At 51.9% G+C, this 922746-nt stretch carries 838 protein-coding genes, 18 tRNA genes, 10 rRNA genes, 2 other RNA genes, 10 pseudogenes, 1 riboswitch and 1 other annotated feature; of the genes and pseudogenes, 461 read left to right on the top strand and 417 right to left on the bottom strand.

Translation table 11 applies throughout. The features are described from left to right. The first annotated feature begins 320 nt into the window (after positions 1–320). The 4 genes from glnA to E4Z61_RS16380 all read left to right on the top strand — a co-directional run bounded on the left by glnA (position 321) and on the right by E4Z61_RS16380 (position 4695). A complete protein-coding gene (gene glnA / locus E4Z61_RS16365) occupies positions 321–1730 on the top strand; it encodes a glutamate--ammonia ligase (protein WP_135323686.1) in 1410 nt (469 codons plus the stop codon). 272 nt (positions 1731–2002) lie between these two features. Continuing rightward, on the top strand, positions 2003–3052 hold the full coding sequence (glnL, locus tag E4Z61_RS16370; protein ID WP_135323687.1) for a nitrogen regulation protein NR(II): 1050 nt from the start codon (positions 2003–2005) through the stop codon (positions 3050–3052). 11 nt (positions 3053–3063) lie between these two features. Further along, positions 3064–4473, top strand: a complete 1410-nt coding sequence (gene glnG / locus E4Z61_RS16375) for a nitrogen regulation protein NR(I) (protein WP_135323688.1) — start codon at positions 3064–3066, stop codon at positions 4471–4473. Positions 4474–4584: 111 nt separating this feature from the next. Beyond that, positions 4585–4695 carry a YshB family small membrane protein gene (locus E4Z61_RS16380; RefSeq protein ID WP_096758886.1) on the top strand — a complete coding sequence of 37 codons (111 nt, stop codon included), beginning with the start codon at positions 4585–4587 and terminating at the stop codon, positions 4693–4695. 88 nt (positions 4696–4783) lie between these two features. On the opposite strand, the gene hemN is transcribed toward E4Z61_RS16380, so the two are convergent. From hemN to E4Z61_RS16395, 3 genes and pseudogenes are all read right to left on the bottom strand, one after another. Next, the gene (hemN, locus tag E4Z61_RS16385; RefSeq protein ID WP_135323689.1) at positions 4784–6157 is read right to left on the bottom strand and encodes an oxygen-independent coproporphyrinogen III oxidase; all 1374 of its coding nucleotides are present in this window, start codon (positions 6155–6157) and stop codon (positions 4784–4786) included. A 188-nt stretch (positions 6158–6345) separates the two neighbouring features. Continuing rightward, a complete protein-coding gene (gene yihI / locus E4Z61_RS16390) occupies positions 6346–6861 on the bottom strand; it encodes a Der GTPase-activating protein YihI (protein ID WP_135323690.1) in 516 nt (171 codons plus the stop codon). Positions 6862–6970: 109 nt separating this feature from the next. Further along, positions 6971–7195: pseudogene (locus E4Z61_RS16395) on the bottom strand (hypothetical protein). 227 nt (positions 7196–7422) lie between these two features. On the opposite strand from E4Z61_RS16395, the gene yihA reads away from it, so the two are divergent. Further along, on the top strand, positions 7423–8055 hold the full coding sequence (yihA, locus tag E4Z61_RS16400; RefSeq protein ID WP_135323691.1) for a ribosome biogenesis GTP-binding protein YihA/YsxC: 633 nt from the start codon (positions 7423–7425) through the stop codon (positions 8053–8055). 119 nt (positions 8056–8174) lie between these two features. Here yihA and spfP read toward each other — a convergent pair whose 3' ends face one another. From spfP to E4Z61_RS24415, 3 genes are all read right to left on the bottom strand, one after another. Continuing rightward, positions 8175–8222 carry a small protein SpfP gene (gene spfP / locus E4Z61_RS24460; RefSeq protein WP_071892919.1) on the bottom strand — a complete coding sequence of 16 codons (48 nt, stop codon included), beginning with the start codon at positions 8220–8222 and terminating at the stop codon, positions 8175–8177. A 166-nt stretch (positions 8223–8388) separates the two neighbouring features. After that, positions 8389–11175, bottom strand: coding sequence for a DNA polymerase I (gene polA / locus E4Z61_RS16405; RefSeq protein WP_135323692.1), 2787 nt, complete (start codon positions 11173–11175; stop codon positions 8389–8391). Positions 11176–11390: 215 nt separating this feature from the next. Further along, complete coding sequence (locus tag E4Z61_RS24415; protein WP_240703891.1) at positions 11391–11726, bottom strand: hypothetical protein; 336 nt, start codon at positions 11724–11726, stop codon at positions 11391–11393. On the opposite strand from E4Z61_RS24415, the gene E4Z61_RS16410 reads away from it, so the two are divergent. Next, on the top strand, positions 11620–12474 hold the full coding sequence (locus E4Z61_RS16410) for an acyltransferase (protein WP_240703883.1): 855 nt from the start codon (positions 11620–11622) through the stop codon (positions 12472–12474). The genes E4Z61_RS24415 and E4Z61_RS16410 overlap by 107 nt on opposite strands. A gap of 13 nt (positions 12475–12487) precedes the next feature. Here the strand turns inward: E4Z61_RS16410 and dsbA are convergent, their stop codons facing one another. The 3 genes from dsbA to E4Z61_RS16425 all read right to left on the bottom strand — a co-directional run bounded on the left by dsbA (position 12488) and on the right by E4Z61_RS16425 (position 14460). Beyond that, the gene (gene dsbA / locus E4Z61_RS16415; RefSeq protein WP_135323694.1) at positions 12488–13111 is read right to left on the bottom strand and encodes a thiol:disulfide interchange protein DsbA; all 624 of its coding nucleotides are present in this window, start codon (positions 13109–13111) and stop codon (positions 12488–12490) included. Positions 13112–13127: 16 nt separating this feature from the next. Further along, entirely contained in the window at positions 13128–14114 is a 987-nt protein-coding gene (locus tag E4Z61_RS16420) for a serine/threonine protein kinase (protein WP_135323695.1), read from the bottom strand. Between the two features lie 76 nt (positions 14115–14190). After that, the gene (locus E4Z61_RS16425; protein ID WP_042325406.1) at positions 14191–14460 is read right to left on the bottom strand and encodes a YihD family protein; all 270 of its coding nucleotides are present in this window, start codon (positions 14458–14460) and stop codon (positions 14191–14193) included. Positions 14461–14529: 69 nt separating this feature from the next. Here E4Z61_RS16425 and mobA point away from each other — a divergent pair, with 69 nt between their 5' ends. Together mobA and mobB are read left to right on the top strand one after the other, a co-directional pair. Then, on the top strand, positions 14530–15114 hold the full coding sequence (gene mobA / locus E4Z61_RS16430; protein WP_135323696.1) for a molybdenum cofactor guanylyltransferase MobA: 585 nt from the start codon (positions 14530–14532) through the stop codon (positions 15112–15114). After that, positions 15111–15614 carry a molybdopterin-guanine dinucleotide biosynthesis protein MobB gene (gene mobB / locus E4Z61_RS16435; RefSeq protein WP_135323697.1) on the top strand — a complete coding sequence of 168 codons (504 nt, stop codon included), beginning with the start codon at positions 15111–15113 and terminating at the stop codon, positions 15612–15614. The genes mobA and mobB overlap by 4 nt, the downstream gene beginning before the upstream one ends. A gap of 105 nt (positions 15615–15719) precedes the next feature. Here the strand turns inward: mobB and rrf (E4Z61_RS16440) are convergent. The 9 genes from rrf (E4Z61_RS16440) to pepQ all read right to left on the bottom strand — a co-directional run bounded on the left by rrf (E4Z61_RS16440) (position 15720) and on the right by pepQ (position 25222). Next, positions 15720–15835, bottom strand: a 5S ribosomal RNA gene (rrf, locus tag E4Z61_RS16440). Between the two features lie 91 nt (positions 15836–15926). Further along, positions 15927–18836: ribosomal RNA gene (locus E4Z61_RS16445) — 23S ribosomal RNA — on the bottom strand. Positions 18837–19042: 206 nt separating this feature from the next. Continuing rightward, positions 19043–19118 (bottom strand) — tRNA-Ala (locus E4Z61_RS16450). Positions 19119–19164: 46 nt separating this feature from the next. Further along, positions 19165–19241, bottom strand: a tRNA-Ile gene (locus tag E4Z61_RS16455). A gap of 70 nt (positions 19242–19311) precedes the next feature. After that, a 16S ribosomal RNA gene (locus tag E4Z61_RS16460) occupies positions 19312–20853 on the bottom strand. Between the two features lie 376 nt (positions 20854–21229). Continuing rightward, a complete protein-coding gene (gene hemG, locus E4Z61_RS16470; protein ID WP_135323698.1) occupies positions 21230–21775 on the bottom strand; it encodes a menaquinone-dependent protoporphyrinogen IX dehydrogenase in 546 nt (181 codons plus the stop codon). A gap of 11 nt (positions 21776–21786) precedes the next feature. Next, the gene (gene trkH / locus E4Z61_RS16475; RefSeq protein WP_047407543.1) at positions 21787–23238 is read right to left on the bottom strand and encodes a Trk system potassium transporter TrkH; all 1452 of its coding nucleotides are present in this window, start codon (positions 23236–23238) and stop codon (positions 21787–21789) included. Positions 23239–23276: 38 nt separating this feature from the next. Further along, a complete protein-coding gene (locus E4Z61_RS16480) occupies positions 23277–23891 on the bottom strand; it encodes an IMPACT family protein (RefSeq protein ID WP_135323699.1) in 615 nt (204 codons plus the stop codon). Beyond that, entirely contained in the window at positions 23891–25222 is a 1332-nt protein-coding gene (gene pepQ, locus E4Z61_RS16485; protein ID WP_135323700.1) for a Xaa-Pro dipeptidase, read from the bottom strand. Before pepQ ends, E4Z61_RS16480 begins: the two co-directional genes overlap by 1 nt. A 189-nt stretch (positions 25223–25411) precedes the next feature. On the opposite strand from pepQ, the gene fadB reads away from it, so the two are divergent. Both fadB and fadA read left to right on the top strand, forming a co-directional pair. Next, positions 25412–27601: a fatty acid oxidation complex subunit alpha FadB gene (gene fadB, locus E4Z61_RS16490; protein WP_135323701.1), complete on the top strand. Its 2190-nt coding sequence runs from the start codon at positions 25412–25414 to the stop codon at positions 27599–27601. A gap of 9 nt (positions 27602–27610) precedes the next feature. Continuing rightward, positions 27611–28774, top strand: coding sequence for an acetyl-CoA C-acyltransferase FadA (fadA, locus tag E4Z61_RS16495; protein WP_135323702.1), 1164 nt, complete (start codon positions 27611–27613; stop codon positions 28772–28774). 185 nt (positions 28775–28959) lie between these two features. Here fadA and fre read toward each other — a convergent pair whose 3' ends face one another. Together fre and ubiD are read right to left on the bottom strand one after the other, a co-directional pair. Then, on the bottom strand, positions 28960–29661 hold the full coding sequence (fre, locus tag E4Z61_RS16500; RefSeq protein ID WP_135323703.1) for an NAD(P)H-flavin reductase: 702 nt from the start codon (positions 29659–29661) through the stop codon (positions 28960–28962). Between the two features lie 40 nt (positions 29662–29701). Further along, the gene (gene ubiD, locus E4Z61_RS16505; protein WP_135323704.1) at positions 29702–31195 is read right to left on the bottom strand and encodes a 4-hydroxy-3-polyprenylbenzoate decarboxylase; all 1494 of its coding nucleotides are present in this window, start codon (positions 31193–31195) and stop codon (positions 29702–29704) included. 178 nt (positions 31196–31373) lie between these two features. Between ubiD and rfaH the strand changes: the two genes are divergently transcribed. Next, the gene (gene rfaH / locus E4Z61_RS16510) at positions 31374–31862 is read left to right on the top strand and encodes a transcription/translation regulatory transformer protein RfaH (RefSeq protein WP_135323705.1); all 489 of its coding nucleotides are present in this window, start codon (positions 31374–31376) and stop codon (positions 31860–31862) included. A 7-nt stretch (positions 31863–31869) separates the two neighbouring features. Here the strand turns inward: rfaH and tatD are convergent, their stop codons facing one another. From tatD to udp, 9 genes are all read right to left on the bottom strand, one after another. Then, the gene (tatD, locus tag E4Z61_RS16515; RefSeq protein WP_135323706.1) at positions 31870–32652 is read right to left on the bottom strand and encodes a 3'-5' ssDNA/RNA exonuclease TatD; all 783 of its coding nucleotides are present in this window, start codon (positions 32650–32652) and stop codon (positions 31870–31872) included. A 41-nt stretch (positions 32653–32693) separates the two neighbouring features. After that, a complete protein-coding gene (gene tatC / locus E4Z61_RS16520) occupies positions 32694–33482 on the bottom strand; it encodes a Sec-independent protein translocase subunit TatC (protein WP_135323707.1) in 789 nt (262 codons plus the stop codon). Between the two features lie 2 nt (positions 33483–33484). Then, the gene (gene tatB / locus E4Z61_RS16525) at positions 33485–34033 is read right to left on the bottom strand and encodes a Sec-independent protein translocase protein TatB (RefSeq protein WP_135323708.1); all 549 of its coding nucleotides are present in this window, start codon (positions 34031–34033) and stop codon (positions 33485–33487) included. A 3-nt stretch (positions 34034–34036) separates the two neighbouring features. Beyond that, positions 34037–34291 carry a Sec-independent protein translocase subunit TatA gene (gene tatA / locus E4Z61_RS16530; RefSeq protein ID WP_096758907.1) on the bottom strand — a complete coding sequence of 85 codons (255 nt, stop codon included), beginning with the start codon at positions 34289–34291 and terminating at the stop codon, positions 34037–34039. Positions 34292–34369: 78 nt separating this feature from the next. Beyond that, positions 34370–36010 (bottom strand): ubiquinone biosynthesis regulatory protein kinase UbiB, encoded by a 1641-nt coding sequence (gene ubiB / locus E4Z61_RS16535; protein WP_135323709.1) that lies wholly within the window; start codon positions 36008–36010, stop codon positions 34370–34372. Further along, positions 36007–36612, bottom strand: coding sequence for a ubiquinone biosynthesis protein UbiJ (gene ubiJ, locus E4Z61_RS16540; protein ID WP_135323710.1), 606 nt, complete (start codon positions 36610–36612; stop codon positions 36007–36009). Before ubiJ ends, ubiB begins: the two co-directional genes overlap by 4 nt. Positions 36613–36625: 13 nt before the next feature. Continuing rightward, positions 36626–37381, bottom strand: coding sequence for a bifunctional demethylmenaquinone methyltransferase/2-methoxy-6-polyprenyl-1,4-benzoquinol methylase UbiE (gene ubiE, locus E4Z61_RS16545; protein WP_135323711.1), 756 nt, complete (start codon positions 37379–37381; stop codon positions 36626–36628). A 94-nt stretch (positions 37382–37475) separates the two neighbouring features. Beyond that, the gene (gene rmuC, locus E4Z61_RS16550) at positions 37476–38906 is read right to left on the bottom strand and encodes a DNA recombination protein RmuC (protein ID WP_135323712.1); all 1431 of its coding nucleotides are present in this window, start codon (positions 38904–38906) and stop codon (positions 37476–37478) included. Positions 38907–39046: 140 nt separating this feature from the next. Then, the gene (udp, locus tag E4Z61_RS16555) at positions 39047–39808 is read right to left on the bottom strand and encodes a uridine phosphorylase (protein ID WP_135323713.1); all 762 of its coding nucleotides are present in this window, start codon (positions 39806–39808) and stop codon (positions 39047–39049) included. Positions 39809–40073: 265 nt separating this feature from the next. Here udp and E4Z61_RS16560 point away from each other — a divergent pair, with 265 nt between their 5' ends. After that, positions 40074–40883, top strand: coding sequence for a dienelactone hydrolase family protein (locus tag E4Z61_RS16560; protein WP_135323714.1), 810 nt, complete (start codon positions 40074–40076; stop codon positions 40881–40883). Between the two features lie 55 nt (positions 40884–40938). Here the strand turns inward: E4Z61_RS16560 and metE are convergent, their stop codons facing one another. Then, on the bottom strand, positions 40939–43200 hold the full coding sequence (gene metE, locus E4Z61_RS16565) for a 5-methyltetrahydropteroyltriglutamate--homocysteine S-methyltransferase (RefSeq protein WP_135323715.1): 2262 nt from the start codon (positions 43198–43200) through the stop codon (positions 40939–40941). Positions 43201–43318: 118 nt separating this feature from the next. Between metE and metR the strand changes: the two genes are divergently transcribed. Beyond that, positions 43319–44272, top strand: a complete 954-nt coding sequence (gene metR / locus E4Z61_RS16570) for an HTH-type transcriptional regulator MetR (protein ID WP_135323716.1) — start codon at positions 43319–43321, stop codon at positions 44270–44272. Here the strand turns inward: metR and E4Z61_RS16575 are convergent. The 3 genes from E4Z61_RS16575 to pldB form a co-directional block, all read right to left on the bottom strand. Continuing rightward, entirely contained in the window at positions 44160–45059 is a 900-nt protein-coding gene (locus tag E4Z61_RS16575) for a carboxylate/amino acid/amine transporter (RefSeq protein ID WP_135323717.1), read from the bottom strand. The two genes, metR and E4Z61_RS16575, sit on opposite strands and share 113 nt — an antisense overlap. Positions 45060–45134: 75 nt before the next feature. After that, on the bottom strand, positions 45135–45935 hold the full coding sequence (gene yigL, locus E4Z61_RS16580; RefSeq protein ID WP_135323718.1) for a sugar/pyridoxal phosphate phosphatase YigL: 801 nt from the start codon (positions 45933–45935) through the stop codon (positions 45135–45137). A gap of 14 nt (positions 45936–45949) precedes the next feature. Beyond that, complete coding sequence (gene pldB, locus E4Z61_RS16585; RefSeq protein ID WP_135323719.1) at positions 45950–46966, bottom strand: lysophospholipase L2; 1017 nt, start codon at positions 46964–46966, stop codon at positions 45950–45952. Positions 46967–47076: 110 nt separating this feature from the next. On the opposite strand from pldB, the gene rhtB reads away from it, so the two are divergent. Further along, a complete protein-coding gene (rhtB, locus tag E4Z61_RS16590; RefSeq protein ID WP_135323720.1) occupies positions 47077–47697 on the top strand; it encodes a homoserine/homoserine lactone efflux protein in 621 nt (206 codons plus the stop codon). Between the two features lie 45 nt (positions 47698–47742). On the opposite strand, the gene rhtC is transcribed toward rhtB, so the two are convergent. From rhtC to pldA, 3 genes are all read right to left on the bottom strand, one after another. Next, entirely contained in the window at positions 47743–48363 is a 621-nt protein-coding gene (gene rhtC / locus E4Z61_RS16595; protein WP_096758919.1) for a threonine export protein RhtC, read from the bottom strand. Between the two features lie 63 nt (positions 48364–48426). Continuing rightward, positions 48427–50256, bottom strand: coding sequence for an ATP-dependent DNA helicase RecQ (recQ, locus tag E4Z61_RS16600; protein WP_135323721.1), 1830 nt, complete (start codon positions 50254–50256; stop codon positions 48427–48429). A gap of 88 nt (positions 50257–50344) precedes the next feature. After that, a complete protein-coding gene (pldA, locus tag E4Z61_RS16605; protein ID WP_135323722.1) occupies positions 50345–51214 on the bottom strand; it encodes a phospholipase A in 870 nt (289 codons plus the stop codon). Positions 51215–51379: 165 nt separating this feature from the next. Here pldA and yigI point away from each other — a divergent pair, with 165 nt between their 5' ends. Next, a complete protein-coding gene (gene yigI, locus E4Z61_RS16610; RefSeq protein ID WP_005133301.1) occupies positions 51380–51847 on the top strand; it encodes an acyl-CoA thioesterase YigI in 468 nt (155 codons plus the stop codon). Positions 51848–51898: 51 nt separating this feature from the next. Further along, positions 51899–52795, top strand: coding sequence for an EamA family transporter RarD (gene rarD / locus E4Z61_RS16615; RefSeq protein WP_135323723.1), 897 nt, complete (start codon positions 51899–51901; stop codon positions 52793–52795). 42 nt (positions 52796–52837) lie between these two features. Here rarD and corA read toward each other — a convergent pair whose 3' ends face one another. The 8 genes from corA to lptM all read right to left on the bottom strand — a co-directional run bounded on the left by corA (position 52838) and on the right by lptM (position 59757). Next, the gene (gene corA / locus E4Z61_RS16620; protein ID WP_135323724.1) at positions 52838–53788 is read right to left on the bottom strand and encodes a magnesium/cobalt transporter CorA; all 951 of its coding nucleotides are present in this window, start codon (positions 53786–53788) and stop codon (positions 52838–52840) included. Positions 53789–53942: 154 nt separating this feature from the next. Then, complete coding sequence (gene ysgD / locus E4Z61_RS24175; RefSeq protein ID WP_212723238.1) at positions 53943–53999, bottom strand: YsgD/CorL family protein; 57 nt, start codon at positions 53997–53999, stop codon at positions 53943–53945. A gap of 148 nt (positions 54000–54147) precedes the next feature. Beyond that, a complete protein-coding gene (uvrD, locus tag E4Z61_RS16625) occupies positions 54148–56310 on the bottom strand; it encodes a DNA helicase II (protein ID WP_135323725.1) in 2163 nt (720 codons plus the stop codon). 63 nt (positions 56311–56373) lie between these two features. Further along, on the bottom strand, positions 56374–57090 hold the full coding sequence (yigB, locus tag E4Z61_RS16630; RefSeq protein WP_135323726.1) for a 5-amino-6-(5-phospho-D-ribitylamino)uracil phosphatase YigB: 717 nt from the start codon (positions 57088–57090) through the stop codon (positions 56374–56376). Then, complete coding sequence (xerC, locus tag E4Z61_RS16635; protein WP_135323727.1) at positions 57090–57992, bottom strand: tyrosine recombinase XerC; 903 nt, start codon at positions 57990–57992, stop codon at positions 57090–57092. The genes yigB and xerC overlap by 1 nt, the downstream gene beginning before the upstream one ends. Then, complete coding sequence (locus E4Z61_RS16640) at positions 57989–58696, bottom strand: DUF484 domain-containing protein (protein WP_135323728.1); 708 nt, start codon at positions 58694–58696, stop codon at positions 57989–57991. The genes xerC and E4Z61_RS16640 overlap by 4 nt, the downstream gene beginning before the upstream one ends. Beyond that, positions 58693–59517 (bottom strand): diaminopimelate epimerase, encoded by an 825-nt coding sequence (gene dapF, locus E4Z61_RS16645; RefSeq protein ID WP_135323729.1) that lies wholly within the window; start codon positions 59515–59517, stop codon positions 58693–58695. Before dapF ends, E4Z61_RS16640 begins: the two co-directional genes overlap by 4 nt. Before the next feature lie 36 nt (positions 59518–59553). Beyond that, positions 59554–59757, bottom strand: coding sequence for an LPS translocon maturation chaperone LptM (lptM, locus tag E4Z61_RS16650; RefSeq protein WP_135323730.1), 204 nt, complete (start codon positions 59755–59757; stop codon positions 59554–59556). A 138-nt stretch (positions 59758–59895) separates the two neighbouring features. Here lptM and cyaY point away from each other — a divergent pair, with 138 nt between their 5' ends. Continuing rightward, positions 59896–60216 carry an iron donor protein CyaY gene (gene cyaY / locus E4Z61_RS16655; RefSeq protein WP_135323731.1) on the top strand — a complete coding sequence of 107 codons (321 nt, stop codon included), beginning with the start codon at positions 59896–59898 and terminating at the stop codon, positions 60214–60216. A 39-nt stretch (positions 60217–60255) separates the two neighbouring features. Here the strand turns inward: cyaY and cyaA are convergent, their stop codons facing one another. Next, positions 60256–62802 (bottom strand): class I adenylate cyclase, encoded by a 2547-nt coding sequence (gene cyaA / locus E4Z61_RS16660; RefSeq protein ID WP_135323732.1) that lies wholly within the window; start codon positions 62800–62802, stop codon positions 60256–60258. A 395-nt stretch (positions 62803–63197) separates the two neighbouring features. Between cyaA and hemC the strand changes: the two genes are divergently transcribed. Genes hemC through hemY form a run of 4 tightly spaced genes read left to right on the top strand, consistent with a single transcriptional unit; the run spans position 63198 to position 67287 of the window. Continuing rightward, positions 63198–64139 (top strand): hydroxymethylbilane synthase, encoded by a 942-nt coding sequence (gene hemC / locus E4Z61_RS16665; RefSeq protein ID WP_135323733.1) that lies wholly within the window; start codon positions 63198–63200, stop codon positions 64137–64139. Continuing rightward, a complete protein-coding gene (gene hemD / locus E4Z61_RS16670) occupies positions 64136–64876 on the top strand; it encodes a uroporphyrinogen-III synthase (protein WP_135323734.1) in 741 nt (246 codons plus the stop codon). The genes hemC and hemD overlap by 4 nt, the downstream gene beginning before the upstream one ends. A gap of 21 nt (positions 64877–64897) precedes the next feature. After that, positions 64898–66085 (top strand): uroporphyrinogen-III C-methyltransferase, encoded by a 1188-nt coding sequence (gene hemX / locus E4Z61_RS16675; protein WP_135323735.1) that lies wholly within the window; start codon positions 64898–64900, stop codon positions 66083–66085. Positions 66086–66087: 2 nt separating this feature from the next. Beyond that, positions 66088–67287, top strand: a complete 1200-nt coding sequence (hemY, locus tag E4Z61_RS16680; RefSeq protein WP_167817584.1) for a protoheme IX biogenesis protein HemY — start codon at positions 66088–66090, stop codon at positions 67285–67287. 427 nt (positions 67288–67714) lie between these two features. On the opposite strand, the gene E4Z61_RS16685 is transcribed toward hemY, so the two are convergent. The 18 genes from E4Z61_RS16685 to trxA form a co-directional block, all read right to left on the bottom strand. Further along, positions 67715–67791: transfer RNA gene (locus E4Z61_RS16685), tRNA-Pro, on the bottom strand. A 42-nt stretch (positions 67792–67833) separates the two neighbouring features. Further along, positions 67834–67920: transfer RNA gene (locus tag E4Z61_RS16690), tRNA-Leu, on the bottom strand. Between the two features lie 20 nt (positions 67921–67940). After that, positions 67941–68016: transfer RNA gene (locus E4Z61_RS16695), tRNA-His, on the bottom strand. Positions 68017–68072: 56 nt separating this feature from the next. Continuing rightward, positions 68073–68149: transfer RNA gene (locus E4Z61_RS16700), tRNA-Arg, on the bottom strand. A 102-nt stretch (positions 68150–68251) separates the two neighbouring features. Continuing rightward, a complete protein-coding gene (gene thrP / locus E4Z61_RS16705; RefSeq protein WP_135323737.1) occupies positions 68252–69637 on the bottom strand; it encodes a bifunctional threonine/serine APC transporter ThrP in 1386 nt (461 codons plus the stop codon). 279 nt (positions 69638–69916) lie between these two features. Continuing rightward, a complete protein-coding gene (gene wecG, locus E4Z61_RS16710; RefSeq protein ID WP_135323738.1) occupies positions 69917–70657 on the bottom strand; it encodes a lipopolysaccharide N-acetylmannosaminouronosyltransferase in 741 nt (246 codons plus the stop codon). 2 nt (positions 70658–70659) lie between these two features. Beyond that, positions 70660–72012 carry an ECA oligosaccharide polymerase gene (wzyE, locus tag E4Z61_RS16715; RefSeq protein ID WP_135323739.1) on the bottom strand — a complete coding sequence of 451 codons (1353 nt, stop codon included), beginning with the start codon at positions 72010–72012 and terminating at the stop codon, positions 70660–70662. Continuing rightward, positions 72009–73088 carry a TDP-N-acetylfucosamine:lipid II N-acetylfucosaminyltransferase gene (locus E4Z61_RS16720; RefSeq protein WP_135323740.1) on the bottom strand — a complete coding sequence of 360 codons (1080 nt, stop codon included), beginning with the start codon at positions 73086–73088 and terminating at the stop codon, positions 72009–72011. The genes wzyE and E4Z61_RS16720 overlap by 4 nt, the downstream gene beginning before the upstream one ends. Next, positions 73085–74335, bottom strand: a complete 1251-nt coding sequence (wzxE, locus tag E4Z61_RS16725; protein ID WP_135323741.1) for a lipid III flippase WzxE — start codon at positions 74333–74335, stop codon at positions 73085–73087. Before wzxE ends, E4Z61_RS16720 begins: the two co-directional genes overlap by 4 nt. A gap of 1 nt (position 74336) precedes the next feature. After that, the gene (gene rffA, locus E4Z61_RS16730) at positions 74337–75467 is read right to left on the bottom strand and encodes a dTDP-4-amino-4,6-dideoxygalactose transaminase (RefSeq protein ID WP_135323742.1); all 1131 of its coding nucleotides are present in this window, start codon (positions 75465–75467) and stop codon (positions 74337–74339) included. Between the two features lie 4 nt (positions 75468–75471). Beyond that, entirely contained in the window at positions 75472–76149 is a 678-nt protein-coding gene (gene rffC, locus E4Z61_RS16735) for a dTDP-4-amino-4,6-dideoxy-D-galactose acyltransferase (RefSeq protein WP_135323743.1), read from the bottom strand. After that, positions 76146–77408 (bottom strand): UDP-N-acetyl-D-mannosamine dehydrogenase, encoded by a 1263-nt coding sequence (gene wecC / locus E4Z61_RS16740; RefSeq protein WP_135323744.1) that lies wholly within the window; start codon positions 77406–77408, stop codon positions 76146–76148. The genes rffC and wecC overlap by 4 nt, the downstream gene beginning before the upstream one ends. Next, positions 77405–78535, bottom strand: coding sequence for a non-hydrolyzing UDP-N-acetylglucosamine 2-epimerase (wecB, locus tag E4Z61_RS16745; protein ID WP_135323745.1), 1131 nt, complete (start codon positions 78533–78535; stop codon positions 77405–77407). The genes wecC and wecB overlap by 4 nt, the downstream gene beginning before the upstream one ends. 55 nt (positions 78536–78590) lie before the next feature. After that, complete coding sequence (wzzE, locus tag E4Z61_RS16750) at positions 78591–79637, bottom strand: ECA polysaccharide chain length modulation protein (RefSeq protein WP_135323746.1); 1047 nt, start codon at positions 79635–79637, stop codon at positions 78591–78593. A 12-nt stretch (positions 79638–79649) separates the two neighbouring features. Further along, a complete protein-coding gene (wecA, locus tag E4Z61_RS16755; protein ID WP_135323747.1) occupies positions 79650–80753 on the bottom strand; it encodes a UDP-N-acetylglucosamine--undecaprenyl-phosphate N-acetylglucosaminephosphotransferase in 1104 nt (367 codons plus the stop codon). 234 nt (positions 80754–80987) lie between these two features. Then, positions 80988–82247 (bottom strand): transcription termination factor Rho, encoded by a 1260-nt coding sequence (rho, locus tag E4Z61_RS16760; protein WP_096758948.1) that lies wholly within the window; start codon positions 82245–82247, stop codon positions 80988–80990. 78 nt (positions 82248–82325) lie between these two features. After that, entirely contained in the window at positions 82326–82433 is a 108-nt protein-coding gene (locus tag E4Z61_RS16765; protein ID WP_135323748.1) for a rho operon leader peptide, read from the bottom strand. Between the two features lie 153 nt (positions 82434–82586). Continuing rightward, positions 82587–82916, bottom strand: a complete 330-nt coding sequence (gene trxA / locus E4Z61_RS16770) for a thioredoxin TrxA (protein WP_001280776.1) — start codon at positions 82914–82916, stop codon at positions 82587–82589. 142 nt (positions 82917–83058) lie between these two features. Between trxA and rhlB the strand changes: the two genes are divergently transcribed. Together rhlB and gppA are read left to right on the top strand one after the other, a co-directional pair. After that, on the top strand, positions 83059–84327 hold the full coding sequence (rhlB, locus tag E4Z61_RS16775) for an ATP-dependent RNA helicase RhlB (protein ID WP_135323749.1): 1269 nt from the start codon (positions 83059–83061) through the stop codon (positions 84325–84327). Between the two features lie 5 nt (positions 84328–84332). Then, positions 84333–85817, top strand: coding sequence for a guanosine-5'-triphosphate,3'-diphosphate diphosphatase (gene gppA / locus E4Z61_RS16780; protein ID WP_135323750.1), 1485 nt, complete (start codon positions 84333–84335; stop codon positions 85815–85817). Between the two features lie 40 nt (positions 85818–85857). Here the strand turns inward: gppA and rep are convergent, their stop codons facing one another. Beyond that, the gene (gene rep / locus E4Z61_RS16785; protein ID WP_135323751.1) at positions 85858–87882 is read right to left on the bottom strand and encodes a DNA helicase Rep; all 2025 of its coding nucleotides are present in this window, start codon (positions 87880–87882) and stop codon (positions 85858–85860) included. Between the two features lie 84 nt (positions 87883–87966). Between rep and ppiC the strand changes: the two genes are divergently transcribed. Next, positions 87967–88248 (top strand): peptidylprolyl isomerase PpiC, encoded by a 282-nt coding sequence (ppiC, locus tag E4Z61_RS16790; protein ID WP_015960967.1) that lies wholly within the window; start codon positions 87967–87969, stop codon positions 88246–88248. 55 nt (positions 88249–88303) lie between these two features. Here the strand turns inward: ppiC and ilvC are convergent, their stop codons facing one another. Then, positions 88304–89779 carry a ketol-acid reductoisomerase gene (ilvC, locus tag E4Z61_RS16795; RefSeq protein WP_135323752.1) on the bottom strand — a complete coding sequence of 492 codons (1476 nt, stop codon included), beginning with the start codon at positions 89777–89779 and terminating at the stop codon, positions 88304–88306. Between the two features lie 151 nt (positions 89780–89930). Here ilvC and ilvY point away from each other — a divergent pair, with 151 nt between their 5' ends. Next, positions 89931–90821, top strand: coding sequence for an HTH-type transcriptional activator IlvY (ilvY, locus tag E4Z61_RS16800; RefSeq protein ID WP_135323753.1), 891 nt, complete (start codon positions 89931–89933; stop codon positions 90819–90821). Here ilvY and ilvA read toward each other — a convergent pair. The 7 genes from ilvA to ilvL form a co-directional block, all read right to left on the bottom strand. Then, positions 90818–92362, bottom strand: coding sequence for a threonine ammonia-lyase, biosynthetic (gene ilvA / locus E4Z61_RS16805; RefSeq protein ID WP_135323754.1), 1545 nt, complete (start codon positions 92360–92362; stop codon positions 90818–90820). The two genes, ilvY and ilvA, sit on opposite strands and share 4 nt — an antisense overlap. Positions 92363–92366: 4 nt before the next feature. Further along, positions 92367–94217: a dihydroxy-acid dehydratase gene (ilvD, locus tag E4Z61_RS16810; RefSeq protein WP_135323755.1), complete on the bottom strand. Its 1851-nt coding sequence runs from the start codon at positions 94215–94217 to the stop codon at positions 92367–92369. 60 nt (positions 94218–94277) lie between these two features. Next, positions 94278–95207, bottom strand: a complete 930-nt coding sequence (locus E4Z61_RS16815; RefSeq protein WP_135323756.1) for a branched-chain amino acid transaminase — start codon at positions 95205–95207, stop codon at positions 94278–94280. Positions 95208–95224: 17 nt separating this feature from the next. Beyond that, entirely contained in the window at positions 95225–95488 is a 264-nt protein-coding gene (ilvM, locus tag E4Z61_RS16820; RefSeq protein ID WP_003018017.1) for an acetolactate synthase 2 small subunit, read from the bottom strand. Then, a complete protein-coding gene (gene ilvG, locus E4Z61_RS16825; protein ID WP_135323757.1) occupies positions 95485–97131 on the bottom strand; it encodes an acetolactate synthase 2 catalytic subunit in 1647 nt (548 codons plus the stop codon). Before ilvG ends, ilvM begins: the two co-directional genes overlap by 4 nt. A gap of 2 nt (positions 97132–97133) precedes the next feature. Further along, positions 97134–97184 carry a peptide IlvX gene (gene ilvX, locus E4Z61_RS24420; protein ID WP_205746900.1) on the bottom strand — a complete coding sequence of 17 codons (51 nt, stop codon included), beginning with the start codon at positions 97182–97184 and terminating at the stop codon, positions 97134–97136. Positions 97185–97270: 86 nt separating this feature from the next. Further along, complete coding sequence (gene ilvL / locus E4Z61_RS16830) at positions 97271–97369, bottom strand: ilv operon leader peptide (protein WP_001311244.1); 99 nt, start codon at positions 97367–97369, stop codon at positions 97271–97273. 353 nt (positions 97370–97722) lie between these two features. Between ilvL and E4Z61_RS16835 the strand changes: the two genes are divergently transcribed. Beyond that, a complete protein-coding gene (locus tag E4Z61_RS16835; RefSeq protein WP_135323758.1) occupies positions 97723–99243 on the top strand; it encodes a YifB family Mg chelatase-like AAA ATPase in 1521 nt (506 codons plus the stop codon). A 25-nt stretch (positions 99244–99268) separates the two neighbouring features. Here E4Z61_RS16835 and maoP read toward each other — a convergent pair whose 3' ends face one another. After that, positions 99269–99607 (bottom strand): macrodomain Ori organization protein MaoP, encoded by a 339-nt coding sequence (maoP, locus tag E4Z61_RS16840; RefSeq protein ID WP_003018025.1) that lies wholly within the window; start codon positions 99605–99607, stop codon positions 99269–99271. A gap of 106 nt (positions 99608–99713) precedes the next feature. Here maoP and hdfR point away from each other — a divergent pair, with 106 nt between their 5' ends. Beyond that, the gene (gene hdfR, locus E4Z61_RS16845) at positions 99714–100559 is read left to right on the top strand and encodes an HTH-type transcriptional regulator HdfR (protein WP_135323759.1); all 846 of its coding nucleotides are present in this window, start codon (positions 99714–99716) and stop codon (positions 100557–100559) included. A 102-nt stretch (positions 100560–100661) separates the two neighbouring features. On the opposite strand, the gene E4Z61_RS16850 is transcribed toward hdfR, so the two are convergent. The 6 genes from E4Z61_RS16850 to E4Z61_RS16875 form a co-directional block, all read right to left on the bottom strand. After that, positions 100662–100737 (bottom strand) — tRNA-Trp (locus E4Z61_RS16850). 52 nt (positions 100738–100789) lie between these two features. After that, positions 100790–100866, bottom strand: a tRNA-Asp gene (locus tag E4Z61_RS16855). A 56-nt stretch (positions 100867–100922) separates the two neighbouring features. Then, positions 100923–101038 (bottom strand): 5S ribosomal RNA (gene rrf / locus E4Z61_RS16860). A 92-nt stretch (positions 101039–101130) separates the two neighbouring features. Next, positions 101131–104035: ribosomal RNA gene (locus E4Z61_RS16865) — 23S ribosomal RNA — on the bottom strand. A 217-nt stretch (positions 104036–104252) separates the two neighbouring features. After that, positions 104253–104328 (bottom strand) — tRNA-Glu (locus E4Z61_RS16870). A gap of 85 nt (positions 104329–104413) precedes the next feature. Beyond that, a 16S ribosomal RNA gene (locus E4Z61_RS16875) occupies positions 104414–105955 on the bottom strand. Between the two features lie 479 nt (positions 105956–106434). Between E4Z61_RS16875 and E4Z61_RS16885 the strand changes: the two genes are divergently transcribed. Both E4Z61_RS16885 and mdtD read left to right on the top strand, forming a co-directional pair. Further along, positions 106435–107139, top strand: coding sequence for a FadR/GntR family transcriptional regulator (locus tag E4Z61_RS16885; protein WP_135323761.1), 705 nt, complete (start codon positions 106435–106437; stop codon positions 107137–107139). A gap of 1 nt (position 107140) precedes the next feature. Then, a complete protein-coding gene (gene mdtD / locus E4Z61_RS16890; protein WP_135323762.1) occupies positions 107141–108568 on the top strand; it encodes a multidrug transporter subunit MdtD in 1428 nt (475 codons plus the stop codon). Here mdtD and rbsR read toward each other — a convergent pair. From rbsR to kup, 7 genes are all read right to left on the bottom strand, one after another. Further along, positions 108534–109526, bottom strand: a complete 993-nt coding sequence (gene rbsR, locus E4Z61_RS16895) for a ribose operon transcriptional repressor RbsR (RefSeq protein ID WP_135323763.1) — start codon at positions 109524–109526, stop codon at positions 108534–108536. The two genes, mdtD and rbsR, sit on opposite strands and share 35 nt — an antisense overlap. Positions 109527–109529: 3 nt before the next feature. Beyond that, on the bottom strand, positions 109530–110459 hold the full coding sequence (gene rbsK / locus E4Z61_RS16900) for a ribokinase (RefSeq protein WP_135323764.1): 930 nt from the start codon (positions 110457–110459) through the stop codon (positions 109530–109532). Positions 110460–110596: 137 nt separating this feature from the next. Next, a complete protein-coding gene (gene rbsB / locus E4Z61_RS16905) occupies positions 110597–111487 on the bottom strand; it encodes a ribose ABC transporter substrate-binding protein RbsB (RefSeq protein ID WP_135323765.1) in 891 nt (296 codons plus the stop codon). A gap of 24 nt (positions 111488–111511) precedes the next feature. Beyond that, positions 111512–112477, bottom strand: coding sequence for a ribose ABC transporter permease (gene rbsC / locus E4Z61_RS16910; RefSeq protein ID WP_135323766.1), 966 nt, complete (start codon positions 112475–112477; stop codon positions 111512–111514). Between the two features lie 4 nt (positions 112478–112481). Beyond that, the gene (gene rbsA, locus E4Z61_RS16915; RefSeq protein WP_135323767.1) at positions 112482–113987 is read right to left on the bottom strand and encodes a ribose ABC transporter ATP-binding protein RbsA; all 1506 of its coding nucleotides are present in this window, start codon (positions 113985–113987) and stop codon (positions 112482–112484) included. Between the two features lie 7 nt (positions 113988–113994). Beyond that, a complete protein-coding gene (gene rbsD, locus E4Z61_RS16920; protein ID WP_135323768.1) occupies positions 113995–114414 on the bottom strand; it encodes a D-ribose pyranase in 420 nt (139 codons plus the stop codon). 192 nt (positions 114415–114606) lie between these two features. Then, positions 114607–116475 carry a low affinity potassium transporter Kup gene (gene kup / locus E4Z61_RS16925; protein ID WP_096758970.1) on the bottom strand — a complete coding sequence of 623 codons (1869 nt, stop codon included), beginning with the start codon at positions 116473–116475 and terminating at the stop codon, positions 114607–114609. 329 nt (positions 116476–116804) lie between these two features. Between kup and ravA the strand changes: the two genes are divergently transcribed. Together ravA and viaA are read left to right on the top strand one after the other, a co-directional pair. Beyond that, positions 116805–118301: an ATPase RavA gene (gene ravA, locus E4Z61_RS16930; RefSeq protein WP_135323769.1), complete on the top strand. Its 1497-nt coding sequence runs from the start codon at positions 116805–116807 to the stop codon at positions 118299–118301. After that, positions 118295–119746 carry an ATPase RavA stimulator ViaA gene (viaA, locus tag E4Z61_RS16935; protein WP_135323770.1) on the top strand — a complete coding sequence of 484 codons (1452 nt, stop codon included), beginning with the start codon at positions 118295–118297 and terminating at the stop codon, positions 119744–119746. Before ravA ends, viaA begins: the two co-directional genes overlap by 7 nt. Positions 119747–119749: 3 nt before the next feature. Here the strand turns inward: viaA and asnA are convergent, their stop codons facing one another. After that, positions 119750–120742 (bottom strand): aspartate--ammonia ligase, encoded by a 993-nt coding sequence (asnA, locus tag E4Z61_RS16940; protein ID WP_135323771.1) that lies wholly within the window; start codon positions 120740–120742, stop codon positions 119750–119752. A gap of 151 nt (positions 120743–120893) precedes the next feature. On the opposite strand from asnA, the gene asnC reads away from it, so the two are divergent. The 20 genes from asnC to phoU all read left to right on the top strand — a co-directional run bounded on the left by asnC (position 120894) and on the right by phoU (position 141130). Then, positions 120894–121352, top strand: coding sequence for a transcriptional regulator AsnC (gene asnC / locus E4Z61_RS16945; RefSeq protein ID WP_045449013.1), 459 nt, complete (start codon positions 120894–120896; stop codon positions 121350–121352). A gap of 87 nt (positions 121353–121439) precedes the next feature. Then, positions 121440–121889, top strand: a complete 450-nt coding sequence (gene mioC / locus E4Z61_RS16950) for an FMN-binding protein MioC (RefSeq protein WP_135323772.1) — start codon at positions 121440–121442, stop codon at positions 121887–121889. 372 nt (positions 121890–122261) lie between these two features. Further along, positions 122262–124151: a tRNA uridine-5-carboxymethylaminomethyl(34) synthesis enzyme MnmG gene (gene mnmG, locus E4Z61_RS16960; protein WP_135323773.1), complete on the top strand. Its 1890-nt coding sequence runs from the start codon at positions 122262–122264 to the stop codon at positions 124149–124151. Between the two features lie 108 nt (positions 124152–124259). Continuing rightward, positions 124260–124883: a 16S rRNA (guanine(527)-N(7))-methyltransferase RsmG gene (gene rsmG, locus E4Z61_RS16965; RefSeq protein WP_135323774.1), complete on the top strand. Its 624-nt coding sequence runs from the start codon at positions 124260–124262 to the stop codon at positions 124881–124883. A 615-nt stretch (positions 124884–125498) separates the two neighbouring features. Further along, complete coding sequence (atpI, locus tag E4Z61_RS16970) at positions 125499–125879, top strand: F0F1 ATP synthase subunit I (protein WP_135323775.1); 381 nt, start codon at positions 125499–125501, stop codon at positions 125877–125879. Positions 125880–125886: 7 nt separating this feature from the next. After that, a complete protein-coding gene (atpB, locus tag E4Z61_RS16975) occupies positions 125887–126702 on the top strand; it encodes a F0F1 ATP synthase subunit A (RefSeq protein ID WP_135323776.1) in 816 nt (271 codons plus the stop codon). Between the two features lie 46 nt (positions 126703–126748). After that, positions 126749–126988: a F0F1 ATP synthase subunit C gene (gene atpE / locus E4Z61_RS16980; protein WP_000429386.1), complete on the top strand. Its 240-nt coding sequence runs from the start codon at positions 126749–126751 to the stop codon at positions 126986–126988. Between the two features lie 59 nt (positions 126989–127047). Next, positions 127048–127518 (top strand): F0F1 ATP synthase subunit B, encoded by a 471-nt coding sequence (gene atpF, locus E4Z61_RS16985; protein ID WP_003827022.1) that lies wholly within the window; start codon positions 127048–127050, stop codon positions 127516–127518. A gap of 14 nt (positions 127519–127532) precedes the next feature. Further along, complete coding sequence (atpH, locus tag E4Z61_RS16990) at positions 127533–128066, top strand: F0F1 ATP synthase subunit delta (RefSeq protein WP_135323777.1); 534 nt, start codon at positions 127533–127535, stop codon at positions 128064–128066. A 12-nt stretch (positions 128067–128078) separates the two neighbouring features. Next, entirely contained in the window at positions 128079–129620 is a 1542-nt protein-coding gene (gene atpA, locus E4Z61_RS16995) for a F0F1 ATP synthase subunit alpha (protein WP_003827026.1), read from the top strand. 50 nt (positions 129621–129670) lie between these two features. After that, positions 129671–130534, top strand: coding sequence for a F0F1 ATP synthase subunit gamma (atpG, locus tag E4Z61_RS17000; protein ID WP_096758980.1), 864 nt, complete (start codon positions 129671–129673; stop codon positions 130532–130534). A 26-nt stretch (positions 130535–130560) separates the two neighbouring features. Continuing rightward, positions 130561–131943 (top strand): F0F1 ATP synthase subunit beta, encoded by a 1383-nt coding sequence (atpD, locus tag E4Z61_RS17005; RefSeq protein WP_096758981.1) that lies wholly within the window; start codon positions 130561–130563, stop codon positions 131941–131943. A 20-nt stretch (positions 131944–131963) separates the two neighbouring features. Further along, complete coding sequence (locus E4Z61_RS17010) at positions 131964–132383, top strand: F0F1 ATP synthase subunit epsilon (protein ID WP_005121460.1); 420 nt, start codon at positions 131964–131966, stop codon at positions 132381–132383. A gap of 377 nt (positions 132384–132760) precedes the next feature. Next, positions 132761–134131 (top strand): bifunctional UDP-N-acetylglucosamine diphosphorylase/glucosamine-1-phosphate N-acetyltransferase GlmU, encoded by a 1371-nt coding sequence (gene glmU / locus E4Z61_RS17015; protein ID WP_135323778.1) that lies wholly within the window; start codon positions 132761–132763, stop codon positions 134129–134131. Positions 134132–134388: 257 nt separating this feature from the next. Then, positions 134389–136218, top strand: coding sequence for a glutamine--fructose-6-phosphate transaminase (isomerizing) (glmS, locus tag E4Z61_RS17020; protein ID WP_135323779.1), 1830 nt, complete (start codon positions 134389–134391; stop codon positions 136216–136218). Between the two features lie 330 nt (positions 136219–136548). Beyond that, complete coding sequence (gene pstS, locus E4Z61_RS17025; protein WP_135323780.1) at positions 136549–137589, top strand: phosphate ABC transporter substrate-binding protein PstS; 1041 nt, start codon at positions 136549–136551, stop codon at positions 137587–137589. Positions 137590–137715: 126 nt separating this feature from the next. Further along, positions 137716–138675: a phosphate ABC transporter permease PstC gene (gene pstC, locus E4Z61_RS17030; protein ID WP_135323781.1), complete on the top strand. Its 960-nt coding sequence runs from the start codon at positions 137716–137718 to the stop codon at positions 138673–138675. Then, positions 138675–139565 carry a phosphate ABC transporter permease PstA gene (gene pstA, locus E4Z61_RS17035; RefSeq protein ID WP_135323782.1) on the top strand — a complete coding sequence of 297 codons (891 nt, stop codon included), beginning with the start codon at positions 138675–138677 and terminating at the stop codon, positions 139563–139565. Before pstC ends, pstA begins: the two co-directional genes overlap by 1 nt. A 51-nt stretch (positions 139566–139616) precedes the next feature. After that, the gene (pstB, locus tag E4Z61_RS17040; RefSeq protein ID WP_003023821.1) at positions 139617–140390 is read left to right on the top strand and encodes a phosphate ABC transporter ATP-binding protein PstB; all 774 of its coding nucleotides are present in this window, start codon (positions 139617–139619) and stop codon (positions 140388–140390) included. Between the two features lie 14 nt (positions 140391–140404). Continuing rightward, complete coding sequence (gene phoU, locus E4Z61_RS17045) at positions 140405–141130, top strand: phosphate signaling complex protein PhoU (protein WP_135323783.1); 726 nt, start codon at positions 140405–140407, stop codon at positions 141128–141130. Between the two features lie 47 nt (positions 141131–141177). Here phoU and yieH read toward each other — a convergent pair whose 3' ends face one another. Beyond that, positions 141178–141843 (bottom strand): 6-phosphogluconate phosphatase, encoded by a 666-nt coding sequence (gene yieH, locus E4Z61_RS17050; RefSeq protein WP_135323784.1) that lies wholly within the window; start codon positions 141841–141843, stop codon positions 141178–141180. 167 nt (positions 141844–142010) lie between these two features. On the opposite strand from yieH, the gene adeP reads away from it, so the two are divergent. Next, positions 142011–143348, top strand: a complete 1338-nt coding sequence (gene adeP / locus E4Z61_RS17055) for an adenine permease AdeP (protein ID WP_167817562.1) — start codon at positions 142011–142013, stop codon at positions 143346–143348. A 54-nt stretch (positions 143349–143402) separates the two neighbouring features. On the opposite strand, the gene E4Z61_RS17060 is transcribed toward adeP, so the two are convergent. The 13 genes from E4Z61_RS17060 to E4Z61_RS24430 all read right to left on the bottom strand — a co-directional run bounded on the left by E4Z61_RS17060 (position 143403) and on the right by E4Z61_RS24430 (position 154731). Further along, entirely contained in the window at positions 143403–143969 is a 567-nt protein-coding gene (locus E4Z61_RS17060; RefSeq protein ID WP_135323785.1) for an NADPH-dependent FMN reductase, read from the bottom strand. A 30-nt stretch (positions 143970–143999) separates the two neighbouring features. After that, positions 144000–144749, bottom strand: coding sequence for a 4'-phosphopantetheinyl transferase family protein (locus E4Z61_RS17065; RefSeq protein WP_135323786.1), 750 nt, complete (start codon positions 144747–144749; stop codon positions 144000–144002). Positions 144750–144915: 166 nt separating this feature from the next. Next, positions 144916–145875: an HTH-type transcriptional regulator YidZ gene (gene yidZ / locus E4Z61_RS17070; RefSeq protein ID WP_135323787.1), complete on the bottom strand. Its 960-nt coding sequence runs from the start codon at positions 145873–145875 to the stop codon at positions 144916–144918. Further along, on the bottom strand, positions 145844–147025 hold the full coding sequence (locus E4Z61_RS17075) for an MFS transporter (RefSeq protein WP_135323788.1): 1182 nt from the start codon (positions 147023–147025) through the stop codon (positions 145844–145846). Before E4Z61_RS17075 ends, yidZ begins: the two co-directional genes overlap by 32 nt. A gap of 147 nt (positions 147026–147172) precedes the next feature. Then, a complete protein-coding gene (gene tnaB / locus E4Z61_RS17080) occupies positions 147173–148423 on the bottom strand; it encodes a low affinity tryptophan permease TnaB (protein ID WP_135323789.1) in 1251 nt (416 codons plus the stop codon). A 72-nt stretch (positions 148424–148495) separates the two neighbouring features. Beyond that, complete coding sequence (gene tnaA, locus E4Z61_RS17085) at positions 148496–149911, bottom strand: tryptophanase (RefSeq protein ID WP_135323790.1); 1416 nt, start codon at positions 149909–149911, stop codon at positions 148496–148498. A 261-nt stretch (positions 149912–150172) separates the two neighbouring features. Further along, positions 150173–150247, bottom strand: a complete 75-nt coding sequence (tnaC, locus tag E4Z61_RS24425; protein ID WP_135324956.1) for a tryptophanase leader peptide — start codon at positions 150245–150247, stop codon at positions 150173–150175. Positions 150248–150446: 199 nt separating this feature from the next. Beyond that, positions 150447–151811, bottom strand: coding sequence for a tRNA uridine-5-carboxymethylaminomethyl(34) synthesis GTPase MnmE (gene mnmE, locus E4Z61_RS17095; RefSeq protein WP_135323791.1), 1365 nt, complete (start codon positions 151809–151811; stop codon positions 150447–150449). Positions 151812–151959: 148 nt separating this feature from the next. Then, positions 151960–153606 (bottom strand): membrane protein insertase YidC, encoded by a 1647-nt coding sequence (yidC, locus tag E4Z61_RS17100; RefSeq protein WP_135323792.1) that lies wholly within the window; start codon positions 153604–153606, stop codon positions 151960–151962. 2 nt (positions 153607–153608) lie between these two features. Further along, positions 153609–153866, bottom strand: coding sequence for a membrane protein insertion efficiency factor YidD (gene yidD, locus E4Z61_RS17105; RefSeq protein ID WP_003023846.1), 258 nt, complete (start codon positions 153864–153866; stop codon positions 153609–153611). Next, positions 153830–154189, bottom strand: coding sequence for a ribonuclease P protein component (gene rnpA, locus E4Z61_RS17110; RefSeq protein ID WP_003844432.1), 360 nt, complete (start codon positions 154187–154189; stop codon positions 153830–153832). The genes yidD and rnpA overlap by 37 nt, the downstream gene beginning before the upstream one ends. 17 nt (positions 154190–154206) lie before the next feature. Further along, positions 154207–154347, bottom strand: a complete 141-nt coding sequence (rpmH, locus tag E4Z61_RS17115) for a 50S ribosomal protein L34 (protein ID WP_003023858.1) — start codon at positions 154345–154347, stop codon at positions 154207–154209. Between the two features lie 228 nt (positions 154348–154575). After that, positions 154576–154731: a hypothetical protein gene (locus E4Z61_RS24430; RefSeq protein WP_420808689.1), complete on the bottom strand. Its 156-nt coding sequence runs from the start codon at positions 154729–154731 to the stop codon at positions 154576–154578. A gap of 222 nt (positions 154732–154953) precedes the next feature. Between E4Z61_RS24430 and dnaA the strand changes: the two genes are divergently transcribed. The 10 genes from dnaA to E4Z61_RS17165 all read left to right on the top strand — a co-directional run bounded on the left by dnaA (position 154954) and on the right by E4Z61_RS17165 (position 167063). Next, positions 154954–156357, top strand: a complete 1404-nt coding sequence (gene dnaA / locus E4Z61_RS17120; RefSeq protein ID WP_135323793.1) for a chromosomal replication initiator protein DnaA — start codon at positions 154954–154956, stop codon at positions 156355–156357. A gap of 4 nt (positions 156358–156361) precedes the next feature. Beyond that, entirely contained in the window at positions 156362–157462 is a 1101-nt protein-coding gene (dnaN, locus tag E4Z61_RS17125; RefSeq protein WP_045448958.1) for a DNA polymerase III subunit beta, read from the top strand. Then, positions 157462–158535 carry a DNA replication/repair protein RecF gene (gene recF / locus E4Z61_RS17130; RefSeq protein ID WP_135323794.1) on the top strand — a complete coding sequence of 358 codons (1074 nt, stop codon included), beginning with the start codon at positions 157462–157464 and terminating at the stop codon, positions 158533–158535. Before dnaN ends, recF begins: the two co-directional genes overlap by 1 nt. Positions 158536–158563: 28 nt before the next feature. After that, complete coding sequence (gene gyrB / locus E4Z61_RS17135; RefSeq protein ID WP_135323795.1) at positions 158564–160978, top strand: DNA topoisomerase (ATP-hydrolyzing) subunit B; 2415 nt, start codon at positions 158564–158566, stop codon at positions 160976–160978. A 161-nt stretch (positions 160979–161139) separates the two neighbouring features. After that, positions 161140–161952 (top strand): sugar-phosphatase, encoded by an 813-nt coding sequence (yidA, locus tag E4Z61_RS17140; RefSeq protein ID WP_135323796.1) that lies wholly within the window; start codon positions 161140–161142, stop codon positions 161950–161952. 283 nt (positions 161953–162235) lie between these two features. After that, positions 162236–162925 carry a D-galactonate utilization transcriptional regulator DgoR gene (gene dgoR, locus E4Z61_RS17145; protein ID WP_135323797.1) on the top strand — a complete coding sequence of 230 codons (690 nt, stop codon included), beginning with the start codon at positions 162236–162238 and terminating at the stop codon, positions 162923–162925. Beyond that, on the top strand, positions 162922–163800 hold the full coding sequence (locus tag E4Z61_RS17150; protein WP_135323798.1) for a 2-dehydro-3-deoxygalactonokinase: 879 nt from the start codon (positions 162922–162924) through the stop codon (positions 163798–163800). Before dgoR ends, E4Z61_RS17150 begins: the two co-directional genes overlap by 4 nt. Then, on the top strand, positions 163784–164401 hold the full coding sequence (locus E4Z61_RS17155; RefSeq protein WP_135323799.1) for a 2-dehydro-3-deoxy-6-phosphogalactonate aldolase: 618 nt from the start codon (positions 163784–163786) through the stop codon (positions 164399–164401). The genes E4Z61_RS17150 and E4Z61_RS17155 overlap by 17 nt, the downstream gene beginning before the upstream one ends. After that, positions 164398–165546, top strand: a complete 1149-nt coding sequence (dgoD, locus tag E4Z61_RS17160; protein WP_135323800.1) for a galactonate dehydratase — start codon at positions 164398–164400, stop codon at positions 165544–165546. Before E4Z61_RS17155 ends, dgoD begins: the two co-directional genes overlap by 4 nt. A gap of 179 nt (positions 165547–165725) precedes the next feature. Then, the gene (locus E4Z61_RS17165) at positions 165726–167063 is read left to right on the top strand and encodes an MFS transporter (RefSeq protein WP_167817563.1); all 1338 of its coding nucleotides are present in this window, start codon (positions 165726–165728) and stop codon (positions 167061–167063) included. Here the strand turns inward: E4Z61_RS17165 and cbrA are convergent. Continuing rightward, on the bottom strand, positions 167060–168166 hold the full coding sequence (gene cbrA, locus E4Z61_RS17170) for a colicin M resistance lipid reductase CbrA (RefSeq protein ID WP_135323802.1): 1107 nt from the start codon (positions 168164–168166) through the stop codon (positions 167060–167062). The two genes, E4Z61_RS17165 and cbrA, sit on opposite strands and share 4 nt — an antisense overlap. A 99-nt stretch (positions 168167–168265) precedes the next feature. Here cbrA and E4Z61_RS17175 point away from each other — a divergent pair, with 99 nt between their 5' ends. Beyond that, on the top strand, positions 168266–169492 hold the full coding sequence (locus E4Z61_RS17175) for a YidR family protein (protein ID WP_135323803.1): 1227 nt from the start codon (positions 168266–168268) through the stop codon (positions 169490–169492). A gap of 1 nt (position 169493) precedes the next feature. Here E4Z61_RS17175 and E4Z61_RS17180 read toward each other — a convergent pair whose 3' ends face one another. Continuing rightward, positions 169494–169826 (bottom strand): YceK/YidQ family lipoprotein, encoded by a 333-nt coding sequence (locus E4Z61_RS17180; RefSeq protein WP_135324957.1) that lies wholly within the window; start codon positions 169824–169826, stop codon positions 169494–169496. 239 nt (positions 169827–170065) lie between these two features. After that, positions 170066–170138 (top strand) — a sequence feature (ROSE (Repression Of Heat Shock gene Expression) occurs in the 5'-region of heat shock genes and acts as an RNA thermometer to modulate expression.). On the opposite strand from E4Z61_RS17180, the gene ibpA reads away from it, so the two are divergent. The 3 genes from ibpA (at position 170132) to E4Z61_RS17195 (ending at position 172853) form a co-directional block, all read left to right on the top strand. Next, complete coding sequence (gene ibpA, locus E4Z61_RS17185) at positions 170132–170545, top strand: small heat shock chaperone IbpA (RefSeq protein ID WP_045448945.1); 414 nt, start codon at positions 170132–170134, stop codon at positions 170543–170545. It overlaps the preceding feature by 7 nt. A gap of 93 nt (positions 170546–170638) precedes the next feature. Continuing rightward, positions 170639–171067 (top strand): small heat shock chaperone IbpB, encoded by a 429-nt coding sequence (gene ibpB / locus E4Z61_RS17190; RefSeq protein WP_135323804.1) that lies wholly within the window; start codon positions 170639–170641, stop codon positions 171065–171067. 124 nt (positions 171068–171191) lie between these two features. After that, entirely contained in the window at positions 171192–172853 is a 1662-nt protein-coding gene (locus tag E4Z61_RS17195; RefSeq protein ID WP_135323805.1) for a putative transporter, read from the top strand. A 63-nt stretch (positions 172854–172916) separates the two neighbouring features. Here the strand turns inward: E4Z61_RS17195 and E4Z61_RS17200 are convergent, their stop codons facing one another. Further along, on the bottom strand, positions 172917–173366 hold the full coding sequence (locus E4Z61_RS17200) for a hypothetical protein (protein WP_135323806.1): 450 nt from the start codon (positions 173364–173366) through the stop codon (positions 172917–172919). Positions 173367–173474: 108 nt separating this feature from the next. Between E4Z61_RS17200 and E4Z61_RS17205 the strand changes: the two genes are divergently transcribed. The 3 genes and pseudogenes from E4Z61_RS17205 to E4Z61_RS17215 all read left to right on the top strand — a co-directional run bounded on the left by E4Z61_RS17205 (position 173475) and on the right by E4Z61_RS17215 (position 174473). After that, positions 173475–173708, top strand: a complete 234-nt coding sequence (locus tag E4Z61_RS17205) for a YidH family protein (RefSeq protein ID WP_332600534.1) — start codon at positions 173475–173477, stop codon at positions 173706–173708. After that, positions 173683–173946 (top strand): annotated as a pseudogene (locus E4Z61_RS17210) (DUF202 domain-containing protein); the annotation flags it as partial. The gene E4Z61_RS17205 and the pseudogene E4Z61_RS17210, both read left to right, overlap by 26 nt. Continuing rightward, positions 173943–174473, top strand: coding sequence for a radical SAM protein (locus tag E4Z61_RS17215; RefSeq protein WP_135323807.1), 531 nt, complete (start codon positions 173943–173945; stop codon positions 174471–174473). The pseudogene E4Z61_RS17210 and the gene E4Z61_RS17215, both read left to right, overlap by 4 nt. A gap of 12 nt (positions 174474–174485) precedes the next feature. Here the strand turns inward: E4Z61_RS17215 and dsdA are convergent, their stop codons facing one another. Both dsdA and dsdX read right to left on the bottom strand, forming a co-directional pair. Further along, the gene (gene dsdA, locus E4Z61_RS17220; protein ID WP_135323808.1) at positions 174486–175808 is read right to left on the bottom strand and encodes a D-serine ammonia-lyase; all 1323 of its coding nucleotides are present in this window, start codon (positions 175806–175808) and stop codon (positions 174486–174488) included. Between the two features lie 17 nt (positions 175809–175825). Further along, positions 175826–177163 carry a D-serine transporter DsdX gene (gene dsdX, locus E4Z61_RS17225; RefSeq protein ID WP_135323809.1) on the bottom strand — a complete coding sequence of 446 codons (1338 nt, stop codon included), beginning with the start codon at positions 177161–177163 and terminating at the stop codon, positions 175826–175828. Between the two features lie 240 nt (positions 177164–177403). Here dsdX and dsdC point away from each other — a divergent pair, with 240 nt between their 5' ends. Both dsdC and E4Z61_RS17235 read left to right on the top strand, forming a co-directional pair. Continuing rightward, positions 177404–178330 (top strand): DNA-binding transcriptional regulator DsdC, encoded by a 927-nt coding sequence (dsdC, locus tag E4Z61_RS17230; RefSeq protein ID WP_135324958.1) that lies wholly within the window; start codon positions 177404–177406, stop codon positions 178328–178330. A gap of 81 nt (positions 178331–178411) precedes the next feature. Continuing rightward, on the top strand, positions 178412–179494 hold the full coding sequence (locus tag E4Z61_RS17235; RefSeq protein ID WP_135323810.1) for a cellulase family glycosylhydrolase: 1083 nt from the start codon (positions 178412–178414) through the stop codon (positions 179492–179494). Here E4Z61_RS17235 and emrD read toward each other — a convergent pair. From emrD to tisB, 3 genes are all read right to left on the bottom strand, one after another. After that, positions 179421–180605 (bottom strand): multidrug efflux MFS transporter EmrD, encoded by a 1185-nt coding sequence (gene emrD / locus E4Z61_RS17240; RefSeq protein WP_135323811.1) that lies wholly within the window; start codon positions 180603–180605, stop codon positions 179421–179423. The two genes, E4Z61_RS17235 and emrD, sit on opposite strands and share 74 nt — an antisense overlap. Positions 180606–180798: 193 nt before the next feature. After that, on the bottom strand, positions 180799–181632 hold the full coding sequence (locus tag E4Z61_RS17245) for an EamA family transporter (protein WP_420808690.1): 834 nt from the start codon (positions 181630–181632) through the stop codon (positions 180799–180801). Positions 181633–181751: 119 nt separating this feature from the next. Next, positions 181752–181841, bottom strand: coding sequence for a type I toxin-antitoxin system toxin TisB (gene tisB, locus E4Z61_RS17250; protein WP_115257124.1), 90 nt, complete (start codon positions 181839–181841; stop codon positions 181752–181754). 523 nt (positions 181842–182364) lie between these two features. Here tisB and ivbL point away from each other — a divergent pair. The 3 genes from ivbL (at position 182365) to ilvN (ending at position 184548) form a co-directional block, all read left to right on the top strand. Continuing rightward, a complete protein-coding gene (gene ivbL, locus E4Z61_RS17260) occupies positions 182365–182463 on the top strand; it encodes an ilvB operon leader peptide IvbL (protein WP_096759014.1) in 99 nt (32 codons plus the stop codon). Between the two features lie 102 nt (positions 182464–182565). Further along, positions 182566–184254: an acetolactate synthase large subunit gene (ilvB, locus tag E4Z61_RS17265; protein WP_135323814.1), complete on the top strand. Its 1689-nt coding sequence runs from the start codon at positions 182566–182568 to the stop codon at positions 184252–184254. 3 nt (positions 184255–184257) lie between these two features. Next, a complete protein-coding gene (gene ilvN / locus E4Z61_RS17270; RefSeq protein ID WP_045448917.1) occupies positions 184258–184548 on the top strand; it encodes an acetolactate synthase small subunit in 291 nt (96 codons plus the stop codon). Position 184549: 1 nt separating this feature from the next. Here ilvN and E4Z61_RS17275 read toward each other — a convergent pair whose 3' ends face one another. Beyond that, on the bottom strand, positions 184550–185335 hold the full coding sequence (locus E4Z61_RS17275; protein ID WP_135323815.1) for a DeoR family transcriptional regulator: 786 nt from the start codon (positions 185333–185335) through the stop codon (positions 184550–184552). Between the two features lie 326 nt (positions 185336–185661). On the opposite strand from E4Z61_RS17275, the gene rbsK (E4Z61_RS17280) reads away from it, so the two are divergent. The 9 genes from rbsK (E4Z61_RS17280) to nepI all read left to right on the top strand — a co-directional run bounded on the left by rbsK (E4Z61_RS17280) (position 185662) and on the right by nepI (position 195946). After that, positions 185662–186582 (top strand): ribokinase, encoded by a 921-nt coding sequence (gene rbsK, locus E4Z61_RS17280; protein ID WP_135323816.1) that lies wholly within the window; start codon positions 185662–185664, stop codon positions 186580–186582. 27 nt (positions 186583–186609) lie between these two features. Next, a complete protein-coding gene (fucP, locus tag E4Z61_RS17285) occupies positions 186610–187926 on the top strand; it encodes an L-fucose:H+ symporter permease (RefSeq protein ID WP_135323817.1) in 1317 nt (438 codons plus the stop codon). 11 nt (positions 187927–187937) lie between these two features. Next, positions 187938–188951, top strand: a complete 1014-nt coding sequence (locus tag E4Z61_RS17290; RefSeq protein WP_135323818.1) for an aldose 1-epimerase family protein — start codon at positions 187938–187940, stop codon at positions 188949–188951. A 74-nt stretch (positions 188952–189025) separates the two neighbouring features. Further along, the gene (gene uhpA, locus E4Z61_RS17295) at positions 189026–189619 is read left to right on the top strand and encodes a response regulator transcription factor UhpA (RefSeq protein WP_135323819.1); all 594 of its coding nucleotides are present in this window, start codon (positions 189026–189028) and stop codon (positions 189617–189619) included. Then, positions 189616–191118 carry a signal transduction histidine-protein kinase/phosphatase UhpB gene (gene uhpB, locus E4Z61_RS17300; protein WP_135323820.1) on the top strand — a complete coding sequence of 501 codons (1503 nt, stop codon included), beginning with the start codon at positions 189616–189618 and terminating at the stop codon, positions 191116–191118. Before uhpA ends, uhpB begins: the two co-directional genes overlap by 4 nt. Before the next feature lie 9 nt (positions 191119–191127). Continuing rightward, entirely contained in the window at positions 191128–192456 is a 1329-nt protein-coding gene (gene uhpC, locus E4Z61_RS17305; protein ID WP_135323821.1) for an MFS transporter, read from the top strand. A gap of 142 nt (positions 192457–192598) precedes the next feature. After that, positions 192599–193990, top strand: a complete 1392-nt coding sequence (gene uhpT / locus E4Z61_RS17310; protein ID WP_135323822.1) for a hexose-6-phosphate:phosphate antiporter — start codon at positions 192599–192601, stop codon at positions 193988–193990. A 144-nt stretch (positions 193991–194134) separates the two neighbouring features. Continuing rightward, positions 194135–194587: a DUF1198 family protein gene (locus tag E4Z61_RS17315; protein WP_135323823.1), complete on the top strand. Its 453-nt coding sequence runs from the start codon at positions 194135–194137 to the stop codon at positions 194585–194587. A 165-nt stretch (positions 194588–194752) separates the two neighbouring features. Beyond that, positions 194753–195946 (top strand): purine ribonucleoside efflux pump NepI, encoded by a 1194-nt coding sequence (nepI, locus tag E4Z61_RS17320; RefSeq protein ID WP_135323824.1) that lies wholly within the window; start codon positions 194753–194755, stop codon positions 195944–195946. A 60-nt stretch (positions 195947–196006) separates the two neighbouring features. On the opposite strand, the gene E4Z61_RS17325 is transcribed toward nepI, so the two are convergent. Together E4Z61_RS17325 and E4Z61_RS17330 are read right to left on the bottom strand one after the other, a co-directional pair. Further along, entirely contained in the window at positions 196007–197389 is a 1383-nt protein-coding gene (locus tag E4Z61_RS17325; protein WP_135323825.1) for a glycoside hydrolase family 1 protein, read from the bottom strand. 92 nt (positions 197390–197481) lie between these two features. Next, a complete protein-coding gene (locus E4Z61_RS17330) occupies positions 197482–197775 on the bottom strand; it encodes a YicS family protein (protein ID WP_135323826.1) in 294 nt (97 codons plus the stop codon). A gap of 129 nt (positions 197776–197904) precedes the next feature. Between E4Z61_RS17330 and E4Z61_RS17335 the strand changes: the two genes are divergently transcribed. Together E4Z61_RS17335 and nlpA are read left to right on the top strand one after the other, a co-directional pair. After that, positions 197905–198321, top strand: a complete 417-nt coding sequence (locus E4Z61_RS17335) for a GNAT family N-acetyltransferase (RefSeq protein ID WP_135323827.1) — start codon at positions 197905–197907, stop codon at positions 198319–198321. 207 nt (positions 198322–198528) lie between these two features. Further along, positions 198529–199341, top strand: coding sequence for a lipoprotein NlpA (nlpA, locus tag E4Z61_RS17340; protein WP_135323828.1), 813 nt, complete (start codon positions 198529–198531; stop codon positions 199339–199341). A gap of 28 nt (positions 199342–199369) precedes the next feature. Here the strand turns inward: nlpA and E4Z61_RS17345 are convergent, their stop codons facing one another. The 3 genes from E4Z61_RS17345 to E4Z61_RS17355 form a co-directional block, all read right to left on the bottom strand. Further along, the gene (locus E4Z61_RS17345; RefSeq protein WP_135323829.1) at positions 199370–200272 is read right to left on the bottom strand and encodes a carboxylate/amino acid/amine transporter; all 903 of its coding nucleotides are present in this window, start codon (positions 200270–200272) and stop codon (positions 199370–199372) included. 121 nt (positions 200273–200393) lie between these two features. Beyond that, the gene (locus E4Z61_RS17350) at positions 200394–200699 is read right to left on the bottom strand and encodes a putative quinol monooxygenase (protein ID WP_135323830.1); all 306 of its coding nucleotides are present in this window, start codon (positions 200697–200699) and stop codon (positions 200394–200396) included. A gap of 1 nt (position 200700) precedes the next feature. Then, entirely contained in the window at positions 200701–201708 is a 1008-nt protein-coding gene (locus tag E4Z61_RS17355; RefSeq protein ID WP_135323831.1) for a zinc-binding alcohol dehydrogenase family protein, read from the bottom strand. 200 nt (positions 201709–201908) lie between these two features. On the opposite strand from E4Z61_RS17355, the gene E4Z61_RS17360 reads away from it, so the two are divergent. After that, positions 201909–202826, top strand: a complete 918-nt coding sequence (locus tag E4Z61_RS17360; RefSeq protein WP_135323832.1) for a LysR family transcriptional regulator — start codon at positions 201909–201911, stop codon at positions 202824–202826. 310 nt (positions 202827–203136) lie between these two features. Next, positions 203137–204006 (top strand): helix-turn-helix domain-containing protein, encoded by an 870-nt coding sequence (locus tag E4Z61_RS17365; RefSeq protein WP_240703828.1) that lies wholly within the window; start codon positions 203137–203139, stop codon positions 204004–204006. A gap of 76 nt (positions 204007–204082) precedes the next feature. On the opposite strand, the gene E4Z61_RS17370 is transcribed toward E4Z61_RS17365, so the two are convergent. The 4 genes from E4Z61_RS17370 to E4Z61_RS17385 all read right to left on the bottom strand — a co-directional run bounded on the left by E4Z61_RS17370 (position 204083) and on the right by E4Z61_RS17385 (position 208832). Next, entirely contained in the window at positions 204083–205030 is a 948-nt protein-coding gene (locus tag E4Z61_RS17370) for a fimbrial protein (protein ID WP_135323833.1), read from the bottom strand. Continuing rightward, a complete protein-coding gene (locus tag E4Z61_RS17375) occupies positions 205021–207363 on the bottom strand; it encodes a fimbria/pilus outer membrane usher protein (RefSeq protein ID WP_240703829.1) in 2343 nt (780 codons plus the stop codon). The genes E4Z61_RS17370 and E4Z61_RS17375 overlap by 10 nt, the downstream gene beginning before the upstream one ends. Before the next feature lie 143 nt (positions 207364–207506). Further along, a complete protein-coding gene (locus E4Z61_RS17380) occupies positions 207507–208214 on the bottom strand; it encodes a fimbrial biogenesis chaperone (RefSeq protein ID WP_135323835.1) in 708 nt (235 codons plus the stop codon). Positions 208215–208265: 51 nt separating this feature from the next. Beyond that, a complete protein-coding gene (locus E4Z61_RS17385; protein WP_135323836.1) occupies positions 208266–208832 on the bottom strand; it encodes a fimbrial protein in 567 nt (188 codons plus the stop codon). Between the two features lie 390 nt (positions 208833–209222). Here E4Z61_RS17385 and E4Z61_RS17390 point away from each other — a divergent pair, with 390 nt between their 5' ends. Then, positions 209223–209882, top strand: coding sequence for a LuxR C-terminal-related transcriptional regulator (locus E4Z61_RS17390; RefSeq protein ID WP_135323837.1), 660 nt, complete (start codon positions 209223–209225; stop codon positions 209880–209882). Between the two features lie 61 nt (positions 209883–209943). Here the strand turns inward: E4Z61_RS17390 and E4Z61_RS17395 are convergent, their stop codons facing one another. The 3 genes from E4Z61_RS17395 to E4Z61_RS17405 all read right to left on the bottom strand — a co-directional run bounded on the left by E4Z61_RS17395 (position 209944) and on the right by E4Z61_RS17405 (position 213002). Next, the gene (locus E4Z61_RS17395) at positions 209944–211440 is read right to left on the bottom strand and encodes a C69 family dipeptidase (RefSeq protein WP_135323838.1); all 1497 of its coding nucleotides are present in this window, start codon (positions 211438–211440) and stop codon (positions 209944–209946) included. Positions 211441–211767: 327 nt separating this feature from the next. Next, positions 211768–212232 (bottom strand): hypothetical protein, encoded by a 465-nt coding sequence (locus E4Z61_RS17400; protein WP_135323839.1) that lies wholly within the window; start codon positions 212230–212232, stop codon positions 211768–211770. Next, positions 212229–213002 (bottom strand): winged helix-turn-helix domain-containing protein, encoded by a 774-nt coding sequence (locus tag E4Z61_RS17405; RefSeq protein WP_135323840.1) that lies wholly within the window; start codon positions 213000–213002, stop codon positions 212229–212231. The genes E4Z61_RS17400 and E4Z61_RS17405 overlap by 4 nt, the downstream gene beginning before the upstream one ends. Positions 213003–213579: 577 nt before the next feature. Here E4Z61_RS17405 and E4Z61_RS17410 point away from each other — a divergent pair. Continuing rightward, positions 213580–214197, top strand: a complete 618-nt coding sequence (locus tag E4Z61_RS17410) for a helix-turn-helix transcriptional regulator (protein ID WP_135323841.1) — start codon at positions 213580–213582, stop codon at positions 214195–214197. A gap of 74 nt (positions 214198–214271) precedes the next feature. Beyond that, positions 214272–217082 (top strand): intestinal colonization autotransporter adhesin MisL, encoded by a 2811-nt coding sequence (gene misL / locus E4Z61_RS17415; RefSeq protein WP_135323842.1) that lies wholly within the window; start codon positions 214272–214274, stop codon positions 217080–217082. A gap of 145 nt (positions 217083–217227) precedes the next feature. Here the strand turns inward: misL and E4Z61_RS24465 are convergent. From E4Z61_RS24465 to E4Z61_RS17435, 5 genes and pseudogenes are all read right to left on the bottom strand, one after another. Further along, positions 217228–217341, bottom strand: a pseudogene (locus E4Z61_RS24465) (SymE family type I addiction module toxin); the annotation flags it as partial. Between the two features lie 3 nt (positions 217342–217344). Beyond that, entirely contained in the window at positions 217345–218451 is a 1107-nt protein-coding gene (locus E4Z61_RS17420; protein ID WP_135323843.1) for a T6SS immunity protein Tli4 family protein, read from the bottom strand. Beyond that, the gene (locus E4Z61_RS17425; RefSeq protein WP_135323844.1) at positions 218448–219983 is read right to left on the bottom strand and encodes an esterase/lipase family protein; all 1536 of its coding nucleotides are present in this window, start codon (positions 219981–219983) and stop codon (positions 218448–218450) included. Before E4Z61_RS17425 ends, E4Z61_RS17420 begins: the two co-directional genes overlap by 4 nt. A gap of 197 nt (positions 219984–220180) precedes the next feature. Next, positions 220181–220317 (bottom strand): annotated as a pseudogene (locus tag E4Z61_RS24180) (Arm DNA-binding domain-containing protein); the annotation flags it as partial. A gap of 163 nt (positions 220318–220480) precedes the next feature. Beyond that, positions 220481–220575: transfer RNA gene (locus tag E4Z61_RS17435), tRNA-Sec, on the bottom strand. Positions 220576–220863: 288 nt separating this feature from the next. Here E4Z61_RS17435 and E4Z61_RS17440 point away from each other — a divergent pair. Both E4Z61_RS17440 and yicI read left to right on the top strand, forming a co-directional pair. Beyond that, positions 220864–222246: a glycoside-pentoside-hexuronide family transporter gene (locus tag E4Z61_RS17440; RefSeq protein WP_135323845.1), complete on the top strand. Its 1383-nt coding sequence runs from the start codon at positions 220864–220866 to the stop codon at positions 222244–222246. A 10-nt stretch (positions 222247–222256) separates the two neighbouring features. Then, positions 222257–224575 (top strand): alpha-xylosidase, encoded by a 2319-nt coding sequence (yicI, locus tag E4Z61_RS17445; protein ID WP_135323846.1) that lies wholly within the window; start codon positions 222257–222259, stop codon positions 224573–224575. Between the two features lie 102 nt (positions 224576–224677). On the opposite strand, the gene E4Z61_RS17450 is transcribed toward yicI, so the two are convergent. Both E4Z61_RS17450 and xanP read right to left on the bottom strand, forming a co-directional pair. Further along, a complete protein-coding gene (locus tag E4Z61_RS17450; RefSeq protein ID WP_135323847.1) occupies positions 224678–226393 on the bottom strand; it encodes an AsmA family protein in 1716 nt (571 codons plus the stop codon). Between the two features lie 121 nt (positions 226394–226514). Continuing rightward, positions 226515–227906 carry a xanthine/proton symporter XanP gene (xanP, locus tag E4Z61_RS17455; protein ID WP_135323848.1) on the bottom strand — a complete coding sequence of 464 codons (1392 nt, stop codon included), beginning with the start codon at positions 227904–227906 and terminating at the stop codon, positions 226515–226517. A gap of 225 nt (positions 227907–228131) precedes the next feature. Here xanP and gltS point away from each other — a divergent pair, with 225 nt between their 5' ends. Then, positions 228132–229337, top strand: coding sequence for a sodium/glutamate symporter (gene gltS, locus E4Z61_RS17460; RefSeq protein WP_135323849.1), 1206 nt, complete (start codon positions 228132–228134; stop codon positions 229335–229337). 42 nt (positions 229338–229379) lie between these two features. Here the strand turns inward: gltS and recG are convergent, their stop codons facing one another. From recG to gmk, 5 genes are all read right to left on the bottom strand, one after another. Beyond that, on the bottom strand, positions 229380–231461 hold the full coding sequence (gene recG / locus E4Z61_RS17465) for an ATP-dependent DNA helicase RecG (RefSeq protein WP_135323850.1): 2082 nt from the start codon (positions 231459–231461) through the stop codon (positions 229380–229382). 5 nt (positions 231462–231466) lie between these two features. After that, positions 231467–232156: a tRNA (guanosine(18)-2'-O)-methyltransferase TrmH gene (gene trmH, locus E4Z61_RS17470; protein WP_135323851.1), complete on the bottom strand. Its 690-nt coding sequence runs from the start codon at positions 232154–232156 to the stop codon at positions 231467–231469. Positions 232157–232285: 129 nt separating this feature from the next. Beyond that, complete coding sequence (gene spoT, locus E4Z61_RS17475; protein ID WP_135323852.1) at positions 232286–234397, bottom strand: bifunctional GTP diphosphokinase/guanosine-3',5'-bis pyrophosphate 3'-pyrophosphohydrolase; 2112 nt, start codon at positions 234395–234397, stop codon at positions 232286–232288. A gap of 18 nt (positions 234398–234415) precedes the next feature. Further along, positions 234416–234691 (bottom strand): DNA-directed RNA polymerase subunit omega, encoded by a 276-nt coding sequence (rpoZ, locus tag E4Z61_RS17480; protein ID WP_002442542.1) that lies wholly within the window; start codon positions 234689–234691, stop codon positions 234416–234418. Between the two features lie 54 nt (positions 234692–234745). Then, entirely contained in the window at positions 234746–235369 is a 624-nt protein-coding gene (gene gmk / locus E4Z61_RS17485) for a guanylate kinase (protein WP_005122601.1), read from the bottom strand. A 261-nt stretch (positions 235370–235630) separates the two neighbouring features. Between gmk and ligB the strand changes: the two genes are divergently transcribed. Continuing rightward, positions 235631–237310 carry an NAD-dependent DNA ligase LigB gene (gene ligB, locus E4Z61_RS17490; RefSeq protein WP_135323853.1) on the top strand — a complete coding sequence of 560 codons (1680 nt, stop codon included), beginning with the start codon at positions 235631–235633 and terminating at the stop codon, positions 237308–237310. Here ligB and E4Z61_RS17495 read toward each other — a convergent pair. After that, on the bottom strand, positions 237307–237924 hold the full coding sequence (locus tag E4Z61_RS17495; protein ID WP_096759068.1) for a trimeric intracellular cation channel family protein: 618 nt from the start codon (positions 237922–237924) through the stop codon (positions 237307–237309). The genes ligB and E4Z61_RS17495 overlap by 4 nt on opposite strands. Before the next feature lie 258 nt (positions 237925–238182). Further along, positions 238183–239046, bottom strand: coding sequence for a YicC/YloC family endoribonuclease (locus tag E4Z61_RS17500; RefSeq protein ID WP_135323854.1), 864 nt, complete (start codon positions 239044–239046; stop codon positions 238183–238185). Positions 239047–239170: 124 nt separating this feature from the next. Between E4Z61_RS17500 and rph the strand changes: the two genes are divergently transcribed. Beyond that, complete coding sequence (gene rph, locus E4Z61_RS17505) at positions 239171–239887, top strand: ribonuclease PH (protein WP_135323855.1); 717 nt, start codon at positions 239171–239173, stop codon at positions 239885–239887. A 65-nt stretch (positions 239888–239952) separates the two neighbouring features. Continuing rightward, the gene (pyrE, locus tag E4Z61_RS17510) at positions 239953–240594 is read left to right on the top strand and encodes an orotate phosphoribosyltransferase (RefSeq protein WP_135323856.1); all 642 of its coding nucleotides are present in this window, start codon (positions 239953–239955) and stop codon (positions 240592–240594) included. 40 nt (positions 240595–240634) lie between these two features. On the opposite strand, the gene slmA is transcribed toward pyrE, so the two are convergent. From slmA to coaBC, 3 genes are all read right to left on the bottom strand, one after another. Next, positions 240635–241231 carry a nucleoid occlusion factor SlmA gene (gene slmA / locus E4Z61_RS17515; protein WP_135323857.1) on the bottom strand — a complete coding sequence of 199 codons (597 nt, stop codon included), beginning with the start codon at positions 241229–241231 and terminating at the stop codon, positions 240635–240637. 116 nt (positions 241232–241347) lie between these two features. Next, positions 241348–241806, bottom strand: a complete 459-nt coding sequence (dut, locus tag E4Z61_RS17525) for a dUTP diphosphatase (RefSeq protein ID WP_003827259.1) — start codon at positions 241804–241806, stop codon at positions 241348–241350. Then, on the bottom strand, positions 241784–243004 hold the full coding sequence (coaBC, locus tag E4Z61_RS17530; protein ID WP_135324960.1) for a bifunctional phosphopantothenoylcysteine decarboxylase/phosphopantothenate--cysteine ligase CoaBC: 1221 nt from the start codon (positions 243002–243004) through the stop codon (positions 241784–241786). The genes dut and coaBC overlap by 23 nt, the downstream gene beginning before the upstream one ends. Before the next feature lie 170 nt (positions 243005–243174). On the opposite strand from coaBC, the gene radC reads away from it, so the two are divergent. The 4 genes from radC to mutM all read left to right on the top strand — a co-directional run bounded on the left by radC (position 243175) and on the right by mutM (position 245448). After that, on the top strand, positions 243175–243840 hold the full coding sequence (radC, locus tag E4Z61_RS17535; RefSeq protein ID WP_135323859.1) for a RadC family protein: 666 nt from the start codon (positions 243175–243177) through the stop codon (positions 243838–243840). A 275-nt stretch (positions 243841–244115) separates the two neighbouring features. Continuing rightward, entirely contained in the window at positions 244116–244352 is a 237-nt protein-coding gene (gene rpmB / locus E4Z61_RS17540; RefSeq protein ID WP_003024071.1) for a 50S ribosomal protein L28, read from the top strand. Between the two features lie 20 nt (positions 244353–244372). Then, positions 244373–244540, top strand: a complete 168-nt coding sequence (rpmG, locus tag E4Z61_RS17545) for a 50S ribosomal protein L33 (RefSeq protein WP_003024094.1) — start codon at positions 244373–244375, stop codon at positions 244538–244540. A 98-nt stretch (positions 244541–244638) separates the two neighbouring features. After that, the gene (gene mutM, locus E4Z61_RS17550) at positions 244639–245448 is read left to right on the top strand and encodes a bifunctional DNA-formamidopyrimidine glycosylase/DNA-(apurinic or apyrimidinic site) lyase (RefSeq protein WP_135323860.1); all 810 of its coding nucleotides are present in this window, start codon (positions 244639–244641) and stop codon (positions 245446–245448) included. A gap of 14 nt (positions 245449–245462) precedes the next feature. Here the strand turns inward: mutM and coaD are convergent, their stop codons facing one another. After that, positions 245463–245942: a pantetheine-phosphate adenylyltransferase gene (coaD, locus tag E4Z61_RS17555; protein WP_135323861.1), complete on the bottom strand. Its 480-nt coding sequence runs from the start codon at positions 245940–245942 to the stop codon at positions 245463–245465. A gap of 8 nt (positions 245943–245950) precedes the next feature. After that, a complete protein-coding gene (waaA, locus tag E4Z61_RS17560; RefSeq protein WP_135323862.1) occupies positions 245951–247228 on the bottom strand; it encodes a lipid IV(A) 3-deoxy-D-manno-octulosonic acid transferase in 1278 nt (425 codons plus the stop codon). A gap of 421 nt (positions 247229–247649) precedes the next feature. On the opposite strand from waaA, the gene E4Z61_RS17565 reads away from it, so the two are divergent. Genes E4Z61_RS17565 through E4Z61_RS17580 form a run of 4 tightly spaced genes read left to right on the top strand, consistent with a single transcriptional unit; the run spans position 247650 to position 251673 of the window. Then, positions 247650–248774, top strand: coding sequence for a glycosyltransferase family 4 protein (locus E4Z61_RS17565; RefSeq protein WP_135323863.1), 1125 nt, complete (start codon positions 247650–247652; stop codon positions 248772–248774). Further along, positions 248767–249564 carry a lipopolysaccharide core heptose(I) kinase RfaP gene (gene rfaP, locus E4Z61_RS17570; protein ID WP_135323864.1) on the top strand — a complete coding sequence of 266 codons (798 nt, stop codon included), beginning with the start codon at positions 248767–248769 and terminating at the stop codon, positions 249562–249564. The genes E4Z61_RS17565 and rfaP overlap by 8 nt, the downstream gene beginning before the upstream one ends. Before the next feature lie 30 nt (positions 249565–249594). After that, positions 249595–250614 (top strand): glycosyltransferase family 8 protein, encoded by a 1020-nt coding sequence (locus tag E4Z61_RS17575; RefSeq protein WP_135323865.1) that lies wholly within the window; start codon positions 249595–249597, stop codon positions 250612–250614. Between the two features lie 48 nt (positions 250615–250662). Beyond that, entirely contained in the window at positions 250663–251673 is a 1011-nt protein-coding gene (locus tag E4Z61_RS17580; protein WP_135323866.1) for a glycosyltransferase family 8 protein, read from the top strand. A 26-nt stretch (positions 251674–251699) separates the two neighbouring features. Here E4Z61_RS17580 and E4Z61_RS17585 read toward each other — a convergent pair whose 3' ends face one another. Genes E4Z61_RS17585 through rfaD form a run of 7 tightly spaced genes read right to left on the bottom strand, consistent with a single transcriptional unit; the run spans position 251700 to position 258967 of the window. Next, positions 251700–252644, bottom strand: a complete 945-nt coding sequence (locus tag E4Z61_RS17585) for a glycosyltransferase family 8 protein (protein ID WP_135323867.1) — start codon at positions 252642–252644, stop codon at positions 251700–251702. Beyond that, on the bottom strand, positions 252645–253700 hold the full coding sequence (rfaQ, locus tag E4Z61_RS17590; RefSeq protein WP_135323868.1) for a lipopolysaccharide core heptosyltransferase RfaQ: 1056 nt from the start codon (positions 253698–253700) through the stop codon (positions 252645–252647). 1 nt (position 253701) lies between these two features. Beyond that, entirely contained in the window at positions 253702–254715 is a 1014-nt protein-coding gene (locus E4Z61_RS17595) for a glycosyltransferase family 2 protein (RefSeq protein WP_135323869.1), read from the bottom strand. Then, entirely contained in the window at positions 254708–255991 is a 1284-nt protein-coding gene (locus E4Z61_RS17600) for an O-antigen ligase family protein (protein WP_205746872.1), read from the bottom strand. The genes E4Z61_RS17595 and E4Z61_RS17600 overlap by 8 nt, the downstream gene beginning before the upstream one ends. Positions 255992–256007: 16 nt before the next feature. Further along, positions 256008–256976: a lipopolysaccharide heptosyltransferase RfaC gene (gene rfaC / locus E4Z61_RS17605; RefSeq protein ID WP_135323870.1), complete on the bottom strand. Its 969-nt coding sequence runs from the start codon at positions 256974–256976 to the stop codon at positions 256008–256010. Positions 256977–256979: 3 nt separating this feature from the next. After that, on the bottom strand, positions 256980–258026 hold the full coding sequence (gene rfaF / locus E4Z61_RS17610; RefSeq protein ID WP_135323871.1) for an ADP-heptose--LPS heptosyltransferase RfaF: 1047 nt from the start codon (positions 258024–258026) through the stop codon (positions 256980–256982). 8 nt (positions 258027–258034) lie between these two features. Next, a complete protein-coding gene (gene rfaD / locus E4Z61_RS17615) occupies positions 258035–258967 on the bottom strand; it encodes an ADP-glyceromanno-heptose 6-epimerase (protein ID WP_135323872.1) in 933 nt (310 codons plus the stop codon). A 214-nt stretch (positions 258968–259181) separates the two neighbouring features. On the opposite strand from rfaD, the gene kbl reads away from it, so the two are divergent. From kbl to E4Z61_RS17630, 3 genes are all read left to right on the top strand, one after another. Beyond that, on the top strand, positions 259182–260378 hold the full coding sequence (gene kbl / locus E4Z61_RS17620; protein ID WP_135323873.1) for a glycine C-acetyltransferase: 1197 nt from the start codon (positions 259182–259184) through the stop codon (positions 260376–260378). A gap of 9 nt (positions 260379–260387) precedes the next feature. Continuing rightward, positions 260388–261413 carry an L-threonine 3-dehydrogenase gene (gene tdh / locus E4Z61_RS17625; RefSeq protein WP_135323874.1) on the top strand — a complete coding sequence of 342 codons (1026 nt, stop codon included), beginning with the start codon at positions 260388–260390 and terminating at the stop codon, positions 261411–261413. A gap of 192 nt (positions 261414–261605) precedes the next feature. Beyond that, positions 261606–262643 carry a glycosyltransferase gene (locus E4Z61_RS17630; RefSeq protein ID WP_135323875.1) on the top strand — a complete coding sequence of 346 codons (1038 nt, stop codon included), beginning with the start codon at positions 261606–261608 and terminating at the stop codon, positions 262641–262643. Here E4Z61_RS17630 and E4Z61_RS17635 read toward each other — a convergent pair whose 3' ends face one another. From E4Z61_RS17635 to gpmM, 3 genes are read right to left on the bottom strand one after another with little or no spacing between them, the layout of a single operon-like run. Beyond that, complete coding sequence (locus E4Z61_RS17635; RefSeq protein ID WP_135323876.1) at positions 262644–263576, bottom strand: divergent polysaccharide deacetylase family protein; 933 nt, start codon at positions 263574–263576, stop codon at positions 262644–262646. It lies immediately after the preceding gene. Positions 263577–263579: 3 nt separating this feature from the next. Further along, positions 263580–264839 (bottom strand): murein hydrolase activator EnvC, encoded by a 1260-nt coding sequence (envC, locus tag E4Z61_RS17640; protein ID WP_240703884.1) that lies wholly within the window; start codon positions 264837–264839, stop codon positions 263580–263582. A gap of 33 nt (positions 264840–264872) precedes the next feature. Beyond that, positions 264873–266417, bottom strand: coding sequence for a 2,3-bisphosphoglycerate-independent phosphoglycerate mutase (gene gpmM, locus E4Z61_RS17645; RefSeq protein WP_135323878.1), 1545 nt, complete (start codon positions 266415–266417; stop codon positions 264873–264875). A 248-nt stretch (positions 266418–266665) separates the two neighbouring features. Here gpmM and E4Z61_RS17650 point away from each other — a divergent pair, with 248 nt between their 5' ends. From E4Z61_RS17650 to cysE, 5 genes are all read left to right on the top strand, one after another. After that, on the top strand, positions 266666–267097 hold the full coding sequence (locus E4Z61_RS17650) for a rhodanese-like domain-containing protein (RefSeq protein ID WP_135323879.1): 432 nt from the start codon (positions 266666–266668) through the stop codon (positions 267095–267097). 147 nt (positions 267098–267244) lie between these two features. Further along, the gene (gene grxC, locus E4Z61_RS17655) at positions 267245–267496 is read left to right on the top strand and encodes a glutaredoxin 3 (RefSeq protein ID WP_003024152.1); all 252 of its coding nucleotides are present in this window, start codon (positions 267245–267247) and stop codon (positions 267494–267496) included. Between the two features lie 47 nt (positions 267497–267543). Continuing rightward, entirely contained in the window at positions 267544–268011 is a 468-nt protein-coding gene (gene secB / locus E4Z61_RS17660) for a protein-export chaperone SecB (RefSeq protein WP_096759097.1), read from the top strand. After that, positions 268011–269030 (top strand): NAD(P)H-dependent glycerol-3-phosphate dehydrogenase, encoded by a 1020-nt coding sequence (gpsA, locus tag E4Z61_RS17665; protein ID WP_135323880.1) that lies wholly within the window; start codon positions 268011–268013, stop codon positions 269028–269030. Before secB ends, gpsA begins: the two co-directional genes overlap by 1 nt. A 78-nt stretch (positions 269031–269108) precedes the next feature. Beyond that, the gene (gene cysE, locus E4Z61_RS17670; RefSeq protein ID WP_045448784.1) at positions 269109–269930 is read left to right on the top strand and encodes a serine O-acetyltransferase; all 822 of its coding nucleotides are present in this window, start codon (positions 269109–269111) and stop codon (positions 269928–269930) included. 80 nt (positions 269931–270010) lie between these two features. Here the strand turns inward: cysE and trmL are convergent, their stop codons facing one another. The 8 genes from trmL to E4Z61_RS17710 form a co-directional block, all read right to left on the bottom strand. Next, on the bottom strand, positions 270011–270484 hold the full coding sequence (gene trmL / locus E4Z61_RS17675; protein WP_135323881.1) for a tRNA (uridine(34)/cytosine(34)/5-carboxymethylaminomethyluridine(34)-2'-O)-methyltransferase TrmL: 474 nt from the start codon (positions 270482–270484) through the stop codon (positions 270011–270013). A gap of 46 nt (positions 270485–270530) precedes the next feature. Beyond that, entirely contained in the window at positions 270531–271871 is a 1341-nt protein-coding gene (locus E4Z61_RS17680; RefSeq protein WP_135323882.1) for an MFS transporter, read from the bottom strand. A 196-nt stretch (positions 271872–272067) separates the two neighbouring features. Beyond that, positions 272068–273258, bottom strand: coding sequence for an FMN-dependent L-lactate dehydrogenase LldD (gene lldD / locus E4Z61_RS17685; protein WP_135323883.1), 1191 nt, complete (start codon positions 273256–273258; stop codon positions 272068–272070). After that, the gene (lldR, locus tag E4Z61_RS17690) at positions 273255–274031 is read right to left on the bottom strand and encodes a transcriptional regulator LldR (protein WP_135323884.1); all 777 of its coding nucleotides are present in this window, start codon (positions 274029–274031) and stop codon (positions 273255–273257) included. The genes lldD and lldR overlap by 4 nt, the downstream gene beginning before the upstream one ends. Further along, a complete protein-coding gene (lldP, locus tag E4Z61_RS17695) occupies positions 274028–275683 on the bottom strand; it encodes an L-lactate permease (protein ID WP_135323885.1) in 1656 nt (551 codons plus the stop codon). Before lldP ends, lldR begins: the two co-directional genes overlap by 4 nt. A gap of 425 nt (positions 275684–276108) precedes the next feature. Continuing rightward, positions 276109–280692 carry a YadA-like family protein gene (locus E4Z61_RS17700; protein ID WP_135323886.1) on the bottom strand — a complete coding sequence of 1528 codons (4584 nt, stop codon included), beginning with the start codon at positions 280690–280692 and terminating at the stop codon, positions 276109–276111. A 43-nt stretch (positions 280693–280735) separates the two neighbouring features. Continuing rightward, entirely contained in the window at positions 280736–281419 is a 684-nt protein-coding gene (locus E4Z61_RS17705; protein WP_135323887.1) for a SadB/YajI family lipoprotein, read from the bottom strand. A gap of 539 nt (positions 281420–281958) precedes the next feature. Then, positions 281959–282321 carry a YibL family ribosome-associated protein gene (locus tag E4Z61_RS17710; protein ID WP_135323888.1) on the bottom strand — a complete coding sequence of 121 codons (363 nt, stop codon included), beginning with the start codon at positions 282319–282321 and terminating at the stop codon, positions 281959–281961. A 292-nt stretch (positions 282322–282613) separates the two neighbouring features. Between E4Z61_RS17710 and E4Z61_RS17715 the strand changes: the two genes are divergently transcribed. Next, the gene (locus E4Z61_RS17715) at positions 282614–282820 is read left to right on the top strand and encodes a hypothetical protein (protein ID WP_135323889.1); all 207 of its coding nucleotides are present in this window, start codon (positions 282614–282616) and stop codon (positions 282818–282820) included. A gap of 12 nt (positions 282821–282832) precedes the next feature. On the opposite strand, the gene mtlR is transcribed toward E4Z61_RS17715, so the two are convergent. The 3 genes from mtlR to mtlA form a co-directional block, all read right to left on the bottom strand. Further along, positions 282833–283423, bottom strand: coding sequence for a mannitol operon repressor MtlR (mtlR, locus tag E4Z61_RS17720; RefSeq protein WP_135323890.1), 591 nt, complete (start codon positions 283421–283423; stop codon positions 282833–282835). After that, positions 283420–284568 (bottom strand): mannitol-1-phosphate 5-dehydrogenase, encoded by a 1149-nt coding sequence (mtlD, locus tag E4Z61_RS17725; RefSeq protein ID WP_135323891.1) that lies wholly within the window; start codon positions 284566–284568, stop codon positions 283420–283422. The genes mtlR and mtlD overlap by 4 nt, the downstream gene beginning before the upstream one ends. A gap of 143 nt (positions 284569–284711) precedes the next feature. After that, positions 284712–286625 (bottom strand): PTS mannitol transporter subunit IICBA, encoded by a 1914-nt coding sequence (gene mtlA, locus E4Z61_RS17730; RefSeq protein ID WP_135323892.1) that lies wholly within the window; start codon positions 286623–286625, stop codon positions 284712–284714. A gap of 530 nt (positions 286626–287155) precedes the next feature. On the opposite strand from mtlA, the gene E4Z61_RS17735 reads away from it, so the two are divergent. From E4Z61_RS17735 to E4Z61_RS17775, 9 genes are all read left to right on the top strand, one after another. Beyond that, positions 287156–287512 (top strand): DUF3302 domain-containing protein, encoded by a 357-nt coding sequence (locus E4Z61_RS17735; protein WP_135323893.1) that lies wholly within the window; start codon positions 287156–287158, stop codon positions 287510–287512. A gap of 2 nt (positions 287513–287514) precedes the next feature. Further along, positions 287515–288651: an HlyD family secretion protein gene (locus E4Z61_RS17740; RefSeq protein ID WP_135323894.1), complete on the top strand. Its 1137-nt coding sequence runs from the start codon at positions 287515–287517 to the stop codon at positions 288649–288651. A gap of 70 nt (positions 288652–288721) precedes the next feature. Beyond that, positions 288722–289330 (top strand): glutathione S-transferase, encoded by a 609-nt coding sequence (locus E4Z61_RS17745; RefSeq protein WP_135323895.1) that lies wholly within the window; start codon positions 288722–288724, stop codon positions 289328–289330. 97 nt (positions 289331–289427) lie between these two features. Then, positions 289428–290819, top strand: a complete 1392-nt coding sequence (selA, locus tag E4Z61_RS17750; protein WP_135323896.1) for an L-seryl-tRNA(Sec) selenium transferase — start codon at positions 289428–289430, stop codon at positions 290817–290819. Next, on the top strand, positions 290816–292660 hold the full coding sequence (selB, locus tag E4Z61_RS17755) for a selenocysteine-specific translation elongation factor (protein ID WP_135323897.1): 1845 nt from the start codon (positions 290816–290818) through the stop codon (positions 292658–292660). Before selA ends, selB begins: the two co-directional genes overlap by 4 nt. Positions 292661–292848: 188 nt before the next feature. Next, positions 292849–294000: an L-threonine dehydrogenase gene (yiaY, locus tag E4Z61_RS17760; RefSeq protein ID WP_135323898.1), complete on the top strand. Its 1152-nt coding sequence runs from the start codon at positions 292849–292851 to the stop codon at positions 293998–294000. Between the two features lie 92 nt (positions 294001–294092). Beyond that, the gene (gene aldB, locus E4Z61_RS17765; RefSeq protein ID WP_135323899.1) at positions 294093–295631 is read left to right on the top strand and encodes an aldehyde dehydrogenase AldB; all 1539 of its coding nucleotides are present in this window, start codon (positions 294093–294095) and stop codon (positions 295629–295631) included. Positions 295632–295824: 193 nt separating this feature from the next. Next, positions 295825–296148, top strand: a complete 324-nt coding sequence (locus E4Z61_RS17770; protein WP_117342532.1) for a DUF3302 domain-containing protein — start codon at positions 295825–295827, stop codon at positions 296146–296148. A 5-nt stretch (positions 296149–296153) separates the two neighbouring features. Beyond that, entirely contained in the window at positions 296154–297290 is a 1137-nt protein-coding gene (locus E4Z61_RS17775) for an HlyD family secretion protein (RefSeq protein WP_135323900.1), read from the top strand. Positions 297291–297305: 15 nt separating this feature from the next. Here E4Z61_RS17775 and E4Z61_RS17780 read toward each other — a convergent pair whose 3' ends face one another. Continuing rightward, positions 297306–298259 carry a LysR family transcriptional regulator gene (locus E4Z61_RS17780; RefSeq protein WP_135323901.1) on the bottom strand — a complete coding sequence of 318 codons (954 nt, stop codon included), beginning with the start codon at positions 298257–298259 and terminating at the stop codon, positions 297306–297308. A gap of 121 nt (positions 298260–298380) precedes the next feature. Between E4Z61_RS17780 and E4Z61_RS17785 the strand changes: the two genes are divergently transcribed. Continuing rightward, on the top strand, positions 298381–299121 hold the full coding sequence (locus tag E4Z61_RS17785; RefSeq protein WP_135323902.1) for a MipA/OmpV family protein: 741 nt from the start codon (positions 298381–298383) through the stop codon (positions 299119–299121). 113 nt (positions 299122–299234) lie between these two features. Here the strand turns inward: E4Z61_RS17785 and araD are convergent, their stop codons facing one another. The 8 genes from araD to yiaK all read right to left on the bottom strand — a co-directional run bounded on the left by araD (position 299235) and on the right by yiaK (position 306818). Then, the gene (gene araD / locus E4Z61_RS17790) at positions 299235–299933 is read right to left on the bottom strand and encodes an L-ribulose-5-phosphate 4-epimerase (protein WP_135323903.1); all 699 of its coding nucleotides are present in this window, start codon (positions 299931–299933) and stop codon (positions 299235–299237) included. Continuing rightward, positions 299927–300787: an L-ribulose-5-phosphate 3-epimerase gene (locus E4Z61_RS17795; RefSeq protein WP_135323904.1), complete on the bottom strand. Its 861-nt coding sequence runs from the start codon at positions 300785–300787 to the stop codon at positions 299927–299929. Before E4Z61_RS17795 ends, araD begins: the two co-directional genes overlap by 7 nt. Then, positions 300780–301442 (bottom strand): 3-keto-L-gulonate-6-phosphate decarboxylase UlaD, encoded by a 663-nt coding sequence (ulaD, locus tag E4Z61_RS17800; protein ID WP_135323905.1) that lies wholly within the window; start codon positions 301440–301442, stop codon positions 300780–300782. The genes E4Z61_RS17795 and ulaD overlap by 8 nt, the downstream gene beginning before the upstream one ends. Beyond that, positions 301439–302944: an FGGY-family carbohydrate kinase gene (locus E4Z61_RS17805; RefSeq protein WP_135323906.1), complete on the bottom strand. Its 1506-nt coding sequence runs from the start codon at positions 302942–302944 to the stop codon at positions 301439–301441. Before E4Z61_RS17805 ends, ulaD begins: the two co-directional genes overlap by 4 nt. 97 nt (positions 302945–303041) lie before the next feature. After that, positions 303042–304367 carry an MFS transporter gene (locus E4Z61_RS17810; RefSeq protein ID WP_135323907.1) on the bottom strand — a complete coding sequence of 442 codons (1326 nt, stop codon included), beginning with the start codon at positions 304365–304367 and terminating at the stop codon, positions 303042–303044. A 30-nt stretch (positions 304368–304397) separates the two neighbouring features. Further along, the gene (locus E4Z61_RS17815; RefSeq protein ID WP_135323908.1) at positions 304398–305330 is read right to left on the bottom strand and encodes a DUF4862 family protein; all 933 of its coding nucleotides are present in this window, start codon (positions 305328–305330) and stop codon (positions 304398–304400) included. Between the two features lie 13 nt (positions 305331–305343). Further along, positions 305344–305808 carry a YhcH/YjgK/YiaL family protein gene (locus tag E4Z61_RS17820; protein ID WP_135323909.1) on the bottom strand — a complete coding sequence of 155 codons (465 nt, stop codon included), beginning with the start codon at positions 305806–305808 and terminating at the stop codon, positions 305344–305346. An 11-nt stretch (positions 305809–305819) separates the two neighbouring features. After that, on the bottom strand, positions 305820–306818 hold the full coding sequence (gene yiaK / locus E4Z61_RS17825; RefSeq protein ID WP_135323910.1) for a 3-dehydro-L-gulonate 2-dehydrogenase: 999 nt from the start codon (positions 306816–306818) through the stop codon (positions 305820–305822). Positions 306819–307035: 217 nt separating this feature from the next. On the opposite strand from yiaK, the gene yiaJ reads away from it, so the two are divergent. Both yiaJ and E4Z61_RS17835 read left to right on the top strand, forming a co-directional pair. Beyond that, on the top strand, positions 307036–307851 hold the full coding sequence (gene yiaJ, locus E4Z61_RS17830) for an IclR family transcriptional regulator YiaJ (RefSeq protein WP_135323911.1): 816 nt from the start codon (positions 307036–307038) through the stop codon (positions 307849–307851). 118 nt (positions 307852–307969) lie between these two features. Further along, the gene (locus E4Z61_RS17835) at positions 307970–308443 is read left to right on the top strand and encodes a 4Fe-4S dicluster domain-containing protein (protein ID WP_135323912.1); all 474 of its coding nucleotides are present in this window, start codon (positions 307970–307972) and stop codon (positions 308441–308443) included. Between the two features lie 35 nt (positions 308444–308478). On the opposite strand, the gene avtA is transcribed toward E4Z61_RS17835, so the two are convergent. Both avtA and malS read right to left on the bottom strand, forming a co-directional pair. Then, positions 308479–309729 (bottom strand): valine--pyruvate transaminase, encoded by a 1251-nt coding sequence (avtA, locus tag E4Z61_RS17840; protein WP_135323913.1) that lies wholly within the window; start codon positions 309727–309729, stop codon positions 308479–308481. A gap of 176 nt (positions 309730–309905) precedes the next feature. Further along, complete coding sequence (malS, locus tag E4Z61_RS17845; protein WP_135323914.1) at positions 309906–311936, bottom strand: alpha-amylase; 2031 nt, start codon at positions 311934–311936, stop codon at positions 309906–309908. 316 nt (positions 311937–312252) lie between these two features. Between malS and E4Z61_RS17850 the strand changes: the two genes are divergently transcribed. After that, positions 312253–313077, top strand: coding sequence for a protein bax (locus E4Z61_RS17850; RefSeq protein WP_135323915.1), 825 nt, complete (start codon positions 312253–312255; stop codon positions 313075–313077). 71 nt (positions 313078–313148) lie between these two features. Here E4Z61_RS17850 and xylR read toward each other — a convergent pair whose 3' ends face one another. From xylR to xylF, 4 genes are all read right to left on the bottom strand, one after another. Then, positions 313149–314327, bottom strand: coding sequence for a D-xylose utilization transcriptional activator XylR (gene xylR / locus E4Z61_RS17855; RefSeq protein WP_135323916.1), 1179 nt, complete (start codon positions 314325–314327; stop codon positions 313149–313151). 80 nt (positions 314328–314407) lie between these two features. Further along, positions 314408–315589, bottom strand: coding sequence for a xylose ABC transporter permease XylH (gene xylH, locus E4Z61_RS17860; protein ID WP_135323917.1), 1182 nt, complete (start codon positions 315587–315589; stop codon positions 314408–314410). Beyond that, positions 315567–317108 carry a xylose ABC transporter ATP-binding protein gene (locus E4Z61_RS17865; protein WP_135323918.1) on the bottom strand — a complete coding sequence of 514 codons (1542 nt, stop codon included), beginning with the start codon at positions 317106–317108 and terminating at the stop codon, positions 315567–315569. Before E4Z61_RS17865 ends, xylH begins: the two co-directional genes overlap by 23 nt. A gap of 111 nt (positions 317109–317219) precedes the next feature. Then, positions 317220–318212 carry a D-xylose ABC transporter substrate-binding protein gene (gene xylF / locus E4Z61_RS17870; RefSeq protein WP_135323919.1) on the bottom strand — a complete coding sequence of 331 codons (993 nt, stop codon included), beginning with the start codon at positions 318210–318212 and terminating at the stop codon, positions 317220–317222. 364 nt (positions 318213–318576) lie between these two features. Here xylF and xylA point away from each other — a divergent pair, with 364 nt between their 5' ends. The 4 genes from xylA to yiaA all read left to right on the top strand — a co-directional run bounded on the left by xylA (position 318577) and on the right by yiaA (position 322400). Further along, positions 318577–319899 (top strand): xylose isomerase, encoded by a 1323-nt coding sequence (gene xylA, locus E4Z61_RS17875; protein ID WP_135323920.1) that lies wholly within the window; start codon positions 318577–318579, stop codon positions 319897–319899. A 72-nt stretch (positions 319900–319971) separates the two neighbouring features. Continuing rightward, positions 319972–321426 carry a xylulokinase gene (xylB, locus tag E4Z61_RS17880; protein WP_135323921.1) on the top strand — a complete coding sequence of 485 codons (1455 nt, stop codon included), beginning with the start codon at positions 319972–319974 and terminating at the stop codon, positions 321424–321426. 167 nt (positions 321427–321593) lie between these two features. Beyond that, positions 321594–321962 carry an inner membrane protein YiaB gene (gene yiaB / locus E4Z61_RS17885; RefSeq protein ID WP_135323922.1) on the top strand — a complete coding sequence of 123 codons (369 nt, stop codon included), beginning with the start codon at positions 321594–321596 and terminating at the stop codon, positions 321960–321962. A 51-nt stretch (positions 321963–322013) separates the two neighbouring features. Further along, positions 322014–322400, top strand: coding sequence for an inner membrane protein YiaA (yiaA, locus tag E4Z61_RS17890; RefSeq protein ID WP_240703885.1), 387 nt, complete (start codon positions 322014–322016; stop codon positions 322398–322400). Positions 322401–322440: 40 nt separating this feature from the next. On the opposite strand, the gene E4Z61_RS17895 is transcribed toward yiaA, so the two are convergent. Then, positions 322441–323436, bottom strand: a complete 996-nt coding sequence (locus E4Z61_RS17895) for an acyltransferase (protein ID WP_135323923.1) — start codon at positions 323434–323436, stop codon at positions 322441–322443. Positions 323437–323610: 174 nt separating this feature from the next. Here E4Z61_RS17895 and E4Z61_RS17900 point away from each other — a divergent pair, with 174 nt between their 5' ends. The 3 genes from E4Z61_RS17900 (at position 323611) to glyS (ending at position 327005) form a co-directional block, all read left to right on the top strand. Then, positions 323611–323919 carry a YsaB family lipoprotein gene (locus E4Z61_RS17900; protein WP_135323924.1) on the top strand — a complete coding sequence of 103 codons (309 nt, stop codon included), beginning with the start codon at positions 323611–323613 and terminating at the stop codon, positions 323917–323919. Positions 323920–324014: 95 nt separating this feature from the next. After that, positions 324015–324926: a glycine--tRNA ligase subunit alpha gene (glyQ, locus tag E4Z61_RS17905; protein WP_001168551.1), complete on the top strand. Its 912-nt coding sequence runs from the start codon at positions 324015–324017 to the stop codon at positions 324924–324926. A 9-nt stretch (positions 324927–324935) separates the two neighbouring features. Beyond that, entirely contained in the window at positions 324936–327005 is a 2070-nt protein-coding gene (glyS, locus tag E4Z61_RS17910) for a glycine--tRNA ligase subunit beta (RefSeq protein ID WP_135323925.1), read from the top strand. Positions 327006–327059: 54 nt separating this feature from the next. Here the strand turns inward: glyS and cueP are convergent, their stop codons facing one another. The 3 genes from cueP to E4Z61_RS17925 form a co-directional block, all read right to left on the bottom strand. Continuing rightward, on the bottom strand, positions 327060–327599 hold the full coding sequence (cueP, locus tag E4Z61_RS17915; protein ID WP_135323926.1) for a copper-binding periplasmic metallochaperone CueP: 540 nt from the start codon (positions 327597–327599) through the stop codon (positions 327060–327062). 187 nt (positions 327600–327786) lie between these two features. Beyond that, a complete protein-coding gene (cspE, locus tag E4Z61_RS17920; RefSeq protein WP_004126446.1) occupies positions 327787–327999 on the bottom strand; it encodes a transcription antiterminator/RNA stability regulator CspE in 213 nt (70 codons plus the stop codon). A 281-nt stretch (positions 328000–328280) separates the two neighbouring features. Then, complete coding sequence (locus E4Z61_RS17925) at positions 328281–328571, bottom strand: HTH-type transcriptional regulator (protein ID WP_135323927.1); 291 nt, start codon at positions 328569–328571, stop codon at positions 328281–328283. A gap of 377 nt (positions 328572–328948) precedes the next feature. Between E4Z61_RS17925 and E4Z61_RS17930 the strand changes: the two genes are divergently transcribed. Beyond that, positions 328949–329659, top strand: a complete 711-nt coding sequence (locus E4Z61_RS17930) for a DUF3053 domain-containing protein (RefSeq protein ID WP_135323928.1) — start codon at positions 328949–328951, stop codon at positions 329657–329659. 58 nt (positions 329660–329717) lie between these two features. On the opposite strand, the gene ghrB is transcribed toward E4Z61_RS17930, so the two are convergent. From ghrB to E4Z61_RS17960, 6 genes are all read right to left on the bottom strand, one after another. Beyond that, complete coding sequence (gene ghrB / locus E4Z61_RS17935) at positions 329718–330692, bottom strand: glyoxylate/hydroxypyruvate reductase GhrB (protein ID WP_135323929.1); 975 nt, start codon at positions 330690–330692, stop codon at positions 329718–329720. A 22-nt stretch (positions 330693–330714) separates the two neighbouring features. Then, the gene (locus tag E4Z61_RS17940) at positions 330715–331995 is read right to left on the bottom strand and encodes an MFS transporter (RefSeq protein WP_135323930.1); all 1281 of its coding nucleotides are present in this window, start codon (positions 331993–331995) and stop codon (positions 330715–330717) included. Between the two features lie 62 nt (positions 331996–332057). Beyond that, on the bottom strand, positions 332058–332996 hold the full coding sequence (locus E4Z61_RS17945) for a sugar kinase (protein WP_135323931.1): 939 nt from the start codon (positions 332994–332996) through the stop codon (positions 332058–332060). Between the two features lie 3 nt (positions 332997–332999). Further along, positions 333000–333749, bottom strand: coding sequence for a sugar phosphate isomerase/epimerase family protein (locus tag E4Z61_RS17950; protein ID WP_135323932.1), 750 nt, complete (start codon positions 333747–333749; stop codon positions 333000–333002). 100 nt (positions 333750–333849) lie between these two features. Beyond that, positions 333850–334866 carry a LacI family DNA-binding transcriptional regulator gene (locus tag E4Z61_RS17955; RefSeq protein WP_135323933.1) on the bottom strand — a complete coding sequence of 339 codons (1017 nt, stop codon included), beginning with the start codon at positions 334864–334866 and terminating at the stop codon, positions 333850–333852. A gap of 113 nt (positions 334867–334979) precedes the next feature. Continuing rightward, entirely contained in the window at positions 334980–335642 is a 663-nt protein-coding gene (locus E4Z61_RS17960; RefSeq protein ID WP_135323934.1) for an OmpA family lipoprotein, read from the bottom strand. Between the two features lie 159 nt (positions 335643–335801). On the opposite strand from E4Z61_RS17960, the gene E4Z61_RS17965 reads away from it, so the two are divergent. Beyond that, entirely contained in the window at positions 335802–338135 is a 2334-nt protein-coding gene (locus E4Z61_RS17965) for a molybdopterin guanine dinucleotide-containing S/N-oxide reductase (RefSeq protein WP_135323935.1), read from the top strand. Here the strand turns inward: E4Z61_RS17965 and E4Z61_RS17970 are convergent. Together E4Z61_RS17970 and tag are read right to left on the bottom strand one after the other, a co-directional pair. Beyond that, the gene (locus E4Z61_RS17970; protein WP_135323936.1) at positions 338104–338544 is read right to left on the bottom strand and encodes an N-acetyltransferase; all 441 of its coding nucleotides are present in this window, start codon (positions 338542–338544) and stop codon (positions 338104–338106) included. The two genes, E4Z61_RS17965 and E4Z61_RS17970, sit on opposite strands and share 32 nt — an antisense overlap. After that, complete coding sequence (gene tag / locus E4Z61_RS17975) at positions 338522–339103, bottom strand: DNA-3-methyladenine glycosylase I (RefSeq protein ID WP_135323937.1); 582 nt, start codon at positions 339101–339103, stop codon at positions 338522–338524. The genes E4Z61_RS17970 and tag overlap by 23 nt, the downstream gene beginning before the upstream one ends. Positions 339104–339260: 157 nt before the next feature. Between tag and E4Z61_RS17980 the strand changes: the two genes are divergently transcribed. The 12 genes from E4Z61_RS17980 to E4Z61_RS18030 all read left to right on the top strand — a co-directional run bounded on the left by E4Z61_RS17980 (position 339261) and on the right by E4Z61_RS18030 (position 351286). Continuing rightward, positions 339261–339965 (top strand): autotransporter outer membrane beta-barrel domain-containing protein, encoded by a 705-nt coding sequence (locus E4Z61_RS17980; RefSeq protein ID WP_135323938.1) that lies wholly within the window; start codon positions 339261–339263, stop codon positions 339963–339965. 251 nt (positions 339966–340216) lie between these two features. Next, entirely contained in the window at positions 340217–341419 is a 1203-nt protein-coding gene (locus E4Z61_RS17985; RefSeq protein ID WP_135323939.1) for an L-lactate MFS transporter, read from the top strand. A 209-nt stretch (positions 341420–341628) separates the two neighbouring features. Then, a complete protein-coding gene (gene eptB, locus E4Z61_RS17990) occupies positions 341629–343320 on the top strand; it encodes a kdo(2)-lipid A phosphoethanolamine 7''-transferase (protein WP_135323940.1) in 1692 nt (563 codons plus the stop codon). 91 nt (positions 343321–343411) lie between these two features. Beyond that, positions 343412–343488: transfer RNA gene (locus tag E4Z61_RS17995), tRNA-Pro, on the top strand. Between the two features lie 34 nt (positions 343489–343522). Next, a non-coding RNA gene (locus tag E4Z61_RS18000) (RtT sRNA) lies at positions 343523–343640 on the top strand. A gap of 420 nt (positions 343641–344060) precedes the next feature. Next, positions 344061–344297 carry a hypothetical protein gene (locus E4Z61_RS23890; protein WP_167817513.1) on the top strand — a complete coding sequence of 79 codons (237 nt, stop codon included), beginning with the start codon at positions 344061–344063 and terminating at the stop codon, positions 344295–344297. Further along, positions 344212–345819: a dipeptide ABC transporter periplasmic-binding protein DppA gene (dppA, locus tag E4Z61_RS18005; protein WP_135323941.1), complete on the top strand. Its 1608-nt coding sequence runs from the start codon at positions 344212–344214 to the stop codon at positions 345817–345819. Before E4Z61_RS23890 ends, dppA begins: the two co-directional genes overlap by 86 nt. Before the next feature lie 161 nt (positions 345820–345980). Continuing rightward, positions 345981–347000, top strand: coding sequence for a dipeptide ABC transporter permease DppB (dppB, locus tag E4Z61_RS18010; RefSeq protein ID WP_135323942.1), 1020 nt, complete (start codon positions 345981–345983; stop codon positions 346998–347000). A gap of 9 nt (positions 347001–347009) precedes the next feature. Next, entirely contained in the window at positions 347010–347912 is a 903-nt protein-coding gene (gene dppC / locus E4Z61_RS18015; RefSeq protein ID WP_135323943.1) for a dipeptide ABC transporter permease DppC, read from the top strand. Between the two features lie 10 nt (positions 347913–347922). Next, positions 347923–348906 (top strand): dipeptide ABC transporter ATP-binding protein, encoded by a 984-nt coding sequence (gene dppD, locus E4Z61_RS18020; RefSeq protein ID WP_096759164.1) that lies wholly within the window; start codon positions 347923–347925, stop codon positions 348904–348906. After that, complete coding sequence (dppF, locus tag E4Z61_RS18025; RefSeq protein ID WP_135323944.1) at positions 348903–349907, top strand: dipeptide ABC transporter ATP-binding subunit DppF; 1005 nt, start codon at positions 348903–348905, stop codon at positions 349905–349907. The genes dppD and dppF overlap by 4 nt, the downstream gene beginning before the upstream one ends. 176 nt (positions 349908–350083) lie before the next feature. Further along, positions 350084–351286 carry a sigma-54 interaction domain-containing protein gene (locus E4Z61_RS18030; protein ID WP_135323945.1) on the top strand — a complete coding sequence of 401 codons (1203 nt, stop codon included), beginning with the start codon at positions 350084–350086 and terminating at the stop codon, positions 351284–351286. Between the two features lie 32 nt (positions 351287–351318). On the opposite strand, the gene E4Z61_RS18035 is transcribed toward E4Z61_RS18030, so the two are convergent. Both E4Z61_RS18035 and megL read right to left on the bottom strand, forming a co-directional pair. Next, a complete protein-coding gene (locus E4Z61_RS18035) occupies positions 351319–352617 on the bottom strand; it encodes an SLC5/6 family protein (RefSeq protein WP_135323946.1) in 1299 nt (432 codons plus the stop codon). Between the two features lie 117 nt (positions 352618–352734). Continuing rightward, the gene (gene megL, locus E4Z61_RS18040; protein ID WP_135323947.1) at positions 352735–353931 is read right to left on the bottom strand and encodes a methionine gamma-lyase; all 1197 of its coding nucleotides are present in this window, start codon (positions 353929–353931) and stop codon (positions 352735–352737) included. Between the two features lie 424 nt (positions 353932–354355). On the opposite strand from megL, the gene hmsP reads away from it, so the two are divergent. The 3 genes from hmsP (at position 354356) to E4Z61_RS18055 (ending at position 359522) form a co-directional block, all read left to right on the top strand. Further along, positions 354356–356344, top strand: a complete 1989-nt coding sequence (gene hmsP, locus E4Z61_RS18045; protein WP_135323948.1) for a biofilm formation regulator HmsP — start codon at positions 354356–354358, stop codon at positions 356342–356344. A gap of 175 nt (positions 356345–356519) precedes the next feature. Beyond that, the gene (locus E4Z61_RS18050) at positions 356520–357806 is read left to right on the top strand and encodes a dicarboxylate/amino acid:cation symporter (RefSeq protein ID WP_135323949.1); all 1287 of its coding nucleotides are present in this window, start codon (positions 356520–356522) and stop codon (positions 357804–357806) included. Between the two features lie 222 nt (positions 357807–358028). Continuing rightward, positions 358029–359522 (top strand): M16 family metallopeptidase, encoded by a 1494-nt coding sequence (locus E4Z61_RS18055; protein WP_135323950.1) that lies wholly within the window; start codon positions 358029–358031, stop codon positions 359520–359522. Positions 359523–359582: 60 nt separating this feature from the next. Here E4Z61_RS18055 and kdgK read toward each other — a convergent pair whose 3' ends face one another. Further along, positions 359583–360512, bottom strand: a complete 930-nt coding sequence (gene kdgK, locus E4Z61_RS18060; protein WP_135323951.1) for a 2-dehydro-3-deoxygluconokinase — start codon at positions 360510–360512, stop codon at positions 359583–359585. Between the two features lie 230 nt (positions 360513–360742). Between kdgK and pdeH the strand changes: the two genes are divergently transcribed. Both pdeH and E4Z61_RS18070 read left to right on the top strand, forming a co-directional pair. Next, entirely contained in the window at positions 360743–361510 is a 768-nt protein-coding gene (gene pdeH, locus E4Z61_RS18065) for a cyclic-guanylate-specific phosphodiesterase (RefSeq protein ID WP_135323952.1), read from the top strand. 78 nt (positions 361511–361588) lie between these two features. Then, on the top strand, positions 361589–363649 hold the full coding sequence (locus E4Z61_RS18070; RefSeq protein WP_135323953.1) for an AsmA family protein: 2061 nt from the start codon (positions 361589–361591) through the stop codon (positions 363647–363649). A gap of 48 nt (positions 363650–363697) precedes the next feature. Here the strand turns inward: E4Z61_RS18070 and E4Z61_RS18075 are convergent, their stop codons facing one another. The 3 genes from E4Z61_RS18075 to E4Z61_RS18085 all read right to left on the bottom strand — a co-directional run bounded on the left by E4Z61_RS18075 (position 363698) and on the right by E4Z61_RS18085 (position 367291). Continuing rightward, the gene (locus E4Z61_RS18075) at positions 363698–365020 is read right to left on the bottom strand and encodes an MFS transporter (RefSeq protein ID WP_135323954.1); all 1323 of its coding nucleotides are present in this window, start codon (positions 365018–365020) and stop codon (positions 363698–363700) included. Between the two features lie 295 nt (positions 365021–365315). Beyond that, positions 365316–366344, bottom strand: coding sequence for an inner membrane protein YhjD (gene yhjD, locus E4Z61_RS18080; protein ID WP_135323955.1), 1029 nt, complete (start codon positions 366342–366344; stop codon positions 365316–365318). Between the two features lie 47 nt (positions 366345–366391). Further along, the gene (locus E4Z61_RS18085; protein ID WP_135323956.1) at positions 366392–367291 is read right to left on the bottom strand and encodes a LysR family transcriptional regulator; all 900 of its coding nucleotides are present in this window, start codon (positions 367289–367291) and stop codon (positions 366392–366394) included. Between the two features lie 119 nt (positions 367292–367410). Between E4Z61_RS18085 and E4Z61_RS18090 the strand changes: the two genes are divergently transcribed. Continuing rightward, positions 367411–368169, top strand: a complete 759-nt coding sequence (locus E4Z61_RS18090; protein WP_135323957.1) for an SDR family NAD(P)-dependent oxidoreductase — start codon at positions 367411–367413, stop codon at positions 368167–368169. A gap of 368 nt (positions 368170–368537) precedes the next feature. Then, on the top strand, positions 368538–369140 hold the full coding sequence (locus E4Z61_RS18095; RefSeq protein ID WP_135323958.1) for a helix-turn-helix transcriptional regulator: 603 nt from the start codon (positions 368538–368540) through the stop codon (positions 369138–369140). An 18-nt stretch (positions 369141–369158) separates the two neighbouring features. Here the strand turns inward: E4Z61_RS18095 and E4Z61_RS18100 are convergent, their stop codons facing one another. Both E4Z61_RS18100 and E4Z61_RS18105 read right to left on the bottom strand, forming a co-directional pair. After that, positions 369159–369509: a lysozyme gene (locus E4Z61_RS18100; RefSeq protein ID WP_135323959.1), complete on the bottom strand. Its 351-nt coding sequence runs from the start codon at positions 369507–369509 to the stop codon at positions 369159–369161. A gap of 86 nt (positions 369510–369595) precedes the next feature. Beyond that, positions 369596–370135, bottom strand: coding sequence for a GNAT family N-acetyltransferase (locus E4Z61_RS18105; RefSeq protein ID WP_135323960.1), 540 nt, complete (start codon positions 370133–370135; stop codon positions 369596–369598). Positions 370136–370313: 178 nt separating this feature from the next. On the opposite strand from E4Z61_RS18105, the gene E4Z61_RS18110 reads away from it, so the two are divergent. Next, the gene (locus E4Z61_RS18110) at positions 370314–371903 is read left to right on the top strand and encodes an STY4199 family HEPN domain-containing protein (protein WP_135323961.1); all 1590 of its coding nucleotides are present in this window, start codon (positions 370314–370316) and stop codon (positions 371901–371903) included. Between the two features lie 38 nt (positions 371904–371941). On the opposite strand, the gene E4Z61_RS18115 is transcribed toward E4Z61_RS18110, so the two are convergent. Then, complete coding sequence (locus E4Z61_RS18115; RefSeq protein WP_135323962.1) at positions 371942–373591, bottom strand: alpha,alpha-trehalase; 1650 nt, start codon at positions 373589–373591, stop codon at positions 371942–371944. A 427-nt stretch (positions 373592–374018) separates the two neighbouring features. Here E4Z61_RS18115 and E4Z61_RS18120 point away from each other — a divergent pair, with 427 nt between their 5' ends. Continuing rightward, a complete protein-coding gene (locus E4Z61_RS18120; RefSeq protein ID WP_135323963.1) occupies positions 374019–375413 on the top strand; it encodes a cytochrome-c peroxidase in 1395 nt (464 codons plus the stop codon). 651 nt (positions 375414–376064) lie between these two features. Beyond that, positions 376065–377852: a DUF262 domain-containing protein gene (locus E4Z61_RS18125; RefSeq protein WP_135323964.1), complete on the top strand. Its 1788-nt coding sequence runs from the start codon at positions 376065–376067 to the stop codon at positions 377850–377852. A 381-nt stretch (positions 377853–378233) separates the two neighbouring features. Here the strand turns inward: E4Z61_RS18125 and gorA are convergent, their stop codons facing one another. Together gorA and E4Z61_RS18135 are read right to left on the bottom strand one after the other, a co-directional pair. Beyond that, complete coding sequence (gene gorA, locus E4Z61_RS18130) at positions 378234–379586, bottom strand: glutathione-disulfide reductase (RefSeq protein WP_135323965.1); 1353 nt, start codon at positions 379584–379586, stop codon at positions 378234–378236. Positions 379587–379690: 104 nt separating this feature from the next. Further along, positions 379691–380533 carry a 23S rRNA (adenine(2030)-N(6))-methyltransferase RlmJ gene (locus tag E4Z61_RS18135; RefSeq protein ID WP_135323966.1) on the bottom strand — a complete coding sequence of 281 codons (843 nt, stop codon included), beginning with the start codon at positions 380531–380533 and terminating at the stop codon, positions 379691–379693. 215 nt (positions 380534–380748) lie between these two features. Here E4Z61_RS18135 and prlC point away from each other — a divergent pair, with 215 nt between their 5' ends. Then, positions 380749–382791, top strand: a complete 2043-nt coding sequence (gene prlC / locus E4Z61_RS18140; RefSeq protein ID WP_135323967.1) for an oligopeptidase A — start codon at positions 380749–380751, stop codon at positions 382789–382791. 8 nt (positions 382792–382799) lie between these two features. After that, positions 382800–383549: a 16S rRNA (guanine(1516)-N(2))-methyltransferase RsmJ gene (rsmJ, locus tag E4Z61_RS18145; protein ID WP_135323968.1), complete on the top strand. Its 750-nt coding sequence runs from the start codon at positions 382800–382802 to the stop codon at positions 383547–383549. Positions 383550–383592: 43 nt separating this feature from the next. Here the strand turns inward: rsmJ and E4Z61_RS18150 are convergent, their stop codons facing one another. Then, complete coding sequence (locus E4Z61_RS18150) at positions 383593–384792, bottom strand: NAD(P)/FAD-dependent oxidoreductase (protein WP_135323969.1); 1200 nt, start codon at positions 384790–384792, stop codon at positions 383593–383595. A gap of 230 nt (positions 384793–385022) precedes the next feature. Between E4Z61_RS18150 and E4Z61_RS18155 the strand changes: the two genes are divergently transcribed. Continuing rightward, complete coding sequence (locus E4Z61_RS18155; RefSeq protein WP_135323970.1) at positions 385023–385526, top strand: RrF2 family transcriptional regulator; 504 nt, start codon at positions 385023–385025, stop codon at positions 385524–385526. A gap of 87 nt (positions 385527–385613) precedes the next feature. On the opposite strand, the gene dtpB is transcribed toward E4Z61_RS18155, so the two are convergent. Next, positions 385614–387086 carry a dipeptide/tripeptide permease DtpB gene (dtpB, locus tag E4Z61_RS18160; RefSeq protein ID WP_135323971.1) on the bottom strand — a complete coding sequence of 491 codons (1473 nt, stop codon included), beginning with the start codon at positions 387084–387086 and terminating at the stop codon, positions 385614–385616. A gap of 292 nt (positions 387087–387378) precedes the next feature. Continuing rightward, positions 387379–387816, bottom strand: coding sequence for a universal stress protein UspA (uspA, locus tag E4Z61_RS18165; protein WP_003023368.1), 438 nt, complete (start codon positions 387814–387816; stop codon positions 387379–387381). Between the two features lie 392 nt (positions 387817–388208). Between uspA and uspB the strand changes: the two genes are divergently transcribed. Beyond that, positions 388209–388544 carry a universal stress protein UspB gene (gene uspB, locus E4Z61_RS18170; protein WP_096759190.1) on the top strand — a complete coding sequence of 112 codons (336 nt, stop codon included), beginning with the start codon at positions 388209–388211 and terminating at the stop codon, positions 388542–388544. A 65-nt stretch (positions 388545–388609) separates the two neighbouring features. Here the strand turns inward: uspB and pitA are convergent, their stop codons facing one another. Then, positions 388610–390106, bottom strand: coding sequence for an inorganic phosphate transporter PitA (gene pitA / locus E4Z61_RS18175; protein WP_135323972.1), 1497 nt, complete (start codon positions 390104–390106; stop codon positions 388610–388612). A 229-nt stretch (positions 390107–390335) separates the two neighbouring features. Here pitA and E4Z61_RS18180 point away from each other — a divergent pair, with 229 nt between their 5' ends. Next, the gene (locus tag E4Z61_RS18180; protein WP_135323973.1) at positions 390336–391532 is read left to right on the top strand and encodes a BaiN/RdsA family NAD(P)/FAD-dependent oxidoreductase; all 1197 of its coding nucleotides are present in this window, start codon (positions 390336–390338) and stop codon (positions 391530–391532) included. 139 nt (positions 391533–391671) lie between these two features. Next, positions 391672–392343: a FadR/GntR family transcriptional regulator gene (locus E4Z61_RS18185; protein WP_135323974.1), complete on the top strand. Its 672-nt coding sequence runs from the start codon at positions 391672–391674 to the stop codon at positions 392341–392343. 8 nt (positions 392344–392351) lie between these two features. Here the strand turns inward: E4Z61_RS18185 and E4Z61_RS18190 are convergent, their stop codons facing one another. The 4 genes from E4Z61_RS18190 to E4Z61_RS18205 all read right to left on the bottom strand — a co-directional run bounded on the left by E4Z61_RS18190 (position 392352) and on the right by E4Z61_RS18205 (position 397420). Next, positions 392352–393824 carry a fructuronate reductase gene (locus E4Z61_RS18190; protein WP_135323975.1) on the bottom strand — a complete coding sequence of 491 codons (1473 nt, stop codon included), beginning with the start codon at positions 393822–393824 and terminating at the stop codon, positions 392352–392354. 104 nt (positions 393825–393928) lie between these two features. Next, positions 393929–395113 (bottom strand): mannonate dehydratase, encoded by a 1185-nt coding sequence (uxuA, locus tag E4Z61_RS18195; RefSeq protein WP_135323976.1) that lies wholly within the window; start codon positions 395111–395113, stop codon positions 393929–393931. Positions 395114–395133: 20 nt separating this feature from the next. Beyond that, positions 395134–396159: a zinc-binding dehydrogenase gene (locus E4Z61_RS18200; RefSeq protein ID WP_135323977.1), complete on the bottom strand. Its 1026-nt coding sequence runs from the start codon at positions 396157–396159 to the stop codon at positions 395134–395136. Beyond that, a complete protein-coding gene (locus E4Z61_RS18205) occupies positions 396131–397420 on the bottom strand; it encodes an MFS transporter (protein ID WP_135323978.1) in 1290 nt (429 codons plus the stop codon). Before E4Z61_RS18205 ends, E4Z61_RS18200 begins: the two co-directional genes overlap by 29 nt. Before the next feature lie 738 nt (positions 397421–398158). Here E4Z61_RS18205 and E4Z61_RS18210 point away from each other — a divergent pair. From E4Z61_RS18210 to E4Z61_RS18255, 10 genes are all read left to right on the top strand, one after another. Continuing rightward, a complete protein-coding gene (locus E4Z61_RS18210; RefSeq protein WP_240703831.1) occupies positions 398159–399457 on the top strand; it encodes an MFS transporter in 1299 nt (432 codons plus the stop codon). Then, complete coding sequence (locus E4Z61_RS18215; protein ID WP_135323980.1) at positions 399454–400998, top strand: FGGY family carbohydrate kinase; 1545 nt, start codon at positions 399454–399456, stop codon at positions 400996–400998. Before E4Z61_RS18210 ends, E4Z61_RS18215 begins: the two co-directional genes overlap by 4 nt. Then, complete coding sequence (locus E4Z61_RS18220) at positions 400995–402674, top strand: glycerol-3-phosphate dehydrogenase/oxidase (RefSeq protein ID WP_135323981.1); 1680 nt, start codon at positions 400995–400997, stop codon at positions 402672–402674. Before E4Z61_RS18215 ends, E4Z61_RS18220 begins: the two co-directional genes overlap by 4 nt. After that, positions 402671–404230, top strand: coding sequence for an FAD-binding oxidoreductase (locus E4Z61_RS18225; protein ID WP_135323982.1), 1560 nt, complete (start codon positions 402671–402673; stop codon positions 404228–404230). Before E4Z61_RS18220 ends, E4Z61_RS18225 begins: the two co-directional genes overlap by 4 nt. After that, positions 404227–404802, top strand: coding sequence for a glycerol-3-phosphate responsive antiterminator (locus E4Z61_RS18230; RefSeq protein ID WP_135323983.1), 576 nt, complete (start codon positions 404227–404229; stop codon positions 404800–404802). Before E4Z61_RS18225 ends, E4Z61_RS18230 begins: the two co-directional genes overlap by 4 nt. 15 nt (positions 404803–404817) lie before the next feature. After that, on the top strand, positions 404818–405132 hold the full coding sequence (locus tag E4Z61_RS18235) for a putative quinol monooxygenase (protein WP_135323984.1): 315 nt from the start codon (positions 404818–404820) through the stop codon (positions 405130–405132). A 32-nt stretch (positions 405133–405164) separates the two neighbouring features. Further along, positions 405165–406331, top strand: coding sequence for an iron-containing alcohol dehydrogenase (locus tag E4Z61_RS18240; protein WP_135323985.1), 1167 nt, complete (start codon positions 405165–405167; stop codon positions 406329–406331). A 354-nt stretch (positions 406332–406685) separates the two neighbouring features. After that, entirely contained in the window at positions 406686–407753 is a 1068-nt protein-coding gene (locus tag E4Z61_RS18245) for an HlyD family secretion protein (RefSeq protein WP_135323986.1), read from the top strand. Then, positions 407750–410497: a ribosome-associated ATPase/putative transporter RbbA gene (rbbA, locus tag E4Z61_RS18250; RefSeq protein WP_135323987.1), complete on the top strand. Its 2748-nt coding sequence runs from the start codon at positions 407750–407752 to the stop codon at positions 410495–410497. Before E4Z61_RS18245 ends, rbbA begins: the two co-directional genes overlap by 4 nt. Continuing rightward, positions 410497–411621 carry an ABC transporter permease gene (locus E4Z61_RS18255; protein ID WP_135323988.1) on the top strand — a complete coding sequence of 375 codons (1125 nt, stop codon included), beginning with the start codon at positions 410497–410499 and terminating at the stop codon, positions 411619–411621. Before rbbA ends, E4Z61_RS18255 begins: the two co-directional genes overlap by 1 nt. 15 nt (positions 411622–411636) lie before the next feature. Here E4Z61_RS18255 and nikR read toward each other — a convergent pair whose 3' ends face one another. The 3 genes from nikR to E4Z61_RS18270 all read right to left on the bottom strand — a co-directional run bounded on the left by nikR (position 411637) and on the right by E4Z61_RS18270 (position 413779). Next, positions 411637–412038 carry a nickel-responsive transcriptional regulator NikR gene (gene nikR, locus E4Z61_RS18260; protein ID WP_096759193.1) on the bottom strand — a complete coding sequence of 134 codons (402 nt, stop codon included), beginning with the start codon at positions 412036–412038 and terminating at the stop codon, positions 411637–411639. 49 nt (positions 412039–412087) lie between these two features. Further along, positions 412088–412666: a 4'-phosphopantetheinyl transferase AcpT gene (gene acpT, locus E4Z61_RS18265; protein ID WP_135323989.1), complete on the bottom strand. Its 579-nt coding sequence runs from the start codon at positions 412664–412666 to the stop codon at positions 412088–412090. 63 nt (positions 412667–412729) lie between these two features. Next, on the bottom strand, positions 412730–413779 hold the full coding sequence (locus E4Z61_RS18270) for an AI-2E family transporter (RefSeq protein ID WP_135323990.1): 1050 nt from the start codon (positions 413777–413779) through the stop codon (positions 412730–412732). A 136-nt stretch (positions 413780–413915) separates the two neighbouring features. Between E4Z61_RS18270 and E4Z61_RS18275 the strand changes: the two genes are divergently transcribed. Continuing rightward, positions 413916–415133, top strand: a complete 1218-nt coding sequence (locus E4Z61_RS18275) for an MFS transporter (RefSeq protein WP_135323991.1) — start codon at positions 413916–413918, stop codon at positions 415131–415133. A gap of 3 nt (positions 415134–415136) precedes the next feature. Here the strand turns inward: E4Z61_RS18275 and E4Z61_RS18280 are convergent, their stop codons facing one another. Together E4Z61_RS18280 and E4Z61_RS18285 are read right to left on the bottom strand one after the other, a co-directional pair. Continuing rightward, positions 415137–415694, bottom strand: a complete 558-nt coding sequence (locus E4Z61_RS18280) for a DcrB family lipoprotein (protein WP_135323992.1) — start codon at positions 415692–415694, stop codon at positions 415137–415139. 72 nt (positions 415695–415766) lie between these two features. After that, positions 415767–416432 (bottom strand): 7-cyano-7-deazaguanine/7-aminomethyl-7-deazaguanine transporter, encoded by a 666-nt coding sequence (locus E4Z61_RS18285; RefSeq protein ID WP_135323993.1) that lies wholly within the window; start codon positions 416430–416432, stop codon positions 415767–415769. A 169-nt stretch (positions 416433–416601) separates the two neighbouring features. Here E4Z61_RS18285 and tusA point away from each other — a divergent pair, with 169 nt between their 5' ends. Further along, positions 416602–416847, top strand: coding sequence for a sulfurtransferase TusA (tusA, locus tag E4Z61_RS18290; protein WP_003827551.1), 246 nt, complete (start codon positions 416602–416604; stop codon positions 416845–416847). 61 nt (positions 416848–416908) lie between these two features. Here tusA and zntA read toward each other — a convergent pair whose 3' ends face one another. Then, positions 416909–419107, bottom strand: a complete 2199-nt coding sequence (gene zntA, locus E4Z61_RS18295) for a Zn(II)/Cd(II)/Pb(II) translocating P-type ATPase ZntA (RefSeq protein WP_135323994.1) — start codon at positions 419105–419107, stop codon at positions 416909–416911. Between the two features lie 75 nt (positions 419108–419182). Next, positions 419183–419809: a lysoplasmalogenase gene (locus tag E4Z61_RS18300; RefSeq protein ID WP_135323995.1), complete on the bottom strand. Its 627-nt coding sequence runs from the start codon at positions 419807–419809 to the stop codon at positions 419183–419185. A gap of 141 nt (positions 419810–419950) precedes the next feature. Here E4Z61_RS18300 and E4Z61_RS18305 point away from each other — a divergent pair, with 141 nt between their 5' ends. Beyond that, positions 419951–420310 (top strand): DUF2500 domain-containing protein, encoded by a 360-nt coding sequence (locus E4Z61_RS18305; protein ID WP_135323996.1) that lies wholly within the window; start codon positions 419951–419953, stop codon positions 420308–420310. Between the two features lie 44 nt (positions 420311–420354). Here the strand turns inward: E4Z61_RS18305 and E4Z61_RS18310 are convergent, their stop codons facing one another. Next, positions 420355–420630, bottom strand: coding sequence for a DUF1145 family protein (locus E4Z61_RS18310; protein ID WP_135323997.1), 276 nt, complete (start codon positions 420628–420630; stop codon positions 420355–420357). Beyond that, complete coding sequence (gene rsmD / locus E4Z61_RS18315; protein ID WP_135323998.1) at positions 420620–421216, bottom strand: 16S rRNA (guanine(966)-N(2))-methyltransferase; 597 nt, start codon at positions 421214–421216, stop codon at positions 420620–420622. Before rsmD ends, E4Z61_RS18310 begins: the two co-directional genes overlap by 11 nt. A gap of 150 nt (positions 421217–421366) precedes the next feature. Between rsmD and ftsY the strand changes: the two genes are divergently transcribed. The 5 genes from ftsY (at position 421367) to E4Z61_RS18340 (ending at position 427088) form a co-directional block, all read left to right on the top strand. Beyond that, entirely contained in the window at positions 421367–422872 is a 1506-nt protein-coding gene (ftsY, locus tag E4Z61_RS18320; protein ID WP_135323999.1) for a signal recognition particle-docking protein FtsY, read from the top strand. A 2-nt stretch (positions 422873–422874) separates the two neighbouring features. After that, the gene (gene ftsE / locus E4Z61_RS18325; RefSeq protein WP_003023420.1) at positions 422875–423543 is read left to right on the top strand and encodes a cell division ATP-binding protein FtsE; all 669 of its coding nucleotides are present in this window, start codon (positions 422875–422877) and stop codon (positions 423541–423543) included. After that, positions 423536–424594, top strand: coding sequence for a permease-like cell division protein FtsX (gene ftsX, locus E4Z61_RS18330; RefSeq protein WP_135324000.1), 1059 nt, complete (start codon positions 423536–423538; stop codon positions 424592–424594). The genes ftsE and ftsX overlap by 8 nt, the downstream gene beginning before the upstream one ends. Positions 424595–424849: 255 nt before the next feature. After that, positions 424850–425704 carry an RNA polymerase sigma factor RpoH gene (gene rpoH, locus E4Z61_RS18335; protein ID WP_135324001.1) on the top strand — a complete coding sequence of 285 codons (855 nt, stop codon included), beginning with the start codon at positions 424850–424852 and terminating at the stop codon, positions 425702–425704. A gap of 280 nt (positions 425705–425984) precedes the next feature. Then, positions 425985–427088 carry a branched-chain amino acid ABC transporter substrate-binding protein gene (locus tag E4Z61_RS18340; RefSeq protein ID WP_167817564.1) on the top strand — a complete coding sequence of 368 codons (1104 nt, stop codon included), beginning with the start codon at positions 425985–425987 and terminating at the stop codon, positions 427086–427088. A gap of 109 nt (positions 427089–427197) precedes the next feature. Here E4Z61_RS18340 and panM read toward each other — a convergent pair whose 3' ends face one another. Then, entirely contained in the window at positions 427198–427581 is a 384-nt protein-coding gene (panM, locus tag E4Z61_RS18345; protein WP_135324003.1) for an aspartate 1-decarboxylase autocleavage activator PanM, read from the bottom strand. Between the two features lie 423 nt (positions 427582–428004). Here panM and livK point away from each other — a divergent pair, with 423 nt between their 5' ends. The 11 genes from livK (at position 428005) to ugpQ (ending at position 438413) form a co-directional block, all read left to right on the top strand. After that, positions 428005–429114 carry a high-affinity branched-chain amino acid ABC transporter substrate-binding protein LivK gene (gene livK, locus E4Z61_RS18350; RefSeq protein ID WP_135324004.1) on the top strand — a complete coding sequence of 370 codons (1110 nt, stop codon included), beginning with the start codon at positions 428005–428007 and terminating at the stop codon, positions 429112–429114. 47 nt (positions 429115–429161) lie between these two features. Further along, positions 429162–430088: a high-affinity branched-chain amino acid ABC transporter permease LivH gene (gene livH, locus E4Z61_RS18355; RefSeq protein ID WP_135324005.1), complete on the top strand. Its 927-nt coding sequence runs from the start codon at positions 429162–429164 to the stop codon at positions 430086–430088. Beyond that, a complete protein-coding gene (livM, locus tag E4Z61_RS18360) occupies positions 430085–431362 on the top strand; it encodes a branched chain amino acid ABC transporter permease LivM (RefSeq protein ID WP_135324006.1) in 1278 nt (425 codons plus the stop codon). The genes livH and livM overlap by 4 nt, the downstream gene beginning before the upstream one ends. Beyond that, positions 431359–432126: a high-affinity branched-chain amino acid ABC transporter ATP-binding protein LivG gene (gene livG / locus E4Z61_RS18365; RefSeq protein ID WP_135324007.1), complete on the top strand. Its 768-nt coding sequence runs from the start codon at positions 431359–431361 to the stop codon at positions 432124–432126. Before livM ends, livG begins: the two co-directional genes overlap by 4 nt. A 17-nt stretch (positions 432127–432143) precedes the next feature. Then, positions 432144–432857, top strand: a complete 714-nt coding sequence (livF, locus tag E4Z61_RS18370) for a high-affinity branched-chain amino acid ABC transporter ATP-binding protein LivF (RefSeq protein WP_135324962.1) — start codon at positions 432144–432146, stop codon at positions 432855–432857. Positions 432858–432955: 98 nt separating this feature from the next. Continuing rightward, positions 432956–433237, top strand: coding sequence for a hypothetical protein (locus tag E4Z61_RS18375; RefSeq protein ID WP_135324008.1), 282 nt, complete (start codon positions 432956–432958; stop codon positions 433235–433237). 260 nt (positions 433238–433497) lie between these two features. Further along, positions 433498–434814, top strand: coding sequence for a sn-glycerol-3-phosphate ABC transporter substrate-binding protein UgpB (gene ugpB, locus E4Z61_RS18380; protein WP_135324009.1), 1317 nt, complete (start codon positions 433498–433500; stop codon positions 434812–434814). Between the two features lie 57 nt (positions 434815–434871). Then, positions 434872–435759, top strand: coding sequence for a sn-glycerol-3-phosphate ABC transporter permease UgpA (ugpA, locus tag E4Z61_RS18385; RefSeq protein ID WP_135324010.1), 888 nt, complete (start codon positions 434872–434874; stop codon positions 435757–435759). Then, positions 435756–436601, top strand: coding sequence for a sn-glycerol-3-phosphate ABC transporter permease UgpE (gene ugpE, locus E4Z61_RS18390; protein ID WP_135324011.1), 846 nt, complete (start codon positions 435756–435758; stop codon positions 436599–436601). The genes ugpA and ugpE overlap by 4 nt, the downstream gene beginning before the upstream one ends. A gap of 1 nt (position 436602) precedes the next feature. Beyond that, a complete protein-coding gene (locus E4Z61_RS18395) occupies positions 436603–437673 on the top strand; it encodes a sn-glycerol-3-phosphate import ATP-binding protein UgpC (RefSeq protein WP_135324012.1) in 1071 nt (356 codons plus the stop codon). Further along, a complete protein-coding gene (ugpQ, locus tag E4Z61_RS18400) occupies positions 437670–438413 on the top strand; it encodes a glycerophosphodiester phosphodiesterase (protein WP_135324013.1) in 744 nt (247 codons plus the stop codon). Before E4Z61_RS18395 ends, ugpQ begins: the two co-directional genes overlap by 4 nt. On the opposite strand, the gene E4Z61_RS18405 is transcribed toward ugpQ, so the two are convergent. After that, positions 438410–438853 carry a DUF2756 family protein gene (locus tag E4Z61_RS18405; protein ID WP_135324014.1) on the bottom strand — a complete coding sequence of 148 codons (444 nt, stop codon included), beginning with the start codon at positions 438851–438853 and terminating at the stop codon, positions 438410–438412. The genes ugpQ and E4Z61_RS18405 overlap by 4 nt on opposite strands. Before the next feature lie 118 nt (positions 438854–438971). Between E4Z61_RS18405 and ggt the strand changes: the two genes are divergently transcribed. After that, positions 438972–440717, top strand: coding sequence for a gamma-glutamyltransferase (gene ggt / locus E4Z61_RS18410; protein WP_167817565.1), 1746 nt, complete (start codon positions 438972–438974; stop codon positions 440715–440717). A 43-nt stretch (positions 440718–440760) separates the two neighbouring features. On the opposite strand, the gene E4Z61_RS18415 is transcribed toward ggt, so the two are convergent. The 6 genes from E4Z61_RS18415 to yhhY form a co-directional block, all read right to left on the bottom strand. Then, complete coding sequence (locus E4Z61_RS18415) at positions 440761–441795, bottom strand: phosphotriesterase family protein (protein ID WP_135324015.1); 1035 nt, start codon at positions 441793–441795, stop codon at positions 440761–440763. Continuing rightward, positions 441792–442763 (bottom strand): DMT family transporter, encoded by a 972-nt coding sequence (locus tag E4Z61_RS18420; protein WP_135324016.1) that lies wholly within the window; start codon positions 442761–442763, stop codon positions 441792–441794. Before E4Z61_RS18420 ends, E4Z61_RS18415 begins: the two co-directional genes overlap by 4 nt. Before the next feature lie 55 nt (positions 442764–442818). Continuing rightward, positions 442819–443580 (bottom strand): glutamine amidotransferase, encoded by a 762-nt coding sequence (locus E4Z61_RS18425; RefSeq protein ID WP_135324017.1) that lies wholly within the window; start codon positions 443578–443580, stop codon positions 442819–442821. A 15-nt stretch (positions 443581–443595) separates the two neighbouring features. Then, positions 443596–444810 carry a PfkB family carbohydrate kinase gene (locus E4Z61_RS18430; protein WP_135324018.1) on the bottom strand — a complete coding sequence of 405 codons (1215 nt, stop codon included), beginning with the start codon at positions 444808–444810 and terminating at the stop codon, positions 443596–443598. Positions 444811–445134: 324 nt separating this feature from the next. Next, on the bottom strand, positions 445135–446019 hold the full coding sequence (locus E4Z61_RS18435) for a hypothetical protein (protein ID WP_135324019.1): 885 nt from the start codon (positions 446017–446019) through the stop codon (positions 445135–445137). Between the two features lie 46 nt (positions 446020–446065). Then, entirely contained in the window at positions 446066–446554 is a 489-nt protein-coding gene (yhhY, locus tag E4Z61_RS18440; protein ID WP_135324020.1) for an N-acetyltransferase, read from the bottom strand. 458 nt (positions 446555–447012) lie between these two features. On the opposite strand from yhhY, the gene E4Z61_RS18450 reads away from it, so the two are divergent. The 5 genes from E4Z61_RS18450 to gntU all read left to right on the top strand — a co-directional run bounded on the left by E4Z61_RS18450 (position 447013) and on the right by gntU (position 452006). Further along, positions 447013–448050: an oxidoreductase gene (locus E4Z61_RS18450; protein WP_135324021.1), complete on the top strand. Its 1038-nt coding sequence runs from the start codon at positions 447013–447015 to the stop codon at positions 448048–448050. A gap of 123 nt (positions 448051–448173) precedes the next feature. After that, entirely contained in the window at positions 448174–448869 is a 696-nt protein-coding gene (gene yhhW, locus E4Z61_RS18455) for a quercetin 2,3-dioxygenase (RefSeq protein ID WP_135324022.1), read from the top strand. 129 nt (positions 448870–448998) lie between these two features. Beyond that, positions 448999–449994: a gluconate operon transcriptional repressor GntR gene (gene gntR / locus E4Z61_RS18460; RefSeq protein ID WP_135324023.1), complete on the top strand. Its 996-nt coding sequence runs from the start codon at positions 448999–449001 to the stop codon at positions 449992–449994. 141 nt (positions 449995–450135) lie between these two features. Then, entirely contained in the window at positions 450136–450666 is a 531-nt protein-coding gene (gntK, locus tag E4Z61_RS18465; protein WP_135324024.1) for a gluconokinase, read from the top strand. Beyond that, positions 450666–452006 carry a gluconate transporter gene (gene gntU, locus E4Z61_RS18470; RefSeq protein ID WP_135324025.1) on the top strand — a complete coding sequence of 447 codons (1341 nt, stop codon included), beginning with the start codon at positions 450666–450668 and terminating at the stop codon, positions 452004–452006. Before gntK ends, gntU begins: the two co-directional genes overlap by 1 nt. A 49-nt stretch (positions 452007–452055) precedes the next feature. Here the strand turns inward: gntU and yhgN are convergent, their stop codons facing one another. Continuing rightward, complete coding sequence (yhgN, locus tag E4Z61_RS18475; protein WP_135324026.1) at positions 452056–452649, bottom strand: NAAT family transporter YhgN; 594 nt, start codon at positions 452647–452649, stop codon at positions 452056–452058. Positions 452650–452839: 190 nt separating this feature from the next. Between yhgN and asd the strand changes: the two genes are divergently transcribed. The 6 genes from asd to glgP all read left to right on the top strand — a co-directional run bounded on the left by asd (position 452840) and on the right by glgP (position 463643). Continuing rightward, on the top strand, positions 452840–453946 hold the full coding sequence (gene asd / locus E4Z61_RS18480; RefSeq protein ID WP_135324027.1) for an aspartate-semialdehyde dehydrogenase: 1107 nt from the start codon (positions 452840–452842) through the stop codon (positions 453944–453946). A 327-nt stretch (positions 453947–454273) separates the two neighbouring features. Continuing rightward, entirely contained in the window at positions 454274–456457 is a 2184-nt protein-coding gene (glgB, locus tag E4Z61_RS18485; RefSeq protein ID WP_135324028.1) for a 1,4-alpha-glucan branching enzyme, read from the top strand. Further along, positions 456457–458433, top strand: a complete 1977-nt coding sequence (glgX, locus tag E4Z61_RS18490; RefSeq protein WP_135324029.1) for a glycogen debranching protein GlgX — start codon at positions 456457–456459, stop codon at positions 458431–458433. Before glgB ends, glgX begins: the two co-directional genes overlap by 1 nt. A gap of 14 nt (positions 458434–458447) precedes the next feature. Further along, positions 458448–459743, top strand: coding sequence for a glucose-1-phosphate adenylyltransferase (gene glgC, locus E4Z61_RS18495; RefSeq protein ID WP_135324030.1), 1296 nt, complete (start codon positions 458448–458450; stop codon positions 459741–459743). Further along, positions 459743–461176: a glycogen synthase GlgA gene (glgA, locus tag E4Z61_RS18500; RefSeq protein WP_135324031.1), complete on the top strand. Its 1434-nt coding sequence runs from the start codon at positions 459743–459745 to the stop codon at positions 461174–461176. Before glgC ends, glgA begins: the two co-directional genes overlap by 1 nt. Positions 461177–461195: 19 nt before the next feature. Next, a complete protein-coding gene (gene glgP / locus E4Z61_RS18505; protein WP_135324032.1) occupies positions 461196–463643 on the top strand; it encodes a glycogen phosphorylase in 2448 nt (815 codons plus the stop codon). 36 nt (positions 463644–463679) lie between these two features. Here the strand turns inward: glgP and glpD are convergent, their stop codons facing one another. Continuing rightward, a complete protein-coding gene (gene glpD / locus E4Z61_RS18510) occupies positions 463680–465188 on the bottom strand; it encodes a glycerol-3-phosphate dehydrogenase (RefSeq protein WP_135324033.1) in 1509 nt (502 codons plus the stop codon). Positions 465189–465386: 198 nt separating this feature from the next. Here glpD and glpE point away from each other — a divergent pair, with 198 nt between their 5' ends. The 3 genes from glpE to E4Z61_RS18525 all read left to right on the top strand — a co-directional run bounded on the left by glpE (position 465387) and on the right by E4Z61_RS18525 (position 467539). Next, a complete protein-coding gene (glpE, locus tag E4Z61_RS18515; protein ID WP_135324964.1) occupies positions 465387–465713 on the top strand; it encodes a thiosulfate sulfurtransferase GlpE in 327 nt (108 codons plus the stop codon). Between the two features lie 75 nt (positions 465714–465788). Beyond that, a complete protein-coding gene (glpG, locus tag E4Z61_RS18520) occupies positions 465789–466619 on the top strand; it encodes a rhomboid family intramembrane serine protease GlpG (RefSeq protein WP_135324034.1) in 831 nt (276 codons plus the stop codon). A 161-nt stretch (positions 466620–466780) separates the two neighbouring features. Continuing rightward, a complete protein-coding gene (locus tag E4Z61_RS18525; protein WP_003023499.1) occupies positions 466781–467539 on the top strand; it encodes a DeoR/GlpR family transcriptional regulator in 759 nt (252 codons plus the stop codon). 41 nt (positions 467540–467580) lie between these two features. On the opposite strand, the gene malT is transcribed toward E4Z61_RS18525, so the two are convergent. Continuing rightward, on the bottom strand, positions 467581–470286 hold the full coding sequence (gene malT, locus E4Z61_RS18530) for an HTH-type transcriptional regulator MalT (RefSeq protein WP_135324035.1): 2706 nt from the start codon (positions 470284–470286) through the stop codon (positions 467581–467583). Positions 470287–470916: 630 nt separating this feature from the next. Here malT and malP point away from each other — a divergent pair. Next, the gene (gene malP, locus E4Z61_RS18535; RefSeq protein WP_135324036.1) at positions 470917–473310 is read left to right on the top strand and encodes a maltodextrin phosphorylase; all 2394 of its coding nucleotides are present in this window, start codon (positions 470917–470919) and stop codon (positions 473308–473310) included. Between the two features lie 9 nt (positions 473311–473319). After that, the gene (malQ, locus tag E4Z61_RS18540; RefSeq protein ID WP_135324037.1) at positions 473320–475407 is read left to right on the top strand and encodes a 4-alpha-glucanotransferase; all 2088 of its coding nucleotides are present in this window, start codon (positions 473320–473322) and stop codon (positions 475405–475407) included. 45 nt (positions 475408–475452) lie between these two features. On the opposite strand, the gene gntT is transcribed toward malQ, so the two are convergent. From gntT to gntX, 3 genes are all read right to left on the bottom strand, one after another. Next, on the bottom strand, positions 475453–476769 hold the full coding sequence (gene gntT / locus E4Z61_RS18545) for a gluconate transporter (RefSeq protein ID WP_045448464.1): 1317 nt from the start codon (positions 476767–476769) through the stop codon (positions 475453–475455). A gap of 316 nt (positions 476770–477085) precedes the next feature. Continuing rightward, entirely contained in the window at positions 477086–477661 is a 576-nt protein-coding gene (gene nfuA / locus E4Z61_RS18550; RefSeq protein ID WP_045448462.1) for a Fe-S biogenesis protein NfuA, read from the bottom strand. A 58-nt stretch (positions 477662–477719) separates the two neighbouring features. Continuing rightward, on the bottom strand, positions 477720–478403 hold the full coding sequence (gene gntX, locus E4Z61_RS18555) for a DNA utilization protein GntX (protein ID WP_135324038.1): 684 nt from the start codon (positions 478401–478403) through the stop codon (positions 477720–477722). A 37-nt stretch (positions 478404–478440) separates the two neighbouring features. Between gntX and bioH the strand changes: the two genes are divergently transcribed. Beyond that, positions 478441–479211 (top strand): pimeloyl-ACP methyl ester esterase BioH, encoded by a 771-nt coding sequence (gene bioH, locus E4Z61_RS18560; protein ID WP_135324039.1) that lies wholly within the window; start codon positions 478441–478443, stop codon positions 479209–479211. 59 nt (positions 479212–479270) lie between these two features. On the opposite strand, the gene feoC is transcribed toward bioH, so the two are convergent. The 5 genes from feoC to greB form a co-directional block, all read right to left on the bottom strand. Further along, on the bottom strand, positions 479271–479507 hold the full coding sequence (feoC, locus tag E4Z61_RS18565; protein ID WP_003023516.1) for a [Fe-S]-dependent transcriptional repressor FeoC: 237 nt from the start codon (positions 479505–479507) through the stop codon (positions 479271–479273). An 11-nt stretch (positions 479508–479518) separates the two neighbouring features. After that, entirely contained in the window at positions 479519–481837 is a 2319-nt protein-coding gene (gene feoB / locus E4Z61_RS18570; protein WP_135324040.1) for a Fe(2+) transporter permease subunit FeoB, read from the bottom strand. An 18-nt stretch (positions 481838–481855) separates the two neighbouring features. Then, complete coding sequence (gene feoA, locus E4Z61_RS18575; RefSeq protein ID WP_045448450.1) at positions 481856–482083, bottom strand: ferrous iron transporter A; 228 nt, start codon at positions 482081–482083, stop codon at positions 481856–481858. A 375-nt stretch (positions 482084–482458) separates the two neighbouring features. Next, positions 482459–484795 carry a Tex family protein gene (locus tag E4Z61_RS18580; protein ID WP_135324041.1) on the bottom strand — a complete coding sequence of 779 codons (2337 nt, stop codon included), beginning with the start codon at positions 484793–484795 and terminating at the stop codon, positions 482459–482461. Between the two features lie 96 nt (positions 484796–484891). Continuing rightward, positions 484892–485365, bottom strand: a complete 474-nt coding sequence (gene greB / locus E4Z61_RS18585) for a transcription elongation factor GreB (protein WP_005121627.1) — start codon at positions 485363–485365, stop codon at positions 484892–484894. A gap of 226 nt (positions 485366–485591) precedes the next feature. On the opposite strand from greB, the gene ompR reads away from it, so the two are divergent. Continuing rightward, positions 485592–486311, top strand: coding sequence for an osmolarity response regulator transcription factor OmpR (ompR, locus tag E4Z61_RS18590; RefSeq protein ID WP_001157751.1), 720 nt, complete (start codon positions 485592–485594; stop codon positions 486309–486311). Next, entirely contained in the window at positions 486308–487660 is a 1353-nt protein-coding gene (envZ, locus tag E4Z61_RS18595; protein ID WP_135324042.1) for a two-component system sensor histidine kinase EnvZ, read from the top strand. Before ompR ends, envZ begins: the two co-directional genes overlap by 4 nt. A gap of 66 nt (positions 487661–487726) precedes the next feature. Here the strand turns inward: envZ and pckA are convergent, their stop codons facing one another. Next, entirely contained in the window at positions 487727–489349 is a 1623-nt protein-coding gene (gene pckA / locus E4Z61_RS18600; RefSeq protein WP_135324043.1) for a phosphoenolpyruvate carboxykinase (ATP), read from the bottom strand. Between the two features lie 378 nt (positions 489350–489727). On the opposite strand from pckA, the gene E4Z61_RS18605 reads away from it, so the two are divergent. Next, positions 489728–491446, top strand: a complete 1719-nt coding sequence (locus E4Z61_RS18605; protein ID WP_135324044.1) for a DUF4153 domain-containing protein — start codon at positions 489728–489730, stop codon at positions 491444–491446. A 50-nt stretch (positions 491447–491496) separates the two neighbouring features. Here E4Z61_RS18605 and hslO read toward each other — a convergent pair whose 3' ends face one another. From hslO to igaA, 4 genes are all read right to left on the bottom strand, one after another. After that, positions 491497–492375 (bottom strand): Hsp33 family molecular chaperone HslO, encoded by an 879-nt coding sequence (hslO, locus tag E4Z61_RS18610; RefSeq protein ID WP_135324045.1) that lies wholly within the window; start codon positions 492373–492375, stop codon positions 491497–491499. Between the two features lie 24 nt (positions 492376–492399). Next, positions 492400–492801: a ribosome-associated heat shock protein Hsp15 gene (hslR, locus tag E4Z61_RS18615; protein ID WP_135324046.1), complete on the bottom strand. Its 402-nt coding sequence runs from the start codon at positions 492799–492801 to the stop codon at positions 492400–492402. A gap of 10 nt (positions 492802–492811) precedes the next feature. Then, positions 492812–493480, bottom strand: coding sequence for a GMP/IMP nucleotidase (yrfG, locus tag E4Z61_RS18620; RefSeq protein WP_135324047.1), 669 nt, complete (start codon positions 493478–493480; stop codon positions 492812–492814). 62 nt (positions 493481–493542) lie between these two features. Beyond that, positions 493543–495678 (bottom strand): intracellular growth attenuator protein IgaA, encoded by a 2136-nt coding sequence (gene igaA / locus E4Z61_RS18625; RefSeq protein WP_135324048.1) that lies wholly within the window; start codon positions 495676–495678, stop codon positions 493543–493545. A 323-nt stretch (positions 495679–496001) separates the two neighbouring features. Here igaA and nudE point away from each other — a divergent pair, with 323 nt between their 5' ends. Next, positions 496002–496562, top strand: a complete 561-nt coding sequence (nudE, locus tag E4Z61_RS18630) for an ADP compounds hydrolase NudE (protein ID WP_003827667.1) — start codon at positions 496002–496004, stop codon at positions 496560–496562. Positions 496563–496625: 63 nt separating this feature from the next. Here nudE and mrcA read toward each other — a convergent pair whose 3' ends face one another. Then, on the bottom strand, positions 496626–499178 hold the full coding sequence (gene mrcA / locus E4Z61_RS18635) for a peptidoglycan glycosyltransferase/peptidoglycan DD-transpeptidase MrcA (RefSeq protein WP_167817566.1): 2553 nt from the start codon (positions 499176–499178) through the stop codon (positions 496626–496628). Between the two features lie 120 nt (positions 499179–499298). Here mrcA and E4Z61_RS18640 point away from each other — a divergent pair, with 120 nt between their 5' ends. From E4Z61_RS18640 to E4Z61_RS18740, 20 genes and pseudogenes are all read left to right on the top strand, one after another. Next, positions 499299–500078: a DNA utilization protein HofM gene (locus E4Z61_RS18640; protein WP_135324050.1), complete on the top strand. Its 780-nt coding sequence runs from the start codon at positions 499299–499301 to the stop codon at positions 500076–500078. Continuing rightward, the gene (locus E4Z61_RS18645) at positions 500078–500617 is read left to right on the top strand and encodes a PilN domain-containing protein (protein ID WP_135324051.1); all 540 of its coding nucleotides are present in this window, start codon (positions 500078–500080) and stop codon (positions 500615–500617) included. The genes E4Z61_RS18640 and E4Z61_RS18645 overlap by 1 nt, the downstream gene beginning before the upstream one ends. Further along, entirely contained in the window at positions 500601–501068 is a 468-nt protein-coding gene (locus E4Z61_RS18650) for a HofO family protein (protein WP_135324052.1), read from the top strand. The genes E4Z61_RS18645 and E4Z61_RS18650 overlap by 17 nt, the downstream gene beginning before the upstream one ends. Continuing rightward, positions 501058–501462: a HofP DNA utilization family protein gene (locus E4Z61_RS18655; protein ID WP_135324053.1), complete on the top strand. Its 405-nt coding sequence runs from the start codon at positions 501058–501060 to the stop codon at positions 501460–501462. The genes E4Z61_RS18650 and E4Z61_RS18655 overlap by 11 nt, the downstream gene beginning before the upstream one ends. Further along, positions 501374–502612, top strand: a pseudogene (gene hofQ, locus E4Z61_RS18660) (DNA uptake porin HofQ). Before E4Z61_RS18655 ends, hofQ begins: the two are co-directional and overlap by 89 nt. 403 nt (positions 502613–503015) lie before the next feature. Next, positions 503016–503537: a shikimate kinase AroK gene (gene aroK / locus E4Z61_RS18670; RefSeq protein WP_003023552.1), complete on the top strand. Its 522-nt coding sequence runs from the start codon at positions 503016–503018 to the stop codon at positions 503535–503537. Between the two features lie 55 nt (positions 503538–503592). Beyond that, positions 503593–504681: a 3-dehydroquinate synthase gene (gene aroB / locus E4Z61_RS18675; protein ID WP_135324054.1), complete on the top strand. Its 1089-nt coding sequence runs from the start codon at positions 503593–503595 to the stop codon at positions 504679–504681. A gap of 96 nt (positions 504682–504777) precedes the next feature. Then, positions 504778–506076 carry a cell division protein DamX gene (gene damX / locus E4Z61_RS18680; RefSeq protein ID WP_135324055.1) on the top strand — a complete coding sequence of 433 codons (1299 nt, stop codon included), beginning with the start codon at positions 504778–504780 and terminating at the stop codon, positions 506074–506076. 117 nt (positions 506077–506193) lie between these two features. Then, entirely contained in the window at positions 506194–507030 is an 837-nt protein-coding gene (gene dam / locus E4Z61_RS18685) for an adenine-specific DNA-methyltransferase (protein WP_135324056.1), read from the top strand. Positions 507031–507047: 17 nt separating this feature from the next. After that, positions 507048–507725, top strand: coding sequence for a ribulose-phosphate 3-epimerase (gene rpe, locus E4Z61_RS18690; RefSeq protein WP_135324057.1), 678 nt, complete (start codon positions 507048–507050; stop codon positions 507723–507725). After that, positions 507718–508476, top strand: a complete 759-nt coding sequence (gph, locus tag E4Z61_RS18695) for a phosphoglycolate phosphatase (protein WP_135324058.1) — start codon at positions 507718–507720, stop codon at positions 508474–508476. Before rpe ends, gph begins: the two co-directional genes overlap by 8 nt. Beyond that, complete coding sequence (gene trpS / locus E4Z61_RS18700; protein ID WP_135324059.1) at positions 508469–509473, top strand: tryptophan--tRNA ligase; 1005 nt, start codon at positions 508469–508471, stop codon at positions 509471–509473. The genes gph and trpS overlap by 8 nt, the downstream gene beginning before the upstream one ends. A 163-nt stretch (positions 509474–509636) precedes the next feature. Further along, complete coding sequence (yhfZ, locus tag E4Z61_RS18705; RefSeq protein WP_135324060.1) at positions 509637–510542, top strand: GntR family transcriptional regulator YhfZ; 906 nt, start codon at positions 509637–509639, stop codon at positions 510540–510542. 15 nt (positions 510543–510557) lie between these two features. Next, the gene (locus E4Z61_RS18710; protein ID WP_135324061.1) at positions 510558–510920 is read left to right on the top strand and encodes a PRD domain-containing protein; all 363 of its coding nucleotides are present in this window, start codon (positions 510558–510560) and stop codon (positions 510918–510920) included. Between the two features lie 83 nt (positions 510921–511003). Further along, positions 511004–512167 carry a YhfX family PLP-dependent enzyme gene (locus E4Z61_RS18715; RefSeq protein WP_135324062.1) on the top strand — a complete coding sequence of 388 codons (1164 nt, stop codon included), beginning with the start codon at positions 511004–511006 and terminating at the stop codon, positions 512165–512167. Continuing rightward, positions 512167–513393 (top strand): phosphopentomutase, encoded by a 1227-nt coding sequence (locus tag E4Z61_RS18720; RefSeq protein ID WP_135324063.1) that lies wholly within the window; start codon positions 512167–512169, stop codon positions 513391–513393. The genes E4Z61_RS18715 and E4Z61_RS18720 overlap by 1 nt, the downstream gene beginning before the upstream one ends. Beyond that, positions 513390–514268, top strand: a complete 879-nt coding sequence (locus E4Z61_RS18725; protein WP_135324064.1) for a phosphotriesterase-related protein — start codon at positions 513390–513392, stop codon at positions 514266–514268. The genes E4Z61_RS18720 and E4Z61_RS18725 overlap by 4 nt, the downstream gene beginning before the upstream one ends. Positions 514269–514278: 10 nt before the next feature. Next, complete coding sequence (locus E4Z61_RS18730) at positions 514279–514632, top strand: DUF2620 domain-containing protein (protein WP_135324065.1); 354 nt, start codon at positions 514279–514281, stop codon at positions 514630–514632. An 11-nt stretch (positions 514633–514643) separates the two neighbouring features. Then, positions 514644–515948 carry a YhfT family protein gene (locus E4Z61_RS18735; RefSeq protein WP_135324066.1) on the top strand — a complete coding sequence of 435 codons (1305 nt, stop codon included), beginning with the start codon at positions 514644–514646 and terminating at the stop codon, positions 515946–515948. Between the two features lie 13 nt (positions 515949–515961). Then, a complete protein-coding gene (locus E4Z61_RS18740; RefSeq protein WP_135324067.1) occupies positions 515962–517062 on the top strand; it encodes an aminotransferase class V-fold PLP-dependent enzyme in 1101 nt (366 codons plus the stop codon). 61 nt (positions 517063–517123) lie between these two features. Here the strand turns inward: E4Z61_RS18740 and E4Z61_RS18745 are convergent, their stop codons facing one another. The 6 genes from E4Z61_RS18745 to tsgA form a co-directional block, all read right to left on the bottom strand. Further along, entirely contained in the window at positions 517124–517294 is a 171-nt protein-coding gene (locus tag E4Z61_RS18745; protein ID WP_135324068.1) for a YhfL family protein, read from the bottom strand. 284 nt (positions 517295–517578) lie between these two features. Continuing rightward, on the bottom strand, positions 517579–518952 hold the full coding sequence (gene cysG / locus E4Z61_RS18750; RefSeq protein ID WP_135324069.1) for a siroheme synthase CysG: 1374 nt from the start codon (positions 518950–518952) through the stop codon (positions 517579–517581). Positions 518953–518963: 11 nt separating this feature from the next. Further along, a complete protein-coding gene (gene nirC, locus E4Z61_RS18755; RefSeq protein ID WP_135324070.1) occupies positions 518964–519773 on the bottom strand; it encodes a nitrite transporter NirC in 810 nt (269 codons plus the stop codon). A 184-nt stretch (positions 519774–519957) separates the two neighbouring features. After that, positions 519958–520284 carry a nitrite reductase small subunit NirD gene (gene nirD, locus E4Z61_RS18760; protein WP_005121659.1) on the bottom strand — a complete coding sequence of 109 codons (327 nt, stop codon included), beginning with the start codon at positions 520282–520284 and terminating at the stop codon, positions 519958–519960. After that, the gene (gene nirB, locus E4Z61_RS18765) at positions 520281–522824 is read right to left on the bottom strand and encodes an NADPH-nitrite reductase large subunit (protein WP_135324071.1); all 2544 of its coding nucleotides are present in this window, start codon (positions 522822–522824) and stop codon (positions 520281–520283) included. Before nirB ends, nirD begins: the two co-directional genes overlap by 4 nt. A 273-nt stretch (positions 522825–523097) precedes the next feature. Further along, the gene (gene tsgA / locus E4Z61_RS18770; RefSeq protein ID WP_135324072.1) at positions 523098–524279 is read right to left on the bottom strand and encodes an MFS transporter TsgA; all 1182 of its coding nucleotides are present in this window, start codon (positions 524277–524279) and stop codon (positions 523098–523100) included. Between the two features lie 347 nt (positions 524280–524626). Here tsgA and ppiA point away from each other — a divergent pair, with 347 nt between their 5' ends. The 5 genes from ppiA (at position 524627) to argD (ending at position 527964) form a co-directional block, all read left to right on the top strand. After that, a complete protein-coding gene (gene ppiA, locus E4Z61_RS18775) occupies positions 524627–525199 on the top strand; it encodes a peptidylprolyl isomerase A (protein WP_135324073.1) in 573 nt (190 codons plus the stop codon). Positions 525200–525306: 107 nt separating this feature from the next. Next, on the top strand, positions 525307–525474 hold the full coding sequence (locus tag E4Z61_RS18780) for a YhfG family protein (protein WP_096759296.1): 168 nt from the start codon (positions 525307–525309) through the stop codon (positions 525472–525474). Then, a complete protein-coding gene (locus E4Z61_RS18785) occupies positions 525464–526066 on the top strand; it encodes a putative adenosine monophosphate-protein transferase Fic (protein ID WP_135324074.1) in 603 nt (200 codons plus the stop codon). Before E4Z61_RS18780 ends, E4Z61_RS18785 begins: the two co-directional genes overlap by 11 nt. A 31-nt stretch (positions 526067–526097) precedes the next feature. Further along, positions 526098–526661: an aminodeoxychorismate synthase component 2 gene (pabA, locus tag E4Z61_RS18790; protein ID WP_135324075.1), complete on the top strand. Its 564-nt coding sequence runs from the start codon at positions 526098–526100 to the stop codon at positions 526659–526661. Positions 526662–526746: 85 nt separating this feature from the next. Further along, on the top strand, positions 526747–527964 hold the full coding sequence (gene argD / locus E4Z61_RS18795; protein ID WP_135324076.1) for a bifunctional acetylornithine/succinyldiaminopimelate transaminase: 1218 nt from the start codon (positions 526747–526749) through the stop codon (positions 527962–527964). Positions 527965–528016: 52 nt separating this feature from the next. On the opposite strand, the gene E4Z61_RS18800 is transcribed toward argD, so the two are convergent. Both E4Z61_RS18800 and crp read right to left on the bottom strand, forming a co-directional pair. After that, complete coding sequence (locus E4Z61_RS18800; RefSeq protein ID WP_135324077.1) at positions 528017–530104, bottom strand: YccS/YhfK family putative transporter; 2088 nt, start codon at positions 530102–530104, stop codon at positions 528017–528019. 51 nt (positions 530105–530155) lie between these two features. Next, positions 530156–530788 carry a cAMP-activated global transcriptional regulator CRP gene (gene crp, locus E4Z61_RS18805; RefSeq protein ID WP_000242758.1) on the bottom strand — a complete coding sequence of 211 codons (633 nt, stop codon included), beginning with the start codon at positions 530786–530788 and terminating at the stop codon, positions 530156–530158. Between the two features lie 309 nt (positions 530789–531097). On the opposite strand from crp, the gene E4Z61_RS18810 reads away from it, so the two are divergent. After that, positions 531098–531502, top strand: coding sequence for an OsmC family protein (locus E4Z61_RS18810; RefSeq protein ID WP_096759301.1), 405 nt, complete (start codon positions 531098–531100; stop codon positions 531500–531502). A gap of 45 nt (positions 531503–531547) precedes the next feature. Here E4Z61_RS18810 and E4Z61_RS18815 read toward each other — a convergent pair whose 3' ends face one another. The 4 genes and pseudogenes from E4Z61_RS18815 to E4Z61_RS18830 all read right to left on the bottom strand — a co-directional run bounded on the left by E4Z61_RS18815 (position 531548) and on the right by E4Z61_RS18830 (position 534509). After that, positions 531548–532417: a phosphoribulokinase gene (locus E4Z61_RS18815; RefSeq protein ID WP_135324078.1), complete on the bottom strand. Its 870-nt coding sequence runs from the start codon at positions 532415–532417 to the stop codon at positions 531548–531550. 53 nt (positions 532418–532470) lie between these two features. Beyond that, positions 532471–532689 (bottom strand): YheU family protein, encoded by a 219-nt coding sequence (locus E4Z61_RS18820; protein ID WP_135324079.1) that lies wholly within the window; start codon positions 532687–532689, stop codon positions 532471–532473. Between the two features lie 2 nt (positions 532690–532691). Then, positions 532692–533754, bottom strand: a pseudogene (locus E4Z61_RS18825) (hydrolase). A gap of 35 nt (positions 533755–533789) precedes the next feature. Next, positions 533790–534509: an NUDIX hydrolase gene (locus tag E4Z61_RS18830; RefSeq protein ID WP_135324081.1), complete on the bottom strand. Its 720-nt coding sequence runs from the start codon at positions 534507–534509 to the stop codon at positions 533790–533792. A 193-nt stretch (positions 534510–534702) separates the two neighbouring features. Between E4Z61_RS18830 and prs the strand changes: the two genes are divergently transcribed. Together prs and E4Z61_RS18840 are read left to right on the top strand one after the other, a co-directional pair. Continuing rightward, on the top strand, positions 534703–535563 hold the full coding sequence (prs, locus tag E4Z61_RS18835) for a ribose-phosphate diphosphokinase (protein WP_135324082.1): 861 nt from the start codon (positions 534703–534705) through the stop codon (positions 535561–535563). Between the two features lie 14 nt (positions 535564–535577). Next, complete coding sequence (locus E4Z61_RS18840) at positions 535578–537068, top strand: nicotinate phosphoribosyltransferase (protein WP_135324083.1); 1491 nt, start codon at positions 535578–535580, stop codon at positions 537066–537068. 54 nt (positions 537069–537122) lie between these two features. On the opposite strand, the gene E4Z61_RS18845 is transcribed toward E4Z61_RS18840, so the two are convergent. Next, a complete protein-coding gene (locus E4Z61_RS18845) occupies positions 537123–539024 on the bottom strand; it encodes an ABC transporter ATP-binding protein (RefSeq protein WP_135324084.1) in 1902 nt (633 codons plus the stop codon). Between the two features lie 131 nt (positions 539025–539155). Here E4Z61_RS18845 and kefG point away from each other — a divergent pair, with 131 nt between their 5' ends. The 4 genes from kefG to slyD all read left to right on the top strand — a co-directional run bounded on the left by kefG (position 539156) and on the right by slyD (position 542431). Next, the gene (gene kefG / locus E4Z61_RS18850; RefSeq protein WP_167817585.1) at positions 539156–539707 is read left to right on the top strand and encodes a glutathione-regulated potassium-efflux system ancillary protein KefG; all 552 of its coding nucleotides are present in this window, start codon (positions 539156–539158) and stop codon (positions 539705–539707) included. Next, on the top strand, positions 539707–541512 hold the full coding sequence (gene kefB, locus E4Z61_RS18855; RefSeq protein WP_135324086.1) for a glutathione-regulated potassium-efflux system protein KefB: 1806 nt from the start codon (positions 539707–539709) through the stop codon (positions 541510–541512). Before kefG ends, kefB begins: the two co-directional genes overlap by 1 nt. A gap of 9 nt (positions 541513–541521) precedes the next feature. After that, entirely contained in the window at positions 541522–541722 is a 201-nt protein-coding gene (locus E4Z61_RS18860; RefSeq protein ID WP_005121675.1) for a YheV family putative zinc ribbon protein, read from the top strand. Positions 541723–541816: 94 nt separating this feature from the next. After that, complete coding sequence (gene slyD, locus E4Z61_RS18865) at positions 541817–542431, top strand: peptidylprolyl isomerase (protein ID WP_135324087.1); 615 nt, start codon at positions 541817–541819, stop codon at positions 542429–542431. Between the two features lie 112 nt (positions 542432–542543). On the opposite strand, the gene E4Z61_RS18870 is transcribed toward slyD, so the two are convergent. Then, positions 542544–542762, bottom strand: a complete 219-nt coding sequence (locus E4Z61_RS18870) for a protein SlyX (RefSeq protein WP_038634770.1) — start codon at positions 542760–542762, stop codon at positions 542544–542546. Positions 542763–542993: 231 nt separating this feature from the next. Here E4Z61_RS18870 and fkpA point away from each other — a divergent pair, with 231 nt between their 5' ends. The 11 genes from fkpA to bfr all read left to right on the top strand — a co-directional run bounded on the left by fkpA (position 542994) and on the right by bfr (position 551199). Further along, positions 542994–543812: an FKBP-type peptidyl-prolyl cis-trans isomerase gene (gene fkpA, locus E4Z61_RS18875; RefSeq protein ID WP_135324088.1), complete on the top strand. Its 819-nt coding sequence runs from the start codon at positions 542994–542996 to the stop codon at positions 543810–543812. A 165-nt stretch (positions 543813–543977) separates the two neighbouring features. Beyond that, positions 543978–544700 carry a helix-turn-helix transcriptional regulator gene (locus E4Z61_RS18880; RefSeq protein ID WP_003023643.1) on the top strand — a complete coding sequence of 241 codons (723 nt, stop codon included), beginning with the start codon at positions 543978–543980 and terminating at the stop codon, positions 544698–544700. Continuing rightward, positions 544700–545086: a sulfurtransferase complex subunit TusD gene (gene tusD, locus E4Z61_RS18885; protein WP_135324089.1), complete on the top strand. Its 387-nt coding sequence runs from the start codon at positions 544700–544702 to the stop codon at positions 545084–545086. Before E4Z61_RS18880 ends, tusD begins: the two co-directional genes overlap by 1 nt. Beyond that, positions 545086–545445, top strand: coding sequence for a sulfurtransferase complex subunit TusC (gene tusC, locus E4Z61_RS18890; protein WP_135324090.1), 360 nt, complete (start codon positions 545086–545088; stop codon positions 545443–545445). Before tusD ends, tusC begins: the two co-directional genes overlap by 1 nt. A gap of 6 nt (positions 545446–545451) precedes the next feature. After that, positions 545452–545739 carry a sulfurtransferase complex subunit TusB gene (gene tusB, locus E4Z61_RS18895; RefSeq protein WP_135324091.1) on the top strand — a complete coding sequence of 96 codons (288 nt, stop codon included), beginning with the start codon at positions 545452–545454 and terminating at the stop codon, positions 545737–545739. Positions 545740–545864: 125 nt separating this feature from the next. Beyond that, positions 545865–546239 (top strand): 30S ribosomal protein S12, encoded by a 375-nt coding sequence (gene rpsL / locus E4Z61_RS18900; protein WP_003023654.1) that lies wholly within the window; start codon positions 545865–545867, stop codon positions 546237–546239. Between the two features lie 95 nt (positions 546240–546334). Continuing rightward, the gene (rpsG, locus tag E4Z61_RS18905) at positions 546335–546805 is read left to right on the top strand and encodes a 30S ribosomal protein S7 (protein ID WP_135324092.1); all 471 of its coding nucleotides are present in this window, start codon (positions 546335–546337) and stop codon (positions 546803–546805) included. A 96-nt stretch (positions 546806–546901) separates the two neighbouring features. Beyond that, positions 546902–549016, top strand: coding sequence for an elongation factor G (gene fusA / locus E4Z61_RS18910; protein ID WP_135324093.1), 2115 nt, complete (start codon positions 546902–546904; stop codon positions 549014–549016). A gap of 71 nt (positions 549017–549087) precedes the next feature. Next, positions 549088–550272 carry an elongation factor Tu gene (gene tuf / locus E4Z61_RS18915; RefSeq protein WP_135324094.1) on the top strand — a complete coding sequence of 395 codons (1185 nt, stop codon included), beginning with the start codon at positions 549088–549090 and terminating at the stop codon, positions 550270–550272. Between the two features lie 184 nt (positions 550273–550456). After that, on the top strand, positions 550457–550651 hold the full coding sequence (bfd, locus tag E4Z61_RS18920) for a bacterioferritin-associated ferredoxin (RefSeq protein ID WP_003031111.1): 195 nt from the start codon (positions 550457–550459) through the stop codon (positions 550649–550651). Positions 550652–550722: 71 nt separating this feature from the next. Then, complete coding sequence (gene bfr / locus E4Z61_RS18925) at positions 550723–551199, top strand: bacterioferritin (RefSeq protein WP_135324095.1); 477 nt, start codon at positions 550723–550725, stop codon at positions 551197–551199. Here bfr and E4Z61_RS18930 read toward each other — a convergent pair. Further along, positions 551196–551663, bottom strand: a complete 468-nt coding sequence (locus E4Z61_RS18930; RefSeq protein WP_135324965.1) for a prepilin peptidase — start codon at positions 551661–551663, stop codon at positions 551196–551198. The two genes, bfr and E4Z61_RS18930, sit on opposite strands and share 4 nt — an antisense overlap. A 380-nt stretch (positions 551664–552043) precedes the next feature. Between E4Z61_RS18930 and rpsJ the strand changes: the two genes are divergently transcribed. The 31 genes from rpsJ (at position 552044) to E4Z61_RS19085 (ending at position 566871) form a co-directional block, all read left to right on the top strand. Continuing rightward, the gene (rpsJ, locus tag E4Z61_RS18935; RefSeq protein ID WP_001181005.1) at positions 552044–552355 is read left to right on the top strand and encodes a 30S ribosomal protein S10; all 312 of its coding nucleotides are present in this window, start codon (positions 552044–552046) and stop codon (positions 552353–552355) included. A 32-nt stretch (positions 552356–552387) separates the two neighbouring features. After that, positions 552388–553017: a 50S ribosomal protein L3 gene (gene rplC / locus E4Z61_RS18940; protein ID WP_096759318.1), complete on the top strand. Its 630-nt coding sequence runs from the start codon at positions 552388–552390 to the stop codon at positions 553015–553017. Between the two features lie 10 nt (positions 553018–553027). Beyond that, positions 553028–553633, top strand: coding sequence for a 50S ribosomal protein L4 (rplD, locus tag E4Z61_RS18945; protein WP_003031119.1), 606 nt, complete (start codon positions 553028–553030; stop codon positions 553631–553633). Further along, the gene (rplW, locus tag E4Z61_RS18950) at positions 553630–553932 is read left to right on the top strand and encodes a 50S ribosomal protein L23 (protein WP_004868363.1); all 303 of its coding nucleotides are present in this window, start codon (positions 553630–553632) and stop codon (positions 553930–553932) included. The genes rplD and rplW overlap by 4 nt, the downstream gene beginning before the upstream one ends. Before the next feature lie 17 nt (positions 553933–553949). Beyond that, positions 553950–554771 carry a 50S ribosomal protein L2 gene (gene rplB / locus E4Z61_RS18955; RefSeq protein ID WP_038634702.1) on the top strand — a complete coding sequence of 274 codons (822 nt, stop codon included), beginning with the start codon at positions 553950–553952 and terminating at the stop codon, positions 554769–554771. Between the two features lie 16 nt (positions 554772–554787). Further along, positions 554788–555066, top strand: a complete 279-nt coding sequence (gene rpsS / locus E4Z61_RS18960; RefSeq protein WP_001138115.1) for a 30S ribosomal protein S19 — start codon at positions 554788–554790, stop codon at positions 555064–555066. Positions 555067–555080: 14 nt separating this feature from the next. Continuing rightward, positions 555081–555413 carry a 50S ribosomal protein L22 gene (gene rplV, locus E4Z61_RS18965; RefSeq protein WP_000448832.1) on the top strand — a complete coding sequence of 111 codons (333 nt, stop codon included), beginning with the start codon at positions 555081–555083 and terminating at the stop codon, positions 555411–555413. A 17-nt stretch (positions 555414–555430) separates the two neighbouring features. Continuing rightward, a complete protein-coding gene (rpsC, locus tag E4Z61_RS18970; protein ID WP_006817277.1) occupies positions 555431–556129 on the top strand; it encodes a 30S ribosomal protein S3 in 699 nt (232 codons plus the stop codon). Between the two features lie 12 nt (positions 556130–556141). Next, the gene (gene rplP / locus E4Z61_RS18975; protein WP_000941212.1) at positions 556142–556552 is read left to right on the top strand and encodes a 50S ribosomal protein L16; all 411 of its coding nucleotides are present in this window, start codon (positions 556142–556144) and stop codon (positions 556550–556552) included. Next, positions 556552–556743, top strand: a complete 192-nt coding sequence (rpmC, locus tag E4Z61_RS18980; protein WP_000644742.1) for a 50S ribosomal protein L29 — start codon at positions 556552–556554, stop codon at positions 556741–556743. The genes rplP and rpmC overlap by 1 nt, the downstream gene beginning before the upstream one ends. Further along, positions 556743–556997, top strand: coding sequence for a 30S ribosomal protein S17 (rpsQ, locus tag E4Z61_RS18985; protein ID WP_003031120.1), 255 nt, complete (start codon positions 556743–556745; stop codon positions 556995–556997). Before rpmC ends, rpsQ begins: the two co-directional genes overlap by 1 nt. Positions 556998–557159: 162 nt before the next feature. Beyond that, entirely contained in the window at positions 557160–557531 is a 372-nt protein-coding gene (rplN, locus tag E4Z61_RS18990; RefSeq protein ID WP_000613954.1) for a 50S ribosomal protein L14, read from the top strand. 10 nt (positions 557532–557541) lie between these two features. Then, on the top strand, positions 557542–557856 hold the full coding sequence (rplX, locus tag E4Z61_RS18995; RefSeq protein ID WP_003031122.1) for a 50S ribosomal protein L24: 315 nt from the start codon (positions 557542–557544) through the stop codon (positions 557854–557856). Positions 557857–557870: 14 nt separating this feature from the next. Continuing rightward, positions 557871–558410: a 50S ribosomal protein L5 gene (gene rplE, locus E4Z61_RS19000; protein WP_003031123.1), complete on the top strand. Its 540-nt coding sequence runs from the start codon at positions 557871–557873 to the stop codon at positions 558408–558410. Between the two features lie 14 nt (positions 558411–558424). Next, positions 558425–558730, top strand: a complete 306-nt coding sequence (gene rpsN, locus E4Z61_RS19005) for a 30S ribosomal protein S14 (RefSeq protein WP_003031125.1) — start codon at positions 558425–558427, stop codon at positions 558728–558730. A 30-nt stretch (positions 558731–558760) separates the two neighbouring features. Continuing rightward, on the top strand, positions 558761–559153 hold the full coding sequence (gene rpsH / locus E4Z61_RS19010; RefSeq protein ID WP_003031127.1) for a 30S ribosomal protein S8: 393 nt from the start codon (positions 558761–558763) through the stop codon (positions 559151–559153). A 12-nt stretch (positions 559154–559165) separates the two neighbouring features. Further along, on the top strand, positions 559166–559699 hold the full coding sequence (rplF, locus tag E4Z61_RS19015; RefSeq protein WP_135324096.1) for a 50S ribosomal protein L6: 534 nt from the start codon (positions 559166–559168) through the stop codon (positions 559697–559699). 9 nt (positions 559700–559708) lie between these two features. Then, on the top strand, positions 559709–560062 hold the full coding sequence (rplR, locus tag E4Z61_RS19020; RefSeq protein WP_000358960.1) for a 50S ribosomal protein L18: 354 nt from the start codon (positions 559709–559711) through the stop codon (positions 560060–560062). Between the two features lie 14 nt (positions 560063–560076). After that, positions 560077–560580, top strand: coding sequence for a 30S ribosomal protein S5 (rpsE, locus tag E4Z61_RS19025; RefSeq protein ID WP_003031131.1), 504 nt, complete (start codon positions 560077–560079; stop codon positions 560578–560580). A gap of 3 nt (positions 560581–560583) precedes the next feature. Then, entirely contained in the window at positions 560584–560763 is a 180-nt protein-coding gene (gene rpmD / locus E4Z61_RS19030) for a 50S ribosomal protein L30 (protein ID WP_001140434.1), read from the top strand. A gap of 3 nt (positions 560764–560766) precedes the next feature. Then, a complete protein-coding gene (gene rplO / locus E4Z61_RS19035) occupies positions 560767–561201 on the top strand; it encodes a 50S ribosomal protein L15 (RefSeq protein ID WP_096759320.1) in 435 nt (144 codons plus the stop codon). A gap of 7 nt (positions 561202–561208) precedes the next feature. After that, complete coding sequence (gene secY, locus E4Z61_RS19040; protein WP_001118864.1) at positions 561209–562540, top strand: preprotein translocase subunit SecY; 1332 nt, start codon at positions 561209–561211, stop codon at positions 562538–562540. Positions 562541–562570: 30 nt separating this feature from the next. After that, on the top strand, positions 562571–562687 hold the full coding sequence (gene rpmJ / locus E4Z61_RS19045) for a 50S ribosomal protein L36 (protein ID WP_000868187.1): 117 nt from the start codon (positions 562571–562573) through the stop codon (positions 562685–562687). A gap of 146 nt (positions 562688–562833) precedes the next feature. Then, positions 562834–563190, top strand: a complete 357-nt coding sequence (rpsM, locus tag E4Z61_RS19050) for a 30S ribosomal protein S13 (RefSeq protein ID WP_003031135.1) — start codon at positions 562834–562836, stop codon at positions 563188–563190. A 16-nt stretch (positions 563191–563206) separates the two neighbouring features. Continuing rightward, positions 563207–563596, top strand: coding sequence for a 30S ribosomal protein S11 (rpsK, locus tag E4Z61_RS19055; protein WP_003031137.1), 390 nt, complete (start codon positions 563207–563209; stop codon positions 563594–563596). A gap of 33 nt (positions 563597–563629) precedes the next feature. Beyond that, the gene (gene rpsD, locus E4Z61_RS19060) at positions 563630–564250 is read left to right on the top strand and encodes a 30S ribosomal protein S4 (RefSeq protein ID WP_003031138.1); all 621 of its coding nucleotides are present in this window, start codon (positions 563630–563632) and stop codon (positions 564248–564250) included. Between the two features lie 25 nt (positions 564251–564275). Then, complete coding sequence (locus tag E4Z61_RS19065; RefSeq protein WP_096755434.1) at positions 564276–565265, top strand: DNA-directed RNA polymerase subunit alpha; 990 nt, start codon at positions 564276–564278, stop codon at positions 565263–565265. A 40-nt stretch (positions 565266–565305) separates the two neighbouring features. Continuing rightward, positions 565306–565692: a 50S ribosomal protein L17 gene (gene rplQ / locus E4Z61_RS19070; RefSeq protein WP_001216372.1), complete on the top strand. Its 387-nt coding sequence runs from the start codon at positions 565306–565308 to the stop codon at positions 565690–565692. 107 nt (positions 565693–565799) lie between these two features. Beyond that, a complete protein-coding gene (locus E4Z61_RS19075) occupies positions 565800–566168 on the top strand; it encodes a DnaJ family domain-containing protein (RefSeq protein WP_135324097.1) in 369 nt (122 codons plus the stop codon). 10 nt (positions 566169–566178) lie between these two features. Beyond that, a complete protein-coding gene (gene zntR / locus E4Z61_RS19080; protein ID WP_135324098.1) occupies positions 566179–566604 on the top strand; it encodes a Zn(2+)-responsive transcriptional regulator in 426 nt (141 codons plus the stop codon). Positions 566605–566661: 57 nt separating this feature from the next. Further along, the gene (locus tag E4Z61_RS19085; RefSeq protein ID WP_135324099.1) at positions 566662–566871 is read left to right on the top strand and encodes an alternative ribosome-rescue factor A; all 210 of its coding nucleotides are present in this window, start codon (positions 566662–566664) and stop codon (positions 566869–566871) included. Here E4Z61_RS19085 and mscL read toward each other — a convergent pair. The 5 genes from mscL to def all read right to left on the bottom strand — a co-directional run bounded on the left by mscL (position 566868) and on the right by def (position 571633). Then, on the bottom strand, positions 566868–567281 hold the full coding sequence (gene mscL, locus E4Z61_RS19090; protein ID WP_135324100.1) for a large-conductance mechanosensitive channel protein MscL: 414 nt from the start codon (positions 567279–567281) through the stop codon (positions 566868–566870). The genes E4Z61_RS19085 and mscL overlap by 4 nt on opposite strands. 141 nt (positions 567282–567422) lie before the next feature. Then, the gene (gene trkA, locus E4Z61_RS19095; protein ID WP_135324101.1) at positions 567423–568799 is read right to left on the bottom strand and encodes a Trk system potassium transporter TrkA; all 1377 of its coding nucleotides are present in this window, start codon (positions 568797–568799) and stop codon (positions 567423–567425) included. Between the two features lie 21 nt (positions 568800–568820). Continuing rightward, positions 568821–570110 carry a 16S rRNA (cytosine(967)-C(5))-methyltransferase RsmB gene (rsmB, locus tag E4Z61_RS19100; RefSeq protein WP_135324102.1) on the bottom strand — a complete coding sequence of 430 codons (1290 nt, stop codon included), beginning with the start codon at positions 570108–570110 and terminating at the stop codon, positions 568821–568823. A gap of 51 nt (positions 570111–570161) precedes the next feature. Next, positions 570162–571109 (bottom strand): methionyl-tRNA formyltransferase, encoded by a 948-nt coding sequence (fmt, locus tag E4Z61_RS19105; protein WP_135324103.1) that lies wholly within the window; start codon positions 571107–571109, stop codon positions 570162–570164. A 14-nt stretch (positions 571110–571123) separates the two neighbouring features. Then, positions 571124–571633, bottom strand: a complete 510-nt coding sequence (gene def, locus E4Z61_RS19110) for a peptide deformylase (RefSeq protein WP_135324104.1) — start codon at positions 571631–571633, stop codon at positions 571124–571126. A gap of 129 nt (positions 571634–571762) precedes the next feature. Between def and dprA the strand changes: the two genes are divergently transcribed. From dprA to E4Z61_RS19140, 6 genes are read left to right on the top strand one after another with little or no spacing between them, the layout of a single operon-like run. Then, positions 571763–572887, top strand: a complete 1125-nt coding sequence (gene dprA / locus E4Z61_RS19115; RefSeq protein WP_135324105.1) for a DNA-protecting protein DprA — start codon at positions 571763–571765, stop codon at positions 572885–572887. Beyond that, entirely contained in the window at positions 572859–573332 is a 474-nt protein-coding gene (gene smg / locus E4Z61_RS19120; protein WP_003031162.1) for a DUF494 family protein Smg, read from the top strand. The genes dprA and smg overlap by 29 nt, the downstream gene beginning before the upstream one ends. 26 nt (positions 573333–573358) lie before the next feature. Continuing rightward, positions 573359–573901, top strand: coding sequence for a DNA topoisomerase family protein (locus E4Z61_RS19125; protein ID WP_135324106.1), 543 nt, complete (start codon positions 573359–573361; stop codon positions 573899–573901). 3 nt (positions 573902–573904) lie between these two features. Further along, positions 573905–574477, top strand: a complete 573-nt coding sequence (gene tsaC, locus E4Z61_RS19130; protein ID WP_135324107.1) for an L-threonylcarbamoyladenylate synthase type 1 TsaC — start codon at positions 573905–573907, stop codon at positions 574475–574477. Position 574478: 1 nt separating this feature from the next. Continuing rightward, positions 574479–575300, top strand: coding sequence for a shikimate dehydrogenase (aroE, locus tag E4Z61_RS19135; RefSeq protein WP_135324108.1), 822 nt, complete (start codon positions 574479–574481; stop codon positions 575298–575300). Then, complete coding sequence (locus tag E4Z61_RS19140; RefSeq protein ID WP_135324109.1) at positions 575297–575554, top strand: DUF1488 family protein; 258 nt, start codon at positions 575297–575299, stop codon at positions 575552–575554. The genes aroE and E4Z61_RS19140 overlap by 4 nt, the downstream gene beginning before the upstream one ends. On the opposite strand, the gene E4Z61_RS19145 is transcribed toward E4Z61_RS19140, so the two are convergent. After that, positions 575530–576084 (bottom strand): gamma carbonic anhydrase family protein, encoded by a 555-nt coding sequence (locus E4Z61_RS19145; protein WP_135324110.1) that lies wholly within the window; start codon positions 576082–576084, stop codon positions 575530–575532. The two genes, E4Z61_RS19140 and E4Z61_RS19145, sit on opposite strands and share 25 nt — an antisense overlap. A gap of 472 nt (positions 576085–576556) precedes the next feature. On the opposite strand from E4Z61_RS19145, the gene E4Z61_RS19155 reads away from it, so the two are divergent. The 7 genes from E4Z61_RS19155 (at position 576557) to rrf (E4Z61_RS19185) (ending at position 581933) form a co-directional block, all read left to right on the top strand. Continuing rightward, positions 576557–578096 (top strand): 16S ribosomal RNA (locus E4Z61_RS19155). 70 nt (positions 578097–578166) lie between these two features. Further along, positions 578167–578243, top strand: a tRNA-Ile gene (locus tag E4Z61_RS19160). Between the two features lie 46 nt (positions 578244–578289). Continuing rightward, a tRNA-Ala gene (locus E4Z61_RS19165) sits at positions 578290–578365 on the top strand. A 206-nt stretch (positions 578366–578571) separates the two neighbouring features. Then, positions 578572–581481 (top strand): 23S ribosomal RNA (locus E4Z61_RS19170). Positions 581482–581573: 92 nt separating this feature from the next. Beyond that, a 5S ribosomal RNA gene (rrf, locus tag E4Z61_RS19175) occupies positions 581574–581689 on the top strand. Between the two features lie 14 nt (positions 581690–581703). After that, positions 581704–581779, top strand: a tRNA-Thr gene (locus E4Z61_RS19180). Positions 581780–581817: 38 nt separating this feature from the next. Further along, positions 581818–581933, top strand: a 5S ribosomal RNA gene (gene rrf, locus E4Z61_RS19185). A gap of 90 nt (positions 581934–582023) precedes the next feature. On the opposite strand, the gene E4Z61_RS19190 is transcribed toward rrf (E4Z61_RS19185), so the two are convergent. From E4Z61_RS19190 to E4Z61_RS19220, 7 genes are all read right to left on the bottom strand, one after another. After that, complete coding sequence (locus tag E4Z61_RS19190; protein ID WP_135324111.1) at positions 582024–582782, bottom strand: amino acid ABC transporter ATP-binding protein; 759 nt, start codon at positions 582780–582782, stop codon at positions 582024–582026. Positions 582783–582789: 7 nt separating this feature from the next. Continuing rightward, entirely contained in the window at positions 582790–583893 is a 1104-nt protein-coding gene (locus E4Z61_RS19195) for an amino acid ABC transporter permease (protein WP_135324112.1), read from the bottom strand. Positions 583894–583902: 9 nt separating this feature from the next. Further along, positions 583903–585084, bottom strand: coding sequence for an amino acid ABC transporter permease (locus E4Z61_RS19200; protein WP_135324113.1), 1182 nt, complete (start codon positions 585082–585084; stop codon positions 583903–583905). 69 nt (positions 585085–585153) lie between these two features. Beyond that, a complete protein-coding gene (locus E4Z61_RS19205; protein ID WP_135324114.1) occupies positions 585154–586179 on the bottom strand; it encodes an amino acid ABC transporter substrate-binding protein in 1026 nt (341 codons plus the stop codon). A gap of 458 nt (positions 586180–586637) precedes the next feature. After that, complete coding sequence (locus tag E4Z61_RS19210) at positions 586638–586859, bottom strand: lipoprotein (RefSeq protein ID WP_043017839.1); 222 nt, start codon at positions 586857–586859, stop codon at positions 586638–586640. Between the two features lie 270 nt (positions 586860–587129). Then, positions 587130–590243, bottom strand: a complete 3114-nt coding sequence (locus tag E4Z61_RS19215) for an efflux RND transporter permease subunit (protein ID WP_135324115.1) — start codon at positions 590241–590243, stop codon at positions 587130–587132. Between the two features lie 11 nt (positions 590244–590254). Continuing rightward, positions 590255–591412 carry an efflux RND transporter periplasmic adaptor subunit gene (locus E4Z61_RS19220; protein WP_135324116.1) on the bottom strand — a complete coding sequence of 386 codons (1158 nt, stop codon included), beginning with the start codon at positions 591410–591412 and terminating at the stop codon, positions 590255–590257. Between the two features lie 414 nt (positions 591413–591826). Here E4Z61_RS19220 and envR point away from each other — a divergent pair, with 414 nt between their 5' ends. Then, entirely contained in the window at positions 591827–592483 is a 657-nt protein-coding gene (gene envR, locus E4Z61_RS19225; RefSeq protein ID WP_135324117.1) for an acrEF/envCD operon transcriptional regulator, read from the top strand. A 63-nt stretch (positions 592484–592546) separates the two neighbouring features. On the opposite strand, the gene E4Z61_RS19230 is transcribed toward envR, so the two are convergent. From E4Z61_RS19230 to acuI, 13 genes are all read right to left on the bottom strand, one after another. Further along, positions 592547–592711 carry a DUF2556 family protein gene (locus E4Z61_RS19230; RefSeq protein ID WP_032950338.1) on the bottom strand — a complete coding sequence of 55 codons (165 nt, stop codon included), beginning with the start codon at positions 592709–592711 and terminating at the stop codon, positions 592547–592549. A gap of 82 nt (positions 592712–592793) precedes the next feature. Then, the gene (yhdJ, locus tag E4Z61_RS19235) at positions 592794–593678 is read right to left on the bottom strand and encodes an adenine-specific DNA-methyltransferase (RefSeq protein ID WP_135324966.1); all 885 of its coding nucleotides are present in this window, start codon (positions 593676–593678) and stop codon (positions 592794–592796) included. An 87-nt stretch (positions 593679–593765) separates the two neighbouring features. Continuing rightward, positions 593766–594062 (bottom strand): DNA-binding transcriptional regulator Fis, encoded by a 297-nt coding sequence (fis, locus tag E4Z61_RS19240; RefSeq protein WP_000462905.1) that lies wholly within the window; start codon positions 594060–594062, stop codon positions 593766–593768. A gap of 25 nt (positions 594063–594087) precedes the next feature. Beyond that, positions 594088–595053 (bottom strand): tRNA dihydrouridine synthase DusB, encoded by a 966-nt coding sequence (dusB, locus tag E4Z61_RS19245; protein WP_135324118.1) that lies wholly within the window; start codon positions 595051–595053, stop codon positions 594088–594090. 328 nt (positions 595054–595381) lie between these two features. Beyond that, positions 595382–596131, bottom strand: coding sequence for a carbonic anhydrase (locus E4Z61_RS19250; RefSeq protein WP_135324119.1), 750 nt, complete (start codon positions 596129–596131; stop codon positions 595382–595384). Positions 596132–596267: 136 nt separating this feature from the next. Continuing rightward, complete coding sequence (prmA, locus tag E4Z61_RS19255) at positions 596268–597149, bottom strand: 50S ribosomal protein L11 methyltransferase (RefSeq protein WP_135324120.1); 882 nt, start codon at positions 597147–597149, stop codon at positions 596268–596270. An 11-nt stretch (positions 597150–597160) separates the two neighbouring features. After that, positions 597161–598612: a sodium/pantothenate symporter gene (panF, locus tag E4Z61_RS19260; RefSeq protein ID WP_135324121.1), complete on the bottom strand. Its 1452-nt coding sequence runs from the start codon at positions 598610–598612 to the stop codon at positions 597161–597163. Then, positions 598602–598844 carry a YhdT family protein gene (locus E4Z61_RS19265; protein ID WP_096755460.1) on the bottom strand — a complete coding sequence of 81 codons (243 nt, stop codon included), beginning with the start codon at positions 598842–598844 and terminating at the stop codon, positions 598602–598604. The genes panF and E4Z61_RS19265 overlap by 11 nt, the downstream gene beginning before the upstream one ends. Positions 598845–598951: 107 nt before the next feature. Continuing rightward, positions 598952–600301, bottom strand: coding sequence for an acetyl-CoA carboxylase biotin carboxylase subunit (gene accC / locus E4Z61_RS19270; protein ID WP_135324122.1), 1350 nt, complete (start codon positions 600299–600301; stop codon positions 598952–598954). 10 nt (positions 600302–600311) lie between these two features. After that, positions 600312–600782, bottom strand: a complete 471-nt coding sequence (accB, locus tag E4Z61_RS19275; protein ID WP_135324123.1) for an acetyl-CoA carboxylase biotin carboxyl carrier protein — start codon at positions 600780–600782, stop codon at positions 600312–600314. 392 nt (positions 600783–601174) lie between these two features. Beyond that, a complete protein-coding gene (gene msrQ, locus E4Z61_RS19280; protein WP_135324124.1) occupies positions 601175–601774 on the bottom strand; it encodes a protein-methionine-sulfoxide reductase heme-binding subunit MsrQ in 600 nt (199 codons plus the stop codon). Next, positions 601775–602776, bottom strand: coding sequence for a protein-methionine-sulfoxide reductase catalytic subunit MsrP (gene msrP, locus E4Z61_RS19285; protein ID WP_135324125.1), 1002 nt, complete (start codon positions 602774–602776; stop codon positions 601775–601777). Between the two features lie 77 nt (positions 602777–602853). Further along, positions 602854–603828 (bottom strand): acrylyl-CoA reductase (NADPH), encoded by a 975-nt coding sequence (gene acuI, locus E4Z61_RS19290; RefSeq protein WP_135324126.1) that lies wholly within the window; start codon positions 603826–603828, stop codon positions 602854–602856. A gap of 225 nt (positions 603829–604053) precedes the next feature. Between acuI and csrD the strand changes: the two genes are divergently transcribed. Further along, entirely contained in the window at positions 604054–605994 is a 1941-nt protein-coding gene (gene csrD, locus E4Z61_RS19295) for an RNase E specificity factor CsrD (RefSeq protein WP_135324127.1), read from the top strand. A gap of 8 nt (positions 605995–606002) precedes the next feature. Here csrD and E4Z61_RS23895 read toward each other — a convergent pair whose 3' ends face one another. Beyond that, positions 606003–606323, bottom strand: coding sequence for a hypothetical protein (locus E4Z61_RS23895; RefSeq protein WP_153880057.1), 321 nt, complete (start codon positions 606321–606323; stop codon positions 606003–606005). Between E4Z61_RS23895 and mreB the strand changes: the two genes are divergently transcribed. The 7 genes from mreB (at position 606301) to tldD (ending at position 616407) form a co-directional block, all read left to right on the top strand. Further along, positions 606301–607344: a rod shape-determining protein MreB gene (mreB, locus tag E4Z61_RS19305; RefSeq protein ID WP_000913396.1), complete on the top strand. Its 1044-nt coding sequence runs from the start codon at positions 606301–606303 to the stop codon at positions 607342–607344. The genes E4Z61_RS23895 and mreB overlap by 23 nt on opposite strands. Positions 607345–607408: 64 nt before the next feature. Then, positions 607409–608431 (top strand): rod shape-determining protein MreC, encoded by a 1023-nt coding sequence (gene mreC / locus E4Z61_RS19310; RefSeq protein WP_135324128.1) that lies wholly within the window; start codon positions 607409–607411, stop codon positions 608429–608431. Beyond that, positions 608432–608920, top strand: coding sequence for a rod shape-determining protein MreD (gene mreD, locus E4Z61_RS19315; RefSeq protein WP_103928680.1), 489 nt, complete (start codon positions 608432–608434; stop codon positions 608918–608920). Positions 608921–608927: 7 nt separating this feature from the next. Continuing rightward, positions 608928–609521 (top strand): Maf family protein, encoded by a 594-nt coding sequence (locus E4Z61_RS19320; RefSeq protein WP_135324129.1) that lies wholly within the window; start codon positions 608928–608930, stop codon positions 609519–609521. Continuing rightward, a complete protein-coding gene (rng, locus tag E4Z61_RS19325; RefSeq protein WP_135324130.1) occupies positions 609511–610980 on the top strand; it encodes a ribonuclease G in 1470 nt (489 codons plus the stop codon). The genes E4Z61_RS19320 and rng overlap by 11 nt, the downstream gene beginning before the upstream one ends. Positions 610981–611085: 105 nt before the next feature. Further along, positions 611086–614886: an AsmA2 domain-containing protein YhdP gene (gene yhdP / locus E4Z61_RS19330; protein WP_135324131.1), complete on the top strand. Its 3801-nt coding sequence runs from the start codon at positions 611086–611088 to the stop codon at positions 614884–614886. Between the two features lie 75 nt (positions 614887–614961). Continuing rightward, positions 614962–616407 (top strand): metalloprotease TldD, encoded by a 1446-nt coding sequence (tldD, locus tag E4Z61_RS19335; protein ID WP_135324967.1) that lies wholly within the window; start codon positions 614962–614964, stop codon positions 616405–616407. A 79-nt stretch (positions 616408–616486) separates the two neighbouring features. Here the strand turns inward: tldD and aaeR are convergent, their stop codons facing one another. Beyond that, positions 616487–617416, bottom strand: a complete 930-nt coding sequence (gene aaeR / locus E4Z61_RS19340; protein ID WP_135324132.1) for an HTH-type transcriptional activator AaeR — start codon at positions 617414–617416, stop codon at positions 616487–616489. 184 nt (positions 617417–617600) lie between these two features. Here aaeR and aaeX point away from each other — a divergent pair, with 184 nt between their 5' ends. The 4 genes from aaeX (at position 617601) to E4Z61_RS19360 (ending at position 621114) form a co-directional block, all read left to right on the top strand. Beyond that, positions 617601–617804: a p-hydroxybenzoic acid efflux pump operon protein AaeX gene (aaeX, locus tag E4Z61_RS19345; RefSeq protein ID WP_003025177.1), complete on the top strand. Its 204-nt coding sequence runs from the start codon at positions 617601–617603 to the stop codon at positions 617802–617804. 7 nt (positions 617805–617811) lie between these two features. After that, positions 617812–618744, top strand: coding sequence for a p-hydroxybenzoic acid efflux pump subunit AaeA (gene aaeA, locus E4Z61_RS19350; protein WP_135324133.1), 933 nt, complete (start codon positions 617812–617814; stop codon positions 618742–618744). A 5-nt stretch (positions 618745–618749) separates the two neighbouring features. Then, positions 618750–620717 carry a p-hydroxybenzoic acid efflux pump subunit AaeB gene (gene aaeB, locus E4Z61_RS19355; protein ID WP_135324134.1) on the top strand — a complete coding sequence of 656 codons (1968 nt, stop codon included), beginning with the start codon at positions 618750–618752 and terminating at the stop codon, positions 620715–620717. A gap of 118 nt (positions 620718–620835) precedes the next feature. Continuing rightward, entirely contained in the window at positions 620836–621114 is a 279-nt protein-coding gene (locus E4Z61_RS19360; RefSeq protein ID WP_135324135.1) for a barstar family protein, read from the top strand. 57 nt (positions 621115–621171) lie between these two features. Here E4Z61_RS19360 and yhcN read toward each other — a convergent pair whose 3' ends face one another. Continuing rightward, entirely contained in the window at positions 621172–621438 is a 267-nt protein-coding gene (yhcN, locus tag E4Z61_RS19365; RefSeq protein ID WP_135324136.1) for a peroxide/acid stress response protein YhcN, read from the bottom strand. Positions 621439–621814: 376 nt separating this feature from the next. Further along, positions 621815–622285, bottom strand: a complete 471-nt coding sequence (argR, locus tag E4Z61_RS19370; RefSeq protein ID WP_096755477.1) for a transcriptional regulator ArgR — start codon at positions 622283–622285, stop codon at positions 621815–621817. A gap of 436 nt (positions 622286–622721) precedes the next feature. Here argR and mdh point away from each other — a divergent pair, with 436 nt between their 5' ends. Beyond that, on the top strand, positions 622722–623657 hold the full coding sequence (mdh, locus tag E4Z61_RS19375) for a malate dehydrogenase (protein ID WP_135324137.1): 936 nt from the start codon (positions 622722–622724) through the stop codon (positions 623655–623657). 77 nt (positions 623658–623734) lie between these two features. Here the strand turns inward: mdh and degS are convergent, their stop codons facing one another. The 3 genes from degS to zapG all read right to left on the bottom strand — a co-directional run bounded on the left by degS (position 623735) and on the right by zapG (position 626827). Then, positions 623735–624802 (bottom strand): outer membrane-stress sensor serine endopeptidase DegS, encoded by a 1068-nt coding sequence (degS, locus tag E4Z61_RS19380; RefSeq protein WP_135324138.1) that lies wholly within the window; start codon positions 624800–624802, stop codon positions 623735–623737. 90 nt (positions 624803–624892) lie between these two features. Continuing rightward, on the bottom strand, positions 624893–626260 hold the full coding sequence (degQ, locus tag E4Z61_RS19385) for a serine endoprotease DegQ (RefSeq protein ID WP_135324139.1): 1368 nt from the start codon (positions 626258–626260) through the stop codon (positions 624893–624895). 168 nt (positions 626261–626428) lie between these two features. Next, a complete protein-coding gene (gene zapG, locus E4Z61_RS19390) occupies positions 626429–626827 on the bottom strand; it encodes a Z-ring associated protein ZapG (protein ID WP_135324140.1) in 399 nt (132 codons plus the stop codon). 192 nt (positions 626828–627019) lie between these two features. Between zapG and zapE the strand changes: the two genes are divergently transcribed. The 5 genes from zapE (at position 627020) to sspB (ending at position 630666) form a co-directional block, all read left to right on the top strand. Next, positions 627020–628147 carry a cell division protein ZapE gene (gene zapE, locus E4Z61_RS19395; RefSeq protein ID WP_135324141.1) on the top strand — a complete coding sequence of 376 codons (1128 nt, stop codon included), beginning with the start codon at positions 627020–627022 and terminating at the stop codon, positions 628145–628147. A 218-nt stretch (positions 628148–628365) separates the two neighbouring features. Continuing rightward, positions 628366–628794 (top strand): 50S ribosomal protein L13, encoded by a 429-nt coding sequence (gene rplM / locus E4Z61_RS19400; protein WP_052284015.1) that lies wholly within the window; start codon positions 628366–628368, stop codon positions 628792–628794. 15 nt (positions 628795–628809) lie between these two features. Beyond that, entirely contained in the window at positions 628810–629202 is a 393-nt protein-coding gene (gene rpsI / locus E4Z61_RS19405; protein WP_062774136.1) for a 30S ribosomal protein S9, read from the top strand. A 316-nt stretch (positions 629203–629518) separates the two neighbouring features. Continuing rightward, complete coding sequence (sspA, locus tag E4Z61_RS19410) at positions 629519–630157, top strand: stringent starvation protein SspA (RefSeq protein WP_135324142.1); 639 nt, start codon at positions 629519–629521, stop codon at positions 630155–630157. Positions 630158–630162: 5 nt separating this feature from the next. Continuing rightward, on the top strand, positions 630163–630666 hold the full coding sequence (sspB, locus tag E4Z61_RS19415) for a ClpXP protease specificity-enhancing factor (protein WP_135324143.1): 504 nt from the start codon (positions 630163–630165) through the stop codon (positions 630664–630666). Positions 630667–630712: 46 nt separating this feature from the next. Here the strand turns inward: sspB and dcuC (E4Z61_RS19420) are convergent, their stop codons facing one another. Next, positions 630713–632080 carry an anaerobic C4-dicarboxylate transporter DcuC gene (gene dcuC, locus E4Z61_RS19420; RefSeq protein WP_135324144.1) on the bottom strand — a complete coding sequence of 456 codons (1368 nt, stop codon included), beginning with the start codon at positions 632078–632080 and terminating at the stop codon, positions 630713–630715. Positions 632081–632440: 360 nt separating this feature from the next. Here dcuC (E4Z61_RS19420) and nanR point away from each other — a divergent pair, with 360 nt between their 5' ends. The 5 genes from nanR (at position 632441) to nanQ (ending at position 637324) form a co-directional block, all read left to right on the top strand. Beyond that, positions 632441–633232, top strand: coding sequence for a transcriptional regulator NanR (gene nanR / locus E4Z61_RS19425; RefSeq protein WP_135324145.1), 792 nt, complete (start codon positions 632441–632443; stop codon positions 633230–633232). 134 nt (positions 633233–633366) lie between these two features. Next, positions 633367–634260: an N-acetylneuraminate lyase gene (gene nanA, locus E4Z61_RS19430; RefSeq protein ID WP_135324146.1), complete on the top strand. Its 894-nt coding sequence runs from the start codon at positions 633367–633369 to the stop codon at positions 634258–634260. A 127-nt stretch (positions 634261–634387) separates the two neighbouring features. Next, the gene (locus tag E4Z61_RS19435; RefSeq protein ID WP_135324147.1) at positions 634388–635878 is read left to right on the top strand and encodes an MFS transporter; all 1491 of its coding nucleotides are present in this window, start codon (positions 634388–634390) and stop codon (positions 635876–635878) included. Positions 635879–635984: 106 nt separating this feature from the next. Further along, positions 635985–636860: an N-acetylmannosamine kinase gene (gene nanK, locus E4Z61_RS19440; protein WP_135324148.1), complete on the top strand. Its 876-nt coding sequence runs from the start codon at positions 635985–635987 to the stop codon at positions 636858–636860. Beyond that, on the top strand, positions 636857–637324 hold the full coding sequence (gene nanQ / locus E4Z61_RS19445; RefSeq protein ID WP_135324149.1) for an N-acetylneuraminate anomerase: 468 nt from the start codon (positions 636857–636859) through the stop codon (positions 637322–637324). The genes nanK and nanQ overlap by 4 nt, the downstream gene beginning before the upstream one ends. Positions 637325–637375: 51 nt before the next feature. On the opposite strand, the gene E4Z61_RS19450 is transcribed toward nanQ, so the two are convergent. The 4 genes from E4Z61_RS19450 to gltB all read right to left on the bottom strand — a co-directional run bounded on the left by E4Z61_RS19450 (position 637376) and on the right by gltB (position 646038). Then, entirely contained in the window at positions 637376–638656 is a 1281-nt protein-coding gene (locus tag E4Z61_RS19450) for a cytosine deaminase (protein WP_135324150.1), read from the bottom strand. After that, entirely contained in the window at positions 638646–639896 is a 1251-nt protein-coding gene (gene codB, locus E4Z61_RS19455; RefSeq protein WP_135324151.1) for a cytosine permease, read from the bottom strand. Before codB ends, E4Z61_RS19450 begins: the two co-directional genes overlap by 11 nt. A 250-nt stretch (positions 639897–640146) precedes the next feature. Next, on the bottom strand, positions 640147–641565 hold the full coding sequence (gene gltD, locus E4Z61_RS19460) for a glutamate synthase subunit GltD (RefSeq protein ID WP_135324152.1): 1419 nt from the start codon (positions 641563–641565) through the stop codon (positions 640147–640149). Positions 641566–641577: 12 nt separating this feature from the next. After that, positions 641578–646038, bottom strand: a complete 4461-nt coding sequence (gltB, locus tag E4Z61_RS19465; protein ID WP_135324153.1) for a glutamate synthase large subunit — start codon at positions 646036–646038, stop codon at positions 641578–641580. Between the two features lie 687 nt (positions 646039–646725). On the opposite strand from gltB, the gene mnmL reads away from it, so the two are divergent. The 4 genes from mnmL (at position 646726) to mtgA (ending at position 651685) form a co-directional block, all read left to right on the top strand. Then, positions 646726–647655: a tRNA modification radical SAM protein MnmL/YtqA gene (gene mnmL, locus E4Z61_RS19470; protein ID WP_135324154.1), complete on the top strand. Its 930-nt coding sequence runs from the start codon at positions 646726–646728 to the stop codon at positions 647653–647655. 94 nt (positions 647656–647749) lie between these two features. Beyond that, positions 647750–650086, top strand: a complete 2337-nt coding sequence (arcB, locus tag E4Z61_RS19475; protein ID WP_135324155.1) for an aerobic respiration two-component sensor histidine kinase ArcB — start codon at positions 647750–647752, stop codon at positions 650084–650086. A 229-nt stretch (positions 650087–650315) separates the two neighbouring features. Further along, entirely contained in the window at positions 650316–650969 is a 654-nt protein-coding gene (gene elbB / locus E4Z61_RS19480; RefSeq protein WP_135324156.1) for an isoprenoid biosynthesis glyoxalase ElbB, read from the top strand. After that, positions 650966–651685, top strand: a complete 720-nt coding sequence (gene mtgA / locus E4Z61_RS19485; protein WP_135324157.1) for a monofunctional biosynthetic peptidoglycan transglycosylase — start codon at positions 650966–650968, stop codon at positions 651683–651685. The genes elbB and mtgA overlap by 4 nt, the downstream gene beginning before the upstream one ends. A 48-nt stretch (positions 651686–651733) precedes the next feature. Here the strand turns inward: mtgA and npr are convergent, their stop codons facing one another. The 11 genes from npr to E4Z61_RS19540 form a co-directional block, all read right to left on the bottom strand. After that, positions 651734–652006 carry a PTS phosphocarrier protein NPr gene (gene npr, locus E4Z61_RS19490; protein ID WP_096755498.1) on the bottom strand — a complete coding sequence of 91 codons (273 nt, stop codon included), beginning with the start codon at positions 652004–652006 and terminating at the stop codon, positions 651734–651736. Next, positions 652003–652857, bottom strand: coding sequence for an RNase adapter RapZ (rapZ, locus tag E4Z61_RS19495; protein ID WP_003025085.1), 855 nt, complete (start codon positions 652855–652857; stop codon positions 652003–652005). Before rapZ ends, npr begins: the two co-directional genes overlap by 4 nt. A 45-nt stretch (positions 652858–652902) precedes the next feature. Continuing rightward, entirely contained in the window at positions 652903–653394 is a 492-nt protein-coding gene (gene ptsN / locus E4Z61_RS19500; RefSeq protein WP_135324158.1) for a PTS IIA-like nitrogen regulatory protein PtsN, read from the bottom strand. Between the two features lie 83 nt (positions 653395–653477). After that, the gene (hpf, locus tag E4Z61_RS19505) at positions 653478–653765 is read right to left on the bottom strand and encodes a ribosome hibernation promoting factor (protein ID WP_003025078.1); all 288 of its coding nucleotides are present in this window, start codon (positions 653763–653765) and stop codon (positions 653478–653480) included. A 22-nt stretch (positions 653766–653787) separates the two neighbouring features. Beyond that, entirely contained in the window at positions 653788–655221 is a 1434-nt protein-coding gene (gene rpoN, locus E4Z61_RS19510) for an RNA polymerase factor sigma-54 (RefSeq protein WP_135324159.1), read from the bottom strand. A gap of 46 nt (positions 655222–655267) precedes the next feature. Beyond that, complete coding sequence (gene lptB, locus E4Z61_RS19515; protein ID WP_003828761.1) at positions 655268–655993, bottom strand: LPS export ABC transporter ATP-binding protein; 726 nt, start codon at positions 655991–655993, stop codon at positions 655268–655270. A 6-nt stretch (positions 655994–655999) separates the two neighbouring features. Next, positions 656000–656554: a lipopolysaccharide ABC transporter substrate-binding protein LptA gene (lptA, locus tag E4Z61_RS19520; RefSeq protein WP_103769889.1), complete on the bottom strand. Its 555-nt coding sequence runs from the start codon at positions 656552–656554 to the stop codon at positions 656000–656002. Continuing rightward, positions 656523–657098 carry an LPS export ABC transporter periplasmic protein LptC gene (gene lptC / locus E4Z61_RS19525; protein WP_135324160.1) on the bottom strand — a complete coding sequence of 192 codons (576 nt, stop codon included), beginning with the start codon at positions 657096–657098 and terminating at the stop codon, positions 656523–656525. The genes lptA and lptC overlap by 32 nt, the downstream gene beginning before the upstream one ends. Then, positions 657095–657661 (bottom strand): 3-deoxy-manno-octulosonate-8-phosphatase KdsC, encoded by a 567-nt coding sequence (kdsC, locus tag E4Z61_RS19530; protein ID WP_135324161.1) that lies wholly within the window; start codon positions 657659–657661, stop codon positions 657095–657097. Before kdsC ends, lptC begins: the two co-directional genes overlap by 4 nt. Positions 657662–657681: 20 nt before the next feature. After that, entirely contained in the window at positions 657682–658668 is a 987-nt protein-coding gene (gene kdsD, locus E4Z61_RS19535; RefSeq protein ID WP_135324162.1) for an arabinose-5-phosphate isomerase KdsD, read from the bottom strand. Between the two features lie 13 nt (positions 658669–658681). Beyond that, positions 658682–659659, bottom strand: coding sequence for a calcium/sodium antiporter (locus E4Z61_RS19540; protein ID WP_135324163.1), 978 nt, complete (start codon positions 659657–659659; stop codon positions 658682–658684). A 215-nt stretch (positions 659660–659874) separates the two neighbouring features. On the opposite strand from E4Z61_RS19540, the gene mlaF reads away from it, so the two are divergent. The 7 genes from mlaF (at position 659875) to murA (ending at position 664724) form a co-directional block, all read left to right on the top strand. Beyond that, entirely contained in the window at positions 659875–660687 is an 813-nt protein-coding gene (gene mlaF / locus E4Z61_RS19545) for a phospholipid ABC transporter ATP-binding protein MlaF (protein WP_135324164.1), read from the top strand. Between the two features lie 7 nt (positions 660688–660694). Further along, complete coding sequence (mlaE, locus tag E4Z61_RS19550; RefSeq protein WP_045448070.1) at positions 660695–661477, top strand: lipid asymmetry maintenance ABC transporter permease subunit MlaE; 783 nt, start codon at positions 660695–660697, stop codon at positions 661475–661477. A 4-nt stretch (positions 661478–661481) separates the two neighbouring features. Then, on the top strand, positions 661482–662039 hold the full coding sequence (gene mlaD, locus E4Z61_RS19555) for an outer membrane lipid asymmetry maintenance protein MlaD (protein ID WP_135324165.1): 558 nt from the start codon (positions 661482–661484) through the stop codon (positions 662037–662039). A gap of 18 nt (positions 662040–662057) precedes the next feature. Beyond that, positions 662058–662693: a phospholipid-binding protein MlaC gene (gene mlaC, locus E4Z61_RS19560; RefSeq protein WP_135324166.1), complete on the top strand. Its 636-nt coding sequence runs from the start codon at positions 662058–662060 to the stop codon at positions 662691–662693. Beyond that, positions 662693–662986: a lipid asymmetry maintenance protein MlaB gene (gene mlaB / locus E4Z61_RS19565; RefSeq protein ID WP_135324167.1), complete on the top strand. Its 294-nt coding sequence runs from the start codon at positions 662693–662695 to the stop codon at positions 662984–662986. Before mlaC ends, mlaB begins: the two co-directional genes overlap by 1 nt. Before the next feature lie 170 nt (positions 662987–663156). Continuing rightward, positions 663157–663411 carry a BolA family iron metabolism protein IbaG gene (gene ibaG / locus E4Z61_RS19570; RefSeq protein WP_005121314.1) on the top strand — a complete coding sequence of 85 codons (255 nt, stop codon included), beginning with the start codon at positions 663157–663159 and terminating at the stop codon, positions 663409–663411. A 53-nt stretch (positions 663412–663464) separates the two neighbouring features. Further along, entirely contained in the window at positions 663465–664724 is a 1260-nt protein-coding gene (gene murA, locus E4Z61_RS19575) for a UDP-N-acetylglucosamine 1-carboxyvinyltransferase (protein ID WP_135324168.1), read from the top strand. Positions 664725–664781: 57 nt separating this feature from the next. On the opposite strand, the gene sfsB is transcribed toward murA, so the two are convergent. Together sfsB and ispB are read right to left on the bottom strand one after the other, a co-directional pair. Then, on the bottom strand, positions 664782–665066 hold the full coding sequence (gene sfsB / locus E4Z61_RS19580) for a DNA-binding transcriptional regulator SfsB (protein WP_135324169.1): 285 nt from the start codon (positions 665064–665066) through the stop codon (positions 664782–664784). Between the two features lie 236 nt (positions 665067–665302). Next, the gene (gene ispB, locus E4Z61_RS19585; RefSeq protein WP_135324170.1) at positions 665303–666274 is read right to left on the bottom strand and encodes an octaprenyl diphosphate synthase; all 972 of its coding nucleotides are present in this window, start codon (positions 666272–666274) and stop codon (positions 665303–665305) included. A 258-nt stretch (positions 666275–666532) separates the two neighbouring features. Between ispB and rplU the strand changes: the two genes are divergently transcribed. The 4 genes from rplU (at position 666533) to cgtA (ending at position 669402) form a co-directional block, all read left to right on the top strand. Next, entirely contained in the window at positions 666533–666844 is a 312-nt protein-coding gene (gene rplU / locus E4Z61_RS19590; protein ID WP_003025032.1) for a 50S ribosomal protein L21, read from the top strand. A 19-nt stretch (positions 666845–666863) separates the two neighbouring features. Continuing rightward, positions 666864–667121 (top strand): 50S ribosomal protein L27, encoded by a 258-nt coding sequence (gene rpmA / locus E4Z61_RS19595; protein WP_096755516.1) that lies wholly within the window; start codon positions 666864–666866, stop codon positions 667119–667121. 127 nt (positions 667122–667248) lie between these two features. Then, positions 667249–668214, top strand: coding sequence for a DMT family transporter (locus E4Z61_RS19600; protein ID WP_135324171.1), 966 nt, complete (start codon positions 667249–667251; stop codon positions 668212–668214). Positions 668215–668229: 15 nt separating this feature from the next. Continuing rightward, positions 668230–669402: an Obg family GTPase CgtA gene (gene cgtA, locus E4Z61_RS19605; RefSeq protein WP_135324172.1), complete on the top strand. Its 1173-nt coding sequence runs from the start codon at positions 668230–668232 to the stop codon at positions 669400–669402. Between the two features lie 105 nt (positions 669403–669507). On the opposite strand, the gene dacB is transcribed toward cgtA, so the two are convergent. Next, on the bottom strand, positions 669508–670944 hold the full coding sequence (gene dacB, locus E4Z61_RS19610; protein WP_135324173.1) for a serine-type D-Ala-D-Ala carboxypeptidase: 1437 nt from the start codon (positions 670942–670944) through the stop codon (positions 669508–669510). Between the two features lie 248 nt (positions 670945–671192). Between dacB and greA the strand changes: the two genes are divergently transcribed. Further along, on the top strand, positions 671193–671669 hold the full coding sequence (gene greA / locus E4Z61_RS19615) for a transcription elongation factor GreA (protein ID WP_096755520.1): 477 nt from the start codon (positions 671193–671195) through the stop codon (positions 671667–671669). A 155-nt stretch (positions 671670–671824) separates the two neighbouring features. Here the strand turns inward: greA and yhbY are convergent, their stop codons facing one another. Continuing rightward, complete coding sequence (yhbY, locus tag E4Z61_RS19620) at positions 671825–672118, bottom strand: ribosome assembly RNA-binding protein YhbY (RefSeq protein WP_003025016.1); 294 nt, start codon at positions 672116–672118, stop codon at positions 671825–671827. A 125-nt stretch (positions 672119–672243) separates the two neighbouring features. On the opposite strand from yhbY, the gene rlmE reads away from it, so the two are divergent. The 4 genes from rlmE (at position 672244) to glmM (ending at position 677181) form a co-directional block, all read left to right on the top strand. Further along, complete coding sequence (gene rlmE, locus E4Z61_RS19625; protein ID WP_004106110.1) at positions 672244–672873, top strand: 23S rRNA (uridine(2552)-2'-O)-methyltransferase RlmE; 630 nt, start codon at positions 672244–672246, stop codon at positions 672871–672873. 99 nt (positions 672874–672972) lie between these two features. Further along, positions 672973–674904 carry an ATP-dependent zinc metalloprotease FtsH gene (ftsH, locus tag E4Z61_RS19630; RefSeq protein ID WP_135324174.1) on the top strand — a complete coding sequence of 644 codons (1932 nt, stop codon included), beginning with the start codon at positions 672973–672975 and terminating at the stop codon, positions 674902–674904. A gap of 98 nt (positions 674905–675002) precedes the next feature. After that, entirely contained in the window at positions 675003–675851 is an 849-nt protein-coding gene (folP, locus tag E4Z61_RS19635; protein WP_135324175.1) for a dihydropteroate synthase, read from the top strand. Further along, a complete protein-coding gene (gene glmM, locus E4Z61_RS19640) occupies positions 675844–677181 on the top strand; it encodes a phosphoglucosamine mutase (RefSeq protein WP_135324176.1) in 1338 nt (445 codons plus the stop codon). Before folP ends, glmM begins: the two co-directional genes overlap by 8 nt. A 42-nt stretch (positions 677182–677223) precedes the next feature. Here glmM and dcuC (E4Z61_RS19645) read toward each other — a convergent pair whose 3' ends face one another. Together dcuC (E4Z61_RS19645) and iadA are read right to left on the bottom strand one after the other, a co-directional pair. Further along, positions 677224–678690 (bottom strand): C4-dicarboxylate transporter DcuC, encoded by a 1467-nt coding sequence (gene dcuC, locus E4Z61_RS19645; RefSeq protein WP_135324177.1) that lies wholly within the window; start codon positions 678688–678690, stop codon positions 677224–677226. A 10-nt stretch (positions 678691–678700) separates the two neighbouring features. After that, on the bottom strand, positions 678701–679834 hold the full coding sequence (gene iadA / locus E4Z61_RS19650) for a beta-aspartyl-peptidase (protein ID WP_135324178.1): 1134 nt from the start codon (positions 679832–679834) through the stop codon (positions 678701–678703). Between the two features lie 151 nt (positions 679835–679985). Between iadA and E4Z61_RS19655 the strand changes: the two genes are divergently transcribed. The 3 genes from E4Z61_RS19655 (at position 679986) to E4Z61_RS19665 (ending at position 681481) form a co-directional block, all read left to right on the top strand. Continuing rightward, complete coding sequence (locus tag E4Z61_RS19655; RefSeq protein ID WP_135324179.1) at positions 679986–680879, top strand: LysR family transcriptional regulator; 894 nt, start codon at positions 679986–679988, stop codon at positions 680877–680879. A 169-nt stretch (positions 680880–681048) separates the two neighbouring features. Next, a complete protein-coding gene (secG, locus tag E4Z61_RS19660; protein WP_003025000.1) occupies positions 681049–681381 on the top strand; it encodes a preprotein translocase subunit SecG in 333 nt (110 codons plus the stop codon). 13 nt (positions 681382–681394) lie between these two features. Then, positions 681395–681481, top strand: a tRNA-Leu gene (locus tag E4Z61_RS19665). A gap of 229 nt (positions 681482–681710) precedes the next feature. Here the strand turns inward: E4Z61_RS19665 and argG are convergent. Beyond that, a complete protein-coding gene (gene argG / locus E4Z61_RS19670; RefSeq protein ID WP_135324180.1) occupies positions 681711–683054 on the bottom strand; it encodes an argininosuccinate synthase in 1344 nt (447 codons plus the stop codon). Positions 683055–683399: 345 nt separating this feature from the next. On the opposite strand from argG, the gene E4Z61_RS19675 reads away from it, so the two are divergent. From E4Z61_RS19675 to mtr, 12 genes are all read left to right on the top strand, one after another. Further along, positions 683400–683476, top strand: a tRNA-Met gene (locus E4Z61_RS19675). A 207-nt stretch (positions 683477–683683) separates the two neighbouring features. Further along, positions 683684–684136, top strand: a complete 453-nt coding sequence (gene rimP / locus E4Z61_RS19680; RefSeq protein ID WP_135911333.1) for a ribosome maturation factor RimP — start codon at positions 683684–683686, stop codon at positions 684134–684136. A gap of 28 nt (positions 684137–684164) precedes the next feature. Next, positions 684165–685652 carry a transcription termination factor NusA gene (gene nusA / locus E4Z61_RS19685; protein ID WP_096755531.1) on the top strand — a complete coding sequence of 496 codons (1488 nt, stop codon included), beginning with the start codon at positions 684165–684167 and terminating at the stop codon, positions 685650–685652. Between the two features lie 24 nt (positions 685653–685676). Then, positions 685677–688373, top strand: coding sequence for a translation initiation factor IF-2 (gene infB, locus E4Z61_RS19690; RefSeq protein WP_135324181.1), 2697 nt, complete (start codon positions 685677–685679; stop codon positions 688371–688373). A 150-nt stretch (positions 688374–688523) separates the two neighbouring features. Then, positions 688524–688928, top strand: a complete 405-nt coding sequence (gene rbfA, locus E4Z61_RS19695) for a 30S ribosome-binding factor RbfA (RefSeq protein WP_003024988.1) — start codon at positions 688524–688526, stop codon at positions 688926–688928. Continuing rightward, the gene (truB, locus tag E4Z61_RS19700) at positions 688928–689872 is read left to right on the top strand and encodes a tRNA pseudouridine(55) synthase TruB (RefSeq protein WP_135324182.1); all 945 of its coding nucleotides are present in this window, start codon (positions 688928–688930) and stop codon (positions 689870–689872) included. Before rbfA ends, truB begins: the two co-directional genes overlap by 1 nt. Positions 689873–690020: 148 nt before the next feature. Continuing rightward, a complete protein-coding gene (rpsO, locus tag E4Z61_RS19705) occupies positions 690021–690290 on the top strand; it encodes a 30S ribosomal protein S15 (RefSeq protein ID WP_096755535.1) in 270 nt (89 codons plus the stop codon). A 248-nt stretch (positions 690291–690538) separates the two neighbouring features. Beyond that, a complete protein-coding gene (pnp, locus tag E4Z61_RS19715) occupies positions 690539–692671 on the top strand; it encodes a polyribonucleotide nucleotidyltransferase (RefSeq protein WP_135324183.1) in 2133 nt (710 codons plus the stop codon). Positions 692672–692779: 108 nt separating this feature from the next. Further along, on the top strand, positions 692780–693664 hold the full coding sequence (nlpI, locus tag E4Z61_RS19720) for a lipoprotein NlpI (protein ID WP_096755537.1): 885 nt from the start codon (positions 692780–692782) through the stop codon (positions 693662–693664). Positions 693665–693770: 106 nt separating this feature from the next. Beyond that, positions 693771–693851: a protein YrbN gene (yrbN, locus tag E4Z61_RS19725; RefSeq protein WP_010723222.1), complete on the top strand. Its 81-nt coding sequence runs from the start codon at positions 693771–693773 to the stop codon at positions 693849–693851. After that, positions 693844–695778: a DEAD/DEAH family ATP-dependent RNA helicase gene (locus tag E4Z61_RS19730; protein WP_135324184.1), complete on the top strand. Its 1935-nt coding sequence runs from the start codon at positions 693844–693846 to the stop codon at positions 695776–695778. Before yrbN ends, E4Z61_RS19730 begins: the two co-directional genes overlap by 8 nt. Before the next feature lie 145 nt (positions 695779–695923). Further along, positions 695924–697168 (top strand): tryptophan permease, encoded by a 1245-nt coding sequence (gene mtr / locus E4Z61_RS19735; protein WP_135324185.1) that lies wholly within the window; start codon positions 695924–695926, stop codon positions 697166–697168. Positions 697169–697207: 39 nt separating this feature from the next. Here the strand turns inward: mtr and E4Z61_RS19740 are convergent, their stop codons facing one another. The 3 genes from E4Z61_RS19740 to ubiU all read right to left on the bottom strand — a co-directional run bounded on the left by E4Z61_RS19740 (position 697208) and on the right by ubiU (position 700178). After that, positions 697208–698215 carry a luciferase-like monooxygenase gene (locus E4Z61_RS19740; RefSeq protein ID WP_135324186.1) on the bottom strand — a complete coding sequence of 336 codons (1008 nt, stop codon included), beginning with the start codon at positions 698213–698215 and terminating at the stop codon, positions 697208–697210. 80 nt (positions 698216–698295) lie between these two features. Further along, entirely contained in the window at positions 698296–699174 is an 879-nt protein-coding gene (locus E4Z61_RS19745) for a U32 family peptidase (protein WP_135324187.1), read from the bottom strand. Positions 699175–699182: 8 nt separating this feature from the next. After that, the gene (ubiU, locus tag E4Z61_RS19750) at positions 699183–700178 is read right to left on the bottom strand and encodes a ubiquinone anaerobic biosynthesis protein UbiU (RefSeq protein WP_135324188.1); all 996 of its coding nucleotides are present in this window, start codon (positions 700176–700178) and stop codon (positions 699183–699185) included. Positions 700179–700397: 219 nt separating this feature from the next. Here ubiU and ubiT point away from each other — a divergent pair, with 219 nt between their 5' ends. Both ubiT and E4Z61_RS19760 read left to right on the top strand, forming a co-directional pair. Further along, a complete protein-coding gene (ubiT, locus tag E4Z61_RS19755) occupies positions 700398–700922 on the top strand; it encodes a ubiquinone anaerobic biosynthesis accessory factor UbiT (protein WP_135324189.1) in 525 nt (174 codons plus the stop codon). Further along, positions 700916–701419, top strand: coding sequence for a GNAT family N-acetyltransferase (locus E4Z61_RS19760; protein ID WP_135324190.1), 504 nt, complete (start codon positions 700916–700918; stop codon positions 701417–701419). Before ubiT ends, E4Z61_RS19760 begins: the two co-directional genes overlap by 7 nt. Here E4Z61_RS19760 and E4Z61_RS19765 read toward each other — a convergent pair. After that, positions 701406–701705: a GIY-YIG nuclease family protein gene (locus E4Z61_RS19765; RefSeq protein ID WP_135324968.1), complete on the bottom strand. Its 300-nt coding sequence runs from the start codon at positions 701703–701705 to the stop codon at positions 701406–701408. The genes E4Z61_RS19760 and E4Z61_RS19765 overlap by 14 nt on opposite strands. 52 nt (positions 701706–701757) lie before the next feature. Between E4Z61_RS19765 and E4Z61_RS19770 the strand changes: the two genes are divergently transcribed. Both E4Z61_RS19770 and E4Z61_RS19775 read left to right on the top strand, forming a co-directional pair. Continuing rightward, positions 701758–702186: a YhbP family protein gene (locus E4Z61_RS19770; protein ID WP_135324191.1), complete on the top strand. Its 429-nt coding sequence runs from the start codon at positions 701758–701760 to the stop codon at positions 702184–702186. 38 nt (positions 702187–702224) lie between these two features. Continuing rightward, positions 702225–702860 carry an NAD(P)H-binding protein gene (locus E4Z61_RS19775; protein ID WP_135324192.1) on the top strand — a complete coding sequence of 212 codons (636 nt, stop codon included), beginning with the start codon at positions 702225–702227 and terminating at the stop codon, positions 702858–702860. Between the two features lie 29 nt (positions 702861–702889). Here E4Z61_RS19775 and dolP read toward each other — a convergent pair whose 3' ends face one another. Genes dolP through E4Z61_RS19795 form a run of 4 tightly spaced genes read right to left on the bottom strand, consistent with a single transcriptional unit; the run spans position 702890 to position 706493 of the window. Further along, positions 702890–703465 (bottom strand): division/outer membrane stress-associated lipid-binding lipoprotein, encoded by a 576-nt coding sequence (gene dolP, locus E4Z61_RS19780; RefSeq protein ID WP_135324193.1) that lies wholly within the window; start codon positions 703463–703465, stop codon positions 702890–702892. A gap of 9 nt (positions 703466–703474) precedes the next feature. Next, positions 703475–704065 (bottom strand): DnaA initiator-associating protein DiaA, encoded by a 591-nt coding sequence (diaA, locus tag E4Z61_RS19785; RefSeq protein WP_048213380.1) that lies wholly within the window; start codon positions 704063–704065, stop codon positions 703475–703477. 20 nt (positions 704066–704085) lie between these two features. Continuing rightward, positions 704086–704481: a YraN family protein gene (locus E4Z61_RS19790; protein ID WP_135324194.1), complete on the bottom strand. Its 396-nt coding sequence runs from the start codon at positions 704479–704481 to the stop codon at positions 704086–704088. Next, entirely contained in the window at positions 704439–706493 is a 2055-nt protein-coding gene (locus E4Z61_RS19795; RefSeq protein WP_135324195.1) for a penicillin-binding protein activator, read from the bottom strand. The genes E4Z61_RS19790 and E4Z61_RS19795 overlap by 43 nt, the downstream gene beginning before the upstream one ends. A 62-nt stretch (positions 706494–706555) precedes the next feature. Here E4Z61_RS19795 and rsmI point away from each other — a divergent pair, with 62 nt between their 5' ends. Further along, a complete protein-coding gene (rsmI, locus tag E4Z61_RS19800; protein ID WP_135324196.1) occupies positions 706556–707419 on the top strand; it encodes a 16S rRNA (cytidine(1402)-2'-O)-methyltransferase in 864 nt (287 codons plus the stop codon). A 131-nt stretch (positions 707420–707550) separates the two neighbouring features. Here the strand turns inward: rsmI and E4Z61_RS19805 are convergent, their stop codons facing one another. The 12 genes from E4Z61_RS19805 to kbaZ all read right to left on the bottom strand — a co-directional run bounded on the left by E4Z61_RS19805 (position 707551) and on the right by kbaZ (position 717984). After that, positions 707551–708270, bottom strand: a complete 720-nt coding sequence (locus E4Z61_RS19805; RefSeq protein WP_135324197.1) for a galactosamine-6-phosphate isomerase — start codon at positions 708268–708270, stop codon at positions 707551–707553. Between the two features lie 53 nt (positions 708271–708323). Then, entirely contained in the window at positions 708324–709115 is a 792-nt protein-coding gene (gene agaD, locus E4Z61_RS19810) for a PTS galactosamine transporter subunit IID (RefSeq protein WP_135324198.1), read from the bottom strand. Next, entirely contained in the window at positions 709105–709911 is an 807-nt protein-coding gene (agaC, locus tag E4Z61_RS19815; protein ID WP_135324199.1) for a PTS galactosamine transporter subunit IIC, read from the bottom strand. Before agaC ends, agaD begins: the two co-directional genes overlap by 11 nt. Positions 709912–709964: 53 nt before the next feature. Continuing rightward, positions 709965–710441 carry a PTS galactosamine transporter subunit IIB gene (gene agaB / locus E4Z61_RS19820; protein WP_135324200.1) on the bottom strand — a complete coding sequence of 159 codons (477 nt, stop codon included), beginning with the start codon at positions 710439–710441 and terminating at the stop codon, positions 709965–709967. Positions 710442–710628: 187 nt separating this feature from the next. After that, on the bottom strand, positions 710629–711504 hold the full coding sequence (gene kbaY, locus E4Z61_RS19825) for a tagatose-bisphosphate aldolase subunit KbaY (protein ID WP_135324201.1): 876 nt from the start codon (positions 711502–711504) through the stop codon (positions 710629–710631). 13 nt (positions 711505–711517) lie between these two features. Next, on the bottom strand, positions 711518–712672 hold the full coding sequence (locus tag E4Z61_RS19830; RefSeq protein ID WP_135324202.1) for an AgaS family sugar isomerase: 1155 nt from the start codon (positions 712670–712672) through the stop codon (positions 711518–711520). 302 nt (positions 712673–712974) lie between these two features. Then, positions 712975–714108, bottom strand: a complete 1134-nt coding sequence (nagA, locus tag E4Z61_RS19835; RefSeq protein ID WP_135324203.1) for an N-acetylglucosamine-6-phosphate deacetylase — start codon at positions 714106–714108, stop codon at positions 712975–712977. Then, the gene (gene agaF / locus E4Z61_RS19840; protein WP_135324204.1) at positions 714105–714539 is read right to left on the bottom strand and encodes a PTS galactosamine/N-acetylgalactosamine transporter subunit IIA; all 435 of its coding nucleotides are present in this window, start codon (positions 714537–714539) and stop codon (positions 714105–714107) included. The genes nagA and agaF overlap by 4 nt, the downstream gene beginning before the upstream one ends. A gap of 16 nt (positions 714540–714555) precedes the next feature. Continuing rightward, positions 714556–715434 (bottom strand): PTS N-acetylgalactosamine transporter subunit IID, encoded by an 879-nt coding sequence (agaE, locus tag E4Z61_RS19845; protein WP_135324205.1) that lies wholly within the window; start codon positions 715432–715434, stop codon positions 714556–714558. Next, positions 715424–716203 carry a PTS N-acetylgalactosamine transporter subunit IIC gene (agaW, locus tag E4Z61_RS19850; RefSeq protein WP_135324206.1) on the bottom strand — a complete coding sequence of 260 codons (780 nt, stop codon included), beginning with the start codon at positions 716201–716203 and terminating at the stop codon, positions 715424–715426. Before agaW ends, agaE begins: the two co-directional genes overlap by 11 nt. Positions 716204–716213: 10 nt before the next feature. After that, positions 716214–716687, bottom strand: a complete 474-nt coding sequence (gene agaV, locus E4Z61_RS19855) for a PTS N-acetylgalactosamine transporter subunit IIB (protein WP_135324207.1) — start codon at positions 716685–716687, stop codon at positions 716214–716216. 19 nt (positions 716688–716706) lie between these two features. Then, positions 716707–717984, bottom strand: a complete 1278-nt coding sequence (gene kbaZ, locus E4Z61_RS19860) for a tagatose-bisphosphate aldolase subunit KbaZ (protein ID WP_240703886.1) — start codon at positions 717982–717984, stop codon at positions 716707–716709. 268 nt (positions 717985–718252) lie between these two features. Here kbaZ and E4Z61_RS19865 point away from each other — a divergent pair, with 268 nt between their 5' ends. Both E4Z61_RS19865 and agaR read left to right on the top strand, forming a co-directional pair. After that, positions 718253–719059: a DeoR family transcriptional regulator gene (locus E4Z61_RS19865; protein ID WP_135324208.1), complete on the top strand. Its 807-nt coding sequence runs from the start codon at positions 718253–718255 to the stop codon at positions 719057–719059. Between the two features lie 318 nt (positions 719060–719377). Continuing rightward, on the top strand, positions 719378–720148 hold the full coding sequence (agaR, locus tag E4Z61_RS19870) for a transcriptional repressor AgaR (RefSeq protein ID WP_135324209.1): 771 nt from the start codon (positions 719378–719380) through the stop codon (positions 720146–720148). 32 nt (positions 720149–720180) lie between these two features. Here the strand turns inward: agaR and E4Z61_RS19875 are convergent, their stop codons facing one another. The 7 genes from E4Z61_RS19875 to garD all read right to left on the bottom strand — a co-directional run bounded on the left by E4Z61_RS19875 (position 720181) and on the right by garD (position 728567). Further along, the gene (locus tag E4Z61_RS19875) at positions 720181–721101 is read right to left on the bottom strand and encodes an ROK family protein (protein ID WP_135324210.1); all 921 of its coding nucleotides are present in this window, start codon (positions 721099–721101) and stop codon (positions 720181–720183) included. 18 nt (positions 721102–721119) lie between these two features. Beyond that, on the bottom strand, positions 721120–722376 hold the full coding sequence (locus tag E4Z61_RS19880) for a Gfo/Idh/MocA family protein (protein ID WP_135324211.1): 1257 nt from the start codon (positions 722374–722376) through the stop codon (positions 721120–721122). Positions 722377–722412: 36 nt separating this feature from the next. After that, positions 722413–723519 (bottom strand): ABC transporter ATP-binding protein, encoded by a 1107-nt coding sequence (locus tag E4Z61_RS19885; protein WP_135324212.1) that lies wholly within the window; start codon positions 723517–723519, stop codon positions 722413–722415. A gap of 11 nt (positions 723520–723530) precedes the next feature. Next, positions 723531–724355 (bottom strand): carbohydrate ABC transporter permease, encoded by an 825-nt coding sequence (locus tag E4Z61_RS19890; protein ID WP_135324213.1) that lies wholly within the window; start codon positions 724353–724355, stop codon positions 723531–723533. A 9-nt stretch (positions 724356–724364) separates the two neighbouring features. Further along, positions 724365–725309, bottom strand: a complete 945-nt coding sequence (locus E4Z61_RS19895; RefSeq protein WP_135324214.1) for a carbohydrate ABC transporter permease — start codon at positions 725307–725309, stop codon at positions 724365–724367. Between the two features lie 72 nt (positions 725310–725381). Beyond that, the gene (locus E4Z61_RS19900) at positions 725382–726641 is read right to left on the bottom strand and encodes an ABC transporter substrate-binding protein (RefSeq protein WP_135324215.1); all 1260 of its coding nucleotides are present in this window, start codon (positions 726639–726641) and stop codon (positions 725382–725384) included. Between the two features lie 354 nt (positions 726642–726995). Then, positions 726996–728567 carry a galactarate dehydratase gene (gene garD, locus E4Z61_RS19905; protein ID WP_135324216.1) on the bottom strand — a complete coding sequence of 524 codons (1572 nt, stop codon included), beginning with the start codon at positions 728565–728567 and terminating at the stop codon, positions 726996–726998. Positions 728568–728963: 396 nt separating this feature from the next. On the opposite strand from garD, the gene E4Z61_RS19910 reads away from it, so the two are divergent. From E4Z61_RS19910 to E4Z61_RS20000, 19 genes are all read left to right on the top strand, one after another. After that, positions 728964–730298, top strand: coding sequence for an MFS transporter (locus tag E4Z61_RS19910; protein ID WP_135324217.1), 1335 nt, complete (start codon positions 728964–728966; stop codon positions 730296–730298). 26 nt (positions 730299–730324) lie between these two features. After that, positions 730325–731095 (top strand): 2-dehydro-3-deoxyglucarate aldolase, encoded by a 771-nt coding sequence (gene garL, locus E4Z61_RS19915; protein ID WP_135324218.1) that lies wholly within the window; start codon positions 730325–730327, stop codon positions 731093–731095. Positions 731096–731125: 30 nt separating this feature from the next. Next, positions 731126–732016 (top strand): 2-hydroxy-3-oxopropionate reductase, encoded by an 891-nt coding sequence (garR, locus tag E4Z61_RS19920; protein WP_096755560.1) that lies wholly within the window; start codon positions 731126–731128, stop codon positions 732014–732016. 65 nt (positions 732017–732081) lie between these two features. After that, a complete protein-coding gene (gene garK, locus E4Z61_RS19925) occupies positions 732082–733227 on the top strand; it encodes a glycerate 2-kinase (protein ID WP_135324219.1) in 1146 nt (381 codons plus the stop codon). A gap of 32 nt (positions 733228–733259) precedes the next feature. Beyond that, positions 733260–733636, top strand: an RNA gene (rnpB, locus tag E4Z61_RS19930) — RNase P RNA component class A. 598 nt (positions 733637–734234) lie between these two features. Beyond that, a complete protein-coding gene (gene hdcC, locus E4Z61_RS19935) occupies positions 734235–735587 on the top strand; it encodes a histidine-histamine antiporter (protein WP_135324220.1) in 1353 nt (450 codons plus the stop codon). 30 nt (positions 735588–735617) lie between these two features. Continuing rightward, the gene (locus E4Z61_RS19940; protein ID WP_135324221.1) at positions 735618–736754 is read left to right on the top strand and encodes a histidine decarboxylase; all 1137 of its coding nucleotides are present in this window, start codon (positions 735618–735620) and stop codon (positions 736752–736754) included. 210 nt (positions 736755–736964) lie between these two features. Beyond that, positions 736965–738347, top strand: coding sequence for an amino acid permease (locus E4Z61_RS19945; protein WP_240703832.1), 1383 nt, complete (start codon positions 736965–736967; stop codon positions 738345–738347). Next, positions 738344–739612, top strand: a complete 1269-nt coding sequence (gene hisS, locus E4Z61_RS19950; RefSeq protein WP_135324222.1) for a histidine--tRNA ligase — start codon at positions 738344–738346, stop codon at positions 739610–739612. The genes E4Z61_RS19945 and hisS overlap by 4 nt, the downstream gene beginning before the upstream one ends. A 152-nt stretch (positions 739613–739764) precedes the next feature. Continuing rightward, on the top strand, positions 739765–741603 hold the full coding sequence (locus tag E4Z61_RS19955; protein WP_135324223.1) for an ATP phosphoribosyltransferase regulatory subunit: 1839 nt from the start codon (positions 739765–739767) through the stop codon (positions 741601–741603). Between the two features lie 747 nt (positions 741604–742350). Next, on the top strand, positions 742351–743289 hold the full coding sequence (gene tdcA / locus E4Z61_RS19960; protein WP_135324224.1) for a transcriptional regulator TdcA: 939 nt from the start codon (positions 742351–742353) through the stop codon (positions 743287–743289). 98 nt (positions 743290–743387) lie between these two features. Next, entirely contained in the window at positions 743388–744377 is a 990-nt protein-coding gene (gene tdcB / locus E4Z61_RS19965; RefSeq protein WP_003828594.1) for a bifunctional threonine ammonia-lyase/L-serine ammonia-lyase TdcB, read from the top strand. Between the two features lie 22 nt (positions 744378–744399). After that, a complete protein-coding gene (tdcC, locus tag E4Z61_RS19970) occupies positions 744400–745731 on the top strand; it encodes a threonine/serine transporter TdcC (RefSeq protein WP_135324225.1) in 1332 nt (443 codons plus the stop codon). A gap of 31 nt (positions 745732–745762) precedes the next feature. Beyond that, a complete protein-coding gene (tdcD, locus tag E4Z61_RS19975; RefSeq protein WP_135324226.1) occupies positions 745763–746971 on the top strand; it encodes a propionate kinase in 1209 nt (402 codons plus the stop codon). Between the two features lie 28 nt (positions 746972–746999). Continuing rightward, positions 747000–749294 carry a 2-ketobutyrate formate-lyase/pyruvate formate-lyase gene (gene tdcE, locus E4Z61_RS19980; RefSeq protein WP_135324227.1) on the top strand — a complete coding sequence of 765 codons (2295 nt, stop codon included), beginning with the start codon at positions 747000–747002 and terminating at the stop codon, positions 749292–749294. 13 nt (positions 749295–749307) lie between these two features. Continuing rightward, a complete protein-coding gene (locus E4Z61_RS19985; RefSeq protein WP_135324228.1) occupies positions 749308–749703 on the top strand; it encodes an enamine/imine deaminase in 396 nt (131 codons plus the stop codon). 90 nt (positions 749704–749793) lie between these two features. Further along, on the top strand, positions 749794–751158 hold the full coding sequence (tdcG, locus tag E4Z61_RS19990; protein ID WP_135324229.1) for an L-serine ammonia-lyase: 1365 nt from the start codon (positions 749794–749796) through the stop codon (positions 751156–751158). A gap of 284 nt (positions 751159–751442) precedes the next feature. Next, the gene (locus E4Z61_RS19995; RefSeq protein ID WP_135324230.1) at positions 751443–752774 is read left to right on the top strand and encodes an SLC5/6 family protein; all 1332 of its coding nucleotides are present in this window, start codon (positions 751443–751445) and stop codon (positions 752772–752774) included. A gap of 24 nt (positions 752775–752798) precedes the next feature. Next, positions 752799–754109, top strand: coding sequence for an L-cysteine desulfidase family protein (locus tag E4Z61_RS20000; RefSeq protein ID WP_135324231.1), 1311 nt, complete (start codon positions 752799–752801; stop codon positions 754107–754109). A gap of 54 nt (positions 754110–754163) precedes the next feature. On the opposite strand, the gene E4Z61_RS23900 is transcribed toward E4Z61_RS20000, so the two are convergent. After that, positions 754164–754325, bottom strand: a complete 162-nt coding sequence (locus tag E4Z61_RS23900; RefSeq protein WP_167817567.1) for a hypothetical protein — start codon at positions 754323–754325, stop codon at positions 754164–754166. A gap of 25 nt (positions 754326–754350) precedes the next feature. After that, positions 754351–755052 (bottom strand): pirin family protein, encoded by a 702-nt coding sequence (locus E4Z61_RS20005; protein WP_135324232.1) that lies wholly within the window; start codon positions 755050–755052, stop codon positions 754351–754353. A 104-nt stretch (positions 755053–755156) separates the two neighbouring features. Here E4Z61_RS20005 and yhaJ point away from each other — a divergent pair, with 104 nt between their 5' ends. Next, positions 755157–756053 carry a DNA-binding transcriptional regulator YhaJ gene (yhaJ, locus tag E4Z61_RS20010; protein ID WP_135324233.1) on the top strand — a complete coding sequence of 299 codons (897 nt, stop codon included), beginning with the start codon at positions 755157–755159 and terminating at the stop codon, positions 756051–756053. A gap of 65 nt (positions 756054–756118) precedes the next feature. Here yhaJ and E4Z61_RS20015 read toward each other — a convergent pair whose 3' ends face one another. The 11 genes from E4Z61_RS20015 to E4Z61_RS20065 all read right to left on the bottom strand — a co-directional run bounded on the left by E4Z61_RS20015 (position 756119) and on the right by E4Z61_RS20065 (position 763436). Next, positions 756119–756484 (bottom strand): DUF805 domain-containing protein, encoded by a 366-nt coding sequence (locus tag E4Z61_RS20015; protein ID WP_135324234.1) that lies wholly within the window; start codon positions 756482–756484, stop codon positions 756119–756121. Positions 756485–756610: 126 nt separating this feature from the next. Next, positions 756611–757597, bottom strand: a complete 987-nt coding sequence (yqjG, locus tag E4Z61_RS20020) for a glutathionyl-hydroquinone reductase YqjG (RefSeq protein WP_135324235.1) — start codon at positions 757595–757597, stop codon at positions 756611–756613. Between the two features lie 71 nt (positions 757598–757668). Further along, the gene (locus E4Z61_RS20025) at positions 757669–758061 is read right to left on the bottom strand and encodes a DoxX family protein (protein ID WP_135324236.1); all 393 of its coding nucleotides are present in this window, start codon (positions 758059–758061) and stop codon (positions 757669–757671) included. 212 nt (positions 758062–758273) lie between these two features. Next, positions 758274–758573 carry a YqjK-like family protein gene (locus E4Z61_RS20030; protein WP_135324237.1) on the bottom strand — a complete coding sequence of 100 codons (300 nt, stop codon included), beginning with the start codon at positions 758571–758573 and terminating at the stop codon, positions 758274–758276. After that, positions 758573–758968, bottom strand: coding sequence for a phage holin family protein (locus E4Z61_RS20035; RefSeq protein WP_135324238.1), 396 nt, complete (start codon positions 758966–758968; stop codon positions 758573–758575). The genes E4Z61_RS20030 and E4Z61_RS20035 overlap by 1 nt, the downstream gene beginning before the upstream one ends. A 2-nt stretch (positions 758969–758970) precedes the next feature. Then, positions 758971–759276 carry an ElaB/YgaM/YqjD family protein gene (locus tag E4Z61_RS20040; RefSeq protein WP_096755579.1) on the bottom strand — a complete coding sequence of 102 codons (306 nt, stop codon included), beginning with the start codon at positions 759274–759276 and terminating at the stop codon, positions 758971–758973. Between the two features lie 33 nt (positions 759277–759309). Next, complete coding sequence (locus E4Z61_RS20045; protein WP_135324239.1) at positions 759310–759678, bottom strand: DUF1090 domain-containing protein; 369 nt, start codon at positions 759676–759678, stop codon at positions 759310–759312. Between the two features lie 147 nt (positions 759679–759825). Beyond that, positions 759826–760209, bottom strand: a complete 384-nt coding sequence (gene mzrA, locus E4Z61_RS20050; RefSeq protein ID WP_135324240.1) for an EnvZ/OmpR regulon moderator MzrA — start codon at positions 760207–760209, stop codon at positions 759826–759828. Between the two features lie 3 nt (positions 760210–760212). Next, positions 760213–760875: a DedA family general envelope maintenance protein YqjA gene (gene yqjA / locus E4Z61_RS20055; RefSeq protein WP_045447871.1), complete on the bottom strand. Its 663-nt coding sequence runs from the start codon at positions 760873–760875 to the stop codon at positions 760213–760215. A 350-nt stretch (positions 760876–761225) separates the two neighbouring features. Further along, entirely contained in the window at positions 761226–762002 is a 777-nt protein-coding gene (gene exuR / locus E4Z61_RS20060; RefSeq protein WP_135324241.1) for a transcriptional regulator ExuR, read from the bottom strand. A 132-nt stretch (positions 762003–762134) separates the two neighbouring features. Then, the gene (locus E4Z61_RS20065; protein ID WP_135324242.1) at positions 762135–763436 is read right to left on the bottom strand and encodes an MFS transporter; all 1302 of its coding nucleotides are present in this window, start codon (positions 763434–763436) and stop codon (positions 762135–762137) included. Positions 763437–763909: 473 nt separating this feature from the next. Between E4Z61_RS20065 and uxaC the strand changes: the two genes are divergently transcribed. From uxaC to E4Z61_RS20080, 3 genes are all read left to right on the top strand, one after another. Further along, the gene (gene uxaC / locus E4Z61_RS20070) at positions 763910–765322 is read left to right on the top strand and encodes a glucuronate isomerase (RefSeq protein ID WP_135324243.1); all 1413 of its coding nucleotides are present in this window, start codon (positions 763910–763912) and stop codon (positions 765320–765322) included. Between the two features lie 13 nt (positions 765323–765335). Further along, positions 765336–766823, top strand: a complete 1488-nt coding sequence (locus E4Z61_RS20075) for a UxaA family hydrolase (RefSeq protein WP_135324244.1) — start codon at positions 765336–765338, stop codon at positions 766821–766823. 205 nt (positions 766824–767028) lie between these two features. Continuing rightward, on the top strand, positions 767029–767583 hold the full coding sequence (locus tag E4Z61_RS20080; protein ID WP_135324245.1) for a YgjV family protein: 555 nt from the start codon (positions 767029–767031) through the stop codon (positions 767581–767583). A 16-nt stretch (positions 767584–767599) separates the two neighbouring features. Here E4Z61_RS20080 and sstT read toward each other — a convergent pair whose 3' ends face one another. From sstT to E4Z61_RS20100, 4 genes are all read right to left on the bottom strand, one after another. Next, on the bottom strand, positions 767600–768844 hold the full coding sequence (sstT, locus tag E4Z61_RS20085) for a serine/threonine transporter SstT (protein WP_135324246.1): 1245 nt from the start codon (positions 768842–768844) through the stop codon (positions 767600–767602). Positions 768845–769087: 243 nt separating this feature from the next. Then, positions 769088–770056, bottom strand: coding sequence for a TerC family protein (locus E4Z61_RS20090; protein WP_135324247.1), 969 nt, complete (start codon positions 770054–770056; stop codon positions 769088–769090). A gap of 270 nt (positions 770057–770326) precedes the next feature. Next, positions 770327–771325 (bottom strand): Gfo/Idh/MocA family protein, encoded by a 999-nt coding sequence (locus E4Z61_RS20095; protein WP_135324248.1) that lies wholly within the window; start codon positions 771323–771325, stop codon positions 770327–770329. 69 nt (positions 771326–771394) lie between these two features. Further along, a complete protein-coding gene (locus E4Z61_RS20100; RefSeq protein WP_135324249.1) occupies positions 771395–771898 on the bottom strand; it encodes a M48 metallopeptidase family protein in 504 nt (167 codons plus the stop codon). An 84-nt stretch (positions 771899–771982) separates the two neighbouring features. On the opposite strand from E4Z61_RS20100, the gene rlmG reads away from it, so the two are divergent. Next, on the top strand, positions 771983–773119 hold the full coding sequence (rlmG, locus tag E4Z61_RS20105) for a 23S rRNA (guanine(1835)-N(2))-methyltransferase RlmG (protein WP_135324250.1): 1137 nt from the start codon (positions 771983–771985) through the stop codon (positions 773117–773119). 45 nt (positions 773120–773164) lie between these two features. Here the strand turns inward: rlmG and E4Z61_RS20110 are convergent, their stop codons facing one another. The 7 genes from E4Z61_RS20110 to ebgR form a co-directional block, all read right to left on the bottom strand. Continuing rightward, positions 773165–775183, bottom strand: a complete 2019-nt coding sequence (locus E4Z61_RS20110; protein ID WP_135324251.1) for an NADPH-dependent 2,4-dienoyl-CoA reductase — start codon at positions 775181–775183, stop codon at positions 773165–773167. 143 nt (positions 775184–775326) lie between these two features. Continuing rightward, positions 775327–777678, bottom strand: coding sequence for an alpha-glucosidase (ygjK, locus tag E4Z61_RS20115; RefSeq protein WP_135324252.1), 2352 nt, complete (start codon positions 777676–777678; stop codon positions 775327–775329). A gap of 16 nt (positions 777679–777694) precedes the next feature. Then, complete coding sequence (gene ygjJ, locus E4Z61_RS20120) at positions 777695–778756, bottom strand: protein YgjJ (protein ID WP_135324253.1); 1062 nt, start codon at positions 778754–778756, stop codon at positions 777695–777697. An 83-nt stretch (positions 778757–778839) separates the two neighbouring features. Beyond that, positions 778840–780273, bottom strand: coding sequence for an amino acid permease (locus tag E4Z61_RS20125; protein WP_135324254.1), 1434 nt, complete (start codon positions 780271–780273; stop codon positions 778840–778842). Positions 780274–780338: 65 nt separating this feature from the next. Further along, on the bottom strand, positions 780339–780788 hold the full coding sequence (locus tag E4Z61_RS20130) for a beta-galactosidase subunit beta (RefSeq protein ID WP_135324255.1): 450 nt from the start codon (positions 780786–780788) through the stop codon (positions 780339–780341). Continuing rightward, a complete protein-coding gene (gene ebgA, locus E4Z61_RS20135) occupies positions 780785–783877 on the bottom strand; it encodes a beta-galactosidase subunit alpha (RefSeq protein WP_135324256.1) in 3093 nt (1030 codons plus the stop codon). Before ebgA ends, E4Z61_RS20130 begins: the two co-directional genes overlap by 4 nt. Positions 783878–784085: 208 nt before the next feature. Next, complete coding sequence (ebgR, locus tag E4Z61_RS20140; protein WP_135324257.1) at positions 784086–785069, bottom strand: transcriptional regulator EbgR; 984 nt, start codon at positions 785067–785069, stop codon at positions 784086–784088. A gap of 209 nt (positions 785070–785278) precedes the next feature. Here ebgR and E4Z61_RS20145 point away from each other — a divergent pair, with 209 nt between their 5' ends. Beyond that, entirely contained in the window at positions 785279–785611 is a 333-nt protein-coding gene (locus tag E4Z61_RS20145; RefSeq protein WP_135324258.1) for a tRNA-binding protein, read from the top strand. Positions 785612–785666: 55 nt separating this feature from the next. Here E4Z61_RS20145 and ygjG read toward each other — a convergent pair whose 3' ends face one another. After that, entirely contained in the window at positions 785667–787046 is a 1380-nt protein-coding gene (gene ygjG, locus E4Z61_RS20150; RefSeq protein ID WP_167456048.1) for a putrescine aminotransferase, read from the bottom strand. 430 nt (positions 787047–787476) lie between these two features. On the opposite strand from ygjG, the gene E4Z61_RS20155 reads away from it, so the two are divergent. After that, positions 787477–788997 (top strand): methyl-accepting chemotaxis protein, encoded by a 1521-nt coding sequence (locus E4Z61_RS20155; RefSeq protein ID WP_135324259.1) that lies wholly within the window; start codon positions 787477–787479, stop codon positions 788995–788997. 44 nt (positions 788998–789041) lie between these two features. On the opposite strand, the gene E4Z61_RS20160 is transcribed toward E4Z61_RS20155, so the two are convergent. Then, positions 789042–789719 carry a PadR family transcriptional regulator gene (locus E4Z61_RS20160; protein ID WP_167817586.1) on the bottom strand — a complete coding sequence of 226 codons (678 nt, stop codon included), beginning with the start codon at positions 789717–789719 and terminating at the stop codon, positions 789042–789044. A gap of 236 nt (positions 789720–789955) precedes the next feature. On the opposite strand from E4Z61_RS20160, the gene E4Z61_RS20165 reads away from it, so the two are divergent. Next, positions 789956–790738: a siderophore-interacting protein gene (locus E4Z61_RS20165; RefSeq protein WP_135324261.1), complete on the top strand. Its 783-nt coding sequence runs from the start codon at positions 789956–789958 to the stop codon at positions 790736–790738. Here E4Z61_RS20165 and E4Z61_RS20170 read toward each other — a convergent pair. Next, positions 790735–791581 (bottom strand): annotated as a pseudogene (locus E4Z61_RS20170) (AraC family transcriptional regulator). The gene E4Z61_RS20165 and the pseudogene E4Z61_RS20170 sit on opposite strands and share 4 nt — an antisense overlap. A 67-nt stretch (positions 791582–791648) precedes the next feature. Here E4Z61_RS20170 and cfa point away from each other — a divergent pair. After that, positions 791649–792803, top strand: a complete 1155-nt coding sequence (gene cfa / locus E4Z61_RS20175; RefSeq protein ID WP_135324262.1) for a cyclopropane fatty acyl phospholipid synthase — start codon at positions 791649–791651, stop codon at positions 792801–792803. A gap of 68 nt (positions 792804–792871) precedes the next feature. On the opposite strand, the gene E4Z61_RS20180 is transcribed toward cfa, so the two are convergent. Beyond that, a complete protein-coding gene (locus E4Z61_RS20180; RefSeq protein WP_135324263.1) occupies positions 792872–794530 on the bottom strand; it encodes a glycerone kinase in 1659 nt (552 codons plus the stop codon). 557 nt (positions 794531–795087) lie between these two features. Between E4Z61_RS20180 and E4Z61_RS20185 the strand changes: the two genes are divergently transcribed. Both E4Z61_RS20185 and dhaR read left to right on the top strand, forming a co-directional pair. Continuing rightward, the gene (locus E4Z61_RS20185) at positions 795088–796185 is read left to right on the top strand and encodes a glycerol dehydrogenase (protein ID WP_135324264.1); all 1098 of its coding nucleotides are present in this window, start codon (positions 795088–795090) and stop codon (positions 796183–796185) included. Between the two features lie 90 nt (positions 796186–796275). Next, positions 796276–798201: a dihydroxyacetone kinase operon transcriptional regulator DhaR gene (gene dhaR / locus E4Z61_RS20190; RefSeq protein ID WP_135324265.1), complete on the top strand. Its 1926-nt coding sequence runs from the start codon at positions 796276–796278 to the stop codon at positions 798199–798201. Here the strand turns inward: dhaR and E4Z61_RS20195 are convergent. The 4 genes from E4Z61_RS20195 to E4Z61_RS20210 are packed head-to-tail and all read right to left on the bottom strand — an operon-like array spanning position 798179 to position 800694. Further along, positions 798179–798709 carry a cob(I)yrinic acid a,c-diamide adenosyltransferase gene (locus E4Z61_RS20195; RefSeq protein WP_135324266.1) on the bottom strand — a complete coding sequence of 177 codons (531 nt, stop codon included), beginning with the start codon at positions 798707–798709 and terminating at the stop codon, positions 798179–798181. The genes dhaR and E4Z61_RS20195 overlap by 23 nt on opposite strands. Next, a complete protein-coding gene (locus tag E4Z61_RS20200) occupies positions 798710–799063 on the bottom strand; it encodes a glycerol dehydratase reactivase beta/small subunit family protein (RefSeq protein ID WP_135324267.1) in 354 nt (117 codons plus the stop codon). A gap of 16 nt (positions 799064–799079) precedes the next feature. Next, complete coding sequence (gene dhaT, locus E4Z61_RS20205) at positions 799080–800243, bottom strand: 1,3-propanediol dehydrogenase (RefSeq protein ID WP_135324268.1); 1164 nt, start codon at positions 800241–800243, stop codon at positions 799080–799082. A 22-nt stretch (positions 800244–800265) separates the two neighbouring features. Further along, positions 800266–800694, bottom strand: coding sequence for a GlcG/HbpS family heme-binding protein (locus E4Z61_RS20210; RefSeq protein ID WP_135324269.1), 429 nt, complete (start codon positions 800692–800694; stop codon positions 800266–800268). 394 nt (positions 800695–801088) lie between these two features. On the opposite strand from E4Z61_RS20210, the gene E4Z61_RS20215 reads away from it, so the two are divergent. The 6 genes from E4Z61_RS20215 to E4Z61_RS20240 all read left to right on the top strand — a co-directional run bounded on the left by E4Z61_RS20215 (position 801089) and on the right by E4Z61_RS20240 (position 807337). Further along, on the top strand, positions 801089–802756 hold the full coding sequence (locus E4Z61_RS20215; RefSeq protein ID WP_135324270.1) for a propanediol/glycerol family dehydratase large subunit: 1668 nt from the start codon (positions 801089–801091) through the stop codon (positions 802754–802756). Positions 802757–802767: 11 nt separating this feature from the next. After that, positions 802768–803352 (top strand): propanediol/glycerol family dehydratase medium subunit, encoded by a 585-nt coding sequence (locus E4Z61_RS20220; RefSeq protein WP_135324271.1) that lies wholly within the window; start codon positions 802768–802770, stop codon positions 803350–803352. A gap of 2 nt (positions 803353–803354) precedes the next feature. Continuing rightward, positions 803355–803783: a diol dehydratase small subunit gene (locus E4Z61_RS20225; protein WP_135324272.1), complete on the top strand. Its 429-nt coding sequence runs from the start codon at positions 803355–803357 to the stop codon at positions 803781–803783. Between the two features lie 12 nt (positions 803784–803795). Then, positions 803796–805610 (top strand): diol dehydratase reactivase subunit alpha, encoded by a 1815-nt coding sequence (locus tag E4Z61_RS20230; RefSeq protein ID WP_135324273.1) that lies wholly within the window; start codon positions 803796–803798, stop codon positions 805608–805610. A gap of 134 nt (positions 805611–805744) precedes the next feature. Continuing rightward, the gene (locus E4Z61_RS20235; protein ID WP_135324274.1) at positions 805745–806044 is read left to right on the top strand and encodes a DUF1889 family protein; all 300 of its coding nucleotides are present in this window, start codon (positions 805745–805747) and stop codon (positions 806042–806044) included. Between the two features lie 603 nt (positions 806045–806647). Further along, positions 806648–807337 (top strand): hypothetical protein, encoded by a 690-nt coding sequence (locus tag E4Z61_RS20240; RefSeq protein WP_135324275.1) that lies wholly within the window; start codon positions 806648–806650, stop codon positions 807335–807337. Positions 807338–807484: 147 nt separating this feature from the next. Here E4Z61_RS20240 and E4Z61_RS24435 read toward each other — a convergent pair whose 3' ends face one another. Beyond that, positions 807485–807733, bottom strand: coding sequence for a LysR family transcriptional regulator (locus tag E4Z61_RS24435; RefSeq protein WP_420808717.1), 249 nt, complete (start codon positions 807731–807733; stop codon positions 807485–807487). 328 nt (positions 807734–808061) lie between these two features. Next, positions 808062–808157 (bottom strand): annotated as a pseudogene (locus tag E4Z61_RS20250) (IS5/IS1182 family transposase); the annotation flags it as partial. A 794-nt stretch (positions 808158–808951) separates the two neighbouring features. Between E4Z61_RS20250 and E4Z61_RS20255 the strand changes: the two are divergent. The 5 genes from E4Z61_RS20255 (at position 808952) to E4Z61_RS20275 (ending at position 816082) form a co-directional block, all read left to right on the top strand. Next, the gene (locus E4Z61_RS20255) at positions 808952–812728 is read left to right on the top strand and encodes a peroxidase family protein (protein ID WP_167817568.1); all 3777 of its coding nucleotides are present in this window, start codon (positions 808952–808954) and stop codon (positions 812726–812728) included. Positions 812729–812738: 10 nt separating this feature from the next. Further along, entirely contained in the window at positions 812739–812966 is a 228-nt protein-coding gene (locus tag E4Z61_RS20260) for a hypothetical protein (protein ID WP_135324278.1), read from the top strand. A gap of 621 nt (positions 812967–813587) precedes the next feature. Continuing rightward, positions 813588–813827 (top strand): hypothetical protein, encoded by a 240-nt coding sequence (locus E4Z61_RS20265; RefSeq protein ID WP_135324279.1) that lies wholly within the window; start codon positions 813588–813590, stop codon positions 813825–813827. 318 nt (positions 813828–814145) lie between these two features. Next, complete coding sequence (locus E4Z61_RS20270) at positions 814146–815462, top strand: tyrosine-type recombinase/integrase (protein WP_135324280.1); 1317 nt, start codon at positions 814146–814148, stop codon at positions 815460–815462. Positions 815463–815467: 5 nt separating this feature from the next. Beyond that, positions 815468–816082 carry a Fic/DOC family protein gene (locus tag E4Z61_RS20275; RefSeq protein WP_240703835.1) on the top strand — a complete coding sequence of 205 codons (615 nt, stop codon included), beginning with the start codon at positions 815468–815470 and terminating at the stop codon, positions 816080–816082. Here the strand turns inward: E4Z61_RS20275 and E4Z61_RS20280 are convergent. Next, entirely contained in the window at positions 816079–816237 is a 159-nt protein-coding gene (locus E4Z61_RS20280) for a hypothetical protein (protein WP_135324281.1), read from the bottom strand. The two genes, E4Z61_RS20275 and E4Z61_RS20280, sit on opposite strands and share 4 nt — an antisense overlap. A 317-nt stretch (positions 816238–816554) precedes the next feature. Between E4Z61_RS20280 and E4Z61_RS20285 the strand changes: the two genes are divergently transcribed. The 4 genes from E4Z61_RS20285 (at position 816555) to E4Z61_RS20300 (ending at position 820429) form a co-directional block, all read left to right on the top strand. Further along, positions 816555–817445 carry a hypothetical protein gene (locus E4Z61_RS20285; protein ID WP_135324282.1) on the top strand — a complete coding sequence of 297 codons (891 nt, stop codon included), beginning with the start codon at positions 816555–816557 and terminating at the stop codon, positions 817443–817445. A gap of 226 nt (positions 817446–817671) precedes the next feature. Then, a complete protein-coding gene (locus E4Z61_RS20290) occupies positions 817672–817908 on the top strand; it encodes a helix-turn-helix transcriptional regulator (protein ID WP_135324283.1) in 237 nt (78 codons plus the stop codon). Between the two features lie 65 nt (positions 817909–817973). Next, a complete protein-coding gene (locus E4Z61_RS20295; protein WP_135324284.1) occupies positions 817974–819488 on the top strand; it encodes a YfjI family protein in 1515 nt (504 codons plus the stop codon). A 284-nt stretch (positions 819489–819772) separates the two neighbouring features. Next, on the top strand, positions 819773–820429 hold the full coding sequence (locus E4Z61_RS20300) for an inovirus Gp2 family protein (protein WP_240703836.1): 657 nt from the start codon (positions 819773–819775) through the stop codon (positions 820427–820429). A gap of 298 nt (positions 820430–820727) precedes the next feature. Here the strand turns inward: E4Z61_RS20300 and E4Z61_RS20305 are convergent, their stop codons facing one another. Genes E4Z61_RS20305 through E4Z61_RS20315 form a run of 3 tightly spaced genes read right to left on the bottom strand, consistent with a single transcriptional unit; the run spans position 820728 to position 825732 of the window. Then, entirely contained in the window at positions 820728–821924 is a 1197-nt protein-coding gene (locus tag E4Z61_RS20305) for a type VI immunity family protein (RefSeq protein ID WP_135324285.1), read from the bottom strand. Between the two features lie 11 nt (positions 821925–821935). After that, the gene (locus E4Z61_RS20310; protein ID WP_135324286.1) at positions 821936–823204 is read right to left on the bottom strand and encodes a VRR-NUC domain-containing protein; all 1269 of its coding nucleotides are present in this window, start codon (positions 823202–823204) and stop codon (positions 821936–821938) included. After that, entirely contained in the window at positions 823204–825732 is a 2529-nt protein-coding gene (locus E4Z61_RS20315) for a type VI secretion system Vgr family protein (RefSeq protein ID WP_135324972.1), read from the bottom strand. The genes E4Z61_RS20310 and E4Z61_RS20315 overlap by 1 nt, the downstream gene beginning before the upstream one ends. A 411-nt stretch (positions 825733–826143) precedes the next feature. Between E4Z61_RS20315 and E4Z61_RS20320 the strand changes: the two are divergent. The 4 genes and pseudogenes from E4Z61_RS20320 (at position 826144) to E4Z61_RS20335 (ending at position 829170) form a co-directional block, all read left to right on the top strand. Further along, a pseudogene (locus tag E4Z61_RS20320) lies at positions 826144–827007 on the top strand (GTPase family protein). A gap of 92 nt (positions 827008–827099) precedes the next feature. Continuing rightward, positions 827100–827924 (top strand): DUF932 domain-containing protein, encoded by an 825-nt coding sequence (locus E4Z61_RS20325; RefSeq protein WP_135324287.1) that lies wholly within the window; start codon positions 827100–827102, stop codon positions 827922–827924. A gap of 208 nt (positions 827925–828132) precedes the next feature. Then, positions 828133–828810: a DeoR family transcriptional regulator gene (locus E4Z61_RS20330; protein WP_135324288.1), complete on the top strand. Its 678-nt coding sequence runs from the start codon at positions 828133–828135 to the stop codon at positions 828808–828810. 19 nt (positions 828811–828829) lie between these two features. Continuing rightward, positions 828830–829170, top strand: a pseudogene (locus E4Z61_RS20335) (TA system toxin CbtA family protein). A 149-nt stretch (positions 829171–829319) separates the two neighbouring features. Here the strand turns inward: E4Z61_RS20335 and E4Z61_RS20340 are convergent. Next, a tRNA-Ile gene (locus tag E4Z61_RS20340) sits at positions 829320–829395 on the bottom strand. A gap of 124 nt (positions 829396–829519) precedes the next feature. Between E4Z61_RS20340 and mug the strand changes: the two genes are divergently transcribed. Beyond that, positions 829520–830026: a G/U mismatch-specific DNA glycosylase gene (gene mug / locus E4Z61_RS20345; RefSeq protein WP_135324289.1), complete on the top strand. Its 507-nt coding sequence runs from the start codon at positions 829520–829522 to the stop codon at positions 830024–830026. A 46-nt stretch (positions 830027–830072) separates the two neighbouring features. Here mug and rpoD read toward each other — a convergent pair whose 3' ends face one another. From rpoD to rpsU, 3 genes are all read right to left on the bottom strand, one after another. Then, the gene (gene rpoD / locus E4Z61_RS20350; protein ID WP_135324290.1) at positions 830073–831917 is read right to left on the bottom strand and encodes an RNA polymerase sigma factor RpoD; all 1845 of its coding nucleotides are present in this window, start codon (positions 831915–831917) and stop codon (positions 830073–830075) included. Positions 831918–832190: 273 nt separating this feature from the next. Continuing rightward, positions 832191–833936, bottom strand: coding sequence for a DNA primase (gene dnaG, locus E4Z61_RS20355; RefSeq protein ID WP_135324291.1), 1746 nt, complete (start codon positions 833934–833936; stop codon positions 832191–832193). A gap of 112 nt (positions 833937–834048) precedes the next feature. Then, positions 834049–834264 carry a 30S ribosomal protein S21 gene (gene rpsU, locus E4Z61_RS20360; RefSeq protein ID WP_001144069.1) on the bottom strand — a complete coding sequence of 72 codons (216 nt, stop codon included), beginning with the start codon at positions 834262–834264 and terminating at the stop codon, positions 834049–834051. A 235-nt stretch (positions 834265–834499) separates the two neighbouring features. Here rpsU and tsaD point away from each other — a divergent pair, with 235 nt between their 5' ends. Then, entirely contained in the window at positions 834500–835513 is a 1014-nt protein-coding gene (gene tsaD, locus E4Z61_RS20365; protein WP_135324292.1) for a tRNA (adenosine(37)-N6)-threonylcarbamoyltransferase complex transferase subunit TsaD, read from the top strand. Between the two features lie 37 nt (positions 835514–835550). On the opposite strand, the gene E4Z61_RS20370 is transcribed toward tsaD, so the two are convergent. From E4Z61_RS20370 to ttdA, 3 genes are read right to left on the bottom strand one after another with little or no spacing between them, the layout of a single operon-like run. Beyond that, a complete protein-coding gene (locus E4Z61_RS20370) occupies positions 835551–837014 on the bottom strand; it encodes an anion permease (protein ID WP_135324293.1) in 1464 nt (487 codons plus the stop codon). Positions 837015–837062: 48 nt separating this feature from the next. Continuing rightward, on the bottom strand, positions 837063–837668 hold the full coding sequence (ttdB, locus tag E4Z61_RS20375; protein WP_135324294.1) for a L(+)-tartrate dehydratase subunit beta: 606 nt from the start codon (positions 837666–837668) through the stop codon (positions 837063–837065). Next, entirely contained in the window at positions 837665–838576 is a 912-nt protein-coding gene (gene ttdA / locus E4Z61_RS20380) for a L(+)-tartrate dehydratase subunit alpha (protein ID WP_135324295.1), read from the bottom strand. Before ttdA ends, ttdB begins: the two co-directional genes overlap by 4 nt. Before the next feature lie 209 nt (positions 838577–838785). Here ttdA and ttdR point away from each other — a divergent pair, with 209 nt between their 5' ends. Next, the gene (gene ttdR, locus E4Z61_RS20385) at positions 838786–839718 is read left to right on the top strand and encodes an L-tartrate utilization transcriptional activator TtdR (protein WP_135324296.1); all 933 of its coding nucleotides are present in this window, start codon (positions 838786–838788) and stop codon (positions 839716–839718) included. A gap of 46 nt (positions 839719–839764) precedes the next feature. Here ttdR and plsY read toward each other — a convergent pair whose 3' ends face one another. Next, positions 839765–840382, bottom strand: coding sequence for a glycerol-3-phosphate 1-O-acyltransferase PlsY (plsY, locus tag E4Z61_RS20390; protein ID WP_135324297.1), 618 nt, complete (start codon positions 840380–840382; stop codon positions 839765–839767). Between the two features lie 106 nt (positions 840383–840488). Between plsY and folB the strand changes: the two genes are divergently transcribed. Together folB and bacA are read left to right on the top strand one after the other, a co-directional pair. Then, on the top strand, positions 840489–840857 hold the full coding sequence (gene folB, locus E4Z61_RS20395) for a bifunctional dihydroneopterin aldolase/7,8-dihydroneopterin epimerase (RefSeq protein WP_135324298.1): 369 nt from the start codon (positions 840489–840491) through the stop codon (positions 840855–840857). A gap of 86 nt (positions 840858–840943) precedes the next feature. Beyond that, positions 840944–841762 (top strand): undecaprenyl-diphosphate phosphatase, encoded by an 819-nt coding sequence (gene bacA / locus E4Z61_RS20400; protein WP_135324299.1) that lies wholly within the window; start codon positions 840944–840946, stop codon positions 841760–841762. 20 nt (positions 841763–841782) lie between these two features. On the opposite strand, the gene E4Z61_RS20405 is transcribed toward bacA, so the two are convergent. Further along, positions 841783–843018, bottom strand: coding sequence for a multifunctional CCA addition/repair protein (locus E4Z61_RS20405; protein ID WP_135324300.1), 1236 nt, complete (start codon positions 843016–843018; stop codon positions 841783–841785). Positions 843019–843079: 61 nt separating this feature from the next. Then, positions 843080–843700 (bottom strand): TIGR04211 family SH3 domain-containing protein, encoded by a 621-nt coding sequence (locus E4Z61_RS20410; RefSeq protein WP_135324301.1) that lies wholly within the window; start codon positions 843698–843700, stop codon positions 843080–843082. Positions 843701–843941: 241 nt separating this feature from the next. Between E4Z61_RS20410 and E4Z61_RS20415 the strand changes: the two genes are divergently transcribed. Genes E4Z61_RS20415 through hldE form a run of 3 tightly spaced genes read left to right on the top strand, consistent with a single transcriptional unit; the run spans position 843942 to position 849630 of the window. Beyond that, complete coding sequence (locus E4Z61_RS20415; protein WP_135324302.1) at positions 843942–845243, top strand: CYTH domain-containing protein; 1302 nt, start codon at positions 843942–843944, stop codon at positions 845241–845243. A 53-nt stretch (positions 845244–845296) separates the two neighbouring features. Then, a complete protein-coding gene (glnE, locus tag E4Z61_RS20420) occupies positions 845297–848137 on the top strand; it encodes a bifunctional [glutamate--ammonia ligase]-adenylyl-L-tyrosine phosphorylase/[glutamate--ammonia-ligase] adenylyltransferase (protein ID WP_135324303.1) in 2841 nt (946 codons plus the stop codon). A 59-nt stretch (positions 848138–848196) separates the two neighbouring features. Then, complete coding sequence (gene hldE / locus E4Z61_RS20425; RefSeq protein ID WP_135324304.1) at positions 848197–849630, top strand: bifunctional D-glycero-beta-D-manno-heptose-7-phosphate kinase/D-glycero-beta-D-manno-heptose 1-phosphate adenylyltransferase HldE; 1434 nt, start codon at positions 848197–848199, stop codon at positions 849628–849630. Positions 849631–849688: 58 nt separating this feature from the next. Here hldE and E4Z61_RS20430 read toward each other — a convergent pair whose 3' ends face one another. Continuing rightward, on the bottom strand, positions 849689–851350 hold the full coding sequence (locus tag E4Z61_RS20430; protein ID WP_135324305.1) for a flotillin family protein: 1662 nt from the start codon (positions 851348–851350) through the stop codon (positions 849689–849691). A 29-nt stretch (positions 851351–851379) separates the two neighbouring features. Further along, on the bottom strand, positions 851380–852009 hold the full coding sequence (locus E4Z61_RS20435) for an OB-fold-containig protein (RefSeq protein ID WP_135324306.1): 630 nt from the start codon (positions 852007–852009) through the stop codon (positions 851380–851382). A gap of 260 nt (positions 852010–852269) precedes the next feature. On the opposite strand from E4Z61_RS20435, the gene glgS reads away from it, so the two are divergent. Next, complete coding sequence (gene glgS, locus E4Z61_RS20440; RefSeq protein WP_096755633.1) at positions 852270–852476, top strand: cell surface composition regulator GlgS; 207 nt, start codon at positions 852270–852272, stop codon at positions 852474–852476. A 33-nt stretch (positions 852477–852509) separates the two neighbouring features. Here the strand turns inward: glgS and ubiK are convergent, their stop codons facing one another. Next, entirely contained in the window at positions 852510–852806 is a 297-nt protein-coding gene (gene ubiK, locus E4Z61_RS20445; protein WP_135324307.1) for a ubiquinone biosynthesis accessory factor UbiK, read from the bottom strand. A gap of 132 nt (positions 852807–852938) precedes the next feature. Beyond that, positions 852939–853088: riboswitch (FMN riboswitch) on the top strand. A gap of 106 nt (positions 853089–853194) precedes the next feature. Here ubiK and ribB point away from each other — a divergent pair. Further along, positions 853195–853848, top strand: a complete 654-nt coding sequence (gene ribB, locus E4Z61_RS20450; protein WP_103769751.1) for a 3,4-dihydroxy-2-butanone-4-phosphate synthase — start codon at positions 853195–853197, stop codon at positions 853846–853848. Positions 853849–853932: 84 nt separating this feature from the next. Here the strand turns inward: ribB and dsbI are convergent, their stop codons facing one another. From dsbI to E4Z61_RS20465, 3 genes are read right to left on the bottom strand one after another with little or no spacing between them, the layout of a single operon-like run. After that, on the bottom strand, positions 853933–854610 hold the full coding sequence (gene dsbI / locus E4Z61_RS20455; RefSeq protein WP_135324308.1) for a protein-disulfide oxidoreductase DsbI: 678 nt from the start codon (positions 854608–854610) through the stop codon (positions 853933–853935). Between the two features lie 14 nt (positions 854611–854624). Beyond that, positions 854625–855293: a thiol:disulfide interchange protein DsbA/DsbL gene (locus tag E4Z61_RS20460; protein ID WP_135324309.1), complete on the bottom strand. Its 669-nt coding sequence runs from the start codon at positions 855291–855293 to the stop codon at positions 854625–854627. Positions 855294–855316: 23 nt separating this feature from the next. After that, positions 855317–857113: an aryl-sulfate sulfotransferase gene (locus E4Z61_RS20465; protein WP_135324310.1), complete on the bottom strand. Its 1797-nt coding sequence runs from the start codon at positions 857111–857113 to the stop codon at positions 855317–855319. 393 nt (positions 857114–857506) lie between these two features. On the opposite strand from E4Z61_RS20465, the gene E4Z61_RS23905 reads away from it, so the two are divergent. Continuing rightward, positions 857507–857683 (top strand): hypothetical protein, encoded by a 177-nt coding sequence (locus E4Z61_RS23905; protein WP_167817569.1) that lies wholly within the window; start codon positions 857507–857509, stop codon positions 857681–857683. Between the two features lie 63 nt (positions 857684–857746). Here the strand turns inward: E4Z61_RS23905 and zupT are convergent, their stop codons facing one another. Then, a complete protein-coding gene (gene zupT / locus E4Z61_RS20470) occupies positions 857747–858520 on the bottom strand; it encodes a zinc transporter ZupT (RefSeq protein ID WP_003024600.1) in 774 nt (257 codons plus the stop codon). Between the two features lie 147 nt (positions 858521–858667). On the opposite strand from zupT, the gene ygiD reads away from it, so the two are divergent. Continuing rightward, the gene (gene ygiD, locus E4Z61_RS20475) at positions 858668–859456 is read left to right on the top strand and encodes a 4,5-DOPA-extradiol-dioxygenase (RefSeq protein WP_135324311.1); all 789 of its coding nucleotides are present in this window, start codon (positions 858668–858670) and stop codon (positions 859454–859456) included. 43 nt (positions 859457–859499) lie between these two features. On the opposite strand, the gene E4Z61_RS20480 is transcribed toward ygiD, so the two are convergent. From E4Z61_RS20480 to tolC, 3 genes are all read right to left on the bottom strand, one after another. Then, complete coding sequence (locus tag E4Z61_RS20480) at positions 859500–860660, bottom strand: glutathionylspermidine synthase family protein (RefSeq protein ID WP_135324312.1); 1161 nt, start codon at positions 860658–860660, stop codon at positions 859500–859502. Between the two features lie 5 nt (positions 860661–860665). Next, positions 860666–861343, bottom strand: a complete 678-nt coding sequence (locus E4Z61_RS20485; RefSeq protein ID WP_115257469.1) for a DUF1190 family protein — start codon at positions 861341–861343, stop codon at positions 860666–860668. 154 nt (positions 861344–861497) lie between these two features. Continuing rightward, on the bottom strand, positions 861498–862979 hold the full coding sequence (gene tolC, locus E4Z61_RS20490; RefSeq protein ID WP_135324313.1) for an outer membrane channel protein TolC: 1482 nt from the start codon (positions 862977–862979) through the stop codon (positions 861498–861500). 205 nt (positions 862980–863184) lie between these two features. Between tolC and nudF the strand changes: the two genes are divergently transcribed. Genes nudF through parE form a run of 5 tightly spaced genes read left to right on the top strand, consistent with a single transcriptional unit; the run spans position 863185 to position 867590 of the window. Continuing rightward, positions 863185–863817, top strand: a complete 633-nt coding sequence (gene nudF / locus E4Z61_RS20495) for an ADP-ribose diphosphatase (RefSeq protein ID WP_135324314.1) — start codon at positions 863185–863187, stop codon at positions 863815–863817. Beyond that, complete coding sequence (locus E4Z61_RS20500; RefSeq protein ID WP_005123087.1) at positions 863814–864236, top strand: DUF1249 family protein; 423 nt, start codon at positions 863814–863816, stop codon at positions 864234–864236. Before nudF ends, E4Z61_RS20500 begins: the two co-directional genes overlap by 4 nt. Before the next feature lie 24 nt (positions 864237–864260). Beyond that, positions 864261–865088 carry a 3',5'-cyclic-AMP phosphodiesterase gene (gene cpdA, locus E4Z61_RS20505; RefSeq protein ID WP_135324315.1) on the top strand — a complete coding sequence of 276 codons (828 nt, stop codon included), beginning with the start codon at positions 864261–864263 and terminating at the stop codon, positions 865086–865088. Further along, positions 865088–865669, top strand: a complete 582-nt coding sequence (yqiA, locus tag E4Z61_RS20510; protein WP_135324316.1) for an esterase YqiA — start codon at positions 865088–865090, stop codon at positions 865667–865669. Before cpdA ends, yqiA begins: the two co-directional genes overlap by 1 nt. 28 nt (positions 865670–865697) lie before the next feature. After that, positions 865698–867590, top strand: coding sequence for a DNA topoisomerase IV subunit B (gene parE / locus E4Z61_RS20515; RefSeq protein ID WP_135324317.1), 1893 nt, complete (start codon positions 865698–865700; stop codon positions 867588–867590). Between the two features lie 56 nt (positions 867591–867646). Here the strand turns inward: parE and E4Z61_RS20520 are convergent, their stop codons facing one another. From E4Z61_RS20520 to qseB, 4 genes are all read right to left on the bottom strand, one after another. Continuing rightward, complete coding sequence (locus E4Z61_RS20520) at positions 867647–867961, bottom strand: putative quinol monooxygenase (protein ID WP_096755653.1); 315 nt, start codon at positions 867959–867961, stop codon at positions 867647–867649. Between the two features lie 30 nt (positions 867962–867991). Further along, positions 867992–868573, bottom strand: coding sequence for an NAD(P)H-dependent oxidoreductase (locus E4Z61_RS20525; protein WP_135324318.1), 582 nt, complete (start codon positions 868571–868573; stop codon positions 867992–867994). Between the two features lie 108 nt (positions 868574–868681). Beyond that, positions 868682–870031: a quorum sensing histidine kinase QseC gene (gene qseC, locus E4Z61_RS20530; protein ID WP_135324319.1), complete on the bottom strand. Its 1350-nt coding sequence runs from the start codon at positions 870029–870031 to the stop codon at positions 868682–868684. Then, positions 870028–870687, bottom strand: a complete 660-nt coding sequence (qseB, locus tag E4Z61_RS20535; protein ID WP_135324320.1) for a quorum sensing response regulator transcription factor QseB — start codon at positions 870685–870687, stop codon at positions 870028–870030. Before qseB ends, qseC begins: the two co-directional genes overlap by 4 nt. Positions 870688–870839: 152 nt before the next feature. Between qseB and E4Z61_RS20540 the strand changes: the two genes are divergently transcribed. The 5 genes from E4Z61_RS20540 to ftsP all read left to right on the top strand — a co-directional run bounded on the left by E4Z61_RS20540 (position 870840) and on the right by ftsP (position 877788). Continuing rightward, on the top strand, positions 870840–871232 hold the full coding sequence (locus tag E4Z61_RS20540; RefSeq protein WP_135324321.1) for a YgiW/YdeI family stress tolerance OB fold protein: 393 nt from the start codon (positions 870840–870842) through the stop codon (positions 871230–871232). Positions 871233–871348: 116 nt separating this feature from the next. After that, positions 871349–872956 (top strand): ABC transporter substrate-binding protein, encoded by a 1608-nt coding sequence (locus E4Z61_RS20545; protein ID WP_135324322.1) that lies wholly within the window; start codon positions 871349–871351, stop codon positions 872954–872956. 156 nt (positions 872957–873112) lie between these two features. After that, positions 873113–875371: a DNA topoisomerase IV subunit A gene (gene parC / locus E4Z61_RS20550; protein ID WP_135324323.1), complete on the top strand. Its 2259-nt coding sequence runs from the start codon at positions 873113–873115 to the stop codon at positions 875369–875371. Between the two features lie 195 nt (positions 875372–875566). Next, on the top strand, positions 875567–876304 hold the full coding sequence (gene plsC, locus E4Z61_RS20555) for a 1-acylglycerol-3-phosphate O-acyltransferase (RefSeq protein WP_135324324.1): 738 nt from the start codon (positions 875567–875569) through the stop codon (positions 876302–876304). A gap of 71 nt (positions 876305–876375) precedes the next feature. Continuing rightward, complete coding sequence (gene ftsP, locus E4Z61_RS20560; RefSeq protein WP_135324325.1) at positions 876376–877788, top strand: cell division protein FtsP; 1413 nt, start codon at positions 876376–876378, stop codon at positions 877786–877788. A 16-nt stretch (positions 877789–877804) separates the two neighbouring features. On the opposite strand, the gene E4Z61_RS20565 is transcribed toward ftsP, so the two are convergent. Then, positions 877805–879280: a TrkH family potassium uptake protein gene (locus tag E4Z61_RS20565; RefSeq protein ID WP_135324326.1), complete on the bottom strand. Its 1476-nt coding sequence runs from the start codon at positions 879278–879280 to the stop codon at positions 877805–877807. A gap of 198 nt (positions 879281–879478) precedes the next feature. On the opposite strand from E4Z61_RS20565, the gene E4Z61_RS20570 reads away from it, so the two are divergent. Then, positions 879479–881650, top strand: coding sequence for a YgiQ family radical SAM protein (locus E4Z61_RS20570; RefSeq protein ID WP_135324327.1), 2172 nt, complete (start codon positions 879479–879481; stop codon positions 881648–881650). A gap of 57 nt (positions 881651–881707) precedes the next feature. Here E4Z61_RS20570 and E4Z61_RS20575 read toward each other — a convergent pair whose 3' ends face one another. The 4 genes from E4Z61_RS20575 to yqhD all read right to left on the bottom strand — a co-directional run bounded on the left by E4Z61_RS20575 (position 881708) and on the right by yqhD (position 885945). Next, positions 881708–882163, bottom strand: coding sequence for an HIT family protein (locus tag E4Z61_RS20575; RefSeq protein WP_135324328.1), 456 nt, complete (start codon positions 882161–882163; stop codon positions 881708–881710). A 44-nt stretch (positions 882164–882207) separates the two neighbouring features. After that, on the bottom strand, positions 882208–883662 hold the full coding sequence (locus E4Z61_RS20580) for a DASS family sodium-coupled anion symporter (protein ID WP_135324329.1): 1455 nt from the start codon (positions 883660–883662) through the stop codon (positions 882208–882210). 188 nt (positions 883663–883850) lie between these two features. Beyond that, positions 883851–884678, bottom strand: coding sequence for a 2,5-didehydrogluconate reductase DkgA (gene dkgA / locus E4Z61_RS20585; protein ID WP_135324330.1), 828 nt, complete (start codon positions 884676–884678; stop codon positions 883851–883853). 103 nt (positions 884679–884781) lie between these two features. After that, positions 884782–885945 carry an alcohol dehydrogenase gene (gene yqhD, locus E4Z61_RS20590; RefSeq protein WP_135324331.1) on the bottom strand — a complete coding sequence of 388 codons (1164 nt, stop codon included), beginning with the start codon at positions 885943–885945 and terminating at the stop codon, positions 884782–884784. Between the two features lie 193 nt (positions 885946–886138). Here yqhD and E4Z61_RS20595 point away from each other — a divergent pair, with 193 nt between their 5' ends. After that, positions 886139–887038: an AraC family transcriptional regulator gene (locus E4Z61_RS20595; RefSeq protein ID WP_167817570.1), complete on the top strand. Its 900-nt coding sequence runs from the start codon at positions 886139–886141 to the stop codon at positions 887036–887038. 75 nt (positions 887039–887113) lie between these two features. On the opposite strand, the gene yghB is transcribed toward E4Z61_RS20595, so the two are convergent. Next, the gene (gene yghB, locus E4Z61_RS20600; RefSeq protein ID WP_135324333.1) at positions 887114–887773 is read right to left on the bottom strand and encodes a DedA family general envelope maintenance protein YghB; all 660 of its coding nucleotides are present in this window, start codon (positions 887771–887773) and stop codon (positions 887114–887116) included. A gap of 131 nt (positions 887774–887904) precedes the next feature. Continuing rightward, on the bottom strand, positions 887905–889092 hold the full coding sequence (gene metC, locus E4Z61_RS20605) for a cystathionine beta-lyase (protein WP_135324334.1): 1188 nt from the start codon (positions 889090–889092) through the stop codon (positions 887905–887907). Positions 889093–889341: 249 nt separating this feature from the next. Between metC and exbB the strand changes: the two genes are divergently transcribed. Together exbB and exbD are read left to right on the top strand one after the other, a co-directional pair. Further along, positions 889342–890076: a tol-pal system-associated acyl-CoA thioesterase gene (exbB, locus tag E4Z61_RS20610; RefSeq protein WP_135324335.1), complete on the top strand. Its 735-nt coding sequence runs from the start codon at positions 889342–889344 to the stop codon at positions 890074–890076. A 6-nt stretch (positions 890077–890082) separates the two neighbouring features. Next, positions 890083–890508 (top strand): TonB system transport protein ExbD, encoded by a 426-nt coding sequence (gene exbD / locus E4Z61_RS20615; protein ID WP_135324336.1) that lies wholly within the window; start codon positions 890083–890085, stop codon positions 890506–890508. A gap of 66 nt (positions 890509–890574) precedes the next feature. Here exbD and E4Z61_RS20620 read toward each other — a convergent pair whose 3' ends face one another. Then, positions 890575–890982 carry a cytoplasmic protein gene (locus E4Z61_RS20620; RefSeq protein WP_135324337.1) on the bottom strand — a complete coding sequence of 136 codons (408 nt, stop codon included), beginning with the start codon at positions 890980–890982 and terminating at the stop codon, positions 890575–890577. A gap of 1 nt (position 890983) precedes the next feature. Further along, complete coding sequence (locus E4Z61_RS20625; protein ID WP_135324973.1) at positions 890984–891388, bottom strand: hypothetical protein; 405 nt, start codon at positions 891386–891388, stop codon at positions 890984–890986. 105 nt (positions 891389–891493) lie between these two features. Between E4Z61_RS20625 and E4Z61_RS20630 the strand changes: the two genes are divergently transcribed. Then, complete coding sequence (locus tag E4Z61_RS20630; RefSeq protein WP_135324338.1) at positions 891494–891997, top strand: ESA_00282 family adhesion-associated protein; 504 nt, start codon at positions 891494–891496, stop codon at positions 891995–891997. A gap of 85 nt (positions 891998–892082) precedes the next feature. Here E4Z61_RS20630 and E4Z61_RS20635 read toward each other — a convergent pair whose 3' ends face one another. Continuing rightward, a complete protein-coding gene (locus E4Z61_RS20635) occupies positions 892083–893123 on the bottom strand; it encodes an aldo/keto reductase (RefSeq protein ID WP_135324339.1) in 1041 nt (346 codons plus the stop codon). A 154-nt stretch (positions 893124–893277) separates the two neighbouring features. Here E4Z61_RS20635 and yghX point away from each other — a divergent pair, with 154 nt between their 5' ends. The 11 genes from yghX (at position 893278) to hybG (ending at position 903146) form a co-directional block, all read left to right on the top strand. After that, entirely contained in the window at positions 893278–894165 is an 888-nt protein-coding gene (gene yghX / locus E4Z61_RS20640) for a YghX family hydrolase (RefSeq protein WP_135324974.1), read from the top strand. 215 nt (positions 894166–894380) lie between these two features. Continuing rightward, positions 894381–896021 (top strand): methyl-accepting chemotaxis protein, encoded by a 1641-nt coding sequence (locus E4Z61_RS20645; RefSeq protein WP_135324340.1) that lies wholly within the window; start codon positions 894381–894383, stop codon positions 896019–896021. 85 nt (positions 896022–896106) lie between these two features. After that, entirely contained in the window at positions 896107–896394 is a 288-nt protein-coding gene (locus E4Z61_RS20650; RefSeq protein ID WP_096755675.1) for a DUF2623 family protein, read from the top strand. A 188-nt stretch (positions 896395–896582) separates the two neighbouring features. Continuing rightward, on the top strand, positions 896583–897701 hold the full coding sequence (gene hybO / locus E4Z61_RS20655) for a hydrogenase 2 small subunit (protein WP_135324341.1): 1119 nt from the start codon (positions 896583–896585) through the stop codon (positions 897699–897701). Between the two features lie 2 nt (positions 897702–897703). After that, on the top strand, positions 897704–898690 hold the full coding sequence (hybA, locus tag E4Z61_RS20660) for a hydrogenase 2 operon protein HybA (protein WP_135324342.1): 987 nt from the start codon (positions 897704–897706) through the stop codon (positions 898688–898690). Next, positions 898680–899858 carry a Ni/Fe-hydrogenase cytochrome b subunit gene (hybB, locus tag E4Z61_RS20665; protein ID WP_135324343.1) on the top strand — a complete coding sequence of 393 codons (1179 nt, stop codon included), beginning with the start codon at positions 898680–898682 and terminating at the stop codon, positions 899856–899858. Before hybA ends, hybB begins: the two co-directional genes overlap by 11 nt. Beyond that, positions 899855–901558 carry a hydrogenase 2 large subunit gene (gene hybC, locus E4Z61_RS20670; RefSeq protein ID WP_135324344.1) on the top strand — a complete coding sequence of 568 codons (1704 nt, stop codon included), beginning with the start codon at positions 899855–899857 and terminating at the stop codon, positions 901556–901558. Before hybB ends, hybC begins: the two co-directional genes overlap by 4 nt. After that, positions 901558–902052 (top strand): HyaD/HybD family hydrogenase maturation endopeptidase, encoded by a 495-nt coding sequence (locus E4Z61_RS20675; RefSeq protein WP_135324345.1) that lies wholly within the window; start codon positions 901558–901560, stop codon positions 902050–902052. The genes hybC and E4Z61_RS20675 overlap by 1 nt, the downstream gene beginning before the upstream one ends. Next, complete coding sequence (gene hybE, locus E4Z61_RS20680; protein ID WP_135324346.1) at positions 902045–902533, top strand: hydrogenase-2 assembly chaperone; 489 nt, start codon at positions 902045–902047, stop codon at positions 902531–902533. Before E4Z61_RS20675 ends, hybE begins: the two co-directional genes overlap by 8 nt. Next, complete coding sequence (gene hypA, locus E4Z61_RS20685; protein WP_135324347.1) at positions 902526–902867, top strand: hydrogenase maturation nickel metallochaperone HypA; 342 nt, start codon at positions 902526–902528, stop codon at positions 902865–902867. The genes hybE and hypA overlap by 8 nt, the downstream gene beginning before the upstream one ends. Positions 902868–902897: 30 nt before the next feature. Further along, positions 902898–903146 carry a hydrogenase maturation factor HybG gene (gene hybG, locus E4Z61_RS20690; protein ID WP_135324348.1) on the top strand — a complete coding sequence of 83 codons (249 nt, stop codon included), beginning with the start codon at positions 902898–902900 and terminating at the stop codon, positions 903144–903146. A 50-nt stretch (positions 903147–903196) separates the two neighbouring features. On the opposite strand, the gene yghU is transcribed toward hybG, so the two are convergent. Next, positions 903197–904063, bottom strand: a complete 867-nt coding sequence (yghU, locus tag E4Z61_RS20695; RefSeq protein WP_135324349.1) for a glutathione-dependent disulfide-bond oxidoreductase — start codon at positions 904061–904063, stop codon at positions 903197–903199. Between the two features lie 218 nt (positions 904064–904281). Here yghU and E4Z61_RS20700 point away from each other — a divergent pair, with 218 nt between their 5' ends. The 6 genes from E4Z61_RS20700 (at position 904282) to E4Z61_RS20730 (ending at position 916149) form a co-directional block, all read left to right on the top strand. Continuing rightward, a complete protein-coding gene (locus E4Z61_RS20700) occupies positions 904282–906570 on the top strand; it encodes an FdhF/YdeP family oxidoreductase (protein WP_135324350.1) in 2289 nt (762 codons plus the stop codon). A gap of 152 nt (positions 906571–906722) precedes the next feature. Then, complete coding sequence (gene gss / locus E4Z61_RS20705; RefSeq protein ID WP_135324351.1) at positions 906723–908585, top strand: bifunctional glutathionylspermidine amidase/synthase; 1863 nt, start codon at positions 906723–906725, stop codon at positions 908583–908585. Positions 908586–909823: 1238 nt separating this feature from the next. Continuing rightward, the gene (locus E4Z61_RS20715; RefSeq protein ID WP_135324353.1) at positions 909824–912322 is read left to right on the top strand and encodes a type VI secretion system Vgr family protein; all 2499 of its coding nucleotides are present in this window, start codon (positions 909824–909826) and stop codon (positions 912320–912322) included. Further along, the gene (locus E4Z61_RS20720) at positions 912319–913602 is read left to right on the top strand and encodes a VRR-NUC domain-containing protein (RefSeq protein WP_135324354.1); all 1284 of its coding nucleotides are present in this window, start codon (positions 912319–912321) and stop codon (positions 913600–913602) included. Before E4Z61_RS20715 ends, E4Z61_RS20720 begins: the two co-directional genes overlap by 4 nt. Before the next feature lie 9 nt (positions 913603–913611). Then, the gene (locus E4Z61_RS20725) at positions 913612–914829 is read left to right on the top strand and encodes a DUF3396 domain-containing protein (protein WP_135324355.1); all 1218 of its coding nucleotides are present in this window, start codon (positions 913612–913614) and stop codon (positions 914827–914829) included. Between the two features lie 102 nt (positions 914830–914931). Then, a complete protein-coding gene (locus E4Z61_RS20730) occupies positions 914932–916149 on the top strand; it encodes a DUF3396 domain-containing protein (protein ID WP_135324975.1) in 1218 nt (405 codons plus the stop codon). A 371-nt stretch (positions 916150–916520) separates the two neighbouring features. Here the strand turns inward: E4Z61_RS20730 and E4Z61_RS20735 are convergent. Both E4Z61_RS20735 and E4Z61_RS20740 read right to left on the bottom strand, forming a co-directional pair. After that, positions 916521–916596: transfer RNA gene (locus E4Z61_RS20735), tRNA-Phe, on the bottom strand. A 105-nt stretch (positions 916597–916701) separates the two neighbouring features. Next, positions 916702–917409 carry a DUF554 domain-containing protein gene (locus E4Z61_RS20740; protein ID WP_135324356.1) on the bottom strand — a complete coding sequence of 236 codons (708 nt, stop codon included), beginning with the start codon at positions 917407–917409 and terminating at the stop codon, positions 916702–916704. Between the two features lie 469 nt (positions 917410–917878). On the opposite strand from E4Z61_RS20740, the gene E4Z61_RS20745 reads away from it, so the two are divergent. Beyond that, positions 917879–920014 carry an ornithine decarboxylase gene (locus tag E4Z61_RS20745; protein ID WP_135324357.1) on the top strand — a complete coding sequence of 712 codons (2136 nt, stop codon included), beginning with the start codon at positions 917879–917881 and terminating at the stop codon, positions 920012–920014. A 53-nt stretch (positions 920015–920067) separates the two neighbouring features. On the opposite strand, the gene E4Z61_RS20750 is transcribed toward E4Z61_RS20745, so the two are convergent. After that, a complete protein-coding gene (locus E4Z61_RS20750; protein WP_135324358.1) occupies positions 920068–921324 on the bottom strand; it encodes a nucleoside permease in 1257 nt (418 codons plus the stop codon). A gap of 211 nt (positions 921325–921535) precedes the next feature. Further along, entirely contained in the window at positions 921536–922621 is a 1086-nt protein-coding gene (mltC, locus tag E4Z61_RS20755) for a membrane-bound lytic murein transglycosylase MltC (RefSeq protein ID WP_135324359.1), read from the bottom strand. Positions 922622–922746: the final 125 nt, after the last annotated feature.

Genomic DNA, 922746 nt, shown 5'->3' on the forward strand with positions numbered 1-922746 from the left:
AAAACAGGATCACAAACATCCTCCGCAAACAAGTATTGCAGAGTTTCTTTGTGATCACATTCACGGAGCGTTAAAAGGGGTAATCTCATGTCAATTGCACCAATATGGTGCTTAATGTTCACATTAAAGCACTATAATGGTGCAATACAACCTTCATGGTGCAACCCCTTTGCACGATAGTGCGCATGATAACGCCTTTTGGGGGCAATTTAAAAGTTGGCACAGATTTCGCTTTATATTTTTTACGGCGACACGGCCAATTTTTGCAGAATTGAAGACCTCGTTACCACGACGACAATGACCAATCCGGGAGAGTAAGTATGTCCGCTGAACACGTTTTGACGATGCTGAACGAACACGAAGTGAAGTTTGTTGATTTGCGCTTCACTGATACTAAAGGTAAAGAACAGCACGTCACGATTCCTGCTCATCAGGTAAATGCCGAATTCTTTGAAGAAGGCAAAATGTTTGACGGCTCCTCAATCGGTGGCTGGAAAGGCATTAACGAATCAGACATGGTTCTGATGCCGGATGCTTCTACTGCACTCATTGACCCGTTCTTTGAAGAATCTACCCTGATCATCCGTTGCGATATCCTGGAACCTGGTACGTTGCAGGGCTATGACCGCGACCCGCGCTCCATCGCTAAACGCGCTGAAGAATACCTGCGCGCCACCGGCATTGCAGACACCGTGCTGTTCGGGCCAGAGCCAGAATTCTTCCTGTTCGACGACATCCGTTTCGGTGCATCCATCTCCGGTTCTCATGTTGCTATTGACGATATCGAAGGCGCATGGAACTCCTCCACCAAATACGAAGGTGGTAACAAAGGTCACCGTCCTGGCGTGAAAGGCGGTTACTTCCCAGTTCCTCCGGTTGATTCTTCACAGGATATCCGTTCTACCATGTGTCTGGTCATGGAAGAGATGGGCCTTGTCGTTGAAGCGCATCACCACGAAGTGGCGACCGCGGGCCAGAACGAAATCGCCACCCGCTTTAACACCATGACCAAAAAAGCGGACGAAATTCAGATCTACAAATATGTCGTTCACAACGTCGCACACCGTTTCGGTAAAACTGCGACCTTTATGCCAAAACCGATGTTCGGCGATAACGGTTCCGGTATGCACTGCCACATGTCCCTGTCCAAGAACGGCGTAAACCTGTTCTCTGGCGACAAGTATGCGGGTCTGTCTGAGCAGGCGCTGTTCTACATCGGCGGCGTTATCAAACACGCTAAAGCCATCAATGCCCTGGCGAACCCGACCACCAACTCCTACAAGCGTCTGGTCCCGGGTTACGAAGCTCCGGTTATGCTGGCTTACTCTGCCCGTAACCGTTCTGCCTCTATCCGTATCCCAGTGGTCGCGTCACCGAAAGCGCGTCGTATCGAAGTGCGCTTCCCGGACCCGGCTGCTAACCCGTACCTGTGCTTTGCTGCGCTGCTGATGGCCGGTCTTGATGGTATCAAGAACAAAATCCACCCAGGTGAAGCGATGGACAAAAACCTGTACGACCTGCCGCCAGAAGAAGCAAAAGAGATCCCACAGGTTGCTGGCTCTCTGGAAGAAGCACTGAACGAACTGGATCTGGACCGCGAGTTCCTGACTGCAGGCGGCGTATTCACCAACGAAGCGATCGATGCGTACATTACGCTGCGTCGCGAAGAAGATGACCGCGTGCGCATGACGCCGCACCCAGTAGAGTTTGAGCTGTACTACAGCGTTTAACCGTATCTTAAAAATCCGGCGAATTTCACGTTGCGGCAAGGCGGCAACTGAGCAAATCCCAAGGAGCATAGGTAGCTATGTGACTGGGGTGAGCGAAGGTAGCCAACGCAGCAGCGGCCGTGAAAGGCGTCGGGAGTTTTTTAGTTGCCGTGGAACTTTTAGCCCATCACACGATGGGCTTTTTTCTCCGCCAACGAACTGATCCTTCGCGCTTTTTCTACGCGAAAGCTATAATGCACTAAATTGGTGCAACCTTTTCAGGAGACTGCTGAATGGCAACCGGCACGCTGCCCGATGCTGGGCAGATCCTCAATTCGTTAATTAACAGCATTTTACTTGTCGACGATGAACTGGCGGTGCATTACGCCAATCCCGCGGCACAGCAGCTGCTTGCCCAAAGTTCTCGCAAACTCTTCGGCACGCCGCTTTCTGAACTGCTGAGTTATTTCTCATTAAACATCGGGCTGATGCGAGAGAGCCTGGAAGCAGGCCAGGGCTTCACAGACAACGAAGTGACGCTGGTGATAGATAGTCACTCGCATATCCTCTCTGTGACCGCACAGAGGCTGCCTGATGGCCTAATCCTGCTGGAGATGGCACCTATGGATAACCAGCGCCGTCTGAGTCAGGAGCAACTCCAGCATGCCCAGCAAATAGCCGCCCGCGACCTGGTGCGCGGCCTGGCACATGAAATTAAAAACCCGTTGGGTGGATTACGTGGCGCGGCGCAGTTGCTCAGTAAAGCGCTCCCGGACCCGGCATTAAAGGAATATACCCAAGTTATTATTGAGCAAGCGGACCGCCTGCGTAACCTGGTCGACCGCCTGCTGGGGCCGCAGCAGCCCGGAATGCACATCACGGAAAGCATTCACAAAGTGGCAGAGCGCGTCGTGGCGCTGGTTTCGATGGAACTCCCGGAAAACGTCACGCTTACCCGTGATTACGACCCGAGTCTGCCAGAAATACTGCACGACCCCGACCAGATAGAACAGGTTCTGCTGAATATCGTGCGTAATGCACTCCAGGCGCTGGGACCGGATGGCGGTGAGATTATTCTGCGCACCCGCACCGCGTTTCAACTCACACTACACGGCATGCGTTACCGCCTGGCGGCGCGTATTGACGTCGAGGATAACGGTCCGGGTATTCCTCCACATTTGCAAGATACGCTGTTCTACCCAATGGTCAGCGGACGCGAGGGGGGGACCGGACTGGGATTATCTATCGCTCGTAATTTGATTGATCAACATTCCGGCAAAATTGAATTTACCAGTTGGCCGGGCCATACCGAGTTCTCGGTTTACCTGCCTATCAGGAAATAGAGGTGACGTTTATGCAACGAGGAATAGTCTGGGTCGTTGATGACGATAGTTCCATCCGTTGGGTGCTTGAACGTGCGCTCGCAGGGGCAGGACTCAACTGCACCACATTTGAAAGCGGGAAAGAGGTACTGGACGCACTCGCCAGCAAAACGCCGGACGTGCTGTTGTCGGATATCCGTATGCCGGGGATGGACGGTCTGACGCTGTTAAAACAAATTAAACAGCGTCATCCAATGCTTCCGGTCATCATAATGACAGCACACTCCGATCTGGACGCCGCCGTCAGCGCCTACCAGCAAGGGGCGTTTGATTATCTGCCTAAACCGTTTGATATTGACGAGGCCGTTGCGCTGGTCGAGCGCGCCATTAGCCATTATCAGGAACAGCAGCAGCCGCGTAATATTCAGATCAACGGCCCAACCACCGATATCATCGGTGAAGCGCCCGCGATGCAGGATGTCTTTCGCATAATTGGCCGACTTTCCCGCTCTTCGATTAGCGTCTTGATCAATGGTGAGTCCGGGACCGGTAAAGAACTGGTCGCACATGCTCTACACCGCCACAGCCCGCGCGCCAAATCGCCGTTTATCGCCCTTAACATGGCGGCTATTCCGAAGGATTTAATCGAATCTGAACTGTTTGGTCACGAAAAAGGCGCATTTACCGGTGCCAATACCATTCGCCAGGGACGTTTCGAACAGGCTGATGGCGGCACGCTGTTTCTCGATGAAATTGGCGATATGCCGCTGGACGTGCAAACGCGATTGCTGCGTGTATTAGCCGACGGACAGTTTTACCGTGTCGGCGGCTATGCGCCAGTGAAGGTGGACGTGCGCATTATCGCAGCCACGCACCAGAACCTGGAACTGCGCGTACAGGAAGGCAAGTTCCGCGAAGACTTATTCCACCGACTGAACGTCATTCGCGTCCATTTACCGCCACTGCGCGAGCGACGGGAAGATATCCCTCGCCTGACGCGTCATTTCTTGCAGGAAGCCGCTCACGAATTGGGTGTGGAAGCCAAGCAGTTACACCCTGAAACCGAGGCCGCACTGACGCGTCTGGCCTGGCCGGGCAACGTTCGCCAACTTGAGAATACCTGCCGCTGGTTAACAGTGATGGCCGCCGGGCAGGAGGTGCTGATTCAGGACTTACCGGCTGAACTGTTTGAAGCGACCGTTCCGGATGCGCCTTCACATATGCAGCCTGATAGTTGGGCAACCTTGCTGGCACAGTGGGCTGACCGGGCATTACGTTCCGGTCATCAAAACTTACTCTCTGAAGCGCAGCCTGAAATGGAACGCACGCTGTTAACCACCGCGCTGCGCCATACCCAGGGTCATAAACAGGAAGCAGCGCGCTTACTCGGATGGGGACGTAATACCCTGACGCGTAAGTTAAAAGAACTCGGTATGGAGTGAGAGATTGTCGCTGTGTAAAGATTGATAATTGAGCGCAAAGTGCTGCTATTTTGAGCTTTACTGCTCCGATGAGTTAAGTATGATCGTGCCCGGAAAACGGGGAGAGTCATCATGCTGGAATCAATTATTAATCTGCTGTCGAGCGGCTCGGTTGAAAGCCATACGCCACAAACAGCGGTTGCCGCAGTGCTGTGTGCCGCGCTGGTTGGGCTGTTTAGCTGAAGGTGGCCGGATGGCGCTAACACTTATCCGGCCTACAGGTTATCGTGACGTGTAGGCCCGGTAAGCAAAGCGCTACCGGGCAACGTCATTAAATGACCCGAGAGAACTGCTGCATCCGCGCTTTCTGGCGCAGGTAAGCATCAAAGCACATGCAAATATTGCGGATCAGCAGACGACCTTTTGCCGTCACCTGAATCCCTTTCTCATTCACGTCCACCAGCCCATCTTTCGCCAGCGGCACCAGCAGCTTCAGGTCTTCGGCAAAATAGTCAGCAAAGTTGAGATCCCATTGCTGTTCTACGACAGCGTAGTCGAGACGGAAGTTGCAGATCAGTAGCTTAATGACATCCCGGCGAATACAGTCATCGCGGGTCAGGGCAATACCACGCCACAGCGCATTACCCTCCTCATCCACCTGCTGATAATAGTGTTTCAGCTCTTTTTGGTTCTGCGCGTAGTTGTCACCAATCATACTAATGGCGGAAACGCCCATGCCCAGCAGGTCAGTATCGCCCTGGGTGGTATAGCCCTGAAAATTACGGTGCAGAACACCCTCACGCTGGGCAATCGCCAGTTCGTCATCCGGACGGGCAAAGTGATCCATCCCAATGAACTGATAGCCCGTTTCGGTCAGCGAAGAGATCGTCTCCTGCAAGATATCCAGCTTCTGTTGCGCGCTGGGCAGGTCGGCATCTTTGATCTTACGCTGTGCGGCAAAAAGCGTTGGCAGGTGTGCATAGTTAAAGACGCTCAGGCGATCGGGATTCAGCTCGGCCACACGCTTCAGGGTGAAGGCAAAACTTTCCGGCGTCTGTTTTGGCAGACCATAAATCAGATCGATGTTCGTGGAGGTAAAGCCAATCTCCCGCGCATGATTAAGCAGCGCAAAGATAAACTCTTCATCCTGCTCACGGTTTACCAGGCGCTGAACTTCTTTGTTGAAATCCTGCACCCCCATGCTCAGGCGGTTAAAACCTTCAGCACGTAAATGATCGAGCACATCCAGCTCAATTTCACGCGGATCAACCTCGATCGAGATTTCTGCATCCGCGTTAAAGTCGAAGTTATCACGCAACAGCGTCATTAAGCGGCTGATTTGTGCTTTATTCAGATAGGTTGGCGTACCGCCGCCCCAGTGTAGTTGGCTGACATGACGACCGGCAAACAGCGGCGCACGATGGATGATTTCTTGTTCTAAGGCATCCAGATATTGATCGGCTTTATGCTGCTGGCGGGTCACAATTTTGTTGCAGCCGCAGAAATAACACAGTTTGTGGCAGAACGGGATATGGACGTACAAAGAGAGTGGACGTTCAGGGTAGCGCGCTACGGCTTGCAGAAATGCCTCGGCATCGTAGTCTGCGGAAAACTCCAGCGCGGTCGGGTACGAGGTATATCGTGGCCCGGAATAGTTATATTTCTGGATCAGGGCCAGGTCCCAGTCGATTAACTGCTCAGACATACTCACTCCTTCCGATGGCGTTTCTGGCGGGTACGGCGTACCGGCTTACCTCCACTGCGGGTGATAAACCGGTTGCGCAGCCACTTTTGGCGCCGCGACAATCGCTGTAGTTTAACGAATAACCACACCAGATAACATATAACCGGAAGGGTTATAAGCAGGACGGGAAGACCCACGGTACAAAACCGTTAGTTACCACCCTTCAGCAGGCGCATCATATCTTCCTGCTTTTCATCCTCTTCATCGATCTCTTCATCATCATCGTAAGAGAGGCCCAGTTTCTGCATCAGTTCATCGATGCGATCCAGCTTGGCATCTACCCAAGCCTGATCTTCAGCGCTCAGGATCTCTCCAGCTTCAAGACGTTCCAGCAGCGCATCCAGGCGCTCATCCGTTTCCAGTAAATCCAACTCAGCCTGTGGTGAAAGCATAGGTTTCTCACTCTTCGGTTTGTGCTGTTTGGTGACCTTTTCGGTCACACCCAATGCAATGGGAGTTTTACTGCCAATACGAGGATCTTTGTGCTTGTTTTGGTTTCCGCCACCTGATGCGCCTTCGCTGCCGGTCGCACGGCTACCCGCCGCAAGACCACGGTGTTTTTTCTGGCGCTTACGATCGCGAGCTTCGAGGTTAATTTCTTCGCGTGTTTTACGACGCGCCTTTGCAGGACCTTTACCGCGTGGTGTAGAAGTTGATTTCATCATGATTCGTCTTTGGCTGTTTTATTCAGTATATATTTGCGCCGGAATCTAGCAGAAATAAAGAAAAAAGGCGACAGAGTAATCTGTCGCCTTTTTTCCTGACTCTCAACCCTTAACGGGCTCTACAATCCATGTCGGCTATCAACACACCCTGTTTTTCCCTCAGCCAGAAACATTCCGTGTTGTTTCCATTTCCTTTTACTAACGTCTCCGGACGTTTGTCTTCCTGACAATCCTGTGTCTTCGCCTCCTGGCGCTCCTGACCCTCATCCTGAGTCGTCTATCCTGTTAGCTCCCTCGCTATGGACGTTACTTTACTCTTTTGGATTGCACACACAAGCAACAGACTTAACAGTTTCGGTTTTTCAGAATATTGCTTGTCCGTAATTATATGATTTATTTGATTTGTGTTGTTATACACCCTCTCATCTCGCATAAATACTATCGGCAATGTCTCACAAAGTACGTGGTTTTAACTTACATAACCCACGCGTCGAAAAACCAGCCTTTTGCTGGTGTTCAGGTATAATCGCTGCAAAGCCTTGATTGATGGAGACGACCACGTTGACTAACTTGAATTATCAACAGACGCATTTTGTGATGAGTGCGCCTGATATTCGCCATTTACCTTCCGATACGGGAATTGAAGTGGCTTTTGCTGGCCGTTCCAACGCAGGCAAATCCAGTGCGCTGAATACCCTGACAAATCAAAAGGGTCTGGCGCGTACGTCTAAAACGCCGGGCCGTACTCAGCTCATCAACTTATTTGAAGTGGTTGACGGTAAGCGTCTGGTTGACTTGCCGGGATACGGGTATGCAGAAGTTCCGGAAGAGATGAAGCGTAAATGGCAGCGCGCACTGGCGGAATACCTGGAAAAACGCCAGAGTCTGCAAGGTTTGGTCGTACTGATGGATATTCGCCATCCGCTGAAAGATCTCGATCAACAGATGATCCTGTGGGCAGTAGAGAGCAACGTTCAGGTACTGGTATTACTGACCAAAGCGGACAAACTGGCCAGCGGCGCACGCAAAGCGCAATTGAATATGGTTCGTGAAGCCGTGCTGGCGTTTAATGGCGATGTACAAGTAGAAGCGTTCTCATCGCTGAAAAAGCTGGGCGTGGATAAACTGCGTCAGAAACTGGATAGCTGGTTTAGTGAACTGGCACCGATTGAAGAGACGCAGGACGGGGAATAATCCGCTGATATGCCGGATAGCGACGCTGTGCGTCTTATCCGGTTTACAAAAAGGGCAAAACTTTTCTTTCGCAAAATAAAAAACGCCCCAGTCATTACTGACTGGGGCGGCTAAAATATTCAGCCAAATCCGATTACGTGAAGTAAAAGGTCTGAAAGATAGAACATCTTACCTCTGTACCCTACGTGAATAACTTTACTCTTTTTTAAGCAGAGCAGAAAGCACTTTTTGTAATTTTTTTTCATTCCCGACATAGGGAATTCTAATGGTCATCACAAAAAGTGCTCACTTATGTTGCTTAGTTACGAAAAGAGCGCGTTATTCAGTAAACCCTTAGTGCGCTTGATCCCAGTTTTCACCACTTCCGACTTCCACCAGCAACGGCACATCAATCCGCGTTCCGTTTTCCATCAGCTGATGGATCTTTTTCGAGACACTTTCCAGGTCATCTTTGTGCACTTCAAACACCAGTTCATCGTGCACCTGCATGATCATACGTACGCGAGGCTGTTCAGCTTGCAGCCATCCATCTACGGCTATCATGGCGCGCTTAATAATGTCCGCAGCGGTGCCTTGCATCGGGGCGTTAATCGCTGCACGCTCTGCCCCAGCACGACGAGCACCATTACTGGATTTAATATCTGGTAAATAGAGGCGACGCCCTTCCAGGGTTTCAACGTACCCTTGCTCTTTTGCCTGCGCGCGCGTGCGTTCCATATATTCCAGAACGCCAGGGTAGCGCTCAAAGTAGAGATCCATATACTTCTGCGCTTCTTTACGTGGAATATTCAACTGACGCGCCAGACCAAAGGCGCTCATTCCGTAGATCAGACCGAAGTTAATGGCTTTCGCGCTGCGGCGTTGTTCACCGGTCACGGAATCCAGCGGTAAGCCAAAGACTTCCGCAGCGGTTGCGCGGTGAATATCTTTCCCTTCGGCAAACGCGGTAAGCAGACCTTTATCACGCGAGAGATGCGCCATGATGCGTAGTTCAATCTGCGAGTAGTCTGCGGAGACAATCACGTAGTCTTCTGGTGCAATAAACGCCTGGCGAATACGGCGTCCTTCCTCATTACGCACCGGAATATTTTGCAGGTTAGGATCGGTAGAGGACAAACGCCCGGTTGCCGTGACAGCCTGATGATAAGAGGTATGCACCCGCCCGGTTTTAGGGTTGATCATCAGCGGAAGTTTATCCGTATAGGTAGACTTCAATTTTGCCAACCCACGATATTCCAGAATCACCTTCGGCAGCGGATAATCCAGCGCTAATTCTTCCAGCACTTCTTCCGACGTTGATGGCGCACCGCCTGGCGTTTTCTTCAACGGTTTGATGCCCTGCTTTTCAAACAGAATGGTTTGCAACTGCTTGGTTGAGGAGAGGTTAAACGCTTCTCCGGCTATCTCATGCGCTTTTTGTTCCAGCTCGTTCAAACGTAGCGTCAGCTCTGCTGAATGTTTGTGCAACACGGCAGGATCGATTTTGACACCGTTACGCTCTATGCGGGACAGGACAGGGACAAGCGGCATATCGATATTTTCAAAGACGTTTAGCGGCCCTTTATGTTTTTGCAGCTCTGGCCACATTTTCAGATGCAGCTGTAGCGTGACGTCGGCGTCTTCCGCTGCATAACGACCTGCTTCTTCCAGTGCAATCTGGTTAAAGGTCAGCTGGTTTTTGCCTTTCCCGGCGATCTCTTCAAAGGTGATGGTTTTATGCTTCAGCCAGCGGTCAGACAGGCTGTCCATATCGTGTCGCCCGGCAACGCTGTTGAGAATGTAGGACTCGAGCATGGTATCAAAGACGATACCGCGCAATTCAATCCCGTAGTTTGCCAGGATACCGCGGTCATACTTCAGATTTTGCCCAACTTTATGCGCTTTTTCATCTTCCAGCAGCGGCTTCAACAGGGTCAGCGCACGGTCACGGGAAATCTGATCGGGGGCATCCAGATAGTCATGCGCGACAGGGACATACGCAGCTACGCCAGGTTCAATGGCGAAAGAGAGGCCCACCAAATTCGCGGAGATGTTATCCAGGCTGTCCGTTTCTGTATCAAAGGCAAAGACCGGCACTTTTTTCAGCTTCGCAATCCACGCTTCCAGAGTCTCTTCGTCCAGAATCGTCACATAGTTATCGTATGAAAGAACCGTGGCGGGTTCCTCAGGCGTTTCATCAATAACGATTGTTTCCTGCGGCTTTGCCGCCGGTTTCGTTCCTTTCGCCTGCAGCCATTTTCCGGCTTCAACATCAGTAACCCAACGCTTGAACTCATATTGTTTGAACAGACCTAACAGTTCGTCTGCTGCGGGTTCTCGTACTTCCAACTGCTCGCAGGTTAATTCCAGCTCGACATCCGTTTTGATGGTTGCCAGCTTATAAGAGAGGTATGCCACCTCTTTATTCTGCTCGAGCTTGCCGGCCATGGTTTTTGCACCACGGAACGTCAGACCAGCTATTTTGTCTGATTCAGCATAGAGCGTATCCAGCCCTCCCAAACCCTGAAGCAACGCCTGCGCCGTCTTTTCACCCACGCCTGGCACACCAGGAATGTTATCGGAGGAATCCCCCATCAGCGCCAGGAAGTCGATAATCAGTTCCGGCGGCACGCCATACTTATTCACCACCTCATCCGGGCCGAGGATCGTATTGGTCATCGTGTTGATGAGGGTAATATTCGGCGTCACCAACTGAGCCATGTCTTTATCGCCAGTACTGATCAGCACCGGACGGCCGACATTCTCCGCCTCACGCGCCAGCGTACCGATAACGTCGTCCGCTTCAACGCCTGAAACAGCCAGCAAGGGTAATCCCATTGCTTTTACCATGGCGTGCAAAGGCTCAATCTGCGCACGCAGATCGTCTGGCATGGGTGGGCGATGCGATTTGTAGTGCTCGAATAATTCATCACGGAAGGTTTTACCCTTGGCGTCGAAGACCACCGCCGCATGCGTCGGCTTATATTGCAAAATCAAGCTACGCAGCATGTTGAGGACACCGTACATCGCGCCAGTAGGCTCTCCTGCGCTGTTGGTCAGCGGCGGAAACGCATGGTATGCGCGATACAAATAAGATGAGCCATCTACAAGGATAAGTGGGTTTTCTGGGATCTGAACCATAATGTCCGTGCCTGTTTATCAGATTATGAGTAAAGGATGCCACAGACAGGATGAAAACATGAGTTTTTCGCCGCATTTGTCGAAAAACTTTTGCAGATCTTCTGGGGTGTTCGCAAAGTGAGTTGTGGATAAGTTTGTGAATAAATAATTTTCAACCCTTTTTGTGTAGCAAGATAATTTATTAAGCATGTAAATTTTGCATATTTTTCATTATGTTAATTCGTGGCGCAGAGTTTTATATTATCTTTTAAGCTTATATCGGGATGTGGATAGATATTACCTTTTTTTCTATTCAGCGAAGATCCATCATTTGGTCCGTTTTCTGATAAAATCAGCCCCTTGCGCCTCTTTAGCGCACTATCTATGGCTAACCTTTTGAATAATTTAATTATGACGAGAATACTCGCCGCGATAACGCTGTTGCTGAGTATCGTATTGACCATATTGGTCACGATTTTATGTTCTGTGCCGATCATCCTGGCCGGGATTGTAAAACTCCTTTTGCCCATACCTTTCGTCTGGCGCAAGGTATCTCTCTTTTGCAATTTCATGATGTACTGCTGGTGTGAAGGTTTGGCGCTGCTGCTGCACCTTAACCCGCGACTGAAGTGGGATGTGGAAGGGCTGGAAGGTCTTAGCAAGAAAAACTGGTATCTGCTCATCTGTAATCACTACAGCTGGGCCGACATCGTTGTGCTCTGCGTTCTGTTTCGTAAGCACATCCCGATGAATAAATACTTCCTTAAGCAGCAGTTAGCCTGGGTGCCCTTTATTGGCCTGGCGTGTTGGGCGCTGGATATGCCATTTATGAAGCGCTATTCACGGGGTTATTTACTCCGCCACCCTGAACAACGTGGTAAAGATGTTGAAACGACGCGTCTTTCTTGCGAGAAGTTTCGTGTGCATCCAACAACTATTGTGAATTTTGTTGAAGGTTCACGATTTACCCAGGAGAAACGCCAGCAGACCCGGTCACCTTATAAAAATCTGCTGCCGCCCAAAGCTGCCGGTATTGCGATGGCGCTGAATGTCTTAGGATCGCAGTTTGATAAGTTGCTGAACGTCACACTGTGTTATCCGGAAAACAGCAGTCACCCTTTCTACGATATGCTGAGCGGTAAGCTGACGCGCATTGTCGTACGGGTGAGTCTGGAGCCGGTTAAAGAGGAATTGCACGGTGATTACGTTAACGATAAAGGATTTAAGCGTCGATTTCAGCTGTGGCTGAATGTGATCTGGGGCGAGAAAGATGCGCAAATAGATGCAATTAAAGCCTCAACTAAAAAAGCCGGTCTCTGACCGGCTTTCTCGTTTACTTTTGGCCTACCAGATATTTCACGGTATCGGCATATTGCTGTACAAAGATATCCATGCTGCTGGTATCCATGCCCTGCGGATTCACCTGATATTTGCCATTAACGAACATCGCCGGAACGCCCTGCAATTGCAGATCGGACGCCGCTTTTTCCTGCTGCGCGACGAGGGATTTCACCACGAAGCTGTTCCATGCCGCATCATAATCTTCACCTTTAATACCCGCATCGACAAATACTTTACGGATATCAGCGGTAGACTGAACGGTCTGAGTTTTCTGTACCGCATCAAACAACGGTACCGTAACTTTATCTTCAACCCCAAGCGCCATAGCAACAGCCCACGCCTGGGTCAGATCTTTGCCCAGAGGGCCCAAAAACTCAACGTGGTATTTAGTCATCTTGGTGCCTTCCGGCAGTTTTTTCTTCACGTTATCAGACACATGAAGCACTTCTTCAAACTGATAGCAATGCGGGCAGTAGAAGGAGAAGAACTCCAACACCTGCGGTTCACCTGCAATAGGTTTTTCCAGTGTGATGTACTGCTTTCCATCCTGGAACTGCGCTGCCGATGCGCTAAAAGCTAAAACCATACCAGCCAGCGCCAGCCATATTTTTTTCATGTTTAAATCTCTCCGATTAATACATTGGCGTTAATTGCAAGGGGGGTTCTTGCAGAATTTTTGCCTGCTCAATAAAGGTCGCAGTCTGACGGTGCCAGTAATCTTCTCCGGTTAACCACGGGAAGTTTTTTGGGAACGCAGGGTCAGCCCAACGTCGAATCAGCCAGGCAAGATAATAAACTAAACGCATGGCGCGTAAAGGTTCAATGAGTCCTATTTCAGCAATGTCGAATTCAGTAAACTCTTCATAAGCTTCGATAATGGTTTCAAGCTGCATACGTTGTTCAGCTTTGTCACCATTTAGCAGCATCCATAAATCCTGAATGGCCGGGCCATTGCGGGCATCATCTAAATCGACAAACATCGGACCATCGCGCCAGAGAATATTTCCGGCATGACAGTCACCGTGCAGGCGTAGGGGATCAAAACGAGTATGCCAGCGTTCGGTAACCACGCTGATAAGCGCATCCGTTGCTTTCAGGAAAGCCGCCTTTTGCCCTGATGGAATAATCTGCGCACTGTCGAAAAGTTTACGCGGTTCAATCAGGTATTCTTCAAGGCCAATGGTCGGTCGGAAAGAGAAAGGCTGCTTACGCCCGGTTTGGTGCAGACGCCCCAGATAGCGGCCAACCGACTCCATTTGATCAATATTGTCGGCTTCAAACTGGCGTCCCCCTACGCTGGGAAATATTGCATAGTGGAATCCCTGATGCCCCAATAACGTCTGGCCATTAAACACAATCGGCGCTGCAACCGGCACGTCATCACGCACCAGTTCCAGTGCAAACTGATGCTCTTCCTGTATTTGATCGGCGGACCAACGCTCAGGACGGTAAAACTTTACGACAAAGCGTTGACGGTCTTCGTCCTGGAATTGGTAGACACGGTTTTCATAGCTGTTGAGCGGGGTAAGCCCGGAATCCACCCGGATCCCCTGTTCAAACAGCGCATCCATGATGGTATCCGGGTGTAGCGTCTGGAAAGTAAAAGCGTTGTTGTTCATCCCATCATCCGGAAATTACTACGAATGATTCAGGATATCATTTCGCAGCACGTTCGGTGGCGGCGATTACAAGCTTTTACTCTTTAATTACGCCACGTGCGCGTAGTAGTGCAGTTTTAAAGTCTTCTTCATAATCTTTCTGAATGCCAGGGATCACCGCATCTTTCGCTGAGTCACGCATTTTCAGGTGATAGATCAGAATGTCATCAGTTAAATCCGCCAGTTCACCGTCAAAACCTGACTCTTTCGCCAGTTTCTGTAAAAATTGCATCAGGTTGAGATCGGGTTCTTTCTGCCAGGCTGGCTGGAGGAGTTCAATAACTTCATTCAGACGTTTACATTTCATGGTTGTGCTCCTTACGCTTAATATAGATACGTTAGCAGGGTCAATCCCACATTAAAAGAGGCGATATCAGTGATTCTGGATAGTGCAATTACAGGGGTTGTCCTGGCAGGCGGTAAGGCCAGGCGGATGGGGGGAGCAGATAAAGGACTGCTTGAACTGGACGGTAAGCCTTTATGGCGGCACGTCGCCGATGCTCTCGCTTTACAGGTCGAGACCGTAGTGGTTAACGCCAATCGCCATCAGGATATTTACCAACAAAGCGGCCTGAAAGTGATCCCCGATTCATTGGCTGATTTCCCGGGCCCGCTGGCCGGAATGCTGTCGGTATTTTTGCAGCAGGCAGGAGACTGGTTTTTATTCTGTCCCTGCGATATGCCTTATATCCCGAATAATCTGGTCGCACGGCTGGCAGAACAACGTAAAAATGCGCCAGTGGTATGGGTCCATGATGGGGAACGAGATCACCCGACAATTGCACTGATGAATAGATCAATGCAACCGTTGCTGCAGGACTATCTTCAGACAGGTGAACGACGGGTGATGGTCTTTATGCACCAGGCAGGCGGACACGCCGTCGATTTTAGCGAATATAAAGATGCGTTTGTGAACGTGAACACGCCAGAAGAATTAGCCAGATGGCAGGATAAATCATGATCCCATTGCTCGGCATTGCCGCATGGAGCGGCACAGGAAAAACCACACTGCTCAAAAAACTGATCCCGGAACTGTGCGCCAGAGGCATTCGCCCAGGATTAATTAAACATACCCACCACGATATGGACGTCGATAAACCCGGCAAGGATAGCTATGAGTTACGCAAAGTTGGAGCAGCACAAACGCTAGTCGCCAGCCAGCAACGCTGGGCGCTGATGACGGAAACACCGGAACAGCCCGATCTGGATTTAGCATACCTGGTGAGCCGAATGGATGCTTCAACGTTGGATTTGGTACTGGTGGAGGGTTTTAAACACGAACCTGTCGCGAAGATCCTGCTTTTTCGCGAGGGTTGCGAGCATGCTCCTGAAGAGTTGGTGATGGATGAGTATGTTATCGCGGTTGCCAGTGATGTTCCGCTGACTATGGATATCCCACTGTTAGATATCAATGATATACAGCAAATTGCAAATTTTGTGACGCAGTGGGTAGGACGATAACCGTAGGCCGGATAAGACGTTTACACCGCCACCACCTATAAATTCTCCCAAAATACAGACGCAAAAAAGCCCATCCGTCAGGATGGGCTTCTTCACTCGTTTGATGCCTGGCAGTTCCCTACTCTCGCATGGGGAGACCCCACACTACCATCGGCGCTACGGCGTTTCACTTCTGAGTTCGGCATGGGGTCAGGTGGGACCACCGCGCTACAGCCGCCAGGCAAATTCTGTTTATCAGACCGCTTTTGCGTTCTGATGTTATCTGTATCAGGCTGAAAATCTGTCTCTTCACCAAAACACCTTTGGCGTTGTAAGGTTAAGCCTCACGGTTCATTAGTATCGGTTAGCTCAATGTATCGCTACACTTACACACCCGACCTATCAACGTCGTAGTCTTCAACGTTCCTTCAGGACTCTCAAGGAGTCAGGGAGAACTCATCTCGGGGCAAGTTTCGTGCTTAGATGCTTTCAGCACTTATCTTTTCCGCATTTAGCTACCGGGCAATGCCATTGGCATGACAACCCGAACACCAGTGATGCGTCCACTCCGGTCCTCTCGTACTAGGAGCAGCCCCCCTCAATTCTCCAGCGCCCACGGCAGATAGGGACCGAACTGTCTCACGACGTTCTAAACCCAGCTCGCGTACCACTTTAAATGGCGAACAGCCATACCCTTGGGACCTACTTCAGCCCCAGGATGTGATGAGCCGACATCGAGGTGCCAAACACCGCCGTCGATATGAACTCTTGGGCGGTATCAGCCTGTTATCCCCGGAGTACCTTTTATCCGTTGAGCGATGGCCCTTCCATTCAGAACCACCGGATCACTAAGACCTGCTTTCGCACCTGCTCGAGCCGTCACTCTCGCAGTCAAGCTAGCTTATGCCTTTGCACTAACCTCCTGATGTCCGACCAGGATTAGCTAACCTTCGTGCTCCTCCGTTACTCTTTAGGAGGAGACCGCCCCAGTCAAACTACCCACCAGACACTGTCCGCAACCCGGATCACGGGTCTACGTTAGAACACCAGCCATTAAAGGGTGGTATTTCAAGGTTGGCTCCATGCAGACTGGCGTCCACACTTCAAAGCCTCCCACCTATCCTACACATCAAGGACCAGTGTTCAGTGTCAAGCTATAGTAAAGGTTCACGGGGTCTTTCCGTCTTGCCGCGGGTACACTGCATCTTCACAGCGAGTTCAATTTCACTGAGTCTCGGGTGGAGACAGCCTGGCCATCATTACGCCATTCGTGCAGGTCGGAACTTACCCGACAAGGAATTTCGCTACCTTAGGACCGTTATAGTTACGGCCGCCGTTTACCGGGGCTTCGATCAAGAGCTTCTCCTTACGGATAACCCCATCAATTAACCTTCCGGCACCGGGCAGGCGTCACACCGTATACGTCCACTTTCGTGTTTGCACAGTGCTGTGTTTTTAATAAACAGTTGCAGCCAGCTGGTATCTTCGACTGATTTCAGCTCCACGAGCAAGTCGCTTCACCTGGTATCAGCGTGCCTTCTCCCGAAGTTACGGCACCATTTTGCCTAGTTCCTTCACCCGAGTTCTCTCAAGCGCCTTGGTATTCTCTACCTGACCACCTGTGTCGGTTTGGGGTACGATTTTGTGTTACCTGATGCTTAGAGGCTTTTCCTGGAAGCAGGGCATTTGTTACTTCAGCACCGTAGTGCCTCGTCATCACACCTCAGCGTTTAATAAGAGTCCGGATTTACCTAAACTCTCCGCCTACATGCTTAAACCGGGACAACCGTCGCCCGGCTAACATAGCCTTCTCCGTCCCCCCTTCGCAGTAACACCAAGTACAGGAATATTAACCTGTTTCCCATCGACTACGCCTTTCGGCCTCGCCTTAGGGGTCGACTCACCCTGCCCCGATTAACGTTGGACAGGAACCCTTGGTCTTCCGGCGTGCGGGTTTTTCACCCGCATTATCGTTACTTATGTCAGCATTCGCACTTCTGATACCTCCAGCAACCCTCACAGGCCACCTTCAACGGCTTACAGAACGCTCCCCTACCCAACAACACATAGTGTCGCTGCCGCAGCTTCGGTGCACAGTTTAGCCCCGTTACATCTTCCGCGCAGGCCGACTCGACCAGTGAGCTATTACGCTTTCTTTAAATGATGGCTGCTTCTAAGCCAACATCCTGGCTGTCTGTGCCTTCCCACATCGTTTCCCACTTAACTGTGACTTTGGGACCTTAGCTGGCGGTCTGGGTTGTTTCCCTCTTCACGACGGACGTTAGCACCCGCCGTGTGTCTCCCGTGATAACATTCTTCGGTATTCGTAGTTTGCATCGGGTTGGTAAGTCGGGATGACCCCCTAGCCGAAACAGTGCTCTACCCCCGAAGATGAGTTCACGAGGCGCTACCTAAATAGCTTTCGGGGAGAACCAGCTATCTCCCGGTTTGATTGGCCTTTCACCCCCAGCCACAAGTCATCCGCTAATTTTTCAACATTAGTCGGTTCGGTCCTCCAGTTAGTGTTACCCAACCTTCAACCTGCCCATGGCTAGATCACCGGGTTTCGGGTCTATACCCTGCAACTTAACGCCCAGTTAAGACTCGGTTTCCCTTCGGCTCCCCTATACGGTTAACCTTGCTACAGAATATAAGTCGCTGACCCATTATACAAAAGGTACGCAGTCACCCTGATAAATCAAGGCTCCCACTGCTTGTACGTACACGGTTTCAGGTTCTTTTTCACTCCCCTCGCCGGGGTTCTTTTCGCCTTTCCCTCACGGTACTGGTTCACTATCGGTCAGTCAGGAGTATTTAGCCTTGGAGGATGGTCCCCCCATATTCAGACAGGATACCACGTGTCCCGCCCTACTCTTCGAGTTCACAGCATGTGTGATTTTGTGTACGGGACTATCACCCTGTACCGTCGGACTTTCCAGACCGTTCCACTACCACATATGCTGATTCAGACTCTGGGCTGCTCCCCGTTCGCTCGCCGCTACTGGGGGAATCTCGGTTGATTTCTTTTCCTCGGGGTACTTAGATGTTTCAGTTCCCCCGGTTCGCTTCGTTAAGCTATGTATTTACTTAACGATAGTGCAACGAATTGCACTGGGTTTCCCCATTCGGAAATCGCCGGCTATAACGGTTCATATCACCTTACCGACGCTTATCGCAGATTAGCACGTCCTTCATCGCCTCTGACTGCCAGGGCATCCACCGTGTACGCTTAGTCGCTTAACCTCACAACCCGAAGATGTTTCGTAAAACATTTCGACTTGCGAAAATTTGAGAGACTCGAACACACCGCTTATCTGTTCTTATTACGGAGAACAGACACAGTGTATCGTTTCAATTTTCAGCTTGATCCAGATTTTTAAAGAGCAAAACTTCGCAGTGAACCTTTTCAGGTACACTCTGAAGTTTTCTTGTGTTTTTGCAGTAAAGGATGGTGGAGCTATGCGGGATCGAACCGCAGACCTCCTGCGTGCAAGGCAGGCGCTCTCCCAGCTGAGCTATAACCCCATCGTAAAACTGTTCTCTGTACCGCTCATCCTTTATGAAAGGATTTTGGTAGGCCTGAGTGGACTTGAACCACCGACCTCACCCTTATCAGGGGTGCGCTCTAACCACCTGAGCTACAAGCCTGCAGAGATTTTTACTGCTAATTTTTCATCAGACAATCTGTGTGAGCACTACAAAGAACGTTTCTTTAAGGTAAGGAGGTGATCCAACCGCAGGTTCCCCTACGGTTACCTTGTTACGACTTCACCCCAGTCATGAATCACAAAGTGGTAAGCGCCCTCCCGAAGGTTAAGCTACCTACTTCTTTTGCAACCCACTCCCATGGTGTGACGGGCGGTGTGTACAAGGCCCGGGAACGTATTCACCGTAGCATTCTGATCTACGATTACTAGCGATTCCGACTTCATGGAGTCGAGTTGCAGACTCCAATCCGGACTACGACATACTTTATGAGGTCCGCTTGCTCTCGCGAGGTCGCTTCTCTTTGTATATGCCATTGTAGCACGTGTGTAGCCCTACTCGTAAGGGCCATGATGACTTGACGTCATCCCCACCTTCCTCCAGTTTATCACTGGCAGTCTCCTTTGAGTTCCCGGCCGAACCGCTGGCAACAAAGGATAAGGGTTGCGCTCGTTGCGGGACTTAACCCAACATTTCACAACACGAGCTGACGACAGCCATGCAGCACCTGTCTCAGAGTTCCCGAAGGCACCAAAGCATCTCTGCTAAGTTCTCTGGATGTCAAGAGTAGGTAAGGTTCTTCGCGTTGCATCGAATTAAACCACATGCTCCACCGCTTGTGCGGGCCCCCGTCAATTCATTTGAGTTTTAACCTTGCGGCCGTACTCCCCAGGCGGTCGACTTAACGCGTTAGCTCCGGAAGCCACTCCTCAAGGGAACAACCTCCAAGTCGACATCGTTTACGGCGTGGACTACCAGGGTATCTAATCCTGTTTGCTCCCCACGCTTTCGCACCTGAGCGTCAGTCTTTGTCCAGGGGGCCGCCTTCGCCACCGGTATTCCTCCAGATCTCTACGCATTTCACCGCTACACCTGGAATTCTACCCCCCTCTACAAGACTCTAGCCTGCCAGTTTCGGATGCAGTTCCCAGGTTGAGCCCGGGGATTTCACATCCGACTTGACAGACCGCCTGCGTGCGCTTTACGCCCAGTAATTCCGATTAACGCTTGCACCCTCCGTATTACCGCGGCTGCTGGCACGGAGTTAGCCGGTGCTTCTTCTGCGAGTAACGTCAATTGCTGCGGTTATTAACCACAACACCTTCCTCCTCGCTGAAAGTACTTTACAACCCGAAGGCCTTCTTCATACACGCGGCATGGCTGCATCAGGCTTGCGCCCATTGTGCAATATTCCCCACTGCTGCCTCCCGTAGGAGTCTGGACCGTGTCTCAGTTCCAGTGTGGCTGGTCATCCTCTCAGACCAGCTAGGGATCGTCGCCTAGGTGAGCCGTTACCCCACCTACTAGCTAATCCCATCTGGGCACATCCGATGGCAAGAGGCCCGAAGGTCCCCCTCTTTGGTCTTGCGACGTTATGCGGTATTAGCTACCGTTTCCAGTAGTTATCCCCCTCCATCGGGCAGTTTCCCAGACATTACTCACCCGTCCGCCACTCGTCACCCAAGGAGCAAGCTCCTCTGTGCTACCGTTCGACTTGCATGTGTTAGGCCTGCCGCCAGCGTTCAATCTGAGCCATGATCAAACTCTTCAATTTAAGTTTGATGCTCGTGAATTAAACTTCGTAATGAATTACGTATGTTCACTCAGAGACTTGGTATTCATTTTTCGTCTTGCGACGTTAAGAATCCGTATCTTCGAGTGCCCACACAGATTGTCTGATAAATTGTTAAAGAGCAGTGCAACGCGGCTTTCGCTCACCGTTGCGAGGTCCCGTATAATACGTTTTCCTCATTCAGAGTCAAGCAATTATTTCTGCTTTTCTCTGCAAGGTTCTCAGTGGAACCCCGCTGACCCGGCGGCGTGTAATCCGTTGTTCCGTGTCAGTGGAGGCGCATTATAGGGAGTTATTTCAGACTGACAAGCGGAAATTTAAAATAATTTTCCAAGTGCGTATTTTTTATTCTTTGCGTTTATTTTAGCGACGCTTTGTTGGTTAATTGGGCTATTTCCCGGGCAAAACCTGCAACCTGTTCCCAGTCGGTGTACACCACTTCTTTATTCGTATCCGTTTCACCACCTGACATCTTCATAATCAGTTGGATCATGACGCGGTCATACCAACGATAACGAGGATAAAGCAGCGCTCCGGCGATTACTGCGCTACGGTCTGGGCGCCACGGCGAACTCATCAGAAACTTGCGTGCATAGCTGTTGGTTTGCGGGGTACGTTTTTCTGGCTTACGGGCAACCAGGTTAACGGAGAAGAACGCGCTCGGCATCGAGTTCAGCCGCGTAGCGTTCTTTTTCACAAACTCCTGAAAAGCAGAATGGTAGTGACCGTAGCGAATCGAAGCGCCGATCACCACGCTGTCATAGTTCTTCCAGTCAGGTTCTTCAGTGCGGTGCAGATTCATAACATCCGCCCAGACGCCCAGCTCTTTGAGTTCAGAAGCCAAATACTCGGCAATTTCGCGCGTTTGTCCATCCCGGGAAGAAAAAAGAATCAGTGTTTTCACGTGTTACTCCATTATTCACGCCAGAAGGTAGGGGTAAAGAGTACCAGCAGGGTAAAGACTTCCAGACGACCAAACAGCATATTGGCAATCAGGATCCATTTCGCCACTGGATTCATGCTGGCAAAGTTATCGGCAACCACGCCCAGCCCAGGCCCCAGGTTATTCAGCGTCGCGACAACAGAAGCAAAAGCGGAGAAGTCATCTACACCGGTCGCGATAATCGCCAGCATACTGATAATAAAGACTAACGCATAAGCCGAGAAGAATCCCCATACCGCTTCGAGAATACGTTCCGGCAATGCACGGTTACCCAGTTTAATACTGTAAACCGCATTCGGGTGGACTAGGCGTTTCAGTTCACGGTTACCCTGTTTAAACAGCAGCAGGATACGAATCACCTTCAAGCCACCGCCCGTTGACCCGGCACAGCCACCAATAAAGGCAGAGCACAGCAACAGTACCGGCAGGAACAGCGGCCAGCGAGCAATACTGTCCGTGGTGAACCCCGCAGTGGTCGCCATCGACACCACCTGGAAGAAGGCCTGATTGATCGTCGTGAGTGCCGAACCATAGGTATTGTGTATCCACAGTACCAGCGTACAGATGACCACCAGCGTCAACTGTACACCAATGAACATACGGAATTCCGGGTCGCGCCAGTAGACCTTCAGACTACGCCCGCTTAATAAAGAGAAGTGCAGGCCATAGTTACACCCAGAGATCAGTAAGAAAATAGCAATAATCGTGTTGATCGTGGGGCTGTCGAAATAGCCCACGCTGGCGTCGTGCGTTGAAAAGCCGCCGATAGCAATGGTGGCAAAGCTGTGACCAATAGCGTCAAACGCGGGCATGCCGGCAAACCACAGCGCCAGCGCGCAGGCCACCGTCAGCAATACATAGATAAGCCACAGGGTTTTCGCCGTTTCAGCAATACGCGGACGCATTTTATTGTCTTTCAGCGGCCCGGGCATTTCTGCCCGATAGAGCTGCATCCCACCAACGCCAAGAATCGGCAGAATAGCCACCGCCAGTACGATGATCCCCATACCACCAAACCATTGCAGCATTTGGCGATAAAAGAGAATTGCATGTGGCAGTGAATCCAGCCCCACCAGCGTGGTTGCACCTGTGGTGGTTAAGCCGGAGAAGGATTCGAAAAACGCATCGGTGATCGTCAGATTAGGACTTTCCGCAAAGATAAACGGTAGCGCACCCACGCTGCCCAGCACGGTCCAGAACAAGACCACGATAAGAAAGCCTTCTCGGGATTTCAGCTCACCCTTTTCCTTACGGTTCGGCCACCACAGCATGGAGCCAATCGCCAGCGCAACAAAGAAAGTTTGCGTAAATGCACGACCCGCCCCATCACGGTAGATAAGCGCTACCAGTCCGGGGATGATCATTGTCCCCGAGAATAAGATGACCAGTAGTCCAACGATTCGGGTAATGGCGCGAAAATGCATCTCTGCCGCTTCCTTAGTTCTTTAAAATGAGGTGGGGATTATTCTTCAATCGCTAACAATTGCAATGAACCTCGACTAAAATCCGCCAGTTTTGCTGAAAATTCATCCACTTTCGCGTAAGGAAGCGCTACCCGTAGCTGAACGAATGCCTGGTAATCACTGGAAACGATTTTACCGTCGAACTGCCCCAACAATGCCTCAATACCTGCCAGTTGGCCGTACTCACACTGCAAAGTATATTCGGTTAACGGCGTCTTGCGCTGCGTCGTTAATTGCCGCAGCGCCTGACTCACACCACCGCCATAGGCTTTTACCAGCCCGCCAGTGCCGAGAAGAATACCGCCGTAGTAGCGCACCACCACGGCGGTAATCTCGCCGACGCCACTGCCCATTAGCTGGGCAAGCATCGGTTTACCTGCCGTACCCGCCGGTTCACCGTCGTCCGAAAAGCCCAGCTGTTGCGAATCATCCGGCGCACCCGCCACCCACGCCACGCAATGGTGGCGGGCGTCCGGGTGTTCCGCTCTGACTGACTCAACAAAAGCTTTCGCCGCCTCTACGCCATCCGTGTGGGCGAGCAGCGTAATGAAGCGGCTTTTTTTGATCTCTTCAACGACACTAACCGGCGCCGCAGGGATTAACCAACTGTCCATTACGCCAGTTTCAAATCCCGGGTCATATTTTCGATATGGTTCTCGTGGATAACCACGTTATCTTCAATTCGAATACCACCGAACGGCTTCAGCGCTTCAATTTTCTGCCAGTTGAAGTGTTTGCTGAACTGCCCTTCACGCCACGGCGCTAACAGTGATTCGATAAAGTAAATGCCCGGCTCGATGGTCAGGACCATGCCCGGTTGCAGCACGCGCGTGCAGCGCAGGTATGGATACTTCGACGGCGCAGCGAGATGCGTACCGCTGTCATCCTGCATAAAACCGGCAACATCATGAACCTGCAAGCCCAGCGGGTGACCAATACCGTGCGGCATAAACGGCCCAGTCAGATCGTTTTCCACCATCGCCTCTTCACTCATGCCTGTAATGATTTGATGTTTGCGTAGCAACTTAGCAATGCGCTGATGGAACTGGATGTGATAATCCACATAGTTGGCACCCGCTTTCATAGTGGCAATCAGCGCCAGTTCTTCTTCGTTAACATCTTTCACCAGCTGCGCATAATCGTTGTCGCTTTTCGCCGACCAGGTCCGCGTCAGGTCTGCCGCATAACCGTTATATTCTGCCCCGGCGTCCAGCAGGAAGCTGCGGATTTCTGACGGTGGCTGATGATCCAGCTTGGTGTAATGCAGCACGGAGGCATGTTCGTTAAGCGCGACGATGTTACTGTAAGGCACGTCGGTATCACGATGGCCCGTAGCGGTCAGATAAGCCAGGTTGATATCGAACTCGCTCATTCCGGAACGGAACGCTTCTTCCGCCGCACGGTGTCCGCTTACCGCCATTTTCTGCGCCTCACGCATACAGGCCAGCTCGTAATCGGTTTTATAAGAGCGGTAATAATGAAGATAGTCGATCACATCTTTCGGGTTGATGTTGCTGGCCGCGATGTCCAGCTGCAGCGCACGTTCCGGAACCGGGCCGATGTACCCAATATTGCCGCGTGCGGCAGGAAGTTGGCTACCAATCCCGTCGGCCTTTGGCAGTGCAATGATTTCAACTTCTTCGGTCCAGAAAGAAGTCGGCAGCGGTTCAACGTTGTGCCAGTAATCAACAGGCAGGTAGAACCACAGTTTCGGCTTATTCACGCCATCCACCAGCAACCAGCAGTTAGGAACCTGCGTGACGGGTACCCAGGCTTTAAACTGCGGATTGACCTTGAACGGATACGGATGGTCGTCAAGAAAAACGTTAACCAGCTCACCGGAGTGAATAAGTAACGCATCCAGCTTAAAGCGCGTCAGCGCATCGCGCGCGCGTTCCTGTAAGGTAACAATATGATTTTTATAGAGTGCGGCCAGTGATTCCATTATTTACCCTTCTGTTTTTTTGACCTCAAGTTTCCGCATCTTAGCACATCGTCCTGTGACTGCGTGATTTCTACCGAGCGTGATCGGCCCGTCATTTCTTTAATCATTCATTTGCATTTTATTAACACAAAATACACACTTCGATTCATCTGGTATGACCAGATCACCTTGCGGATTCAGGAGACTGACATGCTTTACAAAGGCGACACCCTGTACCTCGACTGGCTGGAAGATGGCATCGCCGAACTGGTGTTCGATGCCCCTGGCTCGGTCAATAAACTCGACACGGCAACCGTAGCCAGCCTTGGCCATGCGCTTGATGTGCTGGAAAAACAACACGATTTAAAAGGGCTGCTGCTGCGTTCTAACAAAGCGGCCTTTATTGTCGGTGCTGATATCACCGAATTCCTTTCGCTGTTCCTCGTTCCTGAAGAACAACTAAGCCAGTGGCTGCACTTTGCCAATAGCGTCTTTAATCGCCTGGAAGATCTGCCTGTCCCAACCCTGTCTGCGGTAAACGGCTATGCGTTGGGCGGCGGCTGCGAGTGCGTACTGGCGACCGACTACCGCCTGGCAACCCCAGACCTACGCATCGGCTTGCCGGAAACCAAGCTGGGCATTATGCCGGGCTTTGGCGGCTCCGTGCGTATGCCACGCATGCTCGGAGCGGACAGCGCATTAGAAATCATTGCCGCAGGTAAAGATGTCGGTGCCGAGCAGGCACTGAAAATCGGTCTGGTTGATGGCATCGTGAAGCAGGATAAACTGCTCAATGGCGCAATAGCGGTATTACGTCAGGCAATCAACGGTGACCTCGACTGGAAGGCCAAACGCCAACCGAAGCTGGAGCCGCTGAAGCTCAGCAAAATTGAAGCTGCAATGAGCTTTACCATCGCCAAAGGCATGGTCGCGCAGACTGCGGGTAAACATTACCCGGCGCCGATCACCGCAGTAAAAACCATTGAAGCCGCCGCCCGCTTTGGTCGTGAAGAAGCGCTGAATCTGGAAAACAACAGTTTTGTTCCGTTGGCTCACACCGCTGAGGCCCGCGCGTTAGTTGGTATTTTCCTCAACGATCAGTTCGTCAAAGCAAAAGCGAAAAAACTGACGAAAGATATTGAGACACCAAAGCAGGCTGCTGTACTGGGCGCAGGCATTATGGGCGGCGGAATCGCTTACCAGTCAGCCTGGAAAGGCGTGCCGGTTATCATGAAAGACATCAATGAAAAATCACTGACGCTGGGCATGACCGAAGCGGCCAAGCTGCTGAATAAACAGCTTGAGCGCGGCAAGATTGACGGTCTGAAAATGGCAGGCGTGATTTCCACCATCCACCCTACCCTCGACTACACCGGCTTTGAACGCGTAGACGTGGTGGTAGAAGCGGTTGTTGAAAATCCGAAAGTGAAAAAAGCGGTGCTGGCAGAGACCGAAGATAAAGTACGTCCGGATGCTGTTCTGGCGTCGAACACCTCGACGATCCCAATCAGCGAGCTGGCCAGTGTGCTAAAACGCCCGGAAAATTTCTGCGGGATGCACTTCTTTAACCCGGTGCACCGTATGCCGTTGGTTGAGATCATTCGCGGCGAGAAAAGTTCGGATGAAACTATCGCCAAGGTTGTCGCCTGGGCCAGCAAAATGGGCAAGACGCCAATTGTGGTCAACGACTGCCCCGGCTTCTTTGTTAACCGCGTGCTGTTCCCTTACTTTGCAGGTTTTAGTCAGCTTCTGCGCGATGGCGCAGACTTCCGCAAAATCGATAAAGTGATGGAGAAACAGTTTGGCTGGCCAATGGGCCCGGCCTATCTGCTGGATGTGGTCGGTATTGATACCGCACATCACGCGCAGGCGGTGATGTCCGCAGGCTTCCCACAGCGGATGCAGAAAGATTATCGCGACGCGATTGACGCACTGTTCGACGCCAGCCGCTTTGGACAGAAAAATGGTCTCGGATTCTGGCGTTATAAAGAGGACAGCAAAGGCAAGCCGAAAAAAGAAGAGGATGCTGCCGTTGATGGCCTGCTGGCAGAAGTCAGTCAGCCGAAGCGTGATTTCACCGATGACGAGATTATCGCCCGCATGATGATCCCGATGGTCAATGAAGTGGTGCGCTGCCTGGAAGAAGGCATTATCGCCAGTCCGGCTGAAGCCGATATGGCACTAGTTTACGGCCTTGGCTTCCCTCCGTTCCACGGCGGCGCGTTCCGCTGGCTGGATACGCTCGGCAGCGCGAAATACCTCGATATGGCGCTGCAATACCAGCACCTCGGCCCGCTGTATGATGTGCCTGAAGGATTGCGTAATAAAGCGCGTCATAACGAACCGTACTACCCCCCGGTTGAGCCTGCCCGCCCGGTTGGCGACCTGAAAACGGCTTAAGGAGTCACAATGGAACAGGTTGTAATTGTTGATGCGATCCGTACCCCGATGGGCCGTTCGAAAGGGGGAGCGTTTCGCCACGTGCGAGCAGAAGATCTCTCCGCACATTTGATGCGTAGCCTGCTGGCACGTAATCCAGCGCTTGAGCCAGCAGCTCTCGATGATATTTACTGGGGTTGTGTGCAGCAGACGCTGGAACAAGGATTCAATATTGCCCGTAACGCCGCACTGTTGGCGGAAGTCCCGCACTCCGTCCCGGCCGTAACCGTCAACCGTTTGTGCGGTTCATCAATGCAGGCGCTGCACGACGCTGCACGTATGATAATGACCGGCGACGCACAGGCTTGCCTGATTGGCGGCGTAGAACATATGGGCCACGTACCGATGAGCCACGGCGTTGATTTTCATCCTGGTATGAGCCGCAACGTGGCAAAAGCCGCGGGCATGATGGGCCTGACGGCGGAAATGCTCTCCCGCATGCACGGTATCAGCCGTGAAATGCAGGATGCCTTCGCCGCACGTTCACACGCTCGCGCCTGGGCCGCCACGCAGTCTGGCGCGTTTAAAAACGAAATCATCCCGACCGGTGGTCATGATGCCGACGGCGTATTGAAACAGTTTAACTACGACGAAGTTATCCGCCCGGAAACCACCGTCGACGCGCTGTCCACCCTGCGCCCGGCATTCGATCCGGTTAGCGGTACAGTCACTGCCGGTACCTCTTCCGCTCTCTCCGATGGCGCTGCCGCCATGTTGGTGATGAGCGAGAGTCGCGCCCGCGAACTAGGCCTAACGCCGCGCGCGCGCATCCGCTCGATGGCGGTAGTCGGCTGCGATCCGTCAATCATGGGTTACGGCCCGGTTCCGGCCTCAAAGCTGGCGCTGAAAAAAGCCGGGCTTTCTGTCAGTGACATCGGTTTGTTTGAGATGAACGAAGCCTTTGCTGCACAGATCCTGCCGTGCATTAAAGATCTGGGATTGATGGAACAGATTGACGAGAAGATCAACCTCAACGGCGGTGCGATCGCCCTGGGTCATCCACTAGGATGTTCTGGTGCGCGTATCAGCACGACCTTACTAAACCTGATGGAGCGCAAAGACGTGCAGTTTGGTCTGGCGACGATGTGTATCGGGTTGGGTCAGGGTATCGCCACGGTATTTGAGCGAGTTTAATCAAAGATAAATTCCCCTAAATAATTCGCGCTGCATCGCGGCGGCAACTGAGCGAGTCCCCGGGAGCATAGATAACTATGTGACCGGGGTGAGCGAAGGCAGCCAACAAAGAGTCAGTGTGAATTATGACGGAGAAAGGTTTAGTTGCCGTTTTTCCCGCCTGTCAGGGGCGGGTTTTTTATTGCTCAAATAAACGCGAACGCGTCGCCAAACAGACGGTCTTCACGTGCACTGCGTTCGTTGCAGAACAGATCACGTGCAATTTTCGCCATTTCAAAACGTCCGGCAATGTAGATATCGTGCTCCGCCAGCGTGCCGTGATCCTGCAATACAGCCGTTAATACGGTCCCCGTACGACCACGCCAGCCCGCTTCAGGCTGTTCAACCACTGGCTCAACCCGCAGGTTAGGGTGATTAACAGACAGAGCTTCCAGCTCAGAGAGATCGTAGAGATGCTTCTCTTCACGCCCGCCCCAGTAAATCGTAATGTCACGATTTGGATTACGCGCCAGCGCTGTCAGCAAAATCGAGCGCACATAAGAGAAGCCGGTACCGCCAGCAATCAGGATCAGCGGACGGTCTTCATCGTCACGCAGCCAGGCTTCGCCGTGCGGGATATCAACGTTGATTTCCCGATCCTGGAGAATTCGGTCCATGACGGCCATGGCATATAGATTAAGCTCAGAGGCGCCCACGTGCAGCTCAATGAATCCGTGCTCATCCGGCGTTGATGCCATGGAGAACGGACGCTTATCCCGTTCGTCCATCACGACCATCAAATACTGACCAGCACGAAAGGAAAACGCCGCGTCTGGCACTAAACGGACGCGATATACGGTGTCAGTGATAGCTTCTACCGAGGTCACTTTACAGCTTAAGGTTGTCATGCGCTCTCTCTGTCGGATCAATAGGCAAAACGATCGCGCCTCAGGCGCTTTTGCCGTCATTAAAGATGGCTAGTTCATCCCAAATTGCGTCAATGCGCGCGGTCACTTCAGGATCTTTTTTAATCGGACGTCCCCATTCACGTTGGGTCTCACCCGGCCATTTATTTGTGGCATCCAGTCCCATTTTTGAACCAAGGCCGGAGATCGGCGAGGCAAAATCCAGGTAATCAATCGGCGTATTCTCTACCAGCACCGTATCCCTGGCCGGGTCCATACGCGTGGTAATAGCCCAAATCACATCATTCCAGTCACGTGCATTGACATCATCATCGCAGACAATAACAAATTTGGTGTACATAAACTGACGTAAAAACGACCAAACGCCCATCATGACGCGTTTGGCATGGCCCGCGTACTGTTTTTTGATCGTGACAACCGCCAGTCGATACGAGCAGCCTTCCGGAGGCAGGTAAAAATCGACGATTTCCGGGAACTGCTTTTGCAGAATCGGCACGAACACTTCGTTCAGCGCCACGCCGAGCACCGCAGGTTCATCGGGTGGACGCCCGGTGTAGGTAGAGTGATAAATTGCATCTTCACGCTGGGTAACATGCGTGACGGTGAAGACCGGGAAGCTATCCACCTCATTGTAGTAACCCGTATGGTCGCCATACGGGCCTTCCGGTGCCAACTCCCCTGGTTCGATATACCCTTCCAGCACAATCTCTGCGCTGGCGGGGACCTCGAGATCGTTGGAGATACATTTAACCACTTCAGTCTTGGTACCGCGCAGCAGTCCGGCAAAAGCGTACTCCGATAACGTGTCAGGTACTGGCGTCACCGCGCCCAAAATCGTTGCCGGATCGGCCCCCAGCGCTACGGCAACTGGAAAACGCTCACCAGGATGGGCTGCACACCACTCCTGATAATCAAGCGCGCCGCCACGATGGGAAAGCCAGCGCATGATGAGCTTGTTTTTGCCGATCAACTGCTGACGGTAGATACCCAGATTCTGCCGCTCTTTATGCGGGCCGCGCGTCACGGTGAGTCCCCACGTGATTAGCGGGGCTGCATCTTCCGGCCAGCAGGTCATGATTGGAATACGGTTGAGATCGACGTCATCGCTTGACGCGATTTTTTGCTGACAAGGCGCACCGCGCAGCCGCTTGGTCGGCATATTCAAAACCTGCTTGAACTGCGGCAGCTTATCAAACAGATCGCGGAACCCTTTTGGCGGCTCCGGCTCTTTCAAAAACGCCAATAGCTTACCCACTTCCCTTAGCGCCGAGACATCTTCTTGCCCCATCCCCATCGCAACACGCTTTGGCGTTCCAAACAGGTTGCACAGTACTGGCATCGAAAAGCCTTTAGGGTTCTCAAACAGCAACGCGGGTCCGCCCGCACGCAGCGTGCGATCGGCAATTTCAGTCATTTCCAGATGTGGATCGACTGGAAGCGCAATGCGTTTGAGCTCACCCTGCTGTTCAAGCTGCGTCAGGAAGTCGCGTAAATCGTTATATTTCATGGCGTCCATTATGGCCTCTTCATAAGCGCTTCATTATACGGCGTTCATCATTGTGATGCTGTATTTTTGTTAAATTAGCGTGAACTCTGGCAGCCAACACAGGGCTGCTTGAAGGGTGAAGTGTATAATTAACTTAGCGCATGGCTTTTGCTATGCTTGCGCTCAGAACAAGCGGATAAGAGTTATTATGCAAGCCTGGTATTTACTGTACTGCAAACGCGGGCAACTTCAGCGTGCCCAGGAACACCTTGAAAGGCAGGCGGTGAGCTGCCTGACACCCATGATCACCCTAGAAAAAATAGTGCGTGGAAAACGAACTACAGTCAGTGAACCGCTTTTCCCTAACTACATGTTTGTCGAATTCGACCCGGAAGTGATCCACACCACCACCATCAATGCCACACGTGGCGTCAGCCATTTCGTCCGCTTTGGTGCAACACCGGCAACAGTTCCGTCTTCCGTTATTCACCAGCTTTCTATCTACAAGCCGGAGGGGATTGTTGACCCGGAAACCCCGCACCCAGGAGATAGCGTGATTATCACCGAAGGTGCATTTGAAGGGTTGAAGGCGATTTTCACCGAACCTGATGGCGAGGCACGCTCCATGCTTCTGCTCAACCTGTTGAATAAAGAGGTTAAGCAGAGCGTGAAAAACACCGGTTTTCGAAAACTTTAAACCCGTTTCAGAAAGTGACTTCGAATAGCGTTCTGACATTGGCGTCGATTGCTGCTGCCAGGCGCTGAGGATCTTCCCCGCGCCAGTGAGCAATACGCTCAAGAATGTGCGGTAAGTGCGCAGGCTCATTACGCCGTGAAGCCGGTTTCGGTGTTAAATCGCGGGGGAGTAAATAAGGGGCATCGGTTTCGATCAATAGCCTTTCCACCGGGATAAACGGCAACAGCTCCCGCAGTTCCATCCCCCGACGTTCATCGCAGACCCATCCGGTGATGCCAATATACAGCCCTCTGTCCACACATTCCTGCATCTCCTGCCGTGAACCAGTAAAGCAGTGCAACACTGCGCCTGGGAGACTGTCCAGCCAAGGATCGAGCAATGCCAGAAAACGGTCGTGCGCATCGCGACAGTGCATGAATACTGGCATCTGCAGCTCAGCGGCTATGCGCAGTTGCGCCTCAAACGCTCGCTCCTGTTCCTGCGGAGTGGAGAAATTACGATTGAAATCCAGGCCACATTCACCAATGGCAACCACCTCTGACTGGTTTGCCAGCGCCACAATCGCCTCTTCGGTTGAGGATTGCCACTGGCTACTATCATGCGGGTGGACACCCGCCGTAGACCAGCAATGCGGATAATGCTGAGCCAGTTTTAACGCCTGCTGACTTTCGTGCAGGTTAGTTCCGGTCAAAAGCATGCCGTTCACACCGGCTGCAAAAGCGCGGGCCACCACGTCATCCCTGTCTTTTGCAAATTGCGTACTGGTTAAATTAACGCCAATATCAAACATGCTTCCTCCCATATGGCAACCGCCCTTACGGGCGGTTGCATTTATTCTTCGGTTTTATCGGCGGCTTCAGCTTTTTCGTTCTCAGCCTCGTTATCTTCGTCTCGCGTACGTCGCTTACCGACATAGAAACGAGAGAAGAAAACACCGACTTCAAACAGGCAGTACATCGGTATTGCCAACAGCGTTTGCGAGAAGACATCTGGCGGGGTCAGTAACATCCCCACGACAAATGCGCCCACCACAACATAAGGGCGTTTTTTACGTAACTCGTCAGGTGTCGTAATGCCCATCCAGCACAGCAGCACAATGGCAACGGGGACCTCGAAAGAGACGCCAAAGGCCATAAATAGTGCCATCACGAAGCTCAGGTAGCTGGCAATATCCGTCGAGACCTGTACGCCCTGCGGGGCCGTATTGGCAAGGAAACCAAACGCCAGCGGGAAGACGACAAAGTAAGCGAACGCCATACCGATATAGAACAGCAGCGAACTTGAGACCAGCAGCGGCACAACAAGACGGCGTTCATGCTTGTATAAAGCAGGCGCAATAAATGCCCATACCTGGTACAGGATCACTGGCGCTGACAGAATCAGCGACACCATGAAGGTGAGTTTTATCGGGGTAAAGAACGGCGAGGCCACATCTGTGGCAATCATCGTCGCACCCTGCGGCATTTGCTTGATCAGCGGTGCCGCAACCATATGATAAATGTCGTTGGCAAAGTAAACCAACGCCAGAAAGATCACGATTACCGCGATAATGCAGTTCAGGAGTCGCTTACGCAGCTCAATAAGATGCGTGATGAGCGGTTGGGTATCTTCTACAGCCATGTTTACGGTTTATCACTCGACGAAGGGGAGGATTCGACAACAGGCGCGGCGGATTTCTTTTCTGCGTCCATCAACGTTACGGAAGCGGTTTCCGTCGGTTCCGGCGAATTAACACCCGTGGATTGCGGTTTTTGCTCCGGTGAGCTTGCCTGCGCTGCAGCGGTAGCCGGGGTGACACCCTCGTGCTGTGTTTCGCTGTCTTTCACCACCGGATTATGGATGGTGTGTGCTTCATCGCTCGCTTTTTCAGCGTCGTTAACACTGTAAGAACGCTTCATCGACTCCGCAGCTTCACGCAGCTCATCCATCGATGCTTTCAGCTCCGGCGTCAGATTTGTCAGGCTCGCTTTCTCAACCTTCTTCAGGCTGTCCTGAAACTCCTGGAGCTTAAGCTCCTGGGTCAGTTCATTCTGCACCGTTGTTGCAAGGGAGCGCAACGCGCGAACCCAACCCGCGACCGTTTTTACCGCTACCGGCAATCGTTGTGGCCCCAAGACGATGAGGCCGATCACGAACACCAATAACAGTTCGCTAAAACCGATATCAAACACGGATTATACCTGCTCTTTATCGTGGCTTTTGGCGTCTTCTTTTTTCACTTCGCCCTGCTTATCGGTAATTGATTTAGCAGTAAAATCAGCATCCTGGCTGGTTTTATCTTGCTTGGGCTCATCATCACCCATCGCTTTTTTGAAACCTTTAATAGACGCGCCAAGGTCGGAACCGATGGAGCCGAGTTTCTTGGTGCCGAATAGCAGTACAACGATAACGGCAATGATCAACAACTGCCAGATACTGATACCACCCATACATGTTCCTCTGTCATAGATGATGAATTAATAAGACCGTAGTATACGTTACACGACCTGCGTTGAGCGATGAAAAATTCAGCGCATTTTGCGCCAGCCTATCAACCAGGCAATAACGCCGCCCGCCATTAGCCAGGCGGGCATCAGCCCCCACTCAGGACGGCTTACCAGCAGGAATGTCCCACTTAACAGCAGCGTTGCGCCAATACCCAATAAATAACGGGATTGTCCCTGACGAACATGATTCGCCTGAAGCTCGCGCGCAATCTTATCAACACTGTGTTGTAAATATTTGCCCTGGCGCAAACTGTCATACACAAGTTCAGGTATTTCTGGCATTTTTTCGACCCAGAACGGTGCTTTTTCTTTAAAGGCCCTGACAAGCGCAGGAATACCGACCTGATCTTTAATCCACGACTCAAGAAATGGCTTGGCCGTTTTCCACAAATCTAACTGCGGATACAGCTGTCGTCCGACCCCCTCGACATACAGCAATGTCTTCTGTAACAGCACCAGTTGAGGCTGCACTTCCATATTAAATCGACGTGCGGTGTTAAACAGATTCAACAGCACGTGACCAAATGAAATCTCCGACAGCGGTTTTTCAAATATCGGCTCACACACGGTACGAATAGCGAATTCAAACTCTTCAACATTGGTGTCCGGCGGAACCCAGCCTGAATCCACGTGCAGCTCGGCAACCTTGCGGTAGTCGCGATTAAAGAACGCGATAAAGTTTTCGGCCAAGTAACGCTTATCTTCTTTATTTAACGAGCCAACAATCCCGCAATCAATGCCAATGTATTTCGGGTTTTCAGGGTGTTCATAGCTGACGAAAATATTACCAGGGTGCATGTCCGCATGGAAAAAGCTGTCGCGGAATACCTGGGTAAAGAAGACCTGTACGCCACGCTCAGCCAACAGCTGCATGTTGGTGCCGTTCTTCTCAAGCGCGGTCACATCCGAAACAGGGATACCGTAAATACGCTCCATCACCATCATGTTCTGGCTGCAGTAGTCTGAATACACTTCCGGGATGTACAGCATCGGGCTGTCTTCAAAATTACGTCGCAGTTGGATCGCGTTCGCCGATTCGCGCAGCAAATTCAGCTCATCGATCAGCGTTTTTTCATATTCACGGACCACTTCCGTTGGCCGCAGGCGGCGGCCATCTGGCAGCAAACGAGGCACCCAACGAGCAAGGCGGTAGATCAGTTTTAAATCCGCTCTGATGACCGGCAAAATGTCCGGGCGAATGACCTTGATCACCACCTCTTTGCCGTTCGATTTCAGTCGCGCAGTGTGTACCTGTGCAACAGACGCGGATGCCAGCGGCGTGATGTCAAAATCATCAAACCATTCTTCAACGGGGAGCCCACCCATGGCTTCTTCGATTTGTTGTTTTGCGCGTTGTCCATCGAATGGGGCCACCCGATCCTGCAACAGTGCTAGCTGATCGGCGATGTGCGGAGGAAAAAGGTCACGACGAGTGGATAGCATTTGACCAAACTTGATCCACACTGGTCCCAGCTCCTGCAACGCCAGTCTCAGCCTCTCTCCCAGCGGTTTTTCTTTATGTCGGTTGGGCATCCAAAACAATGTGTAACGCCACAACCGAAGTGGCAGCGTAATACGCATTTTAGGGATGAGTTCATCAAGGCCGTAGCTTAAGAAAGTGCGAATGATGAAATAAAGGCGCCGTACTTCACCTGGCGTCATTTGGCCTCCAGTTTTTCCAGCCGTTTGGCCAGAGATTCGACCGCACGTTCAACGGCAGCGGTTTCTTCGGCAAACCATGCAACTTCAAGCTGACCTGGAGCCATACGCCACTCTTCGGTAATCGCTTCGGCGACGTAACGCTGCTGACGTTGAAGGGTGTGGCATAAAAACTTAGCCCCGCCACGCAAGGCTTTGCTAACCCCTTCAGCAACGATATCGCCGGTATAGGGTGCTAACAACTCTGCGGGATCGAACTCCGCCAGGTCAGCCAGCGCAACAAAGTTCTGCACCACCTGAATATCGCCCTGCACTTCCAGTTCACCGCTGCGAATAAGCGTCGTGAGCTGCTGCCGGTCGCGCAATTTTGGTAACACGCTGGCATGTGTGATCACGGTACAATCAGCTTCGCCTTCCCATGCCCCCAGTACATCAACCTGGCGCTCACTAAACACCAGGACTAGCGGTGTCGAAAATCCTTTGAGATCTACACGCAGCACCTTGCTCTGCAAACGCGTTCTGGCCGATTTCAGCGCTGGTGAACGATACAGAAAGGTGTTGAGCAGATTTTCAACGCCTGCGGTCACTAAGGGTTTAAAAGGCATCCCCGATCTCCTGTCAGAACTTGTAACCACGATGCAACGCAACAACACCCGCCGTCAGGTTGTAGTAATCAACGCTTTCAAACCCGGCATTTTGCATCATTGCTTTTAACGTGTCCTGATCGGGATGCATGCGGATGGACTCCGCCAGATAGCGGTAACTATCTGCATCACTTGCCACCATCGAACCAATACGCGGCAGAATATGGAAAGAATATGCGTCATACGCTTTGCTCAGCGGTTCAATAATCGGCTTGGAGAATTCCAGTACCAGTAAACGTCCGCCGGGCTTCAGCACGCGATACATGGAACGCAGTGCTTTGTCTTTATCCGTAACGTTACGCAGGCCGAACGAAATGGTAATGCAGTCAAAAGTATTGTCCGGGAACGGCAGTGCTTCCGCATTCGCCTGGACGTACTCGACGTTGCCAATTACGCCAATGTTGCGCAGCTTTTCGCGACCCATTTTGAGCATTGAGTCATTGATGTCCGCCAGAACAACTTTCCCGGTTTCACCCACCATGCGAGAAAACTTCGCCGTCAGATCACCCGTACCGCCGGCTAAATCCAGGACAGTTTGTCCGCGACGCACGCCACTGCAGTCAATGGTGAAGCGCTTCCACAAACGATGAATGCCAAATGACATTAAGTCATTCATAACGTCATATTTAGACGCCACAGAATGAAAAACGTGGGCCACCATGTCAGCTTTCTGCTCTTTAGCGACGGTCTGAAAGCCAAAGTGCGTCGTTTCTTGTGAATTATCCACCATCTCAGTGCCTGCTCATCCAAAAAATGTTCGAGAAGTGTAACAGATTGGGGCAATTTGCCCTACCCTTCTGCCGGGTTCCACTACCCCAAACGGGCTAGTTTGATTGCTGATTTACCGCCTCTTCATCGGGGTAAGTCTCGTCTTGTTGCGCCTCCGGGACCGAACGTAAGCGAAACTCTTCATCCTGGGTCGTGGCTTGTTCAACCAGTTCAGGATTAATCTCGCGCTTAATTTCCACGCCTAATCCACGGAACGCTTCTGCCTGCGCCAGGACGTTTCCACGCCCCGAAGAGAGCTTTTTCATCGCCTGACGATAGTTATCCTGCGCCTTGTCCAAACTCTGGCCAATCGCCGACATATCATCGACAAACAATCGCATCTTGTCATAAAGCTTGCTGGCCCGGTCCGCAATTTGTTGCGCATTACGGCTCTGATGCTCATAGCGCCACAGATTAGCGATAGTACGCAATGCCACTAACAACGTGGTGGGACTCACCAGCATAATGTTATTTCTGAGCGCTTCTGTAATCAGTTCGGGCTGTCTGTCCAGTGCCAGCAGAAAAGCGGGCTCAACGGGGATAAACATCAGAACATAATCAAGCGTACGTAACCCCGGAAGCTGTTGGTAGTCTTTACGGCCCAGTAAACGAATATGGTTACGCACCGAGGCGATGTGCTCCTGCAACGCGCTTTCACGAGTGTAGTCATCCTCTGCATTAAAATAGCGCTCATAGGCAACCAGCGTCATTTTGGCGTCAATCACCACATCTTTGCCCTGAGGTAATCGTACAATAACGTCCGGCTGCATTCGCGAACGGGCGTCATTTTCTATACTAACCTGGGTTTCATACTCATAACCTTCACGCAGACCAGAAGCCTCCAGTACCCGCGTGAGAACGACTTCTCCCCAATTACCCTGGGTTTTGTTATCACCTTTTAATGCCCGCGTCAGATTAACCGCTTCCTGCGCCATCTGCGCGTTCAGTTGCTGGAGGTTACGAATTTCGTGCGCCAGGGTATGACGTTCTTGCGCCTCTTTGCCAAAGCTATCCTGCACCTGACGGCGAAAACCGTCCAGCTGTTCACGCAATGGTGTAAGCAGGCTATTCAGGCTTTGGCGATTTTGCTCATCGACACGACGATTGCTGTGCTCAAAAATACGGTTCGCCAGATTTTCAAACTGTTCGCTCAGGCGCTGTTCGCTGTTGATCATCTGACGGATTTTCTCTTCAGCATGCTGTTGCGTCGCTTCGAGCCGTGTAGTGACCTCCCGGAGATCGGCCTCCAGAGAGGTGTTAATGCTGTGCAGGCTGCGGAGTTCGTTGTTGAGTAGCTCGCACTCTTCACGCCAATGGGCTTCCTGCGCCAGCTGTTGACGAGCGGCGCTTAGCGCAATATCCAGTTCACGCCGTTCTTCGATAAGATCTGCGCGGATTTGATCGGCTCGCGCTTTTGTCGCCAGCCAGCCCACGAGCAGCCCTGCAGCTAACGCCACGACGGCACTTATCATTATCGAAATATCCACTACGCCCCCTTACAGCAACGACTTACCCGCACAAAATAGAATTGTGCTGTATAAACGTCCAGTTTAAAAGGAATTTCCTGCGAGGTACTACGCAAAATAAAAAGGCCGAACGCATCGGCCTTTTCTTAAAGAAGAGATAATTACAGCAGGCGACGTGCTGCTTCTACCACGATTTTCACTGCGTGGCTTTCCGTTTGCTTCATGGTTTCTGCATTCGGAATCTCTTGCTGAGTACGGTTGACGATAACACCTGCAACCATACCGGCACGCAGACCCTGGCTTGCGCACATGGTCAGCAGTGTAGCGGATTCCATTTCGTAGTTCATGACGCCCATGGACTGCCACTCTTCCATCGAGCCTTTGAAGTTGCGTACTACGCGACCAGAGAAGGTGTCGTAACGTTCCTGGCCTGGATAAAAGGTATCAGAAGAGGCGGTAACGCCCACGTGGGTGGTGGCGCCGATAGATTTCGCCGCTTCCACCAGCGCGGTGGTGCACTCGAAATCGGCAACTGCCGGGAATTCCATCGGTGCGAAGTGCAGACTCGCCCCGTCCAGACGGACAGACGCGGTGGTAACCAGCACGTCGCCAACGTTGATATGCGGCTGAATCGCGCCGGTCGTACCGATACGCAGGAAGGTACGAATGCCCAGTTGCGCCAGTTCTTCTACGGCAATAGACGTCGACGGGCCGCCGATACCGGTAGAGCAGACGATCACTGCTTTACCATCCAGCTCAGCACGCCAGGTAGTGAACTCGCGATGAGATGCCAGCTTAACCGGCTTGTCCATCAGCGCGGCGATCTTTTCCACACGCTCCGGGTCGCCAGGGACGATAGCGAGCTGGGCCCCTTGTAAATCGTTCTTGGTGAGGCCGAGATGAAAAACATCAGACTTAGACATAAAAACTCCTCTGTGAATCGGTTTTGTCAGAAGAAGCAAAAATATACTTTACCGAAGGCATGAACATATTTTCGTGACAACCATCACTATGATGTAAATCAATTGCATTAAATTACCGTCAAATAGTGATGCCGATCACATTAACAGTTCGATACAGGCAAGCCTTGCACAAAAGATAGACCGTTTAAGGCAATGTGGTTCGTTGCACGCGTCTATAGTTAACAATGCGCTATTTGGCTAAATACTTAAGGGTACGGAGAATACCATGGCAACAACACGACAATCTGGCTTTGCACCTGCTGTATCCCCACCCGCTGCTACGGCAGTCCACACCCCGGATAACGAAATCATCGCGGGCATAACGTCAATTCCGTCTCAAGGCGATGATATGCCGGCGTATCATGCACGTCCGAAGCAGAGCGAGGGTCCGCTCCCTGTCGTTATCGTCGTACAGGAAATTTTTGGTGTTCATGAACACATTCGTGACGTTTGCCGCCGCCTGGCGTTGGAAGGATATCTGGCTGTCGCACCAGAGCTTTACTTCCGCACCGGAGATCCGAATGATTTTGCCGATATTTCAACGTTGTTAAGCGGCCTGGTGGCAAAAGTCCCGGACTCTCAGGTGCTGGCCGATCTGGACCACGTCGCCAGTTGGGCCTCGCGCAACGGCGGTGACGCGCATCGACTGATGATCACCGGTTTTTGCTGGGGCGGGCGCATCACCTGGCTGTATGCCGCGCATAATCCGCAGCTAAAAGCGGCTGTGGCGTGGTACGGCAAACTGGTCGGAGACAAAACACTAAACTCCCCCAAACATCCCGTCGATATCGCCACCGATCTGAACGCCCCCGTTTTGGGACTCTATGGCGCTCAGGACACCAGTATTCCACTAGATACAGTCGAGACGATGCGTCAGGCACTGCGCGCGGCGAATGCCAAAACGGAAATCGTGGTCTATCCCGATGCCGGACATGCGTTTAACGCCGATTATCGCCCGAGCTATCACGAAGAGTCTGCAAAAGACGGCTGGCAGAGAATGCTGGAGTGGTTTGCGCAGTACGGTGGGAAGAAATAATTATTGCCCCGGCAAACCGATCATCAAAACGGAGGCATTAGCCTCCGTTTTTGTTTTAAGCCTGACGCAGGTTCTGCGCGGCTTTCACCATGTTTGCCAGCGCCGCACGGGTTTCCGGCCAGCCGCGGGTTTTCAGGCCGCAGTCCGGGTTCACCCACAGACGCTCCGCCGGGATACGCTGTTCGGCTTTTTTCAGCAGGGCTTCAATCCACTCCACGCTTGGCACGTTCGGAGAGTGAATGTCATAGACGCCCGGCCCAATTTCGTTTGGATAGTCGAACTCTTCGAACGATTCCAGCAGCTCCATGTCGGAACGCGAGGTTTCAATGGTGATCACATCCGCGTCCAGCGCAGCAATCGAATCCATGATGTCATTGAACTCGCAGTAACACATGTGGGTGTGGATCTGGGTTTCATCCTTCGCCACCGCGGCGTTGATACGGAAGGCTTCCACGCCCCACTCCAGATACGCCGCCCAGTCACTGCGACGCAGCGGCAGACCTTCGCGCAGCGCCGGTTCGTCAATCTGGATAATGCCTATGCCCGCCGCTTCCAGATCCGCCACTTCGTCACGCAGCGCCAGCGCAATCTGTTTGGCGATGGTTTCACGGGTCACGTCTTCACGCGGGAATGACCAGCAAAGAATGGTCACCGGGCCTGTCAGCATGCCTTTTACCGGCTTGTCGGTCAGGGATTGCGCGTATTTCGCCCACTCCACGGTAATCGCTTGCGGGCGGCTGACATCGCCAATCACCACCGGCGGCTTCACACAACGGGAACCGTAGCTTTGCACCCAACCGTTCTGGGTAAAGACGAAGCCGTCCAAGTGCTCACCAAAGTATTCCACCATGTCATTACGCTCGGCTTCGCCGTGGACCAGCACATCCAGACCTAAACGCTCCTGTTCAGCAATCGCCTGTTTAATGTGCTCTGCAATGCCAGTGCGATAGTTATTCGCATCCAGATTGCCCTTTTTGAAGTCCAGACGCAGGCCGCGAATTTCCGTGGTTTGCGGGAAGGAACCGATCGTCGTGGTTGGCCAGGCGGGCAGATTAAAGCGTGCACGTTGTGCTTCAGCACGTACTTCATAGGCGTTGGTACGCTGGCTGTCCTGCGCGGTAATCGCCGCCAGACGTTTTTCGACTGCCGCATTGTGTACGCGGGTAGAATGGCGACGAGCCTGAATCGGTGCGCTCCATTCGGTAATCGCGGCGGTATCACCGCTGTTCAGCGCATCACGCAGTAGCGCCAGCTCGCCGCATTTTTGCAGGGCGAAGGCAAACCAACTTTTTACTTCCGTATCAAGGCGGGTTTCGACACTCAGATCGATCGGGCTATGCAGCAGAGAGCAGGAAGAGGCCACCCATAGCGCACGTTTGCCGACAATGTCCTTAATTTGTGCATATTTCTCGGTCAGATCGGCACGCCAGACGTTACGACCGTTCACCAGACCCGCAGAGAACAGCCAGTCAGCCGGCAAACGTTTGTGCAGTTCTGCCACGTCATCTTTACCATGGACCAGGTCAACATGCAGACCCTGTACCGGCAGTGCGGTGATGGTATCGAGATTCGGGGTTACTCCTTCAAAATAGGTGGTCAGCAGCAGCTTCACCTGACCGGTTAGAGCGTCATACGCCGGTTTAAAGGCGTTCAGCCACTCCTGCGGCAGTTCCAGCACCAGTGCCGGTTCATCAATCTGAACCCACTCGATGCCACGCTTAGCCAACTCTGCCAGCACCTGCTGGTAAACCGGCAGAATGTCGTTCAGTAGGCTCAGGCGGTCAAATTGTTCGCCCTTCACTTTGCCCAGCCACAGGTAAGTTACCGGGCCCAGCAGGACGGGTTTTACGTTGTGGCCGAGCGCCAGCGCTTCGTCAACTTCATCCAGCAACTGAGTCCAGGTCAGCTTGAACTGCTGGCCTTTGGTGAATTCAGGCACCATATAGTGATAGTTAGTGTTAAACCATTTGGTCATTTCTGCCGCCGCAGCAGGTTCACCGGTCGGTGCACGGCCACGGCCAATGCGGAATAAGGTGTCGATATCGACGGAGCCATCTTTGTTCTGATGACGGGCCGGGACGTTACCCAGCAGCAAGCTGGTAGTCAGCACGTGATCGTACCAGGCAAAATCGCCCACCGGCAGCAGGTCAACGCCAGCCTGTTTTTGCTGATCCCAGTGACGGGCGCGCAGTTCGCGACCCGTTGCCAGCAATTCTTCACGAGAGGCGTTACCTGCCCAGTAGTTTTCTTGCGCTTTCTTCAGCTCGCGACGCAGGCCAACGCGAGGGAAACCGAGGGTGTGATTCAGTATTGTCATTGTATGCCTCTTATTTAATTTGCAGGATTTTAGCCGTCCAGATGTTTACACATCCATAATTGACAGGTACTGTGTAATCCTCAAGCGCAATTTATTCATGCCGAAGTGAAGGACTTTCATGATCGAGATTAAGCATCTGAAAACGCTACAGGCGTTGCGAAACAGTGGTTCGCTGGCAGGCGCAGCAGCGACGTTGCATCAGACCCAATCCGCCCTGTCTCACCAGTTCAGCGATCTGGAACAACGCCTCGGCTTTCGCCTATTTGTGCGCAAAAGCCAACCGCTGCGCTTTACGCCACAGGGCGAAATTTTGCTACAGCTGGCAAACCAGGTCTTGCCACAAATCGGTCGCGCACTTCAGGCATGCAATGAACCGCAGCAAACCCGACTGCGTATCGCGATTGAATGCCACAGCTGTATTCAATGGCTGACGCCCGCGCTGGAAAATTTCCGTGCTAACTGGCCACAGGTAGAGATGGATTTTAAATCTGGCGTGACGTTCGATCCGCAACCTGCCCTGCAGCAGGATGAGCTGGATCTGGTGATGACATCCGACATTCTGCCGCGCAGCGGCCTGCACTATTCACCGATGTTCGATTTTGAAGTTCGTCTGGTACTGGCACCCGATCACCCACTGGTCAGCAAAACGCAGGTAACGCCGGAAGATTTAGCCAGCGAAACGCTGCTGATTTATCCGGTACAGCGCAGCCGCCTGGATATTTGGCGGAATTTCCTGCAGCCCGCCGGCGTTAGCCCATCGCTGAAGAGCGTGGATAACACCCTGCTGTTGATCCAGATGGTAGCCGCCAGAATGGGTATTGCGGCCCTGCCGCACTGGGTGGTGGAGAGTTTTGAACGCCAGGGCCTGGTGGTAACCAAAACCCTGGGTGATGGATTGTGGAGCCGACTGTACGCCGCCGTGCGCGATGGCGAGCAGCGTCAGCCAGTCACCGAAGCGTTTATTCGCTCAGCGCGGAATCACGCCTGCGATCACCTGCCGTTTGTGCGGAGTGCGGAGCGACCCACTTTCGATGTACCCACAGTGAGGCCACTATCACAGCCGCACCAATAATGAAGCTTGGCCAGTGAGGCTGCTGGTGCCAGATGGCCAGGTTAACCAACAGTCCCGCAGGCACATGCATATTGTTCATGATACCCAGCGTGCCCGCATCCACCTGCGTTGCGCCGTAGTTCCACATAAAGTAGCCAATGCCCGATGCCGCCACGCCAAGGAACACCAGAATCCCCCACTGCAGCGTGGTTTCAGGCATTTTTTGCGCATTCCCTAATATAGACCAGGCAACGACTGCCACCAGCAACGCCCCCATATAAAACCAGGCAAACGCGTTGTGCTGCGGCATTGGGCGGGTTTCCATCAGACGCTTATAGCCCACCATGCCGATGGCAAAACTAATGTTGGAAAGCTGTACCAGCAGCAGGCCGGTCCAGAAATGGCTGGTCACCTGATCGTAACGAATGATCCCGGCGCCAATGACCGCCAGCAGCGCGCTAAACGCGTAGCTCCAGCGTAAACGACGTCTGCTCATCAGGTCATAAATCAGCGTGATATAGAGCGGCGTCAGGACGGTAAACAACAGCAACTCAGAAACCGTCAGGTACAAATAAGCGCGGAAACTCAGCATATACATGATGCCAAGCTGCATGGCACCCACCAGCATGTACAGACTAATGGTTTTTACGCTATGCCCGCGAGTACGCAGAAAAGGCAGGAAGACCAGCGCCGCCAGTCCGACACGCACCAGCACCGCAAAATAGCTATCGACATGACCGGCAAGGTACTCGCCAAACAGGCTAAAAGAAAAGGCCCACAAAATAGTGGTAATGATGAGTAGCGCCACAATGGATGTCTCTGAACAAAAGGTACACCCATTGTAGCGAAGAGTTTAGTTGACAACTGGTCAACTAAAGAACAGTTACTTTAAGAAGAGATCGCGCAGATAGTGCGGCACGGCATCGTCGGCATTGAGGCCAATCACTTCCAGCTCAGGATGCAGATCCTTCAGACGCTGGTGCGCGTTGCCCATGATGCAGCCTTTTCCTGCCATCGAGAGCATTTCCGCGTCGTTCATCCCGTCACCAAAAGCGATACAGTCTTTCAGGCTAAAACCCATCGCTTTTGCCACCGCCTCCAGCGCATGGCCTTTCGACACACCGCCCGCCATGACTTCCAGGCAGGTCAGCGTGGAGAAGCTGACGTTCACACGATCGCCCCAGCGGGCGTTAATCGCCTGCTCCAACGGCAGCAGGATTTCGTGAGAGTCGGTGGTGAAAAACACTTTACTGACACCTTCCGGCTCCAACAGCGCGGGTTCGAACAGCGAGTAGTTGAACACCGCTTCTTTGAAGAAACGCATTTCATCCGGACGATGGCGGTTCATAAACCACTCATCCTCGCGGTAAACATTGGTCACGATGTCCGGGTTCGCATTCACCACACCAAACAGGTCGCTGGCAATGTCGCGATCCAGGTTATGCGAGAAAACAAGGTTCCCGTCAGTATCATGCACACGCGCACCGTTGGAGGTGATCATGTAGGACTTAATGCCGAGGTTGTCGCGAATTTGCCCCACATCGATATGATGGCGACCGGTTGCAAACACAAAATTAACGCCACGAGCCGTCAGCAGCTTCAGCGTTTCTTTGGCATAAGGGGACAGGGTATGGTCGGGGGAAAGCAGCGTACCATCTAAATCAGATGCAACTACCTGATACATAAAAAATTAAACCTCTAAGCAAAGCGGTGTCCGCTGGATGTGTTATGCCTGTCGAAAAATTCGACAATGGCGTTGAGCGCGACTGAGCGCATTGCGTCCTTTTCAAAAAGGATCTCATGGTACGCGCCTTTTATGACTAGCGGCTGACCTCCCTCTACAGGATGGCCCGCTGCGGCGCGGAGTTCACAAAAACGATCGTGCATGCGGTTATCCACCACACGCTCTTCTTCAGCCTGAATAAGCAATGTCGGGGTCGCGTCATCTCCCGCCCCAGCCAGCACCTGCTCACCCGCCAGAATGCCTTCACGCACCCAGTGATAGGTCGGCCCGCCGACTCGCAGCTTCGGATCATCCGCATAGAAGCGCAGGTTGCGCCGATAGCGCTGTCGGCTATGCGTTAGCGAATTCATCCCGAATGGCAGCGCTCGCCAGCGCCCGGTCCCCATCGCATAACCTTCACGAATACGTGGATGCCCTTCTGCCCAGTCAAGAATATGACGTACCATCCAGTCGGGAAAGCGCATCACGATCCCAAACATCGGGGCGCTGAGGGCTATGGCATCACACTGATTAGGGTGGCGCTGCAGGAACAGCGTGGCGATGGCCCCCCCCATGGAATGCGCCAGTATATAGCGTTTTCTCCACGGACCTGGCTGCACTTCCTGCTGCCAGAAGGCGGTCAAATCGTCGACATAGTCATTAAAGTTATCCACATGGCCACGATGCGGGTCCGACAGCATACGCCCGGAACGCCCCTGACCACGGTGGTCGATAATGAGCACGTCAAAACCAGAATAAAACAGGTCATACGCCAGTTCAGCGTATTTTACGTAGCTTTCTATGCGCCCGGGACAGACGACAATGACGCGATCGTTTTTTTCTGCACGAAAGCGAACAAAGCGTACAGGGACATCATCTACACCGGTGAATTCTGCTTCTTCCCGCTGATGCCAGAAATCTGTCAGTGGCCCCATGGAAAAAGCAGCAAACGCGTTTTCTCTTGTTTCCCAGTCTTTTTGCTGCTGAAACATCGGGTATCCAGCCTCGCTGACCAAGTAAAATCGTTTTTTTCGCCGTCTCTGACAAAACCTAACGGCAGTAGCGTATTGTGGCATAAAAATAGACAATTCGGGAGTTTCTCATGACCTTTGAATGGTGGTTCGCTTACCTGCTGACGTCCATTGTTTTGAGCTTGTCGCCTGGCTCTGGCGCAATCAACACCATGACAACCGCCATCAGCCACGGCTATCGGGGAGCAACTGCGTCAATTGCCGGTTTGCAGACTGGGCTTGGCATTCATATCGTGCTGGTTGGCGTAGGACTAGGAACGCTATTTTCACGTTCGGTGATCGCCTTTGAGGTGCTGAAGTGGGCGGGGGCAGCCTATCTGATTTGGTTGGGCATTCAACAATGGCGCGCGGCGGGAGCCATCGACCTGAACACCATGGCAAATACGCAATCACGCAGCCGTCTGTTCAAACGCGCGGTATTCGTCAACCTGACCAATCCGAAGAGCATTGTGTTTCTCGCCGCCCTGTTCCCGCAGTTCATCATGCCGCAGGAGCCGCAGTTGATGCAGTATGTGGTGCTGGGCGTTACCACCATCGTGGTCGATATTATTGTGATGATCGGTTACGCAACGCTTGCTACCCGTATTGCGGGCTGGATTAAAGGGCCAAAGCAAATGAAGGCGCTAAACAAAGTGTTTGGGTCGCTGTTTATGCTGATCGGCGCCCTGTTGGCGTCAGCACGGCATGCCTGACGTCAGTGCCGGATAGCGCTGACGCGTATCCGGCCTACAGGTAAGTTAACGAGAAATAATCAGGTGAATGCCAAAGCCTGCGAACAACGCCCCGGCAAAACCATCAATCCACTTCGCCAGACGCTGATAGCCACGACGCATTTTCGGTAGCGCAAACAGGCTGGCAACCACAGTAAACCAGGCCAGCGTCTCAACGATAATCAGCGCAAAAATGCCCCAGCGGGCAGCGGTACCGACGTTGTCGCCAACAAACAGCGAGAACACGGAGCCAAAATAGATAATGGCTTTAGGGTTCGCCAGGTTGGTCAGCAGACCTTTTAAAAAGCTGCGTCCGCTCTGCGCCAGTTCAACCTGCGGTGCGGGTGCTGCAACGTCCTGTTTTTTAAACGCACCGCGCAGCATCTGATACCCCATCCAGCACAGATAAAGGCCACCGCCGACCATAATAATTGTGTGCAGCCATGCCATTTTTTCGATGATAAGATGCAGGCCGAGCAGCGCCACGCCCGCCCAGACCATGACGCCGCAGGTAATGCCCAGCACGCCCATCATCGCCTCTTTGCGTGAACGACTCACCGCCGTTTGAGAGACAAAGAAAAAATCGGGGCCAGGACTCATCAGCGCTACGATGTGTACCAACGCAACGGTAAAAAATAGCGTTAACATAAAAAAGACTCGCGGGGGAATAGTTCAGTGAGTCACCATCCTGGCACTTTTTTGCCTGGCTGACTACTCTTCGTCGTCACCATCAACATGTGCGCGGATAAGTGCCATAAACTCTTTGCCAAAACGCTCAAGTTTACGCATTCCCACGCCGTTGACGCTCAGCATTTCGCTCGGTGAAACCGGCATTTGCTCGGCCATTTCAATCAACGTGGCATCGTTGAAGACCACATACGGCGGGATATTCTCTTCATCAGCAATGGCTTTACGCAGCTTACGCAATTTGGCGAACAGTTTGCGATCGTAGTTGCCGCCAAAGGATTTCTGCATTGCGCGCGGTTTCAGCGCCACAATACGCGGCACGGCAAGCTGTAGTGGAACTTCACCGCGCAGTACCGGACGCGCAGCTTCGGTTAACTGTAACGCAGAGTGGTGAGCAATATTTTGCGTGACCAATCCGAGGTGAATAAGCTGGCGAATTACGCTGACCCAATGCTCGTGGCTCTGCTCACGGCCAATGCCGTAGACCGGCAGTTTGTCATGAGCCATCTCACGAATACGCTGGTTATTTGCCCCGCGCAGAACCTCGACGACATAGCCCATACCAAAACGTTGGTTAACGCGGTAGATCGTCGACAGCGCTTTACGCGCATCCATTAATCCGTCGTACTGTTTTGGCGGATCGAGACAAATATCGCAGTTACCGCACGGCTCCTGACGCCCTTCGCCAAAATAGTTCAGCAGCACCAGACGACGGCAGGTTTGCGCCTCGGCAAAGGCCCCCATCGCGTTGAGCTTATGCCGCTCGATATCCAGCAGTTGTCCGGCTGGTTTTTCTTCGAGACAACGGCGTAACCACGCCATATCTGCCGGATCGTAAAACAGCATCGCTTCTGCAGGCAGGCCGTCACGCCCGGCACGCCCGGTTTCCTGATAGTAGGACTCGATGTTACGCGGGATATCAAAATGCACCACGAAGCGCACGTTGGGTTTGTTAATTCCCATACCAAACGCTACGGTCGCGACGACGATTTGCAGGTCGTCACGCTGGAATTTCTCCTGCACGTCGGCGCGCACGCTGTTTTCCAGCCCGGCATGATAAGCCCCGGCGCTGATCCCACGACTTTGCAGGCGTGCTGCTGTGTCTTCAACCTTCGCGCGGCTGTTACAGTAAATAATGCCGGACTTGCCGCGCTGTTCTTGTACGTAGCGCATCAGCTGATCGAGCGGCTTAAATTTCTCCATCAGCATGTAACGAATGTTCGGACGGTCGAAGCTGCTGATCTGAATAAGGGGATCGTTAAGCCCGAGCAAACGTACAATATCCTGCCGGGTGGTGTCATCGGCGGTGGCCGTGAGTGCCACAAACGGCAGCGCGGGGAAGCGTTGACGCAGCTGGCCCAGAGCGGCATATTCCGGGCGGAAATCATGCCCCCACTGGGAAATACAGTGCGCTTCATCAACCGCCAGCAGCATCGGATTCCAGTGCGCCAGATTTTCCAGGAAGTTATCCAGCATCAGGCGCTCGGGTGCAATGTACAGCAGGCGGATTTGCCCGCTGCGACAGCCTGCCATCACCTCTTGCTGCTGTTCACGACTCTGGGTTGAGTTCAGGCACGCCGCCGCCACGCCGTTTGCCAGCAGCTGATCGACCTGGTCTTTCATCAAGGAAATCAGTGGCGAAACGACAACGGTGAGGCCGTTCAGCAATAATGCGGGAATTTGATAACAGAGGGATTTACCACCACCGGTTGGCATAACGACCAGACAGTCGCGGCCAGAGAGCACGGTGTCGATGATTTCTTCCTGACCAGGGCGAAACTGTTGGTAGCCAAAGGTTTCCTGCAAAACCTGTTTAGCGCCCATTTCCAGATTCAACACTTCCGCCTGCGCCACATTAACCCCGTTAACCTTAAATAAAAACAGGCGCTATTTTCAGCGCCTGAGAGAGAAACTGCAATGATTAAAATACTCTCAATACCGATCAGAAGATATCGTTGAGCATTACGCCCACACCAACGCGCGTCTGATTAAAGTTATAGTCAATCAGCGACTCGCCATAACCACTGTAGACCTGAGTATAAAGGCGAACATGTTTTGTGATCGGGTAGCTGACACCCAGCTCAGCGCCGCCGTAGCCGGTATTCCAGTTGTACTGACCTTTCGCGCTTAAGACAGCGTCACCTAAGTGATAACCCAGTTTGAGCTGATAGTAGCCCATATATTTAGTGATGTCGGGGTTATCGTCAGTGCTGCCGATGACGTACCACGGCTTCACTTCCACCAGCCAGTTACCGTTTTCTGCCATCAAGCGGGTATACAAGCGGTTCCAGCTACGCGAGGTCGGATCGGAACGACCGTTGGAGTCATGGTTGTACCCCATTTCGACATCACGTAGCGTCCAGCCTGCAAAGCGATAGTCGGTGGCGAAACCGAGAAACAACTGCGGCTCGTAGTTAGTCTCGCGAAACGGCGAAGACTCTTCGCTATTGGAAAGCTGCCACCAGGATTTCTGGGTGTAAGAGCCACCGAGCACGGAGTTCGGGCCTAAAATCCCACGCCATAGTGGAAACGCCAGGCTCAGCTGAAACTTCACCTCATCTTTACGCGCATTATCAGACCAGCTATAGCTGCTGATGGCCTCTTTATTCATGTCGCTGGTATTGGTGTAGATGAGATAGTTGGTGTCATAAGGATAAAGCGTGAAAGGATTGTCATGCTCTTGCAGCATATTGGCAATAATACTGCCGCGTACAGCAGGTGCATCATGAATCTCTTTCACTGTCGCTTCCTGCGCATACGCGGTCAACGGCAACATGACTGCTGGTAATAACCACCCCAGAATCGCCCGCATCGGTACTGTTCTCCTGAACCAAAATATTGATGAATTGTATAATTATCTGGCAAGCATTCTACATACTTAGAGAGTTCCTCGTTAGTTATCCCGTCTTAAAGTAGAAAACAACAAATAATAAGCATAATATCAACATTTCATTAACCATTGAGATGTAGGGATCGTATGTCTGCCGTACTTACTGCTGAGCAAGCGCTGAAATTAGTGGGCGAAATGTTTGTCTACCATATGCCGTTTAACCGGGCGCTGGGGCTGGAGCTGGAACGCTACGAAAAAGAGTTTGCCCAATTGGCCTTTAACAACCAACCGATGATGGTTGGTAACTGGGCACAAAGCATCCTGCATGGGGGTGTGATCGCCTCAGCGCTGGACGTGGCCGCCGGACTGGTTTGCGTAGGCAGTACGCTGACACGTCACGAAACGATTAGCGAGGACGAGCTGCGTCAGCGGATGTCGCGCATGGGCACTATCGATCTGCGTGTCGATTACCTGCGCCCGGGCAGAGGAAATCGCTTTACCGCCACCAGCAGTCTGCTGCGGGCGGGTAATAAGGTTGCCGTTGCGCGCGTGGAACTGCATAACGAAGAGCAGCTTTATATCGCCAGCGCCACCGCGACTTATATGGTGGGGTAAGCGCCTGAAACAAGGTAAACTGCGGTTACATTTCTGAAATGAGTTTTCCCGATGGATGCTAAGCAAACGCGGCAGGGCGTATTACTCGCTCTTGCTGCCTATTTTATTTGGGGCATTGCACCCGCGTATTTCAAGCTGATTTACTACGTCCCCGCAGATGAGATCCTGACGCACCGCGTGATCTGGTCGTTTTTCTTTATGGTGGTGTTGATGAGTGTCAGCCGCCAGTGGTCAGGGGTTAAAACGCTGCTACAAACGCCAAAGAAGGTTTTCCTGCTGGCGCTCTCTGCGGTGCTCATTGGCGGAAACTGGTTGCTTTTTATCTGGGCGGTCAACAACCACCATATGCTGGAAGCCAGCCTCGGCTACTTTATTAACCCGCTGGTGAATATTGTGCTGGGCATGATTTTCCTCGGCGAGCGCTTTCGCCGCATGCAATGGCTGGCCGTTCTGTTAGCCGCCTGCGGCGTACTGGTGCAATTGTGGACATTCGGCTCACTGCCAATCATCGCTCTGGGGCTGGCCTTCAGCTTTGCTTTTTATGGCCTGGTGCGTAAGAAAATCGCCGTCGAGGCGCAAACCGGCATGCTAATCGAAACCCTGTGGCTGTTACCGGTTGCGGCAATCTATCTGTTTGGTATTGCCGATAGCCCAACCAGCCATATGGGGCAGAACCCGATGTCGCTCAATCTGTTGCTGATTGCCGCAGGCGTCGTAACTACCATTCCGCTGCTGTGCTTTACCGGCGCAGCGACCCGTCTGCGTCTTTCCACGCTAGGTTTCTTCCAGTACATCGGACCAACGCTGATGTTCCTGCTGGCGGTGACATTTTACGGCGAGGTGCCGGGCGCGGATAAGATGGTGACGTTCGCGTTTATCTGGGTGGCGCTGGCGATATTCGTGATGGATGCGATTTATACCCTACGCAGAACGCAAAGGGGACTTTAACGTTGTTGTGCCGGATGACGCTACCGCCATCCGGCACCAAACTCATAACCAGTTTTTGCGCTTAAAGTACAAATACGGCGCCAGACCCGCGAGCATCATAAAGACAATCGCCCCAGGATAACCGAAGCTCCAGTGCAGTTCCGGCATGAACTCAAAGTTCATCCCATAGCTGGACGCCACCAACGTCGGCGGCAGGAACACCACGGAAACCACCGAGAAGATCTTGATGATGCGGTTCTGCTCGATGTTGATAAAACCCATCGCCGCCTGCATCAGGAAGTTAACCTTCTGGAACAGCGATTCGTTGTGCGGCAGCAGAGATTCGATATCGCGCAGGATCTCACGCGCCTGCTCCAGCTGACCGCCCGGCAGACGCGCCTTACGCACCAGGAAATTCAGTGCGCGCTGGGTATCCATCAGACACAGGCGAACTTTCCAGCCGATATCTTCCAGTTCCGCCAGCGTGGAGAGCGCTTCATCGTATTCATCACCCTGACGCCCTTCCATAATTACGCGGCTGAGTTTTTCCAGATCGCTGTAGATGTTTTCTATTTCATCCGCCAGCTGTTCGATTTTCGTTTCGAACAGATCGAGCAGCAGCTCGTAAGCGTTGCCATCAACCATCGCCTGGCTGCGCGCACGCATGCGGTACAGACGAAATGCTGGCAGCTCGCGTTCACGTAGGGTAAACAGGCGGCCTTCACGAATGGTAAATGCGACAGTTGAGTTGCCCGCGTGATCGTCGGCATCTTCATAAAAGAAGAAGGAGTGAATATGCAGGCCGTCTTCGTCCTCAAAGAAACGCGCGGATGCTTCGATGTCTTCCAGTTCAGGGCGCGTAGCCAGGTTCTGGCCCAAGTCCTTTTGCACACGGTTTCGTTCATCGTCGTCCGGCTCGACTAAATCGACCCAAACCGAGCTGGCGAGATGCTCAATCTCATCCGCCTCAAGACGTATTAAACGATTGTTTTCCAGTTGAAATGCGCTCAGCATGACCGGGACTCCCAATGCAAAAAATTATCGGACAGTTCGATGGGCACACAGAAACAATTTGGGTTTCAGACCATTAAACAGCCTGACTCAGCGCGACGGGAAAAAACAGAAGGTCGCTGACAACCGCGAAGGCTATCAGCAAAAAGGGATAGCCTTAGGAGTTGATCCTGGATGACAGGATAATGAGCCAGTATCTACTGGGTGTGTCCAAGGCGAATGTCCTCTTAGCGTAATCGTGCGCGCATGTTACGCCAGCAAAATTTTGACGTCAACACGCAACGAAACGCTAGTCTGGATAAATTACCTTCTCATCAGTAAGGCTAGCAGATCGTTACAAAATAATTATATTTTTCTGAAAGTTATACCGTATCCAGCCTCGCGTAGGCGGCAACCAGCCATTTGATCCCCTGCCCCTGGAACGCAACCTGCAAACGGCTGTGTTCTCCGCTGCCTTCCAGGTTGACGATCGTGCCTTCACCAAATTTGGCATGCCGTACACGCTGACCGAGCTTATAGCCGGTGTCATTCTCCGCCATCGGTGTGCCCATACGTTGATGACTCACCGGGCGGCTCACCGTGGCGCGCAAACGCACCTCTTCCACGCAGGCTTCCGGCAGCTCGCCAATAAAGCGCGATGGACGGTGGTAAACCTCTTTGCCGTACAGACGGCGCGTTTCAGCATAGGTCAACGTTAGCTTCTGCATAGCACGGGTGACACCCACATAGGCCAGACGGCGTTCCTCTTCGAGGCGTCCGCCTTCGTCGAGTGACATCTGGCTGGGGAACATGCCCTCTTCCATACCGACGATAAATACCTGCGGGAACTCCAGACCTTTGGCCGAGTGCAGGGTCATTAGCTGGACCGCATCCTGCCAGGTATCCGCCTGCCCTTCGCCCGCTTCCAGCGCCGCGTGGGAGAGAAACGCCTGCAGCGGCATTAAGTCTTCGTCTTCTTCGTTGTAGCTAAACTGGCGCGTTGCTGTCACCAGTTCCTCTAAGTTTTCGATACGCGTCTGGCCCTTCTCGCCCTTTTCCTGCTCGTACATCATGCGTAGGCCAGAGTCTTTTACCACCCGGTCGGTCTGAACGTGCAGCGGCATATCAGCGGTTTCCTGTGCCAGCGCGTCAATCAACTCCATAAAGCGCTGTAGCGCGCTGGCGGCACGACCGGCAAGGGCTTTTTCCTGCAGCAGTTCACGACATGCCTGCCACATTGTGAGTTGGCGATCGCGCGAGGTTTGACGTACCACATCCAGCGTACGATCGCCGATACCGCGCGTTGGGGTATTTACCACTCGCTCAAACGCGGCGTCGTCGTTGCGGTTGGCGATCAGGCGCAGATAAGAGAGTGCGTCTTTGATTTCCTGGCGTTCGAAGAATCGCATCCCACCGTAGATACGGTACGGCATGCTGGCCTGTAACAGCGCCTCTTCCAGCACGCGAGACTGGGCGTTGCTGCGGTAGAGAATGGCGCACTGTGTAAGCTGACCACCATTGTCCTGCCAGGCTTTAATGCGATTGACCACAAAGCGCGCTTCATCGAGTTCGTTGAACGCACAATAGAGTGAGATCGGCTCACCGTCGACGCCGTCGGTCCACAGCTTTTTGCCCAGACGCCCGTTGTTGTTTTCAATCAGGGCGTTGGCCGCGCTAAGGATATTGTTGGTCGAGCGGTAGTTCTGCTCCAGACGAATAGTTTCGGCACCAGGGAAGTCGTTGAGGAAACGCTGGATGTTTTCCACCTGCGCCCCGCGCCAGCCGTAGATTGACTGGTCATCATCGCCGACAATCATCACCTTGCCGGTGTCGCCCGCTAACAGACGTATCCACGCATACTGGATGTTGTTGGTGTCCTGGAATTCGTCCACCAGGATGTTGGTAAAACGTTCACGGTAGTGCTGCAGGATATGCGGCTTGTTGAGCCACAGTTCGTGGGCGCGCAGCAGCAGCTCGGCAAAATCCACCAGTCCGGCGCGATCGCACGCCTCCTGATAGGCCTGGTAAACTTTCTGCCAGGTCTGCTCGACCGGATTGCCGTAGCTCTGAAGATGGTGCGGGCGCAGCCCTTCGTCTTTCTGGCTGTTGATAAACCACATTGCCTGACGCGCCGGCCACTGCTTCTCATCCAGATTCATCGCTTTGATCAGACGTTTCAGCAGGCGCAACTGGTCTTCGCTGTCGAGGATCTGGAAATCCTGCGGCAGGTTTGCATCCATATGGTGCGCACGCAGCAGGCGGTGTGCCAACCCGTGGAAGGTCCCCACCCACATCCCCCCCTGGCTGGTTCCCATGATCTGGCCAATACGGTGACGCATTTCCGCCGCCGCTTTGTTGGTAAAGGTCACTGCCATAATGGAGTACGGCGAGTTGTTCTCTACCGTCAGTAACCAGGCGATGCGGTGCACCAGCACGCGAGTTTTACCACTCCCCGCGCCTGCCAGAACCAGCATGTTGCTGCGTGGCGCAGCCACCGCTTCGCGCTGTTTGTCATTAAGGCTTTCGAGCAGGTAAGAAACGTCCATTGGCACCGCCGGAATCAACGGGGCCAGTTGGACCCCTGGGAATTTATACAGAGTTATTGACGATTATATCAGCGAGGTCAGAGATGCCAACTGTGAAATTTCGATATGCGGCAGCAAACGGCTATCAGCGGTTTGCATCAGGTCAGCATTTTCCGGTTTAATCCAACAGGCCTGCATCCCACAACGGATTGCCCCGGCGACGTCTGTCGTCAGGTCATCGCCCACGTGCAAAATTTCACCCATCGGCATATTCAGTTTTTCCGCTGCCAGCGCGTACATATCGCTGAACGGTTTTGAGCGTCCATCGGGACCGGCACGCAGCACAAACTCAAAGTAATCGCCCAGACCAAACAGCTCCGGCTGCGCGTTACCGTTGGTGATTGCCACCAGCGGCCACTTGCGGGCCAGCACCTTCAGTGTGTCATGCGTAGACTGCGGGACGTCGATACGGCTGCGCCATTTCGCGAAGTTCATCATTGCGGCGTTCGCCCCCATTCTGGCTTCTGCCTCTGACAAACCCGCCTCCAGCATGGCGCACTCTACGGCCCGGTGACGCCATTGGGTAACGTCGTGGTAGATTTCCGGTTCGGCGTCGCGTACAACCTGACGCAGACGCTGTAGATCGGAGTTTTGCAACGAGCTCAGCGCCGGGTGATAATTTTGCACAAAAGCGAGCGCTTCCTGTTCGGTGCGCGTGATAACGGGACGGTTATCGTAAAGGGTGTCATCAAGGTCAAAGGTGAGCGCAGAAATACGCCCCAAAGGCCGGTAAAAACGCATTATTTCCCCCGTTTGGCGCGCGGATGCGCCGCATCGTACACTGAAGCCAGGTGTTGAAAATCAAGATGGGTATAGATTTGAGTGGTAGAGAGGTTGGCGTGTCCCAACAGCTCTTGTACCCCGCGCAGATCACCGCTCGACTCCAGCATATGCGTCGCGAACGAGTGCCGCAGTTTATGGGGATGCACGTGGCTGTTCAGCCCCTGCTTAATTCCCCATTCGGCAAAGCGTTTCTGCACGTTACGCGCGGAAATACGTTTGCCCAGTTTTGACAGAAACAGCGCGTCTTCGTCACTACCGAAGAGCCCGCGCAGATCCAACCAGTGTTCAATCCACGCCACCGCATTGCGGCCAATCGGCAGGCGGCGCTCTTTGCTGCCTTTACCCATCACCCACACTTCGCCGGTGTCGAGATCGAGATGTTTAATATCCAGCCCAATCAGTTCCGACAGACGCAGCCCCGCGCCGTACATCACCTCAAGCATTGCCCGGTCGCGTACGGCGAGAGGGTCGTTGAGATCGATATTCAGCAGCCGGTTAACGTCATCGACATCGATATTTTTCGGCAGGTGCCGCGGTGCCTTCGGCGCAGAAATGCCTTTTGCCGGATTGGCTTTCAGCTCGCCCTGATTGACCAGCCAGTCGAAGAAACTGCGTAATGCGGAGAGGCGCAAAGCCAGGCTCGCCGGTCCCAGACCGTTGCGGCGACTGCGCACAGCAAAACTGCGAACCCTCGCAGCATCACATTGTTGCCAGCTTTGCAGACCGGTTTCTCCGGCTATCGCGATGATGGCATCAAGCTGACGCCGGTAATTGAGCAGCGTGATTGGGCTAAGCTGACGCTCCACGCCCAGATAGCGTAAGAAGCGTGCAACATCCTGAGAAAGCGGTGAGTCGGTCATACGCGTTCAATCCAGCGCTCCAGCAGTTCCGGCAGCATCAGAGAGATTTCCTGCAATAGCTGTGTTCCCTGCCCTTGCTGGTAATGGTTAACATCACGGCTGCTGAACAGCATCACGCCAAGGGAGCCATCCTGCCCCAGCATCGACATCGCTACTGAGCCTATCGCTTTCGCCTCCGGCATCATGACCAGCAACTCCGGGCCGTTGAGTGGACCAAGATAGTGCTGTGACTGCCCAAGACGTTGAATACGCAGCGGTTCAAAGGCCTGACGACTTAATGCCAGATGGGTAAACTTTGAGGGTGCGCCCAATCGCCAGCGATCCGGGAACAGACGCACCGTCGCCCCTGCCAGCCCTAACTCACGCGCCCAGCGATGAAATCGCATCAGCATATCGTCGAGGCTGCTGGCCGCCACCAGCCGTCCTTGCAGATTTAACAGACGATAAAACAGGCTTTCGTTGGCGTTTGCCTGTTCCATCAATAGCGTCATGTTTTCTTCCAGCACGTTGATATGATTACGTGCTCGAGCCATATGCCATTCAACCAAAGAGATCGTCCCCCGCACCGGGTGCGGGACGCGCATCGCTTCAACCTCTTGTGCATTACGGATAAAAAACTCAGGATGACGTTGCAGATAATCGACGACCGCTCGATCGTCAAGTTCCATGAGCGTTTCCTGTAGTTCTTCCCCTGGTTGCTTCATAGATGAATAAATCCGTCGTAGACATGTGCCGCCGGGCCAGTCATATACAACGGATGACCCGGGCCTTTCCAGGCGATATCAAGGCGACCGCCCGGTAACTCCACGCGCACTTCTTCTGCCAGCAAGCCCTGCTGAATACCGACAGCAACAGCGGCGCACGCACCGCTGCCACAGGCCTGCGTTTCACCCGCCCCGCGCTCATAGACGCGCAGTCGGATGTGCTCGCGTTTCACCACTTGCATAAATCCGATATTAGCGCGCTCAGGGAAGCGTTCGTGGCTTTCCAGAACCGGCCCCAGCGTTTCCACCGTGGCCGTATCCACATCATCAACCTGAATGACGCAATGCGGATTCCCCATTGATACCACGCCGCACAATACTGTCTGCTCGGCCGCTCGCATAATATAGGTCTTCTCTGCTTTATTCGCGCGAAAAGGCACCTGCGAAGGTTCAAAATTGGGCTCGCCCATATTGACCTGTACCAGCTCGTCGTCCGTCACGGTTAATACCATACGGCCATTCGCCGTACTGACGCGAATGTCACGTTTATTGGTTAGCCCTTTCAGGCGCACAAAGCGTGCAAAACAACGGGCACCGTTACCGCACTGCGACACTTCACTGCCGTCAGCATTAAAGATGCGGTAATGGAAATCCAGCTCCGGGTCATACGGAGGTTCAACCACCAGCAACTGATCAAACCCAACGCCAAGATGCCTGTCGGCCAGGCGGCGGATCAGCTCCGGTGAAAAAAAGACATTCTGCGTTACCGCGTCGACGACCATAAAATCGTTGCCAAGGCCATGCATTTTAGAGAATTGCATCGTTCACTCCGTTCACGCGGGTACAGAGACTTCGCTTTAGTAATTTACCTGGGAAGGCCCATCTCCCGTTGCCCGATCGTTTTTATCGGGCACTGTGGACTGTGATTGCGTATCAACTGGCTTCGTCGGCGGCGGCGCGTTTTTATCTGCTGGCGGAAAATAGAGTGGCCCTTTCAGACCACAGCCCGTCAGGCTGAACAAAGTAAGAAGTACAGCGAGTGCCTGAAACACGTTTTTCATTATGGATTGCCTGTAAAGTTCATGCTTTCTGTTTTCTATCATCGCAGGAGAAGACGTAAAAGCAAGAGTTTGCCTGCAAACTGCAACGTGATTTATTTCGCGTTATACTGCGGTCATCACGAAAAACAGGATAAAAAAATGAACGATAGTGAATTTCATCGCCTTGCCGACACCCTGTGGATGACCATTGAAGAGCGTCTGGACGATTGGGATGGCGACAGCGATATCGATTGTGAGATTAACGGCGGCGTACTGACCATCAGCTTTGAGAATGGCAGCAAGATTATTATTAACCGTCAGGAACCGCTGCATCAGGTGTGGTTAGCAACCAAACAGGGCGGTTACCATTTTGATCTGAAAGGTGACGAATGGATTTGCGACCGTAGCGGCGAAAGATTCTGGGATCTGCTGGAACAGGCGGCAACGCAGCAGGCGGGCGAGGCGGTTAACTTCCGTTGAGTTTTTTGCCGGATGCGCTTTGCTTATCCGGCATCATATTCACGAAAAATACTGCTGCAACATCGGCGTGTCGTTATCCTGATTAGCCGGAGGAACCGGATTAATCGGCTGGGTACGGAACGGAATCACCTGCGCGCGACCGTCTGTTTTCACAATCTGATAGAACTGCGGCAGGTTAAAGTTGATGAAGCTGGAACCGTAGGTGAAGCGATCGTGCGACGATGAGTAGAAGCGGCTAACATCGCGGACCAACTCTTCTTTGCTGCCTTCGCAATGGTGATACACCTCGACCCGATTACTCTCGTCCAGAATGTAGATATTAAAGCCCTGCTCATCACCCGTTTCTTCGAAAAAGAACTGAATGATCCCTTCGCTGGCAAAACCATCCACTACCGACGGCAATTTCACATGGTTAGTCTCAACCTGAACGGAAAGACCATGCAGCTTGTTGTGTGAAATCGCGCCGTAGAATTCAATGGCGTTTTCCAGTTTCTGTACTGACACGTTCAGACGCTCGAAGAACAATCCCCACGTCTGTCCTGATACGCGCAGCGCTTTGAAGCGGCCGGTTTCATGACGCGTGCTGGAAAGACGCAGCTCAATGCACTCGGACACCAGTTGCTGGACGCGGGTACGGATCAGGCCACGTAAATGCTGGCTGTAACAAAAGACCTCGACGCTGTCCGGCGGTGCCGCATCCTGGTGCATTTTGCCAAGAATCGTTTTTAACGCTTCAATCATCGCCTGCTCACCGTTGAAATGCAGCGTACGCACTTCGTTCCATGAGTTGCGGTACAACAGGTCTACGCTACCGACCAGGCAATTTTGTTCTTCACCAAAGCTGAAGACGTCCAACTTACGGAAATCAAAATGCACAACCTGATTGCGGAATGCCGCCGTCGGGTCGTATTCAAGGTTAACGATAATCGCCAGATGGCGAATTTCGCACGGACTGTAGAGCGCTTTTGGCGTAGGTGCAGGCAGACGCAGCGGGAAGTGGTGCGATACGTCAGCGACCATCTCCTGCAGCTTCGGCAGATCGACAATACCGTTGCCCTTAATAAACAAATGCGTACGTGACGTCAGCAGACCGTTAAACCACGCCCACGCCACCAGCTTGTTCAGGTAGCGGTTATATTCCAGCGGCTGATGGCTGATGATCGAATCCATGTTGGGCGCGCGGTTGTAGAGATACCAACCCGAGCGGTTGGCCCGGCCCGGCGGCACATGGATAAAGGTCAGATTCGGTTCCGAGAGATCCGGCGAAATTTGCGGGTTTACCAGCGTCACCTTGCCCGGTAACGCTTCAAACGCGGCATACAGCTTACGAGTCAGCACGCCGATATCCTGCGGACTGGCGCTGACGCTGAGATTGTTACGACGCGCAAAGCGGATCAGATTACGATAGCTCTGCATCATCGCATCGAGCAGTTCGTTATGCGCTTCACGTACCTGGTCAATTTTCCAGTTAGCGCGGTTATCCAGCATGGTCAGGCGGGCATCGTCCCAGCCCCACTCTTGCACTAACTGACTTAATACTTCACGACGCCAGCCCACGCAGGCGCGCTCACGGCTCAGTTTCTCACACACTTTTAAGTAGAAACATCGACGGACTAAATCGAGGCGCGTCGGATCTTCAATCGCCGTGAGGTACTCGGTAACGCGTTCCAGCATCATGCAGTACGGATCGAGACCAAAAGAGACGATCTCGCCGTCGTGCAGGCGCTGTTTAATATCTTTCGCCAACAGGCGCGGATTGGGGTATTCCCAGGAATAGGCTTCCAGCAGCAGCGTTTTCAGCACCGCTTTGTACGGCGAGTCGATACTCTTGTACAGCTGCCAAAGGCTGGCGCCAAAGTACTCTTCAGCGGAGAGCGAGCTGAGTCCGCCCAGATCCAGCCATTCGTTTGGCGTGAGCACGCCCTGCGCGTAGAGCGTCATGACGTAATCGTCGTAATGCTCTTCTTCGTCGCCCGGCACCATATTCCACAGAATACGTTTGCCCGCGAGGCGCACGGCGGTGCGATAGAATTCATCAAGCAACAGGATATGCTGCGTCGAGCCACAGTCTTCACCGCCCAGACTGCCGCTTTCATTGTGACGGAAACGGTTTTCATCAATCAGGAAGAAACTGACTTCCACGCCCAAAGAGGCGGCCCAGCTTTCCAGCAGGCTGCATTTACGCTGCAGCAGCTGACGCTCTTCGCTATCCAGCCAGGATTGATGGCAGACCCAGATGTCCAGGTCAGAGGAACAGCTTTGCCCGACTGAAGAGGTGCTACCCATCGAGTAAACGCCGGTAATCGGCAGTTCGCCCTTCGGGGGGTCCTGCGGCGACATACCACGGTACAGCTCCAGCTCGTTCAGGTAGTGACGTTGGGTTTCATCAGGCGTGTAAAAGCATATGCCATTGGGAACGTTACCATCGAGGTAACCCGGCATCAGCGGATGGTGATAGTGCAATAATGTCGGCAGCAGACTGTATACCTGCTGGAAAGCAGGTCCCATGGCAGCAAGCGCGCGATCGACACGCAGTTGATTTATGGCATCCAGTCTCTGTTTCAGAGTCTCAATATAGAGGTACAAGACGTATCGCCTGATGTTGCTATCCGTCATGTTGTTGATGGCTGCAGCGCATGCGCTTACAAACAATCTTCAGCAATCCGGATAAACTGTATGTCAAAAATAACCGTTACCGTTTTTTCGCCCCTCTTTTTTTAGGGGGTAAAGCTGAAAAAATGGTCTAAAACGTGATCAATTTAACACCTTGCTCATTGACCGTAAAGAAAGATGCGCTACATACAAGTGTAGCACCATTCGTTACGTGTAAATTCCTTCATACGGTCGGGAGGTATCTCGTCATTAATCACTGCCAGTGATGATGCAGCGCCTTTTCCTCTCACTAACGTTTGAGCGTAACGCTGACATCCCTTTGATAAGGATGTTAGGATGGTCAATGATTGATAATGACGGTAACAAGCATGTTAGACAATGTTTTGAGAATTGCCACACGCCAAAGCCCCCTTGCGCTCTGGCAGGCACATTATGTCAAAGACGCCTTGATGGCGAATCACCCCGATCTGGTCGTTGAACTGGTCCCTATGGTGACCCGTGGCGACGTGATTTTGGATACCCCGCTGGCGAAAGTCGGGGGGAAAGGTTTATTTGTCAAAGAGCTGGAAGTTGCGCTGCTGGAAAAACGCGCCGATATCGCCGTGCATTCCATGAAGGATGTGCCAGTCGAGTTCCCTGAAGGACTTGGGCTGGTCACTATCTGTGAACGCGAAGATCCACGCGATGCTTTTGTCTCAAATAAATTTAACTCTCTGGACGAACTTCCGGAAGGTAGCATCGTTGGGACGTCCAGCTTACGTCGCCAGTGCCAGTTGGCCAAGCGTCGTCCGGATCTTGTTATCCGCTCGCTGCGCGGCAACGTGGGCACACGCCTGAGCAAACTGGATAACGGCGACTATGACGCCATTATTCTCGCCGTCGCTGGCTTAAAACGCTTAGGACTTGAGTCACGAGTCCGTACCGCGATGCCACCAGAGATCTCTCTGCCGGCTGTCGGCCAAGGCGCAGTGGGCATAGAATGTCGACTTGACGATCTGCGAACTCAAGCGCTGCTAGCACCGCTCAACCATGAAGAAACAGCCCTGCGCGTCAAGGCTGAACGCGCCATGAACACCCGCCTGGAAGGGGGCTGTCAGGTGCCCATTGGCAGCTATGCTGAACTCATCAATGGTGAGATTTGGCTACGTGCGCTGGTTGGTGCACCTGACGGGTCACAGATGGTGTGTGGGGAGCGTCGCGGTGCACCGCAGGATGCCGAACAAATGGGCATTTCTCTGGCGGAAGAACTGTTAGAGAACGGTGCACGCGCCATTCTGGCTGAAGTCTATAACGGAGAAGCGCCTGCATGAGTATCCTGGTCACCCGCCCGTCTCCCGCTGGGGAAGAGTTAGTGAGCCGTCTGCGCACACTGGGGCAGGTGGCCTGGAGTTTTCCGCTCATCGAGTTTTCACCGGGTCGGGAACTGGCAACGCTTGCCTCCCGACTCTCGGCGCTCACGGAAAACGATCTGGTGTTCGCCCTCTCGCAGCACGCCGTCACCTTTGCCGATGCCGAGCTTCAGCAGCAAGGGGTAAGCTGGCCCTCTCTCCCGCGCTATTTTGCCATCGGCCGCACAACAGCGCTGGCGCTGCATACCGTGAGCAGATGCAATATTCACTATCCGCTGGATCGGGAAATCAGCGAAGTCTTGCTACAATTACCTGAATTACAAAATATTGCGGGAAAACGCGCGCTTATTTTACGCGGCAACGGCGGTCGGGAGCTGATAGGCGAAACACTGACAGCACGTGGAGCCGATATTGATTTTTGTGAATGTTATCAACGCAGTGCAAAGCATTACGATGGTGCAGAAGAGGCGATGCGCTGGCATACGCGCGGCGTGGCGACGGTGGTTGTCACCAGCGGAGAGATGCTGCAACAGCTCTGGTCGCTTATTCCGCAGTGGTATCGCGAGCACTGGTTACTACGCTGTCGGCTGCTGGTCGTCAGTGAGCGTCTGGCGCACCTCGCCCGGGAACTGGGCTGGCAAGATATTAAGGTCGCTGATAACGCCGACAACGATGCGCTACTGCGCGCATTACAATAACTCTCATAATGGGATGCCATAATGACGGAACAAGAAAAATCCTCCGCCGTGGTTGAAGAGACCAGGGAGGCCGTGGAAACCACGCCACAGCCAGTCAAAGCAGAAAAAAAGAACCACAACAGCACCGCGCTGATCCTGAGCGCAGTGGCGATTGCTATTGCTCTGGCGGCGGGCGTGGGTCTGTATGGCTGGGGGAAACAGCAGGCAACAACGCAGACCGCAACCAGCGATGCGCTGGCAAATCAGCTCACCGCGCTGCAAAAAGCGCAGGACAGCCAGAAGAGCGAGCTGGAAAGCATTATTAAACAGCAGGCAACGCAGCTGGATGAAGCCAGTCGCCAGCAGGCCGCGCTGGTCAAACAGCTTGATGAAGTCCAGCAGAGAGTCGCCACCATCTCCGGCAGTGATGCAAAAACCTGGCTGCTGGCACAGGCTGATTTCCTGGTGAAACTGGCCGGTCGCAAATTATGGAGCGATCAGGACGTTACCACCGCTGCGGCGTTACTGAAAAGTGCCGACGCCAGCCTGGCGGATATGAACGATCCCAGTTTGATTACCGCCCGTCGCGCGATTACCGATGATATCGCCAGCCTGTCTGCGGTTTCACAAGTCGACTACGACGGCATTATCCTGAAAGTGAATCAGCTCTCTAATCAGATTGATAACCTGCGTCTGGCCGACAACGACACCGACGATTCACCGATGGACTCCGACAGCAGCGAGCTTTCCAGCTCCATTAGCGAATGGCGCGTCAATCTGCAAAAAAGCTGGCAGAACTTTATGGACAGCTTTATTACCATTCGCCGTCGCGATGAAACCGCCGTCCCACTACTGGCACCGAACCAGGACGTTTATCTGCGCGAAAATATCCGTTCCCGTCTGTTAGTAGCCGCGCAGGCCGTGCCGCGTCATCAGGAAGAGACCTATCGCCAGGCGCTGGAAAATGTCTCCACCTGGGTACGCGCCTACTACGACACCGACGATGCAACCACCAAAGCGTTTCTTGACGAAGTGGATCAGCTGAGCCAGCAAAGCATCAGCATGAACGTGCCAGACACGCTGCAGAGCCAGGCCATTCTCGAGAAACTCATGCAGACCCGCGTGCGTAATTTACTGGCCCAGCCGACAACCTCTCCGGCCGAGGCTGCACCTGCACCTGCACCTGCACCTCAGACTGATACACCGGCAACTGTGCCGCAGGGAGAATAATGATGCTAAAAGTATTATTGCTCTTTGTGCTGCTGATCGCCGGGATCGTCGTGGGTCCGATGATCGCCGGTCATCAGGGCTACGTGCTGATCCAGACGGATAACTACAATATCGAAACCAGCGTGACGGGTCTGGTGATCATTTTGATCATCGCCATGGTAATTCTGTTTGCGATTGAATGGCTGATGCGCCGTATTTTCCGCACTGGTGCGCATACGCGCGGCTGGTTTGTCGGCCGTAAGCGTCGTCGTGCACGTAAGCAGACTGAACAGGCGTTGCTCAAGCTGGCAGAAGGCGACTATCAGCAGGTTGAAAAGTTGATGTCGAAAAATGCCGATCACGCAGAACAACCGGTCGTGAATTACCTTCTGGCGGCAGAAGCCGCTCAGCAACGCGGTGATGAAGCTCGCGCCAATCAGCACCTCGAGCGCGCAGCAGAACTGGCCGGGAACGATACGATCCCGGTAGAGATCGCCCGCGTTCGCCTGCAGTTGGCCCGCAATGAGAACCATGCCGCGCGCCACAGTGTAGACAAACTGCTGGAAGTGACGCCACGTCATCCGGAAGTGCTGCGTCTGGCTGAGCAGGCTTACATTCGCACTGGTGCATGGAGTTCCTTACTGGACATCATTCCTTCCATGGCTAAAGCGCGTGTGGGTGATGAAGAACACCGTGCCATGCTGGAGCAACAAGCCTGGGTTGGTCTGATGGATCAGGTTCGCGCCGATCAGGGTAGTGAAGGATTACGGACCTGGTGGAAAAACCAGAACCGTAAAACCCGTCATCAGGTTGCCCTGCAGGTGGCAATGGCTGAACATCTGATTGAGTGCGACGATCATGATACGGCACAGCAAATCATTATCGACGGACTGAAACGTCAGTATGACGACCGTCTGGTACTGCCCATTCCGCGTCTGAAAACCAACAATCCTGAGCAGATAGAAAAAGTGCTGCGCCAGCAGATTAAAGCCGTGGGTGATCGCCCGCTGTTGTGGAGTACGCTCGGTCAGTCATTGATGAAGCACGGTGAATGGCAGGAAGCTACGCTCGCCTTCCGTGCGGCCCTTAAACAGCGTCCAGATGCCTACGACTACGCCTGGCTTGCCGACGCGCTGGACAGACTGCATCAGCCGGAAGAAGCCGCGACAATGCGTCGTGATGGCCTGATGCTAACGCTGCAGAACAACAATCCCCCGCAGTAATTCCCCATTGCCCGGCGGCGATTCGCTGACCGGGCATTTCAATGATGTACACAAAGTCATTCGAGATGCACAGGCATAAAAAAACGCCCGCTCTTTTGGAGCAGGCGTTAAACAGGTCTGTATGACAACATAAATGGGTGCTTCACTCAACGTTATGTCCATGGTGTTTGATGAGGCTAACGCGACATCTGTCAGTGGACGATAAGCACCGTAAACGGCTCTGCGTCATTCCTGAGTTTATGAGGCCTGATGGCGAACATAAGAGATGGAATGAGCATCTACGGCGCATATTATACACAGCACGTGCTGCGATTACACTGCAAAAACCAGGTATTTGGACTTTTTAAGACTACAGGTAATTTGGACGCTAAACGCAGAGAAGGGAAAATCAGAAAACAAAAAACCCCGCCGAAGCGGGGTTCAAAATTGGTCGGCGAGAGAGGATTCGAACCTCCGACCCACTGGTCCCAAACCAGTTGCGCTACCAAGCTGCGCTACTCGCCGTTTTACTGCTTTTTTGAATTTTTAGTTCAATTCTTTAAGTCGTGGTGCGAGGGGGGGGACTTGAACCCCCACGTCCGTAAGAACACTAACACCTGAAGCTAGCGCGTCTACCAATTCCGCCACCTTCGCATTTCACAACTTTAAATTAATGGGGTGGCTAATGGGATTCGAACCCACGACAACTGGAATCACAATCCAGGGCTCTACCAACTGAGCTATAGCCACCACTGCAAATCTTTTACGCGGTATTAAAACCACCGCAGCTCCGGCACCTCACTAAATGGTGCGCCCGACAGGATTCGAACCTGAGACCTCTGCCTCCGGAGGGCAGCGCTCTATCCAGCTGAGCTACGGGCGCTTAGCGCCGTTGCGGGGCTGGATATTACGGAGGTCTCGGTCTGCTGTCTAGTGCTTTTTTAAAATAAATTATCGTTTGGTCATGGTTTGTGCGTTTTGTCGCTTATTCATGCGATTTTTGGCTAATCCCATGTCGGTGCAGACCAAAAACCTTATAAATGAGCGTCACGGCCAGTAAGAACCCCATGCCAACAAACAGCGACATTCGGGTATCTTCATTAAAGTACATACCGATTAATACGCAAATCAGGAACACCATCGTCAAATAATTCGCCCACGGGAACAGAATAGAGCGGAAAGGATGGCTGGCTATCGCGTCTTTGTGCGCCTTGCGAAAACGCAACTGGCTTATCAGGATCACAAACCATGGCACCATCCCCGGCAACACGCTGGCGCTATAGACATACACAAATACACGCTGCGGATTCGGAATGATGTAGTTCAGGCACGAGCCAATCAGCAAGATGGCGATAGAAATCGCCACGCCGGCAACCGGCACGCCATGGCGAGAGACTTTTCCAACAACCGCGGGCAACTGACGATTCTTCGCCAGCGCGTACAGCATACGACCACAGCTATACATCCCGCTGTTACAACCAGAGAGCGCGGCGGTCAGTACCACGAAGTTAATGATCCCAGCCGCAGCAGTAATACCAATTTTGGCAAACGTGAGAACAAATGGGCTACCGTTGCTACCAATCTCATTCCACGGGAAGATGGTGACAATAACGAAAATCGCGCCGACGTAGAAAATCAGGATACGCCACAGCACTTTCCCTACCGCACTACGCAACGTGACCTGTGGGTTTTTGGCTTCACCCGCCGTGATACCAATCAGCTCCACGCCCTGGTAAGAGGCCACCACGATACACAACGCTGTCAGGAAGCCTTTCCAGCCACCGGCAAAGAAGCCGCCGTGCTCGGTCAGGTTGCCAAAGCCAATCGCCTGACCGCCATTACCGAAGCCGAAGAAGATAACGCCGACCCCAATGACGATCATCACAATGATGGTGGTCACTTTGATCATGGCAAACCAGAATTCAATTTCACCATACAGGCGAACTGCGGCGAGGTTTGCCAACGCAACCAGTCCGACAGCAATCAGTGCGGGTATCCATTGCGCCATTTCCGGGAACCAGAACTGAACGTAGACGCCAATGGCGGTAATCTCCGAGATCCCCACCGCCATCCACATAAACCAGTACGACCAGGCGGTGAGATAACCAAAGAAGGGGCTAATATAACGGTGGGCATAAACCGCGAATGAACCGGCAACGGGCTCCAGAAACAGCATCTCGCCCATGGAACGCATAATGAAAAAGACGAACAGCCCAGCGACAATATACGCCAACAGAACCGACGGTCCCGCCCATTTCAGGGTACTGGCGGCCCCCATAAACAATCCGACGCCAATGGTGCCACCAAGGGCAATTAATTCGATATGACGAGCCTCCAGCCCACGCTGTAGCTCAGGTTTACTCTCTGCCATAAATCCTCTTGTTGTGTTTGCATGCTTTCCGGTATGACCGGTTATCGTTATGGGTACATCGTTTTTTTGCCATAACAGGCCATACGGCGCCGACCGCTGCACGGCTGGCACCAAAAACACCACAGCACTGTAATGATTGTTGCGAATGGTTTCCTAAAATCGCTTAAATGGCAATTAAAGCATTTAAAAAATGAATAGATTGTGTGAGAAATCAGCGATTATGTTGTGAATAAGTAGCGCACTCAGCAGAATGCGCTACGTAGCAGAGAAGTGAAGGACTCAGAGATTGCCGGTATAATGCCAGCGTAGATAGCGTAGTAAGCGAAGTTGACGGGTAATACGGCTCGGCTGCGACAACAGGCGGTACAGCCACTCCAGTCCGAGATTTTGCCAGACTTTTGGCGCACGCTTTACGTGACCGGTAAATACGTCATAGGTACCCCCCACACCCATATACAGCGCATCAGGGTGGACCAGGCGGCAATCACGCATAAAAATTTCTTGTTTCGGCGAGCCCATCGCCACTGTAACAATCTGCGCACCGCTTTCGTGAATGCGCTGAAACAGTGCCTGACGCTGTTGCGGCGTAAAATAACCGTCCTGGCTGCCTACAATATTAACGTTCCACTGCGCACACAGTTTTGCTTCTGTTTGCACCAGAACCTCTGGCTTGCCGCCTACCAGGAAGACCGGCGTTCCTTCCTGGCCGGCACGCGCCATCAATGCTTCCCAGAGATCGGCACCGGCCACGCGTGATACCTGGGCCTGTGGGAATTTTTTGCGCACAGATCGCACCACGCTAATCCCATCCGCGTATTTGAATTCTGCGGCATCAATCAGCGCGCGAACTTCAGGATTATCTTCCGCTGTCAGTATCTTCTCGGCATTGATCGCCACCAGCGTTCCCTGTCTGAGGTGTCCTTCGGCAAACAGGTAATTCAGCGCATGCTGCATATCGCGCCAGCCAATCAGTTGTAATCCGCGCAGTGAATACAGCGGCGCAGTGGTGTTATCAGTCATTACTATCCTTCAACCTGTGTCCGGGGCAGCGATTTTATGCGTTTATGAATAAGTCCGGCACTGTCAAACAACCAGAACAACAGTTTTGCCACAAGTAAACAGACACCAAAAATCACGAGGAAAAAGACCACTCGCGAGACAAACGAATCCAACCCTTCTCGTGCCAAAACGATCATATTGAAAATGGCACCAAAACAGAAGCTGTGCAAAATCGCCGCCTTATAGCGATTTGTCTCCCGGTTACCTAATTCGTACAGCCAGTCGAACCATTTGATGATAAGCCCAACCACAATCGCACCTAACGGGATAAATAACGCCCCGCCCATCACCACCAGCGAACCAATCAACGTAGGCGAAATCGCCAGACCTGAGTGGTTGTTCAACACTTCCCAGGTGAAATAGTTTGCGGAGTTGAGTACGATGCTCGGTCGTCCTGGCCACAGCCAACTGGGGATAAACACGTAAAAATCACGCACGATCGGGGCTAGCCCCTGGAACTCAATATTGTGGTAATTCTGCAGCAACAGCGCCAGATTTTCCCACGGCGAGAAGGTGTCGCGCGTCAGGTACAAGAAAGTATAAAACGCTTCGTCGCCGCTGACGTTCATGCCATAGCGCTTCAGCGCCAGCCAGAACATCCCGACAATGCCCAGCACGCCTGCTGCCGCCAGCATCCACAGCGAAATCCAGCCGCGAATAATGCCGATAAACAGGAAGATGGCAAAGGCGATGATGATATTGGCGCGCGTGCCACCCACAATCATATAGGTCAGCAAGCCAAACGCGACAGTGCTCACCAGGAAAAATAGCCACGCTTTGCTGTCCTGACGCAAGAAGTAAACCACCAGCATTGCCGGAATGAAGAAGTAGAAGAAGCGCTTCAGTGCCACACCAGAGACTTCACTGGAGAAGATCTGACTGTAAGACTGCAGTCTGAACAGCAGAAAACCGTTGTGCATAAAGAATATGCCCACGCTAACCAGCGCGATGGCCATCAATATTATCCACGTCAGATGAGCCTCAACGCGATTGATAGTAAACAGCGGTTTACGCGGTTTTTCCGCCACTCGCCGGCGTAAGCGGGTTTTATAGGTTACATAGTAGACGGCATAGAAACAGGCGGCAGAAAGCAACGCCTGCAACAGAATTTCCGGCGGAGCCACCGCGACGTCGAAGCGGAACACCAACACGCTGGTCAGCGGGAAACCGAAGAAAAACGTTAATAAAAACAGCAATGAGAAGAACACATTGAAGTTAAAACGTACGCGTCGGAACTCAAACCAGGTCAACGTGGCAATAAACAGCGTGGAGAGCAGCCACACCACCAACAGACCGCTGAATTGCATCAGACTCATACCGTCTCTCCAGAAGCAATTTTCAGCGCGTTATGCCACGGTTGCAGGTAATTCGGGCTAAAGAAGGTAATGGCGCTTTTATCGACCAAGGCCAGCTGGCGTTGCGCTTCTCGCACAATACCTTCATTGAGTTCATCTGTCGTAAACAATACCGGCAGATTTTGTTCTGCCATATCCTGCCAGAAGGGGTTTTCGCGGTTAAGCACACACGGGATACCGGCCTGGATCAACAGACACAAGGTTCCAATCCCTTGCTGACGGGCAAAAATAAAGTAGCCCAAATCGCACTGGCGTAGTAACGCCAGATAAGCATCAAATTCCAGCTTTTCGTTGAGTATTTGCAGATTTTCCGCGCTAAACAATGCCAGACCAGCCTGACGAACTTCATCAATATACGCCGCATTATTGGCAGGATAGCCCATGGGCACAATCACGTTCACCGTATCGCCAAACTGCTGATGCACGGCGCGCAGCGCGGCAATATGATCATTACTGCGATCGCCGGAGTTCCCCACCAAAACCGTTATTTTCCCGCTGCGTTCGCACCCGTTGCTCATCGTATTGAGCGACGGATCCATGCGCGTTGGGAAATAGAGCAGCTCGCCACGGACGTGCGGATGTTGTTCGGAGAAATAGCGTAAATCCCCACGAGTGGCAAATACGCAGCCTACGCGGTTTTGCGCCATGCGACGGATCGGATAAAACAGGCGGAATTTCAGCCCACTGGAGACTTCATACAGATCGGCGCCCCAGATGTGCCAGTAAAACTGCTCAGGTTTAATTCCCCCACTCAGCAGCGCCAGCCACAGGCTGGTATTGAACTGACCGTGGAAGAAGAAACGCTGTTGACGATCCGCTTTCGCTTTCTTGATAACCGCCTCTGCAAGCGCCTTTTTTCCACCGTAGAAACTCAGCGCTAACGCCGGGCAGCTCTCGCTGAGTCCCGCATCCTGGCCGGCAACCATAAACACGCGCGCGTGTTTGCTCGTCGCGGCTAACGAATCGTTGAAAAACCGCAGTACAGTTTGGTTATGGTGAGGGATATCCGATCCCAGAACGTGAATCAATACTGTCATGCCCGCCTACGCCAGAGTAAAAATACGCCGCAACAGAGAGAGAAATAGACCACATACGTTGCCATATACGCCTGGGCTGCTCCCAGAGCACCGTGTGCGGGGATCAGCCAGTGGGCAAATGCCGTCAATAAAGTGAACTGGCTAATTTCAGCCAAAATATAAAACCGCAGCGACGCTTTCGCGATCACCAGATAACCAAAAACGTAGGCCCCCACTTTCAGGACATCGCCCACCAGCTGCCAGGCAAACAAATCTCGCATCGCGATAAATTTCGCGGAAAACAGTAGCCAGATAGCAAAGTCACGCAGCAGCCAGACGGTAAAACTCGCAGCGGCAACCGCCGGCAGCACAAACTTCAGCGACTTCACCACCTCGCGCGAAATGTCATGCTTTTCAGTCAAACGCGACAGCGTCGGCAGCAAGTAAACGCTGAATGAGGCGGTGATAAATTGCAGATACGCATCGGAAATGCTACTCACCCCTTGCCAGATCCCAACATCATCCCAGCTGTAATGCGCAGCCAGCAAGTTTCGCATCATCACGTACGCCACCGGCAGCGTCACGGAGGTGATCAACGCCATCAGCGTAAACTTGCTTAACTGACCGGCCAGACCGTTATCCCAGCAGGGTTTCAGGTAATGTAGTGGGATAGTCCCACGTTTAATCAACATCGCTGCCGCGGGGATCACCACCAGCGCAGGCACCAGAGCCAGCCCCAGCAACGCGCCTTCGTAGCCTCCGAGACGATAGCAGCCATAATAGGCCACCACGCCCACCAGGCTACCGACAATCAGCGACAGCGCATTACCTGCTGCATCGCGGAAGCCTTTCATCAGCGCCAGCAGCAGGTTAGCCCAGGCAATGCCCATCTGTACCAGCGCAACCAATCGCACCAGCCCCTGATAATGGGTATGTCCAAACAATCCCTGGCTGATCGGCGCTGCCGCCAGCAAAAAAATGGCGGCCATAAGCGTGGAGAACCCCAGCACCATCGCAGAAGAGGTGCCGACCACGTTGCGTAACCGCGCTGGATCGTCATGGTGCTGCGCAACGTACTTCGTGACGCCGTTGAAAATTCCGGCGCCCGCCAGCACGCCCAGCACGGTGACCATCTGGCGGAAATTACCCGCCTGACCCACACCCGCCGGGCCAAATGAAACGGCCAGCAGCTTCACGACCAGCAAGCCCACACCAATTTTTACCAGCGTACTGGCTGCAGTCCACAGGGACGCTTTAGCAAGCGACATCTCAGGCGAAGTAGTTCAGTAAGGTCGTAATCACTGTGCGCTGGTTAACCGGCGACAGATTGTAAAACAGCGGCAAACGCAGCAGACGCTCGCTCTCTTTGGTAGTGTAACGATCAACACCCACAAACTCGCCAAATTTATCGCCTGCGGGGCAATCATGCAGCGGGATATAGTGGAACACCGCCATGATTTCGGCTTCTTTCAGGAAATTAATCAACGCGCTGCGATCGTCGATATCGCGCAGCTTGATGTAAAACATATGGGCGTTCTGCACGCAACCATCCGGTATGGAGGGCAGATCAATACGCCCGGCGCGCGCCAACGGTTCCAGCGCATCGTAATAATTCTGCCACAGCGCCAGACGCTGCTGATTAATACGATCCGCCGCTTCCAGTTGTGCCCATAGATAGGCGGCTTGCAGATCGGACATCAAATAGCTGGAACCAATATCTCGCCAGGTATACTTATCTACCTGACCACGAAAGAACTGGCTACGGTTCGTCCCTTTTTCACGGATGATCTCTGCACGTTCAATTAACTTTTTATCGTTAATCAGCGTCGCACCACCTTCACCACCCGCGGTGTAGTTTTTCGTTTCGTGGAAGCTAAAGCAGCCGATGTGACCAATTGTTCCCAGCGCCCGACCTTTGTAGGTCGACATGACGCCCTGAGCGGCATCTTCCACCACAAACAGGTTGTACTTTGCCGCCAGCGCCATAATGGTATCCATTTCGCAGGCAACGCCCGCGTAATGCACCGGCACGATAGCACGGGTTTTGTCGGTTATTGCCGCTTCAATCAGCGTTTCATCAATGTTCATCGTATCCGGGCGGATATCCACAAAGACGATTTTTGCCCCGCGCAGCACGAAGGCGTTGGCGGTAGAGACAAACGTGTAGCTCGGCATAATCACTTCATCGCCAGACTGGATATCCAGTAACAGTGCCGCCATCTCAAGCGAGGCAGTACAGGACGGCGTCAGCAGCACTTTCGCGCTGCCAAAATGCTGCTCCAGCCATTGCTGGCAACGACGGGTAAATCCACCGTCACCGCATAGTTTGCCGCTGCTCATCGCAGACTGCATATAATCAAGCTCAGTGCCCACCACCGGCGGTGCGTTAAATGGAATCATTTTGTCACCTGTATAACCAGTACGCAGTGCTTTCTACATTGGCACCGCTCTGTATATAACGTTTAAGCGCGGCGGTGTTGCCCATCTGGGTCGCCACGCGCAATGTTGTTTTACCGCGGACCTGCGCCCAGCAAATCGCAGCCTGCATCAGTTCTGCGCCCGCACCGCGACCGGCCAGCAGGCCAATGCGCGCGTCGGTATCATTCAGTTCACGCAGTGAGACATAGCCGCGAATTTCGCCTGCCTGTGTGCGAAAAACGAGACACTGATGGTCAAACGTGCCCAATACGGCATTTTCAATCCACTGCGCGTAGAAACGTGCGCTGGCATCTGGCGCGTACCACGGCGTACGAAAACGGCTTTGCGCGAACGCCTGACCCGCCAACTGGCGTAGCGCCGGGATATCTGTAGTTTGTGCGACCTGCACATCGGGATTGTCATTAGCGCCCGTGACCGGTAGCGCCAAATCCACCTCCCCTTCGACCAGAGAGAAACCCAATTGCTGCAATGCGTCTAATTCCTGAGTGTTTGCCGCAGGAATTTTCGCCTGTACCCGTTCCCAGGGTAGCAACGCCTCCACAGTCAGTACCGGCGCATGCGGGTCAAAACGAACAATGGCGCTCTTCACGCCAAAGAACGTATTTTCCCAATTCAGCGGCTCAATACTGGCGCGGATTGTCACCGCCAGACTCCTTTGGTATCAATCACATACTGCTGATGAACTGCATCGCCTTTAATCGCTTTAAATTCATTATGGTCGACCAGCATTACCAGTACATCGGCGCTTGCCAGCGCATCGCCGAGTTTCACCAGCGAGCAAAGACCATCCAGTTTTTTTGGCAGTTGATGGATGTTTGGTTCCACCACCAGCGTTTCACCGCGGTGCCACTGGGCGATGCTTAGCGCGATGCCCATCGCCGGGCTTTCACGTAAATCGTCGATATTCGGTTTAAATGCCAGGCCAAAACAGGCTATTTTTACTTCGCTGGCGCGTTTGTTCGTCTCAGCCAGATAATCCGCCACGGCGGCTTTTACCTGCTCAACAACCCACAGAGGTTTGCCATCATTCACTTCACGTGCGGTGCGGATTAATTTCGCCTGCTGCGGGTTCTGCGCCACAATAAACCACGGATCGACGGCAATACAGTGGCCGCCGACGCCCGGTCCTGGCTGCAGGATATTGACGCGTGGATGTCGGTTCGCCAGACGAATCAGTTCCCAGACGTTTATCTCCTGTTCGGCGCAAATCAGCGACAGCTCATTGGCAAAGGCGATGTTAACGTCACGAAAGCTATTTTCAGTGAGTTTGCACATTTCCGCAGTGCGGGCATTGGTCACCACGCATTCCCCTTCAAGGAAGATGTTGTACAACTCGCTGGCACGCGCGGAACAAACGGGCGTCATCCCGCCAATCACGCGATCGTTTTTAATCAGCTCGACCATCACCTGGCCCGGCAGAACGCGCTCTGGGCAATAGGCAATATTAACGTCCGACTCTTCTCCAGCCTGCTGCGGGAACGTCAGGTCGGGTCGCATTTCTGCAAGCCATGCAGCCATCTGTTCGGTTGCCCCGACAGGTGACGTTGATTCGAGGATCACCAATGCGCCTTTTTTCAGCACCGGCGCCAGGGACTTCGCCGCCGCTTCGACGTACACCATATCGGGCTCATGCTCCCCTTTGAACGGGGTAGGCACAGCAATTAAATATGCGTCCGCGTCTACGGGTTTGGTGGTCGCACGAAGATATCCCTCTTCGACAGCTGTTTTCACCACGGCACCGAGGTCAGGTTCAACAATATGGATCTCACCACGGTTAATGGTGTCCACCGCATGCTGATTAACATCTACGCCAATCACGTGTTTTTGACGGGAAGCAAAAGCAGCTGCGGTTGGCAGCCCGATATAACCCAGCCCAATGACAGAAATGGTCGTAAAACTCATAGCGATATCCGATTGTTTTTTAAAGCGTGTAAAATGCGACCACACGCTTGCCCATCGCCATACGGATTATGGGCCCGGCTCATGGTCTGATATTCATCTTCGTCATGCAGTAAACGCGTGACTTCTTCCACAATTCGCTGCGGATCTGTTCCCACCAGCCGCACTGTTCCTGCGGTAATGGCCTCCGGACGCTCCGTCGTTTCTCGCATCACCAGCACTGGTTTACCCAGAGAAGGGGCTTCTTCCTGAATACCACCAGAATCGGTCAGGATCAGCCAGGCATGATTCATCAGCCAGACAAACGGCAGGTATTCCTGCGGCTCGATCAGAATCACATTGTTAACGTGACCCAAAATGCGATTAACCGGTTCGCTGACGTTAGGGTTCAGGTGCACCGGGTAGACAATTTGCACATCCTGATTAGCCGCTGCAATTTCTGCCAGCGCATGGCAGATTTGCTCAAAACCGCGCCCAAAGCTTTCCCGGCGATGACCTGTCACCAGGATCATCTTTTTATCCGAGCTCAGGAAAGGATAATGCTCAGCCAGTTCAGCCCGCAGCTCATCGCTCGCCAGTACGCGATCTCGAACCCAGATCAACGCATCAATGACCGTATTGCCGGTGACAAAAACGCGGTCATCGGCAATATTTTCTCGTAACAGGTTCTGGCGTGAGTTTTCTGTTGGGGCAAAATGATACATAGCCAGATGCCCGGTCAGCGTGCGGTTCGCCTCTTCCGGCCAGGGTGAATAGAGATCGCCCGTTCGCAACCCAGCTTCAACATGCCCGACAGGAATACGCTGATAAAACGCGGCCAGACTGGTCGCAATAGTCGTTGTGGTATCACCGTGTACCAGTACAACATCAGGTTTAAACTCAGCCAGAATAGGCTTTAATCCTTCAAGGATTCGACAGGTAATTTCGGTGAGCCCCTGACCTGGCTGCATAATATTGAGATCGTAGTCAGGTACAATAGAAAAGAGGTTCAACACCTGATCAAGCATCTCCCGATGCTGCGCAGTGACGCAAACTTTCGCCTCAAAATGAGGATCTTTTGCCAGCGCATGAACCAGAGGTGCCATCTTGATGGCCTCCGGTCGCGTGCCAAATACAGTCAGTACTTTCACATCGATTCTCTTCGGATTGGCAGCGAGGGCCCAGCCCCTCACTGCAACGGTGTTGCTAAATCGGGCGGCGACGGGTTAACGCGACACCTGCGCCGATCAAGGCCCCGACAATGCCCCACATAATCATCAGGAAGGCACGGCGTGGGCTATCACGTTTTACCGGTTCTTCCGGCGTCCGCAAATAACGATAGGTCTGAAAACGTGGGTCCAAAGTAGGACCTACGTTCAGAGTATTCAGCATGGCTCTGTTTTGGAAATAATCCAGATCGAATTCCGGACCAACAGCCTGCAGGTTTTCGAGTCGCGCTTGCAGCATAGGACGTCCGAGTAAAAACAGCTCAGATTCCGGTAATTCATCTGCTGGCACATCCGTTGAAGTGCGAGAAATATTATGCATTTCTGCAATTTTGAGCGCCTGTTCAATGTTATGAACGCGGCGAGAGAAGAGAGATTTCGCCACCTCTTCCTGGCGTTTAACCTGCGCCTTCATCTGTACAGTACGCGCAGCCCACGCGCCTTTTAACTCATCATTCAGATGACCTGCCGCTCGCTGGCTGGCAAACGCCACATACTGGCGCAGCAGGTTGTTGGCATCAGGCGCCGTTTCCGCAATCAGCTTCACGCTGTCATTGGTACTGCGCAGTGCATCACCAGGCATAAACTGAATGTTAGTGATTAACTCATCCAGCAATGCCGCATCGGCTTTACTGTTTCCGACCATCCGTTGCTTAAAGTAATCTGTCTGCTGCCAAAACTCACGACGCGTATCCCATGAGGCAACCTGCATGACGAACTCTTTATACGCTTCGTCCATCACCGACGGTTGATCCGCTGACGCCAGGCTGGCCTTAATATCCAGATTACGTAAAAACTGCTGTTGAGAGTAATAGCCACCCAACATATTCACCGTTGGACGGTCAGAAATGGCTGTCGCGCTCCACTCCTGACGTGCAAAAAACGTATAGGCGAGAGCAACAAGCGCAAAGACGAAGGCCATACCGACAATCCACGCCTTCCCTGCCCATAAGGTCCGAAACAGCCCACGGATGTCCAGTTCATTTTCAGTGTTCACGGCATGTTCTCCCGGTAATGGCTGTGTCATCGTATCCTCAATTTACTTGGTTAAGTTTGGATTGCTTTCACGATTTCTACGCAGCTTGCGTTTCAGACGCTTGATAAATCTCGCCACCTTCCAGGCTCGTTTAATACAGATGTCGTACAAGCAGAATGCCAGTAAAAAGAGGATCAGCATCACCCATTCCGGGACGATATGAGAATATTCAGCCAGTACGCCGATGGAAGCCAGAATTGCTGCAGCCAGCGTAATCAGGACAAAAGCCTGCCGGGAGGTAAACCCAGCGCGCATAATTAAATGGTGAATGTGCTGGCGATCCGGGGAGAAAGGACTCATGCCCTTACGTAAGCGACGGTACATGATTGCCACCATATCCATTAACGGAATGGCAATAATCCACAGGGCAGTGACCGGACTAATTGGATGCGTTGGTCCTTGGGTAGTCTCCAGCAGGATCCAAATCACCGTAAAACCAATCAGTGTACTACCTGCATCACCCATAAAGACTTTATAACGGCGTCCAAGGATCCCCAGGTTCAGCAGGATATAAGGCAGAATGGCAGCGATCATGGCAAAACACCAAATTGCCAGGCTGGTTTGTCCGTCAAACCAGAGGATAAGCCCCATCGCAACAAAGGAAACGCTGGACAGCCCACCTAACAAACCGTCGATCCCATCAACCATATTGAACGCGTTAATTGCTGCCCAGACGGCGAAAAGGGTAAGGAAATAACCAAACGGGCCGAGCACCATCTCCCAGGGGCCAAAAATATACCCAAGACTTAGCAGGTAGAGCTTACCAACCGACATCATAATGATGCCGATAAAAGCCTGAATGGTAGCGCGAATTTTTACGCTGATATCAAAACGATCGTCCAGCGCGCCGATAAAGACCAGCACACCGGCACAGGCAAGGTAGAGAGAAGCATGTGGGATGTAATAATCGGCGATTAAGAACGTGAAGCAAATACCTGCGTAAACCGAAATTCCCCCAACCAACGGTATCAGCCCCTGATGGCGTTTACGGTAGTTAGGTTTATCCACTAAACCGATCTTTTTTGCGACCTTACGCGCAAAAAAAAGGAACAGTGTCGTGAATAGAAAAATACTGATGAGATCAGTACTTGCTGTCAGTAAATTCACAATGCGTGCTCTCAGAGAAAATTATTAGCAGAAGTATAACCACGAAGACCTTTATTCAGAAGGGAAACTCCGTTCCGAAACGCCTGTTTTGTATAATTATTAGCCACACGATACCAATGATGTATCGAACGCAAAATAAAGACGAGTGATATCACTGTTGTTAATGTGTCACTTAGGTTACAGACATAAAAGCAAAACGCCACGTAAACGTGGCGTTTTCAGAGGATGCCCGACTTAAGAACGTTTCATCATGTCGAAGAAGTCGTCGTTGGTCTTGGTCATCGCCAGCTTATTAATGAGGAATTCCATCGCATCAATCTCACCCATCGGATGGATGATTTTGCGCAGGATCCACATTTTCTGCAGCTCTTCCTGAGTGGTGAGCAACTCTTCTTTACGGGTACCGGAACGGTTGTAGTCGATAGCCGGGAAGACGCGTTTTTCAGCAATCTTACGCGAGAGGTGCAGTTCCATGTTGCCGGTACCTTTAAACTCTTCATAGATAACTTCATCCATTTTAGAGCCGGTATCGACCAGAGCCGTCGCGATAATCGTCAGGCTTCCGCCCTCTTCCACGTTACGTGCCGCACCGAAGAAACGTTTCGGACGATGCAGGGCGTTAGCGTCCACACCACCGGTCAGTACTTTACCGGAAGCCGGTACCACGGTGTTGTAGGCACGCGCCAGACGAGTGATGGAATCGAGCAGGATGATAACGTCTTTCTTGTGCTCAACCAGACGTTTCGCTTTCTCGATAACCATTTCCGCAACCTGAACGTGGCGGGATGCTGGTTCGTCAAAGGTGGAAGCAATCACTTCACCTTTAACCAGACGCTGCATCTCGGTCACTTCTTCCGGACGTTCGTCGATCAGCAGTACCATCAGTACGCAATCCGGATGGTTGTACGCAATACTCTGTGCAATGTTCTGCAGCAGCATGGTTTTACCGGCTTTCGGCGGTGCCACAATCAGACCACGCTGACCGCGACCGATCGGAGAAGCCAGATCCAGGACACGCGCCGTTAAGTCTTCCGTTGAACCGTTACCACGTTCCATACGCAGACGTGAGTTTGCGTGCAGCGGGGTTAAGTTCTCGAACAGAATCTTATTACGCGCATTTTCCGGCTTGTCGTAGTTAACTTCGTTAACTTTCAACAATGCAAAGTAACGCTCACCCTCTTTAGGAGGACGAATCTTACCGGAAATGGTGTCACCAGTGCGGAGGTTGAAACGGCGGATTTGGCTGGGAGATACGTAGATGTCGTCGGGGCCTGCGAGGTAGGAACTGTCTCCAGAACGGAGGAAACCAAATCCATCCTGCAATATCTCCAGCACACCGTCACCAAAGATATCTTCGCCACTCTTTGCGTGCTGCTTCAGGATGGCAAAAATAATGTCCTGCTTGCGCATACGAGCCAGGTTTTCCAGGCCCATATTTTCGCCGAGAGTGATCAGCTCAGAAACCGGCGTATTCTTTAATTCGGTAAGATTCATAATGGTGTGAGTTCTTAAACTTGGGGTAAATCTCGAACTTAATGTTGTGAATGGTATGGCAGGGTCATCCATGCCTGTTTACGGCCATCGACTCATGTCTGTTCGCTGTCTGGTCACAGGAAAGTACACAGAACTGAAACGACAAGACGGATTGAGTGACAAGCCAGGAATCTGTCCACTTCTCACGCGAGAAACAACGGGAAGTATTGGATAAACAAGATTCAAACTTAATAAGGTATGTTTAATACGAAGTCAACACTAACTTAGCACGACTCAAGTCGGGCGTCCAGTCATCCGAAGAATTTTGGAATCGGGTCGCCCGAACTTGATAATTCCGTCTTACGCCAGGTTAGCGTCGAGGAACTCTTTCAACTGACCTTTGGACAGTGCACCGACTTTTGTCGCCGCAACTTCACCGTTTTTAAACAGCAACAGGGTCGGGATGCCACGGATACCATACTTCGGCGCGGTGCCTGGGTTTTGGTCAATGTTCAGTTTCGCAACCGTCAATTTGCCCTGATACTCGTCAGCGATTTCATCCAGAATTGGAGCGATCATTTTGCACGGACCGCACCACTCTGCCCAGAAATCAACGAGGATAGCTCCGTCCGCTTTGAGTACATCCGTGTCAAAACTGTCGTCTGTCAGGTGAATAATTTTATCGCTCATAATAACTCCACAGGAATAAGCCTGGTGTGTTGGTGTAGCATAAACCAACTAGGTGTTGATGTTGACTTCGCCAACAAAGGTTGACTTTATTTCACCGGATACGCTTTCGTAAAGCAATAGTAAGCTGATATTCTACCACACTATGAGCAAAACACATTTAACAGAACAGAAGTTTTCCGACTTCGCCCTGCACCCTCAGGTGATAGAAGCCCTTGAAAATAAAGGGTTTCATAATTGCACGCCCATTCAGGCACTGGCCCTCCCGCTAACGCTGGCAGGTCGTGATGTTGCAGGGCAGGCGCAAACCGGTACCGGGAAAACGATGGCGTTTCTGACGTCGACGTTTCATTATCTCCTCTCTCATCCCGCGATTGCCGATCGCAAGGTGAACCAGCCGCGTGCCTTAATTATGGCACCAACGCGTGAGTTAGCCGTGCAGATCCACGCCGATGCGGAACCACTGGCGCAGACTACCGGCCTGAAATTAGGCCTGGCCTATGGCGGCGACGGTTATGACAAACAGCTGAAGGTGCTGGAAAGCGGCGTCGATATTCTTATCGGCACCACGGGCCGTCTCATTGACTACGCAAAACAGAACCACATCAACCTGGGCGCGATTCAGGTGGTGGTACTGGATGAAGCCGATCGCATGTACGATCTGGGCTTTATTAAAGATATTCGCTGGCTGTTCCGTCGTATGCCGCCAACCAACCAGCGTCTGAATATGCTGTTTTCCGCAACCCTTTCTTACCGCGTTCGCGAACTGGCGTTCGAACAAATGAACAACGCCGAGTATGTTGAAGTCGAACCGGAACAGAAGACGGGTCACCGTATAAAAGAAGAACTCTTCTATCCTTCAAACGAAGAGAAAATGCGTTTGCTGCAAACGCTGATTGAAGAAGAGTGGCCAGATCGCGCCATTGTTTTTGCAAACACCAAACACCGTTGCGAAGATATCTGGGGCAGCCTTGCTGCTGACGGTCATCGCGTAGGGCTGCTCACCGGTGACGTGGCACAGAAAAAACGTCTGCGCATTCTGGAAGAGTTCACCCGTGGCGATCTCGACATTCTGGTAGCGACAGACGTGGCCGCACGTGGCCTGCATATTCCAGCCGTTACACATGTGTTTAACTATGACCTGCCGGATGACTGTGAAGACTACGTTCACCGTATTGGTCGTACCGGTCGAGCAGGCGCAAGCGGACACTCCATCAGCCTTGCCTGTGAAGAGTATGCGTTGAATTTACCTGCCATCGAGACCTATATCGGCCACTCGATTCCGGTGAGCAAATATAACCCGGATGCACTGATGACCGATCTGCCGAAGCCGCTGCGCCTGACGCGACCGCGCACAGGCAATGGTCCGCGCCGTACCGGTGGTGCTCCGCGTAATCGTCGTCGTTCAGGTTAAGAAATATGCTAAGCACTTCCTCGCTGTACGCCGCAATTGATTTAGGCTCGAATAGTTTTCATATGCTGGTTGTACGCGAGGTGGCGGGAAGCATCCAGACGCTCACGCGGATTAAACGCAAAGTACGTCTGGCCGCTGGCCTGAATAGTGATAATGCGCTCTCTGCTGAAGCCATGGAGCGCGGTTGGCAATGTCTACGCCTGTTCGCTGAACGTCTGCAGGATATTCCTCAGCCACAAATTCGTGTGGTCGCCACAGCAACACTGCGCATCGCCACCAATGCCGATGTTTTTATTGCTAAAGCGCAAGAGATCCTTGGCTGTGCCGTTCAGGTTATTAGTGGTGAAGAAGAAGCCCGGCTGATTTATCAGGGGGTAGCCCACACCACTGGCGGTGCCGATCAGCGCCTGGTCGTCGATATCGGCGGAGCCAGTACCGAACTGGTCACCGGCTCCGGCGCACAAACGACCTCCTTGTTTAGCCTGTCAATGGGCTGCGTAACGTGGCTTGAACGGTATTTCACCGATCGTAATCTGGCACAGGAAAACTTTGACGAGGCAGAGAAGGCGGCACGTGAAGTCCTGCGCCCTATCGCAGATAAGCTGCGTTTTCATGGCTGGAAAGTCTGCGTTGGCGCTTCTGGTACCGTACAGGCGCTACAGGAAATCATGATGGCGCAGGGCATGGACGAGCGCATTACGCTGGCAAAACTTCAGCAGTTAAAGCAGCGCGCCATTCATTGCGGACGTCTTGAAGAGCTGGAAATTGAAGGATTAACGCTGGAACGTGCGCTAGTGTTCCCCAGTGGACTGGCAATCCTGATCGCGATTTTCACTGAGTTAAATATCCAATGCATGACCCTCGCTGGCGGCGCATTACGTGAAGGCTTGGTCTATGGCATGCTGCACTTGCCGGTAGATCAAGATATTCGCAGCCGCACGTTGCGTAATATTCAGCGTCGATTTATGGTCGATACCGAGCAAGCCCATCGCGTTGCCAATTTAGCGGGTAAATTTTTCGAGCAGGTAGAAAAGAAGTGGCATCTTGACGCGATAAGTCGCGAACTGCTACAAAGTGCCTGTCAGTTGCACGAAATAGGCTTGAGTGTGGAGTACAAGCAGGCACCGCTGCATGCCGCCTGGCTGGTGCGCAATCTCGATCTCCCAGGATATACCCCCGCACAGAAAAAACTGTTAGCTACGCTGTTACTCAACCAGACCAACCCGGTCGATCTCTCTTCGTTACACCAGCAAAATGCCGTGCCGCCGCGCATCGCGGAACATCTTTGTCGTTTGCTACGTCTGGCGATCATTTTTGCCAGCCGTCGCCGGGACGATTTAGTGCCAGAAATTCATCTGGATGCGAAGAATGAACATCTTACGATAACGCTGCCTGAAGGCTGGTTGGCGCATCATCCGCTGGGTAAAGAGCTGATCGATCAGGAAAGCCAGTGGCAAAGCTATGTCCACTGGCCTTTAGAAGTTCGGTAATGATTGTGATGTTGGATAGTGGCGTAACTGCCTATCCAGCCTATGATTTCTCTCGCTTTGCTGCCATCATCGCTTTCAGATTCGCCAGGTGATTTTGCCCTTTTTGCATCCGTTCCTCCGCGCTCACCACTTTTCGCTCCTGCTCCCAGATAATATCGTCCTGCGGTAACTCCAGCAGAAAACGACTTGGCTCCGGGCGAATCAACTCACCGTACTGACGACGCTCTTTACACAGCGTAAAGATCAGTTCTTTCTGTGCACGAGTGATGCCGACATAGGCCAGACGACGCTCCTCATCGATATTATTTTCATCAATACTGCTCTGGTGGGGCAAAAAACCCTCTTCCATTCCCACCATAAACACGTACGGGAATTCCAGTCCTTTTGAGGCATGCAGCGTCATCAACTGCACCTGGTCCAGGTCTTCTTCACTCTCCCCACGCTCCATCATGTCGCGCAAGGTAAAGCGGGTGACCACCTGGGTCAGCGTCATCGGCTCATCAATATCACTACCTTCAAGCATTTCCGTCATCCAGCTAAACAGCGTATTGACGTTTTTCATGCGCATTTCGGCGGCTTTCGGGCTGGGTGAGGTTTCATAAAGCCACGATTCGTAATCAATACCGTGGATCAGGTCGCGTACGGCAGCAATCGGTTCGCGCTCGGCCAAACGCTGAATTTCGCCCAGCCAGTGTGTAAAGCGGGTCAGCGACTCATAGCCACGCCCGGTTAGCGTCTGGCTAAGCCCCATATCAAAGCTGGCGGTAAACAGGCTTTTATTACGTGTCATCGCCCATTCGCCCAACTTTTGCAGCGTAGCCGGGCCAATTTCACGTTTTGGCGTATTCACGATGCGCAGAAATGCGCTGTCATCATCAGGGTTACTCAGCACCCGCAGATAAGCCAGCAGATCTTTAATCTCCGGACGGGAGAAAAACGATGTGCCGCCGGAAATTTTGTATGGGATGCGGTTCTGCATCAGGAACTTTTCGAACACCCGCGACTGATGGTTGCCACGGTACAAAATCGCGTAATCTTTATACTGCGTCTTGTTAACGAAATGATGGGCAATCAGTTCGCCGGTCACGCATTCCGCTTCATGCTCTTCGTTATTAGCACTTAATACTTTAAGTTCAGCACCGTACCCAAGCTCGGAAAAGAGTCGTTTTTCAAAGACATGCGGGTTATTAGCGATGAGAATGTTTGCCGCTTTCAGGATGCGTCCGGAAGAACGGTAGTTCTGCTCCAGCTTAACGACCTGTAATGCCGGGAAATCTTTGCTTAGCAGCACCAGATTTTGCGGACGCGCACCGCGCCAGGAATAGATCGACTGATCGTCATCGCCCACCACGGTAAAACGCGCTCGGCTACCCACCAGCAGCTTCACCAGTTCGTACTGGCTGGTGTTGGTGTCCTGGTATTCATCCACCAGCAGATAGCGGATTTTATTTTGCCAGCGCTCGCGCACTTCTTCATTACGCTGCAACAGTAGCGTCGGCAGCAGGATCAGGTCATCGAAGTCCAGCACGTTGCAAGCCTTCATGTGCGCATCGTACAGACCGTAGCAGTGGGCAAAAATACGATCGCGCTCACCTTTAGCACTGGCAGCCGCTTGCGCCGGTGTCATCAGATCGTTTTTCCAGTTGGAGATCGTCGAGATCAACTGTTGGAGAATCAGCTTATCATCTTCGATGAGCCCTTCAGTCAACTCCTTCAGCAACGCCACCTGGTCGGTGTCATCGAACAATGAAAAGTTCGACTTCATGCCCAAAGCAGCATATTCGCGCTTAATAATATCCAGTCCCAGGGTATGGAAGGTGGAGATCATCAGCCCGCGCGCCTCTTTACGACCCAACGTCTGCGCCACACGTTCTTTCATCTCGCGCGCGGCCTTGTTGGTAAAGGTCACCGCCGCAATATGCCGAGCCTGATAGCCGCATACGCGGATCAAATGCGCGATTTTATTGGTGATCACGCGAGTTTTCCCGGAGCCAGCCCCCGCCAGCACCAGGCATGGGCCGGTGACAAATTCGACGGCTTGTTGTTGTCCGGGGTTTAAACGCATAAAAATCACTCAATGAAAGTCGGGAGGGGAAATTTAGAGCATGGTAGTATAGCCAGCCTTAACCACACCACTCAAGGCACGATCATGGCAAAAACAGCAGCAGCACTGCATATCCTTGTTAAAGAAGAGAAACTGGCTCTGGATCTTCTGGAACAAATTAAAAACGGCGCCGACTTCGAGAAACTGGCGAAGAAGCACTCTACGTGCCCATCAGGTAAAAAAGGCGGCCACCTCGGTGAATTCCGTCAGGGCCAGATGGTTCCGGCATTTGATAAAGTGGTCTTCTCCTGCCCAGTGCTGGAGCCAACGGGCCCACTGCACACCCAGTTCGGTTATCACATCATTAAGGTGCTGTATCGTAACTAATAAAAAACCCGGAGTCAGAATCTCCGGGTTTTTTATTGCGGGTAGTGGCTACATCTTATCCGGCTACAGCAATACGTTTCATATCCGTCATATATCCACGCAGCTTCTGACCCACTTTCTCAATCGCATGACCACGAATTGCTTCGTTTACATCACGCAGTTGTGCGTTGTCTACCGCGCCTTCGGCAATCGCTTTGCCCAGATCGCCCGGCTGAATTTCAGTCATAAACGCTTTCAGCAGCGGTACGCAAGCGTAAGAGAACAGGTAGTTACCGTATTCTGCGGTATCTGAAATTACCACGTTCATTTCATACAGACGTTTACGGGCGATGGTGTTGGCAATCAGCGGCAGCTCGTGCAGTGATTCGTAGTAAGCAGACTCTTCGATGATGCCGGAATCCACCATGGTTTCGAACGCCAGTTCGACGCCCGCTTTGACCATTGCGATCATCAGAACACCTTTATCGAAGTACTCCTGCTCGCTGATTTTACCGTCAAACTGTGCTGCGGTTTCGAACGCAGTTTTACCGGTCTCTTCACGCCAGGTCAGCAGTTTCTTATCGTCGTTAGCCCAGTCAGCCATCATGCCGGAGGAGAATTCGCCGGAGATGATGTCGTCCATGTGTTTCTGGAACAGCGGTGCCATGATCTCTTTCAGCTGCTCGGACAGCGCATAAGCACGCAGTTTAGCCGGGTTAGACAAACGGTCCATCATCAGAGTAATGCCGCCCTGCTTCAGCGCTTCGGTGATGGTCTCCCAGCCAAACTGAATCAGTTTTTCAGCGTAAGCCGGGTCGGTACCGTCTTCCACCAGCTTGTCAAAGCACAGCAGAGAACCGGCCTGCAGCATGCCGCACAGGATAGTCTGCTCGCCCATCAGGTCAGATTTCACTTCCGCAACGAAGGAAGATTCCAGAACGCCCGCACGGTGACCACCGGTCGCCGCTGCCCAGGCTTTAGCAATCGCCATGCCTTCGCCTTTCGGGTCGTTTTCCGGGTGAACCGCAATCAGCGTCGGTACGCCGAAACCACGTTTGTACTCTTCACGCACTTCGGTACCCGGGCACTTCGGCGCCACCATAACGACGGTGATATCTTTACGGATCTGCTCGCCCACTTCGACGATGTTGAAGCCGTGAGAGTAACCCAGCGCCGCGCCGTCTTTCATCAGCGGTTGTACGGAACGCACAACGTCGGAGTGCTGTTTGTCTGGCGTCAGGTTAACCACCAAATCCGCCTGTGGGATCAGCTCTTCGTAAGTACCGACTTTGAAGCCGTTTTCGGTCGCTTTACGCCAGGAAGCGCGCTTCTCGGCGATTGCTTCTTTACGCAGGGCATAGGCGATATCCAGACCGGAGTCACGCATGTTCAGGCCCTGGTTCAGACCCTGAGCGCCACAGCCAACGATAACCACTTTTTTACCCTGAAGGTAGCTTGCGCCGTCGGCGAATTCGTCGCGGCCCATAAAGCGACATTTACCCAGTTGCGCCAACTGCTGGCGCAGGTTCAGTGTATTAAAGTAGTTAGCCATGATGGTGTACTCCGTGATGTTGTGTGTCTTATTGTTCGGTTCGCTTTTGCGAGATTGAATCCACTATATGACAGGAAATTTATTGCGGAAATTGATATATTCACAACGTCACATTGCAATTTCTGCAACGTAAAAATAAAGAGGCGAGTCGGTGGATTTACGCGATCTGAAAACCTTCCTGCATCTGGCCGAAAGTCGCCATTTTGGCCGCAGCGCGCGGGCGATGCACGTCAGTCCTTCCACGCTGTCCCGGCAGATTCAGCGGCTCGAAGAGGATCTCGGGCAGGCGCTGTTTGTGCGCGATAACCGCACAGTAACGCTGACCGAAGCCGGGGAAGAGCTGCGCATTTTTGCCCAGCAGACGCTGTTGCAGTATCAGCAACTCCGTCACACCATCGATCAGCAAGGGCCGTCGCTGTCGGGCGAACTGCATATTTTCTGTTCGGTAACCGCCGCCTACAGCCACCTGCCACCGATCCTTGACCGTTTTCGCGCCGAACACCCGTCGGTCGAAATTAAGCTTTCCACCGGCGATGCCGCCGATGCCATGGAAAAAGTGGTCACCGGAGAAGCAGACCTGGCGATAGCCGGAAAACCGGAAACACTGCCCGGTGCAGTCGCGTTCTCGATGCTGGAAAATCTGGCGGTGGTGTTGATCGCCCCGGCACTGCCCTGCCCGGTGCGCAATCAGGTGTCCGTCGATGTCCCCGACTGGTCAACGGTGCCGTTTATTATGGCCGACCAGGGACCGGTGCGGCGCCGCATTGAGCTGTGGTTCCGCCGCCATAAAATCAGTAATCCGTCGATTTATGCCACGGTCGGCGGTCATGAGGCAATGGTGTCAATGGTGGCACTGGGTTGCGGCGTGGCGCTACTGCCAGAAGTGGTACTGGAAAATAGCCCGGAGCCAGTGCGCAACCGCGTGATGATTTTAGAACGCAGCGACGAGAAAACACCGTTTGAGCTGGGCGTCTGCGCACAAAAAAAGCGGCTGCATGAGCCGCTGATTGATGCGTTCTGGAAGATATTGCCAAACCACTAACCCGCCAGAAAGAACCTGAACGCAGGGTTACAACTCTCATCGTGGCAGTCGTAGCCCAGTTCGTTGATCCGCGTTTCAAAATCCGGTTCATGATCGCCCAGTTCAAACGCCGCCAGCACGCGCCCGTAGTCAGTGCCATGGCTGCGGTAATGGAACAGGGAAATATTCCAGTGGGTCCCTAAAGTATGCAGAAACTTCAACAGCGCACCTGGAGACTCCGGGAATTCAAAGCTGTACAGACGTTCTTGTAGCGGCTTAGAGGGACGTCCTCCGACCATATAGCGCACGTGCAGCTTGGCCATTTCATCATCAGACAGATCCACAACGCTGTAACCGCCGTCGCTGAGCAACTGGAGGATTTCTTTACGCTCTTCCAGACCACGACTCAGGCGTACGCCGACAAAAATGCAGGCGTCCTTCGCATCAGCAAAACGGTAATTAAACTCGGTCACTGAACGTCCACCCAGCAGTTGGCAGAATTTCAGGAAACTGCCCTTCTCTTCCGGGATGGTCACCGCCAGCAGCGCTTCGCGTTGTTCCCCCAGCTCGCAGCGTTCAGACACGTAGCGCAGACCGTGGAAGTTAACGTTCGCACCGGACAGCACATGTGCCAGTCGTTCACCGCGAATATTGTGCTGGGCGATGTATTTTTTCATGCCCGCCAGCGCCAGTGCGCCAGACGGCTCCGCCACCGCACGCACGTCCTCAAACAGATCTTTCATCGCCGCACAGATAGCATCGCTATCGACGGTAATAATATCGTCAAGATATTCCTGGCACAGGCGGAAAGTTTCATCGCCGATGCGTTTCACCGCCACGCCTTCCGCAAACAGCCCCACGCGCGGCAGATCCACAGGATGACCCGCATCCAGCGCCGCTTTCAGGCAGGCTGAATCTTCGGCTTCAACGGCAATCACTTTGATTTGCGGCATCAGTTGTTTGATCAGCACCGCCACGCCTGCCGCTAATCCGCCACCGCCAACTGGCACGAACACACGGTCAAGATGGGCATCCTGCTGCAGCAACTCCAGTGCCAGCGTGCCCTGTCCGGCAATAACCATCGGATGATCAAACGGCGGCACCCAGGTAAAACCCTGCTGCTGCGATAGTTCAATCGCTTTGGCTTTGGCCTCATCAAAATTCGCACCGTGCAGCAGCACTTCGCCACCGAAGCTGCGAACGGCATCGACTTTGATATCTGCGGTGGCCGTTGGCATGACAATCAGCGCCTTCACGCCTAATCGTGCAGAAGAGAAAGCTACGCCCTGGGCATGGTTTCCTGCCGACGCGGTGATCACACCATGTGCTTTTTGCGCTTCGGTCAGACCCGCCATCATGGCGTAGGCACCGCGCAGCTTGAAGCTATGAACGGGCTGTCGGTCTTCGCGCTTCACCAGAATTACGTTGTCGAGGCGCGAAGAGAGTTTTTCCATTTTTTGCAGCGGCGTGACCTGCACCGCTTCATAGACCGGTGCACGCAGCACCGCTCTAAGATACTCAGCGCCCTCAGGAGCTGCTGACAGGGGTTGTGAATCAGCCATGGCATTAGCCCCCCAGCTTCGATTTATCGCGTACCGCGCCTTTATCAGCACTGGTTGCCAGGCTGGCGTAGGCGCGCAACGCGAAGGAGACCTGACGCTGGCGATCTTTTGGCGTCCAGGCTTTATCGCCGCGGGCTTGCTGCGCTTCACGGCGGGCCGCAATCTCCGCATCACTCAACAGCAGTTGGATACCACGATTCGGGATATCAATCGCAATCATGTCACCATCTTCGATAATCGCAATGTTGCCGCCGCTCGCCGCTTCCGGTGAAACGTGACCGATGGACAGACCCGACGTACCGCCGGAGAAACGCCCGTCGGTGATCAATGCACAGGCCTTGCCGAGACCCATCGATTTCAGGAAGGTGGTTGGATAGAGCATCTCCTGCATGCCCGGCCCGCCTTTCGGCCCTTCGTAGCGGATCACTACCACGTCACCTGCCACCACTTTGCCGCCGAGAATGGCTTCAACGGCATCGTCCTGACTTTCGTAGACTTTCGCTGGGCCGGTGAATTTCAGGATGCTGTCATCCACGCCTGCGGTTTTCACAATACAGCCGTTTTCCGCGAAGTTACCGTACAGCACGGCCAGACCGCCGTCTTTGCTGTAAGCATGTTCCAGAGAACGAATACAACCTTCGGCGCGATCGTCATCCAGCGTATCCCAGCGGCAATCCTGCGAGAACGCCTGCGTTGTACGAACGCCCGCTGGACCGGCGCGGAACATCTTTTTCACCGCGTCATCCTGAGTCAGCATGACATCATAGCGATCCAGGGTTTGTGGCAAGGTCAGCCCCAGCACGTTTTTCACGTTGCGGTTCAGCAGTTCGGCTCTGTCCAGCTCGCCTAAGATCCCCAGAACACCGCCCGCGCGGTGGACGTCTTCCATATGGTATTTCTGGGTACTCGGCGCGACTTTACACAACTGCGGCACTTTGCGGGACAATTTATCGATATCACTCATGGTGAAGTCGATTTCCGCTTCCTGTGCGGCAGCCAGCAAGTGCAGAACAGTGTTGGTGGAACCGCCCATGGCGATATCCAGGGTCATAGCATTTTCAAACGCCGCCTTATTGGCGATATTGCGCGGCAGCGCGGAATCATCATTTTGCTCATAATAGCGTTTGGTCAGCTCAACAATACGTGAACCCGCATTGAGGAACAGTTGTTTACGGTCGGCGTGTGTTGCCAACAGCGAACCGTTACCCGGCTGCGACAGGCCCAGCGCTTCAGTCAGGCAGTTCATCGAGTTGGCCGTGAACATACCGGAACAGGAGCCACAGGTCGGGCAGGCAGAACGCTCAATCTGATCGCTTTGGGAATCAGAGACTTTCGGGTCCGCACCCTGAATCATCGCATCCACCAGATCGAGTTTAATGATCTGATCGGAGAGCTTGGTTTTACCCGCTTCCATTGGGCCACCGGACACAAAAATCACCGGAATGTTCAGGCGCAGCGAGGCCATTAACATCCCCGGGGTGATTTTGTCGCAGTTAGAGATACAGACCATCGCATCAGCGCAGTGGGCGTTCACCATGTACTCCACCGAGTCGGCGATCAGTTCGCGCGACGGCAGGGAATACAGCATGCCTCCGTGGCCCATGGCGATACCGTCATCCACGGCGATGGTATTAAACTCTTTCGCCACGCCACCGGAAGCTTCGATCTGTTCGGCAACCAGTTTACCGAGATCGCGCAGATGCACGTGGCCCGGCACGAACTGGGTAAAGGAGTTCACAACGGCAATAATCGGCTTACCGAAGTCATCATCGGTCATCCCGGTGGCGCGCCACAACGCGCGGGCTCCCGCCATATTGCGGCCATGTGTGGTGGTGGCGGAACGGTACTTAGGCATGCTTTGTTTACTCCCGTCTGTCTAATAAATGGGGCGGTGCGTGCCGTCCCAAATTTATGTTTATTGATTAACCTGATCTAACCAGCCGTATTTATCTTCCGTTTCACCAGTGAAGAGGCCAAAGAAGGCTTGCTGGATACGTTTGGTCACCGGGCCACAACGGCCTTCGCCCACCTGGATACCGTCAACGCTGCGTACTGGGGTGATTTCTGCCGCAGTACCGGACATGAACACTTCGTCGGCCAGGTACAGAGATTCGCGGGACAGCACCTGCTCACGCACTTCGATATCGAGGTCTTTCGCCAGCTTGATGATCGCGTCACGGGTGATGCCTGGCAGCGCGGATGAGGTAAACGGCGGGGTAAACAGAATGCCGTCTTTAACTTCAAACAGGTTTTCACCCGCGCCTTCGGAGATGTAGCCATTCACATCCAGCGCAATACCTTCCTGATAACCATGACGACGCGCTTCGCTACCTACCAGCAGCGAAGACAGATAGTTACCGCCCGCTTTAGCTGCGGTAGGGATGGTGTTCGGCGCAACGCGGTTCCAGGAAGAAACCATCGCGTCGATCCCCTGTTCCAGCGCTTCAGCACCGAGGTAAGCTCCCCACGGGAACGCAGCAATAATCACGTCAGTGGTGTATCCCGCAGGCGGGTTCACACCCATCCCGACATCGCCAACAAACACCAGCGGGCGGATGTACGCACTGGTCAGATTATTTTTGCGGATCACCGCACGGCAAGCTTCCATCAACTCATCAACGCTCTGAGAAACAGGAAAACGATAAATCTTGGCTGAATCACGCAGACGCTGCATGTGTTCGCGATGACGGAACACCACCGGCCCTTTGTGAGAGTCGTAGCAACGGATACCTTCAAATACTGACGTACCGTAGTGCAGCGCGTGAGACATCACGTGGACCTTCGCGTCTTCCCAACGAATCATCTCGCCATTGGACCAAATGAAATCAGCTTTTTTCGTCGTCATTTTTCTTCCTTTTGCGCTCAGGCGCGAATTTGTTGTGATGTGGTTGTGCTCTGGCAGATTGCAACATGTGCAACATCTACCAGTTTACTTAACTGACTAAACAGTAAGTCGACCGACCGTGGGCTGGCAACGGTCAATTCAATATTTATATTCTGCGCATCGCTGGCGGCTTCCATATTCATGGAGCACACCTGAAAACCACGATGACGTACCACGCGTAAAACACGTTCTAATGTTTCCGGATTGAAACGAGCCTCAACGGCGACCTGATGTTGCATCATGATGATTTCTCCAGCATTTCTGAGTTACTGGCACCAGGCGGTACCAGAGGCCAAACATTCTCAAGTTCGTCGATTGAGACATGAAGCAGGTATGGCCCCTTACTGTTCAGCATGGTGTCGAGTGCCGCTTCAACCTGGTCTTTACGGGTGATATGTTGGCCTGGGATGCCAAAGGCGCTGGCCAACATAAGGAAATCGGGGTTATCGGTAAGAGTGGTTTCGCTATAACGTTCCTGGAAAAACAGCTGCTGCCATTGTCGAACCATGCCTAATCGCTGGTTGTCGAGTAAGACGATCTTCAGCGGCAACTGCTTGCGTTTTACAGTGCCCAGCTCCTGTACATTCATCATGAAAGAGCCGTCACCGGAGATACAGATTACCGTATCGTCCGGACGGGCCACCTGCGCGCCCACGGCCGCTGGTAAGCCAAAGCCCATCGTCCCCAGGCCGCTGGAGGTGATGAAGTTCTCCGGGCGAGTGTAGGCCATATGTTGTGCTGACCACATCTGATGCTGACCTACATCCGTCGTCACTACGCTATCCGTAGGTTTGCGATCGGACAACTGTTTTAACAACAGCGGCGCGTAAATAGCCTCGCCCGGATGATCGTAGCGCCAGGCATGTTCTGCGCGCATATCAGCTGTATGCTGGCACCATTCGTTGATGGTCAGCGGTTGTTGTAATGCGGGTAACAGCGTATTCAAATCACCCTGCAGCGCAACGTGTGCCTGACGCAGTTTGTTCATCTCAGCCGGATCGATATCCATGTGGATCACGCTGGCATTGGGGGCAAAGGTGTTCAGCTTGCCGGTCACCCGGTCATCAAAACGAGCGCCAACGGCAATCAGCAAATCACACTCCTGCACCGCAAAGTTTGCCGCTTTAGTGCCGTGCATTCCCAGCATGCCCAGATAATACGGGTAATCCGCATCAACGGCGCCCAGACCTTTCAGTGTGCAGGCGACCGGTATTTGGGTAAGCGCGATAAACTCACGCAGGGCCGGAACCGCCTGCGCCATCCCTACGCCTCCCCCTACGTACAATACCGGCTTCTGTGCCTTTGCCAGCATCTTACGAGCTTGTTCAACTTCAGCATGTGGGAAAGCTGCTGCGTTTTCGACGGTGGTGAAATACGGCTCCAGCGTACCGCTGGCCAACTGGATATCTTTTGGGATATCAACCAAAACCGGGCCAGGACGACCGGAATTTGCCACGGCGAAAGCCTCAGCCATGATACGCGGCAGTTCTTCCAGCGACTGCACAAGAAAGCTGTGTTTGGTGCAGGACAGCGACATGCCGAGCACGTCCACTTCCTGGAACGCATCGGTACCGATAAACGAGGAAGAGACCTGGCCAGTGATCGCCACAACGGGAACGGAATCTAACAGCGCATCAGCCAGGCCGGTGATCAGGTTGGTTGCACCAGGACCGGAAGTGGCGATACAGACCCCAGTTTTACCGGTTGAGCGAGCATAACCAATCGCCGCCATCGCCGCACCCTGCTCATGTCGGCACAACAAGTGTTCTACGCCGCCGTCATACAACGTATCGTAAACCGGCATAATTGCGCCACCGGGATAACCAAAGACGGTGTTAACCCCTTGTGCACGCAACGCATGTACCACCCACTGTGCCCCATTCATAGTTACATCCCCGCCGTAAATCTTGAGAAACAGAATTTTATGCTAGCGTTCACTTTCTGCCCCTCGTTTAAGTTTTTAAGGTCAAAAAAAACCCCCGAACCTTTCGGTGCGGGGGTCTTAGTTCGTTAAGGCTTGTTTTCTAAGCCTTTCCTCGTCCAAGTGCAGCCCCGCACGGTGGGATAATAATCACCACCACGCTAATCACGACCAGGCTAATCACTCGTAGAAGGGCTGTCATTTTTGTATTTTCTTGCATCTTGTTCGAAGGAATACCTAAAGAGTTACCATAGAATTTGCAAATGACACAAGATATTTTTTCATTGATTTTTCTGACGTCGTTAACGGTTTAGATAAATACCATTGTTTTTTATACAAAAAATAGAAAATGAGAATATTTCACGTTATTCAGCAAACTCGATCATGCTTTACCTCTGCATAAGGTACTTTCAGTTGTGTTTGCGAGCGTAGTTCCAGGCGTTATGCAACCAATTATTTCTTGCACAAAAACACGTGAATCAGCATCTAAAAACATCAATTACGCAGAATATTGCCGCTATCAGTTACGACATAATACCTGCCTCAGGAGGAGTTATGTCACTGTCGATAGTCCACACACGCGCCGCATTAGGCGTCAATGCACCACCCATTACTATTGAAGTACATATTAGTAGTGGCTTGCCCGGCTTGACCATGGTCGGGTTACCCGAAACGACCGTGAAAGAGGCCCGCGATCGAGTTCGCAGTGCGATTATTAATAGCGGGTATGAATTTCCGGCCAAGAAGATAACCATCAACCTCGCCCCGGCAGATCTGCCTAAAGAAGGCGGGAGATATGATTTGCCTATCGCCGTTGCGCTTCTGGCAGCGTCAGAGCAGCTTACAACACATAATCTCGATACTTATGAGTTGTTAGGTGAATTAGCGCTTACAGGTGCGTTACGCGGCGTTCCCGGAGCGATATCAAGCGCAACCGAAGCGATTCGCGCAGGCAGACGAATCATTGTCGCAAAAGAGAATGCTGCAGAAGTGGGGTTGATACACGGCGAGGGGTGTCTGATTGCCGATCACCTGCAGTCTGTATGCGCATTTCTTGAAGGCAAGCATGAATTAGAAAGACCCGTTTACGTAGAGATTCCGCCTGCAGGCTCTTCTGATGACCTCAGCGACATCATCGGCCAGGAACAGGGTAAACGAGGGCTGGAGATAACCGCCGCAGGCGGCCACAATCTCCTGCTCATCGGCCCGCCGGGTACGGGGAAAACAATGCTCGCCAGTCGCCTCAAAGGACTGCTGCCACCGTTAAACAATGAGGAGGCACTGGAAAGTGCGGCAATCCTCAGTCTGGTCAATTCCGACACGATACACAAGCAGTGGAAGCAACGCCCCTTTCGCTCACCTCATCACAGTGCTTCTTTAACCGCAATGGTAGGCGGAGGAGCAATACCAGCACCAGGAGAGATTTCTCTGGCACATAACGGCATATTATTTTTGGATGAATTGCCCGAGTTTGAACGCCGTACACTGGATGCTCTACGTGAACCCATTGAATCCGGACAAATTCATTTATCACGAACCCGGGCAAAAATAACCTACCCGGCACACTTTCAACTGATAGCGGCAATGAATCCAAGCCCAACGGGACACTATCAGGGAAACCACAATCGCTGTACCCCAGAGCAAACGCTACGCTACCTCAATCGCTTATCCGGCCCTTTTCTCGACCGCTTCGATTTGTCCCTCGAAATTCCCCTTCCACCGCCGGGTATACTCAGCCAGCGCGCGGTAAAGGGAGAGGGCAGCGAGGCGGTGAAGAAACGTGTTATGGCCGCGCGTGTGCGCCAGTATCAGCGGCAAAATAAGTTAAATGCACATTTGGGTAGCCAGGATATACATCAATTCTGCATTTTGCACAGGGATGATGCGCGCTGGCTGGAGGAAACGTTAGCACATCTTGGATTGTCCATCCGTGCGTGGCTGCGCCTGATAAAGGTCGCTCGCACAATTGCGGATATTGATCAATGTGACCAGATCACCCGTCAGCATTTACAGGAAGCCGTTGGCTATCGGGCAATCGACCGGCTGTTAATCCATTTGCAGAAACTACTGGCATAAAAAAAGGGCTTTCGCCCTTTTTTTATTAGTCATCTGACTCAGTGTAGTCTTCTGCACCTTCAACCTGAGGTTTACCGCCAGACAGCGTATGGAAACGTTTTGGACGCTTAATACGCGTCATGTATTTAGACCACACACGTTCAGCTTCGGTAACCGGCTCACGTTCACCACGGCACACCGCCACAAACAACTTCTCTTCTTCAGTTACCGGCTCACGCTTGCCCAGATCCAGCTCATTGAAAGCATAGCCATGACGCTCAAGCAGCTGTGCCTCTTTAATGGTGAAATCACCATGACGGGAGAATCCGCGGGGATAATATTTATTGTCGAAATATCGATTAGTCGTCGTAAAGCTTTCCGCCATCCTGCACGCTCCTAATTCTTTGGCCGAGCTATTTATGGCGCGGAGTATTAGTTACGCTTGACAGAGCGTCAAACAAAAGATTTAAATCATAACGACAAATTATTTTATGGAGCGAGTTGTGGATACGGAATTGTTAAAGACTTTCCTGGAAGTTAGCCGAACGCGCCACTTTGGTCGGGCAGCTGAAGCGCTCTATCTGACCCAGTCGGCAGTCAGTTTTCGCATCAGACAACTGGAAAATCAACTAGGTGTGAACCTGTTCACCCGACACAGAAACAATATCCGTTTAACCGCAGCGGGTGAAAAATTATTGCCCTATGCTGAAACGCTCATGAATACATGGCAAGCAGCACGTAAGGAGGTTGCGAATACCTCGCGGCATAATGAGTTCTCTATCGGTGCCAGTGCTTCCCTTTGGGAGTGCATGCTTAATAGCTGGCTGGGGCGGTTGTATCAATCACAGGAACCGCAAGCCAGCCTGCAATTTGAAGCCAGGATCGCGCAACGTCAGTCGTTAGTTAAGCAACTCCATGAACGACAGCTTGATCTGCTGATTACCACCGAAACACCCAAAATGGACGAATTTAGCAGCCAACTGCTGGGATATTTCACACTAGCGTTATATTGCTGCACACCATCACAGACAAAAGACGAGTTGAATTATCTGCGCCTGGAATGGGGACCTGATTTTCAACAACACGAAGTGGGATTAGTTGCAGGTGATGAAATACCGGTGCTTACTACCAGTTCTGCTGAGCTGGCAAGGCAGCAACTTTCTGTACTTAAGGGTTTTAGCTGGCTTCCTGTCAGTTGGGCGAAAACGAAAAGCGATCTCCACATGATTACCGACAGCACGACGCTTTCACGTCCGCTATATGCGGTTTGGCTGCAAAATAGCGATAAACATACGCTTATCCGCGATCTGTTAAAAACGAATATTCTGGATGACTAGAGAACGCTGGCAAGGATGCCGGGAATTGAGAATAAACGGTAAAAAGACAGGCATAATTTTTAGATAAAAAAAATCCTTAGCAAAAATGCTAAGGATTGTTTCTGGCAGGGGCGGAGAGACTCGAACTCGCGACACCCGGTTTTGGAGACCGGTGCTCTACCAACTGAGCTACGCCCCTAAATTTCTTATCATTAAGCCTGCTATATTAGCAGGCTTAATTTTCTAATAAGTGGCGGAACGGACGGGACTCGAACCCGCGACCCCCTGCGTGACAGGCAGGTATTCTAACCAACTGAACTACCGCTCCACCGAATTTCTTTGTCACTACCCGGATTATTCATCCCGGTTACTGCTTAATTTGATGCCTGGCAGTTCCCTACTCTCGCATGGGGAGACCCCACACTACCATCGGCGCTACGGCGTTTCACTTCTGAGTTCGGCATGGGGTCAGGTGGGACCACCGCGCTACAGCCGCCAGGCAAATTCTGTCTATCAGACCGCTTTTGGCGTTCTGATGTTATCTGTATCAGGCTGAAAATCTGTCTCTTCACCAAAACATCTTTGGCGTTGTAAGGTTAAGCCTCACGGTTCATTAGTATCGGTTAGCTCAATGTATCGCTACACTTACACACCCGACCTATCAACGTCGTAGTCTTCAACGTTCCTTCAGGACTCTCAAGGAGTCAGGGAGAACTCATCTCGGGGCAAGTTTCGTGCTTAGATGCTTTCAGCACTTATCTTTTCCGCATTTAGCTACCGGGCAATGCCATTGGCATGACAACCCGAACACCAGTGATGCGTCCACTCCGGTCCTCTCGTACTAGGAGCAGCCCCCCTCAATTCTCCAGCGCCCACGGCAGATAGGGACCGAACTGTCTCACGACGTTCTAAACCCAGCTCGCGTACCACTTTAAATGGCGAACAGCCATACCCTTGGGACCTACTTCAGCCCCAGGATGTGATGAGCCGACATCGAGGTGCCAAACACCGCCGTCGATATGAACTCTTGGGCGGTATCAGCCTGTTATCCCCGGAGTACCTTTTATCCGTTGAGCGATGGCCCTTCCATTCAGAACCACCGGATCACTAAGACCTGCTTTCGCACCTGCTCGAGCCGTCACTCTCGCAGTCAAGCTAGCTTATGCCTTTGCACTAACCTCCTGATGTCCGACCAGGATTAGCTAACCTTCGTGCTCCTCCGTTACTCTTTAGGAGGAGACCGCCCCAGTCAAACTACCCACCAGACACTGTCCGCAACCCGGATCACGGGTCTACGTTAGAACACCAGCCATTAAAGGGTGGTATTTCAAGGTTGGCTCCATGCAGACTGGCGTCCACACTTCAAAGCCTCCCACCTATCCTACACATCAAGGACCAGTGTTCAGTGTCAAGCTATAGTAAAGGTTCACGGGGTCTTTCCGTCTTGCCGCGGGTACACTGCATCTTCACAGCGAGTTCAATTTCACTGAGTCTCGGGTGGAGACAGCCTGGCCATCATTACGCCATTCGTGCAGGTCGGAACTTACCCGACAAGGAATTTCGCTACCTTAGGACCGTTATAGTTACGGCCGCCGTTTACCGGGGCTTCGATCAAGAGCTTCTCCTTACGGATAACCCCATCAATTAACCTTCCGGCACCGGGCAGGCGTCACACCGTATACGTCCACTTTCGTGTTTGCACAGTGCTGTGTTTTTAATAAACAGTTGCAGCCAGCTGGTATCTTCGACTGATTTCAGCTCCACGAGCAAGTCGCTTCACCTGGTATCAGCGTGCCTTCTCCCGAAGTTACGGCACCATTTTGCCTAGTTCCTTCACCCGAGTTCTCTCAAGCGCCTTGGTATTCTCTACCTGACCACCTGTGTCGGTTTGGGGTACGATTTTGTGTTACCTGATGCTTAGAGGCTTTTCCTGGAAGCAGGGCATTTGTTACTTCAGCACCGTAGTGCCTCGTCATCACACCTCAGCGTTAACAAGAGTCCGGATTTACCTAAACTCTCCGCCTACATGCTTAAACCGGGACAACCGTCGCCCGGCTAACATAGCCTTCTCCGTCCCCCCTTCGCAGTAACACCAAGTACAGGAATATTAACCTGTTTCCCATCGACTACGCCTTTCGGCCTCGCCTTAGGGGTCGACTCACCCTGCCCCGATTAACGTTGGACAGGAACCCTTGGTCTTCCGGCGTGCGGGTTTTTCACCCGCATTATCGTTACTTATGTCAGCATTCGCACTTCTGATACCTCCAGCAACCCTCACAGGCCACCTTCAACGGCTTACAGAACGCTCCCCTACCCAACAACACATAGTGTCGCTGCCGCAGCTTCGGTGCACAGTTTAGCCCCGTTACATCTTCCGCGCAGGCCGACTCGACCAGTGAGCTATTACGCTTTCTTTAAATGATGGCTGCTTCTAAGCCAACATCCTGGCTGTCTGTGCCTTCCCACATCGTTTCCCACTTAACTGTGACTTTGGGACCTTAGCTGGCGGTCTGGGTTGTTTCCCTCTTCACGACGGACGTTAGCACCCGCCGTGTGTCTCCCGTGATAACATTCTTCGGTATTCGTAGTTTGCATCGGGTTGGTAAGTCGGGATGACCCCCTAGCCGAAACAGTGCTCTACCCCCGAAGATGAGTTCACGAGGCGCTACCTAAATAGCTTTCGGGGAGAACCAGCTATCTCCCGGTTTGATTGGCCTTTCACCCCCAGCCACAAGTCATCCGCTAATTTTTCAACATTAGTCGGTTCGGTCCTCCAGTTAGTGTTACCCAACCTTCAACCTGCCCATGGCTAGATCACCGGGTTTCGGGTCTATACCCTGCAACTTAACGCCCAGTTAAGACTCGGTTTCCCTTCGGCTCCCCTATACGGTTAACCTTGCTACAGAATATAAGTCGCTGACCCATTATACAAAAGGTACGCAGTCACCCCATAAAGAGGCTCCCACTGCTTGTACGTACACGGTTTCAGGTTCTTTTTCACTCCCCTCGCCGGGGTTCTTTTCGCCTTTCCCTCACGGTACTGGTTCACTATCGGTCAGTCAGGAGTATTTAGCCTTGGAGGATGGTCCCCCATATTCAGACAGGATACCACGTGTCCCGCCCTACTCTTCGAGTTCACAGCATGTGTGATTTTGTGTACGGGACTATCACCCTGTACCGTCGGACTTTCCAGACCGTTCCACTACCACATATGCTGATTCAGACTCTGGGCTGCTCCCCGTTCGCTCGCCGCTACTGGGGGAATCTCGGTTGATTTCTTTTCCTCGGGGTACTTAGATGTTTCAGTTCCCCCGGTTCGCTTCGTTAAGCTATGTATTCACTTAACGATAGTGCAACGAATTGCACTGGGTTTCCCCATTCGGAAATCGCCGGCTATAACGGTTCATATCACCTTACCGACGCTTATCGCAGATTAGCACGTCCTTCATCGCCTCTGACTGCCAGGGCATCCACCGTGTACGCTTAGTCGCTTAACCTCACAACCCGAAGATGTTTCGTAAAACATTCCGCGTTGCGAAAATTTGAGAGACTCGAACACACCGCTTATCTGTTCTTATTACGGAGAACAGACACAGTGTGTCGTTTCAATTTTCAGCTTGATCCAGATTTTTAAAGAGCAAATATCTCAAACATAACTCAGAGAGTCAGTTTTGAGATATTGAGGTCGGCGACTTTCACTCACGAACCAGCAAGTGGCGTCCCCTAGGGGATTCGAACCCCTGTTACCGCCGTGAAAGGGCGGTGTCCTGGGCCTCTAGACGAAGGGGACACTGAAGTCTCAATCGCAAGACGCCTTGCTATTTACTTTTCATCAGACAATCTGTGTGGACACTACAAAGAACGTTTCTTTAAGGTAAGGAGGTGATCCAACCGCAGGTTCCCCTACGGTTACCTTGTTACGACTTCACCCCAGTCATGAATCACAAAGTGGTAAGCGCCCTCCCGAAGGTTAAGCTACCTACTTCTTTTGCAACCCACTCCCATGGTGTGACGGGCGGTGTGTACAAGGCCCGGGAACGTATTCACCGTAGCATTCTGATCTACGATTACTAGCGATTCCGACTTCATGGAGTCGAGTTGCAGACTCCAATCCGGACTACGACATACTTTATGAGGTCCGCTTGCTCTCGCGAGGTCGCTTCTCTTTGTATATGCCATTGTAGCACGTGTGTAGCCCTACTCGTAAGGGCCATGATGACTTGACGTCATCCCCACCTTCCTCCAGTTTATCACTGGCAGTCTCCTTTGAGTTCCCGGCCGAACCGCTGGCAACAAAGGATAAGGGTTGCGCTCGTTGCGGGACTTAACCCAACATTTCACAACACGAGCTGACGACAGCCATGCAGCACCTGTCTCAGAGTTCCCGAAGGCACCAAAGCATCTCTGCTAAGTTCTCTGGATGTCAAGAGTAGGTAAGGTTCTTCGCGTTGCATCGAATTAAACCACATGCTCCACCGCTTGTGCGGGCCCCCGTCAATTCATTTGAGTTTTAACCTTGCGGCCGTACTCCCCAGGCGGTCGACTTAACGCGTTAGCTCCGGAAGCCACTCCTCAAGGGAACAACCTCCAAGTCGACATCGTTTACGGCGTGGACTACCAGGGTATCTAATCCTGTTTGCTCCCCACGCTTTCGCACCTGAGCGTCAGTCTTTGTCCAGGGGGCCGCCTTCGCCACCGGTATTCCTCCAGATCTCTACGCATTTCACCGCTACACCTGGAATTCTACCCCCCTCTACAAGACTCTAGCCTGCCAGTTTCGGATGCAGTTCCCAGGTTGAGCCCGGGGATTTCACATCCGACTTGACAGACCGCCTGCGTGCGCTTTACGCCCAGTAATTCCGATTAACGCTTGCACCCTCCGTATTACCGCGGCTGCTGGCACGGAGTTAGCCGGTGCTTCTTCTGCGAGTAACGTCAATTGCTGTGGTTATTAACCACAACACCTTCCTCCTCGCTGAAAGTACTTTACAACCCGAAGGCCTTCTTCATACACGCGGCATGGCTGCATCAGGCTTGCGCCCATTGTGCAATATTCCCCACTGCTGCCTCCCGTAGGAGTCTGGACCGTGTCTCAGTTCCAGTGTGGCTGGTCATCCTCTCAGACCAGCTAGGGATCGTCGCCTAGGTGAGCCGTTACCCCACCTACTAGCTAATCCCATCTGGGCACATCCGATGGCAAGAGGCCCGAAGGTCCCCCTCTTTGGTCTTGCGACGTTATGCGGTATTAGCTACCGTTTCCAGTAGTTATCCCCCTCCATCGGGCAGTTTCCCAGACATTACTCACCCGTCCGCCACTCGTCACCCAAGGAGCAAGCTCCTCTGTGCTACCGTTCGACTTGCATGTGTTAGGCCTGCCGCCAGCGTTCAATCTGAGCCATGATCAAACTCTTCAATTTAAGTTTGATGCTCGTGAATTAAACTTCGTAATGAATTACGTATGTTCACTCAGAGACTTGGTATTCATTTTTCGTCTTGCGACGTTAAGAATCCGTATCTTCGAGTGCCCACACAGATTGTCTGATAAATTGTTAAAGAGCAGTGCAACGCGGCTTTCGCTCACCGTTGCGAGGTCCCGTATAATACGTTTTCCTCATTCAGAGTCAAGCAATTATTTCTGCTTTTCTCTGCAAGGTTCTCGGTGGAACCCCGCTGACCCGGCGGCATGTAATCCGTTGTTCCGTGTCAGTGGAGGCGCATTATAGGGAGTTATTTCAGGCTGACAAGCGGAAATTTAAAATAACTTTCCGAGTGCGTATTTTTTCATCAAAACCGTCATTAACGTGCCATAAAATAAGCAACTTGCCGTTTTTGCAACCGCAATCACACTTCCTGGTGGCATACTAATGAATAAGAGAAAGAGTAAGGAAGAACATTCATGCCTTTAAATGCCCAACAGTTAGCCGCACAGAAAAACCTTTCCTATGTTCTGGCCGAAAAACTGGCTCAGCGAATATTAAAAGGTGAGTACGCGCCAGGCGCTATCCTGCCAGGTGAAATAGAACTGGGCGATCAGTTCGGCGTGAGCCGTACTGCAGTAAGAGAAGCTATAAAGACGTTAACGGCAAAAGGAATGGTATTACCGCGCCCGCGGATCGGTACTCGCGTTATGCCCCAAGCAAACTGGAATTTCCTCGATCAGGAGCTGCTCACGTGGTGGATGACGGAAGATAATTTCCCTCAGGTCATCAAACATTTTCTGGTGATGCGCATTAGCCTGGAACCCCAAGCCTGTTTACTGGCTGCCACCATCGGCACGGCAGAACAAAAAGCGCACCTGAATACCTTAATGAAAGAAATGGTCGAGCTGAAAAAGAACTTTAAGCGTGAGCGCTGGATTGAAGTAGATATTGCCTGGCATGAACACATCTATGAAATGAGCGCAAATCCATTCCTGATTTCCTTCGCATCATTGTTCCATTCCGTGTACCAGACCTATTTTACCTCTATTACCTATAACGAGGTGGTGAAGCTGGATTTGCATCAGGCCATTGTGGATGCCATAGAGGACAGCGATGGCGATCGCGCCTTCACCGCCTGTCAGGCATTACTGATAGCCCCCAATGATCTCCCGGATAAATAACATGCCAGAAAAGAAATCACGCAGTATGGCCGGGTTGCCATGGATCGCCGCCATGGCCTTTTTTATGCAGGCATTAGACGCCACTATCCTTAATACTGCGTTACCCGCAATCGCACACAGCCTCAACCGCTCCCCACTCGCCATGCAGTCGGCCATCATCAGCTACACCCTGACGGTGGCGATGCTGATCCCGGTGAGTGGTTGGCTGGCTGACCGCTTCGGTACCCGACGTATCTTTATGATTGCCGTGAGCCTGTTTACCTTGGGTTCACTTGCCTGTGCGCTATCTGGCTCTTTAACAGAACTGGTTGTTTTCCGGGTGATACAGGGTATTGGCGGCGCAATGATGATGCCGGTTGCCCGCCTGGCGCTATTGCGCGCCTACCCGCGTAGTGAGCTGCTCCCGGTACTTAACTTCGTGACCATGCCTGGACTGGTGGGGCCGATTTTAGGCCCGGTTTTAGGCGGAGTTTTGGTAACGTGGGCCAGCTGGCACTGGATCTTCCTGATTAATATTCCAATTGGCATTGCCGGTATCTTCTATGCCCGCAAATATATGCCGAACTTCACCACACCACGCCGTGGCTTTGATATGACCGGTTTCTTTCTCTTTGGTCTGAGCCTGGTGCTGTTTTCCAGCGGAGTGGAGTTGCTCGGTGAAAAACTTGTCGCCAGTTGGATAGCGCTTAGCATTATTCTTGGCAGCATTTTGCTGCTGCTCGCCTACATCCGCCACGCGCGCCACCATCCAACACCATTAATTGCGCTCCCGATCTTTAAGACCCGAACGTTCTCGGTCGGTATCGCGGGAAACCTTGCCACACGCCTGGGGACAGGATGTGTACCTTTCTTAATGCCACTGATGTTGCAGGTCGGCTTTGGCTACCCGGCGCTAATAGCCGGTTGTATGATGGCACCGACAGCGCTGGGATCCATTCTGGCGAAATCAATGGTGACACAGGTCCTGCGTCGTCTTGGCTACCGCACGACGCTGGTCGGCGTGACGGTATTTATCGGCCTGATGATTGCGCAGTTCTCTTTGCAATCTCCCGCCATGCCAATTTGGATGCTGATCCTGCCGTTGTTCATTTTAGGTATGGCAATGTCCACCCAGTTTACCTCGATGAATACCATTACCCTTGCGGATCTGACCGATGATAATGCCAGCAGCGGCAACAGCGTGTTAGCCGTCACGCAACAGCTGTCGATTAGCTTAGGTGTTGCGATTAGCGCCGCCGTACTGCGTATCTATGAAGGCATGGAAGGAACCAATACGGTCGAACAGTTCCACTATACCTTTATTACGATGGGCGCTATTACGGTGATATCAGCACTGATGTTCATGCTGCTAAAAGCCAAAGATGGCCGCAACCTGATCAAAGAGCGGCATAAGTCTAAACCGACCCCCGCACCATCAGAACAGGAGTAAGCTGCAGGCGCTGTTGCTGCAAGGTGGGTTGCGCCATACGGTGAATTAACACATCGATGGCCAGCTCTCCCAGTTCATCTTTGGGTTGATGGATAGTCGTAAGCGGCGGCGTCATGTAACGCGCTAGTTCGATATCATCATAGCCTACCACCGCCATATCCTGCGGGATGCGTAATCCTGACTGGTACAAAGCCTGATACGCCCCCACCGCCATTGCATCATTACCCGCAAAAACAGCCTGCGGCCGCTGTTTATGCGACAACAGCGTTTGCATGGCTTCAAACCCGCCGCCAAACTCGAAATCACCGGTGATCTCGTAGCCTTGCGGAATCACTAACCCAGCCCGTTCCATTGCCGCGCGATATCCTTCCAGACGTAAACGCGCCGGCGTTTTGTCCAGCGGCCCGGTAATACAAGCAATGCGCGTAAACCCTTTTTCGATAAGATGCTGAGTGGCTAAATCCCCACCCAACAGGGAATTGTCCTGAATCAGGTCACTTTCACCCTCAAAAGGTGACCAGTCCATCATCACGGTGGGAATAGAAGGGTAACGCTGCATGATTTCCATGGAAGGCTGATGAGTTTCGGTGCAGAGCAGCAGTAAGCCGTCCACCCGCTTTTGCATCAACGTTTCCAGATTACGATTCATGCGCTGTTCGTCGCCTTCGGTGTTGCATAACACCAGGCTGTAGCCCCGCTCAAAACAGCTGCGTTCAACACCACGCACCAGTTCTGAATAAAAGGGATTGGTACTGGCAGTGATTAACATACCGATGGTGCGGGTCTGATTTAACTTGAGGCTACGCGCCAGCGCGGAAGGCGCGTAGTTAAGCTCTTTAATCGCCGCGTCAACTTTGTCGGTAATAGCCTCGCTGACAAAACGATCTTTATTAATGACGTGAGAAACCGTCGACGTGGAAACACCCGCAAGGCGGGCAACGTCCTTCATTGTAGCCAAGCGTTACCTCTGCTGACCTAAAAACGCCTCAATTTCTTCGCGCCACGGAACGGAGGGCTGTGCGCCTTTACGCGTTACCGCAATCGCCGCGGCCGCATGCGCAAAGCGAATCGCCTCAGGCAACGGTGTCTCTTCTAGTAGCGCTGTGATTAGCGCACCGTTAAAAGTATCTCCGGCAGCGATGGTATCAACAGCATCCACTTTAAAGCCGGGAACACGATGACCTTCACCGTTTACACTGGCCCAAACGCCACGGCTTCCTAGGGTAATCAGTACGGTGTGAATACCCTTCGCGTGCAACGCCTGCGCCGCTTTAGCAGCATCTTCATCGTTTTCCACCCGTATCCCCGTCAGCCTTTCAGCCTCGGTTTCATTCGGGGTAATGATGTCCACCAGCGACAGCAGTTCATCAGAAAGTTCACGTGCCGGAGCCGGGTTAAGCGCGACCGTAGTGTTATGTTGACGCGCAATTTTTGCCGCAGCCAATACGCTTTCGATAGGAGATTCTAACTGCATCAGCAATGCCGAAGCCTGCGCAATACGGTCTCGCTGAGCCTCCACCAGCGCAGGAGAAAGTGCGGCATTCGCTCCTGCATGAATAGCAATAACGTTCTCGCCTTCAGCATTGACAAAAATCAGCGCCACACCGGTCGCTTCGCCAGAAATAACACTAATTGGCGCAATATCGATGTTATCGCTGGCTAATTGTTTACGTACACTTTCACCAATATCATCATCCCCCGTACAGGCAATGAATGAGATATTTGCGCCACTACGACCCGCAGCAACCGCCTGGTTCGCGCCTTTTCCGCCAAATGCGACCTGATATTGGCTACCGGTTACGGTTTCGCCGGGTGTCGGAAAAGAATTAAGGTTGAGGATGTGATCGGCATTAATGCTGCCAAGAACAACGAGGTTGCCTGCGGTTTTCATGTTCGGTATTCCAAGTCAAAGTGCGCCACCGGGTTAGGGTGGCGCGTGCCCTGCTTTTCTTTTTACGCTTTCATCTTCAACTGTCTGAGGATGGCGTATTTATGTCGCCATCAGGTCGCGAACGACCTGAATCGCTATTACTGCTTGATGACCAGCTTCAGGTCAACCGGATATTTAGCCTGAACCTTCTCGCCTTTCAGTACCTTATCCGCAGTCTCAACGCCTTTTGCGCCAATCTGATCCGGTAACTGAGCGATGGTCGCAGCCAGTTTGCCATCATTTACGGCTTTTTCGCCATCAGGCGTACCGTCAAATCCAACCACCATCACATCAGATTTACCCGCAGTTTGCAGAGCACGCAGCGCGCCCAGCGCCATTTCATCGTTCTGAGCAAATACAGCCTGCACATCAGGATGCGCGGTCAACAGGTTCTGCATAACGTTCAGACCTTTGGTACGGTCGAAGTCTGCTGGCTGGCTGGCCAGCACGTTAAATTTGTGTGCCGCAACAGCCTGCTGGAAACCTTCGCCACGCTCACGCGCCGCCGATGTTCCGGCAATACCCTGCAGTTCGATAACTTTCGCGCCTTCACCGGCTTTCTTCGCAATGTAATCACCAGCAATCTTGCCGCCCAGCACGTTATCAGACGCAATATGGCTGACAACTTCACCTTTGCTTGCCTGACGGTCCAGGGTGATCACCGGAATTTTCGCCTGGTTAGCCATCTTCACGGCATTACCCACGGCATCAGAGTCGGTCGGGTTAATAAGCAGAATTTTAGTCCCACGAACGGTTAGGTCCTGAACGTTTGCCAGCTCTTTCGCCGGGTTGTTCTGCGAATCCAGAATAACCAGGTTGTAACCCAACTTATCGGCTTCTTTTTGCGCCCCATCTTTCAGAGAAACAAAGAACGGGTTGTTAAGGGTGGAGACCACCAATGCAATGGTATCTTTTGCCATCACATTCGCGCTCACGGTGGCGCTTAGCGCAACAGCAGAAACCAGGGTAGCCAGTTTTTTCATGTTCATATTTAAGATGTCCTGTAGTCGTTGTTACTGCTTTTTGTTGTCTACCAGTACCGCCAGCAAAATCACCACCGCTTTAACGATCATCTGGTAATAGGAGGAAACACCTAACAAATTCAAACCATTATTGAGGAAACCAAGAATCAGTGCGCCGATCAGCGTACCGACAATACGTCCTTTACCGCCCGCGAGGCTGGTACCGCCCAACACGACTGCCGCGATAGCGTCCAGCTCATAGCCGGTACCTGCCGTCGGTTGTGCAGAAGAGAGACGCGCCACTTCGATGATGCCTGCCAACGATGCCAGCAGCCCACAGAGTGAATAAACGATAATTTTGATCTTACTGACGCTGATGCCGGACAGACGCGTTGCCGCTTCGTTACCGCCCAACGCATAGATATAGCGACCCAGACGCGTATGGTGCAGCATGTACCACGCCGCCAGGAAGACAATTCCCATAATCCATACCGGCGTTGGGACGCCTAATGGACGACCAATACCAAACCAGCCAAACAGATCGGCATTTTCGGTAAAGCCGGTATTTACTGGGCTGCCGTTGGTATACACCATGGTCACACCACGCAGCAGCAGCATCATCACCAGGGTCGCGATAAACGCCTGTACGCGGCCTTTTGCCACAATTACCCCGGTAACAGCACCAATTGCTGCGCCAGCTGCCAGCGCAGCTGCAACGGCCACCAGCGCATTGACTTCAATCCCTACAATTGAAGCGGCAATCGCACCGGTAAGCGCCAGCAGAGAACCGACGGACAGATCAATACCCGAAGTCAAAATAACCAGCGTCATGCCGACGGCCATAATGGCGTTTACCGATGTTTGCTGGAGAATGTTGAACAGGTTATTAACGGTAAAAAAGTTGGGGCTCATGGTGGAAACAATCGCGATCAGCACTAACAGAGCGATGAGCGACTTTTGCTCCAGAAGCCATGCTTTAGTGAAATAACGGCGACCAGAAACAGCCTGGGTAGTCATCTTTTTACTCCTGATTCACGCGATTAAGCTTGCCCACAGCGGCAGCCATTAATACTTCCTGAGTGGCCTGCTCGCGAGTGAATTCACCGCCGAGATGCCCTTCATGCATGACGATAATGCGATCGCTCATGCCCAATACTTCTGGCATCTCCGAAGAGACCAGAATGATGCTCAGCCCATCGGCCTTAAACTGGTTGATAAGCTGGTAAATCTCTTTCTTGGCCCCGACGTCCACGCCGCGTGTTGGCTCATCAAGGATCAACACTTTGGGTCGGGTCATCAAACCACGCGCAATCGCTACTTTTTGCTGATTGCCGCCGGAGAGCAGGCCGATAGCCTGTTCCATTGAAGGCGTTTTAACATTGAACAGACGGATAAAATCATCCACCGCCTGCTGCTCATCTTTATGTTTCAGACTGCCGCCCGCACGGCTGAAGTAGCGCAGTGCGGTCAGCGACATGTTCTCTTTCACCGACATGCCCAGCACTAAGCCATCGCGTTTACGGTCTTCAGAAATATAGACGATACCGTTGGCCAGCCCATCCTGCGGAGAACGCGTAACCACTTCATGCCCGTCAAGTGTGACGTACCCGCTGGTGCGCGACAGCGCGCCATACAGCACTTTCATCAATTCGGTACGACCGGCGCCCATCAAGCCAGAAATACCGAGGATCTCGCCTTTGCGCAGTGTGAATGACACATCATGCACCCCTGGACCACACAGGTTATCAACCTTCAGGCGCACATCGCCTGGCGCTTTATCCAGGCGCGGGTACTGATCTTCCAACTTACGTCCCACCATCATTTCAATGAGCGAATCTTCGGTAAGTGAGGCCACTTCACGTTCGGCAATAAACTGCCCATCGCGGAATACCGTCACATCATCGCAAATCTCGAAAATCTCTTTCATACGGTGAGAAATATAGACAATGCCGCGCCCCTGAGATTTCAGCTCACGGATAACAAGGAACAAGGATTCAGTTTCAGTGTCGGTCAGCGCGTCCGTCGGTTCATCCATAATGATGACTCTGGATTCAAAGCTCAGCACTTTGGCAATTTCGACCATCTGCTGATCGCCAATCGACAACTCCCCCACCAGCCTGTCGCTTTTAAAGCGCAGATTGAGTTTGGCGAGCAGCAGATCGGCTTCGGCATACATCTTCTTCCAGTCGATTTTGCCAAAGCGATTCACAAACTCACGACCAAGGAAAATGTTCTCGGCGATTGTAAGTTGTGGGATCAGGTTCAGCTCCTGGTGGATGATGCCGATCCCAGCCTCCTGGGAGGATTTGGGACCGTTAAAGGTGGTCTCTTTCCCCAGCCACAATAACGAACCAGCATCACGGGTGTAGATACCGGTCAGGACTTTCATCATGGTGGATTTGCCCGCGCCATTTTCACCCACCAGCGCCATAACGCGACCTGAGTAGACATTCAACGCGGCGCCAGATAGCGCTTTAACGCCCGGGAACGCTTTATCGATCCCTTTAAGTTGCAGTAATGCGTTCATGATGGCCTCAGAACGTGACGCCAGCACAAAGAATGATATTCGCATACGGAGAACATTCTCCGCTGCGAATTACCGCCTGACTGTCTGCGGTCTGTTTTTTAAATTGTTCATGCGTGGTGTAACGAATTTCTATGGTATTTCCCTGGTGTTGTTGCAGTTGCTCAATGTGGCTGAGCAACGTTTCGTGGAGTTGCGGATTATGTTGTTTGATTTCCGTCGCGAGAATGGCCGTCTCGACCTGCATTTCACGCGTGACCACATCCAGTACCTGCATAAAAGAAGGTACGCCCTGGGTTAATGCCATATCAATACGCGTTGTGGTGTTCGGGATGGGTAAACCCGCATCACACACCACCAGCGTATCGGTATGCCCTAGACGGGAGATCACCGATGAAATTTCAGAGTTGAGTACCGTGCCTTTCTTCATTTTCTTTCCCCACTAGCGAAACGTTTCGCTGAAAATTAGTTTAGTCCGAAGGATGCACATAAAACCACCGCGAGGTTACGAAAATGTGATCGTCATCGAAACGTTTCGCAAGCCGTATCATCAGAAGAAAGGAAAATAGTGAGGGAGAAAACAAAACGCCCCCTTTCGTGAGGAAAGAGGGCGTCGGTAGCGTTAAATCTCGACCTGAGTCCCGAGTTCAATTACTCGGTTAGGCGGGATCTCAAACTGATCAGGCGCACGTAGAGCATTACGCTGCAACAGCAGATATAGCTTGCCACGCAAACGTAAGTACCACGGTCGCTTGCCGACAATCAGCGACTCGTGCGACATAAAGAATGAGGTTTCCATCATCCGACAGCTTAAGCCTTCCAGACCGCAACGATGGAAGACTTCCTCGACGTTCGGTGTTTCGCGCCAGCCGTAACTGGCAACCACGCGCCAGAAGGTCGGCGACAGCTGCTCAATTTGTACCCTACGCACATTATGAACATACGGCGCATCTTCTGTACGCAGCGTCAGCAGAATCACGCGTTCATGCAGCACCTTGTTATGTTTGAGGTTATGCAGAAGCGCAAACGGGATGACATTCATGGCACGGGACATATACACCGCTGTACCCGGTACGCGCACCGGCGGCGATTTCTCCAGAGAAGCAATCATCGCCTCCAGAGAGTTGCCGTGTTCATGCATACGGCGCAGCAGACGAAAGCGTTCGCTTTTCCAGGTAGTCATGATGGTGAACATCACCAGACCCAGTGTCAGCGGCAGCCAACCGCCGGAAATAAGTTTATCGAGGTTCGCGGAGAACAGCGGAATATCGATGCACAGGAAGGCCACCAGAATCAGGAAAACGAAGTATTTATTCCAGTGCCAGTTTTTGCGTGCCACGGTAGTCGACAGAATAGACGTCAGCACCATCGTCCCCGTCACCGCAATACCATACGCGGCGGCCAGGTTACTGGAGTGTTCAAAGCTGACAATCACAATCACCACGGCGATATATAGCATCCAGTTAACGAACGGAATATAGATCTGCCCTGACTCCATCTCTGAGGTATGGATGATGCGCATAGGCGACAGATACCCCAGACGTACCGCCTGACGCGTCAATGAGAATACGCCGGAGATAACCGCCTGCGAGGCGATAACCGTAGCCAACGCGGCAAGGATCAACAGGGGAATCAGCGCCCAATCCGGTGCCAACAGGAAGAACGGGTTTTTGATTGCTTCAGGATGTTTTAATAGCAACGCCCCCTGACCAAAATAGTTCAGCACCAGTGAAGGTAACACCACGGAGAACCACGCCAGGCGAATGGGAAACTTACCAAAGTGGCCCATATCAGCGTACAGCGCTTCAACGCCGGTTATCGACAAAACCACCGCACCCAGCGCAATAAATGACAACGTTTTGTATTCGAGGAAGAAATGCACCGCCCACATTGGGTTTAACGCCTGCAGCACTTCCGGGTTAGCAATAATGCTACGTACGCCCAGCACCGCCAGCACCAGGAACCAAACCAGCATAATGGGAGCAAAAAGCTTACCCACTGTTCCGGTACCATGCTTTTGAATCATAAACAGCAGCGTCAGGACAATAATAGAGAGTGGAACTATCCAGGTATCCAGCTGTGGCGCCACTATCTCCAGACCTTCAATCGCCGACATAACCGAAATGGCAGGTGTAATCACCACCTCACCATAGAAGAAGCTGCCGCCAATCAACCCCATAATGACCAGCATAGAGGTTGTTCGCGCCGAGGTATTGCGCCCGGCCAATGACATTAACGTTAGGATCCCGCCTTCCCCGGCGTTATCCGCGCGCATGACAAACGTAAGGTATTTAATGGAGACAACAAAGATCAGCAGCCAGAAAATCAGCGAGAGAAAACCAAATACGGCATCACGTTCAACGCCAAAACCAAACTGGCCGGACAAACATTCACGAAGCGTATAAAGTGGGCTGGTACCAATATCACCGTAGACAACCCCAATCGCTGCGAGGGTAATCGCAGACAATGATTGTTTATTATCAGTGCTCATAGACTCGTCTTTCGTTTATACACATCATCTTTCACGCCACTCCGTCTGGGCTGCATTCGTTATTCCCCCCATCCCAGGAGAAAACTCCATTGCCGCCTTGGTGTAGATTGATTGATTTGGTGTATATATAAGAAATGTGTGCGTCGTCCCTTGGCCCACAAAAAGGCGCACAGTATGCACGATTAATCACAAAATCGTACCCCTAAATGTGGCCAGATTAATCTGGCTCAAAGAAAACTTAGCGCACCTTCAGTCTATTAATGTACTGGTGCAGAGCATCTATACTCGCAGTTTACGCAGTACATTTGGCGAAAGGACGCCACTTCATTATGGCTCACCCACATTTATTAGCGGAAAGAATTTCCCGTCTGAGCAATGCGCTGGAAAAGGGACTTTATGAACGTAGCCACGCTATTCGTCTTTGCCTGCTGGCGGCTCTTAGCGGTGAGAGTGTGTTCTTACTCGGCCCGCCCGGGATTGCGAAAAGCCTAATTGCGCGTCGGCTGAAGTTTGCATTTAAAAACGCGCGCGCGTTTGAATATCTGATGACGCGCTTCTCTACACCAGAAGAGGTTTTCGGCCCTTTGTCCATTCAGGCCCTGAAAGATGAAGGACGCTATGAGCGCTTAACGGCGGGTTATCTTCCAGAAGCTGAAATCGTCTTTCTGGATGAAATCTGGAAAGCGGGCCCGGCAATCCTCAACACGCTGCTGACCGCCATTAACGAACGCCACTTTCGCAACGGCGCATTTGAGGAAAAAATCCCGATGCGTCTGCTGGTGGCGGCGTCCAACGAGCTGCCTGAAGCAGACAGCAGCCTGGAAGCACTGTATGACCGTATGCTGATTCGCCTGTGGCTGGACAAGGTGCAGGACAAGGCCAACTTCCGCTCTATGCTGTTAAGCCAGCAGGATGAAAGCGACAATCCGGTCCCGGCAACATTACAGGTGACTGATGAAGAGTATTACCAGTGGCAAAAAGATATTGGCGCTATAACACTTCCCGATCGTGTCTTTGAGCTGGTCTATACGCTGCGCCAGCAACTGGATGCGCTACCGAGCGCCCCGTACATCTCTGACCGTCGCTGGAAAAAAGCAATCCGGCTGTTACAGGCCAGCGCCTTCTTCAGCGGACGCGATGCGGTCGCGCCTATCGATCTTATCCTGTTGAAAGATTGCCTGTGGTACGACGCGCAAAGCCTGAACCTGATGCAGCAACAGCTCGAAATATTGATGACCGGACACGCCTGGCAGCAACAGGCAATGCTGACGCGTTTAGGTGCTATTGTTCAGCGCCGCCTCCAGTTACAGCAGCAACAGAGTGATAAAACAGCCTTTACCGTCATTCGTCAGGGTGGGATATTCAGCCGCCGTCCTCATTATGATTTACCAGCGGACGTTAATACGTCGGTTGTGACGTTACTGCTGCAAAAACCCTTAAAGCTTCACGATATGGACGTTATCCATATTGCGTTTGAACGTAGCGCGCTGGAACAGTGGCTGACCAAAGGCGGCGAGATCCGTGGCAAATTAAACGGGATCGGCTTTGCCCAGACGCTGAACATGGAAGTCGACAGCGATCAGCATCTGGTCGTGCGCGACATCAGTTTACAAGGCTCGCGCCTGGCGCTACCGGGTTCATCGAAAGAGAGCATGCCCAGCGAGATAAAAGAGCAGCTTGAAGCGCTCGACAACGAGTGGCACCAACAGCACCGCGAGTTTAGCGAACAGCAAAAATGTCTGTTTATTCATAGCGACTGGTTAGGTCGGATTGAAGCCAGCTTGCAAGACGCCGGTGAGCAGATCCGCCAGGCACAACAATGCTGACGCTTGATACGCTCAATATTATGCTGGCGGTAAGCGAAGAGGGGATGATCGAAGAGATGATCCTCGCTCTGCTGGCTTCCCCACAGCTGGCAGTTTTTTTTGAAAAATTCCCCCGGTTAAAGAAAGCGATAGCCAACGATCTTCCCCGCTGGCGCGAGGCGTTACGCAACCGTCTGAAAGATACCCGCGTACCACCGGAGCTGACGGAGGAAGTGATGTGTTACCAGCAAAGTCAGCTCCTTTCCACCCCGCAGTTAATCGTCCAGCTACCGCAAATATTATCGCTACTGCACCGGCTGCATTCCCCCTACGCCGGACAAGCCCAACAGCTAATTGATAGCAATAGTACATTCACCCCCGCATTGCATACGCTATTTCTACAACGCTGGCGTTTAAGCCTGGTGATTCAAACCACCACGCTGAACCAGCAGTTACTGGAAGAAGAGCGCGAACAGCTGCTCAGTGAAGTCCAGGAGCGGATGACGCTGAGCGGACAGTTGGATCCTGTGCTGGCGGAAAACGACACGGCCGCAGGACGTTTGTGGGATATGAGCGCTGGTCAAATCAAACGCGGCGATTATCAGCTGATTGTGAAGTACGGCGATTTCCTGTCGCAGCAGCCCGAACTCCAAAGGCTGGCCGATCAGTTGGGCCGCTCCCGGGAAGCCAAATCGGTACCGCGTAAAGATGCGCCGATGGAAACGTTTCGTACGCTGGTGCGTGAACCAGCCACCGTCCCGGAGCAGGTTGATGGCATCCAGCAAAGCGACGACATTTTGCGTTTACTCCCCCCGGAACTGGCAACACTTGGTATCACCGAACTGGAATATGAGTTCTATCGGCGGCTGGTGGAAAAACAGCTGCTGACATATCGCCTGCACGGCGAAGCTTGGCGTGAGAAAATCACCGAGCGTCCGGTCGTGCATCAGGATTTTGACGAGCAGCCTCGCGGACCTTTTATTGTCTGCGTGGATACGTCGGGCTCAATGGGGGGATTTAACGAGCAATGTGCAAAAGCCTTTTGTCTGGCACTGATGCGCGTTGCCCTCGCCGATAACCGCCGCTGCTTCATCATGCTATTTTCGACTGAAGTTGTGCGCTACGAACTCTCTGGGCCGCAGGGTATTGAGCAGGCGATCCGCTTTTTGAGTCAGCGCTTTCGCGGCGGTACGGACATTGCCAGCTGTTTTCGCGCCATTATTGAAAGAATGCAGGGACGGGAATGGTTTGATGCCGATGCGGTCGTTATTTCGGATTTTATCGCCCAGAGGTTGCCCGATGAGGTCGTCGGAAAAGTGGGGGAATTACAACGGGTACATCAGCACCGTTTTCATGCGGTCGCCATGTCAGCCCATGGCAAACCCGGCATCATGCGCATTTTCGATCATATCTGGCGCTTTGATACCGGGATGAGAAGCCGCCTGCTCAGACGCTGGCGGCGTTAATGCTTACAGCAGCGAGGCCACGCTTTCACGGACCTGCGCAGGCCATACGCCGCACTGTACCTGACCAATATGCGGTAACTGCAGCAGCAGCATGGTCAAACGTGACTGGCCAATACCGCCGCCAATGGTCTGCGGCATTTCGCCGCGCAGCAGCGCCTGGTGCCATTCCAGACTCAGGCGATCTTCGTCACCGGTCAGGGACAGCTGGTGTTTTAATGCGTCAGCATCCACACGGATCCCCATTGAAGACAACTCAAACGCATCTTCCAGTACCGGGTTCCAGACCAGGATATCTCCGTTTAGACCGGCATAACCCAGCTCGGAAGCTGAACTCCAGTCATCATAATCCGGTGCACGAACGTCATGACGATGACCATCGCTGAGCTTGCCGCCAATCCCTACCAGGAATACTGCCCCCAGGTCTTTCGCGATTGCACGCTCACGACCTTTGGCATCGAGATCCGGGTAGCGAGATAACAGCTCCTGGCTGTGAACAAAATGGATCTGTTCTGGCAGGAACGGTGCCAGACCAAATTCTTTGCTTACCGCCGCTTCGGTCGCTTTAATTCCCGCCCAGATAGCCTCTACCGTGCTTTTCAGAGTGGAGAATTGACGCTCACCGTCGCCCATTACGCGCTCCCAGTCCCACTGGTCTACATAGACCGAGTGAAGCGGAGAGAGGCGGTCTTCATCGGGGCGCAGGGCTTTCATGTGCGTGTACAGCCCTTCGCCTGCGCTGAAGTCGTGTTGTCCCAGCGTTTGACGCTTCCACTTCGCCAGTGAATGCACCACTTCGAACTGGGCATCTGGCAATGCTTTCACTTTCACCTGCACCGCTTTTTCACAACCCGACAAGTTATCCTGCGTACCATCTCCTACACGACTCAGGATCGGTGCCTGGACTTCAATCAGCCCCAGACGCTCTTCCAGTTGGCGAGAAAAATGAGATTTCACGAAGCTAATTTGACGTTGTTTGGCAATGTAAGCGGTTTTCATTATGTTTACTCCTGTGTCCTGTTGCCTATGATTAAGCAACAGAATGCGGTCAATATTCAATAATCAACAAACAAAAAGCCGTATTCGATTTTGATTCGTTAAAATTACACGCTAAAATAGAGTGAATCATCAATCTATATAAGAAAAACCTATGGAAAATTATCAGATCGACAATCTGGACCGCGGCATTCTTGACGCCCTGATGGAAAATGCCCGTACCGCCTATGCAGAACTGGCCAAACAGTTTGGTGTCAGCCCGGGGACGATCCACGTGCGCGTAGAGAAGATGAAGCAGGCCGGGATCATTACCGGCGCGCGCATTGACGTCAGCCCCAAACAGCTGGGCTATGACGTTGGGTGTTTTATCGGCATCATTCTGAAAAGCGCGAAGGACTATCCGTCCGCATTGGCCAGGCTGGAAAGCCTCGATGAAGTGACCGAAGCGTATTACACCACCGGCCATTACAGCATCTTTATTAAGGTCATGTGCCGATCCATCGATGCCTTACAGCAGGTACTTATCAACAAGATCCAAACAATCGATGAAATTCAGTCCACTGAAACCCTGATCGTCCTACAGAACCCGATTATGCGTACTATTCGTCCATGATCGTTTTTTTAATCCCCTATTTTTCCACAGGTAGATCCCAGCTCATTCACAGCGTACAATAGCCCCTCTTTATCAGGATGGGCTCTTATGGCGGACATTACTCTTATCAGCGGCAGCACCCTTGGCGGTGCCGAATACGTTGCAGAACATCTGGCTGAAAAGCTGGAGGATGCAGGTTTTTCAACCGAAACCTTGCACGGCCCGCAAGTAGAAGAACTCTCACCCTCAGGCATTTGGCTGGTGATCAGCTCAACGCACGGAGCGGGAGACATTCCGGACAACCTGCTTCCCTTCTATAAAGATCTTCAGTCTCAGAAAACCGACCTTTCCCAGATTCGTTTCGGTGCAATTGGCATCGGCAGTCGCGAATACGACACCTTCTGTGGCGCGATCGATAAATTACAGGCTGAACTGACCTCTTCTGGTGCAAAACAGATCGGCGAAACGCTCAGGATCAACGTCCTCGAACACGATATTCCGGAAGATCCAGCAGAGGTTTGGCTCGGATCTTGGATTAATTTACTCAAAAATGTGTAAAGATCGTGCGATCGAGTGTGGATAACTCTGGTAGTAAGCTTGGATCAACCGGTAGTTATCCAAAGAACAACCGTTGTTCAGTTTTTGAGTTGTGTATAACCCTTCATTTTGATCCCAGCTTATACGGACCAGGATCACCGATCATTCACAGCTAATGATCCTTCACAACGTGTTGATCTTATTCAGAGGATCGCCCTTATCCACAGAAAGTCGCGATCCTAATAAGAGATCACAATAAAACAGATCTCTAAATAAAAAGATCTTCTTTTTAATACCCAGGATCCAAGGTCTTTCTCGATCGACTAAAGTTGAGTAGAATCCACGGCCCGGGCTTCAATCCATTTTCACACCGCGTTATGCGAGGCAATTACCATGTTTTATCAGGATCCTTTTGACGTCATCATCATTGGCGGGGGTCATGCAGGCACCGAGGCCGCGATGGCCGCGGCGCGAATGGGTCAACAGACCCTGCTGTTGACACACAATATCGACACTCTGGGGCAAATGAGCTGCAACCCGGCAATCGGCGGTATTGGGAAAGGACATCTGGTAAAAGAAGTGGACGCGCTAGGTGGGTTGATGGCCAAAGCGATCGACCACGCAGGTATTCAGTTTAGGATACTAAACGCGAGCAAAGGACCGGCGGTGCGCGCCACCCGTGCTCAGGCAGATCGTGTGCTGTATCGACAGGCCGTACGCACCGCACTGGAGAATCAGCCAAACCTGATGATCTTCCAGCAGGCGGTTGAAGATCTGATTGTGGAAAACGATCGTGTTGTCGGTGCAGTGACCCAAATGGGTCTGAAGTTCCGTGCCAAAGCGGTAGTCTTAACCGTAGGGACTTTCCTCGATGGTAAAATTCATATCGGTCTGGACAACTACAGCGGTGGTCGTGCGGGCGATCCGCCTTCTATTCCACTGTCGCGCCGTCTGCGTGAACTGCCACTGCGCGTCAGCCGCCTGAAAACAGGTACACCGCCACGTATTGATGCGCGCACTATCGATTTCAGCGTACTCGGTCAGCAAAACAGCGATAACCCAATGCCGGTCTTCTCGTTTCTTGGCAATGCCTCGCAACATCCGCGTCAGATGCCGTGCTATATCACGCATACCAACGAGAAAACCCATGACGTGATCCGTAATAATCTCGATCGGAGCCCGATGTATGCAGGCGTGATCGAAGGTATCGGCCCACGCTACTGTCCGTCGATCGAAGACAAAGTGATGCGCTTTGCCGACAGGAACCAACATCAGATCTTCCTCGAGCCGGAAGGACTAACCTCCAACGAGATTTACCCGAACGGCATCTCCACCAGCCTGCCGTTCGATGTGCAGATGCAAATTGTCCGCTCAATGGAGGGGATGGAAAACGCTCGGATCGTTCGTCCTGGCTACGCGATTGAGTATGATTTCTTCGATCCGCGCGACCTGAAACCTACCCTGGAAAGCAAATTTATTCAGGGTCTGTTCTTTGCCGGGCAAATCAACGGTACAACTGGCTATGAAGAAGCCGCCGCGCAAGGTCTGCTGGCGGGTCTTAATGCTGCTCGCCTGTCAGCCGACAAAGAAGGCTGGGCGCCAGCGCGTTCTCAGGCTTACCTTGGTGTGCTGGTAGACGATCTCTGTACGCTGGGCACCAAAGAACCGTACCGTATGTTTACCTCGCGAGCGGAATACCGTTTGATGCTGCGTGAAGACAATGCCGATCTCCGTCTGACCGAAAAGGGACGCGAATTGGGTCTGGTAGACGATGAACGCTGGGCGCGCTTCAATGAAAAACTCGAGCGCATTGAACAAGAACGTCAGCGCCTGAAATCGACCTGGGTGAACCCGTTAGCTGAGACAGCTGCCGAAGTGAACGCTTACCTGGCGACACCACTGTCACGTGAAGCCAGCGGTGAAGATCTGTTGCGTCGCCCGGACGTAACCTACGCACAGCTGACGTCTCTGTCTGCATTTGCGCCAGGTCTTGACGATGCTCAGGCCGCAGAACAGGTTGAGATTCAGGTTAAGTACGAGGGCTATATCGCCCGACAGCAGGAAGAAATTGAAAGGCACCTGCGTAATGAAAACACCCTGTTGCCTGCGACCCTGGATTATCGTCAGGTCTCCGGCTTGTCGAATGAAGTTATTGCCAAACTGAACGATCACAAACCCGTGTCAATCGGTCAGGCATCGCGTATTTCTGGCGTAACACCTGCTGCCATCTCCATTTTGCTGGTATGGCTGAAAAAACAAGGTATGCTGCGGCGCAGCGCTTAATATGTTGAAAAATGCCCGGTGACGCTGCGTTTACCGGGCCTACAAATATCTTCTGTAGGTCGGATAGGGCGAAACCGTCATCCGGCAGAATTAAAACAGGTAACGACCGTGCTCAACAAACTCTCTCGTCTGCTGGCTGACGCCGGTATTTCTCTTACCGATCACCAGAAAAATCAGTTGATAGCGTATGTCGATATGCTGCACAAATGGAACAAAGCGTACAACTTAACGTCGGTGCGGGATCCCAACGATATGCTGGTACGTCACATTCTGGACAGCATTGTCGTTGCGCCTCATCTGCAAGGGGAGCGTTTTATTGACGTCGGTACTGGCCCTGGCCTGCCGGGTATTCCGCTCTCTATTGTACGTCCTGAAGCGCATTTCACTCTGTTAGACAGTCTGGGGAAACGCGTACGCTTTTTGCGTCAGGTTCAACACGAACTCAAACTGGAAAATATTACTCCTGTACAAAGCCGGGTTGAGGACTTTCCTTCGGAACCGCCTTTTGATGGCGTGATCAGCCGTGCTTTTGCCTCGCTGAACGATATGGTGACCTGGTGCCATCATTTGCCCGGCCAGAACGGACGCTTTTATGCGTTAAAAGGGGTGTTACCTGCGGATGAAATTGCCTCTTTGCCCACTGAATTCAGCGTCGAATCCGTTGAAAAATTACGCGTCCCACAACTGGATGGTGAACGTCATTTGGTGGTTATTAAGCCAAACAAAATTTAATATTTGTCAAAAAAAATAGAAAAAAAACGGTGCTTCAGGTGTTAAAAAACAGGGGGTATCGTGTGGTCAAATGTTGTTACATTTCACCGGTGACTTACTGTTTTGCATCATAACTATAACGTAACGTTTTTTGTTAAAAGTGAAACAAGTCAACTGTGAAAATATCAGGCTGCTAAAAATAGAACCTAAGAACTACCGATTTGTGTTAATTTTTTATTATAAATGTCAATGAGTGGTTTTTTGGTTGTTAGTCGCTATTTTTAAAAGAGTAACGAGTTTTGGGCTTAAATATCAAAAAGATGAAAAGGCACCATTTGCCACGTAATTAAATCATGCGAAGGCGAATATGTTTGATGTGTGATCTGGTGCACGCTTTACCGCCAGTGTTTACGCGGTATTTGCAGTTTTGCATGATCGTTCACAGTTTGCCAAAAAGTAATAAATGTGGCCCAGAGAAAAATATTTAAACATTTATTCACTTTTTAGCTACTTATTGTTTGAAATCACGAAGGCGCACCGTATAATTTGTCCGCTTTTTGATGCTTGACTCTAAGCCATAAAGAACGTTTTATACGACACGCGGCATACCTCGAAGGGAGCAGGAGTAAAAACGTGATGTCTATGTCGCTCTTGAGTCGAAACGTTGCTCGTAAGCTTTTGCTCACACAGCTTCTGGTGGTAATGGCAAGTGGATTGCTGTTTAGCCTCAAAGACCCTTTCTGGGGCATCTCCGCATTATGCGGTGGATTGGCAGTGTTACTGCCTAATATGTTGTTTATGATATTTGCCTGGCGTCACCAGGCGCATACACCAGCAAAAGGCCGAGTGGCCTGGTCGTTCGCCTTCGGCGAAGCCTTCAAGGTGTTAGCGATGCTGGTTTTGCTGGTGGTGGCGTTGGCGGTTTTGAAGGCGGTGTTTATGCCGCTGATCGTTACGTGGGTTTTGGTGCTGGTGGTTCAGATACTGGCACCGGCTGTAATTAACAACAAAGGGTAAAGGCATCATGGCTTCAGAAAATATGACGCCGCAGGATTACATAGGACACCATCTGAATAACCTTCAGTTGGACCTACGTACATTCTCGCTGGTGGATCCGCAGAACCCCCCAGCCACCTTCTGGACGCTCAATATTGACTCCATGTTTTTCTCGGTGGTTCTGGGTCTGTTGTTCCTGCTTATGTTCCGTAGCGTGGCCAAAAAGGCGACCAGCGGCGTACCAGGTAAATTTCAGACCGCGATTGAGCTGGTAATCGGCTTTGTGCATGGTAGCGTGAAAGACATGTACCATGGCAAAAGCAAGCTGATTGCCCCTCTGGCCCTGACGATTTTCGTCTGGGTATTCCTGATGAACATGATGGACTTACTGCCTATCGACCTGCTGCCGTACATCGGCGAGCATATCTTTGGCCTGCCGGCTCTGCGTGTGGTTCCGTCTGCTGACGTAAACATCACCTTGTCGATGGCGCTGGGCGTATTTATCCTCATTCTGTTCTACAGCATCAAAATGAAAGGCATCGGTGGCTTCACGAAAGAGTTGACGCTGCAGCCGTTCAATCACTGGGCGTTCATTCCTGTCAACTTAATCCTTGAAGGGGTAAGCCTGCTGTCCAAACCTGTTTCTCTTGGTTTGCGACTGTTCGGTAACATGTATGCCGGTGAGCTGATTTTCATTCTGATTGCTGGTCTGTTGCCGTGGTGGTCACAGTGGATTCTGAATGTGCCATGGGCCATTTTCCACATACTGATTATCACGCTGCAAGCCTTCATATTCATGGTTCTGACGATTGTCTATCTGTCGATGGCGTCTGAAGAGCATTAATTTACCAACACTACTACGTTTTAACTGAAACAAACTGGAGACTGTCATGGAAAACCTGAATATGGATCTGCTGTACATGGCTGCCGCTGTGATGATGGGTCTGGCGGCAATCGGTGCTGCGATCGGTATCGGCATCCTCGGGGGTAAATTCCTGGAAGGCGCAGCGCGTCAACCTGATCTGATTCCTCTGCTGCGTACTCAGTTCTTTATCGTTATGGGTCTGGTGGATGCTATCCCGATGATCGCTGTAGGTCTGGGTCTGTACGTGATGTTCGCTGTCGCGTAGTAAGCGTTGCTTGAATTAAGAGCAATATCAGAACGTTAACTAGATAGAGGCATTGTGCTGTGAATCTTAACGCAACAATCCTCGGCCAGGCCATCGCGTTTGTCCTGTTCGTTCTGTTCTGCATGAAGTACGTATGGCCGCCATTAATGGCAGCCATCGAAAAACGTCAGAAAGAAATTGCTGACGGTCTTGCTTCTGCGGAACGAGCACATAAGGATCTTGACCTTGCAAAGGCCAGCGCGACCGACCAGCTGAAAAAAGCGAAGGCGGAAGCTCAGGTAATCATCGAGCAGGCGAACAAACGTCGCGCTCAGATCCTGGACGAAGCCAAAACTGAAGCAGAGCAGGAACGTACTAAAATCGTGGCACAGGCGCAGGCGGAAATTGACGCCGAGCGTAAACGTGCTCGCGAAGAACTGCGTAAGCAAGTCGCTATCCTGGCTGTTGCTGGCGCCGAGAAGATCATCGAACGTTCCGTGGATGAAGCTGCTAACAGCGACATCGTGGACAAACTTGTCGCTGAACTGTAAGGAGGGAGGGGCTGATGTCTGAATTTATTACGGTAGCTCGCCCCTACGCCAAAGCAGCTTTTGACTTTGCCGTTGAACACCAAAGCATCGACCGTTGGCAGGATATGTTGACGTTTGCCGCTGAGGTGACGAAAAACGAACAAATGGCAGAGCTTCTCTCTGGCGCGCTGGCGCCGGAAACGCTCGCTGAGTCGTTTATCGCCGTCTGCGGTGAGCAGCTGGACGAAAGCGGCCAAAACCTGATTAAGGTAATGGCTGAAAATAACCGTCTGAATGCGCTCCCGGATGTTCTTGAGCAGTTTATTCACCTGCGTGCAGCCAGTGAGGCTATCTCTGAGGTAGAAGTCACTTCTGCCAATGCACTGAGTGATGAGCAGCTTAAGAAGATTAGCGCAGCGATGGAAAAACGTCTGTCACGCAAAGTGAAGCTGAATTGCAAAATCGATAAGTCTGTAATGGCAGGCGTAATCATCCGTGCGGGTGATATGGTCATTGATGGCAGCGTACGCGGCCGTCTTGAGCGCCTTGCAGACGTCTTGCAGTCTTAAGGGGACTGGAGCATGCAACTGAATTCCACCGAAATCAGCGAACTGATCAAGCAGCGCATTGCTCAGTTCAGTGTTGTGAGCGAAGCTCATAACGAAGGTACTATTGTTTCTGTAAGTGACGGTGTTATCCGCATCCACGGCCTTGCCGATTGTATGCAGGGTGAGATGATTTCCCTGCCGGGTAACCGTTACGCTATCGCACTGAACCTGGAGCGCGACTCCGTAGGTGCAGTTGTGATGGGTCCATACGCTGACCTCGCCGAAGGCATGAAGGTTAAGTGTACGGGTCGTATCCTTGAAGTTCCGGTAGGCCGTGGCCTGCTGGGTCGTGTGGTGAACACTCTGGGTTCCCCAATCGACGGTAAAGGTCCGGTTGATAACGATGGCTTCTCGCCAATCGAAGTTATCGCCCCGGGCGTAATCGAACGTCAGTCCGTCGATCAGCCAGTGCAGACCGGTTATAAATCTGTTGATGCCATGATCCCTATCGGACGTGGCCAGCGTGAGTTGATCATCGGTGACCGTCAGACCGGTAAAACCGCGATGGCAATTGATGCGATCATCAACCAGCGTGACTCCGGTATCAAATGCGTGTACGTGGCTATCGGCCAGAAAGCGTCCACCATTTCTAACGTGGTTCGTAAACTGGAAGAGCACGGCGCATTGTCCAACACCATCGTTGTTGTGGCTACCGCGTCTGAATCCGCTGCACTGCAATACCTGGCACCGTATGCCGGTTGCGCAATGGGCGAATACTTCCGTGACCGCGGTGAAGATGCACTGATCGTTTACGATGACCTGTCCAAACAGGCTGTTGCTTACCGTCAGGTTTCCCTGCTGCTCCGTCGTCCGCCAGGACGTGAAGCATTCCCGGGCGACGTATTTTACCTCCACTCCCGTCTGCTGGAGCGCGCATCCCGTGTTAACGCGGAATACGTTGAGAAGTTCACCAATGGTGAAGTGAAAGGTAAAACCGGCTCCCTGACCGCTCTGCCGATTATCGAAACCCAGGCGGGTGACGTTTCTGCGTTCGTTCCGACCAACGTAATCTCCATTACCGATGGTCAGATCTTCCTGGAAACCAACCTGTTTAACTCCGGTATTCGTCCGGCAGTTAACCCGGGTATCTCCGTATCTCGTGTAGGTGGTGCAGCGCAGACCAAGATCATCAAGAAACTGTCCGGTGGTATTCGTACCGCACTGGCGCAGTATCGTGAACTGGCCGCGTTTTCTCAGTTCGCTTCCGACCTGGATGAAGCTACACGTAAGCAGCTGAGCCACGGTCAGAAAGTAACTGAACTGCTGAAGCAGAAACAGTATGCCCCAATGTCTGTTGCACAACAGGGTGTGGTGCTGTTTGCGGCTGAACGCGGTTACCTCGAAGATGTGGAACTGGCGAAGATCGGTAGTTTCGAAGCTGCTCTGCTGGCTTACGTCGACCGTGACCACGCTCCGCTGATGCAAGAGATTAACCAGTCCGGTGGCTATAACGATGAAATCGAAGGTAAGCTGAAAGCTATCCTCGATTCCTTCAAAGCAACCCAGTCCTGGTAACGTCTGGCGGTCTGTCTTAGGACGGACCGCAAGGCATTGAGGAGAAGCTCATGGCCGGCGCAAAAGAGATACGTAGTAAGATCGCAAGCGTCCAGAACACGCAGAAGATCACTAAAGCGATGGAGATGGTCGCCGCTTCCAAAATGCGTAAATCGCAGGATCGCATGGCGGCCAGCCGTCCTTATGCAGAGACTATGCGCAAAGTGATTGGTCACCTTGCGAATGGTAATCTGGAATATAAGCACCCTTACCTGGAAGAACGCGATGTTAAACGCGTGGGCTACCTGGTGGTGTCGACCGACCGTGGTCTGTGCGGCGGCTTGAACATTAACCTGTTCAAAAAGCTGCTGGCGGATATGAAAGCATGGTCCGATAAAGGCGTTCAGTGCGATATCGCAATGATCGGCTCTAAGGGCGTGTCTTTCTTTAACTCCGTTGGCGGTAACGTGGTTGCTCAGGTAACCGGTATGGGGGATAACCCTTCCCTGTCCGAACTGATCGGTCCGGTTAAAGTGATGCTGCAGGCCTACGATGAAGGCCGTCTGGACAGACTGTACGTTGTCAGCAACAAATTTATTAACACCATGTCACAGGTTCCGACCCTCACTCAGATGTTGCCGTTACCGGCATCAGAAGATGAAGAGTTGAAACAAAAAGCCTGGGATTACCTGTATGAACCCGACCCGAAACCGCTGCTGGATACCCTGCTGCGTCGTTACGTTGAATCTCAGGTTTATCAGGGCGTGGTAGAAAACCTGGCCAGCGAGCAGGCCGCACGTATGGTGGCGATGAAAGCCGCGACCGACAATGGCGGCAGCCTGATTAAAGAGCTGCAGTTGGTATACAACAAAGCTCGTCAGGCCAGCATTACTCAGGAACTCACCGAAATCGTCGGTGGTGCATCCGCGGTATAACCAGGTTAATTCGTAGAGGATTCAAGATGGCTACTGGAAAAATTGTCCAGGTAATCGGCGCCGTAGTTGACGTCGAATTCCCTCAGGATGCCGTACCGCGTGTGTACGAAGCCCTTGAGGTTCAGAATGGTAATGAAGTTCTGGTGCTGGAAGTTCAGCAGCAGCTCGGTGGCGGTATCGTGCGTACCATCGCCATGGGTTCTTCCGACGGTCTGCGTCGTGGTCTGGAAGTTAAAGACCTCGAACACCCGATCGAAGTCCCGGTAGGTAAAGCAACACTGGGTCGTATCATGAACGTATTGGGTCACCCAATCGATATGAAAGGCGACATCGGTGAAGAAGAGCGTTGGGCTATCCACCGCGCAGCACCGTCCTATGAAGAGCTGTCCAGCTCTCAGGAACTGCTGGAAACCGGCATCAAAGTTATCGACCTGATGTGTCCGTTTGCTAAAGGCGGTAAAGTGGGTCTGTTCGGTGGTGCGGGTGTAGGTAAAACCGTAAACATGATGGAGCTGATCCGTAACATCGCGATCGAGCACTCCGGTTACTCCGTGTTTGCTGGTGTGGGTGAACGTACTCGTGAGGGTAACGACTTCTACCACGAAATGACCGATTCCAACGTTCTGGACAAAGTATCCCTGGTATATGGCCAGATGAACGAGCCGCCGGGAAACCGTCTGCGCGTTGCTCTGACCGGTCTGACCATGGCTGAGAAATTCCGTGACGAAGGTCGTGACGTTCTGCTGTTCGTTGATAACATCTATCGTTACACCCTGGCCGGTACGGAAGTATCTGCACTGCTGGGTCGTATGCCATCAGCGGTAGGCTACCAGCCGACCCTGGCGGAAGAGATGGGTGTTCTTCAGGAACGTATCACCTCTACCAAAACCGGTTCTATCACCTCCGTTCAGGCGGTATACGTACCTGCGGATGACTTGACTGACCCATCCCCAGCCACCACCTTTGCTCACTTAGATGCAACCGTGGTACTGAGCCGTCAGATCGCATCCCTGGGTATTTACCCGGCCGTTGACCCGCTGGACTCCACCAGCCGTCAGCTGGATCCACTGGTTGTTGGTCAGGAACACTACGACACCGCGCGTGGCGTACAGTCTCTGTTGCAGCGTTACCAGGAACTGAAAGATATCATCGCCATCTTGGGTATGGATGAGCTGTCTGAAGAAGATAAACTGGTGGTAGCTCGTGCGCGTAAGATCCAGCGCTTCCTGTCCCAGCCGTTCTTCGTAGCGGAAGTATTCACCGGTTCTCCGGGTAAATACGTTTCCCTGAAAGACACCATCCGTGGCTTTAAAGGCATCATGGAAGGCGAATACGACCACCTGCCAGAGCAGGCGTTCTACATGGTCGGTTCTATCGACGAAGCCGTGGAAAAAGCGAAAAAACTTTAACGCCTTAATCGGAGGGTGATATGGCAATGACTTACCACCTGGACGTCGTCAGCGCAGAGCAACAAATGTTCTCTGGTCTGGTCGAAAAAATCCAGGTAACGGGTAGTGAAGGTGAACTGGGTATTTTCCCGGGGCACGCACCGCTGCTCACCGCCATTAAGCCTGGTATGATCCGCATCGTTAAACAGTTCGGTCATGAAGAGTTTATCTATCTGTCCGGCGGCATTCTTGAAGTGCAGCCTGGCAATGTGACCGTACTGGCTGATACCGCGATTCGCGGGCAGGATCTCGATGAAGCGAGAGCCCTGGAAGCGAAACGTAAGGCTGAAGAGCATATTAAGAGCTCTCATGGTGACGTGGATTACGCTCAGGCATCTGCGGAGCTGGCCAAAGCAATCGCCAAACTGCGCGTTATTGAGTTGACCAAAAAAGCGATGTAACACCGGCTTGAAAACACAAAAACCAGTCTGATTTCAGGCTGGTTTTTTTATCTTCGTTCTTTCCCCTTAAGACCAAATTGGTCTTATCCGCTTTTCGACATCTACTGAATCACATAAATATAATCGCGCTTTATTGATTCAATTCTTTATTCATGCGGCAAAAAAATAGCAAAAACATTAACCTAAGGCTTTAATAAGAGCAGTCTTCTGTTTTTGTGGGGACAAAAGGCGCATATATAGACGAAAATAGTGGATTAAACGATAGGTATTTTCCCCTATTGAACGTTTTATCTTCGGCCCATTTCACGATGAAAAAAATGTAGTATTTTCAATGTGAAACGGTATAAATTCGTTCTTAAATTACAGTCAGGACGTGTATGTTGAATAGTGCTATGAGCGTCGTGATCCTTGCCGCAGGCAAAGGTACACGTATGTATTCCGATCTTCCTAAAGTGCTGCACACCCTCGCGGGAAAATCGATGGTCCAGCATGTCATTGATGCTGCTAATGAATTAGGCGCAACCCACGTACATCTGGTCTACGGACACGGTGGTGATTTGCTCAAGCAGACGCTGAAAGATGGCAACCTGAACTGGGTTCTGCAAGCAGAGCAGTTAGGTACTGGTCATGCTATGCAGCAGGCGGCGCCATTCTTTGGTGATGACGAAGACATTTTAATGCTTTATGGCGATGTTCCGCTCATCTCCACCGACACTTTGCAGCGCCTGCGGGATGCAAAACCGCAGGGCGGCATCGGTTTGTTAACGGTGAATCTGGACGACCCAACCGGCTACGGGCGTATTACGCGTGAAAACGGCAACATCACCGGCATCGTCGAGCACAAAGATGCTACTGACGAGCAGCGCCAGATCCAGGAAATCAACACCGGCATCCTGATTGCCAACGGCGCTGACATGAAACGCTGGCTGGCAAAACTCACCAATAATAATGCTCAGGGTGAATACTACATCACCGATATCATTGCGATGGCATATCATGAAGGACGTGAGATTGCGGCGGTGCATCCGGCACGTATTAGCGAAACGGAAGGGGTGAATAACCGTCTTCAACTTTCCCGTCTGGAGCGCGTTTATCAGTCTGAGCAGGCAGAAAAACTGCTGCTGGCTGGTGTAATGTTGCGCGATCCGGCACGTTTTGATCTACGCGGTACGCTTATTCACGGGCGCGATGTTGAAATTGATACTAACGTTATCATTGAAGGTAACGTGACCCTCGGTGATCGCGTCAAGATTGGTGCTGGCTGCATCATCAAAAATAGCGTGATTGGTGATGACTGTGAGGTTAGCCCGTACAGCGTAGTGGAAGACGCACGCCTGGACGCGGCATGTACTATCGGTCCGTTTGCGCGTTTACGCCCGGGAGCTGAGCTGCTGGAAGGTGCACACGTGGGTAACTTCGTCGAAATGAAAAAAGCGCGCCTGGGTAAAGGCTCTAAAGCCGGTCATCTGACGTACCTTGGCGATGCAGAAGTTGGCGATAACGTGAACATCGGTGCGGGAACGATTACCTGCAACTACGATGGTGCCAATAAGTTTAAAACCATTATTGGTGACGATGTGTTTGTCGGTTCCGATACTCAGCTGGTGGCTCCTGTTACCGTGGGCAAAGGCGCTACCATTGCCGCCGGGACCACCGTAACGCGTAATGTCGCCGATAACGAACTGGTATTAAGCCGTGTACCGCAGGTCCATAAGCAGGGCTGGCAGCGTCCGGTGAAGAAGAAGTAATCAATTTTTGTCGGATGGCGCTAGCGTTCATCCGGCAGATATGGGCTGAGGAGGTAAATATATATCTCCCACCCAACGCAGTACCTATAAAAATAACCCCACTCTCTACAAGGCTCGGGGCGCCCGGAATACGGGTATTACCCAAAGTATTTCGCGCTGTAGCAAGCGTAACCAACGTAGCTACGGAGTGAAAGACGAAGGGGAAACAGGTTGACCGACAACGACAGGCATAATGCCTAAATTCGGAATCAAATAATATGTGTGGAATTGTTGGCGCTATCGCGCAGCGTGATGTTGCTGAAATCCTTCTCGAAGGTTTACGTCGTCTGGAATATCGTGGTTATGACTCTGCCGGTCTGGCAGTAGTTGATGCTGAAGGCAAAATGACCCGTCTGCGTCGTCTGGGTAAAGTACAGATGCTTACCGCTGCTGCGGAAGAGCATCCGTTACATGGCGGCACCGGGATTGCCCACACTCGTTGGGCGACTCACGGCGAACCTTCAGAAGCGAACGCGCATCCGCATGTTTCTGAACACATTGTGGTGGTGCATAACGGCATCATCGAAAACCATGAACCGTTGCGTGAAATGCTGAAGACTCGGGGTTACACCTTCGTTTCAGAAACTGACACCGAAGTTATTGCTCACTTGGTGCATTGGGAGCTGGAACAGGGCGGAACCCTGCGTGAAGCGGTGTTGCGGACTATTCCGCAACTGCGTGGTGCATACGGCACGGTGATCATGGATACCCGTAACCCGGAAACTTTACTGGCGGCGCGTTCTGGTAGCCCGCTGGTGATTGGTCTGGGCATGGGTGAGAACTTTATCGCTTCCGATCAGCTGGCGCTGCTGCCAGTAACCCGTCGCTTTATCTTCCTGGAAGAAGGCGATATCGCGGAAGTGACGCGTCGTTCAGTCACCATTTTCGATAAGTCTGGTGCGGAAGTGAAACGTCAGGACATCGAATCCAATCTGCAGTATGACGCTGGCGAAAAAGGTGTCTATCGCCATTACATGCAGAAAGAGATCTATGAACAGCCGAACGCGATCAAAAATACGCTGACCGGGCGCATCAGCCACGGTGAGGTGGATTTGAGCGAGCTGGGCCCAAATGCCAACGAGATGCTGTCTAAGGTTGAGCATATTCAGATCATCGCCTGTGGTACGTCATACAACTCCGGTATGGTGTCCCGCTACTGGTTTGAATCGCTGGCGGGTATTCCGTGTGATGTGGAAATCGCCTCCGAATTCCGCTATCGCAAATCAGCCGTGCGTCGCAACAGTCTGATGATCACCCTTTCCCAGTCTGGTGAAACGGCGGATACCCTGGCGGGTCTGCGCTTATCAAAAGAGCTGGGTTATCTGGGATCTCTGGCGATTTGTAACGTACCGGGATCTTCGCTGGTGCGTGAATCAGACCTGGCGATGATGACCAACGCCGGGACCGAAATCGGCGTGGCTTCCACGAAAGCATTTACCACCCAGCTGACCGTTCTGCTGATGCTGGTGGCGAAACTGTCTCGTCTGAAAGGCCTGGATGCGTCTATTGAACATGACATCGTTCACGGTCTGCAGGCGCTGCCGAACCGTATTGAGCAGATGCTGTCTCAGGACAAACGCATTGCCGCCCTGGCGGAAGATTTCTCTGACAAACACCATGCGCTGTTCCTTGGCCGTGGCGATCAGTACCCAATTGCGCTGGAAGGCGCGCTGAAGCTGAAAGAGATCTCTTATATTCACGCGGAAGCTTACGCTGCTGGCGAACTGAAGCACGGCCCGCTGGCGCTGATTGATGCAGATATGCCGGTTATCGTCGTGGCACCGAACAACGAACTGTTGGAAAAACTGAAATCCAACATTGAAGAAGTTCGTGCACGTGGCGGCCAACTGTACGTCTTCGCCGATCAGGATGCTGGCTTCACCAGTAATGAAAACATGCACATCATCGAGATGCCGCATGTGGAAGAGGTGATTGCACCAATCTTCTATACCGTTCCGCTGCAATTGCTGGCGTATCATGTGGCGCTGATTAAAGGCACCGATGTGGATCAGCCGCGTAACCTGGCGAAGTCGGTTACTGTAGAGTAAGCCGTATTACTCTTAGAATGCCCTGCAAAATGCGGGGCATTTTTTTAGATTTGTTCTGTTTTTAATCAATTATCCTGCCCCTTTTAATATGACAAACCGTCATCTTCAGCTACTGTTTTTAGTGTCATAAAAAGAAAATATTCACAAAATGTCATTGTGATGACAACAGATAATTGTTTGTTTATAAATGAATTTTTTGTTTTTGTGTTTCATTTTTCTTGGCTGTCATAAAACTGTCATATTTCGTACATTTAACTGTCACCTGTTTGTCCTATTTTGCTCACAGTAGCAACTCAAACAACAATTTACGAAAACCGTGCAGGAGACATTATGAAAGTTATGCGTACCACTGTCGCAACTGTTGTCGCCGCGACCTTATCCATGAGCGCGTTCTCTGCTTTTGCTGCAGCGAGCCTGACAGGTGCAGGTGCAACTTTTCCTGCGCCAGTGTATGCCAAATGGGCTGATACTTATCAGAAAGAGACCGGTAGCAAAGTCAACTACCAGGGTATCGGCTCCTCCGGTGGTGTAAAACAAATTACGGCAAATACTGTTGATTTCGGTGCCTCTGATGCACCGTTGTCTGATGAAAAACTGGCACAGGAAGGCTTGTTCCAGTTCCCGACTGTGATCGGCGGTGTTGTGCTGGCGGTCAATATACCTGGTCTGAAATCCGGCGAGCTGGTGCTGGATGGTAAAACGCTGGGTGACATCTACCTCGGCAAAATCAAGAAGTGGGATGATGAAGCCATCACCAAACTGAACCCAGGTCTGAAACTGCCTTCTCAGAATATTGCCGTTGTGCGTCGTGCTGATGGTTCCGGTACCTCCTTCGTCTTCACCAGCTATCTGGCAAAAGTGAATGAAGAGTGGAAATCTAAAATTGGCGCAGGCTCTACCGTTAACTGGCCGACCGGTCTGGGCGGTAAAGGTAACGACGGTATTGCTGCGTTCGTACAGCGTCTGCCTGGTTCCATCGGCTACGTTGAATACGCTTACGCTAAGCAGAACAACCTGGCGTATACCAAACTGATTTCTGCTGACGGCAAGCCGGTAAGCCCGACCGAAGAAAACTTCGCTAATGCGGCGAAAGGCGCTGACTGGAGCAAAACTTTCGCCCAGGATCTGACGAACCAGAAAGGTGATGAGGCATGGCCAATCACTTCAACCACATTCATCCTGGTTCACAAAGAGCAGAAGAAACCTGAGCAAGGCGTTGAAGTGCTGAAATTCTTTGACTGGGCATACAAAAATGGCGGCAAGCAGGCTAATGACCTGGATTACGCCAGCCTACCGGATAGCGTGGTTGAGCAGATTCGTGCTGCATGGAAGACCAACGTCAAGGATAGTAGCGGTAAAGCGCTGTACTAATTGGGAATATTGACGAAAATGGCGGGGGGCATGATGCTAACCCGCCCTACGGTTCTCACTGTAGGCTGGATAAGTGTCAGCACCATCCGGCAACTTCGTAAACGCGTTTAACTTAAAGAGTGATTTATGGCTGCAACCAAGCCTGCTTTTAACCCACCGGGTAAAAAGGGTGACATGATATTCAGCGCGCTGGTAAAACTGGCTGCGCTGATTGTGCTATTGATGTTGGGTGGCATTATTGTCTCTCTGATCATCTCCTCCTGGCCAAGCATTCAGAAATTTGGTTTCTCATTTTTGTGGACCAAGGAGTGGGATGCGCCAAACGACATCTACGGTGCGCTGGTACCGATTTACGGTACGCTGGTGACCTCTTTTATCGCCTTGCTGATCGCCGTTCCGGTGAGCTTCGGCATCGCTTTATTCCTGACTGAGTTGGCACCGAACTGGCTGCGTCGCCCGCTGGGTATTGCAATTGAATTGCTGGCGGCGATCCCAAGTATTGTTTACGGCATGTGGGGTTTGTTTATCTTTGCCCCGCTGTTTGCAACCTACTTTCAGGAGCCGGTCGGGAATATTCTCTCCAACATCCCGTTTGTTGGTGCTCTGTTCTCGGGGCCGGCATTTGGGATCGGTATTCTGGCGGCAGGCGTGATCCTCGCCATTATGATCATCCCGTACATTGCGGCGGTAATGCGCGATGTGTTCGAACAAACGCCGGTACTGATGAAAGAGTCAGCCTACGGCATCGGTTGTACTACCTGGGAAGTCATCTGGCGCATCGTCCTGCCGTTCACCAAAAATGGGGTGATTGGTGGTGTGATGTTGGGCCTGGGCCGCGCGCTGGGTGAAACCATGGCGGTGACCTTTATCATTGGTAACACCTACCAGCTCGACAGTGCTTCGCTGTATATGCCGGGCAACAGTATTACCTCTGCGCTGGCGAATGAATTTGCAGAAGCGGAATCAGGGCTGCACGTTGCCGCGTTGATGGAACTGGGCCTAATCTTGTTTGTGATCACCTTCATCGTACTGGCAGCGTCTAAGTTCATGATCATGCGCCTTGCGAAAAATGAGGGGGCACGCTAATGGCTACGCTTGAAATACAAAACACTACCGCGCTGGCGGAATCCCGCCGCAAGATGCAGGCGCGTCGCCGCTTGAAAAACCGCATCGCGCTGACGCTCTCAATGGGGACGATGGCGTTCGGTCTGTTCTGGCTGGTCTGGATCCTGTTCTCGACAGTGGTTCGCGGTATCGACGGTATGTCGCTGGCGCTGTTCACCGAAATGACGCCACCGCCGAATACGGCGGGTGGTGGCCTGGCGAATGCCCTGGCCGGGAGTGGGCTGCTGATTCTGTGGGCGACGGTGTTTGGTACGCCACTCGGTATTATGGCGGGCATTTACCTAGCGGAGTACGGGCGCAAATCCTGGCTGGCTGAGGTTATCCGCTTTATCAACGACATTCTGCTGTCTGCGCCGTCGATTGTGGTAGGTCTGTTTGTTTACACCGTGGTAGTGGCGAAAATGGAGCACTTCTCCGGCTGGGCAGGCGTGATTGCGCTGGCGCTGCTGCAGGTGCCTATCGTGATTCGAACTACCGAGAACATGCTCAAGCTGGTACCGGATAGCCTGCGTGAAGCCGCTTATGCGCTGGGTACGCCGAAGTGGAAGATGATTTCAGCGATCACCCTGAAGGCATCCGTCTCCGGCATTATCACCGGTGTACTGTTGGCGATTGCGCGTATTGCCGGTGAAACCGCTCCGCTGTTGTTTACATCGCTCTCCAATCAGTTCTGGAGCACCGACATGATGCAGCCGATAGCCAACCTGCCGGTGACTATCTTTAAATTTGCGATGAGCCCATTTGTGGAATGGCAGCAACTGGCCTGGGCCGGGGTGCTGATTATTACCCTGTGCGTACTGCTGCTGAACATTCTGGCGCGCGTTATTTTCGCGAAGAATAAACACGGTTAATTTTTTACGGCGCGGCCAACGATGGCGGCGCTGGATGAGGATGAGATTAAAATGAGTATGGTTGATACTGCCCCGGGTAAGATTCAGGTTCGTGATTTGAACTTCTACTATGGCAAATTCCATGCCCTGAAGAACATCAACCTGGATATCGCTAAAAACCAGGTCACGGCGTTTATCGGGCCTTCAGGCTGTGGTAAATCAACGCTGCTGCGTACCTTCAACAAAATGTTTGAACTGTACCCGGAGCAGCGTGCAGAAGGTGAAATCCTGCTGGATGGCGACAATATTCTCACCAATACCCAGGATATCGCGCTGCTGCGTGCCAAAGTGGGGATGGTGTTCCAGAAGCCGACGCCGTTCCCGATGTCGATTTACGACAACATCGCGTTTGGTGTCCGTCTGTTCGAAAAACTCTCGCGTGCGGATATGGACGAACGCGTGCAGTGGGCCTTGACCAAGGCCGCATTATGGAACGAAACCAAAGATAAACTACACCAGAGCGGGTACTCTCTCTCCGGTGGTCAGCAGCAGCGTTTATGCATTGCGCGTGGTATTGCCATTCGCCCCGAAGTATTGCTGCTGGATGAGCCATGTTCAGCGCTTGACCCTATCTCTACCGGGCGTATTGAAGAGCTGATCACCGAGCTGAAAGAGGATTACACCGTCGTTATCGTGACTCACAACATGCAGCAGGCTGCACGTTGTTCCGACCATACGGCGTTTATGTACCTTGGCGAGTTGATTGAGTTCAGCAACACGGACGATCTGTTCACCAAGCCTGCGAAGAAACAAACTGAAGATTACATCACCGGTCGTTACGGCTGATTCAGGAGTGCGTTATGGACAGTCTCAATCTTAATAAACATATTTCCGGCCAGTTTAACGCCGAGCTGGAAAGTATCCGTACCCAGGTGATGACCATGGGCGGCATGGTAGAGCAGCAGCTTTCTGATGCCATTACCGCCATGCACAACCAGGACAGCGAGCTGGCGAAGCGTGTCATTGAAGGCGATAAGAACGTCAACATGATGGAAGTGGCGATTGATGAAGCCTGCGTGCGCATTATTGCGAAACGCCAGCCGACAGCGAGCGACCTGCGTCTGGTGATGGCAATCATCAAAACCATCGCCGAGCTGGAACGTATTGGCGACGTGGCGGACAAAATCTGCCGTACCGCGCTGGAGAAATTCTCCCAGCAGCATCAGCCGCTATTGGTGAGCCTGGAATCACTGGGTCGCCATACGGTACAAATGCTTCACGATGTGCTGGATGCGTTTGCGCGAATGGATCTGGACGAAGCGGTGCGCATATACCGTGAAGACAAAAAAGTTGACCAGGAATATGAGGGCATCGTGCGTCAGCTGATGACCTATATGATGGAAGACCCGCGCACCATTCCGAGCGTGCTGACAGCATTATTCTGCGCACGCTCTATCGAGCGTATCGGTGACCGCTGCCAGAATATCTGCGAATACATTTTCTACTTCGTGAAGGGACAAGATTTCCGTCACGTCGGCGGCGATGAGCTGGATAAGCTGCTGGCGGGGAAAGATCCGAAAGAGTAATACGTTGTTAATGGCCCGGTGGCGTAAGCTTACCGGGCCGACAACATTTAACGCGTAATATCCCAACCGCGCGCTTTCCACAATGCCGGCAATTGTGCCAGATCGGTAAAGGTCGTCACTTTGGGATGATCGATCGGTTTGTTGTGCGGATCGGCGCAGAAGTAGAACACCTCCATTCCGGCATCAATCCCCGACTGCGCACCCGCAGCAGAATCATCCACCAGAATACAGTTCTGCGGATTGACGTTCATGGCCTTTGCCGCATGGAACATCAACGCAGGATCGGGCTTCCAGCGTTGAATATCATAGCCGCTGAACAATAAATCCGGGAAGTGATGCAGCATGCCCAGCTTGCCCAGCGAGTGCTGCATTTTGCTGACCGGACCGTTCGATACCACGCACATCGGCACAGCCATGCTATCTAGCAGCGCATTGGCACCCGCAATCACCTCCAGTTCCGTATCGAACAGGCGTGCGACCTCGGCGCGGTAAATCGGTTCTAGTTCGGCTTTTGCCAGTTCGACACCGTGTTCATCGTTGATAATGTCGATGATCTCGTAGAGCTTTACCCCCTTGAAGCGCTTAAATGTCTCTTCAAGATCGAGCGTAATGCCGAACGCCTGGAACATGCTGACATACGCGCGAGAACAAATGACTTCACTGTCGACAAGGGTACCGTCACAGTCAAAAAATACGGCTTCTATCTGGGACATGTCATTTCCGTTTTAACAAGTTTAACGTTTACGTAATGCATTATTGGGCGACGCAATCGTTGCCGTATAAGCAAAATCAATGGAAAAAAATCGCTCATAACCCACCCTATTGTCGCATTTTGGTATAGGATAGCGACGAATTTTCCCTCCTTGTTCGGAAATTGATAATGAGTCAACAACACACAACCCAGGCTTCTGGCCAGGGCATACTGGAACGCGTGTTTAAGCTGCGCGAACATGGCACGACGGCGCGGACCGAAGTCATCGCCGGTTTCACCACTTTTCTGACGATGGTTTACATCGTTTTCGTCAACCCGCAAATTCTGGGCGTAGCTGGCATGGACACCAGTGCTGTCTTCGTGACTACCTGTCTGATTGCGGCGTTGGGCAGTATCCTGATGGGCGTATTCGCCAACCTGCCGGTGGCACTGGCACCAGCGATGGGGCTAAACGCTTTCTTCGCGTTTGTCGTGGTACAGGCAATGGGTCTGCCGTGGCAGGTGGGTATGGGCGCTATCTTCTGGGGGGCTGTGGGTCTGCTTTTGTTGACAATCTTCCGCGTACGTTACTGGATGATTGCCAACATTCCGGTCAGTCTGCGCGTGGGGATCACCAGCGGTATCGGTTTGTTTATCGGCATGATGGGGCTGAAAAATGCCGGCGTTATCGTGGCGAACAAGGACACGCTGGTTGCTATTGGTAACCTGACCTCTCACAGCGTACTGCTGGGGGTATTGGGCTTCTTTATCATCGCGATTCTGGCGTCCCGTAACATTCACGCGGCGGTGCTGGTTTCGATAATCGTCACCACCCTGCTGGGCTGGATGCTGGGCGATGTGCACTACAACGGCATTGTTTCTGCGCCACCGAGCATCAGCACCGTGGTTGGCCATGTTGACCTTGCCGGGTCGTTCAACCTGGGGCTGGCTGGGGTGATCTTCTCCTTCATGCTGGTTAACCTGTTTGACTCCTCCGGTACGCTGATTGGCGTGACGGACAAAGCAGGCCTGGCTGATGAAAAAGGGAAGTTCCCGCGCATGAAGCAGGCGCTGTTTGTGGATAGCGTCTCCTCGGTTGCCGGTTCCTTTATCGGCACTTCTTCGGTTACCGCGTATATCGAATCGTCTTCTGGGGTTTCTGTTGGTGGGCGTACTGGCCTGACGGCAGTCGTTGTGGGGATCCTGTTCCTGCTGGTTATTTTCCTGTCGCCGCTGGCGGGTATGGTGCCAGCCTATGCAGCAGCCGGTGCGCTGATTTACGTCGGCGTGCTGATGACCTCCAGCTTGTCACGCGTGAAATGGGATGACCTGACTGAAGCGGTCCCGGCGTTTATTACCGCCGTGATGATGCCGTTTAGCTTCTCGATTACCGAAGGTATCGCGCTGGGCTTTATCTCTTACTGTGTGATGAAAATAGGTACCGGACGCTTCCGCGACCTCAGCCCGTGCGTGATCGTTGTTGCGCTGCTGTTTGTGCTGAAGATTGTGTTTATCGACGCACACTAAAATATCGGTCTGGATAACGGCCCGCCAGGCATCATTGCTGGCGGGCTTTTTCTTTTACGCTTTTACGCGCTGAATAAAGTCACCAAAGGCAGCCAACTGACCCGTCAGGTGATCCAGCGTGCTTTGATCAATTACTTCGCCGGTTTGCACATCCACCTTGTTCTGAATGACACCACCCATAAATTCCGGTTTGTTCATTACCATTGCGTCAAGGAACACCAGAATCTGGCGCAGATGATACTGACAGCGTGCGCCACCAATCGCGCCCATTGAGCTGGTCTGGATCAACACCGGTTTACCCGCCAGCGGCTGATCGGGCAGACGGGATAGCCAGTCGATGGCGTTCTTCAGTCCGCCTGGTACCGAATAGTTATATTCTGGCGTGACAATCACCACGCCATCCGCTTTTCTGATCTGTTCCGCCAGCGCTTCTACACTTGCCGGAAATCCCTCTTCCTGCTGGAAATCGGCATCGTAAAGTGGAATATCGCCAATCGATGGTAATGCGTTGACGTCCATCCCCACAGGGGCAATTTTTGGCAGCGTACGGGCAACCATTCCATTAAACGAGCCTTTGCGTAGGCTCCCCAGTAACGTAACAACATTCAATGTTTCAGACATGGTTACTCCTGTTTCATCATGAAGGTTAAATCAGTTAAGCGTATAGCTCTTTGCTGCGGAAAATTGAGAGAAACGGATAAGGCGGCCCGTTGGCTCATTGGCGCGAGTCTGGATATTGGGCAAACTTTTCCAGTCCTGTTTACCATCAAACTCCCAAACCTTGAGCTTTTCAATGGCAGGTGTCACCGCGACCGACCACACCAGCACGTCTTCGGCATCGCAAATGGCTTCGATCTGGGCTGTATGGGCGCATTTCAGGCGTCCGGCGCCGGGTAACAGCTGGAGTTCACGTGGATCGTCATTGCTCATATCACCGGTGAGCTTGAGTACGCTCTGTCGCAGGGTAATGAGCTGTGCACGCGCTTCATTGGGATCGCTTTGGTTGTTGATCCACAGTTTTTCATTACTGGAAAAGCGCCAGGTGTCTACCGAATGCGGAGAGTTAAACCCGCGGATCGCCCGCTGAAGTTCCATATCCAAACCGCATGCGCCTTCTGTCGTCAGGGCAACACCGACGATATTTCCCGCATATGAAATCGAGAATCCAGGCAGATTTTTATCGCGAAAAACGGGTTTACCTTTGGCCTGAACAACGATTTCGGGCAGGGTGCTGGTGCCGTAAAGCATGAACATCAACTCTGCGAGTAGGCTTCTGGAGGCCAGGAAGCGAGTTCGGCGATGCGTGGGTAGATTTTTTGCTTCGACATGACATGGAGAAGGGAGGCGAACTGAAACCAGGTGTCCCTCCGTAAGAATCCCTCTGGCAAAATGTGTCGCCATTCTTCGCTCCGTGATTAATGGTCCGTGATTATTACCAGAGTAACATTTGCATGGCTTCCAGGCAGGCCTTACTGCCTAAAAAACAGGCTAAAACAGGATACATTACGCGACATTTACATTTCTGACACTAGTATGGTCAATTTAGCAACAACTTCGGTATGCTGCATCAGGACATATCGCGATAAAGCGTCTTGATCGTGTCTTTCAGCCAGACGATCTTAGGATTGTGGCTGTTGCGTTTATGCCAAAGGAGGGTGAACGGTACGCGCATTTTTTCTAGTTGTGCGACATCAAAGGGCAGCGGACGAGCCACGAGTGGAAGCTGGTGGAGTTGATTATATCGCTGGCAATAGACAGGGGCTGTGGCTATCAACGCGTGATCCGGCTGAGCGGCCATAAACAGCGATTGCTCAAACCCCGGCAGGCTCAGGGCTATAGTGCGTTTGCGTCCCATCTCCTGTAGCACATCGTCCAGCGCCCAGGTGTCACTTTGTTCCCAGCTGATGCTGATATGTGGGTAGCGCAGAAATGTTTCCAGGTTCCACTCTTCTCGTAACGCCGGATGATCTTCGCGCAGCCAGACGCAGGGGAGATCGGAAAACAGCACTTCATGATCGATAGACAGCGGCAGCAGGCTCAGTAACTCGCGCGAGCGCGGGTGGCTTTCACGCCCAGTGAAACCGATGTCTACCTCTCCTCGAATAATGGCGTCCAGCGAATCGTAATCCCAGTTGCGCACTTTGATCGAGGCTTGCGGATAACGCTGATAGATCTGCTGTGAGAGCGCGTTGAACATAATCATCACCAGCGGCGTCTCGGCCACCAGATCAAACTTAAGCCCGCGCGGAGCTTCATGATGTGGCTTATCAAGCAGCTGATTGCCCATCTGCATCCACTCCGCCAGGCTTTGTTCCATACTGACCATCAGCGGCGTCGGCGTCAGCCCCAGTGGGGTGTTTACAAACAGTGGATCATCAAACCAGCCTCTCAGCTTCGACAGTGATTTACTCACCGCCGACGGCGTGACGTTCATCCGTTTGGCGGTTTTGGTGACGCTGCGCTCCTGCATCAGGAGCTGCAGGCAGAGCAGTAAATTAAGATCGAGACTGCTGAGGGATTTCTTCATGAGTGGGCGCGGACCGGTTGGGAGCAACAGTGATAATCAGCATGATGCTCACTATGCTACAGCCAATCAGAATCCCGATCAGCATATTCAGCGCGTCGAGTCCGAGGATTGCCGCCAGCCAAATCCACAGCGATGAACCGCAAACCTGGGCAATACCTAACGTTGAGCTGGCGACACCCGCTCGCAGCGAGAACGGCCCCAGCGCCTGACTCATGGCTACGCCGAAACCGACCGAGAATCCGGCACAGATTAACGTTAACCCAAACAGCGTGACGGCATGCGTGCTGGCGAGGGTTAACACCACGCCAGCGGCAAGGAAAAGCGCCTGCGAGGTTAGCATCAGAGTGCGAGGTTTAAACAGGCTCAGGGCGAACGGTGTGGAGAAAGAGACCGCCATGCTGACGCCTGCGGTCATCGCCATGGTGGTGGCGTACTCACCACGGTCGAAACCCATCACTTCCATCAGCAGTACCGGAGAGGTATTCACAAAGGTCAGGATCACCGACACGCTCAGCGTGGTAATCGCCAGGCGGCTTAAGAAAAAGCGGTTTACCAGTGACTCGGTTCGCTGATCGACTGACGTCGACGTCGAGAGCCTCGCTGGGCGCGATTCTCGCAGGATAAACACCGACAGTAAGCAAACGACTACGCCCATGCCGATCATCGTGTAGAACAGGCTCTGCCACGGGTATTTGAGCATAATCAGATGCCCCATCACCGGTGCCAGTACCGGCACGATACAGGTGATACCGTTCAACAAAGACAGCACTTTCGCCCGGCGGCGATCGTCGAGCGTATCACGCAAAATCGCAAATGCCACCACATAGCAGCAACCTGCGCCAATCCCCTGAATAAAACGTCCCACCAGGAATGGCGTCCCGCTCTCGGCAAATGAACACAAGGTGGAGGCGAAGATAAAGATCAGGGCGCCGACAATAGCGACCGGCTTACGACCTGACTGGTCGGCAATCTTACCGGCGAACAGCATCGCCGTGGCCATACCGGCCAGATAGACCGAAAATGCGATATGCAGCTGCGCTTCGCTGGCGTTAAGGTCGGCGGCAATACGCGGTAATCCCACCAGATACATATCAATTCCGGTGGGATAGAGTAAAACTAGGGCAAAACTGCAGAGTAGATAACGTGCCATAACATCCTCGCGATAATCGTGCCGACAAGGATAGAGGGCAGCGAGCTATGTCGCGAATTGCCATTTGGACAACAGTGATTTCCTTTTTGGAAATGTGTTAATAAACAATAGTATATGATGCAGTGTTCTGAGCTACTCTGGTGTCATTCAACCAAATTTAGGTAACACGTTGAATACGTTACCAAACCAACACAAGATAACCATCACACCGAAGATCATGACGATAGAGGGTATTGCGACTCCGCCCCAAACTGTGAATATCTTGTTCGGAAACTTTTTTCGGGATTTCAGTGCCAGTACCGCCGGGATGATAACTGCCCAGATGGTTGCACATAACCCTGCGCCACCAATGCCATAGATAAAGCCGTTGGGAAATATTAAGTACAGGAGAGCGGGTGGAAGAAAGGTTAACAGGATTGTTTTAAAACGTCCGGTATGTGAGCTATCGATTTTAAATAAGTCTGCAATATAATCAAAAAGCCCTAGAGTGACACCAAAGAAGGAGCTTGCTACCGCCAGGTTTGAAAAAACAAGCAAACAAAACTCTATTGCACCATGTTGCTTTGTTCCAAGGAATGATTTTACCAACGAATCGACATTGCCGCCTGATGATATGACACTTTTAAATCCATCACGCGTAATGTTTCCCATCGTGCAGTATAGCCAGAAAAGATAGATGACCAGAGCTAATAATGAGCCGAAGACAATGCTTTTTATGAGTTTATCTTTTCGTTTTCCATAGCAGATAATCAGACTGGGAATGTTGCCATGAAACCCAAAAGATGCCAGACATACCGGTAATGCCATAAAGATATACGGAAAATAGGATGTGCTATTATTTTCTGTACCGTTAACATCCTTCAGTATTGAGTAGTCTACCTGGAAGAAAAACGATCCAAAAACGACAACAAAAGCAATTATTTTGATACCTAAGAACAGGGAGGTAATTCGGCTTGCTGCAAGTGAACTAAACCAGAGTACACTGGCAACAAAAATGGCCGTGCCGATACCAATGAATCTAGGATTTACATGATTCCCTGAATTCATAGCGATGGTTTCACTGATGATTGCACCATTTGCTGAGATATAGGCGTAAGTGAGGATGTAAAGAACGAAAGCTACAGTAAACCCACTGACGATATTCCATTTATTACCGATTAGATCTTTGGTGATAGTGTTAAAACTGGAGCCGACAGGGTAGTTTAAATTTGCTTCTAATAATAACAATCCAGAATGTAGCATCGAAAACCAAGCAATTATAAGAATAAATGCCCCCCAGAAAAACCATGAACCAGCGAGGTCTACGGGGAGAGCAAACATTCCACCGCCAATGACGGTACCTGCGATAACCATTATTCCCCAAAAAGATGAATGTTTGTCGTTTGAAGTATCTTCCATAATGCAACCTTAATATTAGGTAGCTTATTATTAGAGAGGCTGTGAAAATACAGCCTCTCCAACTATTTTTGATTAAATTTCTTTAAGTTTTGCGGTAAAGTGGCGCAATACTTTAGGTTCGTAAGTAAAAGTTAATCCTTTAATATTCGAAGCATTTTCTTTGACATGCCTGAAGGCTTCAATAATGAAGTCCATATGTGACTGGGTATAGGTAGCACGTGGAATAGTTAAGCGAAGCAGTTCCGCAGGGCATGGGAGTTGTTTCCCGGTCTTTGGATCGCGGCCCAGCAAGAAAGAACCTATTTCTACCGCCCTGATACCCGCGACTTTATACAATTCACATGCCAGCGCCTGCGCAGGGAATTGCTCTGCAGGAATGTGAGGGAGGAGCTTCCCTGCATCAACAAATGCCGCATGGCCACCGGCTTGCTGGCAAACAACACCAATCGCCTCAAGACCATCAACTAAATACTGAACTTGGGTAATGCGATAGGCCAGCCAGTCATGGTTCATCCCGTCACTAAGGCCAACGGCCAGGCGCTCCATTGCGCCACCTTCCAGGCCGCCGTAGGTAGGGAACCCTTCCTGAACGACGCAAAGTGTTCTGCATTCCGTATAAACATCTAAATATTCATCGTCTTTAATACACAACAATCCGCCCATCGGAACCATGGCATCTTTTTTAGCCGACATCGCTAACATATCTGCATATTTATAGGTTTCACGGGTGATCTCTTCAATGGTCCAGTCTTTATATTCTGCTTCGCGCTGCTGTATAAAATACGCGTTCTCTGCAAAGCGTGCTGAATCCATCACGACCGGAATGTCATATTTTTTTGCGATGCGGTACATTGCTTTTAAGTTTGCTAAAGAGATAGGTTGGCCACCGGCTGAGTTGCTGGTGATTGTGGCGACAATGTAAGGAACATTATTCGCTCCAACTTCTTCAATCCCGCTCTCCAGCCCTTCGAGGTTGAAGTTTCCTTTGAAATCATAACGAACGCCGGTATCAAAGGCTTCTTTAATATAAACGTTGCGGACGGTACAACCATTAATTTGGCTATGGCCTTGAGTCGTGTCAAAAAAATAGTTAGAGAACGCAACCATTTTCTCTCTGTCCAGCCCTTTTTCTTGTTCGCGTTTTTTAATTAATACCGGGATGTAGATTTGTTCAGCGCCGCGGCCCTGATGGGTAGGAATAGTGTGTTGATAGCCAAATATATTTTTTACCGCATCGGCTAAAGCATAATAACTGCGGCTTCCACTATATGCTTCATCACCGCGCATCATTGCTGCCTGCATATTTTGCGTGACGGCACCAGTGCCGCTGTCAGTCAGTAAATCAATGAATACATCTTCGCTATCCAGCAGGAAAGGGTTCATGCCTGATTTTATAATAGCAGCTTCACGATGCTCTCTGGTTGTGCGTTTTACAGGCTCAATAACGCGGATGCGGAAAGGTTCAGGTAGGTGTTTAAAGTTTTCCATCTTTTAATCCTTCAATTAATTTTGTGACGACAGTCCCTGTGGCTGTTTATTTATAAACAGTCATTTTCGACAGGTATACCCCTCCTGACTCAGATTATCTTTGATTTTTCTAACATATTAATCACGACTATCCCTATAGATATGAGGATGCCATGTCGCATATGTTGGCAACATTAAATCTGAGTTATTTAAGGCATGCCAAAAAATAGATTGTGTTGAATCTATTTATTTTGGCTTTAGATTGAAAAAATGAATGGGAGGCTAAGGGCGATGTTCAACAATTTTACTGTCAACATTGAACCATTTAGAGGTTATATATGAATTTGAGATAATCATGGTATGTTTATCCTCATTAGACACAATGCTACATTATGGCAATGAAAATATTTGTCTATCGGGGCTTTAATGAGTTGTGATTGTAATCACAATTAAAAATTTCATATAATTAATGTGTGACTATGAAAAAAAGAATGGCAATAATTATTACAACAACCCGCACTAATAACTATTAATGCGGGAGTATGTAGTATTAGCGTTACTTACCAATACAGAAGCTGGAGAAAATCCGTCCCAGCAGATCGTCGGAAGTAAATTCCCCGGTGATCTCACTGAGATTCTGTTGCGCCAGGCGCAGCTCTTCTGCCAGCAGTTCTCCGGCCCATGCACCCAAAAGCTGAGCTTTGCCTTGCTGGAGATGCTCAGCGGCTTCTGCCAGTGCCTGCAGATGACGACGACGCGCCAGGAAGCCACCTTCCATATTGGTCTCGAAGCCCATACTTTGCTTGAGATGGTTACGCAGCACATCAACGCCTTCGCCGGTACGCGCGGAGAGGCGGACCAGTGAGTGGCCATTGACTTCGCTAAGGCCCAGCGTTTCTCCCGTGATATCTGCTTTGTTACGCACCACGGTGATTGGCAGCTTTGCGGGCAGACGCGCAATAAAATCAGGCCAGATGTCGGCAGGGTCGACGGCATTAGTGGTGGTGCCATCGACCATAAACAGCACGCGGTCGGCCTGTTCTATTTCTTGCCAGGCGCGTTCGATACCAATACGTTCAACTTCGTCACTGGCATCACGCAGACCGGCGGTATCGATAATGTGCAGCGGCATGCCGTCGATATGGATATGCTCGCGCAGTACGTCGCGCGTGGTACCCGCGATATCGGTGACGATCGCTGCTTCACGACCTGCCAGCGCGTTCAGCAGGCTTGATTTTCCGGCATTTGGCCGCCCGGCAATCACCACCTTCATTCCTTCACGCAGCAGGCTACCCTGACGCGCTTCGGCACGTACGGCGTCGAGATCGGCCATCACGCTATTAAGCTGGGCTTCAATTTTACCGTCAGAGAGGAAGTCTATTTCCTCATCCGGGAAGTCGATCGCCGCTTCCACATAGATGCGCAGGTGAGTGAGTGCTTCCACAAGATGATTCACACGTGCGGAGAACGCACCCTGCAATGAGTTCAGTGCGGAACGTGCAGCTTGTTCCGAGCTGGCGTCGATCAGGTCGGCAATGGCTTCTGCCTGGGCTAAATCGAGCTTATCGTTAAGAAATGCACGTTCAGAGAACTCGCCGGGTCTGGCAATGCGCAGGCCTGGAATCGTCAGAATGCGTTTTAACAGCAGATCGAGAATGACCGGTCCGCCGTGACCCTGCAGCTCTAATACGTCTTCACCAGTAAAGGAGTTCGGTCCGGGAAACCACAGGGCGATCCCCTGATCCAGCGCGCTGCCATCGGCGTCTTTAAACGGCAGATAGTCGGCATAACGTGCTTTTGGCAGTTTGCCCAGCACGGTTTCGGCAACTTCGCGTGCTTTAAGGCCGGAGATGCGCAGAATACCCACACCACCACGTCCCGGTGGGGTGGCCTGAGCGACGATGGTGTCGTTATGGCTCATGATAGTTCTCTTGTAAATGTAAAAAAGGCGGTCTTATGACCGCCTTCTCTGGCATTAACTGTACCGTGAATACTCGAAATAATTCAAGCTGCAGGAAGGCGGCAAGCAAATGCAGCCAACGCACCTGCGGCTTGAAGAATGAAGAGTATCAGGAGTTTTTCTTCTCGCGGCTATGTAGGCCACGCTTCTCCAGACCACGGTAAATCAGCTGTTGCTGAATAATAGTTACCAGGTTGCTGACGATATAGTACAGCACCAGACCTGACGGGAACCACAGGAAGAACACGGTGAAGATGACCGGCATAAAGGTCATGATCTTCTGCTGCATCGGGTCGGTCACGGTGGTCGGAGACATCTTCTGAATGAAGAACATCGTCACGCCCATCAGGATCGGCAGGATGTAGTACGGGTCCTGTGCAGACAGGTCATGGATCCACAGAGCGAACGGCGCATGACGCAGTTCAATGGAGCCCATCAGCATGTAGTACAGTGCCAGGAAGATTGGCATCTGGATGATCAGCGGGAAGCAGCCGCCCAGCGGGTTAACCTTCTCAGCTTTGTACAGGGCCATCATTTCCTGGCTCTGACGCTGTTTGTCATCGCCCAGACGCTCACGCATTGCCTGAATCTTCGGCTGCAGCATACGCATCTTCGCCATGGAGGTGTACTGCGCTTTAGTCAGCGGGTACATGATGCCACGAACGATAAAGGTGATAACGATGATGGAGAAGCCCCAGTTACCCAGGAAGCTATGGATCCACTTCAGCAGTTTGAACAGCGGCTGAGAGATGAACCACAACCAGCCGTAGTCCACGGTCAGATCCAGGTGCGGTGCAACGGCCGCCATTTTATCCTGAATTTCCGGGCCAACCCACAGGGTGCTGGTCATCGCGCTTGTCTGGCCTGGCTGAACCAGAACCGGCTGAGATTTATAGCCGATAGCGGCAATGCCGTTACCCAGATTTGCGGTATAGAAGTTATTGGTGCCGTCGTTACGCGGAACCCATGCCGTTGCGAAATACTGTTGCAGCATTGCAACCCAGCCGTCTTTAGCGTTGACGTTCAGGTTTTCGTTTTCAGCAATAGTATCGAACTTGTATTTCTCATACTTCTCATCAGGCGTGGAGTACGCTGCGCCGCGGAAAGTATGCAACGCAAAGTTGCTGCTACCGGTGTCACGATGAGATGGCAGATTGATGGATTGCTTCAGCTGACCAAAGGTGGAGACTTCCAGCGGCTTCTCGCTGGCGTTCTGCACGCTATAGTTAACGCTTACCGCATACTCACCACGCTTGAGAACAAACGTTTTGGTAAACGTGTTGCCAGCGGCGTCAGTATAGGTCATCGGGATCTGCAGTTCATTCTGACCGTCGGCCAGTACAAAAGCGTCTTTGTCGACGTTGTACAGCGGACGCGGACCGTTAGCCGGGTTATCCGGGCCGTCACGACCTGTCAGGCCACTCTGTGCCTGATAGATGAACTGTGGCGTAGTTTCCAGTAACTGGAACGGTTCGGTAGAACCGAGTTCTTTCGGGTAAGCTGGCAGTGAAGCCTGTTCTACATCACCACCACGGGTGTTGATGGTCAGATCAAGCACGTCAGTCTTAACCGTAATCAGTTTCCCCTGGCCACTGGCCGGTACGCCCTGGTCTGCGGCGCTACCCGCTGCGGTGGTCGTTGTCTGCGTGGTCTGTTGAGCCTGAGGTTGCGGATTTTTATCCTGCTCCCAAGCTTGCCAGATCATGAAAGACACGAACAGCAAAGCGATGACTAAAAGATTGCGTTGCGAATCCATCGTTAGTGTTCTCTGGTATCAAATGGTCCGGGCGGGACGGGATCGTCACCACCAGGGTGTAAAGGGTGGCATTTTAATACGCGTTTCACCGTCAACCAACTGCCTTTTATCACTCCAAACCTGCGCAATGCCTCAATTCCGTAGCTCGAACAGGTTGGAGTGAAACGGCAATGCGGCCCAAGCAGCGGACTGATCAGGCGTTGATAGACCCGAATGAGGGCTATCAGGACCCGCGAGCCAGGCGACAATGGCGACGCCATAATTTTTCCAACGCTTCCGAGAGAGCACGGTTATCGAGGTCGGCAACCCCTTTTTTAGCCACCACCACGAAATCCATTGCTGGAAGTTCGTGCTGACGTAAACGAAAGCTTTCACGCGTCAGGCGTTTAATCCTGTTGCGTTCATGCGCACGTTTAACATTTTTCTTGGCGACCGTGAGACCGATACGGGGATGCCCCAGCGAATTTAGGCGGCCGAGGATGGTGATTTGCGGCGTGCCAGCCCGTTGTGGCTGCTGGAAGACGAATGTGAAATGAGTGGGAGTTAACAAACGTAACTCCCTGGGAAATGCGAGCTTAACCACTCAGGGGCTAGCTTTTATTACTTAGAAACGGTCAGACGAGAACGGCCTTTAGCACGACGACGTGCCAAAACCTGACGACCATTTTTATTAGCCATACGAGCACGGAAGCCGTGAGAACGGTTGCGCTTCAGTACAGACGGTTGAAAAGTGCGTTTCATGGCGATTTCTACCTAAACTTGAATAAATTCACTGACTTTTGCGTATACCCGAACGAATATCGAACGACTTACGCCACAGTGTGGGTGATTAAAGAGGCCGGATTGTAATAATTGTACACTCCGGAGTCAATTCTCTTTCCTTAATTCCCGCTTTTTTCCGCATGGATTCGCGTAAAAAACAGGCAGCGTTGACGCCGTGAGGCGACCGTTACTCGCTGGGGGTAAGAATTATACGGGCTGGTGGATAAAGCGCAAGGATCGCACGGGATCTTTATTAGATCGTTTAAGCAGTAAAGCATCTTTACTCATTAATTTTTTCAATATGCGCGCGAAAACCTGCAGCACTTCTCCAGGATCGTTTACACTTAGCCGATTCTGGATCATCCTGTGGATAAATCGGGAAGAATCTGTGAGAAACAGAAGATCTCTCGCTCAGTTTAGGCTATGATCCGCGGTCCTGATCGTTTCAATGGATCCTGATCGGGCATATAACCGCAGACAGCGGTTCGCACGTCACCCTCATGCAGGGTCTTTTCGACGTGCGCCAACAATCATGAATGTTTCAGCCTTTGTCATTTATCGACTTTTGTTCGAGTGGAGTCCGCCGTGTCACTTTCGCTTTGGCAGCAGTGTCTTGCCCGATTGCAGGATGAGTTACCAGCCACAGAATTCAGTATGTGGATACGCCCGTTGCAGGCGGAACTGAGCGATAACACGCTGGCTTTGTATGCGCCAAACCGTTTTGTGCTCGATTGGGTAAGGGACAAATACCTTAATAATATTAATGGATTGCTGAATAATTTCTGCGGAGCAGATGCCCCGCAACTGCGTTTTGAAGTCGGTACAAAACCCGTCACGCAAACGCTGAAGTCGCCGGTTAACAACGTTGTGGCGCCTGCGTATGTCGCGCAACAAGTACAGCCGCAACGTGCCGCGCCGGCGGCGCGCCCGGGCTGGGATAACGTCCCCGCACCGGCAGAACACACCTATCGCTCTAACGTTAACGTCAAACACACGTTTGATAACTTCGTTGAAGGTAAATCTAACCAACTGGCGCGCGCGGCGGCACGTCAGGTGGCGGACAATCCTGGCGGAGCCTACAATCCTTTATTCCTTTATGGCGGTACCGGTTTGGGTAAAACCCACCTGTTGCACGCCGTCGGTAACGGGATTATGGCCCGCAAGCCGAACGCAAAAGTGGTGTATATGCACTCCGAGCGTTTTGTACAGGACATGGTTAAAGCCCTACAAAACAATGCGATCGAAGAGTTTAAACGCTACTACCGTTCTGTTGATGCGCTGCTGATTGACGATATTCAATTCTTTGCCAATAAAGAACGATCTCAGGAAGAGTTTTTCCACACCTTTAATGCCCTGCTGGAAGGTAATCAGCAGATCATCCTGACATCGGATCGCTATCCGAAAGAGATCAATGGTGTTGAAGATCGTCTGAAATCCCGCTTCGGCTGGGGATTAACCGTGGCGATCGAACCACCTGAACTCGAAACGCGAGTCGCGATCCTGATGAAAAAAGCCGATGAAAACGACATTCGTCTGCCAGGTGAGGTGGCGTTCTTTATTGCCAAGCGTCTACGCTCTAACGTGCGTGAACTGGAAGGCGCACTGAACCGCGTGATCGCCAACGCCAACTTTACTGGCCGGGCGATCACAATCGATTTTGTTCGTGAAGCGCTGCGCGATCTGCTGGCATTGCAGGAAAAACTGGTCACCATCGACAATATTCAAAAGACGGTGGCGGAGTATTACAAAATTAAAATTGCGGATCTGCTTTCTAAGCGTCGATCTCGCTCGGTAGCTCGTCCGCGCCAGATGGCGATGGCGCTGGCAAAAGAGCTCACCAACCACAGTCTGCCAGAAATTGGCGACGCGTTTGGTGGGCGTGACCATACTACCGTGCTTCATGCCTGCCGTAAGATTGAGCAGTTGCGTGAAGAAAGCCATGATATTAAAGAAGATTTCTCCAATTTAATCAGAACATTATCTTCGTGACGCTATGAAATTTACCGTTGAACGTGAACATTTATTAAAACCGCTTCAGCAGGTCAGCGGCCCGCTGGGTGGTCGTCCTACGCTGCCGATCCTCGGAAACCTGTTACTACAGGTTGCGGATGGAACGCTTTCTCTGACCGGTACCGATCTCGAGATGGAGATGGTGGCACGCGTGGCGCTGATCCAGCCTCATGAACCCGGCGCGACCACCGTTCCGGCGCGTAAATTCTTCGACATTTGTCGTGGGCTACCGGAAGGGGCGGAAATTGCTGTCCAGTTGGAGGGCGACCGCATGCTGGTGCGCTCTGGCCGCAGCCGTTTCTCGCTGTCCACGCTACCTGCTGCCGACTTCCCAAATCTGGATGACTGGCAGAGCGAAGTCGAATTCACGCTGCCGCAGGCGACGATGAAGCGCCTGATTGAAGCCACGCAGTTTTCAATGGCTCATCAGGATGTGCGTTATTACTTAAACGGTATGCTGTTTGAAACCGAAGGCGAAGAACTGCGTACCGTGGCGACCGACGGTCACCGTCTGGCGGTGTGCTCAATGCCGGTTGGACAATCGCTGCCAAACCATTCGGTGATCGTGCCGCGTAAAGGCGTGATTGAACTGATGCGTATGCTTGACGGCGGCGACAATCCGCTGCGCGTGCAGATCGGCAGCAACAACATCCGCGCGCACGTTGGTGACTTTATCTTTACCTCCAAGTTGGTGGATGGGCGTTTCCCGGATTACCGTCGCGTCCTGCCGAAGAACCCGGACAAACATCTGGAAGCGGGCTGCGATATCCTCAAGCAGGCTTTTGCCCGTGCGGCCATTCTCTCCAATGAGAAATTCCGCGGCGTGCGTCTGTACGTCAGCGAAAACCAGCTCAAAATTACGGCCAACAACCCGGAGCAGGAAGAAGCGGAAGAGATCCTCGACGTCACCTACCCAGGGACTGAAATGGAAATCGGCTTCAACGTTAGCTACGTGCTGGATGTACTGAACGCGCTGAAGTGCGAAAACGTCCGTATTATGCTGACCGACTCTGTTTCCAGCGTCCAAATTGAAGATGCAGCCAGCCAGAGCGCGGCTTACGTTGTTATGCCAATGAGATTGTAATGTCGCTCACCCGCTTGTTGATCCGCGACTTTCGCAATATCGAAAGCGCGGATCTCGCTTTATCTCCCGGCTTTAACTTCCTGGTAGGCGCTAACGGTAGCGGCAAAACCAGCGTGCTGGAAGCTATCTATACGCTCGGTCACGGTCGGGCGTTTCGCAGTTTGCAGATTGGCCGCGTCATTCGCCACGAGCAGGAGTCGTTTGTACTACACGGGCGATTGCAGGGTACCGAGCGTGAAACATCGATCGGCCTGACCAAAGATAAGCTGGGTGACAGCAAAGTGCGTATTGACGGCACCGACGGTCACAAGGTTGCTGAACTGGCGCACTTGATGCCGATGCAGTTGATCACGCCCGAGGGGTTTACTTTACTCAACGGCGGCCCCAAATACAGAAGAGCGTTCCTTGACTGGGGATGCTTTCACAATGAAGCCGGATTCTTTACCGCCTGGAGCAACCTTAAGAGGCTGCTCAAGCAGCGCAATGCGGCGTTGCGTCAGGTGAGTCGTTATGAGCAACTGCGTCCGTGGGATAAAGAACTGATCCCGCTGGCGGAACAAATCAGCACCTGGCGCGCGGAGTACAGCGCCGGTATCGCGCAGGATATGGCGGATACCTGCCAGCAGTTTCTTCCCGAGTTTTCTCTCTCCTTCTCTTTCCAGCGCGGCTGGGAGAAAGAGACGGATTACGCGGAGGTGTTGGAACGTAGTTTTGAACGCGATCGCATGTTGACCTACACCGCGCACGGTCCGCATAAAGCGGATTTCCGCATACGCGCCGACGGTGCGCCGGTGGAAGATACGTTGTCGCGTGGGCAGTTAAAACTGCTGATGTGCGCCTTACGTCTGGCGCAAGGGGAGTTCCTGACTCGCGAAAGCGGGCGGCGCTGCCTGTACCTGATAGATGATTTTGCCTCTGAACTGGATGATGCGCGTCGCGGACTGCTGGCCAGCCGCTTAAAAGCCACGCAATCTCAGGTCTTTGTCAGCGCAATTAGCGCTGAACACGTTCTGGACATGTCGGACAAAAATTCGAAGATGTTCACCGTGGAAAAGGGTAAAATAACGGATTAACCCAAGATAAAATGAGCGAGAAACGTTGATGTCGAATTCTTATGACTCCTCCAGTATCAAAGTCCTGAAAGGACTGGATGCGGTGCGTAAGCGCCCGGGTATGTATATCGGCGACACGGATGACGGCACCGGTCTACACCACATGGTATTCGAGGTGGTAGATAACGCTATCGACGAAGCGCTCGCGGGTCACTGTAAAGATATCGTGGTGACGATTCACGCTGACAACTCCGTATCCGTTACCGATGATGGCCGTGGTATCCCAACCGGTATTCACCCGGAAGAAGGTGTTTCGGCGGCGGAAGTTATCATGACCGTGCTGCACGCAGGCGGTAAATTCGATGATAACTCCTACAAAGTGTCCGGTGGTCTGCACGGAGTAGGCGTTTCCGTGGTTAACGCCCTGTCGCAGAAGTTGGAGCTGGTGATTCGTCGCGAAGGCAAAGTGCATCAGCAAACTTACGTGCACGGCGTGCCACAGGCACCGCTGGCTGTTACAGGCGAGACTGAAGCAACCGGTACCCTGGTGCGTTTCTGGCCAAGCCATGAAACCTTCACCAATGTCGTTGAGTTCGAATACGACATTCTGGCTAAACGTCTGCGCGAGTTGTCATTCCTGAACTCCGGCGTATCCATCCGCTTGCGTGATAAGCGCGACGGCAAAGAAGATCATTTCCACTACGAAGGCGGCATCAAGGCGTTTGTTGAGTATCTCAACAAGAATAAAACGCCGATTCACCCGAATATCTTCTATTTTTCCACCGAAAAAGACGGTATTGGCGTTGAAGTTGCGCTGCAGTGGAACGATGGTTTCCAGGAAAACATCTACTGCTTCACCAACAACATTCCGCAGCGTGATGGCGGTACTCACCTTGCAGGCTTCCGTGCGGCGATGACCCGTACTCTGAACGCCTACATGGACAAAGAAGGCTACAGCAAAAAAGCGAAAGTCAGTGCCACTGGTGACGATGCCCGTGAAGGCCTGATTGCTGTCGTTTCCGTGAAAGTGCCGGATCCAAAATTCTCTTCGCAGACCAAAGACAAGCTGGTTTCCTCCGAGGTGAAAACGGCGGTAGAACAGCAGATGAACGAACTGCTGAGTGAATACCTGCTGGAAAACCCGTCTGACGCTAAAATTGTCGTCGGCAAAATTATCGATGCTGCGCGTGCTCGTGAAGCGGCGCGTCGCGCTCGTGAAATGACCCGTCGTAAAGGTGCGTTGGACTTAGCTGGCTTGCCGGGCAAACTGGCGGACTGTCAGGAACGCGACCCCGCTCACTCTGAATTGTACCTGGTGGAAGGGGACTCTGCGGGCGGCTCTGCGAAGCAGGGACGTAACCGTAAGAACCAGGCGATTTTGCCACTGAAGGGTAAAATTCTGAACGTTGAGAAAGCGCGCTTTGACAAGATGCTCTCTTCTCAGGAAGTGGCGACGCTGATTACTGCGCTCGGTTGCGGTATCGGTCGCGACGAGTACAACCCGGATAAACTGCGCTATCACAGCATTATCATCATGACCGATGCGGACGTCGATGGCTCGCACATCCGTACGCTGCTGTTGACGTTCTTCTATCGTCAGATGCCGGAAATCGTTGAACGCGGTCACGTCTACATTGCGCAGCCACCGCTGTACAAAGTGAAGAAAGGCAAGCAGGAACAGTACATCAAAGACGATGAAGCGATGGATCAGTACCAGATCTCTATCGCTCTTGATGGTGCCACGCTGCACACCAACGCCCACGCTCCGGCGCTGGCGGGTGAGGCGCTGGAAAAACTGGTTTCTGAATACAACGCTACGCAGAAAATGATTGGTCGCATGGAGCGTCGCTTCCCGCGCTCATTGCTGAAGGAACTGGTTTACCAGCCGACGCTGACTGAAGCCGATCTGGCTGATGAAGCTAAAGTTACGACTTGGGTTTCCCAGTTGGTTAACGTGCTGAATGAAAACGAAATGCACGGCAGCACCTGGAATAGCTTTGTACGTAAAGACGCAGAATTGAACCTGTTCGAACCGGTGATTCGCGTGCGTACTCACGGTGTTGATACCGATTACCCGCTGGAGCATGAGTTTGTGACCGGTGGTGAATACCGTCGCATTTGCACGTTGGGTGAGAAACTGCGCGGCCTGATCGAAGACGATGCATTTATTGAACGTGGTGAGCGTCGTCAGCCGGTTGCCAGCTTCGAGCAGGCACTGGATTGGCTGGTGAAAGAGTCCCGTCGTGGTTTGTCTATTCAGCGTTATAAAGGTCTGGGTGAAATGAACCCGGATCAGCTGTGGGAAACCACCATGGATCCGGAAAGCCGTCGCATGCTGCGTGTGACCGTGAAAGATGCGATTGCTGCCGATCAGTTGTTCACTACGTTGATGGGTGACGCCGTTGAACCGCGTCGTGCGTTTATCGAAGAGAACGCCCTGAAAGCGGCGAACATCGATATCTAATCGTTATCCTGGATGAATCTACCCGGTTGTGTTGTGCAACCGGGTATTTTTTTGCCCACAAAAGAGGAATCTCGGTTCGCCTGTCTATCCCCCTTTTCGTTGCTGTTTTTTGAGCGGAATCGCGTTAGCATGAGGATGGACTCATTTAATCCGGGGAACTCATGGCTATCAAACTTATTGCTATCGACATGGATGGCACTCTTCTGCTGCCCGATCACACCATTTCATCTGCGGTCAAAACGGCGATTGCCGCGGCTCGAGCGCGTGGCGTGAACGTGGTACTGACCACTGGCCGTCCGTATGCCGGTGTTCACCGCTACCTGAAAGAACTTCACATGGAACAACCCGGTGACTACTGCATAACCTACAACGGTGCGCTGGTGCAGAAAGCTGGGGATGGCAGCACCGTTGCACAAACGGCGCTGAGCTATGACGATTATCGTTACCTGGAACAACTCTCGCGGGAAGTGGGTTCACACTTCCACGCTCTCGATCGCAACACGCTCTATACCGCTAACCGTGATATCAGTTACTACACGGTCCATGAATCCTTTGTGGCGACGATTCCACTGGTATTCTGTGAAGCAGAGAAGATGGACCCGGCGACCCAGTTCCTCAAAGTGATGATGATTGACGAGCCAGAGATCCTCGATAAAGCCATCTCGCGCATACCTGCAGAAGTAAAAGAGAAGTATACCGTACTGAAAAGTGCGCCGTACTTCCTCGAAATCCTCGATAAACGCGTCAATAAGGGGACTGGCGTGAAATCGCTGGCTGACGCGCTGGGCATTAAAGCCGAAGAAGTCATGGCGATTGGCGATCAGGAAAACGACATCGCGATGATTGAATTCGCGGGTGTGGGTGTCGCAATGGATAACGCCATTTCGTCTGTAAAAGACATTGCCAACTTTGTCACTAAATCCAATCTTGAAGACGGCGTAGCGTATGCCATTGAGAAGTTTGTGCTGAATTAACGTTTCATTGCCTGGTGGCGTAATGCTGATCAGGCTTGCTTAATTACAATCACCAACTAACCCGCACCTGCTGCGGGTTTTTTTATCCCCTTTTACCCTGAGCGTAACATTTTCCTTACCAATTGTCTGTTTTGTGATCTGAATTGTAGTACAACAATATTGTATTGTACTACATTAGGCTCAAGAGAAAGCTAAAAGCCACCACTTTTGTAGTGCAAATATGAGGCGAAAATCGACGCTCGCGGTAAAGTAGAGCAGTACATACAGAGCACAAGGACTCTTCATGACTCTCAATAAAACCGATCGCATCGTTATCACGCTGGGCAAGCAGATTGTTAGTGGCAAGTACGTACCGGGTTCAGCGCTACCCGCGGAAGCGGATCTGTGTGAGGAGTTTGAAACCTCGCGCAATATTATTCGCGAAGTGTTCCGCTCGCTGATGGCGAAGCGACTCATTGAAATGAAACGCTATCGCGGGGCGTTTGTTACTCCCCGAAACCAGTGGAATTACCTCGATACCGACGTACTGCAATGGGTACTGGAAAACGACTATGACCCGCGTCTGATTAGCGCGATGAGTGAGGTTCGTAATCTGGTGGAGCCAGCGATTGCACGCTGGGCAGCGGAGCGGGCGAACTCGAGCGATCTGGCTGAAATAGAGTTGGCACTCAATGACATGATCGCCAACAACCAGGACAGAGATGCGTTTAATGAAGCGGATATCCGCTACCACGAAGCGGTTTTACAGTCGGTGCATAACCCTGTTTTACAACAGCTTAGCATAGCGATCAGCTCGCTACAGCGAGCTGTTTTTGAACGAACCTGGATGGGGGATGAGGCTAATATGCCGAAAACGCTCCAGGAACATAAAGCGCTATTCGATGCGATACGGCACCAGGATAGTAATGCGGCAGAGCAGGCGGCTTTAACCATGATCGCCAGCTCAACACGAAGGCTAAAGGACATTACATGACAGCTCGCTACATCGCAATTGACTGGGGATCGACCAATTTGCGCGCCTGGCTTTACCAGGGCGATAAATGCCTGGAGAGCAGGCAATCAGAAGCAGGCGTAACGCGTCTGAACGGTAAATCTCCTGAAGCGGTGCTAGCTGAAGTCACAAAAAACTGGCGCGATGGCGCCACCCCCGTGGTGATGGCGGGAATGGTCGGTAGCAACGTGGGCTGGAAAATTGCCCCCTATCTCCCTGTTCCTGCTTATTTCTCTGCCATTGGCAAGCAGTTAACCTCCGTTGGCGACAATATCTGGATTATTCCCGGACTTTGCGTTTCTCGCGAGGATAACCACAATGTGATGCGCGGCGAAGAGACTCAGTTGCTGGGTGCCCGCACGCTTTCTCCTTCTTCTGTCTATGTCATGCCCGGAACGCACTGCAAATGGGTACAGGCTGACGCGCAACAAATTCATGATTTTCGTACCGTGATGACCGGTGAATTGCATCATTTGTTATTACGCCACTCGCTGGTGGGCGCGGGGTTGCCAGAACAGGAAGCCTCTGCGGAGGCCTTCACTGCCGGACTAACACGTGGTGTTGCCGCTCCTGACATTCTGCCGAAACTATTTGAGGTTCGCGCCTCGCATGTGCTGGGTACACTCCCGCGTGAGCAGGTCAGCGAATTTCTCTCTGGCCTGTTGATTGGCGCTGAAGTCGCCAGCATGAGCGAACAATTCGCTGCCCAACAGGCTATTACGCTCGTCGCTGGTTCAGACCTGAGTTCACGCTATCAGCAGGCATTTCATGCCATTGGACGTGAGGTATCCGCGGTATCCGGCGACACGGCATTTCAGGCAGGCATAAGGAGCATTGTTCATGCAGTGGCAAACTAATCTTCCGTTAATCGCAATATTACGTGGTGTCATGCCCGATGAGGCGTTGGCGCACGTTGGCGCGGTCATTGATGCGGGATTTGATGCAGTTGAGATCCCGCTTAACTCCCCAGAATGGGAAAAGAGTATCCCCGCGATTGTGGATGCCTATGGGGACAAAGCGCTAATCGGCGCCGGGACCGTATTACAGCCAGAGCAGGTAGAGCAGCTTGCACAAATGGGCTGCAAACTTATCGTCACACCCAATATCAACCCCGAGGTAATTCGTCGCGCAGTGGGCTATGGCATGACCGTGTGTCCTGGCTGTGCTACTGCCAGTGAAGCCTTTACCGCGCTAGATGCTGGTGCACAAGCACTAAAAATATTCCCTTCATCCGCTTTTGGCCCTGACTACATCAAAGCACTGAAAGCGGTGCTTCCGCCGGATGTTCCGGTGTTTGCCGTTGGCGGCGTGACGCCGGAAAACCTGGCGCAATGGATTGATGCAGGTTGTGCAGGTGCTGGGCTTGGCAGCGATCTCTATCGCGCCGGGCAGTCTATTGAACGTACCGCGCAGCAGGCTGTGGAATTTGTAAAAGCGTATCGAGAGGCAGTGAAATGAAAATTACCAAAATCACCACATACCGTTTACCCCCGCGCTGGATGTTTTTAAAGATCGAGACTGACGAGGGTATTGTTGGCTGGGGCGAACCGGTCATTGAAGGGCGAGCACGCACCGTGGAAGCGGCGGTTCACGAGTTTGGTGACTACCTGATTGGTCAGGATCCCGCACGTATCAACGACCTGTGGCAGGTCATGTACCGGGCTGGTTTTTATCGTGGTGGCCCGATCATGATGAGCGCTATCGCCGGTATCGACCAGGCGCTGTGGGATATCAAAGGCAAAGTGCTCAATGCCCCGGTATGGCAACTGATGGGCGGCCTGGTGCGTGACAAAATCAAAGCCTACAGCTGGGTGGGCGGTGACCGTCCGGCAGATGTAATCGACGGGATTAAAACCCTACGTGAGATTGGTTTTGATACCTTCAAGCTTAATGGCTGTGAAGAGATGGGGCTGATTGATAACTCCCGCTCGGTGGATGCGGCGGTAAATACCGTGGCGCAGATCCGTGAAGCCTTTGGAAACCAGATTGAGTTTGGCCTCGATTTCCACGGACGTGTCAGTGCACCGATGGCGAAAGTCCTGATTAAAGAACTGGAACCGTATCGCCCGCTGTTTATTGAAGAACCGGTGCTGGCGGAACAAGCGGAATACTACCCGAAATTGGCGGCGCAAACTCATATTCCACTGGCAGCGGGAGAGCGCATGTTCTCACGCTTCGAGTTTAAACGTGTGCTGGAGGCGGGTGGTATCTCTATTCTGCAACCGGATCTCTCTCATGCTGGCGGCATTACTGAGTGCTACAAAATTGCCGGAATGGCCGAAGCATATGACGTTACGCTGGCACCGCACTGCCCACTGGGGCCGATCGCGTTGGCTGCCTGCTTGCATGTGGACTTTGTTTCTTATAACGCCGTGCTTCAGGAGCAGAGCATGGGTATTCACTACAACAAAGGGGCTGAATTGCTCGACTTTGTGAAAAACAAAGAAGATTTCAATATGGAAGGAGGCTTCTTTAAACCACTGATGAAACCAGGGCTTGGCGTAGATATTGATGAAGCCAAAGTGATTGAGTTCAGCAAAAATGCGCCGGACTGGCGTAATCCGCTGTGGCGTCATGAAGACGGCTCCGTAGCGGAATGGTAAATGCGCGGCATACTTTGCACTGGTGATGTGTTGTCTGCATTTTCTTACCCCAGTCACATACTAATGTATGCTCCTGGGAATGCGAAAATTTGCTGCCTTTCCCCAGCACAAATTATTTAGCGCATTACGGTTAATTTATTAATAAAAAATTCAAATAAACCCTCTGTAAATTACAGGGCATGGTGAGCGGCTTCGCTATGCCCAAAATCTGGAGACAGATTGCGATGGATATTTCAGTTACTGATGCAAAACCCGGACGTCGCCGTTATTTGACGCTGGTGATGATCTTTATTACGGTTGTTATTTGTTATGTTGACCGCGCCAACCTGGCGGTTGCTTCTGCGCATATTCAGGAAGAATTTGGAATTACCAAAGCAGAAATGGGATATGTCTTTTCTGCGTTTGCCTGGCTCTACACACTTTGCCAGATCCCCGGTGGCTGGTTCCTTGATCGGGTAGGGTCGCGTATGACCTATTTTATCGCCATTCTCGGCTGGTCGGTGGCGACCCTGTTTCAGGGATTTGCGACCGGATTGATGTCGCTGATTGGTCTCCGCGCCATTACCGGGATTTTTGAAGCCCCCGCATTCCCAACCAATAACCGCATGGTGACCAGTTGGTTCCCTGAGCGTGAACGAGCTTCAGCTGTTGGTTTCTACACATCGGGACAATTTGTTGGCCTGGCGTTCCTCACACCGCTACTGATCTGGATTCAGGAGATACTGAGCTGGCACTGGGTGTTTATTATCACCGGCGGGATTGGCATCATCTGGTCGTTTATCTGGATTAAGGTATATCAGCCGCCACGCCTGACCAAAAACATCACCAAAGCTGAGTTGGACTACATTCGTGACGGCGGCGGTCTGGTGGATGGTGATGCGCCAGTGAAAAAAGAGGCGCGTCAGCCGCTGACTCTCGCGGACTGGAAACTGGTATTCCATCGTAAACTTGTCGGTGTCTATCTTGGTCAGTTTGCCATTGCATCGACCTTGTGGTTCTTCCTGACGTGGTTCCCGAACTATCTTACTCAGGAAAAAGGGATCACCGCGCTGAAAGCTGGTTTTATGACCACTGTACCGTTTTTGGCAGCGTTTGTTGGCGTCCTGCTCTCTGGTTGGGTGGCTGACCGACTGGTGCGCAAAGGCTACTCTATTGGCTTTTCACGTAAGTTGCCGATCATCTGTGGCTTATTGATCTCCACCTGCATTATGGGCGCTAATTACACGAACGACCCAACCTGGATTATGGTTCTGATGGCTATCGCCTTCTTTGGTAATGGTTTTGCCTCCATCACCTGGTCTCTGGTGTCATCGCTGGCGCCAATGCGTTTGATTGGCCTCACCGGCGGTGTGTTTAACTTTATTGGCGGATTGGGCGGCATTACGGTTCCGCTGGTGGTCGGTTACCTTGCGCAAGGCTACGGTTTCGCCCCTGCGCTGGTCTACATCTCAGTCGTTGCCCTGCTTGGCGCGTTGTCTTACATCCTGTTGGTGGGGGATGTGAAGCGCGTCGGCTAATGTTCTTTAATCAGCCCGTCAGGCGTTACGGCGGGCTCCACCTCCTGACTCAAGGGAATATGTGCCATGCCGCTTTGCATTATCCATTTACGGGTCAGTGCCGATGTTAATGCCCGGCTCTTCAGGATCTTGCCATACAGCTTAATACGCAGTTTGCGGGTCGCCTTGTGATAGGTTTTATTTTTGTCGACCGTTTCCTGCAATAGTACAGATTTGAGGATTTCTGCGCTGTCCAGCGCATAACTAATTCCTTCCAGTGAACTGGCGCTGATAAATCCAGCCGCTTCGCCAATTAAAAATGCGTTGTCCTCACCACAGACGAAGTCTTTCCAGCGTGATGGGAACAGCACCGTACATTTTTCACTTTTCACCGGTTGGCCAAACTGAAAATGGAAAGCTTCCATCTTTTCTTTCAGCGCTTCAAAGCGTGCGTGGCCATCCTTCATTGGGTAGGCACCACCGAAGATAAAAAATCCGTCTTTGCTAATGCTCCAGGAATAGCAATCTGTGGCATCGTTATCAAAAATACACGAATAGAACGGGACAGGGTGTTTTTCCGCAAACCATTGTTGAATAGCAACATATTTACGGATTTGGTGCTGGGGATAGAGATGACGGCGTACCAGCGAATTTGCCCCATCAGCACCCACTAGATAACGTGCGGTGATCTGCTGCTCCCAACCATCGGCGCGAAAGATAACATGCCATTTATCGCCCTCGCGCCAGATTTTCCGACACAGGCTGTCGTGGTACACCTGCACATCGCCAGGAATTAGTGATTTCATCCATAAATCAAAAGCATGGCGATCGATATTGATATAGCTACGCTGGTAATTTCGAGTCAGAGAGGCTGCCACATCGACCGTTTTAACACTGAAAATCTGCGGGTTGGCGATGACATCAACGGGTAAGGTTATCCCGTCGCGGATAAATGAACGTTGGGCGTCAGGAGCCAGTAAACCTCCACAGGGTTTGGTAAAGCCTTCAGTGCCGCACTGGCGTTTTTTATCCAGCGCAATCACGCGCATTTTTCCGTTCAACTGCCGCGCCAGCGCAGCACCCGCCGGGCCTAAACCGATAATCGCCACGTCAAAATGTTCCATCTTTCTGCCCGTAATAAGTGAGATGGGCATACGCTAAAGCCTGAAAGTGAAGTCCTTGTGAAGTATGATTGCTGAAATCGTCTCGTATCAGGGCATCCTATGAAGCAAATCACCTTTATGCCGCGTAATCACCAACTGACCAATATCAATACCTGGACTCCGGACAGCCAGTGGCTGGTTTTTGACGTGCGTCCTTCCGGGGCATCGTTTACCGGTGAGACGATTGAACGCGTCAATATTCACACCGGCGAGGTGGAGGTGATTTATCGTGCGACGCAGGAGGCACACGTCGGCGTGGTGACCGTTCATCCAAAACATGAAAAATATGTGTTCATTCACGGACCTGAAAATCCCGATGAATCATGGCATTACGACTTTCATCATCGTCGTGGTGTCATTGCCACGCGCACAGAGATAGCGAATCTGGATGCGATGGATATCACTGCCCCGTACACGCCTGGCGCGCTGCGCGGCGGCAGTCATGTGCATGTTTTTAGCCCGAACGGTGAGTTTGTCAGCTTCACCTATAACGACCATGTGCTGCGTGAGCGTTCCCCAGCTCTGGATTTACGTAACGTTGGCGTGGCTACACCGTATGGTCCGGTGACGGTCTCCATGCAGCATCCGCGCGAGTATAGCGGGAGTTACTGGTGCGTGCTGGTGAGCCAGACTACGCCCGTGCCGCAGCCGGGCAGTGATGAGATTAACCGCGCCTACGAAGAAGGCTGGGTGGGGAATCATGCGCTGGCGTTTATTGGTGATACCTTGTCGGCAAATGGGGAGAAGATCCCCGAGCTGTTTATTGTCGATTTACCGCAAGATGAAAATGGCTGGAAATATCCAGGGAATGCGCCACTGGAAGGCAGCGAATCGACAATGCCGGCACCGCCGTCAGGCGTCGTTCAGCGTCGTCTGACGTTTACCCACGACCGCGCTTTCCCTGGGCTGGTGAATCAACCACGTCACTGGGTGCGCAGTAATCCAAAGGCGTCAGATATTGCGTTTTTGATGCGTGATGATAGCGGTATTGTGCAGCTATGGCTAATTTCTGTGCAGGGCGGTACACCGCGTCAACTGACCCGCTGTACGACTGATATTCAGTCAGCGTTTAACTGGCATCCGTCGGGTCTATGGCTGGGATTTGTGTTGGAAAACAGAATTGCCTGTTGTAATGCGCGGACGGGAGAGATTGATTTTTTGACGGAGAATCATAAAGCTCAACCGTCCGCAGATGCGATCGTCTTTTCGCCTGACGGGCAACAGGTTGCATGGATGGAAGATGTAGAGGGTTTCCGCCAGCTATGGGTGACAGAAACCGGGCGCTAACTTAAGGGGCAGGCATTTTGGCCGGGGGGATCACGTTGTTTGTGGCTTGCGTGCTTTCCTCGCTTCTTTCTACGCGCGATCTCACCGAGCTATCGGTGCGAAATAAATCCCACGGTAGCAGCAGCGTATCCAGCACGGCGGTAAACGGCATATCAAGAATGGCCAGCGACTTCGTTCCCCAGTTCGTATCGCTTTCGCTTATCATCGTGGCGCTGGCACGCGTACCGGGATACGTCCCCTCTTTGCCTCCGGTGTGCGACATGACACTGGAGCAACCGCTCACGAAAACTATCCCGCTGCACATCATCAGTGTTAACAACATTTTTCTAATCATCATTTATTCATCTGTTAAACATCGGTGTTTGCATGGTGGGTTATAGCGATCCATTGCGAAAAATAACATCACCATTCTGTCGCACTGTGGCGGCTATCGCACTCTAACGATAACAACTGTCCCCCCAGTGTATGCAATAGACAACAAACTGCAAAAAAAGTCAGATGAATACGCTTGAAAAGTTTGTATTAAGACCCATTTTTAGGATGTAGACAAATGAGGGCACGCCTGATGGGTGTCCTGGCTACCTGACCTGTCCATGATGGAAGGTCTAACATTCTCGCTGATTTCAGGAGCTATTGATTATGCGTAACTTTGACTTATCCCCGTTATACCGTTCTGCAATTGGTTTTGATCGCCTGTTTAACCTGCTGGAAAGCAATCAGAGCCAGAGTAATGGCGGCTACCCTCCGTATAACGTTGAGCTGGTAGACGAAAACCATTACCGCATTGCGATTGCCGTTGCGGGCTTTGCTGAAAGTGAGCTGGAAATTACCGCCCAGGACAATTTGCTGGTGGTAAAAGGCGCTCACGCTGACGAGCAAAAAGAACGTACATACCTGTATCAGGGTATTGCTGAGCGCAACTTTGAACGCAAGTTCCAGTTGGCGGAGAACATTCATGTTCGCGGAGCAAACCTGGTGAACGGTCTGCTGTACATCGAGCTTGAGCGCGTGATTCCGGAAGCGAACAAACCGCGCCGCATCGAAATCAACTAATTCAGTGGGCCGCTTCAGGCGGCCCTGCTAAGCAATCAGCTTGCCGTCAGGGAGCTGAAAGGTACTTACTCGCTTCTTAGAAGGAGAATGAATATGCGTAACTACGATTTATCCCCGCTGCTGCGTCAATGGATCGGTTTTGACAAACTGGCCAATGCACTGCAAAACACCGGCGAAAGCCAGAGCTTCCCACCCTATAACATCGAAAAAAGCGATGATAACCACTATCGCATTACGCTTGCGTTAGCCGGTTTCCGTCAGGAAGATTTGGATATTCAGCTGGAAGGTACGCGTCTGACCGTAAAAGGTACGCCTGAGCAGCCGGAAAAAGAGACCAAGTGGCTGCACCAGGGGCTGGTGACTCAATCCTTCAGCCTGAGCTTTACCCTGGCTGAAAATATGGAAGTCTCCGGCGCAAGCTTCACCAATGGTTTGCTGCACATAGATTTAATTCGCAACGAGCCCGAAACGGTCCCTCCGCAGCGGATCGCTATCAGCGAACGTCCCGCATTAAATAGCTAAATAGCTCCATGCCTTTGCCCCGCCAGAAATGACGGGGCTTTTTTGTGCTTTACCACCCATACATTGCGCCTGTACTCTGCGAGAATCCTCTTCATTAATAATGTTATTCACAGGGAACAGAATAATGAGTGATATAGCATTGACGGTCAGCGTTCTGGCGTTGGTGGCGGTTGTCGGGTTGTGGATCGGCAACATTAAAGTTCGGGGCGTTGGTTTTGGCATCGGAGGCGTGCTGTTCGGCGGTATTATTGTCGGGCACTTTGTCGATCAGGCAGGGATGACCCTGAGCGGCGATATGCTGCATTTTATTCAGGAGTTCGGCCTGATTCTCTTCGTGTATACCATCGGTATTCAGGTGGGGCCGGGCTTCTTTGCATCGTTGCGCGTTTCGGGTTTGCGCCTGAATCTGTTCGCCGTGCTGATTGTCATTTTGGGTGGCCTGGTTACCGCTCTGCTACATAAGATTTTTGCCATTCCTCTTCCTGTAGTGCTGGGCATATTCTCCGGTGCGGTGACCAATACCCCAGCGCTGGGCGCAGGGCAGCAAATCCTGCGCGATCTGGGGACGCCAATGGATGTCGTGGATCAGATGGGGATGAGCTACGCCATGGCTTATCCTTTTGGCATTTGCGGTATTTTGCTCACCATGTGGCTGATGCGTCTTATATTCCGCGTCAACGTCGAGGCAGAAGCACAGCAGCATGAGTCAACGCGGACCAACGGGCAGGCGCTGATTCAGACAATGAACATCCGCGTTGAAAACCCGAACCTGAATAATATGGCGATTCAGGACGTCCCCATACTGAACAGCGATAAAATCATCTGCTCCCGCCTGAAGCGGGAAGAAACATTGATGGTGCCGTCGCCGGGAACGATTATCCAGATGGGTGATCTGCTCCATCTGGTCGGGCAGCCTGCGGATCTGCACAATGCGCAGGTGGTGATTGGTCAGGAAGTCGACACCTCGCTGTCGACGCGAGGCACGGATTTGCGCGTCGAGCGTGTAGTGGTGACCAACGAACAGGTACTGGGCAAACGGATCCGTGACCTGCACTTTAAAGAGCGCTATGACGTTGTTATTTCGCGCCTGAACCGCGCGGGCGTAGAGTTGGTTGCCAGCAGCGATGCCAGCCTGCAGTTTGGCGATATCCTCAATCTGGTAGGACGACCCTCATCCATCGATGCCGTCGCGAATGTTGTCGGCAACGCGCAGCAAAAATTGCAACAAGTACAGATGCTGCCGGTATTTATCGGTATCGGGCTTGGGGTTTTACTGGGTTCTATTCCGCTGTTTATACCCGGCTTCCCGGTGGCGTTAAAGCTGGGTCTGGCCGGGGGGCCGTTGATTATGGCGCTGATACTTGGGCGTATTGGCAGCATCGGCAAGTTGTACTGGTTTATGCCGCCGAGCGCTAACCTGGCGCTGCGTGAACTGGGGATTGTGCTCTTTCTCGCGGTGGTTGGCCTGAAATCGGGTGGTGATTTTGTCGATACGCTAACTCAGGGAGATGGTCTGAGCTGGGTGGGCTACGGTATTTTCATCACTGCCGTTCCGCTGATTACCGTCGGTCTACTGGCGCGCCTCCTGACCAAAATGAACTACCTGACGCTGTGTGGAATGCTGGCTGGGTCGATGACCGACCCTCCCGCACTGGCGTTTGCCAATAACCTGCACGCCACCAGTGGCGCGGCGGCACTTTCGTATGCCACAGTTTACCCGCTGGTAATGTTCTTGCGCATTATCACCCCGCAACTGCTAGCGGTGATTTTTTGGGGATTAGGCTAAGGATTGCTTATCCGGTCTGCTCTGTAGGCCGGATAGACGTACATTGCCATCCGGCAAACAAACTTAAACCGGTGAACCACCACTGAGTACAGAAAATACCAAGATAAGTAGAATGATGCCGCATATCAGCCCAATGCCGAAGAGCAGGGCATGAAAGGCGAGCGTACCGCCACCAAAAACCAGAGCACCGCTGATACTCCAGACATTCTCCTTACGCATACCGCCAATAAAGGCGCATACCAGAGCAATCACGGCGAGTGTAATGCCGCCGTTTTTCAGTAAGTTATCTATATTGACTGCATTTTCTTTCGCGGCGACGGGCGGTATCTCTCCTTTCAACCCGGCAAGAATGCCTTTTTTGACGGCGGAGACTTTCTCCGCAACGATGCTTTCAAGTCTGGGAGGTGGGGCGGAAAAGGGACCAAAAGAGAAATGGATAATGCCGAGAATCAACGCAATAGCACCGAAAAGCATTCCCAGTGAGCTACATTTGTTTTGCAATATGATGTCCATCTGATCTCCCTGTGCTGGATAGCGAAAAGAATATCAGCAATACGGCGTTTGTAATTCTGAAAATGAGCAGGGAAGGTCGTTGAGTCGTGACCGTAAAAAGGAGCCCTGATGAAGATTTCCCGCCTCGGAGAAGCGCCGGATTACCGCTTCTCGCTGGCAAATGAGCGTACCTTTCTGGCGTGGATCCGCACCGCGCTGGGGTTTCTGGCCGCTGGAGTGGGCCTTGATCAGCTGGCGCCAGATTTTGCCATGCCCTCATTCGTGAACAGTTGGCGCTATTGCTGTGTCTGTTTGCCGGTGGTCTGGCGATTTATGGCTATCTGCGCTGGCGCTGAAACATAACTGGCATCATGCAGGGTTTTTGTTCTGGATTTCTATTGGGGTGCTGGTGATTGTGGCGATTATTCTCTGGCGCTATACCCGTAGTCGTAACCTGATGGATGTCACGCATAGCGATTTTTCTGAATCTCGCGCGGTGCGTGACAAATTTATGATCTCCCTCGCGGTGTTATCCCTCGCAATACTGTTTGCTGTAACACACATTCGCCAACTTATCGTATATATCGGGGATTTTGCATGACAGGCAGTGAGGACATGGAGGTTAGTGAGGGGAATATTAAAGTGGTAGTGGATCACCAGAAATGTAAGTACCCAATTGATTTGTACCGCAGTTTACAGAAAGAAGGCATTCGTTCTGTGCAGTTTATTCCCTTGGTTGAGCACGATGAAAACGGTTATCTGAAAGCCGAATCTGTTACGTCAGAAGACTGGGGACGGTTTCTAAATACGGTATTTGATATCTGGGTTCGTGAGGATATTACTCGAGTATCCATTCCACTTTTTGATGAAACGTTGAATCGGTGGTGTGGCCGGACGGGACAAACCCGTCGACAGGCGATTTCGCAGATGAACGCGTCCTGCCAGTCATGTCCTATGTTGCAATTCTATCGTGGCGATTGCCCGGCATATTGTGATAATAGCGGTAAGGGCGATCTGTGTGCAGGCTATCAAGCTTTCTTCAACCACACTGCTCCGCATATGCGCGTCATGCGCGACCTGCTGAAACAGCATCGCTCACCGATGGAACTGATGGCGATGCTGCGTTAAGGTCAATGGCGTTTAGCGTCCTTTCGCCAGGTATTGCGCCATTTCGGCTTCCGGCACCATGCCGCCGCCGGTAGCCCAAACCAGATGGGTGGCGTTATTAAGCTGTTCCGCGCTAAATCCGTGCATCTGCTGATAGTCAACGGAACCACAAACGTGCTGAGGACCAGCCATACCCGCCAGCGCCGATGGCTCCAGGCGAATCCCTTCTTCCTGCGCCAGCCAGCCCAGCATGTCGTACATCGTCTGGTCATCAAGGGTGTACAGACCATCAAGCAGCCGCTCCATCGCCCGGCCAACAAATCCCGATGCACGACCGACCGCCAGCCCATCTGCCGCCGTCATGTTGTCGATACCAATGTCCTGCACGGAAATCGTATCGTGCAACCCGGTGTAAATCCCCAGCAGCATACACGGTGAGTGGGTCGGTTCTGCGAAGAAGCAGTGCACGTTGTCGCCAAACGCCAGCTTCAGGCCAAACGCCACGCCGCCAGGGCCGCCGCCGACACCGCACGGCAGATAGACAAACAGCGGATGGTCGGCATCCACCATGCGCCCCTGCTGCGCGAATTGCGCTTTCAGACGTTGCCCGGCGACCGCATAACCTAAAAACAGCGTGCGGGAATTTTCATCGTCGATAAAGAAGCAGTTCGGATCAGACTCGGCTGCCTTGCGACCCTGTTCAACCGCCACACCGTAATCTTCTTCGTACTCCACCACCGTGACGCCGTGGCTGCGCAGTTTAGCTTTTTTCCATGCGCGGGCATCAGCAGACATATGCACCGTTACCTTAAAACCAATGCGGGCGCTCATTATGCCGATCGACATTCCGAGGTTGCCGGTCGAGCCGACCGCGATGCTGTACTGACTGAAAAACTGTTTGAACTCAGGCGAAAGCAGAATGCTGTAATCGTCTTCCGTGGTCAGCAGGCCGGCTGCCAGCGCCAGTTTTTCGGCGTGGGTCAACACTTCATAAATGCCGCCACGGGCTTTAATTGAGCCGGAAATTGGCAGATGGCTGTCTTTCTTCAGCAGTATTTCACCGCTGATATGCTGCCCATACTCTTTTTCCAGTCGTTTCTGCATGGCAGGAATCGCAGCCAGCTCAGATTCGATAATCCCACCGGTGGCTGCGGTTTCCGGGAATGCTTTCGCCAGATACGGTGCAAAGCGCGCCAGCCGGGCGTGGGCATCCTGAACATCGTGCTCTGTCAGACCAACATAGGGTAAACCTTCCGCAAGAGAGGTGGTGCCCGGGTTAAACCAGGTTGTTTCTTTGAGTGCGACCAGGTCCTCCACTAAAGGATACTGGGCGATAAGTTTTTGCATGTTTTCCATAGTACGTCTCTTTGCGCTTAGATGATAAAGGAAAGCAGGAATGTGCACGCTAGTGCAATCACCGACGCGATAAAAGTCGCGGTCGTATAGTATTTAAACGTCTCATTCAGGGTAGCGCCGCAGTACTGCTTCACCAGCCAGAAGAGGGAATCTGTGACGATCGTGCAGCCGATTGCGCCGGAACCGATAGCAATGGCGATGATCTCCGGGCTGACATTGGGATAAAGCGGCAGCATCGGCGCCACAATCGCCGTTGCGCCCATCATGGCTACCGTGGCAGAACCCACTGCAGCGTGCAGAATCAGTGCCACCAGCCAGGCCAGTAAAATCGGATGCATATGCATGTTGGAGAGGATCAGCGCCAGGGTATCCGCCAGCCCGCTGCTCTTTAGAATAGCGTTGAACGCGCCGCCCGCACCGATAATCAGCAGGATGTTGGCAATGGACCCAAAGCCATTTTCAGTATGGGTCAACAGTGCGCCCATGCCGATATGCTGGCGCAGACCTAGAATGTAGTAGGCAACAAACACGGCGATAAACATGGCGGTGATTGGGTTGCCGATAAACTCCAGCAGCGTATACACTGTGCCGCCTTTCGCCATGTTCAGCTCAGCGACGGTTTTTACCAGCATCAGGCCAATGGGCAGCAGTACGGTAAACAGGGTAGCGCCCAGCGACGGCAACGTGCTTTCGTCGCGTACCTTAAGGTCCGAAAACTCAGCCGGTACCGGTTTAAATGGCAGACGGTTGCCGAGGAATTTCAGGTACAGCGGCCCGCCGATCAGCGATGCCATCAGACCAACAAGTAAACCGTAAACGATCACGGTGCCAATATCCGCGCCCAGCTTATTCGCCACGAACAGGGCCGCCGGATGCGGTGGGACAACACAGTGCACGGCCATCAACGCTGTACATAGTGGGATCGCCAGCTTCAGCAGTGAAGTATTGGTTTTTTTGGCGATAGAAAACGCCAGCGGAATCAACAGTACCACGCCAACTTCAACAAATAGCGTGATCCCGCAAATCAGACCGACCAGCACCATAATGACGTCGGCGGAAAGCCAGCGGCAGCGCTGTAGCGTCAGGCCGATACGTTCTGCCGCGCCGGACACTTCCATCATTTTGCCGAGAATGGTCCCCAGACCGATAACTGCGGCGAGGAAGCCCAGCGTACCGCCGATGCCACTCTCAATGGCATTGACCATATCCAGCGGCCCCATGCCCATCATCGTCCCTACGAAGAAGCTGGCTAACAGCAGTGCCAGAAACGGGTGGAATTTGAACTTCACGATAGTCAAAACGATCAACACGATGCTTATCAACAGCGTGCTCACAACCCAGATTTGAGAGTGCATATCTCACCTTGCCCTGTGATTAACCTGACTTTATGCCTGGGTCTATTGGACAAAATTAAGGCACATGCTGACAAACGATAAAAATCCCCTTTCACATGAATCAGATTGAATCAAATGGGTGATTTACGTCTAATAATGACTTAATAATGCGATATGGTTCACTTTGAATCATCTTTGTGCTGATTTTTACAGCAGTTTTTTTTACACTCCAGCGAAATATTCAGGATGACAGAGGTGAGTGTGGATCCCCTACGCGAGGTCAGAAATCGGCTGCTCAATGGCTGGCAGCTCTCAAAGCTCTATACTTTTGAAGTGGCGGCCAGGCATCAGTCGTTTGCGCTAGCGGCAGACGAGCTGTCGTTAAGCCCCAGCGCCGTAAGTCACCGTATTAATCAACTGGAAGAGGAGCTGGGCATTCAGCTGTTTGTCCGCTCACATCGCAAGGTGGAACTCACCCATGAAGGTAAACGGGTGTTCTGGGCGCTGAAATCATCGCTGGATACGCTCAATCAGGAAATTCTCGACATCAAAAACCAGGAGCTGTCCGGGACGCTAACCGTGTATTCGCGGCCCTCCATTGCCCAGTGTTGGCTGGTGCCGGCTCTCGGTGACTTTACCCGCCGTTACCCGTCGATTTCGCTGACCATGCTGACCGGGAATGACAACGTCAATATGCAACGTGCTGGGATCGACCTGGCCATCTATTTTGACGATGCGCCATCTGCGCAACTCACGCATCATTTCCTGATGGACGAAGCGATCCTGCCGGTATGCAGCCCGGATTATGCTCGTCGCTATGACCTTACCGGTACGCTGGTGAACTTGTCACACTGCACGCTACTGCATGACAGGCAGGCGTGGAGTAATGATTCAGGTACGGATGAATGGCACAGCTGGGCGCGGCATTATGGGGTGAATTTGCCGACATCGTCTGGCATTGGCTTCGATCGTTCTGATTTAGCGGTGATTGCGGCTATGAACCATATCGGCGTGGCAATGGGGCGAAAGAGGCTGGTGCAAAAACGTCTCGACAGCGGAGAACTGGTGGCTCCTTTTGGCGATATGGCACTGAAATGTCATCAGCACTATTACATCACCACGCTGCCCGGCAGACAGTGGCCGAAAATCGAGGCGTTTATTGGCTGGCTGCAGGAGCAGGTAAAATAATCGTGGCGAGCATCGAATATTTTTACGTTTTCTCTCTACACCCGGCGTCAGAAATCATGCTAAATACGTGAATCACCTCTGATGATTTGCCTAAGGATCACCGTGTTAAAGCCGCTTTTTTCCCTGTTGCTGGTCGCCTGCGCCACCGCCTATGCGGAACAATCTCCGCTGACGGCAGCGCACTATTCGCAGCAGTTGGGCGTGGGGATGGACGTGGACTGGGCACACACTGAACGGGGCATCCGCGAGTTCGACCCGCTGGTGGTACGGGACTTTCAGGCAAAAGGGATCGGCCATGTGCGTATTCGCGTTGGTGGAGAGCCAACGGAGGCCCGGCTTATCCATCTTCGTAAACTGGTGGAAGCCTGCGAGCTCTATGGCGTGATCCCGATTATTGCTTATCAGGCGGATGAGTATAAAAAAGACCCCAGCGCCAGCAATGAAAAAGAGGTGGTCAACTGGTGGGTGGCGGTGGCGCATTACTTTGGTCAAGGGTCGCCGTTATTGGGCTTTGATGTGATCTACGAACCAGCCGATAAGCTTAATCATAACCAGGCGTCGCTCAATCGGGTGTATGACAAAACGATTCGCATGATTCACGCCATCAATCCTCAGCGCATGATTTTTGTCGCACCACGTCTGCGCGCCGCGCCGGAAGATTTACAAAATCTGAAGCTGCCGCCGCAAAGCCAGAATTACGTTCTGGCTGAGTGGCATATCTTCCCGTGGGGGCCGCTAAAAAATAACGGTAAGTATCCGTGGACGTCGGGCACGACGGCTGAAAAGGTGGCTATTCGCGCCCGAATTAACAGCGCTGTTCACTGGCAGCAGAAAACCGGTCATGTTAGTTGGGTCGGTGGATGGGCTCCGGGTGAGACGATCAAAAATGCGCCTTCGGCCTCGCAGATAGCGTTTGCCCACTTTATGGCGTGTGAGCTGAGGAAAGCAAAAATTCCCTACGCTATCAACGCAGATACGCAGTTTTATGATGGTGAGGAAGGGGCCTGGCGTCCGGCACTGGAGCCGTTATTGAACTTGATGATTACGCCAGAATGTGAAAAGCCCGGCGAAAAACCGGGCCATCACTCGCTTAAACCGCCTGCTCCTGATGAGACACGCGTGACGCCAGCGGCAACCAGCACACCAGAATCAACGCACCCATAAGGGTCATCAGTAGGCCCAGGCTGGCCTGTCCGGTTTGCGGCAGCATCGCGGAAAGCCACGCCAGCACGCCGGAACCTATATTTTGTAACCCCCCCACCAGCGCACCAGCCGTACCCGCAAGGAACGGGAAGGGTTCCATTGCGCCGCTGGTGGCGAGTGGGAACAGCATTCCGGCACCGAAGAAAAACAGCGCAGCGGGAATGAGCAGTGTCCAGACGTTCATCACGTCAAACAGGCCCGGGATCCACATCATCAGACCCGCTGACAAGCAGCTAATGACCGACTGCCACATCAGCGTTGAGAAGCGCTTATTTGGTCGACCTGCAAACCATGCGCCGAAAAACGCCGCCGGGATCGGCAGAATAAACAGGATACTGACCACCATGCTGCTTAAACCTAAAACCGCGCCCAGCAATACCCCAGAACAGGCTTCGAAGACGGCAACGCCCGCCAGGCCGCCTATCAGCATCAGCACGTAACAGGTGAACGCACCGTTGCCAAACAGGGTTTTGTAGCTGGCAATCAGCCGTGGACGCGGCGCACCCGCAGGGCGCGTTTCTGGCATCCAGCGCGCCATGCTAAACGTCACGCCTGCGCACAGAATCAACAGGAAAATATAGCAGGCGCGCCAGTTCCACATCGTATCCAGCACACCGCCAATCAGCGGTGCTAACAGCGGGCTGACCAGAATGCCCATGTTTAACAAACTATTAGCGTGACGCAGTTGAGTGCCTTCATACAGATCGCGCGGTAACGTTCGCGCCATTACACCGCCGACGCCCGTTCCCATTCCCTGAATGGCGCTGGCGATAATCAGTACCGTCAGGCTGTGGGTGGTAATGGCCACCAGCGTGGCCAGCATAAAAATAGACATCCCGGTGAGGATCACAGGACGGCGTCCTACGCGATCGGAAAGGGGGCCGTAAACCAGCTGCGACACACCGTAGGTCAGCAGGTAAGCGGCCATTACGCTTTGAACCGCCCCTTCGCGAACGTTGAGTTCACGCGCCATATCGGCAATGGCGGGGATATAAATGGTTTGTGCCATTTGGCCTACCGCCACCAAGAGTACCAACATCAACAACAAATTGACGCTTCTATGCCTTTTCATTTCGCTGATTACTTTTAAAAAAGAGAAAAAAGAAGAATAAGGTGCTGAACATTCCGCTAAATGCGCGTGGAATCTACCACATTAAAAAAAGAAGGCCATATTGATCACTACAAAGACAAAAAGCGATGCGGCAGGAAATGTAAACAAATAGCGGCAATAAATGTTGCCGGAATGCATCAGGCCTAAGACGCGATCACGACAGACGTAGCAAAATCGCTCCGACGGCAATCCCCGCTGCGGCGATAAGACGTATTCCGGCGACTTTCTCTTTAAGTAGCAGCCAGGCGAGCAGGGCACCAAACAGGATGGACGTTTCCCGCAGCGCAGCGACCACCGCCAGCGGAGCCTGCGTCATCGCCCACAGCGCCAGTCCGTAGGAACCCATGGTGCCGATGCCACCCAAAATCCCTTTCTTCCATTGCTGCGCCAGATAGCGTGAAGCCTCCCGACGTCGGGCGATCATCGCCCAGGTTAGCAGGCAGGAGCCGTTCAGAAAGAAGGTCCACAGCGTATAACCCAGCGCGGTCTCTGAGAGCCGTACGCCGGTGCCATCCACCAGCGTATAGCCAGCGATAAAGCAGGCGTTTATCAACGCCAGAATAACTCCCCGCTGCGAGCTGCTGCGTCCGTTAAACGCCATCCCGAGGATAGCCAGACAGATGGTGGCGATACCCATCCAGGCAAGCATTGACAGGCTATCGCCGAGAAACAGAACACTGATGATAGCGACCAGCAGCGGTGCGGTACCACGCATTAAGGGGTATGTCTGGCTCATATCCGAGACCTGATAGGTCTTGGCAACCAGAACGGTATACACCACCTGTAAACCTGTTGAGACAGCTAAGTACGGCAAGCTGGCCGCAGAGGGATGGGGTGCAAAAGGCAGACATATCAACGCCATGATTGCTGCCGAACCGCTGACGCTGATAGCGGAGTACAGCTTGTCGTTTCCCGCTTTCACGATGGCATTCCAGCTGGCATGGAGCAGCGCGGCGAACAGCAAAATGCAGAAAACAGAAAGCGTCATAGCGGTCTTCGTCCCTGTGTATGTCATAAAAACGTAACATATTGGCGCGGCACACGCACCAGGGCAACGGTGAAAGGGGAGTGGTTGCCCACTCCCCTTAGGTGCGACTTGAATCTGAACTATTTAATGTACTTCAGAACAGCATCAAGCAGTTGCAGTGCAGCAACAATGAGTTTCAGGATAAGAATGGTGATATCCACGAGGCTCATACGCTCTCCTTTTGGTACAAGGAGCACGATGCTGGCGTACCTCGCCGCTGCCTGTTGCCAGCATCTTTGTTGACATAACACAGTGTGCTCACACGGGGGTTAAGGCGCTGACGGCACCACCCGTTTCAGCCAGGACTTTGTTGCGCCGGTTTACTCTGCGGCCCCCGCATAACACATTGCGTACGGTGACATTATAGATAACAACTGTATAAATGAACAGTATTTTGTGGGCGTTATGCCATTACTGCGGCATACTCAAAAACGTCAAAATTCGTGCCGAAATTGCGAGTTCTTCGCGAAACGCGTATACTTTTTGCGTTGACATAACACAGTGTGTCCGGCGGCAACCAACCGCACAACGCTGATAAAAACCTCGCTTCGGCGGGGTTTTTTGTTTTTGCACGACATACAATGAAATGTGATCGTTGAAGCATTTTTGTGCAGATGAAAAATTTTCCATTGTCATGCTGAAAAACCTGTGTTTGTATAAATCCTGTTAACCAACAAACAGACAAGGTCCCTAATGAACCCTTCCATGCTGACTGCGACCCTACTAAAAACTGCGCCATCTCGCGCAGTGGTCGTCGTGCGTGTGGTGGTGGTCGTCGGCAATGCGCCGTAGGGTCCGGAACACACGATTCCAAAACCCCGCCGGCGCAAACCGGGCGGGGTTTTTAGTTTCTAGCCCTCCCGGATAGCTGGCCCAGAATAAAAGGACTGGAGCATGGCAAGTTCGGGCATAACATCCAAGCGTACGCGCTTTACGGGCGCAGAATTCATCGTTCATTTCCTGGAGCGTCAGGGAATCACGGTGGTCACCGGTATTCCTGGCGGCTCGATTCTCCCCGTCTACGACGCCTTAAGCCAAAGCACACAAATCCGTCATATCCTGGCGCGCCACGAACAGGGCGCGGGGTTTATCGCGCAAGGGATGGCGCGAACCGACGGCAAGCCTGCCGTGTGTATGGCCTGTAGCGGACCGGGTGCCACTAATCTGGTGACCGCCATTGCAGATGCGCGTCTGGATTCCATCCCTCTGGTGTGTATCACCGGGCAGGTTCCGGCCTCGATGATCGGTACCGACGCCTTCCAGGAAGTCGACACCTACGGCATTTCTATCCCCATCACCAAGCACAACTATCTGGTCCGCCATATCAATGAATTACCGCAGGTCATGAGCGATGCGTTCCGCATTGCTCAGTCCGGACGTCCAGGCCCGGTGTGGATAGACATTCCTAAGGATATTCAAACCGCCGTATTTGAAATTGAAGATATGCCAGAGCCCGCGCAGAAAATGGCGGCGCCGGAGTTCAGCCAGGACAGCATTCGTGATGCCGCAGCGATGATTAACGCTGCCAAACGCCCGGTGCTGTACCTCGGCGGTGGGGTGATTAATGCGCCTGAGCGGGTGCGTGAGCTGGCAGAAAAAGCCACGCTGCCCACCACCATGACCTTAATGGCGCTCGGCATGCTGCCAAAAGCGCATCCGCTGTCGTTAGGCATGCTGGGTATGCACGGCGCACGCAGTACCAACTTTATTCTGCAAGAAGCTGATTTGTTGATTGTTCTTGGCGCACGTTTTGATGACCGGGCGATTGGTAAAACCGAGCAGTTCTGCCCGAATGCCAAAATTATCCACGTGGATATCGACCGTGCGGAGCTGGGTAAAATCAAACAGCCGCACGTGGCGATTCAGGCCGATGTGGATGAGGTGTTGGCACAGTTGATCCCGCTGATTGAGGCGCAGCCGCGTGAAGAGTGGCATCAGTTGGTGTCCGACCTGCAGCAAGAATTTCCGTGCACGATCCCGCAGGAAAAAAATCCGCTCAGGCATTACGGGCTGATTAACGCTGTTGCCGCCTGTGTGGACGACAGCGCGATCATCACCACCGACGTGGGCCAGCATCAGATGTGGGCGGCGCAAGCATACCCGCTGAACCGTCCACGACAGTGGCTGACCTCCGGCGGTCTGGGCACCATGGGCTTCGGTCTGCCTGCTGCAATAGGCGCGGCGCTGGCGAATCCGGATAAAAAAGTGCTGTGTTTCTCCGGTGACGGCAGCCTGATGATGAACATTCAGGAAATGGCCACCGCCAGCGAAAATCAGCTGGATATTAAAATCATTCTGATGAATAACGAAGCGCTGGGTCTGGTGTATCAGCAGCAGAGCCTGTTCTATAAGCAGGGCGTTTTTGCCGCCACCTATCCTGGGATGATCAACTTTATGCAGATTGCCGCCGGGTTTGGTCTGGAAACCTGCGATTTAAACCACGAAGCCGATCCGCAGGCGGCGCTGCAGGCGATTATTGATCGCCCAGGGCCGGCGCTGATCCACGTGCGCATCGACGCGGAAGAAAAAGTGTACCCGATGGTGCCGCCGGGTGCGGCAAATACAGAGATGGTGGGGGAATAAACCATGCAACAGCAGACTCATGACAACGTAATTCTTGAACTCACCGTGCGTAACCACCCCGGCGTAATGACTCACGTTTGCGGCCTGTTCGCCCGTCGCGCGTTCAACGTGGAAGGTATTCTCTGTCTACCTATTCAGGGCAGCGACCAGAGTCGCATCTGGCTATTGGTCAACGATGACCAGCGTCTGGAACAGATGATAAGCCAGATTGATAAACTGGAAGATGTGGTGAAAGTCGCGCGCAATCAGTCCGATCCATCGATGTTTAACAAGATTACCGTCTTCTTCGAGTAAGTTAACCGCCGTCGGAGTTCGGGGTGATGACTTTGACGGAGCCGTTCCGGCAGTGAGTGGCATAATCTGCCGGTAACGGACGATCGCTGATCAGGACATCAAAGGTGGAGAGCGGACCTATACTGGCGGGAGCGACCTCATCAAACAGGGCGTGACGCGTCAGCAAAATTTTACGTAGCCCGCGTTCCATCGCTTTACGTTTGGTGGCGAGGTCGTCCGGGTTAAACCAACTGACACCGAAATGCTCATGCACACCGCTGGCGGAGATAAAAACTTTCCGTGGGTTGAGTGCGTCCAAAGGGGAAGTATTACTGGTGTCGTAAAAAGCGTCACTTTTCGCCCGATAGGTACCCCCGCAAAGAATCGCCGTGGCATTGGGTTTTTCATTGAGCGCTACGAATACCCGGTGCGAGTAGCAAATCCCGGTAAAGGTAATATCGTCCGGGATCATACTGATAACTAGAGGCATTTCCACGCCATTATCAAAAAAGACCAGATCGTTTTCACTCACCAGTCCTGCGGCCAGGATGGCGACCGGTAAATCGTCACGATGATACTGTTTTTGCGCGGGGAGCGGAGCGTTAACGATGGCGGCAGGCTTGTTCACCATCACAATGTAACCACCGAGCAGCGTGAGTGGTAGCGGTTCGTCATCCTGGCTGAGATCCCGACGAATGGTCATCACGGAAACCTCCAGCATTCGCGCCGCCTCTTTCAGATGGATTCGGTCGGTCTTCTTCAACAATTCCATCAGACGTCGAATACGTTCTTTTTGCTTGGTTTCCATGCACTTTCTCCACGAATCATGTTTTCATGTTCCTTAAGTAACATTTTTGTGTTTCTTAGAACATGACATTGCTGCATTACTATACGTCTGACCACTGGGAAATAAAAGTGTGTTTTTTTCACGTTTTATTGATTTTAATTGGTTAAATTTCAGTTGATTGTAATCAAGTTAATCATTTTAAGTGTGATAAAGTTGCAACATTCAGCATAATAAATAAACAATAAAATGTTCTTCCAATCGCGATCTTAGTCACAAATGATACGGAAGTAACATGATAATGTTATTTTAATATCATTGTTGTGTGATTGTTTCTGAGAGGTAGTAAAATGGATATCGCGGTTATTGGCTCCAACATGGTGGATCTCATCACTTACACCAACCAGATGCCCAAAGAAGGGGAAACGTTGGAAGCGCCAGCGTTCAAAATTGGCTGTGGTGGTAAAGGGGCAAATCAGGCCGTTGCGGCCGCTAAGCTCAATTCCAAAGTGTTGATGCTGACCAAAGTTGGAGATGACATTTTTGCAGATAACACCATTCGCAACCTCGAGTCCTGGGGCATTAACACCACCTATGTAGAAAAGGTCCCCTGTACCAGCAGCGGCGTTGCGCCGATTTTCGTCAATGCCAACTCCAGTAATAGCATTTTGATTATTAAAGGGGCGAACAAGTTTCTCTCTCCGGAAGATATCGATCGCGCGGCGGAAGATCTGAAGAAATGTCAGTTAATCGTGTTGCAATTGGAGGTTCAGCTAGAGACGGTTTACCACGCGATTGAATTTGGTAAAAAGCATGGCATTGAAGTGTTATTAAATCCAGCACCTGCATTATGTGAATTAGATATGTCGTATGCCTGTAAATGCGACTTCTTCGTACCGAATGAAACCGAATTGGAAATATTAACCGGTATGCCGGTTGATACTTACGATCATATTCGCGCTGCAGCACGTTCTTTGGTCGATAAAGGATTGAATAATATTATTGTTACTATGGGTGAAAAAGGCGCGCTATGGATGACGCGTGACCAGGAAGTCCATGTTCCGGCGTTTAAAGTGAATGCTGTTGATACCAGCGGTGCAGGTGATGCTTTCATCGGTTGCTTTGCACATTATTATGTACAAAGCGGAAATGTTGAGGCCGCAATGAAGAAAGCTGCTCTCTTCGCTGCTTTTAGCGTTACCGGAAAAGGTACCCAATCATCTTACCCGAGCATCGAACAATTTAATGAGTTTCTTACCTTAAACGAATAATACTCCTGCACTGTAAAAGGTAGCACTATGAACAATAAAAACATCATTCAGATGCCTGATGGGTATCTGAATAAGACCCCTCTGTTCCAGTTTATTTTGTTATCCTGTTTATTCCCATTATGGGGATGCGCAGCCGCATTAAACGATATTCTGATTACGCAGTTTAAAAGTGTATTTTCACTCAGTAACTTTGCCTCGGCATTAGTTCAGAGCGCCTTTTATGGCGGTTATTTCTTAATTGCGATTCCGGCATCTCTGGTGATTAAAAAGACCAGTTATAAAATCGCCATTTTAATGGGGCTGACGCTTTATATCGTCGGGTGTACGCTCTTTTTCCCCGCGTCACATATGGCAACTTACACCATGTTCCTCGCGGCGATTTTCGCGATTGCGATTGGCCTGAGTTTCCTGGAAACCGCAGCGAACACCTACAGCTCGATGATAGGCCCAAAAGCGTACGCCACTCTGCGCCTGAACATCAGCCAGACATTTTATCCAATCGGTGCAGCTGCTGGAATTTTGCTGGGTAAATATCTGGTGTTTTCTGAAGGTGAGAGCCTGGAAAAACAGATGGCCGGAATGAACGCGGAGCAGATGCATAACTTTAAAGTGTTAATGCTGGAAAACACACTTGAACCTTATAAGTACATGATTATGGTGCTGGTTGTGGTGATGGTATTGTTCCTGCTGACCCGCTTCCCGACCTGCAAAGTGGCGCAAACGGCGAACCATAAGCGCCCGTCAGCTATGGATACGCTGCGCTATCTTGCCAGCAATGCCCGTTTCCGCCGCGGTATTGTAGCGCAGTTCCTGTACGTCGGGATGCAGGTGGCAGTGTGGTCATTTACCATCCGTCTGGCGCTGGAACTGGGAGATATCAATGAACGCGATGCTTCCAACTTTATGGTCTACAGCTTTGCCTGCTTCTTTATTGGCAAGTTTATCGCCAACATTCTGATGACGCGCTTCAATCCGGAAAAAGTGCTGATCCTCTACTCCATCATTGGCGCATTGTTCCTCGTCTATGTTGCGCTGGCGCCAAGTTTTAGCGCAGTGTACGTGGCGGTGCTGGTGAGCGTTCTGTTTGGACCATGTTGGGCGACCATCTATGCCGGTACGCTGGATACCGTGGATAACGAACATACCGAAATGGCGGGGGCTGTCATTGTTATGGCGATTGTTGGTGCGGCAGTGGTTCCGGCAATTCAGGGCTATGTGGCCGATATGTTCCACTCGCTGCAACTCTCGTTCCTGGTCTCCATGCTCTGTTTCGTTTACGTCGGCATCTACTTCTGGCGTGAAAGCAAAGTGCGTAACAACCTGACAGAAGCAACCGCTTCCTGAGGAGGGCGATCATGACAACACGTATAACGCTGTGGCGGGAATGCTTTGCAGAGCATCCGCGCATCTTACTGAAGAATGACGATTTCACGGTCACCGCGTTTCGCTATACCAGCGGTGTTGAAGGGCTGAAGATAGAAAACAGTCGCGGGCATCTGGTGATTCTGCCCTGGATGGGGCAGATGATCTGGGATGCGCAGTTCGATGATTATGATTTGACCATGCGCAACATGTTCAGCCAACCGAAACCTGCGACAGAAGTGGTGGCGACTTACGGCTGCTTTGCCTTCCACTCTGGGTTACTGGCCAATGGCTGCCCGTCGCCGGAGGATTCTCACCCATTACACGGTGAAATGGCCTGTGCCGCAATGGATGAAGCCTGGCTGGAGCTGGAGGGGGAGAGCCTACGGATAAGCGGACGCTACGAGTATGTGATGGGATTCGGTCATCATTATCAGGCGCATCCTGCGGTAGTTATGCACAAAGAGAGCGCGCTGTTTGATATTCAGATGGCAGTTACCAATCTGTCTTCTGTGGCAATGCCGTTGCAGTACATGTGCCATATGAACTATGCCTACGTGCCGGAGGCCACTTTCAGCCAGAATATCCCAGATGAGGCGCTAACGCTGCGTGAGTCGGTTCCTGCACATGTAAAACCTACCGAGCAGTGGCTGGCGTTTAATCAACGGATCATGCAGGGCGAGGCCTCACTGTCGCAGCTTAGTGATCCAGATTTTTACGATCCAGAAATCGTCTTCTTTGCTGACAAGCTGGACAGATACACAGATAAGCCAGAATTCAGCATGATTGCCCCGGATGGCACCACGTTCATTACGCGTTTCTCCAGCGCGGAGCTGAATTATGTGACGCGTTGGATCCTCTATAACGGCGATCAGCAGGTGGCAGCATTTGCCCTGCCCGCAACCTGTCGACCTGAAGGATTTCTGGCGGCACAACGAAATGGCTCATTGATTGAGATAGAACCACAACACTCCCGGATATTTACCGTCACTACTGGCATCGCCTGACCGCTCAAGGCTTGAACAGCAACGCGCTTATCGATAAGGTAAGCGCGTTTTTTATACCTGCCAGGATGAAACCCATGATTACCGTTGCCCTTATTGACGATCATCTCATCGTCCGCTCCGGCTTTGCGCAGCTGCTGGGGCTTGAACCTGATTTGCAGGTGGTCGCCGAATTCGGTTCGGGGCGTGAGGCGCTGGCGGGATTACCGGGGCGCGGTGCACAGGTGTGCATTTGCGACATTTCAATGCCGGATATCTCCGGGCTGGAGCTGATAAATCAGCTTCCCAAAGGCATGGCAATTATCATGCTCTCCGTTCACGACAGCCCGGCGCTGGTGGAACAGGCGTTAAATGCCGGTGCGCGCGGCTTCCTCTCCAAGCGTTGCAGCCCCGACGAACTGATTGCGGCGGTGCATACCGTGGCGACCGGTGGCTGCTATCTCACGCCGGACATTGCCGTTAAGCTGGCCGCCGGACGTCAGGACCCGCTGACCAAACGCGAACGTCAGGTAGCAGAAAAGCTGGCGCAGGGCATGGCAGTCAAAGAGATTGCCGCCGAGCTGGGCCTGTCGCCGAAAACGGTACATGTGCACCGTGCCAACCTGATGGAAAAATTGGGCGTTAGCAACGATGTTGAACTGGCGCGGCGGATGTTTGACGGCTGGCAATGAATACCTTTCTCTCTCGCTCAATCACCGTTGTCGCCTGTTTCTTTATCTTCTCCGCCGCATGGTTCTGCCTGTGGAGCATCAGCCTACATCTGGTGGAAAGCCCGGAGCTGGCGGTGCTGCTGTTCCCGTTTGGCCTGCGGCTGGGACTGATGTTGCAATGCCCGCGCGGCTACTGGCCAGTGCTGTTAGGGGCCGAGTGGCTGTTGATCTGGTGGCTGGCGCAGGAAGTTGCGCTGGCGCACTTCCCCCTTTTGATGATCGGTAGCCTGCTGACGCTGTTGCCCGTCACCTTGATCTGGCGCTATCGGCATCAGCGCGACTGGCGTACCTTGCTGTTGCAGGGAGCGGCGTTGATCGCCGCGGCGCTGTTACAGTCACTGCCGTGGTTGGGGCAGGGGGAAGCCGCGTGGAATGCACTGCTGCTGACTCTGACTGGCGGGCTGACGCTGGCTCCTATCTGCCTGGTGTTCTGGTACTACCTGACCAGCACCACCTGGCTGCCGCTCGGTCCAGCGGTGGTGTCTCAGCCGGTGAACTGGCGCGGAAAACATCTGGTGTGGTATCTGCTACTGTTCACCGTCAGCCTGTGGCTGCAACTGGGGTTGCCGGATGAACTGTCCCGCTTTACTCCCTTCTGTCTGGCGCTGCCGATCATCGCGCTGGCCTGGCACTACGGCTGGCAAGGAGCGCTGATTGCCACGCTGATGAACGCCATTGCGTTGATTGCCAGCCAGACCTGGCACGATCATCCCGTTGATTTACTGCTCTCTTTGCTGGCGCAAAGCCTGACCGGGTTACTGCTCGGCGCGGGGATCCAGCGCCTGCGTGAACTCAACCAGTCGCTACAAAACGAGCTGGCGCGTAACCATCGGCTGGCGGAACGCTTGCTGGAAACCGAAGAGAGCGTGCGCCGCGACGTGGCGCGCGAACTGCATGACGATATCGGCCAGACCATCACCGCCATCCGTACGCAGGCGGGCATTGTCCAGCGGCTGGCCCCGGAGAATGCGGGGGTGAAGCAGAGCGGGGTGCATATCGAGCAGCTCTCGCTGGGCGTCTACGATTCAGTACGCCGCCTGCTCGGGCGTTTACGTCCACGGCAGCTCGACGATCTGACGCTGGAGCAGGCCATTCGCTCGCTACTGCGCGAAATGGAGCTGGAAAGTCGCGGCATCGTCAGTCATCTCGACTGGCATATTGATGAATCGGCCCTCAGTGAAAGCCAGCGCGTGACGCTGTTCCGCGTCTGTCAGGAAGGGCTAAACAATATCGTGAAGCACGCCAACGCCAGCGCGGTGACGTTACAAGGCTGGCAACAGGATGAGCGGCTGATGCTGGTGATGGAAGATGATGGCTGCGGCCTGCCGCCGGGCTCTAACCAACAGGGATTTGGCTTGACCGGAATGCGTGAGCGTATTACCGCCCTCGGCGGTTCGCTCTCGATTTCCTGCACGCATGGCACGCGGGTCAGCGTGTCTTTGCCTCAGCGCTACGTGTAAGGAGCATTGATGCTGACGTTTTTTAAAGCCCCGGCCAATGCGCCGCTCATCACTGATAAGCACGAGATTGATGCTCGCTACCGCTACTGGCGACGCCATATTCTGACCACTATCTGGCTTGGCTATGCGCTGTTCTATTTCACGCGCAAAAGCTTTAACGCGGCGGTGCCGGATATCCTCACCAGCGGCGTGCTCACTCGCAGCGACATTGGCCTGCTGGCAACGCTGTTTTACATCACCTATGGTCTGTCGAAGTTTGTCTCCGGCATCGTCAGCGACCATTCCAACGCCCGCTATTTTATGGGTATTGGGCTGATTGCCACTGGCGTGGTGAACATTTTGTTTGGCTTCTCCACCTCGCTGTGGGCGTTTGCCGTACTGTGGGCGCTCAATGCCTTCTTCCAGGGCTGGGGATCGCCGGTGTGCGCCCGTCTGTTAACGGCCTGGTATTCGCGTACCGAACGCGGCGGCTGGTGGGCGTTATGGAATACCGCGCATAACGTTGGTGGAGCATTAATCCCAATGGTGATGGCAGCTGCTGCGCTGCACTACGGCTGGCGTGCCGGGATGATGATTGCCGGGCTGGTGGCGATTGTGGTCGGTATTTTCCTCTGCTGGCGGTTGCGCGATCGCCCGCAGGCCATCGGCTTACCCCCGGTTGGCGACTGGCGGCACGACGAGCTGGAAATCGCTCAACAGCAGGAAGGCGCAGGGTTGTCCCGCAAAGAGATCCTCACCAAATACGTGCTGCTGAACCCGTATATCTGGCTGTTGTCGCTGTGCTACGTGCTGGTATACGTGGTGCGCGCGGCGATCAACGACTGGGGCAACCTGTACATGTCGGAGACGCTTGGCGTTGATTTGGTGACTGCGAATACGGCGGTCACCATGTTTGAGCTGGGCGGATTTATCGGTGCGCTGGTGGCAGGCTGGGGATCGGACAAGCTGTTTAACGGCAACCGTGGCCCCATGAACCTGATATTCGCTGCCGGGATTTTGCTCTCCGTTGGTTCACTGTGGCTGATGCCGTTCGCCAGCTATGTGATGCAGGCGGCGTGCTTCTTCACCACCGGATTTTTCGTCTTTGGTCCGCAGATGTTGATTGGCATGGCAGCGGCAGAGTGCTCGCATAAAGAGGCGGCGGGCGCGGCGACCGGGTTTGTCGGGCTGTTTGCTTATCTGGGTGCGTCGCTCTCCGGCTGGCCGCTGGCGAAGGTGATGGAAGTCTGGCACTGGACCGGATTCTTCGTGGTGATCGCCATCGCGGCGGGCATTTCCGCGCTGCTGTTGCTGCCGTTTTTAAATGCCCAGGCGCCACGCGACGTCAGCGAAGCGTGATGCACCTCACCTTTTTTCCCCGAGTAGGGCAAAACTAAGAAATTTTCTCGGTTTCACCTGGACGCTGTCTCAGGCATCTCTCTTGGCTGATTTTTACAATGCCTGCCATTCGCAGGTATAAAAATCAGCTCAGGAGCAAACCATGCTGGCTTTCCTCAATCAGGTGCGCAAGCCGACCCTGGATCTGCCGCTCGATGTGCGGCGCAAAATGTGGTTCAAACCGTTCATGCAGTCCTATCTGGTGGTTTTCATCGGCTACCTGACCATGTACCTGATCCGCAAAAACTTCAACATCGCGCAGAACGACATGATCTCCACCTACGGGCTGAGCATGACGCAGTTGGGGATGATTGGGCTGGGCTTCTCCATCACCTACGGCGTGGGTAAAACGCTGGTTTCCTACTATGCGGACGGCAAAAATACCAAGCAATTCCTGCCGTTTATGCTGATTCTCTCCGCCATTTGTATGCTCGGCTTCAGCGCCAGCATGGGCGCGGGTTCTACCAGCCTGTTTCTGATGATCGCCTTTTACGCGCTGAGCGGTTTCTTCCAGAGTACCGGTGGCTCATGCAGTTACTCGACCATCACCAAATGGACGCCGCGCCGTAAGCGTGGATCGTATCTCGGTATGTGGAACATCTCCCACAACCTCGGCGGTGCGGGTGCGGCAGGCGTAGCGCTGTTTGGCGCTAATGTGTTGTTCGACGGACACGTCATCGGGATGTTTATCTTCCCGTCAATTATCGCGCTGATCGTCGGCTTTATTGGCCTGCGTTACGGCAGCGACTCCCCGGAATCTTATGGCCTCGGCAAAGCTGAAGAGCTGTTCGGTGAAGAGATTAGTGAAGAGGACAAAGAAACCGAAGAAAACGAGATGACCAAATGGCAGATCTTTGTTGAGTACGTGCTGAAAAACAAAGTGATTTGGCTGCTGTGCTTCTCAAACATCTTCCTGTACGTGGTGCGTATCGGTATCGACCAGTGGTCAACCGTGTACGCTTTCCAGGAGCTGAAGCTGTCTAAAGAGGTGGCGATTCAGGGCTTTACCCTGTTTGAAGTGGGGGCGCTGGTCGGTACCCTGCTGTGGGGCTGGTTGTCGGATCTGGCGAACGGTCGTCGTGCGTTGGTAGCTTGTGTGGCACTGGCGCTGATTATCGCCACGCTGGGCGTTTACCAGCATGCCAGCAACCAGTACGTTTACCTGGCTTCCCTGTTTGCGCTCGGTTTCCTGGTGTTTGGCCCGCAGTTGTTAATTGGTGTGGCGGCAGTCGGTTTTGTGCCGAAAAAAGCGATCGGCGCGGCCGATGGGATTAAAGGCACCTTCGCTTATCTGATCGGTGACAGCTTCGCTAAGCTGGGTCTGGGAATGATTGCCGACGGTACGCCGGTCTTCGGCCTGACCGGCTGGGCGGGCACTTTCGCTGCGCTGGACACCGCCGCTATCGCCTGTATCTGCCTGATGGCTATCGTGGCCGTCTTCGAAGAACGTAAAATCCGCCGCGAGAAAAAAATTCAGCAGTTAAAAACCGCTTAAGTGTGTAGTGGTAACTTTTTGCCCGCCTTCATGGCGGGCTTTTTTATGCCTCGGCTCCGCCCTGAATCGCGTTAACACGTTCAGTCGTCGACAGAGATAGATTTACCGCTATGATGGGCATCCTGTCTGGTAATGGATGTGCGCATGATTTGGATAATGCTGGCCACCTTGGTCGTTGTTTTTGTTGTGGGTTTTCGGGTGCTGACATCTGGGGCGCGACGTGCGATTCGCCGTTTGAGTGAGCGCCTGGGTATTGATGTGATGCCGGTAGAATCGATGACCGATCAGATGGGAAAAGTGCAGGGCGAGGCGTTTTTACAGTACCTTCACCGGCCTGACGAATCGCACCTGCAAAATGCCGCGCAGGTGCTGTTGATCTGGCAAATCGTCATTGTCGACGGCAGCGAGCAGAACCTGCTGCAGTGGCACCGTTTGCTGCAAAAAGCTCGGCTGGCTACGCCGATTACCGACGCGCAGGTGCGCCTGGCGCTCGGCTTTCTGCGTGAAATGGAGCCGGATATGCAGGAGATTAATACCTTCCAGATGCGCTACAACGCCTTTTTCCAGCCCGAAGACGGCGTGCACTGGCTGCACTGAAATTGTGTTTTGTAATGACGACTATTTTTAATCGTCATTATCTTTCGATCACCCTGTTACTCGTGACGTATCAAAATAAAAACAGTTGCTGAAACGTTAAATACGTCACACTTTTAATGTTACACTGCGTAACTTTTCTACAATAACCCCACGCAGGTAACAAAATTGAGTGAAGCTATTGAACAAAAATCCCGCGCTGAGGTGAATACCCGACCTAACTGGTCGGCGGTATTCGCCGTGGCGTTCTGCGTTGCCTGCCTGATAACCGTTGAGTTTCTGCCTGTCAGTTTGCTAACGCCGATGGCGCAGGATCTGGGTATTTCAGAAGGTGTTGCCGGACAATCGGTGACGGTGACGGCATTTGTCGCCATGTTTGCCAGCCTGTTTGTGACGCAAATCATCCAGGCGACCGATCGTCGCTATGTGGTGATCCTGTTCTCTGTGCTGCTGACGCTCTCCTGCCTGCTGGTCTCGTTTGCCAACTCTTTTACGCTGCTGCTGGTGGGGCGCGCCTGTCTTGGGCTGGCGCTCGGCGGCTTCTGGGCAATGTCGGCGTCGCTGACCATGCGTCTGGTACCCGCTCGCACAGTACCGAAAGCGCTATCGGTTATCTTTGGCGCAGTTTCTATTGCGCTGGTGATTGCCGCACCGTTGGGGAGTTTTTTAGGCGGTATTATCGGTTGGCGTAACGTATTCAATGCGGCGGCGGTGATGGGAGTGCTGTGCACCATTTGGGTGGTGAAATCACTGCCTTCGCTGCCCGGTGAGCCGTCGCGCCAAAAACAAAATATGTTCAGCCTGCTGCAGCGTCCGGGCGTGATGGCTGGCATGATCGCCATCTTTATGTCCTTTGCCGGGCAGTTTGCCTTCTTTACCTACATCCGTCCGGTGTATATGAATCTGGCGGGCTTTGATGTTGATGGCCTGACGCTGGTTCTGCTGAGCTTTGGTATCGCAAGCTTTGTTGGCACGTCGCTCTCTTCGATGATCCTGAAGCGCTCGGTCAAACTGGCGTTAGCCGGAGCACCGCTGGTGCTGGCGCTCAGTGCGCTGATACTGATCCTGTGGGGCAGCGACAAAGTGGTCGCGGCTGGCATTGCGATTGTCTGGGGGCTGGCGTTTGCGCTGGTGCCGGTGGGTTGGTCGACGTGGATCACTCGCTCGCTTGCCGATCAGGCAGAAAAAGCCGGTTCGGTGCAGGTTGCTGTGATCCAGATGGCCAATACCTGTGGGGCTGCGGTGGGCGGTTATGCGCTCGATAACCTCGGACTGCTGTCACCGTTGGTGCTCTCTGGTAGCCTGATGTTGCTGACGGCGCTTGTGGTGGCAGCGAAAGTGCGCATAAAAGAGGCGCAGTAATCTCCAGCTTTGTTTGCCGGATGAGGCACTGACACCGCCATCCGGCATTTTGCCCACTTCTCAATCAAAACCATTGTTTTCGGCGGCATGGGCAAACCACTCGCCGCTCTTTTTCACTGTACGTTTTTGCGTGTCTAAATCTAACTGAACAAAACCGTAGCGGTTTTTATATCCGTTAAGCCATGACCAGTTATCAATAAAGGTCCACATATGGTAGCCAAGGCAATTACAGCCTTCGCTAATGCCTTTATGCAGCCATTTAAGGTGTTCTGAGACAAACTCAATACGGTAACTATCGTTAATCTGACCTTCCTGAATAAAACGTTGCTCGTTTTCTACGCCCATCCCGTTTTCAGAAATAAAACAGCGCGGGTTGCCGTAATTATCACGCAGATTAGTAACAATATCGTAAATACCCGGCTCATAAATTTCCCAGCCACGGTACGGGTTCATTTTACGTCCCGGCATTTCGTAGTAGTCAAACAGCGACTCTGGCATAAACGGCGCGTCAGGATTGACGGCGCTATCACGACATTTTACCCGGCGCGGCTGGTAATAGTTAATGCCGAGCAGGTCGATTTTGCCATCGGCTATCAACTGGCTGTCGCCGGGCTGACAGGTTGGCAGCTGATTGTACGCTTTCAGCAGTTCTACCAGATCCGCCGGGTATTCGCCTTTTAATACCGGATCGAGGAAACTGCGGTTAAACAGCAGATCCGCATGGTGCGCGGCTTTTACATCCGCCGGGTTTTGCGAGCGCGGGTAAGACGGCGTTAAATTCAGCACCACGCCGATTTCACCGTCATAGTTTCCGGTGCGGTACGCGCGAACAGCCGTCGAATGCGCCAGTATAGTGTGGTACGCCACGGTCGCGGCACGTTTGAAATCCACCACGTTAGGGTAATGGAAGTCATACAGATAACCGCCTTCTACTGGAACAATCGGCTCGTTGAAGGTAAACCAGTGCTTAACCCGGTTGCCGAACAATGTAAAACACGTTTGGGCGTAGCGACCAAATGCTTCCACCACCTCACGGTTCTCCCAGCCACCTTTCTCCTGCATGACCATTGGCATATCGAAGTGGAACAGGGTGATAAAGGGCGTGATATCCTGCGACAACAGCTCGTCGATGACGTTGTTATAGAAATCGACCGCTTCAGGATTCACCTCGCCGACGCCGTCCGGGATCAGGCGCGACCAGCTCAGAGACGTACGGAAGCTGTTGTGTTTCAGCTGCTTTAACAGCGCGATGTCCTGCTTCCAGTGCTGATAAAACGATGAGGTGTTCGCCGGGCCAACTCCCTGATGGAAACGACCTGGCTGACGGTCGAACCACACGTCCCATGTGGTCTGGCTTTTGCCACCGTTCAGGCTATCCCCTTCGGTTTGCAGCGCTGAGCAGGCACTGCCCCACCAGAAGTTTTCGGGAAAACGGTATCGCATTATCTTGCTCCTTGATGTATTTCATTTCCCTACACAATAGGCGATTTTTATTATAAGAAACCGGTTACAGTGCTCGTTTTTCAATGTGATAGTTACATATCCGGACATTCAATCTTGCCTAACGCCTCCCAGTAGTTGTTCTGATTACTCCTTTGAATCGCCACAATGGCTTCGCGGATATGCTGCTGATTACGCGTATCGGCCATAATCGTTTTTTCCCATACTTCATCCGATGGCGACCCTTGCGGGGTACAAATCTTGCGTAAGTCCTTCAATATGGTGTTTTTTTCGTGAACTGACTGTAGAGAACCGTAAGCCGAGTCGGCCTGCGCCAGACCCGGCAGCGTGAAAAGGATGGCAATAATCGGAAAAACGGCTCGTTTCATGATAATAATCCTTGTTGTCGATGCGCATCATCTCAAGAGTAAGTGTAGACGGCCTACGACTCACTCATCAGCCTGTGTTAATGTCGAAAAAATAATCAGACAAAAGTTTTAGTTTTTCAGGAGGATAGAATGCAGATACAGATTACGGATACGGTTACCGAAGTCGATCAAAACGCGCTACTCACCGGGTTGCGCACTTACAATCGGCAGTTCCTGAAAACGACCAATTTTGGCGATCTGGCGGTCTACTGGCGCAATGAACACAATGAAATACTGGGTGGGCTTATCGGCAAAATCAAAGGTGAATGGTTGTGCATTGATTTTTTATGGATGCATGAATCCCTGCGCAAAGGTGGTTTCGGTACGAAACTGATGCAGGCCGCTGAACAGACCGCGCAAGAGAGAGGGTGCCTGCATGCGCTGGTCGATACCCTGAGTTTTCAGGCACTGCCGTTTTATCAAAAGAACGGTTACCAGCTGCAAATGACCCTCGAAAACTTCCCGGAAGCAGGCGCTGCGCGCCATTATTTATCCAAAACATTTTGATGACCGGAAGTACGCTTTATCGTATATCCGCAGTGGGTTTTACAGGTTTTCCGACCCGGTAAGCATTAATGCTGCCGGGCATTTTGTTTATTCCTCCGTTATGCTTTTTTCTTCTTGCTGATGCTTTTTCGTTTTTTAAACCGCAGCGACCTTCCCGCTATAGTCATTTCATTAGCCATCAGGTGGTTATTTCAAAAGGATAAAAACGTGAAATTGAAAATACCTTATTTCGGGGCTGCGGTATTACTGACGGGATTATTGCTGGCAGGTTGTGACCAGCAAAGCAATGATGCAAAACACATTAAAGTCGGCGTGATTAACGGTGCAGAGCAGGATGTGGCAGAGGTTGCGAAGAAAGTGGCCAAAGAGAAGTACGGCCTCGATGTTGAGCTGGTGGGCTTCAGCGGTTCTCTGCTGCCTAACGATGCCACCAATCATGGTGAACTGGATGCCAACGTCTTCCAGCATCGTCCGTTCCTTGAACAAGATAATAAAGCGCATAGCTATAAGCTGGTGGCGGTAGGCAATACCTTTGTCTTCCCGATGGCTGGTTATTCGAAAAAGATTAAATCAGTTGCTCAACTGCAAGACGGCGCGACGATAGCGATACCTAACGATCCGACCAACCTTGGGCGTGCGCTGTTGCTGCTGCAAAAAGAAAAGTTAATCACTCTGAAAGACGGCACCGGTCTGCTGCCGACGGCGCTGGATATCACCGATAACCCACGTCATCTGAATATCATGGAACTAGAAGGTGCGCAGTTGCCGCGCGTGCTGGACGATCAGAAAGTGGACGTGGCGATCATCAGTACCACCTACATTCAGCAAACCGGGCTTTCTCCGGTGCATGACAGCGTATTTATCGAAGATAAAAACTCGCCGTACGTGAATATTCTGGTTGCTCGGGAAGACAACAAAGATGCCGAGAACGTAAAAGTGTTCCTGCAATCTTATCAGTCACCGGAAGTGGCGAAAGCGGCTGAGAAAATCTTTAACGGTGGCGCGGTTCCGGGTTGGTAATGTCCCCCCGTTGCCGCGCTGCCCGGTGTTATACCGCTCTGGCGCGGCGGCGGGAGTCCATTGAAATCAGCACCACTGAAGAGAGGATCAGTAGTGTGCCCAGCCAGTCGGGAAGGGTAAATGTAATCCCTAGCAACAACAGCGACAGCAAGGCGCTGCTCAATGGTTCCGCACAGCTTAAAATGCTCGCTTTCGGCCCACCAATCATCTGCGCGCCTTTCAGGTACAGGCTAAACGTCAGCGACGTGCCGATCACCACCAGATAGAAAAACGCCAGAATTAAACTGCCATTGACCACGAAGTTTGTTCCTTCCCCGGCATAGAATGGGAGCAGGATCAGGCCACCTATCAACATGCTCCAGCCGACAATCGGCAGCGTACCGTAGCGGGCGATAAGCGTAGAGGGATAAGTGGTGTAAAACGCAGCGGCAAAGGCTGAGGCGATCCCCCAGAACAGCGCGGCAGGCGAAATGGACAGCGATGTTGGGTTGCCGTGAGTCACCAGCAGGAACGTGCCGAGAAGCGAAGTCAGAATGGCCGTTAATACTAAAATGCTTGGCCGCGCTTTACGCACCACAGAGAACCACGCCACGATAATGGTCGGCGACAAAAATTGCAGTACCGTTGCGGTGGCGGCGTTGGATTTTTCGATGGTCAGTAGAAAAGTCAGCTGTACGGTGAGCGCGCCAACCACGGAAAAAATCAGCAGACTGATGGCGTCCTTGCGGTTTTTGATAATGGAGAACACTTTGTCGCCGTGCACAAAAGAGAGCATCAGCAGAATGAGTCCGGCGAAAATCAGGCGGGTCATGGTCAAAAACTGCGACGACATCTGGCTTTGCTCCATGATGTACTGCGCGCAAACGCCTGAACTTCCCCATAATACGGCGGCAATCAGGACGTTTATCATCCCTCTTCTGGTGGAACTCATTATTCCCTCGGCATTGTTGTATTGTCTTATTTGTGTGCAGGCATCATAGCAGAGATGGCGGGGCGAGGGAGGCTATGACTGACTGAATATCCCCCGCAAAGCGGGGGGGGGGCGTAGAGAATTAAGGCTCAATCGGCGTCAGGTAATCCAGACGTAGCGGCTCGGACAGCAGGTCATTCATTTGCAGAATAAACGTCTGGAAATGCGGCAGTGCAATATGTTCGTCTAGCCCAGCCTGACCGCGCCAGGATTCGCGCACGTAAAACACCTCCGGGGTATCGCGTAACTGAAACAGCGCATACTCAATATTGCCCGGTTCCCGACGCGTGGGCAGCAGCAGGGCCTGCAGCGCCTGTTTCAGTGCGTCGATTTTCCCATGTTTGGCCTTCAACACCGCAAGAATGGAAATTACCCCAGTGTCAGACATGTTAAAACCCCTCCAGAACAATCTTGCCAACCGAACGTCCGGTTTCAATTTGTGCGTGAGCTTTTTGCAGATTCACCGCCGTGATCGCGCCAAAATGCTCGCCCAGCGTTGTGTGGATCGTATTGTTGTCGATCAACTGCGCCACGCGGGTCAGTAGCTGATGTTGGGCACTGATATCGTGGGTTTCAAACATTGAGCGAGTGAACATAAATTCCCAGTGCAGCGAAATGCTTTTGGCCTTCAGCGGGCGGGCATCAAGGAATTCTGGGTCGTCAATCAGCGCCAGTTTGCCCTGCGGTGCCAGGGCGGCAATAATCTGCTGATAGTGCTGTTCGGTATTGTTCAGGCTGGCAACGTGTGTCACCTCTTTAATGCCTATCCGCGCCAGCTCATCCGTCAGCGGCTTGCTGTGATCGATCACATGATGTGCACCTGCTTCACGCACCCATTTCTGGCTTTCTGGGCGAGATGCCGTGCCGATGATGGTCATTTGGGTCAGTTTGCTCGCCAGTTGAGTCAGGATGGAACCGACGCCACCCGCAGCACCGACAATCAATAATACGTCGCCTTCGTTGCCATTTTCCTTAACGCTCAGGCGGTCGAACAGCATTTCCCACGCAGTGATGGCGGTCAGCGGTAGGGCTGCCGCAGAGGCGTTATCCAGCGATTGAGGCTTCAGCGCGACAATGCGTTCGTCGACCAGCTGAAATTCGCTGTTGCTGCCCGCACGGCCCAGCGCGCCGGCGTACCAGACTTCATCACCAGGTGCGAACAGGGTGACTGCTTCACCGACGGATTTCACCACACCGACCGCATCCCAGCCCAGAACTCGTGGGGTGTCAGCGTTGAAACCTGCGCGTACTTTGGTATCGACAGGATTAACAGAAATGGCTTTCACCTCAACCAGCAGGTCATGCCCTTTGGCAACCGGCGTAGGCAGGTCAATGTCTTGTAAAAATGCAATGTTACTGCCGTCGGTTTCGGCGCGGGTAATGGCGATAGCTTTCATAGTCTCTCCGGTTACAGGAATCTATTTATACCCGTCATACTTCAAGCTGCATGTGCGTTGGCTACGCTCGCTCACTCCCTTGCCGCCTTCATGCAACTCGAATTATTTAGGGTATATCTGTTGAATAATTCGATGGTAAACCGGCAGCAGAACGGGAAAAATAGCCTCACGGCGACAGGACTTATACTCGGGGAGTGAAAATGTTCCGGCTTGAAGATCTCACGTTGTTTGTCCGCGCCGCGGCGCTGAACAGTTTTAGTGATGCAGCACGCGAAGCCGGCGTCCAGCCAGCTCAGGTCAGTTCTGCCATCAAGCGCCTGGAGTCTACGCTGACCATCCGTTTGTTTGCCCGTTCCACGCGCAGCCTGCGCCTGACGCCGGAGGGCGAAGTCTGGTTACCCTATGCCCGCCAGATGCTGGATGTGATGCATGCCGGGCTACAAAAAATTCAGACGCCGGAAGATGAGATTTCCGGCACGCTGCAAATTGCGGTGCCGTCCGATCTCGGGCGTAACCTGTTGCTACCGGTTTTCCAGTCATTTCGACGCCGCTATCCTGCTCTGCGGCTGCGGGTCTTTTTCTCTGATCAGGTGACGGATGTCTTCAAAGATCCCGTCGACGTGGCGTTTCGTTACGGCAACAACGAGGATGCATCTTACATCGCGCTGCCCGTGGCACCGGGTAACCGACGTGTGTTGGTGGCCTCTCCCGAATGGGTTTTGCAAAATGGCGAGCCGCAAAAACCGGATGATTTAGCGCAGTTGAACGCGATGACCTTCGTCTTACGCGGGCGACTCCATGACCGATGGACGTTTACGCGCAACGGCGAGGTCAGCAGCGTGCAAGTGAATGGCACCATTATGAGCGATGATGCCGAAGTGATCCGACGTCTGGCAATTACCGGAGAGGGGGTTGCGTATAAATCGTGGCTGGACGTGAGTGAAGATGTGCGCGATGGTCGATTGCAGCTACTGATGCCAGATTATCAGGGAGAAAAAGTCCCGCTGAATATGATTTGCCCACACCGTCAGCAGCTTTCAACGGCGGTACGACTGCTTCACGATGCCGTGAAGGCGCGGTGTGAAATGCTGATGGCACTCCCCGCAGGAGGCGTTTAACCGCCTGCATTTTTTCTCTCGTAATACGTATTAATAACCGTTAATCTATTCTGCTAAACATGAACTGATCGGAACTCTGATCAGTTCGTTAGTGGTGGTTTTATCGTTTATTGTTTCCGCGTTGAATATTGTGTTTTTAATATGACCAATGTTGATTATATTATAGCGTGGTGTTTTTCGTATAGTTTTAGACTAACTATGTATACTTATTTAAATCTGTTTGACTAAATTTCATTGCGTTGCTATATAACAGCAAAATATCCCTTCCTAATGTCTTTTTTCTTAATCCCATTTTCAAAGGGAAGCATGGATGCTTTTTAATAATGAGAGTGGAGACGGTATGTTGAAGGCAATGACGATTAATGACGTCTTGTTTTATATCGAAGAGAACTGCGTAACAGGTGTTGATATAGACGATCTTACCCGATTTTCTGGGTATAGCCGAAGACATATTCAGGGAATGATAAAACAGCGAATTAATATGCCCGTGGGCCTCTATATTCGCAAGCGACGGATCACCAAAGCCGCCTCTTTGTTACGTCTGACGATAATGGACATCATTGATATTTCTGTGCGGCTAGGGTTTGATTCGCAGCAATCTTTTACTCGCGAGTTTAAAAAGTTAACGGGGTATACGCCAAGAGAGTATCGCAAAAGTGTGAGTTGGGATCTCTCGCCGCTGCTGTTGTATGCGCACCAAAGTGACATTACTGTCAGCAAACCACAACTGTGCATACTGCCGGATGATTTTATTACCGGGTTTCAGTACAGCTATGATTCGCCCGTCCCGCCAACTGATGAATCTCATCTCCACCGTCTCAACCTGATTTTCAACCAGCTTTCCGTTTTAAAGAAAAATATATGGGCGTTAAGTGATTTTTCTCCCAGTTTAAATTCGACGACACGGTTGAAGGTGAAAACTATTATTGGTAGCAAGAATCATCATACTGTGAACGCCTATAATCGTTATGATTGCCCTTCGGGTAAATATGCACGATTTTCGTTCAAGTTCAGAAAGGATACGTATCCATTTTACTCGAAATATATTTATGCAAAATTAATGGCGGAATATAAATTAAAACGAAAATCCAGTTTCGACATTGAAGTTTTTCATTACCATTCGCAAGATCTTATTAATGGAATGATTAGCTGTGAGCACTATATACCAATAGATGAGTGATTTCAGAAATCATCGAGATAAAAAAGCTCCACTTTCGTGGAGCAAAGATCACGCTGCACTTTTTATTAACTAATGACTATTCATAGTCAGCGTTGAAATATAATACGGCACGAACCGTTCCGGGGCTGACGTTTCTTCCCGTTTGATAATATTGGGCATGAAATGGAATCGAGAGTTTTCCTTTATCATGGTGTGTTAACGGGAAGTGCGATTGATTATTAAAGTTGATAGGGAGTTGTTGTTGATCTAAAACCTGAATACCGATTCCAGTTGCGCCTTTAGGATGAGTATTGGGTAGGATGCCGATATTACGATCCTGTCCATCACGGGGAGTACTCCAGCTCAGGATAACTCGGGCAGGCGCGTCGTAACCACGCTTACAAATCAGGTCGATCGTAAACGGTTTTCTCCCTGCCGTGCTGCCGCGACCACTGAAGTGTTCAAGTGGGACATCAGGCAATTTTACGTTGATCGTGCGGTTGCCCTGCACGGCGCAGGAACGGCTGAGCATCGTGATGTATTTTGCCGGCAGGACGATATCTATGACCGGCAACGACTGAGCTTCGCTTCTAATCTGCAGGTTGAGTGCGCTGGATGAAGACCCCGCTGGGAGACGGCTGTCCAGCTTAATCAGTTCGATATTAACCTTACTGTTTTTGAACTCGTCCGGCGTTGCCTTAAATGCCGATGGCCACTGGATGGTGCGCCCGGTTGCGGTTTCTAACGTTACCTTTATACCGATATCGCTTACGTTGCTACGCAGGATACCGGGCAATGTCACCACCGACTGATCGCCCATCACCTGGGCGATAAACGGTTGGTTTTTAGTACACTCCGCTCCTTGAACATAGGGCACTGAAATTGTGCGTGTCTGGATCACGCCCCCGGACTGAACAGCACGCTGCACCGTGACGGTCTCCGGTGGGACGATAATCTTTTGCGAAGTCAGTGTGCACGTGGCGCTGGCTGTCTGATGAATGCCAAACGCGATACCCAGTATGAAAGCAGCCCGTATTAGCGACATGTGGCCTCCTGGCTTTTTAATACGATCGTACATTTCCCATTTTCCACAGAAACAAACACGTCCGGCGACGTGGTTTCATCGATATAAAGCGCGCCGCCTTGCCCTACGTAGCCAACATGGTTGTTGGCGCGGTCACGGATAACGGCGCCGAACGGCATTTTCTGCTGACCAGAAAGGCGAGGATAAATAATCGTCTGTCGTCGTAATGTTGTTTCAAACGTGATGGGTACGACGTTGCCTTCGTAAGGTGCGACTTTGCCCTGGGTTTTGCTGAACGTCAGGCCGTCAGCGGAACCTTTCGGATCGATCATCACGTCATTAACGCGCCACGGGCGTAGCCACGGCATAATGGCATAGCCATTTTTGTCGACGCGGGTTCCGGGCACGCCGTCCAGATGTGCGCCATAGGCATCCGGCGCGTAGACCAGTGCGACGGTATCTGAGCGCTCCGGCGAAAAGGTGATGCCCCCCGCGTGGCCGACTAACATTCCGCTCATTCCTACGCTGACCTGATGCCATGAGTTACTCTGGCCCCACGTCCCGTTCATCGAGCTGTAAGGGGTGCGTACCATGCCGTTGGCGCCCCATTCTGCATCGCCTCCACGGGCGTAGCCGGTGTTGACTCCCCAAACGATATTATTTTCATCGTCAGAAGAGGTGGTGAAACCGAGTCGCGTATTGCTGGCTTTGCCGTTATTCGCGTAGCTGTCAGAGGAAATTTGCGTAAACCCGGTGTGATCTCGTGGCAGGAAATAGCTCAATGAGAGCATGATTTGGTCGTCTTTGGTGACGGATCCGTGTTCATCTTCATTCCAGAAACGCTGTGCCGATACGCTCCAGGTCAGGTTGCCCCATGAATTTGTGTATCCCACGGCATACTGGCGATAATTGTCCTGCTGATCCCAATACTTTTTCAGAGAACCAGACAAATAGAACGAACCCCAGGTGTCCGATAGCGGCTGATTGATGCTGGCGCTGTACGACTGCTTCTCGCGTAATGACTGATATGAGGTTTCAGATGCCACCGTATTCAGTGCATCGAGGGCGTCGCGTTGGCCATAAAAATGATGTGAACTGTATTTGGCTTCCAGCCAGAGCGACGTTTCTGACCAGGGCAGGGTACGATTCCAGGTCAGGCGATATTGCTGCCCCTGGCGGCGATCGTCATCGAGACTCAGGCGTGATTGCGTAATATCAATGGCGAATGCGCCGAGTCCGCTGTTGAGGCCGCTACCGACCAAAGCCGACTGGTAGCGTTCAAACCCGGACGCTCCGCTATATAAGGTGAGATAGTTGTTCAGGCCATACTGCCAGTAAGCCTGAGCGGCAAGCGGATCTTCATCAAAATTGTCTTCATCCACTGCGCCAATGGCCACGCCATAGCGCGAAACGCCGGGTTTCAGCAGCTGCGGGACGGTGGAATAAGGCACGGTAAAACGACGGATACGCCCATCAGACTCCTGAATCGTCACCAGCAGTTCTCCACCGGTATTTGCGGGAAGCACTGACTCAATCGAGAACGGTCCCGCTGGAACGGAGGACTGATGAAGGGTTTGTCCGTCCTGAGAAATGGTCACCCGGGCGTTGGTTTCTGCAACCCCACGAATAACTGGAGCCCAGTTCAGCGTGCTATCCGGGCGCATTAAATCTTCTGAAGCCAGTCCCACCCCGAGAATGGCAATGCTGTCGAACATCTGGCTGTCGGTGTAAAATTTCCCTGCGCTGAACATAGATTTCCAGTCGGGGATTGGTCGTTTTAACGTTGTGCGGTTATTGGCGTAATGGCTGCCTGCTTTGTTGTCCCAACTCTGACTCGCGAAATGCTCAAGCAACCACCCGCCAGCGGAACCCCGGATATCCATTCCCAGCCAGGCGCTATCCGTACTGGCGCGATCGTTACCTCGCTGCTGGGTACTGTAATAATCTGCGTTATAGCCGACATTAATCGCCGGGATCCCTGGCTGCCATAATTCGGGTTGCACATAATTGCTTTCGAGATTATCGACATAAGCCTGCGGAATGGTGATGTGTAGCTCAAGCTGGCTGGTGTTGATCCGCTCGGTAGCTTTCCCGCTGGTATCCCATTCGGCGATAGTGCCGCAGTGTGTAGGCTGCGCGGCCAGCGTTTCATTCATTTTATTTGTGGCGATGCCCAGACCTTTGAGAAATGGTCCGGAGTAGCAGCTGACTAAATCTCCGCTGTTATTCTTTTTAAATACCAGCTCACGACGTCCCCGCCAGTTATCATTGATATAAATATCGACGATATACTGCCCCGGTAATAAACTTGCTGCGTTAAAGGAACGCAAATCGTTAAGTGAAGCATTGCCCATCAGAATGGCATTGTCGAATGTATAGCGCGTCGTGTCTTCTGCGTGCAGTTTGACTGAAAATAATGAAATATTTAGAACTATAAAGCAGGGTATGGTGAGAATCCTTTTACATAAACCCATTTTGTATTCCTTTTTATCCCTTTCTATTTATTAATGGCTGTTTTGAACTCCACGACGCTGCCGTAATCGCTGATAGCTTGCAGAACCACCGGCTCTCCCTTTCTCACTTTCTGTTTTAACGTGATGTCAGTTCGACTTTTTGGCGGAACCATAGCACCTTCTTCCAGCAGCCTGTTGCCTGAGGTGGTGACAATATTTGCAACCGTAATGAAAAAGGGAGTCGGGTTGACCAGTGTGATATCACCGTTGTTTGAGAGGATAGCCATCTTGCTTTCAGCATTCTGCCGTTCACCTAAACCCGCCGGACGCCAAAAAAACTTAAAGCGTGAGCGAATAGCTAAGTTAAGCATTGATGAATTCTCCGTGACTTTACTTTTATCTACGGAGGGAATATCCAGAATGTTTAACCACCACAATGACTCGCGGTCGGTGGCAACAATACGTTTATCTGCTGCTTTTTTAATTCTCAGCGATTGTCCGTTTCCTGCGTCAATGCGGGCTATAGGGGGTGAGATAATAAATGGGGTTGTTATTTCCTCGGGTAACTTATTAGGGTCACCCTCATCCAGCCATATCTGTGCCAGCGACGGTGATTGATTCGTATTAGTCATTTGTATTGTAATTTCTGAAGACTCTTCCGAATAAATGAATCGGGTACCATTGACGATAATATTGTTGGCAAGTGCGGTGTTAACAAAAAATAAAACCAATATGGTAATAATGATTTTCATAGGACCTCTACTGAAATGAATGCCATAGCCCGGAGTGCTATGGCATTATATTTAATTATAGGTAATTCTATAATTTGCCTGCATCTGTACTGAGCCGGGGGTTATGCGCATAAACGAAGGAGTATCGCTAGATCTAATGTAACCAACCCGGAACTTATATTCCAAGAATTGTTTCCCTTCAGAGTGGTGAGTTCTCTCAGGATCAAATTTATTGTTATCTTTACTTAAATCAATATTAGTTCCATTTTTATCTTGTAGTGCTAATGCTGCGTTTGAACCGCCAAATATGATATTGTTTTTCAGATATCCATCTGTCGTTACAAAATAATTTTTGCCCCATGATAATTTAGGTATCGAATATTCATCTATATGACAATCTGTAACCTTGATGGTAAACTCCTTAATCTGTTCAGGTGATTGGCTATTGACCCTTGTATTTATAACGGGGTTTAGTGTTACATTTTTATATCCACTGTTTTCAATTTTACATGAATTAGCTAAAACAGTGCCATTAAAAACAATATTTCCTTTTGGATCACCGTTAAACCATTTTTGTGCCATGGCGGAAGGAATAGATACTGCACATGCAATTAACGTCACAATAGATAATTTACTCATAATGCGTTCCTCATTTAGAGATAGATCGTCACTATTATCAGTAACCTTTTTTCTGATACCTCTTATGTAGATATCCGTCAGGCTTTCGCCTCCTATAAAATAGATAAGAGAAAGTGTGGTTGTATATCGTAGATTGCACGTATTTTACTCAGTCAATGATATTAAGAGCGGTAGATAAATATGAGATATAATGAAATATTATCATCTTAGAAAGGTAGTAGAAGAGCCGACTTAATAGCTCGAAAAAACCGAGTTTTCATATTGCACAATTAGCTAAATTTCTATAACCCAATCGGATTATCCTTAATCTTAAGTCATGACGCACTACCTAATTTCTATGCAATAGTGACAGGGAAGCATTTTCAATCATCATTTGAATGGAGGCCATCTATGCTTAACATGGACAGTAAAATTATATTGATTAGCAACCAGTCAATACAAACACAACTCTTGCTGGATTATCTTAATAAGAAAAGCGATACCTTGGTTGATTTTATTAATATTAGCAGGCCAGATATGTCGTTTATCGCGGAGGGAAGTATCATTCTCTATGATATTCAGGCATCCAGTCGGAAATTAAAAAAAGTCTGGTCAAGGCTGCTCAATGATAGTCATTGCAGTATGCGTATTTTCATCATTAATTGCCTAAGAGCGTTCTCGCTCTATGAGAACATGTCATGGCCGCATTTCGAGTGCGTGGTTCCTAACAATTGCACCACCGAGCATTTGCTTAATGTGATTAAAACCGGTGGTCAAACTCCCCGTTCAGAGCACTCTCACTCTTCCTTGAAAGAAAAAGTCAGCCCCATTCAACCTGAAAATGAGGCTGAACAACGGTTGACGGAAAGAGAATATGAAGTCTTGGTTGAGTTGTCGAGAGGGGCATCTAATATGGAGATTGCCCACGCGTTTTTTATTAGTGAGAACACGGTGCGAACGCATATTTATAATATTTTTAAAAAGATTTCAGTGAGTAATCGAACCCAGGCCGCCTGTTGGGCAAACGCCCATCTCAGAGCCCCGGCGCTGGGTGAACTCTCCTGGACCTGATGCCGATGCTGGCGCAAAGGCGTTGTACTTGCTTTGCGCCAGATGATTATCGTGTGGTGACTCAGTCTTTTTTCGCTGCGTTAGCAAAGAAAATATCGGACTGAATATCTTTGGTGCGGATGGTGAACAGCTGATTCGTCAGGTCTTCAGTCAACTTCTCAGCATCGGCCATGATGCGCAGGTTGAAGTCATTCAGCATCTTATCGGCGGCTGGTTTATCGGTTTTCGCCATCTTCAGGTACTCTGCTTCGACCTCTTTTTGCTCCTTCGCTACTTTATCTTCCCACGCTTTGTAGGCTTTTTTGACGATTGGCGCGAGCTTCGGATAGTCGGTCATGGTCAGCGTTTGCAATTTACGATACTTCCAGTAAATGGATTGATCGTCTGCTTTATCCGTACCCATCGTGTAGTTAGCGGGATACGCTTTCAGGCCACTGTAGTAAGGAACAAAGGCGGTGAGATCGGCCATGCCCAAACCAATGTAGGTCGTTTCTCCAATTTCTTTTGGCAGCCACGGACGAACCTGCATGACGTGTGCCTCGTAGGTGCGGAACACGCTGACAGGACGCCACGGCTCTTTGCCATTCAGACCGTTGGTATAAGGGTCATGGCTGGTGCCTTCATAGTGGCTGCGTAGCACGGCCTTCACATCGTCCAGCGTCATTTTCTTCTCAGGCTTCAGGAATACCGGGAAATCACGGCCTGCGGCCATATCCTGTTTGACTGAAGGATTAAACGTTTTCTGGATGGTCCATACGCGAGGGTCGTTATAGGTACGATCACGCTCGTCATCGCGGGTATAAACTTTGGAGAAGTTGAATTTTCCGTCTTTAGCTTTATCGTACAAACCTTTTTCGGTGGCGAATTCAACCAGGTTTTTCGACGCCATCATATTCGGGTCTTGCGGATCGTAATCCTGTAAACGTCCCTGATTACCGGTGGCAAAGTACTGATTATTCGGCAGTCGCTGCGCCATCCACTGGTGGCCGCTACCAGTTTCCAGATACCAGATTTCGTTATCATCCACGACGGCGACGCCAAAACCTTCGCCTGCCCCGACGGTTTCAACGATATGCCCCAGCAGCGCCACCGCGTCACGTGCGGTTTTGCTCTGTGACAGCAAAATATCCGGGATATCGTCTTCGGTAATCCCTTTATCCTCAACGTACGGGTCAATGGCCAGCGCTTTTGGCGAAGCAAAAATAGACTCAGTCCCACTCACACCAACGCCCAGTTCGTTAAATCCTGTGGCGCCATGCAGTTGGGTTTTCCAGTTCGGCACGGTGGTGTAACGCAGAGAATTTTTTGGCAGCGGCCAGGTAAAATCATTCGCGCCATTATGCGCTTTGGTGCTGTATACCCCGGTCTGGTTCTGTTTCGCTGGATGAATCAAAAAATGTTGGGCTTTCAGTGCATCGCTGTCTGCGCTACGGGCGACTAACATGGAGCCGTCCGCAGACGCTTCATTGCCGACCAGCAGGGTCGTACACGCAAAACCTGATGAAACAACAGCCAAATTAATCGAAAGTGCAATCAGGCACTTTTTAAACGTAAACATTAAATATCCCTCATAAGTACGCCATAAACACACCGGAAACACACCGTTTCCTTAAACGCGGCCACGCCTGAATGCTCAGACATTGCTCGCCAGAGAGATAAACGCCCCTGCCCACGTTATCTCCAAATATCCATCCATAGGTTGAAGTCTTCAGGACGCAATAACACGTCCATTTCGCTTGATTTTTACGCAATGGATATCGAGGTATTCAGGATGTTTCCTGATTCGGAAAGAAGGATAACAATGGCTGATGACTGGATTCAGTGACCGATGTCGCGTAAGTCAATGATGGTAAATATGAATTCTGGATTAGCATTGGGGGCGACGTTACCTTTTGCGACAATACAGCGAGGGAACATTTGAGGTTGCAAAAATCCACGAGCCTTCATACTCCTCCAGGACCAGACTCAGGATCCGCCCGTTCTGGCGATAAAACCCGGGTAATGTGTTGTTGATATCGTCTTCATCGGCCGAATCAGCGAAAGTTTTTACCACCTGCATACCCAGCAACACGCGGGCATCACGCTGTTGGGTATAGCTAAAATAAATGTTCCTGCTGACGTCCGTAGTGTTATGTCCGTACAATTTGCCGGTAATGGTTGCCAGCCCTTTATGCTGGTACATCCTATACGACACCGTGCCGGCAAAGCGGTTACTGCCAATATTCCACTCTACGCTTCCGACGCAATTCAGCGGTTTGTCGGCATATCGTGAATGCCATAACCAAGCGCCTGAACCGAGCACCGTCGCCAGTCCGGCACCTGCCATGATAAGCGTGTAGGTTTTTTTCATTTCGTACGCATCCAGTAATAATGGCTGGTACATAACGCGTAAGCATTTGTCCGTGCGTCTTTATCGCAAACAAATGCTACTACTCTTTCGGCTTTGCGGTAACCGGAAAGGAATATGTACTGGTTGTTTTCACAGAGATAAGGATGCGAAAGCATCAGATTGTAATAACTGTCGAGATCGTGTTCATTTGGTGAATAATAAATTTTGCAGTTTTGACTCGAGGGGATTTTCATGGAAATAGAGACGAATGTGCTAAATGGCATAATCGGGCGTGTCTGATACCACACCAGCCAAATAATCAGGGTGGTAATAACTATGATGAAGGTAAAGAGAATACTCCGAACTTGTCCGGGCATTTTTTTTCGTGGCAGGGGCTCTATTATTGCGGGCGCGACATTTTCCTCAATAACCGGTGGTAAGGATACATCACTTTGCACGTGCGGTATCGCCTCTACCTGCGTATTTTCAGTTAATCTCAGACCACGACGAGAAATAGTTTTTACCGTATCACGAGGCAACCCAACTTCCTCCAGCGCCTTGCGTAGCGTCAGGATGGCCTGATAAAAAGTATTCGTCGTCGTCACATTATTGCGCTCTCCCCACCCCACTTTCAGCAGTGTGTTTTGAGAAACAATGTCATTTTGGTGTGTAATTAAATAGAGAAAGCAGAGTGAGGCTGGGAGCTGTAGTTGAATCGTCCGCCCGGTTTGCCGGTTAACCAGACTTTTGTTATCAGGATTAAATTCGACCAACTGATTGATAAGGTACAATGCCCGGCCCTCAGTAACAAGAACATGTCATAGAGTGCGGTAGACACTCCCTTCAATTCTACATACAAATCGCTAAGACGCCTCTGTCTTTGCGCATCATCAGAGATAAGAATCTTAGGTGAAACAATAAAGTCATTATAATACAAAGTGATAGCAAAGATAAATCTTAGGTAAGAATGAGCTAAGGTTAAATGATGAGAATTCATTACAGTTTCATCAGAATTGCCCCTATATTTGACCACAACACCACAAGGGTGATTGAGTTATCAGATTAGTACTATTGATAAGTACCGTTTATTAAGGTTTCAATTTAGCAAATCGTGCTATGTGGGTATTTGTCCTGGTCTGTTAATCCGTGCGCAAAATTCTTAATGCACTGCTTATTTATCTTAGACGACGTATGGGTAGACTTATTTATATCACGTGATTTACCTATCGTATTTATTCGCTTATAGGAATTTATTACATTTTTAATAGCATACGTTTCTTTACTGACGAAGTGCTTGAAGTGTGTCGGATTGACACATTTATTTACCAGTGAAATATTGAAGGAACAAAATTACAGGAGTTGATTTTGATGAACAGAAAACCACTACAGAATGTTCGCTGCATAAGTTGTGAATTATCCTGCCAGTTATTTCCGGAGCCTGCGGTTCGCGCACAGTACTGTCACCGCGCTGCTTTTGCTATCTGGCCTGAGGGGAATAGTTTTCTGAAAACAGGGGTGGTTGAAAAACTTCTTCTGAATAATCAAAACCATTTGTCCCGAGGTTTTATTTTTATCGACTTTTCGTTCCCAAATCTGCGCTTGTTCGCTGATCCACAGTGGGTTGATCGCCTGGCGCGTAGCGGCATGCATATTGTCCTGATATCTGACCGGATCCTGACGCCGTTAGCCAATTATTGGCTGTCGAAAAGCAGTCACATTCAGGGCATTATTTATTTTGATGATAATGATGATGTTCAGCATCAGAAGATTCGCCGACTGTTTACCGGTCACATGGCGAACAGTAAACGTGGACGCTCATTAAACTACACAGAAATGATATTGCTGAAACGTTTTATGTCAGGGAAAAGTATTCAACAAATCACCATGACAGATAATATCGATATTAAGAAAATATACGTATATAAACTTCGGCTTGAAGAGAAATTAGGCCATAGCATACATAAAATAATCTCGAATATTTTATAACTGATATCCATTTCTAATATTTCCACATTATTGCGATGTGGTGGACGCTCTACGCCTAAATGCAGGAGGCAATTATGCCCAACCCTAAGTATTACTCACGTATTGCCATAGCGGTGTCTGCCGCGTTATCCACTATGGCATTTTCAACTCACGCGGCTTGGGTCGATGTCGATAGTCTTCCTTCTAGTGGACTGGTTAGCAGTCTGCCCTCGGAATTGCAGGCCTTAATTCCTGCGCAGGCAAATGCCAGTTTCGCTAAAACCAGCGCCATGCCGAATTATGTTTATCAATGGAGTGCGGGCACTATTCCCGTTTACGGCAACGGATTAACGATTAATGGACCCGGCGCTGAAGCTTTTGAGCACTCTATTACCGTTATTCAGAACAGTACTACAGGTAGTCCGGGCGTTATTTTCGGTGACGACCTGACAATTCGTACTCAGTCAAAGAACGCCGCCAACAACGGTAAAGATGTTGATGGTATCCGTACGCACGGGGCCAATACGCCGGATAACCCAGTCTTTATTATCACCGGCGACCGTACATCCATCTACGTAGACGGCCAGGATGGTGATGGTATTAACGCCGGTTACAACTCCTATAGTCAGGGTTGGAAAGGCTCGGCAAACATTTATGTCGGTGATGATCTGTATATTCAAACCACCGGTTCTCAGGGGCGTGGTATCACAGCAAACGCGATGAAGGATGCAACGCAGGCCAAAAATACGATTGTTGTTGGCGATCGTGCACACATTGTGACGATCGGTGACAGTTCAGAAGGTCTTCGCACTGGGCAGAGTGGTTCCTCGATCCTGCTTGGCAATGACGCCACCATCGAGACATCGGGTGCCTCTTCCACGGGGATTTATGCCGCCTCATCTTCCAAAACAGAACTGGGCAACAACGCGACGATTACGGTCAATGGCGTCAGCGCACATGCGGTCTATTCCACCAACGCGACCGTGAACCTCGGCGAAAACGCAACGATCAACGTGAACAACTCCGCGAAAGCGGCTTCATACAGCAAAGCGCCACGCGGCCTGTTTGCGACTTCACGCGGTGCGATAAACCTGGCAGGCGGTGCCGCCATTACCATGGCCGGCGACCACAGCAATGAAAGCTATGCCATTAGCACCGAAACGGGCGGCATTGTCGATGGCTCTACTGGCGGGCGTTTCCTCATCGACGGCGATCTTCATGCTGCCGGTGCGACTGCCGCAACCAGCAGCCTGCCACAGCAAAACAGTACGATTAAGCTCAACATGACCGACAATTCGTTGTGGAGCGGAGCATCATACATCACCAGCGCTACTGCCGGGACGGGCGTGATCTCGCTGCAAATGAATGATGCGACCTGGAACATGACCAACAGCTCAACACTCACCGACCTGACGCTGAACGGCGGGTCAGTGGTGAACTTTGGGCATGCTGACGGCGAACCGTGGCAGACGCTTACCATCAATGAGGATTTCACCGGCAACGGCGGTAAGCTGGTTTTCAATACCGTCCTGAATGACGATGCTTCTGAAACCGACAAGCTGAAAGTGCTCGGCAACACCGCGGGTAACGCTTTTGTGGCGGTGAACAACATAGGCGGAACTGGGGCGCAGACCGTTGAAGGCATTGAGATCATCGAAGTGGCCGGTAATTCTGACGGTACTTTTGAGAAAGCGGGCCGTATTGTTGCCGGTGCGTACGACTATAACGTTGTGCAAAAGGGCAACAACTGGTATCTGACTAGCTTTATTCCTGCCCCACCGGATCCGGAGGACCCGGACCCCGTCGATCCGGTTGACCCTGATCCCGTTGACCCTGACCCGGTTGATCCTATTGACCCAGGTCCGGTTGATCCAGACCCGGTCGATCCGATTATCCCTGAGCCGGAAGTACCTGTAGCACCTCCGGTAACAGAGCAGCAATACCGCCCGGAAGCAGGCAGTTATCTGGCTAACAACTATGCCGCTAATACGTTGTTCATGACCCGACTGCACGATCGTCTGGGAGAGACGCAGTACATCGACATGCTGACGGGCGAGAAAAAAGTCACCAGCATGTGGATGCGTAACGTCGGCGCGCATACCCGCTTCAAAGATGGTAGCGGGCAGTTAAAAACCCAAAGCAACAGCTATGTATTGCAGTTAGGTGGCGACCTGGCGCAGTGGAGTCACGACGGCCTCGACCGCTGGCACATCGGCGCAATGGCTGGTTACGCCAACAGCCAGAACCGCACGCAGTCCAGCCTGACCGGCTACCATTCACGTGGTCAGGTCACCGGTTACAGCGTAGGGCTGTACGGCACATGGTATGCCAATGACGCAGACAAAACCGGCACCTATGTGGATACCTGGATGCTGTACAACTGGTTTGATAACAAAGTGATGGGCCAGGAGCAGGCGACGGAGAAATATAAATCCAGCGGGATCACTGCTTCGGTCGAAGCGGGTTATAGCTTTAAACTGGGTGAAAACGAGCGCAACAGTTACTGGCTGCAACCGAAAGCGCAAGTCGTATGGATGGACGTGCAGGCCGACAACCACCGCGAAGTGAACGGTACCCGCGTGAAGGATGACACCGATGGCAACTTGATGACCCGTCTGGGTGTGAAAGCCTTTATCAACGGCCACAATGCCATCGATGACGGTAAATCCCGTGAGTTCCAGCCGTTTGTGGAAGCCAACTGGATCCACAACACTCAGACCGCCAGCGTGAAGATGGACGATGTAAGCAACGACATGCGCGGCACGAAGAATATTGGTGAGCTGAAAGTCGGCGTAGAAGGTCAAATCACCCCGCGACTCAACGTGTGGAGCAACGTGGCCCAACAGATAGGCGACAAAGGCTACAGCGATACCCGCGGTATGCTCGGCGTGAAATATAACTTCTGATGTAAGTGCTGGTAATAGAGAAAGCCGCTGATTAACCGATCGGCGGCTTTATTTATTGTTGGGGGGGAGTTGTTGGCTGGATAAGCGTTAGCGCCATTCGGTATTAAGTGAACCTGTAAGTAACGCTTACAGGTTCAACCGTACTTCACTGGAGAGTCGCCAGTGTGCTTCCAATTCTATTCAGCTTCTGATTTGGCGCTTTCAGCTCATTTTGCAACCGTTGCTCCTGCTCGCCATAGACCATCAGGACGATACAGCCAAATCAGAATGCATTATTCCTGATACGGAAAGTGTGGGTGATACGATCCCATATATCGACCAGTTCAGCATCACTGTAAGCCGGCGCTGGAAGGGCATGATTGCTTAATGTCAGGTCAAGATTTGGATGCCTGAAATCCGCTGTTTTCTCATTAGCTACCGCAGTAAACAATAACTGGGCAGATGGGTTCTCTGGAAATTTTTCTGACGGGGCAGTGTTAAGCCATTCGCTGCTATCAAAACCCGCTATCTGTACTTTCCCCTTACGCAATGTCCGCGCATTAATTCCAGTCAGATAAGGCTGAATTTCATCGCTTCGCTCCAGCATAGTTGAACTTTCTTTTAAGGCGTTATTGCTCCAGACAACAAAAGAAAAGACCGAATTATGCGGATAGACAAAGGTAATATCTTCCTTCGGCTTCTCGCTCCCGTCGCGGATAAACCCTTCTGAAATACAGGTTCCCGGTTGCGTCGGGATTTCATCGTTTTTTCTCCCGCTCAGACGGGACATCAAATCCTGTAACTCAGCCAGTTTCTGAGGTTTATTGTTAAGTTGATCTTCTCTCATCCCTGAATTCAGATACTCAATGCGGTCCTGCTTGTATTTGGGATCCGATACATCTCTGATTTCGGAGTTCAGTATGAACGCCACCCCATCAACGTACAGATGACCTTCCAGAACGCGCCCAAAACCCGGCACACTCTCATTTTCATTACGGTCAAATATCACCGCATTATCACTCAGCCGGTACACCTGCTTGAGAAAAGGCTGATCGACTACATCGACGGTATGGCTGTTTTCCAGTGCCTTCTCCCGCAGCTGGATACGCTGTTCAAACGCCGGGCGGTAGAGCCGCTGGCTGCTGATGCGAACCTCATTAATCTGAGCACGATCCGTCAGGGTGTTTTCAAAAGAGGCTGGCACCTCAAAAACATAGCGCCCCACGCACTGGGCTTTGGTGGTGGCAAACAGAGTATCGACCATACGTTTTTCCTTGTCCGTTAACGCCGGAGGCGTGTGCACAAACGTCACATAATTGTGAATATAAAATCCAGCCGCCAGCAGCACCATCGCCAGTGGAATGAACCAGCCAAGAGGGAGTTTTTTCATGACACCGGTACCTGCTGCACGATTTTCACCACCGAACGTACCGTGAACACCAGGGCGTCAGACAGGCCGCTGTAGACCGAACGGGAGCGATCAACAGGGTCAATGGCGTAAGCCCCTTCATGGTCAACGTTCGTGGCCAGCGCGGCCTGAATACAGGGGGACGAAGTGCGGACAGACGTGACCGGCACGGTACCGTCACCTGGCGTCCCGGCCGATATCAGCCCATGTGTTCTTAACGGGGACAGGTCGACGGGTTTCCCTGCATCTTTCCGGCTACTCAGCTCTGCCTGCACACGCTGAGGGATGTGCTCTTTCCACGTCAGGAATGCATCTGATGGATTGTTGGCACTGGCACCGTAAAATAGCCAGGTCTGCGGATGGTATTTTCCATTCAGTTCTTCGATAAATTTATATACATTCCGCTTTATCCTGTCCTGGAAAGCAGTCCACTCACTGTCAGTATCTCCCAGCAGCAAATCCTGCTCACACAGCCGCCACCAAGCCGTTTTGTTCAGGTAAATTTCCTCATACGGGTCGCTCTCTGGCAGGGACTCCGTACCGCTGCTGCTCTGTAGCCTCAGCCAGCCAGGCCCGTAGGTTATGCCCGGCAGCAGCTGTAGCGGACCGGGGGACTGGGCCAGTACCGGCATCAGTTTCTCCGCATTGTCGCCAATAATCATGCCGATAATACCCCGTTCCCCGATTTTCATCCGTCGGTACGCCGCCGGTGAACCCAGGTCCGGCATCACACCGTGTACGATCCCCAGAATATTGGCCTGCCCACCCATGTTTTCTGAGTAATGCCGGGCAACCAGCCCACCCATCGAGTGGGTGACCAGAATGACCTTGTTCACCACCAGCCGACCGTGATAAGTCCCCATCACCTTGGTGATATATTTTTCCAGCAACGCCGCCGAATCCGCATTGGACTGTAGCCAGTTATAACCAAAGACGTGCAGCGGGTATAAGAACTTGTAGCTGTGATCCACCTCTGCATCCGTGAGCGCCGACTCCCCTTTTTCAGCCCCCAGATCAACGCCAACAAACTGCTGCCGGGACGTCTTCTGCTGATAGTCCCTGAAAAAGTTATCCACCAGAATATCGTCGTCATTGAGCAGGTACTGAATCTTGTCGAGCGCCTCACCGTAACTTTTGTAAAACGCGCTCCCCCATCCCCGCTCCCGGCGGGAGGGAAATTTTTTGCCCTCCGCCCCCTCGTTAAAAATCTCGCCGCTGTCATCCACCGTGGTGGTCTTCGGATCAAGAAGTAACTTCCTTTTTTCCGGGCTGGCAAACGGCCATTTTTTAAGTGATGAAACACTGAACTGCCAGACCTCACCACCTGCATTTTTCAGGTTTGATCCCATGACGCCAGGCAGAAAAATAACCGGGATAACTTTGGTCGGGGTCTTTAGAAACACGGCTGTGTGATTTTTTTCGCTCGGATGTAAGGCGGTCGGATAATAAACCTGACTATTTTCATCCCATAAGAGCCGGTAATAAGTCGTGCCTTCTTTATTATTTTTACCCATGTTTGATTTTCCTTTTTCTGCCGGTACGAATGAATAAGCCCTTATTCATCGTCGATTTTATCCACCGACATATACTCACACATACCGCATTAACCATCAAAATAAAAGGGTTAAAAACAACCTTTCATCCCTGATTCTCAGGTTAACCCCAAAATATTAAGCCACCGGTGGATTGAATATAACGTCGCATTGCAAGCGCCGCTGAAACGGTATTTCAAACGCCAGTAACGTGAGTCGCTGGTCGCTACCTCAAGGTAGAGGCAACCGCCATCAGATAACTTGAAGGCTTTTCTTTCGGTTTAGCAGTATCAACTTGGCGGGCTGTTAACTTCATTGGGGGCAACTCAAAATGGGGGAATTTTTTATGCCCCCAACAATGCCCCCAGAATATACTTGATTCTGGTAAACATGAGTTGACCTCAGGAGAACATAACTGATTGCAATGACTGGTAATATGAGGGATTTATTGATTGTGGGGGAATTCAGGGGAGGAACTTTGGCGGAAGATCACAGGAGTCGAACCTGCCCGGGAACGCTGGCGTCCCCAACTGGATTTGAAGTCCAGCCACCTCACCGGAGATGACGATCTTCCGCGCCTCGATTGCTACATGGAGGCGGGGCGCATTATAGCTACTTCCTGAGGTTTCCACACCCCCTCACTTACTTTTTTAACTTCCGTTTCCTCATACTATGATCGATTTCATATAAATCCCCGAAAAATCCATAAGTTACAGTGATAGTTATTTTTTGACGCTACCACGATCACAGAAAACAAGAATCGTAATTTGATAACGAGATATCGGAATATTCTCGCTTGCAGGGATGGTTTACAAGAACTGTAACCGATTTCAGAGAGCTTTTAGAACGTTAGGGATGCGTAATGAAAAATGAAATTCTGTCCGTTAAAGAGAAGATTGGCTACGGGATGGGGGATGCGGCGAGCCACATCATCTTCGATAACGTAATGTTTTATATGATGTTCTTTTATACCGATATTTTTGGCATTCCTGCCGGTTTTGTCGGCACGATGTTTTTACTGGCGCGCGCGCTGGATGCTATTTCAGATCCTTGTATGGGACTGCTGGCCGACCGTACACGGTCACGCTGGGGGAAATTCCGCCCGTGGGTGCTGTTTGGCGCACTGCCGTTTGGCCTGGTTTGTGTGCTCGCCTACAGTACGCCGGACCTCAGTCTGCACGGTAAAATGGTTTATGCTGCAATTACCTACACGCTGCTGACCCTGCTCTATACCGTAGTGAACATCCCCTACTGTGCGCTGGGCGGCGTCATCACTAATGACCCAACGCAACGTATCTCCCTGCAGTCCTGGCGCTTTGTGCTGGCGACGGCGGGCGGCATGTTCTCCACCGTCTTGATGATGCCGCTGGTGAATCTGCTTGGCGGTGAAGATAAAGCGCTGGGTTTTCAGGGTGGGATTGCCGTGCTCTCGGTGGTGGCATTTCTGATGCTGGCATTCTGCTTCTTCACCACCAAAGAACGCGTGGAGGCGGCACCGAGCAGCACCTCGATGCGTGAAGACCTGCGCGACATCTGGCAGAACGATCAGTGGCGTATCGTTGGCCTTCTTACCATTCTCAATATCCTGGCCGTGTGCGTACGCGGCGGGGCGATGATGTATTACGTCACTTGGATCCTGGGTACGCCAGAAGTGTTTGTTGCCTTCCTTACCACCTATTGCGTCGGCAACCTGATCGGCTCTGCGCTGGCAAAACCGCTGACTGACTGGAAATGCAAAGTCAGTGTTTTCTGGTGGACGAACGCTCTGCTGGCGGTCATCAGCCTGGCGATGTTCTTTGTGCCAATGCACGCCAATATCACCATGTTCGTCTTTATCTTCGTGATTGGCGTACTGCATCAGCTCGTCACGCCGATCCAGTGGGTGATGATGTCCGACACCGTTGATTACGGTGAGTGGTGCAACGGTAAACGTCTAACGGGGATCAGCTTTGCAGGTACGTTGTTTGTGCTCAAGTTGGGCCTGGCGTTCGGTGGGGCGCTGATTGGCTGGATGCTGGCAGGTGGTGGCTACGACGCCGCAGCGAAAACCCAGAACAGCGCCACTATTAGCATCATCATCGGACTGTTCACCATTGTCCCGGCTATTTGCTACCTGCTGAGTGCCGTGATTGCCAAACGCTTCTACACCCTGAAAACCCCGTATCTGACTGAAGTCATGAGTCAACTGGCTCAGGGTGCGCGTCGCAATCAGCAGGATTTTACGACGAAAGAATTACAGAACTAAGGAACCGACGATGAAAATTAGCGATGGAAATTGGCTGATTCAACCCGGCCTAAATTTGATCAATCCGATTCAGGTGTTTGAGGTTGAACAGCAAGGTAATGAGATGATTGTCTATGTTGCGCCGCGCGACGTGCGTGAACGTACCTGGCAGTTGGATACGCCGCTGTTTACTCTGCGCTTCTTCTCACCGCAGGAAGGCGTGGTGGGCGTGCGTATGGAGCACTTTCAGGGGGCGCTGGATACCGGCCCGCATTACCCGCTAAATGTGCTGCAGGATGTGAAGGTCGAGATGCACAACACCGCCGACTTTGCCGAACTGAAGAGCGGTAACTTGAGCGTGCGCGTCACCAAAGGTGAGTTCTGGTCACTGGACTTCCTGCGTAATGGCGAGCGTATCACGGGCAGCCAGCTAAAAAACAACGGCTATGCCCAGGATACCAACAGCGGGCGCAACTATATGTTCGAGCGCCTGGATCTGGGTGTCGGCGAAACCGTCTACGGTCTGGGTGAACGCTTTACCGCGCTGGTGCGTAACGGGCAAACAGTAGAAACCTGGAACCGCGACGGTGGTACCAGTACCGAACAATCTTACAAGAACATCCCGTTCTATATCACCAACCGTGGCTACGGTGTGCTGGTGAATCATCCGCAGTGCGTGTCGTTTGAAATCGGCTCTGAAAAGGTGTCGAAAGTGCAGTTCAGCGTGGAAAGCGAGTATCTGGAATACTTCGTCATCGACGGCCCGACGCCGAAGGACGTGTTGAACCGTTACACCCAATTCACGGGCCGTCCGGCGCTGCCGCCAGCCTGGTCGTTCGGCCTGTGGCTGACCACGTCGTTCACGACCAATTACGACGAAGCGACGGTCAACAGCTTTATCGACGGCATGGCTGAACGCAGCTTGCCGCTGCACGTTTTCCACTTTGACTGCTTCTGGATGAAAGCCTTCCAGTGGTGCGACTTCGAGTGGGATCCGCTGACCTTCCCGGACCCGGAAGGCATGATCCGCCGCCTGAAAGAGAAAGGGCTGAAGGTCTGCGTGTGGATTAACCCATATATCGGTCAGAAATCACCGATTTTCAACGAACTAAAAGAGAAAGGTTATCTGCTCAAGCGCCCGGATGGCTCCCTGTGGCAATGGGATAAATGGCAGCCTGGCCTGGCGATTTATGACTTCACCAATCCACAAGCCTGTGAATGGTATGCCAACAAGCTGAAAGGCTTGGTGGACATCGGCGTGGATTGCTTCAAAACTGACTTTGGCGAGCGCATCCCAACGGATGTCCAGTGGTTCGACGGCTCCGATCCACAGAAAATGCACAACCATTATGCATATATCTACAACGAACTTGTGTGGAACGTACTCAAAGAAACCGTGGGTGAAGAAGAGGCCGTACTGTTCGCCCGTTCTGCGTCCGTGGGAGCGCAGCAGTTTCCGGTGCACTGGGGCGGTGACTGCTATGCCAACTACGAGTCGATGGCGGAAAGCCTGCGAGGTGGTTTATCCATCGGTATGTCCGGTTTTGGTTTCTGGAGCCACGATATCGGCGGCTTCGAAAATACCGCACCAACCCATGTCTACAAACGCTGGTGTGCGTTCGGGCTGCTCTCCAGCCATAGTCGCTTGCATGGCAGCAAATCTTACCGTGTGCCGTGGGCGTACGACGACGAGTCCTGCGATGTGGTGCGCTACTTTACCGAGCAGAAATGCCGCATGATGCCGTATCTGTATCGCGAAGCGGCCCGTGCCAGTGCGCACGGAACGCCAATGATGCGCGCAATGATGCTGGAATTCCCGGACGATCCGGCGTGCGACTACCTCGACCGTCAGTACATGCTGGGCGATAGTGTGATGGTGGCGCCGGTGTTCAGTGAGGCGGGCGATGTGCAGTTTTACTTGCCGGAAGGACGCTGGACGCACCTATGGCGCAACGATGAGGTGGCGGGTAGCCGCTGGCATAAACAGCAGCACGACTTCCTGAGTCTGCCGGTCTACGTGCGTGAAAACACCCTGCTGGCGCTGGGCAGCAATAACCAGAAGCCGGATTACGCCTGGCACGAAGGGACGGCATTCCAGTTGTTCCACCTGCAAGAGGGCAGGGAAGCGATTTGTGAAGTCCCGGCGGCTGACGGCTCGGTTATCTTCACGCTGAATGCGAAACGTGTGGGTAATACCATCACCGTGCAAGGTGTCGGTGAAGCGCGTAACTGGACGCTGTGCCTGCGTAATGTTCAGAAAATTGGCGGCATTAAATGCGGGTCGCACCTGGATAGCGAGCTGGGTGTAGTCATCACTCCACAGGGCAGTGAGCTGACGATTACCCTTTAAATTTTTGTTGATATGGTGCCGGATGGCGACGCTAAAGCGTTCTGTCCGGCCCATGAAGGTATATGCTCAGGCCTGATAAGCGTAGCGCCATCAGGCAAGGGTTCACTGCCCTGGAGCCGCCTCGGTCGACGTCACTTCTCCGCCAGATACTACCCCCGCCTGCATGGTCTGCGTCACCTGTTGCTTCTCTGCATTAACCGCATGCAGTTGGCCGTTCACCGTGGGCTTGAGCGGCTTATCTGCCTGCATATTGCCGCTGGCGGCGAGCTGGATGTTGCCGTCGCCGGAAATCGGCAGCGCAGGCCATCCCCACTGTTGCAGAATAGCCATTGGCACGCCGCGCCCGTTCAGGCTGACCTGTGTCTGACGCTGCGGAAGCTGAGAGATGCTGGCGGTAGCCTCCAGCAGCCCTTTTTCCGTATATGCACTCAGTTCGCTGATATTGATCGTGCTGCTGTTCGCCGTAAGCGCCAGAGAAGGGCGGCGCACGTCGGTGCGGTTAAACGTCGCTGCAGCGGCATTGAGCGTGGCGCTACCGCTCCAGACCCCCCACTGATTATTCTGTACCAGTCCGAGGTTAGCGCCATAACCGTCCAGCGCGGTGAGCTGCCACGGGAATGTTGGATCGATATCAATCACCAGATTACGGCTGGCGCTGAATTTTTTCAGCGTCAGGTTGTTCAGCCAGGCCGGCAGGGGGGTCATCCATAGCTGTTTCCAGTTTTCTGGCAGCGTATATTCCAGCCCGGCAACGGCGGTATCGTCGAGGACCAGCGCTTTGTTGCTACGCAGCCAGTTACCAGACGTTCTGACCATGCCGCCTTCCCAGCGGGTGGTGAACTGGCGTAGCGCAATGCCCTGCGGTGAGAACTCGGCGTTGAGGATGGGATCGAAGAAGTGCAGTGAGCCGTAGATAAACTCGCTGGCGTTCATCGACAGTTTTCCTTCCTGGGTTTGCCAGTCGTCCTTGCTGAACGTCATGTTGCGCAAGCTGAGATCGAGATCCGTTACCGCCCAATCAGGGCCTTGCAGACGGGCGTCTGTTACCTCAAGTCGACCAATTTGCAGGGAGGGGACAGACATTAATGGTGCAAAAAAGTCGGCCAAAGATTTGTCGCTTTGTAGTCGAATATCGTTCAGTCGCAGATTCTCCACAACCCAACTGCCGTCTGGATTCCGCTGCGCAACTCCGGTTAATGCGCCACGCGCCACGTCTGCGCCAATGTTGCTGAGCGTCACCCGATCATGATCAATGCTGCCTTCAATCAACACGTTAGTGGTGGGAACGTCGTTTAGCGTCAACGAACTGGCGCTGAGCTGAATTTGTGCTTTGCTGCCGAGAATTTTACCGGCTTCAGGGCTCCAGGGAATGACGCCGCCATTCACGCGTTGAGCGCTGAGGTTCCACTCACTGCCGGGGCTGTTGAGCGCCATATCCTGCAACTGCAGGCGATCGGCCTGGAATGGCAGCGGCGCGGTCTGTTGGGAAAGATTCAACGTACCGCTTTGTAGCAGAATGGTGTCCACGTGCATCGGGTCGGTGATTTGGCGGCTGCTCAATCCAATATCGACCGTTTTTGCTACCAGCGTGGCGGGCTGACCATCCCGGCCAAAAGTAACGTTTGCCAGGAGAATGTGAGAGGGGGAAGAAAACCGGTGATCGATGGCATCAAATGCCAGATGGTAGCTGCTGTTCTCCGAGACCCAGGCGCTGACATGCTCTGCGCCCCAGCGGGTTTGCAGTAGAAAATACAGGCCGAGGATCGCCACTGCAAGGGCGATCAGCACGTAAAGAAGCAGCTTTCCAATAAATTTCATGGTCTTCCATCCCGCAAAGTACACGTAGTCAAGTTATGCACGATTTACGCGCAATCCTCAAGGCGGGAATAGTGAAAGAGCGTTACAGCGGCGTTGATTCAGAACCAACGCCGCACTTCGCTTATTGTTTTTCTGGCGGGAAAACGAGGTTCAGAACGATAGCGGTAATACCACCTGCGGCAATGCCGGAAGAGAGCAGGTTTTTCACCCAGTCCGGGGCAAACTGCAGGATCAGCGGCTGCTGGGAGACACCCAATCCGACAGCCAGCGACAGGGCGATTATTAGGATTGCGCGACGGTTCAGCGGCTCGCGAGAAACAATGCGCACCCCGGATGCGGCGATGGTACCGAACATCACCAGTGTGGCGCCGCCCAGAACCGGTTCTGGAATGTGCTGTACAAAACCACTGACCGCAGGGAACAAGCCCAGCACAATCAGCATCAGCGCCACCACAAAACCGACATAGCGGCTGGCAACGCCGGTTAACTGGATGACCCCGTTGTTCTGTCCGAAACAGGAGTTCGGGAATGTGTTGAACACGGCAGAAACAAATGAGTTCAGTCCGTTCGCCAGCACGCCGCCTTTCAGGCGTTTCATATACAGCGGGCCGGAAACCGGTTGCTCGGAGACATCGGAAGTGGCGGTAATATCACCAATGGTTTCCAGCGAGGTGATCATAAAGACCAGCATCAGCGGTAGCAGTAAATTCCAGTCGATGCCGAGGCCATAGTACAGCGGTGTTGGCACCATGATCAGGTCCTGACTCACCGGCGCGGTATTTTGCGGCAGCATATCCATAAACCAAGCCAGCAGGTAGCCCGCCGCCATTGCGATCACCAGTGACGCAACGCGCAGGTATGGGTTGCGCTGGCGGTTAAGCAGAATAATAAGCGCCAGCACGACGCCAGCCAGCATCAGATTCTTCGGTGCACCAAAGGTATTGTCGCTCATGGCTGCGTAACCGCCGCCAATTGACGTCAGGCCTACTTGAATCAGTGACAGGCCGATGATCATCACCACCACGCCTGAAACCAGTGGGGTGATAATACGGCGCGCCAGATGCAGTACGCGTGAGATAACCATCTCGGTGCAGCTTGCCAGCATCAGTGTGCCGAACAATGCCGCCATCATGGTTGGGACATCTGCGCCGCCGGTTTTCAGTGCCGTACCGCCCATAATCAACGGTGCCACAAAGTTAAAACTGGTTCCCTGAATAGATAACAGCCCTGAGCCGACCGGCCCCCAGGCTTTGATCTGAATGATAGAAGCCACGCCGGATGCGAACAGCGACATACTGATAATGTGTTGAGTATCCTGAGCCGGTAAACCGAGCGCCTGGCAGATAAGCAGGGCAGGCGTGATCACCGCGACGAACATGGCCAGCAGGTGCTGACAGGCGGCAAACAGGGTCTGAGCTAACGGGGGGCGATCTTCAAGACGGTAAATCAGTTCACTGTTGTGAGCCTGCGCAACCGGTTGCGCATTTGTTGGCTCTACGGCGTTAACGGACATCAGAGGCAATCCCATGGTGGAAAAGCGGTGATTTTATCTGACCAGGGCAGAAAAGCAAACGTTTGCTAGCAGGTATTCTTAATATTTAAAACGGATAAACAAACATTTTTATATAACTTTTCATCATTTTCTGCTTAAAATCCACCCCGAAAACTCAATAAGAGCTAAAAATCGGTCTGGAATGCATCGTGCGTGATTGTGCTAAACGCACTAATGGAGCTGTAAATGTTTTATCTCGATACGTTATCAACACTGGTTGCGGCAACCCTGGTGTTGCTGCTGGGACGTAAGCTTGTCCAGTCTGTTCCCTTCCTGAAGAAATACACGATTCCTGAACCCGTTGCGGGTGGTTTACTGGTAGCGATCGCACTGCTAGTACTGAAAAAAAGCATGGGCTGGGAAGTGAACTTCGATATGACCCTGCGCGATCCGCTGATGCTGGCGTTCTTCGCCACTATCGGCCTGAACGCCAATATCGCCAGTCTGCGCGCTGGTGGCCGCGTGGTAGGTATCTTTCTGATTGTGGTTGTTGGCCTGCTGCTGATGCAAAACGCTATCGGTATTGGTATGGCGACCCTGCTGGGCCTGGATCCGCTGATGGGTCTGATCGCCGGTTCGATAACCCTCTCTGGCGGACACGGAACCGGGGCCGCGTGGAGCAAGCTGTTTATTGAACGCTATGGCTTCACCAATGCCACTGAAGTGGCGATGGCGTGCGCAACGTTTGGTCTGGTGCTGGGCGGACTGATTGGCGGCCCGGTAGCGCGCTATCTGGTCAAACACTCCACCACGCCGGACGGTATGCCGGACGATCAGGCCGTGCCAACCGCGTTTGAGAAACCGGATGTCGGGCGCATGATCACCTCGCTGGTGCTGATTGAAACCATCGCGCTGATCGCTATCTGTCTGACGGTGGGCAAAATCGTTGCGCAACTGCTGGTCGGAACGGTGCTGGAACTGCCAACCTTTGTCTGCGTGCTGTTTGTCGGGGTGATCCTCAGCAATGGCCTGGCGTTAATGGGTTTTTATCGGGTGTTTGAGCGTGCGGTTTCAGTGCTGGGCAACGTGAGCCTGTCGCTGTTCCTGGCAATGGCGTTGATGAGCCTGAAGCTGTGGGAGCTGGCTTCGCTGGCGCTGCCAATGCTGGCGATTTTGGTTGTGCAGACGATCTTCATGGCGCTGTACGCCATATTTGTCACCTGGCGCATGATGGGCAAGAACTACGATGCCGCCGTACTGGCAGCCGGGCACTGCGGTTTTGGTCTCGGCGCAACGCCGACGGCTATTGCCAACATGCAGGCGATTACCGAGCGTTTTGGCCCATCGCACACTGCATTTTTAGTCGTGCCGATGGTGGGGGCGTTCTTCATCGATATCGTCAACGCGCTGGTGATTAAGCTGTATCTACTGTTGCCGATTTTTGCGCAATAAACGTCGTGCGGCGGTATGACAACCGCCGCCGTTATTTATCGATCACGCGTTGGAATAGCGCTCGGTTTCCGGCATCCAGCGCTCAATCAGCGCCACCGCCTGTTGCGGGTAACGTTCGTGAATATGACGGGCAATGCGCTGAACTTCCGGAATAATAGCCTGATCACGCAGTAGGTCCGCTACTTTGAATTCTGCCGTCCCCGTCTGACGGGTCCCCAGCAGTTCGCCCGGGCCGCGGATCTCCAAATCTTTTTGCGCAATCACAAACCCGTCGTTGCTGTCCCGCAGAACCTGCAGGCGTTTCTGCGCAGTTTTTGATAGCGGTGATTTGTAGAGTAGCACGCAGTGGGAGGCCACCGCGCCACGGCCAACGCGGCCGCGTAGCTGATGCAGTTGGGCCAGACCTAAGCGCTCCGGGTTTTCGATAATCATCAGGCTGGCGTTGGGGACGTCTACACCCACTTCAATCACCGTGGTGGCGATCAGCAGATGCAGTTCACCTTGCTTAAAGGCGGCCATCACCGACTGTTTCTCGGCGGGTTTCATGCGTCCGTGAACCAGACCAATATTGAGTTCCGGCAGGGCTAGTTTCAGCTCTTCCCATGTGGCTTCTGCCGCCTGAGCCTCTAACAAGTCAGACTCTTCAATCAGCGTGCAAACCCAGTATGCCTGGCGTCCTTCATGGGTACAGGCGTTGCGCACGCGGTCAATAATATCGCTGCGACGGGTATCCGGAATGGCGACTGTGGTGACCGGCGTACGACCCGGCGGGAGTTCGTCAATTACTGACGTGTCGAGATCGGCATAAGCGGTCATTGCCAGCGTGCGCGGGATTGGCGTGGCGGTCATGATCAGCTGGTGCGGGTGGAAACCCTGCTGCTGACCTTTCTCCCACAGTGCCAGACGCTGATGCACACCAAAACGATGCTGTTCATCGATGATAACCAGCGCCAGTCCGTTGAACTGTACCTGCTCCTGGAAAATGGCATGCGTACCGACAATCATCTGCACCTGACCGCTGGCGATGGCTTCTTGCTGCGCCTGGCGCGCTTTGCCTTTCTGTTTACCTGCCAACCAACCCACTTCAACACCCAGCGGCGCGAACCAGTTGCGGAAGTTATTCGCATGCTGTTCGGCCAGTAACTCGGTGGGGGCCATCAACGCCACCTGCTTGCCATGGGCGATAGCCCGTAGGGCAGCAAGCGCCGCGACTAGCGTTTTTCCGGAGCCGACATCGCCCTGTACCAGGCGCATCATGGGGATATCCAGCGCCATGTCGCGTTCGATCTCGGCGGTGACACGGGCCTGCGCAGCCGTTGGTTTAAACGGTAACGCCGCCAGTAGCTTATCTTTCAGCGCGTTGTTGGCGCTCAACGGCTGGGAGTGAAAACGCTGCGCCCCGGCACGTAATGCCAGCATGCTGAGGTTATGCGCCAGTAATTCTTCCAGAATCAGGCGTCGCTGTGCCGGATGTTGCCCGGTTTCGAGATCGCTGAGCTGTAGCGATGGCGGCGGACGGTGCAGCGTGCGCAGCGCTTCCGGCAGGCTCATCATGCCCTGCAACAACTCTGGCGGCAGCAGCTCGGCAATGGCGCAGGTATCGAGCAGATCCAGCGCCTGATCGGTCAGTTTGCGCAGCGTGGCCTGCTTCACGCCTTCGGTGGTTGGATACACCGGTGTGAGCGTTTCCTGCAATTCCGGCGTGCTGAGATCGCCTTGCACGCGGTATTCTGGGTGAATCATTTCTGCGCCGTATTTCCCGCGTTTGGCTTCACCGTATGCCAGCACCCGGCGGCCGGTGGCAAGGCTGTTTTTCATCGCTGCGCTGAAATTGAAAAAGCGCATGGTGAGAATGCCGGAGCCATCGCTGATCTGGCAGGTCATCATCCGGCGTCCACCGAAGGTGATATTGCAGCTCAGCACTTCGCCTTCAACGGTGGCATAGACGCCCGGTAGCAGTTCGCCAATTGGGTACAGATGGGTACGATCTTCGTAACGCAGAGGGAGGTGGAGCAGGAGGTCCTGCACGGTGTGCAGGCCAATTTTCGCCAGTTTACTGCTTTGTGCTGCGCCAACTCCCGTGAGGGAATTGAGTGGAATGGCATCCAGTAAACGGCCTTTCATCGCGTTTATCTCGCAGATTGCATAGTGGCCCACCACGTTGCATCGGCTTCAATTTCGCCCTGCGAGTTTACGTGAGGGTAGGGAAGACCTTTGCGCTTGGCCACGTTAGCCAGCACCGGATAACCGCCTTCAAACAGTAAGCGCTGCTGTTCGTCTTGTGGCAGCATGCTGTTTTCTCGTCGGTACATGCCAGCATTTTGCCGCTGGCGCTGTGCTTCATACAGAATCAGCGCGGAGGCGACCGAAACGTTCAGCGACTGCACCATGCCAATCATGGGAATGATGATGTCCTGATCCGCAAGGTCTAACGCTTCCTGAGTAATGCCGGTTTTTTCCTGGCCCATCAGGATGCAGGTGGGGCGCGTGTAATCAATCTCGCGGAAATCGACGGCTTTATCAGAGAGGTGTGTCGCCAGAACCTGCATGCCCTGGCTTTTTAAATGTGTAACCGCATCACCAATGGTACGGTGAGTCTTCACCTGCACCCAACTGTTGCTACCCGCCGCAGAAGAGGCCATGGTGCGCATGCGGCTACCCGGCCAGACGGCGTGGACTTCATGTACGCCAACAGCATCTGCGGTACGAATGATCGCAGAAACGTTATGAGGTTTATGGACCTGCTCCATGCAGACGGTCAGATCGGGCTGACGCCGTGCGAGCATCTCGCGGATACGTGCATAGCGCTGTTCATTCATATACACATCATCCTTCAAATCGCCTCGGCGTTAGCTGCTCTCACTCACCCCAGCCACGTACTTTAGTACGCTTCTGGGGATTCATTCGTTTGCCGCCTTGATGCAATTCGAATGATTTTGTGTAGAAAATTAGTTTCTGTTACGGGTGACTTTAATCACGTCCGGCATGACGCGGATTTTGCGCATGATATTCGCCAAATGCACACGATCGCGGGCGGTCAGGCGAATAAAGGCGCTGTAGACGCGACCGTCTTTTTCTTCAGTATTCAGGCTCTGAATATTGGAGGTGGTCGTGTTGATTGCCGCCGTCAGGTTAGCCAGCGCACCCTGGTGATTAAACATCTCCACCTTGATTTCGGTGATGAATTCCTGCTCCGTTTCTTTGTCCCATTCCACAGCCATAAACTTCTCTGGCTCTTTCTGGTAACCACGGATGTTACGGCAGGATTCATGGTGGATAACCAGACCTTTACCCGGACTGACGTGGGCAATAATCGGATCGCCAGGAAGCGGACGACAGCATTTCGCGAAGGTGATAAGCACACCGTCAGCGCCTTTGATCGGCAGATGACCGTGGCCGGATTGTGCAGGAACATTCGCCGACACGTCACCCTGCTGGAGGTTTTTCGCTACCACCACGCTCATGGCGTTACCCAGGCCGATTTCTGCGAGCAGATCGTCAAGTGTGGCAAGCTTCATGCGCTCAAGCTCACGCTGGATGCTCTCCTGCGGTATCTCAGCCAGTTTACGGCTACCGCCTAAGGCATGGTTAAGCAGGCGACGCCCCAGGCTGACGGAATCATCGCGCTTGAGGTTTTTCAACAACTGGCGAATTTTGGCGCGCGCTTTCGAACTGACGACAAAGTTGAGCCATGCTGCATTCGGACGCGCGCCCGGTGCGGTAATGATCTCAACGGTCTGACCGCTGGAAAGTGACTGCGAAAGCGGGTAAGGCTGTCTGTCGACGCGCGCACCGACGCAGGCATGACCGATGTCGGTATGCACAGCGTAAGCGAAGTCGACAGGTGTAGCACCGGCAGGCAACTCAACAATGCGCCCTTCCGGTGTGAAAACATAAATCTCATCCGGGAAGAGATCAGATTTGACGCTTTCAATGAATTCAAATGAGCTACCGGCGCTCTGCTGCAGTTCCAGCAGGCTTTGCATCCAGCGCTGGGCGCGGATTTGTGCCGTGGTGCTGGTTTCACCGTGCTCTTTATAAGCCCAGTGTGCCGCTACCCCCATCTCCGCCATTTGGTCCATGTCTTCAGTACGAATTTGTACTTCAACCGGAACCCCATGCGGGCCGATCATCGAGGTGTGCAAAGACTGATATCCGTTCGCTTTCGGAATGGCGATATAATCTTTCACACGACCTGGACGGGGTTTATACAGGCTGTGCATCTGGCCGAGTACGCGATAGCAGGTATCGGCGTCATGAACGATAACGCGAAACGCGTAGATATCCATGATCGAGTGAAAACGCTGCTCTTTGAGCACCATTTTGCAGTAGATGGAGTACAGGTGTTTCTCACGACCGCTTACGCGACACGGAATGCCTGCTTCCTGCAAACGCCCTTCGATTTCCGAGAGGATTTTTTGAATCATCTCTTTGCGGTTGCCTCGCGCGGCTTTCACCACTTCTTTAATCACGCGATAGCGGTTTGGGTACAACGCTTCAAAACCCAGCTCTTCCAGCTCGGTTTTAATGTGATGAATACCTAAACGGTGCGCCAGCGGACTGTAGATTTCGAGGGTTTCACGGGCGATGCGGCGACGCTTATCCGGGCGTAATGAGCCCAGCGTGCGCATATTGTGGGTGCGGTCGGCAAGTTTGATGAGAATGACGCGGATATCCTGCACCATCGCCATAATCATCTTGCGAAAGTTTTCGGCCTGAGCCTCTTTCTTATCGCGAAACTTAAGCTTATCAAGCTTAGAGACCCCTTCAACCAGTTCTGCAACGCTTTTACCAAAAAGCTGTTCCATATCCTGGTAGGTGGCAGGGGTATCTTCAATCACGTCATGCAGCAGCGCGGCCATCAGCGTTTCATAGTCGAGTTTCATCTCGGCCAGAATGCAGGCTACTGCTACCGGGTGCGTGATATAGGGTTCACCGCTTGAACGTGTCTGGCCCTCGTGAGCGTCACGTGCAACGAGATACGCCTGCCGAAGACGCTTAATTTGGTCTTCAGGCAGGTAGTTTTGAATCAGTTGATTCAGGCTTTCAAACAGATACAAGGGCGACCCGCTTTGTGATTAACGACGACCTTCAGCAATTGCGGTAACGGCTTGTAATTCAGCGGCTTCCTGCTCTTGCTGTTCCTGGCGCTCACGCACGTCGAGGATCTGGTTGTTGATCAGACCTTCTTCGATTTCGCGCAGCGCGATTACGGTAGTTTTATCGTTTTCTTCCGGTACAAGCGGATCCTTTCCGCCAGTCTGCATCTGACGAGCGCGACGCGCGGCGACCAGTACCAGGTCAAAACGGTTACCAATTTTCTCTACAGCGTCCTGAACAGTTACGCGTGCCATACTTAAAATGCTCCACAGGTGAAGAAATGACTGGGCATGATACTGAATGTGGGTTCAGTCTGCCAACAGTTTGCTGATTAAAGCGTCATGACGCTGCTTTTGGCGGCTCATGCGCAGACGTTCGGCGCGAATGATCGTTTTCAAATCGCCCAGGGCAGTATCGAAGTCATCATTCACAATCAGATAATCATATTCGGCGTAATGGCTCATTTCTGCAACAGCTTGCGCCATACGTTTTGCGATTACTTCTTCGCTATCCTGACCACGGCCACGCAGGCGGCGGTCCAGCTCAATCTTAGAAGGCGGCAAAATAAAAATACTGCGTGCATGCGGCATTTTTTCACGAATTTGCTGCGCACCTTGCCAGTCGATATCTAAAAAGACATCGACGCCCGATGCCAGTACTTGCTCAATTGCCTCACGCGAGGTGCCGTAGTAATTGCCAAATACCTCAGCGTGTTCCAGGAACGCATCTCTGCCAATCATGGTTCTGAATTCATCATGGTTCACAAAGAAATAGTGTTCACCATGCACTTCCCCCGGACGCGGAGCGCGCGTGGTGTGCGAAACAGAAACCTGGGTGTCATACAACGGTTGGGTTTTTAATAAAGCCTGAATTAGGCTGGATTTACCCGCGCCACTGGGGGCAGAAACAATATAAAGCGTGCCTTGAGCCATGAGTATCTTATGTATGTGATTGTCGAAAGAGAGCCTACATACGGGCTTATTATACACGTAGCCGCTATGTGACGTAGCCCTTGTCACACTTTTTGCGCATGTTTATTGCGTTTTGCGTACCAGTTTCCTGTTTTACCGGTGATTTGCAGCAATAAGTGAAAAAGCCAGGAAAGCTGCTCGCACGATGAGTTTTTACCGCTCTGTTTTCGTGACACTTAGCGCTATACCTGCAGGGCAACGTATTGTTCAGCGGAGGTGGTGATGGGGTTAAGGAAAATCATGGTGCTGATTATTCTGGTATGGCACTTGCCGGTATGGGCGGCGTGTCCCGTCTGGTCGCCAGCCCGGGCAAACGAGGAAATTTCACGACTAAAACAGCAGATAACACAGTGGAATGAGAGTTACTGGAAACAGGGTGAAAGTACCGTAGATGACGGCGTTTATGACCAGCTTAATGCGCAGCTAATCCAATGGCAGCGCTGTTTTGGTGAGGATGCTCAAGCCGAGTCGTCAGCCCCGCCAATCAACGGGACGATATCGCATCCTGTTCCCCATACCGGTGTCCGTAAGCTTGCAGATAAGCAAGCTATGCAGCAATGGTTGCGTAACCGCAGCGATGTATGGGTACAACCTAAGGTCGATGGGGTTGCGGTAACGCTGGTTTATCGAAATGGCAATCTGATCGGGGCGATTAGCCGAGGAAATGGGCTAAAAGGTGAAGACTGGACGCAAAAAGTGCTCCTGATCCCTTCAGTACCGCATACCACCAAAGGCTTGCTGGCAAACAGTACGTTGCAGGGGGAGATATTTTTGCAGCAGGAGGGGCATATCCAACAAAAGAGAGGTGGAATGAATGCCCGCTCAAAGGTGGCCGGAATAATGATGCGCCAGGGTAATCCTGAAATGCTGCGTTCCCTGGCCATTTTCATCTGGGCATGGCCTGATGGCCCGGTGGCGATGCCGGAAAGACTCAGACTGCTCGCTGATGCGGGATTCAGTTTCACTCAACACTATACCCAGTCCGTGAAAAATGCAGATGATGTTGAGCGCGCCCGTGCACAGTGGTGGACCTCTGAATTGCCTTTCGTGACGGATGGTGTGGTGGTGCGAATGGGAAAAGAGCCGCAAGCGCGAAACTGGTTACCTGGACAAGGAGACTGGCTGGTGGCCTGGAAATACTCTCCGGTCTCCCGAGTGTCAGAGGTCACGGATATTCAGTTCTCTGTCGGGAAAAGTGGGAAAATTGCTGTGGTCGCCGTACTGGCACCCGTCATGCTGGATGATAAACGGGTGCAGCGCGTCAATGTTGGCTCTGTACGGCGCTGGAACGAATGGGATATTGCCCCTGGCGATCATCTTTTGATAAGCCTGGCCGGGCAGGGTATTCCTCGCATTGATGAGGTTGTCTGGCGTAGCACCCAGCGTACTAAACCCACGCCACCAAAGGGCCACTTCAATTCATTGACCTGTTTTTATGCCACGCCGGAGTGCCAGGAACAGTTTGTTGCCCGACTTGTCTGGCTGAGTGCAAAAGAGGTACTTGATCTTGAGGGGATCGGTGAAGCGGGATGGCGGGAACTTCATCAGGTGTATCGCTTTGAGCATATCTTTTCCTGGCTGGCATTAACCCCGGAACAATTACAGTCTGCACTTGGGATAAGCAGAGGGGAGAGGTTGTGGCATCAGTTCAACCTGTCACGCCAGCGTCCTTTTACTCGCTGGGTAAGCGCCATGGGCGTACCGCTAACACAGGCGGCGCTAAATGCCAGTCGCGATAATTCATGGCGGCAATTACACGCGCGCGACGAAAGCAGTTGGCGGCTGCTTCCATCAACGGGGGAACGTCGTGCCAGGCAGGTGATTCAGTGGCGGGATAATCGGGAAGTCAACGCGCTGAGCAACTGGTTAGCCGCTCAGCACATTACCGGCTTTATACCTTAATGACCTTCGTGATGATAATAAAATACCGGCAGCCCTAACTTCAGGCGCAGCGCCAGTAGTCGCGCGGTAAAACCGAAAAGCAGGGTAGAGATAACCACCACATCGTGGTTGGAAACATAATGTTGTAGCACGATGTACAGCACGGCAGCGGCAAATGATACACCGGCATACAGTTCTTTCTGGAACACGAGCGGAATGCGTTTGCAGAACATGTCGCGCAATACGCCACCAAAGACACCGGTCGTGACGGCGGCAACAACGGCAATGATCGGTCCGTGTCCCATATCCAGTGCAACCTGTGCGCCGATAATCGAGAAGACCACCAGACCCAGCGCGTCCAGTACGAGGAATATTTTGCGCAGATAGGGCATGACGGGAGCAATAATCGTAGTGAGCACCGCAGCGGTCGCCACGATAATGACGTACTCGGGGTGTTTCACCCAACCGAGAGGGTAATGACCGAGAAGAATGTCACGTACGGACCCGCCGCCAATGGCTGTCGCGGTGGCAATAATAATGACGCCAAATGTGTCCATACGACGACGACCCGCCGCCAGTGCACCCGTCATGGCTTCAGCTGTGATGCCAATTAAGTATAAAACGTGTAACAGCATGTATTCCCCCTGATTTTCTGGGGGCTAAGCTTAGCGATTTGTGCGTGTTGTCACGATTGAAATTTTCTAAGGTAAAACGATTTTAATAAGTCTGGTTTATGCGAATTTGATATAAATACAAGGTGGCATGCACTTTCAATTATAAATGCTGATAATAAAGGATGAGAAAATGTAATCCGATGTGGTGGTAAAAGAGGCTGGCAGCTGAAAAATACACGTAGCACCATCATTTATCGACGGGCTACGTGAGGAGATGACTTATTCGATGTTCTGAATCTGCTCGCGCATTTGCTCGATCAATACCTTGAGCTCAATGGCTGAGTTAGTGACTTCGGCATTGATGGATTTGGAGGCCAGGGTGTTCGACTCGCGGTTGAATTCCTGCATCATGAAGTCCAGACGGCGGCCAACAGCCTCTTTTTTCTTCAGGATGTTGTAGGTTTCTTTGACGTGGGCTTCCAGACGATCTAACTCTTCTGCGACATCGATGCGCTGTGCCATCAGCACCAGCTCTTGTTCAAGACGGTTATTTTCCAGCTGAACCTGGGCGTCTTCCAGTTTGGCAACCAGACGCTCGCGCTGCCACTGCAGGATTTCCGGCATATGCGCACGGACTTTCGCCACTTCAGTGCTGACGCCTTCCAGACGTTGTTCGATTAACGTTTTCAGCGCCTGGCCTTCGGTTTCACGTGCGACGATAAAATCATCCAATGCGCCGTCAAGCGCGGCAAGGATTTCAGCGGTAATGGCGTCCAGGTCTTGTTCCTGTGCTGCCATTACGCCTGGCCAACGCAGGATATCAACTGGATTAATTTCACCTTCATCGCTCTGCATCTTGACCCAGTTTGCGGCGGTGACGAGTTGTTTAGCGAGCTTTTCATTCAGGAGCAGCTCACCTTGTGCGCTGGCATCAGGCTCAAAGCGCAGTGTACATTCGATTTTACCGCGTGTCAGACGCGTGCGGATGCGTTCGCGTACAACAGGTTCAAGACTACGGAACTGTTCCGGCAGACGAAAATAGGTTTCCAGATAACGCTGGTTTACCGAGCGCATTTCCCAGGTAGCGCTACCCCATTCACCCTTGATTTCACGCCGGGCGTAGGCGGTCATGCTGCGGATCATAGACGTTCCTGTTTTAAAAATGAGATGGGGGGATTATAGCCATCCCTGTCTTGTCAGGATAGGAATAACAGTCGGAACTCCGTATAATGCGCAGCCACATTCGTTTCAAGCCGGAGATTTTATCATGCGTCCAGCAGGTCGTAGTGCCAACCAGGTGCGTCCCGTCACCCTGACCCGTAATTATACAAAACACGCTGAAGGCTCTGTGCTGGTCGAATTTGGTGATACCAAAGTGCTGTGTACCGCGTCTATTGATGAAGGCGTACCGCGATTTCTGAAAGGCCAGGGCCAGGGCTGGATCACCGCAGAATATGGCATGTTGCCACGCGCTACCCATACCCGTAACGCGCGTGAAGCGGCGAAAGGTAAGCAGGGCGGCCGTACCATGGAAATTCAGCGTCTGATCGCCCGTGCACTGCGTGCTGCTGTTGATCTGAAGACGCTCGGTGAATTCACCATTACCCTGGATTGCGATGTGATTCAGGCGGACGGCGGTACCCGTACAGCATCGATTACCGGGGCTTGCGTTGCACTGGCAGATGCGCTGAATAAACTTGTCGCCAGCGGTAAACTGAAAACCAACCCAATGAAAGGGATGGTCGCTGCGGTGTCTGTGGGTATTGTGAATGGCGAAGCGCTCTGCGATCTGGAGTACGTTGAAGACTCTGCGGCAGAAACCGACATGAACGTAGTGATGACCGAAGACGGTCGTATTATTGAAGTGCAGGGCACGGCGGAAGGCGAGCCGTTCACCCATGAAGAGCTTCTCACCCTACTGGCGCTGGCCCGAGGGGGAATCGAATCCATTGTAGCGACGCAGAAGGCGGCGTTAGAAAATTGATTTTAAAGGCGACCGATGAGTCGCCTTTTTTTTGTCTGTCATAAAGTGAGATGAGGAGCGAATCCATGAAACCGTATCAGCGCCAGTTTATTGAGTTTGCGCTTAGCAAGCAGGTACTAAAGTTTGGCGAATTTACGCTGAAATCCGGGCGCAAGAGCCCCTATTTCTTCAACGCCGGGCTGTTTAATACCGGGCGCGACTTGGCACAGTTAGGCCGTTTTTATGCCGAAGCGCTGGTGGATTCCGGCATTGATTTCGATTTGTTGTTTGGCCCGGCGTACAAAGGTATTCCCATTGCTACGACTACCGCCGTTGCGCTGGCAGAACACCACGATTTAGATTTGCCGTACTGCTTTAACCGTAAAGAGGCGAAGACCCACGGTGAAGGTGGCAACCTAGTTGGTAGCGCATTGCAGGGGCGTGTGATGCTGGTGGATGACGTGATCACTGCCGGTACTGCGATTCGTGAATCTATGGAGATAATCCAGGCAAATGGCGCGACGTTGGCGGGGGTTCTGATATCTCTCGATCGCCAGGAACGGGGCCGTGGTGAGATTTCCGCTATCCAGGAAGTAGAGTGTGATTATGGCTGCAAGGTCATTTCAATCATTACCCTGAAAGACCTGATTGCGTACCTGGAAGAAAAGCCAGAGATGGCAGCGCATTTGGCCGCAGTGCGGGCATACCGGGAAGAATTTGGGGTGTAAATCAATTGCCCGATAGGCGCACCGCTATCGGGCAACAATGTTACTGCAACTGAGCAGCCACTAACGGCCAGCGGATGTCAAAGTCGTCCGTTGGGCGGTATTTAAATTCGCTACGGACAAAACGAGACAGCATACCTTCACAGAAAGCCAGTAACTGGCTGGCCAGCAGCGTTTCATCCATCGCATAACCTTCGCCTTCACGCATTCTTTTTTCTCGTAAAACCTGGCGTAACTGGGCCTCGATGCGTTCAAACAGCTGGTTAATGCGTCCCTGCAGACGGTCTTGCTCAAACATCAGCGCGTGACCGGTCAGAATGCGCGTCAGGCCAGGATTACGTTCACCGAACCCTAAAATCAGCAATACGATCAGACGCAGGCGTGCGCTGGTGTCTTTTTCATCTTTTAAAATCAAATTGATACGGGTAATCAGGCTGTCTTCGATAAACTCAATCAGGCTATCGAACATGCGGGTCTTGCTGGGAAAATGGCGATACAATGCCGCTTCGGAGACGCCAACAGAGGCTGCCAGTTTTGCTGTCGTAATGCGTTGGCTTCCATCACTGGATTCCAGCATCAGCGCCAGAGACTGAAGTATTTCTTCGCGACGATTCCTTTTCGCAGTTTGTTTTTCTACCATGTTACAAAATACCCCTGAAAATAAGCACTTGCCAGGCAGGCATCCACACAGCGACCGCAAACAGGTGTTTGCGGTATGTTATTGCGTTATTACGCTGTGGGATGCTTCTCTACGGGTTACTTGCGCCCGGAATGGCCGAAGCCGCCTTCGCCACGATCGGTGGCTTCGAACTCTTCCACCAGATTAAATTCAGCCTGCACGACGGGTACAAAGACCATCTGTGCAATACGCTCGCCCGGTTCGATAGTGAAGCTGTCCTGGCCACGGTTCCAGACAGATACCATCAACTGACCCTGATAGTCGGAATCAATCAAACCGACCAGGTTGCCCAGTACGATACCGTGCTTATGGCCTAATCCGGAGCGCGGTAGCATCACTGCTGCCAGCGAGGGATCGGCGATATGAATGGCTAACCCGGTTGGCACCAACGTGGTTGCGCCAGGAGCCAGTTCTACGGCGTCATCAAGACAGGCGCGCAGGTCAAGTCCGGCAGAGCCAGAGGTGGCGTATGTCGGGAGTGGAAATTGTTGCCCTACGCGTGGGTCCAGAATCTTAACGTCGATTTTTTTCATCATAACGGGTCACGATCTCGTCGAGTAATAATTGGCCCAGGAGTTCTTTACGCTCAAGCGGTAAGACTTTATCTCCATCCTGCCAGAAAAGGTGTAATGCGTTGCTATCGCTATTAAATCCTTGAGTAGACAGCGAAACATCGTTTGCACAAATCACATCAAGGTTTTTGCGGATACGTTTTTGCTGGGCATATTCTTCCACATTATTCGTTTCGGCGGCAAACCCAACGACAAAGGGACGATTAGCATTCAGTGCGGCCACACCGGCGATAATATCCGGGTTTTTGACCATTTTTATTGTTAATTCATCACCCTGCGTCGCCTGCTTTTTGATTTTTTCATGGGCTACGGTTTCTGCGCGATAGTCAGCAACTGCGGCGCAGCCGATAAAAATATGCTGTTGTTGCACCGCAGATTGCACGGCGGCTTCCATTTCCAGCGCGGTCATCACATCAACGCGCTGAACAAATGGCGGTGTGGGTAACGAAACCGGACCTGACACCAGCGTAACGTTAGCGCCGCGCTTTGCTGCGGCAGCGGCGATGGCGAAACCCATCTTTCCGGAGCTGTGGTTGGAAATGTAGCGCACGGGATCGAGCGGTTCGCGTGTCGGACCGGCTGTAATCATGATGTTGAGATGTTGCAGATCGTTGACAGGCGAGAAATGTTCCGCCGCCAGATCTACAATGGTTAGCGGATCCAGCATACGACCAGGGCCAACATCACCACAGGCCTGGCTGCCGCTGTCTGGTCCCCAGATGAGCAAACCACGTGACGCGAGAACGCTCAGATTGTGCTGTGTCGCGGCGGCACGGTACATCTGCTGGTTCATAGCTGGCAGTACGGCAACAGGCGCTGGCGTTGCCAGGCAGATCGTTGAAACCAGATCGTTGGCCATGCCTGCAGCAATACGCGCAATCAGATCTGCCGTGGCGGGTGCAAGGATAACTAAATCGGCCCATTTCCCCAGTTCAATATGACCCATTGCGGCTTCTGCGGCGGGGTCAAGCAGGCTGTCAGACACGGGATAGCCCGAAACCGCCTGTAAGCTCAGGGGCGTAATAAACGCTTTTGCCGCTTCGGTCATCGTCACGCGAACGTCTGCGCCACGTTCCCGTAAACGGCGTACCAGTTCGGGTGTTTTGTATGCGGCGATGCCGCCACTGACGCCAAGTACGATTTTTTTACCGGCCAGGCTCATCATGATCTTTCCTGTTGGGTTTCACCAGAAGGCGGATATTTTATCACAATCCGCAATGAGTCGTGCTTTTGCCGGCGCTTCACTTTGCGAGGCATCACGAAGAAGTGAAAACCGTGCGTCGCTTCGTGGCTGGCGTTATGCAACCATCTGGGCACTAAAGGAGGGGAAGCATGGAAGAGATGGAATGTTTGATGCCCCGGGAAAAGATGATGGCGCTAGGGGTTGAATCGCTTACAGATGTTGAGCTATTGGCTCTTTTTTTACGTACCGGATCGCCGGGTACAGGTGTTCTTTCGCTGGCAAAAGAGATACTGCAACATTTTGGTTCTCTTTATGGCCTGTTGTCGGCTGATTACATGGATTTTAGCCAGGTTCAAGGCATGGGGGTGGCGAAGTATTCTCAGCTAAAAGGCATTGCTGAACTGGCAAAACGTTACTATAACGTGCGTGTGATGGAGGAGCGTTCGCTACTGAGTCCGGAAATGGTGCGTGAGTTTCTGCAAAGTCAGCTCTCGCAAGAGGAACGGGAGATCTTCCTGGTGATCTTTCTTGATGCTCAGCATCGCGTGATTAAACACAGTACGCTTTTTTCTGGCACCCTAAGTCACGTAGAGGTGCATCCACGAGAAATTGTCCGTGAGGCGATAAAAATGAATGCGTCAGCAGTGATCCTTGCGCATAATCACCCTTCGGGGTGTGCAGAGCCGAGCAAAGCAGATAAACTTATCACCGAGCGTGTTGTGAAATGCTGTCAGTTCATGGATGTCCGGGTGCTTGATCATCTAGTAATTGGGCGCGGAGAGTACGTTTCTTTTGCAGAACGTGGTTGGATTTAACGCACTTTACGCGATCCATCGGGATCTTTGTCTGTTCGGGACTTGAGCACATCGCTGACTCAGCGTATACTACGCCACCTTTGAGAATCTCGGGTTTGGCATTTGGGCCTGGCAATCGAGAGTTCGCGAATATACGGAATCATTCATTCGGTATCCAACGTTGATGCGGTATGACAGATTAAGTGTATTGAACTGCGATAACCGGGCTGAGAAGCCTGACGAGGCGCCAATACCCCATACGAAGCTCGAGCTAATTTGATTTTTGGAGAATAGACATGTCCCGAGTCTGCCAAGTTACTGGCAAGCGTCCGGTGACCGGTAACAACCGTTCCCACGCACTGAACGCGACTAAACGCCGTTTCCTGCCTAACCTGCACTCTCACCGTTTTTGGGTTGAGAGCGAGAAGCGTTTTGTCACCCTGCGTGTATCTGCTAAAGGTATGCGTGTAATTGATAAGAAAGGCATCGAAACAGTTCTGTCTGAACTGCGTGCCCGTGGCGAAAAGTACTAAGTACTAAGAGGAAATAAATCATGGCTAAAGGTATTCGTGAGAAAATCAAGCTGGTTTCTTCTGCTGGTACTGGTCACTTCTACACCACCACGAAGAACAAGCGTACTAAGCCGGAAAAACTGGAACTGAAAAAATTCGATCCAGTTGTCCGTCAGCACGTTTTATACAAAGAAGCGAAAATCAAATAATTTCCGCTTTGATGTAAAGAAAAACCCTGCCTCGGCGGGGTTTTTTGTTTTCTGGCCGTCCCCATATTAATGAGATCTGATACACCGCCGGAGATGCTATGCCTGAATTACCAGAAGTCGAAACCAGTCGCCGTGGTATTGAGCCGCATCTTGTTGGCGCAACGATTCTGCACGCCATTGTGCGTAATGGTCGTCTGCGCTGGCCAGTATCAGAAGAAATTTATCGCCTGAGTGATAAGCCTGTACTTAGCGTACAGCGTCGCGCGAAATATCTGCTGTTAGAGCTAACAGATGGCTGGATTATCATTCATCTGGGAATGTCGGGCAGTTTGCGTATTCTTCCTGAAGAACGTCCGGCAGAGAAGCATGACCATGTGGATTTGGTGATGAGCAATGGCAAAGTCTTGCGCTACACCGATCCCCGGCGTTTTGGCGCCTGGCTATGGACCAAAGAACTGGCAGGGCACAACGCTCTCGCGCATCTTGGCCCGGAGCCGCTGAGCGACGATTTTAATGCCAATTATCTCCAGCAGAAATGCACGAAGAAGAAAATAGCGATTAAACCCTGGCTGATGGATAACAAGCTGGTGGTGGGCGTGGGCAACATCTATGCCAGCGAGTCGCTGTTTGCGGCTGGTATCCATCCTGACCGTCTGGCTTCATCGCTGTCGATATCTGAGTGTGAACTGTTGGTGCGAGTCATCAAAGCGGTTTTACTGCGCTCCATTGAGCAGGGCGGGACAACGCTGAAGGATTTTCTGCAAAGTGACGGCAAGCCGGGCTATTTTGCACAAGAGTTACAGGTCTATGGGCGAGAAGGCGAGCCTTGCCGCGCATGCGGCGCGCCAATCGTTGCGACTAAGCACGCCCAGCGCACGACATTCTATTGTCGCCGCTGTCAGAAATAGGGCAGATAACGCGTTTACTTCAGCTTATCCATTAACGCCTGGTGAACGTTCGCCGGTAAGAAGTGGGTCACATCCCCCTGATGACGGGCGACTTCTTTAACCAGCGATGATGAGATGAATGACCACTCCTTAGATGGCATCAAAAAGACGCTTTCCAGCTGTGGCATCAGGTGGCGATTCATGTGCGCCAGTTGCATTTCATACTCAAAATCTGCCACTGCACGTAGGCCACGAATCAGAACGTTTGCCTGCTTATCGCGGGCAAAATTTGCCATTAAATCGCTAAATCCCAGAACTTCCACATTGCCGAGATGCGCCGTTGACCGTTGTGCCAGCGCAACGCGTTCTTCAAGCGTAAACATCGGTTTTTTGCTGGGACTTGCAGCAATAGCCAGGATAACGTGATCAAACATTTGCGTAGCGCGCGTCACGATATCAATGTGGCCGTTAGTAATAGGATCGAAGGTTCCTGGATAAATCGCCCGTTTTTGCATGACTTGCCTCAATGCGTTTTGGGTGGCAGATAAGGTTCCAGCAGCTGCAGCAGACGCTGTAGCGCGCCCTGATTTTGATACAGAACTTCAACTGCGTGACGGCCATAAAAATTACGATAATCTGCATCGGTCAGTAAAGAAGAAACCTCTTTCACCAGTGTGGTGGCGTCGGTGACGGTGATCAATCCACTTGCCTGCTCCAGCCGGGCGCAAATATCTTTAAAATTAAAAGTATGCGGCCCCATCAGCACAGGAATGGCATGCGCCGCGGCTTCTAATGGGTTATGACCCCCACGTTCAACCAGCGAACCCCCAACGAAAGCCAGGTCAGCAATACCGTACAGCAGCATCAGCTCACCCATCGTATCGCCGATAACTACCTGGGTACCGGCAGACGGGACTTCTCCCGAGGAGCGTGTGGTATAGCTTAGTCCAGCCTGGTGTACGAGGTTAATGGCATCCGGAAAACGTTCCGGATGTCTGGGAACCAGAATCAGTAACAGATTGGGGAACTGATTTAATAATGCCTGATGCGCGGCGATGATAATGCTTTCTTCACCGTCATGCGTACTGGTGGCAATCCATACCGGGCGATGTGGCGCCCACTGGCGACGTAGCGTGATCGCTTTAGCAGCCAGTTGCGGGGTAACGGAAATATCAAATTTCAGACTGCCGGTGACGGTTACCTGATTACTCTTTGCGCCAAGCGTAATAAAGCGTGCGCCATCTTCTTCATTTTGCGCAGCAATGAGCGTAATGCGACGTAGCAATCTGCCAACAAATTTACCCAGTTTCGCGTAGCCGGCAGCCGAGCGAGCTGAAAGACGGGCGTTGGCGATAACCAGAGGAATATGGCGTTTGTGTAGCGCTGCAATGAGATTCGGCCATAGCTCGGTTTCCATGATTAACACCAGCTTGGGGTCAACTTTATTCAGGAAACGGTTGAGTGCATCAGGTAAATCGTAAGGTAAATAGACGTGCTGAACGTCAGCACCAAACGCGGACTGGACGCGCTCTGAGCCAGTTGGCGTCATGGTGGTAACCGTGATTGGCAAGTCAGGGTAACGATGTCGCAGGGCGCGGACCAGAGGGATCGCCGCCAGCGTTTCGCCCACGGAAACAGAATGAAGCATGATACCGCCTGGTTTTAGCGGACGGCGGTAAAAACCGTAGCGTTCACCCCAGCGTTTACGGTAGGCCGGAGCCTTACGCCCGCGCACCCAAAGCCGTATCCAGATCAAGGGCTGAATAAGGTAGAAAAGGGCGGTGTAAAGCAATTCGAGCATAATAGTAGCTGACTTAGGGATGTGCTGGGGATTCTATGTATTTAGCTGTGGCTTTACCATCATTTTTATCCAGGTCGTATCAAAACGCTTGTGTTAGCAAGGCATTGCTTTAGCAAGTGGTCTTTTCAAAAAACCACTTACGTTTAATTCTAAGACTTAACCTCTCGTGCGATACGACTATTTCGTTGAAACTGGATTGATATTATCTGATTGTTTTTTATGTGTAATTTAAATTTTGCTCAAAAAATATTCAGTTCGGATTGAGTGATAATCAATGATATACTACTGCACAATTTCTGATAGCTGGCAGCCATCAACGCTTCGAAGCATGTGAAGTAATCTTTGAATAGCGCGATCAAGGATTACAGCACCCTTATGTATCAACTTGGCATGCCTGGCGACGCGATGCGGATATTAATGCATGATCATTGCTTTTTGTTTGTACAAATATTTTCCCTATGGTGGATTGCAGCGTGATTTTCTGCGGGTTGCGCAGACGGTCGCTGCACGTGGGCATCATGTTCAGATCTTCACCCAACAATGGCAGGGTGAGCGCCCTGAAGGCCTTGAAGTTATACTCGTTCCTGTCACATCCAGAACCAACCATGGGAAAAATGAGCAATATCATCAATGGGTTCAACAGTATCTGAGCCAACATCCTGTTGATCGTGTAGTTGGCTTTAATAAAATGCCTGGGCTGGATGTGTATTATGCCGCAGACGTCTGTTATGCCGAAAAAGTTGCCCGTGAAAAAGGTTTTTTTTACAAGCTGACGCGCCGATATCGGCATTACTCTTCTTTTGAAAAGGCGGTATTTCAGCAAGGTTCCCACACCACTTTACTGATGTTAACCAACAAACAAATTGGCGATTTTAAACATCATTATCATACAGAAAATCCACGTTTTCGTATTTTACCACCGGGTATTTACCCTGACCGAAAGTACACTCAGCAACCTGAAAACAGCAGGCAGATTGTCAGAGAAAAAAACGGTATTGGTCTCGATCAGGTCCTGCTCCTGCAGGTCGGTTCTGATTTCAAACGTAAAGGCGTGCCAAGAACATTACAGGCGTTGGCTTCTTTACCTGAGGCTATGCGTTACCGCACGCGATTGATGGTTATTGGTCAGGATAAAGCCGATCGTTACCGTGTTCAGGCTCGCCAATTAGGTATTGAGAAACACGTACAGTTTTTCTCCGGTCGAGATGATATTGCTGAATTGATGTCTGCTGCTGATTTATTGCTTCATCCGGCTGTTCAAGAAGCTGCTGGTATTGTCTTGTTGGAGGCTGTAGTTGCTGGGTTGCCAGTATTGACCACTGAGGTATGCGGGTATGCGGGCTATATTAACGCTGCCCAATGTGGCGTGGTTATTCCTGAACCGTTTGAGCAGAATACTTTGAACACGGTACTTTTGGATGCGTTACAAAACAGTGAACAAAGAAGCCGCTGGGCCGATAATGCGCGGCATTTTGCGGATACAGAAGATCTCTACAGTCTGGCTGACAAGGCTGCAGATATCATTTTAGGTTTTGAGAATGATTGAATTAAAAGAACCATTTGCCACACAGTGGCAAGGAAAAGACCCGTTTACAGAAGTCACTAAATTGGATGGTGAGGTCTTTCGCGCGTTGGAAACGCGGCGTACCCTGCGTTTTGAGATGATGGGTAAGGGATATTTTCTTAAATATCATCATGGGACTACGCTCAAAGAAGTGGTGAAAAACCTGATTTCTTTACGCATGCCCGTGCTGGGTGCCGATCGAGAGTGGTTAGCTATTCATCGTTTAAAAAAGCTGAATGTGGATACCATGACCGGTGTGGCATTTGGACAGAAAGGGTTTAATCCATTAGAGCGCACGTCATTTATCATCACTGAAGATCTCTCTCCAGCAATCAGCCTCGAAGATTATTGTGCCAGTTGGGCTGTGGAACGTCCTAATTTTGTATTAAAACGGACCATCATTACCCGTGTGGCAGAAATGGTGGGTAAAATGCATCGTGGTGGAGTGAATCATCGGGATTGTTATATCTGTCATTTCCTACTCCAACAGCCGATGCCTGCGGATATTGCGGATATCAAACTCTCGGTGATCGATCTGCATCGTGCGCAAATACGTCAGCATGTACCGCGCCGTTGGCGAGATAAGGATTTGATTGGGCTCTATTTTTCATCACTTGAGATCGGGCTGACATCGAGAGATATCTATCGGTTTTTACGCGTTTATTTCGCAATGCCACTACGCGAAATCTTCCGTCAGGAAGTTAAGTTGTTTGAACAAGCTGTAACGAAAGCGCAAAAAATAAAGCATAGAACAATAAGAAAAGCGCTATAGAATATATATAAATTTTGAGGCTATTTTATTATGAACATTGATTTCCAGAAAGTAATTATTCAAAAACACGTGATTGGTAGTTCTACGCATGAAAATAACAGAAAATTAAATATTGCGTATGGTGTCGATCGTAATTTTTTATTTGGTTCTGGTATCTCGATGACCTCAGTATTAGTGAATAATCCTGATATTGATATCCACTTCTATATAGCAACAGACTATATCGATGATGACTATCTGGAAAGCGTAAAGCGATTGACACAAATGTACAGCACAACAGTGACTGTTCTCGTATTCGACAATACGGCATTTCGCGAACTGCCGAGTACGAAAGCATGGACTTATGCAATGTACTATCGTTATTTTGCGTTTGAGTATTTAAGCGCAGAATTAAGCTCCGTACTGTATCTTGATGCCGATGTTATTTGTAAAGGTTCTCTACGAGAGCTTACCGATATTAATTTCCGCGGGGAATATGCAGCTGTCATCAATGATATCGATGAAGTGCGTATTAAATCCGGCAACAGACTCGGTATTCCTGAACTGAGTAATGGGTACTTTAACTCCGGTGTGGTGTTTGCAAACCTCGAAGTTTGGCGCGAGCAACAGCTTCTGACCAAGGCATTTTCAATATTAGAGGAGCGCCAGAAGGAACTTCTTTATTTCGATCAAGATGTTTTAAATATATTGTTTGTGGGTAATGTCATTTTCCTGAGAAGAGATTTTAACTGTATATACGGTGTGGATCAGGAGTTAAAAAATAAGAATGATAAAATTTATCAGGATTATATTACCGATGATACAGTATTAATACATTATGTTGGCGTCACAAAACCATGGCATACATGGGCTAGATATCCGGTGGCTAAATTCTTCATCGATGCTTATAAAAAATCCGCATGGGCGGAAAAAGCTTTGCTGAATGCAAATACTGCGAAATTGTATAAACGGAAATCACGACATGAGAAAGTACAACGAAAATATATCCGTTCAGTGCTGAGTCATGTTATGTATATAAAAAATAAATTACATAATGCACGGTCACACTAGATAGTTGTGCAACTCATTATCAGATAGCATATTAAAAAGGTGTAGTACATGAATTTTGATTGTCATCAGTCTATCAAAGATACCATTGAGATCTTTGGTGCTCCAACGAATCAAAACCCGCAACTCAATATCGCTTGGGGGGTTGATCAGAATTTTATGTTTGGGGCGGCGGTCTCTATGTCGTCCGTCTTACTGCATAATCAAGATATCAACATTCATTTTCACCTTTTTACTGACTATATTGATTCAGATTATCAGCAAAGACTAGAGAAACTAGCAAAGCAGTTTGCTACGAATATAACTGTTTATGTGATGAATGCCGAAGGATTAAAGGTCCTGCCATGTGGAAATGCCTGGTCTTATGCAACCTATTTTAGATTCATTGCATTTGAGTATCTTAGTGAAAAGATTGACAATCTTCTGTATATTGATGCCGACGTAGTATGTAAAGGATCACTGATTGAGCTAACAAAGATTCAGTTTGATCATCATGTTGCTGCAGTTATCCAGGATGTTGATGATAGTCGTTCATATGCGGTAACCCGACTTAACGTTCCTGAATTTAATGAACAATATTTTAATGCTGGTGTCATTTTTGCAAATTTAAGAGAGTGGAAAGATCAACAATTTTTCGCCAAAGCATTTTCTATCCTGTTAGATAAAACCAAGAAATTTGCGTTCCTTGATCAGGATGTTTTGAATATTATGTTTCTGGGTAAAACGATTTTTCTGCCTCGAATCTACGATGCAATATATGGTATTAAACAAGAATTAAAGAGTAAAAATCTTTCGCGATATAAAGATTTTATCACGCAAGATACTATTCTTATTCATTATGTTGGCGTGACTAAACCCTGGAATTCTTGGGCTAACTATCCTTCTGCACAATACTTTGTGGAGGCGTGGAAAGCGTCCCCTTGGGCGGATGTTCCATTGCTACCTGCCAGAACGCCAAAGCAGTATAAGAAGAAATCACGGCATGAAAGATTACAAGGGAAGTATTTCGCCTCGATAATCAGCTATATTGGTTATTTGCTGGAAAAGATAAAAAGTAAGTAAAAAAACTCCCGTCAGGGAGTTTTTTATTAACGCAGTTTTGTCTTCAGATACTTCACATACCATTTGATAGAAGCGCAGTAATTTCTTCTTTTGGCTTCCTGGCGCGAGTACACCCGATAATCAGTAGGCCTCATACGTGGAGCATAGGAACGCATTTCTGTGTTCCGCCATGGCGTGAAATGGTGGTAGAAGAGGTAAAGTTGCTGCGAAAGTCCAGTATGTTCTTTATACCAGGGTTTCCTTCCACCGGTGAAATGGATAATGCGCGGCAGGATATCTTTTTGATAGAAGAAATTATCTTTTTGCTGATCGTTAAACCAGTTAAACAAAAAATTCCATCGGTTATCGATAAATGTAACGTTGCCATCCATTGCAATATTCAGGGCATCTTGATCAAAATAAGGTAAGGATTTACCCTGTTCAAATAGTACCGTATTCGCTTTGTTTTCAATGTCGAACTTGATCCAATTCGCAATGTTTATATATAAGAAACCGGCATTGAAATAATGATTAGTACTGAGACCCAAGCGCTTAGCATTTTTTATATCATGAATATCGAGTGAGTCGTGACTGACTGCGCAAATGACGTTGCTGATATCAATTTGGTTAATATCATCGAGTTTATCAAAACATAGGGTGTCGGCATCTAAATAGATAAAGCGTTCTACTTTATCTTTCAGTAAGCGCGGTACGGCCAGACGCATATAGGTTGAGCGGTTCAGGTGTTTTATTGCAAAGTCATTGTTATATTTTTCAATTTCTTCCTTTTCGATATTGAAAACCTGAATTTTATCGCTGGTTGAACGCAGTTTATTGATTTCTTCTTCAGTAACGTCATAAACAAAAACGAAAAATGACAGGTTTTGCCCCGGGTTGTTCATTATGACAGACATAATGGACACTGCTACATATTCCAGATAATTGGCATCTGTACAGTAAGCAATATTAATAACGTTATTTTTGTTGTCCATTTATGCTTTCTCATTACCTTTAACATTGTCACTATCATGAAGTACCGTATCGATAGCGTCAATCACAGCTTGTTCCGGTATCCATGTCAGGTATTTTTTAGATCTGTCGAGTTCATCTCTGGAAGGCATCGGGTGGTAATTTCCAGCCCAAATCAATATGGCTTTATCAGACCATGGCTTCCACTGTTGATAATTGGTGGCACCAAACAGACAGACCTGGGGGATTCCTAATGCGGCAGCCATATGCATAGGCGCAGAATCAACACCAATGTAAAGCACAGCATGGTCAATCAACGCAGCCAACTGCAGGAAGGTCGTTTTACCTGCCAGCGTCAGGTCAGGGGAGGATTGACACAGCTCAGCAATGCGCTGAACCTGCTGCTGCTCACTGGATGCTGGTCCACAGGTAAGATAAACATGTAGACCACGCTGATGCAGGTGGTCTATCACATGGGCGAATTTGTCATCATCCCAGCATTTAAACGCTTGCCTTGCTGTGGGTTGAATAACAACATATTTTTGCGAAGGTAGTGCGGGCAGTTGGGATATTAAATGCTGATAGTCATCCTGACGATAACAAAGCGACATTTCTCTCTTTAGCTCAGCTTCACCAAAACCAATACCTTTTAAAATGGATAGATTTTGTTCAACAATATGTGTGCCCGTAAATGGTGTAACCCTTGAAAATAGGTTGTTCCATAGTTTCTTATCACGTTCAAATGCAATGGAAGGGCGTTGTAAGGACGCAATAAGTGCGCCGATCGGCCATTGTTCGGTTAAGTTAACGATAAGGTCATAGTGATTTTTTTTCAGCTGTTGGCGTACCGACAAGTAATTTTTTGCAGTTGCTAGCAGACCTTTCTTTTTCTCGATGAGATAAAAATTGTTGATATTTTTATTAGCCGCTAATATTGCTTTGGTATCTTTGTAAAGAAGCAGATCAATTTTAGCATTTGGATAGCGTGCCTGAATGCTGGCAATGACGGGAGTGATTAACAGCACGTCGCCATAAAATTTTAGCTTGCAAATAAGAACACTGCCGACTTTATCAAACATGTTAAAATCCCTTTCGAAGGAATAAGTTCTTGCAGGCAGTTACTATTTTATAGCGTAACTCAGAAATATAACGGTCAATATGCGGGTATTTCATTTTATAAACAACTTTTTTCTTGATAATTCGTGTGTCGCTACATTCCAGAGCGTTTTTAATATCATTTAACATACTGTCATTATAGCGATAATAGCCTTTTTTCTTACGTAAAAGTTTGCGTCCTTCCAAAAAACAATTGACGATCATCAACGTAGCAACAGTACGCTTTGCGCTATTTTCATTGATGTAATGGCACATTTTTCGCATGGCAAAGAAAATACTGTCAGCATCACTATCAATAATGTTCTCGGTAATGCTGTTATTATTTACTCGGTAGTAATAGAGTTTATGCTCAATCTTTAAAATCTTTTGGCATTTAAAGTATTGAAAGGGGCAGAAAATCATATCTTCATATCGACGATGTTCTTCAAACCGATCGCTGCCAATAACGTCACGGTGGAAGATCTTTGTCATAAGATGCCATTGGCCGGCACGAAATGTTGGCAATAGAGGGGTGTAGTTGCCGTCTGCTAAAATTATTTCATGCTGGACTACTGCAGTCTCCATATCAGAGATACCCTGATACAGATTGTTCATATCCCGGGTTAAATTGAATTCGACAATGTCATATTTTTCGTCCCTTAACTTCGGGAGGAGAATAGAGAAATAATCCTGACAGACAATATCGTCACTGTCGATAAAACCAATATACTTTCCTGTCGCATGGGCAAGCCCAACGTTGCGGGTAATTGCAACGCCCTGGTTTTTTTGGCTAATATATTTAATATTGCTGCAATTGTTATCATGATAAAACGAATTAATACGTTCTTCAGTTAAATCTGTTGAGCCATCATTAACGATTACTACCTCAACTTCTTCAGTGATACTCTGATGCATAGATGCCAGTGTACCCGTAATGAACTCAGCATTATTGTATACAGGTATAATAATGCTCAGTAAATAACCTGAAGCGTTAGTCATGGCATCTTTCTCTCGTTGTGCGTGGTACCAGCATTGCCGCTACGCATAATGCCAGCACGCTGCTCAAGGCTTCACCTTTAGCATATAATAATAAATCACTCAGGCCATAGATAGTGATAGCGCCTGAGATAACGAACAATAGAGGGCTACGTTGCCAATAAGCTCTTAAAAACATAGCACTATAGAGCAAGAGTAGCACAACAACCCCTGGGATGCCTTTCAGCGAAAAGGTATCAATGATTTCATTATGCAGATGGACGTCAATAAATATAAGCACTCCTTGCAACGAGGTGTCTTGCACAGCAAGCTGCTGGATTGCTTCACCCCGTAGTTCAAGTGGCTGCCCCCAAAGATGTTCTTTCCCTGCCTCAATGCCTGCTCGTTGCATCGCAAGTCGTGCGCCAATAGAGGTATTGCTATTGCTCTGATTATAAGAGTGCAAATCGACCAAAAAATGCTGATAGCGATTTTCGATAACTGATTTTAAGGGGATCGCGGCAATCCCTACCAGTATTACGAAAGCCAAAAGCGCCCTTAATAACACGGCGCGATTATGACGATAGTGCATCACAAATAGTCCAATACTGAGAAGCGGATAAACCAGAATAGCTGCTCGGGTTTGTGTGGTGATGATGACTGCCAGCGATATCAAAAAATGTAATAGATAGAGCGAAACGGTGTGTTTTAGCGTCAGGTTAGTAATGGCTTGTGATGCTAATAATGCAATGAGTGTCAGGGCGTAAGCTGTACCGGTTTGGTGTTCAAAACCGAGCGCCACACGGTAGGCAATGGGATCCGGTGCTCCGGCTAGCTGATAGCCAGCGAAGAGATAGAGACCAATTGCCGTAATAATAACCCAGATGCTGGTGAGACGGGTTTTAGTTGCGCAGGGGGCGCGAGAAGTTAACGCAGTGAGAACCAGCGCGGCAAAAATCATCACTTTGCCACCGTTTTGATACGAACGGTAGGCGCCGGTAAAGGCAGAACCGGGTTGTTTAAATATTTCTACCCAAATAATCTGGAGTAAACCGAAGAGCAGTAACATACAAGGCAAAACTAGATTTTGTTTGTTGCTGCATACATGCTTTATATTTTTGCCAATCAGCGGCAGAGACAGAGCTGCACATGCAATAAATACTTTCAGCGCTTCATCTGGATTGACGAGTACCATTGCAAGGGTGACAAGGAGTCCTGTGTAAAATAACTGATATATAAAATCATATGGACTATTTTTTGTATTATCGATAAAGCGAGAAAACATGTTTTGGCGAAGCATGGTTCATCTCTTAAAGTTAAAGCAAATTATTATCAAGCAATGATGCGTTGATGGTGCTGGCATCCAGATCCTGCAACTTCCCGGAATGGCTCTGCTGCGTGTATTGATTCTTCCCATACCCACCAATCAGCCCTGGGTCCGTTGGACCATACAACGTAATATTGGGGCGATCCAGTGCGGCAGTTAAGTGGCTGAGCCCTGTATCAACCGACACGACAAATTTTGCCCCCGCCAGTACACCGGCAACTTCTTCCAGACTCATCCGTGGCAGGACATCAACGTAGGAAAAGCCCTCTGCTAGCCTTTTGGCGCGTGCTTCTTCATGAGCGGCGCCCCAAGGCAGTTTAATACGTATGCCTGCATTATTTAACAGGCCAATCAGCTTCCGCCAGTTGGCTTCCGGCCAATGTTTATCGTCACGGGTTGTCGCGTGTAAAAATACCGCATATTGGCCTGCATCAGCATTAAGATCGTTCAAGAAATGCTGCGCGATAGCATAATCACCCTGCGACTGCGGTTTGGCATATCCCAGACTTTTCGCGAATAACTCCCGCGTACGTTCAACGGCATGCTGCTGTTTAGCAATGTGATGCTTACGGTTATAAAACAGGCTTGCCAGCGGCTCGCGGGCCGTGCTCCAGTCCATACCATGCTTGATGCCACGTGCGTGACGAGTGACCAGAGCTGCGCTTTTAACCAGACCCTGCGCATCAATTACCACGTCATACTGCTGTGAACGAACCGCATCACGAAAGGCTTTACGCTCGGCTTTAATCGGTGCGGAAAACCAGGCTTTACGCCAGCGGCGAATCGCGACTGGGATAACCCGATCAACGGCTGAATGCCAGGAGGGAATTTGAGAGAACCCTTCTTCCACCACCCAGTCAAACTGAATATCTGGAATCGCCAGCTGCGCATCAGTTAGCGCGGGTAACGTATGCAGTACATCGCCCATTGACGATGTTTTAACGATCAGAACCCGCATCCGTCAGGCTTCCTCTTGTAACAACAGGTCATTGAGTTCATCCAGTACGCGCTGGGGGGAGATGTCGATCAGGCTCTGGTGATAGCCTTCTGCCGCATCGCCCTTGCGCACTTTGTGATAACCCGTAATCAGACGAATGACTCGAGCCTTGTGCGACAACGGCGGGGTAAAATCCGGGCTGCTGGGGCCATATAAAGCGACCAGCGGACGGTTTAGCGCGGCGGCCACGTGCATTAATCCAGAGTCGTTGCTGACTACCGCTTTGCAGGCGGCGAGAAGAATAACCGCCTGCTCCAGCTGCGTTTCGCCCGCCAGATTACGGCACCAGGCTTGCTGCTCAACGCTTAGCGTTGCCAGGATCTCATTTCCGGCTTCATGATCTTTAGCCGAACCAAACAGTACAATCTGATGACCTTCGTCGATCAGCTGTTTTGCCAGTTCGGCATAGTGGTAATGCGGCCAGCGTTTCGCTGGGCCAAATTCTGCCCCAGGACAAAAACCGATGATCGGACGTTCAGCTGAGAGCGAGAACTGACTACAGGTCAGTGATTTTTCACCTTCACTGACCTGCAGTTGTGGCCATAACAGTGGCTGCGGTAAATCTTTCGCTGAAAGCATCACACCTTTATCGTAAGCCAGTGCCACGTAGCGCTCGACCATCAGCGGCCAGGCGTCTTTATCCAGCACGCGAGCATCATTAAGCAGGCCGTAGCGCATCTCGCCGCGCCATCCAGTTCGATGGGGAATACCCGCAAAGAACGGTACCAGCGCTGACTTGAATGAGTTAGGTAGCACATAAGCGCGGTCGTAGCGTTTATCACGCAGGCTGTGGCCCAGTTTACGGCGTTCGCCGATTTCCAGCGCACCGTGTCCCAGCGGCATGGCGATGGCTTCGTTGACTTCAGGCATGCGCGAGAGCAGCGGACGGCACCATGCCGGTGCCATCACATCAATTATTGCCTGGGGAAAGCGCGCCTTGAGCGTGCGATAGAGACTTTGCGACATCATCATGTCGCCCACCCAGGACGGGCCAACCACCAGTATCTTCATGTTTCTTCTTACGCGTCGCGGTTCAGCCAGGCCATATATTCCGTTACGCCTTCGGCAACGGTCTTAAACGGTTTGTCGTAGCCCGCTGCGCGCAGGTTAGTCAGATCCGCCTGAGTAAACGCCTGATAGCGGCCTTTCAGTTTTTCCGGGAACGGGATGTACTCAATGCTGCCTTTTTTATGATACGCAAGCGTTGCATCGGCAACGGCCTGGAAAGATTCCGCGCGACCGGTACCGAGGTTAAAGATGCCGGATACGCCGTTTTCCAGGAACCACAGATTTACCGCAGCGACATCGCCAACATAAACGAAATCACGTTTGAAGTTTTCACTGCCTTCAAACAGCTTCGGTGTTTCGCCATTGTTGAGCTGGGTGTTGAGGTGGAAAGCGACGCTCGCCATGCTGCCTTTGTGGCCTTCACGCGGTCCGTAGACGTTGAAATAGCGGAAGCCAACAATCTGTGAATTGGCTTCAGGCATGATTTGACGAACGTATTCGTCAAACAGGAATTTTGAGTAGCCGTAAACGTTCAGCGGTTTCTCATATTCACGGGATTCGATGAAATCAGAAGTACGACCGCCGTAAGTGGCTGCAGAAGAGGCGTACAGGAACGGAATTTCGCGCTCCAGACAGTAGTGCAGCAGCTCTTTGGAGTATTGATAGTTATTGTCCATCATATACTTGCCATCCCACTCGGTGGTGGAAGAGCATGCGCCTTCGTGGAAAATCGCCTCGATGTCGCCGAATTCTTCACCGGCCATAATCTGGATCAGGAAGTCTTCCTTGTCCATGTAGTCAGCAATATTCAGATCCACCAGGTTGACAAACTTGGTGCCGTCTTTCAGGTTGTCCACCACCAGAATATCGGTGATGCCTTTATCATTCAGGGCTTTAACGATGTTGCTGCCGATAAAGCCCGCGCCGCCGGTAACGATGATCATAAATGTAACCTTCGAATTATGGAGTCAGAGACAATCTCAGACACGAATACTTCTATCATATCACTACATGGCCCTGGCTTCAGCCATTCACCGATAAGCCGTGCGGGTACACGTGATTTATGCTTCATTTTGAAGAAGTGGTGATGCGTCATCTCGTATCAATGTATAGCTTTGGGTAATATGTGCTGAAATTTGCCCAGTCTGGAGAATTGCAATGCGTGGGAATTTTTACAAGCAGTTAACGAGCGATCTGGAAACCGCACGTGCGGAAGGGTTGTTTAAAGAAGAGCGCATTATTACGTCTGCGCAGCAGGCGGATATTACCGTGGCAGATGGAAGCCACGTTATTAACTTTTGTGCGAACAACTATCTGGGACTGGCTAACCACCCGGAACTGATTGCGGCGGCAAAAGCGGGCATGGATTCTCACGGGTTTGGTATGGCTTCGGTGCGCTTTATCTGCGGCACCCAGGACAGCCATAAGCAACTGGAGCAAAAACTGGCAGCGTTCCTCGGTATGGAAGATGCCATCCTTTACTCTTCCTGCTTTGACGCCAACGGCGGCCTGTTCGAAACGCTGCTGGGCGCAGAGGATGCGATTATCTCTGATGCCCTGAACCACGCCTCTATCATCGACGGCGTTCGTCTGTGTAAAGCGAAGCGTTTCCGCTACGCCAACAACGATATGCAGGAGCTGGAAGCGCGCCTGAAAGAAGCCCGTGAAGCGGGTGCCCGCCACGTGCTGATCGCCACCGATGGCGTGTTCTCGATGGATGGCGTGATCGCCAACCTGAAAGGCGTGTGCGATCTGGCAGACAAATATGATGCGCTGGTGATGGTTGATGATTCCCACGCGGTCGGTTTTGTCGGCGAAAACGGTCGTGGTTCTCATGAATACTGTGAAGTAATGGGTCGTGTTGACATCATTACCGGTACGCTGGGTAAAGCGCTGGGCGGCGCGTCAGGTGGCTACACTGCGGCGCGTAAGGAAGTCGTGGAATGGCTGCGTCAGCGTTCCCGCCCGTACCTGTTCTCCAACTCACTGGCCCCGGCGATTGTTGCTGCGTCCATTAAAGTGCTGGAGATGGTTGAATCCGGGGCTGAGCTGCGTGACCGCCTGTGGGCAAACGCACGTCAGTTTCGTGAGCAAATGTCTGCCGCTGGCTTTACGCTGGCCGGTGCCGATCACGCGATTATCCCGGTGATGTTGGGTGATGCGGTGATCGCGCAGGACTTTGCCCGTGAACTGCAAAAAGAAGGGATTTACGTTACCGGGTTCTTCTATCCGGTGGTTCCGAAAGGTCAGGCGCGTATCCGTACCCAGATGTCTGCGGCGCATACCCCTGAGCAGATTACGCGTGCTGTTGACGCGTTCACACGCATAGGTAAACAACTGGGCGTTATTGCCTGAGGATGTGAAATGAAAGCGTTATCCAAACTGAAAGCGGAAGAGGGCATTTGGATGACCGACGTTCCTGAACCGGAAGTCGGCCATAACGATTTGCTGATTAAAATCCGTAAAACAGCCATCTGCGGGACTGACGTTCACATTTATAACTGGGATGAGTGGTCGCAAAAAACCATCCCAGTACCGATGGTCGTTGGGCATGAATATGTCGGCGAAGTTGTTGGCATCGGCCAGGAAGTTAAAGGTTTTAAAATCGGCGATCGCGTTTCTGGCGAAGGTCATATCACCTGTGGGCATTGTCGTAACTGCCGCGGTGGGCGTACTCACCTGTGTCGCAATACGACCGGTGTTGGCGTAAACCGTCCGGGCTGCTTTGCACAATACCTGGTGATCCCGGCGTTTAATGCGTTCAAGATCCCTGACAATATCTCCGATGATTTGGCCTCAATCTTCGATCCGTTCGGTAATGCGGTGCATACGGCGCTGTCGTTCGATCTGGTGGGTGAAGACGTACTGGTTTCCGGTGCGGGCCCTATCGGGATTATGGCGGCTGCGGTCGCGAAACATGTTGGTGCACGCCATGTGGTGATTACTGACGTTAATGAGTATCGCCTTGAGTTGGCACGTAAAATGGGCATTACCCGCGCGGTCAACGTATCGAAAGAAAATCTGACCGACGTAATGGCTGAACTGGGCATGACCGAAGGGTTTGATGTGGGTCTGGAGATGTCCGGTGCACCACCCGCGTTCCGTGCCATGCTGGACACGATGAACCACGGTGGACGCATCGCCATGTTGGGTATTCCGCCGTCAGATATGTCCGTCGACTGGACGAAGGTTATCTTTAAGGGGCTGTTTATTAAAGGTATCTATGGTCGCGAAATGTTTGAAACCTGGTACAAAATGGCTGCGCTGATCCAGTCTGGTCTGGATTTGTCGCCAATCATCACCCATCGGTTCTCCATCGATGAGTTCCAGCAGGGCTTTGACGCGATGCGTTCAGGTCAGTCAGGGAAAGTGATTCTGAGCTGGGATTAACCGTTTCTGATTAATGGGTTCTGTATGCCGTCCCCGGATATTTATGTTCATTAAATACCCGGGGATTTTTTTCTGGCGAGATCCCGCTTGTCCGACGCATTTTAGGTCAAAGATAAGAATAACTTTCTCTGATCTTCTGCCGCGTAATATGCTAAAAATTGCCGTTAATTACATTGTTTGGCAGGATTTTATATGACCTATACTCCCGGCCTATTGAGCGTCATTATGCCGCTTTACAATACGGGTGAACCGTTCATTGCGTGTATGGATTCGCTGATCGCGCAAACCTGGAAAAATCTGGAGATCATCATCGTTAATGATGGCTCTACGGATAACTCGGCGGAGCTTGCTCAGGCGTATGCGGATCGTTATCCACACGTCCATCTGCTGCACCAGCGCAACGGGGGCGTCTCGGCGGCGCGAAATACCGGTATGGCGGTAGCAAAGGGCGAGTATATCGCTTACGTCGATGGTGACGACATTGCCTATCCAGAAATGTACGAAACGCTGATGAATATGGCGCTGCAGGACAATCTGGACGTTGCCCAGTGCAACGCCGACTGGTGTATTGCGGAAACGGGTCATACATGGGCATCCATTCCCACCGATCGTATTCGTTCTACCGGCGTCATGAGCGGACCGGACTGGCTGCGAAAAGCACTTGCCAGTCGTCGCTGGCGGCATGTGGTCTGGATGGGGGTTTACCGTCATCAAACCATTCGCGACGCTGGGCTAACCTTTCTGTCAGGCCTGCACCACCAGGATATTATCTGGACGACGGAGTTTATGTTTAACGCTAAACGCGCGCGTTACACGGAAGTCCCGCTGTACAAATACTTCCTGCACGGCGCGTCCGTCAGTCGCCTGCCGCGTACTGGAGAGAAGAACCTGGCCTATCAGCGGCACTACATCAAAATTACCCGCCTGCTGGATAAGATGAATCATGATTACGCCGGGCGTATTCCGATTTACCCTGAATTCAAACAGCAGGTGATTTACGAAGCGTTACGCGTATGCCATTGCATCCGCAAAGAGCCAGACGAAAAGATTCGCCAGCGCATGATTGCCGAGGTTTTCGTATCGGGTATGTTCAAGCGAATGGTGAGCAATATTTGCAGCGTTAAACTGGGTTATCAGGTGCTGTTGTGGGCCATCCGGTTTAGCAAGTGGCGCGATAAATCACTGACGCCACAACGTCTGGCCCATGTCACGCTGGGTTTGAAAGACTGATTACGACCAGCCCTGCCACTGCAGGCGCATATACTGCACCAGCGTGCTTTGGGTGATGCTCTCACCGAGCACGCTGAAGAATCGGTTGGCGTAGACCGGCTCTAACGGTTTCTTCGGTTTGCACAACTTCACACCGCGGAAAGGATTACGCGGTGCATCAGGTTGGCTGTTTTTTGGCGGCGTCAGATTTGGTGTAGAGGTATCCACCTGCGGTTCATTCAGCAGACTGCTTGGACGAACCAGCGTAATGTCGGCGGGCAAGTTATAAACCATCTGCTGTAATACGCGTACCGTCGAAGGATGAGGATGCCCAATTGCGATAGCGGAACCGTTGCGGCGCGCAAGTTCGACTGCGCGGTTGAACTGACGACGAATGTCCGCTTCGTTTTGCGTGTCGTCGAGGAAGACTTTACGTTTGATGACTTTCACGCCTGTTCCCCCTGCCGCACGCATAGCCTGACTGTTGCCGATGGTCATACTGTCCAGGAAGTAAAGATCGTAACGCTCCAGCGCCTGCATCACTTTCTGCATGCCAAACAGGCTGGAGGTCATCGCGCTGCCCATATGGTTATTCAGCCCTACGGCGTACGGTACTTTGCTCACTGCGTCGCGAATAATCCGCTCAATCTCGTCGCTGCTCATCTCCGGGCGCAGGGTATCTTTCTCTAGCGGCTGCTTGCTGAGAGGTGCCATCGGCAGATGGATTAACACTTCATGCCCGCTGTTATGCGCTTTGGTCGCCATCTCCCGTGCATGTGGTGCATTGGGCAGAACGGCAACGGAGATCGCTGGGGGCATCGCCAATACCTGATTTTCGTTGTGTGGACGATAACCGAAATCGTCGATCACGATGGCAAGCTTACCGGCAAAAACAGAGGGAGCGAATGCCAGCAGGCTGGCGAGTGAGAATATTATGCGGCGAAACTGAGGCAAAACTTATCTTCCCAACCACGGCTGTGGATTGACCGCCTGACCCTGGCGACGAATTTCGAAATAGAGTGCGGGTCTGCCCTGACCGCCACTGCTACCTACCAGGGCGATGGGTTGTCCGGCACGCACCTGCGTACCCACGCTGACCAGCGCGCTTTGGTTATAGCCGTACAGGCTCATATCGCCTTTACCGTGCTCAACCACGACCACCAGACCATAACCCTGCAGCCAGTCAGCCAGAATAACGCGACCATCGGCAATGGCTTTCACTTCGGTGCCTTCGGAAGCGCCAATAACCATCCCTTTCCAACGTAGCTCACCTTGTAGCTGTTCGCCATAGCGATGCAGCGTTGGACCTCGGACGGGCCAGAATGCCTGACCGCGCGGTGAACCCAGACCCCCGGTACGGGACATCAGGGACTTTTCGTTTTCGGTTGGCTTGTAGGTTGAGCCTTTGCGTGACGCATCTTTTTGCTTATCGCGTACCGCCTGTGCTTCGCGGGCTTCACGTTCAGCGCGTGCTTTGGCGGCGGCTTCAGCCCGTGCAAGACTGCTGCGCAGACGGGATTCGTTGGCGCGCAGTTCGCTTAGCTGTTGCTGGCCTTGCTGAATCGATGACTCCAGACCCGAGAGCGTTTTTTGACGTTCGTTGCGCGCCTGTTCCAGCTTGGCCTGCTGAGCGCGCTGTTCGTACAGCAGCGTTTGCTGCTCACTTTGCTTATCTTCCAGCTCAGCTTTTTGCGAATCGACCTCTTCGCGGGTTTGTTTCAACTGGGAGATGGTTTCCTGACGCGCCTGGTTCAGATAACCAAAATAGGCCTGCAGGCGCTGCCCGCGCTGGCTCTCTTCGCCACTGAGAATTAACTGAATGCCGGTATGTTCACCCTGACGAAACGCGGCGTCGAGCTGGGCGGCCAGGCTACGTTCTTGCGCTGCCCGCTGCTTTTCCAGCTTCGCGAGGGCGGCGTTCATTTCGGCGATTTGCGCATTCAGCTGCGCCAGTGAATTTTGCGTTTCGCGCAGCTGACGTGCAGCAACGGCGATAGCCTGTTCCTGAGCTTTAAGCTGGGCGAGGAGAGTGGCGCGTTGTTGTTGCTGTTGGCGTACCGCGCGTTCTTTTGCCGCGATATCGGCCTGAATAGATTTGAGCTGATCGCGTTCGTCCGCGTGGGCGGAAAAGGCGCACAACAATACGCCAGCGCTAATTACGCTGGCGTATAACAAGGGCCTGACTGAAAACCTGCGCGGTTTTGCGGCCCATGTGATGGTTTTAATCGCCTTTCCCCTCATGGGGAGGGATTATTCCACGATGAACAGCGGCTTACCAGTCATCTCTTGCGGGATTTCCATGCCCATCAGCGTCAACATGGTTGGTGCGATGTCGGAAAGTTTACCGCCATCTACTGCTTTGACGTTTTTGCCACCGACATAAATCAGCGGAACCGGCAGGTTGGTATGTGCGGTATGTGCTTGACCGGTAGACGGATCGCGCATTTGCTCAGCGTTACCGTGGTCTGCGGTGATCAGCAACTGGCCGCCAACGGACTCAACTGCCTTGGCCACTTGTTCAACGCAGTGATCCAGCGCTTCAACTGCTTTAACGGCAGCATCCATTACCCCGGTATGACCGACCATGTCGCCGTTCGGGTAGTTACAGATGATGGTGTCGTATTTCCCGCTCTCAATTGCGGCAACCAGTTTCTCGGTCAGCTCTGCGGAGCTCATTTCTGGCTGCAGATCGTAGGTGGCTACTTTTGGAGAGTTGATCAGGATACGATCTTCGCCCTTGAACGGCTCTTCTACGCCACCGTTGAAGAAGAAGGTTACGTGAGCATATTTTTCAGTTTCGGAAATGCGCAGCTGAGTTTTGTCGTGCTTCGCCATCCACTCACCAAGGGTATTAGCCAGAGAGGCTGGTGGGTAAGCGCATGGAGCTTTGATGTCGGCGGCGTATTCGGTCAACTGAATGAAGTTGAGGTTAACGACTTTCTTACGTGCAAAACCGTCGAAGTCAGTGTTCACGAATGCACGGGTGATTTCACGCGCACGGTCAGCACGGAAATTCATGAAAATCAGCGTATCGCCGTCTTCCATGGCGGCTTCAGCTTGGCCTTCAGCACGGATCACAGTGGCTTTCACGAATTCGTCGTTTTCATCACGAGCATAAGCAGCCTGCAGACCTTCAACAGCCGTAGCGAACTGGAACTCGCCTTTTGCCAGCGTCATCAGGTCATAAGCTTGTTCAACGCGATCCCAACGGTTGTCGCGGTCCATTGCGTAGTAACGACCAATGATGGACGCCACGCGGCCTTTGCCCAGCGCGGCAAATTTCTCTTCGAATTTTTGCAGAGACTTTTCAGCGCTGCGCGGCGGGGTGTCACGGCCATCGAGGAAGGCGTGCAGATAGATTTTTTCTGCGCCGCGTTCTGCCGCCAGCTCCACCATCGCCATGATGTGATCTTCGTGGCTGTGTACGCCGCCGGCAGACAGCAGACCCATGATGTGTACTGCTTTTCCGCTATTTTTGGCCTGGTCAACCGCGTCGGTCAGCACCGGGTTAGCGAAGAAAGTACGTTCTTTAATTTCAACATCCAGACGGGTCAGATCCTGATACACGATACGGCCCGCGCCCAGGTTGACGTGACCCACTTCGGAGTTGCCCATCTGGCGGTCAGGCAGACCGACTTCCAGACCAGACGCATCAATCAGGGTATGCGGACGTTTTGCCCACAGAGCATCCATCACCGGGGTTTTGGCATTAAAGATGGCGTTATCCTGGCTGTCTTCGCGATAGCCATAGCCATCAAGAATTACCAGTACCATAGGTTTTTTAGAAACCGACATTGCGACAACCTCACACTCAATAGACAAAAGTAATTGCGTAATTTTACTACAGCTGAATCGATAAAATAGCCCCAGAAGATCAAATAATGCACCAGAGCGTTCCGGGGATGGCGCTACTTTACGTTTTTTTTTCCGTAGCGCCCCGCAAAAATGCAATCCGATGCATGCTCTGGCTGTATTTGCGCCAACGCGCAGGTATACTCTTTCCCTGGTTTTTTTAATCACTGAGTCGGGAGTTGTTACCCCCCATGCAAGAAATTATGCAATTTGTTAGTCGCCACCCTGTCTTGAGTATCGCCTGGATTGCGTTACTGGCGGCTGTATTATTTACGACCTTTAAAAGCCTGACCTCGAAAGTGAAGGTGATTACACGCGGTGAGGCCACTCGTCTGCTCAATAAAGAAGATGCGGTGATTGTCGATTTACGTCAGCGCGACGACTTCCGTAAAGGCCATATTGCAGGTTCCACTAACCTGCTGCCGAGTGAAATCAAAGCCAACAATTTCGGCGAGCTTGAAAAACACAAAGCCAAACCGGTTATTGTGGTTGACGGCTCTGGCATGCAGTGCCAGGAATCTGCAACTGCGCTGATTAAGGCGGGTTTTGAGCAGGTATCCGTGCTGAAAGACGGCGTAGCAGGCTGGAGTGGTGAAAACCTCCCGCTGGTACGTGGCAAGTAATTTACCCGTCGTCTTTCATGCCGCAGGGGTGTTGACTGCAATGATTCACCCCAGTCACTTACTGATGTAAGCTCCTGGGATTCATAATTTTGCCGCCTACCTGCAACATGAAACCCATAGGGTAAAAAAGAATATCGGAGATAAGTCATGGCCAACATCGAGATCTACACCAAAGCAACCTGCCCGTTTTGCCATCGCGCAAAAGCGCTGTTGAACAGCAAGGGCGTGAGTTTCCAGGAACTTCCGATTGACGGCGACGCCGTGAAGCGTGAAGAGATGATCAAACGCAGTGGGCGTACGACGGTTCCGCAGATTTTTATTGATGCACAGCACATTGGTGGTTGTGACGACTTGTATGCGTTGGATGCGCGTGGTGGACTGGATCCCCTGCTGCGTTAAGGCGTACGGATAGTATTTAAAGGACAACACTAAAGGGTTTTCTAAACATGTCAGAACAAAATAACACTGAAATGGCTTTCCAGATCCAACGTATTTATACCAAGGATGTGTCTTTCGAAGCGCCAAATGCACCGCATGTTTTCCAGAAAGATTGGCAGCCAGAGGTTAAACTTGATCTTGATACCGCATCTACCCAACTGGCAGATGACGTGTATGAAGTAGTGCTGCGTGTCACCGTAACGGCTTCTCTGGGTGAAGAAACCGCCTTCCTGTGCGAAGTTCAGCAGGGCGGGATTTTCTCCATCAGCGGTATTGAAGGGACCCAGATGGCGCATTGCCTGGGTGCATACTGCCCGAACATCCTGTTCCCGTATGCCCGCGAATGCATCACCAGCTTGGTTTCACGCGGTACGTTCCCGCAACTGAACCTTGCGCCAGTCAACTTTGATGCGCTGTTCATGAACTATTTACAGCAGCAGACAGGCGAAGGTACTGAAGAACATCAGGATGCCTGATGAATCAAAGTAATGCTTCAATGACTGTGATTGGTGCCGGCTCGTACGGCACCGCTCTTGCTATCACCCTGGCAAGAAACGGACACCCGGTTGTCCTGTGGGGTCACGATCCTAAACATATCGCGACCCTTGAGCACGATCGCTGCAACGTCGCTTTCCTCCCTGATGTGCCTTTTCCCGAAACGCTGCGCCTGGAAAGTGATTTAGCCACTGCGCTGGCCGCCAGCCGCAATATTCTGGTGGTGGTGCCGAGCCACGTCTTTGGCGAAGTGCTGCGCAAGATCAAACCGTTGATGCGTTCTGATGCACGCCTGGTTTGGGCGACTAAAGGTCTGGAAGCGGAAACGGGGCGCCTGTTACAGGACGTCGCGCGTGAAGCGCTGGGGGACTCTATTCCACTGGCGGTCATCTCCGGTCCGACGTTCGCCAAAGAGCTGGCGGCGGGCATGCCGACGGCGATTTCGCTGGCGTCAACGGACGAGACTTTTGCAGACGATCTCCAGCAACTGCTGCACTGCGGCAAAAGTTTCCGCGTTTACAGCAACCCGGATTTCATTGGCGTGCAGCTTGGCGGCGCGGTGAAAAACGTGATTGCGATTGGCGCGGGGATGTCTGACGGTATTGGTTTCGGCGCGAATGCGCGTACCGCATTGATCACCCGTGGATTGACCGAAATGTCGCGCCTTGGTGCGGCGTTGGGTGCCGATCCGGCCACCTTTATGGGGATGGCGGGTTTAGGCGATCTGGTGCTGACATGTACCGATAACCAGTCACGTAACCGCCGTTTTGGCATGATGCTCGGTCAGGGCATGGATGTGCAGGGCGCGCAGGACAAGATTGGTCAGGTGGTTGAAGGCTACCGCAATACGAAAGAAGTTCGTGAGTTGGCGCACCGTTTTGGTGTCGAAATGCCAATAACCGAGGAAATTTATCAAGTATTGTATTGCGGAAAAAATGCGCGCGAGGCAGCATTGACTCTATTAGGTCGTGCGCGCAAGGACGAGCGAAGCAGCCACTAGCCGTAAGGAACCGTTTCAATCTAACGACCCGACCCGCGTAGAACGGGTTGGTCGTTTTGCTATCTTCTGGAGTACGCAATGCCGTGTGAAGAACTGGATATCGTCTGGAAAAACATTAAAGCAGAAGCCCGGGCACTGGCGGATTGTGAGCCAATGCTGGCCAGTTTTTACCACGCAACGCTGCTCAAGCATGAAAACCTCGGCAGTGCGCTGAGCTATATGCTGGCGAACAAACTCGCTTCTCCGATCATGCCTGCCATTGCGATTCGCGAAGTGGTGGAAGAAGCCTACGCCGCCGATCCGGAAATGATTGCCTCGGCGGCCTGCGATATCCAGGCGGTGCGCACCCGTGACCCGGCAGTCGACAAATACTCAACTCCGCTTTTGTACCTGAAAGGCTTCCATGCGCTACAGGCTTACCGCATTGGTCACTGGCTGTGGCATCAGGGACGTCAGGCGCTGGCAATCTTTCTGCAAAATCAGGTGTCCGTGACTTTCCAGGTCGATATTCATCCAGCGGCAAAAATTGGTCGTGGGATCATGCTCGATCACGCCACCGGGATTGTGGTGGGTGAAACCGCAGTGATCGAAAACGACGTCTCCATCCTGCAATCCGTCACCTTAGGCGGGACCGGCAAAGCAGGCGGGGATCGTCACCCAAAAATTCGTGAAGGCGTGATGATTGGCGCGGGCGCAAAAATTCTTGGGAATATCGAGGTTGGACGTGGTGCGAAGATTGGCGCAGGTTCCGTTGTTTTGCAGCCTGTTCCGCCGCACACCACTGCCGCAGGCGTTCCGGCACGGATTGTCGGCAAGCCTGACAGCGATAAGCCGTCCATGGATATGGATCAGCATTTTAACGGGATACATCATACTTTTGAGTATGGAGATGGAATCTGATTTCATGCCCGGTGGCGCTGTGCTTACCGGGCCTACAAACCCCGTAGGTCGGATAGGGCGTTAGCCGCATCCGACATAGATCAACTGCGTAGTATTGCGCCAGGATACCCCAACTGGCGCCAGGCTTCATACACCACCACCGACACCGCATTTGACAAGTTCATACTGCGGCTGTCCGGCATCATCGGAATACGAATTTTTTGTTCGGCTGGCAGAGCATCGAGAATGCTGGCAGGCAGACCGCGAGTTTCCGGGCCAAACATCAAATAATCTCCATCCTGATAGCTTACCGCGCTATGTGCTGGTGTACCTTTAGTGGTCAGGGCAAATAGACGTTGCGGATTTTCTGCGGCCGCAAAGGCGGCGTAATCAGGGTGGCGCAGCACGGCGGTAAATTCGTGATAATCCAGCCCTGCGCGACGCAGGCGCTTGTCATCCCAGGTAAAGCCCATTGGCTCAATAATATGCAGACGAAAGCCGGTATTGGCGCAAAGACGGATAATATTGCCGGTATTTGGCGGGATTTCTGGTTCGAATAAAACGATGTTAAGCATACTGCCCCCTTAATAACGGGGGGCAGGATAGCAGAAAGGGTGGTTACTATGCGACGGTCAGACGCTGCGGTTTATAGCGTTGCAACTTATAAAGCGTTGCCGCTGCAGCCAGCAGCGCGGGAACGCTGAGGAACATCAGTATGCTGTCAGCCTGCCATTGCATGGAAAGCAGTTGGGCGCTGGTCATTGTCCCGGCGACGCCGCCAAAACGTCCCACGCCCTGCATCCAGGCAATGCCTGTTGCGCGACAATGGGTCGGATAAAACGTGGCTGCCAGCGTCTGTAGCCCAGACTGTGCGCCGTTCATAGTGATCCCCATCAGGAAGATCAGTGCGCCAAACAAGACGATGTGGTTATGTTCAAACCCGAGCGCCAGCGCAAACAGCATTGTCAGGATAAAACCGATGGAGACCACTTTGTGCGCTTCCCAGCGGTCCATCAGCCAGCCGGCCAGCAGGATCCCTGCGGTACCGCCGAAAGTGAACAGAGACGTCAGCCAGGCTGATTCGGCCAGCGGATAGCCCATTCCCAGCATCAGCGTCGGCATCCAGCTCAGCAGTACGTAATAGATAACCAGCCCCATAAAATAGGTCATCCACAACATCAACGTACCCGGAAGCCAGGGCATGCTGAACAATTGCGCCACGCTTCCTTTTTTGACGTCGGTTCGTTCTTCATCCAGATAAAACTGGGTGACCTGGTCAACATCCCCTGACATAAAGCGGCGGACAATGCGTTTGATTTGGGCGATCTCTTTCCCGCGATGAACCAGATACTTGACCGATTCCGGCAGGAATAACACCAACAATACGGTCAGCGCCAGTGGGGCGATTGCACCGGTGAGCAGGACGCTGTGCCAGCCGTAGTTGGGAATCAGCCAGGAGGAGATCACTCCGCCGCCTGCCGCGCCGAGCGGAAAACCACAGTACATGGTGTTAATCGCCATTGAACGGCAACGTTTTGGCGCAAATTCTGAAACCAGGGTGATGGCGTTCGGCATTGCCGCCCCCAGCCCGAGCCCGGTGAGAAACCGCCAAAGTGTTAACATATTCAGCGTCTGGGCATAGGCCGTTCCCAAACTGGCGAGACCAAAGAACAGGCAGGAAAAGACCAGTACGCGCTTACGTCCCATGCGATCGGAAATCGGTCCGGCCAGCAGTGCGCCGAATGAAAGCCCCAGCAGCGCGGCGCTCAATACGGGCCCGAGATCCTGCTTCTTGATCCCCCAGTCGGCTGAAAGGGTAGGGGCAATATAGCCCATTGCCGCCGTGTCGAAGCCATCAATGGCCAGGACCAGAAATCCCAGGACGATTATCACCCAATGAAAGCGTGAAAAAGGACTGTCATCTATCGCCTGCTGGATATTCACTTTACCGGAATAAACCATGTCACCCTCGCCCGTTATGATGGTCGTTATACGTGTGAATTGTTGTTGTATTAGCTTGTATATACATTTGACAGGGGAATAAAAAGTTGTCAAATATATTGAGTGTAAATGTTAACTAGTCGTTACTTTTGAATAAAAAATGGTCGGACTGGGAACAGGCCGACCATTCATAAAGTGGGGTTTTATGGGGATGTTGTTACGCTGCGCTACCCTGGACCAGGGGAGCCAGCGCCGCAGGCAGACACTTACCCAGTTCCTGTACCAGCGAGTCACGGCTGATTTCGCTAATCGATCTAGCACCGGTCAGCGTCATCGCGACCTTCATCTCTTTCTCTATAAGGTTCAAAAGGTTGGCGACACCGGCCTGACCGTGGGTCGCCAGCGCGTACAGGTAAGCACGACCGAGCAGAACGGTATCGGCACCCAGCGCAATCATGCGCACCACGTCCAGGCCGTTACGAATGCCGCTGTCTGCCAGAATCGCGATATCGCCTTTCACCGCGTCGGCTATGGCAGGGAGTGCTCGCGCGGAAGACAGTACGCCATCCAACTGGCGGCCACCGTGGTTAGATACCACGATACCATCTGCACCAAAGCGCACGGCGTCGCGGGCATCTTCTGGATCGAGGATCCCTTTGATCACCATCGGGCCGTCCCAGAATTCGCGGATCCACTCGAGGTCTTTCCAGGAGATGGACGGATCGAAGTTATTCGCCAGCCAGCCGATGTAATCTTCAAGGCCGGTGGGTTTTCCAAGATAGGTCGAGATATTGCCTAAATCATGCGGGCGACCGTTCAGGCCGACGTCCCACGCCCATTGCGGATGGGTCGCTGCCTGCCAATAACGGCGCAGTGCGGCGTTCGGGCCGCTCATACCAGAATGGGCATCACGATAACGCGCGCCGGGCGTGGGCATATCGACGGTAAAGACCAGCGTTGAGCAACCCGCCGCTTTGGCGCGCTCCAGGGCGTTACGCATAAAACCACGATCGCGCAGGACGTACAGCTGGAACCACATCGGACGCTTGATGGTTGGGGCGACTTCTTCAATTGGGCAGACGGAAACCGTCGAAAGGGTAAATGGAATGCCCTTGGCATCGGCGGCAGCGGCGGCCTGAACTTCGCCCCGACGCGCATACATACCGCATAAACCGACCGGTGCCAGGGCCACTGGCATCGACAGTTTTTCGTTAAACAGGGTGGTTTCCAGGCTTAAGTCAGACATGTTTTTCAGTACACGCTGGCGAAGTGCCACCTCTGACAAATCTTCCACGTTGCGGCGCAGGGTATGTTCTGCATAAGCGCCACCGTCAATGTAGTGGAATAAGAAGGGGGGCAGAATGCGCTGGGCTGCGGCGCGATAATCGCTGGCTGCTGAAATAATCATGTATTGTTCTCCCTGCTAATTTCATTATGGTCACCGGGCAGACGGGTGATACGCGCCTGGCGGGCCTGGTCTTCATCAAAGCGTTTAATGGTGGTGTGGACAAAACTGAGGTGTGCCATCATCGCCTTACGCGCGCCATCGGCGTCCCCGGCAACAATGGCATCCAGCACTGCCAGATGTTGTTCCGTGAGCTGTGAAAATACCGGTGGCACCAGATACATACGCTGGCGGCTCTGTTTTACCGAAGACTGCAGCACATCGAAGAAACCCCGCATGGTCTGCAGCAGCACCACATTGTGTGAGGCTTCCGCGATGGCAAGATGAAAGCGAACGTCTGCTTGTGAGGCGAGATCCGGATCTTCACTTTGCGTCGCCTCGAAACAGAGCCTGATTTTGTCTTTGTCGGCGGCTGTGGCGCGTATGGCGGCGTGCCACGCGGTGCTGGCCTCGATGGCGTGGCGGGCTTCGAGAATATCGAAGCTGTAATCCGGGTCGTCTGCCATCAGGCTTTTCAGCGGCTGAACAATGTTTTGTTCAGACCAGGCTTCATGTTGCCAGCGGACAAACGTCCCGCCGCCGCGACGACTGAGCAGCACGCCTTCACTGACCAGCTTTGCCAGCGCTTCGCGCAATGAATTGCGTGACACGCCGAGCTGTACGGCTAGCTGGCGCTCGGCGGGCAACTTCATGCCCGCCTCCAGCTGTTGTTCTTCAATCAGTGCCCGCACGCGAGTAGCGACCTCGTCTGACAGGCGTCTGGGCATCACAATCATGGAATCATCCAGGTTAAGACATAGGCCTGAAGCGTGGTAATCACACCGACCATGCAGGTGAAAATCAGGCTGTGTTTCACGGTAAAGCGGAACAGGTCAGATTCTTTACCCACCAGACCCACAGCCGCACAGGCGATGGCGATAGACTGCGGGGAGATCATCTTGCCGGTCACGCCACCGGTGGTATTCGCCGCGACCAGCAGCACATCGGAGACGCCGATTTGCTGAGCTGCCGTTGCCTGCAAGGCTGCGAACAGTGCGTTTGACGAGGTATCTGACCCGGTCAGGAATACCCCCAACCAGCCAAGGAACGGCGAGAAGAAAGTAAAGGCGCTGCCGGTGTGCGCCAGTGCTAATGCCAGCGTTGAGGACAGCCCCGAGTAGTTAGAGATAAACGCGAATGCGAGCACCATCCCGATGGAATAGATGGGCAGCGACAGTTCTTTCAGCGTGCTGCCGAAGGTTTGCAGAGCGGCAGACGGTTTCATCTTCAACCAGACGATAGACAGCAGCGCGGCAAACAGAATGGCAGTGCCGGTCGCCGAGAACCAATCAAACTTGTACACCGCCGCATAGGCCGTGGCTTCGTGTACCACCGGCGGCATGCGGGCCACCAGTTTATCGAGGAACGGAACTGGAATATTGACGACCCAGTGGTACATGGCGCCGCCTGGCGCAAATAGCGCTTTAAACGGTGGGATGCTCCACAGCGTGACCGTTGCCGTCAGGAACAGGAACGGCGACCAGGCGCGAACCACCTGGGATGTGGTGTAGTGAGTGCGGGCCAGCGTTTGATCGACCTGTGAAGCGCCCATATCGCCAAAGCGGAAGATGCGCACCGGCTGCCAGCGTTTCAGGAACAGAGTCAAACACACCAGCGATACCAGAGAAGAGATAATGTCCGGTAGTTCCGGCCCGATAAAGTTAGAACTGAGGTACTGCGCGATGGCAAAGGAGCCGCCCGCGACCATCACCGCAGGCCAGGTCTCTTTCACGCCGCGCCAGCCGTCCATAATCGCCATGATCCAGAACAGGACGATAATCGTCAGGAACGGCAGCTGGCGACCCACCATCTGGCCGATTTCAAAACTGTCCAGCCCGGTGACCTGACCCGCGACCAGGATCGGGATGCCCATTGCACCAAACGCCACCGGCGCGGTGTTCACAATCAGGCATAACCCTGCCGCGTACAACGGGTTAAAGCCGAGGCCAACCAGCAGCGCGGCGGTAATCGCCACCGGAGCGCCAAATCCTGCTGCTCCCTCAAGGAATGCACCAAAGCAGAAGCCGACAATCAGCATTTGCAGACGCTGGTCAGGCGTAATCGACAAGATTGAGGAGCGGATAATGTCGAACTGCCCGGTCTTAACCGAGATTTTATAGACGAATACTGCTGCAATAATGATCCAGGCAATCGGCCACAGACCATAGAAGAAGCCGTACACCACGGAGGCCAGCGCGTGATCGACCGGCATTTTGTAGAACAACAAGGCGACCAACAGGGCGATCACCACCGTCCACGATGCTGCAACATAACCTTTCAGCTTGAGCTTAATCAGCGCGAAGAAAAAGAACAGGATAGGGAGTGAGGCAATCAGGCTTGAAAGCCAGATGTTACCGGCTGGGTCGTAGTTTTGTTGCCAGAGATTCATTGCAGGTCTCCTGGGGGCCACTGACATAATGCAATGAGTCTGTGCTCATCTCTTCGTCACATTATGTGTAAAAGTGGCCCTGCCAATATTGTTGTGTAGGGATAATGACAACGAATGGTTAATCAAATGTTATTTAATGGCAACGCTAATGTGAGTTTAATTTGATGAACTGTGAACCAGAAGCCAGATAAGCGAATAATTGGTAGGGCCAATTTTGGGTGAGGAAGATGTCTGGTAAAGAAAAGGGCAATCCTCATCAGAGAATTGCCCGCAGATTGTTGACCAGGTGCACCTTATTTTGCCGGATGCGGCGTGAACGCCTTATCCGGCCTACAGGAATGTGCTGATTCACCTTCCAGGTCTGATGAGCATAGCGCATCAGACAATTTGGCGTTTACCCTTAGTCATTCTAACTTAATGGATAATTACCACTGAATACCGGCACCGAGTGCGGCGGAGTATTCACCTTGGCTATTGGTACTACCTTGTAATTTGTAGACCCAACGACCATTGGCACTCACCATCGATACACCTAAAGCAACAGCCGATTCACCGTTGTAAGTACCGCCACCAATAGAGGTCATGCTGGCACCTGGCGTATAGGCTTGGGGCAAGGCAGTCATCGCCATTGCCGAAGCTACACCACCGCTCATTTTTTTCTCTACGCCCTTCACTTTGTTATCCATTTCAACCATTTTCTGGTCTGTGTAGCTATTGGTATCTTGGATACTTTGTTTCAGCTGTGCGTAGTTAACAGCATCGTGATCGTTCACAGCGGCTGACACATTACTGATTTGCGTCGTGCCACCCTTACCATCACCCAGGTTTAACGTACTGTAGTTAATCGTACCGTCTTCATTCGTACCGTAACGAACACCACCCTCAGTGGACGATTTCAACTGTGCGACGTTCACTGCATCAGTGTCATTTTTACCGGCAGCAACATTGGTGATGCGGCGCTGATTAGTTGATGACCCCACAGATATGGTATTAGTTTCATCGGCGATCGAACCTGTACCTAAGGCAACACTGTTATCTGCAGCAGCGATTGATCCTGAACCGATAGCGATGCTGTCCGCCCCCTGTGCATTGGCATCCGCACCGGTTGTATTCGTCTTGAAGTATTTCGTACTTCCGGTAGTAACAATATCGCCAATACCATTCTCGATGTTGGTAACACGGGTATCGAGATTGCTCACCTGGTTATTCAGGTTATTGATACTGGTCGTGTTGCTCTCAACGCGCGCATCCGTCACTTTCAACTGCCCAACATTAACCGCATCGGTATCCTGTGAGCCCGCTGCCACGTTAGTGATTTGCCTCTGACCATTGGTGCTGCCTACAGAGAATTCACCCACCGAGTTTTGCGGGGCATCCATATTGTAAGCGGTATAGTTGCTTTGAGCCCCAACGGTGGTTTGAGAACCGTTACCCATTGCAATGCTGTTAGCATGGTTCGCGTGAGCACTGGAACCGATAGCGATACCGTTAATTGCGTCCTGCACCACTAAGGAGCCATAACCAATACCAATTCCGGCATCACCATTGACCACTGTTTTTGCACCCACCGCCAGAGAGTCCGCGCCAACGGCCAGTGAATCCTCTTCTTTCGAGTTTGAGTGGAAGTACTTAGCAGGAGTGCTTGCAACTGAACCTATCGCATTTTGCAACTGACGGACAGTGACGACGTCATGAGCCTCTGAACCATCTGCGACGTTAATGATTTGGCGATAACTTTCACCATCTTTACCTACAGATAGCGCACCGAGTAATTCGCCATCAGTGGTGTCATAACCAATGACAACCCCGTTTTCCGTTACGCTGCCAGAACGGGAGCCCTTGACGATGACACGGTCAGAGGTTGAGCCACTGCCCAGTGCTATACCGGAGTCGATCGAGCTGACACTGTCTCGACCAATAGCGAGGCTGTTTTCACCCGATGCGGTCGCGTTATAACCCAACGCGGTAGAGCCGACGCCCGCTGCGCTGGCATCTATAAAGGTCAAGCCGGTATCGTTTGTACGGACGTAATTTACACCTGCACCATGCTCTTCAATATAGGTCGTACTGGTGTCGCCAGCGAGCTGGTTAATCAAATCGCTATTCTGGTTGATGAGCACATTTGTGGCATACAACTGAGAACCATTAACCGCATCGGTGCTATCAACCGCCACGTTTCCGGCTTTTACATTAGTGATTTTACTGGTGGTATCACTATCGTGGGCCGCACTAAAGGCACCTGCGTTATCATCCCAAATCATTGCATCATCAAGCGTCGAGTCTATCGCGCTCAGTGCATCACCTACATTATCGTAGTCAGTATTAGCGATAGTATAGGCTGGTGCGTTGATTGTGCCGTCAGCATTAACAGTGGAACCACCGCCAAGAATGTCACTAATAGAGTTGCTTACATCATAGAGCTGTCCACCGTTCACTGCGTCTGCGCTGTCTTTAGAAATTGAACCGGCGGCGACGTTAGTGATTTTACTGGCACTACCACCATGACTGGCTGTGAATGTGCCTGTTTTGGCATCCCAGGCAAGGGCATCACCGAGTGAGGCTACAACTGAGGAGTCAATAGCGGCTAATGCTTCACCTACGTTATCGTAATCAGTGCCCCCGATATTATAGGTTGGGCCAGTAAACACGCCGCTTGAATCAACAGAGGCATTTCCACCCAAATAGTTAGCGATAGAACTGCTCAAACCATACAGTTGTCCGCCATTTACGGCATCGGTACTTGACGACGATAGTGTACCCGCCGCCACATTAATGATTTTGTTGGTGGTGCTGGTGCCATGTTTGGCACTGAACGCAGTACCATTCCACTGCAGGGAATCATCTTCCAGGCCCGTGATCGTGGTGTTGATATCCGCGACATCATTAGTCAGGTTAGTGATGTTGGTGGTGTTGGTGGCAACGTTATCGTTGGTGGTTTTCAGCTGCGCGCCGTTGACGGCATCGGTGCTGGTGCCTGACAGGTCACCGGCCATGACGTTGGTGATTTTGTTGGTGGTGCTGGTGCCATGTTTGGCGCTGAACGCAGTACCATTCCACTGCAGGGAATCATCTTCCAGGCCCGTGATCGTGGTGTTGATATCCGCGACATCATTAGTCAGGTTAGTGATGTTGGTGGTGTTGGTGGCAACGTTATCGTTTGTCGTTTTCAGCTGCGCGCCGTTGACGGCATCGGTGCTGGTGCCTGACAGGTCACCGGCCATGACGTTGGTGATTTTGCTGGTGGTGTTGGTGCCATGTTTGGCGCTGAACGCAGTACCATTCCACTGCAGGGAATCATCTTCCAGGCCCGTGATCGTGGTGTTGATATCCGCGACATCATTGGTCAGGTTGGTGATGTTGGTGGTGTTGGTGGCAACGTTATCGTTTGTCGTTTTCAGCTGCGAGCCGTTGACGGCATCGGTGCTGGTGCCTGACAGGTCACCGGCCATGACGTTGGTGATTTTGTTGGTGGTGCTGGTGCCGTGTTTGGCACTGAATGCAGTACCATTCCACTGCAGGGCATCATCTTCCAGGCCCGTGATCGTGGTGTTGATATCCGCGACATCATTGGTCAGGTTGGTGATGTTGGTGGTGTTGGTGGCAACGTTATCGTTTGTCGTTTTCAGCTGCGCGCCGTTGACGGCATCGGTGCTGGTGCCTGACAGGTCACCGGCCATGACGTTGGTGATTTTGCTGGTGGTGTTGGTGCCGTGTTTGGCACTGAATGCAGTACCATTCCACTGCAGGGCATCATCTTCCAGGCCCGTGATCGTGGTGTTGATATCCGCGACATCATTGGTCAGGTTAGTGATGTTGGTGGTGTTGGTGGCAACGTTATCGTTTGTCGTTTTCAGCTGCGAGCCGTTGACGGCATCGGTGCTGGTGTCTGACAGGCTACCGGCCATGACGTTGGTGATTTTGTTGGTGGTGCTGGTGCCGTGTTTGGCACTGAATGCAGTGCCATCCCATAGCAGAGAATCGTCCTTCAGATCTGTCACCGCCGTATTGGTGGTGTTGATTGTCGAATTCACTGCATCAAGAGCATCACCTACATTGTTGTAGGTCCCTGAGGAAATAGTATAGGTTGGCGCATTAACGGTTCCGTCAGCAGCATTCACGCTGGCATTGCCGCCTAACCGGTTTGCTACCGATTGGCTAAGCGCAAAAATCTGCGAACCATTGACGGCATCGGTACTTGTTTTGTTGATGATGCCTTTATCAACAAATACAATTTTTCGCTGGTCCGTATTGTTACCGACAGAGATAACATTGTCTTCCGCTGCGAGAGAACCCGCACCAAGCGCGACGGAATTATTTCCTGATGTTCTGGCTCCATTACCCAGAGCGACGCTGTTGTTTCCGCTCACAAAGCTGTCCTGCCCTAGCGCGACAGCCCCTGTCCCGTTCGACTGGCTGTTATAGCCCATAGCAACAGAACCGGCTTTGGTCGCCTCACTTGCTTGGCCTATCGCGAGTGAATACAAGCCATTGGCTTCGCTGTCTTTGCCTATCGCGGTGGCATAATCACCGTTAGCATGAGCGCTATTCCCCAACGCAAGGGAATACTCTTTGGTTGCTTGAGCCGCACTTCCGAGTGCAATAGCCCGGCTGCCAGTAGCTACAGTTGCTTGCCCCAACGCTACCGCTCTTTCTCCTGACGCATTGCTACTGAAGCCTAATAAGGTACTCCCCACGCCAGAGAACGCATTTTGTCCTATTGCAACACTTGATGTATTGGAGCCTCCACTTGGCCCTGTTTGTGCTGATGTTGCGACTGCCCCTATACCAATGGCAATCCAGCCATTACTAAGAGGAGTAGCTTCAGCAGATTTACCGCCATCAAGCGCGACTTCTGCATGTGCTCCAGACGACAACAACCCACCCGCAACCAACGCAGAAACTAACAGCTTACTGCGCCCGCTCTTCTTCCCACAGCTTTTTGCCGTTTCGCTGGCAACGCTATAACTGCCCGTCGCCGGGTTCCAGATCACTTTAAATATTTTGTTCATTATTGATGCTCTCTATTCCTTTATATAAGCGCATAAGTTGCATTTATTTTTTGCTTTTTTTCTGTCGGGATTCCGCAGAGTGAAGGTCGTCGAACTGAAGGTTTGCCATATTGATGGCGAGTTTCAGGTATTTCAGATTTTTGGGAGATACGCCTTTCAGCGTCAGATTAATGTCTTGCCATTGACCTGGTAATAATTTCAGCGAGGAGTTCATTGAGGTGCTGAATAGTAATTGCTGCCATTTTGCTAAGTCTTTAGCATCGGCAGGTTTTTCATTGCCCCATGTAGCATGAAAGCCAATATTTGATACGGGAACGCTTAATAGGTTAACCAACGAAATACGAATAACGCTGCCATTTTCAACCGCATTGACAGATAGTATCCGACCTGCCAAACCGACAGAGCCATTATTTAAAATGAAGTATTGGGTTTGTGCTGGGTTAAATTCAGTGAAGACAAATTCGTCCTGTTTGTCTTTGACTGTCTTCACGATGCTGGCAAGTGTTTTGGTACTGCTTATGATGCTATTTTGTTGTTTTTCAATAATTTCAATTTTGTTTTTATATTGTTCTTGCTGCTTTTTTAGTGTGTCTATTTGACTTTGTTGCAACGCTTGCTGTTTGGCAAACTCATCGATTGAGTTTACTTTTTCAGTATAGTCACACCCCGTTAATGCGCAGAGTGACGATATTGTTAACACGTTTAGTAGTGCTTTTTTTATGCTCATAGGATGAATTCCTTTTCATAATCCTGATGCGTTGATAACTACGGCGTAGTTATTTTTTGTATGAATGATTTAATATTCCATATTCACAATAAAAATTTATGAGAGAGTTTTTTTGAATTAATGGCTATTGAGAATGCGTTATTAAATGTCAAATTGTTTTAGTTTGTAGATAGTAATGAGTTAATCTCGCGAATTTTAATGATCGGTGTCAATTCATGTCAAATGTTTAACGGAGTTAAGGCGAGGAGGGTAAGAAGTTAATATTTGTATGGTGGATGTTTTGTGACTAGAAATGTGACATTATCTGAAAAATATAAATAATTAATCATTGAGATGTAAATAATCATACCTATTATTTATATATAGCTCTTTTATTACGCAGCATATTTTCAGAATTTGACTTGCGACGCTCATGCAAGCAATCGGGCACATTGAACATGCAATGTTAATCATGTTTGGTATTTGAAAGAGGCTCCTGCATGTGCCAGCAGGAGCGAGTAGAAATGTGGAAACTGTGGTGACATGGACGAGAAAGGAACTTAAAACGCGGTCTTTGAGAACCCTGTCATCTCTTTCAGGCCCATTTCACGACCCAGTTCGGTCATTGGGTGTACGACCACCAGACCACGCACGCTTTTCTTCAGCTTGCCCATGTCTGCCTGCTCTTTTTTGGTGATGGCACGACGGAATGGGAGTTTGCTGAGCTTCTGTGCTTCTTTGCTCAGCTTCTGACCATGAACTTCACGCAGGCGCACGATCTCGGCTTCCAGCGTTTCTTTCTCTTTTTCCAGCTCGGCATATTTGTCGGCGGCTTCAACCAGTGACAGGTCTGCCTGCTGGTGGCGGATGGCGTCCAGGCGATCGCTCAGACGTTTAATTTCGTTTTTTTCGACTTCTTTCATAGGATAGCTTCTGATAAAAATAGGATGAATATCCTATAGTATGCGCGCAGAGGGGGATTATTCTCAACTAATCGACGATAAATAATCAAATGCCGCAAATATTATTTCACTAACGATAATGTTAGTTGATTGATTTAAAAGGAATTTTAAGAAATAAGATCGTTGGTGGTGCTTTTTGTCGGCGGCTGCCGAGTGAAGCACGTTTTCCTCAATATATTTACCCATCCGATCCTAAACTTAAATCATCAACCGCACAGGCTGGGCGCGGAAAATACATGGAGGATGAATCATCATGGCGAAAATAGGCGAGAACGTTTCAATTCTTATTGATAAGACCATCGATTTTATGGCGTCAAGCCAGGCTTTTCGCGAATACCTGAATAAAACACCGCCGCGTAACACGGTGCCTTCTGAGGTCCCACAGGAAAATGTGCCGCTGTATTTGCAGCGCCTGGAGTACTACCGGCAGCTGTATCGACCACAGCAGGAAGAAAAGTAACCTGGCATGGTGTTATTTCTGAAAGGCTTTTTTTAAGCTGATTTTAGAAATCAGCTCGGTCAGCGAGAGCACCATGGTTGAGCGCACCATTTGCTGGTAGCGCTGGATTTGCATGGCGTACAAACCCGAGTCTGAGGTATCAAACTGTGGTGGTGGGGGGAGTGCCGTCACGCAGTGCAGTTCACCAAACGGTCCGAGAATTTCGTCGTCGGTGAACGCATATTCGTTACCGTCATGATTTAACTCTTCACGCAGCGCCATCAGCAGCTCGGCATCTTCATACTCAGGGCGGCTGAGTACGCCCAGGCCGTAGATCAGCTTCAGACGGACCGACAGATCGCCCAGCGGTCCGTCGCCGTCGAGCAACGGTTCCACTGCATATTTCACCGCGTAGTCGTCTTTGCGAAATACCTGAAGCACCAAGATATTCACCGCCTCGGTGAGTAAATCTACGGCGGTGATGAGGAAGCTGCGTACGGTTTTGCCAGCATTCAGACGCTCAAGCACACGATTTTCAAAGGCCTGCGTTTGTTCCATTATTGCCTGCATATCTGACAATCTGCTATTCGGGCGCAGGTTGACCTGCGCCGCATTCTGTATCATTTGGTCGCGTTATATGCGTTAACCGCCTCCGCCACCACGTCGCTGTTGGCATCCAGTCCGGAAACCTGTGCCAGCGCGGCCTGTGGGCCTTTTTCGTCAATCAACGCCGCCAGTTCCTGCGCCTGCGGGTCTTCTTCACTGCGGTAATGCATCGCCGCAGCAATACCCTGAACCAGGTTAACGTGCGGCAGGCCGTACTCCAGCGTGCCGAGCAGCGGCTTGATTAAACGGTCGCCTGCGCTCAGTTTACGCAGCGGCTGACGGCCAACGCGCTCAACGTCATCTTTCAGGTACGGGTTTTCAAAACGACCGAGGATTTTCTGAATATATGCCGCATGTTTTGTCGCATCAAAGCCATAGCGTTTGATCAGTACCGCGCCGCTCTCTTCCATCGCACCTTTTACCACTGTGCGGATTTTCTCGTCGAGAATCGCGTCACGGATGGTCTGATGACCAGTCAATTTTCCGAGGTACGCGGTTATAGCATGCCCGGTGTTCAGCGTGAAGAGCTTACGTTCGACAAATGCCATTAGGTTATCAGTTAATTCCATTCCCGGGATATTCGGCAGTTCACCTTTGAACTGGGTTTTATCGACAATCCACTCGCTAAAGGTTTCTACGGTGACTTCCAGCGGATCGTGGGTTGCAGAAGCGGAAGGCGGGACAATACGGTCTACGGCGGAATCGACAAAACCAACGTGTTCTTCGACCCAGGCTTTATCCGCATCATCTAGCGCGTTCAGCACGTGGCCTTTCAGTTGGGTGGTGCCGCGCACCATGTTTTCACAGGCAATGATATTTAATGGGGTGGTGATACCCTGCGATTTACGTTTGACCAGCCCTTTGGCGATGGCCGGCGCGATACGTTCAAGCACGACCGGACCTACGGCAGTGGTGACTAAATCAACCTGGGCAATCAGTTCAACGACATCGTCGCCGATGCTGCTGACGGCATTGACGCCGGAAACGGTATCCACCTGCTCGTTTTCACCGACCACATGAACCTGATAGCTATGACGGGCATTCAGGGCATCAAGGACTACCTGATTTACATCCGCAAACGTCAGTTGTATCCCCGCGTCCGCCAGCAGTTTGCCGATAAAGCCACGACCGATATTACCTGCGCCAAAATGTAATGCTTTCATAGTATTAACCTTCATTAATGTTTTTACCCAAGAGGGCTGGGGTGAGGGACAGCAATACGTTCCCCCTCACCCCAACCTTCTCCTGCTATCGGAGAGAGTGGAACGTAGGCCCGATAAGCACTAGTGCCATCGGGCCACGGGACTTACTTACGACCAGCCAGCAGTGCCAGAACTTCATCCACGCTGGTGGTTTTTGCCAGACGTTCGATCACGGATTCATCATCCAGCGCGTTGGTCAGGCTGGTAATGACCTGAATGTGCTCGTTGTTACGTGCGGCGATACCAATCACCAGACGGGCAATGTCGTCTTCTTCTTCACCGAAGCGGACGCCTTCCGGATACTGGCAGAACACCACCCCGGTTTTCAGCACGCGGTCTTTGGCTTCAACCGTACCGTGCGGTACAGCGATGGACTCACCCAGGTAGGTCGGGGTCAGTTTTTCGCGGTCCAGCATGGCTTCAACGTACTCTGGTTCAACATAGCCGCCTTTCACCAGTTGCTCACCGGCAAAGCGAATCGCTTCTTCTTTGTTGGTGGCTTTACGGCCAAGGAAGATATTCTCCGCACCCAGTTTGAACAGGTTGTTATCGCCCTCATCAAAACTGTCTTTCAGGTGGTCACGAACTTTCTCTTCATTAACATTGTGGCGCTGTGCGGCAACCAGACGCTCAGTCAGGCTGGAATACAGGCCGCTGTCGAGGAAGTTGGTCAGCGAAATATGCTGCGCCTGCGGAACCTGGCGCATGGCACGTTCGGTCAGATCGCGGTGGGTAATGACCAGATCCACATCCGGTGGCAGGTTGTTAATCGCGCTGTTGGTCACGGAAATCTGCGACAGACCCGCATCCTGTACTTTCTTACGCAGCACGCCTGCACCCATTGCGCTGGACCCCATCCCCGCATCACAGGCTACGATGATTTTGCGCACGTGGCTGAGGTCGTTGGTGACATCGCCAGCAGACAGCGGAGATGTGCCTTTTGATTCAGACTTCATATCCTGCATACGACGCGTTGCTGCTTCAATGTCGTCTTCTTCTTTCACTTTGCTGGTTTTCAGCAGAACCGCCGAGACCACAAAGGAGACTGCCATTGCGGCACAGATTGCAGCGATGTTCGCGAAATAAGCCCCTTTCGGTGTCATTGCCAGTACGGCCAGGATAGACCCCGGAGATGCCGGAGAAACCAGACCGCCACCCAGGATAGTCAGGGTGAACACGCCGGTCATACCACCAAGGATAACGGCCAGAATCAGACGTGGGTTCATCAGTACGTACGGGAAGTAAATTTCGTGGATACCGCCCAGGAAGTGGATGATAGCCGCACCGCCCGCAGACTGTTTAGCGCTACCGCGACCAAAGAACATGTACGCCAGCAGGACGCCCATACCTGGGCCAGGGTTTGCTTCAATCAGGAAGAAGATGGATTTGCCCATCTCATGAGACTGCTGAATACCCAGAGGTGAGAAAATACCGTGGTTGATGGCGTTGTTGAGGAACAGGATTTTCGCCGGTTCTACAAAGATAGACGCCAGCGGCAGCATGTCATGGACAACCATGAAGTTAACGCCCGCCGCGAGAATTTTTGACAGAACTTCAACCGCCGGACCAATGCCGAGGAATGCCAGAATCGCGAGGATCATACCGATAATGCCGGCGGAGAAGTTGTTCACCAGCATTTCAAAACCGGATTTGATCTTACCGTCAACCCAGCTATCAAAGTGTTTAATTGCCCAGCCACCCAGTGGACCTGCGATCATCGCACCGAGGAACATCGGCATATCTGCACCGACGATAACACCCATGGTGGTGATGGCACCGACCACGCCGCCACGATCGCCGCCAACCAGTTTACCGCCGGTATAACCAATCAGCAGTGGCAGGAGGTAGGTGATCATCGGTCCGACGAGCTTCGCCAGCGTTTCGCTCGGCAACCACCCTGTCGGAATGAATAATGCGGTGATAATACCCCATGCGATAAACGCGCCGATATTTGGCATCACCATGTTGCTGAGGAATCGACCAAAGCTTTGCACTTTGATCTTAAAATCGGATGACATAAAAACACCCCTTCTTATGTTTGCTATCGCGCAGGCTGAAAGCCCGAGGTTTGTTAATGTAGCGGCAGGAGGTAGCCGGACCCTGTAGATACTGCGAAATCTGGCACTGAATCGTTCAACTGTCCAGTCGACGCCTTTTTGTGTGATCTTAATCACGTAAATATAGGGTGTATGGCGGTAGTTAATGTGATCTTAATCACAAAACATCGGTACAAAAAAACATCTTCGGGTGAGAATTCACCCAAAATGGCAAGTAAATGTGAAATGGTTCACGTTTTTCGTTGCGTTGTTTGTTGAATTTTTGTGATGTGAATCACAAGATATTTTCATCTGGTTTTAGCCCAACGTGATCTGTAGCAGATTCTACCCCGCGCAATTTTTGTGAAAAATAAAGCAATTTTTACACAGAAAATATATTTTTTTTGTGGTATGGCAAAAATCGCTAACTCCAGTTATGTTCAAGACATCAGCCAGGGTGCATACGGCTGCCAGCACAAAAAAACTCTTATTAGTGTGAATTCGAGGCAGGTATGTTTCTAAATTATTTTGCGTTGGGCGTGCTCATTTTCGTTTTCCTGGTTCTGTTTTACGGAATCATCGCCATCCATGATATTCCCTACAACATGGCTAAAAAGCGTAACCATCCTCATGCCGATGCTATTCATACGGCGGGTTGGATTAGCCTGTTTACGCTCCATGCCATTTGGCCGTTCCTGTGGATTTGGGCCACGCTCTACCAACCCGAACGCGGCTGGGGGATGCAAAATCACATTCAGCCGTCAGTTGGAAACCCTGACGTTGACGCTCTTGCGAAACGCGTAGCCGACCTGGAACAAAAACTGGCTGCGGTGCAACCCTCTGCTGATAAGAACACGCTGGAGCGCTGATCATGGATCTGTTGATTGTTTTGACCTATGTGGCATTTGCCTGGGCCATCTTTAAAATATTCCGTATCCCGGTAAACCAATGGACACTTGCTACTGCGGCATTAGGTGGGGTGTTTATTGTTGCGGGCCTCATTTTATTAATGAACTACAACCACCCGTATACCTACACCGCGCAAAAAGCGGTTATCTCCATTCCGATTACCCCGCAGGTCACGGGGATTGTGAGCGAGGTTACCGATAAAAATAACCAGCTGATTAAAAAAGGCGAGGTGCTGTTTAAACTCGATCCAGGCCGCTACCAGGCGCGTGTCGACAGACTACAGGCCGATCTGGTCACCGCCACGCACAATATCGACAATCTGAAAGCACAACTTTCGGAAGCAGTAGCCAACACCACGCGTGTGTCCGCTGAGCGCGATCGTCTGTATAAAGACTATCAGCGTTACCTGAAAGGCAGCCAGGCTAAGGTTAACCCGTTTTCTGAAAGCGATATCGACAACGCACGGCAGAACTATCTGGCACAGGATGCGCTGGTGAAAGGCTCCGTTGCTGAACAAACCCAGATCCAAACTCAGTTAGACAGTATGGTCAACGGTGAACAGTCGCAGGTTGCCTCTCTGCGCGCTCAGCTTGCCGAAGCGAAATACAATCTGGATCAGACTGTCGTACGTGCGCCAAGCAATGGCTATATCACGCAGGTGCTGATCCGTCCGGGAACCTATGCTGCTGCGCTGCCTCTGCGTCCAGTGATGGTCTTTATTCCTGAACAGAAACGCCAGATTGTGGCCCAGTTCCGCCAGAACTCATTGCTGCGTCTTAAACCGGGCGATGAAGCGGAAGTGGTGTTTAATGCGCTGCCAGGCCAGGTTTTCTCCGGTAAGTTGACCAGCATTCTGCCGGTTGTGCCGGGAGGCTCTTATCAGGCCCAGGGAGCGTTGCAGTCCTTAACCGTGGTGCCGGGTACCGATGGCGTGCTGGCAACGATTGAACTGGATCCGAATGCTGAAGTAGACGCCTTACCGGACGGCATTTATGCGCAGGTAGCGGTTTACTCCGACCACTTCGCCCACGTGTCGGTGATGCGTAAGGTATTGCTGCGTATGACCAGCTGGATGCACTACCTTTATTTAGATCATTGAGACCGCCGTCACCTGCCATTTGCCGTGGCCTGAGCCATACTGATACCTTTGTTGGCAAAAAGGACACGGCATGAAACTCATAGGTAGCTACACCAGCCCTTTTGTGCGAAAAATTTCCATTCTGTTGCTGGAAAAGGGCATCACTTTCGAATTTGTTAATGAACTCCCCTACAACGCGGAAAACGGCGTGGCACGATATAACCCGTTAGGGAAAGTGCCTGCGCTGGTCACCGATCAAGGAGAGTACTGGTACGACTCCCCGATCATTGCGGAATACATTGAACTGCTGGATATCGCGCCAGCTATGTTACCGCGTGAACCGCTGGCGTCACTGAAAGTACGACAACTTGAAGCACTGGCAGATGGCATTATGGATGCCGGACTGGTTTCTGTACGCGAACAGGCCCGGCCCGCCGCACAGCAGTCAGAAATCGAACTGCTGCGCCAGCGCGAGAAAATTACCCGCAGTCTGGATGTGCTGGAAGGCTATCTGGCAGACGGTACGCTGAAAACAGATACAGTGAATCTGGCAACCATCGCCATTGCTTGCGCGGTGGGCTATCTCAATTTCCGTCGGGTCTCACCCGGTTGGTGCGTTGACCGACCAAGGTTGGTCAAGCTGGTGGAAACGCTCTTTCAGCGTGAGAGTTTTGCCCGCACGGAACCGCCAAAGGCTTGATGCGCGTTATGTCCGCCTGAGCAAAGTCACGGTACAATCCCCCCATATTGATATCCCTCTCCCCGGCGGAGAGGGCCACCAACAGCCAGGCCCTTTCATGACAACCGACATGCGTTCACTCTACAGCCAGCTTCCTGCGATCGATCGTTTATTGCGCGACAGCGCCTTTCTTGTCTTACGTGAGTCTCACGGCCATACCCGGGTGGTGGATCTGCTTCGCCTAATGCTCGACGAAGCCAGGGAAACGATTCGTGATGCGCAAGCGCTCCCGGCGTGGAGTAACGACTGGGCACAAGAAGCCAGCGCCCGGCTGGAACGTGAGTCGCAAAGCGCGCTGCGTCCGGTTATCAACCTTACGGGCACGGTACTGCATACCAATCTTGGCCGTGCGCTGCAGGCGGTTGAGGCGATTGAGGCGGTTATGCAGGTAATGCATTCGCCAGTGACACTGGAATACGACCTCGACGGTGCCGGCCGCGGGCATCGCGATCGTGCTCTGGCGGATCTGCTATGCCGTATCACCGGGGCCGAGGATGCCTGTATCGTCAATAACAACGCCGCAGCGGTGTTGCTGATGCTGGCTGCAACGGCAAATGGCAAAGAGGTAGTGGTGTCACGCGGTGAGCTGGTGGAAATTGGCGGTGCGTTTCGTATTCCGGATGTTATGGCCCAGGCTGGGTGTGTGTTGCGCGAAGTTGGCACGACCAACCGGACCCACGCCAGCGATTACCGTCAGGCGGTCACTGAAAACACCGCGCTGCTGATGAAGGTCCATACCAGCAATTACAGTATTGAAGGCTTTACCAAAACGGTGGATGAGGCAGAGCTGGCGGTCATTGGTCAAGAACTGGGTATTCCGGTGGTAGCGGATCTGGGCAGCGGCTCGCTGGTGGATCTCAGCCTGTACGGTTTGCCGAAGGAGCCGATGCCGCAGCAGTTGATTGCCGCTGGCGTGAGCATGGTCAGCTTCTCTGGTGACAAGCTGCTTGGGGGGCCGCAGGCCGGGATTATCGTCGGTAAGAAAGAGATGATTGCCCGGTTGCAGCGCCATCCGCTGAAACGTGCGTTGCGGGCCGATAAAATGACTCTGGCGGCACTGGAAGCGACGCTAAGGCTCTATTTACACCCCGAAGCGCTGGCGGAAAAGCTACCGACGCTGCGCCTGCTGACTCGCACGGAAGAGGCGATCCGCGAGCAGGCACAACGATTACAGGCACAGCTCGAACATCGTTACGGCGATGAGTTCGCACTGAATGTGACGCCTTGCCTGTCGCAGATTGGCAGCGGCTCGCTGCCGGTTGAAAGGCTGCCCAGCGCGGCATTAACCTTTACCCCGCATGACGGGCGCGGCAGTCGCCTTGAGGCCCTGGCAGCCAGCTGGCGCACGCTACCGGTGCCGGTCATTGGGCGAATTTATGATGGCCGCTTATGGCTGGATCTGCGCTGTCTTGAAGACGAGACCCGGTTTATGGAGATGATGCTGAAATGATTATTGCAACCGCCGGACACGTTGACCACGGAAAAACGACGTTATTACAGGCGATTACCGGTGTGAATGCCGATCGTCTGCCGGAAGAAAAAAAGCGCGGCATGACCATCGATCTGGGTTATGCCTACTGGCCGCAACCGGATGGTCGTGTGCTGGGTTTTATCGACGTTCCCGGGCATGAAAAGTTTCTGTCCAATATGTTGGCGGGCGTGGGGGGGATCGATCACGCGCTGCTGGTCGTGGCCTGTGATGACGGCGTGATGGCACAAACGCGGGAGCATTTGCAGATCCTGCAACTGACGGGTAATCCACAGCTCACTGTGGCACTGACCAAAGCCGATCGTGTGGATGATACGCGTATTAACGAAGTACGTGCGGAGGTGCAGTCAACGCTGGCGAACTATGGTTTTGCCGGGGCAGTACTCTTCGTGACCGCCGCCAGTGAAGGGCTGGGGATTGACGCACTACGTGAACATCTGCTGCAACTACCTGCACGCGAGCTGGCCCGCGATCACACTTTCCGCCTGGCAATTGACCGCGCCTTTACCGTAAAGGGGGCGGGCCTGGTGGTTACCGGTACAGCGCTCAGCGGTGAGGTGAATGTTGGCGACACGCTGTGGTTGACCGGCGTGAATAAACCGATGCGTGTGCGTAGCCTGCATGCACAAAATCAGGCCACCGAGCACGCCCATGCCGGGCAGCGTATTGCCCTGAATATTGCCGGTGATGCTGAAAAAGAACAGCTCACTCGCGGTGACTGGCTGCTGTCCGATGCACCGCCGGATGCCTTCACCCGCGTCATTGTCTCTTTAGAGCACGCAGCCACGCTTACACAGTGGCAACCACTGCACATTCATCACGCGGCCAGCCACGTGACCGGGCGCATTTCACTGCTTGAAGGGACGCTAGCGGAACTGGTGTTTGATACGCCGCTGTGGTTGGCCGATAACGACAAGCTGGTGCTGCGTGATATTTCTGCCCGCACGACGCTGGCTGGTGCGCGCGTGGTGACGCTGAACCCGCCGCGTCGTGGAAAGCGCAAACCGGAGTACCTGCAGTGGCTGGCTGCACTGGAAAGCGCGCAAAACGACGGTGAAGCATTGGCAGTCCATCTGACGCGTGGCGCGGTGAATATTCCCGACTTCGCATGGGCGCGCCAGCTAAACGGCGACGGTATACGCCCGTTAATTGAGCAGCATGGCTTTATTCAAGCCGGATACAGTTTGTTGAATGCCTCTGTTGCCGCCCGCTGGCAGCGTAAAATCCTGGATACACTGGCGACATACCACGAGCAGCATCGCGATGAGCCGGGACCGGGGCGCGAGCGTCTGCGCCGCATGGCATTGCCGATGGAAGATGAAGCGCTGGTTCTGCTGCTGATTGAAAAGATGCGCGACAGCGGGGCTATCCATAGCCACCATGGCTGGCTGCATTTGCCGGACCATAAGGCCGGTTTTAGCGATGAGCAGCAGGCCATCTGGCAAAAAGTTGAGCCTCTCTTTGGCGATGAACCGTGGTGGGTGCGGGACCTGGCGAAAGAAACAGGGACGGATGAGCAGGCAATGCGCCTGGCGCTACGACAGGCAGCGCAGCAGGGCATCATTACCGCGATCGTCAAAGATCGCTATTACCGTAACGATCGCATAGTGGCCTTCGCTAGTATGATCCGCGAACTGGATCAGGAGAGGGGATCAACCTGCGCCGCCGATTTTCGCGACAGGCTTAATGTAGGACGTAAACTCGCGATCCAAATTTTAGAATATTTTGACCGTATCGGTTTTACCCGTCGTCGGGGAAATGATCATTTATTACGCGATGCTTTACTGTTTCCCGAAAAGTAATGAAACAATTAATTTATGATAAAAATGAATTAATACAAAATAGCGGTTGATTTAAATAAGCACATTAGATTCTAAACCTAATGTGCTTTTTTTATTCCGAATGTTATTAAAATAACAATCACGATCATATTTTGATGGGAAATCCACACGTATGCTCCTACCTCTTTAGAGTAAATAAGGATCGTACAATGGCTGCTTCAACATTTTTTATTCCTTCTGTGAATGTAATTGGTGCTGATTCATTAAAAGATGCAATGAATACAATGGCGGAATATGGGTTTCGTCGCACGTTAATCGTGACGGATGCCATGCTGACCAAATTGGGTATGGCGGGTGATATTCAAGCAGCCTTACAGGAACGTGATATTTTCAGCGTAATTTATGATGGTACGCATCCAAATCCGACAACCAGCAACGTTGCAGCTGGCCTGAAACTTCTGCAAGAACACCAGTGCGATAGCGTTATTTCTCTGGGCGGTGGCTCTCCGCACGACTGTGCGAAAGGCATTGCGCTGGTGGCGGCTAACGGTGGTGATATTCGTGACTACGAAGGCGTTGACCGCTCTGCAAAACCGCAGTTGCCAATGATTGCCATCAACACCACGGCGGGTACGGCATCTGAGATGACCCGTTTCTGCATCATCACTGATGAAGCGCGCCACATTAAAATGGCGATTGTTGATAAACACGTGACCCCTCTGTTATCGGTGAATGACTCCTCGCTGATGGTCGGTATGCCGAAGTCTCTGACGGCAGCCACTGGTATGGATGCGCTGACCCACGCCATTGAAGCTTATGTCTCTACCGCAGCAACGCCGATTACCGATGCGTGCGCACTGAAAGCGATGACGATGATTGCAGAAAACCTGACGATTGCTGTTGAAGACGGCAGCAACGCGCAGGCGCGCGAAGCAATGGCCTACGCACAGTTCCTCGCCGGTATGGCATTTAACAACGCTTCTCTGGGTTACGTTCACGCAATGGCGCACCAGTTGGGGGGCTTCTACAACCTGCCACATGGTGTGTGCAACGCCGTACTGCTGCCGCATGTACAGGTGTTCAACAGTAAGGTAGCCGCTGCTCGTCTGCGTGACTGTGCGGCGGCAATGGGTGTAAATGTAGCGGGTATGAGTGAAGCGCAAGGCGCTGATAGCTGCATCGAGGCGATTCGTGAACTGGCTAAGAAAGTGGCAATCCCGGCTGGCCTGCGTGACCTGAATGTGAAGGAAGAGGATTTTGCCGTTCTGGCTACCAACGCCCTGAAAGATGCCTGTGGTTTTACCAACCCAATTCAGGCGACCCATGAGGAAATCATGGCGATCTATCGTGCAGCGATGTAATTCGTGATATCTGTCGTAAAGCAGTAAAAGGCTGGCGAATAATTCGCCAGCCCCGTCTACCTTTGTAGTACCCCTACAGCAAGGAGACGGTCATGACCAATAACCCCCCTTCAACGCGTATTTATCCCGGCGAGTATGGTTATCCCCTGAAATTAAAAGCCCGTTACGATAACTTTATCGGCGGCGACTGGGTTGCACCTGTGGACGGTGAGTATTACCAGAACCTGACGCCGGTCACCGGGCAATTACTGTGCGAAGTGGCCTCTTCCGGCAAAAAAGATATCGATCTGGCACTGGATGCCGCGCACAAAGTGAAAGATAAATGGGCGCATACCTCCATACAGGATCGTGCGGCGATCCTGTTTAAGATTGCCGATCGAATGGAACAAAACCTGGAGCTGCTGGCCACGGCAGAAACCTGGGATAACGGTAAGCCGATCCGCGAAACCAGCGCGGCGGATGTGCCGCTAGCCATTGACCATTTCCGCTATTTCGCTTCCTGTATTCGCGCCCAGGAAGGGGGGATCAGCGAAGTCGATAGCGATACGGTGGCATATCACTTCCATGAACCGCTCGGCGTGGTTGGGCAAATTATCCCGTGGAACTTCCCGCTGCTGATGGCGAGCTGGAAAATGGCGCCAGCACTGGCGGCAGGCAACTGCGTGGTGCTGAAGCCTGCTCGCCTGACGCCGCTGTCGGTCCTGCTGCTGATGGAAGTCATCGGTGATTTGCTCCCACCGGGTGTAGTGAACGTGGTCAACGGTGCGGGTGGGGAAATCGGCGAGTATCTGGCAACGTCAAAACGCATTGCGAAAGTGGCGTTTACCGGATCGACGGAAGTTGGCCAGCAGATTATGCAGTACGCCACGCAGAATATTATTCCTGTCACTCTGGAGCTCGGCGGCAAGTCGCCCAATATCTTCTTTGCCGACGTTATGGATGAAGAAGACGCGTTCTTTGATAAGGCGCTGGAAGGTTTTGCGCTGTTCGCCTTCAACCAGGGCGAAGTTTGTACCTGCCCAAGCCGTGCGCTGGTGCAGGAATCAATTTACGAACGTTTTATGGAGCGAGCCATTCGCCGCGTGGAGAGTATCCGCAGCGGTAACCCACTTGATAGCATAACGCAGATGGGCGCGCAGGTATCTCATGGCCAGTTGGAAACTATTCTGAACTATATCGATATTGGTAAGAAAGAAGGGGCGGATGTCCTTACCGGCGGGCGACGTAAGCTGTTGGATGGGGAGTTGAAAGAGGGCTACTACCTCGAACCGACCATTCTGTACGGCAAGAACAACATGCGTGTCTTCCAGGAAGAGATCTTCGGCCCGGTGCTGGCGGTCACGACTTTTAAAACCATGGCGGAAGCGCTGGAAATCGCTAACGATACCCAATACGGGCTTGGTGCCGGCGTCTGGAGCCGTAATGGTAATCTGGCGTACAAGATGGGGCGCGGTATTCAGGCGGGGCGTGTATGGACCAACTGTTACCATGCCTATCCGGCACATGCGGCGTTCGGCGGCTATAAGCAGTCGGGCATTGGGCGAGAGACGCATAAGATGATGCTGGATCACTACCAGCAGACCAAGTGCCTGCTGGTGAGCTACTCTGATAAACCGCTGGGACTGTTTTAATCTCACGTCATATTATTGCCCGGTATCGCAAAGCGAGCCGGGCCTTCCGTATTTCTACGGGTATATATAAACCCATATATCGTTATATAAATAAGATAATTGCATCCAGCCTGGTCATTCCACTATTATTCTCAAATCTATTATTTAAAACTAATAGCATACAAATTCTATATTTTTAATCTCTGAGGCAAATATGTTTCTTGATTATTTTGCATTAGGAGTGCTTATTTTTGTATTCCTGGTCATTTTTTATGGGGTTATTATTCTGCATGATATTCCCTATCTCATTGCAAAAAAACGTAACCATCCTCATGCCGATGCAATACATGTTGCGGGGTGGGTGAGCCTGTTTACGTTGCATGTTATTTGGCCCTTTTTATGGATTTGGGCAACGCTTTACCGCCCGGAACGCGGCTGGGGCATGCAGAGCGCTGATTCTTCCCTGATCCAACTTCAGGAGCGGGTAGCCGATCTGGAAAAGAAACTGGCCGAGGTTAAGACCTCCCCGGCGGAGTAATATCGATGGATTTACTGATTGTTTTGACCTATGTGGCTTGTGCATGGTCGGTATTTAAAATTTTTAAAATTCCTGTCAATAAATGGACAGTACCTACCGCTGCATTGGGTGGTATTTTTATTGTTTGCGGGCTTATATTACTGATGAACTATAACCATCCGTATACCTTTAAGGCGCAAAAGGCGGTCATTTCTATTCCTGTTGTGCCACAGGTGACTGGGGTGGTGGCGGAAGTCACAGATAAGAAGAACACGCTGATCAAAAAAGGTGAGGTCCTGTTCAAGCTTAATCCGGGGCGTTATCAGGCGAGGGTTGATCGTCTGAAAGCCGATGTTGTCACGGCGCAGCATAAAGAGCAGGCGCTGGCTGCGCAGTTAGATGAAATGAAAGCGAACACGCAACAGGCAAAGGCCACGCGTGACAAGCTGGCTAAAGATTATCAGCGTTATGCGCAGGGTAGCCAGGCGAAGGTGAACCCTTTTTCTGAACGCGATATCGATGCAGCACGACAAAACTATCTGGCGCAGGAAGCGTCGGTGAAATCTTCCATTGCCGAGCAGCAGCAAATTCAAAGCCAGTTAGATAGTTTGGTGATGGGTGAAAATTCACAAATTGCCAGCCTGAAAGCGCAACTGGCTGAAGCAGAATTTAACCTTGATCAAACCGTGGTTCGTGCGCCCAGCGATGGCTACATTACCCAGGTGCTGATTCGACCGGGCACCTACGCCGCCGCACTGCCTATGCGCCCGGTAATGGTGTTTATTCCTGACCAAAAACGGCAGATTATTGCCCAGTTCCGTCAGAACTCGCTGCTGCGACTGGAACCTGGCGATGAAGCTGAAGTGGTATTTAACGCGCTGCCGGGGAAAGTTTTTAGCGGTAAGCTGGCGGCCATTAGCCCGGCCGTTCCGGGCGGTACGTATCAGTCGAATGGCGCGCTGCAATCCTTAAACTCTACACCGGGTTCGGAAGGGGTGATCGCCACAATTGAACTGAATGAGAATGCGGATGTGAACGCTTTGCCTGATGGTATTTACGCCCAGGTCGCGGTCTATTCTGACCATTTCTCCCATGTGTCAGTGATGCGTAAGGTCTTGTTACGTATGACCAGTTGGGTACATTACCTGTATCTCGACCACTAAGAGCGCTCTATTTTCTTACTCAGGTGGCTGTTGCAGCCCCTGAGTAATCTGTTCACGTATCTCAGTCAACATTTCATCAAGAATAAACTGAACTCGCCAGGGCTGGTATTCGCGCTTGCGGAAAATCGCCACCAGGTCCAGCCACCACTCATGCTGTTCAGAGAAGCATGGAACCAGCGCCCCGGTTTCAAGATCGCGTTGAACACTTTTATTGGGCGCAAAAACAATGCCCAGATGATTACGTGCCAGTGCTAGCGCTGACTGTGTATTGTCGCAGACATAATTTCCCGTCACCCGATAATCATGCATCTCTTTGCCACCGGCCGAATTGAATCGCCAAATATTGGCGTCATCAATCATCATGGAATCAATTAAAATACAGGAATGCTGCTCCAGTTCTTCAGGACCACTGATAGGATGTTTATCGAGATACTCCTGGCTGGCAAAAGCAGTTACCGCATATTTAGTAATGAAACTAGCGACCAGTGATTCATCTTTGGGATGTGCGTAGGAAATTAAAACATCACAATCATCAGGGAATTCGACACCCTCATAAAATGCTTTACGCTCCAGATTATATGTTTTTAGAGAAAGAGTAATGCCACCGATATTCTGTATTTTTGCAATAACATGCTGCGATAAGTAAGCAATAATCCCCGTAGGCGCATATACTGTTACCCGACCACGTTTTTCATGCTTATAATCAGCAATGAAATTGTTCAACTGCTCGTTTCTGTCCAGCATGTCATTGATGTAGGGAAGCAACGCGGTGCCAAAGGGCGTAAGGGTCAGTTGTCGGGTGGTTCTGTCAAATACCTTTAGACCAACTTTTGATTCAAAATCAGCAAGATACTTGCTGACGTTGGCCTGCGCGATGCCGAGAACGGTGGCGGCATGGCTGATATTTTCACTGGCAGCAATGACCGAAATAATCTTCAGCTCCCGGTGTTTGAGTTGTAATTTATTCATTGCTGAACCCAATATATATATGATTTTATATATTACTATATAAATATGAATCTTGCACTGATGAAATTGTAAGCATTATTATGCGTCTGCTTTGTAGCTTATTTTAAAATGGAAAGTTGGCATGTTAATTAAACGCAATATTGTGGCGCTAATTGCTTTTTCTTTTATGGCGAGTGCATCAGCCGCAGAATTTTCTCTTGGCGGTGGGGCAGTATATAACGAATCTCCTTATCGTGGATACAATGAAAATGTCCATGCAGTGCCGCTTATCAGTTATGAAGGTGAATCATTTTATTTTAGGCAAACAACGTTAGGTTATATTCTGTCGAAGAGTGAAAGTAATGAATTTAGTATTACTGCCTCGTGGATGCCGCTTGAGTTTGATCCAGGTGATAACGACGATCATGCAATGAAGCAACTCGACAAGCGTGATGCGACCGCGATGGCGGGTGCCGCATGGTATCACCATGAGAAATGGGGCAGCGTGAAAGTCTCAGCCGCAGCAGATGTGATGGACAACAGCAGTGGCTGGGCAGGCGAAGTTTCGCTGTTCCGTCCAATGCCGATGGGCAAGCTGACGCTGACGCCATCCATTGGTGTGCTCTACTATGATGAAAAATTCAACGAATACTACTACGGCGTTTCTGGCAATGAATCTCGCCGCAGTGGGTTATCAAGCTATTCCCCTGGCGATAGCTGGACGCCGTATGTTGGCCTGTCCGCTAAATATGCGTTAACCGCTAACCTGACATTGCTGGCCAGTGCCAACTATACCGTGCTGCCGGATGATATAAAGAATAGCCCAATGGTTGATCGCGATGACAGCTTCACCTTCCTGTCAGGGGTGAGCTGGCGTTTCTGATTCTCACCCGTTTGTCCTCATGGAAGAGGGCGATTTTTTCGTGATACGTTGACGGATGGCGCTAACTGTCGCCATCCGTCATAGCACTACAGCCATATGATTGCTGTGTGGTGTCAGTTTTGCCCGTAATAAGCATTCGCGCCGTGTTTGCGCAGGTAATGTTTGTCGAGCAGTTCGGGCTGCATATCCGGCAACTGTGGTGCAAGCTGGCGTGAGAACAACCCCATGTAGGCACACTCTTCGAGCACCACGGCGTTGTGTACGGCGTCGGCGGCATCTTTACCCCAAGCGAACGGGCCGTGCGAATGGACTAATATCGCCGGGATCTGCATTGGGTTCAGGTTACGTTCTTCAAAGGTGCTAATAATCACCTCACCGGTTTGATACTCATACTCACCGTTAATTTCTCCGACAGTCATTCGTCGGGTGCAAGGGATCGCGCCATAGAAGTAATCGGCATGCGTGGTGCCCCAGGCGGGGAGATCGAGACCCGCCTGCGACCAGATCGTGGCGTGGCGAGAATGGGTATGCACGATCCCGCCGATCTGTGGATACCGACGATACAGCGCCAGATGGGTTGGCGTGTCAGACGAGGGCTTTTTACTGCCTTCCACCACCTTGCCGCTGGCGATATCCACCACCACCATGTCGTCGGCGGTCATTACGTCATATTCAACGCCAGAAGGCTTGATCACCATCAGCGTGCGCGTTTCATCGACCGCGCTGACGTTGCCCCAGGTAAAGGTCACTAAACCATGTGCCGGGAGCGCCAGATTTGCCGCCAGCACCTCGGCTTTCAGTTGTTCTAACATGTGAATCCTCCTTCCTGCATCCGCGCTTCTATCCAGCGTCGCGCCTGGATAATTTCCAGTACCGGCTCACTGGCTTTTTCGGTCCACATTTCAATCAGAAACGATCCGCGATAGTTCAGTTCATGCAGCGTTTTGAAAATGCTAACAAAGTCCACACAGCCTTCGCCAAACGGTACATCGCGAAACTGGCCCGGGTGCGTTTCGGTCACCGGCAGTGTGTCTTTCAGGTGAATAGCGGCAATACGGTCGATGCCCAGCGTCAATTCGGCGGTGACGTCGTTACCCCAGGCGCTGAGGTTGCCGACATCCGGGTAGACGGTGAACCACGGCGATGACAGCATTTCATCCCACTTTTTCCACTTGCTGATCGAGTTCATAAACGCGGTGTCCATGATTTCTACCGCCAGCATGACCTGCGCGGCGGCGGCCTGCTCCACTGCCCATGCCAGTCCTTCGGCAAAGCGCTGCTGCGTGCCTGCGTCATGTTCTTCGTAATAGACATCGTAACCCGCGAGTTGAATGGTTCGAATGCCTAAATCGCGCGCCAGGCGAATGGCTTTGCTCATGATGTCGCGCGCCCGCTCTCGGACGGATTCATCGCGGCTACCAAAGGGAAAACGTCGGTGGGCTGACAGGCACATTGACGGGATCGCCACGCCGGTTTCCAGCATCGCGCTGACTAACGATGCGCGCTGTGTTGCGCTCCAGTCGAGGCGTGACAGGCGCTCATCGGTTTCATCCACCGACATTTCGACGAAATCAAAACCGCAGCTTTTCGCCAGCACCAGCCGTTCCGGCCAACTGAGATCTTTCGCCAGCGCTTTCTCATAGATACCTAACGGATGATTACGCATGCTGTGTTCCCCAGATGGCGTCGATTTGCGCATGAAATTCGCCAGCGATCTGCGCCGGATGTTGTGCGCCTGCCAGCGCGCGCCCGGCAATAAAGGCTTTAACGTTAATGTCGCGGAACAGCGGCAGATCGGCGGGCGTAATGCCGCCGGTAATTGATAGCTCAAGGCCGATGTCGGACAACGCTTTCATGCGCGCCAGATCCGCTTCGCCCCACTGTTGACCGCTGGCCTGTGCGTCGCGCCCGCGATGGTAAATCGCCTGGCGAACCCCGACGCGATACCAGTCGCGGGCATCGTTCAGCGTCCAGTTACCGAACAGCTCCATCTGAATCTCACCACCGCAGGCGAGTGCAACGGCGTGGCCCTTTTCCACCGTAGCGAGCGGTGCGGCACAGATAATGGTCATCCAGTTGGCACCAGCCCCAAAAGCTTGCTGTGCGAGGGTTTCTCCGGCATCGGCCACCTTCCAGTCGGCGACGATAAGTTTATCCGGGCATTGGGCGCGCAGGGCTTTGACCGCGCTCAGGCCTTCGGTTAAACAGAGGATGGTCCCAGCTTCAACGATATCGACATGATCTTGTAGCAGGGCGACATCACGTTGTGCTGCCTGAAGGCTGGTGTGATCGAGCGCCAGTTGCAGTAATGGTCGGCTCATAATGCGTGCTCCTTAATGCGGGCGTGATAGCCCTGTAGTGCGGTAATCAAATCCTGGTATTGACGGTATTTACGCTGGTAATGCGCATGTGCGGTCATGTCCGGCTGCAGCGTGCGTATCGGGTGCTGTAAGCTGCGCTGGGCGTCGCTAAAGTTGGGGTAAACACTGGTGCCGACGCGGGCGGCGAGCGCCGCGCCAAAGCAGCCGGTCTCTTCCACCTGCGGCAATTCGATACGTAAACCGCTGACGTCTGCCAGCATTTGCATCCAGATGTCGGAATGCGCCGGGCCGCCGGTGACGCGCAGGGTATGTACTTCAGTAAAGCGTTCGCGCATGCGATTGAGATGGGTCATGTGGCTGAACACCACGCCTTCATAAACCGCCTGCAACAGGTGCGCGCGGGTGTGCAGCGCCTGCATACCGTAAAAGCCGCTGGTCATTTCCAGTCCGGCGTTGCTGCCGTATAAAAAGGGCAGAAAGAACAGATCGCTGGCCGCTTTCGGCAAACTGGCAACGGCCTGATTGATCTCAGCAAAAGAGAGTTCGCCCCATTGGGCGGTAAACCATTCCAGATTGCCGGAAGAGGTCGGGCTGGCTTCGTGAACGATGTATTGCCCGTCGTTCACATAGCGACCATAGACATAGGGATGTGCCTCGTGGTCGCGCAGGCCGTGAGCGATCCCGCTGGTGACCGCCCAGGTCCCCATTACCGCGTTGAGGGTGTGTTCATCTTCAATACCGGTACAGAGTGCGGTGGAAACCACATCAAACAGACCGCCGACGACGGGCGTACCCGCAGCCAGACCGGTTATGGCGGCTGCCTGAGCGGTGATTTCCCCGCAAATTTCTGCTGAGCCGATGACGGGGGGCAGCGCATTATCGATTTCGCTGATGCCCAGCCACTGGGTCAAGCGTGCGTCGTACTGGCCCGTACTCATGTTGTAGAGGTTGGATTCTGAGATGTTGCTCTCTTCGCAGCCTTTGACGCCGGTTAAGCACCAGCGCAAAAAATCATGCCCCATCATCACGCAGCCAATTTGCGCGTAGCGTTGGGGGTCATGCTCTTTTACCCAGCGCAGCAGAGACGCGGGGTGCCCGGTCCACAACGTCTGGCGGGTAATCGGATAGAGTTGTTCGGGGATCCCGTCCTGTTGCCAGCGCTGGACGATATCCATCGCCCGGCGGTCAGAAGAGAGGATGGCGTTGCCCAGCGGCTTATCTTGCTTATCGAGAAGAAACAGCCCTTTGCCCTGTGCGGAAATACCGACGCCTTTGATTTGCTCGCCGGATACGCCTGTACATTGTAGTAATCCAGCGATGGTGGCTGCGCAGTGCTGCCAGAGTTGCGGCATGTCACGTTCGGCGTAACCCGGCAGTGGCGACACTGTCTGCAATGATTGCCGGTGAATTCCATGTTCATGACCTTTGACGTCATATAAACCGGCTTTCAGATACGTACCGCCACAATCGATACCCAGCCAGAAGGTCTCTTTTTCACTCATCTTTGATGTCTCAGCTTTGCCGGACGGCGCTCGCTTATCCGGCCTACAACGGTTGCAGCTTGTAAGCCCGGTAAGCTCAGCGCCACCGGGCATCGTTTTATGCGGTGCGTTTATGTGGGTTCAGGGTTTTTTGCGGGGCAGCCCCGGCACCGGCATCGCATTTTGCGGGTAACAGCAGCGCCATCAGCGCGGCCAGCGCCAGTGAGATAGCCAGGCAATACACGCCCGCATCTTTGCTGTACAGAGTGATAAGCACGCCAACCGCGTAAGGGCCGCAGAAGCCGCCGAGGTTACCCAGTGCGTTGATCACGCCGCGTGCCCCGCCCGCCATTTCAGCGCTGAACAGACGCGCCGGAATGGTCCAGAACACGCCCGCTGCCGATTGCAGGAAGAACCCGCAGCCAACTAGCGCGGAGTAGGCCAGCCAGACGTTATTTTTCAGCACCACGGAGAGGAACATGCACAGTGCGAAGCCAATTAGCGGCAGGCAAACAAACACTTTACGTTTGCCGGTACGGTCAGAGAGGGTGGAGAACAGGAACATCCCGGCAATGGCCCCGACGTAGGGCAGAATGGCGAGCATGCCGACCTGCCCCATAGTGCTATGGGTTAGTTCTTTGAGGATGGTCGGTAGCCACAGGGTGTAGCCGTAAATCCCGGTCTGATAAAAGAAGTTCAGCGCGATAAGCTGCCACATGGTTTTATCGGAAAGCACCGCGCCGAGAGAGGCATTTTTGACTTCGGTACCGGCAATGGCCTTTTGCTCGGCGGCCAGCGTTTCGACCAGATAATTTTTCTCGGCGTCAGAAATCCAGCGCGCTTCCTGCGGACGGTCATAGACGGTATAGGCCCACAGCACCAGCACAGCCACAGAGAGCAGACCTTCAATAATGAACAGCCAGCGCCAGTCGAGAACGGTGATTATCCAACCGGAGAGCGGGGCGGTGATAATCCCGGCAATCGGCACAAACATGATCACAATCGCGTTAGCACGACCGCGTTCGGCATCGGGGAACCAGTTACTGATCATCGTCAGCACCACCGGCAGCATGCCGCCTTCGGCTACACCGAGCAAGAAGCGCAGAACCAGCAACTGGTACTGATTGGTGATTAGCCCTGTGAGGACGGAAATAACCGCCCAGGCGACCAGCGACCAGCCGATAAATTTCTTACCGCTGCCGTGAACGGCAATTTTGCCGCCGGGAACTTGTAAAAACAGATAGCCGATAAAGAAAATACCGCCAGCCAGTCCCGCCATGGTGGCGGAAATACCTAACTCAGCATCCATGCCGCCGGGCATCGCAAAAGCGATATTGACGCGGTCCATATAAGAAATAATGCAGGCGATCAGAATTGGAGGAATAATTCTCAACCAACGCTGGCGTGGTATATCGTTTTGTGTAGAGCGAGAGGTCATGTTCATATTAATGTTCTCGTAGAGTAGTTTTTATTTTTATAATTTTGATTTATTTAATGCAGCGATCCCGTCGCGTAATATTGCTACGCGATGATTCACATCTGCATTGGCGTTTATTTCCAGCAATTTAATGCCTGCAAATTGCAAGGGTTCACTTCCGGCACAGGCGAATAACTCGCGGACATGATCTGTGGTCATCAGGCTTTGTGGGCAGAACGGGGAAAACGGTGCATGCAGGTCCTGCCACTCGCCGTACTCGCCGGTGAGCGTGGTGCCGGAAAACATCAGCGCACCGAGCTTTCCGGCCTGTTTAGCCTGCTGTGTGTGGGTCAGCGGTAGGGCGGTATTTTGTCCTTCAATGGCCGAACGCGCCCAGTTGATGCACACGCTGATGTCGTAGTCGGCAATCACTTCCAGCACGTTGTCTAATGGCAGAAATCCTTTGCGCGGCGCGGTACCGGTCATGGCGTCGCAATGTTCCAGTACCAGATCGCAAGACCAGTCCCAGTTGGCTATCTCTTTAAGCGAACGGGCAAACGCATCGGTGGCCTGAGTGACGTTCGGATTACCTGCCAGCGGGGCGGCATGTAGCTCGAGCGCGATCACTTTCCCGGCGTTGACGGCATTGATGCTGTTGATTTTCTGCTGAAGATGGCGGTAGTACACCACGCAGGATTTGCGCTGTTCTTCGTCGCTGGAGGCCAACCCAAAACCGCTGTTTCCGCCACGGCGGCGCATGGTTTCCATAATGGCGGTGACCACAATTTGCCAGTCGCCCGGAGTATGGCGCAATAACCATTCGTCACCTAACGGGTGAAGATGCTCGAGGCAGGGCTGCTCCAGACCGCGAATGTTCGGGGTATCCGCGAGTTGTCGCCAGAATTCCTTCTCTTCCTCTTCACTCTTTTGGTGAAATGAGGGTGCACAGGGGTACGCACCGATAATATAACCGGCATTATTAACGCTCATGTTGTGCTCCTTTTTATAAAACTGAAATAGCGACCTTCACGACTATTTTGCGGATCGGTGTGGCGACAGTTTTATGACATCCTGGGCGGTGAACATCCTGCGGGAAAAATATGGCGTAGCTTCCGGGAATCATTTCAAAGAATGATTCATGTTCACTGTCGTGATAAAAAATAATATCGCGCTGTTCTAATAAAGATTCGCTAATTTCGTTATGGCCGGTATCAATCGCGATACCAATTTTCTCTTCGCCCGAGGCCAGAAACTGAATATCCAGATAGCGACGATGAACTTCCGGGCGGTTTTCGGCAGCGTCACGGGTGGTTAAATCGATAACCTGTGCGAAGATATTTTTTCCGTCGATCTCCACCACGCCCGGTTCCAGCGTGCTGAAGTCTGTGCTGCGCAGAAAGTCGAGCGCCCTTTCAATGGCTGCGGGCAAACGACACGGATTAGGCTGAGCGATATGTCCAAAGATCATAGTATTGCTCCTTACAGCGCCTGAATTTTGGCCCATACGCTGTCATCAACGGTGATACCGTTGCGGCGATTTTCTTCCAGCAGCTTTGTAAACTCGTGACCTGGCAGGCGGACTGGCGTCTCCTCATCCGCGCGTTCAGCGGTGGTGATGAAGTCCATAATCCGCTGTAATTTGGCATCGCGAGTGGCGCCGTCGATCAGTTTGTCGACCTCAATGGCAATGAAAATCTGCGAAACGCCGTATTCATCGCTGTTATCCTGGGTGACTTCCGCAACTGAGGAGCCATCAGAAAGTAGGGTGGCAATCATATCCAGCACAATCGACAGGCCTGAGCCCTTCCAGTAGCCCATTGGCAAAATACGGCGATTTTTCTCGATAACGCCAGGTTCTCTGGTGAGATTACCTTCATCGTCGAACCCGCCGTCCACCGGTAGTTCACGACCCGCCAGACGGTTAACTTCCAGCATGCCGTAGGAGAACATCGACATCGACATATCCACCATGGTGATCGGCGTTGATGGGATGGCAACAATCAGCGGGTTAGTGCCGATACAGCACTCTTTAGAACCCCATGCAGGCATCACGGCGATGGAGTTGGTCCAGCAGATGCCGATGTAACCTTTCTCTGCGGCCTGCCAGCCATAGCTACCGCCGCGCATCCAGTGATTTGCATTACGCAGCGCCACCAGGCCAATGCCGTGATCGGAGGCCAGTTCGATGGCTCTGTCCATCATCTTTTTCGCGGTCAAGTTGCCGATTGAGCGTTGGGCATCCCACTGCTCAATTGCTCCGAGGCTGGTAATGCGCTGCGGTTTGGCCTCAGGAATGATGTCGCCGTTGTCCAACTGCTGAATGAAGCGAGGAAAACGGTTCACGCCATGCGAATAGACTCCGGATTCGGTGGTGCGTGCAAACATTTCAGCACAGGCATCTGCGGTTTCAACGGCAAGACCGCGCGCCAGCAGTACCCGATTGAACGCTTCTTTCAACTGCTCAAAAGTGACTTTCATTCCTGTTTCCTTAATTAAATTTGATCGCTTTTTTATCTCTAAATTTCACTATGCGAAATCTGATTTCAAATATAGCGATCAAATTTTGACAGATCAACGGGTCGGCCTGTTTTTTAAAATTATCAAAATCAAATGGTTATGTTTTTTCGGTTCAGATCGTGAACTGAAACACACTTTGCGCTACCATCAGAGCGCGACGAAAAGGGGAGCGAAAGCGATGGGCACAAAAGAGAATGAGATGACGCAAGAAAAAGAGAGGCCAGCCGGAAGTCAGAGCCTGTTTCGTGGTTTGATGTTGATTGAGATCCTGAGCAACTATCCGAATGGCTGCCCGTTGGCCCATCTGTCTGAACTGGCGGGGCTGAACAAAAGTACCGTGCATCGACTGCTGCAAGGGCTGCAATCTTGTGGATATGTCACGCCCGCGCCCGCAGCGGGAAGCTATCGCCTGACCACCAAATTCATCGCCGTTGGGCAGAAGGCGCTGTCGTCACTGAATATTATCCATGTCGCCGCGCCGCACCTTGAAGCTCTGAATATTGCCACCGGTGAAACGATTAACTTTTCCAGTCGTGAAGATGACCACGCGATTCTGATTTATAAGCTGGAACCCACCACCGGTATGCTGCGCACCCGCGCCTATATTGGTCAGCATATGCCGCTGTATTGCTCGGCGATGGGCAAAATTTATATGGCGTTTGGTCATCCGGACTATGTGGCGTCTTACTGGGAAAGCCACCAGGATATGATTCAGCCACTGACCCGCAATACCATTACCGGTTTACCGGCGATGTACGATGAACTGGCACAGATCCGTGAAAGCAGCATGGCGATGGACCGGGAAGAGAATGAGCTGGGCGTATCCTGCATTGCGGTGCCGGTGTTTGATATTCATGGCCGCGTGCCGTACTCGGTTTCAATTTCACTCTCCACTTCTCGCCTGAAGCAGGTTGGGGAGAAGAATTTACTCAAGCCGCTGCGGGAGACTGCTCAGGCAATTTCGAATGAACTGGGCTTTACCGTTCGCGATTAGGCGAAACGCCAGAGTTGCTCACATACCTGACAAAATTTAACCGTTTCCCCTGTCCGATCAAAGCGACAGGGACAGCCTCTCTGGCACTCTGTGGTTTTTAACGGCGACGGAGAAGGCAATGAACGGATTTATTATGGCGGATGCGGCGAAATGCATTGGATGTCGTACCTGCGAAGTGGCCTGCGTCGTCGCGCATCAGGAAAACCAGGATTGCGCAGCGGTCTCTTCCAGCGCCTTTACCCCGCGCATTCGGGTTATTAAAGACGATGCGTTTACCACGGCGGTTACCTGTCATCAATGTGAAGACGCACCTTGTGCGAACGCATGCCCAACCAGCGCCATTCGCCGCGAAAGTGGGCATATCTTCGTTGAACAGGCGCGTTGCATTGGCTGTAAGAGCTGTATGCTGGTTTGCCCGTTTGGGGCCATGAATGTGGTTGTACATCGCTCGCGGGTGCAGGCGGTTAAATGCGATTTGTGCTGGCATCGTGATGCGGGGCCGGCGTGTGTAGAAGCCTGCCCAACCAGCGCGTTGCAGTGTGTTGACGCAGCCAATATTCAGCAGCAGCGTCTGCGTTCACAGCCGTTATGAAATTAGCCCGACCCGAGCTTGGGTCGAGCTAATCATCAGCCTTCCAGCCAGGCGCGTTCTATCTCTTCAGCCAGAATCTTCACGCCAGCCTCGATTTTCTCCGGTTCTGGCACGTAGTTCATGCGCATGCACTGATGGGTATGCGGCCACGGCTTATCCAGCCCCGGGAAGAAGTAGTCGCCTGGAACCATCAACACGCCACGCGCTTTCAGGCGCTGATACAGCAGTTCGGTAGTGATGGGCAAGTCCTTGAACCACAGCCACAGGAAAATCGCGCCCTCTGGTTTATGGATCAGGCAGCGTTCTTCAGACAGGTAACGGCGAATGATCGCCACGGTCTCCTGAACGCGCTGATAATAAAATGGTTTGATCACGGTCTCTGACAGGCGCAGCAGGTCGTTGCGCTTAATCATCTCGCACATGATCGCCGGACCCATGCCGCCAGGCGCAAGACTGATAATGCCGTTCATATTGGTGATAGCGGTGATGATTTTTTCATTGGCGATAATAATGCCGCAGCGCGAACCCGGCAGCCCGAGCTTGGAAAGGCTCATGCACAGCACAATGTTGGGGTTCCACAGCGGGCGTGCTTCGCTAAAGATAATGCCGGGAAACGGGACGCCGTAGGCGTTATCAATAATCAGCGGTATACCGTGCTGATTGGCAAGGCGATCCAGCTTCAGTAGTTCTTCGTCAGTGATCACATTGCCTGTCGGGTTGGTGGGACGCGACACGCAAATCATGCCGGTCTCTTCACCAATATGCAGGTGTTCAAAGTCAACGTGATACTTAAACTGGCCTTCCGGTAACAGTTCGATGTTTGGTCGTGCGGAAACGAAGAGATCCTCTTCCAGCCCGGAATCGGCATAGCCAATGTATTCCGGTGCCAGCGGGAACAGGACTTTTCGGGTGGTCCCGTCGGCGCGATGTCCGGCGAAGAGATTGAATAAGTAGAAAAACGCGCTCTGACTGCCATTTGTCAGTGCAATATTTTGTGGTTCGATATCCCAGCCCAGTTTCTCGCGTAGCAGTGTGGCCAGCTCAGCCAGTAGCTCGGTTTTACCTTGTGGACCATCATAATTACAAAGCGCATCAGTGACTTTGCCGTTTTCCAGCATCTCTGCCAGCAGAGACTGGAAATAATCCTGCATCTGTGGAATTTGCGCCGGATTACCGCCGCCAAGCATGATCGCGCCGGGCGTACGTAAACCGTCGTTGAGGTCCTCCATCAGGCGGGTGATGCCTGAATGGCGGGTAAATTTGTCGCCAAAAAGTGAGAATGTCATAGCAGGTGGTCTGTCGAGCTGAGTAATAAAGTGGCTAACCATAACGCTACCTATGGCAGGGTGCAAATCAGGCCTGCAAGGCTGGATTGACGTATTGTGCTGCAGATTTGTGACGGGCTGGTTTTTTATTTTGCATCAGGCTTCTCGTGGCATCCGGTACGAGAAGCCTGGCGGGATCAGGGCTGGCCTGCCCAGATAACTATCACTTTGTCGTCACCGTGCTCGCGGGTAAATCCGTAGCCTTGCTTTAACGTCAGTGTGGTTTGCTTACCCGCGCCGATGGCGGAATGTCTGGCCCGGAACTGGCTGATTTTCTGCCAGTGCGTGACGCTGGCGGCTGATTTGCCGCTGACGTCCAGCCAGTTCATATCGGAGCGTGTGCCCTGTAAAGGGTCTGAGCCAGTCGGGCCAAAAGGACGTGCGGACTCGTCGCCGTAAAACAGCTGCACTGCGCCGGGTGCCAGCAGCAACAGTTCGGCTGCTTTATCTCCACCTTCACGGAACAGGCGCGTATCATGCGATGAGAGATAGCTCAGGACGTTAAAATCCTGCAATTTATCTGCCATCTGTTGCCAGGTGAGATCCATATTTGCCAGACAGTCGACGGCCTTTGCCGCCTGCTCCTGATAATCAAAATTGATCATCGCATCAAAGCCGTGGCGGTAATAATCGCTACGCATGACGCCGTGGCCCCACGCTTCTCCGGTCATCCAGAAGGGTTTATCATCCAGCGCTTTGTCCGGGTTGGCTTTCTTCCATTCGGCCAACGCTGCGCTGGCCTGGGTTTTCAGTTGCTGCCAGGCGGGAAGCTCGACGTGTTTGGCGGTATCGACCCGAAATCCGTCAATCCCGTAATCACGTACCCACTGACTGAGCCAGTGCGTCAGATAATCCCGAGGCGTGTAACCGGCGATAGCTTTGGCGTGGGTATCCGGCTTGTGCTGATAAAAGTTTGGCAGCCCGGAAGGTGTGGTGGATTCAGTTTTCAGGTCGGGCAGGAAGGCCAGCGACATTGTCAGGTCGTCAAAACCGGGACTGTTGTAGTCGCCGATGTCGGTACGGATCCAGTTTTTTCCCCACCATTTTTCCCAGGCGGTTTTATCGCTGAAGTTGATGTAATCATTAAAGCTGTGCCAGCTCTGTCCGGCGGCGGGCTTCCAGTCCGTCCAGCGTTCACCGAGCGTATTTTTCAGTTCATCACCCGATAAGTACAACGCACCAAACTGATACGCCTGCATATCGGCCAGCGTCGCGTAACCCGCATGGTTCATCACCACATCGAACAGAATACGGATACCGCGCTGGTGAGCGCCGTCGACCAACGCACGCAGATCGGCCTCGTTGCCCATATTGGCGTCAAGCGTAGTCCAGTCTTGCGTGTAATAGCCGTGGTAGGCGTAGTGAGGAAAATCTCCTTTGGTACCACCACCAACCCAGCCGTGAATCTGCTCAAACGGGGCGCTGATCCACAGAGCGTTAACCCCCAATCGTTGCAGATAGTCGAGCTTGCTGGCGAGGCCGCGTAAGTCACCGCCGTGAAACGTACCAATCTCCTGCATGCCGTCGTTGTGACGATCATAGCTGTGGTCATTGGTAGGATCGCCATTCTGAAAACGGTCCGTCAACACGAAGTACACCGTGGCGTTGTGCCAGTCAAAGGGGGCGGGGGCGTCCGTTTCTGCGCGTTCAAGCAGTAACAACCCGTTGCTGGTTGCGGCAGGCTGCATTGCGATCTGACCGTTCTTCACCGTTGCCGTTTGCTGGCTGTAGTAATCGCGTACCACTGTCCCTTCCGGGAAGGTCTGGCTCACGTCCAGTGTTAACGGAGAACCATCCCATTTTGGACACTGACGAACCTGGGCCGTGACGGGATCGGTGGTGCTTTTAACCGAGAGCATCAGCGTCGGTGTGCCGGAGCGGGTATCGACTTCCAGCGTATAGCGACCGTCTTTGAATAAACGCCACTGCGGTGGCTCGCCTTCGCAAGGTTTGAGCGACAGCATCTGATTGAGTTTAATGGCATCGGCAGGCTGCCAGCACTGTTGGTCAAAATTTAGAATTAAAGGGCGGGTACCCTTCGTCAACGCTGCATGGCTGACAAACTTACCCGTACCTTCCACTTCGAAGGCGGGGAACCCTTGAGAAGTCCATGATGAGGCGATGGCGATGCCGGGCATAAGCGCCAGCGCAAAGGCGGCAAGTTTCATAACGCTGTCCTTGATGCTGCGGTTTTAGCCAGTTTGCCAGCGAATTACGGTCGGAGACTCATCCTTTGGGTGGATTCCACCAGGATGAGACGTGAGGGTGAGCGATCGTGCGCAAAAAACGATGTTATTTTGCGATAACCCCCACATTTTCTTCGAATTAATGCCAATTTTAACCGTTAGCGCGTGACATAGTTTCAGAATTGGACTATTCCTTTGGGTGCTCTTGACGGCTATTTTTGCTATGATTTGAGATTCATCTCTCATTTTTGTGAAAAATATAAGGTGTTGGAATGTATAAATCCGACCAGGAGACCTAATGATATTGACTCCCATTCGACGATATGGGGCAATGATTCTTATGTTACTCACCATGGCATTTTCGGGTGAGGTGCTGGCAAAGACACACACGGCAACAACGAGTCAGAAGCCCCAGGCAACCAAGACAAGTAATACACAGGTAAGCAGTAAACAAGAGTATTCTCGCAATAGTGCAAAGAGTAGTTCACTTCCTGATTTGCGAAAATACCCTTCCGGAACACCAAGGAAAAAAGCGTTTCTCCGGACGGTTATGCCTTACATTACCAGTCAAAATGCGGCCATTACTGCTGAACGTAACTGGCTGATTTCGAAGCAGTACCAGAATCGCTGGTCGCCAAGCGAGCGTGCGCGTATGAAAGATATCGCCAAACGCTATAAGGTGAACTGGTCTGGCAACACGCGTAAAATTCCGTGGAACACGCTGCTCGAGCGCGTGGACATTATCCCGACCAGTATGGTAGCGACCATGGCTGCTGCTGAAAGCGGATGGGGTACGTCAAAGCTGGCGCGTAGCAACAACAACCTGTTTGGCATGAAATGTGTCAAAGGGCGCTGCACCAATGCGCCGGGTAAGGTGAAAGGTTACTCTCAGTTTGACTCGGTGAAAGAGTCGGTGACGGCCTACGTCATCAACCTGAATACGCATCCGGCATACTCTTCTTTCCGTAAGTCTCGTGCCCAACTGCGTAAAACGGATCAAGAAGTCACCGCCACGGCGATGATTCACAAGCTGAAGGGTTATTCCACCAAAGGACAGAGCTACAACAACTATCTGTTCGCGATGTATCAGGATAATCAGCGCTTAATTGCCGCGCATATGTAATCCCAGCATGCTGAACAGGCCTACATGATGATGTGTAGGCCTGATAGCACTGCGCCATCAGGCAACGCTCTTCACAGCAGCACTTCACTGTTCACATCGCGATACTCTTTGGGCGTCGTGTCGTACTCTTTTTTGAAGACAGAATAGAAATACTGCAGAGATGGATAGCCGCACATCTGCGAAATCTCATTGATCGACAGCGTGGTTGAAATCAACAGGCTGCGCGCTTTTTCCAGCTTTTCGGCATGGATCACCGCGTGGATGGTCTCCCCGACCTCTTCTTTAAAACGTTTTTCCAGATTCGAACGCGAAATCCCCACTGAGTCCAACACTTGATCAACCTTGATACCTTTGCAGGCGTGGTTGCGAATGTAATGCATAGCCTGAATAACGGCAGGATCGGTAAGCGAACGATAATCCGTAGACTGACGCTCAACAACGCGTACAGGAGAAACCAGAATGCGCTGTAAGGGTATCTCTTCGTGAGCCAGCAGGCGGTGGAGTAGTTTGGCTGCCTGATACCCCATTTGTCTGGCTCCCTGAGCGACGGAGGACAAGGCGACTCGTGACAGGTAGCGGGTGAGTTCTTCGTTATCAATCCCAATGACGCACAGCTTTTCCGGTACCGGAATATGCAGATGTTCACAGGCCTGCAAAATATGCCGTGCACGTGCGTCGGTGACGGCGATAATCCCGGTTTGTGGCGGTAAGGTTTGCAGCCAGTCGGCCAGCCGATTTTGTGCGTGCTGCCAATTTTCTGGTGCGGTTTCCAGACCCTGATACACCACGCCACGGTATTTTTCTTTTGCGACCAACTGACAAAAGGCGTACTCGCGCTCCTCGGCCCAGCGTTTGCCGCTTGAAGCCGGAAGACCATAAAATGCAAACCGGTTAATGCCTTTTTCTTTTAAATGCAAAAAGGCGCTTTCAACCAAAGCATGGTTGTCGGTGGCAATGTAATGGACCGGTGGATAATGTTCGGCAATATGGTAGGAGCCACCGATGCCGATGATAGGAACATCTACATCGGCAAGTAATTGCGCAATATCATCATCGTCATAATCGGCAATAACGCCGTCGCCTAACCACTCTTTAATGTTATCAATGCGAGCACGAAAATCTTCTTCTATGAAGATATCCCACTCTGATTGCGACGCTTGCAGATACTCACCAACCCCTTCAACCACCTGACGGTCGTAGGCTTTATTGGCATTAAATAACAACGTAATACGATGACGTTTATGAAACATGGTTCTTTTCCCGCTGAATCATGTAGAAAAGACAATGCCGGTTGCATTAACCGGCATTGAGATACACCCACTTCTTAAATTCAGGAACGACGTTTGGTTGCCGAGTCCATCCATACTGCCAACAACAATATCGCCCCTTTCACTATGTATTGCCAGAAGGTGGGAACGTCCATCATACTCATTCCATTATCGAGAGAAGCCATAATAAATGCGCCCATGACGGCGCCGGCAACACTCCCGACCCCTCCCGCCAGGCTGGTTCCCCCGATGACACATGCGGCAATGGCATCCAGTTCTGCAATGTTCCCTGCGGAAGGGGAACCTGCGCCAAGTCGAGAGCTAAGAATGAGTCCAGCAATGGCGACCATCAAACCATTAATAGCGAAGACGGCAAGTTTGGTGCGTTCAACGTTGATGCCGGAAAGACGGGCGGCTTCCAGGTTCCCGCCAATGGCGTAAATCCTCCGACCGAATGCGGTACGCGTGGCCATAAACATCCCAGCGAGCAACAGCAGCGTCAGCAGCAAGACGGGCGTTGGGACGCCACGATAATCGTTTAATAGCCAGATTGCCCCTAAGACGACAATGGCAGTGAATGCCTGGCGACCCACGGCCGATGTTGATGCGGGAGTGGCAAGGCCTAACGCCTGTCGACGCATACGGCCGCGCCATTGCCAGCCAACAAACGCCATTAAGCCAAGAGCACCGATGACAAAGCCTGTGCCATCGGACAAGTAGCTCTGACCAATCTGAGACATTGCTGCGCTGGTGGGAGATACGGTGGTGCCGTTGGTGATGCCAATCAGAATACCGCGGAAAGCCAGCATTCCCGCAAGGGTGACGATAAACGACGGAACCTTACGGTAAGCAACCCACCATCCATTCCATGCCCCGAGGAGCAAGCCCAGCACGAGGGTGACGATCACCGTCAACGGTAATGGCCAGCCTAACCAGACATCACAGATTGCCGCTACACCGCCCAATAACCCCATCATGGAACCGACTGACAAGTCGATTTCCGCGGAAATGATCACGAATACCATACCTACGGCAAGAATACCGGTAATCGCAGTCTGTCGAAGCAGGTTCGAGACGTTACGCGCGCTCAGGTAGGCACCATCGGTGGTCCACGTGAAAAACAGCATAATCACGATGATCGCCGCAATCATGACGAAGACTTGTAAGTTAAGCGATTTTATTGCTGGGAAACCACCTGCGACAGAGGGTGAAAGTTTCGCTTCAGACGGATTGTTTTTCGACATGATGTTCGCTCCTTAATGCGGCTTCCATCACCTGCTCCTGAGTCAGGTTATGATTTACCAGGTTAGCTTTCAGTTTTCCTTCATGCATCACGAGGATGCGATCGCTTAGTCCGAGCACTTCAGGTAATTCAGAGGAGATGACAATCACGGCAATGCCTTCCTGAACGAGCTGGTTGATGAGTTTGTAGATTTCATATTTGGCACCGATATCAATGCCTCTGGTGGGTTCATCAAGAATGAGGATTCGGGGATTTAACAGGAGGCAACGCGCGAGAATCGCTTTTTGCTGATTCCCTCCACTCAGACGCCCGATCGCAAGGTCGGGAGACGATGTTTTCACTTTGAGCTGTTGAAGCGATTCCAGAATGCATTTCTGTTCTGCGGCATCATCAAGATGGCTCATGCCCCCGGTAAATTTATCGAGCGCGGCCAGGGTGATATTTTTCCCCACCGCCATCACCGGAACAATGCCATCTTTTTTTCTGTCTTCAGGCACCATGGCGATGCCATGAGCAATAGCTTGCTGGCAGTTATGAATATGTACCTGAGTGCCTTCAATAAAAATCTTTCCCTCCCAACGCCCAGGCCAGACGCCAAACAGACACTGTACGGCTTCGGTACGTCCTGCACCGACGAGTCCGGCAATGCCGAGAATTTCGCCCTGCTTGAGTGAGAAAGAAATGTTGTTGACGCGTTTTATATGGCGATTGACGGGATGCCAGGCTGTCAGATTCTCAACCCGTAAAATCTCTTCTCCCGTGGTATGAGGTTCACTGGGGTAAAGTGCGGTGAGCTCACGACCAACCATCATGGTGATAATATCGTCTTCAGTCATATTGGTCGCATCGCGTGTGCCGATGTGTTTACCGTCGCGAATGACACAAATAGTATTCGAGATGGCTTTAACTTCGTTCAATTTGTGTGAAATATAAATGCAGGCAATATCATGCTGTTGCAGGTCACGTATAATATTCAGCAGTATTGCGGTTTCCTGCTCGGTAAGGGAGGCGGTCGGTTCATCCAGAATAAGCAAGCGGACCTGTTTATTCAGTGCCTTCGCAATTTCTACCAGCTGTTGTTGTCCTAAGCCTAAATCGCCCACGCGCGTATCTGGAGAAATAGACAAACTGACCTGATCGAGTAATTTTTGGCAGCGTAACGTCATCATCTCGTAATCAAGAACGCCGTTACGGGTCATTTCGCTACCGAGGAAAATATTTTCCAGTATTGTCAACTCTTTCACCAGGGCTAATTCCTGATGGATGATCGCAATACCCTTACGTTCGGTATCACGAATATGACTGGCACGGATGGCTTCGCCAGCAAAAATGATCTCGCCTTCGTAGGTTCCATGCGGGTAAATTCCGCACAGAACTTTCATTAGCGTCGATTTACCCGAACCATTTTCACCGCATAATGAAACGATTTCGCCAGCATTGACCCTGAGGCTAACGTTATCAACAGCTTTCACTACGCCGAATGTCTTGGTAATGTTTTTCATTTCAAGAAGATATGGCATAACTGCTCCACATAAGCCAATAAGAGAACCCTTCGTGGACGTTCACGTATACCCGTGGCGAATTTGACACCACGTTTTATTGCCCTCTGTTTTTTGCAGAGGGCACATGACTTACAAATCGCTTTTCTTGTGGAATCCGTCTTTAATAACGGTCTCGTTAATATTGTCTTTGTTGACATCAATTGGTGTGAGCAGTCGGGAAGGGACATCTTTTAGACCATTATTCAGTGTGGTATCTGCTTTAGGCTGTTGATCATTTCCCAGTTCGACGGCGATTTCCGCAGCGGTATTTGCGAGCAATGTAATGGGTTTATAAACCGTCATGGTTTGAGTCCCAGCGACAATGCGCTTGATGCCCGCAAGGTCCGCATCCTGTCCGGAAATAGCAACTTTTCCTGATAATCCTTGCGCACTCAGCGCCTGAATCGCACCGCCAGTTGTGGCGTCATTTGAGGCAACTACCGCGTCGATTTTGTTATTGTTGGCGGTTAGCGCATTTTCCATAATCTTTAACGCATTTTCTGGTAACCAACCGTCAACCCATTGATCACCCACCACCTTAATTTTTCCGCTGTCGATATACGGTTTTAATACTTTCATTTGTCCGGCGCGGAACAGCTTCGCGTTGTTATCAACGGGTGAGCCGCCCATCAGGAAATAATTCCCTTCGGGGACAATATTGACTAATGATTGAGCCTGTAATTCACCCACTTTTTCATTATCGAAAGAGATATAAAAATCGATGTCAGCATCATTGATCATGCGATCGTAAGCCAGCACCTTAATCCCTTCTTGTTTTGCTTCTTTGATAACATTGCTTAATACCTGGCCGTTGTAAGGGATTATCACAAGGACATCCACGCCCCGGTTTATCATGTTTTCAATCTGCGACATTTGGGTTTCTTCATTACCATTCGCCGATTGTACAAATACTTTCGCACCAAGCGATTCAGCTTTGCTGACGAAAATATCGCGATCTTTCTGCCAGCGTTCCAGACGGAGATCATCAATCGCCATACCGATTTTCACTTCTTTGGCATGACCTGTAACGCTGGTGAGTAAAAGGGATGTGCAAACAGTCAGTAAAATATTCTTCATCTTCATAATCGTGATGCCTTTTGTAGGGGAGAGACAGCAGAAAAGTAACAATCACAGCGTAAGACGTAGCAGAGTTTTAACAGGTAATGCCTGGAAGGCAATTATAGATTTTTATCTTCCAATTACGTTTTTTGGTTTATTTCTTGATTTATGACCGGGATCGTATTTTAAATGATTCGTTGCCTGGGTTGCATTTAAGTTTGATAAGTAACGATTTTTAAATGGGTCGAACTTTATTTTGCGAAGTGGCGCACACTTGTGAATTATCTCAATAGCAGTGTGAAATAACATAATTGAGCAATAGGTGGGGAGTGCCCAATATTACGACATTATTCATCACCCGCCGCATTACCTGATTATGGAGTTCATTATGCAAGCCTATTTTGACCAGCTTGAGCGTGTTCGTTATGAAGGCACCAAATCAACGAATCCATTAGCATTTCGCCACTACAACCCTGATGAGTTAGTGTTAGGCAAGCGTATGGAGGATCACCTGCGGTTTGCCGCCTGCTACTGGCACACTTTCTGCTGGAATGGTGCAGATATGTTTGGTGTTGGTGCATTTAATCGCCCGTGGCAGCAACCCGGTGAAGCGCTGGAATTAGCGAAGCGCAAGGCGGACGTGGCGTTCGAGTTTTTCCACAAGCTGAATGTGCCTTACTACTGCTTCCATGATGTGGATGTCTCGCCTGAAGGCGCGTCACTGAAAGAATACAAAAATAACTTTGCACAAATGGTTGATGTGCTGGCCGCAAAACAGGAACAGAGCGGCGTGAAGCTGCTGTGGGGAACGGCAAACTGCTTTACTAACCCACGTTACGGCGCAGGTGCGGCTACCAACCCGGACCCGGAAGTGTTCAGTTGGGCGGCCACTCAGGTGGTGACTGCCATGGATGCCACGCATAAATTAGGCGGTGAAAACTATGTCCTGTGGGGGGGACGTGAAGGCTATGAAACGCTGCTGAATACCGATCTGCGTCAGGAACGTGAGCAAATTGGTCGTTTCATGCAACTGGTGGTTGAGCACAAACACAAAACCGGTTTCCAGGGTACTTTGCTGATCGAACCGAAGCCGCAGGAACCGACCAAACATCAGTACGACTACGATGCGGCGACCGTCTACGGGTTCCTCAAGCAGTTCGGTCTGGAAAAAGAGATCAAACTGAATATCGAAGCCAACCACGCCACGCTGGCGGGCCACTCCTTCCACCATGAAATCGCCACCGCGATCGCACTCGGCCTGTTTGGCTCTGTCGATGCAAACCGTGGTGACGCACAGTTAGGCTGGGATACCGACCAGTTCCCGAACAGCGTAGAAGAGAATGCGCTGGTGATGTACGAAATCCTGAAAGCAGGCGGTTTCACCACTGGCGGTCTGAACTTTGATGCCAAAGTTCGTCGCCAGAGCACAGATAAATACGATCTGTTCTATGGTCATATTGGGGCGATGGACACCATGGCGCTGTCGCTGAAAGTGGCGGCTCGCATGATTGAAGACGGTGGCCTGGATCAGCGGGTTGCAAAACGTTATGCCGGTTGGAATGGTGAGCTGGGCCAGCAAATTCTGAAAGGTCAGATGACGTTGACGGAAATTGCGCAGTACGCTGAACAACATAACCTGGCACCGGTACATCAGAGCGGCCATCAGGAACAACTGGAAAATCTGGTAAACCATTATTTGTTCGACAAATAACGGATCGTTGAGAACGTTCGTAAGCCCGGTTAGCGACGCGCTGCCGGGCCTTTCTTTAAGGAACGATACCTTATGTATATCGGGATAGATCTTGGCACATCAGGCGTAAAGGCCATACTGCTGAATGAGCAGGGGGATGTCGTGGCCTCGCAGACGGAGACGCTCACGGTCTCGCGTCCTCATCCGTTATGGTCGGAGCAGGATCCTGAACAGTGGTGGCTGGCAACGGATCGCGCCGTCAAAGGGCTGGCCCTGCAGCATTCACTCAGCGAGGTGAAGGCGCTGGGTATTGCCGGTCAAATGCACGGTGCGACGCTACTTGATAAGCAACAGAAGGTATTGCGCCCGGCGATTCTGTGGAATGACGGACGCTGCGCGCAAGAGTGCGCGATACTGGAAAACCAGGTTCCGCAGTCTCGCAGGATCACCGGCAATCTGATGATGCCGGGTTTTACGGCACCAAAATTGCTGTGGGTTCAGCACCATGAGCCGGATATTTTCAGTCAGGTTGATAAAGTCCTGCTGCCGAAAGATTACCTGCGTTTGCGAATGACCGGGGAATTCGCCAGCGATATGTCTGATGCCGCTGGTACGATGTGGCTGGACGTGGCGAAGCGTGACTGGAGTGATGTCATGCTGGAAGCATGTGGCCTGACCCGTGCGCATATGCCCGCGTTGTTTGAAGGCAGCGAGATTACCGGAACGTTGCTGCCAGCTGTCGCTCAATCCTGGGGCATGTCAGAGATTCCAGTGGTGGCGGGCGGCGGCGATAACGCGGCGGGTGCGGTTGGCGTCGGCATGATGAATGCCGGTCAGGCGATGCTTTCGCTGGGCACGTCTGGTGTTTACTTTGCGGTAAGCGACGGGTTCCTCAGTAAACCGGAAAGCGCGGTACACAGCTTTTGTCATGCCTTACCTGATAGATGGCACCTGATGTCCGTCATGCTCAGTGCGGCATCCTGCCTTGACTGGGCGGCAAAATTAACCGGGATGACCAGCGTTCCTGCGCTGATCGCTGCGGCGCAACAGGTGGATGAGCAGACTGAACCCGTCTGGTTTTTGCCGTATCTGTCGGGTGAACGCACACCGCATAACAACCCGCAGGCGAAAGGTGTATTTTTTGGTCTGACGCATCAGCACGGCCCGGCAGAACTGGCGCGAGCGGTGCTGGAAGGCGTGGGATTCGCGCTAGCGGATGGCATGGATGTGGTGCATGCCTGCGGCGTTAAACCGACCAGCATTACGCTCATTGGTGGCGGGGCACGTAGCGAGTACTGGCGCCAGATGCTGTCTGATATCAGCGGGTTGCAGCTGGATTACCGTACCGGTGGTGATGTTGGCCCCGCATTGGGTGCGGCGCGTCTGGCACAAATTGCCATGAATCCGCAGCAGCCATTATCAGACCTACTGCCTCAGCTGATGCTGGAACAGGCACATTATCCTGATGCTGAACGCCACGCGCTTTATCAGCAACGTCGCGAAACTTTCCGTCGTATCTACCAGCAATTGCTGCCGCTCATGTTCTGACTCTATTTCCCCTCTGGTAAGCAGAGGGGATTTATCAAATGTATATTTCAATCTAATAAATCATTAGCGCGCATGAATTTATTCTGAAAGTCCAGTCTGATGCCATGTTTCTGTGTTGTCTTTAGCGGGTTATTCATATTGTATCCATGATGGATAAGGAGACCCGAATGAAGACGACAAGGCTGTTGCCATGGATAATTTTCCTCTCTGGCGCACTGATGTACGTTATTGGCTTATGGCAGGCATGCCCGTTATTGAGCGGAAAAGGGTATTTTTTCGGCGTGCTGATGACGGGAATGTTCGTGGGGTACGTTTATCAGTGGGCTGAAAATCTTAATCTAAACGACGAACGCTTCGCCTCCGTGTGTCAGATGGTGGCACTCATCACGGTAGGACTGCTGCTGGTGGGAGTTTGGAATGCCCCGTTATCTCCCCTCGAAAAGGGACTGTACCCGGTGGCATTCTTCATGTGTTTACTGGGGCAAGTTTTGCTAATGCGTTCAACAGAAAATTTATCTAAAGGACAGGAACTCTAAATGCATAACAAAGCATCAACCTTTTCTCCCGCATTTAATATCGTGTCATAGATAGCGCTTATTGGCGGCATCGTGACTTATCTGCTGGGGTTGTGGAATGCGGATATGCAGTTGAATGAAAAGGGGTATTACTTTGCTGTTTTGGTGCTTGGTTTGTTTTCTGCTGCGTCGTATCAAAAGACAGTACGGGATAAATATGAAGGGATCCTGACCACACCTATTTACTATGTAACCTGCCTTGCAGTTTTTGTTATCGCGGTAGTATTGCTGGTGGTTGGTTTATGGAATGCCACATTGTTGCTCAGTGAGAAAGGGTTTTACGGTTTGGCCTTCTTTTTGAGCTTGTTTGGTGCAGTTGCTGTGCAGAAAAATATTCGTGATGGTGGTTTTGAACGTCTAAAAGATACCGCGGTGGCTACAGAAGAATTTACTGAATAATCAAGGGTACCCGATCATTACCGATCGAGTACTTCTTGTATTAACTCACCAGTCTGCGCGTATCGATTCGCTGTAATAGCGCGGAAAGCAGCAGACTTCCTGCCAGCGTGGCGCTAAAAATCCATAACATATCCAGCGGTGGCCAGCTCTTTAGTTCAATACCGTTGGTGCGTAGCGCATGAATGATCAGCGCATGGAAGCCGTAGATGCCCAGCGAGTGGCGGGAAATCAGGCCCAGTACGGGAATAGTGCGTGCGTAGAGAGTATTTTTGACCAACGTCAACAGCGAGACTGCGCAAATGAACACCGCAGGGCCGCAGTAAAGATACCAGGTGTCGGCGAAATTTCCTCGCCAGCGGAGTTCATATAACGTGCCGCGAGAGATAACAAACACGGCGGTGATGCACAGCGCTGCACTGATCCAGGTGAGCGCGCGTTTTTGCGTGTTCATCATGCCAATTGCCCGGCCCAGCATGCCGTACAGGATGTAATAGACCGTATCGCCGCTGATGTACAGGTTGATGGGCAGCCACTCAATGCCCCCGATTCTTTGCGATACGGTGTTGGGATTGGCAAGGATGCCAAGTACCACCATCAGCGCCAGCAGCATTTTTCCGCCGACATTTTTCACCTGAATCAACGGCGATACCAGGTAGATGACGGCAATCGCGAAGAAAAACCACAGGTGATAGAACACCGGTTTTTGCAGCAGATTTTTCAACGACAACCCGGCATTGATCGAAGTAAACAGTGAGATGTAGGCCAGTGCGACGGTACTGTAAAACAGAATGCAGAGCGCAATACGGAGAAAATGCCGTGGCTGGGCGCTGCGTTCGCCAAAGAACAGATAGCCTGAAATCATGAAAAACAGCGGTACGCTAACGCGTGAAGCAGAATTAAGCACATTGGCAAGATCCCAGGTTAACGGGCTGACGCTTTGCGCATTGGTGATGTACCAAGTGGTGGTATGGATCATGACGACCATTAAACAGGCAATCCCACGCGCGTTATCAATCCAGAAAATTTTGGGCTGCATCAGTTCCTCTGTTTCCATTTTAAAAAAAGTCTGACTGGCATTTCGTGGGCGTATCTCACTGGAATAATCTGAGTTTTTACGCTAAAGCTTGTGATGGTCCGATGAGATTCTCAAGATAGGATCCGTTTCCAGACAGTAATAATAAGACTGACCCGCAAATCAGGGGGTAATAAAATGATGATGAAGTATTTCTTTCCCGCAATGATTACCCTCCTGCTGGCAGGATGCGCAGATCCACAACCGCCAGCACCAGCGCAGAAGGCGCAAAAGGCCAAAGTGAGTCCTTCGCGTTCGCTGGACATGGAAGCATTGTGCAAAAATGAAGCGGCGGAGCGCTATAACACCGGTACGCAGAAAATTGATGTTACCGGCTTCGAACAGTTCCGGGGCAGCTATGAGATGCGGGGTTCTACCTTCCGTAAAGAGAGTTTTGTCTGCTCATTTGACGCAGACGGGCAGTTTTTACACCTTTCCATGCGCTAAGTTCCTCCTTTTTCCCGTTTCGTACTGTATATCTTGCAGCCAGCGGGTATACTGACCGCTTCCTTTAAATCCACACGTATCCAGCACGAAATAATATGCAAAAGTTTGATACCAGGACCTTCCAGGGCTTGATCCTGACCTTACAGGATTACTGGGCTCGCCAGGGCTGCACCATCGTTCAACCATTGGACATGGAAGTCGGCGCGGGCACTTCTCACCCAATGACCTGCCTGCGCGCGCTGGGGCCGGAGCCGATGGCGACTGCTTATGTGCAGCCTTCTCGTCGTCCTACCGACGGTCGCTATGGCGAAAACCCGAACCGCTTACAGCACTACTATCAGTTCCAGGTCGTCATTAAACCGTCCCCGGACAATATTCAGGAGCTGTACCTCGGTTCGCTGAAAGAGCTGGGTATGGATCCGACCATTCACGATATCCGTTTCGTGGAAGATAACTGGGAAAACCCAACGCTGGGTGCCTGGGGTCTGGGTTGGGAAGTGTGGTTGAACGGCATGGAAGTGACGCAGTTCACCTACTTCCAGCAGGTGGGTGGTCTGGAATGTAAGCCTGTGACCGGCGAAATCACCTACGGTCTGGAACGTCTGGCGATGTACATTCAGGGCGTAGACAGCGTTTACGACCTGGTCTGGAGCGACGGCCCGCTGGGTAAAACCACCTACGGTGACGTATTCCATCAGAACGAAGTTGAGCAATCGACTTACAACTTTGAATACGCCGATGTGGACTTCCTGTTCACCTGCTTCGAGCAGTACGAGAAAGAAGCTCAGCAGCTGCTGGCGCTGGAAAACCCGCTGCCGCTACCTGCTTACGAACGTATTCTGAAAGCCGCCCATAGCTTCAACCTGCTGGATGCGCGTAAAGCCATCTCCGTCACCGAGCGTCAGCGCTATATTCTGCGCATTCGCACCCTGACCAAAGCAGTCGCAGAAGCTTACTACGCTTCCCGTGAGGCCCTTGGCTTCCCGATGTGCAACAAAGACAAATAAGAGGCGGCCATGTCTGAGAAAACTTTTCTGGTGGAAATTGGCACTGAAGAGCTGCCACCAAAAGCACTGCGCAGCCTGGCTGAGTCCTTTGCTGCGAACTTCACTGCGGAGCTGGACAACGCTGGCCTCGCACACGGCAACGTAGAGTGGTTTGCCGCCCCACGTCGTCTGGCGCTGAAAGTGGCTGCCCTTGCTGAATCTCAACCGGACCGTGAAGTTGAAAAACGCGGCCCGGCAATTGCTCAGGCGTTTGACGCGGAAGGCAAACCGAGCAAAGCGGCAGAAGGTTGGGCGCGCGGTTGCGGCATCACTGTCGATCAGGCTGAACGTCTGACCACTGACAAAGGTGAATGGCTGCTGTACCGTGCACATGTGAAAGGCGAAAGCGCAGAAACGCTGCTGCCAAACATGATTGCCACTTCGCTTGCGAAGCTGCCGATCCCGAAACTGATGCGCTGGGGCGCGTCTGACGTCCACTTTGTGCGTCCGGTTCATACCGTAACGCTGTTGCTGGGTGACAAAGTCATCCCGGCAACAATTCTGGGTATTCAGTCCGATCGCGTGATTCGCGGCCACCGCTTTATGGGCGAGCCGGAATTTACCATCGACAATGCCGACCAGTATCCTGAAATCCTGCGCCAGCGCGGTAAAGTCATTGCCGATTACGCCGAGCGTAAGGCAAAAATCAAGGCTGATGCCGAGGAAGCTGCGCGTAAGATTGGCGGCAACGCCGACCTGAGTGAAAGCTTGCTGGAAGAAGTGGCTTCTCTGGTTGAATGGCCGGTGGTACTGACTGCGAAATTCGAAGAAAAATTCCTCGCGGTGCCGTCTGAAGCGCTGGTTCACACCATGAAAGGTGACCAGAAGTACTTCCCGGTGTACGCGAACGACGGCAAACTGCTGCCAAACTTTATCTTCGTCGCCAACATCGAATCGAAAGATCCAATTCAGATTATTTCCGGTAACGAGAAAGTCGTGCGTCCGCGTCTGGCAGATGCCGAATTCTTCTTCAATACCGACCGTAAAAAACGTCTGGAAGATCATCTGCCACGTCTGCAAACCGTGCTGTTCCAACAGCAACTGGGTACGTTGCGTGACAAGACCGATCGTATTCAGGCGCTGGCGGGCTGGATTGCCGAACAGATTGGCGCTGACGTTAACCATGCTACCCGTGCGGGCCTGCTGTCCAAGTGTGACCTGATGACCAACATGGTCTTCGAGTTCACCGACACTCAGGGCGTGATGGGCATGCACTATGCGCGTCATGATGGTGAAGCGGAAGATGTGGCCGTGGCGTTGAATGAGCAGTATCAGCCGCGCTTTGCCGGCGATGACCTGCCGTCCAACCCGGTTGCCTGTGCCGTAGCCATTGCCGACAAGATGGACACCCTGGCGGGTATCTTCGGTATTGGTCAGCATCCGAAAGGCGACAAAGACCCGTTTGCGCTGCGTCGTGCTGCGCTGGGCGTGCTGCGTATCATCGTTGAGAAGAATCTGAACCTGGATCTGCAAACGCTGACCGAAGAAGCGACTCGTCTGTATGGCGACAAGCTGACTAACGCCAACGTAGTGGATGATGTCATCGACTTTATGCTGGGTCGTTTCCGCGCCTGGTATCAGGACGAAGGTTACACTGTCGATACCATTCAGGCCGTACTGGCGCGTCGTCCTACTCGTCCGGCTGATTTCGACGCACGTATGAAGGCGGTTTCGCACTTCCGTACGCTGGAAGCGGCGTCCGCGCTGGCTGCCGCCAACAAGCGCGTATCGAATATTCTGGCGAAGTCTGAAGAAACGCTGAATGACCGCGTAAATGCGGCCACGCTGAAAGAACCGGAAGAAATTGCGCTGGCGATGCAGGTTGTGGTGCTGCGCGATAAGCTGGAGCCTGTCTTCGCTGCTGGTCGTTACCAGGAAGCGCTGGTTGAGTTAGCTGAACTGCGTGAACCGGTTGATGCGTTCTTTGAGAAAGTGATGGTGAACGTAGAGGATAAAGACCTGCGTATTAACCGTCTGTCTATGCTCGAAAAACTGCGCGAGCTGTTCCTGCGCGTGGCGGATATTTCGCTACTGCAGTAACGGTTTGCTGAGAATAAAAAACCTGCCGCCTGGCAGGTTTTTTTATCTCTACGGTTAGCGCAACTGCAATTCGGTCAGACAGGTCTGGCTGTCATTCATCGTCTTAATGGCATGAGTGGCTTTTTTGCCGTTGTAGCTGACTTCAATCGTACCTTCCATATTGCGCGGCAGCCATACGCCGATAAAACCGTTGCGATAGCTTGTCATCTCTTTTTGCACCACAACGTTACCCTTGTTATCCGTAACTTTGACATCAAAGGTCTTCTCGGGCATTTCTCCCTTGCAGCCAGAAAGACTGTGGTTGAAGCAGGGGTGGGTTTGCCATTCATACGGGGCAAAGGAGAGATAGAATTTCTCACCGAGCGGCAGCGTATAAACCTGCTCCCCGGAAGAGAGTTTCAGCTCGGTACTGGTGATGGCTGCGGAATAAGGCAGCGGTCGGCTCTGTGGCGACTGGTCAATGGCGTCGACGATTTGCTCAACGGATTTCCCGCTCAGCCCGTGTTGCGCCAGAAAGGTGGATTCCGGGGTAGCAGCGAATACGCTACTTGTGGTGAGTAAACCTAATAACAGCAGCAGCGAGGATTTCGACATAGCTTCAATTCCTTGTGAAAATTGTGGAATATATGTCGGCGTACTATAAAGCCTCCCCTTAGGGAAAGGTCAAAGGTGCGGTGGGTAAAGTAATGCAAAGAAGCCTGCTGGTGGGATTTATCGCGAAAAATAGATAAAAAAAATCCCCGCCGTTTGGCAGGGATCTTGAATTTTTAGCTTTTTAAGCTTACAGGCTGGTTACGTTGCCAGCTGCCGGGCCTTTAGCGCCGCTTTCGATGGTGAAGGAAACTTTCTGACCTTCATCCAGAGATTTGTAGCCTTCGTTCTGGATAGCAGAGAAGTGTACGAACACGTCTTTTGAGCCATCGTCAGGAGTGATGAAACCGAAGCCTTTATCAGCGTTGAACCATTTTACGATACCAGTCATTTTACCGGACATAGTGTATTACCTTTTAAAAAATAAGTGTGCCTTTCGGCGATATGGCGTGCTTTACAGATTTTTTAACAGTAAAGGAAAATGCTCACTACGAAGGGTATCAATGATAACTCTTGAAGGGACTTGCCTTACTAAACTGCTGTAATGGTCTGTACGTCAAACCGTTGAGCGCATTAACTCATTTTATGCCTGAGGATGCAACTACTATTTTCTTTTTTGTTGCTGGAGCGGGTGGCAGAACGGTCCTTTAGCAGGACCATTCTGAAGAAAAACCAGAAAATATCTCAATCCATCAATTGTTTACTTAGTCTTGGGTCGGCCTGAATCAGGCGCATCAATTTCAATTCGGTGCTGGAAGGCTTTACGCGTTTAGACTCCCACTCATGAACCATCGCGACCGTTACACCCATTACTCGGGCAAAATCATCTGTTTTTAAACCCGTCCCTCGTCGTAGCTGTTCAAATTCAGTAAAAGGGTTGGCTTTTTGCTTCAGGGTAACCGTCTGCGATACATCTTTAAAAACAATCTGTTCCAGACTGCTAAGCAGTTCAAGCATAGGATCTTTATATTCCATTGAGGACTCCTAAAATCACACAGCGGGATCGTGAATTTCATCGAAGCTCATTAAGAATAGTCGCAAAAAATGAAGCTGGGCGTCAGGTTTGCGCAGGGGATGCGTTTCAGCGGAACGTGGGGGCAACCTGTCGTTTGCTAACGACCTGATAAAGGTCGGGATCTCCGATCGCCTAAACGCAATTGTAAAGATGACGAAAATATTACGTCGCTCGGCTTATGGCGCATTGTTTAGCAAAACACAGAGTCGCAGAAACAGTTATTTTCCCCTACAAGATTACGCGGAAAGGGTATCTTGCGGGGCTGACCTGGACTATCCTTGTCATCGTCAGGCACGCGGGTGTCGTTGTGCGCATTTTTGGGTGAAGGAGTATTAAAATGGCGACAGGTAAGTCCTGCTCTCGCTGGTTTGCGCCTGTTTTGGCGCTCTTAATGGTAGTTGGCCTGAGTGGGTGTTTTGATAAAGAAGGCGATCAACGCAAAGCGTTTGTCGATTTCCTGCAGAATACTGCAATGCGTAGCGGGGAGCGTTTACCGACGCTGACCGCCGATCAGAAAAAACAGTTTGGCCCGTTTGTCTCCGATTACGCGATTCTTTATGGCTATTCACAGCAGGTAAATCAGGCGATGGACTCCGGTCTGCGCCCGGTTGTTGATAGTGTAAATGCCATCCGTGTTCCTCAGGATTATGTGACTCAGCGTGAACCGCTGCGTCAGGCAAATGGTGCGCTGGGCGTGTTAGGACAACAACTGCAGAATGCGAAGCTGCAGGCAGATGCCGCACATGGTGCGCTGAAGCAAAGCGAAGATCTGAAGCCTGTCTTTGATCAGGTTTACAGCAAAGTCGTGACCGCACCTTCAGAGGCGTTACTGCCGCTGATTCCTGCCGCGCAAATCTTCACGCAGCAGCTGGTACAGGTGGGTGATTTTATCGCACAGCAGGATACGCAGGTGAGCTTTGTGGCGAACGGTATTCAGTTCCCGACATCACAACAGGCAAGTCAGTACAATACGCTGATTGGCCCGCTGGCAGCCCAGCATCAGGCATTTAATCAGGCCTGGACTGCTGCGGTAAACGCAGCCCAGTAATCCACGCAATAACGCTATACAGAATGCCGGGTACGCATTAGCGCCACCCGGCATTTTTTTATCCTGCCACCTGCGGGTTCACGCAGTTCTTCTCGACGTTCCCTTGCAGCGCATCAATTAAGTTATCCACCGCACAGGCCGCCATATTGTAGCGCGTTTCATGGGTTGCTGAACCAATATGCGGTACTGCCACCACGTTTGGCAGCGACAACAGCGGTGAGTCCACTGGCAGCGGTTCCTGTTCAAACACATCCAGACCGGCGGCATGAATTTCCCCGCTTTGCAGCGCGGTAATCAGCGCGGTTTCATCCACGACCGGGCCACGTCCGGCGTTAATGAAAATGGCGGAGGACTTCATTTTGGCAAACTGCTCGGTACTAAACAGATGATGAGTCTCTTCCGTTAACGGCAGGATCAGACAGACAAAATCCGATTCCTGCAACAGCGTATCCAGATTGCAGTAGCGCGCGTTGAAGCGCTCTTCCGCTTCCTTATGCTGGCGGCGTGCATTGTAGAGAATAGGCATGCCAAAGCCGAAATGGGCGCGTTGTGCTAACGCCAGACCGATGCGGCCCATGCCGACTATTCCCAGCGTTTTGTGGTGCACATCCGTACCAAACCAATCCGGTCCGATGCTTTTGGTCCATTCTCCCACTTTCACACGTTCAGCCACTTCAACCACGCGGCGAGCGGTGCTTAACACCAGCGCCATCACCGTATCAGCCACGGTTTCGGTCAGCACGGTTGGCGTGTGCATCAGCAGGACGTTGCGTGCGTTAAGCGCATCGACATCGAAATTGTCATAGCCTACAGAGATCGTTGAGGTCGCACGCAATCTGGGCATTTTCTCCAGCAGGGCGCTATTGACGGTTTCGCTGGAACCCAGCAGACCTTCCGCACTGGCGAAGGCCTGCGAGTGCTGTGCGACCGTTTCCGGTCGCAGGTTAGGTACTTGAGTCACAGAAAAATGCTCTTCCAGGCGATGCAGTAAATCGTCAGGTAACGCTTTGTAGAGAATAATGGACGGCTTCATGCGAATCTCCGTAAGTTAATGTTTAAGCGGGGCGTGCGCCAACCGGAATTTGGGTATTATTAGCAGGCTTAACAATTAAAGTTAGCCACACTGAGACAAAAAGCGCTACCCCCATAAAAATGTACGAGGCGGACGGGCTGCCGGTGGTGCCATTGAGGTAGCCGACAAACCAGGAACCAAAGAATGAGCCTAGCGCGCCCATACTGTTGATTAGCGCCATGGCGCCCCCAGCGACGTTACGCGGCAGCATTTCAGGAATGATGGCAAAGAAAGGACCATAAGGGGCGTACATTGCCGCACCCGCAATCACCAACAAGGTGTAAGAAACCCAGAAGTGGTCTGCGCCAACGGCCCAGGAGCCGATAAAGGCGCAAGCGGCGATCAGTAACAGCGGCCAGACAAACAGTTTACGGTTTTGCAGCTTATCGGAAGCCCAAGAGGCCAGGATCATAGCTACAGTCGCAGCCAGATACGGGACCGAGGAAAGCCAGCCCACTTCCACCATACCCAGATTTTCGCCGCCGCTGCGGATGATGGACGGTAGCCACAACACAAAACCGTAGACGCCAATACTCCAGGCAAAGTACTGCATACATAACAGGATCACATTGCGTGAGCGGAAAGCCTCACCGTAGTTACGTACAGCCTTAATGCCCTGCTGCTCCTTTTCCAGTTGTGCCTGCAGCGCGCTTTTTTCGGCTTCCGTCAGCCAGCCCACCTGGGACGGTTTATCTTTGACCAGTACCCACCAGCAGAACGCCCAGATGACAGCCGGAAAGCCCTCAATGATGAACATTTCACGCCAGCCAAGCGCCTGAATCAGATAACCGGAAACGACTGACATCCACAGCACGGTGACCGGGTTGCCAAGGATCAGGAAGGTGTTGGCGCGTGAACGCTCAGATTTGGTAAACCAGTTGCTGATATAAATCAGCATTGCGGGCATGACGGCAGCTTCTACGACACCGAGAATAAAGCGAATGGCGGCGAGCATGGGAATATTACTGACCATGCCAGTCAATGATGCGCAACCGCCCCACAGAATCAAGCAGATAAAAATCAGTTTTCGTACGCTGCGACGCTCAGCGTAAATCGCACCGGGGATCTGGAAGAAGAAATAGCCGAGGAAAAACAGTGCGCCCAGCAGGGAAGAGATCCCTTTTGTAATGCCGAGATCCTCGTTAATGCCTGCGGCGGAGGCGAAACTGAAGTTCGCACGGTCGAGGTACGCCAGACTATACGTGATAAACACGATCGGCATGATGTACCACCAGCGTTTTGCTGCATTGGTTGAGCTATTCATAGACTGCCCTCTGATTATGCTGTTACGCCGCTTCTGTATGTAGGGTACAGAGCGGCCTGGGTTTATTCCCCTAGTTGTTCACGTGTGGGTAATCCTTCGCTGTCGCCCTGAACCTGAATGGCTAGTGCGCCAATTTTGTTGCCTCGGGTCACCGCCTGATGCAGAGAGCAACCTTCCAGCAGGGCGCTGATGATGCCAACGGCAAAGCCGTCGCCTGCGCCGACCGTGTCGACCACGTTGTCGACTTTCACCGGTGCAACGCAACCCTGCTCACCGCTGTTGCTTTTATACCAGGCACCATCAGCCCCGGTTTTGATGATCACCGCCTTCACGCCGTGGCGCAGATAAAAGTCTGCGATGGCTTCTGGTGTTTGCTGTCCGGTTAAAATCATGCCTTCTTTTAACCCTGGTAATACCCAATCAGCCTGGAATGCCAGCCGGTTGAGTTTCTCCACCATCTCGGCTTCGCTTTTCCACAACACCGGTCGCAAATTTGGATCGAACGAGATAGTCTTGCCCTGGGCTTTCATGGTGCGGGCGGCATGTGCCAGTAGTTCATATGAACTGGCAGACAGCGCGGCGGCAACGCCGCTCAGGTGCAGATGGCGCGCGCTGGAAAAGTATCCGTCGTGATAATCCTCAACGCTGAGATGGCTGGCGGCAGAGCCTTTGCGAAAATACTCCACAATGGGATCGGTTCCATTTTCGACTTTAGATTTAAGCTGAAAGCCCGTAGCGTAGCGCCCGTCCCGGGTAACTCCCTGCGCATCAATCCCTTCTTTTTCCAGCGACTTAACGATAAAACGGCCAAAGCTGTCGTTACCTACGCGGCTCACCCAGCCGACCTTCAGGCCCAGACGAGCAAGGCCGGTCGCCACGTTGAGTTCCGCGCCCGCGACGCGTTTGATAAACGGCTCCACATCTGCCAGCTCGCCGGTTTGCGTGGCGACAAACATCGCCATCGCCTCACCAATGGTGACGACATCCAGTGAATTTTTCATGCATTACTCCTTCCGTAACAGATCGACGTAGTGACGGGTCACCGCCGTCAAATCTTGCCCTTCCAGGGGGAACTCAATGCCACGTGGAACATCTGCGGGCAGTTTGTCTAACAGCGCCAGCCAGCGTGGCTCCGCTTGATCAGGAGGCACGGCACGGTAACTGTCGCGATGCGGTGCGGTGGCTTTTACATGAATATATCCAACGGCTGGGGCCAGGTGCTGTGCTGCCTCTTCCGGAGAGTCTCCAACCCACAGCCAGTTACCCATATCGAAGGTCAGGGATATTGGCAGGTTCTGTGTCTGACAGGCCTCGTTAAAGCGCTGCATCAGTTGCAGACGGCCGCAGGGCGTTTGATCGTTTTCGACAACCAGTTCCATTCCGCTGTTGTCCAACCATTCACGCAAAACGTCAAACTGTCCGCTATGGGAAAAATGGCCGAGGGAGACTTTTAACCACAGCGCCTGCAGGGCTTGCGCTTCCAGGAGTAACTCTGGGAGGCGAGGATTAAGATTGCCATCTTCGAGGAACAGTGGTTCCGGGGCTGAGTAGCAGGCCAGCAGACCGAAAATTTCAATGGCGGAGGCCATCGTTGGCAGCGTTTTTAACTCGGCGTTGGTCAGCATCTCGCGGCGAATTTCGACGCCGTCTGCACCAGCTTCAGCAATGACGGGCAGCATGGCGGTTTGCCCACCAGCAGCACGTACCTGGTCGTAGCCATAGGCGGCGGTGACCACCATAATTTTTCTTTTCATGGAAACTCCAAAACTTACGTTCTTGCTATAACGCTAGATGGAACCGGTTCCAAAGAAAAGCCAATGATGTCGAATTTATGATCACCATCACGAAGGAAATTTAGCGGGCGGTAGAGCCGCGAACGATCAATTCGCCAGAGAAAACCTGTTCCTGAATGGCATCTGAGCCGCCATCGATCCGGCGTACAACCTGCTCAACGGCGGTGTAGCCAATCTGCCATGTGGGTTGCTTTAATGTGGTGATACCGACGCCTGCCAGCTCGGCCCATTCCAGCTCGTCAAAACCGAGCAGGCCGATGTCACTGCCCCAGTTGAGGCCAATACGTTTCAGTGAGCGGGCTACCTGCAGCGTGAGCGCACCGTTGGCAGAAATAATGGCTTTACGCATTCCCCGATGCTGCTGATGAAACTGGCGCAGGGTGGCGTCCAGTTGCGTATTGTCCGTCAGTGGAACCTCAGCATTTTCGGCGATAACGCCAGGATATTGCGCCAGCGTGGCGCGAAAAGCACTCAGACGCTCGCGGCGGGTATTTACCATACCCAACGGCTCGCTGAGGAACAGAATAGCTTCAAACCCTTGTTCAAGCAGGTGTTCAGTGGCAACCGTCGCTGCCTGAGTATTATCCAGACCGACCATATCACAGGCGAAATCCGGGATCTTACGGTCAATCAGTACCATCGGCAGTGCAGACTGTTGCAGGCGGTTCAGCCCTTCTTCGCGCATGCCAACGGCGTTCACCACAATCCCCTCCACCTGGTAGCTGCGCAGCAGGTCGAGATAATGCTGCTCCTGGTCCACCTCGTTGTTGGTGTTACAAACCAGTGGGGTAAAGCCTTTTTCTCGACAGGCGGCTTCGATACCGCTTAGCACATTGACGGAGTAAGGATTGGTAATATCGGCGATTATCAGGCCAATCAGGCGGGTGCGACCGTGTTTCAGGCCTCGCGCCATCAGGCTGGGGCGATAGTCGAGATCGGCAATGGCGTGTTCAATGCGGGCCAGCAGCGCGTCGGAGAGCAGATGCTTTTCACCGTTGAGGTAGCGTGAAATGCTGGTCTTACCCGTTTTTGCGGCTTTTGCCACGTCGCTGATGGTGGCACGTGTTGATTTGCTCATCGCTGATTTCCCTGGATTTAGTGTGAACACCTTAGCGTGAAAATCAACGATGGCAAGCGCTTCATACCGGATGTTGGCCGGGTGGGGGGAATGCCACCACCCGGCACAACGATTTACTGAATCGGGCTTAAGGTGATCTCTACGCGACGGTTCTGCGCTTTCCCTTCCGCAGTGCTGTTGCTGGCGATCGGATTTGCCGGGCCCATTCCGCGGGTGCGGATACGGTTGGCTTCCACACCCTGAGTGATCAGCGAGCTGGCGACGGAATCTGCGCGCTGCTGTGACAGACGCATATTCAGATCCTGGCTACCCGTGCTGTCGGTGAAGCCCAACACGTTGACTGCGGTTTTGTTGTACTCTTTAAGCACCATTGCCACGCCGGTCAGGGTGTTTGCACCGGCTGGTTTCAGATTGGCACTGCTGCTGTCGAAGGTGACGTTGTTTGGCATATTCAGAATGATGTTATCGCCACTGCGCGTCACGCTCACGCCGGTTCCCTGCATTTTTTCACGCAGTTTTGCTTCCTGCACGTCCATGTAGTAACCGATACCGCCGCCAACGGCAGCCCCTGCGGCAGCGCCAATCAGCGCACCTTTGCCGCGATCTTTCTTCGACGAGGAGAGAGCGCCAATACCTGCGCCTACCAGCGAACCAATACCCGCACCCATGCCGGATTTACCCGCTTCGCGCTCACCGGTATACGGGTTTGTGGTGCAACCGGAAACCGCCAGGGCGCCGCTCACGATGGCAGCAATCACAAATACACGTTTCTTCATCTTAATTCCTTAATGACTTTTTATTCTTTACCACAGCGACCGTGGCGGTTGATTATGACGTGTGAACATGAAGAAAATTCCAGGGAAGACTCTGAAATTTGTAAGTAACATTGAACGGCATAATAAATAAGCCGTCACATCGCATTCAGGAGCGCCATTTTGGCTAATTCACCCGCACATTACTCGGTATTAACCGCCGCCCACTGGGGGCCTATTCTTGTTGAAACTGATGGCGACACCGTTTTCTCCTCTCGTGGGGCTCTACCCACCTCACAACCCAACTCGTTACAAAGCGTGGTGCGCGACCAGGTACACAGTAAAACGCGGGTGCGTTTCCCGATGGTGCGTAAAGGCTTTCTCGCCTCGCCGGAGAACCCGCAGGGCGTGCGCGGGCAAGATGAATTTGTTCGCGTGAGCTGGGATGAGGCGCTGAATCTGATCCATACGCAGCATAAACGCATTCGCGAAAGCTACGGTCCGGCCTCAATTTTTGCCGGTTCATACGGCTGGCGTTCGAACGGCGTGTTACACAAAGCTGCGACCTTGCTGCAGCGTTATATGGCGTTAGCGGGGGGTTATACCGGCCATCTGGGGGATTATTCAACGGGAGCAGCGCAGGCCATCATGCCGTACGTAGTGGGCGGGAACGAAGTCTATCAGCAGCAGACCAGTTGGCCCGTGGTGCTGGAACACAGCGACGTGGTGGTGTTATGGAGTGCTAATCCGCTCAATACCTTGAAGATTGCCTGGAATGCCTCCGACGAACAGGGACTAAAGTACTTCGAAGCCTTGCGAAACAGTGGAAAACGGTTGATCTGCATCGATCCAATGCGATCGGAGAGCGTCGATTTCTTTGGTGACAAGATGGAGTGGATCGCCCCGCACATGGGAACCGATGTTGCCCTGATGCTCGGTATTGCCCATACGCTGGTGGAAAACGGCTGGCACGACGAGGCGTTTCTTGCCCGCTGTACCACAGGCTATGATCGGTTTGCCGACTATCTGCTGGGCAAATCTGACGACATCGCAAAAACGGCAGAGTGGGCTGCGGAGATTTGCGGTATACCCGCGACAAAAATACGCGAACTTGCGGCGATATTTCACCAAAATACCACCATGCTGATGGCCGGATGGGGTATGCAGCGCCAGCAGTACGGCGAGCAGAAACACTGGATGATCGTCACGCTGGCCGCCATGATCGGGCAAATTGGCACGCCTGGCGGTGGTTTTGGACTTTCCTATCATTTTGCTAACGGCGGCAATCCGACGCGTCGCGCCGCAGTGCTTGCTTCAATGCAGGGCAGCGTTAAAGGCGGCACCGACGCGGTGGATAAAATCCCGGTGGCGCGCATTGTTGAGGCACTGGAGAACCCCGATGGTTTTTACCAGCACAACGGTATGGATCGCCATTTTCCTGACATCCGTATGCTGTGGTGGGCGGGCGGGGCAAATTTCACCCATCATCAGGACACCAATCGTTTGATTCGCGCCTGGCAGAAGCCGGAACTGGTGGTGATCTCAGAGTGTTTCTGGACTGCTGCGGCGAAGCATGCCGATATTGTATTGCCCGCCACCACCTCTTTTGAACGTAATGATTTGACCATGACCGGCGATTACAGCAACCAGCACCTGGTGCCGATGAAGCAGGTTGTGCCGCCGCAGGATGAAGCACGCAATGATTTTGATGTCTTTGCCGAACTGAGTGAACGCTGGGAAGAGGGCGGTTATGAGCGGTTTACCGAAGGCAAAAACGAGATGGAATGGCTGGAGACTTTTTACAATATTGCCGGGCAGCGTGGGGCCAGTCAGCAGGTGACGTTGCCGCCTTTCACGACGTTCTGGCAAGCCAATCAGCTCATCGAAATGCCGGAAAATTCCGCCAACGCACAGTTTATTCGCTTTGCTGATTTTCGCCGCGATCCGCAGGCGCATCCGCTGAAAACGGACAGTGGCAAAATCGAAATCTTCTCGCAAAAGATTGCCGGTTACGGCTATGCGGATTGTGCGGGCCACCCGATGTGGCTTGAGCCGGAAGAATGGTTCGGCAATGCTGAACCCGAGCAGCTACAGGTACTTTCGGCCCATCCGGCGCACCGTTTGCACAGCCAGTTGAATTACAGCGCGTTACGCGAACAGTATGCGGTGGCGGATCGCGAGCCGGTGACGATCCACCCGCTGGATGCGAAGGCGCGGGGAATTGCCGAGGGTGACACGGTCAGGGTATGGAATCATCGCGGGCAAATTCTGGCCGGAGCGGTGGTGACGGCAGGCATCAAAGCGGGGGTGATTTGTATTCACGAAGGGGCGTGGCCGGATTTGGACCCGTCCGCCGGTGGCATTTGTAAGAATGGCGCAGTGAATGTGCTGACTTGCGATCTCCCCAGCTCGAGGCTGGGGAATGGCTGTGCGGGCAACACTGCGCTGGCGTGGCTGGAAAAGTACACCGGCCCCGCGCTGACGCTTACGGCGTTTGATCCGCCCGCCAGTTCATAATCCACGTGGGATGATGTGTCTCTTCCTGCCATGCGCTGTCTTCAATACGAAAACCCAGCGCATGGTAGAAATTCACCGCCGATTGATTCTTCTGATAGACCTCAAGGCTGAGTAACGGAAAGCGCTGCTGAACGTGCTGCACCAGCGCTTTGCCGATCCCATTTCTGATGGCCGCTGGTGCCACAAACAGCGCGCCCAAAAAACGCTCTTCCATTATGCTGGCAAAGCCTTTTAGCTCCCCTTTTTCTTCCCAAACCCAGGTTTGTGCGGCGGGCATGTAGACGTCGCGCACGATGGGCTCACTCTCGCGCCAGTAGCGTTCTTCGATAAACGGGTGGGCATAAATCGTGCTTTCCATCCACAGCGCCAGAATCGGCGCCAGATCGTCAGGCGTTGATTGGCGAATCATGTTGACCCCCTGGGTAGCAAATACAGTCGGTGACATGGTCGTTGACCAGACCACATGCCTGCATAAAGGAGTAACAGATGGTGGTGCCGACAAACTTAAACCCGCGTTTTTTTAATGCTTTTGAAAGCGCGTCTGACGCAGGGGTTGAAGTGGGGATGTCGCTCAGGCTGGCGGCGCGCGTCAGTTGCGGTTGGTTATCCACGAATGACCAGACGAATTCGCTAAACGGTTCACCGTTTTGCGCCATCGCCAGATATGATCGTGCGTTGCCGATAATGGCCTGGATTTTTCCGCGGTGACGAATAATACCGGCATCCAGCATCAGCCTTTCCACATCGTCTTCGGTCATTGCCGCAACGGCGACAGGATCGAAATGGTGAAAAGCATGGCGGTAGTTTTCTCGTTTTTTAAGTACGGTTATCCAGGATAATCCCGCCTGCTGGCCCTCCAGGCAGATCATCTCGAACAGCTTTTGACCGTCGGTTTCGGGGACGCCCCACTCCTTGTCGTGATAGGCAATGTATAGTGGATCCTGACTGACCCAGCCGCAACGCTGCATATTCTTCCTCGCTGTTTTTACTGGCGTAAAAATTTCATTCGGCTCGCCTTGACGCGCCCGCTAAAAAGACAATATTTAATACAGGGCTGATGGCCCGGTATCCTTCACACAATGACAATAATATCGCCGAATTCGGCTCTTTTCTGGAGTCGCGTTGATGATTATAAGAAACAGTAGTGGTCGCCAGAGGTTCAGTCTTCTGGTGAGCGTCGTAGTCTGTGCGCTGTTTACCAATACGGCCTATGGCTGGCAACAAGAATATATCGTTGATGCTATGTCAGGTCATACGGCTGAACGTTATACATGGGACAGCGATCACCAACCACGCTATAACGACATACTTGAAGAACGCATTCGTTCCACACAGAACGTGGCGGGTCCCGTGGTGAACCTCGCGGACCAAACGACGCTGGATGCGACCAGCGGTATGAGTATGGGCTGGAATTTCCCCGTGTCCAGACAGGTAACAACCGGCCCGGTTGCTGCCGTGCATTATGACGGTTCGGCAACGTCTACCTATAACGAATTTGGCGACAGTGCGACGTCCGTCACACAGACCGATCCGTTATGGCATGCCAGCGTCAGTACTGTGGGCTGGCGAGTCGATTCGCAGTTTGGCGATGTTCGACCGTGGGCGCAAATTAGCTATAACCAGCAGTTTGGCGAGAATATCTGGAAGGCGCAATCGGGCCTCAGCAGGATGACGGCGACAAGCCAGGACGGCAACTGGCTGGATGTTACCGTGGGTGCCGATATGCTGCTCAATCCGCACATGGCGGCGTACGCCGCACTCTCACAGGCGGAAAATAGCACCAATAACAGTGACTATATGTACACCATGGGAGTGAGCGCTAAATTTTAACGCAGATATGCGTCAATAAAACAACTCTGCTACATATCAGTATCAATAATCACACGCGTCTCAGTGATAGCGTGTACTCACTTGTGTGAAAAAATTCAGTTCTCTGGATTTTTGTCTCGTCATTCATTCCGCAATCCAGGCATTTCATTCCGTTCTGATGGCACTTCATGCCGTTTTCCCCAGGTCATAAATTCACTTCGGTATGGTTGTCGGCAGAGAATTTCCCATTTTGCTTATGCAGGAATACTGCCATGAAAACTTCTGATTATCAGCGTACCCGGTGGCTGACCCTGATCGGCACCATCATTACCCAATTTGCATTAGGTTCGGTTTACACCTGGAGCCTGTTTAATGGCGCGCTCTCTTCGAAGCTGGATGCGCCGGTCAGCCAGGTGGCTTTCTCCTTTGGCCTGTTGAGCCTGGGCCTGGCGATCTCTTCTTCCGTTGCCGGGAAACTTCAGGAACGCTTTGGCGTGAAGCGCGTCACCATGGCATCTGGTATCCTGCTGGGCGTGGGCTTCTTCTTAACCGCACACTCTGACAGTCTGATTATGCTGTGGCTGAGCGCGGGTGTGCTGGTCGGGCTGGCAGACGGCGCAGGCTACCTGTTAACGCTCTCCAACTGCGTGAAATGGTTCCCTGAGCGTAAAGGGCTGATTTCCGCTTTTGCTATTGGCTCTTATGGCTTGGGCAGCCTTGGTTTTAAATTTATCGACAGCCAGTTGCTGAGTACCGTGGGCCTGGAAAAGACCTTTATGATCTGGGGTGCAATCGTGCTGGTGATGATTGTCTTTGGCTCCACGCTAATGAAAGATGCACCTAATCAGGAAGTTAAAGCGGTTAATGGCGTGGTAGAGAACGACTACACTCTGGCGCAATCTATGCGTAAACCGCAGTACTGGATGCTGTCGGTGATGTTCCTGACCGCGTGCATGAGCGGGCTGTATGTGATTGGCGTGGCGAAAGATATTGCGCAAAGTCTGGTGCATATGGATGTAGCGACGGCAGCCAATGCGGTGACGGTGATTTCTATCGCGAACCTGTCAGGTCGTCTGGTGCTGGGTATCCTGTCTGACAAGATTTCCCGTATTCGCGTTATCACTATTGGCCAGGTTGTCTCGCTGGTCGGTATGGCAGCCCTGTTGTTCGCTCCGCTGAACGAAGTGACCTTCTTTGCGGCAATTGCTTGTGTCGCTTTTAACTTTGGCGGCACGATTACCGTGTTCCCGTCCCTGGTGAGTGAATTCTTTGGTCTGAATAATCTGGCAAAAAATTATGGGGTTATCTATCTTGGCTTCGGGATTGGCAGCATCTGCGGGTCTATTATCGCCTCCTTGTTTGGCGGCTTCTATGTGACCTTCTGTGTCATCTTCGCGCTGTTAATCATTTCGTTAGCGCTGTCTACCACCATTCGTCAGCCTCAGCGTAGCGTATTTACTGAGGCTCACGCCTGATTCTGTTAGTGAAGTGATTAATACCTGGCGCATATATTTACAAAAATATATGCGCCATTTGCATTCTCTATAAGCACTTTTGCGCTTACCTGTGGTCTACTTACCCGCGCTCGTAGACATTTCATAATCTGCCGTTGTCGCATCTTTCACCTGCCCGGTCCAATTGAGCCGTATGCAGGGCTTTTTATCCCGTTTTCCAGGTTTTATTGATGAGATATATTAAGTCGATGACGCAGCAGAAGCTCAGTCTCTTGCTGGCAATCTATATCGGTTTGTTTATGAACTCGGCTGTATTTTACCGTCGCTTTAGCGGGTATGTGTACGAGTTCACCGTCTGGAAAGGAATCTCTGCGGTTGTTGAATTAGCTGGCGCGGTGCTGGCAACCTTCTTTTTACTTCGTCTTCTCTCTTTATTTGGCCGACGCGCCTGGCGTGTACTGGCGACCTTTGTGGTGCTGTGTTCCGCTGGTGCCAGCTATTATATGACCTTCCTGAACGTAGTGATCGGTTACGGCATTATTGCCTCGGTAATGACTACAGATATTGATTTATCGAAGGAAGTTGTGGGCTGGCATTTTATCGTGTGGCTAGTTTCGGTCAGTATTTTGCCGCTGCTCTTAATCTGGAGTAACCGCTGTCGCTACACCCTGTTAAAACAGCTGCGTACGCCAAGTCTGAGAATGCGCAGCGTTGCGGTAGTGATGTTGGCTGGCCTGATTGTATGGGTACCGATTCGATTGCTGAGCATGCATCAGAAGACCGTTGAGCGCGAAACGGGTATTGATTTACCCAGCTATGGCGGTGTCGTGGCGAACTCCTACCTGCCATCCAACTGGCTCTCAGCTCTGGGATTGTACGCCTGGGCGCAGGTGGATGAATCTTCTGATAACAAATCACTGATGAACCCGGCGAAGAAGTTTACCTACGTGGCACCCAAGAATCTCGACGACACCTATGTCGTGTTTATTATTGGTGAAACCACGCGCTGGGATCATATGGGTATTTTTGGCTACGAGCGAAATACCACGCCAAGACTGGCCCAGGAGAAAAACCTGGCGGCCTTCCGCGGATATTCATGTGATACCGCGACCAAGCTTTCGCTGCGCTGTATGTTTGTACGTGAAGGTGGTGCAGAAGATAACCCGCAGCGTACGTTGAAAGAACAAAACATCTTTTCCGTGCTCGGTCAGTTAGGGTTCAAGACAGACCTCTACGCGATGCAAAGTGAGATGTGGTTCTACAGCAATACGATGGCGGAAAACATCGCCTATCGTGAACAGATTGGCGCAGAGCCGCGTAACCGTGGCAAAACGGTTGACGATATGCTGCTGATTGATGAGATGCAGCAATCCTTAAAGCAGGATGATAATGGCAAACATCTGATTATTCTGCATACCAAAGGATCGCACTTTAACTACACGCAGCGTTACACACGCGATTATGCACAGTGGAAGCCAGAGTGTGTGGATGTCGATAGCGGGTGTTCGAAAGCCCAGATGATTAACTCTTTCGATAACTCGGTGACCTATGTCGATCACTTTATTACCAAAGTGTTTGATCAACTGCGCGATAAAAAAGCGATCGTGTTCTATGCCGCCGACCATGGTGAGTCTATTAACGAGCGTGAGCACCTGCATGGTACGCCGCGTAAAATGGCGCCGCCAGAGCAGTTCCGTGTGCCCATGATGGTGTGGATGTCTGACAAGTACCTGGAGGATCCAGATCATGCGAAGGCGTTTGCGCATCTGAAGCAAGAGGCGGATATGAAGGTGCCGCGTCGTCATGTAGAACTGTACGACACCATTTTGGGTTGCCTCGGTTATACCTCGCCAAACGGCGGTATTAACGAGAATAATAACTGGTGCAAAATTCCGGACGGGCAGAAAGCAGCGGCTCAGTAACAGGCCTGCTGACTTTCTCGCCGATCGAATGGCATTTTGATACTAAGGGATTGACGGGCGCGCACCTGAGCAGTAAGATGCGCCCCGCATTCGGTGATTGGCGCAGCCTGGTAGCGCACTTCGTTCGGGACGAAGGGGTCGGAGGTTCGAATCCTCTATCACCGACCAAATTAGAAAAGCCCGCTCTCTGAGCGGGCTTTTTGCTTTCCGAAACCCGTGAGGATGAGAACCTCCGGGGGCAAGAGGTTCGACTCGAGCGCAGTGAGAGAACGTTGCGTCAGCAACGGCCCGCAGGGCGAGTAGTCCTCTATCACCGACCAAAAACTCACCTTCATTTTATCCGCAAAAATTGTCTACCAGTTCCCGCTGTTTGTTAACGATTCTGTGACATATTCCATTGTCTTTTTTTATATTTGCTTGAAACTTTTTTTGCGCTACTTATGGCTGAACCTGGCATTTTCCGCTGTGCGCTTTAACGTTCATGGTATTAATCGCTCAGATATGCAGCATATATTAAGAAATTTTTCATATTTTGCATAAATGTTAATCACTAAATGTTGCTAAGTATGAAGATATTTATTCTGGGATAGGCCGCGTAGCACAAATTTCCCTGCTGAAAATGCCCCTCTGCACTTTTTTTAATCTTTGTTTGCCAATTCTCACCGTTGGTGTAAATCGCGGTTACCTGTATTGACGTTTTCACATTCTGTTGACAGATTGTAGGGCATGAGGGGCATTTCATGGAGAATCCGCACTGCAACTCAGTCGCTTATGTGAACGGAATCCCCATCCTCTTAACGCCGACCCGGCCGGGTAAAAAACAAAAAAGGCCAGGCGGTGCAAACCCACTGCAAAGGGTAAAACAACAAACATCACATTTGGAGCAGAAGAATGAGTATTTCCTTGAAGAAGTCAGGGATGCTGAAGCTTGGTCTGAGCTTGGTGGCTATGACCGTTGCAGCAAGCGTACAGGCTAAAACTCTGGTTTATTGTTCAGAAGGGTCTCCTGAAGGCTTTAACCCACAGCTTTTCACTTCTGGCACAACCTATGATGCCAGTTCAGTACCGATCTATAACCGTCTGGTTGAATTCAAAACCGGTACGACTGAAGTGATTCCGGGCCTTGCTGAGAAGTGGGAAATCAGCGAAGACGGTAAAACCTATACCTTCCATCTGCGCCAGGGCGTGAAGTGGCAGGATAATAAAGATTTCAAACCGACGCGTGACATGAACGCCGACGATATCGTCTTCTCCTTCGATCGTCAGAAAAATGCGCAGAACCCGTACCATAAAGTCTCTGGCGGCAGCTATGAATATTTTGAAGGCATGGGCCTGCAAGACCTGATTAGCGAAGTGAAGAAAGTCGACGACAACACGGTTCAGTTCGTGCTGACTCGCCCGGAAGCACCGTTCCTGGCGGATCTGGCGATGGACTTCGCCTCTATTCTTTCCAAAGAGTATGCTGACAACATGCTGAAAGCCGGTACGCCGGAGAAAGTCGACCTGAACCCAATCGGTACCGGTCCGTTCCAGCTGCAGCAGTACCAGAAAGACTCGCGTATTCTGTATAAAGCATTCCCGGGCTACTGGGGTACCAAGCCACAGATCGACCGTCTGGTCTTCTCCATCACGCCGGACGCTTCCGTGCGTTACGCCAAGCTGCAGAAGAACGAATGCCAGGTGATGCCATACCCGAATCCGGCAGACATCGCGCGCATGAAGCAGGACAAAAACCTCAACCTGATGGAGCAGGCGGGTCTGAACGTTGGCTATCTCTCTTTCAACACCGAGAAGAAACCGTTTGATGACGTGAAAGTCCGTCAGGCGCTGACCTACGCGGTGAACAAAGAAGCAATCATCAAAGCCGTTTATCAGGGTGCAGGTGTTGCTGCGAAAAACCTGATCCCGCCAACCATGTGGGGCTATAACGACGACGTTAAAGACTACAGCTACGATCCGGAAAAAGCCAAAGCGCTGCTGAAAGAAGCGGGTCAGGATAAAGGCTTCACCGTTGAGCTGTGGGCGATGCCGGTACAGCGTCCGTACAACCCGAACGCTCGCCGTATGGCTGAGATGATCCAGGCTGACTGGGCGAAAATTGGCGTTCAGGCCAAGATTGTCACCTATGAGTGGGGCGAATACCTCAAGCGTGCTAAATCTGGCGAGCACCAGGCTGTCATGATGGGCTGGACTGGCGATAATGGGGATCCGGATAACTTCTTCGCCACGTTGTTCAGCTGCGCGGCGGCAAAAGACGGCTCCAACTACTCTCGCTGGTGCTACAAGCCGTTTGAAGACCTGATTCAACCGGCACGTGCGACCGACGACCACAACAAGCGTATTGAACTGTACAAACAGGCTCAGGTGGTGATGCATGACCAGGCTCCAGCGCTGATCATTGCTCACTCCACCGTATACGAGCCAGTGCGTAAAGAAGTCAAAGGCTATGTGGTTGATCCATTAGGCAAACACCACTTCGAAAACGTCTCTGTCGAATAATTAAAAGCAAGCCAGGCCGCGTTACGTACCGTTAAGTCGGACCCGCGTAGCGCCACCTGGCAGTAATGCTTTATCTCCTTCTCGCTTGAGGGGGAGATAAGATTTGTGAGCAATACAGATTCACGGTTCCAGGCCGTGCGTCATTAGAGAGAATCCGGGTTATGTTGCAGTTCATTCTCCGACGTTTGGGACTCGTCATCCCCACGTTTATCGGTATCACTCTTCTCACCTTTGCCTTCGTCCATATGATCCCCGGCGATCCGGTGATGATCATGGCAGGTGAGCGTGGTATCTCTCCTGAGCGTCATGCTCAACTGCTGGCTGAACTTGGTTTGGATAAGCCGATGTGGCAGCAGTACCTCCACTATATCTGGGGGGTGATGCATGGTGATTTAGGCATTTCGTTAAAAAGCCGTTTACCGGTGTGGGAAGAGTTTGTGCCGCGCTTTAAAGCGACGCTGGAACTCGGCGTCTGCGCGATGATTTTTGCTACCGCAGTGGGCATTCCGGTGGGCGTACTTGCTGCCGTTAAGCGCGGCTCCATTTTCGATCACACCGCCGTGGGTCTGGCGCTGACCGGTTACTCCATGCCTATCTTTTGGTGGGGCATGATGCTGATCATGCTGGTTTCCGTGCAGTGGAACCTGACGCCGGTTTCCGGGCGGGTGAGCGACATGGTGTTCCTTGATGATTCCAACCCGCTGACCGGCTTTATGCTGATCGACACCGCCATTTGGGGGGAAGAGGGTAACTTCATTGATGCCGCAGTACATATGATCCTGCCGGCAATGGTGCTGGGCACCATTCCACTGGCGGTGATTGTGCGTATGACCCGTTCGTCAATGCTGGAAGTGCTGGGCGAAGATTACATTCGTACCGCCCGTGCCAAAGGTCTGACCCGTATGCGCGTCATCATCATTCACGCTCTGCGCAACGCCATGCTGCCCGTGGTGACAGTTATCGGCCTGCAGGTCGGTACGCTGCTGGCTGGCGCGATCCTGACCGAAACCATCTTCTCGTGGCCGGGTCTGGGGCGCTGGCTGATTGATGCGCTGCAACGCCGTGATTATCCGGTAGTGCAGGGCGGTGTATTACTGGTAGCGACGATGATTATTCTCGTCAACCTGCTGGTAGACCTGCTGTACGGCGTGGTGAACCCGCGTATTCGGCATAAGAAGTAAGGGGCCATCATGTCACAGGTTACTGAAAATAAAGTTATTGCTGCACCGGTGCCGATGACCCCGTTGCAAGAGTTCTGGCACTATTTTAAACGCAACAAAGGTGCGGTTGTTGGACTCGTTTACGTGGTCATCGTGTTGTTTATTGCCATTTTCGCCAACTGGATTGCGCCCTATAACCCGGCGGAACAGTTTCGCGATACGCTGCTGGCACCGCCTGCGTGGCAGGAAGGGGGCTCGTGGGCGCATCTGTTTGGTACTGACGACGTGGGGCGCGATGTGCTGTCGCGCTTGATGTACGGCGCTCGCTTGTCGCTGCTGGTCGGCTGTCTGGTGGTGGTGCTGTCGCTGGTGATGGGCGTTGTTCTCGGCCTGGTGGCCGGTTACTTTGGCGGTATTGTTGATAACATCATCATGCGTGTGGTCGATATCATGCTGGCGCTGCCAAGCCTGTTGCTGGCGTTGGTGCTGGTCGCCGTATTTGGCCCGTCGATTGGTAACGCTGCGCTGGCGCTGACGTTCGTGGCATTACCGCACTATGTGCGTCTGACGCGCGCCGCCGTGCTGGTGGAAGTCAACCGCGACTACGTCACTGCTTCCCGCGTGGCAGGGGCCGGTGCGATGCGCCAGATGTTCGTCAATATTCTTCCTAACTGCCTTGCGCCGCTGATTGTTCAGGCGTCGCTCGGCTTCTCTAACGCCATTCTCGATATGGCCGCGCTTGGCTTCCTGGGCATGGGTGCGCAGCCGCCAACACCGGAGTGGGGCACCATGCTCTCCGATGTGTTGCAGTTTGCGCAAAGTGCCTGGTGGGTCGTGACCTTCCCGGGTCTGGCGATCCTGCTGACGGTGCTGGCATTTAACCTGATGGGTGACGGTCTGCGTGACGCGCTCGATCCCAAACTGAAGCAGTAAGAGGTTCGAGATGGCGTTATTAAATGTAGATAAATTATCCGTGCATTTCGGCGATGTTGGTGCCGAATTTCGTGCAGTAGACCGCATTAGCTACAGCGTGAATCAGGGTGAAGTCGTGGGGATTGTCGGGGAATCCGGCTCCGGTAAGTCCGTCAGCTCGCTGGCGATTATGGGGTTGATTGACTACCCTGGCCGCGTGATGGCAGAAAGCCTTGAGTTTAACGGCCGCGACCTGAAGCGCATCTCTGAGAAAGAGCGCCGCCAGCTGGTGGGGGCCGAAGTGGCGATGATCTTCCAGGACCCAATGACCAGCCTCAACCCGTGCTACACCGTCGGCTACCAGATTATGGAAGCCATTAAGGTGCATCAGGGCGGCAATAAGAAAACCCGCATTCAGCGGGCGATTGACCTGCTGACGTTGGTGGGCATTCCCGATCCGGCTTCGCGCCTCGATGTGTATCCGCACCAGCTGTCCGGTGGTATGAGCCAACGCGTGATGATCGCCATGGCGATTGCCTGTCGTCCGAAGCTGCTGATTGCCGATGAACCGACGACCGCGCTGGACGTGACTATTCAGGCGCAGATCATCGAACTGCTGCTGGAGCTACAGCAGAAAGAAAATATGGCGCTGGTGCTGATTACTCATGACCTGGCGCTGGTGGCTGAAGCAGCACACAAAATCATCGTCATGTATGCCGGTCAGGTGGTGGAAACCGGGGCGGCGCACGATATTTTCCGCGCGCCTCGTCACCCGTACACCCAGGCATTGCTACGTGCGCTGCCGGAGTTTGCGCAGGATAAAGCGCGTCTGGCCTCGTTACCGGGCGTAGTTCCGGGCAAGTACGACCGTCCGAACGGTTGCCTGTTAAACCCACGCTGCCCGTATGCCACGGACAAATGCCGTAGCGTAGAGCCGGAGCTGAACATACTCGGCGAAGGCCGTCAGTCGAAATGCCACTACCCACTCGATGATGCCGGGAGGCCCACACTATGAGTACGCACGAGGCCACCTCGCAACAGCCACTGTTGCAGGCAATTGACCTGAAAAAATACTATCCGGTGAAGAAGGGCATGTTCGCCCCGGAGCGCCTGGTAAAAGCGCTGGATGGCGTGTCATTTACCTTAGAACGCGGAAAAACGCTGGCGGTGGTTGGCGAGTCGGGCTGCGGGAAATCGACGCTTGGTCGTCTGCTGACGATGATTGAAGTCCCGACTGGCGGCGAGTTGTATTACCAGGGGCAGGATCTGCTCAAGCATGACCCGCAGGCGCAGAAGCTGCGTCGTCAGAAAATCCAGATTGTGTTCCAGAATCCGTATGGTTCGCTGAACCCGCGTAAGAAGGTGGGGCAAATTCTGGAAGAGCCGTTGCTGATCAACACCTCGCTTAGCAAAGAGCAGCGTCGTGAAAAAGCGCTGGCGATGATGGCGAAAGTAGGTCTGAAAACCGAGCACTATGACCGCTATCCGCATATGTTCTCTGGCGGTCAGCGCCAGCGTATCGCCATTGCCCGTGGTCTGATGCTTGATCCGGACGTGGTGATTGCCGATGAACCAGTCTCTGCGCTGGACGTTTCTGTGCGTGCACAGGTGCTGAATTTGATGATGGATCTGCAGCAGGATCTGGGACTGTCCTATGTCTTTATCTCCCACGACCTGTCAGTAGTGGAACATATCGCCGATGAAGTGATGGTGATGTACCTCGGCCGCTGCGTGGAGAAAGGAACCAAAGATCAGATCTTCAACAACCCGCGCCATCCGTATACCCAGGCGCTGCTCTCTGCGACGCCACGTCTGAATCCGGATGATCGGCGTGAGCGCATCAAGCTGACCGGCGAGCTGCCAAGCCCGCTGAATCCGCCGCCGGGCTGTGCATTCAATGCTCGCTGCCGTCGTCGCTTTGGGCCTTGTACTCAGCTACAACCGCAGCTTAGAGATTACAGCGGCCAACTGGTGGCGTGCTTTGCCGTTGACCAGGATGAGAACCCACAGCAATAAGCGTGGGTTATGACCCAGTAACCGGAGCCTTGTGCTCCGGTTTTTTTATATTTCGTTTTTACTTCCACAATGTGAGTCCATTGGCAGAACATTATTCCACAGCGTCTAGAATATAGTCAGACTCTTGAACGTCACAGAAATATCTACTTCGCAGTTGCTAACGATCTGGAGCAAATGTGGTCACGATACGCTGGGATATTAAAACAATTGATCGCCTGTCTATGGTTGAGGATGTCCTGAAGGAGTTTTCCTGCTGTGATATCAATATCATCTCAATGAAGGTGACGGCTGGCCGGATCCTGATTAAATCCTGGTGTCGTCAGTTGCAGGATATTTCCAGTGTGCAATCCTGCTTAAGTCAGCGTGCCGATATTATTAACGTCGCTTACCTTTGCGAAGAGATAAGCGAACTGTCGATGTCTGAGCCGGAACGCCCGCGCTATTTTTCAGATATTATTTGCAGCAGCCAGAGCATGCAGGCACTGATCGAAAAGGCGATTAGAATTGCGGACAGCAAATATACTGTCCTGATTCGTGGTGAAACCGGGACCGGCAAAGAGCTGCTGGCTCGGGCGATTCATAATTCTGGACAGCGTAGTTTTTATCCATTTATTCCGGTTAACTGCTCAGCTTTACCCGAGGCACTGATGGAGAGTGAATTCTTCGGTTATGAAAAAGGGGCTTTCAGCGGTGCGGACTGTAAAGGCAAAAAGGGGCTGTTTGAAATGGCCGATAAAGGCACCCTTTTTCTTGATGAATTTGGTGAGATGCCGCTAAATTTACAGGCCAAATTACTGCGTGTACTACAGGATGGTGGGATCCGCCGCGTGGGCGGGGCGCAAATTATTCCGGTTAACGTTCGCATTATTGTGGCAACCAACGCCAATCTGGAAGAGATGGTCGAACAACGTCTGCTACGCGCTGACCTCTATTATCGTATTAACATACTCGCCCTGACCATTCCTCCGTTGCGGGAACGTCCGCAGGATCTCAGCCTGCTGATCCGCCACTTTGTGCAGAAATACGCAAAAGAATTCCAGCGACGGTTAATTCTGGATAAAGCCTGCTTTAATGCTATGCATCATCACGCCTGGCCGGGGAACGTGCGCGAACTGGAAAACACTATTATTCGTCTGATGTTGATGGCTGAATCCGATGTGATTACCCGAGAGGATTTGGGCATAGCGAATATAACATCGGGTAATCAGACTCACGCTGGGCGGCCTTTTAAGCAGCAGGTTCAATGTGCTGAGCGTCAGTTGATTGAGCAGATGGTAGAGGAGAATGTGTCGTCGAGGCATATCGCCAAAGCGTTGGGGGTATCGCATACCACGGTGCTGAATAAAATTCGCAGCTATCAACTGGAGAGCGTGAATTAAGCGCCGTCAGGGTTGACGGCGCTGTCATCGGGTTAGTCAATCAGCTTCAACAACGGCGACAGGCACAGCAAAATCCCGTACAGCAGGATAAGCCAGGTTTTCAACCCGCGCAGTTTTTCCAGTTGCGTGACTTTATAAATCAGGAAGAACGGAATAATGCACGAGACGATACCGTAAAGTGGGCTTCCTAACTGGAAGAACACCAGCACCGATACACGGAACGACACCCAAATAACCAGCGTGGTCACGATAAAGGCACAAATTCCCAGCGTCAGAACCAGTGGGTTAATTTTCTCAACGTTGATAACACGACCCAGTACGTTCAGAATAATGCCCTTCATGGCCTCGTGGAATCCAAGATAAATACCGAAGAATGCCGTCAGTACGGCAAAAATATTCAACACCGTGGAGGTGATGTGAATAATTTGTCCGGGGATAACCTGGGCCGCCAGTGCCAGCGCGGAAATATTTTGTTCGAAGGCCGATACCGCTTCTTCATGGCTAATGGAGAAAGTAAAGGAAAAGGAGAAAAACAGAATTACCGCAATCAACGTAATATAACTGATGCGGTGGGTGCGAATGACCATACGCGTAGCCAACACCCGGTCTGACACCCGTTTACGGTAGGCGATATTCATTGGATTCAGCACCTGAATAAACACCGCTGAGAAGAAACAGAACGGGATGGTCAGCAGGACATCGCGAAAGAAGACGCCAGCCTCAGGAAACGCGCTGATATTGCTGAAGTTCCAGTGTGGAACCATCGCAAAGCCAAACACGATGATGATGCCAACCTTTACCACCACCATTGGACCGGAGATTTTGAACAGTAGCTTTTCCCCGCCGGAAGCAATGGCAACCAGCACCGCAAAAATCGCCACTTTGTAGATGATCGATTGTGAAAGATCGGCATCGGTGAGCCCGAATGTTTTTATATAGGATGCGCTGTCAAAAACAACGGATAATGAATAGATAAAGATGCCGTGGATAATCATCAAGAAATAGATGACGCCGAGAAATACACCCCAGTTCTTTCCTAAATAATGACTGATAATATCTGTGTAGTCATTACAGCTTTCACTTTCAGAGAGCGTTTTTAAATAAATATCCTGCACAATATAGGTGGCGGGATAGGCAATAATAAAGGCGACAATAAAGACCCAAATACCGGTTAAGCCAATTTGTACCGGCATCAGCACTGTTCCAGCGCCAATCGCCATGCCGATGCAAAGTAATACCCAGCCAAAATCGTATTTAGTAAACGGTAGTTTTTTTGAGAAGGATGCGGCGGTTACTGCATTGTTGCTTAATTGTAATGTGTTGTCCTGCATAGAACCCCCTGCCGAAAATACCCGCTCTCCCCGGAAAAGGATTACGCGTATAGCCAGGCTGTTGTGCCTTGATTCTCAACGGCCTGAACCGATCTGCGCCGGTTCAGGCCGTAATAGTCAGAATGTTGCCTTTCTGATGGCGTGTTCAAGGTCGTTAATAATATCTTCTGGATCTTCAAGACCTACAGAAAGACGGATAAGTCCGTCGGTAATACCTGCTTTAAGCCGTTCCTCTGGCGCAACGGGCGAATGTGTCATAGACGCTGGGTGCTGAATGAGGGTTTCGGTATCACCGAGACTGACCGCGAGGAGGCATAATTCTACAGAATTGATCATCCGTCTGCCAGCCTCGAGGCCTCCAGCGATTTCGAAGCTGATAATTCCTCCCGGCAGGCTCATCTGGCGTTTACCCAACTCATACTGCGGGTGTGAAGGCAGGCCAGGGTAATACACGCGGGTAATGGCCGGATGCTCTTCCAGGAAGCGGGCAATTTTTAACGCGTTTTCACAGTGGCGTTCCATACGGATGCCTAGCGTTTTAACGCCACGCAGCGTCAACCAGGCGTTGAATGGGCTCATGCAGCCGCCGGTGATATCTTTCAGCCCGACGTATCGCGCCTGATCGATAAATTCCTGCTTGCCCACAATGATGCCGCCAATCACGTCCCCGTGACCGTTGATGTATTTGGTCACGCTGTGCACGACGATATCGGCTCCCAGCAGCAGGGGCTGTTGGCAGTAGGGCGACATAAAGGTGTTATCCACGACCAGCACTGCGCCCTGCTGATGGGCGATCCCGGCGACCGTCTCAATATCAACCAGCGAGAGTGTGGGGTTCGCCGGCGTTTCGATATACACCACTTTGGTTTCCGGGCGCATGGCGGCGCGGATTTCTTCCGGTTTTGCGGCATCGACGAAGCTGACGTTAATGCCGAACTTCGGCATGCTGTGTGACAGGAAAGCGTGAGTACAGCCGTAAATGGCGCTGGCGGAAACGATATGGTCGCCTTGCTGGCACAGGGTTAGCAACGACGTGGTGATGGCCGAAATACCGGACGCGGTGGCCAATGCGGCGTCACCTCTTTCCAGCACTGCCAGCTTTTTCTCCAGCGCGTCGGTGGTGGGGTTCCCCAAACGGGTGTAAATGTACCCGGACTCCTCGAGCGCAAAGCGGGCGGCACCTTGTTCGGCGCTGTCAAAAACAAACGTTGAAGTCTGGAAAATAGGCGTACTGAGCGCGCCAGTTGAAGGGTCGGGTTGTTGCCCCGCGTGAACGATCTGGGTGTTGAATCCGTAAGTACGACAGTCAGACATGATATCTCCTTTGATTCGGAACAGAACAGCTCACACTTAAATAGCAATCGCTGTGCCAGAAAATGAATTTATAGATATCAATGTGTTAGTGATTTCACCGTGCGGGTGGCCGTCAGGAAAGTTGCCAGTTGGCAAGAAACTTTCCAGTCATGGGGCGAGAAAACTAAATGCGAGTCCTTATACAGACTGGGTTATGGCGAGGCGATTGGGGTGACGTGTTACGTAGAATCATCGGCAAGTCGGGCTTGTCCGATGAGGCGCAATGTAGTGGCCTTTTTCGCTTTAATTGCAGATAAATCTCGTCGCCAGGTGCCTATCCTGCCGCGATAATGCACGCAGGGAAGTTTTCAGATACCGCCTCTCTTAATACCGCTACGATCGGGTATACTCTGACGGCAGTTTTGTCTATCCGTGGAGAGTCAGTTTGCGTGTCAGTCGCTCGTTAACAATTAAGCAGATGGCGATGGTTGCGGCCGTTGTCATGGTGTTCGTTTTTATTTTTTGCACCGTTTTGCTGTTTCACCTGGTACAGCAGAACCGCTATAACACGGCTACGCAACTGGAAAGTATCGCTCGCTCCGTCCGTGAACCCCTGTCGGCCACCATTCTGAAAGGGGATATTCCTGAAGCGGAGACGATTTTACGCCGAATTCAGCCTGCGGGCGTAGTCAGCCGCGCCGATGTGGTGCTGCCGAATCAGTTTCAGGCTCTGCGGATGAGCTTTATTCCTGAACGTTCGGTCCCGGTAATGGTGACTCGCTTGTTCGAGTTGCCGGTGCAGATCTCGCTGCCGGTCTATTCACTGGAGCGTTCAGCCAACCCGCAGCCGTTGGCCTATCTGGTGTTGCAGGCGGATTCGTACCGCATGTACAAATTCGTGATGAGCACTCTCTCAACGTTAGTGACCATTTACTTACTTTTGTCACTGATACTGACGGTAGCCATCTCCTGGTGCATTAACCGCTTGATAGTGCACCCATTACGCAAAATAGCGCGTGAGCTGAACGACATTCCCCAGCAGGATCTTATTGGCTATCAACTGGCATTACCGCGCCTGCATCAGGATGATGAGATCGGCATGCTGGTACGCAGTTACAACCTGAATCAGCAGATGGTGCAGCGTCACAGTGAAGAGCAGAGCGACTATTCAATGCGTTTTCCTGTCTCCGATCTGCCTAACAAAACGTTTTTGATGGGGTTACTGGAACAGGTCGTGTCCCGTAACCAGACCACGGCGCTGATGATTGTCACCTGCGAAACCTTGCGGGATACCGCAGGCGTGCTGAGCGAAACCCAGCGTGAAATCCTGCTGCTGACGGTGGTCGAAAAACTCAAGTCGGTACTGGCGCCCAGAATGGTGCTTACCCAGGTCAGTGGCTACGACTTTGCTGTTATTGCGCATGGTGTGAAGGAACCCTGGCATGCCATCACATTAAGTCAGCAAGTGCTCACTATCATTAATGAGCGGTTGCCTATCCACGGTATCCAACTGCGCCCCAATTGCAATATTGGGGTAGCGATGTTTTATGGCGATTTAACCGCAGAACAACTCTACAGCCGTGCGCTCTCCGCGGCACTCACTTCGTGCCGCAAAGGCAAAAATCAGATTCAGTTCTTCGACCCGCAGCAAATGGAAGAGGCTCAGCAACGGTTGACGGAAGAAAATGACATTCTTACCGCACTGGATAACCAACAGTTTGCGCTGTGGATGCAGCCGCAGGTAGAGATCGCCAGTGGTAAGATACTGAGTGCGGAAGCGCTGCTGCGGATGCAGCAGCCGGATGGAAGCTGGGAGTTACCGGAAGGGTTAATCGACAGGATTGAATCCTGTGGTCTGATGGTTACCGTCGGATACTGGGTGCTGGAAGAGTCCTGTCGCCAGCTTGCTGCCTGGCAGGAGCGCGACCTGATGCTCCCGCTGTCGGTAAATCTTTCTGCTCTACAGCTAATGCACCCAAATATGGTGTCGGATCTGCTGGAGCTGTTAAACCGTTATCGCGTGAAGCCTGGCACGTTGATTCTCGAAGTAACTGAAAGCCGGCATATTGATGATCCCAACGCAGCCATCGCCATTTTGCGCCCGCTGCGTAATGCGGGAGTGCGTATCGCGTTGGATGATTTTGGTATGGGATACGCCGGTTTACGCCAGCTGCAGCACATGAAGTCGCTGCCGGTAGATGTGCTCAAAATCGACAAGATGTTTGTCGACGGTGTGCCTGAGGATTGCAGCATGATCACGGCGATTATTCAGCTGGCTCATAGCCTTGATTTGCAGATGATTGCCGAAGGTGTCGAAACCGAAGCGCAACGAGAGTGGTTGGCACAAGCGGGAGTGGAAGTGGCGCAGGGATTCTTATTTGCTCGTCCGGTTCCGGCAGATATCTTCGAAGAACGCTATTTAACGAAGCAATGAGCTGATTACAAAAGTTAAAAAAGGGTGCGCTTGTGCGAGCCAGCTCAAAATTTTTAACATTTCTGTATCAATTATGATCTTTGTACATTTCTGTGATGTTGTGTGGGTGTTACTTTAGGGCCGCAGGTTAAATAAAACCTTACAAGACCTGTGGTTTTTACTTTAAGGACACCCTATGAAAACCTCGATATTCAAAAGCCTTTACTTTCAGGTCCTGACAGCGATTGCCATCGGTATTCTCCTTGGCCATTACTACCCTGAATTAGGCGCCCAAATGAAACCGCTTGGCGACGCGTTCGTTAAGCTCATTAAGATGGTCATCGCTCCTGTCATCTTCTGTACTGTCGTTACCGGCATTGCAGGCATGGAAAGTATGAAAGCAGTAGGCCGCACCGGTGCGGTTGCACTACTTTATTTTGAAGTGGTCAGTACGATTGCGCTGATCATCGGTCTTATCATTGTCAACGTGGTGCAACCCGGTGCCGGGATGAACGTTGATCCGGCAACGCTGGATGCCAAAGCAGTAGCGATTTACGCTGAGCAGGCAAAAGACCAGGGGATTGTGGGCTTCCTGATGGATATTATCCCAGGTAGCGTCATTGGTGCGTTCGCCAGCGGCAACATCCTGCAGGTATTGCTGTTCGCGGTGATGTTTGGATTTGCACTGCACCGCCTGGGCAGCAAAGGCCAAATGATTTTCAACGTGATTGAAAGCTTCTCGCAGGTCATTTTCGGCATCATCAACATGATCATGCGCCTGGCGCCAATCGGTGCTTTCGGTGCCATGGCCTTTACCATCGGTAAATATGGTGTCGGTACGCTGGTACAACTGGGGCAGTTGATTATCTGCTTCTACATCACCTGTATCCTGTTTGTGGTGGTGGTACTGGGGTCTATTGCCCGTGCAACCGGCTTTAGCATCTTTAAGTTCATTCGCTATATCCGTGAAGAGCTGCTGATTGTTCTGGGCACGTCTTCTTCCGAGTCCGCGCTGCCGCGTATGCTCGATAAGATGGAAAAACTGGGCTGTCGCAAGTCGGTGGTCGGGTTAGTTATTCCCACCGGCTACTCGTTCAATCTTGATGGGACATCGATCTATCTGACGATGGCGGCGGTGTTTATCGCTCAGGCAACGAACAGCCATATGGATATCTTCCATCAGATAACCCTGTTGGTGGTGCTGCTGCTCTCCTCAAAAGGGGCTGCGGGAGTGACAGGAAGCGGCTTTATTGTTCTGGCAGCGACTATCTCCGCAGTGGGTCATTTGCCGATTGCCGGTCTGGCGCTGATTCTCGGTATTGACCGCTTCATGTCAGAAGCCCGTGCGCTGACCAACCTGATTGGTAACGGTGTGGCAACCGTCGTTGTCGCGAAATGGGTGAAAGAACTGGATGCCAAAAAGCTGGATGACACGCTGAATAATCGTGCGCCGGATGGCAAAACGCACGATTTATCCTCTTAATCTCGTCACTTATGCCCGTAGTCCCTTGTAGGGCTACGGGCACCTGCGCATAATTACCCCCTGTACCTGAAACTGTCGATCCGATGGTTTCGGGATTTTTTCACTTCTTCCGTGACATTTTCATGTTCTCGCGGTCTAACACGAAGTGTTTTAACGTCATATTCAGAGAGTCTTTTTTCAGGGCTGTCTTTTTATTACCAGGATTGTTGATCAGGGGTTCACATGCAGGGCACAAAAATTCGACTTTTAGCGGGCAGCTTGCTGATGATGGCCTCTGCCGGCTATGTGCAGGCAGATGCGCTCCAGCCTGACCCGGCGTGGCAACAGGGTACGCTGGCAAACGGTTTACAGTGGCAAGTGTTAGCCACTCCCCAGCGCCCTAGTGACCGTATCGAGGTTCGCCTGCTGGTTAATACCGGTTCACTCACCGAGAGTACACAACAGAGTGGTTTCAGCCACGCGATCCCGCGTATCGCGCTGACGCAAAGCGGTGGTCTTGATGCCACGCAAGCCCGTTCACTGTGGCAGCAGGGGTTCGATCCCAAGCGTCCCATGCCGCCAGTTATCGTTTCCTATGATTCCACGCTGTACAACCTCAGCTTGCCCAACAACCGTAACGACCTGCTGAAAGAGTCGCTCTCTTATCTGGCGAACATCTCCGGCAAGCTGACCATCACGCCAGAAACCATCAATCATGCGCTGAGCAGCGAAGATATGGTGACAACCTGGCCGATGGATACCAAAGAAGGATGGTGGCGCTACCGTCTGAAGGGCTCGACGCTGCTGGGACACGATCCAGCCGATCCGTTGAAAACCCCGGTAGATGCCGAGAAAATCCAGTCGTTCTACCAGAAATGGTATACCCCGGACGCTATGACGCTGATTATCGTCGGCAACGTTGACGCGCGCAGTGTGGCTGAGCAAATCAACAAAACCTTTGGCGAATTAAAAGGTAAACGTGAGACACCGGCACCGGTGCCGACACTCTCCCCGCTACGCGCTGAAGCGGTGAGCATTATGACCGACGCGGTACGTCAGGATCGTCTCTCCATCATGTGGGATACACCATGGCAGCCAATCCGTGAATCCGCCGCGCTGTTGCGCTACTGGCGTGCTGATTTAGCCCGTGAAGCGCTGTTCTGGCACATTCAGCAGACGCTAACCAAGAACAATGCGAAAGACATCGGCCTTGGCTTTGACTGCCGGGTGCTGTTCCTGCGTGCGCAGTGCGCCATCAACGTTGAGTCACCGAATGATAAGCTGAATGCAAATCTGGGGACGGTGGCGCGTGAGTTGGCGAAAGTGCGCGATAAGGGTCTGCCGGAAGAAGAGTTTAACGCGCTGGTGGCGCAAAAAAATCTGGAACTGCAGAAGCTGTTTGCCACCTATGGCCGTACCGATACCGATATTTTGATCAGTCAGCGTCTGCGCTCTCTGCAAAACCAGGTGGTGGATATCGCGCCTGAACAGTACCAGCGTTTACGCCAGAACTTCCTCAACGGCCTGACCGTAGAGATGTTGAATCAGGATCTGCGCCAGCAACTATCGCAAGAGATGGCACTTATTCTGCTTCAACCGAAGGGTGAACCTGAATTCAATATGAAGGATCTGCAGGCGACGTGGGATGACATTATGGCGCCCGTTACTGCTGCGGCCATGTCCGTTGAAACCGATGAGTCTCATCCTGAAGTGACGGATATTCCGCCAGTGCAGTAAAGGTAATTGTAACCTGTATGCCGGGCAAGCGAAGCGCCCCCGGCATACAAGATCAACGGTTTACTGCGGCATCGCGTCGCGTGGAATAATCGCCCCGCGATGCTGAATGACAGTGCTTGCCGTCAGGTGGCCGCGTTTAGCGGCTTCTGCGGCATCGCCTCCGGTTAAGCGTACCGCCAGATACCCGGCGCTGAACGAATCGCCCGCTGCGGTGGTATCAATCACTTTCTCTTTCGGCAGTTTTACCGCCGGTACATCAATGAGCTCTTCGCCATTGATGGATACCAGACACGAGTCTGCGCCGCGCTTCACCACCACTTCCTGCACGCCTGCTGCGTGAGTGCGGGCAATCACCTCAGCCACGGGTTTTTCACCCCACAGCGCATCTTCATCATCCAGCGTCAGGAACGCGATATTGGTGCACTCCAGCATCTGCTGATACACCTGCTGTGTTTCTTCTTTGCTGTTCCACAGGCGCGGGCGGTAGTTGTTGTCAAAAATAACTTTTCCGCCGTTGGCACGGCATTCGCGCAGCAGTGACAGCAGTTTCTCACGGCTGGACGGGCTTAAAATGGCCAGGCTTATGCCGCTCAGATACAGGTAGTCGAACGTTGCCAGCTCTTCGCAAATGGCGGTTGAGTGTTCACTTTCCAGCCAGAATTTTGCCGCAGCTTCATTGCGCCAGTAATAGAAGGTGCGCTCGCCGCTGCTGTCTGTCTCAATGTAATAGAGACCCGGAAGGCGATTCTCCATACGCTGCGTTAATGAGGTATCGACGTTTTCGCCGTGCCAGGATTCCAGCATCTGTTGGCTGAAACTGTCCGTGCCCAGCGCCGTGACATAGTGTACAGAAAGGGCCGCAGCATCGACCTGACGGGCGATATAAACGGATGTATTCAACGTGTCGCCACCGAAACCGCGCTGAACGTCAGCGCCTTTCTGTGACAGTTCAATCATGCATTCGCCAATCACGGCAATCTTGCTGGACATAGTCGTAACCTGCTCTGAAAAAAATTAGCGTTAGTGTGCGCTGTGGGTGTTAAGTGGTCAACTATATTAAAACATCGTTCCATTAATTTTTTGAGCCAACGCGTATTCTGCGCGATTTTTTGCTGCCAGGTTTTTATTTTGCGACGTGCTGAGCGTAAAGTTCTGCGTCTGAGCGCCGATAACCTTTGACGAGTCCGGTCAGTCACACTCCTATTTACAGGACATCTCAGATGATAAAGCAGGTTACCCAGCAGCTAATTACGCCTGATGCGAGTATCGAAAGCTTGCTGGAGAGACGCTATTGGCTGCAGTGCGAGCGTGCTTACACCTACCAGCCGATTTACCAGACCAATGGACGGCTGATGGCTGTTGAACTGCTGACAGTGGTGAGCCATCCTGATAATCCTTCCCAGCGTCTTGCGCCAGACCGTTATTTTGCCGAAGTAGCCGTTCGCCATCGTATTGAAGTGGTGAAGGAGCAGCTTCAGCAACTCCAACTGAAAAGCGACTTTTTTAGAGCCCACGACCTGCTGGCGTCGGTGAATGTCGATGGCCCAACGCTGCTTGCGATGCGCCAGGATCCCGAGATACTGAAAATCATCGAATGTCTGCCGTGGCTGCGTTTTGAGCTGGTGGAACATATTCGCTTGCCGAAGGGAGCGTCATTTGCTTCGATGTGCGAATTTGGTCCGCTCTGGCTGGATGACTTTGGCACCGGGATGGCCAATTTCTCTGCCCTGAGTGAAGTCAGCTACGATTACATTAAGGTGGCGCGGGATCTGTTTATTATGCTGCGCCAGACGCCGGAAGGCCGGAACCTGTTCACGCTGTTGCTACAGCTGATGAACCGCTATTGCCGTGGTGTGATTGTCGAAGGTGTTGAAACACTGGATGAGTGGCGCGATGTGCAAAACTCACCGGCGTTCGCTGCGCAGGGCTATTTTCTCTCGCGTCCGGTTCCCCTGCATACCCTTGAAGAGGTGATATTGTCGCTTTGATGTTGGCGTCATCTGCCTCCTTTTAACCCTGCTGGACTATCTTTAGGACAGGCAAGGAAGAAAGTGAGGAGGTAAAAGATGACGAAAGCAGGCAAAATAACCACAGCAGTATCAGGGGTTTTCTTGTTGTTGATCGTCGTACTCATCATCGTGATTGCGACATTTGACTGGAACCGGCTCAAACCGACCATCAACCAGAAAGTCTCTACTGAACTCAACCGACCGTTCGCGATACGTGGTGATTTGGGCGTAGTCTGGGAGCGTCAGAAGCAGGAAACCGGTTGGCGCAGTTGGGTTCCGTGGCCGCATATTCATGCGGAAGATATTATCCTCGGCAATCCGCCGGATATTCCCGACGTCACCATGGTGCATCTCCCGCGCGTTGAAGCCACGCTCGCCCCACTGGCATTGCTGACAAAAACCGTCTGGCTCCCGTGGATTAAGCTGGTGAAACCGGACGCGCGGCTTATCCGCCTGTCGGAGAAAAATAACAACTGGACATTTACCCTCGCGGGAGACGAAAACCGCGATCCCCATGCCCCACCGTCTGCCTGGTCATTTCGACTCGATAACATTCTGTTCGATCAAGGGCGCATTGCCATCAACGATAAGATCACGCAGTCGGAGATTGAGATCTTCGTTGATCCGCTGGGTAAACCATTACCCTTTAGCGAAGTGAGCGGCGCACAAAGTAAAGAGAGCAACGCCCGCGTCGAGGACTACGTGTTTGGTCTGAAAGCGCAAGGCCGATATCACGGTGAACCGCTCAGCGGCAGCGGAAAAATCGGTGGGATGCTGGCGCTACGCGGGGAAGGCACACCTTTCCCGGTACAGGCCGATGTCCGTTCAGGTAATACACGGGTGGCGTTTATCGGCACGATAAACGATCCGATGAATATGGGCGGAGCGGATCTCAAACTGAAGTTTTCGGGCGATTCGCTAGGGGATTTGTACGATTTGACCGGCGTGCTGTTGCCGGACACCCCTCCCTTTGAAACTGACGGGCGACTGGTCGCCAAAATAGGTAACGGGAAATCCTCCGTGTTTAATTATCGCGATTTTAATGGCCGCATTGGCGACAGCGATATTCACGGCACGCTCGCTTACACCACCGGTAAGCCGCGCCCGAAACTGGAAGGGGAAGTTGAGTCGCGCCAGCTGCGGCTGGCGGATTTAGGGCCGCTGATTGGTGTGGATTCCGGTAAAGGAGCGGAACGAGCCAAACAGTCTGAACAACGCAAAGGCGAAAAGAGCGTCCAGCCTGCGGACAAGGTCTTGCCGTATGACCGTTTTGAAACCGACAAGTGGAACGTCATGGACGCCGACGTACGCTTCAAGGGGCGGCGTATTGAACACGGCAGCAGCCTGCCCATCAGCGACCTCTCCGCCCATATCATTCTGAATAATGCCGACCTGCGGCTGAAGCCGCTGCAATTTGGTCTGGCGGGAGGCAGTATCGTATCCAGCATTCATCTGGAAGGGGATAAAAAACCGATGCAAGGCCAGGCGAATATCCAGGCGCGTCGACTGAAGCTGAAAGAACTGATGCCGGATGTGGAACTGATGCAGAAAACGCTGGGTGAAATGAACGGTGACGCCGAGTTTCGCGGGAGCGGAAATTCGGTGGCCGCGCTGCTCGGGAACAGTAATGGCAACCTGAAGTTGTTGATGAACGATGGGTTGATCAGCCGAAATCTGATGGAGATTGTGGGACTGAATCTGGGTAACTATATCGTTGGACAGATATTTGGTGATGATGAAGTGCGGGTGAACTGTGCGGCAGCGAATCTGGATATTGTCAACGGCGTCGCGCGCCCACAAATTTTTGCTTTTGATACCGAAAATGCGGTCATCAATGTCACTGGAACGGCGAGTTTTGCCTCTGAACAGCTGGATTTAACCGTCGATCCGGAGAGTAAAGGCATTCGTATTATTACGCTGCGTTCGCCGCTGTATGTGCGCGGGACATTCAAAAATCCGCAGGCTGGGGTGAAAGCGGGACCGTTGATCGCCCGTGGGGCCGTCGCTGCTGCGCTGGCAACGCTCGTCACGCCAGCAGCCGCGCTGTTGGCGCTGATTTCACCGTCTGAAGGTGAGGCCAATCAGTGTCGGACGATTTTGTCGCAGATGAAGAAGTGATTCCAGAAGAAAACTGCCGGATAAGCGAGTCGCTATCCGGCAATCAAATTACAGCGATTGATGCCGTGTCTCATGGGTTAACAGCAGCGCTATCAGCGTTAATGTTGCCATCGATGCCAGATAAATACCAACTGCTGGCAGGCCGTAGTTGCCTTGCAGCCACGCGGCGATGTAAGGGGCCACGGAAGCACCGAGAATGGATGAAACGTTATACGAGAACGACGCGCCCGTGTAGCGAACCTCGGTTGGGAACAGCTCCGGCAGCAGCGCGCCCATCGGACCGAATGTCAGTCCCATCAGGCTCAACCCCAGCAGCAGGAAGACAAATACCAGCGCCGGATTGCCAGAGCCCAGCAACGGTTTAAAAGCGAACAGGGCGAACAGAATGATAAGCGTCGTGATGATGAGCATACTCTTGCGACGGCCAAACGCGTCGGCCAGCAGCCCGGCTATCGGTACCATGACGCCAAAGCCAATCACCGCCATCATCAGCATCCACAGGACTTCATTTCGCGGCAAGCCGAGGCCCACAGGGGCTGCGGCGGTGCTGAAGGTCATCGAGTAGACGGTCATGATATAAAACAGCGTATAGGTCGCCAGCATGATAAACGTGCCGAGGATGGTGACGCGAACATGCTTCGTCAGCAGAGTGCCCAACGGGATTTTAACCTGTTTTTTCGCCGCTGCGACTTTGGCGAAAACGGGGGATTCGTGCAGAGAAACGCGAACGTACAGGCCGATAATCACCAGCACCGCTGAAGAAATAAACGGTACACGCCAGCCCCAGCTCATAAACTGCTCATCGGTCAGCAGCCAGGAGAGCAGCAAAAATGTGCCGTTGGCAAAGAAGAAGCCGATCGGTGCACCCAGTTGAGGGAAGGAACCGTACAGCGCCCGCTTGCGCGGCGGGGCATTTTCCGTTGCCAGTAGCGCAGCGCCGCCCCATTCACCGCCAAGACCCAAACCCTGACCAAAACGTGCCAGCGCCAGCAGGATCGGGGCGAAAATCCCAATTGTCGCGTAGCCTGGCAACAAGCCGATAATAACCGTCGAGATCCCCATGGTTAGCAGCGAGGCAACCAGTGTGACCTTACGCCCGACACGGTCGCCGAAATGCCCGAACACCGCCGAGCCGATCGGCCGCGCGACAAAGGCGATAGCAAAAGTCGCAAGAGACTGCAGCGTTGCCGCGGCCGGGTCGCCCTGTGGAAAGAAGATGTGGGGAAAAACGATCACCGCGGCGGTCGCGTAAATATAGAAATCGAAGAACTCAATGGCGGTGCCGATGAGTGAGGCGACGACGACTTTATTGCGCGAGTTGACCGGGGTGTGTTCCTGTTCGTTGTCGAGCGTTGTGGCGGTTGCTTGCATAATATTTTCTTATTTTTTGTCGAACGAATGGTCATATTACGCACAGCAAAAGAGACATTTCAATCTGTAACAAACGTTGCGCATGGTCAAAAATAAGGCAAAAAGGGGATAATTTTTAGGCCGAAGATTTCGCTTCTATGAAATGCTTCACATATTTTAAAACTTGGATGATAAAACTGGTTTTTGGTTAAATAAAAGTTACGGGCTGGATTTATATTCTGAGAATGCACGGGATGGCGATGCAAGCATTGGGGCGTAGCCGGATGAGTGTGGCGTCATCCGGCAGTTGGTGAGATTAGCGGTGCGTTTTCCCCGGCATCCGCGGGTCATCTTTATATTCAGCCGTCGCTATCCAGGCGGCGCAGAACAGAGTCAGGCGGGCGAAGAAATAGAAGAACGCCATCAGGCCGAGCACCGAGCCAAACGCTGCACCTGACGGCGATTGCACCAGCGACGGCAGCGTGTAGGTCATAATAATTTTGATGGCTTCAAAGCCAAAGGCAGCGATAAATGTACCGCGGATCAGCGCCTTCTTACGCGGGCGATGGCGGGGGAGTCGCCAGAAAATCCAGAAGAACAGCAGATAGTTGGCGAAAATGGAGATAGCCAGGCCGATCAGTCGCCAGGCGGGCTTCAGCCATTCGATGTCGTCGAGGTACAGAGCCGAGATAATCATCTGCTGGGCAGAGCCGGCGATGGAGGTAATCGACAGCGTGACGATCAGCGCAATCAATAATCCAATCAGCGAGATAAAATCGCGCAAGTATTTGACCCAGATTTTTTCCTGATCCTGCGGCGTGCGCTCCCAAACGTCCCGCGACTGGGCACGTATCGCTTCGCGCAGGTTTCCCATCCAGTTAATCCCGGAATACAGCGCGATACCCAGCCCGACCAGGCCGACGGTAGTACGCTGCTGAACGGCAGTATTGATGGTGTTTTTCAGCGTGGAGGCGAGCGTCGGATCGCTGACGTTAATCAGGATTTTGCTGAAGATATCCTGCAATAGTGTGGGGTGCGAAGCGAGAATAAAACCAGCGGCGGCAAACGACACCATCAGAATGGGGATCATCGACAGGAACGAAAAATAGGTAATTGCAGCGCCAAACTGGTTTCCCATCCGGTCATTAAAACGCTCTGCAGCGCGGATCAGGTGGGCGATAATGGGCTGGCGCTGAACACGTTCTGCCAGAGTCAGGGCCGTTTTCAGCGCCTGATGGGTCTTACTGTTGGTCTCTGCGCGGTCACGCTCTGGCGTCTCAATTTTTACGATCGGGGCGTGCTCAAGTTCCTGAATGGGGCGTTTTACGTCTTTTTCCTGCGTCATCAGGGCGGTAGTCCTTATTTTGTGCATTCACAGGACAGTATAGCGTGTCAGTCCACATAGTCTTTCATCACACCGGTCAGCCATTCCATAAACAGGTGTACCCGGCGGGAGAGATTGCGGCGATGCGGATAAAGCAGAGATACCGGCATCGGTTCGGCACGATACTGCGGTAATACTTCGACCAGCGTACCGGCACGTAATGCTTCACGTACACCCACTCGCGGGACCTGGATGATGCCCAACCCGGCAAGACAGGCCGCATGATAGGTTTCGGTGCTGTTTACCGTCAGCATGCCGCCGGTTTTTATCCACCGGGGGCCGTTGTCTGTCGCGACTTCGAAACCCTGCGAGCGCGTACCCAAATTTACCGAGTAATGTACCACCGCATGCGAGACCAAATCTTCCAGACTTTCTGGATAGCCAAAACGGGCCAGATACTGTGGGCTGGCACAGTTAATCTGCGTCAGTTTTCCCAGCGGGCGGGCAATCAGTCCAGAATCTTTCAGCGTCCCCACGCGCACTACGCAGTCGAAACCTTCGCGTATTAAATCCACCAGGCGGTCGCTGCTGCTGAGCTCGAGTTCAAGTCCAGGGTACTGATGTAAAAAGGCGGGCAGGCGGGGCATCACTAGATTCCTGGCTACGCCAACCGGCATATCGACCCGCAGCTTACCGCTGATGCTGGTGGGATCGTGATGAAACAGTCCGTCCAGTTCATCCAGATTGCTCAACAGATCTTTTGCGCGTTCGTAATAGATCATACCGTCCTGGGTAAGCTGAACGCGGCGAGTGGTGCGATGCAGCAACTGAGTCCCCAGATGATTTTCCAGCGCCTGGATCTGGCGCGATACGCTACCCTTAGGCAGTCCAAGTGTGTCGGCCGCGCGCGAAAAGCTCTCCAGTTCTGCGACGCGGATGAACAACTGCATTGCGTGAATTTTATCCATCCTCATGCCCTATTATTGTTCTAAACGAAACAGTAATGCGTAATTAACAGTATTTATTGTTTTTCTAACACCTAATAAGCTCAATCTCAATCTTCACTACAGCAGAAATGGGGTTTCTTATGACGCAACGTATCGCATTGGTGACCGGCGGCGGTCGTGGACTGGGTAAAAACGCGGCGCTTAAGCTGGCGAGCAAAGGAATTGGCATTATCCTGACGTGGAACAGCAACGAAAAAGAAGCGCAGCAAGTTGTGGATGAAATTCGCCAACTTGGCGGTAAAGCAGCAGCATTGCCGTTAAATGTCGGGGAGATTTCAACGTTCCCACTCTTTGTTGAGCAGATGCAGGAAACGTTGCAGACCCAGTGGCAGTGTGCGGGATTTGATTATTTATTGAACAATGCAGGGATTGGCATAAATGCGCCGTATGCTGACTTCACTGAAGCGCAGTTTGATCAGCTTTTGAACATCCAGTTTAAAGGCCCGTTTTTCCTGACGCAGAGTCTGTTGCCGCTGATAAAACAGGGCGGCAGGATACTCAATGTGTCGACTGGGCTGTCGCGTTTTGCCCTGCCAGGCTACAGCGCCTATGCCGCCATGAAAGGCGCGATGGAAGTGCTAACCCGCTATCAGGCTAAAGAGCTGGGGGAGCGCGGGATAACCGCGAATATTATTGCACCAGGGGCGATAGAAACCGATTTTGGCGGTGGGAACGTACGGGATAATGTACAGCTAAATACCTATATCGCCTCGCAAACGGCGCTGGGGCGCGTTGGGCTGCCGGATGATATTGGGGACGCCATTGCCGCACTGCTCAGCGATGAGCTAGCCTGGATGACGGCACAGCGTATTGAGGTATCTGGCGGGATGTTCTTGTAAATCCGCAACGTGCTTACTCGGCAGGTATGCAACCCGTTGACCAGGCACTTCATGCTATATCGTGTTTTGTAACACATTCACCTGATGTTCGAGATTCCTTATATTCAGCAAAAAATATAGACTCAGATTAATCAATATTAATTGACGAGTTGCACGTGCTGATAATAAGGAAATCCTTAAAGTGGAGCCTTGTTTTTACCTCTTTATGTAATCATTTTGTTTGAGCTGTAACTATTCATAATTCCTGCTTCTTTCTTCTTCTGCTATCGGTAGAATGGCCTCTGCCAAATGGCGAGTTCTTATTTTACCCCGTGGGTAATACCCTTCCGCGTGTTAAGGCAAATATCTTATTCAGACGGAGAGAAATAATGCAGGTAATAATGTTTGACAGGCAGTCAATATTTATTCATGGAATGAATATAAGTTTACAAGAAAGTATTCCAGGAGTGGATGTTCAGGGTGTCAGTCAGGCAGATGACCTTTGGCAAAAACTGGAAGCAAACCCGGAAGCGTTAGTCATGCTTGATGGCGATCTTGACGGTGAGTTCTGCCGTGGACTACTCCAACAACTTGCGCAGCGCTATTCGACGGTAAAAGTACTGATAACCGCCACGGATTGCCGTAAAAAATGGCTGCAAGAGGTGGCACAGTTAAATGTGCTGGCCATTGTGCCGCGCGACTCTGACGCAGAAACGTTCACACTGGCACTTAATAGCATTGCCATGGGTATGATGTTTTATCCCAGAGAGTGCTTAACGCCAATCGAGAGTGGTAGCCAAAATATTAAAACATTAAGTTCGCGTCAGCGAGAGATCCTAACCATGCTGGCTGCCGGAGAGTCCAATAAGCAAATTGGCCGCATGTTAAATATCAGTACCGGAACGGTAAAAGCGCATCTGGAATCGCTGTATCAGCGCCTGGAGGTAAAAAACCGCACCCAGGCGGCAATGATGTTAAACGAAGTACATTAACCAACGCTTATTTCACAGTCAGAGCATCTCTGGCTGTGAAATATGAGCAGGCCACATTCCTGATGCGCAAAATTGGGTTATCCCCACGCTAAATATCCACGCAATTAACGCTTCCAGCTGAAACAGATCTTCTAACTGCGGAAACTTCGTATGGATTAATTCCTCGCAGGCGGAAAGATCCGTGAGCAGCAGTGTTTCTGCCTGTGCCACTGAAATATGACTGTTGAAGGTTTCACTTGCGGTGATTTCATGCCCGTAGCCAATGACCCAGACCCCACGTTCATCCTGATATTTTTCCAGTGACAATCCTTGTCCCTGTTTAATAAAGGCGATACAAGCGGGCGTAAAATGTGATGAATGGCGGTACATACTGATTTCTCCGCAAAGAGAACCATTCTAGAGAAAACCTCCCGTTACGGTAGTTGCCATGTAGCCCGTTTTTTCAGTAAAACGCCTTATGACGTGGGTGGTTGATATTCCTGCTTTAGCAGGCCGAAAATCCAGTCATCGTGCCAGGTTTGATGCAGCCAGTAGCTTTCGCGCAGCGTACCTTCGTGAACGAATCCCACCTTTTCCAGCAGACGTCGTGAGGCATAGTTACCTGCGGTGACGCAGGCCGTCATACGACGTAGCCCGCCGGTGGTAAACGCGAAATCACACACGGCATACAAGGACTCAGCGCCATAACCTTTACCTTGCGCTTCGGGCGCGAGCAGAAAACCCACTTCGGCACATTCATTACTTTGGTGAACATATCCAGTGACGCCCAGTCGCGATCCTGAGTCATTATCGCACACGACCAGGCATAGCCAGTGTGGGCTTCCGGGAGACCATTCAGGTAAGCGCGAGTTGAATATTGCCTGTACGTCTTCTTCAGTGCGTGCATCAGAGACATAGTGCATGACACCAGGGTGCTGCTGTAATGCTAGGAAAAAATCCCAATCGGCCTCCGTCAGCGGGCGGCAGGTCAGACGTGATGTTTTTAACACTGGCACAGGCTTATCTCCTGAATAATTTTCAATGGTTACGTGGTTATCACTGTAAAACATACTTATTTGTTATATGAATATGTTTCGGTTTACTCCGGCACGTTTTTACACGGCGCTGCGTTTATAAAAAGAGCAATAAAGACCATTGTGAGGCCGTACTGTTGCGGCCCTTTTAGGGATGATAATGACCAATAGCGCATTACCGGCGACATGTACGCCATTTGAACACTGTTTGGGGATCATCCGCCAGGCATCGGTGGAAATCCTGCTGCTGTTAGGCGTGCATGTTGCTGAAGGCAAAGATCCGCGCTGGTTTCTGGAACAGCTCGACCAGGCCCGCCTGAATCTGGGTGGCTGGGCGGCGGTAGCCAGACGATTGCAGATGAACGATGCACAGTTAAGCCAGTTCACCCTGAGATTACGTCATCTTCAGCAGAACGTACCTCAGTATGAAAGTGGTCAGGATGTCAGTGAAAACCAGCTTATTTCTGCGCTGCGTTTTGTCGCCTCTCTGGAGCAGATGCGTCAGCTGCAACCGTTGCTGAACTATCAAACCGATATTGACGCCGGGAGTCCCGAGGCGCAGATGCAGGCACAGCGCCAGCTTCGCGCAATAGAGTTAACGCTGAAAGCCCTCGTTGCGCGGGTATGGCCGGACCAACATCCGCTTAACAGCTTCCTGAAACAACACTTTGGTGCCGATAGGCTGCGCCGCTGGCTTAAGCTTGGCGAGGGGCGTGATGCGCTGGACGGCATGTTGTTTAGCGAACTGGCGCTGATGGTGGTCGATAAGAAACTGTTCGTGCGCCACTTTACCCAGATTTTTAATGACACTTCGGTACTCACGCTGTTTGTCGAACCGCGATTAACGCTGCGTATGTTTCTTGATGACTGCCGACTGGCACGCAATGGCATTATTGCTCAGCAGTCGTTGAGCTCGGTACAGCTGATGCTGCTAAATTATCAGTACCGACAAATCACCCATCCTGTCCAACGGGCGTTTGAAGAGCGGCGTATCCGCATCAACCCTGCATCGTATTTGGAATCTGATGAGAGCCTCATCCGCCAGTTCTGGATAACGGCAAAGCAAAAGGCCGAACAAACCGGGGAGGATAAACAGGAAATTGCCGACAGCATCGACCCACCGGAAAAACGGGTACAGCGCACGGCTGAAGAGCGTGAACAACTGATTTCCAGCATGCTGTGGGTGGCCGTTGGCGTGATGGTGCTTATGATATCGCTGGGTGCGTTCTGGTTATTTAGCTCGCCTGCGCCGCAGGCACCTGCCGGTCAATCGGTTGACATCGTGCAGGAGGAACCGCGACGTGATGCGCCCTCCGCACGGGACGCGGTAACTCGCATGGGCATTTCGTGGGATGCATTTACTATGCGGGCGGCTATCGATCGCAATGACACCCGCGTGACGTCATTGTTTTTACAGGGCGGGATGGACTGGAAGCTGGCGTGGACGGAGCAGGCGTTCACTGCGGGCAATACTGCCGTGTTGAAGCTGCTGTTGCGCTATCCTTCGCAGATGGATGAAGTCCAACCCTGTCAGCAGTTTATGAGTACGCTAAGTCATGCGATGTCGAATGGAGCATCGCTGACGTCGTTGCATAAAAGCTATCTGCAAAGTTTTTGCGCCAAACCGGATGTTGTTGCGCGTCAGCAGTATGACGCCGAACAAGCCGAGCTGCGAGCTCGCGCGGAGCCAAGCGCTGAAAACAAGAAATGGCAGAAAATCCATACTGCGCTGTATGACGCCATTAACTGACAACCTGATTTCGCCAGCGTCATCAGGCTGCCAGGCTATTACGGTTCGCCGTACAAACCGATTAATCGGCGCACCACGCCATTAGTCCAGCCAAAACCATCTTGCAACGGATATTCCCCGCCGCCGCCTTCACGCGGCGTGCCGTCGGCGATGTGGTATTTCTCGATCAGCTTATGGTGTTCCTGGTAAAAAAGATTAACTGTTTTCAACCAGTTGCGGGCGATTTCATCTCCCAGGTGGTCGTCACCGTACAGCTTGAATCCCTGAATCGCCATCCACTGCAGCGGCGCCCAGCCGTTGGGTTTATCCCACTGTTCACCGGTTTCGTATTCCGTTGCCATAATGCCACCGGGGGTTAGCAGGCGACTGCGCACGGTATTGGCGAGCCGGTCGGCTTGTGCATGGGTCGCCATACCGACATACAGCGGCACGATACTGGCGGCGGAGAAGAGGGCCATTTCTTCGCGCCGCCAGTCATAATCCCGATAACAGCCGTTTTCATCATCCCACAGATAGTGGTCCACGGCGGCGCGGCGGTCAGTGGCTTTCTGGCGAAACAGGGTCTCCGTTTCCCGCTCGCCTTTCAGTGCCGAAATGTTAGCAATGGTGTTCTCCAGCTTGTACAGGAAGGCGTTGAGGTCAATGGGGATGAACTGGGTGGTGCGAATGCTGGCAAGACGGCCCGCATCGCGCAGCCAGCGTGAGGAGTAATCCCAACCGGAAGCCGCACCCGCTCGCAGATCCCGGTAGACTTCATTGGGCGGGCGACCCGAATGCTTGGCCGTTTCGACGTCTTCGAGCCATGACTCATCGCGCGGGGTGTCGCGATCGTCCCAATAGCGGTTGAGCAGAGAACCGTCCGGCATTCGGATGACATGACGGTAGGCCTGGTTAAGCGCCAGGGAATCAGCGCCATCCATCCAGAACGCGTATTCCATTTTAAGATGATCCAGATAACGTCGAGCGCCGCGTACGCCATCCTCTTCAAACAGTTCCACCATCAGCGCAAAAACAGGCGGCTGCGAGCGACTCAGGTAGTAAGTTCGGTTACCGTTCGGGATGTGGCCATAGTTTTCAATCATCCAGGCAAAGTTATCCGCCATACATTTCAGCAGATCTTCCCGACCGCTCTCCGCCAGGCCCAGCATGGTGAAATAGGAATCCCAGTAGTAGGTTTCGCTAAAACGTCCGCCGGGTACAATATACGACTGCGGCAACGCCAGCAGGGAGGACCAGGGAATGTGATCCTGCGGTTCGCGCGTTAGCACTGGCCACAGCTGGTCAATATGCTCTTTCAACGAGTCCTGCGGGTTGGAAACATACTCACTCGACGGGGTTTCGGGCATCCAGAAATGCTTCTCGACAAAGCGTTGCAGGTCAAAGTCCCGGTGGCGCTTAACTTTGCGATAGCGGATCAGAATGTCCAGCGGGTCCATTTTGGGCGCGCAGTCGGGGAAGGTTTTGCTGTCGGCAAACAACTTTGACGACTGGACATGCTCGAACAGTTCAAGGTAGCGGTCGGCGGGCGTTAACGCATCGGAGGCGGGTAGCCCTTCAATCATCTCCGGCTCAGGCTCCGCCTCAATCATTTCATCCAGCTTTAACTCGCACGGATCCATTTCATAAAGCAGATCGATGTCGATCGTCAGTTCTTCTGAAGGGGCGTGGGGTAGTTTCTGGTTGAGCATAATGAGAAAGACCTCCGGTAAGAGTTGTTGAAAGGAAACGGCTATTGCCCGGCTGTCTGTTAAGCGTAGACATTCGCTTCGGTGTCGGGTGAGTAAAGCGTGCGATTGATCACGTTTTTAGGCTTTTCAATTATTAAGAAATAAAACTATCTCAATGATAACAATGAATAATTACTGGTTTGCGCGACCTGAAGATATTTTATTTTCAGAATATTCGATTGCAACGAGGTGTGAACAGAACGACTCACGGGCCGTAATGATAATAGGCACAGGCTATTCTAATGATAGTTCTTGCCCATGTAATTGATTGATACTTATCAAAATAATAATCCCCTTATTTCCTATGATGGTCAAGTCTGACAAAGACTGCGCATTAATTATTTTAATTTTCTGGGTCACAATAACTCACAACGGTGAGGGTAAAATAATGAAAATCATTACCCGTCTTACCGCGATTGCCATAGCTGGCATCGTGATTTGTTATTTTGGATTATCCGGTTATGTGTGGTATCACGATAATCAACGTAGCAAACAGGCTGATGTTCAGGCCTCTACGCTGGAAGCTAATAATAAGGTATTAGGATTTTTACGCGAAAAGGGATGCGATTATTGTCACACGCCTTCAGCTGAATTGCCTTTCTATTCTTCCTTTCCTGTCGCTAAACAATTGATGAATTACGACATTCAATTGGGATACAAATCATTCAATCTTGAAGCCGTTCGCGCCGCTCTGATTGCGGATAAACCCGTTTCGCAAAGTGATTTGAATAAAATCGAATGGGTTATGCAGTACGACACTATGCCGCCTACGCGCTATACCGCGCTGCACTGGGCCGGTAAGGTTAGCGATGCGGAGCGAGAGGAAATTCTTGCCTGGGTAGCCAAACAGCGTGAGCAGTACTACGCCAGTCGCGATACCGCAACTCAGCATCGCAATGAACCTGTACAGCCAATACCGGAAAGCATTCCGACTGACGATCGCAAAGTGGCGCTTGGGTTTACGCTTTATCATGACCCGCGCATATCTGGCGACAGTACGATCTCCTGTGCACACTGCCACGCCTTAAACGCAGGTGGAGTGGATGGCAGAAAAACGTCAATCGGTGTCGGTGGTGCGGTTGGACCTATCAATGCGCCGACGGTCTTTAACTCAGTCTTTAACGTGGAACAATTTTGGGATGGTCGTGCGCCAACATTGCAGGCTCAGGCGGGTGGTCCACCGCTCAATCCGATTGAAATGGCGTCAAAATCCTGGGATGAAATTATCCAGAAACTGGATAAAGACCCGGCCTTGAAGCAAGAGTTTATCGCCGTTTATCCTCAGGGATTCAGCGGGGACAATATTACCGATGCGATTGCTGAGTTTGAGAAAACGTTGATTACGCCAAATGCACCGTTTGATAAATGGCTACGTGGTGATGAAGGTGCATTAACGGCTCAGCAAAAACAGGGCTATCAGTTGTTTAAGGATAATAAGTGTGCGACCTGCCATGGCGGTATTATTTTAGGTGGACGCTCATTTGAACCCCTGGGCTTGAAAAAGGACTTTAATTTTGGCGAAGTCACTGCGGCAGATATTGGTCGTATGAATGTCACTAATGAATTACGTGACAAACTGCGCCAGAAAGTCCCTGGATTGCGTAACGTTGCGCTGACCGCACCTTATTTCCACCGGGGTGATGTGCCTACGCTTGATGGTGCGGTAAAACTGATGCTGCGTTATCAGGTGGGTAAAGAACTTCCGCAGAAAGATATCGACGATATCGTGGCATTCCTTGAAAGCCTCAACGGGGTATATACGCCGTATATGCAGGGTAAGTAATCAAAAATAGACCGGATGGCGTGGTGCCATCCGGTATTTTGTTGCTTAACGCATTGTCACCTTGTACCCATACAGGATTTTAATGTCGAAAAGTTGGAAGGCCTTGTGGGAGGCACTTGCATGAGTAGTGATGGTTTTTCCAGAGTTTTGCATTCGGCAATTTCACTCTTCCTGTTGTTGGTAAGCTCGAATCAATAAACACCGCAATTTGTTCGATGTATCGGTTGCTCAACTTGGATTTCTTGTCAATGGTCGTGATGTTTCACACGAGGAAATCCATCCAGAGGAACATGTTCCATAATGCTATCATTTGCTTGAGAGGCTTCTTGGTCGTTTAGCTGCTTATTTTTATCGTATTTAATAGGTTTTCTTACTTAATCTCAGGCCATAAAAATCGATCTATAATATTATTTGCTATATATATCAATATATTAAACAGATTTTCAACAATCTTATGCCAGTCTGGATGACTTGATGAGAACAGTTCTATTCAGGTGGTTAGATTTAGTCTTCCACTTCAACTTTAAGTTGAAAAGAACATTGAAGACACCTTACCATCTGTTGAAGAGGCAGTTGCAGATCTAAATTTGCATGGCAAGAAATCTTGTAAGCCGAAGAAAAATTTAAATAAGTATTAAAAGGAGTTATATAATGGCTGGTTATGAAGCACCAATTACAATAAAAAAAGCAATCGACAACATTAAGAAGCGACATTATGTACTTCCGTCTATCCAGCGTGAATTTGTTTGGGATACTGACCAAATTGAGACTCTCTTTGATTCGCTAATGCGTGATTATCCCATCAGCACATTTCTATTTTGGAAAGTTGATAAAAATAAAATCAAAGACTTTCAGTTTTATGAGTTTTTACGTAATTACCATGAAAAAGACAATAGGCACAATCGAAAAGCTGAATTATCTAATGATGAAGACATCATTGCATTATTAGATGGCCAACAGAGAATGACATCTATGTACGTAGCGCTTACCGGTACTTATGCTAAAAAGATGCCATACTATAAATGGAGTAGTTCACACGCATTTCCAGCAAAGAAACTATATCTAAATTTATTAAAGCCCTCCGATGAGTTAGAAGTAGAGTATGATTTTAAATTTCTAACTGAATATGAAGCAAAGCCCCAAGAAGGTCATTACTGGTTTGAATGCAGTAAAATATTAGAAATCACGGATATGAGTAAGATATCCATGTACTTGATGAAAAATAAATTGATGGATACTTCATTTTATTCAGAACAAGAGTCTGAATTCGCAATTAATACGTTGAATGAGTTTTTCAATGTTATTCATCAAAAAGGTACCATTAGTTACTACCTTGAAGAAGGTGAAGAGCTAGACAAAGTACTGCAAATTTTCATTCGGATTAACAGTGGTGGCACCAAACTAAGCTACTCTGATTTATTGCTATCAATAGCAACTGCTCAGTGGAAAGACAAAGATGCTCGTGAGGTTATTCATGAATTCGTAGATACCATAAACCAAATCGGCGATGGTTTTAATTTCAATAAAGACATTGTGCTGAAATCTTGTCTGGTGCTAGCTGATTTTGACGTAAAATTTAAAGTGGATAATTTCACTAAAGAAAATATGGCTATCATTGAAGCTAACTGGGATAAATCATCAGCTGCAATGCGAACAAGTATCGAGCTTGTATCTAAGTTTGGTTATAGCAGAGATAACCTTGCCGCTACAAATACCATCATACCTATTGCATACTTTATTTATAAAAATGGATTCGAAGAAAGTATCCTTCATAGCTCGCACAGGGAAAATGACCGTAAAGCAGTTAAAGAATGGTTAGCACGAGTTTTACTCAAAGGGACATTCGGTGGTCAGCCTGATTCAATTTACCCAAAAATGCGTGATTTAATTAATGCGAATCTTGGCCGATTCCCACTGGCCGAGACTATTGCTCACTATAAAGGCAGTCGTAAATCCATAAGCTTTACTGAAGATGATATTGATAATTTACTCGAACTACAATATGGAAATGCAAAAACCTATTCAGTATTAACTCTGTTATATCCGGGGTTAAATAATGCATACAAATATCATCAAGATCATATTCATCCTCAATCGTTTTTTAGTAAACCTAAGTTACGTAAGTTGGGTATATCAGAGCAAGATATTGAATTATTTTTAAATAATTACAACAAGCTACCAAATCTACAATTACTTGAAGCAACCAGTAATGTCGAGAAAAGCGGCCAGGCATTTGAGAAATGGCTAAGTAAAAACTTTACGACATCAGAGTCATATGAAAGCTACTTAATACAGAATTTAATAGCACCCTCTCAGTCATTAGTATTCACTGATTTTTTAGCCTTCTTTGATCAACGTAAGCAGAATATTAAAAATAGATTTATGCAAATGTTAGATGTAAAAACAACTAGTTATGATACGGACTTAATCGAAGTATGATGAACCAATAAGATTTAGACAAAAATTTATGAGGTGCTGCGACGATATTGTCCGGCACCATTGATATAAGTGATTATAGATAATACATTTCTCCATTGATGTTCTTTAAATGTATATATGATGTATATCAGCAAGTGATTGATGTGTTTTTGTTCTCAGCTGGTTTAATTCTTGGATTGGACATTGTCCGAGAGCAATATCAAAAAAGTTAGTTTAAAGATTGTTCGGATTTCAGCCAAACAAAGCGGAATAATATATTTGATATTTAATGCCGATAAAAATGAAAAATCAGAATCACAGTAATAAAACGAAGATATAAAAAACTGGCCTGTAACAGCCAGTTTTTCAGGGAGACCAACGTGTGTCGGCAGCAGGTCTGCCTTAACGCATAGTAACAAATTCTTCTGACGCGGTCGGGTGAATAGCGACGGTGTTGTCGAAGTCTTTTTTAGTCGCGCCCATTTTCAGTGCGACCGCAAAGCCCTGCAGCATTTCGTCCATCCCAAAGCCGATGCCGTGAATACCGACAATCTTCTCTTCCGGACCCACGCAAACCAGCTTCATGCGGCATGGCTGGCGGTGAGACGTCACCGCGGTGTACATGGCGGTAAACGATGATTTATACACTTTCACTTGGTCGTCACCGTGCTGTTCGCGCGCCTGCTGCTCGGTTAAGCCGACGGTGCCAATCGGGGGGTGGCTGAAGACCACGGTTGGGATGTTGCTGTAGTCCAGATGCTCGTCCGGTTTGTTGTTAAACAAACGTTCGGACAGGCGACGGCCCGCGGCAACGGCAACCGGCGTTAACTCAACGGCGCCGGTGTTATCGCCAACGGCATAAATACCCGCAACGTTAGTGTTCTGGTATTTATCAACGGCGATGTAGCCTTTTTCGTTGGTTTTCACACCCGTTGCAGCCAGATTGAAATTGTCGGTTGCTGGTTCACGACCAATCGCCCAAATCAGACAATCCACCGTTTCACTACGACCATCTTCTAGCTCCAGGGTCAGGCTGCCGTCTGCGTTTTTAACCACCGCTTTCGGGATGGCATGCGTATGCAGAGTTGGGCCTTCGGCGTTCATCACTTCAACCAGAGTTTCAACAATCATCGGGTCAAAACTGCGCAACGGCGCGTGTTTACGCACGAACAGGTGTGTTTCTGCACCCAGACCGTTAATCACGCCAGCAAGCTCAACGGCGATGTAACCCGCACCTACCACGGCAACGCGCTTTGGCAGAGCTGGCAGCTCAAAGAAACCGTCGGAATCAATGCCGTATTCCACGCCAGGAATATTCGGATGGCTTGGGCGACCGCCGGTAGCTATCAAAATATGATCGGCAGTGATGGTTTCACCGTTCACTTCAATGGTTTTTGCATCTACGAAGCGGGCAAAACCTTTGATCACGTCGACGTTATTTTTACCCAGCACGTTATCGTAGGAAGTATGAATGCGGTCGATGTAGGCGGTACGGGTGGCGATCAGCTTGTCCCAGTCGAACTTGTTGATGGTGGTATCAAAACCGTAGTCCGGGCCGTACATATGGATCGCTTCACGAACCTGTGCGGCATGCCACATCACTTTCTTCGGTACACAGCCAACGTTGACGCAGGTACCGCCGAGTTCTTTGGCTTCAATCAACGCGCACTTCTGGCCATACATGGCTGCACGGTTAATGGAGGCGATACCGCCGCTGCCGCCGCCGATAGCGATGTAATCATAGTGTTTGGTCATGACCGCTCCTTCATGTTCATTGTAGGGCGGAGAAGCGTTATGCCATCCGCCAAAATATTCGCGATTGTATACCTGAAATCAAAAGGTTCCACCGATGGCTGCGATTACTCCGGCACGATCCAGCTTACCGAGGTATGCCCGGTTCCCGCCGGAACCAGTTTGCTGTGCAGCCATGGCAGCACGTTGTTCATCTGTTGTTCCAGCTTCCACGGTGGGTTAACCACAATCATGCCGGACGCCGTCATGCCGCGTTGATCGCTGTCCGGACGAACCGCCAGCTCAATTTGCAGGATGCGGCGAATGCCGGTCGCTTCGAGATCTTTGATCATGCGTTTAATTTGCTGACGCAGCACGACCGGATACCACAAGGCATACGTGCCGGTGGCAAAGCGTTTGTAACCTTCGTGAATGCCGGTTACTACTGCCTGATAGTCGGTTTTAATTTCGTACGGGGGATCGATGAGGATCAGCCCGCGACGGGAGACCGGCGGTAATTTAGCTTTCAGCTGCTGATAGCCGTCGGCTTTTGCCACGCGCGCGCGCTCATCTTTCTGAAACTCGGAGCGCAGCAGCGGAAAATCGCTCGGGTGCAGTTCGGTTAATTGCAGGCTGTCCTGTTCGCGCAGCAACTGGCGAGCAATTAACGGAGAGCCAGGGTAGTAACGCAACTGGCCGCTGCGGTTGAAATGGTTAACCACACTGATGTACGGCTCCAGCTCTGCTGGCAGATCGTCCTGCTGCCAGATGCGGGCGATGCCTTCCAGATATTCTCCGGTACGTTCAGCACGCTCACTGCTCAGCTGATAACGACCCGCACCGGCGTGGGTATCCAGATAGAGAAACGGTTTATCTTTCTCTTTGAGCGACTCGATGATCAAGCTCTGAACGGTGTGTTTAAGGACGTCGGCGTGGTTGCCAGCGTGGAAGCTGTGGCGATAACTGAGCATGGGTAAACGTGTTCCAGGTTGTAAACGTAGGCCCGATAAGCTGCGTGCCCTCAGGCGAAAATAGAGCGTATCGCCACAGTATACAGAAAAGTCGCCACCGCCGCGAAAGCGCAACGCCTGGCATTGAAATCCTCTACACTTAACCCCATTCTACAAATAATATGCACAGCGCCGGTATGCGCGCTTCATTCACTCTTTTCAACAGGACTGCGCTAATGACCAATCCATTGCTGACTCCCTTCGAACTGCCGCCGTTTTCCAAAATTCAGCCGGAGCATGTTGTACCCGCCGTCACCAAGGCACTGAACGATTGCCGTGAAAACGTTGAGCGTGTGGTTGCGCAAGGGGCGCCGTACACCTGGGAAAATCTTTGCCAGCGGCTTGCGGAAGTGGACGATGTCCTGGGGCGTATTTTCTCTCCGGTCAGCCACCTGAACTCGGTGAAAAACAGCCCGGAGCTGCGTGAAGCCTACGAGCAAACGCTGCCGCTGCTGTCTGAATACAGTACCTGGGTTGGGCAACATGAAGGTCTGTACCAGGCGTACCGCGATCTGCGTGATGGTGATCATTACGCCACCCTGAATACCGCACAGAAAAAGGCCGTCGATAACGCGCTGCGTGATTTTGAGCTTTCCGGTATCGGCCTGCCGAAAGAAAAACAGCTGCGCTACGGTGAAATTGCTACCCGCTTGTCTGAACTGGGCAACCAGTACAGCAACAATGTGCTCGACGCCACTATGGGCTGGACCAAGCTGGTCACCGACGAATCTGAGCTGTCCGGCATGCCGGAAAGTGCCTTGGCGGCGGCAAAAGCTCAGGCCGAAGCGAAAGAGCAAGAAGGCTACCTGCTGACGCTGGATATCCCGAGCTACCTGCCGGTGATGACCTATTGCGACAACCAGGCGCTGCGTGAAGAACTGTACCGCGCCTACTCCACCCGCGCGTCTGACCAAGGACCAAATGCGGGCAAATGGGACAACAGCCCAGTGATGGAAGAAATCCTCGCGCTGCGCCACGAGCTGGCTCAACTGCTGGGCTTTGAAAGCTACGCCTTTAAATCTCTTGCCACCAAAATGGCGGAGAACCCGCAGCAGGTGCTCGACTTCCTGACCGATCTGGCAAAACGTGCTCGTCCGCAGGGTGAAAAAGAGCTGGCCCAGTTGCGCGCCTTCGCCAAAGCTGAGTTTGGTGTTGATGAGCTGCAGCCGTGGGATATCGCGTACTACAGCGAGAAACAGAAACAGCATCTGTACAGCATCAGTGACGAGCAACTGCGCCCATACTTCCCTGAAAACAAAGCGGTTAACGGCCTGTTCGAAGTGGTTAAACGCATTTACGGCATTACCGCCAAAGAGCGTACCGATGTTGACGTCTGGCACCCGGAAGTGCGTTTCTTTGAGCTATATGACGAACACAACGAGCTGCGCGGCAGCTTCTATCTTGACCTCTACGCCCGCGAAAACAAACGTGGCGGGGCGTGGATGGATGACTGCGTCGGCCAGATGCGTAAAACCGACGGCACGCTGCAAAAACCGGTCGCCTACCTGACCTGTAACTTTAACCGTCCGGTCAGCGGCAAACCGGCGCTGTTTACCCACGACGAAGTGATCACCCTGTTCCACGAATTCGGTCACGGTTTGCACCACATGCTGACTCGTATCGAAACGGCCGGTGTTTCCGGCATCAACGGTGTACCGTGGGATGCCGTCGAACTGCCGAGCCAGTTTATGGAAAACTGGTGCTGGGAGCCGGAAGCGCTGGCGTTTATCTCCGGTCACTATGAAACCGGCGAACCGCTGCCGAAAGAACTGCTGGATAAAATGCTGGCGGCGAAAAACTACCAGGCGGCGCTGTTCATCCTGCGCCAATTGGAGTTCGGACTGTTCGACTTCCGTCTGCACGCTGAGTTTAACCCGCAGCAAGGGGCGAAAATCCTCGACACCCTGGCGGAGATTAAAAAGCAGGTTGCCGTGGTACCGGGTCCAACATGGGGTCGCTTCCCGCATGCCTTCAGCCATATTTTTGCCGGGGGTTACGCAGCGGGTTATTACAGCTATCTGTGGGCCGACGTGCTGGCGGCGGATGCATTCTCTCGCTTTGAAGACGAAGGGATTTTCAACCGTGAAACCGGTCAGTCGTTCCTCGAAAACATCCTGACCCGTGGCGGTTCTGAAGAGCCAATGGAATTGTTTAAACGCTTCCGTGGCCGTGAACCGCAGTTGGATGCGATGCTGGAGCATTACGGGATTAAAGGCTAATTATTCGCGTGAAGATCTGCTTACTTGATGAAACAGGCGCCGGAGACGGCGCCTTATCTGTTCTGGCCGCTCGCTGGGGGCTGGAACACGATGAAGACAATCTGATGGCGCTGGTGATGACACCAGAGCATCTGGAACTGCGTAAACGCGATGAGCCAAAGCTTGGCGGCATCTTCGTTGATTTCGTCGGCGGGGCGATGGCGCACCGTCGCAAGTTCGGCGGCGGTCGCGGCGAAGCGGTGGCGAAAGCCGTTGGCGTGAAAGGCGATTATCTGCCGGACGTGGTTGACGCGACTGCCGGGCTGGGACGCGATGCGTTCGTGCTGGCGTCGGTGGGCTGTCGCGTGCGGATGCTGGAACGTAATCCGGTGGTGGCAGCGTTGCTCGACGATGGCTTGGTGCGTGGCTATGCCGATGCGGAAATCGGTTCCTGGCTACAGGAACGGTTGCAACTGATCCACGCCTCCAGCCTGACGGCGTTAACCGATATCACCCCGCGTCCGCAGGTGGTCTATCTCGACCCGATGTTCCCGCATAAGCAGAAAAGCGCGCTGGTGAAAAAAGAGATGCGCGTGTTCCAGTCGCTGGTGGGTCCTGATTTAGACGCCGATGGCCTGCTGGAACCTGCGCGCCAGTTGGCCACCAAACGCGTGGTGGTCAAGCGCCCGGACTACGCACCGCCGCTGGCGGACGTGGCAACGCCGAACGCGGTGGTGACCAAAGGGCATCGGTTTGATATCTACGCGGGTACAGAGTAGTTTCCAGGCCAGATGAGGCGTTAGCCGCATCTGGCTATGCCGGTTACACAAACGGTGCCAGCGGATCGGCAATCTCAAACGCCACTGCGCGGTCGGCCTTCGGCGGATAAATCAGTTCGCTAACAATCGACACTTTCAGCTTCTTCGCTTCTGCACGCGTCAGTTTTACCTGCTGATCCCACCCTTCGCTATATACCGCGCCCCAGGCGCCGAGATCCAGACAGGTGACGTAGTTTTCCTGACGGTACGGTAGTGGTGCGACGTCGAGCAGGCTGGCGGCAGCGTTATTCCCGGCAAATTTACCCAACAGAATGGCGTGCTGGCAGGTCATCAGCGCATGGTTACCCTTATCATCGGTGGCGGCGTAGGCAACATCACCCGTCGCGTAGATATCCTCATGACCCACAACCTGAAGATTTGCATTTACATGCAGGCGGCCCTGACGATCGCGCGGGGCGTCGATCTGTGCCGTTAAGCCGTTCGCCTGAACGCCGACCGTCCAGATAACGGTTTGTGATGCAATTGTCTGTCCATCTTTCAGCGTTACGCCGGACGCGTCCACGCTTTCGACTTCCGCATTGACCCGCCATTCCACGCCCAGTTCCGCAGAGGCCTCGGCGATCACATCACGCAATTCCTGGCTCCAGCGTGCGCCCGGCTGTGGACCGCGTTCAACTACGACAACTCTGGTCTTAGCATCAGCACCGAGAATGTCGCGCAGGCGACCCGGTAATTCCAGCGCCATTTCGATACCAGTAAAACCGCCGCCGCAGACCACTACGGTATTGCGTGCTTCGCTTTCCGGTCGGTGTGCGAGATCCTTCAGATGTTGCTCCAGTACGGCTGCGCTTTCCAGCTGATCGAGGTCGAAGGCGTGCTGCGCGGCTCCGGCGACCATTGAACGATTTACCTGACTGCCGCTTGCCAGAATCAGTCGGTCGTAGCTAAGAAGTTGTTTTTTACCCGTTGCGTCTGTCCAGCTCACTTCTTTGGATTGCGGAAGCAACTGCGTTACCGTGCCGCACAGAAAGTTCACACCGGTGACATCAAACAGCGGCTGCAGCGGTGCGACCAGCGTCTGGACGTCATTCTCATAAAAACGCGGGCGTACGCGCAGCTCTGGTTGCGGAGCAATAACCGTAATATCAATGGACTGCTGATGTTTATCTGCCAGTCGTGCGGCGCTTAATGCTGCCCACATACCGGCAAAACCGGCGCCCACGATCAGAATTTGTTTACGCATTGGAGTTTCTCTCTGGTGACTACGAATTATTTACTCGGATTTTATTGGTCGTAGTTAGAAATTGCAATGTGATTTCGTACAAACAGCCGGGTTTACGTATAGTTTTGTGATTATCTGTTTGATATTTAATTAATTATAGTTTTGTTGAATGAGGGGGTGTTCGGAGGTTATGGAAACTGTAAGCTGAAAAAGCTACAATAACTCAGAATCATTTTGGCTGAGATAAGAGAATGGCATTCTACAGTTCCGGGGTTGAGTACGGCATCCATAGTCTGATGTGTATGGTCGATAGTAAGGGCGATGCGCGGGATATGAGCGTGCGGGAAATTGCCGAGTTGCAAAGCGTACCGTATGACTATCTGGCTAAAATTTTTACCCGTCTGTCGAAGGCCGGACTGGTGCGCAGCATTGAAGGGAAGGGCGGTGGTTTTCAGCTCGCCAGGCCCGCCGAGCACATCACGGTGCTGGACGTGGTCAATGCCATTGACGGCGACAAGCGCATCTTCGAATGCCGCGAAATCCGCCAGCGCTTAGCCGTTTTCGAGGAGCATCCGCCGGAGTGGGCCTGTGAAGGGATTTGCGGCGTGCGCTCAGTGATGGACATGGCGCAGCAGCGCATGGAAGAAGCACTCGGTCAGCACACAATCCTGGATTTAGCCCGCAAGATGTACCGCAAAGCTCCGGATACTTTTGTCGTTGAAGTGCAGGACTGGATCGATGCCCGCAAAGGATAACCACTCAAAATGCCCGATGGCGCAAGGCTATTCGGGCACGCGAAATGAAGGCCGGATAAGGCGCTTGCCACCATCCGGCACTGGGGCTTATTGCTCAGTACTTGGCGTATTAATCATCCGGTTCAGCCATGGCACCATTATCGCCATTACCACCGTTACTGCCAGCGTAACCAGACCGATTTTACTGAAGACGTTGGTATAGATAGGCAGCGTCTGTAGCGGGTCGGTGATGTTTTCCGGTACAGCGGTGAACGTTGCCACGTAACCACCCATCAGGAAGGCCGCAGCCTGGGTCAGGAACCACATTCCCAGAATAAAGCCCATTAGATGCTGCGGCACCAGTGCGGCGACCATTGCCAGCCCCAGGGCGCTAATCAGCAACTCACCCAGACTCTGGAACAGATACACCAGCACAATAAACCACGGTGAAGTCAGCCCCTGCGCATCGGCAAACCACATACCGGCGGCGGCTGCGGTCAGGAAGCCCAGTGAACACAGGAACATACCGAGCGTAAACTTCATCGGCATGGTCAGGTCTTTGCCTTTGTTGCCCAGACGGGTATAAATAACCGCCAAGACCGGGCTGGCAAGCACAACCCAGAACGGGTTCAATGCCTGGAAGCTCACCGGGTTGATGGCAAAGCCCAGAATTTCATGGTGCACGTTATTGATGGCAAAGAAGTTCAGAGAGGTTGGCATCTGCGCGTACAGCACGTAGAACACTACGGCTTCCAGCATCAGGATAAAGGCCACGAACATCTTATTGCGCCCGGTTTTATCCAGTTTGAATGCCTGGCGGAAGAAGATGATGGTGACGACAATCGACAGGAAGATCAGCACCAGGTTGGCAATTTTAACGTTGTGCATCAGCCAGGCACACACGAATATCATTACCACCGTACCGGCCAGTACACAGAGCAGGTTGCGGAATACCAACGGCTTATGGTCTGGCTCAGAACCAATGTCCTTCACCATCCCACGGCAGGCAAAATAAACCAGCAGCGCGACGATAAGCCCCGCCCCGCACAGGTTATAGGTTACCGCATAGCCAAACTTATCAGCAATGACCGGGGCCAGCGACAGTGACAGCAGGGAACCGATGTTAATCGACATATAAAACAGGGTGAAGGCGCCGTCCAGTCGGGCGTCTTTTGGCGGATAGCATTTTGACAGCAGGCTTGCCGGGTTAGCTTTAAACAGCCCATTACCAACGGCAATGGTGCCGAGAGCGATAAAGATCAGATCGGGTTTCAGCAGCGACATCCCGGTCATGAAGTAGCCAATAGCTAACACGATGGCACCGAGAACCAGCGTGCGCTTGGTACCCAGCAGGTGGTCACCGACGTAGCCGCCAATGGAGATCAGGCCGTACACCAGCGCGGCAAACGCACCGAAGGTGATAAACGCCTGTTCCTGAGAGAACCCGAGTTGTTTAACAAAAAATACCGCCAGGATGCCCTGAACGCCGTAATAGCCAAATCGTTCCCATAACTCTACAAAAAAGATCATGAAGAACGGACGAGGTTGCTGCAGCAAGCCCGTAGGTGCTCGTGTATTCATATTCCTTCGCCTTTCAAAGCCATCCCGAAAAGTATGAACGCGTAATCTAAAACGCGCCGAAAAAGTCTTATTTTGTTATAGACTGCGGTGATTTGCCGCGAGGGTAGAGTATTATAGAGATAATTTTCGATCCAATTAGTTGATCACACTAATTATGATTTATTTGTTGGGTTGATGTACTAATGAATACTGATTTGTATGAAGGGTACAAAAACAAAAACGCCCGCACAGGCGGGCGCTTACAGATTTAAATGTTTGCAGCGGGGCGGGCTACACCCCGGAAGCTAGCATTTTATGCTTCTTCGTCATCTCGCAGCGGAACAATCAACATGTCGACGTGAACGGTGTTGATCAGTTGGCGCGCAGAAGACATCAGCTTGCTCCAGAAATCCTGGTGATGACCGCAAACGACCAGGTCCATATCGTATTTCTTGATGGCATCAACCAACACCTGACCCAGATCGCCGCTACCGCTCAGGGTTTCGGTGATAGGGTAGCCTGCGTTGGTGGACAGCTCGGTTAACGCGTGGTGAGTTTCTTCAGAAATGCGTTTCTGCATGTCGCCCAGATTCACGTCAATTAACCCGGTGTACAGGTCGGAATAGTTTACGTCAACGTGGATAAGGGAGACTTTTGCATTGTAAGGCCGCGCCATAGAGACCGCTTTTTCAACCAGAACTTTGCTTTCCGGAGAAAGATCAACCGCGATGAGAATGTGTTTATAAGCCATAGTGTTACTCCTTCCATAAGTTGTCGATGACTAGCCTTCTGGCGATCGTTTGCCGCCGCGTCATCCGCATCCTGCGGACCTTACGCGCGGGGCTAGCCCAGTCGTAAAATATACCCTTTAAGGACTATCCTTACATTATAGCGACCTGGATAATCCGTCAATCCGCCTTGCTTGCCAATTAGTTAAACAAATTTTTCAGTTAATTGCATTGATAGCGATTAACCTTCTGGCAAAAAAATTAACTAATCTCCTACACTATCTAGAGAGGCGTTCGGATGCGAGACACTAACACGAGCGGTTTCGGTAGCACTCTTCACTGTATAGTTTGGTAGGGTATCGGGGAGCGGTAGTCTCACAGAGGAGTTCCGTGGGCGGGTCGCCGGGGAGGGGGTATGATAAGCACCATTGCGTTATTCTGGGCTTTGTGTGTCGTTTGCATTGTTAATATGGCGCGCTATTTTTCGTCGTTACGCGCACTGTTAGTGGTACTTCGTGGTTGCGATCCATTGCTTTACCAGTATGTTGATGGCGGAGGTTTTTTTACCTCGCATGGGCAACCCAACAAGCAGATGCGTCTGGTGTGGTATATCTACGCTCAGCGTTACCGCGATCATCATGATGATGAGTTTATTCGCCGCTGTGAGCGAGTTCGCGGCCAGTTCATTCTCACCAGTTCGTTATGCGGCCTGGTATTGATCAGTATGGTTGCGCTGATTATCTGGCACTGAGCCTGATAACAGCGTTAAAAAAAGCGGACCTGTTTGCAGGCCCGCTTTTTTATTGTGCATTACGCTTAGATCAGCTTCAGGGAGAGCCAGTACAGCCCCCCAGAAAGAATAATCGCCGCAGGCAGGGTAAAGACCCAGGCCATAAGAATGCTTGTCACGGTTTTCCGCTGCAAGCCGCCACCGTCAACAACCATCGTCCCCGCAACGGAAGAGGAGAGAACGTGGGTGGTGGAAACAGGCATACCGGTGTAACTGGCAAGACCGATCGAGACGGCGGCAGTCATCTGCGCAGACATCCCCTGAGCATAGGTCATGCCTTTCTTACCGATTTTCTCACCGATAGTGGTTGCCACGCGACGCCAGCCAATCATCGTACCGCAGCCCAGAGCCAGCGCAACGGCCATGATGATCCACACCGGAGCGTACTCAATGGTGCTCAGCATGTCAGTTTTCAGTTTCTTCAGCAGACGCTGATCGTCGTTGCTTACGCCAGGCAGTTTCACGACTTTATCGGTCGTATCGGAAATGCACAGCATAATACGGCGCAGTTGTCCGCGCTGATCGACACTTAATTTGTCGTAGGTTTCCAGATTCGCCAGCATACCTTTCGCACGTTCAAGCGCGTTAATGGTGTTCGCCGGGTGACAATGGAACTCTGTCGGTGTCGCAGCACTGGCTTCCGGTGACGGAATCAGTTGGTCTACGCCGGTAGCCTGCTTGAGCAGATCAGGGCGTTGCTGGAAGAAGGTTTCGACGTTATTGATTGCATCACGGGTACGGGTAATTTCGTAACCGGAAGCGTTCATATTGACCACGAAACCGGCAGGTGCTACGCCAATCAGCACCAGCATGACCAGACCAATGCCTTTCTGCCCGTCGTTTGCGCCATGAGAGAACGCTACGCCGATTGCGGAGAGGATCAGTGCGATACGCGTCCAGAATGGCGGCTTTTTCTTGCCGTCTTTCTTTTCACGCTCTGCTGGCGTCAGGTGAATACGGGCACGTTTTTTAGTTCCGCTCCAGTAGCGACGCAGCAAAAAGATCAGGCCGCCTGCAACCACCAGGCCGACAATCGGCGAGATGATAAGAGAGGCAAAAATACCCATCACTTTCGGGATGTTAAGTGCATCCACGACCGATGTGCCGTTCATCAACGCATTGGTTAAACCAATACCGATAATCGCGCCAATCAGCGTGTGGGAGCTGGATGCAGGCAAACCAAAGTACCAGGTACCCAGGTTCCAGATAATTGCCGCCAGCAGCATAGAGAACACCATGGCGAGACCATGTGATGAACCCATGTTGAGCAGCAGATCCGTTGGCAACATATGCACGATGGCATACGCTACGCTGAGACCGCCCAGCAAAACACCAAAGAAGTTAAACACCGCAGCCATGATCACCGCCAGCTGCGAACGCATTGCACGGGTATAGATCACGGTAGCGACGGCATTGGCTGTATCGTGGAAGCCGTTAATTGCTTCGTAGAACAGGACAAAAGCCAGAGCAAGCAATAGTAAAAGCCCGGTATGTAAATCCAGGCCAGCAAACAAATGTAGCATAGGACGTTACGCCATTTTGAGGACATGAACGCGGCGCATTATCAGTGACTTTGGCGGCGCGGGCAAAGTGAAATATAGAGTTTTTTTGATTTGTCTCCTGCTTTATTTTATACCACTAAAGAATAATCCTATATATTTCAGATAAATACTATTCATCGGTGGTTTGGTGCTGGTGAGGCCACTGAGGAATCTTTACAATTCATCCCCACTTTTTAGAGAGGATCGCAACGTGGAAAGGTTTGATACCGTTATTATAGGTGCTGGCGCAGCGGGTATGTTTTGTGCCGCGCAGGCGGGACAAGCAGGTAGTCGAGTACTGCTTATTGATAATGGTAAAAAGCCAGGACGTAAGATCCTCATGTCTGGCGGGGGGCGTTGTAACTTTACCAATCTTTATGTCGAGCCGGCAGCTTATTTGAGTCAAAACCCTCATTTTTGCAAGTCAGCGCTGGCGCGCTATACCCAGTGGGATTTTATCGATCTGGTAGGTAAACACGGTATTGCCTGGCATGAAAAAACGCTCGGCCAGCTTTTTTGCGATGACTCAGCGCAGCAGATTGTCGATATGCTGGTGGCGGAATGCGAAAAAGGTAACGTAACTATGCGGTTACGTAGCGAAATCCTGAGCGTCGCGCGTGATGATGAGGGCTTTGTGCTGGAGCTGAACGGTGCGACCGTCGGTGCGAAAAAACTGGTAATAGCCAGCGGCGGGCTTTCTATGCCGGGTCTAGGCGCGACACCATTTGGTTATAAAATTGCCGAACAGTTCGGCCTGAACGTTTTGCCGACGCGCGCAGGTCTGGTGCCTTTCACGTTGCATAAGCCGCTGCTGGAGCAGCTTCAGGTGCTTTCAGGCGTCTCTGTCCCTTCCGTTATTACCGCTGGAGATGGCACTGTATTTCGCGAAAACCTGCTCTTTACGCACCGCGGGCTTTCTGGTCCGGCCGTGCTGCAAATTTCCAGTTTTTGGCAGCCTGGTGAATTTGTCAGTATTAATTTGTTGCCAGATGTAGACCTCGAAAGCTTCCTCGATGAACAGCGCAGCGCGCACCCAAACCAGAGTCTGAAGAACACACTGGCGATGCAATTACCGAAGCGACTGGTGGAGTGTTTGCAGCAGTTGGGACAAATTCCAGACGTGACGTTGAAGCAGCTTAACGTGCGCGATCAGCAAGCGCTGCTGGAAACGCTGACTGAATGGCGTGTGCAGCCAAACGGAACGGAAGGTTATCGCACGGCGGAAGTGACGCTGGGTGGGGTAGACACCAACGAGCTGTCATCACGGACGATGGAAGCCCGGAAAGTACCAGGCCTTTATTTCATCGGCGAAGTTATGGACGTCACCGGCTGGCTGGGCGGGTATAATTTCCAGTGGGCGTGGTCGAGCGCCTGGGCCTGCGCGCAGGATTTGGTTTCCGGGGAGTAAAACAGCCTGTCTGCACATAATTAGCAAAACATCAGATGCACATGTGATACAACGAAATGACTCTGGTGTGCGTTTCTTAACTCCAGGAATGATATGATAATCAGTTAAAAATCGCACAGATAAAGGGAACGGGAGGCTCATGGTTATTCCTGAGGTAAAACAGGAGCGGCTCTATCAAAAGATAGCCAATCTCATTATTAAGCTTATCAATGATAGTATCTTCCCACCGGGAAGTTTCTTACCACCCGAACGTGAACTGGCGAAGCAACTTGGTGTTAGCCGCGCATCGCTTAGGGAAGCGCTGATTGTGCTGGAAATTTCAGGATGGATTACTATCCAGTCCGGTAACGGAGTCATTGTTGCAGATAAAAAGCATTCGACCAGCGATTATACCATTGAAGAAATACTCTACTCCCGCGAGCTGGTCGACAGTCACTGTGCGCGCCTTGCTGCACAAGCCGGACAAAATGAGCTAATTAGCCAGCTTGAAGCGCTTTATCTCAGTATGGAACAAGCCATTAGCGAAAATAATGTCCATGGCTTTTATTCCCTCGATAAGCAATTCCATTTGACGGTATCAGAAGCCAGTCAGAATCGTGTACTGCTCGATATGTCGCGTATGCTGTGGGAACAGCGCGTCAATATCCCGTATGCCGGACTGGACAAGCGGTCCGGCAACAAGGACGTATTAGCTAGTATGAATACACAACATAAAGCGATTGTAGAAGCGATTCGCCAAGCTGATGCCGACAGTGCTTATCAAAAATCACTGGAACATTTGGCGTATGTCAGACAGATAGTCGGTCTTTGATAAAAAGGCTAACGATGCAAAACGGCTACCGTTGCACGTGCTCCCATGCTGTGCAATTGCTGGCAGGCAGCCGTTACCTGCGCAATAAAGTCGGTATTATCGCGTAGATCCCAGCTAAAAATAGTGTCGATTGCCAGCAGTGCCCGGACTCGTTCTTCTATTGACGGATATTTTTGATAAATAGCCTGATACTGCGCCGCCAGCGGATCAACCACGTCAATCGGGTCGCCTTTTTCATCCACACCGCTGACATAGCGTATCCAGCCCGCAACGCCGAGTGCCAGGTGGCGATAATCTTCCCCTTTCGCCAAATGTAACCGGATGGGATCCAGCAAGCGTTGTGGTAACTTCTGGCTGCCGTCCATCGCGATTTGCCAGGTTCGGTGCTTCAGTGATGGATTGGTAAACCGCGCGATCAGTAACTCAGCATAACCCGCCAAATCTGTTCCTTCAGGCATCGATAATGTTGGCGCTTGTTCCTCAAGCATCAATGCCAGCACGGCATTGCGATATGCCGAATTGGTCATTGCCTCGGCAATTGTTTCATAACCGCCAAGATAGCCAAGGTAGGCCAAGAAAGAGTGGCTGCCATTGAGCATTCGCAGCTTCATCATTTCAAACGGCACAACATCTTGTACAAACTGCGCGCCAGCCCGATCCCAGTCAGGTCGACCATTCACAAAGTTGTCTTCAATAACCCACTGGCGGAATGGCTCACAGGCAATGGCACAGGGATCTTCAACGCCCAGTTGTGTGGCGATTTGCACCAGTGCCTCTTCTGTTGCAGCCGGAACAATACGATCCACCATCGTACACGGAAACGTCACATGCCTGGCAATCCACTCCGCCAACTGCGGGTCGCGCGCATTCGCCAGACCCAGAACGGCAGTTTTCGCAACGTGGCCATTTTCTCGCAGGTTGTCGCAGGACAACACGGTAAAGGCCTTTAATCCCTGTTCGCGACGCAACGCCAGAGCTTCGACAATATAGCCAATCGCCGATTTTGGTGACTGCGGATGAGCAATGTCGTGCTGGATAAACGGGTGATTCAGATCCAGTTCGCCGCTGGCAGGGTCTGTACAATAACCTTTCTCGGTAATGGTCAGTGAAACAATGGCAGTTTCTGGACGTGCCATTGCGCGGATAATCGCGTCACTGCCGTCAAATTCTGGATGTAGCGCTTCATTCATCGAGCCAATGATTTTAAGTTCTGTACTTTGTGCGCCACGTTCGGCAACCGTGTACAGTAGATCTTGTTTCTTCAGGTTTTGAATCAGTACGGCATCGTTGCCGGGCATCAAGTTTACTTCACAAATGCCCCAGTCGCCGTCACTGCATTCAAGCAGATGATGCGTGTAGAGCGCCTGGTGTGCACGGTGAAATGCTCCGCAACCAAGATGCACAATGCGGGAAACCAGACGCGAGCGGTCCCACTGTGGGCGAGGGACCGAAACCTGGGTGTTAGCGATATTTTTTTCCATGACAATCTCCTGTCATTCATGCCTTCTATGATAATACTGCATGAAAAACCTGTGCTGACTGAATGTGAAAATCCGCATGGTAGGGGATACCATGCGGTAAGCCGTTAGTGGCTGAAGAAGGCGCGCTGAATAGCCAACTCAACGCCGCGTACTTCGGCCAGACCTTTAAGGCGACCAATAGCTGAATAACCTGGGTTGGTTTTCTTTTTCAAATCATCAAGCATTTGATGACCATGGTCTGGTCGCATGGGGATCAAGACGGCGTTACCTTCATCTTTACGCCGCTGTTCTTCTTCGACTATCGCTTTCACCACGTTGTACATGTCGACATCGCCGGAAAGATGCGCCGCTTCATGGAAGGTTTTGGGATTATCTTCGCGCTGTGTGGAACGCAGATGCGTAAAGTAAATCCGCGGGCCGAACTGTTTAATCATATCAACCAGATCGTTGTCTGCGCGCACGCCATAAGAGCCAGTACACATTGTGAAGCCATTCGCCATATTGTTGACGGTTTCCACCATCCATTGCATATCTTCGACGGTGGAGACAATGCGAGGCAGACCAAGAATCGGGCGCGGCGGATCGTCCGGGTGAACGGCCATACGTACACCAACCTCTTCCGCAACCGGGACGATGGCCCGCAGGAAAAAGGCAAAGTGCTCGCGCAGGGTAGCTTTGTCGATATTTTTATAAGTCGCCAGGTGGTTACGGAATTGGTCCAGCGTATAACCTTCTTCGGCGCCTGGCAGACCGGCAATAATGTTTCGTGTCAGTCGCGCTTTGTCTTCTTCGCTCATGGTGGCGAAGCGCTCACTCGCCTGAGCTACCTCTTCCGCAGTGTAATCCGCTTCAGCCCCCGGACGTTTGAGAATATGCAACTCAAAGGCCGCGAATTCAATTTGGTCGAAGCGCAGGGCTTTTGAGCCATCAGGCAACTCATATTCCAGATCTGTGCGGGTCCAGTCCAGAACCGGCATGAAGTTGTAGCACACGGTATAGATACCGCACTGGGCAAGATTACGCAGCGTCTGCTGATAATTTCTAATCCACAGCTCGTACTGCCCTGTATGGGTCTTGATGTCTTCATGAATCGGCACGCTTTCCACGACCGACCAGACCAGACCGGCTTTCTCTACGATCTCTTTGCGCTTGAGAATTTCTTCTACGGACCAGACTTCACCGTTTGGAATATGATGAAGCGCTGTCACCACGCCGGTTGCGCCGGCCTGACGAACATCGGACAACGACACGGGATCGTTCGGGCCATACCAACGCCAGGTTTGTTCCATTGTTTTATCTCCTGGGAAAATTAATGAAAGGTCGCATTGATCTTCAGATAGCGTTCCGGATATTGATCGAGTTCTTTTACGGCGGCAGGAACCTCATCAATACTCACTACTTTGCTGACAACATCCGAAGGATTGATGTTCAGTGTTGCCAGCATCTGCAGCGCTTCTTCAAACTCACCTGCGCTGGTGCGGGATCCACGGAGATCCAGCTCCTTAAACGTGATCAGGTTGGTGGGTAACGATGTTTCTTGTTTTGGCCAGCCGGTGAAGGCAATACGACCGGCAAACGAGGCCAAATCCAGCGTTTCGCGAATCGCGCTGTTGGCACCAGAGGCTTCAACCACGACCTGGGCCATCGTGCCCTGCGTAATATCTTTTATCGCGTCAACAACTTGTGTATTGGACGGATTGATTACGTACGGGACGCCCAGCGATTTGGCATACTGGAGTCTCTCTTCCACGATATCGATCAAAATAGGCGTCGCGTTATAGCGTAACGCGCTAAGTGCCGCCATCAGACCAATCGCGCCAGCTCCAATAATGGCGACGTGTTCCCCGGCTGATAGCTTTGCTCGATGCAAGGCATGCAATGCGATAGTCAGTGGTTCAGCCAGCGGTGCCATCTCTGAGGTGACGCTGTCGGGGATCTTGTGAATCAAATGCGCAGGGTGAGCAACCACCTCCTGCATTGCGCCATCAATATGCACGCCAATCACTTTTAGATTTTCGCAACAATTTGTTCTTCCGACTGAACAAGGGTAGCAATGGCCGCAATAAATATAAGGGTCAACAATAACGCGGTCCCCTTCTTTTATATTCTCTGGCATGCCATTTCCTGAATTAATAACAACGCCAGTGACTTCATGTCCAATAATACGTGGGTAAGTTACCAATGGATTTGTTCCTCGGAATGCTCCAATATCAGAACCACATATTCCGGCAGCATCAACTTTAATCAGTACTTCATTCTCTTTTTTGTCAGGGTAATCAACCCAGCGGGTTTCAATTTCACCAGGTTTATTGATGTAGATAGCTTTGACTTTCATTGGCTTTTAATCCTTTGTTTTTGACAAATACGAATACCAGACAGCTGGAAACAATCGCAATAGCACCGGCCAGATAGAATGCGTAATCATATTTACCGCTATACTGGACGATGAACCCGGTAACCAGAGGACCAATAATTCCGGAAATATTAGCCAGTCCATGCATGGCCCCACCGACGCTACCCACTTTATCTTTATGAACAACGTCCTGGATAACTGCCCAATAAATTGGCCCAGTTAAATAAAGCAGGAACAGCGAGACAGACATCAGTGATACGGCGCTGCCGATGGTGGTAACCGTACCTGAAACCGCAACGCAGATAGCAGCTCCCGCCAGGCATACGCCGAGAATGAGGCGGCGAGAAAGAAGGGCATTTCCCGTTACGCGATAGATAAAGTCAGAGCACACACCACCTAAAACCATACCGATAGCGCCAATGACCCATGGGATGACTGTGGCAATGCTAATTTCTTTAATATCAAGATGTAACGAATGATTTAGATAGCTCGGAAACCAGGTCAGGAAGAAAAAAAGGATATAGTTATAGCTGAAGAACGCCAGTGTTGTTGCCCACACCATCGGTTGCTTCATATAGTAGCCAAGAGAAGGCATTTCTTTGCCATCGCCCGCTAAAATAATGTCATCATGGTTTTCAAAATCGATACGCTCCTCAGGGACAAGGTGCTTACTCTTCGAGGGTTTATCACTGGCAATGAAATACCAGAGTAATACCCAGACCAAACCAAACAGGAAGATAATTCCGAATGCGGGACGCCAACCTAATGAAAGTGCAAGTAAACCCACTACCGGACCAGATATAGCGCCACCTAGTGGTGAACCTGCGCTAAAAATACCAATGGCAGTGGCTGATTCTTTGCGCGAAATCCAGTTATTGATAATTTTATTACCTGCTGCACTGACCGGTCCTTCAGCCATGCCAAATAATACACGTACAGCAAGCATTGACCACAAACCAGTGACCAGACTGGTCATCCCACAAAATATGGACCAAAGTAGTGCGGCGACCATAAATACGGTCTTGGGTCCAAATCTATCACTGGCCCAGCCTCCGATAAAATTAAACAGTGCATAACCAACAAAGAATGCGCTGAATATCATACCCATTTCAGCAGCATTAAATCCTAATTCCTTTTCAATGAGTGGAGCGGTGATCGACAATGCTGAACGATCCATATAGTTAAGCATGTAAACTATAAAAAGAAGAAAAACGATAAGCCATCCCATTGTTTTTCTTTTCATCATATATCCTCATATTGTGGTCTAGCGGCCTGACCACAATATTTAAAATCTATTTTTAGATCACCACCATTTTGATGTGAATGTGATCAACATAACGAAAAATTAACGTAGTAAATAATGATAAACAAATGGCTATAATCGTAATTCAATGAATTTAAATGATTTTATTTGTATTCTGCTAACTTGAGATAAAACTAATCGTACATTCAACGTCTATTTATTGCGGGCTTTACATTAACGATGCACCGAGAAAATGGCGTTTGTTCAGCCTACGTCTGGCGTTAACGCAGATGGAGCGTCCAGCCACAGCAAAGAGACATGCTGGCATAAGCAGAAAATGCCGCGGAGAAGTTTTGTTTATGCAATCATTTCTTAACAATTGTGCTACATATCACAAAATCAAAGCTAGCCTGTAAAGTCGCTTTGACACACTTTCCGTTACCTTCTAGAGTGGAAAAATACAGATTTTAGATAAGAGACTATCTGTGAAATTAAGATGGTCTCTTATTGCATTTTTTAGCTAATGGCGACCTTCTTCCGAATATTATGAAGGGGAAAGCCATGTCCGCATGCTCATTCTCGAATCCGATAAAAATCCGTGGTGTTGATGATGTTATTAATTGCATAGACTCTCGCGGAAAAATCAATGGCAGAGCCGGTGTTATTTGGTGGTTAGCGCTAGGCGGCCTGTTTCTTGATGCTTTTTCAAATTCAGCCCTCAGCGCTGGATTAAATCCAATGACCCGAAATTTAAATCTGAGCGCGACCGAAGTTGCGTTGCTCACCTCGTTTTCATCGTGGGTTGCCATATTATTTAACCCCATCGGCGGCTGGATTGCCGATCGCTGGGGCCGTGTTCCGCCGCTGATTATTGCCAAAATAATGGCGGTGATCGGTGCGTTGCTGGTGATGTCCTCCTCCAGTTTCAGCACCATTATCATAGGCCGCTTCTTCGTTGGCGTCTCTTACGGGATGGATTTTGCCGTGGCCATGGCGATGCTGGCGGAGTTCACCCCGGTGAAACTAAAAAGCCGTTTAAACACCTGGCAAGGGGTCTGGTATGTCGCAGTTTGTTTGAATCTGGCATTGGCGCTGATGTTTTATTCCTGGAATGTTGGGGATGCTATCTGGCGTTATTCTATTGCCGTAACGGCATTGTGCGGACTGATTGTGCTGTTCTTCCAGTTTCGCTATTTAGTTGAAAGCCCGGTATGGCTGGCGAGAAAATCACGTCTTTCTGAAGCAGTGAATGCTATGAATAAAATATACGCTGAAAATTTTATTCTGGCACCAAAAGCGGAGCAAAAACCTGTAATTGGACAAGCGGAAAAAGGTGCGAAAAATGTGCTGCTAATATTCCGTGGTGTTTATTTGCCACGTACGGTTCTGGCTTCTACGGTTCAGATCTGCCAGTCAATACAATATTTTGGCGTCGGCTGGTATTTGCCGGTTATTAGCGCCGCGATGTTCGGTAAAAATTTTGTTTACGCAACTTTGTGTTCACTATTTTTTAACGTTTTCGGCATCGTAGGCGGATTCCTGTCACCCGCTATAGGTCGCCGCTTGGGCCTGCGCCGTTCGTCGGCGATCGGTTTTGCTGTGGCCTTCCTCGTACTGCTCACGCTGGGATTGTTCAGCGATAGTATGCCGCTGTGGGCCTCTTTGCTGGTCCCCGCGCTGTTTATTCTTTGCCACTCTGGCGGACCTGGCGCAAACGGAAAAAGCCTTTCATCACTCTCTTTTCGCAGTGAACTGCGGGCCGGTGCCAACGGAGTGGTGGGGGCGCTTGGCGCAATCGGTGCGGCGCTTGGGTTGTTTATTTTTCCCGTATTCCGCGATCTGTACGGTCTGCAAACCACTTTCCTGATCATGTCCGCCGTTCCGTTATTTGCGAGCATCGTCTGTTTTTCAATTCCGTGGGATCCCACTCGCACGACCATCCAGCCGGATAACGAGCCTGGCGCCCCGCAGTTCGCACCATCACATTCGTCCTATCCAGAGTCGATGGCCCCAGAGTCAAACAGGAGCACTAAATGATTGAGTATGAAGATGTCATTCTGGCGATAGACGAAGGGACATCCGGTACGCGCGCGGCAGTGGTGGCGCGAAATAGCCAGGTCCACTGCCTTGAATATCAACCGCTTCAGGTCAGTAGCCAGCGCCATGGCGTTGTTGAACAAGATGCTGATGAAATATTGCAGGCCACCATTGCGGTGTGTCGCACAGCGATTGCCAATGCACAGCGTAGCAAGATGCGCATTGTGGCGCTGGCGATTGCTACGCAACGTTCAACGGCGGTTCTCTGGGATGCAGGCACTGGCAAGGCACTGGCACCTGCGATGGTTTGGCAGGATGCACGTTTTACGGATGAACTGGCGCAGCTTGCCCCTGAATGGGATGCGAAGCTGCTGCCGATAATTGGCCGGCCGGTCGGGATACGCTCTCCTTACCTCTGGGCGTCATACCATATCGCCAACACATCGGCAGTGAAGAAAGCGTACGAGGCGGGAACACTGGTGTTTGGCACCGTTGACAGCTGGTTGCTTTGGCATCTCGCGCAAGAAAAAAAATGTGTCACCACCCCCACTAACGCCACCTCTGCCGGGGCATATTGCCTCAACGAGCACCAGTATCACTTGCCATGGCTGCAGACTTTGAATTTCCCGGTGTCCTTGCTGCCTGAATTACATGATGATGCCGATGACTTTGGCACCACGCGTGAAGATATCCTCGGGATTAGCGTCCCGATCCGGGCCTGTGCCGGAGATCAGTTTGCGGGGGCTATCGGGCTGGGCTGTACTGAGCGCGGGCAGGCTTTTTGTATGCATGGGACCGGTAGCTTCGTCGATTTAATGATAGGGCCGACGGTGCCGACTCTGAAAAAGAGCTGTGAAAGCACGCTCACGATGGCGGCGCGCCGCCAAAAAGAGTGTTCACACTTCTCTGTGGAAACATTCGTTCCGACTACCGGTTCGGCCCTGAACTGGGTATGCGAAAAGTTGCGCTGGTTTGACTCACCCGAGCAAATTAGCGAGCTGGCCGCGCAGGCCAGTGATTCTGGCGGCGTGAGTTTCATTCCTGCATTGACGGGACTGCGTGTTCCTTATTTGCAACCGCAGGCCCGCGCCTCCCTTAACGGTATTTCAATCTCAACCACGCGCCCGCAGGTAGCTTACGCCATTCTGGAAGGTATTGCGCATTCGGTCGCCGCTTGTATACGCGCGAATGAAGCGGCAACCGGCATTCCCACACAAGAACTGGTGGTCGGGGGCGGATTGTCCAATAGCGACACGTTATTGCAAATCCAGGCCGATGTTAGCGGGATCCCCGTACGGCGGATGGCCGAAACGGCGCGGGCCAGTTTACGCGGTGCGGCGTTTCTGGCAGGAGCCGATGGACTGCTGTGGGACTCGTTGCCCGATGCCTGCGCCACGCTGAAAACAGTGCGTCTGTTTGAACCCAAAATCAGTCATGCCCTTCGTGAACAAAAAATAAACCGCTGGGAGATGCGTATTGCGCTCGAAATGGATGCCGCCAGCAGCCTCACTTCAGCTAATCAGGAGCACACCCACTCATGAAGTTTTTCCCTTCGCGAAAGCCCAACAAAACACGCAGCGAAATGTACGACGTAGAGCCGCTGCGTCTGCAACGTCCTGAGCAACTGGACCGACTGGAAAGCGAAACCTATGACATTCTGATTGTCGGCGGCGGCGTAACGGGAGCCTATGCAGCGCTGGATGCCAGCCTGCGCGGCTATCGGGTCGCGCTGATTGAGAAAAGCGACTTCGCCTCGGGGACCTCATCCAAGTCATCAAAAATGGTGCACGGCGGGTTGCGTTATATCGAGCAGGGGAACCTGGGATTGGTACGTCATTCTTTGCTCGAACGCCAGCGCATGCGCCGGAATGCTCGCCATCTGGTGCAGCGGCTACCCTTTTTATTTCCGGTACTCGATAAGAATGGCGTGTTTGATAAGCGCATGTCTTCGGCGTTTGAAAGTTTGCTCTGGACCTACGATCTCGCCGGTGGATGGCGGGAAGGCATTCTTCACCAAAAATTGACTCCGGCAGAAGTGCTGTCGCACTGCCCAACGCTGAAAGAAGATCAACTCTCCGGCGGTTTTATGTATTTCGATGCCCGCGTTGACGATGCCAGATTAACGCTAGCCCTAGTGCGCACGGCGGCGTTTCATGGGGCGACGGTGACGAACCATGCCGAAGTCATTGAAACCACACGTGACCAGCATGGGAAAGTCAATGGGGCCATTGTGCATGCCGATGCCCGAGAAATTCGGGTCAAAGCGCGGGTTGTCATTATGGCGACTGGCGTCTGGCTGCGTGACTGGAATGGACTGAAAAAAGGGGAAGAGTCACCCCTGAATATTCGTCCGGCGAAGGGGGTACACGTCGCGATCCCATGGATGAAGATTCGCAACGATTGCACGGTGACCATCCCGGTTGCCGGACGCAGTCGGCGTGCGACCATAACGCGCTGGGGCAACGTCTCCTATTTGGGCACCACGGATGAAGACTATCAGGGCGATCTGAACGATGTTCACTGTAATCGCACTGAGCTGGACTTTCTGCTGGAAGGGGCCAACTCGGCGCTGAAAACGGATCTGCGCCCGGAAGATGTGGTGGGAAGTATCGCCGGTTGCCGTCCTTTGGTAGGCATGGCGGGCGGAAAGACCGTTGAGATGAAGCGTAACCATGAGATCCGAGTTTCAGCGGACGGATTAATAACCATTGTCGGCGGCAAGCTGACGACATCACGTCATATGGCGGAAGAGACCATCGACGCGGCCAGCAAAAAACTGGGCCGCAAAAAGGCCTGCTCAACGAAAACTGCATATCTGCTTGGCGCGGCTGGCTATGACCCGCAGGCCATTCTGGCCTCTGGCGGTCTGTCTGCGCATTTGGGCGAGCGCTACGGCACTGAAGCCCATTTTGTCAGTGACATTATTCAGGCAGATCCTTCGCTGATGAAACCTATTGTTGCAGGGCTTCCCTATACCGAAGCGGAAGTGGTGTATGCCGTGCGCCATGAGCTCGCCAGCACCGTTGACGATGTGCTGTCGCGCCGTATTCGTGCACGCCTGATGGCGCGCGATGCCTCGGCCGCTGCCGCTGAACGCGTTGGGGAAATACTGCAACAAGAACTCCGATTACATCCTGAACACGTAGCTATACAGGTTGCCGGCTATCAGACCGCAATTAAACATGAAAAATCAATGCTTATGGGGACATCCGAATGATCAGTAAAGAAGCGATTAAACGTGGTTACAACCGTGGAAATTATACTGTTGGCGCACATACTCGCCCCGCATGGGCGACGGATATCACCAGCAGCGGTGGCTCTAAAGGAATGCAGGTTGATCCCGTTGCGATAAGCGAAGCGACGTTTGACCGGCTGCGGGTCATTGCCGATGAAGTGCTGACGTCGGAGTCCGATGTGATTACCTGGACCCGCGACTGGTGGGCCGGTTCGATGATTGCGGAAACTCAGGGCGCACCCGCCACCTCAAAAGGGGGGATTGTGCGAGTTTCTACCATAGAACAGATTCAAGACGTGATGCGCCTTGCCAGTGAATCTGCTATTCCAGTGACGGTTTCTGCCGGGCGCAGTAACGTTACCGGAGCCGCATTGCCGTTGCGTGGAGGGATCGTGCTGGACGTTTGTGAACTCAACAAATTTATCGACTTTGATCCACAAAGTCAGATAGTTGAGGTAGAAGCCGGCATGTTTGGCGATGTTTTCGAACAAATCATCCAAAAAGAGTACGGTATGACGATGGGCCACTGGCCGTCATCGTTTGGTATCAGTACCGTGGGTGGTTGGGTAGCCTGTCGTGGCGCGGGACAGCTTTCTACCCGCTACGGCAAAATTGAAGATATGGTTTTTGGGATGGATGTGGTGCTTGCCGATGGGCGCTTAATCACCGTTGGCGGGTATGCACGTAGCGCTATCGGACCGGATTTACAGCAAATGTTCATTGGTTCGGAAGGCACGTTGGGCGTGATTGTGCGCGTGCGTTTGAAGCTTCATCGCCTGCCGGATTATGGCCGTGCTATCGCCTGGGGTTTTTCCAGTTTCGCCAGTGGACTGGAGGCATGTCGCGAAATCTTACAGCATGGCGCGAATCCGGCGGCACTGCGTTTGTACGATAACCTGGAAAGCGGAGTGCAGTTTGGTCTGCCAGACACCAATGTCCTGCTGATTGCGGACGAGGGAGAGCCTGACATGGTCGACGCCGTGCTGGCTATCAGCGAACGTGTTTGTAAGCGTAGCGGAGAAGAACTGGACGGTGAGGCTATCTTTGAACGCTGGCTGGATACCCGGTATCTGACGGGCAAAAGCGCCGAAGGTTTTAAGAAAAGCCCCGGCCTGGTGGCGGACACGCTGGAAATGGTGGGGCGTTGGCGCGATCTCAGCGCGGTATATGATGACGTGGTGTCTGCGATTAACGCCGTACCGGGGACGCTGGCTGGTTCAGCGCACCAGTCCCACGCCTACGTCGACGGCGCATGCCTTTACTTCTCGCTGCGTGGCGATGTGGCTGTTGAGCAACGCGGGGCGTGGTATCGTGCGGCATGGGACGCGGCAAATGCGGTGCTGATTAAACACAATGCCTCCCTCAGCCATCATCATGGCGTCGGGCTGCTTCGTTCCCCCTATATGCAGGCCTCTTTAGGAGAATCGCTTTCGGTTCTGGCTGATATTAAAAAAGCGCTGGATCCGCAGAATATCCTCAACCCGGGCAAACTGGGGTTAAGCGCTGAGCTTCACACACATCAGGCAGGTCAATCATGATCAAAAACCTTGGCGTGCTTCTGGCACGCCATCCCATCATCATGGCGATTTACGGCATTGAGCAACTGAAAACCGCGCTGTCCAGCAAAGCTGAAGTCTGCATTATTGCCAATATCGATCTGATCAAGCTCCAGCCGGTGATCGAACTGCTGTCGAAGGCGGGAAAGTACGTCATCGTCAATATCGACAGCTGTAACGGGCTGTCGCAGGATAAAGGCGGCATCGATTATGTGGCTGAAACAGGGGCGATGGGGTTGCTCTCTACACGTTTGCAAACCGTACAGCGTGCGAAAAAATGCGGGTTGATCACCATGCAGAAAATCTTCGTCACCGACCGTTCCACCTGGCTACGCAGCCTGAAAGCGGTGGAACAAAGCGAACCCGATTATGTGCAACTGATGCCCGCGCAGATGCTGCCGTTGCTCCCACAGGCCGATCGTAATGTGTTGCCGCCGATTGTGGCGTCCGGGTTTGTCTGCAATGAGGAACATGCTCAGACGGCGCTGTCGCACGGCGCGATAGCTGTCTCAAGCAGCGACAGTGCGTTATGGGATGTGAATCTTCTACGTTAACCACCGGGAGTCAAAATGGAAAATACGCAGCTGTTTGTTGTCGCGCATTATTTTGCCAAACCGACGATGGGCGACAAGGTAAACGATGCGCTCAGAATGCTGGCGGAGGTGACGCGTAACGAACCTGAAAACATTACCTATGAGTTTTTCCGTTCCACGGAAGACGGTGATCGCTTTGTGATTGTTGAGACTTATCGTTGCGCACAAGGTCTCGAACTTCACAGACAAACGGAACATTTTCAACGCATTGGCGTTGGGGTTATTACCCCGCTGCTGGAACGTAAAGAGGTGAAAAGCTTTCACGTTCCTCCCGATGAACCGCGTAGATAAAAGCTGTCTTTCTGACTGCAAGGAATACATCAATGAACCATGTTATGAAGGATTTTGCGTTTACGACGGTAGCGGAAATCATCGTCGAATGGGCGGGTGCGGCACGATTAGGAGAGATCCTTCAGCAGCGGTTTAGCGCGCGTCGCGTATTACTGGTAACTGACTCCGGTCTGGTCAAAGCAGGGATTCTGCCGCCTGTTCTGCATAGCCTACAAGACGCAGGGTTTCAGGTGACGGTTTATGATCGTGTTCAACCCGATCCGCATGAACGCCTTGTTCGCGAAGCCTTACAGGTAGCACGCGACGGCCACTGTGACATGGTTATTGGCTTGGGCGGTGGCTCCTCGCTGGATGTCGCGAAGCTGGTGGCTGTGTTAATCAACTCTGAACAAGACCTGTCGGAGCTTTACGGGATTGGCAAGGTTATCGGTCAACGTTTGCCGCTGGTAAATATTCCCACCACGGCAGGTACGGGGTCTGAAGTCACTAATATTTCCATTTTAACGACTCATGATGACAGCAAAATGGGCATTGTTTCCCCGCAGCTGTATGGCGATTTGGTGCTACTGGATGCACAACTGACGCTGGGATTACCGCCGGTCCACACCGCTGCCGCCGGGATAGATGCGATGGTACATGCAATTGAGGCCTATACCGGTAAGCATAAGAAGAACCCGCTCTCGGATGCGTTGGCCCGCGAGGCGTTACGTTTAATCAGTCGCCATCTGGTGACCGCATGTCATGACGGGAACAATCGTGAAGCGCGAGAAAATGTTTTGCTGGGCGCGATGCTGGCAGGCCAGGCTTTTGCCAATTCCCCGGTGGCGGCGGTGCATGCGCTGGCTTATCCCTTGGGTGCCCGGCACCATATCCCACATGGGTTGTCGAATGCGCTGATGTTGGTTCCGGTGCTACAGTTTAACGCGCCAGCGGCGGCTCCACTTTATGGTGAGCTGGCTGCCGTCATTGGAGCGCAGGTAACCGGAAACGTGGAAAACGATGCCCAGTCGTTTATTGCCGCGATGGTGAGCATTATTGCGGCAACCGGCGCGCCTAACAGGCTGCGTGGCGTTGATGTTCCTGAAAAGGGCTTGCCGTTGTTGGCCCACGATGCGATGCAGCAGATCCGCTTGCTGGATAACAATCCCGTGATGCTTACAGAAGGCGATGCGTTGCGGCTTTACCAGCAGGCCTTTTAAGCACAATAGATGTCCGGTAAATGGATTACCGGACACGATTAGTTTGCCTGCAACATCCCTGCTACAACCGAATAGACATATTGAATACAGGTGTTAGTATTCAATAGACAGCAGTTATGAGTATGCGTGTTTCATTTCCGGCCAGGAACGCTGATGATGACAACATTAACTACCCGATTTTACAGCATCTTTGTCATTCACTTCCTTCGCGGTGAGCGTCGTCCTGACGCCTGTCCGCCGTCTGGCCTTTGTTTCTCATTCCTTCTCATCCCGGATGGAATTTACCGCTGAATAGCTGTTCAGTGGGCTTTGTGACACGCATCGTTTGATTACAGGGATTACGGCGGGTCGAATATGGATAAGTTTAAACGTCATTTGATGTGGTGGGGAGCGGGCATCCTGATCGTGGTGGCCGCGATAGCATGGTGGATGCTACGTCCCGCAGGAATTCCAGAAGGTTTCGCGGCCAGCAACGGCAGAATTGAAGCCACAGAAGTGGATATTGCCACTAAGATTGCCGGGCGAATTGACACAATCCTCGTGTCGGAAGGGCAGTTCGTTCGCCAGGGCGAGGTGTTGGCAAAAATGGATACCCGTGTGTTGCAGGAACAGCGGCTGGAATCTATTGCGCAAATCAAAGAGGCCGAAAGTGCGGTTGCGGCGGCGCGGGCGCTGTTAGAGCAGCGGCAAAGTGAAATGCGCGCCGCGCAGTCGGTGGTGAAACAGCGCGAAGCTGAGCTGCAATCGGTCTCTAAACGTCACATTCGTTCCCGCTCGCTGTCCCAGCGTGGGGCTGTATCCGAGCAACAGCTGGATGACGATCGGGCTGCGGCAGAAAGCGCACGCGCTGCGCTGGAGTCCGCGAAGGCGCAGGTCTCTGCGGCAAAAGCCGCAATTGAAGCTGCTCGCACCAGCATCATCCAGGCGCAAACCCGCGTCGAGGCCGCGCAGGCAACCGAACGGCGTATTGCCGCAGACATTGATGACAGTGAACTCAAAGCCCCGCGTGATGGTCGCGTGCAGTATCGCGTGGCCGAACCGGGTGAAGTGCTTGCCGCCGGCGGACGGGTGCTGAATATGGTCGATCTCAGCGATGTCTATATGACGTTCTTCTTACCCACCGAACAGGCTGGCCTGCTGAAGATTGGCGGCGAAGCGCGACTGGTGCTGGATGCTGCGCCGGATCTGCGGATTCCGGCAACCATCAGCTTTGTGGCAAGCGTGGCGCAATTTACGCCGAAAACGGTGGAAACCAGCGATGAACGGCTGAAGCTGATGTTTCGCGTGAAAGCGCGTATTCCACCGGCGTTGCTACAGCAGCATCTGGAATACGTCAAAACCGGTCTGCCGGGCATGGCGTGGGTGCGTGTCGATGAAAACCGTGCCTGGCCTGATGACCTGGCGGTGAGGTTGCCGCAATGACGCACCTGGCGCTGGTTCCCGTTCCTCCCGTGGCGCACCTTGACGGCGTGAGTCAGCATTACGGGAAAACGGTGGCGCTGAACAATATCACGCTGGATATTCCTGCCCGCTGCATGGTGGGATTGATTGGCCCGGATGGTGTCGGGAAATCGAGTCTGCTATCGCTCATCTCCGGCGCGCGGGCGATTGAACACGGCAACGTGATGGTGCTGGGCGGTGATATGCGTGACCCGAAGCACCGCCGCGATGTCTGCCCGCGCATTGCCTGGATGCCGCAGGGGCTGGGGAAAAACCTGTACCACACGCTGTCGGTGTATGAGAACGTCGATTTCTTCGCCCGACTGTTCGGGCACGACAAAGCTGAGCGCGAGGAACGGATTACCGAGTTGCTGAACAGCACCGGGCTGGCACCGTTTCGCGATCGCCCTGCCGGAAAACTCTCCGGCGGGATGAAGCAAAAACTGGGGTTGTGCTGTGCGCTGATCCACGACCCGGAGCTCTTGATTCTTGATGAGCCGACTACCGGGGTCGACCCGCTGTCCCGCGCCCAGTTCTGGGAGCTGATTAACAGCATTCGCCAGCGGCAGACCAATATGAGCGTGCTGGTCGCCACCGCCTACATGGAAGAGGCTGAGCGCTTTGACTGGCTGGTGGCGATGAACGCCGGGGAGGTGTTAGCCACCGGGAGCGCGCAGCAGCTACGCGAACAAACCAACAGCGATACGCTGGAGCAGGCGTTTATCGCGCTGTTACCCGAAGCCCAGCGTCAGGCGCATAAACCGGTGGTGATCCCGCCGTATCACGCTGAGCAGGAAGAGATTGCCATTGAGGCGAAAGATCTGACCATGCGCTTCGGCAAGTTCGTCGCCGTTGACCACGTTAACTTCCGCATTCCGCGCGGGGAGATCTTCGGTTTTCTCGGCTCTAACGGCTGCGGTAAATCCACCACCATGAAGATGCTCACCGGACTGCTGCCCGCAAGCGAAGGTGAGGCATGGCTGTTTGGGCAAGCGGTTGACCCCAAGAATATCGATACCCGCCGTCGGGTAGGCTATATGTCGCAGGCTTTTTCACTCTACAGCGAGCTGACCGTGCGGCAAAACCTCGAGTTACACGCGCGGCTGTTTCATATCTCCGAGGCAGAAATCTCAGGGCGCGTAAAAGAGATGAGCGAGCGCTTTTCGCTGACCGATGTCGAAGACGCGTTGCCCGGCGCATTGCCGCTGGGGATCCGTCAACGACTGTCGCTGGCGGTGGCGGTGATCCATCGCCCGGAGATGCTCATTCTTGATGAACCAACCTCCGGCGTTGATCCGGTTGCCAGGGATATGTTCTGGCAGCTAATGGTTGATCTCTCGCGTCAGGACAAAGTGACCATTTTTATCTCCACACACTTTATGAACGAAGCGGAGCGCTGCGACCGTATGTCGCTGATGCACGCAGGAAAAGTCCTGGCCAGCGGCACGCCGCAGGAACTGGTGAAGCAGCGCGGCGCAGCCACCCTGGAAGAAGCGTTTATCTCCTGGTTACAGGAAGCGGCAGGCCCGGCGCCGGAGGCTACGCTAGTACAGGCGAATGCTCCGGTGGTGCATAAAAACAGTCAACCGCCACGACAGGGGTTTAGCCTGCGACGCCTGTTTAGCTACAGCCGCCGTGAAGCGCTAGAGCTGCGGCGCGACCCGGTGCGTTCAACGCTGGCGCTGATGGGTACGGTGATCCTGATGCTGATCATGGGCTACGGCATCAGTATGGACGTGGAAAACCTGCGTTTTTCGGTGCTCGATCGTGACCAGACCGTCAGCAGTCAGGCGTGGACGTTGAATCTGGCGGGGTCGCGCTATTTTATCGAGCAACCGCCGCTCATCAGTTATGACGAACTGGACAAACGGATGCGCTCGGGCGAAGTGGCGGTAGCAATAGAAATCCCGCCCAATTTTGGCCGTGATATTGCGCGCGGAACGCCGGTGAAGATTGGCGTCTGGGTCGATGGTGCAATGCCGAGCCGTGCTGAAACGGTCAGAGGCTACGTGCAGGCGATGCACCAGACCTGGCTGCAGGATGTGATGGCGCGTCAACCAAATGCCAGTGGGCAAAACGGGCTGATGACCATTGAAACTCGCTATCGTTACAACCCAGATGTGAAAAGTCTGCCGGCGATTGTTCCGGCGGTGATCCCACTGCTGTTGATGATGATCCCTTCGATGCTCAGCGCCCTGAGCGTAGTGCGTGAGAAAGAGCTGGGGTCGATTATCAACCTGTACGTTACGCCGACCACCCGCAGCGAGTTTTTACTCGGCAAACAGTTGCCTTACATCGTGTTGGGTATGCTGAATTTTTTGCTGCTGTGCGCGCTGTCGGTGTTGGTGTTCGGCGTCCCGCACAAGGGCAGTTTTGTGACCCTGACGCTGGCTGCGCTGCTGTATGTCACCATTGCCACCGGACTTGGGCTGCTGATCTCCACGTTTATGAAAAGCCAGATCGCTGCCATTTTTGGTACGGCGATTATTACGCTGATCCCGGCGACGCAGTTTTCCGGAATGATCGACCCGGTCGCCTCGCTGGAAGGGCCGGGGCGCTGGATTGGCGAAATTTACCCAACCAGCCATTTTCTGACCATCGCGCGCGGGACGTTCTCTAAAGCGCTGGATCTGACGGATCTCTGGCAACTATTTATCCCGCTGGCGGTAGCCATTCCGGTGGTGATTGGCCTGAGCGTGTTGCTGCTGAAAAAACAGGAGGGGTGATGCGCCGATTACGCAATATTTATAATCTCGGCATCAAAGAGTTGCGCAGTCTACTGGGCGATAAAGCGATGCTGACGCTGATCGTCTTCGCCTTCACGATTTCGGTTTACTCTTCCGCCACCGTCCTGCCGGGTTCGCTGCACCTGGCGCCGATTGCCATTGCCGATATGGATCAGTCTCAGTTGTCGAATCGGATTGTGAACAGCTTTTATCGCCCGTGGTTTTTACCGCCGGAGATGATCACTGCCGATGAGATGGATGCCGGGCTGGATGCCGGTCGCTATACCTTCGCCGTGAACATTCCGCCTGATTTTCAGCGTGATGTGCTGGCCGGGCGGCAGCCGGATATTCAGGTTAACGTCGATGCCACGCGGATGAGCCAGGCCTTTACCGGCAACAGCTATATCCAGAATATCATTAGCGGCGAGGTAAGCAGCTTTGTGGCTCGTTATCGTGATAACAGCGAGCCGCCGGTGGCGCTGGAAATACGCATGCGCTTTAACCCGAATCTGGAACCCGCCCGCTTCGGGGCAGTGATGGCAATTATCAACAACATCACCATGCTGGCGATAGTGCTCACTGGCTCGGCGCTGATCCGCGAGCGTGAGCACGGGACAATAGAGCATCTGCTGGTGATGCCGGTGACGCCGTTTGAGATCATGATGGCAAAAATCTGGTCGATGGGGCTGGTGGTGCTGGTGGTTTCCGGCCTGTCGCTGATGTTGATGGTGAAAGGCGTGCTCGGCGTGCCGATTGAAGGCTCAATCCCGTTGTTTATGCTGGGCGTGGCGCTGAGCCTGTTCGCCACCACGTCGATCGGCATTTTTATGGGCACGCTGGCGCGCTCCATGCCGCAGTTGGGGCTGCTGATGATTCTGGTGCTGCTGCCGTTACAAATGCTCTCCGGTGGTTCCACCCCGCGTGAAAGCATGCCGCAGGCGGTGCAGGACATCATGCTGACGATGCCGACCACCCACTTTGTCAGTCTCGCGCAAGCGATACTCTATCGTGGCGCCGGGTTGGGTATTGTCTGGCCACAGTTCCTGACGTTACTGGCGATCGGCAGCGCATTCTTCCTGATCGCGTTGTTCCGCTTTAGAAAGACGATTGGCACCATGGCGTAAACATCATTGCAGGGTTCACTCTTCTTTCGGCAGGCACTGCAAATGGCCGTGGCGCACGCCGCGCTGGGAGATGACGTCATCGGCAAAATGCTGAACATCGCCCATGTCGCCTTTCAGCACGGCGATTTCCAGGCAGTCGTCATGGTTGATGTGGACGTGCAGGGTGGCGACCGACAAATCATGATGATGATGTTGGGTCGAGACAATACGGCTGGCTAAGTCACGTTTCTCATGTTCATAAACATACGAGAGCACCGCGAAGCCTTGTGTGCCGTGCTCTTGCGTGCTTTCCTGGGACAGTGCGCCGCGCAGAATGTCACGGATGGCTTCGGAACGGTTGTTATAGCCGCGGCGCTGGCTCAGGCTATCCAGCGTTTCCAGTAAATCGTCATCGAGAGTAATGGTGACTCGTTGCATCTGATTTCAACCTTACGATAAAGCGCGGTAGCGCACGGGGAATGCGGTATTACAGCCTTTGCACGGCGTCGGCTGTCAGGGTAAACGGCGTTGGCGTACACACTGCCAGGCTCAGGGTATCGAGCTGGCACTGGCTGACAGAGAGCGAAGACGTTAGCGTGGTGCTGTCGACGCTGACAATTTGCCATGCACTGCCGCCACGCTGTTTAATGATGGCCTCTTTGCGCGTCCAGATGCGCCAGAAGGCCGAAAGTTGTTGGTCCGGGTGTTCGGCTTCGACTTCGGCATGTTCCCCAAGGCTGAACACGGTGTTTGCCAGCGTTTGCCAGTTATCGCGTGGGCGCACGACTTCAATATCGCAGCCCACTTCCCCTTCGTCGCTGAGCAGCAGGGCGATGTCATCGCCACTGTGGCTGAGATTGAACCACAGCGGCGTGTCGGCTGGAAATGCCGGTTTTCCCTGCTCACCATAGACAATCTCAGGCAGTGGCGACAGGGCATGGGAAAGCAGCACACGGCCAGCCAGCCAGCGCGCACGGTGAGCACCTTGCGGTGCCTGTTCATAGAGCGCAAGGGGTAGGGCGCCGGAGCTTAAATCAGACACTTTCCCAAGAACAATCCGGTACATATCAGGGCTAACCTTTAGTCATAATGCGGGTTGTGTACCATTCTTCACATCCCTTTTGCAAGTTTATCCCGGTAATCGACTTTTCGGTCTGCCGGGGCCCAACAAAATTGCCAGCTTGCTGCCGCCTTTGGTGGTTTCCATCCAGATTTTACACACGCTGGTGAGCGGCACGGAAAGCAGCATGCCGACCGGGCCGAGCAGCCATCCCCACACCAGCAAGGAAAGGAAGACGACAAGCGTCGACAATCCCAGGCGATGCCCCATCATGCGCGGCTCGAGGATATTGCCAATCACCATATGCACCACCAGGAACAGCGCGCCTACCAGCACGCATTCGTAAATGCCGTTGAACAGCAACGCCTGGAGCATCGGCGGTACGGCGGAAATAACGGAGCCAATATTGGGCACATAGTTTAGCAGGAACGCCAGCACGCCCCACATCAGAGCAAACTGAATACCCATCAGCGCCAGCCCCAGCCAGACGATAGCCCCGGTCCATAAGCTGAGCAATGTTTTTAGCGCCAGATAGTGAGATACACCCTTCAATGCACGATGTAGACCCGCAATATGGATCTGTGGATTATTCAGCGCAAAGCGCATTTTGTAAGGAACATGGCGCACCTCAAACAGCATAAACACCACTGTCATTACCAGCAGGAAGACGCTTGCCATTGCGCCGGAAAGCCCGGTCATCAGCGTGGTTGTGAAGGTCATCAGCTTGTCGGAGTCGATACGTTGCAGTAGGCGTTCTGGCGACATGTGCAGGTTAAGAAAGGGCACCATCTCTTGCACATACAGGACCTTGCGCGTCAGCTCCTTGTTGTACTTCGGCAGCATATCCATGAATTCAGTGATTGAAGATGCGAGGACGCCCACCAGCGCGGTAAGAACGAACAACATCACCACCACCACCAGCGTAATGGCAATCGGACGACCTAGTCCCCGGCGAATAAACCAAGTGACCAGTGGGTTCAGCACGATGGCAAAAAAGAGGGCCAGCAGCAGTTGTACAATAATATCAGCAGCCGCGTGAATACCCGCGAGGATAACAACCAGGGCGGCCAATTTGAGTAAAATATGCAAACCTGTTTTATCAGGTTGAGCGTTTGTCATGTGTTCTTCCTTTCTTTTTGCGTTTTGCATTAAGTGTAGTGGCTGGCTTGCGGCTGATATTCCTAATCTGGCTGCTGATTTCTGTTCGGCAACATGATAGAAATGAAACAATGTTGTAAAAATGTGGTGACCCTCCATGCCCGAACCCGTCGCTGATCCGGCGCTTAACGGATTACGTCTCAATCTGCGCATTGTCTCGGTGGTGATGTTTAACTTCGCCAGCTACCTGACCATCGGCTTACCGCTCGCGGTGTTGCCCGGCTATGTCCATGATGTTATGGGTTTTAGCGCTTTCTGGGCCGGGCTGGTTATCAGCCTGCAGTATTTCGCTACGTTATTGAGTCGCCCGCATGCGGGTCGATATGCCGATCTTTTGGGGCCGAAAAAGATTGTCGTGTTCGGTCTGTGCGGCTGTTTCTTAAGTGGCTTGGGTTATTTACTGGCGGGATCGTCCAGCGGTTGGCCGATGGCGAGTTTGCTGTTGCTGTGCCTCGGGCGCGTGATTCTGGGGATTGGGCAAAGTTTTGCCGGTACCGGTTCAACGCTGTGGGGCGTGGGTGTGGTTGGCTCAATGCACATTGGGCGGGTGATTTCATGGAACGGCATCGTCACCTACGGGGCGATGGCGATCGGTGCGCCGCTGGGTGTGCTGTGTTATGCCTGGGGTGGATTGCAGGGACTGGCGCTGACCATTATGGCTGTGGCGCTGTTGGCGATATTGCTGGCGCTGCCGCGCCCGACGGTGAAGGCCAGCAAGGGTAAACCGATGCCGTTTCGCGCGGTGCTCGGGCGCGTCTGGCTGTACGGGATGGCGTTAGCGTTGGCTTCTGCCGGTTTTGGGGTGATCGCCACCTTTATCACTCTGTTTTATGACGCCAAAGGCTGGGACGGTGCGGCATTTGCGTTGACGCTGTTCAGCTGTACGTTTGTCGGGACTCGCCTGTTATTCCCAAACGGTATCAATCGATTAGGTGGGCTAAATGTGGCGATGATCTGCTTTTGCGTGGAGATTGTCGGGCTGCTGTTGGTGGGGATGGCATCCATGCCGTGGATGGCGAAAGTGGGCGTTCTGCTGGCTGGCGCGGGATTCTCACTGGTGTTCCCAGCGCTGGGCGTGGTCGCAGTAAAAGCGGTGCCACAGCAGAATCAGGGCGCTGCGCTGGCAACCTATACGGTATTTATGGATCTCTCGCTGGGGGTTACCGGGCCGCTGGCGGGGCTGGTGATGACGTGGGCGGGTGTGCCGATTATCTATCTGGCGGCAGCCGGACTGGTAGCGGTGGCGTTATTACTGACTTGGCGGTTAAAAAAACGGCCCCCGGAGGAATCTGCGGAGGCCGTGTCATCATCTTAACTGTTACTGGATAACCAGCGTGTTAATGATGTTTTCTGCGGTCGTCTGCGCTTTCTGCTGATCGTCAGCAGGCAGCGTGATCTGCAGGGTCAGCAGTTGATTGTCCACTTTACCCAGCACCACGGAAGAGTATGCGGTCTGGCCTTTGGCGGAGATGATGCTGTCTAATTGCTGAAGAGTATGGCCTTTCAGCTCAATTGACTTGTTGGTGACGACCTGCAACTGCGGGTCACGGCTACGCTGTTGATCTTCCAGGCGTTTTGCCAGTACAGTCAGATCTTCACTGGTGTCATCACCGACAATCACAATCACCGCTTTCTGGCCGGTTGCGTCAGAATAAACGTGCATATTGTTGGCCTGAGTGCCTAGCTTACCGCTCTGATCGGTCATATCCGCTGGCAGAGAAAAACTGAGTTTGCCGTCCAGCAGGCTGACCGGTTGTCCGGCTGCGTTACTTTCTGCAGCAGCACCTTCGGCTGGCGCTTTTGTATCGCTATTATCACAGGCCGCAAGCCCCATAACCAGCAGGCCAATACCGACATATTTAACCAGATTGCGCATTGACTTCTTCCTTTCGATAAACGGCCATAACGGCTCATTCGTCCATCTTATCACAACTCGGAAAATGAACCTTTAACTCGTCTGCAATGCAGCGATTTCAGATTTATCTGCCAGCCTTTTCAGTAACATATTCAGCAACACGCCGTACATCGGCAGGAAGAAAATAATACTGATCAGCACCTTGAAACAGTAATCGACAAGCGCGATTTCCATCCAGTGCTCGGCCATAAAGGCATCCGGGCTACGCCAGAAGGCGATAAAGAAGAAGGCCAGCGTATCGCTGATGTTGCCAAACAGCGTGGACGCGGTAGGGGCGAGCCACCAGCGACGGTTCTGACGCAGGCGGTTAAAGACATGCACATCCAGAATTTGTCCCAGTGCGTAGGCCATAAAACTGGCGGCGGCGATACGGGCGACAAATAGGTTAAAGTGCAGCAGCGCATCGAACCCCTGCCAGGACCCCATATAAAATAGCGCGGAAACCACATACGAAATCAACAGTGCGGGGATCATGACGGCAAAAATGATGCGTCGCGCCAGCGGTGCGCCAAAAATGCGTACAGTCAGGTCGGTGGCGAGGAAAATAAACGGAAAGCTAAAGGCCCCCCATGTGGTGTGGAAACCGAAGATGGTGATCGGTAGTTGCACCAGATAGTTACTGGAAGTGATCACCAGTAGATGAAATAGCGATAGCCAGAACAACGCTTTTACGCGCTGAGTTTGTGTAAACGGAGTCATATTGTACCTTTTTAGTAAACAATTGGGGTGAGGGAACCCAATAAAACGGACGCATGATACTGCTTTAATGCTGCTTTGCAATGGTTGTTTTTCACGCAATCGTTAACCTGATTGGCTTACTGAGCAACAGAGCGTAAAATAACGCCGTTTTTTATTGAACGAGACAACGATGAGCGATTTGTTTACCTCTCCCGACCATACCCTTGATGCCCAGGGGCTGCGCTGCCCGGAACCGGTGATGATGGTGCGTAAAACTGTGCGCGGCATGCAGGCCGGTGAAACGCTGCTGATTGTCGCGGACGATCCGGCGACAACCCGCGACATTCCCGGCTTTTGTACGTTTATGGAACATGAGCTGGTGGCCAAAGAGACCGACTCTCTGCCGTACCGCTATTTGGTGCGTAAAGGCCAGTAATCTGGCCAGAAGACGCACCAAACGTGGGCCGGATGAGGCAGTGCCGCCATCCGGCAAAAAACTATCCTTTACGCAACAACCGCAGCGCGTTGGCAGTCACCAGCACCGTCGCACCGGTATCTGCCAGCACCGCCAGCCACAATCCGGTGATCCCCAGCAGCGTGGTTATCAGGAAAATCCCCTTCAGACCCAGCGCAATGGCAATGTTTTGACGAATATTGGCATGGGTGGCGCGTGCCAGTTGGATCATTTGCACCAGACCGCGCAGGCGGTTATGGGTCAGGGCGGCGTCTGCCGTTTCCAGCGCGACGTCGGTGCCGCTTCCCATTGCAATGCCGATGGTAGCCGCTTTCATTGCCGGTGCGTCGTTGATCCCGTCACCGACCATCGCCAGCGGCGACTGTTGGTTCAGGCTGGTGACCACCCGGACTTTATCTTCCGGTAGCAGGCCTGCTTTGAATTCCAGACCCAACTCACTGGCAATCGCTGCCGCTGCACGTGGGTTATCACCGGTCAGGATCACGCCTTTCACGCCCAACTGGTTAAGCTCGCTAATGGCACTAAGGGCATCGTCACGCAGCGTATCCTGTAAGGCCAGCACGCCGAGTACCACATCGTTGCGCAGCACCAGTACCACCGTTTGCCCTGCGCTTTCGAGCTCGCTTATTCGCCCGGCAAAAGCTTCGGCAGGCTGTTTGCCCGCAGCACAAATCAGCACCTGCTCGCCGTTGACCTGTGCTTCGATGCCTGAGCCGACCAGCGCACGCTGTGCCTGAGCTGCCGGGATGGTCAATTCGCGGGTCTGTGCTTCGCGGACAATCGCCTGGGCCAGCGGGTGCGTGGCACCTTGCTCAACCGCCGCCGCCAGCGCCAGCAGTTCGGACTCGCTGATACCGCTCGCCGGATGAATAGCCGTTACGCGTGGCTTACCCACGGTCAGGGTACCGGTTTTATCGAATGCTACATGAGTCACTCTGCCCAGTTGTTCCAGCGCGGCACCACCTTTAATCAGCGCGCCACGGCGTGCTGCCGCCGCCAGCCCGGAGGTGATCGCCGCAGGTGTTGAGATAACCAATGCACACGGGCAACCAATAAGCAGCAGAGTCAGCCCTTTATAAATCCATTCCTGCCAGGAGGCGGCAAACAGCAGCGGTGGTACGAGAGTGACCAGCAGGGCGATCGCCATGATGGCCGGGGTGTAAATCCGACTAAAACGGTCAATAAATCGCTCAATGGGGGCTCGACGCTCTTCGGCTTCTTCAATCAGCTTCAGGATACGGTCAATGGCGCTGGCGCCTGGTTCAGACAGGACTTCAAGCGTGACGAGACGGTCAACGCTGGTGGCACCCGCCGGGACTTTATCGCCCGTGGCGCGTTCGACCGGGATCGATTCGCCGGTCAGGGCGCTTTCATCAAAGCTGGCAAAGCCGGAGACCAGTTTGCCGTCGGCAGGTAGGCGCCCCCCTGCGGCCACTTCAATCATATCGCCTGGCTGGAGGGTGTTAATGGCAACCTCTTCGCGCTCGCCATTGCGCAGGCGGATCGCGGTTTCTGGTTTCAGCGCCATCAGCGCGCTGACCCCTTTGCGGGCGCGGCTGGCGGCCCATCCTTCCAGACGTTCGCCAATTAAAAACAGCAGCAGCACCATCGCGGCTTCTGCCGTGGCACCAATAAACAGTGCGCCAATGGCGGCGACGCTCATCAGCGTTTCAATGGCAAAGTAGCTGCCGGTTTTCATCAGGCGCAGCGCCTGGCGGGCGATGGGATACAGCCCGACCAACGTGGTGGCGATAAACGCTATCTGACCAAAGGGATGATTGAACTGCTCCAGACCCCAGCTAATCGCCATCATGATGATCAACGAAATCAGCGGCAGATTTTCTTTAAAGCGTGACTCGGGGGCGGCTTCCGGCGCCAGCTCATCGCGCAGAGTGTAACCTGCCTTTTGCACTGCGTTTTCTATTTGCTGGCGGATATCGCTCCCGGCATCGACCACCAGTTTTTCGGTGGCGAACAGCACCTGGACCTGGTTTACGCCGCTGACCTGGCGGACGGCATTTTCAACTTTACGCGCGCAGGCGGCGCAATCCATGCCTGATACTTTCCAGGTATAGCGAGTGCCGTCCACGGTCTCGGAAACGGGCGCGGGCGTTGAGCAACTGCCTTCACAGCAGCAGTCATCAACCTTTTGCGGCGCAGGAGCAAGCTTGAATGCAGAAAATTGTGGGGCTTTTTTGCCATCAGTATCAGGCGTCGACATGGCATCCTCCGGTTGATAATCATTTCGTATTAACCGGAGGATACACTCTGGAGTAGACTCCAGAGTCAAGCGTTTTTAAAGATACAGCGAACGCACAATCAGGAAATGGCCCGCGAAGTAGCAGGCGGCGGCAATCGCGTTATCGGCGCGGAAGCGGTAACGATAATGACTGCCCAGCCAGACAATATTGCCGATGAACAGCAATGAGGCCCCCATAAATGCCGATAGCGCCGGGCTGGTTGGGCGGAAGAACCACAGTTCGCCTGCCATCCAGACCATCATCAGGGTGATGCCGATAAAGGTGCATATGGCGACGCGCAGTTCTTCCAGTCGCGTCCAGATTACGGCGATCAGCAGGGTACCCAACACCAGCAGCACCAGCGGCAGAGGCCAGAAGAACGACATCGTCATTTGGCTGGCGAAGTAGATGGTATAGAGCAAATGCGACAGGAAAAACGCGCCCACGGCGTACAGCAGGCGTTGACGCGGCAACAGCGTCAGCGCATCGCCGAGCAGAGAGGCAAGCAGACCGGCCAGCACCAGATAGCTGATGGCGTTAAACATTGGTGCCTGCCAGGCCAGCAGCAGCAGGAGTAATAACGTCAGGGGTTTAAAGACCCAGCGTTGCCAGACGGGGCCACGATAGGATGCATCCACAAACAGCCAAGCGGAAAGACAGACAGCGATAAACGACCAAAGCATCTTAGTTCCTTGAATTCGTTATTTTTTCGTAAGCGGGATGCCTACGGCTCTTCTGTCCAGTGTAGAGGCCGATACCGCCAGATGACAACACCATAACAGGCAGGGTATGCTTATTTCCGCATTTTCTGATGGGTTAATAAGATGAGTAAGCCGCCACTTTTTTTCATTGTTATCATTGCATTAATCGTTGTCGCCGCGTCGTTTCGCTTTGTCCAGCAGCGACGGGAAAAAGCAGATAATGATGCCGCGCCGCTGATGCAAAAGCAGGTTGTGGTGAGTAATAAACGGGAAAAACCACTTAATGACAGACGTTCGCGTCAGCAGGAAGTCACCCCGGCAGGTACCAGCATGCGTTATGAAGCGAGCTTTAAGCCGCAAAGCGGGGGAATGGAGCAGACGTTTCGCCTGGATGCGCAGCAGTACCATGCGCTAACGGTCGGCGATAAAGGCACGCTGAGTTACAGAGGGTCGCGTTTTGAGGGATTTAGCGCGCAACCATAGATGAGTAGGCCGGAAATGGCGTCAGCCGCCATCCGGCATCACGGTTACTTCTTCAACTGATCCTTAATTTTCTTCTGCCAGACCAGCAACTCAAATACGCCGAACAGAAAAATACGCACTTTCTCGCCGGTGGTCATCTGTGGTCCGTCTTTCGGCATGGTTGATTTCAGCAGCGCTAACTGCATGCCGTGCATCAGCACCATAAACACTAGCGCCACGTTAACGAATATATTGAGCGGGCGCGGAAAGGGCTGAAAAAGATTGAGCAGTAAAAATGCCCAGACGCACAGCATCAGCAAGCGTCCCAGATTAATCAGCATGGCGTTCTCCTTGTGCTTCACGTTGATACAGGCGATAGGCGACCTGGCCTGCCACTTTTTCGCGGTACAACGACCAGTTAACCGGAACCGGCGGCAGGCCGTTTTCGACTTCGCTCTCAACGTAAATATACGCCTCGTTTGCCAGCCAGCCATTCGTTTCCAGAAGAGTTAATGTTTCTTCCAGTAATCCTTTACGAAATGGCGGATCGACAAACACCACATTATGCGGTGTACCTGCCTGAGCCAGAAACGCCAGCGTATTGGTGTTGACGACGCGGGCGTGATTTGCCTTCAGCGTGACGAGATTTTTTTGTAGCTGCTGAGACACCGCCCGATCCATTTCCAGCAGCGTTGCGCCTGCCGCATAACGGGAGAGTGCTTCCAGCCCCAACGCACCGCTGCCGGCAAAGCAGTCGAGGCAGTGGGCATCGACCATCACCGGGGCCAGCCAGTTAAAGAGCGTTTCGCGGACACGGTCGGTGGTTGGTCGCAGACCTTGGCTGTCCGGAACCGGGAGTTTACGGCCGCGCCATTGCCCGCCAATAATGCGGATCTGGCCGCTGCCTGAGTGATTCGGTTTTTTCATTTCAATTATTGCTCAATCCGCCTATAGCATGTCATTCCAGGCGGTGATGTGAGTTAAGTTAAGTGATAGACTATTTCATCATTTTTTTAGCTGCTATGTACATAGCGTTGACGCTGTGCCATGAAGCAACAGCGGGGAGTGTAGTCGCAAATGGCGAAAGAGAAAAAACGTGGCTTTTTTTCCTGGCTGGGCTTTGGTCAAAAAGAGCAGGCACCGGAAAACGAGACAGAACTAAAAAACGAAGAACAACAACCGGTTGCTGAAGAAACAGCCGTCGTTGAGGAACAGCCGCGCGTACAGGAAACCCATAGCGAAGCAGAAACGGAAGCCTTTGCTGCCGAAGTCGTGGAAGTCACTGAACAGGTTGCGGAAATCGAAAAACTGCAGCCTGAGCCGGAACCTGTTGCCGAGCAACCGCAGCCGGAAGTTGAGCCGGTTGTTGACGTTCCCGCGCCAGCGGCGGTTATCGAACACGAAGAATTACCGTTGCCGGAAGAGGTGAAAGCCGAAGAAATTTCTGCTCAAGAGTGGCAGGCCGAAGCGGAAACCGTTGAAATTGTTGAAGCAGTTGAAGAAGAAGCGGAAAACGAACCGCAACTGACCGACGAAGAGCTGGAAGCGCAGGCGCTGGCTGCCGAGGCTGCTGAAGAAGCCGTCATGGTTGTGCCGGTAGAAGAACCTGCTGTAGAAGAGTCGGCAGAAGAAGAGGTGGTTCAGGAGCAGGAAAAACCGACCAAAGAAGGTTTCTTTGCGCGCCTGAAACGCAGCCTGCTGAAAACCAAAGAAAATCTCGGTTCCGGATTTATCAGTCTGTTCCGCGGTAAAAAGATCGACGATGATCTGTTTGAAGAGCTGGAAGAACAGCTGCTGATCGCCGATGTCGGTGTGGAAACTACCCGTAAGATCATTGCGAACCTGACAGAAGGTGCCAGCCGCAAGCAGCTCAAAGATGCAGAAGCGTTGTATGGTCTGCTGAAAGATGAAATGGGCGAGATTCTGGCGAAGGTTGATGAACCGCTGAATGTTGATGGCAAGACGCCATTTGTTATCTTAATGGTTGGCGTCAACGGCGTGGGAAAAACCACCACCATCGGCAAGCTGGCGCGTCAGTTCGAGCAGCAGGGTAAATCGGTGATGCTGGCGGCGGGCGATACCTTCCGTGCGGCGGCGGTCGAGCAGCTGCAGGTCTGGGGTCAGCGTAACAATATCCCGGTGATTGCTCAGCATACCGGCGCGGATTCCGCGTCTGTTATCTTTGATGCCATCCAGGCGGCGAAGGCGCGTAACGTTGACGTGTTGATCGCTGATACCGCAGGTCGTTTGCAGAACAAAGCGCACCTGATGGAAGAATTGAAAAAAATCGTTCGTGTGATGAAGAAGCTCGACGTTGATGCACCGCATGAAGTTATGCTGACTATCGATGCCAGTACCGGGCAGAATGCCATAAGCCAGGCCAAACTGTTCCATGAAGCGGTAGGCATAACCGGTATCACCCTGACCAAGCTGGACGGTACGGCGAAAGGTGGGGTTATCTTCTCGGTTGCCGACCAGTTTGGCATCCCTATCCGTTATATCGGTGTGGGCGAACGTATCGAGGATTTACGTCCGTTTAAAGCGGACGATTTTATAGAGGCACTTTTTGCCCGAGAGGATTAACAATGATTCGCTTTGAACATGTCAGCAAGGCCTATCTCGGTGGGAGACAAGCGCTGCAGGGGGTCACATTCCATATGCAGCCTGGCGAGATGGCGTTTCTGACCGGCCACTCCGGTGCGGGTAAAAGTACCCTGCTGAAGCTGATCTGTGGGATCGAACGACCCAGCGCCGGGAAAATCTACTTCAGCGGGCATGACATCAGCCGTTTGAAAAACCGTGAAGTGCCGTTTCTGCGCCGCCAGATCGGGATGATTTTTCAGGATCACCATCTACTGATGGATCGGACCGTTTTTGACAACGTGGCGATCCCGCTGATTATCGCGGGCGCCAGCGGAGACGATATTCGTCGCCGCGTGTCAGCGGCACTGGACAAGGTCGGGCTGCTGGACAAAGCGAAGAACTTCCCGATTCAACTCTCCGGCGGTGAACAACAGCGCGTGGGGATTGCCCGTGCGGTGGTGAATAAGCCTGCGGTTCTGCTGGCGGATGAACCGACCGGGAACCTTGATGACGCGTTGTCAGAAGGGATCTTGCGCTTGTTCGAAGAGTTTAACCGCGTCGGGGTCACGGTATTAATGGCGACGCACGACATTGGGCTGATCTCCCGTCGTTCCTATCGCCAGATGGTCCTGAGCGACGGACATCTGCATGGAGGCCTGGCGCATGAATAGACGTGACGCTATTAATCAAATCAAACAGTTCGGTGGTCGGCTGGATCGTTTTCGTAAATCGGGCGGTGCACCGGGTGACGGTGGGCGGAACGCGCCGAAACGCGCGAAATCCTCGCCAAAGCCGAACTCGCGTAAAACCAATGTCTTTAACGAGCAGGTACGCTATGCGTTCCAGGGCGCGTTACAGGATCTGAAAAGCAAGCCGCTGGCGACATTCCTGACGGTGATGGTGATCGCCATCTCCCTGACGCTGCCAAGCGTGTGTTACATGGTTTATAAGAACGTAAACCAGGCGGCAAGCCAATATTATCCGTCCCCGCAGATCACCGTGTATTTGCAGAAAACTCTGGATGATGATGCGGCGGCGCGGGTGGTAGGCCAATTGCAGGCAGAGCAGGGCGTGGAGAAAGTGAATTATCTTTCCCGCGACGATGCGTTGGGTGAATTCCGTAACTGGTCTGGTTTTGGTGGCGCGCTGGATATGCTGGAAGAGAACCCGCTTCCGGCTGTGGCGGTGGTTATCCCAAAATTGGATTTCCAGGGAACGGAATCGCTCAACACGCTGCGTGACCGTGTTGCACAAATTAATGGTATTGATGAAGTGCGCATGGATGACAGTTGGTTTGCACGACTGGCATCGCTGACAGGCCTGGTGGGGCGTGTGTCAGCGATGATTGGCGTACTAATGGTGGCAGCCGTCTTCCTGGTCATCGGCAACAGCGTACGGCTGAGCATTTTTGCCCGTCGCGATACCATTAACGTGCAGAAACTGATTGGTGCAACGGATGGGTTTATCCTGCGACCGTTCCTCTACGGCGGGGCGCTGCTCGGCTTTTCGGGCGCTTTTCTGTCACTAATTTTGTCAGAAATTTTGGTGATGCGCTTGTCGTCAGCGGTCACCGAAGTGGCGCAGGTTTTTGGAACCAAGTTTGATATCAACGGGTTATCATTTGACGAATGCCTGCTGCTCCTGCTGGTGTGCTCAATGATTGGCTGGGTGGCAGCCTGGCTTGCCACTATTCAACATTTACGCCACTTTACCCCTGATTAAAAAATCTCTGGTATAATCTTTCCCTGCACTGAATAGTTCGCTCTGCAGGGAAAGAGTCCCTGTTGCCTCTTTCCGGCGTATTCATCGTGATGTCACATTTTGTGCGTAATGTATACACAATACGACATGGAACTTGTGGATAAAATCACTGTCTGATAAAAGATTGAATGATATTCTCGTTGCTCATAAGCTCTGGCATGGTTGTTGCTATTGGTTTTTGCCAACGCGCCAGATGATAAGATTGAGAGGATTTGAATGACCAAAGAAATGCAAACTTTAGCTTTAGCCCCTGTTGGTAACCTGGAGTCTTACATCCGGGCTGCGAACGCGTGGCCGATGTTGTCGGCTGACGAGGAGCGGGCACTTGCTGAAAAGCTGCATTACCAGGGCGATCTGGAAGCAGCTAAAACGCTGATCCTGTCTCACCTGCGCTTTGTTGTTCATGTTGCTCGTAACTACGCGGGCTATGGCCTGCCGCAGGCGGATCTGATTCAGGAAGGTAATATCGGCCTGATGAAAGCCGTGCGCCGTTTCAACCCGGAAGTGGGTGTGCGCCTGGTTTCTTTCGCCGTGCACTGGATCAAAGCTGAGATCCACGAATACGTTCTGCGTAACTGGCGTATCGTCAAAGTCGCGACCACCAAAGCACAGCGTAAGCTGTTCTTTAACCTGCGTAAAACCAAGCAGCGTCTGGGCTGGTTCAACCAGGATGAAGTTGAAATGGTCGCTCGCGAGTTGGGAGTTTCCAGCAAAGACGTGCGAGAAATGGAATCCCGCATGGCGGCGCAGGACATGACGTTCGACATGTCTTCGGACGACGAGTCCGACAGCCAGCCGATGGCACCGGTGCTTTATCTGCAGGATAAATCGTCTAACTTTGCTGACGGCATTGAAGATGATAACTGGGAAGAGCAGGCGGCGAACAAATTGACTCACGCGATGGAAGGTCTGGACGAACGTAGCCAGGACATCATCCGCGCCCGTTGGCTGGATGAAGACAACAAGTCGACATTGCAGGAACTGGCCGATCGCTACGGTGTTTCAGCTGAACGTGTACGTCAGCTTGAAAAGAACGCCATGAAAAAGCTGCGCGCGGCAATCGAAGCGTAATCTTCCAGTCAATCTGGACACGTGAAAAACCCTGGATGCAAATCCGGGGTTTTTTGTTTTTATCTCTCCCCTCCATTCTGGCATCACGCCCTGTGTTTTCCTCTTTTTGTCATAAACTTGTTATTCGGATGTCAAATTAGCTATTCCAAAATAATAAAAATCGGGTATGTTTTAGCAGAGTATGCTGCTAAAGCACGGGTGGCTATCCAATAATCGAAATAAAGTGCTGAACAACAACATCACAATACACGTAATAACCACAATAATGGGGATTGTCAGGATGAATATGAAGGGTAAAGCGTTATTGGCAGGATGTATCGCCCTGTCTTTGAGCAATATGGCCTTTGCTAAGGATATTAAAGTTGCCGTCGTCGGCGCGATGTCCGGTCCGGTGGCGCAGTATGGCGACCAGGAATTTACCGGTGCAGAACAGGCGATTGCAGACATTAACGCCAAAGGTGGCGTTAAGGGTGACAAACTGGTCGTGGTGAAATACGACGATGCCTGTGACCCGAAACAGGCGGTAGCGGTCGCTAACAAAGTGGTCAACGACGGGATTAAATACGTTATCGGCCACCTGTGTTCATCTTCCACTCAGCCAGCGTCTGATATCTATGAAGACGAAGGCATCCTGATGATCACCCCAGCGGCAACCGCACCGGAACTGACCGCACGCGGTTATAACCTGGTAATGCGTACCACCGGTCTGGACTCTGACCAGGGCCCAACGGCCGCCAAATATATCGTCGAAAAAGTGAAACCGAAACGCATTGCTATCGTTCACGACAAGCAGCAATACGGTGAAGGCCTGGCTCGCTCTGTGCAAGACAACCTCAAGAAAGCGAATGCTGACGTCGTGTTCTTTGACGGTATCACCGCCGGTGAGAAAGATTTCTCCACCTTGGTTGCGCGTCTGAAGAAAGAGAATATCGACTTTGTTTACTACGGTGGTTATCACCCGGAAATGGGGCAGATCCTGCGCCAGGCACGTGCCGCTGGTCTGAAAACCCAGTTTATGGGACCAGAAGGGGTTGCGAACGTATCGCTGTCTAACATCGCCGGTGAATCTGCTGAAGGGTTGTTGGTCACCAAGCCGAAGAACTACGACCAGGTTCCTGCGAACAAACCAATCGTAGATGCGATCAAGGCTAAGAAACAGGACCCAAGCGGCGCGTTTGTGTGGACCACCTACGCCGCGCTGCAGTCGTTGCAGGCTGGTCTGAACCAGTCAGACGATCCGGCTGAAATTGCCAAATACCTGAAAGCAAACACCGTTGAAACTGTTATGGGACCGCTGTCCTGGGATGCGAAGGGGGACCTGAAAGGTTTCGAATTCGGTGTGTTTGACTGGCATGCTAATGGTACGGCGACCGACGCCAAGTGATTTTCCCGGTGTCTTTCGCGCTGCAGGTGCGTTATCTACAGCGCGAACTTCCTGGAAAATGGGTATAAGTTGTAGGCCGGATAAGCGTCAGCGCCATCCGGCTTTTTTATTACCGTTTCTCCCAGCCGTTATTCTGCGGCGTAAAACCTAACGTCTGCATAAACCCGGCCATCACGCCGCGGTCCTCAACGCCGACATCGGCCATCCACCATGAGCCCACGCCGGGATTTTCCCGGATCACTTCTTCGATCAAATACTGCCCGACACCGCGACGACGGGTGATTTCACGTACACGCAATGAATCCAGCGCGCCTTGCGTACCGCTCAAGGTCACGCGTACCGCGCCCAGAAGACGTTCATTAAACCGCGCGGCGTAGATCCGGTGCGTTTCATCTACGCTTAACGATGAGGCGGAATACTCCGGCCAGATTTTGCCCAGATCAATCTTGTCCTGAGCACTAAAGTTTTCTAAACGAATGATGGTCAGCTTCATTGACAGCATGTCCAAATCACAAAAGATGAAATCAGTGTACCGAAATAATTCACCCGGATGCTTTCTCTTTTTTATGTGAATAACCAGGTTAATAGTTTTGTAACAACGACAATGACAGTTTGAAACATTAGAGATTGAAAAATAGGCAGGATAATACCCTGGGATGCAGCATTTTATTCCGCTCTTTGTACCGTTATTTTATGCTGACAAGTGCGCTTTTTTTTGTTTATCTATAGTGAAAAGCAGAATATTATCTTTTCTTAATCGACTGAAAAATAGAGATTTTAGCCTGAATTTGCTTAAAAAACTGCGCTAAACCATTAATGAGACTGGTAAAAATAGTACAGTTCAAAAAAAGCACAGTCTGCTTTTTAACCACATAAATACAAAATATTAATAACGTCACGAATGGGGATTCAGTTAATGAAACGGAATGCGAAAACAATCATCGCAGGGGCGATAGCACTGGTCATGTCACACGCTGCCATGGCGGAGGATATCAAGGTCGCTGTGGTCGGAGCGATGTCAGGTCCGGTCGCGCAGTGGGGCGATATGGAATTTAATGGCGCACGGCAGGCGATTAAAGATATCAATGCTAAAGGCGGGATCAAAGGCGACAAGCTGGTGGCCGTGGAATATGACGACGCCTGCGATCCGAAACAGGCCGTTGCGGTAGCGAACAAAATCGTTAATGACGGCATTCAGTATGTGATTGGTCACTTGTGCTCATCGTCGACTCAGCCAGCATCCGATATCTACGAAGACGAAGGCATCCTGATGATTTCCCCGGGAGCCACTAACCCGGAGCTGACGCAGCGCGGCTACGCGCACATCATGCGTACGGCCGGCCTGGACTCCTCTCAGGGGCCAACCGCTGCGAAATATATTCTTGAGACTGTGAAGCCACAGCGTATCGCCATCATCCATGATAAACAGCAATACGGTGAAGGTCTGGCGCGTTCGGTGCAGGACAGCCTGAAAGCGGGCAAAGCCAATATCGTCTTCTTTGATGGGATCTCGGCTGGTGAAAAAGATTTTTCTGCGCTGATTGCCCGCCTGAATAAAGAAAAAATCGACTTCGTCTACTACGGTGGCTACTACCCAGAGATGGGACAAATGCTGCGCCAGGCACGTTCTGTGGGGCTGAAAACGCAGTTTATGGGACCCGAGGGCGTGGGTAATGCGTCGCTGTCCAACATTGCCGGTGATGCCGCTGAAGGCATGCTGGTGACCATGCCAAAACGCTATGACCAGGATCCGACGAATAAAGCTATTGTCGATGCGCTCAAAGCGGACAAGAAAGATCCGACCGGACCATACGTGTGGATCACCTACGCCGCCGTGCAGTCGCTGGCAACCGCCATGGACCGCAGCGGCAGCAAAGATCCGCTGGAGTTGGTGAAAGATTTAAAAGCACACGGGGCTGATACCGTGATTGGGCCGCTGAATTGGGATGAAAAAGGCGATCTAAAGGGATTTGAATTTGGTGTCTTCCAGTGGCACGCCGACGGGTCGTCCTCGGTAGCCAAATAATTATCCCACCGCCCGGTGATGCCGGGCGGGTATGAAAAGGTTTCCTTATGTCCGAGCAGTTCCTCTATTTCTTGCAGCAGATGTTTAACGGCGTCACGCTGGGAAGCACCTATGCGCTGATCGCCATCGGTTACACGATGGTGTACGGCATTATCGGCATGATCAACTTCGCCCACGGCGAGGTGTATATGATCGGCAGCTATGTCTCGTTTATGATCATCGCCGCGCTAATGATGATGGGCATTGATACCAGCTGGCTGCTGGTGGCGGCCGGATTCGTCGGTGCTATCGTGATTGCCAGCGCCTACGGCTGGAGTATTGAGCGCGTGGCGTACCGGCCTGTGCGCAGTTCCAAGCGCTTGATCGCCTTAATTTCCGCCATTGGGATGTCTATCTTCCTGCAAAACTATGTCAGCCTGACCGAAGGCTCGCGTGATGTGGCGCTGCCCAGCTTGTTTAACGGCCAGTGGACTATCGGCAGTAGCGAAAACTTCTCTGCGTCCATCACCACCATGCAGGCGGTTATCTGGATTGTGACCTTCCTGGCGATGCTGGCACTGACGATTTTCATCCGATACTCGCGTATGGGTCGCGCCTGTCGCGCCTGCGCAGAAGATCTGAAAATGGCGAGTTTGCTCGGCATAAATACTGACCGCGTGATTGCCCTGACCTTTGTGATCGGCGCAGCAATGGCGGCGGTGGCGGGCGTGCTGCTCGGTCAGTTCTACGGGGTTATCAACCCGTATATCGGCTTTATGGCCGGAATGAAAGCCTTTACCGCAGCGGTGCTTGGCGGCATCGGCAGCATCCCTGGGGCGATGATCGGCGGCCTGATTCTTGGCGTGGCGGAAGCGCTTTCCTCTGCTTATCTGAGTACGGAATACAAAGATGTGGTGTCGTTCGCACTGCTGATAATCGTGCTGCTGGTGATGCCGACCGGTATTCTGGGTCGCCCGGAGGTAGAGAAAGTATGAAACCAATGCACTTTGCGATGGCGTTGCTCTCTGCCGTCATGTTTTTCATCCTGGCGGGCGTATTTATGGGCGTCCAACTGGAGCTGGATGGCACTAAGTTGGTCGTTGATGTCGCCAGTGATATTCGCTGGCAGTGGGTGTTTATCGGCACTGGGGTCGTTTTTCTGTTCCAACTGCTGCGCCCGGCTTTTCAACACAGCCTGAAGCGGGTTTCCGGCCCGAAGTTTATTCTGCCAGCGATTGACGGCTCTACCGTCAAACAAAAGCTGTTCCTGGTGGCGCTGCTGGTGATTGCTGTGGCGTGGCCGTTTATGGTCTCACGCGGGACGGTAGATATCGCCACTCTGACGATGATTTATATCATCCTGGGTCTGGGCTTAAACGTGGTGGTGGGGCTTTCCGGGTTGTTGGTGCTGGGCTACGGTGGTTTTTATGCCATCGGTGCTTACACCTTCGCGCTGCTGAACCACTATTACGGTCTCGGTTTCTGGACCTGTCTGCCGCTGGCGGGGTTGGTCTCTGCAGCTGCAGGTTTCCTGCTCGGTTTCCCGGTACTGCGCCTGCGTGGCGACTATCTGGCGATTGTGACGTTAGGTTTTGGCGAGATCGTTCGTATTCTGCTGCTGAACAATACCGAAGTGACCGGTGGCCCGAACGGCATCAGCCAGATCCCAAAACCGACCTTCTTCGGCCTCGAGTTCAGCCGTAGCGCCCGCGAAGGCGGCTGGGATACCTTCAGCAACTTCTTCGGCGTGAAGTATGACCCGTCCGACCGCGTGATTTTCCTCTATCTGGTGGCGCTGCTGCTGGTAGTCTTCTCGCTGTTCGTCATTAACCGCCTGCTGCGTATGCCGCTGGGGCGCGCGTGGGAAGCCTTGCGTGAAGATGAAATCGCCTGCCGTTCGCTGGGCTTAAACCCAACGCGTATTAAGCTGACTGCTTTTACCATCAGTGCCGCGTTTGCCGGTTTTGCCGGAACGCTGTTCGCCGCGCGTCAGGGCTTCGTTAGCCCGGAGTCCTTCACTTTTGCCGAATCGGCCTTTGTGCTGGCGATTGTGGTACTCGGTGGCATGGGTTCGCAGTTTGCGGTGATCCTGGCGGCCATCCTGCTGGTGGTGTCGCGCGAACTGATGCGTGACTTCAATGAATACAGCATGTTAATGCTGGGTGGTTTGATGGTGCTGATGATGATCTGGCGTCCGCAAGGCTTGTTGCCGATGACCCGTCCACAGTTGAAACTGAAAAACGGGGAAGCGAAAGGAGAGCAGGCATGAGTCAGCCATTATTATCCGTTAACGGCCTGATGATGCGCTTCGGCGGTCTGCTGGCGGTAAACAACGTTGAACTGGAACTGAGACCGCAGGAAATTGTCTCGTTAATCGGACCGAACGGTGCGGGAAAAACCACGGTCTTCAACTGCCTGACCGGTTTTTATAAGCCGACCGGTGGGACGATTAAGCTGCGCGACCAGCATCTGGAAGGGCTGCCGGGCCAGCAAATCGCTCGTATGGGCGTGGTGCGTACCTTCCAGCACGTGCGTCTGTTTCGTGAGATGACGGTGATTGAAAACTTGCTGGTGGCACAACATCAGCAACTGAAAACCGGCGTCTTCTCAGGCTTACTGAAAACCCCGTCGTTCAAGCGCGCGCAGAGCGAAGCGTTAGACCGCGCCGCCACCTGGCTGGAGCGTATCGGCCTGCTGGAGCACGCTAACCGTCAGGCCAGTAACCTGGCCTACGGAGACCAGCGTCGCCTGGAGATTGCCCGTTGCATGGTGACTCAGCCGGAGATCCTGATGCTCGACGAACCCGCCGCAGGTCTCAACCCGAAAGAGACCAAAGAGCTGGACGAGCTGATTGCTGAACTGCGTAATCATCACAACACCACTATTTTGCTGATTGAACACGACATGAAGCTGGTGATGGGGATTTCAGATCGTATTTATGTGGTGAACCAGGGCACGCCGCTGGCGAACGGGACACCGGAACAAATCCGTAATAACCCGGACGTGATCCGCGCCTATTTAGGTGAAGCATAATGGGGGCGAACCATAAGATGGAAAAAGTCATGTTGTCCTTTGACAAAGTTAATGCCCACTACGGCAAGATCCAGGCGCTGCACGACGTCAGTCTGTATATCAATCAGGGTGAGATCGTGACGCTTATCGGTGCCAACGGTGCGGGTAAAACCACGCTGCTCGGTACACTGTGTGGCGATCCGCGTGCCACCAGTGGCCGCATTGTTTTTGATGGTAAAGACATTACCGACTGGCAGACGGCGAAAATCATGCGTGAAGCGGTGGCGATTGTCCCGGAAGGGCGTCGCGTATTTTCGCGCATGACGGTAGAAGAGAATCTGGCGATGGGCGGTTTTTTTGCCGAGAAGGATCAGTTTCAGGAGCGCATTAAGTGGGTGTATGAGCTGTTCCCACGCCTGCACGAGCGCCGTATCCAGCGAGCGGGTACCATGTCTGGTGGTGAGCAGCAAATGCTGGCGATAGGCCGTGCGCTGATGAGCCAGCCACGCCTGCTGCTGCTTGATGAGCCGTCACTGGGTCTGGCACCGATCATCATCCAGCAGATCTTTAACACCATTGAACAACTGCGCGAGCAGGGGATGACCATTTTCCTCGTTGAGCAGAACGCCAACCAGGCACTGAAACTCGCGGACCGGGGCTATGTACTGGAAAACGGCCATGTGGTGCTGGAAGACACAGGAGAAGCATTACTGGCCAACGAAGCGGTGCGCAGCGCCTATCTGGGCGGCTAAATTCCCTTCTTCAGAAAAGGAGCCGAAATGGCTCCTTTTTATGCCAACATGTCAATATTGAGAATCGTTATCAATAATAAAGTAAACGCGGAGAAAGGATGATTCGTTCAGGCATCAGCAGGATTATTGGAAGTCTGTTTTTGGCGCTCTCATTTAACGTTCAGGCATTAGAACCACAAACGTTCGATCCGCGAGATCCCTCTATCTGGGAGGAAAAACCGGCCAACCCATTAACGCAGTCCAACTCACCCTGTGAAGTGTTCACCAGTTCAGTGTGCCCGAGTTGGGAGGATGAGAAATCGGATCTCCAGCGTGAGCGTGAGCGACGGGAACAGCAGCGTTTACAGAATGAGTACGAACGACGTTGGCGTAGAGATTAACGTTACCGGGGCGATCTCCTCCCCTGACTGGATAAGACGTTATGCCACCATCCGGCACAACCCCCCATTGTGCTGCCATACGTGTCTCAGCTCCCACTTTCCTTTCTCATAACCTTCACTGCCTTGCCATCTCTCTGTCGCCTTACTATCTTTTTTTTGTAATAAAAAAGTTATTTTTCTGTCATTCGAGCATGTCATGTTACCCCCGCGAGCATAAAACGCGTGATATCGCGCATCCGGCACAACAAGAGAGATAACCGATGATATCGTTACGACATACCGCTTTAGGACTGGCACTCAGTCTGGCATTTGCAGGACAGGCGCTGGCAGTCACCACCATTCCGTTCTGGCATTCAATGGAAGGTGAACTGGGAAAAGAAGTCGATTCGCTGGCGCAACGTTTTAATGCAGCTAATCCCGATTACAAAATTGTTCCGCAGTACAAAGGCAACTACGAGCAGAGCCTGAGCGCGGGTATTGCCGCCTTCCGTACCGGAAACGCGCCTGCGCTGCTGCAGGTTTATGAAGTGGGCACGGCAACGATGATGGCCTCAAAGGCGATTAAGCCGGTCTATGAGGTGTTTAAAGAGGCTGGTATTAACTTCGATGAGTCTCAATTTGTGCCTACGGTTTCCGGTTATTACACCGATTCTAAAAGCGGACACCTGCTCTCCCAACCGTTTAACAGCTCCACCCCTGTGCTGTACTACAACAAAGATGCCTTCAAAAAAGCCGGTTTAGACCCCGAGCAGCCGCCGAAAACCTGGCAGGATCTGGCGGAATACACTGCGAAGCTGAAAGCGGCAGGCATGAAGTGCGGTTACGCCAGCGGCTGGCAGGGTTGGATCCAACTGGAAAACTTCAGTGCCTGGAATGGCTTGCCATTTGCGACCAAAAACAATGGTTTTGACGGCACGGATGCGGTGCTGGAATTCAATAAACCGGAGCAGGTGAAACATATTGCCCTGCTGCAGGAGATGAACAAGAAGGGCGATTTTAGCTACGTGGGGCGTAAAGATGAATCCACCGAGAAGTTCTACAACGGGGATTGTGCCATTACGACGGCTTCTTCCGGCTCTCTTGCTAATATTCGTCAATATGCCAAATTCAACTATGGCGTGGGCATGATGCCGTACGATGCCGATGTGAAGGGCGCGCCGCAAAACGCCATCATCGGCGGTGCCAGCCTGTGGGTAATGCAGGGTAAAGATAAAGCAACCTATGAAGGCGTGGCGCAGTTCCTCAACTTCCTGGCGAAGCCAGAAATTGCTGCAGAATGGCACCAGAAAACAGGTTATCTGCCGATCACCACCGCCGCTTACGATCTGACCCGCGAGCAAGGCTTCTATGACAAGAACCCAGGGGCGGATACTGCCACGCGTCAGATGCTGAACAAGCCACCGTTGCCGTTCACCAAAGGGCTGCGTCTGGGCAATATGCCGCAGATCCGCACTATCGTGGATGAGGAACTGGAAAGCGTCTGGACCGGCAAGAAAACCCCGCAGCAGGCGTTGGATTCTGCCGTTGAGCGCGGCAACCAGTTACTGCGCCGCTTCGAGCAGTCGACTAAGTCTTAAGTGTATAAGTGCCGGATAAGTGCAGCGCCATCCGGCACCTTTCAGGAAAAAACCTTCATGTCCTCATCCCGTCCGGTGTTCCGCTCGTGCTGGCTTCCCTATTTGCTGGTGGCCCCGCAGTTGGTTATCACCGTTATTTTCTTTATCTGGCCTGCGGGTGAAGCGTTGTGGTATTCGCTACAAAGCGTCGATCCGTTTGGCCTTTCCAGCCAGTTCGTGGGTCTGGAGAACTTCGTCACGCTGTTTCAGGACGTCTATTATCTGGACTCTTTCTGGACGACGATGAAATTCAGTACGCTAGTCACGGTGAGCGGCCTGCTGGTGTCGTTATTTTTTGCCGCACTGGTGAATTACGTGGTTCGCGGCAGCCGTTTTTACCAGACGCTGATGTTGTTGCCTTACGCGGTGGCCCCTGCCGTTGCTGCGGTGCTGTGGATCTTCTTGTTTAATCCTGGGCGCGGACTGATTACGCATTTTCTCGGTGAGTTTGGCTATGACTGGAACCATGCGCAAAACAGTGGTCAGGCAATGTTCCTCGTGGTGTTCGCCTCGGTCTGGAAGCAGATTAGTTACAACTTCCTGTTCTTCTTTGCGGCACTTCAATCTATTCCTCGCTCACTGATAGAAGCCGCCGCGATTGACGGCGCGGGGCCGATCCGTCGTTTCTTTAAGCTGGCGCTACCGCTGATTGCCCCGGTGAGCTTTTTCTTACTGGTGGTGAATCTGGTGTATGCCTTCTTTGACACCTTCCCGGTGATTGATGCCGCCACTGCGGGTGGGCCGGTACAGGCGACGACGACGCTGATTTATAAGATCTACCGTGAAGGATTTGTCGGGCTGGATTTGGCTTCCTCCGCCGCACAATCGGTGGTGCTGATGTTCTTCGTTATTATTTTGACGGTGGTGCAGTTCCGCTATGTGGAAAGTAAGGTGCGTTACCAATGATTGAGAATCGTCGCGGGCTGACAATATTCAGCCATACCATGTTGATTCTGGGGATCATGGTGATCCTGTTCCCGCTGTACGTTGCGTTTGTGGCGGCGACGCTGGATAACCAGGCGGTGTATGACGCGCCGATGACGCTGATCCCCGGTACCCATCTGCTGGACAACATGCACACCATCTGGGTCAACGGTGTGGGCGTTAATAGTGCGCCGTTCTGGCTGATGATGCTCAACAGTTTCATCATGGCGTTTAGCATTACGGTGGGGAAAATCACGGTGTCGATGCTCTCCGCATTCGCCATTGTTTGGTTTCGCTTTCCGCTGCGTAACCTGTTCTTCTGGATGATCTTTATTACGCTAATGCTGCCGGTGGAGGTGCGTATCTTCCCGACGGTGGAGGTGATTGCCAACCTGAAGATGCTCGATAGCTACGCGGGCCTGACGCTGCCGCTGATGGCTTCTGCCACCGCAACCTTCCTTTTTCGCCAATTCTTTATGACTCTGCCGGATGAACTGGTGGAAGCGGCGCGTATTGACGGCGCATCACCGATGCGTTTTTTCCGCGACATCGTGCTGCCGCTGTCGAAAACCAATCTGGCTGCGCTGTTTGTCATCACCTTTATTTACGGCTGGAATCAGTATTTATGGCCGTTGTTGATTATTACCGACGTTAACCTGGGCACTGCGGTGGCGGGTATCAAAGGCATGATCGCCACCGGTGAAGGTACGACGCAGTGGAACCACGTAATGGCAGCCATGCTGCTGACGCTTATCCCTCCGGTAATCATCGTTTTAGCCATGCAGCGTGCCTTTGTACGCGGCCTGGTCGATAGTGAGAAATAAAATGGCTGGTTTAAAACTACAAGCAGTAACCAAAAGCTGGGACGGTAAAACCCAGGTGATTAAACCGCTGACGCTGGATGTCGCGGACGGGGAATTTATTGTCATGGTGGGCCCATCCGGGTGCGGTAAGTCTACGCTGCTGCGGATGGTCGCCGGGCTGGAGCGGGTGAGCGGCGGCGATATCTGGATTGATCATAAACGCGTCACCGAGATGGAGCCGAAAGATCGCGGTATTGCGATGGTGTTCCAGAACTACGCGCTCTATCCGCATATGAGCGTGGAAGAAAATATGGCCTGGGGACTGAAAATTCGCGGCATGAGTAAAGAGCATATCGCTGAGCGCGTGAACGATGCCGCACGAATTCTTGAGCTGAGCGAACTGCTCAAACGCCGCCCGCGTGAGCTTTCCGGTGGACAGCGTCAGCGTGTGGCGATGGGGCGGGCAATTGTGCGTGAGCCGGCGGTATTCCTGTTTGATGAGCCGCTTTCCAACCTCGATGCCAAGTTGCGTGTGCAGATGCGGTTGGAGTTACAACATCTGCACCGGCGACTGAAAACCACCTCGCTGTACGTGACCCACGATCAGGTTGAGGCCATGACGCTTGCCCAGCGGGTACTAGTGATGAATAAAGGTGTGGCAGAGCAAATCGGTACGCCGGTTGAGGTGTACGAAAAACCGGCCAGTCGCTTTGTGGCGAGCTTTATCGGCAGTCCGGCCATGAACTTACTGGATGGACACATCAGTGCCACAGGCAGCCATTTTGAGCTGGAGAGCGGCATGTCATTGCCCCTCGGTAAGGATTATTCTCGCTACATTGGGCGTAAAATGACGTTGGGTATCCGCCCGGAGCATATTGCGCTAAGCTCGCAGGCCGAAGGCGGCGTGCCGCAGGTTTTAGACACACTGGAAATGCTGGGCGCGGATAACCTGGCCCATGGGCGCTGGGGCGAGCAAAAGCTGGTGGTGCGACTGGCGCATCAGTACCGCCCGACGGCAGGCAGCACGCTGTGGCTGCATCTGCCAGAAAACCATTTGCATCTCTTTGATGGCGAAACAGGACAACGAGTATGAGTAACTGGCCTTATCCCCATATTGTCGCCCATCGCGGCGGCGGTAAGTTAGCCCCAGAAAACACCCTGGTGGCAATCGACATGGGGGCGCGATACGGGCATACCATGATTGAATTTGACGCTAAATTGTCGAAAGACGGCGAGATCTTTTTGCTGCACGACGACAACCTCGAGCGCACCAGTAATGGCTGGGGCGTTGCCGGTGATCTGAACTGGCAGGATTTGCTGCGCGTGGACGCCGGGGGCTGGTTTAGCGGTGAGTTTAAAGGCGAGCCGTTGCCGTTGCTCTCGCAAGTGGCTGAGCGCTGCCGCCAGCACGGCATGATGGCGAATATTGAGATCAAACCGACTACCGGTACCGGAACGCTCACCGGAAAAGCCGTGGCGCTGGCCGCACGAGAGTTATGGGCAGGCATGACGCCGCCGCTGCTGTCATCCTTTGAAATTGATGCCCTGGAGGCGGCGCAGCAGGCCGTTCCTGAACTGCCGAGAGGTTTACTGCTTGATGAGTGGCGTGAGGACTGGCGTGAGCTGACAACGCGACTCGGCTGCGTCTCAATCCATCTTAATCATAAGCTGTTGGACGAAGCACGAGTGGATGCGTTACGTGATGCCGGATTACGCATATTGGTGTACACCGTCAACAAACCCCAGCGGGCGGCAGAACTGCTACGCTGGGGCGTGGACTGTATCTGTACCGATGCTATTGATGCGATCGGACCGGATTTTCAGCCCTGCTAAGGTCCAAGCGTTTTTAACGGGACGTTAGGCTGCGGCGTGCTGGAGGGCTTCAGCATGTCGCCGTTCTTTTTCTCCGACAGCATTTGCTGCTGTTTATTCAGCGTGCTGTCCGGATTACGGTTGGTGTTTAGCATCCCGCCGTTGTTGTTGGGCAGCATTTGCTGTTGACCGGTATTCAACTCCCCAGGCTGAGACTGGCGTACACGCTGGGAGTTGGTGTTGATCTGATTTTCCATATGCTGCTGTTGCATGCGCGTCTGCGTCTGCAACTGTTGATTCAGCATCCCTTTCTGCTGAATTTGCTGTGATTGCATTTGTGTCTGCATCCGCTGCTGACTCGGGATCTGATAACCCGGTTGATTCGGGTTATTCATGGTGTTGATGGGCTGTGCAAAGCCTGCAAACGGCAATAGCATGGCTAAAATCAAGAGTCGTTTCATCGCTTTTCTCCTCTCGGGGATCTCTTAAGTTTACTCCTTTCTCGCCGTTACGATGATTATTTCAGAGTTATGCACCAGGCTTAGTGGGGGCTGACCCCCGTACATCTGGAGAATAACGATGATAAAACCGACGTTTTTACGCCGGGTAGCCATTGCTGCTCTGCTCTCAGGAAGCTGTTTTAGTGTTGCTGCAGCACCGACTGCACCGCCACCGGTGTCATACGGTGTGGAAGAAGATGTGTTTCATCCGGTGCGCGCACAGCAGGGGATGGTCGCCTCCGTGGATGCGATGGCCACGCAGGTTGGGGTGGATATCTTAAGGCAGGGCGGTAACGCGGTAGATGCCGCCGTGGCCGTAGGTTACGCACTGGCGGTGACGCATCCCCAGGCGGGGAACCTGGGTGGTGGGGGATTTATGCTGCTGCGCACCAAAGACGGGAATACGACCGCTATCGATTTCCGTGAAATGGCACCCGCTGGCGCGACCCGCGACATGTTCCTTGATGAGCAAGGCAATGCCGATGCTAAAAAGTCGCTGACCTCGCATCTGGCATCCGGCACGCCTGGCACGGTGGCGGGTTTCTCGCTGGCGCTGGAGAAATACGGCACGATGCCGCTGAACAAAGTGGTGCGCCCGGCGATGAAGCTGGCGGAAGAGGGCTTCGTGGTTAACGATGCGCTGGCCGACGATCTAAAAACCTATGGCAGCGAAGTGATCCCTAATCACGAGAACAGCAAAGCCATTTTCTGGAAAAACGGCGAGCCGCTGAAAAAGGGCGACAAGCTGGTACAGAAAAACCTGGCGAAAAGCCTCGAGATGATTGCCGAGAATGGCCCGGATGCGTTTTATAAAGGGACGATTGCCGATCAGATAGCCGAGGAAATGCAGAAAAACGGTGGGCTGATGAGCAAAGACGATTTAGCCGCCTATAAAGCCGTGGAGCGTAAACCGATTAGCGGCGACTATCGCGGGTATCAGGTCTTCTCGATGCCGCCTCCGTCCTCTGGCGGTATTCATATCGTGCAGATCCTCAATATTCTCGAAAACTTTGATATGAAGAAGTACGGGTTTGGCAGTGCCGATGCCATGCAGGTGATGGCGGAAGCAGAGAAGTATGCTTACGCCGACCGCTCTGAATACCTTGGCGATCCGGATTTTGTGAAGGTGCCGTGGCAGGCGCTGACCAACAAAGCCTATGCCAAATCGCTTGCCGATCAGATTGATATCAATAAAGCTAAACCCTCCAGCCAGATTAAACCTGGCAAGCTTGCCCCGTATGAAAGCAATCAGACCACCCATTTCTCGGTGGTGGATAAAGACGGTAACGCCGTGGCGGTGACTTACACCCTGAACACCACCTTCGGGACAGGTATTGTGGCGGGTAACACTGGCATTCTGCTCAATAACGAAATGGACGATTTCTCGGCCAAACCGGGTGTGCCGAACGTTTACGGGCTGGTGGGCGGTGATGCTAACGCGGTAGGGCCGAACAAGCGCCCACTGTCGTCCATGTCGCCGACCATTGTGGTGAAAGACGGTAAAACCTGGCTGGTGACCGGTAGCCCAGGCGGCAGCCGAATTATCACCACCGTGCTGCAAATGGTAGTGAACAGCGTTGATTTTGGCATGAACGTTGCCGAAGCCACCAACGCGCCGCGTTTCCATCATCAGTGGTTGCCGGATGAACTGCGCATCGAGAAAGGCTTCAGCCCGGATACCATCAAACTGTTGGAGCAAAAAGGGCAAAAAGTCGTGCTAAAAGAGGCGATGGGCAGTACGCAGAGTATTATGGTCGGACCGGATGGTGCACTGTATGGTGCATCCGATCCGCGTTCCGTCGATGATTTAACGGCGGGGTACTGATTTTTGATTCCTGGCCCGGTGTCAGACACCGGGCATTTTCTGATTATGCCGTGAGTAACTGCGCTGGATTATCAATACAGAGCTTGCGAAGAGTATCTTTGTCTACTCCACGGGCAGCCAGATAGGCGAGGAAAACATTCGGGACAAATCCCCAGCCATTCCCCCCATTTTTTGCCCACATCTGTTTGAGAAAAACATCATGGCTTAATACGATCTGGTCGGCGTAACCCAGTTCAATCAGATGTGCTACCGCATCGGCGGTCTCCTGAACACCTGGGGCGATACCTTCTTTCGGGAAAGTAATGTCCAGACCAATCATGTCAAATTCAAGCCATACGCCGCGGTCGAGCATTTTACGTTGATAGGCGACATCCTTGCCTGAAGGATCCGAATGTGCCAGCGAGACTTTTGCCGGAGAGACGTTCATTTCTTCAAGGACAATATCCAGCACTTCATCACCCAGCCGCAGCCACCCTGGCATATGGATATTCATCGCCGTATGGGGATTATTACGTTGTGCCAGACAAGCAGCCCGTAGGCTGTTACGCTCCGCTTGTGTAAAAGCGGGTGATACGCCAATTTCACCGATCATTCCGGCGCGAATATCCGTTTCGCCGATCCCCTGATTCAGTTCCTTATCAATGAGTGAGGCTATCAACTCGACAGGTTTATGGATCCTTGAGCTTTCAAACTTCTCCAGATAAGGTCCTGATGAAGCAACGATATTCAAACCAGTTTTTAATGCCACTTCCCGTAATGATGTGGCGTCCCGACCGATAGATTCAGAACCCGTCGCGTCAACAATAGTCCTGCCTCCCAGCGACATAAAGTTATTGATTTCAAAGATGACATCATCAATCTCTTTTCTGTCCATGTTATCGGCACAGCAGTATGGGTCGTGTTTCAGCCCCCACTGTAGGTCTGCACTGACTTTTTTCCCCACGAGCTGCTGCGAGAATTCATAATGTGGCTCGTCAACAACGGATGACAAATCGTTAAACAGGTGCTCATGCGGTAGCGTCAGACCCATATCCGTGTGTGCCACAGGGCCTGTTACGGTTTGCAGGAAACCTTTCATCCTGACACCTCCATTTTTTGCGACATTTTGGATGCTCTGTATTCGGGGATGGTGGTAACAATTGCGCCCACTAGCGCGAATAATGTACCGATGATGGTGACCATATAGACCGTATTGCCTAATGATGGGATCAATTCATCAATCAACACCGAGCCCAAAAGCTGACCAGCTGTAGAAGCAACACCAAGCATCAACAGCCCTAAGCCTCTGACCAGAATAGCCATCAGCCCAATGGATAGCAGACCCAGTGGGCCACCAAGATACATCCACCACGTATCGGGTAACTGGACGGTGACATGACCTAATGCGACACGTATTGCCAGCGCTGCGCCCAGTACACAAAAGCCGACGATGAAGTTCCAGGTAATGGAAACCAGCATAGAGCCCGTAGCCTCGGCAACTTTGGCATTCCCCGCAGGCTGCCAGCCAGCGAGTAATCCGGCCAAAAATGGAAGAATAGCGAGCAGGATAAATGAGGTTGAGTGCCACTGCGGCGATACGACAAAAACCGTGGCAATAACAGCGAACAATGCGCCAGCAACGCGCCATGGCGTGAAATATTTCTTCTCATCCACTCCGACGCCAAAACGGTCGCAAAGCAGACCGGAAAGGAGAAGTGCGGAGATTAATGCAGTTTGAAAGGTGGCAACGCCCAACGCGCTGGCTGATGCACCTTCAGAAAATACGACCATCGCGCCGCATAACCCAGCAAACCAATTCCAAAGCGGGATTTTTCGCTTTTTAATCAGAGTAGGGATCGACGCGAATTGCTGGCGTGTTTCTTTGCGCGCAATAATAATAAAAAACATGACGACCAGACCGCTGGCAAACGAGATTACTGCGCAAGCATTACCATCTTGCAACCAGTGCCCCAACTGTCCATTAACCGCAGACTGCATTGGGGAAAGCATACCGGCTAAGATTGTCGCAAGCATCAGTAAGGGAGTTGAGTACTTATTCTTGTTCATACATCAATCCTTATTATATTTTATAAAAGGAGTAACTTTCGTTACTCCATTGTTTTTATTTTCTGGCGATGAATTGAAGTGTGTTAACCCACAGATCGGTATAAAACGGCCATGACATGAATTGCTGAGTTCCCCAGTGCGGCGAACAATCACTCATAAAGCAGGCTGTTTTACCTTGTTGGTATTCACCGAACACTAACAGTGGGTCATTATTTATGGTTAATACGACATCAGCATCTTCTTTAGCAACGACCTGGTTATATCCAAGAAATACTGGGTAGTTTGAGAATCCGTTAATGACAGGGTGTTCAGGCGAGATCGGTTCAGCATAGATACCCTCTGGTTTTTCTACTCGGTCATCGCCGTCAAGCATAATAACTGGCAAGACGTCAGCAATAATGGTGTTCTTATAATTGGCTTTTGCCTCAATGCCCATGAATGACAGATAGCCGCCAATCATGAGCAGTCCACCACCGTTTTTTACGTACTCTTTAATTGATTCCAGAGCATTTGGCTTTATTTTAAGTTGATAAAACGTCTCGTTTTGCAACAGGAATGTATTACTACCAATATCGCTAATGACAATGACATCATAACGGTTTAACTCATCAATGCTTTCTGGAAAGGCGATTTGCACAGTGTGAGCAGGCATGTAATCAACTTCTACACCGCCTTTCTTTAAACATTCCAGTAACCATGTAGCACCTTCTTCATATTTACTGGAGGTAAAGCTGTCATAACCTTTTGAATGAATCATGTGAATATGCCAGGATTCTCCAATAAAGAGCACCTTTAGTTTTTTCTGCATATTATTCATAGTCTGCTCCTTGATTTAGTGAGTAGAGATAGTTTGTTTATAATGTGAACCCTGAATGCGATGAAGAACGGATTCGTTTTCAGGCATGTCAGAGGCATTGGGTGTTTCAACAGCAAGCGAGGCGAATGCGCTGGCATAGCACAATGCGGATGCCAGTGATTTTCCTTTAGCAAGACCTGATGCGAGTGCGCCATTGAAGGCGTCACCAGCACCAGCGGTATTTTTTACAACTGCCGGGAATGCTGGGGAATAGATAAATTGTGTTCCGTCATAAGCGAGAGAACCTTTGCTACCTAATGTAATAATGGTATTTTTGACGCCTTTCTGATGAATTATCTTCGCTGCACATTTTGCTGATTCAATATCATTAACGGGCATATTTGCCAGTAGTCCGGCTTCGGTTTCATTTGGCGTGATGTAATCAATGTCATTAATGATGGTATTAACCATTTCATTGTATGGTGCCGGATTTATAATGACCGGGATGCCATTTTTTTGTGCGAGACGAATTGTTTGCTGAAGCGCGTCGTAATTTGTTTCCAGTTGTACAAGAACAATGTCTGAATGAACAATAGCTTCTTTTTGTATTGTTATTTCATCGGGGGAAATTGTCATATTAGCGCCAGGGTAGATAGCGATTACGTTATCACCGGTATCGCCATTAACCATTATTGTGGCAGTTCCTGTTTGGGTCTCTTTAGTCTGGTAAATAACACTTTTATGAATTTTTGATGAGTTTATAAAGTTAATGGCATAATCACTAAAATGGTCTGAGCCTACTTTAGTAATAAAATGCACATCAGAATCAGCATAGCTTGCGGCTAATGCCTGGTTACACCCTTTACCGCCTGGTGAAAAAATAAATTTATCGGCAAGTAATGATTCTCCTGTCGAGGGTAATCTCGGTAGGTAACTTATAATATCAACATTGAATGAGCCAATGACACATACGTTATTTTTCATGGCAGAGAGACCTTTTTTTATTTTCTGCGCTGATTCATATTTTTCCAGCACATAAGCAATTTCGTTTTTTGCAACGTTATCAAGAGAATCAAGGGTAATAAATGCACCACCATGACAGCGAGTGAGATATCCCTGTCCGGCAAGTTCATTGAGATCTGAGCGAATGGTTTCTTTTGTTACCTTGAGACTTTTCGCCAGATTCGAAACTTTTACAACTCCCGAAATACTGATTTCTTTCAATATTCTATGATGGCGTTCAAATTTCATTTTTTACCTCACCGTGGTTAAGTTAGTCCCAGGGGAAGTATATTGTTGTGATTGTCACCATAAAGTGATGTCAGAAACCAAAAAAAAACAAAAATGTAATATTAATATTGTTAAAGTTACGAAAAATAACGATGAAGATAAAAGATGGAATAACCATATGATTCAGGTGGTTGTTTAGCCTGTTCATGAAGGCGGGGGAGGTAAAAGGCTGCAATCAAAAGTTTTATGCCTGAACCAGATGGCGCTTCCGATCCTGGATTTTACGGCGGGATATTAAAGACAATGGCCTACATCATTCTGAACGTTGTAGGCCTAATTCGTCCGTTAAGGAACATACTGTTGCAGTGATTCGGACCAGCGAAATATGCGACTGCTTTTATCCTGCAGGTTAACGCGCTCTAAATCATAAAATCCGTGCGTCTTTGCTGAGCGCATTTTCAGGATGTACTTACTTTCGCTGATGTCGTGCTGTCGTGTTCCATCGTGATTCCAGTCTCCGGCGATGTCCTGATATTGATAAACAAGATTGGAAAATACATTGATTATCTTGTTGTTTTTAATCATGTACAGCTCCAGAACTTCATAAAATGCGCCACCGCCGGAATACGCATTTGAGTATCCGCCGCGTACTCCAAACGCCAGATTATCTGGCGCGATCCGGTACGGTGCCAGATCCAGCTTTGTATAATAAGCCAGCGGTTTGACTGACTCATCATCGGTCTCTTTTTCGGCGGCCTTATTCCATGCTGAGAGTTGGTCCAGTGGTTTTTCCGAACGTGCGATCGGTTGCAACTGTTGGTTCTGCCAGGAAAAAACACCGAGATATAATTTATTGACGCGGCTGTTACTGTAATTTTCTGGACAGTCTTTATTCGCGCGTTTTTTTGCTTGCTCGGCATCTGCCTGATTATCGGCAAAGCAGGCGACGCCAATGTATTTCCCGTCTTTACCCCAGGGTTTGGCTCCGGTCAGGATCAGATTTTTGGGATCTTCATTTGGCGCAACCCAGGCGATCCATTGGGTCACATCTAGCCCTTGTGGCAGCTCGCCAAACCATTGGGTGGGCGTTGCGCCCATCATTTGCTCGGAAAAAATCTGTTTACCTTCAGTGTGTTGAATGGCGCTGGGGATGGAATCCACATTTTGTACGGTCGTGGCATAGGCGGGGAAGAGTGCAGCCACTAAAACCAGAGTAAGAGACTTTTTCACTATTGCGTCCTTTCAATAAAAAGGGCGAAATGACTCGCCCAAACAATTACTTCACGCGTGCCATAAAGTACGCATCAACATACTCACCGTTGCGCAGGCCATATTTCTTACCGGTGCCTTCAATCTCAAAGCCATACTTTTTGTAAACCGCCACAGCAGGCTCATTATCGACAAACACTGTGAGCTCAATGCGCTCGACGCGCAGCCAGTTGTCGCACATATCGATCATCGTGCGGATGAGCGCGCTGGCAACACCACGATTCTGCCACCGGGCGTCAACGCAGATACCAAAATCGGCAACGTGGCTACGGCGCGGGCGCTGAGTCACCTGAATAGAAAGATGGCCAACGACGATATCATCAATGCAGGCAACCAGTTGTTTGACGCCAATTTGCTCGGCGAGTCGTGCTTGCCACATCTCCATAGAAGGATGAGGAACCTGTAGCGTGTTGTGATAAACCTCCGGCTGGGCATGGATTTGACGAATTGCGTCGTAATCTTTTGGTTCAGCGTGGCGTATCACTATCTCACTCATTCCTTATCTCCTTCAGGGTTAATTGTGTATTTACACTCGCTGAGAAAGAAAAATCCGTCAACTGCATTTTTTTGCAAAAAGAAGTAGACAAGTGCGAATGAGAATGATTATTATTGCTCTGCGTTCAGGGGAACCCTACGGAGAACCTGAAAGCACGACATTGCTCACATTGCTTCCAGTATTACTTTAGCCAGCCTTGCGCTGGCTTTTTTTTGTTTTGTTTCAGCCTGGCTTACTTGTCAGTTTGTCCCCGGGAAGTGCTCGTGCTCCTCACGTACATTTAGTACGCTCCGGGCCCTGCGCGCTTGCCGTGAACAAACTGACGGCGACGCCGACGGCCGATTTTTTAGTTTTGTAGGCCGGACAAGGCTGCGCCGCCCTCCGGCAAAGAATCCAACATTCAGTCTCCAGCCGCTACGCGCTATGGTGTAGACAATCACCTTCAAAAGGACTGTCTCATGACGTTACACTGCGCATTTATTGGTTTTGGTAAAAGTACCACTCGCTACCATTTGCCGTATGTCCTCACCCGCAAAGAGAGCTGGCACGTGGCGCATATCTTCCGTCGCCACGCCAAGCCGGAAGAGCAGGCGCCGCAGTATTCGCATATTCACTTCACCAGCGACCTCAACGAGATCTTAAACGATCCGCTGGTGAAGCTGGTGATCGTCTGCACCCACGCTGATAGCCACTTTGAATACGCGAAGCGTGCGCTGGAAGCGGGTAAAAACGTGCTGGTAGAGAAACCGTTCACGCCGACGCTGGCAGAAGCAAAAGTGCTGTTCGAACTGGCGCGAAGCAAGGGGCTGACCGTCACGCCGTATCAGAATCGTCGCTTTGATTCATGCTTCCTTACCGCCAAAAAGGCGATTGAGAGCGGTAAGCTGGGTGACATTGTTGAAGTGGAAAGCCATTTTGATTACTACCGTCCCGTGGCGGAAACCAAACCGGGTCTGCCGCAGGACGGTGCGTTCTATGGGCTGGGTGTCCATACGATGGACCAAATTATCTCGCTATTTGGTCGCCCCGACCATGTGGCCTATGACATCCGTAGCCTGCGCAATAAAGCGAATCCCGATGATACCTTTGAAGCGCAACTGTTCTACGGCAACCTGAAGGCTATCGTCAAAACCAGCCACCTGGTAAAAATCGGCTATCCGAAGTTTATCGTTCATGGCACCAAAGGCTCCTTTGTGAAGTACGGTATCGACCAGCAGGAAACCAGCCTGAAGGCCAATATCATGCCGGGTGAGCCCGGTTTTGCTGCTGACGATTCCGTTGGGGTGCTGGAGTATGTCAACGACGACGGTATCACGGTGCAAGAACAGGTGGCACCAGAAGTGGGCGACTATGGACGCGTTTATGATGCGCTGTACCAGACGCTGACAGTTGGTACACCTAATTACGTCAAGGAATCTGATGTTCTCACCAACCTGGAACTGCTCGAACGCGCCTTCGAACAGGCCTCTCCGGCGACGATAACCCTCGCCAAATAGCATTAGTCGACTCCTCTGGGCTTATTCATATTTTTTGAACAGAGGAGTCAATTTTCACCCTCTATGATCCCCGGGCGATTGAGTCCACACTTATCCCATCGAAAACATCTGGGGGTGAACACAATGATCTTCTTACGCAAAGCAAACGAACGTGGCCATGCGAATCATGGCTGGCTCGATTCCTGGCATACCTTCTCTTTTGCTAACTACTATGACCCGAATTTTATGGGGTTCTCGGCACTGCGCGTGATTAATGATGACGTGATCGACGCAGGTCAGGGCTTTGGGACGCACCCTCATAAAGACATGGAAATCCTGACCTATGTGCTGGAAGGTGCGGTGGAGCATCAGGACAGCATGGGCAACAAAGAGCAGGTTCCTGCCGGTGAATTCCAGATTATGAGCGCCGGGACGGGGATCCGTCACTCGGAGTACAACCCGAGCGATACAGAGAAGCTGCATTTGTATCAGATTTGGATCATCCCGCAGGAAAACGGTATTACGCCACGCTACGAGCAGCGCCGTTTCGATGCCGCGCAGGGCAAGCAACTGGTGCTGTCGCCGGATGCGCGTGATGGTTCGCTGAAAGTGTACCAGGATATGGAGCTATACCGCTGGGCGCTGGTCAAAGATGAGCAGTCGGTGCATCAGATTGCCGCTGAACGTCGCGTCTGGATCCAGGTAGTAAAAGGCAACGTCACTATAAACGGCACCAAAGCGACCACCAGCGATGGCCTGGCAATCTGGGATGAACAGGCAATTTCTATTCATGCCGATAGCGACAGTGAAGTGTTACTGTTTGACCTGCCGCCAGTCTAACGTGCTGTAACTCTTTGTAGGCCGGATAAGACGCGAAAGCGTCGACATCCGGCTTTTCATCGTTTGTCATTAATTCCGTGCGTCCGTGGTAAACTGGGGAAATCTATCCCTTTTTAACGCTTCAGGACGATGAAAAAGAAAAGACCCGTACTTCAGGATGTAGCCGACCGCGTGGGCGTGACCAAAATGACGGTCAGCCGTTTTTTGCGTAACCCGGAGCAGGTCTCCGTGGCGCTGCGGGGCAAAATTGCCGCTGCACTTGATGAGCTGGGTTATATTCCCAATCGCGCTCCTGATATCCTTTCTAACGCCACCAGTCGAGCCATCGGCGTACTGTTGCCCTCTCTCACCAACCAGGTTTTTGCTGAAGTGTTACGCGGTATTGAAGCCGTTACCGACGCTCATGGGTATCAAACTATGCTGGCGCACTACGGCTATAAACCCGAGATGGAACAGGAGCGTCTGGAATCGATGCTGTCGTGGAATATCGATGGCCTGATCCTCACCGAACGTAGCCATACCCCCCGGACGTTGAAAATGATCGAAGTTGCGGGGATCCCGGTGGTTGAGTTGATGGACAGTCAGTCTCCGTGTCTTGATATCGCCGTCGGTTTTGACAACTTCGAAGCGGCCCGGCAAATGACCGCAGCGATCATCGCACGCGGGCACCGTCATGTTGCCTATCTTGGTGCGCGTCTTGATGAACGTACTATCATCAAACAGCGGGGCTACGAGCAGGCTATGCATGACGCTGGTCTGGTGCCGTACAGCGTGATGGTGGAACAGTCTTCTTCCTACTCCTCCGGTATTGAGCTTATCCGTCAGGCGCGGCGCGAATACCCGCAGTTGGACGGCGTTTTCTGTACCAACGATGACTTGGCGGTAGGGGCAGCCTTCGAATGCCAGCGTTTAGGGCTGAAAATCCCTGATGACATGGCGATTGCCGGATTCCATGGTCACGACATCGGGCAGGTGATGGAGCCGCGTCTGGCGAGCGTGCTCACGCCGCGTGAACGCATGGGCAGCATTGGTGCTGAACGCCTGCTGGCGCGCATTCGTGGTGAAGCCGTTACACCTAAAATGTTAGATTTAGGTTTCACCTTGTCACCGGGCGGATCTATTTAAGCCAACAAATTTGACGTAGCTCACACTTATACACTTCGGGCACGAATGGATATTGCTTCTCCATTTGTCCGGCTGGACAATGTTACCGATAACAGTTACCCGTAACAATTTCCTGATTCTTGTACCAGTGGGGGCAACGCTTTGAGCACGACTAATCATGATCACCACGTTTACGTTCTGATGGGCGTATCGGGCAGCGGTAAATCAGCTGTCGCCAGCGAAGTGGCGCATCAACTGCAAGCCGCGTTTCTTGATGGCGATTTTCTCCATCCGCGCAGCAACATCATGAAAATGGCTTCCGGTGAGCCACTCAACGATGAAGACCGTAAACCGTGGTTGCAGGCGCTAAATGACGCCGCCTTTGCGATGCAGCGTACCAACAAAGTGTCGCTGATCGTCTGTTCTGCACTGAAAAAACACTATCGCGACCTGCTGCGCGAAGGCAACCCGAATCTCTCTTTCATCTATCTGAAAGGGGACTTCGACGTGATTGAAAGCCGCCTGAAGGCGCGTAAAGGCCACTTCTTCAAAACGCAGATGCTGGTCACCCAGTTTGAAGCGCTGGAAGAGCCGGGTGCGAACGAAAACGATGTGCTGGTGGTGGATATCGATCAACCACTGGACGGTGTGGTAGCGAGCACCATTGAGGTTATTAACCAGGGCAGTAAGTAGTGACTACATTAACGCTTGTTTTAACAGCAGTAGGTTCCGTTTTATTACTGCTGTTTTTAGTGATGAAGGCGCGTATGCACGCCTTCCTTGCTTTGATGGTGGTGTCTATTGGTGCAGGTCTCTTTTCCGGTATGCCGCTCGATAAAATCGCAGCGACCATGGAAAAAGGGATGGGCGGTACGCTTGGCTTCCTGGCGATTGTAGTTGCGCTGGGGGCTATGTTTGGCAAGATTCTGCATGAAACGGGCGCGGTCGATCAGATCGCCGTCAAAATGCTGAAATCCTTTGGCCACAGCCGTGCGCATTATGCTATTGGCCTGGCCGGTCTGATTTGCGCGCTGCCGCTGTTCTTTGAAGTGGCGATTGTGCTGCTGATAAGCGTGGCGTTCTCGATGGCGCGCCACACCGGTACCAACCTGGTTAAATTAGTCATTCCGCTGTTTGCGGGCGTGGCGGCGGCCGCAGCGTTTCTGCTGCCGGGGCCTGCGCCAATGCTGCTGGCTTCCCAGATGCACGCTGACTTTGGCTGGATGATCCTGATTGGCCTGTGTGCGGCGATTCCGGGCATGATTATCGCCGGGCCGCTGTGGGGCAACTTTATCAGCCGCTACGTCGAGCTGAACATTCCTGACGACATTACCGAGCCGCATCTGGGCGAAGGTAAAATGCCGTCCTTCGGCTTTAGCCTGTCGCTGATTCTGCTGCCGTTGGTATTGGTTGGCCTGAAAACCATCGCCGCGCGCTTTGTGCCGATCGGTTCTACTACGTACCAATGGTTCGAGTTTATTGGTCACCCGTTTACTGCGATTCTGGTAGCGTGCCTGGTCGCTATTTACGGTCTGGCGATTCGCCAGGGTATGCCAAAAGACAAAGTGATGGAGATCTGTGGTCATGCGCTGCAACCGGCGGGGATTATTCTGCTGGTGATTGGTGCCGGTGGCGTGTTCAAACAGGTGCTGGTGGACTCTGGCGTCGGTCCGGCACTGGGGGAAGCGTTAACCGGAATGGGCCTGCCGATTGCCATTACCTGCTTCGTATTGGCGGCGGCGGTGCGCATCATTCAAGGTTCCGCAACCGTGGCCTGCTTAACGGCGGTCGGTCTGGTGATGCCGGTGATTGAACAGCTGAACTTCTCTGGCGCGCAGATGGCGGCACTGTCTATTTGTATCGCGGGTGGTTCGATCGTGGTCAGCCACGTGAATGACGCAGGTTTCTGGTTGTTCGGTAAGTTTACTGGTGCGACCGAAGCTCAAACGCTGAAGACTTGGACGATGATGGAAACCATCCTCGGTACGGTCGGTGCGATTGTCGGTATGATTGCCTTCCAGCTCCTGAGCTGATGGTATTGCCCGGTAGCGCTTGCGCTTACCGGGCCTAAAAACGAGTACATCACCCCTTCATCCACATCCGTACACCATCCAGGAACATCTGGGTCGCCATCATTACCAGAATCAGCCCCATCAGCCGTTCAAGTGCGTTAACCCCTTTCTCGCCAAGCAAGCGCAGGAACAGCGACGACTGCAATAAAATGACAAACGTGCCGCCCCAGGCGATCAACAGCGCAATCACCAGATGCCCCATCTGATTCGGGTATTGATGTGATAACAGCATTAACGATGCCAGGATTGTTGGCCCTGCCACCAGCGGAATTGCCAGCGGGACGATAAACGGCTCTTCACCCGCTGGAAGTCCGGTGCTGTTGCCGGTAGCGCTGGGGAAAATCATCTTGATGGCAATCAGGAACAAAATGATGCCACCGGAAATCGACACCGTTTCCGCACGTAGGCTAAGAAATGCCAGAATTTTCTCGCCCGCAAACAGGAATATCAGCATCACAAGCAGCGCAATAAACAGCTCGCGAATCATAATTGCGCGACGGCGTTTTGGTTCGGTATGTTTCAATACGGACATGAAAATGGGCAGATTTCCGAGCGGATCCATAATCAGGATCAATAAAACTGCCGCTGAAATTATTTCATTCATAACTCAAATTCCCTGATAATTACCACGGACTTTCTGCTTGCTAGCGCAGCGGGATAAGTCGCATTACTGATAGCTTCGCTATCATTGATTAATTTCACTTGCGACTTTGGCTGCTTTTTGTATGGTGAAGGACACGTCACAGGATAATGACGTACATACACAGCACACATCTCTGCAGGAAAAAAACGCTATGAAAAATGTTGGTTTTATCGGCTGGCGCGGTATGGTCGGCTCTGTACTCATGCAACGCATGGTAGAAGAACGCGACTTCGACGCCATTCGCCCTGTTTTCTTTTCTACTTCCCAGCTTGGGCAGGCGGCACCGACGTTTGGTGCAACCTCCACCGGCATGCTTCAGGATGCATTTGATCTCGATGCGCTGAAGGCGCTCGACATTATTGTGACCTGTCAGGGCGGCGATTATACCAACGAAATCTATCCAAAGCTTCGTGAAAGCGGTTGGCAAGGTTACTGGATTGACGCGGCCTCAACGCTGCGCATGAAAGACGATGCCATCATTATTCTCGATCCGGTTAACCAGGATGTGATCACCGATGGCCTGAACAAAGGCGTTAAGACCTTTGTCGGTGGTAACTGCACCGTTAGCCTGATGCTGATGTCTCTTGGTGGCCTGTTTGCCAACGATCTGGTGGACTGGGTGTCTGTAGCGACCTATCAGGCGGCTTCTGGCGGCGGCGCGCGTCATATGCGTGAACTGCTGTCTCAGATGGGCCATCTGTATAGCCATGTGGCCGATGAACTGGCGACCCCTTCTTCTGCTATCCTCGACATCGAACGTAAAGTGACAACCCTGTCCCGCAGCGGTGACCTGCCGGTTGATAACTTTGGCGTACCGCTGGCCGGGAGCCTGATTCCGTGGATCGACAAACAGCTCGATAACGGTCAGAGCCGCGAAGAGTGGAAAGGGCAGGCAGAAACCAACAAAATTCTCAACACGTCTTCTGTGATCCCTGTGGATGGTCTATGCGTGCGCGTCGGCGCACTGCGCTGCCACAGCCAGGCGTTCACCATTAAACTGAAAAAAGATGTGTCTATTCCGACCGTGGAAGAACTGCTGGCAGCGCACAATCCGTGGGCCAAAGTCGTGCCAAACGATCGGGATATCACTATGCGTGAGTTAACCCCGGCGGCCGTAACCGGTACGCTGACCACGCCAGTAGGGCGTCTGCGTAAGCTGAATATGGGGCCGGAGTTCCTGTCAGCCTTTACCGTGGGCGACCAGCTGCTCTGGGGCGCTGCGGAGCCATTGCGTCGGATGCTACGTCAGCTGGCGTAATCGTTCAGCGCGGCGACATGTCTGCTGGCGAAGGTGAAGCCGCTATCCAGCAGACAATTATCGTGTTTAAACAATGGGTGCTAAGTCGCCTTTTTTTGCGTAATACAGGAGTAAACGCAGATGTTTCATTATTTCCCGGGGGTAAGATAAAGCATTGGCTATTCTTTAAGAGTGACTTAATACCGGAGGTATTAAGTTGTTGCCTGAAGGTGGGACGACGCAGAGAGGATGCACAATTGTGCTGCGCCGTTCAGGTCAAAAAAAGTGTCGCTACCTGATGTCGAAAATCAGTTGGAAGGGGTGACACCATAAAACAGGATGACAACCATGTCCGTTCGTATCGATAGAGACGTGATTAATGCGCTAATTGCAGGCCATTTTGCGGATCCTTTTTCCGTACTCGGTATGCACCAAACTGAAGCCGGGCTTGAAGTTCGTGCCCTATTACCTGACGCCACCGAAGTGTGGGTGATCGAACCAAAAACCGGACGTAAAGTCGGCAAGCTGGACTGTCTCGACTCTCGCGGTTTTTTCTGTGCTGTACTTCCCCGCCGTAAAAATTTCTTTCGCTACCAACTGGCTGTTGTCTGGCATGGACAGCAGAATCTGATCGATGACCCTTATCGTTTTGGCCCGCTTATTCAGGACATGGACGCCTGGCTGTTATCCGAAGGGACGCACCTGCGCCCTTACGAAACGCTGGGCGCACATGCCGATACCATGGATGGCGTAACCGGTACGCGTTTCTCCGTCTGGGCGCCGAATGCACAACGCGTCTCGGTGGTGGGGCAGTTCAACTACTGGGACGGTCGCCGCCATCCGATGCGCCTGCGTAAAGAGAGCGGCATTTGGGAGCTGTTTATCCCTGGCGCACAGCATGGTCAGTTGTATAAATACGAGATGATCGATGCCAACGGCCATTTGCGTGTCAAAGCCGATCCGTATGCCTTCGAAGCGCAAATGCGCCCGGAAACGGCGTCGCTTATCTGCGGTCTGCCGGAAAAAGTGGTGCAAACCGAGGAACGCAAAAAAGCCAACCAGTTTGATGCGCCGATCTCTATCTACGAAGTACACCTGGGCTCGTGGCGTCGTCACACGGATAACAACTTCTGGCTGAGCTATCGTGAACTGGCGGATCAGTTGATTCCCTACGTGAAGTGGATGGGCTTTACCCATCTTGAGCTGCTGCCGATTAATGAGCACCCGTTTGACGGTAGCTGGGGCTACCAGCCGACCGGCATGTATGCGCCGACCCGCCGTTTCGGCACGCGCGATGACTTCCGCTATTTTGTAAACGCGGCGCATCAGGCGGGTTTGAACGTGATCCTCGACTGGGTGCCTGGTCACTTCCCGTCGGATGACTTTGGTCTGGCTCAGTTTGATGGCACCAGTTTGTATGAGCACAGCGACCCGCGCGAAGGTTATCATCAGGACTGGAACACACTGATCTACAACTACGGTCGTCGTGAAGTCAGCAACTATCTGGTGGGCAATGCCCTGTACTGGATTGAGCGTTTTGGTATTGACGCGCTGCGCGTGGATGCCGTGGCATCGATGATTTATCGCGATTACAGCCGTAAAGAAGGCGAGTGGATCCCCAACGAATTTGGCGGTCGTGAAAACCTCGAAGCCATTGAATTTTTACGTAACACCAACCGTATTCTTGGCGAACAGGTGCCGGGTGCTGTGAGTATGGCGGAAGAGTCGACCGACTTTGCTGGTGTTTCAAGACCGCAGGATATGGGCGGCTTAGGGTTCTGGTATAAGTGGAACCTGGGCTGGATGCACGACACGCTTGACTACATGAAGCTGGACCCGGTTTATCGCCAGCATCACCACGATAAGCTGACCTTCGGCATGCTGTACAACTACACCGAGAACTTTGTCCTGCCGTTGTCGCACGATGAAGTGGTGCACGGTAAGAAATCGATCCTCGACCGCATGCCGGGCGATGCGTGGCAGAAGTTTGCCAACCTGCGCGCCTACTATGGCTGGATGTGGGCCTTCCCCGGCAAGAAATTGCTGTTTATGGGCAACGAGTTTGCTCAGGGACGCGAATGGAACCACGACGCCAGCCTCGACTGGCATCTGCTGGAAGGCGGTGATAACTGGCACCACGGCGTACAGCGTCTAGTGCGCGACCTGAACCACACCTATCGTCATCACAAAGCGTTGCATGAACTCGACTTTGACGGCTACGGTTTTGAATGGCTGGTGGTCGATGACAACGAACGTTCGGTGCTGATTTTTGTCCGTCGTGACAAAGCCGGCAATGAAATTATCGTTGCCAGCAACTTTACGCCAGTCCCGCGTCCTGGCTATCGCTTTGGCATCAATCAACCAGGCAAATGGCGTGAAATCCTCAACACCGATTCGATGCACTACCACGGTAGCAATACTGGCAACGGCGGCGCGGTACACAGCGATGAAATTGCCAGCCACGGTCGTCAGCATTCACTGAGCCTTACGTTGCCGCCTCTGGCCACGATCTGGCTGGTGCGGGAGGGGTGATGGCGCAACTGGCAACCGGTAACGCCACGCCCCATGGCGCAACGTATGACGGTCATGGTGTCAATTTCACCCTTTTTTCGGCGCACGCCGAGCGCGTTGAGTTATGCGTATTCGATGATCAAGGTTGCGAGCATCGCTATGACCTGCCAGGGCGTAGCGGCGATATCTGGCACGGCTATCTGGCTGATGCCAGGCCCGGTTTGCGCTACGGCTATCGTGTACATGGTCCGTGGCAGCCGCAGCAGGGACACCGTTTTAACCCGGCGAAACTGCTGATTGATCCCTGCGCGCGCCGCGTGGACGGCGAGTTGAAAGATAACCCGCTGCTGCACGGTGGGGGTAACGAACCGGATCACCACGATAACGCAGCGATAGCCCTGAAAAGCGTGGTGGTGTCCGATCGTTATGACTGGGAAGACGATGCCGCGCCGCGCACGCCGTGGGGCAACACCGTCATCTATGAAGCCCACGTCAAAGGGTTGACGTATCTGCACCCGGATATTCCGCAAGAGATTCGCGGCACCTATAAAGCGCTCGGTCATCCGGTGATGATCGACTATTTCAAACACCTCGGCATTACCGCGCTTGAGCTGTTGCCGGTGGCGCATTTTGCCAGCGAGCCACGACTGCAGCGTTTGGGGCTGTCGAACTACTGGGGCTACAACCCGGTGGCGATGTTCGCGCTGCATCCAGCCTACGCCTGCTCGCCAGAGAGTGCGCTTGATGAGTTTCGCGATGCGGTGAAAGCGCTGCACAAAGCCGGAATTGAGGTGATTCTCGATATTGTTTTGAACCACAGCGCCGAGCTGGATCTTGAAGGACCGGTCTTCTCCCTGCGCGGAATTGATAACCGTAGCTATTATTGGATTAGGGAAGATGGCGATTACTACAACTGGACCGGCTGTGGGAACACCCTCAACCTGAGCCACCCCGGCGTGGTGGAGTATGCATGCGAATGCCTGCGTTATTGGGTTGAAACCTGCCACGTGGATGGTTTTCGTTTTGATTTAGCATCCGTCATGGGGCGCACACCTGAGTTTCGTCAGGATGCGCCGCTGTTTACCGCGATCCAAAACTGCCCGCTGCTCTCTCGCGTTAAGCTGATTGCGGAGCCGTGGGATATCGGTGAGGGCGGATATCAGGTGGGTAATTTCCCCCCACCGTTTGCCGAGTGGAATGACCATTTCCGTGACGCGGCGCGACGCTTCTGGCTCCAGCGTAATCTGCCCCTCGGGGAGTTTGCCGGACGTTTTGCGGCATCCAGCGATATGTTTAAACGTAATGGTCGCAAACCTGGCGCATCGGTCAATCTGGTGACCGCGCATGATGGTTTTACGCTGCGTGACTGTGTGTGCTTCACAAATAAGCACAATGAGGCGAACGGTGAGGAAAATCGCGACGGCACTAGCAATAACTACAGCGACAATCATGGTAAAGAAGGATTAGGCGGCACGCTGGACCTGATTGAACGGCGGCGCGACAGCATTCATGCCCTGTTAACGACGCTGTTGCTCTCTCAGGGGACGCCGATGTTGTTGGCGGGCGATGAGCATGGTCATAGCCAGCACGGCAACAATAACGCTTACTGCCAGGATAACGCTTTAACTTGGCTGGACTGGCAGCAGGCAAACAGCGGGCTAACCACATTTACTGCCGCGTTGATTCGTCTTCGCCAGCAAATTCCTGCATTAACAGGTGATTGCTGGTGGGAAGAGGGCGACGGCAATGTGCGTTGGCTGAACCGATACGCACAACCCTTAAGTGCGGATGAGTGGCAAAACGGCCCGAAGCAGATGCAGATCCTGCTTTCAGACCGTTTCCTGATCGCGATAAACGCCACGCTTGAGGTAACAGATATCGTTTTACCTGAAGGGGAATGGCACGCCATCCCCCCATTTGCCGGAGAGGATAATCCGGTGCTTACGGCTGTCTGGCAGGGACCTGCGCACGGACTGTGTGTGTTCCAGAGAAGATAAAAAAGGAGTTAGTCATGGTGAGTTTAGATAAGAACGATCGTGTAATGTTGGCGCGCCAGCTGCCATTGAAATCTGTTGCCCTAATCCTGGCCGGTGGCCGCGGGACACGCCTGAAAGATTTAACCAACAAACGCGCCAAGCCAGCCGTACACTTTGGCGGTAAGTTCCGCATTATCGATTTTGCTTTATCCAACTGTCTTAACTCCGGGATCCGCCGTATTGGCGTGATCACGCAGTACCAGTCGCACACGCTGGTACAGCATATCCAGCGCGGTTGGTCTTTTTTTAGCGAGGAGATGAACGAGTTTGTCGATTTGCTGCCCGCCCAGCAAAGGATGCAGGGTGAAAACTGGTATCGCGGAACGGCAGATGCGGTGACGCAGAACCTGGACATCATTCGACGCTATAAAGCGGAATATGTGGTGATCCTCGCGGGCGATCATATCTACAAGCAGGACTACTCGCGCATGTTGATCGACCACGTTGAGAAAGGCGCGCGCTGCACCGTCGCCTGTATGCCAGTGCCGATTGAAGAAGCCAGCGCATTTGGCGTCATGGACGTGGACGATACCGATAAAATCATCGAGTTCGTTGAAAAACCGGCTAACCCACCGGCCATGCCAAACGATCCAACCCGATCTCTCGCCAGTATGGGGATCTATGTTTTCGACGCCGATTATCTGTATGAATTACTGGCAGAAGATGATCTTGATGAAAACTCCAGCCACGATTTCGGTAAAGACATCATCCCGAAAATCACCGCGGCTGGCATGGCTTATGCGCATCCATTTCCTAAGTCTTGCGTACAGTCCGACCCGGAATCTGAGCCGTACTGGCGCGACGTTGGGACGCTGGAAGCCTACTGGAAGGCGAACCTCGATCTGGCTTCGGTCACGCCTGAACTGGATATGTACGATCAGGACTGGCCGATTCGCACGCATATGGAATCACTGCCGCCGGCGAAGTTTGTGCAGGACCGTTCCGGTAGCCACGGCATGACGCTGAACTCGCTGGTATCCGGCGGATGCATTATTTCCGGTTCGGTGGTGGTGCAGTCCGTTTTGTTCCCACGGGTGCGCGTGAATTCATTCTGTAACATTGATTCGGCAGTGTTATTACCAGAAGTGTGGGTAGGGCGTTCGTGCCGCTTGCGCCGCTGCATCATTGACCGCGCCTGTATTATCCCTGAAGGCATGGTGATTGGCGAAAACGCGGAAGAAGATGCGCGTCGCTTCTACCGCTCAGAGGAAGGCATTGTGCTGGTCACGCGTGAAATGCTGCGCAAACTGCAGATCAAACAGGAGCGATAATGCAGGTTTTACACGTATGTTCAGAGATGTTCCCCCTGTTAAAAACCGGGGGACTGGCAGATGTTCTTGGGGCGCTGCCCGCTGCACAAATTGCAGATGGTGTGGATGCCCGCGTGGTGCTCCCGGCGTTTCCTGATATTCGTCGCGGCATTCCTGATGCGCAGGTGGTAACGCGTCGGGATACCTTCGCGGGCCGGATCACGCTGCTGTTCGGACATTACAACGGTGTTGGCATTTACCTGATTGATGCGCCGCATCTCTATGACCGCCCTGGCAGTCCGTATCACGACACCAACCTGTTTGCTTACACCGACAACGTCCTGCGCTTTGCGCTGCTCGGCTGGGTCGGATGTGAAATGGCCTGCGGTCTTGACCCATTCTGGCGCCCGGATGTGGTGCACGCGCACGACTGGCATGCAGGTCTGGCCCCGGCATATCTGGCGGCACGCGGCCACCCGGCGAAATCGGTGTTCACTGTGCACAACTTGGCCTATCAAGGCATGTTTTATGCAAAGCATATGGATGACATCCAATTGCCATGGTCGTTCTTTAATGTGCATGGGCTGGAGTTTAAAGGACAGATTTCATTCCTGAAGGCAGGGTTGTACTACGCCGACCATATTACAGCGGTGAGCCCGACCTATGCGCGTGAAATCACCGAAGCACAATTTGCCTATGGGATGGAAGGGTTGTTGCAGCAGCGTCACCGTGAGGGGCGACTTTCCGGCGTGCTGAACGGTGTTGATGAAAATATCTGGAGTCCGGAAACGGACCTGCTGTTGGCGTCGCGCTATACCCGCGATACGCTGGAAGATAAAGCAGAGAACAAGCGTCAGCTGCAGATTGCCATGGGGCTTAAGGTTAACGACAAGGTGCCGCTTTTTGCAGTAGTCAGCCGTCTGACCAGCCAGAAAGGGTTGGATTTGGTGCTGGAAGCGTTGCCCGGATTACTGGAGCAAGGCGGACAATTGGCCCTGCTCGGCGCGGGTGATCCCGTGCTACAGGAAGGTTTCCTCGCCGCAGCGGCAGAGCATCCAGGCCAGGTCGGCGTGCAGATTGGCTATCACGAGGCTTTCTCACACCGCATCATGGGTGGGGCCGACGTTATTCTGGTGCCCAGCCGTTTTGAGCCGTGCGGCCTGACGCAATTATATGGACTGAAGTACGGTACGCTGCCACTGGTGCGGCGCACCGGTGGGCTGGCTGATACAGTTTCTGACAGTTCGCTGGAAAACCTGGCGGACGGTATCGCCAGTGGGTTTGTATTTGAAGATAGTAATGCCTGGTCGCTGTTACGGGCGATCCGGCGTGCTTTCGTGTTGTGGTCTCGCCCTTCGCTCTGGCGGTTTGTACAACGTCAGGCAATGGCAATGGATTTTAGCTGGCAAGTCGCGGCGAAGTCCTACCGTGAGCTTTACTATCGCTTGAAATAGATATCCAGGAATCACCTATATGAATGCTCCATTTAGTTATGCATCGCCCACACTCAGCGTAGAGGCTCTTAAGCATTCTATCGCCTACAAGCTGATGTTCACGATTGGCAAGGATCCGGTCATTGCCAACAAACATGAGTGGCTTAACGCCACGTTATTCGCGGTGCGCGATCGTCTCGTGGAGCGCTGGCTGCGTTCTAACCGTGCGCAATTATCCCAGGAAACTCGCCAAGTCTATTATCTGTCAATGGAGTTTCTGATTGGCCGCACGCTTTCCAATGCACTGTTATCGTTGGGGATTTATGACGATGTCAAAAATGCGTTGGAAGGTATGGGGTTAGATCTCGAAGATCTGATCGACGAAGAAAATGACCCCGGCCTCGGCAACGGCGGTCTCGGGCGTCTGGCGGCCTGTTTCCTCGACTCGCTGGCAACGTTAGGTCTGCCGGGGCGTGGCTACGGTATTCGCTACGATTACGGCATGTTCAAACAGAACATTGTTGATGGTCGGCAGAAAGAGTCTCCTGACTACTGGCTGGAATACGGTAATCCGTGGGAGTTCAAACGCCACAATACGCGCTACAAAGTGCGCTTTGGCGGGCGTGTTCAGATGGAAGGCAAGAAGATGCGCTGGATCGAGACCGAAGAGATCCTCGCGGTGGCTTATGACCAGATTATCCCGGGTTACGATACTGACGCCACCAACACGCTGCGCCTGTGGAACGCTCAGGCCAGCAGCGAGATCAACCTCGGTAAATTTAACCAGGGCGACTACTTCGCGGCGGTGGAAGATAAAAACCACTCCGAGAACGTCTCCCGCGTACTGTACCCAGATGACTCCACCTATTCCGGGCGTGAACTGCGTCTGCGTCAGGAGTACTTCCTGGTCTCCTCGACGATCCAGGACATTCTGAGCCGCCATTATCAGCTGCACAAAACCTACGATAACCTGGCGGATAAAATCGCCATTCACCTCAACGATACCCACCCGGTGCTGTCGATTCCTGAGCTGATGCGTCTGCTGATTGATGAGCATAAGTTTAGCTGGGACGACGCGTTTGAGGTCTGCTGTCAGGTGTTTTCGTATACCAACCACACGCTGATGAGCGAAGCGCTGGAAACCTGGCCCGTCGATATGCTGGGCAAAATTCTACCGCGTCATCTGCAAATCATTTTTGAAATTAACGACTACTTCCTGAAGACGTTGCAAGAGCAGTATCCGAACGACACCGGTCTGCTGGGACGCACCTCGATCATTGATGAATCTAACGGTCGCCGTGTACGTATGGCATGGCTGGCGGTGGTGGTGAGCCACAAGGTTAACGGTGTTTCTGAGCTGCACTCCAACCTGATGGTGCAGTCGTTGTTTGCTGACTTTGCGACGATCTTCCCGACGCGTTTTTGCAACGTTACCAACGGTGTGACGCCGCGTCGCTGGCTGGCGCTGGCAAACCCGCCGCTCTCTAAGGTGCTGGACGAGAACATTGGCCGTACCTGGCGTACCGATCTCAGCCAGCTCAGCGAGCTTGAACAGCACTGTGATTACCCGCTGGTGAATCAGGCAGTACGCCATGCGAAGCTGGAGAACAAAAAGCGTCTGGCAACGCTTATTGCCCAGCAGTTGAACGTAGTGGTGAACCCGAAATCGCTGTTTGATGTGCAGATCAAGCGTATCCATGAGTACAAGCGCCAGTTGATGAACGTGCTGCATGTGATCACCCGCTACAACCGTATCAAGGCCGATCCTGACGCCGAGTGGGTGCCGCGCGTGAATATCTTCGCCGGTAAAGCAGCTTCCGCCTATTACATGGCAAAGCACATTATTCACCTGATCAACGATGTCGCTAAAGTGATCAACAACGATCCGCAAATTGGCGACAAATTGAAGGTGGTGTTTATCCCGAACTACAGCGTCAGCCTGGCGCAGGTGATTATTCCTGCCGCCGACCTGTCTGAGCAGATTTCGCTGGCCGGGACGGAAGCGTCCGGCACCAGCAACATGAAATTTGCCCTGAACGGCGCGTTGACCATCGGTACGCTGGATGGTGCCAACGTCGAGATGCTGGAGCATGTAGGCGCAGAGAATATCTTTATCTTCGGTAATACGGCGGAAGAGGTTGAAGCCTTACGCAGCCAGGGCTACAAACCGCGCGAGTATTACGAGAAAGACGAAGAACTGCATCAGGTGCTGACGCAAATTGGCAGCGGGGTCTTCAGCCCTGAGGAGCCGGGACGCTATCGTGACCTTGTGGACTCGCTGATCAACTTTGGCGATCACTATCAGGTGCTGGCAGATTATCGCAGCTATGTTGATTGCCAGGACAAGGTTGACGAACTGTATGGCCGCCCGGAAGAGTGGACCACCAAGTCGATGATTAATATCGCCAACATGGGTTACTTCTCGTCGGACAGAACGATCAAAGAGTACGCCGAACACATCTGGCATATTGATTCGGTCAGGTTGTAATAAAAATGCCCGGTGGAGTACACCGGGCATTTTTTCTTAAGACGCCATCGACAACTGGCGCTTCTCAACATATTCCGCGAGCCACTGGGTCATGCGCGATTGCTGCTCGGCGTTCAGCCACATACCTTCTTTCGTGCGACGCCACAGCGCATCGTCTGCGCGGCGTACCCATTCGTGATCGACCAGATACTTCAACTCGGCTTCAAAGAATTCGTGACCGAAGTCTTCGCCTAACTCGGCAATTGAGGTCGCTTCGCCGATGATCCATTCGGTGTTGCTGCCGTAGGTGCGAGAATAATGTCGCGCCAGCGATTCAGTCAGGAACGGGTAGCGACGGCGCAGTTTTGCCGCGTAATCTTCACGGTCACCGCCGATGTCACCACCGGGCAGGATGCACTCTTTGGTCCACGCCGGACCGATGCCCTGATAGTACGACGACAGTTTTTCCATCGCGTGCTCAGCCAGCTTACGGTAGGTGGTTAGCTTGCCGCCGAAGACCGACAGCAGCGGCGCTTTGCCGTTTTCGTCATGGATATCCAGCGTGTAATCACGGGTGATAGCCTGCGGCGAGTCGGACTCGTCATCGCACAACGGACGCACGCCCGAGTAGGTCCAGACGATATCATCGCGGCCCAGTTGTTTCTTGAAGTGCGCGTTGTAGACCTGCAGCAGGTAATTGATTTCGCTTTCATCAATTTTCACCGCTTTCGGGTCGCCCTGGTATTCGACGTCAGTAGTGCCGATGATCGAGAACTCATCCATCCACGGAATGACAAACACAATGCGTTTATCTTCGTTTTGCAGGATATAAGCCTGTTTCTGGGTATGGACGCGTGGCACCACGATGTGGCTGCCTTTAATCAGGCGGATACCGTATGGCGATGGCAGATGCATACCGTCGTCGAAAAACTCTTTCACCCATGGACCGGTGGCATTAACCAGACCGCGTGCCTGCCAAGTGTGTTTTTTACCGGTATCGATATCTTCCGCTTCGACAATCCACAGACCATTTTCACGACGTGCAGAGGTGGCGCGAGTACGGGTTAAAACGTCCCCGCCTTTACGTGCGACCATTTGGGCATTTGCCAAAACCAGTCGTGCATCGTCCACCCAGCAGTCAGAATATTCGAAACCGCGCACAATCTCAGGTTTCATCACGGAATCTGCGCCAAAACGCAAACCGGTAGAACTCGGTAAACTGGTGCGTTTGCCCAGATGATCGTACATAAACAGACCAATGCGGATCATCCACGCCGGACGCAGGTGCGGGCGATGGGGCAGACGAAAACGCATCGGGAAGGCGATATGCGGTGCCATTTTCAACAATACTTCGCGTTCAGCCAGCGCTTCGCTGACCAGACGGAATTCGTAGTGTTCCAGGTAGCGCAGGCCACCGTGGATGAGTTTGGAGCTGGCGGAGGAGGTTGCACAGGCTAAATCCTGCGCTTCCAGCATCAGCACGGATAAACCGCGTCCAGCGGCATCTGCCGCGATACCGGCACCGTTGATGCCTCCACCTATCACAATCAGATCTTTGGTTTCCATGCTGGCCTCTCGCACTTTCGTTATAGCTCATTAATGTTCGTTATCGAGCATAATAGCAAAGAATCGCGCCATTGGTAACATCGGATAAACAATTTACAGTGATACATATAACATTATGGCGTTTAATTGCCGTCGGGACGTACACTAAGAAGTAACATGCTTGCAAAGCATCACCTGCAATATAAAGAAGAGAACACCATGGATCAGTTTGAATGTATCAATGTTGAAGAAGCCCATCAGAAGCTGCTGCACGGAACGGCGGTGCTGGTGGATATCCGCGATCCGCAAAGCTATGCCATGGGCCATGCTCCACAGGCGTTTCACCTGACTAACGACACACTAGGGTCGTTTATGCGCGACCATGATTTCGATACCACCGTGCTGGTGATGTGTTACCACGGCAACAGCAGCAAAGGCGCGGCGCAATACCTGCTTCAACAGGGCTATGACGCGGTTTACAGTGTTGACGGTGGTTTTGACGCCTGGCATCGTCATTTTCCTGCGGAAGTGGCATACGGCTCGTAAACCAACAAAGATGCAGCCTGAAACGGGTAGTGTAGATATACTGTCCTCTTTTGTGTGGAATAAGCGACAGCAACGATGTTGATGATTACCTCTTTTGCTAACCCTCGTGTGGCGCAGGCCTTTGTTGATTATATGGCGACACAGGGCGTTATCCTGACGATTCAACAACATAATCAAACGGATGTCTGGCTGGCGGATGAATCCCAGGCTGAACGCGTGCGCGCTGAACTGGCGCGCTTTCTGGAAAACCCGGGCGATCCGCGTTATCTGGCGGCCAGTTGGCAGTCCGGTCAAACTGATAGCGGCCTGCACTATCAACGTTTTCCGTTTCTTGCCACGTTGCGCGAACGCGCCGGCCCGGTAACCTGGGCTGTGATGGCCGCGTGCGTGCTGGTGTTTATCGCCATGAACGTGGTGGGCGATCAGGCGATAATGTTGTGGTTAGCGTGGCCATTCGACCCTACGTTAAAATTTGAATTCTGGCGTTATTTCACTCACGCTTTTATGCACTTCTCGCTGATGCACATTCTCTTCAACCTGCTGTGGTGGTGGTATCTCGGCGGAGCGGTGGAAAAGCGACTGGGTAGCGGAAAACTGATCGTTATTACCGTTATCAGCGCACTGCTGAGCGGCTACGTGCAGCAGAAGTTCAGCGGCCCGTGGTTTGGCGGATTGTCTGGTGTGGTGTATGCGTTGATGGGTTATGTGTGGCTGCGCGGTGAGCGCGATCCGCAAAGCGGTATTTTCCTGCAGCGTGGTTTGATTATCTTTGCCTTGATCTGGATTGTTGCCGGCTGGTTTGATTTGTTCGGCATGTCGATGGCGAACGGCGCTCATATCGCCGGGCTGGCCGTGGGTCTGGCAATGGCATTTGCTGATACTATTCATGTGCGAAAACGAACGTAGAAGTTCGCCTACAGGCTATCTTATTTGCCCGTGTGAGCTAGGGCAGTGCTCGAAATTCTCACGTACCGTAAGTACGCTGCGGTTTCTGCGCGCTGGTCATGGCCAAACGGTCTGCAACGATAACGCCTGATAGACGAATTCTAAATTTTCAGGGACTTATAATGAAACAAACACAACGACATGACGCGATCATTGAACTGGTAAAAAAACAGGGATACGTCAGTACCGAGGAGCTGGTGGAGCATTTCTCCGTCAGCCCGCAGACGATTCGCCGTGATCTTAACGATCTGGCCGATCAGAACATGATTTTGCGCCACCACGGCGGCGCGGCGTTGCCATCCAGCTCGGTCAACACTCCGTGGCATGACCGTAAAGCGACGCAGACGGCGGAAAAAGAGCGCATTGCCCGCAAAGTTGCCACGCAGATCCCGAATGGCTCGACGCTGTTTATTGATATCGGCACCACGCCGGAAGCGGTCGCCCACGCGCTGCTCAATCACAGCAATTTGCGCATTGTGACCAATAACCTCAATGTTGCTAATACGCTGATGGCGAAAGAGGATTTCCGCATTATTCTGGCCGGCGGCGAGCTGCGTAGCCGCGACGGCGGTATTATGGGTGAAGCCACCCTCGACTTTATTTCACAGTTTCGTCTGGACTTCGGTATTTTGGGGATCAGCGGTATCGACAGTGATGGCTCATTGCTGGAGTTTGATTATCACGAAGTTCGCACCAAACGCGCCATTATTGAGAATTCACGCCATGTGATGCTGGTGGTGGACCATTCGAAGTTTGGTCGTAACGCGATGGTGAATATGGGTAGTATCAGCATGGTGGATGCCGTGTACACCGACACCCTGCCGCCCGCTGGCGTGATGCAGGTCATTGCCGACCACCATATTCAGCTGGAGCTGTGCTAAGTTAACCGTAGGCCTGGTAAGCGTAGCGCATCAGGCATTAACTAAACGCCATACCCCATCATCTTCAGCAGTTTCTGCGCATGCTGCACCGCATCCTGGCGGTGTGCGACGCCGAGTTTTTGGTACAAATTGCGGATGTGCGTTTTGATTGTTGTCGCCGCCACCGCCAGCTCTCCGGCGATCTGCTCGTTGCTGTAGCCCGAATAAATCAGCCCTAACACCTGCCATTCACGCTGGGTTAGCGGGCTGGTGCGGATAAGTTCGGGGACTTCGGGATGGGTCAGCAGACGTTCAACGAACCCTTCATCAAAATGGGCGAATTTGTGGCGATGATGCTGATTAATCTCGCGCAGAATGCGCTGGGCGCGATGCTGATCGAGTTCCGGTAGCGTATTGAGCTGAATCAGCTGGCGCAACTGCTGCGCCATGGCTTCGCCTTCGATAACAAAGTGGCTGATAAACCCGGTGCGGTTAGCCAGTTGCAGTGCGTCGAGTAATACGCGCTGCGCATCATTTTTACGTCCTGCCTGCCAGTACAGCTGATTCAACAGCAGCAGGTTACGGTTAAGATCGCTCATCAGGCGCAGGTTACGCGCATTTTCGTTTAACTCTTCCAGCACAATCTCAGCCGGTTCAAACTCACCCAGCAGGATCTGCGCGCGGGCGATGTTGCGCCACTGGCTTTGCAGGAAGTGGTTATTGGCGAACTCTGGTTTTGGTGTGTGGCGCAGCCAGTTGGCGGCCGAGTTTTTGTCACCCACCATTTGCCAGTAAATCACCCGCACCTTATCGGCATTGGAAATCCAGTCACTGTGATAATGTCCGTTGCCCAGCAGGTTTTCCAGGCGGTTAAGCAGGCTGCGGGCATTGTCCAGATCGCCCCGCGCCAGCGAACACTGAACCAGCAGTGCCAGACACTGCAACTGCTGCTGCGGCTGGAAGGTGGAAAGAAGTTCAATACCGCTGCGGGCAGACGCTTCAGCTTCATCCAGGCGCGCCCACGCCCACAGCAATTGTGCGCGGATACGCACCAGAAATTCGTGCATTGGCAGCTGTTCCAGGTGCTGCTCTTTGATCAGCTGGAACGCTTTTTCCTGGATTTCCCAGGCAGCTTGTAAAAAGCCCTGGGCGAATAAAATTTCGCTTTGTTGGATCAGACTCCACAGCGCGTAATGCCAGACATCATGGTGGCGTGCCATTTGCTCGGTTTGCTGCATCAACGACAATGAGCGAGTCAGATCGCCCTTACAGTGCAAGACTTCGCCGTGCACCGAGGTGGCGACGATACGGCTGTAGAACCAGGCGATCGGCAACTCATCCAGCGCCAGCTTTGCCAGACGCTCGGCTTCATCAGGATTCCCGTCATTAATTGCCACCTGAGCACGCAGCGCGTTAAATTCTGCGTGCAGGGTCTGTTCCATGTCGCCTTTCATTTCTTGCTCTGCGCGTGCCAGCAGGGTGTTCACTTCACTGTAGCGGTGCTGGCTCTGCATCAGCCAGGCTTGTAGCAGAACCAGGCGCGGATTTTCCAGCAGGCTTTCCCACGGCAGGGCTTTCAGCGACTCTTCCAGCAGCGCCAGTTCACTGTGGTTAAACAGCCCCCACGCATGATTAAGCAGGATATCACGCAGCATATGGGCGTCGCCTGCCGCCAGCGCATGATGAATAGCTTCGCTGGGGAAACCTTGTTCCATCCAGCTTTCTGCGGCGGCGCGATGAATTTCGGGGAGTTCCGCCGCCAGTTCCCACTGGCAGCGCTGGCGTAAGAAGTTGCCAAACAGCGGGTGGTAGCTAAACCATTCGCCAGTGTCATCCATCCGCTGCAGGAATAATCCCTGGCGCTCAATTTCTTCCAGCCGCATTTGGCCGTTTTCTTCACCGGTGACTCGCGCAATCAGTGCATCGTTCATTGAACGCAGGATGGCACTTTTCAACAGGAAATGACGGGTACTGAGATCCACGCTGTCCAGCACTTCATCGACCAGATAATCCGATAAATGACTGGCGTTGATCCCTGCCAGACGTCGTGCCGACTGGTGTGCGGAATGATTGTTCTGGCGCGCGGAAAGGGCGATCAGCTGTAATGCAGTGGCCCAGCCCGCGACGTCGTCGCACATGCGGCTGCTTTCCGCCGCTTCGATAGGGGAAGACAAACGGCGATCGAAGAATTGTTTCGCTTCCTGATGGTTGAACGCCAGTTGTTGGCTGCCGATTTCCAGCAGCTGATCGCGCACACGTAGGTTGGCAATTCCCAGTTGTGGCAAATTACGCGACAGCACAACCAGCGTGAGATTCTCAGGCTGATGGCGCAGGAAGAAACGCATCGCTTCGTGAATAGCTGGATTGGAGATCAGGTGGTAATCATCCACGATCAGGTACAGTGGACGATGCCACTCGGCCAGTTCAATAAACAACTGTGCAAACAGCGAGGTCAGACTGGCATACTGGCGTTTTTGCACCATTGCTTCGCTGGTGGTGCAGTGTCCACCCGTCGCCTGTTGGATCGCGGCAATCAGATAACTGGCAAAACGTTCCTGCTGGTTATCACCTTCATCCAGTGAGAACCAACCCAATTCATTTTTCCCCGCCGCCCATTGTGAAACCAGCGTCGTTTTTCCATAACCAGCAGGACTTGTTACCAGGGCAAGCCTGAAATTGTTCGCGCCGGAAAGTTTAGCCAACAGGCGCTCACGAACCACCGTATGGTCGAGTCGAACCGGACGACTTAATTTGGACGGAATCAACATAAGTTTGTCACTTCACTGTGTGAAAATGGGGAAAATGATTTTTTTTGCGCTTCGTAATTAATGGTTATAAGGTCGGCCAGAAAATCATTTTATGCAAGCTAAGCGGACTTTTTGTGTGTCTGAATTTGCACTATGTCACAATTCTATACATCTATTGCAATAATTGCTCTTAGGGGCCACAAAGGGCGTGGCGACTGGGTTCACCGTTATTTTTACGGCTGTGAAAATTGACCTCATTTTTTTATGGTTATTGAATTGTCCTGGAGAATGTCGGCGGTATTTGCGATCGACTTAAAACTTTCGTGTGAAATCTCTTAATCGCTATACGTATTTCAGGTTAGAAACTATTTCTCTGTTTACATATTTTTTCTCAACCTTATCCCGCAATTTGATATTGTCTGGTTAATCCCTTTTCGTTAATGCGAAAACCCTGTCATATTTGCAGGGGTTTTATATGGGTATTTTGCGTATCTACGAGTAATTACCCCTCCTTTAAGTGGCGATGATCACATTTTTATGCTCATCCCCGCTCCTCCTCCCTGCCTAATCCTCACCAGGATGAGGAAGGTCAACAATGAGCCTGGCAAACTAGCGATAACGTTGTTTATTACCTAAGGATCTGGAACCTCTATGTCACAGCCAACCTTCAACAAAGATCACTTTCAGGCGGCCCTGACACGTCAGTGGCAGCGCTTTGGTTTACTGTCGGCTCATGAAATGACCTCACATCAGTGGTGGCAGGCCGTGAGTGGGGCGTTGGCTGAATTACTCAGCGCCCAGCCTGCGGTGAAACCGGCAAAAAATCAGCGTCATGTTAACTACATTTCGATGGAGTTTTTGATTGGCCGTCTGACCGGCAACAACTTGCTCAACCTGGGCTGGTATCAGGGGGTGAGCGATGAGCTTAAAGCGCACGACATCAATCTGACCGACCTGCTGGAAGAAGAAACCGATCCGGCGCTGGGTAACGGTGGACTGGGACGCCTGGCGGCATGCTTCCTCGACTCGATGGCAACGGTGGGTCAATCCGCGACGGGCTATGGCCTGAATTACCAGTATGGTTTGTTCCGTCAGTCGTTTGTCGACGGTCAACAGATGGAAGCTCCGGACGACTGGCATCGTGGCAGCTATCCATGGTTCCGTCACAACGAAGCGTTGGATGTGCAGGTCGGTATTGGCGGTAAAGTCAGCAAAGAAGGCCACTGGGAGCCTGGATTTATCATTACCGGTCAGGCCTGGGATTTGCCTGTTCTCGGCTACCGCAACGGCGTGGCGCAACCACTGCGTCTGTGGCAGGCCAGCCATGCGCATCCGTTTAACCTGACCAAATTCAACGATGGTGATTTCCTGCGCGCAGAGCAGCAGGGGATCGACGCCGAAAAACTGACCAAAGTGCTGTACCCGAATGACAACCACACGGCGGGGAAAAAACTGCGCCTGATGCAGCAGTACTTCCAGTGCGCCTGCTCCGTGGCCGACATTCTGCGCCGTCACCATCTGGCGGGGTGCAAACTGCATGAGCTTGCTGATTTCGAAGTCATTCAACTGAACGATACTCACCCGACCATCGCGATCCCTGAACTGCTACGTGTATTGATTGACGAGCACCAGATGAGCTGGGATGACGCGTGGGCCATTACCAGCAAGACCTTCGCCTACACCAACCATACGCTGATGCCGGAAGCGCTGGAGTGTTGGGATGAGAAGCTGATCAAAGCGCTGTTGCCGCGACACATGCAAATCATCAAAGAGATTAACGACCGCTTTAAGAAACTGGTCGATAAAACCTGGCCGGGCGATGCTGCCGTCTGGGCGAAGCTGGCGGTGGTGCACAACAAGCAGGTGCGCATGGCCAACATGTGTGTAGTTAGCGGTTTCGCTGTTAACGGCGTGGCGGCGCTGCACTCCGAGCTGGTGGTGAAGGATCTGTTCCCGGAATATCACCAGTTGTGGCCGAACAAATTCCATAACGTCACCAACGGGATTACCCCGCGTCGCTGGATCAAACAGTGCAACCCAGCGCTTGCCGCGCTGCTGGATAAATCGCTGAAAAAAGAGTGGGCCAACGACCTCGACCAACTGATTAATCTGGAAAAATACGCCGACGACGCCAAATTCCGCCAGCAGTACCGTGACATCAAGCTGGCAAACAAACAGCGTCTGGTGGCATATATTAAAGCGCGTACCGGTATTGAGATAACAACCGACGCTATCTTTGATATTCAGATCAAACGTCTGCATGAGTACAAACGTCAGCACCTGAATCTGCTGCATATTCTGGCGTTGTACAAAGAAATTCGCGAGAACCCGCAGGCCGATCGCGTGCCGCGCGTATTCCTGTTTGGCGCGAAAGCCGCTCCGGGTTACTACCTGGCGAAAAATATCATCTTCGCTATCAACAAGGTGGCGGAAACCATCAATAACGACCCGAAAGTGGGGGACAAGTTGAAAGTCGTCTTCCTGCCGGATTATTGCGTCTCGGCGGCGGAAATGTTGATCCCGGCGGCGGATATTTCTGAGCAGATCTCGACTGCAGGGAAAGAGGCTTCCGGCACCGGGAATATGAAGCTGGCGCTGAACGGTGCGTTAACCGTCGGTACGCTGGATGGCGCTAACGTCGAAATCGCCGAGAAGGTGGGTGACGAAAATATCTTTATCTTTGGTCATACCGTGGAAGAGGTCAAAGCGCTGAAAGCGAAAGGCTATGACCCGGTGAAATGGCGTAAGAAAGACAAAGTGCTGGATGCTGTTCTGAAAGAGCTGGAAAGTGGGAAATACAGCGGCGGTGACAAACACGCCTTTGACCAGATGCTGCACAGTATCGGTAAGCAGGGTGGTGATCCGTATCTGGTGATGGCCGATTTCGCAGCCTACGTTGAAGCCCAGAAGCAGGTTGATGTGTTGTACCGTGACCAGGAAGCCTGGACCCGGGCGGCGATTCTGAATACCGCACGTTGCGGCATGTTCAGTTCGGATCGCTCCATCCGCGATTATCAGGCTCGTATCTGGCAGGCGAAACGCTAAGGAATCGCGATGGAAAGCAAACGTCTGGATAATGCCGCGCTGGCGGCGGGGATTAGCCCCAATTATATCAATGCCCACGGTAAACCGCAGTCTATTGGCGCCGAAACCAAGCGGCGTTTGCTTGACGCCATGCATCGCACCACCGCCGCCACTCAGGTGGCGGTGACCCCGGTGCCGAATGTCATGGTTTATACTGCGGGCAAAAAAATGCCGCTGGCAGTTGAAGGCAGCGGCGAATTTCACTGGCTGCTGACTACCGAAGAGGGCGTTCAGCACAAAGGGCACGCCACTGGCGGTAAATCTTTTCACCTGCCGGCGAAGCTGCCGGAAGGGTATCACACGTTGACTCTGACTCAGGGCGAGCAGCGTACTTATTGCCGCATCATTATCGCGCCGAAGCGCTGTTATGAACCGCAGGCGCTGTTAGCCGGGCAGAAGCTGTGGGGAGCCTGCGTGCAGCTTTATACCCTGCGTTCAGAAAAAAACTGGGGGATTGGCGACTTTGGCGATCTGAAGGCGATGCTGCCGGAAGTCGCGAAACGCGGCGGTGCGTTTATCGGCCTCAACCCGATTCATGCGCTGTATCCGGCTAACCCGGAGAGCGCCAGCCCGTACAGCCCGTCTTCACGCCGCTGGCTGAACGTGATTTATATTGATGTAAACGCAGTAGACGATTTCCGTCTGAGTAAAGAAGCACAGGCCTGGTGGCAGAAACCCGCGACGCAGCAAGTTCTGCAACGCGCGCGGGATGCCGAGTGGGTTGATTATTCTGCCGTTACCACGCTGAAGATGACCGCGCTGCATATGGCGTGGAAAAGCTTCTCTGCCCGCGATGATGAACAGATGGCGGCATTCCGTCAGTTTGTAGCTCAGGAAGGTGACAGTCTGTACTGGCAGGCGGCGTTTGATGCGCTGCATGCGCACCAGGTGAAAGAAGACACATTGCGCTGGGGCTGGCCGGTGTGGCCGGAAGCCTTCCAGTCGGTGGACTCGCCGGCAGTGAAACAGTTTTGCGCAGAGCACCGCGATGAGGTGGATTTCTACCTGTGGTTACAGTGGCTGGCATATACCCAGTTTGCTGCCTGCTGGGAAACCAGTCAGGGCTTTGCGATGCCTATCGGGCTGTACCGCGACCTGGCGGTTGGCGTGGCAGAGGGGGGGGCGGAAACCTGGTGTGACCGTGAGCTTTACTGCCTGAAAGCGTCCGTTGGCGCACCGCCGGATATTCTCGGGCCGCTCGGGCAAAATTGGGGCCTGCCGCCGATGGATCCGCATATTATCACCGCACGCGCTTACGAACCGTTTATCGAGTTGCTGCGTGCCAATATGCAGAATTGTGGCGCGCTGCGTATCGACCACGTGATGTCGATGCTGCGTCTGTGGTGGATCCCTTACGGCGAAACTGCTGACCAAGGTGCCTACGTGCATTATCCAGTTGACGATCTGCTTTCTATTCTGGCGCTGGAAAGTAAACGTCATCACTGCATGGTGATTGGTGAAGATCTGGGCACCGTGCCGGTAGAGATCGTCAGCAAGCTGCGCGACAGCGGCGTGTACTCCTACAAAGTGCTCTATTTTGAGAATGACCATGAGAAGAACTTCCGCGCGCCGCAGGCGTACCCGGAACAATCAATGGCAGTCGCGGCGACGCATGACCTTCCTACGCTTAAAGGCTATTGGGACAGCGGCGACCTGACGCTCGGCAAAACTCTGGGCCTGTACCCTGACGAAGTTGTGCTGCGTGGCTTATATCAGGAGCGTGAGCTGGCGAAGCAGGGGCTGCTAAATGCACTGCATAAATACGGCTGCCTGCCGAAACGTACCGGACACAAGGCGTCGCTGATGTCGATGACGCCGATTCTCAACCGCGGGATGCAGCGCTACATTGCCGACAGCAACAGCGCGCTGCTGGGCCTGCAGCCGGAAGACTGGCTGGATATGGCGGAACCGGTCAACATTCCGGGTACCAGCGACCAGTACAAAAACTGGCGACGTAAGCTGACGACCACTCTTGAGACGATGTTTGCCGATGATGGGGTGAACAAGTTGATTAAGGATTTGGATAAACGTAGAAGGGCAGTTGTGAAGAAGAAATAAAGAAATCAAGCCGGGTAGGCGCTAGCGCCACCCGGCTTTTTTACATCAGATTGCCATATTTAACAGTAGGCACCCTACCAGGCCGCATACCGAAATAATGGTTTCCAGCATTGACCACGACTTGATGGTCTCGCCGATGGTCAGGTTGAAGTATTCCTTGAACAGCCAGAAGCCTGGATCGTTCACGTGGGAGAAGATGACGGAACCGGAACCTACCGCAATAACCATCAGTTCAGGGCTAACGCCGGTCGTCGCAATCAGCGGAGCCACAATCCCACCAGCGGTGATGGCTGCCACAGTAGCAGAACCCAGCGCGATACGCAGTACGGCGGCAATTGACCATGCCATCAACAGCGGAGAGACGTTGGTTTCATGCATCATGGAGGCGATGTATTTGTCTACGCCGCTATCTACCAGTACCTGCTTGAATGCACCGCCACCGCCGATAATCAGCAGCATCATCGCGATGATTTTGATTGAGGAAACCAGCGTGTCGTTAATCTGATCCATCGAACGTCCACGGTTCAGACCAAACGTGAACATCGCAATCAGAACGGCAATAAGCGTTGCCATGACCGGGTCACCGAGGAATTCTGCAACCGGCAGGAAGGCGTGTCCTTTCGGCAGGATCATCTCTGCGATAGCACGCATCGCCATCAGCACCACTGGAACCAGAGAGGTCCAGACGCTGACGCCAAAGCCCGGCATCTCTTCTTCTGTGAAGGTTTTTGCGCTGTACAGACCTTCTGGGATTGGCTTATCGATACCCTTCAGGAAACGTGCATACACTGGACCGGCGAGAATGACGGTCGGGATCGCCAGAATCGTACCAAACAGCAGGGTTTTACCCATATCTGCGTGGAAAATGGTCGCAATGGCGGTCGGACCCGGGTGCGGCGGTAAGAAGCCGTGGGTAACAGACAGCGCGGCGGCCATCGGTACACCCACATACAGCAGCGGGATGTTCGCGGCAGCAGCGATGGTGAATACCAGCGGCAGCATCAGGACGAAGCCCACTTCGTAGAACAGCGCAAAGCCTACGGTGAAACCGGTTAATACCACCGCCCACTGGATGTGCTTTTTGCCAAATTTAGCAATCAGCGTGGTCGCAATACGTTGCGCACCGCCGCAATCTGCCAGCATTTTGCCCAACATGGCACCAAAGCCCATAATCAGGGCGAGGCTGCCAAGGGTTCCGCCGACGCCGGCTTTAATAGAACCGATGACTTTATCCAGTGGCATCCCTTGCATCAATCCGACAGCAAGCGCCACCAGGACGAGAGCGATGAAGCCGTTCATTTTGAAACGGATCATCAGGAGGAGTAACAAGATTACACCGATAGCAACGATGACTAATGGCATGATTTACCTGGCCTTTACTTTGTTATGGGTAACGTCAGTGTTTAGATGACAAATTCCGATTGTCCCGACCGGGAACAGAGTTAGTACGGCACCAATGCTGATTGCCTTCAAAACGACTTAGTTTAGCTGGCTGTTATGGGTGCCCTTGGTGCTTGTGTGGATGATACGGGTAACATGTGGTGGTTGAAAATCACCTGGGCAGGCAAAATTTAAATTATGAGATGCAGGTCAAATTATAAAGGGGGATGTTGCAAGGTACGTGCGGGGGAATGTCGACCCGGTGAACAAAATGCCACCGGGCAAATACAAACGGGGCTCAGTAGTAAGAGTGCTCGCCACGTTGGTGTTCGGTTAAATCGCGAACGCCTTTCAGTTCCGGGAATTCACCCAGCAGCTGTTTCTCGATGCCTTCTTTCAGCGTGACATCAACCATTGAACAGCCGTTACAGCCGCCGCCAAACTGCAGAATGGCGTAGCCTTCGTCGGTGATTTCCATCAGGGTGACACGACCACCGTGACCGGCCAGCTGCGGGTTAATCTGCGACTGCAGCATGTACTCCACGCGTTCCATCAGCGGTGCATCATCAGACACTTTACGCATTTTCGCGTTAGGTGCTTTCAACGTCAGCTGGGAGCCTAACTGGTCAGTAACGAAATCGATTTCAGCATCTTCCAGGTACGGTGCACTCAGTTCATCAACATACGCGGTCAGCAGGGAAAATTTGATGGCGGTGTCGGTTGCTTCCACGGCGTCCGGCGGGCAATAAGAAACGCCGCATTCAGCGTTAGGCGTGCCGGGATTAATCACAAATACGCGGATTTGTGTCCCTTCTTCCTGATTTGCCAGCAGTTTGGCAAAGTGCGCTTGTGCAGCATCGGAAATATGGATCATAGTAATGGCCTAATAGTTGACTATTTTACTTGGTTATAATACGCCCATCATCGAGGCTCTACAAGGTTCGACACAGGCACCATACCTGGACAGTCGCCGCGCCGTTGCGCAAAAGCAGCTGCGCGATTTCCGCGACGGTACTTCCGGTAGTGACGACATCATCCACAACAACCATATGGAGTCCCTGTACCGGCAATTCAAGGCGAAAAGCATTTTTCAGGTTACGTTTGCGTAATCGGGCGCTGAGATGGTGCTGTGTAGCGGTGGGTCGAATCCGCGTGATGGACTGGCCGTCCCAGTCGCAGCCCAGCCAGTGCGCCAATGGGCGACACAGTAAATCACTTTGGTTAAATCCTCTGCGCCAATGGCGGCGTTGCCAGAGCGGGACGCTGATGAGTCTGTCTGGCAAAGGAAACCCACTGGAGCGACGAGCCTGCAATGCATCCAGTAACAGCAGGCGCGAGAGTGCGGTGGCTATTTCACTGCGCCGGGAAAACTTGAGCTGGTGGATAAGTCCGCTCAGTGGCGGAGCGTAGTCGCTGACCGTGACCAGCCGCTGCCACGGCGGCGGTTTTTGCAGGCAGCGTCCGCAGGGAATGCTGTGGTGGGCCGCGGGCAGTCCGCACTGAGGGCACAGACAGACATGATGGCGTGTTGCCCGTGTACACACAGAACAGATCCCCCAATGCCCGAGCATTAACGGCATTCGGCATAGCCAGCACAATCCTGGTACTGTTAGCATAGGTTCATCCTTGTTGGTCAAAAGAGAACATTAACTGATGAATGACATCTGGTGGCAGACCCGTGGCTCGGGAAATTGCCATCTTGTGCTGCTGCACGGATGGGGACTGAATGCGGAAGTCTGGCATTGCATAAGTGAGGAACTTAGCTCGCATTTCACGCTGCACCTGGTCGATTTGCCGGGATTTGGGCGCAGCCAGGGGTTTGGCGCGATGCAGTTGGAAGAAATGGCGGAGCGCGTTTTGCAGCAGGCCCCCGAGAGCGCGGTTTGGCTGGGCTGGAGTCTGGGTGGGCTGGTGGCGAGTCAGGTGGCGTTAACGCATCCTGAGCGCGTTCAGGCACTGGTTACCGTCGCATCTTCGCCGTGCTTTAGCGCTCGCGATGAGTGGCCGGGCATTAAGCCTGAAGTGTTGGCGGGCTTCCAGCAACAGCTTAGTGAAGATTTCCAGCGGACGGTGGAACGTTTCCTGGCGCTGCAAACCATGGGTACGGAAACGGCGCGTCAGGATGCGCGAGCGCTGAAGAAAACGGTGCTGGCATTACCGATGCCGGAAGTCGAGGTGCTCAATGGCGGACTGGAGATCCTGAAAACTGTCGATCTGCGGGAGCAACTGTGCTCCGTGAACATGCCTTTCCTGCGGTTGTACGGTTATCTTGATGGGCTGGTGCCGCGTAAAGTGGTGCCGCTGCTGGATGAGCTGTGGCCGCAGAGTGAGTCGTTGGTCTTTGCCAAAGCCGCACATGCGCCATTTATTTCGCATCCTGCTGAATTCTGTGCCGCGCTGGTGGCGTTGAAGCAGCAGTTGTAATTGTCGTATCTGAAGTGCCGGATGGCGGTATGAACGCCTTATCCGGCAAATAGCAATAATTAACGCAAAGCCCACCATTCGCGCAGGCAGGCTTTGCCTTCCGGGCAACTTTTGCAGCTTCCAGAAAGACACCCGTCGGCATCTTCCTGAATACGCACGGCTTTACCCATCTTTTCTAACTGATTCAGCATGGCGTCAATCATCGGCTGCGGGGTGTGCAGCGTATGGCTGATTTGCGTCGCCTCCATACGCCCCCGCAGAGCCAGTAAATCACGAACCTGAATAAGCGATGCCATCGTTTACAGCCCTAGTGGCAATCGCCGGTGGTGCTGGCACAGCAGGCGCTCGCCGTTTTATTGGTTGCCAGCAGTTCAACATTTACCCGACTGCGGGCGCGGCGCAGCATTCCCAGTAACACGATGTTAAACAGGATAACGGCTAAAATGCACACCAGGCTGTAGGTCGGGTGCTCTTTGTAGCTGACGGTCTGGTAAAACAGTGTCGACAGCGAGTAGGCGATATTCAGACCCCACAGAACGGAGAAGCCCATCCAGCCACGGCTGGATTCACGCGCGATAGCCCCCATCACCGAAATGCACGGTACATACAGTAGCACGAAAATCAGGTAGCTGTACGCGGCGGCAGCGCTGCCGAATTTCGCGCCCATCACGCCCATTGCGCCGGTTGCCATCTCACCATCGCCTTTGCTGGCTTCGATAGGGTTAGCCAGAACGCTCAGGCTGAAGGTATCTTTCAGGCTCTGCCAGGTTTCATCTACTGCGCCAAGCAGTTCGTCGCCGAGGTGGAAATCTGCCGGATTGAATTCTTCTTCCTGAATATTTTCAGCGGTATAAAGGGTGTTCAGCGTACCAACAACCACTTCTTTCGCCATCGCACCAGTGAACAGACCCACGGTGGCCTGCCAGTTATCTTCGTGTACGCCGATCGGTTTAAACACCGGGGTAATGACGCGGCTGACGGAGGCCAGGGCTGAGTCGTTAATGTTGTCGACGATTTTTCCGCTCAGGGAGAAACTGTTAAATGCGCTGAGGAAAATACTGACGATGATGATGACTTTACCAGCACGCAGGACAAAGCCTTTCAGGCGTTGCCAGGTCTGAATGACCAGGCTTTTAACGTGCGGCACGTGGTAAACCGGCAGTTCCATCACGAACGGTGTGGCTTCGCCACGCATGATGGTGTGCTTGAGCATCAGGCCAGTCAGTACCGCCATGACGATACCCAGTACGTACAGCGAGAAGACCGCCAGTGCGCCGTTTTGACCAAAGAATGCCGCGGCAAACACGGCGAAAATCGCCAGACGTGCGCCACATGACATAAACGGCGCCATCATGATGGTCATCAGACGTTCACGCGGGGCGTCCAGCGTGCGTGCGCCCATTACCGATGGGACGTTACAGCCAAAGCCGACAATCAACGGCACAAACGATTTGCCCGGTAATCCCAGCGCCTGCATCAGACGGTCCATCACAAACGCGGCACGCGCCATATAGCCGGAGTCTTCGAGGAAGGAGAGGAAGAGATACATCATGCCGATTTGCGGCACCAGCGGCAGCACGGTGTTAATCCCGCCGCCAAGGCCTTGTGCCAGGAAGATAGTTAACCAGTCCGGGAAGTGCAGGGTGTAGCCAATCCACTGAATACCATGGATAAAGATCGCGACAGACCCAACGTCAAACAGCGGCTGCAGTGCGCCACCGATGTTAATGGCGAGCAGGAACATCAGGTACATCACGAACAGGAAAATCGGCAGGCCGAGGAAGCGATTAAGGACGACCTTATCGACTGCGGTGGTGAAGCGGCTTGGCTCCGCGGTCAGGGTGTTGCTGACGGTATCGCAGATAGCGGCAATACACTGATAGCGCGCATCGGCAATATGCAGCGCTGGATCGTCCATTGTCTCGCTCAGACGTGCAATGGCAGCATCGAGATTTTGCGCCGCATCACCTGAGTAGGCGCGGCTGTAGATATCGCCTTCCAGCATCTGCAGGCCGAGCCAGCGACGCTGTTTCAGCGGCATCTCTTTGGACATCGCGTCTGCCAGAGACTCGGCTTCACGCAGTAGCGGCTGGGCATAATGTACCAGCTCGACGGTGTCGTTTTCTTTGTAGCGATCGATTGCCAGCTTCAGCGCTTCAATACCGCGACCGCGGGTAGAGACCAGCGGAACCACTGGGCAGCCAAGACGGGCGGAAAGGGCGTCGATCTCAATACGGACTTGCTGCTTCTCAGCAATGTCCAGCATGTTCAGTGCGACGATGCAGGGGATGCCCAGCTCAAGCAGTTGCAGCGTCAGATAGAGGTTGCGCTCGAGGTTTGAGGCATCGACCACGTTGATCAGCAGGTCAGCGTCGCCGCTTAAGATATAGTGACAGGCAATTTGCTCATCGAGAGAGGTCTGCGATGAGATCGTCGTCAGGGAATAGGTGCCGGGTAAATCGACCAGTGTGACCTGATGGTCCGTGGTTGAGAAATGACCTTCTTTACGCTCGACGGTAACGCCAGCCCAGTTACCCACACGCTGACGCGCGCCGGTGAGTTGGTTGAATAAGGTTGTCTTGCCGGAATTAGGATTACCAATTAAACCAATGGTTAGTTTTTTCATTTTTATAGACTCACTGTATTAACAGGAAACCGCTTCCACTTCTAATAACGCCAGATCTTTTTTCCGCAGCACCAGGCTTACTCGGCGTGTTTCAATATGAATAGGATCGCCTAACGGGGCGACGCGAACCACATTGAACGATGAGCCTGGTAGCATGCCGAGCGATAAAAGCTTCTGACGGTACGCCGGGCTGATTTCACGAGAAAAACCGGTAATTTTCCACGCAGTGTCTGGAGTGAATTGCATAGGGACCTACTTATATCTCGCTAACTGGATGATTACCTCATGGGGCGACAGGGCGGCATGAGACCAGATGATTAGCCAACGTAAGGAAAGAGTAAATAACCAACAAATCAATGATAATGAGAATGGTTTCTATCTTCAATAGAATAAGTGTGACGGAATGTACAATTGGATAATAATTTGAGCCAATTTTGATATTCCTCAATATTTATTCTGGTTGGGAACGAAGGATTCGCGGAAGTAATTATTGGGGATCTTAATGTTTAATTAAGGTTTCATCTGTTAATGAAGTGATAAATATAAGGTGGCAGAGAGAAGATAATATATGAAATATGCCGGACAGGGAGTTTACACCACAATCCGGCACACGGTTTAAACTTAGCGTTTTTTACCCATTGCAGCTGCCAGCGCATCCATCATCGCGCTGTTACCGGCTGACTGCTGCGCTTCACGACCACGAGGTTTCGCAGCTTTCGGTGCCGGGCGGGTACCCTGCACACGCTCGTTACTGCCGCCGCCACGACGGGCATTGGTTTCACCCGGCTGTTCGTCTAGACGCATGGTCAGGGCGATACGCTTACGCGGCAGATCAACCTCCAGCACTTTTACCTTTACGATGTCGCCCGCTTTCACCACAGTGTGTGGATCTTCGACGAACTTGTTCGACAATGAAGAGATATGCACCAGACCGTCCTGATGAACGCCGATATCAACAAACGCGCCGAAATTGGTGACGTTGGTGACTGCGCCTTCCAGAATCATCCCCGGCAGCAGATCGTTCATGGTTTCTACGCCATCAGCAAACTGTGCCGTTTTAAATTCAGGACGCGGGTCGCGACCCGGTTTTTCCAGCTCTTTGATGATGTCGGTGACGGTCGGCACCCCGAAACGCTCGTCGGTAAAGTCAGAGGCTTTTAGATTGCGCAATTCGGAGCTGTTGCCCATCAGGTCGCGCAGCGACTGCTCGGTGGCGGCCAGAATACGTTCCACAATCGGATAGGCTTCAGGGTGAACCGTTGAGGCATCAAGCGGGTTATCGCCGTGGTTGATGCGCAGGAAGCCCGCGCACTGCTCAAAGGCTTTGGGCCCCAGACGACTGACTTTTAGCAACTGCTGACGGTTCTGGAACTGACCGTTCTCATCGCGCCAGGCGACAATGTTCTGTGCCATCATGCGGGTCAAACCGGCCACGCGAGTCAGCAGAGGAACGGAAGCGGTATTCAGATCAACGCCGACGGCGTTTACACAGTCTTCCACCACCGCATCCAGTTTACGGGCAAGCTGAGTCTGGCTAACGTCGTGCTGATACTGGCCGACACCGATCGATTTCGGGTCGATTTTTACCAGCTCGGCCAGTGGATCCTGCAGACGACGGGCGATAGATACCGCACCGCGCAGTGAAACGTCGAGATCCGGGAACTCCAGCGCCGCCAGCTCGGAAGCGGAGTACACCGACGCACCGGCTTCGCTGACGATCACTTTTTGTGCGGTGACGTTCGGGAACTGCTTCTGCACGTCGAGGAAGAAACGCTCGGTTTCACGCGATGCCGTACCGTTGCCAATCGCCACCAGCTCAACGTTGTATTTTTCGCACAGCGCGGCAACCGCAACGGCGGCTTTGGCGGCCTGGCCGGTGTGCGGATAAATGGTATCGGTAGCGACCAGCTTGCCGGTACCGTCAACCACCGCCACTTTTACACCGGTACGCAGACCCGGATCGAGACCCATAGTGGCACGCAGCCCGGCTGGGGCAGCCATCAGCAGGTCGTGCAGATTGCGGGCAAAGACGTTAATGGCCTCATCTTCCGCACGTTCGCGCACGGTGCCCATCAGTTCAGTTTCAAGGTGCATCAGTACCTTGATGCGCCATGTCCAGCTGACAACGCCTTTACGCCAGCTGTCTGCTGGCGCGTTGTTCAGATGCAGGCCCAGATGATCGCGGATTATCTGCTCGCCATGGCTCTCTTTTGGCGGCTCATCGAACTGTGGATCGGCATTCAGAGAAAGCTGCAGCACACCTTCGTTACGCCCGCGAAACATCGCCAGCGCGCGGTGAGAAGGAACGGTGGAGATCGGCTCATGGTGATCGAAGTAATCGCGGAATTTTGCGCCTTCTTCTTCTTTCCCGCTCACCACAGTGGAGACCAGATGGGCATTTTTCCACAGGTAGTCACGGACTTTTGCCAGCAGGGCGGCATCTTCGGCAAAACGCTCCATCAGGATGTAGCGCGCGCCGTCGAGAGCGGCTTTGGTATCCGCCACGCCGTTTTCGGTATTGAGATATTTTGCGGCTTCGGTTTCCGGGTCGTGGGAGGGTTCGTTCCACAGCAGATCAGCCAGAGGCTCAAGGCCTGCTTCAATGGCGATTTGCCCACGGGTACGGCGTTTAGGTTTGTACGGCAGGTAGAGGTCTTCGAGTTCGGTCTTACTTAACGTGCCGTTGATTGCTTTCGCCAGGTCGTCGGTCAGTTTGCCTTGCTCGCCGATAGATTTGAGGATCGCCTGGCGGCGGTCTTCCAGTTCCCGCAGATATCCCAGACGGGTCTCCAGATTACGCAGCTGCGTGTCATCCAGACCGCCAGTGATTTCCTTACGATAACGTGCGATAAACGGCACGGTGTTCCCTTCATCAAGCAGGCGAACGGCAGCTTCTACCTGTTCAGCACGAGCCTGAATTTCACCTGCGATAATGCGGCAGAAAGAATCATTCATCATGGATAGCTTCGTCTTTAGGATAAAAATCAGGGGATAGTTATACGGATTGACTGGCAAAAATGCCAGTCATCAGCAGGGGCTTCAGATTGTTCCGTCTTATTTAACGTACTCAATCTCGTTCACATACCAACTTGCTTCGCCAGCAGGGGTGTTCACCACTGCGAGATCGCCGACCTCTTTTTTCAGCAAGGCGCGCGCCATCGGCGAGTCGATAGAGATGTAATCCTTACGGCCAAAGATTTCATCGTAGCCGACAATGCGAAATTTGCGGATGTCACCATCATCATTTTCAATTTCGACCCATGCACCAAAGAACACTTTGCCTTCCTGTTGCGGGGAGTAATCGACTATTTTCAGATTCTCCATGCATTTGGTCAAATAACGGACACGCCTGTCGATCTCACGCAGGCGCTTTTTATTATACTGGTAGTCGGCATTTTCGCTGCGGTCGCCCAGACTTGCGGCCCAGGTAACCTTCTTGGTGACTTCCGGGCGCTCTTCACGCCAGAGATAATTCAGCTCTTGTTTGAGTTTTTCATACCCTTCACGGGTTATCAGGGGCGTTTTCATCTTATTGTTTTACCTTGATTCTGTGATGATGCGCACAATTAGTATTACGTGAGCATATCAACAGAATAAATAATGTATTGCGAGAAACATTGTATACTTAAGCTGCTGTTTAATATGCTTTGTAACAATTTAGCCTGGAATTCATACCAGAATTTGCTGGTTACTCAGGTGAGCTTTCTTAAGAATACACACTTACAATTGTTGCGAACCTTTGGGAGTAATAACAATGCAAGAGAACTATAAGATTCTGGTGGTCGATGACGACATGCGCCTGCGCGCGCTTCTGGAACGTTATCTGACCGAGCAGGGCTTCCAGGTTCGAAGCGTCGCAAACGCTGAGCAGATGGATCGTCTGCTGACCCGTGAATCCTTCCACCTTATGGTACTGGATTTAATGCTGCCAGGTGAAGATGGTCTGTCGATTTGCCGCCGCCTGCGTAGCCAGAGCAACCCGATGCCAATCATTATGGTGACGGCGAAGGGTGAAGAGGTTGACCGTATTGTCGGGCTGGAAATCGGCGCTGACGATTACATTCCGAAACCGTTTAACCCACGTGAACTGCTGGCGCGTATTCGTGCCGTACTGCGCCGCCAGGCGAACGAACTGCCGGGCGCGCCTTCTCAGGAAGAAGCGGTTATTGCTTTCGGTAAGTTCAAGCTGAATCTCGGCACCCGTGAAATGTTCCGTGAAGATGAGCCTATGCCGCTGACAAGTGGTGAATTTGCGGTGCTGAAAGCGCTGGTCAGCCACCCGCGTGAACCGCTGTCCCGCGATAAGCTGATGAACCTGGCCCGTGGCCGCGAGTACTCCGCGATGGAACGTTCCATTGACGTGCAGATTTCCCGTCTGCGTCGTATGGTGGAAGAAGATCCGGCACATCCGCGCTACATTCAGACCGTATGGGGTCTGGGTTACGTCTTTGTCCCGGACGGTTCTAAAGCATGAGGCGAATGCGCTTCTCGCCACGAAGTTCGTTTGCTCGCACGTTATTGCTCATCGTCACCTTGCTGTTTGCCAGCCTGGTGACGACTTATCTGGTGGTGCTGAACTTCGCGATCCTGCCGAGCCTCCAGCAGTTTAATAAGGTCCTGGCCTACGAAGTTCGTATGCTGATGACCGATAAACTGCAACTGGAGGACGGTACACAGCTGGTTGTGCCTCCCGCATTCCGCCGGGAAATTTACCGTGAGCTGGGAATTTCCCTCTATTCCAACGAAGCCGCTGAAGAAGCTGGACTGCGTTGGGCGCAACACTATGAATTCTTAAGCCATCAGATGGCGCAGCAGCTCGGTGGCCCGACGGAAGTTCGCGTTGAGGTTAACAAAAGCTCGCCGGTCGTGTGGCTGAAAACCTGGCTGTCTCCGAACATTTGGGTTCGCGTTCCTCTCACTGAAATTCATCAGGGCGATTTCTCGCCGCTGTTCCGCTATACGTTGGCGATCATGCTGCTGGCTATAGGCGGCGCGTGGCTGTTTATTCGTATCCAGAACCGACCCTTGGTGGATCTGGAACATGCGGCGTTACAGGTGGGTAAAGGCATTATTCCGCCGCCGCTGCGCGAATATGGCGCCTCTGAGGTGCGATCGGTGACCCGTGCCTTCAACCATATGGCGGCGGGCGTGAAGCAACTGGCCGATGACCGAACGCTGCTGATGGCCGGAGTGAGCCACGATTTACGTACGCCACTGACGCGTATTCGTCTGGCGACAGAGATGATGAGCGAACAGGATGGCTACCTTGCGGAGTCCATCAATAAGGACATCGAAGAGTGTAATGCCATTATCGAACAGTTTATCGACTACCTGCGTACCGGTCAGGAAATGCCGATGGAGATGGCGGATCTGAACTCGGTGTTAGGTGAAGTGGTTGCCGCAGAAAGCGGTTACGAACGTGAAATTGATACTGCGCTGCAGCCTGGGCTCATTCAGGTGAAGATGCATCCGCTGTCGATCAAACGTGCGGTCGCCAATATGGTGGTTAACGCTGCTCGTTACGGTAATGGTTGGATTAAGGTTAGTAGCGGCACAGAACCGCATCGTGCCTGGTTCCAGGTGGAGGATGATGGTCCGGGCATCAAGCCGGAGCAGCGTAAGCACCTGTTCCAGCCGTTTGTTCGCGGCGACAGCGCCCGCAGTACCAGCGGTACTGGTCTGGGTCTGGCGATTGTGCAGCGTATCATCGATAACCATAACGGTATGCTGGAAATTGGCACCAGCGAACGCGGTGGGCTGTCGATCCGTGCCTGGCTTCCGGTTCCGGTCTCCCGCGTACCGGGTACAACTAAAGACGTTTAAAAAAAGGGAGGCACAATGCCTCCCTTTTTGTTGCTGTTGCTTAACTACCTGATTCGGCAATATTCGTTACAGCTTCGGACCGGCACTAACCAATGCTGCACCCGCTGGTGTATCAGTGTACTTCTCGAAGTTCTCGATAAACAGTTTCGCCAGCGCATTGGCTTTTTCCTGCCATTGCTCCGGTGATGCGTAGGTATTACGCGGATCGAGAATGCGAGTATCCACGCCCGGCAGTTCAGTTGGGATCGCCAGGTTAAACATCGGCAGACTGAACGTTTCTGCGTTATCCAGAGAACCGTTCAGGATGGCGTCGATAATGGCACGGGTATCTTTAATGGAGATACGTTTGCCGGTACCGTTCCAGCCGGTGTTGACCAGATAGGCCTGTGCGCCAGCAGCCTGCATGCGTTTCACCAGCACTTCAGCGTACTGCGTCGGGTGCAGCGACAGGAAGGCTGCGCCGAAGCAGGCAGAGAACGTCGGGGTCGGTTCAGTCACGCCGCGCTCAGTCCCGGCCAGTTTGGCGGTGAAGCCAGACAGGAAGTGGTACTGAGTTTGATCTGCCGTCAGACGAGATACCGGTGGCAGAACGCCAAAGGCGTCGGCGGTCAGGAAGATAACCTTCGTTGCATGGCCCGCTTTTGACACTGGCTTAACGATATTATCGATGTGATAAATCGGGTAGGAAACGCGGGTGTTCTCGGTTTTGGAACCGTCATCGAAATCGATGGAACCATCTTCGCGTACGGTGACGTTTTCCAGCAGTGCGTCACGGCGAATTGCATTGTAGATTTCCGGCTCTGCATCTTTAGACAGCTTGATAGTCTTCGCATAGCAGCCGCCTTCAAAGTTGAACACACCATCGTCGTCCCAACCGTGCTCATCATCGCCAATCAGGCGACGTTTCGGATCGGTAGACAACGTGGTTTTACCGGTGCCGGACAGGCCAAAGAAGACTGCCACGTCGCCTTTTTCGCCGACGTTTGCCGAGCAGTGCATGGAAGCAATGCCTTTCAGCGGCAGCAGGTAGTTCATGACGGAGAACATCCCTTTTTTCATCTCGCCGCCGTACCAGGTCCCGCCAATTAACTGAATGCGTTCAGTCAGGTTGAAAGCCACAAAGTTCTCAGAGTTGAGTCCCTGTTCTTTCCACTGCGGGTTGGTGCATTTTGCGCCGTTCATCACGATAAAATCAGGTTTAAAATCAACCAGTTCTTCATCGCTCGGACGGATGAACATATTTTTAACGAAATGCGCCTGCCAAGCGACTTCGGTAATAAAGCGCACAGAAAGACGGGTGTCGGCGTTCGCGCCGCAGAATGCATCAACAATAAACAGACGTTTGCCTGAGAGTTGCTGGGTGACTAATCCTTTCAGGTGCTGCCAGGTTTCCTGGGAGAGCGGTTTGTTGTCGTTCTTACCTTTACCTTTGTCGGACCACCAGAGCGTATCACGCGTGGTGTCGTCGCGGACAATGTACTTATCCTTTGGCGAACGCCCGGTAAAGATACCGGTATCAACAGCAACGGCGCCCAGATTCGTTAATACGCCGCGCTCGTAACCTTCCAGGTTTGGATCAAGTTCTTCTTGATAAAGCAGATCGTAGCTTGGATTGTAAACGATATCCTGAACGTCATTGATACCATAAGCCTCGAGATCTTGCGGGGTTAAACTGTTGTTCACACGCATTTCACTGCTCCTTAGCCAATATGTATTACCTGGAATAGTAAGGTTTTTTAGGGATTGCTAACCGCGACAAGGCTCATAGATTTACGCATCCGGCAAAATCACAGATAACTGAATACGCTGCGACTCCTGTCACAAAGAGGCAGATATTATGGCAGGAAACCCTTTTTTGTTGTGGAAAATGTTCTTAAAACGTTAATGGAGAGTATATTTGGCGGGAATATTGTGAGTGTAATCGCATTCATGTAGGAAAATAACGTAATTCAAACATTCACAATATCGATTCACTTCGCGTAGTCGTTGTCTGAAAACGGCCTGCGGATGATCATAATTGTGAGGTTGGTGCGATAATTACGTTTTCTCTTCATTCTGGATAACGACATGGATAGTGTTGAACTTTCACCCACGACGCGTTGGGGCATGATGTTCATCGGCCTGTTGCAAGGCGTAGTGTGCTACCTGCTGATGACATATCTTGTGCCCTACAATAACTGCTGGTTGTTTTATGGGATGCCTGTGACGATTGCGCTCACTTCGGCGCTCTTGCTTACAGTGGTCTCTTTTAAACAGCGTGCGCTGTGGTACTGGATGGCGCTGATCTTCTGCGTTGTACTAGCGATGAGCGTTTGGCTGAAGTGGCATGTTGAAGGAGGAAACCGGTGGAGTGAGGAAGATATTTTCTTCGTCTACGGTTGGCGTTTACTTCTTATGGCAATGTTGGCGTTGCCCTGGATCCAGTATTCGCTCCACGCGCGTACAGACCAGGCGCGCTATCCGCAGTTTTATAATCAGCTATGGCTTAATGTTCTGACATTGCTGATTGTCTTTGTAGCGAACGGCCTGTTCTGGATGGTGCTCCTGCTGTGGAGCGAGATGTTTAAGCTGGTCGGTATTACCTTTTTTAACACGCTGTTCTTTGAGACAGACTGGTTTGGCTATGTGACGTTTGGCCTTATTACCGCGCTGGCGGTGGTGTTAGCACGTACGCAGTCACGCCTGGTAACAGCGGTACAAAAATTGCTGACGTTGATCGCCACGGGTCTGCTGCCTCTGGTCGCGCTGTTAGCATTGATGTTTATGCTGACATTACCGTTCACCGGGCTGGAGGCTATCTCGCAGCGGGTTTCTGCTGCGGGGTTGATGTCGACGCTGACGCTGCTCCTCCTGCTCTTGATGGTCATTGTTCACGAACCGCAAAAACACGCCTTACCCTATCCAGGGGCGTTACGTTACCTAATTAACACCTCACTTCTCGTCGCCCCTGTTTATATGTTAATTGCCAGTTGGGCACTCTGGGTACGCGTCAACCAATATGGCTGGACGCCCGATCGCCTGCATGGTGCGCTGGTCATTGCTGTGCTGCTGTTATGGTCACTTGGCTATATGGCGAGCATTATGCGCCGTGGTCGCAATCCACTGGAAATACAGGGAAGGGTCTTTCTGGGGATTTCGCTACTGGCGTTGGGGCTGCTGATTCTGTTGACGTCGCCGATCATTGACGTGTGGCGCATTAGCGTCAACAGCCATATGGCCCGTTATCGCAGTGGTCAAATTACGCCGGATCAGGTCAGCCTCTATATGCTGAGTCATAGTGGAAGACCAGGACGTGCTGCGCTGGAGGTGTTACAAAAAGATGAGGCCTTCAATAAAGACAGTAAGCGTAAGCGTGATTTAAACGCCATTCTACGTGGGAATCTTGACCCCATGCGGGAACTGACCGCGACGCAACTGGCACCGGTGGTGATGATTGCGCCGGGTAGCAAGAAACCTGATGACGCATTCTGGCGGTTTGTAAAACAACAAAGTTACCGCATTACCTCCTGTGTTGAGCAGGACGCATGCGTTCTTGTTGATCAAGACCTTAATGCTGATGGAAAACCTGAGCAGGTGCTGTATGCCTTTGGTGATGGAGAGAACCTGATCTTTGGCATAAAGGAGAATCAATGGACATTGCTTGGTACAACCCAGCTACCAGAAGGATTCAACAAGGAAAAACTTCTGCAGGCGGTAGCTAACCGTACGCTGACTTCAGCCCCCAGAATCTGGCGTGATATCACCGTCAACGGCGAAAGGTTAGAGGTTAACTACTACGCTGAGTAAGAGCAGGAATAGGTCGCCCGGCAGAATAGACTGCCTGCCGGGCGAAGAACTTAATGCACTTGTGGGTCTGCGGGGGACGCGTTGTTGCGGATTTCTGCAATATCCATCGCATTAAACAGGTAGTGGCTCGCGCAGTAATCGCAATGCATATCGATCTCGCCTTCTTCCGCCAGGATGCTGTCAACTTCTTCGTCTGGCAGGGTTTTTAGCGCGTCAGCACAGCGTTCACGAGAACAGGTGCATTTGAACACCACGTCCTGCGGATCGTACAGGGTCACCTCTTCTTCGTGATACAGACGCCACAGCACATCATTCGCTGGTAGCGTCAGCAGCTCTTCGGCTTTGATGGTTTCCGTCAGCGTGGCGAGGTGGGTGAAATCATCGGCCTGCGCGTCTTGTGCCGGCATCACCTGTAACAGCATACCGCCAGCGGCTGGTTTGCCATCGACGTCGCCAGTGCGGATAAACAGACGCGTTGGCAGCTGTTCTGAACGCAGGAAGTAATCTTCCAGACAGGCAGCCAGCGTGTCACCTTCCAGACCGACCACGCCCTGGTAGCGCTCGCCTTCTTCCGGGGTAATGGTGATCACCAGGTAGCCGTTACCGACCAGCGTTTTCAGATCTGCGTTTTCAGGGATATCGCCCTGAATGCGTGCGACACCACGCATCTGCTGCTTGTTGTTACCGTTAATCACCGCCAGGCTCAGCGGACCATCGCCCTGGAGCTGTACGGTGATATCACCGGCAAACTTTAGCGTGGCGGTCAGCAGGCTGGTAGCTACCAGCAATTCAGCCAACACGGTTTTGACCGGCTGCGGGTAAGTATGGTTTTCGAGGATCTGTTGTAGGGTTTCTGAAACGGTTACCAGCTCGCCGCGCACGGCAAAGTTTTCAAACAGATAACGATGTAATTGGTCATGTTGCGGCATAATCATCTCTCTTGCGGGTGACAGTCACTCACTGTCGCCGTGTTTAAATCGTAACAGGTCGCGGCGCTCTTTTTTGTCCGGTCGCCTGTCCGGATGCGGCATGGTCAACGCGTTAAGTTTACGCGCCAGTGCTATTTTTTCGCGTTTTTCGACGCTTTGCGCCGTTTCTTCGTACAACGCAACGGCTTCCGTTGCCGGGCGACGTTGTTCGGTAATGGCCTTAATAATCACCGTCCGCTCGTCATTTCCCTGGCGCAGGGTGAGGGTGGCATTCAGCTCGACAATCTTGCTCGGCTTACTGCGCTGCCCGTTGTAATGCACCTTACCGCCTTCAACCATGTCGCGGGCTATCGCACGCGTTTTATAAAAGCGCGCAGCCCATAGCCATTTATCCAACCTGACTTCTACAGGGGGTTTCTCTTTCATGGCATCTCCTTCACATCAGTGAGGGGATCAGTCGGCGGTAGTCATTCAGTGACGGATGGCGTGCGTACTGTTTTTCCGCAATACCTGAATCGGGATTGGTCACGCCGAGGCAGTAACGAATGCCGAATTGAGCAGCGGCGTCGAGAATGGGTTCGCTGTCGTCAATAAACAGCGTTTTCTCAGCACTCATTCCCGTTTCTTCAGCTACAGCGTGCCATAACCGCTGATCCTCTTTGGGATAACCAAATGTGTGGGTGGAAAGTAATAAATCAAGGTGTGAGGCCAGACCGGTATGCTCCAGCTTCACTGCCAGGTTATGTGGATGCGCGTTGGTGAGCAAAATACGGCGCTTGCCGCTGGCTTTTAGGGCATCAAGAAACGGTACGGTATCTTCACGTAAAACGGCGCGTGGTCCCTGTTCCGTCGTCATGGCGCAAATATCCAGACCCAGGCATTCGCTCCAGTAATCCAGGCAGTACCAGTTAAGCGTATGCTGCACGGCGTGATATTGCTGACGAATATAGTCCTGGGCTTCCTGAGGAGAGATACCCTGCTGCGCGCCGTAGGTTTCCGGCACCAGTTTTTGCCAGAAATAATTATCGAACGCCAGATCGAGCAGCGTGCCGTCCATATCCAGCAAGACGGTATCAACATTTTGCCAGGCGATATTGATATGCATAAGAACTCCCCAGAGGAACACATGATGCGCGACAGGGTAGCATATCCTGTCGCGTGGACGTGTTATCGAATGAGGCTTTCCGGATCGTTAATCAGCGTTGGATTCAGGCAACTTTCGTAATATCCCTGAATTTCCGCGATGCGCGAGCGGTGACGCTGGTAGCGTCTGAACGCCTGAACGCCATTGTAGAGAGCACAACCCAGCATGGAGAACATCAGCAAGGTGGTGCCGAGGTAACGCCACAGGCCTGAACGATCTGGGATACGGTGCAGACCGATGTGCTGGGTTCCGTTGGCGTCGGTCGTGATATTGGTGACGATCCCTTCAGCACGGAAAGGCGTTTGCATGAGCATCTGCGCCAGACGCTGGAAGGCGTTCCACTGCTCCTGAGGCGGATAGTCATACAGAGACGTCGCGGGCCAGGGCTGATCGACCAGATCGCTGCCTTCGTCACTGATAATCAAAAAACCACCCGGGGCAGGGCTGTTAAGAGCCTGAGCGGCGCGGGCGGTCTCACGTGCAATAAACGGCGCTGTGGAGGTATTGACCAGGTTATCCAGCGACTCGGCACTGACCGGGCGCAGCAGCACGTTCACGCCATCCAGCTTACCTGCATTTGCCCGTTTAACCAGCGCGGTCCAGTCTTTACTGTTACCCAGATTGACCAGCGCATTTTTCAGTCGCACACAGTCATCTTTGGCGGCGCACAGGTCCGCGGTCTTCAGGACAATCTCGCCAAAGTCATCCAGCAACACCATACCTGATTTCTGAATGGCCGAACGTAATGATGCGCTTACGCGGGAATCATCATCAGGTTTGGGATGCAGTTGGCGGTTGACGGCCTGCGTGAGCGCCGTGGCTTTATTCACCAGATCGGATTCGGGTAGCGGCAGCGCGCGCGCGTCGTTCCAGAGAATCTGCGAGCAATCAAAGGGCAGAAAAGGCGTGGTAGGTTGAGCGCTCCAGCTTCCGGTCGTATGAATATTACACATCCCCGTACCGCTCAGATGCAGAGTATCGCCGACGCGAACCCCGGCGTTTTCGAGCTGTTTAACGCTGGTGGCCTCAATGGTTTGTGCACCTTTCATCCATGAAAGCGTGAATTTTATCGGCATATCCAGAGGGATCCAGAACAGCAGCATCAGCAGTACCAGCAACGAGCCACCCGCGATAACGGCGCTGCGTAGCCAGTGCTGCAAGGGAAAGTTTTTCACTTCGTCATGCAGGGATAAAAAACGTCCCTGGCGGACAACGTGGCGATCGAGATAAATATCGATATCCGTTTGTTGCCCGAGATCTTGCGCAATGTAGGGCTGCCAGTGAGGCGGATAAATCAGGTCGATAATGCCCAGTGAGATATTATTAATGTGTTCCTGATCGTTTTCGCCAAACAGCCCCCAACGACGTGGGGTTCCACGCAGGCAGTGGATCTCCCGCAGGGCGGTTTTAGACGGCGGGGCGAACAGTCCCCACAGGCCTGCTGCCAGCAGCAATACAGCGCCACCGGCCATCCACGGTACAAAGGTATCCGGTACGATTAGGCAAAAGAAGAACAGCAGGAAAGAAGCGGCAATCAGTAACGCCTCGCGAAGTCCTGCGGGGCGGCTAAGCGCATATTCTTCATGTGTTTCCTGGCGAATATTCAGCAGCTCTATCTGCTCGCTCTCTTCACCACGAATGGAAGCTTGCGTTGATGCGGTATGCTGCAGCGCATAGCCACGCGCTTCCTGCATGTACTCTTGCAGCGTATGGCCGTTTAACGAGATCACTAGCGGTAGCGTATTTGTGTGGATCAGCTCAACGCTATTTTCGTCATTGATGTATTGTTCCCAGAAGGGAGGCAAATGCACCTCGACGGAATCCAGATAATAACGCCACTTATTGGGATCGTCGGTGGTGATACCATAGCGGGTAATCGAATGCGTAAGCACGATGACGCTATTACTTTGGGCATTTAGCGTTAACGATACTGGTGCGGAGCTGGCGCCTGTTGGGCCAAGAACCTGCTGGTTTTGATTCAGGTTCTCCAGATAATTTTCGACTGCGCTGCGCTCTTCGGGCGTCAGTTTACGCTTATCGGCGTCTGAGAAGACGTTGCTCCAGGGCAGTTTTTGCCGCCTGGATTTTGATCTGAGTCGCCACCCTGCAAGCAATGAGCAGGCCAGCAAAGCAGCTAAAAAAATCAGAATGGTGCTCATGCTTTCCCCATCTTACTTAGTCTGGCAGGTGTAGTCAGTTGCACCCTGTTCAATAATCGTGATTCTGCGGTTGGCTATCGGCAAGCGTGGAGTTGAACTTGAGCATCTTTAAAATACAGCCCAGTAAATGCGAATCATAGCAAAATCACCAAAAACGGCATATCAGCAAATTCCTGGAGTTATTTCAACCTATTGACTTTTAATTTGAAATGAGAAATAACTTTTATCACGTTACATAAATGTAAATAAACGGCAATTCACATTGCCGAAACCGTGCGGTATATCGCACAATGACCCCAGATTTCACTGCAAAGATCCTCACAATGAGCAAATCATTACAAAAACCCACGATTTTGAAAGTGGAAACCGTCGCACAATCCCGGCTGTTTAAAGTCGAAAGTGTCGACCTTGAGTTCAGCAACGGCGTACGCCGCGTCTACGAACGTATGCGTCCGTCCACGCGTGAAGCGGTAATGATTGTGCCGATTGTTGATGACCACCTGATTCTCATCCGCGAATACGCGGTCGGGACCGAATCTTACGAGTTGGGTTTTTCCAAAGGGTTAATCGATCCTGGTGAAAGCGTGTTTGAGGCGGCAAACCGGGAGCTGAAAGAAGAGGTCGGGTTTGGGGCGAAGGACCTGACGTTTTTGAAAAAACTCAGCATGGCACCGTCATATTTCTCCAGCAAGATGAACATTGTTGTGGCCGAGGATCTGTATCCTGAATCGCTGGAAGGTGACGAGCCTGAGCCGTTGCCACAGGTACGCTGGCCACTGGCGCATTTGATGGACTTGTTAGAAGACCCGGATTTCCACGAAGCACGCAATGTGAGCGCACTGTTTCTGGTGCGCGAATGGCTGAAAGGGCAGGGGCGGCTGTAGGCCGAACAGGATGACGCGGTAATATGCTCGCAATAAAAAAGGCGCCGAAGCGCCTTTTTTTGATCAGAACAGTTCGTGCGTTTCACCATTATCGATAATGGTGGTCCCCACTTCATGTACCGCCTGCTGCGTGGGCTGAGTGCCTTCAATAAAATACTCTTCACGGCTGTTGCCGCCGCTCGCCAACTGACCGGTGCTGCGATCGATATTGACCGTTACAATGCCCGGCGGTGGTGTCAGCGGCTGCTCAGGAACGCCCTCTAACACACTCTTCATGTAGGCATCCCACGCTGGCTGGGCGCTCTTCGCTCCGCCTTCGTAGCCGGAGATCTGATCTTTGATCGCGCCAGAAGCCGTAGAGTGTCCAAGGTTACGGCGATGGTCATCAAAACCGATCCATACTGAGGTCACGACCCCAGGGCCGTAGCCGGAGAACCAGGCATCTTTCGAGCTGTTGGTGGTCCCGGTTTTACCGCCGATATCGCGACGCTGTAAATCGCGACCCGCACGCCAGCCGGTTCCCATCCAGCCTGGTTCACCAAAGATATTGGTGTTTAGCGCGCTTTTAATCAGGAAAGCCAGCGGCGTGTTGATCACGTGAGGAGCATATTCCTGCGTCCCGCTTTGCGCGACCAGTGCCTGATTCGCCTGCTCCAGTTGCGGCATTGGCACGGCGGCATTCTGCTGCTCCTGAGAAATCGCGACGTCCTCAACGTTACTGTTTTCCAGCACGTTAGATTTCTGTGTATCGCCATAAATCACCGGAATATCACACTCCGGGCAAGCAATTTTCGGCTTCGCTTCGAAGATAACGCCACCCTGATCGGTTTCAATCTTGCTGATGAAGTACGGATCAACCAGGAAACCGCCGTTGGCCATCACCGCATAACCACGTGCTACTTGCAGCGGGGTGAACGAGGCGGAACCTAGTGCCAGCGATTCGGTATGAACGATGTTTTGCGCTGGGAAGCCAAAGCGTTGCAAGTACTCTGCCGCGTAATCTACGCCCATCGCGCGCATGGCACGAACCATTACCACGTTCTTCGACTGACCCAGCCCCTGACGTAAGCGGATAGGTCCGGCATATTGCGGGGGTGAGTTTTTCGGCTGCCAGTCTGAACCCGCACCTGCATCCCAGCGGGAGATCGGGACGTCATTCAACATGCTTGCCAGCGTCAGGCCTTTATCCATCGCGGCGGTGTAGAGGAACGGTTTGATATTTGAACCGACCTGACGTAACGCCTGGGTAGCACGGTTAAACTTGCTCTGGTTGAAATCAAAACCACCGACCAGCGCCATGACCGCGCCGTTTTGTGGATTGATGGAGACCAGCGCGGAGTTGACGTCTGGAACTTGCGCCAGCCACCATGCGTCACCGACTTGGCGTACCCAAATCTGCTGACCCGTCTGGACAACATCGGTCACTTTTCGCGGTATCGGGCCCTGTTGGGTATCGGAGCGGTAAGGACGCGCCCAGCGCATGCCTTCCATACGCAATGCAACCGACGTGCCGTCTGCCAGCATCGCTGTGGCTTCCTGCGGGTTGGCGCTCGTTACTGCCGCCGGTAGCAATGGCCCGTAGGTCGGCAGCGCTTTCAACGTGTCGGTGATTTTCTTGCTGTCCCAGGCGCCTTCACCGACTTTCCACAGCACATTTGACGGGCCGCGGTAGCCGTGGCGCATGTCGTAATCCATGACGTTGTTACGGACGGCCTGCTGGGCCGCCTGCTGGACTTTGCGCGTAATGGTGGTGGTGATGCGATACCCGTCTTCATAGGCTTTTTCACCATAACGGCTATACATCTCCTGGCGCACCATCTCAGACAGATATGGCGCAGAGAAAGCGATTTCCGGAGCGTGATAGTTGGCGTCAATGGCTTCGCTGCGCGCCTGATCGTACTGGGCCTGCGTGATGTAGTTTTCACTCAACATACGCGACAGCACAACGTTACGTCGCGCGGTAGCCCGGTCCATTGAATAAAGCGGGTTGAAGGTTGACGGTGCTTTTGGCAGACCGGCAATGACCGCCATCTCACTTAAGCTGAGCTGATCAACCGTCTTACCGAAATAGACCTGAGCGGCAGCACCCACGCCATAGGCGCGATACCCCAGGTAGATCTTGTTCAAATACAGCTCGAGGATCTCATCTTTGCTCAGCAGTTGTTCAATGCGGATCGCGAGGAACACTTCTTTTATCTTACGCATCAGCGTGCGTTCCGGGCTGAGGAAGAAGTTTCTTGCTAACTGTTGAGTGATGGTACTCGCCCCTTGCGACGCGTGACCGGAGAACAGCGCGACGCTGGCCGCACGGAAGATCCCCACCGGGTCAACGCCGTGATGCTCATAGAAGCGGCTGTCTTCGGTGGCGATAAAGGCTTTGACCATTTCTGGTGGCATCTGATCCAGCGTTACCGGAATTCGACGTTTCTCGCCATATTGCGCGATCAGCTCGCCGTCAGCGCTGTAAACCTGCATCGGGATCTGCAAACGCACATCTTTTAACGTCGCGACGTCAGGTAATTGCGGCTCAATATAGCGATAGAGGCCATAAACCGAGCCTGCTCCCAGCAGGATGCAACATACTGCAAGGATTAATAAATACTTTACGAACTTCACTGGAGATTTCCCATTTAGTGGCATTTGGGCAGTTTATAAACAAACGCGCGGTAGTATAAAGGCAAGCCAGACGCATTGATATACCCGTTAGAGCAACGGGTGATAAGGAGATCATCAGCAATGGCTTTCAATATCTGGAAAATTGGTCTGCATATTCAGCAACATGAAGTACTGGCTGTTGCCGTCGTTCGCGACGCATCCGGTTGGTTTCTACAGCGCTGGTGGCGTATGCCGCTGGCAGGGCTGGAGATTGTCGACGGACACATTCGCGCGCCAGAACAACTTACAGAGGTGTTATTGCCGTGGAGTCGTGAACTCCCCCGCAGACACCACATCCATCTGTCCTTTCCCGCCCACAGGACGTTACAAAAAAAGTTTCCATGCCCTGCCATGAAGCTGCGTGAGCCAGAGCAAACGGCATGGTTATCCGGGGCGATGGCGCGTGAGTTGGATATGGACCCCAATACGCTGCAATTCGATTATAGCGAAGACACCTTAATCCCGGCGTTTAACGTGACCGCCGCGCAAAGCAAAGAGGTATCGACCCTCCTGACGCTGATGCAAACGCTGAAAGTACAGGTGACGGCCATTACGCCGGATGCCAGCGCGTTACAGCGCTTTATTCCTTATTTATCGGCGCATCAGCAGTGTCTGGCCTGGCGTGATGACGCGCAGTGGTTGTGGGCGACCCGCTATGCGTGGGGGCGTAAATCGGCAAGTGAAAGCCATGCTATTGACGATCTTGCCGCGACATTATCGCTTAGCCCGGAGGAGATTGCGTGGTGCGAGCCAGGCGGCTTTGATCCTTTAAGCGTGGTGTCTGTTCGCCAGCCGCCCATTCCACCTGAAGGTCACATCTTTACCATTGCGCTTGGACTGGCAATGGGAGGTACAGAGTGATGATAGCGACCATCAACCTTCTCCCCTGGCGTCAGTCACAGCGGCGCGCCTGCCTGCGGTTTTGGGGTGTTTTATTTAGCGGTTCACTGTTGTTGATTGTGGGCTGTGCATTGAGCTATTACGCCGTCGTCGTCGAAGACAGCCGGGTTCATGCTGTGTGGATAGCCGCTGAGAAAACGCGGGCCGAAGGGCTTGTGGCACAAAAACAGCATTTGCTGCAGCGCCAGCAGCAATGGCAACAGCTGCAGCAGCGTAATACGCAGCGTGACGAGACGCGAAGCTGGCAGTTGGTGCTCGAAGGACTGGCGAACTTACTGCCAGAACAGGCATGGTTGATAACCCTGACATGGCAGCACGAGGTGCTGGAATTGAGCGGAATGACGCTCAACTTTACCGCACTCAATGCGCTGGAAACGCAATTACGCAAACAGCCTTTTTTTCGCTTAGGGAGTTCCGGCGAAACGCGGCAGGATGCGCAAGGCCGTTGGCAATTCCACTATCGTCTGACGCGGAGCGTGAAGCATGACAGCGCTTTGTGATGGCTGGTTAGCGCAGTCACCGCGTTTTCGACTCATGTGTTGGGGCGGATGGCTCTTGGTTTTGGTCATGATTGCCGTGTTATGTCTTTATCCTGCCAGGCAAGAGCAGGGTTCACAACGAGAAGCTCTGGAGCAGCAACGTACAGCAATGCAGCTGCAATGGCGAAATCTGTACCTGTTGGCTGTCTCGGTGAACCGGCCCCTTTCCTTGTCTGAAGAGAAGCGGATACCTTTTTCTCCGTTGGTCTTTCAGACCCCTCTTACACGTCTTATTCATTGGCGGCCCTCCGCACAGGGGGGAGAGATGGCCCTGAAGTCAGCCTGGGATGCTGTCCCGCCGATGTTTGTCCGGCTGGCAGAGCAGGGGATGAAGGTAAGCCAGTTTTCTCTCAGCGTAGAAGATACTGAACTGCTGTTAACGCTACAGCTGGAGCGTCTGAATGAGGGGTAAACGCTGGCTGTTAGTGAGTGTCAGCATGCTGATACTGACCGGTATGCGCAACCCCTTTCAACCGGCAGAGGATCGTTGCCATATCGCTGAGTTATCGGCGTGGCGCTATCAAGGTGCGGTGAGTCGGGGCCCGCGCCTGATTGGCCTGGTTCAGGATGATAAGCATAAATGGCGGCGGGTCGAGCTGCATGAGACGTTGAATGGTGGCTGGATGATTTCTCAGATTTCGGCGCAAAGCGTAACCATTGAGACAGGTAAAAACTGCGAGCCGCCACGGTGGCAGTGGCAGCGACAAGGAGAGGTGAATGAAGCGATGGATAGTCATGACGCTGATGATAATCATCCCCAGCGTGCTGGCGGGAAAAACGCAAAACGTGACGCTGGTGGTAGATGATGTTCCCGTGGTTCAGGTATTGCAGGCGCTGGCGGAACAGGAAGGTAAAAATCTGGTGGTTTCTCCGGATGTCAACGGTGTGCTTTCACTGCATCTGACGGATGTACCGTGGAAGCAGGCATTCCAGACGGTGCTGAAAAGCGCCGGGCTGGTATTGCGCCAGGAGGGGAGCATCCTGCATGTGCATTCAGTGGGCTGGCAGAATGAAAATGCGGCGCGCCAGGAGAGCGAGCAGGCACGACTGCAGGCCAGCCTTCCGCTGGAACATCGCAGCATTGTTTTGCAGTACGCGGATGCCGCTGAACTGGTAAAAGCGGGTGAGAAACTGCTGAGCGCTAAAGGCAGTATGACGGTGGATAAACGCACGAATCGACTGCTGCTGCGTGATAACAAGCCCGCGCTGATTGCGCTGGAAACGTGAGTGGCGCAAATGGACTTGCCGGTTGAACAGGTCGAACTGGCGGCACACATCGTCACGATTAACGAAAAAAGTCTCCGTGAACTGGGCGTGAAGTGGTCACTGGCCGATGCTCAGCAAGCAGGGGCGGTAGGTAATATTACGGCACTTGCCAGCGATCTCTCTGTGTCCGCTGCAACTTCGCGTGTGGGGTTCAACATTGGCCGTATTAATGGTCGTTTACTGGATCTGGAGCTGTCTGCGCTGGAGCAAAAACAGCAGCTTGATATCATCGCCAGCCCACGATTACTGGCATCTCACCTGCAACCTGCCAGTATTAAGCAGGGGAGCGAGATCCCTTATCAGGTCTCTAGTGGGGAAAGTGGCGCGACATCTGTCGAATTCAAGGAAGCCGTGCTGGGGATGGAGGTCACACCCACCGTGCTGCAGAAAGGGCGAATTAGACTAAAGTTGCATATCAGTCAGAATGTACCCGGACAGGTGCTTCAGCAGGCGGATGGTGAAGTACTGGCTATTGATAAGCAGGAGATTGAAACGCAGGTCGAGGTAAAAAGCGGAGAGACAATTGCACTGGGCGGGATTTTTTCACATAAGAATAAATCTGCGGCGGACAGTGTGCCGTTGTTAGGTGATATCCCCTGGCTTGGTTATTTATTTCGCCATGACGGCAAAGAAGATGAGCGGCGCGAGTTAGTGGTATTTATCACGCCCAGACTGGTCTCGAGCGAATAATTTATGCATGAATAACCGTTGTTTTTGCACTGAACACGTTTCAGAGATTTGACGTGCGGGTGTATTTAGCATACAAGGAGTACCGATTTGAGCGTCGGTACTTTTCTTTACTTGTGCACCAGTAATACGCTTTGCCTTTCTGGTGGTGTGTCATTGGTTGATTTGGCGTCATTTGGCTGCGCGATTCGTCGCCAGACCTGATGTTTGCAGGGTAGTACGCCTGCCACGACCAGAAATGCGAAAGGTTTGGTGATTTATTCAGTTGCCAAACCCGCTTGAGTATTGAGATAATTTTCAGTCTGACTCTCGCAATATCTTATGAGGTTTCAGTTCATGTCCTGCTGCGCTGAGTGTCTGCGAAGCGGGTTTACCATTAACGAATAGTCTTAGTAGTACCGAAAAAATGGCAGAGAAACGCAATATCTTTCTGGTTGGGCCTATGGGTGCCGGAAAAAGCACTATTGGGCGCCAGTTAGCTCAACAACTCAATATGGAATTTTACGATTCTGATCAAGAGATTGAGAAACGAACCGGAGCTGATGTGGGCTGGGTCTTCGATGTAGAAGGTGAAGACGGCTTCCGCGATCGCGAAGAAAAAGTCATCAACGAGTTGACGGAAAAACAGGGTATTGTGCTGGCAACTGGCGGTGGCTCTGTAAAATCACGTGAAACACGTAACCGTCTTTCCGCGCGTGGCGTCGTGGTCTATCTTGAAACGACAATTGAAAAACAACTTGCGCGAACTCAACGCGACAAGAAACGCCCACTGCTGCAGGTAGAATCACCGCCTCGCGAAGTTCTGGAAGCGTTGGCTGACGAACGCAACCCTCTGTATGAAGAGATTGCTGACGTGACCATTCGCACCGATGATCAGAGCGCTAAAGTCGTGGCAAACCAGATTATTCATATGTTGGAAAGCAACTGATTCTGGCTTAATACACTCGTCTGCGGGTACAAGTAACTAAGGTGGATGTCGCGTCATGGAGAGGATTACAGTCACTCTCGGGGAACGTAGTTACCCTATCACCATCGCGGCTGGTTTGTTTAATGAACCGGCTTCATTCTTACCGCTGAAATCGGGCGATCAGGTTATGTTGGTGACCAACGAAACCCTGGCTCCCCTTTATCTCGATAAGATTCGCGGCGTACTTGAACAGGCGGGTGTTAATGTTGATAGCGTCATCCTTCCCGACGGCGAGCAGTATAAAAGCCTGACGGTACTGGATACGGTATTCACAGCATTACTGCAAAAACCGCACGGTCGCGATACCACGCTGGTTGCTCTTGGTGGCGGCGTGATTGGCGATCTTACCGGTTTTGCAGCCGCCAGCTATCAGCGCGGCGTACGTTTTATTCAAGTCCCGACAACCCTGTTGTCGCAGGTTGATTCCTCCGTTGGCGGCAAAACCGCCGTAAACCATCCCCTCGGCAAAAACATGATTGGTGCCTTTTACCAACCGGCTTCCGTGGTGGTGGATCTCGACTGTCTGAAAACGCTTCCTGCGCGTGAACTGGCGTCGGGTCTGGCGGAAGTGATCAAGTACGGCATCATCCTTGACGGTGAATTTTTCAGCTGGCTGGAAGACAATCTGGACGCATTACTCCGTCTGGAAGGTCCGGCAATGGCGTACTGTATTCGCCGTTGTTGTGAGCTGAAAGCAGAAGTTGTCGCAGCAGACGAGCGCGAAATGGGCTTACGTGCTTTACTGAATCTGGGGCATACGTTTGGCCATGCAATCGAAGCTGAAATGGGTTATGGCAATTGGTTACATGGTGAAGCGGTGGCCGCTGGTATGGTAATGGCTGCTCGTACGTCAGAACGTCTGGGTCAGTTTTGCTCCGTGGACACGCAGCGCATCATTACGCTGCTGAAACGGGCAGGCTTACCGGTTAATGGACCACGTGAGATGTCCACTCAGGCCTATTTACCGCACATGCTGCGAGATAAAAAAGTGTTAGCGGGGGAGATGCGTTTAGTGCTTCCGTTGGCAATAGGGAAGAGTGAAGTGCGCGGCGGAGTGTCGCACGAGGTGGTTCTTAACGCTATTGCTGATTCCCAGCAGGCGTAACAACAAGAAAGGTCCGGCTTGCGTTGTAAAACGTAAGTCTTTTAGCTTCAGGTTATGTGCAAAGTCGTAAGCATTAACCTTTGAGTGGGGTGTTAAATGGATGAATTCAAACCAGAAGACGAGCTGAAACCCGATCCCAGCGATCGTCGTACTGGTCGTTCTCGTCAATCGTCTGAACGCGATAATGAGCCGCAAATCAATTTTGATGATGTTGATCTGGATGCTGACGATCGTCGTCCAGCGCGCGCGCGTAAAGAACGTGACGAAGAGCAAGACATTGAAGAAGATTATGAATCTGATGACGATACCGTGGATGAAGAGCGTGTAGAACGCCGTCCGCGTAAGCGTAAGAAAGCCGCCAGCAAACCTGCTTCTCGCCAATACATAATGATGGGTGTGGGCGTTCTGGTATTGCTGCTGTTGATCATCGGCATCGGTTCAGCGTTGAAAGCCCCCTCATCTCCCTCTTCCAGCGATCAGACGGCGTCTGGCGAGAAGAGCATCGATCTTTCTGGCAGTAATGCGACCGATCAGGCGAGTACAAATCAGCCTGCGGCGGGCGCTGTGCAGCCGGCTGGCAATGCGCAGCAGGATGTTTCTCTGCCGCCGATTTCCTCTACGCCGACTCAAGGGCAAGCACCTGCTGCCGCAGAAGGCCAACAGCGTGTTGAAGTTCAGGGCGAGCTGAATAACGCTCTGACGCAGCCGCAAGGTCAGGAGCAGGTTAACAACGTGGTAGTGAATTCCACGCTACCGACTGAACCTGCTACCGTTGCGCCAGTTCGCAATGGCAATACGCCGCGTCAGACTGCAGCAACTGAGCCTGCTGAGCGTCACGCAACCACGCGTCCGGAGCGCAAACAGGCCGTTATTGAGCCGAAGAGCAAGCCGCAAACTACCGTGAAAGCGACGCCGACAGAGCCGAAACCTGTTGCTCAGGCGAAGAGTACTGAACCGACAGCGCCAGTCACCACGACGAAAGCGCCAGCGGCAACGGCTGCGCCAAAAGCGACAGCAGAGCCAAAAGCAACCGTGAGTACCACACCAGCTCAGAATGCTACCCCAGCGCCAACGGCGACAACCCCTGTTGCTGGCGGTGCAAAAACGGCAGGCAACGTTGGAGCGTTAAAATCAGCGCCGTCTAGTCATTATACTCTGCAGCTCAGCAGTTCTTCTAACTACGACAACCTGAATGGTTGGGCGAAGAAAGAGAACCTGAAGAACTATGTGGTGTATCAGACGACGCGTAACGGCCAGCCGTGGTATGTTTTGGTGACAGGCGTATATGCGTCTAAAGACGATGCAAAACGTGCGGTGTCTACGTTACCAGCCGACATTCAGGCGAAAAACCCGTGGGCGAAACCGCTGCATCAGGTTCAGGCCGATCTGAAGTAAGATAGGATATGTTCTGCAATGGTTCGATGTTTCGCCCAATTGCGGGACAAAGACTAAAGCGCAGGATGCTGTCGGAGCTTTCTCCACAGCCGGAGAAGGTGTAATTAGTTAGTCAGCATGAAAAAAAATCGCGCTTTTCTGAAGTGGGCAGGGGGAAAATACCCCCTGCTTGATGATATAAAACGGCATTTGCCTCAGGGCGAATGTCTTGTTGAACCCTTCGTGGGTGCCGGGTCGGTGTTCCTTAACACCGACTTTTCTCGTTATATTCTTGCCGATATCAACAGCGACCTCATCAGTCTCTATAACATCGTGAAGTCGCGTACCGATGAGTATGTGCAGGCTTCGCGCGAGCTGTTTGTCCCTGAGACCAATCAGTCTGAGGTGTACTATCAGTTTCGGACAGAATTTAACGCAAGCCAGGATCCGTTCCGACGCGCGGTACTGTTCTTATACCTGAACCGTTTTGGCTACAATGGCCTGTGTCGGTATAACCTCCGTGGCGAATTTAACGTGCCGTTTGGCCGTTATAAAAAACCCTACTTCCCGGAAGCAGAGTTGTATCATTTTGCCGAAAAAGCGCAGAATGCAGAGTTTCATTGCCTCTCTTATGAACAGTGCATGGATCGTGCTGATATCAACTCTGTGGTTTATTGTGATCCGCCTTATGCGCCGCTTTCGGCGACGGCGAATTTCACCGCGTATCACACCAATAGCTTTAGCCCGAAAGAGCAGGCGCATCTGGCCGAGATGGCAGAAAAGCTGGTCAGTAAGCAGATCCCGGTGTTAATTTCGAACCATGATACGCCCGATACGCGCGAGTGGTACCGAGCGGCGAAACATTTTCAGGTCAAAGTGCGGCGCAGTATAAGCAGCAACGGCGGCACACGTAAAAAGGTGAACGAACTGCTGGCTCTGTACAAACCAGGAGTCGTAACGCCCGCGAAAAAATAATTCTCAAGGAGATGCGGATGAAACAGTATTTGATTGCCCCCTCAATTCTGTCGGCTGATTTTGCCCGCCTGGGTGAGGACACCACGAGCGTCCTGACCGCCGGTGCCGATGTCGTGCACTTCGACGTCATGGACAACCATTATGTACCTAACCTGACTATCGGGCCGATGGTACTGAAATCGCTACGCAAATACGGGATCACCGCCCCTATTGATGTGCATCTGATGGTGAAGCCGGTAGATCGTATTATCCCGGACTTCGCGGCTGCGGGCGCCAGTATCATTACTTTTCATCCGGAAGCCTCCGAACACGTCGATCGTACTTTACAGCTGATCAAAGAGAATGGCTGCAAGGCGGGTCTGGTGTTTAACCCAGCCACTCCGCTGAGCTACCTGGACTACGTCATGGATAAGCTGGATGTGATCCTGCTGATGTCCGTCAACCCCGGTTTTGGTGGGCAATCTTTCATTCCGCAAACGCTGGAAAAATTGCGCGAAGTCCGTCGCCGTATCGATGAGTCTGGCTATGACATTCGCCTGGAAGTCGATGGCGGCGTCAAGGTGAACAATATCGGCGAAATCGCCGCTGCGGGTGCGGATATGTTTGTCGCGGGTTCCGCGATTTTTGACCAACCTGACTACAAAAAAGTCATTGATGAAATGCGCCATGAACTGGCGAAGGTAAGTCATGGATAAATTTCAGGACATTCGGGGCGTTGCTTTTGACCTCGACGGTACGCTGGTTGATAGCGCGCCGGGATTAGCCGCCGCAGTGGATATGGCGCTGTACGCGCTGGAATTACCTACTGCAGGCGAAGAGCGCGTGATTACCTGGATTGGTAATGGCGCGGATGTATTGATGGAGCGGGCACTCACCTGGGCTCGACTGGAACGCGCCACACTGCGTAAAACGATGGGCAAACCGCCCGTCGATGACGATATTCCAGCTGTTGAGCAGGTGCGTATTTTACGTAAGCTATTTGACCGCTATTACGGTGACGTTGCCGAAGAGGGGACGTTCTTATTCCCACACGTTGCCGATACGCTGGGCGCGCTGCATGCGAAAGGCCTGCCGTTAGGTTTGGTGACCAACAAGCCGACGCCGTTTGTGGCACCGCTGCTTAATGCACTGGACATTGCCAAATATTTTAGCGTAGTCATCGGCGGTGATGACGTGGAAAACAAAAAACCGCATCCAGACCCGCTGCTGTTAGTGGCTGATCGGATGGGGATCGCGCCTGAACAATTGCTCTTTGTGGGTGATTCGCGCAATGATATTCAGGCAGCAAAAGCCGCTGGCTGTCCTTCGGTTGGCCTCACGTATGGGTATAACTACGGTGAAGGGATCGACCTCAGCCAGCCAGATGTCATTTACGACAGCATTAATGACCTTCTGCCCGCACTCGGGCTTCCGCATAGCGAAAATCAGGAATTGAAAAATGACTAAGCCCATCGTTTTTAGTGGCGCACAGCCCTCAGGTGAATTGACCATTGGCAACTATATGGGTGCGCTGCGTCAATGGGTAAACATGCAGGATGACTACCATTGCATCTACTGTATCGTGGACCAGCATGCTATCACCGTCCGCCAGGACGCGCAGAAATTGCGTAAAGCCACGCTGGATACGCTGGCGCTGTATCTGGCGTGTGGTATCGATCCTGAGAAAAGCACCATTTTCGTTCAGTCCCACGTACCGGAACATGCACAGTTAGGCTGGGCGCTGAATTGCTACACCTATTTCGGCGAACTGAGCCGTATGACCCAGTTCAAAGATAAATCTGCCCGTTACGCTGAAAACATCAATGCCGGTCTGTTCGACTACCCGGTGCTGATGGCTGCCGATATTCTGCTGTATCAGACCAATCTGGTACCGGTAGGGGAAGATCAGAAACAGCACCTGGAACTGAGCCGTGACGTCGCCCAGCGTTTTAACGCACTGTATGGTGACATCTTCAAAGTGCCTGAGCCGTTTATTCCGAAGTCCGGCGCGCGCGTGATGTCCCTGCTGGAGCCGACGAAGAAAATGTCTAAGTCGGATGATAACCGCAACAACGTGATCGGCCTGCTGGAAGATCCGAAATCTGTGGTGAAGAAGATCAAACGCGCTATGACGGATTCCGATGAGCCGCCTGTTGTACGCTACGATGTGCAGAATAAAGCGGGTGTCGCCAACCTGCTGGATATTCTCTCTGCCGTGACGGGCCAGAGCATTCCAGAACTGGAGCAGCACTTTGAAGGCAAGATGTATGGCCACCTGAAGGGTGAGGTCGCTGACGCCGTTTCCGGTATGCTGACTGAGCTTCAGGAACGTTATCACCGTTTCCGTAACGATGAAGCCTTCCTGCAGAAAGTAATGAAAGACGGTGCAGAAAAAGCCAGCGCGCGTGCTGCACAAACCCTGAAAGCGGTATACGAAGCAATTGGTTTTGTCGCCAAGCCGTAATTCATTCAGTGTCGTTAAGAACCGGGTTACGCCCGGTTTTTTTTCGCCTGTGCTTTTCGAACAACAAAAAAATGTGAAGCGCCTCGCCGTTTGTGTATCTCGCCATTGCGTTATATCTTCACTTTAATGAAGATATAAATATTCAATTTACTGAAAATATATAATGAGTCGGACATTTATCAAGAAGGAAGGGGTTGTACTGACAACTCTGGCCCGTTACCTGCTCGGTGAAAAGTGTGGTAACCGTTTAAAAACTATCGATGAACTGGCGAGCGAATGCCACTCGTCGGTGGGATTAACGCAGGCCGCGCTAAAAACACTGGAATCGTCAGGAGCGATCCGTATTGAGCGTCGTGGGCGTAACGGTAGCTTCCTGGTGGAGATGGATAATCGCACGCTGTTGACGCATGTCGATATCAATAACGTGGTCTGTGCGATGCCGCTGCCCTATACCCGTTTATATGAAGGGCTGGCGAGTGGGCTGAAGGCGCAATTCGACGGGATCCCATTTTATTACGCACACATGCGTGGGGCCGATATTCGCGTGGAATGCCTGCTCAATGGCGTCTACGACATGGCGGTAGTTTCTCGTCTGGCGGCGGAAAGTTACCTTGCGCAAAATGGGCTTCGCATCGTACTGGCGCTGGGACCGCACACTTACGTAGGCGAACACCAACTCATCTGTCGCAAAGGTGAATCCGGACGCGTGAAGCGGGTGGGACTGGATAACCGCTCGGCGGATCAGAAAATCATGACCGAAGCCTGTTTTGGTGGCCACGATGTCGAATTGATTGACCTGCCTTACCATGAGAGCTTGCAGCGCATTGCGAAAGGGGACGTGGATGCGGTGATCTGGAACGTGGTTGCGGAGGCTGAGCTGGCGGTACTAGGGCTGGAAGCCACTCCGCTGACCAACGATCCGCGATTCCTGCAGGCGACGGAGGCAGTGGTGCTGACCCGGACAGATGATTATCCGATGCAGCAGTTGCTCCGTGCTGTCGTCAACAAAGAAGCACTGCTTGCTCACCAGCAACGTGTGGCAAATGGCGAGCAGGAACCCAGTTATTAAGTTAAGGCGAATGTCATGGAAAAAAGGTTAAACCTGCTATGTGATGCGGGCGTTATCGACAAGGATATCTGCAGCGGCATGCTGCAGGTTGTGAAGCAACTTGATGAAGAGTGGCGTTTACCGATCCATACCGAGCAAGGGGAGATGGCGATGACCCATATGGCGAGCGCATTGATGCGTAGCCGTCGGGGGGAAGTCATCGAAGCCCTGGATGACCAACTGCTGGCTGAAATGGCGCAATCAAATCTCTGGCCAACTATTTTATTGGTGCATCATGGGCTGCTGAAAGAGTTTGCGCTTACGCTGCATGCGAATGAAGAGGGATATCTGTTGGCGAATCTGTACGGATTGTGGATGGCGGCGGAAGAAGGCGTTTGAAAGAAACGGAATCTCAATGTATTGCACCTTAAATATTCAAAAAAATGAATATTTGGCTGAAGGATTAGAAACGAGGCATACAGATGTTTATACATGCATTGAAACGCCAGAACCCTGCACTTATCGCGGCTGCTGTTGCCCTGTGGCAGGAAGGAAAGATCGCGCCGGACAGTTGGGTTATTGATGTTGACCAGGTGATTGAGAATGGCAAGCGCCTGTTAGAAGTGGCGCAACAACACGGTATCTCACTCTATTTAATGACCAAGCAAGTTGGGCGAAATCCCTGGCTGGCGGAAAAGTTATTACAGCTCGGCTACGCGGGGATTGTGGTCGTGGATTATAAAGAAGGCCGGGTCATGCGTCGTGCGGGGCTACCGGTCGCGCATCAGGGGCATCTCGTACAGATCCCTTCGCGACAGGTTAGTGATGCAGTGGCTCAGGGTACTGACGTCATTACTCTTTTTTCGCTGGATAAAGCGCGTGAGGTTTCCGCTGCGGCGGTAAAAGCTGGCCGTGAACAGGCTGTCATGCTCAAAGTTTACGATAAAGATGATTTTCTATATCCGGGGCAAGAAAGCGGATTTCCGCTGACCTGTCTGAACGATGTCGTGAGTGAAATACGTAGTTTACCTGGCCTGCATCTTCGCGGGCTAACCCATTTCCCCTGTCTGCTGTGGGATGAGAAATCCGCAGAAACGGTACCGACGCCAAATCTGCACACCCTGGTGGCGGCCCGACGTCAGTTAGCGGCGGTGGGAGTTGAGATTGAACAACTCAATGCCCCTTCCGCCAGTAGCTGCGCATCGCTACCGTTATTGGCGAAATATGGCGTAACTCACGCCGAGCCTGGACATGCGCTGACCGGAACCGTTCCTTCCAATCAGAAGGGCGATCAACCTGAACGTATTGCAATGCTCTGGCTGAGCGAGGTTTCCCATCAATTCCGTGGAGACAGCTATTGCTATGGTGGCGGCTATTACCGTCGCGGCCATGCGCAAAATGCGCTGGTCTTCACGCCAGAGAGTGACGCCCCTATCGCAGCGACGCTGAAACCTGTGGATGACAGCAGTATCGATTACTACCTGCCTCTGGCAGGCGAATTTCCGGTGAGTAGCGCGGTAGTGTTCTGCTTCCGCACACAGATCTTCGTGACGCGCAGCGACGTGGTGCTGGTGTCTGGTATCCAGCGCGGTGCGGCTGAGATCGTCGCCCGTTACGACAGCCTTGGCAATGTACTGGAGGAGTAATGGCCCGATTCGTGGTGTTGGTGATCGATAGCTTTGGTGTCGGTGCAATGAAAGACGTAACGCTGGTCAGACCCCAGGATGCCGGGGCGAACACGTGTGGACATATTCTTGCTGAAGTACCGTATTTACACCTCCCGGCCCTCGAAAAACTGGGATTGATTAATGCGTTGGGCTATACGCCAGGCGTGATGAAACCTTCGGCATCGGCAGTCTGGGGCGTTGCGGAGTTGCAGCATGAAGGTGGCGATACTTTTATGGGGCATCAGGAAATTTTAGGTACACGGCCACAAGCGCCGCTGCGGATGCCGTTTAGTCAGGTTATCGACAGTGTTGAACTGGCGCTGAAAACTGCAGGCTGGCAGGTAGAACGATGTGGCGGCGATCTTGCGTTTCTATGGGTCAACGAGGCTGTAGCTGTGGGGGATAATCTCGAAGCGGATTTAGGTCAGGTCTACAACATTACCGCCAATCTTACCGCTATCCCATTTGATGAGGTGCTGGAAATAGGTCGCGTAGTACGTGAGCAGGTACAGGTCGGGCGGGTGATCGCATTTGGCGGTTTGCTTAATGACAGCCAGCGCATTCTGGACGCCGCCGAGACCAAAGAAGGCCGTTTTATCGGCATTAACGCTCCACGTTCCGGCGCGTATGAAAGTGGCTTTCAGGTCAGGCATATGGGTTACGGCGTAGATGAACAGGTACAGGCTCCACAAAAGTTGCATGAGGTCGGGGTGCCAACAGTTTTGGTTGGCAAAGTAGCGGATATCGTCAGTAACCCTCACGGACGTAGCTGGCAAAACCTGGTGGACAGCCAGCAGATTATGGATATCACCCTGGATGAGTTTCAGACTGAATCTACGGTTTTCATCTGCACCAACATCCAGGAAACCGATCTCGCCGGACATGCCGAAGATGTCGCACGTTATGCCGAACGTTTGCAACTTGTTGACCTTAACCTTTCGCGTCTTCTGGCTGCTATGGATCCACATGATTGTCTGGTGGTCATGGCCGATCACGGCAACGATCCCACCATTGGACATAGCCATCATACCCGTGAAGTTGTGCCGGTGCTGGTGTACCAGCAGGGGCTGGAGCCAGGCCAGTTAGGTGTCCGTGCCACGCTGTCGGATGTTGGTGCGACGGTATGCGAGTTTTTCGGTGCTCCTCCACCACAAAACGGCACCTCTTTTCTTTCTGCGTTACGACTCACAGGAGATGTTTTATGAGCATTGATACGACGGGCTACACCTATGCCCACGAGCATCTGCATATCGATCTCTCTGGTTTTAAGGGGAATCTCGACTGCCGGTTAGATCAGTACGATCTCATCTGTCAGGAGATGAAGGATCTGCGGGTGTTAGGCGTCAGCAACATTATTGAGATGACCAACCGCTACATGGGACGTAACCCGCAATTTATGCTCGATCTGATGCGCGATACGGGGATCAATGTGGTGGCTTGCACCGGCTATTACCAGGATGCGTTTTTCCCCGAGCATGTGGCGACCCGAAGTGTGGAACAGCTCGCGCAGGAGATGGTTGATGAGATCCTCATTGGCATTGATGGTACGGAACTCAAGGCTGGGATCATCGCGGAGATAGGCTCCAGCGAAGGGGTGATCACCTCGCTTGAGGAGAAGGTGTTCATCGCTGCCGCACGTGCGCACAACGAAACCGGGCGTCCCATCTCGACGCATACGTCTTTCAGCACTATGGGGCTGGAGCAACTGGCGCTGCTGAAAACTCAGGGAGTTTCCCTCGCGCGCGTGGTTGTCGGCCACTGCGATTTAAAAGATAACCTCGACAACATTCTGCGCATGATCGATCTCGGTGCGTATGTACAGTTCGACACCATTGGCAAAAACAGCTACTACCCCGACGAGAAACGCATTGGCATGCTGCATGCGCTACGCGATCGCGGGCTGCTTAACCGCGTGATGCTCTCAATGGATATTACCCGTCGCTCCCATTTAAAAGGCAATGGCGGCAACGGCTATGACTACCTGTTAACGACTTTTATCCCACAGTTGCGCCAGTCAGGATTCGACCAGGCCGATGTGGACACGATGTTACGTGATAACCCCTCACAATTTTTCCAATAAGGATAGAACCATGAAAAAGATTGGCGTTGCTGGCTTACAGCGTGAGCAGATTAAAAAGACCATCGAAACGGTTGCTCCAGGCTGCTTTGAAGTATCAATTCACAACGATATGGACGCGGCAATGAAGGTGAAATCCGGGCAGCTGGACTACTACATTGGCGCTTGTAACACCGGAGCCGGTGCCGCATTGTCGATTGCCATCGCGGTAATTGGTTACAACAAAAGCTGCACTATCGCCAAGCCGGGCATTAAGGCGAAAGACGAACATATCGCAAAAATGGTTGCGGAAGGGAAGGTGGCTTTTGGCCTCTCCGTCGAACATGTTGAACATGCGATCCCGATGCTGGTTAACCATCTGAAATAAAAGGCACTATTATGGATCTGTACATTCAGATTATCCTGGTGGCCTGTCTGACCGGCATGACATCACTTCTGGCGCATCGGTCGGCTGCCGTTTTTCATGATGGAATCCGTCCTATTCTGCCGCAGCTTATTGAGGGGAATATGAACCGCCGTGAGGCGGGGAGTATCGCGTTTGGTCTGAGTATTGGTTTTGTTGCCTCCGTCGGGATCTCGTTCACCCTGAAAACTGGGCTGCTTAATGCGTGGCTGTTGTTTCTGCCAACGGATATTCTCGGCGTGCTGGCGGTTAATAGCCTGCTGGCGTTTGGTCTGGGGGCTATCTGGGGCGTATTGATCCTGACCTGTCTACTCCCGGTGAACCAGTTACTGACGGCATTACCCGTAGATGTGTTGGGTAGCCTCGGGGAGTTGAGTTCTCCGGTGGTAGCGGCATTTGCGCTCTTTCCTCTGGTGGCGATTTTCTATCAGTTTGGCTGGAAGCACAGCCTGGTTGCTGCCTTTGTGGTGTTGATGACTCGCGTGGCTGTCGTTCGTTTCTTCCCACACCTAAATCCGGAATCAATCGAGATTTTCATTGGGATGGTCATGCTGCTGGCGATTGCTATTTTCCACGACATACGCCACCGCGGTGATGAGGAGATGGATGCCAGTGGGCTATCAGTGTTTGAGGAACGAACCTCGCGAATCATTAAAAATCTGCCTTATATCGCCATTGTTGGTGCGCTGATCGCCGCTGTCGCCAGTATGAAGATATTTGCAGGTAGCGAAGTATCTATCTTTACGCTGGAAAAAGCCTACTCGGCGGGGATAACGCCGGAACAGTCGCAAACGCTGGTGAATCAGGCGGCGCTGGCGGAGTTTATGCGCGGGCTGGGTTTTGTGCCGCTGATTGCCACCACCGCGCTGGCGACGGGGGTTTACGCGGTAGCTGGTTTTACCTTTGTTTATTCAGTTGGCTATCTGGCGCCGAATCCGTGGATTGCGGCTATCCTTGGCGCCGTAGTGATTTCAGCGGAAGTGCTGCTGTTACGCTCCATTGGTAAATGGCTGGGTCGCTATCCGTCAATACGCAACGCGTCGGACAATATTCGTAATGCGATGAATATGCTGATGGAAATGGCGCTGCTGATCGGTTCGATTTTTGCCGCAATCAAGATGGCAGGCTATACCGGATTCTCTATTGCGGTTGCCATTTATTTCCTCAACGAATCAATTGGACGCCCGGTGCAGAAGATGGCAGCACCGGTAGTAGCAGTGATGATCACCGGTATTCTGTTGAATATTCTCTATTGGTGCGGGCTGTTTGTCCCGGCCTGAGGAGGTGTAAAAAATGAAGACGTTCCCCTTGCAAAGCCTGACGCTTACAGAAGCGCAGCAGAAGCAGTTTGCGCTGGTGGATACGCTCTGTCGTCACTTCCCAGGTGCTGATTTTCTGGCTGGCGGCGATTTGGGACTGGTACCGGGGCTGAACCAGCCCCGGGTAACGCAGCGCGTGGAAAAAGTGTTGGCAGATGTCTTTCATGCCGAGGCGGCGGTTCTGGTTCAGGGCGCGGGTACCGGGGCTATTCGCGCTGGACTGGCGGCATTGCTTAAACCTGGTCAGAGGTTGTTGGTTCACGATGCGCCTGTTTATCCCACCACGCAGGTACTTATCGAGCAGATGGGGATCGTGCTGGTCAGGGCTGATTTCAACGATCTTTCGGCGATTAGGCGGGCTATCACAGTGCACCGCCCCGATGCTGCGCTGGTGCAACATACGCGCCAACAACCACAGGACAGCTATATTTTAGCCGAGGTGCTGGCGGAAATTACACGGTGTGACGTGCCGACGTTAACCGATGATAACTACGCGGTGATGAAAGTTGAGCATATTGGCTGTGAATGTGGGGCGACGCTGTCTACCTTTTCCTGTTTTAAACTCTTTGGCCCGGAAGGGGTTGGGGTAGTTGTTGGTAAGGCGGAAACTATCGCCAGAATTCGTGCGACCCTCTATTCCGGCGGCAGTCAGATTCAGGGTTCACTGGCGCTGGAGGCACTCCGCGGTCTGGTTTTCGCTCCGGTGATGCATGCGGTGCAGGCTGGCGTTTCTGAGCGCCTGCTGAGTCTGCTTGATAGCGGAGCGATACCCGAGGTGAAAAAAGTGGTTATCGCCAATGCCCAGTCGAAGGTGCTGATCGTTGAGTTTCACCAGCCAATTGCCGCCAGTGTGCTGGAAGAGGCACATAAGCGCGGCGCGCTACCGTATCCGGTAGGGGCGGAGTCGAAATATGAAATCCCGCCGCTGTTTTATCGTCTCTCCGGGACCTTCCGTGAAGCGAATCCGTTACTAGGTGATTACGCGATTCGTATTAATCCAAACCGTAGCGGAGAAGAAACCGTGCTGCGTATTTTGCGAGAAAGCGTAAGACAAAGTACGAGTGATAGAGAATGATATATCAAATGCAAAAAACCGGGAAATTCCCGGTTTTTTTGTATCGGCACAATCGATTCTATTATTGATTTGCCGCTGGACCGCAGCCACCAATAATTTTAGAAATTGAAATTGCTGGATGGAATAAATAATCGTAGCTACAGTTGTTTTTTGTGTTTTCGATATGACCAGTACATGCAGTCAGCGTTGCCAGAATCCCTGCAATAATGGTGATTTTTGCAAATTTAAACATGTCAAAATCCTTATTAGATATCTATTTTTAAATGGACGAAACCAATTTCTCGAATCCTAAGATATCAACTAATTAAAACTTTAAGTAGTCCGGATAAAGACATAATAATGTTTGTGTGAATTATATATTCAATGAATTAAAGTTTTATAGAATTAGTCTTGTTCTAATAATTAATGGACAGATTATTGCGGTGGATATATGGAGTGTGTTAATTTTTATTTTGTATTTATGTTTCTGCACTATAAATAAATGCCCTGAATATCAGGGCATTATCTGGGGCTCTGTTAATGATTCGAGAACCAGTTCAGCTTATCGCGTAGTCCAACCACGCGACCGACGATAATCAGCGCCGGACTTTCAACCTGTTGGGCCAGTTCACCGAGTTGCGTCAGTACGCCGTTGACAACGCGCTGTTTCACGGACGTCCCATTTTCTACCAGCGCAACCGGCATGTCTGCTGGCATGCCAAACTCGATCAGCTTTTGCTGGATGGTGGCCGCCTGATTCAGCCCCATATAGAACACCAGTGTCTGTTTTTCAGCCGCCAGGTTTTCCCAGTCCAGTTCTCCGCCGGTTTTCAGGTGCCCAGTCACCAGGCGTACGCTCTGGGCGTAATCACGATGGGTCAATGGAATACCTGAATAAGCAGAACAGCCGGAAGCTGCAGTAATGCCTGGCACCACAGAGAACGGGATACCTGCATGGCACAGGGTTTCCAGCTCTTCACCCCCGCGTCCAAAGATGAACGGGTCGCCGCCTTTCAGGCGCACCACGCGTTTACCCTGTTGCGCTTCGTTCAGCAGGATCTGGTTGATCTCCTCTTGCGGTACGCAGTGATAACCCGCGCGCTTACCCACGAAAATACGGTCTGCATCGCGGCGCACAAGATTCATGATGTCGTCAGAAACCAGACGGTCATACACCACGACATCGGCCTGCTGGATCTGTTGTAGCCCTTTCAGCGTCAGCAGTCCGGCATCACCTGGACCGGCGCCAACCAGTACCACTTCGCCACGATGATCCAGCGGTTCGCTGAGCATCTGCTCAGTGGTTTCTTCTACTGCTTGCCGATCGTTATTTGCCAGAGACTGCGCCAGACGATCGTTAACGAACAGTTTCTCCCAGAAGCGGCGACGCTCACCCATGCTGGCGAACTGCTTTTTCACCCGGGAACGTAACTGGCCTGCATACTGCGCGACCTGACCCAGATGCTGAGGCAGCATGGATTCGAGTCTTTCACGTAGCAGACGAGCCAGAACAGGCGAAGTACCGCCAGAGGAGACCGCCACCATCAGCGGCGAACGGTCAATAATGGAAGGCATGATGAAACTGGCCGCTTTTGGTGCATCGACCACGTTACAGAAGATACGGCGTGACTCAGCGGCGGTACTGACGCTTTGGTTGACGACATCGTCATCGGTGGCGGCAATAGCCAGCCAGCAGGTGTCGAGCAGAGCTTCATCAAACGGCCCTTCAACCAGCGTCAGCATGCCTTCATTTGCCCATACGGTGAACTGCGGAATAAACGCCAGCGCATTAACCGTTAAACGGGCGCCCGCTTCCAGCAGTAACCGCGCTTTGCGTTCTGCGACATCACCACCGCCGACGATCAGGCAGTCGCGGTCACGTAGTTGACAAAATATAGGCAAATGATCCACGACATTACCCCTTAATTATTGGTAGCAGCCTCAGGCTGGTTGATTTTTTGCGGAGCTGGGCGCTCCGATTTTGGCGTAGCATACCAATAACCCAACCCCATGAATACGACACCGGACAAAGTATTACCGAGTGTTACCCACAACAGATTGCGACCGATTCCGGTCAGGGTATAGGCATCGCTGTGATGGCCGAACCAGGAAAGGGCAAACAGCGTCATATTGGCAACGGAGTGCTCATAACCGGAAGCGATAAACGCCAGCAGGCACCACCAGATAGCGAGAAATTTCGCGGCACCTTCGGTACGAATTGCCATCCAGATTGCCAGGCAAACCAGCCAGTTACACAGCGCGCCTTTAAAGAAAAGTACGCTGGCAGGTGCAGTGGTTTTCGCCAGTGCAACCGTATGTACAATACTGGTATCGATCGGTAACAAGCTACCGCCACCCCAGCTGTACAGCAGGGCGACGAACACGGAACCAACCAGATTTCCCAGCCAGGTTTGCGGCAAAATTGCCCACATCTGACCATGGCTGATGGTGCCCGCTTTCACACCGAGCGTCAGGAACATGGTGTGCCCAGTGAACAGTTCCGATCCGGCAATAATTACCAGCGTCAATGCAATACCAAAGGTTGCACCCATCACCAGCGGACGCACGGACGGGTCAAGCAGATTACCGAGCGTGAAAATAAGGATGATGCCAAGGCCAACATAGGCCCCTGCCATAGCGGAGCTGACCCAGAACCCGAGCGGGTTATTAGCCGACAGGCGTGCGATGCGCGCAGCGTTAGCCGCACACTTATTAATAGTGTCTGTGAACATGTGTTGATTATCCTTTTCTCACTTAATCCTTTGCTCTGCCTCTTTGTTGGCTGTTCTGGCATTCCCCAGTCACTTTTGAGATTTGCTCAGTTGCCACCGCGATGCAGCACAAATGATTTTGTGATAACAATTAAAATGAAAAAAAATTCAAAAAAGGGGAGGCGTTGCGCCTCCCAAAAATGTGTTAACCGCGCAGTTGCACCGTGCCGTCTTTCACTCGCGCTTCGTAATGTTTCACGGAGAATTGTTCATCTTCCATGCACAAGCCGTCGCTTAAACGAAAGCGCTGTTTTTTCAGCGGACTGGCGACCCACAACTCGCCCTGATGCTCAGCAATCAGTCCACGAGAAAGCACGCTGGACTCAAAGAACGGATCGATGTTGCTGATCGCAAACACCTGATCGCTGTGATACGGGCGGAAAATAGCAACCTGCTCTGTACCTAACAGGGCGCAGACGCCTGTTGCAGGCAGAATGTCATCGATTTTGCAGATGTTTTTCCACTGGCTCATGCGTTTTCCTCCACCAGAGTGACCGGGATACGCTCATACGGCGTAGCCGGGCGATGTTGTTCACGTTCAGGCACAACCTGGACATTCGGGTCGCGTTGTTCGCTATTGATAAAGTGCTTGAAGCGAACCTGTGCAGACGGGGTGTTGACGGTTTCCGTCCACTCGCAGACCACTGCTTCACGCAGACGCGCCATCTCTTCTTCCAGATGTTCGTTCAGGCCCAATTTGTCGTCAATGATGACGGACTTCAGGTACTCGATACCGCCTTCCAGGTTATCTAACCACGGTGCGGTACGGGTCAGTTTGTCCGCAGTACGGATGTAGAACATCATAAAGCGGTCAAGGTATTTCATCAGTGTTTCACGGTCGAGATCCGCCGCCAGCAGATCGGCGTGGCGTGGTTTCATCCCGCCGTTACCGCAAACGTATAGGTTCCAGCCTTTTTCAGTGGCGATGATACCCACGTCTTTACCCTGGGCTTCAGCGCACTCTCGGGTACAACCAGAGACACCAAACTTCATTTTGTGCGGCGTACGAATGCCCTTGTAGCGGTTTTCCAACTCTACGCCGAAGCCTACGCTGTCGCCGACGCCATAACGGCACCAGGTGCTGCCTACGCAGGTTTTTGCCATACGCAGTGCTTTCGCATACGCATGACCGGTTTCGAAGCCCGCTTCAATCAGCTGACGCCAGATTTCCGGCAGGTCATCTTTTTGCGCGCCGAACAGGCCAATACGCTGAGAGCCGGTAATCTTGGTATACAGGTTGAATTCACGGGCGATACGGCCCACGGCAACCAGACCTTCCGGGGTGATTTCACCACCAGCAGAACGTGGAATGACGGAGTAAGTACCGTCTTTCTGGATGTTCGCCAGGAAGTTGTCGTTGGTATCCTGTAACGGCGTGTGCTGCGGCTTGAGGATGTATTCATTCCAGCAGGAGGCCAGCAGGGAACCGACGGTCGGTTTACATACTTCACAGCCGTAACCTTTACCGTGTTTTGCCAGCAGCTCTTCGAAGGTTTTAATGCCTTCCACGCGGATGAGATGGAACAGTTCCTGACGCGAGTACGGGAAGTGATCGCACAGGTTGTTGTTAACTTCGATGCCCTGTTTCGCCAGTTCCGCGTTCAAAACCTGAGTGACTAGCGGGATACAACCGCCGCAGCCGGTACCGGCTTTGGTTTCGGCTTTCAGGGCCGCAACGGTGTGGCAGCCTTTGTTGATAGCAGCGACCAGCATGCCTTTGGTGACGTCGAAGCAGGAACAAATTTGCGCGCTGTCCGGCAGTTTATCCACACCGATGGACGGTTTACCGCTGCCCGCGTGCGCTGGCAGGATCAGTGAATCCGGATTTTCCGGCAGTTCGATGGCGTTCAGTACCAGCTGTAGCAAGTTGCCGAAATCGCTGGTGTCACCCACCAGAACCGCGCCTAACAGCGTTTTGTTATCTTCGCTGACAATCAGGCGTTTGTAGACTTCTTTGCTTTCGTCGAGGTAAACGTAGCTACGGGCACCCGGCGTACGCGCATGTGCGTCGCCGATACCGCCAACATCCACACCCAGCAGCTTCAGCTTGGCGCTCAGATCCGCGCCTTCGAAGGCATTTTCGCTACCGAGAATATGGTCAACAGCGACCTGCGCCATTTTGTATCCCGGCGCAACCAGGCCATACACGCGGTCATTCCAGCTGGCGCATTCGCCGATGGCGTAGATATCCGGGTCAGAGGTCTGGCAGGCGTCGTTAATCACGATACCGCCGCGCTGCGCCACATCAAGGCCGCACTGGGTTGCCAGTTTATCGCGCGGGCGAATACCGGTGGAGAAGACAATGAAGTCCACTTCCAGTTCGCTGCCGTCGGCAAAGCGCATGGTTTTACGCGCTTCGTTGCCTTGCTGGACGATCTCTTTGGTGTTTTTGCTGGTGTGCACACGCACACCCATGCTTTCAATTTTGCGACGTAACTGCTCGCCACCCATATGGTCCAGCTGTTCAGCCATCAGCATTGGAGCGAATTCAATCACGTGGGTTTCAACGCCTAAGCTTTTCAGGGCACCTGCGGCTTCCAGACCCAGCAGGCCACCACCGACAACCGCGCCGCGCTTACTGCGACGAGCGCAAGACTCAATGGCGTTGAGGTCTTCAATGGTACGGTAAACGAAACAGTCCTGGGTTTCCGAACCTTTAATCGGCGGGATCCACGGGTAGGAACCGGTTGCCATGATCAGCTTATCGTAATAGACCGTACGACCAGCGCTGGAGTGGATCACCTTCTCCTGGCGGTTGATGGTAATCGCGCGTTCGCCGACTAATACCTTAACGCCGTGCTTCTCGTAGAAGCCTTCACGCACCAGCGACAGCTCTTCAGCGGTGTGGTGAGAGAAGTAAGAAGACAGGTGTACGCGGTCGTATGCTTTGCGGGGTTCTTCACAGAAGACGGTAATATCAAACTTGTCTGCCTCGGATTTATCAAGAAGATCCTCAATAAAGCGATGGCCGACCATACCATTACCGATAATAGCGAGTCTGACTTTGCTCATTTTTGCCTCGATTTCTTTTCTATTACTGCCTACCTTAACGATTCAGCAACCCCGCTTATTGATACAAATCAATTTCGCCCTTATATACTCCTTAAGAGGTATATAACTGATTTGTCAGCGTTTTTATAAGTCACGGAATTGACAGGCTTTTCATGTTTGTACAATTAGCGTACAAATTAAAGGGTTTTAGCGTGTGTAGGCCTACAAACTAAGGGGAAGGAAGGGGAATGATAAAATGCCGGATAAGACGGAGTCGTTATCCGGCATTCAGGTTTAATGCGCAGCCGGTGCGTTATGCTGGCGATGACGCGTGACAAACCCAAGGATAAAGCACATCACGAACACCACAGCATACAGTCCATTAGCGGTTTGTAATGCAGCCAGGGGGCCACTGTGGGCGACGATGGGGCCGGTAACCACAAAGGTCAACATGGTCCCAATGGTGCCGCAGGTCAGCACAAAGTTAACCAGCTTCGGTGAGGCCACTTTGGTTTGCTGGGAGCCGAGGGTGATAATGGTGGTATAAATTGCGCTGGAGAAGAAGCCCAGTGTCAGAATAAACCACGGCATATGCTCTGGCGTGCCGGTGATGAACAGATACATAAGCACAGTTGCCAGACCGGCCAGTACAGTCAGAATGCGCTGCAAATCAAAGAAGCGCAGGATAAAGCTAAACGCCCACATGCCGACCATGTAAGACATCCAGAAATCGCTGACCAGTTTACCTGCATCGTTCAGGCTCATGCCGAGGCTTTTGGCGTATTCTGGCACCCAGGAGATAAAACCAAGCTGACCGAGGATGTAGCACAGCGCGGCGATGGACAAAAACAGCACGCCAATGCCCCACTTCTCTTTCACCACCGGCGTTTCCGGCTGCTGCGCGTGTTTACCCAGCGCCGGGAACTCACAGCCAAAAGTCAGCAGGAAAATGGCGACGTACACCAGACCAATACAGGCGTAGACCCAGTACCATTCAATGCTGCGCGCCAGCAGGTACGCCGCAACCATCGGGAAAATCATACCGGCCATGCTGAAGAAGGAGTCGGTAAACAGCAGGCGGGAACCGCGCTGGCGACCTTCATACATCTGGGTGACCAGGAAAGTACCAATCGACATGGTGATACCGCTGACGACGCCCAGCACAAACATGGCGGCAGAGAACAGCGCCAGACTATGGCTGAGCATCAGTCCGGCGACTGCCAGCAGCATCAGGATAAAGCCAAAGCGCAGCTGCGTTTTCAACGGGACAATTTCCATCAGCCAGGCATTCAGAAAAATAGAGATCAGAATACCGGCATTCAGGAAGGTGAAAGTGTTACTCATACTGGAAACGGGCAAATGGAAATAGTCTGCGATGTTTCCCATCACCATCCCGGTGACAATTACCAACGCGCCGGTCAGGGCGTAGGAGAGAAAGCTAATCCATGTGAGCTTGATGCGATTGCTGTTAGTCATGACTGGCCTGTATAAGATACACATCGCGTTCTTCACGCTGCCTTCCGGCTTTTGCCGTGAGACATCATGAACACTTTTGTGTATATGGAAGTAAAGCGCATTGACAGCGCGATGAACGGGCGGATTTTAGGCGTTTTAGTGATGCATTTAAATGTTTATTGATGCGCGCCGTGAATGTTACATTTTTTAATGTGATCTAGATCACCAAGATTCATAATGCAGCTACATAGCACGTCGAGTTACATTTGTTTCAGATACGTAAAATTAAGTAAAGGGATGGCCTTGTCATGGAAGGCTCTTTAGAATCAATTCACTTGCTTCATTTCTGCTCTTGTTAAGGAATTCTCATGCTCAAATCGACTCTGGCGGCTGTTGCAGCTGTTCTCGCCCTTTCTGCCCTCTCTCCCGCAGCACTGGCAGCGAAAGGTGACCCCCGTGTTCTGCTGACAACCTCTGCCGGTAACATTGAGCTGGAGCTGAATAGCCAAAAAGCCCCGGTTTCAGTACAAAATTTTGTCGATTATGTAAACAATGGTTTCTATAACAACACCACGTTTCACCGTGTGATCCCGGGTTTTATGGTGCAGGGTGGCGGTTTTACCGAGCAGATGCAGCAGAAGAAGCCTAACCCGCCAATTAAAAATGAAGCCGATAACGGACTGCGCAATACCCGTGGCACCATTGCCATGGCACGGACAGCAGACAAAGACAGCGCGACCAGCCAGTTCTTTATTAACATTGCGGACAACGCTTTCCTCGATCACGGTCAGCGTGACTTCGGCTATGCCGTCTTTGGTAAAGTGGTGAAAGGGATGGATGTCGCGGATAAGATAGCCCAAGTTCCGACGCACGATGTGGGTCCTTACCAGAACGTCCCGTCCAAACCGATTGTTATCTTGTCTGCGAAAGTCCTGCCGTAATCGTATTTTTGCGCGGGCGGTTCCTGCCCGCGTTCTCTCCCTTCTCTGCGTAACCCAAAATTGCTGCTTATACTTGTGGCAAGTGCCGGCACATTCAGGGAGGTCACGTGAAAAAACTCACCGATAAACAAAAGTCCAGTCTCTGGGAACAACTGCGAAACGGCAATTTCCAGGCCAGCCGACGCCTGGAAGGCGTGGATATTCCACGGGTTACGTTGAGCGCTGAAGACGCCCTGGCGCGCCTTGAAGAATTGAGGAGGCACTATGAGCGATAAATTCGGTGATGGGCGCGATCCCTATTTGTATCCTGGCCTGAACGTAATGCGTAATCGTCTGGGGGTTCATCAGGCACAACGTCTGGCGCAGGCTGCCTACGAATTGACGGCGCTGCGTGCGGCGACGATTGGGCTGGGTCCGTACAAACGCGGTTTGCCACACCTGTGTGCTATCCATCGTCAACTCTATCAGGATATTTTTGACTGGGCGGGCCAGCTGCGCGAGGTTGATATTTATCAGGGTGATACCCGCTTCTGCCACTTTGCCTACATCGAGAAAGAGGGCAATGCGCTGATGCAGGATCTGGAAGACGAGTCCTGGCTATTTGGGCAGCCAAAGGATACGTTTATCGACCGACTCGCGCATTATTATTGCGAAATTAATGTCCTGCACCCGTTTCGTATTGGTAGTGGTTTGGCACAGCGTATTTTCTTCGAACAGTTAGCGATCCATGCCGGGTATATGCTCAGTTGGGATGGTATACCGGTCGAAGAGTGGAATCAGGCCAATCAGAGTGGTGCGATGGGCGACCTGTCGGCGTTGCGGGCGATATTTCTTAAAGTGGTAAGCGAAGCCCGAGAAACTGGGTAGAATAGCGCGGTTTTTCTGTACCGGAGCCGCAATGATCCTGCTTATCGATAACTACGATTCTTTTACCTGGAACCTGTATCAATATTTCTGCGAACTGGGCGCTGAGGTTCTTGTCAGGCGCAACGACGAGTTGACGCTGGCGCAAATCGACGCGCTGAGCCCGCAAAAAATCGTTATTTCCCCCGGCCCTTGTACGCCGGATGATGCCGGGATCTCGCTGGACGTTATTCGTCACTATGCGGGAAAAATCCCGATGCTGGGCGTCTGTTTGGGTCACCAGGCGATGGCGCAAGCATTTGGTGCCAGCGTGGTGCGAGCGGCGAAAGTGATGCACGGTAAGACCAGCCCAATTACGCATACCGGGCAGGGCGTTTTTCAGGGGCTGGCGAACCCGTTAACGGTGACACGCTACCACTCTCTGGTGGTTGCGCCAGAGACGCTGCCTGCCTGCTTTGAGGTAACGGCCTGGAGCGAGACTCAGGAAATTATGGGCATTCGTCACCGCGAGTGGGATCTGGAAGGTGTACAGTTTCACCCGGAAAGTATCCTCAGTGAGCAGGGGCATCAACTGCTGGCTAATTTCCTCAATCGATGATTTGTGGTTGCTATTCAGTGATTTTTTATTCATATTTTGTGATTATAATTTCACTAACATTTCTGCTTAATAGGGTGGCAATGACATGGCAACTGAACAAACTGCAATTACGCGCGCAACATTCGATGAAGTGATTCTGCCGATTTATGCACCGGCAGAGTTTATTCCGGTAAAAGGGAAAGGGAGTCGAGTCTGGGATCAACAGGGCAAAGAGTATGTTGATTTCGCGGGCGGCATTGCAGTTACAGCGTTAGGGCATTGCCATCCGGCACTGGTCGAGGCGTTGAAAACCCAGGGCGAAACCCTGTGGCACACCAGTAACGTTTTCACCAATGAACCCGCTCTGCGTTTAGGCCGCAAAATCATTGAAGCGACCTTCGCCGAGCGTGTGCTGTTCATGAACTCCGGCACCGAAGCCAACGAAACTGCCTTTAAGCTGGCGCGCCACTATGCCTGCGTGCGACATAGTCCGTTCAAAACCAAAATTATCGCCTTCCACAATGCGTTTCACGGCCGTTCGCTGTTTACCGTTTCCGTCGGCGGACAGCCGAAATATTCTGACGGCTTTGGCCCAAAACCGGCGGACATTATTCATGTGCCGTTTAACGATCTGCATGCGGTTAAAGCGGTGATGAACGATCACACCTGCGCGGTTGTCGTCGAACCGATTCAGGGCGAAGGTGGCGTCATGGCCGCAACACCGGAATTCCTACAGGGCCTGCGGGAGTTGTGCGATCAACATCAGTCATTGCTAGTATTTGATGAAGTGCAGTGCGGGATGGGGCGTACCGGCAATCTGTTTGCCTATATGCACTACGGCGTGACGCCGGACATTCTGACCAGCGCCAAAGCCCTCGGCGGCGGCTTCCCGGTGAGTGCCATGTTGACCACTCAGGAGATTGCTTCTGCGTTCCATGTTGGTTCGCACGGCTCGACCTACGGTGGTAATCCGCTGGCCTGCGCGGTTGCAGAGACGGCGTTTGACATCATCAACACGCCGGACGTGCTGGAAGGTATTCAGGCCAAACGTCAGGAATTTGTTGCGCATTTACAGAAAATCGATGCTCAGTATGACATTTTTAGCGATATTCGCGGCATGGGGCTGCTGATTGGCGCGGAGCTGAAGCCGCAGTTCAAAGGCCGGGCGCGCGATTTCCTCTACGCGGCTGCCCACGAAGGGGTGATGGTACTGAATGCCGGCCCGGACGTGATGCGTTTTGCGCCGTCGCTGGTGGTAGAGCAAGCGGATATCGATGAAGGGATGCAGCGCTTCGCGCAGGCGGTCGCGAAAGTGGTGGGTTGATCGCCTGTTTGCCGGAAAAGCACAGTTCAGCGGCGACATCCGGCAAACAGTGTTAGCCCTTCATATCCCGCAATCGTCGGCTTAGCCAGATACCGTGGTGCGGGCGCTGACGCCATGCAACAGAAGAAATGGTGTGCATAGTGTTCAGATGACCCAAAATGCGCTGCAGATGCTGTTCCAGAGTGCTTAACGGACCGTGGGATAGCATCTCCGGTGATTCGAGAATATTCACATCGCCGGAGCTTCCCGGCCCGTCATATTCCAGCCGCTGCTGACAGCGCTGAATTGCAATTTCACAGGACTCCAGATACCGCTGCGCCAAATCCGGCGTCAACATTGTGTGTTCTCGTGCCAGCGTGGTCATCGCGTTGATATGCTCGACGATGAACTGGCTGTGCGTGACCCACAGTTTCATATCGGCCAGGTAATGCGAATTAAATCCTGGCTCCTGCATCGCTTGGTTGAGTGAGTTAAACAGTGTGTTATGTGCCTGATTGACCCGCATACGCTGATACGCGAGCGGTGTTGCCTGCGGATCGTTGCTGAGGATCAGGCGAATGGCTTCCTGATCGGATTCCAGCGCATCGTGGGCGTTTTTGCGCAGCAGGCCGCTCTGCCACTGCGGCCACAGCCAGAGTGTGCCGCCAAAGGCAATCAAACAGCCCAGCACCGTATCGACAAAGCGCGGCACGATAAACTGCTCCCCGTTCAGCGTCAGCAACTGCAGGGTATATACCGCCGTGACTGTAAAGCCGACGGTGGCCCAGCCGTAGTTTTTGCGCATGATCAGATAACTGCCGAGGGTGATGACCAGCATGGCCGCCAGCGTAAATCCTTCCGGAATATGAAAGTGCAACGTGACGCCAGCAATCACCAGCCCGACGAGCGTACCTACCGAACGATGCAAAATACGTACCCGCGTTGCACCGTAGCCGTTTTGCGTGACGAACAGGACCGTCATCAGGATCCAGTAAGGTTTTGGCAGGTGTAAGGCGCTGCCCATCAGGCTGGCGATGCTCAACATGACGCTGATGCGTCCGGCATTACGCAGCGCCGGGGATTTCAACGACAGATAGTTTTTCAGGGCAGGGAGCAACGGCAATCGGCGCTGTTTGTCGGCCATCAAATCTCGGGCGTACAGTGGACGCTGAGTGCGTAGCACGCGGGCAATACGGCTAAAGTGCCAGTAGCAAAACTGCCCGACCGGGTTGTCCGGATGCTGGTTAGCAATTTTCTCCAGCGTGCCAATCTGTTTCTCCATGGAAAAACGCGTAGGCAAGCGATGATACAGAATGTCATCTGCCAGCACGCGCAGGCGGGCGGCGACGGTGCGCGCGTTCCAGCGAATCACCTGCTCCGCGTGGCTACGCTCGACCAGCTTTTGCACCTCTTCCGGTTGATGCAGGCTAACGGAAATATGTTCCTGCAAATCCAGTGCTTCCTGAAAGGACCGCAGCAGGCGTTTGTACTCGTTATTGCGATGCGCCGAAAGCATGTGCATTTGCTGATAACACTGGGTGATCAGATCCACGGCTTTTTGCTGGCGAACCAGCAGCGGGGGTAACGCTTTTTCGGGATCGACGTGCTGGGTTAGCAGGCTATATTTTGCTTCACAATAATCGGCCAGTTCGCGGTACAACAAGCTGAGCGATTCCCGCAGCGGCTGTTCACGCCACAGCCAAAACCAGAACCAGTTGAACGCGCCGTACCACAACGTACCCAGCGCATAGATCAGCAGCGGCTCCCAGATGGGCATATTCCCGGCCAGACTTAGCGTGAAAATCGCCGCGATCAGTGAGGCTGGCAGTAATCGAGCATGCAGAGGGCCCAGCTCTGCGGTTACGCCGAGAACCAGTGTCAGGCCGGTGAGGATTAGCGGAAGCGGTATGGTCTGCGCCAGCAGCAACTGCATGATCAGGCTGCACCCGGCAAACAGCGACGCGCCAATAACTAAGCGTTTGAAAAAGCGCTTATGCGGGGTATCAAGACCGGCAATGTTACAGCAGGCAGGGACGAGGGAGAAAAGCAGCCCCAGATGAAGCTGACCGATGATAAGACCGACAGCCACGGGCAAACACAGCACCAGGGTTTGTCGTAGTGCGTAGTTGATCTCGGGGTGATAAATCAGTCTTCGCCACATCGGTGTAAACAAGAATGGCGCATTACCCGGTAACGCGCCATTTCGATGAGGTTAACGCGTGCCGTAGACGACGATCGTCTTACCGTGCGCGGAGATCAGGTTCTGATCTTCCAGCATCTTCAGGATACGACCAACAGTTTCACGGGAACAGCCAACGATCTGGCCAATTTCCTGACGGGTGATTTTGATCTGCATGCCATCCGGGTGGGTCATAGCGTCAGGTTGCTTCGCCAGGTTCAACAGGGTCTGGGCGATACGACCAGTGACATCCAGGAAGGCAAGGTTGCCCACTTTTTCGGACGTTACCTGCAGACGACGAGCCATCTGGGAAGACAGGCGCATCAGAATATCCGGGTTAACCTGGATTAATTGACGAAATTTTTTGTATGAAATTTCAGCGACTTCACATGCGGTTTTGGCACGTACCCAGGCGCTACGTTCCTGGCCTTCTTCAAACAGGCCTAATTCACCAATGAAATCGCCCTGATTCAGATAAGAGAGGATCATTTCTTTCCCTTCTTCATCTTTGATCAGCACTGCCACTGAGCCTTTAACGATGTAATACAACGTTTCCGCTTTTTCACCCTGGTGAATCAGCGTGCTCTTCGATGGGTACTTATGAATATGGCAATGAGACAAGAACCATTCGAGAGTCGGGTCTGTTTGCGGTTTGCCAAGCACCATGCGCGGTTATCCTCTGTTATAAGCTGTCTCCAGAGCCAGAAAACGACGCTGCCTCTGGGGTTGCAAAAATATGTTTCCCGCTACCTGGGAAAGGGGCTGCTAAAAAGTGAACTGCAGCCTGTAATGTGATGTCCTCTGCATACATGCAGTACGTCTATGTAATACTGTAGCATCCTGACTGTTTTAGCATAGCTTTCGCCGTGTGTCTCCTGGTGTCTCGCTTCAGCATGATGCAGGTCGCCTTCCGTTGCGAGAATTGTTATGTACGCGTAATCTGTCAGGAAAATTGAAACATTGGAGTTACGAAATATGCAAGCGCGTGTAAAGTGGGTTGAGGGGTTAACCTTCCTCGGTGAGTCCGCCTCTGGCCACCAAATCTTGATGGACGGTAACTCTGGTGATAAAGCGCCGAGCCCGATGGAAATGGTGCTAATGGCTGCGGGTGGCTGTAGTGCGATTGATGTGGTGTCGATCCTGCAAAAGGGTCGTCAGGATGTGACCAACTGCGAAGTGAAACTCACTTCCGAACGTCGTGAAGAAGCGCCGCGTCTGTTTACCCATATTAATCTGCATTTCATCGTCACCGGTAACGATCTAAAAGACGCGTCAGTGTCCCGCGCAGTAGACCTCTCGGCGGAGAAGTATTGTTCCGTGGCGTTGATGCTAGAAAAAGCGGTGAATATTACCCATTCCTATGAAGTGATTGCGGCGTAATTTCTAATGCCGGATGAGCCTAGCGCTATCCGGCACAAACACCGCTTACTCTATTTTCTTCCCTTCCATCAGCCGTTGGACCAGCGGCAGCATGATCAGCTCCATTGCCAGCCCCATTTTGCCACCCGGCACCACTAATGTATTGATGTGAGAAATGAATGAGCCCTGCAGCATAGCCAGTAGCCAGGGAAAGTCGATACCTTCCAGATTACGAAAATGGATAACAACAAAGCTTTCATCCAATGACGGAATGCTTTTTGCTGCAAAAGGGTTAGAGGTGTCGACCGTCGGTACGCGCTGGAAGTTAATATGCGTGCGGGAAAACTGCGGGGTGATGTAATTGATGTAATCGTCCATTGAGCGCACGACTGAGTCCATTACCGCTTCGCGGGAGTGACCGCGCTCGCTGGTATCGCGGGTTAGTTTCTGGATCCACTCCAGGTTGACGATTGGCACCACCCCGACCAATAGATCGACATGCCGCGCCACATTTTGTTGCGGGGTTACTACACCGCCGTGCAAGCCTTCATAGAACAGCACGTCCGTCGGTTCAGGAAGAGGCTGCCAGGGGGTAAATGTGCCCGGAACCTGATTCCACGGAACGGCTTCATCATACGTGTGCAGATATTTTCGTGACTGGCCTTTGCCCGACTGACCGTACTCGATGAAGGTGTGTTCCAGCAGGCTGAAATCGTTGGCTTCGGGGCCGAAATAGCTGATGTGTCGCCCGGCGTCACGCGCTTTGCGGATCGCCATGTCCATCTCAGGACGGGTATAGCGGTGAAAACTGTCGCCTTCCACCTCGGCAGCGCGCAGATTTAACTGCGAGAAAATTTTACGAAACGCGAGGCTGGTGGTGGTGGTCCCCGCGCCGCTGGATCCTGTTACCGCAATCACCGGATGTTTGGCAGACATAACAACTCCATAAATAGGTTGGTTTTTTATTATAGTCAGCCGTCGACAACCGATTATTCGCGAAACTGTTTCTGCGGCATAATGTTGACCGTTTCATGCAGTTCTGACCATACCAGGATGGCTTCGCCAGATTGTAACTGGCGTCTGACGTCGGCGACTTTTTGTTCGAGTGAACGTTCATGTTCACCATAATCGGTGCCTTCACGCAAGACAAAGCTTTCAATCAGATTGTCCAGCGCTTCAGGGGATAAGTCCTGCCAGGGGATCTGCATGATTATGCCTCCAGATACGTTGTCAGCCAGTCGGGGATACGCGATTCCAGCCACATCTCGGGGCGGCGCAGCGTGCCGCCAATAAACCCAACGTGACCACCGTGCTCGGTTAACTGATATTCCACCTGCGAGGGCAGGTTTTCCGGTTTGGGGATCACATGGTGGTCCATAAACGGATCGTCCTTGGCGTGGATAATCAGCGTTGGTTTGGCGATCCGATTGAGCAACGGCATAGCGCTACACTGACGATAATAGTCTATCGCGTCGGCGAAACCGTGAATTTTTGCAGTAATCAGATCGTCAAAATCGCGAATGCGGCGCAGGGATTTCAACTGGGCCAGGCTTACCGGCAGCGAACCCGGATACGCCTCAAGCTTACGCGAGGCATTGGCTTTCAACAGATTGAGCAGGTAGCGCTGATAGACACGGGAGAAACCTTTCTCCATATGATAACTACAGGCTTCCAGTACGAAAGGCGCAGAGACAATAACTGCGGCATCAATTGGAATGTCGTTGCCTTCTTTTGCCAGCAGGCAGGCCAGCATGTTGCCGCCGAGCGAATAGCCGACCGCTGCGGTCGGCACGCGGCCGAATTCACATTCCAGCCAGTGTAAAAACCAGGTGCCGTCTTCGGTCTCGCCGGAGTGATAAATGCGGTTCAGGCGATTCGGTTCACCGCTGCAGCCGCGAAAATGCATCACCACGCCTAACCAGCCGCGCTTTTGCGCCGCCTCAATCAGTCCGTGGGCGTACGGGCTGTTCAGGCTACCTTCCAGACCGTGAAAAACGACCAGACGCGGTTTGTGCTTCGCCTGCTGCGGATCTTCACTCCATGCCAGATCGACAAAGTCACCGTCGGGTAATTCCAATCGCTGCCAGTGGGCGTCGAACTTCACCTTACGGCGAATTAAACGCGGCAGCATGGTTTGCAGATGTCGATTACCGATCCCGCGCATCGGGCGGAATTCTCGTGAATCATCGGCGGGTAGGGTTACTTCTGTAGGAGTGATTTCAACCATAACACCAGAGCAATTAATAATCGGAAAGAGCAACTATACCGCGCATGGAGCCTGCGGGTTAGCCAATATGTGATTTTGTGCTTATTCGGCCAGCAGGTTACGTGAGAAAAGATGAATTTCCACGCCCGGTTTACGTCGCCACAGGCGGGCTTTTCGCGTGCCTGTCGCCATACTTTCACCGGTATCTTCAAACATACCTGATGCTTCAAAGCGGCGGATCAGGCTTTTGCGCTGAATCGACTGGCCGAGGATAACTTCAGTAGCTTCCTGTAGCTGACCATGGGTAAAGGTATCCGGTAAACAGTAAACGGGTAGTAAAGAATACATCGTTTTTTGCCGCAAGCGGTGCAGGGCGGCTTCAATGATGTTTTGGTGATCGAAGGCCAGCGGATAGTCGGCAAGCTTATCAACGGGGACCCAGCGGGCATCGCTGACGCTGGCGATATGCGGCTCGCAGTCCACCCAAGCGATAAGCGCAAACCAGGTGACCGTCAGACTCCAGCCGCGCGGGTCACGATCTGGTCCGGAAAATGTGTCCAACTGTTCCAGCCACGAAGGTGAAACACCAGTTTTTTCAGTGAGTTTTCGTAGCGCTGTGGCGCGCGTGGAATCATCGTGTGTCATATCGATAAAGCCGCCGGGTAATCCCCAACGTCCTTTTTGCGGCTGGTTTGCCCGTTCGACTAGCAACACGCAGAGAGCCTGTTGATGCAGGGTAAATAACACGCTATCTACCGTCACCAGCGGAGAGGGAAAGCGGCGGGCATCATACTGATTCAGGTAGTCGGCTTCGGTGGTCATAAGGTACTCACGATGATATGTAACGCCGCCAAGTGTACCAGCCCGGCACCGGGGGGCAAGATGCGTTTTTTTCTCTTTGATTATCAATAGATTATTACCATATTCAAAAAGAATGCATTCTTTGCTTGCTTAATATGTGTCTTAAGGACATTATTAATTGTGTCGAAGGGACATAATTAAAAGAGGAAGCGAGATGAGCGTAAAATTAGCATTAACTCTGGATGACCGGGCTTACGCCATTACCAGCGGCATTTTTCCTGATGGGGCCGTCTGGTTAAAAGTCACCGATGCGTTGCCATCCTTCGCTCGTCTGATGCGCATTCGCGCCACGGCGATGCGCGACATGAATGATTTTATGCTGCTGGCGCAGTTGGTGGAGGCGGTGCGTCATCAAACCGATGTACTGGTCAGCCATCTTGAACTTCCTTGGCTGCCGTGGGCGCGACAGGACCGACATATGGTTGCGGGCGACAGCTTTGCGCTGAAGGTCTTTGCCCGTCAGCTAAATACGCTGCAGTTCGACAAGGTGAAAGTGCTTGATCCACACAGTGACGCGGCTGCGGCGGCAATAGATAATTTTGTCTCGCTTCCACAGGACGTCTGCCTGCTGCAAAGTACGACATTGCAGCTCCAGTTTACGAAAAATGCGCTGATGCTGGTGGCCCCCGATGCTGGCGCGTTGAAGAAAATTGATGCTGTTGCCAGAGCCGCAGGGGTTGCAGAGTACGCCATTCTGAGCAAAAAACGCGATGTTGCAAGCGGTAACCTGACGGGTTTTACGCTGGTGGCCGGTGACGTTAAGGGGCGGGATGTGCTGATTGTCGACGACCTGTGTGACGCAGGCGGTACGTTCATTGGCTCTGCGCAGGTATTGCGTGATGCTGGTGCCCGCAGCGTTAGTCTGTACGTCACCCATGGGATCTTTTCTAAGGGCGTTGAGCACCTGTTTGCTAACGGTATTGACGCCATCTACACCACCACGTCGTTAGCGGCCTCTACGTTGGCCCATCCGCAGCTTGAACTTATCGATATTGACGCGATTTACCGCGCCTGAGGGAGACTCTTGTTATGAAAATGAATCCAATTTTAGCTATTGACGGCTACAAAGTGTCTCACCGCGTGCAGTATCCGCAGGGCACTAGCCGGGTCTATTCCAACTTTACTCCGCGCAGTGATCGCTTTTTCTCGTCACCGCTGCCAGATGGCAAGCTGGTGTTCTTTGGCTTGCAGGGCTTTTTGCAGTGGTTTCTGGTTGATCTGTTTAACGAGGCGTTCTTTGCCCGACCGCAGGAAGAGGTGGTCAGTGAGTACAAGCAGGTGATGGACGGTTATCTGGGAAAAGACTCAGTAGCGGTCGATCATATTCGTGCGCTGCATCAACTGGGTTATCTGCCGTTGCATATTAAGGCGCTGGACGAAGGCAGCAAAGTGCCAATGGCGGTGCCAGTATTAACCATCATCAACACCCAACCAGAGTTTTTCTGGCTGGTGAATTACCTTGAGACGGTGCTGTCGGCGGAGCTGTGGAAAGCGTCCACCAATGCGACAATTGCCCACCACTACCGCAAAATTTGCACGCATTGGGCAGAAAAAACCTGCAGCGATATGACGCACCTTGATTTCCAGTGTCATGACTTTTCGTTTCGTGGCATGTCCGGATTGCAGGACACCATGCAGGCGGGTAGCGGGCATTTATTGAGCTTTAAAGGCACCGACAGTATTCCCTCTCTGTTGTACACCCGTGATTACTACACCGACGGTGAGGCGTATTTTATCGGCGCCAGTATTCCTGCCACCGAGCACAGCGTGATGTGTATGGGCGAGCGTGAACACGAGATCGAGACTTTCCGCCGTCTGATTGTCGATCTCTATCCGCAGGGATTTGTGTCGATAGTCTCCGATACCTGGGACTACTGGCAGGTGCTGACGGAATATACTCGTGAACTGAAGGGCCTCATTCTGGCGCGTGAGGGGCGGGTGGTATTCCGCCCGGACAGCGGCAATCCGGTTGATATTCTGTGCGGCACCGGTGCGGATGATGATAGCCGTGCCGATCGCACTCCGCAGGAGAAAGGGTCCGTGGAGGTGCTGTGGGAGATTTTTGGCGGCACGGTTAATGCCAAAGGCTATAAGGTTCTCGATCCGCACGTTGGGCTGATTTATGGCGATTCGATTACGCTGGAGCGAGCGAATGAGATCCTGCGCCGCCTGGAGGCCAAAGGATTTGCCAGCTCAAACGTGGTGTTCGGGGTGGGATCGTTTACCTATCAGTACAACACGCGTGATACCTTTGGCTTCGCGATGAAGGCGACCTGGGGAGAAGTGAAAGGCAAAGGCCGGACCATCTTTAAAGAGCCAAAAACCGATAATGGCCTGAAGCGTTCTGCCCGTGGTCTGTTGCGCGTTGTGTGTGATGAACAAGGCGAGTTACGTCTGCATGATGAACAAAGCTGGGCGCAGGAGCAGGAAGGCGAGCTGAAAACCCGTTTTCTCAACGGTAAGCTTTTAAACCGCGAGCACTTTGAAGACATCCGCCAGCGTCTGGCGGCACAACATTGATTCAAAAGAAAAAATGCTGGATGCGGTGTTTAGCATCGCATCCGGCAATCACGTTTACTCCGCCAGCATTTGCTCAAGCTGTTCTTGGGCGTCCAGCCAGGCCATTTCACACTCCTCCAGCCCCGACTTCGCACTGGCCTGCTGCTGCAGGCACGCGGTCAGCTCGGCTTTGCGGCTTTGGTCGTACAGTTCGCTGTCACCGAGTTTCTCTTCCGCCTGCGCCAGCTGTGCGTGCAGTTTCTCCATCTCTTTTTCCAGACGGGTAATCTCTTTACGCAGCGGCTGGGTCAGGGTGCGCAGTTCAGCTTCGCGGCGTTTCTGATCTTTACGTGCCTGGGCGCTGTTGACGCTCTCTTTGACCGGCTCGTCGCTCTGGCTTTCCTGCTTCTGTACGTCGCTCAGCCATTGCTGATAATCCTCCAGATCGCCATCGAACGGTTCGACCTTCTTGTCGTGCACCAGGTAGAGATCATCGGTGGTGGAGCGAATCAGGTGACGGTCGTGCGACACCACCACCAGTGCGCCTTCGAAATCGATTAACGCCTCGGTCAGCGCCTGACGCATGTCAAGATCCAGGTGGTTGGTCGGTTCATCGAGCAGCAACAGATTCGGCCGCTGCCAGACGATCAGCGCCAGCACCAGTCGCGCCTTTTCACCACCAGAGAAGCGGGCGGTCTGTTCGGTGACTTTGTCACCCTGGAAGCCGAAGCCGCCAAGGTAATCACGCAGTTTCTGTTCTAACTCCTGCGGTGCCATGCGGGCCAGATGCTGAATCGGCGATTCATCTGCGCGTAAAAATTCCAGCTGATGCTGGGCGAAGTAACCGAGCTTAATGCCTTTCGCCAGACCGATTTCGCCGCTAATCGGAGCCAACTCTCCTGCCAGCAGTTTAATCAGCGTGGATTTACCCGCACCGTTGCGCCCTAACAGGCCGATGCGCGAACCCGGCACCAGGTTCAGCTTAATGGAGTCGAGAATAATGTTATCGCCATAGCCCGCGCTGACTTTTTCCATTTTCAGCAGCGGGTTAGGCAGGCTTTCGGGGACACGGAAGCTGAAGTGGAACGGGTTATCAACGTGGGCCGGAGCGATAAGCTCCATACGTTCGAGCATCTTGATGCGGCTCTGTGCCTGCTTGGCTTTGGTGGCCTGCGCCCGGAAACGGTCGATATAGCTTTGCAGGTGCGCCACACGCTCCTGCTGGCTTTCATACATCGCCTGTTGTTGTGCAAGACGAGTGGATCGCTGCACTTCAAATGCGCTGTAGTTGCCGGTGTACTCAAACATTGTTTGCTGTTCGATATGAATAATTTTGTCCACGACCGGATCGAGGAAGTCACGGTCGTGGGAGATCAGGATCAGCGTACCCTGGTAGCTTTTCAGCCATCTTTCCAGCCAGATAACGGCGTCGAGATCGAGGTGGTTGGTCGGTTCATCGAGCAGCAGCAAATCTGAACGGCAAATCAGCGCCTGGGCCAGGTTGAGACGCATGCGCCAACCGCCGGAGAAATCGCTGACGGGACGCTCGAGCTGTTCGTTAGAGAAACCGAGTCCGTGCAGCAGACTGGCAGCACGTGAGCGCACGGTCCAGGCGTCAATGGCATCCAGTTTGCCGTGCACGGTGGCAATCGCATGTCCATCGTTACGTTCGTTGGCATCGTTCAACTGTGCTTCCAACTGACGATATTCGCGGTCGCCGTCAATGACGTACTCAAGCGCAGGCTGGGCAAGTGCGGGCGTTTCCTGATTCACCCAGGCGAGTTGCCAGTTTCCAGGGTACGTAAATCCTCCCGCGTCGGCGCTGATTTCATTTTTCAGCAATGCCAGCAGGGTAGATTTACCGCAGCCATTTTTACCCACCAGACCGACTTTCTGGCCTGGATTAATGGTGGCCGTGGCATTTTCCAGCAAGACGCGTACGCCGCGGCGAATTTGTAACGAGGAGAAAACAATCATAAGGCGCCGTATGTTCAGACTATGTTAATTTATCATTATGATAATGTAATGTGTGGGCGGTTTGCCGCACCGAGGCGCAATGGTAGCCCAAAACGTCGAAAATAGACAAAGACATAACCGGGAGGGGGATGATGTTCCAGCCAGCGAAAGTTTTGCTGCTGTATGCCCATCCGGAATCTCAGGACTCGGTCGCGAATCGGGTTCTGCTTAAACCGGCCATGCAGCTCAGTAATGTTACCGTGCACGATCTTTACGCGCACTATCCCGATTTTTTTATCGACATCCAGTATGAGCAGGCACTGCTGCGTGACCATGATGTGATTGTTTTTCAACATCCGCTTTATACCTATAGCTGTCCGGCGTTGCTCAAAGAGTGGTTTGATCGCGTGCTGAGTCGTGGATTCGCCAGTGGGATGGGGGGGAATCAGCTGGCGGGAAAGTACTGGCGGAGCGTCATCACCACCGGTGAACCCGAAAGCGCGTACCGTTATGACGCACTGAACCGCTATCCGATGAGCGATGTGCTGCGCCCCTTTGAGCTGACGGCTGGTATGTGTCGAATGCACTGGATGAGTCCCATCATCGTTTACTGGGCCAGACGGCAAACGAAGCAGGAACTGGATAGCCATGCCAAAGCGTATGGTGAGTGGCTGGCAAATCCAATCCCTGTGGGAGGCCGCTGATGGAAGGTTCTGATTTATTGACTGCGGGAGTGCTGTTCCTCTTCGCGGCGGTTGCGGCGGTGCCGCTGGCGTCAAAACTGGGCATCGGCCCAGTATTAGGGTATTTGCTGGCGGGGATTGCGATTGGCCCGTGGGGATTAGGGTTCATCAGCGATGTAGATGAAATTCTGCACTTTTCCGAGCTGGGTGTGGTCTTTCTGATGTTCATCATTGGGCTGGAGCTTAACCCGGCCAAACTGTGGCAACTGCGGCGCTCTATCTTTGGTGTCGGTGCTGCGCAGGTGATGCTCAGTGCGGTGATTCTTGCCGGATTGCTGATGCTGACGAATTTTTCCTGGCAGGCGGCAGTTGTGGGCGGTATTGGTCTGGCGATGTCATCGACGGCAATGGCGTTACAGTTGATGCGAGAAAAGGGGATGAATCGCAGTGAATCCGGACAGCTGGGTTTTTCGGTATTGCTGTTTCAGGATCTGGCAGTCATTCCCGCGTTGGCGCTGGTGCCGTTATTGGCCGGTTCGGCTGATGAGCATTTTGACTGGATCAAAGTCGGTATAAAAGTGCTGGCCTTTGCTGGCATGTTGATTGGCGGACGGTACTTGCTGCGGCCTGTTTTTCGCTTTATTGCAAGCTCTGGCGTGCGGGAGGTTTTCACTGCCGCCACGCTGTTGCTGGTACTCGGTTCTGCTTTATTTATGGACGCGCTGGGGCTGTCGATGGCGCTTGGGACGTTTATCGCAGGCGTATTGCTGGCGGAAAGCGAATATCGACATGAACTGGAAACGGCAATCGATCCCTTTAAGGGGCTGCTGCTGGGGTTATTCTTTATTTCTGTCGGGATGTCGCTCAATCTTGGCGTGCTGTATACCCATATTCTGTGGGTGGTGGTGAGTGTTATTGTGCTGGTGGCCGTTAAAACTCTGGTGCTGTATGTGCTGGCGCGGCTTAACGGCATGAGAAGTTCTGAACGAATGCAGTTTGCTGGGGTATTAAGTCAGGGCGGTGAATTTGCGTTTGTGCTGTTTTCAACGGCATCCTCACAGCGACTGTTTCAGGGTGATCAAATGGCGCTGCTGCTGGTGACCGTCACGCTGTCGATGATGACCACGCCACTGTTGATGAAGCTGATTGATAAATGGCTCTCCCGCGAGATTAACGGCCCGGATGAAGAAGATGAAAAGCCCTGGGTGGAAGACGATAAGCCGCAGGTGATCGTGGTGGGTTTTGGCCGCTTTGGTCAGGTCATTGGCCGTTTGTTGATGGCGAATAAAATGCGCATTACCGTACTGGAGCGGGATATCAGCGCGGTTAACCTGATGCGTAAATACGGCTATAAGGTGTATTACGGCGATGCCACGCAGGTGGAGCTTTTACGTTCAGCTGGCGCAGAAGCAGCCCAATCGATAGTCATTACCTGTAACGAACCGGAAGATACGATGAAGTTGGTGGAATTGTGCCAACAGCATTTTCCGCATTTGCATATTCTTGCGCGCGCGCGCGGACGTGTAGAGGCGCATGAGTTATTACAGGCTGGTGTGACGCAGTTTTCTCGCGAAACCTTCTCCAGTGCGCTGGAGTTGGGGCGAAAAACGCTGGTGTCGTTAGGGATGCACCCGCACCAGGCGCAGCGTGCCCAGCTGCATTTTCGTCGGCTGGACATGAGCATGTTGCGGGAGCTGATCCCTATCCACACCGATACGGTACAAATCTCTCGTGCCCGGGAAGCCAGGCGCGAGCTGGAAGAGATTTTCCAGCGTGAAATGCAGCGAGAGCGACGTCAGTTGGATGGCTGGGATGAATTTGAGTAGAGGATAACCATGGCAATACGTAAACGTTTTATTGCAGGCGCTAAATGTCCATCCTGCCAGGCACAGGATTCACTGGCGATGTGGCGCGAAAATAATATCGATATTGTTGAGTGTGTTAAGTGTGGCCACCAGATGCGGGAAGCGGATAAAGAAGCCCGCGAGCACGTTCGCAAAGAAGAGCAAGTGATAGGGATTTTTCATCCGGACTAGCGATATGCCGCAGCTTTTTTTAAGCTAGAGGGTACACGGGTGCAGAATTCCGCTACAATCTGCGCCACTATTCTTTCCATGCTCAGGAGATATCATGAAAGTAGCAAAGGACCTGGTGGTCAGCCTGGCCTATCAGGTACGTACAGAAGACGGTGTGTTGGTTGATGAGTCTCCGGTGAGTGCACCGCTGGACTACCTGCATGGTCACGGTTCCCTGATTTCTGGCCTGGAAACAGCGCTGGACGGTCATGAAGTTGGCGATAAATTCGATGTTGCTGTTGGCGCAAACGACGCTTACGGTCAGTATGACGAAAACCTGGTGCAGCGCGTGCCGAAAGACGTCTTCATGGGCGTTGACGAATTGCAGGTTGGCATGCGTTTCCTGGCTGAAACTGACCAGGGTCCAGTACCGGTAGAAATTACCGAAGTGGAAGACGAGCACGTTGTGGTTGACGGTAACCACATGCTGGCTGGCCAGAATCTGAAATTCAACGTGGAAGTTGTCGCTATCCGCGAAGCAACCGAAGAAGAACTGGCTCACGGCCACGTTCACGGCGCACACGGCCATGACCACGATCACGAACATGGTCACGATGGTTGCTGCGGCGGTCACGGCCATGACCACGACCATGGTCATGAACACGGCGGCGAAGGCTGCTGCGGTGGCGGCGGTAAAGGCAAAGGTAACGGCGGCTGCGGTTGCCACTAAGAGTTTGTAATGCCTGATGGCGCACAGCTTTCAGGCTTACGGTAGGCCGGATAGGACGTTTACGTTGCCATCTGGCACAAAAAAAGCGGGGAAACCCCGCTTTTTTTACGTCTCAATAATGCGGCGGTGGCGTCTCTTCAGACTGCGACGCAATGTGGGATGGCTGCGTTGCTTTGAGCTTCTCCGTCAATAGACGCAGATGATCGCGCAGTTTGGCCATTTCCAGTTCGTGCGCGGTGACCGTCACGTTGAGTTCTTCAATGGTTATTTCCTGAAATGCCAGGCGGCTTTCCAGCTCAGCCAGGCGGGTTTCCAGCGTTGTATCCTGCATGATTCACCTCTTTTGTTATTGCCGGCAGATCGCGGACTGCGGCGAATTCTACTTAACTTTGCCTGTTTGCACAGCACCCATTCCTTCGTAACGAAACTAATTTAAACAAAAAGAGTCTGAAAAGTGGTGATAATAGGGCGTGCCTGTATGTTGATTTGTTCTGCAACGCTTTATAGTACATTTTTGTGTTAGCTAACCCTGGGGTGAGATGCCCCGGCCCTGGAGAGATGGATGAAATCACTGTTTAAAGTAACGCTGCTGGCGACCACGATGGCCGTAGCTCTGCATGCCCCGATCACCTTCGCTGCCGATGCTGCGAAACCAGCCGCTACTGCTGACAGCAAAGCTGCATTCAAAAATGACGACCAAAAATCTGCTTACGCGCTGGGCGCGTCTCTGGGTCGTTACATGGAAAATTCCCTGAAAGAACAGGAAAAACTGGGCATCAAACTGGATAAAGACCAGCTGATCGCAGGCGTTCAGGATGCGTTTGCAGATAAGAGCAAACTGTCCGACCAGGAAATCGAACAAACTCTGCAGGCGTTTGAAGCGCGCGTGAAGACCTCCGCCCAGGCGAAAATGGAAAAAGACGCGGCTGACAACGAAGCCAAAGGTAAAGTGTACCGCGAGAAGTTTTCTAAAGAGAAAGGGGTTAAAACCTCTTCTACTGGCCTGGTCTACAAAGTAGAGAAAGAAGGTACCGGTGCAGTGCCGAAAGACAGCGATACTGTTGTGGTGAACTACAAAGGTACGCTGATCGATGGTAAAGAGTTTGATAACTCCTACACCCGTGGTGAGCCGCTCTCCTTCCGTCTTGATGGTGTTATCCCTGGCTGGACCGAAGGCCTGAAAAACATCAAGAAAGGCGGCAAAATCCAGCTGGTTATTCCACCAGATCTGGCTTACGGAAAAACCGGCGTTCCGGGGATCCCCGCTAACTCCACACTGGTCTTTGATGTTGAGCTGTTAGATATCAAACCGGCTCCGAAAGCGGATGCGCAGCCAGATGCTGTACCGGCTGATAAAGCTGCAGACAGCAGCAAAAAGTAAGCGAACAGAAACCGCCGCCCTCAGGGCGGCGGTTTTTTATTATCGACAGGATATAATTAATACTGGAAAGCGCCTTGTGCGCTGTATTACTTTAGATGCCCCTAATAGTGATGAGCCTGCCCTGACAACATAACGACAGGCTCCTGAAAAGGAGTGCTTTTTTTCATGTCCAGGTCGCTTTTAACCAACGAAACCAGTGAGCTAGATTTGCTGGATCAACGTCCTTTTGATCAAACTGACTTCGATATCCTTAAATCCTACGAAGCGGTAGTGGACGGGTTGGCGATGCTCATTGGTTCCCATTGTGAAATCGTATTGCACTCTTTGCAGGATTTGAAATGCTCGGCTATTCGCATAGCTAACGGTGAACACACGGGCCGTAAAATCGGCTCACCGATTACCGATCTGGCATTGCGCATGCTGCATGATATGACGGGTGCGGATAGCAGCGTGTCGAAGTGTTACTTCACACGTGCGAAAAGCGGTGTCTTGATGAAGTCGGTGACGATTGCCATTCGCAACCGTGAGCATCGCGTAATTGGTCTGCTGTGCATCAACATGAACCTTGATGTTCCTTTTTCGCAGATAATGAATACATTTATCCCGCCGGAAACGCCGGAAGTGGGTTCTGCCGTGAACTTTGCCTCATCAGTGGAAGATCTGGTTACCCAGACGCTGGAGTTCACGATTGAAGAAGTGAATGCCGATCGTAACGTCTCCAACAATGCGAAGAATCGTCAGATCGTCCTGAATCTGTATGAGAAAGGTATCTTCGATATCAAAGATGCCATTAACCAGGTCGCTGACCGTCTGAACATCTCCAAGCACACGGTCTACCTCTATATTCGCCAGTTCAAAAGCGGCGATTTCCAGGGGCAAGACAAGTAATGCGCTTTGCTATCGTCGTGACTGGTCCTGCTTATGGCACACAGCAGGCGAGCAGCGCGTTGCAATTTGCCCACGCATTGATTGAAGAAGGTCATGAGTTAAGCAGCGTCTTCTTCTATCGGGAAGGCGTGTATAACGCCAACCTTCTGACGTCGCCCGCCAGTGATGAATTTGATCTGGTGCGCGCCTGGCAACAGCTTAACCAGCATCACGGTGTGGAGCTAAATATCTGCGTGGCGGCGGCACTACGCCGCGGCGTTGTTGATGAAACTGAAGCAAAGAGGCTGGGATTGGCTGGGGCTAATTTACAATCAGGTTTTACGCTTAGTGGACTGGGAGCGCTGGCTGAGGCATCCCTGACGTGCGATCGCGTGGTGCAATTCTAATGAAACGTGTTGCTTTTGTCTTTTCCACCGTGCCGCACGGGAGCGCATCGGGCCGCGAAGGGCTGGATGCACTGCTGGCAACATCAGCACTAACAGAAGATCTCGGCGTCTTTTTTATCGGAGATGGTGTATTCCAGATCCTGGCGGAGCAAAAACCCGATCTGGTCCTCGCGCGAGATTATATTGCGACCTTCAAACTGTTGGGGCTGTACGATATAGAGCAATGCTGGATGTGTGCCGCTTCATTGCGCGAACGTGGCCTTGCTCAGAGCGTGAATTTTGTTGTCAATGCAACGGTACTTGAACCTGCAGACCTGCGCCGCGAGCTTGGCAACTATGACGTCATTATGAGGTTCTAAACGCTCATGCTGCATACTTTACATCGCTCTGCGTGGCTGACCGACTTCTCTTCCCTGTTGCGTCTCGTTGGCGCAGATGACGAGCTTTTATTGCTCCAGGATGGCGTGACTGCGGCAATAGAAGGCAGTCGTTTCCTTGAAACTCTGCGAAATGCCTCCATTAAGGTTTATGTACTGGAAGAAGACATTAAGGCTCGTGGGTTGTGTGGTCAAATTTCAGACAGTGTCGTCAGGGTTAGCTATACTGACTTCGTCAGACTTACGGTGAAGCATCCCAACCAGATGGCCTGGTAATTGCGGGATCGTTGTATATTTCTTGACACCTTTTCGACACCGACCTAAAATTCTGCGTCCTCATATTGTATGAGGTCGTTTTATTACGTGTTTACGAAGCAAAAGCTAAAACCAGGAGCTATTTAATGGCAACAGTTAACCAGCTGGTACGCAAACCACGCGCACGCAAAGTTGCAAAGAGCAACGTGCCTGCGCTGGAAGCCTGCCCGCAGAAACGTGGTGTATGTACCCGTGTATATACCACCACTCCTAAAAAACCAAACTCCGCACTGCGTAAAGTATGCCGTGTGCGTTTGACTAACGGTTTCGAAGTGACTTCCTACATCGGTGGTGAAGGTCACAACCTGCAGGAACACTCCGTGATCCTGATCCGTGGCGGTCGTGTAAAAGACCTTCCGGGTGTTCGTTACCACACCGTTCGTGGTGCGCTTGACTGCTCCGGCGTTAAAGACCGTAAGCAATCTCGCTCCAAGTATGGCGTGAAACGTCCTAAGGCTTAATGGTTCTCCGTTAAGTAAGGCCAAACGTTTTATATTAATGTCAAACTAAACTCGTAGAGTTTTGGACAATCCTGAATTAACAACGGAGTATTCCCATGCCACGTCGTCGCGTCATTGGTCAGCGTAAAATTCTGCCGGATCCTAAGTTCGGATCAGAGCTGCTGGCTAAATTTGTAAATATCCTGATGGTAGATGGTAAAAAATCTACTGCAGAAACCATCGTATACAGTGCCCTGGAGACCCTGGCTCAGCGCGCTGGTAAAGATGGCCTGGAAGCCTTTGAAGTAGCCCTTGAAAACGTGCGCCCGACTGTCGAAGTTAAGTCTCGCCGCGTTGGTGGTTCTACTTATCAGGTACCAGTTGAAGTCCGTCCGGTCCGTCGTAATGCTCTGGCAATGCGTTGGATCGTTGAAGCTGCTCGTAAACGCGGTGATAAATCCATGGCTCTGCGCCTGGCGAACGAACTTTCTGATGCTGCAGAAAACAAAGGTACTGCAGTTAAGAAACGTGAAGACGTTCACCGTATGGCAGAAGCCAACAAGGCGTTCGCACACTACCGTTGGTAATCCCTTCGGAGTAATAGTCACCAGGCGGGCGCTTCCTGTAAGCAGCCCGCTTTGGGCTACTTAAATTGAACGCCTAAAAGATAAACGAGGAATCAAATGGCTCGTACAACACCCATCGCGCGCTACCGTAACATCGGTATCAGTGCGCACATCGACGCCGGTAAAACCACTACTACCGAACGTATTCTGTTCTACACCGGTGTAAACCATAAAATCGGTGAAGTTCATGACGGCGCAGCCACCATGGACTGGATGGAGCAGGAGCAGGAGCGTGGTATTACTATCACCTCCGCAGCGACTACTGCATTCTGGTCTGGTATGGCCAAGCAGTATGAACCGCATCGCGTAAACATCATCGACACCCCGGGGCACGTTGACTTCACTATCGAAGTAGAACGTTCCATGCGTGTGCTTGATGGTGCAGTAATGGTTTACTGCGCAGTTGGTGGTGTTCAGCCGCAGTCTGAAACCGTATGGCGTCAGGCTAACAAATATAAAGTTCCACGTATTGCGTTCGTTAACAAAATGGACCGTATGGGTGCGAACTTCCTGAAAGTTGTTGGTCAGATCAAAACCCGTCTGGGCGCGAACCCTGTTCCGCTGCAGTTGGCGATTGGTGCTGAAGAACATTTCACCGGTGTTGTTGACCTGGTGAAAATGAAAGCCATCAACTGGAACGAAGAAGATGCAGGCGTAACCTTCACTTATGAAGATATCCCAGCAGACATGCAGGAACTGGCCGAAGAATGGCACCAGAACCTGATCGAGTCCGCTGCAGAAGCTTCAGAAGAACTGATGGAGAAATACCTGGGTGGTGAAGAACTGACTGAAGAAGAGATCAAGAAAGCTCTGCGTCAGCGCGTTCTGAACAACGAAATCATCCTGGTAACCTGTGGTTCTGCGTTCAAGAACAAAGGTGTTCAGGCGATGCTGGATGCGGTAATTGATTACCTGCCATCCCCAGTCGACGTACCTGCGATCAACGGTATTCTGGACGACGGTAAAGATACTCCGGCTGAGCGTCACGCTAGCGATGAAGAGCCGTTTGCTGCTCTGGCATTCAAAATCGCTACCGACCCGTTCGTGGGTAACTTGACCTTCTTCCGCGTGTACTCTGGCGTGGTTAACTCTGGTGATACCATCCTGAACTCCGTGAAAACTGCACGTGAGCGTTTCGGTCGTATCGTTCAGATGCACGCTAACAAACGTGAAGAGATCAAAGAAGTTCGCGCGGGCGACATCGCTGCTGCTATCGGTCTGAAAGACGTAACTACGGGTGACACGCTGTGTGATCCTAACGCGCCAATCATTCTGGAGCGTATGGAATTCCCTGAGCCGGTAATCTCCATCGCGGTAGAACCGAAAACCAAAGCTGACCAGGAAAAAATGGGTCTGGCTCTGGGCCGTCTGGCTAAAGAAGACCCGTCTTTCCGCGTATGGACTGACGAAGAATCTAACCAGACCATTATCGCCGGTATGGGTGAGCTGCACCTCGACATCATCGTTGACCGCATGAAGCGTGAATTCAACGTTGAAGCGAACGTCGGTAAACCTCAGGTTGCTTACCGTGAAGCGATTCGCGCGAAAGTTACCGATATCGAAGGTAAACACGCTAAGCAGTCTGGTGGTCGCGGTCAGTACGGTCATGTTGTTATCGACATGTACCCGCTGGAGCCGGGTTCAAACCCGAAAGGCTACGAGTTCATCAACGACATTAAAGGTGGTGTAATTCCTGGCGAATACATCCCGGCCGTTGATAAAGGCATCCAGGAACAGCTGAAATCTGGCCCGCTGGCTGGCTATCCGGTTGTTGATCTGGGCGTGCGTCTGCACTTCGGTTCTTACCATGACGTTGACTCCTCTGAGCTGGCGTTTAAACTGGCCGCTTCTATCGCCTTCAAAGATGGCTTTAAGAAAGCGAAACCTGTTCTGCTTGAGCCGATCATGAAGGTTGAAGTAGAAACGCCGGAAGAGAACACTGGTGACGTCATCGGTGACCTTAGCCGTCGTCGTGGTATGCTGCGTGGTCAGGAATCTAACGTCACTGGCGTTGTGATTCACGCTGAAGTTCCGCTGTCTGAAATGTTCGGATATGCAACTCAACTGCGTTCTCTGACCAAAGGTCGTGCTTCTTACTCCATGGAGTTCCTGAAGTATGATGATGCGCCGAACAACGTTGCTCAGGCCGTAATCGAAGCCCGCGGTAAATAAGCCGCAGGGTTAAAAACCAAAATCCCGTGCTCTCTCTATAAGGGGAGAGCACTATAGTAAGGAATATAGCCGTGTCTAAAGAAAAATTTGAACGTACAAAACCGCACGTTAACGTCGGCACCATCGGCCACGTTGACCACGGTAAAACTACTCTGACCGCTGCAATCACCACCGTACTGGCTAAAACCTACGGCGGTTCTGCTCGCGCATTCGATCAGATCGATAACGCACCGGAAGAAAAAGCTCGTGGTATCACCATCAACACTTCTCACGTTGAATATGACACCCCGACTCGCCACTACGCACACGTAGACTGCCCGGGCCACGCCGACTATGTTAAAAACATGATCACCGGTGCTGCGCAGATGGACGGCGCGATCCTGGTTGTTGCTGCGACTGACGGCCCGATGCCGCAGACTCGTGAGCACATCCTGCTGGGTCGTCAGGTTGGCGTTCCGTACATCATCGTGTTCCTGAACAAATGCGACATGGTTGATGACGAAGAGCTGCTGGAACTGGTAGAAATGGAAGTTCGTGAACTTCTGTCTCAGTACGATTTCCCGGGCGACGACACTCCGATCGTTCGCGGTTCTGCTCTGAAAGCGCTGGAAGGCGAAGCAGAGTGGGAAGCTAAAATCGTTGAACTGGCTGGCTACCTGGATTCTTACATCCCGGAACCAGAGCGTGCGATTGACAAGCCGTTCCTGCTGCCTATCGAAGACGTATTCTCCATCTCCGGCCGTGGTACCGTTGTTACCGGTCGTGTAGAGCGCGGTATCGTTAAAGTTGGCGAAGAAGTTGAAATCGTTGGTATCAAAGAGACTGCTAAGTCTACCTGTACTGGCGTTGAAATGTTCCGCAAACTGCTGGACGAAGGCCGTGCTGGTGAGAACGTTGGTGTTCTGCTGCGTGGTATCAAACGTGAAGAAATCGAACGTGGTCAGGTACTGGCTAAGCCGGGCTCTATCAAGCCGCACACCAAGTTCGAATCTGAAGTTTACATCCTGTCCAAAGACGAAGGCGGCCGTCATACTCCGTTCTTCAAAGGCTACCGTCCTCAGTTCTACTTCCGTACTACTGACGTGACTGGTACCATCGAACTGCCAGAAGGCGTAGAGATGGTAATGCCGGGCGACAACATCAAAATGGTTGTTACCCTGATCCACCCGATCGCGATGGACGACGGTCTGCGTTTCGCAATCCGTGAAGGCGGCCGTACCGTTGGCGCGGGCGTTGTTGCTAAAGTTCTGAGCTAATTACTCGTTAATTAGTTTTGAATTGAAAAGGGCGCTTAGGCGCCCTTTTTGCTGCCTGTGATTTAACGTCTGTAATATTTATTCGCATTTTTGGCGAGACCAGTCAGCATACAAACAGTATTGTGCTATTGTAATCATAACTATTCTCATTTACACTTTGCGCATAAATTGAACGGGAGCAATCATGTACGTTTGTTTGTGTAATGCGATAAGTGATAAAAAAATTCGTCAGGCTGTTCGCCAGTTTCATCCGCAATCCTTTCAGCAATTACGTAAATTTATTCCTGTTGGAAATCAATGTGGTAAATGCATTCGTGCCGCGCGTGAAGTGATGCAAGATGAGCTGACACAAATGCCAGAATTTAAAGAGATCGCCTAAGTCACACTCTTTTTTTTGACATCCCGGTAGCCCCATCTACGCTCTAAGAGTGGAAGCGGAGGGACTATAAAATGAAAGGTGATGTTAAAATCATAAATTATCTCAATAAACTATTGGGAAATGAGCTTGTCGCGATCAACCAGTATTTTCTCCATGCCCGAATGTTTAAAAACTGGGGGCTGACTCGCCTCAATGATGTTGAGTACCATGAATCTATCGATGAGATGAAACACGCCGATAAATATATCGAACGTATTTTATTCTTAGAAGGTCTCCCAAACTTACAGGATCTTGGTAAGTTGGGTATAGGCGAAGATGTTGAAGAGATGCTGCAATCCGATCTTCGACTCGAACTCGATGGCGCAAAAGATTTACGCGAAGCCATTGCTTATGCCGATAGCGTTCATGACTATGTCAGTCGGGACATGATGATAGAGATCCTGACCGATGAAGAAGGGCATATTGACTGGCTTGAAACGGAGCTGGATCTGATTGGAAAACTGGGATTGCAAAATTATCTGCAGTCGCAAATTAAAGTCAGTGACTAAACGCCCTGTATCAGATTTACCCCGCCAATAATAAAACCCGCAGCCGCCAGATATGGCCCAAATGGCAGCGGGTTTTTTAGTCGCATTTTGCCATGTCTGATACATTCAACTCCCATCATGCAGCAGGCTAAGCAAGCAGCCAGGAAGACTAAAAGCGGTAATGATTCCCACCGGTGCCAGGCACCCAACGCGGCGAGGAATTTTATATCGCCATAGCCTAATCCTTCATATTTCCGCACCAGGCGATAGCTCCAGTAGATCAAAGAAAACGCGCAATAGCCTACTATGGCCCCCCAAAGTGCGCCGGATAGCAATGCCGGTTCACAGCACTGGTAGTAAAGAAGACCACACCAGAGAAGAGGGCAGGTAAATTTGTCGGGTAATAACCCGGTGCGTAAATCCTCGAGCCAAAGCAGCCCGCATAATGAGATGTAGAGAAACAGAAAGGGGAGGCCGGTGTACATGCGCGAATCCTCTGTGGCAAGAGATGCCACCTTCAAGCAAACATGTCGGTCATACAAGGCTTGATTGCTCATTACGTTTGCTTCCTTCCAGAAAAATTACGGCGTACAAAATCCCCAGCAATCAAAGCGGAATAGCGTTCGCATTACCGGCTGAGTGATTAATATCTACGCGGCACTTGCGTAAGGCTGAGATTTACGTATAATGCGCGGGCTTGTCTAATATTGACAGCGGTTCGATATGAGCCACCGGTATTGCGAAAGCGATACCAGACAATGTTCCCAATCGGGGAACTCTGTAAGAACGGTTACACTCTCCCATCAATCGTAATGGGTTTGAGGAGTAACTATTTCGTCTATAAAATAATTGGAGCTCTGGTCTCATGCAGAACCAAAGAATCCGTATCCGTTTGAAAGCGTTTGATCATCGTCTGATTGATCAATCAACCGCGGAAATCGTCGAGACTGCCAAGCGCACTGGTGCGCAGGTTCGTGGTCCGATCCCGCTGCCGACCCGCAAAGAGCGCTTTACCGTTCTGATCTCTCCGCACGTTAACAAAGACGCGCGTGATCAGTACGAAATTCGCACTCACAAGCGTCTGGTTGACATCGTTGAGCCAACTGAAAAAACCGTTGATGCTCTGATGCGTCTGGACCTGGCTGCCGGTGTAGACGTGCAGATCAGCCTGGGTTAATCAGGTCATCGAGCGATTGAGAGGTTGATACAATGATTGGTTTAGTCGGTAAAAAAGTGGGTATGACCCGCATCTTCACTGAAGATGGCGTATCTATCCCAGTAACCGTTATCGAAGTTGAAGCAAACCGCGTTACTCAGATCAAAGATCTGGCTAACGATGGCTATCGCGCTGTTCAGGTTACCACTGGTGCTAAAAAAGCTAACCGTGTAACCAAGCCGGAAGCTGGTCACTTTGCTAAAGCTGGCGTAGAAGCTGGCCGCGGCCTGTGGGAGTTCCGTCTGGCAGATGGTGAAGAATACACCGTTGGTCAGAACATTAGCGTTGAACTGTTTGCTGACGTTAAAAAAGTTGACGTAACTGGCACCTCTAAAGGTAAAGGTTTCGCAGGTACCGTTAAGCGCTGGAACTTCCGTACCCAGGACGCAACTCACGGTAACTCCTTGTCTCACCGCGTTCCGGGTTCTATCGGTCAGAACCAGACTCCGGGCAAAGTGTTCAAAGGCAAGAAAATGGCAGGTCAGATGGGTAACGAGCGTGTCACCGTTCAGAGCCTTGACGTAGTACGCGTTGACGCTGAGCGCAACCTGCTGCTGGTTAAAGGTGGTGTTCCGGGTGCGACCGGTTGCGACCTGATCGTTAAACCAGCTGTGAAGGCGTAAGGGGATAGCAATGGAATTAGTATTGAAAGACGCGCAGAGCGCGCTGACTGTTTCCGAAACTACCTTCGGTCGTGATTTCAACGAAGCGCTGGTTCACCAGGTTGTTGTTGCTTATGCAGCTGGTGCTCGTCAGGGTACTCGTGCTCAGAAGACTCGTGCTGAAGTAACTGGTTCAGGCAAAAAGCCGTGGCGCCAGAAAGGTACCGGCCGTGCGCGTTCAGGTTCTATCAAGAGCCCGATCTGGCGTTCCGGTGGCGTAACCTTCGCTGCTCGCCCGCAGGACCACAGTCAAAAAGTTAACAAAAAGATGTACCGCGGCGCGCTGAAAAGCATTCTGTCCGAACTGGTACGTCAGGATCGTCTGATCGTTGTCGAATCATTCTCTGTAGAAGCGCCTAAAACTAAGCTGCTGGCACAGAAACTGAAAGACATGGCTCTGGAAGATGTGCTGATCATCACCGGTGAGCTGGACGAAAACCTGTTCCTGGCTGCGCGCAACCTGCACAAGGTTGACGTACGCGATGCAACTGGTATCGACCCGGTTAGCCTGATCGCCTTCGACAAAGTCGTAATGACTGCTGATGCTGTTAAGCAAGTTGAGGAGATGCTGGCATGATTCGTGAAGAACGTTTGCTGAAGGTGCTGCGTGCACCGCACGTTTCTGAAAAAGCGTCTGCTGCGATGGAAAAAACCAATACCATCGTTCTCAAAGTTGCTAAAGACGCGACCAAAGCAGAAATCAAAGCTGCTGTGCAGAAACTGTTTGAAGTCGAAGTCGAAGTCGTTAACACCCTGGTAGTTAAAGGGAAAGTTAAACGTCACGGACAGCGTATCGGTCGTCGTAGCGACTGGAAAAAAGCTTACGTCACCCTGAAGGAAGGCCAGAATCTGGACTTCGTCGGCGGCGCTGAGTAAGTCGGAGGAGTAATACAATGGCAGTTGTTAAATGTAAACCGACATCTCCGGGTCGTCGCCACGTCGTTAAAGTGGTCAACCCAGAGCTGCACAAGGGCAAACCTTTTGCTCCGCTGGTTGAAAAAAACAGCAAATCCGGTGGTCGTAACAACAATGGCCGTATCACCACTCGTCACATCGGTGGTGGTCATAAGCAGGCTTATCGTATCGTTGACTTCAAACGCAACAAAGACGGTATCCCGGCAATTGTTGAACGTCTTGAGTACGATCCGAACCGTTCCGCGAACATCGCGCTGGTTCTGTACAAAGACGGCGAACGTCGTTATATCCTGGCCCCTAAAGGCCTGAAAGCTGGTGACCAGGTTCAATCTGGCGTTGATGCTGCAATCAAAGCAGGTAACACCCTGCCGATGCGCAATATCCCGGTTGGTTCTACCGTTCATAACGTAGAAATGAAACCAGGTAAAGGCGGTCAGCTGGCACGTTCCGCTGGTACTTACGTTCAGATCGTTGCTCGCGATGGTGCTTATGTCACCCTGCGTCTGCGTTCTGGTGAAATGCGTAAAGTCGAAGCAGACTGCCGTGCAACTCTGGGCGAAGTTGGCAATGCTGAGCATATGCTGCGCGTTCTGGGTAAAGCAGGTGCTGCACGCTGGCGTGGTGTTCGTCCTACCGTTCGCGGTACTGCGATGAACCCAGTCGATCACCCACATGGTGGTGGTGAAGGTCGTAACTTTGGTAAGCACCCGGTAACTCCGTGGGGCGTTCAGACCAAAGGTAAGAAGACCCGCAGCAACAAGCGTACTGATAAATTCATCGTACGTCGCCGTAGCAAATAATTTTAGAGGATAAGCCATGCCACGTTCTCTCAAGAAAGGTCCTTTTATTGACCTGCACTTGCTGAAGAAGGTAGAGAAAGCGGTGGAAAGCGGAGACAAGAAGCCCCTGCGCACTTGGTCCCGTCGTTCAACGATCTTTCCTAACATGATCGGTTTGACCATCGCTGTCCATAATGGTCGTCAGCACGTTCCGGTATTTGTTTCCGACGAAATGGTCGGTCACAAACTGGGTGAATTCGCACCGACTCGTACTTATCGCGGCCATGCTGCTGATAAAAAAGCGAAGAAGAAATAAGGTAGGAGGAAGAGATGGAAACTTTAGCTCAACATCGCCATGCTCGTTCTTCTGCTCAGAAGGTTCGCCTTGTTGCAGACCTGATTCGCGGTAAGAAAGTGTCGCAGGCTCTGGATATTCTGACCTACACCAATAAGAAAGCGGCTGTACTGGTTAAGAAAGTCCTGGAATCTGCCATTGCTAACGCTGAACACAACGATGGCGCTGACATTGACGATCTGAAAGTTACGAAAATTTTCGTAGACGAAGGCCCTAGCATGAAGCGCATTATGCCGCGTGCAAAAGGTCGTGCAGATCGCATCCTGAAGCGCACCAGCCACATTACTGTGGTTGTGTCCGATCGCTGAGACTCTGGAGACTAGCAATGGGTCAGAAAGTACATCCTAATGGTATTCGCCTGGGTATTGTAAAACCATGGAATTCAACCTGGTTTGCGAACACCAAAGAATTCGCTGACAACCTGGACAGCGATTTTAAAGTACGTCAGTACCTGACTAAGGAACTGGCTAAAGCGTCTGTATCTCGTATCGTTATCGAGCGTCCGGCTAAGAGCATCCGTGTGACCATTCACACCGCTCGCCCGGGTATCGTTATCGGTAAGAAAGGCGAAGACGTAGAAAAACTGCGCAAAGTCGTAGCTGATATTGCTGGCGTACCTGCCCAGATCAATATCGCCGAAGTGCGTAAGCCTGAACTGGACGCAAAATTGGTTGCTGACAGCATCACTTCTCAGCTGGAACGTCGCGTTATGTTCCGTCGTGCTATGAAGCGTGCTGTACAGAACGCAATGCGTCTGGGCGCTAAAGGTATTAAAGTTGAAGTTAGCGGCCGTCTGGGCGGCGCGGAAATCGCACGTACCGAATGGTACCGCGAAGGTCGCGTACCTCTGCACACTCTGCGTGCTGACATCGACTACAACACCTCTGAAGCGCACACCACTTACGGTGTAATCGGCGTTAAGGTATGGATCTTCAAAGGCGAGATCCTGGGTGGTATGGCTGCTGTTGAACAACCGGAACCGGCTGCTCAACCTAAAAAGCAGCAGCGTAAAGGCCGTAAATAAGGAGCGTCGCTGATGTTACAACCAAAGCGTACAAAATTCCGTAAAATGCACAAAGGCCGTAACCGCGGTCTGGCGCAGGGTACGGATGTTAGCTTCGGCAGCTTCGGTCTGAAAGCTGTTGGCCGTGGTCGTCTGACTGCCCGTCAGATCGAAGCAGCACGTCGTGCTATGACCCGTGCAGTTAAGCGTCAAGGTAAGATCTGGATCCGTGTATTCCCGGACAAACCGATCACTGAAAAGCCGCTGGCAGTGCGTATGGGTAAAGGTAAAGGTAACGTGGAGTATTGGGTTGCCTTGATTCAGCCGGGTAAAGTCCTGTATGAAATGGACGGTGTACCGGAAGAGCTGGCCCGTGAAGCATTCAAGCTGGCAGCAGCGAAACTGCCGATTAAAACCACCTTTGTAACTAAGACGGTGATGTAATGAAAGCAAAAGAGCTGCGTGAGAAGAGTGTTGAAGAGCTGAACACCGAGCTGCTGAATCTGCTGCGTGAGCAGTTCAACCTGCGTATGCAGGCTGCAAGTGGCCAGCTGCAACAGTCTCACCTGTTGAAGCAAGTGCGTCGTGATGTCGCACGCGTTAAGACTTTACTGACTGAGAAGGCGGGTGCGTAATGACCGATAAAATCCGTACTCTGCAAGGTCGTGTTGTTAGCGACAAAATGGAGAAATCCATTGTTGTTGCTATCGAACGTTTCGTGAAACACCCGATCTACGGTAAATTCATCAAGCGTACGACCAAACTGCACGTACATGACGAGAACAACGAATGCGGTACTGGTGACGTGGTTGAAATCCGCGAATGCCGTCCGCTGTCCAAGACTAAGTCCTGGACGCTGGTTCGCGTTGTAGAGAAAGCTGTTCTGTAATAGAGTATGCATTCTCAACGAATAAACGGCTCAGCGATGAGCCGTTTATTTTTTCTACCCATATCGTTGAAGCGGTGTTATAATGCCGCGCCCCCGATATGGGGCTTTTTAACGACCTGATTTTCGGGTCTCAGTAGTAGTTGACATTAGCGGAGCACTAAAATGATCCAAGAACAGACTATGCTGAACGTCGCCGACAACTCCGGTGCACGTCGCGTAATGTGTATCAAGGTTCTGGGTGGCTCGCACCGTCGCTACGCAGGCGTAGGCGACATCATCAAGATCACCATCAAGGAAGCAATTCCGCGTGGTAAGGTCAAAAAAGGTGATGTGCTGAAGGCGGTAGTGGTGCGCACCAAGAAGGGTGTTCGTCGCCCGGACGGTTCTGTCATTCGCTTCGATGGTAATGCATGCGTTATTTTAAACAATAACAGCGAGCAACCTATCGGTACGCGTATTTTTGGGCCGGTAACTCGTGAACTTCGTAACGAGAAGTTCATGAAAATTATCTCTCTGGCACCAGAAGTACTCTAAGGAGCGAATCATGGCAGCGAAGATCCGTCGTGATGACGAAGTTATCGTGTTAACCGGTAAAGATAAAGGTAAACGCGGTAAAGTAAAAAATGTCCTGTCTTCCGGCAAGGTCATTGTTGAAGGTATCAACCTGGTTAAGAAACATCAGAAGCCGGTTCCGGCCCTGAACCAACCAGGCGGCATTGTAGAGAAAGAAGCAGCTATTCAGATCTCTAACCTTGCTATCTTCAACGCGGCAACCGGCAAGGCTGACCGTGTAGGCTTTAGATTCGAAGACGGCAAAAAAGTCCGTTTCTTCAAGTCTAACAGCGAAACTATCAAGTAATTTGGAGTAGTACGATGGCGAAACTGCATGATTACTACAAAGACGAAGTAGTCGCTAAACTCATGACTGAGTTTAACTACAATTCTGTCATGCAAGTCCCTCGGGTCGAGAAGATCACCCTGAACATGGGTGTTGGTGAAGCGATCGCTGACAAGAAACTGCTGGATAACGCAGCAGCTGATCTGACAGCAATCTCCGGTCAAAAACCGTTGATCACCAAAGCACGCAAATCAGTTGCAGGCTTCAAAATCCGTCAGGGCTATCCGATCGGCTGTAAAGTAACTCTGCGTGGCGAACGCATGTGGGAGTTCTTTGAGCGCCTGATCACTATTGCTGTTCCACGTATCCGTGACTTCCGTGGCTTGTCCGCTAAGTCTTTCGACGGTCGTGGTAACTACAGCATGGGTGTCCGTGAGCAGATCATCTTCCCAGAAATCGACTACGATAAAGTCGACCGCGTGCGTGGTTTGGATATTACCATTACCACTACTGCGAAATCTGATGAAGAAGGCCGTGCTCTGCTGGCTGCCTTTGACTTCCCGTTCCGCAAGTAAGGTAGGGTTACTGAATGGCTAAGCAATCAATGAAAGCACGCGAAGTTAAGCGCGTAGCTTTAGCTGATAAGTACTTCGCAAAACGCGCTGAACTGAAAGCTATTATCTCTGATGTGAACGCGACCGACGAAGATCGTTGGAACGCAGTTCTGAAGCTGCAGTCTCTGCCGCGTGATTCCAGCCCGTCTCGTCAGCGTAACCGCTGCCGTCAAACAGGTCGTCCGCATGGCTATGTGGGCAAGTTCGGGTTGAGCCGTATCAAGTTACGTGAAGCCGCTATGCGCGGTGAAGTACCAGGCTTGAAAAAGGCTAGCTGGTAATTACCAATTGAATCACGGGAGTAAAGACAGATGAGCATGCAAGATCCGATCGCGGATATGCTGACCCGTATCCGTAACGGTCAGGCCGCGAATAAAGCTGCGGTCACCATGCCTTCCTCCAAGCTGAAAGTGGCAATTGCCAACGTGCTGAAGGAAGAAGGTTTTATTGAAGATTTTAAAGTTGAAGGCGACACCAAGCCGGAACTGGAACTTACTCTTAAGTATTTCCAGGGTAAAGCTGTTGTAGAAAGCATTCAGCGTGTCAGTCGCCCAGGTCTGCGTATTTATAAGCGCAAAGACGAGCTGCCAAAAGTTATGGCTGGCATGGGTATCGCAGTTGTTTCTACCTCTAAAGGTGTTATGACTGATCGTGCAGCGCGCCAAGCTGGTCTTGGTGGCGAAATTATCTGCTACGTAGCCTAATCGGAGGAAAAAATGTCTCGTGTTGCTAAAGCACCGGTCGTTATTCCTGCCGGCGTTGATGTAAAAATCAACGGTCAGGTTATTACGATCAAAGGTAAGAACGGCGAGCTGACTCGTACTCTCAACGATGCTGTTGAAGTTAATCATGCAGATAATGCACTGACCTTCGGTCCACGTGATGGTTACGTAGATGGTTGGGCACAGGCTGGTACCGCGCGTGCCCTGCTGAACTCAATGGTTGTCGGTGTTACCGAAGGCTTCACTAAGAAGCTGCAGCTGGTTGGTGTAGGTTACCGCGCAGCGGTCAAAGGGAATGTAGTAAACCTGGCTTTAGGTTTCTCTCATCCAGTTGATCATGAGCTGCCGGCAGGTATTACTGCAGAATGTCCGACTCAGACTGAAATCGTGCTGAAAGGCGCTGATAAACAGCTGATCGGTCAGGTTGCAGCAGATCTGCGCGCCTACCGTCGTCCTGAGCCTTATAAAGGCAAGGGTGTTCGTTACGCCGACGAAGTCGTGCGTACCAAAGAGGCTAAGAAGAAGTAAGGTAACACTATGGATAAGAAATCTGCTCGTATCCGTCGTGCGACCCGCGCACGCCGCAAGCTCCAGGAGCTGGGTGCAACTCGCCTGGTGGTACATCGTACCCCGCGTCATATTTACGCACAGGTAATTGCACCGAACGGTTCTGAAGTTCTGGTAGCTGCTTCTACTGTAGAAAAAGCTATCGCTGAACAATTGAAGTACACCGGTAACAAAGACGCTGCTGCAGCTGTAGGTAAAGCTGTTGCTGAACGCGCTCTGGAAAAAGGCATCAAAGATGTATCCTTTGACCGTTCCGGGTTCCAATATCATGGTCGTGTCCAGGCACTGGCAGATGCTGCCCGTGAAGCTGGCCTTCAGTTCTAAGGTAGAGGTGTAAGATGGCTCACATCGAAAAACAAGCTGGCGAACTGCAGGAAAAGCTGATCGCGGTTAACCGCGTATCTAAAACCGTAAAAGGTGGTCGTATTTTCTCCTTCACAGCTCTGACTGTAGTTGGCGATGGTAACGGTCGCGTAGGTTTTGGTTACGGTAAAGCGCGTGAAGTTCCAGCAGCGATCCAGAAAGCGATGGAAAAAGCCCGTCGCAATATGATTAACGTCGCGCTGAACCACGGCACCCTGCAGCACCCGGTTAAGGGTACTCACACGGGTTCTCGTGTCTTCATGCAGCCGGCTTCCGAAGGTACCGGTATCATCGCCGGTGGTGCAATGCGCGCCGTTCTGGAAGTCGCTGGAGTTCGTAACGTTCTGGCTAAAGCGTATGGTTCCACCAACCCGATTAACGTGGTTCGTGCAACTATCGATGGTTTGGAAAATATGAAATCTCCGGAAATGGTCGCTGCCAAGCGTGGTAAATCCGTTGAAGAAATTCTGGGGAAATAAACCATGGCAAAGACTATTAAAATTACTCAAACCCGCAGTGCAATCGGTCGTCTGCCGAAACACAAGGCAACGCTGCTTGGCCTGGGTCTGCGTCGTATTGGTCACACCGTAGAACGCGAGGATACTCCTGCTGTTCGTGGTATGGTCAACGCGGTTTCCTTCATGGTTAAAGTTGAGGAGTAAGAGATGCGTTTAAATACTCTGTCTCCGGCCGAAGGCTCTAAAAAAGCGGCTCGCCGCCTGGGTCGTGGTATCGGTTCTGGCCTCGGTAAAACCGGTGGTCGTGGTCACAAAGGTCAGAAGTCTCGTTCTGGCGGTGGCGTACGTCGCGGTTTCGAAGGTGGTCAGATGCCTCTGTACCGTCGTCTGCCGAAATTCGGCTTCACTTCACGTAAATCAGCGATCACAGCCGAAGTTCGTCTGTCTGACCTGGCTAAAGTTGAAGGCGGTGTTGTAGACCTGAATACGCTGAAAGCAGCAAACATTATCGGTATCCAGATCGAGTTCGCGAAAGTGATCCTGGCTGGTGAAGTCACTACTCCGGTAACTGTTCGTGGCCTGCGTGTTACTAAAGGCGCTCGTGCTGCTATCGAAGCTGCTGGCGGTAAAATCGAGGAATAAGTAGCAGATGGCTAAACAACCGGGATTAGATTTTCAAAGTGCCAAAGGTGGCTTAGGCGAGCTGAAACGCAGACTGCTGTTTGTTATCGGCGCGCTGATTGTGTTCCGTATTGGCTCTTTCATTCCGATCCCTGGTATTGATGCCGCTGTACTTGCCAAACTGCTTGAGCAACAGCGAGGCACCATCATTGAAATGTTTAACATGTTCTCTGGTGGTGCTCTCAGCCGTGCTTCTATCTTTGCTCTGGGGATCATGCCGTATATTTCGGCGTCGATCATTATCCAGCTGCTGACGGTGGTTCATCCAACGCTGGCGGAAATTAAGAAAGAAGGGGAGTCTGGTCGTCGTAAGATCAGCCAGTACACCCGCTACGGTACTCTGGTGCTGGCAATATTCCAGTCGATCGGTATTGCTACCGGTCTACCGAATATGCCTGGTATGCAAGGCCTGGTAATGAATCCAGGTTTTGCATTCTATTTCACCGCTGTTGTAAGTCTGGTCACAGGGACTATGTTCCTGATGTGGTTGGGTGAACAGATTACTGAACGTGGTATCGGCAACGGTATCTCAATCATTATCTTCGCCGGTATTGTCGCGGGACTCCCGCCAGCCATTGCCCATACTATCGAGCAAGCGCGTCAAGGCGACCTGCACTTCCTCGTGTTGCTGTTGGTTGCAGTATTAGTATTTGCAGTGACGTTCTTTGTTGTATTTGTTGAGCGTGGTCAACGCCGCATTGTGGTAAACTACGCGAAACGTCAGCAAGGTCGTCGTGTCTATGCTGCACAGAGCACACATTTACCGCTGAAAGTGAATATGGCCGGGGTTATCCCAGCAATTTTCGCTTCCAGTATTATTCTGTTCCCGGCGACCATCGCGTCATGGTTCGGGGGCGGTACTGGTTGGAACTGGCTGACAACAATTTCGCTGTATTTGCAGCCTGGGCAACCGCTTTATGTGTTACTCTATGCGTCTGCAATCATCTTCTTCTGTTTCTTTTACACGGCGTTGGTTTTCAACCCGCGTGAAACAGCAGATAACCTGAAGAAGTCCGGTGCATTTGTACCAGGAATTCGTCCGGGAGAGCAAACGGCGAAGTATATCGATAAAGTAATGACCCGCCTGACTCTGGTTGGTGCGCTTTACATTACCTTTATCTGCCTGATCCCGGAGTTCATGCGTGATGCAATGAAAGTACCGTTCTACTTCGGTGGGACCTCACTGCTTATCGTTGTTGTCGTGATTATGGACTTTATGGCTCAAGTGCAAACTCTGATGATGTCAAGTCAGTATGAGTCTGCATTGAAGAAGGCGAATCTGAAAGGCTATGGCCGTTAACAGTCGCCCGAGAAGTTACGGAGAGTAAAAATGAAAGTTCGTGCTTCCGTCAAGAAATTATGCCGTAACTGCAAAATCGTTAAGCGTGATGGTGTCATCCGTGTGATTTGCAGTGCCGAGCCAAAGCATAAACAGCGCCAAGGCTGATTTATTCGCATATTTTTCTTGCAAAGTTGGGTTGAGCTGGCTAGATTAGCCAGCCAATCTTTTGTATGTCTGTGCGTTTCCATTTGAGTATCCTGAAAACGGGCTTTTCAGCATGGTGCGTACATATTAAATAGTAGGAGTGCATAGTGGCCCGTATAGCAGGCATTAACATTCCTGATCAGAAACATGCTGTGATCGCATTAACTTCGATCTACGGCGTCGGCAAGACCCGTTCTAAGGCCATTCTGGCTGCAGCGGGTATCGCTGAAGATGTTAAGATCAGTGAGCTGTCTGAAGAACAAATCGACACGCTGCGTGACGAAGTTGCCAAATTTGTCGTTGAAGGTGATCTGCGCCGTGAAGTTAGCATGAGCATCAAGCGCCTTATGGACCTTGGTTGCTATCGCGGTTTGCGTCATCGTCGTGGTCTCCCGGTTCGCGGTCAGCGTACCAAGACCAACGCACGTACCCGTAAGGGTCCGCGCAAACCGATCAAGAAATAATCGGGGTGATTGAATAATGGCAAAGGCACCAATTCGTGCACGTAAACGTGTAAGAAAACAAGTCTCTGACGGCGTGGCTCATATCCATGCTTCTTTTAACAACACCATCGTTACCATTACTGATCGTCAGGGTAACGCACTGGGTTGGGCAACAGCCGGTGGTTCCGGTTTCCGTGGTTCTCGCAAATCCACTCCGTTTGCAGCTCAGGTTGCAGCAGAGCGTTGCGCTGAAGCCGTAAAAGAATACGGTATCAAGAATCTGGAAGTTATGGTCAAAGGACCGGGTCCAGGTCGCGAATCTACTGTTCGTGCTCTGAACGCCGCTGGTTTCCGCATCACTAATATTACTGATGTGACTCCGATCCCTCATAACGGTTGTCGTCCGCCGAAAAAACGTCGCGTATAACGCTGTCGTTTCTAGGATTGTTGGAGAAAGAAAATGGCAAGATATTTGGGTCCTAAGCTCAAGCTGAGCCGTCGTGAGGGCACTGACTTATTCCTTAAGTCTGGCGTTCGCGCGATCGATACCAAGTGTAAAATTGAACAAGCTCCTGGCCAGCACGGTGCGCGTAAACCGCGTCTGTCTGACTATGGTGTGCAGTTGCGTGAAAAGCAAAAAGTTCGCCGTATCTACGGTGTGCTGGAGCGTCAGTTCCGTAACTACTACAAAGAAGCAGCTCGTCTGAAAGGCAACACCGGTGAAAACCTGTTGGGTCTGCTGGAAGGTCGTCTGGACAACGTTGTATACCGTATGGGCTTCGGTGCCACTCGTGCAGAAGCACGTCAGCTGGTCAGCCATAAAGCAATTATGGTAAACGGTCGTGTTGTTAACATCGCTTCTTATCAGGTTAGTCCGAATGACGTTGTTAGCATTCGTGAGAAAGCGAAGAAGCAGTCTCGCGTGAAAGCCGCTCTGGAGCTGGCTGAGCAGCGTGAAAAGCCAACCTGGCTGGAAGTTGATGCTGGCAAGATGGAAGGTACGTTCAAGCGTAAGCCGGAGCGTTCTGATCTGTCTGCGGACATTAACGAACACCTGATCGTCGAGCTTTACTCCAAGTAAAGCTTAGTACCAAAGAGAGGACACAATGCAGGGTTCTGTGACAGAGTTTCTAAAACCGCGCCTGGTAGATATCGAGCAACTGAGTTCGACGCACGCCAAGGTGACCCTTGAGCCTTTAGAGCGTGGCTTTGGCCATACTTTGGGTAACGCACTGCGCCGTATTCTGCTCTCATCGATGCCGGGTTGTGCGGTGACCGAGGTTGAGATTGATGGTGTACTACATGAGTACAGCACCAAAGAAGGCGTTCAGGAAGATATCCTGGAAATCCTGCTCAACCTGAAAGGGCTGGCGGTGAGAGTTCAGGGTAAAGATGATGTTATTCTTACCTTGAATAAATCTGGCATTGGCCCTGTGACTGCAGCCGATATCACCCATGATGGTGATGTCGAAATCGTCAAGCCGCAGCACGTGATCTGCCACCTGACCGATGAGAACGCATCTATTAGTATGCGTATCAAAGTTCAGCGCGGTCGTGGTTATGTGCCGGCTTCTACCCGAATTCATTCGGAAGAAGATGAGCGCCCAATCGGTCGTCTGCTGGTCGACGCATGCTATAGCCCTGTAGAGCGTATTGCCTACAATGTTGAAGCAGCGCGTGTAGAACAGCGTACTGACCTGGATAAGCTGGTCATCGAAATGGAAACCAACGGCACAATCGATCCTGAAGAGGCGATTCGTCGTGCGGCGACCATTCTGGCTGAACAACTGGAAGCTTTCGTTGATTTACGTGATGTACGTCAGCCGGAAGTAAAAGAAGAGAAACCAGAATTCGATCCGATCCTGCTGCGCCCTGTTGACGATCTGGAATTGACTGTCCGCTCTGCTAACTGCCTCAAAGCAGAAGCTATCCACTATATCGGTGATCTGGTACAGCGTACTGAGGTTGAGCTTCTTAAGACGCCTAACCTTGGTAAAAAATCTCTTACTGAGATTAAAGACGTGCTGGCTTCCCGTGGACTGTCTCTGGGCATGCGCCTGGAAAACTGGCCACCGGCAAGCATCGCTGACGAGTAACCGGATCACAGGTTAAGGTTTTACTGAGAAGGATAAGGTCATGCGCCATCGTAAGAGTGGTCGTCAACTGAACCGCAACAGCAGCCATCGCCAGGCTATGTTCCGCAATATGGCAGGTTCACTGGTTCGTCATGAGATCATCAAGACGACCCTGCCTAAAGCGAAAGAGCTGCGCCGCGTAGTTGAGCCGCTGATTACTCTTGCCAAGACTGATAGCGTAGCTAATCGTCGTCTGGCATTCGCCCGTACTCGTGATAACGAGATCGTGGCAAAACTGTTTAACGAGCTGGGCCCGCGTTTCGCGAGCCGCGCCGGTGGTTACACTCGCATTCTGAAGTGTGGCTTCCGTGCAGGCGACAACGCGCCGATGGCATACATCGAGCTGGTTGATCGCTCTGAATCGAAAGCAGAAGCTGCTGCAGAGTAATCTGTAGTAACGTAAAAAAACCCGCCCCGGCGGGTTTTTTTATATCCGCAGTATTCCCACCTATCTGCATGAGCAGTGCTCTTTTTGTTCATCCCCTGGAGTATTATATGTGGTTACTGGACCAGTGGGCGGAGCGTCATATTCATGATGCACAGGCCAAAGGCGAGTTTGATGATTTATCGGGTACAGGTGAGCCTCTTCTCCTGGATGATGATTCTCATATTGCACCTGAATTGCGAGTCGGGTACAGACTCTTAAAAATTTCGGGCTGCCTTCCTCCAGAACTTGAGCAGCGTAGAGAAGCGATCCGGCTGCTTGATGTCCTTGCGGGAATTCGTAAAGATGACCCTCGATATGAGGAGGTAAGCCGACATCTTTCGCTTCTTGAACTTAAACTTCGACAGGCTGGACTTGGCACCGAGTTTTTACATGGAAACTATGCAGACAAACTATTGCATAAGATTAGTCATGATTAGCGGAGGCACTATGTATCGTATTGGCGAATTAGCAAAACTGGCGGATGTCACGCCGGATACCATCCGCTACTATGAAAAGCAGCAGATGATGGAACATGTGGTACGTACTGAAGGTGGATTCCGGCTTTATACCGAAAGCGATCTCCAGCGTCTTAAATTTATTCGTTATGCCCGACAGTTGGGGTTTACGCTTGAGTCGATCCGCGAGTTACTCTCGATCCGTATCGATCCTGAGCATCATACCTGTCAGGAATCAAAGGGGATCGTTCAGGAAAGATTAAAAGAGGTCGAAGCCCGAATTGCTGAACTTCAAGCGATGCAGCGTTCGCTACAGCGATTGAACGATGCGTGCTGTGGGATGGCGCATAGCAGCGTGTACTGTTCTATTCTGGAAGCGCTTGAGCAAGGTGCTAGCGGAACGAAATCAGGCTGTTGATTTATTGAACGCACAGGTCTACACTCGCGGCGTAAATTATCACACACTGGAGAGATTATGAGTCGTTATCAGCATACGAAAGGGCAGATAAAGGACAACGCTATTGAGGCACTTCTGCATGACCCACTATTCAGACAGCGCGTTGAGAAAAATAAGAAAGGGAAAGGAAGTTATCAACGTAGAGGCAATCGGGGTAACTGGGAGGCCAGTGGCAAGAAAGTGAATCACTTTTTTACCACTGGCCTTCTTGTTTCAGCGAACGCTTAGGAACGGTTGTTCTGTTCTTTCAGCAGGTCACGAATTTCACTCAGCAACACTTCTTCTTTTGATGGGGCTGGCGGTGCTGCAGGCTCTTCAGCCTTTTTACGATTCAGTCGGTTGATTAGCTTGATTGCCATAAAGATAGCAAAGGCAACAATAATGAAATCAAAAACATTCTGAATAAACACGCCGTAATGCATAACGACCGCCGGGATATCTCCCTGGGCATCGCGTAACGTTAAAGCAAACTGTTTAAAATCAATTCCACCAATTAACAATCCCAATGGTGGCATAATGATGTCGGCAACCAGTGACGAAACAATCTTACCGAATGCCGCACCAATAATGACACCCACTGCCAAATCTACAACATTCCCGCGCATCGCGAATTCGCGAAACTCTTTAATAATGCTCATTTTATTCTCCCTATGCAGCTGACGTTTATAAGTTTAACAAATGTTTAAGCAATTTCCATTTATGTATTGCGGAAAGAAAAATTTATTAAACCATGTAAATTCAAGGGAAATAAAAAGGGCGCTGTATTCGCGCCCAAATTATTACAGGAAGAAAGGACTAGGCTGGAATAATCGCTCGACGTCGGTAATAAACTTTTTATCAGTCAGGAACATAATAACGTGATCGCCCTGCTCAATACGCAAGTTATCATTAGCGATCATGACGTCGTTACCCCGCACAACGGCGCCAATAATCGTTCCCGGCGGGAGCTTAATCTCGTCAATTGCGCGGCCCACAACTCGGGATGTTGTTTCATCTCCGTGCGCGACGGCTTCAATGGCTTCTGCGACACCACGACGCAATGAAGAAACGCCGACAATATCTGCTTTGCGTACGTGACTGAGTAGTGCAGAGATAGTTGCCTGCTGTGGTGAAATGGCAATATCAATCACACTGCCCTGCACCAGATCGACATAAGCCTTACGTTGAATTAGCACCATCACTTTCTTGGCGCCCATACGTTTAGCCAGCATTGCCGACATGATGTTAGCTTCGTCATCGTTGGTGACGGCGATAAACAGATCAACTTGATCGATATGTTCTTCTGCCAGCAATTCTTGATCCGAAGCATCACCAAAAAAGACGATCGTATTTTGCAATTTTTCAGCAAGCTCTGAAGCACGCTGTTGATCGCGCTCGATCAACTTGACGCTATAATCTTTTTCCAGACGGCGAGCCAGCCCGGCACCGATATTACCGCCACCGACGAGCATGATGCGCTTGTAGGGCTTTTCAAGGCGCTGCAGTTCACTCATCACGGCGCGAATATGCTGTGAGGCCGCAATAAAGAAAACTTCGTCACCGGCTTCCACAATGGTTGAACCCTGTGGGCGAATAGGCCTGTCATGGCGGAAAATTGCCGCAACGCGAGTATCGATATGCGGCATATGCTCGCGCATAGTAGATAGTGCGTTACCGATCAGGGGGCCGCCATAATAGGCTTTAACCACTGCGAGGCTAACTTTACCTTCGGCAAAATTAACGACCTGCAGCGCACCTGGATATTCAATTAGCCGGTAGATGCTGTCGATAACCAGTTGCTCTGGCGCAATGAGGTGATCGATGGGCACCGCATCAGAGTGGAAGAGCTTATCGGCATCGCGTACATAATCAGGTGAACGAATACGTGCGATACGATTAGGTGTATTGAAGAGCGAATAAGCGACCTGGCAAGCAACCATATTGGTCTCATCAGAGCTGGTCACGGCGACCAGCATATCGGCATCGTCGGCACCGGCTTCTCGCAGTACGCGAGGATGAGAGCCATGCCCCTGCACAACGCGGAGGTCGAACTTGTCCTGCAGACTGCGCAGGCGCTCACCATTGGTATCGACTACCGTGATATCGTTGTTCTCTCCGACCAGGTTCTCAGCTAACGTACCGCCAACTTGACCTGCGCCCAGAATGATAATTTTCATCAGTCGCGACCCATTATCTCATCACTTTTTGATTAGCTTAGCGTAAAAGAAGCCATCACCTTCTTCTGCACCCGGTAAATTCTGGTGGCCTGGCTGCTCAGGCGTGCCGGTTTCGTTTAGTACCGCATCCGGCGTACGCGCCAGGAAGGTGGCAATTTGCTGTTGGTTCTCTTCAGGCAAGATAGAACAGGTTGCATAAACCAGTGTGCCGCCCGGCTTCAAATGTGCCCAAGTTGCATTCAGGATCTCTGCCTGCAGTTGTGCAAGCTCGGCGATATCCCGGTCGCGACGCAGCCATTTAATATCCGGATGGCGACGAATAACTCCAGTGGCCGAGCAAGGTGCATCCAGCAGAATGCGATCGAATTGCTGTTCGCCGCACCATTGTTGCGGATAACGACCATCGCCCTGCTTGACGGTGGCCTTCATGCCCAAACGCTTCAGGTTGTCGTAGACGCGAGACAGGCGTTTTTCGTCTACGTCGACCGCCATCACGTTAGCATTCGGGGCTACTTCCAGAATATGTGTCGTTTTTCCACCCGGTGCTGCACATAAATCGAGAATCTGCTCATCATTTTTCGGCTGCAGGTAGCCCACGCAGCCCTGAGCGGAAGCATCCTGGACGGTTACCCATCCCTGCTCGAAGCCGGGTAGAGCCAGAACTGACGTTGGGGTTTCCAGACGCACGGCATCCGGGTAATCCGGGTGTGGGAAACCGGTAAGACCGCTTTCAGCCAGCAGGTTTAGCCAGGCGTCGCGCGAGTGGTGGTTACGGTTAACGCGCAACCACATTGGCGGACGCTGGTTATTAGCCTCAAGAATGGCTTCCCACTGCTGTGGGTAGGCATTCTTAATGCGGTTAACTAACCAGGATGGATGTAAGAAGCGCAGTTCGCTTTGGGCAAATTCGGTTAGCAGTTCTTCCTGACGGCGCTGAAACTGGCGTAGTACGCCGTTAATCAGACCTTTCAGCTGCGGGCGCTTGATAACGACCGCACCTTCCACTGTCTCAGCCAGTGCAGCGTGAGGTGGGATGCGGGTATGCAGCAATTGGTAGAAACCGACCATGATCAGGTAGTGGACCGTACGCTGTTTGCCCGTCATCGGGCGCTCCATCAGCTGTTTGATCATCCACTCAAGTTGGGAAAGCGTGCGCAATACGCCGAAGCAAAGCTCCTGTAGTAGCGCCTTGTCTTTATCGGCGACTTTCTGCTGCATGGCAGGCAGCACGTTGCTTAACGACTGTCCTTTTTCGACAACCTGTTCGACGGCCTGAGCCGCCATACTGCGTAAATTTAAATGTTTTTTCATAACCGCAAAAATAAAAATGCCCGGAAACACCGGGCTTTAAGAGATGAACCGTCAGAGCAGACGGTTTCCAGGAATAAACCATTCCCGGCGTGAATTCAACAGGTCCTGCACGCTCATGGCTTTTTTACCGGCTGGCTGCAACGATATGAGATTCAGGATGCCGTTACCTGTTGCAACCTGAATACCCTGGCGAGTTGCCTCCAGGATCGTCCCAGGCTCGGCACCTGCAGGTTTATCAATCACCGTAGCTTGCCAGATTTTGACCGGCTGTTCATCGATGACGATGTAGCTCATCGGCCATGGATTAAAGGCACGGATACAGCGCTCCAACTGAGCGGCGCTAAGTGTCCAGTCCACACGGGCTTCTTCTTTACTCAACTTCTCGGCATAGCTCACCAGAGATTCGTCCTGGACTTCAGGCTTCGCGGTGCCTGTTGCCAGCAGGTGCAGCGTGTGCAGCAGACCCTGCGGACCGAGCTCGGCTAGCTTGCTGTAAAGGCTGGCGCTGGTATCTTCTGCTGTGATTGGGCAGGAGAGCTTGTGCAGCATATCGCCGGTATCCAGACCGACATCCATCTGCATGATGGTCACGCCGGTTTCGGTATCGCCAGCCCACAGTGAGCGTTGAATAGGTGCCGCGCCACGCCAGCGTGGAAGCAGCGAACCATGAACGTTAATGCATCCCAGACGTGGCATGTCCAGCACGGCTTTTGGCAGAATCAGACCATATGCCACTACTACCATTACATCTGCGTGCAGGTCAGCAACCAGTTGCTGGTTATCTTGGGGACGGAGAGAGACAGGCTGAAAAACCGGTAACCCTTTTTCTTCCGCCAGCATTTTTACCGGGCTGGGCATCAGCTTTTTACCGCGTCCCGCAGGGCGATCCGGTTGGGTAAACACGCCGACGATGTTATGTCCAGAAGTTAACAGCGCGTCGAGATGACGCGCTGCAAAGTCAGGTGTACCCGCAAAAATAATACGTAGTGAGTCTGACACGTTGATTCTTATCCTTAAGGTCGGGCGTTCAGGCGGTCGAGTTTTTCAACTTTCTGACGAATGCGTTGTTGCTTCAATGGCGACAGATAATCAATAAACAGTTTACCGACCAGGTGATCCATTTCGTGTTGGATGCAGATAGCTAACAGGCCATCGGCTTCCAGTTCAAAGGGCTTACCCTCACGATCGAGCGCGCGAATTTTTACTCTTTCAGCCCGCGGCACTAATGCACGCTGTTCGGGAATAGACAGGCAACCTTCTTCAATGCCGGTTTCACCGTCTTTCTCCAGTAGCTCCGGGTTGATTAACACCAGACGCTCATCGCGGTTTTCAGAGACATCAATAACAATGATGCGCTGATGAATATCGACCTGCGTTGCCGCCAGACCAATACCTTCTTCGGCGTACATCGTCTCGAACATATCATCGACGATACGCTGAATTTCTGCATTCACTTCTTCAACCGGTTTTGCGATTTTGCGAAGACGCTCGTCCGGGATATGTAACACTTGCAAAACTGACATAGTTATCCAGAGTTGTGTTCAGGAGTTGGAAAGATTATTACCTCTATTCTAGACAAAACCCCCTCTGATTGACAGCATCAGTGACCAATCGCAAGGATTGCTAAGACTGCTTGTGGCAGGGGAATAGGGATGACCCATACCGAGATTTGGTTACGTTTAGCACGGGTAAGTGAACTGTACGGTGATGAAATGGTGCGCCTTGCGCATTGGCTTATTGCTCAACCGTATATTGATAATGTGACACTGCAGTATGCCGGATTATCTTCTCGCCAGATCGTGCGTTTTTTAAGCTTTTCTGAAATTGAACTGGAAAAAACGCTGCGCTGGCTGGAGTTACCACATCACCATGTCGTTTTTGCCGACAGCGCACGTTACCCGGCGCAACTTCGCGCCACGGAGGATTACCCTGGACTTCTCTTTGTTGTTGGCGATCCCGACTGTTTACACTCTTTTCAGATTGCTGTTGTGGGAAGCCGGCAACATTCCTGGTATGGAGAACGCTGGGGGCGATTATTTTGTGAGAAGCTTGCCGCTTGCGGAGTGACAATCACCAGCGGACTGGCGCGGGGGATTGATGGTGTCGCACACAATGCGGCGGTAAATATGAATAGAACAAGTATTGCCGTGTTGGGGAATGGCCTGGAAACCATTCATCCACGACGGCACGTGCGTCTTGCCGAACGTCTGATCGAGGCTGGAGGTGCGCTGGTGTCTGAGTTCCCTTTGGATATGCTCCCTTTACCCCGCAATTTTCCGCGACGAAATCGAATTATTAGTGGTCTAAGTAAAGGAGTCTTGGTTATTGAAGCCGCTCAGCGTAGCGGTTCGCTAGTGACTGCTCGTTGTGCACTAGAGCAAGGGCGGGACGTTTTTGCTTTACCTGGGCCGCTAGGGAACCCTGGTTGTGAGGGGCCGCATTGGCTTATTAAGCAAGGAGCAATATTGGTAACGGCTCCAGAGGAGATTCTGCAAAATTTGCAATACGGGTTACATTGGTTGCCAGATGAGCCTGAAAATTCAATTTATTCACTAGATCACGAAGAGGTGGCATTGCCATTTCCTGAGCTCCTGGCTAACGTAGGAGATGAGGTAACACCTGTTGACGTCGTCGCTGAACGTGCCGGCCAACCTGTGCCAGAGGTAGTGGCTCAGCTACTCGAACTGGAGTTAGCAGGATGGATCGCAGCTGTACCCGGCGGCTATGTCCGATTGAGGAGGGCAAGCCATGTTCGACGTACTAATGTATTTGTTTGAGACATATATCCATAACGAAGCGGAGCTGCGTGTGGATCAGGACAAACTGGAGCGGGATCTTACCGACGCTGGTTTTGATCGTGAAGACATCTACAACGCGTTACTGTGGCTGGAAAAACTTGCTGATTATCAGGACGGCCTTGCCGAACCCATGCAGTTAGCATCTGATCCTCTGTCTATTCGTATTTATACGGCGGAAGAGTGCGATCGCCTGGATGCGAGCTGTCGGGGGTTCCTGCTATTCCTGGAGCAGATCCAGGTGCTAAACCTCGAAACGCGAGAAATGGTTATTGAACGTGTACTCGCGCTGGATACAGCAGAATTCGATCTGGAAGACCTGAAGTGGGTGATCCTGATGGTTTTATTTAACATTCCCGGTTGTGAAAATGCGTATCAGCAAATGGAAGAATTACTCTTTGAAGTGAATGAAGGTATGCTGCACTAATCGATCTTCATTCAGTATGAGTTGTTATGGCTAAATCAGCACTGTTTACGGTGCGTAAAAACGAGCCCTGCCCACAATGCGGGGCTGAACTGGTTATTCGCTCCGGGAAGCATGGCCCGTTTCTCGGCTGTTCACTGTATCCGGAATGTGACTATGTCCGTCCGCTAAAATCTTCTGCGGACGGACATATTGTCAAAGTTCTGGAGGGTAAGCTCTGTCCTGCGTGTGGTGCTGAACTGGTGCTGAGGCAGGGAAGATTCGGTATGTTTATTGGTTGTAGCGATTATCCTGCATGTGGCCATACCGAACTTATCGACAAGCCTGATGAAACGGCAATTGTTTGTCCCCAATGCCAGGCGGGCCATCTGGTCCAGCGGCGTTCTCGTTATGGCAAAACTTTTTACTCCTGCGATCGCTATCCGGAGTGCCAGTTTGTCATTAACTTCAAACCTCTGGCTGGTGAGTGTCCTGAGTGTCACTATCCGCTTCTCATCGAAAAGAAAACCGCACAGGGTGTGAAACACTTTTGTGCCAGTAAACAATGTGGAAAGCCGATTTCGGCGGAATAAAAAGTGAATAATAACCGGCCCACAGATCCCATCGCTGCTGCGATAGCGGTTCTGAAACAAGAAAATGTCATCGCCTACCCAACTGAAGCGGTTTTTGGCGTCGGGTGCGACCCAGACAGCGAAACGGCGGTAACGCGCCTGTTGGAACTAAAACAGCGCCCAATTGATAAAGGCTTAATTCTGATTGCGGCGAATTTTGACCAGCTCAAGCCGTATATCGATGACAGTGTGCTCACCGATGCTCAACGTGAAGCTGTTTTCGCACGCTGGCCGGGGCCTGTTACCTTCGTTTTCCCGGCATCTGCAACTACGCCGCGTTGGTTGACCGGTCGTTTTGATTCGCTTGCCGTGCGCGTCACGGACCACCCGCTGGTGGTTGAGTTGTGCCAGGCTTATGGCAAACCGTTGGTTTCTACCAGTGCTAATTTGAGTGGTTTACCTCCTTGCAGGACGGTAGAAGAAGTACGCGCGCAGTTTGGCGCAGACTTCCCCGTTGTTGAAGGCGATACCGGGGGGCGTTTAAATCCTTCGGAAATCCGTGATGCCTTAACGGGTGAACAATTTCGACAGGGGTAATATGAAAGAAGCTTACGCTGTTTTTGGCAATCCAATCTCGCATAGCAAATCGCCTTTCATTCATCAGCAATTTGCTCAGCAGCTGAATATTGATCACACCTATGGGCGGGTACTGGCACCTATCAATAATTTTGTGAATACGCTGAACACCTTCTTTGCCGAGGGGGGAAAGGGGGCCAATATTACCGTTCCCTTCAAAGAAGAGGCGTTTGCGCGGGCCGACGAATTAACAGAGCGGGCATCGCTTGCCGGAGCGGTCAATACTCTTAAACGTTTGGAGGATGGACGTTTACTGGGGGATAATACCGATGGAATCGGGTTATTAAGCGATCTGGAGCGTTTGGCTTTCATTAGCCCCGGAGCACGTATTTTGCTTATTGGGGCTGGCGGTGCGTCCCGCGGGGTATTGCTACCTCTCCTTTCAATGGACTGTGCAGTGACCATCGTAAACCGTACCGCCTCGCGCGCAGAAGAACTGGCTCAGATCTTCTCCCATACCGGTAGCGTACAGGCCGTGGGGTTGGATGAGCTTGAGAACAACACCTTCGATCTCATTATTAATGCGACCTCCAGTGGCATTAGCGGGGATATTCCGGCTATTCCCGCATCGCTGATCAACAGCTCTATTTATTGCTACGACATGTTTTATCAGAAAGGAAGTACGCCGTTTTTATCTTGGTGTGCGTTACAGGGAGCAAAACATTGTGCTGATGGGTTGGGAATGCTGGTGGGGCAAGCGGCGCATGCCGTTCTACTCTGGCATGGCGTACTGCCGAAGACTGAACCTGTCATTAAACAGCTGCAACAGGAGTTGTCTGCATGAACCAGGCGATTCAGTTTCCCGATCGAGAAGAATGGAAAGCTGATATAGATGCTGTCGTTTTTCCGGCGATGGTTCAGGGTATGCAGCTAGCATGTGCCATCAATGGTGAAGTGCTGGCGCGTCGTTTTGGCGGCGACACGCCTGAGCAGTGGTTGGAAATTTTTCGGGAACATCGTTGGGATCTGGAAGAAGAAGCAGAAGCATTGATCCAAGCCCAACAGGAAGACGCTTACGGTTGGGTCTGGTTATCTTGACTTAAATATTCGTCTTTCCATTTCACATAGTTGTTAGCTGAGTACCGCAGGCCCGCTTTTTCTTCATCGCTGAGTGGGCGGATTTGTTTAACTGGACTGCCCAGGTACAGATACCCGCTCTCCAGACGTTTGTTTTGCGGAACTAAACTTCCCGCACCAATCATCACGTCATCTTCTACTACGACGCCGTCCAGCAGAATTGAGCCCATGCCGACCAAAACCCGGTTGCCAATGATGCAGCCGTGCAGCATGACTTTATGACCAACCGTAACATCCTCACCCACGATCAGTGGATTACCCTGCGGATTAGATGTGGATTTATGCGTGACATGTAGAACACTGCCGTCCTGAATGTTTGTACGAGCGCCGATTTGTACATAGTTCACGTCGCCACGAATCGCAACCAGGGGCCAAATCCCGACATTATCAGCCAGGCGAACATCACCAATGACGACGCTGCTGGCATCGATCATCACGTATTTCCCGATCTGCGGGAAAAGATCCTTATAAGGACGTAGTACGTCAGACATGTTTACCTCAAAGAAAATAGAGCAGTAATGAAGACTTTGGTTGGATTATCGAGACTGTGCAAGTGATTTAGCTATCAAAAATCAGCCATATTGTGCAGGAATGTAGCGAAAGGGGTAAAAAACAGTCACTCAGTAAAAAAGATCTAAAAAACACTTGTGCTAAAAAATGGGATCCCTATAATGCGCCTCCATCGACACGGCGGATGTGAATCACTTCACACCAACTAGCCGGTTCGGTTGAAGAGAAAAACCTGAAAATGAGGGTTGACTCTGAAAGAGGAAAGCGTAATATACGCCACCTCGCGACAGAGCGCTAAAGCGCGTCGCAACTGCTCTTTAACAATTTATCAGACAATCTGTGTGGGCACTCGAAGATACGGATTCTTAACGTCGCAAGACGAAAAATGAATACCAAGTCTCTGAGTGAACATACGTAATTCATTACGAAGTTTAATTCACGAGCATCAAACTTAAATTGAAGAGTTTGATCATGGCTCAGATTGAACGCTGGCGGCAGGCCTAACACATGCAAGTCGAACGGTAGCACAGAGAGCTTGCTCTCGGGTGACGAGTGGCGGACGGGTGAGTAATGTCTGGGAAACTGCCCGATGGAGGGGGATAACTACTGGAAACGGTAGCTAATACCGCATAACGTCGCAAGACCAAAGAGGGGGACCTTCGGGCCTCTTGCCATCGGATGTGCCCAGATGGGATTAGCTAGTAGGTGGGGTAACGGCTCACCTAGGCGACGATCCCTAGCTGGTCTGAGAGGATGACCAGCCACACTGGAACTGAGACACGGTCCAGACTCCTACGGGAGGCAGCAGTGGGGAATATTGCACAATGGGCGCAAGCCTGATGCAGCCATGCCGCGTGTATGAAGAAGGCCTTCGGGTTGTAAAGTACTTTCAGCGAGGAGGAAGGTGTTGTGGTTAATAACCACAGCAATTGACGTTACTCGCAGAAGAAGCACCGGCTAACTCCGTGCCAGCAGCCGCGGTAATACGGAGGGTGCAAGCGTTAATCGGAATTACTGGGCGTAAAGCGCACGCAGGCGGTCTGTCAAGTCGGATGTGAAATCCCCGGGCTCAACCTGGGAACTGCATCCGAAACTGGCAGGCTAGAGTCTTGTAGAGGGGGGTAGAATTCCAGGTGTAGCGGTGAAATGCGTAGAGATCTGGAGGAATACCGGTGGCGAAGGCGGCCCCCTGGACAAAGACTGACGCTCAGGTGCGAAAGCGTGGGGAGCAAACAGGATTAGATACCCTGGTAGTCCACGCCGTAAACGATGTCGACTTGGAGGTTGTTCCCTTGAGGAGTGGCTTCCGGAGCTAACGCGTTAAGTCGACCGCCTGGGGAGTACGGCCGCAAGGTTAAAACTCAAATGAATTGACGGGGGCCCGCACAAGCGGTGGAGCATGTGGTTTAATTCGATGCAACGCGAAGAACCTTACCTACTCTTGACATCCACGGAACTTTTCAGAGATGAATTGGTGCCTTCGGGAACCGTGAGACAGGTGCTGCATGGCTGTCGTCAGCTCGTGTTGTGAAATGTTGGGTTAAGTCCCGCAACGAGCGCAACCCTTATCCTTTGTTGCCAGCGGTTCGGCCGGGAACTCAAAGGAGACTGCCAGTGATAAACTGGAGGAAGGTGGGGATGACGTCAAGTCATCATGGCCCTTACGAGTAGGGCTACACACGTGCTACAATGGCATATACAAAGAGAAGCGACCTCGCGAGAGCAAGCGGACCTCATAAAGTATGTCGTAGTCCGGATTGGAGTCTGCAACTCGACTCCATGAAGTCGGAATCGCTAGTAATCGTAGATCAGAATGCTACGGTGAATACGTTCCCGGGCCTTGTACACACCGCCCGTCACACCATGGGAGTGGGTTGCAAAAGAAGTAGGTAGCTTAACCTTCGGGAGGGCGCTTACCACTTTGTGATTCATGACTGGGGTGAAGTCGTAACAAGGTAACCGTAGGGGAACCTGCGGTTGGATCACCTCCTTACCTTAAAGAAACGTTCTTTGTAGTGCTCACACAGATTGTCTGATGAAAAATTAGCAGTAAAAATCTCTGCAGGCTTGTAGCTCAGGTGGTTAGAGCGCACCCCTGATAAGGGTGAGGTCGGTGGTTCAAGTCCACTCAGGCCTACCAAAATCCTTTCATAAAGGATGAGCGGTACAGAGAACAGTTTTACGATGGGGTTATAGCTCAGCTGGGAGAGCGCCTGCCTTGCACGCAGGAGGTCTGCGGTTCGATCCCGCATAGCTCCACCATCCTTTACTGCAAAAACACAAGAAAACTTCAGAGTGTACCTGAAAAGGTTCACTGCGAAGTTTTGCTCTTTAAAAATCTGGATCAAGCTGAAAATTGAAACGATACACTGTGTCTGTTCTCCGTAATAAGAACAGATAAGCGGTGTGTTCGAGTCTCTCAAATTTTCGCAAGTCGAAATGTTTTACGAAACATCTTCGGGTTGTGAGGTTAAGCGACTAAGCGTACACGGTGGATGCCCTGGCAGTCAGAGGCGATGAAGGACGTGCTAATCTGCGATAAGCGTCGGTAAGGTGATATGAACCGTTATAGCCGGCGATTTCCGAATGGGGAAACCCAGTGCAATTCGTTGCACTATCGTTAAGTAAATACATAGCTTAACGAAGCGAACCGGGGGAACTGAAACATCTAAGTACCCCGAGGAAAAGAAATCAACCGAGATTCCCCCAGTAGCGGCGAGCGAACGGGGAGCAGCCCAGAGTCTGAATCAGCATATGTGGTAGTGGAACGGTCTGGAAAGTCCGACGGTACAGGGTGATAGTCCCGTACACAAAATCACACATGCTGTGAACTCGAAGAGTAGGGCGGGACACGTGGTATCCTGTCTGAATATGGGGGGACCATCCTCCAAGGCTAAATACTCCTGACTGACCGATAGTGAACCAGTACCGTGAGGGAAAGGCGAAAAGAACCCCGGCGAGGGGAGTGAAAAAGAACCTGAAACCGTGTACGTACAAGCAGTGGGAGCCTTGATTTATCAGGGTGACTGCGTACCTTTTGTATAATGGGTCAGCGACTTATATTCTGTAGCAAGGTTAACCGTATAGGGGAGCCGAAGGGAAACCGAGTCTTAACTGGGCGTTAAGTTGCAGGGTATAGACCCGAAACCCGGTGATCTAGCCATGGGCAGGTTGAAGGTTGGGTAACACTAACTGGAGGACCGAACCGACTAATGTTGAAAAATTAGCGGATGACTTGTGGCTGGGGGTGAAAGGCCAATCAAACCGGGAGATAGCTGGTTCTCCCCGAAAGCTATTTAGGTAGCGCCTCGTGAACTCATCTTCGGGGGTAGAGCACTGTTTCGGCTAGGGGGTCATCCCGACTTACCAACCCGATGCAAACTACGAATACCGAAGAATGTTATCACGGGAGACACACGGCGGGTGCTAACGTCCGTCGTGAAGAGGGAAACAACCCAGACCGCCAGCTAAGGTCCCAAAGTCACAGTTAAGTGGGAAACGATGTGGGAAGGCACAGACAGCCAGGATGTTGGCTTAGAAGCAGCCATCATTTAAAGAAAGCGTAATAGCTCACTGGTCGAGTCGGCCTGCGCGGAAGATGTAACGGGGCTAAACTGTGCACCGAAGCTGCGGCAGCGACACTATGTGTTGTTGGGTAGGGGAGCGTTCTGTAAGCCGTTGAAGGTGGCCTGTGAGGGTTGCTGGAGGTATCAGAAGTGCGAATGCTGACATAAGTAACGATAATGCGGGTGAAAAACCCGCACGCCGGAAGACCAAGGGTTCCTGTCCAACGTTAATCGGGGCAGGGTGAGTCGACCCCTAAGGCGAGGCCGAAAGGCGTAGTCGATGGGAAACAGGTTAATATTCCTGTACTTGGTGTTACTGCGAAGGGGGGACGGAGAAGGCTATGTTAGCCGGGCGACGGTTGTCCCGGTTTAAGCATGTAGGCGGAGAGTTTAGGTAAATCCGGACTCTTATTAAACGCTGAGGTGTGATGACGAGGCACTACGGTGCTGAAGTAACAAATGCCCTGCTTCCAGGAAAAGCCTCTAAGCATCAGGTAACACAAAATCGTACCCCAAACCGACACAGGTGGTCAGGTAGAGAATACCAAGGCGCTTGAGAGAACTCGGGTGAAGGAACTAGGCAAAATGGTGCCGTAACTTCGGGAGAAGGCACGCTGATACCAGGTGAAGCGACTTGCTCGTGGAGCTGAAATCAGTCGAAGATACCAGCTGGCTGCAACTGTTTATTAAAAACACAGCACTGTGCAAACACGAAAGTGGACGTATACGGTGTGACGCCTGCCCGGTGCCGGAAGGTTAATTGATGGGGTTATCCGTAAGGAGAAGCTCTTGATCGAAGCCCCGGTAAACGGCGGCCGTAACTATAACGGTCCTAAGGTAGCGAAATTCCTTGTCGGGTAAGTTCCGACCTGCACGAATGGCGTAATGATGGCCAGGCTGTCTCCACCCGAGACTCAGTGAAATTGAACTCGCTGTGAAGATGCAGTGTACCCGCGGCAAGACGGAAAGACCCCGTGAACCTTTACTATAGCTTGACACTGAACACTGGTCCTTGATGTGTAGGATAGGTGGGAGGCTTTGAAGTGTGGACGCCAGTCTGCATGGAGCCAACCTTGAAATACCACCCTTTAATGGCTGGTGTTCTAACGTAGACCCGTGATCCGGGTTGCGGACAGTGTCTGGTGGGTAGTTTGACTGGGGCGGTCTCCTCCTAAAGAGTAACGGAGGAGCACGAAGGTTAGCTAATCCTGGTCGGACATCAGGAGGTTAGTGCAAAGGCATAAGCTAGCTTGACTGCGAGAGTGACGGCTCGAGCAGGTGCGAAAGCAGGTCTTAGTGATCCGGTGGTTCTGAATGGAAGGGCCATCGCTCAACGGATAAAAGGTACTCCGGGGATAACAGGCTGATACCGCCCAAGAGTTCATATCGACGGCGGTGTTTGGCACCTCGATGTCGGCTCATCACATCCTGGGGCTGAAGTAGGTCCCAAGGGTATGGCTGTTCGCCATTTAAAGTGGTACGCGAGCTGGGTTTAGAACGTCGTGAGACAGTTCGGTCCCTATCTGCCGTGGGCGCTGGAGAATTGAGGGGGGCTGCTCCTAGTACGAGAGGACCGGAGTGGACGCATCACTGGTGTTCGGGTTGTCATGCCAATGGCATTGCCCGGTAGCTAAATGCGGAAAAGATAAGTGCTGAAAGCATCTAAGCACGAAACTTGCCCCGAGATGAGTTCTCCCTGACTCCTTGAGAGTCCTGAAGGAACGTTGAAGACTACGACGTTGATAGGTCGGGTGTGTAAGTGTAGCGATACATTGAGCTAACCGATACTAATGAACCGTGAGGCTTAACCTTACAACGCCAAAGGTGTTTTGGTGAAGAGACACGATTTTCAGCCTGATACAGATAACATCAGAACGCAAAAGCGGTCTGATAGACAGAATTTGCCTGGCGGCTGTAGCGCGGTGGTCCCACCTGACCCCATGCCGAACTCAGAAGTGAAACGCCGTAGCGCCGATGGTAGTGTGGGGTCTCCCCATGCGAGAGTAGGGAACTGCCAGGCATCAAATTTAGTGTGCTGATATGGCTCAGTTGGTAGAGCGCACCCTTGGTAAGGGTGAGGTCCCCAGTTCGACTCTGGGTATCAGCACCAGTTTTTAGGTTAAAGTTCGGCGCATAGAAAAGAATTTGTCTGGCGGCTGTAGCGCGGTGGTCCCACCTGACCCCATGCCGAACTCAGAAGTGAAACGCCGTAGCGCCGATGGTAGTGTGGGGTCTCCCCATGCGAGAGTAGGGAACTGCCAGACATCAAATAAGTGAAAAGGCCATCCGAAAGGATGGCCTTTTTACGTTCATGTGTATCAAAAAATGGCCGGACATTTATCCGGCCAACGACTTTAATGTATTACCTGCGACAAAAACGCACGTGTACGTTCAGATCGTGGATTGGCAAAAAACTCATCCGGAGGTGCCTGTTCCACTATTTCGCCAAGATCCATAAAGATCACTCTGTCCGCGACTGTACGGGCAAAGCCCATTTCATGTGTAACACACAGCATCGTCATTCCTGACTGCGCGAGACCAATCATGGTATCCAATACTTCTTTTACCATTTCAGGATCCAGCGCGGAGGTGGGTTCATCAAACAACATGATTTTGGGTTTCATGCACAGTGAGCGGGCAATAGCCACACGCTGCTGCTGTCCTCCGGAAATTTGTCCCGGGAATTTATGTGCATGTTCAGCAATACGAACCCGTTCAAGGTAGTGCATTGCCAGCACTTCAGCCTCTTTCCTTGGCATCTTGTGGACCCAAATAGGGGCCAATGTACAGTTTTGCAGGACCGTCAAATGAGGAAAGAGATTAAAGTGTTGAAAGACCATGCCGACTTCTTGCCTGACGCGCTCAATGTTGCGAATATCTTCATTGAGTTCAATCCCATCCACCACAATGCGTCCTTGCTGATGCTCTTCCAGATGATTAATACAGCGGATGGTTGTCGATTTACCAGAGCCGGAAGGCCCGCATAATACTATTCGCTCTCCTTGCTTTACCTTCAGGTTAATATTCTTAAGAACATGAAATTGCCCATACCACTTGTTGACGTTTTCCAGCGTAATCATCGCGTCGGTAGACGGCATTAATAATTGGCTCATAAATTCCTCAGTGCGGTGTACGCCCGGTGTTAAAACGTTTTTCCAGATGCTGGCTGTAACGAGACATGCTGAAACAGAAAATCCAGTAAATCAGCGCGGCAAAGACGTAGCCTTCTGTCGACATTCCCAGCCAGGCTGGATCGACAGTCGCTTGTTGTACGCTGCTGAAGAGATCAAACAGACCGATGATGATGACGAGGCTGGTATCTTTGAACAGCGCGATAATCGTGTTGACCAGTCCGGGAATGACTAACTTAAGCGCCTGGGGAAGAATAACCAGCCCTTGCATCTTCCAGTACCCTAGCGCTAGTGATTCGGCAGCTTCATACTGCCCTTTTGGCAGGGCCTGTAATCCTCCACGAACGACCTCTGCGACATAGGCCGACTGGAAAAGGATCACACCGACCAGCGCGCGAATCAGTTTGTCGATACTGGTACCTTCTGACATAAACAGCGGGAGCATCACCGAAGACATAAACAGGACGGTGATCAACGGCACTCCACGCCAGAACTCAATAAAGATAACGGATAAAACCCGCACGACAGGCATATGAGAACGGCGACCCAATGCCAGTAAAATCCCCCATGGTAGCGCACCCGCAATACCGACGGATGCGATGATAAGTGTCAGAGTTAATCCACCCCATTGCCGGGTTTCTACGCGTTCGAGACCGAAAAAACCACCGTACATCAGCCACCAGACCACAATGGGATACACCACTGCCCAAGCGGCGATATAGCGACCACGGTGAGACATGGCTTTCCAGAACATAGGTGCGATAGAAAGCAGACCGATAATCAGGGCCAGATTTACCCGCCAGCGCTGATCGTGTGGATAGAGCCCATACATGAATTGGCCAAAACGTTCATGGATGAACACCCAGCAGGCCCCTGCTTTAGTACAGTCTGCCCGGGTAGACCCAACCCAGTTAGCCTGCAAAAATGCCCAATTCAGCAAGGGAGGAATAAACTCCCACATTAGCCACATGCACAACAGCGTAAGCAGGCTATTTGACCAACTGGAGAACAGATTTTTACGCACCCATAAAATAACGCGTCCTGCCTGATTACTGTTCTGGCGCGCGGGGTGAGACAGCAGTGCTTTTGTCATCATGGCTCCTTAGCGCTCAATCAGTGCGATCCGACGGTTATAAATATTCATCAACAGAGAAATACTCAGGCTGATGATCAGATACACCGACATGGTAATAGCGATGGTTTCAATGGCCTGCCCCGTTTGGTTAAGTACGGTTCCGGCAAACAGTGAAACCATATCCGGGTAGCCGATGGCCGCAGCCAGAGAGGAGTTTTTAACGATATTCAGGTACTGGCTGGTTAGTGGAGGAATAATGACGCGTAGCGCCTGTGGGATGATAACCTGGCGAAGCGTTACCGGATTTGGCAGACCCAGTGAACGTGCGGCTTCATGCTGACCATAAGGAACCGCCTGAATACCGGCGCGAATAATTTCTGCAATAAATGCGGAGGTATACACTGAAAGCGCCAACGTCAGCGCCGCCAACTCGGGAATCAGCACCATACCGCCACGGAAGTTAAAACCGCGTAATTCAGGGATATCCCAGTGAAGTGCTGCGCCAAAAATCCATTGTGAAATCATGGGTAAAAATACGAGCAGGGCCAGAGCCGTAGGCCAGGTTCGACGTAGCTGACCGGTTTTGGTCTGATGCATTTTATTAAAGCGAAACAGCCCAATGGAGACGACAACAGCAATCAGGACAGAGGCGCAAAAGGCCACAAGACCTTCTCCCATCTGCGGTGCCGGAATATAGAGCCCACGGTTGCTCAGAAAGGCGAGATCCAATGCGTTAACGGCCTGGCGTGGGCCAGGTAAATTACGTAACACAGCAAAATACCAGAAGAAGATCTGCAGCAGCGGGGGAATATTGCGGAACGTTTCGATATAAATTGTCGAGAGCTTGCGCAGTAACCAGTTATCAGACAGTCGTGCCAGCCCAAGAAAGAAACCGAGAAACGACGCAAAAACGATGCACAATGCAGAGACTAACAGCGTATTGAGCAGGCCGACCAGAAAGACCCGACCGTATGTATCGCCCTGCTCGTAATCAATCAGATGCTGGACAATGCCAAATCCGGCACTGCGATCGAGAAAAGAAAATCCCGAGGTAATGCCACGGCTGCTTAGGTTATTAATCGTGTTATGTATGAGATAGACCGCAATGCTGACGACCACAATGACGGCAAGTATCTGGAATAACCAGGCGCGGACCGCAGGGTTAGAAAAGGAGAATGATCCTTTTACGTTTGAGCGGCGATGGAGCATAAGAAAACCTCAGTAACTATGACTCTGGGCTGAGCGCCGCATTTGCGGCGCCCGTTACATCACTACGGATTAGCGCACCGGCGGAGCATACTGAATACCGCCGTTATTCCAGAGGTTGTTCTGTCCACGTTTGATCTTCAACGGACTTTCCGATCCCACGTTACGTTCAAAGATCTCCGAGTAATTCCCTACCTGTTTAATAATGTGATAAGCCCATTTGTTATCCAGCTTCAGATCTTTACCGTAGTCACCCTCTTTGCCTAGCAGGTGTGCCATATCTGGTGTTGCCGGGTTAGCGGCTTTTTCATCAACGTTTTTCGAGTTAACGCCCATCTCTTCAGCGTTCAGCATGGCGAATAGCGTCCAGCGAACAATGGAGAACCACTCGTCATCACCACGACGCACGACAGGTCCCAGCGGCTCTTTAGAAATAACTTCAGGCAGGACGATCCATTCTGCAGGATTGCTTAGCTTGATTCGCAGGGCGTACAGTTGAGACTGGTCGGAGGCAAGCGTATCGCAGCGGCCAGATTCCAGTGCCTTAGCGGACTCGTCCGAGCGGTCAAAGGTGACGGGGGTGTACTTCATGTTGTTGGCCTTAAAGTAATCGGCCACGTTCAGTTCGGTATCCGTGCCCGCCTGAATACAAACCGTTGCACCATCCAACTCTTTAGCGCTCTTCAGGCCTGCTTTATTGTGGGTGAGAAAACCAATGCCATCGTAATACGTTACACCGGTAAAGGACATGCCCATACCTGCATCACGAGAGGAGGTCCAGGTGGTATTGCGTGAAAGCAGATCGACTTCGCCAGACTGTAAAGCGGTGAAGCGTTCCTTGGCGGTGAGCGGGGTATATTTTACTTTTGTATCATCACCAAATACGGCAGAGGCAACACCACGGCAAACATCGACGTCAATACCTGAAAATTTACCGTTTGCATCGGCGTAAGAAAAGCCAGGTAAACCATCGCTGATACCGCATTGTACAAACCCTTTTTTCTTTACGGTATCAAGCGTTGCGCCGGCATGTGCCTGATTTGCAATCGCAAGCAACACGCCGGCCGCAGCCAGGCTGGCTATTATCATCTTTTTCATAGAGCATCCTGTGTGGAGGAATTATTGTTATGGAGACGTTCTGAAACGTCTTTTACCTGTCTGTGGCTTTGGCCATACTCTTTTAAGCAAAGGTAGTGCCAGTTTTTTGCGATCGAATATTCGACGCAGTATGCAGAGTGTAGACAGGAAAAAATAAATGCAGCGCCCTGACATGGTGCAAAATTGAAACGTAAGCCACATTTCAGCGCAAAAAAATTAAAATTCAGACAGGACGCGTGATAACGATTTCAGACGTTAATATTGATGACGTGAGAATAATGAAAAGATGACGTGTTGTTACGAAGAATACAAAAAATGCTAATTTCACATCGTGGATATGTGAGGGGAATCTATAATAATCTTATTCTATGATAGATATCTTACACTAACGTTTTGTCTTATATAAAAATTCATCTTTATGACTAAAAGCGCGGCAGATACCGCGCTTTTAAGTGGATTCATTTGGTCAGGGCAACGATCCCAAGCGTCAGACCGGCAACGGCAGCAGCACCACCGGCGATTGCGCCTGCAGTTTCCCAATTATCCTGCGTGGTGCCTTTCATACAGGTATTGGTATGAACCAAGCGGCCCTGATCGTCATAGACAGGTACGCAAGGAGAATCGTGTGCACAGCCCGCCAGTAATGCCGTCAGCAATGCAACGGAGATTAATCTTTTCATGGTGTTACCTCTAAAATAAACGTTTCGCTAATAAAGCAATGACTAACGCAAAGCTATCTGCGAAATCGAGAGCTATTTTACCACTTCTTAAAAAAAGACTGACATGAGGAATAATCTCAATTCGTGTGGTTTGTAAACATAATGAATAAATCAGGTGGCAATAGATGCTTTTTCGGTGAGAGGTGAGAAAATATAGACAGCTATCTTATTAATAAATAAAGATCTCAACTTTAGGTAAAAAGGCGTCCGAGGACGCCTTTATTTTACAAATTAATTGCTATGCCGACTAAAACGTCGTCTAACGACAACAAAGAAGACGGGGACGAAGAAGATGGCTAACAATGTGGCGGTGAGCATTCCCCCCATAACGCCAGTGCCGACCGCATTTTGCGCACCACTACCTGCGCCGCGGCTGATGACCAGCGGCATAACCCCCAGAATAAAGGCCAGGGAAGTCATCAGGATAGGGCGAAGACGCATGCGAGAGGCTTCCAGTGTTGCCTCAATCAAGCCTTTGCCTTCTTTATCCATCAGGTCTTTGGCAAATTCCACAATCAGTATGGCGTTTTTGGCAGAAAGACCAATGGTGGTGAGCAGGCCGACCTGGAAGTACACATCGTTATTCATCCCACGCAGCGACGCGGCTAACAACGCACCGACAACACCAAGCGGTACTACGAGCATGACGGAGAATGGAATTGACCAACTCTCATATAATGCGGCAAGGCAAAGGAAGACAACGATTAACGAGATGGCATACAACGCAGGTGCCTGGTTACCTGACAATCGTTCCTGATAAGACATACCGGTCCAGTCATGACCGATACCTGTTGGCAGTTTCTCTGCCAGACTTTCCATCAGCGCCATTGCTTCACCAGTACTTCTACCTGATGCTGCCTCTCCCAGTAGCTCCATTGATGGCATACCGTTGTAACGCTCCAGTCGCGGTGAGCCATAGACCCATTGAGAAGAGCTAAATGTTGAGAATGGCACCATTTCACCATTGGCGCTGCGGACATACAGATTATTGATGTCCTCCGGCAACATACGGAATTTTGCATCAGCCTGGACATACACTTTTTTCACGCGACCACGGTCAATGAAGTCATTGACGTAATAACCCCCAAGTGCAGCGGAGATGGTTTCGTTAATATCAGATAAGGAGACACCCAGTGCTTGTGCCTTTTCCTGATCTACATTTAGTTTGAACTGTGCGGTATCTTCAAGGCCGTTAGGGCGTACGCGAACCAGCAGGTCTGGGTGTTGTGCAACCATCCCCATCAACTGATTGCGCGCCTGAGTTAATGCCGTGTGCCCCAGTCCGGCCTGGTCAATCAGCTCAAAGTCAAAGCCGGTTGCCGTGCCCAATTCAACAATGGCTGGCATGTTGAAGGGGAACACCAGACCGTCACGAATCTGGCTAAAGGCGCGGGTCGCACGGGCAATAATCGATTCAACGTTATTCTCTTTCCCGCTACGCTCTTCCCAGGGCTTGAGGCTGACAAACGCCATCCCTGAGTTTTGCCCTTGTCCGCTGAAGCTAAAACCGTTAACCGTAAAGACGCTTTCAACGTTGGCTTTCTCGGTGTCCAGGTAGTAGTGGGTTACCTGATCCAGCACCTTTTGGGTGCGTTCCTGTGTTGCGCCAGCCGGAAGCTGAATCATAGTCAGGAATACGCCCTGATCCTCTTCTGGCAGAAAGGAGGTTGGCAGACGCATAAACAGCACTGCCATCCCAGCAACGATGATCAGATAGACGATCAGATAACGCCCGGTTTTACGGACAATACCGCTGACGCTATTCGTGTAGTGGTTGACGCTGTGGTCGAATTTGGCATTAAACCAGCCAAAGAAACCGCTCTTTTTCTCGTGATGCTCTGCTGACACAGGTTTGAGCAATGTGGCACAAAGAGCAGGGGTCAGAATCAATGCGACCAGCACGGAAAGCGCCATGGCAGAAACGATGGTGATAGAGAACTGGCGGTAAATCGCACCAGTGGAGCCGCCAAAGAAGGCCATCGGGATAAATACCGCTGACAACACCATGGCTATGCCCACCAGCGCCCCCTGAATCTGCGACATGGATTTCTCTGTCGCCTCTTTGGGGGGCAGATTTTCTTCCACCATTACGCGTTCAACGTTCTCGACCACCACTATCGCATCATCGACCAGCAGGCCGATGGCGAGCACCATTCCGAACATTGTCAGGGTGTTTATCGAGTAGCCAAACGCCGCCAGTACGGCAAAGGTTCCTAACAGTACGACGGGAACAGCGATGGTTGGAATGAGCGTGGCGCGGATGTTTTGTAGGAACAGGTACATCACCAGGAACACCAGCACGATAGCTTCAAACAGCGTTTTCACCACTTCATGAATGGAGATGGTGACGAACGGCGTGGTGTCGTACGGGTAAACGACTTTCATTCCCTGCGGGAAAAACGGTTTCAGCTCAACCAGTTTGGCTTTAATTGCGTTGGCGGTATCCAGCGCGTTTGCACCAGTTGCCAGCTTAATACCCAGGCCGGAGGCCGGTTTACCGTTAATACGTGCAACGACGTTGTAGTTTTCACCACCCAACTCAATGCGCGCCACATCCTTCAGATGGACAACAGAGCCGTCGCTGTTCACGCGTAAGGTTACTTTGCCGAACTCTTCAGGGTCTTTCAGACGCGTTTGTGCAATGATCGAGGCGTTAAGCTGTTGATTGGGTAACGCAGGAGTCCCCCCCAACTGACCTGCGGCTATCTGATCGTTCTGTACCTTCAACTGGTTAATGACATCAACTGGCGTAAGCTGGTATTTGTTCAATAAATTCGCATCCAGCCAGATACGCATGGCGTACTGCGCACCAAACAACTGTACGTCACCCACGCCGTTCAAGCGGCTGATGGAGTCTTTAACGTTAGAAGCGACATAGTCAGAGATGTCATCCTGTGTGGTCTGTGGATTGTCAGAAACAAAACCTGCGACCATCAGAAAGCTGCTGCTTGATTTCTCAACGCTGATACCCTGCTGCTGGACTTCCTGCGGCAGTAAAGGGGTCGCGAGCTGTAGTTTGTTTTGTACCTGCACCTGAGCGATATCGGGATCGGTACCAGACTGGAACGTCAGTGTAATAGTCACACTGCCAGCGGAGTCGCTGGTGGAAGACATATACATCAGGTTATCGATACCATTCATGTTTTGTTCGATAACCTGCGTGACGGTGTCCTGTACCGTTTGCGCATCCGCACCTGGGTAGGTCGCGGAAATCGCAACGGCTGGGGGCGCAATAGTAGGGTACTGCGCTACGGGCAGTTGCATGATTGCCAGCGCACCCGCCATCATCAAAATGATGGCCAGTACCCAGGCAAAGATAGGACGCCTAATGAAAAAGTTTGCCATGTCTGGTTACCTTATTGCGCCGCAGTCGCTGCCGGGGCATCGGTGGTGGTTTTAACCTGTACGCCTGGACGCGCTTTCTGTAAACCACTCACGATGACTTTGTCGCCTGACTGTAAGCCTTTGCTAATCAGCCACTTGTCGCCAATGGCTTGCACGGCGACGACCGGACGAGCCTCAACCAGGCTCTTGTCGTTGACGACCATTACGGTGGCATCGCCGCGCGGTGTACGCGTCACCCCCTGTTGCGGAACAAGGATGGCATTGGGTTGAATGCCTTCATCAACGCGTGCGCGCACAAACATACCGGGCAGGAGGGTGTGCTGCGGGTTAGGGAACACGGCTCTGAGAGTGATTGATCCGGTACTTTCATCAACCGTCACGTCAGAAAATTGCAACGTGCCTTTTAGCGGATATGACTGGCCATTCTCCATCACCAGCTCGACGCTGCTGCTGGTGTTGTCTTTATGCAGATTGCCTTGTGCAATGGACTGTTTGAGGCGCATAAAGTCGTTACTGGACTGCGTCACGTCAACATAAATCGGATCCAGCTGTTGCACGGTGGCGAGCTCTGTAGCCTGACCATTAGTGACCAGCGCACCTTCAGTGACATTAGATTTACCAATACGTCCGCTAATGGGGGATGTCACTTTGGTGTAGGCAAGGTTGATACGGGCGCTTTCGACAGCAGCTTTGGCGGCAATAACTGAGGCATCGGCCTGACGGGCATCAGCAATAGCCTGATCGTACTCTTGCTGACTGATATATTTTGTTCCGACCAGTGGAACATAGCGTTTTACCGTTAAGTGCGCGATTGCCGCCGCGGCTTCACTTTTTGCCAGTTCGCCTTTGGCGCTGTCATAGTTAGCCTGGTAGGTCGCAGGATCGATTTGATAAAGCGACTGGCCTGCTTCAACATCGCTGCCTTCGGTGAAATTCCTTTTGAGTACGATCCCGCTGACCTGGGGGCGGACTTCTGCAATGCGAAATGAGCTTGTACGTCCCGGTAATTCGGTCGTCACGGCCAGGGGGGCCGACTCGACAACATGGACAGTCACCTGTGGCTCGGTGGGATGAGCCTGTGTTTCGCCCTGATCGTTACAACCGGCGAGTAATGCAGCGGAGATGATGATGAATGAGGGCAGGAGTGAGAACCTGGCAGTTTTCGTCATTTCTATTCCTTAAAAAACCGAAAGCTCGTTATTTACCGGAGTAATGGCAGGGCGATAACGCGCACAAATAAAAAATAATAGTTAGCTATCCTACAAATAATTAGCTTGCGATGTAAGCAATACTTATTTTGCTAGGTAATACACGGCACATAAAAACAAAAAGAGGAGAATCAACTACTCTTTCATTAAGCGAGGAATAGTCATGTTCTGACGCGCGTTAACACATATTGAAATAATCATTTAATGAGTGAATGTATTAATTTGTTTTATTCGCGCCGTTTATTTATTTGGGATGTGCGTAATGTAATATTTTAGAACTCGTCTAAATAAAAGCTAAGTGATACATTAATTCCGTAAAGTAAATATTAGATAAGAAAGTTTATCATTCTCTACTCTGTCTCAGGCATTCGAACCATGGCGAGAAGAACGAAAGCTGATGCCCTCAAAACGCGGCAGCACCTGATTGAAACGGCGATTGTGCAGTTTGCTGCGCGCGGCGTCGGCAATACAACGCTTAACGACATTGCGGATGCCGCCAATGTGACGCGGGGCGCAATTTATTGGCATTTTGACAATAAAAGCCAGTTGTTTAATGAGATTTGGCAGCAACAACCCCCCTTGCGTGCTCTTATTCAGGACCAACTCATCGGACGTTGGGGCGATAACCCGTTACAGAGGCTACGGGAGAAATTAGTCGTGGGGTTGCAATATATTGCCGAAATTCCTCGCCAGCAGGCATTAATGCAGATTTTATATCATAAATGTGAATTCCATAACGATATGATATCGGAGCAGGATATTCGCGATAAAATAGGTCTTTGTCATCAAACGATGCGCGAATCATTACAGAAATGTATGGATGAAAATCTTATCGCCACGAGTCTGGATTTAGATGTCATCCTCATTATTTTGCACGGCAGTTTTAGTGGAATAATAAAAAACTGGTTAATGAATCCAGTCAGTTATGATCTTTATGCGCAGGCTCCAGTATTAGTGGATAACGTTTTAAAAATGTTAAGTCCCGATGGTTGTGTGATGCAATTTGTTGAGAGTGAAAATCAGGTCGGGTAGTTTCGGTCGATTGCATTCAGCCGCCATGGCGTGACGGCTGTAAAATATATGTTAGCGGGTGAGCTATTCAAGGTCGACACAGTTGACCAGCTTGAGGGGATTCACCGAGTTCATATTCCGACACTTATCATGCTCTGTTGTCATCAACTCTATCCACTGGATCAGTAGCGCATCAAAAAGAAAAATGAAGACGGCAAAAACAACCAGCCACCAATACTTGCGAATCATTACCAAACCCTGTGTATTCATGCCCAAGCGTGCAGGAAATATACACGAAATCTGGATGCTGAAAAGCAGACTTACAATGCTTTTACTTTGTTGAGGTTACGCTGCTTTTTTCAGCCAATCGACTCTTTTTAGACGGGTTTTTTGTCTTTCGTTTTTTTACCTTTGCAAGTTCATTTGCTGAAAAGTGGGAGTTAATGCTCAGTCTTCGAAGCCCCATCTTTATGTATTCGTCGTTGACTTCGATACCGACAAATCTGCGACCCAACGCCACTGCAGTCGCGCCGGTGGTGAAACTACCCGCAAACGGATCTAACACCATCTCATCCGGATTAGAGGACGCGAGAATGATGCGTTCCAGCAGAGCCTGAGGCTTTTGGGTGGGGTGGTTTTCGTATTCATCCATCAGATAGCGAACGCGGGGAAATTCCCAGACGTTACCGGGCACCTTTTTCTGATTGTAAGGCTGAGGCGGATTCTTTCGGTAATCGATCAGCGCGCGTTTGGCGCCAGTTTTCGCCTCAACCAGAACGTCATCACGATTAAAAGTATAGCTTTTCGGATCTTTGACCATCATCAGGATCGGTTCATACATGGACCCAAAGAAGTGTTTGGCCTGTACTCCTGAACTATCATAGGACCACACGATGCGGCTTTTTATTGTAAAAAGCTGTCGGCATTTGAGGTCAATATACGGCATGTTCTCCGTACTGTTCATGATGTACATGGTGCCCTGTGGCTTGAGGATCCGATGACACTCATCAATGCACTCAAACAACCAGGCCAGGAAGGTTTCTTCATCCCAGGATTCCACCAGTCCGTCAAAATCTTTGCCGATGTTATAAGGTGGGTCGGCAAAAATGAGATCGATACTTGCAGGCGGCAGTTTCTTCAGTTCGGTTAGCGCATCACCGTGGATTACCTTTTTCGATTCATCGCCAAAATAGACGGGTTCACATCCTGAGTTCATCGCCAAAGTCTCCGTGTGATGCCTATAAAAAAGGCGCTTCCCCATGCCGAGTAGCGCCTTTTAAAACAAACATTTCGCTGATTGTTATCAGTTCATGCCGTATTTTTTCAGTTTTTTACGCAGCGTACCACGGTTGATGCCCATCATCAGGGCAGCACGGGTCTGGTTACCGCGGGTGTATTGCATCACCATGTCCAACAGGGGCTGTTCTACTTCAGCCAGTACCAGCTCATAGAGATCATTAACATCCTGACCATTCAGTTGAGCAAAATAGTTCTTCAGTGCCTGTTTAACCGAGTCACGCAGGGGTTTTTGAGTTACCTGATCCTGAGAGTTAACGGTAGAAACGGTCAGTACGTCAGAATTTACGCGTTGTTCGAACATAGTTCTGTCAGCTCTTTATTTCTGTTTACGCAAAATTTTCGAAGTATGCCTCCAACGCCGCCAGCTGTTCGCTGGAATCTTCAATGGCGTTGAATGTGCGCCGAAACTGGTCATTTGGAGCGTGTTCCTGGAGATACCAGGATACGTGTTTACGCGCAATTCGGTACCCTTTTGCCTGACCATAAAAGTCATGCAGTTCCCGAACGTGCGCACAAAGCAAGCGCTTCACCTCTGCCAGAGGCAGCGGGGGCAGCAGCTCCCCAGTGTCCAGATAATGCTGGATTTCCCGAAAGATCCAGGGTCTTCCCTGAGCTGCACGGCCTATCATCAGGGCATCCGCCCCCGTATAGTCGAGCACAGCTCTGGCTTTATGCGGGTCAGTAATGTCACCATTCGCGATAATCGGAATGGAAACTTTCTGCTTAACTGCCCGAATACTGTCGTACTCAGCATCTCCATTGAACAAACAGGCGCGAGTGCGTCCATGAATGGTCAGAGCCTGAATGCCACAGTCTTCAGCCAGTTGGGCAATCTCTACGCAGTTACGGTGTTCCGGAGCCCAGCCGGTGCGAATCTTGAGAGTGACAGGAACGTCCACTGCATTGACGACCTCGGTTAGTATCGACTTCACTAAATCCGGGTACTGCAAGAGGGCTGAACCTGCAAGCTTGCGATTCACTTTTTTAGCCGGACACCCCATATTGATATCAATAATTTGGGCGCCGCTTTCCACGTTAATACGTGCGGCATCGGCTATTTCAACAGGGTCGCTACCGGCAATTTGCACCGTGCGAATTCCTGGCTCATCAACGTGCACCATCCGTAACCGAGACTTGTCGCTTTCCCAGACCTGCGGGTTAGAAGACATCATCTCGGATACCGTCAATCCTGCTCCCATCTCGTAGCACAGCGTCCTGAATGGTCTGTCAGTGATGCCAGCCATAGGCGCTGCGATCAGGCGATTTCTGAGCTGATATTGTCCGATACGCATGAGTTAAGAAATGACCATACTGTGACTGCAAGGCGGCGTATATTACGCATTTTTCGCACGAGATGAAAGGCCAAACTTTGACCAATCCTCTGCGGTGGATCAATGAATTGCCGTAAATGTGAACTGGTGAAAATAATTAATCATATAAATCATTGGATTATAAAAATGTGTTGATTTTATATACGCATATATTTTTGCGTAACTTCTCATATTTTCTTGGTAGGAAGGCACAGTGACCAGATAATCTGCTGAATTAATCAGCAAATTATCTCCGCTTAATGTGACTACGCTCCCATTTCAGAACAAGATCGTGAAGTGTGGCTAACGTTTATTCGACGACCTCACGGCCATTGAGAGGCTGTACCGGGCGGTTGTTGTTATATTGAATAGCCGCTCTGAATCTGCTCAACTGTTTTTGCGAAAGTGTTAATGGGGACTTCATAACAAACCAACTGACTGGCTCACTGCAGGGCGGTGTGGTGAGTGAGCCGCTGTAATGCCAGTAGTTTTTATCTTCCGGGAGAAGCTCGTTGATATTGATGGGTGAAAATAACGGCATGTTGTCGCCATCCGCTGGAATCGACTGCCACAAGTTTTCAAGTGCATCGTTCGGTTCGCCGATGTCAAACAGGACAGCGATGACGGCTATTTTTCCAGTCCGATCTTCGTGTACTAAATGCATTTCCATCGCGTACTGTTTACCGTCAATAGTGTTTTCACTGGGCGCATGGAAATGGAACTGCTTAAGCGTATACACATCGCTGATAAGATGAATAGAATCAGTAGTATAACTGCTTATCTCTGCCTGAAGAGTATGGCCGTTGTTAAGAAGTGTTGAAGGTCCATCAGCATATTGCACATCAAGTGCAGCAAGTTGTTCGTCATGCACAGACTGAGTGTCGATATTAACAGGAGATTGGCTTGTTCCAGACTGACACGTTTTAAACGCTTCATCCAGATCTCCCCAGTGCTCTGGCGCACCATTTCCTTCGTAACCCCAGTGAGTTGAATTGGCTAAAACGGCAAGGGGGGTCATACACGTCGCCAGGATGGCCACTTTTAAAAAATTGGTTTTCATATATTCACTCAAAAAATAATCACAACATAAAAAATCATGTAAATAAATGATTTAATTGAGTATTATATTTTGATGAGGTAGGTGATGAGCAGCAATTCGTGTGAAAGGCGTGATCGGATGACCACGCCTGAATTTGTTACTTCTTACGACCAGTAATGCGGCACCATTCTTCTTTCTCGATGACCGGATCGAGCGTGAAGAGATCGGCGTAGGCTTCACAGACGCCGTCTGCCTGGCTGGCGAGAATACCGGAAAGCCCCAGTAAACCGCCCTCAACCGGCAGGACGCTGATTAATGGAGCCAGTTCACGCAAAGGGCCAGCAAGGATGTTGGCAACCACCACGTCGGCTTTCATCGCTTCTGGCTGGTCCTGCGGTAGATACAGCTCCAGGCGGTCAGAAACGCCGTTACGCTGCGCGTTATCGCGACTTGCCTGAATGGCCTGTGGATCGATGTCCACACCAATGGCTTTCGCTGCACCTAATTTGAGTGCTGCAATTGCCAGAATGCCGGAACCACAGCCAAAATCGATAACCGTTTTACCCTCTAAATCCAGTCCGTCAAGCCATTGCAGACACAGAGCGGTCGTTGGGTGAGTGCCCGTACCAAACGCCAGACCCGGGTCCAGCATCACGTTGACGGCGTTCTCATCCGGCACATCGCGCCAGCTTGGGCAAATCCACAGACGTTCTCCAAAGCGCATTGGGTGGAAGTTATCCATCCATTCGCGTTCCCAGTCTTTATCTTCAAGCTGTTCGATTTTATGCACGAAGCCTGCGCCCAGCAGCGGATGTTGCTCCAGAATGGCAACCACTTCTTTCATGTCGGTTTCTGCATCAAACAGGCCCGTAACATCGGTGTCACCCCAAAGACGGGTCTCGCCCGGCAGCGGTTCAAACACCGGGGTATCATGCGTGTCCTGGAAGGTGATAGAAACGGCACCCGCTTCCATCAGTGCATCGCTCAGGTCTTCTGCATTTGCACCGGTTGTGTTTAGTTTCAGTTGGATCCAAGGCATGGCAAAACTCTTTATTTATCAGTAGTCAATATGACGGCTTGCGGGGCGGCAGAACCAAAACGGTTTCCGACCAGGAAAGCCAGCAAACTTAGCAGCAATGAGGGCACAATCGGATGGAAGCCCAGGTACTGAATGTTAAAGGTGGCGAGAATGGCATACAGCACCCCACCGATAATCATCGCGCTTAATGCGCCTGCTGCGTTCGCGCGCTCCCAGTACAGGCCCAACACCAGCGGCCACAAGAAGACGGCTTCCAGCCCACCAAACGCCAGCAGGTTGAGCCAGATGATCATTTCTGGCGGCTTCCAGGCAGCCAGCAGCAGCAATGCCCCCAACAACAGAGTGATCACCGCCGACATGCGCTTCAACCGGGTTTCATTTTTCAGCTGCTCCGGGCGCAGGTTCAGATAGAGATCTTTAATGATCGTAGCGGAACTTTGCAGCAATTGGGCGTTGATCGTCGACATGATCGCGGCCATTGGTGCTGCAAGGAAGATCCCGGCGGCAATTGGCGGCAGAACTTTGACCATCAGGGTAGGGATGACCAAGTCCGGCACTGTCAGGTCGGGAAGTACCGCGCGTCCGAGTGCACCTGCCAGGTGCATACCAAACATCAAGATCGCCACGACAATCGTGCCGATAATAATTCCACGATGGACTGCTTTGCTGTCTTTATAAGAGATGCAGCGCACTGCGGTATGCGGCAGGCCAATCACGCCAAAGCACACCAATACCCAGAACGAGGTCATAAAGGTCGGAGACAGCATGTCATCAGCGCCTTGCGGGGTCACCAGCTTCGGATCGATGGTTTGCAGCGTCGCCACCGCGTTGCTGAGGCCGCCGGCTGCGTGGACAACGCCGACCAGCAGGACAATCGTCCCAATCAGCATCACCATGCCCTGCATCGTGTCGTTGAGCACGCTGGCGCGGAATCCACCGAATGCGGTGTATAACGCGATGCTGATACCAAAAATCAGCAGGCCGGTTTCGTAAGGGATCCCCGCAGCGGTTTCCAGCAAACGCGCGCCGCCGATGAACTGCACTGTCATCGCGCCAACGAAAGCCACCAGCAGGCTGAGGCTCGCCAGCCAGACCAGCAAACGACTCTGATAGCGGGCAAACAGCATGTCGTTAAGGGTGACTGCGTTGTAGCGTCGCGCCAGAATAGCGAATTTCTTGCCAAGAATGCCCAGCGATAGCCAGACGGCCGGTAGCTGGATCATCGCCAACAGGACCCATCCCAAACCGTATTTATACGCGGCACCCGGACCGCCAATAAACGAACTCGCGCTGATGTAAGTCGCGGTCAGCGTCATAGCTAATACGACCCCGCCCATAGAGCGACTGCCGAGGAAATACTCATTCAGAAACGTGCCGGTCGTTCTCTTTCTCATTGCGTACACAGAAAGACCAAACACCACCAAAAGATAGGCGACAAGCGGCAAAATCACTTCAAGCTGCATCGTCATCCTCCAGAGGAATATCGCGATAGATAAATTTCACCATCGCCCAGCACAGTACAATGAAAACCAGCGGTGTCAGCAGACAGGCCATTTCGAACCAGTGCGGTAAGCCGGTAAAGCCCAGCGTGGAGTCTGGTAAGTAAGCGGCCACTAACCATGTGGCAAGATAGAAAAGGGTCAGCCACAGCGCCCAGCGCGCCTCTTTATGGGCCTGAACAAAACGAGCGTCCATTTTTTGTCCCTTGTGGATAAAGAAAGCGGGGATTGTACCTTATGGGACGTACCGGAGGGGAGAAAAACAAAAGGCCGGAGAATCCGGCCTTTTCGGTTAATGCGTACTTACTTTTCCTGAAGTCCGAGTTTTTTCTCCAGGTAGTGGATATTGGAACCACCACGCTGGAAGTGCTCGTCGTTCATGATGCGGATCTGCAGATCAACGTTGGTTTTGATACCGTCGATGATCAGTTCCTGCAAGGCGTTTTTCATGCGGGCAATGGCCACGTCACGGTTTTCACCATAGCAAATCAGCTTGCCGATCATTGAGTCATAGTACGGCGGTACGGTGTAGCCCGCGTAAATATGAGACTCCCAGCGTACACCAAAGCCACCCGGTGCGTGGAAACGCGTGATTTTACCGGGGCTTGGCAGGAATGTGTTCGGGTCTTCGGCGTTGATACGGCATTCTACCGCATGGCCTTTAACCACAACCTCATCCTGCTTGATGGACAGCGGCTGACCCGCAGCGATACGAAGCTGCTCTTTAATCAGGTCAACGCCGGTGATCATTTCGGTAACGGGGTGCTCCACCTGGATACGGGTGTTCATTTCAATGAAATAGAACTCGCCGTTTTCGAACAGGAACTCAAAGGTACCCGCCCCACGGTAGCCGATATCCACACAAGCTTTGGCGCAACGTTCGCCGATGTAACGGCGCAGTTCCGGGGTAATGCCCGGTGCTGGCGCTTCTTCGACAACTTTCTGGTGACGACGCTGCATGGAGCAGTCACGTTCTGCCAGATAGATAGCGTTCCCCTGACCATCAGCCAGTACCTGGATCTCGATGTGACGAGGGTTTTCCAGGTATTTTTCCATGTACACCATGTCGTTGCTGAAGGCGGCTTTCGCTTCAGCTTTGGTCATCGCGATGGACTGCGCCAGATCGGTGTCGCTGCGCACAACGCGCATACCGCGACCGCCGCCGCCGCCGGAGGCTTTGATGATAACCGGGTAGCCGATGCGTTTGGCATGAGCGCGGTTAGCGTCCATGTCGTCGCCCAGCGGGCCGTCAGAGCCCGGAACGGTCGGTACGCCCGCTTTCTTCATGGCGGTGATCGCAGACACTTTGTCGCCCATTAGGCGGATGGTGTCGGCTTTCGGACCGATGAAGATAAAGCCTGAACGTTCTACCTGCTCAGCAAAGTTGGCGTTCTCAGACAGGAAACCATAGCCCGGGTGAATAGCAACCGCGCCAGTGATTTCAGCGGCGCTGATGATTGCCGGGATATTCAGATAGCTTTTAACAGACGGAGCCGGACCAATACAGACCGTTTCATCTGCCAGTAATACGTGTTTTAGATCGCGATCCGCGCTTGAGTGCACAGCGACGGTCTTGATGCCCAGTTCTTTACAGGCACGAAGAATACGCAAGGCAATCTCGCCACGGTTGGCGATAACGATTTTATCCAACATGTTCGCCTCGTTACTCGATGACGACCAGCGGCTCGTCAAATTCTACCGGTTGACCACTTTCGACCAGAATCGCTTTTACTACGCCGGATTTATCGGCTTCAATCTGGTTCATCATTTTCATGGCTTCAACGATGCACAGGGTATCGCCCGCATTCACTTTCTGACCCACTTCGATAAACGGTTTGGCGTCAGGGCCCGGGGTGCGGTAGAAAGTACCAACCATCGGGGAACGTACGATGTGACCACTGATTTCCGCTGCTGCAGGGGCTTCCATGCTTGGAGCTGCAGTCTGTGCGACAGCGTTAGACAGAGCAGGTTGTTGCATCATTGGTGCAGCATAAGCCTGTTGCATCATTGGGAAACCTGCATTTGGCGCTGCGCGGCTGATGCGTACAGACTCTTCGCCTTCAGAAATTTCCAGTTCGGAGATGCCTGATTCTTCAACCAGCTCGATCAGTTTTTTAATCTTACGAATATCCATGAGTGGGTTCCGTACTCTTTGTTTAGTGAAATTGTGACAGGCGTTTTATCGCCGTCTGTATAGCATTTGAATGACTGTTGGTGACGAGATGTCACCATCTCTGGCGGTTGCACTGCGTGCCGTAACCATTAAATGAGACTTCAAAACTTATCAGTCATTGTGTGGCTATCTTCTGCCATTTTCGGGTAAAAGACAAAATATACCTTCAATACCCGGTTGTCACCCTTTCCGCGCTGTAAAAACGCCTTCGGGGAAAGCAAGGTCGCACATTATAACCATTTCGTAGCAATTGGCAGCTAAATACTGGTCTTATCAGGGAAGATAATCAACCGCAGACATGTAAAGAACGTGGGTTCATCTGTGTTTTGCAACGTACTGCACATATCGTGAAGCTACCGCCACCACTGGCGGAACTTCTTGTAACGGCAGGCTAACAGCGCGACGGCGAGCGCGGCATAAATGATCGGTTGCGGCGATAAAATCTTCACCGACCACAGATAATGAATGGGTGCCAGGATCGCCACAAGATAGACGAAGTTGTGTAAAAGTTGCCAGCGTTTGCCCAGTTTCCGCTGCGCCGCCTGCGTGGAGGTGAGCGTGAGGGTAAATAGCAGGAGCCAACTGATAATCCCCAGCATCAGGTAAGGCCGCGTTGTTAGCTCTCGACCTAACAGACCCAGGTTTTTAATGCCCAGTTCCAGCAGCGCATAGCTGGTTAAATGCAAGGTGGCCCAGGCAAAACACCATAACCCTAACAGGCGGCGGGTGCGTATCAGTAATGGTTGTTTAGCGTAGCGCGCCAGCGGCGAGACCAGCAAGGTTGCCAGCAGGAATTTCAGAGCTGTCCTACCGGTAAAATGTTGAATGTCTTTGACCGGATCGGCGCTTAATCCACCGTGATTGACTGCCCAAAAGAGCCAGACAAAAGGTAATAATCCCGCAAGATGCAGGCAAACTTTCAGCCAGGTGATTTGTTTTGCCGTCAGACGCACTTAAAAATTCTCCCGCAGATTAAGACCACGGTAAAGCGAAGCGACTTCATCTGCATAACCATTAAACAGCAAAGTGGGTTGACGCTGTACATCGAGGATACCGCCCGCGCCAATAAAACGTTCAGTTGCTTGTGACCAACGTGGGTGATCGACGCCAGGGTTTACATTGGCATAAAACCCGTATTCATTGGGGGCAGCCATATTCCAGGTCGTTGGAGGGCGTTCCCGCGTGAGTTTAATGCTGACTATCGACTTAATACCTTTAAAACCATATTTCCACGGTACGGTTAAGCGAATAGGTGCGCCGTTCTGTGGGGGAAGCGCTTTGCCATAAACCCCCACGGTAAGCAGCGTAAGTGGGTGTATGGCTTCATCGAGGCGTAACCCCTCAACGTAGGGATATTTCAGTCCCCCGCCAATAAAACGATCTTTCTGACCAGGCATATCATCCGGCGCGTAAAGCGTTTCGAACGCGACATATTTCGCGTTGCTGGTGGGTTCAACCAGTGCCAGCAGCTTATGTAAAGGAAAGCCAATCCACGGCACGACCATAGACCAAGCTTCTACACAGCGCATGCGATAAATGCGTTCCTCAAGTGGGAAACGGGTGGTCAACGCATCGTGATCGAGGGTTAACGGTTTTGCCACTTCGCCGCTAATTTTCAGCGTCCAGGGATCGGTTTTCATACTGCCCGCGTTAGCGGCCGGGTCAGCTTTGTCGAGACCGAATTCATAGAAGTTATTGTAGCCAGTGACTTTATCTTCCGGCGTTAAAGGTAATGTACTTTGCCAGTCTGCGGGTTTAGTGAAATCAAGCGGTTTTCCGGCGGGCGCCGGTGGGCGGTCATTACCTTTAAACCAACCCAGCAGGTCAGCCTGAGCTGTAGGAGAGAGCGAAAGGGCTGTTGCGCTGATACCCAGTGCTTTCAGTACCTGGCGACGTTGCAGCATAAAAACAGATTCTGCCGTTACATCAGTTTCCGTCAGTTTTTTGGGTTTCATATCATCCTCCGTCATGCGTTTTGCTAAGCATGACGGAGGCAAAGGCTTATCGCGAATTTATCACGAAAAATTGCAGATTAGGCGATCTTCACCAGCGTGCGGCCCTGCACCTGGTTATTGATGATGGCGTCGGCAAACTTCGGTGCATCGGCAAGTGTAATTTCAGTTGCGGCCTGGGAATAAAAGGCTTCCGGCAGGTCATTCACCAGACGTTGCCAGGCTTGCGAACGGCGTGCCGGAGGTGTCATGACAGAATCGACACCCTGCAAACGCACATTGCGCAGAATAAATGGCATCACCGTGGTGGGCAGCGCAAACCCGCCCGCCAGACCACAGGCGGCAACGCAGCCACCGTAGTTCATCTGTGCGAGGACTTTTGCCAGCACTTTGTCGCCAACGGTATCAATGGCACCTGCCCACAGCTGTTTTTCCAGTGGGCGAGTTTCAGCAAATTCATCACGACCGAGGATCCGGTTGGCGCCCAGACTACGCAGATAGTCGTGCGTGCTTTCGCGACCGGACACGGCCACAACCTGATACCCCAGCTTATGCAGTAACGCAACGGCAGTACTGCCCACACCACCGCTGGCGCCGGTGACGACAATCTCGCCGTCTTCCGGGCGAATCCCGGCATCTTCAAGTGCCATCACGCACAGCATAGCGGTAAAACCGGCGGTGCCGATGATCATCGCGTTGCGGCTATCCAGTCCTTTTGGCAGTGCAACCAACCAGTCGCCTTTTACGCGTGCACGTTCGGACAATCCGCCCCAATGGTTTTCACCTACGCCCCAACCGGTCAGTAACACCTCCTGACCTGCATGAAAACGGGGATCTTCACTGTAGCGAACGGTTCCGGCGAAATCGATACCAGGAATCATCGGAAAATTACGGATAATTTTTCCCTTGCCAGTGATGGCAAGAGCATCTTTATAGTTCAGGCTCGACCAGTGAACATCCACCGTCACATCGCCTTCCGGTAGCTGATTTTCGTCGAGGGGTTGAACGGATGCGAGGGTTTTTCCGTCCTGCTGTTCTAAGATCAAAGCCTGCATAACCTGTCCTCAATTCATATAGTGGATTGGAAAATTAATTATGAAGACTATACTCGCTAATCAAAACGTGATGCCGATTCTGCGCAATAAATTGCCAGATATACCTGATTTGGTAGTATGCCCACATTATTTATGTAAATTGACGGATTTCGCGTTCATTTTTGCATTTTCGTGTCGCTTTTTTATTTTCATGTCTGATTCATAACTGTCGGAGTTAACACAAGGATGCGATTAACGACGAAATTTTCAGCTTTTGTGACTTTGCTCACAGGGTTAACGATCTTCGTGACGCTGATCGGCTGCTCGCTGAGTTTCTACAATGCGATCCAATATAAGTTCACCTGTCGCGTCCAGGCCGTCGCGACGGCGATCGACACGCATCTTGTCTCTAAAGATTTTGGTGCCCTAACGCCACAAATAGACGAGCTGATGATGTCGGTTGATATCGTCCGCGTTGAGTTGCTGCAAGGGGAAAGTCCGGTTTATAGCCATTCCCGCACCAGCAGCTATCGCCCGGCGGGAACCAACAACCTGTATCGTGATATCACCGTGCCATTGGTCAAGCATCCGGGGATGTCGTTGCGCCTGGTGTATCAGGATCCGATGGGTAATTATTTCCATTCGCTGATGACTACCGCACCGCTCACGCTGTCGATTGGTTTTATTATCCTGATGCTATTTTTGTCAGTGCGCTGGCTACAGCGCCAGCTTTCCGGTCAGGAACTGCTGGAGATTCGCTCAACACGTATTCTTAACGGCGAACGTGGACCGAACGTGCGCGGAACGGTGTATGAATGGCCTGCGCGTACCAGCAGTGCGCTTGATATGCTGCTGAGTGAAATTCAGAATGCACGTGAGCAGCGAAGCAGGCTGGATACGCTGATCCGCTCCTATGTTGCCCAGGATACGAAAACCGGGCTGAGCAATCGCTTGTTTTTTGATAATCAACTGGCGACGCTGCTGGAAGATCAGGAGAAAGTGGGCGCTCACGGCGTGGTGATGATGGTGCGCTTACCAGACTTTACGCTTTTGCGTGACAGTTGGGGGATCGAGCTTGCGGAAGAACAAATTTCAGCGCTGATCAATTTACTGTCGACCTTTATTACGCGTTACCCGGGGGCGCTGCTGGCACGTTACCACCGTAGCGATTTTGCCATCCTGCTGCCGCATCGCACCTTGAAAGAGGCGGAAAGCATCGCCGGGCAGTTGTTAAAAGCGGTTGATGCCCTTCCGGCTAACAAAAAAATCGATCGTGCCGATATGATTCATATTGGTATTTGCGTCTGTCGCAGCGGCCAGTCTACTGAACAAGTGATGGAGCACGCAGAAGCGGCAACCCGTAATTCGGTGTTACAGGGAGGGAACAGTTGGTCGGTTTATGATGACTCGCTGCCGGAAAAAGGTCGGGGTAATGTACGCTGGCGCACGCTCATTGAGCAGATGCTCAGCCGGGGCGGCCCAAGGATTTATCAAAAACCAGCGGTGACGAGTGAAGGGCGGGTACACCATCGGGAATTAATGTGCCGTATTTTTGATGGCAGCGAAGAAGTCATCTCGGCGGAATATATGCCAATGGTGCTGCAATTTGGTCTGGCGGAAGAGTACGATCGTTTGCAAATTAGCCGTTTGATCCTGCTATTGGGTTATTGGCCGCAGGAAAGCCTGGCGATGCAGACGACAGTTGAGTCACTTATCCGCCCACGTTTTCAGCGCTGGTTGCGTGATACCTTGATGCAGTGCGAAAAATCGCTGCGTAAACGCATAATTATTGAACTTGCTGAGGCGGATGTTTGTCAACACATCAGCCGGTTACAGCCTGTTATCCGTTTGATGGATGCGCTTGGTGTCCGTATTGCCGTTACGCAGGCAGGGTTGACGCTGGTGAGTACCAGTTGGATTAAAGAAATCAAAGTCGAATTATTGAAGCTTCACCCAAGCCTGGTGAGGAACATTGATAAGCGCACGGAGAACCAGCTGCTGGTTCAGAGCCTGGTGGAAGCCTGTTCAGGCACGCCAACGCAGGTTTATGCCACTGGCGTTCGTTCGCGTAGCGAGTGGCGTACGCTGACAGAACGTGGAGTGACGGGTGGGCAAGGTGATTTTTTTGCTGCATCACAGCCACTTGACACAAACGTGAAAAAATATTCGCAAAGATATTCGGTTTAACCTGCCGTTTAATTTGTTTTCACGTAGAATAACGCGCGCTGTGCCTTCTGGGGGTGTGCTTGTCTGCTCGCCAGAATGTAACAGCAAACATGCAGGTGAATGACCTTTGACAGGTTGCAAACAAAAGCGAGGAGTGCTGCTGATTTTTTCAGCCCTGATGGACTCAGGCCGGTTTTGTAACAAAGGAAACGAACTGCACTAATTTTCACCGTAGCAGATGATTTTTCCGCCTTGTCGCTGCTGCGTGTGGTTGGTAAAGTAAGCGGATTTTGTTTTCCGCCCCAGCTTTCAGGATTATCCCTTAGTATGTTGAAAAAATTTCGTGGCATGTTTTCCAATGACCTGTCCATTGACCTGGGTACCGCGAATACCCTTATTTATGTAAAAGGACAAGGCATCGTATTGAATGAGCCTTCCGTTGTGGCCATTCGTCAGGATCGTGCCGGTTCGCCGAAAAGCGTGGCTGCCGTAGGTCATGATGCGAAGCAGATGCTGGGTCGTACGCCGGGCAATATTGCGGCAATTCGCCCAATGAAAGACGGCGTTATCGCTGACTTCTTCGTGACTGAAAAAATGCTCCAGCACTTTATCAAGCAAGTGCACAGCAACAGCTTTATGCGCCCAAGCCCGCGTGTGCTGGTGTGTGTACCGGTTGGAGCAACTCAGGTTGAACGTCGTGCTATTCGTGAGTCCGCTCAGGGCGCTGGTGCGCGTGAAGTGTTCCTGATCGAAGAACCGATGGCCGCAGCGATCGGTGCGGGCCTGCCCGTTTCCGAAGCAACCGGTTCAATGGTGGTGGATATTGGTGGTGGTACCACTGAAGTCGCCGTTATCTCCCTGAACGGTGTGGTTTACTCCTCCTCAGTGCGTATCGGTGGTGACCGTTTCGATGAAGCCATCATTAATTATGTGCGTCGTAACTACGGCTCCCTGATCGGTGAAGCTACCGCTGAACGTATCAAACACGAAATCGGATCGGCTTACCCGGGCGACGAAGTGCGTGAGATCGAAGTGCGTGGCCGTAACCTGGCTGAAGGCGTTCCGCGTGGCTTTACCCTGAACTCTAACGAGATTCTGGAAGCGCTGCAGGAACCGCTGACCGGTATCGTAAGCGCGGTAATGGTTGCCCTGGAACAGTGTCCGCCAGAACTGGCGTCTGACATCTCCGAGCGCGGCATGGTGTTGACCGGTGGTGGTGCACTGCTGCGTAACCTTGACCGTCTGTTAATGGAAGAGACCGGTATTCCAGTCGTTGTCGCTGAAGATCCGCTGACCTGTGTGGCGCGCGGCGGTGGCAAAGCGCTGGAAATGATCGATATGCACGGCGGCGACCTGTTCAGCGAAGAGTAATCGGGTACCGGCAGGGTTAACATCCGATTGCCCTGCCGAATCTGATACGAGAATACGCAAACTTATGAAGCCAATTTTTAGCCGTGGCCCGTCGCTACAGATTCGCCTTATTCTGGCGGTGTTGGTGGCGCTCGGCGTTATTATTGCCGACAGCCGCCTGGGTACGTTTAGCCAAATCCGAACGTACATGGATACCGCCGTCAGTCCTTTCTACTTTATTTCTAATGGTCCCCGTGAATTACTCGACGGCGTGTCGCAAACGCTGGCCTCGCGTGACCAACTCGAACTTGAAAACCGGGCGCTGCGTCAGGAACTGCTGCTGAAAAACAGCGATCTGCTGATGCTGGGGCAATATAAACAGGAGAACGCGCGCTTGCGCGAGCTGCTGGGATCGCCGCTGCGTCAGGATGAACAAAAGATGGTCACTCAGGTCATCTCAACGGTTAATGACCCTTACAGCGATCAGGTTGTGATCGACAAGGGCAGCGTAAACGGCGTCTATGAAGGTCAGCCGGTCATCAGCGATAAAGGCGTAGTCGGTCAGGTCGTTGCCGTGGCAAAACTGACCAGCCGCGTGCTGCTGATTTGCGATGCTACCCACGCGCTACCCATCCAGGTATTGCGTAACGATATCCGCGTGATTGCTGCCGGTAACGGCTGTACGGACGATCTGCAGCTCGAGCATCTGCCGGCCAATACCGACATTCGCGTGGGTGACGTGCTGGTGACCTCCGGTTTGGGCGGTCGCTTCCCTGAAGGTTATCCGGTTGGTGTTGTTTCTTCCGTTAAGCTGGATACTCAGCGTGCTTACACCGTGATTCAGGCGCGTCCAACGGCAGGCTTACAGCGTTTGCGCTATTTGCTGCTGTTGTGGGGCGCGGATCGTAATGGCGCGAATCCGATGACGCCGGAAGAGGTGCATCGCGTAGCCAATGAACGTCTGATGCAAATGATGCCACAGGTCCTGCCTGCACCAGACGCGATGGGCCCGCCTGCGCCAGTTCCTGCACCGGCGACAGTCGTGACTCCGACTCCAGCGACGACAACGCCGCCAGCACCTTCTCCGCGTAAGCCGGGAGGGCAGTAAGTGGCAAGCTATCGTAGCCAGGGACGTTGGGTTATTTGGCTCTCATTCCTGATTGCACTTTTACTGCAAGTGATGCCCTGGCCGGACGACATTCTTGTTTACCGGCCAAACTGGGTGCTGCTCATTTTGTTGTATTGGATCCTGGCGCTGCCGCATCGCGTAAATGTGGGCACAGGATTTGTGGTGGGTGCCATACTGGATCTCATTAGCGGCTCCACGCTGGGCGTGCGGGCTTTGTCGATGAGTATCATTGCCTATCTGGTCGCGCTGAAATTCCAGCTATTCCGTAACCTGGCGCTCTGGCAACAGGCGCTGGTGGTCATGTTGCTATCACTGGTCGTGGATATTATTGTTTTCTGGGCCGAGTTTTTAGTGATCAACGTCTCTTTCAGACCCGAAGTGTTCTGGAGTAGTGTAGTTAATGGTGTGCTTTGGCCATGGCTATTCTTACTGATGCGCAAAGTCCGCCAGCAGTTTGCGGTGCAATAAGGTTGATATGAATACTCTGTATCTGGCTTCTGGTTCCCCACGTCGTCAAGAACTGCTGACTCAGCTTGGCGTGGCTTTTGAGCGACTGGTTCCGGGGATTGAGGAACAGCGGCATCCGCAAGAGAGCGCACAGCAGTATGTTGTTCGCCTTGCGCGTGAAAAGGCACAGGCAGGCGTTGCGCTGGCTGCGCGAGATTTGCCGGTGCTGGGTGCGGATACCATTGTTATCCTAAATGGCGAAGTGTTGGAAAAACCACACGACGCCACGCATGCAGCCGCAATGCTACGCAAGCTGTCAGGCAAAACACACCAGGTGATGACGGCGGTGGCATTAGCCGATCGTCAGCACAGTCTGGACTGCCTGGTGGTAACGGAAGTGACGTTCAGAGCACTAACCGATGAGGACATCGCGGGCTATGTTGCCAGCGGTGAACCAATGGATAAAGCAGGTGCATACGGTATTCAAGGGTTGGGTGGCTGTTTTGTCAGGAAGATAAATGGCAGCTATCACGCCGTGGTCGGCTTACCGCTGGTAGAAACGTATGAGTTGCTGAGCAATTTTAACGCACTGCGTGAAAAAAGGGATAAACATGACGGCTGAATTGTTGGTAAACGTAACGCCCTCGGAAACACGGGTGGCGTACATTGATGGCGGTATTCTGCAGGAAATTCATATTGAACGTGAGGCGCGACGCGGAATCGTAGGCAATATCTACAAAGGTCGTGTAAGTCGTGTACTTCCGGGTATGCAGGCGGCTTTTGTAGATATTGGACTGGATAAAGCCGCATTTCTTCACGCTTCAGACATCATGCCGCACACCGAATGTGTGGCAGGCGAAGAACAGAAGCAGTTCACCGTTCGTGACATCTCCGAACTGGTACGCCAGGGCCAGGATCTGATGGTGCAGGTGGTCAAAGATCCGTTGGGTACGAAGGGCGCACGCCTGACGACGGACATCACGCTGCCTTCCCGTTACCTTGTCTTTATGCCCGGAGCCTCGCACGTTGGGGTTTCTCAGCGTATCGAAAGTGAAACCGAGCGCGAACGCCTGAAAAAAGTGGTGGCGGATTACTGCGATGAGCAGGGCGGATTTATTATTCGCACGGCGGCAGAAGGTGTTTGCGAAGAAGATCTGGCTTCGGATGCCGCGTACCTTAAGCGCGTCTGGACTAAAGTTATGGAGCGCAAAAAGCGCCCGCAAACGCGTTACCAGATGTACGGCGAGCTGGCGCTGGCGCAGCGCGTGTTGCGTGATTTTGCTGACGCCCAGCTTGACAGGATCCGCGTGGATTCCCGCCTGACGTATGAAGCGTTGCTGGAGTTTACGGCAGAATACATCCCTGAGATGACCAGCAAGCTGGAACACTACAGTGGACGACAGCCCATTTTCGATCTCTTTGATGTTGAAAATGAAATTCAGCGTGCGCTAGAACGCAAGGTTGAGCTGAAATCCGGCGGCTATTTGATTATCGATCAAACCGAAGCCATGACCACCGTGGATATCAACACCGGTGCGTTTGTTGGACATCGTAATCTCGATGACACCATCTTTAATACCAACATTGAAGCTACGCAGGCTATCGCGCGTCAGCTGCGTCTGCGTAACCTGGGCGGCATTATCATTATCGATTTTATCGACATGAGTAATGAAGATCACCGCCGTCGGGTGCTGCATTCTCTGGAACAGGCGCTGAGTAAAGATCGTGTGAAAACCAGCATTAACGGCTTTTCACAGCTGGGGTTGGTGGAGATGACGCGTAAGCGCACGCGTGAAAGCGTGGAGCATGTGCTGTGCAACGAGTGTCCGACCTGCCACGGACGTGGTACGGTCAAAACGGTCGAAACCGTATGCTATGAAATTATGCGTGAGATTGTGCGCGTTCATCATGCTTATGACTCCGATCGTTTCCTGGTCTATGCTTCTCCGGCAGTGGCTGAAGCTCTGAAAGGTGAAGAGTCACACGCGTTGGCTGAAGTGGAAATCTTTGTCGGAAAACAGGTTAAAGTACAAATCGAACCGCTCTATAACCAGGAGCAGTTTGACGTCGTTATGATGTAGTTAAACACCTGATGGCGATACCTTGTAGGCCGGATCAGGCGTTCACGCCGCCATCCGGCAAAACGGTTTTTTGAGTCACATTTTTTGGCAGACAAGGAGAGAGGCGTGAGGCGATTGCCGGGGATTTTACTGCTCACTGGAGCCGCGCTCGTCGTCGTCGCAGCGCTGCTGGTCAGTGGTCTGCGCCTTGCGTTGCCGCATCTCGATAGCTGGCGTCCCACGATCCTTAGCAAGATTGAGTCAGCCACCGGCATGACCGTTTCTGCCAGCCAGCTTTCTGCCAACTGGCAAAGTTTTGGCCCCACCCTTGAAGCCCGCGATATCCACACTCAACTGAAAGACGGTGGCGAATTCTCGGTCAAACGCGTCACGCTGGCGCTGGATGTCTGGCAAAGCTTGCTGCACATGCGCTGGCAGTTTCGCGATCTCACCTTCTGGCAACTGCAGTTGCGCACCAATACTCCTATCCAGCGTAGCGACAATGACGACGGTGTTGAACCCGGGCGTGTCAGCGATCTGTTCCTGCGTCAGTTTGATCATTTTGATCTCCGCGATAGCCAAATCAGTTTCTTAACCCTTTCTGGTCAGCGTGCGGAACTGGCGATCCCTCAGCTTACCTGGCTGAACGGAAAAAACAGGCACCGCGCCGAAGGCCTGGTTAGTCTCTCCAGCCTGACCGGGCAGCACGGCATCATGCAGGTGCGGATGGATCTACGTGATGACGAAGGGCTGTTGAATAATGGCCGGGTCTGGCTACAGGCTGACGACATCGACGTTAAACCGTGGCTGGGGAAATGGATGCAGGATAACGTCGCACTGCAAACGGCGCGCTTTAGCCTGGAAGGGTGGATGACGCTCAGCAAAGGCGAAATCTCCAGTGGCGATGTCTGGCTGAAGAAAGGCGGAGCAAGCTGGAAAGGTGACAATAACACGCACACGCTGTCTGTTGATAACCTGACTGCGCATATTAGCCGTGAGCAGCCCGGTTGGGTGTTCGCGATCCCGGATACGCGCATCACGATGGATGACAAACCCTGGCCGAGTGGCGCACTCACCCTGGCCTGGATCCCCGAGCAGGAAGTGGGGGGCAAGAATAGCAAGCGCAGCGATGAGCTACGTATTCGTGCCAGTAATCTCGAGTTAGCGGGGCTGGAAGGGCTGCGACCCATGGCGGCAAAGCTCTCTCCCGAATTGGGCGATATCTGGCGGGCCACGCAACCGAGCGGAAAAATAGATACGCTGGCGCTGGATATCCCGTTACAGGCGACAGAAAAAACGCGCTTCCAGTCCTCATGGACCGATCTGGCCTGGAAACAGTGGAAGCTGTTACCAGGAGCCGAGCACTTCTCCGGTACGCTTGCCGGTAGCGTTGAAAACGGTGCGCTTACTGTCGCCATGAAGCAGGCAAAAATGCCGTATGAAACCGTCTTCCGTGCACCGCTGGAAATAGAAGATGGCGTAGCAACGTTAAGCTGGCTGAAGAATGACAAAGGTTTTCAGCTGGACGGGCGAAATATTGATGTTAAAGCAAAAGCCGTCCATGTGCGTGGCGGGTTTCGCTATCTGCAGCCAACAGGTGATGAGCCGTGGCTGGGCATTCTGGCGGGGATCAGCACCGACGACGGCTCTCAGGCCTGGCGCTATTTCCCGGAAAATCTGATGGGTAAAGACCTTGTTGACTACCTTAGTGGTGCGATTCAGGGCGGTGAAGCGGATAACGCCACGCTGGTGTACGGTGGGAACCCGCATCTGTTCCCGTACCTACACAATGAAGGGCAGTTTCAGGTACTGGTGCCGCTGCGCAATGCTAAGTTTGCTTTCCAGCCTGACTGGCCAGCGCTTACCAATCTCAACATTGAGCTGAACTTCATTAATAACGGCCTGTGGATGAAGACAGACGGCGTCAATTTAGGTGGGGTAAGAGCCAGCAACCTGACGGCCAATATTCCCGACTACGCAAAAGAAAAGCTACTGATTGATTCCGACATCAATGGTCCGGGAAAGGCAGTCGGGCCGTATTTTGATGAGACACCGTTGAAGGATTCGCTGGGCGCTACGCTGGAGCAGCTCCAGATTGACGGCGATGTGAATGCTCGCTTACATCTGGATATCCCGCTTGATGGTTCGCTGGTGACCGCCAAAGGTGATGTCAACCTGCGTAATAACAGCCTGTTTATTAAGCCACTCGACAGTACATTAAAGAATCTGAACGGCAAATTCAGCTTTATTAACGGCGATCTCAAGAGTGAGCCGATGACGGCCAACTGGTTTAATCAGCCGCTGAACGTCGACTTTTCCACCACCGAAGGCGCTAAAGCCTATCAGGTTGCCGTGAATATGGATGGCAACTGGCAGCCAACCCGCATGGGCATACTGCCTACGCAGGTGAATGAAGCCTTAAGCGGTAGCATGGCGTGGAACGGCAAAGTAGGTATCGATCTTCCATACCATGCTGGGGCGACCTACAACATCGAACTGAAAGGCGACCTGAAGAATGTAAGCAGTCACTTACCTGCGCCGCTGAATAAGGTGGCCGGCGAGTCTCTGCCGTTAAACGTGAAGGCTGACGGCAACCTGCGCAGCTTCAATTTGACTGGTAACGCGGGGAATAAAAACCACTTTAACAGCCACTGGCTACTGAACCAGAAACTGACCCTTGACCGTGCCATCTGGACATCGGAAAGCCGTACGGTACCTGACTTACCCGAGCAGCAAGGCGTTGAACTCAATCTTCCGCCAATGGATGGTGCACAATGGCTGGCGTTGTTTAGCAAAGGCGCGGCGGACAACGTTGGCGCAAATGCGAACTTCCCGCAGCGTATAACGGTACGCACGCCGTCATTATCGCTGGGCGGCCAACAGTGGAACAATCTCAGCATTGTGTCTGAGCCTTCGTCGAATGGCAGCAAAGTGCAGGCGCAAGGGCGTGAGATCAACGCGACGCTAGCGATGCGCAATAACGCGCCGTGGCTGGCAAACGTGAAGTATCTCTATTACAACCCGAGTGCTGCAAAATCCGCACCGAGCGCAACGTCTGCCTCGCCGTTTTCTACCATCAATAGCGTTAGCTTCCGTGGCTGGCCAGACGTTCAGTTACGCTGCGAAGAGTGCTGGATGTGGGGGCAGAAATACGGGCGTATTGACGCGGACGTCGCTATCAAGGGCGATACGCTGACCTTGAGTAATGGGCTGCTGGATACGGGTTTTGCCAGACTGACCGTTGACGGTGAATGGGTTAACGCGCCGGGTAATGAGCGTACGTCGCTGAAGGGAAAACTGAACGGCAATAAAATAGACTCTGCTGCCGGTTTCTTTGGCGTATCGACCCCGATCCGCAACTCCTCATTCAACGTCGAGTACGATTTGCACTGGCGTAACCCGCCCTGGGATCCGGATGAAGCATCTCTGAATGGTATTTTGCGTACCCGTCTGGGCAAAGGTGAACTTACTGAACTCAGTACCGGACATGCTGGACAGTTGCTGCGCCTGCTGAGCTTTGATGCGCTGCTACGCAAACTGCGTTTCGATTTTAGCGATACGTTTAGCGAAGGCTTCTATTTTGACTCCATTCGCAGCACGGCGTGGATCAAAGATGGCGTGATGCATACTGACGATACGCTGGTGGATGGTCTGGAAGCCGATATCGCCATGAAAGGCTCGGTGAATCTGGTGCGCCGTGAACTGAATATGGAAGCCGTGGTGGCGCCGGAAATTTCTGCCACCGTAGGGGTGGCTGCCGCGTTTGCCGTCAACCCGATTGTCGGCGCGGCGGTGTTTGCCGCCAGTAAAGTTCTGGGACCGCTGTGGAGCAAAGTCTCGATTCTGCGCTATCGCATAACCGGCCCGGTTGATAAACCGCAGATTAACGAAGTTCTGCGTCAGCCGCGTAAAGAAAGCCAGCAATGATTTGACGGGGGCGAGTAATTGCCCCAATCTCACTACATAGATCTTCTACCGCAGTAACTAATGAGTAGCAAAACGATGAGTCTGAACCTGGTAAGTGAACAATTGCTAGCGGCGAATGGCCTGAAACATCAGGATCTGTTTGCCATTCTGGGCCAACTGGCCGAACGCCGTCTTGATTACGGCGATCTCTATTTTCAGTCGAGCTATCACGAATCCTGGGTTTTAGAAGACCGCATCATTAAAGATGGTTCTTACAACATCGATCAGGGCGTTGGTGTGCGTGCTATCAGCGGTGAAAAAACAGGCTTTGCCTACGCAGACCAGATTAGCCTGTTGGCGCTGGAGCAAAGCGCTCATGCCGCCCGTACTATCGTGCGTGACAACGGTGATGGCAAAGTCAAAACGCTGGGAGCGGTTGAGCATCAGGCGCTCTACACCTCGGTTGATCCGTTGCAAAGTATGAGCCGTGAAGAGAAGCTGGATATTCTGCGCCGCGTTGATAACGTGGCACGTGCCGCCGACAAGCGTGTGCAGGAAGTGACCGCCAGCCTGACCGGTGTTTATGAGCTGATTCTGGTTGCTGCGACTGACGGCACGCTGGCGGCCGATGTTCGCCCTCTGGTGCGCCTGTCCGTTAGCGTGCAGGTTGAAGACGACGGCAAACGTGAACGTGGCGCCAGCGGCGGCGGTGGTCGTTTTGGCTATGACTATTTCCTTGGCGATCTTGACGGCGAAGTACGTGCTGACGCGTGGGCGAAAGAAGCGGTGCGCATGGCGCTGGTGAATCTCTCTGCGGTAGCCGCTCCGGCAGGTGCTCTGCCGGTAGTGCTGGGCGCAGGCTGGCCGGGCGTGCTGCTGCACGAAGCGGTAGGTCATGGTCTGGAAGGCGACTTTAACCGTCGTGGGACGTCGGTATTTAGCGGTCATATGGGTGAGCTGGTGGCATCAGAACTGTGCACCATCGTGGATGACGGTACGATGGTAGACCGCCGTGGCTCAGTGGCTATTGATGACGAAGGTACGCCAGGTCAGTACAACGTCCTGATTGAAAACGGTATTCTGAAAGGCTACATGCAGGACAAGCTGAACGCGCGTCTGATGGGCGTGGCGCCGACCGGTAACGGACGTCGCGAATCTTACGCGCATTTGCCGATGCCGCGTATGACCAACACCTATATGCTGCCGGGAAAATCCACGCCGCAGGAAATTATCGAATCTGTCGAATACGGTATTTATGCACCGAACTTTGGCGGCGGTCAGGTGGACATCACGTCCGGGAAGTTTGTGTTCTCAACTTCTGAAGCGTATCTGATTGAAAACGGTAAAGTGACCAAGCCGGTGAAAGGCGCGACGCTGATCGGCTCCGGCATTGAAGCGATGCAGCAGGTTTCGATGGTGGGCAACGACCTGAAACTGGATAACGGCGTCGGCGTTTGCGGTAAAGAAGGGCAGAGCCTGCCGGTAGGCGTGGGTCAGCCGACGCTGAAGGTGGATAGCCTTACCGTAGGCGGTACCGCGTAATATTATGATGTTGGCCCGATAAGCGCATCGGGCATCTTGCCGGATACGGTGTAAACGCCTTGTCCGGCCTACAATCTCTCTATTTTTCTTTGCCCCTGCCGTACATCCCCTGAAACAACTGCGCCACGTCGACAAAATAGTCTGTCAGATAGTTAATCACCACCTGCACCTTGAGCGGCAGCTTGTCTTTTTCGGTATACAGCGCGTAAACCGGGCGCGGATCTGACTGGTAGCGGGGCAGGAGGATCTCCACTTCACCATGGTTGATCTCATTGATCACCCACATCAGCGGGACATAGGCAATACCCGCACCCGCAGCCAGCCAGCGAACTAGCGTCATTGGATCGTTAGTCACGAAGCGTCCCTGTGGGATCAGACGGGTAGAGATCCCCTCTGGGGCGATTAGCTCAAATTCATTATCCGGGCGAACGCTGTATTCGAGCCATGAATGGTTGCTGAGATCGGCGGGTTTTTCCGGGATGCCAAACTGGGCGAGGTAACTTTTCGCGGCACAAACCACCATCGGCATGGTCCCCAGACGACGCGAAAAAAGGCTGGAATCTTGTAGCGCACCAACGCGGATAACCACGTCCAGACCGTCGGCAATTAAATCCGGGGCCGGGATGCCGGTGACCAGATTGACCGCCAGTCCGGGATACTCTTTCAGCATTTTTGCGGTCAGTCCGGCGAGGACATTTTGTGCCATGGTTGAAGAACAGCCGATCCGTAGCGTACCGATCGGCGTGTTGTTAAACGCATAAAGCTGCTCGTGAACGTCCTGCACTTCGTGCAGCATGCGACGGCAGCCCTGATAATAAATTTTTCCGGCCTCGGTCAGCCCAATGCTACGTGTGCTGCGGTTTAGCAGCTTAACCTGCAGTTCATCTTCCAGTTTTGATACCGTCTGGCTTATCGATGAAACGCTCATTTGCAGCTGTCTGGCTGCGGCGGTGAAGGAGCCAAATTCGACGACTTTGGCGAACACCGACATACGTTTTAATCGTTCCATTGTTCACTCTGGCTTAAAAGTGATTTAGATCACATAATATAGATAACAGCATAACAGTTACGCTAATATATTATTATTCAAATAACAGCTATGTCGCTCTCGCCTGGCTCATCCTTGCCCTTCTCTGCGGTGACATACGCTCAATAATCGATCGCCTGCATTCTCTTAAGCTACCAAGGTCAACATGAGTCTCTTTCCCGTTATCGTGGTGTTTGGTCTTTCCTTCCCACCGATTTTTTTCGAATTGCTTTTGTCACTGGCGATTTTCTGGCTGGTGCGCCGGGTGCTGGTTCCAACTGGCATCTATGATTTTGTCTGGCATCCGGCTCTGTTTAACACCGCGCTGTATTGCTGTTTGTTCTATCTAATAACGCGTCTGTTCGTTTGAGGTTGAAGTGAAAACACTAACAAGAAAACTCTCCCGTACGGCCATTACCGTGATACTGGTCATTCTGGCCTTCATTGCCATTTTCCGCGCATGGGTGTTCTACACCGAGTCGCCGTGGACGCGTGATGCGCGCTTTAGTGCCGAAGTCGTCGCTATCGCACCGGATGTCGCGGGTCTTATCACCAACGTTAACGTGCATGATAACCAACTGGTGAAAAAGGATCAGGTCCTGTTCACTATCGACCAACCGCGCTATAAAAAAGCCCTTGAACAAGCCGAAGCGGACGTCGCCTATTATCAGGTTCTGGCACAGGAAAAACGTCAGGAGGCGGGACGTCGTAACCGTCTTGGCGTTCAGGCCATGTCCCGCGAAGAGATTGATCAGTCGAATAACGTGCTACAAACCGTATTACATCAGCTTGCGAAGGCGCAGGCGACCCGCGATCTTGCAAAACTCGATCTCGAACGTACGGTCATCCGTGCACCAGCCGACGGTTGGGTGACTAACCTTAACGTCTATTCCGGTGAATTTATTACCCGTGGCTCTACTGCAGTGGCGCTGGTCAAACAACACTCCTTCTACGTGTTGGCTTATATGGAAGAAACTAAGCTTGAAGGCGTGCGTCCGGGTTATCGCGCCGAAATTACGCCGCTTGGCAGCAATAAGGTCTTGAAAGGTAGCGTAGATAGCGTGGCGGCGGGCGTAACGAATGCCAGCAGCACGCAGGATGCAAAAGGCATGGCGACCATTGACTCCAACCTTGAATGGGTTCGACTGGCGCAGCGTGTGCCGGTGCGCATCCGTCTTGATGACCAGCAGGGAACCCTATGGCCAGCCGGTACTACGGCGACCGTGGTCATCACCGGTAAGCAAGATCGCGATGCCAGCCAGGAATCCTTCTTCCGTAAAATGGCGCACCGTCTGCGCGAGTTTGGTTAATCACGATGGGCATTTTCTCCATTGCCAATCAGCATATCCGTTTTGCGTTAAAACTGGCATGCGCCATTGTGCTGGCGCTGTTCGTTGGCTTTCATTTTCAGCTTGAGACCCCACGCTGGGCGGTACTGACTGCGGCGATTGTGGCTGCGGGCCCCGCTTTTGCGGCGGGTGGAGAACCGTATTCTGGTGCGATCCGCTATCGCGGGATGCTGCGTATTATCGGAACGTTTATCGGCTGTATTGCGGCACTGGTGATTATCATCAGTATGATCCGTGCGCCGCTGCTGATGATCCTGGTGTGCTGTATCTGGGCCGGTTTTTGTACCTGGATCTCTTCGCTGGTGAAGATCGAGAACTCCTACGCCTGGGGGCTTTCGGGCTATACGGCGCTGATTATCGTCATTACTATCCAGGCGGAGCCCCTGCTGACACCGCAATTTGCCCTCGAACGCTGTAGCGAGATCGTGATCGGTATTGTCTGCGCCATTGTTGCGGATCTGCTCTTTTCGCCCCGTTCGGTGAAACAGGAAATTGACGTCGAGCTGGACGGCCTTTTGGTGGCGCAGTATCGGCTCATGCAGTTGTGTATTAAGCATGGCGACAGCGAAGAAGTGGACAAAGCCTGGGGCGATTTAGTTCGTCGAACGGCGGCGCTGGAGGGGATGCGCAGCAATCTGAACATGGAATCCTCCCGCTGGGTGCGCGCCAACCGCAGGCTTAAAGCGCTGAATATGCTGTCATTCACGCTGATTACCCAGTCCTGCGAAACCTATCTTATCCAGAACACGCGACCGGAACTGATTACGGATACTTTTCGTGAGTTGTTCGATACGCCAGTTGAAACTGTGCAGGATGTCCATAAACAACTGAAGCGTATGCGCCGGGTGATTGCCTGGACCGGCGAGCGTGAAACACCGGTCACGATTTATACCTGGGCCGGTGCGGCGACTCGCTACCTGCTATTGAAACGCGGCGTTGTTAGCAATACAAAAATTAGCGCTATAGAAGAAGAGATCCTGCAGGGCGAGCCGGTGGTAAAAGTGGAATCCGCCGAGCGCCATCATGCGATGGTCAACTTCTGGCGCACTACGTTGTCTTGCGTGCTGGGGACTTTGTTCTGGCTGTGGACCGGCTGGACGTCGGGTAGCGGTGCAATGGTGATGATTGCGGTGGTCACCTCACTGGCGATGCGCTTACCCAATCCGCGTATGGTGGCAATCGACTTTATCTACGGCACGCTGGCGGCGTTACCGCTGGGTGCGCTCTATTTTCTGGTTATTATCCCCAATACCCAGCAAAGCATGCTGTTACTGTGTTTGAGTCTGGCGGTTCTGGGGTTCTTCCTGGGCATCGAAGTCCAGAAGCGACGTCTGGGATCGATGGGCGCGCTGGCCAGTACCATAAATATCATCGTGCTGGATAACCCGATGACCTTCCACTTTAGCCAGTTCCTCGACAGCGCGCTTGGGCAGATTGTTGGCTGTGTGCTGGCGTTTCTCGTGATTGTGGTGGTGAGAGATAACTCGCGCGACAGAACCGGTCGTGTGCTGCTCAATCAGTTTGTGTCAGCGGCGGTTTCGGCTATGACCACCAATGTGGTGCGTCGTAAAGAGAACCATCTTCCGGCGCTGTATCAGCAGCTGTTTTTACTGATGAACAAGTTCCCTGGCGACCTGGCGAAGTTCCGCCTGGCGCTGACGATGATCATCGCACACCAGCGTCTGCGCGATGCGCCGGTACCGGTAAACGCGGATTTATCCGCCTTTCACCGCCAGCTACGACGCACCGCCGATCACGTGATTTCCGCAGGAAACGACGACAAACGCCGACGTTACTTTAGCCAACTACTGGAGGAGCTTGATATCTATCAGGAGAAGTTAAACCTCTGGCAAGCGCCTCCTCAGGTGACGGAACCGGTCAAACGACTCACCGGCATGCTACACAAGTACCAGCATGCGTTGGCCAGTAGCTAAGCACTAAAAACCGACGTCAGAAGCGTCGGTTTTTTTATGGCTATACTTACCTGACGTGTGGGAGTTCCCAGCATACAGGTAGTCTGCAGAGTGACTGGCGTCGGGATGGTAGCTATAGATGAACATCTATACATTTGATTTTGATGAGATTGAAGATCAGGGTGATTTCTACCGCGAGTTTACGCGGACATTCGGCCTGGCTCGGGAAAAGGTGAGCGATCTTGATTCGCTGTGGGAGGTGGTGATGGGAGAAGTCCTACCCCTGCCTCTGGAGATTGAGTTTGTCCATTTACCGGACAAACAACGCCGACGCTACGGCGCGCTGATTTTGCTGTTTGATGAAGCAGAAGAGGAGCTGGAAGGGCAATTGCGCTTTAACGTCCGACACTCTATGTAAGACATAAAAAAGCCCCCGGCAGTGGGGGCAAGTCGTCTCGGACCACACGACGAGGGTTTATTTGTACAGCTCAGCTGTCGCATGCCAGTGAGCGCCTTCACGGAGTTCGGTCACGCGGTAGCTGCTGGCGCCTGCTTTTTCAGCTTTAGCGACTATTGCCTGACGCATATCCATCGGTGAACTACCAATCTGAGAGACAGAGATGGTACCCATGGATTGCAGATTCTGTGCTTCTTGTGTGTTCACCTGATTAACCGCCGCGCTGGCGCCAAAAGAAAGAACGGAGAGCAGGCTTAAGGTTGCAACAGTTGTTTTGATTTTCATGATATATACCTCGTCGAATTCTTTTATTGGGGTCTTCGTTTCGTGACCCTCATCACAAAATCAAGTATACACTAATCACGCGATAAATTAATACCACGCTAATTGTTTCTTCCGTAATTAGGTGTTAAAAACTGTAGTTTTAATAACTAAGTGGAATTAAAAACGCATAGCTGAAATTTAGTTGTTTAAAAAACGCAGTAAATTCATAAAGATAACTAATTTCGCAATTTGTGCGTTTATTACGTTTGGTATTCACTGCGCGAATGATTAAAGGCAGTGAAACGCACTATTTGTTAAATTCCAGGTAGTGAAAAATAGAGGCTGGGGGTCAGAAAGGAAGGTTTTCCCCCGCCACACAGTGCGGCGGGGAAGTGGATCACAGCTCTTGTTCGAACAGTTCCAGAATGGCTTCGTACAGATCTTTTACTGAAAAACCCATAGCCGGGGTGGTGAAGATGGTATCGTCGCCCGCAATGGTGCCGAGGATACCTTCAGCCTTGCCCAGTGAGTCCAGCAGACGTGCTATCAGCTGTGCGGCGCCTGGACTGGTATGAATGACCACGACCGCATCGTTATAGTCGATATCCAGCACTAAATTTTTCAGCGGACTGGAGGTCGTTGGTACACCCAACTCCGCCGGAAGGCAGTACACCATTTCCATTTTGGCATTGCGGGTACGCACGGCGCCAAACTTGGTCAGCATGCGTGAAACCTTGGACTGGTTGATATTATCAAAGCCCTGATCCTGCAATGCGAGGACGATTTCGCCCTGAGAGCTGAATTTCTCTTCTTTGAGTAGCGCTTTAAACGCCTTTACTAATTCTTCTTGTTTAGCCGAGCTTCGCATAAGTCACCCGTAATATGGCGGTAGAAACAACATTATTGTGCATACAGATGAATTTTTATGCAAACGGTCTGCCTCGTTCAAGGCTGAAATAATGTTATGAAAGAGCGGAATTTTATCAAATTTCGTTATCAAGAAACATGCCTATGTCACGGTGCGCAAATAAGCTTAAAAGTAAATCAATTGTTATCAAATTGATGTTGTTTTGAGAGGGTAGTAAGGTATATTGTCAGCATCTGTTGGAAAGTTGCTCTACTGTGCGGGTCGTTTTGAATTACGTAACTTAGGTTTTATTTTACGTAAATTAAATGCATAAAAGCCAAATTTGCGTGACTACGCATTCTTGACGCGTGGTTGTTGTATTCATTGAGTTTGTGAATTATGGTCGCCGCCGCGGAGCAACAGACACTTTGCTTATCAATATAATAAGGAGTTTAGGATGAAAGTTGCAGTCCTCGGCGCTGCTGGTGGAATCGGTCAGGCGCTAGCATTACTGTTAAAAACCCAACTGCCTTCAGGTTCAGAACTCTCCCTGTACGACATCGCTCCAGTAACGCCTGGTGTGGCCGTTGATTTGAGCCATATCCCTACTGCTGTGAAAATCAAAGGCTTCAGCGGCGAAGATGCGACCCCGGCACTGGAAGGTGCTGACGTGGTGCTGATCTCTGCAGGCGTCGCGCGTAAACCGGGTATGGACCGTTCCGACCTGTTTAACGTCAACGCGGGTATCGTGAAGAATCTGGTTCAACAGGTTGCTACCACCTGCCCGAAAGCGTGTATCGGTATCATCACCAACCCGGTGAACACGACCGTTGCAATCGCTGCAGAAGTGCTGAAAAAAGCAGGCGTTTACGACAAGAACAAACTGTTTGGCGTGACCACGCTGGACATCATCCGCTCCAACACCTTTGTAGCGGAACTGAAAGGCAAGCAGCCGACTGACGTTGAAGTTCCGGTTATCGGTGGACACTCTGGCGTGACCATTCTGCCACTGTTGTCACAGATCCCTGGCGTAAGCTTCACCGAACAGGAAGCCGCTGAACTGACCAAACGTATCCAGAACGCGGGTACTGAAGTTGTCGAAGCAAAAGCCGGTGGCGGTTCTGCAACCCTGTCTATGGGTCAGGCTGCAGCACGTTTCGGTCTGTCTCTGGTTCGTGCCCTGAACGGCGAAAAAGGCGTGGTGGAATGTGCGTACGTTGAAGGTGACGGCCAGTATGCTCGCTTCTTCTCTCAGCCGCTGCTGCTGGGCAAAAACGGTGTAGAAGAGCGCCAGTCTATCGGTAAGCTGAGCGCGTTTGAACAGAGCTCGCTGGAAGGCATGCTCGACACGCTGAAGAAAGATATTCAGCTTGGCGAAGAGTTCGTTAAGTAACACTTTCGCGTAGGTCTGATGTAAAAAAACCGGAGAATGAATTCTCCGGTTTTTTTGTGCGCGTCAAATTCACGACATTAGTTCGTCGCTGGGTATTCCTGAATGGTTACCTGCAACGTTAACTGTTTATCATCGCGCATCACGACCACGGAAATAACCGAACCAGGGCGAATTTCCGCCACCTGGTCCATGGTTTCCAGCGCAGAGACGGCTGGTTTATTATTGACCGAGATAATCAGATCGTTAACCTGAATACCTGCCTGTGCCGCCGGGCCATCCGGGGATACTTCGTTAACCACAATCCCCTGAATTTGATCCATTCCACCGCCCTGCGCGTGCAGTGGTGCAATTTCACGACCGCTAATCCCGATGTACCCGCGAATGACGCGGCCATCACGAATCAGCTTATCCATAATCTTGGTCGCCAACTGGAAAGGAATGGCAAAACCAATCCCTTCCGGTGTTTCGCCGTCGTTGCTCTTATCAAACGATAGGGTGTTAATGCCCATCAACTCACCCAACGAATTGATCAGCGCACCGCCAGAGTTGCCGTGGTTGATAGAGGCATCCGTTTGCAGAAAGTTTTGCCGCCCCGTGGGGTTCAGACCAATACGACCGGTGGCGCTGATGATCCCCTGGGTTATGGTTTGCCCAAGGTTGTACGGGTTACCGATAGCAAGAACGACGTCGCCAATGTGCGGTATTCGTTTGTTGTTGATAGGGATCGTTGGCAGTCCACCAGACGCGTTGATTTTCAGCACCGCAAGGTCAGTTAAAGTATCGGAACCCACGAGTAACGCTTCAAATACGCGACCATCCTGCAATGCGACGATGATTTGGTCGGCATCATTAATAACGTGTTTATTGGTGATGATATAGCCGCGCTGATCCATGATAACGCCCGAGCCGAGCGTGCGGATCTCCAGCTGATTATGCGTCGTGCTGTTCATACTGCGGTTATACACGTTAACAACGGCGGGCGCTGCACGGCGAACTGCCGGGTTATAGGTGGCAGGCGTTTCATCAGCACTGTCAAACTGGGGTGCTGTAAGCGTATTAATTTTGCGCAGAGAGGGCATCGCGGCCAGCAGAATGGCGCCGACGATTAAACCAATCGCGACCGAACGTAAAAGCTTCACAAACATGATAGCGGCGTCATTAAAAAAGGGGAACGGCAGCAGCATATCACGAGTTTACCGGACATCACACGGCAGGCTGATGTCCGGAATACCCACTTAACGCAGGAGCAGATAAATATTCTCGTTACCGCGTACCACCTGCAAAGCAATGATCGACGGTTTCGCTTCCAGCACCTTGCGCATTTCAGCAATGGAGTTCACGCGATCGCGGTTCACGCCGATGATAACGTCATCTTTGTGCAGACCGGCCTGCGCGGCTGGACTGCTTTTTTCGACGTTATCAATCTTAATGCCTTTCGTACCATCTTTTAACTGACCGTCGCTAAGCGTTGCCCCCTGTAACGCCGGTGCAATCATTTCCGCGCTGGCGGACGACGACGTGCTGGTATCCAGCGTGACTTCTACTTCCAGCGGCTTACCGTTACGCAGCAACCCCAATTTGACTTTGGTGCCCGGCTCGGTTGTCGCAATACGCGAACGTAGCTCGGCGAAACTGTTCAGCGGCTTTCCGTTGAGGCTGGTAATTACATCACCGGATTTCACGCCCGCCTTGGCGGAGCCGGAGTTTGGCAGGACTTCGCTGACAAACGCGCCGCGTTGCACATCCAGCTTGAACGCTTTGGCGATATCGGCGGTCATTTCCGTTCCTTTAATACCCAGCAGGCCGCGTTTGATTTCACCAAACTGCATCAACTGCTGCGCCAACGTGCGCGCCATGTTACTGGGAATGGCAAAGCCAATGCCGATGCTGCCACCACCCGGTGCCAGAATGGCGGTATTAATACCGATCAGTTCACCATTCAGGTTAAGCAGTGCGCCGCCGGAGTTACCCCGGTTAATGGACGCGTCGGTTTGAATAAAGTTTTCCAGGCCTTCCAGGTTCAGGCCGCTGCGACCCAATGCCGATACGATGCCGGAGGTTGCCGTTTGCCCCAGTCCGAACGGGTTGCCGACGGCCACCGCGAAATCACCCACGCGGAGTTTGTCGGAGTCGGCGATGGCAATTTGCGTCAGGTTGCTGGGGTGCTGAATTTGCAGCAGGGCGATATCGCTCTGATCGTCGCTACCAATAAGCTTGGCATCAAACTCGCGACCGTCGTTGAGCTGGATACTGATTTTTTGCGCCTGATTAATGACGTGATTATTGGTCAGGACGTAGCCTTTTGCGGCGTCGATGATGACTCCTGAGCCCAGACCTTCAAACGGTTGTGACGGCTGATCGGGCAGCTCATCGCCAAAAAACTTTTTGAATTCTTCCGGGACTTTCTGCCCCTGGGCTGCGGTACCTTCGACCCTCACGCTCACGACCGCAGGTAACACTTTCTCCAGCATTGGCGCGAGGCTGGGGAGTGCTGCCTGACCGGGAACCTGGCCGGGTATCGACGCAATGGCCTGAAACGGCGCCGAGAGAGTTAACCCGACACTTAACGCTAATGCACTCAACAGCTGGGTTTGTTTTTTCATTGATCCTGCTCTCGTACCTTGAGTAAACGGAAGATGATTCAAAACAGTTTGATGTTATTGAATTTTCGGTTTGGTCACAATGCGGCTAACGACTAAATAATAGCTGGGACGGGAAGAGAAGCGGAGGGCGCAATTGCTGCGCCCGATAAATTTCTTAACGATGTGCAGTTAGTCGCGCTTTGCGCCACTACGCAGCAGGCCGGAGGCCCCTTCGGAATAGTCACGTGGCATCTGAACCGGTGCCTGATCGTTGCCAGCTTCTGACTCTGCCAGGCGATTACGGAACGGGTTGGATTCCGGTGACATACCCGGCAGCAGATTGCTGGAACTCTTCGCCATATGCTGGTAGATCTGACGATAGTCGTCAGCCATGTTATCCAGTAGCTCTGCGCTGCGGGCAAAGTGGCTTACCAGCTCTTCACGGTACTCTTCGAGCTCAGCTTTGTTTTTTTCCAGTTCGTACTGCAATGCCTGCTGTTGGCGTAATTTACTATTACCAAAACGCATGGCTACGGCACCAATAATGATACCGACGACTAACCCAATTAGCGCATATTCCCAGGTCATGAACATCTCCCGTTGTCTTGTGTTTCCGTAGGGTGTTGGCTTTAGGCTCCATGCCTGCGCCTGATTATGCCACTATAACCGCTAATCCCGTAGAAGTGGAATCCCGACTTTATATCGCGTAGTGTAGAACGGCCTTTTTTTCGTCAACCGTGAGCGACGGCACATCGATTCTCAAGGAATAACAATAACATCATGCAAAGCCTTTCCCCGACATCGCGTTACCTGCAGGCCCTCAACGACGGCAGTCATCAGCCCGACAACGTGCAGCAAGAAGCGGTGAATAGACTGGAAACGATTTTCCAGGAACTCACGGCTCCAGCACGTCCTGCTCCTCAGGAAAGTGGCCTGATGGCCCGCTTTGGTAAATTACTGGGTAAGCGTGAACCGACAGAAAACACGCCAGTGCGCGGTCTGTATATGTGGGGCGGCGTGGGGCGCGGGAAAACTTGGCTGATGGATCTTTTCTATCATAGCCTACCGGGCACGCGTAAACAGCGTTTGCACTTCCACCGTTTTATGCTGCGCGTACATGAAGAATTGACCGCCCTGCAAGGCCAAAGCGATCCACTGGAGGTGATTGCCGACCGCTTTAAGGCAGAAACCGACGTGCTGTGTTTCGATGAGTTTTTTGTCTCTGATATCACCGATGCGATGCTGCTTGGTGGCTTAATGAAAGCGCTGTTCGCCCGTGGCATTACGCTGGTGGCGACATCCAATATTCCGCCTGATGACCTGTACCGCAACGGTTTGCAGCGTGCCCGTTTTCTTCCTGCGATTGAGGCAATTAAACAGTATTGCGACATCATGAATGTAGATGCCGGGGTTGATTACCGTCTGCGTACGTTAACTCAGGCGCATTTATGGTTATCGCCGTTGAATGAGGAAACCCAGCAGCAGATGGATAAATTGTGGCTGGCGTTAGCGGGAACCAAAAGTGAGCATGCGCCGACGCTTGAGATAAATCATCGCCCGATGCCGACGCTGGCCGTTGAAAACCAAACGCTGGCGGTCTCGTTTACCACCCTGTGCGTCGATGCCCGTAGCCAGCATGACTATATTGCGCTTTCGCGCCTGTTTCACACGGTTCTGCTGTCGGATGTTCCGGTGATGACGTCGTTGATGGAGAGCGAAGCACGGCGCTTTATCGCGCTGGTGGATGAGTTCTACGAACGTCACGTCAAGCTGGTGGTGAGTGCGGCCTCTCCTTTATATGAGATCTACCAGGGAGAGCGTCTGAAGTTTGAATTCCAGCGCTGTTTGTCGCGGTTGCAGGAGATGCAAAGTGAAGAGTATCTGAAGCGCGAACATTTAGCAGGTTAAACCCGCCGCAAATCACATAAAGGGGTCGATCTTTGACCCTGACTTCTCTATAATCTTGCGACCCCACGTTACGAGAGAGTTTTTTTCCCAAAACTTTCTATGTGCCGGCATAGGCTATTCGAAGGGGTAGGTTTGCTGGACAATGTCGTGTGAACCTCAACTGACAAAACGTTTGGGTGTTCACCAACGTGTAACTAATTTATTTGGGTAAGCTTTTAATGAAAACTTTTACAGCTAAACCAGAAACCGTAAAACGCGACTGGTATGTTGTTGACGCGACCGGTAAAACTCTGGGCCGTCTGGCTTCCGAACTGGCTCTGCGCCTGCGCGGTAAGCACAAAGCGGAATACACTCCGCACGTAGATACCGGTGATTACATCATCGTTCTGAACGCTGACAAAGTTGCTGTAACCGGCAACAAGCGTACTGACAAAGTGTACTATCGTCACACTGGCTACGTCGGTGGTCTTAAAGAAGCGACCTTTGAAGAGATGATTGCTCGCCATCCTGAGCGTGTGATTGAAATCGCGGTTAAAGGCATGCTGCCAAAAGGCCCGCTGGGTCGTGCAATGTACCGTAAACTGAAAGTTTACGCGGGCAATGAGCACAACCACGCGGCACAGCAACCGCAAGTTCTTGACATCTAATCGGGATTATAGGCAATGGCTGAAAATCAATACTACGGCACTGGTCGCCGCAAAAGTTCCGCAGCTCGCGTTTTCATCAAACCGGGCAGTGGTAAAATCGTTATCAATCAACGTTCTCTGGAACAGTACTTCGGTCGTGAAACTGCCCGCATGGTAGTTCGTCAGCCGCTGGAACTGGTCGATATGATTGGTAAACTGGACCTGTACATCACCGTTAAAGGTGGTGGTATTTCTGGTCAAGCTGGTGCGATCCGTCACGGTATCACCCGCGCACTGATGGAATATGACGAGTCACTGCGTGGCGAACTGCGTAAAGCAGGCTTCGTTACTCGTGATGCTCGTGAAGTTGAACGTAAGAAAGTCGGCCTGCGTAAAGCACGTCGTCGTCCTCAGTTCTCCAAGCGTTAATTGGATTCTGCTTCGGCAGATTGCAATTTGCGAAAAAACCCGCCTCGGCGGGTTTTTTTATGGATTGTTACCCGCGAATAAGCACGGTAATCTGCTGATTGCCACCTCTTTTTTCCCATTTCCAGAATCGACTCACCACAAAGGTCACAAAATCTGGTAAACTATCATCCAATTTTCGGCCCAAATGTCCGGTATTGTTCATTTTTTGTTTGTATTTTGAACAGCAATGGCTTTTCCGAATCTGGGTGACATCACTTCTGGCTGGCCACCTGGTGGCTGGTAGCAGTAAAAATTCTGAATATACCTGGAGGTTTTCATGGCTGTCGCTGCCAACAAACGTTCGGTAATGACGCTGTTTTCTGGTCCTACTGACATCTATAGCCATCAGGTCCGCATTGTGCTGGCGGAGAAAGGTGTTAGTTTCGAGATTGAGCATGTGGAGAAAGACAATCCACCTCAGGATCTGATCGACCTCAACCCGAATCAGAGCGTACCGACACTGGTGGATCGTGAGCTGACCCTATGGGAATCTCGCATCATTATGGAATATCTGGATGAGCGTTTCCCGCATCCGCCGCTGATGCCGGTTTACCCGGTTGCGCGTGGTGAGAGCCGCCTGTACATGCAGCGTATTGAAAAAGACTGGTATACGCTGATGAACGTCATCGTAAACGGTTCTGCTTCTGAAGCTGACGTCGCTCGCAAGCGACTACGTGAAGAGCTGCTGGCGATTGCGCCAGTATTTGGTCAGAAACCGTATTTCCTGAGCGATGAGTTCAGCCTGGTAGACTGCTATCTGGCACCGCTGCTGTGGCGTTTACCGCAGCTGGGTATTGAATTCAGCGGTGCAGGCTCGAAAGAGCTGAAAGGCTATATGACCCGCGTTTTTGAACGTGATTCTTTCCTGGCTTCTTTGACTGAGCCTGAACGTGAAATGCGTCTGGGCCGGGGTTAATCTGTATGGATTTGCCACAGCTATCACCGCGCCGTCCGTATTTGCTGCGCGCATTCTATGAGTGGTTGTTAGACAACCAGCTCACGCCGCACTTGGTGGTGGATGTGACGCTTCCGGACGTGCAGGTTCCTATGGAATATGCGCGTGACGGGCAAATTGTTCTGAATATTGCTCCGCGCGCAGTGGGTAACCTGGAGCTGGCTAACGACGAAGTGCGTTTTAACGCGCGCTTTGGCGGTATTCCACGCCAGGTTTCCGTGCCGCTGGCTGCTGTCCTGGCCATCTATGCCCGTGAAAACGGCGCAGGTACGATGTTCGAGCCAGAAGCCGCCTACGACGAAGATGTCGCCAGCTTAAATGATGACGACAACGACGCGCCCGGCTCTGAAAGTGAAACGGTTATGTCCGTCATTGATGGTGATAAGCCCGATCACGGTGACGACAACGATCCGGATGACACGCCGCCACCTCCACGTGGTGGGCGTCCAGCGCTACGCGTAGTGAAGTAAAATCAAACAGGCCCTTTCGGGCCTGTTTTACTTTCTGCGGCAGGTATCAATAAAACAGCACGATCGTGGCTATCATATTCACTACAAAGCCTACCGCCATTGGGATTGCCGTGCGTTTAACCACCTCAAAAGGCGACACGCCAGCAATGCCTGCGGTCACTACAATGACTGCGGTGATCGGTGAAACTGCGCGGGCCAGCGTGGTAGCAAAGTGCATTGGCATAATCATTACCACCGCCGGAATATGCAGGCCCGCAGCGATATCAGGGATCAGACTGGCGAACGACATAAACGGCGCATTGCCGGAGCCCATCACAATTGCGCAGGCTGCAATGACTACCGCCATGATGATCATCACGCCGATGCCACCAAGCCCGGAATGCTCCGCACCCTTAATTACCGCATCGACGGTGCCGATAGTGGTTAAGCCTTTGGCAAAGATCTCACCGGCGACTACCAGCGTGACAACGTTGGCAAACTGCGTACCCATACCGTCAAAAAACGCCTGCACATCATCCATGGTTTCGCGCAGATTGTGCGTACGAAAGAATTCGACAAGCATAGTTACTGTCATGCTCATCAGCATCACCACAACCAGATTTAGCTCTGCTTTCATTAATCCCGTATGCGCAAGGAACAGCGAGCCTAGCATCAGGATCAGTGGCATCACCGGTAAAATGGCGTAATAGAGTGGTGGAACATCTTCCAGCACTTTTTGTTCGGCAAAGCCGATGCTTTCCGGTGCTGCTTTTTTATCAAACTGGCGCTGCACAAAAAAATGCGCAATAGCGACGGCGATAATAACGCAGGAGGCCACAGGTAACTGGTAGTGGAAGAAGTAGGTAGCGATTTTCATTCCTGCCACCTGCGCAGCAAAAATCGAGTTGGTTTCCAGAATGCCCCATTCAATCGACATTGAAGTGGCAATGACTGCGACTGCAGATAAACGGCTTACGCCAAGGCTGACAAGCGTAGGGAAAAGGGTGACCATCAGCAACATACCTAACCCAGAGGCGCTGGTAATGAACTGTGCCATGATCTGACCGATCACATAGGTGGCGGCAAGTACGATATACGGTGAGCGGATAAGCTTTAGCGGGCGGCTCAACAGACTCACCATCGCCCGACTAGCCCCCATCCTGTCCATATAGCGGGCATATCCACCGACGGCCATGATCGACAATCCCAGTCCTGCGGCGCGGTTTGAGAGCATGCGCAGAATCTCGTTATAAATATCGACCAGCAGATAGCCGCTGCTTTTCTCGGGCGTAACCAGCGCACCGTACCCTAGCCAGACGCCACAAATCATTAAGAAGATCCCGGCTGCCGCCAGTACCACCTGGGGTTTGTAGTTTTTGAGGATCAGATAACCCATCGTTAATAAAACGATGACAGAAAGAATGATGCCGAACATTTGTTCACTCCATGCAAGGAAAGAAGATAAATCCGGTAATAGCGTTGTAATAAAATCGGATGTTATATTTTTTTAAACGTTTTTTATGGAGTGAATATCGTATTTTTAAAATCGAGGATAAATTATTTTTCTTTTTAAAATAGTGGCTTATGATAATTTATCACGATCATATTCGCAGGTTTCATAAACGCGATGTAATGCCAGTTAATTAAAATTAATCAGATTATTTGTGAACAAAATGATATTTGTATTTTATATATTCTCAATAAGTCAGTTGACCCGATTAGACCTCCATTTCACCCTGCTTTCGATCCTGTGTTACGATGAACCTGCTGTTGTTTTTCACCACGACTTAGCTGAATGGACCCTATGAACGCATTTGATTCGCAAGCTGAAGACTCTCCATCCACCATTGGCCGTAGTTTACGTAACCGCCCGCTGGCGCGTAAAAAACTCTCTGAAATGGTTGAAGAAGAACTGGAACAGATGATTCGTCGCCGGGAATTTGGCGAGGGGGAACAGTTGCCGTCAGAGCGGGAATTGATGGCCTTCTTTAACGTCGGTCGGCCTTCAGTACGGGAAGCCCTTGCGGCGTTGAAACGTAAAGGCCTGGTGCAAATCAACAACGGTGAACGCGCGCGCGTCTCGCGTCCGTCTGCGGACACCATCATTAGTGAACTCTCGGGAATGGCGAAAGATTTTCTCTCTCATCCTGGCGGCATCGCGCACTTCGAACAGTTACGTCTCTTTTTTGAATCAAGCCTGGTGCGTTACGCCGCCGAGCATGCCACTGATGAGCAAATCGACAGGTTGGCCAAGGCCCTGGAGATTAACAGCCAGTCGCTGGATGACAACGCGCAGTTTATTCGCTCGGACGTCGACTTTCACCGCGTGCTGGCGGAGATCCCCGGCAACCCGATCTTTATGGCGATCCACGTCGCGCTGCTCGACTGGCTTATTGCCGCGCGCCCGAAAGTCTCGGATCAAGAACTGCATCAGCACAACAACGTGAGCTATCAGGAACATATCGCCATCGTTGACGCCATCCGCGCCCGCGACCCGGACGAAGCTGACCGTGCGCTACAAACCCACCTCAACAGCGTTTCAGCCACCTGGCATGCCTTCGGCAAAGCAAAAAAATCCCGTAAGTGATCCACGCATAGCGATCGGTTTAGTGAACTCGATCGCACAATAAGCTTTCTGTATTACACTGCTTCAAAAGTGATCTGGTATAACAGGTATAAAGGTACACAGTTAATACCATCAAACATCACTACGAGGTATGTATGACAAGCAATTTACGGGGCGTAATGCCCGCACTCCTGACCCCATTTGACGCACAACAGAAGATTGATAAAGACAGTCTGCGTCGTCTGGTTCGTTTCAACATCGCGCAGGGGATCGACGGGGTATACGTCGGGGGCTCTACCGGAGAAGCCTTTATTCAGAGCCTGGCCGAGCGTGAGGAAGTTCTTGAAATTGTGGCGGAAGAAGCCAAAGGAAAAATTACGCTCATTGCGCATGTCGGCTGCGTCAGCACAGCGGAAAGCCAGCAATTGGCGGCAGCGGCGAAGCGTTGCGGCTTTGATGCCGTCTCTGCCGTTACACCGTTCTACTATCCGTTCAGCTTTGAAGAGCATTGCGATCACTACCGCGCAATTATCGATTCGGCTGATGGATTACCGATGGTGGTCTACAACATTCCGGCGCTGAGTGGTGTAAAACTGACGCTGGATCAGATCAACACCCTGGTCACGCTGCCCGGCGTTGGGGCGCTGAAACAAACCTCCGGGGATCTCTACCAGATGGAGCAGATCCGCCGCGCGCATCCTGATCTGGTGCTTTACAACGGTTATGACGAGATCTTCGCTTCCGGCCTGCTGGCAGGCGCGGACGGTGGGATCGGCAGCACCTACAACATCATGGGTTGGCGTTACATGGGGATCGCGCAGGCGCTAAAAGAAGGCGATATCGCGAAAGCGCAACAGTTGCAGCGCGAGTGTAACAAGGTGATCGACCTGCTGATCAAAGTGGGCGTATTCCGTGGGTTGAAAACGGTACTGCACTACATGGACGTCGTTTCCGTACCGCTGTGTCGCAAACCGTTTGCTCCGGTGGACGAGACGTTCCTGCCAGAACTAAAAGCGCTGGCACAGCAACTGATGCAGGAGCGGGGCTAAGATTTCGCCGGATGTGCTAACGCAAGCCGGGCCAACCGCAGGCCGGATAAGCGTTAGCGCATCCGGCGCAACCACAAACACATTCATACCAAAGCGCGTGGGCACAGCCCACCGCGGGAGACTCACCATGAGTACAACGACGCAGAATATCCCGTGGTATCGCCATCTCAACCGGGCACAGTGGCGGGCATTTTCCGCCGCCTGGTTGGGGTATTTGCTTGATGGTTTTGATTTCGTATTAATCGCCCTGGTGTTGACGGAAGTGCAGAGCGAATTTGGTTTAACGACGGTACAGGCGGCGAGCCTTATCTCTGCTGCTTTTATCTCGCGCTGGTTTGGCGGTCTGATGCTTGGCGCAATGGGCGACCGCTATGGCCGTCGTCTGGCAATGGTCTCCAGCATCATCCTCTTTTCGGTGGGTACGCTTGCCTGCGGCTTTGCGCCGGGCTACACCTCGCTGTTTATTGCCCGACTGGTTATTGGGATGGGGATGGCGGGTGAATACGGCTCCAGCGCCACCTATGTTATTGAAAGCTGGCCGAAACAGTTGCGTAATAAAGCCAGTGGTTTCCTGATTTCCGGCTTCTCTGTCGGGGCGGTGATCGCCGCACAAGTCTACAGCTTGGTCGTGCCCGTCTGGGGCTGGCGTGCGCTCTTTTTCATCGGCATTGTTCCCATCGTCTTTGCGCTCTGGCTGCGTAAAAACATTCCGGAAGCGGAAGACTGGAAAGCGAAGCACGAAGGTAAAGCCCCGGTACGCACGATGGTCGATATTCTCTATCGCGGCCAGTATCGGGTGATGAACATCATCATGACCTGCGTGGCGGGCGCATCGCTGTGGTACTGCTTCGCGGGTGAAGCGCGCATTGCCGGGCTGGTTGCGCTGTTGGGTCTGGTGTGCGCCATCATCTTTATCAGTTTTATGGTGCAAAGCAGCGGCAAGCGCTGGCCAACCGGTGTGATGTTGATGGTGGTGGTGCTGTTTGCCTTCCTCTACTCCTGGCCGATTCAGGCACTGCTACCGACATATCTCAAAACCGAGCTGGCCTACGATCCGCATACCGTTGCCAACGTTCTGTTCTTTAGCGGCTTTGGCGCAGCGGTGGGCTGTTGCGTGGGTGGTTTCCTCGGCGACTGGCTGGGAACCCGTAAAGCCTACGTCTGTAGCCTGCTGGCCTCGCAGTTATTGATCATCCCGGTGTTTGCAATTGGGGGATCCAGCGTTTGGGTATTGGGCTTTCTGCTCTTCTTTCAGCAAATGCTGGGGCAGGGGATCTCGGGGATCTTACCGAAACTGATCGGCGGATATTTCGAAACGGATCAACGTGCGGCAGGGCTGGGCTTTACCTACAACGTGGGTGCGCTGGGCGGTGCATTAGCGCCGATCCTCGGGGCGTTGATCGCCCAACGCCTCGATCTCGGTACTGCTCTTGGCTCGCTCTCCTTCAGCCTGACTTTTGTGGTGATCCTGCTGATTGGCCTCGATATGCCGACGCGCGTCCAGAGATGGATCCGCCCGGAAGCAATGCGTACGCATGACGCTATCGACGGTAAACCGTTTAGCGGTGCTGTACCGCTTGGCAGTGATAAAAACGCACTGGTGAAATCAAAAAGTTAATCCGATTGCCCGGTATCAAACCGGGCAATTACTGTAAGGGAAGAACTATGTTGTTACTTGAGCTGCGGGATAAAAAGATTATCACCGCGATGCAGAAGGCTGTGTTATGACCACGCTGGCGATCGATATTGGCGGTACCAAACTGGCCGCCGCGCGGGTGGATAGCAATTTACATATCCACGAGCGCCGTGAACTTCCGACACCTGCCAGTAAAACGTCGGATGCCCTGCGAGCCGCGTTACAGGCGCTAATTGAGCCACTGCGGGCGCAGGTGACGCATGTCGCGATTGCCTCCACCGGAATTATCCGTGAGGGCGCATTACTGGCGATTAATCCGCTAAATCTTGGCGGGCTCATGTACTTCCCGCTGGTACAAACCTTAAAAGAGCTGACCGGTTTACCGACCATGGCGGTTAATGATGCGCAGGCGGCGGCCTGGGCGGAATATCACGCTATGGATGATGGGATAAACGACATGGTGTTTATCACCGTGTCGACCGGCGTGGGCGGCGGTGTGGTCAGCAATGGCAAGTTACTCACCGGACCTGACGGACTGGCAGGGCACTTAGGGCATACGCTGGCGGATCCTAATGGACCGGTCTGCGGCTGCGGTCGTACCGGCTGTGTGGAGGCTATCGCGTCCGGTCGTGGGATTGCCGCCGCCGCACAGGGTGACCTTGCTGGCTGCGATGCCAAAACGCTGTTTATGCGTGCGGCCCAGGGGCACGAGCAGGCTATGCGGCTGATTGCACATTCTGCACAGGTGCTGGCGCGACTGATAGCCGATGTCAAAGCAACGACTGACTGCCAGCGTGTGGTAATCGGTGGCAGTGTCGGGCTGGCGGAGGGGTATCTGGCGCAGGTCCGCACGTTGTTGGTGCAAGAACCGCCGGTGTATCACGTCCCACTGAGCGCGGCACGTTATCGCCATGATGCCGGATTACTGGGCGCGGCGCTGTTAGCACAAGGAGAGTTATCATGATTATGGGCGAGTTACAGTCGCTATCTTCTACGGGATTGCCGCCTGTTCTGCTTGACGCGCTGGCTCTTGCGCTGATGGCAGACGTACAGAATAAAGCACCTGGGCACTATGAGCTGAAGGGCGATGATCTGTTTATGAATGTGATGCAGTTCGTCACGCAACCGCCGCAGGAGAAAAAAGCGGAGCTGCATGAACGCTACATTGATATCCAACTGCTGCTGTCGGGTGAAGAACGTATTCTGTTCGGTATGACCGATTCTGCTCGTCAGTGCGAAGAGATGCATGTTGAGGATGATTATCAGCTGTGCAGTCAGATTGCCGATGAGCAGTCTATTGTACTGAAGCCGGGGAGATTCGTGATTTTTATGCCGGGTGAGCCGCATAAACCAGGTTGTGTGGTGGAGGAGCCAGTGGAAATCAAAAAAGCAGTGATTAAGGTGCGCGCGAGCTTATTACACGGCTGACAGACCGTGTCGGATGGCAAGGTAAGCACCATCCGACACAGGTTTATTCTTTTATCGCTTAAACGTCACCGCTTCCGGCTGCGTCAGATGCAGCGTGGTCTGGCTTGGCACCGTCTCGGCAATGATCCGCCCGTGGCGAATTGAATACCGTGCAGGCGTTTGGCGACGAACCGCGTCAAACCCATTTTCTGCCGGTAAAATCACCAGGTTCCCGGAGTTCCCCACGCTCAGACCGTAGTCCTGCAGGTGCAAGGTTTTCGCGCTGTGGGTTGTGACCAGGTTCAGTCCATCATTAATCTGCCCGTATCCCATCAACTGGCACACGTGTAATCCCATATGCAGCACTTGCAACATATTGGCGGTGCCCAGCGGATACCACGGATCGAATACGTCATCATGGCCAAAGCAGACATTGATCTCCGCTTCCAGCATCTCTTTGACGCGCGTTACGCCGCGACGTTTAGGGTACGTGTCAAAGCGCCCTTGCAAATGAATATTCACCAGCGGATTTGCGACGAAGTTAATACCGGACATTTTCAACAGGCGGAAAAGGCGGGAAGCATACGCGCCGTTGTAGGAGTGCATTGCCGTAGTATGGCTGGCTGTCACACGTTCTCCCATCTCGTCGCGGTGCGCCAGCGCAGCGACGGTTTCAACAAAGCGTGATTGCTCATCATCAATTTCGTCGCAGTGTACGTCTATGAGCCTGTCATATTTTTGCGCCAGGGCGAAAATTTTATGCAGTGACTCAACGCCATATTCACGCGTAAATTCAAAGTGGGGGATCGCGCCAATGACGTCGGCACCTAAACGCACGGCTTCTTCTAATAGCGCCTCACCGTTGGGATAAGAAAGAATACCTTCTTGCGGGAACGCGACAATTTGCAGCTCTACCCATGGTGCGACTTCTTGCTTCACCTCCAGCATGGCTTTCATCGCCGTTAGCGTCGGATCGGAAACGTCAACGTGTGTACGAACATACTGGATACCGTTGGCCATCTGCCATTTCAGGGTCTGCATGGCGCGCGCTTTTACGTCTTCGTGCGTGAGCATTGCCTTACGTTCGGCCCAGCGCTCGATACCCTCGAATAACGTACCAGACTGATTCCAGCTCGGCTCACCCGCGGTTTGCGTGGTGTCCAAATGGATATGTGGCTCAACGAACGGTGGGATGGCCAGGCCGCCTTCGGCATCAAGTACTTCACTCTGCGGTAAAGATGCAACGTCCTGAGGCTCAATACGGCTAAAACGCCCGTTTTCAATCGTGAGTTGCCATAATCCTTCGCGTCCTTGTAAACGCGCCTGGCGAATGGTGATGTTATTATTCTGCATGGCTGACCTCCGGGGATTTAGCAAAGCTGCGATTGAAAAGTGGATTCAGCAGGATATAGCTGAATACGCCGCCGAGTACGGCGTTGACGGGCACAATACCTGGAATATAGTGACCGGCGGCAATGCCCAGTGCGACGGACAGGATAGCTATCCAGTTGACCGACATAAAGCACGCTTTGCTGAAATCGGTATAGCGGCGATGATTCAACAGATAATCAGCGATGATCACCCCGCCAATCGGAGGAATCGCTGCCGACAGAAATGTCAGCCAGCCAACAAAGTTGTTGTAAAGCCACAGTGCGCACAGTGTGCCGATAATACCGTTAGTGACTGACAGCGTGCGGCTGGAAAGGCCGGTAATATTGGCAAACCCCAGACCCGATGCGTATAGCGCATTGTCGTTAGTTGTCCAGATGTTCAGGCCAAGAACCACAATCGCGGGCAGCAGCAGCCCCTGGGCAATCATCACGTCAGATATATCGGCCTGTCCGACAGCGGCGGCACCTGCCGCACCGAAGATAAACATCAACGAGTTGCCAAGGAAAAAAGCCACCATGGCAATCAGCACCGCGCCTTTGGCATTGCGGCCAAAGCGGACGAAGTCGGCGGTTAACGTACCTGCGCTGATAAACGAGCCTACCACCAGTGCCAGTGCGGTTGAGAAATTAAGCGGCGTTTGCGGCACAATTGCTTTTAAATGGTCCAAACCACCCACATCGCTTACTGCCAGCCAGACGGAGTAGCTGCCAAGAATAATGATGGCAGGCACGGCGATGATAGATAAAACGGTCAGTGCTGAGATGCCAAAAAAGATGGTCAGGGTCATCAACAGACCGGAAACCGCAATCAGGATATTGACGTCAACTCCCGTCGCTTTGCCAACCGGGATAGCAAACATGGCTACACCAACGCCAAACCAGCCTACCTGTGTACCGCCTAATAGCAGTGAGGGAAGCCACGAACCTTTCACTCCAAATGAGTAACGTGCCAGAAGGTGGGTAGAGAGCCCCGTTTTTGCGCCGATGAAACCGAGAAATGCAGTGTATATACCGAGGAGAAGATTACCGAAGAGAACTGCCAGGAAGAAATCATTGTAGGAAAGACCGGTACCGAGCGTGCCTCCGGTCCACATACTGGCGGAAAAAAATGTGAGCCCCAACATGACAAACGTTAGTGGAATCACGCCTTTCCGCGCCGCCAGAGGGACGGGGCCCTGGCTATAATTGTTGTCCTGCGACACAACGCCTCCATGAGTTTTGCCCAAAAAATCCGCCGCATAATATACAGTTCCTAGAATAAAGCAAACGTTTCCGTCTAATTATTTATTTGTTTTCATTCGCGGCATTGATGTACATGGGGATTGATTCGGGTGGTTTCTCCCGTTGAGAATTGTGCTGTCATGCTGGTTTTAAATAACAGGTTTGGTGGTATTGCGGCAGGAATTTGGTATCTCATCCACGGGCGAAGATGAGATACCGGAAGAGACTGGATTACACTTCCAGCCAGTTCATGATCCCGTCAGCCGCCTTACGGCCTTCGGCAATTGCCGTTACCACCAGATCTGAACCCCGCACAATGTCACCACCGGCGAAGATTTTCGGGTTGCTGGTCTGGAATGCGTTGTCGCTTCGCTCTGGAGCGATGATGCGGCCTTGTGAATCCAGCTCGACGCTGTGTTGTGCCAGCCATTCCATGCTGTGTGGACGGAAACCAAACGCCATTACCACGGCATCAGCCGGAACGATGTGTTCAGAGCCCGGTACGATCTCTGCGCGGCGGCGGCCTTGCGCGTCCGGCTCACCCATTTCGGTGCGCGCCATTTTCACGCCGCACACTTTGCCGTTGGCATTCACTTCCACACCCAAAGGTTGAACGTTGAACTGGAATTCAACACCCTCTTCGCGAGCGTTTTTCACTTCGCGGCGAGAGCCCGGCATGTTTTCTTCGTCGCGACGATAGGCGCAAATTACGTGTGATGCGTTCTGACGAACAGACGTCCGCACGCAGTCCATTGCAGTATCACCACCGCCCAGTACCACCACGCGCTTGCCTTCCATGCTGATATACGGCTCGTCGCTGCTTTCGCCAAAGCCCATCAGCTGTTTAGTATTGGCAATCAGGAACGGCAGAGCGTCGAACACGCCATCGGCGTCTTCGTTTTCCAGCCCACCGCGCATCGACTGATAGGTACCGACACCGAGGAACACGGCGTCATAATCTTTCAGCAGATCGTCGAGCTGCACGTCACGGCCCACTTCAACGTTCAGTTTGAACTCAATGCCCATGCCGGTGAAGATTTCACGGCGACGGGTCATCACTTCTTTTTCCAGCTTGAAGGCCGGAATGCCGAAGGTCAGCAGACCGCCAATCTCAGGATGACGGTCAAAAACCACTGCCTTCACGCCGTTACGGGTCAGTACATCGGCACAGGCAAGGCCCGCCGGACCGGCACCGATAATGGCGACGCGTTTATCGGTCTGGCGCACACCGGTCATATCCGGACGCCAGCCCATCTCAAATGCTTTATCGTTGATATAGCGCTCAATGTTGCCGATGGTCACCGCGCCGAACTCATCGTTTAGCGTACAGGAACCCTCACACAGACGGTCCTGTGGGCACACACGGCCGCAGACTTCCGGCAGTGTATTGGTTTGGTGCGACAGTTCTGCCGCTTCAAAAATACGTCCTTCGTTAGCCAGCTTCAGCCAGTTCGGGATGTAGTTATGTACCGGGCATTTCCATTCGCAGTACGGGTTGCCGCAGGACAGGCAGCGATCTGCCTGCGCTTTGGCTTGGCCTTCGGAAAACGGCTCGTAAATTTCGATAAACTCGATCTTGCGGATCTTCAGCGGTTTCTTCGGTGGATCAACGCGCTGCAGGTCGATAAATTGGTATACGTTCTGACTCATTGCTGCTACCCCTTACTGCGCCTGCACACGCAGCTCAGCTGCGCTACGACTACGGTGACCCAACAGTGCTTTCACATCACTGGACTTCGGTTTAACCAGCGCGAATTTCGTCGAGAATGCCGGCCAGTTGGCCAGGATCTCTTCCCCGCGTGACGAGCCGGTGTGCTGTACGTGCTCGGTAATCAAGCCGCGCAAATGCTCTTCGTGGATAGGCAGGGTTTCAACGCCCAGCACTTCCACCAGTTCCGGGTTGACGCGTTTGCGGAATTCACCGTCTTCGTCCAGTACGTAGGCGAAACCGCCCGTCATGCCTGCGCCGAAGTTAACGCCCGTTTTACCGAGAATACAGACGATGCCGCCAGTCATGTATTCGCAGCCGTTGTCGCCAATACCTTCGACGACGGTAATAGCACCGGAGTTACGTACGCCAAAGCGTTCGCCCGCACGGCCTGCGGCAAACATACGGCCACCGGTTGCGCCGTACAGGCAGGTGTTGCCGATGATACTCGCTTCGTGGCTACGGAAGGCAGAACCTACCGGAGGACGTACTGCCAGCAGGCCGCCCGCCATGCCTTTACCGACATAGTCGTTGGCATCGCCGGTCAGATACAACTCCACGCCGCCCGCGTTCCACACGCCAAAGCTCTGGCCTGCCGTACCGCTGAAATGCGCCTTGATTGGATCGGACGCGAGACCCTGATCGCCGTGCGTCTGAGCGATATAGCCAGACAGCGACGCGCCAACGGAACGGTCGGTGTTGCGGATATCGAACCAGAAGGTTTTGCTCTGGCGTTCATCGACAAACGGCTTCGCCTGTTGCAGCAGCTGCGCGTTGAGCACACCGTTGTCAAACGGCGGGTTGTTCTCGGTGCAGTAAACCGCTTTGCCAGGGTGGGGTTGCGCGGTTTCCAGCAGGTGAGACAGCGCTAGCTTCTGCTGCTTAGCGGTAAACCCTTCCAGCTCTTTCAGCAGATCGGTACGGCCAATCAGATCCACCAGACGTTTTACGCCAAGTGAAGCCATCAGCTCTCGGGTTTCACGGGCCACAAATTCAAAGTAGTTGGTCACTTTAAACGGCAGGCCGTGGTAGTGATTTTTACGCAGTTTTTCATCCTGAGTTGCTACGCCGGTTGCGCAGTTGTTCAGGTGGCAAATACGCAGATATTTACAGCCCAGAGCGACCATCGGGCCGGTACCGAAACCGAAACTTTCTGCGCCCAGTATTGCCGCTTTGATGATATCGACACCGGTTTTCAGACCGCCATCGACCTGCAAACGAATCTTATGACGCAGACCGTTAGCCACCAGCGCCTGCTGAGTTTCCACCAGACCGAGTTCCCACGGACAGCCCGCGTATTTCACAGAAGAAAGCGGGCTTGCACCGGTACCGCCGTCATAACCCGCGATGGTGATCAGGTCCGCATAGGCTTTCGCTACACCGGTGGCGATAGTACCGACGCCCGGTTCGGAAACCAGCTTCACGGAGATCATTGCTTTCGGGTTAACCTGTTTCAGGTCGAAAATCAGCTGCGCTAAGTCCTCGATAGAGTAGATATCGTGGTGTGGCGGCGGCGAGATCAGCGTCACCCCCGGAACTGAATAGCGCAGTTTGGCGATATACGGCGTGACTTTGTCACCCGGCAATTGACCGCCTTCGCCAGGTTTCGCGCCCTGAGCGACTTTAATCTGAATGACGTCAGCGTTGACCAGATACGCCGGGGTCACGCCAAAGCGACCGGAAGCGACCTGTTTGATGCGCGATACTTTATTCGTGCCGTAACGCGCCGGATCTTCGCCGCCTTCGCCGGAGTTGGAGTTGCCGCCGATGCTGTTCATCGCTTCCGCCAGCGCTTCATGCGCTTCCGGGCTTAACGCGCCGATAGACATGGCGGCGGTATCAAAGCGCTTAAACAGTTCGGTTGCTGGTTCTACTTCGTTAATGCTAACGGCTTCATCGCCAGGCGTAATCGCCAGCAAGTCGCGCAGCGTGGCTGCCGGGCGCTCGTTGACCAGCTTTGCATATTCCTGATAGTCGCTGTACTCGCCGCTTTGTACCGCTTGTTGCAGCGTGCGCACCACGTCCGGGTTGTAGGCGTGGTATTCGCCGCCGTGGACGTACTTCAGCAAGCCGCCCTGGCTGATGGGCTTACGTGCCAGCCAGGCATGTTTGGAGAGGTTTAACAGATCCTGCTGGAAGTCAGCAAAGCCTGCGCCGCTGATGCGGCTGACCACGCCCTGGAAGCACAGCGCCACCACGTCGTCGTGCAGACCAACGGCTTCAAACAGTTTCGAGCAGCGGTAAGAGGCAATGGTCGAAATGCCCATTTTGGACATGATTTTGTACAGACCTTTGTTGATGCCGTTACGGTAGTTCAGCATCACGGTCCGGTAATCTTTGGCGATGGCGTGAGTGTCGATCAGGCGTCCCAGCGTTTCATACGCGAGGTACGGATAAATGGCCGTCGCACCAAAGCCCAGCAGCACAGCAAAATGGTGGGGATCGCGGGCGCTGGCCGTTTCAACGATGATGTTGGCGTCACAACGCAGGTTTTGTTCTACCAGGCGTGTTTGCACCGCGCCAACCGCCATCGGTGCGGGAACCGGCAGGCGGTTTTTGGCGATGTTACGGTCAGAGAGCACCAGCAACACCGTGCCATTACGCACCATCTGTTCAGCCTTATCGCACAATGCTTTGACGGTTTCTTCCAGTGTGGTTTCGCTCACGTCGAAGGTGATGTCGAGCCGGTCAGCGCGATAATGCTCCTCTTTCATGGTGGTGAGCTGAGTGAAATCGGAGTACAGCAGGATCGGCGATTTAAAACTCAGACGGTGTGCCTGACCTTCGGCTTCGCAGAAGACGTTCATCTCACGACCGATGCTGGTGGCCAGCGACATGACGTGCGCTTCACGCAGCGGGTCGATCGGCGGGTTGGTGACCTGCGCGAACTGCTGGCGGAAGTAGTCATAAATGATGCGCGGCTGGCTGGAAAGTACGGCAAACGGGGTATCATCGCCCATTGAACCGACCGCTTCCTGGCCGTTTTCACCTAGCACACGGATCACGGAATCCAGTTCTTCAGCACTGTAGTTAAACTGTTTCTGGAAGCTGGCGAGGGTGTCATCGTCCAGTTCGCGGCTGCCGACCTGATCGTCAGCCAGATCTTCAAACGGCACCAGGCGGCGGACGTTTTTCTCCATCCACTCTTTGTACGGATGGCGGCTTTTCAGGTCATCATCGGTTTCCGCCGAGTGCAGAATACGCCCGCTGCGGGTGTCAATCACCATCAGTTCACCCGGACCGACGCGGCCTTTTTCCACCACTTCATCGGGCTGGTAGTCCCAGATACCGACTTCAGAGGCGCAGGTAATCAGCTTGTCTTTGGTTATGACGTAGCGCGCCGGGCGCAGGCCGTTACGATCCAGGTTACAGGCGGCAAAGCGACCGTCAGACATCACGATGCCCGCCGGGCCATCCCACGGCTCCATGTGCATGGAGTTAAAGTCAAAGAACGCGCGCAGCTCCGGGTCCATATCCGGGTTGTTCTGCCAGGCTGGTGGCACCAGCAGGCGCATGGCGCGGATGATGTCCATCCCGCCGGCCAGCAGCAGTTCGAGCATGTTATCCATCGAGCTGGAATCGGAGCCGGTTTCGTTAACAAACGGCGCGGCGTCGTGGAGATCCGGGATCAGTGGCGTCTGGAATTTATAGGTACGGGCGCGTGCCCACTGGCGGTTACCGGTAATGGTATTGATTTCGCCATTGTGCGCCAGATAGCGGAAAGGCTGGGCCAGTGGCCAACGCGGCACGGTATTGGTGGAGAAGCGCTGGTGGAACAGGCAGATGGCCGATTCCAGACGCAGGTCCGCGAGATCCAGGTAAAAGCGCGGCAGATCCGCCGGCATACACAGACCTTTATAGATATTGACCAGATTGGACAAGCTACAGACGTAGAAGTCTTTATCGCCCTGTAGACGTTTTTCGATGCGACGACGAGCAATAAACAGACGACGTTCCATATCGCGTGGACGCCAGCCTGCAGGGGCGTTAACAAAAATTTGCTCAATTCGGGGCAGGGAGGAGAGGGCAATTTCACCGAGAACACCTTCGTTGGTTGGCACGTCGCGCCAGCCCACAATAGACAGGGTTTCCTGCTGTAATTCTTCTTCGACGATGCGACGAGATGCCGCCGCCAGCTCTGCGTCTTTATTTAAAAAGATCATGCCGACCGCGTAGTTTTTGGCTAAACGCCAGCCGCGCTCTTCGGCAACGATGCGGAAAAAGCGATCGGGTTTTTGTAATAACAGACCGCATCCGTCGCCGGTTTTACCATCAGCGAGGATGGCACCACGGTGCTGCATACGGGCCAGTGCGTGTATGGCGGTACGCACTACCTTGTGGCTAGGTTCGCCTTCTATGTGGGCGATCAGGCCGAAACCACAGTTATCCTTCTCAAGGGATTTATCGTACAACATATCAGTGAACCTCCCCAGGCTCTGCGGGACACCTCTCCGATACCGTTTGCGCACAGGCACACCAAGAGCATGGCGACGGGGGTTGCGCGTTATACGCTTACCTCGCATTCGCCCTCTTTAATCCTTTTCGCATAGGTCAAACAAGTTTGAGGACTTGCTTCAGAGGGAATCTCAATTACTGCATAAATATGATGAGCAGGCTGCTCATCCAGAAAGCTTCCAGCGGATTTCCACGTTATCGGGAATCCACACACAGGTCAAATGGCAATCTTATTTATACAAAAATGTGCTATAGCCCAATTAACTTAATGAATATGTTGAAAATAATGACTTTTTTACATTGATCTAACGCACAATGAATCGAGGGGGAAGTGTGATCTGTCTCACTGTAAGAACGGCCTGTTATCGCTTGTCCTCCCTTTGTTTATCGCGATATTTGGCATTTTATGCTGGTTTGTGGAGTTTACGCGTCTTAAAGATACTGTTTTTATCTGTGGGCCGTCAGAAGATAAAAAAAATCACAGGATATAAGGAAAAGTAATCACATTTTGAATGAATGAAATTTCGATAATTCTGCTTGGTTATGCAATGAATAAAAGCACGCCAGGGCGATTGATCCAGGTCATCGCCGACTGGGGCTAAAAATGGCAGGCTTTGGCCTCTTTTCAAGGCGCGGTCTATCAGATTATGCAGTTACAGAAATTAGTCAATATGTTTGGTGGGGATCTTTCTCGCCGTTATGGGCAAAAGGTTCATAAACTCACGCTGCACGGGGGGTTTAGCTGTCCAAATCGCGATGGCACCATTGGACGTGGCGGGTGCACCTTCTGTAATGTCGCTTCTTTTGCCGATGAAGCGCAGCAGCAGCACTCCATTGCCGAGCAGCTCGAACATCAGGCGCAGCTGGTGAATCGCGCCAAACTCTACCTGGCCTATTTTCAGGCTTATACCAGCACCTTTGCCGAAGTGCAGGTACTGCGCTCTATGTATCAGCAGGCGGTAAGCCAGACCAATATTGTTGGGCTATGTGTCGGGACGCGCCCCGATTGCGTGCCGGAGGCGGTGCTCGATCTGCTTTGCGAATATAAAGATCAGGGCTATGAGGTGTGGCTGGAACTGGGGCTACAAACCGCCCATGATAAAACGCTGCACCGTATTAACCGTGGGCATGATTTTGCCTGCTATCAGCGCACCACGCAGTTAGCGCGTGAGCGCGGTTTGAAAGTGTGCTCGCATCTGATTGTCGGCCTGCCGGGAGAAGGGCACGCGGAATGTCTGCAAACCCTGCAACGCGTGGTGGAGACTGGCGTCGATGGCATTAAGCTGCATCCTCTGCATATCGTGAAGGGCAGTATTATGGCGAAGGCCTGGGAGGCTGGGCGTCTGAACGGTATTGAGCTGACTGATTACATGGTAACCGCCGGTGAAATGATTCGCCATACCCCGCCGGAGATCATCTATCACCGTATTTCCGCCAGCGCCCGTCGCCCGACGCTGTTAGCACCATTGTGGTGTGAGAATCGCTGGACCGGGATGGTCGAACTGGACCGTTATCTCAATATCAATGGCGCGCAGGGATCTGCCCTCGGACGCCTATGGAGCCCGCCGACAGCATAGTGCTGTGAGGGAAATAACGCATTTCTTGCACAATCTTAAACGTCACGCCGAGAATTGAGTATTATTGTGCCAAGTTGTCGTGAAGGAACCCTCTATGAAGCAAATTCGAATGCTAGCGCAGTATTATGTCGACCTGATGATGAAATTAGGTCTGGTGCGCTTTTCGCTGCTATTGGCGCTGGCTCTGGTTGTGTTGGCAATTGTGGTGCAGATGGCTGTCACCATGGTGCTGCATGGCCAGGTAGAAAGTATTGATGTCATCCGCTCTATCTTTTTTGGTCTGTTAATTACCCCCTGGGCAGTCTATTTCCTGTCAGTAGTGGTGGAGCAACTGGAGGAGTCCCGACAACGCCTGTCACGACTGGTACAAAAGCTGGAAGAGATGCGCGAGCGCGATCTCAAGCTTAACGTGCAGTTGAAGGACAATATTGCGCAGCTTAACCAGGAGATTGTCGAACGTGAAAAGGCGGAAGCAGAACGCCGGGATACGTTTGAACAGCTTAAAGTTGAAATCAAAGAGCGTGAAGAAGCGCAGATCCAGCTTGAGCAACAGTCTTCATTTTTGCGTTCTTTTCTCGATGCCTCACCGGATCTGGTTTTTTATCGCAATGAAGATAAAGAATTTTCCGGCTGTAACCGTGCGATGGAGCTGTTGACCGGGAAGAGCGAAAAGCAGCTGGTGAATTTAAAACCGGCTGATGTTTACTCCCCTGAGGCGGCTGAGAAGGTTATCGAAACCGACGAGAAGGTATTCCGCCATAATGTCTCGTTAACTTATGAGCAATGGCTGGACTACCCGGACGGGCGTAAAGCCTGCTTTGAAATTCGTAAAGTGCCTTATTACGACCGCGTCGGTAAGCGACACGGCCTGATGGGCTTTGGTCGTGATATTACCGAGCGTAAGCGCTACCAGGATGCGCTAGAACGCGCCAGCCGCGACAAGACCACCTTCATCTCAACCATCAGCCACGAACTGCGTACACCGCTGAACGGCATTGTCGGCTTAAGCCGGATCCTGCTGGATACGGATCTGACCGCTGAACAGGAAAAATACCTGAAAACCATCCATGTTTCCGCCGTGACATTGGGGAATATTTTCAACGATATTATCGATATGGATAAGATGGAGCGGCGTAAAGTTCAGCTCGATAACCAGCCGATAGATTTCACCAGCTTTATGGCCGATTTGGAAAACCTCTCCGGCCTGCAGGCGCAGCAAAAAGGGCTACGCTTTGTTCTTGATCCGACATTGCCGCTGCCGCATAAGGTCATTACCGACGGGACGCGTCTACGGCAAATCCTGTGGAATCTGATCAGCAACGCCGTGAAGTTCACCCAGCAAGGGCAGGTCACCGTGCGGGCGCGCTATGACCAAGGCAACATGCTGCATTTTGAAGTGGAAGATTCCGGTATCGGTATTCCGCAGGATGAGCAGGATAAAATCTTCGCCATGTATTATCAGGTGAAGGACAGCAATGGTGGTAAACCAGCCACCGGTACCGGAATTGGTCTTGCCGTATCGAAGCGTCTGGCGAAAAACATGGGCGGCGATATTACGGTTTCTAGCCAGCCGGGGAAAGGCTCCGTCTTTACCCTTACCGTTCACGCTCCTGCCGTTGCGGAAGAGATCGAAGACGCCTTCGAAGAAGACGACATGCCGTTACCTGCTCTGAACGTGCTGCTGGTGGAAGATATTGAACTCAACGTTATTGTCGCCCGTTCGGTGCTGGAAAAGCTGGGCAACAGTGTGGATGTTGCTATGACCGGGAAAGCCGCGCTGGAAATGTTCCAGCCTGGTGAATACGACCTGGTGCTCTTGGATATCCAACTACCGGATATGACGGGCCTGGATATCTCCAGAGAGCTGACGCAAAAATACGCGCGGGAAGATCTGCCACCGCTGGTGGCACTCACAGCCAACGTGTTGAAAGATAAAAAAGAGTATCTGGACGCGGGAATGGACGACGTGCTGAGTAAGCCGCTGTCTGTTCCGGCGTTAACTGCCATGATCAAAAAATACTGGGATACCCGAAACAAAGAGGAGAGCACTGTGACATCTGAAGAGAGCAGTAAATCGCAAGCGCTGTTAGATATTCCCATGTTGGAACAATACCTCGAGCTGGTGGGACCGAAGTTAATTACCGACGGATTGGCGGTATTTGAGAAGATGATGCCGGGATATTTGAGCGTGCTGGAGTCCAATCTGACCGCGCGTGATAAAAAAGGCGTTGTTGAGGAAGGCCACAAAATCAAAGGTGCGGCGGGGTCAGTCGGTCTGCGGCACTTGCAACAGCTGGGCCAGCAAATTCAATCACCGGACCTTCCTGCCTGGGAAGATAATGTGGGTGAATGGATTGAAGAGATGAAGCAGGAGTGGCAGCACGACGTAGCGGTATTAAGAGCCTGGGTAGCGAGCGTGGAAAAAAAATGACCCCGGCTTAACCGGGGTGCGCGAATACTGCGCCAACACCAGGGAAATCGTGGCTGCGCCGTAAATTATTATCATTGTTTACAAGGGCGCAGCCCTATTTTTCAGGCCGCACGCAGTTAAGATAGCAAATCTTAAATAATTTGTTACATGAATCAGTTAAATGTGTGAAGCGTAGCATTTTAATAAGAATTATTAATATGCTTCAGCCAGTTGCGAAAGGAGTATCACGATGAAAAAAATTGGCGTAGTGCTCGGTGGATGCGGTGTGTATGACGGCTCGGAGATCCATGAAGCTGTGTTAACGCTGCTGGCAATTGCCCGCAATGGGGCTCAGGCCATCTGCTTTGCGCCCGATAAACAACAAGTCGATGTGATTAATCATCTGACGGGCGAGCCAATGCAGGAAACCCGCAATGTCCTGATTGAGGCCGCACGCATAACCCGTGGTGATATTCGCTCCCTTGCACAGGCTGTCTCTACGGAACTGGATGCGCTGATTGTGCCCGGCGGATTCGGTGCGGCGAAGAATCTAAGTAATTTCGCCAGTCAGGGCAGCGAATGTCGGGTGGATAGCGACTTAGCCGCGCTGGCGGTAGCCATGCATCAATCCGGTAAGCCGTTGGGGTTTATGTGCATTGCCCCAGCGATGTTGCCTAAAATTTTCGATTTTCCACTGCGTCTGACGATTGGCACTGATATTGATACCGCAGAAGTGCTGGAAGAGATGGGGGCAGAGCATGTGCCTTGCCCGGTCGATGATATCGTGGTTGATGAAGACCACAAAATCGTGACCACGCCTGCTTATATGCTGGCGCAGGATATCGCACAGGCTGCGAGCGGTATCGACAAGCTGGTATCACGCGTGCTGGTGCTGACTGAATGAAAAAAGGGGTGACCGCCTTTTTTCGGCGTATTTTTCTACGGGCGGTCATTGTCCTCGCCGTGTTCTGGGGCGGGGGCATCGCCCTCTTCAGCGTGCTGCCGGTGCCCTTTTCGGCGGTAATGGCTGAACGACAAATCAGCGCCTGGTTACACGGTGATTTTGGTTATGTGGCACATTCTGACTGGGTCAGTATGGATGAGATATCGCCGTGGATGGGGTTGGCTGTCATCGCCGCAGAAGACCAAAAATTTCCTCAGCATTGGGGATTTGATGTCACCGCGATAGAAAAAGCGCTGGCGCATAATGAGCGCAATGAAAGCCGCATTCGTGGGGCGTCGACGCTCTCGCAGCAGACGGCAAAAAACCTCTTTCTGTGGGATGGACGCAGCTGGGTGCGTAAAGGTCTCGAGGCCGGGCTCACACTGGGCATGGAAACGGTCTGGAGCAAGAAACGTATTCTGACTGTTTATCTGAATATCGCGGAGTTTGGCGACGGCGTGTTCGGCGTAGAAGCGGCGGCGCAACGTTATTTTCATAAACCGGCTAGTCGCTTGAGTCAGTCAGAAGCGGCATTGTTGGCTGCGGTGCTGCCAAATCCCCTGCGTTTTAAGGCGAATGCCCCATCAGGCTATGTGCGTAATCGTCAGGTGTGGATTATACGGCAAATGCGTCAGTTAGGCGGTGAGTCGTTTATGCGGGAAAATAAGCTGTACTAATTGTGTTATTGCCGGATGTGGCAAGAGCGCCTTCTCCGGCCAGCGGGACTAGTCTTCGTCAAACCCCGAATTAAACAGCGCAATCACTGCTGCCAAGGCTTCAACTTCCTGTGGACCGGAGGCTTCAACCTCTATCTGGCGACCTTTGGCGGAATCCAGCATCAGCAGGGCAATTACGCTGTTCGCTTCCGCCTCTGTGCCTTCATCGTTACGCAACAGCACTTCCGCTTCGAAACCCTGCATTAATTCAAACAGCTTCATTGCTGGCCGGGCATGCATGCCCAGCTTATTAGTGATTTCAACAGTCTGCTTCACGGTCATGATTTGCGTTTTTCCAGCGTACGATGGCGTGACTGCACGTTTTTACCGCGTGAGCGGAAGTAGTCTGCCAGTTGCTCTGCAATATACACCGAACGGTGTTTCCCGCCGGTACAGCCGATGGCTACGGTGAGGTAGCTGCGGTTGTTGGTCTCCAGCATGGGTAACCATAGCTCAAGATAGCTGCGAGTCTGGTAGATAAAATTGTGTACTTCTGTGTGGCGGTCGAGAAATGCGGCGACGGGTCTGTCCAGACCGGTCATCGGACGTAGTTTGGGATCCCAGTGCGGGTTCGGCAGGAAGCGCACGTCAAAGACATAATCCGCGTCAATTGGAATGCCGTGCTTAAAGCCAAAGGACTCGAATACCATGGTCAGCTCACGTTCACGCTTGCCCAACAGTCGTGTACGCAACATTTCTGCCAGTTCATGCACGGACATTTCTGACGTGTCGACGATCAGGTCAGCGCGGGAACGCAGCGGTTCCAGTAAGTCACTTTCCTTATCAATTGCGCTTTCCAGAGATAAATTTTTGCTGGAGAGTGGGTGCAGTCGACGAGTATCACTGTAGCGGCGGATTAGTGTGTTACGGTCAGCATCAAGGAACAGCAGCTGCGGCGAGAAACCTTCAGGCAGGTTATTCATTGCCTGCTCGAAAATTTCTGGCGACTCAGGCATGTTGCGCACATCAATGCTGACGGCCGCAGAAATTTGGCGATCGGCCAAAGTACGGGCCAGATCGGGCAGCAGCACTACGGGAAGGTTATCCACGCAGTAAAAACCCATATCTTCCAGCGCACGCAGGGCGACCGATTTGCCTGACCCTGAACGACCGCTGACGATCATCAGTACCATGTACTGTTTCTCCTCACAACGACAAAAAAGGATGCCATTGGGTTGTTATGCTTCATCCTGTCCACCTTCGGTGTCCGTGATGATTTGATACAGCTCCTGGTCACTCTGCGCGGCGCGCAGGCGACGACAGATAGTTTTATCTGCCAGACGTTTTGCAACCAGCGACAACGTGTGCAAATGCGTCTTGGTTTGGTCGGCGGGAACCAGCAGGGCGAACAGCAGATCGACCGGTTGATTATCAATGGCGTCGAAAGCGATAGGCGTTTCGAGTTGCACAAATACACCGACTGCGCGCAGCGTGTCTTCTTCCAGCTTTCCGTGCGGAATGGCAATACCATTGCCGATGCCGGTACTGCCCATTTTTTCACGCGTCAGGATGGCTTCAAATACCACCTGAGAAGGCAAGCTGAGCTGCTTTGCCGCCAGTTCACTGATGATTTCCAGTGCGCGTTTTTTGCTTTGGCAGTGAACGCCAGAGCGCGTACATTCCTGGTTGAGAACAGTGCTCAGTTGTAGAGTCGTATCGTTATTTGTCATAATTTCACCTAAGCGCTAACTGTACAAATGGCCCGTTGTGCTTCACAACAGGCCGTCCTGCACCCGCTAACTGCCCGGACAAGTTAGTGCTGTTTCAGTTTATCTTTATGTTTTGTTAACTGCCGAGCCAGTTTATCAATTAAACCGTCAATGGCGGCGTACATATCCTGACCTTCCGCGCTGGCATGAATTTCGCCACCGTTTACATGCAGTGTTGCATCCGAGATGTGTGTCACCTTCTCCACTTTCAACACAATATAGACCTGATTAATCCGGTCGAAATATTGCTCAAGTTTGGCGAACTTTGTGTTTACAAAGTCGCGCAGGGCTTCAGTGATTTCGACGTTGTTTCCAGTGATGTTGAGCTGCATAGTGTCTTCCTTATCGGTTGGGTCAGACCAGCTGTTTGCGCTGGTTAGACGGCGGAATGGATAAAGACTCTCGGTACTTCGCAACGGTGCGGCGCGCCACCATGATACCCTGTTCTGACAGCATAGAGGTTAACTTGCTGTCACTCAGCGGTTTCGCAGGGTTCTCCGCAGCAATTAATTTCTTCACCAGCGCGCGTATCGCCGTGGATGAGGCTTCGCCTCCGCCTTCAGTGTTGACGTGGCTGGAAAAGAAATACTTGAGTTCAAAAATGCCGCGTGGACTGTGCAGATACTTTTGCGTGGTCACTCGGGAAATGGTCGATTCGTGCATTTCGACGGCTTGGGCGATATCCGCCAGCACCATCGGTTTCATAAATTCTTCGCCTTGCTCAAAGAAGGCCTGCTGCTGCTCAACGATACAGCGACTGACGCGCAACAGCGTGTCGTTGCGGCTTTCCAGACTTTTAATCAGCCACTTCGCATCCTGTAAATTTGTCCGAATAAACTGACTGTCGGCATCGTTGCGCGCACCATTGCACATGGCGGCATAGTGCTGATTAATCTGTAAGCGTGGAATGCTGTCACTGTTCAGTTCGACGACCCAACGATCGTTATGCTTGCGCACCAGTACATCCGGGATCACGTATTCCGGCTCACCGGTTTGGATCGACTGTCCGGGTCTCGGATCCAGCGACTGGATCAGATTGACGGCCTCTTTCAGAACATCTTCTTTTAACCGGGTCACGCGCATCAGCGAGCGGAAATCATGATTGGCTAACAGATCGAGGTGATCGCTGATGATAAGTCTTGCTTCTGCCAGCCACGGGGTAGTTTTGTCAAACTGCGACAATTGGATCAGTAAGCAATCGCGGAGATCTTTTGCCGCGACGCCAACGGGATCAAAACGTTGAACGCGTTTAAGCACGGCTTCGATTTCATCCATCCCGATGTCGTCATCGCCCATGCTTTCGAGAATATCGTCCAGAGAAACGGTGAGATACCCGGTTTCATCAACCGCATCAACAATTGACGTGGCAATGGCGCGATCGGTATCAGAGAACGGGGTTAATCCTACTTGCCACATCAGGTAATCCTGCAGTGACTGCGTGGTCTCACCCTGATACACAGGCAGTTCGTCATCGATGTAATCCCCGCTGGTGCCGGACGGCGTGCCTGCGGTGTAAATCTCATCCCAACTGGCATCAAGCGGCAGCTCTTCCGGCATCTCTTTTTGTTCGAGCGCATCTGCGGTGTCGAGGGAATCGCTGTCCTGTTTTTCCTGGGTATCAATTTCGTCGTGAAGATCGGTTTGCTCGAGCAGTGGGTTACTTTCCAGCGCTTGCTGAAGTTCTTGCTGAAGTTCCAGCGTGGACAACTGCAACAGACGGATAGCCTGTTGTAGCTGCGGCGTCATCGCCAGTTGTTGGCTAAGCCTAAGTTGCAAACCTTGCTTCATGTTCAGAGTTGTTTTCTCCTGCAGTAACGTGACGTCTTCTACCCTATCAGAGTCTGAAGTCTTCCCCAAGGTATACGCGTTTAACGTGCTCGTCTTGCAGTATTTCTGTTGGTGTGCCGTGTGCGATCAGGTGTCCCTGACTCACGATGTAGGCTCGCTCACAGACCGCCAGCGTTTCGCGAACGTTGTGGTCGGTAATCAGTACGCCCAGCCCACTGTCGCGCAGGTGTTCAATGATGCGTTTGATATCAATAACGGAGATGGGATCAACACCCGCAAACGGTTCATCCAGCAGGATAAATTTCGGATTTGCGGCCAGCGCGCGGGCGATTTCCACACGGCGTCGTTCACCCCCGGACAGTGACTGTCCCAGGCTGTCGCGCAGGTGTTCGATATGGAACTCTTCCATCAGTTCGTTGGCGCGATCTTCGCGCTGCTCGCTGGTAAGATCGTCACGAATTTGCAGTACCGCCATCAGGTTATCAAATACGCTCAGACGACGAAAAATAGAGGCTTCCTGCGGCAGGTAGCCGATGCCGCGACGGGCGCGAGCGTGCAGTGGCAGCAGGCTGATGTCTTCGTCATCGATGATGATGTTGCCTGCATCGCGCGGCACAATGCCAACCACCATATAAAAGGTCGTTGTTTTGCCGGCACCGTTCGGGCCGAGCAGACCAACGATCTCCCCGGAGTTGACGGTCAAACTGACATCTTCCACTACACGGCGGCCTTTATAGGCTTTTGCAAGGTTCTTTGCAGTTAATGTTGCCATAACGAATCAGTTACCTTTTTTCTCTGCCGGAGCCTTGGTTTTGTTTTTATCCTGCAGCTGTGACGGCACCAGAACGGTGGTGACGCGTTTGCCTTTATCACTGAAGGCCTGCATTTTCTGCTCTTTTACCAGATAAGTAATCTTATCGCCGGTAATGTTGCTATCGAGCTGTTCCAGATAAGCCTTACCGGTCAGAACGACGAAATCTTTTGCCAGTTCATAGTGCATCTGTGAGGCATGGCCTTTAACCGGTTTACCGTTGTCTTGCATCTGGTAAAACGTTGCCGGATTGCCATAACCGTCGATCACTTCTTTACCGTCTTCACCACCTGGGCGGGTCACAACGACTTTATCGGCGTTAATTTTGATGGTGCCCTGCGTCACGATAACATTACCGGTAAACGTCACCACGTTGCCCTGCATATCCAGGGACTGCTGGTCCGATTCAATGTGAATCGGCTGTTCGGTATCGCCGGTGACGGCAAATGCCGGAATGCTGGCGGCCAGAAGGGAGCTGGCAAGCACAAGGTTAAGGCTGAGTTTGTTTGTTTTGGATTTCATATGAGGTTCTAACCTTTTCAATCAGCTCGGCGTTCTTGCTGCGTAAGTTGCCGCGCATCTTCAGTCCGCTGGAGTTAAATGTTGTTCCATACAACGTGACCAGATCGTTAGAGGTAACATCTTGCGTTACCAGGTTAATCTGCGCGTTATCGGTCGTAATTCTGCGTAGTTGAGAGTCAGGCACCAGGGCGTTGACTTCAACATGGCCATACAGATACAGCATCCGATCCTCAGTCAATTTGGCTTTATCAGCCTTGATCGACCAAGTCGGCACTTTATCCTTATCAAACGTGGTTAATACCGGTTGAGTAAACCACGAAACAGCCTGATCTGAATAATATTCAACGTGTTGAGCAATGAGTCTATAGCTCAGTGCGCCTTCCGGGCTATACACGACGGTGTCAGTATGCTCGCTCTTATAGGTCGGCTCGTTGTTATTCACCACTACTTGAGCGGAGTCGTCTTTGTCTGCCAGGTTAATACCGATCAGCACAAGGACAGCCAGCGACAGTAGAATGATAACCCAACGTCTGGTTTTGCTCATATCGATTGACCTTTGGCCTCGTCCAGTTTGCCCTGCGCCAGGAGTAATAAATCGCAGACTTCACGTACCGCGCCGCGCCCTCCATCAATGCGTGTGACATAGTCGGCTCGTGGGATCAACAGCGGGTGGGCATCTGCCACCGCCACGCTTAATCCTACTTTCGCCATCACCGGCCAGTCGATCAGATCGTCGCCGACGTACGCCACATGTTCCGGCGCGATCGCCAGTTTGCTGAGTAGATCGCTAAAGGCAACCAGTTTGTCCGACTGTCCCTGGTAGAGATGGGTTATCCCCAAAGTGGCACAGCGATCTTCTACAAGTTTAGCCTTTCGTCCGGTAATAATAGCAACCTCGATACCGGAAGTGAGCGCACAACGAATACCGTAGCCATCACGGACGTTAAACGCCTTTAGCTCTTCACCGTTATTGCCCATATAAATCAAACCGTCAGACAGCACACCATCCACATCAAGGATCAGCAGTCGAATATTCTCTGCCCTGGTGATAACTTCAGCGCTGACGGGTCCGTAACAGGTCGCAAGCGACGCACCTGCGTTACTCATTTTTCTTTATCCTTGATTTTCTACACTACACCTGCACGCAGCAGATCATGCATATGTAACACACCCAGTAACTGGTCGCCATCAGCAACCATCACCGAGGTAATATGGCGGGACTGCATTAAATTCAGGGCATCTACGGCAAGAATGCCCGGACGCACGCGAATGCCACCGGGAGTCATTACATCGGCAATCCCTAGCTGGCGTACGTCGACGCCCATATCAAAGACGCGGCGTAAGTCGCCATCCGTGAAGATGCCGTCGATCTTCATAGTGTCATCGCAAATGACGGTCATGCCGAGATTTTTACGCGTGATCTCAAGTAAGGCATCGCGCAGGCTGGCGTTTTTATTCACATGCGGGATCTCGTCACCCGTATGCATAATATCGTTAACACGCAGCAAAAGCTTACGACCCAGTGCTCCGCCGGGGTGAGACAACGCAAAATCTTCTGCGGTAAAGCCACGGGCCTTCAATAACGCCACGGCGAGCGCATCGCCCATCACCAGCGTCGCGGTTGTGCTGCTGGTCGGCGCCAGACCTAACGGACACGCTTCCTTGGGTACTTTAACACACAGATGCACATCTGCCGCACGCGCCATGCTGCTTTCCGGACGACCGGTCATGCAGATAAGGGGGACGTGAAGGCGTTTGAGCACCGGGATTAACGCGGCAATTTCATTGGATTCGCCGGAGTTAGAAATGGCGATCACTACGTCCTGCGGGGACACCATACCCAGATCGCCGTGTGCGGCTTCGCCAGGATGTACGAAAAAGGACGGCGTACCGGTACTGGCAAAAGTTGCGGCCATTTTGCGCCCGATATGCCCGGATTTCCCCATTCCCATCACCACGACTTTACCCGTGCAGTTGAAGATTTTCTCACAGGCGAGAGTAAAGTTCAGGTCGATGTACTGATCAAGCTCCGCCAGGCCTTCACGTTCAATTGCCAGGACTTCTTTGCCTGCTTGCTGAAAGTCAAAACCCGGTTGCAACTCTAAGTGCGACATAATGCGTTTCCAGTTATCCAACGAGAAGTGGCGATAACCAATACAGCATCGCCAGCCATATGATAAAACCGCCGGTCAGCAGCGCACCCGCGCCGCGACCAATCTGGCGCGGACGTCGCCAGCAGAGTAGTGCAAAAATAACGCTCACCAGCAGCATAACGCTGTAGTCACGGACGATGGCCATCGGATTGACCTCGCCCGGTGTAATCAGTGCGGGCAGCCCGAGAACGATAACAATATTAAAAATGTTGGCACCGATGATGTTGCCGACAGCAATGTCGTTTTCACCCTTACGCAAGCCCGCGATGGCTGTTGCCAGCTCAGGCAGGCTGGTGCCAATGGCCACCACCGTTAGTCCAATAGTAAGCTCGCTCATGGCAAAGTAATTTGCCAGTACGGTGGCGTTATCCACCACCATCCGCGTTGCCATCGGCATAATAATCAGCGCAATACCCAGCCACAAAAAGGCGACGGGTAATCCCCCTTCACGCGGCAGCTCTGCCACCTGCTCCCGGGTCAGGCTGTCATTTCCTTGCCGTTCAGCCAGTCGCGCGATTTTAACAATGAAAAGCAGCCATAGCACGGCCAGAAACAGAAGAAAGAAACCATCACTGCGGCTCAGTTGCCCGTCGTACAGCACGGATGCCGCCAGAATACTGACCAGCAACATTAGCGGTAATTCGCGACGCAGAACATCAGAATGCACGGTAAAAGGGTGAATAAGCGCTGACAGGCCTAAAATCAGGAGAATATTGGTGATGTTCGAGCCGATAGCGGTGCCGACGGCTAAATCGAGCTGTCCATTGATTGAGGCGGCAACGGAGACAATTATCTCGGGTAACGATGTACCGATGCTGACAACGGTCATCCCTATAATAATAGGGGGAATGCCGAAGGTACGGCATAAAATGGATGCGGCAAATACCAGACGGTCGGCACCGTAGACCACCAGAAGTAAACCAATTATTAACAGCGCCGTCGCTAAAAGCATCTAAAGTCCTTTCTTCAGGTATACTCGCCGGTCCACGTGAAGGATCTTCTGGAAGCCGTAACGAAGTCTTAATTTTGACTTTATGCGGCTAAAAAGTAAAACAAATGCCAGCTTTCGCTAACCAGAGCGGGTAATAATCTGTAAATATGTTGGGTTCAGGGCTAAATTGAGCGCCAAACTCTTCGATTAACGAGGCAACAGTAAAGGATGAAGCAATGGGTCAGTCTGTGGCGAATCTAGTCGATATGCACGATGTCAGCTTTTCCCGAGGCGACCGCTGCATTTTTGATAATATTTCCCTGACGGTGCCGCGCGGCAAGATCACGGCGATCATGGGGCCATCAGGCATCGGCAAAACGACGCTGTTACGTCTGATTGGTGGGCAAATTCCCCCGGATAAGGGTGAGATCTTGTTTGATGGCGAGAACGTCCCGACCATGTCTCGTTCACGTTTGTACACCGTGCGTAAGCGCATGAGTATGCTGTTCCAGTCAGGCGCCTTGTTTACCGATATGAACGTGTTTGACAACGTTGCCTATCCGCTGCGTGAGCATACGACGCTGCCTGCGCCGTTGCTGAAAAGTACGGTGATGATGAAGCTGGAGGCCGTCGGCCTGCGCGGAGCGGCAAAATTAATGCCTTCTGAATTATCCGGTGGGATGGCGCGACGTGCCGCACTTGCACGTGCCATTGCGCTGGAGCCAGACCTGATTATGTTTGATGAACCGTTCGTCGGTCAGGATCCCATCACCATGGGCGTGCTGGTGAAGCTGATATCAGAACTGAACAGCATACTGGGCGTCACCTGCGTGGTGGTCTCTCATGATGTGCCTGAGGTACTGAGTATTGCGGATTACGCCTATATTATGGCGGACAAAAAAATAGTGGCCTACGGCAGTGCTCAGGCGCTGCAAGAAAATGCCGATCCGCGCGTGCGCCAGTTCCTGGATGGTATTGCCGACGGGCCGGTTCCGTTCCGTTACCCGGCGGGCGATTACCACTCCGATTTACTCAAAACAGGGAGTTAAGCCACCCATGTTGTTAAATGCGCTGGCATCACTCGGACATCGAGGGATAAAAACCCTCAGGACGTTCGGGCGTGCCGGATTAATGTTGTTCAATGCGGTAGTCGGCAAGCCGGAATTTCGCAAACATGCGCCGTTGCTGATCCGCCAGCTCTATAATGTCGGCGTCTTATCGATGCTGATCATTATCGTCTCTGGCGTGTTCATTGGTATGGTGTTGGGGTTGCAGGGATACCTGGTTCTGACGACCTACAGTGCGGAAACGAGTCTTGGAATGCTGGTGGCGCTTTCGCTGCTGCGTGAGCTGGGCCCGGTTGTGGCGGCGCTGCTGTTCGCCGGACGAGCCGGATCGGCTTTAACTGCAGAAATTGGCCTGATGCGGGCAACCGAACAGCTTTCCAGTATGGAAATGATGGCGGTCGATCCTCTGCGTAGGGTGATCTCCCCACGTTTTTGGGCGGGCGTGATTTCACTGCCGCTGCTGACGATTATTTTTGTCGCGGTAGGTATCTGGGGCGGTTCGCTGGTTGGCGTAAGCTGGAAGGGTATTGATGCAGGCTTCTTCTGGTCTGCCATGCAAAATGCCGTCGACTGGCGTTTGGACCTGGTCAACTGTTTGATTAAGAGCGTGGTGTTTGCCATTACGGTCACATGGATTGCATTGTTCAATGGTTATGATGCGATCCCGACCTCTGCCGGGATTAGCCGGGCAACGACACGCACCGTTGTGCACGCCTCTCTTGCCGTTCTGGGGCTGGATTTTGTGCTGACCGCACTGATGTTTGGGAATTGAGTTCATGCAAACGAAAAAAAATGAAATTTGGGTCGGGTTATTTCTGTTGGTTGCGCTGCTGGCGGCGTTGTTCGTCTGCCTGAAAGCAGCCAATGTCACCTCTATGCGCACTGAGCCGACCTACACGATTTATGCGACTTTTGATAACATCGGCGGCCTGAGAGAGCGTTCTCCTGTGCGGATTGGTGGGGTGGTTGTTGGGCGCGTGTCGGACATTTCGTTAGATCCGAAATCGTACCTGCCGCGTGTGACGCTGGAGATTGAATCGCGTTTTAATCAGATCCCTGACACCAGTTCACTGAGTATTCGTACTTCCGGTCTACTGGGTGAGCAATATCTGGCATTAAACGTAGGTTTTGAAGATCCTGAATTGGGAACCGCTATTCTTAAAGATGGTGATACGATCCAGGACACAAAATCGGCGATGGTGCTGGAAGATATGATTGGTCAGTTCCTTTACAACAGCAACAGTAAAGGCGATGACAATAAGAATTCTGGCGATGCGCCGGCTGCAGCTCAAGGTAATAATGAAGCCACTACGCCTGCGGGCGCGACGAAATAATCTCAGGAGAATCGACATATGTTTAAACGATTAATGATGGTGGCTATGCTGGTCATTGCTCCTCTTAGCGCAGCAACGGCAGCGGATCAGACTAACCCCTACAAACAGATGGATGAGGCGGCGCAGAAAACCTTCGACCGTCTGAAGAACGAACAGCCGAAAATCCGTTCTAACCCGGATTACCTGCGTAATATCGTCGATCAGGAACTGCTGCCGTACGTTCAAGTGAAGTATGCCGGTGCGCTGGTGCTGGGACGCTATTACAAAGAAGCGACGCCTGCACAACGTGACGCGTATTTTGCTGCGTTTCGTGAGTACCTGAAGCAGGCCTACGGCCAGGCGCTGGCGATGTATCACGGCCAGACCTATCAGATTGCCCCGGAGCAACCGCTGGGTGATGCGACCATCGTGCCGATCCGTGTCACCATCATCGATCCGAATGGCCGTCCTCCGGTACGTCTGGATTTCCAGTGGCGTAAAAACTCTCAGACCGGTCACTGGCAGGCGTATGACATGATCGCCGAAGGTGTCAGCATGATCACCACCAAACAAAATGAGTGGAGCGACCTGCTGCGTACCAAAGGTATTGACGGTCTGACGGCGCAGTTGAAGTCTATTTCTCAACAGAAAATCACGCTGGAAGAGAAAAAATAATGACGCAGTCACTCACCTGGGTGCGTGAAGGTGACAAGCTCTCGCTGGTGGGAGAACTGGATCAGGACGTGTTAAACCCACTATGGGATGCGCGCGTTGAGGCGATGAAAGGGATCTCCTGCATCGATCTGAGCCAGGTTTCTCGGGTTGATACCGGCGGCCTGGCGTTGCTGGTTCACCTTGTTGACCAGGGCAAGCGGCAGGGGAATCACGTTTCGCTCACCGGCGTTAACGATAAGGTTTACACGTTGGCAAAGCTTTACAATTTGCCCGATGACGTCCTTCCGCGTTAATTTTTGTAGGCCGGATAAGACCTTGTGCCGCCATCCGGCAAAACCCCTGAGGGGGTAGCAACCACCAAAGCCTTGTCTGATTTATCGGCGAGGCTTTTTGCTTATTTATGACAGCGCCACTTTGCTCTAAGATGTTGGGCTGTTTTCACTATCTGACGAATGAAGAGCCCATGGAAAATAATGAAATTCAGAGCGTGCTGATGAACGCACTCTCCCTCCAGGAAGTCCACGTCTCTGGCGATGGCAGTCACTTTCAAGTTATTGCCGTGGGTGAGATGTTTGACGGCATGAGCCGGGTCAAGAAGCAGCAATCGGTCTATGGCCCATTGATGGAGTACATTGCGGATAACCGCATTCATGCCGTGTCGATCAAAGCGTTTACCCCAGCGGAATGGGCGCGCGATCGCAAACTTAACGGTTTTTGAGCTACGGGTGATACGCCGGTAGCGAATATGAATTCTTAACAGAGAACAGAACAATGGATAAGTTTCGTGTACAGGGGCCGACTAAGCTCCAGGGCGAAGTCACAATTTCAGGCGCTAAAAATGCAGCACTGCCGATCCTTTTTGCGGCACTGCTGGCAGAAGAACCCGTAGAAATCCAAAACGTCCCGAAACTGAAGGACGTTGATACCTCGATGAAGCTGCTGAGCCAGTTGGGCGCAAAGGTTGAGCGTAACGGCTCCGTGCACATTGATGCGCGTGATGTAAACGTCTTCTGCGCGCCGTATGATCTGGTGAAAACCATGCGTGCATCCATTTGGGCGCTGGGGCCGTTGGTGGCTCGCTTTGGTCAAGGCCAGGTGTCACTGCCAGGCGGCTGCACGATTGGTGCGCGTCCGGTTGACCTGCACATTACCGGCCTCGAGCAGTTAGGCGCGACCATCAAGCTGGAAGAAGGCTATGTGAAGGCATCCGTTGATGGTCGTCTGAAAGGTGCGCACATCGTGATGGATAAAGTGAGCGTCGGTGCGACGGTGACTATCATGTGTGCGGCAACGCTTGCCGAAGGCACCACCATCATCGAAAACGCCGCACGTGAGCCGGAAATTGTTGATACCGCTAACTTCCTGATTGCACTGGGTGCGAAGATTACCGGTCAGGGCACCGATCGTATCACCATTGAGGGTGTTGAGCGCCTCGGTGGCGGTGTGTATCGCGTTCTGCCAGACCGCATTGAAACCGGGACCTTCCTGGTGGCAGCGGCGATTTCTCGCGGCAAAATCATTTGCCGTAATGCACAGCCGGATACGCTGGATGCCGTTCTGGCGAAGTTGCGTGATGCGGGTGCGGATATCGAAGTCGGCGCAGACTGGATTAGCCTCGACATGCACGGCAAGCGTCCGAAAGCGGTCAATGTCCGTACTGCCCCGCATCCGGCGTTCCCGACCGATATGCAGGCCCAGTTCACACTGTTGAACCTGGTGGCAGAAGGCACCGGCTTCATCACTGAAACCGTGTTTGAAAACCGCTTTATGCACGTGCCTGAACTGAGTCGTATGGGCGCTCACGCAGAAATCGAAAGCAACACCGTGATTTGTCACGGCGTTGAAACGCTCTCCGGTGCGCAGGTCATGGCAACGGATCTGCGTGCGTCAGCAAGCCTGGTACTGGCAGGGTGTATTGCAGAAGGCACCACGGTGGTTGACCGTATTTATCACATCGATCGCGGCTATGAGCGCATCGAAGATAAGCTGCGCGCGCTGGGCGCAAACATCGAGCGCGTGAAAGGCGAGTAATCGCTAGCGTCTCTTGTGACCCCCAGGTTTGTACTCTGGGGGTTACTGTCCAGCCCTTTACTCAAGGGGCGTTTTTTCTTTACGCGCTCTCATCATCCGCGTTCTGTCGATGAATTCATGCGTTTTTGCATCGTGATAGCGTGACGGCCAAATCACCCACGGGTCCGTTCCCAGCGCTTTTGCGATAATCAATTCTCCTTTTGGCCATGGTCGGGTTAACGCATTTGCCAGCGTTGATGAACTCAACCCATTTCTACGCGATTCTGCCGCCATTGAAGTTCCTTTCTTGCGCAGTCCTGCGATGATGTCAGCCGGATGCCAGTCAATGAGTTTGCCTTCCATACATCCCTTTCTCCTTTGGTTCACCACTTACGGTTTAACTATTAACCAGTAGTGGCACTATACATCCAGGAGAACGGATGTTCTAAAAAGTTCGTGTAAGGGGTTTGTATATTCAGAATATATAAAGGTCATTAGAGAAAGGTGAAGATTCCAATGATTTTATTGGAATTTATAGGAGCCAAAAAAACCCGTGCACTGCACGGGAAGATTTTCTGCAAGGAAAAGCGATGAAAGGATTAACGGTCGCGCTGTACGGCGATATGCGCCAGACCAATCAGCGCTTCTCTCCATGGCGTATCAGGCAGCACTTGCAGCGCAGCGATGGCCTTATCGGCCTCTTCTTCTGCCCGCTGGCGGGTCCACTCCAGCGAACCACTGGCGTTCATCGCTTCCAGAACCGGCTCCAGAAGGTGGCGTCCGTTTCCTTGCTCAATCGCCTGACGAATCATTTGCGTCTGTTCTGGGGTGCCGTGACGCATCGCATGCAGCAGCGGCAGCGTAGGTTTCCCTTCGTTGAGATCGTCACCAACGTTTTTACCTAACTGTTCGCCGTCTGCGCTGTAATCCAGCAAATCATCAATTAACTGGAAAGCGGTACCGAGATAGCGGCCATAATCCTGTAAACCCTTTTCCTGTTCTTCGCTGCAGCCAGCAAGAATGCCAGAACATTGAGCCGCGGCTTCAAACAGGCGCGCCGTCTTGCTGTAGATGACGCGCATGTAGTTTTCTTCGGTGATGTCAGGGTCGTTGACGTTCATCAATTGCAGAACTTCACCTTCAGCAATGACGTTGACCGCTTTGGACATCACTTCCAGCACTTTCAGTGAACCGAGGCTAGTCATCATCTGAAAGGCACGGGTATAGATAAAATCGCCAACCAGTACGCTGGCCGCATTACCAAACGCCGCGTTTGCTGTTGCTTTCCCGCGGCGCATGTCGGATTCATCCACCACATCGTCATGAAGTAGGGTTGCGGTGTGGATAAACTCGATTAGGGCCGCAATCGTGACGTGGGCGTTTTCTTGATAGCCAACGGCGCGAGCCGCGAGTACGGCGATCATCGGGCGAATACGCTTTCCGCCACCGCTAATGATGTAGTACCCCAACTGGTTGATTAGCTGGACGTCGGAATTAAGCTGTTCAAGGATTGTCGCATTGACACCCGCCATATCTTGCGCGGTTAACTCATTGATTTTTTCTAAATTCATCGCAAAAGCCGGGCTTCTCGCCCCGATTACCTCACAGTATGGCAAGGTAACTACGGGTTTAGGGTTAGAAATATATGCTGATTGTACTGAAAAAACGCCACAGATAAACGTTACCATACACGTTGTGTTTTTTTTCTGCATGTATTGACGGTAGCACTTGTCAAAGGCTCGCGTTTTGCGTAATATTCGCGCCCTATTGTGAATATTTATAGCGCACTCTGAATCATCAAAAAGGTGTGCGCGGAAGCGGAGTTTTTTATGTACGCGGTTTTCCAAAGTGGTGGTAAACAACACCGAGTAAGCGAAGGTCAGACCGTTCGCCTGGAAAAGCTGGACATCGCAACTGGCGAATCTGTTGAATTCGCTGAAGTTCTGATGATCGCAAACGGTGAAGAAGTCAAAATCGGCGTTCCTTTCGTTGATGGCGGCGTTATCAAAGCTGAAGTTGTTGCTCACGGTCGTGGCGAGAAAGTTAAAATTGTTAAGTTTCGTCGTCGTAAACACTACCGTAAGCAGCAGGGCCATCGTCAGTGGTTCACTGATGTGAAAATCACTGGCATCAGCGCTTAAGTTAAGAGGAGCAGATTAAATGGCACATAAAAAGGCTGGCGGCTCGACTCGTAACGGTCGCGATTCAGAAGCTAAACGTCTGGGCGTAAAACGCTTTGGCGGCGAAACAGTTCTGGCAGGTAGCATCATCGTTCGTCAACGTGGTACTCAGTTCCACGCTGGCTCTAACGTAGGCTGCGGTAAAGACCACACTCTGTTTGCTAAAGCAGACGGTAAAGTGAAATTCGAAGTGAAAGGCCCGAAAAACCGTCGTTTTATCAGCATTGTTGCTGAATAAGTTTTTCGCGTCCCGGTAACGGATGAAAGCCCCGCAACGTGTTGCGGGGCTTTTTACATTCGACGGCCGGTAAATACGCTCGTCGCGCCGTGACAACCCGGAAACGAGCCCTTGCAGGGAATACGGCATGAAGCAGCAGGCAGGTATTGGTATTCTTTTGGCGCTGACAACGGCAGTTTGTTGGGGCGCTCTACCAATAGCGATGAAGCAAGTGCTGGAGGTGATGGAGCCTCCTACCGTAGTGTTCTACCGTTTTTTAATGGCAAGCATTGGCCTTGGGGCGATTCTTGCGGTTAAAAAAAAGCTCCCGCCATTGCGTATTTTTCGTAAAGCGCGTTGGTTGGTACTGCTGGCGATCGCCACCGGTGGGCTGTTCGGTAACTTCATTCTGTTTAGTTCATCTTTGCAATATTTGAGCCCAACGGCTTCGCAGGTCATCGGTCAGCTGTCACCGGTTGGCATGATGGTCGCCAGTGTCTTTATCCTGAAGGAAAAGATGCGCGGTACGCAGGTTATTGGTGCCATTATGTTGCTGAGCGGGCTGGTGCTGTTTTTTAATACCAGTCTGATCGAGATTTTTACCAAACTGACCGATTACACCTGGGGTGTGATCTTTGGTGTCGGTGCGGCGACGGTCTGGGTGAGCTATGGGGTCGCGCAAAAGGTGTTATTGCGTCGCCTGGCATCACAGCAGATCCTGTTTTTACTGTACACTTTATGTACGCTTGCGTTATTGCCGCTGGCTAAACCCGGTGTGATAACGCAACTCAGCGACTGGCAGCTGGCATGTCTGATATTCTGCGGCCTGAATACGCTGGTAGGATACGGTGCGCTTGCGGAAGCAATGGCGCGCTGGCAGGCGGCACAGGTGAGCGCCATTATTACGCTTACACCGCTGTTTACGTTGTTATTTTCAGATTTATTATCACTGGCCTGGCCCGATTTCTTCGCCAGACCGATGCTAAACCTTTTAGGTTATCTCGGTGCGTTTATCGTGGTTGCGGGCGCGATGTATTCCGCCATTGGTCATCGTATTTGGGGCGGTTTACGTAAGCATGAAACGGTGGTTTCGCAACCCCGCTCAGGCGAATGATTTACGGAGAGTAAAATGAAGTTTGTTGATGAAGCATCGATTCTGGTCGTTGCAGGTGATGGCGGTAATGGTTGCGTCAGCTTCCGCCGCGAAAAGTACATCCCAAGAGGCGGTCCGGACGGCGGTGATGGTGGTGATGGTGGTGACGTCTGGCTGGAAGCCGACGAAAACCTGAACACGCTGATCGACTACCGCTTTGAAAAATCGTTCCGTGCGGAACGTGGTCAGAATGGCGCGAGCCGTGATTGCACCGGTAAGCGTGGTAAAGACGTTACGATCAAAGTGCCTGTCGGTACACGTGTAATCGATCAGGGTACGGGCGAAACCATGGGCGACATGACCAAACACGGTCAGCGCCTGATGGTCGCTAAAGGCGGCTGGCACGGTTTGGGTAACACCCGTTTCAAATCCTCGGTCAACCGTACCCCACGTCAGAAAACGATGGGTACGCCGGGCGATAAGCGCGATCTGATGCTGGAGCTGATGCTGTTAGCCGATGTCGGTATGCTGGGTATGCCAAACGCCGGTAAATCAACGTTTATCCGTGCGGTATCCGCAGCGAAACCTAAAGTCGCTGATTATCCGTTTACCACCCTGGTGCCGAGCCTGGGCGTAGTGCGTATGGATAACGAAAAGAGCTTTGTGGTTGCCGATATCCCGGGTCTGATTGAAGGCGCTGCGGAAGGCGCGGGTCTGGGGATCCGATTCCTGAAGCACCTGGAGCGTTGCCGCGTACTGCTGCACCTCATTGATATCGATCCGATTGACGGTTCCGATCCGGTAGAAAACGCCCGTATCATTATTGGCGAGCTGGAAAAATACAGTCAGGATCTGGCGTCCAAGCCGCGCTGGTTAGTGTTCAACAAAATTGATTTGATGGACAAAGACGAAGCGGAAGAAAAAGCGAAAGCGATCGCCGAGGCGCTGGGCTGGGAAGGTAAATATTACCTGATCTCTGCCGCTAGCCAGCTGGGCGTGAAGGATCTTTGCTGGGATGTGATGACGTTTATCATCGAGAACCCAATTGTTCAGGCTGAAGAAGCGAAGCAGCCGGAGAAAGTGGAGTTCATGTGGGACGATTATCACCGTCAGCAGCTCGCTGAAGTCGAAGACGAAGCGGAAGATGACTGGGATGACGATTGGGACGAAGACGACGAAGAAGGCGTTGAGTTCATCTACAAGCGTTAATCTCATTGCCGGGTGAATCGCTAACGGGCCGCATATGCGGCCCGTTTTGTCTCTGTCGTTTGCGTATGCCGGAAAAGCGTCAGCGCCATCCGGAATCTTCAAGATCTAGTTATTCTGATAAATATCCTTGTACAACCGACTCTCGAAGCGCACCAGCGGAATACGGCGGTTACGTTGATCTGCGGGTTCCACCGCATAGCCAGACAGATACTGTACAAACGCCATGCGTTGCCCGCTTGCCGTGGTAATGAAGCCAGCAAGGTTATAAACCCCCTGTAACGAGCCTGTCTTCGCAGAGACTTTGCCATCCACGCCTGCCTGATGCAGACCCGCACGGTATTGTAGAGAGCCGTCGTGGCCTGCCAGCGGTAGCATCGTAATAAAGTTCAGCTCATTGTCATGCTGCGCGATGTATTGCAGTACCTGCATCATGGTCGCTGGAGCAATCAGGTTATGGCGAGAGAGGCCAGAACCGTCGGCAATAATCGTGTTGCCAATATCTACACCCGCTTGCTGACGCAAAATCTGGCGTACGGCATCAGAGCCTGCCCGCCAGGTGCCGGGTACGTTAAAACGCGCATGACCAATCATGCGGAAAACGGTATCGGCAATCATGTTGTCCGATTTTTTCAGCATAATCTTAAGCAGGTCATGCAGCGGTGCCGACTGTTTGCTGGCAACCACGGTTCCCGGTTCGTTGACCTGTGTCTGGCGCAGCAGCGTACCGCTGTAGGTGATACCAGCTTGTTTTAGCTCATCTTTAATAATCGCCCCGGCATAGCTAGCACCGTCCTGAATGGCAAACGCCAGCGGCAGCGGTTCGGCGCGTTGGGGCAGACAGCCGGTTAACGTGAAGCGGTTTAAATCGCCGGGAACCACGTCCAGTTCACAATATTGCGCTTCCGCAGATCCGCGCGCGAGGGTGCGCACCTGGCTGAACATCGTTACCGGGTAGTATGACGCCACGCGAATAAAGGCAAGATCGTTGGGTTTTTGTGCACTGTAAAGCGACACCGAGAAGCAGTTACGATCGACAATCGCAGCCGCAGGCGGTGCGCTAAAACACTGCGTCATGTCGTTCCAGGGCCAACCGGGCGCTTTATCATGGCTGGCGAAAATGGAGGTGTCGATGAGCACGTTACCGGCAATTTGCGTCACGCCAGATTTTTTCAGGGTTGCCACCATATTGCGAATATCCTGACGTTTTAGCGTCGGATCGGCACCAAATCGCGCAACCAAGTCACCGTTCAATACCCCACCTTCCACACTGCCTTTGGTCTCTAGCGTGGTGGTAAAACGGAAGTCAGGCCCGAGCTGAATCAAGGCCGCCAGGGCGGTGATGACTTTCTGGGTGCTGGCGGGTAGGGCCATTTGTTGGCTATGGTAATCAATAGCAGGCGTCGGGGCCCCAACCTTCTGTACCATAAGGGCGAGGTTGGCCCCGGCAGGGAGCTGGTTGATGTACTCGTCAACATTCGCAGCCTGAACGCTGAACGCCGCAATACTGGCAGTCAATCCAATGGTAAATCTGGGAAATCGCATAATCTCGCGCTAACAACCTGGAAACAGGCCGTCATACTACGGCGCAACGCCCCAAAAAGTAAACGATGACCCATACGGAACTCCAGGGTAAAATGATCATCAAATAGAGAATTGTAGCTGACCTGGGTCCTTGTGCCCCGGGTCGGTATTTTTTTGCTTCTGACTCTGGCATGGCGTTTGCCAGGGTGGGCTTAGCAGCCGGGGTGAGGACAACCGCCCCCTACAGGAATGTTCAAGAGGTATAACAAATGCAAGCTATCCCTATGACCTTACGTGGTGCTGAAAAACTGCGCGAAGAGCTGGATTTTCTGAAATCTGTGCGCCGTCCTGAAATCATTGCCGCGATCGCCGATGCGCGTGAGCACGGTGACCTGAAAGAAAACGCGGAGTACCACGCGGCGCGTGAACAGCAGGGTTTCTGCGAAGGTCGCATTAAAGATATCGAAGCGAAGCTGTCTAACGCTCAGGTTATCGACGTCACTAAAATGCCGAATAATGGCCGTGTCGTTTTCGGTGCAACGGTGACCGTTCTGAATCTCGATAACGATGAAGAGCAGACCTGGCGCATTGTGGGCGATGACGAAGCCGATTTTAAACAGAACCTGATTTCTGTTAACTCGCCTATTGCCCGTGGCCTGATTGGCAAAGAGCAGGACGACGTGGTGGTTATCAAAACGCCGGGCGGTGAAGTGGAATATGAAGTAGTGAAGGTAGAATACCTGTAAGAATTACCCAATACTCAAGATGTTGATGTATTGTAAAGAAAGGAAAAAGGCCGCATAGCGGCCTTTTATCAACGAAGAGAGCGTGGCATTTTGCTCTCCTGCTAGCGGAAATTCCCGCGTTTTACACAAACTGCGTGTTCAACTTTAGGATATTCTTAGCGTGGCAGCGAGATTTTACGTTCTTTAGTCGGGCGATACAGTACCAGCGTTTTGCCGATGACCTGTACGTTACAGGCGCCGGTTTCGCGTACGATAGCTTCCACGATCAAGGTTTTGGTATCGCGATCTTCCGAGGCGATTTTCACCTTGATAAGTTCATGGTGCTCTAGCGCTTGTTCAATCTCGGCCAGTACCCCTTCGGTCAAACCATTATTGCCAAGCATGACTACAGGCTTGAGCGGATGTGCCAGACCTTTCAGGTGCTGTTTTTGTTTAGTACTCAGATTCATCGTATATTTTTGCTTAGGTTGGGATTGAAAACGGGTCATTCTACCGCCATCTCCCATATATCACCAAATAGCAGTGTAGAAATTTACACCATTGGTTACGATGAACTGCCCGATGGGAAAGTAAAATGACAGGTAAAAAGCGTTCTGCCAGCTCAAGCCGCTGGCTTCAGGAACACTTTAGCGATAAATATGTTCAGCAGGCACAGAAAAAGGGGTTACGTTCCCGTGCCTGGTTTAAACTTGATGAAATACAGCAAAGTGACAAAATTTTTAAACCGGGGATGACGATAGTTGACCTCGGCGCTGCACCCGGTGGCTGGTCGCAATATGCGGTTACGCAGATCGGAAACAGCGGCCGCATTATCGCTTGCGATCTTTTACCTATGGATCCAATCGTTGGTGTGGACTTCCTTCAGGGCGACTTTCGTGATGAATTAGTCCTGAAAGCGTTACTTGAGCGCGTAGGTGACAGTAAAGTACAAGTTGTCATGTCTGATATGGCACCAAATATGTGTGGAACACCGGCGGTGGATATTCCCCGGGCCATGTATCTGGTAGAACTGGCGCTTGGAATGGCTCGTGATGTATTAGCGCCAGGTGGTAGTTTTGTAGTGAAGGTGTTCCAGGGCGAAGGCTTCGATGAGTATCTAAGAGAGATTCGCTCCCTGTTTACGAAGGTCAAAGTTCGTAAGCCGGACTCTTCTCGCGCCCGTTCGCGTGAAGTGTACATTGTAGCGACCGGGCGTAAACCATAACCGGCAGATTTCAAACGAAAGTTTGAAAGACGCTGGATATAGAGTATCCTGACGCTGTTTTTAACACAGTTGTAATAAGAGGTTAATCCCTTGAGTGACATGGCGAAAAACCTAATACTCTGGCTGGTCATTGCCGTTGTGCTGATGTCAGTATTCCAGAGCTTTGGGCCCAGCGAGTCTAATGGCCGTAAGGTGGATTACTCTACCTTCCTGCAAGAGGTCAATCAGGACCAGGTTCGTGAAGCGCGTATCAACGGACGTGAGATTAACGTTACCAAGAAAGATAGTAACCGTTACACGACCTACATCCCGGTTAACGATCCGAAGCTGCTTGATAACCTGCTGACCAAAAACGTCAAGGTTGTTGGCGAGCCGCCTGAAGAGCCGAGCCTGCTGGCTTCTATCTTCATTTCCTGGTTCCCAATGCTGCTGCTGATTGGTGTCTGGATCTTCTTCATGCGTCAGATGCAGGGCGGGGGTGGCAAAGGCGCCATGTCGTTCGGTAAGAGTAAAGCGCGCATGCTGACAGAAGATCAGATCAAAACCACCTTTGCTGACGTTGCAGGTTGTGACGAAGCAAAAGAAGAGGTGGCTGAACTGGTTGAGTACTTGCGCGAACCAAGCCGTTTCCAGAAACTGGGCGGTAAGATCCCGAAAGGCGTCCTGATGGTCGGCCCTCCGGGTACCGGTAAAACCCTGTTGGCAAAAGCCATCGCGGGTGAAGCGAAGGTTCCATTCTTCACAATTTCCGGTTCTGACTTCGTGGAAATGTTCGTTGGTGTGGGCGCATCTCGTGTGCGTGACATGTTCGAACAGGCCAAGAAAGCAGCACCATGCATCATCTTCATCGATGAAATCGACGCCGTCGGCCGCCAACGTGGCGCTGGTCTGGGCGGTGGTCATGATGAACGTGAGCAGACGCTGAACCAGATGCTGGTTGAGATGGACGGCTTCGAAGGTAACGAAGGCATTATCGTTATCGCGGCAACTAACCGTCCGGACGTACTTGACCCTGCGCTGTTGCGTCCAGGCCGTTTTGACCGTCAGGTAGTGGTTGGTCTGCCGGACGTTCGCGGTCGTGAACAGATTCTGAAAGTGCATATGCGTCGCGTACCGCTGTCTCCGGATATCGATGCGGCAATCATTGCCCGCGGTACGCCTGGCTTCTCCGGTGCAGACCTCGCGAACCTGGTGAACGAAGCGGCGCTGTTTGCTGCACGTGGCAACAAGCGCGTTGTGTCGATGGTTGAGTTCGAGAAAGCGAAAGACAAAATCATGATGGGTGCGGAACGTCGCTCCATGGTGATGACGGAAGCGCAGAAGGAATCCACCGCGTATCACGAAGCAGGTCACGCGATTATCGGTCGCCTGGTACCGGAACACGATCCGGTGCACAAAGTGACGATTATTCCACGCGGTCGTGCGCTGGGTGTGACCTTCTTCCTGCCTGAAGGTGACGCGATCAGCGCCAGCCGTCAGAAACTGGAAAGTCAGATCTCTACGCTGTACGGCGGTCGTCTGGCTGAAGAGATTATCTATGGTGTTGAACATGTTTCCACCGGTGCGTCGAACGACATTAAAGTCGCGACTAACCTGGCGCGTAACATGGTGACGCAGTGGGGCTTCTCTGAAAAGCTGGGTCCGTTGCTGTACGCGGAAGAAGAAGGCGAAGTGTTCCTCGGTCGTTCTGTTGCGAAAGCAAAACATATGTCCGATGAAACCGCGCGCATTATCGATCAGGAAGTTAAATTGCTGATTGAACGTAACTACGAGCGTGCTCGTCGTCTTCTGAACGATAACCTGGACATTCTGCACTCGATGAAAGATGCGCTCATGAAATATGAGACTATCGATGCACCGCAGATTGACGATCTGATGGCTCGCCGTGATGTGCGTCCACCAGCAGGTTGGGAGGAATCCGGTACGTCTAACAACTCTGGCAACAATGGCACCCCAAGTGCGCCGCGTCCGGTTGATGAACCGACCTCGCCGAATCCGGGTAACATGTCAGAGCAGTTAGGTGACAAATAAGTTATCGTTGCTGATGACCGAGTATTAATTGAAAACCCTGGGGCTTGCTCCGGGGTTTTTCTTATCTGTTCATTAAAGATTTTACCAGGGATAACACTATGAAACTCTTTGCTCAGGGTTCTTCGCTGGATCTCAGCCATCCCCACGTCATGGGAATTTTAAACGTCACGCCGGACTCTTTTTCTGATGGTGGAGCGCACAACACCCTGGTTGAGGCGGTGAAGCACGCAAATCTGATGATTAACTCCGGGGCGACTATCATTGATGTGGGTGGCGAATCTACACGGCCGGGGGCGGCAGATGTTAGCGTGGAAGAAGAGCTGGAACGCGTGATCCCGGTCGTTGAGGCCATTGCCCAACGCTTTGAAGTGTGGATCTCGGTGGATACCTCTAAACCGGAAGTGATTCGTGAATGTGCCCGAGTCGGCGCGCATATCATTAATGATATTCGCTCCCTGACAGAGCCTGGTGCACTGGAAGCTGCGGCGGAAACTGGGTTACCCGTTTGCCTGATGCACATGCAGGGGCAGCCGAAGACCATGCAGGAAGCGCCAAAGTACGAGGATGTTTTTGCTGACGTAAACCGCTACTTTGTTGAGCAAATAGCTCGTTGTGAAAGGGCTGGGATCGCAAAAGATAAATTGTTGCTCGACCCAGGGTTCGGTTTCGGTAAAAATCTCACCCATAACTACACATTACTGGCACGCCTGGCGGAGTTTCATCATTTTAATCTGCCGCTGCTGGTTGGAATGTCACGAAAATCAATGATTGGTCAGTTGTTGAACGTGGGGCCATCTGAACGCCTGAGCGGTAGTCTTGCATGTGCGGTGATTGCTGCCATGCAGGGTGCGCAGATTCTTCGTGTCCATGACGTCAAAGAAACCGTAGAAGCGATGCGTGTGGTGGAAGCCACATTGTCTGCAAAGGAAAATAAACGCTATGAGTAATCGTAAATATTTTGGCACTGATGGGATCCGTGGTCGCGTAGGCGACGCCCCAATTACTCCTGATTTTGTGCTCAAGCTGGGTTGGGCGGCAGGTAAAGTGCTGGCACGTCATGGTTCACGTAAAATTATTATCGGTAAAGATACGCGTATTTCCGGCTATATGCTGGAGTCTGCGCTGGAAGCAGGTTTGGCTGCCGCCGGACTGTCGGCTTCTTTCACGGGCCCAATGCCAACACCCGCTGTTGCGTATCTGACGCGCGCTTTCCGCGCTGAAGCCGGGATTGTCATCTCCGCTTCGCACAACCCGTTTTATGACAACGGGATTAAATTCTTCTCCATCGACGGCACCAAACTGCCCGATGCGGTTGAAGAAGCCATTGAGGCTGAGATGGAAAAGGCGATCACCTGTGTAGACTCAGCTGAACTGGGTAAAGCTACCCGTATCGTTGATGCTGCCGGTCGCTATATCGAGTTTTGCAAAGGCACCTTCCCGAATGAGCTGAGCCTGAGTGAGCTTAAAATCGTGGTGGATTGCGCTAACGGTGCGACGTACCACATTGCGCCAAATGTCCTGCGTGAGCTGGGTGCAAAAGTCATTGCGATCGGCTGTGAGCCGAATGGCGTTAACATCAATGAAGAAGTCGGCGCCACTGACGTCCGTGCGCTGCAGGCGCGCGTGATTGCGGAAAAAGCCGATCTGGGTATTGCATTGGATGGCGATGGCGACCGCGTGATCATGGTTGACCACGAAGGCAACAAGGTTGATGGCGATCAGATCATGTACATCATCGCCCGTGAAGCACTGCGTCAGGGACAGCTGCGCGGTGGCGCGGTAGGTACGTTGATGAGCAACATGGGTCTGGAGCTGGCGCTAAAACAGCTTGGTATTCCCTTTGCCCGTGCGAAAGTCGGTGACCGCTACGTGCTGGAAAAAATGCAGGAGAAAGGCTGGCGCATCGGTGCTGAAAACTCAGGGCACGTGATCCTGCTGGATAAAACCACCACCGGTGACGGTATCGTGGCGGGTCTGCAGGTGCTGGCGGCAATGGTACGTAACCATATGAGTTTGCATGACCTGTGCAGCGGTATGAAAATGTTCCCACAACTGCTGGTTAACGTACGTTACACCGCAGGTAGCAGCGATCCGCTGGAACATGAAAACGTGAAAGCGGTGATGGCAGAGGTCGAAGCGACGTTGGGTAACCGTGGTCGCGTTCTTCTGCGTAAGTCAGGCACCGAGCCGTTAATCCGTGTGATGGTTGAAGGTGAAGATGAAGCGCAGGTCACTGAACTCGCTCACCGTATTGCGGATGCAGTGAAAGCAGTTTAAGCCTGAAAGCGTGAATGCCGGAGTCTAGGACTCCGGCTTTTTTTATCCTACTGAAAGTGCCTGTTTGCGTCGATGTTGCCAGAAATAGCCCCCGGCCATTATTAGCACAAGACCCGCCAGCCACGGCAGTACCGCCAGCAAATGTCCTGAACGTGCAAATGTCAGTACAATCATCAGCAACCACCCTCCCAACATCGGAATCGCGGTACGTTTGACAATGTCTACCGGCGATACGCCTGCGATCCCGGCGATGGCAATGATCACGCCAGCAATGGGCGATAACGTCCGACCAATACCCGCCGATATCTGAATAGGCAGCATCATCACGGCGATATCGCTGCCGATATGGCGGCTGATGTCCGGCACCATTGGGGCGAAGGAGAAGAACGCCGCATTCCCGGAGCCCATCAGTGCGGAAATCGCAAAGGTGATCAGGGTCATTAGCAAGATTATCGAGGCGGCGCTGAGACCAAATTCACCAGAAAGTGACAGCAGTGCGTCGACGGCGCCAATGGCTTTCAGCCCGGCAGAAAAAACTTCACCGGCGATAATCAGCGTCACGACGGTGGCAAACACGCTGCCCATGCTGTCGAAGACTTTTTGTACGCCAGCCATCACCTCGCGCGCCTTACGATGGCGGCAGTACTCACATGCCAGGGTAATAGCAAGGCTTATCAGTACGGCGGTATCCAGCGTAATCTTAAGTGAACTGAATACTAAATCACTGCACACCAGCATCAACACTAGCGGCAGCATGGGCAAAAACAGCCAGGCGATAGGTGCGTCAGCTTCATCGGTCGACGTTAATGTCTGCATCTGCTGAGCCACATTGTCACCACTTTCCCGACGGTCGAAAAAGCGTTGCACAACAATATGCAGCAGGGCGATGAACAGAATGACGGGCACGACGATCGGCAATTGATCCTGCACGAAATAGTTCACCACCTCGATGCCTGCGGTTTTGGCGGCGAGAACCGAGTTACCAGAACCTGGGCCAAATTCAACCGCACAGGTGCTGGCGATAACGGCGGCAACGGCGGCGCGACTACAGCCAAGACGGGTCAGCAGCGGGTACAGCGTCGCCATCAACAGCAGACCCAGCCCGGTGGCGCTGCTGATAAACAGCGACAAGAATTGACCCAGCAATAATGCCAGCCCGAGCAGCAGATAAGGGGAGTTCAGGCGCTGTAATGGCCGCGAGGTAACCCGGACCAGCACCTGGCTTGCGCCAATGGCTGACATATAGGTAGCAAAGCCACCTATCAGCATAATTTGCAGCCCAAGGCCGCCAAGACGCACGCTCAGGGTATCGCGGATAAACTCAAACGCATCAAAGGGGCCAAATCCGGTGCTTTTCTTCACCAGGCTACTGAGCGTGGTCATCCCGCTAAAATGGGCGATGAGTAACAGCGCAATCCCGGTCAGTAGCAGCACAGACTGAGGGTGATATTTTTTCAGGATTAGCCGCCCGGCAAAGACAATGGCGACTAGCGCCAGCAGTAATGACATTCTCGCCTCCTCACTCAAAATTGCCGTTGACCAGGCATTCACCATCACGCAGTAACGGCTTACCCGCAGCGAACAGATGGGCAAGCGAGAGGTCATCATTGAGTACGCAGATATCGGCACGTTCTCCAGCGCAGAGCATGCCGCCGGAAATACCGAGCGAGCGGGCAACGTTTGCCGTCATCATGGCAACGGCCTGTGCGACAGGAATACCAATATCAATCAGGCGAGGAAGCAGGTTCAGGTTGCCTGCGACAGGTGCCGCGCTTAAACCTTCAACGATGCCCTGGGCGTTAAAGCGCGGCACGCTGCCATTGCCATCCGAGCTGATGGTAATGCGCTCGGCGGGGACCTGAGCTTCCAGTGCGTGGAGGATAGCCTCTTCCTGAGGCATAAAACGGCTGCCGCCAGATGTCACGTCAATATGGCCGCCGCGATGGGCGAAATCGATAGCCTGGCTGAATAGGGCTTCGGTTCTTGCCACATGAGTCGGAGAAATATGGTGAATCGGGATCCCGGCATCGCAAAGTGCGATAAGTTGCGACATCCCTTCCGGCAGGTTACCCAGGTGCACATGCAGCAGTCCTTTTTTCCCAGCCAGCAGTGAGGCCACGCGGATATCGCTGACTATCCTCAGTAATTCCTGGAAAGAGGGGTATGAACCACGGTGGTCAGCGAGGGCGATTTTAACGCCGAGAATAGCCGGGATAAAGGCCATGTCATCGCGGATGGACTGCGTAATCGTCGGGCTGGGCACCGCGTAAGCTCCGGTATGCATAAACGCACGCACGCCCTCCAGATTCAGAGACTGCATTTTGGCGTACAGATCTTTGGGCGAGCGAGAAATAGCATCGGTACCTAATACGCCGACAACAGTGGTAATACCCGCCTGAATCAGATCGCGAAGCTTGACGGCAGGCGTTCGGCTGGCAAATCCAGCTTCGCCACCGCCACCGGTAAGATGCACATGCTGATCGATGATGCCTGGGATAACCCATTTGCCCCGGCAATCGATGACCTCGTTGACGCCATCGAAGCGAGAAATATCTTTGTCTACTGCCACAATACGATCGGCATGAATGAGCAGAGAGCGGAGGCCTAAATCCTCCGGGGAAAATACACGGGCATTGGTCAGTAAAGTAAACATATCAATCCTGTCAAACGTCAAGGGGAGGGAGACTCGGCAGGTGAAACGGAATATTGTTGTTATGCGGACCACACTAAAGCCATTACTATAACTGTGACTATTTCCGATTTGTTATCGGAGGATACGGATATGGAATGGTGGAGAATGAAACGTGGATAGTAAGTGGTTAGACGATTTCCTGGCCTTAAGTCAGCATGGGAATTACTCCCTGGCGGCAATACAGCGGCATATTACTCAGCCCGCGCTAAGTCGGCGTATTAAAGCGCTGGAGGAGATGTTAGGCGTCCCGCTATTTGACCGCACCACGACCCCCGTTACGTTAACCCGTTATGGTGAACGGTTTGAACCCTATGCCCGACATGTTCTCAATACGCTGACGGAGGCGCGTCATGAACTGGCTGCCATGATGCCGACAACAGAAAACACGCTGGTGATGGTCAGTCTGCACACGCTGTCGGTGAATATCCTGCCTGATATGATCAATTACCTGCGCCAAAGCGAACCGCAATTAAGCTTTACGGTAAATGCCAGTATCCAGGGGATTGATAACCACTTTAATGCGCTGATAAACCGGAAAATTGATTTTCTGGTGACCTACGATTTGCCGTCTTCACAGCCGGGGCTGGAGATTGCCGGGGGGCTAAAACGCTCATTGTGGCGATATGAGCGGTTCATCCCGGTTATTTCAGCCCAACTGGCAGATAAGCTTGATGATCCTGATACCTCGATCCCATGGCTTTGCTATAGCGACTATACCTTTGTCAGACGCATTATTGATCCGCTAGAGCAACATGTTCACCCACGGCTGAAAAAGGTCTTTGAGAGTGGGTTAAGCGAAACGATCCGTGAAATGGTGCTGCGCCATATGGGAATAGCATGGCTGCCCGAGTCGATGGTGGCAGAAGAATTAGTGAATCATGAGATTATCCACTGCTGGCCAGACAATTCAGATCTGATTGGTGAGATTCCGGTTGTTGTTTGGGCAAACCTTGACGATCAGCGACCCGTCATGCAGCGATGCTGGGATAAATTGCTGCGTTTTTGATTGATGTGGCGATTTTTTCTTCAGTTGATACAATACACTTAAATTGCCCTTGCGAAGGTTATTCGCTTTGGTTAGTATTCACACCCGCTTCAGTGGGAAACAGTAAAACATTCCCGCTTTAATGGTCGAAGCATTGGTACGCGGCAACTCCGCAAGGAACAGGTTGATTATGCACGAAGCTCTTTTAGTAGTTTTCCTTATTGTGGCAATTGGCCTGGTGGGCTTGATCATGCTGCAGCAAGGTAAAGGCGCTGATATGGGAGCCTCTTTTGGCGCAGGCGCTTCTGGTACACTGTTTGGTTCAAGTGGTTCTGGTAACTTCATGACCCGAATGACAGCTGTATTGGGAACCTTGTTCTTCATTATCAGTCTGGTGCTGGGTAACATGAACAGCAATAAGACCAATAAAGGAAGCGAGTGGGAAAATCTGAGTGCACCGGCGAAAACCGAGCAAACTCAGCCAGCTGCTCCGGCTCAGCCGACCAGCGATATCCCGCGTTAATAGTAGTATCTGTGCTGAGGTGGTGGAATTGGTAGACACGCTACCTTGAGGTGGTAGTGCCCTAACGGGCTTGTGGGTTCGAGTCCCATCCTCAGTACCAATATTCCAAAGAAAAAGACGCTGCAAAGCGTCTTTTTTTTCGTCTGTATATTTTGACCCGTAATTCGTAGCTCGGATAAGGCGTTTACGTCGCCATCCGATAATTTGCCTGATGGTGCTTCGCTTATCAGGCCTACGAGTTACTCACACCTTCACACTACGTGACTACAGCTCTCAAGTTCGGTGTATAAAAAAGCCGCTTGCGCGGCTTTTGTCATTTCTGTTGGCGATTACTTCGCTTTGTTTTCCAGATTCTCTACCTGCGGCAGACCGGTTGCAGAAGAGGCAGTCAGCAAACCAGACTGCGCGTAGCCGAACAGTTTCTCGCGGGTATCGGTGATATCCAGGTTACGCATGGTCAACTGTCCGATACGATCGTCCGGTGAGAAGACGGAATCGCCTTTCTCCATGGTCAGACGTTCTGGTTTGTAGGTCAGGTTATCGGAGACGGTATTCATAATGGAATAGTCGTTACCGCGACGCAGCTCCAGCGTCACTTCTCCGGTGATTTGGCTCGCGACCCAGCGTTGCAGGCCATCACGCAGCATCAGCGCCTGGGAGTCAAACCAGCGACCCTGATACAGCAGACGACCCAACTGACGACCATGAGCGTGATACTGCTCGATGGTGTCTTCGTTATGGATACCGGTCAGCAGGCGCTCATAGGCGATGTGCAGCAGCGCCATCCCCGGAGCTTCGTAAATGCCACGGCTTTTCGCTTCGATAATACGGTTTTCAATCTGATCGCTCATACCCAGGCCATGACGACCGCCAATGCGGTTGGCTTCCATCATCATCTCTACGTCGTCGCTGAAGGTTTTGCCGTTCAGCGCAACCGGATGGCCCTGCTCAAAACGGACGGTCACTTCTTCCGCCGGGATCTTCACGCTCTCATCCCAGAACTTGACGCCCATAATTGGGTTCACAATCTTGAGGCTGGAGTTGAGGAATTCCAGATCTTTTGCTTCGTGCGTTGCCCCGAGCATATTGGAGTCGGTGGAATACGCTTTTTCGACAGACATTTTGTAGTCAAAACCGCAGGCGATCATAAATTCCGACATCTCGTGGCGACCACCGAGCTCGTCGATGAAGTCGGTGTCCAGCCACGGTTTGTAAATCTGTAGTTCGGCATTAGTCAGCAAACCGTAACGATAGAAACGCTCAATATCGTTACCTTTATAGGTGCTGCCATCCCCCCAGATATTGACGCCGTCTTCTTTCATGGCAGCCACCAACATAGTGCCGGTCACCGCGCGGCCCAGCGGCGTAGTGTTGAAATAAGTCAGTCCGCCGGTGGTGTTATGGAACGCACCACATTGAATTGCTGCGATCCCTTCGGCAACCAGTTGCTTGCGGCAATCAACCAGGCGAGCGTTCTCAGCACCATATTCCATTGCACGGCGAGGGATGGCGTCATAGTCATCCTCATCCGGCTGGCCCAAATTCGCAGTATATGCATATGGGACAGCCCCTTTTTGTCGCATCCACAGCAGTGCAGCACTGGTGTCCAGGCCGCCGGAAAAAGCGATACCAATACGTTGACCTACCGGAAGATGCTTGAGAATCGTCGTCATAAAATAAAACCCTGCTTGATTGACTGGTGAAGAGGTCGGTTTTTTATGCTAAGTGCATTTTTATGCAAAATAAATGAGTTTTCATTTAATCACCTTTTAACGGTGACAGGAAGAGTTTAGTGATAATTTCGTTAAATAACGGCAGTGAAGGCATATTTATCTTTGCCGGGCCTCGCTAAATTTGCGTAGGCTGGCATTCATTCATTTGCATACTAGTAACAAGGTTGACATAAGGCATAGATAATCAATATACTGTGCGCAGATTTTACGTCCCGTCCTCGGTACCAAATCCCAGCAGTATTTGCATTTTTTACCCAAAACGAGTAAAATTTGCCACGTTTCAGGCGCGGGGTGGAGCAGCCTGGTAGCTCGTCGGGCTCATAACCCGAAGGTCGTCGGTTCAAATCCGGCCCCCGCAACCACTTTCCCTTAGAGTTCTTTTTCAAATATACTGTGAAGACTTAGGCCTTCGTAGCTGGATTTGAAAAAAATTCTTTCGGAAGGTTCTCCGAACCGCAGGTGCGGTTATAGGGTTCAGTTATCTAAAGCCCCGATTTATCGGGGTTTTTTGTTATCTGATTACAGAATAACTGGGCTTTAGGCCCTTTTTTTATGTCTTGGGGGTGGGCTTGTCCACATTAGAGCAAAAATTAACAGAGATGATTAAAGCACCAGTTGAAGCCTTGGGGTACGAGCTGGTCGGCATCGAATTTATTCGCGGTCGCACATCCACACTGCGCATCTATATTGATAGTGAAGATGGCATCAATGTTGATGATTGTGCTGATGTGAGCCACCAGGTTAGCGCCGTGATGGACGTTGAAGATCCCATCACCGTTGCTTATAACCTGGAAGTCTCCTCACCGGGTCTCGACCGTCCTATGTTCACGGCTGAACACTACGTGCGTTTCCTGGGTGAAGAAGTCACGCTGGTTCTTCGTATGGCGGTACAAAATCGCCGTAAATGGCAGGGCGTTATCAAAGCGGTGGACGGTGAGATGATCACTGTCACAGTCGACGGTAAAGATGAAGTGTTCGCGCTGAGTAATATCCAGAAGGCGAACCTGGTTCCCCACTTTTAACAGTCTGGATTGAGGTGAAAAGCCCGCGATGAACAAAGAAATTTTGGCTGTTGTTGAAGCCGTATCCAATGAAAAATCGCTGCCACGCGAGAAAATTTTTGAAGCGCTGGAAAGTGCGCTGGCTACAGCAACAAAGAAAAAATACGAACAAGAGATCGACGTTCGCGTAGAGATCGATCGTAAAAGCGGTGATTTCGACACTTTCCGCCGTTGGGTAATTGTGGAAGAGGTCACTCAGCCAACTAAAGAAATCACTCTGGAAGCTGCACGTTACGAAGACGAAAGTCTGAACGTGGGTGAGTACGTTGAAGATCAGATTGAATCAGTCACCTTTGACCGTATCACCACCCAGACTGCGAAGCAGGTTATCGTACAGAAAGTACGTGAAGCTGAACGTGCAATGGTTGTTGATCAATTCCGCGAGCACGAAGGCGAGATCGTCACTGGTGTGGTGAAGAAAGTTAACCGCGACAATATTGCACTGGACCTCGGCAGCAATGCTGAAGCTGTGATCCTGCGTGAAGACATGCTGCCGCGTGAAAACTTCCGTCCGGGTGACCGTATTCGTGGTGTTCTGTACTCCGTTCGCCCGGAAGCGCGCGGCGCGCAACTGTTTGTGACGCGTTCCAAGCCGGAAATGCTGATTGAACTGTTCCGCATCGAAGTGCCAGAAATTGGCGAAGAAGTCATTGAAATTAAAGCGGCGGCTCGCGATCCGGGTTCTCGTGCGAAAATCGCGGTGAAAACCAACGATAAGCGTATCGATCCGGTGGGTGCTTGCGTGGGTATGCGCGGTGCGCGCGTTCAGGCGGTTTCTACCGAACTGGGCGGCGAGCGTATCGATATCGTCCTGTGGGATGATAACCCGGCACAGTTCGTGATCAACGCAATGGCGCCTGCAGACGTCGCATCTATCGTGGTGGATGAAGACAAACACACCATGGATATCGCGGTTGAAGCCGGTAACCTGGCTCAGGCGATTGGACGTAATGGTCAGAACGTCCGCCTGGCGTCACAGCTTAGCGGTTGGGAACTCAACGTAATGACCGTTGATGACCTGCAGGCTAAGCATCAGGCTGAAGCGCATGCCGCCATTGACACCTTCACCAAATATCTCGATATCGATGAAGATTTCGCGACTGTTCTGGTAGAAGAAGGTTTTGCTACGCTGGAAGAACTGGCCTACGTGCCAATGAAAGAGCTGTTGGCAATTGACGGCCTTGATGAAGCAACCGTTGAAGCGCTGCGCGAGCGTGCTAAAAACGCACTGACCACTCTGGCACTGGCCCAGGAAGAAAGCCTCGGTGATAACAAACCGGCTGACGATCTGCTGAATCTGGAAGGATTAGATCGTGATATGGCCTTCAAACTGGCTGCCCGTGGTGTTTGTACGCTGGAAGATCTCGCTGAACAGGGCATTGATGATCTGGCTGATATCGAAGGGTTGACCGACGAAAAAGCCGGTGAGCTGATTATGGCTGCCCGTAATATTTGCTGGTTCGGCGACGAAGCGTAATAAACTGTAGCAGGAAGGAACAGTATGACAGATGTAACCGTAAAAACGCTGGCTGCAGAGATACAGACCTCCGTGGATCGCCTGGTACAGCAATTTGCTGATGCAGGTATCCCAAAGTCTGCTGACGACTCTGTGTCAGCACAAGAGAAACAAACCTTACTGGCGCACCTGAACCGTGAAAACGGCTCTGCACCAGATAAGTTGACATTGCAGCGTAAAACGCGCAGTACTCTCAATATTCCTGGTACCGGTGGAAAAAGCAAATCGGTACAAATCGAAGTCCGCAAGACACGCACCTTTGTGAAACGCGATCCGCAAGAGGCTGAACGCCTTGCCGCGGAAGAGCAGGCGCAGCGTGAAGCGGAAGAGCAAGCCCGTCGTGAGGCAGAAGAAACTGCTAAACGCGAGGCGCAACAAAAAGCCGAACGTGAGGCCGCAGAACAAGCTAAACGTGAAGCCGCTGATAAAGCGAAACGTGAAGCTGCGGAAAAAGACAAAGTGAGCAATCAACAGACCGACGATATGACTAAAACCGCCCAGGCCGAAAAAGCCCGCCGTGAAAATGAAGCCGCAGAACTGAAGCGTAAAGCGGAAGAAGAAGCGCGTCGCAAGCTTGAAGAAGAAGCTCGCCGTGTGGCTGAAGAAGCCCGTCGTATGGCGGAAGAAAATGCCGGTGTTTGGGCAGAGCAAGAGAAAGCAAAAGGTGAAGAAGATAAGAGCGATTATCACGTCACCACTTCTCAGCATGCTCGCCAGGCAGAAGACGAAAACGATCGTGAAGTAGAAGGCGGCCGTGGCCGTACTCGCACCACGAAAGCAGCGCGTCCGGCGAAGAAAGGCAATAAGCACGCTGAATCTAAAGCCGATCGTGAAGAAGCGCGTGCAGCGGTTCGCGGCGGTAAAGGCGGCAAGCAGCGTAAAGGTTCTTCTCTGCAGCAGGGCTTCCAGAAGCCAGCTCAGGCTGTTAACCGTGACGTTGTGATTGGCGAAACCATCACCGTTGGTGAACTGGCGAACAAGATGGCTGTTAAAGGCTCTCAGGTCATCAAAGCGATGATGAAGCTGGGTGCGATGGCGACCATCAACCAGGTTATCGATCAGGAAACCGCACAGCTGGTTGCCGAAGAGATGGGCCACAAAGTTATCCTGCGTCGTGAAAACGAACTGGAAGAAGCAGTAATGAGCGACCGTGATACAGGTGCTGCGGCTGAAGCTCGTGCACCGGTCGTGACCATCATGGGTCACGTTGACCACGGTAAAACCTCTCTGCTGGACTACATTCGTTCAACGAAAGTGGCCTCTGGCGAAGCGGGCGGCATTACTCAGCACATCGGTGCGTACCACGTTGAAACTGACAACGGTATGATCACCTTCCTGGATACCCCGGGTCACGCCGCGTTTACCTCTATGCGTGCTCGTGGTGCTCAGGCAACGGATATCGTTGTTCTGGTTGTTGCTGCAGATGACGGCGTGATGCCGCAGACCATTGAAGCTATTCAGCACGCGAAAGCGGCGCAGGTGCCTCTGGTTGTTGCAGTGAACAAAATTGATAAGCCAGAAGCCGATCTGGATCGCGTGAAGAACGAACTGTCCCAGTACGGTGTTATGCCGGAAGAGTGGGGCGGCGAATCTCAGTTCATCCCAGTTTCTGCGAAAGCAGGTACCGGTATTGATGACCTGCTGAACGCTATCCTGCTGCAGGCTGAAGTTCTGGAACTGAAAGCGGTACGTAAAGGTATGGCGAGCGGTGCCGTAATCGAATCCTTCCTGGATAAAGGTCGTGGTCCGGTTGCAACGGTTCTGGTACGTGAAGGTACGCTGAACAAAGGCGACATCGTACTGTGTGGCTTTGAATACGGCCGTGTTCGTGCAATGCGTAACGAACTGGGTCAGGAAGTACTGGAAGCAGGTCCGTCCATTCCGGTGGAAATCTTGGGTCTGTCCGGTGTTCCGGCTGCCGGTGACGAAGTTACCGTCGTACGTGACGAGAAGAAAGCTCGTGAAGTTGCACTGTATCGTCAGGGCAAATTCCGTGAAGTTAAACTGGCTCGCCAGCAGAAATCTAAACTCGAGAACATGTTCGCTAACATGACCGAAGGCGAAGTTCACGAAGTGAACGTCGTCCTGAAAGCTGACGTTCAGGGTTCTGTCGAAGCGATCTCCGACTCCTTGCTGAAACTGTCTACTGACGAAGTTAAAGTGAAGATCATCGGTTCTGGCGTAGGTGGTATCACCGAAACCGACGCCACGCTGGCTGCGGCATCCAACGCGATTCTGGTTGGCTTCAACGTACGTGCTGATGCCTCTGCGCGTAAAGTGATTGAATCTGAAAGCCTGGATCTGCGTTACTACTCCGTCATCTATCACTTGATCGACGAAGTGAAAGCAGCGATGAGCGGCATGCTGTCTCCGGAACTGAAACAGCAGATCATTGGTCTGGCTGAAGTGCGTGACGTGTTCAAATCTCCGAAATTCGGCGCCATCGCAGGTTGTATGGTTACCGAAGGTACGATTAAACGTCACAACCCAATCCGCGTTCTGCGTGACAACGTGGTTATCTATGAAGGCGAGCTGGAATCCCTGCGCCGCTTCAAAGATGACGTTAACGAAGTCCGTAACGGCATGGAATGTGGTATCGGCGTTAAGAACTACAACGACGTTCGCGTTGGCGATATGATCGAAGTATTCGAAATCATCGAAATCAAACGTACCATCGCATAATCTTCGTTGTCTTTTGGGCTGCTGCTGTGTTGGCCGCTCAATCCATAGAAGCTTATTTGAGGTAGGCCGGGTAAGCTAAGCGCCACCCGGCAATGAAATTTAAAAAGGGGCTTATGGCCCCTTTTTTGTCTTTATTCTGGAGAATTTATTATGGCGAAAGAATTTGGTCGCCCGCAGCGCGTGGCCCAGGAGATGCAAAAAGAGATCGCACTCATCCTGCAACGCGAAATTAAAGATCCACGTGTAGGCATGATGACTACCGTGTCCGGCGTTGAGATGTCTCGTGACCTGGCGTATGCCAAAGTGTTCGTGACCTTCCTGAACGACCAGGACGAAGCTGCTGTGAAGAACGGTATTAAAGCATTGCAGGAAGCTTCTGGGTTTATCCGCTCGTTGCTGGGTAAAGCTATGCGCCTGCGTATCGTGCCGGAACTGACCTTCTTCTACGACAACTCGTTGGTCGAAGGGATGCGCATGTCTAACCTGGTGACCAGCGTGGTGAAACATGACGATGAACGTCGTGTGAATCCTGCGGACGACAGCAAGGAGGACTAATGAGTCGTCCTCGTCGTCGTGGTCGCGACATTCATGGTGTTCTGTTGCTGGATAAGCCGCAGGGCATGTCCAGCAATGACGTACTGCAAAAAGTAAAGCGCCTCTACAATGCCAACCGTGCCGGTCATACTGGCGCGCTGGATCCGCTGGCGACAGGCATGCTGCCTATCTGTCTCGGAGAAGCGACAAAGTTTTCGCAGTATCTGCTGGACTCTGACAAACGTTATCGCGTGGTTGCCCGTCTGGGCCAGCGTACTGATACCTCCGATGCCGATGGGCAAATTGTGCAGGAGCGTCCGGTGACGTTTACTCCGGAACAGCTAGCCAGTGCACTGGAGACGTTTCGTGGCGATATCGAACAAATCCCGTCGATGTACTCAGCGCTGAAGTATCAGGGTAAAAAGCTGTATGAGTATGCACGTCAGGGTATTGAAGTACCGCGTGAAGCCAGACCGATTACCGTTTACGAACTGCTGTTTATCCGTCACGAAGGTAACGAACTGGAGTTGGAAGTCCATTGCTCCAAAGGAACGTACATTCGAACGATTGTTGACGATCTGGGCGAGAAACTCGGATGTGGTGCGCATGTGACGTACCTGCGCCGTCTGACGGTCAGCAAATATCCGGTGGATCGTATGGTTACGCTGGAGCATTTGCACAGCCTGGTTGAACAGGCCGAACAGCAGAGCATTCCAGCGGCGCAACTACTTGATCCTTTGCTGATGCCAATGGACAGTCCGGCATCGGACTATCCGGTGGTTAATCTGCCTTTAACGTCATCGGTTTACTTTAAAAATGGTAATCCGGTGCGCACGTCGGGCGTACCGCTGGAAGGGCTGGTTCGCGTGACGGAAGGTGATGACGGCAAATTTATCGGCATGGGTGAGATCGACGATGAAGGTCGTGTTGCACCCCGTCGACTGGTGGTTGAGTATCCTGCATAGCGCTCTCTGTCTTGCGATAAGCAGGCGCTGCGAGTAGAATACTGCCGCTTAACGTCGCGTAAATTATTTAACAGTTCGCGCGGCGTACACTGGGATCGCTGAATTAGAGATCGGCATCCTTTCATTCTTAACACTTTGGAGTTTTAAAATGTCTCTAAGTACTGAAGCTACAGCTAAAATTGTTTCTGAGTTTGGTCGTGATGCAAACGACACCGGTTCTACCGATGTTCAGGTTGCTCTGTTGACTGCACAGATTAACCACCTGCAGGGTCACTTCTCTGAACACAAAAAAGATCACCACAGCCGTCGTGGTCTGCTGCGTATGGTTTCTCAGCGTCGTAAACTGCTCGACTACCTGAAGCGTAAAGATGTTGCACGCTACACCGCGCTGATCGAGCGTCTGGGCCTGCGTCGCTAAGTCTTTCGAGTTTCAGAAAGAGGGGGCCTTCATGGCCCCTTTTTTCCAGCAGATGGCAGCAATCCGCTGGAAACTAATGTATTGTTGCTATGAATGATCTTCCGTTGCAGAGGTTCGCGCGGCTAATGAGAGGCTTTACCCAATACGCGTGGGTTAGGGTTGTCATTAGTCGCGAGGATGCGCAGAAGATCGGGTATTAACGATGGCGTGTATAAATACGCCGTTAAAAAAAGAGAAAGGATATTATTTTGCTTAATCCGATCGTTCGTAAATTCCAGTACGGCCAACATACCGTAACGCTGGAAACCGGCATGATGGCACGTCAGGCAACTGCTGCTGTTATGGTTAGCATGGATGACACCGCGGTATTTGTTACCGTTGTTGGTCAGAAAAAAACCAAGCCGGGCCAGGATTTCTTCCCGCTGACCGTTAACTATCAGGAGCGTACCTACGCTGCTGGCCGTATCCCGGGTAGCTTCTTCCGCCGTGAAGGCCGTCCGAGTGAAGGCGAAACCCTGATCGCGCGTCTGATTGACCGCCCGGTTCGTCCGCTGTTCCCGGAAGGTTTCATTAACGAAGTTCAGGTTATTGCAACCGTCGTTTCCGTTAACCCGCAGGTTAACCCGGATATCGTGGCAATGATCGGCGCATCCGCTGCGCTGTCCCTGTCTGGCCTGCCGTTCAACGGCCCGATCGGTTCTGCCCGTGTTGGTTATATCAATGACCAGTACGTACTGAACCCGACTCAGGACGAACTGAAAGAAAGCAAACTGGACCTGGTTGTTGCCGGTACTGAAGCTGCCGTATTGATGGTTGAATCCGAAGCTGAACTGCTGAGCGAAGATCAGATGCTGGGCGCAGTGGTATTCGGTCACGAACAGCAGCAGGTTGTTATCAAAGAAATCAACGAGCTGGTTAAAGAAGCCGGCAAACCGCGTTGGGACTGGCAGCCAGAAGCCGTCAACGAAGCGCTGAATGCGCGCGTTGCTGCGCTGGCAGAATCTCGTCTGAGCGATGCTTACCGCATCACCGACAAGCAAGAGCGTTATGCTCAGGTTGACGTGATCAAATCTGAAACCATCGCTACGCTGGTTGCAGAAGATGAAACTCTGGACGCTAACGAACTGGGTGAAATCCTGCACGCTATCGAGAAAAACGTTGTTCGTAGCCGTGTACTGGCAGGTGAGCCGCGCATCGATGGCCGTGAAAAAGACATGATCCGTGGTCTGGACGTGCGTACAGGCGTACTGCCGCGTACTCACGGTTCCGCACTGTTCACCCGTGGTGAAACTCAGGCGCTGGTCACTGCGACTCTGGGCACCACCCGTGATGCACAGAACCTCGACGAACTGATGGGCGAGCGTACTGACAACTTCCTGTTCCACTACAACTTCCCTCCGTACTGCGTAGGCGAAACTGGTATGGTCGGTTCTCCGAAGCGTCGTGAGATTGGTCACGGCCGTCTGGCGAAACGCGGCGTACTGGCAGTGATGCCGGAACTGGACAAATTCCCGTACACCGTACGTGTTGTGTCTGAAATCACCGAATCTAACGGTTCTTCTTCCATGGCTTCCGTGTGTGGTGCTTCTCTGGCACTGATGGACGCAGGCGTGCCGATTAAAGCCGCTGTTGCGGGTATCGCGATGGGCCTGGTGAAAGAAGGTGATAACTTTGTGGTTCTGTCTGACATTCTGGGTGACGAAGATCACTTGGGCGACATGGACTTTAAAGTAGCCGGTTCCCGCGATGGTATCTCTGCGCTGCAGATGGATATCAAAATCGAAGGTATCACCAAAGAGATCATGCAGGTTGCTCTGAACCAGGCTAAAGGTGCACGTCTGCACATCCTGAGCGTGATGGAACAGGCGATCAACGCGCCGCGCGGCGACATTTCTCAGTTTGCTCCGCGTATCCACACTATTAAGATCAGCCCGGACAAGATCAAAGACGTTATCGGTAAAGGCGGTTCTGTTATCCGTGCTCTGACCGAAGAAACCGGTACCACCATCGAAATCGAAGATGATGGCACTGTGAAGATCGCTGCGACCGACGGTGAAAAAGCAAAATATGCTATCCGTCGTATCGAAGAGATTACTGCAGAAATCGAAGTTGGCCGTATCTACAATGGTAAAGTGACCCGTATCGTTGACTTTGGCGCATTCGTTGCCATCGGTGGTGGTAAAGAAGGTCTGGTTCACATCTCTCAGATCGCTGACAAGCGCGTAGAGAAAGTGACCGATTACCTGCAGATGGGTCAGGAAGTACCGGTTAAAGTTCTGGAAGTTGATCGCCAGGGCCGCGTCCGTCTGAGCATTAAAGAAGCAACTGAGCAGTCTCAGCCAGAAGCTACGCCGGAAGCACCGGCAAGCCAGGGCGAGTAAGGTTGCCATTGCCCTCCGCGTGAGCGGGGGGCCTTTAACCCGGCAGGAAGCCTTGTTAGCAACCGGGGAACAGGACGTTCATTCAATCGTTGTCTTCGGGAGTGGGAAATGAAGCCTTTTTTGCGCTGGTGTTTCGTTGCGACAGCACTCACGCTGGCTGGATGCAGTAATTCCGCCTGGCGTAAGAGTGAAGTCCTCGCAGTACCACTGCAACCGACTTTGCAGCAGGAAGTGATTCTGGCACGTATGGAACAAATTCTTGCCAGTCGGGCTTTAACCGATGACGAACGCGCACAGCTTTTATATGAGCGCGGAGTGTTGTATGATAGTCTCGGTCTGAGGGCACTAGCGCGAAATGATTTTTCACAAGCGTTGGCAATCCGACCAGATATGCCTGAAGTATTCAATTACTTAGGTATATATTTAACGCAGGCAGGCAATTTTGATGCTGCCTATGAAGCGTTTGATTCTGTACTTGAGCTTGATCCAACTTACAACTACGCGCACTTAAATCGCGGTATCGCATTGTATTACGGCGGTCGCGACAAGTTAGCGCAAGATGATCTGCTAGCGTTTTATCAAGACGATCCCAATGATCCATTCCGTAGTCTGTGGCTTTATCTTGCCGAGCAGAAGCTCGATGAGAAGCAGGCTAAAGAGGCGTTAATACAGCGCTTCGAGAAATCGGATAAAGAGCAATGGGGATGGAACATTGTCGAGTTCTACCTGGGCAACATTAGCGAAGCAACGCTGATGGAACGCCTGAAGGCGGACGCAACGGATAACACCTCGCTCGCTGAGCATCTCAGTGAAACCAACTTCTATTTAGGTAAGTACTACCTAAGTCTGGGGGATTTGGACAACGCTACGGCATTGTTCAAACTGGCGGTGGCTAACAACGTTCATAACTTTGTTGAGCACCGATACGCATTGTTGGAATTATCGCTCCTGGGCCAGGACCAAGATGACCTGGCAGAATCGGACCAGCAATAGCTGACGTACACATCAGCCCGTAATCTTTTTTGATTGCCATCACCTTCACCGGTGAGGGCGTTGTTGTTCGTTAATACACCTACTTTGAGCCGGTTCACACTTTTCAATGAAAATTGCAGATCAATTTCATGATGAGTTATGTAGACTGGCCGCCATTAATTTTGAGGCACACGTACTACATGGCTGAATTCGAAACCACTTTTGCAGATCTGGGCCTGAAGGCTCCTATCCTTGAAGCCCTTAACGATCTGGGTTACGAAAAACCATCTCCAATCCAGGCAGAGTGCATTCCGCATCTGCTGGGCGGTCGCGATGTTCTGGGTATGGCCCAGACCGGTAGCGGCAAAACTGCAGCGTTCTCCTTACCGCTGCTCAACAATCTTGATCCTGAGCTGAAGGCACCTCAGATTCTGGTGCTGGCACCGACCCGCGAACTGGCGGTTCAGGTTGCAGAAGCCATGACGGATTTCTCTAAACACATGCACGGCGTGAACGTGGTAGCCCTTTACGGCGGCCAGCGTTATGACGTGCAATTACGTGCCCTGCGTCAGGGCCCGCAGATCGTCGTCGGTACGCCGGGTCGTCTGCTGGATCACCTGAAGCGCGGTACCCTGAACCTCTCTAAACTGAGCGGTTTAGTGCTGGACGAAGCCGATGAAATGCTGCGTATGGGCTTCATCGAAGACGTTGAAACGATTATGGCGCAGATCCCAGAAGGTCATCAGACTGCTCTGTTCTCTGCAACCATGCCGGAAGCGATCCGTCGTATTACCCGCCGCTTTATGAAAGAGCCGCAGGAAGTACGTATTCAGTCCAGCGTAACCACGCGTCCTGACATCAGCCAGAGCTACTGGACTGTCTGGGGCATGCGTAAAAATGAAGCGCTGGTGCGTTTCCTGGAAGCAGAAGATTTTGACGCGGCGATTATCTTCGTTCGTACCAAAAATGCGACCCTGGAAGTGGCAGAAGCGCTGGAGCGTAGCGGTTACAGCAGCGCCGCACTGAACGGCGACATGAACCAGTCACTGCGTGAGCAGACTCTGGAACGTCTGAAAGATGGTCGTCTGGATATTCTGATTGCGACCGACGTTGCGGCCCGTGGCCTGGACGTTGAACGTATCAGCCTGGTTGTAAACTATGATATCCCGATGGATTCCGAGTCTTACGTTCACCGTATCGGCCGTACCGGTCGTGCGGGTCGTGCTGGTCGTGCTCTGCTGTTCGTTGAGAACCGCGAGCGTCGTCTGCTGCGTAACATCGAACGCACTATGAAGCTGACCATTCCGGAAGTCGAACTGCCGAACGCAGATCTGCTGGGCAAACGCCGTCTGGAAAAATTCGCCGCAAAAGTACAGCAGCAGCTGGAAAGCAGCGATCTGGATCAGTACCGTGCTCTGCTGGCGAAAATGCAGCCGGAAGAAGAGCTGGATATCGAAACTCTGGCCGCAGCACTGCTGAAAATGGCTCAGGGCGAACGTCCGCTGATCCTGCCGCCAGATGCACCGATGCGTCCGAAGCGTGAATTCCGTGACCGTGATGAACGTGCTCCGCGTGGCGATCGTAACGATCGTGGCCCACGTGGCGACCGTCCGGAGCGTGGTGGTGAAGATCGTCCGCGTCGTGAACGTCGTGACGTTGGCGATATGCAGCTGTACCGCATTGAAGTGGGCCGTGATGACGGTGTTGAAGTTCGTCATATCGTTGGCGCGATCGCTAACGAAGGCGACATCAGCAGCCGTTACATCGGTAACATCAAGCTGTTCGGTACGCACTCCACCATCGAACTGCCGAAAGGTATGCCGGGCGACGTGCTGCAGCACTTTACCCGTACTCGCATCCTGAACAAGCCGATGAACATGCAGCTGGTTGGCGATGCAGTACCGCACACCGGTGGCGAGCGTCGTGGCGGTGGTCGTTTCAGCGGTGAGCGTCGTGAAGGCGGCCGTGGTGAAAATCGTGGTAACAGCACTGAGCGTCGTGAAGGTGGTCGTGGTGATGGTCGTCGTTTCAGCGGCGAACGTCGTGAAGGCAGCCGTGCTCCGCGTCGTGATGATGCTTCCGCTCCGCGCCGTGATGACTCCGCAGGTCGTCGTCGTTTCGGCGGTGACGCATAAGCCAAATGGCTTAAAAGCGTAAAGTAAAATATACAGCCCCGATCTTAACAATCGGGGCTTTTTTTATTTCTTTTGTACTCGTGTACTGGTACAGTGCAACACATTAAAATGCAGTAGCAAAATAATTCACTGGAGAGACGGCCAAATGGCAACACTAACCACCACCCAAACGTCACCTTCGCTGCTCGGCGGCGTAGTGATTATCGGCGGCACCATTATTGGCGCAGGGATGTTTTCCCTGCCAGTGGTCATGTCCGGGGCGTGGTTTTTCTGGTCAATGGCGGCACTGATCTTTACCTGGTTCTGCATGCTGCACTCCGGGCTGATGATCCTCGAGGCTAACCTCAATTATCGTATCGGTTCGAGCTTCGACACCATCACCAAAGATCTGCTGGGTAAAGGCTGGAACGTTGTTAACGGCATCTCGATTGCGTTCGTCCTGTATATCCTGACCTACGCATATATTTCAGCCAGTGGTTCGATCCTACATCACACCTTCTCTGAGATGTCGCTGAACGTTCCTGCGCGAGCGGCAGGGTTTGGTTTTGCGCTGCTGGTGGCTTTTGTCGTGTGGTTGAGTACCAAAGCGGTGAGCCGCATGACGGCAATCGTGCTGGGTGCGAAGGTGATTACCTTCTTCTTAACTTTCGGTAGCCTGATGGGGCACGTTTCCCCAACCACGCTCTTTAACGTCGCGGAAAGCAATGCCTCATATACGCCGTATCTGCTGATGACGCTGCCGTTCTGCCTTGCTTCATTTGGTTACCACGGTAATGTTCCGAGCCTGATGAAGTACTACGGCAAAGATCCGAAGACCATCGTGAAGTGCCTGGTATACGGCACGCTGCTGGCGTTGGTGTTGTACACGGTATGGTTGCTGGGGACGATGGGCAATATCCCACGACCGGAATTTATTGGCATTGCGCAGCAGGGCGGTAACATTGATGTACTGGTACAGGCACTGAGCGGTGTGCTGAACAGCCGCAGTCTGGATCTGCTGCTGGTGGTGTTCTCCAACTTTGCGGTGGCGAGCTCGTTCCTTGGCGTGACGCTGGGCCTGTTCGACTATCTGGCGGATCTGTTTGGTTTTGATGACTCAGCGATGGGGCGTTTGAAAACCGCTTTGCTGACCTTTGTTCCACCGATTATCGGTGGTCTGCTGTGGCCGAACGGCTTCCTGTACGCCATTGGCTATGCAGGACTCGCGGCAACCATCTGGGCGGCCATTGTTCCGGCGCTGCTGGCCCGTAAATCCCGCGAGCGTTTTGGTAGCCCGAAATTCCGTGTCTGGGGTGGCAAGCCGATGATTGCTCTGATCCTGGTCTTCGGTATTAGCAACGCGGTTATCCATATCCTGTCGAGTGTTAATTTGTTGCCGGTATACCAGTAAAAATAATGCCCGGTAAGCTATGCTTACCGGGCAAAAAGATTACCCCACTAACTCTTCTTTCACCTGCATCGCCAGGTCAAACGAATGCAGGCGTGCCTGATGGTCAAAGATCTGCCCGTTAACCATAATTTCATCGGCCTGGGTTTCACGCAGAATTGATTCTAGTCCGTGGCGCACTTTCGCTTTATCACCCACCAGCGACATGCTTAACGCCTGCTGCACGCCATACTGCTCGGATGCCGACCACAGCTGATGCACATTCTCTACCGGCGGAGGGAGTTGCCCAGTTTCGCCCCGACGCAGTTTCATAAACGCCTGCTGCATTGAGGTGAAGAGAAACTCAGCGTCGCGATTGCTGTCGGCAGCGATGATATTGATACACACCATCGCATACGGTGTGGTCAGACGTGCGGAGGGTTTGAACTGGGTGCGATAGAGATGTAGCGCCTGGTGCAGCATATCCGGTGCAAAGTGTGAGGCGAAGGCAAACGGCAGGCCAAGCTGGGCTGCCAGCTGTGCACTGTACAAACTGGAGCCTAACAGCCAGACCGGGATTTGCTCGCCATAGCCGGGAACCGGGCGCACGTGGGGATTTGGGTCTCGAGCGTCAAACCAGTCTATTAGCTCTGTCACATCGCGGGGGAAGTTATCAATATCCCCACTCATATGGCGACGCAGTGCGCGCATGGTGGGTTGATCGCTGCCCGGCGCACGACCCAACCCGAGATCAATACGTCCCGGATACAGTGTATTCAGCGTGCCGAACTGCTCAGCAATCACCAGTGGGGAATGGTTTGGGAGCATGACTCCACCGGATCCCAGATGCAGTGTGGTGGTATTGGCCGCCAGGAAGCCTAACAGCACCGAGGTTGCCGCGCTGGCGATGCCGGTCATATTGTGATGTTCAGCCAGCCAGTAGCGATGATAGCCGCAATTTTCCGCCAGTTGGGCGAGATCAAGAGAGTGTGAGAAGGCTTGCTTTGCGCTGGATCCTTCGGGGATCGGCGCTAGATCGAGCACCGAGAACGGAATGGTTTTGTCAGTCATAACGGCTCACTTTGTTACCGATTAATCTTTTAATATTGCATTAAAGATTAGCGAATGTTGTTAACAAAGTGAGCTATTAATCACATCTGCAGTTCCAGACCTGCCAGCCGTTTCCAGTAGCCGTTGCAGTCACTGTGGGCGGCAAGCGGTAACGGGGCACTGCCATTCTCGTTGGCACGGAAGGCATCCAACATGGCGAATGTCTCAGTTCCCAGCGGGGAAAGGCGCACAATATCAACCAGCCCCTGCATGGACGTCAGCTCGTTACCGAGGTTGTAGACATAGCCGCTCATGGTCTGAATACCGTTGAGGACAAACACCTGCTGATTCTCTTGCGACAAGACATCACGCCCGTTGGGATATTTGATGCAGCAGGTTTCGCACTCGTCTTTAGGCTTATCTTCGGAGCGTGCGGTAAAGCAGCGGGCAGAGTAGGCCAGCGGCAAATGCCCGTAGCTCAGAACTTCGGTTTCAAACTGGTCACGAATACCCAGTTCGTCACACTGGTTGAGCAGGTTCACCAACCAGTCGCGCGACAACTCAACCGGCATACACCAGCGCACCATGCCTTGCTTGAGCAGAATACGCAGTGTGACGGCGTTGTAGCAGTTGAGCGCGTGCCCGGCGACGAACGGCAGCTTACGCTCGGCGCACATATTCACCACGCCGAGATCGCTGGCTTCCAGCAGGAAGTCACCGTTTTCTACATAGCGCTTCAGCTCTCCCAATTCAGAGGAGGCCTGCACCAGAGCCAGCGTGGACAGAACCACCTGCTTACCGCTACCGGCGAGGGACTTTGCCATATCGATCCAGTCACCCACTTTGGTCGCACGGCGTTTGCTGCATACCGCTTCGCCAAGATAGATAACGTCGGCATGACTGGTCGCAGCCTGCTGGTAAAAATCTTCCAGCGTTTCTTTCGACCAGTAGTAGAGCACTGGCCCTAATGAATATTTCATTGCTTTTCTCACTGCCATTTACGGTGATACGCGCCAAGCGTGGTTTGTGTGCCTTCCGACATCGATCCGAGCGTTTCCATCCAGGCCGGTTGTGGCGCGTAGTTCTGCGGATCGGCCATGCAGCGGTCGATAGCCTGACGCCAGACTTTCGCCACCTGACTTACGTAAGCCGGGCTACGCTGGCGACCTTCGATTTTCACTGAGGCAATATTGGCGGCCAGCAGTTCTGGCAGCAGTTCGAGTGTATTCAGGCTGGTGGGTTCTTCCAGCGCGTGGTAGCGCTCGCCATCCACCAGATAACGCCCTTTACACAGCGTTGGATACCCGGCGTTTTCGCCATCCTGGTAGCGGTCAATCAGCACCTCGTTCAGGCGAGATTCCAGACCCTGCGCGGTCTGCTGCCAGCGTACGAAGCGGGCAGGGGAGCAAGCACCGACGGTGTTGGGAGATTCGCCCGTCAGGTAAGACGAAAGATAGCAGCGGCCTTCCGCCATAATGCACAGGCTGCCGAAGGCAAACACTTCTAATGGAACCGGCGTCACGCGCGCGAGTTGTTTCACCTGATGAATGGACAGCACGCGCGGCAGTACCACGCGCGCGACGTCAAAATTACGGTGATAAAAATTTACCGCCTCTTCATTGGTTGCCGATGCTTGAACAGAGACATGGCGCTCAATATGCGGATAGCGTTCTGCTGCATACTCAAGCATGGCGAGATCGGCGAGGATCAGTGCATCCGCACCCAGTTGTGCCGCCATATCCACAGCACGTTGCCAGCGAGCGTAACCATCCGGGTGGGCAAAAGTGTTAATGGCGATGTGCAGTTTACGGCGATGCTGATGGACGAAACTCACCGCTTCCTGCAATTTTTTCTCGGTAAAATTAAGGCCGGCGAAATGGCGGGCGTTGGTATCATCTTTTAGCCCGATGTATACAGCATCAGCGCCGTTCTCGATGGCCGCCTTAAGCGCCGGGAGATTTCCGGCAGGGCAGAGCAGCTCCATAATTTATCCTGAAAGTTACGCCGCCTGGGCGCAAAAATGTTAACGAAGAGGGATTTTAGTTAACCTTGCTGAGACAATTTTTGATTTGAGGCAGTTAAAGTTGTATTGGTGTCACCAATAAAGAGGTAACAATTTCGTATCGAATTGTTGATTTATGCCGCTATGTCGTTTATTTGATATGGCAAAATAACAGGACTATAGAAACAGGGAGTAAAGCTCGTGTTGGATAAACTGCGTTCACGCTTAGTACATTTTGGTCCTTCTCTGATGAGTGTACCGGTTAAACTGACGCCCTTTACGCTCAAGCGCCAGGTACTGGAACAGGTTCTGAGCTGGCAATTTCGCCAGGCGCTGGCCGATGGGGAACTAGAGTTTCTCGAAGGTCGCTGGTTGAGCATAAATGTTCGTGATATTGGTCTCAGATGGTATACCTCTGTTGAGAACGACAAACTTATCGTCAGTCAGAACGCAGACGCTGATGTGAGTTTTAGCGCAGACGCCAGTGATTTATTGATGATTGCCGCGCGTAAGCAGGATCCGGATACGCTTTTCTTCCAGCGTCGACTGGTCATTGAAGGCGATACAGAATTAGGGCTACATGTGAAAAATCTGATGGACGCCATCGAACTGGAGCAGATGCCGAAAGCATTGCGCGTTATGCTGCTGCAACTGGCGGACTTTGTTGAGGCGGGTATGAAACATTCGCCAGAAACCAAACAGACCTCGGTAGGTGAACCATGCTGATTCGAGTTGAAATTCCCATTGATGCCCCTGGTATTGATGCGCTGCTGCGCCGCTCCTTTGAGAGCGATGCGGAAGCTAAGTTAGTGCATGACCTGCGTGAAGACGGTTTTCTAACGCTGGGCCTGGTTGCCACCGATGACGAAGGTCAGGTGGTAGGCTACGTCGCGTTCAGCCCCGTTGATGTGCAAGGTGAAGATCTGCAATGGGTCGGTATGGCGCCGTTAGCCGTAGATGAAAACTACCGTGGACAGGGGCTGGCGCGCCAGTTGGTCTACGAAGGGCTGGATTCGCTGAACGAGTTTGGGTATGCCGCAGTGGTGACGCTGGGCGATCCGGCACTGTACAGTCGCTTTGGCTTTGAGCTGGCCGCCCACCACGATCTGCATTGCCGCTGGCCGGGCACTGAAAGTGCGTTCCAGGTGCATCGGCTGGCGGAAGATGCGCTGGAGGGCGTGGCTGGTCTGGTGGAATACCACGACCACTTTAACCGCTTTTAAGCGTCGGGGTTTGCAGGCCACTCAGTAGTGCCTCAAACCCTTCACCTTCGACAAGACGCTCTTTCTCACGCTTTGTGAGCTGTTTGACTCGATATTCTACGCGCAGGGCCAGCGACCGATCGCCGACCTGCGCGGCAAATGCCAGGGTTAATTCCCCCTTCCCACGCAAGGCTTTAGCGCCTTTTCCGCTCTGATGTTGCTTATAGCGGCGCTGCACATCGGTGGTGATTCCGGTGTACAGAGCGTTGTTTTCGGTACGGATCAGATACAGATACCAGGATGTCATCATTGTCTTCAGCGTGTTACGTTTCAGACGCCCAGTATAAGAGAGAACAGAGATGGAAACACTTACCGCTATATCCCGCTGGCTGGCGAAACAGCATGTTGTGACTTGGTGCGTACACCATGATGGAGAACTGTGGTGCGCCAATGCGTTTTATCTGTTTGATGCGCAAAAGGTGGTGTTCTATGTACTCACCGAAGAGAAGACCCGCCATGCTCAGATGTCTGGTCCACGCGCACCCGTTGCCGGAACAGTAAACGGCCAGCCTAAAACGGTGGCGTTGATTCGTGGTGTGCAGTTTAAAGGGGAAATTCGGCGTCTGGAGGGAGAAGAAAGCGATGAAGTGCGTAAGATTTACAATCGTCGCTTTCCCGTGGCAAGAGTGTTGCTCGCACCGGTGTGGGAGATTCGTCTGGATGAAGTCAAGTTCACTGACAACACCATGGGCTTTGGTAAAAAAATGCACTGGCAGCGTGATCTATAGTTAGAAGAGTAAAAGCAGGCACAGAGGAAGGAAAAACAATGAGCCAGGTGTTAGTCACAGGCGCTACGGGGCTGGTGGGGGGGCATTTGTTGCGTATGTTGCTGAATGAACCCCGGGTCCATGCGATTACGGCCCCAACGCGCCGTCCGTTAGCCGATATGGTTGGCGTCTATAATCCTCACGATCCGCAGCTGACCGATGCCCTGGCGCAGGTAATTGACCCGATAGACATCGTTTTTTGTTGTCTGGGGACCACCCGGCGTGAAGCGGGCAGCAAAGAGGCCTTTATCCACGCTGATTATACGCTGGTGGTGGATACCGCTCTGACGGGGCGTCGTCTGGGGGCACAGCATATGCTGGTGGTGAGTTCGATGGGCGCCAATGCGCACTCGCCGTTTTTCTACAATCGGGTTAAAGGTGAGATGGAAGAGGCGCTGATTGCTCAGAAATGGCCCAGTCTGACGATTGCTCGGCCTTCTATGTTGCTGGGCGACAGGGAACAACAGCGAACGAACGAAAGGCTCTTTGCGCCGTTATTCAAGCTACTACCGGGAAACTGGAAGTCCATTGAGGCGCGTGATGTTGCGCGGGCAATGCTGGCGGAAGCGATGTCGCCGGATCATGAAGGTGTTTCAATCCTCACGTCCTCAGAGCTTCGGGAGAGGGCGAAATAGCCCGGCTAATCAACCGGGCTATTTATAGGCTACTTGATGAACGTAAAGGCCGTAGTAACGCGTTTCACGCCGCTGACCCGGCTGGCGATATCCGCTGCAGCCTTCGCTTCGCGGTCGGTAACCAGACCCAGCAGGAAGACTTCTCCATTCTCGGTGGTCACTTTAACGTTTGACGATTTAACCTGATCGCTGGTCAGCAACTGGGAGCGCACTTTGGTGGTGATCCAGGTATCGTTGGAGGCTTCACCCAGGCCGATTGGCTGGCCCTGACGGATCTCATTAAAGACCTCGGTTGTACCTTCTACACCCATCGCAATCTGTTTTGCCCGCGCAGACAGTTCACTATTTGGCGACTGACCGACCAGCAGCACTTTACCCTGATAGGCGCTGACGTTGATACGCGCCTCTTTCTTAATCTGGGCATCTTTTGATAACGCCGTATTGACGCGTAATTCCAGAGTTCCATCATCTACCTGGGTGCCGACGCTTCGAGGATCCGTCGCGGCTTTCGTCCCGACAGCGGCAGTTCCGACAACGGCGGCAGCTATACAGCCTTGCAGCAGCAGTGCAGCGATAATCACAGCAAGCGGCGAAAGTGCCTTCATGTGTACTCCTTAATCATCCTGGTGAGGGAAAAGCGTGTTATCGATAAGATCGCAAAGGCAGTTTACCGTCAGCATATGCATTTCCTGAATGCGTGCGCTGTGGTGTGAGGGTATGCGGATTTCGACATCCTGCGGCCCCAACAATCCGGCTAGCTCCCCTCCGTCATAACCGGTCAGCGCGACGATTGTCATGTCGCGGGTGACGGCTGCTTCAACGGCTTTAACGATATCACGACTGTTGCCACGCGTAGAAATTGCCAACAGAACATCACCCGCATGTCCCAGCGCACGGACTTGTTTTGCATAAACTTCGTCGTGCAGGCGATCGTTGGCAATCGCAGTTAAGACCACATTATCAGTATTTAGTGCAATAGCAGGTAAACTGGGCCGTTCTGTTTCAAAACGGTTAATCATGCTGGCAGCAAAATGCTGTGCGTTGGCAGCGGATGTCCCATTACCACAACAGAGAATTTTGTTGCCATTGAGCAGGGATTGAACCAGCGTCATGGCTGCACGGGAGATCGCATCCGGGAGCGCTTCAGCCGCAGCAATCTGAGTTTGAATGCTTTCTGTAAAGCAGACTTTAATTCTATCGAGCACGCTAATCCTTAAATCTTCAATTATGAGTGGTCGTTAAAGGCATCCTTTAACCACTCAACATCATTTCCGGTGAAGGCTAACACATCGAACCGGCAATCCACAGTATCAAAACTCCCATTGTGGCGCGCAAGCCACAAGCGGGCAGTGTGTAATAATTTCTGTTGTTTGCTGCGGGTCACACTCGCCGCTGCCCCGCCAAAAAGGGCGGAGCGGCGAAAACGGACTTCAACAAAGACGGTGGTTTTGCCTTCACGCATTATCAGGTCGATTTCGCCGCCGCGTTCACGTACGTTGGCGGCGATAAAACGCAGTCCTTTGCTTTCCAGCCAGTGACGCGCGGTGGCTTCCCACGCGTCACCGGTCTGTTTACTCGTTAACTGGCGGGGACGACCTGTCCTTGCTGGTATTTGAGCCATGATAACTTCCTGTTAATCACACAATCCTGCGTTGCGGTTAATGCACCAGTGTTGCCGTTAATTTCAAAGCCTTGCACCTGACGCATTTGCGAGAAGTGGTTAGCCAGCGACCACGCATCGACGCCCATGGCGTACATACGCGCCAGCGAGTAGTCGTTATGCACGGCACTGAGCGCTTGCTGCATGAGTGACTCGTTGCCACCAGCCAGCATCGGTATTTCGCTGTACTGCAAGCCTTCCATCTCCAGGCGGAAGTCAGGACCTGCAGTGCCTTGTGCGCTACGGGAACTGGCATACAGCGTTGCGCCACTCTGGCTGCCGTTACGCATGGCGATCATTGGCTTAATAAAGGCGATCTCTTCCGGCGTCGCCAGAATATACACGGCGTCAACACGACCGCTGCCGCCGGTGATTTGCGCATCGGTTGGCGCTGCCGGAATCGTCAGACCGCCAATTGTCACGCCAGGTTGCGCAGGCACAGAGGAGGCGACCGGGCTACCCGTCAGGGAAATCCCTGAACCGCCGTTGACCCCCATTTTCAGCTCAGCGGTAGAGCCGAACTTCTGCTGCAACACCACACCGCCGCCAAGCTTTTGCCATTCCTGAGCAAAGGCATTGGTCACGCGATCGCCCAGACCGCTGCGTGGGATCAGCAGCAGCGGAGCCTGTTTGCCCTGGGCGTGAATATGACGTGCGGCATCGCGCGCTTCATCTTCCGGTGACAGCGCGAAGTAGCACACATTTGCCAGGTTTTTCACCGACTCTGGCTGGTTAAGCGCCAGCACGTTCAGCGGGGTGCTGCTCTTCATAAGCTCTTCGACATTGTTCTTCAACAGTGGGCCGACAACAATGCTGGCTCCGTCCTGCTGCACCTGGGCCAGGATCTGGTTCAGCGGCTGTGACGAGGTGTCGTAAATTTTCAGCTCTGCGGACGGATTTGCCGGAGCGCTGGCCGTTGTCGGCTGAGTCGGTGCGGGTTGTGGGGTGCTAACCGGTGTTGCCGGCTGCGCTGGCGCATCCTGCGTAAGGTCGCTTACCGAGGCCTGAGAAGGGCTGGCAACGCCGTCGACAGGCTGCGACTGTGCAACTGGCGCGGTAGTGTCCGTGGCGACAGCGGGTGCTGCTGCAACAGGTGCTGCTACAGGCTGTGTACCCATGTTTTTCGCCGCTTCAAAGCCTTGCTGAATAGTGCGACCAAATACAGCGGCCTGACCGTTCAGCGGCAGCAGAAGTGCAATTTTGCTGGTGGAGGCTGGCTTATAGCTCTGGACGTTAACCAGTTGCGTTGGCAGTAATTTTGCCCCCGGATTTTGCGGATAACGTTTTTGCCAGTCGGCAATGCCAGCCTTCATCATGTCCGGATCGCTACGATTATCGAACCAGACACGCTGCAGATCCAACCAGCCTTGCAGCACGTTTTCATCGGCGTTGATGACCAGCGCCTGTGCTTGCTCTTGCGTCATTGACGACAGCGCCTGCCAGGTGGCATCGATGTTCTTCTGCTTAGCATTCGCGGCCAACAGTGGCTCCTGAGCGATGAGCGCACGCAGCAGCGTTAACGATGGACGACCCTGGCTGGCATCAATTTGCGCCTGCCAGTAACGTGCTTGTTGGTTCTGATCGAAATCGGTTGGTGTTAGTTTCTCCAGCAAGGCCTGCGCGCCCGCGACATCTTTCTGCGCAAGTTTGATTTCGACGGCCAGCAGAGACCGTTCACGACGCTGGGTGTCGTTCAGGTTCTGCGGCAATTGGTTGAACAGATCGATAGCCTGCTGGCTCTTACCTTCTTTCAGCAGCGCACGAATGGCGAGTAATTGCCAGTTGGTCTTGCTATCATCTGAGCTTTGCTGCATCTGTTGCAGATAAAAGCCGGAATCAGCTTGTGCCGTGCCCTGCATATGGGCTGCACTCTGGTCTGGCGCCTGGGTGCCACAACCGGCGAAAATCAATGCTGCCAGAACGACTGGCAGAGCGCGCACGGCTTTCAAACGAGAAAATGTTGAGGGTACCATACTGTATCCAGTGATATTTTTTACGCAATGCTCAATATTAAATCGGCAATACGGACGACACAATGAAACAACACGAATCGGCGGATAATTCTCAAGGCCAACTCTTTATTGTACCTACTCCTATCGGAAATTTGGCTGATATTACCCAACGAGCGCTCGAAGTTTTACAAGCCGTTGATTTAATTGCCGCTGAAGATACCCGTCATACAGGATTATTGTTACAACACTTCGCGATTAGCGCCCGTTTGTTTGCGCTGCATGACCACAACGAGCAGCAAAAGGCCGAAACGCTGGTGGCGAAGCTCAAAGAAGGGCAAAACATTGCGCTGGTTTCCGATGCCGGAACACCGCTAATTAACGATCCGGGTTATCACCTGGTGCGGACCTGTCGTGAAGCGGGTATACGCGTTGTGCCGCTGCCTGGCCCTTGCGCTGCAATTGCCGCATTGAGCGCCGCCGGGCTGCCCTCTGACCGTTTTTGCTACGAAGGTTTTTTGCCCGCCAAATCCAAGGGCCGACGCGATGCGATGAAAGCCATTGAAGCGGAACCACGCACGCTGATTTTTTATGAATCCACGCATCGTCTGCTCGACAGCCTGGAAGATATGGTCGCCGTATGGGGAGAGTCCCGTTATGTGGTGCTGGCGCGCGAGTTAACCAAAACATGGGAAACCATTCACGGTGCGCCGGTGGGTGAACTGCTGGCGTGGGTAAAAGAAGATGAAAACCGCCGTAAAGGCGAAATGGTGCTGATTGTCGAGGGCCATAAAGCCCAGGAAAACGATCTCCCGGCCGACGCATTGCGTACGCTGGCGCTGTTGCAGGCTGAATTACCGCTGAAAAAGGCCGCCGCGCTGGCTGCTGAAATCCACGGTGTGAAAAAGAATGCACTGTATAAGTATGCGCTGGAACAGCAAGGAGAGTAAGAAGGCTTAGATAAAGCGCCGGTTCTGTCGGAAGAAATGTCGGAATAACTATCTGAACGCGTTGCAGCTAAAAGGAAAACTGCAACGCGTTGGTGCGAAGAAAGGTGGTGCGTGGCGAGTGCAGTAAGCCTTTACTTGCCAGAATATTGTGAGCCATCGACTAAGCAATTCACATTGCTATGCAACCATAAAAATGAAGCAGGAATAGCGGTAGTTACGGTGGCGGTCATGTATTTTTCAACCGCATCATATTTCCCCTCGCCTGCAACCAGCAGCAGTATTTCTTTTGCGTTCAGGATATCCTTCAGTCCCAAAGTGATACCTTGGGTGACGGAGCATCCAGCCGTTTTTAACATGTCATGCTGACGCGTTTGCTCATCAAGATTGCTGATATGGCAAAACGGCTCCAGGGCATCTGCGGGTTCATTTAGCCCCAGATGACCATTTTTACCGAGCCCCAATACGCATAAATCGAGACCACCCCGGTTAGTAATAATTTCCGTGACGCGCTCGCACTCTTTCTCGTCAATATTTTCAGATTGAAAACCAATCAACTGTTCTGTCCGTAAACCCAGCGGTTGCACGATATGCTGTTGTAAGAAGAACTCACACGTTGCTGGAGAATGCAGCGGAATACCAACCCACTCATCCAGTTTCACAAAGGTCACCTGCGTGATATCGATCTTGCGCTGGTTAATTTTCTCGACAAAGTAGCGATAGGTGAGCAGTGGGGTGCCTCCTGTTGCCAGACAGATGGTAGCATCAGGTTTGTCCCGTATCTCAGTGATCAAATACTCGCTGGCTCGATCGCTCAATGCGTCATAATCGCTGCAGTACTGTATGTATTGCATGTGTTTAATCCTTGTGTAGGAGGGAGTAACAAACCGTCATTCCCCCTTTCCGTTTAAAGAATGCCGAGTGCGGACGAGATAATAGACAGCACAAACGTCACGCCGATTAACAGTACGGGGTGCGCTTTCTTCACTCGCAGCAGGTAGTACATCAACAGGGTATAACCCATTGGTAGAATATTCGGGAAGACCTTATCGAAGAAATCCTGCTGTAATGCCACGCTGTGGGTGCTGTCGATGGCAAAAGACGTTACAACATTAATGTGTACATAAGACGCGATAAGTCCACCAATAACCGTGATCCCGAGGATCGTCGCTGAGCGAGCGATCATCTGTGAATTTTCCCGTACTTTATCTATAGCCTTTACGCCTACCGAATAGCCGACATGAGTCCAGCCGACGCGCAGGAAAAAAATCATCAAATAAACTGCGAAGAATAGAATCGGCCCCAGCAGATTTCCCTGGCTGGCGAAAGAGGAGCAGATTCCCGCCATAATAGGCAGTAAGGTGAACCAAAAAATGGCATCACCGATCCCGGCAATAGGTCCGAATAGCGCCACTTTTAAACCTTTAATGGTATCGCGGTTTTCCCCTTTTTCTTCCATTGAGATCAACAACCCCATCAGGAAACCAACCAGATTCGGGTGAGTGTTGATAAATTCCAGATGATCTTTCATAGCCGCACTCAAGCCGGCTTTATCGTCTTTATAAATTTTTTTCAGCACAGGGAGCATGGCCCAGGTAAAACCACCTGCCTGCATCCTTTCGTAGTTAAAACTGGCCTGAAGGAGAGATGAGCGAAAACCCAGACGCGTAATGTCTTTTTTACTTATTTCAGATCCCATTGCTGTAGTCCTCTTTTTCATCATTCTTATTGGCGACAGGTTGGGACTGCGCCTGTTGTTTGGCTTTCGCATTGAAAAATTCATATACGGCGAAGCCCGCACCTAATACGGCGACTGGCAGAAGATTGTTGACCTGGATGTAGCAAACAAAGAGGAAACCGGCAATCAGGTAAGGAATGTACTGAGCTTTGAACATCACGCGTAGCAGCAAGCCAAAACCGACGGCAGGTAAAATACCTCCAGCTACTTCAAATCCATGCGTCAACCAGGCTGGCATAGCTTTAACCAGGGCCTGCATTGCGCCTTGCGCCAGGTATGTGCACAGGAAGGCGATGATGGCATAGGAAGAAGCAACAATCAGAGTTGTCACCCAGTTCAGACGCGCAAATGCGGTTGTGTTTGCCTCTTTCGCACAATTATCAGCTTTTGCCATGAACAGAGAGAATGCAGAGTAAAAAAACAGAATGACGTATTGCATCAGCAGGCTAAAAGGTAAACCAAGACCGATAGCCGTTTTGGCATCAACGCCAGTAGACCATGCAATAACCGTGGTCATGAGACCCGCCATGATTGGGTTAGGTGGTTGTACGCCTCCAGCGGGTGTCAGACCGGCAAAGGCCAGTTCGGTCAGACCTCCAGTGATTAAGCCAATATGAATATCACCGAGAATTGCCCCGGTTAGCGTACATACGATAATCGGTCTAAATAAGAACAAGGCCTCCAGCCAAAAATCGATTCCCAGAAAGAAAACTAAGGCAGCCAGGGATATACCCTGAATAAGGGTTATTTCATGCATGTCGAACACCTCAAATAAATAAATCCTTTTATTATTAAAAGCTAATTTACCTGTTACTCAGGGATCTGTTCTTTTTGATCGCCTGGGACATCCTGAATAAAGATATTAACGCCCTGCTTTTTTATAAATTGAAGATCATCAAGATCTTGTTCGTTCACATAAACCTTGCTGCTGACCTGCTTTTTGCCTTCAGAGAAATGCATGTTGCCAACATTGACATCGTTTAGTGCAATGCCCCCTTCAAGCAGCATTCTGACCGTTTTTGGCGTGCGGCAAATCAGGAAGATTTTCTGGTGTGGTGCGGCCTTACTGATAACGTTAATTGTTTTTTCTATGGAGAAAAAACGTATACCAAAACCGTAGGTTTCTGCAGTAATGCTCATTAACTTCTGCTGGATGTCATCCTGGGCGACGTCATCATCAACAACGACCAGCAGGTTAGCACCGATTGTGGATGTCCAGGTTACGCCAACCTGCCCATGAACTAATCGGTTATCAATACGGGTTAATAGAATATTTGGACTGCTCATACTTAAATCCTCACCATAAAATAATTGAATTACATAGATTATTAAGATATATTATTATTGAGATATCATATTCATGAATTAATTCGGCGCGATTTAAAACTCATTTCTCCTCTGTTATATGATTAGTGAACGCCACTTGGTATTTTCCAGATAGCGCCCCTGAATAAAAACTGAAACCAGACGACGGTTACGATAATTCGCAAGCTGGCATTAATTTGTTTGCGGAACCACAAACGTTAATTTTACTGCGTACCACTTCTTTCATGGCATCCATGCCGACTCGCATGTAGTAACGCGGATCGTTACCCTGTGGATTTTCAGCAAACCACGCTTTAACCGCATCGGCAAACGCGATTTTCAGTTCGGTGGCGACGTTCACTTTACACACACCCAGTTCAATGGTGCGGCGGACGTATTCGTCAGGAACGTCACTTGCGCCATGCAGTACCAGTGGGATATCGACCACTTCACGAATTTCTGCCAGACGCTTGAAATCGATTTTAGGGGTTTTGGTGTAGAGGCCGTGCGCGGTGCCGATAGCGACGGCGAGGCTGTCTACGCCAGTACGTTCGACAAAACGTTTTGCTTCCTGTGGGTCTGTCAGGAAAGCGCTCTCTGCATCAACGCTCATGTCATCCTCAACGCCGCCCAGACGACCTAATTCTGCTTCAACGCTGCAATCTTTGGCGTGGCAAAAATCCACGACGGACTTCACCAGCTTCACGTTTTCCTCAAACGGGAAGTGGCTGCCGTCGATCATTGCACTACGAACCCCTGCATTGACTTTACGGCGGATATCATCCAGCGATTCATGGTGATCGAGATGCAGCGCCAGGGGCATGTCGTAGGTTGTAGAGTAGGCGTTGCACAGCGCGTAGATCTCCTCCAGGGCAATGTGCTTAAAGGTGCCAGGCGTTCCGGCGAGGATCACTGGCGATCGCATTTCATTACACACTTCGAGGATCGCCTGGATCGTTTCGGCATTGTGAATATTAAAAGCAGGTACGGCGTAACCCTTTGCCTGAGCATCCTGCAGGAGATATTTCGTAGAAATAATGCTCATGATACGTTTCCTCTTAAGCCTGCCATGGGTGAATAACGACGCCTTGCACTACGCGATTAACCGTACCGCTGGCAGATGGTGTATCCGGTGTATTGCCGATATTGATGGATTGCGTAAGAGCAAATACCTGGGCATACATCAGGAAGCAGAACGCTAATTCCATATCGATGAACGTGCGTGAAGGTGGCAGCAGGATATGTGGGCCTGCTTCAATGATGACATCGGTTTTCTCGGCAATGGCGACAACGCGTAGCGCCTGTTGATCGCGGCGCAACTCCGCCAGCAGATCGAGATCGTACTGACGCGTATAAGGATGGCTGGAGACAAATACCACTACTAACGTTTCGTTATCGACCAGTGATTTAGGGCCATGGCGAAAACCGGTTGGAGAGTCATAGAACGCAGCCAGTTTCCCTGCAGTCAGCTCCAGAACCTTCAGTGCAGATTCACGCGCTGCTCCCTGCAACCCGCCGCTTCCGAGGTAAACGATCCGTTTCCACGGTTCGTTGCCAAACACGCCGTGGCTGAAATCACCCAGTGATGTCAGGATCGCCTGACAACGATCGGCCACGTCGCGGAACGTCTGACTGTTGATTTTCTGTGGTGCAAAGACCGCGAGGCAGCTGGCCATCATGGTGGTAATGCTGCTGGTCATCGCGAAACCACGATCGTGTGTCTCTGCTGGCATTAACAGGGCAAACGCGTTATCGCTATCGGCTGCGTTTTGGTACAGGCTGCCAGCTTCATTACAGGTTATTGGGAGGTGATAGCACTCAGGTACAAACTGATTCGCCAGCTCAACTGCCGCAACGCTCTCTGGGCTATTACCAGACCGGGCAAAAGAAACCAGCAGTAGCGGATGGGCAGGATTCAGATAATCCATCGGATTGGTAACCAGATCGGTTGTCGGCACGGCGCTGATATTTTTGCCAGTATGGCTTGCCAGCCAGGGGGCGATGATGTCGCCAATGAATGCTGAGGTTCCGGCCCCGGTCAGAACGATCCGCAGATCGCTTTTACGCAACAATGGTGCGAGAAAGCTGTCGATAGAGGATCTGATTTTTTCGATATTGCTGAGAGAGCGGATCCAACTGGTAGGCTGCTGACGGATCTCTTCTTCTGTCCAGGTGCCCGTTACCGCAGTAACAGGGGTGTAGGTTTCTGGCATAACTTAAGTCCTTAGTCTCGTAGATTCCACATAAAACGCTGGTGAAAATGTTGCTATCTTTCGTTTCGTTTCATTTGTTCATATGATCGATTGATTAAAATCTATATGAAAGAAATCGAAAGTTCAATGATGTAAAATGAAATAAAACGAAATTTGTGATCGCGAGAACGAAGGTTCTAACTATCTTGTTGATCTATAAAGAAGATATTTGATGTAGTGTGATTCAGTATTTTCTTAATCGAAAGGAAAAGAAAGGCCTTGTGGTGTTTAACCGAAGGCCAATAGCATGCAATATGAAAGGTCTAGAGAGGGAATGTGCGGCCCTGGATCCAGATTTGTTGTAAATGCAGCCCGCCATCAAGAGCAATAATGCTGGCATGCTTGCCGGTCTTTAACGATCCTAACTGGTGATCAATACCTAACAAGCGTGCAGGATGCAGTGAAGCCATATGGATAGCATCTTCTGGCGTGCTTCCGGTTAATTCGACCATATTGCGAACGGCCGCATCAACGGACAACGTGCTGCCTGCCAAACCACCAGAAGCGGTTCGCACGATACCGCCGCGCATTTCTACCTTTTCGCCACAGAGCGTATAGCGTCCATCGGGCATACCGGCGGCCTGCATCGCGTCGGTAATCAGCACCACCCGATCTTTTGCACAGTTGCAGCATAGCGTCATGGCTGCCGGGTGAACGTGGTGTCCGTCGGCGATAAGCTCCAGCCAGGCGCGAGGGTCGGTTAACCCTGCGCCAACCATACCGGGTTCACGGTGATGTAGGCCGGTCATACCGTTGTAGCAGTGTACTAACCCGCTTGCACCTGCATCAAAGGCGGCGCGTGTTTGTTCCCAGGAGGCTGCGCTATGGCCCAGCATCACCCTGACATTCTGTTGCCTGAGGTGTTGAATAGCCTGCAGTGCACCGGGTTTTTCTGGTGCCAGCGCAACCACGCGCAACGTCTGTTGGGAAATCGCGATCAGTTCATCCAGCTCGCTGAGCTCCAGTTCCCTGAAAAGCTCAGGTGGATGTGCGCCTTTGTTCTGTGGCGTGAAATACGGTCCCTCCAGATAGCTGCCCAGTACTTGCGCTCCGGGACCACCTGAATGACAGCGGTGGGCAATGCGTTTCAGCGCTCCATGAATCTCCTGTAATGGAGCGGTGACGGTAGTGGGTAGCCAGCTGGCCACCCCTTCACGCGCTTTGTGCATCGCCAGCTTGTCGAGCGTGTCCTCTGCTTCATCCATGACATCAACACCCCCACCGCCGTGGACATGGGTGTCGATATAAGCAGGGCACAGCAGTTCGGCATCGCGACCCATCACGCCAGAGGGGATAGGCTCAATCGCCGTGATTACGCCTTCTTCTATACGTAATTGATGATCGTCCAGCCAGCCCTGTTCAGTCAGTAGACGTCTGGCGCGCAGCAGTTGTGTCATATCCCTTCCTCAACGGGGTTTTCTTCGTGACAACGTCCCAGTTCATCGACCAGGCTGGTCAGGCCACGATGCCCGCACTCCAGAGCTTGCAAACGAAATTCTTCACTGCTCAAACCTTCACGCTCCAACGCCATCTCCAGCAGCAGCTGCAGATTGGTGCCGGTGATCACTTCAGTTCCTTGCTTTTGCATGGCCAGCGTAGAAGCGACGCGAAATGGCGTCCCGCCCAGTAGGTCAGTCAGAAACACAATGTCTTCCTGAGCATCCAGTTGACTCACTGCCTGCTCGAGTTGTGAAGTGAGCAAGGCGGTCGTTGACGTTTCTGGAAAGTCGATGGCGATAAACTGCGATTGTTCTCCCAGAATCTGTTTCATCGCCTTTTCCATTCCGCTGGCAAACCCGCCATGCCCCGTCAAAATAATACCTAACATCTACAGCCCCTTGTATTTACAGGAAATGACAGAATTTACCGACCACGCCGAGTACCACGGTAATGGCAATAAGGCGCAGAGGGCTCCAGCCACGACGGACCAACCAGAACATGGTTAATGTGTAGACCAGCGGCAGAAAAGCCGGCATCAGCTTGTCGATAACGTCTGTTTGCAGTTTCACAACCGCATCGCCAGCAGTGATTTCCAGCGTAGTGCTCAGGCGAACATAGGTCGCAACCAGCGCACCAATCACCGTCATGCCAACGATAGAGGCAGCGTGCCCAACTTTCTTGGTATTGGCTTTAATCAGCGGAATGGCCGCGACGCCCATCCGATAAGCGTAGTGTGCCAGACCAAAGCGCAGGCCCAGGTGAACCACGTTGAAAAATACGATAAACACAACGGCGCCAAGAATTGAACCTTGCAAAGCGAGGCTGGCCCCGATCCCCCCACAAATGGGCAGCAGCGTTAACCAGAACATCGCATCACCGATGCCGCCGAGCGGTGCGCCCACGGCAATCTTGGTACTTTGAATACTGTTCACGTCCTGCTTGGAGCGTTCCATCGCGAGGATGATGCCAATGACAAATGTCACCAGAAACGGATGGGTATTGAAGAAACCCATATGGCCTTTCATTGAACGCGCGAGGTCGCGTTTATTGGTGTGAATTTTTTTCAGTGCGGGCAACAGGCCGTACAACCATCCTGATGCCTGCATACGTTCATAGTTAAAGGATGCCTGTAACAGCATGGAACGCCAGGCTACGCGGTTAATGTCTTTTTTCGTCAGCTCGGCACCGATGCTCTGGTCTTCATAGATGTTTTCATTGGTGCCGGTAAGCAGCGTATCTTCAGTGTCGGAAACGTTCGGCAGAGTCGTTTGGTTAGATTCCATCTTCGAATTCCTCTTTTTGTTCTGCTGGGGCCGTAGGTTCAGGTGATTTACGCAGAAAATCGATCAGTGCCATTGCCAATGCGGCAGCAGCGATAGCCAGTACAGGGAGCTTGAGCCAGGCTGCGGCAACAAAACCCAGGATGAAGTAGGGGATGTAGACGTTTTTCATCATGATTTTCAGCAGTACGGCAAAACCGATTGCTGGCATAATGCCGCCGGCGACGCCAAGGCCATCAATCAGGCGAGTTGGCAGCACGTCAATGGCGGTTTTGGCATGTTCTGCACCAAAGTAAATCGGCAGGAAGGCGCATAAGAAGTAGAACGTCCCCAACGCCAGTAACGCCAGATAGTTCACTCGCTCAATTCCGGCTGTATCGGCATTCGCCGCCATCCGATCGCAGCGAGCCATAACCCCTGACATCACGGAGAACAGGAAGGTAATGCCCATCTGAACCGCCACAGCGAACGGCACCGCTACGCCGACGGCGACCTCTGGTTTTACACCAGTGGTAATGGCAAATGTTGTCCCGACAATGGTCCCGATGATGACGTTCGGAGGCTGAGCACCTGCTAGCGGGGCCAGACCCATCCATACCAGCTCCAGCGTACCACCGGTTAAAATGCCGGTATGCAGATCGCCCAGTATCAGCCCGACCAGAGGTCCAAGAACCACCGGGCGGTGCATATGCGTTAACCCGTTGAACATATCCAGGCCTGCGATAAAGGCGAGAATACCCAACGCAAAAGCCTGCAACAGACTAATTTCCATTGTGAATTCCTCAGAGAAGTTTAAAGAGGTCCTGGGCTGGTTCGGTTGGAACGCCCTGAACGAAGCATTCCACACCGGCGGCTTTCAGCCCGTTAAACGCCGTAATATCGTTAGCGTCTACAGAAACGGTTTTAGCGATTTGCTGCTTGCCGTTGGCGTAGTGCATATTGCCAACGTTGATACGCTCAACAGGAACGCCGCCTTCAACCAGCCGGAAAAAATCCGCTGGCGATTTGCAGACCAGGAGAATTTTCTGTCGATCGGCGGCCCGATGAATATTGTCGATCACCTTTTGCAGTGACCAGAAACGCACGGCGATCCCTTCCGCGAGCACCATTTCCATCAGGTTTTGCTGAACCTGATCTTCAGCGACCTCATCATTGGCAACCAGAACCAGATTTGCCCCCGCAAATCCGACCCATTGCACACCGACCTGACCGTGAATCAAACGTTCGTCAATGCGACTTAATACAATGTTTGGCATAGTGTTTTTCTCTTTCTTTTTATGCGTTATGGGATGATGTGCCCAGGCAGGCACAGTGGTATTGCTGCAGTATGTCCTGAATATGATTAATGATGAGTTCTCGTGGTGTGGCGTTGAGATCTCCCTCGCGCACTTTTACGTACTGCAAAGGTAAGTACTGGCTGATGAGTGGCAGTGGAATAGGATCGTCCGCCAGGTTGCGAACCAGTCGGTCAAATGCCTCATCAATCTGGCTGTCCGGCCAATAGTAACGAACCCGATCGGAGTAGCTATAACCACGGGCCAGACGGCGTGCGTTGCCATCTCCGTGGTAATGGCTCTGCCAGTATTCCGGGCGATCAAGCATCACGCTTTCCAGAACATGGCGCAGACCTGAACAGGCTTTCGCTGGCAGTAATTCTTCTTCAATAGCGGCCAGTGAGAACAACGCTTCACGCAGGGCGAAGGTCAGGGCTGGGCCAACTTTCAGGATCGCAAAGTGGTCTTTGACCAACTGACGCAGCGACTGTGGTGTTTGATAATCCGTGGAATGCGCTTCAAAGACTAATGTGTCGTAGGCTTCTACCATCTTGCTCAAGGCGACAGCTTTTTGTGGCTGATAATCAATGATATGTGTGTGGTCAAACTCAACGCCGGGCTGCACCACTAGCGCGATAATGCGTGGCCAGATAGCGTCCAGCCCCTGTTTTTCGAACGCATGATGGTGAGCTTCCAGCGTGGCGCGTGCGGCGTCAGGCGTAGTGACCTCCAGCTCCGTTAACGTTTCGTGGGCACCGCCAGGAACCGGAACCTCCGTACCAATCACGTAAACCAGATCAGACTCGCCAAAATGTATCGTACAAGTTTCTTCGGCGACCCTTGCCAGACGGGCAGCGCGCTCAGCGACGATGGCATCCGTTAATGGAACAGGATCGCCCTTGCAGGACATGCTGCAATCCAGGTGGATTTTTTTAAATCCTGCCGCCACGTAGCTTTTGATGAGATCGTCGGCATTGGCCATTGCCTGCTCTGCAGGCTGGTTTTGCCAGCGATTAGGGCCAAGATGGTCTCCGCCCAGAATCAATTGATCGTGGGGAAAATTAAACGAGTCGGCCAGACTGTAGACAAAACTGCGAAAATCAGCTGGCGTCATACCCGTATAACCGCCAAACTGGTCAACCTGATTGGAGGTTGCTTCAATCAGCAGCGGTGTCTGGTTTACATGGGCATAACGTATTGCGGATTCCAGAACCAGTGGGTGCGCGGAACAAACGGCGTAAATCCCGTTTGCCTTCCCCCGTTTGTGCAGCTCCACCATTGTAGTTAGATGTTTCACTTTCCTCTCCAGGTCAGATGGCAACAACATTAATCTTTCGTTTTGTTTCATTTGATACTGCTTCATGTCGCTATAAAAATAAAACGAAAGATACTTGTTTTCCGATCTGTTTCACAAAAGAAACATAATGAAAGGTTTCAGCGGTGATGCTACCGATAACTGAACCGGTTGTGGCGCTTGCATTCCGGTAAAAGAAAGGCGTTAATAGGCAAAACGAAATGAAACGAAAGAATTAACTAAAGGATCTCTTATGAGCAATACCGATTCTGCAAGTAAGCGGGTGACAGGTACCAGCGAGCGACGTGAGCAGATCATCCAGCGGTTGCGGCAGCAAGGAAGCGTGCAGGTTAACGATCTTTCTGTTTTGTTCGGCGTCTCTACGGTGACGATCCGCAACGATTTGGCTTTTCTGGAAAAGCAGGGTATTGCCGTTCGAGCTTATGGTGGTGCCTTGATCTGCGACAGCAACACGCCGGGTGCTGAACCTTCAGTTGAAGACAAAAGCTCACTGAATACCGCGGTAAAACGCAGCATTGCCAGAGCCGCCTCTGAACTGATCAAGCCAGGGCATCGTGTGATTCTTGATTCTGGCACCACAACCTATGAAATTGCCCGTCTGATGCGACAGCATACTGATGTGATTGCGATGACCAACGGTATGAACGTCGCCAATGCCTTGCTGGAAGCGGAGGGTGTTGAATTGCTGATGACCGGCGGGCATCTGCGTCGCCAGTCGCTGTCTTTTTATGGCGATCAGGCCGAGCAGTCTTTGCAGAATTACCACTTCGATATGTTGTTTCTCGGCGTCGATGCTATTGATTTAGAACGCGGCGTCAGCACGCACAATGAAGACGAGGCCAGGCTTAACCGTCGGATGTGTGAAGTGGCTGAGCGGATTATCGTGGTGACTGATTCCAGTAAGTTCAATCGTTCCAGTCTGCATAAGATCATTGATACACAACGTATTCATACCATTATTGTTGATGTAGGTATTCCAGCGGAATGTCTGCAAGAATTACACCGTTGCGGTGTCGAAGTGATCATTGTTCAGGAATGACGCCCTGCTGTTAAAATTCAGAAATGTGATTTCCTTCAATTAAACAGAAATAAAAAATAAGCGGGCATTTTATGAGGGTCCGCTTTCGTTTTTCCGCCTCTTTCTACCACATCATTTAATCTACTCCTTTTCATTCTTTCGCTTTTTGCCTTTTCGGTTTGTCTACAATGAAAGAAAAATCCTGTTTTTTTCGAAAATCAACGCTGGAATAGTGTTCACAAATTCACCTTATGGCTTCTGATGTAATATATTCAAAACAAAACGAAAGTGCTAAAGCGCTAAAACATAACAACATGAATATTTGATGGAGCAATAAAAATGCTGGATAACTTAAGACGTCGCGAACAGATTATCGATCTACTGTGCGATCAGGGCAGTGTTCGTGTGGAGCCACTCAGCGTCCATTTTGGTGTGTCATCTGTCACGATCCGCAACGACTTGCGTTATCTGGAGCAGAAAGGGTGCGTCATGCGATCTTATGGCGGTGCGGTATTAAATCAGCACTTTGCGCTTGATCGCCCATTGCAGGATAAAGATCGACTCAATCGCGATGTGAAGTCACGAATTGCGGAGAAGGCTGCCAGTTTTGTGAAAGATGGCGATACGTTAATTCTTGATTCTGGTTCGACGACCACGCTGATTCCCCCGCTGCTCAAAAATCGCCGCGATCTGGTGGTGATGACCAATGCGCTTAACATAGCCTGGGAACTTGCGAATTTTGAACGTGTGGATGTCATGATTCTGGGTGGAAATGTCAGACAAAGCGTGTATTCACTGTATGGGCCTTCGGCTGAGCACCAGCTCAGACAATATCGGTTTGATAAACTGTTTTTAGGTGTGGATGGATTCTGTCTGGAGGCGGGGATCACCACGCCACATCCGGGTGAAGCACATCTCAATCAGGTGATGTGTCAGGTTGCACAGGAAGTTACTGTGGTGGCAGATTCCAGCAAGTTCGGGCGCAAAAGTTTTTGCATGATTAGCGAAATCAGCGGGATTGATCGGGTCATTACCGACAGTGGTATTCCGGAGCATTACCATCGGACCTTGACCCAACTCGGTATTGATGTGGTGATTGCCGACGAATAAGAGTCTGGCGAGATGTGCTCGCCAGCTCTGTTTTAGTGGACTGGCGTTACTTGCTCCACCAGTAACAATGCTGCGCCACGTACGCCGCTCGATGCGCCATGGATGGCCGGGAACACGCGGGCAGGCTCTAACCCTGGGAAAAGATAACGCGACATGGCGGTTGGCAATAACGTATAGATTTCCTCAATATTGGAAACGCCGCCGCCGAGAACAAAAGCATCGACATCCAGGATCAGCTGCAATTGTGCCAGCGTGCAACCCAGCATATCTATCCACGCCTCAACGGTTGTTACCGCACTGGCGTTGCCATCGCGATACTGCTCCAGCAGGGTCTCCATTTTGAGCTGCTTGCCGCTGAAGTGTTTGTGCAACCAGAGTAGGCCAGGACCGGATTGATAACGTTCCAGGCACCCTTGTAGGCCACAGCCGCACTTCAGTTCAGGTAGGTGATACCGGCGCATAAACGTTGCTGGCAGCGGTAAATGACCAAACTCACTGGCCATTCGATTACGACCCCGATACAGCTGACCGTCGATGACAAGTCCGCCTCCCATACCGGTACCAATGATGGCTCCAAAAATTCTGGAGAACTGACGAGCCTGCTGGGTATGGGCTTCCGACAGTGCGAAGCAGCAACAGTCATTGTCCAGCTCAACCGTTCGGTTGAGCCGGTGGGCCAGGTCATCCATCACCTGACGCCCTGTCAGGCAGGGGACGTTAGATGACAGCAGTTTTCCGGTATGTCTGTCCATCAATCCAGGCATGCCGATGCCAATTTTACCCTGCGAGCCCGTTGCCCAGTCGGCGGTATCAATAAGAGAGGTAAAAGTCGAAAGAAAGAGTTCATAATCCTGAACCGGCGTGGCAACGCGCTTGCGCCAGCAAACCTGCATTTCCTTATCAAAGGCGACAATTTCAGTTTTTGTTCCGCCAATATCAACACCGTAAAACATGCCTCATCTCCTCCGGCTTTACAGCTTCACCAGACAGTTTTCCTTGCGTGCGCGCTCTGCGGCAAAGACCATTAAGTGGCTTTCCAGTGACTCATCCGGGCCGGAGAGGATCATGCTCTGATCTTCCGCCATCACTGCGTGGATAAAGCGATCCATCAGATAGTAGTCACCGCCACCATGGCCCCCCATCTGCGTTTGCGTCCCTTCGGCGATCTCCTCGATTTCATGGACAGTTTCTCTGTCGGTGAGGAAATCAAACACCCGAATCTGCTCGCCATCCCCTTCCAGATAGCCTCTCGTACCAAACAGACGCGTTTTTCTGTCTTCCATTTTGGTAAACGCAGTCATGGTAAATGTCACAGTCTGCTGGTGTGCAAAACGCAGATTAACGACCTGGTGATCTACGACGTCGTTATCACAGCGATAGACACAGCGACCGTAGGGTCCTTCGCGCAATGCCTGACGGACATTCTCTTCGCTGGGATCGGCGGTCAGTACGCGACGGAAGTGTGGGGTACATTTGTGATTTTCACCCAGATAAATTTTGCAAGCGGACCAGGGACACGTTGTCTCAACTTGGCAATCGAGGCAGCGATCTGCTGCTCCTGCCGGTTGGTTTTCTTTCACGAAATGGCTCAGGCTGCCAAACGAACCTACATCCCTGCAGTTGTCGCTCATGATGTAGCGGATCCAGTCCATATCGTGACAGGATTTTTGCAGCAGCATAAACGAGGATTCTGCCTCGTTGCGCCAGTTACCGCGCACGAAGGAGTGGGCCTGATGCCAGTAACCAACCGGTTCGAGGTGTTGCATGCTGACAATGTCGCCAATCGCACCGTCATCGAGCAGGGATTTCAGTTTTTGCGTATAGCGTGTGTAACGCAGAACATGGGCGACGGCCAGCAGGACGTTATTGCGTTTGACGGCATCAATGATGATGCGACAATCTTCAGGCGTCGGGGCAAGTGGTTTTTCCAGCAAGATATGGTAGCCAAGGTTGGCAAACGCCACGGCGGGATCTTTGTGCATATTGTCTTGCGTACAAATAAGCACTACGTCAGCCATTTTGGGCTGGGATGCAGCTTCTTGCCAGTCGCAAAATACGTTATTTTGGTCAATGTTGTGCTGCGCCACAAATTGTTGGCGATAAGCTTCTCTGGGCTCAGCAACGCCGATTACCTGCATTCTGTCTGGATGCTCAAGTGCATAGCGTGAATATATTTCACCGCGTGCACCAGCCCCTACCACTAAAACGGTCACTTTATTCGCACACATATAAACCTCTCATTTTGTACCCAGTCCGCATGGCGGTCAGGCTAAATTCTCTTCATGTTGCTTATCAAATAAAAAGGCGGCTTCAAGATTAAATTTAACGTTGATAGATTCGCCTGGCAGAGGGTTCCAGTCCGGTGAGGAATTAATTCGCAAAATCATATGTTGCTCACCAATATCAAAATGCAGGAGATCTTCATTACCCATTCTTTCGACGTTGGTAATTTTTGCGTTGAATGCAGAATTATCATTCTGTGGCGCTAACTGAATAGCCTCCGGACGGATGCCAAACCAGACGCTGGTATGCGGATATTGCTCCAGCAGACCAGACAGTCGCGTATTCAATGGCAGGATCAGATTTTCAGCCAGGTGGAGTCCACGACCGCCGGATTCGACATTGAGAAGCAAAATATTCATTGCGGGATTACCAATAAAACCGGCCACGAATTTATTCTTAGGATGGTGGTAAATATTACCGGGAGTATCGACCTGCATAATACGGCCACCGTTGAGTACGCAAATTCGATCCCCCATAGTCATTGCTTCAATTTGATCGTGGGTGACATACACCATGGTTGCACTGACGCCTTCATTACGTAATTGACGATGCAATTCCGTGAGGCGCACACGCATGGAAACGCGCAGTTTGGCATCAAGATTGGACAGCGGTTCATCAAATAAAAATACCTCAGGCTTGCGCACAATGGCTCTGCCAACGGCAACGCGCTGGCATTGTCCACCTGAAAGCTGCCCAGGTTTTTTATCCAGTAGCGTTTCGATTTCCAGCTTGTGTGCCGCTTCACGTACTCGCGTATCAATTTCCTGCTTATTCATTTTGCCCTGCAGACTGAACGCCATATTTTTATAAATCGTCATATGGGGATAGAGGGCATAGTTCTGGAAGACCATTGCTACACCGCGTTCTTTCGGCAGCAGATCGTTCACGCAGCGTTTCCCGATGGCGATATGACCCTGCGTGATCTCTTCCAGGCCGGCGATCATGCGCAGCAGCGTTGATTTTGCGCAACCGGATGGCCCAACAAAAACCATAAATTCGCCATCGTGAATTTCAAGGTCAACACCGTGAATCGCCTGAAAGCCATTGGGATAGACTTTACTTACCGCCTGTAACTGAATGCCTGACATAGCACTGCCCCTTATCCTTTAATTCCGGCACCTGCGATGCCGCGAATAAAATAGCGCTGGAAGAAAATATAAAGTAACAACATAGGGATAATCGCTAACAACGCACCCGCCATTAACATTGGATATTCCACACCGGAGCGGCCGGAAAGTGAGGCCAGTCCTACCGGTAGCGTCATTTTATCCATCGAGGTATTGACGATCAGTGGCCACATCAAATTATTCCAGCTCCATAGTCCGTTAATAATGACGCAGGCAATCAGTCCTGGTTTTATTAACGGCAGCATAATTTTGAAAAATATCGTCAGATGGTTATAGCCATCCATAATGGCAGCTTCTTCAAGTTCTTTCGGTACGGACAGAAAAAACTGGCGTAATAAAAAAGCACTATAAATACTGAATAACCCAGGAAGCACCAATCCTGGAATAGAGTTCAGCAAACCCATTTTCTCAATGGTTAAAAACTGCGGGATTAAAAAGATCTGCCCGGGCACCATCAGTATGGAAATGCACAACATGAACAAGACGTCACGGCCTTTAAAGCGCAGGCGCGAGAAACCATACGCCGCCATGGCGGCAATCAGCGTCTGTAAAACGACGATTACCAGCGTGGAGACGATCGAGTTCACGTAAAAACTGCCAAAGGGCATTTCATTTAAGATTTTGTAGTAAGCCTGAAACCCAGGACTGGCGGGCAGCAGGACCGGAGGAAAGGCGATACTTTCTGCCTGGGTTTTAAAAGAGGTGACGATCATCCAGATAAAGGGAACCACCGTGACCAGCGTCGCCAGGGTCATCAGTCCGTACATAAGCCATTTTTCACGTTTTGTCATAAACATAGCGGTGCCTTACTGTGCTTTAAGCCGTTTGCCGAGCCATACCTGCAGCAAGGTCAGTACCATCGTGATCACAAATATCACTACGGCAATGGCTGAGGCATACCCTTTCTCATGGTAAATAAAGGCGTATTTGTAGAAGAGATAGGCGATAGTCATCGTCTGATCGTCAACCATGGACGAGCTGCCAAACAGCAGGTACACGACATCGAAAATTTGCAGCGTTTCGATAAACGAAATCACCAGAACGAAAAACAGCGTCGGGATCATCAACGGTAAGGTGATAGACCAGAATCCGCGTAATTTACTAATGCCGTCCAGGGACATTGCTTCATAAATCTGTTTGGGGATCCCCTGTAGCCCAGCGAGCAGAATGATCATCTTTAGCGCAATCGCCGACCAGATAATGACCAGCGAGGCGCTCAGACGGACGACCTCCGGATCGGATAACCAACCAATGGCAGGAATATCGAAGAAGGCCAGAATCTGATTAATTAAACCGAAGTTACGATTCATCAGCCATTGCCAGACCATGGCTATAGCCGCAGGCATAGTGACAGCTGGCAGAAACAGCAATGTTCGAAACAACCACTGACCGCGTATAGCCTGATTCAGGCCAATGGCGAGCAGTAATGACAGTACCGTGATAATCGGTACGCAAATAAAGACATAGGCCAGCGTGTTATATATTGCCGCACGAAACTCATCATCACTGAATAAATTAATATAGTTATCTAAGCTTAGCGTCGTCCAGATTTGAAATTCACCAAGGTCAGTGAAACTATAAAAAACGTTCTGAAAGAATGGTGTAAAGTAGAAAATGATTAATCCCGTCAGCAGGGGAAGAATCATTATCCAACCCCAAAATCGTTCCTCTTTCTCCAGCTTCGAAAGGTTTTTTCTCCGTACTTCCCTGGCCGGTAATTGCGGGGATGCAGCTTCATCTGAATAGCTCATACAGACTCCGGGATGCTCACTTTACAATAAAAAATATGGCTAAAGGTGAGAGGGAGCAGTGCTCCCTCAGGATTACTTCTGCATTTCACGTTCAACACGTTTTGCGACACCTGGCATGACTTTCTCCGGGTCATTACCCGTCCAGACTTTTTTTAACCCATCATTCAGGATGCTATTCCATTTAGCCGTATTTGAGCCTGCTGTTGGATATTTATGCGAAAACGCCAGTGAGTCGATATAGGCGGAAACGTCAAGACCTTTAAAGCCTTCAGCCCACTCTTTAGCCACTTTTTGGTTAGCAGGAATAACAACTTTCCCTGTCGCCAGCGTTTTTTGCGCATGTTCAGAGCTCATAAACTCAATGAATTTCCAGGCTGCATCCTTATGCTGGCTTTTGGCTGACATGGCAAAGGCCAGACTATGAGATACGCCAGCCTGTTCTGCCATTTTGGGCATTGGAACTACACCAATATGATCTTTAATCAATTCGTTTTGCGAGAATGGCAGTGCCCACCATGATCCTGCATAGACCATGGCGACTCGGTTGGACTGGAAGACATCTGATGCTTCCATTTCACCTGGAGGCTGGATCAGGTCAGCATTCAGCATACCCTGGACATCGCGATACATCGCAATTGCTTTGTCATTGGCAACGTCAGTTTTGCCGTCCGGCAGGACTATCTTATCCCCGGCCTGTAATAGCAGGTTAAAGTAGCTGTCCTGTCCACTACTGAATTCCATGGCTAGCGGATAAGACTGCTTATCCAGCCCTTTACGCAGTTGCTCTGTTTTTTGTTTTAAATCGTCCCATGTCCAGTTTTTATCTGGATAGGTAACGCCAGCTTGATCGAAAAGTTTTTTGTTGTACCAGACGGCAATGGCGTCAATATCACGAGGAATGGCATATTGTTGAGACTGGTATTGATAGGCATCAACCGAGCTTTTAACAAAGTCATCAAGATTGGGTGATGACTTATCTTTTAAATATCCGGTCAGTGGCTCAAGCATACCGTTCTTAACGTATTGCTGGAAATTAGGCATATTCATCCAGAATACATCTGGAGCCACATTTCCACCCACCGCCGAGCTCAGTTTTATAAAATACTGATCGTAAGGGGTTAACTCAATTTCAACTTTAATATCGGGGTTGTTTTTTTCGAACTCATTAACCAGTTGTTGTTCGCCGGGAAGCTGATTTCGGTCCCACAGCGTGTAGCGTAATTTAACAGGCTTAGTGTCAGCCTGGCCTTCAGCGCTCGCGACGACAGGTGTAGCCATTACACATGAAATAAGGCACGCCAATACGATGTTATTTTTATTCAGGGTAGACATAACTTCCCTCTTTATTCAGGTCAGAATGCTTGGGAGGTAAATTACAGGAGCCATTGAATAATCTGTATAACCAGTGGGAAAGTCAAAGGGGCAAAAAAGAGGGGATTATCATATAAAAACAGGAGCGTCTTTCGGTAGGTTTCTCTTTTATCAAAACGAAAATACGACATCAATCGACGTTATTAATATTTCGTTTTATTTCATGCGGTTAGAAAAAATTTTGCTATAGAATCGAAAAAAAGAGGGGAGAAAAAAAACCGTTGAAAATGCGAAGGTTATCACTTTATCTCTTCATGAACAGAGAATAGAAACGGGGATAAATCCCCGTTTCGTTTTTGGCTTTCGCTTCGAAAATCAGGTTACCGGCGCGGGGTTAAACACTGCCAGCTGGTTATGCAGCCCCCACTGATCCGAGAAGGTTTTCTTGCGCCCGCTGGCGACGTCGAGAATGAATTCGAATAGCTTCAGACCCACCTCTTCGATGGTTTCTTCACCGGTAGCGATGGTGCCTGCGTTGATGTCCATCAGATCAAACCAACGATTTGCCAGTTCGGTACGCGTCGCCATTTTAATTACCGGTACCGCCATCAGACCGTATGGCGTGCCGCGTCCAGTCGTGAACACCTGCACGGTTATCCCGGAAGCGACCTGCTGTGTGCCGCAGATAAAATCACTGGCGGGGGTGGCGGCGTAAATCAGTCCGCGTTTGGTTGGGCGCTGTCCCGGCGACAATACTTCGACGATGGCACTCTTGCCTGACTTGGCAATGGAACCCAGTGCTTTTTCTACGACGTTTGCCAGCCCGCCTTTCTTGTTGCCCGGAGACGGGTTGGCGCTGCGGTCAGTTTTGCCCATATCGAGATAGTTATCGTACCAGGCCATCTCTTCCAGTAGACGTTTACCCACTTCTTCGTTAATTGCACGCGGGGTCAGAAGATGGATTGCATCGCGCACTTCGGTAACTTCCGAGAACATCACGGTTGCGCCGCAACGCACCAGCAGATCGGACGCGTAGCCCACTGCCGGGTTAGCCGTTACGCCAGAAAATGCATCGCTGCCGCCACACTGCATGCCAACCACCAACTCCGATGCGGGGCAGGTTTCACGCTGGCGCTGATTGAGTTTTGCCAGATGGCGCTCGGCAACCTGCAAAATATCTTCAACCATCGATTGAAAGCCCACGTGTTTTTCATCCTGCAGGCTGACAATGCTGGCGCTGTCCACCGGAATACTTTTCACATCATGCGTGCCTTCCAGCAGGCGTTCCGGCTGGAGTTTTTCGCAGCCAAGGCCGATAACCATCACCTCTCCACCGAAGTTCGGGTTCAGGGCAATATTATGGATAGTGCGAATCGGCACGATAGCGGCCGGGGCATTGATTGCCACCCCGCAGCCATACAGATGGTTCAGCCCGACCACGCCGTCAACGTTCGGGTATTTGGGCAGCAGATTGCGCTCAATAATTTTCACCACATAATCCACCACCCCTGCCACACAGTGCACGCTGGTGGAGATACCGAGCAGGTTTTTGGTGCCAACGCTGCCGTCTGCATTACGGTAGCCTTCGAAGGTGTAGCCTTCCAGAGGTGGAAGCGGCTCCGGCACTTTAGTTGCCAGCGGCAGCGTCTCCAGCGGCGGGGCTTTGGGCAGCTCAACCATTGATTCATCAATCCAGCTACCGCGTGCGATGTCGCGAACGGCGTAGCCGATCACTTCGCCATAGCGCACAATTTCGCCGTGAACAGCAATATCCGTGAGTGCCACTTTATGGCCCTGGGGAATATGTTCAATCAGCGTCAGTCCGTCCGGGAAACGCGTCCCGGCTTTCAGACCATTGTCATTGACAATAATCGCCACATTATCTGTGTCGTGTACTTTAATATAAAACGCCGTTGGCGATTCTTGTCTAATTTCGATATCGGCCATTGTCCAGTACTCTCCAGCCAGGTGGTGATAATAGATATATATTGAATCTAATTATAGGTAATAAAGACTCAGTGTCGTGAAATAAGAATGTCAGGAGTTTAAATTTAAGAATGTGACCGATATCACTTAATGCCAGCAATGCAGCACCACCATGGGTACCAATACTTAAATGTGTGCATTAGCGCCCATGGTTATGTGCATTTGCACAAAATAATATTTTAACAAGCTGTCTTAAATGAGCAATTGCACAATGATTAACAATGCCGTGCTGATTATACTGAATCACGGTTTAATAGCGACTGATAAATAACAGCGTCATTTATTTTCCTGTGATTTATCATCGAACACACCCTCAAAAATAATAAAAAAATTATTTATGTGTCTGAGGCAAATAGAATGATACTGGATACGGTTGTAGAGAAAAAGAAAGGTACGCACACTCGATATTTAATATTGCTGATAATATTTATTGTCACCGCCGTTAACTATGCGGACCGCGCGACGCTGTCTATTGCCGGTACTGAAGTGGCAAAAGAGCTGCAGCTCAGCGCTATATCAATGGGTTACATTTTCTCCGCCTTCGGCTGGGCCTATTTGCTGATGCAGATCCCCGGCGGCTGGTTGCTTGACAAGTTTGGTTCGAAGAAAGTCTATACCTACAGCCTGTTCTTCTGGTCGTTGTTTACCTTCCTGCAGGGCTTTGTCGATATGTTCCCGCTGGCCTGGGCGGGGATCTCAATGTTTATCATGCGTTTTATGCTGGGCTTCTCGGAAGCGCCTTCCTTCCCGGCTAACGCCCGTATTGTTGCGGCCTGGTTCCCGACCAAAGAGCGTGGCACGGCCTCTGCGATTTTTAACTCCGCGCAGTATTTCTCGCTGGCGTTGTTTTCACCGCTGCTGGGCTGGCTGACCTTCGCCTGGGGCTGGGAACATGTCTTTACCGTGATGGGTGTGATTGGCTTTGTGTTAACCGGCCTGTGGGTAAAGTTCGTTCACAACCCAACCGACCATCCGCGTATGTCGCCGGAGGAGCTGAAGTTTATTGCGGATAACGGCGCCGTGGTTGATATGGACCATAAAAAGCCGGGTAGCGATGCCGAAAAAGGCCCGAAACTGGATTACATCAAGCAGTTGCTCAGCAGTCGGATGATGTTAGGTATCTTTTTCGGTCAGTATTTCTTAAACACCATCACCTGGTTCTTCCTCACCTGGTTTCCGATTTACCTGGTGCAAGATAAGGGCATGTCAATTCTGAAAGTGGGGATGGTAGCTTCTATTCCGGCACTGTGCGGTTTTGCTGGCGGTGTGCTGGGCGGGTTGTTCTCTGACTATCTCATTCGTCGAGGTTGCTCGCTGACCTTTGCACGTAAGCTGCCTATTGTACTGGGGATGCTGTTGGCATCGACGATTATTCTGTGTAACTACACCGACAGTACGGTGCTGGTGGTGGCGCTGATGGCGCTGGCATTCTTCGGTAAAGGTTTTGGTGCATTGGGTTGGCCGGTTATCTCTGACGTGGCACCGAAAGAAATTGTTGGGCTGTGCGGCGCGCTGTTTAACGTCTTCGGCAACGTGGCTTCTATCGCCACCCCGCTGGTGATTGGCTACATCGTTAGCGAGCTGCACTCCTTTAATGGCGCACTGATTTTTGTAGGCTGTTCTGCGCTGATGATGATGGTTTGCTACCTGTTCGTGGTGGGCGACATCAAACGTCTGGAACTGCGGAAGTAAGTCACGACTAACTTAAGGTAATGAAAATGGATAACGCGATTTTCCCGAACAAATTTAAAGCAGCCCTTGCGGCGCAAGACATCCAAATTGGCTGCTGGTCCGCACTGGCAAGCCCGATCAGTACCGAAGTTTTAGGTCTGGCCGGTTTTGACTGGCTGGTGCTGGACGGCGAACATGCGCCAAACGATATCTCGACGTTTATCCCACAGCTGATGGCGCTGAAAGGCAGTTCCAGCGTGCCGGTTGTGCGTGTGCCGACCAACGAACCGGTGATCATCAAGCGTTTGTTGGATATCGGGTTCTATAACTTCCTGATCCCGTTTGTTGAGACCGAAGAAGATGCGGTGAACGCCGTGGCGTCTACTCGTTATCCGCCGGAAGGTATTCGCGGCGTGTCCGTTTCCCACCGCGCCAATATGTTTGGCACCGTGCCGGACTACTTCGCGCAGTCCAACAAAAACATCACCATCATCGTGCAAATCGAAAGCCAGCAGGGCGTTGATAATGTGGATGCGATTGCTGCAACCGAAGGCGTTGACGGTATCTTCGTCGGTCCAAGTGATTTGGCCGCCGCGTTAGGTCACCTGGGGAATGCTTCTCACCCTGATGTGCAGAAGGCGATTCAACACATCTTTGCCCGCGCGAAAGCACATGGTAAGCCAAGCGGTATTCTGGCTCCGGTCGAGGCTGATGCACGTCGCTATCTGGAGTGGGGCGCGACGTTTGTTGCCGTTGGCAGCGATCTCGGCGTGTTCCGCTCGGCGACCCAGAAACTGGCTGATTCCTTTAAGAAATAACCACCATCGACAGTATAGAGAGATAAAGACATGACAATGAAAGTAGGTTTTATTGGTCTCGGTATTATGGGTAAGCCAATGAGTAAAAACCTCCTCAAGGCAGGTTACTCGCTGGTGGTTGCTGACCGTAACCCGGAAGCGATTGCGGAAGTGATAGCTGCAGGCGCAGAAACGGCGACTACGGCGAAAGCCATTGCCGAGCAGTGCGACGTGATCATCACTATGCTGCCAAACTCTCCGCACGTGAAAGAAGTGGCGCTGGGTGAAGGTGGAATCATTGAAGGCGCAAAACCGGGCACCGTGCTGATCGACATGAGTTCCATCGCACCACTGGCGAGTCGTGAAATCAGTGACGCGCTGAAAGCGAAGGGTGTGGATATGCTGGATGCGCCGGTGAGCGGTGGCGAACCGAAAGCGATCGATGGCACCCTGTCGGTGATGGTTGGCGGTGATAAAGCGATTTTCGACAAGTACTACGATCTGCTGAAAGCCATGGCGGGTTCGGTGGTGCATACCGGTGACATCGGCGCTGGTAACGTCACAAAACTGGCAAACCAGGTGATCGTGGCGCTGAACATTGCGGCGATGTCTGAAGCGCTGACCTTGGCGACCAAAGCGGGCGTGAACCCGGATCTGGTGTACCAGGCCATTCGCGGTGGTCTGGCGGGCAGCACTGTGTTGGATGCGAAAGCGCCGATGGTGATGGACCGTAACTTTAAGCCGGGTTTTCGTATCGATCTGCACATCAAAGATCTGGCGAATGCGCTGGATACCTCGCATGGCGTGGGCGCACAGCTGCCGCTGACCGCAGCAGTAATGGAAATGATGCAGGCACTGCGCGCTGATGGCCTGGGAACGGCTGACCATAGTGCTCTGGCATGCTACTACGAAAAACTGGCGAAAGTGGAAGTCACTCGCTAACAAGAAGGGCGCGGATGTGCGCCCTGTAATTCTTGCCTTGCGCGGCACTGTCAGGCTACATAACTATGAAAATCGTAATTGCCCCAGACTCTTATAAAGAAAGCCTTTCTGCCACTGAGGTAGCTCAGGCAATAGAAAAAGGATTTCGGGAAATTTTCCCCGATGCGCAATATGTTTCTGTTCCCGTCGCCGACGGCGGTGAAGGGACCGTCGAAGCCATGATTGCCGCCACGCAAGGGACTGAATATTCAGCCTGGGTCACGGGGCCACTGGGTGAAAAAGTGAATGCCAACTGGGGCATGTCCGGAGATGGCAACACCGCGTTTATCGAAATGGCGGCGGCCAGTGGTCTGGCGTTGGTTCCTCCAGAAAAACGCAACCCCTTAATTACCACCTCGCGCGGGACCGGAGAATTGATTCTAAAGGCGCTGGAAAGTGGCGCGCAGAACATCATTATTGGTATTGGCGGCAGTGCGACCAACGACGGTGGCGCGGGAATGGTACAAGCGCTGGGGGCAAAACTCTGCGACGCCAACGGCACTGAAATTGGCTATGGCGGCGGTAGCCTGATTAGCCTGAACACCATCGATATTTCGGGCCTGGATCCGCGATTAAAAACTTGTTCAATTCGAGTTGCCTGCGATGTGACCAATCCATTGATCGGTGACACTGGTGCTTCCCGTATCTTTGGTCCGCAGAAAGGGGCGACGGAAGAACGCATTATCGAATTGGACCGCAATCTTTCTCACTATGCCGACATCATAAAAAAATCGTTACGGGTAGACGTGAAGGATGTTCCCGGGGCGGGGGCTGCCGGTGGTATGGGCGCCGCGTTAATGGCATTTTTAGGTGCGGAGCTGCGCAGCGGGATAGAGATTGTGACCCAGGCGCTCAATCTGGAAGAGCATATTCACGACTGTACGCTGGTGGTCACCGGGGAAGGACGCATCGACAGCCAGAGTATTCACGGCAAAGTGCCTGTCGGCGTGGCAAGTGTGGCGAAAAAGTATCACAAGCCGGTGATTGGTATTGCGGGTAGCCTGACACGCGATGTGGGCGTGGTGCATCAATATGGTATCGATGCCGTGTTTAGCGTATTGACCAGCATAGGTACGCTGGAAGAGGCTTTCCGTGGGGCATTTGATAATATTTATCGGGCATCCAGAAACATCGCCGCCACGATGGCGATAGGAATGCGCAGTGCGGGGTGACATTGGCACACAAACCCTCTATACTTCGCGCCGAAGCTGACCAGACAGTCGCCGCTTCGTCGTCGTCCTCTTCGGGGGAGACGGGCGGAGGGGAGGAAAGTCCGGGCTCCATAGGGCAGGGTGCCAGGTAACGCCTGGGGGGGAAACCCACGACCAGTGCAACAGAGAGCAAACCGCCGATGGCCCACGCAAGTGGGATCAGGTAAGGGTGAAAGGGTGCGGTAAGAGCGCACCGCGCGGCTGGTAACAGTCCGTGGCACGGTAAACTCCACCCGGAGCAAGGCCAAATAGGGGTTCACAAGGTACGGCCCGTACTGAACCCGGGTAGGCTGCTTGAGCCAGTGAGCGATTGCTGGCCTAGATGAATGACTGTCCACGACAGAACCCGGCTTATCGGTCAGCTTCAACTACTAAGAAAACCCCGCTTCGGCGGGGTTTTTGCTTTTTGGGGCGGGATAGATGAATGACTGTCCACGACGCTATACTCAAAAAAACGCGCCTTATCGGCCAGTTTCAACGTCTCCTATGTAAAAAACGCTAACCTTCCTCAATGGATCACCCTCTACGCCAATAGTTGTAAAATAATCAATTATGTCAGTTATAGCGGAAAATAATTGTGCCTCCCTCTGAATATCATTGTTATTACACCCACAGTAGAAATTGATTTTTATGTTCTTAAATCTTAAATAGTTTTAAATTAATGATGGGTGTTAACATTTTGAAAGACATCAATTAACAAAATAGTGTCTTATAGATAAAAAAGATGAAATAAAAATCCTGTCAGTTTTCCCACTAAGATTTAGCATGCTTCAATTAAAATAAAAGGGGACAGAGTCAATTACTGATGAAATGGTTAAAATATGAACAATAAAAGCTCTTGTTAAAAAGAACTTAGTTATTATTTTTGATTGTAGTCACAATATTGACCCTTTCTATTCATAACAATGGCCCACGAATTCAGTACGAATTTCCACTAATTGTAAAATTTAAATTAATAGGGAATCATTATGGGAACAGTAAGCTCAGGCTCTGCTCATAAAATGGGAGTCATTGCCCTGACATTAGTGACAGCATCAAATATGATGGGGTCAGGTGTATTTATGTTGCCAACTAACCTTGCAGGCATAGGCTCGATCTCAATATGGGGATGGGTATTTACCATCATCGGTGTTATTGCACTGGCACTAGTCTTCGCTAAAACCAGTTTAATTACTCCTCGTACCGGCGGTATTGTTGCTTATGCGAGTGACGCATTTGGGCCATTTATTGGATTCCAGACGACGATGTGTTATTGGATTAGCGCATGGGTAGGTAACGTTGCATTATTGGTGGCCGGAGTCGGGTATCTTAGTTTCTTTTTTCCAGAACTTAAAAACCCAACATACGGCTGTATTGCTGCAATAATAATTTTGTGGGCGTTTGTTTTCCTAGCCAGCTTTGGTGCTAAAGTTGCAGGGCGGGCTCAATCCTTTACCGCAACCTGTGGGTTGCTTGTTATATTAGGTGTAGGATTCATTGGTTGGTTTTGGTTTAATCCGGCGCTTTACACTGAAGTTTATAACGCGACCGGGAATAGTGATTCATCGGCAATTATTTCTGCGGCATCGATTGCTCTGTGGGGTTTTCTCGGAATTGAATCTGCTGTAGTTTCCACCGGCCAGGTTGAAGATCCAGAACGTACAGTTCCTCGCGCTACGGTTATGGGCTTACTAATCGCTTCCGTATGTTATGTCGGTAGCTGCACCGTTATTATGGGGCTTGTTCCACATAATGTTTTGGTGGATTCCGCCGCGCCTTTCGCTGATGCTGCACGTTATATGTTTGGTAATATGGCGGGGAATATTGCTTCCGCACTGAGTATCATTGCCTGCTTTGGCTCAATTTCTGGCTGGCTGATCTTGCAATCAGAAGGCCCACGCGCAGGCGCTCAACAGGGGCTTTTCCCTAAATTTTTTGAAGAAACAAACAAGCAAGACGTGCCGATGAAAAGCCTCATCTTTACTGGTGTACTGATGAGTATTGTCTTGCTGCTGACCGCATCACCGAACCTAGCTAAACAATTCCAGGCAGTAATCTTGATGTCGGTTTTTGCTTCACTTTTGCCATATATGTATGCTCTGATTTCTCTTCCAATTATTCTTGTTTCAAAGAAAGCCAATCGTGGTAGTTCCTTTATGTTTTACTGCACATTGGTGGTTATTGGCATGATTTATTGTATTTTCGCTCTACTTGGTTCAGGTAGCGACTCCATTTTCTGGGGTATCCTGATGATGATGGTAACTATTCCATTGTTTTCCTTCGTTGCTGCAGGTCGTAGTAAGAAAGGTCAGGATATTCTTTATTTAGATAAACGCATTTAAGCGCGCTCGATTTACATATAGGAGTTTGACATGACATTATCTATTGTCGATCAAAATAAGCTCGATGCTTTTTGGTCATATTGTGTAAGAAATCAGTACTTCAATATTGGGTATCCTGAATCAGCTGACTTTGATTATAGTATTCTGGAACGTTTCATGCGTTTTTCGATCAATAATTGTGGTGACTGGGGGGAGTATTGTAACTATTTATTGAACTCTTTTGATTTCGAGAAAGAGGTAATGGAATATTTTGCGGGAATTTTCAAAATTCCATTTGAAGAAAGTTGGGGGTATGTGACCAATGGTGGTACCGAAGGTAATATGTTTGGCTGTTATCTGGGACGTGAACTATTCCCTGACGGTACACTTTATTACTCAAAAGATACTCATTATTCTGTGGCGAAAATTGTTAAGTTGCTACGTATTAAATCAAGTCTGGTGGAATCACAACCGAATGGTGAGATGGATTATGAGGATCTGATTAATAAAATTACACGCGATGGCGAAGACCATCCGATTATTTTTGCAAATATCGGCACAACTGTTCGCGGTGCCATTGATGATATTGCTGAGATCCAACAAAGAATTAGCCATCTAGGTATCAAACGTGATGATTATTATCTACATGCTGATGCTGCGTTGAGCGGGATGATTTTACCATTCGTAAATGATCCGCAACCATTTAACTTTGCTGATGGTATCGATTCTATTGGTGTTTCCGGACATAAAATGATTGGCTCACCCATTCCTTGTGGCATCGTTGTGGCTAAAAAAAGAAATGTTGACCGGATATCAGTCGAAATTGATTACATCTCTGCACATGATAAAACCATATCCGGTTCTCGTAACGGTCATACACCTCTAATGATGTGGGAGGCCATTCGTAGCCATTCCTGGAGCGACTGGCAGCGCCGCATTGAACGTAGTCTGAATATGGCGCAATACGCTGTCGATCGATTCCAGGCCGCTGGTATTGGCGCCTGGCGTAACAAAAACTCTATTACTGTGGTTTTTCCTTGTCCGTCAGAACCTGTCTGGAAGAAACATTGCCTGGCTACATCCGGTGATGTCGCTCATTTGATCACCACGGCGCACCACCTTGATTCGAGCAAGGTTGATGAACTGATTGACGATGTGATCGCCGACCTAAACCAACAGGCGGCGTGAAGAAAGGGCAGTGATAATCATCACTGCCCCAGGAACGGCGCAACCGGTGCCGACACCAATCATTATCGGTTGCGTCTAACAGACTCTGTTTTCAGGAGTCGTCACTGAGATTACCGTTTTACCTATGAGTTGTAACGACAAACTTATGCCCGGAGAGTTCACGGAAAAAGTGCCGTTGATCTCACCATGCTCGATTAAATGAGGACTGGTATGGATAAATGCTGCGCGAAAACAAACCAGATGGGCCTGCTCGCTCTGACCATAATGACGGCATCTAATATGATGGGTAGTGGTGTGTTTATGCTACCAGCCACACTTGCGAGAATTGGTTCTATCTCAGTTTGGGGATGGGGACTGGCATTTATAGCGATTGCCGCCCTTGCGCTCATCTTTTCGAAAATGAGCGAGTTGTTTCCGCGTAACGGTGGCATCATCGCCAGCATTACTGCCAGTTTTGGCCCCTTTATCGGCCTGCAAATGACATTGTTCTACTGGTTGTCAACATGGATTGGCAATTGCGCGCTGCTGTTAGCCGGTGTGGGGTATCTCTCATTCTTCTTTCCTACGTTATACAACCCAATTTATGGCACCACTGCCTGTATCGTATTGCTGTGGTGTTCTGTTCTATGGGGATTACGCGGGGCAAAACTGGTCGGTTATGTGCAAATGTTCACGGGTGGCTGCATGGTGCTGGTGATCCTAAGCGTCGGCGTGCTGGGATGGGGATATTTTGACGTTGCTCGCTATCAGGCTGCCTGGAACATCAGTGGAGTTAGCGACTATCAGGCAATTATTAATGCAGCAACTATCTCTTTGTGGGGATTCCTCGGGATTGAATCTGCCTCCGTTTCGTTCAGCCAAGTGAAAAACCCTCGTCGTACTATCCCCATTGCGACCCTATTAGGGCTGGGGATCGCAGGGTTATGCTACGCCAGCTCAACCAATGTCATGATGGGTTTACTTCCTCATGATGTACTTATGAACTCTTCTTCACCTTTTGCCGACAGCGCGAAATCAATGTGGGGGACGGCGGCTGGATCGCTTATCTCTGCCATGGTTGTTATCGCCTGCCTTGGGGCAATGCCTGGCTGGCAAATCCTACAAACAGAAGTGCCTAGGGCGGCGGCAGAAGATGGTTTGCTCCCCTCTTTTTTTGCACGCACCAACCGCCATGGTGTTCCCTGGCTAGGACTGATTTTTACAGCATCTCTAATGACCGCACTGCTGCTGTTAACGTTGTCTCCGAATCTGCAAAGTCAGTTCCATTGCGTAATTACATTGGCTATTTCCGCCAGCTTACTCCCCTACGCATTTGCTGCGGTATCTCTGCCAGTCATGATGATTATGAATCGGCAGGGAAGTAATCTCAGCTTCTGGGCTTATTGCTGCCTTAGCCTGGTTGCATTGAGCTTTATAGCGCTGGCGTTGATGACAGAAAGCGCCCCTACCGTGGTATGGGGGATAATTTTACAGATACTCACCATCCCTCTTTACCTTTTGTATGTTGCCCGGCGCCATCGCCAGAAAATTGACGTTCCGCAGTGCAATTTGACTGAACAATCTTTTTCTATATTAAGCAAGGAGTTGTCATGAACAAAATCCAGGCTATACGAGGTATGCGTGATGTGCTACCTGATGAAACACCTATGTGGCAGTGGCTGGAGCGCAAATTTCATCAAATGGCGTTTCGCTATGGATATCAGGAAATGCGCCTGCCGCTCCTTGAACCCGTAGCGCTCTTTGAACGTGCTGTGGGTGAAGCGACTGATATCGTCTCAAAAGAGATGTACGATTTTACCGATAAAAGTGGCGAGCATATTACTTTGCGTCCGGAAGGCACCAGCGGATGCATGCGCGCGGTGTTGGAAAATAATATGTGTTACAACAAGTCGCAGCGGTTGTGGTATCAGGGGCCGATGTTTCGATACGAGCGCCCGCAAAAAGGACGGCTGCGCCAGTTCACTCAGTTTGGGGTCGAGGCTTTCGGGATGTCCGGTGCTGATGTTGATGCCGAACTAATTTTTATGGTGCGGGATCTGTTTGATGATTTAGGGGTCTCACCAAACGTCCGTTTGGAAATCAACTCATTAGGTACCCCGGAAGAACGCCTGGCACACCGTCGGGAATTGGTGAGCTGGTTTACTCAACACAAAGATCTGTTGGACGAAGACAGTATCAAACGCCTGACTGTAAACCCTCTGCGTATTCTTGACAGTAAAAACCCTGAAATGCAGGAAATGATCGAGCGAGCGCCACGTTTGCTGGACTTTCTGGAAGAAGAGTCACAACAGCATTTCAATACGCTGCGTACTCTGCTCGACAACGCCGGTATCGCCTATTGCATTAATCCACGCCTGGTACGCGGGCTTGATTACTATTCGCGTACGGTCTTTGAGTGGATTACTGATGATTTAGGAGCTCAGGGGACGGTATGTGGTGGTGGGCGTTATGATGGTCTGGCAGAGTTATTCAGCGGTAAAAAATTACCTGCCTGTGGCTTTGCTATTGGCATCGAACGGTTATTGCTTCTGTTGCAGACCGTTTACGATAGCCAGAATCCCCAATGGCTATCCCACCCTGATGTGGTGATTACCAGTGAAGTGGAAGACGGCGGAATACAGGTGCAGGTATTGGCCTGTGCGCTGCGTCGTGACTTACCTAGGTTACGTGTCTTGACCGATTGCAGTGGTACAAAATTGAAACGACAGCATCAAAATGCCCTTAAGAGTGGCTGCCGTTTTATTTTGACTATTAATGCTGATGAACAAATTCGTCTTTGGGATTTACATAATAATCAGCAAATTCCACTCACGATTCAAGATATTACATTACGGCTCGCCGAGTTGAATCAGAAATAAATAAATTGGGCTATCAAAGAGGCTTCTTGTTGTCTTTTGGTAGCTCCTGTAGGATCGTTATTAAAATTCTAATACGGTTACACAATCAGTTTCTGTACTAATAAATAATAGCACTATTTGTCTAACTTAAAAATTATTAATATATTATCCCTATGCCACGAAAAAATCGGCTTTTTATTGAAGGAATCCCTCACCTCGTACAATTGTGCGGACATAACGATGAAACTATTTTTAAAGGTGAAGATGATTACCAACATTTTTATCAATGTATTGATAAGGCATTGGGTATCTATGCGATAAAGCTACATGCCTATTCACTTTCATCAAGAAGGGTTTTTCTGTTTTTGTCAGCCCCTGATAAAGAATGCCTTGGGCGTTTTATGCAATTTATTGCCAAAGGATATACTCATTATTTCAATCACTGCCACCAACGACACGGTACGCTTTGGGATAGTCGATACAATTGCTGCCCTGTTGAACCCAATGCTTATTTTTTACTGACAAAAAAATATGTTGAATGCCACTGTGTGGATGAAACATCTCACCATAGTTTCGCCGCTTCACCTGAAGCGCGTATTACGCCACATGAGGAATACCTGCGTCTGGGAGAGAATGCGGGACAGCGTTCAAGTGTCTATCAGCGATTTTGCCTGGGGATGATTGTTCCGGCAGTGATAACCCGCATTGAATCGTCACTGGTGCAAAATTGCTTATTGGCAACGATCCACTATTCTCAGACGCTGGAAGAAAAGTATCAGCGAAATCTGCGTCCACGAAAAAGTGGTCGCCCTCGTAAGCATTACCAGAATCCCACTGCAGATTGGGAGTGGCTCGAAAAAAAAGCGGAGTACTTGTTGCATCAGTACTGCTATAAGGAGATCCGTATGCCACTTCTTGAACGGCTTGAAGAAAACGCAACTAAATCTTTCTGTGGCGGAAGTCATGAGTTAATGCTCAATCACCAGGCATTATTTCGGGGTGATGGAACTATGGGATGTCTGCGTCTTCTTTCGCAACATCAGAATTTACAAACAGGTACCCGATTATGGTATCTAGGAGCTATGTTCCGCCGTCAGAACCAACAAAATATCAGCCAGTTTCATCAATTAGGCGTGGAAGCTTTTGGCTATCCAGATATCGGAATCGAGATTGAACTCATCTCGTTACAGTATGAGTTTTTTAAATCGCTACAGCTGCTGCCATTTGTCGAACTCAAAATAAATACATTAGGTAGTTCGGATGAGTTTATGCAATTTCGCCGTCATCTGAAGCAATACTATCAACCGATGGCATCGTTACTTAATGGCAGGCAATTAGCCTGTCTGGAACACTATCCTGAGCGTTTATTGACTGATAACGATAATCTTATGTTGCGATTGGCAGAAAAGGCACCGCAACTCAAAACGTGTATATCATCGAAATCTCACCAGCGTTTTACTCAGCTTTGCAACTCGCTTACCACACTGAATATCCCCTTTACCCACGACAAGAATCTTTTTCCCGTTAATGACTACAATGACCAGGTTTTCGAGTGGTACGCAGATCCATTGCACCATAATAAATTACTCTGCCGAGGTGGGCGCTACGATAATAGTGCCAGTCGGTTAGTCGGGCATCCCGTTTCTGCATGCGGCTTCGCATTTATGCTGGAACCAATCATGCAGTTGTTAACCAGTACGAGGAAAAGCACTGATCATGGGAAGCATATCGACATTGTCATCATTCCCAGCCAAGAGCGAGCACGGGATGAGGCAGTATTATTAGGCCGCCGGCTCCGGCGTAGCTTCCCGCATTTGAGCATTCTCAACGATTGCTCCACGCTGCGTCTGACTACCCGGCAGAAGAACGCTCAGCGTCAGGGGGCTCGTTTTATTTTGCTGATGGATAGTAGCGACAATGATGTCACCTTTTGCGATGAAGAAAACCATTGCTGGGTACAAGTTCCTCTTCATGAAGTGACGGCACATTTGAGTCTGGCGTTGATGATGTAACCTTGTTCTCGATGATGAGGATTGATATCAAAATAGCGTCTAATCAGACATCGAGTGGAAAAAATGCTCGTGCATATTTTCCACAAAGCTGTTCTTTGTTTTCCTCATATTAATGTGCAGATTTGGTTTTTTATAGGAAAATGCACTGTCATAAATTTCCAGTTTTGTGACGACAAACACAAAACACTGTGCGATACGTTTTTCTTGAGAGTAAAAGAACGCAATCGATCGCCATCACAAAATTACTTGCTGATAAATCACCAAAAAACAGTGTTAATATAATGTTACGTATGATGATTTTTTGTATGTTTAAGTTTGATTATTAATAAATGCAATGTTTCTTTACAAACAAATAAGGCAAAATAATGTGATGCATGGCGTTATTTAACCACAATAATAATTAAAATATAATTTTATTTGATAAGTTGCTCATTAAATTTAAGCATAATTCCGACCGATAATTATCCTGTAATTGATTGAAATATAGCCTTTCACCAGTTTTTGAAATAGTCGTTAAAGGCTGCGTGTTATTGCCATAAATTTTTGTTATCCCCCCATCTTTTTTTGATTAAAGTCAGGTTAGAGTGAGATCGTGTTTTTCCATTTCATTGATAATTAACGATTTTATCGATTTATTATAATCTTATAAAATGTAGGTGAAGGGGATTTGTGAGTGGTAGCACATATCCGTGAACGCTTAATTTGGTACACTTCCTGCCGTCAACAAAGTAATTAGAGCAGGCCGATATGAATACTTTTTCTCTCCCTAAAACACAGCACTTAGTGGTCTTTCAGGAAGTCATTAGAAGTGGTTCTATCGGCTCGGCTGCAAAAGAATTAGGATTAACTCAACCCGCTGTCAGCAAAATCATTAATGATGTTGAGGCTTATTTTGGCATTGAGTTAGTGGTACGTAAAAATACGGGTGTCACATTGACCCAGGCAGGTCAGGTGATGCTCTCATGGTCTGAATCTATCACCCGCGAAATGAAAAATATGGTTGATGAGATGAATAGCATGACGAGCAACGCGGTTGTGGATGTGTCGTTTGGCTTCCCCTCACTGATCGCCTTCACCATCATGTCCGGCATGATTAAGAAGTTTAAAGAGGTGTTTCCGAAAGCACAGGTTTCGATGTATGAAGCTCAGCTCTCCTCTTTCTTGCCTGCGGTTCGTGACGGGCGTCTGGACTTCGCCATCGGCACGCTCAGTGATGAGATGAAACTGCACGACCTGCATGTGGAACCGCTGTTTGAGTCAGAGTTCATTCTGGTCGCCAGTAAGTCCCGAACACGCACCGGCATCACCTCGCTGAGCGCGTTGAAAAACGAACAGTGGGTGTTGCCACAAACGAATATGGGTTACTACAGCGAGCTTCTTACCACGTTACAAAATAATGGCATCAGCAGTGAAAACATCGTTAAAACAGACTCGGTCGTCACGATTTATAATCTTGTTCTCAATGCTGATTTCTTAACAGTAATTCCCTGCGATATGACCACACCATTTGGTTCAAACCAGTTTATTACTATCCCGGTAGAAGAGACCTTACCGGTTGCGCGTTATGCTGCCGTATGGTCTAAAAATTATCGAATAAAAAAAGCAGCATCTATTTTGGTGGAATTAGCCAAAGAATATTCATCATATAATTGTCAACGACGAAAGCAGTTAATTGAAGTTGAGTAAAGATTAAACTCGATTTAATACGGAATTAACGCCATCGATCTATATCAGACGTTGGTCACGGCTATCTATTTACTTTAATACCCAGGTAAGAGGTTCTAATGCACATTACATACGATCTCCCGGTTGCAATTGAAGATATCCTCGAAGCGAAAAAAAGACTGGCGGGGAAAATTTATAAAACGGGAATGCCTCGCTCGAACTATTTTAGTGAACGTTGCAAAGGGGAAATTTTCCTCAAGTTTGAAAACATGCAGCGTACCGGTTCATTTAAAATCCGCGGTGCTTTTAACAAACTCAGTTCTTTAACTGAAGCTGAAAGATGCAAAGGCGTGGTGGCGTGTTCTGCAGGTAACCATGCGCAAGGTGTTTCCCTCTCTTGTGCGATGCTCGGTATCGACGGAAAAGTAGTTATGCCAAAAGGCGCACCGAAGTCTAAAGTGGCTGCCACCTGTGACTACTCTGCAGAAGTTGTGCTGCACGGTGACAACTTTAACGACACTATCGCCAAGGTGAGCGAAATTGTTGAGACTGAAGGCCGCATCTTTATTCCTCCTTATGATGATCCGAAAGTAATTGCCGGCCAGGGGACAATTGGTCTGGAAATTCTGGAAGATCTGTACGATGTCGATAACGTGATTGTGCCAATTGGCGGCGGCGGATTGATTGCTGGTATTGCTGTAGCGATTAAATCCATCAACCCGACAATTAAAATCATTGGCGTACAGTCTGAAAACGTTCACGGCATGGCGGCTTCTTTCCACGCTGGAGAAATAACCACGCACCGAACGACCGGCACCCTGGCGGATGGTTGTGACGTCTCCCGCCCGGGTACTTTGACCTATGAAATCGTTCGTGAGTTAGTGGATGACATCGTCCTGGTCAGCGAAGATGAAATTCGCAACAGTATGGTGGCATTAATTCAGCGAAATAAAGTTGTGACAGAAGGCGCTGGTGCGCTGGCATGTGCTGCATTATTAAGCGGGAAATTAGATAGCTATATCCAGAACAGAAAAACAGTCAGTATTATTTCTGGCGGTAATATCGATCTTTCTCGTGTATCCCAAATTACTGGTTTAGTTGACGCTTAATATTTTTCGTTGAGGATAGGATATGAGTACTACTGATAGCATTGTATCCAGCCAGACAAAACAATCGTCCTGGCGCAAATCGGACACCACCTGGACACTGGGTTTATTTGGTACAGCCATCGGCGCCGGGGTGTTGTTCTTCCCTATCCGCGCAGGCTTTGGCGGGCTGATCCCCATTCTGTTGATGTTGGTGTTAGCGTACCCCATCGCGTTCTATTGCCACCGTGCACTGGCGCGCCTGTGTCTGTCCGGTTCTAACCCTTCCGGAAACATCACAGAAACGGTTGAAGAGCACTTTGGTAAAACGGGCGGTGTGGTCATCACGTTCCTTTACTTCTTTGCGATTTGCCCGCTACTGTGGATTTATGGCGTAACCATTACCAACACCTTTATGACCTTCTGGGAAAACCAGTTGCAGATGCCAGCGCTTAACCGTGGCTTCGTGGCACTGTTCCTGCTGCTGTTGATGGCATTCGTCATCTACTTCGGTAAAGATCTGATGGTTAAAGTGATGAGCTTCCTGGTATGGCCGTTCATTGCCAGCCTGGTGCTTATCTCTCTGTCCCTGATCCCTTACTGGAACTCAGCGGTTATCCAGCAGGTGGATCTCAGCAATATAGCGTTGACCGGGCATGACGGTATTCTGGTCACCGTATGGCTGGGTATTTCCATCATGGTGTTCTCCTTCAACTTCTCGCCGATTGTTTCCTCCTTCGTGGTTTCTAAACGTGAAGAGTATGAGAAAGATTTTGGTCGCGAGTTCACCGAGCAGAAATGTTCCAAGATTATCTCTCGCGCCAGTATGCTGATGGTTGCAGTGGTCATGTTCTTCGCCTTTAGCTGCCTGTTTACGCTGTCTCCGGCAAACATGGCCGAAGCCAAAGCACAGAACATTCCGGTACTTTCTTACCTGGCGAACCACTTTGCTTCACTGTCCGGCACTAAATCGACCTTCGCGACCGTTCTGGAATACGGTGCGTCTATCATCGCACTGGTCGCTATCTTCAAATCTTTCTTCGGCCACTATCTGGGCACGCTGGAAGGTCTGAACGGTCTGGTCCTGAAGTTTGGTTATAAAGGCGATAAGAACAAAGTCTCCGTTGGCAAACTTAACACCATCAGCATGATCTTCATCATGGGGTCTACTTGGGTTGTGGCTTACGCCAACCCGAATATTCTGGACCTGATTGAAGCGATGGGCGCGCCAATTATCGCCTCACTGCTCTGCCTGCTGCCGATGTATGCCATCCGTAAAGCGCCGTCACTGGCAAAATACCGTGGCCGTCTGGATAACGTGTTTGTTACTGCGATTGGTCTGCTGACTATCCTGAACATCGTCTACAAACTGTTTTAATCCTTAAGCTCAGGATGAGCGGAGTAGTGAAATGAATGAGTTTCCGGTAGTACTGGTTATTAATTGTGGTTCATCTTCCATTAAATTCTCAGTGCTGGATGCAGCCAACTGTGATGTTTTAATGGCGGGAATTGCAGACGGTATTAACTCTGAAAATGCGTTCATAGCAATTAATGGTGGAGAGCCAGCTAAGCTGGCTCACCACAGCTACGAAGACGCATTAAAAGCCATTGCCGTTGAACTGGAAAAACGTAATTTAATGAACAGCGTGGCCTTAATTGGCCACCGCATTGCCCACGGTGGAAGTATCTTTACGGAATCTGCGATAATTACTGATGAAGTTATCGACAATATTCGTCGGGTATCTCCTTTAGCACCATTACATAATTATGCGAACCTGAGCGGGATTGAATCCGCACAGCATCTTTTCCCTGGTGTGCAGCAAGTTGCGGTATTTGATACCAGCTTCCACCAGACGATGGAACCTGAAGCCTATCTGTACGGTTTACCGTGGAAATATTTTGAAGAGCTGGGCGTTCGTCGCTATGGCTTCCACGGCACGTCGCATCGCTATGTTTCTCAGCGAGCGCATGAATTACTCGGCCTGCAAAGTGATGATTCAGGCCTGGTTGTGGCGCACCTGGGTAACGGCGCTTCCATCTGTGCAGTCCGTAACGGGCAAAGTGTTGATACCTCAATGGGTATGACGCCGCTGGAAGGACTGATGATGGGCACGCGCAGCGGTGATGTGGACTTTGGCGCGATGGCATGGATTGCCAGCGAAACCAACCAGACGCTGAGCGACCTTGAGCGCGTAGTCAATAAAGAGTCTGGGTTGCTGGGTATTTCCGGTTTGTCCTCTGACTTACGTACGCTGGAGAAAGCCTGGCACGAAGGACATGAACGTGCGCAGTTGGCGATTAAAACCTTTGTGCATCGTATTGCACGCCATATCGCCGGACACGCCGCATCGTTACATCGTCTTGATGGGATTATTTTCACCGGCGGAATTGGTGAAAACTCAGTCTTAATTCGCCGTCTGGTGATTGAACATCTGGCCGTATTAGGTGTGAATATCGACAGCGAAATGAATAGTCTGCCAAATTCTCACGGCGAGAGAATTATTTCCACTAACGACGCTCGGGTTATTTGTGCGGTTATTCCGACGAACGAAGAGAAAATGATTGCTCGTGATGCCATTCATTTAGGCAAAATTAACACACCGGTAGAATTTGCATAATTAATTTTCTGTAGAGAGATTATTTTTCATGAAGGTAAATATCGATACCAGCGATATGCTGTATGCCGACGCGTGGCTTGGCTTTAAAGGTACGGACTGGAAAGAAGAAATTAATGTCCGTGATTTTATTCAGCATAACTACACGCCTTATGAAGGGGATGAATCTTTCCTCGCCGAAGCGACGCCAGCAACCACAGCATTGTGGGAAAAAGTGATGGCGGGCATCCGTATTGAAAACTCGACGCATGCGCCGGTTGATTTCGATACCAATATTGCCACCACGATTACCGCGCATGATGCCGGTTATATTGAACAAGAACTGGAAAAGATTGTCGGTCTGCAAACGGATAAGCCGCTCAAGCGTGCTCTGCATCCGTTTGGCGGCATCAACATGATCAAAAGCTCGTTTGATGCTTACGGTCGTGAAATGGATGCTGATTTTGAGTACCAGTATACCGAACTGCGTAAAACCCATAACCAGGGTGTGTTTGACGCCTATTCACCGGATATGCTGCGCTGCCGTAAGTCCGGCGTATTAACCGGTCTGCCGGATGGCTATGGCCGTGGTCGTATTATTGGTGATTACCGCCGCGTTGCGCTGTACGGTATTCGCTACCTGGTGCGCGAACGTGAGCAGCAGTTTGCCGATCTCCAGTCGAATCTGGAGTGGGGACAGAATCTGGAAGCGACGATTCGTCTGCGTGAAGAGCTGTCTGAGCACCGTCGTGCGTTGTTGCAAATGCAGGAAATGGCGGCGAAATACGGTTGCGATATCTCCCGTCCGGCGCGTAACGCGCAGGAAGCCGTGCAGTGGGTGTATTTTGCCTACCTGGCTGCGGTGAAATCGCAGAACGGCGGCGCGATGTCGCTGGGCCGTACTGCCTCGTTCCTCGACATCTACATCGAACGTGACTTCAAAGCTGGCCTCTTAAACGAACAGCAGGCGCAGGAACTGATCGACCACTTCATCATGAAGATCCGCATGGTGCGCTTCCTGCGTACTCCGGAATTCGACACCTTGTTCTCCGGCGATCCTATCTGGGCGACCGAAGTTATTGGTGGGATGGGGCTGGACGGCCGCACGCTGGTCACCAAAAACTCGTTCCGCTACCTGCATACGCTGCACACCATGGGACCGGCGCCAGAGCCGAACCTGACGGTGCTGTGGTCTGAAGGTTTACCGATTGCCTTCAAGAAATATGCCGCCCAGGTATCTATCGTCACCTCGTCTTTACAGTACGAAAACGATGATCTGATGCGTGCTGATTTTGACAGCGATGACTATGCCATCGCCTGCTGCGTCAGCCCGATGGTCATCGGCAAGCAAATGCAGTTCTTTGGCGCCCGTGCCAACCTCGCCAAAACGTTGCTGTACGCAATCAACGGTGGTGTGGATGAGAAGCTGAAAATCCAGGTCGGGCCGAAAACTGCGCCGCTAATGGATGACGTGCTGGATTACGATACGGTGATGGAGAGCCTGGACCACTTTATGGACTGGCTGGCTGTGCAGTACATCAGCGCACTGAACATCATTCACTACATGCACGACAAGTACAGCTACGAAGCCTCGCTGATGGCGCTGCACGATCGTGATGTTTATCGCACCATGGCATGCGGTATGGCGGGTCTGTCCGTCGCAGCGGATTCCCTGTCGGCTATCAAATATGCACGCGTCAAACCGATTCGTGATGAAAATGGTCTGGCGGTTGATTTCGAAATTGAAGGCGACTATCCGCAGTACGGTAACAACGATGAGCGCGTAGACAGCATTGCCTGCGATCTGGTTGAACGCTTTATGAAGAAAATTAAAGTGTTGCCAACCTATCGTAACGCAGTACCGACGCAGTCCATTCTGACTATCACCTCTAACGTGGTGTATGGCCAGAAAACCGGTAACACTCCGGACGGACGTCGCGCAGGTACACCGTTTGCACCAGGGGCAAACCCGATGCACGGACGCGACCGCAAAGGTGCTGTTGCATCGTTGACCTCGGTGGCCAAACTGCCGTTTACCTATGCCAAAGATGGTATCTCGTACACCTTCTCGATTGTGCCGGCAGCGCTGGGCAAAGAGGATAGCGTGCGTAAAACCAACCTGGTCGGTCTGTTGGACGGTTACTTCCATCATGAAGCACATGTCGAAGGCGGGCAGCACCTGAACGTTAACGTCATGAACCGCGAAATGCTGATGGATGCCATTGAGCACCCGGAAAACTATCCGAACCTGACGATCCGCGTGTCTGGTTATGCGGTGCGCTTTAACGCGCTGACTCGCGAACAGCAACAGGACGTTATTTCACGTACTTTCACCCAGGCGCTTTAACGCCGGAGGGGCTATGAGAAAAGTTATTGCAACCGAATGTGCGCCAGGGGCCATTGGACCTTACGTACAGGGTGTGGATCTGGGCAGCATGGTGCTGACCTCAGGTCAAATCCCGGTGTGTCCGCAGACCGGCGAAGTGGCAGAACACGTGTCCGATCAGGCGCGTCAGAGCCTGGAAAATGTGAAAGCGATCGTCGAGTCCGCTGGTTTAAAAGTGAACGATATCGTGAAGACCACCGTTTTCGTGGCCGATCTGAACGATTTCGCCACCATTAATCAGGTGTATCAGCAGTTCTTTGATGAGCACGAAGCAATCTACCCGGCACGCAGTTGTGTACAGGTTGCCCGTTTGCCGAAGGATGTGAAGCTGGAGATTGAAGCCATCGCCGTTCGCGGCGACACGGTGTAATCCCTTACGGGGCGATCTTCAGGATCGCCCCGATCCCTTTAATGAGTGTGAAACCTGGTCTTCACTGAACGGCAATCCGAGGGTGTGGATATGATTAGCGCATTCGATATTTTTAAGATTGGCATTGGACCTTCCAGCTCCCATACCGTGGGGCCAATGAACGCCGGTAAAAGCTTTATCGACCAACTGGACAGTAGCGGAGAATTGCACCAGACCACGCGCATTGTGGTCGATCTGTATGGATCGCTTTCCCTGACCGGAAAAGGTCATGCGACCGATGTCGCCATCATGATGGGACTGGCAGGCAACAGTCCGCAAAACGTGAATATTGATTCCATTGCGGGTTTTACCCAGGAAGTGGCCCGAACCGGACGTTTACCGGTGGCAGAGGGCACGCATATCGTTGATTTCCCTCCTGCTGAGAACATTCTCTTCCATAGCGAAACGCTTCCGCGCCATGAAAATGGTATGCGCATCACCGCGTACAATGGCGAGAATACGCTGTTAAGTAAAACCTATTACTCTGTCGGTGGTGGTTTTATCGTTGAAGAGGAGCATTTTGGTCAGGTGCACGACGTTGAAGCGCATGTACCGTACAACTTCCATTCTGCCAGCGAGCTGCTGAAACTGTGCGAGCGAAACGGGCTTTCTGTTTCCGGCCTGATGATGCAAAACGAGCTGGCAATGCGCAGTAAAGAAGACATTGATGCTGGCTTTGCGGCTATCTGGGATGTCATGCTCGCCGGTATTGAGCGCGGTATGAACACCGAAGGCGTCCTGCCTGGTCCTCTTAACGTTCCACGTCGCGCCGTGGCGTTACGCCGTTTGCTGGTTTCCAGCGATAACCTTTCCAGCGACCCGATGAACGTCATCGACTGGATCAATATGTTCGCGCTGGCCGTGAGCGAAGAAAACGCCGCCGGATGCCGGGTTGTTACTGCCCCGACAAATGGCGCATGTGGCATTATCCCCGCCGTGCTGGCCTATTATGATAAGTTCCGCCGCCCGGTGAATGCGAACTCCATCGCCCGTTATTTACTGGCTGCGGGGGCGATTGGCGCGCTGTATAAGATGAATGCGTCTATCTCTGGTGCTGAAGTGGGCTGCCAGGGCGAGATTGGCGTGGCCTGTTCCATGGCTGCAGCCGGACTGACAGAACTGCTCGGCGGTAGCCCGGCGCAGGTCTGTATTGCCGCTGAAATCGCCATGGAGCATAACCTGGGGCTAACCTGCGATCCGGTCGCGGGACAGGTGCAAATTCCGTGTATTGAACGTAATGCGATTAACGCAGTAAAAGCGGTTAATGCCGCGCGTATGGCGCTGCGCCGCACGTCAGAGCCAAGAGTCTCGCTCGATAAAGTGATCGAAACCATGTACGAAACCGGCAAAGACATGAACGACAAATACCGTGAAACCTCGCGCGGTGGCCTGGCGATTAAAGTGGTTTGTACCTGACAGAAACCCTTCTTATCTTCCCCCTTCAGGCGCACCTTGGTGCGCCTTTTTTAATGTTGTGATCCCCTTCAAATAGAGAAAAATAATACTATTAAAAACAGTAATAGAGAAAAATACTCTTAACATTTAGAAAATATAGGGGTTTTATTGTGAAGTTTTTCTCTGACCCTGAGCGTATGATTTCTTCATTCTAATAGCTCGCCTGCATCTTATGTATTGCGTATCGCCTTGAAGCAATACGAAAAAAATAAAAAAACCTCTACCTACACATTAAGCGGGAAATTATGGAAACGGCTACGAATAACAGCGTAATACTCGACGCATCGGCTCCGGCGCGTCGGGCGGGAATGACCGAAAGTGAATGGCAGGAAGCCATTAAGTTCGACAGCATGGACACTGGCTGGGTCATTATGAGTATCGGTATGGCGATTGGTGCAGGGATTGTTTTTCTTCCCGTCCAGGTGGGTCTGATGGGGTTGTGGGTTTTTCTACTCTCCTCCATCATCGGCTATCCCGCTATGTATTTGTTCCAGCGTTTGTTCATTAACACGCTGGCTGAGTCTCCTGAGTGCAAAGATTACCCGAGTGTTATTAGCGGTTATTTAGGCAAAAACTGGGGCATCCTGTTAGGTGCGCTGTATTTTGTGATGCTGGTTATCTGGATGTTTGTTTATTCCACTGCCATCACCAACGACAGCGCCTCGTATCTGCATACGTTTGGCGTTACCGAAGGTTTACTGTCCGACAGCCCGTTCTATGGCCTGGTGCTGATCTGCATTCTGGTGGCCATCTCGTCACGCGGCGAAAAAATGCTGTTTAAAATCTCCACCGGTATGGTGTTGACCAAGCTGCTGGTCGTTGCTGCCCTTGGGGTGTCAATGGTGGGGATGTGGCATTTGTATAACGCAGGTACGCTGCCGCCGATGGGGCTGCTGATCAAAAATGCGATTATTACACTGCCCTTTACGCTGACCTCGATTTTGTTTATTCAAACCTTAAGTCCGATGGTTATCTCGTACCGTTCTCGCTCAAAATCCATTGAAGTCGCGCGTCATAAAGCGCTGCGCGCCATGAACATCGCGTTCGGTATTCTGTTTGTTACCGTCTTTTTCTACGCCGTTTCCTTCACGCTGGCGATGGGCCACGACGAAGCGGTTAAAGCCTATGAGCAGAACATTTCCGCTCTGGCGATTGCTGCACAGTTTATCAGCGGTGCGGGTGCTGGCTGGGTGAAAATCGTCAGCGTTATTCTGAACATCTTTGCCGTAATGACCGCTTTCTTCGGTGTGTACTTAGGTTTCCGTGAAGCGACTCAAGGCATTGTTATGAACGTGCTGCGCCGCAAAATGCCCGCCGAGAAGATCAACGAAACCCTGGTTCAGCGCGGCATCATGGTCTTCGCCATCTTACTGGCCTGGAGCGCAATTGTGCTCAATGCGCCGGTACTGAGCTTCACCTCTATTTGTAGCCCCATCTTCGGCATGGTGGGCTGTCTGATCCCGGCCTGGCTGGTCTACAAAGTTCCTGCACTGCACAAATATAAAGGCGCCTCCCTGTACCTGATTATCATCACGGGCCTGCTGTTGTGCGTTTCTCCGTTCCTGGCATTTTCTTGAGTTATCTGAGTGAAGGTCGTTGTTATGTTTGAGACTACATTGAATCCATTATGGGACTGTTTTATCCGCGCGGTGCAGGAAGAAGTTAAGCCTGCACTGGGCTGCACCGAACCTATCTCTCTGGCTCTGGCGGCGGCGGTCGCATCTTCTGAGCTGAGTGGTGCGGTTGAATGCATTGATGCGTGGGTCTCACCAAATCTGATGAAGAACGGCATGGGCGTGACCGTGCCGGGTACCGGAATGGTGGGATTGCCCGTAGCCGCAGCGCTGGGTGCGCTGGGTGGGAATGCTAGCGCGGGTTTAGAAGTGCTGAAGGATGCGTCAGCAGAGGCTATCGCAGACGCCAAAGCCATGCTGGCTGCCGGAAACGTGGCGGTAATGTTGCAGCAGCCATGCGAGGATATTCTCTTCTCACGCGCTAAGGTGTACAGCAGTGAAGGGTGGGCGTGCGTCACGATTGTTGGCGGCCATACCAACATTGTGCACATCGAGACCAACAACGGCGTGGTCTTCAGTAAAGAAGAACAGGCGCAGGATGAAGAGCAGGATTCGCCGCTGGCGGTGTTATCCCACACCTCGCTGGAAGAGATTCTGGCGTTTGTGAATGCTGTACCGTTTGAGTCGATCCGCTTTATCCTGGAGGCGGCAAAACTGAACGGGGCGCTGTCTCAGGAAGGGCTGCGCGGTAGCTGGGGGTTGCACATCGGATCAACGCTTGAGAAACAGTGTGCCCGTGGTCTGCTGGCAAACGATCTCTCAACGTCCATTCTGATCCGCACCAGTGCGGCATCGGATGCGCGAATGGGCGGGGCGACGCTGCCGGCGATGAGCAACTCCGGTTCCGGTAATCAGGGTATCACCGCCACGGTTCCGGTGATGGTGGTAGCCGAGCATTTTGGTGCAGATGATGAAAGGCTGGCGCGTGCGCTGATGCTGTCACACCTGAGCGCTATCTATATCCACCATCAACTTCCGCGTTTGTCCGCGCTGTGTGCGGCAACCACGGCGGCGATGGGCGCGGCGGCGGGTATGGCATGGCTGGTTGATGGTCGTTATAACACTATCGCCATGGCGATCAGCAGCATGATTGGTGATGTGAGTGGGATGATTTGCGATGGGGCGTCAAACAGTTGCGCGATGAAAGTCTCTACCAGCGCGTCGGCGGCGTGGAAAGCGGTGCTGATGGCGCTGGACGATACGGCAGTGACCGGTAACGAAGGGATTGTGGCGCACAACGTGGAACAATCTATTGCGAATCTGTGTGCGCTGGCGTGTCGTTCGATGCAGGAAACCGACAAACAGATCATTGAGATTATGGCCAGTAAAGCGCATTAATCTGTGGACCGGGTAAGGCGTAGCCGCCACCCGGCCTCAGTCTGAGCCGCCTTATCAGGCGGCGTCTTCTTCTTCCAGTCGTACCTCGGCATCGGCAACAATCGCTTCCAGCTCCGTCAACATATCTTCGTAGCCGAAGGGTTTGGTCTGGATGACCGTTTCCTGAATTTTGGCGGCAACTGCTGGTTTACGCTTTTTTGACGCTTTCTTGCTCATAGTCGTACTCCCTTGTTTTTCCTGACTATACGGGCAAATCTATCAGCAAAGCGCGCAATGGCGTATCGGCAACTAACGTTATGTTAGCTTCGTCACGAATAAATGCGCCATCGCCACAGGTTAAGGCTTCTTTCTCTGCACCAGACGTTACCGCATGGAACGTGCCGTGGATTGACTGTAAGTATGCGCGTGGACCATGTAACTGAAAACTCAGTGATTCACCTTTTTTCAGTTCGACATGGTGTATCCACACTTGTTGGCGAAGATGCAGGCTACCCTGTTCACCGTCCGGGGAGGCGATCAACTGATGCTTGCCGGTCGTCAGCGTGGCTTTCTGTACACAGGCATTTTCCCGCTGCGGGCAGGCATCAAGCCATAATTGCATGCGGGTTAATGGCTTATCCTTGCTGAGGTTATGTTCGCTGTAGCTTATTCCAGGCTGCGTGGCGAGCAGTAAAACCTCACCGGCTTTTGCCTGAATATGGTTGCCTTCACTGTCTCGGTATTCCGCTTCCCCTTCAAGAATCAGGTTGACGATATCCACCTTCGGATAGGTACGCGGCTGGAAAGAGGCCCCCGGTGCCAGAACTTCCTGGTTCAGAACACGCAGCGAGGCATAACCCAGCAGCTTAGGATCAAAATAGTGTCCAAAGGAGAAGGTATAACGGGCCTGCAGCCAGCCGTAGTCTGCCTGTCCGCACTGTTTAGCTGTTCGGGTAGTAATCATAGTTCTTGACCTCTCTTTACTTCCTTTTATGTTAAATGGCTAGACGCTGCATTGTTAGCCAGATATTCTGCCCGGTATGTTCAAATTTCCTGAATGAGAACGACATGGCTAAAGAAAGGGCATTAACGCTTGAGGCGTTACGAGTGATGGATGCAATCGACAGACGTGGCAGCTTTGCCGCCGCCGCAGACGAACTGGGGCGCGTTCCTTCCGCCCTCAGCTATACCATGCAGAAACTGGAAGAAGAGTTGGATGTGGTGCTGTTTGACCGCTCAGGCCACCGCACAAAATTCACCAACGTAGGACGTATGTTGCTGGAGCGCGGGCGCGTGTTGCTGGAAGCGGCCGACAAACTGACCACCGATGCCGAAGCGCTGGCCCGTGGTTGGGAAACGCATCTGACGATTGTTACCGAAGCGCTGGTACCTACTGCGGCGTTCTTCCCGCTCATCGAGCGGCTTTCCGTGAAGGCCAATACTCAGCTCTCAGTGATCACTGAGGTGCTGGCCGGGGCATGGGAGCGCCTGGAGCAGGGAAGAGCGGATATCGTGATTGCGCCGGATATGCATTTTCGCTCATCGTCAGAGATTAATTCCCGCAAGCTGTACACGCTGATGAACGTCTATGTGGCGGCACCAGATCATCCTATCCATCAGGAGCCTGAACCGTTGTCGGAAGTGACCCGAGTGAAATACCGAGGGATTGCGGTGGCGGATACCGCCCGTGAGCGCCCGGTGCTGACAGTCCAGTTACTGGATAAACAGCCGCGCCTGACGGTAAGTTCCATCGAAGATAAGCGCCTGGCTCTGTTGGCAGGGCTGGGCGTGGCAACCATGCCGTACCCGCTGGTGGAAGAGGATATTGCTGCTGGCCGACTGCGCGTGGTTAGCCCTGAATCGACCAGCGAAATTGACATTATTATGGCCTGGCGGCGGGACAGTATGGGTGAGGCAAAATCCTGGTGTCTGCGGGAAATTCCGAAGCTGTTTATCGGGAAATAAGATGTTGTTAAGCCGGATGATGGTGCAAGCACCTTATCCGGCCAACAAATTACAGGTGCATCACGTCAGGACAGTTGTTTGGGGTCGGCGCCGAAGCGGTTGCTACCCGATGTGCCGTCCTGGCAGTTGAAAATGACGATAACCAACCAGCCAATAATGGGGATCAATAATATCAGCAGCCACCATGCGGAACGGTCAGTGTCATGCAAACGGCGGAACTGCACAGCCCACCATGGTATAAAGACCAGCACCCCATAAATCGTTGTTAATACGCCTTCTCCCCCGGCTCGTTGCCAGCCAAGCATGTTGTCCAGAATGCCCAGTACGAACGAAAAGATGATGTTGACCAGAACAAACATCCAGTACTCTTTTCGCCGTGCACGCCCACCAAAACCAAAGTAGTTCTTGAGAACTTTTAAATACCAATCCATTTGCGCCTCATTCTGCGTTCAATCACTTGTTTTTAAAGCAATCAAACCAAGAATAGCTGCGAATGGAATCCTGGTAAATATTTGCGTAGTGAATTAATAAGGCACCCTGAAGGGTGCCTGTGTAAATTATGCGAAACGGCTGTCACGTCCGTGCGGTTCATCGAGGTCCTGCCACGGACCGACTGAAATAATACCGGTTGGGTTGATAGTTTTGTGACTACGGAAATAGTGATGACGGATATGGTCAAAGTTGACGGTCTCCGCAATGCCCGGCATCTGGTAGATATCGCGCAGAAAACCGTACAGATTCAGGTAGTCACTGATACGGTGTTTGTCACACTTGAAGTGGGTGACATAGACCGGATCAAAGCGTACCAGCGTGGTCCACAGTCGAATATCGGCCTCAGTTAGCTGGTCGCCGGTCAGGTAGCGATGCTGACCCAGAATCTGCTCCAGCCGCGCCAGTGATTGAAAGACTTTCTCGACGGCTTCGTCGTACGCCTCCTGGCTGGTGGCAAAACCGGCTTTATAGACACCATTGTTGACGTTGTCATATATCCAGCTATTCAGCTCGTCAATTTTACTTTGCAGGGCTGGTGGGTAGTAATCACCGGCTTTGGCACCCAGAGCATCAAACGCGGTGTTAAACATGCGTATGATTTCTGCCGATTCATTGCTGACGATGGTGTGATTCTTTTTATCCCACAGCACCGGCACGGTGACGCGGCCGCTGTAATGTGGGTCGGCGTGCAAATACAGCTGATAGAGAAATTCGTGCTGATAGAGCGTATCGCCCGTGGCCGCCGGGAAATTATCATCAAATGTCCAGCCATTCTCTAACATCAGCGGATTGACAACGGAAACGGAGATAAACGGCTCCAGACCTTTGAGCTTGCGCAGAATCAGCGTGCGATGTGCCCACGGGCAGGCCAGAGAAACATACAGGTGATATCGGTCTTTTTCGGCGGCGAAGCCACCCTCGCCAGTTGGGCCTGGTGCACCATCTGCGGTGAGCCAGTTGCGGAAAGCCGATGCAGAACGTTGAAACTTACCTCCGGTCGATTTGGTGTCGTACCAGGTGTCATGCCATACGCCGTCAATGAGTTGTCCCATAGGTTTGCCTCCTCAGATAGCAAAAGCGAGGAGATATCTCCTCGCTTTTTGATGCGTTCAGTATAGCTCGCTTACCACTTTTTATTCAGTACACGGTCGATGCTGAATGCGCCTGGACCGGTGATAGCCAGCAGCAGGAAACCGCCTGCGATGGTTAAGTTTTTCATGAACATCAGCGAGTTCATGCCTTCCGCAAAGTTGCTGTGGAAGATGAACGCGGTCAGCACGGTAAAGCCTGCGGTGAACAGTGCAGTAGTGCGGGTCAGGAAACCAAACAGAATGGCCAGACCGCCGCCGAACTCAAGCAGAATAACCAGCGGTAACATGAAACCCGGAACGCCCATGGCTTCCATATATTGTTGAGTACCCGCATATCCGCTGATTTTTCCCCAGCCTGCAGAAATAAACAGGATTGGCATCAGAATGCGTGCTACCAGTACACCAACATCTTCTAATTTTTTCATCGTACTCTCCAGGAAACCACTCAGGCGGCTAATTTTGTTTTTTGTGCATCAGCGCTGCATAGCGCGTCATTGCTGTCGATGGAGAGAATCATAAACGGGGAGTGTGACAATTGTTAGCAAGGAAAACTGTCAGTATTTTTCAAAAATTTTGAGTGACGATGAAAAGAAAGATGAGTAGGCCGTGCCATCAGGCCTACGAGGGACTGAATTGATTAACCACGTAATTGCTGCTGTCTGATCGTTGCTTTGACCAGACGCCAGGCGCTCCAGACGCTAAAGCCGCGTTTGGCCCAGCGCACGAGCATATTTGGGTGACGAATCGTGCGGACAGCCATGATGCTGCTGCCAACCAGTATCCACGAGCGTAGGCTCAGCAGGGTATTCCAGCCGCGATCGTACGCACGGGTGACTTCCAGCCAGTCGCGGCGGGTGGCGGTCAGATCCAGCCGTTGCTGCTGGATCTGACTAAGCAGCAGCGCCTTACGTTTTTGGCGTTCGACTTTACTGCTCATTACGCATCATCCTCCAGGGCCTGCCTGTCGTGAACGAGTTCATGGCGGGTATGACGTAACAGCGTTGACTTACGGGCTTTACGTAGCGTCCATATCCCGCCAATGAGCGCCAGAAGCAACAGCACAACGGTGGTGGCAATCATCGCGTTGAGGCGGTACTGAGGATCAACGGCCCAGATGATGAGCACCATCAGGCTCATCAGGCCAAATGCTGCGAACAGCATGGTCAGTCCCAGCATCAGCAACAGCTGAATGAGGTTGGCTTTTTCCTCTTCCAGTTCAACAACGGCCAGACGTAACCGGGTCTCGACTATTTCAACGAGGATCGTGATGATCCGTTGCCCGATACCCAGTACGTTTTTGCCAGGACCTTGCGCGTGATCGGAATCTGCCATTGTTAGCGGCGCGAGAGCAGTACGCCAAGCACCACGCCGACCGCAGCGCCAATACCGACGCCTGTCCATGGATTTTCGCGTACATAATTATCAGCTTTTGCAGCGGCTTCGCGAGTTTGCTTAGCGATCACATCGCTGGTTTCACCCAGACGATTGCGGCTCTCTTTCAGCGCACGTTCTGCTTTGCTGCGAATTTTACTCAACTCTTCTTTCGACTTATCGCCAGAGGAGCTCAGTACCTCTTCAAGCGTATCCGCAAGGGATTTCAGCTCAGCGCGCAGGTGTTCCGTAGCATTATCTTTCGACATAGTTTTCTCCAGGTGAGTGGGTCATTACCGTACTTAGTAATCGCGTGACTCGAGTTCTTTTAGTTCATTCTGAGCTTCGGCGAGCTTGTGCTCGCGTTTGGTGATTTTATCTGCATCGCCTTTTTGTTTCGCCTCAGCGAGATCACGTTTGCGCTCGGCTATCTCATCTTTCTGTGCGGCGATTTTTTTCTGATGATCGGCGCGCAGTTTGCTGTCAGAACAGTTGGCCCGGACTTCGCTCAGCGCTTTGTTCAGGCCGTTGATGCGGCTCTGATTGTTGTGCTTTTCGGCATAGCTAATCTCCCGCTGAATATCGTGTTCTTTTTCCTGACAGAGGGTGTTGGCGTAGCTGCCGGCACTGAGAGCGAAAAGTGTAAAAGCCAAAGCGATGCGGTATTTCATACTTGAACCTTCCATTGTGATTCGACCCTGTTACGTTAGAGTCGTTGCTCCAGATAATAAAGCATGGGCCATAAACCCAGTTTATTAATCATAGGCACTAAACGGCGAAATCACCAAAGTAGGTGAAATAATTCAGATTCCTGGAAGTTAACCAAAACGGTGCGGGGTTTCACGTAAAAGTGATAACCACTGCACCGCCTGATTATCATTATCCTGTTGGGCGATGACGAAACCATGCGGTAGCGTTTTGTCCAGAATGACCTTAGCGGCTGCGCTTTGCGCGCTGGAATCAAAGGTGATCAGCAGCGCGTCATTCTGTGGGGTAATGCTTTTAAAGCGAATGCCGTTGGCATCCAGATGATGCCAGATAGAAAAGCCGTCAGGCATGCTGGCGCCTTGGTTAACGGAACGAATGGCAAGCGTCGAATCCTGCTGGCGAATGGCTGACCAGGTCAGGATAAGCGCGCCTAAAAACAGGATAAAAGTGGTTGTCCAGGCCAGTCGTCGGAGCGTTATGCGTGATAGCAGCATAATTTATCCTCGGTTCCCGTATTTCTTTTTCCATAATACAACCAGTGAACCTGCGAGGCCAAATACCAGCAAAACAACGGGAAGCAGCATCAGGCATGACATCAGCTGATCTTCATACTTGAGGAATACCGGCGTTTTGCCCAGCAGATAACCCAGTGATGTCAGGATAAGCACCCATAATAATCCGCTCATCCAGTTGAAGAACTGAAAGCGGGCATTGTTCAGGCCGGACAGCCCTGCAATGGTTGGCAGCAATGTTCTGACGAACGCAATGAATCGGCCCACCAGCAGCGCAGACAGGCCATGTTTGTGGAAAAGATGATGCGCACGCTGATGATAATGTGCAGGAAGATGAGAAAGCCAGTTCTGCACGATGCGGGTATTCCCCAGCCATCTCCCCTGAATGTAGCTGACCCAACAGCCGAGGCTCGCCGCCGTGGTGAGTAACAGTACCGTTTGCGGAAAGCCCATTGCGCCTTTAGCAATAAGTACGCCGACCAACACCAGCAAGCTGTCGCCAGGTAAAAAGGCTGCAGGAAGCAGCCCGTTCTCCAGAAACAAAATCGTAAACAGGACAAAATACAGCATGCCAATCATCGAAGGATTGGCCAGTGTTTCAAAATCCTGAGCCCATAAGGCATTCAGTAATTGAGTCAGTAGTTCCATTCAGTATTCCTGGAAAAATCGGTTGTCGTCATGCCGGGTTTCTGGAGTTTGTTGCACCGCAATATTATTGATCTTTTTTGGCATGGATCGCGGTTTGGCACAAATTCACGGCCTGAACTGTTCCCTGTAAAGTTGTGAGGTAAGCAAGCTTTCAAACACAAAAATTCAAAACGCATCTAATTGTAACAAAGGTCAACGTAGTCCGTTATAGAAATTACGGCCGCTGAACCGTGATTTTGCTTATCGCAAAGGAGGGTGGCGAGAGGATTTACACAGGCTGACACTTTATACCTAATGCTTACTGAGCGTCAGAAACAGGCGCCCTGGCGCGCCTGTGAATATAAGAACGTTTATTTTGCCCCGTTAGCGGCAGTATCCAGATGAATCACCGGATTATCGGTGAAAAGATAACGGTCGGCGTTGAACTCAAAATCATCGCTGGTTTCGTTAAACAGCATCTGTTTGGTGTTCTCAAGGTGCTGCCACATCGCCAGTTTGGCGGCATGGGGATCTTTACGAATTAATGCCCGCAGGATCTGGTCATGGTCATCACACCAGCTATCTACTGTGCGCAGATCGATGTGATCGTGTAATTTCTTCCAGTACGGATTATGTACGCGCTGAGTCCACATCTTTTCAACAATCGCCGCCAAAGCGGAGTTTTGCGTTGCCAGCGCGACCTGCACATGGAATTGAAGATCCCACTCGGAGTCACGAAAACTTTTTTCGCTACGCGACTTCTCTTGGATTTCCATCAGTTTCATGATGTCCTGTTTTGTCACCTGGGTGGCGGCGAATTCGGCAATGTTGCTCTCAATGAGCTGGCGGGCCTGGAGCAGCTCAAAAGGACCGAAGCTGGCGAACTCCAGATTGGCATCTGGCGCGACGTAGTGTTTTGGCTGGTTAGAGATGACGTGGATCCCTGACCCTTTGCGTACCTCAACGTAGCCCTCAACCTCGAGCATGATAATGGCTTCACGGACCACGGTACGGCTGACGTTTTTTTCATCGGCGATAAAGCGCTCGGCGGGGAGTTTGTCGCCCACCAGATAGACGCCCTGCTCAATGCGTTCTTTAAGATCAGCGGCAAGTTGTTGGTACAAACGTCGTGGTTCGGTGATTTCCATATGCACTCCAGGCATGATACGGCAGACTCTATTTGTTATACCACTTTTGCGATTACTGCTCCACTCGCGACGACAAAAAAGCCGCCAGTATGCTGGCGGCTTTGATGATAAACGTTGTCCAAAAGTGTCAGGTTAACTTTGTGGTGCGGGATCGCCAGTTTGTGGCCCCGCGTCGATCTCGCTGGCCGGTTTGTTTTGCAGTACCGTCCAGATGACTAACGCACCGAGCAGGTCGAGTACCGCCAGCACTGCAAACAGCGGACTAAAGCCGATGGTGTCAGCCAGAGCGCCGACGACCAGCGCAAACAGCGTGCTCGCCAGCCAGGCAGACATCCCGGTCAGGCCGTTAGCTGTTGCTACTTCATTACGGCCAAATACGTCAGAAGAGAGCGTGATCAGCGCACCGGACAGAGCCTGGTGAGCAAAACCACCGATGCACAGCAGCGCGATAGCAATATACGGGCTGGTAAACAAACCAATCATACCTGGGCCAATCATCAGGAATGCGCCCATGGTGACAACCATTTTGCGCGAAACAATCAGGTTCACGCCGAACCAGCGTTGGAACAGCGGCGGCAGATACCCGCCAACGATACAGCCGAGGTCGGCAAACAGCATCGGCATCCACGCGAACATGGCAATTTCTTTCAGGTTAAAGCCGTAAACTTTAAACATGAACAGCGGGATCCAGGCGTTAAAGGTACCCCAGGCCGGTTCAGCCAGGAAACGCGGCAGCGCAATCCCCCAGAACTGGCGGTTACGCAGGATCTGTGCAACGGACATTTTCTTGGCGGTGCCATTTTTATGCTGTGATTCCTGACCGTTGAGAATGTAATCGCGTTCTTCGTCAGACAGCTTTTTCTGGTCGCGTGGGTGTTTGTAGAAGACAAGCCAGGACATGGCCCAGATGAAGCTCAGAACACCGGAGATAATAAATGCCATCTGCCAGCTATGCATCACGATGGCCCAGACAACCAGCGGTGGCGCAATCATCGCACCAATAGAGGAACCGACGTTAAAGTAACCGACAGCAATAGAACGCTCTTTGGCCGGGAACCATTCAGAACTGGCTTTCAGACCAGCAGGGATCATTGCGGCTTCAGCTGCACCTACTGCGCCTCGCGCCAGCGCCAGTCCACCCCAGCTTCCAGCCAGTGCAGTCGCGCCACAGAAGACGGCCCACAGAACGGCGAACATCGCGTAACCTATTTTGGTACCCAGCACATCAAGAACATAGCCAGCCACGGGTTGCATAACGGTGTAAGCAGCAGAGTACGCTGCGATGATATAGGAATACTGTTGAGTGGAGATGTGTAACTCTTCCATCAGAGTCGGCGCAGCTGCCGCCACAGTGTTACGTGTCAGGTAACCCAGCACGGTGCCAAGCGTCACCAGTGCAATCATATACCAACGTAACCCTTTAATTTTACGCATGTAAAACCTCATCGTTTTGTTATTTCCGCAATGATCGCGGTCATCGTCCTATGTAGGGCGGAGGATGTTCTTTTTACGAAGGGCGTAACCGGTAAAAACGGTACTCCCCGAACTTTGCCATTTTAAGAATCGTGCTAATTCGGTTTCCGTACCGATCAATCCGATGTTGATACATCGGTAATTTGCATTCCGTCGGCTTATGTATTGCGACGGCAAAAAGATAACTTGTCATACAACTTTAAAAGGTGAGTGCCATCACAAAAATATGAATCTTCGTATGGTCATTATTTCGATTAAGGGAAGCCAGGGCTGGTGCGGGTTGGCGTACGATTTACCTCTTTGAGAGTAAATTTTTTGTCACCATTTGTTGATCTAACTCACGAAAATATCTTCAGTCTGTGGAAATTGGTGTGATAACTTTGTCAGCATCAAAACATAAGCAATCTGACGCACTCGCTGAGAGGAAGACGATAATGACCCCGTTTATGACTGAAGACTTTTTGCTGGATACCGAATTTGCCCGCCGTCTGTATCATGATTACGCCAAAGATCAGCCCATCTTCGATTACCACTGCCACCTGCCGCCGCAGCAAATCGCGGACAACTATCGCTTTAACAACCTGTATGACATCTGGCTGAAAGGCGATCACTACAAATGGCGTGCTATGCGCACCAACGGTGTCGCTGAGCGCCTGTGTACCGGCGATGCGTCCGATCGTGAGAAGTTTGACGCTTGGGCCGCGACGGTTCCGCACACCATTGGCAATCCGCTGTATCACTGGACGCACCTGGAACTGCGTCGCCCGTTTGGTATTACAGGTAAGCTGCTGTCCCCTGCGACGGCGGATGACATCTGGAATCAGTGCAACGAGCTGCTGGCGCAGGATCAATTTTCCGCGCGCGGTATCATGCAGCAGATGAACGTGAAAATGGTCGGCACGACGGATGACCCGATCGACTCGCTGGAGCACCACGCGTCTATCGCTAAAGACGGTACTTTCGACGTGAAAGTACTGCCGAGCTGGCGTCCGGATAAAGCGTTCAATATCGAACAAGCAACCTTTAACGACTATATGGCGAAACTGGCAGAAGTGTCCGACACCGACATTCGTCGCTTTGCCGACCTGCAAACTGCACTGACCAAACGTCTGGATCACTTCGCAGCTCACGGCTGTAAAGTGTCCGACCACGCGCTGGATGTGGTGCTGTTTGCCGAATCTAACGAATCTGAACTGGACAGCATCCTGGCGCGTCGTCTGGCGGGTGAAACCCTGAACGAGCATGAAGTTGCCCAGTTTAAAACGGCCGTGCTGGTGTTCCTCGGTGCAGAATACGCGCGTCGCGAATGGGTACAGCAGTATCACATTGGCGCGCTGCGTAATAACAACCAGCGTCAGTTCAAACTGCTGGGTGCGGATGTTGGCTTCGACTCCATCAACGACCGTCCGATGGCCGAAGAGCTGTCCAAACTGCTGAGCAAGCAGAACGAACAGAACCTGCTGCCGAAAACCATCTTGTACTGCCTGAACCCGCGCGATAACGAAGTGCTGGGCACCATGATCGGCAACTTCCAGGGCGAAGGGATGCCAGGCAAGATGCAGTTTGGTTCCGGCTGGTGGTTTAACGATCAGAAAGACGGTATGGAACGTCAAATGACGCAGCTGGCGCAGCTGGGTCTGCTGAGCCGTTTTGTCGGCATGCTGACTGACAGCCGTAGCTTCCTGTCATACACGCGCCATGAGTATTTCCGCCGTATCCTGTGCCAGATGATTGGTCGTTGGGTAGCTGCGGGTGAAGCACCGGCAGACATCCAGTTGCTGGGTGAAATGGTGAGAAATATCTGCTTCAACAATGCGCGCGATTACTTCGCTATTGAACTGAACTAAGGTCCGGGTTGATATGCAATACATCAAGATCCATACGTTGGATAACGTTGCGGTTGCACTGGCCGATCTGTCGCAAGGCACGCAAGTGAGTGTTGATAGCCATACCGTAACGCTTCGACAGGACGTTGTACGTGGACATAAATTTGCGCTGAGCGATATTGCTCAGGGTGAGAACGTCATTAAATACGGCCTGCCAATTGGTCATGCTCTGGCGGATATTGCAGCGGGTGAACATATCCATGCTCACAATACGCGTACCAATCTGAGCGATCTGGATGAATATAGCTATCAACCCGCCTTTCAGGAGCCTGAAGGACAACCAGCAGATCGCGACGTACAGATCTACCGTCGTGCTAACGGCGATGTTGGGGTGCGTAACGAACTGTGGATCCTGCCGACAGTTGGCTGCGTCAACGCCATGGCGCGTCAGATGCAGACCCGTTTCCTGAAAGAGACCAACGATGCCGAAGGCATCGACGGCGTTCATCTCTTCAGCCACACCTACGGCTGTTCGCAACTGGGTGACGATCACATCAACACCCGCACCATGCTGCAAAATATGGTGCGCCATCCGAACGCGGGCGCGGTGCTGGTGGTGGGCCTCGGTTGTGAAAACAACCAGGTTGATGTCTTCCGCGAAACCTTGGGCGAGTTTGATCCTGAACGAGTTCACTTCATGGTCTGCCAGCACCAGGAAGACGAAGTGGAGGTGGGGATCGAACATCTCCATCAGCTGTACGACGTGATGCGTCACGATAAGCGCGAGCCGGGTAAGCTGGGTGAGCTGAAGTTTGGTCTGGAATGCGGCGGCTCTGACGGTCTGTCTGGTATTACCGCCAACCCGATGCTGGGGCGTTTCTCTGACTACGTGATCGGCAACGGCGGTACCACCGTACTGACCGAAGTGCCGGAAATGTTTGGCGCTGAGCAACTGCTGATGAGTCATTGCCGTGACGAAGAGACGTTTGGCAAGCTGGTAACGATGGTCAATGACTTTAAGCAGTATTTCATTGCTCACGACCAGCCGATTTATGAGAACCCGTCGCCGGGTAACAAGGCGGGGGGCATCACCACGCTGGAAGATAAATCGCTGGGTTGCACGCAGAAAGCGGGTTCCAGTCAGGTTGTCGATGTACTGCGCTATGGCGAGCGCCTGAAAACGCACGGTCTGAATCTGTTAAGCGCACCGGGCAATGATGCTGTTGCGACCAGTGCGCTGGCGGGCGCGGGCTGCCATATGGTGTTGTTCAGCACCGGGCGTGGAACACCTTACGGTGGTTTTGTGCCGACGGTGAAAATTGCCACTAACAGCGAACTGGCGGCGAAGAAAAAGCACTGGATTGATTTTGACGCTGGACAGCTGATCCACGGTAAAGCTATGCCTCAGTTGCTGAATGAGTTTGTCGATACCATCGTAGAGTTTGCCAACGGCAAGCAGACTTGCAATGAACGTAACGATTTCCGCGAACTGGCTATCTTTAAAAGCGGAGTAACATTGTAATTACCCTTCATCTTTCGCGCGACAGCCGCGTTGGCTGCGTTCATTCCCCCGGTCACTTACTCCAGTAAGCTCCCGGGGATGTCTGAACTTGCCGCCTTGCTGTAGCACGAAATCTCTTGGGTAATCGAAATCGAGTGGATTTAAAAAACGGCGTTTCATAATATGGAGCGCCGTTTGTTTTTGTGATTTCTGACAAGGATCTTCCATGACCGCGTATTGGCTGGCCCAGGGCGTAGGTGTCATCGCCTTTCTGATCGGCATTACCACTTTCTTCAATCGCGATGAACGGCGGTTCCGGCTGCAACTCGCCGTCTACAGCGCCATCATTGGGGTGCATTTTTTTCTGATGGGTGCCTGGCCTGCGGGGATGAGTGCTGAGCTTAACACTGTGCGAACCCTGGTCTCGATGCATACCCGCAAACTGTGGGTAATGACCGTTTTTATTACCCTCACCCTGGTTCTCGGGCTGGCGAAATTACAGCATGCGATGGAACTGCTGCCGATAATCGGCACGCTGGCCAGCACCTGGGCGCTGTTTCGCTGTAAGGGATTGACCGTTCGCTGTGTGATGTGGTGTGCGACCGCCTGCTGGGTTGTCCACAATTTCTGGCTGGGATCGATTGGTGGCACGATGATCGAAGGCAGTTTTCTGGTGATGAACGGCCTGAACATTATTCGCTTCAGACGCATGCAAAAACGTGGGATTGATCCCTTCAAAATTGAAAAAAGCGTACAGAAAGAAAACCCCTCCGCACAATGACGGAGGGGGGAAATGATCAGCCGCGCAGGGCGTTGTTTGCCAGACGCTCGTCTTCAGCCTGGCAGGCTGCAGCAGTAAACAACACGTCAGTTGATGAGTTCAGTGCGGTTTCACAGGAGTCCTGCAATACGCCGATAATAAAGCCGACGGCAACCACCTGCATGGCGATATCATTCGGGATACCGAACATATTACACGCCAGTGGGATCAGCAGCAGAGAACCACCCGCCACGCCTGATGCGCCACAGGCACAAAGCGATGCCACTACGCTCAACAACAATGCAGTCGGTAAATCAACTGGGATCCCCAGTGTATTGACCGCCGCCAGCGTCAGCACAGTAATGGTGATCGCCGCGCCAGCCATGTTGATGGTTGCGCCCAGCGGGATAGAAACTGAGTAAGTATCACGGTCCAGATTCAGCTTCTCACACAGTGCCATATTCACCGGAATGTTGGCGGCGGAACTGCGGGTAAAGAAAGCATACACGCCGCTTTCACGCAGGCATGCCAGCACCAGTGGATACGGGTTGCGGCGAATTTTCCAGAACACCAACAGTGGGTTGACCACAAACGCCACCAGCAGCATACAGCCTACCAGCACCGCCAGCAGCTGCGCGTAGCCCCACAGCGTGGCAAAACCGGTGCTGGCCAGCGTCGACGAAACCAGGCCGAAAATACCGATAGGGGCGAAACGGATCACCAGTTTCACCATAAAGGTGACGGCGTTGGACATGTCGTTGACCAGATTCTTGGTCGTTTCATTACCGTGGCGCAGGGCAAAGCCAAGGCCGACAGCCCATACCAAAATACCGATGTAGTTAGCGTTAAGCAGAGCATCAATCGGGTTCGACACCATGCTCATCAACAGCCCACGCATGACTTCAACGATGCCCGATGGCGGCACAATATCGTTAGCGCTGCTGGCAAGATGCAGCGTCGATGGGAAGGCAAAGCTGAATACCACGGCCGCTAACGCCGCAGAGAAGGTACCAAGCAGGTAGAGGAACAGAATCGGGCGGATATTGGTTTTTTGCCCATGCTGGTGATTAGCAATAGAGGCCATTACCAGCATCAGAACGAGGATTGGGGCGACGGCTTTTAATGCACCAACGAACAGGGTACCTAGCAAACCCGCGGCTTCTGCAGCAGGTTTTGATATCAGTGCCAGCAAAATCCCCAGTACCAAACCAACCAAAATTTGTTTAACAAGGCTCCCTTGCGCCAAACGCGAGATCAGCCCCGATGAACGTTGCGTAGTCATTTCGTAATCCTTTTATTGTGTTGTCGCCTGGCCCTTGTGCGTTCTATAGACGCATCTTTCAGGATGAGGCAAATGTTTGCATGGCTGAGTATAAGGAAAGAACAAGGTTCTGGAAGATAAATATCCTGGATTTTACACTGAGATCATATTTTATAACTTTAAATTAACATTGTGGTGACATGTTAAATAAAAAGCCCGACGCACAAAGAGGGCGTCGGGCCTGACAAGTTATACGAACAAGCGTTACTGCGTTTGCTGCTTTTTATCGTGCTGGTAGTTTACCCACGCATTTACAATCAGCGTTACAAACAAGATCCCGAACACTACGCCTAACGAGATAGCGATAGGAATATGGTAGAAATCGACGATCAACATCTTGATACCGATAAATACCAGAATGATCGACAGTCCGTACTTCAGCATCGAGAAACGCTCCGCCACGCCGGCCAGCAGGAAGTACATGGCGCGCAGACCCAGGATAGCAAACAGGTTAGATGTCAGCACGATGAACGGGTCGGTGGTCACGGCAAAGATTGCCGGAATGCTGTCGACGGCAAAGATAACATCGCTCAACTCAACCAAAATCAGCACCAGCATCAGCGGCGTCACGAACAGTAGACCGTTTTTACGCACGAAGAAATGCTCGTTCTCGATGGTATCGGTCATCCGTAGATGACCGCGCAGCCAGCGTACTAACGGCCTGTCGCCAATGCCGGAAGCATCTTCTTTTGCCAGTGCCATCTTCACGCCGGTAAACAGCAGGAACGCGCCGAACACGTACAGTAACCATTCAAACTGAGTGATAAGCCAACTTCCCGCGAAGATCATGATGGTACGCAGGACAATCGCCCCCAGTACGCCATACACCAGTACCCGACGCTGCAACGCAGGCGGTACGGAGAAATAGCTAAACAGCATCAGCCAGACAAAGACGTTATCCACCGCCAGCGATTTCTCGATCAAATAACCGGTGAGGAATGCCAGCGCCTGTGGGTCAGCGACAGCACGTCCTTGGGTTTCTGCCAGATACCACCAGAATACGGCGTTAAACAGTAACGACAACGTGACCCAGACAATTGACCAGGCGGCTGCCTGCTTCATTGACATTGTATGCGCGCCGCGACGACCCTGCAGCAGCAGGTCGATGGCCAGCATAATCACCACCACAACAGCGAAGCCACCCCATAACAACGGTGTGCCGACAGTATTCATTATTTTTCCCCATGCATAAAAAAACGGCCAACGCCGAATGACGTTAGCCGCTGCTTTTCATGCATAGACCTTGCCATTCGGCAAGGTCTCACTTACAACAACAAAGGAATACGTTGACGTATTCCTTTGTTATCGCCCGGCGACCGGATGTGGTTTTTCACACATCGTAATGACGATCAACCGACAACGAAGTTACTCCCCTTTGCGGGTAACAAAGTATTACAGGCCACGCGTTCAGTCAATGGCCTGCAACATTCGTTTTACACAGTTTTACGCAATCAGCGACGTATTCGTGCCATCAGCAGGGAAAACGACGCCGGTCTGGCGGCGAATTTCTGTTTGCAGTTTGGCGGTAATGCGGCTGACGGTCAGTGCCGGGTGAGTCACTTCGCCGGATTCAACCAGATGAGCAAATCGCTCTGCCTCATACAGCATAGTATTGATGTGCTGAGGCACCGTCAGATCCTGCGTTTTTCCACCGCGCGGAACAAAGCAGACTTTCTGGCACTCGGATATTTTCTCGATAACCAGTGACCCTGATTCGCCCTGAATTTCACTGGCCAGCACCGAATCGCTCACTTTGGAATGCTGCAACGTGACGCTGAAATCACCGTAGTTCAGCACCACCACACCGTGAGCATCAACGCCGCTTTCCAGCAGACTGGCGCTGGCCTGTACGCTTTGTGGTTCCCCCCACAACGCAACCGCCGAGGCCAGGCAGTAAAAGCCAATATCCATAATCGAGCCATTTGAGAATTCCGGATTAAACGTATTCGGATTTTCACCGTCCAGATAGCGCTGATAGCGTGAAGAGTACTGGCAGTAATTGATAAACGCTTTTCTGATGTTTCCTACCTTGGGCAGAGATTGCTGCAACAGTAGGAAATTGGGAAGGCTGGCGGTCTTAAACGCCTCAAAAAGTACCACCTGATTCTCACGTGCGCAGGCGATAGCAGCATCAACTTCTGCTAGGTTTGACGCCAGCGGCTTCTCACAGATCACGTGCTTTTTGTGCGTCAGAAACAGCTGGGTCTGCGGGAAGTGCAGCGAGTTTGGGCTGGCGATATACACCGCATCAATCGCGTCGCTTTGCGCCATCGCTTCCAGCGAAGTAAACAGATGCTCGACGAGATAATCGTTGGCGAAGGTTTGTGCCTGTTCAAGGCTGCGGGAATAGACTGCGGTTAACTTATATTTGCCGGTTTCATGGGCGGCATCCACAAACTGGCGGGTGATCCAGTTTGTGCCAATCACTGCGAAACGTATCATAAAGGCCTTCAGGCTGCGAAAAGGGATCCTTTTGCCAATTTAGCATGCCTTGCTGACAAAGCCAGTGCGCTACTGCGCAGTTTGCTTTAGCGATTGTTGCGTTAACCACAGGCGGGTGTCGAACTCCAACTGGTGATACTGCGGCTCCATATGGCAGCACAGCTGGTAAAACGCTTTGTCGTGCTCTTTTTCTTTCAGGTGCGCCAGTTCATGCACGACGATCATACGTAAAAAAGGCTCTGGGGCGTTACGAAACACGGTGGCGACGCGGATTTCCGCTTTCGCTTTCAGCTTGCCACCCTGCACGCGAGAGACGGCGGTATGCAGCCCCAGCGCATTCTTCAGTACGTGGATCTTACTGTCATACATCACTTTATTGAGCGGCGGGGCATTGCGCAGAAACTGACTTTTCAGATCCTGAGTATATTGCCAGAGCGCTTTGTCGGTCGCGAAGTCATGCGTACCCGGATAGCGTTTTTCCAGTACCGCGCCCAGACGCTGCTCGCTAATTAACGAGCGAACCTGGGCCAGCAGGTGTTCTGGGTAGCCTTGCAGATAGGTTAGTTGACTCATCAATGCCCCACTTAAATCGTAAAAAGTGTATACTCACGCACCCTTTTCAGGGATACGCCGAAATTTTACCATTCAGGAGGGCCGATGAGCCACATAGACAACGGTTTCCGTTCGCTGTCACTTAAACGTTTCCCGGAGACGGATGACGTTAACCCGCTGCTGGCGTGGGAAGCTGCGGATGAATATCTGCTGCAACAGCTGGACGATACCGAGATTAGCGGTCCGGTGCTGATCCTGAATGATACCTTCGGCGCGCTGGGTTGTGCGCTGGCGGAACATTCGCCGTACAGCATTGGCGACTCCTATTTAAGCGAGCTGGCGACGCGTGAAAACTTGCGTCATAACGACATTGCTGAATCCAGCGTCAGGTTCCTCGACAGCACCGTCGAATACCCGCAGGCACCGGGTGTGGTGCTGATTAAGCTGCCAAAAACCATGGCGCTGCTGGAGCAGCAACTGCGTGCGTTACGCTTGGTTGTTACGCCACAAACGCGCATCATCGCGGGCGCGAAGGCGCGCGACGTTCATACCTCGACGCTTGAGCTGTTTGAAAAGGTACTGGGCAAAACCACCACCACGCTGGCATGGAAAAAAGCCCGTTTGATCAACTGTACGTTCAGCAACCCTGAGCTGGCTGAAGCCTCACAAACGCTGAGCTGGAAGCTGGAAGGCACCGACTGGACGATTCACAACCACGCCAACGTTTTCTCCCGTACCGGGCTGGATATTGGCGCACGGTTCTTTATCGAACACCTGCCTTCCAATCTGGAAGGCGAGATTGTCGATCTTGGCTGTGGTAATGGCGTGGTTGGCCTGACGTTGCTGGAGAAGAACCCGGAAGCGAGCGTGGTGTTTGTTGATGAATCACCGATGGCGGTGGCGTCCAGTCGTCTGAACGTTGAAACCAACATGCCTGAAGCGCTGGATCGCTGCGAGTTTATGATCAACAACGCGCTGTCCGGCGTGGAGCCGTTCCGCTTTAACGCCGTTCTGTGTAACCCGCCGTTTCACCAAAAGCACGCGCTGACCGATAACATCGCCTGGGAGATGTTCCACCATGCCCGCCGCTGCCTGAAGATCAACGGCGAACTGTATATTGTGGCTAACCGTCACCTCGACTACTTCCACAAGCTGAAGAAGATTTTCGGCAACTGTGAAACCATCGCCACCAACAACAAATTTGTGGTGCTGAAAGCGGTGAAATTAGGTCGTCGTCGCTAATTTCTGATGCCGGATGGCGGCGAAACGCGTCATCCGGCTACAAACTTAAATCTCCAGCGCCAGCCGGGTGCCTTGTGCGATGGCGCGTCGGGCATCCAGTTCTAGCGCTACATCACACCCGCCAATCAGATGCACCGTTTTACCTGCCGCATGTAGCGGATCGACCAGTTCACGGCGCGGCTCTTGCCCTGCGCAAATCACCACATGATCCACGTTAAAGATCAGCGGTTCGCCGTTCAGCATAACGTGTAACCCATCATCATCGATCTTCTGATAACTCACTGACGGGATCATTTTCACGCCGCGCGACAGCAGGGTGGCACGATGGATCCAGCCCGTCGTTTTACCTAACCCTTGCCCCGGTTTGCTGGCTTTACGTTGCAGCATCACTATCTGGCGCGGGCTACGGGGTAACTGTGGTCCTTCCGGGCGTAAACCTCCCGCCTGCTGGAGGCTGGTATCGATCCCCCATTCTATACAGAATTCCGCAATGTTTTGGCTGGTGGGCTCGCCGGGTTGACTCAGATACATTGCGGTATCAAAGCCGATCCCGCCGCAGCCGATAATGGCAACGCGCTTACCCACCGGGGTTTTATCACGTAATACATCGAGATAGGTCAGCACCTTAGGATGATCGATACCGTCGATCGGCGGTGTACGTGGTTCGATCCCGCTGGCGAGGATCACTTCGTCGAACGATTGTAGATCGCCCGCGGTGACAAAATGATTCAGTTTCAGCGTCACACCGGTGACGTCTATCATGCGGCGGTAATAGCGCAGTGTTTCGTAAAACTCTTCTTTGCCGGGGATCTGTTTGGCGATATTAAACTGCCCGCCAATCTCGCCATGCGCATCAAACAGCGTCACGTGATGCCCGCGCGCGGCGGCGTTAACGGCAAAAGCGAGACCCGCAGGACCGGCTCCGACCACCGCCAGATTTTTCAGATGTGTCGCTGGTACGATCGGCATTTTGGTTTCATGACAGGCGCGTGGATTGACCAGACAGGAGGTCACTTTGCCGACGAAAATCTGATCCAGACAAGCCTGGTTACAGCCGATGCAGGTATTGATCTCATCCGCTCGCCCACTCTGTGCTTTTGACAGCAGTTCGGCGTCGGCAAGGAAAGGGCGCGCCATCGACACCATGTCGGCATCGCCACGGGCCAGAATATCGTCGGCAACTTTTGGGTCGTTAATGCGGTTGGTGGTGACCAGTGGGACTGTCACGTGACCTTTCAGTTTGCGCGTCACCCAGCTAAACGCGCCGCGCGGCACCGGCGTGGCGATGGTAGGAATACGCGCCTCGTGCCAGCCAATCCCAGTATTAATAATGGTCGCGCCCGCAGCTTCTATCGCCTGTGCCAGTTGGACGGTTTCATCAAAGGTGCCGCCATTTTCCACCAGGTCGAGCATCGACAGGCGAAAGATAATGATAAAGTCGTTACCGGCGCGTTGACGAACGGCCCGCACGACCTCCACGGCAAAACGCATGCGGTTGGCGTAATCGCCGCCCCATTCGTCAGTGCGCTGGTTGGTACGCAGGGTGAGAAATTCGTTGATCAGATAGCCTTCTGAACCCATGACCTCTACGCCGTCGTAGCCTGCTTCCCGCGCCAGCTGTGCACAATGGGCAAAATCCTCAATCAGTTGCAGCACTTCATCGTGGCTCAGTTCATGTGGGGTAAAGCGGTTGATCGGTGCCTGAATGGCGGAAGGCGCGACCAGATGCGGCTGATAGCTGTAGCGTCCGGTGTGCAAAATTTGCAGCGCAATTTTGCCACCTTCTTCATGTACCGCATCGGTAATCACGCGGTGATGTGGTAGCTGGCTGGCGTCGTTCAGCATAGCGCCACCCTCCATTCCTACGCCGGATAGCGCAGGTGCAATCCCTCCGCTCACAATCAGGGCTACGCCGTGACGGGCGCGTTCGGCGTAGAACGCGGCCAGCCGTTCTGCACCATCGGGATACTCTTCCAGACCGGTATGCATCGAACCCATCAGCACGCGGTTTTTCAGCGTGGTGAATCCCAGATCGAGCGGGGCGAACAGCGACGGATAGCTCATAAAGGTGTCCAGTATGTAAAATTATTGTTATGTGGTCGGATGAGTTACTAATTTAGCCGTCGCTGCGCAAAAGGGAAAAGGGGAATGCCGTGATTGTGATGGGATTCAAAAAAGAGGCCTCCTGTGGGAGAGCCTCTTACAGATTACTGCTGTTTCAGAAAGTCGCTATACAGCATGTAGAGATGCGCAGCGCTCCATGAGAAGTTGGGCGCACCCTGCTGCGCGCCGGTCAGCGGGTTATAGTTTTCCTGAATCGGGCCGTCAGCGGTGAGTCCTTTCGCATGTTTGAAGAACGTATCCGCCATTTTCAGTGCTTCATCGCGATAGCCGTAACGCTCCATCCCTTTTAAGCCAAACCAGAACTGATCCACCCATACGCGCCCGCGCCAGTAAATATCCGGGCCGAAAGCCGGGTTGGTTAGTGCTGCGGTACCCAGCGGCACAAAGGTGTTGAACTCTTTTGGATCGAGCATAACCTTCACCACCGCGTCCGCATGGGGCTGCGTTGCCGCGCCGTTAAACAGTGGTGACCAGCCTTCCGGTCCTTTACCGCGTTCGACGATGGGCTTTCCCGCACAGCCATTTGCCAGCGGCTTACCTTCGATACGCACATCATAGAAAAACTGCGTATTAGCATCGAACATACAAGTATTGATGTAATCCGCCAGTTTCGTCGCCAGTGCCTGATAGTGCTTTGCATCTTGCGTTTTACCGAGCAGGGCCGCTATTTCCGCCAGATAATGATTATCGCTGTACATGTAGCTGGCCTGATCGACCGACTCCTGGAGAAGTGAATATCCCAGTAATTTCCCGTCATTACTGCGGTTTTCGGCAAATTTCACTACCCAATCGTCGCGTTTGCCACCGTTCGCGACGTATTTTTCCAACTGGTCTTTGTCGATAAAACCAAACACTGCGGCATCGTCACGTCCGGATTCCCATCCGGCGGCTTCCTGGGCCGGAATAGTCAGGCTGTCATACTGGCCTTTGCTGGTGATGGTGGCATAGTTTTTCAGCCCGGAGAGGGTCTCCTCTTTGTCGCCATTTTTCACCGTAAACAGCATTTCGCCGCTGTCCGTGTTATGGGCTTTATCGCGGGTCGCACCATACTCAGGAACGCCGTTACCGTTATGATCGCGGTTACGTAGCCACCAGTCGTGGTACGCCACCAGTTTTGGGTACATTTCTTCGAGCCAGGCCTTGTCCTTAGTGACGTTATAGACCTCCATCACCGACCATGCCGCCAGGCTGGGCTTGGTGTTGCGCTCGTTCCAGTTACCGCCATCGCCACCGCGTTCCGGGATGGGGTTCCAGGTGACCAAATCGAGGATCATGCCCGCATCCTGCGGACGTACCGGATCGTTGGACTGGATTTGCCAGTCAAAGAGCGCGCGAATGCTATCTTTCGCAATCTCCGGGTTGAAGTGCACCATGGCAAAGGCAATCTTCCATGAATCCCAGGCATAGGTCTGATTACCGGAGAACCAGCGGGCCGTCACCGAGGGCGTGACGGTATTGTGTTTCACAGCCCCGCCGGGCGTTCGCCAGTTGCCGTTCAGCGTTTCGATCGCCTTTACCGCCACTCGGGTTTGTTCTGGGGTAGCATCCGGGTTGTTTAAGCCTTTCTTGAGATACTCGTCCCAGCGCTGCTGCGAGGCGAGCATGAAGAAAGAAGGGCGCGCCAGAATGTCGCGGATCTGCGCCTGCTCTTTGCTGACTTCCTGTGCGGTCAACAGATGCGAATAGGTGGTGTAGAGAGTGGTAGAGCCATTGATATGCGCTTTACTGGTAAAACGATGACCCTCAACGATCGTTTTCATGGCAAGAGATTTGTGTACCTGGTACTCCGACTCGCCGGAGGTCAACAGATCCCACGTTGAACGCACTTTACCGAAGGTGACTTTCAAACCATCGCGCGTTGCGGTGATTTTTCGCTGGTAGTCCGGGTATTCGTCCTCGACGGTTTTATCGGAGAGCGCTTTTCCCTCTTTGGCTTCCAGCTTATTTAGCAATTCGCCGTCCCACACCAGATCCAGCGGCGTGTTGCTGGTTATTTTGGTTTCCAGCAGCGAGGTGTGTGGACTGGCAAATCGCAGTGTCATCTCGATCTGCACCTCTTTTGATGACAGTTTCTGCACCAGCGCACCGGGAATGCTCCAGGCCTCGAGGGTGAAATCGACCTTTTTACCATGCTGATATACCGTCAGGCGATCGAAGTTAGTCGCCATAAAGTTGATGTACTCTTCCGTTAGCAGTGCGACGCCTGGAAAACCACCCATTGTAGCGGGGCCATCTGGCAACAGATGCCCGTGCCATGAGCCGAGGTCGAAAAAGGGATTAAAGCGTTGATGGTCGTCGTAATCGTAGTCGTGCATGTAGCCGGGTGCACCGGTGCGATTGATGATGTTTTTAAAGCCGTCAGCGTTAGCCGCCAATGCGGAGAAACTCATCAGCAGAGCGCAGGCTAGCGGTGTAAGAACAGTTTTGATTTTCATGGTATTCCGGTCCTTGTTACCAATAGAAATATTGCATCAGGAAGATCTGATCGCTCGGGTCACCAGATGCATTTTGCATATAGAACCGGCTGTCGAAGGCGGTGGCGAAACGACCGCTGCCGTATTCATACCAGATGCCGAACTGCATAAAGGAAGTCGTTTCATCCTCGGCATGGTCCGGTCGATGCCTGGCATAGCTGTAGGCGGTGGAGAGATAGACGCCCTTCAGCGCTTCGTACATGGCGCTGACCATATAACCGGTCTCCGTACCCAGCACATCCAGCCCGTCGGCACGTCCGGTATGATGCCAGGCGCGAGCGGCAAAGTTAGGCGAGAGGAGGCCGGTCAGGAACAGCTGTCCGGTACCGTCAGTTATCTCCAGGCCGTTCATCCAGGTTACGCCTTCGGTCAGGTCGTACTGGATGTAGCCGTTCATCATGGCCGGATAGGTGTACTTATCGTCGTAGCGATCGTATTTCCCGAAGTGCAGCCAGGCTTTGCTTTCGTCATGGTGTCCGGCGGGGGTTGCGGTTACGCTATAGCGCAGCGGGCCGGTGAGGTTTTGCACCTTAATAGCGGTCATGATGTCGCGCGTGTTGGGGATGACGTAGCCCAGATCTGGCGTGAAGTCGCCCCACCATTGCAGATCATCGAGCGATGAGTCCTGGCGCAGGCTGAGCATCAACTCTGTTCCATCATCGGTACGGTAACCACCGTAAAATCGGTTAATCCCGCCCTCAAACCCACCCCAGCTATGATCGGGAACCCAGGCGTTACCCTGGTGGTCTGCTTGTACGGTCCAGCCTTCACCGTAGATCAGACCAAACCACGCACCGTGCTTAATTTCCAGCCCACCTTCTATATAGGTACCATCGCTGTATTTATGTTTATCCTGTCCTTCTAAATCCATATATCCACCCATTCCCAGTTCGCCATAAAAACGAAAGGAGGGAGAGGATATTGCGGGTGTTTTTGTGTCGTCGTGTTCTGCCGGACGAATTTCTTCTGCACCCAGAGAGGAGACACAGAAAAAGGGCAGGGCAATAATTGCCCTGCAACAGAGACTACTGTTTTTCATGCTTTTATCCTAAGCTAAATAAAATATAATTTTTATTGTTATAGCCTTGGCGAATATTTTTTATTGTTATTCTTTTATAGAAATTAATTAATATTTGAAGCGGGCGCAGCCTCAATTGCTTGTTCTTCTTTGGTGAGTCCTTTGATGTATTTACTGTATTTCCACCAGGCAAAACCGAGGAAAATGACAATGCCACCGACGTTATAAAAAATAATGGTGATGATGTTGCCGCCGGTGGGGAACGTTGAGGCGATAAATCCAACGGTGAACAGAACAATCAGCATCGACACCACGATAATCCCGGTTCTTTGCGATCCCATACGGAAGTCACGCGGTAAGTGGTCCAGCTTGGCGCGCAGATTCAAATAGGCCAGCATAATAAACAGCGGTGGCAGCATGGATGCCGCAGCGGTCATGTTAATGATGGTGTTCATTAAATCCTGCACGGTATTCGAGCCTAGCGTCGGGATAATCATCAGCGGGATTACAATCAGAAACTGGATCCACGCCGCGCGGGCCGGAACGCCGTTTTCATTCAGTTCGACGGTTTTCTTGCCGAAAATACCTTCCGGGATTTCAGAGAAGAAGATTTTAACCGGCGTTGCGGTCCACATCAGCAGTGAGCCGAACATCGCGGTAAAGGACACCAGACCGACAAAGCGGTTAACGACCAGCTCAGGCAAACCGAAGTATGCGGCCAGACCATGGAACACCTGCACCGAGCCACCGGTAAATTTCAGCTCTTTGCTGCTGACAAAGACGTTGATCAGTACTGAGGAGATTGAATACAACACGCCGATAAAAATCCCGGCAATGATGATGACCTTCACAAACGATTTTGACCCGCCCTTCACGTCGTTGACGTAAACCGCCACGGACTCCGCGCCGCCTGCCGCCATGAATATCCAGGTGGTAATACCGAGGAACGCCCAGTTAAAATTCGGGATCATTGCATCAACGGTGATGGGGTCAGCAGGCTGCACGCCGCCAACCAACGCGGTACCCGCCAGTAAAATATACGACAGCGTCAGCAGTAGCATCAGCGTAGAAGTGACGGAGGTAATCGGTCCCAGCATTTTTGCGCCGTTAGTCGAAACCCATGTCGAGAAAGCAAACAGCACCATACTTAACACCGTGGTGGCGAATGGCGTAAGAATGTATTCGTAGCCTAAAAATGCGTAGGAGGCATAGGCGATAACGCGCGGGAGTAACGAGGTAAAAAAGAACAGGTTAACGAACCAGTAGGTGTAGGCAGTAATAAATGCCCAGCGCCCGCCCAGCGAGCTTTTTACCCATGCGTAAACACCAGCTTCGGAGTTTTTATTCAACGAAACAAATTCGGCAATGATTAAGCAGAACGGAATAAAGTAGAAGATAGTGGCGAGGAAAAACATCGGTGCAGATGCCAGACCAAGCTCAATATTATTGTTGATAACGTTATTAAAACTATAAACGGCGGCAAAGGTCAGCGACAGTAAGCCGAACTTGCCGATGGTATTACGCTTGGTATCAGACATAGCACATCTCCGATTCCTGATTATTATAGGGTACTGGCGGCACAACATCGGTGCCGCCTGTGTTTTTATTTATTATGAAAATAACCATCTTCGATGGTGACTTTGAGTACGACTTTCTTCACAGCGTTATTACAGATAAAGCGGTAGGCTTCGTGGTTGTCGCAAATAACCAGTTGTCCTTCGTGCACTTCTACGGTGTTTCCACATCCCTTCAGGTACTCGCGATCGGTTTCATCGCGATAATATTCAACGACCTGTAAGGTATCTTTGGCGGCATACTCTATTTTTTGCTGCCCTTGCAGGTAGTAATGCACCTCAAAATAACGGCGATGACCGGTAAACAGCGCGTCGGTTGCGGAGTCGGTCTCCACGCGGTAAGTGAGCGAATCACCAATGGAGTGGGCGACGCCTGGCTGAATGTTGTCGATATTTTCTATCGCCTCCACGCAGCGTTGCCACTTCCGACCTGCAGCGTAGAGTTGTCGGAACTGCTCTAAGTTATCGATGATCCTCATTTTGTATTCTCGCTGTGCAAATTCGTGGAAAAGAACTCCGTGCCAAAGGCGCGATTAGCGGTGGTCTGAACGGTGGCTTCGGTGCCAGAAACGGGTAGCAACGTAAAGCCATAGCTGAATTCCCGGAACCAGACGCGCCAGGAGTCGAGCACCTCGCTTCCCCAGGAGTTGGAACCTAAGCCCAGCAGCTGGTGGTCCAGATTCAGGGTGATGTCATCGCTACGCTGTAGCTCATTACAGTGCTGGGCGGCAAAAAGATTTTCTGGCGTGTAGCGCCAGGCACTCAGATTGACAGGACGTTGCGGAACCACCAGCAGACCGCTGCCGTGACGGTTGGTCAGCGCGGCCCAGCGCACATCCTGGCGATTGCCGTTGTTTTGCGGGAAGGGGTAATTCTCGAACATTTCATCCACAGTGGAACGCCAGATGTCGATAATGTTGGCCTGCTGGCTGTCGGCATAGTTTTCACCCGGTCCACGCCCGTAATACGCCACTTGTCCTAAATCACCGTTGATGCCCATCGTGAAGCCAATGCACGGAATAATGTGCGGGTACTCGCCATATGGCTGGCCGGACAGCTCAACGTTTAGCTGACCGTCGACCGTTACCCTCCAGCGGTAAGTGCAACGCATACCGAAATCAAACACCGGCGGGGCGATAATCGTTTGGCTGGTGATGAGCACCGCATCGTCGGTGTGTTCGATAACAAAATCCCGCAGATGCTCCTGCATAATCTGTAAATGATTCGGCTGCCAGAGACCTTCGAACTCCTGTTTGTGGTTATCAATCGTCGGCTTGAAGAAGTTGATCTTCGGTTCGCGGGTAATCAGCTCTTCACCATTCACGTTCCAGCTGATCGGTTTACCGTTCAGCTTTGAGAACGTCAGAGCGAAGTTATAGCCGCGAACGGTGCAGCTCTGGCGGTTGTCTTCCAGCGTCAGAGCGCATGAGTTTTGCAGACTAAACGGCACAGGCGTTGAGGTTTTGGCCTTCAGCGGGAACTGGTAAGTTGCGATGTGATGCCCGGCGTCGCTGTACGGCGTGCGGGAATCTTTGGTCACGATGACGTTGAGAAACGCTTCGCGCGCATCCAGATCCGGCAGCGCGCATTGCAGCATCGTATCGCTGTTGGGGGAGACGTCGCGCAGTTTAATCTGCTGGGTAGAGAGCGTTTCGCCTTCGGCGCGAACCTCAATATGTAAGGTGTAGTCGTCAAGCGTGGTGAACCACAGCTTATTCTCTACACGAAGTTCACCGCGCGTCAGGTCATTTGCATAGACCTTTACGGGCGCAATAACCTGCTTGTACTCTTTCAGGCCAGGTCCTGGTGTTTGATCGGGGTAAATCAGGCCATCGAGACAGAAGTTGTAGTTATTTGGATAGTCGCCGTAATCACCGCCAAATTTGTACCAGACGTTGCCATCGTCATCTTTGGCCTGAATACCGTGATCGCACCATTCCCAGACATAGTGTCCCTGGATGCAATCGTGCTGGTAAAAGACGTTTTGATATTCCGTCAGTCCGCCGGGGCCATTGCCCATAGCGTGGGCGTACTCGCAGATGATGCGCGGTTTAGGATGCGGATATTCACCAAACTCATTCATCAGCGGCACGCGGGTATACATGGTGGAAATAATGTCCACCACTTCGGCGTCGCGATCCTCTTCGTAATGCACCAAACGCGTGTCATCCAGCGCTTTTGCCGCGTGGTACATGGCGCGAATATTACAGCCGTACCCGGATTCGTTACCAAGCGACCAGATGACAATCGACGGATGGTTTTTCTGCGCATGGATATGACGCACGATGCGCTCAACGTACACCGGTTCCCAGGTCGGATCGTCGGTGATGCGACTGATATCTCCGACGTTGGCGAAACCATGCGATTCAACGTCGGTTTCGGCCATCACGAACAGACCGTAGATGTCGCACAGCTCATAGAAGCGCGGATCGTTTGGGTAATGAGCGGTACGCACGGAATTGATATTGTGCTGCTTCATAAGCAGCAGATCTTTTTCGACACGATCTATTCCGACCGCCCGGCCTTTCAGATGATCGTTATCGTGGCGGTTAACGCCGTGCAACATTACGTAGTGGTTGTTGATGTAAAACAGCCCGTCGCGGATTTTAATGTCGCGGAATCCTACGCGCTGCGGCACCACCTCAATAACATTGCCGCTGGCATCTTTCAACGTCATCACTAAATGATAAAGATACGGCGATTCGGCTGACCACTGCTGCGGCTCGCTGACTTTGAAATTAAACGTGGTGTGGGTGAGTTTATCCACCGTCAGGTTGTTAATCACGCCGTTATGCAGCGCCTGCTCACCGTCAAATAATGTGTATTCCAGCGAGGTTAATGCAGGCGCCCCGGCAAGGTTTTCCAGCGCAATATTGCAGGAGAGGGTGGCATCGCGATAGTCATCATCAAAATCGGTGCGAACGGTAAAATCCTGAATATGGGTCGCCTGTTTGCCCACCAGATAGACGTCGCGGAAGATCCCCGCAGACCACCACATATCCTGGTCTTCAACGTAGGTGGAGTCAGCCCACTGCATGACGCGTACGCACAGCAGGTTATCACCGGTCTTCACCATCGCACTGATATCAAATTCGGCCGTCAGGCGGCTGCCCTTGCTGAAGCCAACGTAATGACCGTTAACGTACACTTCGAAGTAGGTTTCAACACCGTCGAATTTAATCAGCGTCTGTTTGTCCTGCCAGCCTGCACTGAGGGTAAAGATCCGCTGATAAGCACCGGTCGGGTTGTCGGTTGGAACGTAGGGCACGTCAATCGGGAACGGGAAACCTTCGTCGGTATATTGCAGCTTGCCGTGTCCTTCCATCTGCCACATACCGGGGACGGTGATGCTGCCCCAGTCGTTCATGTACTGTGACGTAAAGGCGTCCGGTACCTGCAGCGGATGTTCAAAGAACTGAAAATTCCACTGACCGCTCAGCAACTGAAAAAGGCTGCTGGTTTCACGGGCAAACGAACGTGCCTGAGCAACCGAGTCATAAGAGAAAAAGTATGCGCGTGGTGCCAGTCGGTTTTCGTGGGTGAGCTGAATGTTTTCCCAGCGATTCATAAGGCCTCCCGGTGGAGAGAAATCGGAACCATTCAAAGTGATGGTGAGTAAGTGTAATTGCAGGTGATTTTAGTAAAACTTTTACTAAAATATAGCGAGTAAGATGATTTACTTTAACTGGATCACGAAAATAACCCAGGCAGGGAAGAATAAGGCATGGCAATGCGCGCCCGGCATCAGGAGAAACCGGGCGTGAAACAAGGGGATTTTAGCGGGTAGTGCCGCGCAGTTTCAGCTTGCTGGGAACGAAAACCAGCAGGGGCAACGCGCGCCCGTCGCGGGCTTTCTCAAACAGCAGGTTAACGCCCTGGCTGCCCATCATTTCTGAATGGATACGCACGGTGGACAGCGGAGGGAAGGTGAACCGCGCCGTCGGGATATCATTGACGCTAATCAGCGAAATATCCTGTGGAATAGTCAGACCACGCTCGTGAATGGCGCGCAGAACGCCAATGGCAATCGAGTCAGAGGCCACAAACAGGGCGGTGGGATAATCGGCTTTCGCCAGCATTTGTTTGGCCAGCTCATAACCTGATGAACTGGAGAATCCACCGCGATAGATATCGTGTTCCGAGACAACCTGCTGTAGGCGACCGTATTCGACAAACGCCGCTTCGCGGATGTCCGCTTTGCCTGGCTGGTCTTCACCGCCGATGAAGCCAATGCGGGTGACACCTTGGGCGATGAAAAAGTCGATGCTTTCTTTGCTGATACGGGCCAGATCGATATCGACGGCATCATAGTCGCTACCGGGTTCATGAAAGTCGATAAAGCAGATGTTGTCCGTCAGCGCAGTCGCTGCGGCACGTTGGGCGGGAGACGGCTTACCGACGATGAGTATGCCGGTAATGTTTTTGTTGTCTGGTAACCCGCTGTGCTCATAGCAGTTGGTGAGTTCGATCCCCAGCTTTTCACACTGCGTTTCAATCCCGTGACGTATCGCGAGATAGTAAGGATCGTTGATTTCCAAATCCTGCTGGTAGCTGTAGAGCGCCAGAATATGCTGGAGACCAACCGCACTGGCCTGGCTCTTGCGGGCGCTGCTGGTTTTGTACTCCAGCTTTTCCGCAATCTCCAGAATGCGATGCTTGGTCTCTTCTTTTACGTTCAGCGTCGGGTCATCGTTTAAAACCCGGGACACTGTCGCCAGGGATACGCGAGCTTCGATTGCGATGTCTTTAAGTGTTGCCATGTTTGCCTTTTCCCTGAGTTACCTCCGCATTGTAAAGGAAGTGCTTATCTATTCACCTGTTTTCAGTAAAAAAAGTACGCTTAATTGACATGCCAGGGGTAAAACCCCGCTTTTAGAGTGTGATGAATACAGCATTTTACGGCTTTTGAGAACATTGCCAGGAAAAGTCTTTGCTATCATTTAGTAAAATTTTACCAAAGGAGAGAAGAATGGACACCATCGCATTTACCGATTTCGCCCGGATGGAAATTCGCGTCGGCAAAATTACCCAGGTAAAGCGTCATGACAATGCCGATAAGCTATACATCGTTCAGGTAGATGTGGGGGAGCGTACACTGCAAACCGTGACCAGCCTGGTGCCTTATTACAGCGAAGACGAGCTGATGGGGAAAACGGTGGTGGTGCTGTGTAACCTGCAAAAAGCGAAAATGCGCGGCGAAACATCAGAGTGCATGTTGCTGTGCGCCGAAACAGACGATGGCAGCGAAAGCGTGCTGTTGACGCCAGAACGGATAATGCCCGCGGGTGTGCGGATTGTGTAAGCTGAGGGAATCTGCCGGATGGTGGCGCTCAGACTGCGCCGCCATCCGGCACCTGTCACACTTGCTCCACGCTTACGCGTAATGCGGCCAGCGCTTTGCGCGTTGAGCGCAATACCAACTCGCATTGCTCGATGGTTAACGTTAGCGGCGGTTCGATACGGATCGTCTTGGCGTTGTTCAGCGTACCGGCGACCAGCACCCGCTGGCGGAACATCTCACTAGCAAAGTTGTAGCCGATCTCATTATCAACAAATTCGATCGCCATCAGCATGCCTTTACCGCGTACGTCCTGTACCAGATCCGGGTACTCCCGCGCCAGATGTCGGAAGCCGTCCAGCAACATATCGCCTTTTTGCTCTGCCTGAGCCGGTAAATTCTGCTCCAGCAGGACGTTGATCGTCGCCAGTGCAGCCGCACAAGAAAGCGGGTTACCGCCAAAGGTGGTGGTGTGCAAGAAGGGGTTATCGAACAGTACGGAGAACACCTCTTCGGTGGCGATGGTCGCACCGATCGGCATCACGCCGCCGCCCAGCGCTTTAGCCAGACACATTATGTCGGGCTGCACGTTTTCGTGCTCGCAGGCGAACATCTTGCCGGTACGCCCCATGCCGGTTTGCACTTCATCAAGGATCATCAGCGCACCAAACTCATCGCAGAGTTTGCGCACGGCGGTCAAATACCCCTGCGGCGGTAGGATCACGCCACCTTCACCCTGAATCGGCTCGAGGATCACGGCAGCCACATCGTCACCGGTCTTTTTACACTCGCTGAGCACGGTACGCATCGCGTCAATGTCACCAAACGGAACATGACGGAAGCCAGGCAGCAGCGGCATAAACGGTTTACGGAACGTGGATTTGGCCGTCGCGGACAGTGCGCCCAGCGATTTACCATGGAAAGCGCCGCTGGTTGCAATAAAGGTAAATTTACCGCGTGGCGATTGATAGGCCTTCGCCAGCTTCAGCGCCGCTTCAACCGACTCGGTCCCGCTGTTGCAGAAGAAGCTGTATTTCAGCTTGCCGGGTGCCAGTGCGGCAAGCGTTTTAGCCAGCATGGCCCGCAATGGGTCAAGTAATTCCTGGCTGTGCAGAGGTTGTTTTGCGAGTTGATTCTGTACGGCGGAGACCACTACTGGATTACGGTGCCCCACGTTGAAAATTCCAAAACCGCCCAGGCAATCAACAAATTCCTGTCCCTGGGTGTCGACAAGCGTATTCAGGCTTCCCGCTTGCCACTCTACGGCTCCGTAATCCCCGCCGGCAGTTACAGATTTTCGATACTCTAAGAACCCCGGATTGACATGCTCTTTGAAGTATTCAATGACCTCTCGGTTAAGTGCTTTCATTTCCTCATGATCAAGCGTTCGCTTTTCGATGAGGTTCAGTGCGTGTGCGCTGCAGGCCAGGGCCGATGCGCTGGAAGGTAACCTGTTCAAAATATGCTCCCGGAGTTCGCGTATCACATGATACTGAATTAAGTATTGCAGGGATTACGCCATCCCGGCGCGCTTAACGAAAATCGGGATAAACACCAGGGGGGATTTCATTTGTGCAACATTTAATATTAAAAATTAACATTTGGCGGCGTTTTGCCTATGTCAGGCGCCTGAAAACAGTCCGGATCTACGATCTTTTGCTCTAAAAATAGGCAGAAGCTGCACTGTGACGGTGCGCTGAGTGTAGCCAGATTGAATAGTCACAAGATGAAAGTATTTTAAATCAATGGATTAGAATGCGTACAGATTTTGAGGTTTAATCGCAAATTGCGATCTAAATCAAATTTAACAACTAAAGATAAAAAAATTATCGCCGAAATAACATGTGTCGAAATAGTTAACAACCAGATAACCTGCAAAGGACGCAACCATGTCTTCTGATCCCTACGTTAGCCAGCGACATACCCCGCTGGATGATGATATCACCCTCATGTCGACCACCGATTTACAAAGCTACATCACTCACGCGAATGATACTTTCGTTCAGGTTAGCGGTTATCAGCTGAGTGAGCTGCTCGGTAAACCGCATAACCTGGTTCGTCACCCGGACATGCCAAAGGCGGCGTTTGCCGATATGTGGTACACCCTGCAACAGGGCGAACCGTGGAGTGGCATTGTAAAAAATCGCTGTAAAAACGGCGATCACTACTGGGTGAGGGCCAATGCGGTGCCGATGGTAAGGGAAGGGCAGATGACCGGGTATATGTCTATTCGTACCCGGGCGACGCAGGAGGAGATTGCAGCAGTCGAGCCTTTGTATCAGGCGCTGAATGAGGGACGTTGCAACAAACGCATCCATAAGGGGTTAGTGGTGCGTAAAGGCTGGCTGGGAAAACTCCCGGCGCTGCCGGTTCGCTGGCGGGTACGCAGCGTGATGGCTGCGATGTTTGCCGTGCTGGCGGTTGCGTCACATCTGATGGGGGCGCAATGGCCGCAGTTGTTGATCGGTGCCCTGGTGATGCTGACTGGAACGGCAATTTTCGAATGGCAAATTGTGCGCCCGATAGAAAACGTCGCCCGCCAGGCGCTGAAAGTGGCGACCGGCGAACGCAACAGCGTCTCGCACCTTAATCGCAGCGATGAGCTGGGTCTGATGCTGCGATCGGTGGGGCAACTGGGATTAATGTGCCGCTGGCTTATTCATGACGTTTCAAGCCAGGTTTCCTGCGTACGTAACGACAGCGAAACGCTGGCAAAAGGCAGTGATGATTTAAACAAGCATACCCAGCAGACGGTTGAGAACGTGCAGGAAACGGTGACGACGATGAACCAGATGGCGGCGTCGGTGAAGCAAAACTCGGCGACGGCTTCTGCTGCTGACAAGCTTTCAATTGCCGCCAGCAGTGCGGCAACGCAGGGCGGCGAGGCGATGGGGACGGTGATCAAAACCATGGACGATATTGCCAACAGCACCCAGCGTATCGGCACCATCACCACGCTGATTAATGATATTGCTTTCCAGACCAATATTCTGGCATTGAATGCGGCGGTTGAAGCGGCACGAGCGGGCGAACAGGGGAAAGGGTTTGCCGTCGTGGCGGGGGAGGTGCGCCATCTTGCCAGCCGCAGCGCCAGTGCGGCGAATGATATCCGCAAACTGATTGATGCCAGTGCCGACAAGGTGCAATCCGGCTCCAGCCAGGTTCACGCTGCAGGGCGCACGATGGACGACATTGTGGCTCAGGTGCAGAACGTCACCCAGTTGATTGCGCAAATCAGTCATTCGACGCTGGAGCAAGCGGACGGGCTGACCAGTCTAACCCGTGCGGTGAATGAACTGAGCAACATTACGCAGAAAAATGCTGAACTGGTTGAAGAGAGCGCCCAGATTTCAGCGATGGTGAAACATCGCGCCGGGCGTCTGGAAGATGCGGTGACGGTGTTGCATTAAGCATCGGTATTCAGGCGGAACGACGGTTCCGCCTGCTGACCAGACTAATCTAGCTGAGCGATATCCAACGCTGCGCGATCAATAATACCGATGATTTTTTTGATCTGTGCATCGCTGGTGTCACCGTGATTGACTCGCAGATCCAGCACTGCTTTGAAGTTTTCCAGCGCGCGTTTCATCTGCGGATTTTTACGTAATTCAAAGCCCACGCAGCGCGCTTTAACACGTTCATGGATAAGCTCCAGATGCTCGCGGTTTTCCTCGAGCCACTGCTGACCCTGTGCCGTGATCGTAATCTGTTTACGCCCGCCTTCCTCTTCGCTGATGACGATCAACTGCTGATCCTGCAAGAAATCCAGCGTCGGATAAATCACCCCCGGACTTGGCGTGTAGTTACCCTGAGTCAGCGTTTCAATGGCTTTTATCAGCTCATAGCCGTGGCTGGCGTCGCGGGTCAAAATATCCAGAATCACCAGGCGTAGTTCGCCGTGGCCGAAAAATCGCTGACGACGCCCGCCGCCGCCCCGACCATGTCGATGCCCGCAGCCGTGCTCGTGGTGATGTTCCTTGTTGCAGCCTTCGTGGCGATGCTCTTCACCTTTGCAGCAACCTGCGTGATGCTCGCTGTTATGGCCTTCGTGGTGATGTCCTTCACCGTTGCAGCAGCCTTCGTGTTGGCGTTCTGCATTCTTGCAGCAACCGTCATGTTGGTTTTGCATGATTGTCTCCTGACGTTGTTTAGATATATCTAATTTATATCTAAACTATGATTATTTGCAAGTCTATGGTTTTTGAAATTTTTAATTTGCTGATTTTAATGTTTATTTTTATCAATTGATCGAAAGGGTGTTCACGGTATGACTGTATCAAAAAAGTGCTTGCAATCTTTGTTATTAGCAATCATTATCATTTAATAATGAATTTAGATATATCGTATTATCCTCACGAAGGCGAAAAAATGACAAAAAATACCTCCCGCTACCCACAGCGCGTTCGTAATGAACTGCGTTTCCGTGAACTTACCGTCCTGCGCGTTGAACGTATCAGTGCGGGTTTTCAGCGTATCGTGCTGGGTGGGGAGGCGCTGGACGGCTTCACCTCACGCGGCTTTGATGACCATACCAAGGTTTTCTTTCCTGAGCCGGGCAGTCATTTTGTACCGCCGGTTGTTACCGATGAGGGCATCGTCTGGGCTGACGGTGTGCGCCCTCTATCCCGGGACTACACGCCGCTGTACGATGAAGCACGCCATGAACTGGCGCTGGATTTCTACATTCACGACGGTGGCGTGGCGAGCACGTGGGCGATGCATGCCCGCGTGGGTGACAAACTGACGATTGGTGGGCCACGCGGTTCGCTGGTGGTGCCAGAAGAGTATGCGTATCAGGTTTACGTGTGTGATGAATCAGGAATGCCCGCGCTGCGCCGTCGCTTGGAAGCGCTCAGTCGTTTAGTGGTTCGTCCTCAGGTCACGGCGCTGGTGAGCGTGCAGGATGCGGCGTATCAGGACTATTTTGCTCATCTCGATGAATTTACTATTCAGTGGTTTGTCGGCCATAACGCGCAGGCGGTGGACGAACAATTATCACGGCTGGCCGTGCCCGCAGAAGATTATTTCATCTGGATTACCGGCGAAGGGAAAGTGGTGAAAAACCTGAGTGCCCGCTTTGAAACCGAAGCGTTTGACCCTCAACTGGTGCGCGCGGCAGCCTACTGGCATCAGCGTAAAGAGGCAGATTAATAATTTGACGGCGGAACACCAAACGCCTGACGAAATGCGTAGCTGAATGCCGCGGTGCTCGAATAACCCACGTCGAGCGCCACGGCGGTGACGCTTTTATTTTGCTTCAGCATTAACACCGATTCCAGAATACGCATTTTTTGCTTCCAGACGCTGAACGGTAATCCGGTCTCTTTTTTGAAATGGCGTGAAAAGGTCCGGGCGGACATACCGAGATGATTGGCCCAATACTCTACCGAATGTTCCAGCGCCGGAGATTCTTGTATTGTCCGGCACACTTTTGTCAATTCAGGATCCTGCGGCCAGGGTAATACAAAGGCGACTTCCGGTAATTGCAAAATAATATCGACCAGCACGCTCACCAGCTTCCCTTCTTTTGACTGGCTATCGTAATGACCTGAAATTAAGTTGGTGGCGTAATGAATAAACTCTCTGGCGAAATCACTGATCGCCACCACTTTGCACTCGTTGATGCTCTTCTCCAGAAAGCCCGGTTTTATATCCAGGTTCTCTAAATACACATCATCCAGCGCCCACACCGCATGCTTAATATTATTCGGGATCCAGATACCGTAATGCGCGGGGATTATCCAGCACTTGCCGGCGACATCAATGCGCATGCTTCCCTTACGGGCGAAATGAAACTGAGTAAAAGCGTGTGAGTGTTGCGGAACATGGTTATTAGCTTCAAGGACATAAGAGCGAAAGTAAACGTCCTGTGGTAAGTCCGCCATTGAATCATCTGGGAAGGAATTCCACTGTTTTTGCCTGATGGTGTCCATAAGAAATACCTGGTGCTCCGGTGATGTGGTCTTTGTTCGATAGATCTTGTCCGCAGATCATAATACATACACTCTGTTTTCCATAATAATCTTGCGTAATAATTATTCGTCCACTTTTGGTAAATACCATGAACTCGCTTTGTTCAGATGCTGTCATCGTCAATGAAACAAATGATAACTGGACCCGAATGGGGAAAGACCTGCTTCAGCAGGCTGACATCCAGATAAATGGTTCGCGCGCTTGGGATATTCAACTTCACCATGCCGGTTTCTTTAAACGGGTACTGCAACAAGGTTCGTTAGGGCTTGGCGAAAGCTATATGGAAGGCTGGTGGGACTGCGAGCGGCTCGATATTCTGTTCTGCAAAATCCTTAAAGCAAAACTTGACCAAAAAATGCCGGGCAATCTGAAAGATATTTTACGCATTGCCAGCGCGCGCCTGTTTAATCTGCAATCACGCAGCCGTGCCTGGATTGTCGGCAAAGAACACTACGATATTGGTAACGATCTTTTCGCCCTGATGCTCGATCCCCACATGCAATATTCCTGTGGCTACTGGAAAGACGCGACGACATTAGAAGATGCGCAACATGCCAAATTAAAAATGATTTGCGAGAAGCTGCAATTGAAACCGGGCATGCGCTTGCTGGATATCGGTTGCGGTTGGGGTGGGCTGGCTGAATTTGCAGCGCGCAATTATGGCGTGGCGGTTGAAGGGGTCACCATCTCGAAAGAACAGCAAAAAATGGCCCAGCAGCGCTGTGAAGGGCTGGACGTTAACATTTTGCTGCAGGATTATCGCGACCTGAATAAACACTACGATCGCATTGTCTCTGTGGGGATGTTTGAACACGTGGGGCCGAAAAACTACGACACCTATTTCAGCATCGCCGATCGCTGTTTAAAACCCGACGGGCTGTTCCTGCTGCACACCATTGGCAGCAATAAAAAAGGGATGAGCGTGGATCCGTGGATCAATAAATATATTTTCCCGAATGGATGTTTACCGGCGATTTCCCACATTGCTGAGGCCAGCGAATCACGGTTTGTGATGGAGGACTGGCATAACTTCGGCAGCGATTACGATAAAACGCTGATGGCGTGGCACGAGCGCTTTAATCAGGCATGGCCGGAGCTGTCTTCGCGTTACTCTGCGTCCTTCAGAAGGATGTTTAATTACTATTTATGCGCCTGCGCCGGGGCATTCCGCGCCCGAGATATCGAGCTTTGGCAGGTACTGTTTAGCCGCGGTGTAGAGGGTGGGATTCGCGTTTATCGTTAACGTTCTGCCGGATGACGGCCTACAAAAGTGTACAAACTGTAGGCCTGATAAGCGCTCCGTGTTAAATCTTAGCCCAACTCACTCTCTGCCAACGCTTTAAACACCATCGCTACGGCGTGTGCGCCGGGATCCATATTACCGAGCAGGCTTTCGCTGTTGAGATATGACGCACGACCGGCGTTGGCTTTACTCGACAGACAAGTGCGTTCCGCGCCTGCCAGTGCGGCCTCAAAAGCAGCCTGCAGGTTTTGCGGCTGTGCGAGTAGCGAAGTGAGCGCCGGTTGCAACGCATCAATCATCGTGCGATCGCCTTCGTCGGCGCCACCGTAGAACTTCATCTGGGCAAGCCCCGTATTCAGCGCGTCGGCGACCCCGGCACCCTGTTCCAGTTTCTGCCCGGCGGCGGTAAAGAAAATAGACATCAGTACGCCGCTGGAGCCACCCATCACCACGGTCAACCGTTCGCCAATCAGCGCGAACAACGTGGCAAGGTTAGCCAGCGGAAGCTGCTGGCGATGCAGCAGTTCGGCAATTTCACGCGCGCCCGCAGCAAAGGTCGACCCGGTATCGCCATCACCCACTTTGGCATCCAGCGCATTGAGGTGCGCTTCAAGAGCGGCAAGCGTTCCGGTGATCAACTCAATAATCCCGGCAACCTGTTCGTTAGCCGAAGGTTGAAATTCCACGCGTGCACTGCGCTGAGATGACGGTACGCTGGTGATCTCACGCGGCGGCACGGGCGTTGACCAGTTGCTGGTTTCCACTTCGGTCAACAGCGCTTTTTCGATGCTCTCTTCTAGCACCATCGCCGTCAGCGAGAAGCCTTTCATATCCAGCGCGGTCACCAGTGAGGCCGGACCAATCAGCCAGTCGATACGCGGATGCAGCGGGCTGTTGGCCAGTTCGCGGGTAATGATGGCCATTTCGGCAACGGACACGCCGCCAAGATTGTTAATCATCACCGCCAGACGACCTGTTTCAGGCAGGGCCGCCATCAGTTTGTCCACCATCAGATTAACCACCTGCGCACTGTTTTGGGTGTCAATCACTGAAGCGCCTGGCTCACCGTGAATACCCATCCCCAACTCCGCATGGCCCGGATGATGACGCGGTGCGGAGTCGGTTTCCTGCGGCAAATGACAGCTGGAGAGCGCGACGCCAATGCTGAAGGTGTTGTTCGCCGCATATTGCGCTTCACGCAGCACGGTGGCGAGGTTGTAGCCACGCTCGGCGAAATAGCCGGCAATTTTATGTACCAGAATGGTTCCTGCGATCCCGCGAGGGTGCTTGTTATCCGGTAGCGAAATATCGTCGCCGACGATCAGCATTTCGACGTTGTAGCCAAGACGACGCGCTTTCTCGGCTGCGAGACCGAAATTAAGACGGTCACCGGTGTAGTTCTTGACGATCAGCAGACAGCCAGCCTCACCGGTTACTGCCTGAATGGCGGTCAGTACCGCATCCACGCTCGGGGAGGCAAAAACGTCCCCGCAGACGGCGGCGGTTAACATGCCTTTACCGATAAACCCAACGTGTGCGGGTTCGTGACCTGAGCCGCCGCCGGAGATCACCGCGACGTTCTCTTTGTTGAAGTCGCGACGTACCACGATGCGAATGGCTGGATCGCTCTCCAGGCGCGCCAGGTTATTCCACGGACTGGCGATAATCGTACCGTCGATGACGTCGTTAACGAGATGGGTACGCTGGTTAAAAAAGAATTGAGACATAACGGCTCCGGGGGTTGAGTGTTAAACAAACCCCCGAATTCATGGTCACGGAGGCGATGGAGAGATTCTGGCCGAGTCAGCGCGGAAAAAAACTTGGGCAAAATAAGTTTCAATACGGAACGTAAATGTTAGTTTTTGTTCCGAAATGGAACTTAATGGTGGGTGAAAATGGCGTAATGCGAACCCGCGCGGCTTTTTTCTCTGGCGGTCAGGGCGGGTAACACCGGGCAGAGCGGTTTTTTTTACTGGATATTCCTGCTTTGGATGGCGAAATGATTAAACCGGGTTTCTTTGCCCGACAGAAATACGTGCCAAAGGAACGGATCGGGATCGCAAACCTTATCATTTTCAGGGTTAATCGTTCCAATATGAAACGTGTGCCGTTTTTATTTGTTTCATATCAGAACAAAAAGACGAATGATTTTTTTGTGCACGCCTCGCCCTACAGTGATTGCATCGCTCCGGTACCGCTTTGTTTTCGCCGTCAGCATCAGGCTAAACAGGTTAGCGCCAGGGCTCATCATGTAAAAACATGTACTTATTTGAGGATGAAAGGAATGCTAAAAGTTATTCAATCTCCAGCCAAATATCTCCAGGGCCCTGAAGCATCTACTTTATTTGGTCAATACGCTAAAAATCTGGCGGACAGCTTTTTTGTGATTGCGGATGATTTCGTGATGAAGCTGGCGGGAGAGAAAGTGCTCAATGGCCTGCATAGTCACGGTATTAGCTGCCACGCGGAACGTTTTAACGGCGAATGCAGCCATGTGGAAATTAATCGTCTGATTGCCATTCTGAAGCAACACGGCTGCCGTGGCGTGGTTGGGGTGGGCGGCGGGAAAACGCTGGATACCGCTAAAGCGATTGGTTATTACCAGAAGCTGCCGGTGGTGGTGATCCCTACTATTGCCTCGACCGATGCGCCAACCAGCGCGCTGTCGGTCATTTACACCGAAGCCGGTGAGTTTGAAGAGTACCTGATCTACCCGAAAAACCCGGATATGGTGGTGATGGATACCGCGATTATCGCCAAAGCGCCAGTGCGTCTGTTGGTTGCCGGGATGGGCGATGCGCTCTCTACTTGGTTTGAAGCGAAGGCCTGTTATGACGCCCGCGCGACCAGCATGGCAGGTGGACAGTCCACGGTGGCGGCGCTGAGCCTAGCACGCCTGTGCTATGATACGCTGCTGGCGGAAGGCGAAAAGGCACGCTGCGCGGCACAGGCAGGCGTAGTGACCGACGCGCTGGAGCGTATTGTCGAAGCGAACACTTATCTTAGCGGCATCGGTTTTGAAAGCAGCGGCCTCGCGGCGGCACATGCTATTCATAACGGCTTCACGATTCTGGAAGAGTGCCACCATTTGTATCATGGCGAAAAAGTCGCGTTTGGTACGCTGGCGCAGTTGGTGCTGCAGAACAGCCCGATGGAAGAAATTGAAACAGTGCTGAATTTCTGTCAGAAAGTCGGATTGCCGGTAACGTTAGCGGAAATGGGCGTGAAAGAAGATATCGACGGCAAGATTATGGCCGTTGCCAAAGCGACCTGCGCAGAAGGTGAAACCATTCACAATATGCCGTTCCCGGTGACGCCTGAGAGCGTACATGCCGCTATTCTGACGGCAGACTTGCTGGGACAGCAGTGGCTGGCGCGTTAATCAGTCGTCGGTAGTTTTTATCCGGCATCTTCTCCCCCTCTGACAGTCTCTGCCGGAGGGGTTGTCTATGGTAAAACAGCGGAAAGGGATATGACGGCGCACACGCATAGCATCGGCCAGGAAGTCTCTTCAGTCATTGCCCAGTCATGGCATCGTTGCAGCAAGTTTATGCAGCGAGAAACCTGGCAGGCGCCGCATCAGGCGCAGGGGCTGACGTTTGCATCGATTTGTCGTCGCAAGACGGCGCTGCTGACGATTGCTCAGGCCGCGCTGGAAGATGCCTGGGAGTTTATGGACGGACGTCCCTGCGCGCTGCTTATCCTCGACGAGTCCGCCTGTATTCTCAGTCGTTGCGGCGATCCGCAGACGGTGGAACAACTGGCTGAATTGGGTTTTCTTGACGGCAGCTATTGTGCGGAAAGTATTATTGGCAGCTGTGCGCTGTCGCTGGCGACCATGCCGGGGCAACCGACAAAAACCTCGGGCGATCAGCACTTTAAACAGGCACTGCATCCGTGGTCGTTCTGTTCAACCCCGGTGTTTGATAACCACGGGCGACTGTTTGGATCTATTTCACTGTGCTGCCTGGTGGAACATGAGTCCGTTTCTGATCTTTCTCTGACGCTGGCGATCGCCAGAGAAGTGGGCAATTCTCTGCTGACTGACAGCCTGCTGGCCGAATCTAACCGTCATCTGAATCAGATGTACGGGCTGCTGGAGAGTATGGATGATGGCGTGATGGCATGGAACGAACAGGGTGTGCTGCAGTTCCTCAATGCGCGTGCCGCCATGCTGTTGCATCTGGATGTGCAGGCCAGTCAGGGGAAAAATATTCATGACCTGGTGAATCTGCCTATGTTGCTGCGCCGGGCGATCAAACATGCCCGTGGCCTCAATCACGTTGAAGTTACCTTTGAGAGTCAGCACCAGTTTGTTGATGCTGTCATTACCCTGAAGCCGATTGTGGAAGAACAGGGCAACAGCTTTATTCTGTTGCTGCACCCGGTCGAGCAAATGCGCCAGTTGATGACCAGTCAACTGGGTAAGGTCAGCCACACCTTTGAGCAGATGTCGGCGGAAGATCCGGAAACCCGACGCTTGATCCATTTTGGTCGTCAGGCGGCGAGGGGAAGTTTTCCGATCCTGCTGTGCGGCGAAGAGGGCGTCGGTAAAGAGCTGCTCAGCCAGGCGATCCACAATGAAAGCGAACGCGCCAGCGGTCCTTATATCGCTGTGAACTGTCAGTTGTATGCCAACAGCGTGCTGGGGCAGGATTTTATGGGCAGCGCGCCAACCGACGATGAAAATGGCCGGCTGAGTCGCCTTGAACTGGCGAATGGCGGCACGCTGTTTCTGGAAAAAATTGAGTATTTAGCGCCGGAGCTTCAATCCGCGCTGTTACAGGTGATCAAGCAGGGAGTGCTGACCCGTCTCGATGCGCGACGCCTGATCCCGGTGGATGTGAAAGTGATTGCCACCACTACGGTCGATCTTGCCAATCTAGTGGAACAAAACCGTTTTAGCCGCCAGCTGTATTACGCGCTGCACTCGTTTGAAATCGTCATCCCGCCGCTGCGTGCGCGGCGCAACAGCATTCCTGCGCTGATTTATACTCGCCTGAACAACCTGAAAAAACGCTTTTCATCCAGCCTGAAGGTGGACGATGACGCATTGGCGCAGCTGGTGGCCTACTCGTGGCCGGGCAATGATTTCGAACTGAACAGCATTATTGAGAATATCGCCATCAGCAGCGATAACGGTCATATTCGGCTGAGCAATCTGCCGGATTATCTGTTTGCCGAACGGCCGGGCATGGATACGACATCTTCGCTGCTGCCTGCCAGCCTGACCTTTACCGCCATCGAAAAAGAGGCGATTATCCACGCCGCCCGCGTGACCAGCGGGCGAGTGCAGGAGATGTCGCAGTTGTTGAATATTGGCCGCACCACGTTGTGGCGCAAGATGAAGCAGTACGACATTGATGCCAGCCAGTTTAAGCGCAAACATCTGGAGTAGTTTCTTCGATTCTGGCCATCGAGAAGAGCGCGTCGGACAAACGATTGATATAACGCTTAAGTTCATCACGCAGCGTCAGCGTTCTGTCCATCGCCGTGAGAATACGCTCCAGCCGCCGCGCCAGCGTTCGCGCCACGTGTAGCTGTGCGGATGCCAGATTTTTTCCAGGAATAACAAACGCTTTCAGCGGGCCGCTGTATGCCATATTGCGGTCAATAAGCTGCTCCAGAGCTTGAATATCCTCGGCGTTAATAGTTTGCGCTAAGCGAGCGAGACCTTTTTCATCGCTGGCGAGTTCCGCACCTAGCACAAACAGCATCTTCTGGATGGCATGCAGATCCTCGCGTAACTCTGCCAGGTGCGTGCTGGCATAGCAAACGCCAAGCTGGGAAATCAGTTCATCCACCGTGCCGTAGGCGTTCACGCGGATGTCGTCTTTGTCGATACGGCTACCGCCAAACAGCGCGGTAGTGCCCTTATCACCAGTGCGGGTGTAGATGCGGTACATTTATGTTATCTCGCTGAAGGGAAGAACTTTGACCAGTTGGCCTGCGTTGGTGCCAAGCGTGCGGATCTGCGCGATCCCGGCGGCGATATGCCCGCAGATCAGCGCCCGATCCTCGGGCAACTGGGCATGCGTTAAGGCAATATCGCCCGTCTCGCTGAGGCCGAGGCCAACGCGCAGCGTCGAGCTTTTTGCCGCTTGTTTGCTGAGCACCAGCGCGCTGTCGCTGCCGTTGTAGCACGTGGCCCGGCAAGGGACGCCCTGCTCTTCCAGCCCCCAGCACAGTTCATCAAGCACGCGGGTATCCTGCCAGCGTGAGTGATAAAACAGATGCACGCCTGGTGATGAAAGTGACATTGCGCCCCCTTGTTGATCAGAACGCCTGACGGAAAATCTCGGCAATTTCTTTCTCGTTACCTTTACGAGGATTTGAGAAGGCGTTGCCATCTTTCAGCGCCATCTCCGCCATATACGGAAAATCGGCCTCTTTTACGCCCAGTTCGCGCAGATGCTGCGGAATACCGATATCGGCAGAGAGGCGGGCAATGGCGTGAATCGCTAGCTCGGCAGCGTCCATGGTAGATAAACCGTCGGTGTTCTCGCCCATAAACTCAGCGATATCAGCAAATTTTTCCGGGTTAGCGATCAGGTTGTAGCGCGCCACGTGCGGCAACAGCATCGCATTCGCCACACCGTGCGGCATGTCATACAGGCCGCCAAGCTGGTGCGCCATGGCGTGAACGTAGCCGAGGTTGGCGTTATTAAAGGCCATACCTGCCAGCAGCGAAGCGTAAGCCATGTTCTCGCGGGCTTTCAGGTTACTGCCCAGCGCGACGGCCTGGCGTAAATTACGCGCGATCAGGCGGATCGCCTGGATTGCGGCGGCGTCGGTGACCGGGTTGGCATCTTTGGAAATGTAGGCTTCCACGGCGTGGGTCAGGGCGTCCATCCCGGTGGCCGCGGTCAGTGGTGCAGGTTTGCCGAGCATCAGCAGCGGATCGTTAATGGAAACCGACGGCAGGTTGCGCCAGCTGACAATCACAAACTTCACCTTGGTTTTGGTATTGGTCAGTACACAGTGGCGGGTGACTTCGCTGGCGGTACCGGCGGTGGTGTTGACCGCAACGATCGGCGGCAGCGGGTTGGTTAGGGTTTCAATCCCGGCATAGCTGTAGAGATCGCCTTCGTGAGTGGCTGCTATACCAATGCCTTTACCGCAGTCATGCGGGCTGCCGCCACCGACGGTCACGATGATATCGCACTGCTCTTTACGAAAGACTTCCAGGCCGTCGCGCACGTTGGTGTCTTTTGGGTTTGGCTCAACGCCGTCAAACACCACCACGTCAATACCGGCTTCACGCAGATGTGCGAGGGTTTTATCTACCGCGCCGTCTTTAATTGCCCGCAGGCCTTTATCAGTAACCAGCAGCGCTTTTTTACCGCCCAACAGTTTGCAGCGTTCGCCAACCACAGAAATAGCATTGGGGCCAAAAAAGTTCACATTTGGCACCAGATAATCAAACATACGATAGCTCATATTATACCTTCTTAGATTTAAATTATAATTCAGAGAAACAATTCAATGCGGTTTCAGCTAATAATCTGTCCTGTTCGACGGTGCCGCCACTCACGCCGACGGCACCGACTATTTTTCCATTTAATAAAACCGGCAGGCCACCGCCAAAAATAATAATGCGTTGTTGATTGGTTAGCTGTAACCCATATAGCGAAGCACCAGGTTGTACCGCATCGGTAATTTCATGAGTGCCCTGTCGCAAGCAGCAGGCGGTATAGGCTTTATTAAGAGAAATATCACAGCTGGTGACAAACGCTTCGTCCATGCGTTGCATGAGTAGTGTATTCCCGCCGTGGTCCACCACGGAAAAGACTACCGGAACGTTGATTTCAAGGGCTTTAACCTCGACAGCGGTCGCCATTTTCTTTGCGGCTGCCAGCGTGATGGTGGTGATTGGTTGGGTCTTTTTCACAGAATCTCCTGTCAATTTTGTAGGGCTGAGGTCACGAAAAATATCGTGTAACAGCTATTTTTTATCATTGAGTTTTCTTTATTCTCGCGCTGAACGTTATTAAGTCAATACTGTGAAAAATTCTAAATTTCTAAGTTGATTACCTTTGCGTAGCGTTTATTGATAATGATCATTTAACCCCGTCACAATTCGCTGTGAATATTTCAGATAACTGTTTCAATATGAAACGTAGAAAATTAATTACGTATCAAATTGGAACGAAATTAATTTTATTTTTTTACAGGTCTGCTCATTTAAAGTTCGGCTATTGCTGATGAAAGGCGATTGCCGGGGATTTAGGCCTCCGGTGATGCGGCCCGGCGTCCCTATTATTTACTTTTTGAGTCAATGCGCTATGAGAAGATCAAAACGATTCGAAGTCCTTGCCCAACGGCCTGTAAATCAGGATGGGCTGATTGGCGAATGGCCGGAAGAGGGGCTAATCGCTATGGAAAGCCCCTACGATCCGGCGTCGTCGGTGAAGGTGGAAAATGGCCGTATTGTCGAACTGGACGGTAAAGACCGCGCACAGTTCGACATGATCGACCGTTTTATCGCCGACTACGCAATTAACGTTGCGGAAACCGAACGGGCAATGCAACTCGACGCGCTGGAGATCGCCAGAATGTTGGTGGATATTCACGTTAGTCGGGAAGAGATTATTGCCATTACCACTGCGATCACCCCGGCGAAAGCGGTGGAGGTGATGGCGAAAATGAACGTGGTGGAAATGATGATGGCGCTGCAAAAAATGCGTGCCAGACGCACGCCCTCTAACCAGTGCCACGTCACCAACCTGAAAGATAACCCGGTACAAATTGCCGCCGACGCCGCCGAAGCCGGGATCCGTGGTTTTTCTGAACAAGAAACTACCGTAGGTATCGCCCGCTATGCGCCGTTTAATGCGCTGGCGCTGCTGGTCGGTTCACAGTGCGGCCGCCCTGGTGTGCTCACCCAATGTTCCGTTGAAGAAGCCACCGAACTGGAACTGGGGATGCGCGGCTTAACCAGCTACGCCGAAACGGTATCGGTATACGGCACGGAGTCGGTGTTTACCGATGGCGATGATACGCCGTGGTCCAAAGCGTTTCTCGCCTCGGCCTATGCTTCTCGTGGCCTGAAGATGCGCTACACCTCCGGCACCGGTTCGGAGGCGCTGATGGGTTATTCAGAAAGTAAATCGATGCTGTACCTGGAGTCGCGCTGCATTTTTATTACCAAAGGCGCGGGTGTCCAGGGGCTGCAAAACGGCGCGGTCAGCTGTATCGGGATGACTGGCGCAGTGCCGTCGGGGATTCGTGCGGTGCTGGCGGAAAACCTGATTGCCTCGATGCTCGACCTTGAAGTGGCATCAGCGAATGACCAGACCTTTTCACACTCCGATATTCGTCGCACCGCACGCACCTTGATGCAGATGCTGCCCGGCACCGACTTTATCTTCTCCGGCTATAGCGCGGTACCGAACTACGACAACATGTTTGCCGGGTCGAACTTCGACGCCGAGGACTTCGATGATTACAACATTCTACAGCGTGACCTGATGGTTGATGGCGGCCTGCGTCCGGTAACGGAAGAGGAAACTATCGCCATTCGCAATAAGGCTGCGCGTGCTATTCAGACGGTGTTCCGCGAGCTGGGGCTGCCGTTGATTAGTGATGAAGAAGTCGACGCCGCCACCTACGCTCACGGCAGCAAAGATATGCCAGCGCGTAATGTGGTGGAGGATCTGGCCGCCGTGGAAGAGATGATGAAGCGCAATATCACCGGGCTGGATATTGTCGGCGCGCTGAACTCCAGCGGCTTTGAAGATATTGCCAGCAATATTCTCAACATGCTGAAGCAGCGTGTGACCGGCGATTATCTGCAAACGTCCGCCATTCTGGATCGCCAGTTCGAGGTGGTCAGCGCCGTTAACGACATCAATGATTATCAGGGACCCGGCACCGGCTATCGCATTTCTGCCGAACGCTGGGCGGAAATTAAAAATATCGCGGGCGTGGTTCAGCCCAGCGCCATTGAATAAGGCGGTACACGGTGGAATGTACAATTGAACGTAAGCCGGTTTTCACCTTGCAGGTGAGCGAGGGCGAGGCGGCAAAAGCGGGCGATCGCGCGGATGAAGTGGTGATTGGCGTCGGGCCAGCCTTTGATAAATATCAGCACAAAACCCTGATTGATATGCCGCACAAAGCGATCCTGAAAGAGCTGGTGGCCGGCATTGAAGAAGAGGGGCTGCATGCGCGGGTGGTCAGAATTCTGCGCACCTCGGATGTCTCTTTTATGGCCTGGGATGCGGCGAACCTCAGCGGTTCTGGCATCGGGATTGGTATTCAGTCGAAAGGAACCACGGTTATTCATCAGCGTGATTTGCTGCCGCTGAGCAACCTGGAATTGTTCTCCCAAGCTCCGCTGCTGACGCTGGAAACTTATCGCCAGATCGGTAAGAACGCCGCGTGTTATGCACGTAAAGAGTCACCATCGCCGGTCCCGGTGGTCAATGACCAAATGGTGCGACCCAAATTTATGGCCAAGGCCGCGCTGTTTCATATCAAAGAAACCAAACACGTGGTGCAGGATGCCGCACCTGTCACGCTGCATATTGCACTCGTAAAGGAATGACCATGAACGACAACATCATGACCGCGCAGGATTACCCATTAGCGACCCGCTGCCCGGAGAAAATCCTCACTCCCACCGGGAAGCCGTTAACCGACATTACCCTTGAGAATGTGCTGGCTGGACGCGTGGGGCCACAGGATGTGCGTATTTCCCAGCAAACGCTGGAGTATCAGGCGCAGATTGCCGAGAAGATGCAGCGTCACGCCGTGGCGCGCAATTTCCGCCGTGCGGCGGAGCTGATCGCCATCCCGGATGCCCGCATACTGGAGATCTACAACGCGCTACGTCCGTTTCGCTCATCGCTCGCAGAGCTGCAGGCCATTGCCGATGAACTGGAACACACCTGGCATGCCACGGTGAACGCCGGGTTTGTCCGCGAGTCGGCGGAAGTGTACCAGCAGAGAAACAAGCTGCGTAAAGGCAGCCAGTAACGGGGTGGGGCTATGTCGTTAATTGCAGGGATTGATATTGGCAACGCCACCACGGAAGTGGCGCTGGCGCAGGATGGCCGGTTTGTCGCCAGCGGGATTGTCGCCACCACGGGTATGAAAGGCACGCGGGACAATATTGCCGGGGTGGTCGCCTCCCTGCAGCAGGCACTGGATAACACGCCGTGGTCGTTTCAGGATGTGGCGAAAATTTGCATCAACGAGGCCGCGCCGGTGATTGGTGATGTGGCGATGGAGACGATCACCGAAACCATCATCACTGAATCGACAATGATTGGTCATAACCCGCAAACACCCGGCGGCGTTGGCGTGGGGATGGGCACCACGATCGCCGTGGTGAAACTGGCGTCGTTGCGCGAGGATCAGTTTGCTCAGGGATGGATCCCGTTGGTGGGTGAAGAGATAGATTTCCTCGAGGCGGTTTGGTTTATCAATGAGGCGCTGGATCGTGGTGTCAACGTGGTGGCGGCTATCCTGAAAAAAGATGATGGCGTACTGGTTAATAATCGTCTGCTCAGAACGATGCCGGTGATCGATGAAGTCACGTTGCTGGAGAAGGTTCCGGAAGGCGTGCAGGCGGCGGTAGAAGTTGCGGCGACGGGGCAGGTGGTGCGGGTATTGTCAAATCCCTACGGCATCGCCACCTTCTTTGCCCTGACGCCGGAGGAAACGCAAACGATCGTGCCGATCGCCAGAGCGCTGATCGGCAACCGCTCCGCCGTGGTGCTGAAAACTCCGCAGGGTGATGTGCGCTCAAGGGTGATCCCGGCGGGCAAGATCTTTATCAGTGGAGAAAAGCGCGGCGGTGAAGCCGATGTAGCACAAGGGGCACAGGCGATTATGCAAGCGATGAACGCCTGTGTGCCGGTCTGCGATATTCACGGCGAGGCTGGTACTCACGCGGGCGGCATGCTGGAGCGCGTGCGTAAGGTGATGGCCTCGCTGAGCGGAGACGATATGAATTCGGTGCATATTCAGGATCTGCTGGCGGTTGATACGTTTATTCCCCGCAAAGTCCATGGCGGTATCGCCGGGGAATATTCAATGGAAAATGCTGTTGGCATTGCGGCGATGGTTAAATCTGATCGGTTACAGATGCAGGCGATCGCCAGTGAGTTGAGTGTGCGACTTAACACGCCCGTTGAGGTGGGGGGTGTGGAGGCCAATATGGCGGTGGCCGGGGCATTGACGACGCCCGGGTGTGCAGCGCCGCTGGCGATCCTCGACTTAGGTGCAGGATCCACCGATGCCGCGATTATCAATGGCGATGGTACCGTCAAGGCGGTACATCTGGCTGGGGCAGGGAACATGGTCAGCCTGCTGATCAAAACGGAGTTGGGTCTGAGCGATTCTTTTCTGGCGGAGGAGATAAAGAAATATCCGCTGGCGAAAGTGGAGAGTCTGTTCAGTATTCGCCATGAGAACGGTGCGGTGGAGTTCTTTCGCGAACCGCTCAGCCCATCAGTGTTCGCCAAGGTGGTGTATCTGAAAGCGGGCGAGCTGATCCCGGTAGATAACCAGACCTCGCTGGAAAAAATTCGTCTGGTGCGCCGAAAGGCAAAAGAGAAGGTCTTTGTGACGAACTGTCTGCGCGCGTTGCATCAGGTCTCACCCGGTGGCTCAATTCGCAATATCTCTTTTGTGGTGTTGGTGGGCGGTTCGTCGCTGGATTTTGAAATCCCGCAGATGATCACCGATGCGTTGGCGAATTACGGTGTTGTTGCCGGTCAGGGTAACATTCGCGGAACAGAAGGACCGCGTAATGCGGTGGCAACCGGGCTGGTTTTAGCCGGGGAGACGGAAGGATAGTGCAGAAAACCACCACCGCAAGCGTTTGGCTGCGGCATAAATCAAATAAAGGTAACGTTCTCTTTGATATCCCGGCTGACTTGGGTACATAGTATAAAGGTGTTTATTACGCGGTTAATTTTAAGGATAAGAGCATGCCAACAGCAATTGAGAAAGCATTGGATTTTATTGGTGGTATGAACACATCGGCGTCAGTACCCCATTCCATGGATGAAAGTACGGCCAAGGGAATTTTAAAATATTTGCACGACTTAGGTGTGCCAGTGAGCGCAGCGGATGTGACGGCACGAGGTGAGCAGGAGGGATGGAATCCCGAGTTCACAAAAAAAGTCGCCGGATGGGCAGAAAAAGTTGCCTCCGGTAACCGTATCCTTATCAAGAACCCTGAGTACTTTTCGTCCTACATGCAGGAGCAGCTCAAAGAACTCGTGTGAGCTGACTATCGAATAAAACTCTAACGGACGTTTCCACTTTCAAGGTGGTAGCGTCCAAAGAGTTGCTATCTGCATGTGGGGATCTGAACACGCAAATTATGGGCTGCGATGCCATACTCTTAAGATTAAGCCTTAATGCTTTGTGAAACTGCCTGCAAAATTATCCTCTCATGTTTTTTATTTACGAGTTTATTTTCTCAAATAATGAGATAGTGTTGATCATTGAAAAAATGCAACTATTTAAGTTTTTAAGTATGTTAGTACTAGCATTCAGTAAGTTAAGTCAAATCGGAATATATAACTATAGTGCTATAAATACTTGGGGGAATATTCTTGTTTTCTGGTTGTTGTTGATTGTTTTTATCTAGTGTCTCTATTTTTTCGTGGTTATTGCACCTTTGAACATAAAAGTATATTTTATTTTGGGCTATTGGCGTACTTTATGTGGGTGAAATTTCAACCCAATATACTGTAGACTTAAGTCATAAGCGTAAACTCGCATCTTATAACATTGATATCATTTATAATGGAAAATGTGCCGTTGCAGATGATGAGTTTATTGATGCTATAAATAATGAGTAATAACATTTAACGGTTATCTGAATGAGTGTTTTTCAACCGTCTCCTGTAAATATAGAGCATGATATGGAGGGTTTTAATCTTTCCTACGAACGAGTATTGGTTATGGACAATATCTATTATAGTGCCATTGGACTATGTGCTCTTATTGATAGCTTGGCAGGCCGTTCAATTACGCTGAGAGTCATAACGCTTTCCGCATTGAAGAAAAAACTGTCAGCCAGTATTGGGAAGCACGAACGGGTATTAGTTATTACCGAGTTAATGAGCGAGAGTGAGACTCTGTCGGAAGGACTCGCATTCTTAAAGTTTGCAAAGGACGAGTGGCCAGCAGACCAATATAGCATCATTGTTTTTACCCGCTTACTTGATCCATTGTTGCTGGCCGCTGCGGTAAATCTCCAGCCTATGGGCGTTGTTCATCGCACTGAGGCGCTTAATGCATTATCCCATCTCATTCTTTTCTCCGGTGACCCATCACCAGAAACGCTCATGAGTCCGTTGATCACCAGGAAAATCGGTCAGATGAGTGGTATTCGGCTATCACTGCGGGAACTCCAGTGGTTTGTCTTGCAAACAGAAAAAATAGGACTGAATGAAACGGCGAGACGAATGGGGATCAACTATAAAACTGCTGCTACTTATCGGAAAAGAATATCGGTTCGCCTTCAATTAAGTTTACGTGAAATTAATGAAAGAGTGTCGCGGTTGTAAGTGCAAAAATAGTTATTATTAAATTGTTTTTCTGGGTTTTTAAATTTTGGCAGCTGTTTCCCAGTCAATGATCGCAGGGCATACACTTACTGTGATTGACTGGGATGGACAGGGCGCGCGGAACCGGCAACATGATATAAAAAGACTTTATGAAGCCTGTTCTATGGATGTTGATGAAATATCCATATTGGGCGTCATTACATATAAAAGATTTTTTATCGCAGGGGCAATTTCGTTATACAGTAGTCGCGCCTCTTTTGTTGGGATTAAACGACGTCCCTCTCTGTTGAATAGCTTATCTGGAAAGCAAGAACAAAATTTTTTCAAAGAAAGGCTTATGGCTGACGGAGAACAATTCATATAATACGATGCGGGTGCTATCCCACCTGTATCCATTACTGCAGCAAAAACAAGGATGTTGTTAATTGAAATGTTTAAGTTTGTGAATTTTGAAAAATCAGATTGTGTTAGCAATGACTTTACCCTTTAGATTATCTTACCTAAAGGTATATAAACATATAAGAAAATCAAAACAAACAACATAATAAATATAGCTAAATATATGTTTTGATATAGTGTAGTAAAAATAAAGGCATAACTACCTTTTTGATCTCCTTTTTCTATTCAACATCAGCGTAACGTGGTCCTTTCCTGACTTCTTCACCCTGTATGAAGAGTTGTTGAATAAATCAGACTCAGTGCGGGCATCTCTGTAGCTGGTCGGATTTTCAGGCATACCTGCCTTCGTCATTTTATTCAACGCTCGCACCATGGCCGTAGCCTCCGCAACCTGACAATCGTAGTCACGCAGCGTCAGCCGGAATACACGTTTAATCACCAGAATTCAGCACTGAATTATCCGACACCATCAGAGTCGCAGCAGACTGGCGAAATGGAAAAATTAAAGATAAACAAACCGACATGACTAACTGACGGTAATGTCTAATTCTGGGTGCAGGTCACATCACACATAATGACCTCGTTTATGATGTTGATGACATGTCAATATAAGTTAGTTTCGGTATGTCAACGAAGCGGTACTAATAACGTATTATTTTTAGGATTTTTTATCAACTTTTATATTATTGATTTTATCGTGGCTATGTTAATAATTAATTTTTCTTTGTGAACGATTCAACATCCGTCTGGGAAATTTCACCTATAGCATTGAATTTCTGGATAGTTAAAGCGCGGCTATCAGCGCAATGTTGACCGGTTAAATACCGGTGGTCCGTTTTTGCTGTGTAATATTGACGATTTTTGCTATTGGGAAATTAAAGGTTGTTGATGGTAGTTACAAATAATTGACAGTTGTTAATTTTTTGGCTTTATTAAATATCAGGGGATCGCTTGTCTGAAGCTTGTTATTACTTTGGCAAAGTAAGTCGTCGCGATTTTCCAGTGGGAGCTGAGCATATCCATCATATGGTCTTTTTGTGAAGTGAAGGGGGGATTTAAGTCGTTCTTCCTGACTTCCAACATCCATGGTCCACCCGGGCCTCGGACCTGCTTTGCCTACTCGCGCAGTTAGTAATTCCAGGCGCGTAATCCGAGTGCCGCGTACAGGCTTCGCCTTTTCGTGCCCTTTCATAATCATTATTGAGAGAAATGAAAATGAACGATGTCAAAAAGCCTGACCTGAAATATATCCTCAAGCAAATCCCTATACCACAAACGGATGACGACGGTGTCAACGTCAATATACTATCCAACCATCTGTTTCCATTCGGTATCCGTACCTTCGATGCTAGCTTTAACAACTTGGTCACAGGGCAAGGTAAGTCTTGTGCCACAGACCTTTCCTTCCTGCGCTTTTTTGATTCCTCGTTTCACGCTGGATACGCAGGGATGTGGTCGGTTATAGATCCGCCGTCATGGATTATTAGCAACCGGACCGCCAATTTCTTATCCGCAGTTGAAGTGAAAAAAGGTACCGATCCGGTGCTCGACATAGGTCTGGATGATGTGTTTGGCACGCCGTCGCCGCAGGAAGTTATTGAGCTGACACCGAGATCCAAGGTTTCTACGCTGACTCCGGACAAGAGCACGGAGCCTGACGGCATGAACACCAAGTTGAAATCTGCCGATCCCACTATTTTAGCGCGCAAGGAAACGTCGACGAAAGCCGATGACGATGACGATGACAATGACAATGACAATGACAATGACGATGTCGGCGGCGACGGTGCTTTCTCGCTCACCGCCAGTGATGTCGCCAACCTGAAGAATCTCGTAAACGGGCTTGAAGGAGGTGAAGACAACGATGCACTCGGGATCCGCGATCTCGAAGGCACCGGCAATAACCGTGTTCACCTTGACTATGGATCAGCAGATCAACCGTTCATACGACTCACAGATGCGCACTACGGTGCCTACAATGAGACGACTCACAACCGCGACATCAATCCCTTGTTCTCTGGGCTGGATCCTCGTGCCATCAGCAATGTCCTTGGCGCACAGGAAGCAAACCTTTCTGGCAACGCCGCTGGCGTGAACAGCTTATTCACGGCCTTCGGTCAGTACTTCGATCACGGTCTCGATTTCCTCGGTAAGGGAGGTAACGGAACGATCCAGATTGGTGCTCCGGGCTCGGTTCCAAATCCCGCGGACCTGACTCGCGGCACCGTTGACAGCATTGATGCCAATGGCATCCCGCAGCATCTCAATAAGACATCGCCATTCGCTGACCAGAACCAAACTTATGGCTCGAACGAACTCGTCGGCCAGTTTCTGCGAGAAGGCGATGGACTGGGAGGATTTACGGGCAAGCTGTTAGAGGGCGGAGTGGATCCATCAAATCCAAATTTCAAGCTGCTGCCCACTCTGAGTGAACTGATCCTGCATCATTGGAACAACAACACGCTGTTTACCGATAGCTCGCTGCCGGGCGATCACAGCGTGACCTTCCAGGAGTACTTCGCCGGACTGGTCGACAGCAATGGCGTTATCAACCAAGCGATGCTTCCTGCCATGACCTCTAATTTTATGGGGAGTGGCTTTGCGCTGCTGCTCGACACCAACCCCTTTATCAACCTGCTCGACCATTACGTGGCGGGTGATGGACGTGCGAACGAGAACATCGCACTAACCGCGATCCACAACATCTGGGAGCGGAATCACAACTTCCATGTCAACGGATTGCTCGAAGCCGGATTTGATGGAACAGCTGAAGAGCTTTTCCAGGCTGCCAAGATCATCAACGAAGCTGAATATCAGCGCGTTATTTACACCGACTTTGCCAACAAGTTGCTTGGTGGCATGAGAGGCGAGGGCGATCACGGCTTCGCCGAGTACAATCCGGAAGTGGATGCACGAGTCTCGCACGAGTTCGCGACTGCAGCTTACCGGTTCGGTCATTCGCTGATAGGGCAGACGCTCACGGTGTTAGATGCTCAGGGCAATGCAACGCAGGTTCCGCTGTTCGACGCATTCCTCAACCCGACGAACGATACGAGCGCGTTCACCTTGCCCAAAGCGCAATTGCCTTACTCTCCACAGCCAGGCTATGAGCAACTGGGTGTCGCCGGGATCATTGCCGGTGGTGTTGTCCAGCCTGCGGAAGAAGTCGACGTCAATATCGTCGATGCTGTCCGAAACGACCTCGTTCGCATGAGTGCTGACGTGTTCGCCTTCGACGTCGCCCGCGAGTGGGACGTCGGTCTGGGTTCGATGAACCAGATCCGGGCCGAGCTAATGGCCTCTCGCGATCCGTATGTGATGGAGGCGGTCAGCTTTGCCAGCGATCTCACACCCTACAGTTCGTGGGAGGACTTCCAGGCACGGAACAATCTCAGCGACACAGTCATTGGGCAATTCAAACAGGCCTATCCAGACCTCGTGCTGGAGGATGCTCAAATTGCAGGCTTCCTGGCGGCGAATCCTGGCTATAAATTTGTTAACGGAAACACCGTCAAAGGCATCGACAGAGTTGATCTGTTCGTAGGCGGACTCGCCGAGAAGCACATCAATGGCGGTGTGGTTGGCCAGACTTTCTGGGTCATCATCCACGAGCAACTTGACCGGATCCAGGAAGGTGACCGGCTGTATTATCTCGACCGCGTGGAGCATCTGGATCTCTACGACGTCATCGAGGAGCAGGGCTTTGCCGGGATCGTGGCACGCAACACGGGCCTGACCAATCTTCCCGAGAACATCTTCGGGACGAGCCGGCTCGATAATCCGCCGGTCGTAGTCAACCGCAACGTCGTCCTCAATGGCGGGAACGGCATTGACGTTCTCAGTGGTGGGCTCGGCGATGACGTTCTCAATGGTGGGGGCGGCAACGACACGCTCAACGGTGGGGCCGGCAACGATATTCTCAACGGCGGAACTGGCGCTGATGTGATGACGGGCGGTTTCGGCAATGATACCTATATAGTTGATAATGCTGGTGATGTTGTCGCGGAAGGTCTTGATGGCGGGACGGATGTTGTCCAGACCACCCTCCACAATTACACGTTGGCCAATAACGTTGAAACACTGGTGTTCACCGGGACAGGCGCTTTCACCGGCAGAGGGAATGCCATTGCCAACACCATCAATGGTGGCAGCGGTAATGACTTTTTGTATGGTCTGGGAGGAAACGACACGCTCAACGGTGGGGCAGGAAATGACACCCTTGATGGTGGTGACGGAGCCGATAACCTTCAGGGTGGGGCCGGCAACGATAACATGCTGGGTGGCGCGGGTAACGATAGACTCGACGGTGGCCAGGGCGCTGATAGCATGGCAGGGGGGGCCGGAGATGATGTTTATCTGGTTGATCATGCTATGGATACTGTCAAGGAAGGCCTTAATGGCGGGATGGATGTAGTCCAGACCACCCTCCACAATTACACGTTGACCAATAACGTTGAAACACTGGTGTTCACCGGGACAGGCGCTTTCACCGGCAGAGGGAATGGCATTGCCAACACTATCAACGGTGGCAGCGGTAATGACTTTTTGTATGGTCTGGGAGGAAACGACACGCTCAACGGTGGGGCAGGAAATGACACCCTTGATGGTGGTGATGGTATAGATAACCTGCAGGGCGGGACCGGTAACGATAACATGACAGGCGGAGCGGGTAACGACAGACTCGATGGTGGCCAGGGTGCTGATATCATGGCAGGAGGTTCCGGGAATGACATCTTCGTCTTTAGCCAAAGCTTTGGGCGAGACCGTATTACCAACGGTTTCGATAGTAATCCCAGCGGTGGACAGGACTACCTCGATCTGAGTTTATTAGGCATTGGTGTGGCGAATTTTGCCAGCAGCGTCAAGATTGCCGGAGGAGCCAGTAACAGTACCGTAATTACCATCGGCGATCCTGCTAATGGCAATGTCATTACTTTAGAAAATGTGAACTCTAAAAGCGTCGATATTGATGATTTTATTCTAATCGGATAAGGAGAAGACTATGCCGCGCCAGCATACGCCAACAGAACTGAAGGAGTTATTAAAGGGAACGAAAGCCACCTTTATAATGCTTTTTTTTAGTTGTGTTATCAATATGCTTATGCTGGCGCCTGTAGTTATATATGTTACAGGTCGATCAAGTCTTCAACGTGTTGTTGGTCAGGTAGAATGCTCACTTTTTTGGGGGGATCCTGGTGGCGATGGTTGTAGTAAAATGTCGGTTTTGTGAGAAAGCGAAGTCCGTCAAAAAATACGGAACCAGGAAAGGAGGTCGCAGACTGCTACGCTCAATTCGCTGGATAAATAAATCACTAAATTTAGCGAGTCATTTTTCAATACATTACAACTAAAGTACTAAAATAGTCTGTTATTTTGCAATAGATACTTCTTCGCACCTATCATAAATATATAAGTCGGTAAAAACAGAGCATTGGGCAATGGATTGTTGCGAGTTTATTTTAGAAAAATAAGTAAATATTGATCTGATAACTCATAATTTTTAGGAGATAAATAATGTCAATTACTCGATAGGTTTTATTCCTAAAGAACTAAATCTTGGGGTCAGTCCAGCAAGTCAGCAAACCATGTTATCTCTCATTGGCAATCCGTGAGCTCTATATAGCTCGGAATGCCAGAACCCTGCTAACCCGCGTATTTCAGCACAAATGGTAACAGCTGAAATTAGCCGTCTGAAGGTGACTGGTCTGGATATAGCAGTTAAATCCTTGAATGAAGTTATGTCCGATATCGAGAAAGAGGTAATCATGCAGGTTTACCCGCCGCTGTAGTGCGTTTAGTGTCACCTTTGCTTGTACTGTGTTTATATACAGAATGAAGAGGAGGTGTGGTCATGGCCCGCCAAAGCGATATCCCTGCTGCGTTCCTCGTGGCTATCCAGGTGAGCGCGAAAGGCTACCAGTTTTTGCACACGCGTGATTTTATTCGCGAGTTGCGCGCACGGGGTTGGCATTATTCCGAAAGTGAGGCGAATCAGTGGATCGAGAGATATCAGTGCGATTTTGTTTATAAAACCGCGCAGGAAACGGAAAACCGGCATTGGATACTGAGAAACATGGGGTGGGTGTGGTAGCGCCGGAAATATTCCCGGCATATCCCCAGAAAAACAAAAGGAGCTACGTTTTTAGCGTAACTCCTTGTTTTATTTGGTGGCCCCTGCTGGACTTGAACCAGCGACCAAGCGATTATGAGTCATAAAATTGGCATGTTTTTAATTGTTCGTCATTGTCTCTATTCGTATTTTTAATTGTCTATAATCAATCAGTTATGAAGTTGTTTTTGTTTCTGATTGGTTCTCTCATTTCCCCATTGTACTATCCTTACCTGACCCGTTACCTGACCCGAAATGGGCATCGGGTCAGGTAACGCTTATCCTTAGAAAGGTAAACTCATGGCCGCTAATCTTACCGAGACTGCTATACGTGGATTGAAGACAAAAAGCACGGCGTACTACGTGTGGAGTAACAGCGCTCAACGTGGTACTGGCAGGCTTGGCGTTAAGGTTCAGCCTTCAGGCAGCAAAGTTTTTTATTTCCGTTACTACGTTGAGAAAGGGAAGAAAGAGAAGTTCATCCAGTTGGGCATCTGGCCTGAGATGAAACTGGTGACGGCCAATGAGCTGGCGAAAAAGTATGGTGCCTGGCTTGTTGAAGGAAAAGAGCCCCAGCAAGAGCTTGAGCAACAGCGCCTGGCCGAACAGCACATCATGCAGATCCATCGTTCTCAAGGATCGTTTGAAGAACTGGTGCATGGCTACGTTAACAAGATGAAGCTCGACAACAAGCGGACCTGGGCCGATGTCCTGAAGCGTCTTGAAAAAGAGTGCTACACGGTTATCCCTCGAGAAACCAAAGCGAAGGATGTAACACCTCTGCAGATCAAAACCATCCTCTCAGGCATTATCCAGCGTGATGCGGTGGTGCATGCTAACCGGATTCGCTCGTATCTGATGGCAGCATTTAACTACGGCTTAAAAGCCGATAACGATCCGATGAATACCAGCGTGGGTATTACGTTCGGTCTTGAAGTAAATCCGGTATCGGCCATACCAAAACAGTCTTCGGCGGAAAAAGTGGGTGATACATGGTTAACGCTGGAAGAGCTACGTTTTGTCATGGAGCAGTTCGCTCAGGCAACTAACGTTGGGCCACTGATGCAGCATCTGATTCGCTTCTGTGTTTATGCTGGTGGGCAGCGTCCGTTTGAAATGATTGCCAGCCAGTGGAGCGCGATTGACTGGCAGCAAAAGACGCTCCTAGTCATTGCCGATGTATCGAAAAACAAACGGGAGCACCTGATCCCGCTGACTGAATCGGCATTAAGTGAATTAGCCTCAGTGAAAGAACTGACTAAGGAAAGTAACAGCCCCTATATCTTCCCGCTCTCGACGAACGGCGAACGACCGGTGCGTACCGATAGTCTGGCGCGTTCCATCATGTATTTCCGGGCTTTTAATCCTGAGTTTAAAGTTTTCACGGCGCGAGATTTACGTCGCACCTGTAAAACGTTGATGGGGGAGGCGGGGATCAGCAAAGAGATCCGCGACCGTATCCAGAATCACGCTTTGAACGACGTTAGCTCGAAACACTATGATCGTTATGATTACCTGACTGAAAAGCGCAGGGCGCTTGAGATCTGGGAAGATCGGATTAACAACTATCAACGACAGCAGGAAAATAACGTTGTGAATTTGTTTGGACGGAGGTAAAGGCCTTGCCAAAATATGAGCTTAATTCAGCAGAAGAGCGGTATCAGCCAGGCTCTAACGACCTAGTGCTTGCCAATAAGCTGGGGATCATTGACGAGCAGGAAATGGAGGCGCTGGAGTCTGGCTTGCTGCTGATGCTGTATGAGCAGCTATTTATTGAGGGCCAGCCACCTGAGGTGCTGGCTTTTGAGCACATCAGTAGGTGGCATCGCCAATGGCTAGGGAATGTGTACGACTGGGCGGGGAGGCTGCGTAATGCCAACTTGACTAAGGATGGATTTCAGTTTGCTGCTGCCGACAGGATTCCGCTTCTTCTTGATGGTTTCGAGAAGCGGTTTCTCTCCAGGTCTGGTGAACTGAAATCTCTGTCTCGTCCGGATCTGGTCAATTATCTGGCTGAATGCCACGTGGAGTTTATTTTGATCCACCCATTCAGAGAAGGTAACGGGCGTCTGTCGAGACTGCTTTGTGATGTGCTGTCGGTTCTGGCAGGGAAGGGCTTACTGGATTACAGCTTATGGGATGAGCACAAGGCGTTTTACTTCAAGGCAATACAGGCAGGCGTATCAGGGAACTATGGTCCCATGCTGCAAATAGTGGGCGATATTTTGCCCGATTAACGGGCGAGGCCAACGGCTTTCGCCAGTGCCTGATTTCGTTTAAGTTGCTGCTCAATTTTTTGTACAGATACGCCAGTTTCGATCGCGGTTGAGCTGGCAACGGAGCGATAAATCTGGGCTTTTGTAACTTGCGCGGATGTTGATTGACTACTCATTTGAGAATTCCTTATGCTACCTAGCTATAATAGTGGTACAGGCTAAGTCTGGCAAGGTTTCTGATAGTATTGTAACACTTATAATTACAACATATTCGATTAGAAAAATTTAATAATTATTCGATAATTATTGATCCTGCTCAGATTACTTCTTTAGCCCACCTCAGTATCTCTATGCAATCTGTTAAATGTGACACATGTAAAAAACTCTAATGTGAATGGCTTTTTAGTGCTGTACTAATCGAATATCAATTGCGATGATAGCAATGAGTCAAAAGTACGACAGAAATTAAGTCCTCTAGTGTTGGGAGTTGATAATGAAGTCTTTCTATTCTTTATCCGAGGTTGTTGATAGAATTGATCTGGATATTGATTTTTTTATTAGTCAGTGGATGATAGGAAAGCTTTATCTTTTTATCCATTTTGATGGTGAACAATGTACGTTAAGGCATTGTCGCGAAAACAATGATGATTTTAAATATAATGTCATTAATGGAGCTGATCTCTTTCAGCATGAAAATAGTCCGCTTCATGAATACTTGGGGTTTATACCTGAAAAGAACTTAGAAAATCATTTTAAATGTAAATTTTATCATGAGTGGTCTATTCGTTTCTTTAAAGGATATAACGAGTATAGATACAATGGTATGGCATATGGTTACTGGCATATAAGACCAACAAAGACTACACATTTTAACCGTACACAGTACTTACTATCAGATAAAGAAAATTATGATAATTTAAAAAATAAATCCGGGGTTGTTTTTGCATCTCCTTTTTATAATGCAGATTATGATTATTTAATTTTCAATACACCGGTGACAATAAAAATAAAAAATCTTTATATAGAAAGAGAAACTGTAGATTTATTATTTAATGAAGTAATATCAGAATCAGTTGTTGAGGATGCTGGCAGCGTTAATTCTCATGGGGAAGATGAAAATAAAATTTCGTTTTACTATCCACCAAATAGTAGATTTGCATTATACATCCTAATAAATGAATGCTTTGCTAAAAATGGAACGATTACTCCAAGTAAAGTTGCTTGGTTTTTTAAAGAAAAAGGTATTTCAATAAACCAGTCAACGGTAAAAGGATGGTTGGATAATCCTCCTGCCGAACGTAATATAAAGTTTCGAGAAAAAATAGAGATAAAGAGATGCTGCATATCCTACTGCATGATCTTTTTAACGATAAAAGATTTTTAAGAAATCCCTCTGCAGTTGCAGAAACATTAACCGAAAGAGCACAATCGAATCCTTACAATTTTAATGTGGTTTTTTCTTCCGAGGAGGTTTGTAACTGGTTGAAAACAAATAAAAAATAACAAGTGTGCTTCTTGCTAAGCACTTACTAAGCTTTAGCAAGAGGTGTAGCACTTTTTTTTAAACCTCTCATAGTTCATTCTTCTTCTGCCAAAACGAAGGAGTCAGAATGGATACAATATTTATCAAACCTACATCTCAACAGCGGCTACAGGTCTTAAAAGATTACGGTGAGCCTTGTGACCGACTCGTTAGAGAGAAAGAACGTCAATACATTACTTCTGTATCACGTTCAACTGCCTGGAAGCTTGAACGCTCAGGCCTGTTCCCCCAACGTAAAATGCTTGGGGCTAAGTCATGTAGTTGGTTACTTAGCGATCTACTTTACTGGATAAACGAAAAGTAGTGGCTATACACATCCTAATTCATCATTTATTTTTTTTTGCCAAAAATAGAGGATAGATACCATGCATGTCTAAAGGAAAAAAGTCTAAGAAAAATGAAGATCTCTGCTTGGAGTTTCAGACACTCCCCACTTTTGCACAACGGTTAATAAGCTACATACATTATAAAACAGGAGCCGCCGCCGAACTTATTTTAATAGTATTACTTGGGATAATGGCACTTGCCTGCCAGGACAAATTTGATGTTCAGCTTAAAAATGGGAGAACCTTTACATCACTTTATCTCATGCTATTGGCACGCTCAGGTAGCAGGAAATCAACGGTATTCAGATTGTTGATGGAGGAAATTCATCAACTGGAAAAAGAGCTGCGAAATGATTTTCTGTTAAAAGAGAAAATTTATAAGCTTAAGCTAGTATCCTGGGAAACCGAGCTAAAAGAGCGTAAAAAGCAATTTAGCAAAGCTGTTCGTCAGAAGGCTGATGTAACTGAAGCACTTGAGGAATTGGAGGAGTGCCAAATGAGAAAACCATCAGTCCCAGAAAGAAAGTATCTTACTAAAAACGATTCAACAAGTGAGGGACTTAAAAAGGCATTAGCGCTGGGCTCTCCATCATTGATGCTTGGTTCTGATGAAGCCGGAGGGGTGTGTGACAGCAATCTTTTTCGCAATATATCAGTTCCCAACTCTCTTTGGGGAGAAGGGAGAATCTCTGACAGCAGAGCATCTCGTGACAGCTACGATGTTGATGATGTCCGGCTGACCGTATTGCTGTTGTTACAGCCTGAATTATTTAACGACTTTATAAGTAAGCAGGGGAAAAAATTAAGAAACTCAGGATTCTTAGCCCGTTTATTATTGATTGATCTGGAGCAACTCCCTGAACTATGTGACATCCCTGAAGCGTGTTCATGGCCTGATGAACCAGGACTTGATGGTTTTTTCTCTATTATCGTAAAGCATTTGCAAGACGGGATAGAGCGTAGAGAAAAAAATGAAGAGCGTATCTGTATTACTTTATCTGTAGAAGCACAGGCTGTATGGGATACACAAAGCCAAAGAATTACAGAGCTTATGAAGCCAGGAGAGAGTCTGCACTACTATGATGATTTTGGTGCCAGATTTATGGAACAAACAACAAGAATCGCAGCAGTAATGCAAATGTTTATTACACCCGATTCATCGATAATTACTAAGGATACTTTTATGTCAGCATCTAAATTAATGCAATGGATTCTTAATCATTTAATCATTAAGGTTGATTCTACCCGAGAGCCTACAAGGGCTGAAAAATTAAAATGGTACCTTGAAGATAATCTTGTTAGTAATGGTTCTTACGACTTCAAAAAGAATGACCTCATTAAAAAAGGTCCATATTCGATCAGAAGTTCAGAAAAGCTGATGCCTACTTTAGAACAGCTTGAATCTGAAGGAGTAGTGCAATTATTCGAAAGGAATGGAATTAATTATGTAAAATTTATTGGTTCAATAATGGAACCTAAAAAACTTGCCGAGAAGACAAATGTTCCTTTAATAAACTCGGGATCAGTTGTAATGAATAAGCTCCCTATGCCTAAATAACTTCAGAGTGGTTTTATTTTTTATCTGATTAATGTTTTGACGTTAATGTCAGTAACACTGCGGCTTTCGTTTAAATTATTGCGGAGAACAATTCATGAGTTTACTTGGTATATGTAATATACCTTCATCAATGATCTAATCTTATACCTGCATCCCCCAACAGGGTTATATCCAACATCACGTGGGTAGCGTGAGGGCTACCCATTATCCAAAGATTATTATTTACATGCTTAAGGATTATTATGGAATCACAATATTAACTTACCAACGAAGAAACCGATAACTTGGTAGAAATAGCCTCCAGAAAGTATAGATCGCCTATTGACCTCAATATTCTCAACCCACTGCTTAACATGGTCTACGGCACACTGGAGCAGAATAACCGAATACTAGGTATTCGTACTGACTCGAGATTCGCCCAGTCTCATGTACCAGGAGAGCCTGATCTACCAATATGCTTCCAGCGAGATGATCCGCAGGCAATTACTCGCTTCTTCGAGTCACTGAAAAGTCAGTTACGGGGGGATCATAACCGGTCCAGGAGACTAGGTAATCCGACGTTGCCATCTTATGGGTGGTGTAGGGAACGTGATACAAGCGAGCATCCCCATTACCACCTGATGTTGTTGTTTAATGCAGATGTGTATGGGTACCTGGGCAATTACCAAGAACTCAATGCTAAAAATATGGCAACCCGAATACAGAAAGCCTGGTGCAGTGCTGTAGGGCTTGCTCACGAAGATTACGCAACATTAACTGAATTTCCACCAAATGCTGTTTATAGGTTTAGCATCTTCGATGCTTTGGATCGTAACCCAGTCTACTGGGATTTCCTGATTCGACTGGCGTACTTGGCCAAAACCAGAACCAAGGATACCCACAGCAGCAACCGTAACTTTGGCACAAGCCAGTGTCCCCGCTTAAGCGGATTAGCCTGTTAATAGCACTCTGGGTGAGGTATTTATCCTCACCCTTGCTATTAACATAATTGATACATTTCTCGGTAAAAAATTCGATGCTGTGTCTCGGTACCCTGCTACAGCTGCTACATGTAGCAGCTGTAGCAGTCCTCAGAGAAAGAGGCTAAATATTTTCCGCAAGCAATTACCCCATCGGTGTATCTGGAATTTACGAGCTTATACTAATAACGCATCTCGTGAGAGAGATTGTAATTACGTTTACGATTATATTGTTCGGTAACTAATTTGATGGCCCCCTCTGCGTGAGAAGGCCTTATTGTTATTCAGGTAGAACAAATACACTTCCTTTGTCATCCCGCTTCAGTAGCTTCCAGTTGGCTCGATGCTGCTTACCATGCTTGTCCTCAAAGGGCGGCATTTTTTGTCCTTCGCGGGTCTGAATATATTGGGTAGTACCATTAACAATCGTGGCCCATTGTCCCGCATAAGGTGAAATTTCATCCGTCCAGCGTGTAATACGCTCAGGGTCTTTCGCTGCCGGAATAGTGGCAAGAGACGGAAGCTCTACATCAAAGCGGGCCAGCCATCTGGCAGTGGAATTATCATCAAAACGAATTTCACCGGCAATCGATCCATATCCCAAGCTACCAATTTCTGGTGCTCTAATAGGTTTCAGTACATTATTCACTTTGACATAAAGTTCAGGGTAAGGATTATCATTCACCCAGCCTAATTCGGGCCATTCACCGGCCCGGATGATGACCCCACCGTTATAAGGCGTAATGTTAATAGCGGGGTTACTGAGCGTACTACGCAGATAAGACATTCCACCCAATTTTTCCAGCCATTCATTATTGAAAAATGTTTGCCAATTAATGGTTCGAAACCCATTCCTTAATCGCTTATCCGTCAACCCTCCAGGTATGTCGACGCCAAGAAATTCTTGCCCAATGTCATACTCCAGATGTTGATATCGTTCTTCTTCGTAGCATTGCTGAATACCTAACCCCATCAGGCCATGGATGGGTTGCAGAACGGAACAAAAATGGCTTAGTAACTTTTCAAGGTTACTTTTGTCTTTTAATTCTGACACTGGTAGTGAGAAGCCAAAGCAACTAACTCGCTTATGAACTGATTCATACCAGCCTGCTGGTGAATTTACATTGACAGAGTAGTCGCTGGCGAAACGAAAACCTTTATCTGAATACCATTTGAAATCAATGTCATCACCAAAACTGTTGGCGATCGCTTCTTTAAATTCTTTAGGTGATATAGCACTGTAATCCATGTCTTTATTCGGATCGTCAATATATCCCCACTTCAGTTTCTTGCCGAATTCATTGTGGTAAAGCTGATACGCCTCGGCAATGCGTGCCCGGTTTTCCCTGGTATAGCCTTTATCCAGATAAAACCACGCCACTAAGCCGACCTGTAGCGCGTTGTGGCGCTCTGAGTCTTCCTCCGCACCATAAGTAAATTCGTATTCGGCCTGCTTAAACTTATCAAAAAAATCCATGTGTTAGCTCCTTAATCAGGCCACCAGACAAAATCCTGGCGTGGCTTCAAATTCATTGAGGATGAAGTGGGTTGCTGGCTATCAGGCTCCGCAGCCGTTGCCATATTTAGGCTACCCGCCGGAAGCAGAAAGGTGGCTGCCGTTCTGGTATATTGCACCATCGTACCGGCAATGGCTCCCGTCAGGCTTTCACCTGCCGCTATCGCGACTGAACCTGCGCCCGCTGTGGCAGGAATGACGACCATTGGCCCCACAAGTAAAGCGCCAAGGAAACCAGCAGCACGTTCTTGGTCGCTTGCCTCTTGCGCCATTTCTCCCGCATCCCGCTGCGGCTTTAGTGTATGTACCGTCATGCCTGCAGGTGGCACCCAGTAATCCCCCGCCAGCTGGTTAAAGTGGTTTTGTACCTGACGAAACTCCTGCTCCATTTCTCCTTCCAGCAGATGATAAGCAGGGACATCAGGGCGGATGCAGATTTTTTCTGTCTCTCCCAGTGCATCAGCCACGGGCTTGTAAACCGGCTCCTGCACCGAGTCCCGTATCCATTCGCGTTTGCGCTTATCGTCTACCTGACAGACATCGGTTTCCATTAAGCGAAAGTTATCCCGAACTCCGGCAATATCTTCATATGCACGTTGTTGTTGTATCGATAAATAATCACCAGGAAACTTAATCTCAATCACCGTATGAATATTGCCCTGACTGAAAGCCGGTTTCCCGGTCAGGCTGACATCCTTAAGACGAATCACATCGGGTATCCGAAAGCTTCCCTTTCGTTTAAGCACCACGTCCAGCGCATCATCCAGCACAATGTCACTTGTGCCTGGGGCTGGCAGCGTTTCCAGCTCATCCCGCGTCAGCAGTTCGATAATGCGTTCCAATTTCCCTTCGGCCATCTCCCTCAGACGGCCTTCCAGCCCCTGTTTTATCAGGCTATATTGCGACAGTGGAAAGCTGCTCGGCCAGTTGGGGCGAAGTTTGCTCATCAACGGGGCCGGAGGCTGTACGGTCATGTCATAACCCACTTCCCCAATGTAGGGGAAATGAAAATTGAAATTCCGGTCATCCTGCCGAATCAGCCGGGTCACTTTACGCTGATACATTAACTGCCCGTCAGAGCGTTTCGCCGGATATTTCAGCGCATAGTTCACCTTCTCGCACAGATACCACAAATCCAGAGGGTTCGTGACTCTGGCAACGGTTCCGGTGGGTTCTTTTACCGTCGATGCCGTTTTTTTAGGCTCACCTGGCATACTGGCGGTTTTCTTCCCTGCAGCCATTAGCTTTCCTCCTTGTCGTTATCTGAAAAGTCGAGAGGCAGAGATGTACTGGCATCCCAGTAGCTGCCACAGAATAATTCTCGCCTGAACTGTTCCGGATGTGGTGTCAGTTCTATTTTTTCGCTCTGATGAGTCCACGCTCGCTGAGTTTGCCCATTATCGCTGGTTTTGCCGCTGAGCGTTGTGCCGGAGAAAGAGAGGGTATAAGGGAAGCCTGCTAATGGTTCATTCGTCTTCTGGTCGCGGAGGGTAAAAAATTCGCTGTAACCTTCCGCTATTGGCATTACAGGCATCTTTACCGCCATTGTAGCGGGCGCAGTCAGATGGGTGCGTTTAATCTTACGGGTGTAAGTGGTGTCTGTGCCGTATTCTATTTTCCCTTCTTCTATCCTCAGATAGCTGCCGCCACCAATTAACGTTACCCGTTTCTTCCCGGCAAACAGGATATCACCCATAGCGGTGATGCTGAGTTTCTGCTCTGCGCTCAGGTGCATTTCACCATTCTGCGCCTGCACTTCCACCGGTCCTTCGCTGGCAATGACGCTGAGTTTTCCTGTACGGGCAAACAGCCCTATTTTCTCGCCTACCATGATGGTGGTGTTACCCATAGAGCCAGTGCTGATATCGCCTCCTGCATTGACGGCAATATTTTCCGCTGCGGCAAGCTGCATATGCTCACCGCTGGTAAATGCTACGCCCTCCGGTCCATGGAAATGAATCATCCCGTTAAGCGGCTTCAGTCGTTTATTAAACATCGCTATCTGGCTGGCAATATCCGCTTCCAGCGCCTGTGCCTGTTCCGCTGCTGCGGCCAGAGCCTGTAACTGATTCTGGCAGATTTCAATTTCCCGTAGAGCGGTATCCATATCCAGTACCTCGCCTGCGGCTTTGGTCTGGCCGTCTGCGGTCACGAACAATCCTTTTGCCACACGGATCACACCGTGTTCGTCGGTACGCAATTCAAAACCGGAGCCCCGCTGTTTGCCCTGTTCATCAGTAATATGGCCCTGATTGAGTTGTGAAGCGCCATACGGGGTGGTCAGCGCAATATGCTCCTCACCGCGCAGGTCCTTCATTCGCAGCTCATTCCCCCCGGCAGTGCGCAGAATGTTCTGGCTGCGGTTGTCACGGGTAACGATGTCGGCGTGTTCTGAGTCGTGGAAGGCATTCGCAATATAAGGGCGGTCCGGATTGCCATCATGGAATGCCACGCCCACTTCAGCCCCGTCGACAAGCGGCATATGCCAGCCATACTCATCCCCGGCAAAAGGTTTCATCATACGCAACCACGGATAAGCGAATCCTGGCTCGCATTCTTCCAGATTAAAATCTATCCGCACCCGGTAACGACCGGATGCGTCAAGATGCGCATACGGATCATGCTTTTCACGGCTTTCCACCCGCCCCGGTATCGTGCCGTGAATTTCGGGACGAGAAATTTCAGCAGGGCGAAAACAGTATTCTTCCCGGTATGGCATTCCCCACACCGACACATGCAGACGGGAATCACGCGAACCGCGATAGGATGCAAAGGCGATAATCACTCCGTCTTGAAGGTCGCGCAGGTTTGCACCGACAGGGTCAATCACCATTCCCGGACTCAGCCAGTAAGCGTTGCTGAAAAGGTGAAGATAAGCGGATTTATTCAGCTCGCGCTCATGGCGGATGCGGGCATAGAAGGCTCCGCTTTCAGTTTCGGGCTCCGGGTCAGTATCATCTCCAGCTTTAAGGTAAGGCTCTGCATAACGATAATGCTCCCCCGTGGATACAGCAGGAGAACGCACAGAGACAGTGGCATCCATTGGCTCCAGTGCTGTGCGATGATTGTAATCGCCGGTCGATACCTTCGCCGTCACCACGTTATGCCAGGTGCGCACGCCCCAGCAGCAGAGTTCCGCGCCATCATACAGGCCGGAAGGTTCGTGATAGGGCAGGGCACCGTTAAAGATATAGTGAAGCTGGCTGTCCCCAAAGACGGTAACATCAAGCTCTGTGACGTCGTTCATCTCCTGACGAAACCAGATGCCCACCTCAGACAGAATGCGCTGAATAAACTCCAGGTCGGTTTCACGCCACTGGGTTATCAGCTCGCGAACAGGGTAAACACGCGAGAGGGTGAACTCAAAATCAGTCCCTTCCAGTCCATGTGAGCGCAATACCTGCTCCACCACTTCCGGTACAGAAAGAGCCTGATAAATAGCACAGCGGCGGGAGCGGGAGAGCAGACCAAGCCGGGATTCCAGAGTAACAGCGTAATGTGACTGGTCAGCACTGGTGGAAAGCCATTCAAGGCCGGTAATGATGCCATGAACAACCTTGCAGTCCCGCATATGGAAACTGGCGTATTTCAGCAGAACATCCTGGCCCTGAACTTGTTGTAAAGTAGTGAATTCGATACGCCACGAGAAAGGGCGGCTGAGACATTCGGTGCCCCGGAAACGTAACACATCGGGTTTTACCGGACTGTCGTTGATAGTGAGGCAATAAGAAGAGAGTGGGGAACTATCTGTAATCGCTGTTCTGTCCATCAACGTTGCACCTTCCTGGTTCTGGAATGTCGTCGCCATTCAAACGGCTAACACCTGGTTTTAGAAGGGTTAATTGTGTGATATACGAACAGGCTGGACAATCTTATTTTTGTACTCATTTATTGAACAGTATTTTCCCCCGGCTAAGCGGCAGACCCGCCCCCGCAAACCCTTACCTGAATCATTCCCCCGTGACAAAAAACACCTATAGGCGGTCGAGTCCTGCTGGCCTGAGTATTTAGCTCAAAATATGCAGAGCAAAGCCACAATCCTCAGCCAGCTTGAGGCTATCTGCCACGTGTAAAATTCCATCCCTCATTCCAAATGTTTTTAGACAGATATTATTCTGGTGAATCCCCCGCATCCTTAATGGATTGCGGGGCTTTTTGTTTTTCACACTGAGATCACTGTATGAATAAATTTGATGGTATTCAGGCCATTGAGAAACCGCTGGCTTCGCTTCCGCATCCTCTTCGCAACCACATTCTTGAACGTCTTCGTAACCTTATCCATTATGAACCGGTGATCGGCATTATGGGGAAAACAGGGGCGGGAAAATCGTCGCTGTGTAATGCCCTGTTTGCCGGAGAGGTGTCGCCGGTCAGCGATGTGGTGGCCTGTACCCGCGCCCCCCTGTGCTTTCGTTTGCAGGTTGGCGAGCGCTTTATGACTATTGTGGACTTGCCTGGTGTTGGTGAAAGCGAAAGTCGTGATGCGGAATATGCTGCACTTTACCGCAAGCAGCTTCCCCGACTTGACCTGGTGCTGTGGCTGATTAAGGCCGATGACCGGGCTCTGGCGGTAGATGAGCATTTTTACCGACAGGTGATTGGTGAGGCATACCAGCATAAGGTGCTGTTTGTTATCAGCTAGTCGGACAAGACTGAACCCACCAGCGGAGGAGAACGATTATCCACAGAGCAGAAGCAAAACATCAGCCGCAAAATCTGCCAGTTGCATGAAATCTTTCAGCCTGTAAACCCTGTCTGCGCGGTGTCGGTTCGTCAGCTGTGGGGGCTTAGGGTAATGGCCGAACGGATGATCCGTTGCCTGCCACGCGAGGCCAGCAGCCCGGTAGCGGTACAGCTCAGTGCGTCATTTCGTACCGATGCCGTTAATAAAAAAGCCTGTGACGATTTTGGGGAAACGGTCGGCTCGGTACTGGACACAGTAAGCTCCATGCCCCTGATACCGGCCCCGGTTCGGGCAATCATTCAGGCTGTACGCGACACCGTGGTGTCGGTTGCCCGTGCCGTCTGGAATTTCTTCTTCTGAATTCTTAGTAACTTAACCCGTTAATTCCTGAGCCCTGTCGCCTGTGCGACGGGGCTTTCTTCTATTGTTTTCCCGTTATGAGGAGTCTGCTTATGGCCCGTCTGGCTTCGCGCTTTGGCGCAGCAAACCTTATTCGTCGTGACAGTCCGTTAACCCGTGAAGAGTTGTTTCGGGTGGTGCCCAGTGTGTTCAGTGAGGAGAAGCATGCGTCACGCAGCGCACGGTATACCTGGATACCAACCATTACCGTTCTTGAAAACCTGCAGCGAGAGGGCTTTCAGCCCTTCTTTGCCTGCCAGACCCGAGTACGTGACCCAGGGCGTCGTGAGCATACAAAGCATATGCTGCGCCTGCGTCGGGAGGGGCAAATTACCGGCAAACAGGTGCCGGAAATTATTCTGCTCAACTCTCATGACGGCACCAGTTCGTACCAGATGTTGCCGGGATTATTCCGTGCGGTTTGCCAGAACGGGCTCGTCTGCGGTGAGTCGTTTGGCGAGGTGCGGGTGCCGCACAAAGGGGATGTGGTGAGTCAGGTGATTGAGGGGGCTTATGAAGTGCTGGGGATTTTTGACCGTGTGGAGGAGAAACGGGATGCCATGCAGTCACTGATGCTGCCGCCACCTGCACAACAGGCGTTGGCACAGGCTGCATTGACGTACCGTTTCGGAGAGGACCACCAGCCGGTGACAGTACCTCAGATACTCTCCCCACGCCGCTGGCAGGATGAGAGCAATGATCTGTGGACCACATACCAGCGTATTCAGGAGAACCTGATTAAGGGCGGGCTCAGTGGTCGGAGTGCAAAAGGCAGGCGAACGCATACCCGCGCCGTGCGTGGTATCGACGGAGATGTGAAGCTCAACCGGGCTCTTTGGGTGATGGCAGAAGCGATGCTGAGTGGGTTTCAGTCCTGAGCTTGTTATCAGAATGTTGGGAAAGGACAGTCCCTGTCCGTTTTACCTCCATTGAATTGAGTGTTTTTTCACCGCATTTCACGGTGTGCCGCGTCGGGCCTGCTTCCGGAGGCAGATAAAAAATAGTTCATTCCATGTCCATACCCTGTCCGCCCCCCTCTTTAGAATCATTTCATATTCAGTCAGTTAACTATTACGGAGATTTAAGATGACACAGGCAGAGCGCCGTCATGACCGGCTGGCTGTCAGGCTGTCACTGATAATCAGCCGCCTGGTTGCAGGTGAAACGCTGAACATGGCGCGGCTGGCTGCAGAGTTTGGTGTGTCAGTCCGTACCCTGCGACGGGATTTTCGCGAACGGCTGATGTACCTCGACCTTGAGTATCGACGGGGGCAATGCCGCCTGCGCAGTGCCGGTGGAGGCGTACAGGGCGAGCTGGATGCGCTGACCTTTGCTCACCGGGCAGGACTGGCCGATATTTTTCCGGGGCTGGACCGGCGTCTGGCGGGCATGCTGCTCACTGCAGGAGGGATGCCGTGTCTGGTATGGCAGCCGCCACAGTCTGTGTCCCCGGCCATCTCACTGGTGTTCTACCGTCTTGTCAGTGCCATAACCGCCTGTCAGCGGGTGCTGCTGTTGGCCGAGGGTGAGCGCTGTGACGGGCTGGCCCCGTACCGCCTGATATCACTCGACGGCTGCTGGTATCTCACTGGTGAACTTAACGGGCATATCACCGTGCATCCTCTGGCGACTATCCATGCGGTGACAGTTCTGAACACCACTTTTACCCCGCGAAAACGTCTCAGCCATTTAACCACACAGGCGGGCTTTACCCTTAGTAGTTGCGGCTACGTATACATCGCTGTTTATCCCACTCAACGCTAACTAATTCACGAGAGCAAGCATGAAAACTCTACCTGCTACAATTTCGCGGGCGGCGAAGCCCTGTCTGTCGCCCGTGGCAGTCTGGCAAATGTTACTGACACGCCTGCTGGAACAGCACTATGGCCTGACGCTAAACGACACGCCGTTCAGTGATGAAACTGTGATTCAGGAACACATTGATGCCGGTATCACGCTGGCTGATGCCGTGAATTTTCTAGTGGAAAAATATGAACTGGTTCGTATCGATCGCGGAGGGTTTAACTGGCAGAGCAATCCCCTTATCTTCGGGCGGTAGATATCCTGCGAGCGCGGCAGGCAACTGGCTTGTTGCGACGGAGCCGTAATAACGCTGTATCGTGAATATTACGGGCAGTACTACTGGTTTTCATCACTATCCGGTGATGCTTGCAGCAAGATGAAGAGGGCAGGGAGGTAATTGCTTACCTGACCCAAATTGCATCCAAAGAAAAAGGAGTTAGACGATTTCTCATCTAACTCCTTGTTTTATCTGGTGGCCCCTGCTGGACTTGAACCAGCGACCAAGCGATTATGAGTCGCCTGCTCTAACCACTGAGCTAAGGGGCCGTGGCGGTGGATTATAAAGTAACTCCGCGTAGCAATCCAGCCATAAGCGTACGGATGCTGTTTTTATAAACAATGTGTTTTCAGTCCGTTATACTTGTTTTCTGATGTATTGTTCGGAGTGATTATGGTTAAGGACATACTGGCGCCGGGGCTGCGGGTGGTTTTTTGCGGCATTAATCCGGGGCTCTCGTCGGCGGGTACGGGATTTCCCTTTGCGCATCCTGCCAACCGTTTCTGGAAGGTCATCCATCAGGCGGGATTTACCGATCGCCAGCTAAAACCAGAAGAGGCGCAACACCTGCTGGACTTCCGCTGTGGCGTGACCAAATTTGTCGACAGGCCGACGGTACAGGCCAATGAAGTAAAGCTACAGGAGATGCGTAGCGGTGGCCGTAACCTCGTTGAGAAGATAGAAGAGTATCAGCCTACGGCGCTCGCGATTCTGGGAAAGCAGGCGTTTGAGCAAGGTTTTAGCCAGCGTGGAGCGCAGTGGGGGAAGCAGTCGCTCACCATTGGTGCGACGCAGGTCTGGGTGTTGCCGAATACGAGCGGGTTAAGTCGCATTACGCTGGATAAGTTAGTGGCGGCGTACCGGGAGTTAGATGACGCTTTGGTCATGCGCGGGATGTAAATAAAAACGCCACCTTGCGGTGGCGTTGATGATTGTGCGGCGAGATTTAATCGTCGAGGAAGCTACGCAGCACTTCAGAACGGCTCGGGTGACGCAGTTTACGCAGCGCCTTCGCTTCAATCTGACGGATACGTTCGCGGGTAACGTCGAACTGTTTACCCACTTCTTCCAGCGTGTGGTCGGTGTTCATGTCGATACCGAAACGCATACGCAGAACTTTCGCTTCACGTGCTGTCAGGCCAGCCAGAACGTCGTGCGTTGCGGCACGCAGGCTCTCGGTGGTGGCAGAGTCCAGCGGCAACTCGAGTGTGGTATCCTCGATGAAATCACCCAGATGCGAATCTTCATCGTCGCCGATCGGCGTTTCCATGGAGATAGGCTCTTTGGCGATCTTCAGCACTTTACGGATCTTGTCTTCCGGCATCAGCATGCGTTCAGCCAGTTCTTCTGGTGTTGGCTCACGACCCATTTCCTGCAGCATCTGGCGAGAGATACGGTTGAGCTTGTTGATAGTCTCAATCATATGCACCGGAATACGGATGGTGCGCGCCTGGTCTGCGATCGAACGAGTGATCGCCTGACGGATCCACCAAGTTGCATAGGTGGAGAACTTGTAACCGCGACGGTATTCAAACTTATCTACCGCTTTCATCAGACCGATGTTGCCTTCCTGAATCAGATCGAGGAACTGCAGGCCACGGTTGGTGTATTTCTTAGCGATAGAGATAACCAGACGCAAGTTTGCTTCAACCATCTCTTTTTTCGCACGGCGGGCTTTCGCTTCACCAATAGACATACGACGGTTGATGTCTTTAACCTGCTCGATGGTCAAACCAGTTTCTTCTTCAATCTGGCGCAGTTTCTGCAGCCCGCGATGGACGTCATCTGCCACGTCATGAAGTTTTTCAGACCACGGTTTGTTCATTGCGATTGCTGCGTTGAACCAGGTTTCGCTGGTTTCGTTGCCGGTGAACAGAGTAATGAAGTTTTTCTTCGGCATTTTGCACTGCTCAACGCAGAGCTTCATGATCAGACGTTCCTGAGTACGTACGCGGTCCATCATGACGCGCATGCTGTTTACCAGGTAGTCGAACTGCTTCGGCACCAGGCGGAACTGTTTGAACACTTCAGACAGCTTCTGAATTTCTTCCTGCGCGGCAGCATGGCTGCGGCCTTTCGCTTTGATAGTGTCGCGGGTCGTTTCGTACTGGGTACGCAGCTCACCGAATTTCTCACGCGCTAACTCAGGGTCGATGCTGTTGTCGTCATCGCTGCTGTCGTCGTCTTCTTCTTCATCTTCGTCTTCGTCGTCATCCATCTCTTCCTGAGAGAGTTCAGAACCAACGTGCGTCGCCGTTGGCGCCATGTCTTCTTCCGCGTTCGGATCGACAAAGCCGGTGATCAGATCGGAAAGACGCGCTTCTTCAGCTTCTACGCGATCGTACTGCTCAAGCAGGTAGGTGATGGCTTCCGGGTATTCGGCAACAGAGCATTGAACCTGGTTAATCCCGTCTTCAATACGTTTGGCGATATCAATTTCGCCTTCGCGGGTTAACAGTTCAACGGTACCCATTTCACGCATATACATGCGTACCGGGTCAGTTGTACGACCGATTTCGGACTCAACGCTGGACAGAACCTGGGCAGCCGCTTCTTCCGCGTCTTCATCGGTACTGTTGGTGTTTTCAGCAAGCAGCAGATCGTCGGCATCCGGTGCTTCTTCCATCACCTGAATACCCATGTCATTGATCATTTGGATGATGTCTTCGATTTGATCTGAATCGACGATATCTTCCGGCAGATGGTCATTGACCTCGGCATAGGTCAGATAGCCTTGCTCCTTACCACGTTGGACAAGAAGCTTCAGCTGTGACTGCGGGTTTTGCTCCATAAGACGGTATCCACACTTAATTCGTTTGATTGGTGTTGGGCGGTAAAACCGCCAACGGCAAAACGAGGGCATACTTATATTTTGCCGCTGCCTCTCCGTGCGGCTGTCGGGGGCTTCCCGAACGATATTCGGCAGTTAAGCCGTTAAATACTTCATCCTTCACGTTGTCTCTGCGTTAGCTGCGTTCTCTCATCCTGGTCATGTACTGATGTACGCTCCCAGGAGTTCGTTCACTTGCTGCCTTGATACAACGCGAATGATTTTGTCTTTCGCTTATTTTTTCGCCAGTTCCTGGTTTAGCGTCCAGAGTTCCCGGCGTTCTTCGCTGCTTAAACCGTGTGTGCGCTCACGAGCTATCAACTCTTCCTGGCGCAGTTCAAGCATTGAATCAAACATATGGTTGAGTGAGTCGGTGAAGGTTTTTTCCGCGATATCTTTATCTGCTATATCGTCCCACATCGACAGTTTTTCAAGGGTTGCAGCATCATTTGTGCCGCGATAGTGTTCTAACAGTTGTCCGGTGGTCAGACCTGGCTGAGCCAGACAAGTGTTGACCAGTTCTCTGAATAATCCAAGTCCGGGTAGTTTATTTTGATCCAGAGCGCCCAACGGCGGCACCAGAGGGGCTAAACCCGGGTTCTGTACCAGTAACCCTATAAGTATACGCATGGTCGTACGTTTTAGCTGTGGAACAGGACGGGAAGCCCCATTTTCTGCCAGTTTTGGCATTAAACGTTCAAGCTGGCTGTCATCCAGAATGCCGAGCTTGTTTCCCAACTCCTGTCGCAGATAAATGCGCAACGTTTCGCCCGGGACCTGAGTGATCAGTGGCAATGCCAGCGTACTGAGCTGTGCGCGTCCGTCCGGGGTACTCAAATCAACCTGTGGCAACAGGCTGTTAAACAGAAACGCGGAGAGCGGTAAGGCCTGCTCCATCCGGGTTTCAAAAGCATCTTTCCCTTCTTTACGCACCAGCGTATCGGGATCTTCGCCGTCAGGTAAAAACATAAAGCGTAGCTGGCGTCCGTCCGTCATATATGGCAGCGCGGTTTCCAGCGCGCGCCATGCGGCATCGCGTCCGGCCCGGTCACCGTCGTAACAACAAATCACGTGGTTCGTCGCACGGAACAACAGCTGGATATGATCGGCAGTGGTTGACGTCCCGAGGGATGCCACGGCGTAGTTAATGCCGTATTGTGCCAGCGCGACCACATCCATATAGCCTTCGACCACTAACAGGCGCTGTGGATCGGCGTTATCCTGCTGGGCTTCATAAAGGCCATACAACTGGCGGCCTTTATGGAAAATATCGGTTTCCGGGGAGTTCAGGTACTTCGGCAGGGCATCACCCAGCACACGTCCACCAAAACCAATGACCCGACCGCGTTTATCGCGGATGGGGAACATAACCCGTTCACGGAAACGATCGTAACTGCGTCCCTGATCGTTGGTAACCAGCATACCCGCGTCGATCAGCGCCTGACGGTTCTCAGGATTGCCACCAAACCGTTTCAGGACGTTGTCCCAACCGGGGGGCGCAAAACCAATAGCAAAACGGGTGATAACGTCGCTACTTAATCCTCGCTTTTCCAGGTACTGGCGCGCAGGGGTAGCGGCGGGCTGCATCAGAGACTGTTGATAAAAAGTGTTCAGGCCGTCCATCAATTGATAGAGACTTTGCCGTTGATGGCGCTCTATCTGACTGGGGCCATTGCCTGCTTCATAAGGCACTTCAAGGTTGTGCATTGCAGCCAGTTCTTCGACGGTTTCCACAAACTCGAGCTTGTCGTAGTTCATGAGAAAGTCGACGGCGTTGCCATGCGCGCCACACCCAAAGCAGTGATAAAACTGTTTTTCACCGTTTACGGTGAAAGATGGGGTTTTTTCGTTATGGAACGGACAGCACGCGTGATAATTCTTGCCCTGCTTTTTCAGCTTAACCCGCGCATCGATGAGATCGACGATGTCGGTTCTTGCCAGCAGGTCATTAATAAAAACGCGAGGAATTCGTCCAGCCATAAGCCCCTGTTTTTTTGATGACTTTAAACGAAAATAAGCCGCGCATTCCTTTCGGAAGCACGGCCTTACAACTACAACTCAGTCTGAATTGAGAGCCTCAGCCCTCAATAGATTAGTACAGACGAGTGCGGCGTGCGTTTTCGCGAGCCAGTTTCTTCGCGTGACGTTTCACAGCAGAAGCTTTAGCGCGCTTACGTTCGGTAGTCGGTTTTTCATAGAACTCACGACGACGAACTTCCGCCAGAACACCTGCTTTCTCGCAGGAACGCTTGAAGCGACGCAGTGCTACGTCGAACGGCTCGTTTTCACGTACTTTAATTACCGGCATGTAACTCTCACCTTTATAAATTCGGTTTGCCGCTGGCATCTACGCCAGCTTATTTCAAAATGGTGCGGAATTTTACTGCAATTGCTGCTGCTTTGTAAAGCACCGACGCGTTTTTGAAAGGGACTTTTATAAGGAAAGGGAGTATACACGAGGCTTCTTCCTTGGGCGAACAAAGTTTTACATCAACCCGCATTCGACCTACACTGCGCGGTATTAGAGCGAGGTAAAACAAGTCATGCGTGTACTGGGAATTGAAACATCCTGCGATGAAACCGGCATCGCCATTTACGACGATGAAAAAGGTCTTTTAGCCAACCAATTGTATAGTCAGGTGAAATTACACGCTGACTACGGTGGAGTTGTGCCTGAACTGGCTTCGCGCGATCACGTGCGTAAAACCGTTCCGCTGATCCAGGCGGCGCTGATTGAAGCAGGGTTAACGGCAAAAGATATTGATGCAGTGGCCTATACCGCAGGACCGGGTTTGGTCGGTGCACTGCTGGTAGGGGCGACCGTGGGGCGTTCTCTGGCGTTCGCATGGGATGTTCCGGCTATTCCGGTGCACCATATGGAAGGTCATTTGTTGGCACCGATGCTGGAGGATAATCCACCGGAATATCCGTTTGTGGCACTGCTGGTCTCCGGCGGACACACGCAGCTGATTAGCGTCACCGGCATTGGCCAGTATGAACTGCTGGGCGAATCGATTGATGATGCCGCCGGTGAAGCGTTCGACAAAACGGCCAAACTGCTGGGACTGGATTATCCTGGCGGTCCGATGCTGTCTAAGCTGGCGTCTCAGGGGGTAGAAAAGCGTTTTGTTTTCCCACGGCCGATGACCGATCGTCCGGGGCTGGATTTCAGCTTCTCTGGCCTGAAAACGTTCGCCGCAAACACCATCCGTAATAACGAAAATGACGATCAGACTCGTGCGGATATCGCCCGTGCATTTGAAGATGCGGTGGTCGATACGCTGATGATCAAGTGCAAACGCGCGCTGGATCAAACCGGCTTTAAGCGTCTGGTGATGGCGGGGGGGGTCAGCGCTAACCGTACTCTGCGGGCGAAGCTGGCGGAGATGATGCAAAAACGCCGTGGCGAAGTGTTCTATGCACGCCCGGAATTTTGTACCGATAACGGAGCGATGATTGCCTACGCGGGCATGGTGCGTTTTAAAGCCGGTGCGACGGCAGATCTTGGCGTCACTGTACGTCCACGCTGGCCGCTGGCAGAGTTACCGGCGGCGTAATGGAAAAAGGGGCGACGATAAGCCGCCCCGGCAGGATTTACAGTAAAACCAGAGGCATCCACACCAGACCGGTAATCACCAGTAGTACGAGGAATATCAGGCCGAAGATTGCGCCAAGTCTCCAGTAATCAACCGTCGGCAAGTAGCCGCTGCCGTAGTAGATAGGGCTTGGCCCGGTCGCGTACGGGGTAAGAATACTGCCCAGACCAATGGCTGCGCCGACCATCAGGCAGAATACCGGCAGCGGGATTTCCGGCATCGCCAGTGCGGCGGCAATCATCATCGGTGCCAGTGCAGAGGTATAGGCCGTGGCGCTGGCAAAGAAATAGCGCAATAAATAGAACACCACGATCAACGCCACCATCACCATTATCGGCGAGTAGCCGCTTAACCCGTTTGCCAGCAATTTGCCGAACCAGGAGATAAAGCCGGTATTGTTTAGCCCGGTGGCAAGGGTAATCAGTGAAGCCAGCCAGAAAAAAACGTTCCATGCCGCTTTATTACTAACGATGTCATCCCAGCAGATGATGCGCAGTACCAGCATCAGCGCCACCACGCTGTAACCCACCATCGCGGCATCGATATAGTCACCGCCAAAGATCCACAGCACCAGTGCACCGACCATCAGTACCAGCATCTTTTTCTCACGGGCGCAGAGTGGCCCCATCGCCTTCAGCTCGGATTCCGCCCAGCGTGGGACCTGATCGCCAGATTTCAGTACCGGCGGGTACAACACGTAAGCCAGCCAGGGTACGATCAGCACCAGCAAAATACTCAACGGCAGCATGCCCAGGAACCAGTCGCCCCAGCTCAGCGCGGTGTGAGAAGCACCTTTCATCAGGCCGATCAACAGCAGGTTTGGTGCCATCGCCGTTAAGAAAATGGCGCTGGTGACGCAGTCGGCGACGATCCCGATCCACATAATATAAGAGCCAATGGAACGGGCGCTGGGATCATTGGGCTGCGAGTTATACAGCGGTGGCAGGTTGCGAATGATCGGGTAGATAATGCCTGCACCTCTCGCGGAGTTAGACGGCGTAACGGGGGCCAGGATCAGCTCGGAGAACATCACCGCATAGCCGAGAAACAGCGTCCGATGCCCCATCTTCTTCACCAGCATTAGCGCGATACGCCGACCCAGGCCCGTCTTCTCATAACCGGTGCCAAACATAAAGGCAGCGAAAATCAGCCAGATAACCGAGTTAGAAAAACCCGACACCGCCCATGACAGCGATTTGGCGGTAAATTTAAATCCATCCTGCGCGAGTTGCTCAGGGCTGAACAGTAACCACGGCGACAGCACGGCAATGATCGAAATGCCAATCATCGCCACCACCGCGCCCGGAACAGGTTCCAGAATTAGCCCCACAATCACACCGGTGAAGACGGCAAAATAGAGCCATGTGTGGCTCTCAAGACCGCCAGGAACGGGCAAAACAGCAATAATGGCGATGACCACCAGCGGAGCCAGGTATCGCCACCAACCAGCTAAAGGTGCCATTGTTATATCCCTGCGAAAGGGGGAGAGGTATGCGCCTCTCCGGGAGGGTTATTTGATGTAGTGCACGTGCTCGCAGATTTCGTCGACGATAGGATCGCGACGTTCAGCGAACAGCTTTTTATTTTCGGCGATCAGGTTGTTGCCGTGGGTATCGATGGAAACAATCAGAGGGCCGAACTCTTTGACTCGACACACCCACAGGGATTCCGGCATGCCCAGCTCCGTCCAGTGCACTTCTTCAATTTCTTCAACCTGCGTTGCGGCGACAACCGCACAGCCGGCCGGGAAGATCACGTGCAGCGCTTTAAACTGCTTACAGCCTTCTTCCGTCAGCGGTCCCATACCGCCTTTGCCGACCACCAGCTTGACGCCAGTCTGCTCGATAAACTCTTTCTCAAAGGCTTCCATACGCATGCTGGTGGTTGGGCCAACGGAGACCATCTCCCATTTTTCACCATTTTTACGCACGATCGGTCCGGCGTGGAAAATGGCTTTACCGTTCAGATCGTAAGGGATCGGGCGCTTTAACTCGATCAAGCGGCGGTGGCACACGTCGCGACAGGTCACCAGCGTACCGGAGAGATAAATGACATCGCCGACGCGAATGTCTTCCAGGTCTTCAGCTTTGATCGGGGTTGTCAGGATCTTTTTCATAACGCGCTCCGGGTGTGAGACAGATTTTCGAAGGAGAGATCGGCATGAACCCGCAGCGTGCCGCGACGGTGCGCCCAGCAGCCGGTAGAAACAGCAACACCGATAGTCGACGGGTGGCGCGCGGCGGATTCGATATGCACGCCCATCACGGAACTGTTGCCTGTCAGCCCTTGTGGGCCAATGCCCAGGCGGTTAAGCCCTTCCTCAAGACGTAATTCCAGCTCGGCGGCTTTGGGATTTGGATGGCGTGAACCAATCGGGCGCAGTACGGCTTTGCGTGATAGCACGGCGGCGGTTTCAACGGACGTCGCGATCCCTACGCCTACCAGCACCGGCGGGCATGCGTTGACTGCCAGCGTTGAGATGTTCTCAAAAACAAATTTCACTACGCCTTCGTAGCCTTCGGAAGGCATTAACACCTTAGAGCGTCCCGGTAGCGTACAGCCGCCGCCCGCCATATAGACTTCAATTTCTGCGTCGTCGCCGTCAGGGATGATGTCCCAGGTGACCCACGGCACGCCGGTGCCGGTATTTTTGCCGGTGTTCACTTCGTCAAAAATCTCTACCGCATTGTGGCGTAGCGGCGCTTTCACGGTAGCGTCTTCAACGGCCTGTTTCAGAATGCTTTGCAGTTCACCCAGCAGCGGAAAACGCGAGCCGACCTTCACAAAGAACATGATTTCACCGGTGTCCTGGCACGCAGGGCGATTCAGGTCGATTGCCTTTTGCATGTTGTCAAACATGGTGTGGTAGATAATTTTACCCATCGGCGAGGTTTCGCCTTCGCGTAGCTGTTTTAATTTATCTACGACGTCGTCGGGCATACGGGTAGAAATCATGGCGGTAAAGTCTGCGACAATGTTAGTCAGCGTATTTATCGCATTTTGGTTATTTTGATTGCTCATCATGTCAACTCCAGTTCTTTTATTTATCTGGAAATAAATTCTCCGTAACAAACTACCATTAAAAATAGGGTTTTATATTTTTAAGAGCTGTGAATAACCAATTAACAGTTCGTGAATGATGTCGTTTAAGGCAATAAAAATTGCGCAAAGGCAGGGTTTAATATGTTCGAGGGAATTACACTGCGGCTAACACCCTCATGGATATCCTGAATATGCTTAACACTTATCCCCTGGCAAAAGACTTACAGGTCCTGGTTGAAATTGTTCATAGCGGCAGTTTCAGCGCCGCCGCCGCGACGTTGGGCCAAACGCCCGCGTTTGTGACGAAACGCATTCAGATCCTTGAGTCCACGCTGGGGACCACGTTGTTAAGCCGCTCCGCGCGCGGCGTGGTATTAACGGAGAGTGGACAACGTTGCTATGAACATGCGCAGGAGATCCTTGCCCGCTATCAGCATCTGGTGGATGACGTCACGCAGATCAAAACGCGGCCGGAAGGGATGATCCGTATTGGCTGTAGCTTTGGGTTTGGTCGGAGTTATATTGCCCCAGCTATTACCGAATTAATGCACAGCTATCCTGAATTACAGGTACATTTTGAATTGTACGACCGGCAAATTGATTTGGCTCAGGATAATATTGATTTGGATATTCGTATTAATGATGATATTCCTGATTATTATATTGCGCATTTGTTAACGAAAAATAAAAGAATATTGTGTGCAGCGCAGACATATTTACAAAAATATGGCGAGCCAAAGATGCTACAGGAATTAAGTCGCCATGATTGCCTGGTAACTAAAGAACGCGATATGACTCACGGGGTGTGGGAACTTGATAACGGCCAGGAGAAAAAATCGGTCAAAGTGGCGGGACACCTTTCTTCCAACAGCGGTGAGATTGTGTTGCAGTGGGCGTTACAGGGAAAAGGAATTATGTTGCGTTCCGAATGGGACGTGCAGCCATTTCTGCTCAGTGGTGAATTGGTTCGCGTACTGCCGGAGTATGCACAAAGCGCCAATATCTGGGCGGTGTATCAGGAACCGCTGTATCGCAGCGTGAAGCTGCGGGTATGCGTGGAGTTTCTGGCAACGTGGTGCCAGCAGCGGTTGGGCAAGCCGGTTGAAGGGTATCAGATCCTATAAGCGGTGGGCCGGATAGACGCATTCGCGTCGTTATCCGGCAATACACTCACTCGGGATCTTTTTCGCGTTTTTTCTTCAACTTGGTCCAGATCTTCGTCTCTTGGCGACGCCACAGGCGCTGGATGTTGTCATGATGGCGCAGCAAAATTAAGCACGACAGCATGGAAACCGGGAAGGTGAACTGCGGTTTGAACCACCAGACATAGAACGGGGCTATCAGAGCGCTGACGATGGCGCCTAACGATGAATAACCGCTGAGTAAGACGGTTAGCAGCCAGGTGCCCGCCATTACGCCGGTTAAATCCCAGCCAATCGGCGCAATGGCACCAAAGGCGGTGGCGACGCCTTTCCCACCTTTAAAGCCGAAGAACACCGGCCAGATGTGCCCCAGGCAGGCGGCAATAGCAATTAACCCCAACCAGAAAGGACTGACGCCTAGCGCGTAGGCACCCCACACGGGTAACATACCTTTCAGGACGTCAAAAATCAGCACGGCTACGGCGGCCCCTTTGCCACCGATTCGCAATACGTTTGTCGCGCCCGGATTTCCAGAACCGCTGTCACGCGGGTCAGGCAATCCAGCGAGGCGGCATACCAGAATGGCACTGGAAATTGAGCCGCAGAGGTACGCGAAGATAATCATTCCAGGCGCGATTGCACTCATAAGCTGTTCCGTTTTGAAAATGTCGTGTAAAACGCTACTTCCATGGATAATACGCATATTTCGCCGGAAGTGGTATCCGGGTTAGCCAAAAAGCAGGCAGGTCGTGATGGATATTGTATTTATAGAGCAACTTTCGATAATCACCACTATCGGTGTTTACGACTGGGAACAAACGATTGAACAAAAACTGGTGTTCGATATCGAAATGGCGTGGGATAACCGCAAGTCAGCCAAAAGCGATGATGTCGCCGATTGTCTGAGCTATGCTGATATTGCGCAAACGGTTGTCAGCCATGTGGAAGGCGGGCGTTTTGCGCTGGTTGAACGTGTGGCGGAAGAGGTGGCAGATCTCCTGCTGAGCCGTTTTAATTCCCCGTGGGTACGCATTAAGCTCAGCAAGCCTGGGGCGGTAGCCCGGGCGGCAAACGTCGGCGTTATCATCGAGCGTGGCAATAATCTGAAAGAAAATAATTAAATTAATAATATCTAAACCAAACGGGTATAAAAGAGTCCTAACGTTGGCTCTTGTTTTGCCGTGGTTTTCTATCTAGGGGTTAATTGATGAGTGATATGCACTCGCTGCTGGTGGCGGCAATTTTGGGTGTGGTCGAAGGATTGACGGAATTTCTACCCGTTTCCAGCACCGGCCATATGATTATTGTTGGTCACTTGCTGGGGTTTGAAGGTGATACCGCAAAAACATTTGAAGTGGTGATCCAACTGGGCTCTATTCTGGCGGTCGTGGTGATGTTCTGGCGACGCTTGTTTGGTCTGATTGGTATTCACTTTGGTAAAGCCCCGCATGAAGGAGCCGGGAAGGGACGGCTGACGCTGGGGCATATCCTGTTAGGGATGATCCCGGCGGTGGTGCTGGGATTGATTTTTCACGATACCATCAAATCATTGTTTAACCCGGTCAACGTGATGTATGCGCTGGTGGTGGGGGGCGTGTTGCTGATTGTCGCGGAATGCCTGAAACCAAAAGAGCCGCGTGCGCCGGGTCTGGATGATATGACCTATCGTCAGGCATTTATGATTGGTTGCTTCCAGTGTCTGGCGCTGTGGCCAGGATTTTCCCGCTCCGGGGCGACCATTTCAGGCGGTATGCTGATGGGGGTGAGTCGCTATGCGGCATCGGAATTCTCATTCCTGCTGGCAGTGCCGATGATGATGGGCGCCACGGCGCTGGATCTCTACAAAAGTTGGTCGTTCCTGAGTACGTCAGATATTCCGATGTTCGCGGTGGGCTTCGTGACGGCGTTTGTGGTGGCGTTGGTGGCGATCAAAACCTTCCTGCAACTGATTAAACGTATTTCGTTTATTCCGTTTGCGATTTATCGTTTTGTGGTGGCAGCCGCCGTTTACGTGGTGTTCTTCTAAAAAATCGCCGGACGCGCTGCCTACGCTTTCGGGCAGCGCTGTTCCTTCCAACTGGCCACCGCAGCAATGCGGCGTCGGGTCAGCTCCTCGCGAATATCAGGTCCTTTGAATCCCGCCTCAACGACATCTTTCGTTGGTACGATCTGCGCGACCAGCCAGGCCTCTCGAAGTAGTCTGCCCTGCGGATAATCCGCAGCTTCAAAACCGGTTCGACCCCGTACGTCGGCCTCGCTGGTCAGGGCAATTTGCTCCACACGATGCGGTTTACGCCAGGCATCGATAGAATCAAAAAGCTTAACGATGGTTTTCGGCTGCAGGATCGGGAAGGTGTGAATCAGATCGTGGAATTCTGCCACCAGTTTGGCTAAATCGCGGATGTCATTGGGTACGCGCAGGCGCTGGCAAAGTTGTTCTACCAGCTTGACGCCCGCAGGACCATGACCATGATGGCGCGGCCACAGCGATTTTGGCGTCAGTGCCTTACCCACATCGTGGCACAGCGTGGCGAAGCGCACATCAACGTTCGGGCTTAGCATGGCTGCCATCGACAGCGTCATCAGTGTGTGAATGCCGGTGTCGATTTCCGGGTGCCACTGGGCCGGTGCAGGGACGCCAAACAGAGCATCTATTTCCGGAAACAGAACGCGCAGTGCGCCGCAGTCGCGCAGGACCTGAAAAAAGACCTGCGGATTACGGGTGGTTAACGCATTTTCCGTTTCTTTCCATACCCGTTCCGGCGTCAGATGTTCCAATTCTCCGGCGGTAGTCATCTTGCGCATTAGCGCCATGGTTTCATCGGCGATGCGAAAGCTGAGGTGCGCATAGCGGGCAGCAAAGCGCGCTACGCGCAGTACGCGCAGCGGATCTTCGCTAAAAGCGGGGGAAACATGGCGCAGCAGACGATTTTCCAGATCGCGACGTCCGTGATACGGGTCGATAATCTCCCCGTCATCATCGCGGGCCAGTGCATTGATCGTCAGGTCACGGCGCTGGAGATCGGCTTCCAGCGTGACGTCTGCAGCTGCATAGCAGGTAAATCCGGTATAACCTGAGCCCGATTTTCGTTCGGTACGTGCCAGCGCATATTCTTCACGCGTTTGCGGATGGAGAAAAACAGGAAAATCGCGGCCTACCTGCTGGTAGCCCGCGTCAAGCATTTCTTGCGGCGTGGCACCGACAACAACCCAATCTTTATCTTTAATCGGTAGCCCTAATAATGCATCCCGAACAGCTCCACCGACCAGATAAATCTTCACGCCACTTTCCTTTTGAAAAAATCATCCCTTAATCATATGTCAGTGTGGCGGAGAAGGCGATTCAGTTCATCCAGCGATCTTTGCGTTTACGGCTTGGGATCATATGCGGGAGCACCAGGCCGAGCAGCAGACCCAGCCCCAGCACGCCGCCGCCATACATAAACCACTGCATGATGATGGTACGCTGCTTATCATCCAACTGCAGGTTGGCGGCGCTGACTTTCTTTTGCGCCACGATAAGCTCGTTCTTCAGCTTCTGGTTTTCTGCTTTTAACCCGTCAATCACGCTGTCGCTTTGCGCCACTTTTTGCTGCATATCGGCGGTGCGCTGATTCCATGTGGTATCGATATTATTGAGTTTATCAGTCAGCGTTTTAACCTGGTTTTCCAGATCCGGAACGCGGGTACGCAGGCTTGGCGTACTGTTCAACTCTTTCAGTGGGATCCAGGCCGTACGTCCGGTACTGTCTTTCACCTGGGCGTAGTTGGTGCTGGCATCGGTCTGTAACAGAATAACTTCCTCGCCGGCGTTAACCGTACCCACGAGGCGATAATTATCCCCTGGACCACTGCGGACCCAGGTGTTCAGTTCATCAGAGACATAGCGCTTTTCTTCGGCATGGGAGACGGCAGTGGCGCTAAGTGCAAGTAAAGTTAATCCAATCAGGCGTAAATTTGGCATCAGGCTGTCGTTATTGTCATAGAAAGTGGAACGATAGTAGTGGCATCAGTGTCTCTACGCAAAGCATTCGACATCAATCGGAATCATCTGTGTCCTTTTTGCCACCACTCGAAACTTTTACGCCCGTCAAATTGCTCGTTGCATGGCAATTTGGCGCAAAATACTATCTACTGACAATCAAGAACGAACTTAGTTCGCAGTCTGTTTACTCAACTGTGACATAACCCATAAGTACAAGACCATGGCCCAGGAAATCGAATTAAAATTTATCGTCAACAATGATGCTGTCGATGCGTTACGCGAACGTCTGAATACGCTGGGGGGAGAGCATCATGCGCCCAGCCAGTTGCAGAATATCTACTACGAAACGCCGGATGGATGGTTGCGTAGCCACGATATGGGGCTGCGTATTCGCGGTGAGAACGGTCATTATGAAATGACCCTGAAAATTGCCGGGCGGGTGACGGGCGGTTTGCATCAGCGACCAGAATATAACGTTGCGCTGAGCGCACCAGAACTGGATCTCGCGCTGCTTCCAGCCGACGTCTGGCCGAATGGCGAACTGCCAGCCGATCTCGCCTCTCAGGTACAGCCGATGTTCAGCACCGATTTTTACCGTGAGAAATGGCTTGTCGAGGTTGACGGTAGCCAGATTGAAATCGCTCTCGATCTGGGAGAAGTGAAAGCCGGTGAATTCGCAGAGCCTATCTGTGAGCTGGAACTTGAGTTGTTGAGCGGCGATATCCGTGCGGTGTTGAAACTGGCAAATCAGCTGGTTGCGCAAGAGGGGTTACGCCAGGGTAGCCTGAGTAAAGCGGCGCGTGGTTATCATCTGGCGCAGGGGAATGCGTTGCGTGAACTGAAGCCGACGAGCATTCTGCAAGTCCCGGCGAAGGCCAGCATTGAGCAGGGGCTGGAAGCAGCGCTGGAGCTGGCATTGTCGCAATGGCAATACCATGAGGAGTTATGGGTTCGCGGGGTAAAAGGCGCAAAAGCCGAAGTACTGGCGGCGATGGGGCTGGTGCGTCACATCCTGATGCTGTTTGGCGGGAATGTTCCACGTAAAGCGAGCGCTCACTTACGTGATTTGCTGGCCCAGTCGGAAGCCACCATTGCTTCCGAAGTTTCTGCAGTGTCTGCGGTTTACCACCCGCAAACGGCGATGGCAAAACTGGCGCTCACCGAGTGGCTGGTGACCAAAGGGTGGCAACCGTTCCTCGATGCAAAAGCGCAGGCCAAAATTGCCGACTCCTTCAAGCGTTTCTCTGATACCCACCTTTCTCGACATGCAGCTGAATTGAAAACGGTTTTTGCTCAGCCATTAGGCGATCAGTATGCCGATCAGATCCCGCGCCTGACGCGTAACATCGACAGCATTCTGATGCTGGCGGGCTACTACGACAAAAATGTGGCAGCGGAATGGATTGCTAACTGGCAGGGCTTACGCCATGCCATCATGACGCGCCAACATATTGAAATTGAACACTATCGTAACGAAGCGATCTCTGAGGAGCCATTCTGGCTGCACAGCGGTAAGCGATAATCAGGCCCACGAGGCTGAACCCTTGATCGCAATTTGCAAAGGATAACCCGTAAATGCAGCAGCTCTCTTCATCGTTACAGCAGTACTGGCCGACCGTTGTTGAGCGGCTGCCAGCAGCAATACCTGAAGCGTCGCTTAGCATGCAGGCGAAGTCAGTGCTCACATTCAGTGATTTTGTTCGCGACAGTCTGATTGCCCATCCCGAGTGGCTGGCAGAGCTGGAAAGCGCGCCGCCGCTGGCGGATGAATGGCAGCACTATGATGGCTGGCTGCAGCAAGCATTGACTGACGTCTCTGATGAGCCGGCGTTGATGCGCGAGCTGCGCCTGTTTCGCCGCCGTATTATGGTGCGCATTGCCTGGGCGCAGACGCTGTCGCTGGTAACGGAAGAGAGTATTTTGCAGCAGTTAAGCCATCTGGCTGAAACGCTGATTATTGCTGCTCGAGACTGGTTGTATGATGCCTGCTGTCGTGAGTGGGGAACCCCGTGCAGCCTTGACGGTACCCCGCAGCCGCTGCTGATTTTGGGGATGGGAAAACTGGGCGGCGGCGAGCTGAATTTTTCCTCTGATATCGACCTGATCTTCGCCTGGCCGGAACATGGTTCGACGCAGGGCGGGCGGCGTGAGTTGGATAATGCGCAGTTCTTTACCCGGATGGGCCAACGGCTGATCAAAGTGTTGGATCAACCCACCATGGATGGGTTTGTCTATCGGGTGGATATGCGCTTACGTCCGTTTGGTGACAGCGGTCCGCTGGTGCTGAGCTTCTCTGCGCTGGAGGATTACTACCAGGAACAAGGGCGCGACTGGGAACGCTATGCGATGGTTAAGGCGCGTATCATGGGTGATACTGACGGCACTTACGTCGCTGAACTGCGCGCCATGCTGCGGCCTTTTGTCTTCCGTCGGTATATCGATTTTAGCGTGATCCAGTCTCTGCGTAATATGAAAGGGATGATTGCCCGTGAAGTCCGCCGCCGTGGTCTGAAAGACAACATCAAGCTGGGGGCGGGTGGTATTCGTGAAATCGAATTTATCGTCCAGGTTTTCCAGTTGATTCGTGGCGGGCGCGAACCGTCACTGCAATCCCGTTCGCTGTTGCCTACGCTTAGTGCCATTAATGCGCTGCATTTGTTGTCTGATACCGACGCGGATCACCTGCGCGCGGCCTATCTCTTTTTACGTCGTCTGGAAAACCTGCTGCAGAGCATCAACGATGAACAGACCCAGACGCTGCCGGGCGATGAGTTGAACCGGGCGCGTCTGGCGTGGGCCATGAATGCGGGTGACTGGCCGCAGTTGACCGATGCCCTGGCCGTTCACATGGGCAATGTGCGTCGGGTGTTCAATGAGTTAATCGGCGATGACGAAACTGATACCCAGGAAGAGTCGCTGTCGGAACAATGGCGCGAGCTGTGGCAGGATGCCTTGCAGGAAGATGACACCACGCCGGTGTTGATGCATCTGAAAGATGATGATCGACGTCGCGTGCTGGCTCTGATCTCCGATTTTCGCAAAGAGCTGGATAAGCGCCCCATTGGCCCGCGTGGACGCCAGGTGCTGGACCATTTAATGCCGCATTTGCTGAGCGATGTCTGCTCCCGTGATGATGCCTCTGTGCCGCTGTCGCGTATTACACCGCTGCTGGTGGGCATTGTCACCCGCACGACCTACCTGGAGTTGTTGAGTGAATTCCCTGGCGCGCTAAAACATCTGATTTCGCTGTGTGCCGCCTCGCCAATGGTCGCCAGTCAACTGGCGCGCTATCCGCTGTTGCTCGACGAATTGCTGGATCCTAATACCCTTTATCAGCCCACCGCGACCGATGCTTACCGTGATGAGCTCCGTCAGTATTTGCTGCGTGTGCCGGAAGATGACGAAGAACAGCAACTGGAAGCACTGCGTCAATTTAAGCAAACGCAACTGCTGCGTATCGCAGCGGCCGATATCGCCGGGACGTTGCCCGTTATGAAGGTGAGCGACCACTTAACCTGGCTGGCAGAAGCCATTATTGATGCCGTGGTCCAGCAGGCGTGGACGCAAATGGTCGCCCGCTATGGGCAGCCGATGCATCTTGGCGAGCGCGAAGGGCGTGGTTTTGCCGTCGTTGGTTATGGCAAGTTGGGCGGTTGGGAGCTGGGCTATAGCTCGGATCTTGATTTGATCTTTCTGCACGATTGCCCGATGGATGTGATGACGGACGGCGAACGTGATATTGACGGACGGCAGTTCTATCTGCGTTTGGCTCAGCGCATCATGCATCTTTTCAGTACCCGTACGTCCTCCGGCATTTTGTATGAGGTGGATGCGCGGCTGCGCCCGTCAGGCGCCGCAGGCATGCTGGTGACATCAACTGAAGCCTTCGCCGATTACCAGCGCAACGAAGCCTGGACATGGGAGCATCAGGCGTTGGTACGTGCTCGTGTGGTGTATGGTGACCCGCAACTGACTTCTCAGTTTGATACCGTACGACGCGATATCATGACGCTCGCCCGTGATGGAAAAACGTTGCAGACCGATGTGCGTGAAATGCGCGAGAAAATGCGTACCCATTTGGGCAATAAGCATCGCGATCGCTTTGATATCAAAGCGGATGAAGGCGGGATCACCGACATTGAGTTTATTACGCAATATCTTGTGCTGCGCTATGCCCACGAAAAACCAAAGCTGACACGTTGGTCGGATAACGTGCGTATTCTGGAATTACTGGCGCAAAACGACATTATGGAAGAGCAGGAAGCCCTGGCGCTGACCCGCGCCTATACCACGCTGCGTGATGAACTCCATCACCTTGCCCTGCAGGAGCTTCCGGGCCATGTGGCGCCGGAGTGCTTCAGCGCTGAGCGCGCGCTGGTGCGTGATAGCTGGCAGAAGTGGCTGGTTGCCGAGTGAAGTGTGCTATGATCGCGCGCAAATTTTAAGACCCTCAGAGAATCTCTCAGGAGACAGGAATGAAAGTAACGCTGCCAGAGTTTGAACGTGCAGGAGTCATGGTTGTCGGTGATGTGATGTTGGATCGCTACTGGTACGGGCCTACCAGCCGTATTTCACCAGAAGCCCCGGTCCCGGTAGTCAAAGTAGATACCATTGAAGAACGTCCCGGCGGCGCGGCAAACGTGGCGATGAACATTGCCTCTCTGGGCGCAAATTCCCGTCTGGTGGGTCTGACTGGTATTGACGATGCAGCACGCGCGCTGAGTAAAACGCTGGCAGACGTGAACGTGAAATGTGATTTCGTTTCGGTGCCGACGCATCCTACGATTACTAAACTGCGTGTACTTTCCCGCAACCAGCAACTGATCCGTCTGGACTTCGAGGAAGGCTTCGAAGGCGTAGACCCACAGCCGCTGCACGATCGCATTAATCAGGCACTGGGCTCTATCGGTGCTCTGGTTCTTTCTGACTACGCTAAAGGTGCGCTGGCCAGCGTACAGCAGATGATTGCGCTGGCGCGTAAGGCTGGCGTGCCGGTGCTTATCGATCCGAAAGGTACCGATTTTGAACGCTATCGCGGTGCGACGTTGCTAACACCAAATCTGTCCGAGTTTGAAGCGGTTGCCGGTAAGTGTAAAAGCGAAGAAGATCTGGTTGAACGCGGCATGAAGGTGATTGCGGATTTTGACCTTTCCGCACTGCTGATCACCCGCTCTGAGCAGGGTATGACGCTGTTGCAGCCGGGAAAAACGCCGCTTCACATGCCGACCCAGGCGCAGGAAGTGTATGACGTTACCGGTGCCGGTGACACGGTTATCGGTGTGCTGGCGGCAACGCTTGCGGCGGGTAACTCGCTGGAAGAGGCGTGCTATTTTGCTAACGCCGCAGCGGGCGTGGTCGTCGGTAAGCTGGGGACGTCCACTGTTTCGCCTATTGAGCTGGAAAACGCTGTGCGTGGTCGCGCCGATACCGGCTTTGGCGTGATGACAGAAGCAGAGCTTAAGCAAGCCGTTGCCAGCGCCCGCAAGCGTGGAGAGAAAGTGGTAATGACCAACGGCGTTTTCGACATCCTGCATGCAGGTCATGTCTCTTATCTGGCGAATGCACGTAAGCTGGGCGATCGTCTGATCGTTGCGGTAAACAGCGACGCTTCCACCAAACGACTGAAAGGCGAAACGCGTCCGGTCAACCCGCTCGAACAACGTATGATTGTGCTGGGTGCGCTGGAGTCTGTCGACTGGGTCGTTTCTTTTGACGAAGACACCCCGCAGCGACTGATTGCGGGCGTCCTGCCGGATCTGCTGGTAAAAGGCGGTGACTATAAGCCAGAACAGATTGCGGGCAGCGAAGAGGTATGGGCGAACGGCGGTGAAGTGCTGGTGCTGAACTTCGAAGACGGCTGCTCAACGACCAATATCATCAAAAAGATCCAGAAAGACAGCGATAAGTGAACTCTGACCTGATTGCCGGATATGACGCTTTCGCGTCGCCATCCGGCATTTTTACGGTTTATTCTTCAGTCGCAGCGCTGCTTTCCACTGCTTTCAGCGGCTCGGCCAGCGCCGATAGTGAACCGCCGGACAAACCAATTTCATTTAACAGCGAGTCAATCAGCGGCGCTTGTGTACGATAGGCAAGGGCTGCGGATAACGCTTGCTCTGCGAGATTCCCTCCGTTTACGTTACCTGCGGTCACTTCACCGACTGCGCCGCCGCGATTGAGACCATCAACCTGAATGATCTTGATCCCATCGATAGACTTCATTGGCTCAACGGATTTCTCAATGACCGCTGGCAGGGACTGCAGCAGAGCCAGCTTAAATTTCAGGCTGGTCTGTTCATCGGAAAGCACGTTGATGGCATCGTTCAGCGCGCGTTGTGCTTCGGCTTCCGCCAGACCTTTTTTACGTGTGGCTTCGGCCAGTTCAACAATTGCCGCCGCCTGCAATTCTGCTGCTTCTTTTTCGGCTTTTGCCCGGACGGTCAGTTCAACCGCCTGGGTTTCTGCATCCTGTGCAGCGGCGATCAGCGCAACCTGTTTCGCACGATCTGCTTCTGCGGTCTGGCGGGTAGTTTCTACGTTTTGCTGGGCGCGAACTGCTTCGGCCAGCGCATCGTTAGCACGCGCTTCGGCCTGAGACTGCTGTTCAGACTTAGCGGCAATGGCGATGGACTTGGTCTGGTTGGCGATCTCCGTTACCTGCTGTTGTTCGATTTCTTTAATGCGAACTTCACGCTCGGCTTCGACTTTTCTCGAACGAACGGCCTGCTCGCGCTCGATTTCCGTCTCCTGAATCTGGCGCTCGGCAAGAATGCGCGTCTGTTCCGCTTCACGGTGACGTTCGGCCTCAAAGGCGGCGATTTTCGCGTTTTGCTCGGCGGTACGGGTTTTCACCTGCTGTTCCTGCTCAAGCGTCATAAAGGCTTCCTGCTGTTCGATTTCCAGCTTGCGTGCCAGCGCATCACGATTCTTCTCGCGCACCGCAACTTCAACATCCTGTTCAACTTCGTTCCGTTCGCGACGACGACGTTCGGTTTCCTGCGTCAGTTTCGTCAGACCTTCGGCGTCGAAGGCGTTATTCGGGTTGAAATGTATTTTTTCTGTCTGGTTAAAGTTGGTTAACGAGACGCTTTCCAGTTCCAGACCGTTTTTAGACAGGTCTTCCGCAACGGTATTCTGGACACCCTGAACGAAGTTTTCACGGGTATCCTGCAGTTCATGCATGGTCATCTGCGATGCGGTGGCGCGCAGGGCATCGACAAATTTATCCTCGATCAAAACACGTAAATCTTCCGGTGACAGTGTGCGCTGCCCCAAAGTTTGGGCGGCAGTGGCGATACCTTCAAAGGAGGGTTTTACTCTGACGAAGAATGCGACGACGACGTCAACGCGCATACGGTCTTTGGTGATCAGACTGTCGACGGTGGAACGACTGACCTCAAGCTTGAGGGTATTCATGTTGATAGGGATGATTTCGTGGAAGATGGGCATGACAATCGCGCCGCCGCTCATCACCACTTTTTGCCCGCCAAGTCCGGTACGCACAAATGCCTGTTCAGCAGATGCGCGGCGGTAAAGGCGAGCAAAGATAATGCCGATAATTAATAAGACGACCACCGCCACAATGGCGGTAAACATCCATGAAGGTAACATGCCAAAAACATCATCCATTGTGTTATTCCCTTAAAGTAAAAATAAAATTACAAAACATTCGGCCAGGGGTTTAGCTCAGCTAAATAACGCGTTGCGGAGAGTTGGCAGATAATCAGCACCTTGTCCCCCTTTTTAAATTCTTTACCTGTTTCAGGTTCCAGCAGCAAATAGTGGGTTTGTCCGAACTTATCGGTAAATTTCCCCTCACACGGCGTTCCGGCAATCGCGGAATGTCCGGTAATAATCGCCATGCTGCCGATAAACTCTTCCTCGGCGAGGGCGGTGGTTTCATCACGCGGTAGCCACGGAGCAATGATTTTTCCGCTGTAATGCACGGCGAAGACAGCAAGAATAAAACTCACCGGAGCAAGCAGTAGGTTGCTGAGCGGAGCTTGCCACAGTGTGACCCAGCCATGCTGGATGAGGATACCGAAGAGTCCAAAGAAGCCTGCGAGTAAACACAGCACGATCAGCGCGGGAATACGTCCGATATTCAAATAGTGCAGCGCCTGGCCGATATTGCCGGAGGTCAGAGCATCGTAATGTTCGAGGTGAGCATCAAGCGCGCCTGAAAGGAAATGGCCGAAAACAAGGGAGATAATCTCCAGAAGGCCAATCAGCAGGACAAATGAAATAGCAAACAGGTAGGGGCCGTTATAATCCGTAAATAAAACCAAGTTTCTTCCTCCTGCTACCGCGTTCCCTGAAAGTGTCCAAAGTAATGGTTTTATCTATTACTTTTACATGACGTTACAATAACATGCGCTCCCTAGACCTTAAATCCGAAAAGAGGCTCATCCCCCTCTTAGATTTCGTAGGAAACTGTGAACCAGACGGTTTTTTTGCGCACAATATGTACAGAATAACTTCGTATCCAGGGAAATACTGAAATTAGAAAAAGCATATGGCCTTAGCAGATATTCAATAACTGGAGGGTATGCTCATGAACAGCAATATGTATTCACTGAACAATTTCGATTTCCTGGCCCGTAGTTTTGCCAGGATGCAGGCTGAGGGCCACCCTGTTGATATCCAGGCCGTAACCGGCAACATGGATGAAGAGCACCGCAGTTGGTTTTGCAAACGTTACGCGTTGTATTGCCAGCAGGCAACCGAGGCGAAAAAATTAGAACTGGAACACTAACAGATAAACGGGCCTTGCGGCCCGTTTTCGTTTTTACGCTTGCGGATCGACTGGCGGGATAGCTGGAGTAGGCTTCACTTCAGCCGGTTTCTCGCGTGCTTCAAGCTCGGTCAGGCGTTGTTCAAGCAACGCCAGCTTTTCACGGGTGCGCAGCAAAACCTGGGTTTGTACATCAAACTCTTCGCGGCTTACCAGATCCAGGCGTGTCAACTGTGACTGCAGCGTCTGGCGAATTTTTTTCTCGACGTCTTCCCCAAACTCGCGGATCCCTTTCGGCATCGATTCGTGGACCTGACGAGCAATCTGCTCAATTTTTTTCGGGTCAATCATGGTGGTTTCCCTGAACTGGTACGTGTTGCTGCCCATTGTAGTGCGATATGGCAGCGGCATAAACCAGAATTGTGTGAAGCTAAGTCAAGCAAAGGCGTTGATGAAGGTAATCAATAGCGTTATAGTTAACCCGCTTATTCTCAGGGCGGGGCGAAATTCCCCACCGGCGGTAAATCAACTGATGTTGAAAGCCCGCGAGCGCTTTGGGTGCAAACTCAAAGGTCAGCAGATCCGGTGTAATTCCGGGGCCGACGGTTAGAGTCCGGATGGGAGAGAGTAACGATCCAGTCGGGCATGGACCCGCTCACGTTATTTTTTTGCCGCTTTGACGGTACTCCTAAGACTGCCCTGATTCTGGTAACCATAATTTTAGTGAGGTTTTTTTACCATGAATCAGACGCTACTTTCCTCTTTTGGTACGCCTTTCGAACGTGTTGAACATGCGCTATCTGCGCTGCGTGAAGGACGCGGTGTGATGGTGCTTGACGACGAAGATCGTGAAAACGAAGGCGATATGGTTTTCCCGGCAGAAACTATGACCGTTGAACAGATGGCACTGACCATCCGTCACGGTAGCGGTATTGTTTGCCTGTGCATCACTGAAGATCGACGCAAGCAGCTCGATCTGCCAATGATGGTGGAAAATAACACCAGCGCTTACGGCACGGGTTTTACCGTGACCATTGAAGCCGCTGAAGGCGTAACCACCGGTGTTTCTGCTGCTGACCGTGTTACCACGGTTCGCGCGGCAGTTAAAGACGGTGCTAAGCCTTCCGATCTGAACCGTCCGGGACACGTTTTCCCGCTGCGTGCTCAGGCTGGCGGCGTGTTGACCCGCGGTGGTCACACTGAAGCAACCATCGACCTGATGACGCTGGCTGGGTTTAAACCGGCCGGTGTACTGTGTGAGCTGACCAATGATGATGGCACCATGGCACGTGCGCCAGAGTGCATCGAATTCGCAGGTAAGCATAATATGGCCGTGGTCACGATCGAAGATTTAGTCGCTTACCGTCAGGCGCACGAGCGTAAAGCCAGCTAATCGCTGACTACCGCGATAGCCGCAGTAGGGATAAAAAAACCGAAGCCAGTTTTCTGGTTTCGGTTTTTTGTTATTGCGGCCAGGCTATTTTGTTCTGGCCAGTTTAAGTGCCCAGGCTCCGGTCATCACCAGCAGCAGCATTAAACACAAACCAAAAGCGAGCAAGCAGGCTTGTGCCATATTCATGAACTGCCACGGTGGCAGCAGATACCAGCCTTCAGACTGCTGATAAAGATCGACAAACCACTTCTGCATACTGCTGAGCGCCACGCCATCAGGAACGATAGGAGCGTCATATCCGCAGTCTCCGGTAGGCTTAAACCATTCCGGAGCCCAGTCTGCCAACGGCAAATTGAACGGGAAGGTTGGGTCAGTTGAGCATCCCTGCACGCCAAAGAGTGAATCCGGGTCTGGATTGTGTACCGCATGATGAATGTCATTAAGCTTAAGTGAAAACTTTACGCCCATGATGCTGCCGTAAAATGCCGCGAGGCAGCCTATGAGCTTCAGAACGACATTTTTAGGGTTGATCGCTGCAATCAGTCCACCCATCACCATCACGAACATGGCAAAGCGAATATACACACACTGTTCACAGGGGGCCATGTAGAGATAGATCTGGAAGAAGGAGTGGGCCAGTATAATTAACCCACCCATCGCGAGTGTCATCAATAGCCACAGAAAGCGCTGTTCCTGCCATCTCACCAGAGTATCTAACGGCGCGGTACGTAAATCTCGCCACAATCCCTTTATGAAAGCCATAAGCTTATCCCTTTTTATTTCGTTGCCAGTTCCCTGATGAGCGCTGCCATAGAGTCAATGGATTTGATGCTCTTGGTATAGATCAGGTATTTACCGTTGACGACGTAAGCCGGAACACCCTGGATTTTGGCGACTTCATACGCTGCTTTCCATTTTTCCAGCGTTTCCTGAACGGCGGGGTCTTTCAGTGCGGTTTCAAAGTCAGCCTGGCTCATTCCCACGGTATCCAGACCTGTTTTGATGAATGACGCCGGATCTTTACCGTCTGACCAACGCTCCTTCTTGTCGTGGTAGGCTGCGTAATAAGCGAACTTGGCTTTTTTGAACTGTGATTTGGCATCAAACAATGAAATACCTGCCGCTTGGTCCCTGGCAATCATTACGGCAAAGACTTCACTGGCCTGTTTACCATATTCCCCTTTTGTTTCCAGATGAAATGGTGTGAAGGTGACGACATCGGCGACTTTGTCTGAAACGGGTCCTGTTACCGCTTTGTCGTATTTGTAGCAGAACGGGCAGGCGTAGCTGAATACTTTGATCAACGTCTTATCAGCGTTGGGAATCGGTTTCTCCAGAACCATATAGTCAGTTCCTTCGGTAAACGCCGATGCAGCAAATGATGAGGCAAGTGCGGTGGTTAATACCACGCTTTTAAATAATGAAGTGATCCATTTAGATGACATAATTAATCCTTAATCTGGCGTGATTATTTAAACATGTGCTGTGGGTGAACTGGCAATGCCCGGTAATGGGTCTGATTGGGTTTATCGGAAAGGACATCAATTTCAACTTTGACTTCTTTTGTTTTGTAGTCAATTTCATTGATTTTACCTGTGGTCGGTTGTCCAACATCAAATAAATTAATTGAACCTCCGAAGCCAAACATGGTGTCACGATCTTTTTGATATTCGATTACTGAAGTTATGGGGCTATAGAAATCATAGCCGCGTTCTTTTCCATACTCCCAAATTTGCTGGACGGTGCCTTTTTTCTCGTCAATTTTATATTCGACGAAACGGGAGTATTTCATCGTCGGCAATGCCGGTTGTTCAAGCCCACGACCATCGCCATTATCAAAAATGGTTAATGTCCCTTTGCTGGAGAGCCATGCGGTGTGTTGGGTGTAGGTAAAATCGAAATCGGTATTTTCGCACTTGCCGTTTTCGTCACATTTTAACGCGTTGCCTTTACCATCAACCGGTTTTAACAACTTGCTTGCCAGTTGTTTGTTCCAGCCTTTAGACGGCGCGAGGATCCATTTCACCTGCTTGTCACGACCAATTTTAACGACGCCCTGGTGGCGGGAGGAGAGAATGATGGAGTCATCTTTGGCATCATAAGCGATAGAGTTGACGTGTGCCCAGTTACGGCCAGCACCCACACCCAGTGCATCACCGTAAGGCGTATCCGGTTCCAGCTTGGCCTGTTGACCTGCATGAGCGAGGTCGACGTTTACGCATACCGCGCCTGCATCCAGCGCGCCCAGCAGTGCATCACGCAGCGGGTCGAGAATTTTTGTCAGATCCCAGACATCAACCACACGGCCAGACTTGTCGACTTCAATAATCTGGTCGCGGATGGTTTGCACATGTACGCCGTCTTCTTTGCGATAGTCGCGTTTACCGACGCGCAGCAGGACGGTGCCGTTTACCGTTTCAATCGACTCATGAGACGCATCCAGGAATCCGCGCGGTAGCTTATGGTCAGCCAGAATTTGGCCCATCAGATCGAATTCATACCAGTGTTGGCCTTGCACGGCGGTAAAGGTGCCTCGCGGTGTTTCTCGTATCCCCATCAGATAACCGCGTTTGTTGATGTTCATGTCGTGGCCATCATAGAACGTGTCCTGATCCAGCCACCAACGGTATTCACCTTGCGTGTCGACGATAAAGGTAAAAGGCGCAATGTCGAAAGGTAAGGCGCCACCTGCCGGGCCTGCATCAAGGATGCCTGCATTTTTATCTTTTTCGCCATGCCAGTGGAATTCTGCCCCCTGCGCGGTGAAGGTATGGGTATTTACCATATACAGGCGGTCTTCAAAGCCAGGAGCGACCTTAATGACTTTGGTTTGCTGTAGATCTGAAATAGAACGGTTGTCGATGTAGTGATTAACGATGGCGGAAGTATGCACCACATAATCATCCTTCATCACCTTACCATTTTCTTTAAATTCAACGGTGACCTTATTAGCAAATTTTTGATAAAGACCAAAAATAGGTACGCCGTCATAGGTTGCTAACGATTCTTTGCCAACGGTATAAGTTACAGGCACCCCTTTTTCACCTTTACCGTGGACGGTGACTTTAACATCTGAAATAACGTGACTATCTAATTCAACCAGTGCGGTAAGTGGCGCATTTCCATAAGGGTCAACAATTATTGCTCCTAACTTTCCTGCGGGTTGGGCAGGTTGAAAACCCGCTGCATAAGAATTTACGGCAGTTAATCCGCATGTCAGGGCGATCGCACCAACGAGGAGTGTTTTACGGTATTGTTTAAGCATGGATATATCTCCTTATATTACTTATAAATATAATTTATGTGAATGAAATATATTTCTGTAAGTAATAATTAAATGATATCTTTTGAGTGCTTGTTATAAATAAATATATTTATTGGTTTGAAATATATAAATTATCAATGATCGGTGTTTTTAATTCTTTTTGATAGTAGGTTGGGGATATTTTCAGAACAATAATTATTATTCTGTAGTGTGATCCTTTCGACATTGTTTTATTTCTAATACACGTTTTGCAATTGTCGTTAGCTATTGATTTATATGATCGAAATCATATGTTTGTTTCTGAATTGTGCCACTATAGTGGTAGGTTGAAATAAGGTTATGTGAAATTTTAACGTTAAATGTTTAATGATGTTAAATTTTAAGGGTAAAAGAATGTTTATTGCCTGGTATTGGATGGTATTAATTGCACTGGTTGCTGTGGGTTATTATTGCCACATGAAGCGTTATTGCCGAGCGTTTCGACAAGACAGAGATGCATTGCTTGAGGCGCGTAATAAACTCTTTCGTCGCACGGGTGAAGAGGGCAGCACGGTCAGGGATCAGGAATAATTTCGCCTTTTTGCTGTAGTTGAGGCGGATGAGCTGAACAACAGCGTAACTCCGCCATCTGTATTACCCGATGCCCATCGATTGCAGGATGACGAGGCTGAGCCCCATCACCGACATTCCGCAGAGTACGCCATAGCTGGGGTTATTATTCGGGTCGATTTCTTTTGCCAACGGCATCAGTTCATCGACGGACAGCGCCACCATAATACCGGCGACCGCCGCCATTATCGCCGCCATCACTACTGGCGAAATCAAACTCCCCAGAATTAACCACGCCAATACCCCACCGAGTATTTCCGCCATACCGGAGATCCCGGCCCAGAATATCGCCGTACGTTTCGATCCGGTTGCGGCATACACTGGTCCGGCAACGGCTAACCCTTCAGGAATATTATGCAATGCTACGGCGAGGGCAATACCGAAACCCAGTTCGAGGTTGCTGCTGGCTGTTACAAACGTCGCGATCCCTTCCGGGAAGTTGTGCAAGCTGATGCCGAGTGTCAGCAAAATAGCGGTACGTTTAATGGATCCGGGTAAAGGCTGTGTTGTTTTTTGTACCAGATCCTGAGGATGTGCGTGCGGCAGCAAACGATCCAGGCCAAAATAGCCCAGTAAACCCACGATAAACATCCCGTAGCCAAGCACGGGTGACATTCCTTCTGCAGCCAGTGCGGCGGGCAGCATCTCCATCAGGGAGATCAGTAACATAATTCCGGCGGCGAAGCCTAAAGAAAAGGCGAGTACGCGGTTAGAGGGCTTTTGTCCCAGCACGCCGAGAAATGCGCCAATAAACGTGGCAGCACCTGCCAGTAAAGTCAGAAGTAAAGGTACTGACATCGACAAATCAAACTCCTTATCAATCTGCTGTCCGGGTCGGATCGTCAAAATAACTGATGATCTTCATCATGGTTATCTGAGTTCTTCATCAACCGAAAAAGCGTATTGTGGTGATATCAAAATGACTCCCTCAGTAAGGATATCATCATGTCTTCAACTCGTATGCCAGCATTGTTTTTGGGCCACGGCAGCCCGATGAATGTTCTGGAAGATAACGTTTATACCCGTGCCTGGCAGCAACTGGGGGAAACGTTGCCACGTCCGAAAGCCATCGTGGTGGTCTCAGCGCACTGGTTTACGCGCGGCACTGGCGTAACCGCGATGGAAGCACCGAAAACGATTCATGACTTTGGTGGTTTTCCGCAGGCGCTGTATGACACACATTACCCGGCTCCTGGCTCGCCAGAACTGGCACAGCACCTGGTTGACTTGCTTGCTCCTGTGCCCGTTACCTTAGACAAAGAAGCATGGGGATTTGATCACGGGTCCTGGGGCGTGCTGATCAAGATGTACCCGAATGCCGACATCCCGATGGTGCAGTTAAGCATCGATAGTACAAAACCAGCGGCCTGGCATTTCGAAATGGGCCGTAAGCTGGCGGCGTTGCGCGATGAAGGTATTATGCTGGTGGCCAGCGGTAACGTGGTGCATAACCTGCGTACAGCACGCTGGCACGGTGAGAATACACCGTATCCGTGGGCGACCTCATTCAATGATTATGTGAAGTCTAACCTGACATGGCAGGGACCGGTTGAGCAGCACCCGCTGGTTAATTATATGGATCATGAAGGCGGATCGCTGTCGAACCCAACGGCGGATCACTACCTGCCGTTGCTGTACGTGTTAGGGGCATGGGATGGCAAAGAGCCAGTGACGATCCCGGTGGACGGTATTGAGATGGGTAGCCTGGGTATGTTGTCAGTTCAGGTGGGATAAATACGTAGGCCCGGTAAGCATTAGCGTCACCGGGCACAACGGATTACTCGACAAAAATATGCGGATAGAAGCGGGAGAGATCCTGCGTGATCAACGCTCTGTCTTCGCGAATGCCAATCCCGGCGGGTTGATCGTTAATCAGCCAGCTGCCGATCAGCATGTAGCTGTCGCCAAACTTCGGCAACTGATGGAACTGTTGCACGATCATTCCTTCTTCACCGTATGGGCCTTCCACCGCTTCGATCGTTTTACCGTTCTCAACGATCGACACGTTAGCGCCTTCACGCGAGAAGATCGGCTTCACGACGAATTTTTCCATCTGCGGATAGTCGTCTTCGGCGAAGTACGCCGGCAGCAGGTTCGGATGGTTCGGGAACATTTCCCACAGCAGCGGTAACAGCGCTTTGTTGGAGATAATGCTCTTCCAGGCCGGTTCCAGCCAGCGAACGCCAGCATCTTCCAGCTTGGTAGAGAACATCTCGCGCAGCATAAATTCCCACGGATAGAGCTTAAACAGGTTGGCAATCACCTGATCCTCTAAGTCCGTGAACTGACCTTTTTCGCCGAGGCCAATATCTTCGACATAGAGGAATTCGGTAGCGATTTCCGCCTCGGCAGCGCAATCCTGTAGATACTGAATAGTACCGCGATCTTCAACGGTATCGCGACAACAGGTCAGATGTAGCAGCTGAAAACCATACTGTTCACGCAGCGCGGTGAAGCGCTCGATTAGCTTTTCCTGCAGGCTGTTGAACTGGTCGCTACCTTCCGGTAGGTTGCCAGCATTGAGCTGATCTTCCAGCCAGATCCACTGGAAAAACGCAGCTTCGTACAGCGAGGTTGGCGTATCTGCGTTGTTTTCCAGCAGCTTGGGTTCACTGGTACCATCCCACGCCAGATCGAGGCGGGAATAGAGCGACGGCTGCTGAGTCTGCCAGGACTGGCGGACAAAGCCCCAGGTGTGCTTGGGAATGCGAAACTTGGTCATCAACTCGTCGCTGACGATAACCTTTTCAACCACCTTGAGGCACATCTGATGCAGCTCTGCTGTGACGTCTTCCAGCTTTTCGACCTGAGCAAGCGTCAGCTTATAGTATGCGTCTTCACACCAGTACGGCTCGCCGTACATAGTGTGAAAGTTGAAACCGTATTCGGTGGCTTTCTCGCGCCAGTCCGGGCGCTCAACAATACTGACTCTTTCCATGACGATCAGCCGCCCATTGAACGCGTGGTAGTGCCACTTGCGCTACGCTGCATGGTGCTCTGTTTAGCCACAGATTCACCAAATCCACCGCGGGTTACGGTAGAAGTGGTGGCTGGTTTCGGCGCCATGGCGGTTTTCGGCACGGTCATTGTACGGCCCGGCGTCGCTGCGCCGTAGTTTTTACCGCCTGCATCCGTGTATTTGCCGTATGCCGGGCTGGCCGGGTTTTTCGAGCTGAACAGAGGCTGCTGAGCACCCATGCCACCGCCCATCATGCGGCCCATCATATAGCCTGCCATCAGTGGCATCCAGAAGCTGCCGCTGCTTTGATTCTGTGCCTGAGCCTGGCCTTCACCGGTCGGTGCCATACCCGCCTGTGCAGGTGCTTGCTGGCACTGGCCTTCGCCGAATTCAGCGATACAGTCTTCGCGGGTGGCGTATTTCGGCGCTGTGCGTTCAGCTTCTTTCAGCGCATTGTTGAATGCAGTCGTACATTCGGCGCTTTTACCCGGATTTGCCGTCGAGCAGTCATCCGCATTTTGGTAAAGCGATACCGTTTCGTCGCTCTGTTCACAGCCCGCCAGCATAATAACGGCGGTGACTGCCAGGGCGACAGGAGTCAGGTGGCGTGCGCTCCAGCTTTTGCGGAACGATGCGTGGTGTATAGATTTTGTCCGTTTCATTTATGTCTTCCAGGACCCAGTGGTAAATACTGCTCAGAATAGAGGATGACTGGTCGAAATTGAAGCGGGAAGAGACGAGAATGCGGAAGAAGGGGCGGATCTTTACGTTGTCTTACGTTCAGACGGGGCCTAAGCCCCGTCATCAGCATCAACATTAGTTACGGAACGGATTGTTGCCGTTGCTGCTGGTTGAACGTGCTGCCGTCGGCTGAGCGACTGCCGCTTCGTTGCTTGCGGTATAGCCGTCCGCTGCAGCGTCTTGCTGTGTGTTTTCCGGTGCGACCGTCTCAGGCGCAGTCGGAATCGGTTTGCCCAGCGTATTGTTCAGCGCCACCAGATCCTGCTCGTTCAGCGTGCCGAGCGCAGACTTGATGTTTAACTGGTTGATAAGATAGGTATAACGCGCATTAGCCAACTGCTGCTTGGCGTTGTACAGCGTGGTGGTGGCATCCAACACATCCACGATGGTACGTGTGCCGACGGAATAACCCGCTTCCATCGCGTCCAAAGAGCTTTGTGCAGAGACAACCGCTTGTTTGTACGCGTTAATGCTACTGATGGAAGCATTAATGTTATTGAAGGATGAACGCACGGTCTGTACCACGCTGCGGTGCGCGCTTTCCAGCTGTTCACTCGCGCCTACAAAGTTGTACTGCGCTTGTTTCACCTGCGAGTTAACCATCCCACCCTGGTACAGCGGCAGCGAGAAGTTCAGACCAATTTTATTCTGGCCCATATTGCTGTCATCATACTGACTACCAGTCGCTCCACGGGTTTTAGAACCGCTGTAGGAGGTATCAGAGACACCGGTCGAGGCGGTTAAATCCAGCGTCGGTAAATGACCGTCCTGCGCCAGACGAATTTGTTCACGGGCTAAATCCTGGCTCAAACGTGCCTGCAATAAGGTCAGGTTGCGGTTTTCGGCTTCTTTCAGCAGCGCATTTACCGCCTGCGGCTTGTTGGTTTTAAAACCATCGACGTTCAGCGAAGCCAGTTCCGGGTAGTAGTTACCGGTCACCTGACGCAGCTGTTCTACCGCGTTATCCAGATTGTTACGTGCGGTAACTTCGTTCGCCAGTACGGTATCGTATTGTGAACGGGCGTTTTGCACGTCAGTGATGGCGACCAGGCCAACGTTAAAACGCTGAGTGGTCTGATCTAACTGACGATACACCGCATCTTTCTGTGCCTGGGTATAAGAGAGCACGTCAATCGCGTTCAGTACGTTAAAATAGGCTGTGGCGGTATTCAGGATCAGCGTTTGCTGATCGGTCTGATAAGTTACGTCCTGGATGCCCGCTGATTTTTCTTGCAGCGTCAGGGCACGCCATTTTGACATATCGAAAAGAGACTGAGTCAATTGCAACGACGCACTGGTGGCGTTGGAGTTAACGCCATTTGCATCACGGTAGCCATTGCTGTAGGTGTAATCGGCACCTAATCCCAGTTGCGGCAGTAATGGGCTACGCGCTTCGTTAATTTTTTCGAATGCAGCATCGCGATCGGCGGCGGATTTACGCAATTCCGGGTTGCTCAGGCGTGCTTGCTGATAAACCTGCATCAGGTTTTCTGCCTGGCTCAAAGTACTGAACCCCGACAGGCTCAGGCCGATAAGGATGGGGAGCAATTTCTTCATTTGCATTCCTTGTTGTGAAGCAGTATTTAGCGCTGATCAAATGGTAAAAATAATTGTTGATTCTAGCAGAATCCGCCACTTCAAAAAGTTGGCGTTACGTGCCATACGGCGTTAATTTGCATCAATTTAACACAAGGGCGCTCAAACAGCAGTCAAACGACCTTGAATTTCACATTTTAATCACTATTGGTATCAGGACAGCACAATGCGTAAACCAGACAACTCGCCAATGACTTTCACTAAAAATGATGTAGAAATTATTGCACGAGAAACGCTATACCGCGGTTTTTTTTCACTGGATCTTTACCGGTTCCGCCACCGCTTATTTAACGGTGGGATGAGCGATGAAGTGACGCGCGAAATTTTTGAGCGCGGACATGCGGCGGTCTTGCTACCCTTTGACCCTGAGCGGGATGAAGTTGTGCTGGTTGAGCAAATCCGCATTGCGGCATTTGATACCAGCGAAAGCCCGTGGCTGCTGGAAATGGTCGCTGGGATGATCGAAGAAGGCGAGACCGTTGAGGACGTTGCCCGCCGCGAAGCGATGGAAGAAGCCGGATTGGATGTTAAACGTACCAAACCAGTTCTGAGCTATCTGGCAAGCCCCGGCGGCACTAGTGAGCGCCTGTCCATCTTGGTAGGCGAAGTGGACGCCACGACCGCAAGCGGGATCCACGGTCTGGTGGATGAAAACGAAGACATTCGCGTTCATGTGGTTAGCCGGGAACAGGCTTATCAGTGGGTGGAAGAGGGAAAAATCGACAACGCGGCTTCTGTCATTGCCCTGCAATGGTTGCAACTGCACTATCAAGAGTTAAAAACTGAGTGGAAAAAATGAAGCGTTACACACCTGACTTCCCTGAAATGATGCGCCTGTGCGAAACCAACTTTTCGCAACTGCGCCGCCTGTTGCCGCGTAATGACGCCGCCGGTGAAACAGTGAGCTATCAGGTGGCAAACGCACAATATCGGTTAACGATTGTTGAATCGACCCGATACACTACGCTGGTTGCGATCGAACAGACGGCGCCTGCTGTCACTTACTGGAGCCTGCCATCGCTTACCGTACGCCTGTATCATGATGCGAGGGTGGCTGAAGTGTGTTCAAGTCAGCAGATCTTTCGCTTCAAAGCGCGGTATGATTATCCAAATAAAAAGTTGCATCAACGCGACGAAAAGCATCAAATTAATCAGTTTCTAGCCGACTGGTTACGGTACTGTTTAGCACATGGAGCGATGGCGATTCCGGTTTATTAGCGTCGTGAAACCTAAGGACACCATTTGGAAAGCCTGTTAACCCTTCCTTTGGCTGGTGAGGCCAGAGTCAGGATCTTACAAATTACAGACACTCACCTGTTTGCCGAAAAGCATGAAACGCTGCTGGGTGTAAACACCTGGGATAGCTATCAGTCCGTACTGGACGCCATACATGCTGAGTCGCCCGACTACGATCTGATCGTGGCGACTGGAGATCTGGCGCAGGATCAATCCGCTGCGGCTTATCAGCATTTTGCTGAGGGCATCGCAAGCTTTCGTGCGCCTTGCGTCTGGCTGCCCGGTAATCACGATTTTCAACCTGCAATGTACAGTGCCCTTCAGGACGCCGGAATTTCTCCTGCTAAACGCGTCTTTATTGGCGAACAGTGGCAAATTCTGCTGCTGGATAGCCAGGTTTTTGGCGTTCCCCACGGAGAATTAAGCGAATTCCAGCTTGAATGGCTGGAGCGTAAACTTGCCGATGCGCCTGAGCGCAATACCTTGCTGCTTTTGCATCACCATCCACTGCCTGCGGGATGCAGCTGGCTCGATCAGCACAGCTTGCGCAATGCCGCTGAGCTGGACAACGTGTTGGTGAACTACCCGCGCGTGAAGTATCTGCTGTGTGGGCATATTCATCAGGAGCTGGATCTTGACTGGAACGGTCGCCGCCTGCTGGCGACGCCGTCGACATGCGTGCAGTTCAAACCGCATTGCGCCAACTTTACGTTAGATACCATTAGCCCCGGCTGGCGTACGCTGGAGCTTTTTGCTGATGGTACGCTGCACACTCAGGTGTGCCGTCTGCCGGGAAATCGGTTCCACCCTGATACCGCTTCAGAAGGCTACTGATGTCTACGCTCCTCTATCTACACGGATTTAACAGCTCCCCTCGCTCAGCGAAGGCATGCCAGCTGAAAAACTGGCTGGCTGAGCACCACCCGCACGTTGAGATGATTGTACCGCAGTTGCCTCCGTATCCTGCCCAGGCGGCGGAGATGCTGGAATCGATAGTCCTCGAGCATGGCGGAGAGTCGCTGGGGATCGTGGGGTCTTCTTTGGGTGGTTATTACGCCACTTGGCTGTCGCAATGTTTTATGTTGCCTGCGGTGGTGGTGAATCCTGCTGTGCGGCCATACGAACTGTTGGTTGACTACCTCGGCCAAAACGAGAACCCCTACACGGGGCAGCAATATGTGCTAGAGTCTCGCCATATTTACGATCTTAAAGTCATGCAGATTGACCCGCTGGAAGCGCCGGATTTGCTCTGGTTGCTGCAACAAACGGGTGATGAAGTGTTGGACTACCGCCAGGCGGTGGCGTATTACGCCTCCTGCCGTCAAACAGTTATTGAGGGCGGAAACCACGCATTCACGGGCTTCGAAGATTATTTCAACCAGATTGTCGATTTCCTTGGACTGCACAGTTTCTGACGATCAATTCGAATTGCTAATTTAAACCATGACGCAAACTTATAACGCTGATGCCATTGAGGTACTCACTGGGCTTGAGCCGGTTCGCCGCCGCCCGGGGATGTACACAGATACGACTCGCCCAAACCATATGGGCCAGGAAGTTATTGATAACAGCGTGGACGAAGCGCTGGCCGGGCACGCGAAACGTGTCGAGGTGATCCTCCATGCCGATCAATCACTGGAAGTCATTGATGACGGACGTGGTATGCCCGTCGATATCCATCCGGAAGAGGGCGTACCGGCTATTGAGCTGATCCTTTGTCGTTTGCACGCTGGGGGGAAGTTTTCTAACAAAAACTACCAGTTTTCCGGCGGTCTGCACGGCGTGGGGATTTCCGTGGTTAACGCCCTGTCAAAGCGTGTTGAAGTGGCTGTTCGTCGCGATGGCCAGATCCACAGTATCGCCTTTGAACACGGTGAAAAGGTCGAAGACCTGCACGTTTCCGGCACCTGCGGTAAACGCAACACCGGGACCAGCGTACACTTCTGGCCGGATGAAAGCTTCTTCGACAGCCCGCGTTTCTCCGCTTCTCGCCTGAGTCATCTGCTGAAAGCCAAAGCGGTACTCTGTCCGGGTGTTGAAATCATCTTTAAGGATAAGGTCAACGATACCGAACAGACCTGGCGCTACGCCGATGGCCTGACAGATTACCTGAGCGAAGCGGTGAACGGTCTGCCGTTACTGCCGGAAAAACCGTTTGTGGGGACTTTCTCCGGTGATACGGAGGCGGTGGATTGGGCGCTGCTGTGGCTGCCGGAAGGCGGTGAGCTGCTGACCGAAAGCTACGTTAACCTGATCCCGACCATGCAGGGCGGTACGCATGTCAACGGCCTGCGTCAGGGCCTGCTGGATGCGATGCGTGAGTTCTGCGAATACCGCAATATCTTGCCGCGCGGCGTGAAGTTGTCTGCTGAAGATATCTGGGATCGTTGCGCGTACGTTTTGTCCGTGAAGATGCAGGATCCGCAGTTTGCCGGCCAAACTAAAGAGCGTCTGTCTTCGCGTCAGTGTGCGGCGTTTGTTTCTGGCGTGGTGAAAGATGCCTTCAGCCTGTGGCTGAACCAGAACGTGCAATCAGCAGAGCTGCTGGCTGAGATGGCGATTTCCAGCGCGCAGCGTCGTCTGCGTGCGGCGAAAAAAGTGGTGCGTAAAAAACTGACCAGCGGTCCGGCGCTGCCGGGTAAACTGGCGGACTGCACCGCGCAGGATCTTAACCGCACCGAACTGTTCCTGGTGGAAGGTGACTCGGCGGGCGGATCGGCCAAGCAGGCGCGCGATCGTGAGTATCAGGCGATCATGCCGCTGAAAGGTAAGATCCTTAACACCTGGGAAGTCTCTTCTGATGAAGTGCTGGCCTCTCAGGAAGTCCACGATATTTCGGTGGCGATCGGCATTGATCCTGATAGCGACGATCTAAGCCAACTTCGTTACGGCAAGATCTGTATTCTGGCGGATGCGGACTCCGATGGTCTGCACATCGCCACGCTGCTGTGTGCGCTGTTTGTGAAGCACTTCCGCACGCTGGTGAAACACGGACACGTCTACGTGGCTCTGCCGCCGTTGTACCGTATCGACCTCGGCAAAGAGGTATATTACGCGCTAACGGAAGAAGAGAAAGCGGGCGTACTGGAACAGTTGAAGCGCAAGAAGGGCAAACCTAACGTACAGCGCTTTAAAGGTCTGGGTGAAATGAACCCGATGCAGCTGCGCGAAACCACGCTGGATCCGAACACCCGTCGCCTGGTGCAGCTCATCATTGATGATGAAGACGATCAGCGTACCAACGCCATGATGGATATGCTGCTGGCGAAGAAGCGCTCTGAAGATCGCCGTAACTGGTTGCAAGAGAAAGGCGACCTGGCAGATCTCGAAGGGTAATTGGTGGTGGATTGCCGGATGGTGGCGTAAACGCTTCATCCGGCAAATCGACAACCTTAAATGCCTGACTCCAGAATACGAATGCTCATGTCCAGCACATCACCTTTTACGGCTTCGCTGTAAGCTTTCATATGCGGGGTTTGCAAATGCGCTTCAAGATGCGCAATGCTTTCCCACTGTTCAATCATCACGATTGAATCCGGCGCTGTGGTCTGAAAACTCACACCTGCGGCATGATCGACCATCGGCGCATAGCCGTGGCAGCCTTCTTCCTTCAGGACGGTTGGAACGATTTTAGCAAACTGATCCAGGACCGCCTGGCGGTGATGTTGACCTGGACGTGTACGGATTTCTGCAATAACGGTAAGCATGGTTAACTCCTTCTAATTCCAGGTAACCAGTTAACCAAAAATCTCGGTCAGATGCTTGCGATATTCTGCGATATAACGCGGGACATCCGGCATTTTAATCACGTCATTGGTGATAAAGGTCGGCAGCGCTTCCATACCCAAAAACTGGTTTGCTTTATGGAACGGCAGATAAACGCCATCAACACCGACGCCGTGGAAGAACTGATCTTTATCAGTAAAGGCTTCCATCGGTGCGTTCCAGGTCAGCGACAGCATGTATTTTTTGCCCTGAATTAACCCGCCGGAACCGTATTTTTTAGTGGCATCTGAACGTGTGCGGCCATCGCTGGCATACAGCGTACCGTGCCCTGCGGTGAACACATCATCGATGTATTTTTTCACCGTCCACGGCGCGCCCATCCACCAACCCGGCATTTGCCAGATAACCGTATCAGCCCAGACAAAGTTCTGCACTTCTGCTTGTACGTCATAATCGCTGTCTGCGCGTACGACTTTAACATCATGCCCGAGGTCGCGCAGGATACCGTCCGCGACCTCGGTCAGGGTGTCATTCAGTTGACCATTGGAATGACCGAATTTTTTTGCACCATTAATAATCAGAATGTTGCTCATGTTGTGCCCTCAAAGAATAACGTTTGAGGGCGATTTTACGCTGATGATCGGTGCGGTGAAATTAGCAAAATGTGCAAAGTCTTTTGCTGATAGCGCAACAATTCGTCGCTACCAGCTGATTTTGGCTTCAAATCCGCCTTCCGTAGCGTTGGTGAATGACACGGACATGCCGTGTAAGGTCGCAATACGTCGGACGATAGACAGGCCCAGCCCACTACCGGTTGCGTGTTGTCCCGGTGGGCGATAGAAGCGTTCACCAATGTGCTCAAGAACCTCTGACGCCACGCCCGGGCCGTTATCTTTGACGCTGAAATCTCGGTTGTTGAGCGTGACTTCCACGACGCTACCCTGCGGACTGTAGCGGATCGCATTATCCAGCAGATTGCGAACCATCAAGCTGAGCAACAGGGGTTGACCGGTGCGTTTAATATCGTGGGCGTTAATCTGCAGGCGCACGTCGATGTGTGCCTGCTGCGCCGGGTGGTAGATATCCATGACGGCGGATTGCAGTAGCTCTTCGAGTGAGATATTGGCGACATCCTGAAGATTGTTCAGTGAGTCGAGACGCGAAAGCGTCAGTAACTGATCGACCAGGCGCGTGGCACGGTCAATTCCCGTCTGCATCTGCATTAACGCTTTTTGTCGTGCCTGCGGATCATCGTCGGACAGTTGCGCGACTTCGGTCTGTACCTTCAGTGCAGTCAATGGACTACGCAGTTCGTGAGCGGCATCAGAGGTAAAGCGCCGCTCGCGTACCATGGTGGTATGAATACGTGTAAAAAGTTGATTGAGCGACTCAACCAACGGACGAACCTCGCCAGGAATACCTTTTAGGCTCAGCGGCTCTTCAGATTCCGGATCCCGCAAACGCAAAGCCTGCGCCAGCTTTTTCAGCGGTTTAAGTTCAAGGCTTAACAGTACAATCAGGATCAGCAGCATCAGAGGTAGGGCGACCAGCCACGGCACCAATTGAGCCGTCACGATCGCCAGAGCCATATCTTCGCGGTATTCCCACTCTTGACCGACCACGACCCGGTACTTTTTATCCGCTGAAGTCAGCCAGATAAAGCGCCATTTGTCGTTATCGCCGTTCAGATAGCCGTCGTCAAACCCTTCCCGACGATAGCTATAGGGGATGTACTGACCATTGTCACCGTCATGAAGGACCATTTTTCCGTCCGGCGTGTAGACTGCAAAGGTCAGCACATCGTCGTCAATATGGCCATGTTTGAACTTTTTTGGTGTCTGGGCAATGCGCTCAGAGGCTTTTAGTTCATCAAGATCCAGCGTGACCAGCCGTTTGGCAAATAGCATCAACTGCGTGTCAAACATCTCGTCCACGTTATCAGTGGTTTGTTTCCAGGCGACAAAACTGGAGATCAGCCAGGTTACTAAAACCAAAATGATGAAGATAAGCGTTAGCCTGACGCGCAGGCTGAGGCGTTGTGTGAGTTTCATGCATCACCCAGGGTGTAACCAATACCATGCACAGTACGGATAAAATCACTGCCGAGCTTACGGCGTAAGTGATGGACGTGCACCTCAACCGCATTACTGGAGACGTTTTCATCCCAGTTATACAGTTTTTCTTCAATGTGTTTGCGGGGCAATACGCGCCCTTTATTGCGCATTAGTAGTTCCAGCAGCGCGAACTCTTTTGGCTTGAGCGACAACGGCTCGCCCGCGAGCGTGGCGACCAGCGCGCCGGGATTAAGCGTTACCTGACCGTGGCGCAGCTCGCTGGTGGCCTGGCCGCTGGCGCGGCGTACCAGCGCTTCCAGTCGGGCGGCAACTTCAATTAACGCAAAAGGTTTACACAGATAGTCATCCGCGCCGAGGCGCAGACCTTCCACTCGTTCGGCCAGCGCATCGCGCGCGGTTAAAATCAGCACTGGCTCCTGTTTTCCTTTTGTGCGCCATTCGCGCAGGATATCGCGCCCGTCGATGCCCGGCAGCGTCAGGTCGAGGATCACCGCATCATAAGGTGCACTGTAAAGCGCCTCTTTACCCTGGCGACCTTCGGTAAACCAGTCGACGCTGAAACCCATTTTACTCAGACCCGTTTTCAGGCCGTCGCCAATCAACGCGTCATCTTCTACCAGTAAAATACGCATATTTTCTTCCCTGCGCTCACTCTGTTGCCTGTCAGTAAACCTTGTGGCAACCGGAGATGTACAGCAAAAAAGAATCTTTTTTTGCCTTAAGAAGTTGTTAAGGATTAACTTATTAAATAGTCGTGAAACAACATGATAAGGGAGACATGAAGATGAAAAAATTAGCTGCAATGGTTGCCGTGATGGCATTGTGTTCCGCACCTGTTCTGGCAGCGCAGCAGGGCGGCTTCTCTGGCCCGACGGCGACGCAAAGCCAAACGGGTGGATTTATTGGCCCGAACGGCAGCAGCACGACGGTAGAAAGTGCAAAATCGCTGCGTGATGATACTTGGGTAACTCTGCGCGGGAACATCGTCGAGCGTATTTCCGACGATCTGTACCTGTTTAAAGATGCGACTGGCACGGTGAACGTGGATATTGACCACAAACGCTGGAACGGTGTGACCGTTGGCCCGCAGGATGTGGTTGAAATCCAGGGTGAAGTGGATAAAGACTGGAACTCCGTAGAAATTGATGTGAAACAGATTACCAAAGTTGCTAAATAATCCTCATCAGGGCCGCACTCGTGGCCCTTTCCTTTATTCCTAAATGTGATGTAAATCAGCCTGTAAACACCAGTAACATGTAAAGTGGCGGAGTCATTTTTACTCACAGAGATATCATGAAAACGCGTCCATTATTATGGCTGGTCAGCCTGATGTGCAGTCCCTCTCTTTTTGCCGCAACGATCCCTGACGGAACGTCACTCGCTGCACAACAAATTTTCCGCTACAACAACCACAGCGATCCGGGCACTCTTGATCCGCAAAAAGTGGAAGAAAATACCGCCGCGCAAATAGTACTCGATCTTTTCGAAGGCCTGGTCTGGATGGATGGCGAGGGGAAAGTGCAGCCCGCTCAGGCCGAGAGTTGGGACGTTTTAGAGGAGGGGAAACGCTATATTTTCCACCTGCGCAAAGGTCTGCAATGGTCAGACGGTGTCGCGCTGACGGCGCAGGATTTTGTGGCGGGCTGGCAGCGAGCGGTTGACCCACATACCCTCAGCCCATTTGCCGGATACCTGGCGGCGGCGCATATTAAAAATGCGCAGGCGATTGTTGACGGTAAATCGCCTGTCAGCACGCTGGGTGTGAGGGCGGTGGACGATCAGACGCTTGAGGTTTCACTTGAACAAGCGGTGCCGTGGTTTACCACCATGCTGGCATGGCCCACGTTATTCCCCGTGCCGCAGCATACCATTTCGCAATATGGCGATGCGTGGAGCAAGCCTGAGCACCTGGTTTCCAATGGCGCATTTGTGCTGGACAAATGGGTAGTGAACGAGAAAATCGTGGCGCGTAAAAATCCGCGCTATCGTGATGCGCAGCATACCGTTTTACAGCAGGTAGAATATCTGGCCCTGGATAACGCCGTCACGGGATATAACCGTTATCGTGCTGGCGAGGTTGATCTCACCTGGGTTCCAACTCAGCAAATTCCGGCGATAGAGAAAAATCTGCCGGGTGAGCTACGGGTGATCCCCCGTCTGAACAGCGAGTATTACAACTTCAATACCCGCAAAGCCCCGTTTAACGATGTCCGGGTGCGTCGGGCACTGTACTTAACCGCCGACCGACAACTCATAGCTGAGAAAGTGCTCGGGCTTCGCACCCCCGCGACGACGCTAACGCCGCCGCAGGTTGCCGGTTTTAAACCGCCGGTGCTAAGCGATCTCCAGGCTCCGATGAGTGAGAGGATTGCTGAGGCGAAAGCATTGTTGAAACAGGCCGGGTTTGACGAGCAGCATCCTCTGACGTTTGAGCTGTTTTACAATAAGTACGATCTACATGAGAAAACGGCCATTGCTTTATCCTCTGAGTGGAAAAAATGGCTTGGCGCGGATGTTAAGCTGCGCACTATGGAGTGGAAAACGTACCTGGATGCAAGGCGCGAAGGGGATTTCATGTTGTCTCGCCAGTCGTGGGATGCGACATACAATGAGGCGTCAACGTTTTTGAACACATTGCAGTCTGGGAATGCAGAGAATGTTGGACAGTGGCACGACGCGCAGTATGACGCGCTGCTGAAACAGGCTGCCCGCACGCCCGACGCCGCACAGCGCAACCAGCTGTACGCACAGGCGGAAGAGATGATTAATCAGCAAGCTCCCGTTATTCCCATCTACTACCAGCCGTTGATTAAATTGCTCAAACCCTATGTGGGCGGTTTTCCGGTGCAAAATCCACAGGACTATGTGTACAGCAAAGAACTCTATATCCGGGCGCATTAAGAACCGGGGAGTGAGGTGATTTTCGCCGCTGCTTATCCGTGGCGGCAAAACCACTGAACTTTGTGACTCAACTCGCCAGATAGGGTAGTATCTGCGGCAATATTGCCTGACGAATACCGGGTATTGTTCGGGCTAACAGTTGAGGAACCACGATTAATGAGCGATATGGCAGAGCGCCTTGCGCTGCATGAATTCACGGAAAACGCCTATCTGAACTATTCCATGTACGTCATCATGGACAGGGCGTTGCCGTTTATTGGTGATGGTCTGAAACCCGTTCAGCGTCGCATCGTTTACGCGATGTCCGAACTGGGGCTGAACGCCAGCGCCAAATTTAAAAAATCCGCCCGTACCGTCGGCGACGTGCTGGGTAAATACCACCCGCACGGCGATAGCGCTTGCTATGAAGCCATGGTGCTGATGGCGCAGCCGTTTTCTTACCGTTATCCGCTGGTTGACGGGCAGGGGAACTGGGGGGCACCGGACGACCCGAAATCGTTCGCGGCGATGCGTTATACCGAATCTCGCTTGTCTAAATATGCGGAACTCCTGCTGGGGGAACTCGGTCAGGGAACCTCGGACTGGGTGCCAAACTTCGACGGCACCATGCAGGAGCCGAAGATGCTGCCTGCGCGCCTGCCGAATATTTTGCTGAACGGCACCACGGGTATTGCGGTCGGGATGGCAACAGACATTCCGCCACATAACCTGCGTGAAGTGGCGAAAGCGGCGATTACGCTGATTGAGCAGCCGAAAACGACGCTGGATCAGTTGCTGGATATCGTCCAGGGGCCGGATTACCCGACTGAAGCGGAGATCATTACCCCACGCACGGAAATTCGTAAAATTTACGAAAACGGGCGTGGTTCCGTACGCATGCGTGCGGTATGGACCAAAGAGGACGGCGCGGTGGTGATTTCCGCGCTGCCGCATCAGGTTTCCGGTGCCAAAGTGCTGGAGCAGATTGCCGCCCAGATGCGCAATAAAAAGCTGCCGATGGTAGATGATCTGCGCGACGAGTCGGATCACGAAAACCCGACCCGTCTGGTGATCGTGCCGCGCTCCAACCGTGTGGACATGGAGCAGGTGATGAATCACCTGTTTGCCACTACCGATCTGGAAAAAAGCTACCGCATCAACCTGAACATGATTGGCCTCGACGGTCGTCCGGCGGTGAAAAACCTGCTGGAGATCCTCACCGAATGGTTGGCGTTCCGCCGCGATACCGTGCGTCGTCGCCTGAACTACCGTCTGGAAAAAGTCCTCAAGCGCCTGCACATCCTCGAAGGTTTGCTGGTGGCGTTCCTCAACATTGACGAAGTGATTGAAATCATTCGTCATGAAGATGAACCTAAGCCTGAGTTGATGTCGCGGTTTGGCATTTCTGAAACCCAGGCTGAAGCCATCCTCGAACTGAAATTGCGCCATCTTGCCAAACTGGAAGAGATCAAAATCCGTGGCGAGCAGGACGAACTGGCGAAAGAACGCGATCAGCTGCAGGGCATTCTGGCCTCCGAACGCAAAATGAGTAACTTGCTGAAGAAAGAGCTGCAGGCTGACTCAGATGCGTATGGCGACGATCGCCGTTCTCCGCTGAAAGAGCGTGAAGAAGCCAAGGCGATGAGTGAGCACGACATGCTGCCGTCTGAGCCGGTCACCATTGTACTGTCCCAAAGCGGCTGGGTGCGTAGCGCCAAAGGTCACGACATAGATGCGCCAGGGTTAAGCTATAAAGCGGGCGACAGCTATAAGGCGGCGGTGAAAGGCAAGAGTAACCAGCCGGTGGTGTTCGTTGACTCGACCGGGCGCAGCTATGCCATCGACCCGATTACACTGCCGTCGGCGCGTGGTCAGGGTGAACCGCTGACCGGTAAGCTTACGCTGCCACCGGGGGCGACGGTTGAGCACATGCTGATGGAAGGCGATGACCAGAAACTGCTGATGGCGTCAGACGCTGGTTACGGATTCGTCTGCACCTTTAATGACTTAGTGGCGCGTAACCGCGCAGGTAAGGCGTTGATTACATTACCGGAGAACGCGCATGTGATGCCGCCGGTGGTGCTTAAAGATGAAAACGACATGCTGCTGGCGATCACTCATGCCGGACGTATGCTGATGTTCCCGGTCAGTGACCTGCCGCAATTGTCAAAAGGGAAAGGGAACAAGATCATCAACATTCCTTCTGCGGAAGCGGCGAAAGGTGATGATGGACTGGCGCACCTCTATGTGCTGCCGCCGCAAAGTACGCTGACTCTCCACGTCGGTAAACGCAAAATTAAACTGCGTCCTGAAGAACTGCAGAAGGTGACCGGTGAGCGTGGTCGTCGCGGTACGCTGATGCGCGGTTTGCAGCGTATCGACCGTATTGAGATTGACTCGCCCCGACGTGCCAGCCAGGGCGATAGCGAAGAATAGCGCTGTCGTCTGACCCTCCCTGCTTTTACGTAGGGAGGGTCAACGTTAAAAATTCCCGTGAAACCGTTGTTTATTCGTGCATTGCGATTAACAATACGCTTTTCCAGAGAGCCGCTCTTAACAAAGCCCTAACCTGACGCAGGGTTCTGCATCAGGTGACGTAAAATGCCAGGCTCTTAGGCCTTAGAGGTTGTTATGCTATATATTTTTCGTTTATTCATTACTGTTATTTACTGCATTCTGGTCTGTGTATTTGGTTGTATATACTGTCTGTTCAGCCCACGAAATCCAAAACACGTTTCGACGTTTGGCCATATGTTTAGTCGACTGGCTCCCCTTTACGGTCTGAAGGTTGAATGCCGTATGCCGCCTGATGCAAAGGACTATGGCAACGCTATCTATATTTGTAACCACCAGAATAACTATGACATGGTTACCGCGGCGAAAATCGTGCAGCCACCGACGGTAACAGTCGGTAAAAAAAGTCTGCTGTGGATCCCATTCTTCGGCCTGCTGTACTGGCTTACCGGTAACCTGTTGATTGACAGAAACAATCGAGCCAAAGCGCACAGCACCATTGCGGCGGTGGTTAATCATTTTAAAAAACGTCGCATTTCCATCTGGATGTTCCCGGAAGGAACGCGTAGCCGTGGTCGTGGCTTGCTGCCGTTTAAAACCGGCGCGTTTCATGCGGCAATTGCTGCGGGTGTGCCGGTGATTCCGGTATGCGTTTCTACGACCTCGAATAAGATTAAACTTAACCGATTAAATAACGGTCTGGCGATCGTCGAGATGTTGCCGCCAGTGGATATCAGCCACTTTGGTAAGGATCAGGTTCGTGAACTGGCAGCACATTGCCGTACGCTGATGGAACAAAAAATCGCCGAACTCGACAAAGAAGTTGCCGAGCGGGAAGCTGCCGGTAAGGTTTGATTCGCGCCATTCGAGTTTGTTACAGGAAATGCTTTCCTGCGTGTTAATAGCCAGTTTTACATGGAGCTTATATGTCACTCAGTCGGCGTCAGTTCATTCAGACATCGGGGATTGCACTGTGTGCAGGTGCTGTTCCGCTGAAGGCTAATGCTGCCGGTCAGCAACAACCGCTACCCGTTCCGCCACTGCTGGAGTCCCGTCGGGGGCAGCCGCTATTTATGACCCTGCAACGCGCTCACTGGTCCTTTACGCCAGGCACCCGCGCACCTGTCTGGGGGATTAACGGGCGCTACCTGGGGCCGACCATCCGTGTCTGGAAAGGGGATGACGTCAAGCTTATCTACAGCAACCGTCTGACCGAGAATGTCTCAATGACCATCGCTGGGTTGCAGGTTCCTGGCCCACTGATGGGCGGTCCGGCACGCATGATGTCGCCGAATGCGGACTGGGCGCCGGTGCTGCCCATTCGCCAGAGCGCCGCCACGTTGTGGTATCACGCTAATACGCCGAACCGTACCGCGCAGCAAGTCTATAACGGTCTGGCCGGTATGTGGCTGATTGAAGATGAAGTGAGTAAATCTCTGCCGATTCCCAATCATTATGGTGTTGATGATTTCCCGGTCATTATTCAGGATAAGCGCCTGGATAACTTTGGTACGCCGGAATACAGCGAGCCGGGTAGCGGCGGGTTTGTGGGTGATACGCTATTGGTTAACGGGGCGCAAAGCCCGTATGTGGAAGTGTCTCGCGGCTGGGTGCGTTTGCGTTTACTGAATGCCTCGAACTCGCGTCGTTACCAGCTACAAATGAGCGATGGCCGCGCGCTGCATGTGATTTCCGGCGATCAGGGCTTTTTACCCGCCCCCGTCTCGGTGAAGCAACTCTCGCTGGCGCCGGGTGAGCGTCGTGAGATTCTGGTGGATATGACCAACGGCGATGAAGTGTCGATCACCTGCGGTGAAGCGGCCAGCATTGTCGACCGGATCCGCGGATTCTTCGAGCCATCCAGTATTCTGATCTCCACGCTGGTACTGACCCTGCGCCCGACTGGGCTGCTGCCACTGGTGACCGACAGTCTGCCGATGCGTTTATTGCCAACGGAAATTTTAAGCGGCTCTCCGATTCGCAGTCGTGAAATCAGTCTTGATGACGATCCTGGCATCAACGGGCAGTTGTGGGATGTAAACCGTATGGATATTACCGCTCAGCAGGGCTCCTGGGAGCGCTGGACGGTGCGGGCGGATATGCCACAGTCTTTCCATATTGAAGGCGTCTCTTTCCTGATCCGCAACGTGAATGGCGCGATGCCGTTCCCGGAAGATCGGGGCTGGAAAGATACCGTCTGGGTGGATGGACAGGTTGAACTGCTGGTTTATTACGGACAGCCTTCCTGGGCCCATTTCCCGTTCTACTTTAACAGCCAGACGCTGGAAATGGCCGACCGTGGCTCGATCGGACAGATGTTGGTGAACCCGGCGCCGTAATGCGCCGGATATCCTGTTACGCCCGCCAGAACATGCGCGAGAAAAGGATCAAAATGGGGTAGATTTCCAGACGTCCCATGATCATTGCCGCGCACATCAACAGTTTTGCCTCTTCGCTTAATGTACCAAACGTGACCGCCGTGACGCCAAATCCCAGCCCCATATTATTGATGCAGGCTGCGACGGTGGCAAAAGAGGAGAAGAGATCGTAACCCATCAAATTGAGTGCCCAGACGAAAAAACTGGTAAACAACACGTAGAGAAAAAAGAAGCTCCACACCGAGCGGATCACGCGCTCGTTAACCACGCTATTACCGACTTTGATATTCAGTAGCGCGCGAGGGTGGGCCAGTTGATGTAATTCCTGCCGGCACTGCTTGAACATGATTAAAAAGCGCAGCGCCTTAATACCCCCGCAAGTTGAACCCACGCACCCCCCGATGAAACTGGCGCTAAGTAACATGAAGATAGTGTGCGACGGCCACTGCGCATAGTCCGCAGTCGACAGGCCATTATCCGTTAGCATTGAGCTTGCCAGAAAAAAAGCATGCACCAGACTGTCCGTTATATTGTACATATCCGCCCGCCAAACTTGCCAGGTGGCGATCAAGGTAAGGATCACGGCAATAATCAGAAACAGCTGCAATTCGGCATTACGGCGAAATGGCTTGAAGGTCCGCTTCACAATGGCGACATACCAGAGGGTGAAGTTAAAGGCGGAAAGCAGCGAAAATAGCCCGGCAACAAGCTCAATGGCGTGGCTGTTATAAAAACCAATACTTTCGCTTCGGGTAGAGAATCCGCCGAGGGAGACTGTCGAAAGCCCGTGGCACAACGCATCGAAAAACGACATGCCGGCGACCCAGTAGGCCAACGTACAGATAAGCCCCAGCGTGACATAGGTTAGCCACAGCGTGCGTGCGGTATCGGCAAGTCGTGGGGTCAGGCGTTCTTCTTTAAAGGGACCCGGCATTTCAGACTGGTAGAGCTTCATGCCGCCGATACCCAGCAACGGCAGGACGGCAACGGCGAGGACAATGACGCCCAGGCCACCGATGAAATTGAGCTGAGCCCGATAATACAGATATGACCTGGGCATTGCGCCGACATCGTGAATGACCGTCGCCCCGGTGGTGGTAATACCGGAGACGCCTTCAAACAGGGCATCAGCAAAAGAGAGATTTAACCCGTCTTCCATCCACAGCGGCATGGCGCTGATAAATGAAAAGAGCAGCCAGAACAGAACGATAATGACGAAACCATCCCGGGTTCGCAGCTGAATACCCGCGTGTTTTGTTGCCAGCCAGGCGCCGCCGCCAAGGGTAAAAAAAACGGTAAACGTGCTCAAAAAAGCGAAAAAGCTCCGCTCTTTGTTCAACAAGGCAATGACCATCGGTGGCAGCATAGAGAAGCTGTACAGGAGAACCAGAAATCCACACAGATGAACGACAACTCGTAGTTGGGAAATATTAAGTGATTCGTTGTGTTGCAATGGAAAATCCCCCGCCAAAAGACTTGGTCCTGTTGGCAAGACATGATGTCAATTATGATAGAAAAAAGCTGGCGTAGTAAAATTTAACAATTTATTTAACTTTCTACTCGTCTGGCTCAGACTCCGCTTCATTTCTGGCGGATATAAAGCGTATAATCCCCGGCCTTTGATTATTTTTTTACCATTTTTGGAAGCATTATGAGCGCAATATCCCTGATCCAACCGGACAGAGACCTTTTCTCCTGGCCGCAGTACTGGGCCGCCTGTTTTGGCCCCGCGCCGTTTCTGCCGATGTCGCGAGAAGAGATGGACCAACTTGGCTGGGATAGCTGCGACATTATTCTGGTTACCGGTGATGCCTATGTCGATCACCCTAGCTTCGGCATGGCTATTTGTGGCCGTATGCTGGAATCCCAGGGATTCCGCGTCGGGATTATCGCTCAGCCGGACTGGAACAGTAAAGACGACTTTATGCGCCTGGGTAAACCGAACCTGTTCTTCGGTGTGACCGCCGGTAACATGGACTCGATGATCAACCGCTATACAGCCGATCGCCGATTGCGCCATGACGATGCCTACACGCCAGACAACGTCGCCGGTAAACGCCCGGACCGCGCCACGCTGGTTTATACCCAGCGCTGTCGTGAAGCATGGAAAGATGTGCCGGTCATCCTTGGCGGCATTGAAGCCAGCCTGCGCCGTACCGCGCATTACGATTACTGGTCTGATACCGTGCGTCGCTCGGTGCTAGTGGATTCCAAAGCGGATATGCTGATGTTCGGCAACGGTGAACGTCCGCTGGTTGAAGTCGCACACCGCCTGGCGATGGGCGAAACCATCGACCAGATCCGCGACGTGCGTAACACCGCGATAATGGTTAAAGAAGCGCTGCCTGGCTGGAGTGGTGTGGATTCCACACGTCTGGATACGCCGGGGAAAATTGACCCTATCCCGCATCCGTATGGTGAAGATTTACCGTGTGCGGATAACAAGCCTGTTGCCCCTAAAAAGCAGGAAGCAAAGGCAGTGACCGTTCAGCCAGCGCGGCCAAAGCCGTGGGAAAAAACCTACGTGCTGTTGCCGTCGTTCGAGAAAGTGAAGGGCGATAAAGTGCTGTACGCCCATGCGTCACGCATTCTGCACCATGAAACCAACCCTGGCTGTGCGCGTGCCCTGATGCAAAAACACGGCGACCGCTACATCTGGGTTAACCCGCCGGCGATCCCGTTGTCGACTGAAGAGATGGATAGCGTCTTCGCGCTGCCGTACAAGCGAGTCCCGCATCCGGCGTATGGCAACAGCCGTATTCCCGCCTACGAGATGATCCGTTTTTCAATCAACATTATGCGCGGCTGCTTTGGTGGCTGTTCTTTCTGTTCGATCACCGAGCACGAAGGGCGCATCATCCAGAGCCGTTCGGAAGATTCGATCATCAACGAGATCGAAGCGATTCGTGACACTGTTCCGGGCTTTACCGGCGTGATTTCCGACCTGGGTGGGCCAACGGCCAACATGTACATGCTGCGCTGTAAGTCGCCGCGTGCGGAACAAACCTGCCGTCGTCTGTCATGCGTGTATCCGGACATCTGCCCACATATGGATACCAACCACGAACCGACGATCAATCTCTATCGCCGCGCGCGTGATTTAAAAGGTGTTAAAAAGATCCTTATCGCTTCTGGTGTGCGTTATGACATCGCCGTTGAGGATCCGCGCTACATCAAAGAGCTGGCGACCCACCACGTCGGCGGCTATCTGAAGATTGCACCGGAACACACTGAAGAAGGTCCGCTGTCGAAGATGATGAAGCCGGGCATGGGTAGCTACGACCGCTTTAAAGAGCTGTTTGATACCTACTCGAAGCAGGCCGGGAAAGAGCAGTATCTGATCCCGTACTTTATTTCCGCGCACCCGGGTACGCGTGATGAAGATATGGTGAATCTGGCACTGTGGCTGAAACAGCGTCGTTTCCGCTTGGATCAGGTGCAGAACTTCTACCCATCGCCGCTGGCGAACTCGACAACCATGTATTACACCGGGAAAAACCCGCTGGGTAAAATTGGTTATAAGAGTGAAGATGTGGTGGTGCCGAAAGGCGATAAGCAGCGTCGTTTGCATAAAGCGCTGCTGCGTTATCACGATCCCGCCAACTGGCCGTTAATCCGCCAAGCGCTGGAAGACATGGGTAAAAAGCATCTGATTGGTGGCCGTCGCGAATGCCTGGTTCCGGCGCCTACACTGGAAGAGATGCGCGAAGCACGTCGTCAGAACCGTCATACTCGCCCGGCGCTGACCAAGCACACGCCGGTGGCGCACCAGCGCCAGACGCCTGCGGCGAATAAAAAACGCGGGAAAGTAGCGGGGCGTTAATGCCAGACCGTAGACCGGATAAGGTGCGTCACTTTATCCGGCAATGACATTGACGCGTTATGCTTCACGAATTCTGGCCGCTAATGCGGCCAGCTTTTCATCGTCTGCCCGCTCGTGGTCGTGTGACGACAAATATCCTTCATACTGTTCGAAAAATTTATTCTGCCGTGATTCAATCGGTTTCCAGAGCGTCAGATCACCTGTGCCGTGCATAGGGCTGAGTTTGCTGTGCACATGATCCACGCCAAAACCTTCAAAGAACATTCCCGTACGACTGACATCCGGAAACGCGCTATCCAGTTTTTTCGCCACTTTTTGGGTCGCCAGCATCAGGTCCGCCAGCGCCTGTGGCGGCATATCAAATGCATAGCTGGGGTAGTGCTTTTTCGGGATCACCACGGTAAAGCCATCGGTGTTCGGGAAAATAGACAGAAAAGCCAGATGGTGCTCGTCTTCCCAGACCTTATGGCAGGGCGCTTTACCTTCAACAATTTGACAGAAAATGCAGGTCATTCCTTTTCTCCGTGGATAAGACATTTCATCAGGGCGCAGTGAGTTTAGTACAGACCCAACATCTTCCACCACATCAGGCCCACGGTAATAAAGACGGCCTGATTAAATAAGCTGACGACAAATCCCGTTCGCCACCAGACCCCCGTTGGCACATACCCCGCACCAAACAGGATCGGGCCGCGCGCATGTGTGTACTGGGTGAGAGAGCAGTACAGGCTGCTGGTAAAGGCCAGCATTAATGCGGTCGGAGCCGCCGGGATATTCAGATGCAGGCCGACGCCAAGGAATACGGCGTACAGTGCGGCGATCTGCGCATTTCCGCTGGCAAAAAAGTAGTGGGTGTAGAAGTAGGCGGCGTTAAGCAGCAGCAGGACGACCACCCAACTGGTACCGCTCATGGTACTGCTGAGGCTATCGCCAATCAGATTGCCAAACCAGGTGGTGAAACCTAGTTTCTTCAACTGGTTTGCCATCATCAGCAGTGCGGCAAACCAAATCAGTGTGTCCCACGCGCCTTTCTCGCTTTTGACGTCTTCCCAGCTCAAAACGCCGCTGAGCAGTAAAATAGAGAGCCCAACAAACGAAGCGGTAGTGGCGTCGACGCCTAGTGTATCGCCAAAAATCCACAGCACTAGCAGGACGCCAACGGTTCCCAGCATTAACCATTCGCCACGTGACATGCTGCCCATTTCCGCCAGTTCCTGACGGGCCAGATTAGGGGCGTCCGGTGTGTGCTTGATTTCTGGGCGCACCAGCCAGTACACCAGTAGCGGAACCAGCAGCAAAGACACCATGCACGGCAGTAGCGCCGCCATAAACCAGCTTCCCCACGTTAGCGTGACCCCAGCGTTTGCCGCCAGTTTTACCGCCAGAAGGTTGCCGGTATAGCCGGTCATAAACAGTGCGGCGGTGACATCGTTGACGTTGCCAATACACGTAATGAGGAAAGTGCCTATTTTACTGCGCGATTCATCTTCCGGATTGGAATGAAAACTGCGTGCCAGTGAGTCGGCAATCGGATAGATGACGCCGCCGCAGCGCGCCGTATTACTGGGCATCGCGGGGGAGAGGATCAGGTCGGCAAACGCCAGGCCGTAGGCGAGCCCGAGCGTGCGCTTGCCGAGCAGGCGGATCATCTGCAGGGCGATGCGTCGACCGAGGCCAGTTTTGATAAACCCGCGGGCAATCATAAAGGCGACGACGATCAGCCAGATAAGCGAACTGTTCAGTTCACTCAGTGCGGTGGTAATCGCTCCGCTGGCGGTTTTATCCCCGGCAGCGTAGGCGAGCGCAAAGACAGTTATGCCAATAATACCGACCGCGCCAATGGGTAGAACTTTTGCCACAATGGAGGCGATAGTGGCAACGAAGATGATCGCCGAATGCCAGGCAGAAGCGCTTAACCCCGTAGGTGGAGTAAGCTGCCAGAGCCCGGCGGAAATTAATATTATTAGAGCTAATGGGAGCCATTTGACGCCCTGAGTTTTTTTCTCAGCCACGGATACGCACCTATAGATGCTGTGAATATATTCATTAAATGAATATATATAGTTAATAATTAGTAGGTTATGCCTAGTGATGCTGCTCCAGTGACTGTAATAAATACATCAATAAATGTAAGTTAATTGTTTCTTGATGTTTCCATGCAGGAAGAGCCCGACGTAGATGCCGGGCTGGAGAGAAAGGATTAGCCGCCGAACTGGTCAGGGTCCGGTCCCAGACGTTTACCCTGGTCGAGTTTGGCCATTTCGCCTAATTCATCTTTGTCCAGACGGAAGTCCCAGACGTCAAAGTTCTCTGCGATGCGCGAGGGGGTGACCGATTTTGGGATCACGACAAGGCCGCTATCCAGGTGCCAGCGAATGACAATTTGCGCCGGTGATTTACCGTATTTTTCGGCGAGGTCGCGCACTATCTTTTGATCGAATACGTCTTTGCCACCCTGTGCCAGCGGGCTCCAGGATTCGGTCTGTATTTTATGCGTGGCGTTCCAGGCATGAAGCTGCCGCTGTTGCAGTAGCGGGTGAAGTTCTATTTGGTTAATGACCGGCGCAACGCCGGTTTCATCCATCAGACGCTGGAGATGATTGATCTGGAAGTTGCACACGCCGATGCTTTTGATGAGCCCCTGTTTTTGCAGGTCGATCATGTTTTCCCATGCTTCAACATAATGGTCGATCGCCGGTACAGGCCAGTGCATGAGATAAAGATCGAGGTAATCGAGCTGGAGTTTCTCCATGCTTTCGAGCAACGCTTCGCGGGGACGTTTCTGATCGTCATTCCACAGTTTAGTGGTGATGAATAAGTCTTCCCGGGGAAGTCCCGAATCGCGTAATGCTTTACCGACACCTTCTTCATTTTTGTACGCGGCAGCGGTATCGATAGAGCGATAACCCACTTCCAGCGCTTTATGGATTGCGGAGATTACTTCCTCATTACTTGCCTTCCAGACCCCCAGGCCCAGTTGTGGCATCACGTTACCATCCTGTAGTTTGATAACGGTTGGATTAGTCATAATTCCCCCCTAGATTATTGTCACCGGAGCGCGCTCCGGTGACACAAGTGTGACTTAAGTCTGGCCTAAATACCCAAAAACGAAAGTCTGAGGTGAAAAAACCTTAGTGCGCCGCTTCGTAAATACGGCGGCTGACGTCGAGCGTAATGTCCTGATGTTCGCCCAGTTTCGTACCACCGTGTGCTTCCAGTTTCTCCAGCAGCGCCGGGATGGAGCTACCGTCCAGGCCATAGTCAGACAGACGAGTGGGTACGCCCATTTGTTCGAAGAAAGCGCGGGTAGCGGCAATGGCGGCGTCGATACGCTGGTCATCACTTCCTTCGGTGATATTCCAGATACGTTCTGCGTATTGCAGCAATTTGGCACGTTTGGTATCGCGTTTTTCATTCCACAACGCAGGCAGAACGATGGCCAACGTTTGGGCATGATCGAGACCATGCATCGCGGTCAGTTCGTGGCCCAGCATATGGGTGGCCCAATCCTGCGGTACGCCCGCGCCAATCAAACCGTTCAGTGCCTGGGTTGCCGCCCACATGACGTTCGCACGCACGTTGTAGTTTTCCGGCTCCTGTAATGCTTTCGGACCTTCTTCGATAAGCGTCAGCAGAATGCCTTCGGCAAAGCGATCCTGAATTTTCCCGTCAACCGGATAAGTCACATACTGCTCAACAGTATGAACGAACGCGTCCACCACACCGTTTGCCACCTGACGCGGCGGGAGGGTGTAGGTGTAAACCGGATCCAGCACGGCAAAAACCGGCTGCACAAACGGGGTCATAAAGGCCAGCTTATCGCCGGTGGTTTTACGCGAAATTACCGCGCCGGAGTTAGATTCAGAGCCGGTTGCTGGCAGGGTTAATACGGAACCCATCGGGATGGCGCTTTTTACGTCATTGCCGTGGGTTTCCAGAATACGCCATGGATCGATGCCGTCAGCGTACTGTGCTGCAGCGGCGATGAATTTGGTGCCGTCGAGAACAGAACCACCGCCGACCGCCAGCAGGAACGTCACTTTCTCATCACGCACGATTTTTACTGCGTTCATTAGCGTTTCATAAGCCGGGTTCGGTTCAATACCGCCAAACTCCAGCACGTCCAGGCCTTTCAGCGCATCCTGAACCTGTGCCAGAACGCCGGTTTTTTTCACGCTGCCACCGCCGTAGGTAATCAGCACGCGAGCATCCTGAGGGATTTGATCGCGCAGTTCAGCGATAGCGCCTTTACCAAACAGAATGCGGGTCGGGGTATGGAGATTAAAGTTGTTCATTGCTCGTTCCCTTATGTGGGTAAAAAAGAGGGCAGGCGAGTGTCTGCCTGATGGTGAACATTGTGGTCGTCAGACGCGTTCCTCTCAATGCTCATTTCTGCCAATGTCTTGCCTATTTCTACAGGCTGCTGGAGAAAAAGGATAAAAATGCGCACACTGTTGGTGTTGCAATCCGATGACGAAATGGTGTTCTATGAACCGTGATAAGATCTGCCTTCTGCTGACAGATAAAATTAAGCAGCTGAAAAACAATGAAAATAAACTCAGTGAGTTGCTGCCGGATGTGCGTTTACTGTATGGCACGGAACCGGGGCTACGCACGCCGGTGATGTATCAGCCCGGCATCATATTGCTCTTCTCGGGTCATAAAATTGGTTATATCAATGAGCGCATATTTCGTTATGACGCCAACGAATATCTGCTGCTCACTGTACCTTTACCCTTTGAATGTGAAACGTATGCGACACCGGAAATTCCACTGGCCGGTATGCGCCTGAATGTCGATATCCTGCAATTGCAGGAGCTACTGATGGATATTGGCGAAGATGAACTGTTCCAGCCCTCAATGGCGGCGAGCGGGATTAACTCTGCCACGCTTTCTGACGAGATTCTTTGTGCGGCTGAGCGTTTACTGGATGTGATGGAGCGCCCGCTGGACGCGCGAATTCTGGGCAAACAGATCATCCGTGAGATCCTCTACCATGTGCTGACTGGTCCACGGGGTGGCGCATTGCTCGCGCTGGTCAGTCGCCAGACGCATTTCAGTTTGATCAGTCGCGTGCTGAAGCGAATCGAAAATAAGTACACCGAGAACCTCAACGTCGAACAACTGGCAGCAGAGGCCAATATGAGCGTGTCGGCGTTTCATCATAATTTCAAATCGGTGACCAGCACCTCGCCGCTACAGTACCTGAAGAGTTACCGCCTGCATAAGGCGCGGATGATGATTATCCACGACGGCATGAAGGCCAGCGCGGCGGCAATGCGGGTTGGCTATGAAAGCGCTTCGCAGTTTAGTCGGGAGTTCAAGCGGTACTTCGGTGTGACACCAGGGGAAGATGCGGCAAGAATTCGCACGATGCAGGGGAGCTAATTTTTAGCAGGTATACTTAGCGAAGCGCCATCAGGCGAAAATGCCGGGTAGTTTTACCCGGCCTACGGTTACTGCTCAGGCGCTACAGCATTTTTTTTTAATCACCACGAACAACGTGCCTAACAGGCCTGCGGTTAGCAGGGCGAGTGGCAGGATCATCAGGAAGGTCATCACCTGATCTTCATGGCGTTTAACGAACGGGATCATGCTGAGCGCATAGCCAAAGCTGGTGACGACGGTAACCCACAGCAGACCGCTCAGCCAGTTAAAGAACTGGAACCGGCGATTGGGCAGACCTGAAATCCCCGCCATTGTAGGCAGCAAGGTGCGAACAAATGCCAGGAAGCGTCCAGCGAGCAACGCCATCAGACCGTGTTGGTCAAACATACAGGTGGCACGCTGATGATATTTTTCAGGCAATTGCGCCAGCCATCCTTTTACCGTTCGCGTGTTGCCCAGCCAGCGTCCCTGAATATAGCTCAGCCAACAGCCGAGACTGGCTGCTGCCGTCAGAATAGCAATCGTCGGGATAAAGCTCATCACGTCCTGCGCGATCAGTGCCCCGGCCAGTAACAGCAGGCTGTCTCCGGGTAAAAAGGAAGCAGGCAGCAGGCCATTTTCTAAAAACAGTGTGGCAAACATCACGAAGTACACCACGCTTACAACGTGCGGATCTGCCAGCGCGGCAAAATCGTGTTGCCAGAGCGCGGAGATAATATCTTGAATGACTACCATGGACTTTCCTGTGGAACAGCGTTTATGCGTGGATTGTACTCCTGAATTGTCCGGGATGCCTTGATCCCGGACGCAACAATTGCAGACTTTTCCACCAGAAGTGTCTGCATATATGTCCAACTGCGGCAATGTTACTCGATTCGGGCGAATCCGGCGGCTAAATCCGCAATCAGATCGTCAACATTTTCTAAACCGATGTGTAAACGGATAAGTGTTCCGCTGAAGTCCACTTTGCCTTCAGGGCGGATTGCGGCAATGTGTTCGGGCTGATTGGCCAGAATCAGTGATTCAAAGCCGCCCCAGGAGTAGGCCATACTGAACAGATTGAAGTGATCCAGATACGCCGACAGCTCTTCATTATTCAGCTTTTTATTCAACACAAACGAGAACAGGCCGCTGCTCCCGGTAAAATCACGTTTCCAGAATTCGTGTCCTTTGCTGCCGGGAAGCGCAGGGTGATTGACGCGGGCGACCTGCGGATGGCTGGCCAGCCACTCTGCAACTTTCAGGCTGCTTTCGTGATGTTGACGCAGGCGAACACTCAGAGTACGTAGACCGCGGCTGGTCATATAGGCAGTATCTGCGTCCAGCATTTGCCCCATTAAATAAGCGTTTTCGCGTAGTTGATCCCAGCAGCGGGCATTCGACACTGCCGTACCGACCATTGCGTCGGAGTGGCCAATCAGATATTTGGTCCCGGCCTGAATTGAGATGTCGATTCCAAAATCCAGCGCATTGAACAGCACCCCGGCAGCCCAGGTGTTATCGATCATGATGATAGCGTCCGGCGCTACGCTTCTGACGGCGGCTACAATCGCCGGAACATCATGCACTTCCATGGTGACGGAGCCGGGAGATTCCAGAAATACCACTTTGGTGTTGGGCTGAATGTGCTTCACAATATCGGCGCCCACTAACGGGTCGAACCAACCGGTACTCACGCCGAGCTTGCCGAGAATCTTGGTGCAAAAATCCTGGCTGGGTTCATAGGCCGTGTTGGTCATCAGCACGTGGTCGCCTTGTTCAACAAAAGCCAGAATCGTGTTGGCAACGGCTGCTGCGCCGCAGGGAAACAGGGCACATCCCGCGCCGCCTTCTAGCTCGCACATTGCTTCCTGTAGGGAGAAATGCGTCAGGGTTCCGCGACGTCCGTAGAAAAGCGCTCCGTTAGCACGATTGTGCGCGGCCTGCTTTTTGGCCTCTACGGTGTCAAACACCAGCGAAGAGGCGCGCTGGATCACGCTGTTGACGGAACCTAGCGTGTACTTTTTACTGCGTCCTGCATGAACGAGTGTGGTCTCAAGATGCTTGTCTGCCATGTTGGTTTCCTATTTTTATACGTCTAGATGTCTAAACTAGCATGAATCCAGGGGGACGCATCCTGCTGAAGGGTCATAAAGTAGAAAATAGTCCCAAAATGTGTCTGCTGACTTTTTTACTGCGTAAGCGCAAGGAAAAGAAACCAAAGGTGCGGCACTATGTAAATAGTAATGAGAACGACTATCAATTCGACGTCGTTTTGATATCATTACGCTCAGATTTTGTGATTTGCGTCCTGGAGATACAGAGTGGGTAATAATTTGATGCAGACGGACCTTTCCGTCTGGGGTATGTATCAGCACGCCGATATCGTGGTTAAGTGCGTGATGATTGGGCTGATTTTGGCGTCCGTGGTCACCTGGGCTATCTTCTTTAGTAAGAGCCTTGAGTTCTTTACGCAGAAGCGCCGCCTTAAGCGCGAACAGCAACAGCTGGCTGAAGCCCGCTCTTTAGATCAGGCCAGTGAAATTGCCGCTGGATTCGATACCAAAAGCCTGGGCGCACTGTTAATTAACGAAGCGCAGAACGAGCTGGAACTGTCAGAAGGCAGCGATGACAACGAAGGGATTAAAGAGCGTACCGGGTTCCGCCTGGAACGTCGTGTCGCAGCTGTAGGCCGTCATATGGGCCGTGGTAACGGATACCTGGCAACCATTGGGGCTATCTCTCCATTTGTGGGTCTGTTCGGTACGGTATGGGGCATCATGAATAGCTTCATCGGTATTGCACAAACTCAAACGACTAACCTGGCCGTGGTTGCGCCGGGGATTGCAGAAGCGCTGTTAGCCACCGCGATTGGTCTGGTTGCGGCCATTCCCGCTGTTGTAATCTACAACATCTTCGCCCGTCAGATTGGCAGCTATAAAGCAATGTTGGGTGATGTCGCCGCACAGGTACTGTTATTGCAAAGCCGTGATCTGGATCTGAGCGCAAGCGCTGCGGCACATCCGGTACGCGCTGCGCAGAAATTACGTGTAGGGTAATGTTCCATGGCAATGAGTTTTAACGAAAATCTGGACGATAACGGTGAAATGCACGACATCAACGTGACGCCGTTTATCGATGTTATGTTGGTTTTGTTGATCATCTTTATGGTGGCCGCGCCGCTGGCAACGGTGGATGTGAAGGTGAATCTCCCCGCATCGACCAGCACGCCGCAACCGCGTCCTGAAAAACCGGTTTACCTGTCAGTAAAAGCGGATAACACCATGTTTATCGGCAACGAGCAGGTGACCGATGAAACCATGATTAACGCGCTAAACGCGCTGACGGAAGGCAAGAAAGACACGACTATCTTCTTCCGTGCCGATAAAACTGTCGACTATGAAACCATGATGAAAGTGATGGATACGCTGCACCAGGCAGGTTTCCTGAAGATTGGTTTGGTCGGTGAAGAGACCGTGAAAGCGAAGTAATCTCTGCTGCCGGGTGAGGGTTTTTGCCTTACCCGGCCTCCTGTTTCTGACTCTTTCTCCACTCCCTTATTTCGTCTCATCCAGCGCGACGGTAGTGACCTTGGTCGCTGTATAGCTTCCTTCTGATAGCTTACGCGTCAGGCGCAATGTGGCGGTTTCTCGCGCGAGTATATGCTGGTAGGTGCTTTCCAGACGGGCCATGATTTTGTCCCGCAATTCTGGCTGTTGGGCAATGATAGCCTCAATCGTGGCGCCGTAGATCTCTTCTTTAGCCTGCAGGGCATAAATTTCATGGCGATTTTGCCACTTCATGCGTACCAGCGCAGCGGGTATTGATACCGTCTCCTGGGCCACGCTTTCCAATGTGGCGTTCTTATTGGCAATCAAGATATCCAGATTCTGCTTTAAGACAAATTCATCACTTTTATGGTTGTCTAAAGCCAAATAAACGTTGTTATCCTCAACATCTTTCATTTTATTTTTCTTCCAGAGAATAAAAAATGGGAGCGCTGGTTTCACGCGTAATTAAATTAAGCCAAATTTTATTGCCCTGCTCATTTATTAATGCGGTGTTTTTAGCCAGAATTTTACTTAATTCTTGTGCGTTAATGTCACCTTCGGCTTGTAACGAATTTAGCAGGCGGGTGAACGATTCAATTTTTGCTGCGCTAAAAAGACGTTCTTTTAAGTGACGGTCGCACTCTTCAAATAACATGTTTCGTGCCTGGCCGGTAGCAGAGGCACTAATTAAAATATCCGCTTCGTAATCGCTTAAGTTTACCGTTCCCTGAGCCAAACTTTCACTATTTTCTGCCGTGTCAGTATTGGTCTGGGATGTAGATAAATGAAAACGAGAGGGAACAAGATGCTCGGGAAGCATGTTGAAATATCCTTTGCTGCCAGTGAGGTGAGTTTTTTTAATAAGACAGGCTGCGTTGACAATAGCATGGGGTAATTTTAAAATCAAAAAAAATGGAGCCTGTATATGAACAGTATATTTTATTCTGTTATTACCCTGCTATTGCTTACCTGCGGGGTTCTTTTACTCATGCGTGGTGCAAATAAAAATCGAGCTAATGAAGGGTTTGCCTCTGCCCCCAAGCTGGAAACACTGAGCAAAGAAGAGGGGGAAGATCATTTTTCAGCACTGATGAATTCGATTACCCCGGTATGGTATTGGCGCGTTAATCATGAATATATCGATTTTATCCACTCGACAATAAAGCGGATGACCATGGTGGAGTTAAATGAAACGCCGGGATTATTTGATGCGCAGCGGCGCTGCAGCGATCTTAACTCGGCGGTGTACAAATATTATGACAACATCAAAAAACGCTGCCTGAGCGGAGAGAAAGTCCCGCACGCCGATCTGGACGTGCTCAATTTACGTCAATGCTTCAGGGAGTTCAGTCTTGAAGCCTATCCTGCACTCGTTGCGTTGGTCTGGCCGGAGTTCCAGCGTCCATCAATCAACGCGGAAGAGGTTTGAGGTGTGTGACTTATTTTCTGCACTGATAAACATGAAACGATTAAAGCCGGTCCGACAACGTCGTCCCGGCACACTGTTCAGGCTGCTACTTGTCTGATGAAGCCTGCCACAAATTGAGCTTGCCGTCGGCGACGTGTTTATCAATCTGCGCCAGTTCTTCGGCGCTGAACGTCAGATTATTCAACGCCTGAACGTTTTCTTCCAGCTGCTCGGGGCGGCTGGCGCCGATTAATACTGACGTCACGCGGTCATCTTTGAGTAACCAGCTCAACGCCATTTGCGCCATCGACTGTCCGCGCCGTTGCGCCATTTCGTTAAGCAGGCGCAGGCTGCTAATATTCTCTTCTGTCAGCATATTCTCTGTCAGACCACGGGCTTTTTTCCCTTCGCGCTGCATGCGTGATCCTTCCGGAATACCGTTCAGGTATTTCCCAGTCAGCAATCCTTGCGCCAGCGGGGTGAAGGCGATACAGCCAATGCCGTTCGAGTCCAGCGTATCCAGCAGGCCACTGCTGTCGACCCAACGGTTAAGCAGGTTGTAGGACGGTTGGTGGATCAGCAGCGGAATTTTCCATTCCCGCAGCAGTTCAGCCATTTTTTGCGTGCGCTCCGGGGAATAGGATGAAATACCGACATACAGGGCTTTGCCACTTTGCACGGCGTGTGCCAGCGCTGCGGCGGTCTCTTCCATTGGCGTGCTTTCGTCAACGCGGTGAGAATAGAAAATATCAACGTAGTCGAGCCCCATGCGTTGCAGGCTCTGGTCGAGGCTTGCGAGCAAATACTTGCGCGAACCGCCAGAGCCGTAGGGTCCCGGCCACATGTCATAGCCTGCTTTGGTGGAGATGATTAACTCGTCACGGTACTGCGCGAAATCCTCGCGCAGTAATCTGCCAAAGTTCTCTTCTGCGCTTCCCGGCGGCGGCCCGTAGTTATTGGCTAAATCAAAATGCGTGATGCCTAAATCAAATGCTTTGCGCAGCAGGGCACGCTGTGAATCCAGTGCTTGAACGTGTCCAAAACTGTGCCATAAACCCAGCGACAGTGCGGGTAAACGCAAACCGCTGCGACCACAGTAGCGATAGAGCATCTGCTCATAACGTTCAGGATTGGCAAACCAGGCCATGAGATCTCCTTAGTGCAGGTGAATTTCGAAACGACGTTTCTATTCTAGCTGTTTCGCGATGATTATCCCGTTCACAGGTCACATTGGGATGAAAAACTGGGCAAAAATAGGCCGCTGTGCTTTGCTTAAAAAAACATCATTTTGGAGTGGGCCAATGCCGCGTTTAACTGCAAAAGACTTTCCGCAAGAGTTGCTCGATTACTACGACTATTACGCGCATGGCAAAATATCGAAACGAGAATTTCTCAACCTGGCGGGCAAATATGCCGTTGGCAGCATGACGGCGCTGGTGTTATTTAATCTGTTAAAGCCGAACTATGCTCTGGCAACGCAGGTGGAATTTACCGATCCCGACATTCTGGCGGAGTACATAACCTACCCATCACCTGACGGCCATGGTGATGTGCGCGGTTATCTGGTAAAGCCGGTAAAGGTGACGGGGAAAATTCCTGCTGTGGTTGTTGTGCACGAGAATCGTGGGTTGAATCCCTACATTGAGGATGTCGCGCGGCGGGTGGCAAAGGCGGGATATCTGGCGCTCGCGCCGGATGGGTTAAGTTCGGTAGGCGGCTATCCGGGTAATGATGATAAAGGCCGGGAGCTGCAGCAGCAGATAGATCCCATCAAGTTAATGAACGATTTTTTTGCCGCGATTGACTATATGCAGCGTTATCCCGATGCGACAGGAAAGGTCGGTATTACCGGGTTTTGCTACGGTGGTGGTGTCTCGAATGCAGCAGCCGTTGCTTATCCTGAACTGGCCTGTGCGGTGCCTTTTTATGGACGCCAGGTTCCCGCGTCAGATGTCCCTAAAATAAATGCGCCTTTGTTATTGCATTATGCTGCACTGGATACGCGCATTAATGAAGGCTGGCCGGCGTATGAAACCGCTCTCAAGGCCAATAAGAAAGTGTTTGAGGCGTATATCTATCCCGGCGTTAATCATGGTTTTCACAATGATTCGACTCCTCGTTATGATAAAGCTGCCGCTGATTTAGCCTGGGAGCGCACTATCTCATGGTTTGATAAATATTTACGTTAGAAAACAAAATATTGTTTAATGTGTTAGACAGAATATCTGAATAATAATGCTACCTAATTTCATTAGCATTCATATCGTTATAACCTGAAGGGTTATCAGACGCACTTAAAAAAGTAAAAAAATAAAGAACACATTATATCTTCTTCGTGACCTGCCGATAACAAGGATAAGTCTCGCCTGATGGCGAAATCCTCTTCTACGGCAAGGAAACTACTATGCGTTTGCTGAAAAACTTCACTATTCGTATTGTCATGCTGGCAATACTGGGACTATTTTGCCTGCTTTGGTCGGGCGTGGGGTTATTCAGTCTCCATTCGTTATCCAAAATATCAGAAGGAAATGATATTGACCGCCATCTCGTGCAGCAGATGACGGTCCTCAGCCAGGGGAACGATCAGTACTTTCGCTTCGTAACGCGCTTAAGTCGCGCAGTGGATGTCAAAATTGGCGGCGGAACGCCTGACTTTGGCCCTGCGCAACAATCGCTGGAGGGGATGAGTAAAAAACTCCAGCAGATGAAAACACTGTCTCCGGGACCGATGGATCCTGAAATTGCCGCAGCGGTGCTGACTAAGTGGCAAGCGCTGCTGGATAAAGGTGTAATCCCACAAATGCAGCTGGCGCAACAGGGATCGCTCACTGCCTGGTCAGAGCATGCAAGTACCGTTACACCTGCGCTGAGCCGTGAATTTGGTGCCAGCGCCGAGAGGTTTAATACCACCGCTGGTGAGCGACTGGATGCGACACGAATTATGGTTGATGGCAAAACGTCAATTATTCGCACCTTAATTATCTCCGCCGTTATTCTCGGTATCGCCATCCTTATCTTTACCGACCGCTACCTCGTGTCAATGATGGTGAAACCGCTGGCACGTATTCGCCAGCAGTTCCGCCAGATTGCCCACGGCGACCTCAGTCACCCGATTGAAGAATTTGGCCGTAACTGTGTGGGCCAGTTGGTGCCTTTACTCAGCGCGATGCAGGACAGCCTGCGTGAAGCTGTGAGTACGATTCGCTCAGGCAGCGACAACATCTGGCGTGGCGCAACGGAGATTTCCAGCGGTAATAACGATCTCTCTTCGCGTACTGAAGAGCAGGCCGCAGCGTTGGAAGAGACTGCGGCCAGCATGGAGCAGCTCACCGCCACGGTAAAACTAAACGCCGAAAATGCGCGCGAAGCCAGCCAGCTTGCCGATACGGCATCAGAAACGGCAGGCAAAGGCAGCACGCTGGTTTCGCAAGTGGTCGATACCATGGACGGGATTGCGGCCAGCTCTAAACAGATCGCCGAAATTACCTCGGTCATTAACAGTATTGCGTTCCAGACCAACATTCTGGCCCTCAATGCCGCCGTCGAAGCCGCCAGAGCGGGTGAGCAGGGGCGTGGTTTTGCCGTGGTTGCTGGTGAGGTGCGTAATCTTGCCAGCCGCAGCGCAGGAGCGGCGAAAGAGATTGAGACATTGATTGGCGAATCGGCGCGCCGTGTCGATCAGGGGGCGCGTCTGGTCAAGGAAACCGGATTGACGATGGACGCTATTCTGCGTGGTGCAACCGAAGTGACGGCGATAATGAAGCAAATCGCTTCCGCCTCTGAAGAGCAGAATAAAGGGATCTCGCAAGTGAGTGTGGCGATCACGCAAATGGACAGCGTGACCCAACAGAACGCCGCGCTGGTAGAGCAGGTGTCGGCAGCAGCAGTGGCTCTGGAGCGGCAAACCGAAGATCTACAGCGTGCGGTTCAACAGTTTCGGCTTTCCGCAAACGACGCTCAGCACGCCTCAACCAACACCGTTTTACCCGCCGAAGAAAGCGTAGCGCCTAAAACATCTAAAACGGATGAATGGGTGGCCTTTTAATCTGGCACAAAAAAGTGCGTGAAACCTCTGGTCTTTGCTTAAAAAATCGCTATATAATTTATCATATAGCGATTGGAGGTTATGCATGGACAACCATTTTGGTAAGGGCCTGATGGCCGGATTAAATGCATCAAGTGCGGACAGTGCACGGACAGTGGCGAATTTTTGTGCTGATTATAAGCGCGGCTTTGTGCTGGGTTTTTCACATCGGATGTTTGAAAGAACGGGCGATCGGCAACTCAGTGCGTGGGAAGCAGGGATCCTGACGCGTCGTTACGGGCTGGATAAAGAAATGGTGATGGATTTCTTCAAAGAGAACCAGTCCAGTACAACAATTCGCTTTTTCATGGCCGGCTATCGGCTCGAAGCTTGATCCGAAAGGGGTATTATCTTGCTTTAATTAATTACACTATTGACCTACACCTTCGTTTTGTTGCCCTGCCGAAGTATTATAATGCACATAACCATATAAAAAGTGTGGTAATGGCGCGCCGATCGCAATAAGCAACATGCGAATGGTGCAAAATAAAAGCCAGGTCTTCGCAACGGAATAACAATAAAATGACTGGAGATAACCCTCTCATCAATTCGAACGGCATTAACCGCCGTGATTTCATGAAGCTTTGTGCAGCATTGGCCGCTACCATGGGGCTCAGTAGCAAAGCCGCCGCAGAAATGGCGGAGTCAGTATCCCGCCCTCAGCGCCCACCGGTTATCTGGATTGGTGCTCAGGAGTGTACGGGATGTACTGAATCGCTACTTCGTGCGACACACCCCACAGTGGAAAACCTCGTCCTGGAGACCATCTCTCTGGAATACCATGAGGTGCTTTCCGCCGCCTTCGGCCACCAGGTCGAAGAGAACAAACATAACGCTCTGGAGAAGTATAAAGGGCAGTATGTTCTGGTTGTCGATGGTTCCATCCCACTGAAAGATAATGGTATTTACTGCATGGTCGCCGGTGAGCCCATTGTGGATCATATCCGCAAGGCGGCCGAAGGCGCTGCAGCAATCATTGCTATCGGCTCGTGTGCCGCGTGGGGTGGTGTTGCCGCTGCTGGCGTTAACCCAACGGGTGCCGTCGGCTTGCAGGAAGTTCTGCCAGGCAAAACCATCATCAATATCCCGGGCTGTCCGCCGAACCCGCATAACTTCCTCGCGACTGTCGCACATATCATCACCTACGGTAAGCCGCCGAAGCTGGATGCGAAAAACCGTCCGACATTTGCCTATGGCCGTTTGATTCACGAACATTGCGAACGCCGTCCGCACTTTGATGCTGGCCGTTTTGCTAAAGAGTTCGGCGATGAAGGCCACCGTGAAGGCTGGTGCCTCTACCATTTGGGCTGTAAAGGACCAGAAACCTACGGTAACTGCTCGACCTTGCAGTTCTGCGATGTTGGCGGCGTGTGGCCAGTGGCGATCGGTCACCCTTGCTACGGCTGTAACGAAGAAGGCGTTGGTTTCCATAAAGGTATTCACCAGCTTGCTTCTGTGGAAAACCAAACTCCGCGTTCAGAGAAGCCGGATGTCAACATGAAAGAAGGCGGCAACATTTCTGCTGGGGCTGTTGGGCTGCTGGGTGGCGTAGTCGGACTGGTTGCCGGCGTCAGCGTGATGGCGGTACGTGAACTGGGACGTCAGCAAAAGAAAGATAACGCTGACTCACGGGGAGAATAACCGTGAACAGACGTAACTTTATTAAAGCAGCTTCTGGCGGAGCATTGCTGTTGGGCGCTGCGCCGTCTGTCAGCCATGCGGCTGCAGAAAACCGTCCGCCGATCCCAGGGTCTCTTGGGATGTTATATGACTCGACGCTGTGCGTTGGCTGTCAGGCCTGTGTCACCAAGTGCCAGGACATCAACTTCCCGGCACGTAATCCTGAAGGACCCGAAACCTGGTCGAACAACGACAAACTGTCACCGTACACCAATAACATCATTCAGGTGTGGCGGAGCGGAACAGGTGTTAACAAAGATCAGGAAGAGAACGGCTACGCATACATTAAGAAACAGTGCATGCACTGTGTCGATCCTAACTGTGTCTCTGTTTGTCCGGTTTCCGCGCTGAAGAAAGATCCGAAAACCGGCATCGTCCATTATGACAAAGATGTCTGTACCGGTTGCCGTTACTGCATGGTCGCCTGCCCGTACAACGTGCCTAAATACGACTACAACAACCCATTTGGTGCGCTCCATAAGTGCGAGCTGTGTAACCAGAAAGGTGTTGAACGTCTCGATAAAGGTGGTTTACCGGGCTGTGTTGAAGTATGTCCTGCAGGTGCGGTGATTTTTGGTACGCGTGAAGAGCTGATGGCTGAGGCGAAAAAACGTCTGGCACTGAAGCCTGGCAGCGAATACCACTATCCGCGTCAGACGGTGAAAGCCGGTGATACCTATCTGCATACGGTGCCGAAATACTATCCGCACTTGTACGGCGAGAAAGAAGGCGGCGGTACGCAGGTATTGGTACTGACGGGTGTTCCTTATGAAAATCTGGATCTCCCACAGCTGGCTGATCTGTCAACCGGTGCGCGTTCTGAGCATGTTCAACACACCCTGTATAAAGGCATGATGCTGCCATTGGCTGTGCTGGCGGGTTTAACCGTGCTGGTTCGTCGTAACACGAAAAACGACCATCACGACGGAGGAGACGATCATGAGTCATGATCCTAAACCGCTGGGCGGAAAAATAGTCAGCAAACCGGTCATTATTTTTGGGCCGCTTATCATCCTGTGCATGATCCTCATCGTGAAGCGTCTGGTATTCGGATTGGGTTCAGTCTCCGATCTGAACGGCGGTTTCCCTTGGGGCGTGTGGATCGCGTTTGACCTGTTGATTGGTACCGGTTTCGCCTGTGGCGGCTGGGCGCTGGCCTGGGCCGTCTATGTCTTTAACAAAGGGGAATATCACCCACTGGTGCGTCCTGCTTTGCTGGCGAGCCTGTTTGGTTATTCTCTGGGTGGACTGTCGATCACCATCGACGTAGGTCGTTACTGGAACCTGCCGTATTTCTACATCCCGGGCCACTTCAACGTGAACTCGGTGCTGTTTGAAACGGCGGTCTGTATGACCATCTATATCGGCATCATGGCGCTGGAATTTGCGCCGGCCTTGTTTGAACGTCTGGGGTGGAAAGTTTCCCTCAAGCGTTTGAACAAAGTGATGTTCTTTATTATTGCTCTCGGCGCGCTGCTGCCGACGATGCACCAGTCTTCAATGGGTTCATTGATGATTTCTGCCGGTAATAAGGTCCATCCACTCTGGCAAGCCTATGAAATGCTGCCGCTGTTCTCGGTACTGACTGCCTTCATTATGGGCTTCTCGATCGTGATATTTGAAGGTTCGTTGGTACAAAGCGGCCTGAAAGGTAATGGGCCGGACGAGAAAAGTTTGTTCATCAAGCTGACAAATACGATTAGCGTCTTGCTGGCGATCTTCGTCGTTCTTCGCTTTGGTGAACTGATCTATCGGGACAAGCTGTCGTATGCGTTTGCAGGCGATTTCTACTCAGCCATGTTCTGGCTTGAGGTCGTGCTGATGGTCTTCCCGCTGGTGGTACTGCGTATCACGAAGCTGCGTAATGACTCGCGCATGCTGTATCTGTCTGCGCTGAGCGCATTGCTGGGTTGTGCAACATGGCGTCTGTCTTATTCGCTGGTGGCGTTCAATCCTGGTGGTGGCTACCACTACTTCCCGACCTGGGAAGAACTGTTGATTTCTATTGGTTTTGTGGCTATTGAGATTTGTGCATACATCGTACTCATTCGTCTACTGCCGATACTTCCTCCTTTAAAACAAAACGATCAAAATCGTCATGAGGCGAGCAAAGCATGAGCCAGAGAATTACTATTGATCCGGTAACCCGTATTGAGGGTCACTTACGTATCGACTGCGAAATCGAAAATGGCGTGGTATCAAAAGCATGGGCTTCCGGCACCATGTGGCGCGGCATGGAAGAGATCGTGAAGAATCGCGATCCGCGTGATGCGTGGATGATTGTGCAGCGTATTTGTGGTGTTTGTACCACGACGCACGCTATCTCTTCTGTGCGTGCGGCAGAAAGCGCACTGAACATTGATGTGCCGGTGAACGCACAGTACATCCGTAACATCATTCTGGCAGCGCATACTACGCATGACCATATCGTTCACTTCTATCAGCTTTCTGCGCTGGACTGGGTGGATATCACTTCCGCACTGAAAGCCGATCCGGCGAAAGCCTCGGCGATGCTGAACGGCGTGTCGACCTGGCACCTGAACAGCGCGGAAGAGTTCACCAAGGTTCAAAACAAGATCAAAGACCTGGTTGCCAGCGGTCAGTTAGGTATTTTTGCTAACGGTTGCTGGGGACACCCGGCAATGCAACTGCCACCGGAAGTGAACCTGATTGCAGTCGCGCACTACCTGCAGGCGCTGGAATGCCAGCGTGATGCTAACCGCGTCGTGGCGCTGCTGGGCGGTAAAACACCGCACATTCAAAACCTGGCAGTAGGTGGGGTCGCAAACCCAATTAACCTCGACGGTCTTGGTGTGCTGAACCTTGAGCGCCTGATGTACATCAAATCCTTCATCGATAAGCTGAGCGATTTTGTTGAGCAGGTTTATAAGGTCGATACCGCGGTTATTGCAGCGTTCTACCCTGAATGGCTGGAACGTGGCCAGGGTGCGGTTAACTACCTGAGCGCACCGGAATTCCCGACTGACGGCAAAAATGGCAGCTTCCTGTTCCCGGGTGGTTACATCACGGATGCAGATCTGTCGACCTATCGTCCGATCACCTCTCACTCTGATGAATACCTGATCAAAGGGATTCAGGAGAGTGCGAAACACGCATGGTACAAAGACGAAGCGCCGCAGGCACCGTGGGAAGGTACAACGGTTCCGGATTACACCGGCTGGTCAGACGATGGCAAATACTCCTGGGTTAAAGCGCCAACCTTCTACGGCAAAACGGTGGAAGTGGGCCCGCTGGCTAATATGCTGTGTAAACTGGCGGCAAAACGCGAGTCTACCCATGCCAAGCTGAATGAAATCATTGCGATTTACACCAAGCTGACCGGTAAAACCATCGAAGTTGCGCAGCTGCATTCGACGCTGGGCCGTATCATTGGTCGTACCGTTCACTGCTGTGAACTGCAGAACGTTCTGCAGGATCAGTACAACGCGTTGATCGTGAACATCGGTAAAGGCGACCACACCACCTTCGTGAAACCGAATATTCCGGCCACCGGCGAATTCAAAGGTGTAGGCTTCCTCGAAGCGCCGCGCGGTATGCTTTCTCACTGGATGGTGATTAAAGACGGCATTATCAGTAACTATCAGGCGGTTGTACCGTCAACCTGGAACTCTGGCCCACGTAACTTTAACGATGAAGTGGGACCGTATGAGCGTTCACTGGTAGGGACTCCGATCGCCGATCCGAACAAACCGCTGGAAGTGGTGCGTACCATTCACTCCTTCGATCCTTGTATGTCATGTGCGGTGCATGTGGTGGACGTTGACGGGAACGAAGTCGTCTCAGTTAAGGTTCTGTAATGCGGATATTAGTTTTAGGGGTTGGCAATATTTTGCTGACCGACGAAGCCATCGGAGTACGTATCGTTGAGGCATTAGAGCAACGGTACATCCTGCCAGACTATGTTGACGTTCTGGACGGTGGTACGGCAGGGATGGAGCTTCTCGGCGATATGGCGAACAGAGATCATCTGATCATTGCTGACGCCATTGTGTCGAGAAAAAACACGCCAGGAACGATGATGGTCCTACGGGACGAAGAGATCCCGGCGCTGTTTACCAACAAAATCTCTCCGCACCAGCTTGGCCTGGCCGACGTATTGTCGGCCCTGCGTTTCACCGGCGAGTTTCCGAAGAAACTGACCCTGGTCGGCGTTATTCCGGAATCGCTGGAGCCGCATATCGGGCTAACGCCGACGGTTGAAGCCATGATTGAACCTGCGCTTGAGCAGGTTCTCGCTGCGCTGCGGGAATCGGGTGTGGAAGCCATCCCTCGGGAGGCGGCCCATGTCTGAGGAGTTTTTAGGCTTTCAGACGGCTCCAAAAGCGCAGATTCAGGCAGCGTTTGAAGAGGTAGCCCACCGTTCGATGCACGATCTCTCGTTCTTACATCCGAACATGCCGGTATATGTCTCTGATTTTACGCTGTTTGAAGGTCAGTGGACGGGGTGTGTGATCACACCCTGGATGCTGAGCGCATTGATTTTCCCGGGGCCAGACCAGGTCTGGCCTGTGCGTAAAGTTAGCGAGAAAATTGGGCTGCGCTTACCGTATGGCGAGATGACATTTACCGTTGGTGAACTGGATGGTGTATCGCAATACTTGTCCTGTTCGCTGATGTCGCCGCTTTCGCACAGCATGTCGGCACAAGATGGTGTCCGCCTGACCGACGATTGCGCAAAAATGTTGTTATCACTGCCGGTTAGCGATCCCAATGCGCCGCAGCTAAATCGCCGCGCGCTGCTGCTGGGTCGTCGGAGTTGTGAAAATGCATGAGTTGTCGCTTTGCCAGAGCGCGGTTGAGATTATTCAGCAGCAGGCAGAGCAACACGATGTTAAACGTGTTACCGGCGTTTGGCTGGAAATTGGCGCGCTCTCCTGTGTTGAGGAGAGCGCCGTACGTTTCAGTTTTGACATCGTCTGTCAGGGCACGGTCGCGCAGGGATGTGAGTTGCACATTGAATACAAACCCGCCCAGGCCTGGTGCTGGGATTGCAGTCAGGTTGTGGAAATCAACCAGCATGACGCGCAGTGTCCACGTTGCCAGGGCGATCGTTTGCGGGTTGAAAGCGGCGATTCACTGAAAGTGAAAAGTATTGAAGTCGAATAGCCCATAGGTTGCTATGGGGCGGAGTCAGATATGTGTATTGGAGTCCCGGGTCAGGTTCTGACCGTCGGTGAAGATATTCACCAGCTTGCGCAGGTTGAAGTATGCGGTATCAAGCGCGATGTCAACATTGCCTTGATTTGTGAAGGCGATACAGCTGAGCTGGTTGGGCAATGGGTACTGGTGCACGTAGGGTTCGCCATGAGTATCATCGATGAAGATGAAGCCAAAGCCACGTTAGACGCGTTACGCCGCATGGAGTACGACGTCACCAACGCGTGATAAGCCTAAAAATGCCGGACGGCGTTTACGCCACCACCCGGCATCTTATTTTAACCCTGACGTTTATCTTCGGTATGGGTATCGAAGTCGCGGGCGTCATGGCGTTCATGAAGCTGTTCGTTCAGCGGCCCGTTAGTGCGGTTCACAATCCGCCCACGCTTCACCGCTGGACGCTCTGCTACCTCTTTTGCCCAACGTTGAGCGTGCTTGTAGCTTCCCGCATCAAGGAATTCTGCCGCGTCGTAGACATTACCCAGCACCACATTGCCAAACCACGGCCAGACGGCCATATCAGCAATGGTATATTCATCTCCTGCGACAAACTGATGCTGCGCCAGTTGCTTATCCAGCACGTCGAGTAAACGCTTGGCTTCCATGGTGAAGCGGTTGATCGCGTACTCAATCTTCACTGGTGCATAGTTGTAAAAGTGGCCAAAGCCGCCGCCGAGGAACGGGGCAGCGCCCTGTAGCCAGAATAACCAGTTGAGGGTTTCGGTGCGTTTAGGTAAATCCTGCGGCAGAAAATAACCATACTTTTCCGCCAGATAGAGAAGAATGGAGCCAGACTCAAATACACGTACCGGCGGGTTTTGCGAATAGTCGCGCAGTGCCGGGATCTTCGAGTTCGGGTTCACTTCAACAAAGCCGCTGGAGAACTGATCGCCATCGCCAATGCGGATAATCCAGGCATCGTATTCCACGCCCGTCACGCCCTGCGCCAGCAGCTCTTCCAGCATAATCGTCACTTTCTGTCCGTTTGGTGTACCCAGCGAATAAAGCTGTAGCGGATGCTTGCCGACAGGCAGTGTTTTCTCGTGGGTGGCACCGGAAACCGGACGGTTGATGTTGGCGAATGCGCCGCCGTTAGATTTATCCCACGTCCAGACTTTCGCGGGCTGATAAGTATTGTCTGACATAGTGACCTGCCTTCTGAGTGGTTGTGTTGATGCAGTGTAGCAGCCAGGTAGAACTCAATTTAACAGATTGGGACTTTATGCCGTTTTGTGCTGAAAGGGGAAGATAAATCTAACCCGTTCATTGTACACAGGCCGTACTCCATGAAGAGGAAATCAATGTTGGACGGAAATTGCTACCGTACTCACCATCAATTATTGGCGGTGAAAAAGCAGTAACAATGAAAAAGGGTATTCCAGGAGTAAGCGGTTATCAGGGCCCGGCGGGTGGGTGGGGCGCGGTAAAAGCCGTCACTGCTTCGGTGTTTTCGCAAAAGGCCGTCGCGCGCGACATTATCGCGATGTTCAAAATGAACCAGGTGAAGGGATTCGACTGCCCGGGGTGTGCGTGGCCTGACCCAGGGCATCGTGCGCCGATGGAACTGTGTGAAAACGGCGTGAAGGCCGTGTCCTGGGAAACCACCAGCAAGAAGGCCTCACCCGCGTTTTTTAGCCGCCATCCGGTTTCGGCGTTATGGCAATACAGCGATTATGAACTGGAAAATATAGGCCGTTTGACGCACCCGATGAAATACGATGCCGTGACGGATACCTGGCAGGTCGTGGCGTGGGACGTTGCGTTTCAGGAAATCGGCGAGCGTCTGCGCAGCTATGACTCTGCGCAGCAGGTGGAGTTTTATACCTCCGGCAGAACCTCAAATGAAGCAGCGTTCTTGTATCAACTGTTTGCGCGCGAATATGGCAGCAGCAACTTCCCGGATTGTTCAAACATGTGCCACGGCCCAACCAGTGCCGGGCTGACACGGGCCATCGGCCTTGGGAAAGGGACCGTGGAGCTTGATGATTTTGACCATTGTGAGCTGGTGATTTGCATCGGGCATAATCCAGGAACCAACCATCCCCGCATGCTCACTACGTTACGCGATGTCGCAAGGCGCGGGGCCAAAATTATCTCCATCAACCCGCTGACCGAGCGGGGACTTGAGCGTTTTAGCTTCCCGCAAAATATGAAAGAGATGTTTAGTGGTCAGGCGACGGAACTCAGCAACGATTACTACCAGGTCAAAATAGGCGGTGACGCATCGCTGCTGAAAGGCATCATGAAGGCGCTGATCGAAATGGATGAAGCGCGGATCTTACTCGATCAACTGCCGACGCTCGATCATGCATTTATCGATGAACACACCGCTGGATACACAGCGCTGTATGACGATTTACGCCAGCATAACTGGGCAGAACTGGAACAGGATTCTGGTCTGACGCGCAGTCAGATGGAAGACCTGGCGCACAGCTATAACAAATCGCGCGCGACCATTATTTGTTATGGTCTGGGTATCACCCAGCATAAAAACGGTACCGAGAACGTCCAGCAACTGGTGAACCTGCTGCTGCTGAAAGGCAATATGGGTAAGCCTGGGGCAGGGATTTGCCCGTTGCGCGGCCATTCAAACGTGCAGGGAGACCGTTCTGTAGGGATTAACGAAGCGGCATCTGAAGACTTCCTGCAACGCCTTGAGACGCATTTTTCTATCCGTGTTCCGCGCAAACATGGGCGCTCCAGCGTGGAGAGTATTCGGGCCATCGAACGGGGAGACGCGAAAGCGCTCATCTGTATGGGCGGAAATCTGGCGGTGGCAATGCCGCAGCCGCAGCGTACCTTTGCGGCGATGAAAAACCTGGATCTGCAGGTCCATGTTGCGACCAAACTGAACAGATCGCATTTGCTGCTGGCAAAGGATAACTACCTGCTACCTGCATTAGGTCGAACGGAGCGCGACATTCAGGCGACGGGGATTCAGTCGGTGACCGTCGAAGACTCCATGTCGATGGTACACGCGTCCTGCGGCGCGCTGAAACCGGCTTCCCGCTGGCTAAAATCAGAGCCCGCAATTGTGGCGGGGCTGGCCCGCGCCACGCTTCCCCACTCGCCAGTAAACTGGGAAGCGTTAACCGGTAACTACGCGCTGATTCGTGATGCCATTGAATCCGTGATCCCGACGTTTCACGATTACAATGCGCGCATTGGAGAGCCCGGCGGGTTTCGTATGGATACGCCTGCTTCGCGCCGTGAATGGCGCACGGCGAACGCTAAAGCCAACTTTGTCGTCAGCCGTCAGCGCGCAATCGAACGTGAAAACCAGCCTGCTGATGCGCTGGTGCTGGCCACGCTGCGTAGTCACGATCAGTACAACACCACCATTTATGGCATGAACGATCGCTACCGTGGTATTACCGGTCGTCGTGATGTGGTGTTTTTAAGCGCCAAGGAAGCAACGGTCCGTGGGCTGACTCAGGGCGATGTTGTCAACGTGCAAGCACTGGACGACAACGGTAAGCCGTGTGTGGATCGTATGATGCACGGGCTAACGGTGGTCATTTACGATATGGCTGCGGGCTCTATTGGCGCGTATCTGCCGGAAGCAAATGTGCTGCTGTCACTCGATGTAGTTGACACAGAAAGCCTGACTCCGGCGTATAAAAGCGTGCCGGTTATCCTTACCCGAGCGTAGTTCCTGCTGCGAATTTTTCGCCTCTGAGCGCCAGCCGCTGCGTTGAGGTGTATGATGATGTCGACCTCTGTCCGGTTAGTGTCGCAGAGCAGGCAATCAGAGCGAAAATTCACGCCAACCTGCTCAGGCTGTATTGTTTTGAGGTAAGGTGCATGAGCAAAGGAACGACCAGTCAGGATGCCCCGTTCGGGACATTATTGGGCTACGCCCCGGGCGGCGTAGCAATCTACTCTTCAGATTACAGCTCCCTTGACCCACGGGATTACGACGATGATGCGGCGTTTCGCAGCTATATCGACGACGAATATATGGGCCACAAATGGCAGTGCGTAGAGTTCGCGCGCCGCTTTCTGTTTCTCAATTATGGCATGGTCTTTACCGATGTCGGCATGGCCTGGGAGATCTTCTCCTTGCGCTTCTTGCGCGAAGTGGTGAACGACAATATCCTGCCGTTACAAGCATTCCCCAATGGTTCACCTCGCGCGCCGGTAGCAGGCGCTCTGCTTATCTGGCAAAAAGGCGGTGAGTTCAAAGATACCGGGCACGTGGCGGTCGTCACCCAGTTGCTGGAAAACAAAATCCGCATTGCTGAACAGAACGTGCTCCACACGCCGCTGCCTCCCGGACAGCAATGGACCCGCGAGCTGGAGATGGTGGTTGAAAATGGCCGCTATACCCTGCGCGATACCTTTGATGACACCACAATCCTTGGCTGGATGATCCAAACTGACGATACCCGCGACAGCTTGCCGCAGCCGGAGATCGACAACGACTCTCTGAAGATTGGCGGTGCGCGTCTGGAAGACACCGGGCAGTTTGACGGTAAGTGGCTGGATGAACAGGATCCGCTGCAAAAAGCCTACGTGCTGGCGAACGGTCACGTCATTAACCAGGATCCGCATCAGTATTTCACCATTACCGAGAGTGCGGAACAGGAGCTGATTAAGGCGACCAACGAACTGCATCTGATGTATTTGCACGCCACCGATAAAGTGCTGAAAGACGATAACCTGCTGGCGCTGTTCGACATCCCGAAAATTCTCTGGCCGCGCCTGCGCCTTTCCTGGCAGCGTCGTCGGCATCATATGATCACTGGTCGTATGGATTTCTGTATGGATGAGCGCGGACTGAAGGTGTATGAGTACAACGCCGATTCCGCATCGTGCCATACCGAAGCCGGTTTGATCCTCGAAAGATGGGCTGAGCGGGGCTACACAGGGCAGGGACACAACCCCGCAGAAGGGTTGATCAACGAACTTGCCGGTGCCTGGAAGCACAGCCGCGCACGTCCTTTTGTCCACATCATGCAGGACAAGGATATAGAGGAAAACTACCACGCGCAGTTTATGCAGCAGGCGCTGCACCAGGGCGGGTTTGAAAGCAAAATCCTGCGTGGCCTGGATGAATTGCGCTGGGACGACGCTGGTCAACTGATTGACGGTGATGGTCGTCTGGTGAACTGCGTCTGGAAAACCTGGGCGTGGGAAACTGCGATTGAGCAGGTGCGAGAGGTCAGTGAAACGGAGTACGCCGCGGTGCCAATTCGTACCGGGCATACGAACCAGGAAGTACGTTTAATCGACGTGCTTCTGCGCCCGGAAGTGCTGGTTTTCGAACCTCTGTGGACGGTGATCCCTGGCAACAAAGCGATTTTGCCGATCCTCTGGCAGCTTTTCCCGCATCACCGCTACCTGCTTGATACTGATTTCACTGTTAATGAAGAGCTGGCGCAAACCGGTTATGCGGTGAAACCTATTGCAGGACGTTGTGGCAGCAACATCGATCTGGTGAGTCACGAGGAAGAGCTGCTCGATAAGACCAGCGGTAAGTTTGCCGAGCAGAAGAACATTTATCAGCAGCTTTGGTGTTTGCCAAACGTTGCCGGTAAATATATTCAGGTTTGTACCTTCACCGTAGGCGGTAACTACGGCGGTACCTGCTTGCGCGGCGATGAGTCGCTGGTGATTAAAAAAGAGAGCGATATCGAGCCGCTGATTGTGGTGAAAGAAGAGTAATCTTTCTGAGTGTTTTCGAATGAAATGCGAAAGCCGGAGTATATCTCCGGCTTTTTTATTTGTAGTTAAATTGATAGTGGTTCTATTGATCATATTCCCTCTCAGGGAATATATCGGATTACGTTGGCATACTAATTATAATCATTAAGTGTCATGGTTGACTGCCCACGTAAATGACGTTGAAAGAAACACGTTTAGCGATTGGAGAAGCCTGAAACTGAATCGGGTCCCCCTTCGTGATGGCATCTTCTTATGCTCATGGTGATCGCCCAGAGATGCGCTCTGTCGCGGTAGCTAACGCCACGACCTCGTTTCCCCAACTGGTATTTGTGGTCAACGAGACCGCTTCATCCGGGCAGATGAATACCGCAGGTTTTGCCACCCACCCAGTTCCTGGGCGTCGGCAGATGTTGCAATGTTTGGCTATGCGGTCAGAAAGTGAGGCTGGGAGGGGGGAGTCCCGTGCCTCAGTGTATTATGCGAACCGTGGCAGAAAAGGCAGCATGGCTATGAACTAGCATTGCCGATCATGGGGTGAGGGGGAAGAGGGCCCGATATTCTCCGGTCTGTCTCTGGTCTTCCCCGTCGTTTTCCCGTGAAAAAGACGCACGGGGGCAGTGAATGAAAGAAACTGATTTGCGCTTTACAGAATGATTTTCAGGAAACGTGCTGGTTAATAAGTAATAATTCATATGAATAATATATAAATGAATATGCATGCAACTTCATTTCATTAATGATGATTGATTTTATTTGAAGTGATATATCATATGGAAGGGGGCATTACTGTTAATTCGATTTCTTTAGAGTGACCCTGCTAATGATGAATTTCCACGCTTACCTGCATCAATAATACTAACCATGACTAACAAACTATCTATGCTATCAGGGAGGAATAGTATAGATATACTACTCTCAGTAGGATTTATTGCTAATGATCAGTTTGTGGTATTTGTTTGAAATGGGTTTAATCAAATTTATCAAAGCATAAAGACCTGGATTAGAGATCGAAAATGGGTTCAGTGGTACATGTTTATAGCTCCCCTTTGAGATCGGCCGGTACTCCGTAAGGGTTGCAACTGTAACATTTGACATAAGTTCAGATTTATCCGTTCAGCTCCTGCCGAAATGAATACCTTCATAATAACCTTTTTGTCTGAAATATCGTCAACTCTCTTGATTTGTATGGTTAATCATCAGACAATTTCAGGTCACTGATTATACTAAGAATTGAGCTGATGGAACCAGTCTCCCCCTATACTTTAACAATCAATAACAGTCCTGTTTTACCCGATGTGCTGCGCTTTCGCGGCACTGAAGCACTGAGCAAACCTTTCTCCTGGCGAATCGAGTTCACTACACCGCAAGACGTGGTGAGCAGTGAGGTTCTGTTGAAATATGCCAGCCTGTTAATGCGCAATGGTAAGATCGTGCACGGCGTGATCACCGGTTTTGAGTGGCTTGGTTCCAGCGTGGACCAGCGGCACTTTGCCATCACGCTCACGTCCCGCCTCTCTCTGATGAACCTGACTCGTCGCTGTTCTGTCTGGCAGAATCGGTCTGTCCCGGAACTGGTGGAGATTATTTTGCGGGCGCACGGTCTTGAAGGCAGTGACTTCGAGTTTAAGCTTGAGCGGAGCTACCCGACGCGCGAGCTGCTCACACAGTGGCGGGAAAGTGATCTTGAATTTGTCCATCGCCTGCTGGCAGAAACCGGCATCTGGTATCGCTGTGGGGTGAATGCGGTTACCGGACTGGACACCGTCACCTTCTCTGACAGCCAGACAGGCTATGAGTTTGGTGTCACTGAGCCCTATCAGGAGCCTGCCGGGCTGTACGACGGATCGGAAGAGTCCGTCTGGGGTCTGCGAAGCTGGCACAATACCGTGACCGGGCTGGTACAGACCCGCGATTACAACTATTGCCGTGCTGCAGAGCCGATGAACTCAACGGTGGTTGTGCGCAACGATGCCACCACTACCGGCGAGCATTACCGCTATGGCGGGCCGTTTCTGGAAGCGGGTGACGACACCACGTCCGAGCCAGAAACGGAAACTGGCGCATTCTTGGCCCGTATCCACCACGAGCGTGAACTGAATAAATCCGCAAGGCTGCATCTGTTCAGCAACGCCTCTGGCCTCACTCCCGGCCAGGTACTGGAAACTCCCGGCAGCACACTCAGTGCGCTCAGCGAAGGGGTTCTGATTACGTTCACCTCCTTCCAGGCGGCCCGCGACTCCCGTCTGCATGTTTCGGTGTGGGGCATGCCCTACAGCGAGCAGTTTTGCTTTCGTCCGACAGAAATCTCCCGCCCGCAGATTCACGGCACACTTCCCGCCCGCATCGAAAGCCGCGAGAAGAATGATACTTACGCCCATCTCGACAATTCAGGCCGCTACCGGGTGAAGCTGGACTTCAGCCGCGAAGATGCAGAGCCCGGTTTTAATTACCTGTGGGTGCGTCAGGCGAAGCCGTATGCCGGGGAAGAATATGGCTGGCACATGCCGCTGATTGATGGCACCGAAGTGGGCATCGCCTATGACGGCGGCGATATTGACCGCCCGTACATCGCCCATGCTTTCCATGATTCTGAACACGTCGACATCGTGACCCGTGACAACCGCAGCCAGAACATTCTGCGCACCGCCGCCGGGAACGAACTGCGGATGGAAGACAAGCGCGGCGAAGAACATATCGCCCTGACCACGCCTTATGGCGCGACGCAGCTCAATCAGGGCCATATCACAGATGAGCAGGGCAAACCGCGCGGCTCGGGCTTCGAGCTGCGAACCGATGAGCATGGCGTTATTCGTGTGGCGAAAGGCCTCTTTATCACCGCTGAAGGACAGACCAAAGCTGCGGGTGAAGTACTGGATATGGAAACGGCACTGCGTGAAATCGAGGTTTGCCGTAATCAGCTCCAGCAGTTAGCCGCTGCCGCCGAACAGGCTCAGGCGCTGGAGGCAGATATTGCCAGCCAGATAGCGATGTTTGATAAACGCCTGAAGCCGCTGAACGAAATGATCCACGTCCACGGTCCGGACGGGGTGACATTCACCAGCGGGGAGCATATGCAGCTTGCCGCCGCCGATAACGTGGCGATAAATGCCGGGGGCGATGTCAGCATCGGTTCGATGGGTAACACCAGCATCCTTGCCGGAGATAAAATCGGCCTGTTTGCCCGCACCGGTAAACTCAGCGTTAACGCCAGCGAAGGCCCGGTGCAGATTCAGGCCCAGAACGGTGAAATGCATCTCTCCGCTGAACAGAAACTGAGTCTGATTTCGGCCAGTGACATGCTGTTCGCCGGGAAGAAGAAAGTGACGCTGATAGGTGGCGGCAGCTATCTCATCATTGAAGGCGGGAAAATCGAGTACGGCACGGACACGACCTACACTCGCAAGATAAAGCGAACCCATCATACCAGGCCAACTGAAATGCCCTTGTCGTTTCCGCTGATGGGGACATCGCATATTTATTCCGCCGTTTACCAGCTTCAGGATGAACAGGGCAATATTCTGGCGGGAACTCCCTATAGCCTGAAAACTCCGTCCGGGCAGACTGCGACAGGTTACAGCAATGAAGAGGGCTGGACTGTGCCGGTATATACCCCTGAGCAGGAAGAGGTGGATCTGCATATCGTCCAAAGCAAGCCAGAGCCGAAAGAAGCCATGTGGTTTATCGGTGATGAGGATAATCAGCAACTGGCGACCGAGCTCAGGGAGAAGACATCATGACAATGCCAGATTTACCCGATACCCCGGCAGCAGATATCCCTACCGGGATCAACAATAAGGCGTGGGACTGCACAACAACTGGTATTGAAATGACCGAGAAGCAGTCCCATTTACCGACCCCGGATAACCGCCAGTACCTGCACATTAAAGTTGAATACGCCATGCGCTTCCCCCGGTTATCGACTGAAATTCGTCGCAACGGGAAAAGCTACCAGATGAGCCTCAAGCAACTGATGATGAGCGGGCTTATCCGGGTGGATGAAATCGCACGCAACTATCAGTGGTGGTATAAGGCCGAAGTGCCATTCGATATGCGGACCACGCCGCCGCGCCCCTTCCTCAGTAGCACGCTGCTGAAAGAGGGGCCTGGGAGGCGACACACCACCAACCCCTTCCCGGTGCCAGGCAGTGGTATCTATCGTCGCCCGGATGTCATCATTGTAAAAAACAAATATGACCGCTGGCCGGGACTGGCGGGCCCGGATACGGAAAGCCAGAAGCATGTGGATAATCTGGAGCGCTTGGTTGAAGTGAAGTTTCCGGGGGATACGCTTAAAGAAGATCAATACGATGAATATCTGAAAATTGTTGGCGGAAATCGTAAACGTATGACCATTCTGGAGATCCACGACTGTCGTACAGAAGAACAGCAGTGGAGTGATCAGGTAGTTAACGTGACGATGAAAGCCTGGAAGACCAGCGGGGCGAAGTACTGGCCACTGTTCCTGTATCCCCCGATCTTTACTCCCCGGCCACCTGCATCACCAATACCAGCAAGGGTAGAGCCATGGACCTATGCCGGAAAGGCGGTTGCAGACCTCAGCGAAGGGGTTATCAACAACGTCGCAGCAGGCTGGAATGCGTTGTCAAAAGAGATGCAACGGGATTTGAATCAGGTTGCAGGCTGGCTGAATGACAGCGGAGAGTGGGTTTACTATCAGGGAAGCCAGGCATGGCACTGGGTAAGCAGGACCGGGCGCGCTGCGGCAACGTGGACGGATGAACAGCTCCGGGCCGCATGGTCAGCGATACAGAAAGCGACGGATATGACGCTGGCGATGCTGAAACAGGTAGACTGGATACAGGTGCTGACGACGGTAGCGAAAACCGTTGGCGTGGTGTTGGTTGCCGTCGGGGTGGGAATACTTGTCGTAACGCTCGGCATCCCGGAAGCCCTTCTGGCCGCATTTATACTGATTGTTCGTCTGGCCATCGCGGCGTGGGAAACACTGGCTGCGGTCCTCGGTGCCGGAGCCGTCGGCACACTGGCAACCCAATAAGGAATGATGATGGAACTGAAGGATTTTGAGCTGAATTATATCGAGAAGTGGCTGCCGGAAGCATCAGTTAAGTATAAAGACGGCAGCCAGGCGGTGAATCTTGGGCTGATAATCACCGTGTTTTTTAAGGACGGCCATACCCCGGAGGTTCGCCGTAAGATGGTGGAGTGCGTGGATCGCTTCTATAGCGAGTTTAAGCCTCACTTGAAAAAAACGTTGCCCGTAAAGAAATGGACGACAATAACGGAAAAGAACTACGCAAAACTGCGACAGGAGATACTGGATTCAACGCCTGAGGAAATATTCAGTTGGGTACTTAGCTCTGGGATTGAAACCTATCAGGCTCCCGATTACAGCATTCTGATTATGGGTAAACGGATCTACCACAATGATAATGATCGTTCTGTCATTAAACTGGTATTCCCGTTGTCATTGCTGAAAGAGTCCGATGGTAAAGAACGTTATCAGGCCTGGCTGATATGGCTGTGCGACACATTTAAGGTTGAAAGTGGCTATGCAGGACTATCCTTTGTCCTTCCATATGACCGCGAAAGAATGTTTCCCTATGAATACGCGCTGGCCCAACGTTTTCCAGGCGTAATGGTGGATTCACTAGGCACGCTGGAAGGCGGTGAGGCTGTGGAAGGTGTAAAAGGCGCCTGCTGGTATACTATTCTGGGCAATCCGTGGCTGGAAAAACTGGGCGGTGCTGAGAAACTGGCTCATCGCCTGAAGAAGACACCAGAAATCGAGCTATTGCCTTATAACAGCGGCCTTATTTTGAAGGCAGGTGCATTGCCGCCAGCATTGGGGGAGACGAAAACTGAAGAGTTGCCGCCATTGCTGGTAAAAGTAAACCAGATGATTAAACCTATCCGTCAGGACGGGCATAACGGCCTGCATTTTTACTCCGGGCACGAAAACTTTCAGTTTGAGGAAGAGTCTTCCATGGCGTGGTTTGCCCGCTTCGATGAAGCCAGTGTGGAGCTGGAAAAAGAAGATGAGGGCAAATCATTCGAGCCTGAGCGTATAACCCGCTGGGATGGCGACTTGGCCCCTTATGCCGGTCGTTGGGCCACTATCGTTAATGGTACGACGCAATATCTTCAAACCAGAGAAGGTCAGGTGTTACCGGAATTCGAAGACAGACACGGCAAGAAATACCGCGCCTGCTGGTCGCTGCTGGAGCGTGACGATAAGGGCAGTGTGTTCTTTATTCCTGATTAATTCGATGAAGCCCGCTGCACCATGCTTGTCTGGGGGACGCTTACACAGAGAGGGTGGGGTACCGGAGCAGTCGGGACACTCGCAACCCAATAAGGAATAATGATGGAACTGAAGGATTTTGAACTGAATTATATCGAGAAGTGGCTGCCTGAAGCGTCGGTGAAGTATAGGGATGGCAGTCAGGCGGTGAATCTTGGGCTGATTATCACCGTGTTTTTTAAGGACGGTCATACCCCCGAAGTTCGCCGTAATATGGTGGAGTGCGTGGATCGCTATTATGGCGAATTTAAGCCGTGTCTGAAGAAAACGGTATACGGGAAAAAATGGGTCGGCATCACAGAAAATAATTACCAGAAAAAGCGGCAACAGCTTTTGGAGTTAACAGAACAAGAAACGGCCTCTTGGTATCTGGGAAGCGCTGACAAGGATTACCAGTCACCGGATTACAGTATTTTGGTGATGAATACGCGAGTTTTTCATAACGATAATGATCGGTCTGTCATTAAGCTGACTTTCCCACTATCACGACTTAAGGACACTGAGGGTAAGGAACATTTTCAGTCATGGTTGATGTGGCTCTGTGACACTTTTGCTGTTGAAAGTGGTTATGCTGGGTTGTCGTTTGTTTTGCCTTACGCTCGCGAACGGATGTTCCCATATGAATATGCGCTGGCCCAGCGCTTCCCTGGCGTGATGGTTGATTCTCTGGGGACACTGGAAGGCGGTGAGGCTGTGGAAGGTGTAAAAGGCGCCTGCTGGTATACTATTCTGGGCAATCCGTGGCTGGAAAAACTGGGCGGTGCTGAGAAACTGGCTCATCGCCTGAAGAAGACACCAGAAATCGAGCTATTGCCTTATAACAGCGGCCTTATTTTGAAGGCAGGTGCATTGCCGCCAGCATTGGGGGAGACGAAAACTGAAGAGTTGCCGCCATTGTTGGTAAAAGTAAACCAGATGATTAAACCTATTCGTCAGGACGGGCATAACGGCCTGCATTTTTACTCCGGGCACGAAAACTTTCAGTTTGAGGAAGAGTCTTCCATGGCGTGGTTTGCCCGCTTCGATGAAGCCAGTGCGGAACTGGAAAAAGAAGATGAGGGAAAATCATTCGACCCAGAGCGTATAACCCGCTGGGATGGCGACTTAGCCCCTTATGCAGGTCGTTGGGCCACTATCGTTAATGGTACGACGCAATATCTTCAAACCAGAGAAGGTCAGGTGTTACCGGAATTCGAAGACAGACACGGCAAGAAATTTCGCGCCTGCTGGTCGCTGCTGGAGCGTGACGATAAGGGCAGTGTGTTCTTTATTCCTGATTAATTCGATGAAGCCCGCTGCACCATGCTTGTCTGGGGACGCTTACACAGAGAGGGTGGGTACGGTAATGATTCCAGATGAGGCTGTTTGCATTTCAGATAAGCAACAGTTCTTCTCTGGACCGGACAAAGACCAGATGTAGCCTTGCGGTGATGAATCCGTTAGCCAAGTACACATGATGGAAATAGTGTTTATCGGGGATAGGAAGTCTGACAGGCAAGGCCACTGCGACCAGAGGGGTTGGTAGCTGCTCAAGAGAAATGCTCAGGTTAGATAGAAGAGACAGAGTGGCGGCATCTGTGGTCAGAATTCCCAGAAATCTACCGGAACCCCAAAAGCAAAAAACCAGCCCGTAGGCTGGTTTCTTTAAATAGTGGTGCCCGGACTCGGAATCGAACCAAGGACACGGGGATTTTCAATCCCCTGCTCTACCGACTGAGCTATCCGGGCAACGAGGCGCATTAAACCCGATTCACTTCGCTTCGTCAACGAAATTTCTTCAAATCAATGCAGACTGCACAATCTATCACCACATTGCTGGTATTGCACGCATTCTTAGGCAAAAAATGCAGTCCACGCGGCGGAAAGCGGCATGGCCAGCAGCAGGGCGGGAAGCATATTTACGACTGCAAACATTTTGATTCCACAAATACGCAAACCGGTTGCCAGCAATAGCAGTCCACCCACGGCGCTGAAATCGGCCATCATGGCTGGCGTCGTTAGGGGCAAAATCAGTGCTGCGCAGGCGGCAAGCGTTAACTGGATTGCCAGCATCGGCACACAAATAGCAGATACCGCGATACCCAGTGAACAGGCGAAGATGATAGCAGTGAAGAAATCGAGAAACGATTTCGCGATTAAAATATTCGGATCACCAGTCATCCCTTCATGTATCGCCCCAAAAATCCCGGTACCGCTGGCGCAGAACAGTACGATGATGGCAACAAAGCTTTGGATAAAGGACTCGTGCGTGGCGTTGGCATCCGACCTGCTGAAAAGCTGCTGCGCTTTGGCTACCGCTGCATTAATTCCTTTTTCCAGATGGCAAAACTCGCCAATCAGCGTACCGACAAGCGTAGCCAGCACCATGACCGGCAGGTTGACACACTTGATCACCAGTAAGATCCCAATACCGAGAGAGGCCAGCCCGAAAATGGAGGTCATTGAGACCTGAATGCGTTCTGGTAAGTGCTGGCTGAGCAGCGCGCCAAGAACGCCACCCAGTAAAACGGCGCTGGAATTAATAAAAGGTCCGATTACCACATGCGCTCCTGCATATCCGTTATCGCCTTGATGACGAAGGTAATTTGGGGGATATATTTATGTTTTTAGATTGCATTATTATGACGCAATTGTCAGGTGAAATGCTTGTTTATCTGTGAGATATATGCATAGGATTTTGTCTTGCGCCTGATAGTGAAAGGTGCCATGATTGCGCGAATTTTCTCCTGTCTGAATGGGGTTGCCTGGGATGAATCGATTCCCCCTACATCACCTTCAACATCGCCTTTTTGCGCGAAGTTTACCCCTTTCTGCGACATACCCTCAGTCTCCCACCATGCGGTGACGGCGGCGCACGCTCACTGCAGGATAACAGTAAAATCAGAGGCTATCTGCTTTTACTGATGTCTGGCGGTCGGGGCTGGTAACCCGTTTGACCAAACATTTCGTGGGACAAAGCCGTGTGGCTTTGTCCGGGACTTTGACTTTCCCGAAACGGGTTTTTGCGCTTATGAAATCAATGAAAATTGCCGCCAGTGGTGAACTGGTCTCTCGTCTGTCTACCCATCGTCAGGTGGTATCACTGGACAGTACCGATTTTACTGATGTTGCGGCAGTCGTCATTACCGTTGCAGACAGCCGCAGCGGGATCCTGGCTTTACTTAAACGCACAGGTTTTCATTTACCGGTGTTTATTTTCTCAGAGGTTACTGTCGAATTGCCTGCGGGCGTTGAAGCGGTTATTAGCGGTAATGTACAGGAGTGGCTGGAGCTGGAATCTGCCGCCTGTCGCTATGAGGACGATCTGCTGCCGCCGTTCTATGACACGCTGACGCAATATGTCGAAATGGGTAACAGTACCTTTGCCTGCCCAGGCCATCAGCACGGTGCGTTTTTTAAAAAACATCCTGCCGGGCGGCATTTTTATGAGTTCTTTGGCGAAAATCTGTTTCGCGCGGATATGTGCAATGCTGACGTTAAGCTGGGTGATTTGCTGATCCATGAAGGGTCGGCAAAGCATGCGCAGAAGTTTGCGGCAAAAGTATTTAATGCAGATAAAACATACTTTGTGCTGAACGGCACCTCAGCCGCCAATAAAGTGGTGACCAACGCGCTGCTGACGCGTGGGGATCTGGTGCTGTTTGACCGTAACAACCATAAGTCAAACCACCATGGCGCGCTGATCCAGGCCGGCGCTACGCCGGTTTACCTGGAGGCGGCGCGTAATCCGTTCGGCTTTATTGGCGGCATTGATGAGCACTGCTTTAACGAAGACTATCTGCGCCAACAAATCCGTGAGGTTGCGCCACATAAAGCTGACCAGCCGCGTCCGTTTCGTCTGGCGATTATCCAGCTCGGTACCTATGACGGGACCATCTATAACGCGCGGCAGGTGATCGATAAGATTGGCAGCTTGTGCGACTACATTCTGTTTGACTCCGCCTGGGTTGGGTATGAGCAATTTATCCCGATGATGGCGGATGGCTCGCCGTTGCTGCTCGAACTCACACCCAACGATCCGGGGATTTTTGTCACTCAATCGGTGCATAAACAGCAGGCCGGGTTCTCGCAAACCTCGCAGATCCACAAAAAGGATAACCATATTCGCGGCCAGGCGCGTTTCTGCCCGCATAAGCGGTTGAACAACGCCTTTATGCTGCACGCCTCCACCAGCCCGTTTTACCCGCTATTTGCCGCGCTGGATGTTAACGCCAAAATCCATCAAGGTGAGAGCGGACGTCGGTTATGGGCGGAATGCGTGGCGTTAGGAATTGAAGCCCGTAAAGCTATTATCGATCGCTGTAAGATGATTCAACCCTTTATTCCCCCGATGGTGGAGGGAGAGCCCTGGCAGACATACCCGACGCAAGTTATTGCCAGCGAGCGTCGCTTCTTTAGCTTTGAACCAGGCGCTAAATGGCATGGTTTTGACGGCTACGCATGCGACCAGTACTTTGTCGATCCGTGCAAACTGTTGCTGACCACACCGGGCATTGATGCGCAAACCGGGCAATATACTGACTTCGGTATCCCGGCGACGATCCTGGCGCACTACCTGCGTGAGAACGGCATTGTGCCGGAGAAATGTGACCTTAATTCGATTTTGTTCCTGCTGACGCCGGCAGAAAGCGCAGAGAAAATGGCGCAGTTGGTGGCTATGTTGGCTCAGTTTGAAGAGCACATTGAGAATGATACGCCGTTGGCGGATGTGCTACCCACCATCTTCAACAAATACCCGGTGCGCTATCGCGATTACACGCTGCGTGAACTGTGCCAGGAAATGCACGACCTGTACGTGAGCTTTGATGTGAAGGATCTGCAAAAGGCGATGTTCCGCCAGGAGAGCTTCCCCGCCGTTGCCATGAACCCGCAGGATGCCAACAGTGCCTTTATTCGTGGTGATGTTGAGCTGGTGCGTATTGGTGATGCTGCCGGTCGTATCGCGGCAGAAGGCGCGCTGCCATATCCTCCCGGCGTGTTGTGCGTGGTACCGGGTGAAGTATGGGGTGGAGCTGTGCAGCGTTACTTCCTCGCGCTGGAAGAGGGCGTTAACTTGTTGCCGGGCTTCTCTCCGGAACTGCAAGGGGTTTACAGTGAGACTGATGCCGATGGCATTAAGCGTCTGTACGGATATGTGCTGAAATAAGCGCAAAAAAAAGCGGGTCACCATATGGTAACCCGCTTTTCTCTGTGTACGCGTTAGTGCGCGATAGTCTGAGTGCCAGCCGGAGTGCGAACGTGTTTGTATTTAAACAGCGCCACGAAAGCGAAGGCCAGAACCAGCGAGTAACCTGCGAAGATCAACCATACGGTCTGCCAGTCGGTAATACCGTTCAGCGTGTAATATTCAACCACTTTACCGCTCACCAGACCGCCCAGAATACAACCGAATCCGTTGGTCATCATCAGGAACATACCCTGTGCACTGGCGCGAATTTCAGGACGGACTTCTTTCTCTACAAACACTGAACCTGAGATGTTGAAGAAGTCGAAGGCGCAGCCGTAAACAATCATCGACAGAACCAGCAGCACGGTACCGAACGGAGTCGGATCGCCGTAGGCAAACAGGCCAAAACGCAGCATCCACGCCACAATACTGATCAGCATAACGTTCTTAATACCGTAACGGCTTAAGAAGAACGGGATGGTCAGGATAAACAGGGTTTCAGAAATCTGCGAAATAGACATCATCACTGATGCATGCTCAACGATGAAACTACCAGAGAACAGTGGGTTATTATCGAAGCTGTGCAGGAAAGTATTACCAAACATGTTGGTAATTTGCAGCTCTGCGCCCAGCATCATCGAGAAGATGAAGAAAATTGCCATGCGCTTGTTTTTAAACAGGGCGAAGGCGTCCAGACCCAGCATAGAGGTCCAGCTCTGGTTTTTCTGCTGATTGGCTACCGGAATATGTGGCAGCGTCAGGGTGAATAGTGCCAGTACCACGGACAGCGTTGCACCGATATACAGCTGCATATGGCTCAGTTCAAAGCCAGAGAAGCTAACCGCCCACATGGCCAGAATAAACCCAATGGTGCCCCAGATACGGATTGGCGGGAAGTCGGTGACAATATCCATCCCGGCAGACTGCAAGCGATAGTAAGAAATGGTGTTGATTAACCCCAGTGTAGGCATATAGGCTAGGGAGTTAAGCAAGATCACAAAGAACATGGCCCCAGGTGTGGTGACCTCGGCAGCGGCGAACAGCGTACCTGCACCAACAAGATGGCAAAGGGCATAAACCCACTTCGCACTGATCCATTTGTCGGCGACGATCCCTAACAGCGTAGGCATAAATACGGCGGCAATCCCCAGCGAGCTATAAACAGCACCAATGGATGCACCGTCGAATTTAAGGGTGACAAACATATAAGAGCCGAGGGTCGTGAGCCAGCTACCCCACAGGCAGAACTGCAGAAAGGAAAGGACTTTCAGCTGCAGCTTAAGATTCATGTTAATTTCCTCACACCGTAATGCGGATGGATGTTTTAAAAAGCACATTTGCCGTTTCAATATGATGTGATTCTATCAATGAGAGGCGGTGTTTTTTTGTTAGCTGCGACAAATATTTGCAAATAATTTCTAATTGCAAAGCGGAATAGTGACGTAGTTAACACTTTTCCCTCTTCTGTCATTCACTTTACACGACAGAAGAGGGAAAACATTACCGACGTCGATAGGATTTTTGTGCGGAATTGACCTTGTAAAGGTAGCGACGCGATTCCGAAGATGGATGTCGAGTGGTTAATGTTTGATAAACATCCCCTGGCGACATGCTGTTGATAATATTTGCAGCCTGAATCTTATCGCTGGAGAACACGCGCAGCACGCTTCCTGCCCCACCGTTATACGCGGTGATCACCGCATAACGACGCGAGGTTGGATTATCAATACCGCCCAGATAGACATTGTTGAGCATCGCCAGGTAGGCGGTACCGGTATCAATGTTGTTGGCGGGATCAAACAGGAAGCTGCGGCTTGGCGTTCCCGAACGGCCCTGTGAGCGGAACACATCCTTCCCGGCGCTGTGCTGCACGACCTGCATCAGGCCCAGTGCATCAGCATGGCTGACCGCATACGGGTTAAAGGAGGATTCAGTTTGCATGATGGCGAGGATCAGCGCCTCGTCGACGCCATATTTACGCGATGCCTGACGTACCATGCCGACATATTTATGCGCTCGCTTATCAAGGTGGTTTGGTACCAGATTAATCGTCACGCTATAGATGATACGCAGGCCGTTACTGCGGCTCTTCAGTCGCGTTTGCAGCAGGTAGTTGGCGAAGTTTGTTGCGCGTCCCTCCCAGCGAATAGGCTGGCCGGTATTATCAACCACCTGCCCGTAGAGGAACGGCTCTTTGGAAATCTTGATATCATCGACATCGGAATAGAGATCGATTGAACCGGGATCATCGCCCATCAGCAATGTCTTGATAATCGCCCGCCGCAGGTGTCCGGCGGGATCTGTCCCGGCGATAGTCTCAACGGTTATTGTACCGTCATCAAAGTTGATGTGGCTGCGGGTTTGATACTGATCGGTATACTTGACGTAGTCTTTCGGGCCCGCGATCAGCACTTCTTTAAATCCCCACAGATTCTCAATGTTATGGGCAAACTGCCCCATCAGAATATCAAAACCGTTGGTATCCTTGACCCAGGCTTCGTTATAGGAATCGCCTTTTTTGGTCGAACTGGAACAGGAGATGAGCAACGGCGCAATAACGGCAAGCGCGAGAAATTTTTTCATCATTCCGGGAGTGCGTGTTGTGTTGTGAAATGGAACACACTAAATACCCTTCGGATTTCGAGAAGCATCGCGGCGGCAACTGAGCTCATCCCCAGGAGCATAGACAACTATGTGACTGGGGTGGGCGA

It is taken from the genome of Citrobacter tructae, from assembly GCF_004684345.1.
GTDB lineage: Bacteria > Pseudomonadota > Gammaproteobacteria > Enterobacterales > Enterobacteriaceae > Citrobacter > Citrobacter tructae.

Coding starts and splice junctions, on each gene's coding strand:
- glnA (WP_135323686.1), top strand. CDS start 321: ATGTCCGCTGAACACGTTTTGACGATGCTGAACGAACACGAAGTGAAG.
- glnL (WP_135323687.1), top strand. CDS start 2,003: ATGGCAACCGGCACGCTGCCCGATGCTGGGCAGATCCTCAATTCGTTA.
- glnG (WP_135323688.1), top strand. CDS start 3,064: ATGCAACGAGGAATAGTCTGGGTCGTTGATGACGATAGTTCCATCCGT.
- E4Z61_RS16380 (WP_096758886.1), top strand. CDS start 4,585: ATGCTGGAATCAATTATTAATCTGCTGTCGAGCGGCTCGGTTGAAAGC.
- hemN (WP_135323689.1), bottom strand. CDS start 6,157: ATGTCTGAGCAGTTAATCGACTGGGACCTGGCCCTGATCCAGAAATAT.
- yihI (WP_135323690.1), bottom strand. CDS start 6,861: ATGATGAAATCAACTTCTACACCACGCGGTAAAGGTCCTGCAAAGGCG.
- polA (WP_135323692.1), bottom strand. CDS start 11,175: ATGGTTCAGATCCCAGAAAACCCACTTATCCTTGTAGATGGCTCATCT.
- E4Z61_RS24415 (WP_240703891.1), bottom strand. CDS start 11,726: ATGAAATTGCAAAAGAGAGATACCTTGCGCCAGACGAAAGGTATGGGC.
- dsbA (WP_135323694.1), bottom strand. CDS start 13,111: ATGAAAAAAATATGGCTGGCGCTGGCTGGTATGGTTTTAGCTTTTAGC.
- E4Z61_RS16420 (WP_135323695.1), bottom strand. CDS start 14,114: ATGAACAACAACGCTTTTACTTTCCAGACGCTACACCCGGATACCATC.
- E4Z61_RS16425 (WP_042325406.1), bottom strand. CDS start 14,460: ATGAAATGTAAACGTCTGAATGAAGTTATTGAACTCCTCCAGCCAGCC.
- mobB (WP_135323697.1), top strand. CDS start 15,111: ATGATCCCATTGCTCGGCATTGCCGCATGGAGCGGCACAGGAAAAACC.
- trkH (WP_047407543.1), bottom strand. CDS start 23,238: ATGCATTTTCGCGCCATTACCCGAATCGTTGGACTACTGGTCATCTTA.
- E4Z61_RS16480 (WP_135323699.1), bottom strand. CDS start 23,891: ATGGACAGTTGGTTAATCCCTGCGGCGCCGGTTAGTGTCGTTGAAGAG.
- pepQ (WP_135323700.1), bottom strand. CDS start 25,222: ATGGAATCACTGGCCGCACTCTATAAAAATCATATTGTTACCTTACAG.
- fadB (WP_135323701.1), top strand. CDS start 25,412: ATGCTTTACAAAGGCGACACCCTGTACCTCGACTGGCTGGAAGATGGC.
- fadA (WP_135323702.1), top strand. CDS start 27,611: ATGGAACAGGTTGTAATTGTTGATGCGATCCGTACCCCGATGGGCCGT.
- fre (WP_135323703.1), bottom strand. CDS start 29,661: ATGACAACCTTAAGCTGTAAAGTGACCTCGGTAGAAGCTATCACTGAC.
- ubiD (WP_135323704.1), bottom strand. CDS start 31,195: ATGGACGCCATGAAATATAACGATTTACGCGACTTCCTGACGCAGCTT.
- rfaH (WP_135323705.1), top strand. CDS start 31,374: ATGCAAGCCTGGTATTTACTGTACTGCAAACGCGGGCAACTTCAGCGT.
- tatD (WP_135323706.1), bottom strand. CDS start 32,652: ATGTTTGATATTGGCGTTAATTTAACCAGTACGCAATTTGCAAAAGAC.
- tatC (WP_135323707.1), bottom strand. CDS start 33,482: ATGGCTGTAGAAGATACCCAACCGCTCATCACGCATCTTATTGAGCTG.
- tatA (WP_096758907.1), bottom strand. CDS start 34,291: ATGGGTGGTATCAGTATCTGGCAGTTGTTGATCATTGCCGTTATCGTT.
- ubiB (WP_135323709.1), bottom strand. CDS start 36,010: ATGACGCCAGGTGAAGTACGGCGCCTTTATTTCATCATTCGCACTTTC.
- ubiJ (WP_135323710.1), bottom strand. CDS start 36,612: ATGCCTTTTAAACCCTTAGTGACCGCAGGCGTTGAAAATCTGCTCAAC.
- ubiE (WP_135323711.1), bottom strand. CDS start 37,381: ATGGTGGATAATTCACAAGAAACGACGCACTTTGGCTTTCAGACCGTC.
- udp (WP_135323713.1), bottom strand. CDS start 39,808: ATGTCTAAGTCTGATGTTTTTCATCTCGGCCTCACCAAGAACGATTTA.
- E4Z61_RS16560 (WP_135323714.1), top strand. CDS start 40,074: ATGGCAACAACACGACAATCTGGCTTTGCACCTGCTGTATCCCCACCC.
- metE (WP_135323715.1), bottom strand. CDS start 43,200: ATGACAATACTGAATCACACCCTCGGTTTCCCTCGCGTTGGCCTGCGT.
- metR (WP_135323716.1), top strand. CDS start 43,319: ATGATCGAGATTAAGCATCTGAAAACGCTACAGGCGTTGCGAAACAGT.
- yigL (WP_135323718.1), bottom strand. CDS start 45,935: ATGTATCAGGTAGTTGCATCTGATTTAGATGGTACGCTGCTTTCCCCC.
- pldB (WP_135323719.1), bottom strand. CDS start 46,966: ATGTTTCAGCAGCAAAAAGACTGGGAAACAAGAGAAAACGCGTTTGCT.
- rhtB (WP_135323720.1), top strand. CDS start 47,077: ATGACCTTTGAATGGTGGTTCGCTTACCTGCTGACGTCCATTGTTTTG.
- rhtC (WP_096758919.1), bottom strand. CDS start 48,363: ATGTTAACGCTATTTTTTACCGTTGCGTTGGTACACATCGTAGCGCTG.
- pldA (WP_135323722.1), bottom strand. CDS start 51,214: ATGCGGGCGATTCTGGGGTGGTTATTACCAGCAGTCATGTTGCCGTTG.
- yigI (WP_005133301.1), top strand. CDS start 51,380: ATGTCTGCCGTACTTACTGCTGAGCAAGCGCTGAAATTAGTGGGCGAA.
- rarD (WP_135323723.1), top strand. CDS start 51,899: ATGGATGCTAAGCAAACGCGGCAGGGCGTATTACTCGCTCTTGCTGCC.
- corA (WP_135323724.1), bottom strand. CDS start 53,788: ATGCTGAGCGCATTTCAACTGGAAAACAATCGTTTAATACGTCTTGAG.
- uvrD (WP_135323725.1), bottom strand. CDS start 56,310: ATGGACGTTTCTTACCTGCTCGAAAGCCTTAATGACAAACAGCGCGAA.
- yigB (WP_135323726.1), bottom strand. CDS start 57,090: ATGCGTTTTTACCGGCCTTTGGGGCGTATTTCTGCGCTCACCTTTGAC.
- xerC (WP_135323727.1), bottom strand. CDS start 57,992: ATGACCGACTCACCGCTTTCTCAGGATGTTGCACGCTTCTTACGCTAT.
- E4Z61_RS16640 (WP_135323728.1), bottom strand. CDS start 58,696: ATGAAGCAACCAGGGGAAGAACTACAGGAAACGCTCATGGAACTTGAC.
- dapF (WP_135323729.1), bottom strand. CDS start 59,517: ATGCAATTCTCTAAAATGCATGGCCTTGGCAACGATTTTATGGTCGTC.
- lptM (WP_135323730.1), bottom strand. CDS start 59,757: ATGAAAAACGTGTTTCAGGCACTCGCTGTACTTCTTACTTTGTTCAGC.
- cyaY (WP_135323731.1), top strand. CDS start 59,896: ATGAACGATAGTGAATTTCATCGCCTTGCCGACACCCTGTGGATGACC.
- hemC (WP_135323733.1), top strand. CDS start 63,198: ATGTTAGACAATGTTTTGAGAATTGCCACACGCCAAAGCCCCCTTGCG.
- hemD (WP_135323734.1), top strand. CDS start 64,136: ATGAGTATCCTGGTCACCCGCCCGTCTCCCGCTGGGGAAGAGTTAGTG.
- hemX (WP_135323735.1), top strand. CDS start 64,898: ATGACGGAACAAGAAAAATCCTCCGCCGTGGTTGAAGAGACCAGGGAG.
- hemY (WP_167817584.1), top strand. CDS start 66,088: ATGCTAAAAGTATTATTGCTCTTTGTGCTGCTGATCGCCGGGATCGTC.
- thrP (WP_135323737.1), bottom strand. CDS start 69,637: ATGGCAGAGAGTAAACCTGAGCTACAGCGTGGGCTGGAGGCTCGTCAT.
- wecG (WP_135323738.1), bottom strand. CDS start 70,657: ATGACTGATAACACCACTGCGCCGCTGTATTCACTGCGCGGATTACAA.
- wzyE (WP_135323739.1), bottom strand. CDS start 72,012: ATGAGTCTGATGCAATTCAGCGGTCTGTTGGTGGTGTGGCTGCTCTCC.
- E4Z61_RS16720 (WP_135323740.1), bottom strand. CDS start 73,088: ATGACAGTATTGATTCACGTTCTGGGATCGGATATCCCTCACCATAAC.
- wzxE (WP_135323741.1), bottom strand. CDS start 74,335: ATGTCGCTTGCTAAAGCGTCCCTGTGGACTGCAGCCAGTACGCTGGTA.
- rffA (WP_135323742.1), bottom strand. CDS start 75,467: ATGATTCCATTTAACGCACCGCCGGTGGTGGGCACTGAGCTTGATTAT.
- wecC (WP_135323744.1), bottom strand. CDS start 77,408: ATGAGTTTTACGACCATTTCTGTCATTGGGCTGGGTTATATCGGGCTG.
- wzzE (WP_135323746.1), bottom strand. CDS start 79,637: ATGACACAGCCATTACCGGGAGAACATGCCGTGAACACTGAAAATGAA.
- rho (WP_096758948.1), bottom strand. CDS start 82,247: ATGAATCTTACCGAATTAAAGAATACGCCGGTTTCTGAGCTGATCACT.
- trxA (WP_001280776.1), bottom strand. CDS start 82,916: ATGAGCGATAAAATTATTCACCTGACAGACGACAGTTTTGACACGGAT.
- rhlB (WP_135323749.1), top strand. CDS start 83,059: ATGAGCAAAACACATTTAACAGAACAGAAGTTTTCCGACTTCGCCCTG.
- gppA (WP_135323750.1), top strand. CDS start 84,333: ATGCTAAGCACTTCCTCGCTGTACGCCGCAATTGATTTAGGCTCGAAT.
- rep (WP_135323751.1), bottom strand. CDS start 87,882: ATGCGTTTAAACCCCGGACAACAACAAGCCGTCGAATTTGTCACCGGC.
- ppiC (WP_015960967.1), top strand. CDS start 87,967: ATGGCAAAAACAGCAGCAGCACTGCATATCCTTGTTAAAGAAGAGAAA.
- ilvC (WP_135323752.1), bottom strand. CDS start 89,779: ATGGCTAACTACTTTAATACACTGAACCTGCGCCAGCAGTTGGCGCAA.
- ilvA (WP_135323754.1), bottom strand. CDS start 92,362: ATGGCTGATTCACAACCCCTGTCAGCAGCTCCTGAGGGCGCTGAGTAT.
- ilvD (WP_135323755.1), bottom strand. CDS start 94,217: ATGCCTAAGTACCGTTCCGCCACCACCACACATGGCCGCAATATGGCG.
- E4Z61_RS16815 (WP_135323756.1), bottom strand. CDS start 95,207: ATGACGACGAAAAAAGCTGATTTCATTTGGTCCAATGGCGAGATGATT.
- ilvM (WP_003018017.1), bottom strand. CDS start 95,488: ATGATGCAACATCAGGTCGCCGTTGAGGCTCGTTTCAATCCGGAAACA.
- ilvG (WP_135323757.1), bottom strand. CDS start 97,131: ATGAATGGGGCACAGTGGGTGGTACATGCGTTGCGTGCACAAGGGGTT.
- ilvL (WP_001311244.1), bottom strand. CDS start 97,369: ATGACAGCCCTTCTACGAGTGATTAGCCTGGTCGTGATTAGCGTGGTG.
- E4Z61_RS16835 (WP_135323758.1), top strand. CDS start 97,723: ATGTCACTGTCGATAGTCCACACACGCGCCGCATTAGGCGTCAATGCA.
- maoP (WP_003018025.1), bottom strand. CDS start 99,607: ATGGCGGAAAGCTTTACGACGACTAATCGATATTTCGACAATAAATAT.
- hdfR (WP_135323759.1), top strand. CDS start 99,714: ATGGAGCGAGTTGTGGATACGGAATTGTTAAAGACTTTCCTGGAAGTT.
- E4Z61_RS16885 (WP_135323761.1), top strand. CDS start 106,435: ATGCCTTTAAATGCCCAACAGTTAGCCGCACAGAAAAACCTTTCCTAT.
- mdtD (WP_135323762.1), top strand. CDS start 107,141: ATGCCAGAAAAGAAATCACGCAGTATGGCCGGGTTGCCATGGATCGCC.
- rbsK (WP_135323764.1), bottom strand. CDS start 110,459: ATGAAAACCGCAGGCAACCTCGTTGTTCTTGGCAGCATTAATGCCGAT.
- rbsB (WP_135323765.1), bottom strand. CDS start 111,487: ATGAACATGAAAAAACTGGCTACCCTGGTTTCTGCTGTTGCGCTAAGC.
- rbsC (WP_135323766.1), bottom strand. CDS start 112,477: ATGACTACCCAGGCTGTTTCTGGTCGCCGTTATTTCACTAAAGCATGG.
- rbsA (WP_135323767.1), bottom strand. CDS start 113,987: ATGAACGCATTACTGCAACTTAAAGGGATCGATAAAGCGTTCCCGGGC.
- rbsD (WP_135323768.1), bottom strand. CDS start 114,414: ATGAAGAAAGGCACGGTACTCAACTCTGAAATTTCATCGGTGATCTCC.
- kup (WP_096758970.1), bottom strand. CDS start 116,475: ATGAGCACTGATAATAAACAATCATTGTCTGCGATTACCCTCGCAGCG.
- ravA (WP_135323769.1), top strand. CDS start 116,805: ATGGCTCACCCACATTTATTAGCGGAAAGAATTTCCCGTCTGAGCAAT.
- viaA (WP_135323770.1), top strand. CDS start 118,295: ATGCTGACGCTTGATACGCTCAATATTATGCTGGCGGTAAGCGAAGAG.
- asnA (WP_135323771.1), bottom strand. CDS start 120,742: ATGAAAACCGCTTACATTGCCAAACAACGTCAAATTAGCTTCGTGAAA.
- asnC (WP_045449013.1), top strand. CDS start 120,894: ATGGAAAATTATCAGATCGACAATCTGGACCGCGGCATTCTTGACGCC.
- mioC (WP_135323772.1), top strand. CDS start 121,440: ATGGCGGACATTACTCTTATCAGCGGCAGCACCCTTGGCGGTGCCGAA.
- mnmG (WP_135323773.1), top strand. CDS start 122,262: ATGTTTTATCAGGATCCTTTTGACGTCATCATCATTGGCGGGGGTCAT.
- atpI (WP_135323775.1), top strand. CDS start 125,499: ATGTCTATGTCGCTCTTGAGTCGAAACGTTGCTCGTAAGCTTTTGCTC.
- atpB (WP_135323776.1), top strand. CDS start 125,887: ATGGCTTCAGAAAATATGACGCCGCAGGATTACATAGGACACCATCTG.
- atpE (WP_000429386.1), top strand. CDS start 126,749: ATGGAAAACCTGAATATGGATCTGCTGTACATGGCTGCCGCTGTGATG.
- atpH (WP_135323777.1), top strand. CDS start 127,533: ATGTCTGAATTTATTACGGTAGCTCGCCCCTACGCCAAAGCAGCTTTT.
- atpA (WP_003827026.1), top strand. CDS start 128,079: ATGCAACTGAATTCCACCGAAATCAGCGAACTGATCAAGCAGCGCATT.
- atpG (WP_096758980.1), top strand. CDS start 129,671: ATGGCCGGCGCAAAAGAGATACGTAGTAAGATCGCAAGCGTCCAGAAC.
- atpD (WP_096758981.1), top strand. CDS start 130,561: ATGGCTACTGGAAAAATTGTCCAGGTAATCGGCGCCGTAGTTGACGTC.
- E4Z61_RS17010 (WP_005121460.1), top strand. CDS start 131,964: ATGGCAATGACTTACCACCTGGACGTCGTCAGCGCAGAGCAACAAATG.
- glmU (WP_135323778.1), top strand. CDS start 132,761: ATGTTGAATAGTGCTATGAGCGTCGTGATCCTTGCCGCAGGCAAAGGT.
- glmS (WP_135323779.1), top strand. CDS start 134,389: ATGTGTGGAATTGTTGGCGCTATCGCGCAGCGTGATGTTGCTGAAATC.
- pstS (WP_135323780.1), top strand. CDS start 136,549: ATGAAAGTTATGCGTACCACTGTCGCAACTGTTGTCGCCGCGACCTTA.
- pstC (WP_135323781.1), top strand. CDS start 137,716: ATGGCTGCAACCAAGCCTGCTTTTAACCCACCGGGTAAAAAGGGTGAC.
- pstA (WP_135323782.1), top strand. CDS start 138,675: ATGGCTACGCTTGAAATACAAAACACTACCGCGCTGGCGGAATCCCGC.
- pstB (WP_003023821.1), top strand. CDS start 139,617: ATGAGTATGGTTGATACTGCCCCGGGTAAGATTCAGGTTCGTGATTTG.
- phoU (WP_135323783.1), top strand. CDS start 140,405: ATGGACAGTCTCAATCTTAATAAACATATTTCCGGCCAGTTTAACGCC.
- yieH (WP_135323784.1), bottom strand. CDS start 141,843: ATGTCCCAGATAGAAGCCGTATTTTTTGACTGTGACGGTACCCTTGTC.
- adeP (WP_167817562.1), top strand. CDS start 142,011: ATGAGTCAACAACACACAACCCAGGCTTCTGGCCAGGGCATACTGGAA.
- E4Z61_RS17060 (WP_135323785.1), bottom strand. CDS start 143,969: ATGTCTGAAACATTGAATGTTGTTACGTTACTGGGGAGCCTACGCAAA.
- E4Z61_RS17065 (WP_135323786.1), bottom strand. CDS start 144,749: ATGGCGACACATTTTGCCAGAGGGATTCTTACGGAGGGACACCTGGTT.
- yidZ (WP_135323787.1), bottom strand. CDS start 145,875: ATGAAGAAATCCCTCAGCAGTCTCGATCTTAATTTACTGCTCTGCCTG.
- E4Z61_RS17075 (WP_135323788.1), bottom strand. CDS start 147,025: ATGGCACGTTATCTACTCTGCAGTTTTGCCCTAGTTTTACTCTATCCC.
- tnaB (WP_135323789.1), bottom strand. CDS start 148,423: ATGGAAGATACTTCAAACGACAAACATTCATCTTTTTGGGGAATAATG.
- tnaA (WP_135323790.1), bottom strand. CDS start 149,911: ATGGAAAACTTTAAACACCTACCTGAACCTTTCCGCATCCGCGTTATT.
- mnmE (WP_135323791.1), bottom strand. CDS start 151,811: ATGAGCCATAACGACACCATCGTCGCTCAGGCCACCCCACCGGGACGT.
- yidC (WP_135323792.1), bottom strand. CDS start 153,606: ATGGATTCGCAACGCAATCTTTTAGTCATCGCTTTGCTGTTCGTGTCT.
- yidD (WP_003023846.1), bottom strand. CDS start 153,866: ATGGCGTCGCCATTGTCGCCTGGCTCGCGGGTCCTGATAGCCCTCATT.
- rpmH (WP_003023858.1), bottom strand. CDS start 154,347: ATGAAACGCACTTTTCAACCGTCTGTACTGAAGCGCAACCGTTCTCAC.
- E4Z61_RS24430 (WP_420808689.1), bottom strand. CDS start 154,731: ATGATCCAGAATCGGCTAAGTGTAAACGATCCTGGAGAAGTGCTGCAG.
- dnaN (WP_045448958.1), top strand. CDS start 156,362: ATGAAATTTACCGTTGAACGTGAACATTTATTAAAACCGCTTCAGCAG.
- recF (WP_135323794.1), top strand. CDS start 157,462: ATGTCGCTCACCCGCTTGTTGATCCGCGACTTTCGCAATATCGAAAGC.
- gyrB (WP_135323795.1), top strand. CDS start 158,564: ATGTCGAATTCTTATGACTCCTCCAGTATCAAAGTCCTGAAAGGACTG.
- yidA (WP_135323796.1), top strand. CDS start 161,140: ATGGCTATCAAACTTATTGCTATCGACATGGATGGCACTCTTCTGCTG.
- dgoR (WP_135323797.1), top strand. CDS start 162,236: ATGACTCTCAATAAAACCGATCGCATCGTTATCACGCTGGGCAAGCAG.
- E4Z61_RS17150 (WP_135323798.1), top strand. CDS start 162,922: ATGACAGCTCGCTACATCGCAATTGACTGGGGATCGACCAATTTGCGC.
- E4Z61_RS17155 (WP_135323799.1), top strand. CDS start 163,784: ATGCAGTGGCAAACTAATCTTCCGTTAATCGCAATATTACGTGGTGTC.
- dgoD (WP_135323800.1), top strand. CDS start 164,398: ATGAAAATTACCAAAATCACCACATACCGTTTACCCCCGCGCTGGATG.
- E4Z61_RS17165 (WP_167817563.1), top strand. CDS start 165,726: ATGGTGAGCGGCTTCGCTATGCCCAAAATCTGGAGACAGATTGCGATG.
- cbrA (WP_135323802.1), bottom strand. CDS start 168,166: ATGGAACATTTTGACGTGGCGATTATCGGTTTAGGCCCGGCGGGTGCT.
- E4Z61_RS17175 (WP_135323803.1), top strand. CDS start 168,266: ATGAAGCAAATCACCTTTATGCCGCGTAATCACCAACTGACCAATATC.
- E4Z61_RS17180 (WP_135324957.1), bottom strand. CDS start 169,826: ATGATTAGAAAAATGTTGTTAACACTGATGATGTGCAGCGGGATAGTT.
- ibpA (WP_045448945.1), top strand. CDS start 170,132: ATGCGTAACTTTGACTTATCCCCGTTATACCGTTCTGCAATTGGTTTT.
- ibpB (WP_135323804.1), top strand. CDS start 170,639: ATGCGTAACTACGATTTATCCCCGCTGCTGCGTCAATGGATCGGTTTT.
- E4Z61_RS17195 (WP_135323805.1), top strand. CDS start 171,192: ATGAGTGATATAGCATTGACGGTCAGCGTTCTGGCGTTGGTGGCGGTT.
- E4Z61_RS17200 (WP_135323806.1), bottom strand. CDS start 173,366: ATGGACATCATATTGCAAAACAAATGTAGCTCACTGGGAATGCTTTTC.
- E4Z61_RS17205 (WP_332600534.1), top strand. CDS start 173,475: ATGAAGATTTCCCGCCTCGGAGAAGCGCCGGATTACCGCTTCTCGCTG.
- E4Z61_RS17215 (WP_135323807.1), top strand. CDS start 173,943: ATGACAGGCAGTGAGGACATGGAGGTTAGTGAGGGGAATATTAAAGTG.
- dsdA (WP_135323808.1), bottom strand. CDS start 175,808: ATGGAAAACATGCAAAAACTTATCGCCCAGTATCCTTTAGTGGAGGAC.
- dsdX (WP_135323809.1), bottom strand. CDS start 177,163: ATGCACTCTCAAATCTGGGTTGTGAGCACGCTGTTGATAAGCATCGTG.
- E4Z61_RS17235 (WP_135323810.1), top strand. CDS start 178,412: ATGATTTGCCTAAGGATCACCGTGTTAAAGCCGCTTTTTTCCCTGTTG.
- emrD (WP_135323811.1), bottom strand. CDS start 180,605: ATGAAAAGGCATAGAAGCGTCAATTTGTTGTTGATGTTGGTACTCTTG.
- E4Z61_RS17245 (WP_420808690.1), bottom strand. CDS start 181,632: ATGACGCTTTCTGTTTTCTGCATTTTGCTGTTCGCCGCGCTGCTCCAT.
- tisB (WP_115257124.1), bottom strand. CDS start 181,841: ATGAGCCTCGTGGATATCACCATTCTTATCCTGAAACTCATTGTTGCT.
- ivbL (WP_096759014.1), top strand. CDS start 182,365: ATGAACCCTTCCATGCTGACTGCGACCCTACTAAAAACTGCGCCATCT.
- ilvB (WP_135323814.1), top strand. CDS start 182,566: ATGGCAAGTTCGGGCATAACATCCAAGCGTACGCGCTTTACGGGCGCA.
- ilvN (WP_045448917.1), top strand. CDS start 184,258: ATGCAACAGCAGACTCATGACAACGTAATTCTTGAACTCACCGTGCGT.
- E4Z61_RS17275 (WP_135323815.1), bottom strand. CDS start 185,335: ATGGAAACCAAGCAAAAAGAACGTATTCGACGTCTGATGGAATTGTTG.
- rbsK (WP_135323816.1), top strand. CDS start 185,662: ATGGATATCGCGGTTATTGGCTCCAACATGGTGGATCTCATCACTTAC.
- fucP (WP_135323817.1), top strand. CDS start 186,610: ATGAACAATAAAAACATCATTCAGATGCCTGATGGGTATCTGAATAAG.
- E4Z61_RS17290 (WP_135323818.1), top strand. CDS start 187,938: ATGACAACACGTATAACGCTGTGGCGGGAATGCTTTGCAGAGCATCCG.
- uhpA (WP_135323819.1), top strand. CDS start 189,026: ATGATTACCGTTGCCCTTATTGACGATCATCTCATCGTCCGCTCCGGC.
- uhpB (WP_135323820.1), top strand. CDS start 189,616: ATGAATACCTTTCTCTCTCGCTCAATCACCGTTGTCGCCTGTTTCTTT.
- uhpC (WP_135323821.1), top strand. CDS start 191,128: ATGCTGACGTTTTTTAAAGCCCCGGCCAATGCGCCGCTCATCACTGAT.
- uhpT (WP_135323822.1), top strand. CDS start 192,599: ATGCTGGCTTTCCTCAATCAGGTGCGCAAGCCGACCCTGGATCTGCCG.
- E4Z61_RS17315 (WP_135323823.1), top strand. CDS start 194,135: ATGATTTGGATAATGCTGGCCACCTTGGTCGTTGTTTTTGTTGTGGGT.
- E4Z61_RS17325 (WP_135323825.1), bottom strand. CDS start 197,389: ATGCGATACCGTTTTCCCGAAAACTTCTGGTGGGGCAGTGCCTGCTCA.
- E4Z61_RS17330 (WP_135323826.1), bottom strand. CDS start 197,775: ATGAAACGAGCCGTTTTTCCGATTATTGCCATCCTTTTCACGCTGCCG.
- E4Z61_RS17335 (WP_135323827.1), top strand. CDS start 197,905: ATGCAGATACAGATTACGGATACGGTTACCGAAGTCGATCAAAACGCG.
- E4Z61_RS17345 (WP_135323829.1), bottom strand. CDS start 200,272: ATGAGTTCCACCAGAAGAGGGATGATAAACGTCCTGATTGCCGCCGTA.
- E4Z61_RS17350 (WP_135323830.1), bottom strand. CDS start 200,699: ATGTCTGACACTGGGGTAATTTCCATTCTTGCGGTGTTGAAGGCCAAA.
- E4Z61_RS17355 (WP_135323831.1), bottom strand. CDS start 201,708: ATGAAAGCTATCGCCATTACCCGCGCCGAAACCGACGGCAGTAACATT.
- E4Z61_RS17360 (WP_135323832.1), top strand. CDS start 201,909: ATGTTCCGGCTTGAAGATCTCACGTTGTTTGTCCGCGCCGCGGCGCTG.
- E4Z61_RS17365 (WP_240703828.1), top strand. CDS start 203,137: ATGCTTTTTAATAATGAGAGTGGAGACGGTATGTTGAAGGCAATGACG.
- E4Z61_RS17370 (WP_135323833.1), bottom strand. CDS start 205,030: ATGTCGCTAATACGGGCTGCTTTCATACTGGGTATCGCGTTTGGCATT.
- E4Z61_RS17375 (WP_240703829.1), bottom strand. CDS start 207,363: ATGGGCAATGCTTCACTTAACGATTTGCGTTCCTTTAACGCAGCAAGT.
- E4Z61_RS17380 (WP_135323835.1), bottom strand. CDS start 208,214: ATGAAAATCATTATTACCATATTGGTTTTATTTTTTGTTAACACCGCA.
- E4Z61_RS17385 (WP_135323836.1), bottom strand. CDS start 208,832: ATGAGTAAATTATCTATTGTGACGTTAATTGCATGTGCAGTATCTATT.
- E4Z61_RS17390 (WP_135323837.1), top strand. CDS start 209,223: ATGCTTAACATGGACAGTAAAATTATATTGATTAGCAACCAGTCAATA.
- E4Z61_RS17395 (WP_135323838.1), bottom strand. CDS start 211,440: ATGTTTACGTTTAAAAAGTGCCTGATTGCACTTTCGATTAATTTGGCT.
- E4Z61_RS17400 (WP_135323839.1), bottom strand. CDS start 212,232: ATGAAAAAAACCTACACGCTTATCATGGCAGGTGCCGGACTGGCGACG.
- E4Z61_RS17410 (WP_135323841.1), top strand. CDS start 213,580: ATGAACAGAAAACCACTACAGAATGTTCGCTGCATAAGTTGTGAATTA.
- misL (WP_135323842.1), top strand. CDS start 214,272: ATGCCCAACCCTAAGTATTACTCACGTATTGCCATAGCGGTGTCTGCC.
- E4Z61_RS17420 (WP_135323843.1), bottom strand. CDS start 218,451: ATGAAAAAACTCCCTCTTGGCTGGTTCATTCCACTGGCGATGGTGCTG.
- E4Z61_RS17425 (WP_135323844.1), bottom strand. CDS start 219,983: ATGGGTAAAAATAATAAAGAAGGCACGACTTATTACCGGCTCTTATGG.
- E4Z61_RS17440 (WP_135323845.1), top strand. CDS start 220,864: ATGAAAAATGAAATTCTGTCCGTTAAAGAGAAGATTGGCTACGGGATG.
- yicI (WP_135323846.1), top strand. CDS start 222,257: ATGAAAATTAGCGATGGAAATTGGCTGATTCAACCCGGCCTAAATTTG.
- E4Z61_RS17450 (WP_135323847.1), bottom strand. CDS start 226,393: ATGAAATTTATTGGAAAGCTGCTTCTTTACGTGCTGATCGCCCTTGCA.
- xanP (WP_135323848.1), bottom strand. CDS start 227,906: ATGTCCGTTAACGCCGTAGAGCCAACAAATGCGCAACCGGTTGCGCAG.
- gltS (WP_135323849.1), top strand. CDS start 228,132: ATGTTTTATCTCGATACGTTATCAACACTGGTTGCGGCAACCCTGGTG.
- recG (WP_135323850.1), bottom strand. CDS start 231,461: ATGAAAGGCCGTTTACTGGATGCCATTCCACTCAATTCCCTCACGGGA.
- trmH (WP_135323851.1), bottom strand. CDS start 232,156: ATGAATGAACAGCGCTATGCACGTATCCGCGAGATGCTCGCACGGCGT.
- rpoZ (WP_002442542.1), bottom strand. CDS start 234,691: ATGGCACGCGTAACTGTTCAGGACGCTGTAGAGAAAATTGGTAACCGT.
- gmk (WP_005122601.1), bottom strand. CDS start 235,369: ATGGCTCAAGGCACGCTTTATATTGTTTCTGCCCCCAGTGGCGCGGGT.
- ligB (WP_135323853.1), top strand. CDS start 235,631: ATGGGGTTAAGGAAAATCATGGTGCTGATTATTCTGGTATGGCACTTG.
- E4Z61_RS17495 (WP_096759068.1), bottom strand. CDS start 237,924: ATGCTGTTACACGTTTTATACTTAATTGGCATCACAGCTGAAGCCATG.
- E4Z61_RS17500 (WP_135323854.1), bottom strand. CDS start 239,046: ATGATCCGCAGCATGACCGCCTACGCCCGGCGTGAAATCAAGGGTGAA.
- rph (WP_135323855.1), top strand. CDS start 239,171: ATGCGTCCAGCAGGTCGTAGTGCCAACCAGGTGCGTCCCGTCACCCTG.
- pyrE (WP_135323856.1), top strand. CDS start 239,953: ATGAAACCGTATCAGCGCCAGTTTATTGAGTTTGCGCTTAGCAAGCAG.
- slmA (WP_135323857.1), bottom strand. CDS start 241,231: ATGGTAGAAAAACAAACTGCGAAAAGGAATCGTCGCGAAGAAATACTT.
- dut (WP_003827259.1), bottom strand. CDS start 241,806: ATGATGAAAAAAATCGACGTTAAGATTCTGGACCCACGCGTAGGGCAA.
- coaBC (WP_135324960.1), bottom strand. CDS start 243,004: ATGAGCCTGGCCGGTAAAAAAATCGTACTTGGCGTCAGTGGCGGCATC.
- radC (WP_135323859.1), top strand. CDS start 243,175: ATGGAAGAGATGGAATGTTTGATGCCCCGGGAAAAGATGATGGCGCTA.
- rpmB (WP_003024071.1), top strand. CDS start 244,116: ATGTCCCGAGTCTGCCAAGTTACTGGCAAGCGTCCGGTGACCGGTAAC.
- rpmG (WP_003024094.1), top strand. CDS start 244,373: ATGGCTAAAGGTATTCGTGAGAAAATCAAGCTGGTTTCTTCTGCTGGT.
- mutM (WP_135323860.1), top strand. CDS start 244,639: ATGCCTGAATTACCAGAAGTCGAAACCAGTCGCCGTGGTATTGAGCCG.
- coaD (WP_135323861.1), bottom strand. CDS start 245,942: ATGCAAAAACGGGCGATTTATCCAGGAACCTTCGATCCTATTACTAAC.
- waaA (WP_135323862.1), bottom strand. CDS start 247,228: ATGCTCGAATTGCTTTACACCGCCCTTTTCTACCTTATTCAGCCCTTG.
- E4Z61_RS17565 (WP_135323863.1), top strand. CDS start 247,650: ATGATCATTGCTTTTTGTTTGTACAAATATTTTCCCTATGGTGGATTG.
- rfaP (WP_135323864.1), top strand. CDS start 248,767: ATGATTGAATTAAAAGAACCATTTGCCACACAGTGGCAAGGAAAAGAC.
- E4Z61_RS17575 (WP_135323865.1), top strand. CDS start 249,595: ATGAACATTGATTTCCAGAAAGTAATTATTCAAAAACACGTGATTGGT.
- E4Z61_RS17580 (WP_135323866.1), top strand. CDS start 250,663: ATGAATTTTGATTGTCATCAGTCTATCAAAGATACCATTGAGATCTTT.
- E4Z61_RS17585 (WP_135323867.1), bottom strand. CDS start 252,644: ATGGACAACAAAAATAACGTTATTAATATTGCTTACTGTACAGATGCC.
- rfaQ (WP_135323868.1), bottom strand. CDS start 253,700: ATGTTTGATAAAGTCGGCAGTGTTCTTATTTGCAAGCTAAAATTTTAT.
- E4Z61_RS17595 (WP_135323869.1), bottom strand. CDS start 254,715: ATGACTAACGCTTCAGGTTATTTACTGAGCATTATTATACCTGTATAC.
- E4Z61_RS17600 (WP_205746872.1), bottom strand. CDS start 255,991: ATGCTTCGCCAAAACATGTTTTCTCGCTTTATCGATAATACAAAAAAT.
- rfaC (WP_135323870.1), bottom strand. CDS start 256,976: ATGCGGGTTCTGATCGTTAAAACATCGTCAATGGGCGATGTACTGCAT.
- rfaF (WP_135323871.1), bottom strand. CDS start 258,026: ATGAAGATACTGGTGGTTGGCCCGTCCTGGGTGGGCGACATGATGATG.
- rfaD (WP_135323872.1), bottom strand. CDS start 258,967: ATGATCATCGTTACCGGCGGCGCGGGCTTTATCGGCAGCAACATCGTT.
- kbl (WP_135323873.1), top strand. CDS start 259,182: ATGCGTGGGAATTTTTACAAGCAGTTAACGAGCGATCTGGAAACCGCA.
- tdh (WP_135323874.1), top strand. CDS start 260,388: ATGAAAGCGTTATCCAAACTGAAAGCGGAAGAGGGCATTTGGATGACC.
- E4Z61_RS17630 (WP_135323875.1), top strand. CDS start 261,606: ATGACCTATACTCCCGGCCTATTGAGCGTCATTATGCCGCTTTACAAT.
- gpmM (WP_135323878.1), bottom strand. CDS start 266,417: ATGTCGGTTTCTAAAAAACCTATGGTACTGGTAATTCTTGATGGCTAT.
- E4Z61_RS17650 (WP_135323879.1), top strand. CDS start 266,666: ATGCAAGAAATTATGCAATTTGTTAGTCGCCACCCTGTCTTGAGTATC.
- grxC (WP_003024152.1), top strand. CDS start 267,245: ATGGCCAACATCGAGATCTACACCAAAGCAACCTGCCCGTTTTGCCAT.
- secB (WP_096759097.1), top strand. CDS start 267,544: ATGTCAGAACAAAATAACACTGAAATGGCTTTCCAGATCCAACGTATT.
- gpsA (WP_135323880.1), top strand. CDS start 268,011: ATGAATCAAAGTAATGCTTCAATGACTGTGATTGGTGCCGGCTCGTAC.
- cysE (WP_045448784.1), top strand. CDS start 269,109: ATGCCGTGTGAAGAACTGGATATCGTCTGGAAAAACATTAAAGCAGAA.
- trmL (WP_135323881.1), bottom strand. CDS start 270,484: ATGCTTAACATCGTTTTATTCGAACCAGAAATCCCGCCAAATACCGGC.
- E4Z61_RS17680 (WP_135323882.1), bottom strand. CDS start 271,871: ATGGTTTATTCCGGTAAAGTGAATATCCAGCAGGCGATAGATGACAGT.
- lldD (WP_135323883.1), bottom strand. CDS start 273,258: ATGATTATTTCAGCAGCCAGCGATTATCGCGCCGCAGCCCAGCGCATT.
- lldR (WP_135323884.1), bottom strand. CDS start 274,031: ATGATTGTGATGCCCAGACGCCTGTCAGACGAGGTCGCTACTCGCGTG.
- lldP (WP_135323885.1), bottom strand. CDS start 275,683: ATGAATCTCTGGCAACAAAACTACGACCCAGCCGGTAACATCTGGCTT.
- E4Z61_RS17700 (WP_135323886.1), bottom strand. CDS start 280,692: ATGAACAAAATATTTAAAGTGATCTGGAACCCGGCGACGGGCAGTTAT.
- E4Z61_RS17705 (WP_135323887.1), bottom strand. CDS start 281,419: ATGAGCATAAAAAAAGCACTACTAAACGTGTTAACAATATCGTCACTC.
- E4Z61_RS17710 (WP_135323888.1), bottom strand. CDS start 282,321: ATGAAAGAAGTCGAAAAAAACGAAATTAAACGTCTGAGCGATCGCCTG.
- E4Z61_RS17715 (WP_135323889.1), top strand. CDS start 282,614: ATGGCGAAAATAGGCGAGAACGTTTCAATTCTTATTGATAAGACCATC.
- mtlR (WP_135323890.1), bottom strand. CDS start 283,423: ATGATACAGAATGCGGCGCAGGTCAACCTGCGCCCGAATAGCAGATTG.
- mtlD (WP_135323891.1), bottom strand. CDS start 284,568: ATGAAAGCATTACATTTTGGCGCAGGTAATATCGGTCGTGGCTTTATC.
- mtlA (WP_135323892.1), bottom strand. CDS start 286,625: ATGTCATCCGATTTTAAGATCAAAGTGCAAAGCTTTGGTCGATTCCTC.
- E4Z61_RS17735 (WP_135323893.1), top strand. CDS start 287,156: ATGTTTCTAAATTATTTTGCGTTGGGCGTGCTCATTTTCGTTTTCCTG.
- E4Z61_RS17740 (WP_135323894.1), top strand. CDS start 287,515: ATGGATCTGTTGATTGTTTTGACCTATGTGGCATTTGCCTGGGCCATC.
- E4Z61_RS17745 (WP_135323895.1), top strand. CDS start 288,722: ATGAAACTCATAGGTAGCTACACCAGCCCTTTTGTGCGAAAAATTTCC.
- selA (WP_135323896.1), top strand. CDS start 289,428: ATGACAACCGACATGCGTTCACTCTACAGCCAGCTTCCTGCGATCGAT.
- selB (WP_135323897.1), top strand. CDS start 290,816: ATGATTATTGCAACCGCCGGACACGTTGACCACGGAAAAACGACGTTA.
- yiaY (WP_135323898.1), top strand. CDS start 292,849: ATGGCTGCTTCAACATTTTTTATTCCTTCTGTGAATGTAATTGGTGCT.
- aldB (WP_135323899.1), top strand. CDS start 294,093: ATGACCAATAACCCCCCTTCAACGCGTATTTATCCCGGCGAGTATGGT.
- E4Z61_RS17770 (WP_117342532.1), top strand. CDS start 295,825: ATGTTTCTTGATTATTTTGCATTAGGAGTGCTTATTTTTGTATTCCTG.
- E4Z61_RS17775 (WP_135323900.1), top strand. CDS start 296,154: ATGGATTTACTGATTGTTTTGACCTATGTGGCTTGTGCATGGTCGGTA.
- E4Z61_RS17780 (WP_135323901.1), bottom strand. CDS start 298,259: ATGAATAAATTACAACTCAAACACCGGGAGCTGAAGATTATTTCGGTC.
- E4Z61_RS17785 (WP_135323902.1), top strand. CDS start 298,381: ATGTTAATTAAACGCAATATTGTGGCGCTAATTGCTTTTTCTTTTATG.
- araD (WP_135323903.1), bottom strand. CDS start 299,933: ATGTTAGAACAACTGAAAGCCGAGGTGCTGGCGGCAAATCTGGCGCTC.
- E4Z61_RS17795 (WP_135323904.1), bottom strand. CDS start 300,787: ATGCGTAATCATCCGTTAGGTATCTATGAGAAAGCGCTGGCGAAAGAT.
- ulaD (WP_135323905.1), bottom strand. CDS start 301,442: ATGAGCCGACCATTACTGCAACTGGCGCTCGATCACACCAGCCTTCAG.
- E4Z61_RS17805 (WP_135323906.1), bottom strand. CDS start 302,944: ATGAGTGAAAAAGAGACCTTCTGGCTGGGTATCGATTGTGGCGGTACG.
- E4Z61_RS17810 (WP_135323907.1), bottom strand. CDS start 304,367: ATGAACATGACCTCTCGCTCTACACAAAACGATATACCACGCCAGCGT.
- E4Z61_RS17815 (WP_135323908.1), bottom strand. CDS start 305,330: ATGAGCGTTAATAATGCCGGTTATATTATCGGTGCGTACCCCTGTGCA.
- E4Z61_RS17820 (WP_135323909.1), bottom strand. CDS start 305,808: ATGATCTTTGGACATATCGCTCAGCCTAATCCGTGTCGTTTGCCCGCA.
- yiaK (WP_135323910.1), bottom strand. CDS start 306,818: ATGAAAGTCACTTTTGAGCAGTTGAAAGAAGCGTTCAATCGGGTACTG.
- yiaJ (WP_135323911.1), top strand. CDS start 307,036: ATGGGCACAAAAGAGAATGAGATGACGCAAGAAAAAGAGAGGCCAGCC.
- E4Z61_RS17835 (WP_135323912.1), top strand. CDS start 307,970: ATGAACGGATTTATTATGGCGGATGCGGCGAAATGCATTGGATGTCGT.
- avtA (WP_135323913.1), bottom strand. CDS start 309,729: ATGACATTCTCACTTTTTGGCGACAAATTTACCCGCCATTCAGGCATC.
- malS (WP_135323914.1), bottom strand. CDS start 311,936: ATGAAACTTGCCGCCTTTGCGCTGGCGCTTATGCCCGGCATCGCCATC.
- E4Z61_RS17850 (WP_135323915.1), top strand. CDS start 312,253: ATGATATTGACTCCCATTCGACGATATGGGGCAATGATTCTTATGTTA.
- xylR (WP_135323916.1), bottom strand. CDS start 314,327: ATGTTTCATAAACGTCATCGTATTACGTTGTTATTTAATGCCAATAAA.
- xylH (WP_135323917.1), bottom strand. CDS start 315,589: ATGTCGAAAAACAATCCGTCTGAAGCGAAACTTTCACCCTCTGTCGCA.
- E4Z61_RS17865 (WP_135323918.1), bottom strand. CDS start 317,108: ATGCCATATCTTCTTGAAATGAAAAACATTACCAAGACATTCGGCGTA.
- xylF (WP_135323919.1), bottom strand. CDS start 318,212: ATGAAGATGAAGAATATTTTACTGACTGTTTGCACATCCCTTTTACTC.
- xylA (WP_135323920.1), top strand. CDS start 318,577: ATGCAAGCCTATTTTGACCAGCTTGAGCGTGTTCGTTATGAAGGCACC.
- xylB (WP_135323921.1), top strand. CDS start 319,972: ATGTATATCGGGATAGATCTTGGCACATCAGGCGTAAAGGCCATACTG.
- yiaB (WP_135323922.1), top strand. CDS start 321,594: ATGAAGACGACAAGGCTGTTGCCATGGATAATTTTCCTCTCTGGCGCA.
- E4Z61_RS17895 (WP_135323923.1), bottom strand. CDS start 323,436: ATGCAGCCCAAAATTTTCTGGATTGATAACGCGCGTGGGATTGCCTGT.
- E4Z61_RS17900 (WP_135323924.1), top strand. CDS start 323,611: ATGATGATGAAGTATTTCTTTCCCGCAATGATTACCCTCCTGCTGGCA.
- glyQ (WP_001168551.1), top strand. CDS start 324,015: ATGCAAAAGTTTGATACCAGGACCTTCCAGGGCTTGATCCTGACCTTA.
- glyS (WP_135323925.1), top strand. CDS start 324,936: ATGTCTGAGAAAACTTTTCTGGTGGAAATTGGCACTGAAGAGCTGCCA.
- cueP (WP_135323926.1), bottom strand. CDS start 327,599: ATGTCGAAATCCTCGCTGCTGCTGTTATTAGGTTTACTCACCACAAGT.
- cspE (WP_004126446.1), bottom strand. CDS start 327,999: ATGTCCGGTAAAATGACTGGTATCGTAAAATGGTTCAACGCTGATAAA.
- E4Z61_RS17925 (WP_135323927.1), bottom strand. CDS start 328,571: ATGGAATATAAAGATCCTATGCTTGAACTGCTTAGCAGTCTGGAACAG.
- E4Z61_RS17930 (WP_135323928.1), top strand. CDS start 328,949: ATGGCGACAGGTAAGTCCTGCTCTCGCTGGTTTGCGCCTGTTTTGGCG.
- ghrB (WP_135323929.1), bottom strand. CDS start 330,692: ATGAAGCCGTCCATTATTCTCTACAAAGCGTTACCTGACGATTTACTG.
- E4Z61_RS17940 (WP_135323930.1), bottom strand. CDS start 331,995: ATGAATAGCTCAACCAATGCAGCAAAACGCTGGTGGTACATCATGCCG.
- E4Z61_RS17945 (WP_135323931.1), bottom strand. CDS start 332,996: ATGAAAAATTCACTGGATGTCGTCACCATTGGTGAGGCGATGGCGATG.
- E4Z61_RS17950 (WP_135323932.1), bottom strand. CDS start 333,749: ATGAAAAGAAAAATTATGGTGGTCACCGCCGCCTATGGCTACGACCAG.
- E4Z61_RS17955 (WP_135323933.1), bottom strand. CDS start 334,866: ATGAGCAAATCAACACGTGCCACCATCAGCGACGTGGCAAAAGCCGCA.
- E4Z61_RS17960 (WP_135323934.1), bottom strand. CDS start 335,642: ATGAAGAAACGTGTATTTGTGATTGCTGCCATCGTGAGCGGCGCCCTG.
- E4Z61_RS17970 (WP_135323936.1), bottom strand. CDS start 338,544: ATGATTCGCCAATCAACGCCTGACGATCTGGCGCCGATTCTGGCGCTG.
- tag (WP_135323937.1), bottom strand. CDS start 339,103: ATGCAGCGTTGCGGCTGGGTCAGTCAGGATCCACTATACATTGCCTAT.
- E4Z61_RS17980 (WP_135323938.1), top strand. CDS start 339,261: ATGATTATAAGAAACAGTAGTGGTCGCCAGAGGTTCAGTCTTCTGGTG.
- E4Z61_RS17985 (WP_135323939.1), top strand. CDS start 340,217: ATGAAAACTTCTGATTATCAGCGTACCCGGTGGCTGACCCTGATCGGC.
- eptB (WP_135323940.1), top strand. CDS start 341,629: ATGAGATATATTAAGTCGATGACGCAGCAGAAGCTCAGTCTCTTGCTG.
- E4Z61_RS23890 (WP_167817513.1), top strand. CDS start 344,061: ATGGAGAATCCGCACTGCAACTCAGTCGCTTATGTGAACGGAATCCCC.
- dppA (WP_135323941.1), top strand. CDS start 344,212: ATGAGTATTTCCTTGAAGAAGTCAGGGATGCTGAAGCTTGGTCTGAGC.
- dppB (WP_135323942.1), top strand. CDS start 345,981: ATGTTGCAGTTCATTCTCCGACGTTTGGGACTCGTCATCCCCACGTTT.
- dppC (WP_135323943.1), top strand. CDS start 347,010: ATGTCACAGGTTACTGAAAATAAAGTTATTGCTGCACCGGTGCCGATG.
- dppD (WP_096759164.1), top strand. CDS start 347,923: ATGGCGTTATTAAATGTAGATAAATTATCCGTGCATTTCGGCGATGTT.
- dppF (WP_135323944.1), top strand. CDS start 348,903: ATGAGTACGCACGAGGCCACCTCGCAACAGCCACTGTTGCAGGCAATT.
- E4Z61_RS18035 (WP_135323946.1), bottom strand. CDS start 352,617: ATGCAGGACAACACATTACAATTAAGCAACAATGCAGTAACCGCCGCA.
- megL (WP_135323947.1), bottom strand. CDS start 353,931: ATGTCTGACTGTCGTACTTACGGATTCAACACCCAGATCGTTCACGCG.
- E4Z61_RS18050 (WP_135323949.1), top strand. CDS start 356,520: ATGAAAACCTCGATATTCAAAAGCCTTTACTTTCAGGTCCTGACAGCG.
- E4Z61_RS18055 (WP_135323950.1), top strand. CDS start 358,029: ATGCAGGGCACAAAAATTCGACTTTTAGCGGGCAGCTTGCTGATGATG.
- kdgK (WP_135323951.1), bottom strand. CDS start 360,512: ATGTCCAGCAAGATTGCCGTGATTGGCGAATGCATGATTGAACTGTCA.
- pdeH (WP_135323952.1), top strand. CDS start 360,743: ATGATAAAGCAGGTTACCCAGCAGCTAATTACGCCTGATGCGAGTATC.
- E4Z61_RS18070 (WP_135323953.1), top strand. CDS start 361,589: ATGACGAAAGCAGGCAAAATAACCACAGCAGTATCAGGGGTTTTCTTG.
- E4Z61_RS18075 (WP_135323954.1), bottom strand. CDS start 365,020: ATGCAAGCAACCGCCACAACGCTCGACAACGAACAGGAACACACCCCG.
- yhjD (WP_135323955.1), bottom strand. CDS start 366,344: ATGACGCAGGAAAAAGACGTAAAACGCCCCATTCAGGAACTTGAGCAC.
- E4Z61_RS18085 (WP_135323956.1), bottom strand. CDS start 367,291: ATGGATAAAATTCACGCAATGCAGTTGTTCATCCGCGTCGCAGAACTG.
- E4Z61_RS18090 (WP_135323957.1), top strand. CDS start 367,411: ATGACGCAACGTATCGCATTGGTGACCGGCGGCGGTCGTGGACTGGGT.
- E4Z61_RS18095 (WP_135323958.1), top strand. CDS start 368,538: ATGCAGGTAATAATGTTTGACAGGCAGTCAATATTTATTCATGGAATG.
- E4Z61_RS18100 (WP_135323959.1), bottom strand. CDS start 369,509: ATGTACCGCCATTCATCACATTTTACGCCCGCTTGTATCGCCTTTATT.
- E4Z61_RS18110 (WP_135323961.1), top strand. CDS start 370,314: ATGACCAATAGCGCATTACCGGCGACATGTACGCCATTTGAACACTGT.
- E4Z61_RS18115 (WP_135323962.1), bottom strand. CDS start 373,591: ATGCTCAACCAGAAACTACCCCACGCCCCTTCAGAAGAACTGACGATC.
- E4Z61_RS18120 (WP_135323963.1), top strand. CDS start 374,019: ATGAAAATCATTACCCGTCTTACCGCGATTGCCATAGCTGGCATCGTG.
- E4Z61_RS18125 (WP_135323964.1), top strand. CDS start 376,065: ATGGCTGGTTATGAAGCACCAATTACAATAAAAAAAGCAATCGACAAC.
- gorA (WP_135323965.1), bottom strand. CDS start 379,586: ATGACCAAACACTATGATTACATCGCTATCGGCGGCGGCAGCGGCGGT.
- E4Z61_RS18135 (WP_135323966.1), bottom strand. CDS start 380,533: ATGCTCAGTTATCGCCACAGCTTCCACGCTGGCAACCACGCCGACGTC.
- prlC (WP_135323967.1), top strand. CDS start 380,749: ATGACCAATCCATTGCTGACTCCCTTCGAACTGCCGCCGTTTTCCAAA.
- E4Z61_RS18150 (WP_135323969.1), bottom strand. CDS start 384,792: ATGCGTAAACAAATTCTGATCGTGGGCGCCGGTTTTGCCGGTATGTGG.
- E4Z61_RS18155 (WP_135323970.1), top strand. CDS start 385,023: ATGGCATTCTACAGTTCCGGGGTTGAGTACGGCATCCATAGTCTGATG.
- dtpB (WP_135323971.1), bottom strand. CDS start 387,086: ATGAATACACGAGCACCTACGGGCTTGCTGCAGCAACCTCGTCCGTTC.
- uspA (WP_003023368.1), bottom strand. CDS start 387,816: ATGGCTTATAAACACATTCTCATCGCGGTTGATCTTTCTCCGGAAAGC.
- uspB (WP_096759190.1), top strand. CDS start 388,209: ATGATAAGCACCATTGCGTTATTCTGGGCTTTGTGTGTCGTTTGCATT.
- pitA (WP_135323972.1), bottom strand. CDS start 390,106: ATGCTACATTTGTTTGCTGGCCTGGATTTACATACCGGGCTTTTACTA.
- E4Z61_RS18185 (WP_135323974.1), top strand. CDS start 391,672: ATGGTTATTCCTGAGGTAAAACAGGAGCGGCTCTATCAAAAGATAGCC.
- E4Z61_RS18190 (WP_135323975.1), bottom strand. CDS start 393,824: ATGGAAAAAAATATCGCTAACACCCAGGTTTCGGTCCCTCGCCCACAG.
- uxuA (WP_135323976.1), bottom strand. CDS start 395,113: ATGGAACAAACCTGGCGTTGGTATGGCCCGAACGATCCCGTGTCGTTG.
- E4Z61_RS18200 (WP_135323977.1), bottom strand. CDS start 396,159: ATGAAAGTCAAAGCTATCTACATCAATAAACCTGGTGAAATTGAAACC.
- E4Z61_RS18205 (WP_135323978.1), bottom strand. CDS start 397,420: ATGAAAAGAAAAACAATGGGATGGCTTATCGTTTTTCTTCTTTTTATA.
- E4Z61_RS18210 (WP_240703831.1), top strand. CDS start 398,159: ATGACCCGAAATTTAAATCTGAGCGCGACCGAAGTTGCGTTGCTCACC.
- E4Z61_RS18215 (WP_135323980.1), top strand. CDS start 399,454: ATGATTGAGTATGAAGATGTCATTCTGGCGATAGACGAAGGGACATCC.
- E4Z61_RS18220 (WP_135323981.1), top strand. CDS start 400,995: ATGAAGTTTTTCCCTTCGCGAAAGCCCAACAAAACACGCAGCGAAATG.
- E4Z61_RS18225 (WP_135323982.1), top strand. CDS start 402,671: ATGATCAGTAAAGAAGCGATTAAACGTGGTTACAACCGTGGAAATTAT.
- E4Z61_RS18230 (WP_135323983.1), top strand. CDS start 404,227: ATGATCAAAAACCTTGGCGTGCTTCTGGCACGCCATCCCATCATCATG.
- E4Z61_RS18235 (WP_135323984.1), top strand. CDS start 404,818: ATGGAAAATACGCAGCTGTTTGTTGTCGCGCATTATTTTGCCAAACCG.
- E4Z61_RS18240 (WP_135323985.1), top strand. CDS start 405,165: ATGAACCATGTTATGAAGGATTTTGCGTTTACGACGGTAGCGGAAATC.
- E4Z61_RS18245 (WP_135323986.1), top strand. CDS start 406,686: ATGGATAAGTTTAAACGTCATTTGATGTGGTGGGGAGCGGGCATCCTG.
- rbbA (WP_135323987.1), top strand. CDS start 407,750: ATGACGCACCTGGCGCTGGTTCCCGTTCCTCCCGTGGCGCACCTTGAC.
- E4Z61_RS18255 (WP_135323988.1), top strand. CDS start 410,497: ATGCGCCGATTACGCAATATTTATAATCTCGGCATCAAAGAGTTGCGC.
- nikR (WP_096759193.1), bottom strand. CDS start 412,038: ATGCAACGAGTCACCATTACTCTCGATGACGATTTACTGGAAACGCTG.
- acpT (WP_135323989.1), bottom strand. CDS start 412,666: ATGTACCGGATTGTTCTTGGGAAAGTGTCTGATTTAAGCTCCGGCGCC.
- E4Z61_RS18270 (WP_135323990.1), bottom strand. CDS start 413,779: ATGACAAACGCTCAACCTGATAAAACAGGTTTGCATATTTTACTCAAA.
- E4Z61_RS18275 (WP_135323991.1), top strand. CDS start 413,916: ATGCCCGAACCCGTCGCTGATCCGGCGCTTAACGGATTACGTCTCAAT.
- E4Z61_RS18280 (WP_135323992.1), bottom strand. CDS start 415,694: ATGCGCAATCTGGTTAAATATGTCGGTATTGGCCTGCTGGTTATGGGG.
- E4Z61_RS18285 (WP_135323993.1), bottom strand. CDS start 416,432: ATGACTCCGTTTACACAAACTCAGCGCGTAAAAGCGTTGTTCTGGCTA.
- tusA (WP_003827551.1), top strand. CDS start 416,602: ATGAGCGATTTGTTTACCTCTCCCGACCATACCCTTGATGCCCAGGGG.
- zntA (WP_135323994.1), bottom strand. CDS start 419,107: ATGTCGACGCCTGATACTGATGGCAAAAAAGCCCCACAATTTTCTGCA.
- E4Z61_RS18300 (WP_135323995.1), bottom strand. CDS start 419,809: ATGCTTTGGTCGTTTATCGCTGTCTGTCTTTCCGCTTGGCTGTTTGTG.
- E4Z61_RS18305 (WP_135323996.1), top strand. CDS start 419,951: ATGAGTAAGCCGCCACTTTTTTTCATTGTTATCATTGCATTAATCGTT.
- E4Z61_RS18310 (WP_135323997.1), bottom strand. CDS start 420,630: ATGCTGATTAATCTGGGACGCTTGCTGATGCTGTGCGTCTGGGCATTT.
- rsmD (WP_135323998.1), bottom strand. CDS start 421,216: ATGAAAAAACCGAATCACTCAGGCAGCGGCCAGATCCGCATTATTGGC.
- ftsY (WP_135323999.1), top strand. CDS start 421,367: ATGGCGAAAGAGAAAAAACGTGGCTTTTTTTCCTGGCTGGGCTTTGGT.
- ftsE (WP_003023420.1), top strand. CDS start 422,875: ATGATTCGCTTTGAACATGTCAGCAAGGCCTATCTCGGTGGGAGACAA.
- ftsX (WP_135324000.1), top strand. CDS start 423,536: ATGAATAGACGTGACGCTATTAATCAAATCAAACAGTTCGGTGGTCGG.
- rpoH (WP_135324001.1), top strand. CDS start 424,850: ATGACCAAAGAAATGCAAACTTTAGCTTTAGCCCCTGTTGGTAACCTG.
- E4Z61_RS18340 (WP_167817564.1), top strand. CDS start 425,985: ATGAATATGAAGGGTAAAGCGTTATTGGCAGGATGTATCGCCCTGTCT.
- panM (WP_135324003.1), bottom strand. CDS start 427,581: ATGAAGCTGACCATCATTCGTTTAGAAAACTTTAGTGCTCAGGACAAG.
- livK (WP_135324004.1), top strand. CDS start 428,005: ATGAAACGGAATGCGAAAACAATCATCGCAGGGGCGATAGCACTGGTC.
- livH (WP_135324005.1), top strand. CDS start 429,162: ATGTCCGAGCAGTTCCTCTATTTCTTGCAGCAGATGTTTAACGGCGTC.
- livM (WP_135324006.1), top strand. CDS start 430,085: ATGAAACCAATGCACTTTGCGATGGCGTTGCTCTCTGCCGTCATGTTT.
- livG (WP_135324007.1), top strand. CDS start 431,359: ATGAGTCAGCCATTATTATCCGTTAACGGCCTGATGATGCGCTTCGGC.
- livF (WP_135324962.1), top strand. CDS start 432,144: ATGGAAAAAGTCATGTTGTCCTTTGACAAAGTTAATGCCCACTACGGC.
- E4Z61_RS18375 (WP_135324008.1), top strand. CDS start 432,956: ATGATTCGTTCAGGCATCAGCAGGATTATTGGAAGTCTGTTTTTGGCG.
- ugpB (WP_135324009.1), top strand. CDS start 433,498: ATGATATCGTTACGACATACCGCTTTAGGACTGGCACTCAGTCTGGCA.
- ugpA (WP_135324010.1), top strand. CDS start 434,872: ATGTCCTCATCCCGTCCGGTGTTCCGCTCGTGCTGGCTTCCCTATTTG.
- ugpE (WP_135324011.1), top strand. CDS start 435,756: ATGATTGAGAATCGTCGCGGGCTGACAATATTCAGCCATACCATGTTG.
- E4Z61_RS18395 (WP_135324012.1), top strand. CDS start 436,603: ATGGCTGGTTTAAAACTACAAGCAGTAACCAAAAGCTGGGACGGTAAA.
- ugpQ (WP_135324013.1), top strand. CDS start 437,670: ATGAGTAACTGGCCTTATCCCCATATTGTCGCCCATCGCGGCGGCGGT.
- E4Z61_RS18405 (WP_135324014.1), bottom strand. CDS start 438,853: ATGAAACGACTCTTGATTTTAGCCATGCTATTGCCGTTTGCAGGCTTT.
- ggt (WP_167817565.1), top strand. CDS start 438,972: ATGATAAAACCGACGTTTTTACGCCGGGTAGCCATTGCTGCTCTGCTC.
- E4Z61_RS18415 (WP_135324015.1), bottom strand. CDS start 441,795: ATGAAAGGTTTCCTGCAAACCGTAACAGGCCCTGTGGCACACACGGAT.
- E4Z61_RS18420 (WP_135324016.1), bottom strand. CDS start 442,763: ATGAACAAGAATAAGTACTCAACTCCCTTACTGATGCTTGCGACAATC.
- E4Z61_RS18425 (WP_135324017.1), bottom strand. CDS start 443,580: ATGAATAATATGCAGAAAAAACTAAAGGTGCTCTTTATTGGAGAATCC.
- E4Z61_RS18430 (WP_135324018.1), bottom strand. CDS start 444,810: ATGAAATTTGAACGCCATCATAGAATATTGAAAGAAATCAGTATTTCG.
- yhhY (WP_135324020.1), bottom strand. CDS start 446,554: ATGAGTGAGATAGTGATACGCCACGCTGAACCAAAAGATTACGACGCA.
- E4Z61_RS18450 (WP_135324021.1), top strand. CDS start 447,013: ATGACGTTACACTGCGCATTTATTGGTTTTGGTAAAAGTACCACTCGC.
- yhhW (WP_135324022.1), top strand. CDS start 448,174: ATGATCTTCTTACGCAAAGCAAACGAACGTGGCCATGCGAATCATGGC.
- gntR (WP_135324023.1), top strand. CDS start 448,999: ATGAAAAAGAAAAGACCCGTACTTCAGGATGTAGCCGACCGCGTGGGC.
- yhgN (WP_135324026.1), bottom strand. CDS start 452,649: ATGAATGAAATAATTTCAGCGGCAGTTTTATTGATCCTGATTATGGAT.
- asd (WP_135324027.1), top strand. CDS start 452,840: ATGAAAAATGTTGGTTTTATCGGCTGGCGCGGTATGGTCGGCTCTGTA.
- glgB (WP_135324028.1), top strand. CDS start 454,274: ATGTCCGTTCGTATCGATAGAGACGTGATTAATGCGCTAATTGCAGGC.
- glgX (WP_135324029.1), top strand. CDS start 456,457: ATGGCGCAACTGGCAACCGGTAACGCCACGCCCCATGGCGCAACGTAT.
- glgC (WP_135324030.1), top strand. CDS start 458,448: ATGGTGAGTTTAGATAAGAACGATCGTGTAATGTTGGCGCGCCAGCTG.
- glgA (WP_135324031.1), top strand. CDS start 459,743: ATGCAGGTTTTACACGTATGTTCAGAGATGTTCCCCCTGTTAAAAACC.
- glgP (WP_135324032.1), top strand. CDS start 461,196: ATGAATGCTCCATTTAGTTATGCATCGCCCACACTCAGCGTAGAGGCT.
- glpD (WP_135324033.1), bottom strand. CDS start 465,188: ATGGAAACCAAAGATCTGATTGTGATAGGTGGAGGCATCAACGGTGCC.
- glpE (WP_135324964.1), top strand. CDS start 465,387: ATGGATCAGTTTGAATGTATCAATGTTGAAGAAGCCCATCAGAAGCTG.
- glpG (WP_135324034.1), top strand. CDS start 465,789: ATGTTGATGATTACCTCTTTTGCTAACCCTCGTGTGGCGCAGGCCTTT.
- E4Z61_RS18525 (WP_003023499.1), top strand. CDS start 466,781: ATGAAACAAACACAACGACATGACGCGATCATTGAACTGGTAAAAAAA.
- malT (WP_135324035.1), bottom strand. CDS start 470,286: ATGTTGATTCCGTCCAAATTAAGTCGTCCGGTTCGACTCGACCATACG.
- malP (WP_135324036.1), top strand. CDS start 470,917: ATGTCACAGCCAACCTTCAACAAAGATCACTTTCAGGCGGCCCTGACA.
- malQ (WP_135324037.1), top strand. CDS start 473,320: ATGGAAAGCAAACGTCTGGATAATGCCGCGCTGGCGGCGGGGATTAGC.
- gntT (WP_045448464.1), bottom strand. CDS start 476,769: ATGCCATTAGTCATCGTTGCTATCGGTGTAATCTTGTTACTCCTCCTG.
- nfuA (WP_045448462.1), bottom strand. CDS start 477,661: ATGATCCATATTTCCGATGCTGCACAAGCGCACTTTGCCAAACTGCTG.
- gntX (WP_135324038.1), bottom strand. CDS start 478,403: ATGCTAACAGTACCAGGATTGTGCTGGCTATGCCGAATGCCGTTAATG.
- bioH (WP_135324039.1), top strand. CDS start 478,441: ATGAATGACATCTGGTGGCAGACCCGTGGCTCGGGAAATTGCCATCTT.
- feoC (WP_003023516.1), bottom strand. CDS start 479,507: ATGGCATCGCTTATTCAGGTTCGTGATTTACTGGCTCTGCGGGGGCGT.
- feoB (WP_135324040.1), bottom strand. CDS start 481,837: ATGAAAAAACTAACCATTGGTTTAATTGGTAATCCTAATTCCGGCAAG.
- feoA (WP_045448450.1), bottom strand. CDS start 482,083: ATGCAATTCACTCCAGACACTGCGTGGAAAATTACCGGTTTTTCTCGT.
- E4Z61_RS18580 (WP_135324041.1), bottom strand. CDS start 484,795: ATGATGAATGATTCTTTCTGCCGCATTATCGCAGGTGAAATTCAGGCT.
- greB (WP_005121627.1), bottom strand. CDS start 485,365: ATGAAAACGCCCCTGATAACCCGTGAAGGGTATGAAAAACTCAAACAA.
- ompR (WP_001157751.1), top strand. CDS start 485,592: ATGCAAGAGAACTATAAGATTCTGGTGGTCGATGACGACATGCGCCTG.
- envZ (WP_135324042.1), top strand. CDS start 486,308: ATGAGGCGAATGCGCTTCTCGCCACGAAGTTCGTTTGCTCGCACGTTA.
- pckA (WP_135324043.1), bottom strand. CDS start 489,349: ATGCGTGTGAACAACAGTTTAACCCCGCAAGATCTCGAGGCTTATGGT.
- E4Z61_RS18605 (WP_135324044.1), top strand. CDS start 489,728: ATGGATAGTGTTGAACTTTCACCCACGACGCGTTGGGGCATGATGTTC.
- hslO (WP_135324045.1), bottom strand. CDS start 492,375: ATGCCGCAACATGACCAATTACATCGTTATCTGTTTGAAAACTTTGCC.
- hslR (WP_135324046.1), bottom strand. CDS start 492,801: ATGAAAGAGAAACCCCCTGTAGAAGTCAGGTTGGATAAATGGCTATGG.
- yrfG (WP_135324047.1), bottom strand. CDS start 493,480: ATGCATATCAATATCGCCTGGCAAAATGTTGATACCGTCTTGCTGGAT.
- igaA (WP_135324048.1), bottom strand. CDS start 495,678: ATGAGCACCATTCTGATTTTTTTAGCTGCTTTGCTGGCCTGCTCATTG.
- nudE (WP_003827667.1), top strand. CDS start 496,002: ATGAGCAAATCATTACAAAAACCCACGATTTTGAAAGTGGAAACCGTC.
- E4Z61_RS18640 (WP_135324050.1), top strand. CDS start 499,299: ATGGCTTTCAATATCTGGAAAATTGGTCTGCATATTCAGCAACATGAA.
- E4Z61_RS18645 (WP_135324051.1), top strand. CDS start 500,078: ATGATAGCGACCATCAACCTTCTCCCCTGGCGTCAGTCACAGCGGCGC.
- E4Z61_RS18650 (WP_135324052.1), top strand. CDS start 500,601: ATGACAGCGCTTTGTGATGGCTGGTTAGCGCAGTCACCGCGTTTTCGA.
- E4Z61_RS18655 (WP_135324053.1), top strand. CDS start 501,058: ATGAGGGGTAAACGCTGGCTGTTAGTGAGTGTCAGCATGCTGATACTG.
- aroK (WP_003023552.1), top strand. CDS start 503,016: ATGGCAGAGAAACGCAATATCTTTCTGGTTGGGCCTATGGGTGCCGGA.
- aroB (WP_135324054.1), top strand. CDS start 503,593: ATGGAGAGGATTACAGTCACTCTCGGGGAACGTAGTTACCCTATCACC.
- damX (WP_135324055.1), top strand. CDS start 504,778: ATGGATGAATTCAAACCAGAAGACGAGCTGAAACCCGATCCCAGCGAT.
- dam (WP_135324056.1), top strand. CDS start 506,194: ATGAAAAAAAATCGCGCTTTTCTGAAGTGGGCAGGGGGAAAATACCCC.
- rpe (WP_135324057.1), top strand. CDS start 507,048: ATGAAACAGTATTTGATTGCCCCCTCAATTCTGTCGGCTGATTTTGCC.
- gph (WP_135324058.1), top strand. CDS start 507,718: ATGGATAAATTTCAGGACATTCGGGGCGTTGCTTTTGACCTCGACGGT.
- trpS (WP_135324059.1), top strand. CDS start 508,469: ATGACTAAGCCCATCGTTTTTAGTGGCGCACAGCCCTCAGGTGAATTG.
- yhfZ (WP_135324060.1), top strand. CDS start 509,637: ATGAGTCGGACATTTATCAAGAAGGAAGGGGTTGTACTGACAACTCTG.
- E4Z61_RS18710 (WP_135324061.1), top strand. CDS start 510,558: ATGGAAAAAAGGTTAAACCTGCTATGTGATGCGGGCGTTATCGACAAG.
- E4Z61_RS18715 (WP_135324062.1), top strand. CDS start 511,004: ATGTTTATACATGCATTGAAACGCCAGAACCCTGCACTTATCGCGGCT.
- E4Z61_RS18720 (WP_135324063.1), top strand. CDS start 512,167: ATGGCCCGATTCGTGGTGTTGGTGATCGATAGCTTTGGTGTCGGTGCA.
- E4Z61_RS18725 (WP_135324064.1), top strand. CDS start 513,390: ATGAGCATTGATACGACGGGCTACACCTATGCCCACGAGCATCTGCAT.
- E4Z61_RS18730 (WP_135324065.1), top strand. CDS start 514,279: ATGAAAAAGATTGGCGTTGCTGGCTTACAGCGTGAGCAGATTAAAAAG.
- E4Z61_RS18735 (WP_135324066.1), top strand. CDS start 514,644: ATGGATCTGTACATTCAGATTATCCTGGTGGCCTGTCTGACCGGCATG.
- E4Z61_RS18740 (WP_135324067.1), top strand. CDS start 515,962: ATGAAGACGTTCCCCTTGCAAAGCCTGACGCTTACAGAAGCGCAGCAG.
- E4Z61_RS18745 (WP_135324068.1), bottom strand. CDS start 517,294: ATGTTTAAATTTGCAAAAATCACCATTATTGCAGGGATTCTGGCAACG.
- nirC (WP_135324070.1), bottom strand. CDS start 519,773: ATGTTCACAGACACTATTAATAAGTGTGCGGCTAACGCTGCGCGCATC.
- nirD (WP_005121659.1), bottom strand. CDS start 520,284: ATGAGCCAGTGGAAAAACATCTGCAAAATCGATGACATTCTGCCTGCA.
- nirB (WP_135324071.1), bottom strand. CDS start 522,824: ATGAGCAAAGTCAGACTCGCTATTATCGGTAATGGTATGGTCGGCCAT.
- tsgA (WP_135324072.1), bottom strand. CDS start 524,279: ATGACTAACAGCAATCGCATCAAGCTCACATGGATTAGCTTTCTCTCC.
- ppiA (WP_135324073.1), top strand. CDS start 524,627: ATGCTCAAATCGACTCTGGCGGCTGTTGCAGCTGTTCTCGCCCTTTCT.
- E4Z61_RS18785 (WP_135324074.1), top strand. CDS start 525,464: ATGAGCGATAAATTCGGTGATGGGCGCGATCCCTATTTGTATCCTGGC.
- pabA (WP_135324075.1), top strand. CDS start 526,098: ATGATCCTGCTTATCGATAACTACGATTCTTTTACCTGGAACCTGTAT.
- argD (WP_135324076.1), top strand. CDS start 526,747: ATGGCAACTGAACAAACTGCAATTACGCGCGCAACATTCGATGAAGTG.
- E4Z61_RS18800 (WP_135324077.1), bottom strand. CDS start 530,104: ATGTGGCGAAGACTGATTTATCACCCCGAGATCAACTACGCACTACGA.
- crp (WP_000242758.1), bottom strand. CDS start 530,788: ATGGTGCTTGGCAAACCGCAAACAGACCCGACTCTCGAATGGTTCTTG.
- E4Z61_RS18810 (WP_096759301.1), top strand. CDS start 531,098: ATGCAAGCGCGTGTAAAGTGGGTTGAGGGGTTAACCTTCCTCGGTGAG.
- E4Z61_RS18815 (WP_135324078.1), bottom strand. CDS start 532,417: ATGTCTGCCAAACATCCGGTGATTGCGGTAACAGGATCCAGCGGCGCG.
- E4Z61_RS18820 (WP_135324079.1), bottom strand. CDS start 532,689: ATGCAGATCCCCTGGCAGGACTTATCCCCTGAAGCGCTGGACAATCTG.
- E4Z61_RS18830 (WP_135324081.1), bottom strand. CDS start 534,509: ATGACCACCGAAGCCGACTACCTGAATCAGTATGATGCCCGCCGCTTT.
- prs (WP_135324082.1), top strand. CDS start 534,703: ATGAGCGTAAAATTAGCATTAACTCTGGATGACCGGGCTTACGCCATT.
- E4Z61_RS18840 (WP_135324083.1), top strand. CDS start 535,578: ATGAAAATGAATCCAATTTTAGCTATTGACGGCTACAAAGTGTCTCAC.
- E4Z61_RS18845 (WP_135324084.1), bottom strand. CDS start 539,024: ATGATTGTTTTCTCCTCGTTACAAATTCGCCGCGGCGTACGCGTCTTG.
- kefG (WP_167817585.1), top strand. CDS start 539,156: ATGTTCCAGCCAGCGAAAGTTTTGCTGCTGTATGCCCATCCGGAATCT.
- kefB (WP_135324086.1), top strand. CDS start 539,707: ATGGAAGGTTCTGATTTATTGACTGCGGGAGTGCTGTTCCTCTTCGCG.
- E4Z61_RS18860 (WP_005121675.1), top strand. CDS start 541,522: ATGGCAATACGTAAACGTTTTATTGCAGGCGCTAAATGTCCATCCTGC.
- slyD (WP_135324087.1), top strand. CDS start 541,817: ATGAAAGTAGCAAAGGACCTGGTGGTCAGCCTGGCCTATCAGGTACGT.
- E4Z61_RS18870 (WP_038634770.1), bottom strand. CDS start 542,762: ATGCAGGATACAACGCTGGAAACCCGCCTGGCTGAGCTGGAAAGCCGC.
- fkpA (WP_135324088.1), top strand. CDS start 542,994: ATGAAATCACTGTTTAAAGTAACGCTGCTGGCGACCACGATGGCCGTA.
- E4Z61_RS18880 (WP_003023643.1), top strand. CDS start 543,978: ATGTCCAGGTCGCTTTTAACCAACGAAACCAGTGAGCTAGATTTGCTG.
- tusD (WP_135324089.1), top strand. CDS start 544,700: ATGCGCTTTGCTATCGTCGTGACTGGTCCTGCTTATGGCACACAGCAG.
- tusC (WP_135324090.1), top strand. CDS start 545,086: ATGAAACGTGTTGCTTTTGTCTTTTCCACCGTGCCGCACGGGAGCGCA.
- tusB (WP_135324091.1), top strand. CDS start 545,452: ATGCTGCATACTTTACATCGCTCTGCGTGGCTGACCGACTTCTCTTCC.
- rpsL (WP_003023654.1), top strand. CDS start 545,865: ATGGCAACAGTTAACCAGCTGGTACGCAAACCACGCGCACGCAAAGTT.
- rpsG (WP_135324092.1), top strand. CDS start 546,335: ATGCCACGTCGTCGCGTCATTGGTCAGCGTAAAATTCTGCCGGATCCT.
- fusA (WP_135324093.1), top strand. CDS start 546,902: ATGGCTCGTACAACACCCATCGCGCGCTACCGTAACATCGGTATCAGT.
- bfd (WP_003031111.1), top strand. CDS start 550,457: ATGTACGTTTGTTTGTGTAATGCGATAAGTGATAAAAAAATTCGTCAG.
- bfr (WP_135324095.1), top strand. CDS start 550,723: ATGAAAGGTGATGTTAAAATCATAAATTATCTCAATAAACTATTGGGA.
- E4Z61_RS18930 (WP_135324965.1), bottom strand. CDS start 551,663: ATGTACACCGGCCTCCCCTTTCTGTTTCTCTACATCTCATTATGCGGG.
- rpsJ (WP_001181005.1), top strand. CDS start 552,044: ATGCAGAACCAAAGAATCCGTATCCGTTTGAAAGCGTTTGATCATCGT.
- rplC (WP_096759318.1), top strand. CDS start 552,388: ATGATTGGTTTAGTCGGTAAAAAAGTGGGTATGACCCGCATCTTCACT.
- rplD (WP_003031119.1), top strand. CDS start 553,028: ATGGAATTAGTATTGAAAGACGCGCAGAGCGCGCTGACTGTTTCCGAA.
- rplW (WP_004868363.1), top strand. CDS start 553,630: ATGATTCGTGAAGAACGTTTGCTGAAGGTGCTGCGTGCACCGCACGTT.
- rplB (WP_038634702.1), top strand. CDS start 553,950: ATGGCAGTTGTTAAATGTAAACCGACATCTCCGGGTCGTCGCCACGTC.
- rpsS (WP_001138115.1), top strand. CDS start 554,788: ATGCCACGTTCTCTCAAGAAAGGTCCTTTTATTGACCTGCACTTGCTG.
- rplV (WP_000448832.1), top strand. CDS start 555,081: ATGGAAACTTTAGCTCAACATCGCCATGCTCGTTCTTCTGCTCAGAAG.
- rpsC (WP_006817277.1), top strand. CDS start 555,431: ATGGGTCAGAAAGTACATCCTAATGGTATTCGCCTGGGTATTGTAAAA.
- rplP (WP_000941212.1), top strand. CDS start 556,142: ATGTTACAACCAAAGCGTACAAAATTCCGTAAAATGCACAAAGGCCGT.
- rpmC (WP_000644742.1), top strand. CDS start 556,552: ATGAAAGCAAAAGAGCTGCGTGAGAAGAGTGTTGAAGAGCTGAACACC.
- rpsQ (WP_003031120.1), top strand. CDS start 556,743: ATGACCGATAAAATCCGTACTCTGCAAGGTCGTGTTGTTAGCGACAAA.
- rplN (WP_000613954.1), top strand. CDS start 557,160: ATGATCCAAGAACAGACTATGCTGAACGTCGCCGACAACTCCGGTGCA.
- rplX (WP_003031122.1), top strand. CDS start 557,542: ATGGCAGCGAAGATCCGTCGTGATGACGAAGTTATCGTGTTAACCGGT.
- rplE (WP_003031123.1), top strand. CDS start 557,871: ATGGCGAAACTGCATGATTACTACAAAGACGAAGTAGTCGCTAAACTC.
- rpsN (WP_003031125.1), top strand. CDS start 558,425: ATGGCTAAGCAATCAATGAAAGCACGCGAAGTTAAGCGCGTAGCTTTA.
- rpsH (WP_003031127.1), top strand. CDS start 558,761: ATGAGCATGCAAGATCCGATCGCGGATATGCTGACCCGTATCCGTAAC.
- rplF (WP_135324096.1), top strand. CDS start 559,166: ATGTCTCGTGTTGCTAAAGCACCGGTCGTTATTCCTGCCGGCGTTGAT.
- rplR (WP_000358960.1), top strand. CDS start 559,709: ATGGATAAGAAATCTGCTCGTATCCGTCGTGCGACCCGCGCACGCCGC.
- rpsE (WP_003031131.1), top strand. CDS start 560,077: ATGGCTCACATCGAAAAACAAGCTGGCGAACTGCAGGAAAAGCTGATC.
- rpmD (WP_001140434.1), top strand. CDS start 560,584: ATGGCAAAGACTATTAAAATTACTCAAACCCGCAGTGCAATCGGTCGT.
- rplO (WP_096759320.1), top strand. CDS start 560,767: ATGCGTTTAAATACTCTGTCTCCGGCCGAAGGCTCTAAAAAAGCGGCT.
- secY (WP_001118864.1), top strand. CDS start 561,209: ATGGCTAAACAACCGGGATTAGATTTTCAAAGTGCCAAAGGTGGCTTA.
- rpmJ (WP_000868187.1), top strand. CDS start 562,571: ATGAAAGTTCGTGCTTCCGTCAAGAAATTATGCCGTAACTGCAAAATC.
- rpsK (WP_003031137.1), top strand. CDS start 563,207: ATGGCAAAGGCACCAATTCGTGCACGTAAACGTGTAAGAAAACAAGTC.
- rpsD (WP_003031138.1), top strand. CDS start 563,630: ATGGCAAGATATTTGGGTCCTAAGCTCAAGCTGAGCCGTCGTGAGGGC.
- E4Z61_RS19065 (WP_096755434.1), top strand. CDS start 564,276: ATGCAGGGTTCTGTGACAGAGTTTCTAAAACCGCGCCTGGTAGATATC.
- rplQ (WP_001216372.1), top strand. CDS start 565,306: ATGCGCCATCGTAAGAGTGGTCGTCAACTGAACCGCAACAGCAGCCAT.
- E4Z61_RS19075 (WP_135324097.1), top strand. CDS start 565,800: ATGTGGTTACTGGACCAGTGGGCGGAGCGTCATATTCATGATGCACAG.
- zntR (WP_135324098.1), top strand. CDS start 566,179: ATGTATCGTATTGGCGAATTAGCAAAACTGGCGGATGTCACGCCGGAT.
- E4Z61_RS19085 (WP_135324099.1), top strand. CDS start 566,662: ATGAGTCGTTATCAGCATACGAAAGGGCAGATAAAGGACAACGCTATT.
- mscL (WP_135324100.1), bottom strand. CDS start 567,281: ATGAGCATTATTAAAGAGTTTCGCGAATTCGCGATGCGCGGGAATGTT.
- trkA (WP_135324101.1), bottom strand. CDS start 568,799: ATGAAAATTATCATTCTGGGCGCAGGTCAAGTTGGCGGTACGTTAGCT.
- rsmB (WP_135324102.1), bottom strand. CDS start 570,110: ATGAAAAAACATTTAAATTTACGCAGTATGGCGGCTCAGGCCGTCGAA.
- def (WP_135324104.1), bottom strand. CDS start 571,633: ATGTCAGTTTTGCAAGTGTTACATATCCCGGACGAGCGTCTTCGCAAA.
- dprA (WP_135324105.1), top strand. CDS start 571,763: ATGACCCATACCGAGATTTGGTTACGTTTAGCACGGGTAAGTGAACTG.
- smg (WP_003031162.1), top strand. CDS start 572,859: ATGTTCGACGTACTAATGTATTTGTTTGAGACATATATCCATAACGAA.
- E4Z61_RS19125 (WP_135324106.1), top strand. CDS start 573,359: ATGGCTAAATCAGCACTGTTTACGGTGCGTAAAAACGAGCCCTGCCCA.
- aroE (WP_135324108.1), top strand. CDS start 574,479: ATGAAAGAAGCTTACGCTGTTTTTGGCAATCCAATCTCGCATAGCAAA.
- E4Z61_RS19140 (WP_135324109.1), top strand. CDS start 575,297: ATGAACCAGGCGATTCAGTTTCCCGATCGAGAAGAATGGAAAGCTGAT.
- E4Z61_RS19145 (WP_135324110.1), bottom strand. CDS start 576,084: ATGTCTGACGTACTACGTCCTTATAAGGATCTTTTCCCGCAGATCGGG.
- E4Z61_RS19190 (WP_135324111.1), bottom strand. CDS start 582,782: ATGAGCCAATTATTAATGCCGTCTACCGACGCGATGATTACGCTGGAA.
- E4Z61_RS19195 (WP_135324112.1), bottom strand. CDS start 583,893: ATGACAAAAGCACTGCTGTCTCACCCCGCGCGCCAGAACAGTAATCAG.
- E4Z61_RS19200 (WP_135324113.1), bottom strand. CDS start 585,084: ATGCTCCATCGCCGCTCAAACGTAAAAGGATCATTCTCCTTTTCTAAC.
- E4Z61_RS19205 (WP_135324114.1), bottom strand. CDS start 586,179: ATGAAAAAGATGATAATAGCCAGCCTGGCTGCGGCCGGCGTGTTGCTT.
- E4Z61_RS19210 (WP_043017839.1), bottom strand. CDS start 586,859: ATGAAAAGATTAATCTCCGTTGCATTGCTGACGGCATTACTGGCGGGC.
- E4Z61_RS19215 (WP_135324115.1), bottom strand. CDS start 590,243: ATGGCAAACTTTTTCATTAGGCGTCCTATCTTTGCCTGGGTACTGGCC.
- E4Z61_RS19220 (WP_135324116.1), bottom strand. CDS start 591,412: ATGACGAAAACTGCCAGGTTCTCACTCCTGCCCTCATTCATCATCATC.
- envR (WP_135324117.1), top strand. CDS start 591,827: ATGGCGAGAAGAACGAAAGCTGATGCCCTCAAAACGCGGCAGCACCTG.
- E4Z61_RS19230 (WP_032950338.1), bottom strand. CDS start 592,711: ATGATTCGCAAGTATTGGTGGCTGGTTGTTTTTGCCGTCTTCATTTTT.
- yhdJ (WP_135324966.1), bottom strand. CDS start 593,678: ATGAACTCAGGATGTGAACCCGTCTATTTTGGCGATGAATCGAAAAAG.
- fis (WP_000462905.1), bottom strand. CDS start 594,062: ATGTTCGAACAACGCGTAAATTCTGACGTACTGACCGTTTCTACCGTT.
- dusB (WP_135324118.1), bottom strand. CDS start 595,053: ATGCGTATCGGACAATATCAGCTCAGAAATCGCCTGATCGCAGCGCCT.
- E4Z61_RS19250 (WP_135324119.1), bottom strand. CDS start 596,131: ATGAAAACCAATTTTTTAAAAGTGGCCATCCTGGCGACGTGTATGACC.
- prmA (WP_135324120.1), bottom strand. CDS start 597,149: ATGCCTTGGATCCAACTGAAACTAAACACAACCGGTGCAAATGCAGAA.
- panF (WP_135324121.1), bottom strand. CDS start 598,612: ATGCAGCTTGAAGTGATTTTGCCGCTTGTCGCCTATCTTTTGGTGGTG.
- E4Z61_RS19265 (WP_096755460.1), bottom strand. CDS start 598,844: ATGGACGCTCGTTTTGTTCAGGCCCATAAAGAGGCGCGCTGGGCGCTG.
- accC (WP_135324122.1), bottom strand. CDS start 600,301: ATGTTGGATAAAATCGTTATCGCCAACCGTGGCGAGATTGCCTTGCGT.
- accB (WP_135324123.1), bottom strand. CDS start 600,782: ATGGATATTCGTAAGATTAAAAAACTGATCGAGCTGGTTGAAGAATCA.
- msrP (WP_135324125.1), bottom strand. CDS start 602,776: ATGAAACCCAAAAAACTGACGGAAACTGATGTAACGGCAGAATCTGTT.
- acuI (WP_135324126.1), bottom strand. CDS start 603,828: ATGCAGGCTTTGATCTTAGAACAGCAGGACGGAAAAACCCTCGCATCC.
- csrD (WP_135324127.1), top strand. CDS start 604,054: ATGCGATTAACGACGAAATTTTCAGCTTTTGTGACTTTGCTCACAGGG.
- mreB (WP_000913396.1), top strand. CDS start 606,301: ATGTTGAAAAAATTTCGTGGCATGTTTTCCAATGACCTGTCCATTGAC.
- E4Z61_RS23895 (WP_153880057.1), bottom strand. CDS start 606,323: ATGCCACGAAATTTTTTCAACATACTAAGGGATAATCCTGAAAGCTGG.
- mreC (WP_135324128.1), top strand. CDS start 607,409: ATGAAGCCAATTTTTAGCCGTGGCCCGTCGCTACAGATTCGCCTTATT.
- E4Z61_RS19320 (WP_135324129.1), top strand. CDS start 608,928: ATGAATACTCTGTATCTGGCTTCTGGTTCCCCACGTCGTCAAGAACTG.
- rng (WP_135324130.1), top strand. CDS start 609,511: ATGACGGCTGAATTGTTGGTAAACGTAACGCCCTCGGAAACACGGGTG.
- tldD (WP_135324967.1), top strand. CDS start 614,962: ATGAGTCTGAACCTGGTAAGTGAACAATTGCTAGCGGCGAATGGCCTG.
- aaeR (WP_135324132.1), bottom strand. CDS start 617,416: ATGGAACGATTAAAACGTATGTCGGTGTTCGCCAAAGTCGTCGAATTT.
- aaeX (WP_003025177.1), top strand. CDS start 617,601: ATGAGTCTCTTTCCCGTTATCGTGGTGTTTGGTCTTTCCTTCCCACCG.
- aaeB (WP_135324134.1), top strand. CDS start 618,750: ATGGGCATTTTCTCCATTGCCAATCAGCATATCCGTTTTGCGTTAAAA.
- E4Z61_RS19360 (WP_135324135.1), top strand. CDS start 620,836: ATGAACATCTATACATTTGATTTTGATGAGATTGAAGATCAGGGTGAT.
- yhcN (WP_135324136.1), bottom strand. CDS start 621,438: ATGAAAATCAAAACAACTGTTGCAACCTTAAGCCTGCTCTCCGTTCTT.
- argR (WP_096755477.1), bottom strand. CDS start 622,285: ATGCGAAGCTCGGCTAAACAAGAAGAATTAGTAAAGGCGTTTAAAGCG.
- mdh (WP_135324137.1), top strand. CDS start 622,722: ATGAAAGTTGCAGTCCTCGGCGCTGCTGGTGGAATCGGTCAGGCGCTA.
- degS (WP_135324138.1), bottom strand. CDS start 624,802: ATGTTTGTGAAGCTTTTACGTTCGGTCGCGATTGGTTTAATCGTCGGC.
- degQ (WP_135324139.1), bottom strand. CDS start 626,260: ATGAAAAAACAAACCCAGCTGTTGAGTGCATTAGCGTTAAGTGTCGGG.
- zapG (WP_135324140.1), bottom strand. CDS start 626,827: ATGACCTGGGAATATGCGCTAATTGGGTTAGTCGTCGGTATCATTATT.
- zapE (WP_135324141.1), top strand. CDS start 627,020: ATGCAAAGCCTTTCCCCGACATCGCGTTACCTGCAGGCCCTCAACGAC.
- rplM (WP_052284015.1), top strand. CDS start 628,366: ATGAAAACTTTTACAGCTAAACCAGAAACCGTAAAACGCGACTGGTAT.
- rpsI (WP_062774136.1), top strand. CDS start 628,810: ATGGCTGAAAATCAATACTACGGCACTGGTCGCCGCAAAAGTTCCGCA.
- sspA (WP_135324142.1), top strand. CDS start 629,519: ATGGCTGTCGCTGCCAACAAACGTTCGGTAATGACGCTGTTTTCTGGT.
- sspB (WP_135324143.1), top strand. CDS start 630,163: ATGGATTTGCCACAGCTATCACCGCGCCGTCCGTATTTGCTGCGCGCA.
- dcuC (WP_135324144.1), bottom strand. CDS start 632,080: ATGTTCGGCATCATTCTTTCTGTCATCGTTTTATTAACGATGGGTTAT.
- nanR (WP_135324145.1), top strand. CDS start 632,441: ATGGACCCTATGAACGCATTTGATTCGCAAGCTGAAGACTCTCCATCC.
- nanA (WP_135324146.1), top strand. CDS start 633,367: ATGACAAGCAATTTACGGGGCGTAATGCCCGCACTCCTGACCCCATTT.
- E4Z61_RS19435 (WP_135324147.1), top strand. CDS start 634,388: ATGAGTACAACGACGCAGAATATCCCGTGGTATCGCCATCTCAACCGG.
- nanK (WP_135324148.1), top strand. CDS start 635,985: ATGACCACGCTGGCGATCGATATTGGCGGTACCAAACTGGCCGCCGCG.
- nanQ (WP_135324149.1), top strand. CDS start 636,857: ATGATTATGGGCGAGTTACAGTCGCTATCTTCTACGGGATTGCCGCCT.
- E4Z61_RS19450 (WP_135324150.1), bottom strand. CDS start 638,656: ATGCAGAATAATAACATCACCATTCGCCAGGCGCGTTTACAAGGACGC.
- gltD (WP_135324152.1), bottom strand. CDS start 641,565: ATGAGTCAGAACGTATACCAATTTATCGACCTGCAGCGCGTTGATCCA.
- gltB (WP_135324153.1), bottom strand. CDS start 646,038: ATGTTGTACGATAAATCCCTTGAGAAGGATAACTGTGGTTTCGGCCTG.
- mnmL (WP_135324154.1), top strand. CDS start 646,726: ATGCAGTTACAGAAATTAGTCAATATGTTTGGTGGGGATCTTTCTCGC.
- arcB (WP_135324155.1), top strand. CDS start 647,750: ATGAAGCAAATTCGAATGCTAGCGCAGTATTATGTCGACCTGATGATG.
- elbB (WP_135324156.1), top strand. CDS start 650,316: ATGAAAAAAATTGGCGTAGTGCTCGGTGGATGCGGTGTGTATGACGGC.
- mtgA (WP_135324157.1), top strand. CDS start 650,966: ATGAAAAAAGGGGTGACCGCCTTTTTTCGGCGTATTTTTCTACGGGCG.
- npr (WP_096755498.1), bottom strand. CDS start 652,006: ATGACCGTGAAGCAGACTGTTGAAATCACTAATAAGCTGGGCATGCAT.
- rapZ (WP_003025085.1), bottom strand. CDS start 652,857: ATGGTACTGATGATCGTCAGCGGTCGTTCAGGGTCAGGCAAATCGGTC.
- ptsN (WP_135324158.1), bottom strand. CDS start 653,394: ATGACAAATAACGATACGACTCTACAACTGAGCACTGTTCTCAACCAG.
- hpf (WP_003025078.1), bottom strand. CDS start 653,765: ATGCAGCTCAACATCACTGGAAACAACGTCGAAATCACTGAAGCCCTG.
- rpoN (WP_135324159.1), bottom strand. CDS start 655,221: ATGAAGCAAGGTTTGCAACTTAGGCTTAGCCAACAACTGGCGATGACG.
- lptB (WP_003828761.1), bottom strand. CDS start 655,993: ATGGCAACATTAACTGCAAAGAACCTTGCAAAAGCCTATAAAGGCCGC.
- lptA (WP_103769889.1), bottom strand. CDS start 656,554: ATGAAATCCAAAACAAACAAACTCAGCCTTAACCTTGTGCTTGCCAGC.
- lptC (WP_135324160.1), bottom strand. CDS start 657,098: ATGAGCAAAACCAGACGTTGGGTTATCATTCTACTGTCGCTGGCTGTC.
- kdsC (WP_135324161.1), bottom strand. CDS start 657,661: ATGAGTAACGCAGGTGCGTCGCTTGCGACCTGTTACGGACCCGTCAGC.
- kdsD (WP_135324162.1), bottom strand. CDS start 658,668: ATGTCGCACTTAGAGTTGCAACCGGGTTTTGACTTTCAGCAAGCAGGC.
- E4Z61_RS19540 (WP_135324163.1), bottom strand. CDS start 659,659: ATGCTTTTAGCGACGGCGCTGTTAATAATTGGTTTACTTCTGGTGGTC.
- mlaF (WP_135324164.1), top strand. CDS start 659,875: ATGGGTCAGTCTGTGGCGAATCTAGTCGATATGCACGATGTCAGCTTT.
- mlaE (WP_045448070.1), top strand. CDS start 660,695: ATGTTGTTAAATGCGCTGGCATCACTCGGACATCGAGGGATAAAAACC.
- mlaD (WP_135324165.1), top strand. CDS start 661,482: ATGCAAACGAAAAAAAATGAAATTTGGGTCGGGTTATTTCTGTTGGTT.
- mlaC (WP_135324166.1), top strand. CDS start 662,058: ATGTTTAAACGATTAATGATGGTGGCTATGCTGGTCATTGCTCCTCTT.
- mlaB (WP_135324167.1), top strand. CDS start 662,693: ATGACGCAGTCACTCACCTGGGTGCGTGAAGGTGACAAGCTCTCGCTG.
- ibaG (WP_005121314.1), top strand. CDS start 663,157: ATGGAAAATAATGAAATTCAGAGCGTGCTGATGAACGCACTCTCCCTC.
- murA (WP_135324168.1), top strand. CDS start 663,465: ATGGATAAGTTTCGTGTACAGGGGCCGACTAAGCTCCAGGGCGAAGTC.
- sfsB (WP_135324169.1), bottom strand. CDS start 665,066: ATGGAAGGCAAACTCATTGACTGGCATCCGGCTGACATCATCGCAGGA.
- ispB (WP_135324170.1), bottom strand. CDS start 666,274: ATGAATTTAGAAAAAATCAATGAGTTAACCGCGCAAGATATGGCGGGT.
- rplU (WP_003025032.1), top strand. CDS start 666,533: ATGTACGCGGTTTTCCAAAGTGGTGGTAAACAACACCGAGTAAGCGAA.
- rpmA (WP_096755516.1), top strand. CDS start 666,864: ATGGCACATAAAAAGGCTGGCGGCTCGACTCGTAACGGTCGCGATTCA.
- E4Z61_RS19600 (WP_135324171.1), top strand. CDS start 667,249: ATGAAGCAGCAGGCAGGTATTGGTATTCTTTTGGCGCTGACAACGGCA.
- cgtA (WP_135324172.1), top strand. CDS start 668,230: ATGAAGTTTGTTGATGAAGCATCGATTCTGGTCGTTGCAGGTGATGGC.
- dacB (WP_135324173.1), bottom strand. CDS start 670,944: ATGCGATTTCCCAGATTTACCATTGGATTGACTGCCAGTATTGCGGCG.
- greA (WP_096755520.1), top strand. CDS start 671,193: ATGCAAGCTATCCCTATGACCTTACGTGGTGCTGAAAAACTGCGCGAA.
- yhbY (WP_003025016.1), bottom strand. CDS start 672,118: ATGAATCTGAGTACTAAACAAAAACAGCACCTGAAAGGTCTGGCACAT.
- rlmE (WP_004106110.1), top strand. CDS start 672,244: ATGACAGGTAAAAAGCGTTCTGCCAGCTCAAGCCGCTGGCTTCAGGAA.
- ftsH (WP_135324174.1), top strand. CDS start 672,973: ATGGCGAAAAACCTAATACTCTGGCTGGTCATTGCCGTTGTGCTGATG.
- folP (WP_135324175.1), top strand. CDS start 675,003: ATGAAACTCTTTGCTCAGGGTTCTTCGCTGGATCTCAGCCATCCCCAC.
- glmM (WP_135324176.1), top strand. CDS start 675,844: ATGAGTAATCGTAAATATTTTGGCACTGATGGGATCCGTGGTCGCGTA.
- dcuC (WP_135324177.1), bottom strand. CDS start 678,690: ATGTCATTACTGCTGGCGCTAGTCGCCATTGTCTTTGCCGGGCGGCTA.
- iadA (WP_135324178.1), bottom strand. CDS start 679,834: ATGTTTACTTTACTGACCAATGCCCGTGTATTTTCCCCGGAGGATTTA.
- secG (WP_003025000.1), top strand. CDS start 681,049: ATGCACGAAGCTCTTTTAGTAGTTTTCCTTATTGTGGCAATTGGCCTG.
- argG (WP_135324180.1), bottom strand. CDS start 683,054: ATGACGACGATTCTCAAGCATCTTCCGGTAGGTCAACGTATTGGTATC.
- nusA (WP_096755531.1), top strand. CDS start 684,165: ATGAACAAAGAAATTTTGGCTGTTGTTGAAGCCGTATCCAATGAAAAA.
- infB (WP_135324181.1), top strand. CDS start 685,677: ATGACAGATGTAACCGTAAAAACGCTGGCTGCAGAGATACAGACCTCC.
- rbfA (WP_003024988.1), top strand. CDS start 688,524: ATGGCGAAAGAATTTGGTCGCCCGCAGCGCGTGGCCCAGGAGATGCAA.
- truB (WP_135324182.1), top strand. CDS start 688,928: ATGAGTCGTCCTCGTCGTCGTGGTCGCGACATTCATGGTGTTCTGTTG.
- rpsO (WP_096755535.1), top strand. CDS start 690,021: ATGTCTCTAAGTACTGAAGCTACAGCTAAAATTGTTTCTGAGTTTGGT.
- nlpI (WP_096755537.1), top strand. CDS start 692,780: ATGAAGCCTTTTTTGCGCTGGTGTTTCGTTGCGACAGCACTCACGCTG.
- yrbN (WP_010723222.1), top strand. CDS start 693,771: ATGAAAATTGCAGATCAATTTCATGATGAGTTATGTAGACTGGCCGCC.
- E4Z61_RS19730 (WP_135324184.1), top strand. CDS start 693,844: ATGGCTGAATTCGAAACCACTTTTGCAGATCTGGGCCTGAAGGCTCCT.
- mtr (WP_135324185.1), top strand. CDS start 695,924: ATGGCAACACTAACCACCACCCAAACGTCACCTTCGCTGCTCGGCGGC.
- E4Z61_RS19740 (WP_135324186.1), bottom strand. CDS start 698,215: ATGACTGACAAAACCATTCCGTTCTCGGTGCTCGATCTAGCGCCGATC.
- E4Z61_RS19745 (WP_135324187.1), bottom strand. CDS start 699,174: ATGAAATATTCATTAGGGCCAGTGCTCTACTACTGGTCGAAAGAAACG.
- ubiU (WP_135324188.1), bottom strand. CDS start 700,178: ATGGAGCTGCTCTGCCCTGCCGGAAATCTCCCGGCGCTTAAGGCGGCC.
- E4Z61_RS19760 (WP_135324190.1), top strand. CDS start 700,916: ATGCTGATTCGAGTTGAAATTCCCATTGATGCCCCTGGTATTGATGCG.
- E4Z61_RS19765 (WP_135324968.1), bottom strand. CDS start 701,705: ATGACATCCTGGTATCTGTATCTGATCCGTACCGAAAACAACGCTCTG.
- E4Z61_RS19770 (WP_135324191.1), top strand. CDS start 701,758: ATGGAAACACTTACCGCTATATCCCGCTGGCTGGCGAAACAGCATGTT.
- E4Z61_RS19775 (WP_135324192.1), top strand. CDS start 702,225: ATGAGCCAGGTGTTAGTCACAGGCGCTACGGGGCTGGTGGGGGGGCAT.
- dolP (WP_135324193.1), bottom strand. CDS start 703,465: ATGAAGGCACTTTCGCCGCTTGCTGTGATTATCGCTGCACTGCTGCTG.
- E4Z61_RS19790 (WP_135324194.1), bottom strand. CDS start 704,481: ATGGCTCAAATACCAGCAAGGACAGGTCGTCCCCGCCAGTTAACGAGT.
- E4Z61_RS19795 (WP_135324195.1), bottom strand. CDS start 706,493: ATGGTACCCTCAACATTTTCTCGTTTGAAAGCCGTGCGCGCTCTGCCA.
- rsmI (WP_135324196.1), top strand. CDS start 706,556: ATGAAACAACACGAATCGGCGGATAATTCTCAAGGCCAACTCTTTATT.
- E4Z61_RS19805 (WP_135324197.1), bottom strand. CDS start 708,270: ATGCAATACATACAGTACTGCAGCGATTATGACGCATTGAGCGATCGA.
- agaD (WP_135324198.1), bottom strand. CDS start 709,115: ATGGGATCTGAAATAAGTAAAAAAGACATTACGCGTCTGGGTTTTCGC.
- agaC (WP_135324199.1), bottom strand. CDS start 709,911: ATGCATGAAATAACCCTTATTCAGGGTATATCCCTGGCTGCCTTAGTT.
- agaB (WP_135324200.1), bottom strand. CDS start 710,441: ATGAGCAGTCCAAATATTCTATTAACCCGTATTGATAACCGATTAGTT.
- kbaY (WP_135324201.1), bottom strand. CDS start 711,504: ATGAGCATTATTTCTACGAAATATCTCCTGCAGGATGCTCAGGCAAAG.
- E4Z61_RS19830 (WP_135324202.1), bottom strand. CDS start 712,672: ATGCCAGAAACCTACACCCCTGTTACTGCGGTAACGGGCACCTGGACA.
- nagA (WP_135324203.1), bottom strand. CDS start 714,108: ATGACACAACTGCTGCGCGCCAGACGTCTACTGACTGAACAGGGCTGG.
- agaF (WP_135324204.1), bottom strand. CDS start 714,539: ATGTTAGGTATTATTTTGACGGGGCATGGCGGGTTTGCCAGCGGAATG.
- agaE (WP_135324205.1), bottom strand. CDS start 715,434: ATGGAATCTAACCAAACGACTCTGCCGAACGTTTCCGACACTGAAGAT.
- agaW (WP_135324206.1), bottom strand. CDS start 716,203: ATGGAAATTAGTCTGTTGCAGGCTTTTGCGTTGGGTATTCTCGCCTTT.
- agaV (WP_135324207.1), bottom strand. CDS start 716,687: ATGCCAAACATTGTATTAAGTCGCATTGACGAACGTTTGATTCACGGT.
- kbaZ (WP_240703886.1), bottom strand. CDS start 717,984: ATGGTGGAGCTGCACAAACGGGGGAAGGCAAACGGGATTTACGCCGTT.
- E4Z61_RS19865 (WP_135324208.1), top strand. CDS start 718,253: ATGAGCAATACCGATTCTGCAAGTAAGCGGGTGACAGGTACCAGCGAG.
- agaR (WP_135324209.1), top strand. CDS start 719,378: ATGCTGGATAACTTAAGACGTCGCGAACAGATTATCGATCTACTGTGC.
- E4Z61_RS19875 (WP_135324210.1), bottom strand. CDS start 721,101: ATGTTTTACGGTGTTGATATTGGCGGAACAAAAACTGAAATTGTCGCC.
- E4Z61_RS19880 (WP_135324211.1), bottom strand. CDS start 722,376: ATGTGTGCGAATAAAGTGACCGTTTTAGTGGTAGGGGCTGGTGCACGC.
- E4Z61_RS19885 (WP_135324212.1), bottom strand. CDS start 723,519: ATGTCAGGCATTCAGTTACAGGCGGTAAGTAAAGTCTATCCCAATGGC.
- E4Z61_RS19890 (WP_135324213.1), bottom strand. CDS start 724,355: ATGTTTATGACAAAACGTGAAAAATGGCTTATGTACGGACTGATGACC.
- E4Z61_RS19895 (WP_135324214.1), bottom strand. CDS start 725,309: ATGAGCTATTCAGATGAAGCTGCATCCCCGCAATTACCGGCCAGGGAA.
- E4Z61_RS19900 (WP_135324215.1), bottom strand. CDS start 726,641: ATGTCTACCCTGAATAAAAATAACATCGTATTGGCGTGCCTTATTTCA.
- garD (WP_135324216.1), bottom strand. CDS start 728,567: ATGGCCGATATCGAAATTAGACAAGAATCGCCAACGGCGTTTTATATT.
- E4Z61_RS19910 (WP_135324217.1), top strand. CDS start 728,964: ATGATACTGGATACGGTTGTAGAGAAAAAGAAAGGTACGCACACTCGA.
- garL (WP_135324218.1), top strand. CDS start 730,325: ATGGATAACGCGATTTTCCCGAACAAATTTAAAGCAGCCCTTGCGGCG.
- garR (WP_096755560.1), top strand. CDS start 731,126: ATGACAATGAAAGTAGGTTTTATTGGTCTCGGTATTATGGGTAAGCCA.
- garK (WP_135324219.1), top strand. CDS start 732,082: ATGAAAATCGTAATTGCCCCAGACTCTTATAAAGAAAGCCTTTCTGCC.
- hdcC (WP_135324220.1), top strand. CDS start 734,235: ATGGGAACAGTAAGCTCAGGCTCTGCTCATAAAATGGGAGTCATTGCC.
- E4Z61_RS19940 (WP_135324221.1), top strand. CDS start 735,618: ATGACATTATCTATTGTCGATCAAAATAAGCTCGATGCTTTTTGGTCA.
- E4Z61_RS19945 (WP_240703832.1), top strand. CDS start 736,965: ATGGATAAATGCTGCGCGAAAACAAACCAGATGGGCCTGCTCGCTCTG.
- hisS (WP_135324222.1), top strand. CDS start 738,344: ATGAACAAAATCCAGGCTATACGAGGTATGCGTGATGTGCTACCTGAT.
- E4Z61_RS19955 (WP_135324223.1), top strand. CDS start 739,765: ATGCCACGAAAAAATCGGCTTTTTATTGAAGGAATCCCTCACCTCGTA.
- tdcA (WP_135324224.1), top strand. CDS start 742,351: ATGAATACTTTTTCTCTCCCTAAAACACAGCACTTAGTGGTCTTTCAG.
- tdcB (WP_003828594.1), top strand. CDS start 743,388: ATGCACATTACATACGATCTCCCGGTTGCAATTGAAGATATCCTCGAA.
- tdcC (WP_135324225.1), top strand. CDS start 744,400: ATGAGTACTACTGATAGCATTGTATCCAGCCAGACAAAACAATCGTCC.
- tdcD (WP_135324226.1), top strand. CDS start 745,763: ATGAATGAGTTTCCGGTAGTACTGGTTATTAATTGTGGTTCATCTTCC.
- tdcE (WP_135324227.1), top strand. CDS start 747,000: ATGAAGGTAAATATCGATACCAGCGATATGCTGTATGCCGACGCGTGG.
- E4Z61_RS19985 (WP_135324228.1), top strand. CDS start 749,308: ATGAGAAAAGTTATTGCAACCGAATGTGCGCCAGGGGCCATTGGACCT.
- tdcG (WP_135324229.1), top strand. CDS start 749,794: ATGATTAGCGCATTCGATATTTTTAAGATTGGCATTGGACCTTCCAGC.
- E4Z61_RS19995 (WP_135324230.1), top strand. CDS start 751,443: ATGGAAACGGCTACGAATAACAGCGTAATACTCGACGCATCGGCTCCG.
- E4Z61_RS20000 (WP_135324231.1), top strand. CDS start 752,799: ATGTTTGAGACTACATTGAATCCATTATGGGACTGTTTTATCCGCGCG.
- E4Z61_RS23900 (WP_167817567.1), bottom strand. CDS start 754,325: ATGAGCAAGAAAGCGTCAAAAAAGCGTAAACCAGCAGTTGCCGCCAAA.
- E4Z61_RS20005 (WP_135324232.1), bottom strand. CDS start 755,052: ATGATTACTACCCGAACAGCTAAACAGTGCGGACAGGCAGACTACGGC.
- yhaJ (WP_135324233.1), top strand. CDS start 755,157: ATGGCTAAAGAAAGGGCATTAACGCTTGAGGCGTTACGAGTGATGGAT.
- E4Z61_RS20015 (WP_135324234.1), bottom strand. CDS start 756,484: ATGGATTGGTATTTAAAAGTTCTCAAGAACTACTTTGGTTTTGGTGGG.
- yqjG (WP_135324235.1), bottom strand. CDS start 757,597: ATGGGACAACTCATTGACGGCGTATGGCATGACACCTGGTACGACACC.
- E4Z61_RS20025 (WP_135324236.1), bottom strand. CDS start 758,061: ATGAAAAAATTAGAAGATGTTGGTGTACTGGTAGCACGCATTCTGATG.
- E4Z61_RS20030 (WP_135324237.1), bottom strand. CDS start 758,573: ATGAGCAGTAAAGTCGAACGCCAAAAACGTAAGGCGCTGCTGCTTAGT.
- E4Z61_RS20035 (WP_135324238.1), bottom strand. CDS start 758,968: ATGGCAGATTCCGATCACGCGCAAGGTCCTGGCAAAAACGTACTGGGT.
- E4Z61_RS20040 (WP_096755579.1), bottom strand. CDS start 759,276: ATGTCGAAAGATAATGCTACGGAACACCTGCGCGCTGAGCTGAAATCC.
- E4Z61_RS20045 (WP_135324239.1), bottom strand. CDS start 759,678: ATGAAATACCGCATCGCTTTGGCTTTTACACTTTTCGCTCTCAGTGCC.
- mzrA (WP_135324240.1), bottom strand. CDS start 760,209: ATGCTGCTATCACGCATAACGCTCCGACGACTGGCCTGGACAACCACT.
- yqjA (WP_045447871.1), bottom strand. CDS start 760,875: ATGGAACTACTGACTCAATTACTGAATGCCTTATGGGCTCAGGATTTT.
- exuR (WP_135324241.1), bottom strand. CDS start 762,002: ATGGAAATCACCGAACCACGACGTTTGTACCAACAACTTGCCGCTGAT.
- E4Z61_RS20065 (WP_135324242.1), bottom strand. CDS start 763,436: ATGCGTAAAATTAAAGGGTTACGTTGGTATATGATTGCACTGGTGACG.
- uxaC (WP_135324243.1), top strand. CDS start 763,910: ATGACCCCGTTTATGACTGAAGACTTTTTGCTGGATACCGAATTTGCC.
- E4Z61_RS20075 (WP_135324244.1), top strand. CDS start 765,336: ATGCAATACATCAAGATCCATACGTTGGATAACGTTGCGGTTGCACTG.
- E4Z61_RS20080 (WP_135324245.1), top strand. CDS start 767,029: ATGACCGCGTATTGGCTGGCCCAGGGCGTAGGTGTCATCGCCTTTCTG.
- sstT (WP_135324246.1), bottom strand. CDS start 768,844: ATGACTACGCAACGTTCATCGGGGCTGATCTCGCGTTTGGCGCAAGGG.
- E4Z61_RS20090 (WP_135324247.1), bottom strand. CDS start 770,056: ATGAATACTGTCGGCACACCGTTGTTATGGGGTGGCTTCGCTGTTGTG.
- E4Z61_RS20095 (WP_135324248.1), bottom strand. CDS start 771,325: ATGATACGTTTCGCAGTGATTGGCACAAACTGGATCACCCGCCAGTTT.
- E4Z61_RS20100 (WP_135324249.1), bottom strand. CDS start 771,898: ATGAGTCAACTAACCTATCTGCAAGGCTACCCAGAACACCTGCTGGCC.
- rlmG (WP_135324250.1), top strand. CDS start 771,983: ATGAGCCACATAGACAACGGTTTCCGTTCGCTGTCACTTAAACGTTTC.
- E4Z61_RS20110 (WP_135324251.1), bottom strand. CDS start 775,183: ATGAGCTATCCGTCGCTGTTCGCCCCGCTCGATCTGGGATTCACCACG.
- ygjK (WP_135324252.1), bottom strand. CDS start 777,678: ATGAAAATCAAAACTGTTCTTACACCGCTAGCCTGCGCTCTGCTGATG.
- ygjJ (WP_135324253.1), bottom strand. CDS start 778,756: ATGAAAAACAGTAGTCTCTGTTGCAGGGCAATTATTGCCCTGCCCTTT.
- E4Z61_RS20125 (WP_135324254.1), bottom strand. CDS start 780,273: ATGTCTGATACCAAGCGTAATACCATCGGCAAGTTCGGCTTACTGTCG.
- E4Z61_RS20130 (WP_135324255.1), bottom strand. CDS start 780,788: ATGAGGATCATCGATAACTTAGAGCAGTTCCGACAACTCTACGCTGCA.
- ebgA (WP_135324256.1), bottom strand. CDS start 783,877: ATGAATCGCTGGGAAAACATTCAGCTCACCCACGAAAACCGACTGGCA.
- ebgR (WP_135324257.1), bottom strand. CDS start 785,069: ATGGCAACACTTAAAGACATCGCAATCGAAGCTCGCGTATCCCTGGCG.
- E4Z61_RS20145 (WP_135324258.1), top strand. CDS start 785,279: ATGGACACCATCGCATTTACCGATTTCGCCCGGATGGAAATTCGCGTC.
- E4Z61_RS20155 (WP_135324259.1), top strand. CDS start 787,477: ATGTCTTCTGATCCCTACGTTAGCCAGCGACATACCCCGCTGGATGAT.
- E4Z61_RS20165 (WP_135324261.1), top strand. CDS start 789,956: ATGACAAAAAATACCTCCCGCTACCCACAGCGCGTTCGTAATGAACTG.
- cfa (WP_135324262.1), top strand. CDS start 791,649: ATGAACTCGCTTTGTTCAGATGCTGTCATCGTCAATGAAACAAATGAT.
- E4Z61_RS20180 (WP_135324263.1), bottom strand. CDS start 794,530: ATGTCTCAATTCTTTTTTAACCAGCGTACCCATCTCGTTAACGACGTC.
- E4Z61_RS20185 (WP_135324264.1), top strand. CDS start 795,088: ATGCTAAAAGTTATTCAATCTCCAGCCAAATATCTCCAGGGCCCTGAA.
- dhaR (WP_135324265.1), top strand. CDS start 796,276: ATGACGGCGCACACGCATAGCATCGGCCAGGAAGTCTCTTCAGTCATT.
- E4Z61_RS20195 (WP_135324266.1), bottom strand. CDS start 798,709: ATGTACCGCATCTACACCCGCACTGGTGATAAGGGCACTACCGCGCTG.
- E4Z61_RS20200 (WP_135324267.1), bottom strand. CDS start 799,063: ATGTCACTTTCATCACCAGGCGTGCATCTGTTTTATCACTCACGCTGG.
- dhaT (WP_135324268.1), bottom strand. CDS start 800,243: ATGAGCTATCGTATGTTTGATTATCTGGTGCCAAATGTGAACTTTTTT.
- E4Z61_RS20215 (WP_135324270.1), top strand. CDS start 801,089: ATGAGAAGATCAAAACGATTCGAAGTCCTTGCCCAACGGCCTGTAAAT.
- E4Z61_RS20225 (WP_135324272.1), top strand. CDS start 803,355: ATGAACGACAACATCATGACCGCGCAGGATTACCCATTAGCGACCCGC.
- E4Z61_RS20230 (WP_135324273.1), top strand. CDS start 803,796: ATGTCGTTAATTGCAGGGATTGATATTGGCAACGCCACCACGGAAGTG.
- E4Z61_RS20235 (WP_135324274.1), top strand. CDS start 805,745: ATGCCAACAGCAATTGAGAAAGCATTGGATTTTATTGGTGGTATGAAC.
- E4Z61_RS20240 (WP_135324275.1), top strand. CDS start 806,648: ATGAGTGTTTTTCAACCGTCTCCTGTAAATATAGAGCATGATATGGAG.
- E4Z61_RS24435 (WP_420808717.1), bottom strand. CDS start 807,733: ATGGATACAGGTGGGATAGCACCCGCATCGTATTATATGAATTGTTCT.
- E4Z61_RS20255 (WP_167817568.1), top strand. CDS start 808,952: ATGAACGATGTCAAAAAGCCTGACCTGAAATATATCCTCAAGCAAATC.
- E4Z61_RS20260 (WP_135324278.1), top strand. CDS start 812,739: ATGCCGCGCCAGCATACGCCAACAGAACTGAAGGAGTTATTAAAGGGA.
- E4Z61_RS20265 (WP_135324279.1), top strand. CDS start 813,588: ATGGCCCGCCAAAGCGATATCCCTGCTGCGTTCCTCGTGGCTATCCAG.
- E4Z61_RS20270 (WP_135324280.1), top strand. CDS start 814,146: ATGGCCGCTAATCTTACCGAGACTGCTATACGTGGATTGAAGACAAAA.
- E4Z61_RS20280 (WP_135324281.1), bottom strand. CDS start 816,237: ATGAGTAGTCAATCAACATCCGCGCAAGTTACAAAAGCCCAGATTTAT.
- E4Z61_RS20285 (WP_135324282.1), top strand. CDS start 816,555: ATGAAGTCTTTCTATTCTTTATCCGAGGTTGTTGATAGAATTGATCTG.
- E4Z61_RS20290 (WP_135324283.1), top strand. CDS start 817,672: ATGGATACAATATTTATCAAACCTACATCTCAACAGCGGCTACAGGTC.
- E4Z61_RS20295 (WP_135324284.1), top strand. CDS start 817,974: ATGTCTAAAGGAAAAAAGTCTAAGAAAAATGAAGATCTCTGCTTGGAG.
- E4Z61_RS20305 (WP_135324285.1), bottom strand. CDS start 821,924: ATGGATTTTTTTGATAAGTTTAAGCAGGCCGAATACGAATTTACTTAT.
- E4Z61_RS20310 (WP_135324286.1), bottom strand. CDS start 823,204: ATGGCTGCAGGGAAGAAAACCGCCAGTATGCCAGGTGAGCCTAAAAAA.
- E4Z61_RS20315 (WP_135324972.1), bottom strand. CDS start 825,732: ATGGACAGAACAGCGATTACAGATAGTTCCCCACTCTCTTCTTATTGC.
- E4Z61_RS20325 (WP_135324287.1), top strand. CDS start 827,100: ATGGCCCGTCTGGCTTCGCGCTTTGGCGCAGCAAACCTTATTCGTCGT.
- E4Z61_RS20330 (WP_135324288.1), top strand. CDS start 828,133: ATGACACAGGCAGAGCGCCGTCATGACCGGCTGGCTGTCAGGCTGTCA.
- mug (WP_135324289.1), top strand. CDS start 829,520: ATGGTTAAGGACATACTGGCGCCGGGGCTGCGGGTGGTTTTTTGCGGC.
- rpoD (WP_135324290.1), bottom strand. CDS start 831,917: ATGGAGCAAAACCCGCAGTCACAGCTGAAGCTTCTTGTCCAACGTGGT.
- dnaG (WP_135324291.1), bottom strand. CDS start 833,936: ATGGCTGGACGAATTCCTCGCGTTTTTATTAATGACCTGCTGGCAAGA.
- rpsU (WP_001144069.1), bottom strand. CDS start 834,264: ATGCCGGTAATTAAAGTACGTGAAAACGAGCCGTTCGACGTAGCACTG.
- tsaD (WP_135324292.1), top strand. CDS start 834,500: ATGCGTGTACTGGGAATTGAAACATCCTGCGATGAAACCGGCATCGCC.
- E4Z61_RS20370 (WP_135324293.1), bottom strand. CDS start 837,014: ATGGCACCTTTAGCTGGTTGGTGGCGATACCTGGCTCCGCTGGTGGTC.
- ttdB (WP_135324294.1), bottom strand. CDS start 837,668: ATGAAAAAGATCCTGACAACCCCGATCAAAGCTGAAGACCTGGAAGAC.
- ttdA (WP_135324295.1), bottom strand. CDS start 838,576: ATGATGAGCAATCAAAATAACCAAAATGCGATAAATACGCTGACTAAC.
- ttdR (WP_135324296.1), top strand. CDS start 838,786: ATGCTTAACACTTATCCCCTGGCAAAAGACTTACAGGTCCTGGTTGAA.
- plsY (WP_135324297.1), bottom strand. CDS start 840,382: ATGAGTGCAATCGCGCCTGGAATGATTATCTTCGCGTACCTCTGCGGC.
- folB (WP_135324298.1), top strand. CDS start 840,489: ATGGATATTGTATTTATAGAGCAACTTTCGATAATCACCACTATCGGT.
- bacA (WP_135324299.1), top strand. CDS start 840,944: ATGAGTGATATGCACTCGCTGCTGGTGGCGGCAATTTTGGGTGTGGTC.
- E4Z61_RS20410 (WP_135324301.1), bottom strand. CDS start 843,700: ATGCCAAATTTACGCCTGATTGGATTAACTTTACTTGCACTTAGCGCC.
- E4Z61_RS20415 (WP_135324302.1), top strand. CDS start 843,942: ATGGCCCAGGAAATCGAATTAAAATTTATCGTCAACAATGATGCTGTC.
- glnE (WP_135324303.1), top strand. CDS start 845,297: ATGCAGCAGCTCTCTTCATCGTTACAGCAGTACTGGCCGACCGTTGTT.
- hldE (WP_135324304.1), top strand. CDS start 848,197: ATGAAAGTAACGCTGCCAGAGTTTGAACGTGCAGGAGTCATGGTTGTC.
- E4Z61_RS20430 (WP_135324305.1), bottom strand. CDS start 851,350: ATGGATGATGTTTTTGGCATGTTACCTTCATGGATGTTTACCGCCATT.
- glgS (WP_096755633.1), top strand. CDS start 852,270: ATGCTCATGAACAGCAATATGTATTCACTGAACAATTTCGATTTCCTG.
- ubiK (WP_135324307.1), bottom strand. CDS start 852,806: ATGATTGACCCGAAAAAAATTGAGCAGATTGCTCGTCAGGTCCACGAA.
- ribB (WP_103769751.1), top strand. CDS start 853,195: ATGAATCAGACGCTACTTTCCTCTTTTGGTACGCCTTTCGAACGTGTT.
- dsbI (WP_135324308.1), bottom strand. CDS start 854,610: ATGGCTTTCATAAAGGGATTGTGGCGAGATTTACGTACCGCGCCGTTA.
- E4Z61_RS20460 (WP_135324309.1), bottom strand. CDS start 855,293: ATGTCATCTAAATGGATCACTTCATTATTTAAAAGCGTGGTATTAACC.
- E4Z61_RS20465 (WP_135324310.1), bottom strand. CDS start 857,113: ATGCTTAAACAATACCGTAAAACACTCCTCGTTGGTGCGATCGCCCTG.
- E4Z61_RS23905 (WP_167817569.1), top strand. CDS start 857,507: ATGTTTATTGCCTGGTATTGGATGGTATTAATTGCACTGGTTGCTGTG.
- zupT (WP_003024600.1), bottom strand. CDS start 858,520: ATGTCAGTACCTTTACTTCTGACTTTACTGGCAGGTGCTGCCACGTTT.
- ygiD (WP_135324311.1), top strand. CDS start 858,668: ATGTCTTCAACTCGTATGCCAGCATTGTTTTTGGGCCACGGCAGCCCG.
- E4Z61_RS20480 (WP_135324312.1), bottom strand. CDS start 860,660: ATGGAAAGAGTCAGTATTGTTGAGCGCCCGGACTGGCGCGAGAAAGCC.
- E4Z61_RS20485 (WP_115257469.1), bottom strand. CDS start 861,343: ATGAAACGGACAAAATCTATACACCACGCATCGTTCCGCAAAAGCTGG.
- tolC (WP_135324313.1), bottom strand. CDS start 862,979: ATGAAGAAATTGCTCCCCATCCTTATCGGCCTGAGCCTGTCGGGGTTC.
- nudF (WP_135324314.1), top strand. CDS start 863,185: ATGCGTAAACCAGACAACTCGCCAATGACTTTCACTAAAAATGATGTA.
- E4Z61_RS20500 (WP_005123087.1), top strand. CDS start 863,814: ATGAAGCGTTACACACCTGACTTCCCTGAAATGATGCGCCTGTGCGAA.
- yqiA (WP_135324316.1), top strand. CDS start 865,088: ATGTCTACGCTCCTCTATCTACACGGATTTAACAGCTCCCCTCGCTCA.
- parE (WP_135324317.1), top strand. CDS start 865,698: ATGACGCAAACTTATAACGCTGATGCCATTGAGGTACTCACTGGGCTT.
- E4Z61_RS20520 (WP_096755653.1), bottom strand. CDS start 867,961: ATGCTTACCGTTATTGCAGAAATCCGTACACGTCCAGGTCAACATCAC.
- E4Z61_RS20525 (WP_135324318.1), bottom strand. CDS start 868,573: ATGAGCAACATTCTGATTATTAATGGTGCAAAAAAATTCGGTCATTCC.
- qseC (WP_135324319.1), bottom strand. CDS start 870,031: ATGAAACTCACACAACGCCTCAGCCTGCGCGTCAGGCTAACGCTTATC.
- qseB (WP_135324320.1), bottom strand. CDS start 870,687: ATGCGTATTTTACTGGTAGAAGATGACGCGTTGATTGGCGACGGCCTG.
- E4Z61_RS20540 (WP_135324321.1), top strand. CDS start 870,840: ATGAAAAAATTAGCTGCAATGGTTGCCGTGATGGCATTGTGTTCCGCA.
- E4Z61_RS20545 (WP_135324322.1), top strand. CDS start 871,349: ATGAAAACGCGTCCATTATTATGGCTGGTCAGCCTGATGTGCAGTCCC.
- parC (WP_135324323.1), top strand. CDS start 873,113: ATGAGCGATATGGCAGAGCGCCTTGCGCTGCATGAATTCACGGAAAAC.
- plsC (WP_135324324.1), top strand. CDS start 875,567: ATGCTATATATTTTTCGTTTATTCATTACTGTTATTTACTGCATTCTG.
- ftsP (WP_135324325.1), top strand. CDS start 876,376: ATGTCACTCAGTCGGCGTCAGTTCATTCAGACATCGGGGATTGCACTG.
- E4Z61_RS20570 (WP_135324327.1), top strand. CDS start 879,479: ATGAGCGCAATATCCCTGATCCAACCGGACAGAGACCTTTTCTCCTGG.
- E4Z61_RS20575 (WP_135324328.1), bottom strand. CDS start 882,163: ATGACCTGCATTTTCTGTCAAATTGTTGAAGGTAAAGCGCCCTGCCAT.
- dkgA (WP_135324330.1), bottom strand. CDS start 884,678: ATGACTAATCCAACCGTTATCAAACTACAGGATGGTAACGTGATGCCA.
- yqhD (WP_135324331.1), bottom strand. CDS start 885,945: ATGAACAACTTTAATCTCCATACCCCGACCCGCATTCTGTTTGGTAAA.
- E4Z61_RS20595 (WP_167817570.1), top strand. CDS start 886,139: ATGAACCGTGATAAGATCTGCCTTCTGCTGACAGATAAAATTAAGCAG.
- yghB (WP_135324333.1), bottom strand. CDS start 887,773: ATGGTAGTCATTCAAGATATTATCTCCGCGCTCTGGCAACACGATTTT.
- metC (WP_135324334.1), bottom strand. CDS start 889,092: ATGGCAGACAAGCATCTTGAGACCACACTCGTTCATGCAGGACGCAGT.
- exbD (WP_135324336.1), top strand. CDS start 890,083: ATGGCAATGAGTTTTAACGAAAATCTGGACGATAACGGTGAAATGCAC.
- E4Z61_RS20620 (WP_135324337.1), bottom strand. CDS start 890,982: ATGAAAGATGTTGAGGATAACAACGTTTATTTGGCTTTAGACAACCAT.
- E4Z61_RS20625 (WP_135324973.1), bottom strand. CDS start 891,388: ATGCTTCCCGAGCATCTTGTTCCCTCTCGTTTTCATTTATCTACATCC.
- E4Z61_RS20630 (WP_135324338.1), top strand. CDS start 891,494: ATGAACAGTATATTTTATTCTGTTATTACCCTGCTATTGCTTACCTGC.
- E4Z61_RS20635 (WP_135324339.1), bottom strand. CDS start 893,123: ATGGCCTGGTTTGCCAATCCTGAACGTTATGAGCAGATGCTCTATCGC.
- yghX (WP_135324974.1), top strand. CDS start 893,278: ATGCCGCGTTTAACTGCAAAAGACTTTCCGCAAGAGTTGCTCGATTAC.
- E4Z61_RS20645 (WP_135324340.1), top strand. CDS start 894,381: ATGCGTTTGCTGAAAAACTTCACTATTCGTATTGTCATGCTGGCAATA.
- E4Z61_RS20650 (WP_096755675.1), top strand. CDS start 896,107: ATGGACAACCATTTTGGTAAGGGCCTGATGGCCGGATTAAATGCATCA.
- hybO (WP_135324341.1), top strand. CDS start 896,583: ATGACTGGAGATAACCCTCTCATCAATTCGAACGGCATTAACCGCCGT.
- hybB (WP_135324343.1), top strand. CDS start 898,680: ATGAGTCATGATCCTAAACCGCTGGGCGGAAAAATAGTCAGCAAACCG.
- hybC (WP_135324344.1), top strand. CDS start 899,855: ATGAGCCAGAGAATTACTATTGATCCGGTAACCCGTATTGAGGGTCAC.
- E4Z61_RS20675 (WP_135324345.1), top strand. CDS start 901,558: ATGCGGATATTAGTTTTAGGGGTTGGCAATATTTTGCTGACCGACGAA.
- hybE (WP_135324346.1), top strand. CDS start 902,045: ATGTCTGAGGAGTTTTTAGGCTTTCAGACGGCTCCAAAAGCGCAGATT.
- hypA (WP_135324347.1), top strand. CDS start 902,526: ATGCATGAGTTGTCGCTTTGCCAGAGCGCGGTTGAGATTATTCAGCAG.
- hybG (WP_135324348.1), top strand. CDS start 902,898: ATGTGTATTGGAGTCCCGGGTCAGGTTCTGACCGTCGGTGAAGATATT.
- yghU (WP_135324349.1), bottom strand. CDS start 904,063: ATGTCAGACAATACTTATCAGCCCGCGAAAGTCTGGACGTGGGATAAA.
- E4Z61_RS20700 (WP_135324350.1), top strand. CDS start 904,282: ATGAAAAAGGGTATTCCAGGAGTAAGCGGTTATCAGGGCCCGGCGGGT.
- gss (WP_135324351.1), top strand. CDS start 906,723: ATGAGCAAAGGAACGACCAGTCAGGATGCCCCGTTCGGGACATTATTG.
- E4Z61_RS20715 (WP_135324353.1), top strand. CDS start 909,824: ATGGAACCAGTCTCCCCCTATACTTTAACAATCAATAACAGTCCTGTT.
- E4Z61_RS20720 (WP_135324354.1), top strand. CDS start 912,319: ATGACAATGCCAGATTTACCCGATACCCCGGCAGCAGATATCCCTACC.
- E4Z61_RS20725 (WP_135324355.1), top strand. CDS start 913,612: ATGGAACTGAAGGATTTTGAGCTGAATTATATCGAGAAGTGGCTGCCG.
- E4Z61_RS20730 (WP_135324975.1), top strand. CDS start 914,932: ATGGAACTGAAGGATTTTGAACTGAATTATATCGAGAAGTGGCTGCCT.
- E4Z61_RS20745 (WP_135324357.1), top strand. CDS start 917,879: ATGAAATCAATGAAAATTGCCGCCAGTGGTGAACTGGTCTCTCGTCTG.
- E4Z61_RS20750 (WP_135324358.1), bottom strand. CDS start 921,324: ATGAATCTTAAGCTGCAGCTGAAAGTCCTTTCCTTTCTGCAGTTCTGC.
- mltC (WP_135324359.1), bottom strand. CDS start 922,621: ATGATGAAAAAATTTCTCGCGCTTGCCGTTATTGCGCCGTTGCTCATC.